Source organism: Chitinophaga sp. SYP-B3965 (genome assembly GCF_009647655.1).
Taxonomy (GTDB): domain Bacteria; phylum Bacteroidota; class Bacteroidia; order Chitinophagales; family Chitinophagaceae; genus Chitinophaga.
This window is the reverse complement of record NZ_WJFD01000001.1, coordinates 230,686-1,153,431: the sequence shown is the minus strand read 5'-3', so window position 1 is coordinate 1,153,431 and position 922,746 is coordinate 230,686. Positions and strand designations below refer to the sequence as shown.

At 45.7% G+C, this 922,746-nt stretch carries 719 protein-coding genes, 4 tRNA genes, 1 other RNA gene and 1 pseudogene (1 of these 725 only partly in view); 309 read left to right on the top strand and 416 right to left on the bottom strand.

Features of this window, described 5'->3' with window-relative positions; genetic code table 11:
- The 5 genes from asnB to GFS24_RS04475 all read right to left on the bottom strand — a co-directional run.
- A protein-coding gene (gene asnB / locus GFS24_RS04495) for an asparagine synthase (glutamine-hydrolyzing) (protein WP_153658366.1) crosses the window boundary here: on the bottom strand, nucleotides 1–964 show its 5' portion. The gene continues 938 nt to the left of window position 1, outside the view; 964 of the gene's 1,902 nt are visible here — the first part of the coding sequence; its start codon is at nucleotides 962–964; the stop codon falls past the left edge of the window.
- The gene (locus GFS24_RS04490) at nucleotides 952–1,887 is read right to left on the bottom strand and encodes a glycosyltransferase family 2 protein (protein ID WP_153658365.1); all 936 of its coding nucleotides are present in this window, start codon (nucleotides 1,885–1,887) and stop codon (nucleotides 952–954) included. The genes asnB and GFS24_RS04490 overlap by 13 nt, the downstream gene beginning before the upstream one ends.
- Nucleotides 1,868–3,079 carry a glycosyltransferase family 2 protein gene (locus GFS24_RS04485; RefSeq protein ID WP_153658364.1) on the bottom strand — a complete coding sequence of 404 codons (1,212 nt, stop codon included), beginning with the start codon at nucleotides 3,077–3,079 and terminating at the stop codon, nucleotides 1,868–1,870. Before GFS24_RS04485 ends, GFS24_RS04490 begins: the two co-directional genes overlap by 20 nt.
- Nucleotides 3,079–4,176: a sugar transferase gene (locus tag GFS24_RS04480; RefSeq protein WP_216647357.1), complete on the bottom strand. Its 1,098-nt coding sequence runs from the start codon at nucleotides 4,174–4,176 to the stop codon at nucleotides 3,079–3,081. Before GFS24_RS04480 ends, GFS24_RS04485 begins: the two co-directional genes overlap by 1 nt.
- A gap of 91 nt (nucleotides 4,177–4,267) precedes the next feature.
- On the bottom strand, nucleotides 4,268–4,660 hold the full coding sequence (locus GFS24_RS04475) for a response regulator (protein ID WP_074238692.1): 393 nt from the start codon (nucleotides 4,658–4,660) through the stop codon (nucleotides 4,268–4,270).
- A gap of 900 nt (nucleotides 4,661–5,560) precedes the next feature.
- Between GFS24_RS04475 and GFS24_RS04470 the strand changes: the two genes are divergently transcribed.
- The 10 genes from GFS24_RS04470 to GFS24_RS04425 all read left to right on the top strand — a co-directional run bounded on the left by GFS24_RS04470 (nucleotide 5,561) and on the right by GFS24_RS04425 (nucleotide 23,721).
- Nucleotides 5,561–7,756, top strand: a complete 2,196-nt coding sequence (locus GFS24_RS04470; RefSeq protein ID WP_153658363.1) for an AAA family ATPase — start codon at nucleotides 5,561–5,563, stop codon at nucleotides 7,754–7,756.
- A 3-nt stretch (nucleotides 7,757–7,759) separates the two neighbouring features.
- Nucleotides 7,760–8,857, top strand: coding sequence for an acyltransferase (locus GFS24_RS04465; RefSeq protein ID WP_153658362.1), 1,098 nt, complete (start codon nucleotides 7,760–7,762; stop codon nucleotides 8,855–8,857).
- A gap of 116 nt (nucleotides 8,858–8,973) precedes the next feature.
- Nucleotides 8,974–10,401, top strand: a complete 1,428-nt coding sequence (locus tag GFS24_RS04460) for an O-antigen ligase family protein (protein WP_153658361.1) — start codon at nucleotides 8,974–8,976, stop codon at nucleotides 10,399–10,401.
- 10 nt (nucleotides 10,402–10,411) lie between these two features.
- Nucleotides 10,412–11,137, top strand: a complete 726-nt coding sequence (locus GFS24_RS04455) for a TolC family protein (RefSeq protein ID WP_153658360.1) — start codon at nucleotides 10,412–10,414, stop codon at nucleotides 11,135–11,137.
- 28 nt (nucleotides 11,138–11,165) lie between these two features.
- On the top strand, nucleotides 11,166–11,963 hold the full coding sequence (locus tag GFS24_RS04450) for a hypothetical protein (RefSeq protein ID WP_153658359.1): 798 nt from the start codon (nucleotides 11,166–11,168) through the stop codon (nucleotides 11,961–11,963).
- The gene (locus tag GFS24_RS04445) at nucleotides 11,960–12,532 is read left to right on the top strand and encodes a gluconate 2-dehydrogenase subunit 3 family protein (protein ID WP_153658358.1); all 573 of its coding nucleotides are present in this window, start codon (nucleotides 11,960–11,962) and stop codon (nucleotides 12,530–12,532) included. The genes GFS24_RS04450 and GFS24_RS04445 overlap by 4 nt, the downstream gene beginning before the upstream one ends.
- A gap of 22 nt (nucleotides 12,533–12,554) precedes the next feature.
- On the top strand, nucleotides 12,555–13,739 hold the full coding sequence (locus GFS24_RS04440) for a glycosyltransferase family 2 protein (RefSeq protein WP_153658357.1): 1,185 nt from the start codon (nucleotides 12,555–12,557) through the stop codon (nucleotides 13,737–13,739).
- Entirely contained in the window at nucleotides 13,736–14,884 is a 1,149-nt protein-coding gene (locus tag GFS24_RS04435; protein ID WP_153658356.1) for an acyltransferase family protein, read from the top strand. Before GFS24_RS04440 ends, GFS24_RS04435 begins: the two co-directional genes overlap by 4 nt.
- Nucleotides 14,885–15,161: 277 nt before the next feature.
- Entirely contained in the window at nucleotides 15,162–21,956 is a 6,795-nt protein-coding gene (locus GFS24_RS04430) for a fibronectin type III domain-containing protein (protein WP_153658355.1), read from the top strand.
- A 67-nt stretch (nucleotides 21,957–22,023) separates the two neighbouring features.
- Nucleotides 22,024–23,721, top strand: coding sequence for a GMC oxidoreductase (locus GFS24_RS04425; protein WP_153658354.1), 1,698 nt, complete (start codon nucleotides 22,024–22,026; stop codon nucleotides 23,719–23,721).
- A gap of 268 nt (nucleotides 23,722–23,989) precedes the next feature.
- On the opposite strand, the gene GFS24_RS04420 is transcribed toward GFS24_RS04425, so the two are convergent.
- From GFS24_RS04420 to GFS24_RS04395, 6 genes are all read right to left on the bottom strand, one after another.
- Nucleotides 23,990–24,130 carry a hypothetical protein gene (locus GFS24_RS04420; RefSeq protein ID WP_153658352.1) on the bottom strand — a complete coding sequence of 47 codons (141 nt, stop codon included), beginning with the start codon at nucleotides 24,128–24,130 and terminating at the stop codon, nucleotides 23,990–23,992.
- A 41-nt stretch (nucleotides 24,131–24,171) separates the two neighbouring features.
- The gene (locus GFS24_RS04415; RefSeq protein ID WP_153658353.1) at nucleotides 24,172–24,312 is read right to left on the bottom strand and encodes a hypothetical protein; all 141 of its coding nucleotides are present in this window, start codon (nucleotides 24,310–24,312) and stop codon (nucleotides 24,172–24,174) included.
- Between the two features lie 41 nt (nucleotides 24,313–24,353).
- Nucleotides 24,354–24,494, bottom strand: coding sequence for a hypothetical protein (locus GFS24_RS04410; RefSeq protein WP_153658352.1), 141 nt, complete (start codon nucleotides 24,492–24,494; stop codon nucleotides 24,354–24,356).
- A 76-nt stretch (nucleotides 24,495–24,570) separates the two neighbouring features.
- On the bottom strand, nucleotides 24,571–25,824 hold the full coding sequence (metK, locus tag GFS24_RS04405; protein ID WP_153658351.1) for a methionine adenosyltransferase: 1,254 nt from the start codon (nucleotides 25,822–25,824) through the stop codon (nucleotides 24,571–24,573).
- 20 nt (nucleotides 25,825–25,844) lie between these two features.
- Nucleotides 25,845–27,212, bottom strand: a complete 1,368-nt coding sequence (locus GFS24_RS04400) for a DUF4270 family protein (protein WP_153658350.1) — start codon at nucleotides 27,210–27,212, stop codon at nucleotides 25,845–25,847.
- Between the two features lie 133 nt (nucleotides 27,213–27,345).
- Entirely contained in the window at nucleotides 27,346–28,167 is an 822-nt protein-coding gene (locus GFS24_RS04395; protein WP_153658349.1) for a glycogen/starch synthase, read from the bottom strand.
- A gap of 110 nt (nucleotides 28,168–28,277) precedes the next feature.
- Here GFS24_RS04395 and panC point away from each other — a divergent pair, with 110 nt between their 5' ends.
- The 7 genes from panC (at nucleotide 28,278) to GFS24_RS04360 (ending at nucleotide 35,678) form a co-directional block, all read left to right on the top strand.
- Nucleotides 28,278–29,123, top strand: a complete 846-nt coding sequence (gene panC / locus GFS24_RS04390; RefSeq protein ID WP_153658348.1) for a pantoate--beta-alanine ligase — start codon at nucleotides 28,278–28,280, stop codon at nucleotides 29,121–29,123.
- Nucleotides 29,124–29,197: 74 nt separating this feature from the next.
- On the top strand, nucleotides 29,198–29,542 hold the full coding sequence (panD, locus tag GFS24_RS04385; protein WP_153658347.1) for an aspartate 1-decarboxylase: 345 nt from the start codon (nucleotides 29,198–29,200) through the stop codon (nucleotides 29,540–29,542).
- 12 nt (nucleotides 29,543–29,554) lie between these two features.
- Complete coding sequence (locus GFS24_RS04380) at nucleotides 29,555–30,553, top strand: lysylphosphatidylglycerol synthase transmembrane domain-containing protein (RefSeq protein ID WP_153658346.1); 999 nt, start codon at nucleotides 29,555–29,557, stop codon at nucleotides 30,551–30,553.
- A gap of 72 nt (nucleotides 30,554–30,625) precedes the next feature.
- Complete coding sequence (gene ppk1 / locus GFS24_RS04375) at nucleotides 30,626–32,770, top strand: polyphosphate kinase 1 (RefSeq protein ID WP_253906394.1); 2,145 nt, start codon at nucleotides 30,626–30,628, stop codon at nucleotides 32,768–32,770.
- 34 nt (nucleotides 32,771–32,804) lie between these two features.
- Nucleotides 32,805–33,698 (top strand): exopolyphosphatase, encoded by an 894-nt coding sequence (locus GFS24_RS04370; protein WP_153658345.1) that lies wholly within the window; start codon nucleotides 32,805–32,807, stop codon nucleotides 33,696–33,698.
- 76 nt (nucleotides 33,699–33,774) lie between these two features.
- Nucleotides 33,775–34,593 carry a 3-methyl-2-oxobutanoate hydroxymethyltransferase gene (gene panB, locus GFS24_RS04365; RefSeq protein ID WP_153658344.1) on the top strand — a complete coding sequence of 273 codons (819 nt, stop codon included), beginning with the start codon at nucleotides 33,775–33,777 and terminating at the stop codon, nucleotides 34,591–34,593.
- Between the two features lie 191 nt (nucleotides 34,594–34,784).
- Complete coding sequence (locus tag GFS24_RS04360) at nucleotides 34,785–35,678, top strand: DUF1338 domain-containing protein (protein ID WP_153658343.1); 894 nt, start codon at nucleotides 34,785–34,787, stop codon at nucleotides 35,676–35,678.
- 312 nt (nucleotides 35,679–35,990) lie between these two features.
- Here the strand turns inward: GFS24_RS04360 and GFS24_RS29145 are convergent, their stop codons facing one another.
- The 13 genes from GFS24_RS29145 to GFS24_RS04295 all read right to left on the bottom strand — a co-directional run bounded on the left by GFS24_RS29145 (nucleotide 35,991) and on the right by GFS24_RS04295 (nucleotide 54,203).
- The gene (locus GFS24_RS29145) at nucleotides 35,991–36,641 is read right to left on the bottom strand and encodes an acyltransferase (protein WP_153658342.1); all 651 of its coding nucleotides are present in this window, start codon (nucleotides 36,639–36,641) and stop codon (nucleotides 35,991–35,993) included.
- Between the two features lie 41 nt (nucleotides 36,642–36,682).
- Complete coding sequence (locus GFS24_RS04350) at nucleotides 36,683–37,126, bottom strand: hypothetical protein (protein WP_153658341.1); 444 nt, start codon at nucleotides 37,124–37,126, stop codon at nucleotides 36,683–36,685.
- 110 nt (nucleotides 37,127–37,236) lie between these two features.
- The gene (locus GFS24_RS04345; protein ID WP_153658340.1) at nucleotides 37,237–38,166 is read right to left on the bottom strand and encodes a pentapeptide repeat-containing protein; all 930 of its coding nucleotides are present in this window, start codon (nucleotides 38,164–38,166) and stop codon (nucleotides 37,237–37,239) included.
- Nucleotides 38,167–38,253: 87 nt separating this feature from the next.
- A complete protein-coding gene (locus tag GFS24_RS04340) occupies nucleotides 38,254–39,858 on the bottom strand; it encodes an IPT/TIG domain-containing protein (protein WP_173002967.1) in 1,605 nt (534 codons plus the stop codon).
- Between the two features lie 10 nt (nucleotides 39,859–39,868).
- Nucleotides 39,869–40,561 carry a fasciclin domain-containing protein gene (locus tag GFS24_RS04335; RefSeq protein ID WP_173002966.1) on the bottom strand — a complete coding sequence of 231 codons (693 nt, stop codon included), beginning with the start codon at nucleotides 40,559–40,561 and terminating at the stop codon, nucleotides 39,869–39,871.
- Between the two features lie 17 nt (nucleotides 40,562–40,578).
- A complete protein-coding gene (locus tag GFS24_RS04330; protein ID WP_153658337.1) occupies nucleotides 40,579–42,078 on the bottom strand; it encodes a RagB/SusD family nutrient uptake outer membrane protein in 1,500 nt (499 codons plus the stop codon).
- A gap of 19 nt (nucleotides 42,079–42,097) precedes the next feature.
- Nucleotides 42,098–45,316, bottom strand: coding sequence for a SusC/RagA family TonB-linked outer membrane protein (locus GFS24_RS04325; RefSeq protein WP_173002965.1), 3,219 nt, complete (start codon nucleotides 45,314–45,316; stop codon nucleotides 42,098–42,100).
- 25 nt (nucleotides 45,317–45,341) lie between these two features.
- Nucleotides 45,342–46,385, bottom strand: a complete 1,044-nt coding sequence (locus tag GFS24_RS04320; protein ID WP_153658335.1) for a DUF5007 domain-containing protein — start codon at nucleotides 46,383–46,385, stop codon at nucleotides 45,342–45,344.
- A 14-nt stretch (nucleotides 46,386–46,399) separates the two neighbouring features.
- Nucleotides 46,400–48,025, bottom strand: a complete 1,626-nt coding sequence (locus GFS24_RS04315) for a carbohydrate-binding protein (protein WP_153658334.1) — start codon at nucleotides 48,023–48,025, stop codon at nucleotides 46,400–46,402.
- Nucleotides 48,026–48,034: 9 nt separating this feature from the next.
- Complete coding sequence (locus tag GFS24_RS04310; protein ID WP_153658333.1) at nucleotides 48,035–49,534, bottom strand: RagB/SusD family nutrient uptake outer membrane protein; 1,500 nt, start codon at nucleotides 49,532–49,534, stop codon at nucleotides 48,035–48,037.
- 14 nt (nucleotides 49,535–49,548) lie between these two features.
- Nucleotides 49,549–52,533, bottom strand: coding sequence for a SusC/RagA family TonB-linked outer membrane protein (locus GFS24_RS04305; RefSeq protein WP_153658332.1), 2,985 nt, complete (start codon nucleotides 52,531–52,533; stop codon nucleotides 49,549–49,551).
- A 693-nt stretch (nucleotides 52,534–53,226) separates the two neighbouring features.
- A complete protein-coding gene (locus GFS24_RS04300; RefSeq protein WP_253906393.1) occupies nucleotides 53,227–53,637 on the bottom strand; it encodes a DUF6691 family protein in 411 nt (136 codons plus the stop codon).
- A complete protein-coding gene (locus tag GFS24_RS04295; RefSeq protein WP_153658330.1) occupies nucleotides 53,634–54,203 on the bottom strand; it encodes a YeeE/YedE family protein in 570 nt (189 codons plus the stop codon). Before GFS24_RS04295 ends, GFS24_RS04300 begins: the two co-directional genes overlap by 4 nt.
- A 36-nt stretch (nucleotides 54,204–54,239) precedes the next feature.
- On the opposite strand from GFS24_RS04295, the gene GFS24_RS04290 reads away from it, so the two are divergent.
- Nucleotides 54,240–55,766, top strand: a complete 1,527-nt coding sequence (locus GFS24_RS04290; protein WP_153658329.1) for an aldehyde dehydrogenase family protein — start codon at nucleotides 54,240–54,242, stop codon at nucleotides 55,764–55,766.
- Nucleotides 55,767–55,907: 141 nt separating this feature from the next.
- On the opposite strand, the gene GFS24_RS04285 is transcribed toward GFS24_RS04290, so the two are convergent.
- Nucleotides 55,908–56,450 (bottom strand): hypothetical protein, encoded by a 543-nt coding sequence (locus tag GFS24_RS04285; RefSeq protein ID WP_153658328.1) that lies wholly within the window; start codon nucleotides 56,448–56,450, stop codon nucleotides 55,908–55,910.
- Between the two features lie 367 nt (nucleotides 56,451–56,817).
- Between GFS24_RS04285 and GFS24_RS04280 the strand changes: the two genes are divergently transcribed.
- On the top strand, nucleotides 56,818–58,503 hold the full coding sequence (locus GFS24_RS04280) for a S8 family peptidase (protein ID WP_216647355.1): 1,686 nt from the start codon (nucleotides 56,818–56,820) through the stop codon (nucleotides 58,501–58,503).
- 57 nt (nucleotides 58,504–58,560) lie between these two features.
- Here GFS24_RS04280 and GFS24_RS04275 read toward each other — a convergent pair whose 3' ends face one another.
- The 11 genes from GFS24_RS04275 to bioD form a co-directional block, all read right to left on the bottom strand.
- Entirely contained in the window at nucleotides 58,561–58,992 is a 432-nt protein-coding gene (locus GFS24_RS04275) for a DUF4870 domain-containing protein (RefSeq protein ID WP_153658327.1), read from the bottom strand.
- 30 nt (nucleotides 58,993–59,022) lie between these two features.
- Nucleotides 59,023–59,390: RNase P RNA component class A (gene rnpB, locus GFS24_RS04270), an RNA gene on the bottom strand.
- 23 nt (nucleotides 59,391–59,413) lie between these two features.
- Nucleotides 59,414–60,430, bottom strand: a complete 1,017-nt coding sequence (locus tag GFS24_RS04265) for a Smr/MutS family protein (RefSeq protein WP_153658326.1) — start codon at nucleotides 60,428–60,430, stop codon at nucleotides 59,414–59,416.
- 40 nt (nucleotides 60,431–60,470) lie between these two features.
- Nucleotides 60,471–60,926 carry a DoxX family protein gene (locus GFS24_RS04260; RefSeq protein ID WP_153658325.1) on the bottom strand — a complete coding sequence of 152 codons (456 nt, stop codon included), beginning with the start codon at nucleotides 60,924–60,926 and terminating at the stop codon, nucleotides 60,471–60,473.
- 104 nt (nucleotides 60,927–61,030) lie between these two features.
- Nucleotides 61,031–62,374, bottom strand: a complete 1,344-nt coding sequence (locus tag GFS24_RS04255) for a hypothetical protein (RefSeq protein ID WP_153658324.1) — start codon at nucleotides 62,372–62,374, stop codon at nucleotides 61,031–61,033.
- A gap of 3 nt (nucleotides 62,375–62,377) precedes the next feature.
- On the bottom strand, nucleotides 62,378–64,048 hold the full coding sequence (locus GFS24_RS04250; protein WP_153658323.1) for an APC family permease: 1,671 nt from the start codon (nucleotides 64,046–64,048) through the stop codon (nucleotides 62,378–62,380).
- A gap of 54 nt (nucleotides 64,049–64,102) precedes the next feature.
- Nucleotides 64,103–65,074, bottom strand: a complete 972-nt coding sequence (locus GFS24_RS04245; protein WP_153658322.1) for a polyprenyl synthetase family protein — start codon at nucleotides 65,072–65,074, stop codon at nucleotides 64,103–64,105.
- 15 nt (nucleotides 65,075–65,089) lie between these two features.
- The gene (gene rnr / locus GFS24_RS04240) at nucleotides 65,090–67,174 is read right to left on the bottom strand and encodes a ribonuclease R (RefSeq protein WP_153658321.1); all 2,085 of its coding nucleotides are present in this window, start codon (nucleotides 67,172–67,174) and stop codon (nucleotides 65,090–65,092) included.
- 26 nt (nucleotides 67,175–67,200) lie between these two features.
- Entirely contained in the window at nucleotides 67,201–68,283 is a 1,083-nt protein-coding gene (lpxK, locus tag GFS24_RS04235; RefSeq protein ID WP_371729781.1) for a tetraacyldisaccharide 4'-kinase, read from the bottom strand.
- 12 nt (nucleotides 68,284–68,295) lie between these two features.
- The gene (locus GFS24_RS04230; RefSeq protein WP_153658320.1) at nucleotides 68,296–68,883 is read right to left on the bottom strand and encodes a 5-formyltetrahydrofolate cyclo-ligase; all 588 of its coding nucleotides are present in this window, start codon (nucleotides 68,881–68,883) and stop codon (nucleotides 68,296–68,298) included.
- Entirely contained in the window at nucleotides 68,880–69,521 is a 642-nt protein-coding gene (bioD, locus tag GFS24_RS04225) for a dethiobiotin synthase (RefSeq protein ID WP_153658319.1), read from the bottom strand. The genes GFS24_RS04230 and bioD overlap by 4 nt, the downstream gene beginning before the upstream one ends.
- A gap of 86 nt (nucleotides 69,522–69,607) precedes the next feature.
- Between bioD and GFS24_RS04220 the strand changes: the two genes are divergently transcribed.
- From GFS24_RS04220 to GFS24_RS04185, 8 genes are all read left to right on the top strand, one after another.
- Nucleotides 69,608–70,966 carry a pyridoxal-phosphate dependent enzyme gene (locus GFS24_RS04220; protein WP_153658318.1) on the top strand — a complete coding sequence of 453 codons (1,359 nt, stop codon included), beginning with the start codon at nucleotides 69,608–69,610 and terminating at the stop codon, nucleotides 70,964–70,966.
- 2 nt (nucleotides 70,967–70,968) lie between these two features.
- Nucleotides 70,969–71,751, top strand: a complete 783-nt coding sequence (locus tag GFS24_RS04215; RefSeq protein ID WP_153658317.1) for an ABC transporter substrate-binding protein — start codon at nucleotides 70,969–70,971, stop codon at nucleotides 71,749–71,751.
- A 72-nt stretch (nucleotides 71,752–71,823) separates the two neighbouring features.
- Nucleotides 71,824–72,270, top strand: coding sequence for a ubiquinol-cytochrome c reductase iron-sulfur subunit (locus tag GFS24_RS04210; RefSeq protein ID WP_153658316.1), 447 nt, complete (start codon nucleotides 71,824–71,826; stop codon nucleotides 72,268–72,270).
- 175 nt (nucleotides 72,271–72,445) lie between these two features.
- The gene (fbaA, locus tag GFS24_RS04205) at nucleotides 72,446–73,516 is read left to right on the top strand and encodes a class II fructose-bisphosphate aldolase (protein WP_153658315.1); all 1,071 of its coding nucleotides are present in this window, start codon (nucleotides 72,446–72,448) and stop codon (nucleotides 73,514–73,516) included.
- Between the two features lie 123 nt (nucleotides 73,517–73,639).
- Nucleotides 73,640–74,485 carry an acetyl-CoA carboxylase, carboxyltransferase subunit beta gene (accD, locus tag GFS24_RS04200; RefSeq protein ID WP_153658314.1) on the top strand — a complete coding sequence of 282 codons (846 nt, stop codon included), beginning with the start codon at nucleotides 73,640–73,642 and terminating at the stop codon, nucleotides 74,483–74,485.
- A gap of 53 nt (nucleotides 74,486–74,538) precedes the next feature.
- Nucleotides 74,539–74,979 (top strand): SsrA-binding protein, encoded by a 441-nt coding sequence (smpB, locus tag GFS24_RS04195; RefSeq protein ID WP_153658313.1) that lies wholly within the window; start codon nucleotides 74,539–74,541, stop codon nucleotides 74,977–74,979.
- Between the two features lie 107 nt (nucleotides 74,980–75,086).
- On the top strand, nucleotides 75,087–76,229 hold the full coding sequence (locus GFS24_RS04190) for a hypothetical protein (RefSeq protein WP_153658312.1): 1,143 nt from the start codon (nucleotides 75,087–75,089) through the stop codon (nucleotides 76,227–76,229).
- 43 nt (nucleotides 76,230–76,272) lie between these two features.
- Entirely contained in the window at nucleotides 76,273–76,686 is a 414-nt protein-coding gene (locus GFS24_RS04185; RefSeq protein ID WP_153658311.1) for an META domain-containing protein, read from the top strand.
- A 38-nt stretch (nucleotides 76,687–76,724) separates the two neighbouring features.
- On the opposite strand, the gene GFS24_RS04180 is transcribed toward GFS24_RS04185, so the two are convergent.
- The 6 genes from GFS24_RS04180 to GFS24_RS04155 all read right to left on the bottom strand — a co-directional run bounded on the left by GFS24_RS04180 (nucleotide 76,725) and on the right by GFS24_RS04155 (nucleotide 83,041).
- Nucleotides 76,725–77,111, bottom strand: coding sequence for a helix-turn-helix domain-containing protein (locus tag GFS24_RS04180; RefSeq protein ID WP_153658310.1), 387 nt, complete (start codon nucleotides 77,109–77,111; stop codon nucleotides 76,725–76,727).
- 23 nt (nucleotides 77,112–77,134) lie between these two features.
- A complete protein-coding gene (locus tag GFS24_RS04175; protein ID WP_153658309.1) occupies nucleotides 77,135–77,326 on the bottom strand; it encodes a type II toxin-antitoxin system HicA family toxin in 192 nt (63 codons plus the stop codon).
- A 143-nt stretch (nucleotides 77,327–77,469) separates the two neighbouring features.
- Complete coding sequence (locus GFS24_RS04170; protein ID WP_153658308.1) at nucleotides 77,470–79,644, bottom strand: peptidase domain-containing ABC transporter; 2,175 nt, start codon at nucleotides 79,642–79,644, stop codon at nucleotides 77,470–77,472.
- A 3-nt stretch (nucleotides 79,645–79,647) separates the two neighbouring features.
- Nucleotides 79,648–80,799 (bottom strand): HlyD family secretion protein, encoded by a 1,152-nt coding sequence (locus GFS24_RS04165; protein ID WP_153658307.1) that lies wholly within the window; start codon nucleotides 80,797–80,799, stop codon nucleotides 79,648–79,650.
- Nucleotides 80,800–80,901: 102 nt separating this feature from the next.
- Nucleotides 80,902–81,366 carry a ribonuclease HI gene (rnhA, locus tag GFS24_RS04160; protein WP_153658306.1) on the bottom strand — a complete coding sequence of 155 codons (465 nt, stop codon included), beginning with the start codon at nucleotides 81,364–81,366 and terminating at the stop codon, nucleotides 80,902–80,904.
- A 37-nt stretch (nucleotides 81,367–81,403) separates the two neighbouring features.
- The gene (locus GFS24_RS04155) at nucleotides 81,404–83,041 is read right to left on the bottom strand and encodes an acyl-CoA carboxylase subunit beta (protein WP_153658305.1); all 1,638 of its coding nucleotides are present in this window, start codon (nucleotides 83,039–83,041) and stop codon (nucleotides 81,404–81,406) included.
- Nucleotides 83,042–83,149: 108 nt separating this feature from the next.
- Between GFS24_RS04155 and GFS24_RS04150 the strand changes: the two genes are divergently transcribed.
- Nucleotides 83,150–83,608 carry a DinB family protein gene (locus GFS24_RS04150; protein WP_153658304.1) on the top strand — a complete coding sequence of 153 codons (459 nt, stop codon included), beginning with the start codon at nucleotides 83,150–83,152 and terminating at the stop codon, nucleotides 83,606–83,608.
- A 136-nt stretch (nucleotides 83,609–83,744) separates the two neighbouring features.
- Nucleotides 83,745–84,896: a DUF1624 domain-containing protein gene (locus GFS24_RS04145; protein WP_153658303.1), complete on the top strand. Its 1,152-nt coding sequence runs from the start codon at nucleotides 83,745–83,747 to the stop codon at nucleotides 84,894–84,896.
- Here GFS24_RS04145 and GFS24_RS04140 read toward each other — a convergent pair.
- The gene (locus tag GFS24_RS04140; protein WP_153658302.1) at nucleotides 84,893–85,819 is read right to left on the bottom strand and encodes a bifunctional helix-turn-helix transcriptional regulator/GNAT family N-acetyltransferase; all 927 of its coding nucleotides are present in this window, start codon (nucleotides 85,817–85,819) and stop codon (nucleotides 84,893–84,895) included. The genes GFS24_RS04145 and GFS24_RS04140 overlap by 4 nt on opposite strands.
- A 139-nt stretch (nucleotides 85,820–85,958) precedes the next feature.
- Here GFS24_RS04140 and GFS24_RS04135 point away from each other — a divergent pair, with 139 nt between their 5' ends.
- Both GFS24_RS04135 and GFS24_RS04130 read left to right on the top strand, forming a co-directional pair.
- Nucleotides 85,959–86,666, top strand: a complete 708-nt coding sequence (locus GFS24_RS04135; protein WP_153658301.1) for a hypothetical protein — start codon at nucleotides 85,959–85,961, stop codon at nucleotides 86,664–86,666.
- 18 nt (nucleotides 86,667–86,684) lie between these two features.
- Complete coding sequence (locus tag GFS24_RS04130; RefSeq protein WP_153658300.1) at nucleotides 86,685–87,965, top strand: M64 family metallopeptidase; 1,281 nt, start codon at nucleotides 86,685–86,687, stop codon at nucleotides 87,963–87,965.
- 57 nt (nucleotides 87,966–88,022) lie between these two features.
- On the opposite strand, the gene GFS24_RS04125 is transcribed toward GFS24_RS04130, so the two are convergent.
- Entirely contained in the window at nucleotides 88,023–89,888 is a 1,866-nt protein-coding gene (locus GFS24_RS04125; protein ID WP_153658299.1) for a M1 family metallopeptidase, read from the bottom strand.
- 51 nt (nucleotides 89,889–89,939) lie between these two features.
- Nucleotides 89,940–91,037: an AraC family transcriptional regulator gene (locus GFS24_RS04120; protein ID WP_173002964.1), complete on the bottom strand. Its 1,098-nt coding sequence runs from the start codon at nucleotides 91,035–91,037 to the stop codon at nucleotides 89,940–89,942.
- Nucleotides 91,038–91,081: 44 nt separating this feature from the next.
- On the opposite strand from GFS24_RS04120, the gene GFS24_RS04115 reads away from it, so the two are divergent.
- Both GFS24_RS04115 and GFS24_RS04110 read left to right on the top strand, forming a co-directional pair.
- Nucleotides 91,082–91,900: a family 16 glycosylhydrolase gene (locus GFS24_RS04115; protein WP_153658297.1), complete on the top strand. Its 819-nt coding sequence runs from the start codon at nucleotides 91,082–91,084 to the stop codon at nucleotides 91,898–91,900.
- 5 nt (nucleotides 91,901–91,905) lie between these two features.
- Nucleotides 91,906–92,763, top strand: a complete 858-nt coding sequence (locus tag GFS24_RS04110; RefSeq protein WP_153658296.1) for a pirin family protein — start codon at nucleotides 91,906–91,908, stop codon at nucleotides 92,761–92,763.
- 310 nt (nucleotides 92,764–93,073) lie between these two features.
- Here GFS24_RS04110 and GFS24_RS04105 read toward each other — a convergent pair whose 3' ends face one another.
- Nucleotides 93,074–94,186, bottom strand: a complete 1,113-nt coding sequence (locus GFS24_RS04105; RefSeq protein WP_153658295.1) for a DUF2911 domain-containing protein — start codon at nucleotides 94,184–94,186, stop codon at nucleotides 93,074–93,076.
- 129 nt (nucleotides 94,187–94,315) lie between these two features.
- Between GFS24_RS04105 and GFS24_RS04100 the strand changes: the two genes are divergently transcribed.
- The 4 genes from GFS24_RS04100 (at nucleotide 94,316) to GFS24_RS04085 (ending at nucleotide 98,053) form a co-directional block, all read left to right on the top strand.
- Entirely contained in the window at nucleotides 94,316–95,290 is a 975-nt protein-coding gene (locus tag GFS24_RS04100) for a DUF2157 domain-containing protein (protein ID WP_153658294.1), read from the top strand.
- Entirely contained in the window at nucleotides 95,277–96,440 is a 1,164-nt protein-coding gene (locus GFS24_RS04095) for a hypothetical protein (RefSeq protein WP_153658293.1), read from the top strand. The genes GFS24_RS04100 and GFS24_RS04095 overlap by 14 nt, the downstream gene beginning before the upstream one ends.
- A gap of 95 nt (nucleotides 96,441–96,535) precedes the next feature.
- The gene (locus GFS24_RS04090; protein WP_153658292.1) at nucleotides 96,536–97,330 is read left to right on the top strand and encodes an SDR family NAD(P)-dependent oxidoreductase; all 795 of its coding nucleotides are present in this window, start codon (nucleotides 96,536–96,538) and stop codon (nucleotides 97,328–97,330) included.
- Between the two features lie 60 nt (nucleotides 97,331–97,390).
- Nucleotides 97,391–98,053 carry a GDSL-type esterase/lipase family protein gene (locus GFS24_RS04085; protein WP_153658291.1) on the top strand — a complete coding sequence of 221 codons (663 nt, stop codon included), beginning with the start codon at nucleotides 97,391–97,393 and terminating at the stop codon, nucleotides 98,051–98,053.
- 148 nt (nucleotides 98,054–98,201) lie between these two features.
- Here the strand turns inward: GFS24_RS04085 and GFS24_RS04080 are convergent, their stop codons facing one another.
- Nucleotides 98,202–99,335 (bottom strand): patatin-like phospholipase family protein, encoded by a 1,134-nt coding sequence (locus GFS24_RS04080; protein ID WP_153658290.1) that lies wholly within the window; start codon nucleotides 99,333–99,335, stop codon nucleotides 98,202–98,204.
- A 151-nt stretch (nucleotides 99,336–99,486) separates the two neighbouring features.
- Between GFS24_RS04080 and GFS24_RS04075 the strand changes: the two genes are divergently transcribed.
- Both GFS24_RS04075 and GFS24_RS04070 read left to right on the top strand, forming a co-directional pair.
- Nucleotides 99,487–99,948 carry a redoxin domain-containing protein gene (locus GFS24_RS04075; RefSeq protein WP_153658289.1) on the top strand — a complete coding sequence of 154 codons (462 nt, stop codon included), beginning with the start codon at nucleotides 99,487–99,489 and terminating at the stop codon, nucleotides 99,946–99,948.
- Between the two features lie 5 nt (nucleotides 99,949–99,953).
- Complete coding sequence (locus GFS24_RS04070; RefSeq protein ID WP_153658288.1) at nucleotides 99,954–100,478, top strand: DsbA family protein; 525 nt, start codon at nucleotides 99,954–99,956, stop codon at nucleotides 100,476–100,478.
- Between the two features lie 185 nt (nucleotides 100,479–100,663).
- Here GFS24_RS04070 and GFS24_RS04065 read toward each other — a convergent pair whose 3' ends face one another.
- Both GFS24_RS04065 and GFS24_RS04060 read right to left on the bottom strand, forming a co-directional pair.
- Entirely contained in the window at nucleotides 100,664–101,281 is a 618-nt protein-coding gene (locus GFS24_RS04065; RefSeq protein WP_153658287.1) for a response regulator transcription factor, read from the bottom strand.
- A 70-nt stretch (nucleotides 101,282–101,351) separates the two neighbouring features.
- The gene (locus tag GFS24_RS04060) at nucleotides 101,352–104,315 is read right to left on the bottom strand and encodes a histidine kinase (protein ID WP_153658286.1); all 2,964 of its coding nucleotides are present in this window, start codon (nucleotides 104,313–104,315) and stop codon (nucleotides 101,352–101,354) included.
- A 151-nt stretch (nucleotides 104,316–104,466) separates the two neighbouring features.
- On the opposite strand from GFS24_RS04060, the gene GFS24_RS04055 reads away from it, so the two are divergent.
- Complete coding sequence (locus tag GFS24_RS04055) at nucleotides 104,467–106,215, top strand: ABC transporter ATP-binding protein (protein WP_153658285.1); 1,749 nt, start codon at nucleotides 104,467–104,469, stop codon at nucleotides 106,213–106,215.
- A 1-nt stretch (nucleotide 106,216) separates the two neighbouring features.
- Here the strand turns inward: GFS24_RS04055 and GFS24_RS04050 are convergent, their stop codons facing one another.
- Nucleotides 106,217–107,227, bottom strand: a complete 1,011-nt coding sequence (locus tag GFS24_RS04050; RefSeq protein ID WP_153658284.1) for a LacI family DNA-binding transcriptional regulator — start codon at nucleotides 107,225–107,227, stop codon at nucleotides 106,217–106,219.
- 392 nt (nucleotides 107,228–107,619) lie between these two features.
- Here GFS24_RS04050 and GFS24_RS04045 point away from each other — a divergent pair, with 392 nt between their 5' ends.
- The 11 genes from GFS24_RS04045 (at nucleotide 107,620) to GFS24_RS03995 (ending at nucleotide 127,173) form a co-directional block, all read left to right on the top strand.
- A complete protein-coding gene (locus tag GFS24_RS04045) occupies nucleotides 107,620–110,517 on the top strand; it encodes a TonB-dependent receptor (RefSeq protein WP_153658283.1) in 2,898 nt (965 codons plus the stop codon).
- A gap of 10 nt (nucleotides 110,518–110,527) precedes the next feature.
- Nucleotides 110,528–112,324, top strand: coding sequence for a RagB/SusD family nutrient uptake outer membrane protein (locus GFS24_RS04040; protein ID WP_153658282.1), 1,797 nt, complete (start codon nucleotides 110,528–110,530; stop codon nucleotides 112,322–112,324).
- A 32-nt stretch (nucleotides 112,325–112,356) separates the two neighbouring features.
- Entirely contained in the window at nucleotides 112,357–115,440 is a 3,084-nt protein-coding gene (locus tag GFS24_RS04035) for a TonB-dependent receptor (RefSeq protein WP_153658281.1), read from the top strand.
- Between the two features lie 22 nt (nucleotides 115,441–115,462).
- Nucleotides 115,463–117,316: a RagB/SusD family nutrient uptake outer membrane protein gene (locus GFS24_RS04030; protein WP_153658280.1), complete on the top strand. Its 1,854-nt coding sequence runs from the start codon at nucleotides 115,463–115,465 to the stop codon at nucleotides 117,314–117,316.
- Between the two features lie 18 nt (nucleotides 117,317–117,334).
- A complete protein-coding gene (locus GFS24_RS04025; RefSeq protein WP_153658279.1) occupies nucleotides 117,335–117,724 on the top strand; it encodes a hypothetical protein in 390 nt (129 codons plus the stop codon).
- A 5-nt stretch (nucleotides 117,725–117,729) separates the two neighbouring features.
- Complete coding sequence (locus GFS24_RS04020; protein WP_153658278.1) at nucleotides 117,730–118,431, top strand: DUF1080 domain-containing protein; 702 nt, start codon at nucleotides 117,730–117,732, stop codon at nucleotides 118,429–118,431.
- Nucleotides 118,432–118,435: 4 nt separating this feature from the next.
- On the top strand, nucleotides 118,436–119,782 hold the full coding sequence (locus GFS24_RS04015; RefSeq protein WP_153658277.1) for a Gfo/Idh/MocA family protein: 1,347 nt from the start codon (nucleotides 118,436–118,438) through the stop codon (nucleotides 119,780–119,782).
- Between the two features lie 232 nt (nucleotides 119,783–120,014).
- Nucleotides 120,015–121,907, top strand: a complete 1,893-nt coding sequence (locus GFS24_RS04010) for an MrcB family domain-containing protein (RefSeq protein WP_153658276.1) — start codon at nucleotides 120,015–120,017, stop codon at nucleotides 121,905–121,907.
- Nucleotides 121,908–121,912: 5 nt separating this feature from the next.
- Nucleotides 121,913–124,186 (top strand): DUF2357 domain-containing protein, encoded by a 2,274-nt coding sequence (locus GFS24_RS04005; RefSeq protein WP_153658275.1) that lies wholly within the window; start codon nucleotides 121,913–121,915, stop codon nucleotides 124,184–124,186.
- A gap of 148 nt (nucleotides 124,187–124,334) precedes the next feature.
- Nucleotides 124,335–126,695, top strand: coding sequence for an OmpA family protein (locus GFS24_RS04000; protein WP_153658274.1), 2,361 nt, complete (start codon nucleotides 124,335–124,337; stop codon nucleotides 126,693–126,695).
- Nucleotides 126,679–127,173 carry a T9SS type A sorting domain-containing protein gene (locus GFS24_RS03995; RefSeq protein WP_153658273.1) on the top strand — a complete coding sequence of 165 codons (495 nt, stop codon included), beginning with the start codon at nucleotides 126,679–126,681 and terminating at the stop codon, nucleotides 127,171–127,173. Before GFS24_RS04000 ends, GFS24_RS03995 begins: the two co-directional genes overlap by 17 nt.
- Before the next feature lie 9 nt (nucleotides 127,174–127,182).
- Here the strand turns inward: GFS24_RS03995 and GFS24_RS03990 are convergent, their stop codons facing one another.
- On the bottom strand, nucleotides 127,183–128,127 hold the full coding sequence (locus GFS24_RS03990; protein WP_153658272.1) for a hypothetical protein: 945 nt from the start codon (nucleotides 128,125–128,127) through the stop codon (nucleotides 127,183–127,185).
- 117 nt (nucleotides 128,128–128,244) lie between these two features.
- Here GFS24_RS03990 and GFS24_RS03985 point away from each other — a divergent pair, with 117 nt between their 5' ends.
- The gene (locus GFS24_RS03985; RefSeq protein ID WP_153658271.1) at nucleotides 128,245–130,575 is read left to right on the top strand and encodes a TonB-dependent receptor; all 2,331 of its coding nucleotides are present in this window, start codon (nucleotides 128,245–128,247) and stop codon (nucleotides 130,573–130,575) included.
- A 39-nt stretch (nucleotides 130,576–130,614) separates the two neighbouring features.
- Here the strand turns inward: GFS24_RS03985 and GFS24_RS03980 are convergent, their stop codons facing one another.
- From GFS24_RS03980 to GFS24_RS03970, 3 genes are all read right to left on the bottom strand, one after another.
- Entirely contained in the window at nucleotides 130,615–132,072 is a 1,458-nt protein-coding gene (locus GFS24_RS03980; RefSeq protein ID WP_153658270.1) for a family 43 glycosylhydrolase, read from the bottom strand.
- Between the two features lie 9 nt (nucleotides 132,073–132,081).
- Entirely contained in the window at nucleotides 132,082–132,423 is a 342-nt protein-coding gene (locus GFS24_RS03975; protein ID WP_153658269.1) for a hypothetical protein, read from the bottom strand.
- A gap of 142 nt (nucleotides 132,424–132,565) precedes the next feature.
- A complete protein-coding gene (locus tag GFS24_RS03970) occupies nucleotides 132,566–133,567 on the bottom strand; it encodes a bestrophin family protein (protein ID WP_153658268.1) in 1,002 nt (333 codons plus the stop codon).
- Between the two features lie 21 nt (nucleotides 133,568–133,588).
- Here GFS24_RS03970 and GFS24_RS03965 point away from each other — a divergent pair, with 21 nt between their 5' ends.
- Nucleotides 133,589–134,392 carry a hypothetical protein gene (locus tag GFS24_RS03965; protein WP_216647354.1) on the top strand — a complete coding sequence of 268 codons (804 nt, stop codon included), beginning with the start codon at nucleotides 133,589–133,591 and terminating at the stop codon, nucleotides 134,390–134,392.
- 15 nt (nucleotides 134,393–134,407) lie between these two features.
- On the opposite strand, the gene GFS24_RS03960 is transcribed toward GFS24_RS03965, so the two are convergent.
- The 5 genes from GFS24_RS03960 to GFS24_RS03940 all read right to left on the bottom strand — a co-directional run bounded on the left by GFS24_RS03960 (nucleotide 134,408) and on the right by GFS24_RS03940 (nucleotide 141,171).
- Nucleotides 134,408–135,181, bottom strand: coding sequence for a hypothetical protein (locus tag GFS24_RS03960; RefSeq protein ID WP_153658267.1), 774 nt, complete (start codon nucleotides 135,179–135,181; stop codon nucleotides 134,408–134,410).
- A gap of 23 nt (nucleotides 135,182–135,204) precedes the next feature.
- Nucleotides 135,205–136,011 carry a hypothetical protein gene (locus GFS24_RS03955; protein WP_153658266.1) on the bottom strand — a complete coding sequence of 269 codons (807 nt, stop codon included), beginning with the start codon at nucleotides 136,009–136,011 and terminating at the stop codon, nucleotides 135,205–135,207.
- A 25-nt stretch (nucleotides 136,012–136,036) separates the two neighbouring features.
- Nucleotides 136,037–139,489: a TonB-dependent receptor gene (locus GFS24_RS03950; protein WP_173002963.1), complete on the bottom strand. Its 3,453-nt coding sequence runs from the start codon at nucleotides 139,487–139,489 to the stop codon at nucleotides 136,037–136,039.
- Nucleotides 139,490–139,555: 66 nt separating this feature from the next.
- Nucleotides 139,556–140,524, bottom strand: coding sequence for a FecR family protein (locus GFS24_RS03945; RefSeq protein WP_153658264.1), 969 nt, complete (start codon nucleotides 140,522–140,524; stop codon nucleotides 139,556–139,558).
- An 86-nt stretch (nucleotides 140,525–140,610) separates the two neighbouring features.
- Nucleotides 140,611–141,171: an RNA polymerase sigma factor gene (locus GFS24_RS03940; RefSeq protein WP_153658263.1), complete on the bottom strand. Its 561-nt coding sequence runs from the start codon at nucleotides 141,169–141,171 to the stop codon at nucleotides 140,611–140,613.
- A gap of 114 nt (nucleotides 141,172–141,285) precedes the next feature.
- Between GFS24_RS03940 and GFS24_RS03935 the strand changes: the two genes are divergently transcribed.
- Nucleotides 141,286–143,703 (top strand): outer membrane beta-barrel family protein, encoded by a 2,418-nt coding sequence (locus tag GFS24_RS03935; RefSeq protein ID WP_153658262.1) that lies wholly within the window; start codon nucleotides 141,286–141,288, stop codon nucleotides 143,701–143,703.
- 7 nt (nucleotides 143,704–143,710) lie between these two features.
- On the opposite strand, the gene GFS24_RS03930 is transcribed toward GFS24_RS03935, so the two are convergent.
- The 15 genes from GFS24_RS03930 to GFS24_RS03860 all read right to left on the bottom strand — a co-directional run bounded on the left by GFS24_RS03930 (nucleotide 143,711) and on the right by GFS24_RS03860 (nucleotide 163,028).
- Entirely contained in the window at nucleotides 143,711–144,757 is a 1,047-nt protein-coding gene (locus GFS24_RS03930; RefSeq protein ID WP_153658261.1) for a HAMP domain-containing sensor histidine kinase, read from the bottom strand.
- Nucleotides 144,754–145,428, bottom strand: coding sequence for a response regulator transcription factor (locus GFS24_RS03925; RefSeq protein WP_153658260.1), 675 nt, complete (start codon nucleotides 145,426–145,428; stop codon nucleotides 144,754–144,756). Before GFS24_RS03925 ends, GFS24_RS03930 begins: the two co-directional genes overlap by 4 nt.
- Nucleotides 145,429–145,742: 314 nt before the next feature.
- Nucleotides 145,743–146,939 carry a hypothetical protein gene (locus GFS24_RS03920; RefSeq protein ID WP_153658259.1) on the bottom strand — a complete coding sequence of 399 codons (1,197 nt, stop codon included), beginning with the start codon at nucleotides 146,937–146,939 and terminating at the stop codon, nucleotides 145,743–145,745.
- A 3-nt stretch (nucleotides 146,940–146,942) separates the two neighbouring features.
- Nucleotides 146,943–148,022 (bottom strand): hypothetical protein, encoded by a 1,080-nt coding sequence (locus GFS24_RS03915; RefSeq protein WP_153658258.1) that lies wholly within the window; start codon nucleotides 148,020–148,022, stop codon nucleotides 146,943–146,945.
- Between the two features lie 100 nt (nucleotides 148,023–148,122).
- A complete protein-coding gene (locus tag GFS24_RS03910) occupies nucleotides 148,123–148,884 on the bottom strand; it encodes a LuxR C-terminal-related transcriptional regulator (RefSeq protein WP_216647353.1) in 762 nt (253 codons plus the stop codon).
- 9 nt (nucleotides 148,885–148,893) lie between these two features.
- Nucleotides 148,894–149,637, bottom strand: a complete 744-nt coding sequence (locus GFS24_RS03905) for a hypothetical protein (RefSeq protein ID WP_153658257.1) — start codon at nucleotides 149,635–149,637, stop codon at nucleotides 148,894–148,896.
- Nucleotides 149,638–149,674: 37 nt separating this feature from the next.
- A complete protein-coding gene (locus GFS24_RS03900) occupies nucleotides 149,675–154,561 on the bottom strand; it encodes a PKD domain-containing protein (RefSeq protein ID WP_153658256.1) in 4,887 nt (1,628 codons plus the stop codon).
- A 113-nt stretch (nucleotides 154,562–154,674) separates the two neighbouring features.
- Entirely contained in the window at nucleotides 154,675–155,412 is a 738-nt protein-coding gene (locus tag GFS24_RS03895; protein WP_173002962.1) for a putative quinol monooxygenase, read from the bottom strand.
- A gap of 16 nt (nucleotides 155,413–155,428) precedes the next feature.
- Nucleotides 155,429–156,241 (bottom strand): DJ-1/PfpI family protein, encoded by an 813-nt coding sequence (locus GFS24_RS03890; protein WP_153658254.1) that lies wholly within the window; start codon nucleotides 156,239–156,241, stop codon nucleotides 155,429–155,431.
- 16 nt (nucleotides 156,242–156,257) lie between these two features.
- Nucleotides 156,258–157,052 carry an alpha/beta fold hydrolase gene (locus GFS24_RS03885; protein ID WP_153658253.1) on the bottom strand — a complete coding sequence of 265 codons (795 nt, stop codon included), beginning with the start codon at nucleotides 157,050–157,052 and terminating at the stop codon, nucleotides 156,258–156,260.
- A 29-nt stretch (nucleotides 157,053–157,081) separates the two neighbouring features.
- Nucleotides 157,082–157,648, bottom strand: coding sequence for a carboxymuconolactone decarboxylase family protein (locus tag GFS24_RS03880; protein ID WP_153658252.1), 567 nt, complete (start codon nucleotides 157,646–157,648; stop codon nucleotides 157,082–157,084).
- Nucleotides 157,649–157,657: 9 nt separating this feature from the next.
- Nucleotides 157,658–158,233 carry a cupin domain-containing protein gene (locus GFS24_RS03875; protein WP_153658251.1) on the bottom strand — a complete coding sequence of 192 codons (576 nt, stop codon included), beginning with the start codon at nucleotides 158,231–158,233 and terminating at the stop codon, nucleotides 157,658–157,660.
- 11 nt (nucleotides 158,234–158,244) lie between these two features.
- Nucleotides 158,245–158,469: a 2TM domain-containing protein gene (locus tag GFS24_RS03870; RefSeq protein ID WP_173002961.1), complete on the bottom strand. Its 225-nt coding sequence runs from the start codon at nucleotides 158,467–158,469 to the stop codon at nucleotides 158,245–158,247.
- A gap of 184 nt (nucleotides 158,470–158,653) precedes the next feature.
- On the bottom strand, nucleotides 158,654–160,603 hold the full coding sequence (locus tag GFS24_RS03865) for a sigma-54 dependent transcriptional regulator (protein ID WP_153658249.1): 1,950 nt from the start codon (nucleotides 160,601–160,603) through the stop codon (nucleotides 158,654–158,656).
- On the bottom strand, nucleotides 160,596–163,028 hold the full coding sequence (locus tag GFS24_RS03860) for a sensor histidine kinase (RefSeq protein WP_153658248.1): 2,433 nt from the start codon (nucleotides 163,026–163,028) through the stop codon (nucleotides 160,596–160,598). The genes GFS24_RS03865 and GFS24_RS03860 overlap by 8 nt, the downstream gene beginning before the upstream one ends.
- A gap of 109 nt (nucleotides 163,029–163,137) precedes the next feature.
- Here GFS24_RS03860 and GFS24_RS03855 point away from each other — a divergent pair, with 109 nt between their 5' ends.
- Nucleotides 163,138–163,704, top strand: coding sequence for a hypothetical protein (locus GFS24_RS03855; RefSeq protein ID WP_153658247.1), 567 nt, complete (start codon nucleotides 163,138–163,140; stop codon nucleotides 163,702–163,704).
- 3 nt (nucleotides 163,705–163,707) lie between these two features.
- On the opposite strand, the gene GFS24_RS03850 is transcribed toward GFS24_RS03855, so the two are convergent.
- Nucleotides 163,708–164,805 (bottom strand): serine hydrolase, encoded by a 1,098-nt coding sequence (locus tag GFS24_RS03850; RefSeq protein WP_153658246.1) that lies wholly within the window; start codon nucleotides 164,803–164,805, stop codon nucleotides 163,708–163,710.
- A gap of 157 nt (nucleotides 164,806–164,962) precedes the next feature.
- Here GFS24_RS03850 and GFS24_RS03845 point away from each other — a divergent pair, with 157 nt between their 5' ends.
- The 5 genes from GFS24_RS03845 to GFS24_RS03825 all read left to right on the top strand — a co-directional run bounded on the left by GFS24_RS03845 (nucleotide 164,963) and on the right by GFS24_RS03825 (nucleotide 173,156).
- The gene (locus GFS24_RS03845) at nucleotides 164,963–165,559 is read left to right on the top strand and encodes an RNA polymerase sigma factor (RefSeq protein ID WP_153658245.1); all 597 of its coding nucleotides are present in this window, start codon (nucleotides 164,963–164,965) and stop codon (nucleotides 165,557–165,559) included.
- 57 nt (nucleotides 165,560–165,616) lie between these two features.
- Nucleotides 165,617–166,561, top strand: a complete 945-nt coding sequence (locus GFS24_RS03840) for a FecR family protein (RefSeq protein WP_153658244.1) — start codon at nucleotides 165,617–165,619, stop codon at nucleotides 166,559–166,561.
- Nucleotides 166,562–166,665: 104 nt separating this feature from the next.
- Complete coding sequence (locus GFS24_RS03835) at nucleotides 166,666–169,881, top strand: TonB-dependent receptor (protein ID WP_153658243.1); 3,216 nt, start codon at nucleotides 166,666–166,668, stop codon at nucleotides 169,879–169,881.
- 15 nt (nucleotides 169,882–169,896) lie between these two features.
- Nucleotides 169,897–172,398, top strand: a complete 2,502-nt coding sequence (locus GFS24_RS03830) for a phosphocholine-specific phospholipase C (protein WP_153658242.1) — start codon at nucleotides 169,897–169,899, stop codon at nucleotides 172,396–172,398.
- A 215-nt stretch (nucleotides 172,399–172,613) separates the two neighbouring features.
- A complete protein-coding gene (locus GFS24_RS03825) occupies nucleotides 172,614–173,156 on the top strand; it encodes a hypothetical protein (protein ID WP_173002960.1) in 543 nt (180 codons plus the stop codon).
- Nucleotides 173,157–173,205: 49 nt separating this feature from the next.
- Here GFS24_RS03825 and GFS24_RS03820 read toward each other — a convergent pair whose 3' ends face one another.
- From GFS24_RS03820 to GFS24_RS03810, 3 genes are all read right to left on the bottom strand, one after another.
- Complete coding sequence (locus GFS24_RS03820) at nucleotides 173,206–173,760, bottom strand: hypothetical protein (protein ID WP_153658240.1); 555 nt, start codon at nucleotides 173,758–173,760, stop codon at nucleotides 173,206–173,208.
- Nucleotides 173,761–173,932: 172 nt separating this feature from the next.
- Nucleotides 173,933–174,016: transfer RNA gene (locus tag GFS24_RS03815), tRNA-Leu, on the bottom strand.
- A 12-nt stretch (nucleotides 174,017–174,028) separates the two neighbouring features.
- Nucleotides 174,029–174,364, bottom strand: a complete 336-nt coding sequence (locus GFS24_RS03810; RefSeq protein ID WP_153658239.1) for an iron-sulfur cluster co-chaperone HscB C-terminal domain-containing protein — start codon at nucleotides 174,362–174,364, stop codon at nucleotides 174,029–174,031.
- Between the two features lie 54 nt (nucleotides 174,365–174,418).
- Here GFS24_RS03810 and GFS24_RS03805 point away from each other — a divergent pair, with 54 nt between their 5' ends.
- A complete protein-coding gene (locus GFS24_RS03805) occupies nucleotides 174,419–175,654 on the top strand; it encodes an NAD(P)-dependent oxidoreductase (protein ID WP_153658238.1) in 1,236 nt (411 codons plus the stop codon).
- Here GFS24_RS03805 and GFS24_RS03800 read toward each other — a convergent pair.
- Genes GFS24_RS03800 through GFS24_RS03785 form a run of 4 tightly spaced genes read right to left on the bottom strand, consistent with a single transcriptional unit; the run spans nucleotide 175,617 to nucleotide 180,691 of the window.
- A complete protein-coding gene (locus tag GFS24_RS03800; RefSeq protein WP_153658237.1) occupies nucleotides 175,617–176,318 on the bottom strand; it encodes a tRNA1(Val) (adenine(37)-N6)-methyltransferase in 702 nt (233 codons plus the stop codon). The genes GFS24_RS03805 and GFS24_RS03800 overlap by 38 nt on opposite strands.
- The gene (locus GFS24_RS03795) at nucleotides 176,318–178,402 is read right to left on the bottom strand and encodes an alpha-L-fucosidase (protein WP_153658236.1); all 2,085 of its coding nucleotides are present in this window, start codon (nucleotides 178,400–178,402) and stop codon (nucleotides 176,318–176,320) included. Before GFS24_RS03795 ends, GFS24_RS03800 begins: the two co-directional genes overlap by 1 nt.
- An 11-nt stretch (nucleotides 178,403–178,413) precedes the next feature.
- Complete coding sequence (gene tsaD / locus GFS24_RS03790; protein WP_153658235.1) at nucleotides 178,414–179,421, bottom strand: tRNA (adenosine(37)-N6)-threonylcarbamoyltransferase complex transferase subunit TsaD; 1,008 nt, start codon at nucleotides 179,419–179,421, stop codon at nucleotides 178,414–178,416.
- Between the two features lie 19 nt (nucleotides 179,422–179,440).
- The gene (locus GFS24_RS03785) at nucleotides 179,441–180,691 is read right to left on the bottom strand and encodes an ABC transporter permease (protein WP_153658234.1); all 1,251 of its coding nucleotides are present in this window, start codon (nucleotides 180,689–180,691) and stop codon (nucleotides 179,441–179,443) included.
- 122 nt (nucleotides 180,692–180,813) lie between these two features.
- Between GFS24_RS03785 and GFS24_RS03780 the strand changes: the two genes are divergently transcribed.
- A complete protein-coding gene (locus GFS24_RS03780; RefSeq protein WP_153658233.1) occupies nucleotides 180,814–182,397 on the top strand; it encodes a peptide chain release factor 3 in 1,584 nt (527 codons plus the stop codon).
- A 164-nt stretch (nucleotides 182,398–182,561) separates the two neighbouring features.
- Here the strand turns inward: GFS24_RS03780 and GFS24_RS03775 are convergent, their stop codons facing one another.
- The 3 genes from GFS24_RS03775 to GFS24_RS03765 form a co-directional block, all read right to left on the bottom strand.
- Nucleotides 182,562–184,487: a menaquinone biosynthesis decarboxylase gene (locus tag GFS24_RS03775; RefSeq protein WP_153658232.1), complete on the bottom strand. Its 1,926-nt coding sequence runs from the start codon at nucleotides 184,485–184,487 to the stop codon at nucleotides 182,562–182,564.
- A gap of 97 nt (nucleotides 184,488–184,584) precedes the next feature.
- Nucleotides 184,585–184,896, bottom strand: coding sequence for a hypothetical protein (locus GFS24_RS03770; protein WP_153658231.1), 312 nt, complete (start codon nucleotides 184,894–184,896; stop codon nucleotides 184,585–184,587).
- Nucleotides 184,897–185,130: 234 nt separating this feature from the next.
- Nucleotides 185,131–185,988, bottom strand: a complete 858-nt coding sequence (locus tag GFS24_RS03765) for a DUF6089 family protein (protein ID WP_153658230.1) — start codon at nucleotides 185,986–185,988, stop codon at nucleotides 185,131–185,133.
- A 235-nt stretch (nucleotides 185,989–186,223) separates the two neighbouring features.
- Here GFS24_RS03765 and GFS24_RS29405 point away from each other — a divergent pair, with 235 nt between their 5' ends.
- The 4 genes from GFS24_RS29405 (at nucleotide 186,224) to GFS24_RS03745 (ending at nucleotide 195,368) form a co-directional block, all read left to right on the top strand.
- Nucleotides 186,224–191,227: a translocation/assembly module TamB gene (locus GFS24_RS29405; RefSeq protein ID WP_153658229.1), complete on the top strand. Its 5,004-nt coding sequence runs from the start codon at nucleotides 186,224–186,226 to the stop codon at nucleotides 191,225–191,227.
- A 7-nt stretch (nucleotides 191,228–191,234) separates the two neighbouring features.
- Nucleotides 191,235–193,529, top strand: coding sequence for a BamA/TamA family outer membrane protein (locus tag GFS24_RS03755; RefSeq protein WP_153658228.1), 2,295 nt, complete (start codon nucleotides 191,235–191,237; stop codon nucleotides 193,527–193,529).
- Between the two features lie 222 nt (nucleotides 193,530–193,751).
- On the top strand, nucleotides 193,752–194,426 hold the full coding sequence (locus GFS24_RS03750; RefSeq protein ID WP_153658227.1) for a gliding motility-associated C-terminal domain-containing protein: 675 nt from the start codon (nucleotides 193,752–193,754) through the stop codon (nucleotides 194,424–194,426).
- A gap of 21 nt (nucleotides 194,427–194,447) precedes the next feature.
- A complete protein-coding gene (locus tag GFS24_RS03745; RefSeq protein ID WP_153658226.1) occupies nucleotides 194,448–195,368 on the top strand; it encodes a PorP/SprF family type IX secretion system membrane protein in 921 nt (306 codons plus the stop codon).
- Here the strand turns inward: GFS24_RS03745 and GFS24_RS03740 are convergent, their stop codons facing one another.
- The gene (locus GFS24_RS03740) at nucleotides 195,369–196,541 is read right to left on the bottom strand and encodes a molybdopterin molybdotransferase MoeA (protein ID WP_153658225.1); all 1,173 of its coding nucleotides are present in this window, start codon (nucleotides 196,539–196,541) and stop codon (nucleotides 195,369–195,371) included.
- A gap of 301 nt (nucleotides 196,542–196,842) precedes the next feature.
- Here GFS24_RS03740 and GFS24_RS03735 point away from each other — a divergent pair, with 301 nt between their 5' ends.
- The 10 genes from GFS24_RS03735 to GFS24_RS03690 all read left to right on the top strand — a co-directional run bounded on the left by GFS24_RS03735 (nucleotide 196,843) and on the right by GFS24_RS03690 (nucleotide 213,351).
- The gene (locus tag GFS24_RS03735; RefSeq protein WP_153658224.1) at nucleotides 196,843–197,823 is read left to right on the top strand and encodes a hypothetical protein; all 981 of its coding nucleotides are present in this window, start codon (nucleotides 196,843–196,845) and stop codon (nucleotides 197,821–197,823) included.
- Nucleotides 197,824–197,957: 134 nt separating this feature from the next.
- Nucleotides 197,958–198,536 (top strand): RNA polymerase sigma factor, encoded by a 579-nt coding sequence (locus GFS24_RS03730; RefSeq protein WP_216647352.1) that lies wholly within the window; start codon nucleotides 197,958–197,960, stop codon nucleotides 198,534–198,536.
- 51 nt (nucleotides 198,537–198,587) lie between these two features.
- Entirely contained in the window at nucleotides 198,588–199,727 is a 1,140-nt protein-coding gene (locus GFS24_RS03725) for a FecR family protein (protein WP_153658223.1), read from the top strand.
- Nucleotides 199,728–199,757: 30 nt separating this feature from the next.
- The gene (locus tag GFS24_RS03720) at nucleotides 199,758–203,141 is read left to right on the top strand and encodes a TonB-dependent receptor (protein ID WP_216647351.1); all 3,384 of its coding nucleotides are present in this window, start codon (nucleotides 199,758–199,760) and stop codon (nucleotides 203,139–203,141) included.
- A gap of 9 nt (nucleotides 203,142–203,150) precedes the next feature.
- The gene (locus tag GFS24_RS03715; RefSeq protein WP_153658222.1) at nucleotides 203,151–204,866 is read left to right on the top strand and encodes a RagB/SusD family nutrient uptake outer membrane protein; all 1,716 of its coding nucleotides are present in this window, start codon (nucleotides 203,151–203,153) and stop codon (nucleotides 204,864–204,866) included.
- A gap of 28 nt (nucleotides 204,867–204,894) precedes the next feature.
- Nucleotides 204,895–207,657 (top strand): SusC/RagA family TonB-linked outer membrane protein, encoded by a 2,763-nt coding sequence (locus GFS24_RS03710; protein ID WP_153658221.1) that lies wholly within the window; start codon nucleotides 204,895–204,897, stop codon nucleotides 207,655–207,657.
- A gap of 19 nt (nucleotides 207,658–207,676) precedes the next feature.
- Nucleotides 207,677–209,356, top strand: coding sequence for a RagB/SusD family nutrient uptake outer membrane protein (locus GFS24_RS03705; RefSeq protein ID WP_216647350.1), 1,680 nt, complete (start codon nucleotides 207,677–207,679; stop codon nucleotides 209,354–209,356).
- A gap of 11 nt (nucleotides 209,357–209,367) precedes the next feature.
- Nucleotides 209,368–210,774, top strand: coding sequence for a metallophosphoesterase (locus tag GFS24_RS03700; RefSeq protein WP_153658220.1), 1,407 nt, complete (start codon nucleotides 209,368–209,370; stop codon nucleotides 210,772–210,774).
- A gap of 1 nt (nucleotide 210,775) precedes the next feature.
- Entirely contained in the window at nucleotides 210,776–211,768 is a 993-nt protein-coding gene (locus GFS24_RS03695; RefSeq protein WP_153658219.1) for an alkaline phosphatase D family protein, read from the top strand.
- Nucleotides 211,769–211,794: 26 nt separating this feature from the next.
- A complete protein-coding gene (locus GFS24_RS03690) occupies nucleotides 211,795–213,351 on the top strand; it encodes a family 43 glycosylhydrolase (protein WP_153658218.1) in 1,557 nt (518 codons plus the stop codon).
- A 22-nt stretch (nucleotides 213,352–213,373) separates the two neighbouring features.
- Here GFS24_RS03690 and GFS24_RS03685 read toward each other — a convergent pair whose 3' ends face one another.
- Together GFS24_RS03685 and GFS24_RS03680 are read right to left on the bottom strand one after the other, a co-directional pair.
- A complete protein-coding gene (locus tag GFS24_RS03685) occupies nucleotides 213,374–213,706 on the bottom strand; it encodes a hypothetical protein (protein WP_153658217.1) in 333 nt (110 codons plus the stop codon).
- Between the two features lie 290 nt (nucleotides 213,707–213,996).
- Nucleotides 213,997–214,485 (bottom strand): hypothetical protein, encoded by a 489-nt coding sequence (locus tag GFS24_RS03680; RefSeq protein ID WP_153658216.1) that lies wholly within the window; start codon nucleotides 214,483–214,485, stop codon nucleotides 213,997–213,999.
- Nucleotides 214,486–214,657: 172 nt separating this feature from the next.
- Here GFS24_RS03680 and GFS24_RS03675 point away from each other — a divergent pair, with 172 nt between their 5' ends.
- Complete coding sequence (locus GFS24_RS03675) at nucleotides 214,658–215,479, top strand: hypothetical protein (RefSeq protein WP_153658215.1); 822 nt, start codon at nucleotides 214,658–214,660, stop codon at nucleotides 215,477–215,479.
- A gap of 362 nt (nucleotides 215,480–215,841) precedes the next feature.
- On the opposite strand, the gene GFS24_RS03670 is transcribed toward GFS24_RS03675, so the two are convergent.
- From GFS24_RS03670 to GFS24_RS03635, 8 genes are all read right to left on the bottom strand, one after another.
- Nucleotides 215,842–216,321 (bottom strand): hypothetical protein, encoded by a 480-nt coding sequence (locus tag GFS24_RS03670; RefSeq protein ID WP_153658214.1) that lies wholly within the window; start codon nucleotides 216,319–216,321, stop codon nucleotides 215,842–215,844.
- 108 nt (nucleotides 216,322–216,429) lie between these two features.
- Entirely contained in the window at nucleotides 216,430–216,657 is a 228-nt protein-coding gene (locus GFS24_RS03665; RefSeq protein ID WP_153658213.1) for a hypothetical protein, read from the bottom strand.
- Nucleotides 216,658–216,729: 72 nt separating this feature from the next.
- Nucleotides 216,730–217,056: a hypothetical protein gene (locus GFS24_RS03660; RefSeq protein ID WP_153658212.1), complete on the bottom strand. Its 327-nt coding sequence runs from the start codon at nucleotides 217,054–217,056 to the stop codon at nucleotides 216,730–216,732.
- Nucleotides 217,057–217,186: 130 nt separating this feature from the next.
- A complete protein-coding gene (locus GFS24_RS03655; RefSeq protein ID WP_153658211.1) occupies nucleotides 217,187–217,495 on the bottom strand; it encodes a hypothetical protein in 309 nt (102 codons plus the stop codon).
- 145 nt (nucleotides 217,496–217,640) lie between these two features.
- On the bottom strand, nucleotides 217,641–217,979 hold the full coding sequence (locus GFS24_RS03650) for a DUF1493 family protein (RefSeq protein WP_153658210.1): 339 nt from the start codon (nucleotides 217,977–217,979) through the stop codon (nucleotides 217,641–217,643).
- A 5-nt stretch (nucleotides 217,980–217,984) separates the two neighbouring features.
- A complete protein-coding gene (locus GFS24_RS03645; protein WP_173002959.1) occupies nucleotides 217,985–218,413 on the bottom strand; it encodes a DUF3592 domain-containing protein in 429 nt (142 codons plus the stop codon).
- 10 nt (nucleotides 218,414–218,423) lie between these two features.
- Entirely contained in the window at nucleotides 218,424–219,011 is a 588-nt protein-coding gene (locus GFS24_RS03640) for an SMI1/KNR4 family protein (RefSeq protein ID WP_153658208.1), read from the bottom strand.
- Nucleotides 219,012–219,124: 113 nt separating this feature from the next.
- Nucleotides 219,125–220,066 carry a hypothetical protein gene (locus GFS24_RS03635; protein ID WP_153658207.1) on the bottom strand — a complete coding sequence of 314 codons (942 nt, stop codon included), beginning with the start codon at nucleotides 220,064–220,066 and terminating at the stop codon, nucleotides 219,125–219,127.
- A gap of 260 nt (nucleotides 220,067–220,326) precedes the next feature.
- Here GFS24_RS03635 and GFS24_RS03630 point away from each other — a divergent pair, with 260 nt between their 5' ends.
- The 3 genes from GFS24_RS03630 to GFS24_RS03620 all read left to right on the top strand — a co-directional run bounded on the left by GFS24_RS03630 (nucleotide 220,327) and on the right by GFS24_RS03620 (nucleotide 221,801).
- Nucleotides 220,327–220,668 (top strand): hypothetical protein, encoded by a 342-nt coding sequence (locus tag GFS24_RS03630; protein WP_153658206.1) that lies wholly within the window; start codon nucleotides 220,327–220,329, stop codon nucleotides 220,666–220,668.
- Between the two features lie 94 nt (nucleotides 220,669–220,762).
- Nucleotides 220,763–221,005: a zf-TFIIB domain-containing protein gene (locus tag GFS24_RS03625; protein WP_153658205.1), complete on the top strand. Its 243-nt coding sequence runs from the start codon at nucleotides 220,763–220,765 to the stop codon at nucleotides 221,003–221,005.
- A gap of 19 nt (nucleotides 221,006–221,024) precedes the next feature.
- Nucleotides 221,025–221,801: a TerC family protein gene (locus GFS24_RS03620; RefSeq protein WP_153658204.1), complete on the top strand. Its 777-nt coding sequence runs from the start codon at nucleotides 221,025–221,027 to the stop codon at nucleotides 221,799–221,801.
- Between the two features lie 146 nt (nucleotides 221,802–221,947).
- On the opposite strand, the gene GFS24_RS03615 is transcribed toward GFS24_RS03620, so the two are convergent.
- From GFS24_RS03615 to GFS24_RS03575, 9 genes are all read right to left on the bottom strand, one after another.
- Nucleotides 221,948–222,457: a hypothetical protein gene (locus GFS24_RS03615; RefSeq protein ID WP_173002958.1), complete on the bottom strand. Its 510-nt coding sequence runs from the start codon at nucleotides 222,455–222,457 to the stop codon at nucleotides 221,948–221,950.
- A 4-nt stretch (nucleotides 222,458–222,461) separates the two neighbouring features.
- The gene (locus GFS24_RS03610; protein WP_216647349.1) at nucleotides 222,462–226,973 is read right to left on the bottom strand and encodes a DUF6443 domain-containing protein; all 4,512 of its coding nucleotides are present in this window, start codon (nucleotides 226,971–226,973) and stop codon (nucleotides 222,462–222,464) included.
- A 6-nt stretch (nucleotides 226,974–226,979) separates the two neighbouring features.
- Nucleotides 226,980–230,324, bottom strand: coding sequence for a hypothetical protein (locus GFS24_RS03605; protein WP_153658202.1), 3,345 nt, complete (start codon nucleotides 230,322–230,324; stop codon nucleotides 226,980–226,982).
- A 107-nt stretch (nucleotides 230,325–230,431) separates the two neighbouring features.
- Nucleotides 230,432–231,037 (bottom strand): hypothetical protein, encoded by a 606-nt coding sequence (locus GFS24_RS03600; RefSeq protein ID WP_153658201.1) that lies wholly within the window; start codon nucleotides 231,035–231,037, stop codon nucleotides 230,432–230,434.
- Entirely contained in the window at nucleotides 230,991–235,439 is a 4,449-nt protein-coding gene (locus tag GFS24_RS03595) for a DUF6443 domain-containing protein (protein ID WP_173002957.1), read from the bottom strand. Before GFS24_RS03595 ends, GFS24_RS03600 begins: the two co-directional genes overlap by 47 nt.
- A gap of 9 nt (nucleotides 235,440–235,448) precedes the next feature.
- Nucleotides 235,449–238,991: a hypothetical protein gene (locus GFS24_RS03590; RefSeq protein ID WP_153658199.1), complete on the bottom strand. Its 3,543-nt coding sequence runs from the start codon at nucleotides 238,989–238,991 to the stop codon at nucleotides 235,449–235,451.
- Nucleotides 238,992–239,160: 169 nt separating this feature from the next.
- Nucleotides 239,161–240,591 (bottom strand): hypothetical protein, encoded by a 1,431-nt coding sequence (locus GFS24_RS03585; RefSeq protein ID WP_153658198.1) that lies wholly within the window; start codon nucleotides 240,589–240,591, stop codon nucleotides 239,161–239,163.
- Nucleotides 240,592–240,621: 30 nt separating this feature from the next.
- A complete protein-coding gene (locus tag GFS24_RS03580; RefSeq protein WP_153658197.1) occupies nucleotides 240,622–241,095 on the bottom strand; it encodes a hypothetical protein in 474 nt (157 codons plus the stop codon).
- A 277-nt stretch (nucleotides 241,096–241,372) separates the two neighbouring features.
- On the bottom strand, nucleotides 241,373–243,832 hold the full coding sequence (locus tag GFS24_RS03575) for a TonB-dependent receptor domain-containing protein (protein WP_153658196.1): 2,460 nt from the start codon (nucleotides 243,830–243,832) through the stop codon (nucleotides 241,373–241,375).
- A gap of 179 nt (nucleotides 243,833–244,011) precedes the next feature.
- On the opposite strand from GFS24_RS03575, the gene GFS24_RS03570 reads away from it, so the two are divergent.
- Genes GFS24_RS03570 through GFS24_RS03555 form a run of 4 tightly spaced genes read left to right on the top strand, consistent with a single transcriptional unit; the run spans nucleotide 244,012 to nucleotide 250,168 of the window.
- Nucleotides 244,012–244,626, top strand: coding sequence for a TetR/AcrR family transcriptional regulator (locus GFS24_RS03570; protein WP_153658195.1), 615 nt, complete (start codon nucleotides 244,012–244,014; stop codon nucleotides 244,624–244,626).
- A 57-nt stretch (nucleotides 244,627–244,683) separates the two neighbouring features.
- A complete protein-coding gene (locus tag GFS24_RS03565) occupies nucleotides 244,684–246,042 on the top strand; it encodes a TolC family protein (protein WP_153658194.1) in 1,359 nt (452 codons plus the stop codon).
- A gap of 8 nt (nucleotides 246,043–246,050) precedes the next feature.
- Nucleotides 246,051–247,106 (top strand): efflux RND transporter periplasmic adaptor subunit, encoded by a 1,056-nt coding sequence (locus tag GFS24_RS03560; protein WP_153658193.1) that lies wholly within the window; start codon nucleotides 246,051–246,053, stop codon nucleotides 247,104–247,106.
- 17 nt (nucleotides 247,107–247,123) lie between these two features.
- Entirely contained in the window at nucleotides 247,124–250,168 is a 3,045-nt protein-coding gene (locus GFS24_RS03555) for an efflux RND transporter permease subunit (RefSeq protein ID WP_153658192.1), read from the top strand.
- A gap of 42 nt (nucleotides 250,169–250,210) precedes the next feature.
- Here GFS24_RS03555 and GFS24_RS03550 read toward each other — a convergent pair whose 3' ends face one another.
- On the bottom strand, nucleotides 250,211–252,007 hold the full coding sequence (locus tag GFS24_RS03550) for a long-chain fatty acid--CoA ligase (RefSeq protein ID WP_253906392.1): 1,797 nt from the start codon (nucleotides 252,005–252,007) through the stop codon (nucleotides 250,211–250,213).
- A gap of 252 nt (nucleotides 252,008–252,259) precedes the next feature.
- Between GFS24_RS03550 and ggpS the strand changes: the two genes are divergently transcribed.
- Complete coding sequence (gene ggpS, locus GFS24_RS03545; protein WP_153658191.1) at nucleotides 252,260–254,479, top strand: glucosylglycerol-phosphate synthase; 2,220 nt, start codon at nucleotides 252,260–252,262, stop codon at nucleotides 254,477–254,479.
- A gap of 15 nt (nucleotides 254,480–254,494) precedes the next feature.
- Here ggpS and GFS24_RS03540 read toward each other — a convergent pair whose 3' ends face one another.
- The 7 genes from GFS24_RS03540 to GFS24_RS03510 all read right to left on the bottom strand — a co-directional run bounded on the left by GFS24_RS03540 (nucleotide 254,495) and on the right by GFS24_RS03510 (nucleotide 264,663).
- On the bottom strand, nucleotides 254,495–254,932 hold the full coding sequence (locus GFS24_RS03540) for a DUF5362 family protein (protein WP_153658190.1): 438 nt from the start codon (nucleotides 254,930–254,932) through the stop codon (nucleotides 254,495–254,497).
- Nucleotides 254,933–255,030: 98 nt separating this feature from the next.
- Nucleotides 255,031–255,936 (bottom strand): BT_3987 domain-containing protein, encoded by a 906-nt coding sequence (locus GFS24_RS03535; RefSeq protein WP_153658189.1) that lies wholly within the window; start codon nucleotides 255,934–255,936, stop codon nucleotides 255,031–255,033.
- 11 nt (nucleotides 255,937–255,947) lie between these two features.
- Nucleotides 255,948–257,615, bottom strand: coding sequence for a RagB/SusD family nutrient uptake outer membrane protein (locus GFS24_RS03530; RefSeq protein WP_173002956.1), 1,668 nt, complete (start codon nucleotides 257,613–257,615; stop codon nucleotides 255,948–255,950).
- Nucleotides 257,616–257,634: 19 nt separating this feature from the next.
- On the bottom strand, nucleotides 257,635–260,985 hold the full coding sequence (locus tag GFS24_RS03525) for a TonB-dependent receptor (RefSeq protein ID WP_153658187.1): 3,351 nt from the start codon (nucleotides 260,983–260,985) through the stop codon (nucleotides 257,635–257,637).
- Nucleotides 260,986–261,097: 112 nt separating this feature from the next.
- Nucleotides 261,098–262,009, bottom strand: coding sequence for a FecR family protein (locus GFS24_RS03520; protein WP_153658186.1), 912 nt, complete (start codon nucleotides 262,007–262,009; stop codon nucleotides 261,098–261,100).
- Between the two features lie 66 nt (nucleotides 262,010–262,075).
- Nucleotides 262,076–262,576, bottom strand: a complete 501-nt coding sequence (locus GFS24_RS03515) for an RNA polymerase sigma factor (RefSeq protein WP_153658185.1) — start codon at nucleotides 262,574–262,576, stop codon at nucleotides 262,076–262,078.
- A 362-nt stretch (nucleotides 262,577–262,938) separates the two neighbouring features.
- On the bottom strand, nucleotides 262,939–264,663 hold the full coding sequence (locus GFS24_RS03510; RefSeq protein ID WP_153658184.1) for a cellulase family glycosylhydrolase: 1,725 nt from the start codon (nucleotides 264,661–264,663) through the stop codon (nucleotides 262,939–262,941).
- Nucleotides 264,664–264,854: 191 nt separating this feature from the next.
- On the opposite strand from GFS24_RS03510, the gene GFS24_RS03505 reads away from it, so the two are divergent.
- Genes GFS24_RS03505 through GFS24_RS03470 form a run of 8 tightly spaced genes read left to right on the top strand, consistent with a single transcriptional unit; the run spans nucleotide 264,855 to nucleotide 274,098 of the window.
- Entirely contained in the window at nucleotides 264,855–266,102 is a 1,248-nt protein-coding gene (locus GFS24_RS03505; protein WP_153658183.1) for an efflux RND transporter periplasmic adaptor subunit, read from the top strand.
- Between the two features lie 53 nt (nucleotides 266,103–266,155).
- On the top strand, nucleotides 266,156–267,655 hold the full coding sequence (locus GFS24_RS03500) for a TolC family protein (RefSeq protein WP_253906391.1): 1,500 nt from the start codon (nucleotides 266,156–266,158) through the stop codon (nucleotides 267,653–267,655).
- A gap of 11 nt (nucleotides 267,656–267,666) precedes the next feature.
- Complete coding sequence (locus tag GFS24_RS03495) at nucleotides 267,667–268,332, top strand: ABC transporter ATP-binding protein (RefSeq protein WP_153658182.1); 666 nt, start codon at nucleotides 267,667–267,669, stop codon at nucleotides 268,330–268,332.
- A gap of 18 nt (nucleotides 268,333–268,350) precedes the next feature.
- Nucleotides 268,351–269,592 carry an ABC transporter permease gene (locus GFS24_RS03490; protein ID WP_153658181.1) on the top strand — a complete coding sequence of 414 codons (1,242 nt, stop codon included), beginning with the start codon at nucleotides 268,351–268,353 and terminating at the stop codon, nucleotides 269,590–269,592.
- Nucleotides 269,593–269,606: 14 nt separating this feature from the next.
- Nucleotides 269,607–270,785 carry an ABC transporter permease gene (locus GFS24_RS03485; RefSeq protein WP_153658180.1) on the top strand — a complete coding sequence of 393 codons (1,179 nt, stop codon included), beginning with the start codon at nucleotides 269,607–269,609 and terminating at the stop codon, nucleotides 270,783–270,785.
- Entirely contained in the window at nucleotides 270,775–272,181 is a 1,407-nt protein-coding gene (locus GFS24_RS03480) for a sigma-54 dependent transcriptional regulator (RefSeq protein ID WP_253906390.1), read from the top strand. Before GFS24_RS03485 ends, GFS24_RS03480 begins: the two co-directional genes overlap by 11 nt.
- Nucleotides 272,165–273,439 (top strand): PAS domain-containing sensor histidine kinase, encoded by a 1,275-nt coding sequence (locus GFS24_RS03475; RefSeq protein WP_153658179.1) that lies wholly within the window; start codon nucleotides 272,165–272,167, stop codon nucleotides 273,437–273,439. The genes GFS24_RS03480 and GFS24_RS03475 overlap by 17 nt, the downstream gene beginning before the upstream one ends.
- 47 nt (nucleotides 273,440–273,486) lie before the next feature.
- The gene (locus tag GFS24_RS03470; protein ID WP_153658178.1) at nucleotides 273,487–274,098 is read left to right on the top strand and encodes a hypothetical protein; all 612 of its coding nucleotides are present in this window, start codon (nucleotides 273,487–273,489) and stop codon (nucleotides 274,096–274,098) included.
- A 31-nt stretch (nucleotides 274,099–274,129) separates the two neighbouring features.
- Here the strand turns inward: GFS24_RS03470 and GFS24_RS03465 are convergent, their stop codons facing one another.
- The 8 genes from GFS24_RS03465 to GFS24_RS03430 form a co-directional block, all read right to left on the bottom strand.
- Entirely contained in the window at nucleotides 274,130–274,297 is a 168-nt protein-coding gene (locus GFS24_RS03465) for a phosphatidate cytidylyltransferase (RefSeq protein WP_153658177.1), read from the bottom strand.
- A 211-nt stretch (nucleotides 274,298–274,508) separates the two neighbouring features.
- On the bottom strand, nucleotides 274,509–276,146 hold the full coding sequence (locus tag GFS24_RS03460; protein ID WP_153658176.1) for a hypothetical protein: 1,638 nt from the start codon (nucleotides 276,144–276,146) through the stop codon (nucleotides 274,509–274,511).
- Between the two features lie 83 nt (nucleotides 276,147–276,229).
- Nucleotides 276,230–277,219 carry a hypothetical protein gene (locus GFS24_RS03455; RefSeq protein WP_153658175.1) on the bottom strand — a complete coding sequence of 330 codons (990 nt, stop codon included), beginning with the start codon at nucleotides 277,217–277,219 and terminating at the stop codon, nucleotides 276,230–276,232.
- 185 nt (nucleotides 277,220–277,404) lie between these two features.
- Nucleotides 277,405–279,069 (bottom strand): hybrid sensor histidine kinase/response regulator, encoded by a 1,665-nt coding sequence (locus GFS24_RS03450; protein ID WP_153658174.1) that lies wholly within the window; start codon nucleotides 279,067–279,069, stop codon nucleotides 277,405–277,407.
- A 109-nt stretch (nucleotides 279,070–279,178) separates the two neighbouring features.
- Nucleotides 279,179–279,760, bottom strand: coding sequence for a hypothetical protein (locus tag GFS24_RS03445; protein ID WP_153658173.1), 582 nt, complete (start codon nucleotides 279,758–279,760; stop codon nucleotides 279,179–279,181).
- Nucleotides 279,761–279,771: 11 nt separating this feature from the next.
- Nucleotides 279,772–280,125, bottom strand: coding sequence for a VOC family protein (locus GFS24_RS03440; RefSeq protein ID WP_153658172.1), 354 nt, complete (start codon nucleotides 280,123–280,125; stop codon nucleotides 279,772–279,774).
- Between the two features lie 35 nt (nucleotides 280,126–280,160).
- Entirely contained in the window at nucleotides 280,161–280,712 is a 552-nt protein-coding gene (locus GFS24_RS03435) for a hypothetical protein (protein ID WP_153658171.1), read from the bottom strand.
- Nucleotides 280,705–281,196, bottom strand: coding sequence for a hypothetical protein (locus GFS24_RS03430; protein ID WP_153658170.1), 492 nt, complete (start codon nucleotides 281,194–281,196; stop codon nucleotides 280,705–280,707). Before GFS24_RS03430 ends, GFS24_RS03435 begins: the two co-directional genes overlap by 8 nt.
- Nucleotides 281,197–281,297: 101 nt before the next feature.
- Between GFS24_RS03430 and GFS24_RS03425 the strand changes: the two genes are divergently transcribed.
- The 3 genes from GFS24_RS03425 to GFS24_RS03415 are packed head-to-tail and all read left to right on the top strand — an operon-like array spanning nucleotide 281,298 to nucleotide 282,912.
- On the top strand, nucleotides 281,298–281,627 hold the full coding sequence (locus tag GFS24_RS03425; protein ID WP_153658169.1) for a helix-turn-helix transcriptional regulator: 330 nt from the start codon (nucleotides 281,298–281,300) through the stop codon (nucleotides 281,625–281,627).
- On the top strand, nucleotides 281,611–282,090 hold the full coding sequence (locus GFS24_RS03420) for an SRPBCC domain-containing protein (protein WP_153658168.1): 480 nt from the start codon (nucleotides 281,611–281,613) through the stop codon (nucleotides 282,088–282,090). The genes GFS24_RS03425 and GFS24_RS03420 overlap by 17 nt, the downstream gene beginning before the upstream one ends.
- A 27-nt stretch (nucleotides 282,091–282,117) precedes the next feature.
- Nucleotides 282,118–282,912, top strand: a complete 795-nt coding sequence (locus GFS24_RS03415) for an alpha/beta fold hydrolase (RefSeq protein WP_153658167.1) — start codon at nucleotides 282,118–282,120, stop codon at nucleotides 282,910–282,912.
- Here GFS24_RS03415 and GFS24_RS03410 read toward each other — a convergent pair.
- Nucleotides 282,906–285,566 carry a family 78 glycoside hydrolase catalytic domain gene (locus tag GFS24_RS03410; protein ID WP_153658166.1) on the bottom strand — a complete coding sequence of 887 codons (2,661 nt, stop codon included), beginning with the start codon at nucleotides 285,564–285,566 and terminating at the stop codon, nucleotides 282,906–282,908. The genes GFS24_RS03415 and GFS24_RS03410 overlap by 7 nt on opposite strands.
- Before the next feature lie 108 nt (nucleotides 285,567–285,674).
- On the opposite strand from GFS24_RS03410, the gene GFS24_RS03405 reads away from it, so the two are divergent.
- From GFS24_RS03405 to GFS24_RS03395, 3 genes are read left to right on the top strand one after another with little or no spacing between them, the layout of a single operon-like run.
- Nucleotides 285,675–286,604, top strand: a complete 930-nt coding sequence (locus GFS24_RS03405; protein WP_173002955.1) for an alpha/beta fold hydrolase — start codon at nucleotides 285,675–285,677, stop codon at nucleotides 286,602–286,604.
- Nucleotides 286,589–286,951 carry a glyoxalase superfamily protein gene (locus GFS24_RS03400; RefSeq protein ID WP_153658164.1) on the top strand — a complete coding sequence of 121 codons (363 nt, stop codon included), beginning with the start codon at nucleotides 286,589–286,591 and terminating at the stop codon, nucleotides 286,949–286,951. Before GFS24_RS03405 ends, GFS24_RS03400 begins: the two co-directional genes overlap by 16 nt.
- Nucleotides 286,952–287,004: 53 nt before the next feature.
- Nucleotides 287,005–287,907 (top strand): NAD(P)/FAD-dependent oxidoreductase, encoded by a 903-nt coding sequence (locus tag GFS24_RS03395; protein ID WP_153658163.1) that lies wholly within the window; start codon nucleotides 287,005–287,007, stop codon nucleotides 287,905–287,907.
- On the opposite strand, the gene GFS24_RS03390 is transcribed toward GFS24_RS03395, so the two are convergent.
- Genes GFS24_RS03390 through GFS24_RS03375 form a run of 4 tightly spaced genes read right to left on the bottom strand, consistent with a single transcriptional unit; the run spans nucleotide 287,904 to nucleotide 293,189 of the window.
- Complete coding sequence (locus GFS24_RS03390) at nucleotides 287,904–288,452, bottom strand: DUF1543 domain-containing protein (RefSeq protein ID WP_216647348.1); 549 nt, start codon at nucleotides 288,450–288,452, stop codon at nucleotides 287,904–287,906. The genes GFS24_RS03395 and GFS24_RS03390 overlap by 4 nt on opposite strands.
- Before the next feature lies 1 nt (nucleotide 288,453).
- On the bottom strand, nucleotides 288,454–289,308 hold the full coding sequence (locus GFS24_RS03385; protein ID WP_153658162.1) for a dienelactone hydrolase family protein: 855 nt from the start codon (nucleotides 289,306–289,308) through the stop codon (nucleotides 288,454–288,456).
- Between the two features lie 33 nt (nucleotides 289,309–289,341).
- Nucleotides 289,342–290,805, bottom strand: a complete 1,464-nt coding sequence (locus GFS24_RS03380) for a M61 family metallopeptidase (protein WP_173002954.1) — start codon at nucleotides 290,803–290,805, stop codon at nucleotides 289,342–289,344.
- A complete protein-coding gene (locus tag GFS24_RS03375) occupies nucleotides 290,802–293,189 on the bottom strand; it encodes a glycoside hydrolase family 127 protein (protein ID WP_153658160.1) in 2,388 nt (795 codons plus the stop codon). The genes GFS24_RS03380 and GFS24_RS03375 overlap by 4 nt, the downstream gene beginning before the upstream one ends.
- A gap of 164 nt (nucleotides 293,190–293,353) precedes the next feature.
- On the opposite strand from GFS24_RS03375, the gene GFS24_RS03370 reads away from it, so the two are divergent.
- The 4 genes from GFS24_RS03370 to GFS24_RS03355 all read left to right on the top strand — a co-directional run bounded on the left by GFS24_RS03370 (nucleotide 293,354) and on the right by GFS24_RS03355 (nucleotide 297,667).
- The gene (locus GFS24_RS03370) at nucleotides 293,354–294,235 is read left to right on the top strand and encodes an AraC family transcriptional regulator (RefSeq protein ID WP_153658159.1); all 882 of its coding nucleotides are present in this window, start codon (nucleotides 293,354–293,356) and stop codon (nucleotides 294,233–294,235) included.
- A 32-nt stretch (nucleotides 294,236–294,267) separates the two neighbouring features.
- Nucleotides 294,268–295,473 (top strand): S9 family peptidase, encoded by a 1,206-nt coding sequence (locus GFS24_RS03365; protein WP_153658158.1) that lies wholly within the window; start codon nucleotides 294,268–294,270, stop codon nucleotides 295,471–295,473.
- A 133-nt stretch (nucleotides 295,474–295,606) separates the two neighbouring features.
- Complete coding sequence (locus GFS24_RS03360; protein ID WP_173002953.1) at nucleotides 295,607–297,034, top strand: TlpA disulfide reductase family protein; 1,428 nt, start codon at nucleotides 295,607–295,609, stop codon at nucleotides 297,032–297,034.
- A gap of 36 nt (nucleotides 297,035–297,070) precedes the next feature.
- Nucleotides 297,071–297,667, top strand: coding sequence for a hypothetical protein (locus GFS24_RS03355; RefSeq protein WP_153658156.1), 597 nt, complete (start codon nucleotides 297,071–297,073; stop codon nucleotides 297,665–297,667).
- Nucleotides 297,668–297,898: 231 nt separating this feature from the next.
- Here GFS24_RS03355 and GFS24_RS03350 read toward each other — a convergent pair whose 3' ends face one another.
- From GFS24_RS03350 to GFS24_RS03335, 4 genes are all read right to left on the bottom strand, one after another.
- Nucleotides 297,899–299,590 (bottom strand): RagB/SusD family nutrient uptake outer membrane protein, encoded by a 1,692-nt coding sequence (locus GFS24_RS03350; RefSeq protein ID WP_153658155.1) that lies wholly within the window; start codon nucleotides 299,588–299,590, stop codon nucleotides 297,899–297,901.
- Between the two features lie 11 nt (nucleotides 299,591–299,601).
- Entirely contained in the window at nucleotides 299,602–302,625 is a 3,024-nt protein-coding gene (locus GFS24_RS03345) for a TonB-dependent receptor (protein ID WP_153658154.1), read from the bottom strand.
- A gap of 394 nt (nucleotides 302,626–303,019) precedes the next feature.
- A complete protein-coding gene (locus GFS24_RS03340) occupies nucleotides 303,020–303,490 on the bottom strand; it encodes a protease (RefSeq protein ID WP_153658153.1) in 471 nt (156 codons plus the stop codon).
- Between the two features lie 35 nt (nucleotides 303,491–303,525).
- Nucleotides 303,526–303,996 (bottom strand): RDD family protein, encoded by a 471-nt coding sequence (locus GFS24_RS03335; RefSeq protein ID WP_153658152.1) that lies wholly within the window; start codon nucleotides 303,994–303,996, stop codon nucleotides 303,526–303,528.
- An 80-nt stretch (nucleotides 303,997–304,076) separates the two neighbouring features.
- Here GFS24_RS03335 and GFS24_RS03330 point away from each other — a divergent pair, with 80 nt between their 5' ends.
- Nucleotides 304,077–304,610: a hypothetical protein gene (locus tag GFS24_RS03330; RefSeq protein WP_153658151.1), complete on the top strand. Its 534-nt coding sequence runs from the start codon at nucleotides 304,077–304,079 to the stop codon at nucleotides 304,608–304,610.
- 101 nt (nucleotides 304,611–304,711) lie between these two features.
- Entirely contained in the window at nucleotides 304,712–306,565 is a 1,854-nt protein-coding gene (locus tag GFS24_RS03325; protein ID WP_153658150.1) for a glycoside hydrolase family 97 protein, read from the top strand.
- Between the two features lie 209 nt (nucleotides 306,566–306,774).
- On the opposite strand, the gene GFS24_RS03320 is transcribed toward GFS24_RS03325, so the two are convergent.
- From GFS24_RS03320 to GFS24_RS03270, 11 genes are all read right to left on the bottom strand, one after another.
- Complete coding sequence (locus tag GFS24_RS03320; RefSeq protein WP_173002952.1) at nucleotides 306,775–307,803, bottom strand: TlpA disulfide reductase family protein; 1,029 nt, start codon at nucleotides 307,801–307,803, stop codon at nucleotides 306,775–306,777.
- 5 nt (nucleotides 307,804–307,808) lie between these two features.
- The gene (locus tag GFS24_RS03315) at nucleotides 307,809–308,843 is read right to left on the bottom strand and encodes a TlpA disulfide reductase family protein (RefSeq protein WP_153658148.1); all 1,035 of its coding nucleotides are present in this window, start codon (nucleotides 308,841–308,843) and stop codon (nucleotides 307,809–307,811) included.
- Nucleotides 308,844–308,852: 9 nt separating this feature from the next.
- Nucleotides 308,853–309,929, bottom strand: a complete 1,077-nt coding sequence (locus GFS24_RS03310; RefSeq protein WP_153658147.1) for a TlpA disulfide reductase family protein — start codon at nucleotides 309,927–309,929, stop codon at nucleotides 308,853–308,855.
- A 27-nt stretch (nucleotides 309,930–309,956) separates the two neighbouring features.
- The gene (locus GFS24_RS03305) at nucleotides 309,957–311,486 is read right to left on the bottom strand and encodes a PKD-like family lipoprotein (RefSeq protein WP_153658146.1); all 1,530 of its coding nucleotides are present in this window, start codon (nucleotides 311,484–311,486) and stop codon (nucleotides 309,957–309,959) included.
- Nucleotides 311,487–311,504: 18 nt separating this feature from the next.
- Nucleotides 311,505–312,272, bottom strand: a complete 768-nt coding sequence (locus tag GFS24_RS03300; RefSeq protein WP_153658145.1) for a DUF4843 domain-containing protein — start codon at nucleotides 312,270–312,272, stop codon at nucleotides 311,505–311,507.
- A 16-nt stretch (nucleotides 312,273–312,288) separates the two neighbouring features.
- The gene (locus GFS24_RS03295; protein WP_153658144.1) at nucleotides 312,289–313,704 is read right to left on the bottom strand and encodes a RagB/SusD family nutrient uptake outer membrane protein; all 1,416 of its coding nucleotides are present in this window, start codon (nucleotides 313,702–313,704) and stop codon (nucleotides 312,289–312,291) included.
- A gap of 11 nt (nucleotides 313,705–313,715) precedes the next feature.
- A complete protein-coding gene (locus tag GFS24_RS03290) occupies nucleotides 313,716–317,027 on the bottom strand; it encodes a SusC/RagA family TonB-linked outer membrane protein (RefSeq protein ID WP_173002951.1) in 3,312 nt (1,103 codons plus the stop codon).
- 321 nt (nucleotides 317,028–317,348) lie between these two features.
- A complete protein-coding gene (locus GFS24_RS03285; protein WP_173002950.1) occupies nucleotides 317,349–318,434 on the bottom strand; it encodes a FecR family protein in 1,086 nt (361 codons plus the stop codon).
- An 89-nt stretch (nucleotides 318,435–318,523) separates the two neighbouring features.
- On the bottom strand, nucleotides 318,524–319,117 hold the full coding sequence (locus tag GFS24_RS03280; RefSeq protein WP_173002949.1) for an RNA polymerase sigma-70 factor: 594 nt from the start codon (nucleotides 319,115–319,117) through the stop codon (nucleotides 318,524–318,526).
- A 43-nt stretch (nucleotides 319,118–319,160) separates the two neighbouring features.
- Nucleotides 319,161–319,856: a glycoside hydrolase domain-containing protein gene (locus GFS24_RS03275; protein ID WP_153658140.1), complete on the bottom strand. Its 696-nt coding sequence runs from the start codon at nucleotides 319,854–319,856 to the stop codon at nucleotides 319,161–319,163.
- A gap of 23 nt (nucleotides 319,857–319,879) precedes the next feature.
- Nucleotides 319,880–321,631: a carboxypeptidase-like regulatory domain-containing protein gene (locus tag GFS24_RS03270; protein ID WP_153658139.1), complete on the bottom strand. Its 1,752-nt coding sequence runs from the start codon at nucleotides 321,629–321,631 to the stop codon at nucleotides 319,880–319,882.
- A gap of 62 nt (nucleotides 321,632–321,693) precedes the next feature.
- Between GFS24_RS03270 and GFS24_RS03265 the strand changes: the two genes are divergently transcribed.
- The gene (locus tag GFS24_RS03265; RefSeq protein WP_153658138.1) at nucleotides 321,694–322,461 is read left to right on the top strand and encodes a hypothetical protein; all 768 of its coding nucleotides are present in this window, start codon (nucleotides 321,694–321,696) and stop codon (nucleotides 322,459–322,461) included.
- A 12-nt stretch (nucleotides 322,462–322,473) separates the two neighbouring features.
- Here the strand turns inward: GFS24_RS03265 and GFS24_RS03260 are convergent, their stop codons facing one another.
- Both GFS24_RS03260 and GFS24_RS03255 read right to left on the bottom strand, forming a co-directional pair.
- Complete coding sequence (locus GFS24_RS03260; RefSeq protein ID WP_153658137.1) at nucleotides 322,474–323,223, bottom strand: sialate O-acetylesterase; 750 nt, start codon at nucleotides 323,221–323,223, stop codon at nucleotides 322,474–322,476.
- Nucleotides 323,224–323,234: 11 nt separating this feature from the next.
- Complete coding sequence (locus GFS24_RS03255) at nucleotides 323,235–324,137, bottom strand: alpha/beta fold hydrolase (protein ID WP_153658136.1); 903 nt, start codon at nucleotides 324,135–324,137, stop codon at nucleotides 323,235–323,237.
- A 171-nt stretch (nucleotides 324,138–324,308) separates the two neighbouring features.
- Between GFS24_RS03255 and GFS24_RS03250 the strand changes: the two genes are divergently transcribed.
- Genes GFS24_RS03250 through GFS24_RS03240 form a run of 3 tightly spaced genes read left to right on the top strand, consistent with a single transcriptional unit; the run spans nucleotide 324,309 to nucleotide 327,043 of the window.
- A complete protein-coding gene (locus GFS24_RS03250) occupies nucleotides 324,309–325,109 on the top strand; it encodes an NEW3 domain-containing protein (protein ID WP_153658135.1) in 801 nt (266 codons plus the stop codon).
- Entirely contained in the window at nucleotides 325,096–326,097 is a 1,002-nt protein-coding gene (locus tag GFS24_RS03245; RefSeq protein ID WP_153658134.1) for an ABC transporter ATP-binding protein, read from the top strand. The genes GFS24_RS03250 and GFS24_RS03245 overlap by 14 nt, the downstream gene beginning before the upstream one ends.
- A complete protein-coding gene (locus GFS24_RS03240; RefSeq protein ID WP_153658133.1) occupies nucleotides 326,039–327,043 on the top strand; it encodes an ABC transporter permease in 1,005 nt (334 codons plus the stop codon). Before GFS24_RS03245 ends, GFS24_RS03240 begins: the two co-directional genes overlap by 59 nt.
- On the opposite strand, the gene GFS24_RS03235 is transcribed toward GFS24_RS03240, so the two are convergent.
- The 8 genes from GFS24_RS03235 to GFS24_RS03200 all read right to left on the bottom strand — a co-directional run bounded on the left by GFS24_RS03235 (nucleotide 327,018) and on the right by GFS24_RS03200 (nucleotide 336,124).
- Complete coding sequence (locus tag GFS24_RS03235; protein ID WP_153658132.1) at nucleotides 327,018–327,866, bottom strand: alpha/beta fold hydrolase; 849 nt, start codon at nucleotides 327,864–327,866, stop codon at nucleotides 327,018–327,020. The genes GFS24_RS03240 and GFS24_RS03235 overlap by 26 nt on opposite strands.
- Nucleotides 327,867–327,927: 61 nt before the next feature.
- Nucleotides 327,928–328,485, bottom strand: a complete 558-nt coding sequence (locus tag GFS24_RS03230; protein WP_153658131.1) for a Crp/Fnr family transcriptional regulator — start codon at nucleotides 328,483–328,485, stop codon at nucleotides 327,928–327,930.
- Nucleotides 328,486–328,538: 53 nt separating this feature from the next.
- Nucleotides 328,539–329,636 (bottom strand): hypothetical protein, encoded by a 1,098-nt coding sequence (locus tag GFS24_RS03225; RefSeq protein ID WP_153658130.1) that lies wholly within the window; start codon nucleotides 329,634–329,636, stop codon nucleotides 328,539–328,541.
- Nucleotides 329,637–329,654: 18 nt separating this feature from the next.
- On the bottom strand, nucleotides 329,655–332,777 hold the full coding sequence (locus GFS24_RS03220) for a TonB-dependent receptor (protein WP_153658129.1): 3,123 nt from the start codon (nucleotides 332,775–332,777) through the stop codon (nucleotides 329,655–329,657).
- An 81-nt stretch (nucleotides 332,778–332,858) separates the two neighbouring features.
- The gene (locus GFS24_RS03215) at nucleotides 332,859–333,806 is read right to left on the bottom strand and encodes a FecR family protein (protein WP_153658128.1); all 948 of its coding nucleotides are present in this window, start codon (nucleotides 333,804–333,806) and stop codon (nucleotides 332,859–332,861) included.
- Between the two features lie 73 nt (nucleotides 333,807–333,879).
- Nucleotides 333,880–334,437, bottom strand: a complete 558-nt coding sequence (locus GFS24_RS03210) for an RNA polymerase sigma factor (protein WP_153658127.1) — start codon at nucleotides 334,435–334,437, stop codon at nucleotides 333,880–333,882.
- 97 nt (nucleotides 334,438–334,534) lie between these two features.
- On the bottom strand, nucleotides 334,535–334,924 hold the full coding sequence (locus tag GFS24_RS03205) for a VOC family protein (RefSeq protein WP_153658126.1): 390 nt from the start codon (nucleotides 334,922–334,924) through the stop codon (nucleotides 334,535–334,537).
- A gap of 387 nt (nucleotides 334,925–335,311) precedes the next feature.
- Nucleotides 335,312–336,124, bottom strand: coding sequence for a hypothetical protein (locus GFS24_RS03200; RefSeq protein ID WP_153658125.1), 813 nt, complete (start codon nucleotides 336,122–336,124; stop codon nucleotides 335,312–335,314).
- 172 nt (nucleotides 336,125–336,296) lie between these two features.
- Here GFS24_RS03200 and GFS24_RS03195 point away from each other — a divergent pair, with 172 nt between their 5' ends.
- The 6 genes from GFS24_RS03195 (at nucleotide 336,297) to GFS24_RS03170 (ending at nucleotide 340,622) form a co-directional block, all read left to right on the top strand.
- The gene (locus tag GFS24_RS03195) at nucleotides 336,297–337,001 is read left to right on the top strand and encodes an HNH endonuclease (protein WP_153658124.1); all 705 of its coding nucleotides are present in this window, start codon (nucleotides 336,297–336,299) and stop codon (nucleotides 336,999–337,001) included.
- Nucleotides 336,998–337,468, top strand: coding sequence for a hypothetical protein (locus tag GFS24_RS03190; protein ID WP_153658123.1), 471 nt, complete (start codon nucleotides 336,998–337,000; stop codon nucleotides 337,466–337,468). The genes GFS24_RS03195 and GFS24_RS03190 overlap by 4 nt, the downstream gene beginning before the upstream one ends.
- 76 nt (nucleotides 337,469–337,544) lie before the next feature.
- Complete coding sequence (locus GFS24_RS03185; RefSeq protein ID WP_153658122.1) at nucleotides 337,545–337,823, top strand: hypothetical protein; 279 nt, start codon at nucleotides 337,545–337,547, stop codon at nucleotides 337,821–337,823.
- 70 nt (nucleotides 337,824–337,893) lie between these two features.
- Nucleotides 337,894–338,274, top strand: coding sequence for a hypothetical protein (locus tag GFS24_RS03180; RefSeq protein WP_153658121.1), 381 nt, complete (start codon nucleotides 337,894–337,896; stop codon nucleotides 338,272–338,274).
- Nucleotides 338,275–338,364: 90 nt separating this feature from the next.
- A complete protein-coding gene (locus GFS24_RS29055) occupies nucleotides 338,365–339,447 on the top strand; it encodes an HNH endonuclease (protein ID WP_216647347.1) in 1,083 nt (360 codons plus the stop codon).
- Nucleotides 339,444–340,622 (top strand): tetratricopeptide repeat protein, encoded by a 1,179-nt coding sequence (locus GFS24_RS03170; RefSeq protein ID WP_153658120.1) that lies wholly within the window; start codon nucleotides 339,444–339,446, stop codon nucleotides 340,620–340,622. Before GFS24_RS29055 ends, GFS24_RS03170 begins: the two co-directional genes overlap by 4 nt.
- A 5-nt stretch (nucleotides 340,623–340,627) precedes the next feature.
- On the opposite strand, the gene GFS24_RS03165 is transcribed toward GFS24_RS03170, so the two are convergent.
- Together GFS24_RS03165 and GFS24_RS03160 are read right to left on the bottom strand one after the other, a co-directional pair.
- Nucleotides 340,628–341,218, bottom strand: a complete 591-nt coding sequence (locus GFS24_RS03165; RefSeq protein WP_153658119.1) for a hypothetical protein — start codon at nucleotides 341,216–341,218, stop codon at nucleotides 340,628–340,630.
- A 21-nt stretch (nucleotides 341,219–341,239) separates the two neighbouring features.
- Nucleotides 341,240–341,674, bottom strand: a complete 435-nt coding sequence (locus tag GFS24_RS03160; RefSeq protein WP_153658118.1) for a hypothetical protein — start codon at nucleotides 341,672–341,674, stop codon at nucleotides 341,240–341,242.
- Nucleotides 341,675–341,695: 21 nt separating this feature from the next.
- On the opposite strand from GFS24_RS03160, the gene GFS24_RS03155 reads away from it, so the two are divergent.
- From GFS24_RS03155 to GFS24_RS03145, 3 genes are read left to right on the top strand one after another with little or no spacing between them, the layout of a single operon-like run.
- Entirely contained in the window at nucleotides 341,696–343,195 is a 1,500-nt protein-coding gene (locus GFS24_RS03155; RefSeq protein WP_153658117.1) for a family 43 glycosylhydrolase, read from the top strand.
- Between the two features lie 13 nt (nucleotides 343,196–343,208).
- The gene (locus GFS24_RS03150; RefSeq protein WP_153658116.1) at nucleotides 343,209–344,126 is read left to right on the top strand and encodes an aldo/keto reductase; all 918 of its coding nucleotides are present in this window, start codon (nucleotides 343,209–343,211) and stop codon (nucleotides 344,124–344,126) included.
- On the top strand, nucleotides 344,123–345,184 hold the full coding sequence (locus tag GFS24_RS03145; RefSeq protein WP_153658115.1) for an alpha/beta fold hydrolase: 1,062 nt from the start codon (nucleotides 344,123–344,125) through the stop codon (nucleotides 345,182–345,184). The genes GFS24_RS03150 and GFS24_RS03145 overlap by 4 nt, the downstream gene beginning before the upstream one ends.
- A gap of 35 nt (nucleotides 345,185–345,219) precedes the next feature.
- Here the strand turns inward: GFS24_RS03145 and GFS24_RS03140 are convergent, their stop codons facing one another.
- From GFS24_RS03140 to GFS24_RS03120, 5 genes are all read right to left on the bottom strand, one after another.
- Nucleotides 345,220–350,040 carry a DNA repair ATPase gene (locus tag GFS24_RS03140; protein ID WP_153658114.1) on the bottom strand — a complete coding sequence of 1,607 codons (4,821 nt, stop codon included), beginning with the start codon at nucleotides 350,038–350,040 and terminating at the stop codon, nucleotides 345,220–345,222.
- A gap of 18 nt (nucleotides 350,041–350,058) precedes the next feature.
- Nucleotides 350,059–352,086, bottom strand: a complete 2,028-nt coding sequence (locus tag GFS24_RS03135) for a flotillin family protein (RefSeq protein ID WP_153658113.1) — start codon at nucleotides 352,084–352,086, stop codon at nucleotides 350,059–350,061.
- Between the two features lie 63 nt (nucleotides 352,087–352,149).
- Nucleotides 352,150–352,815, bottom strand: coding sequence for an OB-fold-containig protein (locus tag GFS24_RS03130; protein ID WP_153658112.1), 666 nt, complete (start codon nucleotides 352,813–352,815; stop codon nucleotides 352,150–352,152).
- 6 nt (nucleotides 352,816–352,821) lie between these two features.
- Nucleotides 352,822–353,532, bottom strand: a complete 711-nt coding sequence (locus GFS24_RS03125; protein WP_153658111.1) for a PspA/IM30 family protein — start codon at nucleotides 353,530–353,532, stop codon at nucleotides 352,822–352,824.
- A gap of 22 nt (nucleotides 353,533–353,554) precedes the next feature.
- On the bottom strand, nucleotides 353,555–353,947 hold the full coding sequence (locus tag GFS24_RS03120) for a YbjN domain-containing protein (RefSeq protein ID WP_216647346.1): 393 nt from the start codon (nucleotides 353,945–353,947) through the stop codon (nucleotides 353,555–353,557).
- 103 nt (nucleotides 353,948–354,050) lie between these two features.
- On the opposite strand from GFS24_RS03120, the gene GFS24_RS03115 reads away from it, so the two are divergent.
- A complete protein-coding gene (locus GFS24_RS03115; protein ID WP_153658109.1) occupies nucleotides 354,051–354,728 on the top strand; it encodes a helix-turn-helix domain-containing protein in 678 nt (225 codons plus the stop codon).
- Here GFS24_RS03115 and GFS24_RS03110 read toward each other — a convergent pair.
- Genes GFS24_RS03110 through GFS24_RS03095 form a run of 4 tightly spaced genes read right to left on the bottom strand, consistent with a single transcriptional unit; the run spans nucleotide 354,673 to nucleotide 360,159 of the window.
- Nucleotides 354,673–357,069, bottom strand: coding sequence for an FdhF/YdeP family oxidoreductase (locus tag GFS24_RS03110; protein WP_153658108.1), 2,397 nt, complete (start codon nucleotides 357,067–357,069; stop codon nucleotides 354,673–354,675). The genes GFS24_RS03115 and GFS24_RS03110 overlap by 56 nt on opposite strands.
- 7 nt (nucleotides 357,070–357,076) lie before the next feature.
- Nucleotides 357,077–357,922, bottom strand: a complete 846-nt coding sequence (gene fdhD, locus GFS24_RS03105; RefSeq protein ID WP_153658107.1) for a formate dehydrogenase accessory sulfurtransferase FdhD — start codon at nucleotides 357,920–357,922, stop codon at nucleotides 357,077–357,079.
- 49 nt (nucleotides 357,923–357,971) lie between these two features.
- Entirely contained in the window at nucleotides 357,972–358,997 is a 1,026-nt protein-coding gene (locus GFS24_RS03100; protein WP_153658106.1) for a hypothetical protein, read from the bottom strand.
- A 31-nt stretch (nucleotides 358,998–359,028) separates the two neighbouring features.
- Nucleotides 359,029–360,159, bottom strand: a complete 1,131-nt coding sequence (locus GFS24_RS03095; protein WP_153658105.1) for a TlpA disulfide reductase family protein — start codon at nucleotides 360,157–360,159, stop codon at nucleotides 359,029–359,031.
- 97 nt (nucleotides 360,160–360,256) lie between these two features.
- On the opposite strand from GFS24_RS03095, the gene GFS24_RS03090 reads away from it, so the two are divergent.
- The 6 genes from GFS24_RS03090 (at nucleotide 360,257) to GFS24_RS03065 (ending at nucleotide 367,926) form a co-directional block, all read left to right on the top strand.
- Nucleotides 360,257–361,495, top strand: a complete 1,239-nt coding sequence (locus GFS24_RS03090) for an exo-beta-N-acetylmuramidase NamZ domain-containing protein (protein ID WP_153658104.1) — start codon at nucleotides 360,257–360,259, stop codon at nucleotides 361,493–361,495.
- A 460-nt stretch (nucleotides 361,496–361,955) separates the two neighbouring features.
- Nucleotides 361,956–362,273 (top strand): hypothetical protein, encoded by a 318-nt coding sequence (locus GFS24_RS03085; RefSeq protein ID WP_153658103.1) that lies wholly within the window; start codon nucleotides 361,956–361,958, stop codon nucleotides 362,271–362,273.
- Nucleotides 362,274–362,348: 75 nt separating this feature from the next.
- Entirely contained in the window at nucleotides 362,349–363,179 is an 831-nt protein-coding gene (locus tag GFS24_RS03080; RefSeq protein WP_153658102.1) for a GLPGLI family protein, read from the top strand.
- A 12-nt stretch (nucleotides 363,180–363,191) separates the two neighbouring features.
- Nucleotides 363,192–365,813, top strand: a complete 2,622-nt coding sequence (locus tag GFS24_RS03075) for a carboxypeptidase-like regulatory domain-containing protein (protein ID WP_153658101.1) — start codon at nucleotides 363,192–363,194, stop codon at nucleotides 365,811–365,813.
- Between the two features lie 73 nt (nucleotides 365,814–365,886).
- On the top strand, nucleotides 365,887–366,576 hold the full coding sequence (locus tag GFS24_RS03070; protein ID WP_153658100.1) for a TetR/AcrR family transcriptional regulator: 690 nt from the start codon (nucleotides 365,887–365,889) through the stop codon (nucleotides 366,574–366,576).
- Between the two features lie 459 nt (nucleotides 366,577–367,035).
- Nucleotides 367,036–367,926 (top strand): DUF2268 domain-containing putative Zn-dependent protease, encoded by an 891-nt coding sequence (locus tag GFS24_RS03065; RefSeq protein ID WP_153658099.1) that lies wholly within the window; start codon nucleotides 367,036–367,038, stop codon nucleotides 367,924–367,926.
- A gap of 201 nt (nucleotides 367,927–368,127) precedes the next feature.
- Here GFS24_RS03065 and GFS24_RS03060 read toward each other — a convergent pair whose 3' ends face one another.
- Nucleotides 368,128–368,877 carry a lipocalin-like domain-containing protein gene (locus GFS24_RS03060; protein ID WP_153658098.1) on the bottom strand — a complete coding sequence of 250 codons (750 nt, stop codon included), beginning with the start codon at nucleotides 368,875–368,877 and terminating at the stop codon, nucleotides 368,128–368,130.
- 200 nt (nucleotides 368,878–369,077) lie between these two features.
- Here GFS24_RS03060 and GFS24_RS03055 point away from each other — a divergent pair, with 200 nt between their 5' ends.
- Nucleotides 369,078–369,479 carry a hypothetical protein gene (locus GFS24_RS03055; RefSeq protein ID WP_153658097.1) on the top strand — a complete coding sequence of 134 codons (402 nt, stop codon included), beginning with the start codon at nucleotides 369,078–369,080 and terminating at the stop codon, nucleotides 369,477–369,479.
- A 28-nt stretch (nucleotides 369,480–369,507) separates the two neighbouring features.
- A complete protein-coding gene (locus GFS24_RS03050) occupies nucleotides 369,508–370,422 on the top strand; it encodes an AraC family transcriptional regulator (protein WP_153658096.1) in 915 nt (304 codons plus the stop codon).
- A 23-nt stretch (nucleotides 370,423–370,445) separates the two neighbouring features.
- On the opposite strand, the gene GFS24_RS03045 is transcribed toward GFS24_RS03050, so the two are convergent.
- Both GFS24_RS03045 and GFS24_RS03040 read right to left on the bottom strand, forming a co-directional pair.
- Nucleotides 370,446–372,857 (bottom strand): ABC transporter permease, encoded by a 2,412-nt coding sequence (locus GFS24_RS03045; RefSeq protein ID WP_153658095.1) that lies wholly within the window; start codon nucleotides 372,855–372,857, stop codon nucleotides 370,446–370,448.
- A 143-nt stretch (nucleotides 372,858–373,000) separates the two neighbouring features.
- On the bottom strand, nucleotides 373,001–374,068 hold the full coding sequence (locus GFS24_RS03040) for a heparin lyase I family protein (protein WP_153658094.1): 1,068 nt from the start codon (nucleotides 374,066–374,068) through the stop codon (nucleotides 373,001–373,003).
- Nucleotides 374,069–374,189: 121 nt separating this feature from the next.
- Here GFS24_RS03040 and GFS24_RS03035 point away from each other — a divergent pair, with 121 nt between their 5' ends.
- Nucleotides 374,190–374,789 (top strand): SMI1/KNR4 family protein, encoded by a 600-nt coding sequence (locus GFS24_RS03035; RefSeq protein ID WP_153658093.1) that lies wholly within the window; start codon nucleotides 374,190–374,192, stop codon nucleotides 374,787–374,789.
- Between the two features lie 11 nt (nucleotides 374,790–374,800).
- Here GFS24_RS03035 and GFS24_RS03030 read toward each other — a convergent pair whose 3' ends face one another.
- The 5 genes from GFS24_RS03030 to GFS24_RS03010 all read right to left on the bottom strand — a co-directional run bounded on the left by GFS24_RS03030 (nucleotide 374,801) and on the right by GFS24_RS03010 (nucleotide 380,007).
- The gene (locus GFS24_RS03030; protein ID WP_153658092.1) at nucleotides 374,801–375,445 is read right to left on the bottom strand and encodes a peroxiredoxin; all 645 of its coding nucleotides are present in this window, start codon (nucleotides 375,443–375,445) and stop codon (nucleotides 374,801–374,803) included.
- A complete protein-coding gene (locus GFS24_RS03025) occupies nucleotides 375,406–375,930 on the bottom strand; it encodes a DUF4369 domain-containing protein (RefSeq protein WP_153658091.1) in 525 nt (174 codons plus the stop codon). The genes GFS24_RS03030 and GFS24_RS03025 overlap by 40 nt, the downstream gene beginning before the upstream one ends.
- A gap of 37 nt (nucleotides 375,931–375,967) precedes the next feature.
- Nucleotides 375,968–378,838 (bottom strand): NB-ARC domain-containing protein, encoded by a 2,871-nt coding sequence (locus GFS24_RS03020; RefSeq protein ID WP_153658090.1) that lies wholly within the window; start codon nucleotides 378,836–378,838, stop codon nucleotides 375,968–375,970.
- A gap of 40 nt (nucleotides 378,839–378,878) precedes the next feature.
- Nucleotides 378,879–379,784 carry a TIR domain-containing protein gene (locus tag GFS24_RS03015; protein WP_153658089.1) on the bottom strand — a complete coding sequence of 302 codons (906 nt, stop codon included), beginning with the start codon at nucleotides 379,782–379,784 and terminating at the stop codon, nucleotides 378,879–378,881.
- A gap of 149 nt (nucleotides 379,785–379,933) precedes the next feature.
- Nucleotides 379,934–380,007: transfer RNA gene (locus tag GFS24_RS03010), tRNA-Pro, on the bottom strand.
- Between the two features lie 152 nt (nucleotides 380,008–380,159).
- On the opposite strand from GFS24_RS03010, the gene GFS24_RS03005 reads away from it, so the two are divergent.
- Genes GFS24_RS03005 through GFS24_RS02985 form a run of 5 tightly spaced genes read left to right on the top strand, consistent with a single transcriptional unit; the run spans nucleotide 380,160 to nucleotide 385,015 of the window.
- A complete protein-coding gene (locus GFS24_RS03005) occupies nucleotides 380,160–381,425 on the top strand; it encodes a dihydroorotase (protein ID WP_153658088.1) in 1,266 nt (421 codons plus the stop codon).
- Nucleotides 381,426–381,441: 16 nt separating this feature from the next.
- Entirely contained in the window at nucleotides 381,442–381,921 is a 480-nt protein-coding gene (locus tag GFS24_RS03000; RefSeq protein ID WP_153658087.1) for a DUF4199 domain-containing protein, read from the top strand.
- Nucleotides 381,922–381,928: 7 nt separating this feature from the next.
- On the top strand, nucleotides 381,929–382,870 hold the full coding sequence (locus GFS24_RS02995) for a glycosyltransferase family 2 protein (protein ID WP_153658086.1): 942 nt from the start codon (nucleotides 381,929–381,931) through the stop codon (nucleotides 382,868–382,870).
- The gene (locus GFS24_RS02990) at nucleotides 382,867–383,997 is read left to right on the top strand and encodes a glycosyltransferase (protein WP_153658085.1); all 1,131 of its coding nucleotides are present in this window, start codon (nucleotides 382,867–382,869) and stop codon (nucleotides 383,995–383,997) included. Before GFS24_RS02995 ends, GFS24_RS02990 begins: the two co-directional genes overlap by 4 nt.
- A gap of 28 nt (nucleotides 383,998–384,025) precedes the next feature.
- The gene (locus GFS24_RS02985) at nucleotides 384,026–385,015 is read left to right on the top strand and encodes a hypothetical protein (protein ID WP_153658084.1); all 990 of its coding nucleotides are present in this window, start codon (nucleotides 384,026–384,028) and stop codon (nucleotides 385,013–385,015) included.
- An 89-nt stretch (nucleotides 385,016–385,104) separates the two neighbouring features.
- Here GFS24_RS02985 and GFS24_RS02980 read toward each other — a convergent pair whose 3' ends face one another.
- The 5 genes from GFS24_RS02980 to GFS24_RS02960 form a co-directional block, all read right to left on the bottom strand.
- Entirely contained in the window at nucleotides 385,105–385,431 is a 327-nt protein-coding gene (locus GFS24_RS02980) for a helix-turn-helix transcriptional regulator (RefSeq protein WP_153658083.1), read from the bottom strand.
- Nucleotides 385,432–385,515: 84 nt separating this feature from the next.
- On the bottom strand, nucleotides 385,516–388,053 hold the full coding sequence (locus GFS24_RS02975; RefSeq protein WP_153658082.1) for a DNA gyrase/topoisomerase IV subunit A: 2,538 nt from the start codon (nucleotides 388,051–388,053) through the stop codon (nucleotides 385,516–385,518).
- A gap of 24 nt (nucleotides 388,054–388,077) precedes the next feature.
- Nucleotides 388,078–388,491 (bottom strand): hypothetical protein, encoded by a 414-nt coding sequence (locus GFS24_RS02970; RefSeq protein WP_153658081.1) that lies wholly within the window; start codon nucleotides 388,489–388,491, stop codon nucleotides 388,078–388,080.
- A gap of 5 nt (nucleotides 388,492–388,496) precedes the next feature.
- Nucleotides 388,497–389,342 (bottom strand): DUF1835 domain-containing protein, encoded by an 846-nt coding sequence (locus GFS24_RS02965; RefSeq protein ID WP_153658080.1) that lies wholly within the window; start codon nucleotides 389,340–389,342, stop codon nucleotides 388,497–388,499.
- An 11-nt stretch (nucleotides 389,343–389,353) separates the two neighbouring features.
- On the bottom strand, nucleotides 389,354–391,255 hold the full coding sequence (locus GFS24_RS02960; protein WP_153658079.1) for a DNA topoisomerase IV subunit B: 1,902 nt from the start codon (nucleotides 391,253–391,255) through the stop codon (nucleotides 389,354–389,356).
- Nucleotides 391,256–391,625: 370 nt separating this feature from the next.
- Between GFS24_RS02960 and GFS24_RS02955 the strand changes: the two genes are divergently transcribed.
- From GFS24_RS02955 to GFS24_RS02935, 5 genes are all read left to right on the top strand, one after another.
- The gene (locus tag GFS24_RS02955) at nucleotides 391,626–391,781 is read left to right on the top strand and encodes a hypothetical protein (RefSeq protein ID WP_153658078.1); all 156 of its coding nucleotides are present in this window, start codon (nucleotides 391,626–391,628) and stop codon (nucleotides 391,779–391,781) included.
- A 467-nt stretch (nucleotides 391,782–392,248) separates the two neighbouring features.
- A complete protein-coding gene (locus tag GFS24_RS02950; protein ID WP_153658077.1) occupies nucleotides 392,249–394,561 on the top strand; it encodes a PSD1 and planctomycete cytochrome C domain-containing protein in 2,313 nt (770 codons plus the stop codon).
- Nucleotides 394,562–394,564: 3 nt separating this feature from the next.
- A complete protein-coding gene (locus tag GFS24_RS02945) occupies nucleotides 394,565–396,016 on the top strand; it encodes a DUF1501 domain-containing protein (RefSeq protein WP_153658076.1) in 1,452 nt (483 codons plus the stop codon).
- Nucleotides 396,016–397,032, top strand: coding sequence for a 6-bladed beta-propeller (locus GFS24_RS02940; protein WP_253906389.1), 1,017 nt, complete (start codon nucleotides 396,016–396,018; stop codon nucleotides 397,030–397,032). The genes GFS24_RS02945 and GFS24_RS02940 overlap by 1 nt, the downstream gene beginning before the upstream one ends.
- 1 nt (nucleotide 397,033) lies before the next feature.
- Nucleotides 397,034–399,169 carry a c-type cytochrome domain-containing protein gene (locus tag GFS24_RS02935; protein WP_153658075.1) on the top strand — a complete coding sequence of 712 codons (2,136 nt, stop codon included), beginning with the start codon at nucleotides 397,034–397,036 and terminating at the stop codon, nucleotides 399,167–399,169.
- Nucleotides 399,170–399,306: 137 nt separating this feature from the next.
- Here GFS24_RS02935 and GFS24_RS02930 read toward each other — a convergent pair whose 3' ends face one another.
- Together GFS24_RS02930 and GFS24_RS02925 are read right to left on the bottom strand one after the other, a co-directional pair.
- Entirely contained in the window at nucleotides 399,307–399,645 is a 339-nt protein-coding gene (locus GFS24_RS02930) for a hypothetical protein (protein WP_153658074.1), read from the bottom strand.
- Between the two features lie 70 nt (nucleotides 399,646–399,715).
- The gene (locus GFS24_RS02925; protein WP_153658073.1) at nucleotides 399,716–400,897 is read right to left on the bottom strand and encodes an anhydro-N-acetylmuramic acid kinase; all 1,182 of its coding nucleotides are present in this window, start codon (nucleotides 400,895–400,897) and stop codon (nucleotides 399,716–399,718) included.
- 80 nt (nucleotides 400,898–400,977) lie between these two features.
- Here GFS24_RS02925 and GFS24_RS02920 point away from each other — a divergent pair, with 80 nt between their 5' ends.
- From GFS24_RS02920 to murQ, 3 genes are read left to right on the top strand one after another with little or no spacing between them, the layout of a single operon-like run.
- On the top strand, nucleotides 400,978–401,724 hold the full coding sequence (locus GFS24_RS02920) for a DeoR/GlpR family DNA-binding transcription regulator (RefSeq protein ID WP_153658072.1): 747 nt from the start codon (nucleotides 400,978–400,980) through the stop codon (nucleotides 401,722–401,724).
- A gap of 33 nt (nucleotides 401,725–401,757) precedes the next feature.
- Nucleotides 401,758–403,209, top strand: coding sequence for a sodium:solute symporter (locus GFS24_RS02915; protein WP_253906388.1), 1,452 nt, complete (start codon nucleotides 401,758–401,760; stop codon nucleotides 403,207–403,209).
- Complete coding sequence (gene murQ, locus GFS24_RS02910) at nucleotides 403,206–404,027, top strand: N-acetylmuramic acid 6-phosphate etherase (RefSeq protein WP_371729671.1); 822 nt, start codon at nucleotides 403,206–403,208, stop codon at nucleotides 404,025–404,027. Before GFS24_RS02915 ends, murQ begins: the two co-directional genes overlap by 4 nt.
- Nucleotides 404,028–404,224: 197 nt before the next feature.
- Here murQ and GFS24_RS02905 read toward each other — a convergent pair whose 3' ends face one another.
- Both GFS24_RS02905 and GFS24_RS02900 read right to left on the bottom strand, forming a co-directional pair.
- Nucleotides 404,225–404,854, bottom strand: coding sequence for a response regulator transcription factor (locus tag GFS24_RS02905; RefSeq protein ID WP_253906387.1), 630 nt, complete (start codon nucleotides 404,852–404,854; stop codon nucleotides 404,225–404,227).
- Nucleotides 404,855–404,938: 84 nt separating this feature from the next.
- Entirely contained in the window at nucleotides 404,939–408,067 is a 3,129-nt protein-coding gene (locus GFS24_RS02900; protein WP_153658069.1) for a triple tyrosine motif-containing protein, read from the bottom strand.
- A 120-nt stretch (nucleotides 408,068–408,187) separates the two neighbouring features.
- On the opposite strand from GFS24_RS02900, the gene GFS24_RS02895 reads away from it, so the two are divergent.
- The 5 genes from GFS24_RS02895 (at nucleotide 408,188) to GFS24_RS02875 (ending at nucleotide 414,509) form a co-directional block, all read left to right on the top strand.
- Nucleotides 408,188–409,189 carry a YCF48-related protein gene (locus tag GFS24_RS02895; protein ID WP_153658068.1) on the top strand — a complete coding sequence of 334 codons (1,002 nt, stop codon included), beginning with the start codon at nucleotides 408,188–408,190 and terminating at the stop codon, nucleotides 409,187–409,189.
- A gap of 290 nt (nucleotides 409,190–409,479) precedes the next feature.
- Nucleotides 409,480–411,873, top strand: coding sequence for a glycoside hydrolase family 31 protein (locus tag GFS24_RS02890; protein WP_153658067.1), 2,394 nt, complete (start codon nucleotides 409,480–409,482; stop codon nucleotides 411,871–411,873).
- A gap of 192 nt (nucleotides 411,874–412,065) precedes the next feature.
- Entirely contained in the window at nucleotides 412,066–413,280 is a 1,215-nt protein-coding gene (locus GFS24_RS02885) for a sterol desaturase family protein (protein WP_153658066.1), read from the top strand.
- 21 nt (nucleotides 413,281–413,301) lie between these two features.
- Entirely contained in the window at nucleotides 413,302–413,664 is a 363-nt protein-coding gene (locus tag GFS24_RS02880) for a hypothetical protein (protein ID WP_153658065.1), read from the top strand.
- Nucleotides 413,661–414,509: a hypothetical protein gene (locus GFS24_RS02875; RefSeq protein ID WP_153658064.1), complete on the top strand. Its 849-nt coding sequence runs from the start codon at nucleotides 413,661–413,663 to the stop codon at nucleotides 414,507–414,509. Before GFS24_RS02880 ends, GFS24_RS02875 begins: the two co-directional genes overlap by 4 nt.
- 35 nt (nucleotides 414,510–414,544) lie before the next feature.
- Here GFS24_RS02875 and GFS24_RS02870 read toward each other — a convergent pair whose 3' ends face one another.
- The 16 genes from GFS24_RS02870 to GFS24_RS02795 form a co-directional block, all read right to left on the bottom strand.
- A complete protein-coding gene (locus tag GFS24_RS02870; protein ID WP_153658063.1) occupies nucleotides 414,545–416,470 on the bottom strand; it encodes an ATP-binding protein in 1,926 nt (641 codons plus the stop codon).
- Nucleotides 416,471–416,729: 259 nt separating this feature from the next.
- Nucleotides 416,730–417,302 (bottom strand): toxin-antitoxin system YwqK family antitoxin, encoded by a 573-nt coding sequence (locus tag GFS24_RS02865; protein WP_153658062.1) that lies wholly within the window; start codon nucleotides 417,300–417,302, stop codon nucleotides 416,730–416,732.
- Between the two features lie 116 nt (nucleotides 417,303–417,418).
- Nucleotides 417,419–418,312, bottom strand: coding sequence for a DUF4382 domain-containing protein (locus GFS24_RS02860; protein WP_153658061.1), 894 nt, complete (start codon nucleotides 418,310–418,312; stop codon nucleotides 417,419–417,421).
- 181 nt (nucleotides 418,313–418,493) lie between these two features.
- Nucleotides 418,494–420,461 carry a 1,4-alpha-glucan branching protein GlgB gene (glgB, locus tag GFS24_RS02855; protein WP_153658060.1) on the bottom strand — a complete coding sequence of 656 codons (1,968 nt, stop codon included), beginning with the start codon at nucleotides 420,459–420,461 and terminating at the stop codon, nucleotides 418,494–418,496.
- 89 nt (nucleotides 420,462–420,550) lie between these two features.
- The gene (locus GFS24_RS02850) at nucleotides 420,551–422,362 is read right to left on the bottom strand and encodes a DEAD/DEAH box helicase (protein WP_153658059.1); all 1,812 of its coding nucleotides are present in this window, start codon (nucleotides 422,360–422,362) and stop codon (nucleotides 420,551–420,553) included.
- A gap of 69 nt (nucleotides 422,363–422,431) precedes the next feature.
- Nucleotides 422,432–423,739: a 30S ribosomal protein S12 methylthiotransferase RimO gene (rimO, locus tag GFS24_RS02845; protein WP_153658058.1), complete on the bottom strand. Its 1,308-nt coding sequence runs from the start codon at nucleotides 423,737–423,739 to the stop codon at nucleotides 422,432–422,434.
- Between the two features lie 216 nt (nucleotides 423,740–423,955).
- Nucleotides 423,956–424,840 carry a cupin-like domain-containing protein gene (locus GFS24_RS02840; RefSeq protein WP_153658057.1) on the bottom strand — a complete coding sequence of 295 codons (885 nt, stop codon included), beginning with the start codon at nucleotides 424,838–424,840 and terminating at the stop codon, nucleotides 423,956–423,958.
- 183 nt (nucleotides 424,841–425,023) lie between these two features.
- A complete protein-coding gene (gene ftsY, locus GFS24_RS02835; protein WP_153658056.1) occupies nucleotides 425,024–425,986 on the bottom strand; it encodes a signal recognition particle-docking protein FtsY in 963 nt (320 codons plus the stop codon).
- Nucleotides 425,987–426,054: 68 nt separating this feature from the next.
- A complete protein-coding gene (locus GFS24_RS02830; RefSeq protein WP_253906386.1) occupies nucleotides 426,055–428,481 on the bottom strand; it encodes a glycoside hydrolase N-terminal domain-containing protein in 2,427 nt (808 codons plus the stop codon).
- Nucleotides 428,482–428,580: 99 nt separating this feature from the next.
- A complete protein-coding gene (locus GFS24_RS02825; protein ID WP_153658055.1) occupies nucleotides 428,581–429,573 on the bottom strand; it encodes a methylenetetrahydrofolate reductase in 993 nt (330 codons plus the stop codon).
- Between the two features lie 140 nt (nucleotides 429,574–429,713).
- Complete coding sequence (locus GFS24_RS02820; RefSeq protein ID WP_153658054.1) at nucleotides 429,714–429,884, bottom strand: DUF4295 domain-containing protein; 171 nt, start codon at nucleotides 429,882–429,884, stop codon at nucleotides 429,714–429,716.
- A 95-nt stretch (nucleotides 429,885–429,979) separates the two neighbouring features.
- Nucleotides 429,980–430,162 carry a 50S ribosomal protein L33 gene (gene rpmG / locus GFS24_RS02815; protein ID WP_153658053.1) on the bottom strand — a complete coding sequence of 61 codons (183 nt, stop codon included), beginning with the start codon at nucleotides 430,160–430,162 and terminating at the stop codon, nucleotides 429,980–429,982.
- 32 nt (nucleotides 430,163–430,194) lie between these two features.
- Entirely contained in the window at nucleotides 430,195–430,434 is a 240-nt protein-coding gene (rpmB, locus tag GFS24_RS02810) for a 50S ribosomal protein L28 (RefSeq protein ID WP_153658052.1), read from the bottom strand.
- Nucleotides 430,435–430,550: 116 nt separating this feature from the next.
- The gene (locus tag GFS24_RS02805; RefSeq protein WP_153658051.1) at nucleotides 430,551–431,138 is read right to left on the bottom strand and encodes a carboxymuconolactone decarboxylase family protein; all 588 of its coding nucleotides are present in this window, start codon (nucleotides 431,136–431,138) and stop codon (nucleotides 430,551–430,553) included.
- Nucleotides 431,139–431,187: 49 nt separating this feature from the next.
- The gene (locus GFS24_RS02800) at nucleotides 431,188–431,742 is read right to left on the bottom strand and encodes a peroxiredoxin (protein WP_153658050.1); all 555 of its coding nucleotides are present in this window, start codon (nucleotides 431,740–431,742) and stop codon (nucleotides 431,188–431,190) included.
- A 605-nt stretch (nucleotides 431,743–432,347) separates the two neighbouring features.
- Nucleotides 432,348–432,914: an RNA polymerase sigma factor gene (locus GFS24_RS02795; protein ID WP_153658049.1), complete on the bottom strand. Its 567-nt coding sequence runs from the start codon at nucleotides 432,912–432,914 to the stop codon at nucleotides 432,348–432,350.
- A gap of 122 nt (nucleotides 432,915–433,036) precedes the next feature.
- Here GFS24_RS02795 and GFS24_RS02790 point away from each other — a divergent pair, with 122 nt between their 5' ends.
- The 4 genes from GFS24_RS02790 to GFS24_RS02775 all read left to right on the top strand — a co-directional run bounded on the left by GFS24_RS02790 (nucleotide 433,037) and on the right by GFS24_RS02775 (nucleotide 440,897).
- On the top strand, nucleotides 433,037–433,996 hold the full coding sequence (locus GFS24_RS02790; RefSeq protein ID WP_153658048.1) for a FecR family protein: 960 nt from the start codon (nucleotides 433,037–433,039) through the stop codon (nucleotides 433,994–433,996).
- Between the two features lie 111 nt (nucleotides 433,997–434,107).
- Nucleotides 434,108–437,452 (top strand): SusC/RagA family TonB-linked outer membrane protein, encoded by a 3,345-nt coding sequence (locus GFS24_RS02785; protein WP_153658047.1) that lies wholly within the window; start codon nucleotides 434,108–434,110, stop codon nucleotides 437,450–437,452.
- Nucleotides 437,453–437,474: 22 nt separating this feature from the next.
- Nucleotides 437,475–439,010 carry a SusD/RagB family nutrient-binding outer membrane lipoprotein gene (locus tag GFS24_RS02780; RefSeq protein ID WP_153658046.1) on the top strand — a complete coding sequence of 512 codons (1,536 nt, stop codon included), beginning with the start codon at nucleotides 437,475–437,477 and terminating at the stop codon, nucleotides 439,008–439,010.
- A 9-nt stretch (nucleotides 439,011–439,019) separates the two neighbouring features.
- Nucleotides 439,020–440,897 (top strand): metallophosphoesterase, encoded by a 1,878-nt coding sequence (locus tag GFS24_RS02775; protein ID WP_153658045.1) that lies wholly within the window; start codon nucleotides 439,020–439,022, stop codon nucleotides 440,895–440,897.
- A gap of 125 nt (nucleotides 440,898–441,022) precedes the next feature.
- Here GFS24_RS02775 and GFS24_RS02770 read toward each other — a convergent pair whose 3' ends face one another.
- Nucleotides 441,023–441,520, bottom strand: a complete 498-nt coding sequence (locus tag GFS24_RS02770; RefSeq protein WP_153658044.1) for a thioredoxin family protein — start codon at nucleotides 441,518–441,520, stop codon at nucleotides 441,023–441,025.
- Between the two features lie 195 nt (nucleotides 441,521–441,715).
- Between GFS24_RS02770 and GFS24_RS02765 the strand changes: the two genes are divergently transcribed.
- On the top strand, nucleotides 441,716–443,305 hold the full coding sequence (locus tag GFS24_RS02765; RefSeq protein WP_253906385.1) for an ABC-F family ATP-binding cassette domain-containing protein: 1,590 nt from the start codon (nucleotides 441,716–441,718) through the stop codon (nucleotides 443,303–443,305).
- Between the two features lie 202 nt (nucleotides 443,306–443,507).
- On the opposite strand, the gene GFS24_RS02760 is transcribed toward GFS24_RS02765, so the two are convergent.
- The 7 genes from GFS24_RS02760 to GFS24_RS02730 all read right to left on the bottom strand — a co-directional run bounded on the left by GFS24_RS02760 (nucleotide 443,508) and on the right by GFS24_RS02730 (nucleotide 452,998).
- Entirely contained in the window at nucleotides 443,508–445,019 is a 1,512-nt protein-coding gene (locus GFS24_RS02760) for an alkaline phosphatase family protein (RefSeq protein WP_153658043.1), read from the bottom strand.
- Nucleotides 445,020–445,149: 130 nt separating this feature from the next.
- The gene (gene bshB1, locus GFS24_RS02755) at nucleotides 445,150–445,878 is read right to left on the bottom strand and encodes a bacillithiol biosynthesis deacetylase BshB1 (RefSeq protein WP_153658042.1); all 729 of its coding nucleotides are present in this window, start codon (nucleotides 445,876–445,878) and stop codon (nucleotides 445,150–445,152) included.
- 238 nt (nucleotides 445,879–446,116) lie between these two features.
- Nucleotides 446,117–448,183: a tetratricopeptide repeat-containing sensor histidine kinase gene (locus GFS24_RS02750; RefSeq protein WP_153658041.1), complete on the bottom strand. Its 2,067-nt coding sequence runs from the start codon at nucleotides 448,181–448,183 to the stop codon at nucleotides 446,117–446,119.
- A gap of 145 nt (nucleotides 448,184–448,328) precedes the next feature.
- Nucleotides 448,329–448,928, bottom strand: a complete 600-nt coding sequence (locus GFS24_RS02745) for a DUF4294 domain-containing protein (RefSeq protein ID WP_253906384.1) — start codon at nucleotides 448,926–448,928, stop codon at nucleotides 448,329–448,331.
- 39 nt (nucleotides 448,929–448,967) lie between these two features.
- Complete coding sequence (locus GFS24_RS02740; RefSeq protein ID WP_153658040.1) at nucleotides 448,968–449,966, bottom strand: carboxylesterase; 999 nt, start codon at nucleotides 449,964–449,966, stop codon at nucleotides 448,968–448,970.
- Nucleotides 449,967–450,038: 72 nt separating this feature from the next.
- On the bottom strand, nucleotides 450,039–452,531 hold the full coding sequence (gene ccsA, locus GFS24_RS02735; RefSeq protein WP_253906383.1) for a cytochrome c biogenesis protein CcsA: 2,493 nt from the start codon (nucleotides 452,529–452,531) through the stop codon (nucleotides 450,039–450,041).
- A 65-nt stretch (nucleotides 452,532–452,596) separates the two neighbouring features.
- Complete coding sequence (locus tag GFS24_RS02730; protein WP_153658039.1) at nucleotides 452,597–452,998, bottom strand: cytochrome c maturation protein CcmE; 402 nt, start codon at nucleotides 452,996–452,998, stop codon at nucleotides 452,597–452,599.
- 135 nt (nucleotides 452,999–453,133) lie between these two features.
- Here GFS24_RS02730 and GFS24_RS02725 point away from each other — a divergent pair, with 135 nt between their 5' ends.
- From GFS24_RS02725 to GFS24_RS02715, 3 genes are read left to right on the top strand one after another with little or no spacing between them, the layout of a single operon-like run.
- A complete protein-coding gene (locus tag GFS24_RS02725) occupies nucleotides 453,134–454,168 on the top strand; it encodes an agmatinase family protein (RefSeq protein ID WP_153658038.1) in 1,035 nt (344 codons plus the stop codon).
- Nucleotides 454,169–454,170: 2 nt separating this feature from the next.
- Nucleotides 454,171–454,761, top strand: coding sequence for a hypothetical protein (locus GFS24_RS02720; RefSeq protein WP_153658037.1), 591 nt, complete (start codon nucleotides 454,171–454,173; stop codon nucleotides 454,759–454,761).
- A gap of 1 nt (nucleotide 454,762) precedes the next feature.
- Nucleotides 454,763–456,058 carry a radical SAM protein gene (locus tag GFS24_RS02715; protein WP_153658036.1) on the top strand — a complete coding sequence of 432 codons (1,296 nt, stop codon included), beginning with the start codon at nucleotides 454,763–454,765 and terminating at the stop codon, nucleotides 456,056–456,058.
- Here the strand turns inward: GFS24_RS02715 and GFS24_RS02710 are convergent.
- Nucleotides 456,021–457,247 (bottom strand): MFS transporter, encoded by a 1,227-nt coding sequence (locus GFS24_RS02710; protein WP_153658035.1) that lies wholly within the window; start codon nucleotides 457,245–457,247, stop codon nucleotides 456,021–456,023. The genes GFS24_RS02715 and GFS24_RS02710 overlap by 38 nt on opposite strands.
- A gap of 129 nt (nucleotides 457,248–457,376) precedes the next feature.
- Between GFS24_RS02710 and GFS24_RS02705 the strand changes: the two genes are divergently transcribed.
- The 3 genes from GFS24_RS02705 (at nucleotide 457,377) to GFS24_RS02695 (ending at nucleotide 461,125) form a co-directional block, all read left to right on the top strand.
- Complete coding sequence (locus tag GFS24_RS02705; protein ID WP_153658034.1) at nucleotides 457,377–458,267, top strand: hypothetical protein; 891 nt, start codon at nucleotides 457,377–457,379, stop codon at nucleotides 458,265–458,267.
- Between the two features lie 68 nt (nucleotides 458,268–458,335).
- The gene (locus GFS24_RS02700; protein ID WP_153658033.1) at nucleotides 458,336–459,826 is read left to right on the top strand and encodes a DUF5723 family protein; all 1,491 of its coding nucleotides are present in this window, start codon (nucleotides 458,336–458,338) and stop codon (nucleotides 459,824–459,826) included.
- A gap of 9 nt (nucleotides 459,827–459,835) precedes the next feature.
- A complete protein-coding gene (locus GFS24_RS02695; RefSeq protein ID WP_153658032.1) occupies nucleotides 459,836–461,125 on the top strand; it encodes a folylpolyglutamate synthase/dihydrofolate synthase family protein in 1,290 nt (429 codons plus the stop codon).
- Here GFS24_RS02695 and GFS24_RS02690 read toward each other — a convergent pair.
- The 5 genes from GFS24_RS02690 to fbp form a co-directional block, all read right to left on the bottom strand.
- Complete coding sequence (locus tag GFS24_RS02690) at nucleotides 461,100–461,663, bottom strand: NUDIX hydrolase (protein WP_253906382.1); 564 nt, start codon at nucleotides 461,661–461,663, stop codon at nucleotides 461,100–461,102. The two genes, GFS24_RS02695 and GFS24_RS02690, sit on opposite strands and share 26 nt — an antisense overlap.
- 15 nt (nucleotides 461,664–461,678) lie before the next feature.
- Nucleotides 461,679–462,209: a YfiT family bacillithiol transferase gene (locus tag GFS24_RS02685; RefSeq protein ID WP_153658030.1), complete on the bottom strand. Its 531-nt coding sequence runs from the start codon at nucleotides 462,207–462,209 to the stop codon at nucleotides 461,679–461,681.
- Nucleotides 462,210–462,216: 7 nt separating this feature from the next.
- Nucleotides 462,217–462,984 (bottom strand): ABC transporter ATP-binding protein, encoded by a 768-nt coding sequence (locus GFS24_RS02680; RefSeq protein WP_153658029.1) that lies wholly within the window; start codon nucleotides 462,982–462,984, stop codon nucleotides 462,217–462,219.
- 77 nt (nucleotides 462,985–463,061) lie between these two features.
- The gene (locus GFS24_RS02675; RefSeq protein ID WP_153658028.1) at nucleotides 463,062–463,595 is read right to left on the bottom strand and encodes a CAP domain-containing protein; all 534 of its coding nucleotides are present in this window, start codon (nucleotides 463,593–463,595) and stop codon (nucleotides 463,062–463,064) included.
- A gap of 63 nt (nucleotides 463,596–463,658) precedes the next feature.
- Nucleotides 463,659–464,666, bottom strand: coding sequence for a class 1 fructose-bisphosphatase (fbp, locus tag GFS24_RS02670; protein ID WP_253906381.1), 1,008 nt, complete (start codon nucleotides 464,664–464,666; stop codon nucleotides 463,659–463,661).
- A gap of 145 nt (nucleotides 464,667–464,811) precedes the next feature.
- On the opposite strand from fbp, the gene GFS24_RS02665 reads away from it, so the two are divergent.
- Nucleotides 464,812–466,077 carry an aspartate kinase gene (locus GFS24_RS02665; protein ID WP_153658027.1) on the top strand — a complete coding sequence of 422 codons (1,266 nt, stop codon included), beginning with the start codon at nucleotides 464,812–464,814 and terminating at the stop codon, nucleotides 466,075–466,077.
- A 355-nt stretch (nucleotides 466,078–466,432) separates the two neighbouring features.
- Here the strand turns inward: GFS24_RS02665 and GFS24_RS02660 are convergent, their stop codons facing one another.
- The 35 genes from GFS24_RS02660 to GFS24_RS02490 form a co-directional block, all read right to left on the bottom strand.
- Entirely contained in the window at nucleotides 466,433–467,149 is a 717-nt protein-coding gene (locus GFS24_RS02660) for a LytTR family DNA-binding domain-containing protein (protein WP_153658026.1), read from the bottom strand.
- The gene (locus GFS24_RS02655; protein ID WP_153658025.1) at nucleotides 467,136–468,194 is read right to left on the bottom strand and encodes a sensor histidine kinase; all 1,059 of its coding nucleotides are present in this window, start codon (nucleotides 468,192–468,194) and stop codon (nucleotides 467,136–467,138) included. Before GFS24_RS02655 ends, GFS24_RS02660 begins: the two co-directional genes overlap by 14 nt.
- A 155-nt stretch (nucleotides 468,195–468,349) precedes the next feature.
- Nucleotides 468,350–468,916, bottom strand: a complete 567-nt coding sequence (locus tag GFS24_RS02650; protein WP_153658024.1) for a type II toxin-antitoxin system HigA family antitoxin — start codon at nucleotides 468,914–468,916, stop codon at nucleotides 468,350–468,352.
- Nucleotides 468,917–468,925: 9 nt separating this feature from the next.
- Nucleotides 468,926–469,258 carry a type II toxin-antitoxin system HigB family toxin gene (locus GFS24_RS02645; protein WP_153658023.1) on the bottom strand — a complete coding sequence of 111 codons (333 nt, stop codon included), beginning with the start codon at nucleotides 469,256–469,258 and terminating at the stop codon, nucleotides 468,926–468,928.
- A gap of 201 nt (nucleotides 469,259–469,459) precedes the next feature.
- Entirely contained in the window at nucleotides 469,460–472,723 is a 3,264-nt protein-coding gene (locus GFS24_RS02640; RefSeq protein WP_153658022.1) for a S41 family peptidase, read from the bottom strand.
- Nucleotides 472,724–472,874: 151 nt separating this feature from the next.
- Nucleotides 472,875–473,717, bottom strand: a complete 843-nt coding sequence (locus tag GFS24_RS02635; protein WP_153658021.1) for a ferritin-like domain-containing protein — start codon at nucleotides 473,715–473,717, stop codon at nucleotides 472,875–472,877.
- Nucleotides 473,718–473,733: 16 nt separating this feature from the next.
- Complete coding sequence (locus GFS24_RS02630; protein WP_153658020.1) at nucleotides 473,734–474,432, bottom strand: ferritin-like domain-containing protein; 699 nt, start codon at nucleotides 474,430–474,432, stop codon at nucleotides 473,734–473,736.
- A gap of 168 nt (nucleotides 474,433–474,600) precedes the next feature.
- Nucleotides 474,601–476,175, bottom strand: a complete 1,575-nt coding sequence (locus GFS24_RS02625) for a RagB/SusD family nutrient uptake outer membrane protein (protein ID WP_153658019.1) — start codon at nucleotides 476,173–476,175, stop codon at nucleotides 474,601–474,603.
- 23 nt (nucleotides 476,176–476,198) lie between these two features.
- On the bottom strand, nucleotides 476,199–479,513 hold the full coding sequence (locus GFS24_RS02620) for a SusC/RagA family TonB-linked outer membrane protein (protein ID WP_153658018.1): 3,315 nt from the start codon (nucleotides 479,511–479,513) through the stop codon (nucleotides 476,199–476,201).
- A gap of 136 nt (nucleotides 479,514–479,649) precedes the next feature.
- Nucleotides 479,650–480,807: a FecR family protein gene (locus GFS24_RS02615; protein WP_173002948.1), complete on the bottom strand. Its 1,158-nt coding sequence runs from the start codon at nucleotides 480,805–480,807 to the stop codon at nucleotides 479,650–479,652.
- A gap of 53 nt (nucleotides 480,808–480,860) precedes the next feature.
- Nucleotides 480,861–481,451: an RNA polymerase sigma factor gene (locus GFS24_RS02610; protein WP_153658016.1), complete on the bottom strand. Its 591-nt coding sequence runs from the start codon at nucleotides 481,449–481,451 to the stop codon at nucleotides 480,861–480,863.
- 69 nt (nucleotides 481,452–481,520) lie between these two features.
- On the bottom strand, nucleotides 481,521–482,960 hold the full coding sequence (locus tag GFS24_RS02605; protein ID WP_153658015.1) for an NADH-quinone oxidoreductase subunit N: 1,440 nt from the start codon (nucleotides 482,958–482,960) through the stop codon (nucleotides 481,521–481,523).
- An 8-nt stretch (nucleotides 482,961–482,968) separates the two neighbouring features.
- The gene (gene nuoM / locus GFS24_RS02600; RefSeq protein WP_153658014.1) at nucleotides 482,969–484,480 is read right to left on the bottom strand and encodes an NADH-quinone oxidoreductase subunit M; all 1,512 of its coding nucleotides are present in this window, start codon (nucleotides 484,478–484,480) and stop codon (nucleotides 482,969–482,971) included.
- A gap of 19 nt (nucleotides 484,481–484,499) precedes the next feature.
- Nucleotides 484,500–486,362 (bottom strand): NADH-quinone oxidoreductase subunit L, encoded by a 1,863-nt coding sequence (gene nuoL / locus GFS24_RS02595; protein ID WP_153658013.1) that lies wholly within the window; start codon nucleotides 486,360–486,362, stop codon nucleotides 484,500–484,502.
- 18 nt (nucleotides 486,363–486,380) lie between these two features.
- Nucleotides 486,381–486,686: an NADH-quinone oxidoreductase subunit NuoK gene (gene nuoK, locus GFS24_RS02590; RefSeq protein ID WP_153658012.1), complete on the bottom strand. Its 306-nt coding sequence runs from the start codon at nucleotides 486,684–486,686 to the stop codon at nucleotides 486,381–486,383.
- Nucleotides 486,683–487,210 (bottom strand): NADH-quinone oxidoreductase subunit J, encoded by a 528-nt coding sequence (nuoJ, locus tag GFS24_RS02585; RefSeq protein ID WP_153658011.1) that lies wholly within the window; start codon nucleotides 487,208–487,210, stop codon nucleotides 486,683–486,685. Before nuoJ ends, nuoK begins: the two co-directional genes overlap by 4 nt.
- 10 nt (nucleotides 487,211–487,220) lie before the next feature.
- The gene (gene nuoI / locus GFS24_RS02580; RefSeq protein WP_153658010.1) at nucleotides 487,221–487,736 is read right to left on the bottom strand and encodes an NADH-quinone oxidoreductase subunit NuoI; all 516 of its coding nucleotides are present in this window, start codon (nucleotides 487,734–487,736) and stop codon (nucleotides 487,221–487,223) included.
- 10 nt (nucleotides 487,737–487,746) lie between these two features.
- Nucleotides 487,747–488,712, bottom strand: a complete 966-nt coding sequence (nuoH, locus tag GFS24_RS02575; RefSeq protein WP_153658009.1) for an NADH-quinone oxidoreductase subunit NuoH — start codon at nucleotides 488,710–488,712, stop codon at nucleotides 487,747–487,749.
- A gap of 3 nt (nucleotides 488,713–488,715) precedes the next feature.
- Nucleotides 488,716–491,430: an NADH-quinone oxidoreductase subunit NuoG gene (gene nuoG / locus GFS24_RS02570; RefSeq protein ID WP_153658008.1), complete on the bottom strand. Its 2,715-nt coding sequence runs from the start codon at nucleotides 491,428–491,430 to the stop codon at nucleotides 488,716–488,718.
- Between the two features lie 13 nt (nucleotides 491,431–491,443).
- On the bottom strand, nucleotides 491,444–492,709 hold the full coding sequence (gene nuoF / locus GFS24_RS02565) for an NADH-quinone oxidoreductase subunit NuoF (RefSeq protein WP_153658007.1): 1,266 nt from the start codon (nucleotides 492,707–492,709) through the stop codon (nucleotides 491,444–491,446).
- Between the two features lies 1 nt (nucleotide 492,710).
- Nucleotides 492,711–493,175, bottom strand: coding sequence for an NADH-quinone oxidoreductase subunit NuoE (gene nuoE / locus GFS24_RS02560; protein ID WP_153658006.1), 465 nt, complete (start codon nucleotides 493,173–493,175; stop codon nucleotides 492,711–492,713).
- A gap of 15 nt (nucleotides 493,176–493,190) precedes the next feature.
- A complete protein-coding gene (gene nuoC, locus GFS24_RS02555; RefSeq protein WP_153658005.1) occupies nucleotides 493,191–494,930 on the bottom strand; it encodes an NADH-quinone oxidoreductase subunit C/D in 1,740 nt (579 codons plus the stop codon).
- A gap of 85 nt (nucleotides 494,931–495,015) precedes the next feature.
- Nucleotides 495,016–495,801: an MBL fold metallo-hydrolase gene (locus GFS24_RS02550; protein ID WP_153658004.1), complete on the bottom strand. Its 786-nt coding sequence runs from the start codon at nucleotides 495,799–495,801 to the stop codon at nucleotides 495,016–495,018.
- The gene (locus tag GFS24_RS02545) at nucleotides 495,798–496,436 is read right to left on the bottom strand and encodes an NADH-quinone oxidoreductase subunit B family protein (protein WP_153658003.1); all 639 of its coding nucleotides are present in this window, start codon (nucleotides 496,434–496,436) and stop codon (nucleotides 495,798–495,800) included. Before GFS24_RS02545 ends, GFS24_RS02550 begins: the two co-directional genes overlap by 4 nt.
- Entirely contained in the window at nucleotides 496,417–496,851 is a 435-nt protein-coding gene (locus GFS24_RS02540) for an NADH-quinone oxidoreductase subunit A (protein WP_153658002.1), read from the bottom strand. The genes GFS24_RS02545 and GFS24_RS02540 overlap by 20 nt, the downstream gene beginning before the upstream one ends.
- A gap of 247 nt (nucleotides 496,852–497,098) precedes the next feature.
- The gene (locus GFS24_RS02535) at nucleotides 497,099–497,539 is read right to left on the bottom strand and encodes a CBS domain-containing protein (RefSeq protein WP_153658001.1); all 441 of its coding nucleotides are present in this window, start codon (nucleotides 497,537–497,539) and stop codon (nucleotides 497,099–497,101) included.
- Between the two features lie 158 nt (nucleotides 497,540–497,697).
- Nucleotides 497,698–499,512: a beta-galactosidase family protein gene (locus tag GFS24_RS02530; protein ID WP_153658000.1), complete on the bottom strand. Its 1,815-nt coding sequence runs from the start codon at nucleotides 499,510–499,512 to the stop codon at nucleotides 497,698–497,700.
- 79 nt (nucleotides 499,513–499,591) lie between these two features.
- Nucleotides 499,592–501,292 carry a GMC oxidoreductase gene (locus GFS24_RS02525; RefSeq protein WP_153657999.1) on the bottom strand — a complete coding sequence of 567 codons (1,701 nt, stop codon included), beginning with the start codon at nucleotides 501,290–501,292 and terminating at the stop codon, nucleotides 499,592–499,594.
- A gap of 81 nt (nucleotides 501,293–501,373) precedes the next feature.
- Nucleotides 501,374–503,068: a GMC oxidoreductase gene (locus GFS24_RS02520; protein WP_153657998.1), complete on the bottom strand. Its 1,695-nt coding sequence runs from the start codon at nucleotides 503,066–503,068 to the stop codon at nucleotides 501,374–501,376.
- 31 nt (nucleotides 503,069–503,099) lie between these two features.
- Nucleotides 503,100–503,675 (bottom strand): gluconate 2-dehydrogenase subunit 3 family protein, encoded by a 576-nt coding sequence (locus GFS24_RS02515; protein ID WP_153657997.1) that lies wholly within the window; start codon nucleotides 503,673–503,675, stop codon nucleotides 503,100–503,102.
- Nucleotides 503,676–503,992: 317 nt separating this feature from the next.
- A complete protein-coding gene (locus GFS24_RS02510) occupies nucleotides 503,993–504,802 on the bottom strand; it encodes a murein L,D-transpeptidase family protein (RefSeq protein ID WP_253906380.1) in 810 nt (269 codons plus the stop codon).
- Nucleotides 504,803–505,138: 336 nt separating this feature from the next.
- Nucleotides 505,139–505,708 (bottom strand): ORF6N domain-containing protein, encoded by a 570-nt coding sequence (locus GFS24_RS02505; protein WP_253906448.1) that lies wholly within the window; start codon nucleotides 505,706–505,708, stop codon nucleotides 505,139–505,141.
- A gap of 132 nt (nucleotides 505,709–505,840) precedes the next feature.
- A complete protein-coding gene (hppD, locus tag GFS24_RS02500; protein WP_153657995.1) occupies nucleotides 505,841–506,971 on the bottom strand; it encodes a 4-hydroxyphenylpyruvate dioxygenase in 1,131 nt (376 codons plus the stop codon).
- Nucleotides 506,972–506,995: 24 nt separating this feature from the next.
- Nucleotides 506,996–507,988 (bottom strand): aldo/keto reductase, encoded by a 993-nt coding sequence (locus GFS24_RS02495; protein ID WP_153657994.1) that lies wholly within the window; start codon nucleotides 507,986–507,988, stop codon nucleotides 506,996–506,998.
- Nucleotides 507,989–508,003: 15 nt separating this feature from the next.
- On the bottom strand, nucleotides 508,004–509,161 hold the full coding sequence (locus tag GFS24_RS02490) for a homogentisate 1,2-dioxygenase (protein ID WP_153657993.1): 1,158 nt from the start codon (nucleotides 509,159–509,161) through the stop codon (nucleotides 508,004–508,006).
- A 256-nt stretch (nucleotides 509,162–509,417) separates the two neighbouring features.
- Here GFS24_RS02490 and GFS24_RS02485 point away from each other — a divergent pair, with 256 nt between their 5' ends.
- The 6 genes from GFS24_RS02485 to rpe all read left to right on the top strand — a co-directional run bounded on the left by GFS24_RS02485 (nucleotide 509,418) and on the right by rpe (nucleotide 516,719).
- Nucleotides 509,418–510,245 (top strand): hypothetical protein, encoded by an 828-nt coding sequence (locus GFS24_RS02485; protein WP_153657992.1) that lies wholly within the window; start codon nucleotides 509,418–509,420, stop codon nucleotides 510,243–510,245.
- Between the two features lie 264 nt (nucleotides 510,246–510,509).
- Nucleotides 510,510–512,951: a bifunctional aspartate kinase/homoserine dehydrogenase I gene (thrA, locus tag GFS24_RS02480; RefSeq protein WP_153657991.1), complete on the top strand. Its 2,442-nt coding sequence runs from the start codon at nucleotides 510,510–510,512 to the stop codon at nucleotides 512,949–512,951.
- An 8-nt stretch (nucleotides 512,952–512,959) separates the two neighbouring features.
- Nucleotides 512,960–513,898, top strand: a complete 939-nt coding sequence (locus tag GFS24_RS02475; protein ID WP_153657990.1) for a homoserine kinase — start codon at nucleotides 512,960–512,962, stop codon at nucleotides 513,896–513,898.
- Between the two features lie 6 nt (nucleotides 513,899–513,904).
- Nucleotides 513,905–515,200 carry a threonine synthase gene (thrC, locus tag GFS24_RS02470; protein WP_153657989.1) on the top strand — a complete coding sequence of 432 codons (1,296 nt, stop codon included), beginning with the start codon at nucleotides 513,905–513,907 and terminating at the stop codon, nucleotides 515,198–515,200.
- A gap of 19 nt (nucleotides 515,201–515,219) precedes the next feature.
- Nucleotides 515,220–516,035, top strand: coding sequence for a tetratricopeptide repeat protein (locus tag GFS24_RS02465; RefSeq protein ID WP_153657988.1), 816 nt, complete (start codon nucleotides 515,220–515,222; stop codon nucleotides 516,033–516,035).
- A 27-nt stretch (nucleotides 516,036–516,062) separates the two neighbouring features.
- Complete coding sequence (rpe, locus tag GFS24_RS02460) at nucleotides 516,063–516,719, top strand: ribulose-phosphate 3-epimerase (protein WP_153657987.1); 657 nt, start codon at nucleotides 516,063–516,065, stop codon at nucleotides 516,717–516,719.
- On the opposite strand, the gene GFS24_RS02455 is transcribed toward rpe, so the two are convergent.
- Together GFS24_RS02455 and GFS24_RS02450 are read right to left on the bottom strand one after the other, a co-directional pair.
- Nucleotides 516,720–517,112, bottom strand: coding sequence for a response regulator (locus GFS24_RS02455; protein ID WP_153657986.1), 393 nt, complete (start codon nucleotides 517,110–517,112; stop codon nucleotides 516,720–516,722).
- A 9-nt stretch (nucleotides 517,113–517,121) separates the two neighbouring features.
- Nucleotides 517,122–519,722 (bottom strand): PAS domain-containing protein, encoded by a 2,601-nt coding sequence (locus GFS24_RS02450; protein ID WP_153657985.1) that lies wholly within the window; start codon nucleotides 519,720–519,722, stop codon nucleotides 517,122–517,124.
- A gap of 224 nt (nucleotides 519,723–519,946) precedes the next feature.
- Between GFS24_RS02450 and purE the strand changes: the two genes are divergently transcribed.
- From purE to GFS24_RS02430, 4 genes are all read left to right on the top strand, one after another.
- Nucleotides 519,947–520,402: a 5-(carboxyamino)imidazole ribonucleotide mutase gene (gene purE, locus GFS24_RS02445; protein WP_153657984.1), complete on the top strand. Its 456-nt coding sequence runs from the start codon at nucleotides 519,947–519,949 to the stop codon at nucleotides 520,400–520,402.
- 108 nt (nucleotides 520,403–520,510) lie between these two features.
- Nucleotides 520,511–521,467: a PhoH family protein gene (locus GFS24_RS02440; RefSeq protein WP_153657983.1), complete on the top strand. Its 957-nt coding sequence runs from the start codon at nucleotides 520,511–520,513 to the stop codon at nucleotides 521,465–521,467.
- A gap of 94 nt (nucleotides 521,468–521,561) precedes the next feature.
- Nucleotides 521,562–522,029 carry a DUF4878 domain-containing protein gene (locus GFS24_RS02435; RefSeq protein ID WP_153657982.1) on the top strand — a complete coding sequence of 156 codons (468 nt, stop codon included), beginning with the start codon at nucleotides 521,562–521,564 and terminating at the stop codon, nucleotides 522,027–522,029.
- Between the two features lie 235 nt (nucleotides 522,030–522,264).
- A complete protein-coding gene (locus GFS24_RS02430; protein ID WP_153657981.1) occupies nucleotides 522,265–522,804 on the top strand; it encodes an inorganic diphosphatase in 540 nt (179 codons plus the stop codon).
- Nucleotides 522,805–522,906: 102 nt separating this feature from the next.
- Here the strand turns inward: GFS24_RS02430 and GFS24_RS02425 are convergent, their stop codons facing one another.
- Nucleotides 522,907–523,668 (bottom strand): C40 family peptidase, encoded by a 762-nt coding sequence (locus GFS24_RS02425; protein ID WP_153657980.1) that lies wholly within the window; start codon nucleotides 523,666–523,668, stop codon nucleotides 522,907–522,909.
- A gap of 72 nt (nucleotides 523,669–523,740) precedes the next feature.
- Here GFS24_RS02425 and GFS24_RS02420 point away from each other — a divergent pair, with 72 nt between their 5' ends.
- The 4 genes from GFS24_RS02420 to GFS24_RS02405 all read left to right on the top strand — a co-directional run bounded on the left by GFS24_RS02420 (nucleotide 523,741) and on the right by GFS24_RS02405 (nucleotide 526,558).
- Complete coding sequence (locus GFS24_RS02420) at nucleotides 523,741–524,295, top strand: RNA polymerase sigma factor (protein ID WP_153657979.1); 555 nt, start codon at nucleotides 523,741–523,743, stop codon at nucleotides 524,293–524,295.
- Nucleotides 524,288–525,304, top strand: coding sequence for a tetratricopeptide repeat protein (locus tag GFS24_RS02415; protein ID WP_153657978.1), 1,017 nt, complete (start codon nucleotides 524,288–524,290; stop codon nucleotides 525,302–525,304). Before GFS24_RS02420 ends, GFS24_RS02415 begins: the two co-directional genes overlap by 8 nt.
- A gap of 256 nt (nucleotides 525,305–525,560) precedes the next feature.
- Complete coding sequence (locus tag GFS24_RS02410) at nucleotides 525,561–526,184, top strand: RNA polymerase sigma factor (protein ID WP_153657977.1); 624 nt, start codon at nucleotides 525,561–525,563, stop codon at nucleotides 526,182–526,184.
- A 23-nt stretch (nucleotides 526,185–526,207) separates the two neighbouring features.
- Nucleotides 526,208–526,558, top strand: coding sequence for an anti-sigma factor (locus GFS24_RS02405; RefSeq protein WP_153657976.1), 351 nt, complete (start codon nucleotides 526,208–526,210; stop codon nucleotides 526,556–526,558).
- Nucleotides 526,559–526,562: 4 nt separating this feature from the next.
- Here the strand turns inward: GFS24_RS02405 and GFS24_RS02400 are convergent, their stop codons facing one another.
- Both GFS24_RS02400 and clpB read right to left on the bottom strand, forming a co-directional pair.
- Nucleotides 526,563–527,048: a nucleoside deaminase gene (locus GFS24_RS02400; RefSeq protein WP_216647344.1), complete on the bottom strand. Its 486-nt coding sequence runs from the start codon at nucleotides 527,046–527,048 to the stop codon at nucleotides 526,563–526,565.
- A gap of 453 nt (nucleotides 527,049–527,501) precedes the next feature.
- Nucleotides 527,502–530,102: an ATP-dependent chaperone ClpB gene (clpB, locus tag GFS24_RS02395; protein ID WP_153657975.1), complete on the bottom strand. Its 2,601-nt coding sequence runs from the start codon at nucleotides 530,100–530,102 to the stop codon at nucleotides 527,502–527,504.
- A gap of 260 nt (nucleotides 530,103–530,362) precedes the next feature.
- Here clpB and GFS24_RS02390 point away from each other — a divergent pair, with 260 nt between their 5' ends.
- Together GFS24_RS02390 and GFS24_RS02385 are read left to right on the top strand one after the other, a co-directional pair.
- A complete protein-coding gene (locus GFS24_RS02390; protein WP_153657974.1) occupies nucleotides 530,363–531,628 on the top strand; it encodes an OmpA family protein in 1,266 nt (421 codons plus the stop codon).
- Between the two features lie 16 nt (nucleotides 531,629–531,644).
- A complete protein-coding gene (locus GFS24_RS02385) occupies nucleotides 531,645–532,238 on the top strand; it encodes a hypothetical protein (protein ID WP_173002945.1) in 594 nt (197 codons plus the stop codon).
- On the opposite strand, the gene GFS24_RS02380 is transcribed toward GFS24_RS02385, so the two are convergent.
- Complete coding sequence (locus tag GFS24_RS02380; RefSeq protein ID WP_153657972.1) at nucleotides 532,167–534,071, bottom strand: DUF3857 domain-containing protein; 1,905 nt, start codon at nucleotides 534,069–534,071, stop codon at nucleotides 532,167–532,169. The two genes, GFS24_RS02385 and GFS24_RS02380, sit on opposite strands and share 72 nt — an antisense overlap.
- Before the next feature lie 2 nt (nucleotides 534,072–534,073).
- The gene (locus tag GFS24_RS02375) at nucleotides 534,074–536,104 is read right to left on the bottom strand and encodes a transglutaminase domain-containing protein (RefSeq protein ID WP_153657971.1); all 2,031 of its coding nucleotides are present in this window, start codon (nucleotides 536,102–536,104) and stop codon (nucleotides 534,074–534,076) included.
- Nucleotides 536,105–536,236: 132 nt separating this feature from the next.
- Between GFS24_RS02375 and queG the strand changes: the two genes are divergently transcribed.
- Genes queG through GFS24_RS02360 form a run of 3 tightly spaced genes read left to right on the top strand, consistent with a single transcriptional unit; the run spans nucleotide 536,237 to nucleotide 539,990 of the window.
- Complete coding sequence (queG, locus tag GFS24_RS02370; protein ID WP_253906378.1) at nucleotides 536,237–537,136, top strand: tRNA epoxyqueuosine(34) reductase QueG; 900 nt, start codon at nucleotides 536,237–536,239, stop codon at nucleotides 537,134–537,136.
- Between the two features lie 11 nt (nucleotides 537,137–537,147).
- Complete coding sequence (locus GFS24_RS02365) at nucleotides 537,148–537,558, top strand: DoxX family membrane protein (RefSeq protein ID WP_153657969.1); 411 nt, start codon at nucleotides 537,148–537,150, stop codon at nucleotides 537,556–537,558.
- A 47-nt stretch (nucleotides 537,559–537,605) separates the two neighbouring features.
- Entirely contained in the window at nucleotides 537,606–539,990 is a 2,385-nt protein-coding gene (locus GFS24_RS02360; protein WP_173002944.1) for a PAS domain S-box protein, read from the top strand.
- An 87-nt stretch (nucleotides 539,991–540,077) separates the two neighbouring features.
- Here GFS24_RS02360 and GFS24_RS02355 read toward each other — a convergent pair whose 3' ends face one another.
- Nucleotides 540,078–540,464, bottom strand: a complete 387-nt coding sequence (locus GFS24_RS02355; RefSeq protein ID WP_153657967.1) for a DUF4345 domain-containing protein — start codon at nucleotides 540,462–540,464, stop codon at nucleotides 540,078–540,080.
- 12 nt (nucleotides 540,465–540,476) lie between these two features.
- Entirely contained in the window at nucleotides 540,477–541,724 is a 1,248-nt protein-coding gene (locus GFS24_RS02350; protein WP_153657966.1) for a hypothetical protein, read from the bottom strand.
- Nucleotides 541,725–541,808: 84 nt separating this feature from the next.
- On the opposite strand from GFS24_RS02350, the gene GFS24_RS02345 reads away from it, so the two are divergent.
- Nucleotides 541,809–542,375, top strand: a complete 567-nt coding sequence (locus tag GFS24_RS02345; RefSeq protein ID WP_153657965.1) for a hypothetical protein — start codon at nucleotides 541,809–541,811, stop codon at nucleotides 542,373–542,375.
- A 61-nt stretch (nucleotides 542,376–542,436) separates the two neighbouring features.
- On the opposite strand, the gene GFS24_RS02340 is transcribed toward GFS24_RS02345, so the two are convergent.
- A complete protein-coding gene (locus tag GFS24_RS02340; RefSeq protein WP_153657964.1) occupies nucleotides 542,437–543,567 on the bottom strand; it encodes an alkene reductase in 1,131 nt (376 codons plus the stop codon).
- Nucleotides 543,568–543,756: 189 nt separating this feature from the next.
- Between GFS24_RS02340 and GFS24_RS02335 the strand changes: the two genes are divergently transcribed.
- On the top strand, nucleotides 543,757–544,119 hold the full coding sequence (locus GFS24_RS02335; RefSeq protein WP_153657963.1) for a helix-turn-helix domain-containing protein: 363 nt from the start codon (nucleotides 543,757–543,759) through the stop codon (nucleotides 544,117–544,119).
- A gap of 14 nt (nucleotides 544,120–544,133) precedes the next feature.
- Here the strand turns inward: GFS24_RS02335 and GFS24_RS02330 are convergent, their stop codons facing one another.
- The 3 genes from GFS24_RS02330 to GFS24_RS02320 are packed head-to-tail and all read right to left on the bottom strand — an operon-like array spanning nucleotide 544,134 to nucleotide 546,132.
- Complete coding sequence (locus tag GFS24_RS02330) at nucleotides 544,134–544,631, bottom strand: hypothetical protein (RefSeq protein ID WP_153657962.1); 498 nt, start codon at nucleotides 544,629–544,631, stop codon at nucleotides 544,134–544,136.
- Nucleotides 544,632–544,681: 50 nt separating this feature from the next.
- Nucleotides 544,682–545,449, bottom strand: coding sequence for a hypothetical protein (locus GFS24_RS02325; protein WP_216647343.1), 768 nt, complete (start codon nucleotides 545,447–545,449; stop codon nucleotides 544,682–544,684).
- 56 nt (nucleotides 545,450–545,505) lie between these two features.
- Complete coding sequence (locus tag GFS24_RS02320; protein ID WP_153657961.1) at nucleotides 545,506–546,132, bottom strand: hypothetical protein; 627 nt, start codon at nucleotides 546,130–546,132, stop codon at nucleotides 545,506–545,508.
- Between the two features lie 207 nt (nucleotides 546,133–546,339).
- On the opposite strand from GFS24_RS02320, the gene GFS24_RS02315 reads away from it, so the two are divergent.
- Nucleotides 546,340–548,208, top strand: coding sequence for a DUF3472 domain-containing protein (locus GFS24_RS02315; protein WP_153657960.1), 1,869 nt, complete (start codon nucleotides 546,340–546,342; stop codon nucleotides 548,206–548,208).
- Nucleotides 548,209–548,260: 52 nt separating this feature from the next.
- Here the strand turns inward: GFS24_RS02315 and GFS24_RS02310 are convergent, their stop codons facing one another.
- Nucleotides 548,261–549,625: a sulfatase gene (locus GFS24_RS02310; protein ID WP_153657959.1), complete on the bottom strand. Its 1,365-nt coding sequence runs from the start codon at nucleotides 549,623–549,625 to the stop codon at nucleotides 548,261–548,263.
- Between the two features lie 119 nt (nucleotides 549,626–549,744).
- Here GFS24_RS02310 and GFS24_RS02305 point away from each other — a divergent pair, with 119 nt between their 5' ends.
- Together GFS24_RS02305 and GFS24_RS02300 are read left to right on the top strand one after the other, a co-directional pair.
- On the top strand, nucleotides 549,745–550,443 hold the full coding sequence (locus GFS24_RS02305; RefSeq protein ID WP_153657958.1) for a porin family protein: 699 nt from the start codon (nucleotides 549,745–549,747) through the stop codon (nucleotides 550,441–550,443).
- A gap of 185 nt (nucleotides 550,444–550,628) precedes the next feature.
- Nucleotides 550,629–553,190: a TonB-dependent receptor gene (locus tag GFS24_RS02300; RefSeq protein ID WP_153657957.1), complete on the top strand. Its 2,562-nt coding sequence runs from the start codon at nucleotides 550,629–550,631 to the stop codon at nucleotides 553,188–553,190.
- A gap of 56 nt (nucleotides 553,191–553,246) precedes the next feature.
- On the opposite strand, the gene GFS24_RS02295 is transcribed toward GFS24_RS02300, so the two are convergent.
- Both GFS24_RS02295 and GFS24_RS02290 read right to left on the bottom strand, forming a co-directional pair.
- Nucleotides 553,247–553,663, bottom strand: a complete 417-nt coding sequence (locus GFS24_RS02295) for a VOC family protein (protein ID WP_153657956.1) — start codon at nucleotides 553,661–553,663, stop codon at nucleotides 553,247–553,249.
- A 3-nt stretch (nucleotides 553,664–553,666) separates the two neighbouring features.
- Complete coding sequence (locus GFS24_RS02290) at nucleotides 553,667–554,647, bottom strand: NAD(P)-dependent alcohol dehydrogenase (RefSeq protein WP_153657955.1); 981 nt, start codon at nucleotides 554,645–554,647, stop codon at nucleotides 553,667–553,669.
- 67 nt (nucleotides 554,648–554,714) lie between these two features.
- Here GFS24_RS02290 and GFS24_RS02285 point away from each other — a divergent pair, with 67 nt between their 5' ends.
- Together GFS24_RS02285 and GFS24_RS02280 are read left to right on the top strand one after the other, a co-directional pair.
- The gene (locus tag GFS24_RS02285; RefSeq protein WP_153657954.1) at nucleotides 554,715–556,139 is read left to right on the top strand and encodes a TlpA disulfide reductase family protein; all 1,425 of its coding nucleotides are present in this window, start codon (nucleotides 554,715–554,717) and stop codon (nucleotides 556,137–556,139) included.
- Nucleotides 556,140–556,167: 28 nt separating this feature from the next.
- Nucleotides 556,168–556,458, top strand: coding sequence for a hypothetical protein (locus tag GFS24_RS02280; RefSeq protein ID WP_153657953.1), 291 nt, complete (start codon nucleotides 556,168–556,170; stop codon nucleotides 556,456–556,458).
- A 37-nt stretch (nucleotides 556,459–556,495) separates the two neighbouring features.
- Here the strand turns inward: GFS24_RS02280 and GFS24_RS02275 are convergent, their stop codons facing one another.
- Complete coding sequence (locus GFS24_RS02275) at nucleotides 556,496–558,364, bottom strand: FG-GAP-like repeat-containing protein (protein ID WP_153657952.1); 1,869 nt, start codon at nucleotides 558,362–558,364, stop codon at nucleotides 556,496–556,498.
- A gap of 236 nt (nucleotides 558,365–558,600) precedes the next feature.
- On the opposite strand from GFS24_RS02275, the gene GFS24_RS02270 reads away from it, so the two are divergent.
- Nucleotides 558,601–559,398: a hypothetical protein gene (locus GFS24_RS02270; protein ID WP_153657951.1), complete on the top strand. Its 798-nt coding sequence runs from the start codon at nucleotides 558,601–558,603 to the stop codon at nucleotides 559,396–559,398.
- Between the two features lies 1 nt (nucleotide 559,399).
- On the opposite strand, the gene GFS24_RS02265 is transcribed toward GFS24_RS02270, so the two are convergent.
- Both GFS24_RS02265 and GFS24_RS02260 read right to left on the bottom strand, forming a co-directional pair.
- Complete coding sequence (locus tag GFS24_RS02265) at nucleotides 559,400–560,149, bottom strand: LytTR family DNA-binding domain-containing protein (RefSeq protein WP_153657950.1); 750 nt, start codon at nucleotides 560,147–560,149, stop codon at nucleotides 559,400–559,402.
- Nucleotides 560,146–563,106: a two-component regulator propeller domain-containing protein gene (locus tag GFS24_RS02260; protein ID WP_173002943.1), complete on the bottom strand. Its 2,961-nt coding sequence runs from the start codon at nucleotides 563,104–563,106 to the stop codon at nucleotides 560,146–560,148. The genes GFS24_RS02265 and GFS24_RS02260 overlap by 4 nt, the downstream gene beginning before the upstream one ends.
- Before the next feature lie 165 nt (nucleotides 563,107–563,271).
- On the opposite strand from GFS24_RS02260, the gene GFS24_RS02255 reads away from it, so the two are divergent.
- The 7 genes from GFS24_RS02255 to GFS24_RS02225 all read left to right on the top strand — a co-directional run bounded on the left by GFS24_RS02255 (nucleotide 563,272) and on the right by GFS24_RS02225 (nucleotide 571,530).
- Nucleotides 563,272–564,255 (top strand): hypothetical protein, encoded by a 984-nt coding sequence (locus GFS24_RS02255; RefSeq protein ID WP_153657948.1) that lies wholly within the window; start codon nucleotides 563,272–563,274, stop codon nucleotides 564,253–564,255.
- Between the two features lie 18 nt (nucleotides 564,256–564,273).
- A complete protein-coding gene (locus GFS24_RS02250; RefSeq protein WP_153657947.1) occupies nucleotides 564,274–565,488 on the top strand; it encodes a serine hydrolase in 1,215 nt (404 codons plus the stop codon).
- 401 nt (nucleotides 565,489–565,889) lie between these two features.
- Entirely contained in the window at nucleotides 565,890–566,561 is a 672-nt protein-coding gene (locus GFS24_RS02245; protein WP_153657946.1) for a hypothetical protein, read from the top strand.
- A 2-nt stretch (nucleotides 566,562–566,563) separates the two neighbouring features.
- The gene (locus tag GFS24_RS02240; protein ID WP_153657945.1) at nucleotides 566,564–567,580 is read left to right on the top strand and encodes a hypothetical protein; all 1,017 of its coding nucleotides are present in this window, start codon (nucleotides 566,564–566,566) and stop codon (nucleotides 567,578–567,580) included.
- Nucleotides 567,581–567,588: 8 nt separating this feature from the next.
- A complete protein-coding gene (locus GFS24_RS02235) occupies nucleotides 567,589–570,048 on the top strand; it encodes a hypothetical protein (protein ID WP_153657944.1) in 2,460 nt (819 codons plus the stop codon).
- 7 nt (nucleotides 570,049–570,055) lie between these two features.
- Nucleotides 570,056–570,514 (top strand): SLATT domain-containing protein, encoded by a 459-nt coding sequence (locus tag GFS24_RS02230; RefSeq protein ID WP_153657943.1) that lies wholly within the window; start codon nucleotides 570,056–570,058, stop codon nucleotides 570,512–570,514.
- 224 nt (nucleotides 570,515–570,738) lie between these two features.
- Nucleotides 570,739–571,530, top strand: coding sequence for a hypothetical protein (locus tag GFS24_RS02225; protein ID WP_153657942.1), 792 nt, complete (start codon nucleotides 570,739–570,741; stop codon nucleotides 571,528–571,530).
- A 3-nt stretch (nucleotides 571,531–571,533) separates the two neighbouring features.
- Here GFS24_RS02225 and GFS24_RS02220 read toward each other — a convergent pair whose 3' ends face one another.
- Nucleotides 571,534–572,439, bottom strand: a complete 906-nt coding sequence (locus GFS24_RS02220) for a bestrophin family protein (protein ID WP_153657941.1) — start codon at nucleotides 572,437–572,439, stop codon at nucleotides 571,534–571,536.
- Between the two features lie 210 nt (nucleotides 572,440–572,649).
- Here GFS24_RS02220 and GFS24_RS02215 point away from each other — a divergent pair, with 210 nt between their 5' ends.
- The gene (locus GFS24_RS02215; RefSeq protein WP_153657940.1) at nucleotides 572,650–573,375 is read left to right on the top strand and encodes an acyl-CoA desaturase; all 726 of its coding nucleotides are present in this window, start codon (nucleotides 572,650–572,652) and stop codon (nucleotides 573,373–573,375) included.
- A gap of 53 nt (nucleotides 573,376–573,428) precedes the next feature.
- Here the strand turns inward: GFS24_RS02215 and GFS24_RS02210 are convergent, their stop codons facing one another.
- The 5 genes from GFS24_RS02210 to GFS24_RS02190 all read right to left on the bottom strand — a co-directional run bounded on the left by GFS24_RS02210 (nucleotide 573,429) and on the right by GFS24_RS02190 (nucleotide 580,855).
- Nucleotides 573,429–573,953: a discoidin domain-containing protein gene (locus GFS24_RS02210; protein ID WP_153657939.1), complete on the bottom strand. Its 525-nt coding sequence runs from the start codon at nucleotides 573,951–573,953 to the stop codon at nucleotides 573,429–573,431.
- A 5-nt stretch (nucleotides 573,954–573,958) separates the two neighbouring features.
- Entirely contained in the window at nucleotides 573,959–575,482 is a 1,524-nt protein-coding gene (locus GFS24_RS02205; RefSeq protein ID WP_153657938.1) for a RagB/SusD family nutrient uptake outer membrane protein, read from the bottom strand.
- Between the two features lie 11 nt (nucleotides 575,483–575,493).
- Nucleotides 575,494–578,814, bottom strand: coding sequence for a SusC/RagA family TonB-linked outer membrane protein (locus GFS24_RS02200; RefSeq protein ID WP_153657937.1), 3,321 nt, complete (start codon nucleotides 578,812–578,814; stop codon nucleotides 575,494–575,496).
- 200 nt (nucleotides 578,815–579,014) lie between these two features.
- A complete protein-coding gene (locus tag GFS24_RS02195) occupies nucleotides 579,015–580,187 on the bottom strand; it encodes a FecR family protein (protein ID WP_153657936.1) in 1,173 nt (390 codons plus the stop codon).
- Nucleotides 580,188–580,246: 59 nt separating this feature from the next.
- A complete protein-coding gene (locus tag GFS24_RS02190; RefSeq protein WP_153657935.1) occupies nucleotides 580,247–580,855 on the bottom strand; it encodes an RNA polymerase sigma factor in 609 nt (202 codons plus the stop codon).
- 38 nt (nucleotides 580,856–580,893) lie between these two features.
- On the opposite strand from GFS24_RS02190, the gene GFS24_RS02185 reads away from it, so the two are divergent.
- Nucleotides 580,894–581,196: a DUF1330 domain-containing protein gene (locus tag GFS24_RS02185; RefSeq protein ID WP_153657934.1), complete on the top strand. Its 303-nt coding sequence runs from the start codon at nucleotides 580,894–580,896 to the stop codon at nucleotides 581,194–581,196.
- Here the strand turns inward: GFS24_RS02185 and GFS24_RS02180 are convergent.
- Together GFS24_RS02180 and GFS24_RS02175 are read right to left on the bottom strand one after the other, a co-directional pair.
- Nucleotides 581,193–584,378, bottom strand: a complete 3,186-nt coding sequence (locus GFS24_RS02180) for a chemotaxis protein CheB (protein WP_153657933.1) — start codon at nucleotides 584,376–584,378, stop codon at nucleotides 581,193–581,195. The two genes, GFS24_RS02185 and GFS24_RS02180, sit on opposite strands and share 4 nt — an antisense overlap.
- A gap of 153 nt (nucleotides 584,379–584,531) precedes the next feature.
- On the bottom strand, nucleotides 584,532–585,449 hold the full coding sequence (locus tag GFS24_RS02175; RefSeq protein ID WP_153657932.1) for a hypothetical protein: 918 nt from the start codon (nucleotides 585,447–585,449) through the stop codon (nucleotides 584,532–584,534).
- A 73-nt stretch (nucleotides 585,450–585,522) separates the two neighbouring features.
- On the opposite strand from GFS24_RS02175, the gene GFS24_RS02170 reads away from it, so the two are divergent.
- Nucleotides 585,523–586,251: a GntR family transcriptional regulator gene (locus tag GFS24_RS02170; RefSeq protein ID WP_153657931.1), complete on the top strand. Its 729-nt coding sequence runs from the start codon at nucleotides 585,523–585,525 to the stop codon at nucleotides 586,249–586,251.
- Here the strand turns inward: GFS24_RS02170 and GFS24_RS02165 are convergent.
- The 8 genes from GFS24_RS02165 to GFS24_RS02130 form a co-directional block, all read right to left on the bottom strand.
- Nucleotides 586,248–587,066: an ROK family protein gene (locus GFS24_RS02165; protein WP_153657930.1), complete on the bottom strand. Its 819-nt coding sequence runs from the start codon at nucleotides 587,064–587,066 to the stop codon at nucleotides 586,248–586,250. The genes GFS24_RS02170 and GFS24_RS02165 overlap by 4 nt on opposite strands.
- Entirely contained in the window at nucleotides 587,063–588,346 is a 1,284-nt protein-coding gene (locus GFS24_RS02160) for an MFS transporter (RefSeq protein ID WP_153657929.1), read from the bottom strand. The genes GFS24_RS02165 and GFS24_RS02160 overlap by 4 nt, the downstream gene beginning before the upstream one ends.
- Nucleotides 588,339–590,138, bottom strand: a complete 1,800-nt coding sequence (locus tag GFS24_RS02155; RefSeq protein WP_153657928.1) for a class I mannose-6-phosphate isomerase — start codon at nucleotides 590,136–590,138, stop codon at nucleotides 588,339–588,341. Before GFS24_RS02155 ends, GFS24_RS02160 begins: the two co-directional genes overlap by 8 nt.
- Nucleotides 590,139–590,143: 5 nt before the next feature.
- Nucleotides 590,144–592,987: a glycoside hydrolase family 38 C-terminal domain-containing protein gene (locus GFS24_RS02150; protein ID WP_153657927.1), complete on the bottom strand. Its 2,844-nt coding sequence runs from the start codon at nucleotides 592,985–592,987 to the stop codon at nucleotides 590,144–590,146.
- A 12-nt stretch (nucleotides 592,988–592,999) separates the two neighbouring features.
- Nucleotides 593,000–593,947 carry a LamG domain-containing protein gene (locus GFS24_RS02145; RefSeq protein WP_153657926.1) on the bottom strand — a complete coding sequence of 316 codons (948 nt, stop codon included), beginning with the start codon at nucleotides 593,945–593,947 and terminating at the stop codon, nucleotides 593,000–593,002.
- A 17-nt stretch (nucleotides 593,948–593,964) separates the two neighbouring features.
- Complete coding sequence (locus tag GFS24_RS02140; protein WP_153657925.1) at nucleotides 593,965–595,593, bottom strand: RagB/SusD family nutrient uptake outer membrane protein; 1,629 nt, start codon at nucleotides 595,591–595,593, stop codon at nucleotides 593,965–593,967.
- A gap of 10 nt (nucleotides 595,594–595,603) precedes the next feature.
- Complete coding sequence (locus tag GFS24_RS02135) at nucleotides 595,604–598,543, bottom strand: SusC/RagA family TonB-linked outer membrane protein (protein ID WP_153657924.1); 2,940 nt, start codon at nucleotides 598,541–598,543, stop codon at nucleotides 595,604–595,606.
- A gap of 262 nt (nucleotides 598,544–598,805) precedes the next feature.
- Nucleotides 598,806–601,298: a kelch repeat-containing protein gene (locus GFS24_RS02130; protein ID WP_173002942.1), complete on the bottom strand. Its 2,493-nt coding sequence runs from the start codon at nucleotides 601,296–601,298 to the stop codon at nucleotides 598,806–598,808.
- A 355-nt stretch (nucleotides 601,299–601,653) separates the two neighbouring features.
- Between GFS24_RS02130 and GFS24_RS02125 the strand changes: the two genes are divergently transcribed.
- From GFS24_RS02125 to GFS24_RS02095, 7 genes are all read left to right on the top strand, one after another.
- The gene (locus GFS24_RS02125) at nucleotides 601,654–603,819 is read left to right on the top strand and encodes a GH92 family glycosyl hydrolase (protein ID WP_153657922.1); all 2,166 of its coding nucleotides are present in this window, start codon (nucleotides 601,654–601,656) and stop codon (nucleotides 603,817–603,819) included.
- Nucleotides 603,820–603,941: 122 nt separating this feature from the next.
- Complete coding sequence (locus tag GFS24_RS02120) at nucleotides 603,942–607,082, top strand: TonB-dependent receptor (RefSeq protein WP_153657921.1); 3,141 nt, start codon at nucleotides 603,942–603,944, stop codon at nucleotides 607,080–607,082.
- 10 nt (nucleotides 607,083–607,092) lie between these two features.
- The gene (locus tag GFS24_RS02115; RefSeq protein ID WP_153657920.1) at nucleotides 607,093–608,982 is read left to right on the top strand and encodes a RagB/SusD family nutrient uptake outer membrane protein; all 1,890 of its coding nucleotides are present in this window, start codon (nucleotides 607,093–607,095) and stop codon (nucleotides 608,980–608,982) included.
- A gap of 17 nt (nucleotides 608,983–608,999) precedes the next feature.
- Nucleotides 609,000–609,674, top strand: a complete 675-nt coding sequence (locus GFS24_RS02110; protein WP_153657919.1) for a DUF3823 domain-containing protein — start codon at nucleotides 609,000–609,002, stop codon at nucleotides 609,672–609,674.
- Between the two features lie 80 nt (nucleotides 609,675–609,754).
- Complete coding sequence (locus GFS24_RS02105; RefSeq protein WP_153657918.1) at nucleotides 609,755–611,086, top strand: glycoside hydrolase family 71/99-like protein; 1,332 nt, start codon at nucleotides 609,755–609,757, stop codon at nucleotides 611,084–611,086.
- A gap of 14 nt (nucleotides 611,087–611,100) precedes the next feature.
- Nucleotides 611,101–612,357 (top strand): glycoside hydrolase family 71/99-like protein, encoded by a 1,257-nt coding sequence (locus tag GFS24_RS02100; RefSeq protein ID WP_153657917.1) that lies wholly within the window; start codon nucleotides 611,101–611,103, stop codon nucleotides 612,355–612,357.
- Between the two features lie 148 nt (nucleotides 612,358–612,505).
- The gene (locus tag GFS24_RS02095; RefSeq protein WP_153657916.1) at nucleotides 612,506–614,341 is read left to right on the top strand and encodes a hypothetical protein; all 1,836 of its coding nucleotides are present in this window, start codon (nucleotides 612,506–612,508) and stop codon (nucleotides 614,339–614,341) included.
- Here GFS24_RS02095 and GFS24_RS02090 read toward each other — a convergent pair.
- The 19 genes and pseudogenes from GFS24_RS02090 to GFS24_RS02000 all read right to left on the bottom strand — a co-directional run bounded on the left by GFS24_RS02090 (nucleotide 614,326) and on the right by GFS24_RS02000 (nucleotide 634,140).
- On the bottom strand, nucleotides 614,326–615,030 hold the full coding sequence (locus GFS24_RS02090) for a hypothetical protein (RefSeq protein WP_153657915.1): 705 nt from the start codon (nucleotides 615,028–615,030) through the stop codon (nucleotides 614,326–614,328). The genes GFS24_RS02095 and GFS24_RS02090 overlap by 16 nt on opposite strands.
- An 87-nt stretch (nucleotides 615,031–615,117) precedes the next feature.
- On the bottom strand, nucleotides 615,118–615,792 hold the full coding sequence (locus GFS24_RS02085) for a tyrosine-protein phosphatase (RefSeq protein ID WP_153657914.1): 675 nt from the start codon (nucleotides 615,790–615,792) through the stop codon (nucleotides 615,118–615,120).
- Nucleotides 615,793–615,808: 16 nt separating this feature from the next.
- Nucleotides 615,809–617,194: an undecaprenyl-phosphate glucose phosphotransferase gene (locus tag GFS24_RS02080; protein ID WP_153657913.1), complete on the bottom strand. Its 1,386-nt coding sequence runs from the start codon at nucleotides 617,192–617,194 to the stop codon at nucleotides 615,809–615,811.
- 6 nt (nucleotides 617,195–617,200) lie between these two features.
- On the bottom strand, nucleotides 617,201–618,445 hold the full coding sequence (locus GFS24_RS02075) for a WcaI family glycosyltransferase (RefSeq protein WP_153657912.1): 1,245 nt from the start codon (nucleotides 618,443–618,445) through the stop codon (nucleotides 617,201–617,203).
- Nucleotides 618,442–618,987, bottom strand: coding sequence for a WcaF family extracellular polysaccharide biosynthesis acetyltransferase (locus GFS24_RS02070; RefSeq protein ID WP_153657911.1), 546 nt, complete (start codon nucleotides 618,985–618,987; stop codon nucleotides 618,442–618,444). The genes GFS24_RS02075 and GFS24_RS02070 overlap by 4 nt, the downstream gene beginning before the upstream one ends.
- Before the next feature lie 3 nt (nucleotides 618,988–618,990).
- A complete protein-coding gene (locus GFS24_RS02065; RefSeq protein WP_153657910.1) occupies nucleotides 618,991–619,890 on the bottom strand; it encodes a glycosyltransferase family 2 protein in 900 nt (299 codons plus the stop codon).
- Nucleotides 619,890–621,020: an XrtY-associated glycosyltransferase XYAG1 gene (locus GFS24_RS02060; RefSeq protein WP_153657909.1), complete on the bottom strand. Its 1,131-nt coding sequence runs from the start codon at nucleotides 621,018–621,020 to the stop codon at nucleotides 619,890–619,892. Before GFS24_RS02060 ends, GFS24_RS02065 begins: the two co-directional genes overlap by 1 nt.
- 5 nt (nucleotides 621,021–621,025) lie before the next feature.
- A complete protein-coding gene (locus GFS24_RS02055; RefSeq protein WP_173002941.1) occupies nucleotides 621,026–621,811 on the bottom strand; it encodes a glycosyltransferase family 2 protein in 786 nt (261 codons plus the stop codon).
- Nucleotides 621,812–621,848: 37 nt separating this feature from the next.
- Nucleotides 621,849–621,986, bottom strand: a pseudogene (locus GFS24_RS29400) (DapH/DapD/GlmU-related protein); the annotation flags it as partial.
- Between the two features lie 462 nt (nucleotides 621,987–622,448).
- A complete protein-coding gene (locus GFS24_RS02045; RefSeq protein WP_153657907.1) occupies nucleotides 622,449–623,645 on the bottom strand; it encodes a hypothetical protein in 1,197 nt (398 codons plus the stop codon).
- 32 nt (nucleotides 623,646–623,677) lie between these two features.
- Entirely contained in the window at nucleotides 623,678–624,811 is a 1,134-nt protein-coding gene (locus tag GFS24_RS02040) for a glycosyltransferase family 4 protein (protein ID WP_153657906.1), read from the bottom strand.
- Between the two features lie 4 nt (nucleotides 624,812–624,815).
- Nucleotides 624,816–626,366, bottom strand: a complete 1,551-nt coding sequence (locus GFS24_RS02035; protein WP_153657905.1) for a lipopolysaccharide biosynthesis protein — start codon at nucleotides 626,364–626,366, stop codon at nucleotides 624,816–624,818.
- 5 nt (nucleotides 626,367–626,371) lie between these two features.
- Complete coding sequence (gmd, locus tag GFS24_RS02030; RefSeq protein WP_153657904.1) at nucleotides 626,372–627,469, bottom strand: GDP-mannose 4,6-dehydratase; 1,098 nt, start codon at nucleotides 627,467–627,469, stop codon at nucleotides 626,372–626,374.
- Nucleotides 627,470–627,498: 29 nt separating this feature from the next.
- Nucleotides 627,499–628,449 (bottom strand): GDP-L-fucose synthase, encoded by a 951-nt coding sequence (locus GFS24_RS02025; protein ID WP_153657903.1) that lies wholly within the window; start codon nucleotides 628,447–628,449, stop codon nucleotides 627,499–627,501.
- A gap of 2 nt (nucleotides 628,450–628,451) precedes the next feature.
- On the bottom strand, nucleotides 628,452–629,471 hold the full coding sequence (locus GFS24_RS02020) for a mannose-1-phosphate guanylyltransferase (RefSeq protein ID WP_153657902.1): 1,020 nt from the start codon (nucleotides 629,469–629,471) through the stop codon (nucleotides 628,452–628,454).
- An 8-nt stretch (nucleotides 629,472–629,479) separates the two neighbouring features.
- A complete protein-coding gene (locus GFS24_RS02015) occupies nucleotides 629,480–630,007 on the bottom strand; it encodes a UpxY family transcription antiterminator (RefSeq protein WP_153657901.1) in 528 nt (175 codons plus the stop codon).
- A 133-nt stretch (nucleotides 630,008–630,140) separates the two neighbouring features.
- The gene (locus tag GFS24_RS02010; RefSeq protein WP_153657900.1) at nucleotides 630,141–632,489 is read right to left on the bottom strand and encodes a polysaccharide biosynthesis tyrosine autokinase; all 2,349 of its coding nucleotides are present in this window, start codon (nucleotides 632,487–632,489) and stop codon (nucleotides 630,141–630,143) included.
- Between the two features lie 7 nt (nucleotides 632,490–632,496).
- Nucleotides 632,497–633,321 carry a polysaccharide biosynthesis/export family protein gene (locus tag GFS24_RS02005; RefSeq protein WP_153657899.1) on the bottom strand — a complete coding sequence of 275 codons (825 nt, stop codon included), beginning with the start codon at nucleotides 633,319–633,321 and terminating at the stop codon, nucleotides 632,497–632,499.
- A 144-nt stretch (nucleotides 633,322–633,465) separates the two neighbouring features.
- Nucleotides 633,466–634,140, bottom strand: a complete 675-nt coding sequence (locus tag GFS24_RS02000; protein WP_153657898.1) for a response regulator transcription factor — start codon at nucleotides 634,138–634,140, stop codon at nucleotides 633,466–633,468.
- Nucleotides 634,141–634,493: 353 nt separating this feature from the next.
- On the opposite strand from GFS24_RS02000, the gene GFS24_RS01995 reads away from it, so the two are divergent.
- Nucleotides 634,494–635,567 (top strand): sensor histidine kinase KdpD, encoded by a 1,074-nt coding sequence (locus GFS24_RS01995; protein WP_153657897.1) that lies wholly within the window; start codon nucleotides 634,494–634,496, stop codon nucleotides 635,565–635,567.
- Between the two features lie 13 nt (nucleotides 635,568–635,580).
- On the top strand, nucleotides 635,581–635,949 hold the full coding sequence (locus tag GFS24_RS01990) for a PleD family two-component system response regulator (protein WP_173002940.1): 369 nt from the start codon (nucleotides 635,581–635,583) through the stop codon (nucleotides 635,947–635,949).
- On the opposite strand, the gene GFS24_RS01985 is transcribed toward GFS24_RS01990, so the two are convergent.
- Nucleotides 635,938–637,365 carry a capsule assembly Wzi family protein gene (locus GFS24_RS01985; protein ID WP_153657895.1) on the bottom strand — a complete coding sequence of 476 codons (1,428 nt, stop codon included), beginning with the start codon at nucleotides 637,363–637,365 and terminating at the stop codon, nucleotides 635,938–635,940. The two genes, GFS24_RS01990 and GFS24_RS01985, sit on opposite strands and share 12 nt — an antisense overlap.
- 155 nt (nucleotides 637,366–637,520) lie before the next feature.
- On the opposite strand from GFS24_RS01985, the gene GFS24_RS01980 reads away from it, so the two are divergent.
- Genes GFS24_RS01980 through GFS24_RS01970 form a run of 3 tightly spaced genes read left to right on the top strand, consistent with a single transcriptional unit; the run spans nucleotide 637,521 to nucleotide 639,598 of the window.
- The gene (locus GFS24_RS01980) at nucleotides 637,521–638,267 is read left to right on the top strand and encodes an alpha/beta hydrolase (protein ID WP_153657894.1); all 747 of its coding nucleotides are present in this window, start codon (nucleotides 637,521–637,523) and stop codon (nucleotides 638,265–638,267) included.
- Nucleotides 638,264–638,836 carry a Crp/Fnr family transcriptional regulator gene (locus GFS24_RS01975; protein ID WP_153657893.1) on the top strand — a complete coding sequence of 191 codons (573 nt, stop codon included), beginning with the start codon at nucleotides 638,264–638,266 and terminating at the stop codon, nucleotides 638,834–638,836. The genes GFS24_RS01980 and GFS24_RS01975 overlap by 4 nt, the downstream gene beginning before the upstream one ends.
- A gap of 48 nt (nucleotides 638,837–638,884) precedes the next feature.
- Nucleotides 638,885–639,598 carry an SDR family oxidoreductase gene (locus tag GFS24_RS01970; protein ID WP_153657892.1) on the top strand — a complete coding sequence of 238 codons (714 nt, stop codon included), beginning with the start codon at nucleotides 638,885–638,887 and terminating at the stop codon, nucleotides 639,596–639,598.
- Between the two features lie 39 nt (nucleotides 639,599–639,637).
- Here the strand turns inward: GFS24_RS01970 and GFS24_RS01965 are convergent, their stop codons facing one another.
- From GFS24_RS01965 to GFS24_RS01870, 20 genes are all read right to left on the bottom strand, one after another.
- Complete coding sequence (locus tag GFS24_RS01965; RefSeq protein ID WP_153657891.1) at nucleotides 639,638–640,051, bottom strand: hypothetical protein; 414 nt, start codon at nucleotides 640,049–640,051, stop codon at nucleotides 639,638–639,640.
- A 5-nt stretch (nucleotides 640,052–640,056) separates the two neighbouring features.
- Nucleotides 640,057–640,548, bottom strand: a complete 492-nt coding sequence (locus tag GFS24_RS01960; protein WP_153657890.1) for a hypothetical protein — start codon at nucleotides 640,546–640,548, stop codon at nucleotides 640,057–640,059.
- A 234-nt stretch (nucleotides 640,549–640,782) separates the two neighbouring features.
- Nucleotides 640,783–641,715, bottom strand: coding sequence for an alpha/beta fold hydrolase (locus GFS24_RS01955; protein ID WP_153657889.1), 933 nt, complete (start codon nucleotides 641,713–641,715; stop codon nucleotides 640,783–640,785).
- A gap of 132 nt (nucleotides 641,716–641,847) precedes the next feature.
- Nucleotides 641,848–642,975, bottom strand: a complete 1,128-nt coding sequence (locus GFS24_RS01950) for a DUF4998 domain-containing protein (RefSeq protein ID WP_173002939.1) — start codon at nucleotides 642,973–642,975, stop codon at nucleotides 641,848–641,850.
- Between the two features lie 17 nt (nucleotides 642,976–642,992).
- Entirely contained in the window at nucleotides 642,993–644,174 is a 1,182-nt protein-coding gene (locus GFS24_RS01945) for a DUF5000 domain-containing lipoprotein (RefSeq protein ID WP_153657887.1), read from the bottom strand.
- A gap of 24 nt (nucleotides 644,175–644,198) precedes the next feature.
- The gene (locus GFS24_RS01940; protein ID WP_153657886.1) at nucleotides 644,199–646,100 is read right to left on the bottom strand and encodes a RagB/SusD family nutrient uptake outer membrane protein; all 1,902 of its coding nucleotides are present in this window, start codon (nucleotides 646,098–646,100) and stop codon (nucleotides 644,199–644,201) included.
- A 14-nt stretch (nucleotides 646,101–646,114) separates the two neighbouring features.
- The gene (locus tag GFS24_RS01935) at nucleotides 646,115–649,525 is read right to left on the bottom strand and encodes a TonB-dependent receptor (RefSeq protein WP_153657885.1); all 3,411 of its coding nucleotides are present in this window, start codon (nucleotides 649,523–649,525) and stop codon (nucleotides 646,115–646,117) included.
- Between the two features lie 73 nt (nucleotides 649,526–649,598).
- A complete protein-coding gene (locus GFS24_RS01930) occupies nucleotides 649,599–650,537 on the bottom strand; it encodes a FecR domain-containing protein (protein ID WP_153657884.1) in 939 nt (312 codons plus the stop codon).
- Nucleotides 650,538–650,614: 77 nt separating this feature from the next.
- A complete protein-coding gene (locus GFS24_RS01925; protein WP_216647341.1) occupies nucleotides 650,615–651,205 on the bottom strand; it encodes an RNA polymerase sigma-70 factor in 591 nt (196 codons plus the stop codon).
- Between the two features lie 143 nt (nucleotides 651,206–651,348).
- Nucleotides 651,349–653,298, bottom strand: coding sequence for an FAD-dependent oxidoreductase (locus GFS24_RS01920; protein WP_153657882.1), 1,950 nt, complete (start codon nucleotides 653,296–653,298; stop codon nucleotides 651,349–651,351).
- Complete coding sequence (locus tag GFS24_RS01915; protein ID WP_153657881.1) at nucleotides 653,295–653,999, bottom strand: GDSL-type esterase/lipase family protein; 705 nt, start codon at nucleotides 653,997–653,999, stop codon at nucleotides 653,295–653,297. Before GFS24_RS01915 ends, GFS24_RS01920 begins: the two co-directional genes overlap by 4 nt.
- Nucleotides 654,000–654,680, bottom strand: coding sequence for a DUF4998 domain-containing protein (locus GFS24_RS01910; protein ID WP_153657880.1), 681 nt, complete (start codon nucleotides 654,678–654,680; stop codon nucleotides 654,000–654,002).
- 28 nt (nucleotides 654,681–654,708) lie between these two features.
- Nucleotides 654,709–655,893, bottom strand: a complete 1,185-nt coding sequence (locus GFS24_RS01905; protein WP_153657879.1) for a DUF5000 domain-containing lipoprotein — start codon at nucleotides 655,891–655,893, stop codon at nucleotides 654,709–654,711.
- Nucleotides 655,894–655,916: 23 nt separating this feature from the next.
- Nucleotides 655,917–657,806, bottom strand: a complete 1,890-nt coding sequence (locus GFS24_RS01900) for a RagB/SusD family nutrient uptake outer membrane protein (RefSeq protein ID WP_153657878.1) — start codon at nucleotides 657,804–657,806, stop codon at nucleotides 655,917–655,919.
- Nucleotides 657,807–657,816: 10 nt separating this feature from the next.
- Nucleotides 657,817–661,245 carry a TonB-dependent receptor gene (locus GFS24_RS01895; protein ID WP_153657877.1) on the bottom strand — a complete coding sequence of 1,143 codons (3,429 nt, stop codon included), beginning with the start codon at nucleotides 661,243–661,245 and terminating at the stop codon, nucleotides 657,817–657,819.
- Nucleotides 661,246–661,382: 137 nt separating this feature from the next.
- Nucleotides 661,383–662,399, bottom strand: coding sequence for a FecR family protein (locus tag GFS24_RS28965; RefSeq protein WP_173002938.1), 1,017 nt, complete (start codon nucleotides 662,397–662,399; stop codon nucleotides 661,383–661,385).
- Nucleotides 662,400–662,478: 79 nt separating this feature from the next.
- A complete protein-coding gene (locus GFS24_RS01885) occupies nucleotides 662,479–663,099 on the bottom strand; it encodes an RNA polymerase sigma-70 factor (protein WP_153657876.1) in 621 nt (206 codons plus the stop codon).
- 67 nt (nucleotides 663,100–663,166) lie between these two features.
- Nucleotides 663,167–664,339 (bottom strand): serine hydrolase, encoded by a 1,173-nt coding sequence (locus GFS24_RS01880; protein ID WP_153657875.1) that lies wholly within the window; start codon nucleotides 664,337–664,339, stop codon nucleotides 663,167–663,169.
- A gap of 37 nt (nucleotides 664,340–664,376) precedes the next feature.
- Complete coding sequence (locus tag GFS24_RS01875) at nucleotides 664,377–665,018, bottom strand: response regulator transcription factor (protein WP_153657874.1); 642 nt, start codon at nucleotides 665,016–665,018, stop codon at nucleotides 664,377–664,379.
- Between the two features lie 782 nt (nucleotides 665,019–665,800).
- On the bottom strand, nucleotides 665,801–666,181 hold the full coding sequence (locus GFS24_RS01870) for a DoxX family protein (RefSeq protein WP_153657873.1): 381 nt from the start codon (nucleotides 666,179–666,181) through the stop codon (nucleotides 665,801–665,803).
- 104 nt (nucleotides 666,182–666,285) lie between these two features.
- On the opposite strand from GFS24_RS01870, the gene GFS24_RS01865 reads away from it, so the two are divergent.
- The gene (locus tag GFS24_RS01865) at nucleotides 666,286–666,633 is read left to right on the top strand and encodes a helix-turn-helix domain-containing protein (protein WP_253906376.1); all 348 of its coding nucleotides are present in this window, start codon (nucleotides 666,286–666,288) and stop codon (nucleotides 666,631–666,633) included.
- A gap of 121 nt (nucleotides 666,634–666,754) precedes the next feature.
- Nucleotides 666,755–667,165 carry a VOC family protein gene (locus GFS24_RS01860; RefSeq protein WP_153657871.1) on the top strand — a complete coding sequence of 137 codons (411 nt, stop codon included), beginning with the start codon at nucleotides 666,755–666,757 and terminating at the stop codon, nucleotides 667,163–667,165.
- A 32-nt stretch (nucleotides 667,166–667,197) separates the two neighbouring features.
- Here the strand turns inward: GFS24_RS01860 and GFS24_RS01855 are convergent, their stop codons facing one another.
- The gene (locus tag GFS24_RS01855) at nucleotides 667,198–667,959 is read right to left on the bottom strand and encodes a LytTR family DNA-binding domain-containing protein (RefSeq protein WP_173002937.1); all 762 of its coding nucleotides are present in this window, start codon (nucleotides 667,957–667,959) and stop codon (nucleotides 667,198–667,200) included.
- Entirely contained in the window at nucleotides 667,956–671,105 is a 3,150-nt protein-coding gene (locus GFS24_RS01850) for a histidine kinase (RefSeq protein WP_173002936.1), read from the bottom strand. The genes GFS24_RS01855 and GFS24_RS01850 overlap by 4 nt, the downstream gene beginning before the upstream one ends.
- Before the next feature lie 189 nt (nucleotides 671,106–671,294).
- Between GFS24_RS01850 and GFS24_RS01845 the strand changes: the two genes are divergently transcribed.
- Genes GFS24_RS01845 through GFS24_RS01825 form a run of 5 tightly spaced genes read left to right on the top strand, consistent with a single transcriptional unit; the run spans nucleotide 671,295 to nucleotide 679,849 of the window.
- Complete coding sequence (locus GFS24_RS01845; RefSeq protein ID WP_153657868.1) at nucleotides 671,295–673,742, top strand: hypothetical protein; 2,448 nt, start codon at nucleotides 671,295–671,297, stop codon at nucleotides 673,740–673,742.
- Nucleotides 673,714–674,955, top strand: coding sequence for a hypothetical protein (locus tag GFS24_RS01840; protein ID WP_153657867.1), 1,242 nt, complete (start codon nucleotides 673,714–673,716; stop codon nucleotides 674,953–674,955). The genes GFS24_RS01845 and GFS24_RS01840 overlap by 29 nt, the downstream gene beginning before the upstream one ends.
- A 17-nt stretch (nucleotides 674,956–674,972) precedes the next feature.
- Complete coding sequence (locus GFS24_RS01835; protein ID WP_153657866.1) at nucleotides 674,973–675,173, top strand: hypothetical protein; 201 nt, start codon at nucleotides 674,973–674,975, stop codon at nucleotides 675,171–675,173.
- 29 nt (nucleotides 675,174–675,202) lie between these two features.
- Nucleotides 675,203–676,396, top strand: a complete 1,194-nt coding sequence (locus GFS24_RS01830; protein WP_153657865.1) for a hypothetical protein — start codon at nucleotides 675,203–675,205, stop codon at nucleotides 676,394–676,396.
- A gap of 36 nt (nucleotides 676,397–676,432) precedes the next feature.
- Nucleotides 676,433–679,849: a hypothetical protein gene (locus GFS24_RS01825; RefSeq protein ID WP_153657864.1), complete on the top strand. Its 3,417-nt coding sequence runs from the start codon at nucleotides 676,433–676,435 to the stop codon at nucleotides 679,847–679,849.
- Between the two features lie 476 nt (nucleotides 679,850–680,325).
- Here GFS24_RS01825 and GFS24_RS01820 read toward each other — a convergent pair whose 3' ends face one another.
- Nucleotides 680,326–681,315, bottom strand: a complete 990-nt coding sequence (locus GFS24_RS01820) for a GlxA family transcriptional regulator (RefSeq protein WP_153657863.1) — start codon at nucleotides 681,313–681,315, stop codon at nucleotides 680,326–680,328.
- A 111-nt stretch (nucleotides 681,316–681,426) separates the two neighbouring features.
- Here GFS24_RS01820 and GFS24_RS01815 point away from each other — a divergent pair, with 111 nt between their 5' ends.
- The 6 genes from GFS24_RS01815 to GFS24_RS01790 all read left to right on the top strand — a co-directional run bounded on the left by GFS24_RS01815 (nucleotide 681,427) and on the right by GFS24_RS01790 (nucleotide 686,274).
- Nucleotides 681,427–681,813, top strand: a complete 387-nt coding sequence (locus GFS24_RS01815) for a DoxX family protein (protein WP_153657862.1) — start codon at nucleotides 681,427–681,429, stop codon at nucleotides 681,811–681,813.
- A 98-nt stretch (nucleotides 681,814–681,911) separates the two neighbouring features.
- Nucleotides 681,912–682,400 carry a DinB family protein gene (locus tag GFS24_RS01810; protein ID WP_153657861.1) on the top strand — a complete coding sequence of 163 codons (489 nt, stop codon included), beginning with the start codon at nucleotides 681,912–681,914 and terminating at the stop codon, nucleotides 682,398–682,400.
- A 17-nt stretch (nucleotides 682,401–682,417) separates the two neighbouring features.
- Entirely contained in the window at nucleotides 682,418–683,269 is an 852-nt protein-coding gene (locus GFS24_RS01805) for an AraC family transcriptional regulator (protein ID WP_153657860.1), read from the top strand.
- 111 nt (nucleotides 683,270–683,380) lie between these two features.
- Entirely contained in the window at nucleotides 683,381–683,827 is a 447-nt protein-coding gene (locus GFS24_RS01800; protein WP_153657859.1) for a DUF6265 family protein, read from the top strand.
- A gap of 94 nt (nucleotides 683,828–683,921) precedes the next feature.
- On the top strand, nucleotides 683,922–685,634 hold the full coding sequence (locus tag GFS24_RS01795; protein WP_153657858.1) for a sensor histidine kinase: 1,713 nt from the start codon (nucleotides 683,922–683,924) through the stop codon (nucleotides 685,632–685,634).
- Nucleotides 685,627–686,274 carry a response regulator transcription factor gene (locus GFS24_RS01790; protein ID WP_153657857.1) on the top strand — a complete coding sequence of 216 codons (648 nt, stop codon included), beginning with the start codon at nucleotides 685,627–685,629 and terminating at the stop codon, nucleotides 686,272–686,274. The genes GFS24_RS01795 and GFS24_RS01790 overlap by 8 nt, the downstream gene beginning before the upstream one ends.
- A gap of 92 nt (nucleotides 686,275–686,366) precedes the next feature.
- On the opposite strand, the gene GFS24_RS01785 is transcribed toward GFS24_RS01790, so the two are convergent.
- The 15 genes from GFS24_RS01785 to GFS24_RS01715 form a co-directional block, all read right to left on the bottom strand.
- Nucleotides 686,367–686,744: a VOC family protein gene (locus GFS24_RS01785; RefSeq protein WP_153657856.1), complete on the bottom strand. Its 378-nt coding sequence runs from the start codon at nucleotides 686,742–686,744 to the stop codon at nucleotides 686,367–686,369.
- 11 nt (nucleotides 686,745–686,755) lie between these two features.
- Nucleotides 686,756–687,289, bottom strand: coding sequence for a DUF4199 domain-containing protein (locus GFS24_RS01780; protein ID WP_153657855.1), 534 nt, complete (start codon nucleotides 687,287–687,289; stop codon nucleotides 686,756–686,758).
- Nucleotides 687,290–687,411: 122 nt separating this feature from the next.
- Nucleotides 687,412–687,870: a response regulator transcription factor gene (locus tag GFS24_RS01775; RefSeq protein WP_153657854.1), complete on the bottom strand. Its 459-nt coding sequence runs from the start codon at nucleotides 687,868–687,870 to the stop codon at nucleotides 687,412–687,414.
- A gap of 20 nt (nucleotides 687,871–687,890) precedes the next feature.
- Entirely contained in the window at nucleotides 687,891–688,463 is a 573-nt protein-coding gene (locus GFS24_RS01770; RefSeq protein ID WP_153657853.1) for an NADPH-dependent FMN reductase, read from the bottom strand.
- A gap of 22 nt (nucleotides 688,464–688,485) precedes the next feature.
- A complete protein-coding gene (locus GFS24_RS01765) occupies nucleotides 688,486–689,715 on the bottom strand; it encodes a metallophosphoesterase family protein (RefSeq protein ID WP_216647340.1) in 1,230 nt (409 codons plus the stop codon).
- A complete protein-coding gene (locus GFS24_RS01760; RefSeq protein WP_173002935.1) occupies nucleotides 689,678–690,805 on the bottom strand; it encodes a metallophosphoesterase in 1,128 nt (375 codons plus the stop codon). The genes GFS24_RS01765 and GFS24_RS01760 overlap by 38 nt, the downstream gene beginning before the upstream one ends.
- A complete protein-coding gene (locus tag GFS24_RS01755; protein WP_153657851.1) occupies nucleotides 690,792–691,931 on the bottom strand; it encodes a metallophosphoesterase in 1,140 nt (379 codons plus the stop codon). The genes GFS24_RS01760 and GFS24_RS01755 overlap by 14 nt, the downstream gene beginning before the upstream one ends.
- 5 nt (nucleotides 691,932–691,936) lie before the next feature.
- Complete coding sequence (locus GFS24_RS01750) at nucleotides 691,937–692,986, bottom strand: glycoside hydrolase family 99-like domain-containing protein (RefSeq protein ID WP_153657850.1); 1,050 nt, start codon at nucleotides 692,984–692,986, stop codon at nucleotides 691,937–691,939.
- Nucleotides 692,987–692,996: 10 nt separating this feature from the next.
- A complete protein-coding gene (locus tag GFS24_RS01745; protein ID WP_153657849.1) occupies nucleotides 692,997–694,586 on the bottom strand; it encodes a SusD/RagB family nutrient-binding outer membrane lipoprotein in 1,590 nt (529 codons plus the stop codon).
- The gene (locus tag GFS24_RS01740) at nucleotides 694,583–697,987 is read right to left on the bottom strand and encodes a SusC/RagA family TonB-linked outer membrane protein (RefSeq protein ID WP_153657848.1); all 3,405 of its coding nucleotides are present in this window, start codon (nucleotides 697,985–697,987) and stop codon (nucleotides 694,583–694,585) included. The genes GFS24_RS01745 and GFS24_RS01740 overlap by 4 nt, the downstream gene beginning before the upstream one ends.
- Before the next feature lie 74 nt (nucleotides 697,988–698,061).
- Nucleotides 698,062–699,012, bottom strand: coding sequence for a FecR family protein (locus tag GFS24_RS01735; RefSeq protein ID WP_153657847.1), 951 nt, complete (start codon nucleotides 699,010–699,012; stop codon nucleotides 698,062–698,064).
- Nucleotides 699,013–699,073: 61 nt separating this feature from the next.
- Nucleotides 699,074–699,664 (bottom strand): RNA polymerase sigma factor, encoded by a 591-nt coding sequence (locus GFS24_RS01730; protein WP_153657846.1) that lies wholly within the window; start codon nucleotides 699,662–699,664, stop codon nucleotides 699,074–699,076.
- A gap of 109 nt (nucleotides 699,665–699,773) precedes the next feature.
- Nucleotides 699,774–700,604 carry a hypothetical protein gene (locus GFS24_RS01725; protein ID WP_153657845.1) on the bottom strand — a complete coding sequence of 277 codons (831 nt, stop codon included), beginning with the start codon at nucleotides 700,602–700,604 and terminating at the stop codon, nucleotides 699,774–699,776.
- Nucleotides 700,605–700,681: 77 nt separating this feature from the next.
- A complete protein-coding gene (locus tag GFS24_RS01720; RefSeq protein WP_153657844.1) occupies nucleotides 700,682–700,885 on the bottom strand; it encodes a YwbE family protein in 204 nt (67 codons plus the stop codon).
- Between the two features lie 132 nt (nucleotides 700,886–701,017).
- On the bottom strand, nucleotides 701,018–701,428 hold the full coding sequence (locus tag GFS24_RS01715; protein ID WP_153657843.1) for a DUF779 domain-containing protein: 411 nt from the start codon (nucleotides 701,426–701,428) through the stop codon (nucleotides 701,018–701,020).
- Nucleotides 701,429–701,602: 174 nt separating this feature from the next.
- On the opposite strand from GFS24_RS01715, the gene GFS24_RS01710 reads away from it, so the two are divergent.
- On the top strand, nucleotides 701,603–702,526 hold the full coding sequence (locus tag GFS24_RS01710) for an AraC family transcriptional regulator (RefSeq protein WP_153657842.1): 924 nt from the start codon (nucleotides 701,603–701,605) through the stop codon (nucleotides 702,524–702,526).
- Between the two features lie 74 nt (nucleotides 702,527–702,600).
- Nucleotides 702,601–702,831 carry a hypothetical protein gene (locus GFS24_RS01705; RefSeq protein WP_153657841.1) on the top strand — a complete coding sequence of 77 codons (231 nt, stop codon included), beginning with the start codon at nucleotides 702,601–702,603 and terminating at the stop codon, nucleotides 702,829–702,831.
- Nucleotides 702,832–703,280: 449 nt separating this feature from the next.
- On the opposite strand, the gene GFS24_RS01700 is transcribed toward GFS24_RS01705, so the two are convergent.
- On the bottom strand, nucleotides 703,281–704,492 hold the full coding sequence (locus GFS24_RS01700; protein ID WP_153657840.1) for an exo-alpha-sialidase: 1,212 nt from the start codon (nucleotides 704,490–704,492) through the stop codon (nucleotides 703,281–703,283).
- Nucleotides 704,493–704,608: 116 nt separating this feature from the next.
- Here GFS24_RS01700 and GFS24_RS01695 point away from each other — a divergent pair, with 116 nt between their 5' ends.
- Genes GFS24_RS01695 through GFS24_RS01675 form a run of 5 tightly spaced genes read left to right on the top strand, consistent with a single transcriptional unit; the run spans nucleotide 704,609 to nucleotide 708,541 of the window.
- Entirely contained in the window at nucleotides 704,609–705,190 is a 582-nt protein-coding gene (locus GFS24_RS01695) for a Crp/Fnr family transcriptional regulator (protein ID WP_173002934.1), read from the top strand.
- 60 nt (nucleotides 705,191–705,250) lie between these two features.
- Complete coding sequence (locus tag GFS24_RS01690) at nucleotides 705,251–705,730, top strand: hypothetical protein (protein ID WP_153657838.1); 480 nt, start codon at nucleotides 705,251–705,253, stop codon at nucleotides 705,728–705,730.
- A 15-nt stretch (nucleotides 705,731–705,745) separates the two neighbouring features.
- Nucleotides 705,746–707,521 carry a 7TM diverse intracellular signaling domain-containing protein gene (locus tag GFS24_RS01685; RefSeq protein ID WP_153657837.1) on the top strand — a complete coding sequence of 592 codons (1,776 nt, stop codon included), beginning with the start codon at nucleotides 705,746–705,748 and terminating at the stop codon, nucleotides 707,519–707,521.
- Nucleotides 707,518–708,147: a response regulator transcription factor gene (locus tag GFS24_RS01680; protein ID WP_153657836.1), complete on the top strand. Its 630-nt coding sequence runs from the start codon at nucleotides 707,518–707,520 to the stop codon at nucleotides 708,145–708,147. The genes GFS24_RS01685 and GFS24_RS01680 overlap by 4 nt, the downstream gene beginning before the upstream one ends.
- 4 nt (nucleotides 708,148–708,151) lie before the next feature.
- Nucleotides 708,152–708,541, top strand: a complete 390-nt coding sequence (locus GFS24_RS01675) for a hypothetical protein (RefSeq protein WP_153657835.1) — start codon at nucleotides 708,152–708,154, stop codon at nucleotides 708,539–708,541.
- Nucleotides 708,542–708,680: 139 nt separating this feature from the next.
- On the opposite strand, the gene GFS24_RS01670 is transcribed toward GFS24_RS01675, so the two are convergent.
- From GFS24_RS01670 to GFS24_RS01620, 11 genes are all read right to left on the bottom strand, one after another.
- On the bottom strand, nucleotides 708,681–709,853 hold the full coding sequence (locus tag GFS24_RS01670; protein WP_153657834.1) for an AGE family epimerase/isomerase: 1,173 nt from the start codon (nucleotides 709,851–709,853) through the stop codon (nucleotides 708,681–708,683).
- A 7-nt stretch (nucleotides 709,854–709,860) separates the two neighbouring features.
- Nucleotides 709,861–711,225, bottom strand: coding sequence for an MFS transporter (locus GFS24_RS01665; RefSeq protein ID WP_153657833.1), 1,365 nt, complete (start codon nucleotides 711,223–711,225; stop codon nucleotides 709,861–709,863).
- Nucleotides 711,226–711,785: 560 nt separating this feature from the next.
- Entirely contained in the window at nucleotides 711,786–713,009 is a 1,224-nt protein-coding gene (locus GFS24_RS01660; protein ID WP_153657832.1) for a thioredoxin domain-containing protein, read from the bottom strand.
- Nucleotides 713,006–713,818 carry a DUF255 domain-containing protein gene (locus tag GFS24_RS29050; protein WP_216647339.1) on the bottom strand — a complete coding sequence of 271 codons (813 nt, stop codon included), beginning with the start codon at nucleotides 713,816–713,818 and terminating at the stop codon, nucleotides 713,006–713,008. Before GFS24_RS29050 ends, GFS24_RS01660 begins: the two co-directional genes overlap by 4 nt.
- Before the next feature lie 26 nt (nucleotides 713,819–713,844).
- Nucleotides 713,845–715,263: a RagB/SusD family nutrient uptake outer membrane protein gene (locus GFS24_RS01650; protein ID WP_153657831.1), complete on the bottom strand. Its 1,419-nt coding sequence runs from the start codon at nucleotides 715,261–715,263 to the stop codon at nucleotides 713,845–713,847.
- Entirely contained in the window at nucleotides 715,260–718,373 is a 3,114-nt protein-coding gene (locus GFS24_RS01645) for a TonB-dependent receptor (protein ID WP_153657830.1), read from the bottom strand. The genes GFS24_RS01650 and GFS24_RS01645 overlap by 4 nt, the downstream gene beginning before the upstream one ends.
- Before the next feature lie 5 nt (nucleotides 718,374–718,378).
- Nucleotides 718,379–719,734: a DUF6242 domain-containing protein gene (locus GFS24_RS01640; RefSeq protein WP_153657829.1), complete on the bottom strand. Its 1,356-nt coding sequence runs from the start codon at nucleotides 719,732–719,734 to the stop codon at nucleotides 718,379–718,381.
- Between the two features lie 120 nt (nucleotides 719,735–719,854).
- Nucleotides 719,855–720,910, bottom strand: coding sequence for a FecR family protein (locus tag GFS24_RS29135; protein ID WP_153657828.1), 1,056 nt, complete (start codon nucleotides 720,908–720,910; stop codon nucleotides 719,855–719,857).
- 71 nt (nucleotides 720,911–720,981) lie between these two features.
- Complete coding sequence (locus GFS24_RS01630; protein ID WP_153657827.1) at nucleotides 720,982–721,554, bottom strand: RNA polymerase sigma factor; 573 nt, start codon at nucleotides 721,552–721,554, stop codon at nucleotides 720,982–720,984.
- Between the two features lie 51 nt (nucleotides 721,555–721,605).
- Nucleotides 721,606–722,379: a sensor histidine kinase gene (locus GFS24_RS01625; RefSeq protein WP_153657826.1), complete on the bottom strand. Its 774-nt coding sequence runs from the start codon at nucleotides 722,377–722,379 to the stop codon at nucleotides 721,606–721,608.
- Nucleotides 722,380–722,407: 28 nt separating this feature from the next.
- Nucleotides 722,408–723,790, bottom strand: coding sequence for a sigma-54 dependent transcriptional regulator (locus tag GFS24_RS01620; RefSeq protein WP_153657825.1), 1,383 nt, complete (start codon nucleotides 723,788–723,790; stop codon nucleotides 722,408–722,410).
- Nucleotides 723,791–724,004: 214 nt separating this feature from the next.
- Here GFS24_RS01620 and GFS24_RS01615 point away from each other — a divergent pair, with 214 nt between their 5' ends.
- From GFS24_RS01615 to GFS24_RS01600, 4 genes are read left to right on the top strand one after another with little or no spacing between them, the layout of a single operon-like run.
- Entirely contained in the window at nucleotides 724,005–724,310 is a 306-nt protein-coding gene (locus GFS24_RS01615; RefSeq protein WP_216647338.1) for a phosphoribosylpyrophosphate synthetase, read from the top strand.
- Between the two features lie 10 nt (nucleotides 724,311–724,320).
- The gene (locus tag GFS24_RS01610; protein WP_153657824.1) at nucleotides 724,321–724,749 is read left to right on the top strand and encodes a carboxymuconolactone decarboxylase family protein; all 429 of its coding nucleotides are present in this window, start codon (nucleotides 724,321–724,323) and stop codon (nucleotides 724,747–724,749) included.
- 41 nt (nucleotides 724,750–724,790) lie between these two features.
- Entirely contained in the window at nucleotides 724,791–725,768 is a 978-nt protein-coding gene (locus GFS24_RS01605; RefSeq protein ID WP_153657823.1) for an alpha/beta hydrolase, read from the top strand.
- Between the two features lie 26 nt (nucleotides 725,769–725,794).
- Nucleotides 725,795–725,965: a hypothetical protein gene (locus GFS24_RS01600; protein ID WP_153657822.1), complete on the top strand. Its 171-nt coding sequence runs from the start codon at nucleotides 725,795–725,797 to the stop codon at nucleotides 725,963–725,965.
- A gap of 145 nt (nucleotides 725,966–726,110) precedes the next feature.
- On the opposite strand, the gene GFS24_RS01595 is transcribed toward GFS24_RS01600, so the two are convergent.
- From GFS24_RS01595 to GFS24_RS01585, 3 genes are read right to left on the bottom strand one after another with little or no spacing between them, the layout of a single operon-like run.
- Nucleotides 726,111–726,845, bottom strand: a complete 735-nt coding sequence (locus GFS24_RS01595; RefSeq protein ID WP_153657821.1) for a LytTR family DNA-binding domain-containing protein — start codon at nucleotides 726,843–726,845, stop codon at nucleotides 726,111–726,113.
- Nucleotides 726,838–728,478: a sensor histidine kinase gene (locus GFS24_RS01590; RefSeq protein ID WP_153657820.1), complete on the bottom strand. Its 1,641-nt coding sequence runs from the start codon at nucleotides 728,476–728,478 to the stop codon at nucleotides 726,838–726,840. The genes GFS24_RS01595 and GFS24_RS01590 overlap by 8 nt, the downstream gene beginning before the upstream one ends.
- Nucleotides 728,475–729,503 (bottom strand): TlpA disulfide reductase family protein, encoded by a 1,029-nt coding sequence (locus GFS24_RS01585; RefSeq protein WP_153657819.1) that lies wholly within the window; start codon nucleotides 729,501–729,503, stop codon nucleotides 728,475–728,477. Before GFS24_RS01585 ends, GFS24_RS01590 begins: the two co-directional genes overlap by 4 nt.
- 123 nt (nucleotides 729,504–729,626) lie before the next feature.
- Here GFS24_RS01585 and GFS24_RS01580 point away from each other — a divergent pair, with 123 nt between their 5' ends.
- From GFS24_RS01580 to GFS24_RS01570, 3 genes are read left to right on the top strand one after another with little or no spacing between them, the layout of a single operon-like run.
- On the top strand, nucleotides 729,627–731,213 hold the full coding sequence (locus GFS24_RS01580) for an FMN-binding glutamate synthase family protein (RefSeq protein WP_153657818.1): 1,587 nt from the start codon (nucleotides 729,627–729,629) through the stop codon (nucleotides 731,211–731,213).
- A gap of 13 nt (nucleotides 731,214–731,226) precedes the next feature.
- Nucleotides 731,227–732,240 (top strand): winged helix DNA-binding domain-containing protein, encoded by a 1,014-nt coding sequence (locus tag GFS24_RS01575; RefSeq protein ID WP_173002933.1) that lies wholly within the window; start codon nucleotides 731,227–731,229, stop codon nucleotides 732,238–732,240.
- 42 nt (nucleotides 732,241–732,282) lie between these two features.
- On the top strand, nucleotides 732,283–732,468 hold the full coding sequence (locus GFS24_RS01570) for a hypothetical protein (protein WP_153657816.1): 186 nt from the start codon (nucleotides 732,283–732,285) through the stop codon (nucleotides 732,466–732,468).
- A 47-nt stretch (nucleotides 732,469–732,515) separates the two neighbouring features.
- On the opposite strand, the gene GFS24_RS01565 is transcribed toward GFS24_RS01570, so the two are convergent.
- The 6 genes from GFS24_RS01565 to GFS24_RS01540 all read right to left on the bottom strand — a co-directional run bounded on the left by GFS24_RS01565 (nucleotide 732,516) and on the right by GFS24_RS01540 (nucleotide 741,458).
- Nucleotides 732,516–733,934, bottom strand: a complete 1,419-nt coding sequence (locus GFS24_RS01565) for a PKD-like family lipoprotein (RefSeq protein WP_153657815.1) — start codon at nucleotides 733,932–733,934, stop codon at nucleotides 732,516–732,518.
- Nucleotides 733,935–733,951: 17 nt separating this feature from the next.
- On the bottom strand, nucleotides 733,952–734,785 hold the full coding sequence (locus tag GFS24_RS01560; protein ID WP_173002932.1) for a DUF4843 domain-containing protein: 834 nt from the start codon (nucleotides 734,783–734,785) through the stop codon (nucleotides 733,952–733,954).
- A 10-nt stretch (nucleotides 734,786–734,795) separates the two neighbouring features.
- Nucleotides 734,796–736,253 carry a RagB/SusD family nutrient uptake outer membrane protein gene (locus GFS24_RS01555; RefSeq protein WP_153657813.1) on the bottom strand — a complete coding sequence of 486 codons (1,458 nt, stop codon included), beginning with the start codon at nucleotides 736,251–736,253 and terminating at the stop codon, nucleotides 734,796–734,798.
- Between the two features lie 12 nt (nucleotides 736,254–736,265).
- On the bottom strand, nucleotides 736,266–739,718 hold the full coding sequence (locus tag GFS24_RS01550) for a SusC/RagA family TonB-linked outer membrane protein (protein ID WP_153657812.1): 3,453 nt from the start codon (nucleotides 739,716–739,718) through the stop codon (nucleotides 736,266–736,268).
- An 85-nt stretch (nucleotides 739,719–739,803) separates the two neighbouring features.
- On the bottom strand, nucleotides 739,804–740,820 hold the full coding sequence (locus GFS24_RS01545; RefSeq protein ID WP_153657811.1) for a FecR family protein: 1,017 nt from the start codon (nucleotides 740,818–740,820) through the stop codon (nucleotides 739,804–739,806).
- 53 nt (nucleotides 740,821–740,873) lie between these two features.
- The gene (locus GFS24_RS01540; protein ID WP_153657810.1) at nucleotides 740,874–741,458 is read right to left on the bottom strand and encodes an RNA polymerase sigma factor; all 585 of its coding nucleotides are present in this window, start codon (nucleotides 741,456–741,458) and stop codon (nucleotides 740,874–740,876) included.
- Nucleotides 741,459–741,574: 116 nt separating this feature from the next.
- On the opposite strand from GFS24_RS01540, the gene GFS24_RS01535 reads away from it, so the two are divergent.
- The 6 genes from GFS24_RS01535 (at nucleotide 741,575) to GFS24_RS01510 (ending at nucleotide 747,754) form a co-directional block, all read left to right on the top strand.
- The gene (locus tag GFS24_RS01535; protein ID WP_153657809.1) at nucleotides 741,575–742,816 is read left to right on the top strand and encodes a DEAD/DEAH box helicase; all 1,242 of its coding nucleotides are present in this window, start codon (nucleotides 741,575–741,577) and stop codon (nucleotides 742,814–742,816) included.
- 40 nt (nucleotides 742,817–742,856) lie between these two features.
- Entirely contained in the window at nucleotides 742,857–743,666 is an 810-nt protein-coding gene (locus GFS24_RS01530; RefSeq protein ID WP_173002931.1) for a DUF1080 domain-containing protein, read from the top strand.
- Nucleotides 743,667–743,859: 193 nt separating this feature from the next.
- Nucleotides 743,860–745,062, top strand: coding sequence for an epoxide hydrolase family protein (locus tag GFS24_RS01525; RefSeq protein ID WP_253906375.1), 1,203 nt, complete (start codon nucleotides 743,860–743,862; stop codon nucleotides 745,060–745,062).
- Between the two features lie 67 nt (nucleotides 745,063–745,129).
- Nucleotides 745,130–745,711 (top strand): Crp/Fnr family transcriptional regulator, encoded by a 582-nt coding sequence (locus tag GFS24_RS01520; RefSeq protein WP_153657807.1) that lies wholly within the window; start codon nucleotides 745,130–745,132, stop codon nucleotides 745,709–745,711.
- A 391-nt stretch (nucleotides 745,712–746,102) separates the two neighbouring features.
- Nucleotides 746,103–746,465 (top strand): hypothetical protein, encoded by a 363-nt coding sequence (locus tag GFS24_RS01515; RefSeq protein WP_153657806.1) that lies wholly within the window; start codon nucleotides 746,103–746,105, stop codon nucleotides 746,463–746,465.
- Entirely contained in the window at nucleotides 746,462–747,754 is a 1,293-nt protein-coding gene (locus GFS24_RS01510) for a glycosyltransferase (RefSeq protein ID WP_153657805.1), read from the top strand. The genes GFS24_RS01515 and GFS24_RS01510 overlap by 4 nt, the downstream gene beginning before the upstream one ends.
- On the opposite strand, the gene GFS24_RS01505 is transcribed toward GFS24_RS01510, so the two are convergent.
- Both GFS24_RS01505 and GFS24_RS01500 read right to left on the bottom strand, forming a co-directional pair.
- A complete protein-coding gene (locus GFS24_RS01505; protein WP_153657804.1) occupies nucleotides 747,655–748,791 on the bottom strand; it encodes a hypothetical protein in 1,137 nt (378 codons plus the stop codon). The two genes, GFS24_RS01510 and GFS24_RS01505, sit on opposite strands and share 100 nt — an antisense overlap.
- Nucleotides 748,792–748,846: 55 nt before the next feature.
- Nucleotides 748,847–749,395 carry a 5'(3')-deoxyribonucleotidase gene (locus GFS24_RS01500; RefSeq protein ID WP_153657803.1) on the bottom strand — a complete coding sequence of 183 codons (549 nt, stop codon included), beginning with the start codon at nucleotides 749,393–749,395 and terminating at the stop codon, nucleotides 748,847–748,849.
- A 93-nt stretch (nucleotides 749,396–749,488) separates the two neighbouring features.
- Here GFS24_RS01500 and GFS24_RS01495 point away from each other — a divergent pair, with 93 nt between their 5' ends.
- On the top strand, nucleotides 749,489–750,235 hold the full coding sequence (locus GFS24_RS01495) for a DeoR/GlpR family DNA-binding transcription regulator (protein ID WP_153657802.1): 747 nt from the start codon (nucleotides 749,489–749,491) through the stop codon (nucleotides 750,233–750,235).
- 379 nt (nucleotides 750,236–750,614) lie between these two features.
- Here the strand turns inward: GFS24_RS01495 and GFS24_RS01490 are convergent, their stop codons facing one another.
- The 5 genes from GFS24_RS01490 to GFS24_RS01470 form a co-directional block, all read right to left on the bottom strand.
- Nucleotides 750,615–751,577 carry a YihY/virulence factor BrkB family protein gene (locus GFS24_RS01490; protein ID WP_153657801.1) on the bottom strand — a complete coding sequence of 321 codons (963 nt, stop codon included), beginning with the start codon at nucleotides 751,575–751,577 and terminating at the stop codon, nucleotides 750,615–750,617.
- A gap of 92 nt (nucleotides 751,578–751,669) precedes the next feature.
- The gene (locus tag GFS24_RS01485; RefSeq protein WP_153657800.1) at nucleotides 751,670–753,346 is read right to left on the bottom strand and encodes a SusD/RagB family nutrient-binding outer membrane lipoprotein; all 1,677 of its coding nucleotides are present in this window, start codon (nucleotides 753,344–753,346) and stop codon (nucleotides 751,670–751,672) included.
- Between the two features lie 23 nt (nucleotides 753,347–753,369).
- The gene (locus tag GFS24_RS01480) at nucleotides 753,370–757,104 is read right to left on the bottom strand and encodes a SusC/RagA family TonB-linked outer membrane protein (protein WP_173002930.1); all 3,735 of its coding nucleotides are present in this window, start codon (nucleotides 757,102–757,104) and stop codon (nucleotides 753,370–753,372) included.
- Nucleotides 757,105–757,157: 53 nt separating this feature from the next.
- Nucleotides 757,158–758,165, bottom strand: coding sequence for a FecR family protein (locus GFS24_RS01475; protein ID WP_153657798.1), 1,008 nt, complete (start codon nucleotides 758,163–758,165; stop codon nucleotides 757,158–757,160).
- A gap of 52 nt (nucleotides 758,166–758,217) precedes the next feature.
- Nucleotides 758,218–758,808 (bottom strand): RNA polymerase sigma factor, encoded by a 591-nt coding sequence (locus GFS24_RS01470; RefSeq protein ID WP_153657797.1) that lies wholly within the window; start codon nucleotides 758,806–758,808, stop codon nucleotides 758,218–758,220.
- A 97-nt stretch (nucleotides 758,809–758,905) separates the two neighbouring features.
- On the opposite strand from GFS24_RS01470, the gene GFS24_RS01465 reads away from it, so the two are divergent.
- Nucleotides 758,906–759,901, top strand: a complete 996-nt coding sequence (locus GFS24_RS01465; protein WP_153657796.1) for an NADP-dependent oxidoreductase — start codon at nucleotides 758,906–758,908, stop codon at nucleotides 759,899–759,901.
- Between the two features lie 52 nt (nucleotides 759,902–759,953).
- Here the strand turns inward: GFS24_RS01465 and GFS24_RS01460 are convergent, their stop codons facing one another.
- From GFS24_RS01460 to GFS24_RS01440, 5 genes are all read right to left on the bottom strand, one after another.
- Nucleotides 759,954–760,598, bottom strand: a complete 645-nt coding sequence (locus GFS24_RS01460) for a GLPGLI family protein (RefSeq protein WP_153657795.1) — start codon at nucleotides 760,596–760,598, stop codon at nucleotides 759,954–759,956.
- A 1-nt stretch (nucleotide 760,599) separates the two neighbouring features.
- Nucleotides 760,600–763,266: an outer membrane beta-barrel protein gene (locus GFS24_RS01455; RefSeq protein WP_153657794.1), complete on the bottom strand. Its 2,667-nt coding sequence runs from the start codon at nucleotides 763,264–763,266 to the stop codon at nucleotides 760,600–760,602.
- Between the two features lie 76 nt (nucleotides 763,267–763,342).
- A complete protein-coding gene (locus tag GFS24_RS01450; protein ID WP_153657793.1) occupies nucleotides 763,343–764,026 on the bottom strand; it encodes a response regulator transcription factor in 684 nt (227 codons plus the stop codon).
- A complete protein-coding gene (locus GFS24_RS01445; protein WP_153657792.1) occupies nucleotides 764,023–765,372 on the bottom strand; it encodes a cell wall metabolism sensor histidine kinase WalK in 1,350 nt (449 codons plus the stop codon). Before GFS24_RS01445 ends, GFS24_RS01450 begins: the two co-directional genes overlap by 4 nt.
- Nucleotides 765,373–765,439: 67 nt before the next feature.
- Nucleotides 765,440–767,677 (bottom strand): S9 family peptidase, encoded by a 2,238-nt coding sequence (locus tag GFS24_RS01440; RefSeq protein WP_153657791.1) that lies wholly within the window; start codon nucleotides 767,675–767,677, stop codon nucleotides 765,440–765,442.
- Between the two features lie 156 nt (nucleotides 767,678–767,833).
- On the opposite strand from GFS24_RS01440, the gene GFS24_RS01435 reads away from it, so the two are divergent.
- On the top strand, nucleotides 767,834–769,222 hold the full coding sequence (locus GFS24_RS01435; protein ID WP_153657790.1) for an APC family permease: 1,389 nt from the start codon (nucleotides 767,834–767,836) through the stop codon (nucleotides 769,220–769,222).
- Here the strand turns inward: GFS24_RS01435 and GFS24_RS01430 are convergent.
- Entirely contained in the window at nucleotides 769,194–770,339 is a 1,146-nt protein-coding gene (locus GFS24_RS01430) for an aldose epimerase family protein (RefSeq protein WP_153657789.1), read from the bottom strand. The genes GFS24_RS01435 and GFS24_RS01430 overlap by 29 nt on opposite strands.
- A gap of 173 nt (nucleotides 770,340–770,512) precedes the next feature.
- Here GFS24_RS01430 and GFS24_RS01425 point away from each other — a divergent pair, with 173 nt between their 5' ends.
- From GFS24_RS01425 to GFS24_RS01390, 8 genes are all read left to right on the top strand, one after another.
- Complete coding sequence (locus GFS24_RS01425) at nucleotides 770,513–772,858, top strand: glycoside hydrolase family 127 protein (RefSeq protein ID WP_153657788.1); 2,346 nt, start codon at nucleotides 770,513–770,515, stop codon at nucleotides 772,856–772,858.
- Nucleotides 772,855–773,565 (top strand): NUDIX domain-containing protein, encoded by a 711-nt coding sequence (locus tag GFS24_RS01420; RefSeq protein WP_371729546.1) that lies wholly within the window; start codon nucleotides 772,855–772,857, stop codon nucleotides 773,563–773,565. Before GFS24_RS01425 ends, GFS24_RS01420 begins: the two co-directional genes overlap by 4 nt.
- A 79-nt stretch (nucleotides 773,566–773,644) precedes the next feature.
- Nucleotides 773,645–775,276, top strand: a complete 1,632-nt coding sequence (locus GFS24_RS01415) for a ribulokinase (protein ID WP_153657787.1) — start codon at nucleotides 773,645–773,647, stop codon at nucleotides 775,274–775,276.
- Nucleotides 775,273–775,974 carry an L-ribulose-5-phosphate 4-epimerase AraD gene (araD, locus tag GFS24_RS01410; RefSeq protein ID WP_153657786.1) on the top strand — a complete coding sequence of 234 codons (702 nt, stop codon included), beginning with the start codon at nucleotides 775,273–775,275 and terminating at the stop codon, nucleotides 775,972–775,974. Before GFS24_RS01415 ends, araD begins: the two co-directional genes overlap by 4 nt.
- Nucleotides 775,975–775,983: 9 nt before the next feature.
- Complete coding sequence (araA, locus tag GFS24_RS01405) at nucleotides 775,984–777,486, top strand: L-arabinose isomerase (RefSeq protein WP_153657785.1); 1,503 nt, start codon at nucleotides 775,984–775,986, stop codon at nucleotides 777,484–777,486.
- Between the two features lie 16 nt (nucleotides 777,487–777,502).
- Nucleotides 777,503–779,191: a sodium/solute symporter gene (locus tag GFS24_RS01400; RefSeq protein ID WP_153657784.1), complete on the top strand. Its 1,689-nt coding sequence runs from the start codon at nucleotides 777,503–777,505 to the stop codon at nucleotides 779,189–779,191.
- A 157-nt stretch (nucleotides 779,192–779,348) separates the two neighbouring features.
- Nucleotides 779,349–779,906 (top strand): hypothetical protein, encoded by a 558-nt coding sequence (locus tag GFS24_RS01395; protein ID WP_153657783.1) that lies wholly within the window; start codon nucleotides 779,349–779,351, stop codon nucleotides 779,904–779,906.
- Between the two features lie 194 nt (nucleotides 779,907–780,100).
- A complete protein-coding gene (locus GFS24_RS01390) occupies nucleotides 780,101–781,000 on the top strand; it encodes a DUF6528 family protein (RefSeq protein ID WP_153657782.1) in 900 nt (299 codons plus the stop codon).
- A 273-nt stretch (nucleotides 781,001–781,273) separates the two neighbouring features.
- On the opposite strand, the gene GFS24_RS01385 is transcribed toward GFS24_RS01390, so the two are convergent.
- The 5 genes from GFS24_RS01385 to GFS24_RS01365 are packed head-to-tail and all read right to left on the bottom strand — an operon-like array spanning nucleotide 781,274 to nucleotide 787,612.
- Entirely contained in the window at nucleotides 781,274–782,992 is a 1,719-nt protein-coding gene (locus GFS24_RS01385; protein WP_153657781.1) for a DUF885 family protein, read from the bottom strand.
- 12 nt (nucleotides 782,993–783,004) lie between these two features.
- Entirely contained in the window at nucleotides 783,005–784,252 is a 1,248-nt protein-coding gene (locus tag GFS24_RS01380) for an FAD-binding oxidoreductase (RefSeq protein ID WP_153657780.1), read from the bottom strand.
- A gap of 16 nt (nucleotides 784,253–784,268) precedes the next feature.
- The gene (locus GFS24_RS01375) at nucleotides 784,269–785,282 is read right to left on the bottom strand and encodes a 4-hydroxyproline epimerase (protein WP_153657779.1); all 1,014 of its coding nucleotides are present in this window, start codon (nucleotides 785,280–785,282) and stop codon (nucleotides 784,269–784,271) included.
- Between the two features lie 18 nt (nucleotides 785,283–785,300).
- Complete coding sequence (locus GFS24_RS01370; protein WP_153657778.1) at nucleotides 785,301–786,716, bottom strand: aldehyde dehydrogenase (NADP(+)); 1,416 nt, start codon at nucleotides 786,714–786,716, stop codon at nucleotides 785,301–785,303.
- On the bottom strand, nucleotides 786,713–787,612 hold the full coding sequence (locus GFS24_RS01365; RefSeq protein WP_153657777.1) for a dihydrodipicolinate synthase family protein: 900 nt from the start codon (nucleotides 787,610–787,612) through the stop codon (nucleotides 786,713–786,715). The genes GFS24_RS01370 and GFS24_RS01365 overlap by 4 nt, the downstream gene beginning before the upstream one ends.
- Before the next feature lie 135 nt (nucleotides 787,613–787,747).
- Here GFS24_RS01365 and GFS24_RS01360 point away from each other — a divergent pair, with 135 nt between their 5' ends.
- Nucleotides 787,748–788,599, top strand: coding sequence for an AraC family transcriptional regulator (locus GFS24_RS01360; RefSeq protein WP_153657776.1), 852 nt, complete (start codon nucleotides 787,748–787,750; stop codon nucleotides 788,597–788,599).
- A gap of 93 nt (nucleotides 788,600–788,692) precedes the next feature.
- On the opposite strand, the gene GFS24_RS01355 is transcribed toward GFS24_RS01360, so the two are convergent.
- The 6 genes from GFS24_RS01355 to GFS24_RS01330 form a co-directional block, all read right to left on the bottom strand.
- Complete coding sequence (locus GFS24_RS01355) at nucleotides 788,693–790,159, bottom strand: Gfo/Idh/MocA family protein (RefSeq protein ID WP_253906374.1); 1,467 nt, start codon at nucleotides 790,157–790,159, stop codon at nucleotides 788,693–788,695.
- 102 nt (nucleotides 790,160–790,261) lie between these two features.
- Nucleotides 790,262–792,622: an ABC transporter permease gene (locus tag GFS24_RS01350; RefSeq protein ID WP_153657775.1), complete on the bottom strand. Its 2,361-nt coding sequence runs from the start codon at nucleotides 792,620–792,622 to the stop codon at nucleotides 790,262–790,264.
- Nucleotides 792,623–792,765: 143 nt separating this feature from the next.
- Nucleotides 792,766–794,046, bottom strand: coding sequence for a sensor histidine kinase KdpD (locus GFS24_RS01345; RefSeq protein ID WP_153657774.1), 1,281 nt, complete (start codon nucleotides 794,044–794,046; stop codon nucleotides 792,766–792,768).
- Between the two features lie 153 nt (nucleotides 794,047–794,199).
- Nucleotides 794,200–796,008, bottom strand: a complete 1,809-nt coding sequence (locus GFS24_RS01340) for an OmpA family protein (RefSeq protein WP_153657773.1) — start codon at nucleotides 796,006–796,008, stop codon at nucleotides 794,200–794,202.
- Nucleotides 796,009–796,025: 17 nt separating this feature from the next.
- Nucleotides 796,026–797,030 carry a type IX secretion system membrane protein PorP/SprF gene (locus GFS24_RS01335; RefSeq protein WP_153657772.1) on the bottom strand — a complete coding sequence of 335 codons (1,005 nt, stop codon included), beginning with the start codon at nucleotides 797,028–797,030 and terminating at the stop codon, nucleotides 796,026–796,028.
- Between the two features lie 56 nt (nucleotides 797,031–797,086).
- Nucleotides 797,087–823,243 carry a Calx-beta domain-containing protein gene (locus tag GFS24_RS01330; protein ID WP_153657771.1) on the bottom strand — a complete coding sequence of 8,719 codons (26,157 nt, stop codon included), beginning with the start codon at nucleotides 823,241–823,243 and terminating at the stop codon, nucleotides 797,087–797,089.
- A 257-nt stretch (nucleotides 823,244–823,500) separates the two neighbouring features.
- Between GFS24_RS01330 and GFS24_RS01325 the strand changes: the two genes are divergently transcribed.
- The gene (locus GFS24_RS01325; RefSeq protein WP_153657770.1) at nucleotides 823,501–824,139 is read left to right on the top strand and encodes a response regulator transcription factor; all 639 of its coding nucleotides are present in this window, start codon (nucleotides 823,501–823,503) and stop codon (nucleotides 824,137–824,139) included.
- Here the strand turns inward: GFS24_RS01325 and GFS24_RS01320 are convergent.
- The gene (locus tag GFS24_RS01320) at nucleotides 824,136–827,153 is read right to left on the bottom strand and encodes a sensor histidine kinase (RefSeq protein ID WP_153657769.1); all 3,018 of its coding nucleotides are present in this window, start codon (nucleotides 827,151–827,153) and stop codon (nucleotides 824,136–824,138) included. The two genes, GFS24_RS01325 and GFS24_RS01320, sit on opposite strands and share 4 nt — an antisense overlap.
- A 402-nt stretch (nucleotides 827,154–827,555) precedes the next feature.
- Between GFS24_RS01320 and GFS24_RS29395 the strand changes: the two genes are divergently transcribed.
- Nucleotides 827,556–828,098: a KilA-N domain-containing protein gene (locus tag GFS24_RS29395; protein WP_371730689.1), complete on the top strand. Its 543-nt coding sequence runs from the start codon at nucleotides 827,556–827,558 to the stop codon at nucleotides 828,096–828,098.
- Nucleotides 828,099–828,143: 45 nt separating this feature from the next.
- Here GFS24_RS29395 and GFS24_RS01310 read toward each other — a convergent pair whose 3' ends face one another.
- Entirely contained in the window at nucleotides 828,144–829,886 is a 1,743-nt protein-coding gene (locus GFS24_RS01310; protein WP_153657768.1) for a penicillin-binding protein 2, read from the bottom strand.
- A 121-nt stretch (nucleotides 829,887–830,007) separates the two neighbouring features.
- Between GFS24_RS01310 and GFS24_RS01305 the strand changes: the two genes are divergently transcribed.
- From GFS24_RS01305 to GFS24_RS01290, 4 genes are read left to right on the top strand one after another with little or no spacing between them, the layout of a single operon-like run.
- A complete protein-coding gene (locus GFS24_RS01305; RefSeq protein WP_153657767.1) occupies nucleotides 830,008–830,340 on the top strand; it encodes a CU044_2847 family protein in 333 nt (110 codons plus the stop codon).
- A 23-nt stretch (nucleotides 830,341–830,363) separates the two neighbouring features.
- Nucleotides 830,364–831,896 (top strand): trypsin-like peptidase domain-containing protein, encoded by a 1,533-nt coding sequence (locus GFS24_RS01300; protein ID WP_153657766.1) that lies wholly within the window; start codon nucleotides 830,364–830,366, stop codon nucleotides 831,894–831,896.
- 6 nt (nucleotides 831,897–831,902) lie between these two features.
- The gene (locus GFS24_RS01295) at nucleotides 831,903–832,853 is read left to right on the top strand and encodes a MoxR family ATPase (RefSeq protein ID WP_153657765.1); all 951 of its coding nucleotides are present in this window, start codon (nucleotides 831,903–831,905) and stop codon (nucleotides 832,851–832,853) included.
- Complete coding sequence (locus tag GFS24_RS01290) at nucleotides 832,853–835,606, top strand: PKD domain-containing protein (RefSeq protein WP_173002929.1); 2,754 nt, start codon at nucleotides 832,853–832,855, stop codon at nucleotides 835,604–835,606. The genes GFS24_RS01295 and GFS24_RS01290 overlap by 1 nt, the downstream gene beginning before the upstream one ends.
- 3 nt (nucleotides 835,607–835,609) lie before the next feature.
- Here GFS24_RS01290 and GFS24_RS01285 read toward each other — a convergent pair whose 3' ends face one another.
- Entirely contained in the window at nucleotides 835,610–836,887 is a 1,278-nt protein-coding gene (locus GFS24_RS01285; RefSeq protein WP_153657763.1) for an erythromycin esterase family protein, read from the bottom strand.
- A 9-nt stretch (nucleotides 836,888–836,896) separates the two neighbouring features.
- Nucleotides 836,897–837,601 (bottom strand): dipeptidase PepE, encoded by a 705-nt coding sequence (pepE, locus tag GFS24_RS01280; RefSeq protein WP_216647337.1) that lies wholly within the window; start codon nucleotides 837,599–837,601, stop codon nucleotides 836,897–836,899.
- A 102-nt stretch (nucleotides 837,602–837,703) separates the two neighbouring features.
- On the opposite strand from pepE, the gene map reads away from it, so the two are divergent.
- Nucleotides 837,704–838,468 carry a type I methionyl aminopeptidase gene (gene map / locus GFS24_RS01275; protein ID WP_153657762.1) on the top strand — a complete coding sequence of 255 codons (765 nt, stop codon included), beginning with the start codon at nucleotides 837,704–837,706 and terminating at the stop codon, nucleotides 838,466–838,468.
- 1 nt (nucleotide 838,469) lies between these two features.
- On the opposite strand, the gene GFS24_RS01270 is transcribed toward map, so the two are convergent.
- Complete coding sequence (locus GFS24_RS01270; RefSeq protein WP_153657761.1) at nucleotides 838,470–839,315, bottom strand: AraC family transcriptional regulator; 846 nt, start codon at nucleotides 839,313–839,315, stop codon at nucleotides 838,470–838,472.
- 112 nt (nucleotides 839,316–839,427) lie between these two features.
- Between GFS24_RS01270 and GFS24_RS01265 the strand changes: the two genes are divergently transcribed.
- From GFS24_RS01265 to GFS24_RS01240, 6 genes are all read left to right on the top strand, one after another.
- Nucleotides 839,428–840,282: a phytanoyl-CoA dioxygenase family protein gene (locus tag GFS24_RS01265; RefSeq protein WP_153657760.1), complete on the top strand. Its 855-nt coding sequence runs from the start codon at nucleotides 839,428–839,430 to the stop codon at nucleotides 840,280–840,282.
- 26 nt (nucleotides 840,283–840,308) lie between these two features.
- Nucleotides 840,309–843,161: a PVC-type heme-binding CxxCH protein gene (locus GFS24_RS01260; RefSeq protein ID WP_153657759.1), complete on the top strand. Its 2,853-nt coding sequence runs from the start codon at nucleotides 840,309–840,311 to the stop codon at nucleotides 843,159–843,161.
- 66 nt (nucleotides 843,162–843,227) lie between these two features.
- On the top strand, nucleotides 843,228–844,385 hold the full coding sequence (locus tag GFS24_RS01255; protein WP_153657758.1) for a DUF5009 domain-containing protein: 1,158 nt from the start codon (nucleotides 843,228–843,230) through the stop codon (nucleotides 844,383–844,385).
- Nucleotides 844,386–844,397: 12 nt separating this feature from the next.
- Nucleotides 844,398–845,267 (top strand): aldose 1-epimerase family protein, encoded by an 870-nt coding sequence (locus GFS24_RS01250; RefSeq protein ID WP_153657757.1) that lies wholly within the window; start codon nucleotides 844,398–844,400, stop codon nucleotides 845,265–845,267.
- A gap of 123 nt (nucleotides 845,268–845,390) precedes the next feature.
- A complete protein-coding gene (locus tag GFS24_RS01245; protein ID WP_153657756.1) occupies nucleotides 845,391–847,463 on the top strand; it encodes a hypothetical protein in 2,073 nt (690 codons plus the stop codon).
- Nucleotides 847,460–848,785 carry a hypothetical protein gene (locus tag GFS24_RS01240; protein WP_153657755.1) on the top strand — a complete coding sequence of 442 codons (1,326 nt, stop codon included), beginning with the start codon at nucleotides 847,460–847,462 and terminating at the stop codon, nucleotides 848,783–848,785. Before GFS24_RS01245 ends, GFS24_RS01240 begins: the two co-directional genes overlap by 4 nt.
- 301 nt (nucleotides 848,786–849,086) lie before the next feature.
- On the opposite strand, the gene GFS24_RS01235 is transcribed toward GFS24_RS01240, so the two are convergent.
- The 5 genes from GFS24_RS01235 to GFS24_RS01215 are packed head-to-tail and all read right to left on the bottom strand — an operon-like array spanning nucleotide 849,087 to nucleotide 851,622.
- Complete coding sequence (locus tag GFS24_RS01235; RefSeq protein ID WP_153657754.1) at nucleotides 849,087–849,794, bottom strand: DNA alkylation repair protein; 708 nt, start codon at nucleotides 849,792–849,794, stop codon at nucleotides 849,087–849,089.
- A gap of 16 nt (nucleotides 849,795–849,810) precedes the next feature.
- Entirely contained in the window at nucleotides 849,811–850,683 is an 873-nt protein-coding gene (locus GFS24_RS01230) for a pirin family protein (protein ID WP_153657753.1), read from the bottom strand.
- Nucleotides 850,684–850,686: 3 nt separating this feature from the next.
- A complete protein-coding gene (locus tag GFS24_RS01225; RefSeq protein WP_153657752.1) occupies nucleotides 850,687–850,920 on the bottom strand; it encodes a (4Fe-4S)-binding protein in 234 nt (77 codons plus the stop codon).
- A gap of 14 nt (nucleotides 850,921–850,934) precedes the next feature.
- Nucleotides 850,935–851,306, bottom strand: coding sequence for a hypothetical protein (locus GFS24_RS01220; RefSeq protein WP_153657751.1), 372 nt, complete (start codon nucleotides 851,304–851,306; stop codon nucleotides 850,935–850,937).
- A 16-nt stretch (nucleotides 851,307–851,322) separates the two neighbouring features.
- Entirely contained in the window at nucleotides 851,323–851,622 is a 300-nt protein-coding gene (locus GFS24_RS01215; protein ID WP_153657750.1) for a GNAT family N-acetyltransferase, read from the bottom strand.
- A 179-nt stretch (nucleotides 851,623–851,801) separates the two neighbouring features.
- Between GFS24_RS01215 and bioA the strand changes: the two genes are divergently transcribed.
- Nucleotides 851,802–853,088, top strand: a complete 1,287-nt coding sequence (bioA, locus tag GFS24_RS01210) for an adenosylmethionine--8-amino-7-oxononanoate transaminase (RefSeq protein ID WP_153657749.1) — start codon at nucleotides 851,802–851,804, stop codon at nucleotides 853,086–853,088.
- A gap of 55 nt (nucleotides 853,089–853,143) precedes the next feature.
- Here bioA and GFS24_RS01205 read toward each other — a convergent pair whose 3' ends face one another.
- The 4 genes from GFS24_RS01205 to GFS24_RS01190 form a co-directional block, all read right to left on the bottom strand.
- Nucleotides 853,144–853,638, bottom strand: a complete 495-nt coding sequence (locus GFS24_RS01205; RefSeq protein ID WP_153657748.1) for a DUF2911 domain-containing protein — start codon at nucleotides 853,636–853,638, stop codon at nucleotides 853,144–853,146.
- Nucleotides 853,639–853,714: 76 nt separating this feature from the next.
- Nucleotides 853,715–854,263: an SRPBCC family protein gene (locus GFS24_RS01200; protein WP_153657747.1), complete on the bottom strand. Its 549-nt coding sequence runs from the start codon at nucleotides 854,261–854,263 to the stop codon at nucleotides 853,715–853,717.
- A 14-nt stretch (nucleotides 854,264–854,277) separates the two neighbouring features.
- On the bottom strand, nucleotides 854,278–854,817 hold the full coding sequence (locus GFS24_RS01195) for an SRPBCC family protein (RefSeq protein WP_153657746.1): 540 nt from the start codon (nucleotides 854,815–854,817) through the stop codon (nucleotides 854,278–854,280).
- 18 nt (nucleotides 854,818–854,835) lie between these two features.
- Nucleotides 854,836–855,987 (bottom strand): ABC transporter permease, encoded by a 1,152-nt coding sequence (locus GFS24_RS01190; RefSeq protein ID WP_153657745.1) that lies wholly within the window; start codon nucleotides 855,985–855,987, stop codon nucleotides 854,836–854,838.
- Between the two features lie 175 nt (nucleotides 855,988–856,162).
- On the opposite strand from GFS24_RS01190, the gene GFS24_RS01185 reads away from it, so the two are divergent.
- A complete protein-coding gene (locus tag GFS24_RS01185) occupies nucleotides 856,163–856,504 on the top strand; it encodes a hypothetical protein (RefSeq protein ID WP_153657744.1) in 342 nt (113 codons plus the stop codon).
- Nucleotides 856,505–856,508: 4 nt separating this feature from the next.
- Here the strand turns inward: GFS24_RS01185 and GFS24_RS01180 are convergent, their stop codons facing one another.
- Nucleotides 856,509–857,243 carry a hypothetical protein gene (locus GFS24_RS01180; protein ID WP_153657743.1) on the bottom strand — a complete coding sequence of 245 codons (735 nt, stop codon included), beginning with the start codon at nucleotides 857,241–857,243 and terminating at the stop codon, nucleotides 856,509–856,511.
- Between the two features lie 100 nt (nucleotides 857,244–857,343).
- The gene (gene sppA, locus GFS24_RS01175) at nucleotides 857,344–859,086 is read right to left on the bottom strand and encodes a signal peptide peptidase SppA (protein WP_153657742.1); all 1,743 of its coding nucleotides are present in this window, start codon (nucleotides 859,084–859,086) and stop codon (nucleotides 857,344–857,346) included.
- A 135-nt stretch (nucleotides 859,087–859,221) separates the two neighbouring features.
- On the opposite strand from sppA, the gene folK reads away from it, so the two are divergent.
- Together folK and GFS24_RS01165 are read left to right on the top strand one after the other, a co-directional pair.
- A complete protein-coding gene (gene folK / locus GFS24_RS01170; protein ID WP_153657741.1) occupies nucleotides 859,222–859,716 on the top strand; it encodes a 2-amino-4-hydroxy-6-hydroxymethyldihydropteridine diphosphokinase in 495 nt (164 codons plus the stop codon).
- A gap of 2 nt (nucleotides 859,717–859,718) precedes the next feature.
- The gene (locus GFS24_RS01165; protein WP_153657740.1) at nucleotides 859,719–860,342 is read left to right on the top strand and encodes a deoxynucleoside kinase; all 624 of its coding nucleotides are present in this window, start codon (nucleotides 859,719–859,721) and stop codon (nucleotides 860,340–860,342) included.
- Nucleotides 860,343–860,371: 29 nt separating this feature from the next.
- On the opposite strand, the gene GFS24_RS01160 is transcribed toward GFS24_RS01165, so the two are convergent.
- Together GFS24_RS01160 and GFS24_RS01155 are read right to left on the bottom strand one after the other, a co-directional pair.
- Nucleotides 860,372–860,605 carry a hypothetical protein gene (locus GFS24_RS01160; RefSeq protein ID WP_153657739.1) on the bottom strand — a complete coding sequence of 78 codons (234 nt, stop codon included), beginning with the start codon at nucleotides 860,603–860,605 and terminating at the stop codon, nucleotides 860,372–860,374.
- Nucleotides 860,606–860,699: 94 nt separating this feature from the next.
- On the bottom strand, nucleotides 860,700–860,906 hold the full coding sequence (locus GFS24_RS01155) for a hypothetical protein (protein ID WP_153657738.1): 207 nt from the start codon (nucleotides 860,904–860,906) through the stop codon (nucleotides 860,700–860,702).
- Nucleotides 860,907–861,114: 208 nt separating this feature from the next.
- On the opposite strand from GFS24_RS01155, the gene GFS24_RS01150 reads away from it, so the two are divergent.
- Together GFS24_RS01150 and GFS24_RS01145 are read left to right on the top strand one after the other, a co-directional pair.
- Nucleotides 861,115–861,729 carry a hypothetical protein gene (locus GFS24_RS01150; protein ID WP_153657737.1) on the top strand — a complete coding sequence of 205 codons (615 nt, stop codon included), beginning with the start codon at nucleotides 861,115–861,117 and terminating at the stop codon, nucleotides 861,727–861,729.
- A 109-nt stretch (nucleotides 861,730–861,838) separates the two neighbouring features.
- Nucleotides 861,839–863,695: a hypothetical protein gene (locus GFS24_RS01145; protein ID WP_153657736.1), complete on the top strand. Its 1,857-nt coding sequence runs from the start codon at nucleotides 861,839–861,841 to the stop codon at nucleotides 863,693–863,695.
- Here GFS24_RS01145 and GFS24_RS01140 read toward each other — a convergent pair.
- On the bottom strand, nucleotides 863,682–864,899 hold the full coding sequence (locus GFS24_RS01140) for an NAD(P)/FAD-dependent oxidoreductase (protein ID WP_153657735.1): 1,218 nt from the start codon (nucleotides 864,897–864,899) through the stop codon (nucleotides 863,682–863,684). The genes GFS24_RS01145 and GFS24_RS01140 overlap by 14 nt on opposite strands.
- Nucleotides 864,900–865,047: 148 nt before the next feature.
- Between GFS24_RS01140 and GFS24_RS01135 the strand changes: the two genes are divergently transcribed.
- Nucleotides 865,048–867,477, top strand: coding sequence for an MG2 domain-containing protein (locus tag GFS24_RS01135; protein WP_153657734.1), 2,430 nt, complete (start codon nucleotides 865,048–865,050; stop codon nucleotides 867,475–867,477).
- A 170-nt stretch (nucleotides 867,478–867,647) separates the two neighbouring features.
- Here the strand turns inward: GFS24_RS01135 and GFS24_RS01130 are convergent, their stop codons facing one another.
- Complete coding sequence (locus tag GFS24_RS01130) at nucleotides 867,648–868,853, bottom strand: hypothetical protein (RefSeq protein ID WP_153657733.1); 1,206 nt, start codon at nucleotides 868,851–868,853, stop codon at nucleotides 867,648–867,650.
- A 315-nt stretch (nucleotides 868,854–869,168) separates the two neighbouring features.
- Here GFS24_RS01130 and GFS24_RS01125 point away from each other — a divergent pair.
- The 4 genes from GFS24_RS01125 to GFS24_RS01110 all read left to right on the top strand — a co-directional run bounded on the left by GFS24_RS01125 (nucleotide 869,169) and on the right by GFS24_RS01110 (nucleotide 874,204).
- A tRNA-His gene (locus GFS24_RS01125) sits at nucleotides 869,169–869,242 on the top strand.
- A gap of 57 nt (nucleotides 869,243–869,299) precedes the next feature.
- The gene (locus GFS24_RS01120) at nucleotides 869,300–869,890 is read left to right on the top strand and encodes a DUF445 domain-containing protein (RefSeq protein ID WP_153657732.1); all 591 of its coding nucleotides are present in this window, start codon (nucleotides 869,300–869,302) and stop codon (nucleotides 869,888–869,890) included.
- 183 nt (nucleotides 869,891–870,073) lie between these two features.
- Nucleotides 870,074–872,680 carry a TonB-dependent receptor domain-containing protein gene (locus GFS24_RS01115; protein ID WP_153657731.1) on the top strand — a complete coding sequence of 869 codons (2,607 nt, stop codon included), beginning with the start codon at nucleotides 870,074–870,076 and terminating at the stop codon, nucleotides 872,678–872,680.
- A gap of 111 nt (nucleotides 872,681–872,791) precedes the next feature.
- On the top strand, nucleotides 872,792–874,204 hold the full coding sequence (locus GFS24_RS01110) for an arabinose isomerase (protein WP_153657730.1): 1,413 nt from the start codon (nucleotides 872,792–872,794) through the stop codon (nucleotides 874,202–874,204).
- Here the strand turns inward: GFS24_RS01110 and GFS24_RS01105 are convergent.
- Nucleotides 874,191–875,090 (bottom strand): AraC family transcriptional regulator, encoded by a 900-nt coding sequence (locus GFS24_RS01105; protein ID WP_153657729.1) that lies wholly within the window; start codon nucleotides 875,088–875,090, stop codon nucleotides 874,191–874,193. The two genes, GFS24_RS01110 and GFS24_RS01105, sit on opposite strands and share 14 nt — an antisense overlap.
- Nucleotides 875,091–875,193: 103 nt before the next feature.
- On the opposite strand from GFS24_RS01105, the gene GFS24_RS01100 reads away from it, so the two are divergent.
- From GFS24_RS01100 to GFS24_RS01085, 4 genes are all read left to right on the top strand, one after another.
- A complete protein-coding gene (locus GFS24_RS01100) occupies nucleotides 875,194–875,883 on the top strand; it encodes a GDSL-type esterase/lipase family protein (protein WP_153657728.1) in 690 nt (229 codons plus the stop codon).
- Between the two features lie 22 nt (nucleotides 875,884–875,905).
- Nucleotides 875,906–878,935, top strand: a complete 3,030-nt coding sequence (locus GFS24_RS01095) for a glycosyl hydrolase (RefSeq protein ID WP_153657727.1) — start codon at nucleotides 875,906–875,908, stop codon at nucleotides 878,933–878,935.
- 1 nt (nucleotide 878,936) lies between these two features.
- Nucleotides 878,937–881,648: a family 78 glycoside hydrolase catalytic domain gene (locus tag GFS24_RS01090; protein ID WP_153657726.1), complete on the top strand. Its 2,712-nt coding sequence runs from the start codon at nucleotides 878,937–878,939 to the stop codon at nucleotides 881,646–881,648.
- 358 nt (nucleotides 881,649–882,006) lie between these two features.
- Nucleotides 882,007–883,374, top strand: coding sequence for a right-handed parallel beta-helix repeat-containing protein (locus tag GFS24_RS01085; protein WP_253906373.1), 1,368 nt, complete (start codon nucleotides 882,007–882,009; stop codon nucleotides 883,372–883,374).
- A gap of 41 nt (nucleotides 883,375–883,415) precedes the next feature.
- On the opposite strand, the gene GFS24_RS01080 is transcribed toward GFS24_RS01085, so the two are convergent.
- Entirely contained in the window at nucleotides 883,416–884,072 is a 657-nt protein-coding gene (locus tag GFS24_RS01080; RefSeq protein ID WP_153657724.1) for a protein-L-isoaspartate(D-aspartate) O-methyltransferase, read from the bottom strand.
- 47 nt (nucleotides 884,073–884,119) lie between these two features.
- On the opposite strand from GFS24_RS01080, the gene GFS24_RS01075 reads away from it, so the two are divergent.
- From GFS24_RS01075 to GFS24_RS01065, 3 genes are read left to right on the top strand one after another with little or no spacing between them, the layout of a single operon-like run.
- Entirely contained in the window at nucleotides 884,120–884,875 is a 756-nt protein-coding gene (locus GFS24_RS01075; RefSeq protein WP_153657723.1) for a HEAT repeat domain-containing protein, read from the top strand.
- Between the two features lie 60 nt (nucleotides 884,876–884,935).
- Nucleotides 884,936–886,660, top strand: coding sequence for a phospho-sugar mutase (locus GFS24_RS01070; RefSeq protein ID WP_153657722.1), 1,725 nt, complete (start codon nucleotides 884,936–884,938; stop codon nucleotides 886,658–886,660).
- Nucleotides 886,657–887,628, top strand: coding sequence for a DUF2279 domain-containing protein (locus GFS24_RS01065; RefSeq protein ID WP_153657721.1), 972 nt, complete (start codon nucleotides 886,657–886,659; stop codon nucleotides 887,626–887,628). The genes GFS24_RS01070 and GFS24_RS01065 overlap by 4 nt, the downstream gene beginning before the upstream one ends.
- Here the strand turns inward: GFS24_RS01065 and GFS24_RS01060 are convergent.
- Nucleotides 887,625–888,122, bottom strand: a complete 498-nt coding sequence (locus GFS24_RS01060; protein ID WP_153657720.1) for a phosphoribosyltransferase family protein — start codon at nucleotides 888,120–888,122, stop codon at nucleotides 887,625–887,627. The two genes, GFS24_RS01065 and GFS24_RS01060, sit on opposite strands and share 4 nt — an antisense overlap.
- Before the next feature lie 63 nt (nucleotides 888,123–888,185).
- On the opposite strand from GFS24_RS01060, the gene GFS24_RS01055 reads away from it, so the two are divergent.
- From GFS24_RS01055 to GFS24_RS01045, 3 genes are read left to right on the top strand one after another with little or no spacing between them, the layout of a single operon-like run.
- Entirely contained in the window at nucleotides 888,186–889,475 is a 1,290-nt protein-coding gene (locus GFS24_RS01055; protein WP_153657719.1) for a (Fe-S)-binding protein, read from the top strand.
- A gap of 25 nt (nucleotides 889,476–889,500) precedes the next feature.
- Nucleotides 889,501–890,280 (top strand): (Fe-S)-binding protein, encoded by a 780-nt coding sequence (locus GFS24_RS01050; RefSeq protein ID WP_153657718.1) that lies wholly within the window; start codon nucleotides 889,501–889,503, stop codon nucleotides 890,278–890,280.
- 15 nt (nucleotides 890,281–890,295) lie between these two features.
- Nucleotides 890,296–890,805 (top strand): hypothetical protein, encoded by a 510-nt coding sequence (locus GFS24_RS01045; RefSeq protein ID WP_153657717.1) that lies wholly within the window; start codon nucleotides 890,296–890,298, stop codon nucleotides 890,803–890,805.
- A gap of 26 nt (nucleotides 890,806–890,831) precedes the next feature.
- Here GFS24_RS01045 and GFS24_RS01040 read toward each other — a convergent pair whose 3' ends face one another.
- The gene (locus GFS24_RS01040) at nucleotides 890,832–891,143 is read right to left on the bottom strand and encodes a TfoX/Sxy family protein (protein WP_153657716.1); all 312 of its coding nucleotides are present in this window, start codon (nucleotides 891,141–891,143) and stop codon (nucleotides 890,832–890,834) included.
- Nucleotides 891,143–891,514 carry a nuclear transport factor 2 family protein gene (locus GFS24_RS01035; protein ID WP_153657715.1) on the bottom strand — a complete coding sequence of 124 codons (372 nt, stop codon included), beginning with the start codon at nucleotides 891,512–891,514 and terminating at the stop codon, nucleotides 891,143–891,145. The genes GFS24_RS01040 and GFS24_RS01035 overlap by 1 nt, the downstream gene beginning before the upstream one ends.
- 94 nt (nucleotides 891,515–891,608) lie before the next feature.
- On the opposite strand from GFS24_RS01035, the gene GFS24_RS01030 reads away from it, so the two are divergent.
- From GFS24_RS01030 to GFS24_RS01015, 4 genes are all read left to right on the top strand, one after another.
- On the top strand, nucleotides 891,609–892,010 hold the full coding sequence (locus GFS24_RS01030) for a helix-turn-helix domain-containing protein (RefSeq protein WP_153657714.1): 402 nt from the start codon (nucleotides 891,609–891,611) through the stop codon (nucleotides 892,008–892,010).
- A 56-nt stretch (nucleotides 892,011–892,066) separates the two neighbouring features.
- A tRNA-Gly gene (locus GFS24_RS01025) sits at nucleotides 892,067–892,139 on the top strand.
- Between the two features lie 241 nt (nucleotides 892,140–892,380).
- The gene (locus GFS24_RS01020; RefSeq protein ID WP_153657713.1) at nucleotides 892,381–892,743 is read left to right on the top strand and encodes a hypothetical protein; all 363 of its coding nucleotides are present in this window, start codon (nucleotides 892,381–892,383) and stop codon (nucleotides 892,741–892,743) included.
- A 32-nt stretch (nucleotides 892,744–892,775) separates the two neighbouring features.
- On the top strand, nucleotides 892,776–893,207 hold the full coding sequence (locus GFS24_RS01015; RefSeq protein ID WP_153657712.1) for a hypothetical protein: 432 nt from the start codon (nucleotides 892,776–892,778) through the stop codon (nucleotides 893,205–893,207).
- A 67-nt stretch (nucleotides 893,208–893,274) separates the two neighbouring features.
- On the opposite strand, the gene GFS24_RS01010 is transcribed toward GFS24_RS01015, so the two are convergent.
- Complete coding sequence (locus GFS24_RS01010; RefSeq protein ID WP_153657711.1) at nucleotides 893,275–893,670, bottom strand: DUF6855 family protein; 396 nt, start codon at nucleotides 893,668–893,670, stop codon at nucleotides 893,275–893,277.
- 234 nt (nucleotides 893,671–893,904) lie between these two features.
- Between GFS24_RS01010 and GFS24_RS01005 the strand changes: the two genes are divergently transcribed.
- Nucleotides 893,905–894,717 carry a hypothetical protein gene (locus GFS24_RS01005; protein ID WP_153657710.1) on the top strand — a complete coding sequence of 271 codons (813 nt, stop codon included), beginning with the start codon at nucleotides 893,905–893,907 and terminating at the stop codon, nucleotides 894,715–894,717.
- Nucleotides 894,718–895,096: 379 nt separating this feature from the next.
- Complete coding sequence (locus GFS24_RS01000) at nucleotides 895,097–895,798, top strand: hypothetical protein (protein WP_153657709.1); 702 nt, start codon at nucleotides 895,097–895,099, stop codon at nucleotides 895,796–895,798.
- Here GFS24_RS01000 and GFS24_RS00995 read toward each other — a convergent pair.
- Nucleotides 895,746–895,976 (bottom strand): hypothetical protein, encoded by a 231-nt coding sequence (locus GFS24_RS00995; RefSeq protein WP_153657708.1) that lies wholly within the window; start codon nucleotides 895,974–895,976, stop codon nucleotides 895,746–895,748. The two genes, GFS24_RS01000 and GFS24_RS00995, sit on opposite strands and share 53 nt — an antisense overlap.
- Nucleotides 895,977–896,069: 93 nt before the next feature.
- On the opposite strand from GFS24_RS00995, the gene GFS24_RS00990 reads away from it, so the two are divergent.
- From GFS24_RS00990 to GFS24_RS00975, 4 genes are all read left to right on the top strand, one after another.
- Nucleotides 896,070–897,056, top strand: a complete 987-nt coding sequence (locus GFS24_RS00990) for a bestrophin family protein (RefSeq protein WP_153657707.1) — start codon at nucleotides 896,070–896,072, stop codon at nucleotides 897,054–897,056.
- 6 nt (nucleotides 897,057–897,062) lie between these two features.
- Nucleotides 897,063–897,809: a hypothetical protein gene (locus GFS24_RS00985; protein WP_153657706.1), complete on the top strand. Its 747-nt coding sequence runs from the start codon at nucleotides 897,063–897,065 to the stop codon at nucleotides 897,807–897,809.
- A 218-nt stretch (nucleotides 897,810–898,027) separates the two neighbouring features.
- Nucleotides 898,028–898,219: a hypothetical protein gene (locus GFS24_RS00980; RefSeq protein WP_153657705.1), complete on the top strand. Its 192-nt coding sequence runs from the start codon at nucleotides 898,028–898,030 to the stop codon at nucleotides 898,217–898,219.
- A 57-nt stretch (nucleotides 898,220–898,276) separates the two neighbouring features.
- Nucleotides 898,277–898,978 carry a hypothetical protein gene (locus GFS24_RS00975; RefSeq protein WP_216647336.1) on the top strand — a complete coding sequence of 234 codons (702 nt, stop codon included), beginning with the start codon at nucleotides 898,277–898,279 and terminating at the stop codon, nucleotides 898,976–898,978.
- Here the strand turns inward: GFS24_RS00975 and GFS24_RS00970 are convergent.
- The gene (locus tag GFS24_RS00970) at nucleotides 898,963–899,235 is read right to left on the bottom strand and encodes a hypothetical protein (protein WP_153657704.1); all 273 of its coding nucleotides are present in this window, start codon (nucleotides 899,233–899,235) and stop codon (nucleotides 898,963–898,965) included. The genes GFS24_RS00975 and GFS24_RS00970 overlap by 16 nt on opposite strands.
- Nucleotides 899,236–899,317: 82 nt before the next feature.
- Here GFS24_RS00970 and miaB point away from each other — a divergent pair, with 82 nt between their 5' ends.
- The 8 genes from miaB (at nucleotide 899,318) to GFS24_RS00930 (ending at nucleotide 907,486) form a co-directional block, all read left to right on the top strand.
- The gene (miaB, locus tag GFS24_RS00965; RefSeq protein WP_153657703.1) at nucleotides 899,318–900,733 is read left to right on the top strand and encodes a tRNA (N6-isopentenyl adenosine(37)-C2)-methylthiotransferase MiaB; all 1,416 of its coding nucleotides are present in this window, start codon (nucleotides 899,318–899,320) and stop codon (nucleotides 900,731–900,733) included.
- 19 nt (nucleotides 900,734–900,752) lie between these two features.
- The gene (locus GFS24_RS00960; RefSeq protein ID WP_153657702.1) at nucleotides 900,753–901,991 is read left to right on the top strand and encodes a sigma-54-dependent Fis family transcriptional regulator; all 1,239 of its coding nucleotides are present in this window, start codon (nucleotides 900,753–900,755) and stop codon (nucleotides 901,989–901,991) included.
- 19 nt (nucleotides 901,992–902,010) lie between these two features.
- The gene (locus tag GFS24_RS00955) at nucleotides 902,011–902,526 is read left to right on the top strand and encodes an LptE family protein (RefSeq protein WP_173002928.1); all 516 of its coding nucleotides are present in this window, start codon (nucleotides 902,011–902,013) and stop codon (nucleotides 902,524–902,526) included.
- Nucleotides 902,527–902,584: 58 nt separating this feature from the next.
- On the top strand, nucleotides 902,585–904,279 hold the full coding sequence (locus GFS24_RS00950) for a hypothetical protein (protein WP_153657700.1): 1,695 nt from the start codon (nucleotides 902,585–902,587) through the stop codon (nucleotides 904,277–904,279).
- 8 nt (nucleotides 904,280–904,287) lie between these two features.
- Nucleotides 904,288–904,626 (top strand): preprotein translocase subunit SecG, encoded by a 339-nt coding sequence (secG, locus tag GFS24_RS00945; protein ID WP_153657699.1) that lies wholly within the window; start codon nucleotides 904,288–904,290, stop codon nucleotides 904,624–904,626.
- 100 nt (nucleotides 904,627–904,726) lie between these two features.
- Nucleotides 904,727–905,776 carry an endolytic transglycosylase MltG gene (gene mltG, locus GFS24_RS00940; RefSeq protein ID WP_153657698.1) on the top strand — a complete coding sequence of 350 codons (1,050 nt, stop codon included), beginning with the start codon at nucleotides 904,727–904,729 and terminating at the stop codon, nucleotides 905,774–905,776.
- A gap of 40 nt (nucleotides 905,777–905,816) precedes the next feature.
- Nucleotides 905,817–906,782 (top strand): YihY/virulence factor BrkB family protein, encoded by a 966-nt coding sequence (locus GFS24_RS00935; protein ID WP_153657697.1) that lies wholly within the window; start codon nucleotides 905,817–905,819, stop codon nucleotides 906,780–906,782.
- 101 nt (nucleotides 906,783–906,883) lie between these two features.
- Complete coding sequence (locus GFS24_RS00930) at nucleotides 906,884–907,486, top strand: thioredoxin family protein (RefSeq protein ID WP_153657696.1); 603 nt, start codon at nucleotides 906,884–906,886, stop codon at nucleotides 907,484–907,486.
- Here GFS24_RS00930 and GFS24_RS00925 read toward each other — a convergent pair.
- The 5 genes from GFS24_RS00925 to GFS24_RS00905 all read right to left on the bottom strand — a co-directional run bounded on the left by GFS24_RS00925 (nucleotide 907,470) and on the right by GFS24_RS00905 (nucleotide 917,350).
- Nucleotides 907,470–909,443: a TonB-dependent receptor gene (locus tag GFS24_RS00925; RefSeq protein ID WP_153657695.1), complete on the bottom strand. Its 1,974-nt coding sequence runs from the start codon at nucleotides 909,441–909,443 to the stop codon at nucleotides 907,470–907,472. The genes GFS24_RS00930 and GFS24_RS00925 overlap by 17 nt on opposite strands.
- A 9-nt stretch (nucleotides 909,444–909,452) precedes the next feature.
- Nucleotides 909,453–910,661 carry a sugar MFS transporter gene (locus tag GFS24_RS00920; RefSeq protein ID WP_153657694.1) on the bottom strand — a complete coding sequence of 403 codons (1,209 nt, stop codon included), beginning with the start codon at nucleotides 910,659–910,661 and terminating at the stop codon, nucleotides 909,453–909,455.
- Between the two features lie 536 nt (nucleotides 910,662–911,197).
- Nucleotides 911,198–911,896: a basic secretory protein-like protein gene (locus GFS24_RS00915; RefSeq protein WP_173002927.1), complete on the bottom strand. Its 699-nt coding sequence runs from the start codon at nucleotides 911,894–911,896 to the stop codon at nucleotides 911,198–911,200.
- A 128-nt stretch (nucleotides 911,897–912,024) separates the two neighbouring features.
- Complete coding sequence (locus GFS24_RS00910) at nucleotides 912,025–914,526, bottom strand: M14 metallopeptidase family protein (RefSeq protein ID WP_153657692.1); 2,502 nt, start codon at nucleotides 914,524–914,526, stop codon at nucleotides 912,025–912,027.
- Between the two features lie 64 nt (nucleotides 914,527–914,590).
- On the bottom strand, nucleotides 914,591–917,350 hold the full coding sequence (locus GFS24_RS00905) for a TonB-dependent receptor (RefSeq protein WP_153657691.1): 2,760 nt from the start codon (nucleotides 917,348–917,350) through the stop codon (nucleotides 914,591–914,593).
- 125 nt (nucleotides 917,351–917,475) lie between these two features.
- Here GFS24_RS00905 and ggt point away from each other — a divergent pair, with 125 nt between their 5' ends.
- Genes ggt through GFS24_RS00880 form a run of 5 tightly spaced genes read left to right on the top strand, consistent with a single transcriptional unit; the run spans nucleotide 917,476 to nucleotide 922,065 of the window.
- On the top strand, nucleotides 917,476–919,170 hold the full coding sequence (ggt, locus tag GFS24_RS00900; protein ID WP_153657690.1) for a gamma-glutamyltransferase: 1,695 nt from the start codon (nucleotides 917,476–917,478) through the stop codon (nucleotides 919,168–919,170).
- 27 nt (nucleotides 919,171–919,197) lie between these two features.
- Nucleotides 919,198–919,725 carry a DUF1572 family protein gene (locus GFS24_RS00895; RefSeq protein WP_153657689.1) on the top strand — a complete coding sequence of 176 codons (528 nt, stop codon included), beginning with the start codon at nucleotides 919,198–919,200 and terminating at the stop codon, nucleotides 919,723–919,725.
- Nucleotides 919,722–920,132, top strand: a complete 411-nt coding sequence (locus tag GFS24_RS00890) for a hypothetical protein (RefSeq protein WP_153657688.1) — start codon at nucleotides 919,722–919,724, stop codon at nucleotides 920,130–920,132. Before GFS24_RS00895 ends, GFS24_RS00890 begins: the two co-directional genes overlap by 4 nt.
- A gap of 1 nt (nucleotide 920,133) precedes the next feature.
- Nucleotides 920,134–921,198 carry an aminotransferase class I/II-fold pyridoxal phosphate-dependent enzyme gene (locus tag GFS24_RS00885; RefSeq protein WP_153657687.1) on the top strand — a complete coding sequence of 355 codons (1,065 nt, stop codon included), beginning with the start codon at nucleotides 920,134–920,136 and terminating at the stop codon, nucleotides 921,196–921,198.
- 9 nt (nucleotides 921,199–921,207) lie between these two features.
- On the top strand, nucleotides 921,208–922,065 hold the full coding sequence (locus GFS24_RS00880; protein ID WP_153657686.1) for a TraB/GumN family protein: 858 nt from the start codon (nucleotides 921,208–921,210) through the stop codon (nucleotides 922,063–922,065).
- 214 nt (nucleotides 922,066–922,279) lie between these two features.
- Here the strand turns inward: GFS24_RS00880 and GFS24_RS00875 are convergent, their stop codons facing one another.
- Nucleotides 922,280–922,606, bottom strand: coding sequence for a DUF1508 domain-containing protein (locus GFS24_RS00875; protein WP_153657685.1), 327 nt, complete (start codon nucleotides 922,604–922,606; stop codon nucleotides 922,280–922,282).
- Nucleotides 922,607–922,746: the final 140 nt, after the last annotated feature.

The following is a 922,746-nucleotide window of genomic DNA, read 5'->3' as shown; positions in this document are numbered from 1 at the left end:
TCCATTCTGTATGGTCCGTACCCAGGTGACGGGCTATTTTCTTTGCTTCCGCAGATTCATCCCATGCCTTTTCCTTGTAACCGATCGTGAAGGTTTTGATGCGGCTGCCGGAACCTTCCTGCAGGATAGCGGCCACACTGGCGCTGTCATATCCGCCACTCAGGAACACACCTACCGGTACATCAGATACCATGCGGTATTGATAGGCACTCTTCATCAGCTCTTCTGTATGTGCAATCACATCGCGCTCAGAGAGTTTTGTTTCCGGTTGCTTGTAAGCATCCAGCACGTTCCAGTACTCTGTTTCTACGGGTTCTGCTTTTTGCAGGTTCAGCGTGAGGAAATGCCCTGGTTTCAGTTTATAAGTATTCCTGTAAACCGTGTATGGTGCAGGGATATAGCTGTATTGCAGGAAAAGGGAAACACTCTTTTCATCAATGTCTTTATGGAAGGCAGGATGCTCTACAAAACTCTTCAGTTCAGAAGCAAACAGGAAGAGGTTCTCATGCCAGTAGTAGTACAAAGGTTTTACCCCTGCCCTGTCCCGGCAAATGAACACTTCGCCTTTCTGTTCATCGAAAATAACAAAGGCATACATGCCGATGCATTTGTCCATCACTTTCTCCTGCCAGCAATCAAAGCCCTTCAGCAACACTTCTGTATCTGTACCGGAAGAGAAGGTATAACCCTTTGCTTCCAGTTCTTTGCGTATTTCCTTAAAATTATAGATCTCTCCGTTGAACACCATGCTGTATTGCTTAAAGTGCATTGGCTGGTGACCGGAGCTGCTAAGATCGAGAATAGATAACCTGCGCTGGCCGAGCCCTATAACAGCACCGTTGCTGTTATAACATTCGTAACCTGCGTCATTAGGACCACGGTGCAATAACACATCTGTCATTTTTTGCAGCGTATCCTGACCTGATTTTTGTGAAAAATCAATAAACCCTGCTATTCCACACATAAGTCGGTAGGTTTTTTAAGATGTTGGATATTCCAGAAGATGCCCCGCCAAAAAGCTTTCAGGTGAATGCCTTCTCTTTTAAAGAGGAACCGGAGGGTATTTTTGGGTATCGTTAAGAATGTAAAATATAACATAAAACCCAAACGTCCCTTCATAGTTGTATTTCTTCTCATAAATAACAACCTGTTCCTCGTAATGAAGTACGTTTTTAAAGGGCTGTTTTTACCGGTGGTCATAGACTCCTTGTGGTAAATAAGCGATTTGGGCTGGTAATATATCTTGTAACCGTTCCTTTTAAATTGCTCGCACCAGTCAAACTCCTCATAATAAAGGAAAAACACTTCCGGCATGAGGCCCACTTTCTCTATCGCTTCGCGGGAGATCATCATGGCGCCGCCGTGTGCATAGTTGGTGGCAGAGATCGTATCGTACTGGCCATTGTCTATTTCGCGGCAGCCGATCATGGCATTCCTGCCTGTGAGCGGATCTACTTTCTGGTAACCGGCATACTCAATGGTGCCTTTATGGAAGAAGTAATGGAATTTGGGACTCACTACCCCGGCATCCGGGTATTGTTCAAATATCTCGATCAGGCCTTCTATCAGCCCATCTGTAAATTCCGTGTCGTTATTTACCAGGAAGAGGTAACTGCCGGAAGCGGCTTTGATACCCAGGTTGTTTCCCCCGGCAAAACCCAGGTTCTTTTCACTCCGGATCACTTTAATGGAGGGGGAAACATTCAGAAGTGCCGCGGTGGGGTCTTCCCTGGAAGCGTTGTCCACCACGATCACTTCGATATTATGGTAGCTATTTTGTTTGAGGGAAGCCAGGAGTTCACATGTTACAACCGAATTATTGAAATTCACTGTAATAATAGACACCAGGGGCTTACTACTATTATGTTCAGTTCTTACGGGTTCCATGGAGTAAAGGATTATCGATATCTGTTTTATTATGCTGTGTATGTATGAAGGTATTGTTGGCTCCTTTTAAGCGGAAAACCAGCATCACCATGATACCTATTGCTTTTGGCAGTATCAGCAGGGCCGTGAAAAAATATTTACGGTAAAATATCAAAGGCAAAGGCAAAGCCAGGCTGATAGCATTCATCACAAACAGGATGGCCCAGGCAGTGAAAGGGATCCATGTATAAGCATGGAAGATGGCGCTCAGCAATGTCAGCAGGCAAATAGAAGCGATCAGCAGCATGCGCGGCAGCATCAGGTTATGGCAGAAGGAAAGATTGAAGTAATCAAAATTCCCTGCAAACAGTGCCCTCAGCCCTTTCTTCCAGAATTTACGCAGGTACACGAACTGGCTGGAGATCCATCTTCTGCGCTGGTTACTGAAAGCATTGGGATTCTCAATCTTTTCGTCAAAGATGAGGGCATCTTCCAGGTAATATACCTTATGCCCCAGCGTCACCATTTCCAGTTGCAGGATCTTATCAAAACCACCCGTAGCGTCTATCCTTTGCATCACGTCTTTGATCAGCGGGAAGTGGAAAGCCATACCGGAGCCTATTACAGAAGAGGATAACCCTACTGCGTTGGCGCCTTTACGGTAAATATGATTGGCAATGATCTCGTTAGCGGTATCCAGTACGGCAAATGGTGTTTCCAGGTTCTTGGCCACCCTTTGCGCCTGTATCACATGTTCCCCATCCAGGTAAGCCCTGTTGATCTTTAAAAGGAAGTCCGGCTCCAGCATATTGTCCGCATCGCAGATCAATGCCAGGTCGTAATTATCGCCTATCTGGCTGAAAGCCATGTTCAGGGACCTGGCTTTTGTGCTTTTATCAAAAGAAACGGGTAATACTTTAACAGCAAATGCTTTCAGTAACTCCAGGGTTTCCGGCTGAAGGGAATCTGCGATCACGATCACATCATAGCGGGAAGCAGGATAGCGTAACTGGGCGTAACTTTTGGCGGAGGACAATATAATACTGTCTTCCTTATACGCAGGTACCAGGATGGCAACTCTGCTGTAAGTTTCGGGTTCACTGATGTCTGTCTGTTTGCGGGTTACAATCTTACCTGCAATAGAAAAGAACAAATTGTACAGTACGCATCCGGCTAAGTAGGCAAATAAAATAATCTCTAAAAATGCAATCATTATACGTTATCTTTTTGAATAAGCGCTAACGGCGTATTCACGATCAACCACATATCGTAAGTAAATGAATTCTTGTAAGTATAGTCAATATCCAGGCTGATGCGTTCTTCTACAGACATCTCTTTCTTGCCTCTTTTGCTGATCTGCCATAATCCGGTGATACCGGCAGGCGCCAGGAAACGTTCCACCCACACATCTGTAGTTAAAGTTGTGGCTTCGTACAAAGGTAAGGGTCGGTTGCCAACTAATGACATATCTCCTTTTAATACATTGAACAGCTGTGGCAGTTCATCCAGGCTGCTGTTCCTTAAAAAGTTGCCGAATTTGGTGATCCTTGGATCGTTGGACACTTTGTAGAACACAGGACCTGAGTCGTTTGCGTCATACTGGTTCAGGTGCTTCAGGTCCTTCAGCTTCTTATCCGCATCTGGTACCATGCTCCTGAACTTGTAAAACTTAAATACTTTATAATTACGACCGGCTCTTTTGGAAGAATAAAAGATGGGGCCTTTGGATTCCATTCTGATGGCAGCTGCTATAAGCAGCATAATGGGAGATGCCACGATCAGGCCAAGGGAGGCAGCTGTGATATCAAGGCCACGTTTCAGGAACACATTCACATAGTCCTTCTTGTATTTGATCACTTTGGGAGCCTGCAATTTGTCCGGTATAGCCTGGAGGCGCTTGATCTTCTTTACGAAGTCAATTTTGGTGAACAGTTGACGTTCCATGCACTCCCGGGTAATGATCTCATCAATAAAAAGATTCTTCTTAACAAATGTTTTGAGGGGTTCTGTTACGGTATCAGCGTACAGAAAAAACGGGATGGATTTCAGGATCTGATGAGATTCAAAATAGGCTGACCATTTTTTGCATGCAGCTTCGCATTGTTCGTTGTACTGAACAATGATCACAGAGGGAACAGTCCTGTTAACATTAAGCATTTCCATGATCTTCCTTTGTGCGGCAACAGTGTCCTCCACCATACAGTAATTGTAGTATGGAAGCAGGTTGGTTGCTTGCAGGGATGCTCCGACAATCATCACGATCCTCTCTTCTTTGGCAATCTGAGAAAGATCTGTTGCTTGCCTGCTCATGTTATTTCGCCCAATGGACGGGGCCTCTAAAACGCTAGGTGTAGTCGTTGAATTCATAAAAATCACAATTGTATTCAGGGGTCAAATAAAATCAGGGCATTACAGGAACCAGCTTCTTGCTGATAATTCCTTCAACTTTCTCCATCAATTCAACAGGATCAAATGGTTTGCGCATAACTTCATGCACGTTGCTATATAATTCAGTAATAGATTCGGTACGGTCATTCATGCTACCACTGAGTACAACTACCGGGATGTCTTTGTAAAGGTGGCTGTCTGCCAGGTAATCCAGCAATTCCCATCCGTTTACATTTGGCATAGCCAGGTCCGTTATGATCACATCTGCCATATTTCCTTTGGACAACCAGGCCATTGCAGCCAGACCGTCTTGTGCGGAAACCACATTATATTCTTTACGGAACATTGCCTCTAACAAGTACCTTATCGGCATACTATCATCTATAATTAAAATTCTCTGTTTCATTTTACCTTCTTTTTTGCTTTTTACAATGTTTTTTGGCTTTTTGATCAATAACTAAACTGATCTGGAGCACAGAAGGCTTTTGATGGATAAGGTCGAGTTTAAATTTAAACGTTGTAGTTTTCCAGAGGAGGATGGTGAGATTAGAATATGGGTTACCAAATGGCTATAGCAAACTTACAATATAATTTTCAAAGTCTAATATGAAGAACTGAATATTATTTCGTCTCATTCTTCTTAACGGATGTAAAATTAGTGCGAGAATTATACATTCACAATTTTAATTGGTGAAGGGAGGTTTTTTCTCAGTAAACGCATCAAAATCCCACTTTAATGGTTTTTCTAAGTCGGTTTTAACCCCAAAATGGAGGTTTAGGGTCCTTAAAGGAGAGAATAGCGGTTTTGGACAACCTCCTTTCCTATATATTATGGTGTATCCCCCGCCCGACCCCTCAAATACCAATATTTATTGATATAGGGTCCCCCATACGCTTCGTAAATCATTGCGTTTACCAATAATTTCCCTCCATTCACCCAAATAAATTATGCGGATTGAAATTTGCGTTCTACTTTTGCGACGAATCGGATACATTTATATATCAATTGAAATGAATGGTTATTTCCATTCCCCCCAATTAGTTCCGATTCAAACTTCTGTATTTCTAACCTGATCCTCTGGCAAAACCTGCATACAAAATAGGTTGTACTGCATTATCTACTAAATTATGGGTTTGTTCTCTTCCTTTATTCTGACAAAGCACACAACCAGCTTTATCGGTTATAGGGGCGTAGCACAAAGGTCTGAAATGTTAGCCCAGGTTATTTTGTTTTGCAAAACAGGAAATGATCCGGTGAAAACCGGTTTTTTTAAGGATTTATGATTGATAAAAATAAATAATTGATATGGATGTAATATATTTTGTGAAAGCGTTATTAAAAAAGAAGTGGTGGATCATTCTCAGCACCCTGCTTGCACTCGTGGCAGCCTTCTTTTTTACTATGGGAAGAGCAAAACTATATGTTTCCAGCGCACAGATCTCTACAGGTTTTACAATAAAAGACCAGATCACCCTTCGCGATGAAAATGTAAACCTCTATGAGGCCGATGTGAAGTTTGAAAACACCATTCAAACACTCAATTCACCACTCGTGATCAGCCTGCTCTCCTACTCCCTGCTCATTCATGACCTTACCAGCAATAAGCCTTTCAGAACCCTGAATGAAAAGGAACTGAAATCACCGGAATACCTGCAGTTCAATAAAGAAGAAGGGCTGCGCATCTGCCGCCAGAAACTGGATTCCATCCAGATGCTTACTTCCTACAAACCGGAAGAACGCAAACTGCTGGAATATATGAAGCTCTGCAAGTACGATAACGAGGGTATCACCAAAACGTTAAAGGTGAACAGGCTGCCCAGAACGGATTATATAGATATCTCCTACGGTTCTGAAAATCCCGAACAGTCTGCCTTTGTAGTGAACACACTTTACCAGGAATTCATCCGCTATTACAGGAGCCTGCGTTCTGAACGCGGCGTGGAAAACGTGGAAACTTTTGAAGAACTGGTGAATAAAAAGAAAATAGAACTGGATGCAAAAGTAGAAGCACTCCGCTCCTACAAATCATCTGAAGGCATATTGAATGTGGAAGCCGCCAGCGGTACGGAAATGGGATTGATCAGCCAGCTGGAAAAAGCACTGCTGGATGAAAGAGGGAATGTGAATATCATGCAGGCCAACCTGAATAATATCACCGCTCAGATAGCCGCGGCCGGCCAGGGCAAAACCACCTTTAATAATAGCGGGAACAATGAAATAGTAAGCCTGCGTAAACAGATCAATCAGTTAAATGATGAGTATCTCCGCACCGGCAGTACCGATGAAGTGATCGCAGAAAAGGTGAAAGCACTCCGCAAACAATTGTCCGCCCTCTTATCCACTACCTCTACCCCGGTACCCGGCACCACCGTGAGCAAAGATCAGCTGTTGCAGAACAAAGCTACCGTTGAATCTGATATCTCAGCCGCCAAACTGAACATCGCCAACCTGGAAAAGAAGATCAACTCCCTGAAATACTCCGTAGGTTCTTATGCCAATAAAGAAGCCACGGTAAGTACCTTGCAACAGGAAGTAGAACTGGCACAGGATGAATATAATAAACTGAAAGAGAAACTGAACTCTGCCATTGATAACCGAAGTGTACCCGTGGATAATTTCAGGCAAACCCTGAAAGGGCAGCCTGCCTTTAAACCGGAATCTTCCAAACGCATGGTGATCATGGGTATGGTAGGTATTGCCGTGTGTATGTTAACTACACTGGGCATCCTCTTTAAAGAGTTCTTTGACTCTTCTATTAAATCGCCTTCCAACTTCCTGAAGAATGTGAACCTGAAACTGATTGCCACCATCAATCATGCGGACCTGAACAAGTACAGCATCCTGGAGGTGTTGCAGAAGAGGATCGAGGATAAAAAAGCCGTTGTAAAAAGGCAGAACAGCTTCCGCGAGTTCCTGCGCAAGCTGCGTTTTGAAATTGAGAACAGTGGTAAATCCATCTTCCTCTTTACCAGCCCGGAATCCCAGCAGGGAAAAACAACACTGGTACAGGCAGTGGCGTACAGCCTCAGTTTAAGCAACAAACGGGTGCTGGTAATAGATACCAACTTCTGTAACAACGACCTTACGGTGCAACTGGAAGCAAAACCTACACTGGAAACATTCTCTATTGCACCCAATGAATTCAGTATTGAAAAAGTAAGGGAGATCGTAACTACCTACAGCATTGAGAATATTGAAGTGATAGGCTGTAAAGGTGGCGACTATACGCCTACAGAGATCCTGCCTAAAAATCACCTGCTGAACTATCTGCCGCAGCTGAAGGAATATTATGATTTCATCCTGTTTGAAGGTGCGCCACTGAACGAATACACGGACAGTAAAGAACTGGAAAAATATGCAGAAGGTGTGATAGCGGTATTCTCTTCCAAAGCCTCTATAAAACAAACGGATAAAGAATCAATTGAGTTCCTGCAGGGTTTAGGTGATAAATTCCTGGGAGCTGTATTGAATAATATTAACGATGACTATCTGGAACTGTAGTAAATGTCTGAGCAACCGTCCATAAAATCCCTATCACTGTCCGGCGCATTGAAATTTATTTTCACTTTCCGCCCTGGTACATCCCGGAAATATGCCTGGGTGGACTATGCGAAAGGCATTGCGATCATATTTGTTACGTATAGGCATGTGATATATGGTTTATTATACAATGGCGTCCCCGTTACGGACACGCTGATGAACGCCAATGAAATGTTGTATGGGTTCCGGATGCCCATGTTCTTTTTCCTGTCCGGCCTTTTCTTTGCATCCAGCCTGCACAGGCGGGGCGGCAAGAACTTTATGATCTCAAAGATCAACACACTTTTATATCCGTATCTGCTATGGTGCTTTATACAGTTAACATTGCAGATCTGTTTTTCCGAATACACAAATTCTAAAAAGGGAGTGGAAAATTACCTGGACATATTGATACATCCGCGGAGCATGCTGCAACTATGGTATTTATTTGCCTTGTTCAATGTGACCGCTTTGTACCTGGTTGTGGACCGGCTGTTTAAATTCACCCCCTGGATGCAGTTGCTGCTGGGCTTTGTATTACTATCCCTCAAAGGACTGGCGGGAGACATCAGCACCTTGTCCGATGTGGCGGTGTTCTATGTTTATTTTGCCCTCGGCCACATTGCAACGCCGTACTTCTTTAAGGATAGCGTGCAGGAGCAACTCTCCTCCCCCCTTAAGGTATTATTGCTGCTTCCCGTATTCTTACTTGTACAGTATTACTGTATGAAGAATGCCACCATGAGCATTTATCTCTTTTCTACATTTGCTTTGCTGGGCGGGCTGGTAGTGATCATGATCTCCTTTGTACTGGCTAAGTACCAGAAGCTGGGTTTCCTCCAGGTATTAGGGCACTATTCATTATATATCTATCTTATTCATGTGGGTGTTGTATTCCTGTTACGCAACATCATTTTAAAGACCGGGATCGAGATCAGAACATCCGTGTTCACATTTTTCCTGATAGCAGCCGGGATCTTCTTCTCCATTATTATTTACAGGGTATGCCTGCTGCTGAAACTTAATTTCATCTTCCAGGGTCCCATTAAGGAAGTACCCCGGAGGCAAATCAGCGCATCATGAAAAAAGTAAAAGAAAAGAAAGTAGTGAGTGAACAACTGCATGAAACCCTGCTGGTGGTTTTTGCAGCCGTAATAATATTCATGTTACTGTTCAAAACGATGTTCCTGTAATAAAACATGCAACTGAGCAAAAAAAATATTAACCGGTATTTCTTAAATCTGCTCTGGATCTTATTGATCCCGGCTATTGCTTTTGTGGGCGCACAGGATGTGAAAATGGGCGCCATACTGGTAGTAGCTATCCTTGGCGCAGCTACCTGCCTGGTTTGCATCCTCAATTACCGGATGGGCTTCTATATTTACATGACGGTTTCCCTCATGCTGCCTTTATTTGAAAGGATGGCCGGAACGGAACTGCCCATGGGCTTTGTGATGGACGGGCTTTTGGCCTGCTCACTGATGGGCTGTTTTTTCAAAGGCGGTGATCCCTCCACGAAGAAGGTGGATTTCTTTAAAGATCCGCTGCTCATATCCATCTACGCCTACCTCTTATTACTGGTACTGGAAATAGCCAACCCTTACGGATTTAATGTTACGGGATGGTTCATCTTTATCCGCGTAACCATGCGGAACCTCCTGTTCCTTTACCTGGGCCTCCATGTGTTCAACAGCATGAAGGATGTGCATGTTTTCTTCAAATACTGGCTGGTAATGGGTACGCTGGCAGCTGTATATGCCTGCATGCAGCAATGGATGGGCCTCATGCCTTACGAAAGGGCATTTATGGCCAAGTATCCCAAAATGTTCAATACCACCATCATCATCAGTGGCATACGGATCTTCTCCTTTATGGCAGATGCGGCCTCTTTTGGTATCATTATGGCCTGCAATATCGTGATCATCATGATCATGCTAACGGCCAAGATGGCTGTCATCAACCTGCCCAAAAAGATCGCACTGATCCTGTCCGTCCTATTCCATTTCCTGGCGCTGGGTTATTCCGGTACACGTACCGGGTATGTAATGGTGCCGCTGGGTTTGATGTTATTTTTCATTGCCAACCTGCAGAAAAAGAATACCATCCTCATTGCTATTGCTTTTGGGTTCGCTGCCATCGTGATCTTATTCGGGCCTTTCCACAGTAACCCCACGATTGTGCGGGTAAGGACTGCCTTCCTGGGAAAACAGGATGAGTCCGTGAACGTGCGGGACAGGAACCGGGCAAAAGCCCAGCCCTACATCTACTCCCACCCTTTTGGCGGTGGTTTGATGACCACAGGTGGTAATGCACTGATCTTCCATCCGGGGCACCCCATGGCCAACCTGCAAACGGATAATGGATACCTGCGGGCCGTACTGGAAACAGGATGGCTGGGTATTCTATTCATGGGCGCCAACTTCGTGATCCTGATCATGGTGGCTATCGGAAATTTCTTCCGGGTAAAAAGTGAGCTGGACAAATTAATAATGATCAGTATTGCTGCGGCCGTATTGGAGATAGCCCTGGCGCAGTATGCCCAGGATGCTTCCACACTTGTAGAGAGCGCTATCATGCTGAATGCATTCACCGCAATTGTTATAAAAATTAAATACTTATACACTTAAAATCTAGCACATGAAACGTATTTCCTTAGTCGTTCTTGCTTTGTTCCTGGGTCTTGCTACGCAGGCACAGGTGGTGAAACCAGACACCAGCGTTTTGTTAAAACTCCCCCCGGATGCAGCCAGAATAGCGCGTTTTAAAGAAAAACTCGTGGAACTGGCATTGAAACATCCGGACATGCAACAGTATGCTGATAAAAAACTGATCAATAAATATGAATTGAACAGCACCGGCGCCCAATGGCTGAACCATTTCAGTGCCGCAGGTAACCTGAATGAGTTTACGATCAAAGGAAACAGCAGTGGCACCCAGAATAATACTTTCTACCCACGTTACAACTTTGGGGTATTATTACCTATCGGTAACCTGATCAAGATCCCTAATGATGTTAAACGGGTAAGAACTGAAAGAAAAGTACTGGAAAAACAGGAAGCATCAGATGCACTGAGCATCAAAGCCACTGTGTTACAGTTGTATGAAGAATATGCTGCCAACAAACAATTGTTTGAACTGCATATGCCACTGGTAGAAGATGCCCTGCTCAACTACACACAGGCGGAAGAGAAATTCCGCGCCGGAGACGAAACCGTTTCCATAGAGCTTTACAAAGAAGCTTACCGCGCTTACAATGGAGAAATGGCTAAAAAGATCCAGCTTGAAAAAGAATTACGTCAATCCAAACTGAAGCTGGAAGAAATGGTTGGAACAACTTTGGAACAAGTGTTGCTGCAGATATAGTTTTCATCGTTCACACAACACGGTCACTATGTTGAAAATGATCTCTTTTGTCTGTTTTATGCTGGTGGTGGGTCAGGTGAATGCGCAGTATGAGCCCATGCGTAAAATAGACGTTAAGATAAGTCCATGGCAAACAAGGCAGGCACTTATCTATACACCAACACCTACTGTAGCCGGCGAACGCTTTCCTTTACTGATAGCTTTTCACGGGAGAAGTGTGGCAGGAAAGGACCTTAGCATTATCTACAAGGAAGGCGTGCCCAAGCAAATGAAAGAAGGAAAGATCATTGAAGCGGTAAATAAAGTGGATGGTAAATTATACAAGTTCATCGTACTGGCACCCATGGCGCAAAGCTGGTCTTTTGCACCACAGGATGTAGGGCCGATGCTGGATGATGTGATCAAAAGATACCCGGTGGACACTACGCGTATCTACCTCTCCGGGTACAGCGCCGGTGGCTGGTCTGTAGAAGCAGCCAAAACACATTCGCCGGAACTGGCCAACAGGATAGCAGCATGTATCACCATGTCTCCCGCCAACCTGGATCCGGATTATCTGAAAAGGTTCAAACTGGTAGCGGATGCCGATATCCACACCTGGTATTTTGTAGGTTCCAAAGATGATTATTTCCGTGAGAACGTGAAACGTTTCATGGACAGTACGATAAAGTATAAGAAAGGTTTGGTGAAACTGACCATGTACCCGGGCGCGCATTGCTGCTGGTCTTCTTTCCTCACACCCAAATACAAAGAGAACAATATGAACGTGTACGAATGGCTGTTGCAGTATAAAAAAACATACCCCGTAAAATCCAAAGCAAGATGAACCGGAGAAAAGCGATACGGAACATTTTCCTGTTCGGCGGCGCCGGTGCTGCCGCTGTAGGTGGTTTCAATTACTACCGCTTTTATAAAACGCCTGACCTGAGCAGCCTGGACGGGCATAAAAAACTGATCGAAGAATTATCAGAGATCATCATCCCGGAAACGGATACACCCGGTGCCAGATCTGCAGGTGTAGCCCCCATCATTATCACGCTGGTAAAAGATTGCACCAACCGGAAAGCGCAGAACAGGTTCCTCTATGGCCTGGATGATGTGGAAGACTATGCCCGGAGCAAATACGGGAAGTCTTTTGCAGATTGCGATAAAGCCGCCAAAATAGCCATCACCGGTCATTTTGAACAGCGGGACCGGCCTTATGCAGGGATCAAAGGAAAGATCTCCCGCAGGCTGATAGGCGATTCCTTTTTTATTACCCTGAAGAAATATACCCTGCTGGGGTATGGTACTTCCATGAAGGGTGCCACCATGGGGATGGCTTACGACTATATTCCCGGTCAGTATAACGGCATTGTGCCGCTCCGCCCCGGTCAGAAATGCTGGGCCACCTGATCACTCTAAACATTACGCTTACATGATATTGCTCTACATACTATTTTACATCAGTTTTTTTATTCTCTTCTACAACTATATAGGGTACGGCATCCTGCTGTACATCCTGATAAAGATCAAGAGACTGATCAAAAAGCCCCTGGAACCGGATGCTGCATTTGAGCCGGCCGTTACCTTACTCGTTGCCGCGTATAACGAGGAAGATCATATTCGCGAGAAGATAGCCAACACCCTGGCACTGGATTATCCCGCAGATAAATGTGAGTTCATATTTGTTACAGATGGTTCTACAGACGGTACCATGGATATCATCCGGCAGGAGCCCCGCATCCGCCTGCTGCATATACCGGACCGTAATGGAAAAACGGCTGCCATTAACAGGGCTATGCTTTTTGTGCAAACACCCGTGGTGATCTTTTGCGACGCCAATACCATGCTCAACACAGCAGCCATCCACAATATTGTAAAACATTATGCAGATGAAAATACCGGTGGTGTGGCAGGAGAAAAGAAAGTGATCAGCAAGGACAAAGGAGATGCCGCTTCCACAGAAGGTATTTACTGGAAGTATGAATCTTTCCTGAAAAAACTGGATGCGGAATTGTATTCCGTAGTAGGTGCAGCAGGTGAATTATTCTCTATCCGTACCGTGCTGTTTCAACCCGTGGAAGAAGATGTTATACTGGACGATTTTATTATTTCCCTGCGCATCAACCAGAAAGGATACCGCATTGCCTATGCGCCGGATGCCTACGCCATGGAAGAACCTTCCTTCTCTATCGAAGAGGAACACAAACGCAAAGTAAGGATCAGTGCCGGCGGTTTTCAATCCATTGTGATGTTAAAAGCGTTATTGAATTTCTTCAAATACCCCGTACTTTCTTTCCAGTACATCTCACACCGCGTATTGCGGTGGACGCTCAGTCCGCTTAGCATGCCCATTCTGCTGCTCAGCAACATCCTCCTGGTAGTGATCACCGGCAGCCTGTTCTACAGCGCCATCCTCGCCGCTCAGCTGGTATTCTACACTGTTGCCTTTATCGGTTACCAACAGGCGAAGCAACATATCAAATCCAAATTCTTCTATATCCCTTTCTACTTTGTTTTTATGAATGCAGCCGTGTACCAGGGTTTCTCCCGCTACCTGCAAAAGAAACAATCTGCTGCCTGGGATAGATCTAAACGCAGTAAAACGATCACAGCATGACACTCCAACAGGATAACAGGATCTACGGACTGGATGCATTACGCGCAGTAGCCATGCTGTTGGGCGTGCTGCTCCATACTATCATTGCTTATAAAGTAAATGTGAACCCCTCCTGGCCATCAGATAATTCGCTGCACAGTTATTTCTTCGACGGCACTTATTATTTCATCCATTCTTTCAGGATGCAGTTGTTCTTTGTGGTAGCTGGTTTTTTTGCGCGGATGGTATATCTCAAGATCGGCCAGCAGGCATTTATCAAAGCGCGGTTTAAACGCATCGCTATACCGTTCATTGGCAGTCTTATATTTATCCTGCCGCTGAGCATTGCGCCTTTTCTTTATTACAAATATTATATCGCGGATGCATTGCCACCTGCAGAAGCCTGGGCGGCCTTCCGCCACCAGTTCTTCCGCTGGAATGGTATGGCGCACCTCTGGTTCCTATATTACCTGCTGTTCTTTTACGGGGCTATGCTGGTGATCCTGCATAAACGCGTGCAGCAGCTGGTACCTGCTTTCCTTAAAAAAGGCATGCTCAATATGGCCTCCCTGCCGCATATACTGGTAGTGGGTGGTGTGCTGGGCGTTATCCAGCTGCTCTTTTTTGCGGAGCCGCTGGTGGAAGTTTCCAACGGCATCATCCCCAAAGTATCCCATCTGCTCTATTACGGCTTCTTTTTTGCCATTGGCGTGCTGGTTAATAAGAATGCCGCGCAGTTAAAACAGATCCCGCAACGCACCTGGTTATACCTTTCTGTGGGTTTGCTGCTGGCGGTAGCCCTGTTCTATATAATAGTGCTGCAAAAAGACCAGACCCATCCTGTTGGCTTGTGGGCGTTGAAACTGGGGGTAGCTATGCAGACCACTTTCCTCACATTTGGGATCATGGGCTTCTTTCTGCGGTACATGAACCAGGAAAGCCGCACTTTCCGGTATATTTCGGATGCCTCCTACTGGTTGTACCTGGTGCACCTGATCATGGTATCCAGCCTCCAGGTGCTGTTCCTTTATACGAACATACCGGGCGTGTTACGTATTATACTTATATTATCCATTACCTCCGGGGTTTCCCTGCTTACTTACCAGTGGTTCATCCGGTACACCTTTATAGGGAATGTGTTACATGGGCCCCGGAAAAGGGGATAATTTTTTGCAGTAATGGACTTAAACCATCCATTTACCAGCAAAATCCCGCATTTCACCAAAAAGTAACAAGTAGTTATATTAATTCGCTATAAATTGCAGCATATTCTTATAGGTATTTAACCTTTTCCTATCTAAAAGCCTCTAACGCGCAGTGAATGGCGCGAATATTTTAAACCCCATCCTCCGAAAAACTTCACTGAAACCGAACAGCCTTGCACGCTATTATACTGGCATGCAGATATGTTCACACTTAACACGTTAGAGCAATCTCATATATATGAAACAATTTTACTACCTACTGTTCATGGTGTTCCTCTTTTTAGGAGCAACCCCCGTTAGCGCTCAGGTGCTAGACCCCAATGATCCTGTAGTTACTTACAATGCCGCTACTCCTCCAACGGAGCCACAGTGGGGCAGCGTAGGTAAATGGGTAAGGACTGTCCGTGTTGGATGGACTTCTACCTCCTACAAAGCCTACATCTACAAAGGCCTGGCATTCAGGCTGAAGTTCCCTAAGAACTATGATCCCACCCGGGCTAAAAAATACCCGGTGCTCATATTTTTCCACGGGCTCGGTGAGAAAGGCACTATCTACGATAATGAATACCAGTTGCTCCATGGCGGCCAAACCGCTATGAACGCAGTTGATAACGGTAAATTTGATGGCTTCCTGCTGTATCCTCAGAATCAGTCAGGATATTATGGTGCTACCCAATACGACCTTATCAATGAACTGATCAATAACTTCTTCGTACCACAGATCAATGTGGACATTAATAAGATCACCTGCCACGGTCTTTCTGCAGGTGGTACCGCTACCTGGGATTTCCTGCTCAGATTTCCTAAGCTGGTAGCAGGTGCTGGTCCTATCAGTGCTGCTGCAGGTGCTACTGCTAATAGCATTAATGTTTTTAAATACACTCCTATCTGGTGGTTCCAGGGTAATGATGATACCAACCCTCCGAAAAGTGTTGCACAGGGTGTATTCGATCAGGCCAAAGCCGCAGGTGCTAATATGAAGCTCTCCATCTATCCCGGCGGTCACGGCATCTGGGACGTAGCATGGGGCGAAGCAGACTTCTTCCCTTATATGGAAAGAGCGCATAAAGCCAATCCATGGCCTTTAACCGGTAGAACTGAGTTCTGTCCGGGCGATCCTGTTGCTTTAACACTTGGATTAACCGCCGGTTTTGACGGTTACGAATGGCGTAAAGATGGCGTGCTGATCCCAGGCGCTACCGGCAATACAGTTAATATCACTGCACTCGGTACTTATGATGCCCGCATCAAACGCGGTTCTGTTTGGTCTGAATGGTCTCCTATTCCTTTAGTGATCAAACTGAAAGGTGCTACTGTACCGCCAGCTATCACGCAAGCCAGCCTGCAAAGCAAGGTACTCCCTGCTCCTGATGCACTGAACAAGGTTACTTTACAAGTGCCTAACACTTATGCATCTTACCTCTGGAAGAAAACTACAGATGGCGTTACTTTAAGTACTGCCAATACACTGGATGCTACCACACCTGGTTTGTATACCGTTAAGGTACAGGAACAGTTCGGTTGCTCCAGCGACTTCTCTACACCTTTTGAAGTGATCGCTGCAAATGGTCCTAATAAACCAGACGCTGCTACCGGCCTTACCGCTACAGATCTCTCCAAAACTTCCATCCAGCTGAACTGGGTAGATAAACCTAACCCGGCTTACAACGAAACCGGTTACGAAGTTTACCGCGCCAATACACCAGGTGGTGCTTACACCCTCCTGGCTATCACTGCGCCTAACGTAGTAACTTATACCAGCACCGGCCTCATTGCCAATACGAACTATTACTATATCGTAAGAGCAGTGAACAACACCGGCGCCGCTGCCAACAGTAATGAAGCCACTGCTAAAACGCAGGTGGACAATATACCGCCTACCGCTCCGGGTAACCTGGTGGTAACAGCTTCTTCCCAAAATCAGATCAGCCTGAAATGGGATGCTGCTACAGATGAAGTAGGTATAAACAAATATGATATCTATATCAATGGCCTGAAATCTTACACCATTGATGGTACTAAGCTCACCTTTGATGCTTTGAACCTTACTGCAGGCCAGTTATATGTTTTCACTGTAAAAGCCAGGGATATTGCCGGCAACGTTTCTCCTGCCAGTAACCAAACCAGCGCTTATGCCAGCCTGAAAGGTCTGAAATACAAGTTATACCAGGGAGATTGGAACAACCTCCCCAACTTCGCTACCCTTACGCCGGTTAAACAAGGTATCCAACCCGTGGTGGACATTACTACCATCGGTGCACCGGAAGATTACTTCGGCGTACTGTGGGAAGGTTTTATCAGGATCCCTGTAGCCGGTAACTACACATTCGAAACAGCTTCCGATGATGGCAGCAAACTGTACATCGGTACTTATAGTCATACTGCCACTGCGCTCGTGAGTAACGATGCCCTGCAAGGCACTACTACCAAATCAGGTACTAAAAACTTCCCTACTGCCGGTATCTATCCTATTGCCATCACTTACTTTGAAAAGAATGGCGGCCAGGAAATGAAAGTATACTGGAGGAACACAGCAAATGGCGTGGGCAGCACCCACCAGCTCATCCCTGCTGAATTCTTCGTGGAAAGTGTACCGCCAACGGTTACTATAGCTGCACCAACGAACATCGTTGCCACTGCTGCATCTTATAATAAGATCAACCTCACCTGGACAGATAACAGTAATAACGAAACTGGTTTCGAAATTTACCGTTCTACTTCCCGCACAGGTACTTATAGCATTGTGAAAACAGTAGGCGCTAACGTGACTACTGCTTCAGACAGCGCACTCAACCCGCTCACTACTTACTTCTATAAAGTGAGAGCGGTGAACGACCTTGGTAACTCCGGTTATCATGCAACGGTTGATGGTGGTTTAACGTATGATTACTACGAACCATCCACTGTTACCAGCCTGCCGAACTTCAACAGCCTCACACCAGTGAGATCCGGTACGATCACTACCGTTTCCCTGAGCATCTCACCTGCTCCAAGGTCAGACAGGTATGCGATGAAATTTGCTGGTTATATTACCATTCCAACTACCGGTAACTATACTTTCTACACCCGTTCCAACGATGGTAGCAGACTGTATATCGGCGGCTTCACAGCAACAGATATCGTAGTTGAAAATGATGGCACCCGTTCTTCTGCTACAGAAAAAAGCGGTACCAAATCTTTAACTGCCGGTACTTACCCGATCTACGTTACCTATTTTGAAAATACAGGTAGCTCAGAACTGTCTGCAAGCTGGGCTGGTCCTGGTATCAGCAAACAGGCCATCCCTGCCACCCGTTTCCTTGATACAAGGAACCAGGCTGCTACACTGGCATTGCCAACAGCACCTGCTGCAGCTACCAACGTAGTAGCTACTGCTAATTCTACTTCTAAGATCACGCTTACCTGGAACGATAACGCTAATAACGAATCATTATATCAGGTATACCGTTCTATCGGAGATAACACTGCCTTCCTGTTGCTGGCAACTTTAGATGCCAATGCTACTGCACAAGGCAGCTTCACAGATACTGCCCTCTTCGCCAACACTAAATATTACTATAAAGTGCGTGCGAAGAATGATGGTGGTTTCGGTAACTACTCTCCTGAAGCAAACACCACCACATTGAACTCAGTACCGGTAGTATCACCTATCGCTAACCGTTCTATGCGTTTTGGCACACAATTATCTATCCCTGTTACTTACTCAGATGCAGATGGTGAAGCGGTAACGCTGAGCACTACCAACCTGCCTGCCTTCGGTTCTTTAACTGATAATGGCAATGGTACTGCGACCTTAGTGTTCAATCCTTCTGCTACTGACCTCGGTACATTTGCAGGAATTGAAATAAAAGCAACAGATGGCCACAGCGGCGTAGGTACAAAAACATTCACCTTATCCGTGAATGATAACTACCCACCTGTACTGAACGCTATCTCAAACGTTACCTTAGCTGAGAATTCTTCTCTGCAGGTAAACCTGTCCGGTGCAGATCAGAATGGTGCAGATGTGATCTCCTGGTCTGCCAGCGGATTACCATCCTTTGCTACCTTCACACCTAATGGCAACACCGCACAAATTCAGCTGACCGCTACTTACCTGGATGCAGGTACTTATCCGGTGACTGTTACAATTAATGATGGTCACGATGGTATTGATACCAAAACGTTCAACATTGTTGTAAGTGATGTGAATCCAAGCAAGGTTGTTTTCGTGAACTTCAACGATGGTAGTGCAAACACTGCTGGTACAGGATATTGGAACAACACCAATAAACCTCCGTTCCAGAACGATGTATTCGCTAACCTGAAAGATTCTACCCTCACGGCTACTTCTATCAGCCTCACCATCATGACCAGGTGGCAGGATGTTAGCGGATTCAATACTTCCGGTGCTGTTACCAACAATAACTCCGGTGTATATCCTGATAACGTAATGCGCTCTGCATACTTCAGCAATGCCGGTGTGAAACAAACCCTCAAGGTTTCTGGCCTTACCGGTGGTGCAGACGTGAAATACAACTTCACCTTCTTCGGCAGCCGCGGTAGTGTGAGTGATAACCGTACTTCCATCTATACTATCAATGGTGCTTCTGTAGCATTGAACGCTGCAAGCAACACCACCAACACGGTTAAATTAACCAATGTGGTGCCTGATGCCAACGGCGAAGTATTACTGGATATCAACAGCGCTCCTGGTGCTTCCTTCTCTTACCTCAATGCGATGGTGATAGAAGCTTCATTTGAACCACAAACACCTCCATCCAAACCAACCAACATTACAGCAGAAGCTGTGAGCGCTGGTGCTAAAGTTGGCTGGAAAGATGTTGCCTTCAATGAAACGTCTTACCAGGTGTTCCGTGGCACATCATTAGCCGGTCCGTTCACACAACTGACCACTCCGGCCAATAACGCCAACACCAATACCTTTACAGATCAAACCACACTGGCAGGTACACAATACTACTTTGCAGTGAGAGCTATCAATAGCTATGGTGCATCTGCTTTCTCTGATACCGTAGGTGTTGTTACCACTAACAAGAACCCGGTACTGGCTGCAATCAGCAACGTTTCCATGAAAGCTGATTCAGTGATCAACCTGGCCCTGGCCGCTACAGATGACCCAACAGACGTGATCACACTGTCTGCTACCGGTCTCCCTGCATTCGTTACCCTCACAGATAACGGTAGTGGTAATGGTGTACTGAAGATCACACCTAACAACAGCCAGGTAGGTACTTACAATAATGTGTCTGTTACAGCATCAGACGATAAAGGCGGCAGTACTACCCGTACTTTCACCATCGTGGTGCAGGACAAAACACTGACTTCTATCTTTGTAGACTTTAATGAAGTGAACCCAGCGCCTGCGCCATGGAACAGCTTCAACAAATATCCACAAGCCGGTGCCAGCTTAACCAACCTGTTAAGCCAGGATGGTACCGCTACCGGTTACACTGTTACACTGATAGATCAGTTAGCTGGTTCTAACGCAGTGGGTGCTATCACAGGCAGCAACACAGGTGTTTATCCTGACGTTGTAATGCAAACTGCTTACTTCGAACAAGCTGCTGATGCTAAACGTATCAGGATCTCCGGCCTGCAACTGAACAAGAAGTTCAACCTTGTGTTCTTCGGCAGCCGTGGTGATGTATCTGACAACAGAACTACTGAGTACACCGTTGGTGCGCAAACAGTAACCCTGAATGCAGCCGGTAACACACAAAATGTTGCCAAGATCAATGGTCTCTCTCCAAATGCAAGCGGTGAGATAGAGTTCACCATCAAACGTGGTGCATCTTCTCCTTACGCTTATATCAATTCACTGGTGATCCAGTCTTATGAAGATAATGGTCTGCCATTAGCGCCTACCAGCCTGAAAGCAACCGGTAAATCAAGGACTAAGATCACGCTGAACTGGATGGATAACGCCAGCACTGAAACAGGTTATGAGATCTTCAAATCTGCTACCGTTAACGGTACTTATACCCTGCTCACTACAGTAGGTGCAAATGTTACCACTTATGATGATAACACTCCGCCAGCAGGCAGCAGCTTCTTCTACAAAGTAAGAGCAGCAGTTGGTTCAGTTAAATCAGAATACAGTAACATTGCCCAGGGCGCTACTTATTCTTACAGCACGTACATCAACGTAAACCGTGATCTTCCTGCAGGTGCACCATGGAACAACACCAACAATGCACCGTTTGAAGGAGATTCTTACGGACCGTTCCTGAACGATCAGACCAACAACTCCGGTATCGGCTTCACAATTGTTCAGAACTTCAGTGGAGACAATCCATTCGGTATGAACACCGGCAACAACTCCGGTATCTATCCTGACAATGTGATCAGCAGCTCATGGTGGTGCGACATTGGTGTAACTGCCAAGATGAAGTTCACCGGTCTGAACCAGTCTCAGAATTATACTTTCGTATTCTTCGGTAGCCGTGATGGCGCTGGTAACCGTACTTCCAACTACACCATCAATGGTAAATACGTATCCCTCAATGCAGCATTCAACACATCGAATACTGTACAACTGGAAAACGTGAAACCGGATGAAAATGGAGAGGTGATCCTGGAAGTTAGCCTGGGTGCAGGTTCTACTTACGCATATCTCGGTTCTGTAGTGATCCATGGTTATGCAGCAACAGGTGGCGAGCCTACCGGTGCTGATGCTCCAACCAATTTAAGGATTGCAGAAGCCGGTGGTTTGGTAACGAACGATTTCGGTAAAGCTGCGCCTGAAGTAAGGGTGGAAAAACTGGAGATCGTGAAAGCTTATCCAAATCCATTTGCTTCTAACCTCTACGTAACGGTTCATAATTACGGTTCTACTAAACGTCTCTTCGCAAGGATCTACGACATGTCCGGCAAACTGGTACTGAACAATGTACTGGGAGACTTTGGAAACGGTAACTATAACGTTAAGATAGATGCTTCCAACATTCAGAACTTACCAGCAGGCATCTACGTTCTGCAAGTACTGGATGAAAAGAACCAGGGTAAATCGATCAAGATCATAAAACAATAACAATAGAATTTATCCGTAAAAAGCCCGGTAGCAATACCGGGCTTTTTATTTTTCACTAACTTGGGGTATGCATCTGAATATTAAAGCAACAGCACAGCAAACTTATGATGCCATTGTGATCGGGTCCGGGATCAGTGGAGGCTGGGCCGCAAAGGAACTTTGTGAGAAAGGATTAAAGGTATTGCTGCTGGAAAGAGGGCGGAATGTGGAACATGTAAAAGATTACACCACTGCCACCCTCAACCCCTGGGATTTTCCGCACCGCCTGGTGAATACGGAAAAGGACATGGAAGAAGATCCCATCCAGGGAAAAGCTTACGACGAAAGCAGCAAACATTTTTTTGTACGGGATAAAGAACACCCTTATATACAGGAGAAACCCTTCAGCTGGGTGCGTGGTTACCATGTAGGCGGCCGCTCCCTTACCTGGGGCCGGCAATGTTACCGCCTCAGCGACCTGGATTTTGAAGCAAATGCAAAAGACGGGCATGGTGTTGACTGGCCGATCCGTTACCGGGATATCGCTCCCTGGTATGATCACGTGGAAAGTTATGCCGGCATCAGCGGGCAGGCAGAAGGATTACCCCAGTTGCCGGACGGGCAGTTCCTCCCTCCCATGGAAATGAATTGTGTGGAAACACACCTGAAAGAGAAAGTGCGGGAAAAGTATAAGGACCGGCTGGTGACCATTGCCCGGGTAGCCAACCTCACCAAAGGATGGAACGGCAGAACCGCTTGCCAGTTCCGGAACCTCTGCCATCGCGGCTGTCCATTCGGCGGTTATTTTTCCAGTAATGCATCTACCCTTCCTGCTGCCATGGCCACGGGGAATTTAACCCTCCGCCCTTTCAGCACCGTGAGTGAGATCATCTATGATAAAGAAACAAAGAAAGCAAAAGGTGTGCGGGTGATAGATACGGAAACGAAGGAAACGATTGAATTCTTTGCCCGTATCATCTTCCTGAATGCTTCTACCATTGCCACTGCATCTATACTACTCCAATCTACCTCCGAAGCATTCCCGGAAGGCCTGGGCAATAATCACGACCTGGTAGGCCGCCACCTCATGGACCATCACTTCAAAGTTGGCGCCATGGGTGAATTCAAGGGCTACGAGGATCAGTATTACAAAGGAAGGCGCCCCACAGGTATTTATATTCCCCGCTTCCGTAACATCAATGATGCCACCCGCAGAGACGATTACATCCGTGGATTCGGTTACCAGGGTTATGCTGAACGGGAAGCCTGGAATGATGCTTATGCAGTGAACGGATATGGGGAAGATTTTAAGAATGAGATCACCAAACCCGGTAAATGGGTGATGTGGATGGCTGCATGGGGAGAAACATTACCTTATGCAGATAACCGGATCACGCTGGATGAAAGCCGGAAAGATTCCTGGGGTTTACCACTGGTGAAGATCAGTTTCGAGATCAAAGAAAATGAGAAGGCTATGCGCAAGGATATGCAGGGCAGCGCAGTGGAAATGCTGGAGAAAAGCGGCTTCCACAATATCTCCGGATTTGATTATGATTATATCGGCGGGGAATGTGTGCATGAAATGGGTACGGTTAGAATGGGCCTGGATCCCAAAACTTCTGTATTGAACAAATGGAACCAGGTACATGATGTACAGAACCTCTTTATTACAGACGGCAGCTGCATGACCTCTTCAGCTACCCAGAACCCTTCGCTCACCTATATGGCGCTTACTGCCAGGGCATGTGATCACGCGGTGGAAGAAATGAAAAAGCAAAACCTGTAAAAATAAATTCTCCTGGAGAACATCTAAACATAACCACCGCCAAAGGCGGTGGTTATGTTTTTTCAAATAAAAAAAGGTGCTGATCTCAAACATGACCGCCCCCAACGGCAGTGGTTATATCTTTCAAATAAAAAAAGGTGCTCGTCACAAACATGACCGCCGCCAACGGTGGTGGTTATATCTTTCAAATAAAAAAAGGTGCTCGTCACAAACATGACCATCGCCATTGGCGGTGGTTATATCTTTCAAATAAAAAAGGGTACTGATCTCAAACATGACCGCCGCCAACGGCGGTGGTTATATCTTTCAAATAAAAAAGGTGTTCGTCACAAACATGACCATCGCCATTGGTGGTGGTTTTATCTTTCAAATAAAAAAAGGTGCTCGTCACAAACATGACCATCGCCATTGGCGGTGGTTATATCTTTCAAATAAAAAAGGGTACTGATCTCAAACATGACCGCCGCCAACGGCGGTGGTTATATCTTTCAAATAAAAAAGGTGTTCGTCACAAACATGACCATCGCCATTGGCGGTGGTTTTATCTTTCAAATAAAAAAAGGTGCTCGTCACAAACATGACCATCGCCATTGGCGGTGGTTATATCTTTCAAATAAAAAAGGGTACTGATCTCAAACATGACCGCCGCCAACGGCGGTGGTTATATCTTTCAAATAAAAAAGGTGTTCGTCACAAACATGACCATCGCCATTGGTGGTGGTTTTATCTTTCAAATAAAAAAAGGTGCTCGTCACAAACATGACCATCGCCATTGGCGGTGGTTATATCTTTCAAATAAAAAAGGGTGCTGATCTTATGACCAGCACCCTTTTTCTTAACATTCGTTTATTATAAACCGAACGCCTGTTTTACTTTCTCTACATAATCCAGTTTCTCCCAGGTGAACAGTTCTACTTCTACTTTCTTTTCTGTTTTCTTACCTGCGTTGAAAGTTTTGGTAACAACCTTGCTTTCACGGCCCATGTGACCATATGCAGCAGTTTCTGCATAGATAGGGTTACGCAGTTTCAGGCGTTGCTCAATAGCATAAGGGCGGAGGTCAAAAACTTCTTCTACCTTACGGGCAATCTCACCATCATTCAGCTTCACTTTTGCAGTACCATAAGTATCTACAAATACGCCGCATGGCTTAGCAACACCGATCGCATAAGAAACCTGTACCAGTACTTCATCGCAAATACCGGCAGCTACCAGGTTCTTTGCAATGTGACGCGTTGCATAAGCTGCAGAGCGGTCAACTTTGGAAGGATCTTTACCAGAGAATGCACCACCACCGTGTGCACCTTTACCACCATAAGTATCTACGATGATCTTACGGCCGGTTAAGCCGGTATCGCCGTGTGGTCCGCCAATTACAAACTTACCGGTTGGGTTGATATGATAAGTGATCTTATCAGTGAACAGGCTTTGTAATTCCGGTTTCAGTTGTGCTTTAACACGTGGGATCAGGATGTTGATCATATCCTGCTTGATCTTGTCCAGCATTTGCTGATCCTGGTCAAAATCGTCGTGTTGGGTAGAAATTACGATCGTATCGATACGAACGGGTTTATTATCGTCAGAGTACTCGATCGTTACCTGAGATTTTGCATCAGGGCGGAGGTACTTGATATCTTTGTTTTCGCGACGGAGAGCAGCCAGTTCTATCAGCAGCTTGTGCGCCAGGTCCAATGCCAGTGGCATGTAGTTATCCGTTTCACGGGTAGCATAACCAAACATCATACCCTGATCGCCTGCACCTTGCTCTTCCGGACTTTGACGAACTACACCCTGGTTGATGTCAGGAGATTGTTCGTGAATAGCAGAAAGGATACCGCAGGAATTCGCTTCGAACATGTATTCGCTCTTAGTGTAGCCAATTTTACGGATCACTTCACGGGCAATGTCTTGTACATCCAGATACGCTTCAGATTTAACTTCACCAGCCAATACAACCTGACCGGTTGTAACCAGCGTTTCACACGCTACTTTAGAAGTAGTATCGTACGCGAGGAAGTTATCTATCAGGGCATCTGAGATCTGGTCGGCAACTTTGTCCGGGTGCCCTTCTGAAACGGATTCTGAGGTAAATAAGTAAGGCATAAAATTAAAAATTCTGAAGATTATAGTTGAGTGTAAATTATTCTTAGCTTGGCATTAATGGGCGGTGTACCGTTCCCTCCTCCTGTTTTCACTGACCGCATGTCTATCAAATGCCTGTTGGAAATGGGTTCTACCTTAAATACAGTATTATCTAATTTCTTGTCCATGATAAACTGCAAATGCCGCGCAATATTAAACTTATATTGAACAACTTCAATGCCCCCTATACTAGAAATGACGGTTCTATTACCACCGAAATTAGCGAGGTCAGGGCTTTGCGGGTTACCATAGTCAACGATATACCCAAGACTGTCGTGCGTGATATATCTCCAGAGCATCATCTGATCCGGCTCTGTAAAGATCTTCTCTTTACCGGCCAGGTTGGTGTTGATCTCCGTGAATACCAGTTCAGCTCTGTTGATGATGGCTTTGGGGAAGTTCTCCAGGCCCGGGATGGTGAGCTTGGTATAGATACCAGGGCCTTCCTGCAGGTACATGGCGGTATCGCCCAAAGGTTTGTTGGTGTTGATATATCGTCCTGCTTCAGCGTTATTATAATTACGGCCAAAGAAGTTAGCATGTGCACTCCAGTACTGCTGGAAAGGGAAATCTGCGATCAGTGAATCGTCTGTAGAGTTCTTGTAATAAACAGAGATGCGGGTATCGCCTTTGTTCACGTCTACGAAAAGCATGGTTTTGCTCACGTTGGTATCCGGCACAATAGCAATCCCCTTCAGGAAAGCAGAAAAGGTAGTATCGTCTTTAAAGGCCCCATCCGCACGTTGTTGCAGCAACAGGTTACCGAAGGCTGCACTCAGCGGAATACGCAGCACAGGAGGCTGTTTTACCCCGTAAATGGAGATAGAGTCCTTGGGATATACCGGGAAAGCGGTCACATTCGCCAGTAATTCACCGGGGTCGTAACTTAAAGGTCTTGTATAGCTATAAAGAGAATCGTGTTTGAAACCCGGCTCATTCATCCGGTACACTTTCAGGTTCATGCCCTGGTTCTCACCATACCAAAGTGTATCACATCCTATATATAATACTACGGAGTCCAGCGTTTGACCGGTTCCTGCAAAGGAGAATTCTCCTTTGGGAAGCCCCACTTGTGTGTACAGGAATCCATATGATTTACCAAAGGTAGGGTCGTCTGTAATGCTGCCAAGCGTTGCACCATAGTTTGTATAGCCAGTCCAGATGCTGGAATCTGCTTCCGCCACATTCAGCGTGATCAGGTTATTGATCGTTGTATCTTTTACGGTTACTTTATCCGAGCCTGGAATAAGGTCCTTACCCAGGATGGTGGATTCGTTACAACCGGTAAATGCGTATAACGCTGTTAAAAAAGCAGCACTAAAGCCAAGGTTCCTGAAATTGATCTTCACGTAATTTAATTTGACGTTTTTGTTGATTCTTTGGAAGAACTTCTAAAAAGAGAAAAAATTAAAAGTAAAAAGTAAAAAGCAGGAACAGTAATGCTTGTTCAAGTTTTAACTTTTCATTTTAATCCTCCCGCCTTTACTTTGTACCTAATAATTGATGATAAAGCTGCAGATAATCTGCCAGGTCTTCATTGTCCTTTCTATAAGGTACTACGATCTTACCCTTTTCGGCTTTCAGTTCGTCCAACAACTTTTTGTCCGCCTTATCACTGGCTACTACCACCGCATCGGCATATTTACAGGCTCCTTTATTAAGGGCAGCATTGGTTCCTTCTTTATATAATTCCAGATCTTTTTCCTTGATCTGGTTACTGATGATCGCTTTTTTCAGGAAAGTGGCGCCTAATTTTTCCTTAAATGTATTAGGGTCCAAAGAGTAAACCGTTTTTGAATGAGCGAAAACGGGTTCCTTTTTATACGCTGTTTTTAAATAAACGGGGATCAGAGAGGTCATCCAGCCACTGCAATGAATAATGTCAGGAGGCCATCCAAATTTCTTGACCGTTTCTAACGCACCTTTGCAGAAGAATACTTCACGGGCTGCATTGTCCTCGTAAAATTTTCCTTCCTCGTCGTTAAATACTGCTTTACGTTTGAAATAATCTTCATTGTCCAGGAAATAAACCTGCAACCTGGCATTGGGTAAGGAAGCAACCTTAATGATCAACGGATAATCATCCCCGTCGATCACAATATTGATCCCTGAAAGCCGTACCACTTCGTGCAATCTATGCCTGCGTTCATTAATACTTCCAAACCTCGGCATGATCACCCTCACTTCCAGACCGGCCTCATTTGATTTAATCGCCATCTTATTGACCATCTCCGCATAATCACTCAATTCAAGATAAGGCGACATCTCCTGGGCAATAAAAAGAATTCGTTTCTTTGTGGACATTTAATGCTGATTAATAATGCAGTTATTTTTAATTTGGCTTGCAAAACTACTAAATTTTTAGGTAAAAATGGCCATATTGTCACTTTTAACATCCTTTTAAGCAAAGGTTTATGTATCTATTCAAACAGGTTGCCGATCTGAAAGAGGCGCTGGAACACGAAAAAAAGGCAGGAAAACGGATTGGTTTCGTACCCACCATGGGGGCACTGCACGAAGGTCACCTTTCCCTTATCAGGGACGCTAAAGCATTGACAGACATAGTAGTTTGCAGTATTTTTGTAAATCCTACACAATTTAATGATCCCAAGGATTTTGAGAAATATCCCATCACGATCAAGGAAGATATCCTGAAATTAAACAGCGTTGATACAGATATTCTATTTATACCATCCGTTGCAGAAATGTACCCGGAAGGTGTGAACGGCATGCACCTCCATTACGATTTTGGCTACCTCGAAACCGTATTAGAAGGCGCTTTTCGCCAAAATCACTTCCAGGGGGTAGGAATTGTGGTGCATAAACTGCTGGATATCGTTCAACCACACGATTTATTCATGGGACAGAAAGATTTTCAGCAATGCATGATTATCAAGCGTTTACTGAAAATAACCGGAATTCCGTCTAAATTACACATTTCCCCTACCCTGCGGGAAAACGATGGTTTGGCCATGAGCAGCCGGAATATGCGCTTAAACCAGACAGAAAGGCAAACCGCCACGCAAATTAGCCGCACCTTAACCTGGATGAAGGAAAACATCAGGCAAATGCCTTTCCCTGTTTTAAAGGAAAATGCAGGTAAGCAATTACAAGATGCTGGCTTTCAGCTGGATTATATAGAAATTGCGGATGCAGCTAACCTGCAGTTATTGGATAAAACCATTGAAAAAGAGATGGTGATGCTGGTGGCTGCCAAATTGGGAGAGATCCGGTTAATTGACAACATGATCGTGTCATAACAAAATCATAAAAGCACCCTCCCTGCCTTCCAATTATATAAAATTCCTCTACCTTTGCGGACTACACAAGAAATATGTTGATCGAAATTCTGAAATCAAAGATTCACAGGGCGGTAATTACGGAAGCCAATCTGAACTACGTAGGCAGTATCACTATAGATGAAGATCTGATGGATGCGGCCAACCTGATACTTAACGAAAAAGTGCAGGTAGTGAACGTAAACAACGGCGAACGCCTGGAAACGTATGTCATTAAAGGCAAACGCGGGTCAGGTGTGATATGCATGAACGGCCCGGCAGCACGCCTTGTAGCCGTAGGTGATATAGTGATCATTATATCATACGCCACCATGGATTTCGAAGAAGCAAAAAAATTCACTCCAGTAGCCGTTTTCCCGAAGGAAGGCAATAAACTCTAAGAGAGGTTCCTTATGGCCATGCCCAAAGCGCTTAAAAATGTATTGAAATTCCTTGTTTTTTTAAGCATTGGCCTGCTCATGATCTGGCTTGCCCTAAAGGACATGACACCCAAGGATTACCAGGATGTGAAAACCGCTTTCCTAAGCGGTAATTACTGGCTGATCGTCCCTGCTTTCATCATCGGCATCGGCAGCCATCTCTCCCGCGCACTCCGCTGGAGGATCCTCATAGAAACACAAGGGTACAAACCCGGTGTGCTCAATACCTTTTTTGCCGTAATGGTAGGTTACCTCGTGAACATGGGCGTACCCCGCCTTGGCGAAATTGCCCGTTGCGGCGTATTGGCCAATTACGAAAAGATCCCGGCAGATAAGCTCATCGGCACCATGATCGCCGAAAGGGCGCTGGACCTTTGTTGCCTTTTACTGGTATTCCTCATTTGCTTCCTCTTACAGATAGATATTGTACTGGCCTTCCTGGATGCCGAAGTATTTCCCAAACTGGCTAAAACGAACGGTTCCCAGCTCCTTATTATATTAGTGATCGCACTCGCTGTGATCGGTATCCTTATCTTCCTGTTCAAACGTTTTGCAGCTTCCAAAGCCGCCATCAAATTACGCGCTTTAATGAAGGGCGTGCTGGCGGGCATCCTTTCCATTGGCAAAATGGATAAAAAGAAACTGGGCTGGTTTATTATTCATACAGTATGCATCTGGGCGCAGTACCTGGCTATGCTGTATGTAGGTTTCCTTTGCCTCCCGGCCACGAGGGAACTGGGTTTCACCGCAGCACTCACTGTACTCGCCTTAGGCAGTATAGCCATGATCGTTAGCCCCGGTGGCATCGGTGTATATCCCTACCTCGTACAGAAAACACTCCTGTTATATAATATATCACTCCCCATCGGCTGGGCTTTCGGCTGGATCATCTGGGGCGCGCAAACCCTTCTCATCTGCCTGCTGGGATTAATGTCTTTCATCTGGCTGCCTATTCACAACAAAAAAGCGTAACTTAATAATAAGTTAACACCGGCTATACAATCTGGCGATCAGTTTTTTATAGCTTCCGTAAAACATGTGAATATGAGTATGGACTCGAATGCTGCTCCTGTGCCGGTGAAAGAAAAAAAGATACCGGTGAAAAAAGTGACCAAATTAAAGACCGTTTCCAAGAAGATCAAGACCATTGTAAGGGATATCAGCTGGCTTTCATTTAATGCCCGTGTATTACAGGAAGCAGCAGACACCTCCGTTCCGCTATTAGAAAGGATCCGCTTCCTCGGTATCTTCTCCAATAACCTGGATGAATTTTTCCGTGTAAGGGTAGCCACCTTAAAAAGAATGGGCGCAGTGGGCAAAGCCAAAATGCACCTGGAAGAAAATCCTGACCAGATCCTGGAAGAGATCCAGCGTACCGTACTCAGCCAGCAGCAGGAGTTTAACCGCATCTGGAAAGAAATTGAAGACGCCCTTAAAGAAGAAAAGATCTTTCTTCATACAGAAAAACAACTCAACAGGGAACAACAGAAATATGTGCAGGACTACTTCAATGAAGAAGTGCGCACAAACATCATTCCCCTCATGATAGAAAGTATCCCGCACATGCCTTACCTGCGGGATAAATCCATCTACCTGGCCATTGTACTGGCCAAACAGGATAATTCCATCCGCCAGAAGTTTGCCCTCATTGAGATTCCGGCTTCTGTGCTGCCCCGCTTCCTGATCCTGCCTTCCAAAGAAGGTGAACATGATATTATGCTGCTGGAGGATGTGATCCGTTACAACCTGCCGCATATCTTTTCCTATTTCGGTTATGATAAATTCTCGTCCTATATCATCAAAGTAACGAGGGACGCGGAGCTGGACATAGACAACGATATTGCCACCAGCATCATTCACCAGATAGAAAAAGGGATCAAAGCCCGCAGGAAAGGTAAACCGGTAAGGTTCATCTACGATCAGCAGATAGACCCTCTCCTTCTGGAATACCTGATGCGCCGGCTGGGCCTTTCCAAGAAAGACAATCTCATTCCCGGTGGCAGGATACATAACTTCAAGGACTTTATGGATTTCCCCGCAAAAGTATTCACGCGGGAACGCATCCACCGTAAAACCTTCATCCATCCGCTGTTCCAAAATGCACCCAGCGTAATGCAGGTAATAGCACAAAGCGATGTGATGCTGCACTTCCCCTATCATTCTTTTGATACGATCATTGACCTGTTGCGGGAAGCAGCCATGGACCCGAACGTTACCACCATTAAAATAACCGCTTACCGCTTGGCGAAGAACAGCAAGATCGTGAATGCACTGATCAATGCCGTACGCAATGGCAAACAAGTATCCGTGGTGCTGGAACTCCGCGCCAGGTTTGACGAAGAAGCCAACCTGAAATGGAAGGAACGGCTGGAAGAAGAAGGCGTGAAAGTATTATTTGGCGTACCGGGCATGAAGGTACACGCCAAATTATGTGTGATCAAAAAACGCATTGGCAATACAACTGTACAATATGGTTTTGTAAGCACCGGCAACCTCAATGAAAGGACCGCCAAAGTATATGGCGATCATTGCCTGCTCACCACCAACCGCAGCGTGATGGCAGACATCAACCGCATCTTCAGCTTCCTGGAAAACAGGAGCCATGATGAAAAGATCCTGCATGCCTGCAAAACACTGGTGGTAAGCCCGCATAATATGCGGAAGTTCTTTATACGCATGATAGAACGCGAGATCCGTAATGCACAGCGAAAAAAGAAAGCGTCCATCATCCTGAAAATGAATTCACTTTCAGACGAAGAGCTTATCTCAAAATTATACGATGCCGCTAAAGCAGGCGTGAGTGTAAAGCTCATCATACGGGGCATCTGCTGCGCATTTACAGAGAATAAAAAATGGAAGAAAGATATAGAAGCCATCAGCATCGTAGATGAATACCTGGAACACGCCAGGGTATTTATTTTCCACAACAACGGCCATGAGAAGGTGTTCATTGCCTCATCCGACTGGATGGTGCGTAACCTGGATCACCGCGTGGAAGCTGCAGTGAGCATAGAAAACCCTAACATTAAAAAAGAATTAATAGAGATCCTGAACATCCAGCTAAACGGCAATGTAAAGGTGCGCGTACTGGACAATGAGCAGCAAAATGCCTACAGGCATACCGCCGGCAAGAAGTTGCGGGCACAGGTGGAAATATTCAAATACCTCCACGAAAAAACATACCTTTGACGCATTCCACAAAACAAAGAAAGGGATGTAGCACATGAAGCTGGCAGCTATAGACATCGGTTCCAACGCCGCGCGTTTGTTAATATCAGAAGCATCTCCCAAAGCTAACGGAGAGATGGATTTCACCAAAGTGAACCTGGTGCGTGTGCCGCTGCGTTTAGGCATAGACGTTTTTGCTACGGGCACTATCTCTCAAAAGCGGGCAGACAGCCTCGTGAACACCATCAAAGCCTACAAACTACTGCTGGACGTATACGAAGTAAAATACCTGAAAGCAGCCGCCACCTCCGCTATGCGGGATGCCACCAACGGCCTGCAGATCCTTGAAAGAGTAAAACAGGAAACAGGCATGGACATCCGCGCGATCACGGGCCAGGAAGAAGCTTCTTATATTTACGAGAACCATGTGGCAGAGAACCTGGATAAGACCAAAAGCTATCTTTATATAGATGTAGGCGGTGGTAGTACGGAACTAACACTCTTCAGCGGCAACCGCCTTGTGTTCAAAGAATCCTTCAACATAGGCACCATCCGCCTGATGCAGAACAAAGTAACAGAACAGCATTGGCAGCAGATGAAGGATTTTCTGAAAGGCCAGCTGCGCGGCAATAACCAGGTGATAGCCATCGGTTCCGGCGGTAACATCAACAAAATATTCTCGCTGTCTAAACGAAAAGAAGGCAAACCGCTTTCTTTAGACTTACTGAAAGACTATTACAAGGAATTTTCCAGTTTCTCCGTGGAAGAACGCATCCACCTCTACAACCTCCGGGAAGATCGTGCAGACGTGATCGTACCTGCTTTGCAGATCTATGTGAACGTAATGCGGTGGACGGATATCATGGAGATCTTCGTACCCAAGATCGGTTTGGCGGATGGCCTTATACGCTCGCTTTACAATGAGATCCACCAGCTAAAGGTGCAATAAGCTCCCGCTCTTCAAAAAATTGTTTACAATTCCGATTTATATTGCAAACTTTGTGGATTCTAATACATTATAGCTAATGTCCGCAGCAAGTAAAGAGATCAAACGCATCACCACACACATCCTGCAGAAAATGAAAACAGACGGCGAGCGAATTTCCATGCTCACCGCCTATGATTTTTCTATGGCACGCGTGCTGGATGATGCAGGAATAGACATATTACTGGTAGGTGATTCTGCCTCCAATGTAATGGCAGGTCATGAAACCACACTGCCCATCACGCTGGATCAGATGATCTATCATGCCGCTTCCGTAGTAAGGGCCATCAGCCGCAGTTTTGTGGTGGTAGACCTTCCTTTCGGATCTTACCAGGGCAACTCTAAAGAAGCCCTGATCTCTACCATCCGCATCATGAAAGAAACCGGTGCGCATGGCGTGAAGATCGAAGGCGGAGAAGAAGTGATAGAATCCGTGAAAAGGATCATCAGCTCCGGTGTTCCCGTAATGGGCCACCTGGGTTTAACGCCACAGTCCATCTACAAATTTGGCACCTACGCCGTACGCGCCACAGAAGATGTGGAAGCGCAAAAACTGCTGAAAGATGCCAAACTGCTGCAGGAAGCAGGTGCATTTGCCCTTGTGCTGGAAAAGATCCCTGCCATGCTGGCCAAACAGGTAGCAGAAGAACTGACCATTCCCGTGATCGGCATCGGCGCCGGGAAATATGTGGATGGCCAGGTGTTGGTGATGCACGACATGCTGGGCATCAACAAAGAGTTCAAGCCCCGTTTCTTACGCCGCTACCTGAACCTCTACGACGATATCTTCAAAGCCACCCAGCAATATATCCACGATATCAAAAGCCGGGATTTCCCCAGCGACCAGGAACAATACTAATAAGGGCGTAAAACAGGGGTTTTTAAGGTTAAAAACTCCTGTTTTCGTCTTATATTCGTTCCCGTGAACACATTGTTGAACATACAACTTTCCCTCCTCTCCTTCCTGCGCAGCACCTGCTCGCACGTGCCTTGAATGCCTGCCCTTACCCCGGCCGGACCATCTTCAATCGTTAACTTTAATCTTACAACATGACAACACTGGAAACAGTCTTGAATGGCCTTATGAGTCGTTATAAGGAGCGCGTACCCGACGTTGGCGCTATTATCAACGCCATGGTAAAAGAAGGCGTTATAACCCAGGCAAATGACATTGAGAATGATCATATTGCCTTCCGCACCCTGGGTGTGGAACATTTAGGCATCCAATCCCTCGAAAAGATCTTCCTGCATTACGGTTATACCAAAAAGGAATACTATAATTTCCCTGAAAAGAAGCTGGATGCTTACTGGTATGCCCCGCCTTCAGAACAATATCCCCGCATCTTCATCTCTGAACTAAGGGTAAAAGAACTGAGCCCCAAAGCACAGGAGATCATCAAAAGCTACACCAGCGAAGTAAAACAGGACCCGGTGAGCAACCTGGACCTCGATAACGGCGCCGCCGTGGATACTTTCCTGCATAGTGCCCTCTGGCATACGCCTACCCTCCAGGATTATAAAACCCTGGCTGCTGAAAGCGAATATGCCGCCTGGGTGATCTATAACCGTTATTACCTGAACCACTTCACCGTGAGCGTACATAACCTCAAAGCAGGTTATAATACGGTGGCGGACTTTAATATATTCTTAGAACGCAATGGCTTCCACCTGAATGATTCCGGCGGTAAGATCAAAACCAGCCCGGATAACGGTTTGCTGCAAAGCTCCACCGTAGCCCGCATGATAGAAGCCACTTTTGCAAATGACGAGAAACATGCCATAGCCGGTTCTTACGTAGAGTTTGCGGAAAGAAGGGTATTGCCCCAATTTGCCCATCTCCCTCCTTCGGAGATCAAACGTTTGCATCGCAGAGAAGGTTTTGAAGCGAACAATGCCGATAAGATCTTTGAAAGTACTTACTCCACGCAGACGGGGAAAGTGTAAGGCGAAATTACGAGCCAGAACTACCTGATATAAATGAACCCGCCGTTTTTGCCGGATTATGCCGAAAAAAGGTTTTCCCTGATGCGGCATAGTGTATGCGGAGTGTATTGTGAGTGTATCAGGAGTGTATGCTGAGTGTATTGGAAGTGTATGGGAAGTGTATGGGGAATGTATGGGGAATGTATGGGGAATGTATAAGGAGTACGACATATATACGACTCCTAAGTATGCAAGAAGTATCCGGGAAGTATGCGAGAAGTATAGATAGTTTATTAAAGCCTGCCGGTGATTTCCTCAGCAGGCTTTTTTAATTTACAGATGTTCATCCCACTCCCACTTCACTTCTCTCTTAACTACTTTTGCCGGGTTTCCTGCAATCAAAGTATTTTCTTCGGTAAAGACGCCCCGTACAACTGAATTTGCCGCTATAACAGTACCGTTGGGTATAACAGTCCCCTTGTAGATATTTACATTTGCACCGATCCATACGTTATTACCGATCTTTATCCCATTCCCACTGGTCTTCTTCCCGGGATAGGTGATCTCATGAAAATCCGAATCCAGCAATTGGCAATTCCAGGAAATAGCGCACTGATCCCCGATCTCCAGGTGATGCATGATAATGATCAACGCAAAGGGATTGATAAAGCCATTTTCTCCTATCGTAACAGTAGCGTCTGTTCCAACATCCAGCCTGGAGCCTCTGCCAATGGAATATTTGCCTTTGATCTTCAGGCGTCCGTTGATGTTTAAGAGGGTTACATCACTCCTGTGCGTGAAGCCTACATACTCAAAGCCAATGCTTAAGAGGCCACCGGTTTCGATATTATCCAAACCTTTTATACTTACCCGCTGGTGGGCCAGGATGTTCTTTTTACGGAGTTTGTAATAGAAAAATCTGATGATGAGAAGGATGAACGATGTACCCGTTCTTCTGCACTTGTTAAATAGTTTGGTTATCATAGCGAAACTAAGATAGCAAATATTATACCGTCTGCCACTACTTATACCTGGCTGATACTCAATACTTCTACTTCACAGTTAGGGATATTCCCATCCTTATTTATTCTTTCATAAGCATTTACAGACACCATCAGGCAATTCTCTTCATCGATGAAGAAATCATCTCCTGCCTGCCCGGTAATATAGAGCCATTTAAAAGCCGGAACTTTCTTGTTCCCGTTGAGATCATAAAAAAGCGGAGAGAACTCAATTTCCACATCCTTTATAACGTATCCCTTTAAGGACATACCTTCCAGCTTATTCAACAATCTTTCTGTTATAAGGAAACAAGGAAAACATTCAATCAGATCATCTCCCAACCAATCATCAAAAATGAACTGAAAGCTGTCGATCCGTGGTGGATGGACGTTGTTATCTAATATAGTCTTACTACCCAATTGACCAGGGGTATCTGGTTTTAGTCTGCGATACGAGCTGCTTAGCATCTTTTACTCTAGTTAGGTTTATACTGCTTGGTTGCTTTGGGGCTAAGGCAAGGATCGATTTAGAACATTCAAGGGTTTAAATTTATTAAAAATATGCCAAGGAAACGCAATTATTTTTCCCTGTTGCTGAACTCATTTAAAAGATTAATAATCCTCAATGCGATACTTATTCCATATTCTCCTTCCAGGTCCTCTATATTAATAATGTACCAATCCTGGGTTTCAGCATGAAGTGAATAAACGATTGAAAAATTCTCAATTCCCGCTCTCTCTTTAGCATCCAACTCACCAATATCTAATACCATGTATTCCAGCCTCTTTTTCCAATTATTATATTTATGATATTTACCATTGTTATTGATAATAACTGAAGACAGATCACAATTATTACTAAAAGTCGTATAAATCAGCTCCGCTTTTTCAAATGAGACATTCTTCATTTCATTCATCTTTGGCCAACCAAAATATTCACAATTGGATTTTAAGGGGAAAGTACCTCTAAACCATATATCACTAAGCTCCCCTTCAAAAACACAATCTTCAAAAGACGATGCATTAAAATCCAGATCCCTCATCTTACAATTTTTAAATTCCGATCTTGTATATTCAGCTCTGATAAATATTGCTTTTGAAAAATTACATTTCTCAAAAATGCAGTTACCGAATACAGAACCTTTAGCACCAATTGTGGCATAATTGAACTTGCAATCATAAAAAACACACCCTTCAAACAGGTTCCCATGATCTGAAAAATCAGAAAAATCAACTTTAAAGAAGTGGCAATTATTAAACTTTGTTTTTTCAATCCATGAATCTGAAAAGGTTGAAAAAGAAAGATCAGCATTTTCAAATACACATTTCTTAATTTCCTTCCCACCTGTATTGATCCCTCTAAGATCTGTTTTCCCTTCAATTAACTCAAAGGGTGAAATTTCAGGCAACAGTTTACCACCCTTTCTAAATAACCGCATAATTTTTTCACCGGCCGATTTCGCGCCAGGCTCAATTTCCCACCTCTTAGTTAAATCTATTTTTTTCATTTTGAACTTTTTACCACAAAAACAAAAGAGGGTGAAAATAAAGCAAGTATCTCACTTTATTTCACCCTCTTAGTGTGATTATTATCGTTACTGGTAAGTAAACCTCACAATCCTGTTAGCCTGCCGGTAATCAAACTGAGAGAACGAGCCGATCATCAGCAAAGCATTCTGCCCGGTCATAGGCAACACTTTCCATACCTGCCCTAAAGGAGCATTTCCGGCAAAAGTAACCCCTCCGTTAGTGTTGTACGTTTTATGCACAGCACCAGTTGGTGTGAGTACCACAAAATTGCTGCGTGTAACACCTCCAAATTTGCGGAAGCTGCCAGCCACAATGATGTTGCCGCCAGGTATCAGGCCCAGCCTGTTTACATATCCGTCAGCACCTTCTCCCGCATTAAAGGTAGCATCCATAGAACCATCTGCATTCAGCCGCACAATACCACCCGTATTTACGCCACTGAACTTCTTAAAGTTACCGGCGCAAATGATCTTACCATCCGGTTGTACAGCAAAGTCACTAATGGCCTGATCCGGTCCTGCACCGGGGTTAAAGCTCACATCCAGCGAGCCATCTGTATTCAGGCGGGCAATACGGCCAATGCTCTGACCTCCGTAAGTAGTGAAGTTGCCTGCAATCAGCATTTTATCATCCGCCAGCATATAATAGCTGCTGATGCTGCCGTTCACTGTTACTTTGCCCTGGTGATTCACCAGGTCATAATGATAAGAGGAATCCAGTGTACCATCCGGGTGCAGGCGCGCAATATTCTGCACCATGGTAGAATCCAGGTGCAGGGAGTCCACACCCGACTCTACGGTGGTAAGATTATAATTGGGCCGCACGTAATACCTGAAACCGCCGATGGCAATTATCTTTTTGTCGCTTTGTACAAAGAGGCCTGCTACAGTGCCACGGAAGCCACCTTCCAGGGCGGACGCGGGCGTAACAGCACCGGATGGGCGGCTTACAGAGCGCTGGCTTACACCGCCATTGGCATTCACTTTTGCAATACTGTATACATTGCTTACCTGGTCATAACCTGAAAAGTTTCCGCCTACCAGGTATTGCAGCTCATCAGCCATGTACACCATGGGATAAATGGGGCCAGAGGGACCGGTGTTGGTACCATAGGCGTAAGTACGATCCAGCGTACCATCCGCATTAATACGGGCAAACCGGTTTACACCCCCTGCGATGGCGGAATTGTCGTATTCAGAAAATTCGCCGCCTATCATGTACTTGTTACCCGGTACAGGAATAACATTGAAAATACCGCCATTACCGCCTCTTACGCTGGGGAAAATGGTATCCATCTGGAACGGACCGAAAACAGGGAAATAAGGCCCAAAATAGAACTCCTGCCCTATCTGTGCACTCACTGAACCACTGCTGCCCAGCTCCGGCACCGTTACCGTGATGGTAGAGTCCGTTACTTTTATAATAGGCGCTGCAGTACCGTTAAACAATACTTTCAGATTGTCTTTCACCGCCAGGAAACCTTTTCCTTTCAGTACCACCTCATCACCCACTTTTCCTTTGGCCGGTATAATGGCCGATTCTTCTGCAAAATTGATGGCAGGCAACACAGGGTCGCCATAAGGGCCCTGCGCATTGCTGTTCACCGTTTCTTTGGTGCAGGCCGCCAGTAAGGATCCCAGCAGTATGCATACATATATTGTTCTTTTCATCATTTGCATTTTACTTTAAGTAATCACTCGCAATACGGGTAAACTCACCCCGGCGGAAACCGAAACTGTGGTTGATGCTAAGCGCATGTACCACACCGTTCTTCGGCTGAATGTCTGAAGACACTACTTTTACCCTGGGGTTATTCCTGAAATTGGTGGGATCGAAGGTGACGTCCGTTACCATCAGGATGCGCGGGCCCACACCTTCTACACCGTTATAGCTGGTATAATCCAGGCCGATGTTGAGGATGTACCCGTCCAGCATAATGTAGTTGATACCGGGAAAGGCATTGATGTTGTCCGGGCTTACACGGGGGAAGGTACCTGCCGTGCGTTTGCCCTTGAGGATGTACATGCCCAGGAATTTGCGCCATACTTCTGCCCCGATGTCTGAGATCTTTACAGAATCTTTCATCGTAGCGTAACGATCTCCGTTCAGGTCATTCATGCAAACGCGTATCATCTCATCCGTAGGGGCAAAAAAGGTGATGGTATCTGATGTCATCATGTCTTTCAAACCAGCCAGGTCTACGATCTGTTTGATAGTATCGAAGTATAATTTCTTTTCTGAGAGGTAATCATATATGGTACCGTTATAGTGTGGATCTGCCTTCCCACCATCTACATAGTAATCCTTCTTGCAGGCTTGCGTAAGCAATACGAGTAAGGTGATCACAAGCGGCCATCGGAATATCTTTTTCATACAATGCATTTTAAATTTTACTGTACCCAATAAGCGGTTTGAACAAGAAGCGGATTTGTGCGGATGGCGCCAACAGGAATAGGCCATGTCCATGCACGACGGTCAAACTGATCTTGCGTAAGATAGTTTTCACATTCGTTGATGTCCATTACACGGCCGGTCCTCACCAGGTCCGTCCAACGTTGTCCTTCTCCCATCAGTTCGCGTGTCCTTTCCAGGAAGATGGCGTCTTTCAGGTCTTTGCCACCAGTGCCGGTATATTCTTCTGCGCTGGCGCGGCGTTTGACCTCATTGAGCAGGCTGATAGCATCCGTGTCTTTCCCACCTATTTCCGCCAGTGCTTCCGCTTGCAGCAGCATTACGCCGGCATAACGGAAGTAGAGGATATTGAAGTCAAAACTCCGGGTAGCAGGATCTGCAATAGCAGAGTATTTCAGGAACATGGAAGATTGCGGATTGAGCGTAGAATACGGATCATCGAACCATAACGTAAAGCGTGCATCCGATTTACCCGGCGGATATAGTTTATCAATAAACTCCCGCTTGATAGTGATCTCACTGGCCAAACCGCCGAACAGCGTGGTACTGGTGGCCAGGATGGGTTGATGTAATACCCACTGGGCCATGAATCCGCCGTAAGAGTTGCCGTAGTTAGCGTCCATACTAAGTTCCCAGATACCTTCTTCGGAACGGCCTTTGAACATATCCTTGAAAATTTCAGGCGCGTATGGCATCAGGTGGTATTGGTTGAGGTTTGTTACTGCCTGGCAGGCATCCGCGCATTTTTGCCACCATTCTTTTGCACGCGGTTTATCGAAACCGGCTTTCCATGCATACATATGTGCGATGAGTGCCAGTGCGGCTCCTTTAGTGGCGCGTACTGCGCGGAAGGTAGGGTCTGCATAACCTTCCGGCAGGTCTTTCACGGCCAGCTGCAGGTCAGTAATGCAGGTATCCAGCACATGCAGCATATTACTGCGTGCCTTCAGCCGTGTATCATATGGATCAAATTGCAGGGGCACATCTCCATAGAAAGTTACCAGCAGGTAATAGTTGAAACTGCGGATGAAACGCGCTTCTCCCATGAAGCTGGCTTTCTTATCCGAAGTGATCACATCGTTACTCATCTCCGGTATTTTTGCCAGGCAAAGGTTAGCCATGGCAATGGATTTGTAGAAATCACCCCAGCCATCCCGCAGCGCAGCCAAACCGTCTGCCGCGCTCAGGTCTGCACTTTGCAGCTGATTGGTAGCAAGCGCTATGAAATTCTTCTTGGCCCAGAAGTTCCAGTTACCTGGCCTGAAATCTGCAGCCACGTAAATAGCAGCATTGCCCATGCGTGTGCGCAGCAGGCTGTAGGCAGCCGTTACACCCATTTCCGCATCACTTTCATTTTTCCAGAAATCAGCACCGGTAAACCTGTCGCTGGGTTCTACTTCCAGGAATTTGCTGCAGCCGGACAAACCTGTGCCCGCCAGTACAATGCATGTTAGTAATATATTAAACCACTGTTTCATTTTGCTGTTGTCTTTTAATTTAAAATTCTGCGGAAAGACCTATTGTAAAGCTTCTTCCTGCAGGATACCCGTTAATGTCATCCCTGCCCAGCTGGCTCACCAGCTCAGGGTTGGGACCGGAGTATTTAGACAATACGGCCACGTTATACAAAGTGCTGTATGTACGCAACGTACGTATCCCCGCTCTTTTCATAAATCCGAAATTGCGGAAGCTGTAGTTGAGTGTGATCTGGTTGATCTTGAAATAAGAACCATCTTCCATGAACATTGTCTGATCCATTCTGAAAGGCTGTATCTGTCCGTTACGATACGTATAGTATACGTTGGGGTACAACGCGCCGAGATCACCTGCTCCCTTCCAGTAATTCACCTGGTCCAGATCGTAAATATTCACCGTACCGCCAATACCGCCGGAATAGTTGATATTGTTAGGTTGGGTAAGGCGGATCAGGCGCGATGCCATGGCATTGTTCAGTACATCCCGTTTCCAGGTGAAAGAGCAGTAAACGTTCAGCGAAAAATTCTTATAGCTGAAAGTATTGGCAATACCACCTACCGCGCGCGGCTCAGGATTACCGATGATCATATTGTCCTCCGCATCATCCAGCATATAATCGCCGTTCACGTCTACCCAGATAGGATCTCCTGCTGCAAAATACTGCGGCGAGTTTCCTTTACCGTTCCTGTAGCGTACACCACGTACAGGGTCTACGGGTACCTGGTCATCAGTCTGATAAATACCGGTAGTTCTGAAAAGGAAGTTGGCCAGGGGATTATGCCCCACTTTGCGCGCAAGATCCTGGTAATAAGGTGCGCCATCACTATAGCGATAGGACTCCAGGCCTTCAGGTAATGCCACCAATGTGTTCCGCCCGATAGCACCATTCGCTGATATAGACCACTGGAAGCCCTCTGGTTTCATAGAAGTAATGGGGCGTATCGTAATAGCCAGTTCATGTCCGTAATTCACGATGGCAGCACCATTCTTTTCTATATTGGTGTAACCTGTTACATCCGTGAGCGGCATGGTCATCACCATGTTATAGGTACGTTTGTAGTAAGTGTCGTAGGTGAATGTAACTTTGCCTTTGAAGAAGCTCATATCCACCCCCACATCATACTGGCGGGATTTTTCAGATTCCAGGTACGGGTTAGGCATGAGCTTGAACTCAGGGCCGATAGCCGTTTGGTTGTTATAATCTGCATGCACCTGGTAAATACCCAGGGAGTTCACCTGGTTGGCAATAGGACGGCTGTTGATGCCATAACTGCCACGCAGCGATCCGTAGTCAATGAAATGCAGGTCTTCAAAGAAATGTTCTTTACCAAAGTTCCAGCGAACACCCATAGCAGGGTTCACAGAATAACGGCTGGAAAGTCCGGAACTGGAATTACCATCTGCACGGTAAGAAAGGTCCAGTACATACTTTGTTTTATAGTTGTACGAAATAAAACCGGCATACGAAAGCGCATGATAAGTGCGGCTTACAGGTGTACCATTGGTGTTATTGTTCGTGGCATCATTCCAGGGGTTGCCGGGGTAAAAGCGCGGAGAATAACCGCGGGGACCCCAATAGAAATCACTGGGCCCGTTACGCATTTCACGCACGTGCTGTTCGTTCTCACTGATATTTGCCTCTGTGAAAAAGCTCACCAGTACGTTATGCCCTTTCTCTGTATTTTCTCTGTTACTATTGAAATTATAAGCGAGGCCATTACGGGTATTTAACTCTCCCCTGCGGCCAACAAAGCCATATAAAAGTGTTTGGTTATTGTTAGAGAACCCTCTGTTGAAACGGTCCCTGGTATCAGTATAGTAATCATACGATGTGGTGGTGGTGAGGCGCAATCCCTGGAACAGTTCATAATCCACGTTCAGGTAACTACGGATGTTCAGCGTGTTGTTATCATCCACGTTTTCCAGGTAGGCTCTCAGTTCCGGGAATTCAAGAAAGTGAGAAGGACCGGGTAAGAGAGAAGATGAGAAGGCATTGCCCGCACCATTGCCGGTGAGCCCGCCACCATTACCACGTTGCTTTTGCCCATAAGCAGCAAACAACTGGCCGCTTACGCGCAGCCGTGTATTAGGCTGCATGTTCAGCTGCATGTTGAGGCTGTATTTATTGAACCCTGTGTTTTTTATCACCCCCTGATTCATCTGGTAGGCCAGGTTAGCCTTATAGTTCATCTTGGCATTACCACCACTGATCTGCAGGTTGTTGTTGGTGTTAACAGTGGTTTGATAAAAAAGCCCCTGCCAGTCTGTACTGTTATTGTAAAAACCGTTGAGACTATCTGAAATGAACTGTGCCTCGTCCAGCAATCTGCGGGCTTCGCGTTCACTCTGGCTGTAACCCAGGATGGCCGCAATGCGGTAATCCCTTTCCTTACTGCCACCCCACACAGCACGTAACTGCGGCGGTATATTCACGAACACGCTATTGTTGGTGCTGATGATGGGCACAGGAGAATTACCTCTGCGGGTAGTGATCACAATTACACCGTTGGCACCACGGGATCCATAAAGAGAAGCGGCCTGCGCATCTTTAAAGATCTCGATGGACTCAATATCTTCCGGCGGCAGCAGGGCCAGCGGACCGGTAGCAGCACCGGGTTGCAGCATGGACTGATCAATACCTCCATCATAATCTACCGGCACGTTATCTATCACCAATAAAGGATTGGAACTGGCAAGGAAAGCCTGATCACCACTGCCGGATACATTCAGCTGAGAAATACCGCGGATGGAAATAGTACCTCCAAAACCCGGTGCACCCGTATTGTTCTGGATGTTCATACCCGCTACTTTACCCTGCAGCAATTGCTCCAGGTTAGCAACCGGTACGTTCTGCAGTTCTTTATGGCCAATGTGACTGGAAGCGCCCGTCATCGTTTCTTTTGTACGCGCCTGGTATCCCACGATCACCGTTTCTTTCAACCCTTTTTCAGATACCGCCAGTTGTATGTTGATCTCCGCTTTGTTGATCTTTACGGTTTTATCTTCATAACCAATGAAGCGGAACAGCACCTGCTTTCCTTCTTCAATGCTAATGGTATAAAAACCTGCATTGTCTGTTACCGCGATGGCCTTTTTAGCCGTCATATCCACAATGCTCACACCGGGTATACCCGTATGCGAGGCCCCGTCCGTTACTCTTCCCTTTACCGTGATCTTTTGCTGCGCATAGGTCATGCCCGCAAAAAGCATCAGGGTTATACAGAGGTATAATTTTTGCATCGTTTGCTGTTTTAAAAGTTGCGTATTAATCATCACCGAATTTTGGATTGACGAGGTAACGGAACACTACGGTCCATTCACCCGGTTCATGAATGCTGAACTTCATACCTATCCTGCCGGTCACCCGGTAGCCATAAGAAACCCTGCTAAAAGTGAAAATGTATTCTGCCAGTTCATCTCCTGCAAATGCTTCTGCCAGTACGGGAAAAGGATTGGTAATGTCGTAGGTAACTTTCGTGCTGTCTTTCGGTATCACCCTGTTGAAGCCGAACTTAATGTTACGATCCGTCATTTTACTGGCGTAAAAAAGACTGTCCCAGCGCTGGATATTGAAAGTGGAAATGGGGATCGTTACACTGTCTTTATTTACAAACTTAAAGGTCAGTTTATTGGAAGCATTACCTGTTTTTATGAAGTACACCCGCACGTTTTCCGGTTTGAGATCTATTCCCTGCGCGTCCTTATGCCCTGTGAGAACAGTGGGGCGGATAATACCGCCTGCATTGTCTGCTTTGCGGATGCCGGTAAGATCATCAAACTCATATGGCTCATATGGCCTTGGGCGGCGGTAGTCCAGCATGAGACCGGGAAACAGGCGCTCACCTGCGCCGTTCTTTACCAGTACATCAAAAAAGTATTTGCCATAACGCACTTTAGTGGAATCCGTGGGCCATACCACCAGTTGCCCGTTCTGTTTGTTCAGGTCCAGGATAGGACGGCGTACAGTGATGCGTTTAGCCTCAATTTCCGCAATGGAAGTTTCCGTGCCGGAATAGGGCTGTTTCCATTGTTTGGTATCTACCTCTTCCAATAATACAGGAGCGGGTGTTTTGTCGCCTGTACGGGGAGATTGCAGTGCAAACTGCATGGGCTGCGTAGAGTAGTCTGCGTTGAAAATATCCACGAAGAGGTTCATCCGCCCCAGGTTGGCCACAAACGTTTCTTTCTTGAAGTTCATATCCTTACTCATGTAGTCCTTCTCCTGCGGCAGCGTGTCCTTATAACACCCCGTCACCGTCAGCAGAGCAGCACCACACCACACGATAAGCTGTATTTTAATTCTGTTCATTGTTATAAGTTTATTTATTTCGCTATAAAGATCACTTTGGAGATATTGAAGCCTACAGCATCTGTTACTACTTTCAGCTGATGTTCTCCTGCGGTGAGCGTTACATCCCTTCTGGCCAGGTCTGCATAGGTGGCATAAGCGTTGGTTTTAGGTACCGTTAGTACCGTAGTCACATTCACACCATCTATTTCAGCATGTACTTTGCCTGTGGTATTAGGAGAGGCTATACGGAATATGATATCGTACTTGCCTGTTTTCTGTATGTTCACGGTGTAGGAAGTATATTCTCCCACTACAAGGCTGCCAATGTTATATCCGCCTTCACCCGGGTTCAGTTCCGTATCAGGGCCTTCAAATGCGCGCATCACATGTTTGGCGTTGCCTTTGTTCTGCTCATCCGCATCTTTGTAACCAATGCCTTCACCACCCCAGTCCCATTCTACGATGGGCACGGTACCCGGTATTTGTAAAGGAGTACTGTTAAATGGTTTCCGGAATTTGGGCACAAAACCAAGGCGGCACATATTGAAACCTGCTGCATCACAGAAGAAGGTCACTACATGTTCTCCTTGCGTGAGGTAGGTTTCAGTACCTTTCACCGTTACCCAGTTCTGGTAACCGGTGCCTTTGGGCACATTAATGAGCCCGGTCACATTCACATCATCTACCTCCATGTGCGTGATACAGCCGGCGTTGGGCGTAGCCACACGGGCATAGGTATTGTATATCCCTGAATGCTCCACTTTTATCGTGTACTTTAACCATTCGCCGGGAAAAGTATAACCAATGTTATAAGGGCCTTCCGTACAAACATCCGTATCTACCCCTTCTTCAAAGCGGAACTTACCATTGCCTCTGTTGGCGGGCTCAAAATCGTGATAACCCACACCTTCTCCTCCGCGGTCATAATAGGCAATATCCACACTGCCGGTGCCGGGAATGAGGAAGGGAATACCGTAGTAAGGAGTACGCTGTGAGGGGTACGCCATTCCCAGGAAAGAAGAAAAGCCGAAAACGTGCCTGGGCTCCAGCATATGCGCCATACCGTTAGACGTTTTTACATTGGCCGATTCCGTAACAGTAGATACCCAGAATTTAATGAGCCGGGAATTATTCTTGTCACTGTACTGGATCACCATAGAGCCACCGTTGCTGATGCCGGAAGCCGAAGTACTGATGGCCTTTGCGCTCATTTCATATTGGTAAGCATCTAACAGGTCCACACCGTCTCCCCTTTTCAGGGAATCCAGGCTGTAAATACCTGCTATCATGTAGCGGTTCAGGAGCGTATCCCATACGCCGGTGCTCACGCTGTCTACCGTCCAGTTCGGCGCTTCACCACGTTTTTTGCGGATGAAGTTGAGGTTCTCCATAGCAGAAGTGATACTGAAATCCTGCGGTACAAAAAAAGTGTTTGTAGCGGTTTTCAGTTTCTCTGCAATACCTGTTTTGTTGAGCAGGTGCAGCAAAGTGTCATACAGGCCGGTTTGGTTGGCTTGTACAATAAAATCATAAGTACTCATTTTCACTTCGCGAACAGGCTCCATATTGCGGTACTCATTATTTTTCTTACAACCGGCGGCCATGAGCAGCAAGGTTGCAGCGGCGAGTATATGTGTAGCGGAAATTATTCGTTTCATATGTGTAGATTATTTCCAGTATGAATATTGTGTAAGCTGAGGATTGAGACTGAGTGTATTTTTAGACAACGGCCAGTATGCCGCGCCATTCTGTACATCTGCTGCCGATAGTTTACTGTAAGCCGGCACTTTACCGAAGCTTATCAGATCATACCAGCGCCATCCTTCGCCTATCAGTTCCCGGCGGCGTTCTTCCAGTATGTAGTCCAGCAGTTCCGCTTCTGTTGCGGTAGCCGGCACCTCATCCACATACCTTCTCACACGCAGTAAGTTCAGTTCCGTACGGCCGGCAGCATAGTTCTTAAGGCGCACATAACATTCCGCACGCAGCAAGGTCATTTCCTCAAACCGGAAAACCACAATAGCAGCATTGAAAAGCCGCAGTGTAGGGTTACGTACCGCACCATCCAGCATGCGTAACTTGTAGAACATCGGTTGCACACTCGTCATGTCCGTAAAGAATATGGAAGAGCGCACATCCGATGCATTGCTGTAAATATTCAGGATGCTGTCTTTGGTTACATAGATCTCTGCTTCTGCTTTAGGCACATCAGGATAGCGGAGCGTCCAGTATTCCAGTTGGCCGGTAGTGGATATTTCCGCATGGTCGATATTGAAGTCCAGCTGAAAAATATTCCAGTTGGTACGGCCGCGGAAAGTAGAACCAGAAGTACCGCTGGGCGCAACGATCATGTTGTTATCCGTTACATACTCATAAGAGTTGCGTGCTTTGTTATCCGTAATGAGATTGATGTATTTCAGCGCGTTGGTATAATCTTTCTTCCAGGCGGCAATATGTGCTATCAGGTCGTAAGCAGCGCCACGGGTGGCAAGGATGCTTTGCCAGTGGGTAACGCCCTGCCCGCGATAGGTGCCCGTTTGTTCCGGATTAGTACCATCAAACTTCCAGGGAAGGTCTTTGGCGGCTGCAATGGCTTCTTCCATGGCAAAATCCAGCACCTTGTTCCAGTCTTCCCGTGTACTGGCTGTAAATTCTCCTTTAAAGGGTGCAGTTATCAGCGGCACATCTCCCCAGATCCGTACAATGTAGAAGTAGGTAAAAGCCCGTACAAAACGTACCTGAGCCTGGTCCAGTTTCATTTCGGAACGTGGATAACGGTTATCCAGTGCCGGAATTTCCGGTAGTTTACTGAGCGCCAGGTTACACTGTGCAATAACCGCGTAGAAGCGGCGCCAGTCCCGCCAGGTATCCATAGCCGGGTAGTTGGATGTAAGTTCGCTGGAGCGCAATGCCTGCAGGTCTCCGCGTTTGGTAACAGTAAAGTCTCCGCCACGCATCTCACCATATGCCCAGTAGGCATTCTCATTGGCCAGCGCGGCACGCAACAGGCTGTAAGCAGCAAAGCTACCAGCCCAGGCATCGTTCTTGGTCTTCCACATATTCTCTTCCGTTACGGCGCGCGTACTCTCCACGTCCATCATTTTTTTACAGGAAAGCCATCCGGTTGCCATCAGGCACATCAGGCTGCCTATCCATATATATCGCATAAGATCAGTTTTAATTATTTGAACTGTAAGTTGAAGCCCACGGTATAACTTCTTGGTGCAGGAAAATTGTACACGCCCTGGTCATACCCGAAATAGTCAAAGGCTTCCGGGTCTCCGCCTGAGTATTGTGTAAGGGTGAAAAGGTTATTACCGGTCATGAATACACGGAGTTGCTGTAAACCTTTCTTCTCCATCCAGGCACCGGAAAAATTGTAGGTGAGTGAAAGAGAACGCAGCTTCACGTAGGATGCCTTCTCGAGGAAAAGGGTCTGCTCCGTTTGGTAGGCCCTTACAGGACTCCATGGATTGTAACGGTACATACCGTCTACATCTCCTTTGGGTTTGGTCCAGTATGCAAATTCTTTTACACCGTCAATATCGTCCACACCTTCATGGTTCACAAAGTCGAAACGATCTGCCAGTGCCTTGTTCAGCAGTTTTCTGCCAAAAGCGTAACTGAAGAGCATGTTCAGTTCAAAGTTGCGATAGCGCAGGTTGTTGGCCCAGCCACCCTGTACCGCTGGGTTATGGGTGCCCGTAATTACACGATCTGCATCGTCTATGTTATTGTCGCCATTTATATCGCGCCACCTGGGATCACCGCCTTTCATGGGCAGGCCCTGGTAACTCATGCCCTGAGGTACATCCGCATCCGTTTCATAGATACCGTCATTAATAAGCAACCAGTATTTGTCTACCGGTTTCCCTACTAAGAAACGCCGGTTACCTAACAGTACCTGCGTTCTGTCACCCGGTAGTTTCAGTAGTTTGGTTTTGTTCGCAGAAGCATTCAGCACCGTAGACCAGCCGAAGTTTTTACCGTTTACGATGGTTGCCTCAATACCTAATTCGCCGCCGTAGTTAGCGATATCCATCCCATTCATCAATACACCGGTATAACCACTTTCCGTCATGGCCGGTACCTTGATGAGCATGTTCTTATCCTGCCGTGTATACACATCTACAGATATATTCACACGGTTCTTCAGCACACCTATATCCAGCCCGCCGTTCAGCTGATCTGTATATGCCCAGCCAATACCGGGAGAAATATATCCCAGCTCATACGCTGCATTCAGTACAGGGAAACCATTGTAAGTGGCCATATTGGGCGTTCCTTCCCAACCTGCTTCCACGTTGTACACGGGGCCGCCTTTGTAATAATCATCCTGGAACACTTTACCCACACGGCCTGCGCTGGCTCTCAAACGCAGGTTGCTGAACAGTTTGCTGTTTTGCATAAACTGTTCACCGGATATTTTCCATGCAGCAGATAGTGTAGGGAATAATTGCCAGCGTTCTGCCTCGCTCACATTGGAAGCACCATCCTGCCGGAGATAAAGGTCAAAGAAGTATTTATCCTGCAGCTTGTAGTCAATGTCTGCATAAAAAGCGGCGAGGTTGGTTTTCACCCTGTCTTTATAATTCGCCGTGAGGCGCAGGTTGTGAGAAGCACCGGTTTTATTATCATTATTACCGGGCTGATAGATCTGTATGTAATCACTTTTCCCTTTATAAGCACGGCCGTAATTATATTTCCACATGTCCCACTGGTTGGATTGGCCCAGGGTAACAGAAAGATGATGATCTTTTTTCTGCAGCGGGGTTATTTCCAGTGAGTTGTCAAACACCATACGGCGATGCAGTCCGTCATAGTTGGACACAAAGTTGTTACCGTCATTGACCGTGGAAGGAACAAACAGGTCCCTGTAGTTTTGCCCGTGATCAATACCGAAGCGGGAATTTAACTTCACGTATCGGCCAAAGGAATATTGCAGCGTATTCAGTATCCGTATATTGGCATTCCTGTTTTTGTCAATCCCTTTTTCCAGGTAGCCGAAATACTGCTCTACCTGTGATTTGCTGGAGGATGGTGGTTTGTCAAGACTGAGGATGTAATCTTCATCACCCATCCTGTCCCGCAGCAATTGCGGCCTGTCCCGGTTAACCACTGCTGCGCTGATGAAAGTGCTCCAGAGGAGATTTTTCACCGGCACCACATTAATACCGAAGTTCACGTTATAGCGGCGCATCGCTGTTTCTTCCGCCACACCCTGTTCAGATGCCTGGCCTACACTGAAGCGGAAGCTGGCCAGCCTGTTGCCGCCGCTTACGGCAGCCTGCAAACCTGTCATCCATCCGTTGCGGTAGTAGGCTTCGTCCCAGTCAGCATTACCGTAGTAGGTAGAGTTGGTAGAATCTGCCAGGTAAGCGGGGAAACCTCTGAACTGTTCCCTGCTGGCATAGCGGTCATAGAACTGCAGCCTGAAATCCCTTTCCCACCGGCCATTGATCACATCTACAGATGGTTTTACGGAGATGCCTGCATAACCGTTCACTTCCACTTTCAGATCTCCGCTGCGGGGACCAAAGGTGGTAATGTTGATCACACCGTTGGATGCAAGCGGGCCGAATTTAGCAGTGGCGCCGGCATCTTTCAGTACTTCAATGGTTTGAATATCGTTTACGTTAAGGAAGGAAAGCGGATCGATCTCTGTTCCCATGCGGTTGAAATCGAAACGTTGCACATCAAAGGAAAAAGCATGTTCCGTGATGAGCGGCATACCATCCACAATGTATAAAGGCTGCGCGCCGAACAGATCCCCGTTCTTCAGCAGGAGGCCGGAAGCCCCGCGCACAAAAGCGCTGCTGCGTTTGCCAGGCTCTGTACCGGGGATGCGTACATCCACACCATTAGCTCTTCCCAGCAACATTTGATTTACACTGGTGTAAGGAAGTTTCTTCACCTCATCCATGGGTGGCCTGCTAACGGCGCCGCCTGCACGTAAAAGAAATTCGCTGTTAGGCAGATACCCTATCGTATCCCTGGCTTGTAAAGTCATTCTTTTCAGGCGTTCCAGCGCTTCTGCGCTGCCCGCCGTTCCGGTAGAGTCTGCTTTTTTAAACAGCTTTTGTTGCGCCGTGGCGCCCGCTCCCACCATGAAGAGCGCCAGTAATAACGTGGTGCGCTTTCTTAAATTCGGGTAGAAATATATCATAATACGGATTTGTTTTAAAACAAGAATTCCCCGGTCCGCTGCTATGATAAAACCATAGCCGGATCATTAAAAAACATAGAAATCCCCTTCCCCGTTATGCTTTCAGCATAACGAAGTCACACTGCAAACTATTAGGCATGCAGAGAACCGCAGCAAGCTGTAACACTTACTGTCAGAGGAAAAAATAAATAAAGGAGAAATTAACTTTTCGCCTGCACAGGTCTAACGTGGCAGTTAAATTTCGCTTTTTAGCTGGTACCAGCAGCATAAGTGTGCGAGGTACAAGGGTGTCCAGAAAAACTCTGCAATTATCTGGTCATGTGTTAGTTCTGTAATTTTTTAACGTGGTGAACAAAGTACTAGTTAGGCTCTTATATTATCGATTCACAATGCTCAAATACCTTGGATAATGAGGTGTATCCTAGTCGTAAGATACATAACCTATTCTTCTGTGTCAATATCCCAATGTGTATTTCGTACAAATTATACAGGGAATGACAAAATATCACAAAGTTCTGTTAATAAAGCACTAAAATCGTCTTCCGGGTCAGTTTAAAATTATTTAAAACCATTTAACAATTCATATTTTGGCGATTAAGTTTATGTTATCACATCTGCAAAATCGATTTTTACAACCGATGGCAATCAGGTGTTGGCCGGGGTCAATTCAATAAATGTAAGGATATGAAACCCCTAATGCGGTAACTTCTCTTTCAATAACCCATACACCCAGGTACCCGCTACCGCACTCAGCAACGTAACGATCACCACCGTAAATCCACTCCCTATCTGCGCAAACAAAGGCCCCGGGCAGGCACCCGTAATAGCCCATCCCAGCCCAAAGATTAATCCGCCAAAAATGTTACCTTTCGTGAATGGTTTCTTTGGAAGAACAATGGCTTCTCCTGAAATAGTACGGATACCCAGCTTACGGATCAGTAATACACCCAGGATACCGGTGATCACTGCACTGCCTATCACACCATACATATGAAAAGATTCTAAGCGGAACATTTCCTGGATCCTGAACCAGGAGATCACTTCGGATTTTACCAGTATGATGCCGAACAGCATACCGATCAGTAAGTATTTAAGGTTTTTCATAACAGCAGCCATTTCATCAGGTGAGGTAATATAAAGTTGGTCATCACAAAACCACCTGCCATAAAGCAGATCGTGGCTACAAGGGATGGCCATTGCAAGGTAGAGAGTCCCATAATGGAATGCCCGGAAGTGCAGCCATTGGCATACCGGGTACCAAAACCTACCATGAAACCACCGGTTACAAAAAACAGCAAGCCAATGGGGCTGGTAATATTGCCCCAGTTGAAGATATCACCGGGCATCAGTTCATCAAATTCCTGCACCCCTTGCGCCTTTAAAGCGGTAATGGTGGCTTCGTTTAACTGAACAGGTTCCCCGTTATGCATGAATGCGAGGCAAAACACGGCACCAAGGGCTATTCCTCCTACAAAAAATAAATTCCAGCTTTCTTTTTTCCAATCATAATTAAAAAAAGGAATTTTGCCGGGGAAACAAGCGGCGCAGATATGGCGCAGGGAAGAGGAAACACCCAGGGCTTTGTTACCTATAATGAGTAACAACGGCACTGTAAGCCCGATTAATGGCCCGGCAACATACCAGGGCCAAGGTTCTTGGATAGGATTCATGTATTAAAAATATGAAATAAATAATCAAGGTTCAATATGCAAAACATTCTTAAGCAATTTAACATAACAGCGGTTAACAGTGGTGTATCCACCGGCGCTGTATGGCTGGATGCAGGCGGTACACAACTCACCTCCTTTTCACCGGTAGACGGGAAAGAGATAGCAGCTGTTAAAAGCGCTACCCGGGAAGATTATGATGCGGTAGTGAAAAAAGCGGCAGAAGCTTTTCTCACCTGGCGCCAGTGGCCGGCCCCGCGCCGTGGAGAAATTGTACGCCAGGTAGGCGAAGCCTTGAGAAGCAATAAAGAAGCACTGGGCAAACTTGTTTCTTATGAAATGGGTAAAAGCTTACAGGAAGGATATGGTGAAGTACAGGAAATGATAGACATCTGTGATTTTGCAGTAGGGCTCTCCCGCCAGCTGCATGGCCTCACCATGCATTCTGAAAGACCGGGCCACCGCATGTACGAGCAATGGCATCCCTTAGGTATCACCGCTATTATATCCGCATTCAATTTCCCTGTAGCCGTATGGAGCTGGAATTCCATGCTTGCCTGGGTATGCGGAGATGTCTGCATCTGGAAGCCGTCTGAAAAAACACCACTCACTGCATTGGCCTGCCAGCATATTGCCGGAAAAGTATTTGCAGAAAATGGTGTACCGGAAGGTGTATCCTGCCTGGTAACAGGAGATCGCGCTGTAGGAGAATGGATGGCGAAGGATACCCGCATTCCGCTGGTATCAGCCACGGGATCTACACGCATGGGTAAAAGTGTAGGCGCTGCCGTTGGGGAACGTTTGGGCAGGTCTTTACTGGAATTGGGAGGCAACAATGCCATCATTATTTCCAAAGATGCGGACCTTGATATGAGCCTGATAGGTTGTGTGTTTGGCGCCGTGGGAACAGCCGGCCAGCGTTGCACCTCCACCCGCAGGCTCATCATTCACGAAAGTGTGTATGAATCCTTCAAAGCCAAACTGGTGAAAGCATACGCGCAATTGCGCATAGGTGATCCGTTAAATGAACATAACCATGTTGGGCCATTGATAGATAAGCAGGCAGTAGATGCTTACCTGCAATCCATCGAAAAATGTAAAGCAGAAGGTGGAACATTTATAGTAGAAGGTGGTGTGCTGGAAGGAGCTGATTATGCTTCCGGTTGTTATGTAAAACCAGCTATTGCAGAAGTAAAGAACAGCTATAGCATAGTACAGCACGAAACCTTTGCACCTATCCTTTACCTGATCAGATACAACACACTGGAAGAAGCGATAGCCATCCAGAACGATGTACCACAGGGGCTTTCCTCCGCTATCATGACTGTGAACCTGCGCGAAGCAGAACAGTTCCTTTCTCAATCCGGTTCGGATTGCGGTATTGCCAACGTAAATATTGGTACTTCAGGTGCGGAGATCGGTGGTGCGTTCGGTGGAGAAAAAGAAACAGGTGGTGGCCGTGAAAGTGGCTCTGATGCGTGGAAAGCGTACATGCGCCGGCAAACAAATACGATCAATTATACGGATAAACTTCCGCTGGCGCAAGGCATTAAATTCGACCTGTAACAGTTGTAGGAAAAAATCGGTGTTATATATCTAAAAGTTAGCGGGGTTGGAGAACCCCGCTTTTTCGTTAAACGGAAACCATGCTTATGAGAAAGAATACTGGTACTGGGAAGTACCAGATACTCTCTCTGGGTATAAATATTACACTTTTTTTTGAAAATTCATATTCAACTTTTGTGCTACTGCCTGGCCAACCTCCAAAACGTTGACGATCAGCACTTCGTCAAACACGCCCCTATTGGATTTCAGGTCCTTTTCACGGATACCCAGGATTCCTGCCATCTTGATAATACTTTTGCCAGGAGCGCATACAACGATGGTTTTGCCATCATTTGCCTCCATCATGGTCTTCAGAATATGCTCCATGGCTTCCATATTATCCATCGTGGCATCCCTGTAATACTGCACCTGGCACTTCTTGGATTGTGCCAGCGGCTCCACGGTTTTTATTAAACAGGGGGAATAAGGAGAATACACTGCCCCTATTTCCATGTCTTTAAGGAATCCTGCTAAATGGGCGGATTGCTGCCGGCCTGTTAAGCTCAACCCGGGTTCTGCCCCATTGGTCGTAGTTTCAGCGCAATTCACAAAGATGACGGTTGTGGGTGATTTTCCCGGAGCGGGCGTCCGCATTGAGCAAACGGCACTCCAGATGAGTAACAATAAAAAACTGGTACGTAACATGGCGGAAAATTTAATATGTGATAGAATGGCGAATTCTAGTGAAACAAATGTTAAACCGACAGCAGGGTATAAATTTATACCTGATATTTGCCCTTTTTTTCCCGGAGAGATCTTGGTTGAGAGGTTGCCCGGATTAAAAATAACTGTAATAAAAGGATAAGTAAAGGTCATTATGACAGAGGGTGAATGAAGATGGATAAAGCACCAAAGCTGGATAAGAAATATCAACAATATTTTCTAGCTGCTTTCAACCAATAGTCAGGCTGCTGCACCACTCACCACATCAAAACACCTGTTATAACGCCTTTATCATATCTTTAACCAATTGTGGTATCTGAATTGTAATCTATTAGGAAAATTGAATAAAATGAGATTCATCTGCAGAGAATTGGCCATGGTACTTGGTGGAGTGTTATGTATGTCTGCGTCAGGTTTTAGCCAACAAAAACCAGCAGTCCCCAGGAACTGGCAATTACTGAGTTACTCAACTGACAGTGTTTATGGCATTGGGGCGGAAAAAGCCTACAAAGAGTTACTGAAGAACAGGAAAAGTAAAACAGTGATCGTGGCGGTTGTGGATTCCGGCGTTGATACCACCCATGAAGACCTCAAAGGCATCCTCTGGCACAACCCCAAAGAAATCCCCGGTAACAACATTGACGATGATGGAAACGGTTATGTGGATGACGTGTACGGATGGAACTTCCTGGGCGCCAAAGACGGCAGCACCGTGAAAGAAGATTCTGACGAAGCCACCCGTGAATACTACCGCTACAAAAGGCTCTACCGCAATCCGGATTCCGCACTGGAAAAGGAAAGTAAAGAGTATGCTTACTGGAAAAGACTGAAAGAACGCATTGAGCGCCCTTCTTCTCAAAATAAATCCAACTACAAAATGATGCTCAAAGTGCAGGAAAACCTCCTCCGCTGCGAAACCATTTTGAGCGAATACGTGAAAACCACGGACTTTACCCTGCAACAACTGGATACCATTTCCACAAACGACCAGGATGTAATGCTCGCAAAGTCATTTGCACTCCGCTTGCTGAAAAGCACAGGAGATGAAGAGATGACCTACCAGGGTTTCAAAACAGACCTGGCAGAATACATCAACGACCTGAAACGCAAAGCGGAAAACACCGGCCAGGAACCTGTTGATAAACGGGCTACTATTGTAGGAGACAACCTGAACGACATCAACGATAAATACTACGGCAACAATGATGTAATGGGCCAGTTTGCCATGCACGGCACACACGTATCCGGTATCATTGGCGCCATGCGCAACAACGATATAGGAATGGACGGTGTGGCAGACAATGTGCGCATCATGGCGGTGAAAGTAGTGCCGGAAGGTGATGAGCGGGATAAAGACGTGGCACTGGGGATCCGTTATGCTGTAGATAACGGTGCACAGATCATCAACATGAGCTTTGGTAAAGGTTTCTCTCCTAATAAAGCATGGGTGGATGATGCCATCCGCTATGCGCAGGAGAAAGGCGTACTGCTTGTGCACGCTGCAGGAAATGACGGCGCGAATAATGACGAAGTGGAGAACTACCCGAAAGATACTTTTGACGATGGTACAGAAGCGGATAATGTGATCACTGTAGGCGCCAACGGCAATGGTCGCACAGGCAGCAAAATAGCAGGCTTCTCTAACTACGGTAAAAAAGAAGTGGATGTGTTTGCACCCGGTGTATCCATCTACTCTACTGTTCCCGGAAGCACCAAATACAACAATGCCAGCGGTACCAGTATGGCTGCTCCTGTTGTAGCAGGTGTAGCTGCCCTGATCCTCTCCTACTATCCTGATCTCAGTGCAAGGCAGTTAAAAGCGATCATTGAAAAATCTGCTACACCCCTCCCCGATAATATGGTGAATAAACCAGGCGCCAAAGATGAAACGGTGAGCTTCGCTGAATTGTCCAGATCTGGCGGTATCGTAAATGTGTATGAAGCTATTAAGCTGGCGGCTAAAACGAAGGGAGAAAATGCGAAGAAGAATAAAGAGAAAGAGAAGATGAAAGTGTTGACGCTCACCAAAGATTAAATGTTCGATTTATCATAAATAGAAAAAACCGTTTCTGCATTGAAACGGTTTTTTTATTTATTTAACTAATCTCCAGCTCACCGGGTACCTGTAATGCAGCCCTTTATTGGCCTGCACCGCAGCAAGGATGGAAAAGAGGATATTCAATGCCCAGAGTATCTGTACAAAAGCTACAGTAGAGAAGAACTCAAAATTCCAGTCGTGATTGCGCCATGTGTTATTCCCTCTGAACACCTGGCTAAAATTCCAGAAGCCCCAGCGGATACCATTGATGATGCTCAGGATAACAGTTAAAATAGCGATGGTGATCTGGAAGTTCACCGCCTCTTTTCCTTCCTGGTCTACAAATTTAGAATCGTTCTTCCTGATCAGCCAGATGACGAGTGCGCCGATCACATTGCCGCCGGCAGCAAACAATACATGGCCTATGATGCCGCCAAGGTGCACGAATGTGCCCCAGGTCCTGTCGTCTTTTTGAAGTTGTTCCATACTTCAAATTAAGAAAAAATCCGATAAAACCACCCGGCAAAGCTTATAAGCCGGATTCTGTATTCCGTTTTGCAACGGAACCGCTATCATTTATCTGCGGCATTCATCACTGAATACCTGTATCTGCCTACCCTCGGTCATCGGGCGGGCAGCCCTCAATCGACCGTTTACATGGCATTTCAGCACGCAAGGTTTACCCCCTGAACCGGTTACCCGGTCCTGCCGTGGGCTCTTACCCCACATTTTCACCCTTACCTGTGAAGGCGGTTATTTTCTGTGGCACTGTCTGTTCTCTTCACCTTAAGCGAAAAGACCCACCCGTTAGGTGGTGCGTTGCCCTATGCTGTCCGGACTTTCCTGCCTTTTGTTGTCAAAAAGCCGATAGCGCGGCTATGCCGGGTGATTTTACCGGATCGCGAAGTTACTTAAAAAATATCTCGGTGGCCCCGTATCCGTAGAAGGGATGGTATTGGTTCACAAAGTATTTAACCTCAGATACTGTTTTCAGGATCTCATGCACCTCGTCCCGCAGTTTGCCGGAACCGATACCGTGAATGATGATCATGCTTTTCTGGTTTTGGGAAATAGCCAGGTCCAGGTTGTGCTGGAATTCATTCAGCTGAATAGCCAGCATCTCCAGGTTGCTCAGTTCTTTCCAGTTGCTGGTGAGCTTTTCAATATGAAGGTCTACTTCATACCTGGCCGTAACAGGCGTAGTATCTTTTATGGAAACGTTGGTAGTGAGGGTCTGCAATTTCTTCTTTTCCACCGGGCTAAAGCCATAGGCATCATTTTCCGTGCGGATCGGGTATTTATCGAACAGCAGGTAATCAATCGTAGCCTGTTGCTTTTGCTGTTGTTCCCCCAATTGCTGGAACAACTGTTTTGCCTTCACCTTCCAGGTTTTCTGGAAAGCGGCAGCCAGTTTGAGGTCTGTTTCTTTGGGTGTGAAAGTGAATTCAAAACGGGGACTGTCATTCAGTTGTTCAAACTCCAGGTCTGCCAGGTAAGTATGCTGGAAAGCATGAATATCCTGTTTCAGTTCCAGGAACAGCTTGTTATTCAGCCAGATCTCAAAGTGGTAGTTATACCCTTTGCCCGTTTGGTTGAGGAGATGGAACTTGAGCGTTGTGACCACATCATCTATCCCATCTGATCCATATACCGGCAGCATGGTCAGAAATACCCCTTTTTCTACCCTTGGGGCGGCTGAGGGCTTTTCGCGGGGTAATTCCTCACCCGGCGTTCTTTTAGGCGGTAAAGGGGTCTTCCCCTGCGTAAAACGATGGAAATAAGGAAAGTCTATCTGGTCCAGGTACACCGGAAAAGTGGATTTGCCCACTTCCACCAGTACCATCTCATTACTCATGATATCTACCACCGTTCCTTCTTCCTTGGAATGCAGCAAAAGGATCTTATCGCCTACTGTATATTTCATAGCAGGCAAAATTACTACAGTTCAACCGGAGTTGAAACACTTAATTCATCTCCGGTGTTTTTTCCGGGTGCCGCCGCATGTATTCATCCACGGAGAAACGGCCACTGCCTTCTACCAGGAAGAATATCAGTGCGCAGAGCACAATAACGGACAGGATCATTTCAGAGTGTACGGCAAAAAGGTTTACCGGTGTGTGCACGAAGAAAACGGCACCGAACAGGATGGGAATGTTGGCAAGGATGCCTACCCGGGTCAGCAAACCCAAAGTGATGAGCAAACCACCGGCAATGTGTGCAAATACAATTATATGAGCCAGCCAGAAAGATAATACTGTCAGGAAAGGTTGTTCGTCTATCCGCGCTTTCAGCAGATCTATATTGCCCACGAACTGTATACCTTTCCACATCAGGATCAATCCAAGCACGATCCTTAATCCGTCTATCCATATGGGGTGATGCATCTCACCCCACCGGTCTATGCGTTGCAGGAGGTTCATAACATGTGATTTAAGTAAACAAAGAACTCTAATCCTAATTTACGAAAAAAAGCGCAAAGGAGTTGCCCTCCGCTGCGCTTTTAACGTTATGTATACTCCTGTTGTTATTCCACCTTTACGGTCACTGCTGCCGGGAAGATCCGTAACGGATCACCAAACAACGCCAGGCTCTCCGCCATCGTTCCCACATTCAGTTTCAGCTTTCCGTTAAAAACTTCCTTCCCGTTATAATTCACTTTCACAGGTTGTGCAAAATCCACGTTATCTGCATACAACCTGATCTCCCCTTTCACGATGCCTTTTCTGTTAGCTGATCTTATCGTATAAACATTCCCGTGTTTCTCCACATAAAAATCACGCTCGCCGCTTTGAGAAAGTCCATCCAGCCTTACATACCCGAAACCTTTGCGGTAAGTGCAGGGCTGAGCAGGTTCTGCGTTATAAATAGTATCACATTGTGCATAGTACATCCAGCTTAAAGTGTCCGGATAATTCTTTCTTGTAAATTGTTTGATCCAGGGAGCCGCTCTCATATAATCAATACCGTGCCCTTTCCCTGCCTGGATCTCTACAATATGATTGAATTGTCCCGGACTGGCGGCTGCAGCGCTATCCAGCATCACCTTCCATCTTTTTGCATTCTCCACACGATCATATGCGAAGTCAGATTCTCCCATCTGGATGCAAAAGGCAGTATTGCGAAGGTTTTCAATGTGCTCCTGTTCCGGCCAGATGGAACCAGCCATAGGGCCAGCCGCAGCGAAATAATCTGCAAGAAAGATACCCATCCTGAAACTGCCGTAACCACCTTCTGAGATCCCTAAAATATAAGCCCTGTTTGGATCAACATCACCTGAAAGCACACCCAGTTGCCATGCCCTGATGTATGCGGCCATCGGTGAACGGTGATACCAGCGGCCACGGCGGTCGTCCGGCATGCGGGGTACAAAATACAGGCTTGGCGCATCATCATAACGGGTACCTAATGTTTTGGCAGCCTGCCATTCCCTGCTGTTGGACCGGGATGTCCATGGGCCGGGTTCGTTAGGGTAGCAACCACCACCATGCAGATTGATGAATAAAGGATAACCATTAGCAGGGCGGGCGCCTTTTGTAAATAGCGAGAACAGCATCTTCCTGTTATCCGGCAGTTGCCAGATGAGGGAATCCTTTGTGTTATTCTCCGCTACTTTTGGCCATGTACTTAACCTTCCTGCATTGGCCTTCTTCCAGTCTTCCCACAGTTTGTTCCTGTATCCGGCTAATTCACCGGTACTGATCTCCTGCTTGTAAAAGGCCACATCCGGGTTATGTAAACTATCCGCTTCAAGTGTAGACGAAAAGTAAGTGACAAGTGCGTCTGGCGTTATGTTCTTTCCCTGTCTTTTTGCAGCACTGCAGGACATCATCAACAAAGCGGCAAAAAAAATATTGATCTTCATCTTCATACTTTACACTTGTTTCTGCGCCAGTTTGCTCTTCCAGTATCCATACATAAAATACACCGCTAATCCGAATCCCATCCAGCAGAAGAACACCAGCCAGCTTTTTACCGGTATCTCTATCATCAGGTACAGGCAGCAAAGCATACCCAGTACAGGGATCAGTGAGAAACGTTTGATCATGGTAGCGATCGTGATGGCCAGCGTTAATATCAGGAAGATCAGGAAAAGGATCCGCTCATGATCTATCGTGGCAATATTGAGGAAGGTATCTGATACCTTATCCCAGAAGAAGTAACAGAATATCGCAAACATTAATGGTACAATGATCATCCCGTTGATATAAGGGAGATTGAATTTCTTGGAATCCTTATCCACTTTCGGTAACAACAAGACACCACCGCATACCAGTACAAATGCAAACAAAGTTCCGATACTGGTTAAGTCTGTAACAATACCACTCTCTACAAATAAAGAGGGAATAGCTACAATAAAACCCGTAACGATCGTAGCAAAACTGGGGGTATGAAATTTAGGATGCACCTTCGCGAATTTCTTCGGCAGTAAACCATCCCGGCTCATGCTCATCCAGATACGCGGCTGCCCTATCTGGAACACCAGGATCACACTCGTGGCAGCCACCACCGCACTGATAGAGATCACATATCCCACTTTCTGCATGTTCAGTTTATCAAACACATAAGCCAGCGGATCTGCAATATGATTGAATTCAGAATAATTCACCATGCCCGTGATCACCAGGGTAACCACAATATAGATCACCGTACATATAATGAGGGAATAGATCATGGCACGCGGCATATCCCTTTGCGGGTTAGCGGTTTCTTCTGCTGTGGTAGAGATGGCATCAAAACCGATATAAGCAAAGAACACGGCAGACACTCCTTTCAGCACACCTTCAAATTTATTGGGGAGGAAAGGCGTCCAGTTATCTGTGTTTATATAGAACACACCAATGCATACCACCACCGCCAGCACAATGATCTTCAATCCCACCATGGCATTTGCACTCTTCTTACTTTCCCTGATACCAATGTAAGCTACAATAGTGATCAGCACAACGATCAGGCATGCAGGAATGTTCATGATCACTTTCCAGCTGCCTAATAAAGGCGCAGTGCTCCAGGCAAGCTGATCTACCGGTAAATTACTGGCCAAAGCATGATCAAATGCAGCTTTGGCGGTGCTGGAATCTGTGATCAGCCAGGCCGGCAGATGCACATTCATACCTTCCAGTACATTGTTAAAATAACTGCTCCAGGAAATAGCCACCACGATGTTGCCGATGGAATATTCCAGGATAAGCGCCCAGCCTATGATCCAGGCGGCAAGCTCACCAAAAGTAACGTAGGAATAAGTATAGGCACTGCCCGCTACAGGTACGCGGGAAGCAAATTCAGCATAACATAAAGCAGTAAACCCACAGGTAACCGCCGTTAAAAGAAAGAGGAAGATAACGCCCGGCCCGCCGTTGTAAGCTGCCTGGCCAATAGTAGAAAAGATACCGGCGCCTATCACTGCTGCCACGCCCATCAGGGTGAGATCTCGTACATTCAGCACCTTTGTGAGGCTGGCGCCACCATGTGAGTCAGAAACGCCATCCTTAGCGTCCTGCATAATTTTGGACAGGGACTTTTTCCTGAAAAGCGAGTTAGACATAGTTGTATTTAAGGTTGATATTCTAAAACCGCCAAATATAAGATATATCCCTTATCAATGCTGCCTCGTCAAAAGAAAATCGGCCAGGTCCCGGAGGGACTGCTTACGGCCGGAAAGTACGGCTATACTGTCCAGGTGTTCAAAGGCTTTTTGGCAGAACACCTCTTTTTCCTTCTCCGCCCATTTATCTACCTGGCAGTCATGGAACACCTGCAATACCTCTGCTACCTTGTTATCCGGATTGGTATCCATCAACTGGTGAAGGTGTTTCTTCTGCGCAGGTGTGCAGAGTTCCAGCGCTTTCAGCAAGAGGAATGTCTTCTTATTAATAAGGATGTCCCCACCCTGTTTTTTACCGAACTTCTCCGGATCACCAAATGCATCCAGGTAATCATCCTGGATCTGGAAAGCGATCCCTACATTTTTACCGAATCCATAGAGATGTTGTTGATTGCCTTCGCTCCCGCCGCCGATGATAGCCCCCATTTGCAGGCTGGCTGCCAGGAGTACAGAAGTTTTTAAGGCGATCATATTTACATAGTCTGTAAAATCCACCTGTTCCGGTTGCTTTTGTTCCATGTCCATATCCAGCTGCTGGCCTTCACATACTTCGCGGGCCGCTTTGTTGAATGCATGGGTGATCTTTGTGCGGATCTTTGTATTGATCTTGTTAAGGTATTCGTAACTATGGATCAGCATAACGTCCCCGGCCAGGATAGCCGCGGAATCACTATACTTGGTATGCACGGTAGGCATACCGCGGCGCAGCGGCGCCTTGTCCATGATATCATCATGGATCAGGGTGAAATTATGGAACAGTTCTACAGCATTCGCAGCATGATAGGCATCCGGATGGATCTCATCAAACAATTCATTCCCTAAAAGGCAAAGTACCGGCCGCACTCTTTTTCCCCCGATCCCTAAAATGTACTGCGCAGGATCATACAGGTTGGAAGGCTCGTCCGGAAACTGTCTTTTACTAAACTGTTGTTCAAACTTCTCTGATAATTCTTTAAATGAATGCATGATAGCTGCTTATTGTTACTTTTTTTTCTTCCTGGCTTTTGCTTTACCGTAACTGTCCACCGAACTGCCGCGTCCTTTGCCTTTTGGCTTTGCCGAACGATCCGGCCGGTAGGACGAAGTAGGTCTTACGTCTGCGCGGCTGCGACTTTCTGTATTTCCGTCGTTCTCTATCAGATCATAATCCAGCTGGCGTTTTGCGAGGCTGGCCGCTACCACGCGGATAGTTACTTTATCACCGATGCGGATCTTGCGGCCCGTTCGTTGTCCTACTAATGCATAGTCTGTTTCAGACTGGCGGAATTCCTCATCCATGTTATGAATGCTTACCAGCCCTTCACATTTTGTATCCACGGTTTCTACCCAGAATCCAAAATGTGCTACACCGCTTACCACGCCATCAAAGGTATCACCAATGAATTGCTGCATGTATTCCACCTGTTTGTATTTGTTACCGGCACGTTCTGCTTCCATGGCTTTCCTTTCCATTTCAGAAGAATGTTTGCAACGTTTTTCCAGTTGCTTATCCGGTTTGATATCACCTGCCAGGCATTGTGCCAGGATGCGGTGTACCAGTACATCCGGATAACGGCGGATAGGGGAAGTAAAGTGGCAGTAATGTTCAAATCCTAAACCATAGTGGCCCACATTCTCTGTGGTATAAATAGCTTTAGCCATGGTACGGATACCGAGTGTTTCCAGCACATGCTGTTCCGGTTTGCCTTTCACCGCCAGCAATAACTGGTTGAATGATTTAGCAATAGCTTCCGGGCCGCTCATATCGAATTTGTATCCGAACTTATTTGCAAACACCGCAAATACATGCATTTTCTCTTCATCCGGTGTATCATGCACCCGGTAAGGGAATGGCACAGGCTGCTTTTGTACTTTCTGTTTGGAAACATATTCTGCTACAGTACGGTTGGCCAGCAACATGAATTCTTCGATCAGCTGATGCGCTTCTTTACTTTCTTTCACGGTGATGCCGATCGGTTTCCCTGTTGCATCCAGCTGAAAGCGTACTTCCTGGGAAGAGAAATTGATAGCACCGTCTTTAAAACGTTTCTGACGCATGGTTTGCGCCATACTGTTCAGCAGGAATACTTCGGGTTGATAAGGACCCTCACCTGTTTCTATCACATCCTGCACTTCTTCATACGTGAAGCGGTGCGCGGAGTGGATCACTGTTCTGCCTATCCAGTATTGTTTCACTACCGCTTTTTCATCCATCTGGAATACGGCAGAGAAAGTAAGTTTATCTTCATGCGGCCTTAATGAACAAAGTTCATTAGAGATCTTTTCCGGCAGCATCGGCAACACCCTGTCCGGCAGGTATACGGACGTGGCACGTTTTTCTGCTTCAATATCCAGGGCGGTGGAAGGTTCTACATAATGGCTCACATCTGCAATGTGTACGCCTACTTCATACAAACCACTTTTCAGTTTCCGGATAGAGATGGCATCATCAAAATCTTTGGCATCTACAGGGTCTATCGTGAAGGTGAGGATCTTGCGGAAGTCTTTCCGGTCTTTGATCACACTGTCTCCAATGTTTTCTTCGATGGTGGCCAGTTCTTCCAGTACTTCATCCGGGAAGCTCAGCGGGAAACCGCTTTCAACCAGGATCTCTTTCATAGCCAGGTCATTGGTATCGCTGGCATCCAGGATCTCGAGGATCTCTCCTACCGGTTTGCGGGTCTTTTCTCCCCAGGCTACGATCTTCACCACTGCCTTATCACCATCCTTTGCACCTTTGAGGGAATTTTCCGGGATATAGATGTCGGGCATAAAGGCCCCTTTATCCGGGAGGAGGAAAGCGAAATTCTTACTTAGCTGTATAGTGCCGGTAAATTCTGTTTTCTTTCTTTTCAGTACATCGGTAATATAACCTTCTGTGCGGCCACGCTCTTTGGCACTGCCTATCACATCTACCAATACTTCATCTCCGTCCAGTGCGGAGCCGATGTTCTTTTGTTTTACCAGGATATCGCTGGCCAGGCCTTCTACTGCCACATATGCCATTCCTGTACGCGTTACATCCACAATACCTTTGTAGGTCTTCTTCTGGCTGCTGTTCTTTTTGGGTTTATCTTTTTTTGTCATTGACATGATTTTAGGTGCGGCGCTTTCTACTCAGCGTATTCATTCTCAGCCGCTAACATAGCCTTTACTACGTAATCAAAAATATAACTATTAAACGAATCTGCCTCTCCAAAGAGGAATTGCACTTCCACCGGAAGAACGAAGAACGGCAATCCCATACCTGTCACCCTGTCCCGCAGCAGATGCAGCCTAACAGCATCCTTTTCAGTAGTTACAATGTATTTATGGTCGCCATCGAGCTGATCCAGCTCCAGCTTTATCTTGTCCAGGTCCTTTTGTGTGTAGTAGTAATGATCAGGGAAAGAGAGCAGATGTACGTTTGCAAACTTTTCCAGCAAATGTTGTACCAAAGGCTCCGGTCTGGCAATTCCGCAGACCACCAGGATGGAGGCATCTGCCATTTCCGGCCGGGTTTCCGTCTGGAAGAGACCATAAGGCTCCCCATACTGCAAAGTGGTGAAAAACACCTGCTGATGCGGCAATGGGCTGATCTCCCGGGCGATGGATTCCTTCTCCTGTATGCTCAGGTTTTGAGGGCATTTGGATACGATGATCCCATTGGCACGGTGATACCCTTTCCTGTCTTCCCGCAACCGCCCAAATGGCACAACATGGTCCCGGGTGAACAACCGGCTGTGATCTGTTACCATCAGGTTCAGGCCCGGTTTAATAGAACGGTGCTGAAAAGCATCATCCAGCAGGATCACCTGCGTTTCCGGCCGGTCTCCCAGCAACTGGGGCACTGCCAGCATCCTTTCCTCTCCCACACATACCGTTACATCCGGGAATTTCCGGTGAAACTGCATCGGTTCATCTCCAATATCCGCAGAGCTGCTGTCCGGCGCCGCTAACAGGTAGCCTTTCGTTCTCCTGTTATATCCACGGCTTAAGGTAGCCAGCCGGTAACTTTGCTTTAAAAGACGAATGAGGTATTCCACATGCGGGGTTTTACCCGTGCCCCCTACAGAGAGGTTACCTACTGCTATCACCGGAAGATCGAACTCCACTGCGGTAAGCATGCCGTTATCGTATAGCCGGTTCCGTATCCACAATACAAGTCCGTATAAAAGGGAAAAAGGATATAAGAGATATTTTAAATACTGCCACACTGGGTTTTCGTTTTAAGCGGTAAAAGTATAGATCCGTTCCGGTGTAATGATGTGGTCCATGGGCACATCACCTTCAAAAACATCTTCGATCTGCCCCGGAACGGGCTCAAAGAGACTTAATCCAATTTTCAGTACATCCTCCCTGCACTGGCGGAGGAAAGTGTCGTACATCCCCTTCCCATATCCCACCCGGTGGCCCGCTTCGTCAAAAGCCAGCAACGGAACAAATACCACATCTATTTCCTTCGGAGTTACCAGCTGCCCTCCTTCCGGTTCGGGAATACCATATGAATTATGGATCAGTGTGGTGTTATCGTCCCAAAGGTAATGCTGCATGCTGGCGGTTGCAAGATAGGAACGGGATAACACGAGGGAAATATCCGGATACTGCTCCCGCAGCCAAACTGCCAGCGGGTAAGTATCCACTTCTTTTTTTGCAGTGATGGGAAGGAAAAGATGCACATACCTGCGCTGCGGAGGCAGTGGGAATAATTTGCATTGTTCCAGTAAACGGGTATTGAGCGCTGCCGCTTCCTCATCTGAAAGGGCCAGCCGTTTTGCCAGGTAAGCTTTCCGGATCTCCTGTTTATTACGGATCATGCAGAGAATAATTGTTGTAATGCCGGCCGCATCAGTTCCGCCTGCGTCTGCACAAATTCCTTATTCAGTTTGCGTGCGCGGGTTATGCGGGCAATCCGGGGATATTTACTCCAGCTAATGATATCATCTTCGTTGGAATGATGGTCTCCGTTAAAGATCCATCCGATAACGGGTATGCCTGACTGTTTGAGGGCCATGGCAGTGAGGAGGCTGTGATTGATACTGCCCAGGTAATTCTGCGCAACGATGATCACCCTTGCGCCCAGGGCTTTGATCAGGTCAATCGTAAAAAAGTTCTGGCTGATAGGCACCATTAACCCGCCAGCGCCTTCTATCACCAGCGGTTGATCTGCTTTTTGAAATTGCTGTGCCCGCTCCACGATCTTGTCCTCCAGGATAGTGATCCCTTCCCTGCTGGCAGCCAGATGCGGAGACGCCGGCATGTGTAAACGGTACAATTCATCTTTAACATGGGAAGGCTCGCTCAGCAATGCTCTGACCGTTTGCGTATCCGTAGTATCCTGCAGGCCCGCCTGGATGGGCTTCCAGTATTGGGCGCCCAGCGCTTCCGTTACACAGGCGGATGCCACTGTTTTTCCTACGCCGGTACCAATTCCGGTGATGAAGATGTTGTTCATAACAGCAAATATAGGGAGCTTAGGCGTCAATGAGCTACTTCAATCTCAACCAATTCCCTTAATTTCGTTACCTAACACATTAGATGATGAAGTACTGTGAAAACATTCTTGAAACGATAGGAGACACACCCCTTGTTAAGCTGCACCGCGTTACTGCCGAACTCCCCTGCACCGTATTTGCCAAGGTGGAGTTCTTTAACCCCGGCAACTCCATTAAAGACCGTATGGCTATTAAAATGGTAGAAGAAGCCGAGAAAATGGGCCTGCTCAAACCAGGAGGCACCATCATTGAAGGTACCTCCGGTAATACAGGGATGGGCCTGGCCCTGGCAGCCGTGATCAAAGGTTATAAATGTATTTTCACCACTACTGATAAACAATCCAAAGAAAAAGTGGATATCCTGAAAGCAGTAGGCGCAGAAGTGATCGTTTGCCCTACCAATGTGCTGCCGGAAGATCCTAAATCATATTATTCCGTATCCAGGAGGCTGGGTAAGGAAATACCAAATTCCTTCTACGTTAATCAATACGACAACCTCGCTAACCGGGATGCACATTATGAGCAGACCGGCCCTGAGATCTGGGATCAGACGGATGGTAAGATCACCCACCTGGTAGTAGCCACCGGTACCGGCGGCACCATTACCGGCACGGGTAAATTCCTGAAAGAAAAGAACCCGGACATACAGGTATGGGCTATTGACAGTTATGGTTCCCTGCTCAAAAAATTCCATGAAACAGGAGAACTGGATATGAGTGAAGTATATCCTTATATCACAGAAGGTATCGGGGAAGATTTTGTGCCGCAGAACTATGATATGAATGTGATAGATCACTTTGAAAAAGTAACAGATAAAGATGGCGCCGTGATGGCACGCCGCATCTCCAAAGAAGAAGGCATCTTTGTGGGATACTCCGCAGGATCTGCCATAGCAGGGCTCCTGCAGCTGAAAGCAAAATTAAAACCAACAGATGTGGTGGTAGTGATCTTTCATGATCATGGCAGCCGTTATGTAGGTAAAGTATACAATGATCAGTGGATGATGGAGCGTGGTTTCCTGGATGTGAAAACAGTGAAGGATGTAGTGAACAGCCGCCGCAATCTGCCATTGGTGACCATCCTGCCGGATGAAAAAATTAGTGATGTGATCGCGAAAATGAAGAAATACGACATTGAACATTTACCCGTATTACAAGGCAATGAATTTGTGGGTTCTATTTCTGAAAGCGGATTGTTTATCAAACTGATAGACCAGCCGGACCTGAAAGAAGCATCCGTAAGAAGCGTGATGCAGAAAGCATTCCCCATCGTAAATATGGAAACGCCCATCGAGAAATTAACGATGTACATCAACAAAGAGAATGGCGCCGTGATCACGCAGGACGAAACCGCTAATTATCATATCATCACCAAATACGACATTATCCAGGCATTGGGTAATTAAACATGCTGTATACAGATCAACTAGGCCGGGAGATAGAGATCACCTCTCCTCCCCAACGGATCATTTCGGTGGTGCCATCGCAAACGGAATTATTATATGACCTGGGTGCTCACGTAGTGGGCATCACTAAATTCTGTGTGCACCCGGAAGAATGGTTCCGTACTATCACCCGCATTGGCGGCACCAAACAATTACACCTGGATAAAATAGCCGCCCTGCAACCGGACCTTATCATTGCCAATAAAGAAGAGAACACCAAAGAACAGATAGAAACACTCGCATCACAATTCCCCGTATGGATCAGTGATATACATGATCTGGAAGGCGCCTGTGATATGATCACATCCATCGGCCACATCGTTGGCAAACATCATGTTGCGAATAAAATAGCCGCTACCATCAAAGAACGTTTTGATCTTTTACCAACCCTTCAACCCGCCGTTCCTACTGCCTATTTTATCTGGCGCAACCCATGGATGATTGCAGGCGGTGATACTTTCATTCATGAAATGCTCCGCACCATCGGGTTAAGGAATGTGTTTGAAGACCTGCCCCGTTATCCTTCCATTACACTTCCCCAGTTAGCTGCCAGCGGCTGCCGCCTGGTATTGCTCTCCAGCGAACCTTATCCTTTTAAAGAACAGCACATCGCTGAAATACAGGCTTATCTTCCAGACGCAGTGATACAACTTGTAGATGGAGAAATGTTTTCCTGGTATGGCAGCAGATTATTACATGCACCTGCTTATTTCAGCAAATTACTGGAAGCAGGCAACCTTCAATAATTACGCTTCGTAATAATCCTGAAAATCCAATTACTAACCTGATAATCGAAGCGTCCAAAAAATCACTCAATTATGGAAAGAAGAGACTTTTTGTCCAACATGGGCATCACCCTTGCTATTGCCTGTACTGCCGGTTTGGCTGCGTGTGGTGGAAAAGGAGACGATCCGGCACCTAATCCTCCCGGTGGTGGCGGAGGCGGTGGCGGTGGAGCAGACAAGCTCACTGTTAACCTGGCCACCCAGGTCCCTAACGTAGGAGATTACATTATCAGCGGCGGCGTAGTATTGATCCGCCTGGCTGCCGGAAATGTACCGGCTTCTTTTTCAGCCGTAACCAGCACCTGCACACATATGGGCTGTACTTTATCAGGCTATAACGGCGGTTTGATAGAATGCCTCAGCGCCTGTGGCCATGGCAGCAAATACAACCCTGATGGTACAGTGTCCAATGGCCCTACCACCACTGCTCTTACTAAATATACAGTAACAATAAGCGGTACAACACTCACTGTTAAATAATTCTTTACCCGGGCTGTATTAAAAAACAGTCCGGGTTTGTTAATCCCCTCTCTCAGCCCCCATCTTTGCAAGAAAACTAAATATTGCCTTGTTGCAATGCCAAATCTTGCAAAATTGCAAATTCTGAAATTCCTATATTTGCTTTCCTTTAAAAATCAAACGAAAAAGATCATATATGGGAAAGTACAAAGCCGGCGTATTATTCGGTGAAGAGCTGGAAGCGCTCTACAATGATGCCAAAGAGAATGAATTTGCTATGCCCGCAGTGAATGTGGTAGGCACCAACTCCGTGAATGCCGTACTGGAAACAGCAGCTAAGGTGAATTCTCCGGTGATTATCCAGTTTTCCAATGGCGGCGCCCAATTCTTTGCCGGTAAAGGAATGCCCAATGATAAATTGCAGGCCAATATCTCCGGAGGTATCTCTGGTGCAAGACACGTACACGAAGTAGCTAAATACTACGGCGTACCCGTTATCCTGCATACAGACCATGCTGCTAAAAAGTGGCTGCCCTGGATAGATGGTTTGCTCACTGCCGGTGAAGCTTTTAAGAAAGAAACCGGTCAACCCCTCTACAGCTCTCACATGCTGGACCTTTCCGAAGAACCGATCCATGAAAATATCGAGATCTCCAAAGCTTACTTCGAAAGAATGAACAAGCTGGGTATGAGCATTGAGATAGAACTGGGCGTAACCGGTGGTGAGGAAGATGGCGTGGATAACTCAGGCGTGGAAAACTCCCTCCTGTACACCCAGCCGGAAGATGTAGCTTATTCTTATGAGCAACTCTCCCAGGTAGGTACCCGTTTTACCATTGCTGCTGCTTTTGGTAATGTACACGGTGTTTACAGTCCCGGAAACGTTGAATTGCGCCCTGAGATCCTGAAGAACAGCCAGGATTTCATCCAGCAAAAATTCGGCACCCCTACCAATAAACCTGTATTTTACGTGTTCCACGGTGGTTCCGGTTCTCCCAAGAACCAGATCAACGAAACCCTGGGTTACGGTGTGATCAAAATGAATATCGACACAGATATGCAATGGGCGTTCTGGGAAGGTATCCTGGGTTACTACAAAAAGAACGAAGCCTTCCTGCAGGCGCAGCTGGGTAATCCTGAAGGGCCCAACAAACCTAACAAAAAGTACTACGATCCGCGCGTATGGCTGCGTAAAGGCGAGGAAACTTTCGTGAGCCGCCTCGAAGAAGCTTTCACCGATCTGAATTGCATCAATCGCAATAAATAATCATATTATAGCCGTAAAAGCCCTCCCGATTTCCCGGGGGGGCTTTTGATTTACGGAAAAATTGAATTTATCCGTATCTTGCACCACTTATTCTTTATCTAATTTTATATCTCAAACGCTAGTATGAGCTGGTTTAAGCGAGTTAAACAAGGAATTTCCACCACTACCAGTGAAAAGAAGGACGCACCGGAAGGTTTGTGGCACAAATGTCCTAACTGTAAGAAAACATCCACTATGCAAGACCTGAAAGAACATTTGTACGTATGCGACAAATGCAACTTTCACAACCGTATCAATTCACCTGAGTATTTCGAGATCATTTTTGATAATAACGCCTTTGAAGAATTATTCAGCAACATCTATCCAAAGGACCAGCTGGGCTTCAGCGATCTGAAACCTTATGGTGAAAGGCTGAAGGATGCACAGAAGAAATCAGGACTTTCAGATGCTATGCGCGTAGGCACCGGCCACGTAAATGGCAACGGTTTGGTAGTGGCCTGTATGGATTTTAACTTCATCGGGGGCTCTATGGGCTCTGTGGTAGGAGAAAAGATCGCCCGGAGCATCGATTATTGCATCGCCAACAAGTTACCGCTGATGATCATTTCCAAATCAGGCGGTGCCCGGATGATGGAAAGTGCCTTTTCCCTGATGCAAATGGCCAAAACGTCTGCCAAGCTCACACAGCTGGCCGCCGCACGCCTCCCTTATATTTCATTAATGACAGACCCCACCACCGGCGGCGTAACAGCCTCTTATGCTATGCTGGGGGATATCAATACAGCGGAACCAGGCGCCCTCATCGGATTTGCCGGACCGCGTATCATCAAAGAAACAATTAAAAAAGACCTCCCCGAAGGCTTCCAGAGCGCCGAGTTCCTGTTGGAACACGGATTCCTCGATTTTATCCAGGATCGTAAAGAACTGAAGAATAAATTGACTACGCTGCTGCAGCTTTTTAAGAATTAAGAACCCGTTCTGCCCAGCCGGCTCAATTACGGCTGGACAGAACACCTGGTATCATGGCAGAATTAAAGAACAGATCGGCTTATTTTGAATTTGCGATAGAAGATAAATATATCGCCGGCATGGTATTGACCGGTACGGAGATCAAATCCATCCGGGAGGGTAAAGTAAGCTTTAACGATAGTTTCTGCTATTTCACTAAAGGAGAACTGTTTGTGAAAAGCATGCACATTGCCGAATACTCCCACGGATCCTATGCAAACCATGACCCCGTGCGTGAACGCAAATTATTGTTACAACGAAAAGAACTAAAGAAGATCGAGAAGAGAATGCAGGAACGTGGTTATACTATCGTTCCCCTCCGTATTTTCCTGACCGAAAAAGGTATTGCCAAGATGGAAGTGGGCCTCGGCAAAGGTAAAAAACTGCATGATAAGAGAGATTCCATCAAATCACGTGAAGTAGACCGGGAATTACGCCGTAATTATAAAATATAGGCGCCATTGTTAAAACAATGATAATTCTCAATGTGTTATTCCTCTGAAAAATTCAATCCGGATTCTGGCCCATCATTTGCCTTATCCTGATTGTAAACAACAGCTATATGAATACCTATCTCCGTTACCTGCCTGTTTTCCTCGCTATGGTCCTTTTTTCCTGTAAATCCGGTGAAAAGCTCTTCAACCAGGGCCGCTATGACGCCGCCGTGGAAGCTTTCGTAAAAAAGCTCCAACGCCGCCCGGCTGATGCCACTTCCCTTCAATTATTGCCCCAGGCTTACGCCGCCGCCATGGAATACCATGAAGGCCGTGCCAAACAAGCCCTGGCTTCTAATAATGATCTCAAATGGGAATCCGTACGTAATGAGTACAATTCCATGCAGCGCCTGTATAATGTGATCCGCTCCGCTCCCGCTGCCAGCGCCATCGTAAAACCGAAAGACTACTCTTCCGCACTGGCCGGCGCATTGGAAAATGCCGCTGAAGCCCGTTATGAAAGAGCCGTGCAGCTGCTGGACATGGGAGATAAACAAAGCGCCCGCGAAGCTTACGATGAATTCACTGCCTCCCTTCAGCTCAGTGCCAATTACAAGAACGCCGCAGAACTGAGGAACGAGGCTTATCAAAGGGGCCTCGTACACGTAGTGATCAGTGAAATTGCCATCAGCTCTTCTTATTTCCAGTTCACCGCAGATCAGTTCCGCGATGCCGTAACGCGCCAGCTGGAACAACGCCAGATCAATAACTTCGTGAAGTTCTATGACGAACGTTATGTTCGCAACCAAAAGGATTTTCAGCCGGATCAATACCTGGAAATGCGTTTTAATGATTTCGTGGTAGGCCAGACCTATGTGAACCGTTCCCAACGGGAAGTTTCCAAAGTGATCAGCGTACCCAGCAATCAAAAAGATTCCACCGGTAAACCGATCTATGTGGATATAACTGTGAAGGCTACACTCTTCATTACTAATAAAACCTTAGCCTCCAGCGGTTACCTGGATTACCGCATCACAGACGTTACCAATAATAAATTATTGCGGCAGGACAGGGTGCCCGGTTCCTACACCTGGCAAAACCAGTTCGGTACCTATCGTGGAGATGAACGTGCTTTAAGTAATGAGGACAAACGCCTGATAGGTGGCAGGGACATTCTCCCCCCTTCCCCGCAGGACTTGTTTGCAGAACTCACACGCCCTATTTACGACCGGCTGGCCAGTGACCTGCAGGGTTTTTACAGTCGTTATTAACCATTCTTCTTTTTGAGTGTTATAAACGATAAAACCTCTCACAATGAAGAAGCACCTCTCAGCCTGGCTGGCAGCAGCCATCATGTTATTTATGGTCAGTTGCGCATCCTCTCAGAAGAGCAATGGCTCTAATGAAGCCGATCTGTTTAAATCCTGGCGTGCAACAGGGTTTGATACCACTGGCGCCGAACATAGCCCCACCATTGCGTTTGATCAGGCACAGAACAGGGTTTCCGGTAACGGGAGCTGTAACAGGTATTCCGGTGGGTATACATTAACAGCGCCGGATAAAATAGCATTCTCTCCTTTAGCGTCCACCAAAATGGCCTGCCCCGGTTTGAATGTAGAGAGCAGGTATCTGGAGTTACTGAATAAAGCAAACAAATGGAGTATTAAAGACGGCGTATTAACGTTGAGCCAGGATGGCACTGTGTTATTGACGTTTGTTGCAGAATAAAATTGAACAGGGCGGATCGAATGATCCGCCCTGTTTGTTTATACTAATTCAAGATGCATAAACTCCTTCCCCAGATCCCTTATCCCCGTCAATATCCTGTTCACCTGTTTTTCAGAAGGCACCTTAATACGGTTAGCATATTGTGAAAGCAAAGATTGGCTGATGCCGATCCGTTCCGCGAGTGCAGAAGCATTGATCACTTTATAATACTCAAAGAATTGCGCCAGATCAAGACGAATGATAACATCTTTTTCTGTAACTTCTTTTAATCCTTTGTGCTCCATCCAGAGGTTTGTGGCCTCCATGACGTTCTTTCTTATCTCGGCCATATTTTTGCCGGTTGTAAAGATGGGATATCGATCTTCTTCTGCAAAAGCAGAAAAACCCGTACCCGTTTTTTCAACAATAAATACCATCTTTTTCATAAGTTCTTTTTTTACAATGGGCATTATTTCAGCCCCATTTGTTTTAAAATTTTCTGTTCTACTTTTTTAGAAACTTCTGCACTTCCATGATCTGCAAAAGTGATTTCTTCATCCGGCCTATCCGGGTGACCTAAAATAGAGTGGCTTCCTTTCGCCCTGCGGATAACAAACCATCCTGCCCTGCTGAGCAGCCTCTTTAATTCCGAACATTTCATTGGATTAACAATTTAAAGGTACTAAATTTATTACTATTAACAAACAAAAACGTAATTATTTTATTACTTTTCACTAAGCATAAGGAAAAGCCGCTCTGGAAAGAGCGGCTCTGCATATATTCCATGAAAAACCATTGGAAAACCTAAAGTGGTATTGCCTGATGATGCTGCCACAATCTGGAGTAGATCGCGTTATTCTGCAACAACTGGCTATGCGTGCCTTCTTCTGCCATCACACCTTCCTGCAACACAACAATTTTATCTGCATTCATCACCGTACTTAAACGGTGTGCTATTACAATAATAGTTTTGCCTTCATCCCGCAACAGCTGCATCACATCCTGCACATATTGATCTGATACAGAATCCAGGGAAGAAGTAGCTTCATCCAGGATCAGTATTTCCGGGTTCCGGTACAATGCACGTGCAATGGCTACCCGTTGCCGCTGGCCACCGGAAAGGTTTACACCATGTTCACCCAGCATGGTATTAAAACCATCCGGTAATTTTTCAATGAACTGGATGATCCCTAATTGCGTGGCGATCTGCAGCACACGTTGCATATCAGGCTCCACTTCTCCCACAGCAATGTTTTCCATTACCGTACCTGCAAAGAGATCGATCTGCTGCGGCACTACGCTCACGCGTTTACGCAGGCTATCATTATCAATGTAGCGGATATCCATTTTGCCAATGAGGATGCTTCCTTCCTGCAAAGGATACAGGTTTTGCATCAGGGCCATCAGGGTAGATTTCCCGGACCCGCTCTCTCCCACTATCGCTGTTATTTTCCCTTTCTTGATATGCATATTAAACTGCCGGAACACTTCCACCCGCGTACCATACCGGAAGGATACATTCTGGAACACCACATCTCCTACCAGTTCCGGTGTGAGCGTTACTTTATTGCCGGATTCCTCCTGCTCCAGGTCCATGATCTCAAACAAACGGTCTGCTGCTATAAGGGCATCCTGCATACTCCTGTTAGCGCCAATGAGGCTCATAGCCGGACCGGTGAAGTAACCGATCAATGCATAAAAGCTGAGCAGTTCCCCGGGGCTTAATTGCCTTTCCATCACAAAATAGGAACCTGCCCATAAGAGGATCACTACAAATGCACTGGTAATGAAACCACCTGCATTACCAATGTACAGGTTGGTAACAGAAGAGGAAAAGATCGTTTTCAGGAGTTTCACGAAACGGTTCTCCGTTTTCATATTCGCATAATCTTCCAGGCCAAAACGTTTGATGGTAGCTACAGAGTTCAGGGATTCCACCAGCTGGCTGCCCAGTTCTGCATTTTCTTCCATCAGCTTCCGCTGCATCTTTTTATTCACCTCATTACTGATCCAGTAAATGATCCCATAAACAGGAAGGATAGCGAGCATGATGATGGCCAGCTTCCAGTAATAGGTGAACATGAGGCAGAAAGAGAAGATCACGATGAATACATTTACAACGAGCCCGATCGCTATATCGTTGATGAATACACGGATCTTCACGGCATCGCTGATGCGGGAAGTGATCTCTCCCACGCGCATGGTATCAAAGAATTGCTGCGGCAGCCGCAACAGGTGTTTATAGTAACCGAGGATCAGCCGCGCATCTATCTGCTGACCTGTTTTTAAAGCAAATACACTTTTCAGCTGCCCGATGAATAATTGCAGTAGCAGGATCAGGATCATGATGCTACCCAGCAGGTTCAATAAGTTCTTATTGCCTTCCACCAGAACATTGTCTATTATTTTTTGTACATAGATGGAAGTAGAGAGGCCAAGGATCGTATAAACAATGGCGCCAAAGAGCGCCTGTAACACAACGCTTTTATGCGGTTTTAATAAATACCAGAAACGTTGCAGGTGAGAGATCTTTTCGTTACCTGCTTTAAAGTCTTCCCGGGGCATGAGGAGAATGAGCACATTCGTCCAGATGGCTTTGAAAGCATCGTGTGTTAATTTATGGAACAGCCCGTCTGCCGGGTCCATCACTACCACATGCGTTTTAGTCACTTTATAGATAACAACAAAGTGATGTAGCTTTTCTTTTACCACCACATGCGCTATGGCAGGTTTGGGAATATTAAAGAGTGCTTCCCAGGGGCCTTTCACACCTTTGGCTTCAAAGCCCAGTTTATTAGCAGCTTCAATGACGCCCAGTACGTTGGTGCCTTTACTATCCGTGGCAGCTAACTGGCGGATGCGGGCAACAGGTAACTGCAACTGGTAGTGTGCTGCAATGGAAGCAAGGCAGGCGGCACCACAATCACTGATATCGCGCTGGCGGACACGGGTATTATTTTTTAGACGTATAGCGGACATGGTTTATTTTTTTCCGATCGAATTCGGATTCATCCAATCATCGGTTTTATCATAGAGGAGCTGAAACAAGCTGCGTTGTGTAAGAATGAAGCGGGCCTGTAGTGTCATCCCTTTTTTCAGTTTGCCTTTTACACCACTGGCCGTGCGTACTTCTGTATTGGCAAACTGGCATCTTACTTTAAAGATGGGTTGATTATCCACGAGCGTGAAATCATTGTCTACAGATTGCACGGTACCTTCCACCACGCCCCATTCATTATAGTTAAAAGCATCTACCTGGAACTTAACGGGCATGCCGGGTTTGAGGTATCCGATATCTTTGGGAGAAACAAGGCATTCTGCCACCAGGTTGGAATCAGGAGAGATGATGCCCATCAGTTCTCCTATCTGTATATAACCACCGGCATATCTTCCGCTGAATTGTTGCAACGTACCACTTACGGGCGCTTTGATCAGGTTCCATTCCTTTTGTTTTTCCAGCTGTGCAGCATCTGCCTGCAGGCTGTTGCTTTCTGATCTGTACCGGCTCAGTTCTTCCTGCCAGGCACTGCGTTGCTGCTGAACAGCAGAGCGGTACATCGCTGCGCTTTTATCATATTCATATTGTTTATCGCGCAGTTCTTTCTCTGCGATCACTTTATCTGCATAGAGCTTCTTATACATGTCCAGATCACTTTGCAGCTTGCGCATAGTACCCTGCTGCTCGCTGAGCGTGGACATAAAACGGGAGTATTGCTGCTGATAAAGGGGAGATTGTAATCCGCCGCCGCCACCACCGGAAGCCAGGCGGGCGAGGTCATTTACATAGGATTGCCTTTGTTTCAGTTCAAAGGAATTCTGCATCAGTTTGCTGTTGCTGATATCCTGCTGCAGGCGAAGGATGAGCTGGCCTTTCTGCACGTGCTGCCCTTCTGTAGCCATCACCTCTTCGATGGTGCCGGCAACAAGGCTGCGCAGTTCATTCTTTTCCGTAATGGGGCGCACAATCCCACCGGATTTAACAGAAACATCTACTTTAATGAAAGGTAATGCAAGCAGGCTGATCAGCACTGCTAAGAGAACCGTTGTATAGATCAGCTGCGTTCTTACCTGCACGCGGGGTAACCACGTAAAGGTTGAATGCTCGATGACCTCCACAGGAAAGAGTTGAGGCATGCACAAATTTCAAATAATGAAAAATAGTGCTTAACGGTTCAAAAAGGAAGAATCTTGCTTAGAGATTGAATAGCAAATTACAAATATTTATTGAAAAAAATACTATGCCCCCTGTTCATATCCTTCATCTGTCAGTAAACCACCGCCATCAGCAGCAGCGGTGGCTAACTCATCACAACGGTTATTTTCAGGGTTGGAGGCATGGCCTTTCACCCACTGGAATTTTACTTTTTGTCTTTTATAGGCAGGAATGAAACGTTCCCAGAGATCGCGGTTCTTTTTATCCTTGAAACCAGTTTTTACCCAGTTCCACAACCAGCCCTTTTCAACAGAATTACAGATATACTGGCTATCGGTATAGATCGTAACAGCATGCCCATCTTTTTTCAAAGCTTCCAATGCAACGATCACCCCCAGTAATTCCATGCGGTTATTCGTGGTCATTCTATAACCTTGCGACAGTTCTTTCCTGTGACCGCCGGACAGCAGTACAATACCATAACCGCCCCGGCCGGGGTTTCCGCGGGCAGCGCCATCTGTATAAATAATAATCTGCTGAGTCGTCAATGCGTAGTTTTAAGGGAGCAAATGTAGTAATTCTCCCTTACACCTGTATCACCCCTGTACGGAACATCTCCTCAACAGGTGCATGGTTACAGGCTTTCAGGCATTCTGCCACTATCTTCCTGGTATGCACCGGCTCAATGATCTCATCTACCCATAACCTGGCTGCCGCATAATAAGGTGTGGTTTGCGCGTAGTATTTGTCTGTAATATCCTTCAGTAATTTTTCTTCTGCTTCCGGTGTGATCACTTCGCCTTTTGCTTTGAGAGAAGCTACCTGGATCTGCAACAATGTTTTAGCAGCCTGTTCGCCACCCATCACCGCTATTTTTGCATTGGGCCATGCAAAGATGAAACGCGGATCATATGCTTTTCCGCACATGGCGTAATTACCCGCACCATAAGAGTTACCAATGATCACCGTGATCTTGGGCACTACGGAATTGGCCACTGCATTCACCAGTTTGGCGCCGTCTTTAATGATACCGGCATGTTCACTTCTGCTGCCCACCATAAAGCCCGTTACATCCTGCAAGAAGAGCAGCGGTATTTTCTTTTGATTACAGTTCATGATGAAACGTGCAGCCTTATCAGCGCTATCGTTATAGATCACGCCGCCCATTTGCATCTCCCCTTTTTTGCTCTTCACCATTTTGCGCTGGTTCGCTACGATCCCTACGGCCCAGCCTTCAATACGGGCATAACCGCAAAGGATGGTTTTCCCGTAATCTTCTTTGTATTCATCAAACACAGAGCCATCTACCAAACGCTGGATCACTTCATGTACATCGTAGGATTTTGTACTGTCCATCGGAATGATCCCGTACAATTCATCTGCAGACTTTAGTGGTGCAACAGGTGTTATATGATCAAAGCCTGCATCTGCAGGTTTTCCCAACCGGGAAATGATCTGTTTGATCCGGTCCAGGCAGGCTGCTTCTGTTTTGAACTTATAATCGGCAATACCGGAGATCTCTGTATGTGTAACGGCGCCGCCTAATGTTTCCGAATCAACCTCTTCGCCGATGGCCGCTTTCACGAGGTAAGGGCCCGCCAGGAAAATAGAGCCGTTGCCTTCTACCATCAGTACTTCGTCACTCATAATGGGCAGGTAAGCCCCGCCGGCCACGCAACTCCCCATCACGGCGGCTATCTGCGTGATACCCATGGCACTCATTTTGGCATTGTTCCTAAAAATCCTTCCAAAGTGTTCTTTATCCGGGAATATTTCATCCTGCATAGGAAGGTATACACCCGCACTGTCTACCAGGTAAATAACCGGCAGGTGATTTTCCATGGCTATTTCCTGCAGGCGGAGGTTCTTTTTACCGGTGAGCGGGAACCAGGCCCCTGCTTTCACCGTCATATCATTGGCTACGATCACACATTGCCGGCCGCTCACATAGCCTAATCCGGCCACGGTGCCCCCTGCCGGGCAGCCACCATGTTCTGCATACATATCGTAAGCCGTAAAGGCCCCTATTTCTGTAAATTGACTGTTCTTATCTATCAGGTAGTTAATACGCTCGCGGACGGTCATTTTGCCACGCTGGCGAAGCTTTTCAATGCTTTTCTTTCCCCCGCCCTGCTCAATCACCGACAAACGTTGTTTCATGGTGCTGACCAACCGGCGCATATGGTCTTCATTCTTGTTAAATTCCAATTGCTGTTCCTCCATAAAGTGGTAGATATTTGATTAAAAATAAGGGAAATGGCCGAAAATGGCCTGCTAATTGTTGAATGGAGGTTGGAATCATATCATTGGAAGAATCTATAACTTTACAGCATGTCCACACTCATCGTATTATCTGAATCATTGCAACACATCTACCAGGGTCAGCCCTGGCTGGAGGTGACCGTTATGGAACATTTGCAGGAAGTTGATGCAGAACAGGCATCTAAACGCATCGGCCAGTCTCATAATATATGGGAACTGGTGAACCATCTTATCTGGTGGAACAAGAATGTGATCCGCAAACTGTATGGTGAAAGCCCTGAACAGGACGGAGACCTTCCGGACTTTTACTTCCCTGAAAACCACGGAGAAAATAACTGGCAGGCTACTTTAAGCCGCCTGGAACATTCCATCACAGAAATGGTGGAAACCGTGCGGAACTTCCCGGAGGAGAAGCTGTTCACCCCGGTACCCAATACCCAGCACAATGCTTACTACTATATACAGGGCGTTTTACAACATGTGCCCTACCACCTGGGGCAGATAGTGTTGCTCAGGAAGTATGCTTAAAATGATAAAACGCCGCTGATCAGCGGCGTTTCTTTTTTACATAGGAGATGATTAAAAGTACTGTTGGTCGTTCAGAATCCAATATATATACTTATTTTCATATTCTATCCCATATTATCAACCAACTTATCTTGCCATGCATCGGATCTATTCCATTGATGTTTTACGGGGGCTTATAATGATCGTTATGGCATTAGACCATGTACGCGATTTCTTTCACGTATCTGCCATCACCGGCGATCCCTTAGACCTTCAAACCACTAATCCCGCACTCTATTTCACCCGATGGATCACCCATTTCTGTGCCCCGCTTTTTGTGTTCCTGTCCGGCTTATCCGTTCATCTTATGAATGGCAGAAAAAGTAAAGCGGAGATCAGCAAATACTTATTTACGCGCGGTTTATGGTTAATATTCATAGAGGTGACTGTGATATCTTTCGGTTTCACTTTTAACCCTTTCATGAACCTCATCGTTTTGCAGGTGATCTGGGCCATTGGTATCAGTTTCCTGGCCCTGTCCGTATTTGTATTCCTGCCCTGGCAGGCTATATTGGGCATAGGGTTATTCATCACCCTCAGCCATAACCTGCTGGATAAAGCAGGCCCGAGTGCGTTCATGGAATTTGCGCACAATACCCGTTACACTTATTACCAGCTCTTCCCTGGCCATGGTGTGATGGTATTCTATCCTTTTATACCATGGATAGGTATCCTGTTCATGGGGTATGGATTGGGCAGGTTATTCCTGCAGGACGTGTCCGTTGCAAAACGCCGGAAAATACTGATCACTACCGGGCTCACGATGATCGCACTTTTCTTTGTGGTAAGAGGGATCAACAACTATGGAGATCCACGCACCTGGGCACCACAAGCAACAGTTCTGAAAACGATCTACGCCTTCATGAACATTACAAAATATCCTCCCTCCCTGATGTACACATTGATCACCATAGGTCCGGGATTATTGCTGCTGGCGGCTCTGGAACATGCGCGCGGAAAGCTGGCAGGTATCGCGAAAGTATATGGCAGCGTACCTTTCTTCTATTATGTCCTGCATTTTTATATCATCCATACATTAACGGTGATCTTATTCTTTGCATCAGGATATGGTATGAATGAGATCGTAAACCCACAAAGCCCGTTCTTATTCAGGCCACCGCAATTTGGCTATCCCTTATGGATAGTATACCTCATCTGGATAGCTGTGGTGGCAGTATTGTACAGGCCCTGCAAATGGTTTTCACAATACAAGCGAACACACAGTTACTGGTGGCTCAGTTATCTTTAACGGAGTTTCAGTTCATATCTTTCTTCATACAGGTCCTGCCCCCAGATGCTTTGTGGCGTGGAAGCCGTTTTTACGAAACCTGCTTTCATGTACATGCTGCCTGCTGTAGTTTGCTGATGCGTGGTGAGCAGGTAAACAGACCTGAAATTTTGTGCCCTGCAGAAAGCCATGGCCTCACCCATGAGCTTTTTGCCCAGGCCCATGCCCCGGAATTCAGGCCGTAACAGGAACCAGCGCAATTGCCCCACACCTTTCCCTTTTCCGATAATAGCTATCATACCTATCAGCTCCCCATAACAGGAAGCCAGCCAAACCCTGTCCCTCGCAGGATCATAGGTTTGCATGAATTCATATAAGGTTTGTGTAACGTACGTTTCAAATGCAAGATCGTACTGGTATTCCTGCGCATAAAGGATACCATGCAAACGGATCATATCACCAATGTCCCCCGGCTGCAGGCCATGACGGATAGTGATATCTTCCATGGTGGGTGTGCTATCCGGCGCTTTTAATAAACACCGCAGGATACTCATAGCGTGAGCGATCTTCTCCTGCTGTGCAGGTGCCAGGTCTTTCAGCATTTCCCGGATCTGCTCATTGGACAATTCATTCAGGCTGCTCATCAGTTTCTTACCACGGGCGGTTAACTGCAAATAGTAAGAGCGGCCGTCTTCCGGTAAAGGATGTTTGATGATCAACCCTTTTTTCTCAAAGCTGCGCAGGATCCTGCTGAGGTAGCCAGCATCTATTTGTAAAGCATCCCGTATGCCGGTAGCCGTAGTTTGCCCGTTAAAATCTATTTCATACAACACCCTGATATCCGTTAGGGAATAGTCCGTATCTAAGAAATGTTGCTGCAACAACCCCAGCTGCTTCGTGTAATACCGGTTGAACTTTCTAATATTGGAAATGAACTGGTTCATAATACAAATATAGTAATTAGTTGTTTTTGTCAACTAATTTATTTGACGAAGGCAACTATTTTTAGCGTATTAATACCTACCTTAAAAAGATATTTTAACTGTTACTTGCAGACAGATCACACCCCAAAATCACATTTCTATGAAGCAATTTATTTGTTTGACCGCCGTGATGCTGATGCTCTTTGCAGTATCCTGCATCCGGAGAACCGGGCAGTCCACGGCCTTTACTGTTTCACAAGACATCTCCTCTCCGGGAGACATTATCCTTCTCCAATTCTCAGACACTACAGAAGTAGACACCAGTGGCATGGAAATGACCTTTGGTAAAGAAGCGGCCTTTATATCCGGTCAGGGCCCGCAGGGAGCCATTGCGGTGATGGTACCCGATATACCTTCCGGCAAAGTAAAACTGTCCGTTTCCCGGAAAGGGAAATTGCTGGGTGAATCCGATTTCACCATCCAGGACAACCCTGCCAAATCCATCGCACTCAGCATGCAGGGGAAGGAATTTAAAGTGCTGGCCAGCAAAGGCACCAATAATCCTGTAGAACAATACCTGGGCACAGAAGGCCGTATGCTGGCTTTTGATGTACTGGATGCAAAAGGTGAACTGGTGATGACCGGCACCGTACCCCACCCTGGCGCTATGGAAGTATTCACCGCCCCCAAAGTGATACACCGGGAAGAGATGCATGAACACATGCCCTCCTTCTTTTCCATCACCATCCCCAATGCAAAAGGAAAACTCACGATAAAGTTTTATGAGCCGGACAGTAAGGTGAGCATCACTTCCGGCAACTTCAGCAGCGCCCGCAAACTGATCTCAGAAATAACCTTTAATAACTAACCCTAAAAAGTATTCATTATGAAAACACTTGTTAAAGGATTATTCGTGCTGTTAATCCTCATATCCATTCGTGTAAGCGGCGCCGTTAATATTCAGAAGAATGGCCTGCTCAATTATACTGCCGTGTTACATAACGGCTCCGTAGCAACGAAATACGATATTGTATTTGTTGGTGATGGTTTTACCGCCGCACAGCAGGATGCTTTTAATGCAGCGGTAGACAGGGCCGTACTGGCATTGCAGAATCTGCAACCCTATGGCAGCAGGATGTGCGCCTTCAATATCTGGCGGGTAAATGTGGTATCTGCACAATCCGGTACAGATCATCCCATCCAGGGCACTTTCGTGAATACGGAATTGAACACCCGATATGGAGATACCTCTCACGGTGAAGCAGAAAGATGCATCACCAGCGACACACCGGAAAAATGTTATGAAGCCGGTAACTATGCGCCTGCCGCAGATGCCGTATTTGTATTGGTGAACGACCCGGGATGGGGCGGTTGTGCCGGTGGATTGGTGTTCTCTTCCATTGCTTTAAATTTTGAAGGGATCATCACACATGAATTAGGACATAAAGTAGCCGCACTGGCTGATGAATATGATTGTTACAGGTGTGATAGTTCTGATGACAACCGCACTTATGATGCTGCCCTGGGAGAGCCCCCTGCAGTGAACCTCACCATCAATACAAACCGTGCCTCTATTAAATGGGGCTCATTCATAGATGCAGCCACTCCCCTGCCTACTACTTCAGACATACCTGCCGGTGTACCAGGTTTGTGGGAAGGTGGCGGATATAACCGCTTTGCCATCTTTCGCCCACAGAACAACTGCCACATGCGTGACCTGAATGCTTTCTGTGTGGCCTGCCACCAGGAAATGAACAGGGTGCTCACCGGTAAATGCACGCCTTGCGAAATTGATCCGATGGGTCGTTTTTGCCAACTGCTCGAAAGGCTCAAAGATCTGTACTGGGTGAATTGGAAATGCAGGTTCCGCTGGCCTGTTCCCGGTTGCCCCTATTGCCCTCCGCCTGATTTCACCAGGGAAGATCTCATCCGCGTGATCCTGGAAGGTGTGAACCCACGCGAGTTTGATGTACGGGTGATAGATGATGCAGGCAAGGTAGTGGCCACAGGGCAAGGATCAGAGAAACGTATGGAATTGGCTTATACAAAGAAAGGCAAGACCAATTACTTCGTGGAACTAACCGCAAGGGACGCATCCAGCCAGGGCAAAAAGACCAATATTAAAACCAACCTCTTCGTGAACAACAAAGAGGTGGCATTATACTAAATGAATTTCTTCGCAATAGTTAGAAGCATAATCCCCTAAGCACCCGAAGGCCCGGATCTACCGGGCCTTCTCTTCTTTCACCTTTACATAAAAATTCTCTGTATCTACTTTAATGTCCTTCTTCTTTATGGCAATGGTACTCCAGTTGTCTGTCGGATAAATGAATATATACAGCCCATCCACCGTTACCCTTACCGGCATTTTAAAACCCGGAATAGTATTATTCCATTTATAATACAACTGGCCGCCTTTCTTGTAATAAGCCAGTTCAGGCACCAGTATCGTTCTTAAATACTGATCAAAGAAAGGGGAAAGATCAATGCCCGCCTTTTTGCTGATATAGGTTTCCACATCATGCGTGGTAACCGTCTGGTAAGCGAAATCCTTTTGAATACCGCGCAGGATATCAAAGAATAAAGTATCATTATTCAGCACACTCCGCAGGGTATGAATAACGCGGCAACCTTTGGAATACACATCATACAGATTATAGTGCACATGGTTCACATCGTATTCTCCGATCATGGGTTCTTTATTATCCACAGGTTCCCGCTCTAATGCTTTTACTGCTGCTTCGTGCCCTTTTGTGAATTCCAGCATTATCTTCTCCGCATAGGTAGCAAAAGCTTCATGCAGCCAGAAATCTGCAAAGTCTTTCATGGAAACATTATTGCCCCACCACTCATGCGCTACCTCGTGCGACATCAACCTTTCCAGTTCACCATTCATCGCCTGGAAACCACCAAGCGCCACACAGCTTTGATGTTCCATAGGGTATACCGTTTCTATCAGTTTAAAACCATCCCGTGGAAAAGGATAAGGACCGAAGTGTTTTTCAAACTGTTCCAGCATAGGCTTCACTTTGGCGCTGAGCTTGCGGGCATTCTCCAGGTGGTTGGGCAAACAATAGTAATCCAGTGTGAGATCCCCATAGGTGTCCGAGAAATGTGTATAGTCTCCTATATTAAATACGATGTTATAATTATTAATAGGGTAACTCACAAACCATTCCGTAAGCGTTCTGTTACCGGGAAGTGCCACTTTATTGCGTAATCTTCCGTTGGAAATGTTCTGCACATCATCCGGTACGATCACACTGATCAGTGTACTGTCCGATTCATCTGAAAGATGGTCTTTATTCGGCCACCAAACGCTGGCGCCAGAACCCTGCATCACGATCTGTGCAAATGTTTTTCCGTTCTCATCCTTCCGCCAGAGCATGCCGCCATTCATGGATACCGAGAGATCAGGTTCCTGTGGCCGGCCATGATAATACACCCTGAATTCATCTATACTACCCTGCGGGATCACAGCAGGGAATTGTATAAATACAGCATCATATTCCCGGGTGTAAGCTAAGCGCTGTCCTTTATACAGGATGCTATCTATAGACATGTTCTCATAAAGATCTACCTGTAATTCACGGAAGGGTGTTACAGTGTTGAAACGGATCAGGGAATTCCCCTCCAGGGTACGGGTAGCAGGATGTACCTCTACCGTGAGGTGATAATAAGTAACATCATAACAGCTTCTCAGGGGAGAGAGTTTGCCCCGTAAAGTATCTGCCCTGGTAAATCCATTTTGCCGGTTAGGTGCCCTTTTGGCTTTGGGGAACGTTGGATCGTCCCAGATTTTAAAACAATCATAGTCTTTGCCTCCCTGGTTAACGATCATTTTACCGGGAACAAATTCTACGATCGCTTCCGGTTTCACAATACCTACTTTGTATTTATTGTTTCCAAGGGGATACATTACGCGTAAAAGATTGGGGTCCTCAAAAAAACGCAGGGTGTCATTTTCTACCTTCACACCAAAAGTACGCATCGGGTTCAGGTTAAACTGATACGTTCCAACAATAGTACTTTGCTGGGCTTTTCCATATTGTGCCAGCAATAAAAAGAGGAGGATCATCCGAATATTCATGTGGTTCCAGTTTAGACTGCAAACCAATGAAAAAGCCCGTCAGTGGCCTATTCAATTCCGGATTTGACTACTGTTTTGCATAAAATCGCGGGGTGTTTGCCCGGTAACGGCCTTAAATGCCCGTTGAAAAGTTGGCTGAGAATTGAAGCCGCAATCATAAGCAATACCCGTAATTGTCATGTGCCGGTTCCCGGGATCAAGGATCATTTGTTTCACCGCTTCCACCCGCCATGCATTCACATATTCAGAAAACCCTTTTTGCAGCCCCTGGTTCAAAACGGCGGACAGTGTTTTGGGAGGTACACCGATATGTGCCGCTAAACTATTAATGGTCAGTTCGGGGTCCAGGTATAATCTATCCTTCTCCATCGCCTGTTGAAGAGCATCTATTGATCCATTTACTTCCCCGGGAGGTAAATTATCAAAATAAGACTGGGTTTTCTTCTGCTGGGTAATATAAATGATCCGGGTACGGTAGTAACCGGCATACCCTATCCAATAAATAAAGATCACCAGCGCCACTTCTATCACATAATACATTTCATCTCCTATGGAAAAGATATAAGGCGATGCTACCGTGCCGACCCAAAGCAGGGCAAAAACACCCCACACAGCCAACAGGGTTTTCAACCAGCGGCGGGTGAACTTATCTTCTTCTTCGATCTGCCGGTATTCACGGATAGCCAGGAGCCAGAAAACAGTAAAGACAATTACACTCAGCGGCTCCGCAATAGTGCCATACCAATACATCAGCACACCGGGGTCATTAACGATCTTCCTCTTACCGTTCACCTGCAATATCCAGATCACCACTAAAACAAACCGTACGACAAAAGCTACGAATACGAAGACATAATACCGCCAGGCCTTACGAATGGTAACAGCCGTACGAAAAGAACGGATATATAAATAGATAGAAGGCCCCAGCCCATATATCAACACAAAAGGGAACAGGTCAAAGATGGCCTGGTACCTGAAATTAGGCGCACTCCAGTTCAGTGTTTCAAAACCATTATAACTTAATATAAATATGAAAAAGGCCAGCGATCGCTTTTGGATCTTATTCTCAGAAGGAGAAAAATAAAGGTAAATGCTGAAGAAAAGAGCCTGCAGCGCACCCAATAACACGATCAGTGAAAAAACATCCATTTTCATCCAGTTAAAGATATAAATTTGGAAGAAGACTTTTATCTATGAAACATATCATTATCATTTTAGCGGCGCTGGCCGCTTCGTCTTTTATTCCGATGGAAGATGACTATACCCTCACCTGGGCAGACGAGTTTAATAAAGATGGCGCCCCCGATCCTGCCAAATGGGATTACGAACATGGTTTTGTCCGGAACAATGAACCACAATGGTATCAGCCGGAAAATGCCAGCGTTAAAGGCGGCTTCCTGGTGATCGAAGCAAAAAAGGAAAGGGTAAAGAATACCCGCTACGATTCCAGCAGCAAACAATGGCAGCGCAACCGCGAATATGCGGAATACACCTCCGCCTGCCTGATCACAAAAGGTAAATTTGATTTCAAATACGGAAAGGTGACCATGCGCGCTAAAATTGACATCCGCAAAGGTCAATGGCCTGCTTTCTGGATGCTGGGCAATAAAAGAGGTTCTACCCGCTGGCCTGCCTGCGGTGAAGTGGATATCATGGAATTCTACCGGGGTAACCTGCTGGCCAATGCCTGCTGGGAAGGAGAAAAATCTTCTGCCTGGGATGAGGCAAAGTGGCCGGTGGCGGATATGGGTGGCGCCGCCTGGTCAGAGCAGTTCCATGAATGGCAGCTGATATGGGACGAACAAAAAATGATCATATCCGTAGATGGCAAAGAATTGAACCATGTGGACATGAGCAAAACAATCAATGTACACCAGGGAAATAATCCCTTCCAGGAAAATTTCTTCCTGCTGCTCAACCTGGCATTAGGACAGGCCGGCGAAGAGATCCCTGCAGAAAACATTCCTTCTAAGTTTGTTGTTGATTATGTGAGAGTTTACCAGAAAAAGTAATTAATATGAAAAAAGCGATCCTGCATGTATTATCAGGCCGGGAAAAGAAGATCACAGAAGAAGAAACAGTGATACAACCTTTGCCGCACAAAGATTTCAGATTTGCGAATCCCTTCATTGTTATACATCATATAGGACCGGAAGAGATCAAAGCCGGATCGGAAATGCGTATCCACCCGCATCCCCACCGTGGATTTTCTCCCGTTACTTTCTCTATCCAGGGAGAAGGTTATCATATGGACAATGCCGGCCATTCCGGCACCATTTCCGCGGGAGGCATTCAATGGATGTTTGCCGGAAAAGGATTGTTACACAGCGAAGGCCCCACCAAAGAATTCTTAGAGAGAGGCGGCATCCAGGAATTCATCCAGATCTGGGTGAATGTGCCCAAAGCCAATAAATGGGATGATCCATATTACCAGTCTGCCGTAAAAGATCAGTTACCAACAGTACTGGAACAGGAAGGTGTACAATTAAGACTAGCCAGTGGGGAATATGAAGGCAAAAAAAGCCCCATGAAAAGCTTTACGCCTATCATTGCCATTATCGGCACCATTCAAAAAGGGAAAACAGTAAAGATCGATGCAACACCCGGTTACCAGGCCTTATTATATGTTTCCAAAGGCAGCATCGCAGCCAATGACCAGGAATCTGTTCCCTTCCATAACCTGATCGTTTTTGAAAAGGAAAATGATGAGATCATCATCACCGCCCTGGAAGATGCAGGCATCCTGTTCCTCTCCGCAGAACCAATAGATGAACCAGTAGCTGCGAAAGATAATTTTGTAATGAATACAGCGGAAGAAGTAGAACAAGCCATTGCTGATTACAAAAATGGAGTATTTGGGACGTTGAAGTATTGATTGATTGTGTTTGTTTTTTTATAGTGTAAAAAAGAAACTCTTCAATAAAAGAAAGGGGGTATTCAATATAAGAATACCCCCTTCAAAATAAAAAAGACCTCAATCCTTGCTGCCGCAGGCCAATTCCTTATAATAAAAAAGAGGTATCATCAATAAAAGAATCCCCCCATCAAAATAAAAAGAACTTCAATCCTTGCTGCCGCAGGCCAATTCCTTATAATAAAAAAGAGGTATCATCAATAAAAGAATCCCCCCATCAAAATAAAAAAGAACTTCAATCCTTGCTGCCGCAGGCCAATTTCTCAGCATACTAATTAATATCCTTCCCTTCCTTCAACTTCGTAATATGCTGCTGCAACTGCTTTTGAGCATCTGCACCAGGAGCCGCAGCCATTGCCTGTGTAGCAAACTTCAGCGCATTCTTATAATCCCCCACACCAGAATAACCACGCGTTAATCCCATCAGCGTAGTATAATCATTGGGATGAGCAGCAGCATTCATCTTAAACACCTCCAGCGCTTCTTTGCTCTTTTTCTGCCCCAGCAACTGACGGCCATATTGGTGGATGTCATTCATACTACCTAAAGGAAGCGCTTTCTTCATGATCTCCGCAGCCTGCCCCTCCTGCCCCAGTTTAGAAAGCACCATCGCCTTTGTACTCCAGGCAGCAAAACTCTTCTCCCCGCCAAAATTAGATCCTGTTGCTGTATCCGCCCACAGCAGCGCTTCATTCAAATTAGTATTGTGCTCCAAACAATACTGCGCAGCATGATTCCAGCTCTCCCACATAAATCCTTTCTCAGACCGCAATTCTTTCCGGATAGATGCCAGCTGATCTTCCACCAGGTTCACTTCCACTTTGAAAGGGATCATCAGCTTTTCCCACTCCAGGCCAATAGTAGCCGAGTTATCCGTTTCATTCAGGAATTCATACTTCAGCCATTCCACACTCTTATCCAATGCCACCGGTTTTACTTTTACCCGCAGAACATCTTCTTTTTCATCATAAAAATAATGCCCCCAGGAACTGGCATTCTTAGAAAAAATAAGGGTACTCTCCTCAGGCCCATACGCAATAAAAAAGCCATACTTACCTTTAGCCAAAGGCTGCCCTTCGATCTTCACATCGCTGGTGAATTCAATGGTGGTGTTCTCATTGGCACCTGCCCGCCAGGGAGCTGATTTACTGCTGCCAAAACCAGGGTTTACAAAGCCAACATGAACAAGCTGCCCCCATACCTTTCCCTCACGGCCTTTTACCCCCGGCCGGTCGTATTGGATAGTAATTTCAGTGAGGCCGATCCGCTCTGAAACCGAGGCTTTTTTATTGCCGCCCTGGTGAGGGATGTTTAAAGAAGATTGCGCAAATAATGTTGTAACGCACCACGTCAGGCAAATGGTGATCAAGGTTAATTTCTTCATAAGCAGTTAGGTTTTATACCGTAATCTAAACAGCCTGCCCCATCATTCCTGCAAAAATGTGATCAGGGTTACCATTTCAGGATGAAAGGAATCCTAAATTGTCCTATATTTCGCCATATTAAGGAAATTATGAACGTACAATTGTTTGAAAAACTTTCGGAAGAAGGACTCATTTCTCCCGGATCACTCCAAAAAGTAAAAACACCAGGGCTCTTTTCCCTGCATTGGGAACTAAAGACCCTGTTATACCTGGGTGTATTGTTACTCAGCGGTGGCCTGGGCATCCTCATTTACAAGAATATCGATACCATCGGGCACCAGGCTATTTTATTTGCCATTGCCGCCGTTTGCCTGGGCTGTTTTTACTACGCCAAACGGCATAAACCAGCATTCTCCTGGAACAAAACGCTCTCCCCCAATGGCTTTTTCGATTACATCGTATTGCTGGGTTGTTTACTGTTCGTGACCTTCATCACTTACATGCAGGCGCAGTATAATGTTTTCGGCACCCGGTATGGCCTGGCGGCTTTCTTCCCCATGATCGTATTATTCTTCAGTGCGTATTACTTTGATCATATCGGGGTATTGAGTTTAGCCATCACCAACTTTGCCGCATGGCTGGGTGTTTCTATCACACCTTATCATATCTTCTCACAAAATGATTTCAGCAGCCACCGCCTGATCTATACCGGTTTGCTCTTAGGCGTGATCCTGATTGCAGCAGGTTTGCTCAGTACGAAGCGGAACATCAAACAGCATTTCTCTTTTACCTATCACAACTTTGGTGTGCATATTTTATTCATCGCATTATTGTCTGCATTATTTGTATTCGATGCAACCTACTTCCTCTGGTTCCTGCTGCTGGCTGGTGTGGCCACAGCCATCTATTTCATGGCATTAAAGAACCGCTCCTTTTATTTTTTACTGATCACGATCCTTTATGCTTACGTAGGACTTAGCTATGTTGTTGTATGGCTGCTGCTTACCAACAGTTCAATAGAAGGCATCTATCTCGGCCTCTTTTATTTCATCGGTTCCGGCATTGGTGTTGCCGTATTCCTCGTTAATCTCAATAAAAAACTGAAGCATCATGATAGCCTATAATAAAACAGACCTGGAGAATAGCTGGATCCAGCAGGATGCTAAAGATGCCTGCTTAAAAGAATGCATCACGAAAGAAGAGAATAAAAACATAAAAGCACAATATCCTACCGGATTATATACACCCAATATCTTTATCCGCATCGGTTTATTCCTGGCTACGGTAGTGGTGGGTATTTTCTCTCTGGGGTTGATATCGCTGATCATGGCCAGCAGCCTTAGTGAAGAAACCTTCGGCGGCATCTCCATCTTTTTTGCATTGGTTTGTTATGGCTGCCTGGAACTCATTGTGAAGGAGAAAAAACATTTCGGTGCCGGGGTAGATGAAGCATTAATGTGGATGGCAGGCGGTTTGATGCTAACAGGATTTCTGCTGCTGAGCGACGGGAATTTTGATAACGTAGCTTTATATGTACTGGTGTTTTTACTGGGAGGTTTCTTTGCACTACGCTTCCTGGACAGCCTCATGGCCGTAGTCTCCTTTATAGGGTTGCTGAGTGTGCTGTTTTACATCACCTATAAATTAGGCCCCATCGCCAAACTGATCATGCCTTTTGTAGTGATGATCGCTTCCCTGCTGGTATACCTGGCAGTAACACGCTTATCTAAAAAAGCAACCAACCGCCCCTATTTCAACTGCCTGAACTTAGTCTCTATCGCCTCCCTGGTCACCCTGTACATTGGTGGTAATTACTTCGTAGTGAGAGAAGTGGGCAATGAAATGTTCGGCATGCAGCTGACACCGGAAGATAGTATCCCCGGAGCTTTTATTTTCTGGACTTTTACGGCTATCATTCCTATTATCTATATCATCATGGGCATCCGCAAAAAGGACAGCATCCTGATCCGTACAGGCCTTGTACTGGTGGGAGCCATCGTATTCACCGTCCGTTATTACCATAGCATCATGCCCATTGAAGGCGCCATGACAATAGGTGGCATCCTCATGATCGGACTGGCTTATGGGGTGATCCAGTACCTGAAGCAGCCCAAACACGGTTTCACCTATGAGGAAGAGCAGACCGAAGAAGGCGCCATACAGCTGGAATCCCTGGTGATCGCCCAAACCATGAGCGCCACTCCCCAACGGGACGAAAGCTTCAAATTTGGCGGAGGAACAGGCGGTGGCGGAGGAGCTTCTGATAGTTATTAATGATCTATAATTTTATTTATAGATATCCATAAGACATACTATATTATTTATACCAGAATAGTACTGACATTTGTATCCGATTAAAACACATTAAGATGGATTTACAATTAAAAGGAAAAACGGCTTTTATCAGTGGCTCTACGCAAGGAATAGGTTTTGCCATCGCATTACAGTTGTTAAAGGAAGGCGCTTCCGTGGTTATTAATGGCAGAACGGAAGAAAGGGTGCAGGAAGCAGTGGAAAAACTCAAACAACAAGTGCCCGGCGCTACCGTATCCGGAGTGGCCGCAGATTTTTCAAAAGTAGCAGATGTAAATAAACTGATCGAAAAGGTGCCGGTGGTGGATATCCTCGTGAACAACGCAGGGATCTTTGAACCCAGGCCTTTTGAAGAGATCACAGACGAAGAATGGCTCCGTTTCTTTGAAGTGAATGTATTAAGCGGCGTACGCTTATCCCGCCACTACTTCCAGCCCATGCTGAAACAGAACTGGGGCAGGATCATCTTCATCTCCAGTGAATCAGCCGTAATGATACCGGAAGAAATGATCCATTACGGCATGACCAAAACAGCACAGCTGTCTATCAGCCGCGGATTGGCCGAACTCACAAAGAACACGAATGTAACCGTGAACACCGTGATGCCTGGCCCTACAAAATCTGAAGGTGTGGTAGAATTTATTAAACAGGTAGCTATCAGCAAACAGGTCACACCGGAAGAAGCAGAGAAGGATTTCTTTAAAACCATGCGCCCTTCCTCTCTTATTCAACGTTTTGCGGATGTAGCTGAAATAGCCAATCTCGTTACTTATGTAGCCAGCCCGCTCTCTTCCGCTACCAATGGCGCGGCCTTACGTGCAGACGGCGGACTTGTGAAATCTATCGTTTAAAGAAATTATGCTTTGATCATAAATTGATAATGCGTACTTTTTTACAAATTTATCAATTCAATGAAAAGACTATCATCAATGTTCCTCGTTTGCAGTGCACTCGCTTTATTCTCTTTTGCACCTGCCAAAAAGAAAAAAGTGATCTTCTTTGGCGATTCTATCACGCAGGCCGGGGTTGGTCCGGAAGGATATATTACACAGATGAAAACCATGCTGCCTGCAGATGGATATGATCTGATCGGTGCCGGTATCGGTGGCAACAAGGTCTACGATCTTTACCTGCGCATGGAAGACGATGTACTCAATAAACACCCGGATATTGTAGTGATCTATATCGGCGTAAATGATGTGTGGCACAAAACCTCACATGGTACCGGAACAGACCTGGATAAATTCGAAAAGTTCTATCGTGCACTCATCAAAAAGATAACAGCCAATGGTGCTAAACTGATCCTCTGTACCCCAGCGGTAATTGGAGAAAAGAAAGACGGGGAAAATGCCCAGGATGCAGATCTCACAAAGTTCAGCGACGTGATCCGCAAGATCAGCACAGACACAAAATTACCCTTATGCGATCTCCGCAAATTATTCATGGATTACAATCTTCAGCATAATACCGAGAACAAGGAGAAAGGCAGCCTTACTTCAGACGGCGTGCATCTTACAAAAGAAGGCAACGCGATGGTGGCAAAGAATTTAGCAGAGATTATTGCAAAGCAATAATCTCTCTCAAAATAAAGAAATGTTCCGCTCTTTGCTGCGCGGCAATTGCAAAGCAATAAACCTCTCTCAAAATAAAGAAACATTCCGCCCTTTACTGCGCGGCAAACGCTTATATGGGCTGTTCACACCAATGAACAGCCCATATTGTTTATAATCCTTTCAATATACTGATCACCTTATCGAAAACAGGTTTTCCTTCATTCTGCACATAACTCATGGCACGATCTGTAAGGCGGGAAATATTCGGAGTGGTAATATCGTCCATGGCAGATTCACACTGTGTGATAACCGGTTCCAGCCTGTAATAATTCAAACCTCCTTTTACCAAAGCAGTCAATTGTGAATTGGACACCTGCTGCACCGCTTCCAGGATGATCGTGAGCAAACTGCCATCTGCATTGAAACCTTCAAGATCATCCATATCTCCCATCCAGGGTCCGCTATCCCAGTTACCGTTATCAAAATAATCGGGCCAGGCATTCGTATGTATCCCCACCCCATTTGCCCCACGATATACACCCGTCCCCAAAGAAATGATGGTGATATCACTGAGGCGCTGAGCCCCCAATTTGAATGCTTCCGTGAAAGCCCAGATAGCCGGGTTGTTAGACATGGTACCACCATCTACCACCCACTTCTCCGGGGTATTAGACCTGGGGCTCACTCCCCCACCTACCTGTGCAACGGGGAAATATACCGGCGCAGCGCTGGTAGCCCTTGCAGCCTCCCATACACGGTAATCACAGGCAAGCGGATTGCTGATGGCATCCTTCCAGTTAAAAAGAACAGGGCCGTAGTCTGCTCCCTGAACAGGATCTTTGACCGTCCCTCCTTTACTGTTCACAATATACCCGGTGGTAAACATCTGCTGCACCCTGTTACCTTTTATACTGCTCACCGCTTTCTGTGCGGCAGACAGTGTGATGGTGGGCCCGATTATCTTTTGCAGAAAAACTTCCACACCATTTCCTTTACCATCATCCGCATAATAATCGGCACAGCTCTCTCCTATGTCCTGCTTAACAAATATCCTGCTGCCAAGCGTCTGGTAAATGGACAAAAGCGCGGCTGCGGTAAATGGAATGAAATTTGATACTTGCGTGTTGGGCGTTGTTAAGCCTGCCGACAAAATACCACCTGTGGATGTTCCGCCAATAATATCAAATAGCTGATGACAGGGTTTGCCTGTCAGCTTTTCAAATTGGGTAAGGACATAAGCAGGTATAATACCTCTGATCCCTCCACCATCAATGGTGAGGATCACAACCGGGTTGTTTGCCATAACAAAGTTTATTTTTAGGTATGCTGAACAAGGGAGATGCGGTTAACGTTAGGTAAATTAACAGTTGTTACTGTTGCTGGTTTGCAGCAGGGTATAAAAAAGGCCTATATTTGAAAGGCTATTATTGTTCACGCTTAATAAAATGTGCTGCATGTTATCTATCGGAACACAAGCTCCTGACTTTTCTCTCTTTTGCACACCCGATCAAAAAGTATCATTACAGGATTTTAAAGGAAAAAATGTGATCCTGGCTTTCTACCCTGCGGACTGGAGCCCTGTTTGCGGTGATCAAATGGCGTTGTATAACGAGATGTTGTCCATCTTCAAAAAGTACGATGCACAAATATTGGGTATTTCTGTGGACAGTGCGTGGAGCCATACTGCCTATTCGCAGGACAGAAAGTTGCATTTCCCCCTCTTGTCTGACTTTGAACCCAAAGGCGCCGTAGCGAAAAAATACGATGTATATGATGCCAAAGAAGGGCAATGCGAAAGAGGATTATATGTCATCGACGGAGAAGGCATCGTCCGCTGGCATTATCTCTCTCCTATCGGCATTAACCCCGGAGCAGACGGGATCATAGAAGCCCTTGAGACCATCACCCAAAAATAACGATCATGGCTAAACTTACCCCGGTAGTCAATAAGGACGATCATGCACAAGGTCCCCCTGATGCGCCTGTTACTTTAGTGGAGTATGGTGATTTTCAGTGCCCGCATTGTGGCGCAGCACATCCCATTCTAAAACAGTTGCAACAGCTGCATGGTGAAACATTCCGCCTCATCTTCCGGCATTTCCCCTTATCCAATTCACACCCTATGGCCATCCCCGCAGCGATGGCCGCAGAAGCGGCGTCAAGGCAGGGTAAGTTTTGGGAGATGCATGATATGATCTTCGAACACCAGGATCAGTTAAGCCCTGAAGCATTCGTAAAGTTTGCCGGTAAATTAAAACTGGATCTAAAAACTTTTGAAGCAGACAGTGAAGATGTATCACTGGCTGAAAAAGTAGACGCTTCCTTTGAAAGTGGTGTGCGCAGCGGTGTGAATGGTACCCCTTCTTTCTTTATCAACGGTGCTAAATACAATGGTGGTTATGATGCGGCTTCTTTATCTGAAGCTATCACTACTGCTGCCCAATAATATTTCAGGTAATAGCCCGGGCAGATAGAGTTGCCCGGGCCACTTTGCATTACCGTTGTTTCATCAGGTAAGGGATATAGGATATTAGCTGTATAGATTGAGTCACATAGATAGGGTCTTCACAATATGTCGTTGTAAAGAAAGGAGATTAAAAGTTAAGGGGGTATCCCTACTTTGGGGGAGGATCAGTATTTACCACGTATAATAGCATGGCGGCTATTCACTTCCAGCTTCTGATAGATACTTTTGATATGGGATTTAACCGTTTCCAGTGAAATACCCAGGCGGATAGCCACTTCTTTATTGGTCAGCCCTTCTTCAATAGCCTGCACCACTTGCGCTTCCCTCGGTGTGATCTTTAAAGGGATCGTATCCGGCGTTTTAGGATTAAAATAAGCGACTACTTTACGGGCAATTCCGGGTGACATAGGTGCCCCTCCTTCGTTCAGCGAAAGCAGGCCTTCTTTTATTTTTAATAAGGGTGTTTGTTTCAGCAAATAACCGGTAGCGCCGGCACATAAGGCCTGGAATATCCTGTCCGGATCATCATATACCGTGAGCATTACTACCTGGCAATGGGGAGATCGTTTCTTTATCTGGCTAACACCTGCAATGCCTGATTCACCGGGCAGGCCAATGTCTGATAGTACAATATCCAGGTGTTTATCGATTTCCCAGGCATGCATAAAAGCTTCTACCGTACCGGCGGATATTACACAGGTAAATCCCGGCTGATCATTGAAAAAATCAACGAGTGTATTCCTGATCTCCGCATCGTCTTCTATAATTCCTAAACATACCATGAAACAAAGATGATAATATAAGTGAATAAGTGTTATCCCTACTTTGGGGGGCTTGCTCAAAGAAAATATTTTAAGCAGGCACCCTTAAACAGACGCTGTATTCATGTTCTTGTACATCTACCGTGAGCGTTCCTTTCATTTTCTCTGTCCTTAACTGCATATGATGTAATCCCTGGCCCCCCTGGTAGTTTTTCATTTTCACTTTGCCCGCATCATATGCATTACTCACCTGTAGTAAGATCTGCTCTTCAAATGCAAGCGTTATCTTCATATGCGGCTCGCTGGCATAACGCGCGGCATTATTCACGGCCTCCTTAAAGATCAGGAAGAAGTTCTGCCTTACCATCTGGCTCAATGAACGCGCAGCATAATCTCCCCGTAGTGTGAGCGAACAGGTAAGGTCCAGGTCATTTTGGAGGTTCATCAGGTGATCCTTTATACGCGAAACAAGGTCCGCCGCCGTATCAAACCGCGAATCTATTGACCACACCATATCACTCATTGTACTCAACGCATCTTTGCTCGAGGCCGCGATCTTTTGCAGGGATGCGGCATCTCCTGTTTGTGTGCTCAACCTGTCTGCCTGGAAATAAATGCGCGTAAGGGAACTGCCCACTTCATCATGCAGATCGCCGGCAATCTTTGTTCTCAGCTGTTGCTCCCTGATCACTTCCTGCATCCGGTAACGGAAGATGAGCCAGCCCAAACCCAGCAGTGCTATCAATACGAGGCTACGGAACCACCAGGTCTGATAATAAGCAGGGTTCACGATCAGTGCGATGGACATAATCGCTTTGTATTCCTTTTCTCCCGGCAGTAACGCTGCGAGCTCCAGTTTATAATCTCCCGGTGCAAGCCCCACGAAACTCATTTCATGCTGGCGCCCTATCTCCTGCCATGCTGTTTCATCCGTTAAGCGATAATAATAATGCAACTGCTCTATGGCATTATCAACCCCGCCAAAACGCAGGGAAAAATACTGCACTTCAGGATTGATCTCTATGGCAGAAGAAGGATGATACGGCATGGTAAAATCATGCAGCAATGTACTTTTAGTACCGGTGGTGAAATCCGTAAAGCAAAGAGATACCAGTAATGTATCGGCAGGTTTATAAGCCTTCAGGTCTTTGATCGTAAAAGAAGTAATACCATTTAACGTACCAAGGAATATACGATCCTGATAAGTCATGAAGGCAGAATGATTGAATTCATTGGAAGGCAGATGATCCAGCCGGGTGTAATTGCGGATATGTTTATCGCGGATATTGATCAAACTCAATCCCTGATCTGTTCCCACAATTACCTCCTCCCCCTGTTTGATCAACGTGTACACCGCATTTCCTGCAAGGCCATTGTTCACATTTATTTCCCGGAGCACCTTTCCCTGTTCATCAAACACCAGGATGCCCCTTCCGTTCGTACCTGCCCAGAACTCCTGCGCTACAGGTTCTATACAGTAGAAATCGCCTCCGGCATAAGCAGGGTCTGTATCTTCAAAGAGGCGTATTAACTTACCGTTTTCAGGTGTATACGTAAAGATGCCTTCCAGTGTGGCAAAGTATCTTTTATTTCCATGGATCAATATATCATACACTTTGGATTGATGCAGGATCTCTCCTGCTGCACCTGAAAAGATGTTTTGAGAAACACCCGTCTTTACATTTAACAGGTATACGCCAAAATAACTACCAACCCATACCATGGAATCATTCTCCCTGGCAAGGCAGATCAAATACCGGTTGTGCATGCGTTTATCAAAAGGCACATTCGTTGTATCTATAACCAGCGGAAATAACTTTTGTTCCTTCACATCAAACCACTGTAATCCATCTCCCTCAGTAGCCAGTAACAAACGGTCCTTCGTCCATGGCAGGGATGTATACACAATCTTCTTAGAGAGGATCTGCCGCTCACCTGTTCTTTCATCCAAACGGGAAAAACCATCTTTGTAGGAACCGATATAGAACATACCATCCGGATGCCTGTAAATACTTCTGATACTTAATGGAGACGTCTCAATAGAAGGAGTGCCCAGCGCATTTTCAAATGGGGAATGCACCTGTTGTACTTCGGCAATCCCTTTATGAAAACCGAAATAAAGTTTACCCTTATTTTCCCGGATATACCTTACCCTGATGTTCTTAAAATAGTCTACCAGGCCGGGTGCATAGGCCGCTGCGGCTGCATTGTTAACATCATAAGAGAAAAAGCCACGGTTGTTAAAAAAGATGCCCACCTGGTTATTGGGCAGGGGGAACAGGTAAGCCCTGTCTTCAGCAGCAACACTATCTTTTGCCGCATAAGGCAGCAGCGCTACTTTATGTGTGTGCAGGTTTAAAGTATATACACCCCGCCCTTCCACATAAAAAATGGCTTTACCCGAAGGATGATAAAAAACCTCCTTGCCAATTTGCCCCTCTATCTCCGGCATGGGATAATAATGGTCTACCGCAAAAGCACCGTTCTCTTTTTTAAGCGTAACCAGTCTTCCGTTGCAACTAACCAGTAACTGCTCTCCTTCCATTTCGCGGATCATATCAATAGAGGATAGACCCGCGGAATTAGGGTTAATCTTTCCCAGGTCTGCTACCAATATCAGTTGATCTTTTTCTATGCGGTATATTTTAGCATCGTTGGAACCGGTATAGATGGTACCGTCCTTTGCTTCGTAAAATTCTTTTACAAATAAACTCCTCGCAGGCTGCCCGGGTTTGCTTTTTTGATTGATCTGTGTAGTGGTCCAGTTCTTCAGGTTGAATTTAGTAATGCCGCTTTGGGTGCCTACCCATAAGTTATCAGATCTGTCCGCATACAGCCGGGTAATAGCAATATTGATGATGGCAGGCTGGCTCACCAGGTCAAAGGTGAGCAGGCGGTTCCCGTCGTACCGGTGGAGGCCACGGCTGGTGCTGATCCATAAAAGACCGTGGCGGTCAATTTCCAGGTCTTTGATGTTTCCCTCCCGCAAAGCATTAGGCAGATCTATGTAACGAAAACGAAAACCATCATTAGCAAATGAGGTTTCCGATAACATACACAGATAAAGGCATAACAAAAAGCGGGTGATCACAGGCTATTCTTTTTACAAATAACCGGTATTTTCTTTCAAATGTCAAGGCCGTATATAATTGATTCCCAAATGTAAAGCTGTTTTTTATTATATTGATGGGAATATCATTTTACATATGCATATCCTCTGGAAGTACTTTAAACAGCAGAAATGGTGGGTGGCCTTAGCGCTTTTGCTGGCCGCCATTGCGCAATTGCTCAGCCTCATTGATCCTGTCATTTTTGGGAAGATCATTGATAACTATGCCACCAACCCAGGCAACCTGCCGCAGCAGGAACTGATCAACGGTGTATTGTACCTCTTAGCGATCGCTATAGGCGTGGCCGTAGCTGCTATCCTTACAAAGGCCCTGCAGGAGTATTTCACGCGCCTGGCCGTGCAGCGCTTCGGCATGCAGATCTTCAACGACGGGCTAAAGCAAACACTCCGCCTCTCCTTCCAGGAATTTGAAGAGCAGCGCAGCGGAGAAACATTATCTATCCTGCAAAAAGTAAAAACAGATACGGAGAAGTTCGTTAACTCCTTCATCAATATCCTCTTCTCCTCCATTGTGGGCATGGGTTTCCTCATCTGGTATTCCATTACCAGGAACTGGATGCTGGTACCTGTATTCGTTGTTGGCATTGCGGTGCTGGGGTCATTAACAGGTTTGTTAAGCAAGAAGATCAAAACAGTACAGCGGTCTATCAATAAGGAAACAAATGAAATGTCAGGCGTTATTACGGAATCGTTGCGGAATATAGAACTGGTGAAAAGCCTTGGGCTTACTTTCCCTGAAGTGCGCAGGTTGAAGCTCCAGACCCAGAAGATCTATGACCTGGAAATGATGAAAACAAAACGGGTACGCACGCTTTCCTTTCTGCAGGGCATCACACTGAACCTCTTAAAACAATCCATCTTATTCATCTTACTCTGGCTCATCTTCCGCCAGGTATTAAGCACCGGGGAACTGATCAGCATGCAGTTCATTTCAACAGCTATATTCGGGCCATTACAGGACCTCGGCAATATCATCCTCAACTACCGCGAAGTAGAAGCCTCTATCTACAATTTTGATCAGCTGATGCACCGCCCTGTTGAAAGGAGGCCGGATGCGCCTGTAGAAATAGGCCCTTTGCAAAACATCCGTTTTGATAAAGTGGTCTTCAAACATAAAACAGCCAAAACAAATGCGATAGACGAGGTATCTTTTAATTTAGGACTGGGCGAAACCATTGCTTTCGTTGGCCCTTCCGGGTCGGGAAAATCTACTCTGGTTAAATTACTGGTAGGCCTCTACCGGCCGGTGGGCGGGGCTATCCTGTTCAATGAGATCCCTTCGGAAGAGATCCGTTACAACGTGCTGCGCAGGCAGATAGGTTTTGTTACACAGGATACGCAGCTCTTTGCAGGTACGATCAAAGAGAACCTGCTGTTTGTAAAATCAGATGCCACAGATGAAGAGATCGTTGATGCATTGAATAAAGCGGCCTGCACCGGTTTATTATCCCGCTCAGAAAAGGGCATCAATACCATGTTGGGCGAAAGCGGCATGAAATTATCCGGCGGAGAAAAGCAACGCATCTCTATTGCACGTGCATTGTTACGTAATCCAAGGCTGCTCATTTTTGATGAAGCTACTTCCGCACTGGACTCTTTAACGGAAGAAGATATCACCAATACCATCCGCGACGTTTCCTTACGCAAAGAGCAGATCACCATCCTCATCGCCCACCGCCTCTCTACCATCATGCACGCAGATGTGATCTATGTGCTGGAGAAAGGAAAAGTGTCTGAAACCGGCTCTCATACTGAACTGCTGGAACAGAAAGGTTTGTATTATGCCATGTGGCGCCAGCAGGTGGGAGAAAAGAGAAACTCCTAACCTAATATAAAGCAGAAGTAGATTTCCTCTTAATGAACAATGATTTTAAAATAACGTGTTTATCCCGGGAAGCAGACTTGCTTTTCTTATGGATGATATCCAACAACTCTTTTGCGGCGGTTTCCCCGATATCAAAAGCAGGTTGTGTGATGGTGGTTAAAGAGGGATTCAGGAGAGAAGCCGTCTGCAAATTGGAGAAGCTGATGATCTTGATATCCCGCGGGATCCGCAGATTGATCTTCTCACACACCCTGTAACAGATCACTGCCAGTTTTTCCACAGAAGCAAAGATCCCGTCCGGTTTTTCATTTAGCAGCATTTTTTCAATGATCTCGAAAGTCTCCTCATTCTCATTGCTGCATTCCACCATCAGCGGCGTTTGCCCTTTAGGGCGCAATGCCTCCAGGTATCCATTCATCCTGATCTTCCCTATGGAAATATTCTTATGCACCTGCAGGTAGGCGATCTTTTTGCAGCCCGCATCTATCAGATGGCGGGTAGCAGTGATGGCACTGTCATAATTATCGGAAGTCACCTTTACATTGTCCAGGTTTTCGCTCACCCGGTCAAACAGCACCAGCGGAATGCCGTTCTTATTCAGTTCCAGCAAGTGACTGTTATCATGGTTTTCCCTGGACATGGATAATAATACCCCGTCCACTCTCCCATTTGCCAGTGTATTGATAAAGGAAACCTCCAGATCATAATCACCGTGCGTAAAATAAAAGAGTAAGTAATAACCCTGTTCCTGGGCTACTTTTTCTATTCCGCCAATTACAAGAGAAAAAAAATCATTCACCATTTCCGGAATAACAACGGCAATCGTTTTTGTCTTTTGCCCCCTTAAACCGCTTGCATTGGGATTAGGTTGATAGTTTAATTGTTTCGCTAAGGCAAAAACCTTCTTTTTGGTGTCAGCGCTAATCTCGTAACTGTCCCTCAATGCACGTGATACTGTAGAAATGGATAAGTTTAACTCCTTGGCCAGTTGTTTGATATTGACTTTACTCATGTTTTGAATCCACCTATTAATATATAACTATTAGTTGGTACTTCCAATTACCGTTCATCCCTTTTAACGGAAACGTTTCCGTAAATAAATGGGCAAAATTACTAAAACACTAATTCTTTTTTATAAGTTACACGTCTAAATTACACTTAATAGTGTCCACGTTTAAACTAAAACCAGAATAATTAGAATCAATTGCCTGCAGTAAACAGACCAATCCTTTAAAATGTACAGTAAACCGGATGCGGCCAAACCGCATGCGTAGCTTCCTTTTCCGGCCGGAAAGGATAGTCTTCTGGCATTCCAAAGCAAAATAAGAGCTATGTGCAGTTTGCACAGAGATGTAAATTCCTGTGCCTGCTGATCCTGATTTTTAATCTTGAATTATTAACGTTATGGAAAATGTAAGAATGCGGAAACCGCGCTTCATTAGTGCCCTGTTCAACCTGCGGCACCTCTTTGGAGTTGTTCCCTGCCTGTTGTATCTCCCTGTGCTGGCTTCCACGGAAAATATGCCATCTGATACAAGCCGCAAAAACAAAGACAGCGTTTACATCAACACTGTTTATAACGGACGCCTGCTGAAGCACAATGTAACAGGTGCCTATTCACAGATCAATGGGCAACCCATAGAAAACAATCCTGTGATCAATAACGAGAACAGGATCCAGGGCCTGCTGCCAGGGCTTTTTGTGATGCAGAATAACGGGGAACCTGGTGATGAGGGCGCTTCTTTCCTTATCCGCGGCAAACGCACCTTCAGGAACAATGCTCCCATTGTACTGGTGGATGGCTATGAAAGGAGCATGGACCAGCTGGATCCTAACGAAATAGAAACGATCACTGTTTTAAAAGATGCTGCCGCCACGGCACAATATGGCTTACGCGGTGGTAATGGCATTATCCTCGTTACCACTAAACGCGGGCAGGAAGGTAAGATCAAAGTTTCCCTCAACGCCAGGGCCGGCCTCAAAGCCCCTACCACCAAACCAAAACTGCTCAATTCCTTCCAGTACGCCACGCTTTACAATGAAGCGCTGACCAACGACGGAGCTGCGCCTAAATACAATGCCGCAGATCTGGCCAAATACGAGAAAGCTGCCCAGGGAATTTATGAAAATGACCTGGACCGTTACCTCTACCCCAGCATCAACTGGTATGATCAATACGTGAATCCTTCCACTGTACAGCAACGGTACAGCTTAAATATAAACGGTGGCAGTAAGAACGCTAAATACTTTATCTCCGCGGGGTACACAGATAACTCCGGTTTGTATAAAGTGGACAAAAGCGCCAATACTTACAATACCAACGCTGATTTCAACCTGATCACCCTCCGCTCCAACGTGGATATTACCGTGAACAAACGGTTCTCCCTTTCACTGGACATTGCCGGAAGACAGGAACAACGCACCTATCCGGGCGCAAGAACGGATGCTTCCCTCCGTGTATTCCGCTCCTTATACAAAACTCCACCCAACGCTTTCCCGGTATTTACCCCGGATGGTAAAATGGGAGGCACAAAGGACTTCAAAGACAATCCATACGGTTTACTGAATGAACAGGGGTACTCCCTCTATTATGTGCGCAGCATGTTTGCCACTTTAAGGGCAAAACATGATCTTGATTTTATCACGCCAGGCCTCACCATTAAAGCCAATGTAGCCTTTGACAGCTGGTATGATCAGAACACCAACCGCAGCAAAAGCTTCAAAGTATATGACCTGCGCCAGGCCAGCGGCAATGTGGAATACCTGCCAAATGGCAATATCAAATATGTGGAAACGGGTTCCGATACACAAATGTCCTCCGGCATAGAATACCTCACCACCCAGCGGATCTTTAATACAGATGCCTCGCTGAACTATGACCGTGAATTTGGGCGCCATTCGGTTTCCGCTTACGTAGCCCTAACGCAGCGTATTCTTTCCAATGAGAATGATGGGAACGTTCCCAGAGCATACCTGGGTTCAAACGGCAGAGTAGCTTATGCTTACAACAAGCGTTACCTGGCGGAATTCAATTTTGGTTACATGGGTTCCGAGCAATTGCTGGCCAGCGATAAATACGGCTTTTTCCCTGCCGTTTCATTAGGCTGGGTATTGACAGAAGAGAATTTCCTGAAGGATAATAAGTGGGTGAATTTCCTGAAGCTCAGGGGCTCCTACGGTATCACCGGTAATGATGACCTGGGTGGATATTTCCTCTGGTACCAGAAATACTCCTCTTCCGGCGGTGTGAACTTTGGTTATACTTCCATCGCCTATCCCGGATGGAATGAAAACGCATTTGCGTTAGATAATGTTACCTGGGAAAAAGTGAAGAAAACAAACATAGGAATAGACGCAGTGCTGATAAAGAACAAAGTGAACCTCACCTTCGATTATTTCCATGAGCGCAACCAGGATATCATGATCCAGCCTTCTCTGCCAAACCTCATGGGTATCCGCTTCCCGGATTTCCCCATTGGTATCATAGAGAATAAAGGTTTTGATGCATCCTTAGGATATACAGACAGGATCGGTAAGCTGGAATTTTCTATCAACGGTATGATATCCCAGGCTACGAACAAGGTAATAGACAGAGGAGAAGAAACACAACGTTTCGCTTACCAGGCCCGCACAGGCCGGCCACTGGATGCCATCTTCGGATTACAGGACCTGGGTCTTTTCCGTGATCAGGCAGACATCGATGCAAGTCCCAAACAAACATTCGGTGTAGTAAAACCCGGAGATATAAAATATAAAGACCAGAATGGAGACAACCAGATAGATGCTTACGACGAAGTTTACATTGGACAGGGCAATATGCCTACCCTCCAATACGGCGGAAGCCTTGGATTAAAATACAAAGGTTTTGATATGAGCGTGCTGATCACCGGCCAGAGCGGTACACAGCAAACACTCACCGGCGAAGCTGTCTGGGAATTCCATGATAACGGTACCGTGCGGGAACATCACCTTGGCCGGTTCAATCCCGGAGATCCTGCCAGCTGGGACAATGCCACTTACCCGCGTTTATCACTGAGCAATAAAGCCAATAACCAGCGGACCTCTACTTACTGGTTAACAGATGGTGCACTGGTAAGACTGAAATCTATGGAGATCGGTTACACCCTGCCTTCTGATCTGACTTCCCGGATAAGGATCGAAAAGATCCGTTTCTATGTGAACGGTTATAACCTGCTCACATCACAATCTACTGATCTGATGGACACGGAAGCGCGTTCAAGCCATTATGTGGTATACCCGATCCAGCGCATTCTCAATGGCGGCTTAAACGTAACATTCTAAACTTATTATCATGAAGAAGTCTACTTTGATATTTTCAATAGCTGCACTGTCAGCAGGAGTAATATTCAGTTGTAAACGCCCCTTATTTGTGGTGCCTGTGGAGTTTAAATCCGCGGAAGATGTATTCTCCGATTCTGCCCGCGCGGAATACTTTATCAACAATGCTTACACAGATATGCCGGCAGAAGTATCCGCCAGTTATAACTGGCTGGATGGCAATGCCATGCTCGCATCTGCTACAGATGAAGCCATGCATATTTCTACCAATAAAACAACACCATCTGCCGCGCAACGCATGAGTGCCGGTAACTGGAACCCCTCCAACATGCGGTATTACCGTGCCAGTGACGGCGCCGGAGAAATAGGTTCCTGGTTGAAATGGGGTGGTTATCATGGCAACCGGAAAGCCAATACGGCCATAAAGAATGCACACCTGCTTCCTACTACCACCAGTGAGCGGTTCAGGAACAGGTTCAAAGGAGAAGCCATTATGATCAGGGCATTCCAGCATTGGTTCCTCTTTCAGAAATGGGGTGGCATTCCTATTGTAGACAAATCTTTTGAAGCATCTGATGATGTGTTAGCCCCCAGGAACTCCGTAAAGTCTGTGATAGACTTCATCGTCAGTTCCTGCGACGAAGCAATTGCCCTGCTCCCAAATGATCCCTACACAGAGGCCAATGAAGTGGGCCGTATAGATCGTGGCACCTGCATGGCGCTAAAAGCAAAAGCATTATTATATGCAGCCAGCCCCTTGTATAACCGTGCGGGTAATGACAGTCTTACTTCTTATGGAAATGCAGACGCTACCCGCTGGGAACTTGCCGCTAAAGCAGCACAGGATGTAGTGGACCTCAACTGGTATCAGTTATACAAACCAGGCACAAACGGCCAGACGAACTACCAGACATTGTTCACGGCATGGGGTGCAGGCACCGGTAACAAGGAATTGATCTTCGCACGTTTAAGAACACCCAACAGGGATACGGAAAATGATAATTTCCCCGCCGGCTTCACCAATGCAAAAGGTGGTACCTGCCCTTCGCAGGACCTCGTAGATGCTTATGAAATGGATAACGGTACTGTTTTCAGCTGGGCAAATACCACACAGGCAAAAGACCCTTACCTGAAAAGAGATCCGCGTTTCTATGCCAGCATTATCTATAACGGCGCTAAATATACCAAGTTTGCCAACAAAACCAATTATACCTTCTCCACTTACGACGGCGGAGAAAATGCAACAGGACTGGCAAAGAGTGAAACCTCTTATTACCTGATGAAGTTCATGGACTACGTCAACGCAAATCCGGCGCAGGCCACGGGTACAGTGTATCACAACTGGATGTATTTCCGTTACGCGGAAGTATTGCTGAACCTTGCTGAAGCAGCCAACGAAGTAGGCGGGCCTGGTTACACCGCACCCGGCGCTACGAACCCAATGACTGCCGTAGCAGCAATAAATCTCATCAGAGCGCGTGCAGGTATGCCCACCGTAGAGATCTCTCTCACTAACAGGGGATTGTCTTTAACCAAAGAAACACTGCGTGAATTTATCCGTAATGAAAGACGTATAGAACTGGCTTTTGAAGATCACCGGTATTATGATGTGCGCAGATGGATGATCATCGAACAATTGCCGAAGTTCATCAAAGGCTGCCAGATCATCAGGGCTACCAATGGCACTTTAACGTATAAGCCGGATGTAGTAGTGGAAAACAAAGTGTTTGAAACCAAACATTACTTCTTCCCTATTCCGCAAACAGAAGTGAACCGGAACCCTAACATGAAACAAAATCCGGGCTGGTAAGCATACAGTTCTTACAATTAAAATCTTCAAGGATGAAAAAAATATTATTAATTGCCCTGCTTTTCCTCTCATCCCTGCCGCAGTTATTTGCACAGGGAAAGATCATCACCGGTAAGGTGGTGGATAGTGATGGCGAAATACTGATCGGTGCCAACGTCATGGAAAAAGGCACCACCAACCGCGCTATCACAGACCCGAAGGGAGAATTCAAATTAACCCTTACCGGCGCCAGCCCTGTACTTCAAATATCTTATATAGGATATGTAACACAGGAACTGCCCATCAAAGGTCAGTCTATCGTTCACATCACTTTAAATTCAGACGCTACCAAACTCGGAGACGTGGTGGTAGTAGGATATGGCACGCAGAAGAAAGCCAGCGTAGTAGGCGCTATTTCCCAGGTGAAGTCCGAAGAGCTGCAACAATCTTCCACCCCTAACCTCACCAATGCCATCGCGGGCCGTGTATCCGGTGTGGTAACGATCATGGGTTCCGGTAAACCGGGTGGTGACAATGCAGAGATCTTCATCCGTGGTATGGCTACTACCAATACTACCGCACCACTGGTGCTGGTAGACGGTTTGGAAAGAGAATGGCGGCAGATAGACCCGATAGACATTGAAACATTTTCTGTGCTGAAAGATGCATCTGCCACTGCAGTATATGGTGTACGTGGCGCAAACGGTGTGATCCTCATCACCACTAAACGCGGTGCAAAAGGAAGACCGGTATTAAGCCTCTCCACACAGGCAGCTGCGCAGCAAGCTATCCGCACACCAAAATACCTGGACTCTTACAACTTTGCCTTATTGACCAATGAAGCATTGACCAATGAAGGAAAACCGGTAGAATATTCTGCCAGCGATCTGGAACATTACAGGCTGAACAATTCACCTTATACGCATCCGAACAATGATTACTACAATGACTTTGTAAAGGATGCTTCCTGGCAGCAAATGACCAATGTGAACGTAAGAGGCGGAAATGAAGTGCTGGCTTATTTTATATCTGCCAACTACTTGCACCAGGAAGGGATCTACAAAGAATTCCCTAACGCACAATATCCTACCAACTCCAATTACGAACGGTTTAGTTTCCGTTCCAACCTGGACTTTACCGTGAACCCCACCCTGAAGATCGGTGTGGACCTTACTGGTAGATTTGAAGTAAGGAAACAGCCAAACTTTGGAGAGGACCTGTTTGACAAACTCCGCAGGTTACCCCCCAACTGGGTGCCATATATAAATCCGGATGGAAGCATAGGTGGCCGTTCTGATGAATCACGCCTCTCTCCTTTTGCATTGCTTTCAGAATTTGGGAACCGCGAACGGAATACCAATGTGCTGGAAGGTGCTTTCACCATCAAGCAGGACATGAGCAAGATCCTGAAAGGATTATCCTTCCGGTCTCTCATGGGCTTCAACAGTAACTATGAAAGCCGCCGGGACATTGTAGAGAAACCTCAAATGTATGAATACACCCGCTTTGGTGATTACCGCTCTACCGGAACTCCTTCCGAAATTTCTATATCAACCGGTAAGGGGCCTGGCAGGCGGAGAGTTTCTTTTGAAGGCGCATTGAACTATAACCGCAGCTTTGGAGATCACGCCGTTACCGGTATGTTACTCTATCAGCAGAGCCAGTATTTTGATGAAGGCAGGATACCCACCGGATATTTAGGTTGGGTAGGCCGTGCTACCTATGCATACAAGAACAAATATTTATTTGAGGTGAATGCCGGGTACAATGGCTCCAAACAATTTGATGCCAGCAAACGGTATGGATTTTTCCCTGCCGTATCAGCAGGCTGGGTACCATCAGAAGAACACTTCTGGAAAGACAATATCCACTTTGTAAACTACCTGAAAATAAGAGGTTCCTATGGAGAGATAGGCAATGATCAGATCGGGAACTTCAGTTATTTATATGAGCAGCGTTACATCTATGCACAGGATGCAGATGGCTGGAAATATGTATGGGGTGAGAACCCTTCCGGAGAACGCGGTATCATTGAAGGCCAACCGGGAAACAGTAATGTAACATGGGAAAGGGCCAAGAAATCAAATATTGGTTTTGATGCCAAAATGATGGACAGCAAAATATCTGTTACCGTAGATGTGTTCAATGAAAACCGCAGAGACATCCTGGCCATCCCCTATTCCGTTCCTTTATTATTTGGTATGAACAACCCGCAAGGTACTACCAGGACAGACGGACAAGGTCTTCCTCCTGAAAACATCGGCAGGGTGACTAACAAAGGAATTGATATGGAACTGGGTTATGCTGATAAGATCGGCACCTTCGGTTATTTCATCAAAGGTAACTTCACCTACGCCCGTAACAAGATAGACAGGATCGATGAAGAAGGTAAAAAATACGATTGGCAAAGGATAGAAGGGAAACAAATTGGCCAGCACTTTGGCCTTACAGATATTGGTCTGTATTCCCGGAATGATTTCCAGCTGGATGGAAGCGGCGAATTACTGCTGGAAGGCGGATTCCCTGTGCTGAAGAAAGATGTGGCCATTCCTTCTTTTGGTGTGGTATACCCGGGAGACATCCGCTATAAAGACCTGAACGGCGATGGTATTATTGACAGCTATGATGTGGGCGCTATCGGTAAAGGCAGAGTACCGCAATACATCTATGGCATCACCGTAGGTGCAAGCTACAATAACTTTGATATCACCGTATTGTTCCAGGGCGCAGGCGGAGCAGATATGTATTTTAAAGAAGATGCGGTATGGGAATTCTTTGCATTAGGTAAAGTAATGGAACATCACCTGGGCAGGTACAATCCAAATGATCCTTCTTCATGGGATAAAGCTACTTACCCAAGACTGCACCCAAGCGAGAACACCAATAACCACCAGAAATCCACCTATTGGTTATACACCCGCAACTATGTGCGTTTGAAAAATGTGGAAATAGGATACAACCTGTCTAAATCCCTGCTCTCCAGGGCAAGGATCACGAGCGCACGGTTATTCGTGAATGGTACCAATCTCATCACATGGGACAAGATGCTGAACTGGGACCCTGAATCCGCCAGTGAAACGGGTAATTCCTATCCTCAATTCAGGACCTGGAACATAGGTGCAAGAATCTCCCTGTAAAGCTTTATTAAAACGAACTATCATGCAACAACTCAAATATATACTCACCATCATTTCATTTTGCGCAGTATTCACTTCCTGCACAAAAGACGGTGCAGGCCTGCTGGATAAAGCAGAATCCGGCGATCTGAATGAGGAAAGAGTATTTACCAGTGCAAAATACACAAAGGAATTCCTCACGGATATTTACCGCCGTATCCCATACGGATGGGACGACAACGTTTACCTGGATGCTTCTACGGACGACGGAGAATCCCGCCCCTGGTGGGGATGGGTGAACTCCATTCACGTTGGGGCATACAACCCTACCAGCATGCCGGATAAATTCAAACGCTGGGCTAACTACTATGCTGCTATCAGGGCTTGTAACCTTTTCCTCAGTAAGATTGATGCTGCACCGGTAGATGCGGAACAATACATGAACTCTGAAGAGGTAAAAGAAAGATTGAAATATGAAGCAGTATGTTTGCGCGCTTATTATTATACAGAACTGGTACGCTGGTATGGTGGTGTTCCCATCATCACTAAAGTACTGGAACGTGATTCTCCGGAACTCTTTTCCAAACGCGCCAGCCTGGCTGAAGTGAAAGAATTTATTTTAGCAGATTGCGATACAGCCGCAGCCCATTTGCCTGCCCGGCAAACCGGTGTTGATTACATGCGGGTCACCAGCGGCGTGGCAAAAGCTATTAAATCACGCTTACTGCTGCACCTGGCAAGCCCCTTATTCAACAGTGCATCCGCTGGCCCTGCCAGCCCATGGTCATGGGGTGATTATGATGCCAACCGCTGGAAGGAAGCCGCTGATGCAGCGAAGGCTGTGATGGACCACAAAGACGAAGCAGGCGCACCTGCTTACAGCCTTGTTGTAAAAACAGAAGCTGCCAATTATTTCGGTACAAAAAACACTTACCCCGGTTCTTTAAAAGCAATGGGCTGGTTTAATGTATTCATCACAAGGGTGAACACAGAAATGATGCTGGCTTACGGTAAAAAAGGAACCACCAATGAACTGGATAAATGGCAACTGCCTGGTGCTATGCAAAAAGCCGGTGATGCCTCTTTTACATTGCCCACCTATAATTACGCCGCCTGCTTTGAAACAAAAGATGGTATACCCGTATATCAAACAGATGATTATGGTGTGCCCATCATAGATGCTAATGGACAGTTCACCGTGAACCCGGCTTCCGGTTTCGATCCTCAGAAGCCTTACCTCAACAGGGATTCAAGATTTTATCATTCCCTCTGGTATAATGGCTCTATGTTTAGTGGTACTACCTTTAATCCATGGCGTGGTGAAGATGGTTCCCTTGGACCTGAATTCCTCACCGGCTATGCACATACCGGCCTCTTCCTCCGTAAGTTTATGGACCCCAAGAACATTTCTCTCAGTAATGGTGTAACCGGGCAAACCAATCACAACTTCCCTTTATACCGTTATGTGGAAATGCTGCTGAACTATGCAGAAGCGCAGAATGAATTCCTGCCTGATGGAGCTGCCCGTTTAGAAGCGATCCAGGCACTGGACCAGATCAGGGTTCGGGCAGATATGCCAACCGTAGCCGCCACCTTCACTGCCAATGGCTGGAATGTGAACGATCAGAAACAAATGCGCAAATTCATCCGGAATGAACGCCGGATAGAACTGGCCTTTGAAGAACATCGTTTCTTTGATATCCGCCGCTGGCTGATCGGGGAACAAACCCAAAAGGTGGTATATGAGCACGATGTCTTCAAAAAACTGGATGGCTCTTTTGTATACACGGTTAAAGTATGGGAAAGAAGGGTGTTCCAATCCAAACACAACCTGTTGCCTTTACCACAATCGGAAGTGAACAACAACCCTAATATGCAACAAAACCCAGGCTGGTAAAATTAAATTGTATTGATCATGAGAAAAGTAATTGTAATTTTCATACTGGCACTCACCGCCTTTTCCGGTTGTAAGAAAGACGACTTCTACGACAAGTTTGTTCCGGAAGTTTTATACTACGAAAAGGACAAGGTGGAGAATGCGGATTTCGTTACCACAACATTACCCGCAGGTACAACACAATGGACGGTGAAAGCAAGGGTAAGTGCGCCCATGCATCTGAAGGAAATAAAATTATACAAAGGGACGGATCTCCTGGAAACTTATACAGACTTCCAGCTGTCTCCCAACGTATACAACCTGCAACGTGTGGTAACAGGCATCACAGCGGAAACCACGATGAAGATCGTAGCGGTGGATGCAGATAACAAAACCACGACCAGGACTTTTATCATTAAAGTAAATTGAACCACATGAATAGATCGTTTTGCTTAACAGTGGCCACTACGTTACTTTCTTTTACCGCATTTGCGCAGAACACGCTCACTGCAAAGGAAAAGAAACAAGGCTGGGCACTGCTTTTTGACGGCACCAGCACGAATGGTTTTACAACACCCGGCGGCAAACCAGTTCCCCCGGGATGGGAAGTGAAAGAAGGTACCATCACTGCCATCAAAGGCGGCAAAGGAGGTGATATTATCACCACCGGGCAATATGGCGACTTTGAACTGTCCGTTGATTATAACATTGAACCCGGCTGCAACAGCGGCATTAAGTACTTTTATACAAAGTATGAAAAGGGTGGCAACCTGGGCATGGAATACCAGATCCTGGACGATGCACAGGCAGAGGATAATAAACTCGCGAATCACCTGGTAGGTTCTTTTTATGATGTAATGCCTCCGGCAGTATCCAATAAAAAAGTGAATCCGCCCGGCCAATGGAATACTATCCGCATTGTTTCTAAAAATGGAAAAGTAGAACACTGGCTGAATGGAGAAAAGATCCTTTCCTTCACCCGTGGCGATGATGCTTATACAGCCGCGGTAGCTAAAAGCAAATTCAGTAAAGCAGAGCCGGCTTTTGGTACGGTAGCGCAAGGACACATCCTGCTGCAGGAACATGGCGGACAGGTATCTTTCAGGAACATCAAGATCTTAACATCCTCAAAATAGCAACATGGAAAAGAGACGCGATTTTATTAAGAAGCTCGCATTAAGTTCCGCTGGTTTTGCCATTGGCAATTCGGCATTGGGCTTTAGTGCAAAGAGCTATAAAAATATCATAGGAGCCAATAACAGGATCAGGGTGGCTGCCATTGGCGTGAATGGCCGTGGAAACGGCATGGCCGGTATTTTCGCCAAACAGAAGGATACGGAAATAGCTTATATCTGTGATGTGGACAACAGAGCCATTCCTAAAGCTATTAAAACGGTGATGTCTGCCGGACAAACCAGTACACCCAAAGGAGAAAAAGATCTCCGCAAGGTACTGGCAGATAAAGACGTGGATGCCATCTACACCGCCACACCGGATCACTGGCATGCACCGCTCACTATTATGGGATGCCAGGCAGGCAAACATGTGTACGTTGAAAAACCCTTAAGCCATAATCCCCATGAAGGTGAAATGGCCGTTGCAGCAGCGCGGAAATACAACCGCGTAGTGCAAATGGGTGCACAACGCCGCTCCGCTCCCATCCTCACAAAAGGTATAGAAGAATTGCATAACGGCATCATCGGCAGGGTATATTTTGCAAAAGCATGGTATACCAATACCCGCAAATCAAATGTACTCACACCCGGTACTGTTCCGGACTGGCTGGATTATGACCTCTGGCAGGGCCCTGCTCCCCGCACCCCTTACAAAGATGGTTTGATCCATTACAACTGGCATTGGTTCTGGCATTGGGGTACTGGCGAAGCTCTCAACAATGGCACGCATGAAGTAGATGTTGCACGCTGGGGCCTCGGTGTTGATTTCCCTACCCGCGTAAGTTCTGTAGGTGGCCGTTACCAGTTTTCTGATGATTGGGAAACACCGGATACACAGATCGTAACCATGGATTATCCCGGCCGTGTTTCTCTCATGTGGGAGAACAGAAGTTCTAACGGAAGAAAGATCGAAGGACTGGACCGCGGTGTTATTTTCTACGGAGAAAAAGGCAGCCTGGATACTGGCACAGACAACTATAAAATATATGATCTGGACGGCAAGCTGATAAAAGAAGGAAAGACTGCCATGAAAGAAGCTGAAATGGACGGGCGTAATACTTCCAGCCCAAGTTTAGGCCTGGATAACCTGCACATAATGGATTACCTGGATGCTATCCGCAATAACCGCAAACCTAATTGCGATGTTGAACTGGGTCATAAGAGTACGGTTGCCATGCAGCTGGGTAATATCTCCTGGCGTGTTGGCCGTGATCTGAAAATAGATCCTAAGAACGGGCATATTATTGGAGATAAGGATGCAGAGAAATTGTGGCGCAGGAGTTATGAGAAAGGTTGGGAACCAAAGATATAGAGCAATGTAAAAGTGGCTGAGCAGTAAATGTTCAGCCATTTTTGTGTAAATAATTAATATTCAATAAATTAAGAACTATTCCGCAAGAACTTTTTTAACATTCCATAGAAAAATCCTACTTTGTTTAGTCAACCACGAGAATTGTTTTGTTTAACCAATTCTACTTGCTCTTAATTAACCAAATTAAACGCTTGAACCAAAGCTGGCTACATTATTAAAAAAGTATTCATAAATGTCCTTACCAAAGAATATTACTAAAAACCATTTATTAGATGCAATAGCAAAAATTGATAAGGAGGGAATACCTGTAAATGGGGATTCAAGATATTATGATGTTATCTATAAGGGCAAAGCATATCCACCAAAGCTTATTGTTTCTTACGCAAACTTATTTGCAAATGGGAGTATTCTAGATCGGGACACTTTTGAAGGAGGCTTAGGTACCGAATGTTTTAAATTGCTAGAAATGAATGGCTTTGAAATCATGAAAAAGAATATTGATTTTTCTCAGACCTTAATAAAATTCCTAGCACAAGCAAATTCTCCCAGCCCCAATTTAAAAACGAAAGAATATAAGGGGGTATTTAATGGTCTAGACATAAAAGCAAGCTTTGGAACAGGAAACTCTGCAATTATACCTTGGCTGGCTTTATTAGGAAAGGGGCAAAAAGTATCTCAGGGCATATACCCTGTCTATCTTTATTATAAAGAACAAAATGTTTTAATACTAGCATATGGTGTGAGTGAAACAAATGAACCTGACAGGACCTGGAAGGTTTCAGCCACATCCGTCCAAGACTTTCTATTAGATAAATATTCTACCAAGCCAAAACATTATGGAAGTTCATTAGTTTTTAAGCACTATAATATTGATAAATCAAAATCAAATTTTGGGCTGGATCTAAACGCCATAAACGAAGACATAAACGAATTAGCTAACATATACAATGGTAAAAATTTGAATACCAATACTAAAATAATTACCACGAAAGAAGGACTGCCTTTTCAATATATGACGTTTGTTGATGACGTGAAGAAAGCCAATCTAAAATTCTCCGAAAATCATACTCTTCGTTTTATTCTTTCATTATGTGCCAAACCCTTTGTCATCCTAACTGGGTTGTCTGGATCCGGTAAAACAAAGCTTGCGCAGGCATTCTCCCATTGGATTTGTAAAGATGAAAGACAAATATGTTTTGTTCCAGTTGGTGCAGATTGGACGAATCGCGAACCTCTACTGGGATACCCTAATGCACTTGAAAAAGGAAGTTATGTTATACCTGAAAATGGGGCATTAAGCCTATTGCTTGAAGCTGTGGAAAATCAAGATGACCCTTATTTTCTAATATTGGACGAAATGAATTTAAGTCATGTGGAAAAATATTTTGCAGATTTCTTAAGTGCCATGGAATCCACAGGGTATATTTCGTTGCACCCCAAGACGATTGACTGGGAAGGCTCTAATATTAAACATAGGACAACACTCCCTCCAAATCTTTTTATTATCGGCACCGTAAATATTGACGAGACAACATACATGTTTAGCCCTAAAGTCTTAGATAGAGCAAATGTTATTGAGTTCCGAGTATCAGAATTAGAAATGAAGGAATATTTAAGTTCTAGTAATGTTTTGGACTTTAAGAGCTTAAAAGAAAAAGGTTCAACGATGGCCAATGATTTCGTGAAAATTGCAAAAAATAGGGCTAATGAGAACCTCATGCCAAAAGATGATTTGAATGAAACCTTACTATCTTTTTTCAATATCATGCAAACTATAGGAGCAGAGTTTGGTTATAGATGCGCCACTGAAATCCATATCTATTGGAATATAGCAAGGCAAATTGCTCCAAACTGGGAAGCGATGAATGTAACGGATTCTATTATAATGCAGAAACTACTACCTAAAGTTCATGGAGCTAAAAGAAGATTGGAATCGCCGCTTAGGCAATTAGCAACGCTTTGTGTGAATTTAGGCAAGGAAGACAAAATTCAAACTTATCTCAATCCTGAAAAACTCAATGAAGAAGACCTAGTAAAAATTAAATATCCCTTATCAATGGAAAAAATAAGAAGAATGTACCAAAGACTAATGGATAATGGATTTACAAGTTACGCAGAAGCATAAAATGTATGAAGAAAGATAGTATAATCATACATATAAAAACAAACAAAGATGATGTTGTTAAAATTGAGATTGTGCAAGACTCAACATCAAACAAAAGCCCTATTTGGGAAATTGATGATGCAGAAGCTTATGAATTTGGCGAAGCTACGATACAGATATCAGAAGGTTGTTCATATGAATATATAGTAACTAAAGGATATCATTTAGGAAAGATAAGCGGTGTCATACACCCCTCTAAATTTAACAGTAATACAGGAAGGATTACGCCTAATATATATGTGGGTACACTCGACATAGCTATTTACGATTCTAAAGAAAATGAAAACTGTGGAACACTTTCGATTGAGGTAAAATCGACCAAAATATCTTACAGGGAGGATTACAGGAAAATGTTGCAAGATATAACAGAAAAATGCACAGATCTTTTAATGCAACCAAACTCACCTGCACAACAATGGTTTACGCCAGATTACACAAAAAAGACTACTTCTCTTTATCAACAGTTCGCATTTATTAAATCTATTCTGAATTCTGAGGAGTTTAATAACTCTATACATGCATTTCTAGCTGCTCCTGTGACGAGTTGGTCTGGTAAAGAGATAGAAAAAGACATCCGGAATATAAAAAGAATAAATAATAAAGTTCTTAAACAAATCATCAATGGCCCAGGCAGAATAGCTATTTCCAAACAACATTCCTTAAAGCATAAATTAGACTCGCTTCCATTAAAGGTATCAGTGAATTACAAAAAGGAAACAGTTGACACGCCAGAAAACCGTTTTATTAAATTTGCCTTGATTCACTTTGTACACTTCTGCGGAGATTTCATTTATCTACTCAAAGATGAGAGCAAGGCAAAAAAGGAAGCAATTCAAATAGAAGGTAAACTAAATCAATTCTTAGATCATTCCATTTTCAAAGAAATTTCTTCATTAAATGCACTTCCCCTCAATAGTCCTATTTTACAAAGAAAAAAAGGCTACAAGGAGATATTCCGTACCTGGCTAATGTTTGACCTCGCAGCCCAACTAACATGGGAAGGAGGAAATGACATTTACAATGCAGGAAAAAAAGATGTAGCCACGCTATATGAATATTGGCTATTCTTTATATTGTTAGATACTATTACTGAAATCTTTAAATTAGAGCGTTGTGATGCCAACAAACTAGTTGAAAAAACTAATGATGGCATAGGATTAAAGCTAAAACAAGGTAAGCAATTGCTTTTAGAAGGGGTATATAAACATGGATCGAGGAAACTTGTTATTAAGTTTGGCTATAATAGAACTTTTAAAGGAGGAAGCCAATATCCTGATGCAGGCAGTTGGACAAGTAGGTTAAGGCCCGACTACACACTTAGTATTTGGCCTGATGGCATTAAGGAGGAGGAAGCTGAAAAAACTGAGCTAATCGTTCATATACATTTTGATGCAAAATATAAAATTGATAATCTAAGTCAAATATTTCAAGTAAATACTGATTTAGAAGAAGAGAAAACGGAGCAAAAAAAAGGTACTTTCAAAAGAGCAGATTTGCTTAAAATGCATACTTACAAAGATGCTATCAGGCGAACTGGAGGAGCATATATTCTATACCCTGGTGATGATAATACCGAAAATAATAAAAGAGGGTATCATGAAATCCTTCCTGGAATAGGTGCATTTTCAATTACTCCTTCAAAAAGCAATAATGGTATCGATTCTTTAAAGAATTTCCTACTAGAAGTAATAAATCATTTTCTTAACAGAGCTTCTCAAAGAGAGAAAATGGCCTTTAAGACATATGAAATATATAGCAAAAAAAGCACTATTGAGCTAAAAGGATTATTACCAGAAACTATTGGTATTAATAGGGGGCTCATACCTGATGATACATTTATCATAATAGGCTATTATAAGGATGATGCACATCTTAAATGGATATTGGAAACGGAATTATACAACACAAGAATCACAACCCCCAACAGTCCCTTATTTTTAAATACTAAACTTATAAGTGCTAAATATTTACTACTCTACTCTACTACAGATAAAAGAACCAGTAAGCTTTATAAATTAAAGCAGGAAGGTGTAAAGGTATACTCTAAAAAAGACTTATTAAAAAAAGGCTACCCTTCAAGACCTAGTCAAAGCTATTATTTGGTTTTTGAATTGGATAGATCAATGGAAGATGAATTCAAGGGTTTGACTTGGGATATTGAAAAGCTTAAAAAGCATATGCCCAAAGTTATTGGACTTCCATTTGCGGTAAGTTTAGTTGAAATAATAAATGCTCAATAAGAAAAAAGGCATTTTATCTTAAGCCTGCCATATTCACACAATATCTCTTTCATATTTATTGATTATCAACGTACTCAATCATTAAACCCTTGTGTTTATTGAAATTTATCAAAGAGTTCTATCTTTGATCAGACAAATCCCCACCCCTATGCGGTCTCTATCCCTTTTTCTCTATTTAGCTATCGGTTCCTCTATACATGTAATGGCACAGCAACAAGCTGGTTTACAGGGAATCAACTACCAGGCTATTGCACGTAATTCAAAAGGCAGCCTGCTCTCTTCTCAAACAGTGAATGTACGTTTCAGTATCCTCAGCGGCAGCCCCAACGGTGCTGCGGTGTATACAGAAAAACATACCACCACTACTACTTCACTTGGATTATTTACTTTATCAATAGGCAAAGGCACACCTGAACAGGGCACCTTTGCAGCTATTCCATGGAGTGATGGTAATCATTATCTTAAGGTGGATATTGATGCGCAAAACAATGGCAACTTTGTATCCATAGGCACGAGTCCTTTTCTCAGTGTTCCTTATGCGTTGTATGCAGCTAATAATGCAGTGGGGCCTAAAGGAGATGTGGGTGCGGCAGGCCCGCAGGGAATTCAGGGGCCTGTTGGGTCTACAGGGCCGCAGGGACTTGTGGGGCTACAGGGCGTTCCCGGGCCGCAAGGACTACAAGGCATACAAGGGGGTACGGGGCCGCAGGGGCTTGTTGGACCGCAAGGATTGCAAGGTACACAAGGCCCTCAGGGGGATCCCGGCATACAGGGCCCTTCCTGGCAGATACAATCCGCTGCTTACAACGCTAACGGTACACTTTCCATTACTACGAATAATACACCTGCTACTATCACTACTACCAATGCCGCATGGGCAGCCACAGGTAACGCAGGCACCGGAGCGGGGAATAGTTTTATAGGCACCACAGATGCCAGCCCACTCGTTATTAAAACGAATGGAAATGCAGCCACTAATGAACGCATGCGTTTTACGGCAACACCGCAGATAGTAATGAATGGAGTAAATCCTCAGTCCGGCAATGTATTAACAGTATATGGCAGCGGGCATCCCAGCGCAATTAATTCTGCAACAAATCAAACGGGCTACCCTATTAATGGCTACAGCACAAGCAACTATGCAGGCATCTATGGAGAAAACAACGCAGGAGGCCAGGGAGTAGCCGGAGTAAATACAGGCAATGGCATTGGTGTACAAGGCACAAATCAAGGCAGTGGTTATGGCGTATACGGGTATTCCTCCATGGGATATGGCGTACAAGGTATTACCGGCAACGCCGGTACTACCATAGCAGGTGTCAGGGGGATTTCTCAACACCCAAACGGAACAGGTGTAATAGCCATAGGAAATAACCTCAACAACCCTATTGTCTACATTGGCAATGGTGCCGGGTTACAGGCACATGGCGCAAATTATGGTATTTATGCCTCCTCCACAACGGCTGCTAGTGTTGGCATTCTGGCTGTCGGATACAATTCCTCTCCAATTAACTTTGCAAACTCAGGGATCATTGGCTCAGGTACAACATATGGCGTTGTAGGATTTACATGGAATGCCACGGTAAATGGATCATGGGGAGGCTATTTTGATAATGATTTCAGCACCAATGGATATGCCTGGGTAGGTGGCAGGAATAATGGAACAGATTATGCGATCCTCTCCAGTGGTGTCAAGTCAACCATGGTAAAAGATAAAAAAGGTGATAACAGGATCATGTATTGTCCGGAAGCACCGGAAGTTCTTTTTCAGGACTATGGTACAGGACAGTTAAAAAATGGTGCGGCGCATATTACACTGGATGAAGTACTCGTACGCAATATTCATGTAGATGATAAACATCCGCTGAAGGTATTCATACAATTGGAAGGAGAATGCAATGGTGTTTTTGTTACCAATAAATCTGCAACAGGGTTTGATGTGAAAGAACTTCAAAAAGGAAAGTCCAACACGCCTTTCACGTGGCAGATCATAGCATCCCGCGCAGATATTACAGATGCTTCAGGGAAAGTATTATCCAGTTATGCAGATCTGCGTTTCCCCGTTGGGCCAACCAGGCCGGTTCCAACAAAAGTAGCCACCACACTGGCAGACTTTTCTTCTCCGCAACCTGCACTCCCGGAAAAACTCAAAGAAATGGAAGCAGCTGTGATAGACGCCGCATTTCAAAACTTACACTTTGCTACGGGCAAAGCAGAAATAGCCAGCTCTTCTTTCAGTTCATTAGATTCTCTTTCAGCTTTATTAACACAACGCCCCTCCTCCTTCCTTTTACTGGATGGTCATACGGACAATGAAGGCAGTGATGCCTTCAACAAAAAACTATCCCTGCAACGCAGCGAAGCAGTGAAAACATATCTCGTGAACAAAGGCATCCCTGCTTCCCGTATCATTACGAATGGGCATGGCGCCACACAACCTGTAGCAGAAGAAAAGCAATTAAACAGAAGAGTAGAAATGAAAATAACAGATCATGCGGGTATTCAATAACATCATACTATTGCTTTTTTGCAGCACTGTAACGATGGCACAAAGCAGGGAACGTGAGGTAGTGGGTACAACAGGTCATGCTGCCACCACCAGTGATATACAGATCGAATATACAGTAGGCGAAGCGGTAGTAACGTCTATCGATAACGGGGAGTTATTACTGACGCAGGGGTTTCATCAACCAAGGCTGGTGGCATTGCCATCAGGTATCAATTTCCCTTATCTCGTGATGTACCCCAACCCCACTGCCGGTAATACATACATTGAATTTTCACTGGAAGCACCGGCACGCCTGCAGGTCGTGGTTACCAATACACTTGGTCAGCTGATCTATTCAGAGAAGATCAGTTACAGCAGCGGGCAGATGCAGTATATCTTAAGATCGCTGACGTTTACAGCGGGGGCCTATATGGTCACGATCAGCAATCTTGATAACAATGCCATCATTACAAAGAAACTCGTAAAGGTGGGTAAATAAAAAAAACTACTATTCTTCAGACCTCTTTTTAATTACCTCAAGGATCATTTCATTGAAATCATTCAGCAGATAGTCCGCCCACAAACTGCTATACCAGTTTAAAGTCGTTGTTACCCGGTATTTACAAGTGAGGGTGATTAGCGTCTTTCCTTCGCTGATCTGATCAATTTTATAACTGCCTGCTACTACATCAAAGTATCTTCCGCCTATCATCACATGTTCATCAAGGCTAGTTGGTGGAATAGAAGCAGGATCAACGTTGATATCATAGGCAAATCCATTCCCTTCATCCCAGGAAGTAATGATCTCCTGGAATTTAATGCCTTTCTCCCAGGTGATACTTCTGATGCCACCTGGTCCTTCCCTGTCAAGCTCGCCGTTTAATGGTTTGGGTACACCCATTAAATGCACAACATGCGTAGTTATTTCTCCCGGTTTAATATCTTTTACATTCTTTACATTTTCCCAAACCACTGCTTTGTCAGCATTCACTTCAATGGTTGTGGTAACCGTATTGAACTTATCTGCAGCCTGGAAGTTTGTTTCTATTAGAAGAACAAGGAAAGGCAGTAATAGCGAAGCATATAATTTTGTTCCTTTCCCTTCGTCTTTCAGTCTGCCCAACCGGGCCAGAAATCCTGCAAGCGAGCCTACTAACAAAAACGGGCCAACAATAACGATCAGGCAAAGCATGCCGTCAAAATTAAAAGCAAAACAAAGGAAGAAAAAGGTCATCACAATCCCCCATGGTAGCAATAAATAAATCTTATAGGATTGAAGCTGTTCCTTTGTTGAAAGCATTACCGGAATAGCGCCAAGAACTACCGGCAATATAAAAATATACGTAACAGAAACATTAAAGTGACTGAAGGATACGAGCCACATGGTAAGAAAAGCATAGGCTACACCTGCGGTCAACCCAATTAACAGGGTCCTGAATCTTGATGGCTTCAATTTTTTTGATCAAGATACATCTCTCATTCGTTTTTTTCCGCTTTGCGTAAAAGGAATTCCGGATTACGAAAACATATTCCTCTCTTCCTGCCTCACCTTTGCGCAAAATTCCGGTCAATGATGAAGCAGATTGTACTATTTATCTTCCTGTTACTGCCTTTATGCAGTTTTGCAAATGAAAACGATTTTGGAACTGTTAAAGGTAAAATAACCACCAGCGATAACAGGCCTGCTGCAGCAGTGACCATCGTCATAAAAAGCGCCCACAGAACCATCTTTTCGAATGATGACGGCACTTTTACCATTTCCAGGCTGGCCGCAGGCCAGCATCAGCTGGAAGTTTCCCTCATAGGTTACAAACCCCTCTTGCAGGATGTAACCGTGGAAAAGAATAAAGTGACTACCATCACTTTACAACTGGAAGTATCCAGCACCCAGCTAAAAGAGATCAGCATCACCAGCGGCCGTAATAAATTTGCCCGTAAAGAAAGCGAACAGATTGCGCGTTTGCCGATCAGGAACCTGGAAAATCCACAGGTATATTCAGTGGCCGGCAAGGCATTGATAGAAGAGCAACTGATCACGGAACGTACAGACCTCTACAGGAATATCCCCGGTGCTGTACCTAACTTTGCAGCAGGCGGCTCACAGGGCATGACCATACGCGGTTTCTCCAATGGTATGGGTATGCGCAACGGCATGGTCACCAGTGCCATCGTTCCCCTCAACCCTATCATGCTGGAACGCGTGGAAGTGATCAAAGGACCTTCCGGCACTTTGTTCGGCAGCAACCGCAACGTTACCTTCGGCGGTGTTTTCAACTACGTGACCAAAAAACCTTATGATAGTTTTGGTGGTGAAGTAGGCTTCACAGGCGGCAGCTTCAAATTTGGCCGCGTTACTGCAGACGTAAACACACCATTAAACAAAGACAAAACCCTCTTATTCCGGTTAAATGCCGCCGCACAAAGCGAAGGCTCTTTCCAGGACCAGGGATATGCAAAGAACTACACCATTGCTCCCTCCATTACTTACCAGGTGAACGACAAACTGAAGTTCTCCCTCGATATAGATGTTACACGCGGCAATTATACCACCACTTCCTTTGCGATAGACTCCATGAGCAAAGTAACTGCCAGGAACTTTAAAGACCTGCCGATAGATTACAACCGCTCTTATATCAATAGCGGTGTAGACATTTCCAACGGCATCAACAATATCCAGGCACAGATGGAATACAAACTCTCTGATGAATGGACCTCGCAGACAAACTACCTGTACTCAGACGGATTCTACAAAGACCTGCTCTGGACCACCTTATCCATGGTGAATGACTCCACCCTTGCACGCACGGTACGGAACCAAACGCCGGAAACCTTCGGTAACATCCAGGTACAACAGAACTTCATCGGGGATTTTCATATTGGTTCTTTCCGGAACAGGGTGGTGATAGGGCTCGACTACAATTATAACTACAATGAGTTGTACCGTGTTACGGTACCATATGACAAAGTAAACATTAACCAACCCCTGCCAGACATCAGCGCAGAAAAGATCAATGCACTCTCCTATCAGAGAGGTTTTGCCGGCTCTACCACCAAAGCTTATAACTACAGCGCCTATATTTCTGATGTATTTAACATCACGCCTACCCTGATGGCCATGCTGAGTTTACGGACAGACCGTTATTCCACCAAAGGCCAGTATGCCATTGCTACCGGTAAATATACCGGAGAATATCAGCAGAATTCCCTGTCGCCCAAGTTTGGCCTGGTGTACCAGGTAGTAAAAGATAAGGTATCCCTCTTTGGTAACTATATGAATGGTTTCGTGAACCTGGCACCCGTAACACAACCAGACAATACTGTTTTGGTATTGGATCCCCAATTCGGCAATCAATGGGAAGGTGGTGTGAAAGTGGATATCCTGGATGGTAAACTGAATGGTTCTTTAAGCTACTACAACATTTCTGTGAGCAATTCTACGCGTACGGAAGTAATAGACGGCAAGAACTTTACGGTGCAAAATGGTACGCAAAACAGCAAAGGTTTTGAAGCGGAAGTGATCGCCAACCCGATCCCTGGTTTGAATATCATTGCCGGTTACGCCTTTAATGAAAACAAATACACCAAAGCATCTCCCGCCCTGGAAGGCAAGTTTATAACGGCCAGCCCTCAAAACGTGGCCAATATCTGGGTGAGCTATACGACTAAAAAAGGACTGGGCCTGGGCATTGGCGGAAACTACGTAAGCGATTCCTGGTTTGAATCCACCAACGTTTTTGTGCTGCCGGCTTATACCCTGCTGAATGCTACGGTATTTTACGATCAGCCTAAGTACAGATTGTCTTTAAAAGGCAACAACCTGCTGGATCAGCAATACTGGAATCCGGGTGGAACGCCGCAGAAGCAGCTGAACTTCCTGGCAAGCATTGCATTTAAATTTTAGCAAGATGGCTGTAGATCCGGGAAAGGTCTACAGCCATTTTTATTTATTCTCCAGCCTGAAAAAAGAAAACTCCGCTTTATCTTTTTCATTACCGCTGTAATGCAATCCCAAACGAGGACTCCTGTCCCACTGTGGTAAAGATCCGGTTTCTACGCCTGAAGCCAGTTCAGTCCATGTAGCATTGCCTGCCTGATAGAAAAAGTTGCAGGTCCTGTTTGGAGACATGCTAATTTTCAACCCGATATCAGATGGTGGTACCAGCGCTGCTTTAATAATTACCCTTTGTTTCTTCTCCATCTTCCATACTTTAACACTATCACCTTCAACCCCAATTCCTATCGCAGCATTTACATCACCATAAATGGTCAATCCTTTAAGGGCTTTGTTCCGGTTAACAACACTGGTGCTGATATCAAAGTTATCTGATGTAGGCCTTACCGTTAATACAATGCCGGTGGGATTATCTTTTGTTTGCTTTCCTGATAAACGAAGCATCCCTTTCTGCAGTTGATAAGAAGGAGTAGAATGCCGGAAATCCCATTGCCAATAATTAGCCAGCTTACGTCCATCAAATGGATCATTGAGATCTGCTTTGTTATTGTGTGTTATTGTTTTGAGTAAAGGCCAGCCGGTGTATTCCTGGTAGATCAGTTCTGCCAGTAATCCTTCCCGCCCGGTAAATACAGTACTCTTTTTATTGTACGCGTGATGCAGGTAATATTTGTTGTCAACAAAAGTTCCATGCCCCATACATTTCCATGTATCGTTCTCACTAAGGATCGGATTGCCATCAAATAACTGATACGGGCCTTTGAAGCTGGCAGACCGGCCTACATTAACGGAATAACTGCATCCCTGCCCGCAGCAGTTGCCGGCTGAGTAGAACAGGTAATAGTAATTATTCATTTTCAGGATGCTTTGCCCTTCCATACCCGCACGGCTGGTGTCTTTCAGGATGGAGAAAAATTCCCCTTCAGTTTTGAGTCCGTCTGCAGATAATTTGGCGCCTAGCAGCTCAATGGGTCTGTCATCCAGTCCATATGCCTTGAAGGTGATGTAAAGCTGGCCTCCATCGTTAAAGATAAAGGCATCGATAGCTTCCTTTCCATGTTCAATGATCACGCCATGATCTGTAAAACCATGATCCGGATAAGGAGAAGTGGCTACGCCGATATAAGAACGGTTATCTGATTTCCGTCTTGCTGTGTAATAAATGTAATAGGTGTTTCCGATCTTATAATACTCAGGCGCCCAGAAAGAGCCAACTGTCCATGCAGGAGCTTTATCAAAAACATACCCTGTCTGCTGCCAGTCTTTAAGATTGGAAGATTTGTAGATAGGGAAATAAGGCGCCCATTCTGAAGAGGTACCTGTTGCATAATACACACTATCCACCTTTATTATAGATGGGTCCGCCAGATCACCTGCGATGGTTTGCCCTTGTAACAGGGAGCATTTTAACAGGCAGTATAAGAAAGTAAAGAATCTTAATTTCATTATTTAATTTTAAACACTATATCCCAATTCCGTTGCCCGGTGTTTAAACCACATGAATGCAACTATACCCAATACAATAGATAACCCGATCATCACCCAATAGACTACACGCTGATTTTTCGACATCTGATCAGGCTTTAAATTGGGCGGCCGTAATATCAGCAGATAAAGGCCAAACACTACTAAAAAAGGCCCTATGCCCACACCTTTCAAAGAATAGCTTAAGTTATCCTGCTTCTGCGCCATGGCCTCCAGGGGGCGCCAGATAAAGTACCAGATAAAAGCAATGCCACCGGCAAGGCATAATAATCCGTAAAGAATAGATTTGTTCCAGCTCGGCTGTGTTTCCATCGTTTTTTTTGGGTAAGATACACAGCTTAATGATATTTTACCAGGAAACAAAGGTCATCTACCAGATCATTTTCCAGCAGTGATGCCGCAAACGTTACACCACCATAAACGATCAAATCGGGACTACTGTTGTTTTAAAATACTACATTAAAACACCATCAACCGGCACAAGTCTTTCCGGCACTTCTTTATCATCCATCATTTCCCGCAGATCAATTTCAATATTACGGCAAATGGAACTCATGGGAATATCCGTCAATGCGTTCTCGAAAGGATTTTCGCTCAGGTCGCCTACTGCTTCCATGGCATTGAACACCCAGTTTACAATGAAACAAACCGGAAACAAAAGCCATTGGGCGTTTGGTGTATGGCGTGTTATTTCTGCAATCAGTCCAAATGGTAAAAGCACGATAAAAATATCTACGAACACACGGCTGAAAACAGCATACTGCCTTGGGAACGGATAATTCTTTATCCGCTCGCAGCCGCCCTGCTGGTTGTACAGATCCGTAATCACATTGGTGAGATTGGCATGTTCTATATTGTCGATCACGCCTTGCTGCTTTAAATGTTTTATATCCCTGCTTTGCAGATGCAACAGGTGTGTAGCGGGATTCAGCTTACTAATGACGTATTCTCTTTCACCGGCGCCGCAAAACTTATCCAGTGTTTCCTGCATCATCGTTCCATAGTCCTGGCCGGACTTATACTGTGTGCTTGATATATAGCTTTGATAGTACTTTTCACTCCATACCTTATTGCGTCTCAGCTGCATCCTGAGGGCATTACACCAGCCTATGTGCCGCATTACCATGTGACGTGCCATCGCTCTCACCTCTTCGTTCCCGTTATTACCGGCCAAATCAAGCACCATGGCAGCCCATACCCTACTGGCATTGGTAATGCTTCCCCACAACCTGCGCGCCTCCCACAATCTGTCGTATGATGAATTGTTTTTAAAGCCTACATAAAAAGCAACGGCGGTGCCTATTACGCCGATCGGCAAAAGCGGGATAATTGCTTCTTTATAACCTAATACCACATACAACACATACGCCACGGTCATTGGCGTGAAGTGTATCAACAACTGAATGTAATGACGTGGTAAAACATGCTGTAGCTTCAGGGTCCGGTTTGTATACATATTGAAAGATTTAAGATCGTGATGAAATTACAGCAAAAAGTATGTAAAAACAGCATTTCTGCATCTGGTAAACATATGAACTTCCTGCTCCTCCTCCTCAGTACCTTCGGGAACTATGCTCCCCCTGTTACCATTCACGTACTGGTAGCGCTTTGCGACAACAAATACCAGGGCATTGTTCCCGTACCAGCCAAAATAGGCAACGGGCAGGACCCCGCCAATAATCTTTACTGGGGATGCGGTTATGGGGTGAAAACATTCCTGAAAAAACAGCCGGACTGGCAACTCATTAAACTGATCAAACAACCGGCTCCCTATATTCATGAGCGCCTTGTTTTTAAACACCGCACACCGGGCGTTTACCTGGTGGCCGATGCTTATGACGGCGCCCGCATGAAAGAGACGATCACCTCTTTTCTGCAATACGCAGCAGGCCGGAACCGTACTCCCATTCCATTGGATAAGGATACCTTGCATGCAGGCGGAGATGCCAGGCTGATCTGTTTTGTAGGACACAATGGACTCATGGATGCAGCGCTGCCGGCTTATCCTGAAAAAGCAGATGATCGCCCCCGTGATGTAGCGATCTTTGCATGCGCGAGTAAGTCCTACTTCTCAGAACCCATTCGCAGAACAGGCGCTAACCCGCTGATCTGGACCACGCATCTCATGTCCCCGGAAGCTTATACACTGGATGCAATGATAGACAGCTGGCTGCTAAAGGAAAAGCCTGCGCTGACCCATGAAAAGGTAGCACAGGCTTATCAGCAGTATCAGCACTGTGGAATAAAGGGGGCCAGGAGGCTCTTTGCCACAGGCTGGTAGCCAGGTTTTAAAACACTAATATCCTTTTGGAATAGGAAACAGTTGTGCCATTTCTGTACCAAAGCCCTGCGGTGAAGGCTGAATAAAATAAAGTTGTACTTTATTCCCGGTGAATTTGTTATGTGGGATATACCAGCCGAATCCACTTGTTTGGCTGAGAGATTCACTATCATTAAAAGCAAAATCAAATGTTCCTGCTTTGAGGAAATAGATGGTGCTGCTTCCTACCGCATTTCCATCCGGAAACGCCGGATCAGGCAGGTAATCTGTATATACCCAGGTTTGAGGAACTGCATTTTTCGCCAGATAGGCTTGTTGCCCTGTGTTTTGATTATACATCAGGATATCGATCGGATCGTTATTCTTAGTATAATAGATGTAAAAACCCAGTTTATTGGTGGCAGGGTCCGCCGCAGGAGGCGTAATGTCTAAAAGCTTACCATCAATGTTTACAAGAGGATAAAAGAATTCCAGCTGGCTGCCAGACAATGGCAACGTTTTCTGAAATAGCTCTTTTCCACTTACTTTGTCTTTCACCGTTAAAATGGCCTCTTTTTTACCGCCAAAATAGGGATATACCATGCTGAAGTTGACCCTTGCATTTGCCGGTTGTATTTTCTTGTCAAATATCACTGTATCCAAAGACACTTCCAGCTGCATATTGCTGAGGTTAAATCCCTTGAAGGTAACATTGATCGCCCTTATTGTTTCTATATCCTTGTTGCAGGATGCCAGCCCTAATATTGTTAGAGAAGCAATGGCCAATACCTGTAAATATCTTCTTATCATAAACAGATCTGTTTTGAAATAATTTAAAATTGTGTTTGCTGGTAAGAGTTGATATACTTAGCCGCTGGTGTGCCCGATTCTGTTATGGCCACTATCTGTGGTTTGGTATTAAACAGAAGAGGTAAACTGACACCTGAAGCAATCGTGAATCCTGCATCTTCATAATAGTTAATATCCGTGCCGGATTTAAAAAATCTCAACTCGGGATTTACATAATAAACTTTCCCGTCTATTTCGGTTCTCCCGCCGGGGAAAGATGGTGCTTTTAAGAATTCAGAAAATGTATAAGCCTTTGCCTTGATCCTTGCCAGTTCTTCCTTCTTTTCCAGTTTAAACTGCCCGTTTTCTATGATTTCGTACTTTTTATAATAAACGATATCTATATCACCTGTATAATTGGAAACACTGGGTAGGAACAGATAACTCACCAGTCGGAAACCATCCGGGTTATTAGCCGGTGCTACCGGCTTTTCGATTAATTTACCATTCACATAGAACAAATTAATCACCAGGGTGTATTCTCCCTTCTTCACTTCTTTTTCATAAACCGGCTTACCGGTTTTCTTTTCTGTAATGGCCAGTTTTATACTATTCTTAGACGCAGGAAAAGTATATCTGTCTGTACGGTTAAAGCTCCTTCCGGCGTCGATAAGCGCATTTGAAGTCATGGTATCTATCGTTATTTGCAGCTCGCTGTCGCTGCCATTGAAACCGCTTGTTGTCAAAGCAAATGCTTCCTCTTTTACCAGGAAGTTGTCATCTTTCTGGCACCCCGCCATAGTGATGGTCAGCAGCATTAACGCAATAAAATATGTATGTAAAGATTTCATGTTTTTTTATTTTGAAAACCCGTTATCAAAATGAATAAGCAACAGAGAAACTGAATGAACGACCTACTTTTCTGGTAAAAGTGTCTATATCTCCGATACGTTTTTTCGTTTTTCCATCAGCAGCAGTTTCATAATAACCTTCTTCATACTTTTCAGAAAAACCAAATCTCCATTCGTACTTGTCTGTCCACTCTGTTAAACCAATCGTGCTACCCACACCATCTTTCGCTTTATACGTATTGACGGAGTTGATAAAGAAACGATGAGGATCGTCGAACAGGTTGCTCATGTTCAGCTTCACTTTTAATGCCCTGCTTTTAAGGAAAGAATAACTGATCTGTGCATCCGTTTGGTTACGTGGGCGTTCATATTCCACATATTCAGGCATGATACCTACTGTAAAGGTTTTATACCCCATGTGGTTGAATACCATATTCAAACTTAACCTGTCGTTGTTGTACAACAAGCCGATATTATACAACACCGGTACCTGACCGTAAAGCGGACGTTTTTCTTTCAGCAGTATTTTTTTACGATAGCTATAGCTTAACCCTTCTTCGTCCTCGGTACCCTGGCCGAAGCTGGTATATTCAAATCTGCTGGCCTGTACTTCTGACTTCTGTAATGTAAGGTTACCGCTCAGGTACATATTTTGCAGGGGTTTCCATCCTGCATATAAAAAACCGAGGTTTTTGCGAAGGTCTAATTCAAATCCGTGTACTTTAGCCCAGTCTGAGTTACCTGTTAAGGCATCTACTGATTGGCTCGAATTGGTAACATCCAGGTATAATTCCACCGGGTTCTTAAAATATTTGTAGAAATATCCCACTGATACTACTTCTCCTGCTGAAGGATACCATTCCAGCTTTGTATCATAATGATCAATGATCGTAGACAACACCCCTACATTGTGCTGGATACGGCCAAGTGCCGGATTGAAACGGGAGAAACCGGAATTTTCGATCAGTGAAGGCCTTACTACAGACTGTGCATAAGAAGCCCGTATATTAACATTCGATAATGGCGTTACAGTAATGTTCACTGAAGGGAGGTAGCGCCATTTTTCTTCTTCCGTAGCTGCATCCAGGTATTTGTGTACAAGCCGGCCGGTTTCAGGGTCCACATAACGGCTTTTTTCTTCAACCTGCCGCTGGATCGTAGCGGAACCAGTACTTGTAGCATCTTTTATTTCTTCATATACATATGATTCCACTCTCATGCCCCATACTAACCGTAACCATTTGGTGATACGATTGTCCATCATCCCAAAAACGGCTTCATTGGTATTTTTCCCTTCATATGCGTTTAAAGAAAAACTTCCGGGGTAATAGTAGATGTCGTTTAAAGGATCTTTAAAGTCCATAAATTGCCCCCATGCGCTGATAGGTATGCCGCTATACCGGCCGGAATTCATGGAACCAATTGGCAGGATCTTCCAATCATAGGTGCCATGGCGTTCCAGGTATTGGTACCCTGCTTTGATCTTTTGCTGCTGGCTGCCTATTTTGAACTGATAGCTGAGCGCTGCATCTGCCATCAGGTTTTCCTCATCATATTTGTACTGCGCCCTGTTCAATATTCCAATTCCCGGATCGGTAACACTATTGGGACCATACGTATACACGGTGGAATTCGCCGTTTTTGTGGGTGATAATCCTGCTTCTACGGCATCATTCTCGTAATTGGAGATCTTGTTGCGGGCCAGGTTCCAGTCTATCACAAAATGCCCGATCTTATGCTCGCCGCTTAATTTGTTCTGTAAAAGTTCAATGAACTTAGGACTGTCGTTTTCCTGAACGGCAGGATCTTCTCCGTAACCAATATCATTGCCCCAGCCTACAGTACGGATAAACCTGCTTTGAAAGCTGCGGGAATAAAAGTTACGCGTAATGATCTTATGGTTCTTAGACTGCCAGCCACCATTCAACAGTGCTGCCCAGGTGGTGGTGAAATTGTATTGTTTGCCGGTGGTCTCATACATTTCTGCACCTGTTTTAGCGTCATAAGCAGTGTTGCCGTTCTTTGACCAGCTGCCTCTTTCGAAATGCAAAATATCATCGATATTTTGTTCATTGCGATAGCTCAATGAACCCACAAAACCAAGGCGGCTTTTACCCAGCTCATAACTCCTGCCAAGACTTGCCTGGTAGTTTTGCGATGGGCGGGCAGTATAAGTACGGGTGCCCAGGCGCTCTGTACCACCGATCTTTTTATTCTGCTCTCCTATCATTTCAGTTGTGATAGGTGTAAGGTTTAATCCGGGAGGTACTACATTATCATAGGGCCTGCCGGGATTATAGCGGTTAAGATCAAAATAAAACAGATCTGCTTTATAGGGCTTTTCTCTTGCTCCGTCATCAAAACCCAGGTAATCATTCTTTCCTCGTTTATAACCAAGGAATTCCTTGCCTGTGCTGCGATCGTTATATTTACCACCAAAGTTGATGTTGTTGAAATTTTTAGTGGGAATGGCCAGCGTGTTGATCTGGATCAATCCTCCGCCAAAGCCAAAGCTCATATCCGGTGTATAACCTTTAGACACAATAATATTATCTACCAGGTTGCTGGGAATGATGTCGAATTCAAAATCACGCACCTGCACATCTGTACTGGGAAGTGTAACACCATCCAGCATGGCCACGTTATAACGCTCTGCAATTCCGCGGATCACTACCCGGCGGTTATCATTCGTACTTACGCCAGAGATCCGTTTCAGTACATCTCCCACATTTTTATCCGGTGTGGCAGAGATCTGCTCAGCAGACATACCATTGGAAATTTCTGCCGTGTTTTTCTGACGGGCATATACAGCCGCAATGCCTTCTTTTTTAGCGGAAGACATTACGGTAACACCAGCCAGCTGGCCTTTCTTCCTTTTTATCACCACATTCAGCTCAAAGGTTTCACCATCATTTACGATAATGCCACTCACTTCTTTCGTACCATAACCAATGTTGCTCACAGTAGCTGTGTAAGTGCCTTTAGGCATAGAAATACTAAAGGAACCATCAATGCCCGTAGTAGCTCCTGTATTACCGATGCGGATAGTGGCGCCAAACACCGGCTGCCCGTTCTCTTCATCGATGATCTTCCCGGTTACTTTACCCGGATCTCTTTTAGGAGCAGGGATAACGCCATTTTGTACGGATACTATTTTGCCGGATTGCTTAAACTGAAGTCCGGTACGTTTTGTAATAACATCCAGTATTACGGGCAATGGCTTGTCCGTTTCTCTGAAACTGAATTTCTCATCCAGCTTATCTTTTATTTCTCTGCTGTTATAAGCGAATGTATAGCTGGTTTGCTGTTCCAGTAAATGAAAAATGTTTTCTAATGGTTGGTTATCTGCCTGCAGGCTCACTTTCTGTTGTGCTTGCAACTGCTGAGATAATAGTAATAAGCAAAACAACAACCGGGATAAACGCCTGATCAGTGGCGCTTTTTCCTGGTTTCGGGCACAGGGTACAATTTTTTTCATACTTTTGAATTGATTTTGTTTATTAATAATGCCCGGTATTGTCATTTGCGATGCGTACCGGGTGTTTTATTTTCTCTTTTGTCTGGATTGAATAAGGATCGTTCCTTCCTTTTTTGTGATGGTTAAGCCATAGATGTGCCGCATACTTTCCAGGATATTCTCAAGCGGTTCATTCGCTGCAAACCTGGCGGTGCAGTATTGATCCTCCCCAATTGTTCCGATCACTTTCATGGGTATATTAAATCTGCGTTCCAGCGTTCCTATTACATTTAACAATGGCTCATCCCTGAATTGCAATATGCCTTTACGCCATTCGCTGTATGAGGATGCATCTGTTTGTATTGTTTGAAATTCTCCTGTTTCACTCATCCATACAGCACGCTGGTTTTGCGTGAGGGTTACGGACTGACCACCCTTGCTGGAAAACTGCACCTTACCGGTGGCTACGGTTACTGCAACCTGGTGGTAAGCTTCTATATTAAAAGATGTTCCCAGCACACGAATGGTGGCTTCCGGGGTATGCACTATAAATGGACGGGATGGATCTTTCCGTACATCAAAAAAACCTTCTCCTTCCAAATAGACTTCCCGTATGGAATCTTCCTTCCATTTAATGGATGAGCCCGCGTTGATCCAGATCTGTGTGCTATCCGGCAGGGTGATCAATTTCCTTTGACCATTGGGAACAGTATAGGTGACCTGTGCGGCGATTGTTTTTGTGGCGGAAGGATATAACCACCAGCCTGCACTGATGAGCAGCGCAATAGCTGCGGCTATGGCTGCTTTGGGCCATAGTCGTATTGTTCTTTGTTTAACCGGGAGTTTGGTCCTGAAATCCTGCCAGGCATCCATGGCGTAATAAGGAGAAGTGGTATCCTGCTGTTCTGCCTGTACCCGGCGCAGCCAGGGGATCAATGCAGCATACTCGGCTTGTTGCTTTGTAAGCGCTTCCCATTTTGCTGTTTCCCCCTGTGTGGCATTACCGTCCATTATTTTATGGATCAGGCTCCAGTCCAGTTCATTCTCTTTTGACATAGCTATATTACCGGGATTTGCAGCCCCTTATTCATAAGGAGACATGAAAGGGGGCCAGCGGCTCACGCTGCCATATTAACACAATGTTAACTCTTCGAATAGAGCAGGAAAAGCACCACAGACAAGCCCTTTAACTGTAGCATGGCGCGGTATACCTGGTTTTTAACGGTTCTTTCTGAGAGACCGAGGCGCTGGGCAATTTCACGGTAAGAGAGGCCTTCTATTTTGTTTAATTCAAAAATATGCCTGCGTTGTGGGGGAAGTTGATTGATATAAACGGCCAGGTGATCTACGTTATCTGCTGGTTCATCTATCCAGTTCTCTTCGTATTCCTTAACCGTTTCAGGCGTGAGTTCCAGAGAACCGGGCACACGGCCGTTCGTTTTCAGGCGGCGCAGGGTGCGGTGCCGGGTCATGGCAAAAAGATATTGGCGCAGGCTTTCTTTTATTTCTATGGACTGGCGTTTTTCCCAGAAGGTGAGAAACACATCTGCAGCCACTTCCTGCCCGTCAGCTTCGCTTTTCAGCAATCTGCCTGCATAACGGCTCAAAAGGCTGTAATAGCGTAAAAACACTACCTCCAGGGCTTTTTCATCACCTTGACGGATGGCGTTAAATAAAAGTAACTCTGCACCGGCATTTTGCATATCCGCGCAAAATTAGATGGATTAGTGGTTTGTTGATAATAAATTATTGTGATCTATGTTTATCAGATAACTCCCCTCCAAAATTCCTCCCAAATCGTATCCGACATTTGTTCTATGAAAAGGAAAGATCTCATACTCATCATATTCACACTGCTAAATATCCTTCCGCAGGCAGTTCTGGCGCAATCTGCCAACGTTTCTGTATCCGGAACAATAAAGGGGAAGAAAGACGGAAAACCGCTGCCCTACGTGAATGTAGTGCTGAAAAGAACGAAGGACAGTTCCTTTGTTACCGGAACAGTCAGCAATGAGAAGGGGCTATTTACGCTAACCGGTGTAAAACACGACAATTATATACTGGAGGCTTCCTTCATGGGCTTAAAAACGAAAACACAAGATCTATTCGTTGGCAACCTTTCCCAATTCATTGACCTGCCTGTTATAGAAATGGAAGAAACCGTGTCCCAGCTGCAGGGCGTGGTTGTTACCAGTGAGCAGCAAACACTCAGCGCAGCGCTGGACAAAAAAACGTATAATGTGGCCGATAACATCAGCCAGGGAGGAGGATCTGTACTGCAAACCATGCAAAACCTTCCCGGGATCACCATACAGGATGGCAAAGTGCAGCTGAGGGGAAATGATAAGGTGACAATACTGATCGATGGCAAACAAACAGCACTGACAGGTTTTGGAAGTCAATACGGGCTGGATAATATTCCGGCATCTTCCATAGAGAAAATTGAGATCATCAATAATCCCTCTTCCAGGTACGATGCCAATGGCAATGCAGGGATCATCAATATTGTGATGAAGAAAAACAAACAGGAAGGATGGAACGGTAAAGTTGGCCTCGCAATGGGCCTGGGTTCTCTTTGGGAAAGAAAAGAGAATTTGCCCACCATCAGGCCCCAGTATAAAATGACGCCTAAAATAAATCCTTCCCTGTCACTCAACTATCGGAAGAATAAGATCAATGCTTTTTTACAGGCAGATAACCTGTACACCAAAACCCTCAATAAAAACGAATTCGTAACCAGAACATATGATGATGGCCAGGTTGTACAACAACAACTCAAAAGGAACCGGAACACCAACTTTTTCACTTCAAGAGCCGGCATTGACTGGTATATGGATGAAAAGAACACCCTCACGGTATCAGGTATGTTTGGCAGTGAAAAGATCATCGATCATGGTGATCAGCCCTTTTTTCACGCTGATCTGTCAGAAAGGATACGCCTGTGGCAATTCCTGGAAGACGAACTAAAAACTACTGTAATGGGCACAGTCAGCTATCAGCATAAGTTCCTGCAACCAGGGCATTTGCTGAACGTAGGTTTCAACTATACATTCCACAGGGAAGATGAAAAATACTTTTACGACAACATCCTCCCCGCCTCATCAGGTACAGATGCTTTTAAGCTGCTATCAGACGAGCAGGTGTATGACCTGAACATAGATTATATAAGACCGTTGAAATATGGCAGGATTGAAACCGGTATTAAACTAAGGAACCGAAGTATCCCCACGGATATGCAATTTAAACCCGGCGTTAATTCCGTGATCGATTCTGCTGCCGGAGGATGGGCTACTTACCGGGAACTCATTCCCGCACTCTATGGAAATTATGTTTTTGAAAACAAAAAATGGGAAGCAGAACTGGGGCTCAGGCTGGAATATGTAAGGATACAATATGACGTGAACCCTGAGCACCCTACCTACAGCAGCGATGGGTACAACTACACCCAGCCATTCCCCAACTTCAGATTAAGCTATAAGTTAAATGAGCGGAACAAACTATCCGCCTTCTTTAACAGAAGGGTGGATCGCCCAAATGAAGTGGACATCAGGATCTTTCCCAAATATGATGATGCGGACATTATAAAAGTGGGGAACCCCGCACTCAGACCACAGTTCACCAATTCCATCGAAGTGGGTTACAAAACCAACTGGGCAAAGGGCAGCCTTTACGTGGCAGGCTATCACCGGTTTGCGGATGGAACAATCACCAGGATCTCTACCGTAGTGCCCGGAAGCGCTTCCGTTTATGCTATTTTCCAGAATGCGGGAAAAAGCTACAACACAGGGATAGAAGCGGTGTTCGAAGAAAAGGTATCTCCTGCTTACTCCTTTAACATAAATGGTAATATTTATAAAAACAAGATTAATGCCTACACTGTCACCAATCTGTATCCGGTAGCCCATCAATTCACAGCGGCGGAACAAAGCATTGTTTCGGGGAATTTGAAACTGAACAATAATTTTCGTTTCGCTGCTGGCGTTGAGGCCCAGCTCACTGCCGTATACATGGCGCCGGATATTATCCCACAGGGAAAGATCGGATCCCGTTTCTCTCTGGACTTCGGCATCAAAAAGGCCATACAAGGATCTAAAGGGGAAGTTTTCTTAAACGCTACAGACCTGTTGAATACAATGGTCATAAGGCGGGAAATAGTGGGCAATGGGTTTTCTTACACCAGTAAAGACTATTATGAAACACAGGTTATTCGCATTGGTTACAATTACAAATTCTAAATATGGATCAGCTGAAGATCAAATAGAAATGATGGTTCCCGTCTCTAAACGCATACTCCACGTTCCATTGGTACCGGATCACTATTTGCTTTACCAATGCTAAACCAAGGCCGGTACCGGGTGAATGTTGAGAAGCCGATGCAAAACGTTTAAACAATTGCGATCTGTTAAGTGGCTCCGTTCCGGGGTTGGAAACAGTTAAACGATCCGTATCAAGATGAACGTTGATAATTCCTGCTCCCGGTGTATGCCTTATGGCATTTGTCAGTAAATTACCTATCAGAATTTCAATGAGGTTCCTGTTCCCTTCCACAATAAGCGGATGCTGTGCATCTACCCGTAGTTCACAGCCTTTTTCTTCAAAGAACGGCGCAAACTGTGTAGATAGGTCCTGCACCAATGCATAAAGGTCTATTGACGCTTTATCAGCGAACTGCTTGTTCTCGATCTTGGTAAGGAGGAGTAAATTTTTGTTGATGTGACCGGCTCTTGTAAGTGCGGACTGCGCCGCTTCAATTAAATGATACTGTTCATCATCGATCGTTTTGCTTTGAGAGAGCAATTCCAGCTTGGACTGCACGATGGCCAGCGGTGTTTGCAGTTCATGTGAGGCATTGTCCGCAAATTCCTTTTGCTGGTTATAAACGGTGATGTTAGCCTGCAGTAATCTTTTCAGGCTTTCATTCAGTTCATCAAACTCCGCAATGCCCGTTTGCTCAAAATGAATATTGTCAGGATTATCCAGGTCAAATCGTTTGATCTGTTTCAGGGTTTGATAGAAGGGTTGCCACATGCCGCGGGATAATCTGCGGTTAAGCAGGATCAGGGCGCCTAAAAGGATGGCAAAGAACAGCGCACTCAAAAGCGTTACCGCACCGATGATCAATAATTTGTCCTCCCGTCCTGCTTCAGCTGTTACGATCACATTATGCTCATCCAATTCATACTGCCACAGCCTGCTTAATGCCAGGTAGTAGATAGGGATACTGCAGGCCAGCACAACGGCAGCACAGATCACAATCCTTTTAAGGGAATAGTTCAGCAGTTTACTCATATTTCCCATTTATAGCCGCTTCCGTACATTGTTTTGAGATAATGTCCAACACCAGCCTCGTTCAGTTTCCGTTTAAGGTTCTTAATATGAGAATATACAAAATCATAACTGTTAAACAATGCCGCAACATCCCCGGAGAGATGTTCGGCCAGCGCTGCTTTGGAGACAACCCGGTTTTTATTGATAATGAAATACATCAATAAGTCGAATTCCTTTTTTGTGAGCAGCATAGGTTTTCCATCCACACTAACCGCCTTACCCAACACATCCACCCGGATCTCGTTCTGTTCAATAACGTTTACACTGCCAAAGTGTTTGCGCCTGATCAGGGAATATACCCTGGCGGCCAGTTCAGGCAAATGAAAAGGTTTGGCGAGGTAATCGTCCGCACCGATCCTCAAACCGTTTATTTTATCGTCCATGGAGTTTTTCGCCGAAATGATGATCACGCCATCATTTTTCTTCTGCTCCTTCAATTCCTTCAGGATTTGAAAGCCATCACCACCTGGCAGCATCAGGTCCAGAAGGATACAATCGTAATCGAAGGAATCAATCCTTTCCAGGGCCTGAGAATAGGTGGCTGCATATTCGCATAAGTAACTTTCGTCTGAAAGATAACTACCCATGCTTTTTGCCAGTTCTACTTCATCCTCGATGATTAAGATCTTCATGGGGCAAATTTACGGGTGAATTCTGTTTTCTTTTGGGATTTGTTACCCCGCCCCCAATCCAATAGTAATCCCGTAGTAATCCCGTAGCAATCCCGTATCAATCCCGTGTCAATCCCGTATCCATCCCGTATTAACCCGGGGTACCTGACAAAAAAGCATGCTCAAATCACCTCAATTGACACCAATTCCATCATAAACCCCCAATTACCGCAAAACACATCAATTCCCGCTAAATCCACCTAAAAACCTCAAATACCACCCGCTGATTTTTCCTGCCTGCATTCTCAATTTACTTTTGTTCTATTGGTGCTGCATTAAGGTTTCTCAAACAATCTCTGATCTACCGCTGCATTCACTTCATAATTAGAATAGGTCAAATGGGTGCCCGCAGGAGCATATTGATAGGAAGCCGCGTAGATGAAACCAGCTGCATTCCTTCTGTAGTCGCTTATAGTTTCAGTAACCTCAACAATTTTCCCCTGCACATTCCTGTTCATTATTTTTTTTGTTAGAAGAAAGGTTTTGGCATCAATCACCAGGTATACAACAGTTCCACTTTTACGGATCAGTTTTAGTTTGTATGCCTCCCTCCCGCCTATTGTTTCTTTTCCCAATAATTCTACCGTATTGCCTTTTGTTTTATAGTCAAACAGATCACCTGTCAGATCTAACTCTTCGGCACCTTCTCTTCTGGTTGCAGGATCTGCATCCACAGGTCTCTTCTGACGTTGTACCGGAAAGAGTGTCCAGGCAGCATTTTTAGTCATAACTGCTATATTGGCCTTGCCCTGGATCTCCATATCCATGCGCATACCATGATCATGAAGGAACCACATCTGAACAGGAACCTGTACACCCTGCGTAAGGATAGTACCTCGTGCAATGACCGACTTCATTGACTGTATCTTTTCTGCTCCACCTAATGAAGCAATAAATCTGTCTATTACATCATCTGCCGTTAGTATTGTTTTTTTATCAGCATTTAAAAACTGTTCTTTAGGAATTTTAGATCCAAGCTTTAAGGAGCTAAATACATCATCTAACTGAGTCAGCAATTTTTTCTGAGAACCATCTTCACTCCTATTAAAAAAGAACTCCAAATAATATTCTCTAACCGTTTTTGTAAGTACTCCATTGGTATAAATTTGCGTCTTTACACCTTCCGGAAAGCTCATCCGCAAAACACCTGCGCGGCCAGGATATTGCACCTGGTAAACCTCCTCTGCTTTAGCCAGGTCTATATTTTCTGTAATACACACAAATTCCTTATCTCCGGATCTTTTATTGACAACCTTTGTAGCGGTTTTGGTACTGTAAAGGACCTGGAAATTGTTTTCAGGAAAGCTTAATTCATAATCATCTTTTCCATCATTGTAAACCAACTTATCAGATCTGAGCTGGTATTGGCTGATGGCTGCAGATATAGAATCTAATTTTTCGTAGGGAATATCCTGTGCCCATAAGGTGAGAGAGCCCAATAAAAGCAGGCATGTTGCAATGATATTTTTCATAGGTTACTTTAATTTGATCGTACTTAACTTACCCTCTTTTGATACACAATAAAGTATGACGGTATTAGCAGAATTATAATTTGCTTCAAATTTGTATTCATACTCCTGCCCTAAATATGAAGCAAGCTGACTGGTATGAACAAGCACAAAACTTTGTTTTGAGAGAAACGCTGCATTGAGTTCCGCAGGATATAATTTCATCAGATGCTTTTTAATCCAACCACCTTCTGTTGCCTTTCCTTGCACCTGAATACTGTAAGTCTGCGCAAATTTTACATCGTCGGAAAAGATCGGCAAAAAAAGATCTATTGCGGGGCCCCAGACATATCTGCCAAATTCTGAGTTATACTGTGATATTGAGGTGAAATTAATTTTATTCTTTGTTAACAGGTTGTAGACGCAGTAGTTTTCAGAGTTATAAAAACCCATCAAAAGCCAACCATCATTTATGTGGCAAATGAATTTAAGGTTTGGGTCATTAAACAAATATTCTCCTTTTGAATTGACTACATCAGCCCTAAATCCACCCAGACCTCTCCCAGAGCCTGTCCTTACATCAATAATACCGAAATTTTTCAAAGCAGTTTCTGTCACTGACACATCCTGAATACTATATGTTCTATCCCACTCTGGATTTTCAAAAAGAAGTTCATCCTTTTCATTTTTAAATCCTTTTCCATTGCCGGTTACTTTCAATACGGCCTTATCACTATTCTCAATTAACCCTTTTTTAACCGGGGCATTATTTTTCACATCAGCACTTTTCGGCATCGTCACAGCAACCTCCGTCACTTTATTTTTCTCTGCCATGTCCGCCAGCTGCTTTTTACGGGCTATTTCAGCGGCCTTTTTGTCTGCTTCTCCTTTAGCGATGATCACATCATTTCTCCGCTTGTTTTCAGCATCTCTTGCTTTCTGTTCTTTCTCGATTTTCGCAACGCAGGCAGGACAAGTTGCACCATCTCCGATAGCTTTATTCTTAAATAACTTACATGCGCCCTGGCTATTATCATGTGCTTGTCCGCTTACCTGCAGTACAGTAAACATCAAACCAAACAATGTTAATAGAATTTTTATTCTCATAGGTGTATTTTTTAAAAATTAAACAAATGTACCATGGGTACCCGCCAAAAAAAATACTCCAAAAGGAGTATTCTAAGGAGTATGTTATGTAGTGTAAGGTCTAAATGATCCCCTGGATCATACAGTTCTTTATGAGTTGTGCTGTGTTCTTAGACTCCGATTTTTCCAGGATATTCTTTCTGTGTGTTTTTACCGTTAATGGGCTTATGAAGAGCAATTTGCCAATATCCTCATTGTTGTGACCATCGCCGATCAATTTGATAATGTCTATTTCTCTTTTGGAAAATTCTATCTTATTTTTCCCCTCATCTTCAAGATCTATGTTCATATAGGATGGTTGGCCCTTCAGTCCGATAAGGGATATCCGGTAAGTATTGGCATTACTCAGATGGTCTATACGGGTATGGATATTAAGGGACTTACCATATCCGCCGGTATCATCCATTGTCAACATGAGTGCCTGATGATTGAAAAGAACGTACTCTCCGTTTTTTAATCTCGCTCTGTGGCTATAACTTATTTTGTATGTCAGGAGTTGATCCCGGCCCACTTTTTCATAGAAGAATTTGGTCAAAAATGCTTCAGCTCTTACAACAAAGTCTATATCTTCCGGGTGAATTGCGCCCAATATATCGTTGAATGTTACAGTTTCCGGATTAAAACCATGCATTTCATAGAGGGAAGGACTGATATGCGAAAGTGACATATCGAAGAAGTCTATGATGTAAAAAGAAAATGGACCTGTACTGATAATAGAATTGGTCAGATCATCAAAAGAAATTTGGGTTTGAGAAGTATCTTTAATAGCCTTGTTCGAACTCCACACCTCATGCAATTGTTGTATGTTTTGCTGCAAATTCATTCTCTTTATTCATTTTACCTTTTCAAAAATATACTGTTCAACAATTGCATAATAGGAAAAGTACCCGCCCTTTTTAATATTCTCTATTACGCTTGGGTAATTCAGGATCAGGTAGCCTTTTTCATCAATTCCGATTTGTGAAACGCCTGCACTTGCCTTGACCAGCTTATACATCATCATAAATCGCCTGTTCTCAATTTTATATTTGGCAGAGATCATTCTTTTGAAATCAGTCTTTCCTGTTTCCCTGGCATAAAGTTTAAAATTATTGTCCGAAATAACGGCAAAAGCTTCTTCACTACTCTTATCCTCTAAAAGGGTGTCTGCAAGCCTGTAGTACACCTTTGTGGGAATAAATACGGAGTCATTATATCTTATTGCACGAAAACTGATCATTCGCCATGTTCCCATAAATTTCGTTGGGTCATCCACTATTGTTGCGGTGTCCAGTTGTGCATGAGGAATGATTGAATTGGGCGTCATCGTAGAAACTACGCCATTGCTGGTTTGGCTCAGGGAGGCTTGCGTTTTCCTTAAAGTGGGCGTAAGGAAATTGTAATAAATATCAAAGTCATGGTCCCAATGAGGGTACTCAAGTCTTGGTCTCGCAATTTTATAATCTAATGGGAAATTGGTAGTTGTGGCTTTAGGGATCTTTGAAAGTTGTTCAAAGTTGTTGTCCTGCGCAAAGATCTCAATGGAAGCTATGGTTAGAAATAATACCAGCAGAGTTTTAATGAAATGATTTGGCATAGTACAGGAGTATAAAATTGTTAATATATAAAAACAACTACTTGATCAATGTAACCGTACCCCTGAACAGGAAAGTAGTCCCATCTTCACACACCGTTTCAATAGCGTATACATAATTACCCATAGGCGCTATCGAATTCTTCCAGGTGCCATCCCATCCAGCACTCGCGATGTTCATCTGGAAATGCGTTCTTTCAAATACCTGGCTGCCCCATCTGTCAAAGATCCGCAACGAGGCCACTTCTTTGATGCCCCGCCCTTTGGGATAGAACCATTCATTCACCCCGTCCCTGTTAGGTGTAAAGGCAGTAGGCAGGAACACCGCTCCCTTATCGCAGGTAACCATCACCACTACTTCATCAGTAGCCTTGCAGCCATAACTGTTCTCCACTTCTACTTTATATTTGGTGGACAGATTGGGCGAAGCCATCGGTTGCGCACAAGTGGCACAGTCCAGGTTATCAGTTGGCGACCAGTTCCATCTTATAACATCCGGGCTACCCTGCCCGCGCAGTTGCACCGGCATACCTGTCATCCTGGTAAGATCTGGTCCTGCATTAATGGTGGGTGCAGGATATACACTTACCATCAGCGATGTATCATGTGTAAAGCAACCATCTGCATCATAACCGGTTACTTCATAAGTATACCAGCCTTGCTTTTTAATAATGGCCTGTGGATTAGGAATGTTTGCAGCAGCCAGCCCCTCTCCCTTCCATACATAATGATCTGCGCCCTTTACCCATAACGGCAACGCATACCCCAGGCATATGGTAGTATCCGGTGTAGCCTGTATCCGGAATGGCTGTGCCACGCGGATGCTTACGTCATCTGTATTCACGCAGCCGTTGGCGTCTGTTACCTTCACCTGGTAAGTAGTATTTATAGCAGGAGTTGCTATAGGATCAGGCACCTGCGGATTGCTTAAGTCCGGTGCGGGAGACCACTGATAAGTGATACCGCCGCCGGCACTCAGCGTAGTGCTTTTGCCGAGGCATATAACCGTTGATGCTGCGCTTGCATTGATCACCGGTTTAGGTTGTATTGTAATATTATGAAGCGCTGTATCGCTACAGCCATCTTTACTCGCAACAATGAGTACGGCTCCGGAAAGGCCCGGCTTGCTATAAGTCTGGTTAGTTGGTAGCTGCACATTGCTGGTATTACCATTGTCAAAATCCCATTTCCAGGTAACATCATTCACTTTGCTCACCGCTCCGCTGAAACTTACCGCCTCATCCTGGCAGGCCTGTAACGGCGCGGTAATAGTCGCTACAGGTTTGGGATAAGCATATACTGTTTTGCTCACCGTTTGCGTACAGCCATAAGCGGTAGTAGTGGTAAGTGTGAAATTATATCCCTGTGTTTTATCCAGGTAAAAACGAGGTGTGGCAGTGGTTTCATTTTCCACCTGCAGTGCAGCATCAAATGTCCATTTGTATTCTGCTTCTTCTTTCAGTTCATCAATGGAATAACTGGAGAAGGTGGGCGCAAAAGCGATCCAGCCTTCATCACACACAAATTCCGGTGTTGCCGTTAGTTTTACATCCAGTTTGTCTATCACGATAGGGCCATCCAGGAAAGCAGTACCCTTGCAACCTGCCTGATCTGAGAGGATGAGGCGCGGTTTATAAATGCCAGGCTCTTTGAAAGTATGTTTGATGGTAGACTCCGTTGTTTCTATCACATTACCATCCGTAAAATCCCAGGCAAAATTAACAGCATTCACGGCACTTACATTGAACTCGATCTCTTTGGACAGGCAGCCGCCTTTGGCCGATGTGGTGATAGTAGCATAAGGCCCCTTTACCTCTACTTCCTGTTCATATTCATCTTCAGTAGCCGCATCACCCACTACTTTCAGCTTCACTTTATATTTCCCTGCATAGGTATAAGTATGAGAAGGATTGCTGATAGTAGCAAAACTCCCATCACCAAAATCCCAATAGGAACTGGAAGCGTTAACGGATGTATTGGTGAAACGGGCTATCACCGGCGGACAGCCGCTATTATTCACAAACGACGTAGTGACGGTGAAATTTGCACTGACACTGGAAACCTTCACCTGTTTTTTAGCACTGTCAGCACAGCCATTATTGTCTTTTACCAAAAGTTTCACCGTGTAAATACCTTTATCAGGATAGGTTTTGGACGGGCTGTTTTGTACAGAGGAAGTATTGTCTCCGAAGTCCCAGTTGTAAGTAGCATTACCCCCTGTTTCCGTAGTATAATTGTAAAAATATACAGTACCACCCGGCCGTATCAGTGTAACACTGGGATTAAAATCCGCATTAGGACCATTCACCTGGAAATAGGCACCCATGGCTGTGGTGTTGGTGCAACCGTCCTGATCAGTGACCGTAAGCCTGGGATAGAAACGGCCGGATTTATTGTACGTGTATTTGAAAGGAGGTGCCGTAAATATCTTTGCGCCAGTACCATCACCAAAATCCCATGACCACGTTTTTATGGGCTTCCCTTTGGAAACATCCGTCTGATCAATAAAGGTGAGTTCCGTGCCCCGGCATTCCAGCACAGGCGGAGAGAGGAATTTAGCCAACGGCCCGTGTACATCCACAACAACCCCGTTGCTGGTATCCGGGCATCCCTGCAAGTTATATGCTATCAGGCGGATGGTATCCTTACCGGGTTTCAGGTTTGTAAAACTGGCCTTCTCATAATTGTAAGGATAATAATCCCAGTAGCCGGGCGTGCCATCTGAAGAGCGCCACGAAAAACTGTTACTGTACGTGCTATATATAGCTCTGTCTGCAGACACGAGGCTGGCCGTGAGGGTTTCATTACCACATAACGTTATCTTGTCTGTGGTAATGACAACGGGCGATGGCGCGTACACATTTATATTCAGTGAATCGGAACTCGTACAGGTTCCATCTGTAACCGTCAGCTTTACCTTGTACCCGCCTGTTTTGTCGTATTTATGTTTGGGGTTTGTTTTTGTTGTGTAGGTATCCTCCTTTCCATCTCCCCAGCTCCATTTCCAGCTGGTAATGGTGCCGACGGACCTTTCTTCGAAGCCGATCTCTGTGCGGTTAGCGCAGTTAATGGGTTGCATGGAAAAGCGCGGGAAAGGATTCACAGCTTTGATATAGGCCGTTTTGGTGATCTTTTCAGAGCAGGCGACATTTGAAACAGTCAGGGTTACTGTATAGGTGCCGGGCTCTCTGTAGCTATGCGCCGTATTCTGCGTGTAGTCACCATAATAGCTGCCATCACCAAAATTCCAGCTCCAGACGTTGCCCACATCTGTGGTGCCGTTGAAATGCACCCAGTTATTGCCACAGATCTGGGGTGCTTCCGGCGATGAAAAATCTGGTTTGGGTTTTTTATATACCCGGATAGTGCTAAAGCCATTCATGCCCACTGTTCCTTTACAACCATTGGCTGTTGTATAGGTAAGCCTTACCTGGTAGGTGCCTGCGTTATTAAATGTATGAGATGGCGTAGCGAGTGCCGATTTAGGACTGCCATCGCCAAAGTCCCATTCATAGGTGGCAATGGGATCCCTGGTATTCACAGAGCTGTAAAAAGAAGGAGTTATTCCTTCACAGCCCTCAACAATACTTGCATAGGCAAAAACCTCCGGTTTTACCACTTCTACAAGACGATCTGTTGTACTGGAGCAGCCGGATGCATTGCTGGCCGTAAGCTTTATGTAGAAATACCCCAGGCTGTTGTAAGTGACCGTGGGATTCTGCTGGGTGGACGATTGCCCGTTGCCAAAATTCCAGCTCCAGCTGGTAGCGCCCTGCGATTTGTCTGTTAGTTTCAACGTAGCAGGCACATCGCAGATAGCAGCCTGATCGCTTGAAAAATCAGCTTTCGGCGTAGGTTTTACCTCAAAATCTTTAGATACGGTTTCGCGGCATTTGCCATAATCTGCCGTCATGGTCACCTTTACAGTGCCGGGGGTAGAAGGATTATAAGAAGGAGAGGTACCATAGCTACTAATGAAACCTTTGTCAACACTCCAGGTAAGGGCGTTTGCCTGCGGATTATTGATAGCATTGATGGTGATATACTGGTTACTCTCACAGATGCTGGCCGGTAACTGGAAATCTGTTTTAAAGTTGGCCACATTGATATCTTCGGATGTTTTGGTAGCGGTACAACCTTTATCGCTGGTAACAGTGAGTTTTACTTTGTAAATGCCCTTGGCCTCATAATTATGCGGAGCAGGATTAGCATCTGAAGCCGTACCACCATCGCCAAAATCCCATAGATAAGTAAGGTTACCCGGACCAGTAGTGGCGTTATTGATGGTCAGCGCTCCGGGAGCCGTGCAAAGGAATTTATCAGGCACCGTAAAATTGGCCACCAGTGTGGCCGCCGCGTCTACAATATTGCTGATCTGTTTCGATGCCGTGCAGCCGTTGCTGTTAGTTACAGTGAGGGTAACCGTGGGCGACAATACATTGTTATAAGTATGCATCGGGCTGCTCCCGGAACCGGTAGCGCCATCCCCGAAATCCCAGCTATAGGCAGTGATGGTCCCATTCACAGGATTCGACTTGTCCGTAAAAGTAACATTAAAGGGTATGCAGCCTTTGGCAGGGCCTGCGGTAAAATCCGGCTGGGGCTTTTCCCATACGGTAACGGTTTTTTCCACAGTACTGCTGGCGCCTGCAGCATTCTTCACGGTCAATGTTACCTTGTAGGTACCAGGCGTTGTATAAGAAGCGCTGGGGCTTTGCTGCGTAGAGGTGGAGCCATTCCCCAGGTTCCACTGCCAGGAAACAGGGGTACCGGTAGAGTTATCCGTAAATTTAGTGATCAGGCTTTCGCAATCGCTTGTTTTACTGGGTGTAAAATTAGCGGTTAGCTGCTGCGCCTGAGCAGCAATGCTCAGCATTACAAAAAACACGGTATAGGCAAAGGCTGCTGCTTTGGTACTTAGGGACATGAAAAACCAATTCGAGCCTGAAAAGTACGCAAAAATATTAACTCCCCGTAACGTCCAATGCTGATCTGATCAGGGAATTGCCCGAACTTATTCAGGATCAGGGCTGATTTAATTTACTCTTCCCGGAATAGCGGTGCAAATTCGATCAGCCGGTGAAGCCCTTTCTCAAATGGCTGCTCTTTGATAGAAGTTCGCAGGTATGCTATAACTGGTTCAACGGCAGGGATCTTTAGATGATATTGAAATGCGGCCTCGTTACGGAATTTCTCATACGTAATAAACTTTGTCTTATCATCAGATACCTGGCTGAGTTGATAGGTCAAAACCCCTGGCTCGCTCCGGAATTCAGGCATGGCAACATGATAGAGCGATTTAAAAACAGACTCCGTACCTTCCTTCGCATCTACAAACAACATGATTGTTATAGGCTGATCACCGATCTTAAACGTTTTCCGGTAGGCCTCTTTGGAAATAGGTTCCAGGTCTTCCGCGAAAACAATATCAACCGGTGATGCCAGCCCATCCTTTGTTAAAGCGAGGATGGCTTTCGCCACCCCGCTTTTTATATTTTCATCATGAAAACTCCGGCTGCTCCACCGCTCAATCATCCATATGCCGGAAGGGTTCCCCTCCTCATAATATGCTTCTGCCATTATATTGCCGTCTGCCTTCAGGGAACTAAAAACATAATTCCACAAGGCCTTCCGGAACTTTTGCTGGTAGGGAGGTTTAACGTCGTAATGCGTTAACACCATTATCACAGCACTATCTGAGGGTTGTGCCTGTAAGCTGTTCTCCCCTGCTACAATAAGGGATAACACAGCCAGCCACCATATCTTAAAACGTTTCATGGCTATAGATTTAAAATCATTTTTTGAGCAACCAGTTCTCAACAGCTCTTGAAAAATCGGCCACGTCGATCGGATGCCTGCTGGTGATGATGTTACCATCCGTCACTACAGGTTCATCAGTTACTATTCCGCCTGCATTTTTCAGATCAACCTGGATATTCCAGTAACCCGTGAGCTTTCTTCCTTTAAGGATATCAGCCGATGCCAGCACAACGGGCGCATGGCAAATAGCCGCTATCAGTTTTTTTGATCCGGAAAAGTCCTGAATGAATTTGATCACGTCTTTATCATAGCGGAGGTTATCCGGATTCCAGGCGCCACCGGGAATAAATACCGCATCATAATCGCTTACTTTTGCCTGGTCCGCCGTAAGATCGAATTTGATCCACCCTACAGGCTGCAGGTACTGAATAGCCATGATGTGTGTTTTTGACATCTCCGGGTAGCTCAAACCAAATCTTTCCGGAGCCGGATTAAATTTTGGCGCCACAATATCTACCCTGGCACCCAGTTGTCTGAAATACCAAACAGGCCCTGTTAATTCGATCTCTTCAAAACCATCCGCTGCTATCACGGCAATCCTCTTGCCCTGCAATGTTTTTTCCTTAACAGGTGTAAAGAAAAAAGCCCTCAATGCCTCATTGCCGGGTGCGTTCAGCAATTGTGATACAGGCATGTTCACCACCGCTGTAGCAGTAGTCAGTTGATTCATTACATCCAGTTCATGCAGCTTCACCTGCTCCGCTTTAACTTTTACCTGGGCGTTTACATGTACTATAGCAGGTACACTTAACAGACTTGCCAGCATCATTTGATAAATTGTTTTCATGGTGAATGTTTTGATGTTATTGTTTTCCAATTTTAAGCAGCAGCTCAGAGAGCTCACCCGGCTGAGACAAAAATGGGGAGTGGCTGGTGTTCACAGAATAGATCTCTTTGATACCAGCGCCGGCAATCATTTTGTCCTGAAGCCCCGGTGAGATCACGATATCCCGGAGTGTTCTGATGTACACTTTCTCCACTGCACCAAAATTTGCCTGCGTTAGTGTAACCTTACCCGTAAAGGGAATAGCCGGCTCAGCACGGTAGTTGTCCAGTACACGTTGTTTCACCGCTTCGGAGCCATCCTGTATAAAAAGCCAGGTCAGGCTGTCCCGCTTCACGTCCAGCGTTAACTGATCCGCTGAGGGAGTCAGTAAGGGCCCCAGTTTGGAGTCAGGATCAGCGTATGCCAGGTCAGTAAGTGCCTGCCCTGAGGAAGGAAGAAAAGCGCCCACGTATACCAGCTTCCTGATCTTTGATGGGATCTTCTCCGCCACATGTGTGATCACCATTCCGCCCAAACTATGTCCTACAAGGATCACACTGCTGTCTGCCGCTGAAATAGCATCGATCACTTTATCCCTGTACACATCAAGGCTTAGCAGATGTGCAGGCGTTGTGTCAGCGCCATGCCCGGGAAGCTCCACTACAATTACCTTGTTACCGTTTTCAGAAAGATGAGACTGAACCGAATCCCAAACATAGGGTGCCTGCCACGCTCCGTGGACCAGCACATAAGTCTGCGGAGCAGCATCCGGCTTCTTCGCATTATTGCCGCATCCGGCTGTTATGGAAATGATCACTGCTGAAAGTAGCATTGTAATTGTTTTGTTCATTTTTATTTGTTTTAAATATTATCAGGTGCAGGTATATCAAAGCCATTTAAGATCATCGCGATGAAACTATATCCGCCGATCAGGAAAAAGAGCTCCGCTACACCATCTTGCCCAAGTACCTGTACGGCGTGCTGATAGGTTGAATCCGCCACAACATGACCGCTCACCAGTGAAGCCGCAATAATATGCGCCATGTGCTCTTCTTCACTTAAACCAACCGGATGACCGCCCGCTGCAAGTGTTGCGATATGGATGGATGAAAGACCGGAAACCGCTCCCATGATCTCATGTGCATATAATTCAAAACGGGCTCTAAAGGCGCCTCCTACAGTGAGTATAGCTACCTCCCGAACGGTTTTTGCCAATCTCCCCTGCGTGTCCAGTGTTCTCAGAAAGCTCAGAGCGGGAATACCAAACTGCGGGTATTGGAGCATTGGCGGGAAAGGCCCCAGCAATGCTCCCCCGGCATTCAGCATGGTTACCTGGCTTTGACTCCGGCCAACGAGGCCGGCAATCTCATCATGAACGAAACGGACTTCGGGGCTAAGGGTATCCGGCAATAAAGGTTTGATACGCATAAGGATGTTTTAACTTGATACAAGTTCGTTGGTAAACTGTCCGTCTATCAGGATGAAGGCCATCCGGCAAACCTTGCCGGAACGGTTTGCCCAGGCGTGGTTTGTTCCGCATTGTATAACTATATCGCCGGCCTTGATCGTTACTTCGGCAAGATCCAGCACAAGAGTGATCTCCCCTTCCAGCACAATGCCATAATCAACTGTTTGTGTCCGGTGCATCAATGGATGAGGTGCGCCTTCTGCTGATGTGGAAGCTTTTTCGTCTCCCATCGATTTGAATTTAGCGGCGGCATCAGCTCCTGTTAGCCTGCGGATCTCTTCTCCTTCCGGTGGAAACTCTATCACCCGCATCCTCGTTCCTTTTTTGGGAGGAGGTAACACCAACCCTTCTTCAGCATGTTCCCCGGGTTGAGAAAGAATTAAAGCAGGTGTTTCCATCGTATGCCATACTTCGAAAAAAGTAGGGCCACCAGGGCCGCCTACCAATTGTGTATGAACAGGTGGTGCATCAGAAATAATGATGGCTTTCCCCGCTGCATCATGACCTGTTACAACACGTCTGAATGTTTTTTGTGGTAACTCCATGGTTATTTCTTTTAGCTGTTCTTTGGTTTTTTGAAAACAAATACGCCGAGGTAGTGAAAGAGTACGCCTACTGCCCATGCAGGTGTAGACCATAACGGCCATGGGTAGGTTCTGTCTGTTAAATACCATACCAGCCAGATAACCGGAGTAGCCAGCAGGAATACAATGAAATGAATTCTGAATCCCTTTGCTGCATCAATAGGTGCAGGGGTCTCCCATTTTGTTGAATTTGTCATACGAATAGTTTTGCCCATTAAGGCTATTTGTATGCCATTCAACCGAAGCAGCAAAGATGCAGTAGCAATAACCTGAGGATCAATTCATTTGAATTGACAGGCATAAGTGAAGTAAGCTATAAGCCCCGAAAATGTCGTGGGTTAACGGGCAGAAGCCCCGAAAATTCCGGGGTATCCCTATCGGTTATATGTTTTCAGAAGGATCAGTAAAATCCTGTCGTTTAATATTCAGCTTCGTCATTTTTGATTCCAGGGTGCTGGGTTTGATATTCAATAATTCTGCAGCCCCTGCGGCTCCGCGTATCCGGCCTTTTGTTCTTTTCAGAAAAGAAATGATATATTCTCTTTCCGTTTGTTGCTGGATCTGTTTTACATCTTCAAAGGTATTGATAGTAGTTTGCTCTGGCGTAGCTACACTAAAGCTCCGCATTAATTGTAATTTTGATCTGCCATCATTGAGTACAACGGATTGCTCAATAATATTTTCGAGTTCGCGGATATTTCCCGGCCAGTGCCAGGCATACATTTTTTCCATCATCGGATCCGCAATGCCATTAAATGGCTTATTCAGTTCTTTGCAAAATTTGTCTGCAAAGAATATGGCCAGTGTTTCGATATCCGTTTTTCGCTCGCGCAATGGTGGCAGGGTGAGCGGAAACACATTCAGCCGGTAATACAGATCAAGCCGGAAATTTCGTTCTGCTACCTCCTTTTCCAGGTTCCGGTTAGTGGCCGCCACGATGCGAACATTCACCTTCACAGCTGAAGTACCGCCCACGTATTCGATCTCCCGTTCCTGCAGAACACGCAATAATTTCACCTGCATGCTCAATGGTAATTCTCCGATCTCATCTAAAAAGATAGTTCCTCCGTCAGCCAGTTCAAATTTCCCTTTCCTTTTCTCAACAGCGCCGGTAAAAGCACCTTTTACATGTCCAAACAATTCTGATTCTATCAATGCTGCCGGGATAGCCGCACAATTCACCTTTACAAACGGACCATTCTTCCGGGGCGAAAGCTGGTGGATCGATTGTGCCACGCTCTCTTTTCCCGTGCCGCTTTCTCCTAATATCAGCACGGAAGTTGTATAGGGCGCCACCTGCGCTGCGAGGTCCAGTGCAGTCAACAATAAATGATGGTTGCCGATAATACCTTTGAATACCTTGTTATCCGTCTTTATAGCAGCTGGCCGGTGATCCGCTTCCATGGAAGATGTTTCAGCATATACTGTTTTATTGGCAACGTCTTCCAGGCCCGTTTTCAAACGGTTCAACAGGGCAATATGATCTTTGTTGTAGGTATCAGCCTGCCGGCTGTAAAAGAAATAATGAACAGATAATCCATATCCAAGTGCTATCGGAAATACGAGATAGGATTCCAGCCGCAAACAATCCATCAGTTTTCTTTGCAGCAGATTGCTGTTTGGGTGTTTACTGGTCTCCTCGTTATAAATACCGGCATAGTTGTCGCTATCAGTTTTTTCAATGATGCCGGCAATTACATCCTTAGTTAAACCGGAAATGGTCATCCATTCTTTTTCACCGATAAACTGGTATTCATTGAATCCGGTGCGCAAATACCCCGTATCCGTGAACTGTTTGGCATCCAGCGGCCTGATCCCGCATGTTATAAAATCAAATGGTATATAGGATTGCATCACACCGGCCATCTTCAGGAGCGATTCCCTGGCACTCAGCGCTTCATCGCTTATTTCCGTAATGTCCTTCTGCAACTCTTCTTCGCGCCTCAGTTTTGATTCAAGGCTATGCTGGTGGAGATACCAGGCAATTTCCAGTGCAACCAGCAGGTCCTTTTCCCTGACCGGCTTCACCAGGAATCCATAAGGCTCTGTTGTTTTTGCTTCTTCGAGTATGGGCTGGTTGGCATAAGCAGATAAGTAAATAAAAGGGATGTGATCAGCTCTTAATTTCCGGGCAATATCAATACCAGACAATTTTCCTTTAAGCCTGATATCAAGCAGTACAAGGTCTGGTTTGCATTGCTGGATACACTCCTGCGCTTCCCGTACCGAAGCAGCACTACCGGTTATCGTATAACCAGCATCCTCCAGTATCATCTGCAGGTTGTTGGCTACAATAAATTCATCCTCTACGATCAGTATTTTCTTACTCATACAACTGGTTATTTAAAGCGCTAAACCGGATGAATATATGCACCCCATTGTTGCTTTCAATACTATAGGTTCCGTCTAACTGCCGGGTAAGTCCCCGCATCAGGCTAAACCCCAGCGAATTTGGTTTCGATACTTTAACATCCAAAGGCAGGCCGATACCATTGTCTGATATGTCCAGCAGTAAATGATCGGCACCGCTATTTTTCAAACTGATCCGCACAATACCTTTCTGTTGCCCCGGGAATGCATATTTAATGGCATTTACAATGGCTTCATTGATGATCAGGCCCAGCGGAATGGCTTTTGCCACGTCCAGTTTTAAGGGCTCAACATCCTGCTCAATAACGGCATGGCTGCTGGTGTCAAAGCTGTCCTGCAGGTAGCTGATCAGTTCATCGATATAGTGAGGCATGCTGATCGAGGAGCTATTTTCCGATTGATACAGTTTCTGATGGATCAGGGATATGGCCTGCACCCTTCGCTGGCTGTCATTTATAGCCGTGAGCGCTGCATCATTGTCTATGTACCTGGATTGCGAATCGAGCAGGCTCATGATGATCTGAAGATTGTTCTTCACGCGGTGATGGATCTCTTTCAATAACCATTCCTTGTCCGCCAGCAGATCCTCCAGCTGTCCGTTCTTATGCGTGATTATTTGATTACTCCTTTGTTTTAACCGGTTTTGGCGGTATAACAGCACGGCAATGATCACTACTGCTGCAATGCCTGCAAGGGTTAAATTCTTTACAAGTGCTGTTTGTTTTGCCTGCAGATTTAATGCAGCAATCTGAATTTCCTTTTCCTGCGTTTCGTAAACTACCTGAAGCTCTTCTGCCTGCCGTATTTTTGTTACTTTAAAATTGGAATCAAGCAGCTTCGCATATTCCTTATAATGGGATATGACGGATGCTTTATCACCTAACGCAGAATCGGCATCAATCATTAGATGATATGCCTGCAGATCATTCATTATGGTGTGAGACCCATAAGAAGGGATCAGGAAGTATTTTTCAAGGTATTCTTTTGCCTGCTGATATTGCCCACGCTTAAAAAAGGCCTCTGCAGACCGAAAAATGACCGAAGATCTCCTGAGCGGCCCCCGGATAGCTTCGGCCACCGTTTCCAGGGAATCCATCTTCTTTATATGTATTTCGGCTACCCCTAACTCATTCAGGTGTGTATAACAATAAGCAAGTGTGTGGTGATAAAAGAACAGATCCGAGACAGACACAGGGCTGGCCACCTTTTTTGAAAAATCCTGCACAAGCTGGAGGGCTTCTTTTGCACGGCCTTCTTTATTCATATGATGAATTACAGCCAGCAGGATATTGTACCCAGCCGGATTGCGATCAATGATAAAACGTGCTATTGCTTTTTGCGCCATGTCCAATCCCTCCTTCGGCCTGTCCTCAAAATCGTATAATTGTGATAGCCGGCTATAAAAATAGGCCCACCCGATGCTGTCACGACAGCTTTCTGCCACTTTTATCGTTTGACGGGTGTACCGGTATGGCTCCCCGAATTTCCCCTGAAATAACGTGATCATAGCAAGCACATCTGTATTGTAATGCGTATACGGGAACCGGATGGCTTCCGCCAGCGAAAGCGCTTTCAAAAAGGCTTCATATGCTTTTTGATGCTGGCCGATGGCAGTGAACACATACCCTACGTCAGTCACCACATTGATCTCCCCTTCTATGTCACCCAGGCTGTGATAGCGGTCTGCGGCCAGTTGCAGATCGGTCACCTTTCTTTGAAAAGTGGTCTGCATAACAGTGGTGTACATACCACGCCATGCAATTGTCCTCGCCTCCATTTCCTTATCACCTGCTTTCCTGCATGCATCGATCAGGATATTGCAGATGGAATCACCTTTATTATCATTCCCCTGGAGATATACTTTTCCCAGCAGGCAAAGCGCTATGCGCCCCCACCTTTCCTCCTTCAGGACTTTACTTTCTTTGACAGCTTTATGTAAAAAATATTCAACACTGTCCTTATACCGGGCATAACTGCCGGGCTGAAAAGTATAATAAGCACCCAGTAACAGCAATAATTGCAGATGATCCCTGCCGGTTGCTGCTGAAAGGAAACGAATACCCGTGGCCGGGTCTCCCTGGTCGATCCATTTTGATCGTGCAAACAATTGCTGATCACCAAATCCTTCTGCCAGAACGGAAAACCTGCTCAGGCCAAGAGAACGGCTGGCTAATAATAAACAGCTGTCCTGGTCAGTCAGCGCCTCTTTGGCAACGTACAGGAAAGTGCCGCTAAGCAACAAATTAAGCCGTTGCCAGGATTCTTTATCCTGATCCGGAGGATAATAAGCATAGGCTGAAATCTCTGGCCGTGTCACTGATTGGGACCGTGCGCCGGCAGACAGGAGTAAACAGGACAACATACCTATCAGTATCACCCTGAACATAGGCTCTCTATATTTTGGTTAGGGAAGGTGTTACCCAATGTAGGAATTTACAGATGATAATGCAAGGGTTACTTTTTGCAGGTTGGCGTATAAACAGGAAACTAACAACATGAAATCCAGATACCTCCTTTTATCGTTCTTAGTGACCTGCCTTTCCTATTCCTGCACAGATGTTCCCATATCAGACAACACCCAGATCCTCAACCGTCAAATTTTAGGCTATTGGCAGACAAATGACAGCACCGCCTTCAGCTTTACGGAAAAAGAGGCCACTAAGGCCGTATTCGAGTCTTATGAGTATGACCCCGGTAAAGATGAATATGTTGCTGAGGCGGATCCTGCCGGTGTTCATTTCTGGGATCTTATGATCGACGGGCACAATCATCAGTTTATCAGTATTGGAGGTAAAGATGGCAGCCTGTTAAGTCTGGAATATAGTTTTAACGCAGCTGGTGATCTGGAAATAAAGGGCATTGAACCGGATCTTCCATATGCAAATAAAACAAGTAATGCCCTTCCCGCTGAGTTTAAAACTTCACTAAATTTCCAGCAATATGTAAAAGAAAAGATCAGTGCGGCTGATTTTTACAGGGATCCCTTCTTATCCAAACGACGTTGGGCCTTTACATTACTCCAAAAACCGGCAGAGAAGACCGGCATTCAAAATTTACAGTAAATATCAACGTTCATTTCCTTCACCTTCATTGGCACCGTTACTGTCTGCAGGAATTTCAAATCCTTTGAACAATATATCATCCACAACATTGGCGGGTGAAATACCATTGTTAGATTTATTAGCCATCACCAATACAAACAACTTCCTTGAAGGAACTACGGCAAAATCACAAACGCTGCCTATGCCGGTTCCTCCCCCGCCTTTATGGATCACCAGTTCATTACCGGTAGTACGGGAATGCCATCCGGGTGTATTGGATATTTTTTTTGAATACGGTGTCCACATTAAATTTGTTGTCTTGCTATTCAATATGGAATAGCTGCTTAACGCCTGGCTGAACTTAATAAAATCTGTAAGTGTTGTTTGCAGACCACCGGACGGGATGCCATAATCCCCGGGAACGAAATGCGTTGCTATTTCTTTCCATGCTCCGTTTTTATTCAAATGCCCTAAAGCTACATTCTTTGCATCTGCTACTACACCTGTTCTGTTCATTTGAAGTGGCTTAAAGATATAGGTAGTCATATAGTCAAGATAAGTTTTACCTGAAACGGTTTCTATGAGTTTACCAAGAAGAGCAAAATTGAAATTATTGTATTGCTGCTTTTTACCCGGCGGTGTGAAAGCCATGGGTAGTTTACCTGCCTGTTTCAATGTCTCTTCAAATGATGCTTTGTCTTTTTCTCCTTTTACATCGGGTATACCACTGGTATGTGTCAGGTATTGCCGGATGGTGATGTTACCCCAGGACGGAGGGATACCTTTCATGAATTTTTTGATCGGACTATCCAGATCAATTTTACCTGCCTGCACCAACTGCATGATGGCAACTGCGGTATATGCCTTGGATACGGAGCCTATACTGAAAATGGTATTATCGTTAACCGGCTCTTTAGTTTTGACTGATTTAACGCCGTATACCTTCTGATATATGACTTTGTTATCCTGCACAATAGCAATGGCCATTCCCGGAAATTTTTCCTGGGTCATGGCTTTGGTGATGATCTTGTCTACCTTTTCAACGAGTCCTTTTTGTGCATACAGGCATGTGTTGGACAATGTTATGAAAAGAACGGCGAACAGGAAGCTGGGTGTTGTCATGCTGATATGAATAGGGATTGAATAATTCCTGCTAAAATAGTGATTTCCCGTTATTATTCAGGTCACTGACCTTTGATGGCACACATGTTATATTCTAACACGCTTAACTTTAATTTAATGCAATAAGCTTTCCCCAAATTCTATATTTGGGCGTCATATGCATGTTGTTCAAGATACAGATAGTTTGTTGCTGGCTGCTTTGAGAAAAGGAGATGAACCCGCATTCAGAGTGTTGTATGAGCGGTACTGGGCGGAGCTATATACAATGGCTTACCGCCGGTTGGGCGATGAAGAAGCTGCAAAAGACATTGTTCAGAATATATTTGTCAATCTCTGGATTTCCCGTAAAGAGGTATTTATAGAAAGCAGCCTTGCTCCTTATCTTAACCGCGCTGTTCGTAATAAGACCATCAGCTTTTATAAAAAGAACCTCGCTTCACTATCGAGAGAAACACAATTCCAGCATGAGCAGGTACAGTATTCTCCGGAATCCGGGCTGGAAGCTAAAGAGCTGGAAGCATTTATCAATAATGAAATAGCGCAGATGTCTGATACTATGCGCAAAGCATTTGTACTCAGCCGGCAGGAAAATAAGTCTATCAGCGAGATAGCTGCGGAATTATCCCTCTCTGAACAGACTATTAAGAATAATATTTCTGTGGCCCTGGACAGGTTACGAAAGAAAACACAGTTATTCTATTCAGAACCAGCCAATCTTTTAGCCATTGCCATTGTGTTGTTAACAAAGCCGTAACCTTCTGATAACCTTCCGTTAAAGTACTTTTTACGTTTTGCGTGGTTGAGTTATTATATGGATGACAATAAACCGGATCATCACGCCAATGCCTGGTATGATCAGATAAATGATGCACAGCCTTTTGATGCATTCGGCAGTACTGCACGCAAAAAAGAGATCGGTAATGAGATCTATAACCATATCCGGTTGGATATTACACGTAAGCGTAAACGTTTCTTCCTCCCGTTAAAAATAGCGGCGGCAGTACTTATAGTAATGGTCAACAGTGTAGTAGTCTACAGGTATTTTCAGCATCCTGTGGTAAAGGAGACACCTGCTATATGGATGACAGTCAGCTCCGGAGTAAATGAGGTTAAAAAGATCACATTACCTGACAGCAGTATTATTCAGCTGAAAGGCAGTTCAAGTATCCGTTATGCGGCAGCATTCCAGGCAGGCGCTGAGCGTAGGGTGGAGTTACAGGAAGGTGCAGCTTTCTTCGATGTACAGAAAGATGCGGTGAGACCTTTTACTGTTTATGCAAAAGGATTCCGTATCAGGGTATTGGGTACCTCTTTTAACATCTCTGCATATAAAGACCAGCCAGACTTTAAGGTAGATGTGGTGAGCGGAAAGATCAGGGTAGAGCAGGAAGGCCCTTCTGCTACGAAGATCCTGGCGGAAGAGTTGACAAAAGACGAATGCCTGACCGTAGAACTTGCAACCACTGACTTTAAGATAGAAAAGAAGACAAATACCGTTAGCCCGAAACCTAAGCCTGTAAATGCGATCAGGCGTCTCACATTGCACGAGATCGCAAAGGGACTGGGAGATAAATTCAATCTGTTTGTACAGTTAAATAATCCGGATAATGATACATCCACTTATGTTATTGACCTCAATCATAGCTCCCTCGAAGAAGTGTTAAAGACGTTGACGGAGCAGACAACCTTCAGTTATACGATAGTCAATGGCCAACATCTGATCATTCAACCTAAAACAGCAAAACACATGAAATAAACGACTACAAAAAAAAGCAAAAGTGGTGACACACTTTTGCTTTGACAAGAGGTGCCGAAACAACCTCCCACATTTAATTAAAAAATTAATTAAAACATCACAAGATGCATTTTTTTCTGCAAAGAATGATAAAATCATTGAAGGATTTTATCATGTTTCCATTTTTTATGGCCAGCATTTCTTTACTATCTCTTATTCTTTTCGTTGCCGGGGGGGCATATTCACAGTCTACAGATGCCTCCATCTCCGGTAAGATCACCGGTAAAGACGGCAAGGGATTACCAGGCGTATCGGTAACTGTACGCAATGAATCTATAGGTTTTCAGTCTATCACTGTCACCAACAAAGAAGGTAAATATTCTTTTATACAGCTGCCACTGGGCAGGCCTTATACCGTAAAAGCAGCATTCGTGGGCTTTACTCCTCAGATCAAAAATCAGTTGTCTGTGAACCAGGGTGATAATCTCAGTATCGATTTTACGATGAGTGAATCAGTCAGCAATCTGAAAGAGATCACTGTCAATGCTAATGCATTGAACAAAAGAATTGACCGTTTAGGTTCCAGTACTGCGATCACTGCACAGAATATTCAGCAGCTGCCTGCGCAGAACAGGAATTTCAACAACCTGTCTGCCCTCGCTCCTACTACCAATGGTTCCAATATCAGCGGACAACGTGCTTCTTCTACCAACTTCCTGATAGATGGCGCCAGCGCAAGGAACAACCTTACATCGGGTGCACTGGGCAGCGGCCCTTACTCACTTTCCCTGGAAGCGATCCGTGAATTTGAGGTGATCACCAATGTATACGATGTAACACAGGGCCGCCAGGGTGGCGGTGCTGTGAGCGTGGTAACCAAGTCCGGCACCAATACATTAACCGGTAGCGTGTTTGATTATTACCGTTCTGATTTTCTGGCCAGTCCTTATGACATTCGTGGTAATAAACGCCAGCAGCAATTTACCACCAATCAGTATGGCTTCAGCTTAGGGGGGCCCATCATCAAGGATAAACTACATTTCTTTACTGCTTTTGACAGGCAGGATGAGAAACTACCTTATTATATAGCAGATCTGAAAGACGATAATGATGTTATTGCAAACCGCATCAGCAGGGGCGCGCTGGACACATTGCTGGATATTGCCAGAACCAAATATGGGCTGAGTAACAACCAGCAGGTGGGTGAGTTTCAGCGTAAAACACTGGCGAATACATTATTCATCCGGCTGGACTGGCAGATCAATGCGAAGAACCGCCTGACCATCCGTAACAACTACAGCGACTGGAAAAACCCGAACAGCAACAGTGATAACTCAACCATCAACCTGTTTGAAGTATGGGGCAATTTTAAATCAAAAGAGAACAGTACGCTGGTTTCCCTGCGCACACAATTCTCGCCGAACTTTCTCAACGAGCTGAAAGTACAGTACCAGAACGCAAAGCGTAATTATTATCCTAACAGCGAGTTGCCTGCTGCCAATATTCCCCGTGCGATCATTACCGTACGTTCTTACCTGCCGAATGGTACTTTCGGCAATACTACTGTACAGCTGGGCGGACAGCGTTTCTTCCCGGAGAGTAACCTGGAGAACCAGATCCAGCTGGTGAACACCTCTCATCTTACCAAAGGGAAATACCGTTTCACATTTGGTACTGATAATACCTTTACCTACCTGGACACTTATATTTCCAGTGAGCAGAACGGTCGTTTCATTTTCAACAGCCTGGAAGACTTTGCCAGCCTCAACCCATCCCGTTACGCCAGGGAGGTGCCTTTAAAGGGTATTCCATCCGTACAGCAATGGGTGCTGAACGGATCACTGTTTGGACAGATGCAGTTTGAGCCGGTAAAGAATGTGGAAGCATTGGTAGGTTTAAGATGGGATATTACCGGTTACCTGAATCAGGCAGATTATAACCCTGCTGTAGATAAGGCTTTTGGCCTGCGTACTGACAGTAAGATCACTGATGCAGGTAAGATCCAGCCACGTTTACAGCTCACCTGGGATATCAGGGGTAAGAGAACCGATATCGTGCGTTTTGGTGTTGGCATGTTCTCTGCTTATCCTGTAAACTATGCACAGGTGAACAATATTCAGAACAGTGGTACAATGGTAGCATCTATTGATGTATCCCGTCCTCCAACTGGCCCCAGCCTGGTGCCTGTACCAGACTTCCCATCTTACAGAAATGATCCGAACACGGCTCCCGGACTGATTGCCGGCGTACCTACCGTGTCTACCATCAATCTGAACGATCCCAAACTGAAGATGCCTTCTATCTTAAAGGGTAACCTGAGCTATAACAGGATCTTTGGAGACTGGCTGCGTGTAGGTGTGAATTTCCTCTATTCATACACCAGCAACAACTATGTATATATTGACCAGAACCTGGTAACGCAGCCTTATTTCCAGCTGAAAAATGAAGCTGATCGTTCGGTATTTGTACCTGCCAATACTATCACTGCTTCCGGTACTACCAACAACGTACTGGGCAGAAAAACACAGGATGTGGGCAGAACACTGATGCTGACCAATGGTGCTAAGCTAAGGCAGGCAGCGGTGATCGTTGATGCGAACTTAAGGTATTTCAAAGATGGTTATTTCAACGTGAGCTATACCTTTAATGATGCGAAAGACAACTCCTCCTACAACGGTAACGTGGCAAATACTTCCACCTTCAGACCAGTAAAATCTGATCCGCGTAATATGAGCGAGATGAACTATTCTGACAACCAGTTCAAACATAAACTTGTTTTGTATGCGGCCTCACCAGCCTGGAAAGGCTTCGTATTCGGAGGTACTTTCCGTGGTATAGGTGGTACCCGTTACTCTATGACAGTAGATGCTGATATCAACGGCGACTTTGTGGGTGGCCCCGGTGATGATAACGATCTGGCCTTTGTATTTGATCCTGCTGATCCGAAAACACCTGCTGACATAAAGGCTTCTATGGAAAAAGTACTGACTAACCCGGAGAACCGTGCTGTGAAATATATCCGCAACAGTCTTGGAAAGATCGCAGACCGTAATGGTGGTGAAAACCCATTTGCAGGCACTTTCGACGTGAGGTTACAGAAAACTTTCAAAACATTTAAAACACAGGCCTTAACCTTTAGTGTGGATGTTTTTAACCTCGCTAATTTACTGAACAGGAACTGGGGTGTCAACTATAACCTCGGCAACCAGAGCCTGCTTTTTGTAAATGGGTTCGATCAGGCTACGCAGACATACAAGTACCGTGTTAATGAGAACGTAGGTGTGACCACTAAAAATGGTACTCCTTACCAGATCCAACTGGGAGCCCGCTATTCATTCTAGGATCAATTTAAAAACATGAATACACGCAGAGATTTTCTAAAAAAGGCAGCACTGTTATCTGGCAGTGCTGCCCTTACGAGCGCAATGCCGTCTGCCATACAGCGTGCATTAGCCATCAATCCGGAGCTGGGCAGCACTTTTTACGATGCTGAACATGTTGTTTTCCTGATGCAGGAAAACCGCTCCTTCGATCACCTGTTCGGTTCATTACAGGGCGTGAGGGGTTTTAATGATCCGCGCGCTATCCGCTTAAGCAACCAGAACAAGGTATGGCTGCAATCCAATAAGGAAGGACAGACCTATGCACCTTTCCGCCTGAATACCCGGGATACGAAAGTGCCCTGGATGGGATCAACGCCACATGGCTGGACGGACCAGACAGATGCCCGTAACGATGGTAAATATGATCGATGGCTGGATGTAAAGAAGGCTTACCGGAAAGAATACGCCAATATACCGCTAACCATGGGATATTGCGATCGTGTTGATTTCCCTTTTTATTACTCACTGGCGGATGCCTTTACAGTCTGTGACCATAACTTCAGTTCCAGCATCACCGGCACCCATCCTAACCGTCATTACTGGATGACAGGTACTGTACGGGAGAAGAATGAGCCTGCTGGCATCGCGCATCTGTGGAACATCAGCAACTACGCGACTCCGGAGCTTGACTGGAAAACTTATCCCGAGCGTCTCGAAGAGAATGGCATCTCCTGGAAAGTATACCAGAATGAGGTAACGATGGGCTTCGGCATCAAAGGAGAGGAAAACGACTGGCTCAGCAACTTCGGCACCAACGTACTTGAATATTACAAACAGTATAATATCCGGTTGCATCCTGGCAGTATTGCTAATCTTGATCTGAAGAAAAAGAATATGCTACAGGAGATAGCACGCCTGGAAAAAGAGCCTGCTTCAGATGCTATCACTCTCAAACTGGCTGCTGCAAAGAAACTGCTGGATAAGATTGAAGAAGAAAAGCAACGGTATACCACAGCCGCATATCATAATCTCCCTGATGCAGCACGCCAGCTCAATGCAAAAGCTTTCACTGTAAACAGTAATGACCCGCATTATCATGAGCTGACCACTATCAAATATGAAGAAGACGGCGAGCATAGAGAGTTGAACGTACCCAAGGGAGATGTGCTGCACCAGTTCAGGGAAGATGTGAAGAATGGTACATTGCCGGCAGTGTCATGGCTGATGTCTCCGGCAAACTTCTCTGATCACCCCGGAGAGCCCTGGTTTGGTCCGTGGTATGTGAATGAGGTGATGGAGATCCTGTTGCAGAATCCGGAGGTGTGGAAGAAGACGATCTTTATTCTGACCTATGATGAGAATGATGGTTTCTTTGATCATATGCCACCATATGCTGTGCCCAATCCTTATAAGGAGAATAGCGGTAAGGTATCTCCGGGCATAGATCCTAAGATGGATTTCGCTACTAAGGATCAGCAGACGAATCCTTCTGCGATGGCTGACAAGATCAGGGAGAGTTCTATCGGACTGGGTTACAGGGTACCAATGATCATTGCTTCTCCATGGACAAGAGGTGGTTTTGTTTGTTCTGAACTGTTTGATCATACTTCTTCCTTACAATTCCTTGAGAACTTCCTTGCGAAGAAGTTTAACAAACAGGTCAAAGAAGAAAATATCACTGAGTGGAGAAGAACTGTTTGCGGAAACCTGACTTCGGCATTCAGACCATATAAAGGAGAAAAGATCAATAGCCCGGAGTTTCTGCAGAAACAGGCATTTATGGAGAAGATCTATAGTTCCAAATTCAAACAGATACCCACTAATTTCAAAGCATTGACTGAATCAGAGATTGATCAGATCAATAAAGATCATTCGCAGTCACCTCATTTCCCCACGCAGGAGAAAGGTACACGACAGGCTTGTGCAGCGCCTTATGAGCTTGTTGTGAATGGTCAGTTCAATAAGGAGAAGAATACTTACAGCATTGGCTTTAATGCGGGCAATACTGCTTTTGGTGAGCGTGCTGCCGGTGCACCATTTATGGTGTATGCTATGCAGCCTTACAAAAAAGAAATGCTGCGTACATGGCAATATGCTGCTGCACCGGGAGATAACCTGGTGGATGAATGGGCGTTGAATGATTTTGATAACGGTCGTTATCATCTGAGAGTATATGCGCCTAATGGCTTCTATCGTGAGTTTGCTGGTAACAGGAATAATCCGCTATTGAAAATAGAAACGCTCTATGAAAATAAAGCAGCTTCATTGACGGGTAATGTCATCGTGCGTATTACAAATCATGATACCAGGGCGATTGCTGTTGAGATCAAAGATAACAGCTACAAGAATGGCACCGTGAAACGGACAGTGGCCTCGCAGGAAACGATGAAAGTGGTACTGAACCTGGCCAGGAGCCATCAATGGTATGACTATACTGTTAGCGTACCGGGTATGGATATGCTTGAAGTATTTGCAGGACATGTGGAAACCGGGAAGGTAAGTCAAACCGACCCGTTGATGGGTGGTTCATTATAAAACAATAAGACCCGCTCATAGAGCGGGTCTTATTGTTTTAGTACCCGGAATGGGAGAAAGAATGAGCACACGCTGACTGATATAGCATTCCTGACGGGATATCAGAGCCTTTCTTCTTTTAGCAATACGTTTTACCATTTAACTAAATTCAGGCCTTCGGATTTTAGTGTGCATCATCATGCTTAAAGTAAAAAAGGAAGCTTATCTTTAGGGAGATGATACGGACAATCCTTTTTGCCGCGATTTTAATATCCACTGTGACTGTAAAAGCACAGTCGCCTTTATCTTTTGGACCGATGAATGGCATGCAACCTGCCTTCGGACACTTTAACCAGATGGCCGATACCAATCATCTTCAAAACAAATGGTTTGTTACTCAGCATGCTGGTATTTCCTCCGGTTTTGTTGGTTTTAATGGAGGAAGTGGGACTTTTTTATCGGTACCGTTGGGCTTACAGCTTAACCGGCAATTAACCAATAATATATACGCCTTCGCGGGCGTTTCAGTGGCGCCCTCTTTTTTCCAATATAACAGTGGATTTTATCAACCAGGGAGTAACAAGAACAATAGTTTAATGAACGTCAACAACTTTGGCACTTATCAGATGGCCCAGATGGGGTTGATGTATATCAACAACAACAGGACATTTTCCATTTCCGGCAGCATTGGTGTAAGCAGAAGCAGCTACAATGGTTATTCACCCTTTTATACGCCGGTTAAATCCCCTGCATTAAAGAACACAAAGAATAATTACTGATACTGAAAAAGCCTCGCAGATCTTTCGACTTACGAGGCTTTATTTCATTTTAGTCTTTTAACCCGAGATACACTTTTACCGCGGCATAATCAGACCAGTTTACCGGAGCAGCCGACCTTCCCAAGACATTGCCGGGCACGATCATGTACCGGTATTGCTGATATTTCTTACCACTGGCAAGGTTGGTACCTACGTCTGCATTGGAGTACAACTCAAGCTTCTGCAAGTAAGCCGTGAGCTGGATGTAAAGTCCTGAACTGCCATTGTAAGGCAACGAATAAATGACAGGATCAGTTGCATCGTTAGTGTTTATGTATACTTTTACATCTGCGGTACTCAACAGCGCCAGGGTAAGTTTGGGCGCGTCAATCACAGCATAGAAGCCCACCGTATCAATCTTTCCGTTTGCCTGATGAATAGTATCTGGCTTAAACAACACATCCAGCCACGCGGAATAGATCACAGTGCCGGAAGCACTATCACCTTTGGGGCCAGCCGGGCCTTGTGGTCCAACGCCGCCTTCTTTGCCGCAGGATGCCATGAACATAATAAAAAACAGCCCTGAAAGCAGAACTAATGGGGAAATAAAATTTCGTCTTTTCATATCTGTGCTTGTGTTAATGGCATGAAGAGTGAGAGCTTTCACACCGGGTTTAGCGGGCCAAAATACATTTTTTTTCTTTGAGTTGTAGTAACGTATAGCCATGAACGATAGCATACCTGGGAAAGGACTAAAAAAGGAAAGGCCGGAGATAATCTCCGGCCTTTTAATCTTGTGCCCAGAACAGGAATCGAACCTGCACACCCTTTCGAATACAAGATTTTGAGTCTAGCGCGTCTACCAATTCCGCCATCTGGGCAACGATTCAGGACTAAACTACCTGATCGCGGGATGCAAATGTAGATAATCTATCAATAATTCGCAAAAGATATTTCCGTGATACATAAAACTCTTTTAACTGCACTACATCCCCTACTGTAGCATTACCAGAAAGGTACATGTCCAGCACCGGCTGTATCCTGCTGCACAACTGCAGCTCCAGCCCATCCAGCTGCTCCCGCAGCTTAGCAATAGCCTTCGCTTCCGGCGCCAGTTCCAGCTGTATCAAACGCTCATTCACCACCAGCATTTCCATCAAAAAAAGCTGGGGTAAAGGCTGCCGCTCTCCCTGCCCCAGGATCTCTTTCAGTATTAATTCGTAGTCCATCCTTATTTTGCTAAAAAGCAAATTTACAGTAATGTTGTGTACCCAAAAACAATCATGACAAACACTATACACATTGGCCTTATCAGGGAAGACAAAATACCGCTGGATAACCGCGTAGCCTTTACGCCTTTGCAATGCCAGTGGATACGCTCCCACTATCCCAACGTTCAGATCACGGTACAGCCCTCGCGGCACCGCTGTTATAAAGACGAAGAATACCTGGCGGCCGGCATCCATATGGCAGAAGACCTCTCCCATTGCAGCATCCTCCTGGGCATCAAAGAAGTACCCGTCAACCAACTGCTGCCGGGCAAAACATACCTGTTCTTTTCCCATACCAAAAAGAAACAACCACAGAACCAGGCCATGCTGCAAACCATCCTGGAAAGGAACATCACGCTCATAGACTATGAATGCCTGGTACACGACGATGGCCAGCGCATCCTGGGCTTCGGGTTCTTTGCGGGCGTGGTGGGCGCACATAACGGACTGCTGGAATACGGCCGCAGAACGGGCTTGTTTAACTTCAAGCGTGTGCATGAATGCCACGATTTCCAGGAACTGATCACCCACTATTTCGGGGTGAAACTCCCGCCGGTAAAGATCGTCGCAACCGGCTCAGGGCGCGTGACGGCAGGGATCCTGGAGGTAATGGGCCTCCTGGCTATCAAGTACATCCCACCTGAAGAGTTCATGATCAATTCCTACGCCTACCCCGTTTACACACAGCTAAAAGCAGGCGAGCTATATTTAAGGAAAACAGACAAAACATACAGCCGGGAAGACTTCCACGCAAACCCCGGCAAATACGACTGCAAATTCCTCCCTTACGTTACCTGCAGCGACGTGCTCATGAACGGCATCTATTGGGATAAGACCATTGAACCGCTCTTCTCCTGGGACGACCTTACCAAGGATAATTTCCGCATCCAGGTGATAGCGGATATTACAGATGACCAGAACGGCTCCATTCCCTGCAATATAGAGGACGCTACCATTGAGCAGCCCGTGTATGGCGTGAACCGCTATAACCGGCAGAAAACGGCTCCTTATGATAAAGATGCCGTTACCATGATGTGCGTAAGCAACCTCCCCAATGAATTACCCCGGGATGCCTCCCAGTTCTTTGGCGATCAGCTGATGAAATATGTGTTTGATGAATTGATGAAAGGAGATACGGATATGATCGAAAGGGCTACTATCACCCGCGATGGTGAACTGACCAAACGGTATGCCTACCTGGAAGAATATGCTAAAGGTATAAGTAGTACGCCTTCAGCAACGCACTAAATTCAGGAGTGTACTGCCGGTGCTCATCATAAACAGACATTTCGGAAGTATGCAAAACTCCTGGAACACCAAAGATTCCCACCGCGCGGAAATAGTCATGTGCAGGTGTTTGGCGTACCAACAGCAATTCCCTCAGTGTAAAATCCCCTGAAGCCAAAACACTGAATCGCTGAAACTCCGCATAGGGCAATAATACGGAGAAGGCGCCGTCTGGTGTCAATAATCGTTTTATAGAGGCCAGCAGCTCTTCATACCCCAGAGAAGTGGCATGCATAGCAGCATTACGTTTCAAAGAAGGACCTTTCAGATCATTCTCGTAAAATGGAGGATTCGTAATGATGAAGGGGTAAGGGCCACCAGAAAAAGAACGCACATCCTCTTTAAGAACTTTTAAACGATCTCCCCAGGGAGAGGCATTAAAATTAGCAGCAGCCTGCAAAGCAGCCTCTTCGTCCAACTCAATTGCATCTATGAAAGCGGAAGACTGCTGCGCCAGCATCAGGCTTAAAAGCCCGGTACCGGTGCCTATATCCAGCAGCCGGGCTACAGCAGGAAGATGCGTAGCCGTGAAAGCCCCCTGGATGCATGCATCCGTGCAAACTTTCATAGCACTCCCCTCCTGGTGTACCGTGAACTGCTTAAATTTAAAAAACGTATTCGCCATTATAATTTGATCATCAAACCGGGCAAACGCATATCCCTGTGCGGAGATACCGGTTGAAATAATTTCACCTCCAGTGTACTGTAAACACTCTTCGGCCCAAAACTTATATCCAGAGGTTGCTGATATAATTCCTGCGGAACATCTTTATCTATAGAGAAAACTGTTTTCTCTGCAAAGCGGTTGAAGAATTTCACCACCAGCTGATTTTTCCCTTCCTTCAAATTCAGCAACAGGTATTCCTGCTGTAAGGAATCCCGAACGGGATTATTATGCACGGTTTGCTCTTCTCCGTTTAAGAACACCTGTATACCATCACCGCTGGTGAAACGCAGCACATATGGTGTTGCCTTTGCCGCATTTATTTCCTGCAGCACATAGTAAGATTCATTAGGCGCTGCTTCCAGTTCATAACGTTCTCCATTTTTCCAGGACGGCTTAGCCACCCATGCCTGGCCATTTTTAGCAGGCCAGGATTGAGAAGGATCTACATTATGCAGATCACCATTGCTCCAACCCAGGCCAGACCAATGAGGCCCGTTCAGATAGAGTTGCCCAAAGCTTACGGTTACCGGGTCTATTGCCACTTTTGAAGCACCATTTAATGATATTTGTTTTGAAGTGCCGTTCAGTGTGGCTGTAATAGTTTTACCTTTCTCCTGCTCTGTATATAACAGCATCGGCGATCTGCCTTTGAACTTCCAGGAGTAGGCTACCGTACTGCGGTAATAACTGTTGTAATCTGCACCTGATATGCTGTAATGTTTTACAGCATTATCTCTGTTAAGCACCGGCGAATCTATTCCTTTCTGAGTCTCTATATACACTGATTTCGAATGTGCAAAATGCAGGACCTTCACATCATCATTCAGCTCAAAGTCCGCAGGCAGAATGATCTGTTTACCTTCTTTCGTATCCTTTGTGGCAAAACGTTTACCACTGTTATCCATCACCTTGATAGGCCCGAACACACCTTTCAGATCAAGCACCCTGCCTGAAGGTATTTTTAAAACAAACAAATACACCACATCATCCTTAGTCGTCACTTCTCCCCAATCAAAAGTATGATCGAAAGGATTGGCGGACGCGCCGTATATTCCTTCCCCATTCACTTTCAGCCATTCACCGTTACGCAGTAGCACATCTCTTTCAAACTCCACTACAGATCCATCTCCGCGAGGCCCGATGTTCAGCAGGTAATTACCACCGCGGCTCACTACCTTAATAAGGCCCAGCAGTTTTTCATGTGCTTTATCTTCCACTTTACCATGCTCCTGCCAGGAACGGTATCCCCATGTTTCATCATATACAGAAGCAGGTGTTTGCCAGGGTGTTGCTATTTTATAATCAGGATAAGCATTATCGCCCATCACACAAAAATCCCCGGCATCATTGCCCAGGCGGCCGCTGACCATACAATCCGGTTGCAGCTTATGCACCAGGTTAGCCATCTCAAAACTTTGCGCAGGTGTTAAGGAGCCCATATCAAACCAGAGCTCTGAAATAGGTCCGTAATTGCTCAGCAGTTCGGTTACCTGTTTGAGGTTATACTGATGATGTTCCGGTGTAATGGGATCACTGTTGCTTTCAGAAATAGGAGAAGCCTGCGGATAATTCCAGTCGATCAGGGAGAAGTAAAGCCCCATCTTCAGGCCATTCCGCTTGCAGGCTTCAGACAGTTCTTTGATCACATCTTTTTTATAAGGTGTGGCATCTACCACATTGAATTTGGTGTACGCTGATTTGAACATGCAAAAACCATCGTGGTGTTTGGAAGTGATCACCACACTTTTCATACCTGCAGCTTTAGCAAGTAGTACGATAGAATCCGGGTTCCAGGCAGAAGGATTAAAACGTTTGGCTACAGCGGCATAGTTATCACTGTAGATACCTCCATGATGCGCACGGATCTGTTCACTTAATCCCCTCGTCACCTTCTCTCCTTCCCATACACCACCCAATGTTGAATAGATAGCGCCCCAGTGAATGAACATGGAATACTTCTGGTCCTTCCATTCTTTTAAAGCCTGAGATTGCGCCGTAACACTATAACAGAGCATTACAATTGCAAGAACAATTCTTTTCATATAAGTTAGATTTATTCAAAAGCAGCGCGGGCGCTGGGTATAGTGTCTAATGGGCTGAAAATGCCGGCCAGGTATTTATAATGCGCCGTCATGGCTATCATCGCGGCATTATCTGTGCAGTATTCAAATTTAGGGATATACACATTCCACTGATGTTTCTCTCCATATTCCTTCAATGCTTTACGCAGCCCGGAATTGGCACTCACGCCACCGGCTATGCTGATCTCCCGCACACCTGTTTCCGCGGATGCCTTCACCAGTTTATTCAGCAGGATGGTTACAATGCGGTGTTGAATGGAAGCACAGATATCACGCAGGTTCTCTTCCACGAAGTCCGGCTGTTTTGCACGATTGTCCTGCAGGAAATACAAAATAGCGGTTTTCAATCCGCTAAAACTGAAGTTGAGCCCTGCTATCTGTGGTTCGGGAAATTTGAATTTAAATGGATCACCTTCCTGTGCATATTTATCTATCAAAGGCCCGCCGGGATAAGGTAGCCCTAACAGCTTGGCACTTTTATCAAAGGCCTCACCTGCAGCATCATCCGTTGTTTCTCCTATCACGCGCATCTGCAAAGGGCTTTCGCACAATACGATCTGCGTATGGCCACCGGATACGGTTAAGCAAAGGAAAGGGAAAGCGGGTTTGGGATCTTCAATGAAATTAGCGAGCACATGCGCCTGCATATGATGTACACCGATCAGTGGTACATCCAGCGCCAGGGCCATGGATTTGGCGAAGCAACTGCCCACCAGTAAAGAACCTATTAATCCGGGAGATTGCGTGAAAGCAACGGCGCTCAGATCTGCCGGCGTCATACCTGCTTTTTTCAAAGCGGCATCCACCACAGGCACGATATTCTCCTGGTGCGCACGGGACGCCAGTTCAGGCACTACCCCACCATATTGTTCATGTACAGTTTGATTGGCGATGATATTGGACAATACCTTTCCGTCCGCTATCACAGCGGCGCTTGTTTCATCGCATGAAGACTCTATTGCTAAAATATTAACCGGCATAATTGGGCGCAAAAATACGCTAATTGCTGCGGATAGCAACTACCGGGTTCAATCTGCTGGCAGAAAAGGCTGGGATAAATCCGGCCAGTACGCCCACAATAGCGGAAATGGACATCCCCAGGATGATATTGCCGGTAGACAAAGCAATCTCAAAGCTGGAGAACATATTCTGGGCTATCTTGGCCACCCCGAACACCATCAGCAGCCCTAATCCCCCGCCGATCATGCAAAGCATGACGGCTTCAAAAAGGAATTCCAGCAGGATGATACCCGGCCGTGCGCCGATGGCCTTTTTCAGGCCTATGATATTCGTTCTTTCTTTAACCGTTACAAACATAATGTTCGCGATACCGAAACCACCCACTATCAGGGCAAAACCGGCAATGATCCAGCCGCCCAGGTTGATGATGCCAAACACACTATTCAGTTCATCCTGTGCAGTAGTGATCTCATTCAGGGCAAAGTCGTTATCCTGCCCGGGTTTCAGGCGGTGAATGGCACGCATGGCGCCGGTGAGGTCATCTTTCAGCTGCCCTACGGCTATACCGTCTTTTGCGCGGATCATGTAAAAAGGATCTGCAAAACGGCGCTCGTCTATAATAGTTCGGGCAAACAGGTAAGGCATCAGGATGGTATTATCGCCAAACACGCCGCCCATCAGGCTTTCCCCTTTCCTCTTCAAGGCACCTACCACTTTACAGTTCCTTCCGGCAAAACGCACCACCTTTCCCAGCGCGGCTTCCGGCGTAAAGAACAATCCTTCCCATATATTAGCGCCTAATACGATCACATTAGAACCGGTTACCAGTTCTGAAGGGCTGAAATACCGGCCCATCAATATATCCACGGACTGCATCTTCTCCAGGTCCATGGTCACGGCCAGCAGCTCCACATTCTCCATATAATCGATCCCGTATTCTATCTTACGGCCGCCGGAACTAAAGAGGTAGGTAACCGCATCTGCTGAAGCCACTTTGTCTTTGATGAGCTTCATCTCTGAATACTCCGGTTCAGGGCGCCCCATATACTTCCACCAGTCACCATCTCCATCCCAAGGCCACTTTTGCAGATAGATCACATTGGTACCCATAGACTTCAGGTCTTTCCTGATACTGGATTCCATACTGTCTGTTACAGTGAGTACGGCAATGATACAGAAGATACCAATGGTGATACCCAGCAGCGAGAGAAAGGTGCGCAGTTTGTTCACCCGTAACTCAGACAGGGCCATTCCAAGGCTACTCCATAAAATCTTGAGGGTCGAAAGCATATTCCAAATTTAGCATATAAAGCGATGCAACGGCCTTATTTCAGGAGAAAAAATGTACCTTTGCGCTCATTTATTATGAAACGGAGTAACATCTGACCCATAAAAAAAGACAACGTCATCAGATGAAATACGAACAAGAAATAAATAAAAGGAAATCCTTTGCCATTATTGCCCACCCCGATGCGGGCAAAACCACCCTTACGGAAAAGTTCCTCCTCTTCGGGGGCGCTATCCAAACGGCGGGCGCGGTAAAATCCAATAAGATCAAGAAACATACTACTTCTGACTTCATGGAAATTGAACGCCAAAGGGGTATCTCCGTGGCTACTTCCGTGATGACCTTCGAATACAGGGATATCCTCGTGAACCTGCTGGATACTCCCGGCCACAAGGACTTCGCCGAAGATACTTACCGCACCCTTACTGCAGTAGACAGCGTTGTGCTGGTGATTGACTGCGTAAAAGGGGTAGAAGAACAAACCAAAAAGCTCATGGAAGTATGCCGCATGCGCGACACCCCCGTGATCATTTTTGTGAACAAACTGGACCGTGACGGTAAAAACCCCTTCGACCTGCTGGACGAACTGGAAGAACTCCTCAACATCCGCGTACGCCCGCTGAGCTGGCCCATCAACATGGGCACGGACTTCAAAGGTGTATTCAACCTCTACGATAAAAGTTTCGTTTCCTTTGCTGCCAACAGGAAAGCAACCGATGATGATATTGTGCCGCTGAACGATCTGAGCAGCCCGCAGGTAGATGAACTGTTTAATCCCATAGATGCCAAACAACTGCGCAATGATGTGGAACTGATAGAAGGCGTATATGATGAGTTTGACAAACAGGCTTACCTGGAAGGAAAACTGGCGCCGGTATTCTTTGGCTCTGCCGTAAACAACTTCGGTGTAAAGGACCTGCTGGATACTTTCGTAGAAATTGCCCCTGTACCACGTGACCGCACGGCCACTACACGGGAAGTAAAAGTGAACGAAGACAAGTTCTCCGGTTTCATTTTCAAGATCCACGCTAACCTTGATCCCCGCCACCGTGACCGGATCGCGTTCCTCCGTGTTTGCTCAGGCAAATTTGAAAGGAATAAATACTTCCACCACGTAAGGCTGGATAAGGATGTACGTTTCGCCAACCCTTACAGCTTCCTGGCGCGTGAAAAGAATATCATTGACGATGCTTACCCCGGAGACGTGGTAGGGCTTTTCGATACCGGCAACTTCAAGATCGGCGACACTTTAACAGAAGGCGAAAACTTCTATTTCACCGGTATCCCCAGCTTCTCTCCTGAACTATTCAAAGAGCTGGTGAATAAAGACCCGATGAAAACAAAACAACTGGAAAAAGGCATCAGCCAGTTAACGGACGAAGGTGTTGCACAGCTCTTCACCCAGCACAACGGTAACCGCAAGATCATTGGTTGTGTGGGAGACCTGCAGTTTGAAGTGATCCAGTACCGCCTGCTCCAGGAGTATGGCGCATCCTGCCAGTTCAATACCCTGCCTTTCTACAAAGCCTGCTGGATCACCGGTCCAAAACAAAAGCTGGAAGAGTTCACACGCTTTAAAGGTGCTAACGTAGTGCAGGATAAGGACGGCCACCTGGTGTACCTCGCACAGTCCGAATGGTATCTCAATACAGAACGGGCGAATAACCCGGAGATAGAGTTCCACTTCACTTCAGAGATTCACAAATAAAAATATAAACGGCGCCCTGAAAAAGGCGCCGTTTTCTTGTACGACCAACTCAATTATTGCGAAAAAAGACTTTTGCCTGTTATGGCAAATTCCGCAGCAAAAATAATTGAATGCGTACCGCGTTATTTATGGATTTGGAAATAAGATTTACGCAATGCGGAAAACTAAAAAGCAACTACTGCCCCTTCTCCATAGATCTGCTGTTTATATTTTAAAGAGGGCGAAGCGATAAAAGGCCCCAGGTTCAGCGTGCTCCATTTCTCATCTATCTTCTTAATAGTAGCATCATCTGCCACAATGATGTTTGGCCAGTCCCGCTGAAAACCATCGTGTTCTTTAGTTTTAATGGTACCGTCCAGTCCCAGGCAGGCCGTTACCAGCTGAGCATCCTTACTGGAAGGTGTTTCTGTGAGGACGTTATCCCGTTTAGGGTCCAGGTTATTACAGAAACGCCAGAGGGCAGAAGGAAGGTCCTGCGGATCAACCGTATGTTCCACATAGAGGATCATTTTAACGCCCTCCATGCCCGGTTGTGCTACCAGCTGGGGATGCAGTTCCCTTATATGATTACGGCGCGCTTTCTGCACCGCAATTACCAAACAGGCAATATCCATTTGTAATAAGCCTGTGTTCACACCTTTCACTTCTGGGAATGCCGCCTGTAAAGCTGCTGCGTTTACATTTGGCGTAAACACCGTACGGTCAAAACGATCATCTCTTTCTTCCGGTAGTTTGCCCGTTCCATCAATACACATCTTACCGCCAAAGCCCATCCGGGAGCAGGAATGATCCAGCACATCCATTGGCCCCTGGCTGAAATACACATCCGTAGCAGGGTTCAGGTCTTTAAAGGCATATTGTGCCAGCGCTTTATAATCTGTGATGCGCGTGCCGGTATCTGTAACAGCGAGGATCTTATTGAACATCATCTGCCCCGCACCCCACATGGCATTCATCACCTTCTGCGCCTGGCCGGGATAATCTTTATGGATCTGTGCGATCACCAGGTTATGGAAAACACCTTCCACCGGCATTTCCATATCCACGATCTCCGGCACCAGCGTCATTTTGATGGGCGCCAGGAAGATCCTTTCCGTGGCTTTACCGATCCATGCATCTTCCTGCGGGGGGATCCCCACGATAGTGGAAGGATACACTGCATCTTTGCGATGGGTGATAGCCGTTACATGAAAACGCGGATACCAGTCTGCCAGGGAATAATAACCCGTATGGTCCCCGAAAGGCCCTTCCCAGATCAGTTCTTCGTCCGGCTCAACATATCCTTCGATCACAAAATCTGCATCAGCTGGTACTTCAATATCCGGCTGGGAAATACATCTCACCAGCTCCACCTTTTTCTTGCGGAGGAAACCGGCCAGCATGTATTCATCCACATTTTCCGGTAAAGGTGCTGTGGCAGAATAAGTATATACAGGATCGCCGCCCAGGATCACTGCCACGGGCATGCGTTTGTTGAGTTTCTTATATTCAGAGAAGTGTTTGGCGGATACTTTGTGCATGTGCCAGTGCATACCCGTCATGTCTTTTTCAAATACCTGCATCCGGTACATGCCCACGTTGCGGGAACCGGTATTAGGATCTTTGGTATGGATCACGGGAAGTGTGATGAAAGGTCCGCCATCTTTGGGCCAGCAGGTCATTACCGGCAATTTACCCAGGTCCGAGTTCAGCATCACTATTTCCTGGCAGGCGCCACGGCCTGATATCACTTTAGGCATCCAGGAAGCGAACTGACCCAGCTTAGGCAGCATAGCCAGCTTATCCAGGATACTTTCTTTCGGTTTGGAGAGCATCTTAAAAAGCCCCTCTATCTCACGGGCCACATCATCCAGTTCCTGCACACCCAATGCCAGGCACATCCTGCGGTAACTGCCCATGGAATTGATCAGCACAGGGAAATCATATCCCGTGTTCTCAAATAACAGGGCTTTGCCACCATCCGGAGATTTGCTGATCCGGTCTGTGATCTCTGCTATTTCCAAATGAGGATCCACATAAGTGCTGATGCGCACCAGTTCTCCTGCCTTTTCCAGCGTATCTATAAAATGCCTGAGATGCTTATATGCCATACGATTTGTCTGCTTTCGTTCAAGGGGCAAAAGTACGGCCAATAAAGGAGATAAAAAAAGGCCCCGATGCGTCGGGACCTTTTTTACTTTATACTACCTAGCGATTAAATACGATCACACCTGATATCCTGGGCCTGCGCGGAGGAGGCGGTGGCGGAGGAGGATATGGATAACGTGGGCGAACCACTACCACTCTCTCTCTGCAATCATCTCTCCGGTAGTCCCGGTGTTTTTTGTAATGTCCTCTTCCTCTACCCTTTCTGTCATCATAACAATCATCGTCGTAGTGCTGTACTACAACAACAGGACGTGGTGGTGGCGGTGGGTAATGATGGTGACGGCTGCGTTGCGCTTGCGTAGCATAGGATGCTCCTATTACCAGGAGCGACATTAAAAGAAGCTTTTTCATAGCCTGCTGTTTTAAATTGGTCTTGCTATCCGTTGTCCCCTTTTGCCATTGGCGGACGGACTCGTACTAGTAAATTCAAGAAGTATGCCAAATCCTTAACTACGTTTATACCAGCACGTTAGGCACAAAAAAAGACAGTTCCGCTTTTCAGCAGAACTGTCTTTACTTTTCTATTTGGACTTGATCGGGGGATGAATGCATTTGTAAATGCAACCATCATGCCAAAATAAATTATTACATTTTAAAGCACTTGGAGAAGTTGGTAGTACGGCGGCCATCGCTGCCTCCACCCAGGCGGTACATGATGGTAAGGCCTGTAAAAGTATACCAATCCTTATACTTGGCAGACCCTCTTTTCTCGCCATCCAGCGGATAGGTTCCGGGGACACCTTTTGTATCAGGTTCATCACCACGGTAAGCGTAATCTACCGCCAGCTGGCCTCTCTCTGCCAGCAAAGTATTCTGATCAACATACGTTGTACTTACATCATCCAGGTAATCCGTGAAAGTAGCGCGGAGGCCAATTTCAAAACCAAGTGTTAAACGATCCGTGAAAAGATATTTAAAACCCGCACCGAATGGAATAGATACCTGGTACAGGCTGTATTGATTACCTCTTTCCGGATATTGCGGCAATCCCTGCCCTTCCGTACTGAGGCGGCGTAATCTTATTTTGTTGCCAAGAGAATCTTTGGCAGTAGGATAAAAACTAAACAAGGCAACCCCTCCAAAAAGATAAGGCGTAAATCCCTTTTCATCAATATCGAAGAAGTTTAATTCAGCGCCGATGTGGCCTTCCCATACAGGAGAACTGAAACTGAGGTTACGGCTTTGCAGTGCGATGCTGGCATTTGTTCTGTCATTGGCAGCTACCATTCCAAAAGTACCTCCGGCACGAAGCGTCAGGTAACGGTTGATATCCTTTTTTACGAACAACCCGATCATTGGACGGGTGTAACGGAAATCGATCCTTTTTTCTGAAAGGTCTCCGCTGTAATTACTGATACCGGCAGTAGCGCCCACATGCCAATCCTGAGCAATACTCATTAAGGGGGTAGAAAGCATTATAACAAACCCAAGGATCTTTTTCAAGGTTGATGGTTTTAATAGGTTACCGACAATAAAACGCTGCAGATAAGTGAATTAGTATCTGTTACAGTTATTATCGTGTACGAAATTATACAATTTTCCCATTTATTACAATTATAATAATATGATAATAAATGATTTTCCGTCTACTGTAGGGCTTTAAACCCTTATTTTTGCGCACAGGTATGATATTTGCTCCGCAGTTTAACCTTTGACCATATAAAAACGTAATTACTAAGTGAGTATTCCCCGCCGGAAAAAAATTATACGCTGGATCTTTGGTAGTATAATAGCCTTGTTGCTGCTGCCTGTTCTGTTACTTATCCTACTACAATTACCTGTGGTGCAGGATTTCATGCGCGCTAAAGCGGAGTCTTACCTGCAAAAGCAATTAAAAACGGATGTAAGGATAGGCGGACTGAGCTTTTCCTGGTGGAACTCCATGACCCTGAAAAAGGTGTACATCGGTGATACCAGAAAAGATACCCTTCTATCCAGCGGTGAACTATCGCTTAAATACAACCTGCTGGCCCTCATGAGCAATGAGCTGAAGATCAACTCCCTCCACTGGCAAGATGCCGTGATCAACATATACCGGCCGGCAAAGGATTCCGCTTTCAATTACCAGTTTGTAATAGATGCCTTCAGCTCTCCTGCCGCAAAAGAGGATACACTGATAGAAGAGTCCGGCACCACGCTCACCTACCAGATCGGCAACGTGCAGCTTGAAAGGATGAACATCCGCTTTAATGACTCCCTCGGAGGTATGCTGGCCACCGTGACCCTTAAAAACCTGGAAGTACTGCCGGATACTCTGCAGCCGGATAAGGGCACTTATTATGTAAAGAACTTCCTGGCGGAAGGGCTCCAGGCTACGATCGTACAGCAATACCGGCCACCAGCCGCAAAAACCACCACTGAATTGGCGGAACCCACACCCTTTGACCTCGCCGTTAAAGAACTGGCCATCCACAACAGCCAATGGAGTTACAGCGATGAAGCCAGCGGATTATCCACACAAGGTTTCATTGGTAAACTGGCATCCCGAAGGTTACGCTTCGACCTGATCAAAACCCTTATTACCACAGATGAACTGGCGCTGGAACAATCAAAAGCCACACTCGATTTCCGCAAAGCCATGGACACTACCGTGGTAACAGAAGATACCAGCGCAGCGCCCAATACCTGGAAAGTACTGGCCAAACATCTGGGTGCCAGGGAAGTGGATTTTGCCATGACCAATCAGCTGGCTCCCCGCATCGCTTATCAACAGGCCATCGATTATAATTACCTCAACATACAGCACCTACTGCTGGATGTAAATGATATAGCCTATAGTGCAGACAGTACCACCGCTACCATTCTTGCCGGCGCCGTTACAGAACAAAGCGGCCTCCAGTTAAAAAAGCTGAAAGGAAAAGTGCGTTACACTAACCAGGAAGTGCAATTATCCAATTTCCTTCTGCAAACAGGTGAAAGTAACATAGATGCTGATGTACATATTAAAGCACCTTCCTGGTCTACCATTTCAGAACAGTTAGGTTTACTGGAGATCAAAGCCGATGTACGCCCCTCTACCCTAACGTTGAAAGAAGCTTTATTCTTTGTACCGGATATGCGTAGCAATCCTTCCTTGCAGCCCATGTGGAAGAAACGCTTAGCCCTGCATGGACAACTTTCCGGCAGCCTCGCACAATTGAATATACCGGGCCTCGAGGTAAAAGATAATGACCAGAACTATCTCTACGTAAAAGGCACTGCCTACCAGGTAACGGACCCTGATCGCATGGGCGCAGACCTCACAACCGTAAAAATGCTCAGCAGTAAAAGAGGCATTGAGTCCTGGTTACCACCCAATACCCTTCCTGCATCCATGCAGTTGCCGAATAAATTGATTGTGAATGGCGCTATCCGTGGCGGCATGCAACAATTAAAACCAGACCTGCTGGTAAGCACGGATATGGGCAATGCCAAACTGAAAGGTGAAGTAGCGGACTTTATGGATACAAAGAAGATCCGTTACAACATAGCCCTGGATGCACAGGAGCTTCAACTGGGAAAGATCCTCGGAGATACGGCCATGGGCAACCTGAACGGTATGGTAGCCGCTAAAGGAAAAGGTGTGGATCCGGAAACCGCCGATGCGGAAGCCAATATAGCTATCCGGTCGTTTACGTATAACCGTTACACCTACCATGCCATTAAGATGGATGCCACCCTGCAAAATGGCGCTTATACTGCTAAAGGGAACATCAACGATACCAGCGCGAAAGCCACTTTTGAACTGGCCGGCAAACTGGATTCCCTCCATCCTGCCATCAGTGCAAAAATGGACCTGGACAAATTCGATCTGTTCGCCACCCATTTTACAACGGACCCACTGATCGTAAAATCCTGCCTGGATGTACAACTGGATAATCTTGCCCCGCGTAAGCTCAGCGGATATGCAGCTATACACAAGCTGCAATTATCAGACGATAAGGAGATGTATTCCATGGACAGCATTCTCTTAAAAGCTACCGTGGAAAACGGTCTCCAAAAGCTTCGCCTCACCGGGCCTTTTGGGTACGTCAGTGCTACAGGCGATTTCAACTATCAGACATTTGCTACCGCAGCAGGTGCGCTTGTTACGCGCCACATAGAAGCTACTGCCACCCAGCCGGTAGCCAAAGGAGAAAGCCAATGGATGCAATTCGATGGCAGCCTCTCTATTCCTAAATCATTACGCAAACTATTACCGGATCTGGATCTGAATAAACCACTCACCTTATACGGACGGCTGAATACAGACAGCAGCTTCCTGGATGCACATTTCACCATCCCTGCCATGCGGTACGATTCGTTTATGGTAGATACACTGATGGCAGATGTAACAGTGGATACCGCACACATGGATGCTAAAATATTGCTGGCCCGTTTACGGCATCCACAGATCCCCTTACGGAGCACACGGTTATCCGTAGATGCCCGGAAAGGCCTGGTAGACTGGGATCTGCTGATAGGCAGAGAGAAATACAAAGTAGGTGGCTTAGTACATTTCCTGCCCAACGACAGCCTATTGATCTCCCTCAAAAAAGACCTTGTATTAAACCGACAGAAATGGGCCGTGAGCGGGGATAATAAAATGCTGATCCGCAATGGCGGCGTTGCATTTGCAGATATTGGTATTGAAAAAGGTGCACAGGGTTTGCTGATCACAACGTCAGCGCCTGAACGCAGTAACTATAAATTGCCGGACCTTACGGTTCAGCTGAAAGATTTCCGCTTAAGCACCATTACCAGCCTGATTGAAAAAGATACCGCACTGGCGGAAGGGATCAGTAACGGCCGCATCACCGTCACCAACCTGGATGATAATCCGCTGATTGATGGTAAACTGACGATAGACAGTCTTGCCGCCATGGGCACACCTGTTGGTCAGTTGCAACTCACCGCCAATACCACCGCAGCAAATGCCGTACAAGTGGATGCTACTATCCAGGGCAATGGAAATGATGTGCATTTAAAAGGAACATATGCAGATGTAATGGACATCCAGCTGGATATCGCCAAACTGAATATGAAAAGCGCAGAAGCTTTCACGTTTGGAAATATGACCCAGATGAAGGGAGATGTAAATGGAAATATAACGATCAAAGGAACGCTGGATAAACCCATCATACGCGGCAAGATGCATTTTGAAAAAGTAGCAGGCCGCGTAACCATGATCAATAACTATCTGCAATTACCGTCTGAAGACCTCGTGCTGGATGATGCAGGCATGCGTTTTAATCAATTTGTAATTGCGGATAGCTCAGGTAATGAAGCAGTGATCAACGGACAGATACTAACGAAAGACCTCACCAGGTTCCAGCTGCAACTGGATGTAACGGCAGAGAACTTTATGGCATTAGGCCCCGCCAATCCTAACGATCCGGATCAATTCTATTATGGCCCTGCCTACATAGATGTGCGTGCCCGTGTGCGGGGAACACTGGACCTCCCAAGAGTAGAAATGAACCTGAAGCTGCGGGAAAAATCACAGGTAACGGTAATGCTGCCGGAAGAAGAACCCGGCATTGCCAGCAGGGAAGGCATCGTTGAATTCTTTGATCCTGCCGAATGGCTGGATACCACCCTGCGCGTGAAAGATACCATCGCCGCTACCCGGCTCAAAGGCATCATCTTCTCCGGAGATATAGAAGTAACACCTGAATCCACCCTGAAGCTGGTAATAGACCGTACAAACGGGGACTTCCTGGAAGTAAAAGGAAATGCTACCCTGAACCTCACGATGGACCCCAGCAGCAAAATGAGCTTAACAGGGCGTTATGAGATCAATGAAGGAAAGTACTCCATGTCCCTCAACCAGCTGATCAAAAGAGAATTCAAAATAGAAAAAGGAAGCACCATCATCTGGAATGGCGATCCTTTAAGTGCGGATGTAAATATCAAAGCCAAGTATGATGTAAATGCAGTGGCCGGCGATCTGATCCAGGACCAGATCAGCAGCTCAGACCCAACAAGAGGCAGATACAATCAGAAAGTACCGGTAGAAGTATTTCTAAAGATCACCGGCGAATTGATGAAACCGGAGATCGGATTTGAACTGGATATGCCGGAAAAAGACCAGGGCGCGCTGGATGGACAGGTATATACCCGCATCAAACAGATCAACCAGGTGCCTTCTGAATTGAATAAACAGGTAATGGGATTGCTGGTGCTGAACCGCTTTATCTCTGAAAATCCATTCGACGGGCTGGATAGTAAAAGCGGCAGTGCTGCAGAAGATATTGCCCGGAAAAGTGTGAGCAAGATCGTTTCCCAGCAGCTGAACAACCTTGCGGGCAGCCTCATCAAAGGTTTTGATGTGAACTTCGATATGCAGAGTGAAAATGCTTACAATGACCAGGGCAGCAGAACAGAAAGCACCAATTTAAAAGTGGATGTATCCAAACGTTTATTCAGTGATCGTTTAACCGTAAGCGTGGGATCCAACATTGGTATTTCCGGTGCACAAACACAGAACCAGAATGCCAGCTCCATCATTGGGGATGTATCCGCAGAATATACCTTAACAAAAGATGGCCGTTACCGCGTAAGGGCCTATCAGCGCAACCTCACGGAAACCGTGATCCAGGGCCAGATCGTTGAGACCGGCCTCACCTTTATGCTGGTAATGGATTATAACGAGTTCAGGGAAATATTTAAGAAAACACCGAAAGAAAAGAAAACGGAACGCATCCGTAAGGAGAATAAGTAATAGCATCATGATCAGATCAGCACGATACATACCATTTGTAATAAGCATCCTGTTCCTCGCAGCATGCTCTACAACACGTACAGTACCGGAGGGAGACAAGTTGTATACAGGCGCAGATGTAAAGTGGGCAGACAAGAAGAAGCCGAAGGATTACAGCATACTTAAAACCGGCATGGAAGAACGGATCAGGCCTTTGCCGAATCGTAAGTTCCTGGGCATGCCCATGAAACTATGGCTGTACAATCTGGGCAATGAACCTAAAGGAAAAGGATTGAACTACCTGCTGCGTAAGAAATGGGGAGAAGCCCCGGTGCTGCTGAGCCAGGTGAAAGTAGAGAGAACAGATGATATCCTCACCAGCTACCTGGAAGACAATGGTTATTTCAATGCAGAAACTGAACACGAAATAAAAAACAAAGGCAAAAAGAAAGCAAGCATTACTTTCACCGCCACACCTGATGTACGATATACCATCCGCCGCGTGCGGTTTGATACAGATACCGGTTTGTTAGGTCATCACATCATGCTTACCACCGGAAAAACAGTATTGAAACCCGGCGCTAATTACAGCCTTGATAAAATAGTAGAAGAAAGAGAAAGGATCCATGATTTCCTGAAGGAGAACGGGTTCTATTACTTCACGCCTGATTATTTACTCGTACGCATAGATAGTTCACTGGGAAAACAACAGGTAGACCTTTACCTCGCCATCAAAAAAACAACACCACCCACTGCACTCCGCCAATATTACATGAAGAACGTGGAACTCTTCACCAACTATGACCTGGCAAAAGACAGCGCACAGCAATTCAGCCAGGGCGTACAATACCACAACTTCACGATCATAGATCCGGACTCTTTGTTTAAACCGATCGTGTTTGACAGAACGGTGTTCTTGCAAAGGGATAGTATGTACAGGTTAAGTTCGCACAACATCACTTTGCAAAGACTGGTGAACCTGGGCACCTTCAAATTCGTGCGGGGCAACTTCAGGCCGGCGCGGGACAGCAGCCTGCTCTATGCACGCTTCTTCCTAACCCCCTACCCTAAACGTTCGCTACAGGCAGAAATATCCGGCACCTCCAAATCCAACAGTTTTGTAGGATCGCAATTGAAGATTTCTGCTAAGAACAGGAACTTTCAACATAAGGCTAATTTGCTGGAGGTCTCACTCGGAGGAGGATTTGAAACGCAGGTAGGCGGCAAAACAACGCAGGTATCAACGAATGCGTATAGCCTCAATGCAGAAGTTGCACTTACGGTGCCACGCTTCTTCACCCCTGTTATCCGGTTCAATCCCCGTACACCTTATGTACCCAGAACACGGTTCAGCATTGGATATGAAATGCTGAGCAGGCCTAACTTATATAACCTGAACGCATTCAACCTGCAATACGGTTATATATGGAAGCAAACCAAATTCCTGGATCATGCATTGTACCCGGTGGCTATTACATATGTACTGCCATCCAGCGAATCGGATGAATTCAAGATTCAAAAAGCACTGGACCCGGCACTGGCACAATCCATTTCCAAACAGTTCATCCTGGGAAGTAATTATACATTAACTTATAATAACCAGTCCCCTGAAAAGTATCACAGCTTCTATGCTTATTTTAATACGGATATAGCCGGGAACCTGGTAGGCCTCTTTGCTAAAAAACAGCCGGAAGGAAATAAGACCATCGTCAATAACGACTTCTCTCAGTACCTGCGGTTCTCTATAGACGGCCGTCACTATTTCAAACTATCCGATAACTTCCGCTGGGTGAACCGCTTATTTGCCGGTTATGGTATTGCCTATGGTAATTCCATCACCATGCCTTTTGTGAAACAGTTCTTTAATGGAGGAAGTAATAGTTTGCGTGCATTCCGCGCCCGTACCTTAGGCCCGGGTTCTTTCAAGGATACCAGTACTCTCACAAACAAGTTACTGGCCAATGCCGCAGGAGATATCAAACTGGAAGGCAATTCCGAGCTACGATATAAACCCGGCAAACTGGTAGAATTTGCTGCTTTTGTAGACGCCGGTAATATCTGGCTGGGGAAAACAGACTCTACATCACAGGAACTGAAGGTGTTCAAAACCAACCGCTTCCTGAAAGAACTTGCGGTGGGTACCGGTCTGGGTATCCGGATAGATGCCTCCATCCTCCTGATCCGGTTCGATATCGCCTTCCCGCTCCGCAAACCCTGGCTGCCGGAAAAAGAACGCTGGGTATTCAAACAGATCGCCTTTGGAGACCCGGATTGGCGGAAGGAGAATTTGATCTTGAATATTGCTATTGGGTATCCGTTCTAAGAGCCGGTATTGCTATGAGATATCCTTTACAAAAAGCAGATATTAATATCCTCTCTAGGAACAAATACTGCCATTCTCAAAAATAAAATCCACCTCTCTGCCTTCAGTACATATATTTATTTTGTTTATTGATATAAATATTTAATATATTTGTTCCTAAACGTGGGACACCTGGAATAGGGGTCCCATTCGCAGCCCTATACATCAAAAAAACCTATCCTGATGAAAACATTTTTACCGCAAAAAATGGTACAAGTGCTTGTATTAATGGCTTTTACCATACTACTACAGGTCACCCTGGCAAGGGCAGGCCAGATACCAACCCTCCTTCAGTTAGATATCACGCACATTCATGAGAACAATGCTATAGGCCAGGTGATCGGCTCATTTGCATCAGATCCTGCATCCGGCGTATGTACCTATGCCCTCGCAGAAGGAGCAGATGATACCGATAATAACTCCTTCACCATCACCGGCAATGCATTGAAGGCCAAGGAGGTATTTGACTATGAAACAAAAGAGAACTACTTCATCCGCGTAAGATGTACAGATGCCGTTGGCGGTACACTGGAAAAGTCTTTCCTGATAGTGGTAGCAGACGTATACGAGGTGACTAACCACGTGGAAGCCACCAACCTCGTTACCCCTAACGGAGATGGGAAGAACGACAAATGGATCATCCGCAACCTCCCCGCGCATGGTAATAATGAAGTACGCATCCTGGACCGTTCCGGCCGTGTAGTTTATTATAAACGGAATTACAGCAACGAATGGGATGGCAAAACGTCCAGCGGAGAATTACTCTCAGAAGGTGTTTACTTCTATGTGATAGACTTCGGGGCCGGACTCAACTTATTCAAAGGCACTATTACCCTGATCAGAGACCGCAACAGATAAACCTATTAAATCCTATACCGGATGAAAACATATTTCTACAAACTCTCCCTGATACTTTTACCGGCACTGTTACCAGTGATCACAAAAGCACAACACTTTGGTAATGGCAATGCCCAGCAGGATCCGCTGGCTTCCCAGTACTTTCTCAACCCTTTCCTGGGCAACCCTGCCATGGCGGGGATAGACACAGGGCTTAACGTAAACATCAGCTACCGCAAGCAATGGACGGAAGTAAAGGATGGCCCTGTTACGAAACTGATCACGGCAGACTACCAGATAGATAAAAAAATGGGCGTTGGGCTTACGATATTCAATGACCAGGCAGGTATCCTCAACCGCACGCGGGTGGGTGTTACCTATGCTTATCACGTGGCACTGAATGAAGCAAAGAATGAATACCTCCACCTGGGTTTAACCATGGCGCTGGATAATAAACGGGCCATCCCTTCCAAAGTGATCGGCGATATGGATGATCCCTCCCTTCCGCTCTATAACAGCCGGGATAACTTCTTCGAATCTGATTTCGGACTAACGTATGTGAATGAACGTTTCACTTTGCAGGCTGCCATGCCTAATATGGTGAGCATGTTCCAGAATAAGAACGATGTGGAAACGCGTAATACTTCTACCTTCTATGCTGCAGCGAGTTATAAGATAGGTACCAATCACGAGCAGATCAATTCCTTTGAACCAATGGTAGCTTTCCGCGCTGTAAGAGGTTATAAGAGTATTATTGACATCGGTGGTAATGTGAAACTGGCTAAGGGTTTCGCCAGCCTGTTTGCCATGTACCATACCAGCAAAAGCTTTACGGCTGGTGTTGGGTTCCAGTTCAAGAACACCGTGGAAGTACAGGCATCTTATACATCACAAACAGCCGGTATTAAATCCAATGTGGATGGCAATTTTGGATTGAGTATGAAGATCCGTTTGTTTAAATAACTAAGAATTATCTACCCATGGATAAAAGGGAACGAGTGAACCTGGTTCAAGGTTTCCTGTATCTGTGCTGTGCAGAAAAATACCATCCGTCTGGGCCGCCGCAGTGATATCTCCGGCACCGGATGCAGGTGTTGCTCTGACTCTTAGACCATTTTTATTCGTTAGTACAGCAGGTACTATTTCATCTAATGTATGCACCGCCGCTTTGTAATCAAGGAAAGGCAGCAGCCATGGTTTTACCATGGGCAGGTTCCAGCAGGCACGGATATACGATTCCAGGAATAACTTGGCGCCTGCCTGTACGGAGAAAACATTTTTCGGAAATAACATCACCCTTGTTTTGGTAGGACTATACCCAAACCAGAACGGCTTGCAGGGTATTGCCCGCACCCTGAAAAACACCTGCTCCACTCCGCAATCCTGCAATATCCTGGGCAGTACCGAGGAATCCACCGTCGTTAAACCACCACTGATCAATAACAGGTCTGCATCCAGCGAATCGGTGACCGCCTGTTCAAAAGCCTCTTCCGATACCACCAGGCTGGACGTTACAGGAATGCCATATTGCGCCAGTAAACCGGTAAAGGTATAACTGTTGGTTTCCCGCAACTGCTCTTCATTCACCGTAGCACCGGATACCCGTAATTCACTTCCCATAGAAATGATCACTACTTTCGGCGGGCGGTAAACGGTAATGTGTTGCATACCCAGCGACGCTAAAAGCCCCAGGTGCTGAAACTGCAAACGGCAGCCCGGTTCCAGCATGCTATCGCCCGCCCGTGCATTCTCTCCTTTCCGGATAACATGCTGATACTCCCTGATATGATTATTGGAAACAGATACATTTCCGTTCTTTTCTTCCACATCCTCCGCTCCTATCACCGCATCCATTTCCGCCGGCAGGATGGCGCCGTTCTGGATCCTGATCACATGACCCGGCAAGATCTCCTCACTGGAACTGATGGGAAAGAGTTTCTTTTTGGCACTGAGATAATCACTGATGCGGATGGCAAATCCATCACGAAGGGAACGGTTAAAGGGAGGATAATCCCGGTCGGCTGTTATTGGCTCAGCTAATACACGGCCCACAGCTTGTTCCAATGGTAAACTCTCTGTACCCCAGCTGGTTCGGCAAGCCGCAATTTGCTGTATGGCAGCGGTGACACTGATCATGATATATGGTGGTTCATGTGCGTCCTTTCGTCACATGTAGTATTAACTAATATTTACTTTCCTGCCGAAGTAAAATACATTTCTTTATTATTATTTCATACTTGTTTAATATATCATTATTATTTATGAATATAAACGAATTAAGCACCTCAATCTATTATATTAATTTATTCAATATACATCGTATTAACAATTGAAACGCCCACATGTTAATGTTAAGCAATTGTTAACCGGGATTTACTAAATTTAATTCTCCAATCTAGTTTATAGCCAGAATTTCATCACGCGTAAACTATGTCAAATGCACCAAGATCTACAAGAACGTCCACGTTTGCACTACCCATGGCCGGATCTGATCAGTCCCTATGTTGACGAGCTGGAAGAAGAGATCAATACCTGGTTGCTGCATTCCTATGACTGTATACCTAAAGACATTAAGCGCAAGTACGAAAAGACCCGCTTAGGGCATATCACTGCGCGTTTCTTTCCTTTGGCCAGCCGGGAAAGGCTAACTCCCTTAAACATGAATTCCCTCTGGGGCATTGCCTTTGATGATTACCATGAACACTGTACCATTGACCAGTTAAAACGATTAAAACACCGGGTGGAAGATATCCTGATAGGTGCACCACCCCTGAAAGAAGAAAATGCCATCTTCTGGCAACTGGCCGCCATGCGGGATTCATTCGCGCAATTCATGCCCACTAACTGGCTGGCCCGCTTTTCCAACAGCATGGGAGAATATGTGCAGGGTATGGTGGAAGAAGCGCCCTTTAAAGCAAGACTCCACTCCCCCAGCCTCCGCGAATACATGGAGATCCGTATGAAAGCAGTAGATGTATATCCCCTGGTTTCATTTGCGGAAGTAGTGATAGGATACACCTTCCCCAGGGAAGTGATCTATCATCCGCTCATGCGCCGCCTGGCGGACCTCACCTGCCGCATCGTAGCCTGGTGTAATGATTACTTCTCTATCTGGAAAGAAGAAGATAAAGACATTATGAACATCATCATGGTAGTGCAGCATGAATATAAAATATCCCGGGAAGAAGCATTTGCAGAAGCCGTAAGGATCCACCAGGCGGATGTAGACGAATACATCAACCTCTGCAACCATATGCCGCACTTTGGCATCCATAACGAGAAAGTAAAAGAATTCATCCATCATAATAACCTGATGATCCAGGGCCATAAATCATGGTACGAAAAAGATACCCAACGGTATAAACCGGGTGGACACCCCGAAGCAGATCAGTTCAGAGGGGTGGAAGTTGTCGTGTGAATGTTCTTTTTTTTCAGGCCGGTAGTTTTTACCGGCCTTTTTTCTATCTTTATTAAATCCGCGTTAATAAATATCATTCCAAAAAACTGCATTGTCTTTTACCACTACTTTTACAGTGTAATCATTCAACCACCTTGGCTGCTATACCAACATATAACGAACAACACCTGTTGCAGTTACTGTCTCAGAGTAATGCAGAAGCATTTGAAACGCTCTATGCAAGCTACTGGGAGTCCTTATATAATGCAGCTTATAAAAGGCTGCGGAATGAAGATCAATGCAAGGATGTGGTACAGGATGTGTTTACAGATCTGTGGACGAGAAGGGAAACACTGGCCATAGAGAACCTGGGTGCCTACCTCCATACTGCCGTACGTTTCCAGGTATTGAAACTCATTAACAAACGCAGCACAACAGACGCATTTACAGATCCCTTTGAATCTGTTATCATATCTTATTTAAATGCAGACGGGAAGATCAGGGAAAAAGAACTCTCCCGTATCATCCACGCCTGGATGGAAGAACTTCCCCGTAAACGCCGTGAAATATTCTTACTTCATTTTGAACAGGAACGCTCTACCAAAGAGATCGCCTTACAACTGAACATCTCTCAGAAAACCGTTCAGAATCAATTGGGTACCGCAGTGCAAAGTCTCCACGCCCATATTGCCATTCAGCTGCTGCTGATTGTAGCTTCCAGCGTACATCACTAAAATTATTTTTCTTTTTTTTGGGAGTTTTAACATTTCCCGGTACAAGATGGTATGAAGAAATCGTTTATCAATCTCATCAGGAATTACCTTTCCGGCCAAAGCACCGAAAAGGAAAAACAATTCGTGGAAGAGTATTACGATGCCTTTGACGACAGAGCGGATGTATTGGCAGAACGCAGCATAGAAGAGAAGAACGCACTGGCTGATCAGATGAAACAACGGATCTTCCAAAAGGCAGGATTGACAACAGCAACAGTGATCATTCCCGTTTACAGGCGTACCTGGTTCAAAGCAGCCTCCGTGGTGGTATTGCTGGGAACTGCCGCTACCTTTTACCTGCTGAAGCCTTCCGCCAAAAAGGAAACACCGGTTATAGCAAAACAAACACCCATTGTTCCGGGTGGCAAAAAAGCGATCCTCACCCTGGCAGATGGCAGCAGCATTACGCTGGACGATGCACAGAAAGGAAAGCTCACCATGCAGGGGCATACCAATATTGTTAAACAGGATGAAGGGGAGTTGGTCTACGATCAGCAAACCACCACATCTAGCATTACTTTATATAATACCATCAGAACACCACGGGGTGGAGAATACCAGGTAGTATTACCGGACGGCAGTAAAGTATGGCTGAATGCAGCCTCTTCCCTCCGCTTCCCTACTGAATTTTCAGGAAAAGAACGCCGCGTTGAACTAACTGGCGAAGCCTACTTCGAAGTAGCAAAAAATAAACTCAGTCCATTCATTGCCACGGTGAATGGAATGGAAGTAACCGTACTGGGTACACATTTTAATATCAAGGCTTATGAAGATGAAGCCAACATCAGAACAACTTTGCTGGAAGGCGCTGTACGCGTAACACTGCAGGAACAGTCTGTAGTATTAGCGCCCGGGCAACAGGCCGCTGTATTATCCGGCAATAAGAACATCAAAGTACGGCAGGTGGATGTGGAAGAACAGGTGGCCTGGAAAAATGGCTACTTCCATTTCAGCGGCGAAAAGATTGCTGTTGTGATGAAACAACTGGAAAGATGGTATGACCTGGACATTGTGTATGAAGGCCAACCTACGCATCATTTCACAGGTACTATCTCCAGGAATGCAGACATCACAAAAGTGCTTAAAACGCTTGAAATGACGGGAGGCGCCCGTTTCAGAACAGAAGGAAGGAAGATCACCGTACTGCCGTAGATCTCAAAAAAAAATACTTAAACAAGACAGATGAAATTGAAAACTTTCTACAAAGTTTCGGGCCAACCTATGCCCATTATGTTCCTGTTGTTATTCCTGTTCTGCATGCAGGCGGCGGCCATGAGCATTGCACAGGTAAAAATAACACTGGTCTACAAAGATGCACCGCTGGATAAAGTATTTAAGGATATCCGGAAACAAACAGGTTATCTCTTCGTGTACACAGAAGAAACACTGCAAACAGCCAAAACCGTTAATGTGAATGTGCAGGATGCTTCCCTGAAACAGGCGCTGGACATTTGTTTCAGCGGTCAGCCATTAACGTACAGCATTGTAGATAACAATGTAGTGGTGAAAGCGAAAGAAAAAACATTCACCGCTGCGCCTGTTGTGGCAGACACGCTGATAACAGGTACTGTTACATCCGCTGCCGGCGAACCATTACCCGGTGTGAACATCCGGATAAAGAACAGCAGCAACGGTACCATCACTAACGACAAAGGTAACTTCAGCATTAAAGCACCTTCCTCTGCCACACTTACCTTTTCTTATATCGGTTACCTCACACAGGACTTAACCGTTAGCGGCAGAAAGAATTTTAACGTTCGCCTGCAGGTATTTACAGACCCTATGAATGAAGTAGTGGTGGTAGGTTTCGGAAAGCAGAAGAAGATCAGCGTAACAGCTGCCATCTCTTCCATCGGCACAAAAGAACTGCTGCAAAGACCACAGGCCAACGTGAGCAATCTACTGGTGGGCATGCTGCCTGGTGTGATAGCTGTGCAACGCAGCGGCGAACCGGGCAGTGATCAATCCACCATCAGGATCCGTGGTACAGGTACCTTCAATGGTAGCGCGGACCCACTCATCATGATAGATGGTATTGAACGCCCGGAATACAATAGCATTGATCCGAATGAAATAGAATCCGTAAGCATTCTCAAGGATGCATCCGCCACCGCCATCTATGGCGTAAGAGGTGCAAACGGTGTGATCCTGATCACCACACGCAGAGGAAAAAAAGGATCACCGCCTTCCATGAGTTACACAGGCAACGTGGCCTTTCAAACACCCACCCTCCTGCCGGACTATCTGGATAGTTACGACTATTCCCGCCTGTACAACGAAGCATTGAAGAACGACACCTATATCACAGGTTCTCCTTACAATCCCAGGTTCAGCGAAGCAGATATTGAAGCTTACAAAACAGGCTCTGATCCCATCTTCCACCCTAACACAAGATGGATGGACATCTTCCTGCGGGATTATTCCATGCAAACACAACATAACCTCAACATCAGTGGTGGCGGTGATCGTGTACAGTATTTTATTTCCGCAGGTTATCTTAACCAGCAGGGAATATATAAGTACTCTGAACTAAGTCCTGATTTCAGTACAAACGCAAAGAACACGCGTTATAATTTCCGTTCCAACCTGGACTTCACCATCACCAAACGTTTTACCGCCAATGTGCAAATGGCTGCGCAGATAGAAGACAGGAACTATCCCGGTAACTCTGCTGCCACCATCTGGCGCGATATCTCCTGGACAAACCCACTGGGTTCTCCCGGATTAATAGATGGCAAAGTAATTCGCCTGCAAGGTCAGACCTCCGTGGTGAATCCTTTCTGGACCTTACTCAGCGCAGGTTACTATCAGCAATTCAGAAGCAATCTGAACAGCTCCGTGCGCCTGAACCATGAACTGGACTTCATTACCAAAGGGCTCTCTGTATATGGAACCGTAGCTTATGATATCTTCTACAGCCAGGCTATTACCCGCTCTAAAGAGATCCCGTATTACATTGCCATGAAGGACCTCAGCAGTCAGGATAGCGTGCGTTTCATTCCACAAGGGGAAGAAGGCCCGCTGGGTTTCGCTGAAGCCATGGCCAAGAACAGGCGCATATATGCAGAAGCAGGTATCAACTACTCCCGTACTTTTGGCAGGCATACTTTTACCGGCCTCGTATTATACAACCAAAGCAAATATTATTCACCAGACCTTACTTTACTTGTGCCCAATGCTTACCAGGGTTTGGTAGGAAGGGTAACGTATAATTACGATAACCGTTATCTCGCGGAAGTGAACATGGGATACAACGGTACAGAGAACTTTGATAAAGGAAGACGTTTCGGTTTATTCCCTGCCATCTCTCTCGGATGGGTAGCCTCACAGGAAAAATTCTTCCCTGCCAATACCGTGATCAGTTACCTGAAGATCCGTGGTTCATATGGTGAAACAGGGAATGATAAGATAGGCGGACAACGTTTCCTCTACCTCCCTTCTTCCTATGGTTACAGCGGCAATTATTACTATGGCACTGTAGGGCAGAATTACCAGTCGTATGGCGGCTCTGTAGAGAACAAGATCGGCAACCCATTACTCACCTGGGAACGGGCTAAAAAGAGCAACCTCGGCCTTGAAATAAACCTCTTCCAGGACAAGCTGACCTTTGTAGGAGATATCTTCCTGGAAAACCGTAATAACATCCTCGCTAACCGCGGTACCATTCCTACCATTGTGGGTGCAGACCTGCCGGCGTATAACCTTGGCCGTATGAAGAATGCCGGCTTTGAAGGAGAAATAGGTTACAAAGGAAAAGTGAATGCTTTCAGCTATTGGGTAAAAGCCAATTACACTTTTGCACGTAACAAAATATTGTTCATGGATGAAGCCCCTAAAACATACGCGTATCAAAATACCACAGGTAACGCTGCCGGCCAGTTCATGGGCCTGCTCACAGATGGCTTCTATAATACATGGGACGAAGTGAATGATCCCAAACGCCCGGTAAGCCAATGGAATAACAACAAGATCCAGCCCGGTGATCTGAAATACATAGATGTGAATAACGATGGCAAGATCAATGTAGACGACAGAGTGCCCATTGGTTACGCCAACATCCCCGAGAAAATATTCGGCATCTCCTTCGGCGGTAATTTTAAAGGATTTGATGCTACCGTATTGTTCCAGGGCGCAGCGAATGTTTCCATGCAGTATTTCGGCCGCGCATTATGGCCTTTCATTAACGGACAGGAAAGCGCGAAAGAAAACATCCTGGACCGCTGGACGCAGGAACGGTATGACCAGGGCCTGCCTATCAGTTTCCCCCGTTTATCTATGAACCCCAACCGTAATACAGATCATAACTTCCAGGAATCTGATTTCTGGACGAAAGACGCCAGTTACCTGCGCCTCAAGAACGCAGAGATCGGTTACACTTTCCGTGGTGTGCTCATGCGCCGCTGGGGATTGAACGGCGTACGCATGTATGCCAATGGCGCCAACCTTTTCACCTGGAGTGATGCGAAAGAGTTTGATCCGGAATCTCCTTCTGCCGGTGGCAATACGGAGATCACAGCTTACCCTTTACAGAAGATTTATAACATCGGTGTTAATATAAAATTTTAATCAGCGATCATGAAAAGAACTATTCTTTTTCTATCAGTCATTTTCCTTTCCTGCAACAAGGATTACCTGGAAAAACCACCAGGAGTGGATATCACCGAAGATGTCATTTTTTCCAGCATGACGCAAACGGAAACATTTGTGGCTGGTACTTACCAGGCTTCTATTCCTAACGGATATCCATTAAGCGGTGCATTGGAACGCCGCCTGAACGGAGGCATCCTGGCAGCCGCCTGTGATGAGGGAGACATGGCTAACACCTGGACTAATGCACAAGGCTGGAACACAGGTGTTATTCCAAACAACAACATCATCTGGGATGAAGACGAAAGAGTGAATTCCCGCTGGCAGGCTATCAGGAGATGTAATATCCTGCTGGAAAGAACAGACGGTGTACCCGGTGCTACGGAAGAGTTTAAAAAACAAGTGAAAGGCGAAGCGTTTTTCATGCGTGCCCTGCTCTACTTCGAAACTGTTAAACGTTATGGTGGTGTACCCATCGTAGATAAACGGCTGAATGCAGATGATGAGATCCTCATCCCCCGCAGTTCACTGGAAGAATGTATCGACTTCATCATAAAAGATTGTGATGCAGCCCTGGACCTTTTACCTTCTGCACAAGCTGCTGCTATGCTGGGCAGAGCCACAAAAGGCGCGGTGCTGGCATTGAAATCAAGAACATTATTATATGCGGCCAGTCCGATTTTCAATACAGCCACCCCTTACATAGACTTCGGCACTAACAATAAACTCATCTGCTACGGCAATTATGATGCAACCCGCTGGCAGAAAGCAGCAGATGCCTCCAAAGCAACGCTGGACTGGGCTGCCGCAAATGGTCTTGGCCTCGTAAAAGAATATGGCGCTGCCCGCAATTATGAAATGATGTGGACGTTGCCTGATAACAAAGAAGTGATCCTGGCCAGCAAAGCTTACGGCGGCTGGGGAAGAGGCGCACGCCCCTTCCAGGTGATCCTTCCTGCATGGGCTGGTACCAGCTGGCAGGATGGCGGTGTATCCGTTCCGCTGAACTTTGTAAAGTACTATGAAAAGAAAGACGGCACACCGCAGGATTGGAATGCTGCCGGTGGTAATGACCTCCTGAAAAAATACAGCGAATTAGATCCCCGCTTCAGGCAAACCATCGTAGCACACGGTGATGTATGGAATAACGCTGTCGGAAAAATATCCCTCTACGGTGCTCCGCATAATACTTATTGCAGAGGCGGCCATTGGATGCTCAAAGGTATTCCCCGGGACCTGCCACCAACCGGCACGCCCACCTTTATCATCAACTGGGTAGTGTTCAGATTGGGAGAAGTATACCTCAACTATGCAGAAGCTTTGAATGAAGCAGGTAATGCTCCTCCTGAAGAAGCGTATGCTGCGGTAGATGAAGTAAGGAAAAGAGTGGACATGCCGGCTTTGCCCCGCGGGCTCACCAAAGAAGAATTCCGTAAACGCGTAAGGAATGAACGTACAGTAGAACTCGCCTTTGAAGAACATCGTTTCTGGGATATCCGCCGCTGGCTGATCGCTGGAGATGAAGGTGTAATGAAAGGTGCTTTCTACGGACTGAAGATCACGGCTATCCCCGGCAATACAACAGAATCTGCCTGGCTGCCGGTGGTATTTGAAAACCGCGTGTGGAACAACAGGGAGTACCTGCATCCTTTCCCCAGCGGAGAAATATTCAAAGGCTACCTGGTACAAAATCCCGGCTGGTAATTAATAAAAAACTGGAAAATAATATAGCATGAACATAATGCGTAGCTGTGCTGCATTTCTCATCACCTGTTTACCGGCAATAGTGTATGGCCAGAAGAACGATACTATACCTGTTGCCTACGGCACACAACCTTATAAAAAAACAACCGCTGCTATTTCTTCCGCAACCGGCAACGATCTGCAAAAAACCTTTGCACCTTCTTTAAGCAATGGCTTATATGGAAGGATCGCCGGATTAACCGTGATGCAGGGCAGCAGCGAACCAGGATATGATGCACCGTCCTTATATGCAAGAGGTTCTAGCTCTTACAGGAGTGGCGCACTGTTAACGATCGTGGATGGTTTTGAAGCTCCCTTCGATCAATTGGTAGCAGAAGAAGTAGAAACCATCTCCCTGCTGAAAGATGCTTCTGCAGTGGCATTATATGGCATGCGCGGCGCAAACGGCGTATTGCTGGTGACCACTAAAAAAGGCGTTGAAGGAAGAACACGTGTAAACTTCAGTGCACAAACCGGCTGGCAAAGTTTCACAGATGTACAGAACCCTTTAGGTTCTTACGATTATGCACACCTGTATAATGAAGCGCTGGCCAATGAAAATAAACCCCTCCGGTATAGTGATGCAGACCTGGAAGCATACCGCCTCGGCAACGATCCTTATTTCCACCCGGATGTAGACTGGTATAAGGAAGTATTACGCGGCAGCACCCCTATCCGGAACTTTGATCTGAACTTCAGAGGTGGCAGCAAAGGCATTCACTTCTTTGTATTGCTGAATGCACTCACCAACGAAGGCATGTACAGGAATACGGATAAAGACAGGAAACAGAATACCAATTCCCGCTTCCTCAAATACAACTTCAGAACGAACGTAGATATTGCTGTCACCAAAAGACTGACGGCTTCCCTCTACATGGGTGGCAGGATCGAAGACCGTTCTTCACTGAATGGTACTACCGCTGCGCAGTTATTTGAGATGCTCAATATCACACCTCCCAACGCGTTTCCTGTATACACACCTAAGAACGAATATGGTGGTTCTTCTGTTTATAAAAATCCAGTAGCCACCGTGTTGAGCACTGGTTTGTATAGCAATAACAACCGTAATTTCCAGGGCATCTTTACCCTGCGCCATGAGCTGGATTTTCTGCTGAAAGGTTTATATGCAGAAGGTACTGCTGCCTTCAGTAATTTCTTTGCAGGCACTTCTACCAAGAACAGGACCTTCGCCATGCAAAGTATGAGCAAAAACCCCAATGGCGATACGGTATATACTGCTATCGGCCAGAACACGCCGCTCACACCATCCGAAGGATATGGTACGCAGTGGAGGCGCTCTAATGTACGGTTCAACCTGAACTACAGCGGAACATTTGGTGAACATGATATCAGCGCCATGGCCATGTACCTGCAGGATAAATATGTAATAGCGGGCAACAATGTTCCCTATGCTTACTTAAACTATGCAGGAAGGGCTACTTATACTTTCAGAAAGAAATACACCGCAGAGTTTGCCGCCAGCCTGATGGGAACGGATAACTTCCCTGCATCTGCACGGTATGGTTTCTTCCCCGCTGTATCACTGGGATGGAACATCTCCGATGAAGCTTTCCTCCGTTCTGCATTCAAAGATGGCTTCCTGAAGATCAGGGCTTCTTACGGCAAGAGCGGGAACGATCAGATCGGTGGACAACGGTTCATGTATGATCAGTATTATTTCATGACGGGTGGATACAATTTCGGCAATGCCAATAACGGCGTAGGTGGTATGGCAGAAGGCAGTCTCGCTAATCCCAATGTAACCTGGGAAAAGAAACGTACCGCCAATTTTGGGGTGGACGGATCACTGCGTAACCGCTGGAACTTTGCACTCGATGTATTTACAGAAGAACGTTACGATATACCTGCAACCCCGGATGGTGCTGTGCCCGCCTTTTTAGGCGCGGCATTGCCCTCCCTGAACATAGGCAAGGTAAAGAACAGCGGCTTTGAAGCCATGCTGGGATACCACAGCAATACCGCTAAATCTTTCCATTACTCACTGGAAGGTATGGTGATGTTCTCCCGCAACAAGATCCTGGAAATGTCTGAAGCCGCACAACCTTACGCTTACCTGAAACAAACAGGCCGCGCAGTAGGACAACCTTTCGGATTAAGATCAGACGGCCTTTATCAGGCAGCTGATTTTGAAAATGATGGTCAACTGAAAGCAGGTCTTCCTGTTCCGCAGTTCGGACAGGTAAAACCCGGCGATATCAAATACAAAGACCAGAATAATGATAAGTTGATAGATATCTACGATTACACGGCACTGGGCAAATCCAGCATACCGGAATTGAACTACAGCTTTAAACTGGGCCTCGCATACCGCCAGTTTGAACTGGAAGCATTCTTCCAGGGTGTGGGTAACAGAAGTGTTTATCTCAATGGTCCCAGCGTATGGGCTTTTCAGCAGAACGCCGGCGTTTCTGAAATAGCTTTAGGCAGATGGACGCCTGAAACGGCTACTACCGCCACCTATCCCCGCCTTACTACCAGTGCGAATGATAACAACTACCGGTTCTCTGATTTCTGGCAACGTAACGGTGCATTTATGAAACTGCGTGCGCTGGAGATCAAATACACTTTACCTGCCGCATTGATCAACAGGATAAAACTGCAACAGGCATCCGTGTATGTTACAGGTAATAACCTGTTCTCTATAGATAAAGTGAAAGGTATGGACCCGGAAGCATTAGCCGGTTATCCTTCCCTCCGTTCTGTTAGCACAGGTATTAAAGTGGAGTTCTAAAATTTAAACAGTTCGAATTATGAAATATAAACTACAGGCGGTCATCCTTCTAACATGCATGCTCTTCATGCAGTTCGGCTGTAAAAAAGATTATCTGGACAGGCAGATCGGCACCTTACTGTCGGAACAGCAAGTGTTTGCATCATATGCTTACACAGAAAGGTTCATCAACGGTTCTTATGCCTGGCTCCCGGATGGTTTCGACAGGATCAATGGCGCCATGCTGGATGCTGCTACCGATGATGCAGAACACACATTGGAAAGTGCCACCATCCAACGTTTCAACAACGGTAGCTGGAACGGTTTCTCTAACCCGGATGATACCTGGAGCTTTTTCTACCAGGGCATCAGGCGGAACAATTTGTTCCTGGAGAATGCAGACAGGGTAAACCTGGATGCATTAAGACTGGACCCTGCCAATCAAACAGAATACCAGAACAGGATCACCGACCTGGTAAGATGGAAAGCTGAAGCCACCTTCTTAAGAGCTTACTGCTATTTTGAACTGGTGAAAAGATATGGCGGTGTACCACTGATCACCAAAGTGCTGAGCCTCGATGATCAACTATCAGATATTCAAAGGAATTCACTGGATGAATGTATTCAGTTCATTGCTGCACAATGTGATTCTGCTGCCGGCAAGCTGAACATCTTCCCCGGCAGGATAGCCAATGATGCCAATGCGTCCGGAAGGATCACCAAAGGCGCTGCACTGGCCCTGAAGAGCCGTGTGCTGTTATATGCTGCCAGTCCGCTGTATTTGCAACCGGATGATCTGACAGATGTAAAACCGACGGATGTGACTAAGTGGGCCAAAGCAGCAACCGCTGCAAAGGCAGTGATAGACCTAAACGCTTATACCCTCTTAGCCAGTTATCCTGGTCTGTATAACAGTATCGGCAACACGGAGTTGATCCTTGCCCGCCGTTATGGTGCAGCCAATGGTTTTGAGCGTAATAACTATCCCGTTGGATATGATCAGGGCCAGAGTGGTACCACCCCTTCCCAGAATCTCGTAGACGCCTATGAGATGAAAGACGGCTCTGCCTTTAACTGGAATAACCCAGCACACGCCGCAGCTCCTTACGCCAATCGTGACGATCGGCTGGCACAAACCATCCTGCTCAATGCTGCCGCCTGGAAAGGCAGGCCTGTGGAAGCATGGACAGGTGGCCGCGATGGAAGAGGTGTAGATAAAGCCACTAAAACAGGATACTACCTGCGCAAGAATGTGGCCGAAGATGTGAACCTCGTAACGAACACGACTAAGATACATGCATGGCCTTTATTCCGCCTCGCAGAGATCTATCTCAACTATGCGGAAGCACTGAATGAATCAGATCCCACCAATACAGATATCCTGCTATACTTGAACAGAGTACGCACAAGATCCAAACAACTGGGTATTGATCCGGGTTTATCCCAAACGGAAATGCGCAAGCGGATCCAGAATGAAAGGCGCATTGAACTGGCCTTTGAAGAACACCGCTCCTGGGATGTACGCCGCTGGAAAGAAGGTGGTAACTTTTTTGGTACACCGCTGCGTGGTGTACAGATCACCAGATCAGATGCCGGTGTATTCACCTATGTACCGGTAGTGGTAGAGAACAGGGTGTATGCGCCTAAAATGAACTGGTACCCTATTCCACAGAATGAAGTGATCAAATCAAAAGGCTGGAAGCAAAATGCCGGCTGGTAAAAAATATTGTAATGAAAAGGAATATACTGATCGTATTAAGTTTGATGATCACCATGATGGTACAGGCTGCTGTACCCATGGAAATATGGACGCCGCGTGTGCACAATCCTGTGTTTGCAGAACCCGGTGGTGAATTCACGGTTGAGATGAAAGGTGCACAGGAACTTTCATCCAAAGGATGGAAAGCCAGTGTACACAATGACCTGAAAGCATGGCCCTGCGTAGTAAAGAAAGCAGTATGGGGTAGAATACATCATGCTACAGAAGACGGATGGTTATTAACGGTAAGCCTCCCCGCTAAAATATCTCCTGAACTGATGGCGCTGGATATCAGCAACGGAAATGATAAAGCAGTTTCCGTAAGAGCCGTGAACATTGTGCCGGACTTTAAACAGGATTTCTATATCCTGCACCAGTCTGACCAGCACATTGCGGAAGACCAGGCAGTGGAGCCCGGAGGCAAGAGCAGCAAGAAATGGGGCGTAGGCAGCAAAGATGCCCTCCAGTGGATGACGCCGGTAGTGAACCTCATCAACCCGAGATTCATAGCGCAAACAGGCGATAACATGCATTTATATTTCGAATACAACTACTGGTGTGGAATGGACACAGCCAAACAACGCGTACAACGTTTTCTGGATGGCCTCGCTGGCCTTACAGTGCCCTTTGTATTAAGCACGGGCAATCACGACATCGGCTGGAAGAATTATATCCTTGTAAAAGAATGGCGCAAGGAATATACCGAACACCTGATGGGCCAGCGGGCCTTCTCTTTCAGAATGGGTTCCTTCTACGTACTGAACACAGAATGGACAGTAGAAGAAGATTACCTCACCTGGGCCAAAGCAGATTACGCCAAAGCAAAAGCAGATCCCAAAGTGCAGTTCCAACTACAATTGGCACACTTCTATAATGGACCTGAAGGCACTCCCACCGTTACTGCTACCGGCGATAGCAGTGACCTGATGATCGTAGGGCATAATCACCAGACCAAAACATTGCAGACAAGTCCCTATTATGTATTATCAGTAGGAACTGCACAGGACCATCAGCGTGCTGCTTTCTATAACTTTCATCATACCGCCACCGGCTGGACTTCCGCGCAGGTGAAAACACATGCGAATGATGTAAACGTGCACCACCTGGTAGGTGATAACGGTACACCTAAAGTAGCCGCCACTTATGATAATGCAAATGATGGCGCCGCTTCTTCCAACACCGTTCACATTAAAAATGAACTGCCTCATGATTTCTACGATGGCCGTATCAGGTTCCTGTTAAAACAAGGACAATACAACGTAACCGGCGGTAAAGTATTAGCCCAATACGACTACAACGATGGTAAAAATTCCGCAGTAGTAGTGAAAGTAGATATTAAAGAGAGCAACACCACAATAGTCTCTATTCAACCAAAATAATATGAAGAAATACATTTTATTGATCAGCATCATTGTTGCTGCCAGTTCTTTTAATCCTCCAAAGAAAATTTTAACCATTGCCTTCGGCTCCTGTAATAAAACTACAGAAGCACAGCCGCTCTGGAAAGTGATCATGCAGGACAACCCGGACCTCTGGATCTGGCTGGGTGATAATATCTACGGTGATTCTAATGATACCGCTGTATTAAGGGCAAAATACAATGCCCAGCTGGCACAGGAAGATTATAAGGAGTTACTGGCAAAAGTACCCGTGATCGGCACCTGGGATGATCATGATTATGGCAAAAACGATGGCAATAAAACATACCCGGTAAGGAAAGAAAGCCTGCAAATAGCACTGGATTTTCTCGGTGAGAAAAAGAACAGTCCCCGCCGTAAACAGGAAGGGATCTATACTTCCTACAATTACAAAGTAGGCAGAAAAACCATCAAAGTGATCCTGCTGGATGTACGTTACAACCAGGACCCGATAGAAAGGGACAGCAAAGGTTATATCCCTAACGCTACCGCAGATATCTTAGGCGAAACACAATGGAAATGGTTAGAAGCACAACTGAAGGACAGCAAAGCAGATGCACACATCATCGGTTCCGGTTTGCAATTCATTCCCAATGAACACAGAACAGAGATGTGGGCCAACTTCCCTTCTTCTCTTCAACGTTTCTACAAACTACTGGCAGATTCAAAAGCCAAAGGCGTAATGCTGATCACTGGTGACAGGCACATTGGAGAATTCACTAAAAAAGACATTCCCGGCATGAGCTATCCCCTATACGAATTTACCTCCAGCGGCATGACGCATTCCTCCGTGAATGATACCCTGAACAAGAACTCCCTCCGTGTAGGTGCGTTAGTAACGCGCAAAAACTACGGACTGTTCCGCTTTGAGGATAAAGGGAAAACGCTGGAAGTAGAATGCAGTCTTAAAGGAGAAGATGGTGTGATCTTTACGACGGAGAAAGTAAGTTACTGATCCTGTACATCAAAAAACCCTTATAAATGAAACAAATGTTTGTTCCTTTCAGCCTGTTATTTTTTCTCCTGTCTTCCTGCACAAAGAATGTTTCCCCGGAAACAGCTAACGTGACGGAAGAGAAGATGAATGTTTCCACGATGGCATTAAACACCCTGTCTTTCATCGACAACAATTCCGTATGGAAAGATGTTGCCGGAGATACGATCAAAGCACAAGGCGGCTTTATCATAAAAGAAGGCAGTGTGTACCATTGGTTTGGCCCCAAGTTCGGCACCGGTTCTGATTTCCATTTCTATGGTGTTAATCATTACACCTCAGAAGACCTGCAAAACTGGACTAAACTATCTCCTGCCATTGCCCCTGGTATGTCTGGCGTACCCATGAACAGCGGCAGTTGGGTAGGCCGTCCATGGGTGATCAAAAATCCCAACAACAATAATTACGTATTAGGTGTTGAATGGGGCAATGGTTCAGGTGGTGTACGCAATCAGTATGCTTTCTTTACCAGCTCTTCTATTAACGGTCCCTGGGCTTACCAAAGCACCAAACTGATCCAGAAAATGCCGGACATCAACAATACCTTGTATGCACTGGGTGATATGGGTGTTTACACAGAAGGAAACGACGCCTGGCTGATGTATACCTTTGATAAACCACAGCCCAACTATGCCCAGGCCATCGTGAAACTGGACACAGACTTCATGACTCCCCTGCCCCACAGCGTAGCGGGAAGTTATACTGAGTTTTCAGGCGGCACCTGGATGGCCGGTGTACAGGAAGCAGCGGCTATCTTCAAACGAGGTTCCACGTATTACTATTTCACTTCTTTATGTAATGGATGGCCTTCCAGCGTAAGTCGTTACAGAACAGCCAGCAGCATGTCCGGCCCCTGGTCTAACAATGCGATCGTACCAACGAATCCTTCTTCCACGAATTCCTTCAACACGCAACATGATTTCATCTTGCCGATCACGGGAACTGCAGGTACTACTTATATGTTCTGCGGAGATCGCTGGAGTAATTTCACCGGCAGCGGTATTGGATTTTATGGCTGGTATCCTTTAACATTTGATGCTTCAGGCGTACCTACTATCAATGCGCCCGGCAATGGAGATTGGGTGCTTGACCTGGCAGCAGGCACATGGAGCACACCTTCCACTAACCTGCTCTTAAACCCCGGCTTTGAAAGCGATTTCTCGAATTGGACCACTGCTGGTAATGCCAGCGTTGCTACCGATCCATTAGAAATACATTCCGGCGTGAGAGCTGCCAAAACATGGAGTGCTTCTGCTTATACCACCAGTATGCAAAATGCCTCTGCCACTAACCTGGCTGCCGGTAGTTATACTACGAGCGTATGGAGCCGTGGGAGCGGGACTTTTTCACAGCGTGTATTACAGGTGTATGTAAATAATGTGATGATCCGTGAGAAGACATTGCCTGTTGGTACTACCTGGCGGTTAGATACGATCCGCAATGTTGCAGCATCTGCGGGTGCTAACATTAAAGTAGGGGTTTCTTTTAATGCTTCGGCCAGTGCATGGACGCAGGTGGATGATTTTGAGTTGATCAAACAATAGTTCCTTTTATAAAAAGCCCCGGTTATTTGCCGGGGCTTTTTGCTAATGAATTCTTTAAGAACTTAAAATTTAAGATCAGGAAGATGATCAGAATAAGTAAAGACCAGCCTTGTATAAATGGTGTAGAAATTTCCAGTCCGGCTATAGTGATATAAAAGGCATCGGATTTCACCTGGTTAGTAAATGCGGCCAGATCGAATGTGGCTAACAGCAGGATCACACCCGTCATCAATACGGCATATCTGAAACTGAAGAAGTAAAGGCCGAGATTTAAGATAACCAATGCCAGTGCTATAAAATGCCTTATGGTGGCATATTGAGCAACAGGGAATATTTCAATCCATGTGACCGTCATGATGATGCATATAATAAGGAATGGGATAAGGTGTAAAAGTTTTCTGATCTTCATCATATTTAATGTGGTATTAATACAAAATAAACAAACAGGCACAATGCAATAATAGATAGTAAATACCCCATTCAGAAGTTCCTCTTTCTCTTCTTCTCTATTAGTTCTTCTGAAAAGCGCCCCTTAAATCCCTTTATCATCCAGAAAAAGAGGCCGCCTATCCAAATAGAAGTTAATTGTGCTGTAAAAGGTTCTTTTGCCATGTTAAGTTGAAAGGTTCAGTCAGCAGAAATTTTTTAACGTACATAACGATAATCAAGCCCCCAGGCCTTTAAGGCAGAATCAACCTGTTGTGCATTCATCCTGATAGCTGCGCCGGCACCAGTATAGGAAAAATACCATCCTGTTACCTGTTCCTTTTTAACACCAATTTCCATCGGAACAAAAGTATAAAGAGCCTGTATGCGTTCAGGAATTTCTTCATCATTTAAGTTGAACATCTTTCCACTGATAAGCAGATCTTCTTCGCTAATCCAGATTTCTCCGTCGTAATGGGTTGTTATAGAAGAAAGGAAAGCTTTCTTGTTCATAATGGAAGAAACCATTTTCGGATTTTCCCATTTTTCATAACCCTCCTCTTTAGCATAGACCTTCCAATCATCAGGGATCTTTTGCAATCCAAGCCGGGTCCTTCTGCTATTATATTCTTTCCCAAACTTGGGTTCCGGGGAATTACATCCTATGAATAATAAAGCCAAAAAGGGAACAGCAAAATAAATATTCATGGTAAGGCTTGTTAATAACGCCGGCAAAATAAGGCAAATTTCAATGGATTGCATTGTTAATATGCTCAAAATGTGGATAAATCGCTGTGCAAAAGGTGCTGATTTATTGTCTTTTCACAACTTTTCGGGAGGTTATATGCCGTAAATTACGGGAACACTAAAACGTAATTTTATGGCATCGCAAGATGGAATTTTAATTGTAACAGGATCAATCGACGACTATGTCGGTTATAAGCGGAAAGGAAAGCCCTGCCTCCGCCGTAAAGCCAAAAGTGTACGAAGAAGCGAAGCAACCAAACTCTCCGCTATCGACTTTGGTACCGCCAGTAAAGCCGGGAAACTGATCCGCCGGGGCGTAAAACAGGCACTGGATATCAGAACAGATGACCAGCTTACCAACCGCCTGAATAAAACGCTGTTACAGGCGCTTTATGCCAGCAGTGACAAACTGGGCACAAGAACCTTTAAGCGGGAAGAAATGGCCGCATTAACAGGCTTCCAGTTTAATAAGACCACTGATCTGGGCCGGTTATTGAACTTCAGGCCTAAAGTAGTGCAGGATGGCAAGGGAAACCTCCGCATTGCTTTACCTGCATTAACGGCGAAGGATATCCGCCATGCAAGGAACACCACACATATAGAGATCAAAGCGATCGCTGTGGGTGTGAACTTTAATGAGGGCGAATACCAGGATGCAGTATCTGATAAAGTACTGATCGATTTCAGCAAACCTGCAGAAGCAAAGGAATTGGTACTTCCTTTTAAAGCATGTGATGAAGAAACAATCGTGGTATTACAGGTGAGTGCGTACAGTGAATGGAATGGGAAGTTGTACCGCCTGGATAACCTGAAATACTTTGCGGCGGATATCATTGATGTGATACCATCGGTGGTAACAGAAGAAGCGAACCTTGTACACCACAGCCAGGCAACAAAGAAGCCCCTCTTTCAATTGCACGGAGATAATACATTCGCCACACCACAACGGGAATAAAACAAGGCGAGGCGGGTGATAAGAATTGATGTGAAGTATTTCTTCCGCCAGAGAAACTATGTAGACATCTCAAAAAATGCCCTTAAATTTGTAAAATGAAAACATACACACAACGTATTCTTCCCGTTTTCATTGTCTTAAAACTCCAAAAGAGCAATAACCCTCCGCTCTGATAGATAAACCTCCCCTTCACCTTCTCTTCACATCCGGTAAACATTCTCTCCACATATAGTCCACCGTCCCCTCAGTATTCAGCCGTCAAACCCTTAGCAGACAAGCATCTTTTCCCCATACCACACCCCAGATACAATATCAGCAACCTTCTCCATATATAGATTAACCAATAACCTGCACAATACATATCATTCATATTGCCCACTCCTTACGGTGATTGTATATTTCCAATCTCTCTCCAATCCATCCCAAAAAGTACGATCATCCCTAAAATCTACATATGGGATTTCATCAACATTCTCGTCTCCAAATAGAAAAGTATAATTAGAACCGTCAGTCATCCTCTCAGTCAGTCCAATTACAAAGTATAGTGGCTCCGTCCATTGCGAAGTATCTGTTTCAACTCCCCAAATCGCCACTGCAGAAATCACTAACCTATCTTCATGTAAAATTACTTTTGTGATCAAGCAATCATCCATCCATTTTCCAGAATGCCAATCTTCATACTTACCTTCTAAATGCAAGCCCAAAACTGCAACTAAAAAAGCGGATGTAGTACCCATAATTTCATTATAGTAAACTAAATCGCCCTTTAAGTTCTTTATCCTGGGAATACTTTCATTAAGCTCTTTTACTAACATTTCCAGAATCTCCTCTAAAGATTTCATGGTATTCTTTTTTAAGTTACTTTGAAAGGAATTTATTCAGAGCCTAAATCTTTCCCTGCATATGGATTGTTTATCAAATCGAGTTGCTATAACTTCTGCACTATTTTGCTATGCGCCAACCACAATGCCTTTCTCTTCTATTTGAATAACAGACGCATTGATCCATAGTCCCAAATCGTAATAGTCAAGCTCCTTTTTTGTAACAGGGCTAATTAAATTATGGGTTTTGTAAAAAGAATCAACCATAATGTAAAAATGATTTCCTCTTTCATCGGCTAATTTAAAAAGCCAACCATTATTTGCTGTAAAATCGGTTTCAATTATTCTTAATCGCATTGCTACTAGTTACTCTTCTGATGTATTCTTGCATGTTTTATTTCATTTACTGTTGCCCCTTTATTTCCCATATTAATTTTCTCTTAAACTGCCAATGAATACATACTTGCTGTTTTTCTCTAAATATTCAATGTCTTTATACTCATAATTATCTGATAAAAAGATAGCTCCCCCAACAATGCCTTCAAAACTATTCTCATCACTTAGTACTTCTTTTTCGTATCTGGGTTTTAGAATCAGTATCCTTCCTTCAAAGCTTCCGAAGTTGAGTAAATGATCTGATTCAAAAACAATAAGCAATGGAGAGATTTTCTTTACTATATTTCCAATTATGAGATTAGCCCCGGCTGGGCCTTCAAAATCCCATGGTTCGCTTACCATTATCTTATACTTTGTCATATATTGTCATCTTTTGTAAAGAAACCGAGCAATAGCAAATACCATAGGTAGGACTACCATCATCTTCCCCCCCATGGATTTTCATACAGATATAGTCCACAAACGCTGCAATTATGTCGTTCTATCATATTTACACAGGGTTTACTCTTTCCAATATTCGCCCTTTGCCTAATATTCCAATCCCTTCACCAAAGGTGAATTCCTCATTAATATTAAAGGAACTATCATCCACCATTCCTTGTAAAAAGGATATGGTAACTTTTCCTGTTTCGCCTGGAGAAAAGCACTCCCTTTCAACAATATTAATGTGACCAGATATTTTTGTGGATACATCTCTAAGGTTAAAGAGGGGCCTATATCCATTAGTAAAAGGAGTATTTCGCATGCCTCCTCCTTCGTATAAAGTTATTTCTGCCAGTACTGTAATAATATTTGCCATCCGAATGAACTAAATTGTATTAACCAAAAAGAAACCGGATTATTGGCCAGGAACTCAAAATCCCTTGCCCATTTTAATAATTCCATTGATCAACTATTTAAACATAAGCAACAATCCCACCAGTTGGCACAAGGCTTTCGCCATTCTAGAAACTTATTACATCTTCATCCAATCGACCCGCAATAACCGCTTTCTCTAAATGACCTAACGTTAATTCCATTTGTTTAGGATTATCCCTACCTGTAAAGAGCCTTATAATACCCGGAAAAATTGAATCCCCTTCAGGATAAAAGTATTTTTTCATTTCGAACTCAGACAAGCTAATTTTAAACTCCTTACTAAAATCTAAAAGGAATTCATAAGCATCATCACCGCTCATTCCTAAATCTTTTTCAAGGCAGGTTTCTCTGCTCATTGGCCATTTATACTTACCCATTTTGCTCTCCACCAATAGAACAATTCTTTCAAACACTTCATTATCCATCTCAATCAGATTGAAAAAACCCTTCTAATAGCTATTACTATCATCATACAAGCTATAACCAATAAAATAACAGGCAATATGTTACCTCTTCCTCCTTCTTCTTTAAGAAAGAAAGAAGTCGGTCTATCTTTACTATAAATGATAGTTACTTCCATCCCCAATTCAAAGTGAATCCCAAAGGCACTCGTGGTATATTCCGACTCAATAATCCTCCCCTCTTCTGTCTTAAATCTGATAATCGGAACGCTACTCAATATGTTACTACTAAACCTCAATTTAAAATCGACAACCTCGCCCTTTACAGTAATACCTTTTGAAAAGATATTAGTTCTTTTCAAATAAAAAGAAATAGCCTTTGCGATCAAAACTCCCCCTATGACAAGACAAAACATCGCTTCAAAATCAAAATACCTCGCCCATTTTAACACTTCCATGGCATTCATTTTAATCCTTCCAAAATTCACTTAGCGGATTCAACTTCGCACAAATAAGACTTGCCCCTTCATTCGCATGGAAAAGCCCATCCTTTATACAATACTCCCCCTGCTCATAACAAGCCAGCGCAGTAATAAAAAGATGATCCAGTGAGTCGTATATTGTCTTCGATTCAAATCCCAGCAATACAGTAGGAGCATAAAGATGTATCATATTGTAAGTAGGACTCGTAGGTTCCAGATCTATTAATAAAAAATCTCCCCCGCCACTCGTAAACAAAGGAAATAGTTTTTTATTCCATAGCTCCTCTTGATGAACAAATATCTGGTAAGTTTCCACGGCCATCTCAAAAGAAAGAAAAATGCCCTGCTCAAAAAACCACATCTGCCCTAATGCCATCTCCCTGGACATTTGGATCCCATTCCCCCATCCATATAAAGTATACAGATCGTCATTGCCTTTCAGGTCAATATCCTTGGATAGAAAAAGCACATCCATGTTCTGCTGATCCATTTCTCCATTCAGCATCGCAATAGCAGGATGATCGATAGAAAGTAAAAATTCGTGAAAATTATGTAATGATCCCATTAACGCCATAAAAAATACTTTTTAAATCAGTACATAAGCAATAATCCCCGGTCCTTGGCCGGGGATTACAAAATAACATATCTTATCAAAAGGATCGCTTCTTTTCTTTTCTCCTTTGAAATTCACTTATTTTCAATTTGCTGCTGCAATTTCTTTACCGCTTCCTCTAGTTTCTTACGTTCCTTTTGCTCCGCAATAAGGTACAATGTCAACTCCTCTATTTTTTGTAATAATTTGCCATTCATCTCCCCTATATCCTGCCCGTCTTTTTCAACCTGGCTGGCAGAAGGTATACCAGGCAAGTGTCTCTTCTCTGCAATAAACTGCGCTACTTCGGAGAGATCTGGTAATGGATAACCTTCTTCAAATACGAAATCGGGCCACTCAGAGGTAGCTACTGTTACTCTTACTTTTTTTGCTGTAATGGTGCCGGCTACAGCCAATTCTGATTGTGGAGTTCTTGTGCCAACACCGATGAAACCGTTTTCTTTAACATTCAAAGCTACTGTAGCGGAATTAGTCGTAAAGGGATTCCCTACATACAAACTCCATTCATTTGTCATGGGTTGTAATTTAGTTACAGTCTGATCATTTCCGGTAGTGGCTAATGGGACCCAGCCACCATTTAAATTGATAGACCGCACCTTTATGTGAACAATAATGCCATTAGTCATAACTCCAAAGGTATTAACAGTACGTATCCTGAACCGGGCATTTGCATATTCTGTATTGCAATCCACCGTAAAATTATAAGCCATTGATGCGGTATATCCATTATTGTTCACTTTTCCCATTTCACGCCAAAGTGCCGGGTTCGCATGAGAAATGGCAGCACGATGAGTCGCGGCGGCAGCCAGATTACCTTGTACATATGATATTGAGACATCATAATATCCGGAAACTCCAGCATCCAAAGGCTCAACTTTCAGGAATTCTATGTAATCTCCTACGGCATAGCCCGGAGGAAAGTACACATCCGCAGTGTACTCGTCAACGATATTAGGTGAAGCAAAGCTGAAGGCGCTAAATAAAGCGAAAACAGGTAACAGGATGAATTTTTTCATGGGTAATTGGGCTGTTATATTAATCCTCGTAAAATAGATATATTTCAATGGATTACATTGTTAATATGCCCAAAATGTGGATAAATTCCTGTGCAGGAGGTACCTCTCGTATTCCTCTTATCGATCCCTTATCAGCTAATCATTACACGTCCATGGTATAGGCCAAACACTGTAGCAGAAGGGTTCCTCTATAAACGCTCCATACCAAACTGTGGCGGATCAGAATAATTATTTACTTTAGCCGGGAAAATTGCAGGGAATTGCTCAACTACGCTCCGGAAATATCTTTTAAAGGCAGGTTTCGTATTATCTTATTGTTAGTACTGAGCCTGTGCTCCTGCGCATCCTACATTCTCCCTTCCAGCCCCGGGCAGGGTTACCTCCAGGAATCACTGCTTTATGAAAATGAAAACCCAGAGGCCTGCAAACTTAGCCTGGGTATAGAAACTGCCGTAAGAAACAAACGCATTTTCAGCAAACAGCAGTTTGTGCGTGTTTTCAATACCGTTATCCACAACAATAACAGCCATCAATACTTCCGCCTGGCCCCCTGGATCAGACCGGCGTATTATACTTTCCTTTATCGGTTCAGCCTGTTTTGATCGCCCTCCTTTTGCCGCACATGAATTACCGCATATTCCTGCCAGGGATAAGCCGTTGTATTTCTATTTTCCGTAAATTATAAATCAAGTATTGATGAAATGCCCAAATTGCAACGAAACGCTGCTCATGACGCAGCGGAACAACGTTGAAATCGATTATTGCCCGAAATGCCGCGGCATCTGGCTGGATAAAGGTGAGCTGGATAAACTGCTGGAATATGACGACAAACGCAGCAGCCATGAGGACAAACGGTATGATAACCACCACGATGATGACCACCATAAACATCCCAGGAAAAAAAGAGGGCTCCTCGGCGACTTTTTTGATTTCGATTAATTCTTAAAAATCTCAGATAATGGAATTTATTATTCCCGATTTCACCGATGCTTCCGTCTGGATCAGCCTGATCACACTTTGTTTCCTGGAAGTGGTCCTGGGTATTGACAATATCATCTTCATTTCCATCGTGGCCGGGAAACTGCCGGAGCACCAGCAGCGTAAAGCCCGGAACATAGGGTTGGGACTGGCCATGTTATTCAGGGTAGCACTGTTGTTATGCATCAACTGGATCATCGGGCTTAAAGACCCCGTAATTAATTTCAGATGGCTGAACGATACAGTGATCCCGCTGAGCTGGAAGGATATCATCCTACTGGCAGGCGGCCTTTTCCTGATCGTTAAAAGCACACTGGAGATACATCATAAGTTGCAGACAGATGCAGATGAGGGACATAAAAACACCCGCGCTCCCCATAGCCTGGCTTCGGTGCTTTTCCAGATAGTGCTGGTAGATGCCGTCTTTTCATTCGACTCGATCCTGACCGCAGTAGGCCTTGTAGACAATGTGCTCGTGATGATCATTGCGGTAGTAGTCTCCATCCTGATCATGATGCTGTTCGCAGGCCCCGTTACAAAGATCATCAACAAACAGCCCACATTGCAAATGCTGGCGCTTACATTCCTGATAGTAATAGGTGTGGTACTGATCGCCAGTGGTTTCCATCAGGAGGTCAGCAAGAGTATCATTTATTCCTGCCTGGGCTTCTCATTGATCGTGGAACTACTGAATATACGGTTGAGAGGGAGAAATGCGAAGAATATCGAATTAAATACGCCGAGGGATATCAAGTAGTTATTAAGCCAACCAGGGCAGCCTCTTTGGGTTGCCCTGGTTATAATTTTTCGCTTGAATAACAGAATCGTAGTATTGCAGGTATACAGTGAATGGAATCACTATGAAGGGTTGCTATCCCTCCATAGTGATCATATGACGTCATATCATTTATAATGATAATTAAGCCCCCAGGACCTCAGCGTGGAATCGGCCTGCTGTGCGTTCATCTTAATATCTACTGAGGACACTCCCTCTATGCCCTCTCCTATTTCTTCGCCTGGCCCTGTGTACATAAAATACCAACCCTTTACTTTTTCAGATCTAATTATTTTTGGTTTAAAATAATACACTGCACTCAGGCATTCAGCTATGTCATGATTAAATGACCTGAATTTTTTACCGCTGTAAAACAGGTCCTCATCATAATCCCATTCTCCCTTTTCATAACTAACAGTTTTAGAAAAAAAGGTCGCTTTCTCTTTATCCAGCGCAGGATTTTTCCATATTACAAATTCATCTGTTATGGAAATGACCTTCCAGTCATCCGGGAGTATTTGCACTCCGTACTTAGTTCGTCTGTCATTATATTCTTTCCCAAACTTAGGTTTTGGGGAATTACAACTCATTATTATTGATGTAAAAAACAAAACAAGCAAAAAAGGCTTCATCTGCATAGATTTAAAATTTCTGTCCCACCAGTATTGTTTCTTTCCATGTAAAGACCTGCTTCAAATTTCCTCCCAGCCTAACTCCAGGCGCCCCTCTCACTCTATCAGGTATAATACCCTGGTGTACTGTTTTACCTGGTGCTGCTTTTCTCAACCTGGTACCAGACTCCCATCCGGTTGTATTTTCAATTGTAAAAGTATAAGTAGCAGTGCCGTTTTTAGCATCATATACCATCTCAACATAGGTCACATAACTACCAAGGAAAGAAGTCGCAACATTATTTTCTTTTATCCCGGCATAAAATGCATTCTGGCCATAAGCCCAGGTCTTCCTCACACGCATATCTTCCAAACAATTTGCCAACCTTTCATTTGCAATATCCCTGGCTTGCTGTACACCTTCTTGTTTCTTCAGATCTTCTATGAGCACCCCACCCTGATCAAATACTATTGTTTTCTCTTTCCCCAGTTCAAATGTCCATATTAACGTTAGATCGAGCCAGCTCATCTTGCGGGTATCATGTTCCACCATCTTATCCACGCGCCCGCTTATCGCAGATAAAATTACATTAACAGCATCTATTGATGACGGATGTTTATTAGCAAAAGCACTTAGATCATTATATAATTCGTGTGCATACTCAGCACTTGTTGTAACAGCTTGTGCAATTCCGTTTTTAGCATTTTCTTTAATTGCGCCAATAAAGCGGACGATCTCTTTAGGATCTGTAGTGCTGATACTACCATCCTCATTTTCTACCCACATTCCATCAGGGTCTACTAACCCCACGGGGTTATTAAGACAATAGTTATAGGGTGTTATGGAAGCTATCTTATCCATCAGCGGATCCATAACATGCCATCTTCCTATCTGTGCATCATACATCCTTGCGCCATAATCATACCAATCAAGCCCGTCTCCGTTACCAAATTCATTATTCTGCAATTCCTTACCATTAAACTGGTATTTATTTTCCAGCTTTCCAATTGTTTTTGAAGATATAGCGTTCATCGTTAAGCCAAACGGATAATAATGTGTTTCTTCCAGTACAGGGCCGGGCGCCCGCATTATCACCACGTTATCAAAGAACACATCCTGCGGTGTTTCATTGCTGGTATATACATACAGAAAACCACCTTTCTTCATCACCATTTTATCCTTTGCCAGCGCCTGCAACTGGTCCGGCTGTGCCTGCACCTGTTTCACACCACTATTCTCTTCTACTAAATTAAACTGATCGTCGAATAATGCAAAATTAAGATATGCCCTCGGGCGGTTATCATTTAACTTATTGCCGGGTTCACGCTCCTTCAGCCGTTGGTACTGATTATTGATGAATTGTTCATTAAAGGGCGAACCCATTCCCGGCTGGCCGGCACTGACCTTATCACTACCACTCATGGAAGGACCACCAAAGGCACTTACCAGCGCACTGGCCATATCTGATGCAGGCAGCAGGCTTTTGTTCTGCTTAGCCCCTATAGATTTATAGAAAGCTCTTGCTCCGATAGATATCGTATCTCCGGCCATTACCTTCAGCACCAGGGAAGGCCCAATGCGCTTATCCGGATTATTGCCATTCAGCTTAGCCACAAAACGATTGTCACTACCAGTAGCTGCATCCTGCGGATAACCTGCAGGTTTTGCACTGCGGCTTGATTCGATGTTAGAGAATAAAGCATTCTCTGTGGCTGAACGCCCTTCTTCCATACTGGCAAGGTAGAACTCCTGCTGGGTATGTTCTGTCAATACAATACGTACATCGCCCAGATGATCTTCAACAAAATAATCAAAAGTGAATTGTACCGGTTCTTCACTGGCGTATACAAGGCGGATTCGTCCTTCTTCATGACTAATGAACCGTAAGCTATCCTGTTCATAGACCATTTCGCCAATATATGAAGTCGTGGTCACACTCCCGGATGCAGCCGTTACTATCTTGCGATGTTTATTACCGTTCGCATCGTATTCAAAACGTATCGTACCTTTTCCGGGTTTTGTGATCAATTCGGGAAGGTTTAAATGATTGTAAGTGATCTGGGAGATTCCTTTATTCCCGTCCCGCGTAAGGTTACCATTGCCATCATAACTATAATCTTCTGCTTCTCCTTTGGTGATCTCTTTAAAGTCTCCCAAAACACTGGAAGGATTATTTTGCTCATCTGTGATTTCATGCAACTGGTTGCTGACTCCTCCATTTTTATAGGTGTATCTTAGGTCGTCCACTGGTATGCTCGTTGTTCCTCCGGTATAGCCCCACTTCTGCATTCTTTTTATGTTGCCGTTGGCATCATAAGCCAGTGTCGGAGTTTCCCCGTCTCCCATCTTCACATCATAATTAACGCCTGCACTCTGGTTCCAGGCACTGCCTGTTAACTGTGTAAAGTCAGCCTTCATCATCCGGCTAACAGCATCATAAGCATAACCATAAGCCCGGTGAGCAGTATCATTCGCCCCCTTCCATTTAATACCTGAGATCAGGCCGCTATATTGGGGAGTGGTAAACCCATAGTCATAACTTAACTCCTCGCCAAAGTAGTGATCGTTTTGTCCATTGAAATATTCTTTATTGATCGCGCTTAACCAGCCACGGATGTTATAATCATACGTCAGGCTCTCCAGAACATCCCCATCGCTTTTTTTGAAGGTCTTCTTCTTTAATTTCCCCAGCTCATTATACTCATTGGTAGCAATATCCACCGGGTCCTTATCTTTCAGTTGTTTGCGCACGCGAACCAATCGGTTCCCAAGGTCATATTCCATCATGGTGAGTATTTCTACTTCTGGTGTTATTACACTATGCGGGTTACGCCGTATAACGTTCACATTCAACACCTGGCCATTAAAGTTGTACAGGTTGGATATTACATCTTCACCACCTGCGGCATTATCTGCTATTTGCTGCCGCACCCTGCCTTTTACATCATAGTAAGTGGTAGTTGTGAGCCACTGGTTACCAGTACCCAGTATTCTAATCCTTGAACCGGTTATCAATCCCTTAGTTTGCTGACTGATAGGCCGCTCATCAATATGCGGTGAACCAATTGGCGCACCCATAGTAAGTGAAGCAGGTTCCTTTTTATCGGTATAATTATAGTTATCATAATAAGTATAGGTCAGTGGTTCCAGTTGGGATGATACAAGGGAAGGAAGTGGATTGTTTGCATAGATGGTTTCAGTAAAAAGAATTGTCCCTGATCCCAGTTCCGTTTTTGTTTCATCACCATCCGCCGTCTCAAAGCCATCGTTAAAAATGATCTCTTCCACTGCTTTGTATATAGGCCGTCCGTCATGATGGTTCACCGTCAGGCTGTTGGGCGCGGAAATACTATGTGTCACCTGCTGCGTAGTTGTCGGGGCATTTAACGCATCCTGCAACTGCTCTGCTGTTTGGGAAGTAGAATAAAGCCCCGTCATAATAGGCCGGTTCACCTCATCATAAAGTGTGGTCAGCCATTTGCCCTGTATCCTCAAACCATTGTCTCTACTAAATACCAGCCTGTCACGTACATCATACACCATTTCCGCTATCCCTGCGCCGGGTACTTTTTTGCGTATCATCCTGCGGCGGTGATCATACGTATAACTGAAACAAAGCTCATCACGCAGGCTTGTACTGGAAAGGTCCCAGCTATTTCCCTGCAGTACTTCTACTGCCAGTGGCGGTATTACATAACGTAATTGATTATAATCATCATATACATAGTACGTCCAAAGCCAGTCAGCAAAATTCTCACCAGGAACAGCTGACACCTGTACTTTCTTCAGGATCACCAGTCCTTCCCTGTTCTTGTACTCCACTATCTGGTTGTTAGATTCGCTGGTACTGATATGCTTTAGCAGTTCTCCACCCTCATAAGGATCTTCACGCACTATTGGATAACCATCAGGTCCCATATCCCAGATCTTTATTCCCTCTTCTGTGGTGTTAATCTTATAATCGCTACTAATACCTCTGCCATGGCCTGTCCAGCTATTACCTGGCGCCATCGTGGTTAACACACGGCCAAGTGAAGATGTTTCAAACACGGTTTCACTATAGAATACATCCTCGCCGGGGTAGGCAGTATCTGCAAACGAAGCCTGCTCCGTAAATGGATCCAGCCTGAACTGTCCATTTGATGCACCAGAAGCATATGGGAGATACTTAAACCGCTCACGGCCAAACTCGTCATAAACAACAGGCGTAACTACATCCTTCTGACCGTTTGACGAAATGCCTTTAGTTACTGTTTGAACAGGACGGCCAAGACCATCTAAGTATTGGGTACTCTCCTTCACATCGTTTGCAGCAGGGTAATTAATTATATCTGCAAAATTTGTGAGTGGGCGCGAGGGTTCCCATGTACGTATAAAACTTACCTGCGTGCCCGCCGGATATCCGTTAACCGTATTTACCGGGCGGGTTGCCGGAGGAACATTATTCCCCAACGGTTTACTTTGTGCTAAGGTATGGGCAGGTACTATTATACATCCCATTATCACTATAATACATACCTGGCGAAATAAAAGTTTTTTCATAGGGGGTTAATTACTATAGTGATAATTATAACTTTTCAAAATGTTGCCGTGATGATCTTTAATAACCTTTAGCCGTTGAAAATCATCGTACTCGTAATAAGTGGTCTGTCCTTTCGGGTCTATCACAGTGGTCATACCCACTAAAGGATCATAAGTGAACCTGGTTATAAATGCTCCTGGAACGGCTGTTCTTATTGGTGCGATCAGCACATCAATATTTGCACCGGAAGGATTAAGGCCCCGGAAATTGGTAATGGAGGTAGCGCCTATTGTACTTTCTATGGTCGTATAATCACAGTTGTCTATTTTCGCTACCGGGTATCTTCCTTTATAGCTCCAGATATAATTTACGGCTGAGCCATCGTCCCGTGTTAAACTCAGCACATTCCCTTTATCATCATACCGCAGGTATTTTAACTCAGTTACCAGCGGGTCTGTTGCGGCTTGTTGCGTTTGTATGGATTGCGGAACATATAAACCTGTAAAAGGCTGGAAATAATTGGTACGAGCCAGGCTGATCTGTGTTGCACTTCTCTTATTCACTACCTCTATTGCAGGTGAAAGAAAGTGCCTGTTCACCATTCCCTGGTAAATACCCAGCGGATCTCTGCCGAGCGCTACCATTTTATATGGCCGGATGAATTGCTTTAATAGCACCTCTCCTTTACCGCCCTTCGTCTCTTCCTCCTCTACCAGTTTATCTCCGGTGTTATACTTATAAGATGTTTTATTTGAGATGGTATTATATCCGCTTCCTTCCCTGGAATAGTTGATCTCTATTATGGAATCCAGGGTTATCAAATTACTGTATAAACCAACTACCTTCACGGCGTATTGACCAATGTTATAATGATGGTCCGAAGTACCTGCGTAAATGTTTTTCAACTGAGAAGCGGAGTAATTGTAATACGCATTAGAAGTTGCAGAATAACTCCACCTGTTTTCACGATCAATATAATTGCTGTCATCTCTTTTACCACCAAAATATCTTCGTATTTCCTTTCCATGGTCCCATGCAGAATTATCCAACACAGGGCTCTGTGGCTGTATATAATGATAAATTGGCTCATATACTTCACTACTATATTCATTAGGTCTGACTACAAATTCACTGGCAACAAAGGATGTCTGAGCTGAGTCAAGAAATTCCGTCACATTCGTATAAGCATAAGGCAGGCCACCAAATTTATTCATATCATAATTATTCCGGGATAATAATCTGTATATCGGAAAGTCAATACATCCATGGCTACTTGGGAAACCGGTATGGTGACAACATTCATATACGCCAGTCACACGAAAGTTATCTAAAGGCGCTAAAATAATAGAAGAAGCATTACTGAAATTCAGCTTATCCCCGTCCTTGGTAAACTTGTTATAATTATATGATTTAACCACATTCTTCCCTATTATGGGTTGGCTGATCACCTTTTTTACATGATAGCCCATGTATGGGCCGGTAATTGTATCATTGGTGACACTGGAAACATACTCCATGTATGCCTCCAAAGTGGTATGCTCTCCCTGAAGATGTATATTCAGCCAATATTCCTTCCCCGGATCAAAAAATATCTTACCGTTATAAGGCGGATCGAAAGCATCATTGTTTGGAATATAAACCTCACCAAGGCGCATGTTTTTCACTAAAGTACCATTAGGCCATTCCATGATACCATCCGTACTCCAAAGCTCCACTGTGGCTTCATACTCTTCCTCCACACCCGTGGGGCCGCCCTCTCCATTATGATAACATGCAATTCTAAGTTCAATCTCACCAGGTATCGGCACTCCCATGGTAAAGAATGCTCCATCATAGGAAATTCCGGTTTCATTACCAAACCAGTCTGTGTAGATACTTCTGTGTTCGGTAAGCTGATATCTTGTCTGCAAATTTTGCCCGTAAAAGATGGAATCCCTGCCACCGGTTGGATATTTTATCGTATTAAGCAAACCAGCTTTTCCAGCGAGGGTAGACTGACGATTGGCAAATGGCAGGACTATATTCAGCCCTCCTATTCCTCTCACCGCTTCGGCAGGCACCAGTCCTCCATTTATATAACCATTATAGCAACCCATCAGGTCCTGCGAAAAAGAGAAGCGATGAGGTAAAACGGAAGGGTCATCGTATGTAAATTTATAGCTCTGCTCAAGGTTGCCCGCTTTATTAAAAATTGCTGCTTCATTTAAAAAATACCTTGTTTTTAATGCATTATTCTCCCAGGGATCATTTTCCAGATGCTGCTCTAAACCCGGCTCAAAAGAACTGGTTGCCACGATTTCATCGTAATGGAACCTTACCTCTTTCAAATCACCCATATTATTCATTAATGTGATCTTATCCAGCAACTTGTCATTATAGATGTCATTCCTGGCAACATATTCAAAATAGATATCAAAATTATCACCGGATACTGTACTCAATGACCAGGTCTGCGTATCCTTTTTCCTCAGGCAGGATGTTTTACTGTGCTCAAAAGGATCCTCAGTACATGGCGGATTAGGGAACATTACCCCATGAAAAGCGGAGTAAGTATAGAATTCAGTATAATCATAGATATAAGAATAGTCCCTTAAGTCATAGGCAAAATTGATGGTACTTCCTGTAGCGGAAACTATTTTATCTACAAACCAGGCGGTTGCAACATATCCGAGGCTATTCGGATTCTCTATATCACAGACATTTTCACTATTGAATTTTGTCGTTTCTATTGTTGAATTAAAAAAGTATCTCTCTCCATTTACAGTTGTGAGTACAAATTGATAGGTAGGTGATGTTGCTACGATATCAATTTTTAGATTATCATGCGGTGAAAACAGCACGGCTTGATTGTTCCTGATAATAAACTCCCCTGAAAGGCCAAACAAATTATAACTGAAAATATCATACTCCCCGTCTATGGATGGATTTACGAATGCCAGGCTTTTTACTCTATTAAAGGCAGCCGTTGTAAAATCCGGAGCCCCGAATTCATTTATCGTTCCTCCCAGCCGGGAACTGGCTCTTTCATCAGCCATGCCTTTTACGACGCGCGTAATGACAGCGGTAATATTTTCCGTCCAGCCAGTACCAAGCCTGCTTCCCCAGTCATCTACTTTAATACCTACGGAAAAATACTGCATGGAAGGGCTATAAGCAAGATCTCCCTGTTTAACCTCAAAAAAGTTAATGCTTTTACTAATTCCTCCTGAGTTCTTTTTTACATCTATGCCACCATAGGTTCCTAAAGAAGCAACCATGGGGGATGGGGTAAGATCCTGGTTAAAACTCTTCAGGTAATCCTGAGCATAAGCTGGTTTCACAAACAATACGCACATGATCAAAAAAGCGCCTGTTCTTTCTAAATATTTCATTAAATAAGGGTTTGACTTGTATAATTCCGGGTTACTACGGCGATACGAAAGCGAGGGTTCACTTCTATAAAGTTTTTATAAATAATATTTCAGTTAACAACTACAGGTTAATCGAATATACTAGGATCTATTTTTTTTCTTACCAAAGCTAAATACTGTAACTGACTTGCATTAAATACACCTTTTTTAATTTCTTTGTCCATATGAGCATTGATCTCTTTTTCCTCCGCCTTTTTATTTCCAGCAATCCATATCTGCATACTAATAGACTGCACCATTACACGTTCTAAAGCATTTTCGCCTTTTTTCATATGAGCGTCATAAGTATAAATAAAAAACTCCCGAAACCGCTTATAAAAGACTTTAATGCCTATTTCCAAAAAATACTCTGCTACGTAACCATCTCCAGCCGTTGCAAATGCATCAAGACAAGCAAAATATTCATTATTTCCGGTCCTGATCACCCTGGCTGTTAAAGTATCCAACAAAGCGATCACACATTCATCCTCGCTTTTACTGATAATTTTCCGCGCATTCGCACTAACAAATTTCATATCAAACTTCACTGCTTTAGCTAACTTGCAGCCATCATAATTAATCACCTGTGCCTCCGCACAAGCACCATACATCATTATGATTAAAAGCAAAAGGGTTCTGGCCATTATACTAATTACTGCCATTTTCTCCTTCCCTCTTTTTTGTTGATTCTTCATAAAGTGATTTTATATATTCAATAGCGTCTTTAATACTACTCTTAAGCTGTTCCAGCACTTCAGCATAATTATCTGAAGGAACCATATATACACCATTTTTTTCCGCTAAATCGGCTACTACTGTAAGTTTACCTCCTTTTTCCTTGGAATCATTCTTCTGGAGGGCATCCGTTATAGCCTTCATTGCTTTAATATCTGCATCATAACACCTGAGGCAACCTTGTGTTTTGCCCAACTTAGGTGCAGGAACAGGAGACCAGTCCCCTGTTCCTTTGTTATACGTTTCTTGTCTTCCCCCATGAACCCTGATATCCCCCCGGCCACTTTCTGCTATCTCACCTGATTCCCCGGTCAAAATAAGGCGGGGATTCTTACCATAAGATATACGAGGGCCTCCGGACTTCCACATATTATCATTTGGTATATCATACATTCCTAAAGGCGTATCCGCATTTTTAGTCATCCTATTTCTTCCTGCAACCCCCTCTGCGCGAACATTCATCCTGAAAACCTCTTTGCCATGCCTATCGGTAACAATGGCAACACCATATCCATACTTACTCCTGTCATTAAAAACATGGACAGTAACATCCCATTTACCCGTTGGATCTATTCGCAGGATTGGATTATTCCTAACATAGGTATATGGTGACATGGCAAATAAAACATCGGCATCAGGATCAACGGTATTAAATCTTCCTACCTGGAGGTCATACATCCTTGCGCCATAATCATACCAGTCCAGCCCTTCCTCATCACTGAACTCCTTATGTTGCAATTCCTTACCATTGTAGAGATACTTGTTCTCAAGTTTCCCTGGCGCCCTTCCACTGATTCCATCCATCACCAACCCATATGGATAGTAATGCGTTTCTTCCAGCACCGGGCCGGTAATGTGCTCAAGTATAATATTGTCAAAGAACACATCCTGTGGGCTCTCATTGCTGGCATAAATATACAGAAAACCACTTTGTTTGATCACTGTTTTGTCCTGCGCTAACGTTTGTAACTGATCCGGTTCCGCCTTTACCTGCTTTACCCCACTATTATCTTCTACCAGTTTCATCTGTTCATCAAACAACACAAAGTTCAGGTAGGCTTTGGGCCTGCCCGTGAGGTTCTCCTGTTTGTCCTTCTCCTTTAAGTGCTGGTATTGGTTGTTGTAAAAATCTGAGGTGAAAGGAGTATTGTTGGTAGCACGTGAAGCGTGGGTGCCCGGATTAACATTACCACCATTACCGAAGGCCTGCGCCAGCGCTGTGACCATATCCTCTGCCGGTTGCTGCTTTTTGTTCTTAACCGGCCCCTGTGATTTATAAAATGCCCTTGCCCCTATACGAATCGTATCCCCTGCCATTACCCTGATCAACAGTGAAGGCCCGATCTTCTTATCCGGATTCGTGGCATTGAGCCTGGCCACTGATCTGTTGGCTTTCGTAGCACTGTTATCTTCCGGGTAACCGGCTGGTTTGGTACTCCGGCTGCTTTCAATATTATTGAATAATGCGTTTTCTCTCGCTGAACTTTCCTGTTCCATCGAAGCCAGGTACATACTAAAATCAGTTTGCTCCGTCAACACGATCCGGGTGTTACCAAGATGGTCTTTCTCAAAGTAATCAAAATACCAGGCCTGAGGTTCCCCTGTTTTAAATACCGTCCGGATGCGGCCTTCCTCATGACTCACAAACTGTAGGGTATCCTGCTCATAAATAAATCCGCTGATGTAATCGGTGATGGTGGTTTTTGAAGAGCCCATAGTAATATCCGTCACCGTCTTGCGTAATTTGTTGCCTGCAGCATCATACAGGAAACTGATCGTGCCTTTATCAGGGATGCTGATTAGCTCCGGCAGCTTCAGGTGGTTATAAGTAATGCCTGTGACATTCTTGTTCTTATCTATCTGAAGGCTACCATTGGGATCGTAGATATAGTCAACATCAGTCAATTCGTTAGCCTGATTAGAAGCATTATTCACATCCGGTTCTTTGAAGTCACCCAGTTTTCGGGTCGCAACATTGGATCCATCCCAGACATTCTGCAGCTTATTGGAATTGGATGCATAATTATAGTGAAGATTGTCCATCGGGGTAACAGCACCGGCTACCAGTCCCATTTGTTTCATGCGGCCAATATTGCCATTGGCATCATAGCTCAGGCTGTCTACTGTAAAATCGACTTCGTTCTTTTGCCAGGGGGCACTGTTATTGATCGTGTTTTGCTGATTAAAATCCGCTTTGGTCAACCGGTTAAACTTGTCATAAGTATATCCATACGCCCGGTGGATCCCATTCGTACGGCTCTTCCATCTGGCACCAGAGATATTACCATTGTATTGTTGATTGCCCTCAAATCCATAGTCATAACTCAACTCCTGGCCGAACCAGCTAGCTGTGCTACCGGCTGTGTTCACAAAGTTTTTGTTGATGCACTTAAGCCAGCCCCGGATATTATATTCATAGTTCAATTCATCCAGGTAAGTGCCCGCTAATGTTTTGCCTAAAGATTTCTTTTTCAACTGACCCAGTTCATCATACTCCATGGTAACAATAGTACGTTCAAGGTTAGTACTGTCATCGTTCAACCGTTTTTTGATCTCTGTTACCCTGCCGGCATGGTCGTACTTCATCATGGTTAACACGCGCGTAGAAGGATTGGCACCGCTACGCGGGTTTTTATGATGCAAATAGGTACTCAATACCTTCCCGATAAAATCATACAAATTGGTGGTGATATCTTCTCCGCCATTGATATTATCTCCACGGCTCTGTATCACTCTCCCTTTTTCATCATAGAACACACTGGTTGTCAGCCATTGGCTGGTGCCCAGCACCCGCACCTTATTGCCGGTTACAAGGCCGCGGGTAACACTGCCTTTAACGGTAGCCTCTACATAAGGATTCGTGCCGAAACGGTTTTTGGCCGCATAATTATCATCATAAACTTTTGCACCATTGTATAGGTAGTTATCGTAGTAAGTATAAGCAAGGGGCTCATAACCACTGATATCAGGCAAAGGATTTGATACCAAGATTCTTTCTGTCCCTAATGTGAGGTCAGGCATAATCTCTGCCAAAAAATCCGCATTTGTTTCACTATCAAAGCCATCCTGGAAAATGATCTCCTGCCGGGCATGGTAAAGTGGACGGCCCACTTCCCGGGAACCGATCACCAACTGGTCCGGACCAGGAACCACATAGTTCTGTTCACTGCTGCCACCAGTTACACCATTCATCATTTCCTGTAAAGCAGCCCTGTTATTATTACTAAAATAAATAGCCGTCATAACCGGCCGGTTCAGTTCATCATAGAAAGTGGTGAACCATTCCGGGGTAGTTTTAGCACGCTGCACACCATCCTGCGTAAAAACCAGGCGATCGCGCAAATCATACACCATTTGCACTTCTCCGGCATCTGGCACTTTTTTAATGATCATGCGGTTACGGCCATCATATTGATACCGGAAACAAAGACCATCCGCAATCGTTTGGGTAATCGTCCAGCTACTGTTGATCAGTTCTACGGCTTTCGGAGGAATTACAAAGCGGATATTATTAAGATCATCGTACACATAATAAGTACATAACCAGCCAACATGCGCATTACCGGGGCTATCCCCCAACTGTACTTTCTTTAAAATCACCTTATCCTCTTTATCTGTATATTCTACTACCTGGTTACCTTGTTCATTTACTATTACATTCTTGTACAATTCCCCGGCTGCATAAGCACTAGTGGAAACGGGAATATTACTATCTGAGCTTATGTTCCACTTCCTCACCGTATCTGTTGCGGCATTGACCAGATATTGTTGCTGCACTGGTTTATGGCCACCACGTTCTATCGTAGCCGGATCATTCTTCGCCCAGCTGTTCCCTTGCACAAAAGTACTGAGGGGGCGGTTCAACGGAGAAGCTTCAAAATCCTGACGGCTATAAAACACCGCTTCGCCATTGGTACCGGGGCTGAGTAAATCAGACCCGTAGAATCCCTCCTGGTTAGCAAAAGGATTCGTTTTAAAAATACCATTGCTGGTCCCCTGATCTGCATAAGGCAGATATTTAAATTGCTCCCTCCCAAAAACATCATACACCACAGGCGTTACTATATCTTTCCTGTTACCACCTGTACCTCTGGAAACGGTTTGCAGCGGCCGGCCCAAACCATCTACATATTGTGTGGTTTGTTTTACTTCAGCCACAGAAGTGCTGGCACGCACCACAGTAGTATCTGCTGCAGGCATGCTGGGTTCCCAGACCCGTACGTAGCTGATGGTAGTATTAGTATAAGCACCCGGCTTGGCAACGGCAGCACCTGTTGGTCGCACACTGCTACTGCCCGGCGCTTGCGCGGAAAGTTCGAAACTTAAACAGGTTAATGCAAAACAAATATAAATGCAACGCATAATCATAGATTATTGGGTAATAGGAACCTGGTATTGATAATCATACTGCTTCAAGATCTTTCCGTTCTGATCACGGACAACCTTTAAACGAACCAAACCGTCATACTCATAATAAGTGACCTGGTTATTTAGATTACACTGGCTGGTTATGCCTATCAATGGCTCATATGTATAGGTCGTCATTTGTGCATTTGCCGGATAAAGACGCAATTCGTCTATCAAATCATTACCTGTAATTTTCACATTGTTTAAACCTGTTATCCTATGTTCGTAATAGGACCATCCATTAAACGATCTCCCTTTCACAGCAGCACCTTGTGTACCAGTTACTGTATAAGCAGAAACATTCTGCGACCAGTAAGAAACAATATATTCCTTCGTTGTAGTAAGCCCGTTCTTAGTAATCCCTGCAACACCTGCATTATTCAAATTGAAAGCCTTCCCACCGGTAACCGCACCCATAACCTCCCTGAGTGCTGAAGGAATGGTCCAATATCCTGTTCCATCAGCTTCAAATGAAGTATAAGCAATGGAAGAACTATCTGCATTTATACATTCGGCAATAGGGTAAGAAAACTGATAGTCCCAGATATATGCCTGCCTCACATCATCTTTCTTTGATTGTTCCAGTAAGTTCCCATGCAGATCATATTTAAAAAACTCAAGCCGTTTTTCCAGGTTGCCACTGCCTAATTGTAAAGACTTACTTCGGGGTAAAACCAACCCCGTTGGGTATCTTTCAAAATTTGTTGTTGCCCTGGCAGTTTGTACATTATCCTTTAGTTCCTCTTGTTGCAGCACCGATACAACTATATGCCTGGTTACCAGGTCCTGCCTTGCTATTTCCTCATTTCCTGTGAGAACAAGATCAGTTGGATAATAGTTATTGATCACTTTTATACTTCCATCACTTTGATTAATGCTAATTTTCGTAGGCATAGCATGCACTTCGTCTCCGTATTCAGTACTCACTTTTTCTTCTACAAAATTCTGTCCGGTATTATCATAAGTTAATGTGCGTACCGTATCAGCGTAAACCCATGAACGGTATATGTTATAATACGACATAAGGTGCTGCTCCCATTCCATAGGGAGAGGTGTGCCAGTACGTAAACATTTGTCTACATAATTCCTTTTAATGACAAATCCATTAAAAGTCTCGGCTACCCTGAGGTCTTGTTTATAATTTGTAAATACTTTCTTTACCGGGATAAAACTTGCACCCTCTTTTCTAAAAGCACACTGATAAGTTTCCAGGCCATTCAGGTGACTATTGCCGGACCAGGGAGAGCCAACAATGTAGTGCCCCATATACCCAACCGGCATACCGTCCCCGGCAACAGTAAACCAATGTTCAACGCCCCCATTTTCATAATTCTCACCCAGGCTTTCCACTACGTCTGAATACCCAGTTGGTGCAAAAGTGATCGTATTCATATTAACTGTTGAGTTGGAATACATAGCGTAAAAATGGAATTCCAACAACTCATCACAGGGCGAAGTATCTACAAGATCTTTACAGAATGTATAAGTATACAAGTTAGCTTCGTAATCCGGGGGATTACCAGCCTGACCTGAGGAAATCAACGGAGTTGATAGTTTACTATAATTATATTTCCTGATGGAAACCTTATCATCTGCATTATTATAAGTAAACGTTTTGGCCACCCTTACACCGCCTGAATTAACATGTCTGTATTCATTCGTCGGATTTCCAGCCATATAGTTGACAGCACTGCTTCCCGTGCCATTTCCGGCAATACTTAACCTCATTCTGTAAGAACCAATACCCACTATAATTTTCTCCGTAAACGAGGTGGATTGCGCATCCTGCAGAGATTTATTAAAAAGAATATTATTATTGGCATCCAATAAAGTAAATATGGCATACCCCAAAACAGAATCTCCGGATGTAGCAATGTTACAACTTCCTGTTAAGGTTAATTCCTGCGCAAATGAAAGAGAAGCAAAAGATGAATAGGAAATTACTTCTATGGTTGAACTGCTTGCTGTGACTGAAACAGCGGTTGGTGGAGGAAGTACTTCAACCTGTTTATACACCTGGTTACCTTCATATATAATACTATCCTTTCCTCCGGTTGGATAGGTAATGGAAGATAGTAACCCCTTTGCACAATAAACCGGATTAGCTTCCCGGTTTGCATTAGCAGCGGGAAGATAATGCCTGAAAGTTAAGGTGGGAGGAACAGGAATTAATGTGGAGTTAGACTGTCCATTAAAGTACCCCCAATGGTCCTGCGCATAAGATAACCTTCTGGGCAAAACACCAAAATCATTATACAAAAAACTATGTTTCTTTATCAAAGAACTATCCGGGCTTCTTTCGATAAGGCTCATCAGAAATGGCCGTTGAGATAAACTGGTAGCAGCACTGGCCGAACTATAACCACTATTAACAGAAGGGTAAGTATATGCCAGATTAAAAATTTTAAGTGGAGCAACCTGCGCCGGCTGATAAACCTCTATGGAAGACAACAATTTATCATTGTAGTCATTTCTGTTTATGTACTTGAATTTTATTTTACCTCCCGAAGTAGAATTGATCTCCTCTAAAATTGCCCCATAAGTTTTAAGATTGTTTACACAAGTAGTGTTCTCCAGCGCTGGTGCAAGTACCGGTGGACTAATTAAAGCACAAAGGAATTGTTTTGCAAATGGATCTACCTGGTAAAAAGTCTGGCTTGCACCTGTCAGATAATCAAACTGCAGGCGGGAGTAAGTAAAAGTAATGCTGTCATTAGTGGGTGTTACTATTTTGTCCAGATACCAGGCTGTAGGCACGTCCTGATCATAAGCATACCCGCATTGTGGATGAAGACTGGAACTATAAGATGCAGTAAAGTCACCGGAATCAAAAAAATATTGCATCCCATCGCCTGTGATAATTTTAAACCGATACCCCGCATTGGAAAATTTTGCCTGCTCAATCTTTAAATTAGCATGTGTTAGCAGGATCGGCTTTTTCTCATATACATTCCTATTGGAGTCTAGTATAAACCTTCCACTATACCCATTAAAATTGAAATTAAAGATATCAGGCTGACCATCAACCGTTCCATATGGTCCCTGCCCTCCTTCTAATGGCCCACCTTCACCAGCTAAGGTATTCATGAACTCCAGCATTTCCCGGTTTTCCGGAAGACCGGCAGGTGGAGCGATACGCATGGCCCTTTCATCCACACTTCCATATACAGTTCTGGTAATAACACCACCGGCATTAAGGCTCCATCCCATACCTACTCTGGATGCAATTTCATCTACTTTAAAACCAGTTGATGTATAACTTAATGATATAGGGAGTTTAACATTACCGCATTCATACTCAAAAAATGGTATGTTGAAATTAACCGATCCGGAAGATAATCCCGGATTAATACCGCCATATTTCCCCAATGAAGCCGCATCCGGTGCAGGAGGCAATATTTGTGTGACCTTATTAAAGTCACCAAGGTTGATCTGGCCGAGTGCATTTTCGCTACCTAAACCAATAATAAGGAGGGCCGGGATAATGAGCCGTTTTATGGAATTCATATTTTGGTCAATTATATTCTTAACATAGGTTTTTATATAATTTGAGGCTTAACAAACAATCCTTCCACTATAACAGGATTCGTAGTCTGGGCCAATACGGGACAGGAAAGAAACAACATGGCAATACTGCCAATAAGGAATTTTTTCATAGATATACTTTAAGCAAGGTTTAAAAACTATACCCCAACCTAAACTTCACCGGATCCAACCTCGGCACCTGGGAATTCGCCAAAAAATCATACAACAACATCATATTCCCCTTCAACTTATTATTGATCTTATATTTCTTACTCACCCCTATCAATGCACTCCTGGACCAGTTATGCTGCCCATACAACTGCGCCGCATTCGCAAATGGCTGATTGAAGTTATACTCAAACCCTCCATTCACAAAAAACGTCCCCTTCAGCTTATAATCCCCGAAAGAACGGAACCCCACCCCCTGATGTGAAAACCGGATATTATTAAACCCTGTCCCCATTCCCAGTTTGTAGGAAGCCCCCAGCCCAAGTATCCCATTCTTAGAAAACTTATACCCCACCTGCCCCGCAAAATCCCCCGTAGTAGGAAAGAATTGCGTAGACCGCTGGAACTGCACATTCGTGCCAAACTCCAGGCGTTGCAGTAAACTTTTTGTTTTTAATTCTTTCGGTTTGAAATCCGGCATCTCAGCGGCATTATCGAGATCAGGAAAATTCTTCTTCAATTGATCAAACTGGGAACGCGCCGCTTCCATCTGTTGTGAGAGGGCTTGCCGCGCATTGGGTCCGCCGCTGCCGATACGTTGCTGAAGTAACTGGTCCACCTGCGCACGGGTTTGCAGCCCTTCCAGGCTCTGGGCCAGATCGCCGGAAGAAGAGGACGGAAGATTAAACAAACTGGCCAATTGTGAATTACGGGAGATGAAATCTTTATAAGCAGGCACCTTCTGCAAAAGCTCCATTGCTTTTTTCTCTGCTTTTTTGGAGTCCTTAAAAACTTCTTTGTATTCTTTTAATTGCTGCGCGTAGTAGTAAGCTTCTTTATTGATCTTCTGCAGATCCCTGGTAAGACTGGTATACTGAGACAACTGCGATTTCAACAATTGCTTTCGTTCACTGATATACTTCTTGATATTCTCCGCCTGCTGTAATTTGGATTGCAGTTCTTTCACGCTCTCCATGGACTTTGCCAGTTTCCCCTGGGCCTCTTTACTTTTACCCAGCAACTGCTTGGATTCCTTTAAAAAGCCCAGGGAATTAGACAATGTATCCAGGTAACCGAAATACTGGCCATTTACTGCCTTACCTTCTTTAGAACTCTTAAGGCGCGCCTTAAGCCCGCCCAAAGAGTCTATTGATTTTGTAAAGATATTCTTAGCCGCCAGGGAATCTATCTTAGACAGCTTACGCTGTAATTTCTTCTCCTGTTTGATCATCCTGTCCAAAGCCTTGGCGGTACGTTTGTCCACCTGGTTTTCCAGTAAACGGCTTTTATTATTTACCTGTGAGAGATATTTCTGCGAAACCTGCCCAACCTTTGCCATCGCACTATCCTGTGCAGATCCCAGGTTAGAAAATGCAGACAGGATAACGATAAGAATGGTGAAACGGGCTAGCATAATGGTATAAGGTGTATCGCAATAATAAAACTATTCTTTCTTCTTTTTCTCCTTTCCTTTTAATTTCTTAATAACTTTCTCCTCATTCATAATATCCAGGTACATTAACCCGTTTGCATGATGCAATGTGCAGGAGAGATAATAAGTAAACCGCTCCCCGATAATGTAATCCATGGTAACCGTATCCTTCGCTAAACGTAATTTCTTCTGTGGCTCACCGAACAACTCTATCAGGTCTGATTCGGAACAGGCAGATTTAATTGGAAGATGCAAAGCTTCCAGCACTTTCCCGGCCATGTTATTATCATCTTTTGTAAAATCCAGGGAAATGGCCCTGGTGTCCTCCGGTTCTGTAATAAGACGGAGGAAGGTGTTAAAGCCCGAAAGTTCTCCTACCCATTGCTCACCCATAAAATCATAATTCTCTACCTCCCTGTAGTCAGGACCGGCATAAAAGTCACTAAGCCGGATGTTATGGAAGTCCTGGTACGCGATAATATCCATACTGATTGTTCTTTAAATTCTGCACTGAAATAATGGTACTTACGGAAATACGCCTCTCCTGGATGCTTCGAAAGCCACCGTCGTGAAATGGGGAATAAAATAGGGATTCGAGCTGCATAGGTAAAGCGGAATTAAACCGCAGTATAAATATATAGCAATTTCTCACATTTTAAAATGCAGAGCGAAAATTATGCTCTGACGCATAGTGTTTTATACTAATGTATATAAGAAAGGCCGGACTGAAAGCCCGGCCTTTACATATTAGAAAGTGTGTTTTTTAGAATCCGTCTCCCCCCATATTATCACCGCCTTCGCCATCTCCCTTACCTTTCTTCTTGAAGAGTTTCGTATCCATCTTTCCAAAACGCCAGCTCAGGTTTACACGCAATTCGCGGGAAACTCTTTTCCGGTAACGCTCTGATGAAGAGAAAGTGGTTGTGGTCCAGCTAAGGTCACGGTCTGTATTGAAGATATCCGTTACACCCAGCGATACGGAGAAGTTCTTCTTTTTCAGGAAGTCTTTCTTCATAGCCAGGTCTACCTGGTATTCCGGAGCTTCTTCTCCCTGCGGATTGATCTGCCGGGATTCGTATTCGCCGGTCACCTGTAAGGTCAGGGCCCAGGGGAGTTTGGTGTTGCTATTGATCTTACCGAACCAAACAAAGCCCTGGTTGCTCAGGTTCTGCGCGCTGATCTTTGTTTGGGAAGCGTTCAGGTTGGTAGTGATATCCCAGCCCTTGGTGATCTGGTTCCTTACGGTCAGCTCTGCACCCAATGAATTACGCTGATCTGCGTTGATGGGATAGTTCAATACTACTTTACGTTCCTGGCCATCCAGGTTCAGCGTGGTATCCACGTAGAAATTGGTGATGGCATTATTGGTGTTCCGGTAATAAACGGATACCAGCACATTATGCTTTTTATCGAAATCTTTCAGGTAAGATAACTCAAAGGAATTCGTGAATTCCGGCTTCAGCGCAGGGTTACCACGGTTAGCGGAGTTAGCATTGTATTGAATGTTAGGCAGCAGGTCACGGAACCAGGGGCGCTGGATCCGGCGGCTGTAGTTCAGTTGCAGCTCATGATCACCTTTAAATTTCTGCGTTATAAAGACGCTGGGGAACAATCCGATAGGATAATCGATCTTGTAATTAGCATCCTTCACATTCTTCATCTCTCCGCTATAGTAAGACTGCTCTGCACGTAAACCTGTCTGGAAACCGAAGTTTCCGAAACCGCCGGTATAACTTACATACGCCGCATTGATCTGCTCAGAATAATTATAATTATTAGACAGGGCGGAATCATATTCAAACTGCCCGGTATTGAAGTCTTTACCTAATGTATTCAGCAGGCTGTTAAAAGTACGCACATTCGTACGCAGCCCGGCTTCCAGTTTTGATTTCTCTGTCAGCGGATTCACGAAATCGATCTGGCCCGTGTAATAGGTGGTAGTGTTGTTACCCTTACCATACCGCAATTCCGGCTGATTAGGCGAATTGCTTGGCTGGCCCTGCATATCATAGTATTGCAGGCTGTAATCGTTATCGTTCTTTCCTGTGGAACGGTTATAGGTGAAGTCTCCCGTAAGTTCCATGCCTTCTTTTGCAAACGTACGTTTGTACCCTACCTGCGTAGTATAATTGCGAAAGTTGTTCTTGCTGTCGTTCCGGCCAATACCATAACGCAGCCTGGTCTGGTGTGCATCCAGGTCGTAAGTGGTTTGTTTATTAAGATTATTAAAATCTCCTCCTACGATCCCTTGCGACAAGGTGATGGTATTACGGTTATCAATGAACCAATCAAACCCGATCCTGCCGGATTGGAAAAGGCGGCCAAAGTCCCCATCCTGGTATTGATCCAGGAAAGTAGTATCTGCTGCATCAAAGTTTTGGCGGAACATATGCTGCTTCATGGGGCTCTTCCTGTCTCTCCTGTTATAATTTATAAAGAAGTTGATCTTATCCTGGCGGATGTTGAAATCCACACCGGCATTATTACTATTGGTCGTAGAATAACCAGCGGTGATAAGACCATTGATGCCTGCCCTGCGGTTCTTCTTCAGCACAATGTTCAGGATGCCGCTCATCCCCTCTGCATCATATTTGGCAGAAGGATTGGTCACCACTTCTATATTGGCAATAGCGTCTGCAGGGATCTGATCCAGTGTGAGGGTACTGGGGCGGCCATCAATAAAGATGGTTGGCGAACCATTCCGCACAGATACGTTCCCGTCAATATCCACATTCACCGAAGGCACCTGCCGCAATACATCTGTTGCTGTACCGCCTACGCTGGACAGGTTCTTATCTACATTGAACACTCTTTTATCGATAGCCATGGTAAAAGCAGGTTTCTCCCCTACCACTTCCACACCTTTCAGGTTGCGGGAAGTAGTTTTCAGGCGGATATTACCTACGTCAGCCGTGGTTTTCACTGTAACGGCTTTGAAGAAGGTTTCGTAACCAATGAAATATATCTTCAGAATATAACTACCGGGTTTGATGGGACGGAAACTAAAATCCCCGTTCCCCTTGGATAACATCCCGGTGATCAATGTGGAGTCTGATGCGTTTAAAACTGCTACAGAAGCGTATTCTACAGGTTTGCCCGTTTGAGCGTCCAATAATTTACCCATTAATTCGGCGTGCGATTCACCCTGTTGTTGCTGCTGCGCGAGTGCCTGACTATTTACACACAAGACCCATCCTAACAGCAATATGACAATTTTCCTCATGTTTGATTTTAAAATAGCGTTAAAAGTACGCCTTAAAGATTTAGCTGGTAATATAAAATGGATGGATGGTTAATGACTCTGTTCAATTAGACGCCGTTATTCCTTTTTTCCTGCGCGCCTAAAATAAATTTGGAATTACTGAACACCGTTCAGTATATTTGCACCGTAAACTATCTAACATGGGTATAACTGACAGGAAAGAAAGAGAAAAGGCGGAAATGAAGCGGCTGATCATTGAGGCGGCTATGCAGATGTTCCTGGAAGAGGGGTATGAAAAAACGTCTATCCGTAACATTGCAGATAAGATCGAATACAGCCCCGGCACCATCTATCTCTATTATAAAGATAAAGATGAACTGCTGTACGAAGTACAGCGGGAAGCATTTGGCAGGCTCTACGAAGCCTTTGTGCAAAACGCACCCAGCAAAAGCCCCTGGAAGCGGCTGGAGCAGATCTCCCATACATATGTGAGCTTTGGCAGGGAACATCCGGACCTCTATGACCTGATGTTCATCATCCGTGCCCCCATGAATAAAGTGGAAGACAAAGGCGGCTGGGAAAACGGAGATGCCTGCTTCAATTACCTCTTAGAGTGCATCACTGCCTGCATCGAGAAAAAGCTACTGCGTTATACGGATATAAGACTGGCTGCATTGTCCGTCTGGTCCTTTACGCATGGCCTTGTATCCCTCAATGTACGCTGCCGTTTCAAGGTAATGGATATGGAACAGGATCAGATCAACAAAGCCATGGAAATGGCTTTACACGAATACTTAAGATTGATAAAAGCTTAGTCAGTTGCAGCAATGCAACTGGCCTTTTTTTTGCCCATGCGCTAAACACCGTTCATTATGTTACCGAAGATCATTAAACTTCCCTTGTTTACTAGTCTTGTATTAGTCACGCAGTTAGCCACTGCACAAAGCCGGCTGGATGATTATATCCAGGAGGGTTTCTCCCGCAACCAGGCTATCGCCCGGCAGAACTTTCAGCTTGAAAAAAGCATGTATGCTTTGCAGGAAGCCAAAGCCCTCTTCATGCCATCTGCCAGCGTGATCAGCAATTATACAAAAGCCAGCGGCGGCCGTACCATTGATATCCCTACCGGCGATATGCTGAATGGTGTGTACTCCACCCTGAACCAGCTCACCGGTAGTCAGAAGTTCCCACAGTTAGCCAATCAGTCCATTCAGCTGACACCGGATAATTTCTACGATGCCAAAGTGCGCGCTTCCATGCCATTGATCAACACAGAGATCATGTATGCCAAAAAGATCAGGCAGGAAGATATCACCCGCCAGCAGGCTACGGTGAACGTGTATAAACGCCAGCTGGTGAAAGACATTAAAACGGCCTATTACCAGTATTACCAGGCCACCCGTGCAGTGGATATCTATAACAATGCACTCGTGCTGGTGAAAGAGAATATCCGCGTGAACCAAAGCATGCTCAACAACGGCATCCGCAATAATACTTCGCTCACCCGCGCACAAACGGAACAACAGAAAACGGAAGCGGCTATTACACAGGCGGAGAACACACAGCAAAATGCCCGCGCCTATTTTAACTTCCTCCTGAATAAACCCTTAACGGATTCCATTCAGCTGGACAGTACGGCACTCGTTGTGTCCGAAAGCATCCCTGCCACCAGCACACAAACCCGTGAAGAAATACAACAGCTCACTTCCACGAAGAACATGGCACTGCTGCAACAGAAAATGCAGCACTCCCTCTTCGTACCTAAAGTAAATACCTTCCTGGACCTGGGCTCGCAAGGGTATAACTTTGCTTTCAATAACACCACCCGGTATTACCTCTGGGGCGTAAACCTGCAGTGGGACATCTTTACCGGCGGCCAACGGAAATACCGCACCAAACAAGCCGGTGCTGATGCTTCCATGGCGCAAACAGCATTAGACGAAACCAAACAGGGCCTGGAACTGGAACTCAACCGCGCCAGTAATAATTACCGCACAGCTTACGTGAATTACAAAAGCGCACAAACGCAATTGCAGCTCGCAGAGAAATACTTCCGGGACCAGATGAAGGTCTACAAAGAAGGACAGCTGCTCTACATTGAATTACTCGATGCACAAAATCAACTCACCAATAGCCGTTTACAATTACTCCAGGCATATGCACAAGTGCAGATCTCACAGGCAGAAATTGAACGCGCACAGGCCGGGTACCCTTTAACTAACCTTCAATAACTTACTATATGAAACTGTATATTCTTTTATTCTCCGGTGCTATAGGATTTAGCGCATGCGGCGCAGGATCAGCAGCGTCTGAAATACCACCACAGGCAGACATTCCTGTGAAACTCCTCGCCCTGCAAAGCCAGTCAACCGCTGCCAGCATCCCTGTTTCCGGTGTATTCACCACGGATGATGAAGTATTGCTGTCTTTCAAAACAGGCGGTATTATTCAACGCATCCTCGTAAAAGAAGGGGATGCCATCCGCCAGGGACAAACGGTAGCCATCCTCAACCCGGTGGAAATTGATGCCCAGGTGCAACAGGCACAGCTGGCTTTTGAGAAAGCCACGCGGGATCATCAACGGGCCACTAACCTCTACAATGATAGCGTAGCCACACTGGAACAATTGCAGAATGCACAAACTGCCAAAGACATTGCACAGCAACAATTAAAAACAGCACAATTCAACCGCAGTCACAGTGTGATCACTGCACCGCGTAATGGTTTTGTGCTGCGCAAACTGGCAGCAGAAGGCCAGCTGGTACAACCCGGCACACCCATCCTGCAAACCAATGGTGCACAATCCGGCAACTGGCTGTTGCGTACCAGTATCAGTAATAAAGAATGGGCGGCTATCCGCTTACAGGATACAGCATCAGTGGAAGTGGAATCTGTTCCCGGCAAAACTTTTACCGGCCTTGTTTCCCGCCGCTCTGAAGGAATTGATCCTGCTACCGGCTCCTTTGCCATAGATATCCGCCTCACCGGGGAAAGACCTGCCAATATTGCCTTTGGCATGTTCGGCAAAGCAGTGATACACACCGCTGTACAAAGTAAAAGTACAACGGGCAACACATGGTCTGTTCCTTATGATGCCGTACTGGATGGAGATGGTAACAGCGGATATGTTTTCATCACCAACGATGGTAAAAAAGCACAGAAAGTGAAAGTAACCATCGCCGGTATGGAAAAGGATCATGTGATCATCAGCCAGGGACTGGAAAATGCCCGCCAGCTGATCATTTCCGGTAGCGCTTATCTCACGGACAGCAGTACTATCCGCATCATTCAATAACCTCCAACCCTGCAAACATGAAAATATCTGACTATGCCGTTAAGAATTACCAGTTCACACTGGTGATCTTCATCATGATCATTGCGCTGGGTATCACTACCATCCTGAACATGCCACGTTCAGAAGATCCGGAAATGCATGCACCTACTTATTCTGTAGTGGTAGTGTATCCCGGCACCAGTCCAAAGGACATGGAGGAACTCATCGTAGACCCGCTGGAAAAAGAGATCAATGAACTGGAAAACGTACTGCGCATCCGCACCAGCATCAGCGACGGACTTGCCATCATGCGGATAGAATATAAATACAGCAGCAATGTAGATGATAAATACCAGGAGATCGTTCGCGTAGTGAATAACAAGCAACGCGACCTCCCTTCTGATAACATCTTCATCGAAGTGCAGAAATTCCAGCCCTCGGATGTGAACATCATGCAGATCGCCCTGATCTCTGAAAACGCACCCCGCGATAAACTGAAATTCTTTGCAGAGAAATTACAGGATGAACTGGAAAAGCTCACCCCGCTCAAGAAAGTAGAGATCCATGGTTTACCTGTACAACAGGTACGCGCAGAACTGGACCTGGAGAAGATGGCGCAGATGAACCTGCCGGTGAACAATGTGATCAGCAGCCTGCAAAACGAAACACTCAGTATTCCCGGTGGTAGTATTGATGCCGGTAATAAAACCTTCAACATCAAAACCAGCGGCAACTTCCACTCACTGGAAGAGATCAGCAACACCATCGTATATACAGGCGCCGGCCGCAACATCTACCTGAAAGACATTGCCAAAGTATATTACGGTTATGCAGACGAAACCTACCAAACCCGCCTCAATGGCTTCCGCTGCGTATTCGTAGCCGCTGCACAGAAAGAGGGTGAGAACATCAGCAAAACACAATTGCTCTATAAACCGATCATAGAAAAGTTCAGGAAAACACTGCCCGCTAACATTGACCTGATCGAACATTTTGACCAGGCCGCCAATGTGAACAGGCGCCTCGGCAACCTGGGGATCGATTTCCTGATCGCCATCTTCCTCGTGGCTATCACTTTGCTGCCATTAGGTTTCAGGCAAGCCATGATCGTAATGATCTCTGTGCCGCTTTCGCTTTCCATCGGTATCGTGCTGCTGCAATTATTCGGTTATAACCTGAACCAGCTGAGCATTGTGGGTTTGGTGGTAGCATTAGGGCTGTTGGTAGATGACAGCATTGTGGTCGTAGAAAATATAGAACGATGGATGCTGGAAGGGCACAACGCACTGGAAGCTACGCTCAAAGCCACTAAACAGATAGGCATGGCCGTACTGGGCTGTACCGTTACCCTGGTCATTGCATTTATGCCCATCGTATTTATGCCGGAAGGATCAGGAGATTTCATCCGGAGCCTGCCGCTGGCCGTGATCTTCTGCGTACTTGCCTCCATGTTCGTATCGCTGACCATCATTCCATTCCTCACCAGCAAAGTATTGAAACCCCATACCGGCCATCCTGATGGCAACATCTTCATGCGTGCACTGAAGAAGCTGATCCACGGCAGTTATTCACGCCTACTGGATAAAGCTCTGCAACGCCCTGTACTCTCACTTGTTGTTACTGCGATCATCTTTGCAGGTTCTATCGGGGTATTTAAGATCATTGGGTTTAGCTTATTCCCTAATTCTGAAAAGCCCCAGTTCATGATCAACATCACAGCGCCACCTCAATCCAATCTGCTATATACCAATGGTATCACCCGGCAGATAGAACAGGCGCTGAAAAAAGAACCGCTGGTGAAATATTATGCTTCCAACGTGGGCAAAGGAAATCCGCGGATCTATTACAATGTGATCCAAAGAAATGAGCAGAGTGATTTTGCACAGGTATTTGTGCAACTGGGAGATGAAACCAATCCAAGAGATAAACAAGCCCTCATGGAAAAACTCCGCAAAGCCTGGACACCTTATCCCGGCGCTAAAGTGGAAGTGAAAGATTTTGAACAGGGTCCTCCTGTAGTAGCACCTGTGGAAGTGCGCATCTTCGGAGATGACCTGGATACCCTCCGTGAATTGGCCTCCCGCGTGGAAGGCATGTTGCAGAAAACGCCTGGCACCATGTACGTAGATAACCCGGTAGATCTGCTGAAAAGCGATATCAGGGTAGCCATTCAACCAGAAAAAGCACAACAGCTGGGTATTCCTTTCGTCCAGATAGATCGCACGGTACGCCTTGCCGTAGCAGGACTTACCTTAGGAAAATACACAGACGAGAATACGAATGATTACAACATCCTGCTCACCCGTGCAAAAGAAGGAAGACCTACATTGGATGTGTTCAGGAACCTGTATGTAAATAACCTGCAGGGAAAATCCATCCCTTTATCACAGGTGGCAGACTTGAAAATGGAAACATCTCCTGTACACATCAATCACCAGGAGAAAAGAAGAGTGGTATCCGTGAAAGCATTCCTGCAACAGGGTTTCCTGGCAGACAGGGTGATCACGGATGTGATCGGCAGAATGGATGCGATGGCTTTACCCCTGGGTTACAGTTATGAAATGGGCGGCGAAGTAGAATCCCGTAAACAATCATTCGGTGGTTTTCAGAACATCATTATTGTTACGGTGTTCCTATTCATTGCCGTATTGATCCTGGAGTTCGGCACCTTCAAAAGTACGCTCATCATCCTGTCAGTTATTCCGCTGGGTGTAGTAGGCGCTGCCATTGCGCTCTGGATCACAGGCAATTCCTTATCATTTGTGGCCATCATCGGGTTGATAGCATTGGCGGGAATTGAAGTGAAGAATACCATCCTGCTGGTGGATTTCACCAACCAGTTGCGGGCACAGGGGAAAGATCTTGAAACGGCCATCAGGGAAGCGGGTGAAGTAAGGTTCCTGCCTATTGTACTCACCTCTTTAACTGCTATCGGGGGATTGATACCGATTGCTATCTCTAGTAATCCATTAATTGCGCCGCTGGCGATTGTATTGATCGGAGGGTTGATCAGTTCTACCCTGCTGTCAAGGATCGTAACGCCGGTGGTGTATAAGCTGATACCACCTAAGATCAAAACTTAAAAGAGAACGGGGTTGTTTCATCAAAGAAACAACCCCGTTTTTTTATACTGCATAAATTCGTTCCACTACATCTTTATACTTCTCCATGATCGCCTTCCTTTTCAAACTCAGTTTAGGCGTCATCTCCCCCGTTTCCACGCCCCACTCTTTCGGCAGCAATTCAAATTTCTTGATCTGTTCTACGTGATTGAATAAAGCATTATATTTCTCCACTACCTTTTCGTACATAGCCAATACCTCTTTATTCTTAATGGCTTCTTCCACTGTGGTGAAAGGAATATTATTCTGCGTCATCCATTGTTTCAGCCTGTTAAGGGAAGGTACGATCAACGCTGCCACAAACTTCCGTTCGGAACCGATCACCATGATCTGTTCAATGAAAGGGCTTTCCTTACATTTGTTCTCGATCGGCTGCGGCGCCACGTATTTACCACCGCTGGTTTTGAAGAGTTCCTTTTTGCGGTCTGTGATCTTCAGGAATTTCCCATCCACGAACGTACCAATATCCCCCGTATACAACCAGCCATCTATCACCGTTTCTGCTGTGAGGTCCGGGCGTTTATAATACCCCTTCATCACGGATGGCCCTTTCACCAGTATTTCGCCTTCTTCTGTCAGTTTTACCTCCTGTCCTGTTATTACCGGGCCCGTGGTACCAAAACGTGTATTCTCCCGCTTATCGCGCCTGTTTACGCTGATCACGGGGCTATTCTCTGTAGGGCCATATCCTTCATATACCGGAACGCGCGCAGCGGTGAAGATCCGAAGCAGGTTTTCCTGGCAGGCGGCACCCCCTGTAACGATAAAACTGATGTTATTGCCTAATGCTTCCCGCCATTTGGAAAAAATGAGCTTATTGGCCAACGCCAGCTGCAGGTTATACCACCAGCCGCCGCTGATATTGTTATCATATTTCTTACCCAGTGCTACCGCCCAGAAGAACAAAGCCCTTTTGATCCCTGTGAGCTCATGGCCTTTGCTCATGATCTTCTCATATACTTTTTCCAGTAAGCGGGGTACTGTGGTGAATCCATCCGGCTTTACTTCTTTAAGGTTATCCCCGATCTTGTCAAGGCTTTCTGCATAATAGACGCTGATACCGCTGAACAGGTAAATGTAGGTGCACATCTTCTCGAAGATGTGGTTCAACGGCAGGAAGCTTAATACTTTGGCATCCGGCGCATCAGGGAACGGGAAGCTTTCTTTGGAATTATAAACATTGCTCAAAATATTCCGGTGTGTGAGCATCACCCCTTTAGGTGTGCCTGTTGTACCGGAAGTATAGATGATCGTAACCACCTGCTCCTCATCGATAGTCGGCTTTATGGCTTCCACCTGTTGCAGCAGGGCATCGTTGGCCATGTCCGTTACTTTCGTCCAGTGCTCTGCACCCGGCACTTCATCAAAGGTGTAAATACTTTTCAGGGAAGGAATGTCCTTCATCATCTCCTTTATTTTCTCATATAATTCCGTATTGCTCACGAAAATATATTTCACGGCCGCATCGTTGAGGATGAATTGCACCTCAATGGGATTGGTAGTAGGATACAGCGGTACCAGTATACCACCTATTTGCTGTACGGCAAGGTCCGCATAAACCCATTCAGGACGGTTATTACTAATGATCGCCACCTTGTCTGCCCCTTCCGCCGTATGGTCGTTCCCGCTCACGCCGAGGCTTAAAAGCCCTGCACTGAGGCGGTTCACCGTTTGCTCCACTTCTTTTGTGGAAACGGGCTTCCAGGTGCCGTCTGTTTTAGACACCAGCATATCTGGCTGAGGGAAAAACTGCAATTGGTGAGCTACTGCATCAAAGAGGCGTTTGGGCTGTATCATCATACGTGTTCAGTGCTTATATACGGTAAGTTAATGAAAAACAGCAGATATTCAAATCAGGGGTGATTTTGGCCATATAAGTGCCTAATAGTCATCAAATGGCGCCATGATGTCACCCTTTTGGACTTATTAATAACGTACCTTTGTGATCCAATTCTAAGGTAAAATAACATCTCATTTATTGAGTACAACAAGGTTGCGAGCCATCCGTATATCGGCTTACGGCAACTTATTTATATCACGAAAAAAACAAGCATGATCTTAGCCACAGACCTCGACGGAACATTTTTAGGGGGAAGCTATCAACACATGGAAGAGTTATACGAAATGATCAGGAACAATAAAGACTTCCGGCTCGTTTTCGTAACAGGCCGTGGGATGGAAAGCGTATTACCTTTATTGAGTGATCCCGTTATTCCAAGGCCTGAATATATCATCTGCGATGTAGGCGCCACGATCATCGATGGCACCACCCTTCAACCTGTTCAACCCATCCAGAACAATATCGAAAGCAAATGGCCCGGCAAACAAGCCATTCTCAAACAATTAAAAGATGTAAAAGGCATCCGCATACAACCGGTACCACAAATGCGCCGTTGTTCTTTCATCTTTGATGAGAATTTAAAACACGAAGAGATCGGTGCGTTAGAAGAAAAGCTGGGTTGCGATATCCTCTTATCAGATAATAAATTCTTTGACGTACTGCCCCTTAATGTAAACAAGGGCACTACCCTTGCACAGCTCATCGATCATTTAAATATTCCGGAGGAAAAAGTACTCGTAGCCGGAGATACACTGAACGATCTGGCCTTATACGGCCGCGGATATAAAGGAGTGGTAGTGGGCGAAGCAGAACCCGCATTGGTGACAGCCACACAAGGCCTGCCCGGTGTGTTCCATTCTGATATCAGAGGTGCCGGCGGTATCATGGAAGCCATGACACACTTTGAAGATTTTAAACCTTTCTATCAAAAGAAAGCCGCTAAAGCAGGCAATAGTGATTCCTCCCAACTGGTTATGCTCTATCACCGTTTCCCGTTTGAAACCGTAGAAGAGAATGGCCAGCTCATCAAACGCGCACCCAAAAGTCCTAACGGCATCCTCCCCACCCTCACCAATTTCTTTAAATCCAACCGCCCGGGATTATGGATAGCCTGGCAGGAAGGTGAAACACCGGTGGAGAATTTTTACATCGATAAGGAATTGTATCCGCAGTTGCAGGCCAGTCCTGTGATGATGGAGAAGAACGATATAAATATATTCTACAAACTCTTTTCAAAAGAAGCTTTCTGGCCGGCTATCTTTTCCTTTATAGAAAAAGTGCAGTTCAATCATGAACACTGGGAACATTACCTGGCCATCAACAGGAAGTTTGCAGAGAAAGCAGCGGCGGAAGCAGAACTGAATGCCACCGTATGGATCCATGATTATAATCTATGGATGGTACCGGGTTACCTGCGCCAGTTAAGGCCTGACCTCACCATTGGTTTCTTTCATCATACCGCATTCCCTGCCGCCAATACTTTTAATATCATCCCCTGGCGCGCAGCCATCATCGGCAGTTTACTGCAATGTGATTATGTGAGTTTTCACATCCCCCGTTACGTAGAGAATTTTGTGGATGTGGTAAAAAGCCTCATGCCGGTGAAGATCCTGGAACAGGAAAATGCCGCACCCCGTTTCCTCACCTACAGCTGTGCTATGGGCACAGGTGTAATGACGAGAGAGATACAGGCAGGCAGGCGCAAAGTACGTTTAGGCGCTAACCCGGTAGGTGTGCATGTGGATTATATCAAGGAACTCACACAACAGGCCTCCACACAAAACCTTATTGCGGAATTAAAGAAAAGCACTACCGGTAAAAAAACCATCCTCAGTATTGAGCGGCTGGATTATGTGAAAGGCCCGCTGGAAAAGATCAAAGCTTTCGGGCAATTCCTGGATGAACATCCGGGCCTCCATGGAAAGATAGAACTGATCAATATCTGCACCCCTCCTGCCAGCGGCATGAAAATATACGAGCAGGTACAGCATGAACTGGAACAGGCTATCGGTGCTATCAATGGCAAGTACTCCCGCATCGACTGGGTGCCTATCCATTTCTTTTTCCGTTCTTTTACTTTTGAAGAAGTGCTGGCGTATTATGCGATCTCAGACATCGCCTGGATCACGCCTTTAAGAGATGGTTTGAACCTGGTAGCCAAGGAATACATTGCGGTACAGGGGCAAACACCGGAAGCAGACGGTGTATTGGTATTATCTGAATTTGCAGGCGCTTCTGTAGAGTTGCCACATGCCGTACTCACCAACCCTTACGACAATGATTCCATGAAGGGTAGTTTGCTGCGGGCTATCAGTATGAATAAGCTGGAAAGGCAGATGCGGATGAAACGTTTATATGAGAACGTTAGTCATCATAACATAGGATACTGGGCAGATGAATTTATGAGCGAATTAAAAAAGGCCGGGAATTAACCCCGGCCCTTTTTATTATGTAAGTGGTATGAAGTTCATGGCAATAATAGCCAGCACAAAGAAGACCATCGAGATGATCGTCATCACTCCCACGAATTTGAAGCATGATTTTAAGTTGGAGAAAGAATTGTTCAACGCCTCCTGCTCTCCTGAACCCAGCGCCCTTTTCATTTTAACAGCAAACTGAAAAAGGTAGACGTAAGGAATGATAGAGATGCCTCCGCAAACAAGATAGAACACTCCAATAAAAACAACATTATACCTCATTCCCTGCATACTGGCATCCACTAAAGGATTAGAAGCGCCTACCATCATTGCAAGGCCGATCAGCAAAAACAAGCCACACATCACAAATCCCAGAACAGAAAGGAATTTAGCCCAGCGGCTGATCTCTTTTAAAAAACCGGAAGATTCTCCATCTATCTGGAGGTCGAATAAGTTTGGTGTTTCCATGCATTAACTATTTGCTACCCAAAATAGCAATTTATCCGGGATTTTAATAAGGGGGTTGCATACCAACCCCCTTATCCGTTAGAAGCCGTTAGAAGCCGTTAGAATGCTCCCCACTCCGCAATATGCGTAAAGTGCGTGGCGCCAAAGCTGGCCAAAACAGTGATCTTATAATACCTTACCATTTTTGGCGCAGGCAGGTAGGCATATTGCTTATCATACGTATTTACAAAGGTGAAATCCGTTGCATCCGTCCAGGTAGTGCCATCCGTGCTCAGCTCCACACGGAGGTTCTGCGGATTACCTGTAGCTACCTGGGAAGGCAGGGTGTAAAAACCATGCAGCATCACGGTAGTATCCATATCCACTACCATGGTATGCGGATGTTTAGGTTGCGCCGCCTTCCATTGCGTATGCCAGGAAGCCGGGATAGTACCATCCCATGCTTTGTCTCCTGAATTGGGTGATTCGAAAGAAGACACGCTCACTGCTTTCCATTTGGTGCGTACATACTCCGCATAATCTGCCCGGATCAGGAAATAAGACGTGCGCAATTGTTCATTCACTTTTAAGGAAGGTGTAGCAGTTTCAAGCGTTACCGGCAGCAGGTAGTTTGTTTTGGAATTCAAACCACCTACCGTTTTCACTTTGATCTTTAGCGCGTTGCTGCTGAAAGCTTTTGGATTGATCACCGCATCCATCACATCTATCTGGTAACTGCCGGCAGGCATAGGGAGATAGGCCGTGTTGTTCTTTTTATTGAAGGTATCCACCAATGCATTGTTCACGGTAAAATGAACATTGATCTGGTAAGGCTGATCATCTACCCCACCATATGCTGCACCCATTATAATGGTCTGCAAAGTATCCGCCATAATAAGCGGGCGGGCAGCAGGATACTCCGTTGCCTGTGGCATATAGATCCTTGTGTATTGGTCTGGCTGTTTAATGAGTTCCTTCTCATTACAAGCCGCCAGGAATATTGTTAAGTATAGGAGCTTTTTCATGTGTTGTCTTTTTAGTAACCCGGATTTTGTATCAATGCTTTGTTACGTTCCATCTCACTCTGCGGTATAGGGAACAGGTCAAAAGCAGGTTTGTAGGTGCGCGATTCCACCAGGAATTTTTCATACTTGAAAGTAGTGCTGGTAGGTTTAGTGATCCGCATGCCATAAATGTCTTTGAACACTTCCGTTCCAATGCGCCATCTCCTTACATCCCAGAACCGGTGCGGCTCCATGCATAATTCAATCCTGCGTTCGTGACGGATGCGAAGACGCATATCGTCTTTGCCAAGGCCCGTAGGTACAGGTGGCATTTTTACGCTATCCCGGCTGCGTACCTGGTTCAATACATCATACACTTCCTGTGGCGGAGCATCAGAAGATTCGTTCAGGGCTTCCGCATAATTAAGCAAGGTTTCCGCGTAACGCATAAATACCCAGTAGTGGTTACCCGGGCGGTAGGAAGTGATCAGCGTGGCATTTTCATCCAGCAGTTTACCGTCATAATAACCGGTTTGTGTTGAAGCAGTATTGGTAGAGCCCAGCGCGTCTATACCTGCACCCATATAGGTGTTGATCACAGCGCCGGTAGGCAGCCCCCATTTGCGGCCGTTGTAAATGATAGATTTATCAAAACGGGGATCGCGGCCCACATAGGGATTATTGGGATCATAACCAGATCCAGCCTCCGTGATCATTTTACCGTTTGCCATTTCGAATTCATCTACCAGGTTCTGAGAGGGCTGTAAATTGCCCCATCCGCCACCCTGACTTGGTGGCTCCGTATGACGTACCCAATCCTGCGCCACTACCTGCCATACCTGGTTGATCGTGGATTGCATCATGATCTCCGGGGAATTGCGTACATGCAATACTGTTTTATACTCAGGCTGCAGTGAGTATACCTTCAGGTCCATCACCGCTTTGTGGGCATCCGCCGCTCTCTTCCAGAGATCGCGGTTGCCGGCGGGGTTGTGCAGGGGGCTGGCAGCATAGAGATACACTCTTGCTTTCAACATCATAGCTGCTCCTTTAGTGATGCGGCCTGCGTTCACTACCGGGTAGGATAATGGCAGGTAAACCATTGCACTGTCAATATCTTTTGCAATGAAATCCACTACTTCTTTTACCGTGTTGCGGGGAATGTTCAGGTTCTCATCAATGGTGAGCACCCTGTCTATTAAAGGCACACCGCCATAACGTTTCATCAGTTCTGCATAACACCATGCACGCATAAAAAAGCCTTCTCCTTTCATACGGGGTTTTCCGTCTATCTGGATAGCCGTTTTTGCCGGCACATCATCAATATACTTCAGGAAGGTATTAGCCTTGCGGATGTTCTGATAAGTACCGTTCCAGGTATCTATCGGATTATTGGTAGGTGATACAGTACCATTGTTGAAATTGACAGTACCGTATGCGAAATTATAAGGGCATTTGGCATCATCAGATGCTGCCGCATAAGTAAAAGTGGTCTGTGGCATCCAGTCGCCCGCGCCAATGGTGGTGGCATACATATTGGCCAGGTAACCTTCTACCTGCACGTAGTCAGCAAATAGTGCCTCTTCCGTTACACCGCCGGACTCTGCCTTATCCAGGTAATCATTGATCTTTGTACAGGCAGATGCGGCAATGAGGAGGCAGATGGCCAGCAGGCTGCTGAAATATCGTTTGTTTGTCATGTTGCTCAATTTGATCATCTTAAAAAGTGGCATTGAAACCAACGTTTAATACACGTAATTGTGGATAGAAGAACCCTTTTCCACTGGGTGCTTCCGGATCAAAACTTCCATCACCCATTTTATCCCAGGTATAGAGGTTGATACCGTTGGCGAATAAACGTAAACCATCCAGTCCCTTTTGCTTGCTGAGGCGTACATTATGGAATGTGTAGCCGATCTCTGCATTCTTGAAGCGGATATAGCTGGCATCTTTCATGTAGAAAGAAGCACCTTCCTGGTGGTTGTTATTGTTCAGGCCATTGTGTAATACCGGGTAAGTAGCAGTAGCGGCTGTTTCCGGCGTCCATCTGCCAAGGTGCTGCACCATTACAGAAGCGCCGTTGTAAAATTCCCAGGCAGCTTCATGGCTGAATAATACATTGTAATTACCTGCTCCCTGGAAGAGTACGCTGAGGTCAAAATTCTTCCAGTTCACGCCAAGAGAAACACCGTACAGGAATTCCGGTACCGTTGTTCTGCCAATGGGACCTTTATCATTGGCATCTATCACACCATCTCCATTCAGGTCTTTGTAGCGGATATCTCCTGGAATGAGATTACCGAATTGTTTGGGACTGTTCTGTATTTCTTCTTTGCTCTGGAAAAAACCAATGGCAGTATAACCATACAACTGCCTCAGGGACTGACCAGTTCTGCGGAGGTAATCATACGGATAACTTACCTCATCCATAGACAGTATTTTATTACGCGCAAAAGAACCGTTAGCCCGCACGAAGTAATTTACATTCCTGATCTTGCTGCGGTGCGTTAGTTCCAATTCAAAACCTCGGTTCACTACTTCTCCCAAGTTTGCAGGAGGCAGATTGGCTGCCGGTACGCCTATCATGCCAGGCACAGTACCACGTATAACAAGGATATCGTTACGCCTTTCCCGGAAGAAGTCTGCCTGTATATATAACAGGTCTCCCCAGAATTTTGCTTCTACACCGATATTGAGCTTGCGTGCTTTCTCCCAGGTAACATCCAGGTTGGCCATAGCACCTTCCACTTTACCACCAATGCCTGTTAAAGGATCACCAAAAGAATATCCTGTACCTGCAGCATATTCTGAAATGAATAACCAGCGGCGTGTAGTAACAATGTTTCCATTCTGATCTCTCACTTCCAGCTGATCATTACCAGTTAAACCGTAAGAAGCACGGAGTTTCAGGAAATCAATCACCGGATTATTCTTCAGGAATTTCTCGTCAGAGATCACCCAACCCGCAGACACAGCAGGGAAAAAACCATACCGCTGATCTTCTGAAAAGTTATCCGTACCGTTGTAACCGGCATTCAGTTCTGCGAAGTACCTGTTCTTGTAGTTATAGGTGAGTCGTGATACAATACCTTGTGATACAAAAGGGATCTGTCCACCCAGTACGCGCTGTTGGCGGTTGGCCAGTAAAAGCCCCGTTACAGTATGCGGTCCGAAGCTGCGTTCATAGTTCACACTAAGGTCCAGCCAGGTGCTGCGAATCTGATCATAAGAAGAAGAAGGAGCACCTAATGGTACATCCGTACCATTATAGATATAGCTGTTAGGGTCCATGTAATCACCACTGCCTGTGTATTGGCCCGTTCTTACCTGTTTGCTACGTGTTAAATTATTCTTGAAATAACCATCAAAGGAATAGTTTCCTTTTACATAAAGCCCTTTAGTGATAGCATCAAATTTTCGCGTAGCGGTAAGCATCCCCGAAAGGGAAGAGTTAAAGCTCTGTGTATAACCAGAGGTGTTCACCAATGCAAAGGGATTGCCGCGTGTGCTACCACCATATAACCCATTTGGGTATTTGATAGGATAAGCATTTGGCGGCGTTTTCTCCAGGTAAGTGAAGATGGCGTCCGTTTTCTCATTGGGGCCGGTCTTGTTTTCAATAGAACCAAAGAGGCTTAAGCCAATGGAAAAGTCCTTATCGAAATCAATATCCACATTTGAGCGGAAATTATAACGTTTGTATTTCTGATTAGGATCATACTGGTCATTCTTCTCCGCCTTGTACAAACCATTCTGCTGTGTGTAACCAACATTCACAAAATACTTCACCATCGGTGAACCACCATTCACACTCATGTCCGCACGGGTCATGGCAGAAGGTTTCAGCATTTCATTCAGCCAGTCCACATTCGGATATTTGTAAGGATCAGAGCCAGTGCGGTAAGCTTCGATAGCCTCAGCTGAATAAGGAGGGAGGGTACCAGCAGGATTATCATTCTTATACGCTTCGTTAGCCAGTTTAGCGTAATTATAACTATCCAGGTATTCCGGCAGGCGTGTAGGTGTTTGAATAGACGTTTGCACACCAGTACTGATACGCGGTTTACCCGCCTCTCCCCTGCGTGTTTTGATGATGATCACCCCGTTTGCTCCCTTCACACCATACAGTGCAGTAGCAGAAGCATCCTTGAGGATGGTGATGCTTTCCACTTCATTTGGGTCCAGCAGGGAAATAGCGCTATTCTCTTTCTGCACACCATCTATAGTGATCAGCGGCGAGGTAGTGTTGGAAGTAGCCATCCCGCGGATATATAACTCCGGCACATCCACACCCGGCTCACCGGAACGCTGCACAGCGATCAGGCCAGGCAGCCTTCCTACCAGCGCATTGGCGATGTTGGCTACAGGGCTTTGTTTGATATCTTTAGTAGTAATGGAAGCAATAGCCCCCGTTTGCGCGATCTTCGCCTGTTTCTGTCCAAACCCCAGTACTACTACTTCATTGAGTGAACCGGCATTTTGTTTGAGCGAAATACGCAAAGCACTATTCAAACCCACAGCGATCTCCTCCCTTTCGTAACCCATATAAGCTACGATCAGTGTATCCTGCGCATCTGCATTAATAGAAAAAATACCTTTCTCATCCGTGCTGATACCACGGCTGGTATGTTTTACCATAATGGTCACACCCGGTAGGTTTTCTCCTGTTCCGGCATCTTTCACTGTACCGGTGATGGTCCTTTGCTGTGCAGATGTTGCAGCGGAAGGAGCAGCCGGTGAAATAATAATGTATTCCTTACTTTCAGAAAAAGTAAGCGTAGTGTTTTTAAATAACGCACGTAACACCTCCTGCAAAGGTGCATTCGTGAATTTGGCAGCAGCATTGCGGAAGGGCGCTACATCTGCCTGTGTAAAGGCAAAAGATACCTTCGACTGCTGCTGTAATTGCTGGAGAGACTTACTTAAAGGCTGCGCATCAAACGTGATCGTAACTTTGGTTTGCAGGCGGCTTTGTGCTAAAGCCGGGATTGTAAAGCCTGAAAGCAGGACGATAAAGAACAATAACCTGCCTAACCTTGAACATAACCGTTCAGGTAGATTTTTTTTCATAAATTTGAATCAGTTTAAGTAGTAAAACACTATGTACACATCCATGGTTAGCAGGCCGGAATCCTGCCCCATGAACTTTTTAGAGAACGTCCGCTTCCTGTGGGCGTTCTTTTTATTTGATCATATAAGTAATTGCATCTTTCTTTTCGTACGTGATCCCGTTCAGTAAGCCTAATACATGTATCACTTCTTCTGCCGGTGTTTCTCTTTTCAGCTGAATATTGTATCGTTGCCTGCGTACCTTGCTGCTGGCTGTTTCCAGGCGAATGCCATAGAACTGTTCCAGCACTAAGCCCAGGTCTTCATATGGTGCATCTGTTAATTGCAGGGAGGTTTCTTTCCAGATACCGGCCAGCCATTCCGGCTGATCCTTCCTTTCCACCGTTCCATTCTCTGCTACCAGCATTTGTTTACCCGGTGTAAGCGCGCCCAGCTCATCTCCCTGGTAACGGATGCCTACTTTACCGGTGGCCACTGTGATGGTTACCTTCTGCTGCATTTTTACACTAAAGGATGTACCCAATACTTTTGTTTCCACCCCTTTACTATTTACGAGGAAAGGATGGGACGCGTCCTGCTGTACATCAAAGAAAGCTTCTCCTTCCAGTAAAGTAACGGCGCGGTCTTCTTTACCAAAGGCAAGGCTGTCATATTGCAGGCGGGAATTTTCCTTTAACCAGATGGCACTCTTATCCGGCAGGATGAACTTGCCTGCAGTAAGCGTGACCATGGATGAGGATGCTGTGCGCTGAGATAAAAAGAACCAGCTGCCTGTAACAAGGATCAATACCGCAGCGGCGGCAGACAGCCAGGTGGTGATGCGGCGGGTCCGGCGCAGAGGGATCTTTGCCAGGATGGCCTGTTCCATAGCCGCCGGCATAGGATGTGAGATCTCTTCCTTCCAGGCGCGGGCCATGTATTCTTCCACAGCATCCGGGTGCTCCGCCAGCCAGGCTTTTACCTGTTCAGCTTCTGCTGCTGTGCATTCGTTTTTAATAAACTTCTCGAGTAAAAGTATGTCCATCACTTATATCACGTACAAAGTGATGCATACCGGTAAAAGAAAAACGGGCTTAACAATTAGGTAACACTAACGGCCTAATTCTTTCTTGAGGAAACGCAGGGAGAGTACGATCTGTTTTTCCACGGTAGCGGGGGAAATGCCGAGTTGTTCGGCCACTGTTTTATGGGAAAGTCCTTGTTCCTTTACCAGTTTGAAGATATGTTTCCTTTTGGCGGGCAGCTGGGCGATGCCTGAATGTAATTGCTGCAGGCACTCCTTATATTCCAGGTGGTCCTGCTCCGGGGCTTCCAGGGTGTCTTCTTCCGTGGTAAGGGGGGCCTGACGGCCTGCAGTTTTTCGCCAGTGGTCTACCACCAGGTTGCGGGCATAGGTGAATAATAAAGGAGAGATATCTTCCTGCTCGTGTACTTTGGCTATGTTCTGCCAGAGGCGCAGGTAACAGTTCTGGATGATGTCCTGGGTATCTGTTTCGTTACGCACCAGTTTCCAGACGAAATGATGCAGCCGGTCTTTGGTAGACTGGAATAGACGGTTGAACTTGTCTTCATTTATACGGCTGTTGTCCATTATACTGCAAAGGAAATCATATAATATTACAACAATGTTAAGAATAAAGGAAGTTTAATAAAAAACCGCTCGCCCGGTAAAAATTTACCGGGCGAGCGGGGGGATGTTTATTTTTAAAAGCGGTGAGGCTTTTGTTATTTAAAGAACCGAACCTCTTTCAGGCGGTTGAGGTTTCTATTTTTTAAATAACCGAATCGCTTTTGTTATTTAAAGAAACAAACCTCCTTTAGGCGGTGAGGTTTCTCTTATTTAGAGAACCGTATCTCTTTTGTTATTTAAAGAACAAACCTCCTTTAGGCGGTTGAGGTTTCTGTTTTTTAAAGAACCGAATCGCTTTTGTTATTTAAAGAACAAACCTCCTTTTATTTAGAGAACCGGATCTCTTTCAAATTAAAACCGCCCGAACCTGCCAGTACACGCAGTTTATGTTTTCCCTTACTCAGAGTAATACCGTCACTATCAATAGTTTGCCATTTCCCTGCCGGAACAGCGAGTTCATTTGCCGCGCTCTTGCCATCTAATAAGATGGCTATTTTCCCGTTTGCATGTTCTGATGATACCAGCAACTGCAATTTATACGTGCCTTTCTGCGCTACTTCGATCGTATATTGCAACCACTCTCCCGCCTCTATGTCTGAAACATAATAACTATCGTCCTTACCAATATCCACACCGTCATTCCGGTAGCCCCTGCCTTTGTTGCCTCCTGTGTTCTTTTTGGGATCAGATACCCGGTAATTAGCGGTATCCATATCATAATACGCTTCCCCGTTAATACCCAGGTCATAGTTCACGGCTGTGATCACCGCTTTATCTACGATCAGGTTCTTCGCAAACGGTTGGGTTTCCCTGCTGAAGGGCTGGCGGATCATGGCATCCACCACATCCTTATGATAGATATTCTTATCAAAGCGGGTACTGTTGGCCAGTTCCATTAAACCACGATAAGCTTTATCAGCATCCGGTTTTTCTTTCTTAGGATCATTCCAGTAATCCACCACTGCCTGGTAATCTGCGTTCACCGGCACTTCCAGCGGATTGTTGGAACCTAGTTTCTTTAATGGCCACCATGCCCATCCAATATTATTCTTCTCCAGTAAACGAATGGCTTCTGTGAACCAAACATTGGAATTCTCTCCGGTTTCACCCAGCCATACAGGCACCTGGTATTGTTCGCGGAATTTCAGAATATGTGCAATGGAGGCGTCGTTATTATAGTTCCAGTATTTATGGAAGCTCAGTACCATGTTCTTATCCCATGGTGGCAGGATGCCGTTATAATTATTACCCCAGCCATTTCCTTCAATGATAATGATATGCTGCTGATCTACTTCACGGATGGCTTTAGTGATAGCTACCATCAGGTTCTTTAAGGGGATGTTCTCTTTCTCCTTTAAACCATTTTTGTCATTCTGCAGATCGCCAAAACCCCAGTTAGGTTCATTGATCAGATCATACGCGCCTATCCATGGTTCATCTTTATAACGTTCTGCGAGTTTGCGCCAAAGGGCGATGGTCTTCTTTTGATGTGCTTCACTTTCCCAGAGGGAAGGTTTTGTGCCATCGCGGTCTGAGATGTTGAGGTCATTCCCCTGACCACCCGGTGCGGCATGCAGGTCCAGGATCAGGTACATCTGGTTGGCTTTGCACCAGGCCAGCAAACTGTCCGTAATAGCAAAACCTTTTTCCAGCCAGGTGTTCTGGCCGGCTACCGGTTCCTGATCCACCGGCAGGGTGTACAGATTGAAGTGCATAGGCAGGCGGACAGAGTTGAAGCCCCAGGCTTTCATGGCATCAATGTCTGCCCTTGTAGTATGGTTCTTTAACCAGGCATCATAGAACTCCTGTGTTTTTTCAGGGCCGATCAAAAGCTCCGCTCTTGCACGGATCTTGTGTTGCTGTGCTTCTCTGAACACCCGGAGCATATACCCTTCCTGGAGCATCCAGCCGCCAAGGCCAAAACCCCGCAGCAAAACGTTCTCCCCTTTGCCGTTCACGATCTTCGTGCCGGAAGTTTTCAGGAAGCCCTGCGCATAAACGATACTGGTGGAAAATAAAATAGAGATAAATAAAAAGACTGTTTTCATGATAAGACGGTGGAATTTTAGGGATTGATAAGGCATCAAAATAGGGAATTAATTGGATTTTGTAAAACGTTTGCATAGTTCCGTTATCGGAAAAGTTGTTCGATATCGAACAACTTTTTATGGCCACTCTCCACTAACTCACTGATAACCTGCCCACTATGTTTGGCATTCCTCTTGAAACAAGAATGCACATGGACAAAGTCATAGAAACAGAAGTAAAACAAAAAAAGAAAAAGCAATTCCTGCTGATAGCGCTGGGGTGCATCATAGCGCTTGCCATAGCGCTTTTCCTGTTTCGCCGCGCTTTTTCCACCTCCCTTAAACGTTCCGCTATTACTACCGCTGTCATAGAGATAGGCAACATAGAGAACACCATCAATGCCTCCGGGGAGATCAGGCCGGAATTTGAAGAAGTGATCACCAGCCCCGTGAGTGCTTCTATCCAGGAGATCATCCTCGATGCCGGCAGCAAGGTCGCTGCAGGGCAATCCATTCTTAAGCTGGATAAAACGTCCATCCAGGTGGAATATGAAAAAGGAAAGTTCCAGCTGGAATCCAAACAGAACGATATCCGCAAACTAAAACTGGAACTGGATAAAAGTTACTTCGATCTCAAATCAAATAACAATATCAAACAACTGCGCATCAATAGTCTTACTGCAGATGTGGAAAATAGCAAACGCCTCTTCAAAGCAGGTGGCGGCACAAGGGAAGATGTAGAGAAAGCAGAACTGAACCTGAAAGTGGCACAGCTGGAAAAAGAACAACTGGAAAATGAGATCAGAAGTAAACAGCAAACCATGGAAGTAGAGATCAGGGAATCACAGATAGCCGCAGCCATCCAGCAGAACGAACTGAAAGAACTGATGCGCAAGGTGCAACTGGCCAGTATTCAGAGCACACGCGGCGGTGTGGTGACCTGGGTGAACAAGAACATCGGCGCTACCATCCGGGAGGGAGAAGCATTGGCCAGGATAGCAGACCTCGGAAGCTTTAAGGTGACCGGCAGTATTTCAGATGCACAACTCAGTCACCTGCGCAACGGCATGCCTGCCATCATCCTGATCAATGATACAGAAGTACGGGGTACTGTTACCAATATATACCCCGCTGTGGAAAATGGCATTGCTACGTTTGATATCCAGCTGAATGAAAGAAATAACAAACTCCTGCGGCCCAACCTGAAAGTGGAAGTGTTCCTTGTTACCGCCACCGGCAGTAATGTGATGCGCGTAGCCAACGGGCCTGCCTTCAGCGGACTGGAAAGCCAGGATATCTTTATTATACAGGATGGTAAAGCAGAACGGAGGAAAGTACAGATAGGCATGAGCAATTTCGAATATGTGCAATTGAAGGACAATGTAAAAGCGGGAGATGTGGTGATCACATCAGATATGAGTGAATATAAACACGCAAAGGAAATAACGATCAATAACTAATGAACATGACCCCGACAGCTTTACGATATATATTAGGATGCTGCACTCATTTCATGAAGGCATTGATTACACTATGGCATTGCCTGGATCTCATGAAGTCATTGACGATAGCGCTTATACTTGTACCAGTATTTCTGCTCCCCTTCACCGCTCATAGCCAGGATACCCTCCGGCTCAGTTTAGCACAGGCAGTGAGTATGGCCAAAGCCAGCTCTATTGCCTCCAAACAGGCCGTTACAGTAAAAGAAACCCGTTATTGGGAATGGCGTACCTACAAATCCAATTACCAGCCACAACTGGCCTTAAACGGTACTTTACCGGGGTATCAGAAAACCTTCAACCAGGTACAGCAACCCAACGGAACCGTAGAATTTCAGCCGGTGCACAATAACAACTCTTCCTTGAACCTCGCTTTCAGCCAGAGCATCACCCCTACCGGTGGTAAGATCTACGGGGCCACAGAGTTGCAGCGCTTTGATGATTTTGACAGGAAGAATACTTTGTACAATGCCATCCCTTATACCATCGGGTACGCACAGCCTTTGTTCCAATTCAATAAACTGAAGTGGGATAAACGCATAGAGCCGCTCAAGTTCTCAGAAAGCAAACAGAACTATATTGCAGCCATGGAGCAGATAGCCGTTACCGTGAGCGGGTACTTCTTTGACCTGCTGCTGGCACAGGTGAACTTCCAGATCGCGGAAACCAATCTGAAGAACACTCAACAGATCCAGCGCGTAGCAGATGAGAAATTTGACCTGGGTAAGATATCCAAGAACGAGATCCTCCAATTACAACTGGAACACCTCAAATCGCAGAAAGCAGTGGGTAAAGCGAGAAGGGATATGGAAATAGCCATGCTCAACCTCCGCTCCTACATTGGCTTGCAGGAAAAAGGAAAAATAGAACTGGAACTTCCTCCTGCCGCCATAGCGATGGAAGTAACAGCAGAGAAAGTACTGGCGGAGGCTTATGTGAATAATGCCAACGCCATTGCTTTCATCCGGAAAGTAATAGAAGCCAGAAGGGATGTGGCACAGGCGAAAGGGGATAATGGGTTGAATGCTACATTAACCGCTAACCTGGGTTTTGCCAACAGGGCCAACACCATCCCTAAAGTATATACGGCCCCACAGAACCAGCAACTGGTGGCATTGGAATTTGCGATCCCTATCTTAGACTGGGGAAGATCAAAGTCCAGGACCAAAACTGCAGAGGCCAACCTCAAATTCACGGAATATGCGGTGGAACAGGATAAACAAAGTTTCGCCCAGGCCGTTACTACACAGGTGACCCTCTTTGATATGATGAAAGACCAGGTAGCCCTGAGCGCACATGCGGATAGCATAGCCTCTGAAAAATACCAGATAGCCCAGACCCGCTATGTATTGGGCAACCTGAGCATCACAGACCTCAGCATTGCCTTCCAGGAAAAGGACCAGGCTAAAAGGGATTACGTAGTGGCGCTGCGCGATTTCTGGGGCGCCTATTATGAGCTGCGCTATTTATCCCTATACGATTTTGAAAAGAACGAAAAGATCAATTATAATTAAAAAAACGCATTATGATCCGCTTACAGAATATTGAAAAAGTTTACCGTACAGACACGGTGGAAACACAGGCGCTGAACCGCATCAGCCTGGATATTGCCAAAGGGGAATTCCTCTCTATTATGGGCCCTTCCGGCTGTGGTAAAAGTACGCTGCTCAACATCATGGGCCTGCTGGATGAACCTACCCGCGGGGAGATCAGCATATCAGACAGTACCACACAACAGTTGTCTGATAAACAACTGGCGCAGTTCAGGAATAAAAAGATAGGATTCATCTTTCAAAGTTACCACCTGATCAACGACCTGCGGGTACTGGACAATGTGGAACTGCCCCTGCTCTACCGCAAAACCACTGCGAAGGAAAGGAAAGACCTGGCATTGACCGCATTGGAGAAAGTAGGCCTGGGCCATCGCAGCAAACACTTTCCCTCACAGCTTTCCGGCGGACAAAAACAAAGGGTGGCTATTGCGCGTGCCATTGTAGGCCGCCCGGAGATCATCCTCGCAGATGAACCTACCGGTAACCTGGATAGTGCCATGGGTAATGAAGTGATGGACATCCTCATCCATCTGAATAAAACAGAAGGCACTACCATCATCATGGTTACACACGATGAAAACATGGCGAAGAAAACACACCGTTTGGTAAGGCTTTTTGACGGCACACAGGTTCAATAATATTTAACATCTCCCCTTATGCTAACAAACTATTTCAAAATAGCCATTGCGGTGCTGAAAAGAAGGAAGTTCTTTACTTTCATCAGTCTCTTCGGCATCAGTATAACGCTCACCATCATCATTGTGCTCACCGCCTTTATGGACTTCCTGTTCAGTGCCGCAGCACCTGAAACCAAAAGAGATCGTTCCCTCTATGTGAATATGCTGCGGCTGGAACATACCACTAAGAGTTCCAGGCAAACGGGCCCCACCAGCTTCTACTACATGGACCATTATGTGGGCAGCATGAAAACGCCGGAGAAAGTGGCCATCTTCAGTATGTTTATGCCCACCAATACCTATATCAATAATAAGAAACTCGTCATCAACATCAAACATACCAATGCTGCTTACTGGGCAGTGGAAGAATACAAATTCCTGGAAGGAAAACCTTATACACCGCAGCAGATCAATAATGCAGAGAAGGTAACGGTGATCTCTGAAGAAACAAAAAAACAATACTTTGGCGATGTGCCTTCCGTAGTGGGTAAATTCCTGGAAACAGACAATGAACAATACCGTGTAATAGGTGTGGTAAATAATGTGCCGGTCACCATGATCTATTCATACGCAGATATCTACCTGCCCTATACGCTGTCAAAAGATAACATTAAGAGCACAGGGTTTCAGGGGAAATTCATGGGTATCCTGCTGGCCCGTTCTAAAGACGATCTGCCTGCCATGCAGCAGGAATATCAGCAGATGATCAAAAGGATCCCACTGGATTCTACCATGGGTTATAACAAGATCACCGGGTTTGCGGACACTTACCTTGCAGGGTTTACGCGTGTGTTCCTGGGTGATGAATCCAGTACAGGCGTTACTAAATTCTTGCTGATCGTTGGCCTGGTATTGTTCCTGTTCATGTTGCTGCCTACTATCAACCTCGTTAATATCAATAGCAGCCGCATCATGGAACGGTCTTCTGAAATAGCTGTCAGAAAAGCTTTTGGCGCATCCTCCGGCACACTGGCCATTCAGTTCATTGTAGAGAACCTGATCCTCACTTTGCTGGGCGGGATTATTGGTGTGGCATTATCTGTTATTGTACTCTGGCTGTTCAACAACAGTCAGCTGATACCTGATGCCGTCTTAGCGATCAACTACAAAGTACTGCTGGCTACCCTTGGTGCCTGTTTGTTCTTTGGCCTGTTATCCGGCGTATATCCTGCGTGGCGCATGTCCAGGTTGCAGGTGGTCACCGCATTGAAATCAAACTAATTAAAACGCATTTTATGATCAGGCACCTCTTTAAACTGATATGGAATAAAAAGAAACAGAACTTCCTCTTAATTGTGGAGATGCTGGTTTCGTTCATGGTGATGTTTGCCGTATTTACTTTACTGGTGTATTACTATACCAATTATAAACGCCCGATGGGTTTTGTATATGAGAACGTGTGGACCGTGTCTTATTCCAATAACAGGCTGGATACAAAAAACGAAGATACCCTCGCCATGTATTACGAATCGCTGAAAAGAACGGTTGAAGCGCTGCCGGAAGTACGCGCCGTGAGTTATGTAGGCAGCAACAGCCCCTTTTCTGCCAATAACAGTAACAACAGTACTACCGTCAATAATGTGCAGATAATGGCAAACACTTACCAGATGGATGATGATTATGCCAGGCTGGTGCAATTGCATATGCTGTCCGGACGCTGGTTCTCCAAACTGGATGACGGGGCTAAAGACAAACCCATTGTGATCAATGCCACCCTGAAAGAAAAAGCGTATGGAAATAAAAATGCCATTGGCCAACGCTTTGAGATAGAGGGCAAACAGGTGGTGATCATAGGTGTTGTGCAGGACCTGAAAGATAAAGGGGATTATGTAGCGCCGCAATACTCTCATTACAAACGTGTGGAAAGGAATTCCTATGCCAGTACAGGCAGGATGCTGGTGGCCATACGCCCGGAAGCCGGCGCCGCTTTTGAAAGCAAACTGAATAAAGTGCTCACGGGTATAATGCCCACCGCCAATGTGGAGATCGAACACCTCACCAAAAAACGCATTGCCAAGAACAGCATCACCCTCGTACCCATGATCATTTTGCTCATCGTAGCGGGCTTCCTGATCGTAAATGTGGCGCTTGGCTTGTTTGGGGTGCTCTGGTATAACATCAGCCGGCGCAAGGCGGAAATAGGGCTAAGAAGGGCCATTGGCGCCAGCGGGAATAACATCGTGCTGCAGATCGTGAGCGAAACACTGGTGCTCGCTAGTTTATCCCTGTTATTAGGCTCTTTCTTTGCGATCCAATTCCCTTTGCTCAATATATTTGACCTGCCGGCAGGTGTGTATCTTACAGCCCTTGTGTTGTCCATCCTCTTCATTTACGGGCTGGTGATCATCTGTGCTATCTACCCCGGCAAGCAGGCTTCCAACATTTTACCGGCAGTTGCGCTTCATGAAGATTAATAAATCCTATTTTTACGACACTATGATATTGATCATTGACGATGATATAGCAGTGAGGGCCTCTCTTTTACTGATCCTGCAACAGGAAGGTTATAAAGCGGCCGGAGCAGCCACACCGGAGGAGGCACTGGAAACGATCAAAAGTAACAGACCTTCCCTCATCCTGCTGGACCTGAACTTTTCACTGGGTACTTCCGGTAAGGAAGGTATGGCTTTGCTAAAGGAGATCAAACAACACGATGCTTCCATCCCCGTGATCCTGATCACCGGCTGGGGAAGTATTGAACTGGCGGTGCAGGGCATGAAGCTGGGTGCAAACGACTTCATCAATAAACCCTGGGATAACGAAAACCTCCTTCAATCCGTAAAAACATTACTGGACCTGCAGGATAAAAAAGCCGGTGATCATACCCGGAAACAACTGGATACACTATACGATTTCAGTCATATCGTAGGAGAAGACCCCGCCATGCTGCGGATCCTGGAAACCATCGGCCGGGTAGCCGGCACTGATGCATCCATCCTCATCATGGGCGAAAGCGGTACAGGCAAGGAACTGATCGCGGAAGCTGTTCACCAGAACAGCCTTCGCAGGAACAAACCTTTCATCAAAGTAAACCTCGGCGGCATTTCCACCACACTCTTCGAAAGTGAAATGTTCGGCCATGTGCGCGGCGCTTTTACTGATGCACGGTACGACCGTACCGGCCGTTTTGAAATGGCCCATAAAGGCACCATCTTCCTGGATGAGATCGGCGATCTGGACCCCGGCAGCCAGGTGAAATTACTAAGGGTATTGCAGGACAGGACCTATGAAGTATTAGGCAGCAGCCGTACCAAAACAGTGGATGTGCGCGTGGTGTGTGCTACCAACAAAAACCTCGCAGACATGGTGGCAGCCGGCAACTTCCGGGAAGACCTGCTTTATCGCATTAACCTGATCACGATACAATTGCCTGCATTAAGGGAACGCCCAAAAGATATCCCCCTGCTGGTAAAAAGCTTTATCAGGAACCTGCGGGAGATCTACAACCGCCCCAACCTGCAGGTAACGCCGGAAGCCATGAAGTGGCTGCAGCAATTACCCCTGCCCGGTAATATCCGGCAATTGAAGAACCTGGTGGAAAGAGCCATATTGGTGAGCAGAGCAGACCTGTTGCAGACAGATGATTTCCGTTCACAACTGGAACTGTCTCCTGTTAAAAGCGGGAACCTCCAATTGCCGGGCGTAGGTGCTATCACGTTAGAAGAGCTGGAAGTGGAGATGATCAAAAAAGCGATGTTATTCCATCATAACAGGATCTCCAAAGCAGCGGGATCACTGGGCCTTACCCGGAGTGCCCTTTACAGGCGATTGGAGAAATACAATATTCCATACGATGAAACTTCGGACTAAATACATCCTGTTTGTTGTGATCCTGCACCTGATAGCCCTGGTGCTGAGTTACTTTATATTCAGAGAGAACAAGATCCTCTTCATTGCTTCCGAAGTCTTCATCCTGCTGTCTATCTGGATAGCCTGGAGTTTATACCGGCAATTGCTGCAACCCCTCAAAACACTGATGCAGGGCGTAGACGTTATCAAGGAAAAAGATTTTTCGGTAAAGTTCCCGCTCACGGGCAAGTATGAAATGGACCAGCTGATCCATGTGTTCAATCACATGATGGAGCAGTTAAAAACAGAAAGGATCAGGCAGGAGCAACAACACTTCTTCCTGGAGAAACTGATCCATACTTCCCCCACCGGCATTATCATCCTGGACTATGATGATGAAATTCAACAGGTGAATCCAAAGGCCCTGCAATTACTGGGCATTGAACACTTAGCGGATGCCCGCTCCCACCCTATCTTCCGGCACGTGCTGCAATTGCGTTCAGGAGAAAACCGCACCATTTCCCTTACGGGCATTGCTACTTACAAACTACAGAAATCACATTTCATAGACCGTGGTTTTCCCCGGCACTTTGTGATGATAGAAGAACTAACGGTAGAGATACTGGCAGCAGAAAAGAAAGTATATGAAAAAGTGATCCGCATGATGGCGCATGAAGTGAACAATACCATCGGCCCTGTTAATTCCATCATTCAATCCACCTTAAAGGTGCACCCTTTATGGACAGCCCCTGAACACCAGGTATTACGGGATGCCCTGGAAGTGGCTATAGACCGCAACCAGAACCTCAATGTATTCATGCGCAACTTTGCAGAACTGGTAAAATTACCGGAGCCGGATAAGAAACGGATAGACCTGCATCAACTGATCGGCTCGGTTAAACGTTTAATGGAAATGAAAGCGGCAGAGCGCGGTATACAGCTTCATCTGGCTTTGAAGCCTGGTACCTTTATCTTGATGGCGGATGAGCAGCAGATGGAGCAGGCCATCATCAACATCGTTAAGAACAGTATTGAATCCATAGAAAATACCGGCGCCATTACCTTTACCACAGATCAGCAGCAACTGATCATTGCTGACACGGGCAAAGGCATTGCGGCAGCGGATGCAGAGCATATCTTCTCTCCTTTTTACAGCACCAAAAGAGATGGCCAGGGTATTGGACTCACGCTGGTGCGGGAGATACTGATGAACCACGGATGGGAATTTTCCTTAAAGACAATAGGGGAAAGGGATACACAGTTCCAGATCAGGTTTTAGATTTTAAATATTATCTTGCAGCATTAAATACCCAAACCCGAATACTTATGAAGGTTCGCAGCATGCTTTTACTGGCAGTACTCTTTGCCTCCTGTACGAAAGAAGAAAGTCTTGAAATTATAGATAACCCCGGTTCTGGTCAACTGCAGGGGAATTATATTTTCCTGTCCATGCAGGCACATACCAATGGTACATTAGAAGCCGTGGATGGAGCAGAATCTGTAAAAACAGTGACCATCAGTGATTACATCACCAAAAATAATGTGGGCACGGTGGTGATCGATGCAGGTAAATTCACCACTACCGGCATGGGCTACAGCATAGACACTACTATTAAAGGTTTCTATTATTATAACGGCATCCTGGATGAGGAGATTGAAATGCCTTTCCAGTTCTCCATTCCCCCGCTGAACAGCATTGCGCCTTACAGACTACTGGGTGCGGATTCCCTGATCTTTACAGGCGGTATCGTGAGCATTCCCGGTGGTGGCGGCACTGGACCCGCCTCTCCGGAATCACGCGCCAAATACGCCTTTTCAGGAGATACACTGATATTGTACCAGGGGTATTATAGTAAGACAACCACTTTACAACAGGGTATGCGGGTCACGCAAACAGATATTGGAACATTCTCAATGAAACTGAAGAAAGTAAAATAAAAAAAAGGCGGGCTATAACAGCCCGCCTTTTTTATTCCTTACCGCGACCGCGGGTAAAAAGAAAAATGATTAATCCGGCCACTGCAGCAACGGCCAGTATACCCACCCACACACCTGCTTTAAAGATACCACCTATTACTTCGCAACTACTCAATGAAACGGCTAAGATCGCCAACAGGAAATATGCATAGTTTTTCATACTACAGTGTTTGATACAACAATAGCAGAACATATTTCGTGCCGGTAGAAACTTTGCCGCGCAACAAAGGGCGGATTCTTTTTTATTTTTAGGGGTAAACCCTTCTGAAAAGAAAAAAAACCTTACTCTTTGCTAAAAAACTGTCCTCAAAAAATAAAAAAACCACCGCCCTTTGTTGCGCGGCAAACGCTTATGGGGATAATTCTCTACACTAAGGCTCCATCCATACCAACTGAACCCCCTTCTGCCTGCCATCAATATTCAACTTCAAAGTAACGTACACATTCTTCTCCCTGTCGTAATCAGAAACGGCAAATAATACGAGGTTGTGATCACGGCCTCTGTCTGGCTTACCGAAAAGGAATTCTCTTGACGGCAGTACATTACTTCCTTCCAGCGTATAATAAAAACCATCACACTCACTCACACCTTTGATAGTGGTGATCTTACCTTTCAGGACACGTTTTTCATTTTCTTCCACGTCATTGAACAATACATAGATCTTATCTTTCCCATTCACAAAGGCAAAGGATTTGAACTGATCTCCCTTGGATAATTTCGCAGCAGTACCATCCTGTTCTGCATGATAGAACGCCCGGGGAGCATATGAAAACAGGAAATGCTTTTTAGGTACGAAGTAGCTGTTGATCTCTTTGCCCTTCTCGTCAAAAGTAGATACCGCTACGTGATTCAGCTCCGTGTACTGGGCGCCTGCCGGGCGGCTCGTAGTCCCATAACCCGTTGCATTCGGTCCACCAGCAGCAAAAGTAACATCCACTTTCTCTTCTTCTTCATATATCACGGAAAAAGTGCCATCGGGATTTACATAGAAGTTCTGCGGTTTCCCCTCATACTTATTCCTTTTCCCAAACAGCTCCTGACTTTTTTCATTGGCCTTATCCGGATACACAGTGCTTACCTTATCCACTTTTTTCTGTACAGGATCAATTAAAGCCAGGGTAGTGAATTTTTTCGCATTCCGCTTATCAGATTCTGCCACATAGGCCATCATGATCAGCTTCTTTGTAACGGGATTATATTTAAGTACACCCTTATCTATTTCCTTGTCATGCGCAAAATCCAGTTCATACATGTTCACGGCACCGGCACCTTTTTCGAGTGTGCCTAATAAGAGCACATTTTCTTTTCCGCCGCTGGAAGGCGTATTATAGGCATTTGCCAGTATATGCACTGTTTTAGCGTCTACAATGGCCATATCTATGTACTCCATGTACTTGTATTTATCCTCCGGAGACTTGTAGAAGGCGCGGCTTAATTCCTGGTGTTCCGGGCCATAGAGGATCACTTCGATCCGCTGATTCCTGTCTGACACAAGTGTATTGAATAAGACCACGGCATAGTTATCTGTGAATGGATCCTTCTTTACATAGAAGCCAGGCATGGGCACGCCAGATCCCGTGGCAAACCTGTTTTTCACGTCCATGTGTATTAATTCCGCAATCTTTTCATCTTTCTTCATAGCACCGGTAGTGCCATCTACGATCAGGCGGTGTAATACAGGCGTTTTACTCTCCCATTCACCGATCAGGAATACAGCGTTGCCATTTAATTCAAAGATCGCTTCAATGGAAGGGTTCTTCAGTTTCCCGAATTTAGGCGTGAGGTGTTTGGCTGTTTTGGGCTTGTGTTTAGCATCATAGATCCTAAGGTCTATTCCACGGTTGCCTGAGATCATCACAAACATGGTATTCCCGTTCTTCAGTTGCAGGATCCGGGCCATCCCTTCTTCCGGCTCTTCAAAAACAGGGCCTTCTGCAATGGTTTTGAACTGGGAAAAAGCTGCTGTATAGCAGATGGCTAACACACAAAAGAGTAGTATTTTTTTCATATGGTACAGGCTGTTTTTTATTAAAATCAGTTGCCAAATGTAATTAAAAAAGCCGTCCCGATGCGTCCGGGACGGCTTTCCAGTTACACTGTTTCCGTCAGGCGGTCCACAATGCTGTAATTCTCCACACAATTGAACTCATACCGGGCGGTATCTTCAAAACTCCAGTCCATATTCCCCCGCAGGATCATAGCGAGGTCATAGGCGTACTTCTTTGCGCTGGCAGGAAATTCTTCCATGCTGTTGTACAGCTCATGGAATTCCCTCATTTCCTCATTATGCAGCAACACTGTTTCGTGGATGGCATCATCCAGTTCAATGTGTTTTTCCTGCTGGATCACCATCACCAGGTTGTGCGTGTCTCCATGTGCGATCTCTTTACTTAAAGAGAACAGATCATTTGCCCAGCAGCCCAGGTGGCCGCAGAGATCGTTGAGGCGTTGCAGTGTGGGATGCTCTTTTACGGAAGCAGGTAAGGAAATGTCCTCTGCAAAGTAGATGAGGCGTCCGGCAATGTGTGCTCCGCCAATAATGGGGCGTCTCTCAATGTACTCGGAAATGGTGGGCGTTTTCCAGCTGTTCGCATTTTTGTTCTGCCATTCTATGGCGCCGAACAACAGCAGGATGTCCTGTACAAAATCTCTTTGGAACGCGCTGCTGCTGCAGGCTTTCATACGCTGCCACACATCGGAAAGCGCGGCCAGTACATTACCGCCGGTTTCCATGGTGAAATGTTTGTCCTCCGTGAGTACGCTGAGGAAATTCTTCATCAGCATCTTAAGGGCGGCGGGATCCTGTGCTACTGCATCCTGGTGGTCAAAGAGATCATCCAGCAGGAATAACAATACCAGCAGATCGTTGGTGATGCACAGTCTTTCGTGCGTTGCTGTTGGGTAGAACCTGCAAGTCATGTACCCGAAGTTGGATGCTTTTAATTCGTTGAACATGGCACCGGGATACAATTGAAATGTTTCACACCATTGGAGGGTGTGGTTTTCTACAGATTGCACATAAGGACTAATGCTTGGCTGAAAAGGGCAGAAAAGCTCCTGTTTTTTGATAATGGTGAACATAAACACATGATTTAATGATTGAAAAGTTAATAGAACAACCGCAAGGATGCTCTTATCAGGCATAACAAGTTAAATCGTGAATAGGTGACCACAGGGGTATTAGGAGCATAATTTGCCATTGCAAATCCCTGAGAATAATGGGCGTTTACAATAGCTAAATAAGTAATAAGTAGACGGAAAAAATATTACTTTTTAGTAAAAAAAATTTCGAGTTCACTGTAAAAGGTATCAAAAATAAGGGGTTTGGACAGAAATCCTACCGCACCGGCGGCCAGCATCTCTTCTTTTATGGCGGGCGCGGATTCTCCCGTAACGCTGATCACGGGGATGCCATTCAGGGCTTCCTGTACTACTTTGAGGGCTTCTTTTCCGTATATACCGGGTAAACCGATGTCCAGCAATACGAGGTCTGGTTTTTCACGGCTGGCTGCTTCAATGCCGTTAAAAAGGTCCGGGGACAGGAGTACGTGGCAGCCCATTCGTTGCAATAATATCTCTACTGCGCGCAGGTTCATCTGATTATCATCGATCACCAGCACGGTTTTATTGAATTTCTTATAGCTGATCTTTTCTTCCAGCTGCTTAGCGCCTGCTACCAGCGGCAAGGTAACAATGAAGATGCTGCCTATGCCCGGTTTGCTTTCCACCCGGATACTGCCGCCCATGAATTCCACTGTTTTCTTTACCAGGGGAAGGCCTAACCCGGTACCACGATAAGTGCTGTGGCGCTGGGTAACGTAAGGTTTGAAGATCTGTATCCGTTCCTGGTCGTTCAGGCCGGGACCTGCATCTCCAACCGTTATCACCAGTTGCCCCTTTTCATTCGGGAATACCCTGATCCCGATCTCGCTGTGCGGAGCCGTGAACTTAACAGCATTGGAAATAAGGTTGCTGATCACGGTGGTCAGTTCCCTTTCGTCGCTGAGTATGATCTCCGGGAGCCCGGGAGCCAGTTCTGTTCTGATGTTCACCTGTTTTTCATCGGCCATCACCTGGAAGGAGGCGGTGATCTCTTCTACCAGTTCCCGCAGGTCAAAATTGGAGTTCAGCAGTTCAAACTTGCCGTTTTCCATGGTAGAGTAGTCCAGCACGTTATTGATCACCAGGGTCATTTGCTTGCAGGCGATATTGAGCGCCTTTACACGGTCTGCCCCTATCACGATCTTATCTGCGCCTTTGCTTTGCCTTAGCAGTTCCTCACTGATGGAGGTAACTACATTCAGGTGGTTCCTGGTTTCGTGGTTGGTTTTATTGAAAGAAAGGCTTTTAGTGAGGTTTACATCTTCGAGTTTCTTCGTTTTGGCCATCAGTTTGTCGATGGACTCTTTAAAATGCTCTGAATAAAAATAGAAGACCATGATATTCAGCGTAACTACTGCTATTAACACGATCAGTTTGGTGAATTCATATCCATAGTAGATCCCCAATGCTGTTAAAACGCTAAATACTGCTAGCAGGCTGAAAACCCGCTGCCGGTTGTCTGTAAACAACAGGAAAGACATCCCTATCAGGAAGATCACGATCAGCTCTACATTGGCAGCAGGGCCCATGATCACCCCAAAGAATAAAGTGCCCGCACAGTGCGTGCAGAACATGATAAACTTAGCGGTGATATACTTTCCGGATCTGTTGAAAAAGGGTACTGTGATCAGTATAAGGCCTTCAATAACAGGGCAGTACAATAATCTTAACTGGCTGGTGATGATAAATAGAATTGGAGCCAGTACGAAAGCAAATAAGGCTGGTATAGCAGCCATAATATTCACGATCACTACTGTTCTTGCCTTTGTTCCATCCTGCGTTTGCGCACCGGCGTTTATGACCTTCTTTAGGATGTCACGTGGATTCATCAGAGCGTATTTTCAATTAGTCGTAGGTTTTCAGTTGTTCTGGTCAGTGTAACGGGGCAAAGTTAATCATAAAACTGAGGTTTACTATGGCTGTTCAGGGCGGTGCTTTTTATCTGTTCATCACCACATAGATCATATCCTCATAATCATGTGCGGTTACAAACATTGGTATGCCGGCCCAGGTGGCTTTATTCTTATGTTGTGATGCCGTTTGTTTAAACAATTGCTGCAGGCGGAGGATCACGAGGTATTCATGTAATTCGCAGGCGGCTTGCTGATTATCATCGCGGTATCCTTCGCTCTCCATGTATGCTTTATTCACTTCCTGCAAAGCTTCAAAACCGGTGACGGTGAGGCTTTTTTCAGACTGGCCATCATATTCCGCCAGCCAGTTCAGGGTATCTTCCTCTTCTACTGTTTCATAAGCAAAGAGGTCCAGGAACCAGAGATCATAGTTCACGGTAAAGGCGTTCATTTCGCAAAAGACCGCTTTGATGTCCAGCTCTTCTTCTTCCCTCATGGACTTAAAAAAACTATGCAGGAACTGCCCCAGGATGGGTTGCAGATGCAGGAGGTCTTTACCGATGATCTGGTGAAAGCCCGTTTCCGGCAATTCCGCCAGTTTATTTTCCGTATACTGAATAGCAGCGTCTATCTGGCCTGCCCGTACCCAATCAACTATTTTGTCCATTACATCCTGATTTATAAAAATTCCAATAATTCTATCCTGTTGCCGAAGGGATCTCTGAAAAAACACCTCGAACGACCTTCTATGACGGAGGAATAAGATATTTCAATGCCTTTGCTTTCCAGGTATGCTTTTGCCGCTTCCAGGTCCTTTACTTCAAAAGCCGGATGGCGGCCGGATGGAGGGCCTTGTTCTTCTTCCACAATATGCAATTGAATGTTGCCGATCTTGAACCATATGGCGCCCCGCGGATGGTTACCGGGTATTTCTTCCAGGAGCAATACCTCTTTGTAAAATGTTTTGGCTTCTTCCTTTTTACCGAACGGGACCATCTGCGTTACATGGTCTAACCGTAAAAACTGTATCATTTTGCAAAGTAAAGGATAAGGGATGAGAAAACAAGCTATTCGCTTTCCGGGAGCAGCCAGGCAAGGTTGTCTACATTCAGGCCGTTCAGCAATGTAAAATGCGGGGCTGATAAGGTGAGGCTGAAAATGTCATCATCTGCGGGTAAACTGAAAGGATCATTGGGGATCTCTCTTAAGTGTTTGGCTTTGTCATAGAGAACGGGTACCTCGCATTTTTCATAGAAGCCGCGTACCGGTTTTTCGCAGAATCCCAGGGCTTCTATTTTCCTCTTTTCCATATTGGTCCGGATGTGATGCAGGAACAACTTTCCGTTCCCGTTCCTTTCAGCTATGGATACAAAACCTACCAGTTCTGCGAAAGGATAGACCTGGTGGTTGATCTTTAACCTGAAATCGAAGTTCATACGGGCAACACATAAAATGGCCGCACGCGCTCCCATCAGGAAATGAAATTCTGAATGCCGGTATTTCTGTACGAAGTCTTTATCTTCTATACCTGTCCAGGGTTCTATTTCCCAGCATGCGAGGATTGTTTTGATCTCCATGCTGGTAAGTTCTGCGGGTTGTTTTATCAGGTGTTCAGGCATGCTGTTGAGTAAGGAATAACATTAATCGTGCACCGGCGGCAATAACGGGGCCGCCTATAGGATCGTTCTGAAAAATATGAAAGGGTGCTTCTCCAAAATAAAAACCGTCTGATACAAGGAAAGTTAACCTGGCCATACCCTTTACAGGGTAGAGCCGCCTCTCTTTATCCCACGGGCCTATCTGCGCAACGGCCTGTTCGCCGGCTGCCAGCAGTTCGCTGATCAGCTGTTGGGATACAGGTGTTTGTGCTTCCCAGACGAGTAACTTTTCTGCGTGATTGATGTAACGGGCAGTACCGTCCTGGTAAACTGCCAATACATCCAGCCCATCTTTCAGCCCTACTTCTATGATCACGGCCAGTATTTCCTTTTTGCCGGGTTCAGCAGCATTTACGCTTGTGAACAAGGATTCGTAGATCTCATTCAGCCCGTCGTCCTTGTATGGCAGATTGATCTTTTTGGAAAAGATGGAGAATAGTCCCATTGTCTGATTTCTGAAATAAAGATAGGGCGAAAAAATAAATACTACCCAATAGGAAGTTATTTACCTTCCTTTCCCTATATTTGTAATCAAATGGTTTCATAATGGAAAAACGAAGAGATGTATTCCAGGCAATTGCGGATCCTACCCGGCGGGAGATCATTCAACTGCTCTCGCGGGAATCCCTGAACTTTAATAGTATAGCGGATCATTTTGATGCTACGCGCCCTACTATTTCCCAGCATATCATGATACTGGAGGAGTGCGGGCTTCTTATCATTAAAAAGCAAGGCAGGGAAAAGTTCTGTGAGGCAAAACTGGATAAGCTGGAAGAAGTATCCACCTGGGTGCAGCAGTACAGCAAGGCATGGAATGAAACCATTGATGCAATGGAAAACTTCTTAAAAAATAAAAAGAATGGCAAACAAAAATGAGGAGGTGTTTATATCCCGCATTGTAGATGCTCCGCGGGAATTGGTATTCCAGGCATGGACAGATCCGGAAGAACTGGAAAAATGGTTTGCGCCCAAAGGCTGCACCATTCATTTTTCACGGATCGAGATCCGGGAGGGCGGTACTTTTCACTCTGTGATCAAGAATCCTGCTTACAAGGATTGCTGGTGTATTGGTACTTACCTGGAGATCGTTGAACCGGAACGGATCGTTTTTACGATGGCGATCGCGGATGAAGCAGGGAACCTGGTAACTCCTGCAGAGGCGGGTATGGATCCTGCATGGCCGACAGAGACAACAGTAACGGTCACCTTCGGGGCTATGGGAGATAAAACTGCTTTCACTTTGCACCAGACGGTGAATGAAACACTCGCTAAACATACCGGTGCTTATCCAAGCTGGCTGGAGATGCTGGATATACTTGAAGCTTCACTGAATAAATAATCCTTTATGCTGATAAAAACCATGTTAATGGCGCTGCTATCTTTAGCAGGCGCTGACAGCGGCTATGCGCCTGTTAATGGCCTTAAAATGTATTATGAGATACATGGCTCCGGAGAGCCCCTTGTATTAATTCACGGTGGCGGCTCTACGATCCAGACTACTTTCGGCGCTGTACTTCCTGCTTTTGCCAAAGGGCGGAAAGTGATTGCGATGGAACTACAGGGCCATGGACACACCGGGGACATCAACCGTCCTTTGAGTTTTGAGCAGGATGCAGATGATGTGGCTGCGTTGCTGAAATACCTTAAGATTGAAAAGGCGGATATCTTCGGGTTCAGTAATGGCGGTAATACGGCGATGCAACTGGCTATCCGGCATCCACAGCTGGTGCGTAAATTAATTATAGGTTCTGCTTTTTATAAACAGTCCGGCATTCATCCGCAGGTGCTGGCTTCATTTCCACACGCTACAGCGGATAATATGCCGCCTGTGCTGAAGAATGCTTATCTGCAGGCAGCACCAGATCCTTCACAGCTAAGTGTACTGGTCAGTAAACTGATGAAAAGGTTACTGGAATTTAAGGACTGGAACCCGGCAGACATCAGGGCTATCAAAGCACCTGCGCTGATCATGGCAGGAAACAATGATGTGGCGAAACTGGAAGATACCATTGAACTATTGCGGTTATTTCCACATGCGCAGCTGATGATCTTTCCCGGTGGGCATGGCACTTATATCGGGGAAGTGACAGGTGCTGTGAAAGGAAGTAAATTACCTGAACTGGCCGTGCAGGTGATGGAGGAGTTTTTGGCTGGTCAATAGGATACAAAGGTATAATTCCCTGATCCTCTTTCAAACACCGCATACCCTTTTTCTTCCCGTAACATCTTTGCACCGGATACTTTTCCATACTTCAATGGCACCCATACCTCCGCGCTGGTATTTGCGGGGATGTTCACCTTCAGGCTGAATTTTCCGTTCGTTATTTTCCAGTCGCTGGAGATGGGGCCGTAGGGGGAATTGTAACTTCCTTTTGCAAAGGTGAGATCTCCTGCTGGCTGTGGTTTGATGATGATCTTTTTGAATCCGGGGGCTGCTGGGTTAATGCCCAGCAAAGACCTGTAGAACCACTCTCCTATTGATCCGAACATGGGGTGATTCTTGGAATAAGTGTTATCAGAAGCAGCCCAGGTTTCCCATAAGGTGGTAGCGCCGCTATCCAGCATATAACCCCATCCCGGAAAGCTACGCTGATCTGCAATGCGGTAAGCAATGTCGTTCTGATCACTTTCTCTCAATACATCAAACAACATCTTCGTACCAAAAATGCCGGTGGATAAATGCCAGTTGTGTTTTGCGAATACGGCGTTCAATGTGTCCGCTGCTTTTTGTGTATCCTTTATCAGATTGGACCATAAGCCCACGATCTGCGCAGTTTGTGTTGCATTTTCAAATGCACCGTTTACATAGAACTTTTGTACGATGGCTTTACGGATGGTTTCTGCCAGTGCGGTGTATTTCGCTTTATCTTCTTCTTTGTGTAATACTTCCGCGAATTCCGCCATGGCCCTTACCTGCATCAGGTAAAATGCAGAAGCGGTTAAAGGTGCTGATCTTCCATCCAGCGCTTCATGATCTCCCAGGTCTTTATCAGATAGATTATTTTCTGCGCTGGCTTCCAGGAAAGCGATCAAACGCGCTACGGCTTCGTAATTCTCTTCAATGATCCTTTTATCACCGTAATATTCATACATTTTTTTGATGAGATAAGGATACGCTGCCTGCCAGCCCATAGGGCCCGAACCATCTCCCGGGCCTTTATCTGCAATACCTACATAAGGCGCTGTTTCTGTGATACCACCCAACGGGCGTTGATCATTGGCAAGGTCCCGGATTGTTTTAGCATAGAACTGCGGCATATCGTAGTTGTACATGTAGGTTTCTGCCACGCACAATATATCTCCGCCGTATTGCAACTTTTCCCTTGCAGGGCAATCTGATTCCACACTGAACACATTACTGAGGAAAGTCCATTGAATGGTTTCATCCAGTTTGGAAAACATACTGTTGGAGCTGGAAAAGGTACCGTTCTTTTGCAGATCGGAATTCATCCGCAGGCCTTCTATATCCTGCAAGGTGGGTTTACCGGGCCATCCTGTTACTTCAATGAAACGGAAGCCATGAAAAGTAAAACGCGGAGCCCAGGTTTCAAGACCTTTACCTTTCAGTGTATAACTATCTTCCTGCCATGCGATGGGCGGTGCGCCAGGGCCACCGTTACTTTTTTTGATCTGCCCGGCTACTGCCGTCATTACATTCAGGCTGCCATCAGGGTATTTATCTTCTCCGTAACGGATACTCACTTTTGTACCGGCAGGACCTTTTACTTTTAAACGTACCACGCCGGCAAAATTCTGCCCCATATCCAGTATAAATACGCCGGGTTTGATCTCGTTGATGCTAACAGGTTTTACGACCTTTGTTACTCTTATAGGTGGTTGCATTTGCGGCGTGAGGATACCCGTGGGACCTTGTACTTTTACCGCCTGTTTCCAGCCTGTTTGCGGCGCTTCAAGACGGGCATCGTAATGTTCTCCTAAAAAGATGCTGTTACGCACTACAGGGCCTGGTGCTGTTTGCCAGGTTTCATCTGTTGGAACAAGGGAAGTTGTGCCATCTGCATATGTTATCCGGATCAGGGCTTTTACGCAAGGCCTGCCGGTTGTTAAAGCAGCGCGCATATTTTTGCTGCCCCAGAAACGTAAAGGGAGGGTGTTGTACCATCCATTGCCGAGCATAATACTGGCAGCATTCACACCGTTGCGAACCTGCGGAGTGATATCATATACGGTGTATAACACCTGTTTGCTGTAAGCGGTTAATCCGGGGTCCAGCACATGGTCTCCTATTTTCTGCCCGTTCAGATATGCTTCGTAATAACCCAGCCCGCTGATGTACAACCGGGCGGAAGCTATTTTCTTTTTTGTTTCGAAGGACTTCCTAAATAAAGGCATGGGATCTTCCTGATAGAAGTCTTCGTCTTTTTCAAACTGCCGGCTGCCATCTCCTATCCATAACGCAGCCCAATCTGCCGAAGCGGTTTCAAACCATTGGGGTGTGCTCCAGGAAGAGGCTCTGCCATGCTGATCATAAACTTTCACCTGCCAGGTGTAACGGGAAAAAGGTAACAGGGGTTTGCCGGCATATTCAACATGAAGGTTCTGCGCGGTATTCACTTTACCTGTTTGCCAAACGATGTTCTTCGCGGGATCGGTGACCACTATCTCATAGGCGGATTGCCATTGATCATGCCCATCGCCTGTCAGTATCCAGCTAAAACGGGGTTTAGCGGTGGCTATTCCCCGTGGATTTTCCAGGTATTCACAGGTGAGTTTTGCCGGTTTTAACACCGGAGCAGCCTGTGCATAATGAGTGAAGCATAAGAGCGCCAAACAGATCGTCTTCCTTAATCCCATCGGTTTTGAATTTATCCGGGCAATATAGGCACAAATATGTATTGCCAGGTAGAAAAGCAGGTAGGTACAGGTCAGTTCCGGGGACATTCGTATATTTAATGTATGCAGATGAAATCGGTTTTCTTCTTTATATTCTTTGTAACGGCAGCATGTCAGGCACAAGATACCACTATCCTTACCAGTGATTCCGTTCAGCTGGTTGTTAAAGTAGCCGGACAGGGCGCTCCCTGTATTTTTGTACACGGCGGGCCTGGCGGCGGGTTTATTTCCTTTGAAAAAATGGGTGGTAAAAACCTTGAGTTATGTTTGACCATGGTGTATTATGATCAGCGCGGTTCCGGTTCTTCTAAGAATGCCACTGATTATAGTCTAAACCGGATGGTGCAGGACATAGAAGAACTCCGGCTTCAGCTAAAACTAGACAAGGTATACCTCCTCAGCCATTCTTTTGGCGGCATCATTGCTTATAACTATGCAAAGAAATACCCGGAACATGTATACGGTTTAATACTCGCTAATTCCACGCTGCATTTTTTAAATACCGCTTCCACTAAAGAGCAGGTGGAGTATGGTTATCATCTGCTCAGGAAAGACACCGTTATCCGGGAAACGGATTCCCTGCTGCAGATCATGACGGCGGTAAGGAAAGAAATGAGTAAACAACGCATCGGTTATAAATTCCTGACGGATGATATTCAAACGATCATTAAACTGGATAGTCTTGATGAACAATATCCGCGTACGAATGATTTTGGGATGGCCATTGTGGTCCCTTTACTGGATACTTCGAAGAAAGTGATCTATCCTGAGTATTCGAAGGATTATACTGCTGAGACAGCTAACCTCCGCATCCCTGTGCTCACCATCACAGGCACGAATGATCATGCTATTGGCATTCATCATTATGAGCTATTTAAATTTCCTCAGCAGGAAGTAGTGAAGATAGATGGCGGGCATTTGCTTTACTTTGAGCAGAACGAGGCGTTTGTAAAAGCTATTTGTAAGTTTATTAAGAAAAAAACATGGAAACAAAAGTGATCCCCGTACTGCGCATATTTGATTATGCGAAAGCGAAAGAGTTCTATATCGACTGGCTGGGCTTCTCCATAGAATGGGAGCACCGCTTCGAAGAAAACTTCCCGATCTATATGCAGGTTAAAAAAGGAGGTATTGTGCTGCACCTGACAGAACACCATGGCGACTGCAGCCCGGGCTCCAAGGTTTTCATTGAAACTACCGGCGTAACAGAATATCACCGGCAGTTATCGGAAAAAGATTATCGTTATAATAAACCAGGTTTGGAGCAGGCATTCTGGAATGCACCCTGTATGGAAGTAACAGATCCTTTTGGGAATAAACTGTTATTTACAGAGAAAGGGAATTAATACTATTTGCAACTTTGTTGCACTTAATAGTATTTTACTTACATTTGCATTCTATGAGTGCAACATTTGACGTAACGATAGTAGGTGGCAGTTATGCCGGTCTTTCAGCAGCCATGGCCTTAGGGCGTGCAGTCAGGAATGTACTGATCATTGACAGTGGCGATCCTTGTAATAAACAAACACCCCACTCCCACAACTTCCTCACGCAGGATGGGCAAACACCAGCACAGATTGCCAGCAAAGCCAAACAGCAGGTATTGCAGTACCCCACCATTTCCTGGCACCAGGGGCTTGTTGCCGATGTTGTCAGCACTCCTTCCGGTTTTGAAATAAGTACCGCAGCAGGTGAAAAGTTTAAGGCTAAGAAGATATTATTTGCAACCGGCATAAAAGATCAGCTGTTGCCTGTTAAAGGTTTTGCTGAAGCATGGGGTATTTCTGTACTGCATTGCCCTTACTGCCATGGGTATGAGATCAAAGGAGAAGTAACGGGGATCATTGCCAACGGGGATATGGGTTTTGAGTTCAGCAGGCTGATCTCCAACTGGACTAAAAAGCTAACGCTGTTCACCAATGGCCCTTCTACCTTAACGGCTGAACAGGCTGCTAAAATAAGATCCCATAACATCACTATTGTTGAATCCCCGATCAGCGCATTTGAACAGGAGAAAGGATACCTGCGGCATATTGTATTGGAGGATGGTACACAACACCCGCTGACTGCTGTTTATGCAAAGCTGCCTTTTATACAGCATTGTGATATACCAAAGCAATTGGGCTGTGCTATTACTGAACAAGGCTTTATTGAAATAACAGAATTTCAGCAAACTACTGTACACGGTGTTTATGCAGCAGGCGATAACACAACTATGCTCCGTAGCGTTTCCGCTGCTGTAGCAGCCGGCACTAAGGCAGGCGCTATGATCAACAGAGAATTAATAGAAGAGGAATTCTAGGCCAGGAGATCTGAGAGTTTAAAATACCCCAGGTGCAAGACATCCTCCGGCATATTTTCAGGTGCAGGCGAAAGCGATAATTTATACTGTTGCCGCACGGTTGCAGGTAAGATCTCTTCTACGAGTGCCATATCATCCACATCCACCCCGTATTTATCATCGATGTGGGAAGTAGCTCCTTTGAAACCGGTGTGTTTAAAAAAGGCCGTGGCTTTTGCTTTGCGCAGTGCTTCATTTTTATCTTTCCCGGTGGCCAGCATTTTGTAATGGAATTCTTCCATTTCATTTTCTTTATATCCACCCAGGTTAATAAAGAAAAGATATTCGGGCGAAGGCTGGTTTTCATTAATGCCAATGCGGAATCCATCCACCTTCGTTACTTCCCGGTATCCGTCAATATGCAGATCATCTGCTTCCGGCCAGAAGGCGATGATGGCAGGGATCAGTTCATTCAGGGATGCCCCGATGCCAAAGAAAATGTCGTGCTGTTCTGTATGGCGGCCTGCGGGTTTACAGCCGATTAATACCATAAATAATCTCACCATCCTATGATATGGTTTCCTTAAACAGTTTCAATGTTCTTTCCCAGGCTAACTTAGCAGCGGCTTCATTATACCTTGCTGCGGAAGTATCATTATGGAAAGCGTGGTTCACGCCTTCGTAGATGTATAGTTCGTATTTTATATTGGCGGCTTTCAATGCAGCTTCATATGCAGGGATACCTTTGTTCACGCCTTCATCCAATCCACCATAATGTAACTGTACGGCGGCTTTGATCTTTGGTACATCTGCTGCATCCGGCTGACGGCCATAAAATGCTACAGCTGCTTTAAGATCAGGATTATTTACAGCCAGCTGATTGGCCAGCGCACCACCCCAGCAGAAACCTACGCAACCCATTTTACCATTAGATTCCGGGCGGGATTTGAGGTAGTCAAATGCCTTGAGGAAATTCTGCAGGTTTTGTGCTGCATCCAGTTTGCCGAACTGCCCACGGCTTTCATCTTCATTGGAAGTAGTACCGCCAAATACGGATAAAGCATCCGGTGCCAGTGCCAGGTAACCGGCTTTGGCCACGCGGCGGGTAACGTCTTTTATATGAGGGGTCAAACCGCGATTCTCATGGATCACTACCACTGCACCCCGTTTACCGGCTGCTTTTGGACGTACCAGGTATCCTTTCATGGCAATGTCCTGGCCGGGATAAGTGATATCTTCCTCAATGAGATCAGGATCGAGGGGTTTTGTGGCGGCATGCGCGTAATTAGATTCCAGCAAAGGCAGCACAGCCATGGCTGCGGCCATTCCTCCGGTTAGCTTTACGAGGCGTTTGAAGAAATCTTCCCGGGTCAGGGGTTTATGTGTGTACTCATCAAAAAGGCGGATGATATTTTGGTCCATAAGACAGCGTTTGCAGAAAGTTACAAATTATCGTCATCTTAACCAATCCTTTAAAATAGCTATTTGTAACGCGTTGGGTTGCGTAATGGGTTTTAGTTCGAAATCAGCTGTAAGCTCCAGGCCGGCATAACCAAAATACTTCCTGTAATCAAGGGGTTTAACGGTGTTAGCGTATTCAAATAGTTCTGTGAGTTCAACACCGGCTATCTTTTCACATACAGTGCGGAATTCTGCTTCCGTGAATCCTCTGCCTGCCTGTTTGTAATATTGCTGATACAACGCACGCATCACATCATCCAGGGAGCGCTTGTTATTTGTTTCGTGGCGGATCTTCAGATCCAGCATGGCGCCGATGACGGGGCCTTTGTCGTAATAGGAAACTCCGCCAGATCTGCCGAAAGGCCCGTCTGCCCAGGTTTCATAACTGGCAGCAGCTACCGACTGCTCCAGGCGGCCGGGTTTGGATTCATAAGCGCGGATGTTGGTGCTTAATGCTTTGTACACATCTTCCGGGGTGGTGAGGCCAGCCCGCTTCACCATGAGGTATTCATAATACACGGTAAAACCTTCTGATATCCATAGCAGGCGGGTTTTACTTCCATTGTCATAATCAAAGGGCCCCAGCTCTATGGGGCGAATGCGTTTTACATTGTAATGGTGGAAATATTCATGCGCCAGGAAGTTATAGATGCGGATCTTTCCTTCCCGCGTTTGAAGACCTGCGCCATTGAAAGAAATGGAAGCGGAATTCAGGTGTTCAATACCACCACCACCTGGCCCTATGGCCAGGAAGGTATAATGCGTATAGGGGACTTCACCGATGACATCCACACCTGCCTGTACGATCTTTTGCAGGTCTTTTATGAATTGCAGCTGATCAAATTCTCCGGCATTATAAGCTACAAAATAATGTGGTATGCCTCCTACTTTAAAATCAGGCAGCTCTTCCAGTTTCCCCATCAGGATGGGACTGTCATAGAGGATATCAAAGTCCACCGCATAAAAACCCTCTTTCCCTTTCTCCTGATACAAGCTGGTGGCAAGATTCCAGCCTGGCAATCGTTTAATAACCAGCGTAACACGCTGTTTGATCTGCCCGCTGATATGCATGAACATTCCTGCAGGTGAGATATACCCCCTGTCTTTACTCAGGAAATTAGCCGCCACAAAAGGGCGGGTGGATTTCACATCATATTCCAGGATAATACTGGTATTCTTTCCGGTGTATACCATCCAGCCGTTAGGTGCTCTTTTTTCAAATGGCAGTGTATTACCTGCTGTATCCCTTGCGCTGAAATGATACACCTGTTCTGCATAATTCATCAGTTGATAATAACCGGGCGTCCACACCGGCATTTTGAAAAGAACGGAATCTGTTGCAATGCCTCCGGCATTTAACTGCACATGATAGTAAGGCGTATCCACAGACACGGTATAATGCATCTGTGCGGTAGCTGTGCTGCTGAGGAACAGCGCAACGATCAGGAGTATCTTCATTTTACGATCCATTCGTGTAAACCGGCGGAATATTCTACCGGCTGTTGTATCTCTATTTTTAAAGCGGTGGTAGTAAGTGGTTCAAACTGAACCGTATCGTATTTGTCTTTTGTAATGCTATAGGGGCTGATAGCTTTTACCGGCAGCCACTCCTCTCCTTTTTTGTAATACAATTTCCAGGAAGCGGGGATACGGCATCCGCCCCATGGACCATCGTCGTACCAATATACGCTGGAAAAAGAAATAGTTTGCGGGGAATCAAAGTCGTACTGCACCCATTCCAGGGAATTCTTTTTTGGCCACCAATGCAGGTAGGGCGCATTGTTATCTTTTGCGTCTGCGGGTTCGTACTGATCATTCAGTGCTTTGTACATGCGCTGGTTTCGCAGGGAGGCAGTTACTTTAGCTTTGGAAGCGATGGTGGGGGCTGGTTTAGGCTTTGCTGCGGAGGCTTCATATGGGATCCATACGGTCATATCAGTTGCGCCGCGGTTGGCCCATGCATAATAGGGAATGGCGGTTACCGTTTGCGTTGTGCGGATCAGTTCCTCACTGTTCAGCTGGCGTTTGGTGGAAGCGCCTTTCATTTCCAGTATGGTGACGCCGTTCAATAAAGCAGGTTTAAAAATAGCATTTACTTCGGCATGTTGATCTACTACAATATTCTGCACACTGCTATCCAGGTTATCCGGCCCTTCCAGGCAATACATCAAAGGCCCGCGTTCCAGTGCAAAACGGAACTGGTCATCTTTCACCTGTTCATTGGCCATTACTTTTTCTGTTTCCATGGGCAGGTCCAGTGTTACTTTATCTCCCTTTTTCCAGCTACGGCTGATCACGGCATATCCTTTTGCTGTTTTATACGCGTATGGTTTACCATTGAGCAGCAGTGTTACTTTTTTAGTAGCAGCATGTTGTGCATGATAGAGATCACCCGGCACCGGTTCATTCAAGGCCCATCCCGGTATGCGGATGTGCAGGGCGAAAGCAGCTGTTTTTGCAGGGTTCACGGTGATCTCATTCTTTCCTTCCCAGGGGTAATTGGTTTGTTGCGAAATATTCACTTTTGTAACAGGCAACTGAATACTGGCGGTGTTGCCTACGAAAAGATTTATATACAGGTCATTCTTATTCTGTGCATAGATATAACCCGGCATGGAAGGCAGGAAACGCGTCATGTTGGAAATGCAGCAGGCACAGCTGAACCATGCACTGCGCTGATGCTGCCCCATGGAAGCCAGCGGATTGGGATAGAAGAAACGATCGCCGCTTAAGGACACACCGGAGAGCAAACCATTGTACAATGTACGTTCCAGTACATCTATATATTTTGCATCGCCATGCAGCAGGAACATGCGGCTGTTCCAGTATACATTCGCAATGGATGCGCAGGTTTCTGCATAGGCACTCATATTGGGCAACTGGTATGCTTTACCGAATGCTTCTCCTGCCCCGGTTGCACCGATACCGCCGGTGATGTACATTTTCTTTTCTACTACATCATGCCATATATCATCAATGGCATGCAGATAATCCTGGTTGCCGGTGAGGGCTGCCACATCTGCCATACCGGTGTACATATAAGTAGCCCTTACAGCATGGCCTACTGCTTCGTGCTGATCGATCACTTTTTTATGTGCCTGGTTATATTCTTTGCTATCCTTTTTACCGGGGCCACGCACATCGAGGAAGAACTTGGCAAGGTCCAGGTATTCTTTATTGCCTGTAACCCGGTATAATTTAGTTAGGCCGGTTTCTACGATCTGGTGGCCGGGAAAACGTTCTACTTTTCCGAATCCAAATTCACGCACCAGCAGGTTGGCATTTTTAAGGGCGATGTTGAGCATCGTCTTTTTGCCTGTGGCCTGAAAATGCGCTACTGCTGCTTCATACAGATGCCCGGCGTTGTATAGTTCATGGCTGAGGTCTTCTTCTTTTTCCCAGCGTTTGGAGCCTATCCAGTCGTGCGGGTTGGCGGCTTTCACGGTGCGGAAAGTATAGAGGTAACCATCCGGCTCCTGCGCTGCGGCGATATAAGAGATGAGCGTATCCAAATACTTCTCCAGTTCAGGGTTGCTTTGTACCTGCAAACCATAAGAAGCGCCTTCTATTACTTTATAGATATCGGTATCATCAAAAGTGAACTCCGTTAGTTTATCTCCGGGCAGTTTCCCGGCGGCACGCAGAAAATTATCCACCCTGCCGGTTTTGCGGCATTGCTCCAGTGTATAGGGAATGGTCACATCTGCATTCACCTTTATTTTAGGCGCCCAGAAGTTATCATTCACCTTTACCTGTGTGAATGCAACCGGTTGAATAGGGTAATCTCTCTGTGCCATGGCATGCCCGGCACTGAGCAATAAACAGATCAGGATCTTCTTCATAAGCTATATATAAATATCAATTCAACATTTAAATATATCATTCCTGAACGCTGCTAATTTTATCGATTTTGATCAATATTCATCGTATTTTATCCGAATCATGAAATACTAAATAGTGTCACTTTGAATTTTATAATTACAGTGTTTTTCGGTAATTTCAGTACATGAAAGTCCTACAGTTCACCATCCCTGTTGCGCGGGATAAAGCGATCATCTCGCAAAGCGATCTTCTTCCGGAATTCTATCCCTGGTTGCACCGCCATGAAGAAATTCAACTGACACGGGTGATCCGTGGCAGTGGTACATTAGTGGTGGAAAACAATATGTATCCTTTCCAGGAAGGAGACATTTTCTGGATAGGCAGCAATCAGCCGCATGTATTTAAAGGAGACGGCCGCACCTCGCCTGTGCAGGCCCTCACGCTTTTCTTCAATCCGCAGGGTATGCTGGGTGCTGTATTTGAACTGCAGGAGCTGAAAAAGATAAAGGCCTTTCTGCAAAAAACAGATACGGGTTTCAAAGTACCGGAAGAGCAAAGAGAAGATATCTTTTTGCGGATGTTACAGATAGATCAAACTACCTGTGCCAAACAACTGATCCACTTTATGGACCTGCTGCATACTTTTCAAATGATGAACGACCTGCCTTCCCTGATCTCCGGCACAAGGCTCCTGGCGGTGAACGAACAGGAAGGCATCAGGATCAGTTATATCTATGATTACATCATGCAACATTATGATGCGGATATTACACTGGAAGATATTGCGCAGCATGCGAATATGTCCGCCCAGGCATTCTGCCGTTATTTCAAGAAACATACCAGGCTTACGTTCATTTCTTTCCTGAATGAAGTGCGGGTAAGTGAAGCCTGTAAAAAGCTGGCAGATGGTAACTTCGACAGTATCTCCACGGTGGCTTATCAATGCGGGTTTAACAGCATTGCCAACTTTAACCGGGTATTTAAATCCATTGCCGGGAAATCGCCCCGTGATTATATCCGGGAATTGGGGCAGGTGGAGGAAAAGCAGGATACGATCCTTTATTAAATATCCGGGAATTTCGTATCTTATTACCCGTTATGAAATACATCCTTCTTTTTTCCCTGATCATCCTCTCTTTGCGGCTGAATGCCCAGGAGGTTTTTAATTACGATGAAACGAAAGTGGGCAACCATGCCTTACCTGCGTTGCTAACGCCTTCCGTGAAAACTGCGGCAGACTGGAAGCGCAGCCGCAGACCGGAGATCTTACAGCTTTTTAAAACCTATATGTTTGGTGTGTATCCCGGCAAACCGCCGCATATGCATAGCCTGGTGCAACTGACAGACAGCAATGCGCTGGGTGGTATTGCCATCTCCAAACAGGTAAGGCTGTTCTTTAAAGAAGGGAACGATGCCCCTTTCATAGACATCCTGCTCTTCCTTCCTAAAAAAAGCACAAAGCCGGTACCGGTGTTCATCGGCTGCAATTTCCTCGGCAACCATACGGTATCAGGCGATAGCAATATCCTCATCAAAGCAGTGGCACACCCCGTTGCGCTGGGCTTTCAGGAAAGACGCTGGGAAGCTGCCAAACTGATTGAAAATGGATTTGGCCTGGCTACCTTTCATTATGGAGATATAGAGCCGGATAGTGCTGATGGATGGAAGACCGGCATCCGCAGCACTTTACAGCAGGAGTTAAAAACTGCCCCATCTGAATGGTGTGCTATGGGTGCATGGGCCTGGGGATTAAGCAGGCTGATGGATTACCTGGAAACAGAAAAGGGTGTGGATGCAAAAAAAGTGATCGTTACAGGGCATAGCCGTTTGGGCAAAGCAGCTATATGGGCAGGTGTGAATGATACACGTTTTGCTGCTGTAGTGTCCAATAATTCCGGGGAAGGTGGCGCTGCTTTATCACGCCGCTGGTATGGTGAAACTACTAAACGCATCAATACCAACTTCCCGCATTGGTTTATTGATGCTTATAAACAATACAACGAAAAGCCGGAGACGTTACCTTTTGATCAGCATATGCTGTTAGCATTGATAGCCCCGCGGCCTTTATATGTGGCCAGCGCTACGGAGGACCGGTGGTCTGATCCCAAAGGGGAATTCCTTTCTGCTAAAGCAGCAGAGCCTGTATATGAACTGTTTAAGCAAAAAGGTTTAGGCGTAACGGAAATGCCTGCACCGGAGCACCCTGTGGGCAAACATATCCGTTATCATCTGCGTACCGGCAAACATGATATTTTGTGGTACGACTGGGAACAGTATATCAAATTTGCCAGGGAGGAACTATAGTTTCGTAACACGATTATAACGGTTCATCACATTCCGCATTTCCGCTTCTTCGGGTGTTTTATCCTTGCATAAAATATACACCATGAAAAAGTACGGGATGCTTATCCTAACCATTTGTTGCATCACAACATGTATGGCGCAATCTGTTCTCACCGGAAAGATCAGCGGCGCTACGGGGAAGGAAGTGGAATTGAATATTTCCCGGGATGTGTGGTACCAGGCCGGCAATTCTGTTTATTGCGAATTGAAACCGGATGGCAGTTTCTCTTTTACTGTTCCGGGAACGGACCCACTGATCGTTACTTTCCTTTATAACAAACAGCCACAAAGATTATTACTCAGCCCGGGCAGGCCGCTGCATATTACATTTGAAAATGCAGATCTTTCCGGTACTATTAAATTCTCTGGTAAAGCAGCTGCAGAAAATATGCTGGTGTACGCTACTTTTCCTCCACGCCCTTTCTTCCTGAAAGAATTCTCTGCGCAGAACACATTTGGAAAAATGAGCCGTGATTCCCTGATGCAGGTGTTGCTACCGGCCATTTTAAAGGAAGCAGATAGTTTATCGCTGACCGTAACTGGTCTCCCATCTTCACTTACATCGGCGCTGCGTACAAACATTAAATATTACTACGCCCTGAATATGGAGGAGTTTAGTATTGTGATGGACAGCTACACCGGGAACCCTGCAGCTTTTGCCTGGAAGGATACCGTGATGAAGATCACGGGCGTTCCCTCCATGGAAGAATTAAACGTGAGCCCTTACGCCAATTATTTCCTGTATGCCTATTCCAAATATAAGATGGCGGAGATCTTCCAGATCTACCGGAAAGACAAGGCTGCAGGGACTAAAATAATTGAAGGCATAACGGGGTTATCATTTGATTCATTGCGTACGCTGGCAGATGGATATGGAGATGAGGCTGTCGGCCTGCTGATGGCGGAAAAAGTATTACCGCCGGCGCAGTATGAAAGACTGCTGGCCAACAGGATCATCTATTACAGTAATGACAAAGAGCTCGCCATGGCCCGTAAAGTGATGTCTCTGATGAAGAAGGATGGTAAGGAGAAAAATGACAGCCGCCAAAGGCTAACACGGTTAGAAAACATGCTGGCAGCCGGAAAAGAGAACAGCCATATTACCATCCATACAGGTATCACCACCCTGGAGCAATTGCTGGCGCCTTATAAAGGCAAACTGGTATACCTGGATATCTGGGGAACCTGGTGTGGCCCCTGCAAACAAGAAATGCGTTATGCCCCTCAATTGAAGGAACAGATGAAAGGGAAAGACGTGGTGTTCCTTTACCTGAGTAATGACAGTGACCTCGCCGATCAGAAATGGAAGGAATACATACAGGTGAATAATATCACGGGGGAACATGCCCGTATCACAGGAGATGCTATTGAGGCTATCTGGCAAACACTGCTGCCGGGAGATCCGGCCCGCCGCTACCCTACTTTTTTTATCATAGACCGGGAAGGGAAAGTACTGGTTAGAAACGCTAAAAGGCCCAGTGATGAAGGTACCTTGTATACGCAGCTGTTGGGAGCACTTTAATTTTCTTTATATTTGGCGCCAAACAGTCTCTATACTATGGCGCGTATTTTTTGTTTCTTATGCCTGTTACTGGCGCTTCGTTCTACCGCACAGGAGGACACTTCAAACATTGTTACACTAAAGGCAAACAACGAGGGTAAACAGTATAAAAAGATACTCATTGCAGGATGTGGTCAGGGTGGTGCTATCAGGCATTTTATGGAAAACCTGGCACCCCAGGTGATCACTCATTATCAAAAGCAGGGGGTTACCTGTGTATATGAGTTTATTGGCAGTGACCAGGCTTCTTTAAAGGCCGGGCTTAACACGGCTATTAATAACCACCAACCGGATGCCACTTTAATGATGTACCAGTTCTATGAAAAGCCGGATACACTTAAAACGAGAAGCCCCAGCAGAGTACCCAAGACTTTATTAGTGGGATCACGTTATCAGCAAAGACGGCGTGTGAAGAAAGCCAATGGCCTGATGGATGAGGAAGTGAAGCTGGTTGTACTGGAAGGGAAAAATGCATTAGCGGTATGGCAGGGTCAGTTAAATATCATTGACGAAACTATCCGGGAATCCTTATATGGAAAACTTTGTTTCCTGCTAACGGAAGAACTTTCCCGGAATAAGATCAATCTCCCATAAAGCAAGGCCAACTGCGTGCAGGTGGGGTTTTATATTTAAAGTAAAAAAGGTAAGCTGCGTACAGTTGGTTCTTTATATTTAAAGTAAAAAAAGGGGTTGTATCAAAAATAAAAGATAGCCCGGAGAATTGCATAAATGATGGCATGCCTCCATCAGGTACCCGAATAAAAAGGGGCCGCATCATACTTTTGATACGGCCCCTTTTATATTTAAAAGTAAAAGAACGCTTAGTTAGTAGCCGTCATTCTGTTTCAGGTAACCAGGAACGTTGGAAGCAGCATCTATCGCCGTCAAAGGAATCGGGAAGATCCTCTTTTTCTTGTCGGTGCTGGTTTTCTCTGTCCAGGTACCTTCATATTTTCCAAAGCGGATCATATCGGTACGGCGTTGGCTTTCCCAATAGAACTCGAAACCTCTTTCGCGGAACAACAGGTCCAGTGTGATGGCACCTAATGCAGGAGCCGGTGTGGAAGCTGTTCTGGCAGCTCTTACAATGTTCACATCAGCCAATGCGGTAGGAGCAGCATCTCCTCTTCTCAATTTGGCTTCTGCACGCATCAGGTAAATATCTGCGAGACGCAGGATAACAATGTCATGCTCTCCGAAGTTCCTTCCGCTAACAGATGTTTTGCTGAATTCATATTTAGAGACACGGAAACCGGTATTATAGTCACTGCCTGCAACGGTGAAATCGCAAAGCTCTGTAAACTCAACTGGTTTGGTAGGTTTGCTGCGGGTATCGTAAAATAACTTGCCCACTAACATTTTTCCGCTGGTGCATTTCAGGAACACACCACCTTTACGGATCAGCCCATATTGCTGACCTCTTAAGATACCGCGGTTGATATTGAAAGCAGCGGCGTCTACGCAGGAATCCGCAGGATTCGTGTAAATACCCAGGTTCTGTTTGTAAAAGCGCGGATCAGCAGCAGCAGGATCTGTTGGTGTATAAGCATTCACCCAGCTGCGGTAAAAATCAGAAGTGATACCAGGACCATCGGTACCGTTTGCACCTGTGTAAGCAGGAAGCGGGAACTGATCGCCGGAAAGGGAGAAGTAAGCCATACGGTTATGACCATTCAGGTCTGCACGTTGGTCTACTGCAAAGATCAATTCTTTATTGGTATGGTTCGCATCATCAAACAGCGCAAAATAGCTGGAAGACAGCGTGAATTGAGGTGTACCAATGATCTTATCGCAATACTCTACCACCTTATCCATGTCTTCTTTTTTAAAGTCGAACGTAGCTCCATATACATCACGGTATACGGCTGCATTCAGGTGAAGGCGTGCCAGCAAACCCCAAACGCCTGCTTTGGTGATACGACCGGGTCCGGTGGTGTTATCCAATAATGGTTCAATGGCCAGCAGTTCAGATTTAATGTATTCTACTGCGTCATTACCTCTTAAGATAGTGGCGTTCACCTTTGGATCGTCCTTTTTAAATACGATACCAAAAAGGTCCAGCGTGAGCATGCAGTAGTAAGCTCTCATACCTCTTGCTTCTGCAAGGAATAATGGAGCATTGGGATCTTTGTTGTCTGGCAATGTTACGATAGCTGTTACTGCCCTTGATTGTGCCTGTGTAATGTTGGTCCAGGTGTTCCGCACATTCACATCAGAACTAACTGTTTCATGTTTGTGCAATTGCAGGTAAATACCGTTATCACCCCAATCCGTACCACCGCGGTATGGCAGGATAGCCTCATCTGTAGAGATCTCCTGAAGGGAAAAATAGTTGGTATGTAACCAGATGTCTGGCAGCCTTGCATAAACAGGGCCAATAACACCTTCTGCAACTTGTTTATCGGTAAGTCCTGTAGAGGACGATTCATCCAAGGGTATTTCGTCTAATTTTGCACAACCAGCTATCATTGTAATACCTGCACAAGCAGCCAGCAGCAATAATTTCGTCTTTTTCATATACTGAAATATTAAAATGAAGCATTTAAACTAATAATAAACGATCTCGCTTTAGGATAACTCAGGTAATCCATTCCGTAGGAAGTGAAATTATCTATGTTCCTGTCTAAGTTCACCTCGGGATCATAACCATCATATTTGGTGATCACGAAGAGGTTCTGACCTGTAGCAGATAAACGGATGGTTGGTACCCATTTGCTGATACCCAGTGCAGTGGTATTGAAATTATACCCTACTGCCAGGTTGTTCAGGCGGAGGAAAGCACCATCTTTCAGGTATCTTGTACTAACAGGCGCAGAGTTATTAATAGATTCCTGCGTAAAAGCGATCGCTTCTTTGGTAACGTTTACGTTTTTAGATAATCTCAGTTTATAGAAGTTGGCGTTGGCTGTATTGTCGTAGATCTTGTTGCCGGATACGCCATTGAAATTCGCAACCAGATCAAAACCTTTCCAGGCTACATTCAGATAGAAGCTATACAATACATTTGGTATTGCAACACCTGCTATTACCCTGTCCTTATCTGTTACAGTACCGTCCTTATCCTTGTCCAGGAAAGTGCTGATACCATTGGCATCAAATCCTGTAAATTCCTTCAGGAAGTAAGTACCTACTGCTTCACCATTAATATATCCGTTAACAGTAGCGGAAGTAAGACCAGCGCCCTGTGCGGAACCCGATGGGATGATGGAATAAGGTGAACCTGCTACTTTATTGGTTATATAAGAGAAGCTACCACCAAGGCCCAATTTAATGTTCTTTGAAATTGTCTTAGTATAACCCAGGTCTACTTCAATCCCTTTATTTGTCACCGTCATATTGGGTATATTAGCCCATAATGTAGGGGCTGGCTGCACCGGATCCGTAGGTGGTACTATCAACAGTATATTGCTGGATACTTTTTTAAACACATCGATAGAACCTGTGAGATCTCCATTCAACAAGCCAAAATCTAAACCTAAATTGGTTTGTTTGGATTTTTCCCATTGAAGATCAGGATTGGCCAGTCTTCTAAAAACAGTACCTGCGGAATAAGGCCCGGTTGGATAAAGCGGATAACTCTGGCCTGCGGAAAGTTCTGTAATAAAAAGCGGCTGTGTGGATTTTGGTTCTATTTCCTGGTTACCTGTTTCTCCATAACCGCCTCTCAGTTTCAAATTACTGAATGGTGAATTCTTCATGAATTCCTCTTCTGAGATCCTCCATCCTAAAGAGAAGGAAGGGAAATACCCGTACTTGTTATTAGCACCGAATTTTGTGGATCCATCTGCTCTCATACTCACTGTTAACAGGTATCTTTCATCATACTGATAATTGATCCTGCCAAAGAAAGACTGTAATTTATTCTCATAAGCGGAACCACCCGGCCTGTTACCCGCCAGCGTTAACTCCTGGCCGGAGCCCGGAACGTAGATAGGGTCCAGCGGTGTGATAGGGAATTTATTGATGCTGGAAGATCTGCTTTGTATAAAGAACTTCTGGAAAGAGTGACCGGCTAATACAGTCAGGTTATGTGCTTTCTGCGTGTAAGTGTAGGTAAGATAGTTTTCTATCAGTGTGTTCCTGTTCACATAATTAGTGGTTTCCAGTTTTCCGTCCCGTAAAGGCACCGCATTGGGTTTATTCACGTTATCCCTGGTAGCAGTAGAATTATCTATGCCCAATGTGAATTTATACACCAGTCCTTTATAAAGCCTGATAGAAGGACTGATACTTCCTGTTATCCTGTTGGTAACGGTCAGTTCCCTGTCCAGATCAAAGTTCAATATCGGATTGCTCATATTCTCATACTTCGCGGCACTACCATCTGCATTAAATGCAGGGTAAGTAGGATTGTTGCTGACAGCTTCTCCTATTCCTAATGGCGGACGCTCATTCTTGGTATTGGCAATACCAAGGTTCACATCTATGATCAGTATATCATCCAGGAATCTCTGAGTAGCATTAAAACGACCGGTATAGCGGTCTATCTGGCTGCGCTTGATGATCCCCTGCTGCGACTGTGCGCCAAAAGAAGCATAGTACGTGAGTTTATCTGCACCGCCGCTCATTGCGAGGTTATAGTTTTGTGTGATAGCTGTTCTGGTCACCACTTTCTGCCAGTCTGTATCACCACCTTTATCATCTAATGCAGAGCCACCCAGCTTAGGTACTTCTGCACGGAATTCAGCAGCAGTGAGTACATCCAGTGGCCGTGCCATCTTTGAAAATCCAAGGCTGGAATTGAGGGACAGTGTGGAAGCTCCTGCTTTACCTTTTTTGGTAGTAATGATGATCACACCATTGGCACCTCTTGTACCATAGATAGCAGTAGCAGATGCATCTTTCAACACGTCCATGGATTCAATATCCTGTGGATTGATGGTGTTTAACGGATCACCGGCTCCGCCTGTGCTGGAGTTATCCAGCGGTAAACCATCTATTACGAATAGAGGTGAATTACCACCACGCACGCCACCGGCACCACGGATAGTGATGCCCAGCTTTGCTCCCGGCTCACCACTTGCGGAGGTAACATTCACACCTGCAATCTTCCCTTGCAGTAATTCCTGCGGGTTGTTGATGATACCTTTATTAAAGGATTCACTCTTCAGCGTTTTCACTGCTCCTGTAATATCTTTCTTGTTCTGCGTACCATAACCCACCACTACTACCTGTGTAAGATCTGTAGCGGAAGACTGTAATAAGATATCAATGTTGGTCCTGTCCCTGATAAGGACTTCCTGGGTTACATACCCAATGAAACTAACTAAGAGTGCGGGTGTTTTGTCTGGTACAGACAAAGAGAAGGCTCCCTTTGTATCCGTACTGGTGGTCTTTGAATAACCCTTCACTCCGATGGTTGCGCCTATAAGAGGTTCGCCCGTGGTGGCGTCTTTCACTGTTCCTGTAATTGTTTGATCGAACCGGGCATTGCTCTTAACTGCGGGCTTGGTTTCCGCGTGAGCATTCCCCTGAATAAAAAAGCAACTACAGCAAACCAGTGAGGCGAACACCAATTGCAAGTTGCGCTTAGGTACGTAAAATTTGTTCATGGAAAGCAATTGAGTTTTGGTTACGTAATAACGGGACAAAGGAAACAACCCTATGTTACCGGATTGTTACGTGGAATTTTGATTGTATCAGATTTAAGGTTGATGAGCAGCGAATTATGGGGTCAATTTAGACGATTTTAATCACATCAGTTAGGAATTCTACGAAAACGGTTTAGTAGACTCTGGGCTTGTGTTTACTAAAAAACACGCTCTTTTGAGCCTGCCTGAAAGTTAACACAGACTTCACATCGGATAACGATACAGGTATAACAATATGGGGGTATTCTTTGTTTAAAACCCTGTTTTTAGAAGCGTATGGATCACGCTTTACTATATAAAAGAAGGCTGACCCGGATAAGGTCAGCCTTCTTTTATATGTGATGTTTTTTAGTAGTTAGTTGGTTACATTAAAGACGGGTTCATTCACTTTTACCAGTCCGCTCATACCTCCTGCCTGATAGACTACTTTGTATTTACCGGGAGCGGTAATATTATAACCTTTCAGCAGATCGATCTCTACAGAAACGCTGTCTCCTGCCAGTACTTTAATATAAGCTTCTTCTGGCGGCGGCATGATCCTTTTGGCCATGATACCTTTATACTGTGCGTTGGTTCCGCTGGCATCTGTGATATCCAGGAACATACCCATGAAACCTTCAAAAGGTGTATGCCATTTGCAGAATTTTAATTCCTGCGCAGATGGGTTACGTACGGTGAATTTTAACAGGATGGGACTGCCGGTCTTTACAGTTTCCGGAAGAGACATTTCTGTTACCAGTTCATTGGTGGTAGTAGTAGTTTTTTGCATGTTTCCACAAGCAGTGAATGTAAAGCAGGCCGTTAATAGTAATAAGAGGTTTCTCATCTTGTATTTTTTAAAGTCCTGCAAGGTAACATTCTTTATGCAGGTAACACTGATAACTTGAGATCCACTACATAGGTTTTTGTCCATTGATCATGCCAGGGGTAGCAAGGAGTGCCCAGCGCACTGAACGCACAAAATGGTACGGCATGAATGAGGCCTCTACCGAAACCGGTGATGAAACTGATAGGAGTGCCATCTTCATTTACTGCCCGGGTGCCGGTAATTAATTTACCGAGGGTCCTTCCTTTAAAAATGCCTTCTACCAATGCCATGTAAACTGCATACATACACATGGTGAATAAGCGGTCCAGCCAGACGTTCTCAGCTATGCCATTCCAAAAGCCCAAAGACTCAGGGAAAAGGAGGCCTATCATAATTCCGAAGATAAAAAGCATGGCATAAAAGCTGACGAGGTCTATCAGGTAATTGGCCAGGCGTTTTCCGCTGGAGGCCTGTTCAATACTAACAATCTCATCGGTGAGGAGGTCTGCTTGTGTTGTTTCCATATTTTATAGGTTAGGATGGCTAAAAATAATGCTTTTAGCGAATTAATCATTAATTTTATTCACCATATTAACACCTGTCTATGAAAACCTATTACCTCCTTATCGTGCTCTTTTTGGTGGCCTGTAATACGAAACAAGCTAAAAAGCAACCGGCTCCCTGTACGGACAGCACCTACAAAGCTTATACCCCGGATGAATTAAGATCCTGTCAACTAAGCCCTGATGCCAGGTTTATTATGGTCATTAATACTTATAAATTCGATGATAAGGAGCATTTCGAAAAGTTCTTTCTTCCTTCTCCGGACATTGATTTTTCCCGCTATCTGATAACGGGCATTCTTGTAGATAATAAAATAGGTGTATTGGAGGGTGGGCAGCCTGTGCTGAAGGACATCTCTTTATCCCTTAAGATGGACACTGCTTATATTAAAAACTGTATCCTTCATATTCCTTATACTTTAATCCGGCTGGATAGTGTTCCTGCTACCCTGGGGCATACTTATACCTACGAAAGGAAGTTCTATCTTGTGAGGATACCGAAGCAGTCAGGGATTACAAAAGTGAAATTTGAAGATCAGGGAATGGCTTCCTCCCAGACCTACATCGTGGATTAAAGGTATTTGGGAACCTTCCCGCTAAATTGGGAATGTTCCCTCTCCATTTTAGGGGTTGCCTTCTGCGCAGGTGTGGGACAGTAGTATAAATTTGCTGCATCATGGCCAGATTCCACGTATATATGATATGCCTGCTATTGTTGCAGGTTTCTGCAGTTGCACAATCTGTTTTAACGGATCCCTCCGGCAACGTTTCCGTATCCTTATCTGCAAATAGTTATAGTGTCCGGGTTGGTCAGCAGCTGATTGTGGAGCCCTCAGTGCTAGGATTACAATTAGGGGGTATTTTTTTGGGGGAGGGTGTAACAGGGGTTAAAATATTGCGGCAGTATGATATTAAAGCTGCGGGTGGTAACAAAAGCGCAACGGCCGGCAAAACAGGAGCTAACAAAAACGCAGTACTCAATAACAGCCGCGTGTATGAAATAAACATGAAGGGCCTTGTAATGGAATTCCGCCTGTTTAAAGATGGCTGTGCTTTCCGGTATAAGATCCCCACCACCGGAACACTACAAAAAGAACTCACTTCATTTAAGATACCTGCTGCTTCTAAGGTCTGGTTCTTTGAAAGGAACAGTGACTGGAAATTAAAATCCTATGCCGGATGGTGGATGCATACTTCAGTGGATAGTTTGCCTGTTATTTCTTCTTCAGGCCCTGTGCAGGGCAAACCATTGGTGATGCAGCTGCGGGATAAAAGTTATATGGTGATCACGGAAGCGGCTTTATATAATTACAGTGGCATGCGGTTGGAAGCAAAGGGTAACAGAACGATGCAGGTGAATTTTACGGAAGGTGATAAAGGTTTTGAGGTGCAGGGTGGACAGTATACACCATGGCGGGTGATCCTTTATGCAACTGATCTGAACTCCCTTGTGAACAATGGGATCATTGCTGCGTTGAATCCGGCACCGGATAAAATGTTGTTTAAAGATGTGAGTTATATACAACCCGGGAAGGCTGTCTGGAGCTGGATCACGCGTAAGGAGAATTTCATGCAGCCGGAAGAAGAAAAGCGTTTCATTGATGCGGCTGCAAAGTTGCAATTCAATTATACTTTACTGGATGAAGGATGGGAAACTATCTGGCCGGATAAATGGCAACAGTTGAGAGATATCTGTCAATATGCAGCAGCCCGGCATGTAAAAGTGTGGGTATGGAAAGATTCTAAATGGCTGAGAGACCCTCAGCAGCGGGATGCTTTCCTGGATAGTGTGGCGATGTTTGGTGCAGCCGGGGTTAAAACGGATTTCATGAACAGTGAGGCGAAACCGCTCGTTGATTTTGAGATCGGATTCCTTAAGGCTTGTGCAGCCCGTAAGCTTATGGTGAATTTTCATGGGTGCCATGCGCCTACCGGTGAGAGTATTACTTATCCCAATGAAATGACGCGGGAAGGGATACGGGGGATGGAGTTGAATATTATGAAAGAACCTATTCCTGCCTGGCATAATGCGGCGCTTCCTTTTACGCGTTTTCTCTGCGGGCATGGAGATTATACGCCTGGTTTCTTTTCTAACAAAGGGCCTACTACTTATACGCATCAGCTGGCTTTGTTTTATCTTTTTAATTCTCCTTTTCAATGTATGGCGGAGAATCCTTCTACCATTATCAATGATCCTTTGTATGCGCCTATTATTCCTTTGCTGCAGGTATTGCCGGTTACATGGGATGAAACAAGGGTCCTGCCGGGAAGTGAGATTGGTGAGCTGGCGGCTTTTGCTAAAAGGAAGGGGAAGGTTTGGTATGTGGCGGTTATTAATGGCACTGAGCAGGAGAAGGAGTTTGTGTTGCGGGCGGATTTTCTTTCAGGCAAAGGGAATTATGAAGCGCTGGTGATCTCTGATAAGGATAATAAGTTTATGCAGGAAAAAGTCTCTATAAAGGGTGTTAAAAAATTCAAACTCCCTCCTACTGGTGGGTTAGTGATGCAAATAAAAATGGGCAGCCTTTAAAGGGCTGCCCAGTGTATGCCGCGCTGCAAAGGGCGGTATTTTTTTTCTTTTTTATGGGAGAGTTTTTTTTGCGAGAGCGCTGTTTTTATTATTTTAGATTTTTTATGAGAGCGTTCTTTTATTTTAAGTTTGTTTTACGAGAACGCTGTTTCTTGTTTTAAGTTTTTTTATGAGAGCGTCTTTCTTCTCATTTTAGAGAGGACATCAAACTACTTAAATATCTCTGCCAGTTTTTTATGCAGTTCTTCTCCATGTAATCCTTTCGCAATAATATTCCCTTTCGGATCTATCAGGAAATTATCAGGGATGGCATGAATGCCGTATTTAACAGCTACTTCATCTTTAAAACCTTTTAGGTTAGATACCTGTGTCCATGCGAGGCTATCCTGCTTTACGGCTTTGAGCCAGGGTTCTTTGGTCATATCCAGGGATACGCTTAGTACGTTAAAGCCTTTGTCTTTGAAGCGTTCGTAGGCAGCTGTTACATTTGGGTTTTCTGCGCGGCAGGGATGGCACCAGCTAGCCCAGAAATCTATCATTACATATTTACCACGGTAAGAAGATAAGGATACGATCTTGCCGTTCACATCCGGGGCGGTGAATTCAATGGCAGGGTTACCTACTATGGCTACACGCCTGCTTGCAGTTAATGTTTTGATATCCTTTATGGTATCATATTCCCGGAGAGCGGGACTTAAACCAGCGATCAGTCCATCTATTTCATCCAGTGTAAGGTTGCGCAGATCTATCACCAAATTGTCTATAAAAACAACACTTAACCATGAATCCGGATGGGATTTAATAAATGCTACCATGGGCTCTTTAGTAGGGCGGCCGGCACCATTTTGCTGTGCAAACAAACGGGCATCGTCTTCTGTTGGAGAACCGGTGATCTCCATGTCATTAAACTTGCTTTTGTTCGTTACTTTTACTTTACCTGGCCCTGTGTAGAACTGTGCAAATCCTTTGAAACGTTTTGTTTTGTCTGCTGTTCTGTCTTCCCAGTAGAGGTTAGCTTTCACAGCGCCATCGTACATCTCCCCTTTGAAATGATAGGTTTTGTTGACGATACTGGAGCTATCTCTCATTTCTGCTCCGTTGTCATTATAGGCAAGGTAGATTTTACCGGACGGAATGCTATCCATGTTTATCTTTCCATCAATGCTAAAGGGCTTTTTTTGTGCGGCACTCAGCAATGGTAATGTTACCAGGGTTGAGATGATTATTTTTTTGATCATGATCATTATTTAACGAGTTGTGCAATCTTAAGTTCTACGTCTCCTCCCCTGAGATTAACGGCAATCACTTTACCGAGGGGATCGATCAAAAAGTTAGCGGGAATGCCCTCTACGCCATATGCTTTCGCCACAGGGCTTTCCGGTCCTACCAGGTCAGACACTTGCGTCCAGGTGAGTCCATCCTTTTTAATGGCCTCTATCCATTTATCGCGGGAAGCCTGCGTATCCAGCGAAATGCCTAATATCTCTAATCCTTTGCTTTTGTGTACATCATATGCCCTCTTTACATAAGGACTTTCTGCGCGGCAGGGTACACACCAGCTGGCCCAGAAATCTACGAGTACATATTTGCCACGATAAGATGATAAAGACACCGGTTTACCTTCCGGATCATTCAGCGTGAATTCAGGGGCTATTTTACCGATACCCACTGCCACTGCTGCAGTTAGCTGTACATCCAGTTTCTTTATCTCCGGATCCTTTTTCAGGTTATCGCTCAGGGAGCGGTAAAGACTGTCTGCTACTTCCGGGCCAAAGTATCTTGCACGATCTCTGAGGAAAGCAAAACTCAACCAGGAGTTAGGATGTGAGCGGATATATTCTTTTAATACAGGATCTTTATCACCATTACTGGCACGGATGGCTTTCACAACATTATCATACTCCACCTGTAATGGAGAGCCGGTTATTGTTTTCTTATCAAAAGCCAGTTCATGTTCTATCCTGATATTGCCAGGCGATAGAAAAAAGAAAATAGCCCCTGTTTCTGCTAAACTACCCGTCTTTCTTATCCGCTCCTCATCCGGTGCATCACACCATGTTATAACGGCCTGTGCGCCCTCTGGTTCCAGTATGTTGGCAAAGTGATAGGTATTATTTTTCAACACACAGCTGTCTCGCTTAATGCCTTTTCCATACAGATAGATCTTACCTACTAATACGGAATCTGTTTTTATCTTTCCGTCGATCACATAACTTTTGTCCTGTGCATGTACGAATACAGGCAAGAGTAATGCGAGTAATAATCCTGTTGTTTTCATATGTGATATTTATAAAAGGATTTCAGCGAGTTTCTTTTGCAGTTCTTCTCCGCGAAGATTGGTAGCGATGATCTTACCCTGAGGGTCCACGAGGAAGTTGGCGGGTACGCTCGATACATTGTATAACAACGCAGGCGTACAGTTCCACCATTTCATGTCGCTCACGTGTTTCCAGGTGAGGTTATCCCTTTTGATCACTTTCAGCCACAGTTCTTTTGAATCAGGGCGTTCCAGGGAAACACCCAGGATATCGAAGTTCTTGTCTTTGTAGGTGCTGTATGCTTTCACCAGGTTAGGCATTTCTGCTATGCAGGGTACACACCAGGTGGCCCAGAAATCAATAAGCACATATTTTCCTTTGTAGTCTGCCAATGATACATTTTTGCCTTCTGTATCCGGTGTGGTAAATACAGGCGCCATATCTCCTACTTTAGCTGCGCCCAAACCTTTGATGCGGTTACGCAATTCTATTCCCTGCGGCGTTTTTTTAGCGGAAGCGGTGAGTTTATCATATGCGGCCACCATCTGTACCTTGTCTTTGAAACGAACACCGATCTCGTTTAAGAGGTCCACACTGATCTCGCTCTTAGGACGCGCAGCCATAAACTTCATGATCACATTGAACCTTGCGTTCATCATACCAGGATCAAACTCCGTCACTGGACGACCCGTATTATTTACATTGGCGCTATCCACTGTGGCATTGAGCAATTCCCTGAATACCTGGTAATCTTCATTAAGTGGTGTTCCGCTGATCACAGGATGTTTACCCTGATAATTAATATTGATCTTACCTGGTTCCAGATAAAATAAACCACCCCTCTGATAATCTCCTTCTATCACTATTAATTGCCCACGCTGGCGTTCATCATTTACAATACCTGAAAAGGTGGCTTTGCCATTCAAGGTAATAGCAGTATCCTTTTTCCCTCCGGTACTGAGGGTAAAACGGTTGAACATTATCTTATTGGTTACACCTGGCCCGTAATCAAGGGAAACGGTGTAAGCGCCTTCCTGTGCCATAACGGCTACGGGAAACAACAGGGCAAACAGGGTCAATGCCTTTGGCATGCTGAATTTTTTCATGAATAAAGTTTAAATCGTTTTTAATAATTATCGTTCCCGGTATGCTACGCTTACTATTTTTCCCAAACCTGTCCATCCCATTGTTTTCACAAGTGGTTTACTGATCTCAGGAACGGAATAACATTCCAGCGTACCATTGGCACCGGGCGTGCCGGCAGGATCATAAGTACCTACAGTGAGGTAAGTGGCCCATAATTTATAGGTGTTGGCATTAGCCGCTACGAAAGAATTATAGAAATGCGGGAAACCCATGTAAGTAATGGTGGAGTTTCCTTTGTCTATCATTAACGTAGTAGTGGGTGTGCCCAGGTTAAAGTCATATTCGTATACTTTTCCACCCACGGAATAGAACAGGTAATTCACATCCGGGCTCACGGCATAACTGGTGGCCTGTGCAAAATCAGGGGCGGTGATCTCTTTGAATAATGTTTGCGCACCGGCGATGGGGAAACGCAGCAGGTAATATTTAGCTGTCACCGGATCCTTCAATACAGCATATACGGAACGGCTGGTGCTGTTGTAAGACCTTTCCATCCAAACAAGGTCCAGCCCGGTAGGGAAATTACGGGCGGCCACCACATCTGCTACAAAGGAACTATTGAAGTTAGCAGCCTGCACAAAACAACGTTTATCCGTATTATACATCACTCCCACCGTACCATCTGTTACTACATAAGGAGACACTTTGAACGGAGCACTGGCAGCAGCGTATACATTGATAGGATCATTCCTGAAAGCATACCCGTATAAAGTTGAATAAGCATACATGTTCCCTTTGGCATACATGTAGAACATCACCGTAGTAGGTGATGGGTTTTCACCGGTCAGCACATCTGCTTTAAAATCATTTGCGATGTTACCCACCATGAGATAGCGGATATTCATCGTAGGCTCATAGGCAAATGTTTCCTGGTGAATGCGGTTGGTGCCGGTTTCCGTGAGCAAGAAGATGCCATAGTTGAGCGGGGTGATATTGGTACCCACATAATTCATACACAACACCTGACGGGGTTTGCCCTGCTCCGGCAGATTAGAGTTCATTTCCTTTAACACATCTGTATACTGTGTGAACAGGCCGGTTCCTTTTGAATAAGCCAGCATATCCAGCCTTGATTTCCCGTTCACATCGTTCAGCACCATATAGCCTTCAAAGTTTTTGGAGGATACCAATATATTGGTCCTCGTCTGGAAGGTTACGCCATTGGATTTATCCGTTACCCTGTATGCGAGTGAATAGTTACCGGGCAGGAGATTGATCTTTGCATTCAGGTTTTTGTCCGTACCTATCACCGTATCTATAAAGGGCAGGTTCGAAGAGGGCCTGTACCGGAAAGACCATGCATAATTGTAGTTGGCGTCACTGGGATTGGGATCATTGCTCCACTTTAAGGTAGGATTGATCTTCAGTGTATCTCCCAGGAGTACGGTATAACCTTTTGTACTGTCGAAGTTTTCAACCGTCCAGTGATTGATCACATGATAGTCGTAATTGCCTTTGTCCTTGTAACAGGAAGTAAAGACGATGAATGCGAGAAGATATATAAAAAGATGTTTCATCTTAGTGATGTTTTGTGGTTATTGATAAGCGGGTGCCATGAGAAGGGGTGTTACACCATCGTCCTCATACACTCTTTTTCCGGCGGCGGCCTGATCATTCAGGTAACGGCTGGTGGTGATGGCATAATATTGCCCCAGGGCATTCAGGTTAATACCACCCACGGATACATCCACAAAGAAATTAAGCGGCATACCGGCTACTTCATTCAGCAGCAATACTTTCTTTACACTGAATGTTCCGAAAAATTGCGCAAAAGTGCCCGTCCAGCTAGTTCCCTGAACAATCACATCTGCGATGTTCAGCTTGAACCGCTGGGCATCTACTGTATCTGAAAATCCGTATAAAACTTTGAGGTTGGTATCAAAATTTTCATTGGCATGCAGGTTGAACACCAGATTTACTGGGTTGGCCTTCAGTTCTGCAGGGCGTTTTAGCTTCAGCAAAATGGTATCCGTTAATCTGCCGGCATGCAGGATAAATTCTGTTGGCACTTCATAGTGTTTACCTGCAACGGCAGTAGAGGCCGGATCAATGGTAATGCTCAATTTACGGTCATAATCTTTAGCCGTTCCCGTTACCGCAACAGGCAGTTTAAATATTGTTTCTGTAATAGCGGGTGGCGTGTAGGCAAATGTAAAATCCGTGGAATCAATAATTGGATTCTGCACTATTTTGAACCGGTATGCGAAATAGACATTGTCCTTCACATTATAGGTAAGCAGCCCTTCCTTTTTACAGGCCCCTGCCAGCAGCATTACAGCTATTATATAAATGAGTTTCTTCATTGTTTTCTTTTTAATGTTAGCGGGGAGTGGTTTCAGATAAAGGCAGCGGGATGATATAGTTCGGCGTAACGGTGCCGGTTCCCGGTGCGCTGTTGCCACTTGGAATAGGTTTCTGGTTGAGGCGTTTGAAATAGAAATACATCTGTCCTTCTCCAAAAAACTCTTTCTGGTATTCTTTCGATACTTCGGTAGCGATCACCGCATTGGCAGGCAGGGTGGGCAAACCTCTGTGCACTCTTACAGAATCCAGGTAACCCCGCTGTGTTGTAAGATCTGTACCGGTTTCCGCCAGTATGTAATACAATTCTGTTTTACGGATCAGGGGTTGTAAAAAGCGCCATGGTTTTGTGCCATCAGATATATCTGCAAACTTGAAGAAGGTGCGCCCTTTTTCCGTTACCCAGATGAACTGGTTGCGATAGTCGTTACCGTTGGATTCATAAATAGCATCCAGCCTGGCGGGTTGTACGGATAACAGGTCTGTTGGCCGTAGTCCTCCATTGAACAAACCGTTCTGGTTGATGTACATATCCTGGTTATATACGGCAAAGAGCACTTCGGGAGAGAAGATCCTGTCCGGACTGAAGAGGTCTGCTACTGCAGCTCTTATCACCCATGGGAACCATTTCTCGCCGCTTTCCAGTACAGCCTTCGCTGCTGCGTTAGCCGCCACTTTATTGCCGCCGTAAAGATTAGCTCTTGCGGACAGGGCTTTGATGGCATAATAGTTTAGTCTTTGATTGCGGTAACCTGCATAAAAATCAGTTGATGCTATTACACCGCTGGTGATCACAGGATCTTTTGCCAGTAATGTTTCTGCTCCGGAAAGATCGGCCAGTACACTATCCAATACTGCACTCGCTGTAATAATAGGCCTGGTTACGCCGTCTGCTCTCCTGTAATAAGGAATGGCAGGTGAAGCGGAAGAAGTAACGTACACGGGACCAAACAAACGCAGCATATCAAAATGCAGCATAGCACGTATGCCAATGGCTTCTCCTTTCATCTGGTCCGCATGATCTTTTGTAATCACACCTCTTTGCGCAGCGCCATCCATTTCTGCGATGAACTTATTGGCTGCCAGGATAGTGGCATAACTTGTTTGCCAAAGGCTATCCAATGCACTTTTCACCTTATCCTGGGTGTAAGAATAGGATGCTATCAGGCTGTAGCTATTATCTGAGGTGCTCTGTGTGGCATAACGCTGCCCCAGGAGGTCTACCGTTTTGCAGGTAAGCGTTGCACCATACAGGTCGTTATCTGCCATGGTGGTGTACAGGCCATTCAATGCCTGTTGAATAGACTTTTCGTTGCTATACACCTGCCCTTCGGTGAGCCTGTCTTCCGGTTGTACGGTGAGGTAATCTTTACAGCCGGGCAGCAGGTATACTGCAGCTGCTAATATGATGAGTCCGAAATATCTTTGTGTCATAACTCTTGTGTTTAGAAGGATGCGTTAATACTGAATGAAGCCGTTCTCGCAAAAGGATAATCCAATCCTCTTTCAGTTTGTACACTTTCCAGTCTGAAAATATCATTCATGTACAGGCTGCAGTTAAGGCCCTGTAATTTCAGTTTCCTGATCCAGCCGCTATATATCCGCCAGTTCAGGCTAAAGGACTCTCCTACCAGGTGGGAATCCTTCTGTACAAAACGGGAGGATATGGGTGTGGTGGAACTGAGCAGGATGGATTTATACTGGCTCACATCGCCGGGCTTTTTCCATCTTTCATATAAAGCGCGCTTATCCTGGTTGTATACCAGGTTTTGCAGCGATATATTTTCCACGCGTGAATACAATGCGTTGTTGAACACGGAGCCACCTATCCTGTAACGCACATTGGCGCCAAAGGTGAAGCTCTTATAAGTAAAGGAAGTATTCACCACTCCTTCTATCACTGGTCTTGAATTACCTACCTTTATGATATCATCGGTATTATAGACGAAAGTGAGCGTACCATCTTTTTTCTGGAAGATCTCCTGCCCTGTTGCGGGATCAATACCTCTTGAAACAACGGCCCACATATCGTCCGGGCTATAACCATCTGTATAACGCACCAGTCCTTTATTATCCAGCTGATCTTTATTCAGTGCCTGCAGTTTGTTATTGAAGCCACCATAAATGGCGGTATATGCATTTCCCATAATGCCCACGTTCCAGATGATCCGGTCTCTCAGATTATATATCGGAGAGGTACGCAGGGTGAAGTCCCATCCTTTGGTGACGAGATTCCCTGCATTAAGCATGTAATTATCATTGGCCCCTGTGGAAGAAGGTACGGCACCGGTGGCGGTGATCACCAGCGGGTCTGTTTTCTTGATGTAATACCCCACGTTTCCGTTCACCCTGTTGCGGAAGAGCGAGAAATCAAGACCATAACTCTGCTGTACTGTTTCCTGCCATTCCAGGTCAGGATTGCCCAGTGAGGTCAGCGCTAATCCCTGGCCAAAATTGTTGAGGCCGGGCACATAAGTATAGGTAGAAACAGACGTGAACTGACCCAGGTTTTCATTTCCTGTGATCCCGATATTTCCCCTGATCTTCAGGAGCGAGATCCAGCTGATCTGCTGGAAGAATGGTTCATTATGTAAGTTCCATCCTATACCGGCAGAAAAGAATGGCCGGAACAATTTGTTGGAACCAAACACGCTGCTGCCGCTCAGGCGGTAAGTAGCATCCAGCAGAAAACGATTGTCGTAGGTATAGTTGATACTTCCTACAAAACCCACACTGCGTGGTGTAACAGCAGAAGAAGCTGGTCTTCCGAAAGGGGTATAGCTATAGGAATAAGCAGGATTACCATTAGAGCCGGAAGGGAAACCTGTGGCCCCAAAACCGGTGGTACGGGAAATAGATTGGGAAATGTCTGCGCGGGCGTTGGCATTCAGCTGACTTTTGCCGATGGCCTCACCATACGTGACCATGATGTTCCCGTTATAGTTCGTATTGTCTGCCTGCCTGCTGTTGTATGTTCCTTTCAGGCGGGTATCTGTTGTTTTATCGAAAGAGGAATTATCCGGCGGGATAAATCGAACAGAATTATTCGTTCCACGACTTAACAGTAATCCTCCCTGTAACCTGAATTTTTTAGACAGGGTTATGATGGCCTGCAGGTTGTTGGAAAAGGAAAAACCTTTTGTTTCATTGATACTGTATAAACCGGCATCAAAGAGCGGATTGTATACGTATATGTTGGAAATGGAACTGGAGTCCAGGTATTTTCCTACGGAGCCATCCGGCCTGGTTTTCTTATAATAAGGATTGGCTTGTGAGAATGCCGTAAAAGAACCATAGGGAGATTCTTCGCCTTTATTTCCATCCACACTCATGATATTGGTGATATTCACGATACCTTTCCTGTAGGCCAGCATAAAGTTTCCGCCAAATGATTGCCGCCCGGATCCTTTCATTACACCATCCTGGTTACGGTAAGAAACACCGGCTGCAAACTGCAGGTCTCTGTTACCACCGGATAACTGCAAAGAATGCCGGTTAGCAACTCCCAGGCGTACAGGTTCGTTGATCCAGTAAGTATTGATGCCGCTGGCAACAGAAGCCAGGCGTTCGTAATACTTCTGTGTCCATTCGTATTGGAAGTTAGGTTGTGATTCATATACGCCGGACAGTTTTTCGAACTGTATCTTCTCTGAAGAATTCATCAGGTTGTAACTGGTGAGGTCCGGTATATCAAAAGAAACGTCTGCAGTATAACTAACGCGCAACTCTCCTGCCACGGGGCGTTTTGTTTCTACTACCACTACACCGTTAGCTGCTTTGGAACCGTAGATAGCGGTAGAAGCAGCATCTTTCAAAATATAAATAGAGGCTACCCTGTTCATATCCAGATCGTAAATGGCCTGCAGGCTGCTTTCAAAACCATCCAGTACAAACAGCGGCTGGTTAGGGTTTGCGGCAAACTGATCATTCAGGCCGGTAGTACTGATACTTGTTTTTCCCCTCACTTCAATGTTAGGCAATGCATTGGGATTAGAACCCAGTGTATTGTTCTCTACCATGATGAAAGAAGGGTCCAGTGTTTTGAGACTTTCTAATATATTCTTATTACCTACGCTCTTCAATTGCTCTCCGGTATAGGTGGAAACGGCACCGGTGAAACTTTCTACTTTCCGGGTGTACATACCGTTGGAGATCACTACGTCTTTTAGCTGACTTACTGACTTTTCCAGCCTGATGGCAGGTACTTTCCAGTTGCGGGTTTTTACTTCCTTGGTTTTATATCCTATCATACTGATGATCAGTGTTTCATCGGAGAGTACATCCCTGATAAAAAAGGAACCATCTGATAAGGTAACGGCGCCTGCTCTTGCGCCTCTTCTGCTGTCCACAGCAACAGATACAAATTGCAGCGGTTTGCCTTCTTCATCGGTCACTATACCGATAATGCTGCGCAATGGCTGCGTGGTATCTGCAACAGGTGTTGCAGGCTGTTCTGTGATGACCGGCTTTTTGAAGAGGAAGATGGTTTTGTCTTCAATACTGAAATTGACCGGCTGGTCTTTCAGCGCCATCCTGAGGAATTCTGCGAGGGGCATATCCTTTACAGAAATGGTGAGTGCGGTGGTGTTCTGCAGATCATTCTTTTTCGAAAAAACCACATACTCGGTCTGTTTCTCGATAGCATCGAAGACCTTTTTCAAAGGTATGTTCTTTCCTGACAAGGTGATGGACTGCGCAGAGCTGGCCGCATAAACATTGACCAGGCCAATAGTGAGTAAAACAGCAGTTAATTTCATCGCATTAACAATTAGGTTGATCCTGCGACTACCAGACCCTATGCATAGTGATCTGATCAGGATCCCGGTGATCGAACGCCGCCTACCCGGACCAGCGGGTAGCGCATAGCAGTTTTTTTGCATAAATTGCATTGTTATTTGGTTGATTAAGAAATGAAGCTGTCTTGCCGGACGTGCTTTGTTTTAATTCACTAACTGACGATTATACCGGAGGTGTTCATGCACTTCCGGTTTTTGTTTTTTATTGGTTGGTTTTTGAAAAATGTTCCCCCTTGCGGTCCCTGTGCAGGATCCCCCTATATCTCATGCTAATTTTTACTACTACTTTATTACCGTTAATTTTTTCCCCTCCAGGCGGAACTGTACGCCTGTATTTTCCAGTCCTTTCAGCACGCCCTTCAAAGAGGTGCTTCTGCTAATCTTACCTACAAATTCTATATTCCCGATATTCTTTTCATAAGCCACGTCAATGTCGTACCACCTTGAAAGCTGGCGCATGACTTCTTTCAGATCTGCATCCTCGAAATTGAACACGCCTTTTTTCCAGGCGGTCACTTTGTCCAGATCTACGTTGCTTACTACCTTTATCTGCTCTGCTAATTGTGCCTGCTGGCCTGGTTTTAAGACTACCTCCCCGATCTTTACGGAGCCTTCCAGCAGGGTTGTTTTTATATCCTCTTCATCTGTATACGCGTTGATATTAAAAATGGTTCCCAGTACCTCTACGGTAGCGCGTTGATTAACCATTACCCGGAAGGGGGCTTCTGCGTTCTTAGCCACTTCAAAATATGCCTCCCCGGTGACCTCCACTTTCCTTTCCTTACCTTCGAAAACAGTGGGGTACCGAAGGGAGGAAGCGGCATTTAACCAAACCTTTGTACCATCAGATAGTTCCAGCTGGAACTGTCCGCCTCTGGGTACAGTTAATGTATGATACGTTATTTCCGTGCTGTTGCTCTTATTATAGGCTAGCTTGCCTCCCTGTTGGTAGGCAGTAGTTTTGGGGATCATTTGCTGGCCGGCACTGTCCAGCGTAACGGTGGAACCGTCTGCCAGTGTGAGTATGGCTTTGCTGGTGCCGGGTGCGGCATCATTTATTTTTTCTGCTGTGATCTGCGTTTCTGTGGTGCGGGTAATTAAGTAAGTGCCTGCAGTGAGCAGGATGGCAATAACGGCTGCGGCTTTCATCCATGTTTTGATGAAGCGGACTTTTGGCTCTTTGGCTGCGGGGTACGTTTTCAGTATCCTGTCCGCCATCGCTTTTCTTTTTTCTATGGAGAGTTCTCCTTCATCCTGCAAAACCTCCCATTCCCGGGTGATCATGGGAGAAAATTCCTCCTTAGACACGCCCTGGTTGAGCAGTTCCATAAACTCCTCCACTTCTGCAGGACTTGCAGTTTTGTTCAACCACCGGTTATATAATATCTCTAACCTTGCCATATAACTATAAAGACAACAATAATTTAAAATAGGGGATACGGGGAAGTAAGAAATTTTTAGAAACGTGATAATAAGATCACCAGAAGCGGGATATTAATATTATTGGTCACGTGTTCTTTGATAGCGCCATTGGCGTATTGGAGGTATTTTTTAACGGCGTCCCTGGAGATGTTCATCTCGGCGGCGATCTGTTCATATTTGAGGCCTTCTCTCCTGCTGAGGATCCAGACCTTCTTTTGTTGCGGGGGCAGACGGTTCACTGCGTCGTCTATGAGCCCGAAAACTTCTTCCAGTTCCTGGCGGTCTTCTTCCTGTGTAGTGGTGTTTTCCTTTTGCCATTCCCATTGTTTCTTCTTTTCCCGCATCATTTTCTTGATGGTGTTCAATACATGGTTGCGGGATATGATGAGCAGGAAAGCACGGAAGCTGCGAAGGCCGGTGAGTGTTTCTCTTGTTTGCCAGATCTTTACGAAGATGTCCTGTACGATCTCTTCTGAGAGTAATTGGTCGTTGGTATGGCGGTAGATGAATTTGTAGAGGAGACCGGAGTATTGTTCTACCAGCTGGCGGAATGCATGCTCATTGCCAGCAGCTACCTGCTGCAACAAATCACTTTCATTCTCATTGTATAATACATTATTGACAATCACCAGATTACCTTAAGGTCGATTCTTAGCCCGAAAGGTATGAAATCTATGGGGTAATGAAAAGGGTGAAGTTATAATAGAGTACATCGTTCTTTTTCATGCTGCGTGCGCCGCTGTAATTTTCGGAGAGCATGGATTTACCTTTGATGTACATGGTGATGCCTCCTTTTCCTGCATTAACCCATGTAGTGGGGAGTGGTTTTTGAAAACCATCATGCAGGAGATATTCCAAACCGGCATTTTTATCTCCTACCCAGGGGTTATCCTGGTATTTATCAGCCCATTTCCAATTAATGGTATCCGGCCGTGGGCCTTCCTCCCTGCCTAAACCTTTCATATACTTTGCCACGCTTTTATCGAAAGGGATATGCAGTTTAATATCGTCCAGGGATACATCCTGCAATGCGGTAAGTTTTATGTTATAGAGCAAACGTGCACCATGAATGTCAGCCAATACCTTCACTTCCATTTTTAACTGTTCTGAAGTATGGATGGCGCTCCATTTCATTTTGTCCGATTGAATGGTGATGCCTTCCTGTTTAAAGGGGATGTCTTTATGCGTGGCAGCATTGATGATATGGAAATGGATATTTTCTGCGAGGATATTCCGGGAGGCCGTTTGGATCTGTTCAGGAAAACCACTCTTATTCAGGGCCACTTTATGACCGGACAGGTTGACGGTATCCAGTTGTGCGGATGCGGCTGTGGTAAAAAAAAGGAATATGAACAGGAGGTGCTTCATTTTGTTTTCGTTTATCAGTTCCTCTAAATTAATCTTCTTACCCTGAAACGGAAACTGACGTATGTTATTTGGCTCTGCTGTGCCTGATTGAACATATAACCGGCAAAGCCACCGCTTATAAATTGTCCGGCCGCACCATATTCTGTAATCTGCATGTTCAACTGGTAAGCAGAAGTCGCTCTTATATCCGAAGTTGGACTGGTTAATACCTTTGCGGATAAGATCTTGTAATTACCCGGCCGGGAAACACCACCAAAGGTTGCACTTGCCGACAGGTCATAAGGAGTGGCCAGGTTATTTGAATAGATCTGGGTGGCACTATCCTGACTGATGAGATAAGGCAATCTTGATCCGAAAAAGCTATATGCTGGAAGGGCAAAATTAAATGGGACATCGTTTAGCTTTACTTCAAAATATATCTCACCAGATAAACCGCAGGCCTGTATGGTAGGGATGGCGTATTCCTGCCCTGGTGTTACCTTCAGGTAATAAGGGTTGGGGCTTTCCTGTTTGGCTGATGAATCTACGCCGATGACAGCCACATTTAATTCTGTACCTGTGCAGATGGCTACTCTTGCCACATATTGCCCCTGGTTATCTGTTGGTATCCTGGAATGCCCGTTCTTTTGCTGTATCAGTGCATATCCATTCGTTAAAGGTGCCCCATTGCAGGTAGTGAGCTTACCGCGGAGAATGGCGAATGTGGTAGTGAGTGCATCTACCGTCAATACATTCATATTCTTATCCTCTGCCATTGCAGGGAAAGTGAAATTCTTTATTTCAAGGCCGCATAAATTATAAAAGCGCAGGCGCAATTCTTTGTTGCGGGGAACTGCTGTGTTGATGCTGCCGGAAGAATCTGTGTATAAGTAAACGTAAGAGGAGTCGTTTGCCGTTTCTGAGATCCTCATATAGTGAAATGAAAAAGGCCGGTCTTCCGTGTTCTTGAATTGCAGGGAGAGATTGATCATTTCTTCCGGCATATCCGCACTCCAGAAGGAAAAATGGCTTACCGTGCCTACGTAAACATCTCCCTGTTTGGTGGCGGTGCCTTCTTCTTTCCATATGCCCTTTTCTTCATCAAAATACCATAAAGGAATGGTAGCTGGAGCGGTGGATACCATGCTGGCAGCGATCTCTATTTTAATAGTAGCCGTTTTTCCACTGGCAAGCTGGAGTTGTTCCCCTCCTGTGCCTTCCAGTTCTATGGCCAGCATACCGTAAGGACGCAATGTTTTCTTTTTGCCGGACTTATCATATCCATAATTTCCGCCGGGCCTTATGGAAGAGCTTTTCAAGGTTGACGGAGAAAGGTAACGGGCGAATACACTGACCTCCCCTGCGTAAGGGGTCTTTTGTATTTTATTGATCACACCGTTATCGGGTAAACGGATACTATTTTTGCCTTCGAAAGTTGACTCGCTTGTTATTTTATTCCTGCGGATGAGCTGTATTTCAGTAAAACCTATATTACCTGCCTGGGGCGTGAATGTTCTGCCGGTACTGAAATATCCTGGTGCTGCTACATATACATACGCATCCGTTTTTGCCAGGACCACTTTATCAAACCGGAATTCTCCGTCTGTATTGGTAATGGCCGAGGCATCCAAAGACTTTACGGTGATATTAGCAGCAGGAATACCTGTTTCGTCCAGTACCCTGCCTTGTATGGAGGCAGTAACCGTTTCTGGCTGGGCTTCCGGCTCAGGGCTGTTCTTCTTTGCGCAGGAAAACAACAGTAAGGTGCAGAGGGAGATGCTTATCGTACGTATCATGACAGGTAAAGGGTGTTTGAGGGGACAAATATAGGCATTAAAGTTTGTACTTTGCGGAACCTATGAGCAGAACAAACTGGACGGCGGAACAGCTATTTACACGGCTGCTGCATAACAAGTCCGACAAAACGTATTGGGAGAATATCCGGGAATTGCGCAAACGGGATGGGATAACCGCTACCTGTTATACACTCGCGGCATCTGGCAGTGACCAGGAAAAGGAACTTGCGGTGGATGTATTGGCACATCTCCCCTATTCCGAACAAAAGATCACCCTGTACTTTGAACTGCTGCAAAAGGGGTTTGCCATCCGTTCCGTTCTGTATGCGATTGGCCATAATAACGAGCAGCTAAATACTGCACAAATAAACACCATTGCTGCGTTCAAAGATCATGCAGATAAAGAGATCCGGGAAGCGGTTGCTTATGCCTTACTGGGCGTTGACCATATGGAGGCCATTCATACATTGATCGCATTGAGCATGGACAAAGTTTCGGCCATCAGAAGCTGGGCTGTTTTTGGTATTGCCAGCAGAACGGAAAGAAATAACCCTGATATCATCACGGCTTTATGGAACAGGATAAATGATAAACATGAAGAGACGCGGTTTGAAGCGATCGTTGGATTAGCGGTGCGAAAAGATGACCGTGTAAAAGATATTATTAAACGGGAGCTTCTGACGGGCGATTTCGGAAGTTTATTGTTTGAAGCGATCACCGAACTGGGAGATAACGAATTTTTACCTTTGCTGGAAGCGCATCTTGATGATGATGCGGATGCTGGTTGGTTACATGAGCTGCGGGAATGTATCGATAGCTTGAAAGGTTAACAGTTATAGTTTTTATTGATGAATTATTTTTTCTGCATATCTCTTTCCAAATATACGTTGTGAAGCAGCATCTATGTGTAAGCCATCTGCGTTAGGTGTTAATCCTTTACCGGATATTATTTCAAAATGAGATAAACGTTTCTTCGCTTCCTGCAATTGAAGATTGATGGCGCTTGCGCGTTTATTGAATTCAGGTAATTCGCCGGCAATAAAAGGCAGGTTGGGCAGGTTGAATTCTTTTCGGAATTTATTTACCAGTTCGTCCAGTTTATTACTGTATTGGGCTGCTTTTTCAGGGGAGGAATCGGACTCACCCTGGTGCCATAGGATCCCTTTCAGGATGCCATCTTTCATGGCGCGTTCTGTTCTTGCTACTGCATCAGCCCAGGGGTAAGATTTCGTTTGCTCCCAATATTGGTTGTACAGCCAGTTGTCTATGCCGGAACCACCAGCAGCACAGGGGATTAATCCTATTACGATATTGGGATCCTGTTTGATCATTTCGCGGGCGAAGGATAAACCGGGGCCTACGCCGGCTGCTGATTTATCAAAGTGGATGGGATCTTTGGCTATTACCCAGTTGCCTTCTTTATTCAAACATAATATGCGTGGATCGCCGATGGTATCCTGTGGTTCCACAATGCCTCTTCCGGCCATGTTGGACTGGCCGGCCAGCAGGTATAGATGGAATTGTTTCTGCTGGGCAAACAGGGTATTTCCGGAGAGCATGGCTATGATAATAAAAGCGATATTTTTCTTCATCACCAGCAAAGTTACTTTTTCTGTGCTAATATCCTGTTATACAGATCGAGTATTACGGTGGAAGCCAGCGCGGGGTCCTGGTGATGAATGCCGTGGCTGTAACGTGGTAATAGTATCACCGAACTATTGTGGTTATTTTTGATCATGTCCGCGAAATGATCAATACGGAGCCGGTTCATTTCCGCGAACCATGGCATCATGTTGATCTTTAATTCCTTGCCCAATTCCTCTTCCTGTTTTTCTATATAACGGTTATAACTCATCAGCACTGTAACCGGGATATCCGGCAGTGGTGCGAGGGAAGTATATTCTTCGAAATACCCTATTTTTCTTAACCGCTTCATCTCATTCCTGGTGCCGATAGAATTGGTGGTGTCCTCAGAATCGCGTTTAAACATGGTGGCAATGAGCTTCCGGTACCCCATGGCGCTGTTGGAGATCGTTTTGATCTGCTCATCTTCCTTTTCTGTGAGCATAAAATCGGTTGGGTCTATGAATAGCAGGCCTGCTACCTCGTTTGGATAAAGGGCAGTGAACAACCTGATGAAAGGGCCGCCGAGAGAATGCCCTACCAATAAATAAGGCGGTTGCACTTTCAGTTCTTTTAATAGCGCATGCAGTCGCCTGGCTACGTCTCCATCGCTTTTAATGGTTGTATCAGGCTCTGAGCCTCCCAGGCCATTCCTGTCGTACGCAATACCTGCTGTTTTTTGAGAGAGTGCAGGGAACAGGAGTTCATAAGAGCCTCCGCCTGATCCCAGTCCGGCTTCAAAGACCAGTACCGGGGTATTGGGTTTGCGGGTTTCCAGGCCATAACTTGTGTAGCCCATTTTTTTGCCTTCTACAGTTACAGACCCGGCTTGCCCCAAGGCCATATTCGTGGAAAAAATGAATAGTAATAAGCAGTAACGCATACTTAGTTTATTTGCTGTGTAAGATCGGGTGTTATCATGCAGCCGGTTGAAAAATGTGATCAAAGTGTATAATGGTGTGACAAGTATGCTCCTTAAAAATGCCTTAAAATTCTGTGGAAGGTGTTTTTTAATCCTCACACGTTATATTTTTATATAGGAAAAGTAAATCTTATGTTAGTACGTATCCTTCTCTTATTAACGCTCTTTAGCGGACAGGTGATGGCTCAGAAAAAAAGCCCGCCATTTACAGCAAGGCTGATGAATATTGAAGCCGCCGCCAACACTACTTTCACCTACAATGCCAGGCTTACCAACAGTGCGGCCGTACCACATGTTTACCAGCTTTCGGCCACTGTGCCTCCCGGATGGAACATCGCTTTCAAAGCGGAAGGTTACCAGCTTACTTCCCTCAACGTCGATTCAGGGAAAACGCAGGATATTATCATAGAGATCAATCCTGCTATTGAAACTAAGCCAGGGAAATATAATATTCCTGTGGTGGCGTTGACGGGGATTGCGGACTCTTCCCGGTTAGACCTGGAAGCTGTGGTGAAAGGCACTTATGGCGTTACACTCACCACACCATCCGGAAGGCTGAGCGACGATGTAACAGAAGGCAACCGAAAGGAAATTCACCTGCTGGTAAAAAACACGGGCACGATTGCGCTGGACAATGTGGAACTCTCTGCACAAGCGCCTCCGCAATGGGAAGCTACCTTCTCTCCTTCCAATCTTAAACGGCTGGAGCCGGGTAAAGAATCGGAAATTGTGGCCACGTTAAAGGTGCCGGATAAAACCATTGCCGGTGATTACGTGACCACTTTCACGGTGAAGAACACCAATGCAAATGCCAACGCGGTTTTCCGCATGACGGTGAAAACATCCATACTCACAGGATGGCTGGGCATATTGATCATCCTCTTAGCATTAGGGGCTGTTTATTACCTCATTCGTAAATATGGCAGAAGATAAAATCATTGAGATAGTTGGGCTGACCAAATACTATGGCAAATTAAAGGCCGTGGATGATCTCCATCTGTCCATCAATAAAGGTGAAATATTTGGATTACTGGGACCAAACGGGGCTGGTAAATCCACTACTATATTAATGTTGCTGGGGTTAACAGAACCTTCGGCCGGAGAAGCCCGTATCTGTGGCATCAATGCATCGCGTAATCCTATTCCTGTTAAACGCAAGGTGGGATATATGCCGGACAATGTTGGTTTCTATAACGACATGACAGCGCTGGAAAATCTTACTTATATCGGGCGGTTGAATGGGATAACCGCAGTGGAAGATCGTGCGCGTGAAATGCTGATAGAAGTTGGGCTGGAAGGCGCCATGCAAAAGAAAACAGGCACCTTCTCCCGTGGTATGAAACAACGGCTGGGACTGGCAGAAGTATTGATAAAACAACCGGAGGTGATCATCCTCGATGAACCAACACTTGGTATTGATCCTACAGGCGTGCGGGATTTTTTAGCACTCATTCAGCAATTGAATGAACAGCGCGGCCTAACGATATTATTATCTTCCCATCATCTGCACCAGGTGCAACAGGTTTGTAATCGTGTAGGCATCTTCGTGGGAGGGCAATTACTGGCAGAAGGTAATATTGAAACGCTGGCCCGGAACCTGTTTAAGGCTTCGCCTTATGTGGTGCAGGTAACAGCGGATGGGGAATTTCCATCTTCGGCCGTGTTGGAAATGCCGGGGGTTAAAAAGGTTGCTGTTGTGGATGGAGGAGTTGAAATATCCGGCGAACAGGATATTACGCCAGACCTTGTGCGGCTCCTTGTGAGCAAGGGTTTGGATATTACCGGCGTGCAAAAGAAAACATACGGACTGGATGAGATCTATCAACAGTATTTTGAAAATAATTTAAAGGAAAACGTATCTAATGAAAAGTCAAGCGGCCTTTTTCAACGGTCTTTTTTCGGCAGGTTCTCAAAGCGGTAGTTCTCCGTTCTTTGTGATGGTGAGAAAGGAGGTGGCTGACCAGGTGCGCAGCTGGCGCTTCATCATCCTGGGCGGATTAATACTGCTCACTTTCTTTGCGTCTACGTATATTGCCATGATCAACATCGGCAGAGCAGTAGGCAATTATGATGATCCGGACAGGTTGTTCTTATACCTGAAACTGCTCACCACATCAGATGGAGCACTTCCACCTTTTCATATCTTTATTGGCTTCCTGGGGCCCTTATTAGGCATTGCGTTGGGGTTTGATGCCATCAATTCAGAACAGTCCAGCGGTACGCTGGTGAGGCTGGTAGCGCAGCCTGTTTACAGGGATGCGGTGATCAATGCCAAGTTCGTTGCGTCTTTGATCGTGATCAGTACACTATTTCTTTCCCTCAATCTGTTGATGATCGGTGGCGGGTTATACATTACGGGTGTGAATATAGAGCCGTCTGAATTTATCCGGATCATGGGTTTTGTGCTGCTGAGTATTATCTATGTAGCCTTCTGGCTGAACCTGGCTATACTTTTATCTGTAAGGTTCAAGCAGGCGGCTACTTCTGCCCTCATGGCCATTGCTATCTGGTTATTCTTTACGGTGTTCTACCAGATACTGGTGAACATCTTTATCAAGGCATTCCTTCCTGATCCAAACTCGCTGACGCAGGATCAGATCATCTCTTATAACGGCATCATTTTAACCTTGCTGCGTTTTGTGCCCAGCCAGTTATATTCCGATGCTACCACTACCCTGCTGATGCCATCTGTTCGCAGCCTGGGGCCTTTAACGATGGAGCAGATGGCAGGGGCTATTCCTTCGCCGTTGTCTGTTCGGGAGAGTTTACTGGTGGTGTGGCCGCAGGTGAGTGGATTGATTGCTGCTACAACGGTTTGCTTTGCGCTTTCTTATTATCTCTTCATGCGGAGAGAGATAAGAACTTAAGGATGGTCCTTGTTACTGTTTCCGGTTGTTCTTCCTGTGGGAAATGGCCGGCGGTTTCGAGTTTTAATGTTGTTGAATTGGGAAACCCTGTTTGGAATTTATCGAGGTGAGCAGGTTTAATAAAGGGGTCTTTCATTCCCCATATGAATAGCGTTGGTTTATTGGCTATGGTTTCTTTTTTATTCCAGAGCGCTTCTTCAAACCAATCCTGATCGTTTAATAATGATCTTGCGAAAGCCAGTGCACCATTGCGCTGGCTTTTGTTTGCGAATGGTTTTGTGTATTGGGCTTTTAAGTGGCTCGCGAGTTTATTATCACCAAATGATTGCGACAGAAGCACTTTAGGAGAGAAATTTAAGTAGCGATATAAAAACGGCAGTAAGGGGCTTTTCAATATTTTACTTACGGGGCTGCGCCATAACCAGGAGTTCATGATAACGATGTTCTTTATCTTCTCCGGGTATTGTATGGCAAAGTTTAATGCGATGGGGCCACCAAAATCATGTACTACCAGGGTGATGTTCTCCAGTCCTTTTTCCAGTATGAATTTTTCCAGTGTTCGGCTGTGGTTGATGGTGGAATAATCGTATTCTGCTGGTTTATCTGAGAGGCCAAAACCAATATGGTCGAGGGCTATGCAGCGGTAGTTATCTTTCGCTTCTTTTATGATATGCCGGAAATCAAAACTCCAGGAAGGTGTGCCATGTACGAATAAAATGATTTCTCCGCGGCCTTCATCAATGTAATGCAGTTTGTGGCCGTTAATGGTATAATACTTGGAATGGAAAGGGTATTCGGATCTGTTGAGCCAGGCGTGTGTCATGCTTTTTTATTTGCAAAGTTGGAGGGTACTTTGCAAACAAATGTTGGTATAGACCAACTAATCAGAATTTTACTTTATTAAAGAGTTTGCTGAAGTTTGTTGGGCTGATGCCTAAGTAGGATGCGATGTGTTTGTGGCTGACTAAGTGCAACAGGTGAGCACTTCGCTGGCAGAAAGCTTTGTATCGTTCTTCCATCGTTAAGGCATGTAATTCATGGTGGCGGTTGATCATTCCTGCCAGTACGGCTTCTGTCATCTTTCTGAACAATCTTTCTATCTGCTGGTTTTGATCGAACAGCTTTTGGAGGTCTTCGTAAGAGATGTAATCCAGTTCACTGTCTGTGAGGCAGGTGAGGTAACATTTTGATGGGGTTTGGAAGGAGAAGGATTCCGGGATGGCACAGAGGTCCGGGGCATAGGTGAAAGCTATTACGTCTTCTGATTCGAAATAAGACATCTGGATGCCGCTTTTCACGAAGTACAGTTCTTTCTGTGTTTGGCCAGGGACGATCAGGAGATCGTTCTTTTTAAACGATCTGGGTTTGAGTTGATCCGTAAGCAGTTGGTGATCTGCTTTGCTGATAGTGTGAAAGTGCTGGAAGTATTCGTATTGTGTCATTACGCTAAAATAACAAATTGCCGGTGCGTTTATTAACACACCGGCAATTTTGATTACAACTGGCGTTGGAAAAAAGATCCTGTCAATTTGAAAGGAGGCCTGGTTGCAATAAGGTCACTGGGATAATAACCGCCGGTATTATTGCCCCACAGCTGCGCTTTGGCGGCAGACAATGTTCCTTTTATCAGTACATTTTCTATGTAAGTTTCTACTTTGATAGTATGATCATCCACAGGAAATATTGCGGGTGATAAATATCCATCCACATCTCCAATGCCTGTACCTTCATTCATGGAAATATTGGCGCTGGGGCCATAAGAAAGGTCATCAGTATTGGTTTTGTAAGTGTAACTTCCCACTCCGGTAAATTCAGTGATATTAAACGACATGGAAGCCATAATAAATGGCGATGCTGATGAAGCCCCGTTTAACGTAGCAAGGCCATTCCCGTAATACCACATACTATTAGCATCGGTAGCTCCTTCAAAAGCCAAAGTATCATTGAGGAAGATCTCCATATGGTTATAATTCAGCGTGAATCCCAGGTCTTTAAAAATTACTTTCCTGGCCAGATTACTTTTATCCTGGATGATCAGTTCATCTATATAACCTGCTACCTCGTGCGTGGCTGTATCAAACACTTCCAGCCTTAAAGCCATATCAAAAATGAATTTGTCTTTACCCGTTTTAAAATTGGCATCGGGGAAAACATCGCTGTAAATTCCTTTGGTGTATTTAATATTCATATCACCGCCTTCCGTTACTACGTTATTTTTGATCGTGTATTTGCCGGGAACGGGTTCTCCCTTTTCATTTATGGGAATTTGAACCTGCAGTTTCTGATAAAGTTCTATATTGTTATTATCATCCAGGCGCAGCGCCAGCTCAAAGCCGGTGCGATAGCGGTGGAATGCTGAGGGTGCACTGTAAGGATCAAATGTCCGCTGGGCGATCATACTGGTTTTCAGCACGGCCCCATTGTAATTGAGCGTTACGTTCTTCAGGTCATTCGACAGCGGCGGTGGCGGAGGAGGACCGGGAACGGGTTTTTCAATGAAATTAAAAACAGGTTCCTGTTTGTAACAACCGCTTATTATGATTGCAAGCGCCATTAAGATGCCTGCAAGGTTTATTATTTTAGTAGTTTTCATTTGTCTGGTTTTTTATCGTTATAACTTGATACCCACTCCTACAGTGAAGTATGTTCCTTCATACGATGATTGATAGAGGTTATCCACTGCATCGAATGCCCCTTCGGAGGCCTTGTATTTGCCATCCCTGTTAACGTCCTGTAATTGCATACTGCGGGCATTCAGCAGGTTCTGGATACCGCCTTTCAGTTCCCAGATCTTTGTGATCTGTTTTGAAAAACTGAGATCGAGCAGGTTCTGGGGCATTTCATAAATATTGGGGTAGTCGGTATTGCCGATCCCGAAAAGCCTTTTGCCGATAACATTATAAGAAGCAGTTAATTTGAGTCCTTTATCTTCATCTGTATAATTGATGGAGCCATTGATCAGGTAAGGTGATTGCCCGTACATGGGTCTTTCTTTATCCTGGATGCCAGCCTTGGGCCCCAGGTTTACCCTGCTATGTATATATGCGGCGTTGACAAGGATTGATACTTTTTGCAGCTGCCTGGACACCCAATTCTTTTCTGAAAAGTAACGCTGCAGTCCCAGGATCAGTTCCAGTTCCGCGCCATAATTCTTCGCGGATTCCGCATTGCCCCATTGGAAATTATTGCGGCTGCTGGTACCTACGTAATAATAAAACTCAACCGGGTTTTTAAATTCTTTATAGAAAACACCGAGGCTGATCATTTCTCCCAAACCGGGATAATGCTCCACGCGCAGATCCAGGTTACTGATATCCGTTTGTGTTTTCAGGTTCGGATTTCCGTAGGCCAATCTGCCGGTGTAATAATCTTTGTAATAAAAGCTGGCTATTTCACGGAATTCAGGACGGTTCAGCGTTTTGGAATAAGCAACACGCACCAGGCTGGTACTATTCAGGTTGTAGCTGATATTTACGGATGGCAGAACACTGGTGTGTTCCCTGTTCAGGTTAATTTCCGAACCGGCATTAGGGCCGACCCTTTCCCAGGAAAATGTGTTCAGCTCCTGTTTGTTTTTTTCTATTCTTACACCGCCGGTTATCTTCCATGATCTGATGGGGATCTCTGTGGAGAGATATCCAGCCTGTAACAGGTTGGAAGCTGTGTAACTATTATGGCGGCCAAAGTTCTCCGCCACTATATATCCCGGTCCGTACCGGGGATCATCTTTAACATACCCAAGTTGTATGAATTCGAAGGTCCGGCCTTTGTCTTCCACAAAAATACCGGCTTTCAATTGCGGGGTTATTCCCAGGAATTTAAGATGCTGTACAATGTCAATTCCCAGGGTCCTGGAGGTATCGGGCAGGGTAATAAACTGACGGCCACGGTTTACATCGGAAATGATATCTGCGTTTAACTCACGTTCTTTCAATGAATAGCTGCCGTAGTATTTTGAAGTGTCATCGGCGTAAAATTCCCTGCTGCGTTGGTCAGGATCATTGTATTTGGTTTGATTGTAAGCCAGCAGCCAGTTGATCTCTGTCTTTTTATTAAAGAACTTGTGATGGCCGCTTAATTGTGCGAGGTAAGTACCTCTGTAGGTATTTGTAAAAATAGGTTGGGATAAATAGCCCTGATCTGAATCTGTGGCCTCAGTTCCGGCTACCCCGGATCTGTTGATGTAAGTTGAACTACCCAGATGGGTATACAGGTTTTTAAATTCTATCTGGTGATTTTCTCCTACCGCCAGTGAAAGATTCACCAGACCGTTTAAGCGGACTGCGTGCTCGTAAGTTTGATCTGAAAATGTATATTCCCGTTTGAATATCTCATCTCCTATTATATCATCCACGCCGCCGGTATACTTCCCGGTATTCCGCAGTATAACCTGGTAACGGTAAGTGTTGGTGTGGCTGAACGCGGAAACAAAACCGAACTGAACATTTTTGCCTAAAGCAAACCGGCGGGCAAAGTCTATATTCAAACGGGTATCCAGGGGTGCGTTCCTTTGCCCGGCTTCCCAATTTTCATTCAGCATTTTTGTAAGAGGACGGCGCTGTTCAGGCGATAACAGATCTATGCGGCCGTTTGTTTCCCTTACCTTTTTAAAAGCTGCGGGTAAACCATAGGTGCCATCATCATATCCCAGAAAGGCTTTGCTGCCCTGGGGTTGTTCGTAAAATTCTTTTAATGTAGTGCCCTGCCTGAAGGAAGTTTGAAAGGATACATTGAAGAAGTTTTTTACCGGCATGCCTGTGGTATAAATTTTTACCAGTCCGCCGGCAAAATCGCCGGGTAATTCAGGCAGGGCGGTTTTGTATACCAAAATCCGGTCTACCATACTGCTGGGCATGATATCAAAAGAAAAGGCGCGGCTGTCTGCTTCGAAACTTGGTGCGGTTGTGCCGTTCAGCATCACTGTATTATATCTTTGGGGAAGACCGCGGACTACAACAAAGCGATTATTTACTACGCTGATGCCGGGAATGCGGCGTACTACTTCAGCAGCATCCCTGTCCTGGCTGCGGCTGATCTGCTCCCTGGAAATACCGCTTACCACAGCGTCTGCCTCCCGGATCTCGGTGATGATGGCAGCAATGGTGCCGGTTTCTTTTATCCGGCGGGAAGATACGGTAACCGTACTCAACTGGCCTTTTGCTCTTTTCAGGGGAATGTCTATCGTAAAGATCTCATCATCCTTTATTATTATTTCTGTTACTTTTTTAGTGCCATAACCAATAGAAGAAATTTCCGCTTCGTATTGTCCTTTGGGTAAGCTGAGGGTAAAAGCGCCAATTTCGTCTGTGGTAACGCCGTTGCTGCCGATGCGGATGGTAGCGCCTGGTACAGGTTGGGCGTTTTCTTCATCAATAATTCTACCGCTTACTCTGCCTGGTTTCTTTTGTTTTTCAGCGGTTTTCTTTACGAGCCAGGCGGTGCCTTTTTTCTCTATGCCAAAGGGAATATTGGTAAGGAGGCTATTCAGTATTTGCTCCACTGTTTTGTTGCTGTATTCTGATGATGGAATAACAGCGCCATTGATCTCTTCTTTACTGAAAGCGATACTTGTGCCGGTAACTTTTCGCAGCAGATTGAGTGCCTGCTCCAGGCTACCTTGTTCGAACTTTACGGAAAACCTGGCTTCCTGGGCCAGGGTAATGGCTGGCAGCAGCATCAGGAAGGGAATGGCAAATAATTTCCCTGGGAGTTGTTTCACCCATTTTAGTAGCATAACTTTGTTTTTTACTTTTTGTTCTTACGAATGAAAAATGGCGAGGCCCTGTTCACAGCAGGGCTTTTGCTTTTATAATGGTCAATAGATCTCTATTTTTTCCGGGCTCAGCATCCGGAAACGGCAACCTGCCAGGCTGCAAAACACTTCCATGATCTCGCGGGCAGTTTGCTTTTTGGAAAAGTTGATGCTGACATTGGTTTGCAGTTCCTTAGGGTCCAACAGGGAAGTGAGTGTAATTCCGTACTGGTTTTCCAGCAGAAGGGCCAGGTCACTGAACCGTACGTTCTCATATTCCCATTGGCCCTTCGACCAGTTGGTTTCAGTAGTTACATCGTGCAACACGGCAAATTTCCCGTCTGCTTTATGGTAGCGCAGGGCCTGTGCTTTGATGAGCGTATCCGGCAAACTCCCTGGTTTTTTAACGGCTACCTTGCCGGATAACACGCTGATCTGTATGTCGTCTCCTTTGTCGTAGCTGTTGATATTGAATTGCGTTCCGAGTACAGTGGTAGATAAACTATCAGCGGTGAGTACGGTAAACGGGTGAGACTTGTCGTGCGTGACGGTGAACAATGCTTCTCCTGAAAGCCGCAGCTGGCGGTGGCTGGAAAAATCCGGGTGATAGTACAGTCTTGAATTGGCATTGAGCAATACTACCGAACCATCCGGCAAGGTCACCTGTTTTATTTCTCCTTTGCCTGTAGCAATAGCCATAAATACAGGCTGGATGTTTTCAGGCTTTTCCGTGGCTTTCCAGATACCCAGACCGGTGGCGATCAGTATACCAGCCCATATGGCCGCTGTACGTAGCAGGGTTCTTAGCCTGGCTCCCTGTTTGCGGTGAATGTTTGCCAGCAGCCGGGATTCATCGGCTGCGCTAAGATGGAGATCTGCTTTATTTACATCACCACCTTTTTCAAACCATTCTTCTATGATGGTTTTTTCTTGTGGTGTGCAGGTACCGGCGATATACCGGTCCAGCAGTTCTCTGAAACGTTGTTCTGTTTGCATAATGTGTTCCTTCATTGGGATAGAGCACAAAATGCAAAAGCTGACTACTCCCGAAAATGGAGTTAATGATTTGGTAACATTGGCAAGATCAGAAGGAAAAAAATAAGGCGGTGAACCGGGAAATGACGTGGCGCAGGCGTTTACGCACTTTGGAAAGATGGTTCCTTACTGTATGGGGGGAGATCAGCAGCAGGTCCGCAATTTCCGGGATGCTCTTACCTCCTTCTGTATTCAGCAGGTATACTTTTTTCATTTGTTCCGGCAGCCCGGCAATCTCACCGGCTACGGACATATCGATGCTGCGGATCTGTGCATCCGTATAAATTTCGGGCTGTGTTGCGTTATTTAGCAACTCCTGTAACAGGTCCAGGCTTTCGGGGCGGGCGTCGTTTGCTTTTATATACCGCAGCGTTCTGTAACGCACCGTGCTGTAGAGGTAATTGAAGAGAGAATGTTGTATAAGGATCTCCTTCCGTTTTTCCCAGATATCCAGGAATACTTCCTGGATGATATCCTCTGCATCTGCACGGCTACGGATATGTTTGTAGGCCATGGCAAACAGCGGAGCCGCATACCGGTGGTATACCTGATCGAAAGCAGAACGGTTGTCCTGCTTTACCTGTTGCCATAATTCCGTGTCGTTCATGCGCTGCTGTATCTTTTACCTGCGGGCAAAGATATCAGGAGGATATTATCAAAAGGTTAAGGAAACGGCAAAAGCGTTATTTTGCATTCATGAACTGCTACATGGGGGTACAGATCTCAATTAAAAAGCCATCAATATCCCTCACATAAGCCACCGTTTGCCCCTGTGGTTTAAATTTAGCTGGTGCTTCCGGTATGGCACCGGCTTTGATCGCTTTTTTATAGACTTCTTCTACATTATCTGTGGTAAAGCCAATTTCCTGTGCAAATGGTTTGTTAGCATTACTGCTTTCAATGAAACCATCTTTTAGATTTGTTACGGCTAATGTAATGGCCGCAAAGGAAAGTGTTGTTTCCCCTGTGAGGAGTTCTCCATAGGTATTGTCCGGCGTGATGAATTTCCTGGAAAAGCCAAATGCCTTCTCGTAGAATGTAATGGATGCTGTTACGTCCCTCACATAGAGGATGGTGTATGCGAATCTGATCATATTACAAATGTAGGGAGGGTGTTTGATACCTGTTTTGGAAAAAACCGACATTCTTTTCAGGAAGAAGCTTTCTGGTAGTGATCATGGGGCATGGGATATGGGAGAGATATAGGACAGACATGGGGCAGAGCCGAGGAAACCCTGAGGTTGGTGGACATGGTGTTGATGAGGTGTTGAAGGGTTGTTGATCAGGGGTGATCCTGGTTGGTGGATGTATTTTTGAGGGGATTTTGTTTTTTGGAGCAGATCTTTGGGGCGAACTTTAAAAAAAGGGCTTTGTTTGCGCTTGTGTCCTTCAAAATTAGGGCATTTTTTGCCGGGTTGATATAGTTATCCTGGCGGAGGTGCTCACTTCACGTTACTTTTTGTCACCCGCCTCCTTTTATGCTATTCTAATTGTGGTACGGCGAAATAGCTATGCGCCATTTGGTGTGCTTTGTGCTCCGGCATGGTGCTATACTCCTTTCTTTCCGGCACTTCCTCCAAAGAAGGAATGATATCAATGATATCTGCCGCAAAGTATTTGCGGTTCCCCAATGCACACAGCTTTCCCTGTTCTTCCTTGAATGCTTTCACCTGTAATACCACAACGGTTTCATCATCGCCTGCTTTAAAAGGCAGGATCAGTTCAGTGGCAACGGCAGGTTGCCTGAAATCGATCATTACTTTATCCGATACGGCATCCTGGCGGTTGCCCTCATTAAAGTTCAGACCTGCGGTGATAGCCTTGATCTCAATGTGTGTGGTGTTTTTGGTGTGGAGGATGTCCTCTGACGAGAGTGCAGGGATAGCGATGCGGAGGCTATTGCCGTCCTGCACCACCTTCGGTGTAAAGGGCAGCAGTTTGCTCAGCTCGGTGGCGTTATTGAGCTTTAAACCCACCAACATGGATACATGTTTTCGAAGAATACTCCTGTTGCCCCGTTCCTGGTTGCCGGCATAGAGGACTTTCATCATGGCGGCATTCAGGCGGTTAGTGAGATCGCTGTCGTGGCGGATACTCAATTCCTGCTTTAATGCATCCCTGACCAGTTTTCCGGACTTGCTGGCAGTGCCAAAATCAATGGCAGCGAGTTTGGTGGCCTCACTCCTGTTCACCTGTTCCGGCATGCTGCGGAAGTATAACTTCCCTTTGTGGTAATAGCCGACCATGTTGTCGACTTTACCGGTGTACTTTACGATACTGACTTGTTTTCCCATTGTATAAGATTGTTTGGTTAAATACACAAATTTACGATAATAACCGCGCTGGTATTGCGTATTTGGCAAATATCGAAAACATCTAAGGGGAGTGTATAGCGGGTTTAGAAATTCACTAACGGTGGTGCATGGGGCTTTAGATAAATACGAATGAAAAGATGTAATATTACGCATGAACTGTTACAATTGTGGTGTGATCCTGAACAGGAAAAACAGGTCCGTAGAGCATATTATCAATGCTTCTATCGGTGGTTTTAAGAAGGGCTATAACCTCTTATGCCAGACCTGTAATAAAGAATTCGGGAAAACAATTGACCGGGAACTGGTGAAACAGCTGGGTGTTTTTGGGCGTTTGTTAAATATCCCGCTGGATCGTGGAACACATTCGGGGAGTGTTTCTTCTGATAAAGTGATAGTGAACAGTATAGACTATCAACGCGCCATTGCGAAGATCTGCCTCAATTATTATTTATCGAAAGGTTACCCGAAGCAGTACTGCGATCGGGTGAGGGCTTTTGTAAAAGGGGAAAGTGTTGCTGAAGATATTTTGCATGACTATCTTCCTTTGAATGAGGAACCTTCTGATAATGAGGTTTCCCATATCGTACATCTGCATGGTAGCAAAGACACTGGTGTTTTATATGCTTACATCGAGCTTTTCAATATGCAGAACAAGATCATTATCTTCAGCATGGATTATACAGGGGATGATATTGATGTTACTTATTGCCGGGATGTGGTGCGGAATGTAGAGTTGCCCAGAAAGATGGACTTTAAACTGAGTAGAAATGACCTGGAAGGTTTGAAAGATGTTGTTGTATCAAACTTCCGTTATGAGAGATTGATGAAAATAATTGATCCAAATATAATTTTATGAAACAATTGATGTACCTGTGTTTAATACCCCTTATCCTTTCCTGCAACAACAGTCATTCGCCCAAACCGGTTGATACTTCCTATATGCGAACCGGTTTTTATTTCCTTGCAGATCCTCAAGACGGGGTAAAAATGCAGCGAAAAAACTCAACGGAAACGTTTTATATCGCAAAGACTCCTTTTGCCTCTGTCGATAATATTCATAAAACGAAACTTGAGGAAGACAATTTCGAGGGGAAGCCATATTTTTCTTTACGGATGGAATTTGATGCCAAAGGCACAGAAGATCTGAAAGCCGGAACAGGCCATCCCTTACATCCTAAACTTGCACTGGTCCTCGCTAATAAGCTTTTATATGTTGTAGATAATGCCAGCAGCATTAAGACAGGGATCTTTACCATTGTACTGGATGGTTATTCGGAACAGGAGGCTAAAACTGTGCGGAGAGCAGTGGAAGAAAAGATGTGATCATTAAAACAACAGTAGTTTGCTGGTAAGGTTTTTGCATTAAACAGACTGATTCCATTTTAAAGGAATGTATCATATGCAAAATCTACAGAAACTTGAACTGATGGATAAGATCCAACGGGAACTGGAAGATCTCCAAAACAGTCAGACATCAGTGTTGAAAAAAGTATCCCAGATAGCGGCAGATAACATTACATTAGGTGTGGGCTTTTTAGATGAAAAGTTATCGGACATCCAGGATGAGGTGGATTCCAGCCTCAACGTTATCAAAGAATTATCTGAAGCATTCGTTGCTCACCGTGATAAATTCTACACGGATAATAAATTGGCGGCTGAAGTGGATCCTACTGCATAAAGTTATCGTGCTATTAATTCCCTGTAACTTTTCTACGACTTCTCCGTTTCACGCATATTAACATACTAGTATGCGGAAATCTATACTTATCCTTACCTTAATCGTCCTTGCTTTTGCTGCCTGTAAGAAAAACAAAGCGGAAGATCCTCCCATTGATAAACAGCAACTCTCCTTTTCTATCGACGGTGTCTGGAGAGCAAGGATTGATAACCGCTGGGGGCAGGAGGCTTATGAATTCTATTCCCGGGATAGTATTTACCGCAAACTCGACGCTACCCTTGGTGCAACAGAACAGGGAACGTTTCACATCAGGACTTTCAATAACCCGGATAGCCTCGAAATACGTTTGCCCAACGATACACTGATCATTGCAATACTGGATCATATACAGATCAAAATTACCAAGGGCGACTCTACCCAGTTGTTTAAAAAGGTTAATTGGCCGGGGTAAGGAACATTTACATTCAATAGGATTGGTGTTTTTTTGGGATTTTATCATATATTTCGTTTTTAATGCATATCCCAAAACAACCAATCCTCTATGGAAATAGATGATATTTCATTTGATGAAGAAGACCAGAATATATTCCTGGTAGACGATATCCTGATAAAAGCGGAAGCCTTAAGACATTCCATCCTCCCTAAACTGGAAGTTGCCTGCAATTACCTGGTGGAATTGATCCGGGATTGCTATGGTGTAGAAGTATTAGAAGATTCTTCCTTTACATTATCTCCTCATTTCAGGACGCATAAACGGGTGGTAGATGTTAAAAAGAACTATCACGAGGCAGCTATTGAAATAAGCGGGCGCCGCCAGGAAGGTTACTGGCCTGGTCTGCAAAAGCCGGATGGCACACCTGTTTCTATTGTTCCATTCGGTATGAGCCTTACCCTCGACCGGTTTGGTATCAGCACCAGCCTTCACCTCTCCCGCCCTACCTATACAAAAGAAACATTTGCAAAGTTCTTCGACTTTGCACTTCAGTATAACGAGGAAATCATGGCCATCTTACACCGGGCTGAATACTCTTACTGGAATCCGCATTTCATGGATGAATTCCCTCCCATGACACCGTTATCGGCCATCCTGAAATGGTCTCATGCCACCAATTATAACAAGATCATCTTTGAAGGGAAACCTTTCTCCTTTCCATTGGATAATAAGCGCATTATGCGCAAAGTGTTTGACCTGATGTTCATGTTCCCCATTTATGACAGCTTCGTCCGGATAGCAAAGGGGGAGCCCGAACGCTTTCTATCCTTACTCAAAAACATGAATGATGTTATATGGGAAGCTGATGTAGATGACCTGGTAGAAGACTACCAGGAAAAAAGAAAAGCGAAAGAAAATGATCAGGCCCTGCTGGACCAGGCAAAGGAATCTGCTGCCAGGCGTATTAAAGTAATGCCCTCCATGCGCTGGCAGGTGTTTCAACGGGATAGCTGGAAATGTGTAGCCTGTGGCAAAAATGCGGATGATCATATCTGGCTGGAAGTAGATCATATCATCCCCCGGTCTAAAGGAGGAAAGAATGAGATCACCAATTACCAAACGCTTTGCAATGTGTGTAACATTGGAAAGAGCAATAAAGACGAAACTGATATTCGTAAAGGAAGATTATGAAAGAATTACTACTTACTGCCCAAAATCTTAATAAAGAGGAAAAATACCAGGAGGTAATTGATCTGCTCACGGAAGAAGTCCTCTCCTTCCATCAGCATGATGCACTTTACTATGAAGCGGGTTTTGCCTTTTATCTAATGGATGAGAATGATAAGGCCATCGTTCAATTCGATAAAGCCATCGCGCTTAATGCCGGCAATGAAGATGCTTTATTGTACCGGGGTGAAATATGGAATGAGGAAGAAGAATATGATAAGGCCATTGATGATCTTACCCGTTCCATTGAACTCTCTCCTTCTGCAGCAGCCTTTAACGCACGGGGTATTGCCTGGGTCAACAAAAAGGATTACCTGAAAGCCATAGCAGATTATGGAGAGGCAATAGCACTGGAGCATCGGTACGAATCTTATATTAATCGTGGCTGCTGGCTTGCGCATATGCAGGAATTTGAGAAAGCACAGGAAGACTATGATGCGGCTGTTAAGGTTAGTCCGGATACGGCGAAAGTTTATAAGGAAAGAGCTGGTTTCCTGTATGATATAGAGGAGTATGACAAGGCCATTAAGGATTATACTAAAGCCATCAAGCTAAAGAGTGATTATGCTTCCGCCTATATGCACAGAGGTCTTTGTTGGGCTGCAAAAGGGAATCAAAAAAAAGAATTAGCAGATTACGACCAGGCAATTGCCATCGATCCCAATTATGAATTGGCTTACTACAACCGTGCACTGGTTTGGGACAATAAGGAAGCTTATCAAAAAGCTATTAATGATTTTGACAAAGCTATATCACTTAATCCAAATGATGCCCGATTCTATGCCCACAGAGGAATCTCTTATGCTTCTTTTGAGCAGGTTACACCAGCAATGGCTGATTTCGGTAAAGCGATATCCTTAGACCCTGATCTCGCTATCAGCTATTATGGCCGGGGATCTGCATGGAATGATCTGGGAGAGCATCAGAAAGCGCTCCCTGATCTGGACAAAGCGATAATACTTGAATCAGATGCTCCTGCGTATTACATCATCAGAGGCCTCGTTTTGAGGAACCTGAAAGAATACAGAAAAGCGATCGCTGACTTTGATAAAGTACTGGAAATAGTGCCCGGCAATGAGCTGGCATTGGAGTTAAAAGAGGAAGCGAGGAAGAAGAATATATTGAAAGGATTAAGGTGACCAGGTTAAGCCAGCTCTTCGGAAACGATCATATAAGTTATTCCGTCTGGATTAGTTACGGTTATAAAAATTGTATCAAAAGCATTACGCCTTACTTCTTCCAGGGGTATCCTGCTTCCATTTATCAATTCAATTAATCCATTTTCATCAGCTACTCCAGGTAGTTCGCCTGCTTCCATTCCGTTAAAGATGCAAACCACGATCTCAAACAGATCATTCCCGGTTGCATCAGCATATATATTATCAACAGGCCGCTCTTTTATTTGTTCTTCAGAAAATACATCGCAAAACATAGCATTGTATCCATGTTTGCATCCGTCGAACAGCAATATTTCATCACCAGTTATGGTATCAACGGCAAAGATTAAAGAAGGTGCGAAATCAGTACCTACTATTACTTCGGGGTATTTTTCATGTCTCTTTCCGTAATATTTTATCCTGAATTTAGTTTGCCCGGAAGCGGTCTGGATCTTTCTTCGCCACTCCTTGTCCCCCAATTTGGAACGATGTTGAACAGGCGCTGTGAATCCCTCCAAAAAAGTGGGGCTAAGGATTCCATTATCCGTTTTCCTCTTTAAGAAATTAAATAATCCCATATGCAAATGAAATTACAATATTTAATCGTTACTATTCCTCGCCGCCTTTATTTTATTGATAACTGCAAATAAGATCAGGATGAAAAAAGCAACGGCCATCGCTATAGCTGCTATTAAAAAAATGGCCCTGATCGTCAGTAGCTCACTTTGAACGCCGGTAGACTTTGCTATCAGCATATTTGAAATACCTGTAGCTTCCCCTGAGGTATAACCTTTTGATACCAGCAGGTTTTTATATAATTCCGTCCTTTGTAAAAGGTTATCATTATCCGGGGCCAGCTTGTCCAGGAAACTCATTTTAAACTGCTGGTTATAATTTAATTGCATGGTGTAAAATCCGGCAATGGAATTCAGGCCTGCTATAAAACGGGAGTAGGTAACAATCACGATCCCCGTCATTCCTCCTTTTGTTGTACAAATCCCATATTCTTTTAGTATATTAGGAATATGTTTCACGTTTAGTTAATCCAATTTGCTATGAAAACTATTTTACCGGGCTTATTATGCCTTGCCCTCCTTTCTGCGTGTCAAAAAAAGATATCTCCCGACCTGCAGCGACCATCGTTGCTAAGTGTGGTTTCGCCGGAAGATGTTATCGTTGAAAGTACTTTTACAAATCCCCTGAAATCGAGCGGTGCTGATCCCTGGGTGTCTCAGAAAAATGGGAAATATTATTTCACCTATACGCAGGGAAGCAAACTGGTGCTTTATGAAACAACGGCCATGTCCGAACTGGCATCGGCGAAATACGATGAAGCCTGGATACCTCCAACCGGCATGCCTTATTCAAAAAACCTCTGGGCGCCTGAGCTTCATGAGATCAATGGCAAGTGGTACATCTATTTTGCTGCCGATAACGGCACGAATGCCAATCATCGCATGTATGTGGTAGAGAACAGTTCCGCGGACCCTATGCAGGGGACCTGGGTCATGAAAGGGAAAGTGGCCGATTCTACGGATCAATGGGCGATAGACGGAACGGTGATCGAGTATGGAGGACAACTCTATATGTTATGGTCTGGTGGCAATGCGGGTGCTGCGCCACAGCGTATTTACATTGCTGAAATGAGTGATCCATGGACAATTTCCGGGCCTAAGGTGGCTATCTCCAGTCCTACTTATTCCTGGGAAAAGAATGGCAGTGCTATCAACGAAGGGCCTCAACCTATCATTAATCCCAACGGACAATTGCAGGTGGTATACTCCGGCAGTGGTTACTGGGTGGATACCTATTGCCTGGGCCTATTAAGCCTTGCCGTAAATGGCGACCCGATGGATCCGGCAGACTGGGTAAAAACGTCCACGCCTGTTTTTTCGATGAATGCGAATAGTGGTGCTTATGGGCCTGGGCACAATGGGTTTTTCAAATCACCTGATGGTACGGAAGACTGGCTCATTTATCATGCGCGTAGTACAGTTGGCGGCGGAGCCCGTAATGCACGGATACAAAAATTCACTTGGAATGTAGATGGTTCTCCAAATTTTGGGATCCCCGTGCAGATCAATACGCCGGTGGATAAACCTTCCGGTGAACCGATACGGAATATCTATAAAAAAGACAACTGGTCGATAGCAGGTTTCAGTTCAGAAGAAACTAACAACAGCCGGCTCGCGATACGGATCATAGATAATAATGCAGCTACGCCCTGGATCTGCCGTTATTCTTCTTCACCTACCAGCTATCCCAATCATTGGATTGCGGTGGATATGCAGGATACGCTTGCGGTGGATGGTTTCGTTTTTGTGCAGAAAGATGGTGACAGGAAAATAAAAGAGATGGAAGTATTGGTGGGCAATGACAATGCAACATGGGAAAGTCTTGGTACGATCGAGCTGGTGAATCTTTATCCTAACAAGCAGTATTTTACGCTTCCTGTGCGGAAAGAGGTCAGGTATTTTAAACTGGTACCGGTGTCCGGGCATGATAGTCAGCCGCAGCCGGGGATGGCGGAAGTTGGGACTTTTGTACTGGATTAACTTATTTTACATTATGGGACAATTATCCAGGCGGGAAGCCATAAAGATAATGAGCGTCGGCACCCTTGGTGCGATGGTATCACCATTGACAGCAAATGCCTGGCCCACTGCGACTATGTTACAACGAACGATCCCTGTTACGGGTGAAAAACTACCTGTTGTTGGGCTTGGTACCTGGCAACAATTCGATGTAGGTAAAGATGCTGCACTGACTGCCGTATTAAAATCCATGCGGGAAATGGGTGGCAAACTGATAGATACTTCTCCTATGTACGGAAAAGCCGAAGAAGTGATAGGTGATCTTACCTCTGCTTCCGGTAATGCTGACAAATACTTTTACGCTACCAAAGTATGGACAACTGGCCAGCAGGAAGGTATCCAACAGATGACCGACTCTATGCAAAAAATGAAGCGCCGTACAATAGACCTCCTACAAGTGCATAATCTGCAGGACTGGCGGGTGCACCTGAAAACAATGCGGCAATGGAAAGAAGAAGGTAAAATACGGTATACGGGTGTTACACATTATACGGACGCAGCACATGCACAACTGGAACAAATTGTAAAAGATAAGGCGGTGGACTTTGTGCAATTCAATTACTCCATGAGCGAGCGACATGCAGAACGTAGCCTGTTGAATGCAGCAAAGGATAATGGCGTAGCTGTTATCATCAATGAGCCATTCGATTCCGGTTCTTTATTTGGGCTGGTGAAAGGGAAAACCTTGCCAGAGTGGGTAACGGATTATGATATCAATAGCTGGGCGCAGTTCTTTCTAAAGTATATACTTGCTCACCCGGCGGTTAATTGTGTGATACCTGGGACTTCGAATCCTAAACATCTGGTGGATAATATGGGTGCCGGGTATGGGAGGTTGCCGGATGAGAATGGGCGTAAGAAAATGCTGGATGTTATAAAGGATCTTCTATGAAGAAGATTATAGCCTTAGGAATATTGCTGCTTGTTGTGATTGCTTTTAGTGTGTTTTGGTATTTTAGTCCGGGAACAACATCGTCCATTGCCGGAGCTAACAGCATCGCTGTTATTGAAGAGCCTGTTATAGGAAACGTTAAACAATCCCTTATCATACGCGGTAAAAATGTGGACAACCCGGTACTCTTATTTGTTCATGGAGGTCCGGGCATGTCTACATTTCCTTTTATGAAAGAACAATTCAAGGGGCTTGAAGATCTGTTCACCATTTGTTACTGGGAACAACGTGGCGCCGGTAAATCATACTCAAAGGAGATCCCTCCCGAAAGCATGACCCTGGATCAGTTAACCAGTGACGGCGTAGAAGTTAGCCGGTATCTGAAAAAGAAGTTCGGGAAAGAAAAGATCTATGTAATGGGACATTCATGGGGATCCCTCCTCGCTTCTTTTATGATCCATGACCATCCTGAATTGTATCATGCATATATAGGGATCGGTCAAATTGCCGATCAGTATTTATCAGAGCAAAGATCATATGCGTTTGTTCTTGCAGAAGCCAGAAAACGTAATGATCAACAAGCACTGGATGAACTGAAGAAACTGAAGTTGCCAGCGCCAACGGCATCCGGGCAGGAATGGTTTGATTATTTCTGGATCCAGCGGAAAATGGTACTCAGGTTTGGGGGTGGCCGATATGGTGTTGCAAGAAAGAATAGTGACCTGTACAAGCCAATATTTATTTGCAAAGAGTATACGATGGCAGATAAAATATATTATCAGACTGGTCTGACCTTCTCCCTGGTTCATTTATGCCACTATATGATAATAAAGAATCCCGCCAGTTTACTAACAGAACAAAAAGTTCCTGTTTATATTATGCAGGGCAGACATGATCAGCAGACAAATTTTGATGTGGCAAAAGATTATTTTGATCATTTACAAGCGCCGTTGAAAAAGTTTTATGCATTTGAGCATTCCGCACATTTGCCGCATCTGGAGGAGTTTGATACTTTCAGGAAGATCCTGCGGGAGGATGTGATTGGGGAGAGGGAATGAAAAAAGGCCACCCGATTTCTCAGATGGCCTTTCTATTATTTCTTGCTCATCGCATTGGCAATGGCCTCGAGGTGCTCATTAAATGAACTTAACTGCAGCAGCATTTGCCCGGAAGTATCATTGGCCTCCAGTCCGCCGAACTTGTTATTCTTCCGAAACACTTCTTTAATGTGCTCCCAACGTGCGGTTTCTTCAGCAGACAAAAAACCTGCAAGTTCCTTCAGCCTGAGCAGGTTCGCCTCTGCATCGGAAGTGAGCGTTTGTGATTCTCCTTCGTAGTGCGAGCGGATCAGGGTATCAATTTCCTCCACGTTCATGAGTGGCACTACTTTGCCGGCCATTTTATTCATGTTCCGGTAAGAACCCTGCAATTTGAAGGCAGGTTCGGTACGGTATGCATCTTTCATAGCAGCACTGGCAATGTATTGCTCATTCACGCGGATCACAATATCGCGGATGCGGAGAATGTTTCTGAGCACCGCCACGGCATCATCGTATTCCTGTTTACTGTAGTTGCCTTCCAGTTCGGGCATCAGATGGTTGCCGGTTTCAATGCCTTCAATCAGTTTGTACAGATCATCGAAACTGCGGTTGGCAATGCGTTGTACAAAGCTATTTTCTGCTACGCTGTTTTCGATCAGGCTCAGCCTGAAAAGGTGACCCGATCCGCCAATTACATCACCGAGGTTGTACACATCGGCGCGGTTGGCCAGCATGTCAGGAATTTTAAACTGCTCACCGCTTTCCGTGTAGGGGTTACCTGCCATCACTACGCAAAAGCGCTTACCACGCAGGTCGTAAGTTTTGCTTTCGCCTTCGAAAATGCCATCCATTTTACGCTGCCCATCGGCCAGGGAAATGAACTTCTGCAAAAATTCCGGGCTGCAGTGCTGAATATCATCGATGTATAACATCACGTTATCCGCCATTTCAAAGGAAAGATTGATCTTCTTCAACTCCTCTCTTGCACCGGAAGTAGTAGCCTCCAGCGGATCAATGGAAGTGATGTTGTGCCCGATGGTAGGACCATTGATCTTCACAAAATGCAGTCCCATTGTTTTGGCGAGGTACTCCATCAGCGTGGTCTTACCATATCCCGGCGGTGAAACCAGCAGCAGCATGCCCATCCTGGCGGTACGTTTATCGTTGCCTGCTGCGCCGATCTGTTTGGCCAGGTTGGCACCGATCAATGGGAAATATACTTCGTTGATCAAACGGTTCCGCACAAACGAGTTCAGCACTTTCGGTTCAAATTCCCGTACTTTCAGCTGCTGCCTGTACTGCGTTACCAGCTGTTCTTTCTGTTGGCTGAACGCAGCAAAAGCCGGCACAATTGTTTCAAAATACCAGCTCAGCTTTTGCATGAAGAGATGATAATTCAGCACATACTTCCCTCCTTCCCCGATAGCCGGGTGGGTACCTTTGAGGCCTTCCAGCACCAGCCTGTCTGATGCCGCTTTTTCCTTGCAGGTATGCTCCCTGAAGAGGAGCAAACAAACGGCCTCGTCCACATACTGCTCATCCACCACTTCCTGCTGAGATTGCAAAAATGCGAGCATCCAGCTGCGGATCATGTAAAAACGCTCTATGGTGCTGAATTCCGTATTATCCGTTTCCTTCAGGAATACTTCTGTGCGTTTTTTTGCCTGCAGGTATTCTTTGAATTCCTTCTTTAAATGGGCGGCCTGCTGACTGCAGGTGAAGTTCGGCGTTACGGCCAATTCCCTGCACAGGTAATCTGCCACATCCTGTGCATCAACGGGTGTGGGAGATGGCAACGACTGGTTAAACCGGTCGGCAATTTCCTTTTCCACAAAAGGTACGCGGCGGCTTTGCGGGAAGCTTTCCTGGATGGTGTGTGCTGCCGCGATAAGCTGTTGTAATTTGTGCTTCACAGCATCTTCCAGCGCGAACCAAAACAATTGCGCTGCAACACGTACGGCGGGATTGAATTGGAGAATGCCCAGTTCCTGCTGTAATGTTTTAAGACCTTTTGTGATGAGCAACGCATCTGCATTGTGCACACCTTTAAGGTAGGCGGCGGAATAATCGCGCTCTGTACGATCGTTGATGTATGTTTCGTAATCGCTTTGTGCAAACGCCTGGTAAGCCAGGTATTCGGAGCGATACACGGTACTGTTTTCGGAGATCAGTTCCTGCTCCCATATGGCGCGGTGCTGATAAAGTATTTCGGACGTTACTTCCTTGTAAAAACTGGTACCGATCAGGTGATAGAACAGGCGTTCGTTGCGGCGGATAATTGTAAGGTCCAGCACCTGTTTGTTCACTACGAACTTATGCGTACCCAGTGATATGATGTTGTTGCCATCGGCAAACAATTCCGATTTGTCGCGAAGGTTGCGGAGTGCGCTTTCCTGGGCCACCTTCACCAGGTTTTCCAGGTTTTCTGCTTTGGCCACATCGCCCAGATCTTTCAATTCCTCCACAAGATCACGCACTTTGTCGATCATCAGGTCCGTGGAAAAGAAGGCGTAAATGCTTGCTTTATCGCTGAACGACTGTGCTTTATTCTCAATGTTCTTCAACACCCGTACACCGATCTGTTCCAATGCGGTAGCGCGTTTGCTGATCTGCGCCATCAGCATTTCCTTCTTGCCGTTGAAGGCTTTGATCACTTCATCCCGCTTATCAGCGATCTTGTTCACAAACTCTTCGAAATCGGAGAATTTGCTTTCCAGCTCTTCGATCTGTACGCTGATCTTTGTAAAATAATCTTCGCACTTTTCCGGAGAGGCGGAGAGATCGAGGAAATTGACGGTGCTTTGATCCAGCAGGGTTAACAACGCATAGAATTCCCCGGTGGACTCTTTAGTACGCAACGCCGTGGTTACCCGTACCAGGTCCGCTTTTACTTCGTTCAGTGAAGCGAAGATCAGCGAAATTTTTTCTACGATCCGGGTGGTTTGGGTGGTATCGCCAATTTTGAGGCTGTTGAGAATGTCGATCAACATTTCGAGCCCGGCTGCAATGTTTTTTACCGCATTGTCTACCGGTATGGCATCCACCACTTTGGTCACGCCGGCCACCACCTGCTTCTGTGCAGCTACTTTGGCCTCATAAGGCGCCAGCGCTTCTTCTTTCAGCAGGAATTGAATGGTGTCCTGCGATAGTGAGCTGTTGTATTGCTGCAGCGTTTCCTTCAGTGCATTTACAGCATCCACATTGATGTAGCGGATATTGAGCAGATCGATCACGGCGCCCTGCATGCTGCGGATGGCAGCCAGCAGTTCCACCAACTGATCCAGGGAGGTAACCGTTACATTCTTAATGTCGATCACCAGCTGTTCCACCCGCTTTTCCACCGCCTGCAATGCCTCACGGGCATGCTGGCGCTGTGCCTGCACCTTCGCAAATTCGTCGATGGCAGTATCCGCAATTTCGCGGATACTGGCCAAAGGAGCGGCCATATTGAAGGTGGCTTCATCCTTTATCCAGAAGTAGGCATCCAGCAGGTCATTGGCTCTTTTGTAAATATCTTCATACAGATCTTCGTAACTATCCTCCTTCTGCAACAGCAGGATCACCTCCTGGCTTTCGCTCATGGCACTTACAATATCCTTGTTCCCGATCTTGTAGAGCACATTGCCACTCATGGCAGTATTTTCCTGGAGAACGGCTGTATAGGGCGTTTGCCAGATCTGTACCTGGTGGTGCCTTACCGCTTCGTTTTCCGACCGGAAATACACCAGCGTACCATCGTTGAACACGGTGAAGCCGTTACAGATGATAGGCGTTTCCACCTGCTGTGCAATCATGTTGTACGACATCAGCAGATAGGTATTGGTGGTTTTCTGGTAGAAAATGTACAGAAAATCTTCTCCGTTGGGTGACGCAATGCTGCGGACAAATTCCAGTCCGGCAATATCCGATTCGAATATTTTGTATTCTCCGTTCTGGAGATAATATCCGTTGGAGAAGATCACGCCCTGGTTGTCCGGCAATAATACGCCTGCATCTACCAGTGCGGGGATGGGTACTACCTGTTTGGTACGTACATTGAAAATATACGCGCGAAAATTTTCCTGGTAAGGCTTTATTTTAATGGCGATCAGGTTGCCCAGATCGGCATAGTGATATTGCGCATCATCGAGTTGCTGATCACTGTTCAGCACGGGTTCGGAGAAAATACCTTTTCCCGTGTCTGTGTTGTTTTCAATTTTGAAGGTGATATCGCCGTAGAGGGCTTCAATAAAAACCTTGTCCAGCACTGAAATGTGCGGATGCCTGCCGAGGCGGCGATTGCTCAGATCCGTCTGGATCCATTCAAAATCGTGCTGCGGCGCTGTTCTTACTTCATGAATACTGCGGTCGTCCACATACAACAACTGATGTTCTTTTATCAGCCATTTGAATGCTTTTCTGTCATCCAGGTTCTTGCTCGTCTGGAAGATCATGTAGAGATAATTTTCCGTGCGCACGAACCGGGCGAAGATGGAATCGCGGTAGTATTTGTACAGATTGGTAAAATCTGTGATGAAGCCTGCATCTTCTATCAGTATAAGCGGCTGCGGCTCAAAGTGGCTACCACTGAACTTATAGATGCTGAACACATCGCTCAGTTTGATATCTTCTCTTAAACCAAAATGAACGTTATAGGCAAATATGGTGAGGTTACCGAGTGCCATGATGCCGCGCGCCACACCGTTATTTTCCGTGGTGATGCGCTGGTTGGCGATGAGCTGGAAGCCTTTGGAATTGAATATTTCCTTACGGGCAACGTTCAGTTTTGCCAAACGCTGCACCAGGTCTTGCCGCTGCTCATTTAAACGGTTCCGGATGATCTCATATGTACCTGCATCCAGTATGGCTGTTGTGTTGTTTTCAGTACCTGCCATGCGATCTCTTAAACATTGTTACAACTTCTTGTTAGATATACCCAGGCTGTTGGCCAGTGCTGCCAGGTTCAGCAACGAAGAGCGGTCGCTTTCGGAGCTGTTCTGCTGCATTTTCAGCAGCAGGCTGGAGATTGTCAGGTTTTTGATATCGTTGGATGAAATGTTGTATTTATCCGCAAAATCCCGGACGCGTGCCAGCAGATCACCACCATTGGCGCCATCGCCGAGGATGGCCGTTTTGAGATGCGTAGCATGCTCACTTTCGTTGATCAGGCGGTCGAACCCTTTGGCATTAGATACCTGGTTGATGATGTTCTGGAAGAACATGGTTTCACCACCTACGATATCAATTCTCGCAGATCTGAGCGCATCGCCCAGTACAGCGGCCTGAGCATTTGCAATATCTTTCTGGATATTGATCTGCGCCAGCGCGATGTCTTTTTCCTTGATGAGCAGCAATTTGAACTCTTCGTGGTCCTTGCCTACCGCGTCCAGCTTCTTCATGGCTTCTGCTTTTTCCTGTATACCAGCAGCTTCCGCAAAAGCTTTTTCTTTGGTTACTTCAGCCTCAGAAAGACCTTCTTTCCTTCTCGCTTCTGCCAGTTTCTCAATTATGCCGGCATCCACGATACCTTGTCTTTCCGCAGCTTCTGCTTTCGCAATCATTACTTCCGCTTCAGACAAACCTACGGCAGCTCCTTCCCTCGCCTGCGCTTCTGCCAGTACTTTGCGGGATTCCGCTTCCCTGATGGCCGCTTCTTTCTTCGCGTCTGCCTCTATCACCAATTGTTTGGCATTTTCTTCTGCTGCTTTCTTTTCAGCTTCGGCGGCTTTCACGGTGTAGATCAGTTTTTCTTCTGCCTGCTGGGTAGCCTGGGTGATACCTACTGTTTTTGCACGTTCAACGCCACGGAAGGCTTCCAGGTCTTTTACGCCCTGTTGCTCTTCTACCACACCTTTCTCCAGGCGTACGCGATCGCGGATCACATCCTGGATATTTTTACGTTCTACTTCCAGGGTCTTCTCCTTTTCGATCTGCGCCAGTGTTACAATTTTTTCACGTTCGGTGGCTTCCAGGGCGCGGTCTTTCTCCACTCTTTCTGTTTCCACCGCATCGGTACGTTGTTTATTTTTCTCCGCAATGATGATCTGGCGAAGTTTGTTTTCTTCCTGTACTGCCAGCGATTCATCTGTTTTAATACGAACAGACTGGGATCTGAGGCGTTCCTCTTCGCGCACCTTTATGATCTCCGCATTTTCGCGGGAACGGATATTGTCGATCTCTCTTTTCTGCTTCTCTTCTTTCTCTGCCATTTGACGGTCCAGCTCAAGAATAGCTTCCCGCGCTTCCACGTTTTGCTTCTTGATCACTTTTTCTTCCTCCCGTTTGATCAGGTTGGCTTTGATATTTTGTTCTGCTGTGAGTTCAGTGATCTTTTTGATACCCTGCGAATCGAGGATGTTCTGCGGGCTCAGGAATTTCATTTCCGTTTGCTCCAGGTAATCGATAGCACAGTCATCGAGGATATAACCGTTCAGATCGGTGCCGATGATGTTGAGGATCTCTGTTCTGAATTCGCGGCGGGCTTCGTACAGTTCAATGAAATCAAATTTCTTACCAACGGTTTTCAGTGCTTCAGAGAACTTGGCCTCAAAAAGGTTGCGCAGTGTGTCTACATCACTGGCTCTTTCCGTGCCAATGATCTGTGCCACATTCAGTACATCGTCCACATTTTTGTTCACCCGCACAAACAACGCTACTTTGATATCTGCACGGATATTGTCTTTACAGATCAAACCCTCGTATTCCATCCGGTCGATCTGCAGTTTCTTTACGGAAATATCCATGATTTCCATTTTGTGCAAGATGGGGATCACATACATACCTCTGTTGAAGGCAACTTTTCCGCCCCCCACACCGGTGCGCACAATAGCTTTGCCCTGAGGTATTTTCCGGTACCATGCAGCGAAGGCATACAGAATAATGAACAACAGAAAAACTACACCGCCAACGAACAGCAAGGTGATTCCTCCTAAAGCTCCCATAGTCTTGAATTTGATTTTAATGATAAGATAGATGTATTTTTCATTCAGGTAAGAGAAGTATGCCTACACAATATTTGCCAGGTTAACTTCCGGCACTACGATATAATATTTTTTATCCGGCGATTCATCCATGATCATCACATCTGCATCGAAGCGGATGGTTTCACCGGTTTTGCTTTTTACGTTTATACGCGCTACATCTCCCTGCACCTTCAGTTCCGCGGCCCCAATGGTATCGCCGGAAATGGTGGACAGCATGCGGGCGGAGCGGCCCAGCAGGTCGTACGCCTCTTCTCCGTTATAGCCCATGGCGTGATATAATTTAACGAGTGGTTTGGTAGCGAAGCGGGTAACGATGAAAGCTACGAAAATAACAGGAAACAGGATAAAAACGGACATCCAGCCCCAGGTAACAAGGTTAAATACAATGGACGAGGCCAGCGTAAAAATCCAGGCAATTAGTTTAAAAACAGATAAAACGATCATGAAGGGCACCTTGCCTACGTTCACAAAGGCCAACAGCTTATCCCAGGTGGAGCTGTCACCATCAAGGTCTGCATCGGCATCCGCATCTACATCTGCATCAATGCCGTCTGCATCCAGATCTCCATCGCCCAGCACACTGCCGAAAATGAGGTTAAAGATCCAGTATATAACGGTAACGCCTGTGGTTACAGTCATGATGGCGTTACTGAGCGGATTAAATAACAGGTCAACTATATTAGCCATAGATCATCAGGAATTATCGGCGATACCCAGTTTTTCCTTGATCGCCTTCAAGTCTTTTTCGATAGATAAAGAGTCGTCTTTTAAAATTGTATTCAATTCATCTTTCAATGTGTTTCTGTCGCGGGCAATTTCACCGTAGGCTTTGGCCAGGGCTTCCTGATCCTCCACCTTGGCTTTCATCCGCTCCAGCATGGCAATGGTTCCGTTAGTATCCAGCTGGGCGAGTTGTTTGTTCACCTGCTCGGTAGCTTTGCTTACTTTGGCTCTGGCCTTCAGCGTTCTCAGTTCCTTTTCCCACTTATCCATGTTATCCCTGAGGATCTCGGTGTTTCGAAGCATCTCAGCGGAAGATTGCTGTAAAGCCACTACCTGTGTGCTCAGCTCTTCGGATTCCGCATAAAATTTGCGACGTAAAGAAAGCGCTTCCCGGGCTAATTCTTCTGCTTTTACCAGGTCAACTTGTCCTGCCTGGGCTTTTTGCATGATCAAAATAGCTTTTTCTCCATAATTAAGCGATTCTTTCTGGCAACCGGCCTGTTCATTTTCCGTGCGGATAGCCAGGGCCTTCACTTTCGCGTAGGCTTCCGTTGCATCCACCAGGTCCTGCCGCAATTCACGCAGCCCCTGCTCCGTCATTTTAACAGGATCTTCCATTTTTTCTACAGCGGCATGTATTTCCGCCTGGCCTATTCTGAAAAGTCGTTTGAAAATGTTCATGGCTTAATGTTTTTTTATATCCCTATAATTTTGAAAAATCGATGATCTGTTGCGAATATTCGCTCAGCAACAGGCCGAGCGAGTTGATCGCGCCTTCAAATTCATTAAAGTCGATATTCCCCAGCTGCATGGTGTAGCGGAACAACACTTTATTACCTTCTTCATTAATTACAAAGGCACCGTGTATGGTATCCCTGTTCTTCTGCAGCAGCTTTTTAAACATTTCCGCATGATCATCGCGGAACGAAAAAAGGAACTGCTCCATAATTAAGATAGGCGGAGCAATGCCGATGATCAGATTATTAATACCATCAGGCTGATTATCGATCTTCAGAATGCCGTTCTGCTCGTTTTTGTAAACGATCCGGCAGTTGAGCCTGGTTGCAAAATCTTCAATGGTATCGATATAGTTCATTCGGGTTGTTTTATTCATTTCCTCATCAAATGTACAAAAACAAAACACAATTGCAAATTAAATTAGCACAATAGATAAACTATTTTGCCTTATATTTGTGGGGATGACACAAATAGGAGCCAATATTAAGAAAATAAGAACAACGAAAGGCCTTAGCCAGCAGGCTTTTGCCGATCTGTTTGAACTTACCAGGGGAAATATTTCGTCTTATGAGGAAAACCGGGCGGAACCACGGATCGATACGGTGGTACGCATTGCCAATCATTTTTGCATTCCGCTGGATAATTTTGTGAAGCAGCTGCTGACTATCAATGAAATCCTGCAATTCAATGGTGACAAGCTCATCGATGATGCCAACCATATGATCAACCTGCAATTGCGGGAGGTACCTTTCATGAACGATAATATTTACATGAAATGCAGCCACCGCGAACTGCAGTTTAACGAATGGGCCACATTCCCGAAGCTGGTACTGCCAGAGGCGGGCAATCTTCGCCTGGTGGCACTTACCTTTTCTCATAATATCCCCCGCCATGCTTCTACGGCCCAATTCCAGGTAAATGATGTATTGGTCTTTGAAGAAGTAACACAGCAAAATATTCATTTGTGCCAGCATAAAACGGGTCTGTATGCCGCTGAGCAGGAAATTATGATCGGGCAGTTTGAAATGAAGGATGGTCAAACAGATCTGGTTCTAAATGATTTCAAGAAACACCGCTTTAATTTTAAGCAGGAGAAGTTGTTCTGGAAGTTATTTGGGATGTATCAGCGGGTAGGGTAAAGGCCTCCCCTGCTTCCAGTTTTTTCACCCGTTCATATATTTCAGGGCTGTGTTTCCTGATCTTAATCCTCACATACTTTGAAGCAGGCATATTACTCTCTTTCACAACATTATTGACAGAAACCAAAACGTTTGTTTCAGGAAAATAGGTAACTGTATTTTTCTCCGGTATCGGGTAGGCAATGATAATGAATAAGGGGGCAATCCGCTCCCTGTTATCATCGTAGTTGAAAAGATCTACCTTATCCCCTGCTTTGAAACCAGCCTTCTCAATATCCTTTTCATTCATAAATATTACCCGGCGTTCGTTTTTAACGCCCCGGTAACGATCATCCAATCCGTAGATGGTAGTATTAAACTGGTCATGCGTACGTGTAGTAGCCATCATATATTCATCATACGCCAGCCTGGTTTCAGGAACCCCGGTTACCGTAAAGGGAGCATGATTTCCAAATTCCTCCGTAATAAAATGGCCATCCCGTGCAGCATTAGGCAGATAGAATCCTCCTTTTTCCCGTACTCTTTTGTTGTAATTTTCAAAGCCGGGAATACATTTTTCAATATCATCTCTTACCGCATCGTAACTATCAGCATAACGCTGCCAGTTTACAACAGTGTGCTGAAGGGTAGCTATTGCTAACCGGCAGGCGATCTGCGTTTCGTTAACAAGATCATCAGATACAGGTGTCAGCATTCCTTTGGATGACTGCACAACGCCCATCGAATTTTCCGTGCTGATGATCTGCAATTCCCCATTTACAATATCGAGATCACTACGGGATAAGGTAGGCAGGATAATAGCCTCTTTGCCGTGTACTAAATGCCCCCTGTTAAGTTTTGTAGAAACCCACGCTGTTAAGTTCAATTTCCTTATAGCAGCAGCGGTATAGGTGGTATCCGGCGTAGCAGATAAGAAATTCCCGCCCATACAAAAAAGCACCTTCAGCTTTCCTTCATCCATTGCTTTTATGGCCCTGACTACGTCATATCCATGTTTACGCGGAGGATTAAAACCAAAAACTTCCTTCAGGCGGTCCAGCTGCGCACCTGCAGGTTTTTCATTGATCATCATGGTTCTGTTACCCTGCACATTGCTATGCCCTCTCACCGGACAAACACCGGCTCCGGGTTTGCCCATACTTCCTTTTAATAAAAGTATATTGAGCATCTCTTTGATCATGTCTACCCCATTTGGTTGCTGGGTAATACCCATTCCCCAACATATGATTATCCGTTTTTTAAATGCCAGCATTTGAGCGGCTTCATAAAGATCTGCCTGGGATACACCGGACGCTTCTGCCAGTTCTTCTAATGTATAACTTTCAAACTGCCGGATAAACGCATCATACCCTACTGTTTTTTCTTCTATAAATTTATGATCCACTACTTCGCCGGGATGTTTTCTTTCAAAATCGAGCAACAGCAATTCGATGGCCTTTAACAGTGCCATATCTCCATTTATTTTTACAGGCAGATAAAGGTCTGCGAGCTTACCACCATGCCCTACAATGCCACCAATCTCCTGGGGATTACGGAAGCCCATTAATCCGGCTTCAGGTAATGGGTTTACGGCAATGATCTTAGCCCCGTTCTTTTTGCCCTTCTCCAGTGCACTCAGCATCCTGGGAGCATTGGTGCCCGGGTTTTGCCCGATGATCATAATTACATCTGTGTCATAAAAATCTTCCAGTTTTACAGTTCCCTTTCCGATGCCTATAGTAGGGCGTAAAGCAGTTCCCGATGTTTCATGACACATATTGGAACAGTCCGGCATATTGTTAGTGCCATACTCTCTTACAAAAAGCTGGTAGACGAATGATGCCTCATTGCTGGTTCTTCCGGAAGTGTAAAATGCAGCCTCATCCGGGGAGTCCAATGCGTTCAGATGAGTGGCTATTTTCTTAAAAGCATCATCCCAGGTGATCGGCTGATAATGTGTTCCGCCTGCGGGGAGATACATAGGTTCTGTTAGTCTTCCCAAACGGCCAATTTCGAAATCATTCAATTTGGCCAGATCATAAACGGCGTGCTGCTTAAAGAACTCTGCCGTGATCTTTTTGGTGGTTGCTTCTTCTGCCAAAGCTTTCACGCCGTTTTCGCAATATTCACCGAGGGGAGATCGATCATCATCAGGGTCTGGCCATGCGCAACTGGAGCAGTCAAAGCCGCCAAACTGATTCATTTTTAATAAGGCTTTTGCTCCGCGGAAAGGTACACCTTGCTCAAAAAGATCGGCCAATGCAGCCTTTACAGCAGGAATACCCGCAGCCCATGTTTTCAACGGCGTGAGTTTCAGACCGGATAACTTATAGGGGTTTTCTGCATTGGGTTTCTCTTGCATGTTATTTTCATTTAAAATTTATTCGACCTGCATTATAGATATTAAACCTGTTTTCCTTCAGGAATCCCAGGAGTGTCATATCAAATTCTTTAGCAAGCTCTACAGCCAGGCTTGATGGCGCTCCGATAGCGGCAACAATAGAAATACCCGCCATGGCTGCTTTTTGAATTAATTCAAAACTTGCTCTTCCGCTGAGCAGTAAAATATGCTGGTTCAATGGCATCAACCCTTCGAACAGCGCAGTACCAATTAATTTGTCCAGCGCATTGTGCCTGCCCACATCTTCCCGCAGCAGTATCAACTCTCCATCCAGTGAAAAAAGCCCCGATGCATGTAAACCTCCCGAAGCCGCAAAGCCTCTTTGCGCTTCTCTTAGTTTGTCCGGCAAACGGAAAAGCAGATCAGTAGACAGATCTAGCTGAAGCTTATTTAAATGACAAAATGAGTTTACTGTTCTTATAGATTGAATGGAGTCCTTTCCGCAAACGCCACAACTGGAAGTTGTATAAAAGTTCCTGTCAGATTGCATCAGGGAGGGCGTAAATCCTTCCGCGAGTTCCAGTGTCACCATGTTGCTCATTTGCGCGTGGGAAACCTTTTTTATATCATCTTTGGAAGAAATGATCCCTTCTGTAAATAAAAAGCCGGCAGCCAGCTCCAGGTCGTTACCGGGAGTTCTCATTGTAACTGAGATGTTCTTTTGCGTTCTCTCTATTCCGGCGCTATAGTCTATTTTTATTTCCAACGGCTCTTCAACAGAAAGTATATCGGAAAACTCTGAGATGGATAGCCCATCCATCCTGCTGATAACAACCTGTTTCATAGAAACGGCTTCCAAACTGTTTGTTTCCATATGAAATTATTAAAGACGTTTGAGTAATAAATTTAGATAATTTATTACACTAATAGGTAGGGGGCTTTGAGTCCAGCAGCTGTAATGGAATCTGCGCAATGTATATCGATGATTTGCCTTCGTGGGATGAATAATAGGAAGCCCATAACTGCCCTTTCCAGATAAGCATGCCTGGATAACTGGTATCACCACCACTGGGTAGCGGGATGGTTTTACGAACCTTACCGTCCAGTCCGGCTACATATATTACCATACTCACTTTCGGTTGGTATTGACGGGTACCGATCACGAGCGTTTGTTGATTAAGAAAGAGAAAATCAGGCCCGCCGATCCGGTTTTCCATCTTCGAGAAACTCCACTCCTTGTAGGGCGCTTCTGCTGTGGCCAGCACTCCCATCTGATCTCCTGCTTCGCGACGGATCACCACATACATTTTACCGTTATCATTGAAACGGATGGCACTTTCGTTCGGCCTGCCGTCCAGCACGAGCTGCGATACATGCTGAAAATAACGTCCGTCTTTAGTGCTAACGAGATAGATCTTCTCCTGCTGGTACAGGATACCGTAGCCGGTTCCCTTATGCCAGGTCAGCCGCCATATCCAATCAGACCACGAAGCTATGGATGGGTCTACTGTTGAAACTTCCGGTGTGCTGAATGTATCACCTCCTTCATCGGACAATGAAATGAGCGGCTTTCGGCTAATCACTTTTTTGCCTTCGTGCGCTTCTACGTCCATCAGCACCATGATGCGGTTTTGCGGGGTGATGGATAATTTAGGATCTCTGATATCCCTGTCCTTTACTTCGAGCAGCGCTATGCTTTCCCATGTTTTGCCGTCTTTGGAACGGAGGATGCGCGCTTTACCGTCAGCGCCGGATATGTGGCCTTCTGCTTCACGGAAAGCGCAGTAAAATGCACCTTTGAATCGGATCAGGTCTGTAAAAGCATTGTGTGGCGCCTGGCTCCAGATCTTTTCTACTACAGGGTTTTCATTTCCTGTTGTGGTGTTCTTACTCAGGGAGCAAGCCTGTAAAGCGAATGCCGCCGCGAATAAAAATGGTAAATATCTCATAGATGATAAGATGTTACTTCCAAATATACAATTACTCTTCTATGGAGACAGGGCCTAACAGTTCTTTCAGTTTCATGAACAGCTTTTCCCCGCGGAGGTTCTTGTCTAAGATGACACCATCCGGCCCTATGAGCACATTAGCAGGGATTGAGCGGATACCATACAACTCGCCTGCAGCATTATCCCCATAACTGAGATCGGATACATGCGTCCAGGTGAGTTTATCGTCGTGAATGGCTTTCATCCATTTGTCCTTATCTTCCGGCCGCTCGAAAGCAACACCCAGCACAGTGAAGTTTTTGGATTGATATTGCTTGAAAGCTTTCACTACATGCGGATTTTCAGCGCGGCAGGGTACGCACCAGCTTGCCCAGAAGTCCACCAGCACATATTTCCCTTTGAAATCGGCGAGGCTCACCGCTTTGCCGAGTGTATCGTTCTGTGTAAAGATCGGGGCAGCTTTTCCTATCACGGCGGCTTTGGCTGAGCGGAATTCCTTCGCCAGTTCCTTCGCCGGCATATTGTTCCGGGCGGATCCGTCCAGAGAATTGTATAACGCTTCCTTTTCTGCAAGTTTTATGTCACTACCCAGCGTCCTAATCTGGTAGGCACTGATGGGGGAAGACGGATGGTCTTTCACCCAATTGATCGTGAATGCCAACTCTGCTTCCCACATTCGCCGCAGTTCAAGCTGCAGGGCCCGGTAAGCAACGGAATCTTTTGTGGATAGTTTACCCGATTTCTCATGCAACTCTTTGCGGCGTTGTAGCTGTGGTACTTTCTCCATCTCCGCATAGAAGCTGTTGTAATCCTTCAGTGCGGTAGTGCCGGTCGCTTTGGCGTCCCTGAATCCAGGGCCATTACCATTGATGCGTACCTTTCCTTCATCGAGATATACGGCCGTCCCATTATCTCTATTGTAAGCCCTGCCAATCTGCAGTATGTAAACATTCGCATCACCTTGCTTTACATGGGTGCTGATGGTAAAGCGTCCGGATGTAGTAACTGCAGAGTCCTTCGTTGAAGCGGAGAAAGATGTTAAATAGACAGTCTGACCGGCAGGCAGGTCTTTGATCCGGCCTTCGATCGTCACATTGTTTTGCCCCAGTGCCGGGAGCACCGTGAAGACGAGCAGTGTGGTTAATATGGTGTTTTTAATCATGAACGTATTTTACTATTTCCCCCAATATAATAAAAAAGGGGGCATTTAAAGTCTGAAATAGCAGGTATATACAGGGCGTTGATTATATTTGAAAATGATGAAAAAAACTTTGGCCTTCATTTCGCTCGCATTCTTTGTTGTAGTGCTGATAACCGCCTATAAAAATCCTTCGCAGCAAAAAGAAGCTGCTGTTAGTAATAAAAAAGATTCGATCAAAACCGGTGCTGATCAAACAGAAAAATATTTGCCTTATCTGAAAGGAAAGCGTGTAGCCATACTTGCTAATCAAACTTCGATCATAGGCAACAGGCATTTGGTGGACAGCCTGCAATCGCGCGGCGTTAATATCGTAAAAGTTTTCGGGCCTGAACATGGTTTTCGGGGCAATGCCAGTGCAGGTATGGAAGTGGCTGATGAAAAAGATCAAAAAACAGGCATATCCATCGTTTCTTTATATGGAAAAAAGAATAAGCCAACCAAAGAAGACCTGGCAGATGTAGATATTTTGATCTACGATGTGCAGGATGTTGGTGTTCGCTTTTACACCAATATCAATGCGCTGTCGAGACTGATGGAAGCCTGTGCGGAAAGTAAAAAAGAACTAATGATCCTCGACCGTCCCAATCCTAATGCTTATTTGATAGACGGGCCGGTACTGGATATGAAATATAAATCGGGGATAGGTATGTTTCCCATCCCTATGTCGCATGGATTAACTGTAGCAGAGTTTGCAAAGATGGCGAATGGCGAAGGATGGCTGACGAACAAGGTAAAATGTCAGCTGAAAATTATACCGGTTGCCAATTACAATCATAGCATGTATTATACGCTGCCGACAAAGCCATCACCCAATCTTAACACACAGCAGGCGATCATGCTGTATCCTTCCACCTGTATGTTTGAAGGAATATATGTAAATCATGGGCGCGGCACTTATTATCCGTTTACAGTTATTGGGGCACCCTATTTCAAAGAAAAATATTCATTCTCCTATACTCCTACGGGCATAAAAGGCATGGCTGAAACACCATTGTTTGCTGACCAGGTTTGTTATGGTCTAGACCTGAGGAACTATGATGTAAATCTGCTGCTGAAAAGCAAAAAGATAAACCTGCAATGGATCATGGAGTTATATAAAGCATCGCCGCAAAAAGAAAAGTTCTTCGATTCAAAGCAAAGTAAGGAAATGAATAACATCGAAATACAGATAGGCTCCGGCTTAATCAGGCAACAGATCATCGACGGCGTTTCTGAAGAGGAGATCCGTAAAACATGGGAACCGGGACTGAGCAATTACAAAAAGATGCGTAAGAAATACGTGATATATAAAGATTAGGGGGGTTCTTAGGTATGCGGGTGAAAAAAATACATGAATAAAAGGTCATCTCTTTCGAGATGACCTTTTTCAATCCAGGTATTTTAATAGAGGAGGCATCATTGTTTATCCCTCCTTTCGCAGCAAGGTCTGCGGCGGTATAATCACCAATTTCAAATGATGCGGCCCATCCGCCGTAGCTGCAATTCTTAAATAGCTGTGCTTTTAATGGTTCAACAGGTCCTGATCCATAAGCTTTCCATTGAAATAAGGCGGTCAGATTGGGTTATTTCTAATCCAACAGTAAACTGCACGGAACATGGAATATAAATCACACTAGTGAGAATTAAATTTTGAAATCTGAAAGACTGATTCTACATTTGCTACAGGAAATACACCGATGGCCATCCATAAAAGAGTATACCGGATAAAGCATCCGGATATATCAGCTCCGCTTTTTTATTCATCAAAAAAAACAAAAATGAAACGTTTATCTATCGCATTATTATGCTCGTTTGTGGCTATTGGCGCTTATGCTGGTACCCCTGCTTCAAAAGAAACCCCGAAGGCAACGAAAGCAGCGGCAACAAAGGTTTCCGAAGGCAAAACCAAGTTTATCGTAATTAAAGGTGACGAAAGTGCATTCCGCCGGCAAATGGCCTTTACATTTTATGACAACTGCGGCGGATCGCTGACGGTGTATGTGTCTGGAGGAAATGCCATGCCCAATTCTGAATTCCAGCAAACAGCGTATAACTACGCCTGCGGTTATGCGAATGCGGGTGGCGGTTGCTTCTAATGAAATAATGGGTTTTCGCTTAATTAAATACCCCGGGGATTACCCTGGGGTATTTAATTCACCAATTAAGAATGTATGCTGCACTATATAAAGTTTACCGTACCGGTATCATTATTATTCCTTTTTTGTTCGTTTAGTAATAACGCCGGGGTATCAGGCGTTGCCTATTATCACTTTTCCCACACTCGTGATACGACGAATGCACGGCGGATCTGGGAGGAAGATTTTCAGATGGCATTTAACGACCAAAGAAGTGTGTATAGAAGCTACACAAAGCAGCTGCAGGATTCCATCCATACAGCGCAAATGGAAGCTGCCGCTAAAGCGGGTAGCGACGCGATCAATATGGGACTTCTGGTACCCTCCACTACAGAGAAGATATACACCTCAGAAAATGAGAAAGCCATTTATATAAGTAAGCTTTTTAGTGAAAATGACTATCTGATAGCGGAGGCGCTTGAAAAGATCAACTGGCAGATTGAAAAAGACACCAGGACATTACTGGGCTATACCTGCCAAAAGGCTACGGGTATATGCAAAGGCCGGAAATATACCGCCTGGTTCACAACTGATATTCCGGTAAATTTTGGTCCATGGAAATTGCAGGGCCTGCCCGGCTTAATCCTGGAAGCCTATGACGCCAGCCAAAGAATAAGATTCACCTGCACAAAAATAGTATCAGACGGCTCGCTCCCCAACAATATTTCCCTGGAACCTCCTTTGGACGCTATTGTTACTACCACTAAAGAATATAATCGCATGGAAAAGGCCTGGCGGGAAAATTTAAACATAGATGGAAATAGTGGAACTGATATCACAATAGATAAGGTAACTGTTCAAGGGGACACCCAGGGGACACCCCGTAAAAAATTGACAATAAATTACCCACTGGAGTTAACAAACTAAGCTTATAACGGCTTGTACACAAGGCACCTGTTCTTACTTTTTTTTCTGCTATGCTCCTCCTCTCTGCTCTTTGCGCAAACCACCCAAACCGTACATGGTTTAGTAAAAGATAGCGTTGGCAGCCCGGTTATCGGAGCATCTGTAACTATCATCAACAAAGATGGAGCAGGTATTACTTTTGAAAGAACCAATCATAAGGGGATCTTCAATTGCATATTTCCAAATACGGATGAGCATCTTGCTATCAAAGTAACCGCCCTGGGTTACCAACAATTTATTCTACCGCTCTCAATACCCAACGAACAATACGTAATAACTTTAAGAAAAACAGCCAGGCAATTACAGGAAGTAGTCATAAGATCGGATAGTAAGATATCGCTGGACAGTGATACGTTAAAATATAATGTAAAGGCATTTGCTGATAAAAATGATCGGGTAATTGCTGATCTGATCGGCAGATTACCCGGCTTGCAGGTGGACGATAAGGGTGCCATCAGCTACAATGGGAAACGCATTAATAATATCTATATCGACGGGGACAATCTTTTAGGTGGTAAATACAGGCTTGCCACCAATAATGTACCTGTGGAAGCTGTGGAGCAGGTACAGGTAATTGAGCGTGACCAGCCCATAAAAGCGCTGAACGGATATGTAGTTGCCAATAATGTTTCGTTAAACCTTAAGCTAACTGATAATGCCCGCACTACGACTATTAACACGGGTGATATTGGCCTGGGCAATAAAGCTTATAGCGCACAATTGAATAATCTCATTTTTAAGAAGCAGATAAAGAGCATTAATAACCTCAAAACCAATAATATTGGGGAGAACCTGGAAAACGAAAATGCTGACATCGGTGTATCGTCAAACGGCAATGAATCAACACTAATGAGTCCCCACCCCTACCTTTCCATGGAGAATGAAACATTGCCTGGTATAGCGGAGAAATACTACTTAATGAATAACGACAATACAGCGAACATCAACACATTACTCAAGTTCACAGATGACTGGTCTTTTCGCTTAAATGTTTCCACACTTCAGCTAAAGCGCAAATATAACTACAGTAACCAGGTTTCTTATATTCTTCCCAATGCTGATACAATAGGTTATGATGAGATACAGCATAATGTATTTAATCTCAATCATTGGCAGATCCATTCACAGATCGAAAAAAACAGCAAGTCGGTATATTTAATATCCGTGACCAAATTAGATCTCCCTAAATGGGACAGAGAAGGGAGCATGGTCCAAAATGGACAGGATTTTACACAGCGCCAACCCACTGATCATTCATCCCTAAGCAACGAAACTACCCTTGTAAAGGCATTAGGAAAGAATAACCTGCTTCAGTATAACTCGGTAGTGCAGTATAGCAAGCTGGATGAAAACTTAGCGCTAACTCCAGGTATACAGGGAGAAATTATGCTGGAGCAGCAGGCACATACCAAAAATGTTTTTATCAACCAATCGGCAACATACAAAGCAAAATTTAATCAGTTTGTTCTTTCCGCTTCCCTGGGAGTTTCTTATGAACGGAATGAACTAAACTCGGATCTATTTTTCACAGATAGCGCCAATGTAATAAAACATGCCGGCAGCCAGTTTAAAAATGATGTCACATTTAATAATTTGTATTTTTTCAGCAAGGCTTCGGCCATTTATCTCTTTAAAAAAGGATCTGTCAGCATCGAAACGAGCCCGACCTACAGCTTTATTCATTACACTTCTAAGGGAAACAAGTACCTTTTGTTCAATCCTATAGTTGAATTTCGGAAAAGCATGGGCAAGTATGGTGAATCGAATTTCCGACACACACAACAAACAACGTTTGGCCAGATCAATGATATTTATCCGGGAGCCATACTGGTTAATTACAGGCAGTATAACTATAATAACACTCCCCTGCCGAAAACGGATATTGTTTCATTTGGCGCCAGGTATTCCTACCGAAAGCCATTAAAGATGTTCTTTTATAACCTGAATCTCCTCTACGACAGAACTCAACAAAACTTTATTACTGCATATACAATTGATAGTGGCCTTACGAGATCAATAGCTATTGATCTTAAAAACAACACAGACAAATATGCGCTAAGTGCGAACATATCAAAATATATTTTCTTCCTTTCTATCAATGTTTCCGCTTTTGGCAATATAAGTTTGCAAAAAGGCAACATCTTTTACAATGATCAAATTTCACCATTCCGTTCCACCAGCATGAACCTATCAGTTACAGCAAGAAAAAAATTGTTTGCTGCAGCAACGCTTTCGGTTACCGGAGAGGCAGGGCAATTCATTAATGCGTCTGATTACGCTACTAAAAACACTACCCGCTTCGAAAAGATTAAAGCGGAATGGCAGCACAACCTGACCGAACAGGTATTATACGGAGTAACTTATAATTTCACCTCCTATAGGCAATCCTTGCAACATTCGATCACTAATGGTTTTATGGATTGTAAAGTAAAATACACTCCTGCTAAATGGAAAAGTTATTTTGAGCTTCAGGGTATCAATTTGTTTGATCAGGGCACATACATCCAGATCAATTCGAACCCCAATCAACAGTCAATATTTCAAATGCCACTCAGAGCAAGAACACTTTTATTAAAACATTCTTTCGTTTTTTAAAACCATATGTTTTAATGCATTTGAATTTATCCCTAAAAAGTTACAATTTACAGAGGTCTCAACCAGGGAAACAATGGCAAAAAAGAAGAAAGCGGCACTCAAAATTAAGGAGCAGAAATCCAGAAAAATAGCTTCCGGACCTCTTCGGGAAAAAGCGCGTTCCATGAAAAGACTTGTTATTGCTGTAGGGAAAGTGCTGCAAAAAAAGGGCTATCCCGGGCTCAATGCAGTCAATATTGCCAGGGAAGCCGGATTAGACAGAAAACTGATCTATACCTATTTCGGAAGCCTGGATAACCTGATAGAAACCTACCTTATTGAAAAGGACTTCTGGAAATCAGACGCGAAGAAAATGATCAACCATATAGTTCAAAATCCAGGCGATCTGGGGAAAGCTGCAATAAATGCCATTTTACAAGCGCAATTTGATATCCTGTTGAAGGATAAAGCCCAGCAAAAGATCATCCATTGGGGATTGGGGGTAAAAAATAAAGTTTTACGGAGCGTATCGGACCAGAGAGAAGAAACAGGTGAAAAGGTACTTGCCATTTTAGATAAAGACTTCAAAGATGCTGCAATAGATATTCGGGCTTTTTTGGCCATACAGGTTGCCGGGATCTATTACTTGTCCCTGCATGCAAAATCTTACGGTAGTACCTTTTGCGGTATCGACATCAATGAAGCGGAAGGTAAAGAGCGTATATCGAAAGCCATTCAAAATAATATTGAAACGGCGTACAAGCTTGCTAAGGTTGAGAAATGAATTTTCCATCCTAATATTACTAAAACAAAAAAGGCCACCAGTAAACTGATGACCTTAAAGCTTGTTTGGACGATTAAATTCGAACCAAAATTCCTTATTTCCAGGATTGATTCATTATTTTTTTGATTTATATGCTCATTCACGGCAAATGAAATGGTGCAATTATTTGACAATCAAATCATCATGAACACTATTCACCCGAAATAGCGAAACGTCTCCTTTATATGGACGGTCTATACTTGCTTTGTCAACTTAAGGATACTTCCACCTTGCTTTTGGGAGGTTGGCTAAGCATTATCCAATTTATATAAATGGGTGTAAGTCTTTTTGTACTTACAAGTATGATGTCTGGATATATTTCAAACTTAGTACTTATCAAGCCTTTTTTTCTGCCTTTTAAAGCGGATAAAATTTGTTTATTTATAAAACGAAAGCATAAAATATTAAAATTAACCGCTCATGCTAAAGTATTACGCAACGTTGTTAACTATTTTCATTGTAAATGCTGCTCATGCCCAGGTGGCTTTTTCCAACAACCCGGACAGCTCCGTTTTTCTAACGAAAGACATCGACAATTTCTGGAAGGCATTTGACCAATTTCAAAAGGACAGTACTACAAACCCTTTCGGCAGCGCTTATCTTGATATAGGAAGCGCTGGTGTTAAAGGCTTTACTCAGAACAGGATCAGGAATGCGGAGAATTTGATGAAAGTGGTGAAAAAACGATATGCTGATTACGAGAAAGTGAGGCCGATCACTTTGCAGATGAAAGCAAAGGAAAAACAATGCCGCAGCACTTTCTATGCATTAAAATACTGGTACCCCCCAGCCCGGTATCCTGCCGTCTATTTTGTGATAGGGGCCTATAATTCAGGCGGAACATTTAACGAGGAAGGCGTATTCATCGGGGCCGAAATGCAAACGGATATCAATAATATACCTTTCATCGTAGCGCATGAATTAATTCATTTCCAGCAAAAGAATTGGATGGAAAATCCAACGCTCCTGGAACAATCCATTATTGAAGGCAGTGCCGACTTCCTGGGAGAATTGATATCCGGCGAAAATATCAATAAGAAAGCCATGGAATACGGGAACAAAAACGAAACGAGATTATGCAGGGAATTTATAACCAGAATGGATAGCACTGACTATAAAGACTGGCTATATGGTATTTCGGGAAAAGATGACCGGCCCAACGACCTCGGGTATTGGATGGGATATAAGATAACACAGCAGTACTTCAATAAAGCTGCGGATAAAAAGCAAGCCGTAAAGGAGATCCTGGATATTAAGGACCATAAAGCTTTTCTGGTAAAGAGCGGTTATTTGCAGGCATTCCTGAAGTAATAAAAAAAGGCGTGCCCGCAAATTTAAGTGAAGGGGGTGGTAGTGTGAGGAGGTAAACGGGAAAATTAAGACACGCTAAAACAAAAAAGGCCACCCGATTTCTCAGATGACCTTAAAGCTTGCCGGGACGACCAGATTCGAACTATTGGCCTGTTGCGGCCCCAAATAAAACCGGACCAATTACTTTTGACAATCTTACTTCTATAATGTGGTGCTAAATGTCCAGGTTTCTTCTGTATTTTTTTTAACCAATACCAGCGTAGTACTGCTGATGCTTTTGATCTGCCAGTACTTTTTATTACCGTCTGCAGAAAGCACCAGGCTGGTATTACCATCCTCTAAAGCCCATGTGCCATCTTCTTCCGCAATTTCACCCAGTTTAAGATGATATGTTTTGTTTTGTTTGAATTCAAAAAAAGTACCCCTGAACATTTTGTTACTGGTTTCCAGTAGTTCTTTGGAAGTATTAGGCTTCTCTCTGCCCTGAAAATACCATTTCATGCAAAGCTGCTCTGAAGAAGCTGCTGCGAGTGTTTGAGATTTTGGTGATGTTTCTGTGTTATCCTCTGTTGAAGAAGTGGTTTTTTGAAGAAGCAACGCTTTATTCTTGTCAAAAGCAAACTCCATTGTATTAGCATCGGGCTGGTTTACTGTTACTACAGATGCGTTGCCTGTATTGGGTGTTAAGGTTAACTTCTTGTCTGCTTCGGAATAACTCCAGGTGCCTTCCTGTTCTTTCCCCATCACTATTTTAAAGTGATGATCAGATTTAAGATCTACGGAAAAGCTGCCAAAGATCTGAGTCAGCATATTCAGACTGGCAGCATCCATCTTCTCTTTATTAGAGACATCTTTGAATATCCATTTTCCCATGAGGGAAGATTCTGTTTGACAAAAAGCAGTAAAATGTAAAGACAATAATAAAAGGAATAGGGAAGTTCTCTTTTTCATGGTTTAAATTTGGCGGCAATATAGTATATTTAATATAAATATTAAATATTTTAACAATCTATAAGAGGGTGTTTACTGATTGCCGGGAGGTGGGTTTAAAGCTTGCAATTCTCTCATTTTGGCTAAGTACTTCCATGGTTTGGCTTATAAATCCTTCTCTCCATTCAGGACCTTTGCCCGATAGTTCTCAATAAGATATCATGAAAATGAAATGGAAACCATCTGATGTGGTGGTAATACTGCTCGGTGCGTTAGGATTTTTTCTGGGTTTGATGGGGCTGATCAATCCTGATGCCCAATATAGCATGATGGGAATAACAGCGTCTTCTTTGCCAGCAGACAGTGTTATTCCTGGTTTATTCGGCTCTGGCTCCTTATCAGCCATCTACGTCGGGATCATTTACATTTACGGTGTGCTGAAAAAATGGGACCGTTTTAAAGCATACCTGATTTTTGCGCGGATGGTGATGTGCCTTGGATTTTTGGTGCTTGTATGCATTGGAAGAGCTCCTCAGGCTTTTATCCCGGCAGCTGCCTGGGAAGGAGCGGGTGCTTTGTTCATTCTCCTGGCTCTTTGGTGGGATAAACGGCATGTGAAGTAACGTTTGGGTTTATTCGTAAATTCATTGTATGAAAAGGAAGCATGCACCACGTATATTCAACTCCCTCGGGGAACTCAATAAAGTACTAGGGCTTGCTGCGCCACTGCATCCATTAATTACTTTGAGCAATTTTTATGAGGCTACTGAAGCTCCTGAAGACCTGGCCCAGGGAGTGATGCTGAATTTCTATCAGATCTCGTATAAAAGCTCTTTCACAGGGTCTATCAAATATGGCCAGCAATATTATGATTTTGATGGTGGCGGCTTAAGTTTCATTGCGCCTAATCATCTCATGGCTTCCAACGGTTATGAAGAAGAATGTGAGGGCATCACACTGCTGATCCACCCGGATTTTTTAAAAGGTTCTGCATTGGCTTCCACTATTAAACAATATGGATACTTTTCTTATGCCACTAATGAAGCGCTGCAATTATCGAACAAGGAGCGGGATATTGTTCTGTCTATATTTGACAACATCCGTATGGAGATGCAGGAACGAATTGATAACATCAGCCAGAAAGTTGTGATCAATTATATTGAACTATTGCTAAATAATTGTGAGCGGTTCTTCAATCGCCAGTTCATTACCCGAAAACCGGTCAATGACGACCTGTTAATTAAAATGGAAGGTTTCCTGGAGGTGTATTTTGATAGCGGCAAAGCATTGCAGGAAGGGCCTCCTACGGTGAAAGCCATTGCGGATCACCTGGCCATGTCCCCGGGTTACCTGAGCGATATGCTGAGGAATCTGACAGGGCTTAACACACAGCAACACATTCATCAGAAACTGATTGAGAAAGCAAAAGAGTTCCTGGCTGGTGGGCGTATGTCTGTAGCGGAGGTGGCCTTTCAATTAGGTTTTGAACACCCGCAGTCGTTTAGTAAGGTTTTTAAGAAGAAGACATCCCTGTCGCCTTATAAGTATCAGAAATCTTTGAATTAGGAAGAGGCCACCCGGAATACTCCCTACCAGGTCCCTAAACTCTTCACCGGATTCATCAATGCAGCACGAATAGCCTGAAAGCTGATCGTGAACATAGCTATGAATAAGGCTGCGGCAGCAGATAATACAAATACCTGCCAGCTAATCTCAGTGCGATAGGCAAAGCCTTGCAACCAGTTGTGCATCGTCCACCAGGCAATGGGAACAGCCAGTATGATGGCAATCCCTACAAGCTTCAGGAGATCAACAGACAAGAGCGCCACGATGCCACCAATGCCTGCTCCCAATACTTTTCGGATACCAATTTCACGTATTCTTTTCTGGGTTGTATAAATGATGAGGCCCAATAAGCCCAGGCAGCCAATGATCACAGAAAGGCCGGCGGCAATGTTGAAAAAGCTGCGCAGTTTGTTTTCCTTGCTGTACTGGCGTTGAAAATCTTCATCCATAAACCGGTATTCAAGGGGATAACCCTTGTATACATCATCCCATACCGCTTTTACATTGGCCACAGCCTGTGCAGGGCTAATGTCCTGATAACGCATGGCAAAAAGAATATAAAACGGTACAGGGCTTAATACTACCGGGTTGATGGTTGTTTGCAATCCATGCTGATGATAATCTTTCAGCACACCCACTACGATGCCATCTTTTCCTGAGGTGGTCAGCTTTTTGCCCAGGGCATTTTGTGCGCTGCCCCAGCCAAATGTTTTCACGGCTGCTTCATTGATGATAAAGGCTTCTTTCTCATCTGCTTCACTGTTGGGCAGGAAATCACGACCAGCCACCAGGGGCAGACCAACGGTCTTTACATAATCCTGGTCAGTAGCTATATATTCTACGATGGTGGCCTGTTCTTTGGTTTTGCCCTCCGGGTAGGCAAATTGCCCGGCCCAGCCGGACCTGCCTGGTATGGCACCGGCAGCGGTCATTTGGGTGATGCCTGATTTGCGGAGCAGTTCGGATTTGAACACACCGGCTTTTTCATGGCGTAACGTCCAGGGTACTTTTATAGCATCGATCACGAGCATGTTGTCTTTATTGAATCCCAGGTCCTGCTCCTGCATGTACTTCATTTGTTTCCACATAATGAGCGTACACATGATGAAGCCGGCTGAGATAACGAATTGCAATACAACCAGTGATTTTCTCAGAAGGGCGCCGGAGGCTGTATGGGAAAAATTTCCTTTTAATACTTTGATAGGTTTAAAGGAAGACAATACCCAGGCGGGGTAAAAGCCTGCCAGGGGTACGAGCACCACAATGATGCCTGAAAGCAGCAAACCATTTTTCAGGGTGAGCAGAGAGGAAATGGTAAATGATTTGCCGGCAAAGGCGTTGAAGACAGGAAGCAGCGCAATCATCAATACGATACTGATGACAGCGGCGATACTGCATAATACAGCAGCCTCGGTAAGGAATTGTAAAATGAGCCGCTTACGATCGTTGCCCAATACTTTTTGTATCCCGATCTCTTTGGCGCGCTCAACAGAACGGGCTGTAGACAGGTTGATAAAATTGAGGCAGGCAATGAGCAGGATGAAAATACCGATGGCCAGGAAGAGCCGGATCGTCTTATAATTCCCTACGGTTCCCTGGCCGGTAGACATACCAGAATACAGGTAAATATCTTTTACAGAACGCAGAGAAATGTTTGTTTTAAAACCACTTTTTGCAACGGCTGCTTTACCTGCTACCTGCACCAGGTTTTTGATCCTGGCGGTAGTGGCAGCCGGAGTTGTATTTTTACTCAGCCTTACATAATTGTATACATTGACATTAAACCAGCCATCTGCGAATTCTTCTTCGCACATCCCCGGATTGAGGCTGCATATGGAAGAAAAAGAACCGATCATATCAAAACGAAGGTGGGAGTTAGTGGGCAATTCAGCAAAGACCCCGGTCACATTGTAAGGAATAGTATCATTCACCATCAGCACCTTTCCCAATGCTTCTTCTTTACCAAAGTATTTCTCTTTAATATCTTCTGTAATGACCACACTGTAAGGTTGCTTCAGCGCAGTAGCAGGATTACCTTCCTGCAGCTGGTAACCGAACACAGAAAAGAATTGCTCATCAGCATACATAGCATCTTCATAAAAGCGGGTCTCTTTCAGTTTCACGATCGGGTTCCAGTCCCTGAGGTAGGTGAGATGTTCTATTTCGGGGTATTGCGCCTTTAATGTATTGCCTACAGGCCAGCCAACAGAACTCGTTTTACTGACCCTGCCATCGGGCCGGATCAGATCGGATTCCAGGCGGCATACCTGTTCCTGATCGACAAATTGGTCATCGTATCCCATCTCATCTTTCACCCACAGGCTGATGAGGAAGAACAGGGTAATTCCCAATACCAGGCTACCCAGGCTGATGGCGGTAAAACTACGGTTGCGGAGGGCGGTACGCCAGGCTATTTTAAAGTATGTTTTAAACATGACTTATACTTTTGAAGATTATAAGTGTTCTTATCATGTTAAGGCTAACTATATATTGAATATAACCGATTTTAACTTATGTAAAAAATAATTCCCTGCAGCATTAACAAAGGCCATCAGATTTCTCAGATGGCCTTTCTATTCTAATTAGCACTTACTTTAAGAGAAGAAGTTTTATCGTTAAAACTATTACTACTGAGGCAGCTGACATTCACACTACCTGTTAACACAAGCGAACTCCCGGTGAAATTATCGCCATCATATAAAGTGACTTTAAGCCCGGCAGGTATTTTAATAGAGGAGGCATCATTGTTGATACCTCCTTTCGCAGCAATGTCTACGGCAGTATAATCACCAATTTCAAATGAAGCCGCCCATCCACCGTAGCTGCAATTCTTAAACAGCTGCGCTTTTAATGCTTCAACAGGTGCAACATCTGCATAAGCAGACCCGATCTTTAAAGCATGTACGTAGTTCGTTACAGTACCGGCATCACCACCATATGCACCAAATTTGGGATCGCAATAGTCCGCATCGAGTGTACGTGCAGGATAACGTTGCGTTCCATTCACGAGTGTTTGTTTTATTCCGTTATACCAGAACTCGATGAAGCCAACAGCACCATCCCTGGATACTTTAATCCGCATCACCATACTGTTCCAAATATTTACGGTTAAAGGCGCAGACCATAATGCTGTGCCTATTTTGCCCGGCGCAAAATGCCATAACTCAAGAATGCCTGTTTCAGTGGTTTTTAATACAATAGGATAGTTCTGTGTCATGGGCTGCCCGGATCCATAAGCTTTCCATTGAAATAAGGCGTTGGTCCTCAGATCCATGGGCATAACTAATTTTGACCGCCAGCCAATGTAGATATCATCTCCATCCAATGCCTGGTAATTTTCGGCACCATGGCCTTCTGTGCGATGGCTTCCGGCAGGTTTGTAGAATTTCCAGACAGCACCATAGGCAGGATCTGTTTCTACTGTAATAGTGCCACTGCCTTCATAATTAACTGTTTTCCAAACATTGGAAGCACCAAGGGCTGCATCTCCATCCCATAAGGTGGAAAGCAGGTTTAAATTTCCGGAAGTATTGTTAACCGTGCCTGGGTTTTCAATTGCCGGGGTGTTCTGATTTTTTGTGCAGCTGATAAGGGCAAACATGCAGCTGCCAGCCAGTAGCCTGGCGAGGATCGGGTTCGTTTTCATAATGTGGAAGTTTTAGTTAACTTAACTAAATATACTGCGCTGTTTTCTGAAAAGTGGATAGGATATTGGCTAAGAGTGGTAGCTGGTTCACCGCGCCGCGATAAGTAACAAAAAAGACCATATGGAAAATAAGAATATCATACAACAGTATTTAAATGGCTTACAGACACATTTGTCCGAAGATGACAAAAAAGCCTTGTCATATGCCTATGGGGCTATGGATAGTCAAATAGCCAGGTTGAAAGATCAATATCCGGAATGCCCGGATTCCTTATTACAACTCTTAATGCAGATAAATGGAACCTATGGGCAGCATTATGGAGATCAGGATATCTTCGTACTGATATTTGGTGCTGAAGTTGATCTTACTGAATACCCCTATTATTTGAGGTCTGTTGAACAGATACTGGAAGGAAGTGATTTCAATAAGAGCATTCGCGAAACGTATGGAGAGCATTTTGAAAGCATGCCTGGATTAGTAGAACCAGGTATTGATCCGGATGTAGATATGGACCGTTGGTTATGTTTCTCTTATTGTGTGAATAATGGTGGGACTTCCATGCTTTATCTTGATTTCAATCCTCTGCCCGGAGGCACGCGAGGTCAGGTTGTCCGCTACCTTCATGATCCCGATAGCTTCAAAGTAATTGCGGGCAGCTTTGATGAATATCTTCAAATGGTTATGGATAAAGATTATAGTTTTTTACTGTCGGGATATTGATGGGTTGGCAATTACTCTTCGGCGGAGGCAGGGCCTAACAATTCCTTCAGCTTCATGAACAGTTTTTCTCCGCGGAGGTTCTTGTCTACGATGATGCCATCCGGCCCTATGAGCACGTTGGTAGGGATTGAGCGGATGCCGTACAACTGGCCTGCAGCATTATCCCAAAAACTGAGATCGGATACATGCGTCCAGGTTAGTTTATCGTCGTGAATGGCTTTCATCCATTTGTCCTTATCGTCCGGCTGCTCGAAAGCAACGCCGAGCACGGTGAAGTTCCTGGATTGATATTGTTTGAATGCTTTCACCACATTCGGATTCTCAGCGCGGCAGGGTACACACCAGCTTGCCCAGAAATCCACCAGTACATATTTCCCTTTGAAATCGGCGAGGTTTACGGCTTTGCCGATCGTATCGTTCTGTGTAAAGAGCGGAGCAGCTTTTCCTATTACGGCGGCTTTGGCTGCGCGGAATTCCTTCGCCAGTTCCTTCGCCGGTCCGTTGTTCCGGGCGGATCCGTCCAGAGAATTGTATAACGCTTCCTTTTCCGCAGGCTTTATATCACGACCCAGGTTCGTGATCAGGTAGGCGCTGATGGGGGAAGACGGATGGTCCTTCACCCAATTGATCTTGTATACCAACTCTGCTTCCCGCATTTGCTGCAGTTCGGGCTGCAGGGTCCGGTAAGCAACGGAGTCTCTTTTGGACAGTTTACCCGATTTCTCATACAACTCTTTGCGGCGTTTAGCTGCGGTGCTTTCTCCATCTCTGCAAAGAAGCTGTTGAAATCATTCTGTGCGGTAGTGCCGGTTGCTTTGGCGTCTTTAAATCCGGGGCCATTGCCATCGATGAGTACCTTTCCTTCATCGAGATATACGAACATTCCATTGTCATTGTTGTAGGTCCTGCCGATCTGCAGTATGTAACCATTCGCGTCACCGGGTTTTACATGGGTGCTGATCGTAAAGCCTCCGGATGTAGTAACAGCAGAGTCCTTCGTCGGAGCGGCGAGTGATGTTAAATAGATGGTCTGACCGGCAGGCAGGTCTTTGATCCGGGCTTCGATCGTTACATTGCTTTGCGCTAGTGCTGTTAGTAGCGTTGAGGTGAGTAATGTGGTTAAAATGGTGTTTTTTATCATGAATAGTTTTATATAAATATCTTCAAATCAATGAGTACTATTTTTCCACTGGATGCAAGAACTTAGCCTTATCCCACAATTCCTCCGCCGTAGCTGACGGATCAAGGTTAACATGTCTCATCCAAAAAGCCAGCCACTGAAAAACTCTGCTAGAACTTTCCAATCCTTTCTCTCCATTTAATAAAAAGCAGCTTCCCAGGATCGACAGGATTATCTTGGGTACATGTTCGGGAGAATCCTTCCAGTCCTGCACCCCTCCCAGAATTTTGCAAAGATTCAACGTCACAGAAAATGCGTTTATTTCAGACATTCTGGGTAGCCCCTTAATCAGGTTGCGTACCCATTCTGATAAGATCCGCTCGTGTGGAGTCAGACAAATAACCCTCATGATATAAAATAGTTTTGTTGACAAAATTCCGGGTAGGTTGTTGACAGCCCACTGTTTACTATATGTGGCGGACAATCGCTCAAAGTATTCTAAAATCGGATACATAAGCCCCTCCAGTGCCAATTCAAAAGCCTCTTTATCCAAAGACGGATGGGTGGCCAGTTCAGGATATTTATCAACATGCGCCCCTAGTTTCCAAATAGAATTACCGATGTATTCCATTTGTCCAATGCGCTTAAATCCCTCTATCGTTCTAAAAAGATAAGGGAAGCCTTCCTGCTCACGGCCTGCCTCACAAAGGCAATTAGCATATGAATTCAGGTAAGCTAACCTATTGTCTTCTGAAAAATATCCTTCTATAGCCGGAAGTATCTCTTCAAACTGTGTAATAGCTTTCTGAGTCTCATCCATGCGCCAATAGACCACAGCAATTTCACCTTTCATTGTATCCTTATAGTAATCGGCTATACTGGTAAACTTATTGCTAAGCATATTATTGTTCACCCCTTCCTCTAAAAGATGCAGTGTTTTTTTATACAAGTCAAGGGCAGCTTCATAGTTCTCTTTATCAAGCTCAAGGGCCGACTGAGCCTGGGTTGCCCTTATCTGGATAACAAAATTACCGGTCGTTTGTGCGAGTTCATTTAACTCTTTTACTGTTTCCTCATGCGCTTCGCTATCAAACTGCCTGGATTGAAAGGCTGCCATTGCAAGGTAATTATCAGCAGCCTCTTCAAGATTACCTAACTCAATATTGGCCGTGATACCCGCTTTATTCAACAATATTCCATACTTAAAAAAGCCTCGCGAAAAAAAATATTTTCCTAATAATTCACTTATGCTTACGATAAAACCAAGATATTCTTTACGTTTTTCCGGGCCTTGACCTTCTTTGGAAATATTAAGCTCTTCCTGTGTTATACGAAACACCTCCAACAGATTGGTCAATTCTTCATCGTTCCATCTAAACCCAAAGGAAAGGTTATCCTTATTCCTGGCAGAATGATTATTCACCACCCAACCTATACGTAAAATATCGGTAATAGCCGCCTTTTGCAGTTGTACAAACAAGGATTTTTCCTGCATCTTACTTTTTAAAAAGGGACGAACAGGATTAACCACAAATACCCTATCTTCTTTTATCTCCACAAAGAAAAATTGCATAAGCGCGGCAACATTTGCAGAAAGATCAGCCACTTCAATATGCAATTCTGCCAGCTTCAAATTTAACCCACCCGAAAAGAATTGCAAATACTGTAAAGCTTTCTTCTGCTCATCGGTTAATATATCATAAACAGTAGACAGGCATACATCCAGCGCATTGGACTTATCATGCTTTTTCAGCATAGGCCGTTTGAGAGAACTTGTTTTTGTGAGCTGTGCCACCACCTCTGTAGAAGACTGGTAAAAGGTAAGCAGTGAAACTACCAACTTTAATGATAATGGATGGCCATTACAAAATTCAAGGAACCAGGCCTGCTCTTCTCCCATTGGTAAAGGCCGGTCAGCCATCAGGGTTTCCAACAACTGAAGGCTCTTCTCTCTGCTCAAACCTTCTATTCCAATTACTTTTTTGGGATAATCTATTAAGGATAAGTCCACTTGACATGTGGCAATTATCTTTAACTCCGTAGTTTGAACAAGAAGTTTTTGAATAAATGCCTCTGTTTCCTCCCGCTGATGGATCAACAATTTTTCCAAACTATCAAATACCAGGATTATAGGTTTCCCGTGTAAGCTTTCAATCAGCGAATTCCCCACCTGTTCCCCTGTCAATTGAGTTAGCTGATTAATCAATATGATATTCAGGTCAGTGACACTTCCTACAGTTTCAACGTCAATCCATAACACCGGATGATCGGGAGGTGAATTTTTAAGCGCATTCAATAACAATTCTGTTTTACCAATGCCTCCCAGCCCTTCCAGCACAATGAACCGGTTCAAGGCCATCGCTCCGTTCAATTCTTCCAACTTTTCTTCCCTTCCTATAAACACCGGGTGCGGATGTGGTGCTTTAGACGTAGTCTCTCCCAAGTCTGTCCTCAACTGATGACGCAATCTTTCTATTAGCCTGTCCTTTGTTTCCTGAAGTAACTCTCTTGAAATAACAGCATTATCCGCCTTTGTATGTTCTTCCTTTGCAACACGTACCAGATTGTGGTGATGGTGGCTTAATGATTCTGCATATCCTACAATGTGAGCATTGTCCAATGGATATCCCTTTCCCGTGATTGGGCATTTACCTCCTATTTCCGTTTTTAAATACTCTTCAATATACTTAGGAATTGCAGGCCTCGTCTTATTTGAATCCGACCAGGGTTCTTTCAGATATGCATCAAATTCTAAAAGTTCTTTCTCTGAAAAGTAATTTTTTCCGGCCATTACGGTGGATACCAATCTCCTGGTATGTCCCAAATTCGTTTTGGGTGTATTTCTCACATAAGCATATAATAATTCTTTTGTAATTCCCAAAAGGATGGCTGCTTCTGTGTCGTTTAATAACTTTTCCCTGGCTTTCATGAATCAAAAATTAACAAGAAAGAATTCATTTCAGACTCTATCAATTCACATCCCCATCTATCTTTTTTCTAATTAGTTCAGCAGATAACAATTCCATAGCACGCTTATTTATTTCAAAGTTAATCCTATCACTATTTCGCAAAAGTTTTGTCAATCGGGCCTCTTTATCTTCAACAGACATTAAAGAATTTTTAACAATATACTCGACCGGGATCAATAATCGTTTCAGTTTTCTAAAAAAAGCTTCGTTGTTCAACTCTATACTTACCTCAAAAAGCCCTTCAAAGGCTTTTGCAAGTTCTTCTGCTACCAGGCGGCTAACCGGAGATAAGTTTTCAGATTTTATACCACCCAGTTCGTTAATACCGGAAGTTCTATTAATGCTGGCTGTTCTTGTTAATTGCAAGATCTCTTCCAAAATATCATCTGTAGATCTTTTTGTTGTTTTTACTGTCGGCTTTGTAGCAAATAATATCCTTTCCACATTTTCTTTTAATCTTGGCCACCACATTTCAAATTGTTCATTTAAATCTGCAGTTTTCAGTTTATTCTCTCCCAACTCGTCATTGAGCATGCTAACTGTTTTATAAATCTCATCCCTGGCAAACTTGGTCGCTGCCTGAAATTGAATCAGCGGGCCTACAATTTGAGAAGGCTCAACATTGAAAAGAATTGGGCAAACTTTTGAACTCTCAACATTTTTAGACAATGCTCCAGCTTCAAACATTATCCATGGACTTTCAAGGTTATCTTGCGTTAAACAAAATAACCCTACTTTAGTGTCTTCAAGCTCCTTTGTAATATCATTGTTCCATCTTGATCCTTTACTTATATCATCGGGCGAATAAAACGGTTTCGCTGCCTGAATAACCTTAGGTATCCAATTTTTCAATACTTCTGCTAATTCCTTGCTTAGCAACCCTGACCAGCTAATAAAAATTTTCATATAGTAATAAAACTAGATTTAAAAATCACATTACATTCTTAATAAGAAGGATACTAAAAACCTGATGGAGGGTGAAGCGCTGGGCTGATTTATTTCACTTAGCAGAAAACAAAAAAGGCCACCAGTAAACTGATGACCTTTAAAGCTTGTCGGGACGACTAGATTCGAACTAGCGGCCTCTTGCACCCCATGCAAGCGCGCTACCGGGCTGCGCTACGTCCCGAAAACCGGTACCCGTATTGAAGACGGGATGCAAAAGTAAACATTAATTTGATTTATAAAAATTATTCACCCCCTTTTTATCCCATTTTCAGGGAACAGACGATAGCATAAATGCTTACATTTGCACCTGACTGGGATAAAACAAAATCTGCAATGGACATTTTACTCAAAAGCGTCAGGATCGTAGCACCTCTCTCCCCTCTTCACGGGCAAACGCAAGATATTCTTATAAAAAACGGACTCATCGCCGATATCGCCAAAAGCATACAGGCGGACAATGTGAAAGAGATCTCCGGTAACAATCTTCACGTTAGCGCCGGATGGATGGACGTTTTTGCACATTTTTGCGACCCGGGACAGGAATACAAGGAAGATCTGAACAGCGGAGCTACTGCAGCAGCCAAAGGAGGTTTCACGACAGTGATGATCGTGCCCAACACACAACCGGCCTTATATACCAAAACCCAGATAGAATACGTACTCAGCAAAACCCGCTACGGCGTAGTGACCGTACTCCCCATCGGCGCCATCAGCAAAAACCTCGAAGGCACCAACCTGGCGGAAATGTATGAAATGCGGCAAACGGGCGCCGTTGCCTTCTCTGACGGACTCAAACCAGTCCAGTCATCCGGCATCATGCTCAAAGCCCTCCAATACGTAAAAGCTTTTAACGGCACTATCATACAGATCCCGGACGATATCAGCATCTCCGGTCACGGTCTTATGCATGAAGGCATCTCTTCCACCCAACTGGGTATGCCCGGCAAACCGGCTATCGCAGAAGAGATCATGCTGCGCAGGGATATCGAACTGGCTAAATACACGGATTCCAATATCCACTTCACAGGTATCAGTACCCGCCAGAGTGTGGAACTGATCGCTGCTGCCAAGGCAGACGGGATCAAGGTCACCTGCTCTGTAACGCCCTACCATCTGCTCTTTACAGATGCAGACCTGAACACTTACAACAGCTTTCTCAAGGTAAATCCTCCCCTTCGCAGCCAGGATGATGTGGAGGCCCTCAAAGATGCCATCCGCAACGGGATCATTGATTGCATCGCCACCCACCACCAGCCGCAGGACTGGGATGCCAAACAGGTGGAATTTGAATATGCCAAACATGGCATGATAGGGCTGGAAAGCTGCTTCGGCGCACTCCGCACTGCCCTGCCAGACCTCAGCATGGAGAAACTCACGGAATTGCTGAGTACAGCCCCCAGGAGCATCTTTGGCCTCCCGGGTGTGATCCTTGCCAAAGGGGAACCGGCTAACCTCACCTGCTTTGAGCCGGATACCACTTATACTTTTACGGATAAGCACATCGGCTCCAAAAGCAAAAACTCTCCCCTCCTGAATATGGAATTAAAGGGTAAAGTGCTGGGGGTGTTTAATAACAAACAATCTTATCTTAACTTGTAATCCTAAATACCCTATTATGAAGACTAACAATATTACATACGGCCTGATCGGCGCCATTATCTTATGTGTTATGTTCGCCTTGCAATGGTTTGCAAAGATCCCATTGGACAACATGCTTTATAAGTGGCTGCCTACAGCTATTTTTGTGCTGGTCGTTATCCTTGGAGCGATGAACTTCAGCAAGATCAATGAAGCGAATGTAACCTTCGGCCAGGTATTTGGCAACGGGTTTAAAACAACAGCAGTGATCACGGTGATCTTTGCTTTATTCTTCGTGCTGTTTATTCTACTGTTCCCTGACTACAAAGATGTGATCCTGGATTCCTCCATGGCGCAGAGTGCAAATAAAGGAGCAACTCCTGAACAAATAGCCCAGGCCAGGGAAATGGCGGAGAAATTCTTCCTCGTTGGTGGCCTGGCAGGCGTTATTTTTATAGACCTGTTAATCGGTGTGCTGGCCTCCCTCGTTGGTGCCGCCATCGCAAAAAAGAAGTAATAAACTAATGGACATATCCGTAATCGTTCCTTTAAAAAACGAAGAAGAATCACTGCCGGAACTGGCAGCCTGGATTGCACGTGTAATGCAGGAGAACAACTATTCCTATGAAGTATGGATGGTGGACGATGGCAGTACTGACGAATCCTGGGAAGTGATCCGCCAGCTCTCCACCGAAAACCGAAATATCAAAGGCATTAAATTTCAACGCAACTACGGCAAATCCGCCGCTTTAAATGAAGGCTTCCGCAAAGCCCAGGGTGATGTAGTGATCACCATGGACGCAGACCTCCAGGATAGCCCGGATGAAATTCCCGGCCTTTACAAAATGATCAAAGAAGATGGGTTCGATCTCGTGAGCGGCTGGAAAAAAGTACGTTACGATAACACCCTCACTAAAAATATTCCTTCTAAATTATTCAACTGGGCCACGGTTAAAATGAGCGGCATCCAACTGCACGACTTCAACTGCGGCCTGAAATCCTACAAGAATAAAGTAGTAAAAACGATCGAGGTATATGGCGAAATGCATCGCTACATCCCTGTTATCGCCAAGTGGAGCGGCTTCCGGAAGATCGGAGAGAAAGTGGTGGAACACCGCAAACGCAAATACGGTACCACCAAATTTGGACTGGAACGTTTTGTGAACGGGTTCCTGGACCTCGCCTCCATCACTTTTGTAGGCAGGTTCGGCAAACGCCCCATGCACTTCTTTGGCGCACTGGGCACGCTGTTCTTCTTCGTCGGATTCCTGATCGCAGTTTATCTCTCCATCGAAAAGATCTTCTACCTGCAATACAAAATGACGGAAAGACCGATCTTTTTCCTGGCCATGCTCTTACTGATCATCGGCTCCCAGCTTTTCCTAACGGGCTTCCTGGCAGAAATGATGAACCGTAATGCACCGGAGCGCAACGCTTACCTGGTGGAAGAAACATTGGAAAGATGACGCAGATCCACAACAAAAAAATAGTGATCATAGGTCCGGCCCATCCCTTGCGGGGCGGGCTGGCTTCTTTTAATGAACGCCTTGCCCGGCAACTCACGGACCAGGGGAATAAGGTGAGCATTCACACCTTCTCCTTTCAATACCCGGGTTTCATGTTCCCCGGCAAAACGCAATATGCAGATGGCCCCGCGCCGGCAGGACTTGACATCCAACGCACCATTCACTCCATGAATCCCCTGAACTGGTTAAAAACAGGCAGGAAGATCAAAAAAGAACGGCCGGATATTGTGATCATTGCTTACTGGCTTCCCATTATGGCGCCGGCTTTGGGCAGCATCGCCAATATCATCCGCAAGAATAAACATTCACAGATCATAGGCCTCGTGCACAACCTGATCCCTCACGAAAAACGCCCGGGCGATAAACCATTCACCCGCTATTTCGTGAACCAGTGCGATGCTTTCATCACTCTCAGTAAAGAAGTACTGGCGGACATCAAACAGCTTACGGATAAACCGGTGGCCTATTCCCCGCACCCTGTCTATGATAACTTTGGTGATGCGGTTGCTCCTGCTGTTGCTAAACAACACCTGGGCTGGGATGCGAATAACAGGTACCTGCTTTTCTTTGGTTTCATCCGTGCCTATAAAGGACTTGATCTACTGCTGGAAGCTTTTGCAGACCCGCGTTTGCAGGCTATTCAGAACCTTCAGCTGGTGGTGGCGGGAGAGTTTTATGAGGATAGAAAAAAATACGATCACCTGATCACGGAAAAAGTAAAAATATTCTCTGATTTCATCCCGAATGAGGAAGTAAAATACTATTTCTCTGCGGCTGATCTTATTGTACAGCCTTACAGAACAGCCACCCAGAGCGGCATTTCCCAGATGGCTTATCATTTTGAGAAACCGATGCTGGTTACTGCTGTTGGTGGCCTCCCGGAAATTGTACCGGATGGGAAAGCGGGTTATGTAGTGGCACTGGACGCAACAGCTATCGCAGATGGGATCCTGCGGTTCCTGGCGCAACCTCCGGATGTTTTCAGTAGTTTTATCAGGGAACAAAAGCAATTATATTCCTGGGAACACTTCGCGGATTCGCTCGGATCTTTGACGGATACACAATAATCCGAGAAATATTAAGTTATACCTTACTATGAAACATCTTTTTGTCATACTGCTTTGTTTCTTCTCTTTTTCTGCGGTGGCACAACGCCTCTCTCCGGCGGATAAGGCTACGCTGGATAATCTGCAGGATTCACTGCGTGTTATCAGCTATGATGTTATCAACGGGAAGGAAGAAAGTGTGCGCGAAGCACGTAATGATTATTTCATTCCGCAGCTGGTGAATGCCCTCAAAACGAAATACTCCTTCTACTACCCTTTCGATTCCTTAAAAACAGTGGCGAAAGTATATCCGCAGGACAGCACTTTCCGCATCTTTACCTGGCCGCTGGAAAGTGATAACAGTACTTTCCGGCATTTCGGGGTGATACAGATGAATACGAAAGATGGTTCTGTCAAGCTCTTTCCGCTGTTCGATAATTCTGATTTCTCGAAGAACACGGATACGGTTACCAATAACAGGGGCTGGATAGGTTGCCTGTATTACGCCATGGTGCAACGGCATTATTTTAACTCGGAATTTTATACGTTGTTTGGCTGGGATGCTAATTCACAGACCAGTCAGAAGAAAGTGATTGAAATGCTCACGTTCAAAAATGGAGAGCCGGTGTTTGGCGGGCCTTTCTTCAGTTTTGCGGAGGATACGGTGCCTAAGCCGGGGAAGAATCGTTTCATCATTGAATATAAGCGGGAGGCGGTTGCTGCTATGAACTACGATAAGGAAATGGATATGATCATCCTTGATCACCTTATTTCTGAAACCAATGAGCCGCTGAAGAAATACACTTATATTCCTGATCTGGATTATGAAGGTTTTAGATGGAAGGCGGGGAAATGGGTGCATGTGGAGAAGGTTTTCCATGATGCGTTGCAGTTGAATAAATACCCTGTTGGTGAGCCTGTTGATAAGAAAAGGTCTGATTTTGTAAAGCCTAAAATGGATTTTGAAATTCAGGAAGAAGAGGCTGCCAAGGCTGCGGAAGAAGCGGCTAAGAAGGCGAAGAAAAAGAAGAAGGGATAGGGTGTACAATGTTCTTTCCTTAAAAAATAAAACACTTTTGTAGCCGTCTTTTGTTCTTTATTCAACAGCCGTTGCGTCGCACTCTTCAGCTACTTCCGTTTCTTTTTACTTTGTTCCTTTTCCAGGAATTCCTCCAGCGCATCTAATTTCTTCGTCCAGAAAACGCGGTATTTATCTGCCCATTCTGATACTTGTTTCAACTTTTGCAACTCTGCATGGCAGAAACGCTCCCTCCCCTGCTGTTTAATGGTTACCAGGCCACACTCTGTGAGGATACGGATATGCTTGGATATTGCCGGACGGCTAATATCGAAATTCTCCGCTACCGCATTCAGGTTAAGGGATTGATTGGCCAACAGGCTGATGATCTCTCTGCGGGTAGGATCTGCGATCGCCTGGAATACATCTCTTCTCATCTTTAGAAACCGTTTGGTTACAAAAGTACAAAAAAAATACCGGACGTGAAGCCCGGTATTGTATGATCAGTTTGATAGATCTCTTTAAAACAACTCTCCTTGTACGTTGCCTTCATCTTCTGGTGGCACTTCTTCCTCCTCTTCTACCAGCAATTCTACATCTACAAAATCATCCCCGGCAATCTTGGTACCTACTGTTTTCCAGCCGGTTACCTCTAAGGTTTCATGCAGTGAGATCTCTTCTTCCTCCGGATCACGTTTCTTGCCTGTTCTCAGCAGCACAATTGGTTCTGCCTGTGTGGTGACCAGCTCCAGGTGATTATTAGCCCCTTCTTTGATAAAGAGGAACTTGTTATTTAATGTCAGCGTTTCGATCATGAAACGTTTGGCATTGTACTGCTTCTTATCCGCGTCAAAATAAACGGCAGTAACCACTTTCTCCGGATTGAACTTCTCTATATACACAGCATCGTTGGATTCGTAACGGTTGGTGATCTCATAGTTGGTGAGTTCGTATGTACCGTTCTTATAGAACACCAGGATCTTATCGTCTCCTTCAAAGCTGCCTACATATACTCCACGCTGTTCTGTGTTAAGCCTGCCTACTGCATCATCATACCAGATCTTGATACCGGATAAAGTAGAAACGCCTTTCTCTTTGAACTTCACGCTCTTGATCGGGTACTTCGTCACTACGTTACCCATGGAACTGCGGCCTTTGATGGGAATGGTTTCGAAATAGAAATCAAATTCCTTCTTTTTAGCGGCACAGTTAGGACTGAGGCGTACGGTTACTACTTCCGCTTCTCCATTTGGATTGGCAGTGAAATAATGCACTTTGGAATTCTTCTCTCCTTTGGTGAGATCGTATTCCTTATCGCGCGTGATCCCGGTTACATTAAAACGTTTGGCTAAGCTATAGCCTGTTTTATTATCCACGTAGATCATATTATAGGTCATCCGTTCGTCTCCTTTGCGGAATACGTCTATGTGAATGATATCCTTGCCTACAAAGGTTTTATCTGCCACCTTTGTTACCAGCATCTTACCATCCCTGCGGAATACGATGATGTTATCCAGGTCAGAACAATCTGCTACGAATTCATCCTTCTTTAAGGAAGTACCGATGAAGCCATCTGCACGGTTCACGTAGATCTTGGTATTGGCAATGGCTACCTGCTGTACCTGGATGGTATCGAATGTCTTGATCTCTGTTTTGCGTTCGCGACCTTTGCCGTATTTCTTCAGTAAGCCTTCATAATAATGAACGGCATAGTCTGTGAGGTTGGCGAGGTTGTTTTTTACTTCTTTGATCTCTGCTTCAATGCCCTTGATCTGTTCGGTGAGTTCATTGATATCCAGGCGATAGATCCTGCGTACGGGCTTCTCCGTTAGTTTGAGGATATCTTCCCGGGCAATCTCGCGTTTGAGGTTCTTCTTGTAGGGCGCGAAACCTTTATCAATAGCTACCAGAACGGCTTCCCAGTCCTTGTGCTTTTGTTCCAGTTCCTTGTAGATCCCTTTCTCGAAGAAGATCTTTTCCAGCGAGGTATAATGCCATTTCTCTTCCAGCTCTGCCAGTTTGATCTCCAGTTCCCGCTTCAGCAGTTCTTTGGTATAATCTGTGGCATACTTCAGGAGTTCGGATGCGGTGATGAAGCGGGGCTTTTCATCAATGATCACGCAGGCATTCGGGGAAATGGATACTTCGCAATCCGTGAATGCATAAAGTGCATCGATGGTGATGTCCGGAGAGATACCGGGTGCCAGCTGCACTTCTATCTCTACATCTTTCGCTGTATTATCTACTACCTTTTTGATCTTGATCTTACCATTGTCGTTGGCCTTTACGATGGATTCCATCAGGGCCGAAGTGGTAACGCCATAGGGCACGTCTTTGATCAGCAGGGTTTTTTTGTCTTTCTCTTCAATATGTGCTCTTACGCGTACTTTACCTCCTCTCTTGCCGTCATTATAGTTGGCAACGTCTACCATGCCACCGGTTAAGAAATCCGGGTATAATTCAAACTTTCTGCCTCTAAGGTATTTGATGGAAGCGTCTATGAGTTCATTAAAGTTATGCGGCAGGATCTTGGTGCTCAAACCTACGGCAATACCTTCTGCGCCTTGTGCCAGCAGCAGCGGGAATTTCATGGGCAGGTGCAGCGGTTCGTTCTTTCTGCCATCATAGCTGAGCTGCCATGAGGTGGTTTTAGCGTTGAAAGCTACATCCAGCGCAAATTTAGAGAGGCGGGCCTCAATGTAACGCGCGGCAGCGGCATCATCGCCTGTGCGGATATCTCCCCAATTACCCTGGGTTTCTATCAGGAGTTCTTTCTGCCCCAGGTTTACCATGGCATCTGTGATGGAAGCATCACCATGGGGGTGATACTGCATCGTTTGCCCGATCACGTTAGCTACCTTGTTAAAACGCCCGTCATCCATTTCCTTCATGGCATGCATGATCCGGCGTTGTACAGGTTTAAAACCATCTTCTACCCCCGGCACAGCGCGTTCCAGGATAACGTAGGATGCATAGTCCAGGAACCAGCCTTTATACTTGTCATCTACGTGCTCTCTGCCATGCAGTGATTCTTCCGGTGATTCGATTGTGTTACTCATATGATCCTTTAAAAACTTTCTTAATTATAATGATGCCGTTCTTCTGCCCGCCAGGAAATCTGCTCTCCAGATCCTTACGGAATCCCGCTTCACATCTTCCAGCGTATTCAGTTCTATGAAAGAACAATCCGTGATGGCTTCCAGCTCATGCCAGATCTGGATGGCTATCTCTATCCTTGCCGGCGCTTCGATGATCTCTGTACGCAATTCACTTTCGTCCATCGGGCACCAGTGCAGGTTCACTTTTCCGCTGAGCAGGTACATGATCTCCGGGTTCTTGTAATCACTGTGCCCTTCATGATAATGCTGGCCACTGCTGGAACCGGCATTGCGGTAACAGAGGATGAAAGTACCGGTGCGGAATGTCTGCCATTCGTAGCCCTGGCCTCTGTCATCTGAGCCTATTAATACTAAAGGGGAAATGGTGATCTGTGCCATAGGTTTTATGCGTTTTCAGCGGGAGTTGCTTCGCTACTGCCGCCGGGTAATTTTATTTCAAAGTCACGCATCGTTTTCAATTCACCTTTGCTTTCTATCTTCCCTTCTTTGATCAATTCTTTTATACGCCAGGAAAGGAACTGATCCATCACCGGGTATTTGAACTTCCCGGTTACCTGTACGATCACTTTATTCGCTTTCTGGAATTCTTTGCCAGTGGCCAACACCAGGTCTTTATCAAAAAAGCTGGCAGGTTCTCCACGGAGTTTCTTTCCACCTTCCAGCAAACGGATGCCTGCGTTCTCATTCATCAGCCGGTGCCATTCATCTCCATCCAGTTCAAATTCCGCCAGTGATACTTCGCGGGCCAGTTTTTTGGCTTTGATGAATTCCTTTGGCAGGATCTGGCTGAGATGGGTAGGATAAAATACGCCGTTCTTCTCATTCAGGAAAGGAAGATTATTGAGATAAACGAGGTTTATACGTCCGGAGAAACGATCCAGTTGACTGATCAGCCAGAAATACCCGGACACATCACAGGCATTTTGCCCGGCCCAGATCCAAACTTCCAGCTCCTCTTCTTCTCTCAGCCTTCCTTTCAGCGATCTCACGGGATCTTCCGGTGCGGGCACTTCTTCTCCTTCTGCAGGAACAATGGCGGGAATATCCAGCATGTTGTTCCACCACTCCCGGCGGGCAGTTCTGCCTTCCGGTGTGTCCAGGATGAATAACGGGCCTACGGCGAGGTCGTCTTCAAAACACAATATTTCTCCTGCTAAAGCAGGGTCCAGTTCAAAAGCCGCTTTGAGGTTAGCTTCAGATGATTGCCCGAATACAATATGTAGTATCATACTTTTATTTCTTAACTCACCGGCACTGCGTCTGCGTCTGCCAGATCTTTTTCACTTCTTAAATTGCCGATGATAAAATCCTGGCGTTGTTGTGTATTCTTACCCATGTAATATTCCAGCATCTTGGCCACGGTCATTTCCTTGGCGGGAATGATGGGTTCTTTCCGCATACTGTCTCCAATAAACTGGCCGAACTCATCCGGAGAGATCTCTCCCAATCCTTTGAATCGTGTGATCTCCGGTTTGTTGCCCAGTTTCTTCACGGCCTTCTGTTTTTCCTCTTCACTATAACAATAGATAGTTTCCTGTTTGTTACGTACCCTGAAAAGTGGTGTTTCCAGGATGTAGATATGTCCGTTCTTCACCAGGTCCGGGAAAAATTGCAGGAAGAAGGTGAGCATCAGCAGGCGAATGTGCATACCATCCACATCGGCATCGGTAGCCAGTACGATATTATTATAACGCAGGCCTTCCAGTCCGTCTTCAATATTCAGTGCGTGTTGCAGGAGGTTAAATTCCTCGTTCTCATACACGATCTTTTTAGTAAGACCGTAACAGTTGAGGGGTTTACCTCTTAAGCTGAATACCGCCTGTGTTTCCACATTGCGGGATTTGGTGATGGAACCGCTCGCAGAATCACCTTCCGTAATGAACAGGGTGGTTTCCCGCTGGCGGGTAGCCATATCATCCTTTCCTTTGCCGGTGTATTCCTCGTTCATGTGAACGCGGCAATCGCGCAGTTTCTTATTATGGAGGTTTGCTTTCTTCGCTCTTTCATTCGCCAGTTTCTTGATACCGGCCAGTTCCTTTCTTTCTCTTTCACTTTGTTCAATCCGTTTCTTCAGCGCATCTGCTACGGAAGAATTCTTATGCAGGTAATCATCCAGTTGTTTGGATAAGAATTCCAGCACAAAGGCTTTCATGGACTGTCCGCCTTCTGTAACGGTGATAGAGCCCAGTTTGGTTTTGGTCTGACTTTCAAACACCGGCTCCTGTACCCTTACAGCAATAGCTGCACAAATGGAGGCGCGGATATCTGTAGCATCGTAATCTTTCTTGAAGAAATCCCTCACGGTTTTCACAAATGCTTCCCGGAAAGCAGCTAGGTGTGTACCGCCCTGGGTGGTATGCTGGCCGTTTACGAAGGAATAATATTCTTCCCCGTAGGAGTTTTCGTGGGTGATGGCTACCTCAATATCTTCTCCTTTCAGGTGGATGATGGGGTAACGCAGGTCTTCTGCGGTGGTTTTCCTTTGCAGGAGGTCCAGCAAACCGTTTTTGGAAATATACTTCTGGCCGTTAAAGCTAATGGTAAGCCCCGCGTTCAGGAAACAGTAGTTCCAGATCTGGTTCTCCAGGAAGTCCGGTATATATTGATAGTTCTTAAATACGGTATCGTCTGGTGTAAAGGTTACCAGCGTTCCATTAGGTTCCGTGGTAGCTGCTTCTTTATGTTCCTTTAATAATACCCCTCTTTCAAATTCCGCCACTTTTACCCGGCCTTCTCTTACGGAGGTTACTTTAAAGTAGCTGGAAAGCGCATTCACCGCTTTGGTACCCACACCGTTCAATCCCACTGATTTCTGGAAGGCCTTACTGTCGTATTTAGCACCGGTATTGATCTTACTCACCACATCCACTACCTTACCCAGGGGAATACCCCGGCCAAAGTCCCGCACGGTAACGCTGTGTTCGGACACCTTGATCTCTATCTGTTTGCCGAAACCCATCATGTGCTCGTCAATACAGTTATCCACTGTTTCCTTGATCAGGATGTAGATCCCATCGTCCATGCTGCTGCCATCCCCCAGCTTCCCGATGTACATTCCGGGGCGGAGGCGGATATGTTCCCGCCAGTCCAGCGAGCGGATGGAGTCTTCCGTATAGGCATTTAACTTATTATCTTCTGCCATAGTCTTTCAATTAATCGCTTGATGTTGAAACCGTTGGGAAGGAATCGTCCTGGCCCATTACTAATTCTTTTAGCAAAACCCGGTCGTTGGCAAAAATAAAGGATTAGAACAATATCCCAAGTAGATTTTATACACTATACCTATATTATTGTAAATGAAATGCTTGAACATGCATATTCACAATTCAACCTGCCAGCAAGCAAAATAAATCCCACTTTCGTGATATAACATGTTACGAATAATTGCATATTTTATTAATTACATACCCCAGGCACTAAATATCAGAAATTTCTATTCGTTTATTATTTTATATGATTAAATTCTCTATATTTACATCCGGCTCAATTGAAAACAGAAAAACCTTATAACTATGAAAACATTTTTCTTTGCCGTCGTACTATCTGTTTTGATCATTGCACTAATCGTTACTGTATTAATTAAACAAGAACAACAGAGCATGTTTCGTTTAAAAGATGTGTGCATCCGCCTGATGCAAAAGTTCGACTCCTGGCAAATGATGCGCTGAGCGTAATTTCCAATTTAAACATGAATTCTTTTACTTATTGGATCATTGATCTATAAATCCCTATACCTATGAAAACCGGCTTACTATTCAAACTGGCATGTCTGTGCATTGCCTCCATGGTGTTGATGGCACATTTTACGCGCACTTATTTACGTAGAGTACGCGTTGTCCGCGTGCGGTCTGCCCACTAGGAATACACGGGCGCCCCTGGCATTACCCTGTGACAGGAAAAGTTTAAAAGGAAAGATCCGTCTCCATGAGGCGGATCTTTCCTTTTTTTGGCTGTATTATCTTATTATTTTGATGGATTATCCCCTCTTCCGTTTGCATCCTACCAAAGAAACAATTATCTTGCCTAAACACAATCTGGTATTGACTTCTACAGTGAACAGCATTAGTATTTAATTGCCCGTCTTATAGTACTTAATTCGCTATGTATTATAAACGGCCATACATATTCCACTTTCATGAGACAACCATCACGTGCTGCTCTTGCGGCAATCTGTTTACTAGCTTACTTCGCCTGCAATCAGCCAGGTGCAAACAAAGGCGCGCAGACAAGCAAACTACCGGACGAAGTAGACTACAATTTCCACATCAGGCCGATCCTCTCAGACAAGTGTTTTACCTGCCATGGCCCTGACGCCAATAAGCGGGAAGCGGGACTGCGACTGGATATCGGAGACAGTGCCTTTAAAGCCCTCAAGGAAACGCCGGGTGCTTTTGCATTTGTTCCCGGCAAACCACATCAGTCTGAAGTGTACAAACGTATCACCTCCCAGGATACCTCGCTGAAAATGCCACCGGTAAATTCCAACCTGGCACTCACGGAGCATGAGATAGACCTGATTGAAAAATGGATCAAACAAGGCGCAAAATATAAACCACACTGGGCCTTTGTACCGCCGCAACCGGTAAAACCACCGGTAGTGGACGATGAAAAATGGCCTAAGAATGATATTGACAAATTCGTTTTAGTAGCCATGGAAAACGCTGGGTTAAAACCTAACGTGGAAGCTGATAAAGAAAGGCTGTTAAAACGCGCCTGCCTGGATATAACAGGCCTGCCCCCTACTATTGAGATGATGGACCGTTTTATGGCGGATAACAGTCCAAATGCTTATGAAAAGATGGTGGATACCCTGCTGGCCATGCCCCAGTATGGAGAAAAAATGGCGCTGCACTGGATGGATGTATCCCGCTTTGCAGACTCCCATGGTTACCAGGATGATAACTACCGCAGCCAATGGCCCTGGAGGGATTGGGTGATCTATGCCTTTAATAAGAACATGCCTTACAACCAGTTTGTGAGCTGGCAGCTGGCCGGAGACCTGATGCCCGGCGCTACCCGCGAGCAATTACTGGCCACCGGCTTCAACCGTAATCACAAGATCACGGAAGAAGGTGGGGTGATACAGGAAGAATATCGTGTGGAATATGTAACAGACCGTACGAATTCATTCGCCAAAGCTTTCCTGGGTGTTACCATGGAATGCGCGCACTGCCATGATCATAAATACGATCCTTTTTCTCAAAAGGAATATTATCAGCTGTATGCCTTCTTTAATAATGTAAAAGAAGTAGGGCTGGAATCTGTAGTGGGCGGACCGGAAACATTCGCCAAGAAACCTTTGATGGAGATCTCCAATGAAGAGGTGAAGAATGTGTTATCCTTTATCAACAAACCGGATACCAACCGCCTGATCGTTTCTGTAATGGGAGATCAGGATACTACCGTGCGGAAAACGTATATCCTTAACCGTGGTGTATATGATGCGCATGGAACGGAAGTTGTGCCGGGCACGCCAAAGTCTATTCTCTCTTTTGATAATGTAACACCAAACAGGCTTGGCCTGGCGAACTGGTTGTTCAGTCCGAAGAACCCACTGGCGGCCAGGGTATTTGTGAACCGCATGTGGCAGGAAGTATTCGGCAAAGGCATTGTTAAAACATCCGGCGACTTTGGGATGCAGGGAGAACTTCCCTCCCACCCTCAGCTGTTAGACTGGCTGGCGGTAGATTTCCGTGATCATGGATGGGATATCAAACGCCTGATGCGGCAGATCGTTACTTCTGCTACTTATCGTCAGTCTGCGATCGTACCGAAAGAAAAATTACAGGCAGACCCTGATAATATATGGTTGTCCCGCGCACCACGTTACCGTTTACAGGCAGAGCTGGTACGTGATCTTGTATTAAGCAGCAGCGGCCTGCTCACGAAAAAGATCGGCGGCCCCAGCGTGAAACCTTATCAGCCCAAGGGCTTGTGGGAACTGGCCACATCAGGCCGCGGGCTTTTGGCAAGATACCAGCAGGACCATGGCGAAAGCCTCTACCGCAGAGGATTGTATACGTTCATTAAACGCACCGTGCCTCCTCCTTCTTTAATGATCTTTGATGGCAGCAACCGGGATCAGTGTGAAGTGAAACGTTCTAATACCAATACACCTTTACAGGCATTGGTGATGCTGAACGATCCCCAGGTGCTGGAAGCATCAAGGGTATTGGCAGCTAAATTATTGCTGGATAAAAGTGATCCGGTGGAGAAAGCATTCCGCATGATCGTATGCCGCAAGCCAAGTGAAAAGGAACTGACACTACTGCGTGATTATTATAAAGATCAGCAACAACACTACCGGGGCAAACCTACGGAAGCGGCTAAGCTCCTGAACGTGGGAGAAACCCCCTTGCCGGAGAAAGCAAACAAACCGGTACTGGCGGCATTGATGCAAGTGGTGACCACTATTTATAATCTTGAAGAAACCCTCTCTAAATCCTGATATATGGACAAAGAACTTTTAGAACACGGGTTAAATATGAACCGCCGGAAATTCCTCTCCCGTTTAAGCCTGGGATTGGGAAGTGTGGCATTGGGCTCGCTGTTGATACCAGACCTGCTGAGTGGCAGCGGTGCAGAAGAAATGGGATTCCCTCCCGGCATTCCGCATTTTGCACCTAAAGCCAAAAGAGTGATCTACCTCTTTCAGAACGGCGCTCCTTCCCAGCTGGAATCTTTCGATTACAAACCTATGCTCCGCCAGATGATGGGGCAGGAACTACCTGCTTCTATCCGCAACGGGCAACGCCTTACGGGCATGACCGCGGGTCAGGCTTCTTTTCCGCTGGTAGGTTCTTTCTATGATTTTAAACAATACGGGCAGTCCAGGGCATGGGTCAGCGACCTCTTCCCTTACACGGCAAAAGTGGTGGATGATATTTGCATCATCCGTTCCATGCATACAGAAGCCATCAATCATGATCCTGCATTGACCTTCTTCCAAACCGGTGCACAGCAAGGCAACCGCCCGAGTATGGGCGCATGGCTCAGCTATGGTTTAGGCAGTGAGAATAAAAACCTCCCTGCATTCTGTGTATTGCTGTCCAGGGGAAAAGGAAATGGTCAGGGTGTATATTCCAAACTCTGGACAAACGGATTCCTGGATAGTATTCACCAGGGGGTGCAATTCAGCAGCGGCGAAAGCCCTGTATTATACCTGAATGATCCTGCCGGTATGGATTCCACAGGCCGCCGCAAGATGCTGGATAAACTGGCTGAACTGAACAATCTCTCTTACAGCGAATTTGGTGATCCCGAGATCAATACCAAGATCCAGCAATACGAAATGGCTTACCGCATGCAAACAGCGGTGCCGGAGATCACCGATCTTTCCAAAGAACCGGATGATATCATCAAACTATACGGTCCTAATTGCCTTGTTCCCGGCACCTTTGCATCCAACTGTTTACTGGCGCGCAAACTCTCTGAGAATGGGGTGCGCTTTGTACAGCTGTATCACCAGGGTTGGGATCAGCATGGTAACCTGCCTAATGAAATGGCAGGCCAGGCAAAGGATGTGGACCAGGCTTCTGCTGCATTGATCACAGATCTCAAACAACGTGGTCTCTTAGATGAAACGCTGGTGATCTGGGGTGGTGAATTTGGCAGAACGAATTACAGCCAGGGTAAGATGACGGCAGAGAATTACGGCCGTGATCATCATCCCCGCTGCTTCTCTGTATGGATGGCAGGCGGTGGTGTGAAACCGGGTGTATATGGAGAAACAGATGAATTCGGTTATAACATTATAAAAGATCCGGTGCATGTGCACGACTTCCAGGCTACGGTGATGAACCTCCTGGGGCTGGATCATGAGAAACTAATCTATAAACACCTTGGCCGCCGCTATCGTCTTACGGATGTAGCTGGTACCGTTATTCCCAATCTTATTGCATAATGATGGACAGAAGAAATTTCATTCAGGCATCCGCGTTAATAGCCGGTAGTTTTTACATCACAAAGGATCTGTTTGCGAAAGATAATGGCGCTGTGTATGGCCATAACAACATGCGCTACCGCATGGATAATAAATGGGGCAACCTGGACCCTTCCAAACACCCGGTAAAGGATTGCCATGAAATGGTGCAGGATAAAAAAGGACGTATCATCCTGCTCACCAATGAAACAAAGAACAACATCCTCATCTATAACAAGTCCGGCAAACTGCTCAACAGCTGGGGCCATGAATTCCCCGGTGCGCATGGTTTAACGCTGGCGCATGATCATCTGTATATAACGGATACGGATAAACACCAGGTATTTAAAACTACCCTGGATGGTAAAATATTAATGACCATCAACTTCCCGGAAGAAAGTGGCGTGTACAAAGAAGCAAAAGCTTTTGTACCCACAGAAACCACGGTAACAGACGATGGTGATTTCTACATTGCTGATGGTTACGGATCACAATACATCCTGCATTATAACGCTGAAGGAAAACTGCAAAACTTCTTTGGCGGCAAGGGGAAAGAAGATAAGAACCTCGATAATGCACATGGCATTACAATAGACAAACGTAATGGCACACCTACCCTCCTGGTTACAGACCGTACGCGTAATTGCTTTAAACGGTTCAGCATGGCGGGAGAACTGATGGAGATCATCCCACTTCCCGGTGCATGCGTATGCCGCCCGGTGATCAAAGGAGATCATTTATATGCTGCGGTGCTCCGCTCTCCTGATCTGAGTAAAGCGAACACTGGCTTTGTGACCATCCTCGACAAGAACAATAAAGTAGTATCGAATATCGGGGGCACTGCTCCTGAATATAAAGATGATAAACTGCAACCGATGTTGCAGGCAGAACCGATCTTTGCAAATCCGCATGATGTATGCGTGGATGATGAAGAAAATATCTATGTAGCGCAATGGGCTTCCGGGAAGGTATATCCCTATAAATTCAAACGCGTTTAGCATGGTGAAAAGACTGTCCGAAAATCTACTGATCGCTGCAAACATATTTATCCTTTTCCTCCTGGTGTTCTATCAGCACCTGCATGTACCTGCATGGTTGCAGGTGATAGGCAGGATGCATCCGCTGCTTTTACACTTCCCGATCGTATTACTGATCCTTGCGCTGATACTGGACCTGCTGACTATTCGCAGTGAACAGCTTTCTGCTTCCCTGCGTCCGCTGATCAGCCATCTCTGGCTGGCAGGTGCGCTTACGGCTGCCATTACAGTGATCATGGGATTATTCCTTTCCCGCGAAGAAGGGTACACCGGCGATATGCTGGCCTGGCATAAATGGTCCGGCATTGCTGTGGTATGGTTATCTTCTCTTTTATACTGGTACCGGTATGTGAGAAGATCGGTGATGGTCACCGGCAGTGCGCTGACGCTGATCAGCTTAGCGGTGGCGGGGCATTTTGGCGCCAACCTTACACATGGAAGTGATTTCCTGCTGGCTCCTGTTACACCGCAATATGCTAAAGTAACAGTACCCATAGAACAGGCGGTGATCTTTGAACACCTGGTAAAACCTATCCTGGAACAAAAGTGCATGAGCTGTCATAATTCCACCAAAGCAAAAGGAGAATTACTGATGCAAACCACTGCACAGATCATGAAAGGAGGAAAGAGCGGGCCTTTGTTCATTGCCGGGAATCCTATGGCCAGCCTGATGATAGAGCGTTTACATCTTCCGATGGAAGACAAGAAACACATGCCGCCTACCGGTAAAACACAACTCAGTTTGCAGGAGATAGAAGTACTGCAACACTGGATCCGCTTAGGGGGTGATTTTAAAAAGACGGTGGCTTCCCTGAAGAAAGAAGATAGTTTATACGTGCTGGCAGCGCAATTGTTAAAACCTGCTGTAACGGAAGATGCGTTTGATTTTGCTGCAGCCAGCGAAGAGAGCATTAAAAAGTTAAACAACAACTACCGGGTGGTCTTTCCTTTATCCAGGAACTCTCCTGCGCTGGTCGTTAACTTCTATAGCAAGGAGCAATATAGTCCGAAAGCACTGGAAGAATTACTTCCGCTGAAAACGCAGATCGTTGAACTGCATATGCAAAAGATGCCGGTGAAAGATGAAGAGCTTTCCATCATCAAACAATTCAGCAACCTGCGGAAGATCAACCTGGATTTCTCTGCTATTACAGGCAGTACATTGCAGGAACTGACGGGGCTTAAACACCTGCGTTCACTCGCTCTTTCCGGTACGGGCATCAGCCTGCAACACCTGCAAAAACTAAAGGCCAGTAAAAGCCTGGAGGAAGTGTATTGCTGGAATACGCCATTGACTGAAAAAGACTGGCAGCAGCTGGCTACCATAAAGAACATCCGTTTTGAGAAAGGATATGATAATCACGGGCAGGAACCATTGAAGCTGAACGCTCCTATCGTGAACAATGACAATACGATCTTCCAAAGTAAACAAACATTGGCGATCACACATCCTATCAAAGGTGTTGAGATCAGGTATACACTGGATGGATCTGAGGTAGATAGTTTGAATTCTCCTGTGTATAAGGATTCTATCATAGTAGATTCCAGCTTCACAGTAAAAGCGAAGGCCTTTAAAGTGGGCTGGTATGGTAGTGATGCGCTTGTAGCACGCTTCCTGAAAACTACTTATAAACCGGATAGCGCTGTGTTACTGAAACCTGCTAATGAAAATTACCTGGCAGAGGGGCCCAAAACATTCTGGGACCTGCAAACGGGTAACTTTGATATCAGAAGTGGCAAATGGGTGGGTTTCCGGGTTGGTGAAATGGAGTTGCTGATGATGTTCAACCAGCCGGTAAATGTGCATGCTATTACACTTAATACCATGCGTAATGTAGGTGCTTATATCTTCCCGCCTACAAAAGTGGAAATATGGGGAGGTACTGATCCTGCTAAAATGCAATTGCTGAAAAAGATACAACCGGTTATGCCGGGCAAAGATGATCCGAATATTATGCAGGGTATCACCTGTGAATTCCCTGCGAAGGACATCACTTGTATTAAGATCGTAGCGGCGCCTTTGCAGAAACTTCCGTCATGGCATAATGGGAAAGGTAAACCGGCCTGGATATTTATTGATGAGATATTGGTGAACTGATTTATAACTCTTTCATTTAACTGAGTGCTCTTTCATTTGATTGAATGTTATTTCATTTGATTGAATGCTTTTTCATTTGAAAAGAAAAAAACACTCGTAGCACTGAATGCTCTTTGGTGAACTGATTTATAACTCTTTCATTTGAAAAGAAAAAAACACTCGTAGCACTGAATGCTCTTTGGTGAACTGATCAGCTTCTTTTTTTGTAGGCTGAGACCTTGCCGCGCAGTAAAGGGCGGAGTTTTTTTTTCTTTTTGGGAGAACACTTTCTTAAAGGGCTGGCTTTTTTGCCGGCCCTTTTTTTGTAGGGCTGAGACCTTGCCGCGCAGCAAAGGGCGGAGTTTTTTTTCTTTTTGGGAGGACACTTTCTTAAGGGGCTGTTTTTTTTGCCGGCCCTTTTTTGTAGGGCTGAGACCTTGCCGCGCAGCAAAGGGCGGAATTTTTTCTTCTTTTTGGGAGGGCACTTTCTTAAGCAAAGGGCGGAGTTTTTTTTCTTTTTGGGAGGACACTTTCTTTAGGGGCTGGCTTTTTTGCCGGCCTTTTATTTTACCAGGGAAAACTAACTTTCCCCATAGATACATTCGGAATACCATTTCTGCCCTTTCCGAAATTAACAGTGCCGCCGCAAACGGCTTCATTTGCCAGTACAGCAAATAATACGGCCTCTTTCGCATCCGGGTTGATGTGTAACTCCTTTGTGCTTTTAAATGTGCAGCCGGGTAATAGTTCCGCGATGTTTTTCATCAGTAGTGGATTGTGCATGCCTCCGCCGCTTACATAGAAATGAAAACCACTGCCATCTTTCGTTACTGCTTTGATGGCTTCTGTGATCGTTTCTGCGGAGAAGCGGTTCAGCGTGGCCATGGTGTCTTCATTACTGATGCCAGTGTTATCCAGGTAGGCCAGATTGAAAAGTTCAGGGCCGGTGGTTTTTGGGAAAGGCTGCTGAAAGAAGGGATGGTTTTTTAGCGCTTTTAATAAATGGGGTTGAATCACTCCTTTAGAAGCGACGGCGGAATTTTCATCGAAGTATTTACCGGGGTAATGTTTTTGGATAAAGGCATCCATCAGTGTATTGCCTGGGCCGGTATCACTACAGAATACTTCATCTGCGTTGAGATCACCGGGCAGGTAAGTGAAATTGGCAATACCGCCTATGTTCAGCATGATCCTGTTCTCTCCTTTCTTTGAAAATATCAGGTAATCTCCATAGGCTGCGAGTGGCGCACCTTCCCCTCCTGCAGCCACATGTTTCTGCCGGAAATCACTGAGGGTGATGATACCGGTTTCCACAGCCAGGTGATCCCCATCTCCGATCTGCAGGGTGGCATTGCCGAATTTCGCCTGTTTATGCAGGGATTTGGGGGCATGGAAGATACTTTGGCCATGGCTGGCCACCAGGTCTATTTCCGCTGCGGTTTTACCCCATTTCTGCAGGCATTGCAAGATCATTTCTGCATGTTTCTGCGCGATCCAGCCATTTAGCAGGCAAACCTTCTCCAGGTCTACATTCCTTTTAGAGAAGATGCTGCTGATCTCTGTTTTATAATCTTCCTCATAGGGCAGGGTTTCAAAGGCCAGCAATTCAATACCAGCCTCCATGCCAGTACCCGAAAAGCGGCACAGGGCTACATCCAGTCCATCTACAGAAGTACCGGACATTAAACCGATCACTAAACGCTCCGCTTTACGGGAGATCTCATACAGACGGGAAATGTTTGTATTCATTTTGCTGGTATTTACGGGTATCTAAGTGAATATATGCATCTTTTTGCGGTTTTATCAGAATAATTGCAGTAAATTGATCCATGCTTAAAAAGGAACGTCAGTCATTTATCCTTCGCCAGGTGAACCTCCACAACAAAGTATTGTCTGTGGACCTCAGCCAGGAAATGGACGTTTCTGAAGATACCATCCGCCGGGACCTGAATGAAATGGCCCAGCAGGATAAACTGATCAAAGTACACGGCGGTGCGCTCTCCAAATCGTTCCATTTATCCATTGCTTCAGATCATGTGTATGCTTTAAACAGCAAGAAGCTCATTGCCATGAAAGCCTGTCGTTTGATCAAGGATGGCATGTTCGTACTCACCACAGGCGGTACTACGATCATAGAACTGGCTAAAGCATTGCCACCTGAACTATCCGCTACTTTCATCACGGTGAGTTTACCCGCCGCATATGAATACATCCATCATCCGAACATAGAAGTGATCTTCCTGGGAGACAGGATCTCGAAGAACTCACAGATCTCTATCGGCGGTGGTGTGGTATCTAAACTAAACGGGATCAAAGCAGACCTCTGCTTCCTGGGCACCAATGCCATTGATGTGAAACATGGCCTTACGGATAACGACTGGGATGTAGTGGAAGTGAAAAAAGCTATGATAGAAGCATCTGACAGGGTGGTTTCTCTCTCTATCACAGAGAAACTCAACACCACACAACGCATCAAAGTATGCGACCTTTCAAAGCTTACAACCCTTATCACGGAAGTAGATCCACAGGATCAACTCTTAATTCCTTACCGGGAAACGGGTATAGAAGTTTTATGATTAAATTGGAAACGTTTATCAAAAAATACATTCATGTCACCAGTCTTATTATTTTCCCTGGTTATCGTTTATTTTCTGTTGTTATTGGTGGTTGCCTGGTTCACTTCCCGTAATGCGAACAATGAATCCTTCTTCATCGGCAACCGCGGCTCCAACTGGATGCTGGTGGCTTTCGGGATGATAGGCACTTCCCTTAGCGGTGTTACGTTTGTGAGTGTACCGGGAACAGTAGGGATTGAATCCTTCTCCTATTTCCAGATCATCATCGGGAACCTGATCGGTTATATCGTGGTGGCATATGTATTGCTCCCTATCTATTATAAGATGAACCTTACCTCCATCTACAATTACCTGCAGGTAAGGCTGGGATTTGCTTCTTATAAAGTAGGCGCATCGTTCTTTATCCTTTCCCGCATACTGGGTGCCACAGCCAGGTTATACCTGGTGGTGAATATCCTGCACTTTACTATACTGGAACGTTTTGGACTGCCTTTCTGGGTAGCCGCTTTTATCATCCTCCTGATGATCCTGCTGTATACTTTTGAAGGTGGTGTAAAAACCATTGTATGGACGGATACATTGCAAACTGCGTGTATGCTCATAGGACTCATAGTATGTGTGTATTACATCCTGAGCAACCTGGATATGAGCCTGCTGGATGGTACAAAGGCCCTCGCAGAAAAAGGATATTCCAACATCTTCGTTACTGATCCTGCCAGTAAGTATTTCTTTGTGAAACAGATCGTGGCCGGTGCTTTCATCTCTATCACCATGACGGGGATGGACCAGGAAATGATGCAGAAGAACATCAGTGTAAGAACACTGAAAGATTCCCAGAAGAACATGATGACCTTCGCGGTGATCTTTATGCTGGTTGTGCTCTTATTCCTTTTCCTCGGCGGACTGTTACAATTGTTTGCAGAAAGCAAAGGTATCGCAGCCCGCGGTGACAGCCTGTTCCCCACTATTGCGCTGGAATACATGCCTGCCGCCGTATCCATCATCTTTATCATTGCACTGATCTCTGCACTGTTCCCCAGTGCGGATGGTGCTATTACTGCATTAACGGCTTCTTTCTGCATAGACATACTGGGCATTAACCGAAATGCCAATATGGATGACAAGGAAAAGAAACGTACCCGCCAGATCGTACACCTGACTTTTGCAGCACTCTTCCTGCTGATGGTGATGGTGTTTAAATGGATGAATAATCCCAGCATGATCGGCCTCATCCTGAAGATCGCTGCCTTTACTTACGGACCATTGCTGGGGCTTTTTGCTTTTGGCATCCTTACCAAACGATCTGTGAATGATCCGCTCGTACCTGTGGTGGTAGTGATCTCACCGGTATTATGTTTTATCCTGGATATGTTCCAGTCAAAGATATTCGGCGGTTACCAGATAGGACTGGAACTGCTTTTCATCAATGGTCTTTTAACTTTCCTTGGTTTGTGGTTAATACCAGGAAAAAATCTGCAAAAGTGAAAAAGGAATTTATCAAAGTAACAGAACAATCTTCCCGCCATCGTCATCTCGAGCAGATGAGCGTGAAAGAAATACTCACTGGTATAAACGAAGAAGATGCTGGTGTGCCCAAAGCTGTACAGGAAGCGATCCCTGCTATAGAAGCATTTGTGCTGGCTGCAGCAGATAAGATGTTGTCCGGCGGCAGGTTATTTTACATGGGTGCCGGTACCAGCGGGCGGCTGGGTATACTGGATGCATCAGAGTGCCCGCCCACTTACGGCGTGCCTTTTGACCTGGTGATAGGGCTTATTGCCGGTGGCGATAGTGCTATCCGCAGAGCGGTGGAGAATGCGGAAGATGATGAAACACAGGGCTGGAGGGATCTGCAACAGTTTTCTATTTCAGAGAAAGATGTAGTGATAGGCATTGCTGCCAGTGGTACTACACCTTATGTGATAGGCGCCCTGCGCAAATGCAGGGAGAACGGGATACTCACCGGCAGCATCTCCTGCAATCCCGGCAGCCCGGTAAGCGATACCGCGGATTTTCCGATGGAAGTAGTAGTTGGGCCGGAATTTGTAACAGGCAGCACCCGCATGAAAAGTGGTACAGCGCAAAAGCTGGTGTTGAACATGATCTCTACTTCTCTCATGATCCAGTTAGGCCGTGTAGAAGACAACAAGATGGTGAACATGCAGCTAACCAATGATAAGCTGGTGGACAGAGGGGTGAAAATGCTCATGGAAAGAGCGCAGATCAGTGATTATGAAAAAGCGAAGCAACTGCTGGTGGAACATGGGTCTGTGAAGAAGGCGCTGCTGGCTATCGGGTCGTAATGAGAAAACACTTACATCGATCTGTAAAAAAGCACTACCGGTTATCGGGTCTTAATTCACAAAACACTTACATCGATCTGTAAAAAAACGCACTACCGGTTATCGGGTCTTAATTCAGAAAACACGCTTACATCAACCAAATAAAAAAAGAGTCCTGGTCTGACCGGGACTCTTTGCATTTTATGTAGAAATACTTCTTATCTGTTGAAATACTTGTTCACGGCATCAGTTCTGCTGCGTACATGCAGCTTCTCGTAGATATTATGCACGTGCCGGCGAACGGTTTCGATGCTAATAAATAAATTTCCTGCTATCTCTTTATACAGGAAACCCTTAGACAGTTGATCCAAGATCTCTTTTTCTCTGGACGTGAGTGCTTCTAATGCCGGATTGGGTTTCGCCTGTTTCTGGAAGTATGCTACCACCCTTCTTGCAATCTGGGAACTCATAGGAGAGCCTCCATCATGCAGATCGCGGATAGCATCCAATAACTCGCCTGGTGATGTTTTCTTGAGTATGTACCCGCTGGCGCCTGCTTCGAGGGCCATAAAGATCTTGTCGTCATCTTCATAAACCGTCAGCATCATAAACTGCATGTCGGGGTACTCAGCTTTCAACTTGATAATACATTCAATTCCATTCATGCCTGGCAGGTTGAAGTCCATCAACACTACATTGGGTAACAATTGGGGAACCTTTTCGAGAGCAATTTCAGCATTGTTGAAAGCACCGATACACGCGTATCCTTCTGAGCCATTGATCAGGAGTTCCATGGCAGACCGGATATCATGATTGTCTTCAACAATAGCCACAGAGATGATATCCATGCTATTTTGCAGCTTTTTTTTCGAATATACCATCATTTCAGTTTAAAGTCATAACACCAAAATGTTATAGAAATCAAATTTAATTTAATTTAATGGTATATCTAAGAAAACTGTGGTACCATCCTGTGATATAATGTCCGCCTGACCATTTACCTGCTGCATCCGCTTCTCTATATTTTTGAGTCCGTTGCCGAACAGGCGTACCTTTTCAGGATCGAAACCCTGTCCATTATCCTTGATCATGATCGTCATATTTTTAAAAACTTTTACTTCAATGATAACATCCGTTGCTTTAGAATGCTTCATTACATTGTGTAAAGACTCTTTTACAGCCAGGTAAATATGACGGCGGGTACCTCCGCTCAGTTTAACGTTGGGAATATTTTCGGGGATGATGAAGTGATGCTGAATGTGGGCATGCTCCAGGAAGTCCGCTGCAAAACTCCGCATGTAAGCTATGAGGTTGGCCAGGGAATCGTTGGAAGAACTCATGGCCCAGATGATCTCACTCATTTTGTCCACCAGCTCTCCTGCTGCTTCAGAGATGCGCTCGATCTCTTTTATTGGCCCAGTATCTTTGATCTTCCGTTTAGCGATCTCACTTAATAAACGGATCGTGGAAAGACCAGAACCAAGGTCGTCATGCATATCGCTGGAAATACGTGCACGTTCCTGGTCCACCGCCTGTTCTTTTTCCAGCTTCAGCTTTTCATTCCGTATCTTATAATCCAGGTAGAGTGCAGAGAAATAATAAGCAATCCCCAACACCAGCAATAACAATAAGAAGCGGAACCACAGCGATTGCCAGAATGGTATCCTGATCACGATCTCCAGTGTGGTGGGCACGGTGTTCCATACTTCGTCGTTATTACAGGCCTTTACTTTGAAGATGTAATTGCCGGGCCGCAGGTTGGTATAACGCGCCACGCTCTGGTTGCCTGCCATCAGCCAGTCTTCATCCGCCCCTTCCAGCATATACTGTACTTTGTTCTTGAGCGGATTGGTGAATTCCAGCGGCACATATTCAATAGCGATGGTGTTCTGGTTATACGGCAGTTCCACTTTTCTCAGCAGTGAGATGGTGGTATCTGATTTAAAGGGCTTATCCAGCACCTCCAGCCGTTTAATGATCACCTGCGGGGTGAAAGGATTATTCTTGAAATTGCGGGGATAGAAACCGGTTACACCACGAATACCGCCAAAGAACAATTCCCCGTCCATAGACTTGAAATAGGCCCCGGTATTAAATTCGTTGGATTGCAGTCCATCCTCAAAGTTATAGGTGACCAGGTTATCAGAGTTCTGTTTGATCTGTGTGATCCCTTTATTATGACTTACCCAGATGCCATCTTTATCGTCTAACAGTACGGCATATACGTAATCGCTGACCATACCCGTATAGTCATAGCTGTTATAGTGGGATTTCAGACTGTATTGTTCCGTGAGGATCAGCAGGCCTTTATTGGTGCCCAACAACAATTCCTTGTGGGCATTCTTGTTGATAGACTTGATCTCCAGGTCTTTCAGTGCCAGCGGGATACTTTCCCAGGCGCCGCCTTTGGCATCCCGCCAATAGAGGTTGGCGCGGGTGCCTACATACTGGTTGCCCCAGAAATCTTCGAAGAAACAGGTAAGTTGTTCTCCGGGGAAACGGTGTACGATCGCTGCCTGGTATCCTTTCTCTGCTTCAGAGAACATCAGCAGGTATTCCCCGTAGTTGAAATAGGTTTCCCCGTTAGGACGTTTACTGATGAAGGGAAAGATATCATCCTGCACCGGCAGGCCCAGTGATTGCAAACGTGGGGTAAGGTCGCGGAACTGTTCTGTTTTAATATCAAACAGCCCGATGCTGCCTCTCACAAAATGCAGCCAGAGGGATTCATAGTCTTCACGGCAGATGCTGTGCAGGCTGTTCACCGGGAATTTACCCGGCGTTGTTTCATTGGAGATCCGTTTGAGGTACTTCCCGCCTTTATCATAAATATCCAGCCCATCCTGGAGCAGCCCTACATACAAACGGCCATCGTCGTGTTTATACACTGCTTTTACGATGTTGTGCGAAATACGGGGAGAACGGTAAAGGGAGAATACTTTTTTATTCGGCGCATATTTTTTCAGACCATCTCCGTCTGTTCCAATCCACATATTATCGGCACCGTCCCGGTAAAGAGAAATGATCTTGTTGAATGAATTGGCTTCAAAAGTATTAAAGCTGGTGATGTGGTTGATCACTTCATGATTGGCCACACTGTAGATAATGATACCATTATTCCCGCCCACCCAGGCATTCCCCTTGTCATCCACTTCAATGGCAGTGGGGGCGAACAGGTCTCCGAGTTCATTGCGGTCTGCAATGGGGAGGTCTGTATACTTATTCCGTTTGGTATCAAAGATGGTGATATGACCGGTACTGGCCAGCAACAGGGAGTCTCCGTTCAGCACTTTCATCACAGGTTTATCTGCTAAAGTGGGCAGACAGAAAGTAGTTAACCGGGTGGTATGAATATCCATCTTCACCAGTTGCTGGGATTCGAAAGACATCCAGATATTATTTCCCTGTTTAACAACGGTCAGTGGTACCTTTTTGCGCTTTACAATAGCTGGTGGATACAGGATGATCTTTTTCAGTTCATAGGTAATATTATCCAGCAGGTATAATCCTTTCAGCGGGCGCCAGACCCAGAGGGTCTGTGTGGCTTCATCTTCTCCCAGGATCAGGAACTTGCGGATATTATCCCGTTCTGTTTCATTCACATAGGTGGTATCCTGGAAAATGGACCGGAAAGTGTTCTTATACCTGTCGTATAAACTGATGCCCAGGTTGTGGGATACAAGCATCTGCTTGCGGCCGTCCTGGTAGAAAGAATGGTTCCGTGTGCCCTGCAGCCCAAAACTTTTGATCACCGCGCGTCCCTGCTGGGATACGGAATTGTACAGGATACGTTCTTCTGGTTTCTCACCAGATCTTTTGTCTGAAGGATTAAACCGGTATTCGTTGAAAACATATCCGTCAAAGCGGTTCACGCCATCGAACGTGGAGATCCATATGAATCCTTCCGCGCCTTGAATGATACTGTAAATACTGCTTTGAGACATTCCCTTGTCCACCCCGTATGCGTCGAAATTATACGTCCTGTCCTGTGCAGGAGCAGGTAGGGCAATGGCGATAAACCATAGGGTAACCAGGATGCCAAGTTGTATTGCTGATCGCATTAATTGGTTATAAAGGTATTAGCTGGTTTACGGTAGATGCAAATATAGAATTCTAACGTACACTTTCTAATTAATTCGTATTTTTCTTATATATTTTATCGTTACAATCAACACCTGATCATGAAACTAACTATACTGCTTTTCATCCTGCTGACGGGAACAACTACTTATGCACAACCCCGTGTTCTCACCACTGCTCCTATTAACAGTATCCGCGGCCTTAGTGTTGTAACAGACTCCCTTGTATGGGTATCCGGCACCCAGGGTAAAGCGGGCAGGAGTATGGATGCCGGCGCCACCTGGGAATGGTATTCCATTCCGGGTTGTGATACGGTAGATTTCCGGGATATAGAAGCCTTTAGCAAGGACAGGGCTGTTATTGTATCTTCCGGCGAACCGGCCAGGATCTATCTCACAAAAGATGGCGGAAAAAACTGGAAACAGACGTATTACAACGATACCAAAGGGATCTTTTTAGACGCCATGGATTTCTGGAATGACCGGGAAGGCGTGATCATCGGAGATCCTATCAATGATACTTTCACTATTCTCCGTACCGGCAATGGCGGGGAAAGCTGGGAACCGATGCCCGGGCCTAAAGCATTACCCGGCGAGGCTTGTTTTGCTGCCAGCGGCACTACTTTAAGGGCGCTGAAAGGCAAGGATTTTGCATTTGCCAGCGGTGGCGCCGTATCCCGCTTCTTCCGTTACAACGGTAAAGCCTGGTATCTCAGGGCCTGGCCTGCCACACAGGGCCTTTCTACTACCGGCATCTTTTCCTTTGCCTTCCGGGATGGCTCCAATGGCGTAGCCGTGGGCGGAGATTACCAGGATGTGAAACAGGAAAACCGGAACTGCCTCATCACCAAAGATGGCGGGCGCACCTGGACGGCACCTGCCCTGGCTCCCAAAGGTTACCGCACCAGTGTGGAATACCTGGATGCCAAACGGCTGATCGTTACCGGCCCTTTTGGGACGGAGCTTTCTGAGGATGGCGGAAATACCTGGTTACCCCTCGGCAATGACCCGCAGGGCTACCATGTGGCACGTAAAGCTAAAAAAGGTACTGCAGTATACTTCGCAGGAGGAAAAGGGCGTATAGCCGTATTGGACATAAAGTAAAAAAAGGCGCCCTGGAAAAGAGCGCCTAAGTTTGTTAATACGCTTATTGTATCACAACCGGAAACAATAGGTTAAAGCAAAAAGTACATTATTCCTAAGTTAACCTATATCACTGCAATATTTCAGCGAACTTCGCCAATACTGCATTTTTTATAGTGAATGCGCCTTTTGCACTCTTTAATGCAACAAAAAATATACTACAACCGTAGATTTTTTCATTAATTTAGATTGATTTCGGCTGTTAAAGGCCCCCAGGTAACTATTATTGTAATTAGAAACAGATCGGCGCGATGCAAGTGGCAACTACTTCGGGTAAGTACTCGATAAAACATTATCCGGACACAATTCAAACGTGGAAAAAGGAAGGGAACTATTTTTATTTCTATACCTCTACCACCATCCTCGAACTTCGGGTTATTTCCGATAAGATCGTCCGGTTCCGCTATGCGGCAGATGGTCAGTTCCAACGGGATTTCTCCTACGCGCTGAGCGAAAAACTCGAAGAATCTCCTGAGTTCTTCGACATCCGCGAATGGGCGGATTCTTTTGAGATCATCACTACCGCCATCCGGGTATTTGTAGCCCGGGAAAACCTGCGGATCACCATCACAGATATAGACGGACGGATCATCAACCAGGATGAAACCGGCTTCCACTGGCAATACTACCTGCAAAAAGGCGGAAAGATCGTGTACTGTACCAAACTGGTACAGGATGGCGAATCTTTTTACGGACTCGGCGATAAAGCCACGGAACTGAACCTCCGCGGCAAACGGGTAGAGAACTTTGGTACGGACTCCTACGGTTTCAGTAAGGATACCGATCCTTTATACCGCAATATTCCTTTCTACTATGGCCTGCATAACGGCATAGGATACGGGATCTTCTTTGACAACACTTTCCGCACCCTTTTCGACTTTGGCCATGAGCGCGACGATGTAAGCAGCTTCTGGGCACGTGGCGGAGAAATGAACTATTACTTTATCTACGGCCCCGAACTTTTAAAGGTGGCTGAATCATATGCCCGCATCACCGGTACTGCAGAACTGCCCCCATTATGGGCGCTGGGTTACCATCAGTGCCGCTGGAGCTATTTCCCTGACAAAAAAGTGCAGGAAATAGGCAAAACCTTCCGTGAAAAGGGTATCCCCTGCGATGCACTTTACCTGGATATTGACTATATGGAAGGGTTCCGCTGCTTTACCTGGAGTAAAGAAGGTTTCCCTGATCCCAAAGCGCTCCTGAAAGACCTTGCCGCGCAGGGTTTTAAAACGGTGGTGATCATAGATCCCGGTATCAAAGTAGATCCTGACTACCCGGTGTACCAGGAAATGGTGGAGAAAGGATATGCCTGCAAACGGGCAGACGGCGCTTTGATGGAAGGCGATGTATGGCCCGGTAAATGTGTATTCCCTGACTTCACGAATCCCAAAGTAAGGGAATGGTGGGCCAGTCTCTTCCAGGGCCTAACTGATACCGGTGTGAGAGGGGTTTGGAATGATATGAATGAACCGGCGGTATTTGAACTGGGTACTTTCCCGGAAGATGTACGCCATGATTATGACGGAGAAAATGTAAGTCACCGCAAGGCACATAACGTATACGGCCATCTCATGAGCAAGGCCACGGCTGCAGGGTTGAAGAAACACCTGATGCCGCACCGCCCCTTTGTGATCACCCGCTCCGCCTATTCCGGCACGCAACGCTGGAGTTCTGTATGGACGGGCGATAACATTGCTTCATGGGAACATCTCTGGCTGGCTTCCGTACAATGCCAGCGCCTGGCAGTTTCCGGTTTGTCCTTTGCCGGTAGTGATATTGGTGGTTTCATCGGAGAACCGGATGGCGAACTCTATACCCGCTGGATCCAGCTGGGAGCTTTCCATCCGCTGATGCGCACCCACTCTGCCAGTAATGATACAGGTTTTGACCAGGATCCATGGAGTTTTGGACCGGAATATGAAGCAGTGGTAAAATCGTTCATCCAGCTGCGTTACCGCCTGCTGCCTTACCTGTACACCACTTTCTGGCAATATGCGGCATATGGTACGCCTATGCTGCGCCCATTGGCATTCGTGGCACAGGAAGATGAACACACGCACGATCTCAATCATGAATTCCTGATGGGAGACAGTATCCTCATCAGCCATGTGAGTGAGAAAGGCATGAAGGAAAAAAGTGTGTACCTGCCTGCAGGTACCTGGTACTATTATTTTACAGACGAGCGCTTCACCGGAGGCAAGGATGCTGTGATCCCCACTCCGCTTGCTGAAATGCCCGTGTTCATAAAAGGCGGCGCCGTAATACCGCAGTATCCGGATATGCAATATGTAGGGGAAAAGCAGATCATGGAAATGATCCTCCAGGTATATCATGGAGAAGGCACTACCCACAGCATCCTGTATGAAGATGCCGGCGATCATTACGCTTATAAAACAGGACAATACAACCTGATACGTTTCAAACAAACGTCAGATGCACAGTCCTTCCGGTTAAAGAAAAAGTTTGTAGGCCGCTATGAAGCGGATTACAGGCACCATCGGGTAAGGGTACACGGATTGCCCTTCCAGCCAACGGAATACGTTTTAGACGGAGAAGCCAAACCACTTCAGCCGCAGCATTGGGAAAACGGGATCGTGGAACTGCTGCTGGAAAGAAAGTTTGAAGAATTAATACTGAGATAGGGGTACCGAATGTGTTTTCCGTCTTTATATCAGCTGAAAACAAACTCATTATACCACATTTGCCAGTCGATCGGGGCCGGAATATGTGTGCTGCTCAAGGGTAGTACACAAATTCCGGCTTAATTATTGGCTTTATATGGAAAGAATTGACTAATCAACTATATTTGTCCACAAAATTGATAGACTAATAACATGGCTCATCTGAACTTGTTAGCACTTTCGATTGGCGGGTTCCTCTTTTTCATAGGACTGGAATACCTGGTTTCGCGCAGAACAGGGAAGAATTATTTTCAGTTTGCGGAATCTATCGCCAACCTGAATATTGGCATTGCGGAAAGATTACTGGATATTTTTGTAACGGGTTTATTCTATTTCTTCTTTGATTATATCTACCGCAATTTTGCCTTATGGCATTTTAAGCCAACCTGGTACAGCTGGGTATTGCTCTTCCTGGCCACGGACTTTGTGTGGTACTGGTACCACCGCCTGGCGCATGAAGTGAACATCCTCTGGGCTGCGCATGTGGTGCATCACCAGAGTGAAGATTTCAATTACACGGTATCTGCCCGCATCACGGTGTTCCAGGCAGCCTTCCGTTCTTTGTTCTGGGCAGTGCTGCCTTTAATGGGCTTCTCCCCTGCCATGATCACTTCCCTCTTACTGGTACATGGCCTTTATCCTTTCTTCATTCATACACAAACCATCGGCAAACTGGGCATCCTGGAGTATTTTATGGTAACGCCTTCTCATCACCGCGTACACCATTCTTCCAATGAGCAATACCTGGATAAGAACTATGGGGATGTATTGATCATCTGGGATAAGATGTTTGGTACTTTCACGAAGGAAGTAGATGCAGAACCTTGTGTATATGGGCTGACCACGCCGCTGAAAAGCCATAGCTTCCTCTGGCAGCAGTTCCATTTCATGCTGGAATTATGGACGGCCTTCAGAAGGGCTACCAGCTGGAAAGGCCGCTGGAAAGTGATCTTTGGGAAACCGGATGATATTGATCCTAATATCCGGCCGCAGCTGGAGTTGATATGGTTACGGCAACGGGGACCGCAGGAACAGACAAAATTCCAGCGGATCTATGTTGTACTGCAAACAGGGCTCAGTATCACCCTGCTTTTCCTGACCACCTTATTTGAGCATTATATTCCTGCAGGGTTGGCTGTTTTCATTGTATTGTTTATTATTGTGAGCCTGATGAATTCAGGCGCTATCCTGGAGCAGAAGAAATGGTTCTTTTATCTTGAATACAGCAGGATGATGCTGATAGCAGTAGCCTTCCTGTTTTACGTTCCGCATCTGTATGTATTTGTAAGTGTGTTGCTGTTTGCGGGATTGCTTACTTTCTATTTTTCAAGGATCAGGGCTTCTTTCCATCGCTGGCTGTTTCAATAAGTAAGGCAAATCTATCCCTCTATGAAAAAGTATCTTTTAGCCTGCGTGCTATTACTATCCGGCTGCGTGTCCAACTACCAGGCCACCACCTTTTATGTAAAGAACAATTCCAATAAACCCATGACCTTCAAAGCGAGCGTGGAGCGGTACACGACTGCGGGGCCTTATATCATGTCATTACCTTTTTCGGTAGCGCCGCAGGACAGTGTATTGGCCAGAAGCGCTAAATTCAGGAAAGGCCTTGCTCCTAACCAATGGTTCACGGATTTCATCATCTTCCCTAAAGACAGTGTTGTGCTGAATGATCCTAAGAATCCGGATAACTGGGTGAAATCAACAGATGCAAAGGGTAAGCTGGTATATACTTTTAATCTTGCCAAATGAGAATGTTCTTCTTTCTTGTTTTTCTACTTTCCGGTTTCACTTCTTTTGGACAGGGCCTGTTCTCCAGGTTGCAGGGAATCTCCAACAGGGGTACTGATTTTTTCAATGCAGATGGTATTGAAATTTCCAGCCAGCCATTAAAAACTGATCTATCTGAAAAAAGCATTCTTAAGAAGTACAAGCTCAAAACACTGGATACAGACAGCTTACTTCCATTACCTAATTTCCACACTGTTGTATCTGCAGAAATTGTTCCCGGCACTACACAGATCACTTCTTATTATTTTGTTGGAAATACGGCTATTACTTTCGGAGCGATCAATAAACAAGACCGGGCGTTTGAACGGGAATTTGTAAAACTGATCCTGGATAATGCTATTCCTAAAAGTGTTTATACACCGGTGGAGATAGACAGTATCAACTTTGCAGGAAGAAAGATCCCTTTAGGCAGGAGCTGTTACTGGATGGGGATCAATAATGTGCAATGCCCCAGTTACGGCCAGTTAAACTGGAGCGTACACGAAACATTGGAGGATGCGGCACAAAGCGTGACCAATCAGTACAATGTGATCAAAGCAAAAAAAGGTGGTAAGATCGTGTCTGAAGGATCGGTGGATGTGACTTTTGAAGGTGTTGATGTAAAGGCACAAAAAGCAGTGTATGATTTTAAAGGTGTTACTGGTTTGTTAGCTGGCATGAGCGGAGGGAAAACATTAACCGTTTATCTTGTAAGCGCGCCGGTGCGGGGAAATTATGTGAGTTGTGTAATGAGTTTCTGGAATAATGATGTGATCAATCCGGGAGGGCTCCCGCCTCTTTTAGAAAAGGTCATGAAGCTTAAATAAAAAGAGGGTGTTATTTGTGTAACACCCTCTTTATTTTATACAATAGCTTCGTTCACTTTATCTGCCACCACACCATTGATGCCGGCATTGATATGTTTGGTATCGTAGAGTAATAATTTTTGTAAGACAGCATGTAAAACCCTTGTATCTACGGGCTTCCGGATATAACCGTCCATCCCTAAAAGAATGAACTCCTGCTCCTGCTCTTTAAAGGCATCAGATGAAACGGCTACGATGGGGATGTGTTTCAGGTGTTCATCTTCCCGTAACGTGCAGAATGTTTCGCGGCCACTCATCACTGGCATGTGCAGATCCATCAGGATCACATCGGGCATCATCTTACGCACCATCATCACACCTTCTGCGCCATCGTGGGCAAAGCTTACATTGGTAACACCAATGCGGGCCAGGAAGTGTTTCATGATCATGTGATCTATTTCGTTATCATCCATCACCACTACTTTCGTGTCCGCCGGAAGGGGAACGAGTGCAATGGAAGCGGGTGTACCATCTGTATCGGTGCTTAGTTTTAAAGGCAGTGTAATGAGGAAGTTGCTGCCTTCTCCGGGCACGCTGCTCACCTGGATATTACCGCCCATTAATTCAGCCTTGCGTTTGGCAATAGCCAGCCCAAGACCGCTGCCGCCATACTGCCGGTATACTTCTTTATCTCCCTGCTCAAAAGGCCTGAAAATGGCCTCCTGCTGCATGAGTGAAATACCTGCTCCCTGATCACAGATCTGGATGAGCACGCTGTTACTGTTATGCAAACATTTTATGCGGATGTTCTTTTCTGCGGGAGTGAATTTGATGGAGTTGGACAATACATTATTGATCACCTGTGCCAGCATCACTTTATCGCTCATGATGGTTTCCGGGAAGCGGCCATCTATTTCCAGGTGCAGTACTACGGACTTGGTGCTGGCAATGCTTTGATATATACTCACGGTATTGCGCATCCATTCTTTCAGGGAGAATGGTTCCAGACGCACTTCGTCGCTTTTACCGGCTTCTATTTTTGATAGTTCTAACACGTTGTTTATTAATTCCATGATGTTGTTACTGGTGGCGCTCAGGCTTTTTGCCATCTGCCTTGCCTGGGGATCTGCTGTTTCTGCACTGCTTAATATGCTGCTGAGCATTTCGCTGATCCCTATAATGGTGTGCAAAGGCGTACGGATCTCATGGCTCAGTTCATTGATGAACTGTGTTTTAGCTACATTGGCCTTATTTAAAGCACCGGTACGTTCTTCTACCAATTGTTCCAGGTGCTGGCTGTAAACCTGCAGCTGCTTACGCTGTTTCTCATTTTCGTTCCGGCTCTTCATCAGGGAAGTATTCCTGCTGCGCAGGGTGCGGAGCAGGTCCATGATATTGTGCTGATACAGACTGATAGCCAGGTAATTAAGGAACAATACTACGGGCATTACCATCCAGCGGTATAGGTTCTGGGTGGTTTCTGACAGTGGCAAAGGTTCCACAAGATCATAATAATAAATGAACTCCAGTAGCACCAGGCAAATAATTGGCATCAGGGCACAAATAAAGCGGGGTACTTTTTCCTGGGGGCGCCAGATCAGGAGTGCCACACTCATCAGGAAAACGGCCAGCAGCTGCACTTCTGTTACTCTTCCCAGGATGCTGCCGTAATACAGGATGATGGAAATAAAAATAGCATGGATGCCTATCCGGGATGCATTAAAGTGTCTTTTGTGATTCAGCCAGATCATGGCAAAGAATGCCGGACAAAAAACCAGCACGGCGGGTATAAGTATGTACAGGGAGTGTAATAACAGGTAAAAGGAAATACCGTAAACGGTTACCAGGATACCAGTGGCCAGGCTCACAATGTTTACGACCTTGATCCTCCTGGCGTCTTCCTTGTTGGATGATTGCAGGATGCCCATCATGCAAATACGTTGCATCCAGGTACGGGTGGTTTGGGATATGACATTCGCCATCACGAATAGGTTTAATTAAAAACAAACAGTAAAGAAAATATAACAGTTGCTTAAACGGGTCTTTCATTTCACTGTCCGGCTGAGAATTCAAGGCATACAGGTAGCGTAAAATAGTTTTGGTTGAAAGGGTGCATAAACTAAAATGGTCATTAACAATTAAGCTAAGGTCACTAGTGGGTATGTACGCAATTCAGAGGTATATGGTTTGCGGGAATCAAAAAAAACTCAATCCCCTTCTACTTTATTAATAATCAGTGTATTAGTTTCCTTTTTTCTTCTTCCCTCCTGCCTGTTCATGGGGCAAAGGGGCTACATTGGCAGGTTTCCGGTTACCCATTACGGAGTTACTCAGTTCTCCCCTTTCATAGGTTTCCTTTAACATTACACCGTCTTCATCATAGATCCTCCACTCTCCCTGGCGCACGGAATTTCCTTTGCGGGTTACTTCTGTGAGCTGTTCTTCCTGTGTTACGGGATCTATCACCATGATCGTATCTTTCTGCCCTTCAATATCGGTGGCTATCATCATGCCTATTGCGCTGATCTTGCCGTCCGGATAAAAGTATTTGCAAAGGCCATCCAGGGTGCCGTTCTTAAACGTTTCTTCTGCCAGCAGATCTCCGTTGACGTCGAACTTTTTCCAGATGCCTTCTTTACGATCATTTTTGTATATGCCTTCCCAGCTAAAACCAGGTTCTCCGCGAATGGATTCTACCTGTTCTATCCATGGACCCTGTTTACGCTTTTTAGCGTCTACCTGGTTGGTTACTTCCTGGGCGGTGGTGATGAGTGTTGTACATGCAAGTACAATGAGCAAGCAAAGTTGTTTCACAGGAATGCAGGATTGAATGGTTATTTAATTCTGTACACAATTTAAGTTTTTTTTCCGGCTAAAGCAAGAAAGGAGTCCCGTTTCCGGAACTCCTTGTCATTAATGCTTTTACGGTTTTATTTCTTTACAGTGATCGTTCCGACCTTTGTTTCTTTTCCTCTTTCTATCTTAACGTTGGCAATGGTTGTATCGCGGTAACCGTTGCCTGCATTCACGAATACACTGTAGGTACCTACTTTCAAACCACGCACTTTAAATTCACCATCTCTGCCTGGAATAGCATACAATGAATCGAGGTTGTTGTAAACGGTGATCACGGATTGTGCATCTTTTGGCGATACTTTACCGGATACAGCACCTGTTTGCTTAACCGTCCATACATGGATCACTGGTTTAAGAATGAACATACCCCTGTTCACCTGGATGATAGAACGTTGTACGTCGAAGTCCAGCCACAGTTGCAGGTTATCAGTTGATACCTGATCCCACTCATTATGCCTTACTTTGATCAATATCTTCACTTGTCCGTTCACTGATTTCAGCGGATAGGAAATGCTGTCTTTCACTAATGAATTGTTGCTGCCTAAAGTGATGCGGATGCTCTTTATCTTACCTTTTCTGATGGTACCGGTGGCGAGGCTGGTATCTAAACCATTACGCAATGCCAGCACATCATATACACCGGCACGGATACCTAATGAATCCCATACTTTGCAGCTATCATCCCTGTCCCTGCGATCTTCCCACCAGCCGCAACGGTCGCGGTCATCCCAACGGTCGTCATCATCGCTCCTGGAGCAGGTATCAACGAGTACTTCTACTTTTTGAATGTCGAGGAATACCTTGTCAAAAAGGCCGGGGTCGTCTGTGAGCATGATGTTCACTCTTTGCTGGCCTGGGGGAATGGCAGCCGGTTCATTAGAACCGTCCTTTGAACATGCGTAAATAATAACGGAGAGGGCGCCCAATAGCAATAGAGGCAGGCCCACTTTGCGGAACATGTTTTTCATAATAAAGAATGGTTTTAGATTAGTGATCGTTTTTCAACCTTATATGGATACTGATAACTGAAACGCCCGCCGCAAATTCTTATTGTTCACTGATGGTTAGATATGGTCTTTCTTCAAAAGTTTAATCTATGCGAAAATTTATTTTTACGCATAGAGAGATCACAGCAATCTTCGTTCCAAATTACTTTGTTATCATTTTAAGGATGGTGGCGCCAAGCGGCGGAAGCCGCAACAGCAGGTCGTATGGCTGGCCATACTTACCGGGCTGGGGTTTAAGGGTACCGGCATTTACAACGTTACTGCCGTAGAAATCAGCAGCATCACTATTGAGTATTTCTTTAAAGGAATTCTTCCAGGGAATAGCGATGGGATAATCTTCCCGTGGAACGGGCGTCATGTTCAATGCAATGAGGATCACTTCTCCCTGCTCGTTCTTACGGGCATATACCAGGATGCTGTTTTCATGATCGCTTGCATTGATCCATTCAAAGCTGTTAATGTCAAACTGGGTTTCGTATAATACGGGTTCGCTTGTATATAACTTATTCAGTGCTTTCACATACTGCTGTAATCCTGCATGGGTTTTATGTTTCAGCAGGTCCCAACCCAGTTCTGACTTGTAGTTCCATTCTTTTGTATCACCAAATTCGCAGCCCATGAATAACAACTTGGTGCCGGGATGGGTGAACATATAACTATACATTAACCGGAGGTTGGCAAACTGCTGCCAGTCGTCTCCCGGCATTTTATAGATCATGGGACTTTTACCATGCACTACTTCATCATGACTGAGCGGCAACATGAAGTTTTCGCTGAAGGCATACATGATGCTGAAGGTGATCTGGTTATGGTACCATTTACGGAAGTAGGGATCTTTCTTAAAGTAATCCAGGGTGTCGTTCATCCAGCCCATCATCCATTTCATACCAAAGCCTAAACCACCCATAAAAACGGGGCGGGATACGCCATAAAAGGAAGTGGATTCTTCTGCGATGGTTTGTACATCGGGGAAGCGGGAATAGATGCAGCTGTTCATCTCTTTGAGGAAAGTGATGGCTTCCAGGTTCTCATTGCCGCCATGTTCATTTGGCTCCCACTGACCGGCTTTGCGGGAATAATCCAGGTGGATCATAGAGGCTACGGCATCTACCCTTAAACCGTCTATATGGAATTTATCCAGCCAGAATAAGGCGTTGCTGAGCAGGAAGGACCTTACTTCATTGCGGGCATAGTTAAACACATAGCTGTTCCAGTCCGGGTGGAAACCTTTCCGCATATCGGCATACTCGTAGGTATGCGTACCGTCAAAGCGGTACAGGCCATGGTCATCATACGGGAAATGGGAAGGCACCCAATCCAGGATCACACCGATACCTGCGTGGTGGAAAGCATCCACCAGCGCCATAAAATCCTGTGCGGTGCCATAACGGGCTGTGGGCGCATAGAAACCGGTGAGCTGATACCCCCAGGAACCATCAAAGGGATGTTCCATGACGGGCATGAACTCTACGTGGGTAAAACCCATCTCTTTCACATAAGGGACCAGCATGGCCCCTATTTCTTTATAAGTATAGAATACTTCGTGGTTATTGAGGTCTGGCCTGCGCCAGGAACCGAGGTGCATTTCGTATACGGAGAAGGGGCTTTTAAGGCTGTTCTTCTTTCCGCGTGATTTCATCCATGCAGCATCCTTCCATTTATAATCCAGGTTAGTGGTAACGGAAGCTGTTTTAGGCCTTACCTCCCATTTGTTGGCATAAGGATCTCCTTTGCGGAGTTCTTCACCGGAATTGGAGCGGATGAAATATTTATAGAGCTGATCTTCTTTGATACCAGGCAGGAATCCTTCCCAGATGCCGGATTTATCCCATCTCGGGAGGAGGGTATGGCTGTAGGTGTTCCATTCGTTAAAGTCTCCTACTACGGATACATAGGCGGCATTGGGCGCCCACACTGCAAAGTAAGTACCGGCCGTGCCTTCGTAGGTAACAGCATGGGAACCAAACTTTTCATATAACCTGTCGTGGGAACCTTCCTGGAATAACTGAATGTCCTTTGCTGAAAACAGGGAGAACGATTCAACGGGTTTTAACTTGCGGAAGGGCTCTTCGTCACGTGGAACGATATTTTTCTTTTGTTGGGTCGCCATACCTTGCTGTAGCAGCTTTTTTTACAAGATAAAAAATAACCCGCAAACAAACGCCTGCGGGTTAAATTAATTATCAAAATAAAAGATGCTTATCGTTTGCCACGGTATCCACCGCCGCCGCTGCTTCCGCTGCCGCTTTTGGAAAACTCCCTGCGTTGACGGAATCCGCCATCTTCTCCACCACCAGACCAGCTTTTCTTGCGATCTCCGCCGCCGCCACCGTAAGGGCGACTGCCACCTGGTCTTCCACTTCCACCGCCACCGGCGCGTTTATCACCATCCTGAGAAGTTTCGATCCTAACGGCGCGGCCGTTATGTTCGAGCTTCTTGAAGCTCTGCTGTACTTTTTCTACCACTTCGTTCTCTACTTCAAAGAAGGAGTAAACACCTTTCAGGTCAATACGGCCGATGGCGTTGCCACGCAGACCAGTACTGTCACAAAGGAAACGCAGCATATCGCCACGGGTGAAATTATCTACAGAACCGAGGTTGATGAACAGGCGGGTGAACTTGCTGTTACCACTTCCACGCGGAGCAGCTCCTGCCATATCTCTTTCGCCACGGCGTTCTTCTTTCACGTTCAGATCTACTGCATCCTGGTAGTATTCCAGGAATTCATTGAATTCCAGGGAAGCGAACCGGCGGATGAGTTCTTCTTTGGTGAGGTCTGCAAACTCTTCATATATACGGCCCAGGTATGGGTCTATTTGTTCTTCGTTCACTACCACGTTGTGCACTTTATGCACCATGGCAAAGAGTTGTTTTTCGCATACGGCGAATCCATCGGGCACTTCTGCCTTGATGAACTTCTTGGTACCGAGTACGCGTTCTATCTGGCGGATCTTGCCGATATCACGTGCACCGATGATAGCGATGGATACACCGGAACGGCCTGCGCGGGCAGTACGGCCACTTCTGTGGGTGTAGTTTTCCACGTCATCGGGCAGATCGTAGTTGATCACGTGCGTTACACTATCCACGTCAATACCACGTGCTGCCACATCTGTAGCCACGAGCATTTGAATGGAACGGTCACGGAAACGCTTCATTACTTTATCCCTTTGCTGCTGGGTAAGATCGCCATGCAAAGCATCTGCGTTATAACCATCACGGATCAGGGATTCAGCGATCTCCTGTGATTCAATCTTGGTGCGGGTGAAGATGATACCGAAGATCTCAGGGTTGAAATCCACGATACGTTTCAGTGCAGCATATTTATCACGGGGGCGAACCACGTAGTATTCATGTTCGATATTCACGTTACCTGCATTCTTGCTGCCTACGGTCAGCTCAAAGGGGTCCTTCATGTATTTTTGTGCAATACGACGAACTTCCTGTGGCATAGTAGCAGAGAACAACCAGGTTGTTTTTTCTGCGGGGGTATTAGAAAGGATACTATTGATATCTTCCTGGAAACCCATGTTCAGCATTTCGTCTGCTTCATCCAGTATCGCAAAGCGTACTTTATCGAAGTTAACGGCGCCGCGGTCTATAATATCCAGCAAACGGCCCGGAGTAGCTACTACGATATGTACGCCACGTTTCAGTTCGCGCAATTGCAAACCGATGCTGGTACCACCGTAAACGGCTACGATGTTCACATCGCCGAGGTGTTTGGAGAAGTTATTAAGATCACTGGTGATCTGCATACACAGTTCGCGTGTAGGACAAAGAATGAGTCCCTGCGGCTGGCGTACTTTCAGATCAATATGTTGTAGTAATGGTAAACCAAATGCGGCGGTTTTACCGGTACCGGTTTGTGCCAGGCCCACAAAATCGCGGTCTCCTCCGAGAAGGGCCGGGATTGCTTTTTCCTGGATAGGGGTTGGGGTTACAAAGCCTAAGTCTGTAACGCCTTTCAGGAGATTTTCCTGAAGTCCTAATGATTCGAATGTTATCATCTGTTTGTTGTGTTGGCCCGCTTGTTTTTAAAACAGGCCGGGTGATCAATTAGCCGGTCGTCAATTAGTTTAAACCAGCTCTCCTTCTAAGTCGTAGTCGAACGCCTTAGTTATTTTAACCTGTACAAAATCTCCCGGTTTCAACTTCTTGTCCGTGTTAATGATCACCTCATTATCCACCTCAACTGAATCGAACTCGGTGCGGCCCAGGTAACGGCCAGACTCTTTTTTATCTATAATTACTTTGTATACTTTTCCAACCATCTCCTGGTTCTTCTCCAGGGAGATCTCCTGTTGTGTTTCCATGATGTCCTGCGCACGCCTCTCTTTCTCTTCTGCGGGGATATCATCTACCAGGTCATGTGCAGAAGTTCCTTCTTCATGACTGTAAGTGAATACACCTACCCTGTCAAACCGCACTTCTTCCAGGAAACGTTTCACGTCCTCTACATCTTCCAGTGTTTCTCCGGGGAAACCAGCTATGAGCGTGGTACGGAGGGCAATGCCCGGCACCTGTTCACGGATGGCTATCACCAGGTCCAGGATCTCCTTGCGGGTGATCTGGCGCTTCATGGCTTTCAGCATGGGGTCTGCAATGTGCTGCAGGGGTATATCCAGGTAATTACAGATATTGTCCCTTTCTCTCATCACATCCAGTATCTCCATCGGGAATTTGGTGGGATAGGCATAATGCAGCCTGATCCATTCCAATCCTTTCACATCTGCCAGTGCATGTAACAGTTCAGGAAGACGGCGCTGTTTGTAAAGGTCCAGACCATAATAGGTAAGTTCCTGTGCAATCAGCATGATCTCCTTTACGCCGCTCTTTACCAGTTTCTCCGCTTCGGTCACTAAGGCCTCAATGGGTTTTGATACGTGCTGGCCGCGCATGAGCGGGATAGCACAGAAAGAGCAGGTACGGTTACATCCTTCGGAAATTTTCAGGTAGGCATAATGAGAGGGGGTACTCAGCAGGCGTTCGCCAATCAATTCCGCTTTATAGTCGGCATCAAAACGTTTGAGGATAAGGGGTAATTCCATGGTACCAAACCATGCGTCTACTCCTTCGATCTCTTTTTCAAGATCAGCCCGATAACGTTCACTCAAACAACCGGTTACGTAAACTTTATCCAGCTTACCGCGCTGTTTCAGTTCTAACTGATCCAGGATGGTGTTGATGGATTCCTCTTTTGCTTTATCAATAAATCCACAGGTATTTACTACTACGATGTTGTGATCACGCTTTTCGCTTTCGTGTACCACATTGATATCATTGGCGAGCAGCTGACCGCTTAACACCTCAGAATCTACCATGTTCTTAGAACAACCTAACGTAATAATATTAACCTTGTCTTTCTTTAAAGTTCTTGTCTTCAAATAGCAATGTTTTTAAATTCCCACTTTTAGCAGGCATTTGCCACGAAGACACGCAGACACTCGCGAAATACACAGCAGGCAGCTGTTTGGGTGACTATGAGTCTTAGTGGAGGACTAATGAGAAGTTGCAAAGGTAATGATAAATATCGAAAATACATGTGTTCACACATATTTAATATCGGTTATCAGGCAATTATGAGGCTTTTTAAGTGAATTTTAAGCCAGATGCTTCCTGATCTCTCTTTCCGCCCGTTGGTTTGCGACCCTCCTTTTATAGTGATACCACCATTCCGGGGCCATCTTAATGAGCAGGTTATTCATGCTCCTTTTACCCATGAGATGATATAATCCATTTAGTTTACCACCCAGGGTTTGGTCCATGGCCCTTAAGCTCATGGCAAAACCACTGTCCAGGTACTCCATGTGATGCCAGTAACCTGCCGGCATGAACATGGTTTCTCCGTGTTCCAGGATGGTAGTGTATCCGCATGCGTATTGCAGGGCGGGGAACCTGGTTTCTGTTTCGTTGAGGCGTTCCGGCCAGTTCTCAAAACTGGCAGCGCTTTCCACAGTAAGTGGCATGCGGTAGATGAGGGTGGATTGCTGGTTGTCCAGCAGGAGCACCCTTTTACGGCCAATGAACTGGGTATGCATAATATGACTGAGGTCGATGTCATAATGCATATGTGCAATGGAACCTGCGCCACCTACAAAGAGCATGGGGTACCTTTTCAGGAATCCTTTTACGAGGAAGTCCGGCCAGGTAAAATCCTTTACCAGTTGCGGGGCGTGTTGAAAAATGTTAAAAAGGAAGATCCGGAGGCTTACCGGCCCCTGCTGGATCATATCGAGGTAATTTCCGAATGGAATATAGTCGTCCGCGCCATTAACAAGGGTTTTGGCGCCTGCCCGTGTATTGTCATAAACCCCGACGGTCTGATTCCCAACTATTGATTTGAAGTACTCCCAGGTCCATTTAGTATGGGCTGGCCAGTCCTGGGACAATCCTGTAATGATCAAGGGTTTTCGGGGTTCGTAGTAGTGTTTCTTAAAGTCCCGGGCAGATATGTTCTCAACTCGATCTATGGATTGTATTTGCATAAATTCCGAATTGTTATAAAGGGTGAAAACAATTACAACACAAAAACGTAACCAAATTTAAGCAATTGATGGATCAGAAGTACAGGGTGCATAAAAGGTTGATAATTATTGTATTTGTACTTCTTACACAAAATAAAAATGCCGGAAGTTATACTTCCGGCATTTCTCCTAATTATTTACAAATCAGCTATTTACACTAAACAGCGAATCTACGAACTCCGTCTTGTCAAAAACCTGCAGATCCTCCATTTTCTCTCCAATGCCGATGTATTTTACAGGTATTTTAAACTGGTTGGCAATGGCAAGCACTACCCCGCCTTTAGCGGTACCATCCAGTTTGGTGATGGCCAGGGAAGTAACTTCCGTAGCGGCGGTGAACTGACGAGCTTGTTCCAGGGCGTTCTGGCCGGTGGAGCCATCCAGTACCAGCAGTACTTCATGCGGGGCATCGGGGATCACTTTATTCATCACCCTTTTGATCTTACTCAGCTCATCCATGAGGTGGAGCTTGTTGTGCAGGCGGCCGGCGGTGTCTATGATTATCACATCCACATTCTTTGCCACGCCGCTTTGTACGGTATCAAAAGCTACGGCTGCAGGATCTGAGCCCATTTGCTGTTTTACGATGGGTACACCTACCCTTTCGCTCCAGATGGTGAGCTGATCTACTGCGGCAGCGCGGAAGGTATCTGCGGCACCCAGCACAACGGACTTACCGGCTTTCTTGAAGTTATAGGCCAGTTTGCCGATGGTGGTGGTTTTCCCTACACCGTTCACACCTACTACCATGATCACGTAAGGCTTTTTGCCTTCGGGTACATCAAAGTCTTTGAACCCACTATCTGGCGCATCTACGAGGAGATTTGCAACTTCTTCTTGCAGTATCCTGTTCAACTCACTGGTATTCAGATATTTATCTTTAGCAACGCGTTCTTCGATCTTACCAATGATGCGGACGGTAGTATCTACGCCTACGTCTGCAGCTACCAGTGCTTCTTCGAGATTATCCAGCACTTCAGCGTCTACGGTGGACTTACCAGCGATGGCACGGCCTATTTTTGAAAGGAAGCTTTCTTTTGTTTTCTGTAAGCCCTGATCCAGACTTTCTTTCTTTTCCCTCGAAAAGAGTTTATTGAAAAAACCCATTTAAATATATTACGGATTAGCAATTACAAATCGTGGATGCAAAAATAGGGGGTTATTGATGAAGTATGTTATTTTCTTTCAAGGCTCCCGTTCAGTTCCTTAGCCTGGCCTGGTTTTAATTGCAGATCAATCGTTTTGTCCCCGTATCTTACTTTAGCGGAAGTGCCATTGATGCTGCGGATAGTAGCAGCCAGCAGTAAACCATTCTTCCATTCCAGATCCACTTCAAAGCCTCCGCGGGCACGCAGCCCTGTTACCTTTCCGTCTTTCCAGTTACCAGGGATGGCGGGCAGCAGGTGAATAAAACCCGCATGGCTTTGCAGCATCATCTCGCCCATGCCCGATATACCGCCAAAGTTACCGTCTATCTGAAATGGCGGGTGTGCGCAAAACAAGTTAGCATAGGAACCGCCGCCTTTGGAATAATCCGTTCCTTCCATGCCGGTAAGACGCAGCAGGTTGCGGATAAGTTTATAGGCGTGATCACCATCATGCAGGCGGGCCCAGAAATTGATCTTCCAGGCTATACTCCAGCCGGTACCTTCATCTCCTCTGATCTCCAGTGTTTTCCTGACAGCTGCAGCAAAGACAGGTGTAGTGACGGGTGATATTTCTCTTCCCGGATGCAACCCGAACAAATGAGACACATGCCGGTGCTGCGGATCTTCATCTTCCCAATCCTTATACCATTCCTGGAGATTGCCTTTTTTGCCGATCTGCAAAGGGAACAGTTTAGCCTTCTTTTCTATCAGTATTTTCCTGAATGATGGGTCAATACCCAGCACTTCTTCTGCTTCTATCAGATTCGTAAAGAGATCGCGAATAATGGACATATCCATCGTAGTAGCGATAGAGATACTGCCCTTCTCTCCTTTTTCTGTGATAAACACATTCTCCGGCGAAGATGCAGGTGCTGTTACCAGCAAACCGTTCTGATCTTCCACCAACCAATCCAGGCAGAACTCCGCAGCTCCTTTCATCAGCGGATAGGCGGTATTTTTGAGGAACGCTTTATCTGCAGTGTACGCATAGTGCTCCCATAAGTGCTGAGAAAGCCAGGGACTGCCCATAGCCCAGTTAGCCCAGGTAGGGCTTCCTTTTCCCAGATCACCCACCGGGTTGGATGTGGCCCAGATATCTGAATTATGATGTACTGCCCAGCCTTTGGCCTTGTAGAAGTTTTTTGCGGTTTCTTTGCCGGTTACCGCAGTGTTCTTAATAAACTCCATGAAGGGCAGGTGCATTTCTGAAAGGTTCATCATTTCTGCCGGCCAATAATTCATCTGTGCATTGATATTGGTTGTGAAATTACTGCTCCAGGGCGCACGCAGAATAGGATTCCAGATCCCCTGTAAGTTGGCAGGAATACCGCCGGGACGGGAACTGGAAATCAGTAAATAACGTCCATATTGAAAGTAAAGCGCCTCCAGTGCCGGATCTTCAGCTCCGTTGGTATATTCCATTAAACGTTCCAGGGTAGGGAGATCTTTTACCGGGTTATTATTCAGCGAAAGGGTTACCCGGTTGAAATATTGCTGGTAATCTTTGATGTGGTCTTTTTTGATCTGATCGAAGCTTTTGGCGAAAGCTTTACCCATATAGGTTTGCGCCAGCTTAGATTCATCTTTATCAGGGCATTTATCAAATGCATTAAAGCTGGTAGCGGCGGAAATATATAACACTACTTCGGTTGCGTTACTCACGTGGAGACCGGAAGTATCTGTAGTTACACGGCCATCTTTATGCTGTGCTTTTATTCTCAGCTCGTAGCGCATGCCCCTGCATGCATCGGCATCATCGTAAATAACCGGCTCCGGATTATACCGCACATAATTGGGATCCGCATGAGACGGAGCTTCCCCTTTCATGATGAATTCGTTTTGAGCAGCGGCGGTATTCTTAAAACGGATCAGGCTATTGGTGGAGGCATCAAAATTAAGCTGGCCTTTTTTATCAGACCTTAAGCGGATCATGATCACCTGGTCCGGGGCACTCACCAGTATTTCCCGGGTGTATTGGACCCCGTTTACGGTAAAACGGGTGAGCGCGATGGCGTTGGTGATATCCAGATCACGGTAATAGGCTTCCGGCGTTCCGGTTCCTGTTGCGGCAAAGCGGTGCCTGATCAGAAGGTTGCCTAATGGCATGTAGGATTCTGTATATAAGCCCTGGATCTTTTTGCAGAGTTGTTCCGCGGTTTTATAATCTCCTTTGAACAAAGCTTCCCTTACTTCAGGCAGGAATTCCGGGGCCTGGGGGTTAGGGTTCAGGTTGGCGGGGCCACCGGACCAGAGGGTTTCCTCATTCAGATGAATGAGTTCTTCCTGTGCACGGCCGAATACCATAACACCAAGCCTTCCGTTACCAAGGGGCAGCGCTTCCGTCCATTTATCGGCGGGTTGCCTGTACCAGAGCTTTAAAGGCTGCTGTGCTTTAACGGACGTAACTGCCAGGCAAAAGGCGAGGATAGAAAAGAAAGAGGAACGGATCATCATAACGGGTGTTTTTCGGAAGTATCAATCTAAGGAAGATTTGATATGAAAAGCACCAGTATCCCGTCAAATAAGTGTTGTATATTAACCGGCCGACGATGATTATTTTGTCAATATACTTTCTGAGCTGGTCAATTGCGCAACCGTTTTACTTTCTTTAGATGGTCTCACAAGTTTCAGAACATCCTTCAGCAATGCATGAGCCGCATTGATCTCCTCTTTTTTTATAGAAATGCTTTCAATATTAAATCCTACCGGAATGTTTTTATTAGCGGCATAGTTCAGGATCTCATGAGCGATGTTGAGTGAAGTTTTAATGGAGGCTTCAAGGATGTCTTCAGAATGTTTGAGATCGTTAAAAAGCCACTTTGGAACTTTAATACCCAGCCATTCCATAAACTGAAGCGTTTTTAAGGAGCCACATGGTGCCAGGGTAAAGATGATCGGTGCCATTTTCTTACCTTCTTCCGAAGCATAATAATAGTAATCGGAAAGTAGGTTTTTGGTATCGTTGATATTGTAGACACATTGAGAAACAAAAAACCTGCAACCACTATCGATCTTATTAAAGATACGTATGTGCTCGTCGCCCTTTTTGCCATGCCGTTCCGGGATGGTCACTCCTCCCAGCATCAATTGTTTGCCATGCTGCATTTTAACCTGGTAAGCATCGCTCAATGAAAATTGTGTTGTGTCAATTTCCTTTTTGGAAGATGCGCCGACAAAAACCGCTGTACCCAGGTCATCATTATCTTTCAACCAACTGGTGAACTGTTCACTATTCTGGTTGGCTATACTTTTATATATTATTTTGGGTATATGAAGGTCCTTTAAGTATAACCGGCTATATTCTTCGGGTGACACTGTCCGTATAAATGAAAATGTCCGTTCCTTTTCTGTCCTTGTGGACTCGTCTTGTATATCATACAGGATTAAGCCGTCAATATCCAGGTTGCTCAGCCGTTCCACCTGATTACCTGCGATTGTTATCAGCCTTTCAGCTTCTGTAGTGATCTTTGGAGGTGTGAGGCTGTAAAATACTATTCCGGATTCAGCCTGTTCAATCTTATTGTTTAGTAGTTCGGTTCTATTCATTTAAGTATGTATGATAAAAAGTTGGCTAATGTACCTTATTTTACAAGTCTTTCCAAATGCTCTTTCCTACCCTCCCGAAACACAAAAAGCCGTCCCGGTTGACGGGACAGCTTTTTAGCAGTATGATTAGTAAAGCCGAATTATTTGTTGCTGATGTACTCCTGAACTTTATCCTTGTGGATGATAGCTTCTTTAAAAGTATATGCACCGGATTTAGGAGAACGTACCGCTCTGATCACTTTAGTCCACACCTTAGCTTCGGCTGCTGCCTTAGCATCTTTCTTGATCGCGGTTTTAGCTGCTTTTGCCATTGTCTTATAATGTTAAATGTTAATTGAAATTGTCAATCGTCCAGAGCTAATCGTATGAACTCGAAACGATTACCTCAAAGCAATTAGCATTGACCTTATTTAATTTCCTTGTGTACAGTCACCTTTCTCATGATAGGGTTGTACTTTTTCAACTCCAGACGCTCAGGAGTGTTTTTCTTGTTTTTGTTGCTGATGTAGCGGGAAGTACCTGCCAGGCCAGAGTTTTTATGCTCTGTGCATTCCAGTATTACTTGTACCCTGTTACCTTTCTTTGCCATTTTGTATTCTTATTAAATTGATCCTAAATGGATTAGATGCTCTTGTTGCCACCTGCGCGCAGTTCTTTAACTACGGCATACAGACCACGTTTGTTGATGGTTCTTAAACCATCTGCAGACACTTTCAAAGTGATCCACTTATCCTCTTCCGCTAAGAAAAAACGTTTGGTTTGCAGATTAGGCAGAAACCTTCTGTTCGTCTTAATGTTCGAGAAAGATACGTGATGACCTGTAATTGGTTTTTTCCCTGTCACCTGACATACTCTTGCCATGTTCTTAAAATTTTGGACTGCAAAAGTCGCACTAATTTGTTTAATAATCAAATTCTAGCCAGTGTTTTTATTAACACTATTTCCGGGTGTCCTTTTTTCTGGACACTTCACCTACCTCAGAGCAGTACACCTAAGCTCTTGATAACCGCGCCCAGTCTCACTGCATCCAGGATCCGCTGCTGTTCTGTACCGTGTTTCAAAAGGGCTTCTTCGTGGGAAGTTACACACATCTGACAACCGTTCAGGGCAGAAATAACCAGGCTCACCAGCTCAAAAAGCTCCTTTCCGATCACCGGATTGGCCATAATGCTCATCCGGATACCTGCCGGCGCGGTGGTATAAAACTCTTTTTCCACGAAATGGCGGAAGCGGTAGTACACATTATTGGCGTTCATGAGGGAAGTGCAGCTCACGATATCAGCAATTTCCTTATCGGTAGCACCTGCTGCCAGGGCCAACTGCTCAAAACCACTTTGCAGGGCGGGCAGCTTTTCATTGATGGCTACGGACAGCCCGATCAGGTAAGCATCCTTTTTAGGGAGCGTGGCGGCTTCGAGGGAATTGGAAACGTTGATCTTGAGATCTTTCAGGTAACGGGCATCGGCAGCAGCGAGTGCTGTCAGCTTTGCGGGTACTTCCGTACCGGGGAGGCCTACCACCTGCAATAACTGCTGGGCAGTATCGGATGTATTTGTAGCGAACATAATTTTCTTTTTAAAAGCCGGGCAAGGAATCCTTGCCCGGCATAAATAATCAGGCTTTGATGGTAGCTTCACCTTTCTGCCAGTTGCAGGGGCACAGCTCATCTGATTGCAGTGCATCCATTACACGCAGTACTTCTTTCACGTTACGTCCAACAGAGAGGTCGTATACGGAAGTCCAGCGGATGATGCCATTTGGATCTACCACGAAAGTAGCGCGGTAAGCGATCTTTTCTTCTGCTTCCAGGATACCCAGTTCCTGTGCGAGACTTTTAGACGTGTCTGCCAGCATAGGGAATTGTAAACCACGCAGGTCATCGTGGTTATTCCTCCAGGCGAGGTGAACGAATTCAGAATCTGTAGAAGCACCGATCAGGATAGCATCGCGGTCAGCGAAGTCCTGGTAGTGTTTGTTGAATTCGGCGATCTCTGTAGGGCAAACGAAAGTGAAATCTTTCGGCCACCAGAACATCACCATCCATTTACCGGAAGCTTTGATCTCTTCAGAAGAGATCTCGTAAAATTCTTTCCCTTTTTCGATTGATACAACTGCCTTTTTTGCAAACGCCGGGAACTCCGCCCCTACTGATAAAACTGCATTTTTCATGATACTATGTCGGATTTATTGATTTATTGCTATGCTATTTCGTAAAGCCGGCGCAAAGTTGCCCCTCAAAAGGTTATAAATCAAATAGATTTCGTTCTTATGGATATCGACTTTATCTATATTGTTTTTAAATTATATAGACGTAAGTTCCGCAAGATGCTGTACCAGTAAGGAATGTGCATTTTAGTCGCTCCTATTTACCAAATAAGGCATCTTTTTCCCGTAAAACCACGTAACCTTTTGGCACGTTATTTAGTTATATAAGTAAGCAAGAATAAAATGATAGGTTATGAAATTCAGACATGTACTTTTAGTGATTCTTACGGTAGGCCTTGCTTTGATTCCGTTTATTAAAAACAGTATCAACAAACAGGATGAATTTGATGCTACACAGGATTTGTTCATCTAGTTTAGGCGGGGGCATACAGGTAGTATGACCGCAGCGGGACCCATTGTACCGTAATGTTCGAACCGGCCCAATTTAGGGCGCGGGGGTTTATTTGCTCATCCGGCGCCTATGCCGCGCAGCATTTTGAGGATAGTTTTCCCCTAAAGACTTTTAAGGCGGACCAGTTGATGGTCCGCCTTAATTTTTTGGCTTATGCCTACCAACCCGGTAATTGCAGCATGGCGATATAGATAATGATCCCTGCATCCATACTTTTCAGATGGTGCAGCTCATGTTTTAGTGACCTCAGGGCCCGGTTCATCTGCTTTTCTATTGTACCTGTAGCTATTTCCAACTCCGCCGCAATCTGCCGGTAGCTCATATCATGCTCCTTATGCATCCTGAAGATCAGTTGCTGCTGCTGCGGAAGCTTATTGATGGCTCTTTGGATCAGCTGGTGTTTTTCTTCATTTATGATCCTTTCATCTGCCGATGGTGAAAGGTCTTCTTTTGTAACCTTCAGGAGCAGGGCTTTCTGCCGCCCTCTCTTCCTCATCTCATCCAGAAATATATTACGGGCATATTGCCTTAACAGGGCAAGGATAGCATGGTCATCTTTAACTTCGTGCATATGTTGCCAAAGGCGGATGTAACATTCCTGCATGATGTCTTCAGACAAATGCACTTCTCCGCACATGGCAAACAATACAGAAAAGAGCTTGTCATGTGTTTCGTCAATGATCCGCTTTAACCTGTTTTCATGATATTTTGACAAGGGATACATTATTTGCGGTTAAAGATAAAAGCCCAACATTAACTAATCATTAAGCGTATGATGGCAGTACGGGTAAATTAAATGACAAACGTGTTGATACAGGAAAATATATTTTATAGCACTTATTATTTATGGATAAAAAAATACTGGAAGATTTTTTCAAAGGTCATTTAACCAGCGAAGAGCGGGAACGGGTGCTGCTTTGGATAGAGCAGCAGGGGGAAGGCTGGACAGATGCTTTTATAAAAGATAACTGGGAACAGCCCATACACCAGGCTGCGCCGGGGCTAAAGGAGTTGATGAAGGCACGGGTAATGGAAAACATCCGGGCAAAGCAACCAGCCCCGCGCAGGTTATGGCTATATATAGGTCGTGTGGCGGCTGTATTGCTGTTAGCCACGGCGGGCGCATGGTGGTGGATGCATCAGCAACCTGCTGCACCGCAATGGTATACGGTGAGCAACAGCGGCAACCAGCACATCATGTTGCGGGATACGCTGCCGGATGGTACGATCGTTACGCTCAATGAGCATTCCAGTATCAAATACTCATCTGCCTATAACAACGAAATCAGAACTGTATTTTTAATGGGTGAGGCATTTTTTGAAGTACATCACGATAAGGATAAACCCTTCATCGTAAAAGCAGGGCATGCTTCTACCAGGGTGTATGGCACAGCTTTCAGCGTATCTGCCTATACTTCGTCCGGCCAGCTGCGCGTAGGCCTGCAGCGGGGAAGTATTGGGGTAATATATGACACGGCCCATGCTGAACAGGAAAAGATGCTAAAACCGGGTGAATTGCTGATCTGTAACAAGCAGGATAAAACAGTATCTATAGAATACCAGGCACCGGAAAAGCTGGGCGCCTGGACCACCGGTAAGCTGGTGTTTTTCAAAACACCGGTTGAAGATGTATTCAGCCAACTGGAGCAGCGGTACGACATCCATTTTAATCATGATCATGGCATGGCAAACAAAACAGTAACAGCCACTTTTGACGGAGTGCCTTTAAGCAAGGTGTTACAGCATATTTCTTTTGTATGGAATATTCGCTTTGAACAACGGGGGGATAGTATTTATGTAAGATAACGGCATACGCAGAACCATCATTTTCATGCACTCAAAAATAAAGCGCTGTCGAGCAGGACAGCGCTATTGGAAGTGCTTTACTTAAACAATAAAACAATCAACAACAAAGCTATGACAAAAAAACCAGAAAGCGTGTTGTCAAAAAAATGCGGTCCCCTGTACTGGAAGGCTTGGGGCCTGTTCTTTTTGTTCCTTTTTTATGCACCATTCGCCCGTGCACAGAACATCAAAGTAGATCTTGCCAGAACGGACCTTGCCCGTGTGGTGGACGTTATTCAGCGGCAAGCCAACGGGTATGAATTCTCTTATCAGGAGGAAGCGTTGGCCAAAGTAAAACTGGAGCGTGTGCGCCTGGAAACAGGCAAACTGAAGGATGCGCTGGACCAGCTGCAGCAATATGGATTAAAATATATGCTGGACGGGAAAACGGTATCTCTCCGGTATGCTGCACCGGCACCTAAACCAACTCCAACACAACAACAGGCTGATAACCGCGCTGGTATCATTACAGATGCAGAAACGGGAGACGTTATCATTGGTGCCACCGTTCGCGTAAAAGACAGCGATGCGGGTACATCCACTAATGAAAAGGGGGAATTTAATATCCGGGCTAAAGCGGATGCCACCCTGATCATTAGCTTTATTGGCTTCCTCACCAAAGAGGTGCCTGTAAAAAATCAAACGATGTTCAGTATTGCCCTGGCACCTGATCAACGAAGGCTCAAACAGGTAGTAGTAACAGCCCTTGGTATCAAACGGGATGAAAAAGCGCTGGGTTATGCGGTACAGAAAGTATCAGGCGAAGAAGTACAGCGTGTGAAGGGGGTGGATCTTGCCACTTCCCTCACCGGTAAAGTATCCGGCCTGCTCATTCAGAACAGTACGGAGTTCTTTGAAGCACCTACCATCTCTCTCCGGGGCGGCACTCCCCTGTTGGTGATCAATGGCGTACCCTATGGCAATATGACGCTCCGGGACATCAGCCCTGATGATATTGAGAGCATGGATGTACTCAAAGGTTCCACTGCTGCTGCATTGTATGGGCAGCGTGGCGGAGAGGGCGTGATCATCATCACCACCAAAAAAAGCGGCAGAAAAGGTGTAACGGTTTCCATCAACAGCAACACCATGTTCAATGCAGGTTTTCTCACCCTGCCTGAAGTACAGCATAATTACAGCGCAGGCCTTGGTGGCACTTACAGCGCTACGGACTACATCTGGGGAGACCGGTTGGATATTGGCAGAACAGCCATGCAATGGGACCCTGTGACCAAGTCCGTGAAGGACATGCCGCTCACCTCCCGTGGCAAGGACAACTTTAAGGATTTCCTGGAGCCGAGCTTTATTACCAATAACAATATCAGTGTAACGCAAACCGGCGAGAATGGAAGCTTCCGCGTTTCTTTAACGGATATCTATAATAAGGGCCAATACCCCAACGCCAAAGGGAACATGATCAACTTTTCCATGGGCGGCGAAATAAAAGTGGGCAGCCGGTTTAACCTGGAAGCTACGGTTGGTTACAACAAGCGCAAATCTCCACAGATCTGGGGAAGCGGTTACGGTAACCAGGGGTATATCTATAACCTGCTTATGTGGACGGGGCCTGAGTATGATGTTACACAGTTCCGCGATTACTGGGTAACACCGGGATTAACACAGAACTGGATGTATAAAACATGGTATGATAACCCTTACCTGATCGCTTACGAAAAGTTGAACGCGGTTGATCAGAACACCTATAATGCCAGCCTTTCCGCGGGTTACAGCCTGTTCCCCGGTGCACGCCTGCAATTCAGGAGCGGCATGGATTATTATGGTAATGAAGATACCAAACGCAATCCCATCAATATTAACTCTACAAGAGGTGGTTATGAATCCAAAGGGTTGTATATGATCAGCAACCTCACGGGGTTCAGTATTAATAATGACCTGCTCTTTACTATCAATAAAAAAATAGGCAAGCTTGGTATAGACGGCCTGGCAGGTGGAACCATCTATTATTTCCGCAACAATGTATTAACAGGTAAAACAAGAGGCGGCCTCTCCATTCCCGGCCTTTATTCCCTGGCTTCTTCTGTTGAACGCCCGGATGTGCTGATAGGCCAAACGGAGAAACAGGTGAACAGTCTTTTCAGCAAACTCACGCTCTCCTGGAACAGCGCATTTTTTGTGGATGTAACGGGCCGGAACGATTGGAGCTCTACCCTGCCCAAAGCCAGCCGCTCTTACTTCTACCCTTCTGTGGGCGCCAGCATGGTGCTGAGCGAACTATTCAAAATGCCCGCTTTTATGGATTTCTGGAAAGTGCGCGGCTCCTGGGCTTTGTCTAAAGGAGACCTGGGCATCTATGCCACCAACAGAACTTATGCTACTGCACTGGGTGTTTGGGAAGGCCTGAACACAGGTAGTTATCCTGCCAATATCTTCGACGGCAGTATTAATCCTAAAACGGCGCGTACCTGGGAAATAGGTACCACCGCTTATTTCCTGAAGAACCGTTTGCAGGCAGACGTTACTTACTATAACAAATACAGTTACAACCAGCAGGCTAATGCAGAGATCTCTTCTGCTTCCGGTTTCACCACTACCCTGGTGAATACCGATGAATCTTATGTACGCCGCGGCGTAGAAGTAACCATCAGCGGTACGCCCATTGCCAACAATATATTCCGTTGGGAATCCATGTTCAACTGGTCTACTTCTCACGAATATTACAAAACGCTGGACAAGCAGTATTCTGCTGATAACCTGTGGACCAAAGTGGGCGAGCGCAGAGATGCTTACGTAACAGAGCCATGGGAAAAAGATCCACAGGGCAATATCGTACACCAGGATAACGGGTTGCCGCTCATGAGCCAGTATCCAACGCGCATTGGTTATATGGACCCAAGCTGGATCTGGGGTTTCACCAACAGTTTAAGTTACCGCAACTTTATCTTCAGTTTCAGTTTTGATGGCAGAGTAGGTGGCCTGATGTATGAATACATGAATAATAAGATGTGGGATACAGGTGCACATCCTGAAAGCGATAACCAATATCGTTATGACGAAGTGGTGAATCATAAGATCACTTACATCGGAAAAGGTGTGAAAGTGCTCTCCGGAGAAATGAAACAGGATAAATATGGCAGGATCACAGAAGATACCCGCGTGTTTGCGAAGAACGATATCCCCGTTTCCTACGAAGCTTATTCCCGCGATTTTGCAGATGGCACACCAGGCGGAGCACTTGATCCTACTTTTCTGAAACTGCGGGAGATGTCTCTGCAATACAACATCCCCGTGAATGTGTTCAGGAAAATAGGTGCCAGCGCTGCTTCCGTTGCTTTAACCGGGCAGAATGTACTGATCTGGAGAAAACAATTCAAGTATGCAGATCCTGATAAAGGTAAGGATGACCTGAACTCTCCTTCCAACCGGTACATTGGCATGAACATCAAGCTTACTTTCTGATCAAAAGATTAACAACGCAATTATGTACAAGCAATATATTACGATCCTCTTCGCCATGCTCCTGCTTGCAGGCTGCTCAAAGTTTGATGAGATCAACACTGACCCGAATAAAGCAACAATCGTAACGGCGGACATGCTGGCTACTACCCTGTTGCTGGATGTAACAAAAACCACCTTTAAATCCGGCACTGATTTCATGCGCCCACATATGCTGGGCAAATACACCTGCTGGTCTTCCAGCGCCAATGAGGAGCAATATAACCGCCTGGGCCGTACGGAGTACTTCGACCGCCTGGTAGTGCTGAATAACATCGATAAGATGATATCCCTTGCCACCAGCGCGGAACTGAAGAATTCCTATACAGCCCTGGGCCAAGCCCTGCGGGCCTGGCGCTTTTTTGAACTAAGCATGCAGGTGGGAGACATCCCTTATTCACAGGCACTAAAAGGCGAAATGGAAGGGATCATCAAACCTGGCTATGATACGCAGAAAGATGTATTCCTGGGTATCTTGAATGAACTGGATAAAGCAGACAGCCTGTTTGCAAAAGGGGTTAATTTTGGCGGTGATCCTATCTATGCCGGTAATACCACGAAATGGAGAAAACTGGTAAATACTTTCCAGCTGAAAGTGCTCACCAACCTGTTCCGCAAAACGGCGGATACAGATCTGAAGGTGATCGCACGCTTCCAGAAGATCATGAATGGCCTGCCCATCTTTGAAGGGAATGAAGATAATTTTCAATTGAAATTCTTTGACAAGTCCGGCGAGAAATATCCTTTTTATAAAGAAGGCAATCAGTCTTACGTGTACATCATGCTAAGCAGTGTGATCGTGGATTCCTTAAAATCCCTGCAGGACCGTCGCCTTTTCTATTACACCAATCCTTCTCCTGTAAAGGTGGCAGGCGGTATGGCCGTTTCAGACTGGAATGCTTACATAGGGCTTGATCCATCTATGTTATATTCCAATCTTACACAGATTGCCGGATCACGTGATTATTCCACCATCAATGACCGCTATCTGGAATTAGCTACGGGAGAACCCATCTACCTGCTAAGTTATGCAGAATTAAAGTTCATGCAGGCAGAAGCGGCCGTAAGAGGCTGGATACCCGGCGAAGCAGCCGCCTATTACAACGCAGGCATAACGGCGGCTATGAAGTTTGTAACGGATAACACACCGGATGAAGCGCGTTACCATCACAATATGCAGATCACCAACGATTATGTACAGAACATCTATTTAAAACAGCCTGCCGTGGTATTTTCTACAGAACCTGCACAACAGCTGAAACAAATATTCCAGCAGCAATATCTGTCTACTTACCTGCAGCACCCTGGCCATGCATTTTATGAATACAGGCGCACCGGTTATCCCGTATTCCCTGTTAATCCGGCCTCTAATATGAATATCCCTTCTGATAAGATCCCTAACCGCTGGATGTATCCGCAAAAGGAAGTGAACTTCAATGGCGTGCACCTTTCTGAAGCTATACAGCGCCAATATGGAAACGATGATGTGAATGGACTGATGTGGCTGCTGAAAACAAACTAAAACTATTTTATGCAAAGGATATTATTGCTGTTACTGCTTATTGGCGGCAGCGCATTCAGGGTTTCGGAAAAACCGTACTTCGTTATAAAGCCCTATGTGCAGTTGGCTACACAGCAAAGCATACGGATACTCTGGGAAACATCTGAACCAGGTGTATCATGGGTGGAATATGGTCCCTCACTATATGAAGCGGAACAACCATTGCTTACGATGAAAGCTGCATCTGCGGATACAGTTGCCATGCATGAAATTGAGTTAACGGGATTGGCGGTGGAAACGGATTATTTCTATCGCACGGTAACTGTACTGCAGGGTGGTGATACGCTGATCAGTGAAGCCGTGCCTTTTAAAACGGCGGTAAAGGAAAATACACCTATCGGGTTTGCGGTGTTCAGTGATTCGCAGAAGAATGCACCCATCTGGGGCAAACTCACTGCCCTCGCAGCAAAAGAACGCCCCAACTTTGCTATTCACGGAGGGGACCTGGTGGATTATGGTTACGTAAAACGCAATTGGGTCGAAGAGTTTTTTGCACCGGCTTATCCCTTCATGCGCAGTTATCCTATCTATACCATCATGGGAAACCATGAACACGGGGCGCCGTACTATTACCAATACCTCAGTAATCCAAACCCGGAGTATTACTATACGTTCACCTACGGGAATACGCAATTCTTCCTGTTTGATACGGACCATGATGTAAGGCCCGGAACGGAAGTATACGAATGGCTGGAACGGGAACTGGCACGCTCTACGGCAACCTGGAAGATAGCCATGCATCATCATCCTCCATTTTCTTCAGACACGGATGACTTTGGTGAAACCCTTAAAGGCGGCCGTTCCACCCTGGGTGATCCTGATCTGAAAGACCTGCCGCCACTCTATGAAAAATACGGCGTGGATGTAGTGTTCTATGGTCACATTCACACCTATGAGCGTACCTGGCCTATCCTGAACGCACAGCCACGCGGAGATAAAGGTGTAAGGTATATTAATATCGGTGGCAGTGGCGGCGATGTGGAGCACTCTGCCCCTACCCGCTCCTGGTTCACCAATAAAGTGAAAACCGGCTTTCATTTTGGGTACGTGCGCATTGCAGAAAACGTACTGCAATTCCAGGCCATTGACGAAGACGGGCAAGTGTTTGACGCTTTTGATTTGACGAAGGGAGCACCATGGCATGATGTTTCCCTGGCACGTAAAGTTCCGCCTGCTCCTATGTTCTCTTCTTCTTCAGATGTATTCAGCGATGAATTAAAGGTAACTGTTGAAGGCGCGCTGCCGGGGCTGGAGATCCGTTATACTACGGACGGTTCTACGCCTGATAAACGTTCCGCGCTGTATCGGGCTCCGCTTGCTTTTAAACAGAGCACTACTTTAAAAGCCGTTGCTTTTAGCAAGGAAGGTAATAGCCGTGTTGCAGAAAAGAAGTTTGTAAATCAGGCGCCTTTTGCCGGCGCTTCCGTTACACCGGCACCAGGGTTATTATATCGCTATGCTGCGGGTACGGTGAAAAGCAGAGCAGATTTTGAGAAGCTTTCTTTTAGCAAACCTGCTGTGGTAAAGAGTTATGATCTGAAAGAGATGGTGCATCGCGGAGAAGAATGGGGTGTTGAATTCACCGGGTACGTGTACGTGGCAGAAGATGGTATTTACAAGTTCAGCGGTCATGCAGAGAACTGGTTAAAGTTTTATGTACATGATCAGCTGCTGATAGAGGAATATGAACAGGATGTTACTGTGGGCGGAGAGATAGCGTTAAAGGCGGGATATCATCCTGTGAAGATCATTTACTATGATCTGCGGAGGCCACCTTCTATTGACCTGTATATACAGAAGACAGGCGGGAAGGTAATTCCTTTGGCTGAGGAGGTTTTATTTCATTGATTTATTGAGGGGGCCGTATCAAAAGTATGATGCGGCCCCTTTTTATTCGGGTACCTGATGGAGGCATGCCATCATTTATGCAATTCTCCGGGCTATCTTTTATTTTTGATGCAACCCCCTTTTATTTACTTTACAGGCTTCAAAGCGCCTGGTGACCAATTTTTAAAGAAGGCCAGTACTTTCTTACTGCTATGCCCCTTCCCTTCTTCGAGGTACTCGGAATTCTGCGTATGGATGCGTTCTCCTTTTCCATTCAGGATCACAAACACCGGAAAGCCGAAACGCTCAGGATAACCCAGGGAGGCAAAAACGGCTTCATTCTTATTCTCCTGGCTGTAATTTACATGTACCACCTCGTAGTTGGCGGCCAGATAGTTACTTAAGGTATCGTTGGATTTAACCAGTTTATCGAAGGCGATACACCAGCCACACCAGTTCCCACCCATTTGCAGGAATACGTGTTTGCCGGAGGCGGCCGCTTTCTTTACCGCGGCGGCTATATCCTCTTTTGCGTCAGCTTCAGGATTGTAAAGCTTGGGTTGACTGGTGGTTTGTGCTTGTGTTTGTGCGAAGCAGGCACTGAATATCAGCAGACAGCTGAACAGGAGCGTTATTTTTTTCATGTTGGTTTTGATTTACTGCTTACAAAGTAAAGAAAATTATAAATTTTGGCTGATATAAGATTATCTATTAATTTTGCCCCATCATGAAGTTATAATTCTCCCATAACACAAGCCGTTCCGGCATATGCGCTGCTTCTCCTGCAGGGCTCCTTCCATCAATTTTCTACTGCATACCCGTAAACTCATCAGGTCATAATGTTAATGAATGCCCAACATATTTTATACTCCCTGCCATTGGGGAAAGTATTATTCCGTGATGTACACTTTACCATTAATAAAGGCGAAAAGATCGGTTTAGTGGGTGATAACGGCATCGGGAAATCCACCCTGCTCCAGATAGTAGCGGACAGGATACCCATGGAAGAAGGCATGCTTGCAACAACGGTTCCGCCCTATTATGTGCCGCAGCATTTCGGGCAATATGATCATCTTTCCATTGCTGATGTACTGAACATCAGTGAGCGCTGGTTAGCGCTTCAGGCTATCCTGCAAGGCAGTACAGAAGTAGCACATTTTGAAGCGCTGGCGGATGATTGGACACTGGAAGAACGTTGCTGCCAGGCGCTGGACCAATGGGGACTTCCACATGTAAATCTGGAAACACCTTTTACACAACTGAGCGGCGGTGAAAAAACAAAACTCTTCCTGGCGGGGATCACGATCCATCAACCTGAACTGGTATTGCTGGATGAACCTACCAATCATTTAGATGTTTCCGGGAGGCAGCTGCTCTACGACTGGCTGCAAAGCACAGATGCCGGGGTGCTCATCGTAAGCCACGACAGAAATCTGCTTTCTTTATGCACCCCTATATGGGAACTTACTCCCACTGGCATTAATGTATACGGCGGTGATTATGCTTTCTATGAAGAAAGGAAAGCGGAAGAAGAAGCCGCTATATTGCAGAAACTTGACCATACAGAACGCAGCCTCCGCGAAGCCGGCAGAAAACAGCGGGAAGCGATGGAACGAAAGCAGAAGGATGATGCACAGGGTGCCCGAAAAAGGAAAAATGGCGGGATGGCGAAGATCATGCAGAACGTTAACCGCAATTGGGCAGAAGGTGCTACTACGCGGCTAAAGGATGTACATGAGGAAAAAGTAGCCCGCCTGCGTACGGAGCTGGACCAGCTGCGGGAACAGGAGCCCTGGCACGGAGAAATGCAAACCAACTTCCAGGATGCACGTTTGCATACGGGGAAGATACTGGTGAAGGCTACGGGCTTGAATCATGCTTACAGGGGCCAAACCTTGTGGCCTGTGCCATTGGACCTTGAGATCCGCAGTGGCGACAGGATATCCATCTCAGGTGCAAACGGCAGCGGTAAATCTACGCTGGTACAACTGATAATGGGAACGCTGGAACCTGTTGCCGGTGAAATATATCGCGCATCTTTTAACTCCCTGCTGCTGGATCAGGAATATTCATTGATAGACCGGCAGCTAACGGTGATAGAACAAATAACTTCCTTCAACGAGCAAAAGCTGCAGGACCATGAACTGAAATTGCGTCTTAACAGGTTCCTCTTTGATCCGGAGAGCTGGGATAGATCCTGTGCAGTGCTAAGCGGTGGTGAGATGATGCGGCTTTCTCTTTGTTGTATGATGGTGAAGAATAATGCACCTGATATGATCGTGCTGGATGAACCTACCAATAACCTTGATCTGCGGAATATAAAGATACTCACCCGTACCATAGCAGATTATGCAGGTACGCTGATCGTTATCTCGCATGACGGGATGTTTTTGGATGAGGTTGGGGCTGAACAGGAATTAGGGCTTTGAGTTTTGGGGGAGACTATATTACAAGTTTGCCTCTATTTGTGAGAAAACCCCTAAAATAGCAAAAGTCGCAATTAAGCGACTTCTCCTATGCAAGATTGACCAGATAAAAGTCCTGCCACTTAAACATGGCTGACCAGAGATTCATCCTATCTTGCACCACAAAGATAAACATCAATATTGAAACTTAGAAATATTTTACCCTTTAATCCGCCTTCTTATACTTACGTTTTGCCTGTGCATGATCAAAATAGTAGTAATACGCACCGATCCTGGATACAGACGCTTCCAATTCATAAGTGCCCCAATCGAACTGTGCAGTTACCTTAACAATTTCCTTTTTCACCACAGGCTGCCCCTTACCGGTTTGCCCTGTAAAATATTCTTCCATCACCCGTCCATCCATTACAGCAGGCACCGGAATATTCCTCAGCTTTAATATGGTGGGAACAATATCCACATTGGCAGTGGGTAAATTGGAAACGTACCGTTTTTTGAAAGCAGGGCCAGACAGGATCAATGGAATATGGATCTCATACGGACTAAGCCCACCGTGACTTGCACCTGGTCCTTTTCTTTCTGAAGTCCCTGCAAAATGCCAGGTATTTTCCTTGTCATTCCAGGGCGAAGCCATTAAGATATCAGCAGCTCTGTCAGGATGCCCCCAATGAATGACATCAAAGGAGAGTGTGCCTTTTATTTTACCTTTATTAGTAAAGATAGGCCCAACCCAGGATTGCTGCTGCAATGCTTCTACAATTTTGCGGATAATCACAGGATCATGGTCCTTTACGAAAATGGCACCATCTACTGCTACCACATCTGTGGAAGTTTTGCTTTTTTTCCATCCATTCTGGATCAGCAAACCGGTGAGTGATCCATCTTCAGTGCCTCCATTAGTAATGAATCCATGGTCTGAAGTAATAATGATATTGACCTGATCGATCATATGGCGGGCTTCCAGCGTATCGAGTATGCGTTGAAATTGCTGATCCACTCCGGCCAGTGCTTTTATTGTTTCCGGTGATCCTACTCCTGTGGCATGTGCAGTTTCATCCGGATCAGCATACCAGATAGCACTTACTTCCGGACCATTGGCGGACAATCCGTAATGAAACAAAGCATCTGTTGCCCAACGATGCACACCGATGAATCCATCCTCATGATTTGGGGCGGAAGGTTTACCCAAAGTATTGATCACATCCTCCTTCAGTGATGCAGGCAAAATAAGCAGGGGATTTATTATCGCTCCATTCACGGTATGGTTCTGCAACATTGCTTGTCCGGTAGAGCCGGAACTGAATACGAACATCTTTTGTCCGTGGTCGCGAAGTATTTCTCCCAGAGAGCGGGTAGTGAGCAAATGGCCATTCGTAGCACTGTCGATCGTCATCAGGTCCCTGGCGTTGCCGGTATTGAAAACCCGCGCGGAATCAACCATCGGTAAATAGACGTTATTGCCCAGGAGACCTGTTTTCCACGGATAAGACCCTGTAGCATATGCGGAGGAATTGACACGGGTAACACAAGGGAACACACTATGGCTTGCATCACCATAACTATTATCCTGTTTAAAGCGATACAGATTGGGCATGATCTCCGGTTTGATATAATCCGGCCGGAGACCGTCGAAAACGATGATCAGATTTTTCGTTTGCGCTTGCAGGTTCTGTTGGAAGCTCATCACTGCCAGTAAAAAGAACAGTTTGTTTCTCATAATAGAACACAAGTTTGGTATTTGCTAAACGAAAATGAAGAAAAAATGATTTGATAACCAAAACATAAAGTGCATTAAAAAAGCCTTACAGTATTACTACTGTAAGGCTTTTTTATCTGATAATGTATGATCAGGTATTCTCATTAATAAAGTCCTTCATACTCCTTAATCCCAGCATCTTTGCCGAAGTATACCCTTCAGCATAAGCCACCCCTACCATTTTACCAAGCATTTTAGCCCTGTACAGCACACTTTCAAAGAATTCAGGGGAAGAGATGTACGTTTGCGGTTCGTGGTCTTTAGCGGCCAGGAATTGCGTTTTAAAACATTTAATGGCTTCTATCTTTTTATCGATCACAGAAGTGATGTCTATCACGAAATCCGGTTGATAATAACGGTCCTGTAAGAAATGGAATACTTGTTTAGGGCGCCATGCTTCCTGGGGTACTCCGTTATCTTCTGTTTCAATTTTTCGTAAACCGGCCAGGAAACAGGCATCTGCTATCAGGCGGCCTCCACGGCCATGATCAGGATGACGGTCGTCCATCGCATTCGCCAGTACAATCTCTGGTTTGAATTTGCGGATAGCGCGGATCACTTTCAGCTGATCTTCTTTGTTGTTCTGGAAAAAACCATCAGCCAGGCCGAGATTCTCCCGCACATGCACGCCCATCAATTTGCAGGCATCCTGTGCTTCTATTAAACGGCCTTCCGGGGTGCCCCGGGTGCCCAGTTCTCCTTGTGTAAGATCTACGATCCCTACTTTCATTCCCTGCTCCGCATGTACCATCAGGGTACCGGCGCAGGATAGTTCAACATCATCCGGGTGCGCCGCAATGGCGAGTATATCCAGTTTCATGGTTCTTTAATTTTGCAGGGCGAAGTTCGGGTTTATGGTGAGATGTACCAAATTGGCTTATGGGAGAAGGGAAACAGGGGGGAAATATAGGGGAATGCCGGGTGGTATACGAGAGGAAGTCGGGAGATCCGTGGACTTGGTGTGGAGATGGTGTGGACTTGGTGTGGACATGAGGTGGACTTGGTCCCGGAGATAGAATATAATAAAGAAAGTACTCTTTTACAGGCTGGCAAAGGGTTTAAACAGGTAACCGCACAAAAAAAGTAGTCCCCCCTCCTTCCCTGCTTTCAAAACCTATACTTCCGCCGTGCGCTTCTACGATCTGCTTTGATATAGCAAGACCCAGGCCAAAAGGTTGCTCTCCTGCAGTACCTCTTCTCTTTGCTTCTGAAAACATATCGAAGATCTTATCCTTCAGGTTATCAGGTATCCCTATACCACGATCTTCTACAGCAATTAATGTTTGATGAAGTTGCATTTCCAGCCGTATGTTTATTTCCGTTCCTATAGGGCTGAACTTAATGGCATTGGCAATCAGGTTACTGATCACACGCCACATTTTCTCCCTGCTCACCATGATGAGTCCCGGCATGGCATGCAGATGTATATGCTGCTTTTTGACGGTGGCTTTGTGCTGCAGCAGATCTACGCAATAATGCAGCAACTGCTGAAGGTCCACTGGTTCCTTTTTCAATTGCTCCGCATGCGTGTTTACCTGGAGCAGGTCTGACACCATGTCCAGCGAATTCTGCCCAGAGGTTTGGATCAGTTCCACCATCATTTTATCTTCCTCACTCAGTTTGCTGAATTCCAGCAGCATGGCGGCAATGGAAGTGATAGCGCCAACGGGTGAACGCAGATCATGCGCTACTACTTTCATCATTCTTGTATTATCAGCCTGGCTTTGCTCCAAAGCATTTAATGCCAGTTGAAGATGTTCATTTTGTGACTGGATCTCCTTGTTGGTATCACGGGTACGGCTTAAATGCCGCCACAGTATAAATAAAATACTGATGGCCATTAATAAACCCACGATCAATGCAAGCAGGGAGATCGTTTTTAACTCATCTTCCTTATTCAGCAATTCTAATTTCAATTGCTCTGCAGCATCCCTGAAACTTTCATCCATATCCACATTGGATAAACCCTGGCTGGCCAATGCGATAGAATCTTTCAGGTTATGATATAACGTCGAATAATTATAAGCCTGTGGAATAACATGGGCACTATCATAATACATCCATTTAAGCCGATACCATTTCAAACGGATATCATCATAATCAGGGTTCTTTGCTGCAAATGCCACCAGGTATCTTTCCTGTTCATCCAATAACTGGCTGGCTGCGGGCAATTGCTTAAACCGCAAATGCAGATCTGCCAGTTTAGCCACTGCGGTTTGCGCATCTGATATGGCATACCCCGGGCGGTTGTTTATCCGGATGCTTTCTCCCAGGTAGCGGACAGCTTCATTATACTTATTCTGCCTGGCGTACAACCCTCCCAGGTTGCCCATTACCACACCTCTTGCTGTGCTGGCATATGCGGTATCCTCTTTATAAAGGTGATCGTGCTCGTTGATAAAACTCAAAGCCTGGCGGTAATAAAAAATGGCGCTGTCCAGATTCTCGGCTTTCTGGTAACACAGGGCAATTGTATTCAGAATGGATTGCGGTTGGATGAATCGCTCAAAAAAAGTACCATTCTCAGGACAATGGTCAAGTTCATCCAATGCGTCCCTGAGATAAGGAATGGCTGTGAGGTATTTACCCTGTTTATACCTTACCATACCAAGGTGAGAGTTAAATGGTGCTAAGCGGCAACTATCCAAATGTCTACGTGCATACACCTGGCCGTTATAAAAGTAGTAGAATGCTTCCTCATACCTCCTTTCTGCTACCAGCAAATTGCCATACGCAAACAAGGTATTTGCGTATTCCGCTTTATACAGGTCTTTTTTCCCTTCTACCATAACTAACATGCTATCTGTATATACGCGTGCTTTAAGGGTATCAAACTGATAGTTAAGGTAGAAGTTAGCTTTGAAGTTGTATTTCAACCAGAGATCATAAGGGCCGGCATCTGTAAATACCTGGTAGGAACTGTCCACATAATGTAATGCAGCGCTCAGCTGTCCGCTGTTCAGTAATTTATCCGTTGCACCCATAATGCTATCCGCAAGGAAAGGGCGGGTGGTACTTTGACCGGGCTGCTGTTTGCAGGCTGCCGCAAACAGGAACAGTACAAGCATACAAGCATGTACATAACGTTGTGGGTGGATATGGGAACTCCAATAATGATCACTCATTTACAATGATTTCGCTTAGCAATATTTTGGAGAGAAAACTTTAATTGCTATGAAGACGGGTTCTGCTTTATAATGATACGAAAAATACGGGAATGAATAGCTTTTGGAGAAAAGATAATAATGCAAATATATTTGTGCGCGCAGCTTAATTAAAACGATTGTATAACTGGATCTCCTGTACAATCATTTCAATATCCTTGTCATCCTGCGCATTAAATTCACTCTTCAGATTTCCACCAAAGAAGAATGCCACAGTCTGGTACATGCGTGCATTAAAACCACCTTTCAATTCTTTCACGATCTCATAACAGTTCTCTCCTGTTTCGCGGTGGATCAGTTTCATCAGCACCTTACCCTGGTACACAGAGAGGTTTTCCAGTTTATCGCCGAACTCTTTTTTCAGTAACTGTTCCTTAGAGGCCAGGAAGGCCTTGCGTTGTTTTTTGGAAGAGATCTTATTCAGTTCCTGGTTCACATCTTTCAATACCCGGCCGGCAGTAATAGCATAAGGGTAGGTTACGTATACTGCGTTGCGCAGCCTCGTCCAGCGTTCCCTTTCTTTGCGGAGGCGTTTGGGAAGCCGGTCCACTACTTCAAATATGCCGAGGGTAATAGAGGGGATGGTATCCTTGCCGTAGATCACCGCACGTACCGCCACGGTATCCATGCCCCTCCGCTGTTGTGCGGAGGAGACGCCCACCATGCAAAGGAGGCATATACCAGTGATGATCAGAATACGATACAATGCGAATGACGGTTTAAATATCCGGTGTCAAGTTACGAATTAGTTGCGATTCTTTAGTATTTGGAGCCACCACTGCGTGATAGCGCTTTCCACGGCAGGCACGTCTTTAGACACAATACTGGAGCCGATCACATGGGCCCCTGCATTGGGAATAGCCACTGCATGCTTAAGGCTGTCCGGTGTGCCCAGTTCCTTGTGCATTTCCAGGATAGCGCTCACTTTCACGGTCGGGTCCTGCTCCTTTTCGCTTTTATAGTAGTAAAGGTCCAGTACGGGCTGATGGATCCGGGCAAAAACTTCCGGTTTCATGGTATGCTCCACCAGGTTCTGCAACTGCACCACTGCTTCCAAACGGTATTTTGAGTACCAATATTTTGCACGGTCTGCATTATCCGGTTTATTTTCCACGTAATCCCCTCCTTTCACCAGGCGGGCTATTTCCAGCCCCCAGGGTTTATCCAGCATCCAAACCATGGATTCATTAATGGCAATGTTGGGCGACATATTTATTACGGCTGCTACGTCGTCCGGGTATTCTGCTGCCAGTAACAAGGCCAGCGTGCCGCCGGTAGAGGTGCCTATCACGATCACTTTTTCCCCCATCATTTTGCCAATGGCCAGCGCTTCTTTGGCATCCCGCCATAAACCCTCGCCGGTCATGCCCACCAGGGCATCCGGGGTATCCATGCCGTGCTCGTCCAGCCGGGACAGGTAAAGGTTGTATCCGAAACGGCGGGCGAAATTCACATGCACAGGGTCTCCCTCCTTCTCACTGGCAGAAAAACCATGCAGGTATACCACGCTATAGGGCGTTTTACGGTGCAGGGAATCCAGCCAGAGTATCCTGGCCTCGTTATCTGGTTTAAGGCGGAATTGGGCTTCTTTTTTAACTACATATTGTTCAAGTGCTACCGGGGTAGCTGGAACGGCTGGTAAACGACCTCCTGTAATAACCGGAGGTGCAGGTTTTGGGCCCAGGATGTATACGATCACCAGTAAGGCGATCGTAATCAGGACGATCCGGATAGTGCGGCGCATAGGTACTGAGCATTTAATAATTAGGCTAAATATAATAAAAAAGGGCGGCCTATTCTGACCGCCCTGCTGTGCTTATCTTCTGATCCGTTGCCGGATACTCATTAAAAATCCTACGATCATCACCAATATCCCTATCCATAATACATTGATATATGGGAAGATAAGGGCTTTCATCACCACGTAATCCATCGGATCACGACTTTCCTTCAACTGCAGTTCCACCTTATTTTCATTAGGTAATATTTTTGTGAACTTTACCGCCAGGGACAAAGGAGCAATGGTATCAGGGATATTACCCTGGAAACTGCTGTCCCGGATAAAGTACACCGGCTGCATGGCAAAATCTCCATTGCTTTTAGTGTGCACTTCCAGTTGTGCCCCAACAGCTATATCTCCCGGTTCTGCATGGTAATTCTTCTGTACCGGTGCCGTTTTAAGGGCCGTGAGCACGATGAAACCTTTCGAGAAGAAGACCGTATCCCCTTGTGAAATGGTATGCGGCGTGTAAGGCAGGGTGTCTGTTACAACGTCCTTGCGTGGTACGGCCGTGATGTATGTAAAGATGTCTCTTGTAAGGTAATGTTTGGAATCCGGGTTGGGTGTGATGCCATCCTGGCCTCTTACAGAAAGGTATGCATCGGGATACAGCGTGAAATGCTCTTTGGCTGCATCTTCCAGATGATCCTTCTTTTCATAGTCAATGATGAAGAAGGTTTTGGCTTTATCTGCCGTACCAATGGAATCTCCCTTATAAGTTACAAAATAAGGGCCCATCTGTACGGGTAAACCCTTTGGCAACATGATGTTCTCTTTGGAATCCTGACCGCTTTCTTTCGTGAAATAACCTGCCAGCATCCCCATACTATCTATGGATAATACCTGTTTCTTGGCAGAAGAAATGAGGATGCCCAGCAACGCCAGCCCAAAACCGATATGCGCTACAGAAGCCCCTGCTGCTTTGGCTTTTCCTTTCAGTACGTTGAAAATATAGAAGAAGTTAGCCACGATAGCATAGATGCTGGCAAACAGCATCAGGTAAATAGCTACAAGGAACCCTGCGCCATAGTTGATGTAATCGATCTTCCCGAGCCAGCCGATCAGCACAGTAGCCACTACAGCTACCAGCGTAGGCCAGGCCAGTTTCTTCATCACGGTGTTCTTGGGCGTATCCTTATATTTCAGGTATTGTACAATAGCGGTTAAAAGACCGATCACCGTGGCCAGCCAGATCTGGATCTGGTTGTAGTGGAACACTACGTCTGTGGGCGGTGCAAAATCGTCCAGGTTAAAGAGTTTCTTTAAACCGAAGGCGGTCAGCAATTTGTTCCATACGGGTATGGAAGTGGTGAAAGTGATCTGTATAGCGGCCACCATGAGGATGAGGGCGCCTACAAACATCCAGAACTCCCTGGAATAAGTGCTTTCCTCTTTCTTCACAGACGGGATCTGTTTATTACGCCAGATCAGGAGGAAAAAAGCAGGAAGAGCGAATACCGCCATGGCGATCAGCAGCTGTGCCGTTAACCCCAGATCAGTAAAGGAGTGTACGGAAGTTTGCCCCAGTACACCACTCTTGGTCAAAAAGGAAGAATATAAAATGAGGGTGTAAGAAATGATCACGAAGAAAAAGGAGGAACGCAAAGCATGGCCGGAACTGCGGAATGCCAGCATGGTATGGATACCTGCGATCATTGTGATCCAGGGTACCAGGGACGCATTCTCTACAGGATCCCACGCCCAGTAACCGCCAAAAGTAAGGGATTCATATGCCCAGGCTGCTCCCATCATGATACCGGTACCCAGCATCATAGCGGAAAACAAGGTCCAGGGTAAAGCAGGTTTGATCCATTCGCTGAACTGTTTGGTCCATAAACCGGCTACACCATAAGCGAAAGGAATGATCACGGAAGCAAAACCCAGGAACAATACCGGCGGGTGGATCACCATCCAGTAGTTCTTGAGCAGTTCATTCAAACCATTTCCTTCTACAAACTGCTTGAATTGCATGTAGTTAGGATTCTGGAAAACCGGGGAATCCGGTGCATCCTGGCGCATGAGGATGAAAGGATTGCTGCCCACACGGTATTCAATACCGGGAATATAGATCCCCAGGATCATACTGCCCATGATCAGTTGGGAAAGGGCGATCACGGTCATTACCGGGGCCTCCCATTTCTTGCTGGTGAAGATCAGCACACAACCCAACACACTCTGCCATACGCTCCAAAGCAGGAAACTGCCCTCCTGCCCTTCCCAAAAGCAACTCAGCAGGTATTTTACCTCCAGGTCCCGGGAAGAGTGTTGCCAGGCATATTTGTATTCAAAAAGGTGATTGGCAATGATGTAGTAAAGGATGCCAAATACGGTGATGATGGAAGCCGTCTGGATAAAAAAGGCCCAGCGGCCCAGTTTGAGCCAGGAGGTCTTTTTCAGCTCATCCGTAGCCCTGGTGCTGTTAAAAAACGACACCATGGCAACAAAAGACGCAACAAACGCCAGAATGGTAAAGAAATGTCCTAATTGGCCGGGCAGCAAATGCTCCCCTATATATTTAATATTTTCCAAAATATTTCCGTAAGATGTTTAACTAAAAAGGTGGGAAATGGTAACGACGATATACAGTTATTTCCTTAAATATCTTTAGACGCGCTGTAGGCAGTTTGTTCTTCCTTGTATTTGGAAGGGCATTTCATTAAGATCTTACTGCAATGGAACTCGTTACCCTGCATCTTGCCGGTAAGCACCAGTTCTGTGGATTTCTCGAAGTCGGTAGGGCGGGTGCCGTTAAAAACTACCTTGGTCACCACACCGCTCTTATCCTTCATATAGAAGCTGAAATAATTGGCATCTTTGGCGGGATCGTACACAACAGCTTTGGCAGTGTCCAGCGCCCCGATCACGTGGATCTCTTTTCCTTCTTTCTTTTTAGCCGTAGCAAAGGTCTCATAAGTACTGAAATCCCCCACCAGCATCACCATACCAGCAACGCATACCGCTATAACGATCAGTAAAATTAAACTAGTCTTCTTCATCCTTACCAGATTATTAATAAACAAAGATAGCCAAAAAGCTGAATGACCATGGCTGATATTCGTCAGGTTTCACTACACCGGGAACCAAATTTTCCTGTTACCTTTGCGGCGAAATAAGCAAAGTACTGATTTATCATGGCTGATCTATCGAATTTTGATCCCAACGCCCCCGGGCTCTTGTCCAACAACGTATTTGGACTGCCTTTCAGCGAAGAAGAAGCACGCCTGGTGCTGTTGCCGGTGCCCTGGGAAGTGACGGTATCTTATAATCATGGTACAGCCCGCGGGCCGGAGCATATCTTCAAGGCCTCCCGGCAGGTGGACCTTTACGATGCAGATGTGCAGGAGGGCTGGAAACAGGGCTTTTTTATGCGGGAAAGCGACCGCGCACTGCTGCTCCGCAGTGATTACCTCCGCAAGGAAGCGGAATTGTACCTCAAATTCCTGGCGGAAGGCGGGGATGTGAACGAAAATGACTTCCTCCGCCGGTCCCTGGAGGATGTGAACAAGGGTACGCAGAAGATGAACGACTGGGTGTATGCCCAAACCAATGCGCTGCTGCAAAGGGGCAAACTGGTAGGGCTGATCGGTGGCGACCACAGCACTCCCTTTGGATATTACAAGGCCATCGGAGAGCATAAAGGTGATTTTGGTATTTTACAGATAGATGCACACTGCGATCTGCGGGACAGTTACGAAGGTTTTAAACACTCCCATGCTTCCATCATGTACAACGCACTCAAGGAAGTGCCCCAGCTCAAAAAGCTGGTACAGGTAGGCATCCGCGATTATTGTGAGGAAGAACTGGCTTATATCCGCAACAGCGAAGGAAGGGTGGTCACGTTTTTTGACCAGGACATGAAAGAAAGACTGTTTGAAGGAGAAACATGGAAGAGTATTTGTGATAAGATCATCGATAACCTGCCGGAGCAGGTATATATCAGCTTTGACATAGACGGGCTGGATCCCAAGCTCTGCCCCCATACCGGCACACCGGTAGCAGGCGGACTGGAAGGCCCGCAGGTGTTCTACCTCTTCAGGAAAGTACTGGAAAGCGGCCGTAAGCTAATAGGGTTTGACCTGAATGAAGTGAGTGCCGGGCATGACGACTGGGATGCCAACGTAGGCGCCCGCATGCTGTTTAAATTGTGTAACCTGATCGTTAAATAAAAATGTACAAACTCAGAATACTACATCCCAATGCTATGACACGCCTGCGTTTGCAGCCGGTAATGCATGGCATGGTGGGTATCCTCTTTCTCTTTAACGTGATCGGTATCTACAAGATGGAGGACCCTAACTGGCTGATCGCCTTCCTCTTTGTGATCATGGGACTGGCCAGCATCACCTTTCCTTTTTTCATGCGGAACATCCGCAAACTCAGCGAAGCCAATTCCCTGCTACGGATGTTACAGGCCTTCACGCTGATGAGCGGATGTTTATACTTCCTCTCCCACCTGCAACCCATTGTGGGCTTCACGATGCTGCTGGCAGGGCTGGGCATGGCCTATATCGGTTATGCGGAATTTAAGATCCTGCAACCCTCTTTCATTGAGATAGATACCACCGGGATCACACTCCCCGGCATCTTTTCCAAACGCCGTACCGGCTGGAACGAAATGAAAAACGTAATTTTGCGGAATGACCTGCTTACGCTGGACTTTAAAAACAACAAGATCCTGCAGCTGGAAATACTGGATGAAATATCTCCGCTGAAAACAGCAGAGATGAATGCTTTCTTTGAAAAACGGACTCAATCATAACATGAACGTATCGCCATATATATTGTATTCAGACGGGAAGGGAAATATTTTTGAAGATACGTCTCTCTACGTAGTGGGCCGCAGTGGCTGGGATGCCATGCCTATTCCTGAAGATGAATGGATCGAATTGCCGGATGGCGGACAGTTGTATGAACTGCCCGGCCGCCGTGGCATAGGTATAGATGTGGAAACCGGCGATATGCGTCTTTGTGAGAAAGGCTGGGCAGTAGCGGCTTTCATACCGCCTGCACACACTGCCTTTTACATCGCCGCATTTGAAACAGCGCCAGATGCACCTACCCTTCCTTTATTCTGTTACGTGGCTGCGGGATGGTTTGATGATAAGTTCTATGTACCCGCAATGCGGATTGAAAATGATATCCGCCAGGAAGCTGCAGGGTTTGATGATAAGAAAGTACATGCTGGGGTTGAGCAAATGGTGGAGGCATATCCGCATAACAGGCTGGTGCAGCATCTCGCCAATAATTGCGCGTTGACGTATCACTGCCCGGCCGCGAGGAATTATTTCATTGGCAGATGGGAATGCCCTATCCCCACTTCTCCTGCCTGTAATGCCAACTGCCTGGGTTGTATCTCTTTTCAACCGGAAGATGAAACCATCGTGTCCCCGCAGGACCGGCTTACTTTCAAACCTACTGCTGCAGAGATCGTGGAATTCACGGTACCACACCTGGAAACAGCACCCTACCCTATCGTAAGTTATGGCCAGGGATGTGAAGGAGAACCTTTGCTGATGTGGGAAACCATTCGCGAATCTATTATCGAAATAAGAAAACATACTTCCAAAGGAAGCATCAATATCAATACGAACGGCAGCAAACCAAATGCAGTACGGGAGCTTTGCAAAGTAGGCATGAACAGCATCCGCGTGAGCCTCAACTCTGTTCGTGAACACATCTACACGCCTTATTACCGCCCTAATAACTACTCTTTCAGAGACATCGTGGAAAGCATTAAAGTAGTGCGCGAACACGGTGGCTGGGCCTCCATCAACTACTTCGTATTCCCCGGTATGACGGATAGCGTGGAAGAATATGAAGCACTCAGGGAACTGATCCGCGAAACAGGATTAAGCATGATCCAGTGGCGCAGTTTCAACATTGATCCGGATTGGTACCTTGGCAAGATCGGTGTTACAGAAACCGGTGAGTGCCTGGGTATGAAACAAATGATCGAATTATTAAGGGAAGAATTCCCTGATCTGAAATTCGGTTATTTCAACCCGCCTATAGAAAGGATCAATGGGAATTATGAGATGGACTTTGCACATGTTTAGGCAGCAATAACCTGAATCCGATAAAAGTAAGCAGGCAAATGGCGCTCACGGTATACCACCAGTTGGTATAGCCCAGATGCTTTACCACATATGCGCCTAAAGTGGGTGCAATGATCGTGGATACGCAATAGGCAACGGTGTACAAACCTGCATACTCTCCGCGGTTATGGTCCTGGCTGCGATGTATCCAGAAATTATTCATGAAAGGCATGGTGAGCATTTCTGCCAGTGTAAAGAACAGCATGAAAATAAATGCTACAAATACATAAGGCGGGAATATATTAAAGACCAGGTAAGAAACGCCCATCATGATCACACCGTAACTGATGTACAACACATCCGGCCGCTTATTCTCCAGTTTATATACCAGGATCATTTCCACCAGCGCAATCGCCACGCCATTCACAGACATACTCAATCCGATCAGCGCTTCAGACATTCGCATTTCTTCTTTAAAGAACACCGGAACGATATTGAACATCTGGAACAGGCAAACGCCATTCAGCATCACCAGGATGATGAAGAAAAGATACCTGCCATCCCGGTAAGCGGAGCCGGTGCCCTTTTCTGTTTTTACCAAAACCGCTTTCTTCACAGGGCCATGTACTGGTTTAAGTACTGTCCGCAATAATAAAGCAGCGCCGATACAGGTGATGCCATCTGCCCAGAATAATAAATTATAATTGAAGCTCGCCAGCAAACCACCTACAGCGGGGCCCACTGCCCAACCCATATTAACAGCCAGGCGGATGAGGGAATAGGAACGCAACCTGCTGGATTCATCACTATAATGCACTACTGCTGCAGCATTGGCCGGCCTGAAAGCTTCGCCTACCAGGCCAAGTATAAAGATGGTAATGGCAATGTTCGGGAAAGTGCGCATCTGGCCCAAAAGAATGAACATCACTCCATTGAGCACCAGGCTCCAGAACTGAATAGGATAAAAGCCCAGTTTGTCTGATAATTTTCCACCGAGTACAGCCCCTGCTATAGCACCGATACCGTATATCGTGATCGCAAATCCGGCTTGTTCCAGTGGAAAATGCAATTCAAACGTAAGGTAAACCGTTAAGAAAGGGATCACCATGGTGCCGCTCCGGTTGATCAGCAACACAGATGCCAGCCACCATATGGGTTTTGAGATGCCCCCGTAGGCATTTTTGTAAAGCGATAGCGTTTGGTTGAACATAATTTATGGAATCGAAGCTAAACATCCATCTATCAACTACCAAATGTAAAGTGATCAATAAGATTTAACATATTATCACGCAGGGATAAAGGATAACCCGTAACAAAAAAATATTAACTTTGGAACAAGATGGCAGATCAAAAGCAACAAGGAAAGAATCTTAAAGCGCTGGGTGTAACTATCACAGTGCATGCGTTATTACTCGTAGCGTTGTTCCTGATCGGTTTCTCAGCTCCGCCCCCATTGCCTGATCAGGACATGGGTATGGAAGTGAACCTGGGTACTACTGATGATGGAATGGGAGATGAACAACCCCTCAATCCAAATCCGCCTGCTGCCAGCCAGCCGGTACCATCTGCTCCGCAAAATTCACCCGCACCAGATAAAACAGAAGGTAATACAGAAGAACTGGCCACACAGAATGAAGAAGATGCACCGGAAGTGGCCAAACCTGTTAAACCTGCTCCTAAACCAAAAGAGATTGCCAAAACCTTAGACGTTAAGCCAGAAAAAACGCCTAAGCCAAAGGCTGTGCAACCGCCCGCCCCCACTCCTCCTGCACCTAAACCGGTACCGAAGGCTGTATTCGCCGGCGGCACTTCCAATAGTGCCAACAGTGGTAACGGCGCCAATGGTAGTAATAATTCTACAGGAGAAGGGAATACCGGCCGCCCCGGAGATCGTGGTGTGATAGGCGGAGATCCTAATGCAACAGGTTATACCGGTACACCCGGTGCAGGAAGAGGCGCTTCTAATTTCAACATCAGGGGCAGGAACCTGATGAACCGTCCCGCTGTTAGCTGGGATGGAAATGAAACCGGCTATGTAGCAGTGAATATAAAAGTAGATCGTGAAGGCAATGTGACGAATGCAACCTATACCTTAAAGAATTCAACGATCAACAACCCGCAGGCAATACGGATTGCCATTGATGCCGCTAAGCGATTAAAATATAATGCCAGCGCGGATGCACCGGAAGAACAATTCGGGCCCATCCGTTTTTATTTCAAAGCACAATAAGATAACAAGACCGGACAGAATATTTTGCCCGGTTTCCCGTTATTATTAATCACTCCTACGACGAAGCTATGCTCCAACACCGATACAGTTTGTTACTGCTGATAGTGGGTTTATTGGTTGCGACCTCTCTGCAGGCGCAAACATTCCCCGGTTATCACACCAGTCAATATGCCGGTATTCATGCGGTTCCTTTCAACCCAGCCAGTGCAGCAGGCAGCAGATACCGCTGGGATGTGAACATTGCAGGCCTGAGTGCCAACGGTGGCAATACTTACATGAAATTCAACAAAGCCTCCCTCCTCTCCGGCGATTCCCTGAAAAGGTTTGTGGACTGGTTCCCTGATACGCTCTCCAAAAATCAGCAACATGCCTGGGGCAGTGTAGATATCATGTTACCTTCTGCGCTCTATTCCATCGATGAAACGCAATCCATTGCTTTCACCTGGCGGGTACGTGCATCCTTCAATGGGGGGAACATGCAAACACCTACAGCCAATTTCTTTGCCCTTGGTTTTCCTCCCGCTAATTATTACAACCGAATATTGGCGGATAGCTATGGCGGGGCGTATGGTCATGCATGGAATGAATTTGGCTTCACCTATGCAAAGGTGTTCAGAGACGTTGGCGATCACCGCTGGAAAGGTGGTATTACCTTAAAATATCTTGGCGGGCAGGCAGCAGGATCTGCAGTAGGCAGGGATGGTTCCTTTGTGTATGAGAACAGGAGCAGGATAGATATCAATAGCGGAAAACTGAATTACGCTTACAATGCAGAGATGGATGCCTGGGATGGCAGCTTCGGTTCACTCTATAGTCCTTTTCAAAACCCCGGCATTGGTGCAGACGTGGGTGTGATCTATGAATGGCGGCCTGATTCTGATGGTTTTGGCAGCTATTATGAAGATGATACCTGGAACCCTGATGCAGATACATGGAAAGCACGTATAGGCGTATCTGTTGTAGATATCGGCGGCATCAGTTATAACAGATCACCGTATACTGCAGACCTGGATATGCGGGTGCAGGATTATGATGCTTTCCTGCTGGAAAAAAGAAAAGGTGAAAGCATTTCTCAATACGCCCGGCGCCTGAGGAGTCAATTTGAACACGCGCAAATTGATTCAACTGATAAATTCTTCATGAACCTGCCTACCTCCGTGAACCTCATGGCGGATTACAATATCGATGGCCGTTTCTTTATAAGCGCCAGCGCTACGATCGGTTTACTGAGCGGAAAGAAGGATGATGACAAGACGCATGCACTCACACAATTACTGGTTACGCCCCGTTATGAAACAGAACATTTTGGGGCTTACTTACCCATTTCTGTGAACCAGTACGGCCAGGCGGATGCAGGGCTGGGCTTACGTGCCGGGCCTTTGGTGATCGGTTCTGCCAGCCTCTTTTCAAACCTTGTGCGCAGCAGTATCAATCATGCAGATGTATTCGTAGCTTTGCGTTTAATTCCCATCCACTTTAACAGAGGAAGTTGGGATAAAGGCAACGGAGGCATCTTCCGTAAACGGAGGAATAATCTCGGTTGCCCATCCGTACCATAGCAAGGCACCATGAACTATCAGCAAACCATCGAATACCTGTACAGCCAGTTACCCATGTTCAGTAAAGTGGGGGCTTCGGCATTAAAGAATGACCTGCTCAATATCCGTGAGTTATGCGGTATACTGGAGCATCCTGAAACAAAATTCCCTTCTGTACATATTGCCGGCACCAATGGCAAAGGCTCTACCAGCCATATGCTCAGCGCCATCCTGCAACAGGCAGGATACAAAACAGGCCTGTACACTTCTCCGCACCTGCATGATTTCAGGGAACGCATCCGCATCAATGGTGCTATGATCCCTGAAGAAGTGGTGACGCAATTTGTACAACGCATGCAGCCTGCACTGGATATCATCCAGCCTTCTTTCTTTGAAGTAACGGTGGCCATCGCCTTTGAATATTTTGCAGAAGAAAAAGTAGATATTGCCATTATAGAAACCGGACTGGGTGGCCGTTTGGACAGCACCAACATCATCACCCCTATCCTCTCTGTGATCACCAATATCAGTTATGATCACATGAACATCCTCGGAGACACACTGCCTTTAATTGCATATGAAAAAGCAGGGATCATTAAACCAGATGTACCTGTAGTGATCAGTGAAACACAGGAAGAAGTAAAACATGTGTTTACAGAAACAGCAGACCTCCGCCATGCACCTATCCGCTTTGCAGACCAGGACTGGCAGATCATTCACGATGAACCAGGCGTTGCACTTTTACAGGTCACTGCAAAGGACCTCTTAAGCGGCGCATTATACCCACTGGTATTAGACCTCCCCGGCCGCTACCAGGAAAGGAATATACTGGGTGTGCTCACCGCCATACAAATATTGCAACAAATTGGCTGGAAGATCAGCCCGGAACATATCAGCACCGCTTTATCCAAAGTGAAACAACTCACAGGTCTTGGAGGAAGATGGGAAGTAGTAAAAGAACACCCTTATACGGTATTGGATGTAGGCCACAACGAAGCAGGTATCAGGGCTATCCTGGAACAGCTGGCTTTAGTACAATATAAACGCCTGCACATTGTAATAGGATTTGTAAAAGATAAAGATGTGGCAGCAGCTTTAAAACAATTGCCTGCCCATGCCACTTATTATTTCACCAAAGCACAGATCCCCCGCGCCCTGCCGGAAACGGACCTCCTGCAAATAGCGCACACCACCGGCTTACAGGGCAATGCCTACCCGGATGTTCCCACAGCATATAAAGCTGCGCAGCAACATGCAGCGCCGGATGATATGGTGCTGGTATGCGGTAGTGTATTTATTGTGGGAGAGGTGCCGCTTTAAGTTCCCTGTATTTCTGCAGGCCATAAAAGAGGCAGGACACATGCAGGCTTTGCAGGAACTTGTGATCTCTCAACAACTGCTCTACTTCTGCTATATCCACCAGCAACACTTCGATCTCTTCATTGTGATCTAACTGCTGCTCCTGCACTTTTTTCCCGCCTGTAGCGAGGAACATATGCGTGAGGTTGGTACTGGTAGAAGGATTCGGTGCCACCACTCCCATGTTGTGTATTTCGGAGAAAGCATAACCTGTTTCTTCCAGCAATTCCCGCTTCATTCCTTCTTCCGGCGTAGCATCCGTTGCATCTAATACACCACCGGGTATTTCCAGCAGCACTTTCCCGATAGCATGACGGTATTGCCGGATCAGGATCACTTTGTTATCTTCTGTAATTGCCATTGCATTGGCCCAGTCAGGATACTCCAGCACGTAATAAGGATCAACGATCCTGCCATCTGCCAAAACACACCTGTCCCTTCTTAAGGTTAACCAGGGTTCTTTATGCAGGTATTCTGATGATAATAATTTCCATTCCATATTCTTCAAATTAACTCACTTCCATCCTTCCCGCTCTTTCAGGCGTTCAATATGAGCGAGGTGATGTAAACCATGCCAGGCGTAATTGGCTAAATGTGTTGAAAGATCGTAAGAGGCATTGTTACCGGGATGAAAAAAGGTACGGTCCCAGTCCCTTGCTTCCATATGTTCCAGCACCGCCACCCAGCGTGCATGTAATGCATGCAGCAAAGTGATGGAAACATTGATGGGTGTATGTTGTACATCCGCCAGTTCCGCCCAGGCTTCCTGGTCGTATGGCTTGATGGTAGGATTATCTTCTGTGAGCGCCAGTTTAACCCGGGTAAAGCCGTTCATATGTGAATCTGCTACATGGTGCACCACTTGTGCAACCGTCCAGCCACCAGGCCGGTAAGGGGTTTCCAGCTGATGGGCGTCCAGCGTTTGTACGGCTATTTCCACCAGCGAAGGCAGGTAACGGATATCGTTGATCAGTCTTTTGCGCATCTCTGCATTAACCATGGCTGGCGCTTCAAATGGGCCAATGGGAAAGCGTAAGTCTTCCATATATCAGTTATGAATTTTCACGGAGATCTTTACCTGTCATATGAATGAACACATCTTCCAGGTTCGCCTGCTTCACTTCCTTTTTTCTTTCAAAACCACCTGCCACCAATTGATCGATCAGCGCATCCGGGGTATCCAGTGCAATGACCTTACCACTGTCCACTATAGCACAACGGTCGCACAGGAACTCTGCTTCATCCATATAGTGCGTGGTGATCACTACCGTAGTGCCCTGTGCGCGTACCTGCTGGATCAGCGTCCAGAGATTGCGGCGGGCCTGCGGGTCCAGCCCCGTAGTGGGCTCGTCCAGGAAAATGATCCGGGGTTTGTTGATCAGGGTGGTAGCGATGGAAAAACGTTGCTTCTGGCCACCGGAGAGGGATTTGAACTTAGCGGTGGCTTTATCCTCCAGGTTAAACTCTTTCAGCAAAGCCTTCGGGTCCACTTTTTTATTATAGAGGCCGCCGAACATTTCTATCAGTTCTATGAGGTTCAGGCCGGGGTAATATCCGGCAGTTTGCAGCTGCACGCCGATGATCTTCTTGATCGCTTCCGGATCTTCATCCAGGTTGTACCCGTCCACGATCACCGTTCCCGATGTTTTCTGCCGGAGGGTTTCAATGATCTCCAGGGTGGTGGACTTCCCGGCGCCGTTAGGCCCAAGGAGGCCGAACACCTCATTTTCATACACATCAAAACTGATCCCTTTCACAGCGGTGAAGTCCCCATACTGTTTTACCAGGTCTCTCACCTCAATGATCTTACGTTTTTCCATGCCGCCAATTTACTATAAAAAGCGAAGAGACGCAATTACATGCGTCTCTCCTGCCTGAATAAATAGTTAGTAAGCTGTTATTTTGAAGCCGTTTTATCGGAGGGTTTGCTGATGAAGATCTGTGTGAAGTATACGATATTGCCTTTGCCCTTTGCGGTACCAATGCCAATAAGGTTAAAATCTCCCAACATGTTCTTCCGGTGGCCGGGACTTTTGATCCAGCCATCTACTACAGCCTCTGCGCTTAAATTACCGTAAGCAACATTCTCTGCCGCAGCGCTTACACGCCCCAGTTTTTTAGAAATGCCGTCTATACGTTGTTCAAAGCCATCATGACCAAAGCCGGTGCGGCCGTTGGCCATAGATTTACTGTGCCCGCGGGCTTCCACGCTCAGTGTTTCGCTCAGGGATAAAGGGGCCAGACCTTTCGACTTACGAAATTTGTTCACATAGAACAGGATGTCTTGTTCTTCATCACCGCTGTTCCTTACTGAACCGGAACTGGAGGAAGAAGTATTCCCGGAAACTGATTTGCTGCAGGCGCTTGCCTGTGTGGCAACGATCACGGCAGCAGATAAAATGAGGATCTTAAAAAAATGCTGGTTCAACATAGTTTTCTATAAACGATTAAACAATCTGTAAAATTGTTTGATCCAATATCGCGCCAAAAGTTTTTAACGGATAATAGGCAGCACTTCCTCGATAAGCTTTTTAGACCCTATAAAGATGGGGATCCGCTGGTGCAGCTGCTCCGGCTTGATCTCCAGTAACCGCTGATGCCCGTCTGAAAAGGATAGTCCACCCGCCTTTTCCATCAGGAAAGACATGGGATTACACTCATAACAGAGCCGCAAACGTCCTTGTGCATATTTGCCAAAGGCCGGGTACATAAAAATACCTCCCTGGATCAGCGTTCTATGGATCTCGGAGACCATGCAACCGATGAAACGGTGACGGTACACCTTTTCAGTAGCATCTTTGGCCATGAAATGGTCGATAGCCAGCTGTACTTTTTTCTCATACAGGTGGTAGTATCCTACGTTAATGGAAAAGATATCGCTTTCTTCGGGCACCTTCAGGTTAGGGTGGCTCAGGCAGAATTCGCCTATGCTGGGATCCAGCGTAAAGCCCTGTACACTTCTGCGGGTAGCATATACCAGCATGGTGGAGGAACCGTAAATGATATACCCTGCGGCTATCTGCTGGGTACCTGGCTGCAGGAAGTCATCCAGGTTGCAGGAGCTGCCATTGGGGGTTAAGCGGCGGTAAACGGAAAAGATGGTACCGATGGAAACATTCACGTCTATATTACCGGAACCATCCAGGGGGTCCATTAACACTACGTATTTGGAGTTGCGGGACAGTTCATCGTCGAAGGAAATGAACTCTTCGTTCTCTTCAGAAGCCACACCACAGCAGTATATGCTGGTACGGAGGGAGTTGATCAGTTGGTCATTGGCAAATTCATCCAGTTTCTTTACAGATTCGCCCTGCACATTGGTCCGGCCTGCTTCGCCAAGGATATCAGCGATACCGGCCTTGTTCACCTCAACATTCACACGTTTGGCGGCCAGCCCTATATCCCGCAACAGCCCGGAAAGTTGTCCGGTTGCGCCAGGGTAGTTCCGCAATTCCTGGATGGTAAATTCATCCAGCGTCAGCACTCGTTGGTTCATTTTCATATACGTGTTAGGTTTGGGTGCGCTAAATTAAGCTAAACAGCACGAATATTTAGCAAACTCCCATTTTTCGGGAAACAGATTTTTAAACAATTCTAAAGTTGCCGTACTTTGCCAGACAATTTTTTAACAGAACAGGTTTCTCCTTATGAAGGTTTTCAAATTTGGCGGCGCAAGTTTAGAAACTATTGAGCGCATACAACAGGTTGGCAAGATCCTCCAGGCTTATCCGGAAGATAAACTCCTCATCGTGATCTCAGCAATGGGCAAAACGACCAATGAACTGGAAAATGTAGCGAAGAATTTCTACATGCGTAAACGTGAGATAGCTTCTCAGCTGCTTTACAACATAGAACAATTTCACCTGCAAGTGGCAGAGAGCCTCCTGGGCACCAAAGAGCATCCCCTCTTCATTCAATTGCAGCAGTTCTTCACGGAAGCAGAATGGACGCTGGGGGAAAAACCACTCAGGAGCTACGACTATTACTACGATCAGATAGTGGGTCTCGGCGAATTGCTGAGCACCGCCATCGTGAGCGCCTACTTCAACCAGGTGGGCATCACCAATGTATGGCTGGATGTAAGGGATGTATTCCGTACGGATGATAACTTCCGGGAAGCCAATATAGACTGGGAAGTAACGCAACGGCAGGTGAATGAGAAAGTACTGCCTATCTTCAATGCAGTAGACCTCGTAATAGCACAGGGCTTCATCGGCAGTACAGACCAGAACGAAAGCGTTACCCTTGGCCGGGAAGGCAGTGATTATTCCGCCGCCGTTTTTGCCAACCTCCTGAATGCAGAAAGCCAGACCATCTGGAAGGATGTGGAAGGCCTGAAGAATGCAGATCCCAAACTCTTCCCCAATACCATCAACATCCCGGAGATCGGTTTCAATGAAGTGATCGAAATGGCCTATTACGGCGCACAGGTGATCCACCCGAAAACGATCAAACCACTACAGAACAAACAAATACCACTATACGTTAAATGTTTCCTGGATAAGGACCTGCCAGGTACTGTGATCAAAGGGGATGCGGACGGCCGCAAACTGCCCCCACTCATCATCCTGAAGAAGAACCAGGTACTGATCACCATCACTTCCCGCGCATACGACTTTATCACAGAGGATAAGATCAGTGATATCTACGAGATCTTCCATGATAAGAAAGTGAAGATCAACCTTACGCAGAATGCTGCCATCAGCTTCAGCTGCTGTATCGATAACAACCCTGAGAAGATTGAATTGCTCATCAAAGCATTACATACCGGGTTTAAGATCTCCTATAACGAAGGGCTGGAACTACTTACGGTAAGGCATTTCAAGAATGGCCTGCTGGAAGAGTTAACAAAAGGCCGGAAAATATTGCTGGAGCAACGTTCAGATAAAACTGTTCAGCTGATCATGAAATAACCTTCCGGCAGGGAATACACCAATGCAAGGGGGGAATAGCGCGAACATAATTTTCAACGACTTTAATACTCCTCTTGGGAAATCGCGCCAACTTCCATCGTGTATCCCTTACCGAAAGGTTTGTCAGGTCAAATGGCCGTTCACTGTTTAACGAAAAAGCATTTAAAAGAAGCGCTGCAACCAGGCACCCTTTTGGTGTCATCCACATGCCTGTATCGCAACGCTCCTTTTTATCATAAGCATAATCATAAATGTATCGTATAACACGTTACACTATTCACTTATTCTATGAGAAGTGCTTTCCTACTGCTATGCAGCATTCATGGGGAGATACATGTTATTGATAGGGAGGAAACTACGGTGTTTTATCCAGGATGCGGAGTACCAGTTCTTTATAACTCCTGCCAATGGGAATGGGTTTGCCGTTGATCTCAATATCTGTAGCGGTGAATGCCTCTATCTTATCTTTGGCCACAATGAATGACCGGTGGATCCGCAGGAAATTATTCCTCGCCAGCAGGTCTTCTATCTCACCCAGCTGGAATTTGGTGAGGATGGTCCTACTACGGGTGGTGATGCCGATATATTCCTTCAGGCTTTCTATGTAAAGGATCTCATCCAGGTATACTTTTACTTTCTTCTTGCTCACGTTAAAGAACAGGTAAGCCCTCTCTGCAGGACCCGCTGCGGGTAAATGCACAACAGGCTGCTGTAACGGCTGCTGGCGCACCTTATTCACCGCCATCAGGAAGCGACTGAATTCAATAGGCTTCAACAGGTAATCCACCACATTCAATTCATAACCTTCCAGCGCATATTCCTGGTAGGCCGTGGTAATGATGATCTGGGGCGGGTTTTTCAGCGCTTTAATGAATGCAAGACCTTTGAGCTTGGGCAGGTGAATATCCAGGAATACGAGGTCGATATGCTCTCCCTGCAATACTTCCATGGCATAGATAGCATCCATGCAAACGCCCCTGAGCTGCAGGAAAGGTACCTGCCGGATATAATCACTCAGCACTTCCGCAGCCAGCGGCTCGTCTTCCACGATGATGCAATTAAATTTTTGCATGACTGTCCAGGTTAATGGTAAGCACTACTTTAAAAACAGCAGGTTCATTGAACACCAGCAGCTGATGTTCCTTATACATCAGTTCCAGCTGCCGCCTTACATTCTCCAGCCCTATCTTATCCTTACTCCCCTGCGATTCGTTCTCTTTATTATTTTCAATGATAAATGTAAGCAAACCCTGGTGTAACCGTATATCAATATGTATGTAAGAATCGAAGCGGGTTTCACTCACGCCGTGTTTAAACGCGTTCTCTACAAATGGCAATAATAAGAGGGGCGATACGGGGTATATTTCGTTATCAATATCTTTTTTGAAAATGATGTTAAGGCGGTTGTTATAACGGATCTTCTCCAGCTCCAGGTAGTCATCCATCATCTTCATTTCTTCTGCAAGGGTGATGCGCCCCTTCCCGGATTCATACAACATGAAACGCAGCAATTTGGATAACTTCATAACGATCTCCGGTGTGAGGTCTGATTTCTTCCTGGCCAGCGCGTAGATGTTGTTCAGGGTATTAAAAAGGAAATGCGGATTGGTCTGGTTCCGCAGGTATTTTAATTCTGTTTCCAGCTTTTCTTTCACGAGGTTCTTTTCCCGCTCCTTGGCGGACAGTTGCATCCTGATCAGCTTAAAGGCTACTGCGGTTGCGGTAACGAAACCGATGTCCATCACGCCCAGTAAAATGCGGCTAAGCCTGAATAATGGCGGTGGGCTGCCCGTATTATGGTAGATAACGAAGAAGAGGTAATAATTGAAGACCAGCCGGTACAATACAAGCGTAATGCATAACATAATAGCCGCCTGACATACGATCCATCCCATGTGCCGGGTGCCTTTCAATACCTGGGGGATAGTGGCATATAACACGTAGTAGGTTAGGAGCAATTTGGGTAGGGTGGCAATTACAGCTGCGTGAACAGCCATGAGCAAACGCGTTTTTTCCTCCACACCTACCTGTGCTGAGGCCGTCCAGGTGTATTCCATCAGTGCATCCTGCAAGGTATAAGCTACCCAGAATAATACGTGTAACAGTACTCTCTTCATTGACTCCAAAAATCGTTAAAAAGCGGGTGAATGCAGTTAAAAACCTTTAAAGGGCGGTTTTCTGTGGCCATACAGCAGTTTTTGGGGGGAAGGAGAGTTTGGTTGTGGCATGTTGTGGGTTTGGGATTACCTTGTTGTGATTTGCTGGTGCTGCATTATGCTTTTGCTTTGGTGGATTTTTTTATGCGGGTTACTCTTATTCTGACGGGAGGGTCTGTCGGAGGTTTGGTGGATTTCTTTGCCGGGGGTTTAGGTTTAGCAGACTTTGGTGCAGGAGCTTTGGCCGCCTTTTTTGCTGGTGATTTGGTGGCCTTTTTTGAAGTGGCCTTTTTAGCTTTAGGCTTTACTAAAGCATACGGACGGTTGAAAAGGCTTTGATTCACCTTGAAACGTTCTGATAATTTTCGGATCATTTCTTTGGAGAAACCTCTTCTGTAGTTTAATACATCTGAGATAAGGCTGGGGCTGACAGATAACATCTTAGCCATATCTACAGATTTCATTTTGAAATCCTCCATGAAAGAACGCAACATTACCACCGGATCAGGTTCTTCAAATGTATTATGCTCTTCATCATATCTCTCAATAAGAACGATCAACAGCTCTACAAGATCCCTTTGCGGAGCTGATTGATCTTTAAGAAAAGCAAGTTCTTCCAGTAAATTGCAATACTCATAATACTGCTTCTCTGTTTTAATGACTTTATATTTTAATGGTTCCATATGCATTGTTTAATATTTCCTAATATAATACTGCTTATTTTCATTGCATAACCTGCTATAAGCCGAATGGCTGCCTATCCAACAAATAAAAAGCCCAACCTCACTTATACCGAATAAATAGCGGCAAATCATCCGGTAATTATTTCCTCCAATGTTAAACACTACTCTATCCGTACCATTCCCCAACAGATCGGCTGAATTAAATGCTTTCAGGATATCTGAGGGTGTTTCCCAATTCGCACGTTTAATTCTATAAAGCCACTCAATAAATGGCGCACTACTTCCCGGATAAACGTTTACAAAATCCTCAATCGTTCTTTTTTTAACTAAATGTACTCTCAATGTATCCTATTTTCAAAGTTAACAATAAATACGCAAAATGCGTACTTTTTCCTTTTACATTTTTTTTCGCGAGAGTTAATTAAATAGTGGAGATGGGGGATACAAAACAATATTCTAAAATGAATTTACAGCAATTCTTATTTCATACAAAATAAAAAAGTCCGCATCGTTTTGATGCGGACTTTCTATTACTAAGAAAAACTATTTCGTCTTCACCGGGTCAGCCGGCTTGGGCACTGGTTTGTATGGATTTGTTTTCAACTCTTCCAGTAATACCTGCACACCTCTTTCCAATTGCGGATCATGGCCTGCAATGATATCAGCAGGTGTTTGTTCCACATCAATATCAGCAGACGTTCCTTCGTTCTCAATGATCCAGTTACCTTTTGTATCATAGATCCCGAAACTCGGAGAAGTAACAAATCCACCATCTATCAATGTAGGATATCCGCTTATTCCCACCAGGATCCCCATCGTACGTTTACCGATCAGTTTACCCAGTTGTTTCTGACGGAACATCCAGGGCATCATATCACCACCGGAACCTGCATATTCATTGATCAGCATTGCTTTGGGGCCGTAGATACCATTACCTGGCGTAGTGAAGCTTCTGCCATCCCTAACACCCCAGTAGCTCAATACTTTCCTGTCCAGCAGATCTACTACGTAGTCCGCTACAGAACCACCACCGTTGAAACGTTCATCCAGCAGCAAGGCATGTTTATCTGTCTGCGCAAAATAATAACGGTTGAAGGAAGTATAACCTTCCTGCCCGGTGTTCAGCATATACACATAAGCGATCTTGCCATTGCTCAGCTGATCTACTTTTTTGCGGTTGCCTTCTATCCAGTCTATTTTACGTAATTCAAATTCTTTGTTGGCATCTGTAGGTTCTACAGTAATTTCTCTGGAACCGGCGTCGGAAGGTTTATCATTCACTGTTAATACCACCTGGCGGTTCACCGTGTTTTCCAGCAGGCTGTAGATACTGATATCTGCATCCAGCGGACGGCCATTTACGGCAAGGATGTACTCTCCTTCTTTCACATTCAGGCCCGGAACAGACAGCGGGGCTTTCAGGTCAGGATTCCAGGAGAGTGTGCTGTAGATCTTTTTGATGCGGTATTTATTGTCACTGATCTCAAAATCTGCTCCCAGCATACCGGTGGGTACTGTGGGGCCGTTTGGCATGTCTCCTGCACCTACATAGTTATGCCCTACTACCATCTCACTCATCATTTCATTCAGCAGGTAGTTCAGGTCTGAACGATGGCTTACATAAGGCAAGAGAGCAGCGTAACGTTTTTTGTTGGCTTCCCAATCCACACCATGCATATTCTTCACATAGAAAAAGTCTTTCTCTATCTTATACACTTCATCAAAGATCTGTTTCCATTCTGCTACAGGGTCTACGACCATGCTTACGTTGGACACATCTACTTTCCCTTCTCCGGCATTGGGTTTTCGGTCCGTACCTACAATATTGAATCCGTTATTCACGAACAGCAACATCTTTTTACTATCAGCACTGATGATAAAACCATTGGCTTTTGTAAAGGTTTCGCTCTTGCGTTCTTTCAGATCATAGTAACGTACTTCATCTCCGGAAATGAAGAACAGTTTGTCTTTCACCTGGCCGTTCAGACTTCTGTACTGGCCACTGCCCAGTGGAAGTGCAATGATCCTGTTTTCGATGCCGTCCAGGTCTATTTTAGTACTTGCAGTTGCTGCAGGGGCAGCAGGCTTGGCAGCAGTTTTTGCGGTATCCTTCTTTTCTTCTTTCTTTTCTTCCTTTACCGTTTCTTCATCGCTTTCCGGCGTAAAGATGGTGGGCGTACTTTTAGCCAGGATGGCAGCATAAATATTGCTGGTAACATTACGGTCATATGTTTGCATATGCAGGCCGCTGATGGCCGTACCACTATTGGTGCTGGCAGGGAAGAAAATATATTTCCCATCCGCACTGAAAGTAGGATTACCTGCATCGCTCATACCATCTGTGATGGGTGTGGCTTTATCAGTATCAAGACTGTAGAGGTACACGGCATCATAACCATTGGGGCTTGCCTTCAGGTAAGTGATCCATTTGGAATCAGGAGACCAGGAAGGTGCAAATACATTCGCACCGCCACTTGGGATGGAACCATTGTTATTCGCGTCTATATGTACGATCTTTTTGCTTTGCACATCTATGTAATAGAGATTAAAATGCGCATCACTGTAGAAAAGCTTTTTACTGTCCGGGCTCCAGGTAGGGGCGAAATAATAAACAGTTTTACCCAGTTCAATTTCAACCGGTTTATCCATCGCTTTCTGATCACGCAATATTAATTTGTAGTTGCCGTCTTTATCAGAAACATAAGAGATCCATTTACCATCGGGAGACCAGGCGGGTTCTCTTTCATGTGTGCCGGGTGAATTGGAGATGTTACGTACATCGCCCTTTTCCTTCGGCACAGAGAAGATCTCTCCCCTGCCCTGCACCAGCAGGCGCATACCGGTTGGAGAAATATTTATCCGTTCAAAGTTCTGGATCTTTTCCAGATGGGCACGTTTATAAGGAAGGTCTGTGCGGATACTCACGGCCACATCTGTTACCGCAGCGGTAGCAGCATCCAGCAGGTGGATGGTAGCGCCTTGTTCAAAGGCCAGTGTTTTACCATCTGTGGTGAGGGTCTTTACATCGTCATTCTTATACTTTGTGATCTGTGTTACCTGTTTGGAATCTGTATCATACCGGAAGATATTCATGGTCTGATTACGATCGCTGAGGAAATACACGCTCTTTCCTACCCATACCGGGCGGATGTTATTGGAATTAGCAGCTGGTATTTCTTCTATCTGGTAGCTGGTATTGTTGAAGATCCAGATCTTGGGCATGTATCCACCCCGATACCTTTTAAAAGGACGGTAGGTGGCGCCACCCTCCGTAGGGTCCGGGTTCTTGATATAAGCCGTGAATTTGCCATCCGGGGGAACAGCGCCCTGCGTTGCTTCCGGGATCTTAGCATGTACTGTAGCTAATCCTCCTTTTGTACTCACGGTATATAACTGTGTGGTCCTTGCAGTAGGAGACTCTGCGGAAGAAGCATACAGGATATGCTCATTATCTACCCAGCCTCTCACTACATCACGGAAAGGATGCCAGGTGATGCGGCGGGGATCGCCACCATCTACAGACACTACATATACATCATTATTCCCATCGTAATTACCTGTAAAGGCAATCCATTTGCCATCAGGAGAGAAGTAAGGATCCTGCTTAAACGAGGGATTTACCGTAAGCCTGACCGGGTTGGAGCCGTTACGGTTAGCGATCCAGATATCTCCGGCGTACATAAAAGCAATGTGCTTTTCACTGACTGCCGGGTTCCTCAATAGTTTTGTCTCTGTCTGTGCCTGCGTAGTAATAGGGCCAAAGGCGAGGAAAGCACCGATGGACAGGCGGATCATGTTATGCATCATAAGCGTTGCGGGTATGTTTTGTTGTACTGCAATGGGCAGTGCCTCAAAATATACCAAATTCTCAAGCTAAATGCATTTTGCCTGCCAATAAATTGACAAGCGGCTTGAAATAATAATGAAAGGCGCTGAAAGCCAGCGCCTTTCACCAAACTTAAACAATAAACGGATCTACGATAGCCAGCACCTGTGCACTGGTTAAAGGCTCGTCAAATGCCTCCGTAGCTGCATTTACACTGATAGCCTGACCATTAATGTTAACGATATTGATCGTTGCCTGGGTGGTCACTTCCTCCCCATCATAACTGGCCTGCACCAGCGCTCCGATACCACCCGTATCTTTACCGGTGATCCAGGGCTTGATGGCAGGATTGCTGAGATTAACCCTTCTCATGCTACGGATATGTGAGGCATGCCTTGCTTCCACGGAGTGAATATTCAGTGCAGCCGTTAATACATCATTGTTGGACATCAGGTTTGCCGCCTGGCCTTTATACGCTCTTACACCGGTATCTTCAAAGGTCTGCGCCACAGCGAGGAATAACGCGTAATCCGTAAACACCGTTTTTAAAGGGCCGTTACCACTACCGTTACCAGCGGAGAAATCAAAAACAGGTTTAGCTTCCGGAGTACCTGCCAGCGCTACGATCGTATCTTTCAGTAATTTCACATGTGCATTCTCATGGTCACGGATAGTGGTGATAGCCCCCATGGGAGCGCCTGCCGGCACCAGTGCTGGTGCTGCTGCGCCCATGGTATAGAACTCTGCTTCCAGGTATTCCAGCTTCAATGCAAACTGCAATACACCCAGTATAGTGGTTGTAGATTGACCATATGCTTTTTTAAACATGCCGCCCAATGCAAGCGGAAGTGCTGCCAGTGCAAGCTTGCCACTCATCTTCGCAAAACTTTTCATCACTCCTCTCCTCGAATCCAGTCGCTCATACACTTCGGGATCTGCCTTTTCCAATTCAGTTATAATGTGATGGATATTCATGATGGTAGATTTTTAATTATGAAGTAGGAAGATTACTGCCGTTCAATTTTGATTTAAGGAAGCCCGATGCTGCGGCCAGCACGGTTGCCGGCGTATTTGCTTTATCAAGTCCGTTCGCATCTATCACGGTATTATCCGCAAAAGATCCGTTGCTGATGAGGTCCCTGATCAAAGCAGCATGGCGCGCTTCAACAGATACGATCTTACCTGCCAGGCCTAAATAAACTGGGTCTGTGATCAGTTTTCCAGCACCATTGTAAGCAGAAACACCAAGGTCCTCAAACGTCTTTGCGGTGGCTAACACAGTGTCTCTTTTACTAAAGTCGATAGCCGCGAAATTCACTTCCAGTCCGGGTATAGCTTTAGCGCCTAATGCATTCTTAAAGAACTCCCGGTGTGCGATCTCATGATCTCTGATGTCAGTTAACAGCGAAAGTTCTGTTGCTGTGATACCGGCATATTGACTCATGATCACCTGCGTATAGAAAGCAGCTTCCAGTTGTTCGAGTGCATAAGCATAATTCAGGATACCGATATCTCCACTGCCAAGATTGATACCATCATTGTTGTTACTATCTTTCGAACAACCTGCAATAACCGCTGCTGTGGCTGCCGTACCGGCAAACAGGGTAAGGAATTTTCTGCGCTGCAATCCTTTGGGAGAAAGCATAACATTGTCATCTTGTTCCTTTGGAACAATAATTTGATCAGCCATAAGAATTCGATTTTACGGGTTTAAAAGAAGTGTATTAAAATATGGTTGCATAGTCATGTACGTGAAAGCAGAACGCTTGGTTTTCAACAAGTAAAAATAATTCTACAGCTGTTCATAAAAAAAGGAGGCTGGAAAATATCCAGCCTCCTTACAATCCATAAGCATAAATCAGGGTCTTCCCCACCATAACCGGGTGCCGCCATTATCAGCTCCATTAAGCAATGCAGCTGCTTTTGTAACCTCGTCTTTATTGTTCTTATATTCATCCGGAGGGAATGGCAAACGTTTAATAAAACCGGGAATGCTGCCTCCGCTGTAATTTACCACCACCGGGAATAATTTAGGATAACCTGTTCTCCTGAACTCTGCCCACGCTTCTTCTCCATCAGGATAAAGGCTGATCCATTTCTGCGTAATGATACGTTCCAGTTTTGTTTCAAAATTATCTGCATCCTGCCAGCGGACAGTGATCGTGCTCAGGTAAGATGCATTTGTTGCCACATTGTTCGCTGCATTCACAGGATCTGTATAGCCCACTGGTTTGCTCGCCGCATCATTGATATAACTTGTAGCATCGCCCAGATCATATTGTGCAAAGGACACACGGATACCTTCTTCATATAAAGCTTTCGCATCACCATTCATAGCCCAGCCTCTTGCAGCACCTTCCGCCCGCAGGAAATAAGTCTCCGATGCAGCCAGTACACGAACAGGTGTATTACGCTCTATGTTCAACGCAGAGAACTTTTCATAATCCGGCTTCGCTTTAATATCAATGCCATTGCGTATGCCACGATATCCTCCACCCGGCATCCCGCTTTCACGGAAGTAGGCTTTGAGCCGCGGATCATTATAACCTTTCAGGAAAGACTCCATCGGCGCACCCATGCGGATATCATTATACTCCTGGCTGATCACATACAGTGAATTACTCACGGTAACACCATTGCCAGACCTTACCATCGCACTCTTCTTATTGTCTGTAATTACACCATACTCATTGTTCACCGCTGCTTCCGCCTGTTTCTTTGCCAATACCTCATTCACAAATGAGATGCGCATGGCGAGGCGGAGTTTGAGTGAGTTGGCAAACCGGATCCAATCCCCATACTCACCGCCGTAGAGGAGATCGAAGGGTTTTAGTTGCGCTTTGCCGGCGGGGTTTGTTTTATCAAAAGTGCTGAGGCTTTGAATAGCCTGATCCAGTTCTGCAAAGAAGGCATTATAAATACTTTCCTGGCTGTCATAGGGCGTGGAAAAACCACCCGCGCCAAACTTTGAATAAGGAATAGGGCCGAATACATCTGTAACCCTGTGCATAGAGGCCACTTTAATAATAGTAGCTACCGCAAAAAGGTCCGGACGTGTTTTCTCTCCCCTGTCCTTCACCAGCTTCCATCCACTCATTACATTATCAAAAGCTACTTTAAAAGGCCAGTTATTCCAATCCATCATAAAGTAATTGGAATTATTCTTCCCGTTGTTAAAGGGTGTGGGAATGCCCATGAAGCCGGAGTAGATATCAGCATTCAGATTTTGTTGTAACTGGTACTGCCAGTCGATGGTACTATAAAGACTGGTGAGCATGCCGGGAATAAAAGCGCCCACATACTTGTAATCATATTTTAAGAGCGAATCTGTTAACTCGTTCGGATTAGTATTGAAACGTTCAAAGTTCTTAGTGCAGGATACCGGCAAAATAGCCGCGATGATCAATATCCCTATATATAATTGCTTTTTCATGATCTTTCCTTTTAACTGAATAATTAGAATGAGACTTTCAGATTTACGCCAATGTTCCTTAAGCTGGGCATACCGAAATAATCATAGCCCTGGAACTGGTTGTTGGTAAATGCCGTGATCTCCGGATCATAAGGCGCTTTCTTGTAGATCAGCCAAAGGTTTCGCGCTACAAGGGATAACTGTGCATTTTTTATTTTGTAACCGAGAGATACTTCTCTCAGCCTGATATTTGTGGCACTGTAAGTATATAGCGCCAGTGCGGAAGAAGTAGCTCCGGTAAGATTCTGATAATAACCCTTTGCATCTACCATCGTTCCATTGACCATCACGCCGCCACGATCTCTGGCCTCTGCTGTACGTTGGGATACGCCGAAATTATCCATGATTGCTTCCGTTGAAGAAACTACTTCTCCCCCCAGCCTGGCATCTAAAAGAAAATTAAGGTTGAAACGCTGATACGTAAGACCATTGTTCCAACCCAGCAAGTAACGAGGGTTAGCATTACCTGCTTTAATATAATCACCTACCTCAGGCAGGCCTTTATCATTTAGTACGATCACACCTTTATCATCCTTCTTCACATCCTTCACATAGATATCGCCATAAGAACCGCCTTTCTTTACGATCAGGCGATAACCGGCAAAGTCAGACACAATGAATTCATCCTGTGTTCTGCGCTGCCCGGTAAAAGGATCTGTGTAATCCAGCATCTCCACTACCTTGTTACGGTTCAGTGCAAAGGTGAGAGAAGGGTTCCAGTTCACATTGCCGATCCTCCCATTGTATCCTGCAGTAGCTTCGATCCCTTTGTTCTGTACATTACCCGCATTGATAAAGTAGGCATTATAACCAACAGAGGGCGTTACCTCTACCCTGAAGAACTGGTTCTTTGTATGGGTGTTGTAATAAGTGGCGCTGATGCTGAATTGATCATCAAAGAAACGCAGATCGATCCCTGCTTCGAAAGAACTGGTCCTTTCCGGTTTCATTTCCTGGAAAGGCCTTGCGTGAATAGCTTGTATGGCACCACCATTGGGAATAGGAATGGTGGGCATGGAAATGTAAAGCGGAATGGAGTTAGCCACTTCACTATAGGACGCTCTTACTTTTGCAAAAGTAATGGCTTGCGGTAACTGCGTCATTTCACTGATAATACCCGTGAGCCCTATAGAAGGATAGAAATAAGATCTGCTTTCTGTAAAAGCTAATGCAGAAGACCATTCATTACGCGCAGAAGCCTCCAGGTATAACATCTCCCTGTATCCTAACTGTGCAGTGGCAAATACAGCCTGTGTCTGCATCCGGTCGTTATAATCGTAAGGTGCAAAACGGGTAAAATCCACATTGGCAAAAGTGAACATGTTGGCGAACTGGGACAGGTATCCATTTTTCCATCCGGTTGTATTATCCTGCACATCCTGGATACTTGCACCTGCGTTTACATTCAGAGAAAGATCATTCATCTTCTTATTAAACGTCAGGATCAGATCTGCATAAGATTGCCTGCCAAAAGTTTTGCTGTTATCATACCGTCCGTTCACACCACCAAGGAATGCTACAGTAGAGGCATAATTCTTTGCATCCCATTGGTCATTCACCCTGTCCTGCTTCACCCTGCCCAACAAACTCAAAGATGAGCTGATCGTATATTTCGCAGCCACAGAAGCAATGAAACGATCCCGCTTCATCCTGTTGTTATTCCTGTTCACTACCCAGTAAGGATTCTGCAACATCATACCCAGATCACCATAGGGCCAGTTCTGCACAGCAAAGTTCCGGTTAGGATCATACTTTTCGAAGTTCTTAAAGCTGCCAAAGTCATGCGATCTGGGGAAAAGATAAACACCCACCAATGAGTTGAAATACTGTCCCTGAACGGGTGCATTATCCTGCTGCTGGCTGATGTATTGCACATTAATATCCAGGTTCAGCTTATCATCCAGCAGTGTGCTGGTATTCCTCGCACTGAAATTATAACGATCAAAAGTATTGTGCGGAATGATACCGGTGGCATTCACCGCAGCGGCAGAGAAATAGGTTTGATTACGCTCAGTTCCGGTAGATATATTGATGGCATGTGTATAGCTCTGGCCGGTTTGAAAGAAGTCCTTTGTATCTGCATTGGCAGGTTCTTTTGCACCCCAGCTTTGAAAAGAAGGAGCAGCACCTGCGCCATAGGTATGTTGAAATTCCGGCAGCAATAATGGCCGGCTGAAGTTGGCATTGAAGGAATAATTTACCGCGGTCTTGCCGGCCTTTCCTTTTTTGGTAGTAAGCAGGATCACACCATTGGCAGCCTGGCTGCCGTATAAGGCTGCAGCGGATGCACCTGTTAATGCAGTGATGGTTTCAATATCATCCGGGTTGATGTTTGCAATACCATCGCTGCCACCGGGTACGGAAAAACCATCTGTTACCTTTTGCGTAAAGAGGTCAGGCAAAGGGATACCATCCACTACGTACAGGGCATTGTTATTACCGTAAATAGATTTATTGCCGCGCATTACCACTTTGGTGGCGCCGCCGGGACCGGAGGAACTTGTATTCACCGTCATACCGGCTATTTTACCGGTTAGGCTGTTCACCAGGCTGGGATCTTTCACGTTATTGATCTCGCTGCCGGAGATAGTCTGCACATTATACGTAACAGACTTGGCTGTTTTCCTGATACCAAGCGCCGTTACCACGATCAGTTCTTTCAGGTTGTTAATGCTAATTTTCAGGAGGATCTGTACGGTGACCAACTGATCGGCCACCGTAACAGGTTCTTCCCGGGGATCATAACCAATAGACGAAATAGCCAGCGTGTACTTGCCGGGGGGAACGTTAGGCAGGGAGAATTTTCCCTGCACATCTGTCAATGTTCCCCGCTTTAACTCCTTCAGGTAAACCGTAGCGCCTATAACCGGCAAACCTTTTTCATCAGCTACTGTGCCGCTCACTATCTGTGGCGGCTGAACGGGATTAGCTGGCAATGCTTTTGTTCTGATCACGATCATTTTCTCCATGATCACATAGGACAGGGAAAGGCCTTCCAGGCACTTATCCAGCACTTCCTCCAGGGAAGCATCTTTCACATCAATGTTAATGTTCCCGGCACTCCTGATCAGCTTGCTATCATATAAAATAGAAAGACCGCTCTTTGCCTGTATGTCTGAAAAGATCTTACCCAGCGGCGCATTCTTGCGGGAAAGCGTGATCTTCTGGGCAAAACCTGCTGCGCTTACGTGAAGCGCTGCAATGAGCATTAAAACAGCTGTTAATTTCATAACGAGCAATAATTTTACAGGCAAATGCCAACAACGCGGAATGGCTTTGCCATACGCAAGTAGTTTCATACTTTTGTACAGTTTAGGTGGTGATCAAATGTGAGTTGTAATTTGCTTTCGAGAGCCTACCTGAACGAATTCACCGGAAGTGTTGCTGCACTTCCGGTTTCATTTTAAGCAGCCTGATTTTGGTTCGTCAAATTCATCAAGGTGTTACTATCAGTATATTTCCTGTTTTTTTAAAATTCACGCCATTGATCTGAAGGGCTTTCAACACATCCTGCAAATTCACGTCCCGCGAGATCTTACCGGCAAACTCACGTTCCGGTATGGCGCCTTCAAACTTCACTTCCAGGTTGTACCATCGGGAGATCTGGCGCATCAGTTCAGGTAATCCTATCCCGTCAAACTGAAAGAAACCGTTCTTCCAGGCAATGGCCAACTCTGTATCTGCATTTAATAACCTGGTCATTCCTCCTTTATTCACCATTACTGCCTGCTGGCCGGGTTTCAGTATCATGGCTTCTGTGCCTTTATGTACTTTAACGGCGCCCTGCAGCAAGGTTGTTCTGGCAGTGCTTTCATCTGTATATGCGTTCACATTAAAACTGGTACCCAATACTTCTATCACACCCTCTCTGATCTTTACACGAAAAGGTTTTGCTGCATTCGCAGCCACTTCAAAATATCCTTCTCCTTCCAGTTCCACCACCCTTTCATTTCCTGCAAAATAGCTGGGAAAACGCAGGGAGGAAGCGGCATTCAGCCAGGCTTTTGTGCCGTCCGGTAATTCAATCTGGTATTGCCCGCCATTGGGTGTGGAGATCGTATTGAACATAGGGGCTGCCTGTTCATCCCCTGCATCGTATGACAGCTGGCCATTGGAGAGTTTGATAATGCGGGTATTACCCTGGCGGGTTAATTCTCCTTCCGTAACACTGTCCAGTTCTATCACCGTGCCATCTCCCAGCTTCAGCGTGGCCCTGTTTCCACCCGGGCGGCCATCAGGTTGCTTTAGCACTGCTAAGGGTACAGATTGCGGGTTAGAATGATTAAAATAGAAAACGCCCGCTATTACGGCCAGCACAATAACGGCAGCTGCTGCTACCATACGGCTGAGCGTGAAGATCTTGGCTTTCCGGGAACGTGCATCCAGCTGCTGCTCCATCTGATGGATAAATGAAGGAGATGGCATATGGTACGCCTTAAAGGAAGCCGGAATATGGGGGGACTCATCCAGCAAGGCCTGGAATTCATCAGGGCTCACCTCGTCCATCCAGCTTTGGAAGCGCTTTTCTTCCTCGGCAGACAGCCTTCCGGCGGCATATTTTTCCATTAAGGATATAACTTCTTCCCGATTCATAACATAAAGACTGCTGAACCATAAAAAAGGACACCCTAACAGAAAAAAATAAATCAGAGAAGGAGGAAAATGGCCATCCCGACTGTCCATTCTGCATGCAGGCGCAGATGCTCCTTGATGGTACGCACAGCGGCATAGAGATGTTTCTTAACGGCAGAACGGGATATTTTCAGTTCGGAAGCAATTTCATCGAGCGACATGTCTTCCTCTACGCTCATCAGGAAAACGGTGCGTTTGCGTTCCGGCAAATGGGTGATGGCTTCCATGGCCACCCGGTGGTATTCCTTATATGTAACCTCATCCGTGGCGTCACTAACAGTCTGTACCTGTTGTGGCATCAGGCGATGGATCATCTTGTTCTTCTTAGCCAGGTCAAATAATTTGTTCTTCGCCATCCGGAAGAGGTAATCCTCAAAAGAGCGGATCCGGAGCAGGGATTCCTTTTTATCCCAGATCTTCAGGAACACCTCCTGCAATATTTCTTCTGTATCCTCCCGGGATTGGTTAATGAAAAAAACGAAGCGGTAAAGACGGGGGAAATAATGAGTATAAAGGGTGGTAAATGCAATCCTGTCGCCTGCTGAAGCCTTTTTCAGAAGGGAACTTTCATTAATGTGCTCACTGTTTGCGGGAACGGACAACATGGAATTAAAATAACTTGATTGCAAAATGAAGTTAATAATAATTTCATACTAAGCATAAAAAGTTCTGCACTACCCCATCGTTAACATCATATCCCTGATCAGGGCGATCAGGGCGGAAGGATATACACCCAGCCAGATCAGCAATCCCATTAAAGCGCTTAAAGCAAATACGCCAAAGAAGGGCAAAGCCTGCCGGGTGAGTATGGGTGCTTTATCTGTAAGCGGCTGAAACATCACGGCAATAATGCGGATATAATAGAATAATCCGATCACACTATTCACCACCAACAATACCAGCAGCAACCATAAACCGGCATCCACCCCCGCGGCAATGATATAGAACTTCCCGATAAAACCGGCCGTGAGCGGGATACCCGCAAGAGATAACAACATCCCCGTAAAAACAGTGGCCAACCAGGGATGGCGCCAGAAGAGGCCGGAGAAATCCTCCAGCAGTTCGGCATCCCTTACTTTATCAGATAAGATGGCCAATACCCCAAACGCACCAATGCTGGTGATCACATATGCCACGAGATAAAAGATCACCGCCTCCTGTCCTGCCAGTTGCCCGGCCAGGAAAGCGATCAGGATATAGCCCATGTGTGCGATAGAAGAATAAGCGAGTAACCGTTTTACATTTTGCTGCAACAGTGCCAGCCAGTTACCTACAAACATGCTGGCCATGGCAATAATAGCAAACACCCACCAGAGGATGGTGTATTCGTATCCATCAATGTCCCGGTAAAAACGCATGAGCAAAACGAGCATGCTGCCTTTGGATACGGTAGCAATGTAAGCGGCAACAGGCAATGGCGCGCCTTCATAGATATCCGGCGTCCACATGTGAAAAGGAACAATGCCCAGTTTAAAACCAACGCCTATCATCATCAGGCCAAAACCAGCCACTACAGTTACCGGTACGGTACCTATACTTTTAAGATAACGGCCAATACCTTCAAACTCCATCGTGCCTGTGAAGGCATATACCAATGCCATCCCGAATAATAGGAAAGCAGAGGATAAAGCTGCTAAAAGTAAATATTTGATCCCTGCTTCATCAGAACGTTCCCGTGCCCGCAAATAGGCTATAAGGCCATACAAACTGATGCTCATGGTTTCGAGCCCAAGAAATAAAGAAATGAAATGCTGGCTGATCACTAACACCATCCCTCCTACTGTAGCCAGTAATAACAGGATATAGTATTCTTCTTTCCGCTCTTCTCTCTGTTCAAAATATTTGAAGGAAAGGAATAACACACTCAAACCCGCCACCAGGATCAGGCCTGTATTGAACATAGCAAATGCATCTATTACAAATAAAGGTGCGATTACATAAGGAACCGCATAGGGTTGTACAAACAGCGATAGGATGGCTACCATAAATGCCAACACAGAAAAAGCATGCATGATGCGGTGGTTCCTTTTAATGGCTACCAGCAACATGGCTATCACAGCTGACCCACTGATGATCACCAAAGGCATTAAACTTAAAAGATCTGTTGTTGACATACCTGTTCTTATTTAGTTGGATGGATAGCAATGGGTACTGGTTGTACAGGTGGTGCCTGCACAATGGCCGGGATCGTTGGTTTCACGGCATTGATCACTGGTTGCGGATATACACCCAGCCAGATGATAGCGATCACTAAAGGCGCCATCATCAGACCTTCACGAATAGACAGATCAGGCAGTTTGTACTCTCTATGCGAAACGCCAAAGAAGATCTTCTGCATGATCCGTAATGAATAAATAGTAGCCACTACCAAACCGATCGTAGCGGCAATAGTGATGACAGGTTGCGCCTGCCAGCTTCCCACCAGGATCAGGAACTCTGCAATGAAATTCCCCAGCCCCGGCAACCCCAGAGATGCCATCACAAATACCATGGACACAACGCCCATCCGGGGCAATGCAGGCCATAACCCGCCCATTTTCCCCAGTTCCCGCGTATGCAATCTTTCATATAAAGAACCGGCGATCATAAACAATGCACCAGTACTGATACCATGTGTGATCATCTGCATCACCACGCCCTGCCAGGCCAATGCATTAAATGCAAATGCACCCAGCAATACAAAACCCATATGGCTCACGCTGGTATAAGCAACCAGCCGTTTGAAATCTGTTTGTGCATAAGCCAGTTTACCGCCATAGAGGATACCAACTGCTCCCAGCAACATGATCCATGGTGCAAAGAAGTGACTTGCTTCCGGGAACAAAGGGATTACAAAACGAAGAATGCCATAAGCCCCGGTTTTCAACAGCAGGCCTGCTAAGATCACAGAACCAGCGGTAGGCGCTTCTGTATGCGCATCAGGCAGCCAGGTATGAAAAGGAATAGCCGGTAACTTCACAATAAAGGCAATGAGGAAACCCAACATCAGCCAGCGGCCAACGTTTTGTTCCAGCGGTGTATCCAGCAATTCAAAATAAGAGAAAGTGAATACGCCAGTGCTATGCGCATGCACAAAGTATAATCCCAGGATGGCGAGTAACATCAGCAAACCACCCGCCTGTGTGAAGATGAAGAATTTAAACGCAGCATAGGTACGGTTAGCATGGCCCCAGATACCGATCAGGAAATACATAGGGATCAGCATCACTTCCCAGAAGAAATAGAACAGGAAAAGGTCCATGGTGAGGAATACACCGGTAATACCGCCCAGTACAAATAAGAGGTTGAAATGAAAGAAGCCGGTGCGTTCTTTGATCTCATTCCATGAAACCAAAACAGATAAAGTGCCGAGGAAAAAAGTAAGCACCAACATCAGCAGGCTTAAACCATCCATGGCCAATGAAAAACTGATACCGAAACGGGGCATCCAGGGACGTTGAAAAGTATCTATCCACTGGTCACTGCTCCAGCGGGCCGCATCATCCAGCTGCCACCACAAACTTGCTGCCAGTACCAGTTCAAAGAGCATGACGAGTAACGCTATCCAACGGGGTAACTCTTTGTTCCATGCAGCGGTTATCCAGGCCAGGAGCCCACCGGCAATCGGAATCAGTATGAAAAGAAAAAGGGTCATGCGTTATCGTATTTATAGTTCAGACTGCGTATTGTCTCCATATGATCACACTCAGTATCACCACTGCCCCCATTACAATGCCCATGATATACCAGCGCAGGATGCCGCTTTGCGTGGCAGACATCATGCGGTGTAATGAGCGGGTAAGCGTTGCCAATCCGGTATAAAGCCTGTCGATGATATCATGGCGGTTAATGCGTGCGAGATATACAAATGGTTTTACAAAGATCCAGTTATAGGCAGCGTCAAATCCCCAGCCGCTCTTCCAGTATTGTTTCAATCCATCCACCACCGGTATGCTTAAAAAGCGCCACATTAAGTAAATACCTAAGAAAGATAATAAAGCAGCAATGCCCTGGGAAGTCCATTCCATCGCTGCGCTGCCATGATGAGCCTCAACAGCCGGCAATACAGGTGCGAGGAAATCGCTTAATAATGTAAGATGCCCCAATGTATGTGGCAGCTCTATAAAACCAGCAATGGTAGATAAGACCGCCAGAATATAGAGTGGGATCATCATGCTATTGCCGGGCTTGTGATGCACATGTGTTTTCTCGGTTCCATAGAACACAAGAAAGACCATCCGGAAAGTATACATCGCTGTCATAAAAGCACCCAGAAGGGCAGCGAGCCAATAAGCGATATGGCCTTGTGCAGATGTCCAGGCCAGCCATACGATCTGGTCTTTACTATAGAAGCCAGCGGTAACAAATGGCAGTGCTGCCAGTGAAGCAGAGCCGATCAGGAATACGATGAACACTCCCCGCAATTTCGTTCGCAGCCCTCCCATCTTAAACATATCCTGCTCATGATGCAGCGCCACAATAATAGCACCTGCACTCATAAAGAGCAATGCTTTGAAGAAGGCATGCGTGATGAAATGAAAAATAGCGGCAGACCATGCGCCTACTCCTAATGCCAGGAACATATATCCTATCTGGCTGATCGTAGAATAAGCCAGTACGCGTTTAATATCTGTTTGCACAAATGCACTGCATCCTGCAATCAATAAAGTGACCGCGCCTACAATCGCTACAGTAGCCTGTGCTGCAGGAGACAGCGTGAACAATATATTGGTGCGTGCTATCAGGTAAACGCCAGCGGTTACCATGGTAGCAGCATGGATCAATGCACTCACCGGTGTTGGGCCTGCCATGGCATCCGGCAACCATGTTTGTAAAGGCAGTTGTGCGGATTTACCTACTGCACCACCGAGTAATAAAAATGCAATGGTTACTACAGTGGTATCTCCGGTTGTCCAGAGTACAGGGGCTTTGGCTAATACGGTGCTGAGCTGCAAACTGCCGGTATGTTGTACCAGCATAAATAAAGCAATGGCCATCGCCGTATCTCCTACTCTTGTTACAATAAAGGCTTTCCGGGCAGCGGCGCCGTTGGCAGGGTCTTTATACCAGAAACCAATTAAGAGGTAACTGCAAAGGCCCACACCTTCCCAGCCGAAATACATCAGTAATAAATTATCTGCCAGCACCAGCATGAGCATGGCACCAACAAAGAGGTTCATACAGGCAAAGAAGCGGGAGAAATCCGGATCGTCTGCCATGTAACCGGTAGAATATACATGAATAAGGAAACCAACAAAGGTGATCACAAAAGTGAAAGCAAGGGATAACGGATCAAGGTTCAGGGTAATGCCAGCATTAAAATCTCCTATCTGCATCCAGTTCCATAAAGGCAGTACAAAACTCTGCACGTTCCCGGAAATGAACTGCGCGCCGGCTATACCCGTGATCAACGCAGCAATACCTATACTGCCGCATCCGATCAGCGATACGCCCATTTTACCGATCCTTCCTGAAAAGAGGATCAGGATCAATGCACCCAGGAAAGGGAGCGCCGGTATGAGGTAGATCCATTGCATAAAATACTTTTATATTGATTATCCTCTCATTTTACTGGCTTCATCACTATCCAATGTTTTTAACTGGTGATATAACTGTAAGATCAGGGCCAGGCCCACAGACACTTCTGCTGCCGCCATGGCCAGGATGAACATGAACATGATCTGCCCGTCGGGCTGCCCCCATCTTGCAGCAGCTACCACAAAGGCCAGCCCTGCTGCGTTGAGCATGATCTCTACAGAGATCAGCATAAAGATGATATTACGCCGGATCAGCATACTGATAAGACCCAGTACGAATAAAACGCCTGCAAGGATCAACCCTGCTGTAGTGGAGGTTATCATGAGCTTGTTCTTTCAAGGAATCTATGTGTGATCTTCTTTCTTTGCCGGCCTAAATGATAGGCCCCTACGATCCCGGCCATTAACAACATGCCCGCCAACTCCACCGCCAGAATGTAGGGACCGAACAAACTTTTGCCCACTGCTTTTGGGTCTACCAATACGATATCATCAGCCGGTGAGGATTGCTGTACGATCAGGTATCCCAGTTCTGCCAGTAATACCAGGCAAAGAATGGTAGGCCCTATCCAGATCCGCGGTTTTAACCATAATTGTTCATCCCCTGCCGTTTGCGGCCCCAGGTTGAGCATCATCACAAAAAAGATGATGAGCACCATGATAGCACCTGCATAAACGATCACTTCCAGCGCAGCCATAAAAGGAGCGCCATACAAATAGAATATCACAGCCACACTTAAAAAAGATACCACGAGATATAACAATGCATGCATGATGTTATACCGCGTGATCACCATCAGTGTGGACAACACGGCTATTGCGCCTGCGATATAAAATGCAACTCCCATGTAATACGTTTTAGGGTAATAAGCTTTTAACATCTACCGGTGGTTCTTCTTTTTTCGCTTCTCCCTTATCTTTTCCACCAATAGCCATGCCCGCTACTTTATAATAATTATAACCGGGATATTTACCCTGGCTGTTGATGAGCAGGTCTTCCTTTTCATATACCAGGTTCTGCCGGTTGTATTCTGCCATTTCAAAATCAGGCAACAGCTGAATAGCATACGTAGGACAAGCCTCTTCGCAAAAGCCACAGAAAATGCAGCGGGAGAAATTAATGCGGAAGAAAGCAGGATACCTTCTGCCATCCGGATCTTCTGTAGCCTGCAACGTGATGCAATCCACCGGGCAGGCTGCTGCGCAGAGGTAACAACCCACACAGCGCTCTCCCCCATCCGGGTCACGGGTTAGGGCTATACGGCCCCGGTAGCGTGCCGATAATGGCGCTTTCTCTTCCGGGTATTGATAGGTTTCCCTTTTATGGAACATATGTAGAAAAACCAGCCACATACTTCTGATCAGACTGAACATGGTAATTAATTTAAGCTTCCTTCATAATGAGTATTATCGCTGCTGTTACCAGCAGGTTGAGGAGCGATAATGGAAATAATACTTTCCATCCGTACTCCATTAACTGGTCATACCGCGGGCGTGGCATTGAAGCACGCATCAGGATGAACAGGGATATAAAAACAAATGTTTTCAGGATAAACCACACTACACCCGGCAGGAAAGCAGGCCCCATCCAGCCACCGAAATACAGGGCTACGATCATGGAAGAAACGAGTGTTACACCCAGGTATTCTCCGATGAAGAACATGCCGAACTTCATACCGGAATACTCCGCATGAAACCCTGCCACCAGCTCACTTTCCGCTTCCGGTATATCAAAAGGCAGGCGATGTGTTTCTGCCACACCTGCAATTAAAAAGATCACAAAACCCAGGAACTGCGGAACGATGTTCCACATGCTTTTTTGTGCTTCCACGATCTCGCGTATGTTAAAACTGCCACTCAGCAATACCACGCCCATCAGGGCCAGGCCCATGAACACTTCATAACTGATCATTTGTGAAGCCCCGCGCATAGCACCCAGGAGTGCGTATTTATTATTAGAGGCCCATCCTCCCAGCACAATGCTGTACACACCAATAGAAGACATAGCGAGGAAGAACAACAAGCCGATATTCCAGTCTGCTACTAATATATTGGGCCCGAAAGGGATCACGGCAAAACTCATCAACACACTGGCCACTACAATAGCCGGTGCAAATACAAACACTACTTTATCTGCAAACGGTGGTATCCAATCCTCTTTAAAGAACAACTTGATCGTATCTGCCAGTACAATGAATAAGCCGAACGGCCCTGCACGATTAGGCCCGTAACGGTCCTGCCACAAAGCCAGCATTCTTCGTTCCAGCCATATCAGGCCTGCAGCGGTATTGAGTAATGTGAACAATACCCCGCCTATGACCCACCAGTAATTGACAGCAGCTGTTTGCATAACTTATACGGTTGATGAATGAATGAAACGGATACATTGCGGCAGGTCTACGATCTCTGCTTTCGGCAGCCCTGCATTAATAGCGGCTATTCCCCGAGGCAACCAGTTATTAGGGGTTGCGTTCATCACATAAGAATGTCCATCTATTTCAAAGTTGAACCAGGCGCCCGGTTCTATATTCCACTCGTGCAGATCTTCCGGGTTCATATAGATGCAGAAGAATTCCGCCGCGCTTTTTGCAATGCCACGTGTGTACATACTTAATTCTTCTGAGCCGAAGATCTGGTAGATAGGCATCAGGTGTACGTGACCGGGAATAGGCATATAAGGTTCCGGCGCTTCTGTAAAGAAATGAATAACGGCATCTTTACGTGGCTCCAGTAATCGTTTTCCGGGATCGCCGCCATGCAGCGCGCCACCTATTTCTGTCTGGAATTTATTGATAGCCTGCACGGAATTCCAGCCGGGGGACCAGAAGAAAGGAATTAACGGTGCTGGGGCTTCTCCCCTGAAACCTTCCATCGTAAAGGAAAGCGGCGTATCGATATCATCCGGTGGTTTAGGCTCACTTACATTTTCATTGGCTGTCATAGCAGTACGGCCACTATAACGATGCGGTTCCCGCGGTATCTTTTGACCTGCCATGCGGAACTCTGCATGCGGGGCCAGCTGCTGCACTAACTCCAGAGAAGGAATAGCGGTACACATGGCCCAGGTAATATCATCCAGGCTCATTAGTCCGTTCAGGCGATGAATGCCTGCCGCTTGTGCTATCTGCAAACACCAGCGCCAGCTTTCCTGTATTTCTCCCTTAGGCACAAATACCTGGAAATAACGTTGTGCACGGCCTTCATTATTTACGATAGTGCCATCTGCTTCCGCAAAGGTGCCCGCAGGCAGGATCACAGTGGCACGTTCTGCTGTTTGATTATACAGATGATCTATGAGGATCACTTCTTTTGCATGGCTGAATAATTCATCGATCACATGTTTATCTGCGCGGCGATAGAGATCATTTTCCAGGATCACGATAGTATCCGCATCCCCGTGCCGTAATACATCCAGTGCGGAATCCAGCCGGTGGCCGCCCAGCATTTCCAATCCCAGACTGTTACATTCAGGAACGGTAAGGCTAAGCATGGGTTGCTTGCCCTGCTTATGTAATGCCCAGCTGATATTGGCTGCTGCTTTCATGAAGGAATCATAACCGCTGCCAAATCCACTGATGATGAGAGGATGTTCTGCTGCCAGTAAAGCTTCTACAATCGTAGCCACCAGCGTTGTCTCCGCATCGCTGAGACCTGTTACAGCAGGTATGCTCGCATCCAGCTGATGACTAATGGCAAAGGCCAGTCGCGCAAGGTTATCCGGTGCGCCACGTTGTATTTGTGTGGCTAATTCATCTAAAGGTGTAGGAAATGTATTCAGAATAAAGAAAGGGCCTTTCTTTTCCTGCACTGCTTCTCTTACTGCAGCATCCTGCCAGGCTGCAATATGTACTTCATTCATGGCATCATGCATAGGCTCCTGCCTTACTGCCTGCCTCACGGCTAATGCCATCATCGGGGCAGTATTGGTCACATCTTCTCCCAATATGAGTACCATATCCGCTTTTTCCATTTCATGCAGCGAAGGGGTGCGTACAGGGCCATCACGCAGTATTTTAAGTGCCAGTGCGGTGTGGTCATGATCAATGTCGGACATGCCCAGGTAAAAATGTTTTTCACCCACCAGTTGCCGCAAAGCGAAATTGGATTCCAGGCTGGCGCGCGGAGAACCAATGCCAATGGCTTTGCCTGAGCGAAGCTTATTAGCTACATGGTTGATGATGTGATCTTTATCCGGCGTGCCGTTATGATGCGGGCGCAGCGCCGGATGCTGGATACGTTGCGAACTGTTCACAAACTCATAACCATAGCGCCCCCTGTCGCACAGGAAATAACCATTCACTTCTCCATTGTACCGATTGGTGATCTGGCGGATAGAACCATAACGTTCTCCCGCACTGATGTTACAACCAATGGAGCAGCCCTGGCAAATAGAAGGCGCATAGGTCATGTCCCATTTCCGGGTATAGTGGGATAAAAGGGTTTTATCCGTAAAAACCCCTGTTGGACAGACTTCTGCAAGGTTGCCACTAAATTCGCTTTCCAGCTTGCCATCTTTCTGACGGCCAAAGAATACTTTATTATTCGCCGCAAATACATTCAGATCTTTTCCGCCGGCATAATCTTTATAGAATCTTACACAACGGTAACATTGAATGCAACGGTTCATTTCATGATTGAGGAAGGGCCCAAGGTCCTGGTTGCGGTGGGTACGTTTTGTAAAGCGGTAATCACGGTAACTGTGTCCCGTCATCACGGTCATATCCTGCAAATGGCAGGCGCCGCCTTCATCACAAACAGCACAGTCGTGCGGATGATTCGTCATCAGCAGCCCGATGATCTGGTTTCTGAATTCCGTGGATTCTATATCGTTCACAGAGATCCGCACATTCTCTTTCACCGGCTCCATGCAGCTCATTACAATACGGCCCTTTTTATCATCCTCATCCTTGTATGTTTTAATAGCACATTGCCTGCATGCGCCTACTGAACCCATAGCGGGATGCCAGCAGAAGTAAGGAAGGTCCAGGCCCAGCTGCAGGCAAGCCTCCAGGAGGTTCTTACTGTTCTTTACATCGAAGGGTTTGTTGTCAATATATATCGTTGCCATAGACTGTTACGGATTAAGCATGATAAGGACATCTCTTTTCCCTGATATGTTGTTCAAAATCGTCTCTGAAATATTTAAGTGCGCTTTGCAATGGTTCCATAGCGCCGGGCGCCAATGCACAGAAGGTGTTGCCCGGGCCCATCATCTTGGCATGTGAGGCCAGCATGGCAAGGTCTTCTTCTCTTCCTTCTCCCTGCTCTATCGCCAGGAGTAGTTTCTCTGTCCATGGGAGGCCTTCCCGGCAGGGCGTACAGAAACCGCAGGACTCCTGTGCAAAGAAGTGTTCCAGGTTATGTACAAAACCAACGGGGCAGGTCCTGTCGTCCAGCACCACCATCGTGCCTGTGCCTAAACGGCTGCCTGCGGCGGCTACGCCGGCAAAGTCCATTTTGATATCCATGTGTTCTTCCACCAGGAAATCTGTAGATGCACCGCCGGGTAATACACCACGGAACTTATAACCATCCTGCATACCGCCGGCATGTTCTTCAATTAATTCCCGCATCGTAACACCCATGGGTAATTCCCAGGCGCCTGGTTTCTTTACACGGCCGCTTACGCCATAGATCTTTGTACCACCATCATTTGTATGGCTCAATGATTGAAACCATGCAGCGCCATTATTAATGATGTGCGGGATATAACAAAGTGTTTCCACATTATTCACGATAGTTGGTTTGCCAAACAAACCGCTGACCTGCGGAAAGGGAGGTTTGGCGCGGGGTGTGGCTCTCTTTCCTTCCAATGAATTCAACAACGCTGTTTCTTCACCACACATATATCTGCCTACGCCGGTATGCAAATGCATGTCCAGCGAAAAATCTGTACCCAGGATGTTCTTACCGAGATAACCGGCAGCATATGCTTCCTTAATCGCTTTATGGATCTCTACTGCCGCTACTTTATAGGCCCATCGAAGGAATACAAAAGACTCTGTAGCCTGGATAGCATAAGCAGATACGATCATGCCTTCTATCAGCTGATGCGGATTACCTTCCAGCAGCCAGCGGTCTTTGAAGGTGCCGGGTTCCATTTCATCTGCATTGGCCACGAGGTATTTGGGGCCGCTCACATTCATGGGAACAAAACTCCACTTCATACCGGTACTGAATCCTGCGCCTCCCCTTCCCTTCATGTTCGATTCTTTCAGGAGTGCAGTGATATCCCCCGGTGCCATGTCTTTCAGCGCTTTTCGTACAGACTGATAACCACCCACGGCTTCGTATGCACGAAGATCGAGCGGAGGAAAGGTGATATGTTGTGTTAAAGGGCGTTCCATATCAGGTATATTTTGCCAGGATGTTTTCCAGTTCTTCCTTTCTCAGATCACGGTACAGATCATGGTCTACCATCAGCGCAGGCGCATGATCACAGGTACCGAGGCAAGGATTGGGAAGTAATGTAAAACGACCGTCCAGTGTAGTTTGACCGTATTGAATTCCGAGTAATTGTACTATCTGCTGATGCAGTTCTTTGTAGCCCATCACATAACAACTGATGCTGTCGCACAGCAGGATGATGTGGCGGCCAACGGGTTGGCGAAAGATCAGGTTATAGAACGTTGCAATGCTGTCCACTTCTTCGGTGCTCATTTCCAGGATATCTGCCACATCCTGGATACCTTCATCAGATACCCATCTGCGATGATCCTGTACAATCTTCAATGCTTCAATGCAGGCAGCCTTTTTTACCGGCACCTGCCGGATCTCCTTTTCGATCTGTTCCTTTTCAGAAGTGGTTAGCATACTGTGTAATAGTTTTTAACGATCAATATCAGCCAGCACATAATCCATCGCGCCCAGGATAGATAACATATCCGCTACCGTATATCCGCGACTGATATAAGGCAGCATTTGCATGTGCGCGAACGAAGGCGTGCGCACTCTCACACGATAAGGCGATGTATTGCCGTCACTGGTGAGGTAATAACTGTTCCAGCCTTTCGTGGCTTCCGTTACTATCATCGCCTCTCCTGGCGGGATCACAGGTCCCCAGCTCACGTTCAGGAAGTGATGGATGAGGGTTTCAATATCCTGCATCGTGAACTGTTTGATAGGAGGCGTAGTTAAAGGATGATCTGATTTATAAGGCCCGGCAGGCATGTTCTCCAGGCATTGTTCTATGATGCGCAGGCTTTGCCACATTTCATCCACACGTACCTGTGCACGATCATAACAATCTCCGTTCTGCCCTGTTGGAATATCAAAATCATATTTTTCATACCCACTGTAAGGGCGTTTCTTGCGCATGTCCCATTCCATACCACAGGCACGCAGGTTAGGACCTGTGGCGCCCCAGTCGATGGCTTCTTCCAGTGTGAACACACCAATGCCTACAGTGCGTGCTTTGAAAAGCGCATTGCGCATCACCATCTTATCGTACTCTTTTAATTTCTTTGGAAAGTATTTAACGAAATCACGCACGAGGGTATCCCATCCATTGGGCAGGTCCTGCGCCACGCCGCCAATGCGGAACCAGTTGGGATGCATGCGCCCGCCGCAGATGGCTTCTATTATCTCAAAGATCCTTTCCCTGTCCGTGAACATATAGAACACGGGAGACAGCTGTCCCACATCCTGCGCAAAGGTGCCGTACCATACGAGGTGGCTGGCAATGCGGAAGAGTTCGCAGAGCATTACGCGGATCACTTCTGCGCGTTCAGGGATCTGGATACCTGCCAGTTTCTCTACTGAAAGCAGGTAGGCGAGATTATTATTTACGCCGCCCAGGTAATCTATCCTGTCTGTATAAGGAATGTAAGTATGCCAGGATTGCCGCTCTCCCATTTTCTCTGCGCCGCGGTGATGGAAGCCGATGTCCGGTACCGCATCCACAATATCTTCTCCATCCAGTTGCAGGATGATGCGCAGTACGCCATGCGTACCGGGGTGTTGCGGACCAATGTTGAGGAACATGAAATCAGAATCTTCGCTTTGGCGTTTTAAGCCCCACTCTTCCGGGTTAAACTGCAGGGCTGCCTGCTCCCTATCCTCTTTCTCATCAAAGAGGCGGAACGGGCCCATTTCCGTGGCGCGGGCTGGATGCTCCTTCCGGAGCGGATGCCCTTCCCAGGTCACTGGCATGAGGATGCGTTTCAGCAGCGGGTGCCCTTCAAACACGATACCGAACATATCATACACTTCCCTTTCATACCAGTTGGCACAGGGCCAGAGATCGCTGCAGGTGGGGTGTTTAGGGTATTCACCATGCAGTGCAACTTTTAAACGGACAAAAGCATTACGTTCAAAAGAGAAGAGATGATATACGAGGGTAAAGTCTCCGGTGCCGTTGTATTTCCTTTTAATGGCGCGCTCATCTATAGCAGTAAGGTCGTAGAACATGCGGTAGGGTTGCTCCACATGTGTGCGGAGGTATTCCAGGACAGCAATGATCTTCCCTTGTGGCGTCCAGATCGTGGGCGTCTCATCCCGGGTGAGTTGTTCGTGGAAAATATTCTCACCGAACCGGGAGCAGAGGGTATTAAAGATGCTCGGGGGCATGATTACGTTTTTAGTAAAATCAATGCGCCATGCTATTTAGCTTAACCAAGCTTGGGTCCCTTGCTGCAATGAGCTTGTATCAGATTTATATTCTTTCTTCGGGTTCTTTTATTCTTATTACGGATTCTTCATCCAGCACTATATACTCAGATTGCTGGCTGATCTTCTGCGTATGTTTCATGAACTTGCTCCTGAAACGCGCAGCGGCCGAATGACGGATAGCGCTGCCATGACCAAAGCAGGCGATATCAAAATCAAAGGTGGCTAACTTCTCCAGGCTGTGTTTGGCCAGCTGGAAATCTTCATAAAAGATGGCATGCCCCAGGCCCATGATGTTGGCGGCCGCATCTGCCGCAAAGAGCACGTTCTTTTGCCCCGGCAGGAAAAAGGCTAACTGCCCGGCGCTATGCCCTGGTACATGAATGGTATGCATACCACCGGCAATGGGTAACCAGTCCCCATCATCTATTATTTCATCTATTGTTGTAGAAGCAATATCTCCGGAAGCATTTTTGATAAAAAGATTGTACATCATCTTATTGATGAAACCGGTGAACACCGGCACGTCCGGTTTAGGCACGAATCCATTCCGCACATAATCTGCTTCTGCTTCGTGCATATAGATCTTAGCATTGGTCTGTGCTTTTAGTTCTGAAGCACCGCCGGAATGGTCCGGATGACTGTGTGTAAGCAGGATATGACGCAGATCTCCCGGATCACGGCCAATGGACCGGATGGCATGCAGGATCTTAACAGCGCTGCCCGGAGTACCGGTATCGATCAATGTCAGTTCTTCATCTTCTATGAGAAAAGCATTGACATTACCTAACGGTATCTCATAAACGTTTGCAGTGATCCTTTTCATTTTCATATTTCATCTGTTGTTTTAAAATCAGTCATTTGCTGCCGTTTGTCCCGGTTCTGATCCCGCATGGAGATCTTTTCCGGTTTGATCACACCCTGCTCTCCTATCACCCAGCTCAGCGGGCGTTTTTCTTTCCCTACAGATTGCTGCAATAATACGAGGCCATGCATAAAGGCATCCGGCCTTGGCGGGCAACCTGGTACATAAACATCTACGGGTAAAAATTTATCTACGCCCTGCACTACACTGTAAATATCGTACATGCCGCCGGAATTTGCACATGATCCCATAGAGATCACCCAGCGCGGCTCCATCATTTGTTCGTACAGCCGTTTAATAATGGGCGCCATTTTGATGAATACGGTGCCGGCAATGATCATCACATCTGCCTCCCTGGGCGTGCCGCGGATCACTTCCGCACCAAAGCGGGCCAGATCATATTTGGGCGTCATACCGGTAGCCATTTCCACAAAACAACAGCTCAATCCAAAATGGAAGGGCCACATAGAATTCTTCCGGCCCCAGGCTACCAGGCTCTCTACAGAAGTCAGCATCACACTCTGCCCCACTGTTTCCTCTAAGGAATAATTACCGGCCTTGTGTGCGCCGGCATCTTTAGGTTCAGTTAGCCACCACTTCATCTGGAATTGTTTTAGATTGCTTTCGCATTTTCCAATATGCCTTCAGGATCTTCTTTCCGTCCGGACCAAAGTCCAGCGCGCCATTACGCCATTCGTATATCAATACAACGAGTAAAATAAAGATAAAAACAGACACGCCTATGAAACCCGCCCATCCCAGGTCATCAAATGCAATGGCCCATGAGATCACGAAAACGGTCTCAATGTCAAAGATCACAAACAACATGGCCACTAAATAAAACTGGGAAGGAAAACGTAACCTGGCAGAACCGGTAGAGAGGATACCGGATTCATATGCTTCACCGGTGGCACGATCTTTATGTCGTTGCCCCAGTACGTAGGACAAGCCAAGGATGGCCAGTACCAATACCAATACAATACCTCCAAAAACGAGGAAGGGCCAGGAAGGGTTCATGGCATTTGTTTTATTGTTGTTACCTGATTGATCCAGCTAATAATTACTCCGATCTGTTGTTTTATTGCAAGTCCATCCTGTCATTCATGCCAACAACTATTGACAACCAGATCTCTTCTTCACGCTACTACTACGATCAGTTCTTCAGATGCAACAATAAAACAATTAGAGAACGCCATCTGCGTTCAGGATTATCGGAAAGTGCCTGGGGCAATGTTCTTCATTGCTTACGTGGAAAAGGGCCTGGCTAGTGGTGAGTGCCGTGTATATAACATTCGAGGTTTTCAATAATATTCTTTTGCTCATCCATGATGTACTTAACCACGTCACCAATGGATATTAAACCTATCAGACGACCATCATCATCTACAACTGGTAAATGCCGGATCCTTTTATCGGTCATTTTACCCATGCAGACTTCTATTGTTTCATCTTCAGTAACAGTTATCGGATGCTCCGTCATTATTTCACGGATGGTTGTTTCTTTAGAGGCGCGGCCTTTCAGGATCACCCTGCGCGCATAGTCGCGTTCGGAGAAGATGCCGAGGAATTTGTCTTTGTCTATTACTACTAATGCACCTACGTTCTTGTCTACAAGGACTTTTAGGGCTTCATAAACTGTACTGTCCGGGTGCACGGAGTACACTGCATGTCCTTTGCCCACCAAGATATTTCTGACTCTGCCCATGGTAAGCGGCTTTAAGGGTGAAGTAATTCAATTACGTGAAACTTACTTTAAGTTAATTGTTTTTATCTATAAAATCAAAAAGTAAAAGGGAAAAAGAAGACGTGCTTCTCTTTCCCTTTACATGTTTCTATTGTGTAACGGATTACATTTTACATTTTTTACTCCATTGTTCTCTGACCGGAAATAGTAGCCGCGGTTGTCTGATGCAGATCAAAGATGATCACCTCATTCTCCCCGTTCTTCAGCCAGCTGGCAGGGCAGTACAGCCTTTTCTGCGGGCCTATTTCCCAAAAACGACCCAGATTATGGCCATTTACCCAAACCACTCCTTTTTTAAATGCACTCATGTCAATGTAAGTATCGCCTGTTTTTGCCAGTTGAAAACTGCCTTTGAAATATTGGCCTGGTTTATCTGTTGCTGCTTTAGATGCCTTCAATGAATGTATGAAAGCATCATTCATCGGTAAACCATATACTTCCCAGTTCATCAGTGTCATACCGTTCAATACAACACGATCTGTGATCCCTTTGCGATCTATCAGGTACTGTGCAAAGTTAATACGCCCCATACCTTCTACGAGGATCTCCAGCACAGGATCTTTCACATCACTCTTCGGCAGCGTGATCGTTTGTTCACCTAACCTGCGATCCAGTTTGCCGATATACTTTCCATTGAGATAGATGGTAGCATAATCATGCAGCTCGGTGATAGTAAGTTTGCCACTCTTATGGCCGATGAGTTTTGTTTTGTACACCATGAAACCATAATCCTGTCCGTATGCTTCAAATGTTTTTGGCTGTACAGATGGAATAGCTTGAGGCAGATGCTCCCAGATACTGGTGAAAGGTTGCAGCTGCACATCCGGGAAAGTGATGGTGGGTATAGCCGCAGGGATCTTTGGCAGCTTTTTACCTTTTGGTAAATAAGAACCTATCAGGTTACGCAGGGCGTTATACTTTGCAGTGGTATCACCATTTTCATTGATCGGTGCATCATAATCATAACTCGTGAGATCCGGTTCATAGCCTTTACCACCGGAGTTAGCACCCGCTGTAAAACCGAAATTCGTTCCGCCATGGATCACATAAAAGTTGAAAGACTTCTTATTATCCAGGAGGTATTTTATTTCTTTCACAATACCATCCACACCAGGTCTTGCCCACTTCTCTCCCCAATGCGTTAACCATCCGGGATAAGATTCGCTACTGAAAGAAGGTACATCAGGATTCTGACGGGTTGCTGCTGCAAAGTCACCATCAGAACCACCGGAGTCCAGGCCTATGGCAGCGCCGGGAATAGAGCCGGCTTCCAGCATAAAAGCAGTTGGACCATCAGCAGTATAATAAGGAACATTGATACCATTCTGATCCCAGAGTTCTTTCAGGCGAAGCAGGTAATTCCTGTCATTCCCAAAACTGCCGTATTCATTCTCTACCTGCACCATCAGGATGGGACCGCCTTTTGTTACCTGCAGGTCTTTCACTTCATTCGCCAGTGCTTTCACATATCTTTCCACCGCCACCATATAACGGGGATCTAAGCAACGCACTTTAATATCAGGGATACGCAGCAGGTAAGGTGGCAATCCCCCAAACTCCCATTCAGCACATACATAAGGACCCGGGCGGAATAATACCCACATGTTCTCTTCCTGGCACATCTTCACGAACTCTGCTATATTGCGGTTCTCTGTTGTAAAATCGAAAGTGCCTTCCGTTCCTTCATGATAGTTCCAGAAAATATAAGCAGCAATGGTATTACAGCCCATGGCCTTTGCCATCTGGATGCGGTGCCGCCAATATTCTTTCGGAATGCGTGCGGGATGCATTTCTCCGCTGATGATCTGATAAGGTTTACCATCCAGCAGGAAATCAGATTTACTTAAAGCAAATGTATGCGGCTTCTTGTCAGCCTGCGCCTGTGCCATAAAGCAGGTCACTGCCAGGCAAGTAGTTAAGAGTAGCTTTCTCATTCTTTTGTTGTAGACGTATTTAGCTGTAAATCTAAATGAATGCACAGCTAATTACTGATACTATTTGTGCTTTTCACGTTTAAATATTCCCCTTCTTCAATTCAGTCACAGCATGATCTGCTGCCCTTGCTGTTAATGCCATGTACGTGATAGAAGGATTCTGACAGGCAGAAGAAGCCATACAGGCACCATCTGAAATAAAAACATTCTTCACGGCATGCATTTGATTAAACCCGTTCAGCACAGAAGTTTTTGGATCACGGCCCATCCTCGCGGTCCCCATTTCATGGATACAATGCCCCGGAGGCGGTATCTCATCATTTCCTCCCACATTCTTCAGGCCGGCAGCTTCCAGCATTTCTTTTGCACTCTCCAGCATATCCTTCCGCATGGCCATTTCATTCTCTCTGAAGTTGCAATCTATATCCAGTGTAGGTAATCCCCACTTATCTTTCTTTTCCTTATTCAGGCGAACAGTGTTATCCGCATAAGGCAAATGTTCACCCCATGCACCGATCCACATACCCCATTGCCCGGGTTCTGTATTGGATTCTTTCAGCGTAACACCAATGCCATCCATTTCGCTTTGACGTCCGCGGGAAGCGCCGCCCTGGTAGCCGAAACCACGCAGATAATCGCTGCGTTTGGTAGCATCACTGATATTACGGAAGCGGGGAATGTAAATACCATTGGCTCTTCTGCCATACAGGTACTGATCTTCAAATCCTTCAAAAGTACCGCCTGCACCAACACCAAAGTGATGGTCCATCAGGTTGCGGCCTACCTGGTCACTGTCATTACCTAAACCTGTTGGGAAACGGGTGGATACGGAATTCAGCAGGATGGAAGCAGTACCTAATGTAGAAGCATTCAGGAAAATGATCTTTGCATAATACTCGATCACCTCTTTTGTTTCCGCATCCATGATACGAACACCTTTTGCTTTTTGTGTGGCATCATCATAGATCACTTCCAGCACAATAGAGAAGGGCCGCAACGTCATATTGCCGGTAGCCGCCGCTGCAGGCAGTGTGGAAGCATTGCTGCTGAAATAAGCGCCGAAGGGGCAACCACGTGCGCAGCGGTCCCTGTACTGGCAGGTGCCCCGCGTACTGCCTTCCAATGCTTTTGTAATATGTGCAACACGACCAATGGTCATGATACGGTCCTTATAATTTTCTTTTATCCTTGCAGCCACATGTTTTTCCAGGCAGTTCATTTCCATCGGTGGCAGGAACTCCCCATCCGGTAATTGCGGCAAACCTTCTGCCTGCCCGCTGATGCCGGCAAATTTCTCTACGTAACTATACCAGGGTGCAACGTCTTTATAACGGACAGGCCAGTCTACGCCGTGGCCATCTTTAGCATTCGCTTCAAAGTCGATATCGCTCCAGCGGTACACCTGGCGGCCCCACATCAGCGATCTGCCACCCACATGATTTCCACGCAGCCAGTTGAAGGGTTTTACTTCATTGTAAGGATTCTCTTTATCGTTCACCCAGAAATCCTGTGTGGCTTCATCAAATGCATAACAGCGGCTTTGGATGGGATGTTTTTCCTTCATCTCATTGGATTGCCATCCACCGTGTTTGAAATCCCAGGGATTCCAGTTGGCTGTTTTATAATCTTTGATGTGTTCTACATCTCGGCCTCTTTCCAGCACAAGGGTCTTCAGCCCTTTTTCACTCAGTTCCTTGGCGGCCCAGCCACCGCTGATGCCAGAGCCTACAACGATAGCATCATAGGTATTTTCTTTTTCTGCTTTAATGTTCAGATTCATGTAGACGTGGGTTATAAAATAAAGAGCCACCTTGGAGGGCGGCTCTTTAAAAAATTAAAGTATGTCCGTACCCGTTTAGGATCAGAGATTTCCTTTTTTCAATTCATTTACTGCATAGTCCGCTGCCCTGGCTGTTAAGGCCATGTAAGTGAGCGAAGGATTTACGCAGGACGCAGAGGTCATAGCCGCTCCGTCTGTTACAAATACATTCTTCACAGCATGCATCTGGTTAAATCCATTGAGAACGGAAGTTTTTGGATCGCGGCCCATTCTGGCTGTACCCATTTCGTGGATAGCCATGCCGGGATAAGAACCATTGTCATACGTTTTCACATTTTTAATGCCGGCAGCTTCCAACATTTCTGCTGCATCATTCATCATGTCCTTACGCATTTTCATTTCATTCTCTTTGAACTCTGCATTGAAGCGCAGCACCGGCTGGCCCCATGCATCCTTTTGAGAATTATCGAGTGCTACGTAGTTATCTTCATAAGGCAGACATTCGCCGAAGCCACCCAGCCCCATGCTCCATTGGCCTGGTTCTGTGAGCATTTCTTTGAAGTCTTTACCCACACCCATTTCAGCAACTCCCCTGCTCCATCCGCCACGGTTAGCGCCACCCTGGTAGCCGAAGCCACGGATGTAATCGCGTTTTTCACCGTTGAGGTTGCGGTAGCGTGGAACATAGATGCCATTCGGGCGGCGGCCGTAAATGTATTTATCATCATAACCTTCCGCAATACCGGAAGCGCCTGTACGGAAATGGTGGTCCATCAGGTATTTACCCAATACGCCACTATCATTGCCAAGGCCATTCGGGAAACGGCTGGAGATAGAATTCATCAATACAAAAGTGGAACCCAGTGTAGAGCCATTCACGAAGATGATCTTCGCATGGAATTCCACCATTTCCTTGGAATGTTTATCGATCACCCTTACGCCGGTTGCTTTACCTGCTTTCTCATCATAGATGATAGAGTTTACGATGGAATCAGGACGGAGTGTAAGGTTACCTGTTTTCACAGCTGCAGGCAGTGTGGAAGATTGCGTGCTGAAGTATCCGCCAAACGGACAGCCTCTGCTGCAAAGATTCCGGAACTGGCATTTGGTACGGTCCTGCACGGCTTCTGTGAGATTAGCCACACGGCCCATGGTGATGTTACGGCCTTTAAAAGCAGCTTCTACTTTTGCCTTCACATCTTTTTCCACGCAGTTCATTGGCATAGCTGGCTGGAACTGGCCATCCGGCAATTGCGGCAACCCTTCAGCCTGTCCGCTGATACCGGCAAATTTCTCCACATAGTCGTACCAGGGAGCAATGTCTTTATAACGGATAGGCCAGTCTACAGCAATACCATCTTTCAGGTTGGCTGTAAAATCCAGGTCGCTCAGGCGGTAGCTCTGGCGGCCCCACATGATGGATTTGCCACCCACAATATCAGGGCGGTACCAGTCGAAACGTTTGTCCTCTTTATAAGGGCTTTCGCTGTCGTTGATCCAGTATGATTCATTGTGTTCGCTGTAAGGGTAATCGCGGCTCAGTTTCTCGTGGGTTTTCTTTTGCTCCTGCGTGATCTTGCCACGATGTGCAAACTCCCATGGGTTCTTGGTAGCTGTTTCATATTTGCCGTGTTCGAGGTTCTTGCCACGGTCCAGCATTAAAACTTTTAATCCTTTTTCAGTGAGCTCTTTTGCGGCCCATCCACCACTTACGCCGGAGCCAATAACGATGGCGTCAAACGTATTCTGGTCCTGTGCTTTTATGTTCAGGTTCATTACGGTAATTGTTAGAAGAAATTAGAAAAAATTATGCCCATGCTTTGTCGCCTTTTTTATAAGGCACACAACCATCGAATCTGCCGGGAACGGCTACATAACGCAGGGCTTTGGTGGCACCTGGTTCAGACGTAAAGTATCCAAGCAGGGTCAGCTCCTTCATGTACTGGAAGTAATGAGCGGGATCTTCCGGTTTCTTGTCTTTACGTTTGTTGTATTCCACTCTTTCCTTATCAATGGCTGTTAAAAGCTCAGTACGTTGTTCAGGCGTAATGTCCATGAAAGATTTGCCGGAGAATTTCTTTTTGCTTTCTTCGTTTACTTTGTCCAAACCGTCCGTGAATACTTTCTGTGCTTTTTCGTCATAGCAGTCGCCTACCATTACGAGGATAAAGTCTTCCACTTTAGCTGCTTTTGCGCCAGGGGTAGAAGTTTCGGGAATAATTGTTTCGGCAATTTCTGCCAGCAAAGTCCTGGTTTCCGGAGTCTGCAGGGTATAATTTTTAGGCCCGGAGCTGGTACACCCCTCCAGAGCCGATAACGTGGAAGCGGAAAGCGCTGTTCCCATAAGGATAGCGACGTTCCTGATGGCGTCTCTTCTGTTCATGATAGTAAATTGATTTGACCTTTATGACCGTCCGGTAAGTTTCGAAAAAAAACTGAGATTCCAAAATAATTCGGGGCCTGCGGGAGCAATAGTGTGTAATTTTAACACAAAGAGGAGAAATAGGGGTGTTTTAAGGGAGCTGAAGCGTATCAAAAGCAGAGTTATCCCGTACCAATCCCGTATCAATCCCGTATCCTTCCCGTATCCATCCCGTATCAAGGTGGGGTACCTGTCAAAAAAGCAGCACAAAACTGCCAAAAAGTAAAGAGGTTGCATCAATCGACACAACCTCTTTCAATATTTTTTGCAAAGAATACTTAATTCCCTGAAGCCGTTTTAGCTTGTGCAAGTGAAGAAGGAATAGCCTGGGTATTGGTATGTACATATTTCCCCTGGCTGTTCACCATGATCACCGGCAGTTTCCGGTTCTTCTCAAAGTAATCGTATGCCGCTTTGAGGTTCAGCCAGAACTTCTGAGATTCATTATCCGTGAGGGAAATGCTGCCCAGGTAGTCCATAGACCGTGAGTTGCCGAAACGCACAGGGAACACATGCACAGGAATGAAATCCTGCCCTGCGTTCTTGGCGTTAACGGCCATGATATATACTTCTTCAATAAATTCGTCTGTTAAAGGAATACATCCGATGGTGAGACAGTTACCATGGATATAGATCTCACCTCCGGGCTTTTTAGGGTCGCTGAGGATCTTATCTGAATAGTTTGGATAGTTGATACCTAAAGAGAGGTGAAAGTTGCTGTTGGGGTTAAAATCGTTGATATAATAGAACCCTTCCGGCACCTGGCGATCTCCTTCTTTGCGTTTAGGCCCCATTTTACCGGAAAGCGTGCAAACGCGGTATGTTTTCAGCAGGCTGAAAGTATCGGTTACACTGTTCCGCACCCAGATCTCCAGCTCACTGTCCAGCTTAAAGGAACGGATGTACATCTGTTTGGCCGGATAGGTCAGCCCTTTCTTTGCGAATTCCTTTTTAATAGATTCTTCTTTCTCACGGAATGCCTCTCCTACTCTCGGGAATAGTTTCTGGTTCTCGAGGAATGATTGTTGTGCGTGTACATTCGCAGCGCCCATCAGGATAAAAATGCCAAATAAAATACGCTTCATCATGTTTTAAGCTTTCCCTGTTCTAGGCCAGGTAATAATACGCCAGGTAGAACAGTACAAATGCAAAAATAATATATATTATTGAACCAACCTTACGGTTTGCAAAACGAAGTACGTAATGCCGCTGGCCCGCGAAGATCAGATAAGCGGTTAAAAGTTGCAAAAGCCCCGCTAAAATGAATAAATAACCGAATAAATCTCTTAAATCCATAGATATAAACGTCAAATTTAACAATTTAGTGGCTAAAGTACTGTTAAATAAGGAAAAAATAAAAACCACAAGGCTGTAACGCCCTGTGGTTGGCCATTTCATCTGGTATCACAAATTGTGATACCAAGTCAAACCCTCTGTGAGCCTGGGCTTGGAAACCCTATCAAAGTGCGGGTTCGCTCTGGTGGCTTCATTAACTGTTCCAGTGAATCAAATATCTGATCAAACTTGGCGTCGTATTCCGTGCGCATGGCTCTCAGGATATCTAAGATATCATGATAGTTAATCGCCATTTTGCGTAATGCTACAAAGGCCCTCATGATAGAGATATTCGTCTCTATAGCCTTTTCACTTTTCAGAACAGAAGAAAGCATGGCTACGCCGGCTTCAGTAAATGCAAATGGAGCAGAACCACCAAGTTGTTTCTTATCCAGGATCACATTTTGTTTAACCAGCCAATCCATGTCTTCATCGGACAGCTCAATCATAAAATCTTCAGGGAACCGGTCCGCATTTCTGCGAACAGCCTGCTTAAGTGCTCTTGTCTGTATCCCGTACAGTTCTGCCAGGTGCATATCCAGCAGCACCCTTTGATTTCGCACGAGGACAATGTTCTTAAGGATCTTTTCTTCGGGTATCAGCAATTGCCGCATACGCCGGCTACGAGCAGTGCTCTTGACTGCTGCTTTTTTTACCATGGGCACAAACATTTAGGTTAAGAAACAATGCTACCCAATACAATATAAAACTAAAATTGATCCTCAACAAAAAAGGCCACCCTTTTAAAGGTGGCCCGCAGAGATTGATATTTTGTTGTAACCCTAAGAAAATTATAAGTTGCCTCTCAGCTCCTGCTCCCGTTCAATAGATTCAAACAGCGCTTTGAAATTACCTTTCCCAAAGGATTTGGCTCCCTTACGCTGGATGATCTCAAAGAACACTGTAGGCCTGTCCTGCAGTGGTTTTGTAAAGATCTGCAACAGGTATCCTTCTTCATCCCTGTCTACAAGAATACCCAGATCCTGCAGTGGTTGCAGGTCCTCATCGATCTTACCTACCCTTTGCAGTAAGGTTTCATAATAAGAAGAAGGAACAGTGAGGAATTCAATGCCGCGTTTCTGCAATTCAGTTACCGTATACACGATATCATTGGTAGCAATGGCTACGTGCTGTACGCCAGGGCTGCCATAGAAATCCAGGTATTCTTCGATCTGTGATTTTTTCTTTCCTTCTGCCGGCTCATTGATGGGGAATTTGATACGGCCGTTGCCATTGCTCATCACCTTGCTCATCAGCGCAGAATATTCCGTGGAAATGTCTTTATCATCAAAGGACACCAGGTTATGGAAACCCATGGTCTTAGCGTAGAAATCTACCCAGGTATTCATTTCATTCCATCCTACATTCCCTACGCAATGATCTACGTATTCCAAACCTGTTGGTAATGGCTGATAAGCACTTTGCCATGGCCTGAAACCAGGCAGGAAAGTACCGTGGTAATTTTTGCGTTCAATGAAGAGGTGAACCGTTTCGCCATAGGTATGAATACCGCTGCGCACTACTTCTCCAAATTCATCTTTCTCTGTTACCGGCTCCAGGTAAGGTTTTGCACCACGTTTAACCGTTTCTTCAAATGCGGAACGGGCATCATCTACCCAGATGGCCAATACTTTTACGCCATCACCATGTTCATCCACATGCCGGGAGATATCTGTTCCGGGACGCAGGGAAGTGGTGAGTACAAAACGAAGTTTATTTTGCACCAGCACATAAGAAACACGGTCTTTTACACCGGTCTCCGGCCCCGCATAAGCCAATGACTGAAAGCCAAAAGCTGTTTTATAAAAATGAGCTGCCTGTTTTGCATTACCTACATAAAACTCTACGTAATCGGTTCCGTTGAGCGGTAGGAAGTCTTGTTGGTTTTGAGCCTGTTTAGGAGTTACTACTGCAGTGTTCATAAAAAGAAGATTGTTTTGGTGTATTTATACTAAGCTTAAAGCATTTAAATGCTTATTGATAAAGTCGATTTCTTCCGGTGCCAGTTTGATATTGATCGCCCTTGCATTCTGCACAGCCTGATCCGCATTCCTTGCACCTACCAGTGCTACGGTGATGCCCGGGCGTTCAATTGTCCAGCGGATCACTAATTGCGCCAGTGTGGCGTTCTTTGTTTCTGCCAATGGTTTGATCAGCCCCAGGAATGCATTGATGCGCGCAATATTATCCGGTTGATAGAACCTGGTACCAGGGCGGTGATCCCCTTCTTCAAATTGATGATCAGCTTTGATCTTACCGGTTAAGATCCCGCGTTGCAGCGGACTGTACGCCAGTATGCCTTTTTTGTTTTCGATGCAATAAGGCACTACTTCCTTCTCTATTGTCCGCTCCACCATGCTGTAAGGCACCTGGTTGGAAGCGAGGGACAATACACTTTCTGCCCGTTTCATTTGCTCTACGTTGTAGTTGCAAACCCCTGCGGCCCGGATCTTCCCCTGCTCCTGCAAGCGCAATACGGCTTCGAATGTTTCCTCAATAGGTGTTGTTTCATCCGCCCAATGGATCTGCAATAAGTCGATGTAATCCGTACGCAGCCGGCGGAGGCTATCCTCACATTCTTTGATCACATTTTCCTTGCCTGCATACTTATAGATATCGATGTCCTTATTACTGTTATCCTTGCTCTTAAAGTAGAATTGCCCTTTGGTGCCTTCCCAGGTCAATCCGAATTTGGTGAGGATCTGTACTTTATCCCGGGATATGCCTTCCAGTGCTTCGCCAACAATTTCTTCGCTGGTGCCCATACCGTAGATAGGTGCGGTATCAATGGAAGTTACGCCCTGATCAATAGAAGCCCTGATCGCTTCCCTGGCATCTTTGCGTTCTGCGCCGCCCCACATCCATCCACCAATAGCCCATGCGCCAAAAGTGATGGCGGAAACCTGCAGGTCGCTTTGTCCGAGTTGTCTGTATTCCATGCTTGAATTTTTATTTTATTCTGCCCAGCTCATTACGTATTGCTGATCCTCAATATCGAGGGCTTCTTTTGTGATCTGTAAAGGGTGAAAAGTATCTACCATTACCGCGAGTTCTTTCGTTTCTTTTGCACCGATGCTCTTCTCTACTGCGCCCGGATGCGGGCCATGCGGAATGCCTGCAGGGTGCAGCGTGATCATACCACGCGTAACATGTTTGCGGCTCATGAAATCGCCATCCACATAATACAGTACTTCATCACTGTCTATGTTGCTGTGGTTATAAGGAGCCGGAACGGCCAGCGGATGATAATCAAATAAGCGGGGGCAGAAAGAGCACACTACGAAATTATTCCCTTCAAAGGTCTGATGCACTGGCGGCGGCTGATGCACGCGGCCTGTGATCGGTTCAAAATCATGAATGGAAAATGCGTAAGGGTATTCACATCCGTCCCAGCCTACCACATCAAAAGGATGATGCCCGTAATGGATAGGGTACATAATGCCTTTCTTCTTGATGAGGAGGGTGAAATCCCCTGCCTGGTCTATCGTTTCAAGATTTTGCGGCTGGCGGATATCCCGCTCGCAGAAAGGGGAGTTCTCCAGCAGCTGGCCATAGTGGCTCAGGTAACGTTTAGGGAAACGGATGGGACTGAAAGATTCAACAATGAACAGGCGGTTGGCTGTATTGGAAAATTCCAGCTGATAAATAGTGCCGCGGGGGATCACGAGGTAATCGCCATATCCGAATTCCAGCTGGCCGTATTGGGAATGCAGGATGCCGCTGCCTTCATGTACAAACAGCAGTTCGTCCGCATCTGCATTTTTATAGAAGTAATCTTTGGTGCTCTGCTGTGGGGCTGCGAGTGAAATGTGTACATCATTATTCACCAGTACGGGCTTGCGGCTTTTCAGGTAATCTCCTTCCGGTTGTATATTAAACCCCTGGAAGCTGCGGTGTTTCAGCATTTTCTCTTCCGCCACATGAGGCATTACGCTGTAAGGTTCATCTACCCTTACGATCTCAGTAGGAGGATGACAATGATATAACAGGGAATAATGCGAGGAGAAGCCTTCTGTAGAAAAGAGCTGTTCCGAATAGAGCTTACCGTCCGGTTTACGGAACTGCGTGTGCCGTTTATGCGGGATCTGCCCAAGTTTATGGTACTGTGGCATAATGGGTTTAATTAGTGCATTAATAATAAAGCCTTATAAATACCGGCATTACATTAACAACAAATAGAAATGAAAAAAGATGGAAAAGAGAAGAGATTATAAGGACGAATCCATGGCCAAAGTAGCCATAAGACAGCAGTAACTGCTTTGTGTAGTATATGTTAGCATAGCAAACATGATGGCTTAAAATTACAGTTATTTTTTATAAAACAAGGAAAAGATTTAAATATCTTGAGGGTCAAGATCCTATATACCTATGTGGCAACATATCAGCTTTACTTTATCTACTGCGCTGCAAACCTTTAACCGTGTTCATAAGAACTGGGCAAAGTTTGGTGTCTCTTATGCAGTTATCTTCCTGATCATTGGGTTTATCATTGGTTTTTGTGTACTGATCGGGCTTGGTTTTCTCCTGAGTTCAGCCTGGGTACAACTGGATAATACAGACCAGTATCTGTATGTATGGTTTGAAAATGCTTTAAAGGTGGATTTCAATATCCTGATCATGAGCACCGGAATGCTGGGCGCCTGGCTTCAAAAGAACCCGGAGGGCTACCAAAAGCCCTTTGAAGTATTTTCCAGATCAACCCCCAGGGGAGCCTGGCAGTTATTTATCTTATTTGCCATCATCCAGACCGCATTCTTTTATATACACCTGTCTGCTGGTATGCAAAAAATTGCCGACCGCTATGCGGATGTTCCTAATGACTTTGGTACAGAAAACCGCCAGCTTTATCTTAACTGGCTATATGCTGTGATCAAGATAATAGACGGCATGCTTCCTTTTATACTGGCTGGTATCCTTTATTTAAAAGCTGCCGGGCTGAAGAAGGTCACATTATATAAAAAGGAGTTCCTGGCCTTACTTGTTATAGGTTATGCATTCAACTCGCTGCTGAGCACCTTTAGTTATCTCTTCGACCAGGTACTGGTGGACCTGATCCTTGTTTCCCTTAAGCAGCCCTGGATCATGCTGCTCTTGTACGATGCCCTTTACATTTTCATCAGTATTTCTACCGTGATGGTCTTCGGATACATCATATATAGCGCTTTCCGTGAGGAAGAGATCACCCTCGATATTTAGATATTTTCGAAATTTGACAATACTGTTTGTATTTTCGGTTTAAATAACACACCTTTGTAATACAAAAGTCATAAAATAATAGTGTATTTACTCTCTTCACATATAATCCGTATAGCACCACTCTCCTCCGGCGTGTACGGCACTATTATTACAACAACAACCACCACAACCCCATAGGGGGTTAGTTATTACATATCGTCCATCGACCAGATGCTGGTACACTCAGGCAGGGATGCCCTATTTCTCTTCATCAACATACTTTTCATGCAAGTTTTAAAATTCGGCGGTACTTCTGTGGGTAGTACCCAGGCAATAGAGCAGGTCTGCAGCATTGTAGCTGCGTATAAGCGCAAAGGTAATATGGCAGTTGTTGTTTCAGCGATGAGCGGTATAACGGACAAACTGATCCAATGCGGCCAGCTGGCCGGCCAGGGCCAGGAACAATATAAAAACATCCTCCAGGAAATTGAAGCCAAACACCTGGATACCATCCGGGGATTATTCCCGATCACTGTACAAAGCGGCCTGCTGAGCCAGGTAAAGAAACAGCTCAACCAGCTGGAATCTTTGTGCGACGGTATTTTCCAGGTAGAAGAACTCAGCAAACGGTCCTTAGATAAGATCATGAGCTTTGGAGAACTTCTCTCCTCCTGGCTGGTAGCAGAGAAACTCAAACATGCAGGACTCTCCGCTACCTGGAAGGACAGCAGGGAACTGATCACCACAGATGCCCAGTTTGGTCATGCCCTTGTTGATTTCGATATTACGGATCACCAGGTGACCAGCTATTTCCAGCATCAGCAAGCTGAATATATCATACTACCGGGATTCATTTCCTCCACTATTGATAAAGAAACTACTACGCTCGGTCGTGGTGGCTCTGATTACACCGCTGCTATCATAGCAGCCGCCATGGATGCCAACGTTCTGGAAATATGGACGGATGTAAGCGGCATGATGACAGCCGATCCGCGCCTGGTGCCGCAAGCCATTGCCATTCCCCGTATCTCTTATGAGGAAGCGATGGAGCTTTCCCACTTCGGCGCCAAAGTGATCTACCCGCCCACTATACAGCCGGTGATGAACCGCCGTATCCCCATCTGGATCAAAAACACTTTTGCCCCTGATGATCATGGCACACTGATCCAGGATAACGGTGAGAAAGCATTTCCTGTAACCGGCATCTCCGGCATTCAGAAGATCGCGCTGCTTACCCTGGAAGGCAGTGGCATGGTAGGTATCCCCGGTTTCTCCAAAAGGCTCTTCGATGCCTTATTAAGAGAAAAGGTGAACGTGATCCTCATCACCCAAAGTTCGTCGGAACACTCTATTACCGTGGGCATACACGAAAGCGATATGCTCAAGGCAAAAGCGGCGGTAGACAGTGAGTTTGCGCAGGAGATCCATGATAAACGCATTGAGCCGCTGATCGTGGAAAAAGACCTCTGCATTGTAGCCGTAGTGGGTGATAATATGAAGAACCATCATGGTATGAGCGGCAAGTTCTTTGGTGCGCTGGGCCGTAATGCCATCAACGTGAGGGCCATCGCACAAGGCTCTACGGAGAAGAACATCTCTGCTGTGATCAACAAGAACGATGTAAAGAAAGCATTGAACGTGATCCACGAGGTATTCTTTGAATCAGAAGCCAAACAGGTGAACGTTTTTGTAGCTGGCACGGGTAATGTAGGCAGCAAATTATTAGAACAATTACAATTACAGCAACAATACCTCTTCGAAGAACTGGGCCTGCAGGTAAGGATCATCGCTATTTCCAACAGCCGGAAAATGCGTTTCTCTGAAAGCGGGCTCACACTACAGAACTGGAAGGAAGAACTGGCTGCCGGCCATGAGATGGACCTCGCACAGTTTGCACAAAAGGTGCAGGCCATGAACCTGCGGAACAGTGTGTTCGTGGATAATACCGCCAGTGATGAAGTAGCAGAACTCTATGGCACCTTCCTGCAGCATGGTATCTCAGTAGTCACCTGCAACAAGATCGCCTGCTCTTCCGATTATGCCAATTACAAAGGCCTGAAGGACCTGGCCCGTAAGTTCAACGCATCCTTCCTGTTCGAAACAAATGTAGGCGCAGGTTTACCTGTGATCAATACCCTGAACGACATGGTGCGCAGCGGGGATAAGATCCAAACCATACAGGCAGTACTCAGCGGAAGCCTCAACTTCATCTTCAATCATTTTGTGAATGGGGCCAACTTCCGCGAAGTGGTAAAAGCAGCACAGGATGAAGGATACACTGAACCAGATCCGCGGATAGACCTCAGCGGTAAAGATGTGATGCGCAAGATCCTCATCCTGGCCAGGGAAAGCGGTGCGGTACTGGAAATGGATGATATTAAGAACAACTCTTTCCTGCCGGAAGAATGCCTGAACGCCAAAGATGTTCCCACATTTTATGAGCAACTGGATGTTCATGCCGCTCACTTCCGGCAACTGCTACAGACTGCAGCAGATAAAGGAGAGCGTTTGAAATTCGTAGCGCGGTATGATAACGGCCTGGCATCTGTAGGTTTGCAGTCTATCGGCCCTGCCCATCCTTTATATCACCTGGAAGGGAAAGACAACATTGTATTATTTACAACAAACCGTTACTCCGCACAACCGCTGATCGTGAAAGGCGCCGGCGCCGGTGCAGACGTAACCGCCTCCGGCATATTTGCAGATATTATCAGAACCGTTAGATAAAAGTTTTTATGAGCAAGCAACATGTACAATCCGTTAAGGTATTCTCTCCTGCCACTGTTGCCAATGTGGCCTGCGGTTTTGATGTAATAGGCCTGGCATTGGATGGCCCTGGTGATGAAATGGAATTACGGATCAGCGAAACACCCGGTGTAAAGATCACGGCTATTGAAGGCGCCAACCTTCCGCTGGAAGCAACGCAGAATGTAGCCGGTGTAGCTTTGATAGCTATGCTGCAGGAATACGGGCAACCTGATCTGGGCATTGAAGTAACGATCAAAAAAAATATCCAGCCCGGCAGCGGCATTGGGTCCAGCGCCGCAAGCGCTGCAGGTGCTGTAGCCGGCGCCAATAAATTACTGAACGACCACTTCTCTCCGGAAGCCCTGATCCGTTTTGCGATGGAAGGAGAAAGGCTGGCCTGTGGCACACCGCATGCAGATAACGTAGCGCCCGCCATCATGGGAGGATTTACACTCGTCAGGAGTTATCAACCCCTGGATGTGATCCGGCTGCATACGCCGGATGACCTGTGGGTAACCGTTATCCATCCGCAGATAGAAGTAAAAACATCAGACGCCCGGGAGATACTCAAGCAAAAAGTACTCTTAAAAGATGCTATCCGCCAATGGGGGAATGTAGGCGCACTGGTGGCAGGGCTTTACCAGGAAGATTATAACCTGATCAGCCGCTCACTGGAAGATGTGATTGTTGAACCCATCCGATCCATCCTCATCCCTGCATTCCATGATCTGAAGATCCGTTGTAAAGAAGCAGGCGCATTAGGCGGCGGCATTTCCGGCAGCGGGCCATCTGTGTTCATGCTGAGCAAAGGAGAAGATAATGCCCGTTCCGTAGCGGATATGATGGAAAAGATCTACGCACCACTGGGAGTAGATTACAAAATTTATGTTTCCCGGATCAGCACTTCCGGTGTAAGAGTAATTTAAAATATTATGCAGTACTATAGCTTACAGAATCATCAGCACCGTGTTTCATTCCGGGAAGCGGTTATACAGGGGCTTGCTCCTGATAAAGGATTGTATTTCCCTGCGGAGATACCCAGGCTGGAAAAGGATTTCATAGAGCGGCTGGAAGAATATGATCCGCTTTATATTGCGCGGAAAGTGATCCAGCCTTTTGTGGGTGAGGATATCCCGGAGAATTATTTAAAACAGATCATTCGCGATACCGTTACCTTCCCCTTTCCTTTAAGAGAAGTGGAAGAAAACGTATATGCGCTGGAGTTGTTCCATGGCCCTACCCTTGCCTTTAAAGATGTGGGCGCCAAGTTCATGGCAGGCTGCCTCGGTTATTTCCGCCGTGGTGATAACAAGCCGGTAACTGTACTGGTAGCCACTTCCGGAGATACCGGCGGTGCCGTGGCAAACGGTTTCTACAATGTGCCCGGCGTACAGGTAGTGATCCTCTACCCTTCCGGCAAAGTGAGTGAATTGCAGGAAAAACAACTCACCACACTCGGTGGCAATATCAGTGCTTTAGAGATCAATGGCTCTTTCGATGATTGCCAGCGCATGGTGAAAACCGCTTTCCTGGACTCCGAATTGCAGGCACACCGCCAGCTCACCTCTGCCAACTCTATTAATGTAGCACGCTGGCTGCCCCAGATGTTCTATTATTTTATGGCTTACCGTAAAGTAAAACAATGGCGCAAAGATGCCGTGATCTCTGTACCCAGCGGCAATTTCGGAAATATCTGCGCAGGCATGATGGCTGCAGCCATAGGCCTACCGATCCATCACTTCATTGCATCCACCAATGCAAATGACACCGTACCCCGTTATCTGAAGAACGGTGCATACGAACCGCTGGCGCCCATCCCCACCATCTCCAATGCCATGGATGTATCTGACCCCAGCAACTTTGTACGCATCCTGCAATTATTTGCGCAGAATGAAAGAGGGCTCAAAGCCAGTCTCACCGCCTACCGCTTCACAGATAAAGAAACTGTTGCAGCGATGGAAGCAGTATGTGCCAACCATCAATACCTCATGGACCCGCATGGGGCAGTAGGGTATTTAGGATTGAAGAAATATATGCAACTCCATCCCGGCCATACCGGTATTTTCCTGGAAACTGCTCACCCGGTGAAGTTTGCGAACACCATGCCGGAAGGGTTACAAAAAGAAATAGATACCCCTGAACGCGTGATGCAACTCTTTGATAAAAAGAAAGTAGCCGTGAAAATGGATGCAAACTACGAGCAGATGAAAGCATGGTTAATGCAATAAAATCGCTTAAGTTTGGGTAATGAAACTTTTACATATATTCTTTGTGCTGATACTTTTTGCTGCCTGCCAGCCAACCGGGCAGGAGCAAAAAACAGCGGTGATCACAGACTCCCTGGCTATCGCTATCGCCAATATGCGGGCGGACCTGCAGGTAAAACCCCTGGATACTGAACTACGCAACCGCTTTGCCAATGCACTGATCGAACACAACCAGTTTGAAGCGGCGGACAGTCAGGCGATCATCCTTGCAAAGGATACTTCCTCCCTGGATAAAGCTTATTACATCAAAGCCCTGATAGCGTACAATAAAAAAGATGATACGGCCACGCTGGCCTACCTCTCCAAAGCAATTGCACTCAAAGGCAAAGCCAGTGAATATGAAGCCGTGATGATGGCAGCTGATCTCTTATTAGACCAGCATGCTCCTGATAAAGCCCTCAACTATTATGCGCTGGCATGGGAAATAGACTCCACGCAGGCAGAGCCCGTTTATGGTACCGCCGTATGCAGTGAACAAATGGGAAATGAAAAAGTCGCGAAGCTGCGGTACATGAAAGCCATTGAATTGAATCCTGCATACAGCCCTGCATATATTGGCCTGGGAAATGGCGTGGCCCGGCAGAATGACTGGAAGGAAGCCTGGCGTTATTACAACCTTGCCGCAAAAGCAGATCCTACTGACGCCATTAATTTTTACAGCCGTGGAAGGGCCTTCCTCATGCTGGGTAATAAACCAGCAGGCGTGGACGATCTCACCAAAGCACTCTCCTTCAAAAAGGACTACCCGGCAGCAAAGGCCTTGCTGGATTCCGCATTAGCCAACAATTTTAAGTAGGTTTGTACATCTCAAAATCATCAGCCCTTGGAAAAGAAAACACCGCTCATCGCTCCTTCCCTGCTTGCCGCCAATTTCCTGGAAATAGGCAAGGAAGTGGAAATGGTCAATAATAGTGTTGCAGACTGGTTACACCTGGATGTAATGGATGGCCGTTTTGTGCCGAACATCAGCTTTGGATTCCCCGTTATAACACCGGTTGCAAAGCTGTCTAAAAAGGTAAATGATGTGCATTTAATGATAGAGGAACCGGAGAAATATGCAGAAGCCTTTGCCAAAGCAGGCGCGCATATCCTCACCGTACATATTGAAGCATGCCACCACCTGCACCGGAACATTCAGCAGATCAAAGGTTTAGGCATGAAAGCAGGTGTAGCATTGAATCCGCATACTTCCGTGAGCCTGCTGGAGAATATTATCACTGACGCTGATGTAATATTGATCATGAGCGTGAACCCTGGTTTTGGCGGGCAGCATTTCATAGAACATACCTATGCCAAGATCCGCCGGTTGAGGGAACTGATAGATGCAAGCGGCTCAAAAGCATTGATAGAAATAGATGGCGGCGTAACGCTGGATAATGCCAGGGCCATCCTGGATGCAGGCGCAGATGTACTGGTAGCAGGCAACACGGTATTCGCGTCCCGCGATCCGCTGGCCACCATTCAGGCATTAAAACAATAATTACTTACCTAAACTGAGGATGACATCATTGGTCAGCGGCTTTGTGAGATAGCCTTCCACAAAGGTGAACTGGCTCACCCTTTCTTTATCCTTTTCATCGATAGATGATGTTAGCACATACACCTTGATCTGTTTGATAAGTGTTGGGCGTACCTGTGAAAATGCTTCCAGGAACTCCCAGCCATCCATCACCGGCATGTTCAGATCCAGGAGGATCACATCCGGCAATTCACTTGCATTATTGCACTGGGCGCGGATATGCTCCAGCACATCCTGTGCGTCAGAAAATTTTGTAACTGCGTTAGAGATGCTCAGACGATCCAGCATGATCTCTGTGATCTGCTGGTGTATGGGGTCATCATCTACTATAAAGATCGAATGTAACGGCTTCATAGAGGAATTCTATTCGGGGCTGAAGGTAATGATAAATTTGGTTCCAACGCCAAGTTGGCTTTCCGCCTGTATACTTCCTCCCATTGCTTCTATCTGACTTTTGGTAATAAACAGACCTATTCCCTTGGCATCCTTATTCTTATGAAATGTTTTCCTGAATCCAAATAGTTTAGCCCCATATCTTTCCAGATCAATCCCTATACCATTATCCTCTGCCGTTAGCATTACGCCGCTATCCACCGTCCAGCTGCGCAAATGCAGTGTAGGCGTCCGGTCGTGGCTCCGGTACTTGATGGCATTGGTGAGGAGGTTTTGCAGGATACTGTCCAGGTAGATCTTTGGATACTCAATATCCGGTGCCTCTGCAAAGTCTGTGGTGAGGCGGATCCCACTGGTTTCCATGTCTACAAAAAGGATGTCCTTCACTTTTTGCAGGCGTTCTGAAAACACCAGCTTTTCTCTTTCTACATTCAGGTCCTTGCGGATCTGCACTACTTCTATCAGGTCATTTAACGTTTCATCTATGTTTTTGATCACTTCCTGGAACATGCTGCGGTACAACTCTTTCTCCTGTTCTTCATCTGTTTCATTCATGATCTGCATCAGCGCTTTCAGGTTAGCGATAGGCGCCCGCAGGTTATGAGAAGTGATATGCGCAAAGTCTTCCAGCTGCTTATTCTGGTTCACCAGGTATTTATTCAGGGAAGAGAGCTGGTCATTTGCTTTCCGCAATTCCCGCTGCATCTTCTTACTGTCTGTTATATTACGGGTGAAGATAGAGATGCTGCCATCCTGCATAGGCGCCAGCAGGAACTCGTACCATTTGTCAAGCTCAGGCCGGTAATTGGAAAAGGAAACCGGTGCCTGCTGATTCATACATTGCTGCATCCTGGCATGGAAGGTGGAACCCACCAGCATAGGGAATACTTCAAAGATATTACGGCCAATCACTTTGCCATGATCTACGATCTCCTGCGCTTTACGGTTAATGAAATTCACTTTGCCATCCTTATCCATCACGGCATAACCCATATCGATGGTATCAAAGAAGAGGCGCATCAGTTCCGTATTCCGGGTAAGCTGATCCCTGATCTTGAATTGTTCTGTTACATCCTGGATCACCCCATATATACGGATGAGGCGGCCATTCTTATATTCAGGTTTGCCAATGGCCCTTGCCTGAATCACGTTATTACGTGCCGTGTTGAGCGTTACCTGTATATCATATGCCTTACCTCTTTCCATACAGGCCGCCATGGCATGCTCCACCCGCTTCAGCGATTCCGGTGTGTAGAAGGTCATCGCCTTTTCAAAGGTCATGGCCGCATAAGGGGGCAGTTCGTGGATCTTGTAGGTCTGTGCACTCCATCGTAACCGGTTGGTGATGATATCCAGCTCCCAGCCCCCTATCTTACCGATCTCACCGGTTTGCATAAGGAAGTCCTGGGTTTTATTGTTTTCTATCTCCTGCCGTTTCTTTTCCGTGATATCATTTACCAGTGCTACTACTATCTGGTCCTTATCCACCGGGTCTTCTACCGGGAACATCGTAAGGTCCAGGAAGAATTCGCGGCTCATTTTGCCGATAGGGATATCCACTTTCTTCTCCATCCTGATCATCTTACCCTTTTGCAGCACCTGCTGGAAAAGCTGGTCCAGTTCAAATAAGCGGGAGAAAGGATCATGCATCATAATACCATCCGGCTGCTCTTCAATACCCGTCTGGGAAAAGAACTTCCGCTGCGTCTGGTTCACGCGGCGGATAAATCCGTAATGATCAAACTGGATATAACCAACAGGCAGGTTTTCTACGATGGTATGCAATAAGCGTTCACTCTTCTCCAGGCTGAGCACCGCCAGTTTCTTCTCTGTGATCTCACTGAGGATGAGGAACAGGTAAGCTATATCCCCGTTGCGGTCCATTACCGGGAAACCGGTAGCTTCATAATAAAGGGGTTGGATGCGGGTAACCGTACCTTCATGCTGCTCTGCATACTTCAGTAACATCTCCTTTTTAACCGGAGCTTTCCTGATCCTTACTTCTTCCAGCAGTTCCGTGAGGCCGGTACGGCGGTTGAAGGGGTCTTCCAGTACGTTGTAAGGTTGATTATTTACAGCAGGATGTGCATCTCCCAGGATCTGGCGCTGGGCATCATTCATGTTGCGGTGCCAGCCGTCCGGCGTGAACTCATGCAGGCCTACCGGCAGGTTCTCCAATACACTGCGGAAGAAGCCTTCACTCTCGCGGGCCTGTGTTTCCTGCTGAATGTTCCGGATGATCATGAGCACGCTTGTTACACGTTGCTGCTCATCCAGCAAAGGGCTGAACCTCACTTCGTATTGAAGCGGGGGATTGCCGAAGGACAATACAAAATTGAAACGCTCGCCGGTGAGGGCGCGTTTCCAGTTGTGTAGGGACTGCTGTGCGAGGTCCGGGTAGCCTTTACACAAAATGTGCAGGCTATCTCCCTCTTTCAATTCAATGCCCAGGTGTTTTTTGTTATTCTCGACAAAGGCTTTATTCAGTGCCAACAACTGCAGGTTTTTGTCAAACACTGCGGCAGAATCCGGTAAAGCCTCCACCACCTGGTTCAGCAAGGCATTGTTCATGGACGCATTCAATTTGGCATAGGCGGTTGGAAGGATCAAATGTACTCAATATATTATACAATTTAGTGCTATTATAATGAGATAAGGGGGCATTCTCTCTGTTTTCAAAAAATTCATACCTGTATTCGGGGTTGCGTGTAACTTTTAAATATCTTTGAACCAATAAAACGAAATAGTCGTTTTAAACGTTAAACATTAGCAAGTTAAAAAATCGAATTAGCAGGATGAAGGTATTAATTATCATGGGCTCTGAGAGCGACAAACCAGTGATGCAGGAATCACAGAATTTCTTACAGTTCTTTGGCATTGAAAGTGAACTGGTGGTAGCATCCGCACACCGCAATCCCGATAAGGTACGTGAGTTGGTTATCAACGCACAGCCGCAGGGATATGGTGTGATTATTGCAGCAGCAGGTATGGCTGCCGCCTTACCAGGCGTAGTAGCTGCCTACACCTCCTTACCTGTACTGGGAGTTCCCCTTGAAGGTGGCTTACCAGGTGGTGTGGACGCATTATATTCCATCGTTCAGATGCCTGCAGGTTTGCCCGTAGGTACGCTGGCGGTAGGTAAAGCCGGAGCAAAGAACGCCGCAGTAATGGCCGCCCGGATCCTGGCATTGAGTGATACAAAAGTTGCTGAGCGCGTAGAAGCGTTCAAGCAGAACGGATACCGGATTTAACTGGAACGCATGTCCCGGATGGATGTACGTATACGTCGTACATCCTCTTCGTAACCGGTTTACAACGTTCAGATCCGAAATGCAGACTCACCTTAAATCGAACCGCACTTGACAGAATCGATCATTAATCTGGAAAATGTAAATCCCATTGAATTTTTCGGGGTCAACAACGGAAAACTGGACTTGTTAAAAAAGAAGTTCCCCCTGTTAAAGATCTTATCCCGCGGTACACAGCTGAAACTTTCAGGATCCCCGGAAGAAGTGGCCACAGCCAAGGAAAAGATCGGACAGATTGTTAGCTACCTCGAACGTAACGGTCAACTCAGCGAAAATTACTTTGAGCAGATCCTTGGTGAAGAAGAAGGCGGCAATATAGATCACTTCAAAGACAGTAACCCGAACGAAGTACTGGTTTTCGGCCCCAATGGCCGCACTATCCGCGCTAAGACTGCCAATCAGAAGAAGATGGTAGGGCTGGCGGACAAGAACGATATCGTTTTTGCCATCGGGCCGGCCGGTACCGGTAAAACCTATACTGCTGTAGCACTAGCCGTCAGGGCTTTAAAGAATAAGGCTGTACGGAAGATCATCCTTACCCGCCCCGCGGTGGAAGCCGGCGAAAGCCTGGGATTCCTGCCCGGAGACCTGAAGGAAAAGATCGATCCCTACCTGCGCCCGCTCTATGATGCCCTGGACGATATGATCCCGGCAGATAAGCTCAGTTATTTCATGACCAACAGGATCATTGAGATCGCCCCGCTTGCTTATATGCGCGGTCGTACGCTGGATAATGCCTTCATCCTGCTGGATGAAGCACAGAACTGTACTGATCTTCAGATGAAAATGTTCCTTACCCGGATAGGTTCATCCGCCAAAGCCATTATTACGGGAGACAAAACCCAGATCGATCTGCCTAAAAATCAGAAGAGCGGCCTGGATAAAGCTACCCGGATACTGAAGAATATAGAAGGTATTGGATATGTGGAGCTGGATGAAGAGGATGTTGTTCGTCACCGCCTTGTGAAAGCTATTATCAGAGCTTACGAAGCTGCTAAAGAAGACTAATTAACAGTATCTTAACAGTCATTATTGTAAGTTGCGCAATTATTTGATTCCTGTTATTTTTGTCAATGAAATATAACTTTAACCTATCAACCACATGAGCTATTACAGGCGAATTGTTTTTTTGATGTGTGCCTCGGGAGTGCTGTTTACCAGTTGTAAAAAGCGACCTGAGCCACAGGAGGTTGCCTTGGAATTTATGCACGCTATTCAGGAATCAAACTTCGAACGTGCTAAAGAATTTGCTACCAAAGAATCACAACAGGTCATACTGCTTTACTCCATTTTTGACGGCAAACGCAACGAGAACGAACGCGAAAAGATCAAAAATGCTCAGCTGAAGATCGTTGATCATAAAGAAGATGGGGATAAAGCTACCGTTACCATACTCAATTCTTCCGCCAGCCAGCAGGAAACCCTGCAGCTGATCAAAGAAAGCGGTCAATGGAAAATATCCCTGACACTCGAAAGCATCCTGCCTACTTATGTAGCGCCCGGCACAATGGACATGAAATCCATGACCACTCCCCCGGCTGTGGATTCTTCTTCTAATGTTATTCATTAATAAAAGCAGGCAGTAGTCCACACTTCTGCCTGCTTTTATACCTCTTATTTCCACTTTTTTACAGCTATTCGCAGTTTGTTCCTTAATTTTGCGCCTTTATAGCTAACCAGCGCCTTTTTTCCACTATCGTATTATGAAGAATCTGGTTGCCGCAGAACGGCTTAACAGCTGCTTTTGGGCCTATTTGAACAGTAAACGTGAATTGATATACTAATTTTAAAAGAAGCATTGAATTATGACAACAAATCCATGGCACAGCGTTAGTCCCGGGGATAAAGTACCTCACGTGGTAACAGGTATCATTGAAATTCCCAAAGGATCCCGTGCCAAATACGAACTGGACAAAGAAAGCGGCCTGCTGAAACTGGACCGTGTATTATATTCTTCAGTATACTACCCCGCCAACTACGGGTTCATTCCCCAAACATACTGCGATGATCATGATCCGCTGGACATCCTCATCCTTTCCCAGATAGATTGCGTGCCTTTGTGCATGGTAGATGCGAAAGTGATCGGCGTGATGCAAATGATCGATGGCGGCGAAGCAGATGACAAGATCATCGCTGTTGCTGCCCATGATATGAGCGTGAACCATATCAACGACATCTCTGAACTGCCGCCTCATTTTATTGATGAAATGCGTCACTTCTTTGAAGAATACAAGAAGCTGGAAAATAAGACCGTTAAAGTGGAAGAATTCCAAAATAAAGCAAAAGCAGAACAGATCATCCTGGAAAGCCTGGAACTTTATAATAAGACCTTCCCGAAAAAATAATCGTGTATGGTATAGGGCCGGGAAGATGTTGTTTTTTTGACAAAAACTGCCCCCACCCTGTATTATCATTTTAAAAGCCGGTCATCCTGATCGGCTTTTTTATTAAAATAAGCGCCTGATCAACCGCAGGTTATGGGCCCTCAGCCCCGTATCAGCATTCACGATCCCCTGGTGATCGATCGGATCTATCCGCACCTTTCCTGAAGAATGAATGATCTGCTGATCATTGAGCATAATACCCACATGGGTGATCTTCCCTGCCTCATTGTCAAAAAAAGCCAGGTCCCCACCTTTTGCTTCCTGGATCAGGGATACCAGCTCTCCTTGTGTGGCCTGCTGGTAAGCATCCCGTAACAGCGGTATGCCGAGGATTTTATACACAGATTGGGTAAAACCGGAACAGTCTATGCCAAACACAGATTTCCCGCCCCATAAATAGCCCGTATTGAGAAAAGAATTAGCGATCGTATGCCATGCCGTTCTGGGAGAACGGGGTTGTTTATAGGCTTCTATCCCCGATTCCGGTTTCACCGTAATATTTCCCCATACATTATTATCCAGCTTAAGCATACAGCCGTAAGGAATGTACATGGGTTGTTCATTCACAGATAAACGGGCCGCCCATTGATTGGCAATATGGGTGAAAGGGGCATTAAATTCCTCCAAAGTGATGGTTTCCAGGTGGGCAGCCGTTACCCATCCCTCATAACCATCATACTGCATCCTTACCTTGATCCAACCTTCATTGGTAAGTGGCTCTGTTTCAACGCATTCTCCAAATAACGCCTGCGAAACCATCTCACTTCGATGCGATGGTTCCGCACGTAAAGGCATAATGGGCACAATCGTGATTGCAAATGGCATGTTAATTGTTTAAATAATATGAACTGTGAATGAACTTTTAACACGAAAACGCGTAAATATAAGAATAAGCTTATGCACCTCCTGTTAAATAACTTAACTGATAAAGAATTGCTGCTCCGGATCAAAAAGTTTCATGATCGGGAGGCGGCTGGTGTTTTACTGGACCGGTACAGCCATTTGCTGGTAGCCGTGAGCCTACCTAAGCTTTCCAGCGAAAAAACAGCTGAAACAGCCTTCCCCGAACTCACAAAGCAATTATATAACCGCATTCAAACTGCTTTTGGTAAGATAAACGAATCTGTTTACGCATTGGTTCAATCTTACTTTGGGAAAGGTAACGCCGTACCCGTTTTTTATCCGAACCAGGCATTATACCGTCTTGAATCACGCATAGAACATGCCGGAAATAACCCTATTGCCAAAGAAGCTTTATTGACGCACCTGGAAAAAGCCCTTGCACAACTCAACGCAGAAGATCTCCGATTGATCACGCAATTCTACCTGGAGCAACAGTCATTCAGCGACATCGCTAAAAAGCAAAATATTCCCCGGGATAAAGTACGCCATACTTTAAAAGGAGTGAAGAAGAAACTAGCTACTCATTTGATGGACCAGGTATATGAATAATGATTTTCCAAGACAAGAAAGGATCTTCAAGATCTTCACCCCTGTGCGCTGTCTCAGCAGGGATCAGCTCCCCCGTTACCTGAACGGAAACATGACGGATTGGGAAAAACACCTGATCGAACAGCACCTGGTGGATTGTGATCTTTGCCACGACGCACTGGAAAGCCTGCAAAATCCAAAAAACAAGGAGCCTTACGAACGCCTGAGCAAACAACTGAGCCTTTACCTGCAAAGGGAATATGCACCAGCTGTACAACAATCCTCCTTAAAAACACGCCACACGCCACAGGGCAATAATACCAGGGAAAGCCTCCTTTCCTATTTCTGGGTGATCATGTTCCTGGCACTGGGCGGAGGAAGCATCTTCTTATTACGGGAACACCTCAAGAACAGGCCGGCACTTGTTGTAAAAACAACGGATGCTGTCATCATACCCGCTTCAACTGAATCTCAGTACCTGGCCAGTGAGACAAAACCACCTGTTATACAATCGCAATACAGTATTGCTAAAGATAGCTCCGCTAATAAAACACAACCCAAGGATTCCGCGCTGTTAGCCGCAAAAAAGAAACCGGTTGCAAAAGATACACTAAAAAAAGTACTGGTAACCGACACGAATACACGCATACAGCCAGCAGTACCAGTAGTAAAAGAAGCACCTAAAGAAGAAAAAGTAGTGGCAACACCGCCACCACCACCGGCACCCAAAGAAAAGGAAAAGGAGAAAGAGGATGATCCCAAACCAGTTGCCGCTACACAAACCGGCGATGAATCCCTTTTCCGTGCCGCGATGTTATATCAGCAACAGGGAAATGTAAATGAAGCCATCGATCAATTCAGAAGGCTCAGCACCAACTATAAATTCTCCGAGCGCGCCAAATACCAACTGGCGCTCTGCTACCGCACCAAAGGCCAGAACGGCAAAGCCCGCAGGCTCCTGCGGGAGATCGTTCGCATGGAGGGCCCGCTGAAAGCCCAGGCGCAGTCAGAGTTGAATAATTTAAACTAAAGACCCCTCAATGCAAAAAGGGAAGGGTCTTTATATTTCATTAGAAAAACAGCATACCCTAAAAATTCCTGGACCCAAAAGGGTGTGTTTCTATTTTTATTAGAAAAACACCCACCAGCGTGTTATATCTTATCAACCCTAAAACCCCTTTGTGGGGGAAAAAAGAGGGTGCTATATTTTTACGGAAAACTGTATGCTCAACCACCCGGAATTATAGGCCCAGTTTTTTCCGTAAAAATATAGCACCCTCTTTTTTATGGATTATGCTTTCTTGTGCATCTTTGAAAGAGAAATCTATCTTTACACTGTGAATCAACCCAGCGATCATAATCATACAGACCAGGAGCTTTTACAGCGGTATAAGACCGATGGCAACAGCGATTGGATAGGCATTTTGTTTGACCGGTATGCCATCCTTCTACTGGGTTTATGTATGAAGTATCTTAAGAATGAAGAAGATGCACGGGATAGCGTGCAACAGATCTTCCTGAAAGTTTTATCCGACATCCATAAACATGACGTTATCTTTTTCAAAGCCTGGATCTACCAGGTGGCGCGCAATCATTGCCTGATGCAACTACGCCATCACAAAGACCTGGAATTGAAAGAAGGCCATTTGCAGATGCCCGGCGCAGCAGAAGTACCGGATATAGCAGAACACGTGCAGAAGGATATCATGCTCGAGAATATGGAACATGCGATGGAATTGCTGAATAAGGAACAAAGCACCTGTGTGCGGATGTTCTACCTGGAGAAAAAATCCTACCAGGAGATCACAGATCTAACTGGATACAGCCTTTTACAGGTGAAGAGCTATATCCAGAACGGGAAAAGGAACCTGAAACTATTATTGGAAAAGTACAGTAAAAATAAACGCTAACTTGCATTAGCGAAAGCATTATTATGAACGATCATTTCACAGACATATTCACCGAAACTGCCTGTCCTACCCAGGACCAGTTGCTGGCTTATGTGGAGAACAAACTGAGTGCTGCCGAAAGGCATGAAGTGGAACGCCATATAGCAGATTGTGAACTATGCAGTGAAGCAGTGGAAGGATTGGCCGCCATCAGCCATAAAGAGCAGATCCCCGGCTGGTTAAGGCAAGCCAAATGGAATGTGTTACAGAAATTACGCAAGAAAACACGTAAGAAAAGAAAAGAACACTATTACCTCTATATTGCCATCATTTCCCTGCTGATACTGTTCCTGGCCATAGCGGTGTTCTGGTTATATCATTTTACGAGCAGGTAAGAGATCAGTATAGCTTTTTATCCCCCTTCTCCTCCCACAGGCGGAACACTTCCTGGGCCGCTTCATTCGGGAAAGGAATGAAAGGGATCTTCTTTTGCCGGTGCGGCACATCTATCTCGTGGTAAATAAAGGAATCATCAAAATTGATCAGTGCCGCTTCTTCTTTGGTATTGGCAAAAAACACTCTTTGCGGACGGGCCCAGTAAATAGCACCAAGGCACATGGGGCAGGGTTCGCAGGAAGTATATATTTCACAGTCATTTAGTTGAAAGGTTTCCAGCTTCGTGCAGGCATCCCGGATAGCCACCACTTCTGCATGCGCAGTAGGATCGTTATACTTCAGCACCTGGTTCCAGCCCTCTCCCACTACTTCTTCCCCGCGCACGATAACAGCGCCGAAAGGCCCTCCGTCTCCATGCTGCATACCCCGTTTGGACAATTCAACAGCCATGGCCATAAACTTCTTTTCTCTTTCACCGATATTATACATAGGATCCAGTTTTCCTTACAAAGGTAAGGCTTTAACCCCATCACCGTACAGGGGAAGGCGCAGAGCTACACTCCACGCCCTTCCTGCAGGCCTTTTACCTCTCTTCATCATCCTAACACACACAACGTTTTACCGGCAGGCAAACTTTGCTTGTATCACGCCGAATTGAATGGGTAATTATCGTATATCACTGACCGTTAATAAATACAGTGAAAGAAGAATGTTTGTCAGGTCATGGGTTCGCTGTCAATAGTTACAGTTGTAGTTAAGGTTTTCAATAAAATACAGTTCCTGAGTATGCAATATAAGCGCTCAATCAGATTATACAAAATATTAATTTGATGTATTTCACAATGTATTGAGCGTTACTTCTTTGGGACATAAAAAAACCGGGAGAAGAATCCCCCGGTTTGTTACCTGTAACTGTATATCGTCGTATATAGAATAGAATTGTTAATTATTCCTGATCACCACTACCCCGTCAAACACATCTATCAGGACTGGCTTGCTCCGGTCTATCTCACCGCCCAGTATCTTTTTACTGAGCAGGTTCACTATCTGCTTCTGGATCAGGCGTTTTAAAGGCCTTGCACCGAACTGCGGATCATAACCCTGTTCCGCCAGGTAATCCAAAGCATAGTCAGAGAATTCCAATATCATGCCATTCTTTGCTACCAGATCTTTCAGTTGTTGTAATTGTATGTTAATTATGCCTTTTATTTCTGAACGCATCAGCGGCTGGAACATGATCACTTCATCCACACGGTTCAGGAACTCCGGCCTGATGGTCTGCCTCAGCAGGTTCATCACTTCATCTTTCGTTTTATCCACGATGTCTTCCCTGTTGGCGTCTGTGATCTTTTCAAAATTCTCCTGTATGATATGGCTGCCCATATTACTGGTCATAATGATGATGGTGTTCTTGAAGTTCACCACGCGTCCCTTGTTATCGGTGAGGCGTCCATCATCCAATACCTGTAAGAGGATATTGAATACATCAGGGTGTGCTTTTTCAATTTCATCCAGCAGTACAACAGAATATGGTTTTCTTCTCACTGCTTCCGTCAGCTGACCGCCTTCATCGTATCCCACATAACCGGGAGGTGCTCCCACGAGCCTGCTTACCGCATGTTTCTCCTGGTATTCACTCATGTCTATGCGGGTCATCATGCTTTCATCGTCAAACAGGTAGTCTGCCAGTGCTTTGGCCAGTTCTGTTTTACCAACACCCGTTGTTCCCAGGAATATAAAAGAACCGATGGGGCGTTTAGGATCGTGCAAACCGGCGCGGCTTCTGCGGATAGCATCCGCTACGGCGATGATCGCTTCATCCTGCCCTACTACTCTTTTATGCAGTTCATCTTCCAGCTGCAGTAATTTTTCTCTTTCACTTTGCAGCATGCGCGTTACCGGGATACCCGTAGCTTTCGCAACATTCTGCGCAATGTCTTCCGCATCCACTTCTTCCTTCAATAATCTTTTATGGTTGACAGAAAGTGTGTTCAGTTCTGCGGTCAGATCTTCTACTATTTTTTCCTGCTCTTTTATCTTGCCGTAACGGATCTCTGCTACCCGGCCAAAATCACCATTCCGTTCTGCCTGTTCTGCTTCCAGTTTCAGGTTCTCTATACTTGCTTTGGCATTCTGTACTTTATCTACGAGCTCTTTCTCCTGCTGCCATTTAGCTTTGAAGGTGTTACGTTCTTCACTCAGGCGGGCAATCTCTGTTCCCAGTTCTTTCAGTTTATCTTCATCATTCTCACGTTTGATGGCTTCCCTCTCAATTTCAAGCTGGCGGATCCGGCGTTCCAGTTCATCCAGTTCTTCCGGCATAGAATTCATTTCAAGGCGCAATTTAGCCGCGCTTTCATCAATGAGGTCAATTGCCTTGTCCGGCAGGAAACGGTCCGTAATATAGCGTTGTGAGAGCTCCACAGCAGCAATGATCGCTTCGTCTTTGATCAGTACATGGTGGTGATTCTCGTATCTTTCTTTCAAACCCCGGAGGATGGAGATTGCATCTTCCACACTGGGCTCATCAATGAACACCTTCTGGAAGCGACGTTCCAGGGCTTTATCTTTTTCAAAATACTTCTGGTATTCATTTAAGGTGGTGGCGCCTATTGCACGCAGTTCCCCTCTTGCCAATGCAGGTTTGAGGATGTTCGCTGCGTCCATGGCACCTTCCATGGCGCCTGCACCAATGAGGGTATGGATCTCATCTATAAAGAGGATGATACCGCCATTGCTGTCTCCTACTTCCTTCACTACGGCTTTCAGGCGTTCTTCAAACTCCCCGCGGTATTTGGCGCCGGCCATGAGTGCTCCCATATCCAGCGCATAAATGATCTTGTTGTTCAGGTTATCAGGAATATCTCCGTTGATGATCCTGTGTGCGAGCCCTTCGGCAATGGCTGTTTTACCTACACCCGGTTCCCCCACCAGGATGGGGTTGTTCTTGGAACGGCGGGATAAGATGTGCAGGGTCCTGCGGATCTCTTCATCACGCCCGATCACCGGGTCCAGCTTACCGGCACGTGCCAGTTCGTTGAGGTTCTTGGCGTATTTCTCCAGGCTGTTATATTGTGCATCCGCAGTTTGTGAATTAACGGTGCCGCCTTTACGTAATTCGGTAATGGCCGCCTTCAGGCCTTTCTCTGTTAAACCAGCTGATTTCAGCAGTTTAGCTGTATCGTCACTTCCACCTAATAATCCTAATAAAATATGTTCCACGCTCACGAATTCATCTTTGAATTCCTTGATGCTGGAACCTGCGCGGAGCACGGCGTTGTTCGCGTCCCTGCTTAATACCTGCCCGCCTTCTCCGCTCCCGATAACAGGATATTTCTGGATAGCCTCGTTGAGTTTGGTTTCCAGGAATGTAGTGTTAACATCGTTCTTCTTCAGCAGGTATTCTATACTATTATCATCGTCGGCCAGCAGCGCTTTCAGGATATGCCCCGTCTCGATCGCCTGGTTACGGTGATCAAAGGCCAGCTGCTGTGCCTGTTGCAGTGTTTCCTGCGATTTGATAGTGAAATTATTTAAGTTCATATGCTTTGCATTTGTCTCCTAAGGCAAAATGATTCGCAAATGTTAGTCCAATCCTGAAAAGCAGTAATTATGACAGGAATTCCCTCTTTCGTCTGCATTAATTTCAGTTATTATATGTTCGACCTGCTATTTTGTCTAAATGCTTAGTATTGTTGCTATTATATAAGACCTCCCTGTTAATTTTCCGCTTCGTTAAACTGTCGTCTACTTATTCCTGTTATAGATCAGTCTACATTTCTTAACCACCAAAACCTTTCATTATGGCATTCGACTTGCTCGACACCCTGAAGAATGTATTTAGCAATGAATTTTCTAACAAGGCGGCCGCATCCCTTGGCGAAAGCGAATCAAATGTTCAGAAGGCCATCGGCGGTATTATACCCACGGTACTAACGGGCCTGCTCAACAAAGCCAGTTCCCCCGGTGATGCAGGCAGCTTACTAGGCCTGGTAAAGGAAGCAGCCTCCGGGGACTTCTCCCGGCTGGGCAACCTGGGCGGGGCTATTCCGGCGGAACTGCTGGCCAAAGGAACAGAGATCCTCAAATCCCTCTTTGGCAGCAAAGCAGCTGATATTACTACCGCCATCGCTTCATATGCCGGCATTAAAACCACTTCTGCAGAAACCTTATTACAATCTGCCGCTCCCGCCTCACTTGGTGTGATCGGACAGCAAGCCAGCAGCCAGAACCTGAGCGCATCCGGACTTATTGGGCTTTTAAACAGCCAGAAGGATAAGATCCTTGCGGCGGTACCATCGGGCCTTGGCCTGGCGGGCATACTGGGCTTAGGGAATCTGGGAGATATTGGCAAGAAACTCGGCAGCGTGGTATCCAGCATTGGCGGCACCGCAGGAAGAGCCATTGCCAATGAAGGCAGGGCCGTAGAAAGTGCCGTGAGCTACCGCTGGTTATGGATGCTGATCCTGTTGGTGGCCATTATCCTGTTGCTCTGGTATTTCCTGAAAGGATGCAATAACCAGCACACCATGGCGCCGGTAGATTCCGTACAGACCAGCCACATGGAAGACACGGCCATTTCTCACGTTGCTACCCCTGTTACCCGCGAGTCCATCAAAGTAACCTTACCGGATGGTGTTGTGCTGGATGCTTATAAAGGCGGGATAGAAGATCAGCTGGTGAACTTCCTGAAAGATCCTTCCACAGAAGGTGGTAAGGATAAATGGTTCGATTTTGATAACCTGAACTTTAAAACAGGCAGCGCAGACTTAACGGATGAAAGTAAAGTACAGGTACAAAACCTTGTGGCCATACTGAATGCATTCCCTAAACTAAAAATAAAGATCGGCGGGTATACAGATGCGAGAGGCGACAGCTCACTAAACCGGAAACTCTCACAGGAACGTGCAGACGCAGTGCATAGTGCTTTGCAATCTCATCATGTAAAACCTGTACAATTAATGGGTGCGGAAGGATACGGTTCTCAGTTTGCCAAAGCCGCGGCAGACGCACCGGATGAGGAAAGAGTAAAAGACAGAAGGATCTCCGTTGGTGTACGGGAAAAATAAATTACAAAAGGGGCGGTTGATCACCGCCCCTTTAAAAAAATCCGCCGACAAAAAAGCCCCCCCCTGCAAAAAAAATAAACCTCTCTGTAAAAAAGAGTCCCCTGCAAAAAAGAATCCTCCACAAAAAAGAGACAACCTCCGCTCGACAAACAAGAAACCTCTCTACAAAAAAGAATCCTCCACAGAAAAGAGAAAACCTCCGCCCGACAAACAAGAAACCTCTCTGCAAAAAGAATCCTCCACAGAAAAGAGAAAACCTCCGCCCGACAAACAAGAAACCTCTCTGCAAAAAAGAATCCCCCACAGAAAAGAGAAAACCTCCGCCCGACAAACAAGAAACCTCTCTGCAAAAAGAATCCTCCACAGAAAAGAGAAAACCTCCGCCCGACAAACAAGAAACCTCTCTACAAAAAAGAATCCCCCACAGAAAAGAGAAAACCTCCACCGACAAAAAAAGAAACCCCTCTGCAAAAAAGAATCCCCCCACAAAAAAGAAAAAAACCTCCGCCCTTTGCTGCGCGGCAAACTCCCAACCCCACTATTCTGCCTTCACAAGAATGATCCTGCTCCGGTCAGCTTTATATACTTTATCAAAGAACGCTTCCAGTAAGGCAAAATCCTTTGCCGGAAATATCCCCGCCTTCCTTTCATAACTACGAACATAAGTTACTTTCGTCCCCTCAACTTTTACTTTCGACATATACTTTCCAAACTTGCTTTCATGTACCTGCTCTGGGAAAACGGATTCAGGTTTATACCCTTCCGGAATGGTCAGCTCTACCGTATCCATATCCCTCGTAGCCGTTTCCAGCAGGATATCTGACTGCCGCCCTTCATCAGCAGATAATTTTGCATGACTCCTGTTCAATACATTCGGCACAAGGAATAAACGTTTACCACTTACAGAAGCATAACTCGCTACGGTGATGTCCAGCGCCTCATCTATAGCAGGAACAGGTAACGCATCTGCATGTTCTTTATACTGGAACTTATTAATATCATAACTGGCAAGGCTCAGTTTTTCTTTCAATACTTCCAATTGTTTTTCCGGCGATACCGTGTGAATAAGATCATGACACCAGTCCTGCTGCAATCCTGTATAACGGGTTTCCGCTTTACCACTCAGATCTCCTGCAGCGTTGATCGTTGCCCTGAAATACCTGGTCTCCAGATTCTGATCCATTGTATAGGTGGGTGTACGTACCAGTTTACCACCTGTTTCGTCTATCACCAATACCGTACGGTTACTGGTAAAATCACTCAGGTAACCTGCAGGTGCATCCTGGCTTGTACATTCCAGCCAGGTAGTATCCCGGGCCATTGGTACACAGAGGATGATATGATTGAACTGGTTCACTGCAAAGTCTTCTATCAGGTCAGTTTCTCCGCTGCCAGCTTTCACGATGGTATAATGGGAACGGATACCCGCTTCCTTCAGCAAAGAATACATGTAGTTGGAAAGCGCTTTACAATCTCCATATCCGTTTGTTGCCACAGAGGTAGCGTCAAAAGGCTGCCAGCCACCAATACCCAGCTGAATGCTGATGTAACGGGTATGCTGCTGCATGTATTGGTACAATACTTTCACCTTCTCCTTCCGATCCTTTAATCCATCAGTCAGCTGATGCACTTCAGCCTTTGTTTTTTCAGGCAATACATCCCTGCCGGCATTAAGCGACAGCTGAAACTTTCCATAATCATCCCAGGTATTCATTTTACCTGTGTAGGTATCAAATGCAAATTCGCTTGGAGACAGGTAAACCATTACCGAACGGTTCCTCCAGGGAACAGCCAGCGGCTCCTCGCGCAACGCGCCGATATCCTTTACTTCCCATACAAATGTTTTATCTCCCTTACCGGCTGTTTTCAATGGTTCGCCCGGGTAGCGGAAAGAACGGTAGCGCAGATCATAATGTTCAGGAACAGTCACTGATAAACGGCTCTGTTCCACGGCGTAATTACTCCCTCCCTGCGGCACCCAGGTATCCAGGCTGAATGTTCTGCGATAACGGTACTCCACTTCATACTCTACCGTATACGGATATGTTTTATAATAGAAGTTATGTGATCTTCTCCGCCTGTCATCCATGAGGTTACTTTCTCCCACAGCACTTACGTCACTCACATCGCTGTTCTTCGTTTTGCGGAGTTGCTTCCCGGAAGCATCGTACAACACACCATGGAATTCTTTCACTTCCCGGAATTTATCATACCAAACAGCAAAGCCGCTGTATCTGTCTCCGTTCTCATTGAGGATGGTCACAACACGACGATGTGTAACCCGCACATCTTTCAGATCGATCAACCTGATCGTCAGCTCTTCCCTTCGTTTTACCACATCCGCATTCTTCAGCAATTGCGCAGGAACAGCGCTTACCGGAAATTGCGGATCGCCAGCCAGGGCTGCAGTACTGATCAACAGTAAGATTAAAACATTCCGCATACTTATGGTTTCTTCTTAATTACGATCTGCTCCGCCTGCTTTTTCACGATCATATCGAAAAATTCCCGCAGGGACTCATATTCTTCAGGGGCATATAATGCACGCCCTAATTTAATCCGGCAGCTGAGTTGCAGTAAATTACCCTGAACACCGATCATGTACCGGAAGATACCTTCTCCATCGTTGTACTGTACGATCGTGGATTTAGGCATATCTTCCACTGTGTATCCTTCCGGCAGTTGCATGCTCAGCGTATAGTTCACATCCGGTACATAAGGCATTTCAACCGGATATTTCCGTACAGCTGATTTGAACGGATTAGCCCTCATCCCTTCCGAGAACATAGGGTTCAGGTAGATCATGCCACCCTCATCGCTTTCATTCAATGTAAAATCATAGTCGATCACTACCGGTTTCGTGTAGTCCTTCAATTGGTCCAGTTTTCCATTCCGCAGGTCAATGTCTGAAAGGAAACCTTTTGCCCGTTCTTTAAAGTAAGCTTCCTCTCCTTTTTCTTTCACCTTCTCACGCAGTTCATAAGATTCGAAATAAGTAGCCTGCTGCTGGAAGTGTCCTGTAAGTTTCCCTTTATCATCCGCACTGATAAAAATCCCTGTAACACTTTGCTCTTTCAAAGAATCCGCGTCAAAAGACATCGGGTCCGCCGCTTCATTTACTTTCCTTGCATGACCATTATAACTGGAAGTATGGAGTTTGCCAAAACCCAGGAAAGGATGGGTAGCATCCATATTATATTCCTGATCGTCAATCTTCAGGTTAACGATCGTAGAATTGAATTTGGAACGGATAGGATACAACGGATACACTTTACCACGACTGCGCGTACTCAGCAATACAGGCGTGGCCTTTAAACCTGCATGCCGCAGCATAGCTACCAGTAACAGGTTTATGTCAGTCACACTACCGCTTTTCCTGGTGAATGTGGTCTTTAATGTCTGATCAGTATAAAAAGCAGCATAATCCGTACAGGTAAAGTTATCCCTCACCCAGTTATAAATATTCTCCGCTTTCACTTTCTGGGAGGTGGCCCCTTTCGTTAATTCTTCCACCTGGTCAGATAAAAAGTTGTTGTTTTTATTCAATTGCTCACCATAGTGTTCATTCTTCATCAGGTCCTCCGTTAGTTTAGGCCAGGTGCTCATCACAGGCCTCACCGGGGAATCCGGGTAACGCAGGGCAGACAATTGAAATTCGATATAGCTGATATGATTAGCCAGCGTAGTTACAAAGTTTTCTTCTTTCAGTGGTGCTATATCTTTGATCACCCAGCGATGGCGGGTGATCCCTGGCGTAACGGAAACAGCCTCTGTACGTTGGGTAGCACCGCCATAAGCAGCGGGGGAAGTCATTCTAAAATTGAAGGTCTTCCTGCTGTTCTCACTATCCTTGATATGAAAAGAATTATAGCCCTGGCTCAGGAAAATGTATTCGTAATACTCCGGCAGGGAGATCTCGTATTCACTCCACAAAACAGGGAAGTTCCAATCCTGGAAGGCCCATGGACGAAGCCGGTAAGGGAATTCAGAATTGATAGCATAAGAAAATTCAATAATAGAGCCCTCCTTCACTGCCGGAAGGGTGAATTTCTTGACGATGTTGTTATTATCCACCTTATCCGTGAAAACAGCTTTTGCATCCAGCTTGGTTTCCACTACTTTACCATTCTCCAGGTTGTAGGTCACCGCTTTAAGGTTACTCACCCTTTCTTCGTCCTGCCCTTCCACATACAGGTAAATGGAAACAGTCGCTTCCTCATACCCGCTTTTTTTGAGGATGTGTACTCTTTTGTAGCGTTTATAGACCTGGATAAACCATTCGTTGCCTGATTCAAAGGAAGAGGAACCGATATCTGCAATGATAACAGCACCGGCTGAAGTATCCAGCTCATAGCGGGTAGTTTTGAAATCTTCAGGAGAAACCTTGCCGAAACGGGCCGGACTCTTATCCTGCCCCCAGGTAAAGGCACACGCACACATGATTCCGAGCAGCAGGGTAACGGACTTTCTAAGCATTACAGGTAAATAGTTTAAGGTCAGGGACACAGTTAAGCCCTAAAAGTATATATTTTCCGGCATCAATTAACGCTCCCGGGCTACAATATTGTAACTTGCGGCCAGATGCAGATATTGGAGAAAAATACCTTGATGATCAAGCAGAAGGCCCGCTCACTGGGCTTTGACCATTGTGGCATTGCAAAGGCAGAGCAGCTTACAGAAGATGCTTACCGCCTGGAACAATGGCTCAATAAGGGGATGCATGGCTCCATGGGGTATATGGAAAATTACTTCGATAAACGCATTGATCCCCGCTTACTGGTAGATGGCGCTAAATCAGTGATCACGCTGCTGCTGAACTACTATCCTGCCACTACCCAGCAACCAGACACTCCCCATATTGCCAAATACGCTTACGGTAAAGATTACCATGAGGTGATCAAAGCTAAGCTGAACGAATTCCTCTTTGAGCTCCGGGCTGAGCTGGGAGATATACAGGGCCGGGGGTTTGTGGATTCTGCGCCTGTGCTGGAACGGAGCTGGGCGCAACGGAGCGGGCTGGGATGGATCGGGAAGAATGGGAACCTCATCCACAAACAGGCTGGGTCTTTCTTTTTTATTGCTACGCTGATCGTAGACATACCCCTCGTATATGATGCGCCTGTGGGAGATTATTGCGGATCCTGCACAAAATGCCTGGATGCCTGCCCTACACAGGCGCTGGTATCTCCTACCGTTGTAGATGGCTCCCGCTGTATTTCTTACTATACGATCGAATTGAAGGATATGCTGATCCCCTCTTCCATGGAGGGGCAGTTTGATAACTGGATGTTTGGATGTGATATCTGCCAGGATGTGTGCCCATGGAACAGGTTCGCCAAAGCCACTTCCGAGGCTGAATTTGCGCCTATTCCGGAAATACTGAATCTTACCTCTTCTCAGTGGGAAGAGTTGACAGAAGAGGAGTTTAAGAAGATCTTCAGCAAGTCTCCGTTGAAGCGGAGCAAGTATGCAGGGATCAGGCGGAATTTGAAATTCCTTCGTCCATAATATTCCACATTATGACTAAAACAATTTGTCGCATCCTGCTGGGTCTTTTCCTGCTTTCTGCAGGCATCAGTCATCTTACATTTTTAAGGACGGAATTTTTAGCCCAGGTTCCACCGTGGGTACCCATGGATCCAGACCTTGTGGTGGTCTTATCAGGGATCGTGGAAATACTGCTGGGGCTTGCGCTGATCATACTAGTGAAGCAGCGTATTAAAGTAGGCTGGATAGTGGCTGCTTTCTTCGTACTGGTTTTCCCCGGCAATATTGCCCAGCTGGCTGAACACAGAGATGCGTTTGGTTTAAACTCTGATCTTGCCAGATGGCTGAGATTGCCTTTTCAGCCGGTGTTGATCTTTGTGGCCTTATGGTCTACGGGCGCATGGCAGCAGCTGAGAAAGATCCATGGCACCAATATTGTATAAAACAACCGTGGAATTACTGTATTACTATATATAATTATCGTACCTGCATGAAATTACCGGCATCACATGATCTTAAGGGAAATGATGATCGACCCGTTGAAAACAAGTGGGCTCCCGGCGACCATCAACTCAAACAAATCCTTTCGAGGTCCCCCAATATCTTTTTAATCCTTTCAGGTCCGGACATGGTAGTGGACTTTGCCAATGAGGCATTGCTTCAATCGTGGAATAAGGATTGGGGAATAATGGGGAAAACTCTCCATGATATTCTCCCTGAGCTAAAAGGTCAACCGTTCCGGCAGCTGCTTCAGGACGTTTATTCCACAGGCCGGCCTTATTATGGCCAGGAAGAAAAAGCCGTTATCATACGGAATGGAAAACCTACTGATGTATACTATAATTATGCTCATCAGCCAGTTATAGATAGCAACGGTGCTGTTTCCAGCATCATAGTGATGGCTGCAGATATTACGGAGCAGGTGGAAACCCGGAAAAAAGTGGAGGAAAGTGAAGAGCGTTTCAGGGCATTTGTTACAGCTTCCTCCAGTGTTGTATACCGTATGAGTCCGGATTGGACGGAGATGCGCGAATTATCCGGCAAGGGCTTCCTCTCAGATACAGGGGAGCCGTCTACCGAATGGCTGAACAAATACATTCATGCTGATGATCAGCTAACCGTTCTGAATGCCATCAAAAGTTCGGTGGCCACCAGGAATATTTTTGAAATGGAGCACCGTGTGATCAGAAATGATGGAACGATCGGGTGGACGTTTTCCCGCGCTATCCCCATCCTGAATACTTCTGGCGATGTTATCGAATGGTTTGGTACGGCAAGCGATATAACCCCACGTAAACAAGCCGAGGAAGCGCTGAAAATTGCCATGGAGGAATCGCAGGTACAGAAGCGGTTATATGAAACAATAATGGCCAACACGCCAGATCTTGTGTATGTGTTTAACTTAAATTACCGGTTTATTTACGCGAATACAGCCCTGCTGACCATGTGGGGAAAATCATGGGAACAGGCCATTGGAAAAGGCCTGTTAGATAACGGTTATGAACCCTGGCACGCCGAAATGCATGAACGGGAGATTGATCAGGTTGTTTCTACCATGCAACCGGTTCGTGGAGAAGTTTTCTTTCCTCACGTCACCTTAGGGAAACGAATATATGATTACATTTTTGTGCCCGTTTTAAATGAACAGGGCGAAGTGGAAGCCATAGCAGGAACTACAAGAGATATAACCGATATAAGGAGAGCCGAATCCGAGATCAGGGAAAGCGAGGAACGGTTCAGGAATCTTGCCGATTACAGCCCCATGTTCGTTTTTATTATAGAGCCTCACCCTCTTGCACCGGTAAGTTACTGGAACAAAGCCTGGCTGGAATATACCGGTCAATCTTTTGAGGAGGCAAGAGGAAGGGCCTGGAATGGAATTATACACCCTGATGACATTCCTGCTGTAATGGCGCAATACGATGCAGCCTTTAATTTAAAGGAGGAATATTTTATTCCGGCCGTTCGGGTGAAACGGAATGACGGCATATATCGCTGGCATGCTTTCAAAAGTAATCCCCGGTATCTTTCAAACGGCGTGTTTAACGGTTATGTAGGTGTTGGCCTGGACATTCACGAGCAGAAACTAAATGAGGAGGCCGTCAGACAAAACGAAGCAGACCTTCAGCAGAAAGTAATTGAAAGAACTAAAGAGCTGCAACGCTCCAACGAAGACCTGCAACAGTTCGCACATGTAGCTTCACATGACCTTAAGGAACCTGTTCGTAAGATCAGGCTTTTTACTTCATTAATAAAAGAAGAGCCTTTACCTGAAAAATTAAACAATTATCTGGGTAAGATAGAAAAGGCGGCGGAAAGGATGTATGGGATGATCGATGGAGTGCTGCAATATTCTTCTTACAGATCAATAGAGCAGGTATTCGAAAATGTAGATCTGAATGAGATCGTAAAAAATGTAGAAAATGATCTGGAGATCATCATTCAGGAAAAAAGAGCACTCATGTTGCATGAGAACCTTCCCAGTGTTTACGGGGCTCCCGTTTTACTGAACCAGTTATTCTATAACCTGATCAATAATTCTTTAAAGTTCTCTGCTGCATCTAAACCTTTGCACATTGAGATCACGCAGGAAAAAGCGGAAGCGCATGATCTTCAGCAATTAGAACTGCCGCCTGACAGGCATTATACGAAAATCATTCTGAAAGATAACGGCATCGGATTTAATCAGAAAGATGCAGACAGGATCTTCCAGGCTTTTGCCAGATTGAATTCAAGGGATCAGATCGAAGGCACAGGCCTTGGCCTGGCGCTATGCAGAAGCATTGTTGAACGTCACAATGGAGCCATCTACGCAGAAGGCCAACCGGATGTGGGGGCACAATTCACAATAATACTGCCATTGAACGCAGATTGATCTTCCCCTGTATGAAGGAATTCTCCGGAAATAGTTTTGGATTTACTGACAAGAATTAAATTTTTCGTTTTTCAATTTACAAACTTCCTAATCAGTTCCATACTTCTTTAAGTTTTTCAACCCCCATATGGCAAGAACTGACTCTAATATACATCCAATTAAAAAGTAAATACCCGGAACCCCGTCTAAAGCCAGGCTCACTAATCTGCCAAGTGCCAACCCTCCCATAAAAGTAATATTGGCAATAGTTGCGGTGACCCATAATTTGGATTTAATAATACCCATCATCCAGATCACGGACATCCCAAGGTATAAACCCATCATAGCCCTGAAAATATTTGCAAGGTTAATATTGTCTGCTCTAAAATCAAACAGCCACGGCAGCATCATTTGCGGGCATAAACCATAGGCCAGCGCAATGGGTACGATAACCAGTATGGAGACGGTTAAATGCAGGTTCTTTCCGGGAAGCATTATAAAACGGTTTTATTGCATATCTAACCAAACCTTGTAATTATCAACAAGTGTGTCAAAATCAATTTTAAAAATATCCTTTGTCTTCACTTTCCTGTTATCTGCCAAACAATATGCTTTGAATGCTTCAACGCCAAATTTGTCGATAATATACTTTACAAACACTCCGCAGATTGAATAATTTTCGCTGGAATACTGTCCATAAAAATCTCTGTTATTTATTATCAGATCGGCATAATTTAAAGTATCCCTGAATTTTCTTGCCACCTTAAGTCTCTTATTATACAAATCTTTGTCATTAAGATTTGTGACGTACTCAACACAACCTTCTACAAAAAAAGCAGGGTTATTGTCTTGAGGAATAGCATTGTCGAAAAGAAAATGTGAATATTCATGTTTAACTAATCCTGTATCAAACCCATTTGTATGGATCTCCCCGCGAATACTAAATCCTGCTGAATTATTTCCAGGACAAGTTAATCCAAACATACCCGACATAGTACCATACTCATTCATGTTTGAATGAAGGAACCAACTGATCTTTTTTGTAGGCATTTTCAGTTTATAGATGCTTAAAAACTGCTGTGTATAAGATTTTAATGCTTTATTCAGTTTTGGATAGTCTATTGTATCCTTAAATGTTTTTGAAATAAAAATGGCAGAAAATAATTCAGAACTCTTTTTGTAGTAGTTACTCTCCTTTAGCCCCTGAAGGTTAAACCAATTGAAATGAGTGTTATCTTTTTTATTGCCGAACCAGGTTATTTTTCCATTTTGTACAATTACAATGTCGTGCCCGCCTGTAAGCGCCAATTGTGCGTCTTTAACAGCCTTAAGACTGTTTCCGCCAATAATTATCCTATTGGTATCCACATAAACAAACCCATCAGATCTATCTTTAAATATTTTGTTGTTAATTATAAAACCATTGGCAATGCGGGTAATGGATGTTTTCAGTTGCGTCCACTTCTTAAAATCACTCAAAATGCCAACCATTAAAATATCCTTTGCATAGTCACTATCGGTCAATGCTGACTCCTTTTTCCGAATACAGTTATTTCCAAATGTGCTGCAATAATCGGCAAGAATGGCATCTAACCCTATACTATTATCCGGGGATGTAATAATTGTTTGCCGGCCAATGATCGCCATTATTTTTTTCAGACTACAGTCATAAGATGGAAGGGTAGATAAGGCCTTTGTCTGAGCAAAAGAAACTGTTGACAAAAGGAAAAAAGTAAATGTTGCTATTAATCTCATATGGTTCAGGGCTCGTTTCACCAATATAAGTAATATGTTTTGAATTGTAAATAAGGCTGTTTAATTTTAAGGCAAAGATATCCTATGAAAAAAATCATTATCCCGTTGATTGTATGTGCTTTAGCCAGCTGTCAGCCTAAAAAAGAGTCAGCCTTTCAATTGCAGCTATTAGGTATGGAACAGGCTTATACTAATTACAGGGCTACCCAAACAGACTACGATAAATACAAACCACGCCATGATAGTGTTTTGTGGCAGGCGAGAAAACTAGTCTGCGAAAAGAAACTAGACACTGTAACGCTCAAAGTGGTTGATATTATCGATTTTATGGACAACGGTTCCTATGAGGTAAAATGCGAAAGCAAGTCGATGGTATACCTCACACGCATCCGGTTCAAAGATAACATGGATGGAAAAACATCGCCATTGTACAAGTTCAGGAAATCACTGGATAAGGGTGATGTTATAACTATGCCAATGTACCTGTATGAAGTTCCCGGCATGGGTTTGGATAAACCTGGTTTTGAAATATACTTCTGGCCAATACCTGATGGTGTCACAGATATTATTGCCCAATTAAAAAAAGATGCTTACAATACCTGGGGGGGCGCCGCAGCCGATCAATTCGAGTCAAACGACTGCCACCGTTAATAACTAAAAAAGAAAAGTCTGCCTCAGGTATTTATGAGACAGGCTTTTTTCTTTGGAAGTGTTATATCTTAAAATTTGGGAAGTCCGTGTATCCTGTTTCTCCGTTCCTGGTGTAATAGGCGGAGCGGTCGGCTATAGTTAATGGCCAGTCGTTCTTAAAACGGGCAACAAGATCGGGATTGCCTATAAAGGGTCTGCCGAAGGCTATCAGATCTACCCAGCCGGTAGCTAATGCCGCCTGCGCTGACGCTTTGTCAAAGCTGCCACACCAGATGATGGCGCCGGTGAAAATGTTTCGTGTTCTTTTGACAAATTCGTCTGGTAGGTGACGCTGCTCATTGAAGTTGGCCTCCTGCATGTTTCCGTCTGGCATTAATTCGTAAAGCAGGTGAATGTAGGCAATACCCCGCCGGTTTAACTCCTCACACAGGTAAAAAAAAGTTTCTTCTCCAAGCGGATCATGCGGCATACTATTGTAATGCCCGAATGGAGAGAGCCTCACTCCTACACTTCCGGCGCCTAACTCCGCTATGGCTGCATCAATAACCTCCAACAGGAAACGGGTGCGGTCTTCCAGTGTTTGACCACCATATTGATCATTGCGGGTATTGAGTGTTGCGTTCATGAACTGCTCAAACAGATACCCGTTTGCACCGTGAATTTCCAGTCCGTCGAATCCTGCTTTCCTGACATTGCTAAAAGCGGTTTTAAAATCGTTTAATAAAGCAGGCAGTTCGTCTGTTCTGAGCTGCCTTGGTTTACTGGCACGTACAAATGTTAGCTTACCTTCGGCATCATGCGCAAACACGTCAGATCCAATTGCCTGTTCATCCGTAACGCCCCATGGCGCCTGTCCTTCTGGCATCATGGAAGTATGGGACATTCGTCCTACATGAAAGAGCTGCATGAAGATCTTACCGTTATTGCGATGCACTTCGTTTGTCACCCGTTGCCATCCTGCCAGCTGAGCATCTGTGTAAATACCGGGCATCCACAGATACCCTTTGCCGTGTGGCGCTATTTCTGTTACTTCTGAGATTATTAACCCGGCACTGGCACGCTGCCCGTAATACTTCGCCATCAGGGCGTTGGGTGTATCACCAGCTGAAGTACGTGTTCTTGTCATTGGCGCCATTACCACGCGATTTGCTATTTGATGAGATCCCAGTTTGTTTGATTCGAATAAGGTCATTTTCTTTTTTGGGGGCAAAGTACCGCCACATTTATCTCATTTACAATAACTTACGTGAGCGTAAGTATACTGTAATCAAGGTTTGTATTGTTCACTTTCAATTACTTATCGAATGGGGGAAATTGATTTATGACATAAGAATGATAGTTTTCTGGCTTAATTTTGTGCCTGAATTGAACTCGATAAAAATTGGCATATAACAGAACACAACGATCCGATTGGGTGGCTAATCCCGATGCCTGCGCAGTTGAAACAGCGCTTGTCACTATTAGCGGAAAATGGAAACTCAGGATATATGATCTCTTGAGAAAAGGACAATCCGTAAGGTACGGCCTCATTAATACCGAACTGGGAGATATATCAGAAAAAACATTAACTGCTCAGTTGCGTGAGATGGAACAGGATGGAATTATAACCCGCATTGTATATGCGGAGGTACCTCCGCGGGTTGAATACCGGTTAACAACCCTGGGAGAGTCACTACAAACTGTTTTTGATGCATTGGCTAACTGGGGAAGAGCGTTTACAGAGGATAAGACTCCCATGCCTTAAGCAGATTATTTTATTCACAGCCTGAGATGTTCTACCAGGTTATTTTCCCGAGCCTGAATAAAGTTAATTGTCTGTTCTTCAGGGTGGTAATCATACGTTACGATAATGTTACCCAATTTATAACTGTCCACCAGGAAACGCTTCTTTAAAAGGCCTGAAAAGCCTTCATTTGTCTTTATCGGATCACCCGCCTTTGCAATAACTTCATTTCGTTTATCTGTGAAATTCGTATCAAAGGGAAGACTACCAATTAGCTTTAAAGATTTTGGATAAACTATAAAATGAGAAAAGATCGGATCTCCTTTTTCAAAAATAACATTGGCATCTTCATCATACACTGCACCTTTGTTCGTAAAACCTATCTCAAAACCCATTTCTTCAGAGATCATATAATCGCTTTCCAAAATGTTGTATTCCGTTATATCTGTAAAAGTATTAGTCAGGAAAGCCCTGAATTCCTGTTCGAGCAAGCTTGCGCCAAAGCGATTTGTAAATTCTTTGTAAGATAACATGGTCCTTATAATTTCTATTCCGTTCAGATTGTCTGTAGGATACGATAAACCTATCTATCCCATATTTTTCTTATCAGCTTTATTAGATGATGTCCTGGAATCACCTTTTCACTCTCAGGAGGATCTGTCTCTTCAAGATCAACGACTTCACCATTCTGCTTCCAATACTCCCATTCATCCATCGTTGGTTGCTGCAATGTTGAGCCGCCCTTATGAGGAAAGGTGACATAATTATCAGGTGGTTGGGGTAACTTATCCTTACACTCTTTTGAGCATGAATTAACTAACAATGGTAAGATATCAGTTCCAACCCATAAAGAGATCCATAATTGATTAGCATTAGCATACGCTATTTCACTCCTGCAAATACTACAACGGACCTTCTCATCTGAATATCGGACAGGATTAGTATTCAGATCTGGAAACCCCATCCGGTTTTTGTAGTTTCCATATAGCGTACGTGTACTTACCCGGCTGTCCTTTAGATTTTTGCAATTAGTTATCTCATATGGAAACCAATGCAGATCATAAGAGGTGTATGGGTCAAAATATTCCAGCGCGGTCATTTCCCCAATTTCCGGAGGTATTCTTTTCAAACTACTTCCATAAAGCCAGATTTTCTTTACATGCTTCAATTTAGCTATACTTTCAGGCAAAGTATAAATCTGTGCAAATAACTCCGGCCCCAATTCTTCTCCTGGTGAAAATTCTTCCGCATTCGTCTCTGCCAATCTATCTATGTAGTCACAGAGCTTTTGCCAGGCAACTGAACTTCTATCCTGAACATCATTGGGTATCTGTACATTTTCTTTATTCATAAACCCGTTTCCATTTGAGTGCATTAAAGATAGAAAGAAACCAGGTCCATTTAGCACTACCGTCTTTCATACCTGAAAAAAAACAACCTGATGTCAATCAAACAGATCCATAGCAAAAAAAACAGAAAGGTTATTTTTTGAACTATCGGCAAATACATCTTTAGATCATCACCATAATATAGAATATTGTTTAATGCAATCAATATGATATTGAAAATGCCCATTACAAAAAGATCTCTCCATCGTAATTTATAAATGCCGATAAACGTGCCTGTCACAGCCAGCAATGCGCAAACACCCGCAATATTTATAATGCTGTCATGCAGATTGGTAAAAATGAATAGTCCAACCAGCATGGCTATTACTCCTGAAAGCTGTATAGCAATTCTCCAGCTCCTGCTAAAATCCACTTGCCGGGGAAATATATACCAAAAAGCAGCCAGTGTTATGCAAAGTACAAACATGGCCATCAGGGCAACGGGCCTTGCTGTATTCAACTGCCCATTCATGGCGTGCTCATTCAATAGATTACACCAGTAGTTTTGAGTCCAGCTAAACCCTTTCGCATTTTTATCCAATTGATTACCACCCGGATATAAAAACGCAGCAATGCAGTAAAGGGATATATAAACAAATGTGCCGAACAAAGGGGTAAGTATCCAGATAGCCCGACTTTTCTTCATAAATAGGGTATAGTTTTTCACACTAAACTTATGAAAGATTTGCTTTGTCACCCAATTATATAAAAAACCCTTCCCTGAAAACACCATGCTTGACACACAAATGTCATATTAAAGCTGCGCATAATACCGTAAGCAACGGAAAATATTAAATTCAAAGTACGTGTGATAAGCTACTCGTGTATTTGTTTACCTACCAAATTCAACCCAATGCGTTCCTATTTGCTACTCTTCCTGGCAATGACGTTGTGCTGCCTGTATGCGGCGCCATCAGTCAAAGCCCAAAGCAGCAATGCTGCTCCTTCTCAACATCTTGTATTCAGTTTTCCCGGTGATGCATCATTAAAAATGATGAAAGTAAAGATCACGCAAACTGCCTACACCTCTTACTTTTCCGTATTCAACTGGACGGGAGGTTATGCCGGTCTTCAACACACGCCGGACAGTTCATCCGGTTCTTCGAAGATCCTGATCGCCTCCCAGTGGGACCCAAACACAGCAGCAGGTATCCTGGCGCGGCAGGCCTACCTTGGTGCGGGCACTATTTACAGTCGTTTTGGGGGTGAGGGTGATGGCGCTAAAACCATCAATCCTTATAACTGGACGCTCAACACCTGGTACAATTTCGTGATCAGGGCCTGGAAGCTGAACGGAGAACTGTTCATCGGCACCTTTGTACAGAACCTCAGCACCAATCAATGGTTTCACACATCAACGCTTGCCATTCCAACGCGCACTACCTTTTTAGGTGCAGGCTCAGGTGCTTTCCTGGAAAACTGGCATGGCAGCGATCCCCGTTTCGACGGAAGGTTCGTGCGTAAAGCCTATTTCAAAGATTGCTGGAACCGGACAGATGCCGGCGTATGGCAAAGATCCAGCAGCCGCTATTTCAGTTGTAATGCCAACGATGCAAACCGGAATGGCATTTATGATCTGGCTTTCAATGCCGGATTCGACAGCGGAGAAGATGCCTATTTCATGGAACATGGCGGTAATGTAACACCCAGCGCTGCTTTCAACGGTGGCCGTACACTTACCCTGCCCGATCAGACTAATCAGCCCGCTACACCTACAGTTACCGTTGGTGAAGTAAGCACCGTAAGCGCATCTTACAGCGCAGGCGCCGTAACGGTTAACTGGACAAACAATAATACCAAAAGCCCGCAGTTTTCTTCTACGGTTGAGATACTGAACTCTTCTAACACCGTAGTAAGCTCTTCAACAGAAGTACTGCCACAAAAGCGCAGTGCAGTGATCTCCGGCACATTATCAGCCGGCACTTACACTGCCCGTGTTATCATCACGGATATATTCGGAGGTGTATCCGCGGCCAAAACCGTAACATTCACCGCAGGCTCCGGTGGCATATCCGGCAACTGGTATAAGATCAAAAACGTTCATAGCGGAAAGTATCTAGGCATAGAGAATAGCAGCACCGCCAATCTTGCCTACATTGCCCAGTACACGAGCAGCACCAGCAACAACCTGCAATGGAAACTGGTGGCGCAGGGAAGCAACTATGTACTGGTAAACCGCAACAGTAACAAAGCAATAGACATTGCCAACAGCGACCAGACGGCTGGCGTACAGATCATCCAGTACACGGTTACCAGCAGCCTCAACCAGCAATGGCAACTGGTATCTGCAGGATCAGGTTCCTACCTTATCCGTACCGCCATGAGCAGCGGGAATATCATAGACAACCCCGGCAGCAGTACAACAGACGGTACAAAAATGATACTCTATGCTGCTAACGGTGCTACAGGTACACCCAACCAGCGCTGGGTACTGGAAGATCAGGGGGTACCCGCATTGATGCAAACACTTTCTTACGCCAAACCTTCTCTTTCAGAAGAAGCAACGGTCCTGAAGGTTTCTCCCAATCCTGCATCCTCTTTTGTGTATGTAGATCTGCCGGCTAAAGGAAAGGAGCTCAAAGTGTTTAATATAAATGGAGCACTGGTGAAAGCAGTAAAGGGAGACTTATCAGGGAAAGTACAGGTGGATATATCCAGTCTTACCGCGGGAATGTATATTGTTCACTTTGAAGGCAGGCAGGTGAGGTTTATTAAGCAGTGATCATCTTTAGAATCGGACAAAGTGGACCGCTCTCCACTTTGTCCGGGTTTTATCATTCTGGTAACCTGGGCAAAGATACCCACCAGTTACCCAGCTTTTCTTTCAAAACTTTTACCTCCTTAAGATGCTTACCCGCGAGGTTCGTTTTTTCATTTTTATCCTTTACAATATCATACAGTTCCATATCCGTGCCATCGCTATTCATCAGGAACTTCCAGTTGCCGGAACGTATGGCCAGGCTTGGGCTTTTGTTTGGCATTTTGGGATAGCTAAATGCGATGTTATTACGTCCATATTCCCAATACATATCCAGGTTGCGGGACGAAGCTTTACCCAGAAACACTCCGCTGCGATCCTTGCCATCTCCCTTATAACTGCCGGGTAAACGAACGCCTGCCATTTTAGCCAGTGATGGCAGCAGATCTATAGATACTACTTCTGATGTTTGATTGACCGCACCGGCTTTAATATGCCCGGGCCAGCTGATGATATATGGCATGCGCACCCCACCTTCATACAGCGACAATTTTGAACCACGCATACCACCGGAACGGCTTGAACGAAAATTCGGTAATGGCCCGTTGTCGCTGGTAAAGATGACGATGGTGTTTTCATCCAATCCTTTTTCTTTGAGCCCGTCCAGCAAACGGCCGATCTGTTTGTCATATTCCTTTAATACCAGTTTAAAGGCGGTTTCCTCTTCCTTGTTTCGTGGGAATGCGCCATTATAACTATCATCCGGGTTCGGTACCCATGGGGTATGTACATCATCGGGCCAGAGATTTATATAACAAGGCTGCCCTTTATGTCGCTCCAGAAAATCCAGCGTTTTATCTACAAAATATTTTGTCCTGTTCCAGCGCCTGATGCTGTCCTTATCCGACCAGATCCAGTTGGTTGCTGTAATAAGGGGATCGGGATCGGGACTTTCATACGTACTAATGTGTTCATCGAATCCATACTTTTCAAAACCTGGCGCATCAGTTACATCGCGGCCGCCTCCCATATGCCATTTGCCAAAATGCCCCGTCGCATAACCTGCATCCTTAAAAAAACGTGCGATAGAGGGTGCACCGGGATCGAGGAAATCTGCTTGTTGTGCATTCCTGTTATGCTTACGGTTATCCAGGTATGTGGAGAAATTCCATCTTGCAGGATACATGCCCGTGAGGAAGCCTGCCCGTGAGGGAGAACAGATAGGAGCCGCGCTGTAATACTGCGTGAGCATAAGACCGCTTTGAGCTAACCTGTCGATATTAGGAGTGGGTATGAATTCTCCGCCAAAACAACCAATATCACCAAAACCCATATCATCCGTAAGTATAAATATGATATTCGGCTTTGCAGGTGCCGTGGCCGGGCAGGTTGCTGAAGAACTTAGTAACAGCATTATCAGTAATAACGGAAATGTTTTCATAAAGTAGTGATCATTACAAGATAAAACTAATAAAAAAAATCGCCAATGTTAACTAATCATTGTGCCTGTAACTTCCCATATCTATTACCGTTGTAGGGAATATTAAAATTATCCCTCTCATGAAAAAAATGTTTGTCCTCGCGGTCTTCCTGCTGAATGTGTTTGCTGCAAATGCCCAGGTTAGATTTGGATTAAAGGCTGGTTATGATCTTACCGGTGTTAAAATAAAAACGGATGACTATTATACCTATTTCTTAAGGAGCCTTAATTATAGCAAAGTATCCGGCTTTCACGCTGGTGTAATAGCAGATGTGGCCTGGGGAGAGCATTTCTCCTTCCAACCCGGCCTCTTATATACACTCCGGGGATACGATGCGGCTGGCGTTGTTCCTGGCCCTGCGGACGGACCGACGGATGCCTCCATAAAGACCCGCTATCATTATCTGGAACTGCCGGCCAATTTCCTGTACAAATACTCCCTTGGTCCTGGTAAGCTCTTTGCGGGTGCAGGTCCCTTCCTTTCATATGGAATTAGCGGCAGAGTGAAAGCGGAATATGAGGCATATGACTCCCCGGAAAGAACAGTGGTTTTCCTTGATAAGCAAGGGGATTATAATACGGCTATCACAAACAGGCAATACTTACGACCTTTTAATGCGGGCGTTAGTTTTACGCTGGGATATGAGTTCAATACAGGGATACTGATCAGTGGAAATTACAACCTGGGGATGACGGACGTAGAACCGGAATCAAACCTTTCGCAGAAAAGCAGAAGCTGGGGTATAAGCATCGGTTATTTATTCAATAACGAAAAATAAATACTTCATTCCAGATAAAAAGCCGTTCAAATCAATGGTTTGAAGGGCTTTTTAGTGCCATGGAATCTCTACTGTTCCAGACCCCTTTCAAAAAAAAAGTAAAAAATCATATTCCTGTATTATATTTGTCTACCAATCCTGTAGACTATATATACTTATAATACTCAACCAATATAACAGCCATCATGAAAAAGGTTCTATCGTTACTGTTTTTTATCACCCTCCTGGTCAACCCGGCCATTGCCCAAAAGATAATTTCGGGTGTTGTAAAGGGGGAAAAAGGATCCCCCATCCCTGGTGCCACTATTAGCTTAAAAGGCTCTACTAATCATGCCATTGCAAACAACAAAGGGCAATTCAGCCTGCAGACCTATGCCCCGTTCCCCATTTCCCTGGCTGTTTCCTCTATTGGATTTGCCACCCGTGAAGTGGAGGTAACTGAGCAAAATCAGAATTCACTGGAGATCATTCTTACCATAGATAACCGCCTGCTTAACGAAGTAAATGTTACAGCGCGCCGCCGCAATGAAAAGATCCAGAATGTACCTATTGCCATTTCTGTAGTGCGTGGCGCCACCATTGAAGAGTCCGGCGCCTTTAACGTGAACAGGGTGAAGGAACTGATACCTACCGTACAGCTCTATTCCTCCAATCCCCGCAATACCACCCTCAATATCCGCGGCCTTGGGAGTACCTTCGGGCTTACCAACGACGGTATTGACCCAGGTGTAGGCTTTTACCTGGACGGTGTTTATTACGCACGCCCTGCTGCCACTACCTTTGATTTTGTGGATGTAGAGCAGATAGAAGTGCTGCGCGGGCCACAGGGGACCCTGTTCGGCAAGAACACCACTGCAGGTGCACTCAATATCACCACACGCAAACCATCCTTTTCCCCCAGCGCTACTGCGGAAGTAAGTTATGGCAACTATGGCTACATACAGGCCAAAGGCTCCATCAACGGTGCTATTACCAGCAAACTGGCAGGTAAAATTGCCTTTTCCGGTACCCAGCGGGATGGTACCATCTGGAATGTGTACTCTCAGAAATATATAAACGATATCAATAACCTTGGCGGACGGTTGCAGTTACTGTATACCGCCAGCGAAAACGTGAGCCTGACATTCACCGCTGATGCATCACAGCAGCGCCCTGAAGGTTATGCACAGGTAGTAGCAGGTGTGGTGGTAACAAAACGCCCTGCCTACAGGCAATTTGATAATATCATTGCAGACCTCAATTACCAATTGCCCAGCCGTAATCCTTTCGACCGGCAGGTAGATAATAATACCACCTGGCGCTCAGGCAATGATCAGGGCGGCGTTTCACTGAACGTGGATGCGAAGATCGGCAACGGTACACTTACCGCAACTTCCGCATACCGTTATTGGAACTGGGACCCTTCTAACGACAGGGATTTTACAGGGCTGCCGGTGTTGACCTTATCACAGGCTACCTCCAAACACAAACAATATTCACAGGAAGTACGCTACGCCGGTAATTTCAATTCTAAACTAAGCGGTGTGATCGGTGTATTCGTTATTGGGCAGGACCTTAAAACGGCTCCCCAGCATATTGAAGAATCCGGTGCTGCACAATGGCGCTTTTCTCAAAGCACCACCAGCGAGCTATGGAAAACGCCCGGTTTACTGGAAGGCTTTGGCATCAAAACCACTTCCCGGCTAAAAACCCTCAGTGCTGCCGTGTTTGGCCAACTGGACTGGGCCATCACCGAAAAACTGCACGTTTTACCCGGTTTACGTTATAACTACGATGATAAGAAAGTAGACTTCAACCGCCAGACATATGGTGGCCTGCAAACCACAGACCCTGCATTACTGGCATTAAAAGCTATCGTGTATACGGACCAGGCATTTAACGTTCAAACGGATAATACCAACCTTACCGGTCAGTTAACCGTTTCTTTCAAAGCCAATAACAACATCAATACCTACGCTACCTATTCTACCAATTATAAACCGGTAGGTCTTAATCTTGGCGGGCTTCCTACTGCCAGCGGTAAACCTATGCTGGAACTGGCGGAGGTGAAACCGGAATATGTACAGCATTATGAAGTAGGTGTCAAAACAACACCGTCTGCTGCCACTACCTTAAACCTCGCTATTTACAACACGGATATAAAGGATTTTCAAACACAGGTGCAAACGGCAGAACTTGGTGTAAACCGTGGTTACCTCGCCAATGCAGAAAAAGTGCAGGTGCGCGGAGCGGAATTAGATGGTAACGTTCGGTTCAACAATCACTTCTCGCTTTTCGGCGCAGTAGCATATACTGATGGTAAATACAAATCCTTTAAGAATGCCCCGGTACCATTAGAGGAAACCGGTGCCGCCAATGCATTTAAAGATATTTCCGGCGGCAGGCTGCCGGGTATTTCCAAATGGACAGCCACCCTGGGCGGAGAAGCTTCTACCGGTGGTAAGTTCCTTGGCCAGGGAGGACGGTTCTTCGTGGCACTGGATGGTTATTATCGTTCTGAATTTTCTTCCAGCCCCTCCCCTTCACCTTACCTGAATATTGATGGTTATGTGCTGGCTAATGGCAGGCTGGGATTCCGTGCAGCCAAGGGTGTATCTATATTCGTATGGGGGCGTAACCTGCTGAACAAGGATTACTTTGAACAATTGCTGGTAGCAGCCGGAAACGCTGGCCAGTATGCAGCTGTACTCGGTGATCCCAGGACTTATGGAGTAACGCTCCGATATAATTTCAGTCCAGCTAATTAAAAATATCAATACAAAAAAGAGCCCTTCAGATCATTAGATTTGAAGGGCTCTTAAGTTTATACCCAGTCCGTATACTTCGTTTCCTCAGGCACATCCGTCTCACTTTCAAAAAGTAATGAAAACCCATCTGGATCTGTTACCATAATTACCCATGCTCCATTCCCTACAAAAGGCTCATTCACTTCTATTTCTTTTGATCTGAACGCATGGTATAAAGCAAGCGCATCCTTACATATAAAACAAACAGAAACGCCTGTGCCCTTTTTGCTCTCCTGAAACGCTGTTTTCATATGTTCCTGGAGCATTAAGGACGCGCTTCCCAGCTGAAGCCAGCACCATGCTATCCTGCCATTTGGCTCCCACTTTTTGATCAGCTCAAAGCCAAGCCGGTTTGTGTAAAAGTGAAGCGAAGTATCCATATCTGCCACCCAGAAAAATGGAACGGCCTGCTTAACATTTGGTTCCGTATGCATAAGCTAATCGTTTTTTGCGACTGTTATAACTACATTCCCTTTCTTATGCCCCTTATCCACATATCTATGTGCTTCTACGATCTGTTCTAATGTATACCCCCTGTCGATAACAGGTTTTAGTTTACCTGCTTCCACCAGGCCTTTCAGGAAGATGAGATCTTCTGCCGGCTCAGGAGGATTACCTCCTATTATTATTTTCTTTTTACTTGTTATGGAAGCCCAGAACGTTTGGAAATTTCCAAATGGCCCAGTTACATTTACATACACACCTTCCTCAGCCAGGCATTTGTTACAGACAGAAAATGGCAGTTTATCCACTGCTAAAAAAACCATATCATACATCTCCAGCTTCTGTGTATAATCTCTTTCTGTATAATCAATTACCTTATCTGCACCAAGAGACCTCACCAGCTCAAGATTGGCAGTGCTGCATACCCCGGTAACTTCGGCGCCAAAGTATTTAGCAAGTTGCACAGCATAGGTACCTACGCTTCCGGAAGCGCCATAAACGAGCACTTTCTGGCCGCTCCTGATATTTCCAGCCCTAAGATAATGAAGTGCGGTGCGGGCACCAATGGGTATAGCGGCCGCTTCTTCATAAGTAATATTGATAGGCTTTATAGCGATCTGATCATCTTCCGGCAAACATTTATACTCCGCATAAGCACCAAAACCTTTCAGGGTAGCAGCGAAAACGGCATCCCCTTTTTTAAAAAGCGTTACATCCTTTCCAACAGATTCAATTTCTCCGGCTAACTCTACTCCCAGGATATCCTTTTTAGGTTTTGAAAAACCGAGCGCCAGTTTCGCCGGAAGCCAGAAGGAAGCAGGAACAGTGAAGCTGCGTATCCTGAAGTCTGCAGCTGTTACTGTTGTGGCAAATACTTTTATAAGTATCTCATTGTCTTTGGGTACGGGCTTTTCTACTTCTCTTAGCTGAAGCACTTCCGGGGATCCATATTTTGTGCAGATAATAGCTTTCATAGTTTATCTAAAATAGACAAAAAAAACTGTAAATTTAAAAGGCTTCATCCCTTTAAAACCCTCGCTTATGCCAGCAAAGCACATACTCCCCCTATGCCTTACACTCGGCTCCCTCCTGTCCGGGTATGGACAGACCCGCACGGTCATTACCGGTCATATTAAGAACGAAAAAGACGACACGATCAAGATCTATTTGCAGGAAACGGCACTCACCCGGATCACTCACCTGGTACCCGTCTTAAACGGCAGCTTTAAAGCGGAATTAAATATTACCAGTCCTGCTTCCCTTTATATGACGGATGGGGTCAACTACATTAACGGTTTCAGTGAACCAGGGGATAGCTGTATCATTTCTTACGACGCTGCTAATTTCCCTACCTCTTTAGCATTCGGCGGAAAAGGGAAGGAAAGGTTTTCTTTTATCAATTCATTCATTAGATCCCAGCTATACAACAAGCTGAAAGAACAGGTGCCCCTCGCAAAAGGGAACAAATATCCGTTTGATCATCTTTTTAATTTCCTGGACAGTACCGGCCATTATTTCCTGAAGAAATTAGATAGCATAAAGCCCTTTATGTCAAAGGAAGCTTTTGCCCTGTTAAATATGGACGTTAACGGAACCATTATGATCAATAAGTACAGGAGTGTGGGCATGATCTATCACGAAAGTACTTATGAAACACTGGAAAAACGGAAAGATGAGTTAACGGATAACGCAAAAAAAGAAATACAGCAGCTATTGAAATTTGAGGACCATCCTGCTTATTCTCCCATCTACATTAATGCAGTGTACACTATGTTACTGATGGATTTTGATACACGTGTACTAACCGGAAGATCTGCCAATGACCTTCCACAGAAATACAAATACATCAGCACTTATTTACCCCCGCATTTAAAAACGCCTGTGCTAACGATGTTCCTTGAATTTGATATCAGCAAGCTGAATCAATCTGAAGATATTGAAGCACTCATCAGCCAGACTTACACGAATGCAAAAGACAGTATCTACAAAAAGTATATCCTCCAATATTACGCGAACAGCACTGCTTTCAAAAAGGGCATGAATGCCCCGGATTTTATACTGGAAGATGAAAGCGGGAAAAAAGTAACGCTTTCTTCTTTTAAAGGGAAAACTATTTACCTCGACTTCTGGTATGAAGCCTGTGGTCCCTGTCATGCATTGTTTAAAACACTGCAACCGGTAAAAGAACATTTCTCCCAAAATGAGCAGGTGGTTTTTCTATGTATTTCGATAGACAAAAAGGATACATGGAAAACATCCCTGCAAAAACGTCCTATTAAAGGCCAGCATGTTTATACAGAAAATAAGGCAGAAGAGCATCCTGTTATTAAGGCTTATAAAGTATCCGGATATCCCACCAGCTGCCTGATAGACGGCAAGGGAAGGATCTTTTCAGCAGCGCCATCCAACTCACCTGCTGAGCTCACAAAACAGATTGAAGAGGCTATTAAAATAACAGGCAGGTAACCACTATGATTTCCATACCTTTACAAGTATGGCAAAAGAAAAGAACAAACCCATTTCAGTACGATTTGATCTGAGGATCATGGAATTACTGAAGGAGGAAGAAAAGATAGACACCCCGCAGAAAGCATTAAATTTCCTCTCCAATTACTGGGAAAATACCCGGCCGGCGAAGGATGATAGTCCTTCAAGTGATGATACTAAACCCAAAAAGGAAACGGTTAAAACGGAAAAGCCAGCAGCAACAACCCATCCTTCAGGGCTAACAGGGATCGATCTGCTTATCTGGAAATCTGAACAAAAGGATAAAAACAAAGAATAAAGCAGGCCAAACAATTGTCTGACCTGCCCTGCTTTATTTAATTAGCAAAATAATTCCTCAACTCCCCTGTATACTCTCCAAAATTCCAACGCACCTGATCCGCTTTCCCATCGCCACTGATATCGGAAAAATAGAACTTCGTATCAGCACTCTGAGAGGTACCTCTTAAAGAGTAGATAGGGCCAACAAATGCATTTGTTGTTTCGGAGTAATAAACTTTTGGTTCGCCTAAGTAATTGCCGGGATTCCAATAGATCTTATCCGCCCTTCCATCGCCATTCACATCTGAAAAATAGAACACTGTAGATGCAACACCACTGGTAGCACCGGAATTACTGAAGGTGGAAGACGCTGTAAAATTACCATCACCATCAGATAGATACACCATCGTTTTACCGGAGTTTAGCGTAGGGTGCCAGAGTATTTTATCAGCTTTCCCATCCCCATTTACATCTGCATAATAGAACAGCGTACCGGCCGTGGTACTGGCTCCTTCTGCGCCTGACACAACACCACCAAAGCTACCGCCTGAAGTGGCTAAATAAACCCTTGTATGCCCTGCATCGAAGGTGGAATTCCAATAGATCTTATCTGCTTTCCCATCCCCATTCACATCCGCAAAATGATATACGGTGGTAGCACCTGCGCTGGTACCTTCCGGATTATCTACTACTGTTGCACTGAAGTTGCCATTCGTGGTGGCTAAATAAACGCGTGTATGCCCGCTGTTCAGAGTTGGGTCCCATAAGATCTGATCAGCTTTTCCATCTCCGTTCACATCCGCATAATGATACTTTGTAGTGGCCAGGGTGGAAGCGCCTGCGGTATGCACCACGGCGGGCGACTGGAAAGTACCGTTGCCATTGGACAGGAATACCTGCGGCCTGCCACTGTCGTAGGTGCGGTTCCAATAGATCTTATCTTTTTTACCATCTCCGTTCACATCCGCAAAATAGAAGAAGGTACTTGAACTGGCGCTTTTACCATTTACATCTGCATGTGCTCCGCCAAATACAGCTGGTACATAAGATGCTACTACCGGCCAGTGGTCAGAAGGCCATAAGGTTTGGCCACCCACGGTGAAGCTGGTGGTAATAACGCTGGAACTGGTGAAACCCAGATCCCTCGTACTCATGATATAATCCAGCTTGCTGTTGCCGGTGGCATCCCAGCCATGAAAGGTAAGACCGCCATCGCCTTCAAAAAGTGCATCCACCATATTGAGGCCACTGGAATTCTTTATCCTGTTGATCTCTGTGGTGCCCGGCTGGCCGTTGAAGTCGCCCATACAGATCACGGGAAGGTCCTGTGTGTTGTTGGTATTAATGGCCAGGAGCACACTATCTGCATTCATGGTCCTTTCTGCTGAACTAACAGTCGTCCAGTGACTGTTCACTACAAAATAGCTGTTGGATGTGTTCAGTTTGTCCTGCAGGATCACCCATTTACCGCTGCGGTAATCCGGGGTATGCATGGTGAACCAGCCGGCATTGGTGCGGGTGAACCGGGAATTCTTGTACCAGATGGATTTGGGAGAACCATTGGCCAGCCCGGCATTGTACACGCCATAACCTGCGGCAGCCATTTGGGTGTTGAAATAGGTTTCCATGGCATTGTCTGCCAGCTCCTGGATACCGAAGATGTCTACGTCATTGTTAAGGATCACCTGGAGGATGTAGCTTTTCCGTTCTTCCTGCGAAAAAGCATCTGCCGGATCGGTTTTCCGGATGTTAAATGACATGACCTTGATCTCGTTCAGCGGCGCTAATGCATTGATGCCTGCTGCTACAGATACAGGGGAAAGGGTGGCAGCGGATTCCCGCGGCAACTCTTTCTTCATACAACCGGCAAAACAGAAGGTTACTGCCAGGAGGCAGGAGGTAACGTGGTGATAGTTTGGTTTCATTGTGGTTTATTTTAAGTTGATAGGGAGGCGAAGGGTTTAATTAAATAAGGTTTTTAAAGTTCTAATGTAATTTATTTTAATAAAAAGAAAGAGTATTTAACATAAGGATAAACATTTATTAACACTCCCATCTAACATAACCACCATTCCCTCAGCGCTTTACCATTATCTCAGTGGGAAGCACCATTGGCTCCTTGCTTCTTTTCGCGCTTTCCGGCTTTCTCTAGTTTCACCCCATGAAAAAGCTGCTATTCGTACTTATACTCCTGTCATGCAAAAAAGGTAATCCACCCCCACCTGCAGATTCCACGGCAAGGCTTGCAGAAGGCCGTTATATCTTCCGCACGCAATACGTTAAGTGCGGAGCGGACAGCATCGCTTTTGCATTGGGCGTTTTTTCCAATTTTGAATTAGTGGGATTCAGGTCCATGAAGAAGGAGGACCTGGAGGACATGAAACAGGCAGAAGATTTTGTATGGCACTTACAACCGGTGTACCAATACCTGGCATTTGACCCGAACAAAAAACCGGAGGACTATGGCCTGCTCGGCTACCGGATCTACAAGATCTTTCCCGATGGCGTATCTTATTATTTCCTGGGTATGGTGCGGCCGGAAATGGGTTATGAAAACCCTGTGGACGATGCAGGCGTTAACCAGGACCTCCACCGTGTACCGATTGATGAATTTCCAAGTAACCTCATAGGTATTGGCGAACCGCTCATCTATCCTCCGGGTTACGGTGAGAACAACCATCCCGGCCATGAGTCAGAATTCTCCGCCATCTTTGACCTGAACAAAACTGTCAGTGGTAATTACAAACTGATCAATAACAGGCGGGAACATGTATTTCATAACTGGGGCCGTACCTGGAAGTTAACTACCACCAACAACTGGTCAGATGGTCTTTGCGACCGCGCGCAACAGCCGCTTTGGCGGCCCAATGTTAGCATCCCCTGCAGCATGGTGAATGAAGACAATGAGACTTTCAGGAGATGTTATATCGATGAATTCTATTTTGAAAAAGTAAACTAATTCACTTCCGGGATAACACATCCAATACATCTTTCCTTCTCCGGCGGGATACCGCTGCATTACTCCCGTCACTCAGCCATAAGAGGCCTTCCTTATCCAGCTTCTCCACGTAGTGCATATTTACGAGGTAAGATTTGTGCACACGCATAAAACCATGGTCCGTGAGGATCTCTTCAAAATCCTTCAGGGTGCGGGATACGATGAGGGGTTTATGATGGATGAAATAAAAGTGTGTATAGTTATCATCTCCTTCACACTTCAGGATATCCGCAGGGTCATAAAAGAAAACGCCATCCATGGTGCTCAGGGCCAGTTTGAAAGAAGCCGTGTCCTTTTGCTGCAGGTTGCTGATCAGGTTATCCACCAACCGGCCCTGTTCCCTGGGTTGTGCGTTCTGCCGTACGATATGGCGGTTGATGGCATTTTGCAGATCGGGAATATCGATGGGTTTCAACAGGTAATCCAGGGCACTGAAACGAATAGCTTTGATGGCATATTTATCGTAAGCGGTGGTGAAGATCACATCAAAATCCCACTGGCCGATCCGGTTCAGCAGATCGAAACCGTTCATATGCGGCATTTCAATATCCAGCATCAGCAGGCTGGGTTTGAATACGGGTATAATATCCCTCGCCACTTCCGGTGACTGGCAGATCCTGATCTCTTTCTGACCGGCGATATGTTTCTCTATCAGCAAATGAAGGATATTGCCGGCAGAAGGTTCATCGTCCACGATCAATATTCTTATCATATCTCTGTGTTTTCGGGGGATGCAATAACGATGCGCACAATGGTACCTGTAGGTTCTTTACAATCAATTATTTCCAGAAAGGCGGCCTGCAGATTTTCAATCCTTTGCCTGGCCAGTGCTATCCCTTTGGGATCAACGTACATAGCGCCTATCTTTTGCGCCTTGATCGCAATAGCCCTTTCCCTGCCTATCCCGTTATCTTTTACCAGGCAAATCAGCCTGCCATGTTCCTCTTCAAAAATAATACTTAATCGCTTCTCTCCTTCTTTTTGCAGCAAACCATGCCATATGGCATTTTCAATGAACGGCTGTACCAGCAAAGAGGGAAAGAGGGTACTATCTGTATCTATCCGTTCATCTGCTTTGATGGTATACTGGAATGAATTTTTGAAACGAAGGGATTCCAGCTCAAGATACAGCTGGCACATTTCTATTTCACTGCTAAGCGGTATCATGTTCTTTTCAGACATGTTCAATACCATCCGGAGTAATTTCGAAAACTTCGAAAGGTATTTATAGGAAGCAGTATAATCTTCTGTGATGATCAGTTCCTGGATGGCATTCAAGCAATTGAAAATGAAATGCGGATTCATCTGCGCGCGCAGTGCCTGCCCTTTTAATTCAGCCATTTGCTGGCGGATCAGTGCTTTGCTTTTAATAGTATGGATCCTCCGCCTGAACAGGAAGAACACGATCCCGACAACCAGTAAAACCGCAAGGATACGGAACCACCCCGTCTGCCACCAGGGAGCAGGAATGCGAAAGGAGCTGCTGGCCTCATTAGCAGAAAGTTTACCGGTGAAGTCTATCGCTCTTACTTTAAAAGCATAAGATCCCGGTGCCAGGTTATTATACTTCGTAGTATGCATGTATCCTGCGGATACCCAATCCTTGTCTACCCCTTCCATCTTGTATTCATAACGGGTGAGAGAAGGATTAAGATAAGACAGCGCCGCAAAATCAAACGTTGCTTCATTATCTGTATAAGGGGTTGTGGAAGTAATAACTACCGGGAAGGCAGATGATACATACTGCAGGCTGTCCGGATGAAAGCGGATGAACCCATTATCTGCGCCTGTTAAGATTTCACCTGTTTGCGTAAGCGTAAGGGGGCTGTAAAGATCGGAGAAGTTCAGTCCCTTTACGCGATTGAAATTCTCTATGACCTTACCTTCCGGGCTGATCAACGTGAGGCCTTTGAAACTGCTGGCCCAGATGTTCCCGTCCAGGTCTGTTTGTATGGAATAGATATTGTTCTCCGGTAACCCTTCCCGCGTAGTGATCCGGGTAACCGTATCCGCGAAACGTACAATCCCGCCTGCATAGGTAGCTAACCAGATCGCCCCCTTTTTATCTTTGGTAATATCATTGATCAGGGCAGCTTCTATGCCGGAATGTTTCATTTGCTTACTTGAAAAGTCATAAGCATACAGGCTTCTTTCAAAAGTACCTATCCAGAGTTTATTCGCTGCTTTATCAAAATACAGGGAAGTAGGTAAGGTAGAACTGAAGCGGTCTGCCGGTGAGAACTTCCGGCTGCGCTGCGTTTTTACATCATAGCAATAAAGCCCGTCATTAAAACAGGCGAACCAGAGATTGCCGTCCCCGTCTTCTGCCATATCCGTAAATAAAAGATTCTTTGTTTGTGCACGAAAAGGAGATACACTAAACTGACGGGTATTACGGTCATAACAGAAAGCATGTGTACCTGCCAGGATCCATAATACTTTCTTACTATCTTCAAAGATCACAGAACAATGATCCAGCGGAATGCCCTGTATATGCGTGATACGGCGGGTTTTCCCGGAGCTGCTGTCCCTTATCAGCAAACTGTTTGTAACCGGAGAGCTGATGTAGTATTCTCCCTTGCTATGAAACACGGTATGAATGGCATGATCTATTCTGTAGAGATCATTCTCCGGGGAAGGATCTCTTTTGAAAGCAGGTAATATCTCCGTGAACGGGAAGAGGTTCATGGCAGGATTAAACTTACCGATGCCTTTACTGGTACCTACCCAAACAAGCCCTGAAGGTTCCCGGTAAATGGTACGTACAATGCCATCCGGCAATGAGTAGGGATCATCCGGCCGGTGTTTGATCAGCATGGTTTCTCCTGTTGAGACATTTACCTGCACTACATCTTTCCCGGCAGGCAACCAGCGTTCATGTTGAGCGTCGGCAGACTGATAGACGCCTTGCAGGGTAGATGGAATGGCACTCCAGGGAATATCTTTTCTTGTACTAATCTGCAGGACATTCACAGGGTTTTGAATAAAGTAAAAAAGGTTACCGTATGTTTCTAATTGAATGAAATGGTCTGCCTCATAACTCTTGTGATAAGTGAATACGCCAGTTGAGATCGTATAACTGAACAGGCCCGCAGAGGTACCCAGCCATAATTCGTTATCAGATTTGTAATAGATCTTGCGTATGCTGTTGTACTTCTTATTGCGGTGAGGGAATTGATCAGCGATGTATTTTTTCCAGGGCAGTAACACAAATTCCTGCCTGCTGATATCATAGTAACAAAGGTCCTTTACATCTGCAGCTATCCATACCCTGTTGTACTTATCAATATAAGTATCCCAGATCAGATCGCTGGGTATACTGTTGCCTGTTTGCGGCATGAAAACGATATTGCTGTCCTTTCCCGGCGTTATTACATTCAGGCCGTTTTGCGTAGCCACCCACAGCCGTCCTCCGGCATCTTGTTCTATGTCATTGATGAATGGGTTAGACAAACCGTGTTTATACACGACAAAGGAATGACCATCAAAACGGTTCAGTCCGTTCTCTGTTCCTATCCACATAAACCCTGTGCTATCTTTCAGGAAACAGGTAATGCGGTTGTCAGATAAGCCATGAGCTTCCGTTAAGTTTTCAAACTGATAACCAGCCTGGGCTGCAGCGCCGATGAATGAGAGCTGCAGTATCCCTGTCAGTAATAAAACATTCATTTTCAAAAGTATAATAAAATAGCCCATCCGCCCCGCCTTTCCCTCAGTATAACAAACCGTTTGCTCATTCTTTTTCCCGTTCTCTTTTCCATCTCTTAGAAAGCGGGTATTCCTCCTAGCTTTAGATACAGAAAATAATTCTATTAACCCCAAATCTCATTTGCTATGACAGCATCAACTTATGCGTTGGAAAAACGGCTGGACCTGTTTTCCGTTGTTGACCCTGACCCCAAAGCAGGCGCGCAGTTCAGGATTGAAAGGATCGTCTCTTACGACAACGGCGATACCTGGGTAGATAACTGGATCCGTAACGACGTGGGCGTCTTTTCTTCCTCACCTGCCGCCTGTATTTCCGGGGACAGCCTGGATACCTTTCTCGTAGGGAAAGGTATGGATAATAAATTCTGGTTCACCCGCCTCCAGGAATACTACGAATTTAAGAACGCAGGTTTTGCCGCTATCGGCGTAGGCGTATTCCATGGCAAACCTGCCATCTGCAGTTATAACAATTCCGCATCCAAATGGACGCCCGGCAGCCCCGGTCATTATGAAACCAGTTACACTGGTGTGAGAGTACTCGTATTTGGCAGGGGCAACGATTCCAAGATCTGGTGGGCCTGGTCAAACAGCGGCGGTGAACATTGGGACATGGCCTGGGATGCCATTGGCAGCAAACAGTTTGTTTCTTCCCCTGCCGCCTGCTGCTCCGCAGATGGAAAATTGGTAGCCGTATTTGCCAAAGCGGCGGACAATAAAATATGGTGGACCTACTCCGTCAATGGCGGTGTTTCTTTTGATGTACCCTGGAAAGCCATTGGCGTGGGTGTATTTACTTCTGCACCGGCAGCCTGTTGTTCCGCAGATGGCAAACGCATTTATGTATTTGGCAAAGGCAACGATAATAAATTCTGGTGGGCATATGCTACCAATGGTGTAACAAAATGGGATATGGCATGGGACTATATCGGCGAAGGTGTTTTCAAGACCATGCCCTCCGCCAACTGCTCCTGGGATGGCAGCATCATTCATGTGTTCGGGAAAGGAATGGACAACAAGATATGGCAGGGCCGTACGCACGACTTCGGCGGCCACTGGGATATTGCATGGCGCGATATCCACGATAAAAAATTCCCGGACAGCGATCTCTAATCTTAAAAATTAACCATCATGGGAGACATCATAAAAATCCAAAAAGCACTGGATGATAAAGCAAAAGCAGTGCTCAGCAAATATAAATTACCAAACATTGCAGGTGTTATCGTACGCGATAACGGCAACACAGTTATGCATACCGTACAAGGCGTAAAGAACAGCAGCCTGAGTGCTACTACCGCCAGTAACAAAGCCACCGCCTCTTCCTACTTTAATGTGGGTTCTATTTCCAAACCGATCACGGGTTTTTTAATTTCCTGCCTGATCAAAAAAGGTATCCTCAGCTGGGATACCAAAATAAAGGACATCTTCCCCGAGTTCAATTCAAAACCGTTCAGAGACCGCTCAGGCATGAACAGCACTTTCCTGGATACAAAGATCTACGAACTGCTCTCACATACCTCCGGCATGAACGGTTATTATTTCGACCAGGAGAATAACAATGATTCCTCCACCCGCGATACAGATCCCTTCCGGTTCATACAGGATCTGGGCATCAACAACGGTGGTAATAGCCGGGATAAAGAATGGAAGAACTTTGGCGCCATGATCTATCTGCGCTACTTATATACCATCCTCAGCCTGAAGAAAAAGAAGTATTTATTCAATAGTCCTAAAAACCTGGGTTATCAGAATACAGCGAAGTATGGTTATGGCAGCACGGCCACTATCTGCGTGTCTATGGCAGAAAGGAAAATGGGTAAGAATTGGGAGCAGATCATGAACGGATTACTCGCTGATCCGCTGAACAATAAATTGCAGATCACCTTTGGTCCTTTACCCGGGGGCATGCAGTATCATGGGTATGATGTTGCTTTAGGAAAGTACACGCCCTACCCCACTTATAACAATGACCTGGCGCCTTATAACAGCAAGTTCATCGTGGGTGGTGTTCACTGCACGGTAGGCGGCATGGCACAATTCATCAAATATAATTTGCGCGCCATCAATTCTTCTGCGGTATTTGATGTGGCGCAATACCAGATGCCTGTTACCAATGTAGCCAAAGGTGGCCTTTTCCTCGGTGGCGGTGCGCAGAATGAACCGCTTAATCATAATGGTGCAACAGGGGCCAGCCTCGCTGATCTGGCTATCTATCCACATAGTGGCAGGGGTTTTAGTGTGATGATGAATTGTGGCGGTGGGCCTGCTGGGGCTGATTCCTGGGCAGCGATGGCGGAAATGATGCAGGAGCTAAGGAATATTCATACGAATTGGGAGATCATATGATCCAGACGATAAAGGGCCGGGGACGTTCTCCCGGCCTTTTTTTATCGATCATGAAATGATAAACATTTATTAATTATTATTATTTCACATACACTATAAAAAGCCAAATCAGAACGTTTACCGCTTTTTTACAAGCGGTTGCAAACTTTATTTGCAGCTTTTCAAAATATCTTCTAATTTAACTTCAGTTCAATTATAACAACAACATTTTGACCCTATACCAATAGCTAAGGCATTATTTATTTGTTTTATACCCATTTTATCATCCAATTTAGTTCCACATGTCTGAAAACATTCTTACTTTTCAGGAGGTAATAGATTCATTAGCCCCAAACCAAGTATTACCTGATGATCTGCTTCCGTCCTGCCATACTACCACAGTCGGCTTTATGTCCTCTATCATGCGATGCAATTATGCAGAACCACAGGACTGCACAGTATTCAAGGGAGAAAAACTGCTTTATTTTTTCTATGGGAAGGCATCTTTTCTGGTCAATGAAGATCTCAGCAATTATACTGACAACCCACCCCTCACACTCATCTATGATAGTAATGCAATTGACGACAAGACCCTTTGGAGGATCATGCCTTTTGATTCCGGTGGATTTCACCGGTATCTGGCCCGAAAAGGATTTGAAAGAAAAAACTTCGGCTATACGCCTGGGGACCGTAGCAAGATCATTGCTTATATCCGGCTGATCTTTAATAACAATTCACAATACCTGGAGGATCAGATCAGCATGGAAGATCTCAAAAAATATGAAGAGCGCTGTCTTGAAATACAGGAAATGATAAAGATATTTAAAGATGCTAAAGTGAACACCGGCCCCCAACTCTATTCAATTGAACTGCAATACCAGGCCAAAGTGAGCTTCACCCCTACGCACCTCGTTATACCGTATGACCTCTACACCGCACCTTTCTGGGGAAAGAACTTTAAGCTTAAATATCCCGATATCAAAGTAGAACATTATGGGCAGGATGAAGTATTGAAAAGTAAAGGACATCCTCTGGAAGCTTTCGAATATCAAAGATTGATGCGGGAGAAAGTAAAAACAATTATTAAAGGATAACAATGAGTGATTATACCTATGCGGGCGCTATGAAGATCCATACTGCCTCCAGTAAATTTGTTACCTCCCTGTTTAAGGATGCAAAAGGTGGTTATTATACGCAGGTGGAAAAAGATGAAGTCATCGTCGATTTCAAGGAGATCAGGGTCACCCGTGCTATTATTGACCCGCTCGAGGTGATAACCGTTAAAAAAGGTGATCCCGTCATTTACAGTTTTCTCACCTGCATGGAGGAAAATGAAGAAGAGCAGGACATGGATGCGATGTTCAATTTCGAACTTGTATATGGTGACCGGGATAAAATAGAAGACCCCCTCCTCCATCTGCTTGACCTTAACGCACTAACGGTGCATTCCCGGCTGATCATCAGCTTATTCCTGAAATTATACCAAAAGACCTTCGACCTGATAGATGCATCCAACGATGACCTTGCATTAAATGGCGTTGAGCAGAAGATCGACAAGGAAAAAATATTTATTGAAGAATCATTTGAAACATATAACCATGCACTTGATATACATGAAGCGGTAAACAGCCGTTACAGGAAATGTAACAAGATCAACAGACAGATAAGACTCGAAGACATCGTATTCATGAACAACCGAAAGATCCTCTTTTCCCGTTATGAAATAAGCATTGAACATTTTATAAACAAACGCTGCTTACTGGAAAAAGACAGGAATATCATGGTCAGTTATCTTATTCAGATCTATACAGAGAATAATGTGGAGTTGCTGAAGGTGATTATTAATTCCTATGATGAGATCTATGAGTTTATCCGGTTCTCCAAGTACCTGATCATTAAACAGGACACGATCGAACTATCATTATCCAATAAAATAACGCCCGCCCAGTTGCAGGCCGGCCTGTCTGTACTGGATATAGGTATTGCAGTGGACAAACAGATCCATAATCTGCCCCCAACACTGGAAAAAGAAAATCCGGATAATAAGGACAACCTGGAAAGCTTATACAACAGTATGCAATCTATTACAAAACAATTTCGCGAAAATATATAGCTAAAGACATGACGCCGGCAAACCCCATCAACTCCAGTTATCACTTTATTCTAAGCTGTTATACTTCTACCGATATAGAGGCGGTTATCAGTGATATAGAACTGCATGAAAAAGGATATGAGTTATTATACGCAGTAGATACCTACGATATCATGGAAAACTACCTGCCGTATATCAGAATGGAATTGTTTTCCAAGGGCGATCAGAATTATCAGGCGCAACGATCCATCTGTTACGACTATTTCTTCGGGGACCTGTCCGTGACCTCTACGATCCTGATGAACGAATATAAAATGGAATTGATCGCCGCCAAGAACAAGCTCAATAAACATCTCCGCGATGCAAAAACGGTGATCAGGAACCTGGAGGTATTGAAGAAAGCCACCGATAATTTCCTGAATGACCCTGACAAAACAGAGGCTTTCCTCCGGAATCATTTAGAGGTGATTCTGCTTTTGCTGATCCTCAACGATAAAACATATTCCATACTGGATGAATTTTTCACCTTCCTGCGGGAAAGGCTCAGTGTTTCAGAGATAAAAACCACCTCCGGAAAACATAATGAATCTATAAATAATGTTTTCGCCAATTGTAAAAGCAGTCATTTTTCCATCAGCTTATTTGAGAAGTATGTAGAGCAGAATAAAATTTCCTTATTGTCTGTTACGGACCCTAACGACCGCCACATATTCCTTGAAAACACATTCCGCGATGTGCAGGCAGTTGAAAGAATACTGCGGATCAATCAGCAGTTTGAAGAGAAGAAGCTCCCGTATACTGTTATTTACCTGTCATCTGCCCGGAAAACAGCGGATATATTCAAGGCAATGGGAAGCTACCATACATTTCCGGACCCACTGCTCCAACAGGGAAAACAGCACGTAAACCGGAACATTTATCAGTATTTCCTATATGACAGGTTAAGAAAGGATTACAAGGATGATCCGGGAAAAGCAGTGGCCATACTTGAAAAACTGCGGGACTTACTGAGGAAACTGGAAAATCATTCCGGGTTATACCACGAAGAAGAGGGACAGGAAGAAATACTACAGTTATTGAAGCGTCTGTTTGATGAAAAATCAAGCATCCTGGACAACCATTTTTTCTACAGCGTGTATGAAAAGTACAAAACAACGTTTAATGAATTTTTACCTGATAATACTAACGCGCCCATCAACAGAAAAGAGCTGAAAAAGATCATTGAAGAGATAGACAAAAACATAGACAGGAAATTCATCTCAAAGATATATTCCCTGGAAATGACGCTATCTCAGCTGGACCAAACGTATAATATCGTGGATACTTTCTGGGGTGGTGAAGAATACGAGCCGGAATACCGCTATGGTAAGGATATTGTAAGAAATCCCTATCAGCATTTACCCATTCTGCTTTTCATGGATGAAAATTTTGATTCGCCGTTAAAATCCAAGTTATACAAATTCATGAACCTGAATGTGGAAGTATCTAACAGCGATACGCAAATGCTGAAAAAGTGCTTTAAAGAAATTGTTGATGAACTGACATTGATAGACCAGGATAAAATATACTCCAAATTCTTAAAGTCAATCATTACCACCTATTTGAATTTTGTTGCGCAAAGCAAAGCCCGGATACCAGATAACCAAACGGCCGAAGAGTACTACAGAGAAATGGAAGTAACTATCATCCTGGATCTGGAAAGGCAGTACGAGATCATCCGCTTTCAGTTTATCAAACTGGACTACGAAAAAACCAGCCTCAATAACCGGCTGGAATTTTACCAGGCAAAGCAGGAACTATTGAATGAAATTATTTACATCCTGCTCTGGTTGTACAGGAGAAACTTACAGGAAGATGAAGGTATCAGAAGGGCGCTGGCTATTACCAAAAACGAGAAACAAGACCCAAGAATATTGCAGGGAATTGGTTTATGTTATATTTCAAAAGCCTACAGGATATATAAGAACCGGACTGATGGAGATGAAGGCGAATTACAGGAACTTGCAAACCAAGCCCTGGCATACCTGCAGGCCGCCCGGGAAAAGTTCAGCCAGATGATCGATATCGATAACATCACTGAAGTATCCACCCTGATGATAAAAAACTATATCTCTATACTGAATTCCATTGCAGATATCAGTTTAAGAAAGTATCTCCTGCTACCCGGACCGCTGCCTCCGGAATACCTGATCATTAATTCCCGCAATGCTATCAATGAGGTAAAAACATTATTCCAGGCCATTCACCTTGATTATGATATCCACCCCACTTATTCATTTACAGAAATAGAAATAGAATATTACGAAGCCCTGCTGCATTATGGAAAAGGTGAGATGGCAGCAGCACACAGGAAGATCTTCAGTGCCATTTTCCGGTTGAACACCATTAAACGGATACCTGAATCCGCCAAATACATTGACGCCATGTTCCTGAACGGCGAAAGTCATTTTTATGAATTATCTAATAAAATCCTAAAGCATTCTAAATGAACACCCAATGACCAATGAACAACTCACCTTCCTTCATGACCAGATTGAACAAAGAATAAAAGGGATTGATAGCAGAAGGCTCCGTTACCGGAATGCTGCTTTCAGGATCTTCATGAGCACTGCCATACTTGCAGCCTTGAGCACTATCCTCTTAGGGTTAAATGTACAAAACGAATGGTCTGAGTTCGTCAGGATCACCACACTCGTTATTACCTGTGTAATCACTATCATAAATGGGTATAATGCCTTTTTTAATCACCGGGAATTATGGATCGCAAACAATGATGCATTGAATAGATTCTATGCATTGCGTTTTAGAATCGAATTTCGGGAAAAAGAGGGTACACCGCTTACAGCTACAGAAATAGAAAGTTTCAGAGCCGAGTATCAGGCCATCCTGAATGAATTAAACCAGGTATGGCAGCGAACAAGATCAGACAATTTCGGGTCGAAACCCGGTGCCTGACGTTTTCCAAACCCTGTCACAAATACCCCCTTAAGCCATTTTTGGCGTCCAATAAGTTAAGATAACCCGTATATAAGCCGTATATAACCCGTATATAAGTCATAGATAAGCCGTCTCTTATAGATACAGCTTATCTATGACTTATAAATAAATTAGGTATGAGTATACATAATTATTACCTTGCTTAGGTTAAACCTCAGTTATCACCAAAACAAGTTAATCCCATGGCTTTTTTATCAAATGCTTTCGAGTTCACCGGTCCCGTAGACAATTTGTCTTTCTACAGAATGCATGGAACAGACAAGATCGTTGTCCGCAAAAAGGGAGGTGCTTCCAAAGAGAAGATCAAAACCGCACCCGAATTTGCACGAACAAGAGAGAACAATGCAGAATTCAGTGGTTGTGCTAATACTGTCAGAAGTATCAGGCATGCGCTCTTTCCTTTAAACAAACTGGCGAATTACAATTTTACCCCCACGCTCACTACGCTGGCGAAAAACATTCAACTCCTGGATAAAGTGAATGAAAGAGGAAAACGCGCGGTGAACTTCTCACAGTACCGTTACCTGCTGGAAGGATTTCAGTTGAATAAGGACGTCATCTTTGATTCTGTAGTGAAGTATCCGTTGAAAGGAATGATTGAACGGGAAACAGGCAGCGCAACTATAGAAATCCCCCATCTTCATCCGCAACTAAACCTGGAAATCCCATGGAAAGCACCGCTTTACCGTTTCGTGATAGGGTTTGGTTTGTTTACTGACAGTTCATTCAATGGAACCGGTTATACGGATAAAACCATCCTTCCCAGGGCTAACACTGTCTATACAGATTGGCTGCCGGTACAGCAGGCGTTTGAATCGCAAACTTTTACCCTTCAGTTAAACAGTCTTCATGGTATTGATGATACGAAGAGTATGATCTTATCTATTGGTATTGAAATGGGCACACCAATTACCAATGCGTTTATACAGCCTATAAAATATGCTGCTTGTGCTAAAATTCTTGCAGTAGGATAAACATTATAATAAATACTGCCCGTCAATTGCTTCCACCGGTGAAGGCAATGGCTGATGCCCCAGCATTTCCAGCAAATTGATCTCCACCGTCCGTGTAATACTATCCAGCGGCAGGCTCATCATGTTCTGTTCAAATGGATTCATGATACTGATGCCGTTCTGGTGTGTGACATGGAACACAAACCCAAACAACCATCCGAAGATCACAGACCAGTAGCCGATAGATTCCGCGAGTAAGAGCGTGTTCATGATCACAAAGATCCAGATGAACACACGTGTGAAGAAGAGGTAACTGGGCGGGAAAGCTGTATTGCGGATACGTTCGCATTTGCCCATATCATTGCAATGGTTCATCAATAACTGGTTCATATCCCGGAAAAGAAAACCATCTATCGCACCCTGTGCACGTAACAGCTGCAGATCTGCTGCCTGGATATCGAGGATGGCATTAGGTATGTTGCTGCTGTTTGCTACATCTTCTGCCTCCTGCCTGCTGAGATAACCTTCGTAATAGGGATCGCCGGTTTTTCGGAGATTGGCTTTGAGCGCATACAGGAAACCGATGTGGCGGAAGATCATCCTGCGCGCCACATGCGGCGCTTCATCGCTGGCACCCTGATCACAGAAGTGCAAAAGATTCCGGCCCCAGGAGCGGGAATCATTCACCAGCGAACCCCAGATCTGCCTTCCTTCCCACCAGCGCCCGTATGCCTGGTTATTATTAAAACCAATAAAGAAAGCGATCGCTGTTCCCAGCACCGTACTGAGGGTAACGGGAATGGCTACATGGCTTTTCAGCCAGTAGGTATCCGCGACGTAAGCCAGTGTACAAAAAAACAATATCATCAGGTCCAGCCGCCAGGTAAGGCGGGTAACCTGTACAAAGGTGAGCTTTTCTCTTAGCAACATAAGATTTTAGGATTACTAACAAAAGTTACGTTATATCTACGGTATCCTAAAATAGTTCGCAGTAGTCTCAGAAAAATTTCGTACCTTCTGTAAGTCATAGAAATACAAATAATTCATTCCTCTTTTTTTCGCATCCGCGAAAGGTCTCTACCACTCTCTTCTATTATTGAATTTGCTGCGTTTTTATCTCACCACGGTAAATTCATCATTATGCTTATACTCATCTTCTTTGTCGTGCACTGGTACGCGGCACTTTTTGCTCAGACATTTTTCCAGCACAGATATACCTCCCATGGCGCATTTAAAATGAGCCCATTTTGGGAAAAGGTCTTCTACCTGTTCTCTTACTTCTCTCAAGGTTCTTCTTATATGAGCGCCAGGGCTTATGGTATCATGCATCGTATGCACCATGCTTATACAGACACGGAGAAAGATCCGCATTCTCCGAAATATTCACCCAATGTATTTGCCATGATGTGGCGGGCAAGGATGGCATATCAGCGCATCGTAAAAGGGAAAGCTAAAGACAGTGAACATTTCACCAAAGGGCTGCCGGACTGGGCCACATTCGACAAGTGGGCAGGTTCGTTCTTCAGCCGTGTGTTATGGGCTTTGGGTTACATCGCTATTTACATTTTATTCGCATCCTCTTTCTGGTTATTCCTGTTATTACCCATCACTATTACGATGAGCGCAGTACACGGGGCTATCATTAACTGGTATGCGCATAAGTATGGTTACAAGAATTATGAACTGAAGAATACTTCCACTAACCTGCTAAAGCCGGATATTTTCATGATGGGTGAATCTTATCATAACAATCATCATAAACATCCTTCCAATGTGAATTTTGGTTCAAAGTGGTATGAATTCGATCCCACCTATCCGGTTATCCGTCTTTTGAACTGGCTGCATATTATACGGCTTGCCCATTAAATATAAAGGCCCGTGACAATTTTATCACGGGCCTGCCATCATACAAACGGTAGTTACTTACTGGCAAATGCCTCTATTTCTGCTATAAAATTATTCTTCACGGGTCCTTCCAATGCTGTCAGCTTGAGGTAGCGGACCGTAACAGATGAACTCACGGGATAACTCTGGGGTGTTTTAGTTGCGCCGGTGAACAGGAGATTATCTCCCATCAAACTCCAGATGGTACCATCTGTACTGCCTTCCAGTTTGAATTTGGTCATGGCATTCGCATTGTTCTGCCTGGCGGTGATCTCTACGGATACCAGTTTGAGGGCTGTTTTCATATCTATCTGTACCCAATGCGGATAAGGTGGATTCACCGCTGAATATTCAGAATGCCAGTAGGTGGCTATCTTTCCATCCAGCAGCAGCGCCGCACCGGCAGCTTCTGCAGTGAGTTCTTCACTGGAAGCCGTAGCGGTCCAGGTACTGCGGTCTGCTTTTATTACGGTAGACTTATCCTTGAATGTTACTACTTCTGCCTTACCGCAAGCACTCAGCATAGCGGCTATGAACAGGATATATACAGTACTTTTCATGTTGCTTACGGATTTTGAGTGAGGTTAGCATTCACCAGTCTTTCGCGGTTAGGGATGAAATAGATCACCCGGTTATCCGTTGGCTGAATGGTTTGCGTGATATTGGTGGAAGGTGTGTTATTCAGGGAATGCGTGCCGGGATAATTCCTTTCCAGCGGACGGTTATTCCTGAACAGGTCATAAGCACGATGGCCTTCAAAAGCAAATTCCAGCCTCCGTTCATCCAGCACAACATCCAGTGCCGTCCGGCCTTCCAGCGCAATGCTGGCTAATGTAGGCAATGCTGTGCCGCTAAGGCCTGCACGCTGGCGAAGCACATTCACATCATCCAGCGCCAGTTGGGCAGCACCTGTTTTAGCATTGGCTTCTGCACGGATCAGGTACATTTCTGCAAGGCGCAGATATACAGGAGAACTAAGGTTAGTGAGCCCTTCCTGGTAATTGTATTTGTTGATGTAATACATGGGCGTATTCGGGATGAGGCGGGTATTCAAACGTACATCCGGAGCGGGCACGGTATAAGGCCAGGCTAACACAGGGCCGGCATTTGTGTAGGGAGATACAAAAGCATGCCGCAGGTCTGCAGGTTGCTTATCCAGGAAATCTACATACTGTTTGCTGGCGTAGATCTCTCCCCAGCCGGTTTGCCCCTGGCCACCTTCACTGTAGTACATGGAACCAATAGCATTAAAATCCCGGTTCTCTGTTTTGATGTGGCGGATGCAGAAAATAGTTTCCTTATTTTCTTCCGGCACACCGCGGAAGTAGTTCTTATAAGCATCTCCTGTTAGTAATCCGTAACGGGGAGAAGTGATCAGCTTATCTGCATACTCAATAGCTTTGGCATGGTCTTCTTTGTAGAGGTACACACGGCTTAATAAAGCCCAGGCCACTTCTTTGGAAGCGAAGTTATTGTTCTTGGCTTCTGTCATCAGGTCCGCTGCTTTCAGGAGGTCCGCTATCACCTGGTCATATACTTCTTTCACGGTGTTGCGGGCAGGGAACTCTTCTTTCGAATCTTCTTTCACAATAGGCACAGCATCTCCTGCCCCTGCGCCCTGCGGGTAAGGCCTTCCAAATACACGCACGAGATTGAAGTACATCATGGCGCGGAGATAGAGGTTCTCTCCTTTCAACTGGCGAAGCACAACGGAAGCATCGTCCGGTACAAAAGAAATTACTTTATTGGCAGAGTTGATCACAAAATAAGATTGCTGCCATACATTGTTCACATGGCTCATATCCACCAGGTGCGTGTACCTGTATGCGTTAGATAATGCATCTGAAGAGGCTTGTCCCTGTGCAATATTATCTCCCTGGTATTCTGTGAGGAAGTGAATGCTGCGCACATAGTTGGGATTCTTCAGCACAGCGTAGGTACCAATGGTGGCAGACTTTACATCGTCCGCATTTTTCAGCGCCACATCTTCATTTTTGGCGGTGGATGGTTCATAGTATTTCTTGCAGGCCACAGCAGCGCTGAGCAGGATACCGGTGAACAGGAATACGAATATATTTGATGATTTCATGTGTTGCTTTTTTAGAACCCGATGTTTACACCCAGTAAGAATTTTTTGCTGATAGGATATTTGGTACCGGAAACACCTTTCGTAGCACCACCTGCGGTCACAAAAGATACTTCAGGGTCCATACCGGAGAAGTTGGTGCCCGTCCAGAGATTATCCCCGCTGAGGAAGATCCTTACTGTACTCATCCTTAGTTTTTGTAAAACACCATCCGGCAGGTTATAACCCAGGGTTACGTTTCGCAGGCGGATATAACTGCCGTCTTCCAGGAAACGGGAAGATGGTTCGTTCGCTGCTTTGTTACCGCCCAGCAATGGTTTGGGATGTGTGGCAATATCACCGGGTTTGGACCATCTGCTCCAGCCTTCTGCCAGTACCATCTGGTTGTAACTATCATAGATCCCGTCTGAATCAAAGAACTGGCGGGAGCTGTTGAATACCTGGTTGCCCTTCACGAAATTGAAGAATGCATTCAGGGAGATGCCCTTCCAGCTAAAAGTATTCAGCATACCGCCGGTGAATTTTGGTGCAGAAGAAGTGCCTGTATATTGCAGCGTAGCCGCGTTATAAGAGTTAGTGTAAGTGAGATAGGTTTTACCATCTGCATCTGTGATGATCTTTTCCCATAACGGATCCCCATTAGCGGGATCCACACCTGCCCATATGCGCATATACCATTTGTCCATATCCTCGCCAAGGCCCACAGGCTGGTTGCTGCCGGGAGAGGCAAACTTATCGTTACCGTTCAGTTTGATCACTTCGTTCCTGTTCAACGCCAGGTTAAAGCTGGTTTCCCATTTGAAAGCACCTACGAGGTTACGGGTATTGAGGGTGAATTCTATCCCGCGGTTACGCAGGGAACCAATGTTCTCCATGATGTTGGAATAACCACTGGTCAACGGAAGCGGTTTCAGCATCAGGAGGGAACGCGCCTGTTTATCATACATGTCTATATTCAGGTCAATGCGTTTGAAGAAACTGATGTCCAGCCCTAAGTTATTCACGCGGATCTTTTCCCAGGTGAGGTCCGGATTGGCTTTCTGGGAAGGATAAGAGCCTGACTGTCCTGCATACGAGGCGGATTGATCATAAGTATATAAACCCAGTGACCGGTAATTTTCGGAAGGAGGATTACCTACGGTACCATGGCTGCCGCGTATTTTCAGGAAAGTGATCACGTTATTGCTCAGCATGAACTGTTCATTACTGATGATCCAGGAAGCGCCCAACTGGTAGAAATTACCGCCGGGTGTATTGTTCCCGAATTTGGAAGAGATATCATGCACGTAAGAGGCCAGGAAAAAGTACCGGTTATTGAAATTGTAATCTGCCTGTGCCAGCCATTTGGTGAAGCTGTATTCACTGCGGCCACCGGTAGGTGTTGTTTTAGCCTCCGTAGCGGTGGACATGGCCGTCATGCCCGCAGGCAGGCCACGGCCGGAGATACCATTATCATCATAATAATATTTCTCTGCTTCTCCCACCCCTAACACGGTGAGGTTATGATCTCCGAAGTTATTTTCATAACGCAGCCTGTTGGAACTGAGCAGGGTGTTACTGTAATTCACATTATGTGTAAGCAGTCCCTGATCTGCAGTCCCTTCTTTGGAACGCCGGTCGTAATACTCTATGGATTTATAGTTATAGATATTAGCCCTGTTGTAGCTGGATAAAGTGATGTGTTTGGTGATGGCATAATCCAGGTTCAGGTCGCCATTGAAACTCATTGCCCGGTTGTTGCTCAGGTTGAACTGCAGGGAATGCAGGAAGTTCTGCTGTTCCCTTCCCAGCCATCCGGTTCCGCTGCCAAAACGGGGCGTGCCATCTGCGTTGTAAGGTTTATCCCATGGCAGGTAAGTGTACGCGCCATAGAGTGTGCTGCTGTGGTGGTTATTATTCTTCAGGTATTCTCCGTTCAGCAACACGGCCATTTTGATCTTGTCCGTGAGCTTGTGTGTAATGTTCACGCGGAAGTTGTAAGCTGTTTTACTGTTGGTGAGCAGTGTACCTTCTTCTTTGTAGTAATTCCCGGCTGCATAGAACTGTGTTTTTTCACTACCACCGGAAGCAGAGAGCGTGTAACTCTGTGTCATGGCCCTGCGGAAAGCAATGTCCTGCCAGTCCGTATCCGTTTTCAGCACGGTGTCTGAACGGGTGGTGAAAGTTTTCTGATAATCATATAGCTGCTGGGAATTCATGAGTTTGAACTTCCCGTTATTGGCTTCGTTAAAGCCCACCACACTGTTCAACTCGATCCTTGTTTTACCGGCTTTGCCCTGGCGGGTGGTTACAATGATCACACCATTTGCAGCACGGCTACCGTACAGGCCTGTAGCGGCAGCATCTTTCAGGATGGTAACAGATTCCACATCATTGGGATTAAAGGTGCCGCCAATGTTGCCATCTACCACTATCAATGGTGAAATACCGGCAGCCAGTGTGCCCTGGCCGCGGATCACGATGTTAGCTGCAGAAGCAGGATCTCCTGAAGCAGTGCTCACCACCACACCGGAAGCTTTACCCTGCAAAAGGCTGTTCAGATTATTGGAAGTAACATCCCGCAGCTTTTCACGGGAAACCGTGGCTACGGCACTGGAGAGGTATTTTACATTCTTGGAAGAGTAACCCACTACGGTCACACCTTCAATATCTTTACTGGCAGGGATCAACTGGAGGTCTATGGAAGTTTTGCCTTTGATGGGCACTTCCTTTGTTTCAAAACCTATAAATGAAATGATGAGATGTGCATCATCCGGTACATTGGAAATGCTGAACACCCCGTCTGAATTGGTGGTGGCGCCTTTGGGCGAACCTTTCACCTTTACGGATACGCCGGGCAGTGGTACCCCCCTGTCGTCCGTAATACGGCCGCTGACGTTCACCTGTTGCATATCCGGCAGCTGCTCCATGGGTTTGCGGGAAATGATGATCACTTTGTCCTCAATGGTGTAATCCAGCAGCTGGCCCTCCAGCACTACTTTCAGGAAACCTTCCAGGGGCTGATCTTTTGCCTGCACATTGATGCTGGCGCCATCCCGCAGGATCGTTTTATTGTAGAAGAACACATAACCCGTCTGTTGTTTAACAACGGAAAATACTTTGGCGAGCGGCACATCTTTTCCCGAGAACGTAACGGTCTGGGAGCGGGTGCTGGCGCTCACATGCATACAAACGGCAAATAGAAAAACAGTAGTGATCTTCATCGTATTCACGATTGTTGTAAAGCAGGACCGCTGATATGGTATCGGAGCGGGCCTTACCTCGCTTAGTTTTTTGGTTGCACCTCCCTGCATACCGCAATAGAAGGCATACTTACAAAAAGTCCAGAAATTCATACTTTTGTAGCGATTTTAGGTTGACTAATAAGATCGTCTTGCCAGACTATTTAAAAAAGATGCCTGAAATTATCCGCAGGGGAGTGTTTGCAGCACTTCCCTGTTTCTATTTCCAGACGGTTATTGCGTTTAACTCATATCAATAGTTTTCCAGCGCCACAGGTGGCGGAATACGAAATAGATTTTTTATATGTTGATCCTTATGGCAGCACAATGAGTTTGCGCCCCTGTTCAATTCTAAATTTAACGTCGACTTTGGTAAGTATTTTAATGACCTGGGACAGCTGCAATGTTCTGGGTAACTCTCCTTCAAACTGCTGCTCAGGTATTTTTCCTTCGTAAATAATTTCCAGGTCGTACCAGCGGGCCAGTTCACGCATCACTTCGGGCAGGCTGGCGCCGCGGAAGTTAAAGAAACCGGCTTTCCATGCTGTTACCTGCTCCAGGTTCACCTGGTCCAGGATACGGAGATCTCCGTGGCTGTTGCTGATCTCAGCCTGCTGGCCGGGGGACAATACGCGGGATTGCTCATGTGAGCGGATGCGTACAATGCCTTCCAGCAAAGTAGTGTGGATGTTTTCCTCATCGGCATATGCATTCACGTTGAACTGGGTGCCCACAACCCTTATATCTGCATGATCGTTGATCTTCACAATAAAAGGCTGGGTAGTATTCCTGCTTACCTCAAAATAGGCTTCCCCTGTTATTTCCACCCGGCGTTCATTACCGGAGAATACAGTAGGGAAACGTAAGGAGGAAGCAGCATTCAGCCATACTTTTGATCCATCCGGCAATACCAGCTGGAACTTGCGGCCACGGGGCGTGGTGATGGTATTGAAACTCACCGCATCTGCATCTTCTGCATGATAACGAAGGCTGCCGTTATTTAACACTACCTGGGTACCGTTCTGTTTTGCTACGAGCCCGTTGCCCAGGGAGTCCAGTACGATGGTTTTTCCGTTGGCGAGGGTAAGGATGGCGCCTTCTTTACCGGGGCCTACATCATGCCCGCCCTTTGGTGTACTAACCACTTGTGTGCCGGAGGAGCGTTGCTGTAAAGCATACCATGTACCGCCTGCTAAACAAAGCACTAATATAGCGGCAGCGGCCACCCACCAGCGTGGTCTGCGGGAAGGTTCCGGCTCTTCTGCCGGGGATTGCTGTAATATGCGGTCCACCATGCGGTCTTTTTCTCCGGCGCTCAGCAAACTTTCTCCTTTCAGGGAATCCCATGCTTCTTTTAATAAAGGGGACACTGTTTCCGGACCCACCTTTCCCAGCAGCTGCAGGAATAATTCCTTTTCTGCGGGTGTGCACTGGTTTTGCATCCAGCGTTCAAATAATTCAGGTAGTCTTGGATCGGATATTTGCATAGTGATAATATAGGAACAACAGAATATTCAAAAAGGGGCTATTGGTTGAAAATTATTTTTTAGAGCCCGCTTAAAAGAAGGATCAGCAGCAACAGATCAGGGTGCCGGATCACATATTGCGTAATGGATTGGGTAGCGTACTGGATGTATTTTTTAACCGTTTCCCGGGAGAGGTTCATTTCTTCCGCTATTTCCTGGTACTTTTTGCCCTGTTTGCGGCTCAGGAGCCAGGCTTTTTGCTGCTGGGCAGGCAATTGCTCAATGGCTTCCTCCACGATGCTCAGGCCGGCCTCTATATCCTCCGCCTCCCATTCCATATGGAGGGTCTGCTCCCATTCATCCTGGCGTTTTCTTTCCCTGGTTATTTTTTTCAGGGCGTTCAGTGCATGATTGCGGGTGATCACAAAAAGATAAGTACGAAAGTTCCGTATACCGGAGAGGGTTTCACGGGCCATCCAGATCTGGAGAAAGATATCCTGCACTACCTCTTCTGACAGTTCTTTTGATTTGGTGAGCTGCCAGATGTAGGTGTGAAGGTGATCTGCATATTGATGGAACAGTTTTCGGAAAGCGCTTTCACTGCCTTCTGAAACTTGCTGCAAGAGTGGTTCACTGATATCTACAACCTTATTACGCAATTTTAGCTCTTTATTGGCGGTTGTAAACATATCAAAAAAAAGCGGATTTCATTTACCTTAGTACTCTTATGATCTATATTACCCAGCTCATTTATGTAAAGCCCGGGCAGGAAGCCATTTTCGATGAATTTGAAAAGGTGGCTATCCCCATTGTGGCAAAATATAATGGCCGCATGCTCTTTCGCATACGGCCAACACAGGAGAACTATATAATACAGCCAGATGAACTTCCATATGAAGTACACCTGGCTACATTTAATAGTGAAGAAGATTTTGAAGCCTTCAAAGCAGATAAGGAACGTGTAAAGTTCCTGCACCTGAAAGAAGCTTCCATTGAAAAGATGCTGCTGATACAGGGAATGGCCCTTTAGGCCAATTCTTCCGCTATTTTGAAATAAATATGGAACTTAGTGCCCTTTCCGGGTTCACTGGCCACGGTGATCTTGCCATTGGCAGCATCTACTATTTTCCGGGCAAGGTATAAGCCAATGCCGTTACCGTCAATATCAGTATGGATACGGCCATACATATCGAATATTTTGTCAAGATACTGCTCATCGATCCCAATCCCGTTGTCTTCTACGGTCAGCACAATATTGTCTTGCTCCTTTCTTGTATAAATATTTAATACAGGCCGCTGCCCCCCTTTAAATTTTATGCCATTTGAAATGAGATTGTATAGTATACTCCGCAGGTTCTTCTTCGAGAACAGGATCTTATCAATATCCAGATACCGGTTTATGGTCGCGTGGGCGTCTCTTATCTTATTATCCAGGCTCCATTCAATATTGTTGATGATCTCATGCATATCTACCATTTCCATGGTGATCATATCGCTCTCCATTTTGGCAATGGTGGCAATATCAATGATCAGCGTCCTGAATTTTTTAACAGATATATCAATAATGTCTAAAAAATCTTTCAGTTCGGGATCAACGATCCGGATCAGGTTCATCACGCCTATACTTTCCTCAATATTACTGAGCGGGGCCAGCAGATCATGAGATGCGGCATGCACAAAATTATCGAGGTCTGCATTTATACGCAGCAGCGATTCATTCCTTGCATCCAGTTTAAGTTGTGTGCTTTTTAATTCAGTGATGTCATTAAAGGTAACAATAGCGCCATTATTCTTATTATCCGCCTGCCGCACATAAGGCATGGTCATCACCTGGTACCATTTACCATCGTTTGTTTCTATCTCTTTCGTTATAACGCCGCCCTGGGAAAGCACCTCCTGGATATCGGTTACCAGTGTTTCAAATTTAATGTTTGTTGAAATATTACTGATAGGTCTGCCAATGTCTGTTTCCAGCAAATTGATCTGCTTTAAGGTGCCGGGAGAGAACTTCATTAAAAGCAGGTCGTTATTAATAAATAACTGCCCGTTTATATTACTTCTGAAGTAATTATTCAGATCATCGTTAATTTCCAGCAATTCTTTATTCCTGATCTGATAGTTTGAATTAATGGTATCCAGCTCTTCGTTCACAGATTGCATCTCCTCATTGGTACTTTGCATCTCTTCATTGGCGGAAAGTAATTCTTCATTAAAAGATTGCATGTTTTCATAAGATGCATCCAGCTGCTCATAAGCAGCATGCAATTTACCTTTCAGTTCTTTCAATTCTCTCTCCAGGTCCAGTGTATATTGGGCAAGGAATGTTTCCTCACTAATGGAAACCTTTTCTTTCAGTGCAACTGCGTGATCTTCACAAATGGTGATCATCAAAAAATCACCTGCACCTTTTTCCTGCACCAGTGGTGTTACGGACATCCGTACATTCATTGCCACATCGTCGTTAATTATTTCAATTCCTCCTACAGCTGCCTTCCCGTTAATTCTTAAAGCCCTTACACAAAGTGCATTAAATGCTATGGCCATTGGTTTGGGCAACAGTTCCAGCAGATCTAAACTAAAATTCTTTTGTAAAAGGTATTTTGCTGTATTCCCATATGATTTAAAAACCTGTTTATTCTCATCAATACAGATCACGAGGCAATCCATTTCATTAACAAGGGTATCATTCATGGCTTCCTCTAAAGCATTCCCCATGCTTTGAGGCATGATGTTCCGGATAGAAATAGATGGCGTACGCTTTATATCTCCCGGCTGAGGGATAGAAAAATTATCAAAACGTACATCCCGTTTTATATCCAGGTTCTTATAGATCTTCCAGGTTTTATCTATTTCCTGCAGGTTCTTAATGATGGGCATTGGGTTTTCACTGGAGCCTAAAAACAGGTATCCATCCTTTTTAAGCCCAAAGAGCAGCATGGAAAATACTTTCTTCTGCAGCACCGGCGTCATATAAATGAGCAGGTTACGGCAGCCAATAAAGTGCATATTGCAATAAGGCGGGTTCTTTACCAGGTCGTGCTGGGCAAAGATCACCATCTTTCTTATTTCAGGTTTTACTTTATAGCCATCTCCGGTCCTGATAAAAAACTTTTCAAGGCGTTCGGGGGAAATATGTTTTATGACGGCGGTATTATAGAGCCCCTTGCCTGCATGTACCAATGCTGTGCTGTCAATATCAGTAGCAAAGATCTTCACCACTGTATCACTCAATTTCCCCGTTAACTGTTCTGCTATGAGGATAGCCATGGAATACACTTCTTCCCCTGTGGCACAGCCTGCCACCCAAATTTTAAGCTCTTCTCCGGGGGTTAGTTTTTGAAGGATGTCCGGTATTACTTTCTGCCGGATCAGCTCAAAAGCTTCCGGGTCTCTGAAAAATGCAGTAACACTGATCAGGAAATCCTTCGCCAGCGCCGATACTTCTTCCGGTGTTTCTTTTAAAAAGTCCAGGTAACGCTCCAGTGAGGTGATATTATTACCGGCAGCCCTTCTTTTAGTTCTCCGGAGTATGGTAGTATGTTTGTAATCCGTAAAGTCAAGGGGAGATTTCTCTTTAATAAAGTCCACAATAGCAATTATATTTTTCTCATCTTCCTTATTATCCAGGAAGTAATCGCCGCCATATTTGATGTAATCTTCAATGGTATGTGGCATTAATGCGGGTTCTAAGATAAAATCCACAAGGCCGGTAGCAATGGCATTGGAAGGCATACTGCCAAAGGCCGTTCTTTCCGGATTGCGCGCTATCACCATCCCTCCCGCCTTTTTAATTGCTTTAATACCTTCCGTACCATCCATTCCCAGGCCGGAAAGGATAACCCCAATAGCTTTGCTGCCGCAATCAATTGCCAGGGACTTGAAAAAGAAATTGATGGTAAGATGCGGGGCTTTCTCTGCTGCTTTATCTGTTAAATGCAACCGTCCGTTTTGGATGGTCATAAACCTGTCGTTAGGGATAAGGTATACCTCATTGCAGCTTACCTGTTCACCATGCGCTGCTTCTTTTACGACTAATTTGCTATGCCGGGCCAGTAATTCCACCATGCGGCTTTTAAAATCAGGGGAAAGATGTTGTATGATCACGTAACACACACCATCTAAAGGGGTATGGTCAAAAAAGGAATTGATCTCCTCCATACTTCCTGCAGAAGCGCCTATGGCAATAATGTGATGAGGTACGGTGGCTGACATTAAATATATTTAAAGAGCTAATAGCAGACTACACTATAAAACGTTGATCTGTGCAATGTTAGCCCAATGTACAACTATATTTAAGTTTCCTCCTTTTTCGTAAAAGATTTTATAACAGCAATGGCAATCCGCGATTGCCATTGCTGTTTTTTTTCAGTAAGTGATACGCGGGAAATCCGTTTTTGCCTTCTTCCATTCCAGCTCCCAGCCGGCCGGCCATCCGAACGCCGTAGTGGCCAGGGCTTTCAGATCTGTTCTGGCAGCGCCACTGAAGAAGTGTACAAACTCCCCCCAGTTCATGAGGCGGGTGTACTTGTTATCTGCATCCTTCGGAAAGTTCTCTGATAGTAGTTTGAAAAAACGCACCAGTACTTCCGTTCCGCCATAATCCCTGTAAATGGGATACAACCAGTCCCGGAACCAGAAGGCGCCTGCTTTGGGGAAATTGTCAGACACCTGGTTCACATGGTTGAACCAGCGTTGCGATTCTGCCGTAAGCCCTAACCCCAGGTATACATCATACTGGAATATTTCCGCAAACTTACTGTCGCCCCACAACTGTGCACCATTACCTACAGAGCCCTTCGTATTGAAAGAAGTGGATTCCACAATATGAAATACTTCATGTGTGGGCAGGTCAATGCTGTTGCCGGATTGTGTTAACCAGGGGCCCGCACCGCAGTCTATAGTATTACGATAACCATGTGAAACATCATAATAATAACCGGGATGGCCACCGCCCAGTTTGTTGGTATGGAATATGGCATAGAGGCGTTGATCTTTACCATGGCCGCCATAGGTTTTCTTTGTGTAACGCCATACATCTCCCATGTATTTATAGGTCCATTTAATACTCGTGTCTACATCCTTGTCATAATAAACTGCTACATCATCATCATAGTAAACACGGGTCAATAGTTCTGTATGCTGAAACCAGGATTCCTTCCAGGTCTTAGCAGGCGTACCCGGTGGTTCCTGTGTACCAGGCCCGGGAGTACGGGTGTTATCACCCTTGGAGCATTGCAGGTTTAATAGGGCTAGCATAGCCACCAGCAGACTTGTTGTTCTCATAGCAAATGTTTTGTTTAAACATATAGACATTTATATCGAAAAAGCAATAGTTTTGCACGATCAATACAGCGTCATGAAATTGAAGATCAATCACAATAGCCATACCCCGCTACACATCCAGGCAGAAGAGTTGTTGCGCAAACTGATAGTGGAAGAGGAATATCAGAACGGGAAAATGTTACCCAATGAAGTAGATCTCTCCAAGCAACTGGCCATTTCAAGGTCCACCCTCCGGATGGCGCTCAACAAACTCGTGTACGAGGGCCTTCTGATCAGGAAAAAAGGCGTAGGCACTAAAGTGGCAGAAATGGCAGTTAGTTCCAAATCCATGAACTGGCTGAGCTTTTCCCAGGAAATGAAAGCACGCGGCATTGTGATCAAAGATTATGAAATGCATCTTACCTGGGTTTACCCGGATGAAAAGATTGCCAACTTCTTCGAAATAGGAACGGATAAAAAGATCCTGAAACTGGAAAGGCTCAGGGGTAAACCTGAATGGCCCTTCGTTTATTTCATCTCTTACTTTCATCCCCGTGTTGGCTTAACCGGCGAAGAAGATTTCAGGCGCCCGCTCTATGAGATCTTTGAAAAAGATCATTCTGTGATTGCCACTTTATCCAAAGAAGAGATCAGCGCTACTGCTGCAGATACTTTCATTGCTTCCAAGCTCAACGTAGATAATGGCAATCCTATCCTCTTCCGCAAACGGTATGTATTTGACCAGGGAGAACGCCCGATTGAATATAATCTTGGTTACTACCGGGCAGACAGTTTTGTGTATGCTGTAGAAAGCAGGCGTTAACCCCAGTAACTCGCAGCACCCAGCAGTGCTGCTTTCTCCCCCAGTTCTGATAAAACGATCTGTGTACCTTCCAACTGCAGGCTTTTCAGGAAAAGCGCATGTGCATGGGATATATTGCCACCCAGCACGATCATGGATGGCTGCGGTGTTATGGTCTGAAGGAACATCAAAAGATTAGCACTGAATTCACGGAACACGGCTGCCGCCGCTGCGGATGTATCTGCCAGCGCTGCAATGTTCTTTACATTTTCTTCTTTCATACCGCTCAATGCTTCATACCGCGTTATAAACCATCTTGTACTGAAATAATCTTCTGCCCTTGATGCCAGGAATGGACGGCACCAGAAAGATGCATCCTCCGCATGCCCCTCTGTGGCCACAGCAGAACCAAAACCTGTACCCAGTGTAAGCCCTAACACATTGCGCTGCCCTTTTGCGGCACCATTGAAAAGTTCTCCCTGCAGGAAACAGGCGGCATCATTGTTCATGATGATATCTTCCGGCTGTATGCCTAACGCTTCTGCCAACAGGGCTTTCACCGGCAAACCATACAACGCGTCATATTTATCCAATCCCTGTATCAAAGAAATACCTGCGGCATAATCAAACGGCCCCGGCATGGCAATACCTACTTTGTGTGTACCCTGCATGCTTTGCTGCATCACTGCACTCCAGCTGCTGATGATCTCTGCTGCAGTGCCTTTCCCATTCACCCGTTCCCGGTGATAAGTACCGGGCACTAAACTCCGGCTTTGCAGATCTATCAACGCTGTGGTAATATGTGAACCACCTATATCTACACCCAATACGCTCATATATGCCTGATTGTTCTTTGTATCTCTTCGAAAGATTGTCCTTTTGTTTCCGGTAATAATTTATATACCGTGATGAATGCCAGCACGCAGAAAGCAGCAAAGAACCAGAAGGTTTGCGCTGTACCAAAAGCATGCAGCAGCAAGGGCGTGATCTGCCCTACCAGCGTATCTGCCAGCCACATCACCATAATGCTTACAGACAATGCCCTTGCCCTGATATGATCAGGAAAGATCTCTGCGGCTATCACAAATTTCAACGGTCCTATTGAGAAGGCAAAGAAAGCCAGGAAGCTCATCACGCAAAGCAATAACGGTAAACCGGTAGCGCCCGTAAAGAAACAGATGCCTGTTAAAGCCAGGCTCACAGCTGCACCCGCAGTACCCCAGAGATACAATGGCCGCCTGCCCAGGCTGTCTACTTTCCATATCGCGAAAATGGTGAAGAATACATTGGCTGCACCAAAGATGATCTGGCTGATGAAAGAATTACTCAACGTAATACCTGCATCATGCAGGATGCTGGGGCCGTAATAAATGATAGCATTGATGCCGCTGAACTGTGAGAAGAGTGGCAACAGGATACCTATCAGCATGGCCCTTTTTATGTCCGGCGCAAATAGTGCTTTGTAGTTGCCGCTGGTTTGTTTTTCTCTCAGCAACCAGCGCGGGCTTTCTGGCACCTGTGTTAATCCTATCAGGAATAATACTGCAGGTATCACGCCCACACCAAACATGCCGCGCCATGCCTCTTTCACAAATAACCATTCCATCAAACTGCCCGTGGCGCTTTGTGCATGTACTTGTGCATAGTTGAGCAACATGGCATTGCTGAGATAAGCTACTAATATCCCAATGGTCACTGCCAGCTGGTAATAGGTAACCAGCCTTCCTCTTTTATCATCCGGCGCTATTTCAGATAAGTATAAAGGCACTACGGTGGAAGCGATCCCTACGGCCACACCTCCCAGGATACGGGCGGTAATGAGCCAGGAAAGGTCCGCAAACAAAGCACAACCAATGGCTGCCAGCAGGAATAAAGCGGCGGCAATGAACAGTAATTTCTTCCGGCCCAGCCTGTCGCTCAGGTCGCTGGAAAAGATCACGCCCAGGATACAGCCTGCCAGTGCGGATGATACAAACCACCCTTCCTGCAAAGCAGACAAACCAAACTGCACCCGCACGAAAGGTAAAATGCCGGACACCACGGCCATGTCGAACCCAAACAGGAAACCTCCAAGGGAGGCTACCATCGTGGTCATAACGAGGAAGGATCTATTCATACATGATATTACTAAAAACAGGATGTTCTTCTTTCAGAAATGCTTTGATCACTTTCGCGCGGCCTTTGCCGAGGTTAGTGATGGTATACGTTGCAGCGTCTGCCGGTATCACAAATGTTTCTGCATAGTGATATACCTTTTCTGCACCTGTTGCTGTTTTGATGGAGATGGAAGTTCCTTCCACCAGCATCATCACTAAACAGGTTTGTGCTGTTTCAAAACTAACCGTGGTATCCAGTTCAATGCGCTGCACATCATAAAAATGTTCCCGGTGTGTAGGCAGATGGATCAGTTGCCAGTCTTTTCCCTCTTCCAGCAAAGCCGGTACGGAGATCAGTTCTTTCTCCACTGCAGCGCCCTGCCTGCTGAATTGCAGGTTACGGAATGCATGTTCAATATTGATGGCCCTTGGTTCTCCGTCCAGACCCAGCCGCAGCCAGTCGTACATTTTAAATGTAAAGATGTACGGCGTGGCGCTGATCTCCAATACCAGGTTGTTTGCACCGGCACTGTGTACGGTGCCGTTAGGTATCAGGAACAGGGCATGTTTGCTGGCTTTAAAGGCCTGCACATATTGCCTGATGTTCACCGGTTGAGAGAACTTCACACTGTTATCCAGGTCTGCCCGGAAGGCAGCAGGATCAATATTTTCATGGAATCCGAGGTATACTTTCGCATCATCTTTACAATCCAGGATGTAATAGGTTTCGTCCTGTGTAATGGTTTCGCCAAAGTGTTCCCGGATGTAAGATAAGGAAGGATGACATTGAATGGAAAGATTTCCGCCATCGAAAGTATCCAGGAAATCAAAACGGATAGGGAAATCATACCGGAAGATGGATGCATGTTTGCCAAGGATGGCTTTATGCTGCAGGAACATCAGCCATTCAAAAGGCATTTCCAGCAGGTATCCATCGCTTTCAAATACTACGCCGTTCTCCGGCACGATCATTTCGAAAGACCAGGCAAAGTTCACTGCTTCCTGCGAGAGGCCGGGGATCTTTTCTTTCATCCATTGCCCTCCCCAGGCGCCGGGTTCAAACCATGGGCGAACGCGGAAAGTATCCCTGCAGACATTGTCTATCCCCTCCAGCAGGTCTTCCGCCATCGCCCATGTTATGGATTCCCCGCGCTGTGTATCCGCAAAGATCCGGATGCGTGGCAGCAAAGATTGTTTGTGCGCATTCAGGATCACCCAATCCACAAAGTATGCCTGCTTGTACATGTCTGCAAAAGCTTCACTTGAGCTGCTGCCCAGGTTCGCATTTACGCCTGCACGCATGCGGTATTGTAATTCATTCTTGGGAAGGTCCAGGTAGATCACCGGGGCTTTTTCATTTAACAGTGCTGCGCCGGTGCCTATAATGATATGTAAGGCACTTGTAACAGTATGTTCCTTCAGTTTAAAAAAATCCTTCAGCCGCAGATGGGTGCGCGTTCCCCAAACACTCCCCTCCTCTCCTAAGAAAGGCGCTATCATCGCATTGATCTCTTCTTCCTCCTTCATCGCATCTTTTGCAAAATGCCACACCACGGAAACGCCTCTGCGGTTAAATGCCAACTGTAAAGTTTCGTATAACTCATCCCACAAGATCCCAGTATAACCATCTATACATACCTCCTTTTGCAGGAGCATCCATTCCACTAATCCTTCGTAATCTGCATGCACCTTCCCTTTCCCCAGTGTGTGCCTGGGGTAGATATCGTATGCGCCTGTTAAACTCCCGTTCAATTGCACCGGTAAAAGCGGCTGCACAGCAACCCGCCTGTTTTCCTCCTTAATGTTCGACATTTTTCTTATTTAGTTTCTACACGTATCATGATGACACCCTTGCCCGGTAATTCAACACGATCTTCCAGTTTCTTGTTATATTCTTCCAGCATATTACTTGACCAAATATTGATCGCCGCTGTTTTTCCTTTTAAGGTTACCACGGCAGGCTGTTCCTGTGTATTCACCAGTTGCACCATTACACCTTTCCCATCTGCTGCAGGTTTAATGCTTTCCACATACACGGCTTTGCCATCAATGGAAAAGAAAAGTGATTCAACCACAGGGCCTGCTGCCGGTGTTGCCACCAGGGGACGATGATTACTTAAACCACGCTGATTAGCAGCGGCTACATCATACGCATCATGCACCTGCAGGGAATAACGGAAAACAGTCACCCCTTCCTGGTCTCTCCGGAAATTGGTATGCCAGAGATTGTTCATTACCCAGGAATAGATAGCCGGACTTTGCTCCATGTAACTGATCCATTTGGGGGAACGGGTTAAACCGCCCAGCAATCCTGCACTCGTTTGTGTACCGATCTCAAACAATGGTGCATCCAGGCTGGACCAGGTAACGCCAAACTCTTTATTCGATACATCTACCCAACGTTGTACGGAATACCAGTTCCGATTAGCATTTTGCAACTGATCTTCTTCTGCCGCGATACTGCCCCATGGAATATTATACCGCACCTGCGCGCCAGGTACCTTGAAAGGAAATGCGAAATCCACCCCTTCTTTTGCAGGTACTGCTTTTTTATCCAGTGTGTTGATGATCTCCACACGGTCCACTCCTGCTGTCAGCCTCACTTCCCGGCTCAGCGCATTAGCGCCGGGTGCGTCGGAAACTGCTTCAAGGCTTACCACCAATGGTCCCTTCTCTTTGATCGTGATCTTTGCCGGGCCGGCAAACTGGATCTTCTCTTTCGCTGCATCCGGCAGGTAAGTATATTGGTTCAATCCACCGGAATCTGCAAGGTTACGTCCTGCTTTTTCCAGGCTGATGATGTGGCCGGTTTTCTCATCCAGCTTTATCGAGTAGAATTTATTCTGTAAAGTAGTGGCGCTCACTGTAGCACGTTCTCCCACATAAGCCTTGCCGCTATGAATGGTAAAACGTTGTTTAGAAAACGCAGCGATCTTTACCAGCGCCGCCAGTTCTCCTGTGCTTAAACGCTGGGAAGGAACACTCTTGCCGTTCACATCTTTTACAAGGTCTCCTGCTTTACTTTGTTCCGCAGGGATCAACACAACATCTGTACGCTCCTGTCCTAATGTATTATATACATCTATGCCATTAGCAACGGCGTCTGAAGCGGCTGCTTTTGCCAGCAGGTCCTTTGATTGCGCCAGGCCGGTGAGTGCAAATCCCTGTTTGTAACTCCATTGCGCAATGGCTTTGGGATCCTCAGGATTAGATACGCTGTTATGCGCGCCCCAGGTATGCTCATTGAACATGAGCACATTGTTCCAGGCCGTATCAAAATCGCTTGCAGGGAATGCTTTTTTATTACGCAATGCCCAGATCGCTTCTGCCTGCAGCAACCTGTCTGAGTTGTTACGGTTGATGCCCGTTTCCCTTGCTGCGGAAGCAATACCATCCGTCCAGTATTCTGTATAGTCACCGGATACTACAGGTACTTTATCGCCATACGCTTTCTCAAAATCATGAAAGAAATCTTTCGTGGAAGTGATCACCAGCTGCGGGGAAGAATATCGTTCATTCCATTCCTTCACGGCATCCGGCAACTCCGGATCAATGGGTGCATTATCACTCATAGCCCAGGTGAGGATGGTCATGTTGTAAGGGAATAATTTCTGATCCAGCTCTCCCAGGTAATTAAAGAGGAATGGATTAAGGAAGTTCTCAGAAGGTTTGCCGGTATAGAAAGGCAAAGGATCTTCCACGGTAAAGAAGTTAGGGATCTTGTTGCCTTTCAGGGAATACCCGATAGAGTAAGGAGAACTTTGCCAGTAAAGCAATTTCTGCCCTCCGGGCGATAACCAGTAGAAAGGCCTGTCCCGCCACTTATAGGAATTACCGATGCGGTCTCCGGCATTGGGTGCGCCCCAGAAATACTTTATACCGGTGATATCTGCCTGGCTGGATAAACCCCATGAAGCACCGGGTACATCTCCCTGGAACATGGTATGAATTTCCACACCATGCTCTTTTGCGGTTTTCACGGCTGAATGGAACATCTGCATCAATTGGCGGGAATCTGTGATACTGGTATTGATATTGGCATATGCCCCGTCAATATTGATCCAGCCTTTCTTCACGGCTTCCCAGAACGCTTTCTTCTTTGCTTCATCTGCACCCGCCAGGTAATGGTCCACTACCCAGAAAGCTTCTGTATTCCATTTGAAACGCGCGCCTTCCGGATACTGCTCCGTTTTCTTTGCGATCTTGATGGCTTCATCAATATTATCCAGGTGGATCTTCATCACCTTCGCCTGCACATTGGTATAACCAATGTCCACATGCGAATGCGGCAGCAGGTATACTTTCCATTTTTGTGTGGGCGCTACCATGCAGCGGCCGTTATAAGTTCTGCCATCAGTTGTTACCTGTACGGACAATTGTGTTTCCCTGTTTACCGGCCCACCAGGCAAAGGCAGTTCAAATACTGCTATTCCTTTTTCACTGGCTGGTATCAGCACACTGTCCTTCAGTCCGTTAAAATCCATCCGCACCGTTGCTTTTGCATAACTGTTGCCACCATGAAAGAGCAGGCGCACCATCCGGTTGCCATTTTTTAAATAAGCTACCGTAGGTTGCAGTTCAATGCCTGTATACACGTTCTGTGCAGCTGCTATTGTAAAACAACAAATGCCTGCCAGCAACAACAAACTTTTCTTACTCATAGTTATTCTCTTTTATTCCCAGGTAACGTTCGTACCTGCTGCTGAAAAATTGCCTGTCTTATCTTTCACCGTTAACCCAAGGTTCAGGTCAAAAGGCCAATATGCCACGATGCCTGTTTCTGTTCCTGTCAATACCTTATCCTTGTTATTAAGGACCTCTGCGGCGGTTAAAGGTACTTTCCAGAAACGTACATCCTTTATGTTTCCATGCATGGCCCGCTGATCTCCTGAACTAAACTGGAAGTTGCGGGACATGCCCATAAAAAAGGGTGAGGTTTCCACTGTTTTTGGTGTGATCACTGTGCCGGAAGTAGCCGTAGCAGCTTCCACACCGTCTATATATACTTTGATAGTGGTACCATTAAAGGTAAATGAAATATGGTGCCATACGTTCACCTGTACCGCGTTATTAGCTGTACCCGCGCCAAACCAGGAACCACCGTTCACGTAACATTCTACTTTACCTGCTTTGGTATAGCGCATCAGGATGCCTGTTGTTCCATCATCACAGGTAATAAAACTGCCCAGGCTGGCGGTACCGTCTGTATTGAGGTCTGTGAGTTTCACCTTACATTCAATGGTGAAGGACTTCACATCCGGCACCAGCGTTTTCAATGTGCCCAGGTCAAAGTAAGCGCCGTTCGCAAATTTAGGCACACCGGCTTTTACTTTGTTATTGTTGAATGCAGTAATAGCCAGTTCCAGTTTCTTCTTTGCATTGGAATAAGCTGTATCTGTACCCGAGTTTTGCAGGATGAAGTTGGCCCAGTCCACCTGCGTTTGCAGGGTAACTTTAGAGCCGGGGGCCGTCATTCCCAACTCCGTTCCCTCTACTGTTTTTTCGATCAGTTCTTTTGTAGACGCGATGATACTCACCAGGTCATTCTTGAGGGCGGAAGGAGTTTCATCCTTTTTACAGGCGGTGAAAAGTACAAGCAGTATAAATAGTATCTTTTTCATGTTGGAAAGTTTTGATATTAGAAACCATACCCCGCATTCTGGCCGAGTGTGGAAGGATCAGGCATACCATCAAACTGGCTCTGCGGCACAGGGCGCAGCATATGGAATGGCTGGATGTAAGCGCTGGCTTCCGGATTGTAAGACCTTACCCTGGTGATCAGTGTATTGGTACGCTTGAGGTCAAACCAGCGCATCATTTCACCACCCAGTTCACGGGCACGTTCATCGAGGATAAAATCCACCGTCATCATGGAAGCATCTACATCCATTTCTATTTCATGACCGGGTATCGTAGCACGGTCACGGATCACATTCACATCGTCTGCAGCAAGGCCTGTCTGCCCTTTCATGATATAAGCTTCAGCCCGCATCAGGTAAATATCTGCGAGGCGGATCACGGAATAATCTTCCGCGCTGTTCTCTGTAGATAACGCACCCGGCCGGGTATGATCATCAAACTTTTTAAAACCGATGAATACTTTAGGGTCTTTAGGGATGCCATTTGCACTGTAAAGATCATTCACATCCTTCGCGGTATAACGGTTCACCGCCCTTGCCCTGTCTGCTGCCGAGAATACATAAGGCACAAAGAACAAGGCTGTATCCACATAAGGTGTTACCTGCAAAGGCAGTTTATTAGTGGGTTTGTTATAATACCATACTGTCTGGAAACCATCTTTCCAGCGCGCATCTGCCTGCTGGTTAAAAAGGCCCAGGTAGAATTTGGATGCTACCATTTGCACACCACCATAACCCGTCCAGATCAATTCTGTTTGTATGCCGGGGAACTGGTCAATGAAAGGAGAAAAAGCCTGGAACCAGAAGTTAGCGCCTGCCTGGTTAAAGCTTTTATCTTTCCCCCAGTTCACCTGCCATATGAATTCCTTGCTGCGGTCCAGACCTGCATTCCAAAGGTCTTTCCATTGAGGGATGAGGGCGTAGTTATAATTCTTGATCACATTGGTGCTGTATTCTATCACCTTATCCCAATCCTTGTGGTATAAATGCACACGCGCAAGGAATGCTTCCACTACCGGTTTGGTAATACGACCGGTTTCTGTAGCGGTTGGCGCTACCATGGTCACTGCATCATTGAGGCACTTCAGTATTTCTGTATAGAATTCTTCTTCTGTACTGCGTGCAGCTATTAAACCTTCGTTATAATCTGTTGTTTTAGGTAAGTGTACACCACCCCAGGTATTCACGATGAAGAAAAGGAAATACGCTTTTAACGTTAAGGCCTCTCCCATCTTTTGGTTCTTTGTAGCTTCTGATTTCCAGGTGATCTTCTGCCCCTGCTCCAGGAAATAATTGGCATTCCACACACCTTTGTAATAGTGGTTCCACATATTACCGTTCAGGCCGAATTGTGCATCCAGCGTACGGTATTCTGTTAACTGCACGTTGCCGTTACCGCCGCCGCGTAACCAGATGTCTGTTCCGCTCTCCGTCATGTAACCCAGGTTACCACTGCCATATCCCATCAACCGCAAACGGTCATATAAAGAGTTCAGCAAAGTAATGGCGCCTTCTTCTGTTTTGAATACCTGCGTTGTAGCGCCATAAGATTCTTCATCCAGGTATTTCTTGCATGCTGAAAATGATAACAAAAACAAACATGCATATAATAGTGATAACTTTTTCATGCTTCCTGTTTTAAAAAGTCAGGTTAAAACCTACATTATAAATCACTTCCTTATCGGCCAGTCCGCCCTCTGCCGTATAACGCCAGTAGCGTAAAGGTTCTGCCGCAGATACATAGATCCGGGCACGTTCTGCTGTGGGGATCAGTTTAGTGAAAGTGTATCCCAGCGTTACGTTACGCAGGCGCACAAAATCATTCTTGTAATAACCGATAGCAGAGATATAATCGAGCGAGCTTCTGCCGGCCAGTGGTTGCGGATATTTATTGGAAGGATTATCCGGTGTCCAGTAATCTATCTTCGCAGCATTGAAACGGCCCATGTCCCCTGCCCAGCGGGTAGTACTCCAGTCATCGCGTGTTAAAGCGCCTATTTCAGAATACACATCCAGCATGAGGTCAAAGTTGTGGAAGTTGAGGGTGGTAGTGAGGGAAGATCCCAATGTAGGGCGTTCTGTACCAATGATCTTACGGTCATTTCCTGTAATAGCGCCATCGCCATCCAGGTCTGTTATTTTGATCTCACCTGGTTTCCGACCGTAGATAGCAGCAATATGTGCTTCATTGGTTTGCCAGATACCCGCGGCTACATAATCGAACGTAACACCATTCACCGGGTAACCTACCCACCAGCCGTTCTGGATATCTTTCGTTAAACGGGGATCATAGAGTTCCGTGAGTTCTTCTTTGTTATGATAGAAGTTAAGGCCCAGGCTCCAGCGCAGATCTTTCTGATCTATGGCCACTGCATTCAGGGTGATCTCAATACCGGTGTTCTGTGATTTGCCTATGTTGGCCCATACGTTATTAAAACCTGTGGTATAGGGCAGTTTACGCCTGTTCAGCAGGTCTGATGTTTTGGATTTATAGAAGTCAACACTACCGGTGATACGATCTTCGAACAATCCGAAATCAACACCCACGTTCAGCATTTTTGTTTTCTCCCATTTCAGGGTTTCCACCCCTAACTGATCAGGTTCCAATGTAGGATAAGGTACATCTCCCGTTGATCCGCCAAAGACTACGTAACGGCTCAATACCGCGCCATAAGTGGCATACGGACTGATAGCATTATTACCAGTTAAACCATAACTCGCCCTTACTTTAAGATTGGAAACTGGTTTTACGTTGAAGAAAGGTTCTTCACTGATATTCCATGCAGCAGCAATGGAGGGAAAATAATCCCAGCGATTGCGTGGTGCCAGTTGTGATGCACCATCATAACGCATGGTTCCGGTAAGAATGTAGCGGTCTTTATAACCATACTGTACACGGCCTACATAAGACAGTTGCTGAGAACGCACAAACTCACTGGCCATCGTTTTATTCTGCGTTAACGCATCGATGTTAAACCATTTGTATTGCGCCAGTGCCTGATCGCTGCCGGAAGCGCTGTTACTCAAACTTCTGCTCTCCTGTAATTCAAACACACCAAATGCATCGATGGAATGATCACCGAATGTTTTCTTATAGTTCAGGATACTGTTCATGGCATAACGGGAGCTTTTACCATTGCTCACCGAAGCCTGGTTCAATGCCTCTGCGAATACAGCAGAACGGTTATCTACATAAGATCCTGCATCTGTGAACACCTGGTCCATGGAAACATTGGTTCTGAAATTCAGGCCGGGCATCAGGTCGATGCTAATGAAAGCTTTTATGAAAGCCTGGTAGGCAGAAGATTGAGAATCCCATGCATCCCTGTTCTCATCCAGGAAAGGATTTTTGAGCAATGAATCCCCGATAGGGAAAGCGATCAGTTCACCGTTCTCATCATACAGGTCTACTGTAGGAATGAAACGGAACAGGCGGTATCCAAAGCTGCCCGGTTCCTGCTGTTGCTTTTCATAAGAAAGGCGGCTGGATAAACCGATGCGGATATTCCTGCGGATCTGCATATCATGATCTGTGGAAAGAATGAACCGGTCGTATTTAGACATGTTATCTCCCCGCGCTTTATTATTCAGGTAGTTGAAGGCGATCTTCTGTGAGCCTCTTTCACTTCCGGAAGTAAAGGTGACCGTAGTATTGGTCTGGAAGCCGAGTTTGTTGTAATAATCTTTGGCAAAGTTATTATCCACCTCGCCCAGTTTATCCAGTTCCACGGAAGAGAAGATCTTGGAATCATCTGCAGTGGAGTTCCAGATACCTGCAGCCCTGTTGGCATCTCTTTTAAACTGGATGTATTCTGCCGCATTCATATTGCGGAGATTACCCCAGTAATATTTGCCTACCCCTGCATAAGAATCTACAGAGATGCGGCTCTTTCCTTTGATGCCTTTTTTAGTGGTGATCACGATGATACCGTTGGCACCTCTTGATCCGTACAAGGCTGCAGAGGAAGCATCCTTGAGTACATCCAGGGAAGCAATATCATTTTGATCGATGGTGTTGAGGGAACCATAATAAGGCATCCCGTCTACGATCAGCAGTGGTGTGTTGCTGGCTGCAACAGAACGGTTACCGCGGATGCGGATACTGCCGGCATCAGAACCTGTAGCCCTTACCCCGGCCAACCCAACGAGGCTGCTCACCACGTTGTTACTTTGCATACGGGTCAATTGTTCCGGGCCCATAGAAGCTACGGCGCCGGTGAGGTCTTTCCGGCGAACGGTGGTATACCCTATCACCACCAGCTCTCCCAGTTTATGGGGATCTGCCTGGATGGAGATGTTGATCACATTCCTGCCGGCTACGGCAATTTCCTGTGTGAGGTAACCAATGCTGCTGGTCACGATGGTATCTGTGGCAGCATTTAAGGATAGTGTAAATTCTCCGTTTGCACCAGATACAGTGCCAAGGGTCTTGTTCTTAACCCTGATCGCTACGCCCGGGATCTTTGTTTGCGTAACGGCGTCCGTAACGACTCCCTTCACTACATCCTGTGCATACCCTTCCAGGGCAAACAGCAAACATAGCATGCAGAGCAGTCGTCTGAGTAAAGCACTTTTCATAAGTGACTGATTTTGATTAGTTGTGTAGATAAAATGATTGATTTCCTCCGTGGATTGCTTCTAGTCATGTACATACAATTAAACTATGATCAAATAGTTGAATTGTAGCGATTTCAGTTGATACTCTAAGGTTTTGTTGTGTTAAGTTATTGCTACTATGTACAAACATATATACAATGTTCAAACAAAGCAAATTATTTTTTGCCTCAGTGAGGTAAACATTTTAGCAAAAAAGGGCTGTAAATGAAGAGGGATCTGCGGTTTAGGCTTCTAAAGTTATTTCTGTGAAACTGCGGCCAAACTCCTGGCCATAACTTTCCTTGTATTCTTTGGCGAATTTGAGATAGGTATCCTTCGCCATTTTATGCCGGCCGGAGATAATGAGGCAGCGGCATTTATACCCCAGGGCTTCTTCATTGAGATTATCAAAATGAAGGATGGCATTGGTGACCTTTACGATGAACTCTGCTTCGCTTTGCAGATCTGTAACGGTGATGTATTGCAGAAGCAGGTCTGTGACCTGACCGGAGATGTCTGCTTTGATATCATCCAGCCATTCATAATGAACGGTTTTCAGGAAGGAACCACGATGTACGATCTGCAAAAGATCATTCACGGCAGGTTTCTGCAGCGCGGGTTTATGCGCCATCCATTCTGTATAACGCTGGTAATCTATCTTCATGGAATCCCGGAGGATCTCGAACTTCCATTTGCCGGACTCGCGCCCGATGTGGCAGTCGCCTATCTTTTCCAGGATCGCTTTTAGTTTCACAATGTTCACAGAGTAGTTGTTCCGCGCATCTTTCGCGGACTTATCACTCCACAGGGCTTCGTATAGTTCTTCTGAAGAAATACCCTTGCCATCTTTATAAGTATAGATGAGCAGCAGCAGGAACAGTTCCTTTAATAAAGGCGTGAACTGTTTCGTGATGTCGTTCCCGCTTTTATCAAATACTTCAAACTGCCCGAAAAGATAAATGGTGGACAACTCCGGTTCTGCTTCCGGCGCTTCTTCATCGGGCAATAGTACTGCCCGTTCAGCAGGCGCGGCTGTTTTCTTTTTACGGCGGAAACTGAAGGCCACCAGGAGGATCACCATGCCGCCGGCAATGTACATCCAGAAACCAAAACGCCGTTTGCCGGCAGGCGCAGGTTCTGCCACCACCGGGTTTGGCGGGAAGTCCAGCGTATAGATCTTTACACTGGTGATGTCATCTTTCTCATGATAAAGTGTTACTGTCACCAGCTTTTTGCTCATGGGGCAATAATACAGATCTGCATAAGAACGGATATCGTAAAAAGAATAAGGAATGGTATCTCCCATCAACTGGTAGGAAGGCGTTTCCAGCGATCCTTTGATAAGCTGCAATTTGGAATTGAATTTATCTGTAGGATAGATCAATGTATAAAAATCACGGCTGCCCGGATCAATGATCAGGCTATTGGCAAAGCAGAACTGGCTGGCAGGTTCCGGCAAATGATAGATATGTGTAAAGGACCTGTTGCGGATGCTGTAAGCCATCAGGTCGTAATTATACTTTGGGTTAATGGCCTGGTCTCCGGTATTGCTGCCATATCCGCCCATAATGTAAGCAGTATCTGTGGCGGCGTTTGTACCTACAGCTGCCAGGTAACGGGGCATGAAGGTATCTCCCTGTACGGCGATGGTATCCCATTGCCGGGTTGGGATATGATAACGCTGTACTTTTTTCTTGTATTGCAACTGGCCATATCCGCCTATTATATAAATAGCGGTGTCTACAGCAGAATAGAATTTATTGGCCTGCCAGTATTCCGTGAGTTCTCCTGTCGCAAAGTTCTGGTCCCAGGTGCGTGTAGCCGTATCATAAGTACTTACTTTCTGCTGATCTATATAGAAGTTATACAGCCGTTTGTCAAAAACAGATTGATTACCTGCTGGTAAAACCCCGCGGTCTTTGGCCAGCGATACACCGGTAAAACGAAGGTCCTTGAAACTAAAACGGAAGAGGGAATCTTTGGATACGATATATAATACCTCCTGTTGTTTATCAAATGCTACACTGGGACTTCCGCTGATAGTAGCGGTTTTAACAGATACCCAGTTCTGGTGCCGTGGTTTTACCCAGTCCGGGTTCCTGATCACGGCAATCCTTTTCCCTACACTGTCTCCCGCCTCTGTTCCTCTCACTTCAGATAAGGGGAAGTAATGCTTCACCTTACCGTCTTCCAGGATGCGGATATCTTTAACACTCATGGGTGGTGTGTCCAGTGTCTGGTAACCTTCATAATTATTGGTGCCAAAGAAAATCTGGCAGCAGGGGCTTTTATAGAGGTTCACCTTGCCTTTGCAGATGAATTTATCGTTGAGATAGAAGGAGGCTTCCTGTTGCGGTTCATCAAACCGTACGCTGAACTTGCTCCAGCCGCCATATAAATGGAGGGTGTCTATGGTCACGCTGCCGGCAAATGTTTCGCCGATGATAAAGTTGAAGGTGGCCAGTCTTTGATTGTACACCACGTCGATATTCTGGCGGTTGCCGGTGATCACGCGCATGATATAACCGAAATAGGTCTCCATGTTCGGCCTGAATTGCAGGTCGAACGAAATTTCGGTGCCATTATGTAAACAGATCTCTTCTGCAGGTGTCAGGTGAAGGGAGGTTCTTTTTTCAGGTACTACTTCATGACTTGAAAAGCCTAAGCCATGCGATTGGCTGAAACCGGCATGGCAGACGAGGAGGATAGCGCTTAAACAACAAATTATTTTCCACATGGGAGACCAAAAAGCTTCTTTGCATACAAAATACTCATTTTTCTCGGTCGAAACGCGACGATTCCTGATCATACGGCCAATCTACATTAATTCTATAACGGGAAGGTTCAAGATAAAGATATTTTGAGATTTTACGCATTGGTGTAGTGGCTACACTTAACTATATTCAATTAATTAATGCACTAATTTCCCAGGTAAGTGAAAAATCCATCTTCTACAACTAACTGAATTACAATGCCATCTAACCTTTTTGAAAATTAATTTCCCTATTAGTTACTTCATTAACCGTTTTGTTAGTGCATGCTAAGTTTCTTGCATACAGATTCCACTTATTAAAAGAAATGATTCCCAGGTTATGAAGAAAACTGTATTCCTTCTGCTGGCATCGTGCCATTTATCGATGGCTGGGCTTGCACAACAACCACTAGATTATGTAGATCCAACAATTGGCAATGTAGGCCAGTTACTGGAACCTACCCGGCCTACGATCCAGTTGCCCAACCAGGTGATCCGGATGGCGCCTCAGCGAAAAGACTACCTGGATGATCAGATCGCCAGTTTTCCGTTGACGATCGTATCACATCGTTTAGGCCAGGTGTTTGCTTTAAAGCCAATTGCCACTGCAGGTAAAATGACGTACGATCATGACCTGGAAGTGCTGAAGCCCTGGTATTACAGTACTTATCTCGTAGATAATGATATAACGGTGGAGTTCACTCCGGCAAAAAAAGCAGGCATCTTCCGTTTTACCGGTACCCAAACGTTGCTGCTGGATGTATATAATAATGGGCAGGCAGCCTATACATTTCCTTCCGCCACGGAAATAACCGGACTGGAAACTTATCATGGAGATATTAAGGTGTATATGTATGGTGTGTTCAATGCATCTGCTTCTCACAGCATCCAGGGCAAGAAGGCAACCATCACTTTCCCTTCCTCCACAAAGAACATTGAGTTCAGGTATGCTATCAGCTATGTGAGTGCCGCACAGGCAAAGAAGAACTTTGAAGAATTAAAGGGCCGGTCTTTCCAGCAGGTGTCTGACGATGGTAAGAAGACCTGGGATGGTGTGATCTCCCAGATCAAAGTAGAAGGCGGTACTGAAGCACAGAAACGTTCTTTCTATACTGCCCTCTACAGATGTTATGAAAGGATGGTGGATATTTCAGAAGATGGCAGCTATTACAGTGGTTATAATAAACGCATCAATACAGACACCCGCCCGTTCTATGTAGATGACTGGTCCTGGGATACTTACCTGGCCCATCACCCGCTGCGGATGATCCTGAACCCGGCGCAGGAAGCAGACATGCTGCAATCTTATGTACACATGTACGAGCAAAGCGGCTGGATGCCTACTTTCCCGGTATTGTTTGGCGATCATGCCTGCATGAACGGATTCCATTCTTCTGTGGTGTTCCTGGATGCTTACCGGAAAGGCATAAAGAACTTTGATGTATCCAAAGCATATGAAGGCATGCGTAAGAATGCTACAGACGCTACCATGCTGCCCTGGGCCAACGGACCCAAAACAGCACTGGATGATCATTACCATGCCAAAGGATACTTCCCTTCTTTAAAACCCGGTGAAAAAGAAACCATTCCGCAGGTGCATTCTTTTGAAAAGAGACAAGCCGTAGCGGTGACACTTGGCAATAGTTACGACGACTGGGCACTTTCCCAACTGGCCCTTGACCTGGATAAAAAAGAAGATGCAAAGTTGTTTGCACCAAGAGGACAGAATTACAAAACACTCTGGCATCCGCAAAAACAACTGTTCATGCCAAAGGATATACAGGGCAACTGGATCAATATAGATCCAAAGTTTGACGGCGGTATGGGCGGCAGGGAATTCTATGATGAGAATAACGGGTACACCTATAAATGGCAGGTGCAGCAGGATATTCCGGGCCTCATCAGTTTAATGGGTGGCAAGAAAGGTTTTGAAGCACAGCTGGATCAACTGTACCGGGAAGACCTGGGCCGTTCCAAATATGCTTTCCAGGGAACTTTCCCGGATGCTACGGGTTTAGTGGGACAATTCTCTATGGGTAATGAACCAAGTTTTCATATCCCTTATCTCTACAATTTTACAGATGCGCCCTGGAAAACACAAAAGCGCACACGTTTTCTTTTAGATGTATGGTTTAAGGACAACATCTTTGGTATCCCCGGTGATGAAGATGGTGGTGGCATGACGGCTTTTGTGGTGTTCACGGCCATGGGCTTCTACCCTATTACACCCGGTTTGCCGGTGTACACCATCAGCAGTCCTGTGTTCAGTAAAGTGAGCATTGATCTGCCCAACGGTAAACAATTCCGCATCACGGCAAAGGGATCATCTGTGATCAATAAATATATTCAAAGTGCAAAGATGAACGGCAAGGAACTGAACACGCCTTTCTTCACCCACGAACAACTGGTGAACGGCGGCCACCTTGAACTGGAAATGGGGCCCAAACCCAATAAGCAATGGGGTACCGATGCGAGCTATGATCCGAAAGTACTGTCAGCGAAATAATTATTAATCCATCATAATTTACAATTACGACTTATGCCTTTCTCTCATTTTTTACCGCCATAGTATGTGCGACTGTAACCAAGAACAGTGAAATAACCATAATTCAACCAAACACTAACGTTATGAAAAAAATCTATTACCTATTGATGCTGCTCAGCATTTTTCCGCTCTGTGCCCTGGCACAACAGAAAACCATCAGTGGGAAAGTGACTGACGCCAAGGACGGCACTGCCTTACCTGGTGTAAGTGTATTCACTACAGATGCCGCTGGCAAAAGAACAGGGGTTACCACCAATACACGCGGAGAATATTCTTTGAATGTTCCGGCCGCGATCAATGAAGTATTTTTTGTTTACCTGGGCATGAACACTGTCACCGAAAGGATCGATGGCAGAACCACTATTAATGTAACTCTCACTGCTTCCGATGCACAATTGGAACAGGTAGTGGTAGTAGGTTATGGTACCCGGAGAAAAGAAACACTTACCGGCGCGGTAAGTAATATCACGGCTAAAGACATCCAGACCACCACGAATATCAGCTTAGCACAAAAATTACAGGGAAAGGTTGCCGGTTTGCAGATCCGCCAGTTAGGCGGTGAGCCCGGTACTTTCGATAACATGATCAACATCCGTGGTTTTGGTACACCGCTCTTTGTTATTGACGGGATTGCCCGCGACGGAGGAAGTGAATTTCAGAGACTGAATCCGGATGATATTGAAAGTGTGTCTTTCCTGAAAGATGCCTCTGCCGCTATTTATGGTTTACGCGCTGCCAACGGGGTAGTGATCGTAACCACTAAAAAGGGTGCTGCCGGCAAAGCCAGTTTCAACTATACCGGTGTGGTAGGTTTCATGCGTCCTACGGATGTGCCTAAAATGGCGAATGCCGCTCAGTTCATGCAAATGCGTAATGATGCGGACATCTTCAAGCTGAATGGTGCTCCTTCCGTTACTAAAGATGAACTGCAAAAATGGATAGACGGCGTGCCTGGCTATGAAAGCACAGACTGGTACGATGTAACGATGAAGGACCATGCTACACAGCAACAGCATAACCTTTCTGCTTCAGGCGGATCAGAAAAAACGCAATACTTTATGAGCCTTGCGTATGCAGATGAAGGTAGTTTACTGAGGAGTAATGACATGAACTACAAAAGGTTTAACCTGCGCAGCAACGTTACCACGGAACTCCACAAGAACCTGAAAGCAGAATTATTTGTTGCAGGACGGTATGATAAAAAAGTAGTGCCGGGTGAGAACTTCTTTAACATCTTTAAAGGAACCCGTGTAACGCTGCCTACAGAAAAACCGTATGCTAATAATAATCCGGAGTACCCTGCGGTAGTAACACCTTCCAATCAGAATCCGCTTACTTTATCCAACAAGGATATCACGGGTTATGGCCAGCAGGTAACAAGGAATGTACAATCTACACTGGCGCTCACTTATACAGTGCCTTTTGTAGAGGGCCTCAGCCTCCGTGCCACTGGTGCGTATGATATGACCAGCTACCAGGCCAAGGATGTGTCCAGACCTTATAAGCTCTTTACCTATGTGAATAATGAGTATGTGGTGAGTCCGCAACGGGGAGGTACCGCTGCTATCACGAATAACTACGGCAACTATAACCAGCTCACTTTGCAGGCGCAGGCCAACTACATCAGGTCGTTTGGTAAACACAATGTTACCGGCCTCCTCGTATTTGAGCAAATGCAGAACTGGAGCAGGGATGCTTACCTGAAGAGACTCTATGAATTCTACACTGGCGATCAGATCGGTAATGCAAGCACTACCGGCCAGGAGAATAACGGTGGTGAAGGTCAAAGCGCTAACCTTTCTTATGTAGGGCGTTTCAGTTATGACTATAACAGGAAATACCTGATAGATTTTGCCTTCCGCCAGGATGGTTCCTATCGTTATCATCCCAGCAAAAGATGGAGTTTCTTCCCTGTGGTGACGGGTGGCTGGAGGATTTCAGAAGAGGCTTTCATGAAAGAAAAATTACCAGTTGTTTCCAACCTTAAAATAAGGGCTTCTTATGGTCTGGTAGGAAATGATGCAGGAAATCCATTCCAGTACATTGCCGGTTTCTCCACAGGTGGTGGTGGCAGGTATGAATTTGAGAACGGTTCCTTAACCAATGGCGCCGCCTCTCCTGCTATCGTAAATGAGCAATTGCAATGGAATACTTCCACGGTAACAGATATAGGTATCGATCTCGGTTTGTTCCGCGGTAAACTGAACATTGAATTTGATGTGTACCGCAGAGACCGTGAAGGCTTGCTGGAGTACAGGAATGTATCTTTACCCAATACCTTCGGCGGTACTTTACCACAGGAGAACTTAAACTCTGATCGTGTACAGGGTTTGGAATTCACGATCACGCATAATAACAAGATCGGAGATTTCTCCTACAATATTTCCGGCAACTTCAACTACTCCCGCACCATGATGCTGTATGTAGAAAGGGGCCCCTGGGCTAACAGCTACTCCAGGTGGAAAAGCGGAAGAGAAAACCGTTACAATGATGTGTTGTGGGGTTATACCTACCTGGGCCAGTTCCAGTCCATGGAAGAAATAAGCAAATACCCTATGCAAAACGGGGAAGCTGCTAACATCCGCGAACTGCCTGGTGATTTCAAATACAAGGATGTGAATAATGATGGCGTGATAGATGGTAATGATGAATTGCCATTATGGATAGGTGCTAATGGTAACAACAATGACCTGAACCCTCAGGGCAAAAACCCCAAGATCAACTATGGTCTTTCACTGAGCGGTTCCTGGAAAGGGCTGGATGTGAACCTCCTGTTCCAGGGTAGTGCAATGTATACTGTTCGCTTTAGTGAAGTGTATGCAGAAGTACTGGCCTTCAGAGGCAACACCCCTGCTTACTTCTTTGACAGGTGGCATAAAGCAGATCCTTATGATCCAAACAGTGCATGGGTAGCAGGCAAATGGCCGGCCAGCAGGTTTAATGGTGATGTAGGTGGTATGTATAAAGAAAGTTCTGTATGGAGAAAAGATGCTTCCTATGTGCGGCTGAAAAGTGTGGAACTGGGTTATACTATCAGCCCAAGGATCTACAAGGCTGCCGGTATTCAACGCATCCGCATTTTCGCCAACGGTTTCAACCTGTTCACCTGGGCAGATTCTTTTGTGAAAGCATTTGATCCGGAAAGACTGGAAGGATTGTTCAATGCAGGGTTCAACTACCCGCTCACCAAGAACTATAATGTTGGTGTAAACCTTAACTTCTAAAGCCATGGTCATGAAAATCTATAAATCAAAAATATTACTGATCCTTACGGGTATGATGCTCTTCAGCTGCAACAGCGTGCTGGAGCTTCAACCAACAGATAAGATCAGAGCAGAAGACCTCTTCGGAGATCCACAGGGTGTTAAGCTGTATATGGCTAACCTGTATTATCAGCTGCCTATTGAAGACTTTGCCTATTTCCGTGCAGGCTTCAATCAGAATGGCGGCGATCCTAATAACGGTGGCTGGGCTCCTGCAATGTCTGCAGATGAAGCCATGCATTCTGAGTTCGGCGATTTTATCGGCGATGGGGATTATCATTACTGGGAACCTGGCTATAAGCTGATCCGGGATGTGAACCTCCTGTTTGATGCTATTCCCAACCTGGCTATCCGTGACGATGAAAAAGCAGTACTCACCGGTGAAGCTTCTTTCATTAAAGCATTTGCTTATTTCGGTCTGGCGAAAAGATATGGTGGTGTTTCCCTCATTAAAGCCACCCAGAAATATACAGGTAATGTAGAAGATCTGAAGGTGCCCCGGAGCACAGAAAAAGAAACATGGGATTATGTAATGGAGCTATGTGATCAGGCGATTGCCAACCTTGGTCCGGTAAAAGGCCGTCGCGCTTCCAAATGGGCCGCGTATGCTTTAAAATCCCGTGCTGCTTTACATGCTGCTTCTATTGCCAAATTTGGCAGCAGGGCGCCCATGTCAGGCAATGCAGTTACACAAAAGCTGGTAGGAATAGATGCTGCTGATGCGGCTGGTTATTATGCTGCCTGCATCGCTGCTTCTGAAGCGATTATGACATCCGGCCAACATTCACTGTATATGCCTAACCCGGCCAGTCCTGCTGTTGCTGCAGAAAACTACCGTGCGTTGTTCCAGAACCCTGAAGTAGCTGCTGAAAATGAAGCGATCCTGGTGAAAGGATTTACATTACCTGGTAATAACCAGGGGCATAATTATGACATCTGGTACCAACCTGCACAGGTTGCCAACGGATGGCCTCACCCGGGCAGGATGAACCCAACGCTGGACCTCGTGGATGCTTATGAAAGCTACACTAACCCAGGCCATGATGCGCCCATCGTTACTACTGTGGAAGGCAGCGTAACAGATTATAATGGCTTCAATCCTGCACTGAATTACATCCGTTTCGATTCACCTAATGATATCTTTAAAAATAAAGATGCACGCCTCTGGGGTACTGCTATCCTGCCGGGCACTGTTTGGAAATCAGCACCCATTATTATACAGGCTGGTTATATCAAACCAGATGGATCATCTGTGATCCGCACCAAGGATCAGATAGATGTAGGTGGTACTACTTACTATACTTACGGCGCGCCCAGCACTACCATGTATTCCGGTTTTGATACCTATGGCGGTAATAATACCCGCACAGGCTTCGGGTTCAAGAAGTTCATGAATCAAAACACGCCTATTGTTCCCGGATGGAACCAGAGCACATCAGACTGGATAGAATTCAGGTATGCAGAAGTATTGCTGAACTATGCGGAAGCAGTGGTGGAAAGTGGTACGGGCAATGCTGCCAATGCAGCCAAAGCTATCAATGATATCCGCAAACGTGCAGGCCATACAGTGGATATTCCTTTAACTGTGGACAATGTACAAAGGGAAAGAAGGGTGGAACTTGCTTTTGAGAACAAACGTTTCTGGGACCTGATGCGCAGAAGGGAATTCCATACTGCCTTCAACAACAGGTTTATGCATAGCCTCCTGCCGCTGGTGGATCTGAGGACCTTACCCGCCAAATACATCTTTGTACGGGTAAATACACCAAACTCCAACACCAGGACATTTGATACCAAAGCCTACTACCGTTCTATTCCGGGCATTGGTGCAAATGGTCTTGTTCAAAACCCGCTGTATTAATCGTAAAACTGATCGTCATGAAAAAACTAAGTTATATACTTCTGATCTCTGCACTGGCGGCCTCTTCCTGTAAGAAGGATAATTACGATGGCCCAACGGCAGGATTATCAGGCAACTTCTTTGATGTGGCCACTAAAGCACTGGTGGAACAGGATATCATCCGGGGTACCCAGATAGAGATCCAGGAGAAAGGTTATGTAGTGCCACAATACCTCATCGTTAAAAACGATGGTACTTATTCCAACACGCTGTTATTTGCCGCTACTTATACGGTGAAACCGATAAGGACAAATTTCATTGCTTTGGAAGCACAGGAAGTAACGCTCAATGGCCAAACCACACTGGATTTTAACGTAACACCGTACATCCGTGTAACGAATGCTTCTATTGTTAAAAGTGGCACCAAAGTGATCGCTACTTTCAAACTGCAGCAAAACGTGATCAATAACGTTAATAAAATAGGCCTGTATGCACATGAAGATTTCCGTGTAGGAGAACCCATGCGCCAGGCAGAAACGGAAAGAGATCTCAATGCGGTATCGGATCCAAATGCTACGTATACACTGGAAATGGATATTCCTACCAAAGACCAGTTAAAAACCGGCAAGTCCTATTACTTCCGTATAGGCGCCAGGATAGATATTGGAGAAGCGCGGTTCAATTATGCACCGACGGTTAAAATAGACTTGTAAAATATTGGGGGCTGATCACCACAACCCGTTTTCACTGTTCTGGTTGTGTGTTGTATCAGCCCCCATTTTAAATTTCCCTCATGAAAAAGTACGCTCTGATATTAGCAGCTGTTTTTTTAACCCTCAGCTGTTCCAAGAAAACCTCCAGCGGTCCGCCCAATCCGCCGGAACCACCAGATCCGCCACCTGTGCAGGAAGTAGTATATGATGAAACCGGCTGCCTGTTCAAATCTTATAACGGATTAGTGATGGCAGGATACCAGGGATGGTTTGCTGCGGAAGGAGATGCTTCCGAAAGAGGCTGGTATCATTTTCAGAATGGTAGCTGCGGCGGATTCAAACCCGGCTGTTCTACTATTGATTTCTGGCCGGACATGACGGAGTATACAAAGACCTATCCTTCACCCTTCCAGTTTGCCAACGGCACTAACGCTAAACTCTACAGCCCTTATGATGAAGAAACCATTGACCTGCATTTCAAATGGATGCAGCAATATGGCCTGGATGGTGTGTTCATGCAACGTTTTGTAGGCGAGATCAAAAACACTAATCCAAAAGGTAAAAGACATTTTAATAAAGTGCTGGAAAATGCACTGAAAGCGGCGAAGAAATATTCCCGCGCTATTTGTGTGATGTATGACCTGAGCGGCTGCTCCCCTGAGGATGTAGCATACCTTGAACAGGACTGGAATGAATTACAGACCCTGTTCAAATTGTTTGACAATGTGCAGAACCCCACTTACCTGCGTCATAATAAAAAACCGCTGGTAGTTATCTGGGGCGTAGGTTTTAATGATAACCGGAAGTATACTATTTCAGATGTAGATAAACTGGTAGATAAGATAAAAGGCCCCACCAAAAAAGTATCTGTGATGTTAGGCGTGCCTTATTTCTGGAGGACCTTAAAAAATGATACGGAGAATTCCACTACGCTGCACACGCTCATTAAAAAAACAGACGTGATCATGCCATGGGCTGTAGGCCGTTACAGTAATGATAATTACACGAATGTAGCGGGCGCAGAACTGGCAGGTGATATTCAATGGTGCGCCACTAATAAAGTGGATTATGTACCGCTGGTATTTCCCGGTTTCAGCTGGGGCAATCTGCGGAACGATCCTTCCCTCTATAATTCTATCCCCCGCCTGAAAGGAGATTTCCTCTGGAAGCAGGTAGCAGGAGCAAAACTGTCCGGTGCAAAATCATTGTACGTTGCCATGTTTGATGAGATAGATGAAGGCACGGCCATTTATAAATGCGCACGGGAAGGAGAATTGCCTTTGCATGCTGATAAACGTTTCGTTGGCATTGATGCAGACCTTCCTTCTGACCATTACCTGTGGCTTACCGGCCAGGCAGTGAAATGGTTCCATGGAGAAGGTACTTATAACAGCACAAGACCCGTAAGATAAAAAGACAGATCAATATGAGACTAACATTCACCGCGTTATTATTATTTGCATCCACTGTTCTCTTTGCGCAGCTGAAACACAGCAAACAAACCAGTTATCCTACTTACAAAGGACTGGTGATGGCAGGCTACCAGGGATGGTTCCGTGCGGAAGGAGATGGTTCCAATGCCCGGCGTTTTGCTTATGGCAATGAAGACCGCAGCGGCATAGACATGTGGCCGGACGTAACGGAGTATGAGAAAACATATAACACGCCCTGGAAACTAAAGAACGGAGAGCCGGCAAAGTTCTTCAGCTCTTATGATAAAAGTTCGGTAGACCTTCATTTTAAATGGATGCAGGAATATGGTGTGGATGGTGTGTTCATGCAACGGTTCTTCAACAATGCCAAAAACCGGGATTCTATTTCCGGTGTTATTATGAAGAATGCCTTTGCTGCTGCCACCAGATACAAAAGAGCGATTGCCGTGATGTATGATCTTTCCGGCCTGAAAGGTTCCGGTGAAGATTGTTCTGCTTTGATAGAAGACTGGAAGTACATGGTAGATCAGCTGAAGGCCACAAACCAGCCTACCTATCTGCATCATAACGGGAAACCGCTGGTAACGATATGGGGCATTGGTTTTCCTGACCGCCCGTATAATATCCGCAACATTGGTTTGGAAAGGCTGATGGATTTCCTGCAGAATGATCCCGTGTATGGCGGATGTTCCATCATGCTGGGTGTACCCACTGCATGGCGTACCCTGAATGCAGATTGCATCAACGATCCCTACCTGCATCAGCTGATCAGGAAATGTGACATTGTGTTGCCATGGACGGTGCAACGTTATTCTCCTTTACTGCATAATGATATGGATCGCTACCGGGATAACCTGATAGATGATCTGGCCTGGTGCAGGGATAATAAAGTAGATTATGTGCCTTGTATCTGTCCGGGTTTTAGCTGGCATAACCTGAGCCGTTATGAGTTTCCGGATGATGTGAAACCGGTGGGTTCTATTCCGCGCCAGGGTGGCCGTTTCTACTGGCAACAGATAGCTACCTCTTTAACAGCAGGTGCATCCATGTTGTACGTGGCCATGTTTGATGAGGTGAACGAAGCTACGGCGATCTTCAAAGGCAGTAATAACCCGCCTGTGAGTACGAAAACTGCTTTTATTGATATGGATGGCATGCCATCAGATCATTATCTCTGGTTAACAGGGGAAGCAGCTAAAATGCTGCGGAGTGAAAAACCGCTGACCTTGAAGATACCAGAGAGGAAATAAGCTGGCCTGCATCCCTGTATCCCAAGAGAGGGTGTGTCTTTTTTTTAAATTTTATAATACCCTGGGGGGCTGTATCATACTTTTGATACAGCCCCTTTTTTTTATACATTTACAGCCATTCCACATTCCACGATAAACTTTTCATTACATGTCAACATCCAGAAGAGGCTTTCTCAAATTGAGTGCTTTGGGCAGCACCGGCTTACTCCTGCCCCATTTACCGGCATTTGCCATGCCTGCAGACAATGAATTACTCACCTTAAGCGACAAGCTGGTACGCCAGTGGGGTGCCAAATTACTGGCCTTACAGGAAAACAATGGTGGTATTAAGTGTCCTGCCTGCGATACTGTACATGGCAGATGCGGGGATGCTATCTATCCCCTGCTCTACATGGCAGATAAAACCGGGGACAAGAAATACGTTGATGCTGTACACCGCCTGTACGACTGGATGGAAGAAATGGTGAGTCAGTCGGATGGCTCCTGGATCAACGAGGCGAAGGTGAACAACTGGAAAGGCATTACTGTTTTCACCTCCGTTACGCTGGTGGAGTCCCTTATTCATTTCGGGCACCTGCTGGATAAGCAAACCATCGAAAAATGGAAGGTCCGTTTGCTGAAAGCAGGGGAATACGTTTACAACACCTTCAGCATCAACTTCGGCAATATCAATTACCCTGTTTCTGCGAGTTATGCTTTGTGCCTGCTGGGCAAATACCTGAACCAGCCGCACTTTATAGAAAAAGGAAAAACACTGGCGCATGAAGCGATGGCTTCTTTTACACCGAAAGACCATTTCCTCTTCGGAGAAGGAAAACCAGTACCCATGGTCAGTGCAAAAGGATGTTATGCAGTAGATCTTGGGTATAATGTGGAAGAGTCCCTTCCTTCCATGATATTATATGCGAAGCTGATGAATGATACGGAGGTATTGAACAAAGCGATACAATCCATGAAAACGCACATGGAATTCATGCTGCCGGACGGCGGATGGGATAATAGCTGGGGCACCCGGAATTTCAAATGGACCTGGTGGGGCAGCAGAACCAGCGATGGCTGCCAGCCCGCTTATGGGCTGATGGCGGACAGGGATCCGGCTTTTTACACAGTGGCCCTGCGAAATACCCGGTTACTGGCACAATGCACACATAATGACCTGCTGCATGGCGGGCCACATTATGTGCAGCATGGCATTCTGCCTTGTGTGAATCATTCCATGGCGCATAGTAAAGCATTGGTCACCCTGCTGATGTCTGCCAAAGAGGTAAAATCCTCTACAGCCAGATTACCCAGGGAAAGCGCTTATGGCGTAAAAGCATTTCCGGATATCTATACCTGGCTGGTCGCGAAAAACAAATGGCGTGGTACGGTTACGGGGTATGACCAGGAGTATGTAATGAAAGGCGGGCACGCCAGTGGCGGCGCTTTGTCCCTTTTATGGCATGAAAATGCAGGGACCATCCTGGTGGCCAGTATGAACAGGTACCAGCTGCAGGAAGCCATTAACATGCAGCCGGATAAAGATCCACGCAGTATGAGCATTACGCCCAGGTTTGAGGTAGATAACTTCCGCAATGTGAATGACCTGAAGGCCACAGTGACAGTAACACAAACAAGTGAGCAGATCGTTTTTAATACCCTCTCTTCCCTGGTGGATGAAAATCAGTCACCGGCACCTGTTGCGGCCTGTGAAACCAGTTATACATTTAGTAAGGATACCGTACTGATCCATGCTACCACTAAAAATGAGCAGGCATCGTATTTCCTCCCGGTGGTTAGTACCAACGACGAAAAGGTCAGCATCCTGTCTGACAATAAGATAGAGATCCGTAAAAAAGGAGGAATTGTGAGGATCGAAGCGAATGCCCCGATGAAGGTCTTAGAGCGGGTCTTTAATTTCGTGCCAGGTATGGAAGCACTTCCTTTACAATTTTCGGCAAGGGATGTTCAGATAAAGATCACGGTTGTTCAAGCTACATCATAAGGAATCCTTACCAGCATTTCTATCTGTCCTTCTCCTATGCCACTGATATCAAAGGTGCCTTCATGCAGCTCTGCCACATAATTGATGAGGCTGCAGATACGCTGATCCAGAAAGGCTTGCAGGTTACCCGGCTCAAAGGTTTTGATGGAGGAGGAAAAGGACTGGTCGCCGGCATTGGCGGTATAGGTGCCGGTGATCACAATGTGATCTGCTTCAAAATTGAATACCAGGGAGGGAGTTGTTTTGTCCAGTGAATTTCTCCGCATACGGAACAGCAGGTTGAGTACCAGCTGTTTCAGCAGGTTTTCATCCACGTACGCTACCTCCCTGTTATTATGCACGTTGAATTTGGCCCACGGTGCAAATAACGGTGCATACCGGTCGTCCCTGAGCAGGTTCCTGAACAGGTGTGAAACGTTGACAGGCAATCTTTTAACGGTGATCGTTTTGTTTAAGATGTGCTGGATGATCCGTACATTCTGCAACAGGAATTCCAGCTCTATCACCTGTAACTTGATAGACCCTGTCTGTCGGCCGATCTTATCGCCTGCAACAGCTCTTTCCCCATAAAGTTCAATTAATTCAACGCTGGATAAAATGCTTGAAAGAATAGACCTTATCTCATGGAAAACATCTTCTATTAATCCCTTGGTATCAGGAAAACTATTGGCTCCGGTGGAGGCTTTCATTATGCAACCCTTGGTTTATGTATTCAGTTTCTAAATACTGCCCTTCCCCTGGCAGGTTAACGTGCTTATTAAAATTACGTTATTTCTTCATAATTGTTCATTTCTGATCAACCCCTTATCCAACAATTTTTCCAGCGAACGGTTCATTTCAAATCCAGAAATTGTATCTACGTGTTTCTGATGATGTACATCTGAACCGATAAAATGAACAAGCCCTTCTTCCAGTAACTGCATCGCCACTTTCTGCACCCTGCTTCCATAATAACCCATTAATGACAACAGGTTCACCTGCAACAGGATGCCCGTTTCAAAGAGTTCCCTGTACACATCAAACTGCTGATGCAGGTACATATATCGTTCCGGATGTGCCAGGATAGGCTCGTACCCTGCCATTTTCAGGTCAAAAAAGATGGTCTTGTAATTGGGAGGATGTGCTATGTAGGAAAATTCCACGAGGATATATTTTCCATTGATGGTGAGCAGTGGTGTTTTGTCTGCCAGCAATGATTCAAAATAATCATCCATCATGTATTCCGCGGCAGCATCCAGTTCTACGGGAATGCCGGCTTTTTCTACAGCAGCCCTCAGTACTTCCAGTGCAGGGAAAATGGTTTCCGCACTATTATAATAGAGGCCGGAGATCACATGTGGTGTGGTGATCAGCTTCTTATAACCCAACGCAGAGAGCTGACGGATCAGCGAAATGGAATCTTCCAGGTGTTTTGCCCCATCGTCCAGCGCAGGCAGCAGGTGTGAATGCATATCATGCATTAATAGATCAGAACGCATTTTTCTCTCCTCTTATCGTATTCGCTACGGTTAAAAATATGATACGCAGATCCAGGTATACAGACCAGTTTTCCATGTACCAGATGTCGTATTCCACGCGCCTGCGTAATTGCAGGTCTTCTGTGATCTCACCACGGAAACCATTTACCTGGGCCCATCCGCTGATGCCCGGTTTCAGGAAGTGGCGGATCATGTATTGCTGAATGATACGTGAATATTCTTCTGTGTGTTTCAACATATGTGGTCTTGGGCCGATGATAGACATATCACCCAGGAGCACATTCAGGAACTGAGGCATCTCGTCCAGGTTGGTTTTCCTTAATATGCGGCCTATCCTTGTAAATCGGCTGTCGTTCCGCGTGGCCTGTTTGGCATTCGCATCTTTGTTCACATACATGCTCCGTAATTTCAGGCAGCGGAAAGTTTTATTATTCCTGCCGGTACGGTGCTGGATAAAGAACACCGGGCCTTTTGATTCCAGGCGGATCAATAAAGCCAGCAGGGGGATCAGCCAGCTTAAGATGAACACTACTACTATCGAACTGAATAACAGGTCGAAGAGGCGTTTCCGGATGCGGTTGGCAATATCGTCCAGTGGTTCAGAACGCAGAGAGATGATGGGCATGTTGTGGAAATAGTCCACATAGATCTGCCGGTTCACAAACATCTTGAAATCCGGCACAAACCGGAAGTGGATGAAGTGCTGCTCTGCTTCATATGCCAGCGTGTACAGATACGGAAACTGTTCAGGTGATAAAGTGGAATAGATCTCCCGGATATTATTGGATTTGGCATACGGCACACAATCTTTCAAATCTCCTATCACAGGGTAGTAGGACAGCTCCTGCACTTTGTTGTACTCTTCAAAATAACCTTCAAATTTCAGGTTGCTTTTTTCTGCGAGTAAATTATCTGCCAGTTTCTTGGATGTTTCATTGTATCCCAATATCACCATCTTGCGTTCGATGTCCTTACTCTTAAGGATAGAGTTCGTTACCCAGTAAAAGATCAGGCGGTTCACTACTACTGCTGCCACAAACAACAAACAGTACATGATCACAAAAAAGCGGGAGTACAAGTGCCCGTATAAAAAGAGGAACAGCAGCACCATCACGAAATACATCAGCAGTCCATGGACAGTTTTCCTGGCCATCCGCTCATAGGACAATTGCTGGCTTACTGCGTAGATACCTGTAGTGTACAAGGCAATGGCCCATGCCACATTAGAGATCAGCAGAAAGGCATCTGCGCCGGAATGTTCCTGCAGATCATACTGCCGCCAGTTGAAACCTGCAATGAAGAAGATCGCATTGAGGAAGATGAAGTCCACCACAATGATCTGGATCAGGAATATTTTTAAATATCGGTTTAACATAATAGTTTAATAATTGCGGATAACTACATACTCTTCAAACCTGCGCATCACTCTGCCAATGGACAAATGTTCTGCCGCATAAGCACGTGCCTGCTGTGTCACTTCTTCCACGGCTTCTTTACCTACAGCCAAACGGATACCTTCATTCAATGCTTCCTGGTCTTCTGCATTCACTACCAGCCCTATCCTGTGTTGCTGCACCAAGGTGTGCAAACCAGATCCGGGATTAGCCGTGATCAAAGCCATGCCGCCTACCGCCAATATTGTAGTGAGTTTGGAAGGCATCACCAGATCGCTGGCGCTGGCTTTCTGGATCACGAGGTGTACATCTGCCATATTCAGGAAGCGGTTGAAGGTTTCAAATGATTGCAGGGGTAGAAAGATCACCTGCTGTAAGCCCATCTTTTCTGCCTGTTCCTGTAATTGTACTTTGTAAGGTCCGGAGCCGCAGATCAGGAACTTCAGGTCTTTCCGGTCCTGCATGGCCTGTGCGGCATACAGGATGGATTCCAACCCTTGTTTTTCTCCGATTGCGCCAGAGTATAACAATACCTTATCCGTAGCAGCGAAACCATATTCCAGTTTCAATGCGGCCTTATCTTCCAGCGGATGGAACAGAGCAGTGTCTACCCAGTTGGGGAAAAAGAAAATATCTTTCTGTGCCTTCTCTCCTATCTTCTGCATCATGCCGTCTGAAATACTGCTGACGATGTCCGCTTGTTTTAAAATATACTTTTCTACCCCCAACAGCATATTGATGGCGCGTGGAGAACGGATCATCTGCAGGTCCCTCGCTGCTTCTATCTGCATGTCCTGGATGTGATAGAGGAATTTTGCTCCGCGGAGTTTTTTATATAATACTGCCAGCAGGCCTAATTGAAAAGAGGGCACTACGGTGATCACCACATCATATTTTTTGGCGGGGATCAGTTGCAGGAGTTTGAAGAAAGCAGATACGCAAAAAGAAAGGTCCAGCAGGATGCGTTTTTTGCCGGATGGTTTTGCCGGAATATATTGAGGACAACGGTAGATCTTCAACTTGCCATCCCTTTGGATTTCCTTCTTATACCAGGACCTGTTGCGGTGGTATGGTTGCTGTACTTCCCATTGCGGATAATAAGGGTAGGAAGTGATGACGGTACATTCATACCCGTTATCCACGAGCCAGTTGATCATCTCCCCGTTATACTTCCCGATGCCGGTTGGCTCCGGTGCAAAATTCCCGCCTATTAATAATAACCGTTTACTCATTTCATGTTTCTTTTACGTACAAAAGCGGCAGGATTCCCTGAATAGATCTGCCAGGCATCCATGTTCTTTGTGGCTACAGAATTAACCGTGAGGATAGCATGGGAGCTACAGGTAACACCGGGGCATACCACAGATTCTGCTCCTATCCAGGCCCCATCTTCTATCCTGATCTTACCGAGGCGGTAAGGAAAATCTGGCAGCGTGTAATCATGGTTGCCGGTGAGTAATAACACCCCTTGTGAAAGGCATACATGATCTCCTATGGTTACATCTTCCAGGTTATCTATCCATACCGATTCCCCGATCCAGCAATGCGCTCCTATTTCCAGCCGCCAGGGATTCTTGATCCGCACTTTTGTTTTGATCACCAGGCCTTTGCCTACTTTGGCACCGAACAGCTGCAGCAGCTTTCTTTTAAAGCCGTAGGGCCATGGCAGCGCACTGTTGAAAATGTAATAGTTTACAAAATACCAGGTGAGTACTTTCCATTTCGGCCCTGCGTTATAATTGCCTACGGTGAATGTTGACAGGTCTGTTCTCATGGCTTAAAGGGAAATGTTATAATCTGATCTTAGTAATGCTTTTAGTCTTTCCTTGCTGGTATCCCCGTTCAGTTTATCCTCAAACTCCTTCATGTTCACATCTACCAGTAAACGGTACCAGTAACCCTGCATGAAATGGAAAATAAAACCCTTGTATCCATCCATGAAACCAAAACGCAGGAAGTAACGAAAGAAGAAATACATGGAAGCCCTTGCGCCGGGAGAAAGTGCGGCATATACTTTCTCTTTTAGAAAGCGCTTGCGCTTAGCCTGTGAACTTTCGCTGGTGAGCAGCCGTGCATCTGTTTCCAGGAAGCCGTATTTGATGTTCAGCAGGTCTACCATTTCACGGATCGCGTAATTGTTATGTTTGTTCACCCACCAGTGAATAGAATTCAGGTTATGGTCTACAATGTGTTCTTTAAATAACATCGTATCTCCGCCGGATAATACAATATGTTCATCCATCCAGCGTTGTTCAATACTCCCCTGTGCATTACGCCAGATGCGTAATAAAGTATGCGGGTAGAAACCGCCGTAGCGGATCCATTTATCTTTGAAGAACACTTTTCTGCGGATATAAATACCTGTTACGGTATCCGGTATGGTAGCGTTTTCAATTTCTTTGATCAATGCAGGTTCCAGGTATTCATCTGCATCCATGCGCATCACCCAGGGAGTGGTGATACCACAATTCTCCAATGCCCACTGGAACTGATCTGCGTAGTTCAGCCATTTACGGGTAAAGACCTTTGCCCCATATTGTTCTGCGATCGCTACGGTATCGTCTGTAGAAAATGCGTCTATGATATAGATATCGTCTGACACCTGCCGCATACTGTCCAGACAGCGGCCGATGTGTTTTGATTCATTATAAGTAAGGATAACGACTGCGATCTTCATTAGCTTAATTGCTTGTACATGGTTACGTAATCTGTAGCCAGTTTTGTTTCATTAAAATCATGATAGATGATAGGGCCTGCATCTTTGCGGATGCGTTTGCGTTCTTCCCAGCTGCTGTAAGCAGTTGTTAACTGTGCTCTCACCTCTTCCACATCGTCAATGCCGGTGATCCATCCCAGGCGGTTCTCATTCACATACTTTGATAAACCCACATGTTCACTCAGTAATACCGGTGTACCTACTGCCAGTGATTCCACTACTACCAGCGCAAAGTTTTCATTGTGAGAAGTGAGGGCAAAGAGATCAGACTCGGCCAGGAAGGAAAATTTATCCTCGTTGTTCTTCCAGCCGGCCCATTCTACTTTATCTTCCATTTCAAGGTCTGCCACTATCTGGGAGAGTTCTCTCAGATAAGCTTCTTCTCCTGATCCGCCTATCTGCAGCTTGTAGGAGAAAGGCACTTTAGAGAGGGCATGTAATAAGATGTCCAGTCCTTTCTTTGGATCTATGCGCGAGAGAAAACTGATGGTAAAGTCGGTGTTTTCTTTTCTTAAAAAGTTACCTGCAGGTAGGTCTACCAGGTTAAAAATGAGATCGCCCTTCCACTTTTTATTCACCTGCAAACATTCCTTCCATTCCATAGGAGAAGAAACATGCAGGTGGGTTTTAGATAAGAGGTATTTACCAAATACTTGGTGCATGATCTTTTTCTTCAACTGGTTCCTGCTGTTGAAAACGTAATCACACATCATGCCGTGAGGGCTCAATACGGGCTTCACACCTCTCATGGTACAGATCAGGGAAGCCCCCATTACCAGGAAGTTCCACCAGGAATGGATATGTACGGCATCGAATTTCTTTACGGTGAGCCAGGTTTTGCACCAGAGTGCCGGAGAAACATGCGTATGATCTTTCGTGATCCTTTTAAAGTAACATACTTTCACGCCATCCATCATCACCGGTTTGTCCAGCGGCACGCCCAGTTCTGTTTTACCATTTGCCGTGGTGGTATATACCGTTACCTCATGCCCTATGGTTACCAGGCGCTCAGCTAACCTGGCGATGGTTACAATAGGACCGCCATAGATGTATGCCGGTTTGTAAGAGGGAACTATAAAAAGGATCTTCATCGGGTTTAAAATTTTGTGCCTTTGTACGTGAGCTTTTTATAAATGCCTTTCACGTTCACTACCTTGGCCACCAGTTCATAGAAATACGTAGCAACAGAAGCGCTGCCCAGGTTAAATTCCTCCATCATGCGGTGATGTTCTGTTACCATTTTATCTGTTACGGATACAGAGAAGGAATTACCATGCAAACGGTATTCGCCCAATGGGAAAGGAACATATCCTTTGATCACACCGGGGTCCAGGCAAACAGACAAGAGGAACTTGGAGTCTGCCACATACTTGAGGGATTTATCAAATCCGCCGTTGCGGTCATAGATCTCTCTTGTCCAGAAGGAGCTTTGCTGTGCAAATGGCACCCGCTTGATACTACGGATGGCTTTATGGTTAAAGTTCACACCTTTGTAGGAGAAGATGATATTGCCGGTTTCATTGATGTAGTTCACATCTCCGAACACGATATCACATTGTTCTTCTTCAAACTTCTTTACTACCTTTTCCAGCGCATAGGGCAGCAGGCGATCGTCTGCATTGATATAACAGAGGTAATCGCCATTGGCTTTGTTAAATCCTTTTCTCAGGGCATCATACATGCCTTCATCTTTTTCAGAGATCAGCACATCTATCAGCCCTCTTTTCTTTTCGAGTATTTCCATGGTGTTGTCTGAGGAAGCCCCATCCACCACGATCACTTCATAATTTGAGTAAGTCTGGCCCAGTATGCTATCCAGCGTTTCCTGGATGTATTCCTGCCCGTTGTAAACGGGAATAACGATTGACACTAATTTTGACATACGGCGCTTATTGGTTTCTGAATTTTTTAATGGTGGCCGGATTGCCTGCCACAATCGCATATTCCGGTACATCTTTCGTGACTACGGAACCTGCTCCTATAATGGAATGTGAACCCACATGTACACCAGGCAGGATGATCACTCTTGTACCTATCCACACATCATCTCCTATCACTACCGGCCGGCGGGGAGTTGCTCCCTGTTCCCGCATAGGAATATCAATGCGTTCAAAATTATGGCCACCGGAGAGGATGCTTACATCAGGGCCAAACATCACATCGCTGCCGATGATAGTATCATTGCCTATCCAGCAGTTGGTATTAAGGCCGGTGTAGTCACCTATCTCTACGTTTTTACCACTGCCGAAATGTACATTCTTACCGATCTTGATATGTTTGCCTGCGCGGAGGATAATGCGGGAAGCCAGGAAGGTGCGGAAAGAAACACATAAGCTGCCGATGGGCCTTGGAGGGTCCGGCAGCCAAATGGCGATGCTGTAGTAGAGATAGAGTAAGAAACTTTTATACAGGGAAATATTAGACCTGCGTAAAAAGTAAAGGGGATTATCCTTGTACATTTTCACCTTGCCTGTTCTGGCATCTGTTTTCTCCTGGAATAATTGTTGTGTTCCCATAAATTAGTTATTGGAAAGCGCCCATTCTGGTGGTGCTGACGTTTCTGTTAGTTCATAATAAGAAGTGAGCAGTATGGCTGCAATGCCCGGTACATACAACCGCAGGTGCTGGAAAGGTGAGAACAGGAAGGTCCATATAAGCCCTATGGTCATTAGTACCAGCACGGGGTATAATGCCATTTCCTGTCCGTTGCGGATGATAAAAAATCCCATTTTCATCAGCAGCCAGAAGAGGTAACAGGTGGCAATGAATCCCCCGATCCCCCAGTTCACCCAGGCCCCCATCAATATGGAATGGCTGGGTACGAGGTGATCTATCTCCTTAGCGTTCTGCAGGTTCATATCTTCATCGTGATAAGCCAGCAGGATCACATAATACTTCAATGTTTTATCCGGTGCCCAGGAGCCGTGGCCAAAAATGGGCTGGTCTGCAATAGCAGCGCCTGCAGCAAAAGTTTCCGCACGGCCCGTCATCAGCAAGCCGAGTGGGTTGTATGGATTATCTAACCGTTGTAATTGTTCCCGGGAATGGTCTCCTCCTATTTCCCCATCCAGTACTGCCTTTACATAAAAGAAGTAACAGATCTGGAAAAGGATAGCGGCGAGCACAGAAAAGAGGATGATCTTCTGGCGGGAAATGGAGATGTCGTTATTCAGGAAATAAATGATAGCCGCGCCAATAAAAAAGATCACACCGGTGGAACGGGAATCCATGGCAAAACACAACAGGGCGAAACCTATCATGGAAGACAATGCCAGTTTCGTTTCTCCGCGCTGATAAAGGTAGTATATCAGGAGGTACATGGCATTGGTTAAGATCGGAGCTATTTTGAACTTAAAATAACTCATGTCAGAATCCACCACATCATCTGTGTAAATGATGTTCTTGATCATGGTCATGAAAATGAAGAATAATATCGCTGAGGGTTCATTCAATGTTTTGAATAAAAAGATAAAGGACAACATGGCGAGGATGGTACCTGCCCAGCCACGGAGATAATTCTGCGGTGTGCTGTGTACTACCAGGAGGTCCGTGATCACCTGGAACATCAGGAGCAGCAGTAGGGCTGCCAGCATTTTCTTCAGGTAAGGGTATTCTTTCAGGTCGCTGGGTTGGTAGGTGAAGGGCATGGCCAGGATCACCATCAGCTCATTCAGCCATAGTTGTCCTACTAAGTTTACTTTTAAAGTACTTAGCATAGTATATAAAAAAACGCCCGTCTTCTTCAGGTTCATTGCGGTGTCAATTGTGCGTTAATTATTGCTGCTATCCTTCTGCGGTTCACTGTTGTGCTGTATTCCTGCATAAAGTCCTGGCGGAGTAAAGTACCCAGGCCCTTGCCGTTAAAGTTGAGCAGTGCTTGCTTAAAACTATCCGGCGTGTTGGCGATAATGAAATTATCACTCCTTACACCTTCCACTCCTTTCGCGGTACTGATCACCGGTGTTCTGAGAGCCATAGCTTCGAGGCATTTTAAGCGGGTGCCGCTGCCATGCAGTAAGGGAATGATCACGCCGCTGGCCATGCCAATGAACGGTTTCACATCGGCTACCGTCCCTACTGCTTTAATATTATTCCATTCATCACTGCCTTTGAGCTGCCTTAATGCTTCTTTTGAATTCCTGCCTACCAGCAGCAACTGGTACTTTGCAGCTATTTCATCGTTCCATACATTCTCTACAAACCATTTCAATCCTTCATAATTCATGAACATGGAAAAATTGGCTGTCATCACCAATACATGCGGATCACTTACAATTTCCGTTTCATATTCTCTTTCATCCAGGAAGTTGGGGATCACAAAAAGTTTGGAGGAATCTATGAATTTTTTGTGATACGCTTTATCCACTTCACTTACCACCAATACAGCTGCTGCCTGGTTGAAATATTTCCTTTCGTGCATTTTCTCTATCGCTACCTGCTGCGATCTTCTCAGTTTTCTCACCAATCCTTTTGCAGGTATTTGCTGTGTATGTAATGCCTGTGCATTGTGCGTACCCAGGATCACGGGGATACACCGGTCCCTGAAATACCTGATGTATTGCCCTAAGTGGCCATAGTCCAGGAAAGCGAGGTCTATCTTTGTGCTGTTGCAGATGTTTTCAAATATTTGCAGTACGGAGGGATTGGCTTTAAAATGATGCCGGCCTGTTAAGCGATCAGCCATACCCACTTTTACCTGGTGGATAAAATATTCCACGCCTTCTATCTGATAATCCTTCAGCTTTACCTTTTCCACATTACAGATGATCGCAAATACACGATGTCCCAGATCCGCCAGTACCTTCATCAGGTAATAGCTGCGGATCCTCTCCCCGCCGTTTTGCGGGAATGGAGAAACATGTGTAAAGAATAGGATGTTCATCTGTTTAATTTGCTTTGGGTATAACCAGCCGCGGATGTAGTTTAGCTATTACTTTAAAAATGATCCCTTCCAGTTTTTCCTTTTCATAAGGTGTTAAACCCATGAGGCGGATGAACAATGTGAGGGTGGCTACTGTGATCATGCCGGTACATAACAGGCGGGCAAATCCTTCTTCCATAAAGTAGTAAGGGATCAATGCTGCCAGTGCGGAGAATCCTACAGGCACCATCGCACTCCATACTACTCTTTGCAGGAAAACACCAACGGACATACCTGTATGCCGTTTTGCCGCGAAGATCCTGTAAGCAGTGATCACACATTCAAGGAAAATGCTCAGCACTAATACGGAAGCTGGTGGCCATCCTGCTTTCAGCAATAAGTAGGCACCCGGCAGGTTCAGCAAAAGCAAAATGCTCATGATCACCTGGTAGGTTCCTATCCTGCCAACAGCATGTACTGCCATCTGCAAACCGGCAGACAGCTGGTAAGCCAGCGATGCAATAATGATCAGCCGGCAAAAGATGACCGTATGTTCCGGGATGGTGTTCAACCAGAGTTTTAATACAAAAGGCATTTCTATGAGTGCGGGGATGGCAAAAAAAGCCATCAGGTAAAAAGAGAATTTGCAAGCCATCAGGGACAACATGATCATCCTTTCCCGGTTACCGCTCCCTTCACTTTTCACCAACTGCGGATTAAGGGACTGCAACATGGTGACTGCAAAAAAACTCAGCTGTGCATTTACCTGGTTGGCAATCCCAAAAGCGGCATTGATCACTGTGCCAAAGAATACATTCAGGATCATGGCCACCCCCTGTGTTTTAGCGATCACACCGGAAGCACCTACCATGCCCCAGCCAGAATAGGCAAACATTTCTTTCAACAGTTTGCCGTCAAAATCCCGGATGTTTATTTTACTTTCTTTATAGTGCAGTGCGCAATACACTCTCTTTGCTATTAACAGCACTACTGTGAGCAATACGAGTACTCCACAATAGAGGATGAGCTTATCAGCTGCTGCATATTGCAGGCAGATGGCAATACTCAGCCTCACCACAGATTCCAGGATGCCTAATATGGCCACGAAGAACATGTTCTCATGGGTATTAATAATGGCATCATAAGGAACAGATATAATGACGAAGAAAGCGCTCAGTGTCATGAAATGAAAAATGATCTTAGCAGCGGGTAATCTTTCTACGGGGATGTTCAGCACGTTATTAAACAGGTAAATGCCTGCTATTTCCAGCAGGCCTACTACCACAATGCCGATCACCAGGTGCAGCCATACGCTTGAGTTAAAGGCAGTTTTCAGTTTCCCCTCATCTCCTGCTCCCAGGAAGAAAGACATATAACGCTGGGTGCTCAGGGTCATGGAGCTGTTCAAAAAGGACAACATGGCCACGATACCACTCACCAGGTTAAAGATGCCGTAGTCTTCCACACCCAATGCGTTCAGCACCAGGCGCGTTGCATACAATGCAATGAACATGGAGATCAGCATCTTCCCGTATAGGAACCCTGTGTTTAAAACTACCCTGTTGGCTGCCTGCATAAAATTTACCCGATCATATGTTCAAACTGCGCTACGCCTTTTTTACGGAACACTTCTATATCTGCTGCTACCATTTCTTTTACGAGGGCAGGCAGATCGTATTTAGGTTCCCAGCCCAGCACTGTTTTTGATTTGGTAGGATCACCTATCAGCAATTCTACTTCTGTAGGACGGAAATAAGCAGCGTCTACTGCTACTACTTCTTTTCCTACAGGGAGGATGTATTCTTTATTGCGACAGGCGGAAACAACACCTACTTCTTCCACACCTTCTCCTATGAATTCCAGTTCAATACCCAGTTCATCAAATGCCATACGTACAAAATCACGTACGGTGGTGGTTACGCCGGTAGCAATTACATAATCATCTGCTTTATCCTGTTGCAGGATGCGCCACATGGCTTCTACGTAATCTTTTGCATGGCCCCAGTCCCTGCGTGCATCGAGGTTACCGAGGTATAATTTATCCTGGAGGTCCAGCACGATAGCCGCTGCAGCACGTGTGATCTTACGGGTTACGAAAGTTTCACCGCGTAAAGGGCTTTCGTGGTTGAAGAGGATACCGTTGCAGGCAAACATATTATAAGCTTCCCGGTAGTTAACGGTGATCCAGTACGCATAGAGTTTTGCTACGGCATAAGGGCTTCTTGGATAGAAAGGTGTGCTTTCTTTTTGTGGTACTTCCTGTACCAGGCCGTAAAGTTCTGAGGTGCTGGCCTGGTATACCCTTGTTTTATTTTCCAGCTTCAGGATGCGCAGGGCTTCCAGGATGCGGAGGGTACCAATGCCATCTGCATTGGCCGTATACTCTGGTGTATCAAAGCTCACCTTCACATGACTCATCGCGGCCAGGTTATATATTTCATCCGGTTGTGTTTCCTGAATGATGCGGATAATGTTGGTACTGTCTGTCATATCTCCGTAGTGTAAACGGAAGCGGACATCCTCGCTGTGGGGGTCTTGATACAGGTGATCTATCCGTTCTGTGTTGATCAGGGACGCGCGGCGTTTTACGCCATGTACCATATATCCTTTTTCTAACAGTAATTCCGCCAGGTAAGCACCATCCTGTCCATTCACGCCAGTAATTAAAGCAACTTTCATTTGATTGTTTTTTAGAAGTGTTATAAGTATTATCCGATCGCGTTCAAGACGGAAAATTGTTTCTTTACAAAATCGCTGTAAGCGAGGGCGAGTCCTGTTTTCAGGTCTGTTTTATGCTGCCAGCCCAGCTGGTGCAGTTTGGAAACATCCATGAGCTTACGTGGGGTGCCATCTGGTTTGGAGGCATCAAATACGATCTCCCCTTCGTAGCTGGTTACTTCTTTTACTGCTTCTGCCAGTTCCCGGATGCTGAGGTCTTCTCCTGTTCCGATGTTCACCAGCTCCCTGCCATCATATTCCTCCATGAGGAATACACAGGCATCTGCGAGATCGTCTGCAAAAAGGAATTCGCGTTTGGGTGTACCACTGCCCCACACGGTTACGGTTTCTTTATTATTCGTGTGGGCTTCGTAGAACCTGCGGATCAGGGCAGGTAATACATGAGAATTTTCAGGATGGTAATTATCGCCGATGCCGTAGAGATTGGTTGGCATCACACTGATAAAGTTGCAACCATACTGATCCCGGTATGCTTCACATAATTTAATGCCCGCAATTTTGGCAATCGCATAAGGTTCATTGGTGGCTTCCAGCGGTCCGGTGAGCAGGCTGCTTTCTTCCAAAGGTTGTGGCGCCATCCGCGGGTAGATACAGGAACTGCCGAGGAACATCAGTTTGGCTACCTTGTGTTTCCATGCGGCATGAATGATATTGGAAGCGATCATGAGGTTATCGTAGAGGAATTCTGCCCTGTAAGTATTGTTAGCGTGAATACCCCCTACTTTGGCTGCAGCCAGGAATACATAATCCGGCTGCTCCTCTGCAAAGAAAGCCTCCACCTCTGCCTGTGAGCGGAGGTCCAGTTCTCCTGAAGTACGCAGTACAATGTTCTGATACCCCAGTGCTATTAACTTTCTTTTAATGGCGCCGCCTACCATTCCACGGTGCCCAGCTATGTAAATTTTATCTGTCAGTTTCATTTTTATAATAATTCCGGGCGGTTCTCTTTCACCCATTGATGTAATTGTTTTATCTCCTGGCCTTTTCCTTTCTGCATGATGAGCAAAACGCCTGGTGTATCTACTACTACCATGTTCTCTACCCCTACCAGCGCTACCAGTTTTTCTTTTCCGATCACCATACTGTTCTGCGGATTACTGTTGATGAAAACTGCCTGGTGATTGCTGTACTGGTAATGATTCGTTAAAGCATCAGACAGGGCTTCGTAGCTGCCTACATCGCTCCATTGCATATAACTCGGCACTACTTTCACACGTTTACTTTTTTCCATCACGGCGTAGTCTATGCTATCAGATGGAATGGCTTCCATGGTGCTTTGAGAAAGTTTGCCGGTCTGCAGCCATTCTTCTGCAGCAATGGCAGCAGCTTTATAAATGGCTGGTGCATATTGTTGCAGTTCTTCCAGCATCACCCCTGCTTTGCAACAGAAGATGCCACTGTTCCAGAGATGATCTCCGCTTTGCAATAACAATGTGGCAGTGGGTAGATCAGGTTTTTCCACGAAGCGTAATACATCGTACCCTTTGTATTGTATGTAGCCGTAACCCGTTTCCGGATAGTTAGGTTGTAAGCCAATGGTCACCACGTTATCTGCTTCTGCCAGTTCACGGGCAGTAGCAATTGTTTGTGCATAGAGGTCTGGTGTACCTATGAGATGATCAGCGGGTGTGATGAGTAAAACCGTTTCAGAAGCTGAAACAAATGCGGCCAAAGCAATGGCGGCAGCGGTGTTACGGCCAACCGGTTCTGCCAGCAGCACAGGGTTCTCTGCACCGGCTTCCTGTAATTGCGTGGCGATCATGTTTTGCTGTTGGGCATTCATGATGGCCATTATATGGGTACAGGCAATTTTATTTCGCTGGTAAGTGAGTTGCAATAAACTACGGTCTTCAAACAAAGGCAACAGCTGTTTAGGCGTTTGCTGGTTAGACAGTGGCCATAGCCGGGTGCCGGACCCGCCACAAAGTAAGATATGATGCATGGGTTAAATTATATGTAAGGTTGTTCCAACGCCTCATCCACGGTTACTACTTCTTCCATGGCAATGGTGGCTATCATCGCATAACCGAGGCTGGACAGTACGGCTTTCACTTTATTCCTGCTCACTTCAATGATCCTGCCACGGTGATGAATGAAAGGCCCTGCAGTGATCTCCACCAGGTCGTTCTGCCGGATGGGCACTTTTTCCAGGGTCACATTTTTGTGTTCGCGCAGGAAACGTTGGATGAGGTCAATTTCTGCATCCTGGATCACGGCAGGTTTGCCGAGCCAGTATACAAAATTCACCACACCTTCCACTTCTCTTACTACCTGTTTCATGCGTTCCGGAATACGTACGAATACGTAAGAAGAGAACAAAGGTTCTGCCACGATCTTCCGCCGGTCGCTCCAACGTTTTTCCACCTGATTTAACGGGCAGTAGCTTTCTATTTGCTTGCGCGTTAGAATTTCCGCTACTTTTTTCTCCGCTCTTGACCTGGTGTACAATGCGTACCAGGCATGCATTTCTTGTTGCATAAAGGTTTCATTTTTGGTTAACGAATAGTTGGTTTTCTTAACGCGGACGTTACAAGGACAGTAACCAAATTGCAGGCACAGCTTCGCCTCCTCAGTCACATGAGTATGGATTCCACAGCTATACGGCAGCCGTTTAAATATTGAAAATATTCTTGATGAACCGTTTACGTTTACCGTTCTTTTTAGGTTCATCCACATAACCATATCCGTAACCATAACCTTGTGCAGATACGCCACGAGGACGTACACCATTAAACACCAGGTTCAGTTTACCCACTTCTTTATTACGATATAATTCGTCTATTAACTTAAGATGCAGCTTAGGTGTAACCTGCTGACGCAGTACATAAAGACAGGCATCTGCAAAAGGCGCCAGCAAACGTGCATCTGTTACAATGCCTACCGGCGCGGTATCGATGATCACATAATCGAACATTGTTTTCAGGTGTGTGAGCATTTCTTCCAGCCTGCCGTTCAGGATCAGTTCTGTTGGGTTAGGCGGGATCACACCGGCTGGTAATACAAAGAGGAAATCATTTCCCGGCACAGGGCGCAGCATATCAGATAAGTTGCCGCGGCCTACGAGGTAATTGGTGATCCCCGGTTCTCTTTCAATACCCAGCATTTTGCTGATCATGGGTTTGCGGAGGTCAAATTCCAGCAGCACCACTTTTTTACGGATCAGTGAAATACTGGCGGCCAGGTTGATGGATACAAAGCTTTTACCTTCCCCTGAAATAGAAGAGGTGATCAGCAGGGTTTTATTATCTCCATTCAGGCCTATATAAGAAAGTGATGTTCTCAGTGAACGGAACTGCTCTGCTACCAGGCTACGTTTACCATCAGCGATCACGATGGATTCTTTGTTATCATCGTACATGATCTCTGCCACGATCGGTGCTGCGGTTGCTTTTTCTATCTCGGCACGTTCCACTATTTCCCTGTTCATCATATCCTTGATGGTGATCACAGCGGCTACTACTACAATGCCGGCTATGATGGCCATGGCCAGTACGGTGGTCTTTTTAGGACTGAAGGGGATGGAGGATGCTTCTGCAGCATCTACAATACGGCTGTCTGAAATAGCAGCTGCATAAGCCAGCGCGGTCTCTTCTCTTTTTTGTAAGAGGAAAGTGTAGATGTTATTCTTGATCTCCCTTTCCCGGCTCACTTCTACCAAAGCCCTTTCTTTTCCGGGTACACTTCTCAGGATACTGGTAAAGCGGTTATTGGATGCTTCCAGCCTCTCTTTACCTGCGTTCAGGTTATTACGGAGACTGTTGATGTTCTCCATGATACTGGGAGTAAGTTTAGCGATCTGGCGGTTCAGGGCGCCGATCACCGGACTGTTCTCTCCGGTTGTTTTCTTCAGGCGCTCGCGTTCCATATCCGTCTCGTACAGTTTTGCTACGAGTTCCATCAATACAGGATCGCTGAGGCCTAAAGTGGCCGGTACAATATTTTCACCCTCTCCTTTTCCGCTTACATATTTTTCAATGGACTCCAGCACAGATAACTGCATGTTGGCTTCACTCATTTTGGAATCATTCTCCTGCACACTTTCCAGGAACAGTTTGCTTTGTTCACCGATATCTACAATACCTTCCCTCTTTTTAAAGCTTTCTACTTTACCTTCCACCTGGTTCAATTCCTGCGAAACGATCCGCAAACGATCATCTACAAAAGACATGGTGCTGGCTGCTACCCTGTTCTTATCTTCAATCGCTGCAGCGTTGTATACCCTGATCAGTTCATTCAGGATGTCTTCTCCTCTTGCAGGTGCAACGTCACTGTATTCCAGTTTGATCACGGTACCCATTTTGGAAACGGGTGATACGGCAAGCCTGCTGAGCAGTACCTGCGTCAGTTGCTTTTCGTCTGTGATCTGGAGGTAATATGTTTTATCGTCTGGCGCAACGCCGGGTTGTGCTTTAATGAGCATTTTACCCCAGGGGCTGGCTACGGTATCATTCAGCCGGTACGTTTTGTTGTATAAGGAAACGGAAGCATTGGCCGCATTATAAACGAATGGCACCATTTCCGGTTTTCCGGGTTTGATCTTTTCCGGTTCCAGGAAGCGGAACTGGAGGGGGGCGTTTTCATAGGCCAGCAGATCATGCACTTTCCCCTTTTGAAATACTTCACCATATAATTGCAGGTTTCTGGCTACCTCGGTAGCCAGTGTACGTGAATAAAGGATCTGCATTTCGTTCTCTATATTCTTATCAGAACCAAAAAGGTCCAGGGAGGCCAGCAGATCTTTTTCTCCCAGTTTCTTTGATTCTTCTTTTACCAGTAAGGTGGCGGATACTTTGTAGGTAGCTGTAGCATAACGCAGGTACACCATGGCAAGCCCTACGCTCAACGCAGCGGCCAATATGAAGAGCGGCCAGTACGACAGATAACGATACCTGATCAGCGCCAGCAGATCTATCTGCTCCTGCGGCTGCTTACGTCTGTTGTTATTGCTGAACTGTTGCATAATTTTTCTATTTCACGATCCGGTCGAGAATAATCACCAGTAAAGACAAACCACCCAGTACCACTGGTATAACGGTGTTTGACTTGCTGGCATTTGCTACTTTGGACTTATTAGGTTCCACGTAAATGACATCATTGGGTTTGAGGAAGTAGTAGGGCGAAGTAAGCATCGCGGCATCGTTGAGGTTAAGCCGTTTTGTAATGCGCTCACCTTCTGTTTCACGGATCAGGAGCACATTGTCCTTCTTGCCATAGATGGTGATGTCGCCTACCATGCCCAGGGCCTCCATGATGGAGATCTTTTCACTGGTTACATTTACTACTGCAGGCTGCGCTACTTCTCCCAATATGGTAACCCTGTAGTTGAGGAAGCGGATGCTGACAACAGGATCTACCAGCAGTTTGCGTTCCGTGAGCTGGTTCTGGATAGTATCTGTCAGTGCTTTCTTTGTAAGCCCTTCTGCTTTCAATGCTCCCAATACCGGGAACTGAATATATCCCTGCTGACTCACGAGGTAACCTGCTACGGGGTTGGACACTGCAACCGGAGCGCTGTGTGCTCCTGCTGCGGATGCGGACGCACCAGGTGAATACGTATTGGGCAGATTATATAATATGGCCTCCTGTGGGTTCATGGCGCTTACATTGATCTGCAGGATGTCGTTCTTTTGAATAACAGGTTCAAAATCTCCTTTCACGCTTGCCAATGTGGTATCATTCACATTATTGAAGTAAGCGGCTTTCTTTGTACTGACACAGGAGAACAACAAACAGCTGAGACTAAGTAATAATGAGGTTTTAATAATAAAGAATGGTTCTCGTTTCGCTCGCATTACATCAATTTAATATTAGCACTTGCATATGGTTATGATCACAGTGCAATATTAAACCAACATAAAAAAATTAAACTTACTCAGAACAGTACAAATAAGAGGATATCAGCGTTTGTTACTACTCATTAAAGTAGTATCGTAATACTACGCGCATTTGTAGTGTAAACAGGATATCAGGAGAAGGGAACAAAACAGGCTGTTGGACCAGATCCTGGAGATCAATTCAGACTTGCTGGCTACATTGAGCTTCTGGTATATTTTCTTTAAGTGCTGATTAATGGTGAATACAGTCACATATAATTTTTCCGCCATCTCTTTGTAAGAATGGCCATCTTTTAATAGTTGTAATAATTCGTATTCTCTTTTAGTTAAACGGTCCTTTACACTTTCAAGGGGATCTTTACTCACATGATCTATCAGCATATGTGCAGCTTTGGGAGATAAGGTGCCTCCCTGGTTGATGGCATCTAATATACTATGATAGATCTCCATCAATCTACTTGTTTTTATAATATATCCACTCGCACCTTTGCGGATGGATTCGATGACGTATTCTTTTCCATCATGCCCGGAGAGCACAATGATCTTTGCATCAGGATAGATGCGTTTCAATTCTTCCATGCCGCTGATGCCGGATTCGCCGGGCAGTGAGATGTCCAGCAAGATCGCTTTTACATCAGGATCCTTGTAGGGCAAGGCTTTGAACTCTTCCATAGAGCGACATGCAAAAACGACTTTACACTCCTGGAAATCTTCTAAGAACTCCTTGTAATTATTAAGTTGAAAATGATTGTCTTCTATTATGCCAATGGTGATCATATAACGGTTAACGTTAAAGTGGTTTTCCTGCCGATATGTTTTGTCTTAACAGTTATCAAATTTAAGTCCAAATCTTGCAAAAAAACGAAAGGTCATTTTAATTTATTGAGAATTGACTAATTACATAGGGGCAAATTTTACTTATCCTAGTAATAAATATACGAAAAACATATTCAATGTAGAAATATATACCAGTATTGTGGAGGACTGTAGCGTAAAAAAAAATATTCCATAAAAAGTGCGGGATACAATCCTTATCTTACCTCTGCCTTTATACATATCCTCGTAATGCAAAGACTTAAGACCAATCCTGCAATTAGCCCCGGCTATATTGAAAAACCGTTAATACTGCGATGAAGTCTCAGCAATATATCAAAGTGAGCCATTTAATGAATGGTATAAAGGAACCCGTATTACTCATAGATCCTTCCGAACTGACCGTACTAAAAGCGAATGATACTGCGGTGGAACTGCTGGGCGGCGGTAAACGCAAAGCCATTACAGGTAAACCGCTGCAAATGCATTACGGCAATGGTCAGCAGCTGCAGGACATGATACTGCCTTCACCGGGAGACTCCTTTATTATTACTACTACGCTCACAGGTAGCAAGATCTTAATAGATTTCAAAGCGAACAGGATCAACATCAACCGTAAACCTTTTCTGCTGGCCATTGGTAAACTCATCGAGAAAAAGCAAACCTTAAAACTGCAGTTGCAGCACCTGGAGAAGGAGAAAGCCCTGCATGAGATGAAGGCCAACTTCATGTCCATGACCTCTCATGAATTCAGGACGCCTTTAACAGCTATTGCTTCCGCAGTGGACCTGCTGGAAGCACGACTGCAAATGGACGGCATGATGAATAGCTTTTATCAGCATAATGTTTCCAAAGTATCCACGGAGGTTTTTAACCTGAACAGTATGCTGGATGAGATCTTAACGCTTAGCAAGATCATGTCCAACAACTACGAAGTGAAGAAGGCGCCGGTGGATGTTATGCAAGTATTAAATTATCTTAAGTTCCAATACTTCTCCGAAAGGAAAGATGAACGAATACTCAACTTGAAGATTTCCGGGGAACCGCGCAAAATATCTGTAGATAAAAATCAACTATCAAAGATACTCACCAACCTCATCAGTAATGCATTTAAGTACTCTGTAAAAAAGAACCCATCCATCCAGTTATCATATCATAAACATAAGCTCGTGATCAAGGTTTTCGACTATGGCATTGGGATTCCGGCTAAAGACATTCCGCATTTGTTCAATTCTTTTTACCGTGGAAGTAATGTAGATCACATCGAAGGAACAGGACTGGGTCTTGCGATTGTAAAAACTTTTACAGAAATGAATAACGGCACAATTGATGTAACAAGCGAAGAGAATAAAGGGACGACTTTCACCCTTTCATTCAGGTATGAACCCTAAGCTAACTAACTATATGAACAGAACCATACTTCTAATCGAGGACAAAACCAGTTTATCAGAAACGCTCAAGACGTTGCTGGAGATGCACCAGTTTAAGGTGATCCTGGCCGGGAATGGCGAGGATGGGATTAAGCTGGCCAGGCAGCGTCAGCCGGACCTGGTGATCAGTGATGTGTACATGCCGGTGATCAACGGGTATGAATTGCTGGAGTCTTTTAAACAGGATAGTGATTTGAGCAATATTCCTGTTATTATGCTCACGGCTAAAACAGAAATTGAGGAGATCAACCTGGCGTTTAAGAAAGGTGCTGCGGGATATGTTACTAAACCGTTCCTGTTTAAGAATTTACATGCTACTATTAAGAAGGTGTTATTGGTTTAATTTATTAAATTTCCATTGCACCCCTAACATAAACCCGGCATTACTGTATATATCTCCCCAATCCACTGCTGCGCCGGCAGTGAGCGTAAGTGGCTCCAGTGGCGTTTGCCAGGTCACTTCCTGCAAAGTGTACCATTGCTTCAGCGCAGGTTCAAAACGAGGTTCCAGGTAATTACCGTAATTCTTTGTATAAGTGAGCAGTGTTCTGGCTTTCAGGGTACTGCCCAGTGCATACATGGCACCAAGATGTATACCGGTTATTCTATTGTTAATAATATTCCACCCTTTGCCACTGATAGAATCCCATCGCTGCGACCAGTCGAAAGGTTTTATATCATCAAAGTAATGCTGACCTCTTTGCTTGTTGATGAACAATGGTGTTCCGATAATACGGTCTTTATATTCCCAGCCAGTAAGGTAGATGCCATTGTTGTAATAACTTTCCCTTACGTTGAGTGGAAAGAAATCATTCATCTGTTTTGTGGTGATGTATTCTGCTGTGAGTTTCAGTAATTTATTCTTGTTGCTATAACTGAAACCCAGCAAGCGGTCTTTATTCTTCAAGGTGATCCCCTGCCCTGTTTCGAACATGGATTGATTGTATACATGCAGCAGCATGTTATCATTCTCCCAGGTGATCCCTCCTTCCAGTACACCACGATGATCACCAGGACGGTTAGGCCTGAACTCCGGGCTAACCACGGTGCCATCATTTCCTTCTTTTCCGATGAACACATTCCAGAAGTCCTTAAATGAACTGTTGATCTTTGGCAGGTCTGCACGGTTGCCTCCCCAGAGTGCATAATGTTGCAGGCCGCCGTATACCTTCAGCTGTTTCTTTCCGATCCTTACGTAGAAGGTTTTTTCATGCAGGAAAGCGTTGGGGATGTATTGATCTTTCCCCATCCAGCCGTGGCTTATCTGTCCTTTGAATTGCAACCAGCCGTTTGTAAAAGGGATATCTACATAATCCGTTAGCGCAAAACCTATTTTAGGAATGGGGCGTGCGTTACCGCTGATGCCCCATGATCCTGAAGAAAGGTCTTTATCCAGTTCGCCGATCATCTCTTCGTAACGGCCTGCTCTGAACTCGAGTTTCTTATAACCTGCCTTGAGGAAACCTTCCTGTATGAATACGTCTTTGAATTGATTGTTGTTGTAAAGGCTCAGGCCGTAACGGATGTAGAAATTTTCGTTTAATACATGTTTGTTGCTGAACATGGCATGGGTAGAGAGATCTCCTTTCCGGTCGCTGATCACACCAAAGCGGTTGGAGACCAGCCAGAGCGGCTGGTAATCTTTGGAGGCGATCGTACCGGTGGTACCTGCTTTCACTTCCAGCGAGTCTGCAAACTGAGCCTGCGCACCGGAAACACTGAGTAGTATGAAGATTATTAGAAGTTTAGTACCCTGCATGGCTGCAAGGTAGGAGGATATTTGTGCATGGGGGTTACTTAAACGAGTAGAATATGAGGCGGATGGCCGGGAAAGGGTACTTATGGAAGGAAGGGGGGTGGTCGCATTTTGCGACCACCGGAGCTTTTTATTGACGGATATAGTATATTGCTACCATGCGATATTCCCTATCAATTCTAACCTTTTGCATCCTATCCCTCACTGCTTTCGGGCAGAAGCAATTCACTATTGGTAATGTGGAAGAACTTCGTTCCGTTACCCTGAATGAAACACGTACACTGAATATTTACCTGCCGGATGGATATGCAGCGGATTCTGCTTATCCTGTTATCTATCTTTTAGATGGTTCTGCGGGAGAGGATTTTGTGCATATCAGTGGAGTTGTGCAATTTCTAACCATGACAGGAAAAATGCCGGCTTCTATTGTTGTGGGTATTGCTAATGTGGACAGGAAAAGGGATTTTACTTTCCCTACTACTGTTGAAAAGGATAAGAAAGATTTTCCTACTACCGGTGGGTCTGCCAGGTTTATTACATTCCTTGAGAAAGAGTTGCAGCCGTTCATAGAAAAGAAATATAAAACGAAACCGGAGAAAACGGTCATCGGGCAATCATTGGGCGGATTGCTGGCAACGGAAGTATTACTGAAGAAACCGGCGTTGTTTTCACATTACATTATTGTGAGCCCCAGTTTGTGGTGGGATAATGAATCCCTGTTATTACAAGCAAAAAAGATCAGTGGGGAAAAGGTTTTTATTGCAGTGGGTACGGAAGGAAAACAAATGGAAGAGGATGCGAAGAAGCTGGCGGAGTTGCTGGGACAGGTGACCTTTGTTCCTATGCCGGAAGAGGATCATCTTACTATATTGCACAATGCGGTGTATAAAGCGCTTAACCGATGAGCCATCCCCTTATTAAGTATTTAGAAACTTTAACAACCCTGTCGTCTTCAGACAGGACATTACTTATTTCTTCCTTTTCCCCCAGAACAGTGAAAGAAGGAGAAGTGCTCTCCCCTGCCGGGAAGATCTGTCATACTTTATTCTTCATTTGTTCCGGTGTATTAAAGATCGTGATGACGAATGATAAGGGAATTGATGTGACCTATTTCTTTCTGAAAGAAGAACAGTTCTGCACCATCCTTCATAGTTTTAATAATGAAGTACCTGCTGCGGAAAGTATCATCGCTGCCTGCGATGCGGAAGTATTAGCTATTACAAAAACTGCCCTGTTGGAATTATACCAGCAGCTTCCCTGGTTGAAAGGCCTCATTGACGAGATCACACAGCAAAGGTTAATAGATAAAGTACTGTTAAGGAACAGCTACCAGGGAGAGGACTCTGTGAGCCGCTACAGGTTATTCCTGCAACAACAAGGGGATATTGCCTTGCGGGTACCTGTGAAAGATATTGCCTCCTATCTCGGGATCACTCCCCAATCCCTCAGCCGCATCCGAAAAAACAATCGGTAATTACCATATGGTAAGTCTGATCAGATCCCGCTGACGGAAATTTGCGGTATGAAAAACAAAAAGGTAATCATACTTGGAGGCAGTTCCGGCCTCGGACTGGCTACGGCAAAAGCTGCCGCTGCAGAAGGCGCACAGGTGATCATTGTTTCCGGCAACCAGCAACGGATAGATGAGGCTTTAAAAGAACTGCCAGGGAATTGTTCCGGTTATGCTGTTGATCTTAGCAAGGAAGAAAACATTCAGCGTTTCTTTGAACAGGCTGGTGCTTTTGATCATCTCATTTATACAGCGGGTGAAAATCTTAACCTTGCCAATATCAGCGATACTGTTCTGGAGGAAGCCCGCAGTTTCTTCAATATTCGTTTTTGGGGTGCCTTTGCGGCCGTGAAATATGCTTCCCCTCATATCAACCCTGGCGGATCAATTGGATTAACAAGTGGCATTGCCAGTACACGTCCGGGGAAAGGATGGTCTGTAGCATCCAGTATCTGCGGTGCTATGGAAGGTTTTGTAAGAGCGATGGCGGTTGAGTTAGCTCCCCTGCGTGTGAACTGTGTTGTTCCCGGCGTAGTAAGGACCAATTTATGGAACAGTATGGCATTGGCTGACCGGGATGCTCTTTACAGATCAGTTGGGGATTCTATGCTGGTTAAACGTGTGGGAGAAGCAGAAGATATTGCTATGGCATTCCTCTACCTGATGAAACAATCTTTTGGTACAGGGCAGCAGATCATCATTGACGGTGGGGCAGTGCTGGTGTAAAATTTAAACGCCGCCTCTTTTTACAGAGGCGGCGTTTTGTTATTTATGTAATTTGGATACCACTCCTACTATCTTCTCTCCTTCCTGATCCACGAACACCTTGGCGGGTGTAAGCCCTACATATCGTCCACCTTCATGCGGCCTTGCTTCTATTACCTGCAGGCCTACCAGCTTTCCGGATTTTACATATCGGCCTTCCAGCTGCGTGGCGCATTTTCCTTCTTCGCCTGTGGGCAGGGCCAGTATTCCTGCAAAATCGTCTTCGTTGAAGAGACGGATCAGTTCCTGTTGATAGGGCCTTTCAAAATACCGGAAGAAACATTTTTGGGATTCGCCGGTTTCAACGTGTTTTAAAGAGAAGATGAACTTGCGTTTGAACAGTTGCAGATCTTTCATCAGAAATGTGTAGAGATCATGGTATTCGCCATTCTCTATTTCTTTTGATTGTAGCATGGTTTTTATTTGTTTAGGTTCTGGAAAAATGCTGAGAATGCTGCTGCTTCGGCTTCCTGGTTAATGGCGATCTCATTACTGCCAAACATATTGGCTGCCTTGCCGTTCACCGGGGGCACCTGAAAAATGAAGGAATTGCCGTAGATGGTTTTGAATTTATATAAGCGGCGCAGCCATGTTTTGCCGGCTTTTTTAAAAGTTTTAGAATTGATCTTTATGGGTGCACCATAATCATATAATCCAGCATCTATAGGTACCAGTACCAGGTCTATATTAATAGGATCAGGCCTGAAGCCTACTACATAATTGTAATAAGTATGCCGGCCATTACCAAAGTCGGGACCTGTGGTCATATGTTTTCCATATGCCAGTTGGTAACCGTTTAGATCTGTTATCTCTAAGGAACGCATAAACAAAGCGGCCATTTTCAGGCGTACTGTAGCGTCCTCTTCCGGAGAGGCCTGGAAGGCTGATTTGAGTTTCCCGAACAAGCTCATGTGGGGACTGGGTTAGGTGCATGGTTAATAATGCGATGAAATTCGTAAATCTTTATGATTTATGCAAGTGATATTATCTTAACCAAAGTGAGTGGCTTAGGATGGCTATAGGAGTGATACAGGAATGATACAGGAGTACCCTATGTGAAGGAATGTTAAAAAAGTATCAGAGTCAGGGTGAATCTACTCTAATATACGAAAAAAAGGCTGCTCTTTTCAGAACAGCCTTTTTCCTTAAAATGTGGGAGGTGGCGCATTAAGATCTGCATCCAGGAAGTCGGTGATCATGGGGATCAGCCAATCTGTTCGCTGCATCATACCTATATGGGTGGTGCCTGGTATGATAGCCAGACGGGATTGTGGCATGCCATGTATATCTCCCATTTTTCCGCCGCCTTTGGCCCGGAATAATTCCAGTGCATGTTCATATCTTACACCGTCCGCATCGCCAATGGCCATGAATATCGGCGCTTTGATGTTCTTTACATCTTTGGACCAATTATAAGGTTTTAAGTCTATGCTCATTACTTTTTTCACAAACTCAGGGAATTTGGCGGGATCGTTTCCAAGGCTGTCGTATTGTTTTTGTATGGGACTGCCTTTAAACATATCTGCATTTATACTTGAGTACATGGCTTCTACATCGGGCCACCATCCGTCGTGCGTATAGGTACCTGATAATATCACAAGCCTGCGCACCTGTTCAGGATGACGTACTGCTACCTGGAAAGCAATTCCTCCTCCCATGCTATATCCCAATATATCTGCACTATCTGTTTTGAGATGTTTCAGCAAACCAGATACATCGTCTGCCATGCCTTCGTAACTAAATTCACGGGATATATCTTTTGTTCTTCCGTGGCCTTGCATTTCAGCTACTATTACTTTCCTGTTCTTTGATAACAGGGGGATAATATGCCCCCAGTTCAAGGGTATATTCATAAAAGAGCCATGCAGCAGCACAATGGGTTTACCACTGCCGTACACCTCGTAGTACATTTTTAATCCATTCACATCTGCGTAGCCACTTTCAGCGGGTTTTACAGTCGTATCTTTTGGTGCAGTAACCGTTGAATCGTTTTGACTTTCTTTTGGACTGGATTGGCAGGATGCCATTACCATCATTACAAGAGCGATAGAGAGACTGGTTAGAATGTGCCTGTTCATGTGTTATGTCGTTTTATTTACACAACAAATCTCGGCACAATACTTATGTCATGGGGTGTGTGGATGCGACATTTATAGGAGTAAATGCGACAAAAAAGGCTGCCCATCCCTGGGCAGCCTTTCCTTACCAAATTATTGTGCAAAGCTTCCGTATACGGAGAATTCTGCCAGATGGGAATGCGGTGAGCCGGTGGCATTCCTTACCTGCCAGATCCTTAGATATTTCATGACTGGGGCTCCTGTGATGGTGAAAGATTGAGGGCCTGTTATTTCAGCGAGCGTGAAATTGCCATAGTTCTGCCAGGTGTTGCCATCATCACTGCCCTGTACAATGAAGTCTGTAAAATCTTCTCTTACATAATCACTTCTGGATGTTAGTACTACACGGTCTACTTTTACGCGGCGGTTCATGTTGAACGCCAGCCAGTGCGGATAACCTGTTACCGGTGATCTGCTGTGATTGGTGTGCCAGTAACTTCCTATGTCTCCATCCAGTACTTTATTGGGTGCACCGTTGGGTAACTGGCCATTCAGCTCATAGGTATCTGCTGTGGCCGTCCAGGTGCTGCGGGCTATTTGCATGAAGTTGGCGGGCATTTGCTGATAGTCTGTATAGAAAGTGTCTATCGCTAATGTATCCGGTGTGAATACAGTACGGTATTCAAAACCTGCACTGCCCTGTACACCTGTAACATAACTGGTATCTTTCTTTGCGGAGAAAGAAGCGATGGCGGTTTGGCCGGTTACTGTTGTGTAACGTACTTCTGTTGCACGTGCGCCATTGGTGGTATCTGCTGCTCCCCATATAATGGTGAGCTGATCATCCTCTCCGATAGTGGCGCTGGCAATAGCACGGTTTAGTAAAGATGCCTGGTAACGGTCTCCAAATACTGAGCCGGTGAGTTCTACGGGAACGGATTTATTTCCATTCTCATCGATGGTCCTGATGGTGTAGGAATAAATGGTTTCCTGGAGACTCGTGAAAATATGGGAAATGGAATCCTGTTTGGGTGCAATCTGTACTTCTACTGAATCGGTAAAGTTATTCCAGTAGATACGTGCTTTAACGATCTTGGGATCTGTGCCTCTTTTCCAGGAAACCATGGCGCGGTTCTTACCCGGATGAAATTTTGCCTGGATGGGTTTGCCGGGATATACTATACCACCGGGTATGATATATTGTTTATAGCTATCGTCCATTTTTTTGCAGGCGGCCACTACTAATAAAGCCATGGCAGCGACAAATATTACTGTTCTCATATTTAGCTGTTTAACCATTATTGAATCTGCCCCCAGAATGAAAGTTCTGCAATGGTGACCTGCGCGCCACCACCATAAGTAGCCGTCGTTTTAAAGCGGACATAGCGGAAAGCAGGTGGGATCTCCTGTACATCAAAATCTTCTCCGTTCGTATGTGCATAGGCGATATCCTCTGCACTTACTTTTCCGGAAGGTAATCCTGATGGCTTGTATGACTGGAAACTGCCGATCATCGTCCAGTTATTCCAGCCTCCGTTTGTATCCGGGTTATTACTTCCCCATAATTCAAAGGATTTTACATTAGCACCGGTGTAGGTATAGTTAGGTGCGCGCTGATGCATTTTCATACGGCTGATCACTACCCGTTTTCCAAGGTCTATCGTAAACCATTGTGGTGTAGCGGAACTATGGCGGGATGCGAAGATGCCCTGGTCTACTTTATCGTCCCACATTTGTTCTAAAGTATAAGGCGGCTCTACCGGAATCGTTTCATCTGTTGGTAGTATCAACGCTTTAAAAGGTTTAGGTACCTTTTCTTCGAATAAAGGGGTGAGCGTTCTCGTGAGGGTATCCGATTTATTATTCCACCTGTCCCGCAAATAAATGGCAAACTTCTTTTCTGCCGGTGGCAATCCGCGGAATGACACAATGCCGGCGGGGGCCCTGGTATAAAAGGTTTGCAGGGGTACCCATATGCCGTTATTGAGGGTGTCTGCTATCAGTACAATGGCCAGGTTTGCTTCTAACAGATTCTCGTAACGGATCTTTATACCACCGAACGCTGTTTCCAGCTTCAGTGAATCAAAAGCAACGTGTACAGGGGCCAGCAATGGTTTCACTTGTACGGTCACTACTTCTGAAGGCTTTTCATTCCTTCCTACACTGTAGAGCTTTACTTCATGCAGGCTCGTGTCTCCGTATCCGGCGAGTACCAGGGTATCTGTATAATAAGATGATTTGGCTTCGTTAAAAACACCGGGTTGTATTTCATATACGGCTTTTATATAAGAGAGGTTCGGATCTTTGGGAAGATCGTACGTGAGTATGGCACCGCCTGGTGTATTGGCAATCTTTACATTTGTTACAGGTGGTGGAGCACCAGCGCCTGTTGCATAATGGTCCAGCCGGTCTTCTTCCTTGCATTTACTGCAAAGAAGGAGGAAACCTGCTGCTATGATTAAGTGTGATATCTTCTTCATAAAAATTTACTTGTAAGATGAAAATTACCAACCAATGTTTTGTACCAGGTTACGGTTGGTGATCAGCGTTTCTTCCTTAATGGGCCAGAAGTAATCCTTTAGCGTAAACTGGAGATTGAACAATACTTTCTTCCTGTAAAAGAAATTAGGATCAGACTGTTCAATATCCCAGCCTTCAATGCCACGGCGGAATTCTATCAGCGCACGTTTCCAACGACGCAGGTCCCAGAAGCGATGGCCTTCAAAAGCCAGCTCTATCATGGTTTCCTGCTGTATGATCTCGCGCATGCCATCTTTGGTGGTATACTTACCAGGCGTTTTGGAAAAGTTATCCCAGGAATACTGTACAGTTTTTAAACCTGCGCGTTCACGGATCTTGTTGATGTACTCGTGTACTTCCGGTGTAGGGCCATTCACTTCATTCAATGCTTCTGCATACATCAGGTAAAGATGTGCAAGGCGCATCACAGGCCATGGATAAGAAGTAATGGTATAATCATCTACCACTGATCCCTGCGTATTCTGGTAATGCACCAGCTTCTTTACAAAATAGCCCGTTACGGAACCTTTGTCTGGTTGCACTTTTCCGTTGGGCTGACCTTTCCTGCCTGCTACGTAATAGAGCGCATTAGGGCTACCATCATCATAAGAACCCTGCCCATACCAAACACCGCCATCAAAACCAAGGCTGGCGTAGAAGCGGGGCTCTCTGTCGAAATTAAGTGCAGCTGTTGTGTATCCCTGGCGGATATTCAATTTGTGGCCATCTTGTGCCACGCGGGTAATGGCACCACCCAGGTTCCATGTTTTATCTTCAGTGATGGGCACACCTTTATCTGAATAGAACATTTCCACGATCTTTAAAGGAGGCGCCAGTTCTGATACAATGCGGGGATTATCGATGTAACGGTGATCAACGTTTGGTGTGGCCACGCGTTGAATGATGTCTGCATTACTTTGCGTATTGCCCCATATTATTTCGCTGTTCCATTTTTCTGTAATAACACCACGCAGGCCCAGCTGGATCTTTGTGGTATCCTTTAACTGGAATTGCTGGAAGGCAGGATTATAAGTATAGATCTTCATCCCTGCGGAGTGGCAGACATCGATCGCTTCTTTGCAGGCGGTAGCTGCAACGGTCCATTTTTCCGGCATTACGGCAGGATTAAAAAGAACTGTGCCGTTAGGACTCTTCAGCGAAGACTGTTCTGTGTTCCCGTTAAACAAAGGGCTGGCAGCTGTTACCAGTACCTTTGCTTTCAGGGAATACGCCATAGGTCTTGTGATACGACCCAGGCCTTTAGCGGGATTAATAATGATCAGGGGCAGGTCATCTTTTGCAATGTCCAGCAGCTGCACGATATAATTAAAGCAGGAATCTACGGGATCGCGGTACACTTTTACGGCATTCAGGTCTACATCTATCGGCAGATTTTTCTTTATCAGGGGAACGGGGCCATACATCCTTACGAGTGCAAAATGATAATACGCTTTCAGGAATGTTACTTCTGCGATCCATTCTTTCCTCTCCTGCTCTTCCAGGTCCGGTACTTTTCCTACATTATCCAGGAAGATGCCACAGTCCCGCAATCCGCGGTAAAGGCTTACCCAGGAGTTTTCAGAAAAAGGGTTCACGGTGTTCTGCAAACCACGGGCGATGTTGAACATTTGGTGATCAAATTCCGGGAAACCGGGGTTTGTTAAGGCCCACATTTCATCTCCTGCCAGCATAGCAGGATCTTCTACCAGGCTGCCTTCCCGCGGCATATAAGAATAACAGGTGTACAAATATTTCTCTGCTTCGGAACGCATGGTAAATGCATTCTCCAGCGTGGCGATATTATCCGGCACCACATCCAGGTATTTGGCACATCCACCGAAAGTTATTACACCGATCAGCAGTATGATATAATTTATCTTCTTCATTTTCATAACAGCATTTAATTAAAAACAATGTTCGCTCCAATGTTAAATACCCTTTGCACAGGATACCCTAAACCGTTACCGGCCATTTCCACATCCCACAATTTGAACTTACTGAACAACAGCAGGTTGGTGCCATTCACATAAAACCTCACCTGGTTGGTGTGTAGTTTCCGTTGAAAGCTGGCCGGCAGGGAGTATCCTATTTCCACTTGTTTAAGGCGTACAAAAGAAGCATCCCGCATGAACCAGGTACTGGGTTGTACATTGTTTGCATTGGTGGTAGGGCTGAGCCTTGGCCATATAGCATATACATTCCTGTTCTCTTCGGACCAGTGACTTTCTGCATAGGCTTTCAGCAACTGGGTGTTATTATTTCCACCTACATCTCCATCTCTTTTAAAAGGCGCGGTGGCTACGGGATCTATCCAAAAGGATTGGTTACCGGCTCCCTGGAAGAAAGCGGAGATATCCCATTGTTTATAACCGAGTGAAAAACCTGCGCCGTACACGATTTCAGGAACGAGTGGAAAACCAAGCGGCACCTGGTCTGCATTGGTAATCTTACCATCTCCGTTCACATCCAGGTATTTGATATCTCCGCCGCCATATTCCGCACCAAATTCCTGGCGCGGTGAATTCTCTGCTTCTTTATCGTCTGTAAACAATTTCTCTGCGATGAAACCAAACTGCTGGTTGATAGGCGTACCTACACGATAACGCCAGCGCTCTGCATATTGTGGTTCTTCATATACGCGGTATTTGCTGGTAGCATAGGTGAAATTACCGCGCAGCGACATCCAGAAATCCTTTGACCAGCTTTCCCGGTAATCTACCGCAAGGTCTACCCCATTGCCGGAAGCCTCACCCAGGTTAGCTTTGATGGGAGCAGACAGGCCCATGGTGTTAGGAATGGAAGCACGCGTCATCAGGATATCATCCCGGTATTCATTGTAATATTCTGCTACTACATTGAGTTTGCCGTAGAGGTTTATTTCCAGTGCGATGTTCTGTTTACGCGCACGTTCCCAGCTGATCTGTTCATTGGAATAACGGGAGATGCCCACGCCGTTCTTGAACTCTGCCAGCTCGCGTCCAAACCTGGCGCCTCTGGCACCATCGTTCATATTCACGTTGGAGAGATAGAAGAAACGATCCTGTGCAGAACCGATCTGGTCATTCCCTACTAAACCATATGAGTATCTTACACGCAGATTGGTGATGGTACTTTTCAGGTCTTCAAAGAAGGGTTCATTAGAGATGGCCCATGCTACACCGCCGGAAGGAAAGAACCCGAAGCGGTTGGTTTTATAAAATCTTTCAGAACCATTATAACCAAAGTTGAACTCTGCGAAATAACGGTTATCATATGCATACGTGAAACGGCCAGACAATCCTACGTTGCGGGAAGGAAGTGATTGCTGCAGATCACCTGCGTTGGCGTTGAGGCTTTGACGGGTAATGAAAACCAGCAATCCGCTGATGCCATGTTTCTTAAAATCCTGTGTATAGTTCAACATGGATTCCATATAGAAAGTGGCGTTCAGGACCTTGGTACCTTCATTGTATCCCAGGTATTCTGTTCCATTATCATTGATCTTGGATACACCGTATCTATCTGTGAGCTGGTCGTATCCGCTCACACGGTACCAGAAGGGATTATAAAAACGACTGACATCAAAACTTGAAGTGCGGTTGGTATTTACCATGGTGCGGAAGGAAAGGCCTTTTACAAGTTCGCTGAGATCTTGTTTCACTTCAAACTGTGCCAGCATCTGGCTGCGGGACTGATCTTTATATCCCTTCACCATATCTGCATAGGGATTAAGGTATTCCCCGTTTTCTCCATAGTTACCGAACATGATATGCCTTACATGCTGGTGTTCTGCATCCTGTGGAAAATAAGCGGGGAATAATACGGGATTCGATGCCATTACTTTGCGGTACATCCATGCACCGCCGTCAATAGGGCCGGTGTAATCATCAAAGTTTCCGCTGAGGCGTACAATTAATTCCGTGGTCTTTGTAACATTGATGTTTACGTTTGCACGCAGGGAATAATTCTTGAGGTCGATATTATTGTTGAAGTTATTCCGGTTATCTACTTTGAGGATACCGTTATCCTTGCTGTAGGAACCTGCTACATAATAACGTGCCACGTTACCACCACCGCTTACGTTCAGGTTCACGCGCTGGTTCATGGTGTAGTCTTTGAATAACATTTCCCGCCAGTCGTTTGCAGGATACACCAAAGGGTTTTTCCCTTCTGCAGTGTTGGCGATCTTTTCTTCTGTGTAAGGTAATTGGCCCAGCGGATCACGTGTGAGTACCGCTTCGTTATGTTGCTTCATGAAAGTGACAGGGTCTGCCAGTTCTATGTTGCGCGTGGGTGCAGAAATAGAATTCTCCAGGCGCACGGAGATCTTGGCTTTTCCTGCTACCCCTTGTTTGGTGGTAACAAGGATCACACCGTTTGCTCCGCGGGCACCATATAATGCTGTGGCGGTGGCATCCTTCATGATGGAGAAGCTGGCAATGTCGTCTGGCTGAAGGCGCGCGAGGTCAGTAGTGGTGAGTTCAATACCATCGATCAGAATGAGGGGGCGGGTGTTGTTTCCGAAGGTGGTGATACCGCGAACAAAAAAGTCTGCATTATCAGCACCTGGTTCGCCACTCCGCTGGTAAGCGATCACGCCGGCTAATCTTCCGGCTAATGCTGTAGTCAGGTTACTGGATGGAACTTTTAGTTCCTTTGGATTGATGGTAGTGATGGAGCCGATCACACTTTCTTTTTTCTGCGTGCCGAAAGCAACGATCTGTACTTCTGTAAGGGCGTTGGCGGGATTGGGTTCCAGCTTTACGTCCAGCGTGGTACGTTTGCCTACAACGATCCGTTGCGGGAGGTATCCGATGAAGGAGAACAACAATACTTCGTTATCGTTATTGATCTGCAAAGTGAATTTTCCTTCTGCATCTGTAACGGCGCCTCGGTTGGTTCCTTCTACTTTAACAGTAGCTCCGGGCAAACCGCTGCTTACATCATAGATCTTACCGGTGAGGATGCGTTGTTGTGTTACTTCCGCAGGTTTTCGCGGTTCATCGAGTGAGATCAGTACTTCTTCATTCAGGGTGGAATACTGTAATGGCTTCCCTTTAAAAGACTGGTCCAGCACTGTTTTCAATGGCGTACCATTTCCATTTACATTCACCCGGATATCACTTCCGGCTACCTGGCCGTTGTACGTGAATTTAATTCCATAGGCGTTGGTGAGCTTGCGTAATGCAGATGCGATCGGTTCATCTTTCAGGTTGATGGAGATCTCTTTTTTAAGCACATCCTGGGCAAGTGTAAAGGTACTCAGGCAAAGCAGGTAAAAAATAAAACACAATACTTTCCCCTTACGTAGCAGGGCATACGTTTTCTTCATACAAATGCATGATTAAATGGTGATGGAATAACGCGGAACGGATTCTGGTTGACGGTCTGACGTTCCTTTTACTTTAACATTTTCCTTTGAGAATAAAATATTTATGTCCTTTGGTGTCTACTTTAACACCTATAACGCGGCTTAATTTGGCGAGGAAGGTCTCTATGTCTTCGTTGGCTTTCAGGCGCCCATAGAACAGGCAGTCTTTCGCTTCTTCCTCTATGGCGATCGTAACATTGAATAAACGTTGCATGTCCTCTATGATAATGCCCAGCTTTACATTATTATATTCTATCTCTCCTTCTCTGCGTTGCAGCATGAGGGCAGCATCCGGATCATCCACGTAACTGAGGTATCCGGACCTCTTTCCAAAAAATCCTTTCTGCATAGGCATCAGGCGTTGTTCTTTTTCTCCTTCTTTTAATAACACGGAGCCGTTCAGCAGGGTAACTGTAATAAGGGTATCTTCCGGATAGGCATGTATATTAAAGGCGGTGCCTAATACTTTTGTGGTTAATGATTGTGTATGGATGATGAAGGGATGTTCTGCATTGGTTGCTACTTCAAAGAAGGCTTCTCCGGAGAGTACCACTTTGCGTTCCTGGTATTTCAGTTCACTGCATGGCGCGAGCCATACCAGCGAACTGTCCGGCAGCCGGATCTTTTTGCGCTCCCCCTTGCCGGTGAGCCATGTTTGTTCCGGTACGTTATGTTTACCGGGCAAGAAGATCAGGGACATGACCAGCCCCCCGGCGGCCAATACCAATACGGCTGCCGCCAGCCGCCAGCGGGAAAACATGGATACAGGCCTGCGCGTTTTGCGCATATGCAACTGCAGCTGCCCCAGCATCCTGGTTTTCAGCCGGGTAATATCTTCCGCAGAAGACGTTTCCCAGGTAGCAGGCTGATCTGCCTCCTGCCGGTACCAGTCCAGCAAAATGTTCCTTTCTTCCGGTGTAGCGGTACCATCCAGGTACTTTTCTATCAGGGATAATATTGTCTTTTGATCCACAAAAACGATTTAGCAACCAATTAGCTGAATATAAGTACCACAACTATGTGGTTACCCTTAGTCTCTTTTAAAAAAAATTAAAGTTTGTGATCGAGGAGGAGTAATAGTAAGGGGCTGGCATCCTTCAGGTTCAGGCGGATGGTTTTCAGGGCTTTGGTGAGATGTGCTTCGGCTGTTTTTGGGGAAATATCCAGCCGGTCTGCAATTTCTGCAATGCTCAAACCTTCGTAGCGGCTGTACCGGAATACGAGGCGGCATTTTTCCGGCAGCTGTTCTACGATGCCTCCCACGTATTCTGTGAGGAAACGGACATGTACACGTTCTTCTTCATCTGCAAAAGCTACGGCAGGGATAAAGTTATCTTTAATGATCTGTAACTGACGCCGCTGGCGCACGAGGTGTTTAAAAACGGAGAATTTAATGGCAGTGGCCAGGTAACCACCCAGGGAGCCGATCTGTACAATATGGCGCCTGTCCCACAAACTAATGAACACCTCCTGCGTGATCTCTTCAGACAGTACCTGGTCCTTTGTAAGATTGAATGCGATAGCCATCAGTTTTTCCCAGAAACGCTGATAGATCTCTGTAAAGGCATCTTCTTTTCCCTGTACGAGCAGTTGTGCCAGATCCTGATCCGATAAGTTATAGTAGGACGTTTTTTTGGCCACATGGATCAATTTAGCAAATATAGTTGGTCAAAGCTAAGCGGCTAAATTTAGGGATTAAAAATGAGAAGAATGTTAAAACAGGTAGGTACAGGATGCGGAATTAGTTAAATGTTAAAGGGGTGGTTTTATATAAAACCACTCCTTTAACGTTCTGGTACCCAGAGCACTGCATCGGCTACTACGGTACCATTTATATTTTCATTGGAAAATTGCACAACAGGGTTCTCTCCTTTCTTAATGGTATAAGATCCAATGGATACCCATTCCCCTGAAGTTTGCCCCTGTACAGTGACATCTGCTTTTTTTATCAGTACGGTCTTATTTTGCACTTTTATGGTAGTGATGTCTGTATTCTTTTTCAGGTGCGGATAATAAATATAAGCATTGTACTTGCCGGCTTTGAGACCCCGTGCTGTAAATTGAACTGTGCGCAGGTCTGTAGCGCCGGAATCAATACTCAGCATATCCGGTCCATAACTTCCGCCACCGCCTCTTCTCCATACGCCTTGTTTTGTGACTGCGAGAGAATCCCGGTTATCGATCAGCAGGTCTGGCTGTGCGCCATTGGCTAAAGGATTCTTTTGCAACACTTCGCGGATCTTATCTGCGTTCACCTGCTGCACCGTTTGTTTGTTGGTGATAGCAAGGTCTGCTGCAATGGCGGTGGATTGCGCCAATGCCATAAATACGGGTTCCATGCGGATGGAACCATATGCAATATGTGTGGCGGACAAACAAACCGGTACCAGCAGGTTACTGCAATCTTCCGTTTTAGGGATCAATGCAGCATAACCAACAGGATAAGGCGGAAAACCACCTACTTCCACATTCCCTTCATTCTTCACCATACCATTCACCACGAGGCGTTGTGTGTTATGAGAATCCATGGTGTAAGCAGCCATTCCTACGCCATCTGTAACAACCGTTTTACCGGTACAGTTTGCCTGCGTCATCACGTATTGGCCTACCAAACGGCGGGCTTCACGGATGTATAATTGGGGAGACCAGTTGCCATTATCTGTGTATTCATCTTTCGGATAACCCCATTTGCTGATGCTGGTGCGGATCTGTTCCGGTACACGGGGATCATTTCCCATAAAATAAAGCAGCCCTTTGGTATAGTCTTCATGTTCCTTGATGATCTTTGCCCTGGTGGCATAATCCGCAGCAGGATAATCATAGTTCATGCCTATCATATCTGTGGAAAAACCATTCCTGTTATTGATGTCTGTTTTGTTATTGGGCATTCTGCTCACGATGAAATAATCGCTGAACGTCAATTTCTCCGGCTGCGCTTTTATTAATCGTGCGAGGAGTTCATAATGCGCAGGATCATAATTATCCGGTTTGGTGATGGGCACCATATTAGCGGGATCATTGCTGAGGCAGATCCGGTAATTGTAAGCCTGTACACATTTATCGCCGCTTCCGGTAGCTTCCAGTACAGCAGGACTGATGCCCCAGAGCAATCCGCTTTTGGGATCGCCGGGGGTTTTGTAGGGATCTATGCCGTCGGGGAATTGATGGCCATCCGCCAATTGCACACCGTTATACTTTTCTCCGTACTGGCTGTTAGCTTCTCTTCCTATGGTGAAGGAAACGCCGGCTTTTGCCATCAGGTCTCCTTCGTAGGAACAGTCGATGTACATTTTAGCTTCTACTTCGAGCCCTCCTTCCAGTGTAATACTGGTGATCTTTTGCTGTACTTTCGTAGCATTGGTGATGCGTTGATCGTACATCACTTTCACCTTTGCCCTGCTGATGTAATCCTGGAATAAACTTTCTGCTACATGAGGTTCAAAGATCCACTGTTCAAACTTTCCGTAATGCTGCCCTATGCGGCGGTAGAAATCAAGGGATAATCCCCTGATCGCATATTTGTTGCCGATATCTGTGTAACCCAGGCCGCCGGAAGTTAAACCGCCGAGGTGTTTTCCGGGTTCCAGGAGCAAAACGGAACGGCCCATCATCTTAGCGGTATACGCTGCTATCACACCGGCGGAGGTTCCGCCGTAGATACAAACGTCTACTTTCTCTTTTCCTGTGGCTACGGTATTAGATAATACTAATAAAGCAATAAATAACGCTCTCATGATTGCAATAATTTATTCAGATAAGCCGGGTAACTTTCTTTCTTAATGCCCCCGTCTCCGTTAGTAATGCTATCCCCAAAACAAACGATCCCCTTTTGTGGTAGTTTTTGCAGGAGGATGTGTTCATACACTGCGAGGCCGATGAAACGATAACCATTAGCGGTTGGATGGATACCATCCGTTTTCTGACTGTTGGCTTCGTTCTGAATCAGCGAGTCTTTATCCAAACCTACTTTGCCTACTTTTTCGAAGATGGTGCCTAAGTCTAACAGTTCAGTTTTGTATTGGGCTGCCAGGCTTTTGATGGTTTCATTCACAGCTGCTCTTCTTTTAGCCGGCCCGTCTGTTCCATAAAAAGCAGGGTCATGGCGGGTGAGCAGGTAGGGTTCATAGAAAGGTAAGATCGTCATCAGCAGCACTTTGCTTTTTGATGCCTGGATCTTTTCTATGAGCACCCCCATGTTCTTCCGGTATTGTTCCAGCGGAATGTATTTACGGCTGTTCATGTCGTTCGTACCGGCCATGAGTACCGTGAGTGCAGGTTTGTGTGAGAGGCAGTCCTTGTCGATCCTTTTTAAAAGATCGTCTGTATTGTTGCCGCCTACACCGGCATTGATCACTAAAGGATCATTATCTGCAGCCCGAAGGGTCATGGCTATCCCGGCCATGAATGACGTGGTTAAAAAGACTCTTCTATGCATTTATTCGGGTTTAGCGATCACTTTAACAGTGGTAGCCATAAATATATCAATTGCATTTGGTACTGGCAAGTAAAGTGTCTGGTATTCCAGTTCGTTGTTCAATACATTGGCCGGGATGTTGGTGATCAGCTCCGAAGAGGGCACCAGCAGGGTTTGCGTTACGCCTGCGAGATCTTTATACCGTAATTGCAGTCCAAAGGTACGAGGGTCTGCCACTACCCATTCGATGCGTGTTTTGCCTGCGCTGTATACGGCTTTTTTAAAGAGCCTGTTCACCAGGTTACTTTTATAAAAATCCCCGTACACATCCCCGGTGGCATTTGTTTTAATGGATACATTCCCTTGTGCATTATAGGAATATACATCAAAACTATACGCGCCTTCCGTTATATTGTTTAATAACACGGAAATGGTATCCACACCGGAAGTGCGTGTTACGGCTACTTCTGCAGAGTCCTGCCGTTGATTCCAGTACACGCGGCATTTGGTGATGCGGGAATCCATTTTCAACAACCACGTTAATTTAATCCGGTTATTACCGGGGTACAGTTTCACAGAGTCTACTTTTCCCGGGTACATAATCTCCCCTCCCGGGGCAAAGTCTTTATATGCTGTATCACTTTTTCCGCAGGCGGTGATGATTAAAAATGCGGTGATGATCAGTATTTGAATATGTTTCATCGGTCGTTTTTTTTCTTTGATGAATAGGTTAGCGCAGCTGCCCGAATATGGTCATCTCTGCCATCCAGAAATAATCTGAATTACCCCATGTCTGCAACATCTTAATACGAATGTATCTTACAGGCGGTGCATCCAGCGGGAATTTGAACTCATGCCCTGCTATTGCTTTCAGGATATCATCGTTAGAGTTGGTGCCGATGGGTAAACCAGAAGGTTTTACGGTTTCACAATCCATGATCTTCACCCAGCTGGAAAAACTGCCATCTGATGAAGGCGCGGTGCTTCCCCATATTTCAAACTGGTGCGGATCTCCTGCGCTATATAACAACGCCTGTTCATCTGTGGCGCCTCTTGGAATAAAGTTAAAACGACTGAGTTTGGCCGTTACACCCAGATCAAAAGAGAACCAATGCGGAACACCGGAACCGTTCGCTGTACGCAACCAACTGGTGGAGCTGCTGGAACCACCAGCTATTACATTATTCCATAGGTTAGCCATGGGCTGGTTGTTAAAGAAAAGCGCATCCGTTGGCAATTTATAGGCCTTGAACAGTTTCTTATCCAATTGTATTTCAGCGAAAGGCGTCAGCAATTTACCTACGGTATCGGAGATATTACCCCATCTGTCCTGCACATACAAACCAAACCAGCGTTCCTTATCATCAAAACCGCGGGTGGAGAACATGCCACTCTTCTGGCTGGTATAAAACTTATCTGCCGGTATGATGGCACCTCTTTCATCTTTGGTGAGTACCCCTATTGTGATATTGGAAGAATCATTGTTGACAAAATTGGTGGTGATACCGCCAAAATCTGCTTCAAAGCTGAGAGAAGCCAATGTTTTTTCTATGGGCGGCGTTAAAGGTTTCACTTTCACGGTAACAGGTGTGGAGGCTACTTCTGTACGGCTTACGGCATACAGTTTCACTTCTCTTTCATCTGTATTACTAAAACCATCCAGTGTGATATTGGTGTTGTAGAAAGTGGAGATCATCTCCATTTTCTTTCCCGGCCGGATCTCGAATTCTGCTTTTATGTACAGGAGTTCAGGATCGCTGGGTAGTGTATAGGTGAGCGTTACTTTACCGGGGAGGTTCTGCACCTGCACATTACTTACAGGGCCGGGGGCTTTGCCCCCTCCTGCCAGTGGTTTCAGTTGTTCTTCTTTGCAGCTGAAGAACAATACTGCCAGAAAAATTATGATGATACGCATCGTAGTTATATTAAGTTTTTTGATTACCAGCCTGGGTTTTGTACCAGGTTGTTATTCACAATGAGATCATTTTCCATGATCGGCCAGAGATAATCACGTTTCCGGAAAGTCATGTTAAACAATGATTTCACGGTGTAATATTCTGCTGCGGTTTTGCCGCCATAGTTCCAGCCGGTGATGGGTTCGTTCAACACACGTTCTGCTTCTTTCCATCTCCGGAGGTCCCAGAAGCGGGGCCCTTCAAAAGCCATCTCTATCAGTCGTTCCTGGTGAATGATCTTGCGCATGCCATCCTTTTGCTGATAAGCGCCGGGATTAGTAGAGAACTGTGTCCAGGATTCTGCTACGGTTTTGAGACCTGCACGTGCCCTTACCAGATCTATCCACTTCATGGTTTCTGCAGTGGGGCCTTCTGATTCATTCAGGGCCTCTGCATACAACAGGTACATATCGGCTAAACGGATAACAGGCCAGGGATACGTCTGAAAAGTGATCTCATTGGCGTTGGAAACTGTTTGAGGATTTACCAGTTTCTTAGGCCAGTAACCGGTGATGGAATATGCCCATGCATGGTTATTGGCTATCTGGCCCAGCTTTGCTTCCAGGTAGGTATTACTGGTATCGCTGAAACGGCCGTGACCATACCATCTTCCACCATCAAAACCAAGGTTGGCATAAAAGCGTACCTCTCTGTCGAAATTCAGTGCGGCGGTTTGATAAGCAGGTTTGATCCTGAGAAAATCTCCTGCTACTGCGGTTTTTATATTGTACCGGCTCACATAGTCCCATGTTTTATCTTCTGAAATGGGCACACCATTTTTTGTATAGAACTGTTCTGCTACTTTGAGTGGTGTACCAAAACTGGATAATGTACCGGTTTGCTTATCTCCTGAAAACAGGCGGGGTAAACACTCTTGCTGTAAGGCGCCTATCAGGTTGGCCGTGCTGGTCCACACCACCTCTTTATTCCATCTCTCGCAGACACTATTACGAACACTCAATTCCACTCTTGTTTCAGGAGAAATTGTAAAGGGATAGTTGGCGGGATTGAAAACATACAGTTCATTACCTACGGCATGGCATTCTTCAATGGCTGCTTTACAGGCTTCTGCTGCTGTTTTCCATTTCTGTTCATCATATTGCGGATTGAAAAGGTTCACCCCTTCTTTCCCTTTAAAAGTACCATAGTCACTATTCCCGTTAAACAAAGGACTGGCAGCTGTTACCAGCAGTTGGGCCTTTACGCATAAGGCAATGGACTTTGTTATCCTGCCGGCTTCAGTGGCTTCATTATCGATCCGCTGCGGCAGATCTGCTGCTGCTTCATCCAGCAGGCGGGCTATATAGCTCACGCAGGAATCTACCGGCGCTTGTTTCACCCTTATTTCCGAAGTGCTGCTGGTAATAGCCAGGTTTTTATCTATCAAAGGAATAGGCCCGTACATGCGGAACAGGAAGAAATGATAGTAGGCTTTCAGGAATTTCACTTCCGCCGCCCATCTTACCTTTTCATAATCATCCATGTCCGGCACCTTACTGATATTATCCAGGAAGGTGTTGCAATCCCTGAGGGCTACGAACATACCTCTTCCTCCTCCCCCTCCTCCATAATAATTGGAGTAAGGGTTCACCACGTTCTGAAATCCTTTGGCGATGTTCCAGGCTATTTTATTTACGTTCACATTGAAGTCATTGGCCCATATTTCATCACCACCTAATATGGTGACGTAATCATATGCACTGACATATCTTGGCAGATAACTGTAACAGGTGAACAGATATTGTTCTGTGGTACTGCGCATTCTGAAAACATGATCTACCGTTGCGATGTTATCCGGTACAATGTCCAGATAATGGCACCCAAAGGTGAATGGCCAGATGAGTAATACGATCGTTATTTTTAAGTACTTCATAGATCTCTTTTTAAAATGATAACTGCGCACCAACATTGATCACTTTTTGCAGCGGATAACCTAAACCGTTACCGCCCATTTCCACATCCCAGTCCTTAAACTTGCTGAGCAGTAAAAGGTTGATACCACTGGCGTACACGCGTGTTTTATCAATCTTATATCGTTTGGTGAATGTGGTGGGTAGTGTATAACCCAGTTCCATTGTTTTCAGGCGCAGGAATGCTCCATTGCGCATGAACCAGGTACTTATCTGTGTATTGTTGGCTAAAGGAAGTGAACTGAGGCGTGGCCATTTGGCATAGAGGTTCCTGTCCTGTTCAGACCAATGGTCATCTGCATAAGTCTGCAACAAAGCCCTGCTATACACAAAAGGCGCTGTATTGGCGGCGTCTATCCAGAAGGATTCTCTTGCGAGACCCTGGAAGAAAGCAGACACATCAAAGTTCTTCCAGCCCAGTGAAAAACCGAAACCATATACGATCTCGGGCGTAGTGGGATAACCGATAGGTACCATATCCCGTGTGGTGATCTGACCATCGCCATTTACATCATGGTATTTGATATCACCGGCCCTGTACTCTCCGAATCCCTGCGCCGGCGAGTTCGCTACTTCTGCATCATCTCCGAACAAACGCTCTGCGATATATCCACGCTGCTGCGAAAGCGGCCATCCTACTCTCGATAAATATTTCTCCGTGTAGTCCGGTTCTTCATATACCAAAAACTTACTGGTAGCATAGGTTATATTACCTCTTGCCTGGATCCAGAAGTTAGGATTAAAGTGGTGACTGTAATCTACAGACAGGTCAAAACCTTTACCGGTAGCTTCTCCCAGGTTTGCTTTCACATCTGAGGAAGGGCCTAATGAGCCACCGAGCACACCCATTGTTACAGGGATAAAGGCGCGGGTCATCAGGATGTTCTTGCGATGTTCTGTGTAAACATCCAGGAGGATGTTTATTTTATTGAACAGGCCTATTTCAAGACCGTAGTTTGTTTTCGTGGCTGTTTCCCAGGTGATGTCGTTATTACCATAACGGTTCACAAAAATACCATTGCGGGCATAAGAAAAGGTTGTACCAAATGTAGATCTGCGTCCGCCATCATTCATGTTCACATCTGCGAGATAGAAGAAGCGGTCTTCCGGAGAACCGATGGCATCATTTCCTACGAGGCCATAGGTGTAACGCAGCTTCAGGTTGTTCACCACATTCTCCAGCGGCTTCCAGAAGTTTTCGTTGGATACGATCCAGGCAGCGCCCACAGAGGGGAAGAAACCGAAACGTTTGGACTCATAGAAACGTTCAGAACCATTATAACCAAAGTCGAACTCCGCGAAATACTTATTATCATAAGAATAAGTGTACCTGCCGGAGAGGCCAATGTTGCGGTGCGGCAATGATAATTGCAGGGACCCCCCATTTGCCATCACCTGATTGTTCATCAGGAAAACGAGCAGGGCACTGACGTTATGCTTTTCACTAATGGCTTTATTATAGTTTAAAGAAGTTTGGATATAGGTAGTGGAACTGATGGTCTTCTGCCCTTCTGCATAGTTGAGGTATTCCGTACCGGTGGTAGGGTTCAGCATGTTCAGGCTGTAAGTATCCGCATACTTGTCATAATTGCCTACCTGGTACCAGAAGGGATTATAAAAACGTTTCACATCAAAATAAGAAACGCGGGAGGTATTGAACAACGCATTCAGTACAAGCCCTTCCGTGATCATGGACAGGTTCTGCTTCAATTCAAACTGCGCAACAAGATTAGAACGGGTAGATTGCATATACCCTTTCACCATATCCGCATAAGGGTTGATATAATCACCTGCATCTCCGGCATTCCCGAACATGATATGGTTTACAAATGAATGGGCGGAATCCGTTGGGTAGTAGGCCGGAAACAACACGGGGTTAGCATAGATCACTTTCTGGTACATTTCCGAACCGGTATTCAGCGGACCGGTGTAATCATCAAAAGTGCCGAATAACCTTATGCCTACTTCCGTTGATTTGGTGAGGTTGATGTTCACATTGGAACGCAGGGAATATGTTTTAAGGTTGATATTATTATTGAAGTTATTCCGTTTATCCACTTTCAGCATGCCATTATCCTGGTTCAGCGTGGCTGCCAGGTAATAACGTGCAATCTTACCACCACCGGAAACATTGAAGTTCGCGCGCTGGTTCATGGTGTAATCCTTGAACATTTCCTTACGCCAGTCTGTAGCAGGATAAACAAGTGGATTGGTGCCGGCAATAGTATTATCTATTTTTTCTTCCTGGTAAGGCAGTTTTTCCAGCGGTGTACGCGTGAGCACTGCTTCATTGCCTAAACGCATATAGGTGATAGGATCTGCCAGCTTCACGTTCTTCGTGGGGGCAGACATGGAATTTTCCAAACGTACAGAGATCCTTGCTTTACCTTCCACCCCTTCTTTGGTGGTCACCAGGATCACACCGTTGGCGCCACGTGCACCATATAAAGCAGTGGAAGTGGCATCCTTCATAATGGAGAAGCTGGCGATATCATCTACCTGTAAACGGGACAGATCAGTGGTGGTGAGTTCCACGCCATCTATGAGGATCAGCGGGTCTTTTTTATATCCAAAAGTGGTTACGCCGCGAATGAAGAAGTCTGCATTATCAGCACCTGGTTCCCCGCTCCGCTGATAAGCGATCACTCCAGCCAAACGACCTGCCAGTGCAGTAGTGAGGTTACTGGAAGGTACTTTTAATTCTTTAGGATTAATGGTGGTCATAGCGCCTACCACTTCTTTCTTTTTCTGTGTACCAAACGCAACGATCACGGTTTCTTCCAGTTGATTGGAAGCATAGGCCAGGCGGACGTTGATCACATCCCTTCCACTTATGGTGATCTCCTGTTTGTCAAATCCTACCATACTGTAGATGAGCACAGTAGCATCGTCCGGTATATCCAGTACATATTTACCATTCAGATCCGTAGTGGTTCCTATGCTGGGCGAGCTTTTTACCTGAATAGTAACACCAGGCAGCGGCGAGCCGGAAGTATCTGTAACGGTACCTCTCACATCCTTCTTCACGGTGTTTTCTCCAATGGTGGTAATAGCGATGAGGTTACCTTCCAGCAATTTGTATTCCAGGTTGGCAACAGGCAGTACGGCTCCCAGTACTTTGAATACGGATTCCTCCTGAACGTTCAGGTCTATTTTCCGGTCAATCTTTAACTTCCGTTCGCTAAAAATGAAGTGATACTTCGTTTGTGCTTCAATGAGCAGCAGTACCTTTTTCAGGTCTGCAGACTGCAGGTTCAGGGACACTTTGTCCTGAGAACGTACGGTGGCAGAAACCTGGAGCAGTGATAGCAGGATAAAGAAGAAGGTCAGTTTCATAATCACAAATGCCTTTATTAGCGCATGCTGTGGCCTGAAAGCATACACTAAGTGCTTTTTTTTCATAACTTACGTAGAATTAGTAGTGAATAATAGGAAGCGGCTACCCTTAAATACGGCAACTTCCATTAGATGCTAATGAGCGAGGGATGGTTAGAACATCTCTCGTTTTTTTTGTTACAGCAAAGGCATTTTAATTTTGGTTAGTAAATGATCACACGGTCTTCGACCAGTTTATAGTTGAATCCTTCTGTTAATTGCAATGCTTCTAAAGCCTGTGTCAATGTTTCTTTCTTAAATAATCCTGTAAACCTCAGCTGCTGTATCGCAGTATTTTCAAATTGTATTGTTACGTTATACCAGCGCTCCATCCTGATGGCGAGGTTGGCAAAAGATTCATCACTAAAGATCAGTTTATTGTCCACCCAGGCGGTTTCAATAATGGCACTGTCTTCCGGTGTAAAGTAAGTGGCGCCACTGATCACCGGTTGGTTGTGTAATTGGTTGACACTATCTTTTTTGTTGGCGATGATGAGTTTTTCCGCTGGTTTTAACCGGAACTTTTTCCCGGGGTCCGCTACCAGTGCTACTTCTACTTCCCCTGATATGAGCGTGGCCTCAGAGGTGCTGTCGTCCGGATAGGAACGTACATTGAAACTGGTACCCAATACATTCACATCCATTTTATCTGTGTGTACAACAAAGGGCCTCTCGGCATCTTTGGCTACATCAAAATAGGCTTCTCCTTTCAGGTATACTTCCCTTCTGTTTCCTGAAAAACGGGCGGGGTATTTCAGTTCACTGTCTGCATTCAGCCATACGGTAGTACCATCTGCCAGTTTGATCAGCGAACGGGTGCCGCGGGTGTTATATTCAGATGTCAGCTTCGGTTCCTTCAACATCCACAATGCGGCTGCGGTACAGAGTACCAATGCAGCCGCGGTGCTTAACAGCGGGATCCACCATCTTTTAACAGGGGCAGGTTTCACAACCGGCCACATCGTTTCGTCCATCTGGGATACCAATTTGTCAAATGCATTCCTCGTAGCCTTTTCATCCCCTCCTTTATGACTATTATGCCAATAACGGATGAGGGTTTCCTGGGCTTTGAACAAAGTTGGATCGGCCAGTAACATCGTTTCCAGCTCTTCCTTTTCTTCTGCTGAGATCTCCCCGGATAACTTCCGGGTAAGCAACCAAATAAATCTGTCTGTTTGCATTTTTATAAAGCTTGCGCTGGTAACTGTAAGTAAGACACCATTTCCGGGGCAGGTTACGTACCGGGGTAAAAAATATTTTTTATTGGAGGAGGGCGGCTAAAAGAATAGCCAGGGGGAGTATGGAGGAACCAGCCGTTTTCTGCTGGGTCAGGTAAGGTTGCAGGGTAATATGGAGTTGTTTTACCGCTTTAAACAGTTGTGTTTCCACCGTTCTGTGGGAGAGGTTGAGGATCTCTGCCACTTCCCGGGGTTTAAAACCTTCTTCTTTGATCAGGCGGAAGATCTGGCGCCTGCCGGGTGGCAGCATTTCTACTGCTTCATCCAGCCTTGCCAGCAATTCCCGCCATTCTGTGGCCCTGGAAGGGTCAAAGGAATGAATAATGCCCAGTTCCTCGCTATCCTCCGTTGAGATAACACGGTAGGCGGAGTATTTGCGCATGTGGTTGAGGCTCTGGTTGCGGATGGCGGTGAAAAGGTATTTCTCAATATGCACCACTTCCCGAAAAGACTGCCTGCCCGTCCATAATTTGAGGAACAGATCAGATACGATCTCTTCTGCTACCTGGTGGCTGTGCACATATTCAACGGAGAATTTGACCAGCCTTTGATAACAGAGATGAAATAACGTTTCAAATGATTTTTGATCATCATCCTGGCAGATGTTCTGCCATAAGGTAGAGAGATGCGTTTTATCAGTCATACGTGGAAACGGTCAGGAACATTCCTGAACTCCTAAAGTAATTTTAATAAATTAATAAAACAAGCTTTTACTTTTCGCTTTTATTAAATTGGAGCGTACGGCCATTACCTTCTGCTTTCAGCCCCGTGATCCGTCCTGTACTATCCTGCTCAAAAATAAGCCGGATGTTCACTTTCTTACCAAAGAATTCCAAAGGGCCGCTGGCGAAGATCTCAAACGCGGGGTTGCTGCCGAGTTTGGCGTAGAGTTTTTCATTTACGTTTATGATCTGCAAAGTTTCATACCTGCCCGCGAACTTTGCCGGATCTGCTATTTTGATAGGTGTATTTATCTGCGGCATTTCAAAGGGGCGGTTAAAGATGATCTTCTCTATATCGTGCCACATTTCATTTACCGGCATAGCGGATACATTACTGAGCAGGATAATGGAGATGCTGTCTTTGGGATACACTACATTAATAGCAGAACATCCAAATGATCCCCCGCCATGATAATAAGCATCGCCTTCTTTCGTCCATCCGTATGTATAGTCATTGCAGGTATTGTTCCATAACAACAGGTCTTTTGCAGTGGTGTACACGTCCCCGCTTCCTTTCATCAGGGAGGCATCGCGGTAAGGCGCTGTGATTAAACTATCTCCCATCATGTGGTAACCGGTGGTCATAGATGGGAAGATGGTTTGCATGTTATATACGCCTGTGCTTTTTAAAGGCAGCTTAGATCTGAGGATATTTTCATAAGAATTTTTATATACTTTTTCCAGGATGCAGGCCAGCAGAAAATAACCGGGGCTGGAATAATGTGTTCCCTTTTCCAGCAATTTCATTTGCAGTATTTCCGCCAGCGCCTGTTCTTTTGTAAGCGGCAGGCGGGATTTGATGGTCCAGTAATCTGTGATCCCTTCATTATGCGGGATGCCTGATGTGTGGGTCAATAATTCTTCTATGGTGATCTTAGGCCAACGGTTAGGGATATAGGAAGACAGTGAATCCGTTAAACGGAGCTTCCCTTCTTTTGCTGCCTGTACAATTAACCAGGCGGTGAATGATTTAGTGACAGAGGCGATGCGGAACTTGTTATCTATGCTGATGGGCACGTTTAATTCCACAGAAGCCATACCTATTGTTTGCTGATAGAGTACCTTATCATGCTTTGCTACGAGCAGGATACCGCTAAAGCCCAGTCTTTCATGCTGTATCTGCATGTACTGTAATAAAAGAGAGAGGATGATTGTTTTCATACCCGGTTAGTTGCGGGAAAACGGAAAACATTACAGGCTATTTTTCTTTTCCCTGATTTTTGATCACATAGTGGAGTAAAGCATAGTGACCAGAGATATTCAGCTTACGGGCAATATTATAACGGTGGTTCTCTACGGTTTTCATGCTGATAGACATTTCTATCGCTATTTCCCTGGCAGTAAGCCCTCCGGCTACCATGCGGTAGATCCTGAATTCGGTTTTACTTAATTTCTCTGCCACATCAACGGGGATCTCTAATGTCTCCATTGTCATCTGTTTGGACGATGCGGCTATTTCTTCAAAACGGTTGAGGCGTGCTTTGATGCTCATCAGCAGGTCCTGTGTATTTAATGGTGTGGCCAGGTAATCATCCGCGCCGAGGTTCATGCTAAAGCGGGCATGTTTTAATTCCGGTTTACCATTGATAAGAATAACAGGGATATGTTTCAGGCGCCGGTTACTGCGCATTTCAATGAGGAACTGGTGGCTGCTGCTGTTACGCAACTGCGCACTGCAGATAATTAAATTGGGCAGCACATCTGTACTTAGTAAGATGGCGGCTTTGGGAGAATTGGCAATGTTTATTTCATACTTATGCTGGCGGAGCAATAGCTCCACCTGGCGGCTGGCGGTAGGATCATCTTCTAATAGTAGTATTTTAATGACTTTATTTTTCATTAATTCGTCTATGGCCGCCAATAGAGAGGCCCCAGATCCAGCTGTGGAAATGAGGAGTGCTATTGGACGATATCATTCAGATCCGGAACAGATTGTATGTAATCAGCGCAGTAGTTCAGGCAGATCAAGGGTTTTCATATATCCACTACAGGAGAGGATATAACAGAGATATGGCTCTTGAAGTTTGATGTCTTAGCTATTAATTTACTTTGCAACTGCTACACGAATCTCATTACATATTTAATCTTTTAAAAGACAGATCTTATGAAGTATAAATGGTTTAACAGGATATTCGATTTGTTTTCACTGTTGCATTTTCAAGTCATGATCATATTTTCCCTGCTGTTTAGTTTAACATAGTCTTTGATATTCTCTTTGAGGAGGTTTTATTTCAGATAGGTTATTATTTTATTCACGTCTTTTTGGGGGGGACGGCGTTGGCAAATTTATTTAAATCAGCATAAAATTGCTGTGTTTTTTATTGGTTTGGAGATAATTCTGGAGAGGCAATTTCAAAAATGAGGGAAAACACCCAATTTCCCGGGGGTATTTCCTCATTTATCCTTTGATTATCAATATACTTTCTTTTTATGCACACCTGTTAGCATCTTTGCATCACAATTCTGCTTTTAGACGATTTTATTATAACCATTCCTATTTCACAACCGATTCCCTGCTGAAGTTGGGGCTGACATCAGGTCAGCCCCAATGGGATTTCCGTAAAATAGAATGGGCTACGCTGTTATAGCGTAGCCCATGAAAGCCTTTCTTTTATACTGCTATTAAGCTGTTGCTACAGCTGTTTTATTTCCCTTCTTCTGATACATTACATAGGAAACCACGAGCACTGCTAAGAAAATAAGCGGCCCCATGCGGTTAGCTACCGGATCTCCGGATACCGTATGTGCAATGAAAGCGGAAACAAAGGTGATGGCAAAACCTGCATACGTCCATTCTTTGATCTTCGCGGAAACGGGTGCTACCAATAAAATGGCGCCGATCAGTTTGGCGATCCCTAATTCTATCCTGAAATAAGCCGGAAATCCGAGATGCTGAAAACCCTGCGCTACAGCAGGATCTGTAAAGTAGGCATAGGCTGAGTACACCATCATGAATGCGATGATCCCTGTTGCTGCCCAGTAGGTAATTTTTATTCCTTTCATGCTGCTATTTTTTGATAACACAAAACTATCTAACTTTGCTAACAGAAAGATAGTAGTATACTAAAGGATAGTAGTAACCTTTAGGATAGTTAAAACGAATGTATATGAATGAATGTGAAAGAGGCATTGCGGCATTGGAAGATGCCCTGTATGCCATAGGCGGGAAATGGAAGCTGCGGATCGTGAGTGCCCTGAAAGATAGCGGGGCGAGGCGTTTTAATGAGCTGCAGCGAACAGTGAAGGGTATTTCTCCCCGCGTGCTCTCCAATGAACTGAAAGAGCTTGAAATGAATGGTTTTGTAAAACGGATCGTGCATGCACAATCACCGGTACTGGTGGAATATGAGTTAACGCCATACAGTGATACCCTGAAAGATGTATTGGTTGCTTTAATTCAGTGGGGAGCAAATCACCGGGTGAGAGTGAGGGAGGGTGCCCATTCAGCAGTCTAGTGGCATCTAACGGTGCCCCCTGTACTTTTCCTGTCGCAATTGCCCCAGAGATTGTCGCTTTTGCACATGCTGCCAGTTTGGGATAGATAGTATGTTTGTATCAGAACTAAATCAATACAACATGGCACAACAAATTTATGTTAACCTGCCGGTTAAAGACCTTGCAAGGACCAATGCATTCTTCAGTCAACTTGGCTATACTTTTAACCCGAACTTTTCTGATGATAAGGCTACCTGCATGATCATCACGGAGGACATTTTCGTGATGCTGTTACAGGAGGAATTCTTTAAAGGTTTTACGAATAAGGAAATACCGGATACGCGGAAAACATCTGAAGTGATCGTATCCTTCTCTGCGGAAAGCAGGGCTGCTGTAGATGAACTGGTGAGTAAAGCTGTAGCGGCCGGCGCTACTACTCCCAATGAACCACAGGATATGGGTTTTATGTATCAGCATGGCTTCCAGGACCTGGATGGCCACCTCTGGGAATACCTTTACATGGATGCGAGTGCTATGCCGCCCGCTGAATAATATTAAAAAGGCCCGTATGTTACGGGCTTTTTTTAGAATTTATAATACTCTTTGATCCGCGCCAGGAAATGATCTTTCTTTCTCCTGGATACCTCCAGTTCTGTATCGTTGCTTAAGATGATACTGCCCCCCTCTCCTTTTATATACTCTTTGATGTGCAGCATGTTCACGAGGTATGATTTGTGGATGCGGCAAAAAGAAGAGTCCTGCAGCAACAGTTCAAAATCAATGATAGAACGGGAAGATACGAGGGGTTTACCCGTTGTGAGGTAAAAGGTAGTGTAGGTATTATCTGCCTGGCAATAAATGATGTCCGCCAGGTGTACCAGCAGGAAACCTTTTGTATGTGGTATACACACCTTCATCTCCTGGGGATGCTGGATATTCTTCAGGTTATATTTTAATACTTCTATAGACACGGGGTCTGATGCAGTGTGCAGCCTTCTTTCTACCCGGTTCACCGCTTTGATCAGCAGTTCTTCATCAATGGGCTTCAGGATGTAATCTATGGCGCTGAAGCGGAAGGCCTGCAACATGAACTCGTTGTAAGCGGTGATAAAAATGATCTCGAAAGGAATGGTCTCCAACTCATTCAGGAGATCGAATCCGCTTTTCCCCGGCATGGCAATATCCAGGAAAAGCAGATCGGGCTGTTGCAACAGGATCTGTTTCTGTGTAGCAGCTGCGCTGTTGCATTCGGCCACCACTTTAACGGATGGGCAATGCATCTCCAATAGTTTGCGCAACGTTTCCACACTGGGTACCTCATCGTCTGTTATGATCGCTTTAATCATATGATCTTCCATATTAAAGTGACAATTGTACCGGTTTCTTCCGTATGCCTGTCCCCTTTATCGGTAAAGGTGATAACACAATCTGTATTATATTTCTGCCGCAATAGCAGGATCCTCTTCTGGATATTTTCAATACCCATGGAAAGATGCCGGGTGGTGCTGTTGTGGCCAGTTGTTTTGTTGATGCCTACGCCGTTGTCCTCTATTTCGCAAACGAGGTAATCTTCATCTTTGGAAAAAGAGATCTTCAGCTGTTTCTTTTCTTCAATGGCCTGCAAGCCATGCCATATGGCATTCTCGGCCAGCGGCTGGATGAGCATGGGGGCAATCATGATCTCTTCTGTATCCAGCAAGGCATCTACCTTCATCTCGTATTCAAAATTCGTAAAACGGATCTGCTCCATTTTAAGATAATTATGGAGGTAGTTAATATTCTGTTGCAGGGTGATAAATGAGCGTTTACTATGGTCCAGGTTCTCCCTGATCAGTTGTGCAAATTTGTTGAGGTACCGGGAAGCATCTTCGTTCTGATTATAGATGATCATGCCCACAATACTGTTGAGGCAGTTGAATATAAAATGGGGATTCATCTGGGCATGCAGGGCCTTCATTTCCATCTCTGCGAGCTGCTGGTTCATCACGGCCAGTTCCAGTTCCAGCTGCAAACGGCCTTTCATTTCTTCGTTCTGCTTAGCCTGTGCATCGAACTTCACGGCGGCAGCCCTGCGCAATATCAGTTCCCGCCATTTTAATAAAGAAAGTACGGCGGCTACCAGCAATAATAGGGAGAGGGATATGAACCACCAGGTATTCCAGAAGGGCGGATCAATGATGATCACAAGCTGTTTTGTTTTTTCGTCCTGGTTCCTGTCCAATGCTTTTATGTACAGGGTGTATTTACCGGGCGAAAGGCTGGTCATATTAATGCTGCGCAGGTTCCTTAACGGCACCCATGCACGGCTTTCATTGAGACGGTAGTAGAACTGGTAACTGGAGGTGCTGTTGTAATTGATCAGGGTGAAGCGGATGGAAAGGTTGTTCCGCTTATAGGGGAATTGTACGGTATCACCGGGGTAGTGTATTAAAGCATCCGGCGCCGTTATCTGCTCTACGAGGATGTTGTTATTATTCTGTACAATAGGTTCCCCGGAAGGCCGGAAGCGGATCAGGTACTTTGCCAGTAAAGCATAACATTGATCTGCGGCTTCATCGTAAAAGATATACCGTGCGCTGGGCCTTCCTTCAGGAATGCCATCTTTTGTGCCGTAGATATTGGAGTTCCCGGATTGCAGATCAATATTCCCGATCTGGTTGCTGGGAGTGGAAAACCAGATCTTGCCGGCCACTTCTTTATTGGATAAATTAACGAGGGCATTGAAAGAAAAACCTTCCAGGAGCGTATGACTAATGAAGCGTTTTTCTTTAATGCGGTATTCCTGTAATCCATTTTCAAAACTGTGCATCCATAATGATCCCCTGTTGTCCGTCGTGATGGTGAGGATGTCATCTTCTTCTTTATTCAATCCCTTATACCGTGTTATCAAAGTGTCAAAGCGGTTTTCTTTGTAGTTCCAGCGAGCGAGGCCGTAACCGGAGATCCATGCATCGCCGTATGCATCATACACTACCTGCTTTGCACGGTCGAATGGCAATTTCGGGTTTGTTTTACTGGTATAACAGGTAAACTGGCGGGTGTGTATATTGTATTTTGCTACCACACCTCCGCGTGGTTTCAGCATCCAGGTATCGCCGTTCTGCATAACAGGGTTCAGGGTGATCCTTTGGTGTTGCAGTTCTTCCGGCAGTACCACTTTACCATTGTGATAGTTCTTTACATTCAGCCAGGTGATGCCATCATCTGTACCTATCCATAAAGTATCCGGGTAATAACATTGAACGGAAGGGTTTTCATCTCCTTCCCTGCTGATGCCGGGCAAGGTGATCTTTTTTATGATCTGCATGGTGGCTGTATCCACTATCGTTACATGGGGTTGCCTCGCGGCTTTGGCAAGGTATAAACGATCTTTATACCTTGTCATGTGGCAGAAATAGGAATACCCTTCTGCAGCATAATCATTCAGCAACCAGGAAGTGAATAAGGGCGGTTCTTTCTTTTCACAAAGCAATCCATTAGAAGTACCCACCCATAACCGCTGCTCTTTATCTGTAAAAATATAATTACACTTATATCCTTTCAGCCACCTGCTTTCATCGAATATGATATCTCCGGTCTGTTCATCCAGCTGAAAGGTATAATAGCCGGAACCGCCGGACGAAAGGGCAAAACGGTCCTTGCTTAAAGGAAAGATCCTGCTTTCTTCTGAAAGATCGCTGTGGATCGCAGCCGGGATGTCAACCGTTTTTATGCTGCGGGTGGCGGCATTGTAAAATGTTATCTTCTGTTGCAGGGCATGCACCATCATAAAACGAACGGAATCCAGCTGGTAACGCACCAGCCAATCTTCTCCCGGTGGATAGAATGCAGACCATTCTGCCGGCAGTGCTGTTTTGTAACGGATGAATTTATTGGTGGCCGGTATGTAAAGGGAAACGCCTTCTTTTTTTGTAAACAATAAAGCATTGTTATCCGGCAGCAGGAAAATATTCCTGCCATAATTCAACAAGCCGCTTCCTACCGGCCCTGATCGCAGGCGGTTAAAACCCAATGCCATCTTACCTGCGGTATCTATTACATAAAACCCGATGGAAGCGCTCAGGGCAAAGGAACCGTTCTTTAACCGCATTACATCTACGAGGCGGTTAGGGTTGGCGTGGTCATTTTCCTTTTCCGGCAGGAGATAATTCCTGCGTGCCAGGGTAGCTGTATTCACCTGCTGCAGACCTTTTTGTGTAAGCACCAGGATCTCATGCCCGCCTGTTCTTTTCAGTTCTATGATATGGTTGCCCGGAATGCTGTAGCTGGTGGTATCATGATAGAAGTTCTGGAATACGTTGCCATCAAAGCGGTTCAGCCCGTTCTCTGTACCCAGCCAGATATACCCCAGGGCATCCTGCGTGATACAGAAAACATTATTATCAGATAATCCCTGTTGTACTGTATACCGTTCAAAGGAGCTTGCCTGTAGTTGCGCATGCGCTGCAATGCCGTATACCAGGAGGCAGAAGATCAGGAAGTGTTTCTTCATGGGGTTTTGAAAAAGCTCTTGTAAAGCTACAATAAATATAAATCCCTGAAAACCCTTTACAAGAAGATATTTACCGGATTCAGCCCAAACCTGCCTTTCCCGGTTTTGCATTATAAAAAACGAAATAATGCAAATACTTTCGATCCTGTAGAATACAATACATACTGGTAACCCCAAAAAAGAAATATTATGGAATCCCCCTTCCTGCATTTCCCCAATCTTGAAAGAGATGTGAATGCTGAACCGCTGCCCGTGGTAAAGGAGACTTACACGGAAAGCCCCTTTCTCAATGTCAATAAGCTCTATGGCAAACCACAGGGCTTTGATAAAAAAGCGGAAGCTTATGTGACCATTATGAATGAGTTACATGATGATGAGTTTTCTGAGCAGATGGAAGATCTGCTGAACGAGATGAAAGACTTCCGTGAAAAATATGCTTCGCAGAGCGGCTACATGAACAATGAAGTATATTCACGCCAGCTTACCCAAAGCTATTACCAGCCCATGTTACGGGAGATGAACGGCTACTTCGACAAGATGGTGCAATATGGCCAGGAGGTAGATAACAACCTCCGGAGTGCTACAGACCTTGAAACACTTTTCTCCGATTATGAATTTAATGGCACGGACCTCACAGATGTGCAGGAACAATTCCTTGGCGGCCTTAAGAAGGCTTTTAAGAAAGTGGTAGGTGTGGCCAAAAAAGTAGGCAAAGGCGCTATTGCTGCTGGTAAGTTTGTAGCCAAAGCAGCCCTTGGCCCTATCCTCAACCGTGTATCAGGGATCTTTAAAAAGTTCCTGGCCGGTGTACTCAAAGATGGTATTAACCTGCTGCCCGGAAAATACAGGAACATTGCGCAATCCCTGGCAGGTAAACTTTTGCCTGCCAGCATGCGCCCTCAGCCAGCGGCTGCTGCGGCTATTGCTCCTGCTGCATCTTTTGCTTCTGCTGTTACCCCAGCGGCTCCTATGATGCCAGAACCGGACTCTACCAGTGATATGGCTGCAGACCTGCAGGATGGTATGAATGCTGCGGCTGCACAGGTATTAACGGCAGAGAATGAAATGGAATGGCAACTGATGGAAGCGGAACTGGATAAGGCTTTGGATGAAACGCCTGATGAAAACGAAGACATGCTTTCTGCTGCCAGGTCACGTTTCGTGCAACAACTGAACGAACTGGAAGACGGAGATAATCCTGCTCCCGCAGTAGAACAATTTGCCCCCATCGTTACCACGGCCCTGAAATTTGCACTCCCCCTGATAGGCAGGGAAAGAGTGAAGGGCTGGCTCACTTCCCTTATCAGTAAACTCATCACCCCCTTTATTGGAAAAGATAATTCCCAGATGCTTTCCCGACTCATGGTAGACAAGGGCTTTACCATGCTGAACCTGGAAACGGCAGAAGGGAATGCGGGCACTACGGCCGTTGCGGAAGTAGTAGAGAACACGATCCGGCAGGTACCGGAGTTTCCTTCATATGTGCTGGAAGACAGGCAGCTATTTGAACGTTACATTGTGCAGGCCTTTGAAAGATCTGCCGCCGCTTATCTGCCGGATGTTCTTCCTGAAAAAGCTTACGATGCCCAGCCAGAGCTACGGGAAACCAATGAAAGATCTGTTGTCTGGAAAAATGAACCTCCTTCCGCCGAAGAAGCAGCACCGGGATACAAGGTGCTGAATGAAGTGATCGAAACTGAGATCAACCCATTTATTGCCAACGAGATCAAAACATTTGGCGGTATTCCTTTATCAGTTTTCCTGCGGGACAAACTGGGCATCTCTGTTAGCTCAAGCATTCCGGTGAAAGTACATCTGTTTGAATCTTCTCCCCGGAACGACCTCTTCCAGATTGCTAAAAAAGCAAAACGGGTACGTGGTTTAGGCAATGCATCCAGAAGTGCCTGGATGCAATTGCATCCGCTTACTTCTGTAGCAGCAGGATTGCTCATGCGTGAACCCGGCCTTGGTTGCAGGAAAGCAAAAGAGAATTGCCTGGGTAAAAGGAAAAGTGCACAGGGCCACCGTTACTATTATCTTGAAATTGATGGTGCACGCCCGCAATACTTTCAGCCCGCAAAAGGCAGGCAGGTGTTAAGAAGACATACTTCCCTCAAAGCGCGTTTGAATTTTGTGACAAATGAAATAAATATGCAGCTTTACCTCAGTGAAAGTGATGCACAGGCTGTTGCGGCCTGCCTGCGGAAAAAGAACCAGTCTGAGGCTGCACACATCATGGTGATGATGGCTTTCAAAGAAGGGATCAAAAATATATTCAGCTACGGTAAGTTCGATTATTTAAAGATCGTTCACCAGCATGTAGTGCCGGGTAATCATTCCGGCATGGCCATAGACAAAGTGCCACCGGTGATCACACGCGCTTTCAGTAATGCGCTGGTGAACTGGGCCGGCAAAGCAATGATTAGCTTCCTGCGGGAAAACGGAGATAAACTGATCCAGGCTGCAGAACACGATGCAGATGGCCTGAGCCTCCGTTTAAATTTCTCCAGCCCTCCGGACCTTGAGATCATGAAAGAAATGCTGTCTGGCAATTACGCCACGGTGAAAGAAGATCTCTTTACTGATCACCCCAAAGAAAGTACGATACATGCAAGTCCGGGACATCAGCAGGATTAAGTACGAACCGCAGCTGATACAAGCCAATCACTGGCTGGCAGCAGCAAAGCGGCTGGAAGACCTGGATGCCCTTGCCAGTGAACTGGCATGGAAAAGCCTGGAACAATATGTACATCCGCATCTCCGGCAGCATTTATCCATCTGTGTTAAAAAGCTGGTGGAAAAAGGAGAAGCGATGCGGCAAAGGCTCCATACAGGAACTGCTACTGCTTACGAAATAGAAAGGTTCAAAAGGAGTTACCTGCAAGTGGAAACACTGATGGACTTCTATGCAGATGCATTAGCCACCCGCACCAATCCTGCTACCACGGCCACATTAAAAGCATGTGATTATATAGCAGAACACAGCATGCGGACCTTGCTGGAACCATTGGGCCATACTACTCCTGCGGTGATCACTTATATCGATAAAGGCATGGGTGCTTCCATCCTCAAAGCAGGCTTGCGCCTCTGGGATGATTCGGAAAACCCTGCTGCGGCCATCAAGATCGTAAGGCATAACCTGCTAAGGCCCACAGCGCTGATCCATGAAGCGGGGCACCAGGTAGCACATATCACAGGGTGGAATGAACAATTGTCCGCCGCATTGCGGAAAGCGTTGTTGAAATACGGCGTTGACTTTGCAGAAAGTTGGGCTGCGTGGTCATCTGAAATAGCGGCGGACATCTTTGCTTTTGTTCATACGGGCTTTGCTTCTGTAGCAGCTTTGCACGATGTGGTGGATGGCCCTTCCCGTGGTGTGCTTCATTATTCACCCGGCGACCCGCATCCTATCAGTTTCCTTCGTGTGCTGGTAGGAACAGAATGCTGCCGGCAGCGTTTTGGAAACGGCATCTGGGATCATATGCGCCACAACTGGATGCGCAGGCATCCGCTGGAAAATGCAAGACCCAAAACAGCAGCACTGGTCCGTGCTTCGATCCCTTTGTTACCGGAGATCGTAAAGGTATTACTGGATTATCCTTTACGGGCCTTCCAGGGCAAAAGTATCAGTCAACAGATAGATGTGAATGCTGTACATCCTGCCAGTCTGCAACGTACGGCAGATCTCTACGGCAACTCTTTTTATACTTCTGCTCCGCTCCTGCTGAAAGCACCATTGATCAGGCTTGCCTGGAATGGTTATCAGCTGATAGCAGAACCGGCACAGGCGGAACAATTCCAGGATCAACAAAGATCATGGATGCAACTTTTAGGAACCTCAATTAAATAACTCTAATAATTACTACAATGGCAAAAGAAAAATTAACTCCTGCTGGTTTACCCGAATCCGCTTCCACAGATGGCAACAACGGCCGTAAGGCTTTCGTTCCAGTTACCCCGCTCCAGCAATTTGAACTCTACCGCAAACTGCTCAGGGGAGATCAGGCCTTTCAATGGGTATTCTTTAACCTTGAACTCGAGAAATGTAATACCAATATCATCGGATAAATTTTAAATAACCCCTCAAAATAACTACCATGTTCAGAAGAATAGTTTCAAACGGCAATTCCTTCCAGGATACGTTATCCAACGATCCTTCCCCGGAATACATTAATACCGCCAACCAGCTCTTTCAGTTACACCCTACTGAATTGCACGCCTTGCTGGAATCCGCCTGGTCTTTCCGGGTAAGGGAAGAAAAGAACCCCGGCCACCCGGCCAATAAAACCTCGCTACGCGGCCTTCCGGACAGCGTTCTTGGATTGTTCGACAGCAGCTGGCAGAACGGCAACACCTTTGTTACACAGGTGGCTCCGTTCACTCAATGCACTGGTCACTCTTTATGGGACCACCTCATTTATGCATATGTGATTGAATCAACACAGGTATATAAAGTCTTCCAAAAACTCATCGAGAATTATGCGAAGGGAGATTTTGAGATCAATCTCCAGCCGGCGGTATTACAGTGGCTGCATAACACAGAAACATTGTGGTTTGCAGACCCGCCGGTGCTCTCTTCCTTTAACTTCGTAAGTAAGGCGCGCCCGGATATGATGCTCACCCGCCTGGGCTCTTATTACCGTTTCTTTGGCTTTGCCTTACCGGGAGAAGAGCAGTTGCCTTACTATAAAGCAAAGTCCGCCCACCTCAACTACCGCCGTTCTTTTGAAAGGTTTGCAGAAGAGATCTGGATTGGTATTGAGAATGAGGCCAACGTTACCGGCAGAAGACCTATTGATGATGCTGCCATTGCCTTCAGCGCTTACGAAATGCAGAAGAACTTCCTCTCTCAGCGTAATAACGGAGACATCACCAAACAGGAATTCTTCTTTGTATCCATGATGGCCTGGTTCCATCTTTCCCTGGAATACAACAGCCCCATCGTACAGGCTTTTGGTATCAATGAGCAAAGCCCTGCACAACGGCTTTTTGCACTGGCCAATATTGTAGGTGTTCCTGCAAACGGGCTCAGCGAAAACCTCTTCAGGCTGGGAGACAATATGAGCCTCCTGCTCACGCTCATTGAAACAGGTTTGTTCAATGATGAGCTGAACGTTCCTTCGTTGTATGAAGATAATTCCGCGCTCGCCAACATGATGAAGCAGATCATCTTTAACTATTCTCATGTTTCCGGCAATAACCTTAAAGCAAGGGCTGTTAAAACATACGACAGCATGCCGCTGCAAAAAGGGAATGGCATACTCACGAACGGCCAGGCAGTACAATCCTGATAACAAACATTATTCAACGCTATTAAATTCATATTTATGGACAACCATAAATGGGAAGGGTCTATCCTGGATAACCAGGAAGACTTCTCTCCTTTCCAGAAATTCCGGAAACGCCGGAGGGTTTGGTTCAGAAGGGAGGACGGCACTGAAATGGAACTGGAATCTCCTTTCCTGTTTCCGGTGCTGCAGCAGGAAGAAGAAAGGTTTGAATGGGATACACCAAAACCGCCTGCGCAAATCCCTGCTGTACCCGCAGCTATTGTAGAAACCTGGGGGGACACCACCACCATGCTGGATCATATTAAAAAGCTGGCACTTTCTGCATTGCCTGATCTTGCTAAAAAACCTACCGCTAAATGGACGGCTGCAGATAAGAAAACACTTAAAACAGTGTCCAATGGTGTGCGGAAGAAATTAGTGGCAGCACGGCATCAGTTGTATAAAAAAGGACCGTTGCCTGCTATTGGTTCTGTAAAGATCCCCTTTGGTTTCAAAGCACTTAAAAGGGGATTAAAAACAGATACTGCCCTCCTCCCCGCACCCCGTGTAGATACGGTACTGGCGGACCTTCATAACAAAGGCCTGATCAATATCACACAGGACCAGTTGGATGTTTTCCAGAGAATATCCAACGTGGAAACCAGCGGTATGATCACTACGCTCAACAGTTGGGACACTGCAGTGGTAAGTATTGGTTTCTTTCAGCTAACCCTTCATACGGGTAAACTGCAAAGATGGATCGCCATGGCACCCGCTGCTTTTAAACGTTATGGCATTGAATTACATGCCACCAATAAATATGCCTTCGATCCAACGGAAAAACACCCTGCCATTGGTAATGTGGAATATAAGGACAGGGCACAACTGCGCTTTTACGGGTGGGCAGAAAGATTTCATTACGCCGGCCTGGACCAGGATGTGATCATTGCACAGGTGAAATTTGGTATTAAATACCTGGAAGAACAAAAGAACACGCTGAAAAGGAGGTTGAAGGCCACCTTTAAACAAAAGAACACGGATATCTACGACCGGTTCATCAATGATCATTATAACAAGAGTGCATACATCCGCGGTTTATTCCAGGAGAGTTTGAATAACAATCCCGCCAGGGCTACGAGGGCTGTTTATAAAGCCATGACGGAGCCTGACACCAAAGACTGGCTGGAAGGATATAAGAAACGACTGATCGATGAGGATCTGAAGACCATTGTAACGAAGACTTCTGTGGGTACGAGTATTGTGTTGAAGAAAACGCAGCCGGAGCTGGGAGAGGATGCTTACGGAGAGTATGAAGATGCTTATGGTGAAGTGGAGGGTTCTTACGGTGAGATGGAAGATGCTTATGATGAGCAGGAGGATACTTACGGCGAGCAGGAAGAGTATGATGAAATGGAATCCGACGATGCTTCGGGCGAAGAGATGGAAGATGTGTATGATGAAATGGAGTCTGATGATTCAGACGAAAGCGAATTTGAAGATACAGATGATGAGCTTGAAGATGATGAATTTGAAGAAGCGGATGAAGAAATGGAAGATGAGGACGCAAGTGAAAATGAATTTGAAGATACTTACGATGAAATGGAGTCTGATGATCCCTCCGGTGAAGAAATGGAGGATGCAGATGATGAATCCGAATACGATGAAATGGAAGATGAACCTGTAACGGAAGAAATGGAGGAAGACCTCCAGGAAGAATATGAAACCAATGCGCCGGCTGGTATTACAGACTATCTCAGGGTAAGTGCTGTGAAAGGTTTAAAACTGCGCACCGGTATGTTCATCCCTCCTTCCTGTACACCATCTGCGAAAACGGACATCGTAGTGTACCTCCATGGGCTTTGGGGTTACGGCAGCCAATCCAACGGTATGGAATTATACTGGCAGCAGTATTCAAAGATCAGGCAACACTTTGCCAGCAGTAATAAGAATGCGCTCTTACTCGCACCTTCCCTGAGCAAGAACCCGCAAATAGCCACCTTGCTAAGAGCTAACTACGGCTTCGATAAATTCATCGACGCCTGTTTTAAAGCCATGAAAGCAGCTAAACATATCCCGGAGGATGCAGAACCAGGCAGGATCATTATAGCTGCGCATTCCGCGGGTGGCAGCCCCATGAGCGATATCCTCAACTATAAGAATAAGTTGCTGAGCCAGGTGGCAGAGTGCTGGGGATTTGATTGCCTCTATGGTTATAATTTTGAGAACTGGTTGAAAAAAGACCGTACCAAAAATAAACTCTATCACTATTGGGCATACAGGAATGATGGCAGGAAAAGTACGCCGGGCGTAAATGGAGATTCCCTCGCGAAACGCCATTCCAACATGCAGAACATTGCGCCAAAGCAGAAAGGTGTATATCATCAGGGGATCATGGCTCATGCATGGAAGTATGAACTCAACAACCGCCCATGGTTTGAGCCTGTTACCACGAAGGAACTGGATGAAGATGAAATGCCATCACCTGCCAAAGCATTCTCTATATCGTTATCCAATAAATCACTGGTGCTGGTTGCTGCCAATAAGAAAGAAAAGAAAGCGGAGGTAAAAGAAACGCCGGCCGTTTATCTGAAAGCCATCGTGGAAGATGCTGACCCCTCCTTTAAAGTGGGCAAATGGTTCGGCAATTTCACGGACTTTACTTTCCTCGGCAGGAAGCTTAATGACAAGCAATATATCCATATGGATATGGCTATCCTGCTGCAAAAGATAGAGGACTATTTCATGAAGGCCAAAAACACTACCAGCGCTAAACGGGCTGGTGATGCCCTGGGCCTTCCAATGGACAGGATTGCAGCTCACCGGCCCACTTCTGCTACTGCGCTCTATTCCTTTCACATGTTTGGCCTGGCTGTGGACATTGATTATAAAAGGAATCCCATGATCCAGAACCGTGGTGCTTTCGATTCATTTATGACAAAGGTAGGCTGGCTCACGGCAGGGAAAACTATCCCCATGGCTAAATGGAGCATGCCGGGATCAACGAGCCAATACCTGAAATTGTATGATCAGCTCAGGGAGTTAAACAACCATTTCATTCTGTATTTCTCTTACCTGAAAGATCATACTGCTTTGCAGGCGAGACTGGATGTTGCACCGGCTAACACCTGGGGTAAGGATAAAAAGGTTTCCTGGCAAGGGATGAGCTTAAGTGATGCTGTGGCGCTGATCCAAAAGGATCTGAGAGAAATCTCCAAAGCCTGGCAGGGAACCAGGACCGAACCTGAGAAGATCTTTTCCGCTTCCGGATTCCTGAGTCATTCCAGGGAATTCGTGAAAGGCATGGTGGATCATGGTATGGATTGGGGAGCCTGGTATGGGGACATCATGCATTTTGATATGCGAACAACGGGCTCAGGTGCTAAAATGATAAGCGCCATTGGAAGGTATAAGAACAAAAAAACAGCAGAAGCGAAGGTGAAATTCAAAGCCCAGCAGGCAGCTGTTACTCCATAACAACAATATCTATTTGCTGAACAAATAGCCCCAAAAGCAACTGTCAGGCGAAAACCTGGCAGCTGCATATTAAAGATCATCAGCAGGCAGGTGGAATCTACTGCTGAGCAGGAAAACGCGAACGTGGCATCAATTGGAACCTGGTGCTGCAATAACAACTTCAGCAGATAGATTTGACTCTATTACTGAACAGGTAACAAAAAAGAGTTACTCGGTTGAATCAAAGCTGAATAGGTACAGGGATATAATGTCCGGTTTCGTCCATTCTTCGGCATCTGTACCCCACGTCCTTTTCACACACAGACGGGTGCATCTTTGCTCATACGCCAATAAAAGAATTGGAAGAAATGATCCACGGGATGCAGACCTTAGCGATCGTGGTTTCAATAAACGGTTCCCCGTTAGGCCGGACCTTATTCAGCTTGTTACTTAAAAAAAGCGGTATGTATCTTAAAGATGCATACCGCTTTTTCTTATCAGGAAGCATATACAGCGGCTTCCTTATTATATTTATTCCTGTATTCTAATGGAGACAAACCTGTTGTTTTCTTAAAGATGGTCCTGAAAGCTTTGGTATCATTGTATCCCACATCCCACATGATCTCATTGATATTCTTACGGCTGGTTTCAAAGCTTTTCTTAGCGGCTTCTATCTTCACCCGTTGAATATATTCAGATACTGTATTCCTCGTTGCTTTTTTGAACCTTCTTTCCAGGCTTCTTCGGCCTACAGCAAACATGGCAGCCAACTGATCTACAGTGATCTTATCGGAGAAATTAGCTTCTATGAATTCCTGTGCTTTTAAAACAGGCTCATCCAGGTGATCCCGCTGGCCATTGAACACAATGAAAGAATTCTGGCTGTAACGGTCTATTTCTATTTCAAAATATTTAGCAGCAAGGATAGCTGTTTCCCGGTCTGTATATTTTTCCAGGATATGCAGCAGCAGGTTCCAGAAAGAATTGGCACCACCGCTGGAATAGATGCCGTGTTCATCTGTAATGATCCTGTCCGGCACCAGGTTCACATCCGGGAATAATTCCCGGAATTCTTCTGTTGCCAGCCAGTGTGTGGAACATTTACGGCCTTTCAGCAAACCGGTGGAAGCGAGTAAAAATGCACCCACGCAAAGGCTGGCTACTTCTGTACCGGTTTTATAATTATCTACGATCCAGGGGAAGAATTCTTTATTAGCTTCAATCACTTCCTGCCTGTCTCCATTCACGGCGGGGATAATGATCAGGTCTGTATGATGAACATCTTTTATCAGCAGGTCCGGATACACTTTAAACAACCTGTCGTACACCTGTGGTTCTGCAGTGATCCCTACCATCTGCACTTTGAATAAGGGTTTCTTTCCCATGCTTTGCAGGAAATCATTCGCTTTCGTGAACATGATGAATGGGCCTTCTATACAGCTCAGGGCTGCGGCGCCACTTGGAACGAGGATAGATATGTGTTTCATAATTCAAAAATAGGCTAAATGCTTGTCGCATCCAACCCCTTTAAATGACGTTTTTCCCCCCTCCTTAATTCATCTGACGCAGTTACCTTTGAATGCATAATCCTAACTTATATGAAAAAACTAAAAATCATCTACTGGATCTTTACTGGCCTTTTAGCGGTATTAATGTCCATCGGCTCTATTCCTGATATCATCATGATCCCGGAAGCCAGGACATTGTTCCAACACCTGGGTTACCCGATGTACCTCTTACCATTTGTAGGCGTTGCAAAAATACTGGGTTGTATTGCCATCGTTGTTCCGGGATTTAACCGGTTGAAGGAATGGGCCTATGCCGGGTTATTCTTTGATATCACCGGCGCCTTGTACAGTCATATTACTGTAGGCGATCCTGCATCAGTATGGTTGCCATTGCTGATCGGTTATGTATTGATCTTCGGCTCTTATATCTACCATCATAAGATATTGAAAGCTAAGGGACTTACCTACGCTATTTAATCAAAGCCCTACGGGGCTTTTTTTTTGCTTTTTAAAACTCCTGCTGACATAGGGCTGTCAAACCCCGTTCGTTCCTTTGTATCATAAACAGACAAACTATGGAACAACAAACACCCGTGATCTTTGCTGAGCAATTACTTGTACACTGGCAAGGCCACCGTTCACTGACCCGCCGTATTATTGAAGCTTTTCCGGAAGAACAGCTGTTGAATTATTCTATTGGCGGCATGCGCCCTTTTGCAGCCATGGCTATTGAACTGATCAGGCTGGCTTCTTTAGGTATAACCGGCATGCACACCGGCGTATGGGATGCATATGATAGTCCTCATATTGAAAAAGATGCACCAGTGCCCTCTAAAGAAGTGATCCTGCAACTCTGGGATGCTTTAACGGAAAAGATCAATACGATCTGGCCACAGATCCGTCCGGAACGTTTCCGTGAAATAGACAAAGCTTTTGGGATGTATGAAGGAGCGGTTTCAGACCTGATGCTTTATTGGGTGGATAATGAGAACCATCATCGTGGCCAGGCTTATGTATATCTCCGTTCATTGGGCATTGAGCCGCCGCCATTCTGGGATAGATAATAATCTTACATTCGGGTATGATCTTTAAACGTATCCTTCCGCCTCCCGGGCTGGCGCGGATCATTGAATGTTACTGGATCGCTGAAAGTGAAGACGCCAGGCCCGCAAAAGAAAAGATCATCCCGGATGGATTTCCGGAGATGATCTTTCATTATGGAGATCCTTACCGCATCAACCTGCATCATGCTACCTGGGAACTGCAGTCACAAAGTTTATTAGCGGGGCAGATCCGCCAGTACTTTTTCCTGGAAAATACGGGGAAGAGCGGTGTGCTGGGCATTAAACTGCAACCCACTGCCCTCACATACCTTTTTGATATTTCCATGCATACCTTAACGGATAAGGTGGTGGACCTTTCGGTTATTATGGCTGTTCCTCTCCAATCCTTACTCTGCTCTCCGGCACCGCATGATGAAAAGATAACTGCCATCAATGAATGGATGGGCAGTTTTCCTCTGCCTCCGCAGGATCATGCGGAAAAAGCCATTGACCTGATCCGGGAACATAAAGGTGCTATCGCTGTGGCAGAGATCATTACACAATTGGGGATCAGTGAAAGACATCTCGAACGTTTATTTAAAAAATATGTGGGCCTCTCTCCCAAATTCTATGCACGCATTATCCGGTTTAATCACATCTTTCACCTGAATCAGGAACGGAACCCTACCTGGACGGACCTGGCTTTTAATGCAGGATATTACGATCAATCTCATTTCATCCGGAACTTTAAGGCGTTTACGGGAGAAGATCCATCTGGTTATTATTTTGAAGAGGATAATATGGCGAACTTTTTCCTGCAAAAAAGGCATAAAAAAACAGAGATGACCACTGGTAAACCCGGGGATGACACATGGATGGCCCATGGATGAGCCATAGATACCCCCACCCCTCCTGGTCAAATCGGCCAATTCGGCCAAAACGGCCAAATCCAGGTCGGGTTTGTACAATACATTGTAAATTTCAGCGCCTAATTTTACAGTATGAAAAAACTATTATCCATTACACTCCTTTTACTGACCACGCAGGCGATATATGCGCAGGACCTTTCCAAAGTGAGCTGGATGCTCGGGAAATGGAAAAGTGTAAACGCGAAAACAGGTAATACTTCTTATGAGAACTGGACCCGGATCTCTGACCAGGAATGGAGCGGTAAAGGTTTTCGTTTATCCCGTACTGGTACGGATACACTCTTTAGTGAAAAGATGACGATCCTTGTAAAAGATAACAACCTTTATTATGTAGCGGATGTGAAAGAAAATGCAGCGCCGGTGTATTTTAAATTCACCGCTATCAATGAACAGGGATTTACCTGTGAAAATCCGCAGCATGATTTTCCCAAAAAGATCAGTTACCTGCTGGAGGGGAAAAAGTTAAAAGCCACCATTTCAGGGGATGGCAAGGAGTTCAGTTATTATTTTGACAGGTAAGTATTTTAACCAGAGGCAATTTCATTATATCTTCGTGAATAGCTAAGTACTATCACGTAGAAATAATATCCCTGTATGCACTAATATTGCCTCCTTGAACAGCATCAAACATATTGTACCCCTTACACTGCTGATCTGCTGGTTCTCCCCGGATCTTTCCGCCAACACTGCGGACAGCATATTTCGTGCAAAAGAAAAGCTCTCTGCCGGTTTGAATACAGCGGACAAGGCAGAACAGGCAAGGATCAGCCTGCAGCTGGGAAACATATTCCTGCTGGACGGCACGGGTGATTCCTGTCTTTTTTATGGACTTAAGGCCCTGTCTATAGCAGAAACCCTCCAACACGACAGCCTGGCTTCCGCGGCCTGCCAATTACTGGGGAACATGTATAAACTTCAACGGAAATACCCTAATTCCCATTACTACCTGGACAGGGGCATTGTTTATGCCCGTAAAGCACAGGGTGAGTTACTCCTCCTGCATGCACTGAGCAATAAAGCCATGTTGTATAACTGGGAGAATAAACCGGATGAAGTAATTGCCCTGCAAATGCAGATCCTTAGCGCCTTCGAAAAGCGAAAGGATACGTTGGCCATTGCCAAAACACATATGATACTGGCCGGTGCCTACAGCACAAAAAGAGATACAACGGCTGCCCGGCAACACCTGCTGTTGTTTGAAAAGGGCATGCGGCAGAAAACATACCTGCCCTTCACCAATGCTGATCTGCTCATGGTTGCCGGTTTGCTTCGCTGGGAACTGAGAGACACAAAGATAGCAGAAGATTACCTCCAACAGGTAATACCCATGGCCCTTGCACTGGATGCAAAATATATGCTGCAAAGAACGTATGATACTTTGCATGTGATAGAAACATCCAGGAACAACTATAAAAAAGCACTCGAATACAACAATCTCGCTCACCTGTACAGGGATAGTATTACCGGGGAAAAGAGCACACGTAATGCGCAGTACCTGGACATTCAATTTAAGACGGCCCAAAAAGATAAGGAACTGGCGGAGAACCGGCTGGCGCTTAAACAGCAGAATTTACTGATCGCTATTTTAGGCATCCTGGCTTTGCTGGGCCTGATCGTGTATGGTTATTTCCGGCATAAGCAGCAATTGCTGAAAGGCAAGCTGGTGAACCTCCGTCAGGAAAATAAACTGGGCCTGATGGAAGCTGCCATACAGGGAGAAGAAAGAGAAAGGGGTCGTATTGCCAAAGACCTGCATGACGGGCTTGCGGGTATGCTGGCGGCTGTGAAGATGCACTTTGAATCCCTGCAATATGATCACCCCGCGCTGAAAGATTCTGCTGATTTTGAACAGGTGAACCTCCTGCTGAACAACGCATCCGGAGAAGTGCGTAAAACTGCGCATAACCTGATGCCGGAGATGCTCACGGAATCCGGGTTGTATGAAGCGTTGCGGAAGTATTGCAATAATATCAGCATCAGCCGGTTCCGGATAGACTATTATACCATCGGAGAACTGACCCGCTTTCCACCCAATTTTGAAATATCGGTGTACCGCATTGTGCAGGAATTACTGCACAACATTGTTAAACATGCCCAGGCTACTTATGCTATGGTACAGCTTTGCCAGATGAAAGATTCCTTAACGGTAACGGTGGAGGATAATGGCGTGGGAATGGATGGACAGGCAACAGGAGATGGCATGGGAATGGAAAGCCTACGCCACCGGGTAGCCGCTATGAATGGCACCATCTGCTGGGAAAAGAATCAACGGGATGAAACCAGTGTATATATCGAATTTAATCTCAAAATTATTACGCATGCGTGAAGCTAAAATATCTGTAGCGATTGCAGATGATCACCTCATTGTGGTGAATGGCCTGAAAGCGATGCTGGCCAAAAGAACAGAACTGCACATCCTTTTTGATGCTGCCAATGGAGAAGAATTGCTGGAAGCACTTACTGTTCATCAACCGCATGTACTGCTGCTGGACATCCAGATGCCCGGCCTCTCTGGTGCAGAGCTTTGCCGGAAAGTACATAAAATGTATCCGGATGTAAGGATCGTGATCCTCACAAGCCATGACGATTCTCACCTGGTGCGCCTTATGATGCGCAATGGCGCAGCGGGTTACCTGTTAAAAAATACGGGCATGGCAGAATTACTGACTGCTATTGAATCTGTGATGGAAGGCAACCAGTTCATGGATGATCAGATCAAAAAGAACCTGGTGCATGAAGCTTTAACGGGGCAGCGGACCAGCCGTTATGAAATTCCGCTGACGCGCAGGGAACAGGAGATCTTGCGGCTTATTGCAGGTGAAGCCAGCAACCAGGATATTGCGGACAAGTTATCTATCAGTTTGCGAACGGTGGAAACACACCGGTTCAATATCACGCATAAACTGGATGTGAAAAATACGGCAGGGCTGGTAAAGGAGGCCATTAAAAGAGGTTTGATCGATTAATGGCCTCCGCGAATATAGACTGGCGGAGATTATAATTTAGCGCATGGCAGCAGCTACAGCTGGTGTAACTGGGTCAGGTTGCCGCAGTATGATCATAGCTGGTGTAACTGGATCAGATTGCCGCAGGTATCTTCAAAGATCGCTTCTGTTCCGTAATCTGTTTTCTTCGGTTCCTTCCTGAATACTACCCCCTTTTCTTTTAGCTTACTGTACTCCATCTCCATATCTTCCACAGAAAATACCATGCAAGGCAAATTAGCAGCATACAGCTGGGTCTGGTAAGTTTTGGCAATGGGATTATCCGTTGGCTCCAGCAGGATCAATGGGCCATCCGGGGCATCGGGCGCCGCCACAATGGCCAGCAAAGCTTCCGGCATAAACATCTTCTCCACAAAACCCAGCACTTCTGTATAGAACTTAAATGCTTCCAGGGGGTGATCCACAAAAATGCTAACCATTCCTATTTTCATACTATCTGTCTTTAATTAGTAACGAGAACTTTTTTCTTTTTTCTGAGGATAAGTGCGCTGATCAGCGAAATGAGCAGGCCGATCGGGAATACTTCCATATAGGTGAGCAGGACCAGCATGATCGGGCTCTTATACATATCAGCATACCAGTTCATCTCTTTTGCTTTTTCTGCTATTTCAGCTGCCGAGCCTCCTTTGGCTGTGACCTGCTGTATGTTATGCGCGACGAACTTTTCCATGAAATCAGGCACGAAAAGATAATAATCGATCACCCAGGTGAGTACATACATGGAAGAAGCGATCAGGGAGATATACAAACCGATCATAAAGGCTTTTCCAAATGTTACCACTCCCCCGTTGTGTTTGTCCCGGAAATTCTTTACGGCAATAAAGATCAGTGAAAAGGCAAGGAACATGCTGGCAAAACCCAGCACCATGTTCCCTTCAAAATTCTCCCTTGAGTAACACAGCGAGATAGAATACACTAAAACAATCGACAAGAAGGCGCCACCGATCAAACCGCTTACAAGAATGTTTTTTTTCATCAGTTGTAGTTTTAAGTTTTAAGGTTATGGCTCAAAATTGTGGGATTAAAATCTATTTCCCCTCATACTTAAGGATGATTTAGGGGTGAGAGAGCGATAATCACCCATAAGCATGAATAACACTATGGTATGATACTCAATCTTTTAGCTTTCTCGACGGCTTGTGTTCTGCGTTCTACGTCCAGTTTTTCCAATACTTTGGAAGAATGGGTCTTAATGGTATTGAGGGAAACAAATAAACGGCCGGCTATCTCCTGGTTGCTGAGGCCTTCTGCCATTAACTGTAATACTTCCAGTTCCCGCTTGCTTAAACGCAGCTTATTGAGCTCCTCTTCGTTCAGGGTAAAATCCTTTACATACACCTCTTTTTCCACCACAACTGTTTTGGGATTCATGAGCTTTACAGCCAGCCATATGCCAAAGGCCGTGAACAGCATGGCAATTGCGCCAATATAGAGTTCAAAGGAATAGTCTATTATAATAAACCTTAATTCCAGCCATTTGAGCAGGAACAACAATGCAGCCAGTGTAAGGCCATACAGGATGGTCTCTTTGTTCTTAATGAAGAATCGTTTCATCATCACCCTAAAAATAATACATTTTATGCCGGGAATAAAGAAGGAGCAGGCAGCAGGCCGGTAAGGTCTCCCTTGATCAGGGCTGCCAGCGATGTGATCAACTGTTGAATTTGCTGAAGGGTTACTTCATCTGTGATAACCGCCTGGTCATTCACTTTTACTTTAATCCCGGAGATCAGCAGTTGCGTATGGTCCGTTAAGCGGGCTTCGATGATCTGCAGGGTGCCTAACAATGACTGATGGCCTTTGGCGCCGGACAATGAAGCTGTAATGAGAGCTACCGGTTTCTTTGAGAAGTTCATGTCAGAAACTGTCCAGTCGATGGCATTTTTTAATGTACCTGGTACGCCGATGGCATATTCAGGGGTACAGATCAATACTCCGTCTGCCTCGTTTAATAGTTTGCGAAAAGCTATTACTTCTTGCGGAGCGGGTTCTATATCAGGATTAAAATGAGGAAGGCCGGTAAGCCCTTCAAAGATCTCTACCTGAAATATATCAGCGCTCAGGTTTGCAATTGCATGGATCAGGTGCAGGTTGGAGGATACTTTCCTGGTGCTGCCTGAGATTGCCAGGATCTTCAGTTTGTCCGTCATGGGGTCAAATATAGCTAAAAGATCACCAGACTTTGACTATCTCCACATGGTCCATCTTTTCTCCTGCTTTATTAAACACTTCATAATAAAGATGGTTGTCCCGTATGCGCATGATGGCATAAGTATGTTGCTTTTCCTTCGGCGTAAACATCATGGTGGGAAGATCAGACCCGCCAACACCCTGCAGTGATCCGCCGGCAGAACCATTGGTAATATATACAGTGCCCACCGGGTTATCATATACATGCTGATCCCGCGGTTCCCAGATATGGCTGTCAAAAACGGCTGTATGCCTTTCATACACATGGCGGTGGCCGGACAGGCAAAGATCCACTCCATATTTATCTAACAAGCCCTGAAGATGTTCATGCCAGGTGGGAATACGGCTTACCCCAAATGCGTACAGGGGGTAATGGCAATACACAATGGTCCAGCAGATCTTCTTATTCTTCTTTGCTTTAGCCAGATCAGCTTCCAGCCATTGATAGTCTGCGGAATTTACATCCAGTAATACAGCTCCTTTTTTCTCAGCGCCTTGTGCATAACCGGAATTAACGGCTACAAAATGTGTGTTGCCATAATCATAGGAATAGTTTAACTGGTCCCGCGGGAGATTGAACAGGTTGTAAAAAATGGGGAATGGCTTTTGGAAATTACTATCTGTATCCTTATTGATCACATCATGATTACCGGTGACTGACATAAAAGGATAGTTGGCATTCAGTGGCTCGGCTATATCAAAAAAGTTATTCCAGCTTTTTTCCACGGAGCCATTTTCTACGATGTCCCCGGTGTGCAGGGTAAAATCAAAAGCGTGTTTGCGCATCTGACCAATGATGGTGTCTGTTTGTTCAAAGTTATAATTGCCACCGTTATTCTGTGTATCGCTCCATACACCTATCACGATCTCTTTTTTATCCCCTAAAGGCGGGGCTGTTTTGAAAGAATAGATGGCACTGGCCCCTACCTTATAATAATAACGTGTTGCCGGTTTTAGCTTGTGCAGGGTAGTTTTACCGGGTGATTGCGGCCTGGCCTTTTTGTTGAGGTGGTTACTATCTGTGCCAAACAACACCACTGCTTCCGGATCATTTAACCAGGTGATGCCTATCGTAGTACTGGTGTTTCCCCCATTCCAACTGAGATGAATGCCCTTTGGCGGGGAAAAGAAAACAGATATCAACAGGAGGAACACCTTGTGCTGCATAGTACGTTTACTTTTGCTGTAATTCAGTAAGGTTGATGGTTTCAAAAGGTTTTTCAGCGAAACCATTATAGTAGTTAAGCATCACCACTCCTTTTGCATCATCCATTGAAATAACGGCATAACCCGGCAGGTCTGCCCTTGAAAACTGTAAAATATGCTTTTTTTCTTCTGCAAGTATCCTTGTGCGTACCTCTTTGGTAGCTGGTTGCCAATCTGGTTTTTCTTCCACCCATTTATCTCCCCCATACTCCGTCATGCGATCCTTCGGTTGTGGTGGTTCCAATCCTCTGTTAACACTATTGATCATTACCTGCACAATATTACCGGAAGGAGTTGCCCTGCTAAGTACTGAATACTCATGCAGGTGGGCTGCCAATACGATCGCTTTATGTTTTGCGAGCAGGTTCAGGAAACGTGTTCTCAAAGTGGTATCCTCCAGTGGCCGGCGGATGCCCGCCAATACATGCCAGCAACGCTGGGTAACAGGAATAACGGGTTGATGGGTGAGTACAAATTTATACCGGGCCGTGGATGCCTTTAATTCCTTTTCCAGGAAGGCCACCATCTCTGTTTCGGGAACATTCCTGTCTGTACTAAAGAACTGATCGAGTACAAAGAACTCGGTGTTATTGCTTAGCTTATAAGTGTACATGCCGTGGTTTACGGACTTGCCCACCTGCCCTTCCATGAAAGGCCGGATCACTTCTTCCCATGCTTCCGGCTGGCCGGGACTGTTACTTACATCATGGTTTCCTTTCACCAGCACCCAGGGGACAGGTAGTTTTACGGAATGCAACAGGTCCACCACTCCCCTATTCATTTGCCTGGCTAATGCATCATTACCAGCCACCCCTTCTACCAGGTCTCCTAATTGCACTACAGCTTTTACAGCCGGCATAATTGCTCCGGTTTGTTTCTTTATCAGTTGCAGGAATTTGGGCATATAAAAAGCCGTATACTGAGGATACTCCTTAAAGATCTGTTCAAAATCCTGCGGACGCGTCATGACATAATCAAGATCATGATCATCCAGCCTGTCGTAATGCATATCTCCCAGGGCAATGAAACTGACATCCTGTGCCTGCGCAGAGAGAGAAAAGAGTATTAGCAGGAAGCATATATTATTTCGCAGCATATAATAATTCAGTAAGATTGATAGTGCGCCATGGTGCTTTATCCACATTGGCATGAATAGCAATAACAGCCTCGTTCTTATCTGTTACCTGCATGGTGGCATGACCACAGAAATCTGCATATTCAAAATGCCTGATGAATGGTTTTTCATTTGCCAGGTTATCTTTTCTTTCCTGCAAAGAAGCGGGTGCAAATTTAGGTTCCAGGTTTACGAGGTCTGTATTATAAGCGTCCAGCCCCTGCAGGTGATCTTTCACAGCTGCATCAGGAGCTGGTATTACGCTCCCTATGCATACCTGCACAAAATCACCTTCGGCCGTGCTTCTCTTCAAAATACTTGTTTTGTGAAGGTGCCCGCATAATACGATGGCCTTGTGGCGGCCCAGCAGATTTAATAATTCCTCCCGTTTTTTCTGCTGCGTGGGTTTTGCGAATATATGCCAGTTGGAACGGGCGTTAAAAGGAACAACAGGCATGTGGATGCAGAAGAATAAGGTCTTTTCTTTATGCTCCACCAATACTTTCTTTAACCATTCAAGGCTTTCATCCGGTGCATAGGCATCAAACAAAATGAAACGGGTATTCTTATGCACAAAGGTGGCATTGGCTGCCTGCGTTTGCTGTTTGTGTTCCCTGCTCTGCCAGGGCAATACTGTTTTTATATAGGTTTGTGGCGCCCCTTCACCGGTAATATCATGGTTGCCCTTGATCACCAGGAACGGACGGTTCAGCTGTTGATCTGCTACATAAGAGATGAACTCACCGGTTTGTTGCTGTGCTAATGCTTCTGATCCGCAGAGGCCTTCCACAAAGTCTCCCAGCTGCAGGTAAAAATCAGCATTCAATGCGGTGCCTTTCTGCTTTACCTCCTGCATTAATAAAGGCAGGTTATCCCGGGTAACGCGGGAGTAGTTTTTGATCTGCTCCAGGTCATTGGGATATTTAGCTTTTATATATTCCATATCATGGTGCTCCAGCTTATCAAAATGCAGGTCGCCCAGTAACATGAAATTGAATCCCTTTCCGGCAGATGGTATAAAATCAAATGCAGAGGCGCCTAATGGTAAAGCTGCTGCCAGCATGCCCAGGGAGGCTACGAATTTTCTCCTGCTTACGTGATTGCTCATAGCTGTTATTTTACTTTAAACTGCTTTTTTGTTATTTCCAGGTAAGTGGTGCCGTACTTCTTTGCTGGTTCCAGGGCAGTGCTCACCTGGAAGTTGTTCCATGAATTGATCAGCACTAATCTTTTCTTACTCATATTACGCTTGGCCACATTGCAATAATCTGTATAGAATTCAGCGCTGCGGTTGATGTCGTATATCTTACTGGCGGGCGTGGAAACCTTATCATTAAAGCCCGGGAAAATGCAGGGTACATAATCCATGTTCCAGCTCTTTGTGGAGTCTGCCCAGTTCTTCCAGTTGATATCGCTATAGGAAGGGAAGAAAACAGATCTGTCGTACACATCAGTGGCCCAGTTGCTCAGGTCAACGCCATCCATAGCTTTGATGGCAGATGCATATCTTGCAGGTGGCAACCAGCCGGTAGTGATCTCACCGATCACATATACATCCACTCCTGCATCTTTCAGCGCTTGTTTCACTGCGGGGATCACTGTTGCGTAATTAATGCTGGCGGCTGCATTGGTGGCCAGGTTGAGCGGCGTGATCAATATAACGGGCCTGCCCTCTGTTTTATAATAATAGTCTTTGGAAAAATGAGCAGCCGCCAATGTCTTTAGCTCAGTGATCATTGTATTGAGCTTTGTACCTGTAAGCGGGGAAGCATTCGTGGCAGACAGGTGCGCTGTATTGTAATTGATCACCATCTTCACATTGCTATTCCGGCCCTGTACAAAGCTGTTCAGCACAGGATTTCCGGGCGTGGCGCCATTCCAGTTAAATATAAAGAAGTCTACACCACCCAGGTCTGCCCATTGGCGGTGCTGTTCCATTACGGTGGCATTCAGTGCTGAGTATTCTCCTAACTGCGGCGTATCGGCATATTTCTTTGCCCAGTCCGCAGCAGCATAATTATAGTAGTAAGCGCCTACGGCCACATCTTCCGTTATGGTAACAGGTGGTATATCGTAATTAAAATCGGGTGGTAAATGCTGGTCCTCTTTACTACATGCGGCGAACACAAAAGAGAGTATGGCTATATATGCTGTTCTTTTCATTTTCTAAAAATTAATAAGGAAGGAAAGGATTCTTTTTATTGGGCAGTGCAAACCACAATTTTGTAAATAAGTTATCCGGGCCGTTCAGCCATGGAATAGCTTTCTGCACTTCTTTTGCATTGATCTGCAATTCAGTGGCCGGATATAAAAGACGGTCCGGAACGTAGGCATAGTTGCCATCATAAGTAGCAAACTGCGGTTCAAATTCCAATATCCTGGAGCGCCTGATCAATGCCCAGGCATCTACACCCTGGCCAGGAATGGCCAGCCACTCCTGCATGATGATCTGGCGATAATTATCTCCTGCGGGCACGTAACTGCTGCAGATCTGTAACCAGTCTTCAAATGCAGCACTGCGGCCGGTAGTGTCTGAAGCGGTGCCCCATTTAATACCAGGTGTATTTTTATAAGCAGCAGCTTGTGCGGTGAGCCCATAACGGCCAAGGGAAGCATCAATACCTTCATTATAATATTGTGCAGCCTGTGATGCATCACCCCACCATCCTTTTAAAGCAGCCTCTGCTTTAAGGAAGCAGGTTTCCGCGTAAGAAAGGAATACATATTCAGCATCTGGTTTTAAGAAACGTTCTCCTATGTATGAGTAATCATCCTGCTTCAGCCCGGTATGGGGATTGGTAAGCCCGTTTGCATAAGCACCACCGCCGCCGTAAGAGATATTCTGACCAAAGTATTTTCCAATCTGCGGACCCTGTTTGGCAGGTTGTGCATACACGGCTAAGCGGGGATCATTATACGGAGCCATGTGGTAGATCAAAGATTCATTCACTACAGGAATGGTGGCTTTGTTGGCGGTATAGTTATATACCACCCTGTCGTACAAAGGGCTCCAGGTATCACTGGTGCTGCCCCAGGTGGCAGCAGCGGTTTCTGCCTGTAACTTCATGGTGTTTTGTTCATCCTGGTAGATCTCCGCTACAACTTTCTGGGCTAATACAGCATCTGCGTTAGAGATGCGCATGGCCAGCCTTAAGCGGAGAGAATTAGCGAACTTTTTCCACTTTAAAACATCACCACCGAATACCTTATCAGCAATAACGGTGTATTTATCGCCTGTTACATTCAATGAATCTGCCAGTACTTTCAGATCTGCCAGCAGTGCTGTATAAACATCTTGTTCTTTTGTATAAGGCACTGATGGGGTTCCGGCCAATGCGCCATCTGCAGGAATGCTGCCCCAGATAGAAACAGTATTGGAAAGGATAAAGTCCTTCCAGATGCGGGCAATCAATACCCTGTTGGTATAAGAAGGGTTGTTCTTATAGTTCAGCTCTATCTGGTTAACCGGTTGCAGGCACCTGATGTAGGTATTCTTCCAATACGTATTATTGTCGTCCACACCATAAGTGTACCGTTGAAACTCTCCCTGGAAGCCAGAGAAATGGTGTGTATAGTTAAAGAACACTACCCTGTTCATGGGACCTCCGTAGAGGTTCATTGTTTCGAATATAGCGGTAGTCAAGAGAAAATCAGGCTCTACCTTTGTTGGATTATTGGGGTTGTCGTTCACTGATTCAAGATCCTTTGAACAGGAGGCGAAACCCAATAAAAAGATCATTAAGTATATGGAAATTGTTCTCATAAAGTAAGTTTAATGTTGAATCCATAAATGGCGTTGGGAGGCAATGCGCCATTTTCTATACCTTGTCCGTTACCAGCTGTGGAAGCGGCTTCCGGATCAAGCCCTTTGGGCGTTTTGCGGTAAAGGATGGCCAGGTTGCGGCCAGCCAGTGAGATACGTGCTGTTTTTATGGGCGTTCTTCTCAACGGCTTTTCAGAAAAATTATATCCCAGCGTTACTTCGCGCAACTTGATAAAAGAGGCATCGTATATCACAAACTCTGCGTAGTTAGGCCGTGCATATTCATAGTTCTGCGGCGTTACATACTTCGTGTTTTTTGTGCCGTCAGCAAAATAGGCATCCCATTGTGCGCCGCCGCTTAATTCACTACCGTTTTCTCCAAGGATCACGGAATGCAGGTAAAAGTCGTCCCGGCCATATAATGTTTCCGCACTCACGCCATTCGTGAGCATCCTGGAAAAGCTGCCGGAATAGATCACACCACCCATTTTAACATCGAACAGAAAGCTGAAATCCAGCCTGCCCAGCCTGAAGGTATTATTGATGCCTCCCAGCCAATCGGGCGATGCGGTGCCAAAAGCCATATCATTGTCTTTTACCAATAATGAACCACCATCTTCTATCAGCATATGGCCTTTGGCATCTCTTGCCACACCAAGGCCACGGAGGTAAGCATAAGGTTTTCCTACCTGTGCATACACATAGAGGTAACTGGAATTATTATTCATCTGGAAGCGGTCTACACCGTCTATCAGTTCTACGACCATTGAATTGTTCTTGGAAAAATTCAAAGATGTTTCCCACTGAAAGTTCTTTTTTGCAATCAGCTTTGCGGTAGCAGAAGCTTCGTAACCCCAGTTCCTGATCTTACCGGCATTGTAGATCCTTTGCTGGTAACCGCTGGAGGCAGGTAATTGTGCAGTAATGATCTGGTTAGTGGTAGCCGCATTATAGTAAGTAGCATCCAGGCTGATCCTGTTTTTTAATAAGCGGGCGTTCAGGCCAAATTCATAAGAGTTGGTCTTCTCCGGTTTCAGGTCCGGATTGTTCATGGTAGTAGATAAAGAGGCAAGTGTGGCATCGTTTAAGAAGCCGTTGAAGGAATAGGTCTGTTCCAGCAGATAGGGGGCATTTGAGTCTCCTCCTACCATGGCAATGGAACCTCTTACTTTTAAGAAGTTCAGGAAGTTACTATTCATGTGTAACAGATCACTGATAATGAGGCTTCCTCCAAGAGAGGGATAGAAATAGGAGTTGTTGCCTTTGGGCAGTGTGGAAGATTTGTCGTTACGGCCAGTGAGATCTATGAAGGCATAATTGCGATAACCCAGTGATACAGATCCGAAAACTGAGTTGATCTCCTTCCTGCGTATAGTTTGCGAAACGGTGGGATATTCTTTCGCATTGGAAAGGTTGATCAAACCGGGTTGCAATAAAGAATTGATCCTTTGTTCCCTTCTTTCCATGCTTGAGGTATACTTACTGGCACCAAGGTTTGCCTGTATGGAAAAATCCTTTATGTTCTTAGAAAAAGAAAATATTCCCTCCAGGTTCAGGTTCTGTTGTTTGGTGTTAAAGGTGCGCATAAACCCGTTGGGGTTGCTGGCTACAACAGATCCAATATTATTGAATTCAAAGCCATCCCACCAGTAAAGGTCTGTTCCAAAACGGCCGTTAAACTTTAACCAGGGTGTGATCTTTGCTTCTGCATTAAAGGAAGCGATCAGCCTGTCCTTGATATCCTTGTTTGGGTTCTCATTGATCACCCAGTAAGGATTACTGAAGTTCCGGTGTGTACCTATTTCCATACCGGTTAATGGATCTTTGTAAGGCAGCAGTTCAGCGAGGTCTGTACTGCGGGCCATGTGCGTGTACAGGTTAGTAGGGTTGCGCCCGTTACTGTTGGAGTACTGACGATTGTCTACAATATCCCGGACATAATTAAGCTTTGAATCCAGTGTCAGCCATTTGGAAAAGGTGTTCAACAGGCGAAAATCCACAGAGTGCCTTCCCATATCATTAAACCCTTTTACCACGCTTGTTCCGCTATAATTGGTATAGGCAATACGGTAAACATTGGATGCATTACCACCTTCTACGGCCAGGGAATTGGTAAACAGGCCGGCCGTGGAGTAGAAATCTTTTATGTTATCAGGATGCGGGAGATAAGGTTTTACTTTTCCATCCAACGCCACATAAGGTTGACCCAGCATAGGTGAACCCCAGCTCCGGTAATTCACCGTTGACCTTGGTATTCTGTTGGTAGGATCTATAGCAAAGGAAGTACCTACACCATATGCGTTCTGGTATTCAGGGAACTCCGTGAGCTTCTGGAACATCATGCTGGAATTAAAAGCCACTTTGAACTTTGCAGAACCCTTTTTGGTGGTGATCAGCACAACACCGTTTGAACCTCTTGAACCGTACAACGCAGAAGCATTGGGGCCTTTTAAGATCTGTATGTTCTCTATATCATCCGGGTTAATGTCATTGGCACTGCTGCCGTAGTCAATACTCCCATCTTCTCCCGGCTCATTATCAATCGGCATTCCATCCACTACAAACAGGGGTTGGTTATTACCGGTTAAAGAATTATTCCCGCGGATAATAATGCGGGACGAGCCCGTGTTAAATCCAGCCGGTATCACCTGTACACCGGCTACTTTACCGGATAATGAATTGATGAGGTTGGTGCTTTTTGTTTCGTTCATTGCCTCCACATTCACACCCTGGATACTATAGCTCAGTGCCCTTGCTTCTCTCTTTATGCCCAGCGCGGTTACTACCACCTGGCCCAATTCTACATTCTGCCGGGCCAGCTGTACATTGATGACGCTTCTGCCCTCCGTTTTTTCTGAGTATGGTTTTATGCCTACATAATTGAAAGTAATAGCATCCACTCCTTCCGGTACATTGATGAAGTAATCTCCATTTTCATTCGTAGTGGTATGCACAGTATTAGCAGATACACTTACTCCTATCAGGATCTCCCCGTTATTATCCCGCACATTACCGCTTACCGGTCTTGCTGCTTTGGGAGCAGCAGGGCTGCCTTTTATGATAAGGATGCTTTTGTTCTTTTGGAGAAAGGTAGTACCCGTTCCGGCCAGTAACCGTTCCAGTACTTTGCTTACACTTTCTTTGGTGGCGATAATGCTGATGTGTTTGTTCTGGTCCAGCACGTCGTGCCGGAACTCAATAGTAAAGCCGGTTTGCTTTTCTATTTCCAGGAATACTTCTTTCAGTGTACGGTCATTCACCTGCAAACTAACCGTGGTATTCTTTGCGTCCTGAGCGGAAACCTGTTGCAGTGATAGCAGGCAGCATAATGCGAACACAAACAGGCCAAGCCTGTGGATGATACGGGCATTCAATTCTTTGTTCCCTGAACATAGTTGCATAAATTTGTTTGCTTTTGGTCATTAATGTTATTGGTGACTTACTGTGCCATCCCGCCGCGAACGGGGTGGCTTTTTTAATGTTTTATGGTGATGACATTCCCTTTCTGCCGAAATTGGAGATCTCCCAGCAGCCTCAGTTTATCCAGGGATTCTTCCAGGCTTAGCTGATTAAAAGTGGCAGAATATTTACTGTTTAGCACAGCAGTATCTACTGCTTTAAATTCCACGTTGTAATGCCTGCCGAGTATTTTACATAACTCTCCCAGGCTGGCATCTTCAAAAACAAGCCTGTTCTGCCGCCAGCCTGTAACAGCCATGGTATCTGCTTTGCCTACTGTGAAGGACCTGTTGTTCCTGCTATACACCGTGCGTAACCCTGGTGTTAATACCACCATCCTGTTATCTGCTTCTACCTTTACTTTTCCTGTTGTAACTGTAACAGCTACTGCCTCATCGCCTGCGTAAGCCTGCACATTAAAAGTTGTACCTAATACGGTAGTTTGTATGGCGCCTGTTTGTACAATAAATGGTTTAGAATGATCCGGTGCTACTTCAAAGAAAGCTTCTCCGGTTAATTGTATGCGGCGTTCCCTTCCTGTAAATTTTACCGGGAATGTAACCTGGCTGCCCGCATTGAGGTGTATGACGGAATTATCCGATAACAGAATGGACCTGTGCTCTCCTTTTGCTGCCACTGCCACCACCTGTGCTGGTTCCTTTCGTTGTTCAAAGAATAATAAGCTGGCTATAGTTATAACAATAGCTGCAGCAGCGCCGGACAACCAGCGTATGATCATGGTGCGTTTTTTAGGCAATATGCTGCTGAGCACCCGCTTCCGGAGCTGGTCAGGCAATACATCAGCTTTAGCTGCAGCCCATTCATCATAAGGCAAAAGCAGGTCAAAGTCTATCTCTGTATTTTCCTGTTGCAGGTAGGTGGCTATCAGTTGCTTTTCTTCTTCCGTAGCTGTTCCCTGTAACAATTTCCGGAAGATCAGTTTCAGTTGGTCCGATGGTAAGGCCATTGTTTAAGCTGGTTTGCTAGTATATACACGAAACCAGGCGGCAACACGTAGTGGAGGTGTGTTAACTTAATATGAACAAAAGCGGGAGGAGCAGATAAGTATCTTTTAATTCGCTTCTTAATACGGATAATACATTGGAGACATGGGTTTCTACTGTGCGGATGGAGATGCCCATTTTTTGTGCTATTTCTTTATTGGACAAACCCTGTTCCCTGCTCAGTTCAAAGACCTGCCTGCTTTTAGGGCCCAGCTTTTCCAGCACCTGCCGGTATTGGTGATATGTTTCTTTGTAACTGATGGCCTGGTGATCTTCCATGATGGCCATATGTTCGGTGAGCAGGACTGCATTTCCGGCCCGCTTCCTGGCAAAGTTGAGTAAGTGATTGCGGGCTACTGTGAAAAGGAATACTTCAAAATTGGCAGCGGGGTCAATGTGTTCGCGAAAGCCCCAGATCTTCAAAAAAATATCCTGTAACAGTTCTTCCGCATCTTCTTTATTATCCACCATTTTCAGGCAATAGTGAAATACTTTTTTCCCCAGCAGATCAAAAATATTCCTGAACGCCTGTTCTGAGCCCTGGCGTAAACTTACTATTAAAGAGGAGGAGATATGTACAGGTTGGTCGATCATCAGCCACTGCTTGCTGCGCAAAGATAGCAGGGCTATATTAACAGGGGGTTAAGAAAAGGAGGCTTCTTGCTAACAGGAAGTTAAGAGGGCTTAAAAAGAAAAGGAGCTTAGTACTAAGCTCCTTTTCTTTTTATAGTATAACGTTTCTTGGATGTCCGTCCTTTTTGTAGAGGAAATACCTGGGGGGTTCATAATGCACTTCTGCGTCACCAGGTAACAGGAACTTATCTCCCAGGCAATCTTTCCGCACAAAGAAAGCATTCACGCCGGAGAAATTACAAGCCACCAGGCTGTAACCCTTCTCCTCTGCCAGTGTGTTCAGCAAACCCAGGGATGCACCGAAGTTGCTGGTCTTGTCCCATACTTTGCTGCCGTCGTAAGGTACGGTGAAGGATACATCCGGCCGGAAGATGGCATTGTATTCAATGGCCACTACACGTGGTTTGAATTTTACGATGGCCTTCCATATATAATAATCATTCCTGTCAATATCTATAGATATCAGATCCGGTTCAACGGGGCAGCCCCCTTGTGTGAACAGGGATTCTATATTCTCTGCGGTAATAAAGTTATTTAAAACGGTGAGGTTGCCATTGGCAATTACGCCGGGCATATGGGCATTGATATGCTGCACACTTCCTGCATTCCCTTCTATCCAAAGCCCCTTCCAGCCTTTGTATAACAAGAGGGTGGAATTACATTCTGTGCCATTCTCCACGCCAAATTCAACGAAGTACTTATTGGTGGTACCTATCCTTTTAAAGATCTCGGCAATGATACCATCTTCCCCGTTCTGGGAAAAACTCTGGTATTCAAAGCGGTTCAATTTCAGGGGATGCTGGTACTTTTCCTGGTCGAACAGGTGCTTCTGAATATAGTTATCAACTTCCATGGCGCGGAAAACGTCCTGTTTAGCAAAGTTCTTCTTTGGCACCAGGCGCCTGTACATCTGCTTTAGCATTAAGTATGAATAGGTTTAATAATGGCCTAAAGCTAGGCAATTATATCTGGAAAGCAGCATTACATGATAAAATACTATCAGGTATCCAGCCAGGTAACTTCGGCTACACGACCCACCTGGCCGTCTTCGAGCCTTACTTTAATACCCCGGGAGTGAAAGGGGGATGAGGTTAAGATATCTTTTACGATGCCATAAGTGAGTTTACCGCTGCGCTGATCTTTCTTCAGGATAATACCCACTTCCAAACCGGGGTAAATATCCTTTCTATTCTGGCCATTCATAACAAACAGAGATTATTTTAAAGCAAAGCTAGTACATATACTACTGCAAATAAAAAACCCGTGGAAAATTTCCACAGGTTTTTATTCGAGGCCATCACAAGTATGGTTATTGCCTTTCACATTGTTCTGCCACTACAACCATTGCAACCCATATCCAAAAATGTAGCTGAACATACGCAGTTCCGGGTCTTCTTCCATTTCTACCAGTTCTTCCTGCTCTTCCGCGGTAAAAGGCCTGGATCTCACTAAAAACCTTAATCCCAGTGCTCTTTCCAGCGAAAGTCCTTTTTCTTTTCCTTTTTCAACGTCCAGTACCAGTTGCGTATGTTTGCTACGCTCAAACTTCCTTTTATCCATGAAGAAGAGGCAGCCGGCCACTTCTCCTACACAAACATCATTGGGGTTAAGTTTTGTTTTTCTATCCATGGTGCAAACGGGCTCGTCAAACTCGTTCATCTGGAACATCAGGAGTCCGTACTCCATGGATAATTGAATGATCAGATCTACGGCTTCGTCCGTAGCAATAATGCGGAGTGTGCGCATAAGTAACAATTTTAGGGTGGATACACTTAATACCTTTCAGATCCATGCCAGTTATCAATAACGTTAAGCAAAGATGACAATTAGAGGAATAACGAAGGTTCATTATCGTACTTATTAATAGCACAATTGTACCGCTTTTGCCGGATAGCTAAAATTTGCTAAATTGCCCGCAATATGGAGGCAAAAAATCTATTACACCAGATAGAACTGACCCAGCCTAAATTACTCCAAACCCGTGTAGAGAACCGCAGGATATTTAACCTCAATAACTGTGAGCTGAATGTATTTGAGAGTTATGAACAGGCATGGCATATCCCCTTATCCTTTAATGATTTTGTGATCACCAGCATGGTAAGAGGCAAAAAGCGGATGCATCTTTTTGATCAGCCCTCCTTTGATTACCTGCCCGGCGAAACGGTGATCGTACCTGCCAATGAAACAATGATCATTGACTTTCCGGAGGCTTCTGACTGCAGTCCTACACAATGCATTGGCATTACTGTGGACGATGCTTATATCCGTGATACCATCCAGTACCTCAACATGTACTACAATTCTTCAGATGAACATCATAACTGGAAATTGCAGTTCAATGAGTATCATTTTGAAAATAATAATGAAGTTTCCGCGCTGATCAATAAGCTGATCAGGGTTTGCAGCAGCGGGGAGATCGGGAAGAATATCTATGCGGACCTTAACCTGAAAGAGCTGCTCATCCGGTTGATACAAAGTCAGCATTTGCAACAGGTGGTTGTGGAGGCGGGGGTTAGCAGTAACCAGAGCCGGTTGCATTTTGTGCTGAACTATATTCATGAGCATTTAACGGACCGGATAGCGGTGGATACATTGAGCCGTAAGGCTTACCTGAGCAGGAATGTTTTCTTTAAATGGTTCCGGGAGCAGTTTGGGATCACACCGCTGGAGTATATTAACCGGGAAAGAGTGAGCCTGGCTAAACAGTTACTGAGTCAGACCAATCAGAGCATTACCAATATCAGCAATCATTGCGGGTTTGCGGATGTGAACTACTTCATCCGTGTGTTTAAAAAGACGGAGGGTATTACGCCTAAAGTTTACCAGTCTATTTGCAGACATTAAAATCCGATTAAAAAACGGGTGGACCTTTGCGTGGGAATTAAAATTCGCCTAACTTCTCTTAAAATTCACTAACTATGAAAAGATTCCTGACTGCTTTGCTGGCTGTATTTATTTTCGCGTCTTCTGTTTCTGTGGCGCAAACTAAACCTGCTGCGAAGAAAGCGACTACTGCGGTTGATACGGTGCATCTTAAGAAAGATGGTACGAAGGATAAACGGTTTAAAGAGAATAAAAAGGCTGATGGGCCATTGAAGAAAGATGGTACGCCGGATAAGCGTTTTAAGGAGAATAAGAAGAAGTCATAGATGCCGTGTCTGAATAACAACAGGTAAGGATGTTCCGAAAGGGGCATCCTTTTTTTTGTTTTGAGCTTAATTATAAAAAGAAAAAACCGTTTCTCTTGAGGGCGTTTGCCGCGCTGCAAAGGGCGGAGGTTTTCTCTTTTTTGGAACTTAAATTATAAAAAGAAACACGCCTCGCTGGGGCGGAGATTTTCTCTTTTTTGAACTTAAATTATAAAAAGAAAACACGCCTCGCTGGGGCGTTTGCCCCGCTACAAAGGGCGGAGGTTTTCTCTTTTTTGGAGAGGTGTTTTATAGGAGCAGTGTTTTTCTTTGTTTTGAAAGGAGTGTTTTTTTGAGTAGAAAAGCATCTTTTATTATAAAAAAAAACGTGCTATGGAGAGGATGCTTTTATTATAAAAAGAAAAACCGCCTCTATTGAGACGGTTTTCTTTGATAGGGATAAATGGGTATTATGGTTCTACCTGGCCATTTAGGATCCAGGGGAGATTGAATTTGTGAAACTCTATTGATTTATTGCTTGTGGCACTGGCGGCTACGTTTTCGTTGATCTCTATCAGAGCGCCTACTGCGTAGTCTGCTGTTTTTACCATGCTGGAATAACCTCCTTTTGCTACGGTGAGGTTAGCGTAATCGCAGGTGTTGCCGCTGTATATGGCTCTGCTAATGGGCCATGTGATGCCATCATCATAACTGATGCGTATGGTCATGTTGCAGCGTTTGTCTATGGTGTTGGGGTTTAGGAAGTATATTCTGTCCGGGGCATCTCCGTTGTAGCGGAGGATGGAGCCCTGGCATTTGGGATCGTTGAGGGTGTTGTCTACAGACCATGCTGCGAAACCTCCGGCGATGGTACCTACGGACCTTCTTCTCTTTTTTGCGGTGTTCCAGAGGGTGGTGCCGGGTCTGTCGTTCCGTAAAAGGTTGCCGTTCATTTGTTCTACGATGGTTCCTTCATCTGTGCCGCCGGGGATCAGTTGATACTGCCAGGTGGTACCGTGGTCATCACTGTAAATGTTTCTGCCAAAGGCTGGAATAATGAGGCGGCCGGGGGTGTTGATGGTGGTTTGAATACCTACGCCCGGGCCCATAGCATCCCATTTATAAGTGGGCGGCAATAATGTACTGCTCATATCTTGTGGAGTGGACCAGGTAAGGCCCTGATCATCACTGTAAGAGGAGAACACGCGCCTGTCTCCCCAGGCTGTGATATCAGACCAGGCTGCTTTGCTGGCATCGTTCCAGGACATGAAAACCCAGGCGCGGCCGTTTGTGCCTTTGTCTTTATCGTATACGGCTGTGGGATTACCCCAGGTACCGGCACCGCTTCCTACAACCTCTCCGAGAGCAGACCAGGTGGTACCATTGTCTGTGGAGCGTTTAAAGACTACATTGATGTCTCCCCAATCGCTGGGGCTCCATCTGCGGCCCTCTGCAAAAGCCAGCAGGGTGCCATTTTTGGTTTTAATGATGGAGGGGATGCGGAAAGAATGATAGATACTTTCATTTCCTCCGTTAAACAATACCATAGTGTTATGGTACGCGGTGGCGGCAACAGCAGCTGTGGCGGCCACTTTACCTTCAATCTTGGGTGCGGGGGTGTTGTTCTGTTTAGCGCATCCGAAGCTGAGGGTGATCAGGATACATAAGGTGGAATAATTCATAATAGTGGGATTTAATAGTAGATATGTACTACATATTAAATGTAAGCCTGCGGGTGCAGATTTCCAAATATTCCAGCGGGGATTCTCTGTATTTTTGCCCTAAAAGCAACCTACTGATGGATCCACTCCTGCAGCTGCGACAAGCGCTTGCTCATTTTTCAGCCATACCGGACGGGGAATGGGCGGAGTTTAGTGAAAAGCTCCTCTTTCCCAACTATAAAAAGGGGGAATTCCTTTGCCGGGAAGGGCAAACGGAAAACTTCATCTTTTTCCTGCTCAAGGGCGCTACCCGCAACTATTTCTCAAAAGACGGCAAGGAGTTTACGGTGGATTTTCATTTTGAAGGGGATATGCTCACGGCTTATTATTCTTTCCTTACACGCCGCCCCTCTCCTGTTGCACTGGAAGTGATCGAAGATGTGGAAGCCATTCTCATTCCCCGGGAACATCTGCTGGCTTTTTATGAGCAGAACAGGGCGGGTGAAAGGATCGGCAGGCTGATCGCTGAAATGCAATATGTGCGGCGGCTGGACCGTGAAATGGAATTGCTGTCTGATACGGCGGAAGAACGGTATGCACGGTTGATCAAAAGGAACCCGCAGCTGGTGCAGAGCATATCGGTGAAACATCTTTCCTCTTACCTGGGGATACAGCCGGAAAGCCTCAGCCGGATCAGGAAGCAGTACGGAAGAAACTAACATACATCATTTTCTCCTTTTTGCGCAAGACCCACCTTTGCCTTACAAAACTGATAGATCATGATGGTACTGTTGTTATTAATTGGCACTTTTCTCATTGCACTTGTAGTTATAAAACTGGTAAAAGGCAAGTGGAACCTAACGCTTAGCGGCTGTATCGGCATGAGTGGCATGCTGCTCTTTACAGCCCTGGGGCATTTCTTATTCCCAAAGGGCATGGAGATGATGATCCCTCCTTTCTTCCCTTTCCGGCTGGGATTGGTGTACTTCACCGGCCTCCTCGAAATTGCAGCAGCTATAGGATTACTGATCCCGAAATACAGAAGGATCACCTCTATCCTGCTGATCATCTTCTTTGTAATGATCTTACCGGCCAATATCTACGCGGCCCTCCACCATATTAACCTTGAAACAGCTACAACAGATGGCAAAGGGCCGGAATATCTCTGGACCAGGATCCCTGAGCAAATAATATTTATTGCCTGGGTTTGGTTCTTTGGAATAAGAAATAAAGCAAAAGCCCTATCTTGGCAGCCGTAACACTTCTTGATACCTATGCGGCGGGCATGCTTCTTTTTATTCCTTCTATTTCTTTGCGGTATACATCCGTTGCAGGCGCAGCATAGGCAATTATTCAGGGTATGGGAGGATACTACCCGTAAACAAGGGGCCTTCTCTGCACTTTCTCATTATTACAACGGAGATTACGCCCTGCTGGTAGACAATAATCTCAATCCCGGGTTTACAAAAAGTGTTTTCTGGATAGCCATAACGGTACCGCCTACACACGAAGACCTTTTGCTGATAACAGACAATGCCCATATCAATCACCTGGAATGGTATGCGGTACAGGACGGTTCGCTGCTTCCTTTATATGTTACCGGTGATTTTTTCCCTTTTAAGCAGCGCCCCGTTATTCATAATTCCTTCGTTTTTCCTTTGGAGCGTAAGGCTTCTTTATACCTGTTGAAAGTAGACAAACACTATGAGTCCCTGCAGGCACCGCTCCGGCTTGTTACGCAGGGAGAGCTGGCACAGGAGATGGCTTCAGAGAATCTCCTCAGCGGCCTTTTCACAGGCATCATGGTATTGATCATCCTTTTCGGCGCTTTCCTTTTCTTTACTACCAGGGACAGGGTATATGGCTATTACGCCCTCTACGTACTAAGTATCTTATTATGGGTATGGGCTAATAAAGGGCTGGGCTTTCATTACCTCTGGCCGAATTCTTATTTTTTCCCCAGTCGTGCGCGCCCTGTTTTTGTAGTTACCAATATGCTCCTGGTTTTTCAATTCCTGCAGTATTTTATTGGTATCGGAAAAGAGAACTGGGCTTACCGGCCATTCAAAGTATTCCAGATCATCGGTTGCTGTTTTTTAGTGGTGATACTCTGGCCGATGGATTATGCACGCTTTGGCATGGCCAGTATGGTATTGCAAACAGCGCTTACTTTATTCAGTCTTGGTGCGGTGCTGCTGGTTGCTGCCAGCCTGATACAAAAGATCCTTCAAAAGAATACAGCGGCGCTGGTCTATATGGTGGCTACCATGGTGCTGCTTACTTTTATCACATTGGAGATCTCATATTATCTCGGGAAATTAGACCTTCCTGCTTACTTTGTACACTTCGGTGTTTTCACAGGCGCCGTGCTGGAGATCATCATCATCACCTTCGCGCTGGCAGCCCGTTTCAACACTTACCGCAAAGAAAAAGAAAGTGTGCTGCGAACACTCACGGACACGATCATTGCAGTGGAAGAAAAGGAAAGGAAAATACTGGCAGATCAGCTGCATGATGAAATAGGTTCTATGTTATCGCTGGCTTCTCTTAATATGCAGGCGATGAAGTTCGATGAAGTGACAGGGTTGCTGGATCAGCTCAGTCATACTGTGCGGCATATCAGTCATCAGTTAACGCCTGTAGCCATTGAAAAATATGGCCTCCGGCATGCGATCGAAGACCTGGTGAAAATGGCCAATGGGTCCGGTAAAATAAATATTGAACTGGTGCTGATCGGTTTCTCTCCTGCTACGCCCTATCCTTCTAATACGGAACATACCATTTACCGCATCATCCAGGAATTGCTGCAGAACATACTCAAACATGCAGAAGCCTCCAATGTATTGATCCAGTTGATAGAAATGGAACAGGAAAGAAGTTGCTCGCTGATCGTGGAAGATAACGGGAAAGGGATAGATCCGGCGACCATCTTACGTAGCGTAGAAGCTAAAGTAGCTTACCTGCAAGGGAAGATCATGATAGAAAGCAGGCCCAAGGAAGGTGCTATGGTGAATATTGAATTGCCATTGCCTGAAAAAATAACCCTATGACCAGATTGATTATAGCGGACGATCATCAGTTACTGGCAGACGGATTGGTTGCCGTGTTACGGGAAGCCGCAGAATGGGAAATACTTGTACCGGTGAATAATGGGCGGGAGTTGCTTAACAGGCTCGCTGAGATGCCTGTGGATATCGTGCTGCTGGATCTTAATATGCCACAGCTGGATGGTATTAAAACTTTGGAGATCATTAAAGAACAATATCCGGTGGTTAAAGTGCTGGTGCTGACCAATTATAATCAGCCGCAGTTGCTGGCGGAGGTGCGGAAGTTGGGAGCGGATGGTTATCTGTTGAAGAATGCTTCAGGGGATGTGTTGAAAGCGGCGATACGGGCTGTGCTACGGGGAGGTACTTATTTTGAAGCGCTTGTTCCTGTGGATGTGCCTATACCGGCTTATTTCATGGATGAGTTCATGAAGAAGTACCATCTTACCAAACGGGAGGTGCAGATCATTAAAATGGTAGGGAGTGAACTGACGAGTAAAGAGATCAGTACGGAGCTTTCTATTAGTGAGTTTACGGTGAATACACATCGGAAGAATATCTTGCGGAAGCTGGATGTGAAGAATACGGCGGGGTTGCTGAATTTTGCTAAACAACATGGAATCTTATAATACAATGAAGAAGAATTATTTATTGCTTGCCGTATTGCTATTTATTTCACCTTTATTTTTGAAGGCCCAGGTGGCTACCTTGAGTGAAAAGGAAACATTATCCCTTTTATGTTATAAATGGGAAGTGACTAAGATACAAAGCTTCCAGGGCGTTATGAAAGTTAAACCACGTGGTGATTACACGATGTTTAACAGTGATTTTACGATGGAGTCGAAAGAAGACGATAAGATCAAAAAGTCAAAGTGGAGTTTTAGTTTTCCTGAGAAGAAAGTTACTTTTGAAGACGATGGATCTGTATATAAAATTATGGACCTATCAACGTCAGAATTGCACTTAAAGGGTAAATGGAGTGGGGAGATGGTTGTCTTGATATTAAAGCGGGTGACCAAATAATCGTTTTTTTATTTGAGTGTTTGCCGCGCTGCAAAGGGCGTTTTTTTATTTAGGGGAGGTTGCTTTTTTATGAATGAGTGCTTTTTTCATTTAGGAGAAGTTGCCTTTTATGGGTGGGTGTTTTTTCTCTTTGATAATTTTATAATCGCTTCATTATCTCTAAACATGCCCTGCTGTTATGGTAAGGGCATTTCCAGAGGCCTACTTTATCTTCATTCATGATCTTATCATCTTTGATACCCCAGTACCACTCTCCTTTTGATTTATCCAGAATGTTCTTTTCTATGTACTGCCAGCTGTTGATGGCGTCTTCGAGGTAGCGGGGGTCTTTGCTAAGTTGCCAGGCGTTTATGAAACCTACAACGGCTTCGGCCTGAGGCCACCAGTGTTTTTCGGTGATGAGTTGTTTTTCTTCGGGTTTGTATTCATACCATAGGCCGCCATCTGTGTCTATGCCTTCTTTAGCGGCTTCTGTCATTTGGAGGGCTACTGTTTTTGATCTTTCTATCAATGCCTGGTCTCCTATTGCTTCTGCGGCTTCTAATAACAGCCAGCTGGCTTCTATGTCGTGGCCGTAGGAAACGAGGTTGCCCGTGGGGTTCCATTGTTCATCAAAGAAAAGACGGAGATGATTGGTGTTGCGGTCTATGATCTTATCGAAGAAAACATTTAACAAGTCCTGGATATGCACTTTCAGGGAAGGGTCTGCCCAAATGCTGTAGAGGGTGGTGTATGCTTCCAGTACATGGAGGTGGGTGTTCATGGATTTCTTCTGGTTCTCATCTTTTTCACTTAAACGCAGGTCTTCCAATTCTTTCCAATCGCGGGAAAATGCTTCGAGATAACCGCCGTAGACGCAATCGTAGCTGTAGAGCTGGATGAGGGAATACAGGCCGATGGCTTTTTCTTTTGCCTTTTCAATTTTACTGGCTTTGTAGTATTCACTGAATGCATATACTACAAATGCCTGGGCGTAGATCTGTTTTTTGGTATCTACAATATCTCCGGCATAACCTACTGTCCACATCACACCGCCGAATTCTTTGTCTATAAAATATTCGGAAATATAATTGAAGGCGCGGGTGGCTACTTCCAGATAAGCGGGAGTTTTAGTAACGTTATATGCCGCGGAAAACGACCAGAGGATACGGGCATTGAGTACCGCACCTTTTACAGCAAATGGGTCCGGTGTATTGTCGTTATCGAGTTTACCGAGGAAACCACCGTGTCTTTCGTCTATGGTATGCGTTTGCCAGTAATCAAGGATAGCGGTTAATTCTTCCTGCAGGTCCTGTCTTAATTTCTCTTGCATGAACTGTTTATTTTCGCCGTGCTTCCAGATCAGTGCTGATCTCCGCTACCTTTTTCTCAGACAACGGATACAAGGCTATAAACAGGATAGATAATAAAGCCCCGATAGCCGGTAAGAAGCTCAACATTAAAAGAATCCCCGTTTGTACGTTCTCTCCCTGCACCTCATTTGCCTTAAATCCGAAATACTGCAATAACCAGCCGGTGAGGGCCCCTCCTATTGTCCACCCGAATTTCTGGGACATAGAGGAGGAAGAGAAGATCAATCCTGTTGCGCGCCGGCCTGTTCTCCATTCTGAATAATCCGCGGTATCTGCATAGAGAGACCATAACAGGGGGAAGATCATACCCGCGCAGGCACTGATCAATATCTGAAAACAAAAAATAAGTACAAGTTGTTCTTTACCGAGCCAATAAAATCCAATACTTAATACGGCAGCAATGACCATCGCGGCCAGGTAGGTGTTCTTTTTACCCAGTTTATTGGCAATGGGCGAGGCCAGGATCACACCCAGGATATTTGCTCCCTGCCCCAGCATCAGGTACAGTGCAGAATATGTGACATTGCCGGCGGTGAGGGTTTCCGCATTTCCGAGGTAGTATTTGAAGTAATATAAAGTGGCGCCGTCCCGGATGGAATTAAAGATAAGGGCGGCAATGCCTGCGCCCAGCAGGATCCACCAGGGGCGGTTGGCGAAGAGGTCTTTGATATCGTCCTTTAAGGATACTTTTTCCTCGCGGATGGGTTTTACGCGTTCTTTTACCCAGGCGAAACATAACAGGAACAACAGGACGCAGATAGCAGCTATTACGGCTACGGCCAGTTGCCAGCTCCTTTGCAGATCACCGGATCTGCCGAAAAAACTCACCAGCGGCTCTAATAAGGCAAAAGCGATCAGGCTGCCGGCAAAGGCAAAAGACATCCGGAAAGAAGCGAGGATATTCCTTTCTTTTCCATCCGGGGAAATTACCCCCAGCAGGGAAGCGTAGGGTACATTGATGAGGGAATAGATCATCATCATGGCGGAATAGGTGATGTAGGCGTAGATCAGCTTGCCGGTAATGCCGTAATCCGGGGTGGTGAAAGTTAATACGCCGATCAGGCCAAAGGGGATGGCCATGTAGAGGATGTAGGGGCGGAATTTGCCCCATCTCGTGGAAGTTCTGTCTGTCATTATTCCTACAACGGGATCAAAGAGGGTGTCCCAGATGCGGGTGATGAGGAACATGGTGCCGATGGCGCCGGCGGCCAGGCCCATTACATCTGTATAGAAAAACAGCAGGTAGGTACCGAAGAGTTTCCAGAACATGGAAGATGCCATATCTCCAAAGCCGTAACCGATCTTTTCTTTTAATGTGATTTTGGTCTGCATACGTGGGTTTAAGATAGCTCCGGCAAATCTATCCTTTATATATGCATTACAGATAGTATTTATTTATCCAAACGGGGTATTTTTTTATCCGGTTGGGAGTTTGCCGCGCTGCAAAGGGCGGAGTTTTTCTTCTTTTTTGGGGAGGATGTTTTTTGGGATGGAAGTTTTTTTCTTTCGGAGGAGAATGCTTTGGGGGATGGGAAGTTTTCCTTTTGTGGAGAAAGCCTTAGTGGTGAAAGTTTTCTTTTTGAAGAGTCCATTAAAAAAGTAAAGCCTTCCGACAAATCGGAAGGCTTTTAATTGTATTCTTCAGCTCCTGGATCTTTTGGGGTACGTGAATGGATTCTTTTGGGGGGACATTTATGGATGCGGAGCTAAGAAAGAATGTCTTTTGATGATGTAAAGATGCAGCGATTTTTTTCTCTAAAAAGGAGAAAATGCCAGGTGGCAGGATTTTTTGTGTATGCGGCGGCGAATGCCGGATAAGTGTAAAAAAGCAAAGGGAACTGGCCAAAATGGTCAGTTCCCAGTGACAACAGGTAGGTAGAGGGATAATCTTTTTACTTGGAAATCAACTTCATAGTCTGAAAAGGCTGGGAACGCTTAGCGGCTTCCACCTTTTCCTTATCCAGATCTTTCCGCACACTTGCTGCCAGGTCTTTATCCCCTTTCTTTTCCAGCAGGGTGGCATAAAGATCCAGGTATAGCACTTTCTGATGCGGCTTCAGATCGGGGATCTCTGAGCTGATCAGTTTGGCCCAGGCGGTGGCTTCGGCCACTACTTTCTTATCATCTTCCACAAAGCGGTTTACGTTGTTTGCATAGCTGTATAACCAGTCTCCTCCCTGAATATTCATGGGGATGAGTTTGGCGGTCAGCATATGGTTCACCGTTTTAGCATACTTGCTCCATTCTTTGGTGGCAAAATATATGGTAAGGTCCGATTTTGCGAGTACCTCTTCTTTGACCGGATATTTAGTTGCCTTTACTTTTTGCAGGAAATCACGGTATCCTTTTTCATCCAGTACGGCTTTTCCTTTGTCCGGATAGCTGATGTACTGCTGCGGCCAAGAGAGGAAAGTTTGATAGATCTTTCCTTCCACTTCTTTGGCATCGTAGCGTTTGGAGAAATCGGCGGCGTGATCTACCATATACAGGAATGGTGCGGAGGATGCATCTGTTGTGAAATCCTTCAGCACTGCCCAGTTGTTCTTTTCTATCCAGGCAGCGGGTTCCTGGGCATTCAGGTATGCCAGTGCTATATTGCCAGCCTCTTTTGTTTCGTAGGCAGCAGACAGTGCTTTCAGGTAGGTGAGCACATAGTCATAGTCCTTCTGATTAGCGGCATAATTGCGTTGCAGGTATTGCAGGTTACGCGCAGGACTTAATGCATCCAGGCCATGCTGTATAAACTTTACAGTATCTGTGGAACCTACTACGCGGTGTACTACTTCTCCGTCTCCATTAATGAAGAGATAAGTAGGGTATGCGCGTACATCGTATGTTTTACGCAGGGTGATGCCCTCTCCTTTTTCCATGTCGATGTAGGCGTTCACAAAGTTCCTGTTGTACAGGTTGCCTACTTCTTTCACACCAAAAACATTCTTCGTCATCCATTTGCAGGGGCCACACCAAACAGCGTAGGCATCTACAAAAATGAGCTGGTCATTCTTTTTGGCTTCTGCGAGCATAGTGTTCCAGGTCCAGGAGCTGTCTTTAAAACTGATCTGGCTGCTTGCGCTCAGGGAGGAAAAAGCCAGCAGGCACATTAATAAGTATCTCATGACTTTTTCTTTTTGCTGTTTGCTTCTTTACCTGTGGTAATAAATACATCTGCTTCTTTATAACCACCATCGCGGTGTACCACGTTACCATCTCCATCTATCCAGAGAAAATCAGGGTATGCTCTGATCTTGTATTTTTTCACCAGTGCAGGGCCATCACCTTTTTCCATGTCCATCGTTACGTTGATGAAATTGGTGTTATAGTATTCTGCCACGGGATTCAGGGTGAATACATTCTTGGCCATCATGATACAAGGACGGCACCAGGTGGTGTAAGCATCCAGGAAGATGAGTTTGTTTTCTTTCTTTGCTTTTGCCAACACCTGTTTCCATGAGCCTTCAGCAAACACGATGTGTTTGGTATTAAGGGCTCTTTCGTGTGCTTCAGCAAGGGCAGAACGCGCTTTCTTCATTAAGATGGGTGCATCTTTTGCGACCATGCCTGCGCCAACAAAATCGATCTGTGTGGTATCCTTGTCAAAGAACATGTACACGGGGTACATCAGCATCGCTAAGTGTTTTGCGAATTCCTTTCCTTCCGGACCAGCCATGTTCACATGAATGCTGATGCAATTTTCATTGAAGAAAGTAGCTACAGAATCCTGTGTGAATACTTCGTCCTTTACCTGCTTTAAAATAGCGGCCTGGTTGGCTCCGCTGGCGTCTACAAATACCAGTTTACCAGTGGCTTTGGCTTTTGCAATGGCTTCATTAAAAGAGATGTTCTGAAATTCAACCTTTTTCTGACCGTAAACAACTGAGCAACATAACGTGAGAATAGTAACCGTAATTTTTCCTAATGCATGCATAATCCTGTTTTTTTTAATGGTGTATTTTAGTATCCTGTATTCTGCAGGATCAGTCCTTTGGAGATATCAATCTCTACCTGCGGTACGGGCAACACTTTCCTGCCTTCCGGAATGTCCGGATTTTGCAATGGGCGGCCTGTTCTGATCAGATCATAGCGGTTGAATCCTTCAAAGGCCAGTTCCAGTTTCCTTTGTTTTAAAATGGTATCCGTGAGTGCTGTTGGGTTGGCAAAAGTATTAAGCGTGTAAGGTATAGCACCTGTTACTGCGCGGCTGCGAACCTGGTTTACCAGATCTACGGCAGTTTGTGTTACACCCTGTGTTCTGGCAATCCCTTCTGCTGCTGTCAGGATCACTTCTGCCAGCCGGATAACGGGTACATTATCTCTTCCGTTCTCATTGTTGAACTTGAACGTAGTAAGATCATTCAACTGTTGTGTGTTGTAGATCTGATCTCCCTTAAAGATGAGTTCTGTACGTCTTTTATCGTTTGGTTCAAATGTATTGAGGAACGTATTAGTGATCCAGAAAGACCTTTTGAAAAAGTAAGGATTGCCCAGATTGTTATTGAGGGAAGTGGAACTGCTGGTAATATAACTCACCGGAAATGCCAGGATGTATTCCTTTGTTAGTGTTTGCGCAATACCTGTTGGGTTGGCCGGAAAGAGCGTAAGCAGGCCCGGTGTAAGATCGTATAGCTGCGGGGCTTTTTCCAATACTTTATTCGCTGCTGCCAGCGCATCGGCATAACGTCCCATGTAGAGGTATGTTCTTGCCAGTAATGCATAAGCGCTTCCTTTTGTAGCCCTTGACCTTGTTTTCAGTTCATTGGATTGCTGATCTTCCAGCGCAGGAATGCTTTCTTCCAGATCTTTAATGATCTGTGCATATACGGCTCCGTTGCTGGAACGGGCAATCACATCACCTGTATTATATCCTTTGAACGGTGTAAGCTGTATAGGCAAACCGCGGCCGTCCATTTTGCCGGTCAATGCACCGTCTCCAAAAAACTTCAGCAGGTCCAGGTAAGCATAGGCCCTGAGAAAACGGGCTTCTGCTATGAACACGTTCTGTTTCTGCACAGGGTATTGGGCATATAACGGAATATTGGCCATCACATTATTGGCTACATTCAGCGCTTTGAAGTAGTTCGTCCAGAGGTTCACTACTTCATCGTGATCTGCTGTGGTAGCGCCGCTGGCGAAGATGTTGTAGTAAGTGGAGTGATTCAGTATGTCCGTACTGAAATCTCCAAAAGTATAAGCGATGCCACCGGTGGCTGCCCGTACCAGGGTGATATAAGCTTCTGCAAGGGCCTGGTCTGTGCCTTCTGCGGTCTTATATACCTCTCTCTCCACCAGGGTGTTTTCCGGTGCCAGGTCCAGCTGTTTATTGCAGGCCATGGCCAGGAAACATATGATCAGTATGAGATATCTTTTTATCATAATCCTATATTGATGCCGAATTGATACATTTTGTTTTGCGGCATGGTGAGTTCATCATATCCTGCCTGCAGGGCAGATGAACCGAATGCGCTTACTTCCGGATCTATACCGGAATAACCGGTGAGCGTGAACAGATTGGTACCTGCTATAAAGAGTTCCAGTGAACGCAATACTTTCAGTTTTGCTACCGGTAACTGGTAAGCCAAGCGGATGGAACGCAAACGCAGGTAGGAAGCATCTTCCAGGAAGCGGCTGCTGGTCCTGCTGGTGGTATAGTCCCGGATATTACTGCTGCCCACGGAAGTGGTTACAGACCTGTTCACCAGTTTAGGAATATCTGTTTCATGCCCTGGTACCAGCCAGTAATTCAATATCTCCGAACTCAGGTTTGGGGCATCGCTCATGGTGTAAGTGAGCAGGGCAGCTCTGGCACCGTTGATCATTTTATTCCCTACGGAGAAAGAGAAAAATGCATCCAGTTCCCAATTGCGGTAAGTGAAGGTGTGCCCCATACCGCCATAGAAATCCGGCAAGGCGGTACCGTAGGATTTCCTGAATGCATTCACATCTTCTACTGTAGAGAAAAGTGAAGCAGGCGGTACAAAAGTGGTGTTGCCTTTACCATCTCCCCAGGCGGGGTTGCCGGACATGCCATCTACCCCTTGCCAGTCGTACAGAAAGAATTGCCCTGCGGCCTGGCCTTCTTTGAGATATTTGTAAGCCTCATTGGCAAGGCCTACTTCTTCACCCACAAAGTTCAGCTTCAGGATCTTGTTCCTGTTCCATGAGATATTGAAGTTGGTGGACCAGGAGAAATGTTTGCGGCGAAGCAGTTCTGCACGCACGGCTAATTCCAGACCTTCGTTCATCATATCCCCGATGTTCTGTTGTTGTACAGACCAGCCCTGGTAACGCGGGATAGCAGAAGAAAGGATCATATCCTTCACGCGGCGATGGTAATAATCCAACGTAATATTCACCGTGTTATCCAGCAGGGACATATCCAAACCCAGGTCTACGGAACGTGTGCGCTCCCACTTCAGGTTAGGATTATCCGGCTGCTGCATTTGAAGGATAGGTGTACCGGCATAGGAAAGATTGTCACTGTTTAGTTGGTATTGGCCCTGGCTTCCGTAATAAGAGCTTGAATTATTGTTACCGGTAAAACCTATGCTGCCACGCAGCTTCAGATCATCCAGCCATTTCTTTTCTTTTAAGAAACTTTCTTCCGATAAGCGCCATCCGGCAGAGAAGGAAGGGAAACCTATATAACGCCTGTTGCGGGAAAAGCGGGAAGAACCGTCCAAACGATAGGTAACACCGGCAAGGTATTTATTATCAAATTCATAGTTCAACCTGGCGAAATAAGAGGTAAGTGCCCATTGCTGCTTCAATGCGCCTTTGATATATCTGTTCCTTGCTGCTGCAATACTTAAGATCTCATCATTGAAGAAACCATACCCGCCGATGCCGGTGTTAGTTTCAGTAGATTTTTCGAAGCTCTGGCCTGCCACTGCATTGATGTAATGCTTATTGATCATCTTCAGGAAACTGGCCGTATTGTTGGTAACGATCTTCCTGTATTGCGTGGTGGTTTGTACCGCATCATCTCCATAACCACTGGGGCGTTTTACTCTTCTTGAATACGCATCTCCATTGCTCAGCTGTGTGCCGAACTCCGTGCGAAGCGTGAGCCAGTCTATGGGTTTGTATTGCAGGTAAGCGTTCCCTAAAGCTTCGGAGTTTTTGAGTTCGTTTTTGTTGCGTAAAGCTTCTGCTACGGGGTTGGCATCAGGATCTCCAAGCGGATTGGCGCCTTTGCCATATGCATAACTTCCGTCTGCATTATAGATGGGCAGATTAGGTGCTTTCTGCAAAGCAGAGCGGTAAATAGCTGCTGCATTCATCGCAGAATTCTCCGTATAGCTCATGGACATGTTCACTCCTACCTGTATAGCTTTGGAGGCCTGGTAGCTGAGGTTCATGCGGCCACTGTAACGTTTGTAATCATTATTGATGATGTACGAAGGCTGGCTGGTATAAGAACCGCTGATATAGTATTGCGCTTTCTCACTGCCTGCTGCCAGGGAAGCATCTACCTGTTGTGAAATAGCGGTACGTGTAATGGCATCTACCCAGTCTGTGTTATCCTGGCCGTTGAACACCTCATTGGTGCCAAGTTGCCTGTAATACCTGGTGTAGATATCATTGTATTCTGCGCCGTTCAGCAATTTGTATTTGCCGATGGGTTGAATAGCGCCGGTAACAGACCGTACGTTAAAAGCCTGTGAACCTTTCTTCCCTTTCTTAGTGGTAACGAGTATAACGCCGGCGGCGGCACGGGAACCATAGATAGCGGTAGCGTATGCATCCTTTAATATCTCGATGGATTCAATGTCTGCCGGGTTGAGGGCTGCTAAAGGATTACTCTCGAAAGCCTGGGGTGGTGTATAGCTATCACTCACGGAAGCCCCACCGATAGTGCCGGGAGCGGAAGTAGAGGCATTGAAGTTACGGCTATTCAGTTCTCTGCCGGAACCGTATACAGGAATACCATCTATTACGATCAATGGTTGGCTTCCATCCGGGTTGAGCGTACTCAAACCCCGGATGGTAATAGCTGTGGCAGAACCGGGGATACCGGAACTGGAAATGATATTTACACCTGCCGCCTTGCCGATAATGGCATTGTCGAAAGACAGGGCGGAGGATTTTGTGATCTCTTTTCCGCTTATCGTGGAAATAGCGCCGGTGATATTCCGCTTGCGTTCATTACCATATCCTACTACCATCACCTCATTAAAGGTGCGGGCATCTTCGGGTAAGGTAAGACTGAGCAAAGCGAGTTTACCTGCTGGCGATTCCAGCTTACGAAAACCGATAGCTGTTAAGATGAGCGTATCCGTTGGTTTTACGAGCAGTTTGAAATTACCATTGGCATCTGTAATGGTGCCACGGTTGGAACCTTTTACTTTCACGGTCACGAACGGAAGCAGGGCGCCGTCCTTTCCGGACTTTACGGTACCTCCCACGGAACGGGCAGTGGTATCGCTCTGCGCATGCAATGCATGGCTTCCCAGCAATAAAACGATGGTGATTAGTTTACGCATGTTTATTAGTTGAGTCCGCCTTTCCAGATTTCAATTACGTTAGGGTATGTGGCCGGGTTGCTTGTTCTGCCGGTGCCGCCTATGATCCAGATGATATTGTTATTTACGAATGCGGAAAAAGCGATGCGGGCAGGGAACTGTGCAGGCAATGCACGAGGATCTACTTCTGCTACTTTCGTCCAGTTCACACCATCATCTTCAGATACCCAGAGATCACTTTGGCCAACACCGGCGTTTTCACCGCTGATGAGTAACAATTGATTTCTGTGTACCACTATCTGATGACCCTGGCGGAGCGGGGCTGCGTTTACTTGTGTTACCTGTGTCCAGGTGATGCCGTCTGCGGAATTCCAGATATCGTTTTTGTAAACGTTGCCGTTATCCAAACCACCTACTACCCAGATCTTTTCTTTGTAGACAAATACAGCGGGATTACGACGTGGAGGGAATTGAGCTGCAGCAGTGATCTGCGTCCAGGCGTTACCGTCTTCTGTATTCCAAACATCGTTAAAAGCAGTACCGTAGCTGTTGGCATTGCCAAAGCTGGGATAACCGTTTCCACCTATCACCCATAATTTTTCTTTGAACACCACCGCATTGATGCGTTCGCGGGCGCTCCAGCGGTCTGTAGCTACGGCAGGTGAGGAAGCCGTCCAGGTAAGTCCGTCTGAAGAGCTCCATACTTTATTTGTTACAGCACTGAAAGTAAAACCAGAGCCTGGAAGCAAGCCACCGAGTAACCAGATCTTGTTCTTGAAACCGGTGACCAGCTTTCCATGTTCTCCTTTGGGGATAGAATCGCCATTATTATCGGCGGCTAATAAACGCGTCCAGGTTGTGGCGTTGTCCGATTGGAACGCGCCAAAAGTGACTGGGTTTAAAGTGGCGCCGAAGGCGTAAAATTTTCCATTAAAGAAACCGGCCTGCACATCATGAAATGAACCAAATGTTGCATCGCCATGCTTCTGCCATGCTACGGCTTTAGGATCCAGTTTGGCTACATTTACCTGTACGGTGTAGTTACGAACGGTAGCGCCGTCTTCAGACGTTACTGTGTATACTACAGGGCTGGTAAAATTATTTAGCGTAACACCTGATTCCTGTACAACGGTGCCTACTTTCACGATAGCGCCGGGTACTTTTACGAATGTGGCCACGAGGGCAGAGACATTCGTCTGGAATGGGAGGCTATCCACATTCCATACTTTCAGCAGAGAATGGTCTACTGTAAAAGGGGCTGTCACGGAAGGAATACTGAATTCAGTGATCCCCGCGAGTTTGCCGCGTTTATCTTCTTTCTTACAAGCAATAAACAGACCTGCCATCAGCAGGATAAAGAGATAATGGTTGACTTTTGACATGTTCAAGGTATGTTGTGTTTAATAGTTAATATTCCCTGTCGCTATTGGGCAATAGTATCCCCTTCAGCGGCTGCTGTTATTTTTTTGCATTACAATAATCATTACGTGTGCAAGGAATAGTTACTTCTTCTTTATCAGGTAAACAGTTGTTCCGTGGATACGGATGTCCTGCTTTAAGGCGATGGAAATGCCTGATAACACTTCCTGTAAAGTGGCGTTCTTATTATAATCGCCGGAAAAGGTTTCATTGTCTTCCAATGGTTCTGTAAAGAAGGTTTGTACACCAAACCACTTTTTCAACTTCGCAACAATTTCCTTTTCTCCGGCATTATCGAAAACGAGAACGTCATCGCTTTCTTCTTTTTTAACACTCAACTCTGCATTACCGTTATTCTTATTGAAGGTCATGAGTTCCTGGTCATTTACCATTACTGAAACCTTTGCGGGCCTGATCTTTGCGAGCGGCAAGGTTTGAGGCGCGGTAGTATCTTTTTTAGGCTTGCGTAATTTGATCAGCGGGAAAGTGGTTTCATTATTCTCCACTACTTTTGCGTTCCCCTCTTCTACTGATACCGTTACGGTGCTGTCTTTCGTAAACGCGGAGATATTGATCCGCGAGCCTTTTGCTGTTGTTACCAGTTCCTTGGTTTTGATAACCAGAGACCTGGTGGTATCCTTCATTTTGAAATATGCCTCTCCTTCCAGGTACACTACGGGATTAGCCGCTACTTCCTGGTGGATCATGAGTTCTGTTTCAGGGCTCAGGAATACTTCAGAGCCATCGCTTAACATCAGCTGCGTCCTCTCCCCTTTTCCTGTCTGTGCTTTGCTCAACAGCCATTTATTGTCTGCCGGTTTCGCTTTCAGGAAGTTTCCTATCCAGAGCCCTGTGGCAAAGAATACCACGCAGGCTGCAGCTGCATACATCCATATCCTCCTGTTGCGATGGAGGGCTACTACTTTGCCTTCCTTCTTTTCCGCTTTGAGCGCTTCTCCAAAGACCTCTTCAAAAGTTGGCACAGGGCCGGTTTCCATCCGGTACTCTGTCCAGTATGATTCGATCCAACTGAGTATCTCATAACGTTTTGAGGGGTCCGTCAGCCAACCAAACACTAAACTTTCTTCTTCTGACGAAGCTGTACCTTCCAGGTACCGCTTTAAGATTTCCTTTTCCACAATCGCTGTTTTAAGTTTTCCTGCCGGTACATATAAGCATACACCTGAGTATGCGTTTGCACCTATGGGGTTTATAAAAATTTATTGAAAATAAAGAGAATGGCCATTAGTGAAGTGCTATACCCATGATCCTCAAGGCGTTTGCGCATGATCTTCAGGGCTTTGTTCAGTTGGTTCTCTACGGTACTCTTTGAAATGGCCATTTCTTCTGCTATCTGAGCGTTGGAATAGCCTTCCAGCCTGCTTTTTCGGAAGATGGCACGGCATTTATCCGGTAGCTCCTGCATGGTTTTGCCGATAAGCTGCTGTAACTCCCTGGCGTTGGTGTTAGGCTCCTGCTGGCTGAACTGGTTGGTGATTTCCCGTATGTAGGTTTGCTGATGACCGATCTTTCTTATCTGGTTGTAAATGAGATTTTTGGCGATAGTGATGATGTATGCTTCGAAGGGAGCATTGGCGTCTATCCGGTCCCGGTGTTTCCAGATGCGGATGAAGGTTTCCTGTACGATCTCGTCGGATTCTTCCCTGCTGGCTTTGAAGCGGGTGGCGAAAGCGGCAAGGCGGGGAGCGTACCGTTCGTAGAGGAAGCGGAAGGCCATCGGATCGCCGGAGCGGAGTTGCTGGACTAGGGCCTGTTCATTCATTTGGGGGTTAAAGATAGCAGAATTTGGGAGATTGTTTGACAGGCGCTTGGATCAGCTCTTAAACTCCACATCCTCCCCCTTCTTAGCCACATCGCTAAAAATGATATTGATATGCGTGCCCTCATGTGTCTGAATATTAAAGGTACCACCGATATCATCTGTGAGCCCCTGCAACAGTTCCATGCCCATGGAAGCACCTATCTGGTTGTTAAAGTCTGCCGGCAGGCCTCTGCCGTTATCTGAAACGCTCAGCAGGATCTGTGTCTCGGAAATATGGGTGAGGGAAATGGAGATCTTGCCTTCTGCTGTATTGGCAAAGGCATATTTAATGGCATTGGTGATGGCTTCATTCAGGATCAGGCCTAAGGTGATGGCAGAGGCGTGGTTCAATTCGATCTTTTCGATATGCAGGTCGAAGCGGATGTTCTCGCGGATGGCGTAACTTTCCTTCAGGTATTCCACCAGTTCATAGATATACTCGGGCATGTGGATGGTGGAAAGTGATTCCGACTGGTAAAGCTTTTGATGAATGATGGACATAGAATGTATCCGGTGCTGGCTGTCTTTTATGGCAGACAGGGCTTCCTTATTCTTCAGGTAACTGGATTGTATTTCCAGCAGGCTGGCTACTATGTGGAAGTTATTCTTTACCCGGTGATGGATCTCTTTCATCAGCCATTCCTTGTCTTTTTCTAATTGTTCCAGTCTCTTGTTCTTCTCATTGCTCTCTTTCCTGTTTTTCTCTTTGCTTCTATATAACAGGTATGCCACTGCGGCAATTATTACCATCATCAGGATACCATAAGCGTTAGTGACATCCGCCATAAGAAAAAAGCTAGAATGGTAAAATCGGTTAACTTTTCCGGGCAATGATCTCCTTTTCAATGCCCAGTTTTTTTATCCTTGAATTTAAAGTATTCACGTTGATGTCCAGGACTTCGGCAGCGCCGCCTTTTCCTGATATTTTCCAGTTGCAGCTTTCGAGTACGGCCAGGATATGATCCCTTTCGTTCTCTATCATGGTTTTAAACCTGTTCTTATCATTAAGTGCCTGGGCGGGAGCCAGCCTGGAAACGGGTATTTCCAGGGAATTGATCACACCGCCATTAGCCAGTACTACATTCCGCTGGATGGTATTTTCCAGTTCCCTGATATTGCCGGGCCAATGATAGGCCATCAGTTTTTCGATGGCTTCCTTTGAAAGGGAGGGAATGGATTTTCCGTTTTCAGCGCCATACTTCTTCAGAAAGTAATCTGCCAGAAAGGGGATGTCTTCTTTCCTTTCGCGGAGCGATGGCAATAGTAAGGGGAATACATTCAGGCGGTAAAAGAGATCGATCCTGAAACGCCCTGAGGCTACTTCGTCTTCCAGATCTTTGTTGGTAGCTGCTAATAGTCTTACATTGATCTTTTGAGGTTTACCTCCTATTGGTTCAATCTCTCTTTCCTGCAGCACCCTTAGAAATTTAACCTGCAATTCAAGCGGCAGCTCTCCTATTTCATCCAGGAAAATAGTTCCGCCGTCTGCCAATTCAAACTTGCCTGCCCGCCTGGTAATGGCGCCGGTAAAGGAACCTTTTTCATGACCGAATAATTCTGATTCGATGAGGTTAACGGGTAGTGTGCCGCAATTCACCACGATGAATGGTTTGTTCTTACGTGCGGAAAATTTGTGAATGGAATGTGCGATCACTTCTTTGCCTGTACCACTTTCTCCTGTTATCAGTACAGAGGTATCCATAGGACCTACCAGCCTGGCCTGTTCCAAAGACTCCATAAACTTCCGGCTTTTGCCTACCAGGTGACTGAACTCCGGAGGCAGTGATGCGGGGATGGATTTTGGCACCAACACATTTTCAGGCATCCTGTTCTTATGCAGGTACAGGGCCACGTCCAGCATGATCAATACATCCTTTGCACGGAATGGCTTAACCATAAAACCATAGGGCTTTGTTGACTTTGCAGCATCGAGTATCTGCCTGTTGGAATTGGCAGAGAGATACACAAAGGCCATGCCTTTTTCGTTCAATATTTTACCAAGATCAATACCGGTTTCTTCTCCCTGCAAAAATATATCGACTAATACCAGATCCGGCTTTTCCTTTTCAATTACAGTCAATGCCACAGCAACAGACCTTGCAATAGTACACGTAGAATATCCTGCATTGGTGAGGATCACATTCAAACCTTTGGCTTCAATGAACTGATCTTCTACAATTAGAATTTTAGCTTTCAATGGGCAACATTTTGTTAGCCTAAATTTACAACACTTCCTCTTCAAAATCACAAAGTATTCTTTTTCAACGCCCTACCCTATCTGCAATTTCAATATTTATTGATATACCAATAATTTTCTCCCGGCTATAAAAATTAAAATATTGCAAATCAGCCTTCTAAAATATTGGCACAAGTTTAGTCTTGCTGTAATTCCACAACAAAAAAAATGAACAATGAAAACTTTCCAATCCCTGATTGATGCACTGGCTGACGTTAAAGCCAGGGGCTATACGGAGGATTTCTCTATTGAATCCTCCTGCCTTTATTGCGGCGACCTGGATCTCCGCCTCACTCCTGAGGAATTTCATGTAGATGAGTTCTACCGCTTTGAAGGAGATTCCAACCCTGAGGACAGTGCTGTGTTGTATGCCATTTCTTCCTCATCCGGTGTTAAAGGAACAGTAGTAGACAGCTACGGCATGTATGCTGAGAACATGAATCTTGACATGGCACAAAAAATAAGCAATCACCCTTACTAAAACTCACATGATGGAAACAAGATTAAACGCTATGGAAAAAGGGCGTGATGCTTTAAAGACGCTTTATGGCATTGGAGCATATTTAAGCAAATCCACCCTGGAAGGAACACTCCGGGAACTGGTAAACTTAAGGGTATCACAAATGAATAGCTGCGCCTTTTGTATCGACATGCATTATAATGACGCGAAGGCCAAAGGTGAAACAGAGAAACGCTTGTATGGTGTGATCGCATGGCGGCAAGTGCCCTGGTACACTGATCAGGAAAGAGCTGCTTTGGCCCTTGCAGAAGCTGTTACCATTTGTGATGTAACGGATGAGATCTTTAACCAGGCTAAGCAACATTTTTCCGAGAAAGAACTGGTTGACCTCACGTTGGCTATTACCACCATTAATACCTGGAATCGTTTCAATAATACTTTTAGCACTTTCCCCCAATGAAAAAACTACTTCTCCTTTTCACACTTATAAACACTGTAGCTATGGCACAATCCAGCAAACCGGAAAATGATCCGCACATCTTTCTGCAGGTAAGGGACTTCCTTAAAGTCCTTAATGCAGGTGATGGAAAACCAATAGAACAACTGAGTCCTGCAGATGCCCGCGCGGTATTGGTAAACGCGCAGCAATCTGTTCCTTTTGATTATGCTGATATAATAGAAACAGAAAAAACCATTACACAGGATGGCCAAACGGTTACCATCCACATCGTGAAACCTTTATCCGCTAAAGCAGGAAGCGGGGCGTTTATTTACGTCCATGGCGGTGGATGGGTATTGGGAGATTATCCCACCCATAGAAGGTTAGTACGGGACCTGGTGGTGACCAGCGGAATGGTGGCTGTTTTTCCGGATTATACGCCATCGCCGGAAGCCAGGTATCCTGTTGCCATCAACCAGATCTATGCTACGGCCAAATGGGTAGCTGCTCATGGTGATGAAATAGGCGTTAACGGGAAAAACCTCGCGATTGCCGGCAATAGTGTAGGTGGGAATATGACTGCGGCTGTTGCATTGATGGCCAAAGACAAAGGCGGCCCTGCGTTTAAACTACAGATATTGTTATGGCCGGTGACAGACGCAAATTTCGAAACGGATTCCTACAAAACGTTAGGCGAAGGACGGTTCCTTACCAGGAACATGATGATCTGGTTCTGGGATAATTACCTGCCAGATCTAAAAAAGCGCAAAGAGATATATGCTTCTCCCCTGCAGGCTACTGCTGCGCAACTGAAAGGATTACCGCTTACCCTCATCCAGACAGCGGAGAATGACGTACTGCGCGATGAAGGAGAAGCTTATGGCCGGAAGCTGGATGAAGCCGGTGTGCCGGTAACTGTGAACAGGCATAACGGACTGATCCACGATTATGGTTTACTCAATCCCCTGGCCGGTATACCGGCAGTTAAGATAGCACTCTTTCAGGCAGCGGCGGCTATCCGGAAAGCGCTGCAGGATTGATTTCTTCACCCTTTAATTATATCAAGATGAGCATCTTTTTTCATACGGACGATCCAAGGAAATACGTGCCTCCATCAAAAGACATCGAACATATTAAAAGGCCTTTCCCTGAAGGGGATACCAGTGATGGAGGCGAATTCGTAGATGATGCTATTCATATGGAAGAGGATCCCACACCGGACGATTCGGAAGATTAGGCGCAGTTGTGGATTGAGAATGGCAATTCCTGCCACATAAGGAATTGCAACATAAGGTGCCTTTGCTTTCTGCAAGGGCACTTTTCTTAAATCTTAAACGCATGAAAAAGATTGCCTTTGTTCATCGCACATAATAAGTAAGGCTTTACGCCCCCATTTCTTTTTTCACCCAATCTTTCTTATCCCGGGAAACGGGGATCTTTTCACCACCCTTCATCTGCAGATAAAAGCCGCCTTCTTTTACGATGCTCCGTACAAACAATTTATTAATGATATGGGATTGATGGCAGCGCAGGAAACCATATTCTCCCAGCATTTCTGCATACTCATAAATAGATACGGATACCACTATCTTCTCTCCATCCTGCATAAAGAAGGAAGTATAGCTATTGCTGCTTTCGCAACGTACAATATCCTTTACGTATACAAATCTTGTTTCTTTAGCGGATGGTAAAGCGATGCGGTGTTCATGGCGTTGTGTGCCCTGTTTTAAAATGGCCACCAGGTGTTCCATGCTGTTGCTTTTGCGGGAAATAGCTTTTTGTACGGCGCCTTTTAATTCTTCCACATTTACCGGTTTCATCAGGTAATCCATGGCGGAGAACTTTACGGCGGGGATACCGTATTGATCAAAGGCGGTGACGAATACTATTTCGAAATCTATCTTTGGTAATGCGAGCAAGAGATCAAACCCTGTTTTCCCGGGCATTTGAATGTCCAGGAAAACAAGGTTCGGTTGGTGTTGGCGGATCATGGCGATGCCATCGTCTGCATTGGTTGCTGTAGCTACTACGGTCACTTCTTTGCAATGCTGTTCCAGCAAACGTTGCAGGTTGATCACATTGTGTTGTTCGTCATCAATGATGATGGCATTAATCATGTTCCAGCCAGTTTTTATATCTCAGGAGTACGGTGGTGCCTGTTGTGTTACTTTGAATATCTAATGTGATGCGGCGATGTTTGTTATACAGCTCGATCCTATCCTTTGTTAGCTTAATACCATGCCGGTCTACTGCTTTGGATGGATCAAACCCTGAGCCGTTATCACTGATCGAAAATAGTATATCCTGCTTATCTTTTAGAATTTGGAATTTAATTTGTCCTGCTGCCCCTTTGGCAGAAACACCATGTTTTACGGCGTTCTCTATCAGGGGCTGGGCTAATAAAGGCGGTACTTCTATTATAGCTGTCTGTAGCTCCGGATCTACATATAGTTCATATTGAAAATTGAAACGCAATATTTCCAGTTGGATGTAATTATCCAGGTTCTTTAATTCTGTTTGTAAAGGGATGGTTTCTTTTGTGGTGGACAGCATGGAGTTTCTTAACAGCTGAGCGAAACCGGATAAATACTGGTTTGCTTTGTTCAGCTGCTGGTCGTTCATCAGGCCTTGTATGGAGCCGAGTGCGTTGAAAACAAAATGCGGATTTAACTGGGCATAGAGGGATTGGATCTTCAGTTTTCTTTTCTCTTCCTGGCGTTTGTTCTTTAAGTAAGCCCATAACAGGAAAAGGAATAAGCCAACAATGATCACGCAGGCACCTATTCCTGTTTTAAACCATAGGGTTTGGTACCAGTAAGGTGGTACGTGAAATAAGTGGGTGGACCAAAGCGCAGGCGCATCTTTATAACGTACATCCAACCTGTATTTTGCACCTGCCTGCAGAGAAGGCACCAGTACATATCCTCGTGTGTTCTTCCAGCTGGTATCTTTATAACGCCCTCCCAGTAAACGGTATTGAAAAGTAAAATCTGTTACATCCGGTGGTTCGCGGAAATAAAAAGCCACCCTTGAATTGGGCATATATGCATGATCCAGTTTATCGATCCTTGCAGGCCAGTCTGTATAGAACGCAGCGCCCTGTTTGAAGGAGGGATAAGTTTTCAGCAATTGGGCTTGCATAAAAGCTGATTCATCCCGGGAAGTGCTGGTATCATGTGCGCTCCCCATCAGGAAAGGTCTTTTTTCTATCGCTTTCCTTCTTATGTGCAGCTTCATTAACGCCACGCCGTCATTTCGCCTGAATTCAATAAAAAGGCTATCGTTCACTTTCAGGCTATCCTTCAATAACCAATAAGATGTTTCGCTGACAATAGCAGTATCCTTAAAGGTGGGCATTTTTATAATATCCAGCCACTTACCGGCAGGAGCGCCGTTCTTTGTGATCCTGACCTGTAATGATCTGAGCGGATAGAATTGCCGGTGTGCAGGAACAGTATCCAGATGAAAATTTCCGCTCATGCTTTTCACCTTTGCCAGGGTGTCAATTTCCACTGCGGAGATGAGCACTTCTTCTCCTGTTACCATGTAATGGGAGGTTTCGTCCGGAGAAGAGGGAAAATACGGATTATACTTATGCCCATCATTCCCCCTCATGTAATTATTAGAAAAGGTGATATAGGTCTTATCCAATACAAAAAAGGTGATGAACTTATTCTTCTGATTAATCTGGGGTTTTGCAACCAGGCAGAGTAACAGCAAGATATTCAGCAGATATAACGTCTTTCTCATTTAATTAAATTTGGAAGGTCTTTGGCCAGGTTAATGTCTACTCCGAGTATCCTGCCATCCTTTCCTATCAGCACATTCTGTGGAATAGAGCGGATGTTATACTGTTTACCGATCTCTCCATCCCAACCTTTGAGTTCCGAAATATTTACCCAGGGCAGATCGTATTTCGCAAGAGCATCCTTCCATGCTTTTTGCTTATCGTCTAAAGATACACCAAGAACTTCCAGTTGTTTATCCTTATACTGTGCATATGTCTTTTTCATTTCCGGAATGGATTCCAGGCAGGGGCCACACCAGGATGCCCAAAAATCTATCAATACATATTTCCCTTTAAAATCGGATAAATGGATAGCTGCTCCTTTGGGGTCTGGTGCACTGAAAGCGGGGGCCAACATCCCAGGCTGCAGTGCATAAAGTACATCAATCTGTGTTTTCAGCAACTTTGCTTCTTCCAGTTGCTTCAATGCCGGTGTTAATCCATTGTACAGTTGCAAAAGAGTATCTTTTTGTTTTGTAAGATCGTTGAAGACCCAATAGCGCAACAGGTAGAGTGAAAGATAATCACCGGGGTGGCTGCGGATGTGGTCTTTATCAACGTTCATGGTTTTTTGCCGGAGGGTGTCATAACGTTTTTTCAAAGAGTCCATGGCCATTTGGGTAAAATAGCTCTCTGTTGAAATAGGGTCTGTTATCTTTTTCCGGGCCTTCCATTGTTCCGTAAGCGGGCTATTCTCCACTATACAATCTCCGGGTTTAATGGAGACCGTGATATTCCTGTTTTCCAGAATAAACTGGGAAAAAATGTCCCGGGGCGATTTCATGTAAAGGGACACCAGCACACCCGGCGTAACCAGCTGACCTTCAAAATGGAACCGGCCATCGGTGATCAGGCAGGAATCAGTGATCTTAGGGTTTACCCTGGAATAGTCTATCCCATACAGGTAGATATATTTCCCATTGTGTACTGGGTCTATGGTGCCCTGTACAGAAAAATAAAGTAGTAAAGCAGACAGATAGATGGACATTTCGCTTTTTTATAACAAATATTGGAGATATCTGTTAAGAGTAAAACGCCGTTTTTGAAGATGGCGGCTTTGGGTTTGAATTCGGTAATTACCTACATTTGCCATTGATTAAAAGAGACCAATATGCGTAAAGGATTTATCGTTAGTGCAATCATAGGGATCATAGGTACTGCTTTACTCGGCTACTTCGCAAGCCCCTGGTGGTACGTGATCCTGGCTATCATCGTGGCGCTGTTCATTATGGGGATCAATGATATGCGGCAGACCAAACACTCCATCATGCGCACTTACCCGGTTTTTGGCCGGATGCGTTACTGGATGGAAGCCCTCAGACCTAAAATGTACCAGTACTTTGTGGAGTCTGACATTGACGGGCGTCCCATTAACCGCATAGACCGCTCCACCATATACCAACGCGCAAAAAAGGAAATGGATACCATGCCTTTTGGTACGCAACTGGATGTGTATGAGGAAGGTTACGAATGGATGAGCCATTCCATCTCCCCTAAAGATTTCCGTAACCTGGATCATAATCCCCGGGTACAGATCGGTAATAAAGATTGCAAACTGCCTTATTCCGCCAGCATCTTCAACGTAAGCGCCATGAGCTTTGGCTCTTTGAGCAGTAATGCCATTGAGGCCCTGAATGCGGGTGCTAAAATTGGCAACTTTGCCCATAATACAGGAGAAGGCGGCATCAGCCCCTATCACCTTAAACATAACGGAGATATCATCTGGCAGGTGGGTACGGGGTATTTTGGTTGCCGCGATGAAGACGGGAACTTTTCACCGGAAATATATGCCCAAACAGCTGCTGCCCCGCAGATCAGGATGATAGAACTGAAATTATCCCAGGGTGCTAAACCCGGACATGGGGGAATTTTACCGGCTAAAAAGAACACACCGGAAATTGCGGCTATCCGTCACGTAAAGGCGGGTACTACTATTTACTCTCCTCCTTATCACAGTGCTTTCAATAATCCGAAGGAGCTGGTATTATTGATCCAGCAGATGCGTGAACTTTCCGGCGGTAAACCGGTAGGTTTTAAATTGTGTATTGGCCGGAAGAGTGAGTTCATTGGCATCTGTAAAGCGATGATAGAACTGAACCTCTATCCTGATTTCATTACGGTAGACGGTGGTGAAGGGGGAACAGGGGCTGCTCCGCAGGAATTCTCCAATCACGTGGGAGCACCATTACTGGATGGACTGGCCTTCGTACATAATATCCTGGTGGGTTATGATATCCGCAAACATATTAAACTGATCGCTTCCGGTAAGATCCTTTCCGGGTTCCATATACTGCGGGCTATTGCTTTGGGCGCAGATGCCTGCAACAGTGCAAGGGCTATGATGATGGCCATTGGTTGCATACAGGCTTTACAATGCAACTCTAATAAATGTCCTACAGGTGTGGCTACGCAGGACCCTAACTTATCTATCGGCCTTGTAGTTTCTGATAAGAAACAACGGGTAGCCAACTATCATGATGAAACGGTAAAAACGTTTGTGGAACTGATGGGAGCTGCAGGTATTGATGATTATAAAAAGCTGACGCGCTCACATATCTACCGCAGGGTATTCATGAATGAGGTGAGGACTTTTGAAGATATCTTCCCATCGCTGGAACCTAGTGCGATCATTAATAATAAAATTCCGGAGAAGTATAAACAGGATGTTGAGATGGCTTTTTCGGACAGATGGTATTAAGCTTTTTATCGAAATGAAAACCGAAGACATTATCCTTCACCGGCTGCATACGCAGCAACTGGCCAAACCTGCTTACGAAGCTGCAGGAGCCGTTGTTTCCTGGCTCATTGCCATGCAGGCGCAGGAATATGCACATGCTAAATTTGCTATTCATCTTCGGTCTAAATCACTCACGGAAAAAGCTATAGAACAATCATTCAACGAGGGTATTTATCTCCGAACTCATCTCATGCGGCCTACCTGGCATTTTGTACATCAGCAGGATATCCGGTGGCTACTGCAACTCACGGCGCCTCGTGTACATGCAGCGAATGCTTATTATTACAAACAATTAGAACTGGATGCAAAAGTTTTTTCCCGTTGTAACAAGGTGCTGGAAAAAACATTACAGGGTGGTAAACATTTACAACGTACGGTGCTGCAGCAAGCATTGAAGAATGCAAAGATCATTGCTTCGGGGCACAGGCTTAGCTATATTATGATGTTTGCGGAACTGGAGGGACTTATTTGCAGTGGCCCCAGGGAAGGCAAACAATTCACGTATGCATTGCTGGAAGAAAGGGTACCCGCTGTTAAGGCGTTAGATCGAAAAGATGCGTTAGCGCAATTCGTGCAGCGGTATTTTACAACGAGAGGGCCTGCTACTTTGCAGGATTTTGCTTATTGGTCCGGGTTAACGCTGAAAGATGCGAAGGAAGGTGCAGAAGCATTACCGTCTTCCTTCATAAAAGATAAAGAACTGATCTACCTGCCTGCAGAATTGGACAAGAAGGAAAAGATACAGCATACCTTCATTATGCCGGACTATGATGAATACGGCATGAGTTACAAAAACCGTACAGATATCTTCAATGAAGGTGCCCGCACTTTCTATACGCACATGCTGATCGTAGACGGAAAAATTGCCGGTACGTGGAAAAAGAAGGACAATGACGGGTTGGATATGGACATATTCACGCCTTTGAACAAAACCCAGTCAACAGCCGTAAAGAAGGCTGTAGAACGGTATCTGGCCTTTGGCGCCTAAACGGCACAGATATTGTACCCCACCCTCTTAAAAACACCCCATATGAATGTAAAACGCATCTTCGGCGCCGTCTTAACTGTTTTGGGAATCATAGGACTTATCTATTCCGGTTATGGTTTTGTGAAACATAGTATCAACACCCGTGAGTTAATTGTAGTGGGGGTTATCGGGCTGATCTTTTTCTTTTCAGGGATTGGACTGGTGAAGAACACCAAGGATGAGGCATAATAAGAAAAACGGCCGTCCCGGTATTTATACTGAAACGGCCGCTATGATTAATTCTCTCTGATCAGCACATCCACCGGTAAACCAGGGATGTTGCTTACTTGTTGCGGATTCTCGCCATTATGACCCACGCTGATATCCAGGTAATAGATACTTCCTTCCACACCTGCTACTAACTGATTACTATTGATCACTTTGATCATGGTCACTTTCTTACCGCCAAAGGTGGCATCGAGTGCCTTCACTTCGTCATTTACCGGGTTGTACCGGTAGATCTTATCGTTAGAAGTAAAGAAGAATACACCGATGGGTGAAATGGCCCATTTAGTATCTGCCATCAGCAGGTTAGCGCCGGGGAATACTCTTTTGTAAGAAGGCGTGAATGTACTTTTACCTGCACTAAAATCCAGGCCAAATTTCAGCTCTATCTTTTTACCCACACTGTCAAACATAGCGTAGAACTCATTATCGGTGAAACGGTTCATGTACACCAGGTCCATCTTCAGGTTCTTGGGATCGAAAGATGTATTGCCCAAAACCGTGTAAGTGGTATCAAAGAAGGTATTGGTGCTGAAGCGAATGAATTGCTTCTTCGTATTTTCAAAACCAAAGAAATATCCATCGTTTGGTCTTTCATAAAGGTTGTGCAGCACATTCGGGTGCAGGTTATAACTACCATCTACAGGCACGCCCCAAAAAGCATAGTAAGGCCAGAACGGTGCAGTTTCTGTGGCACCTATATACATCTTTCCATTGATGATACCGGTAGTAACACCATTGATCATATTGAGGAAGCTGTTCACTTTTAATACAGAAGGTGCTGTATAAAAGTTATCTGCAAGGTATTTAGTACGTTGTAAAGTATTCGCATCCAGTTGTACTGCTCCGGTAGTTCCGCCACTGTAAGTGATCCAGTAATTGTTCAGCTGGTTGGTGTAGAACTGGTTCCTGATAGGTACAAGTTGCATACCGCCACCGGGTAATACTTCCTTATTAATGGCATTGTAGATATCAGGTTGAACAGTGCCATCTGGTTTAATGAAGGTGAGTATCGTTTTATTCCCATCATTGCTGAGCACCAGTGCACCTCTTGTAAATTGCGTCTGTCCTTTGATCACAAATTTAAAGAAGTATGCCTGGCCGGTATTATTATCCTGCAATTTCAGCAAGGCATTGTAATGGTTGGCGCCCAGGCCGAATACGATCCTTAAGGATTGCCCTTCATAGTCCAGGGACATGGCCTTTTCCGGTACTTCTATTTTCCAGAAGCAGGAATAATCATTCTTGCCTGATTTCAATTGTACTTCAGGTGTGATGATGAGGCTATCCCCTACTGTGGCAAAATAAGCGGTGTCCAGTCCTTTCAGGGAAGGGTCCGGGATATTGATGTAGTCGTAGTTGCCTTTGTCTTTAGAACAAGCTGCTATGAGCAATGCGCAACCAACTATATATAACAGATAATTTTTCATGTACGATCATTAAATAATTACACAATGCGGTTACCATTCTCATCTTTGAAGTAATACCTGTTATCAGCAGGATTAAGTTCCAGCAGGTATTTCTTTGCAGGATTAGCGATGCTATAGAAATTGTAGTTTCCTCCTCCTGCAGCTTCCACCGTGTATCCTTCCTGCGGATTGGCAGCTACCCATGCAATAGGATCATTCAGGAAACTTCTGAACCGGCGGGTGTGGTACAATACTTTCGGAATAACTTCTCCATTTTGGGTAAGAGGCAGATCTATCGTACCGGCTGTTCTGATGAACAGCTCATGTTTTACGCGGGAATAAGCACCCAGTTCACCAGCCCAGGTATTCCACCAGGTGGGTTGTTCCAGCCGGTTGGAGAAGATCACCTTGGCGGTATCAAATCCTATGGTGGTTACTGCGAAATCAGCAGAAGCTACCAGGCGGAACTTCATCCTTACGGACTTAGTGGTGAGGGCCGCGTCTGTACTGTAAATAATGATAGGTACTTTAACAGCGCCTGAATCTGCCGGGATGGTGTATTCTGCTTCCAGTGCTTTGTAATGTGTTCCTGCTACTGCTGTGGTGGCACTATCTATAACGGTCAGTTTGAACTTCCTGGCTACAGACTTTCGCATTCCTGCAATACGTACGGGCAGTAAAATGGTATCGGAAGATTTATCCGGGAAAAGGGCGAAGGAATAAGAGATACTGTCTGGTCTCTCTTTCTCATCCTTTGGATCGGTGAAATCGAAATATACATTGTCTGGCGACTGATACGTTAATTCAATTGCTTTTTTGCAAGCACTCAAACAAACTGCGCCGAATAAACCGAATATGAATAATTTTTTCATCGCTGTTTTTTTATCTGTTACCGTAAGCAATTTCATCATCAGGGAATGGCAATACGAATATTGCTTTACTTGGAGCAATGCTGCTGCCTGACTGGCCTGTGATAGGCAAATTGAGGCGTTTGTACATATAGAACATCTGCCCTTCAGAGAAGAACTCTTTACGAGCTTCTTTCAGCAGTTCCCCTATAAATACTGTTTTGGATGCATCATTCCGTTTAGTACCGATACCTCTGTTCAGGCGTACGGTATTGAAATAATCCCATGCTTTGGTTGCATCTGTATCAAATGTACATTCTGCTGCGATGTAATACATCTCGCTCAAACGCATAGCAGGCAACATCAGATCATGCAGGTTAGCATCTCCATCCCTGCTATACTTCACCACCCGCAGGTAGTTTCCTGTGCCGCTGGATTGCTCCTGCAACCACTGTTTGTAACGGAAATCATCTCCTCCTACTCCACCGGTCTCATAAATATTACGGCCTTCTGTGAGGGGTACAAATAAAGCGACTTGCCCGTTGGCTAATACTTCCCTGATCCTGTCGTTCATATTAGGTGCGTACAGGCCAAAGATCAATTCTTTATACAGGATCCTGTCTTTCTTTTCTTCATCCGGATTTAAGAAATCCGCTTGTTTGGTCCAGGGGAATTTATTGGTGTTGATCACTTCCAGCGCATTACTTAATGCGTTTGCCTGATCTCCTTTGTAGAGGTACACCCGTGCCAGTTCTCCGCATACTGCATAATAATTCAGGCGGTGGCGGCGTACCTGCAGGAATAATTCTCCTTTTGTTTCTGTAGCGGAGTCTGTTTTAGGATAACCTATCTTATAAGCGGCTGCAATGATAGGATCTGCTTTCAGTAATTCCTTTGCTTCCAGCAGGTCTTTGATCACCAGTTCAATAGCCTCTCCTACTTTGAACATAGGCGGTATGTCCTTACTGAATTTGGTTACGTAAGGAATGCCTTTGCCATTGGGGTCTGTAACATATGAATCTGCAAACAGGCGCAACACATCAAAGTGGCAGTAAGCGCGCATGGCGAGGGCTTCTCCTTTGATGATGTTATAATTAATGCCCGTGAACAGGTTCTTTTTAACATCCACATTTTCCAGGATCAGGTTGGCGTTGGCTACTACACCGTATAAGCCCAGCCATATATCATCCCTTCTCTTCATAAAGGTCTGTTCCTTGAAACTGAAGCGCATGGCCTGCCTGTATCCCCAGGGATCATCTACATCTGTTGCATAATTCTGTACAAAGGCTTCCACCGTGCCGGAGGTTAATTCCCTGCCGTACACCTGTTCTTTCACAGACTTGCTGTAGAGTCCATTGATTGCTTCTTTGAAACCATCTTCTGTGCTGAAAAGTGCATCCTGTGATACTTCAGACTGTGGTGTTACATCCAGCCATTTGCTGCAGGATGCCAACGTGCCTATGATGATGATGGATACTATATATTTCTTCATCGTAATAATCTTTTAGAACCGGGTGGATAATGAGAAGGTGAAACTCCTTGCGAACGGATAATCGATCCCTCTTTCTACCTGCAGGCTGGACCAATAGGCCAGGTCGTTCAGGTTCAATGCAAAACGGAGGCTTTTCATCTTCAGGCGTTTATACCATTGTGCCGGTGCGTCGTAGGACATATATACAGACTTAAATTCCAGCCTGTTCTCTTCCTGTACAAAACGGGAAGTGGTACGGGTGGTGGTGAGGTCTGCAATGTTCTTATAGAAAGTATGATCACCTGGTTTTTTCCATCTTAGTGCCAGTACCCTGCTATCCACATTGTATTTTGGATCTGCATTTTCCACACGGTCTATTAATGTCTGGTTGTAGATATCGCCACCTAAGCGGGTATAGAAACTGAATTCAACAGAGAAGTTCTTATACACGATATTACCACCAAAATAACCATCTACATCCGGTGTTTGATCTCCTACTGCTACGGTGTTGCGTACATCATATTCATAAGTAGTGGAGCCATCTGCGCGGAGGTAGATCTCTTTACCATTCTCCGGATCAATGCCCAGTGAACGAACAGCGTAAATGGTGTTCAATGACTGACCTTCTTTGTAACGCAGCATCGGTCTTGTTCTCGATGCCGAATCTTCATTTTGCTTATCATCTACCAGCGAATTATATTGCTTCAGCGCATTAGAGATCTTTGTGATCACGTTGGTATTATGCCCAAGGTTCGCATTCACGTTCACAGACCAGTCGCGGCCGCGCAATACGTTAGCACGCAGGTAAAATTCAAACCCTTTGTTCACCATTTCACCCAGGTTCTCTTTGTAGAGTGCGAAACCGGTAGAAGTAGGCACGTTCACATCTGTGAGCAGGTCTTTGGTGAGTTTATGATAATAACGGGGAGAGATATACAGCCTGTCTTTGAAGAGGGACATCTCCATGCTCAGGTCATAGTTCTGTGTACGCTGCCATCTCAGGCTGTTGTTACCATATCCGGCAAACACAGCACCCACGCCTGTAGAATACCAATCCTGGCTGTAATAACTATAGGTTGTGTTGGATAAGTAAGCAGGGAAATTCACATCTCCTGTTAAACCTGTAGTGGCTTTGATCCTTAACTGACTGAAGATGCTGTTCTTCATGAAAGCTTCGTTGTGAAGGTTCCAGCCCACACCATAGGACCAGAAAGTAGCCATCCTCGAATCCTTTCCGAATTTAGAAGAACCATCTGTTCTTACGGTTCCGTCCATTATGAAACGGTTCTGGTAAGAATAGTTAAAGGAAAGGAAAGCACCGATAAGGCGTTGTTCTGTAACACCACCTTTGGGTGCTCCATCTATCTCGTAACGGCGGGCAAAGGTGATATCTGTAAAACGGTCATTAGTGAAACCTTGTGCCGTGATAGTTTTACCGGTATATTTCTGTGCCTGGATATTGGTACCCAGGGAGAAATTGAGGAAGTGTACGCCGTTCAATACTTTGTTATAGTTAGCGGTAAAACTTCCATCTACCTGAGATTCATCTATGTTGGCATACTCATATCTGCCACGATCTTTCAGTTCATCTCCTGTTTTATAGTAAAACTCGTTGCTATAGGGAGAGGTAAATTTATCCGCCGTGCTTTTACGCTTGGTTAAACTGATGGTACCGTTGATCCTCCAGGAAGGACTTGGATTATATTCCACGGAGAAGGCATCAATGAACTCAAGGTATTCTGATTTGGCGAAGTTACCGGTGGTAGCTTCATACAGGGGATTGAACACCGGGAGGGCAACGCGGTTTCCGCTCACACGGTCCGGATTATCCAGGTAATTCCATTTGTCTACTTCCTTCAATATCCTGCCCAGTGAATCTGTTTTAGGATAGTAGGGATTCATGCGCACATAACTGGAGAACTGGCCGTATGGGGATTCATTTCCCTTCACCTGTGAAATGGTGAAGCTGTTGCGAAACATGAGTTTGTTATCCTTCAGGTTGTAAGCAAGGCTCGTGGCCAGGCTGTAACGATCACGGCCTGAACCTTTCATTACTCCGTTATTGGTTTGATAACGGGCATCCACGCCATATCTTAAAGTAGGTGAACCACCTTGCAGGGAAACAGAATGTTTATGTCCGAAATCTGTTGCCAGCGGCTGAGATAACCAATAGGTATTTACGCCACTGAGAACGTTCTTCCTTTTGTCGTAATATCTCATTTCCAGATCGGTGGGATTATCTACTGCATTGCTGGTATATAATCCGGCCAGCTTTTCGTATTCCAGCTTTTCGGAAGCGTTCAATACTTTGTAAGCGGTAAGGTCTGGTGTGGTTACATTCAGTTCGTAATTGTAATACACTTCCAGTGAACCTTCCTTCGGCGTTTTTGTTTGAATGATCACTACACCATTGGAAGCGCGGGAGCCATAGATAGAAGTGGCAGCAGCATCTTTCAGCAGGGTGATCATTTCTATCCTGTTCACATCCAGATCGTAGATAGTTTGAATACCTACCTGGTAACCATCCATCATGAACATGGGAAGGTTGGTGATAGTAGCCAGCTGATTGCGGGAGAGCAGTTGTGCATCTCCTGTAGGCATGGCGGTGGCGCCTCTTATATTGATATTAGGTAAAGCATTTGGATTGGAACCTGTGAGGTTATTCTCCACGATCCTGAAGGATGGATCATATGCCTGGATACTGGCGAGGATGTTTTGCGGATTGAAACGTTTGATCTCATCTCCGGTAATAATGATAGCCGATCCTGTATAACTTTCTTTCTTTAATTTCTGGTAACCATTCACCACAAAGTCTTTCATCGACTGTACATCTGTTAACAGCTTTACATCAATGGAAGTGCGGGTATTTACTTTTATCTCCTGTGGTTTGTAACCAATGTAACTGAATACCAGTGTACCGTTCGGGGGAACGTTAGGTAAAGTATAACGGCCGCTTTCATTTGTTTTGGCGCCATTAAAAGTACCTTTCACTACTACTGTTACTCCGGGTAAAGGAATACCAGATTCTTCCGTTACCTGACCTGTTACGGTCGGTTGCTGCTGCTGTGTTATACTTTCCAGTTGTAACGGCTGCTGCGGCTCTGTCGCGGATTGGGTTTCTGCGGTTTTTTTTTCGGAACGTTTTTCCTTTTTGTAAATGATGAAGTGGTCCTGTGCGGCCTGCTCTACTTCGAGTCCCAGGGGCCGCAGGTAGTTGCTGAGATAATCTATCAGCGGTTCAGATGTAACCTTTCCAATGGGTCGTTTTGTGATGATACCATTAATAGTGTTACCGGTATAATTGATACGAACTTTGTACAGTTGTTCCAATTCTGCCAATACATTCTTCAACGGCACCTGTTGGCCATCCTGAACTTCTGTTCCCTGTGTGCTGCCTGTGGCCGCTTTGGCTGTACCTCCTTGTATCAGCAATGCCAGTGCCAGGCTACCCAATACCCTTCGGGTTCCGGCGTAAAATTCTACCATAGCTATCGATTTTGGTTGGTTAAGGCATAGTAATATCACTTCCCGTTTTCCAGGAATACCAAATTGTGACAAAACGCTTGCTTAATTAATTATTACTGATCTTATATGTGTTAGTTCCTGTCTTATCTATATGCACCTCAAACGATCGCGATAGTGTTTTAAAGAACACATCGATGTTATCCATTGGTATACTTCCTGTAAATGTTTGTCCGCTGAAACTGGAATCTTCCAGCTGTATCGTAATGCCCATGTTGTCCTGCAGTGATTTGATCACTTCGGCAATAGGCGTTTCATTAAAGCTTAGTACTTTTTGCTTCCAGGAAGAATACACTTCCGGGTCTACTTTTTTATTCACCAGTTCTGTTGTGGCGGCAGAATACACGACCATATCTCCTGGTTTCATGGTAATAACGGGCTGATTGCGTTTCTTATTCAATGTGAGCTTCACCATTCCGGTGGTTAACACCACCTGTGTTTTAATGCGGCGGGTATTTACGTTGAATTCCGTACCTACTACCTGTATATCCACATCTTTTGTATGTACTACAAAGGTTCGATTATTGCTTTGATGCGTAACAGAAAAGAAAGCCTCACCATCTACCCATACTTCGCGGGGATGTGTTTTGTCCCAGTTGTCCTTATAATGGATCTTTGAGTTCACATTCAGTTTTACGATTGAATGATCCGGTAATTCTATTGTTCTCAGTTCTCCCATTGCGGTTTGGTGATGCACCTCGGCTTTGGGATAAAACAAAAATGCTGCGGATGTGGCTATTAAAAGACCAATGAATATTGCAGCGGCGTAAGGGAGCCAACGGCGTCGGGGGCCATGTGGCAAATCTACGACTTTCGTACCGAAGCGATCCATACTCCACAACACTTTTTCCCAGGTTTCCTTTTCATCATTTGCTGCCGGCTTATATGTTGGCGCAGCTATCAGCAGCAATATTTCCTTTGCTTTCACCACATCACTTTCCTTATCAGGATTACTCTGCAGCCAGTTGTTCCAAAAGGCAGCAGCCGCTTCGTCCTGATCCAGCACCCATTTACGAAAGGTGGGATGCTCTAAATAATCTTGCGTGGTGAAATCTCTGAATGTCATTATAGTTACTTAACAGATAAAGCAGGAAGTGAACAAAATCTTAGCGTTATTTTTCACTTATTTTTAAAATAGATCGAAATGATTAATAATGAGGCACTTATTAATTTATCGCTGTGTTTTTTCAGGTAGTTGATGGCTTTGGACAGGAGTACGTAGGTGGAATTCACGCTTAGTTCCATAATGGCGGCGGTTTCTTTGGTATCCAGCCCTTCGTAATAACGGAGATATAATATTTCTTTCTGGCGGCGGGGGAGTTTGTCCATTACCTTTGTGAGCTTAGCGCGCAGTTCCCTGTTGGATTGTTCTCCAATCAGTACTTCTTCCGGTGAGCTGGTAAATTGCATTTCTGCAGGATTGTCGAATAAGCGGCTTTTCTGCTGCTGGCTGGCTATTTTCCTTTTCAGGCTGGCGAGGAGGTAATACCTGATGGAATCTGTTACTGACAAACGTTCCCTGCTTAACCAGATGCTAACGAAAAGATCATGAATACAATCTTTCACCATCCCCTCGTCAGGGTGTAGTTTCATGCCATATTGGTAAAGGGAATTGAAATATGTTTTATAGATGAACGCCAAAGCATCCTTATCTCCTTCAATTACCTTACTCCAAAGTGCTTTATCGTGCAGGTGGCCGTACAATTCGTCCCGGATTTTATGATTTTGTTACTATTGTCAAATGCAGCTAAAGATATGATCCGCTTTGTTAGCAAGCAAGCCCATTTCCCTATACGGCATTAAAGCTTACCTTTGTGCCCATGAAATTTGAACAATACCGCATATCAGAGGAGTTAAAGAGAAGTTTGGAAGAACTGGGTTTTAAACGCCCTACGGATATACAATATAAAGCCATTCCGTCTATCCTGAAAGGGGATGACGTGTTAGCCATAGCCCAAACGGGCACAGGGAAAACGGCCGCTTTTGCCATTCCCATCATCCAGTTACTGCAACAACAAAGCCGCTCCCGTACCAAGGGGGAAGTGAAATGCCTGATCATGGTGCCCACCCGGGAACTGGCGGTACAAATAGGGGATGTATTTAAAAAACTCGCCAAATATACCCGTGTGGATATTATGGGCCTTTTTGGCGGAGTGGAACAGGAAGCCCAGATCGCTAAACTGGATAAAGGGGTAGATGTGCTTATTGCCACCCCCGGCCGGATGTTTGACCTGGTGAGCCAGGGGCATCTGGACCTCAGCCATGTGCAAACCCTGGTATTGGACGAAGCGGATCATATGCTGGACCTTGGTTTTATCCGGGATATCCGCGATGTGATGAAACATCTCCCCCGCAACCACCAGACCCTCTTCTTTTCTGCTACTATTGATGAAGACATTAAGGATATAGCTTATTCCGTTGTGCGAAACCCTATCCGGATACAGATATCTCCGGAAGACCCGGTTTCCAAAAACGTGAGCCATTCCGTGGCTTTTGTGGAAATGGATGACAAACGCTTTTTCCTGGAAAGGCTGGTGAAGGAATTCCCGGAGAATAAGATCCTGGTGTTCGTAAGGACCAAGGTAAGAGCAGAAAGGGTAGCCAGCGCCATGGAGCGGATTGGCATCAAAACCCTTACCATGCATGGTGGTAAAGAACAGGGAGACCGCCTCTCCGTGATGGATGAATTCAAAAAAGGGGAAGTTAAAGTGCTCATTACCACAGATGTAAACGCCCGGGGCATTGACATCCCGGATGTGGAATACGTGGTAAACTACGATCTGCCGGACGAATCGGAGAATTATGTACACCGCGTTGGCCGTACAGGCCGGGGCGTAAAGAAGGGACAGGCTGTTTCCTTCTGCAGTGAAGAGGAAAAACCGATCCTGGACGAGATACAGTCTTACCTGGGCAAACCGATCACGGTGATGACCATTAAAAAGGATGACTACCGGGAAACCATCAGTTTTTCTGAGGAAACACCCAATGATAACTGGAAGAAATTGATCGAGGACCACGAAAAAGCCACAAAAGACATAAAACGAAAAAAGAAAAAGAAATAATCTCTTATTTTGAGTGTCATACAGACACAATCAAAATATGATGAGATACACTATTCTGATAGCCTTACTCTTGCTATCTGGTTCCACGGGTTACACACAACAGACTCCCCCCGCCTCCGGTCAATGGAAATGGGTTTCCCTGTTTAACGGTAAAGACATTAATGACTGGTTTGTAAAGGTCCACCACCATGAAGTGGGTGAGAACTTTGGCAATACCTTCCGGGTGGAGGATGGGCTTATTAAAGTACGCTATGACCAATATGGCGACTTTAACAACCAGTACGGCCACCTTTATTACAAAATACCTTATTCTTACTACCACCTGAAGCTGGAATACCGGTTCGTAGGGGAATGGTGTAAAACGGCGCCTGAGTACACGATCCTCAACAGCGGGTTGATGTATCATTCCCAGGATCCGCGGACCATGCCTAAGGAGCAGGACTGGCCTATTTCTATTGAAATGCAGTTCCTGGCCGGCCTTGGGGATGGAAAACCCCGCCCTACCGGCAATATGTGCTCTCCGGGTACGCATATCTTCTACAACGGCAAGCTGGATACGCGCCATTGTATCAATTCTTCCTCTAAAACCTACGAAGGGGAGCAATGGGTAAAAGCAGAGATCATTGTGCTGGGGGATTCCCTCATTACACATATTATTAACGGGGATACGGTGATGCAGTACTCTAAACCGCAGATCGGCGGGCCGGTGGTGAATAACTTTGATCCTAAGCAGAAACTGGACGGGAAGGCGCTGAAGGCTGGGTTTATAGCCTTGCAGAGTGAGGGGCAGCCGATTGATTTCAGGAATATTCAGATCATGGACCTTAGTGGGCCTATTCCTAAGCGATAGGTATACCCTGGGTATAGGATCGCTATAGGATCTCCCTATCTTGAGCCTATGTCAAGCCTATCTTAACCCTATGTGGACCTTTTTAATGAACTATTTGGAGCCTTTGCTGTAATAAGCAGAGGCTTTTTTTATTTCAACTGACATACTGCTGTCACATAGCGCTTCTAGATTTGTGGTATAATCATTGACGCTCATGAAAAAGTTACTTAACACCTTATTGATCATCATTTTATTCTCCTCTTCATTTGCACAAAACAAACCTAACATGCACACAGTACAACCCTTTAAGATCGAAGTACCACAAAGTGTACTTGATGACCTGAAAACCCGGCTCCAACAAACAAGATGGACAGATTCACCGGAAAATGCCGGTTGGAATTATGGTACCAATACAGATTATCTCCGGAAGTTAACGGATTACTGGATCAACCAGTATGATTGGCGCAAACATGAGGCCAAACTCAATGAATTCCCTCAATTTATGGTAGAAATTGATGGGGTGAAGATTCACTTCCTGCACATCAAAGGAAAGGGACCAAATCCTAAACCTTTGTTGCTGAGTCATGGCTGGCCGGATTGCTTTTATCGTTTTTACAAAGCTATCCCCCTTCTCACAGAACAGAATTTTGATGTGATCATTCCTTCTATTCCCGGTTTTGGGTTCTCTGACCATGTATCTAAAAATCTGGATGGCACTGCGGAGATCTTTTATAAGCTGATGACGGATGTGCTGGGGTATAAAACATTTGTAGCGGCTGGCGGAGATATGGGGACGGGGATCACTAAAGGCCTCGCGAATATGTATCCGCAGGCGGTGAAGGCTATTTTCCTCACAGATGTGGGATATCCGGATGGCACGGAGGATTGGTCTAAGATGTCTCCGGCGTTACAGGAGTTTGGGCAATTTATTCAGCAGTGGTGGTATTCTGAGGGGGCTTATAATATGATGCATTCTACTAAACCGCAAACCCTGGCTAATGGGTTGAATGATTCTCCGGTTGGACTGGCTTCATGGATATTGGAGAAGTTTTACACCTGGCGGTTTGATCCTGCCAAACATGATATTGAATCCAGCTTTACTAAAGACGAACTGCTGACGAATATTACCATCTATTGGGTGACGCAAACTATCAATAGTTCTATGCGTACCTATCTTGAAACCGCCAGGGCTACTTATTCCGGGGGATTGAAATCTGCTCAATATGTATCGGTGCCTACGGCTGTGGCGCATTTTCCGGGAGATGGGCCTTTGCCGAAAGAGTGGGCGGAAAGGATGGTGAATGTGAAGCGGTATAAGGTGTTTGCTGATGGAGGGCACTTTGCAGCATTGGAGAAACCGGAGATATGGGCAAAGGAAGTGAGTGATTTCTTTTGGAGTGATGATGCTTCGAAGTAAATATTTTTGAGTTTTTCTGATCCCCGGCTGTCTTCGGCCGGGGATATTTTTTTACATTGCGAAGGTTATGGACTCTCTAATAGATCAGGCTTTACACTCTTTCGCGGAACGTTATGTAACCCTCTCCCCTACCTGTGCAGTTGCTTTCCGGGAAGTTGCTGAGCCGATGTCTGTTCCTAAAGGTACTTTGCTGGTAACGGAGGGACAGTACTCCAACCATATGTACTTTCTGCTTTCCGGTACGATACGTGAGTATTATGTGAAAGACGGGAAAGATATTACGGACTGGTTTGCCATTGAGCATGAATTCACATGCGCCATCAATAGTTACTTTCTTAAAGTTCCCAGTGAACATTATGTAGAAACATTACAGCCCTGCGAATTGATCCTCGTGAAAAGGAAGGCGTTGGCGCAGCTTTGTGCGGAGTTTCATGAGTTTGAGACGCTTAGCCGGATGGCGATTACGCGGATCATGTTGCATCTTCAGCGCAGGATTGTGAGTATACAGTTTGAGACTGCGGCGCAGCGGTATGTTAATTTGCTGAAAGTGTTACCTGATATTACACAACGGGCGCCGCTTGGGCATATTGCTTCTTTTCTCGGTATTACGCAGGAGACTTTGAGCAGGATACGGGCTTCTCATAAGTGAGGGGCTGGGGGCTTGCCGCGCAGCAAAGGGCGGAGGATTTTTTTCTTTGAGGAGATGGAGTTTTCTTCTACCAAAAAAGCAAACTCAGTCCAAGGGGCTGGGGGTTTGCCGCGCAGCAAAGGGCGGAGGATTTTTTTTTCTTTGAGGAGATGGAGTTTTCTTCTACCCAAAAAACAAACCCAGTCCAAGGGGCTGGGGGTTTGCCGCGCAGCAAAGGGCGGAGGATTTTTTTCTTTTTTGTGGGGGGATTCTTTTTTTTTAAACACCTCTTCTCTTATAAAAAAAATCCAACAAAGCCGGCCCTTTGGGCCGGTTTTTTTTTAGATGAGCTGATCATCATTTTTTGATCTGGATCAAAGGAAAGATCATCGGGCTTTCCCAACTTTGCCTCATGGCAACGCTTATTCTTTACATAGCAGGTATTTACTCATTGGGTTTCGCCATCTTTCACATGTTATTCTGGAAAGCATTCCGGTGGAAGGAAGACTTGCAGCACCTTAGATCTGTCAATAGGGCTATCATACAGATCCTGAATACACGGATCATTTACTTTCTGTTGCTCTGCGCCTTCTTATGTTTCTTTTTTGCTGATGAATTGTTGGCTACCCGACTGGGGCAGGTCATGCTAATTGGCATTGCTTTATTCTGGGCGGGCAGAACGGTGGAGCAGTTTATTTTCTTAAGAGCTTATTATGTGCTGACCGCAATTTTTATACTGGGAACCATGCTTTTCTCTTTACCACTTTTTTTATGAAAAAACGTTATCTCTTCACAGTACTACCCACTAATGATCTTGGATTGCTGACACGTTCATTGCCGGTGGCTAAGGCCTTACAGCAACAGGGGCATGCAGTTGTTTTTTCGCATCCGGCCAAGGCGCCACGGAAACTTATTACGGATGCGGGGTTCGGGAATATCCTGCCTGTTCATCCTCTTTATGAGATCGGTTTTAATGGTTTGCATTGGAAGGATGTTCTTTCGTGGAAACTTATTAAGTCTATTCCTTACCGGGTGGCGCCTGCCAGTTCGGAGATATGGGATATGGACCATGCGTTTGCCATTACGGGATTGTTGAATGCTAATTTTATTAAGGCGCAGTGTGAGGTGTATATGAAGGTGATGCGTGCTGCAGCTCCTGATGTGGTGGTGGATTTTTGGAATCCTTTTGCCTGTATTGCTGCACGGAGATTAGGAATTCCGCTCATTACCATTAACCAGGGAGATGCTTTGCCTGGTTCTAAGGGGTTTATCTGGTGGAAGGAAAAACCTAACGGCGTGCCTTCTGTTGTTCCTGCTATCAATAAAGTATTACGGTCTTATGGGATGGAGGAAATAGAACGGGTGGAAGAAATCACTTCGGGGGATCTGTCTCTTGTAACGGGTATGCCGGAAACGGATCCTTTGCCGGGTAGTCATCATCATTATATAGGTCCTTTATTGTGGCAGGATGTGCGGGTATCCAAACCTGCCTGGCTAGAAAATATGCCGGATGACAAACCGCTTATCTGGTTGTATACGAGCAATCCTTCTTATAGTGGGAGAAGTAAGATATTTGATTCTGATAAAATGTTGCAGCCTTGTTTTGATGCACTGGCTAATGAAGATTATTATGTAGTGGTGACAACGGGGCATCATGCTTTGCCGAAATCTGTTTCGGTGCCTTCCAACTTTATGCAATTGCCTTATGTACCAGGACTACTCATGGCGGAAAGAAGTGATCTGCTGATCCATCATGGGGGTTATGGTTCCTGCCAGACGAGTCTTTATTCTGGCACACCTTCACTCATCTTCCCTACTTTTTCAGAACGGGAAAGTAATGCGCGCAGGATGAAAGCATTGGGTGCAGCGGAGTTTGTTTTGCCGGAAGAATATGATGCGGCCAACATCAGGGCTAAGGTGAAGCAGGTCATTCATTCGCCCTCCTATAACGTGGCGGCCACTACTCATGGGAAGAACTTAAAAAGTTTTGGTGGCATTTCTAAAGCAGTGGAGTTGATAGAGAAATTTGCTATTTGTGATGAAAGCTGGCCTGAATTCAGATAGTCTTTTGCGAACAAAATAAGGTCTGCGCTTTTACGCAGTTTCTTGTTGGCTATTTGTCGTGCAGGTATTACGGTGGCTCTGCAAGCTGGATTCATGTATTTATTATAGAGCGATTCCAATACTTCTGTGCGGAACAGTCCGGCATAAGGGATTATACCATTAGGGCTGTATACATCTTTGTACACAGACATAAAAGTGAATACTTTGCCTTTGTAATCGTTTTCCTTTTTTAAACTGTTAGGTAAAGAAGAAGATGTGTTGTAAGTAGTATGTGCCTGGCCGAAGAAACCAATGAAAGTATGGATGCTGCTGTCTTTCAACGCTTCTTTCAGATGACGGTACATTACTTTATTTCGGGGGATGGCCCTTTGTGTGATGGGGCAATCGTTACGGATAATGCGGCTGATGAGGGGATACCTTTCTCCATATAATACCTTCACATCATTTTCCTTTGCTCTGAATTCAGACTGGATCAAACACAATAACTGCTCAAATTCAGGATCAAATGCATTGAGTGTATGCGCTGCATCCATGCGTTTAAATACTTCCTGTAAACTGGGAGGAACGGGGGTTGTAACGGCCAGTACTTTTAAGACTTCTGTTCTTTCGAAATCAACACCATGTATCACCAGGCGTTGATCTGCAGGAACAGAGATGTTGTAAGTGTGCAGGTCTTTCCAGAAATCCTTATAATGATGATCTGTATATACGAGGCCATGGATCAATGATGTATCTCCTGTGTTTAAATACTGATTAAAAAGATACGCTGCTGCAATCCCTACTTCCATGAACACATGTTTGATGCCATGACGGGCATGCAGATGTTTGATCAGATGCAGTTTCCATTCCGGTTCAAAATGTACGTTATGTGTTTCGCCATAAAAGATGGCTTTGTAGTGCTGTGGAGAGATCAGGCTGTCCATCACAGACTCGTTGTAGACCATCCGGTTGGATGTGCCTATATACGAGGCTGCACATTGTGCAGAAAGGCTGCCGGAGAGCAACAGACAGATAATCAGGTTAATAAAGGGATTCATGCTTAGTCAAATAGAATGGGTTTCTTCAACCCATCCAAACATAAAGCTTTTTTATTTATGATGCTACGGGCACTGCCTGTTTTGCAAAGAATTGTGCGATCTGTTCCCAGTTATCAAACCTGTTATAATCTTCGTAGTTGGCATTGTGGGGCTGGGAGAAGAGTAATCTTTCGCCTTTAAAATACCGGAGGTTCTTGTCGTAATCGTCGATCATGTAATCTGCCTGCACAATGGTCTTCAAGCCGCAGAACACCATGTTCTTCCAGCTGATGAAGGGGAAGTGCTCGTTCAGCCATTCTACTTTTTCTGTGAGCGACTGTGGAAATTCTACCGCAGCGGATACTATGAATACTTCATATTCTTCCATGAGGGCTTTGATCACTTCCTGGCTGCCGGGCATTACGGGGGCTGTTCTGAAGAAACCTGGTGTATGTAAGAATTGGAGGATCAGTTCACCATTTGGGAAACCGGTGGGTTCTGGCATACCGTTCAGTTGTTCCACCGGGATCAATTCCCCTGTGTGTTTTGCATACCAGTCTATGTAATGAGAAGTAATATCTGCCATTACACCGTCCATATCTATCGCTATTCTTTTTCTTGCCATATTCTGCTATTTATTGCAAAGTTATGCAATATTCGTGAACCAACCAATAGGAATACTGCAATATTTTACATAATATTGCATAAAACAGCAAAGATGTTAAGAGAAGAGCGACTTGATTTCATTCTCAGGAAGTTACAGACGGACCAGAAAGTGCTGCAGGCGGAATTGAGTAACGATCTGCAGGTTTCTGAGGATACGGTGCGCAGGGATCTTGATTCCCTGGCGCAAAATGGACTGTTGATCAAAGTTCGGGGCGGGGCTATTCCGCATTCTCCTAATCCTTATCCTTTTAAAGAAAGGTTGCAGTATCATGAAAATGATAAGAAGAACATTGCCCGGAAGGCATTGGGATTATTGCATAATGGGCAGACGGTGATCCTGGATGGGGGGACTTCTACCCTTACGTTGGTGAAACTCTTTCCGCCTAATTTACAGCTTACGGTTGTTACGAATAGTGTACCTATTGTGGCACAGCTGATAGAACATCCCGGGGTGCAGGTGATCTTTACGGGGGGCAGGGTGAATAAAGATTCTCAAACATCTGTTGGGCTAAATACGATCCGTACAATTCAGCATTTGCGTGCAGACCTTTGTTTTCTGGGTGTTTGCAGTTTACATTCTGAGGTGGGGGTGACGGGTTTGGATATGGAAGAAGCGGAAGTGAAATCTGCTATGGTGAAAGCGGCTAATAAAGTAGTAGCATTGGCTACTAGTGATAAAATGGGGACTGGGGAGACTTATAAGGTTTGTGAGATTACGGATATTGATGTGATTGTTACGGACGATCCGGGGTTGGAGTTGTTTGAGCCTTATACTAAGCTGGGGTTGCAGGTGTTGTAGTTTTCTGCAGGGAGTTTGCCGCGCAGCAAAGGGCGGTATTTTTTTTCTTTTAAGGGATTGTGTTTTTTGCCTTAAGGGGTTGTGATTTTTGCCGGAAGTTTGCCGCGCTGCAAAGGGCGGTGTTTTTTTTTCTTTAAGGGGATTGTGTTTTTTGCCGGGAGTTTGCCGCGCAGCAAAGGGCGGTGTTTTTTTTGTTTTAAGGGGATTGTGTTTTTTGCTTTAATGGGTTGTGATTTTTGCCGGGAGTTTGCCGCGCAGCAAAGGGCGGTGTTTTTTTTTCTTTAAGGGGATTGTGTTTTTTGCTTTAAGGAATTGTGAGCTTGCCGCGCAGCAAAGGGCGGTGTTTTTTTTCTTTTAAGGGGATTGATTGATTTTTTTATTACTGTATTGCAGTTGTTGTAGTGGTGGCGGTCTTTTCAGGAATAACCCCTTTCGTTTCCACTTCTACTTGTTCTACCCACACGGCATAATTATTCGGATAGATCCTTTCTCCTTTTTGTTGTACATACTGGCGGGTGAAGGCTGCACCGAAATAAAGGATGGCTGCGGAATAGTATACCCATACCAGTAAGATCACCAATGAACCTGCTGCTCCGTAAGTGCTGCCAATACTGCTGCTACCAAGATAAAAACCTATGGCGAATTTTCCCAGCATAAATAAGACAGTAGTGGTCATAGCTCCTACCCATACATGGCGCCACTTTATTTTTGCATCGGGTAGCACTTTAAAGACCACGGCAAATAAAGCAGTGATGGTAATAAAAGTTACGATGAGATTGATGATATAAACAACTGTAGTTGTAAAGGGGAAAATGCTGCTCAGCCTGGTCATCAGTACTTCAATCACACCATGTATCACCAGCGATACGACCATTACGAAACCTAAACTGATCACTAACGAAAAGGATAATAACCTGGTGAGGACTATCTTCAAAAGCCCCTTCCCTTTTTTGGGTTTTGTTTTTAAACGCCAGATCAAATTGATAGAATCCTGGATCTCTGTAAATACACCCGTAGCACCAATGATCAGGGTAATGAACCCTATAACGGCAGACCATCCCAGGTCTGAGGACAAAGTAGTGTTCTTAATGATCTCCTGCACCTGCCCTGCTGCTGAAGGGCCTAACAATCCACTAAGTTCACCATAGAGCTTTCCTTCTATGGCTTCCCTCCCCAGGAAGATATCACCGCAATACAGCGCTATAATGATCATCGGCGCAATGGAGAATACGGTGGAATAAGCCAGGGAAGCGCTTAACTTCAGGATCTTATCATCTATGAAATCAGATCCTGCACATTTGAACATTTCCCACCAACGTTTTATGGATGAAGATCTATTCATACTGCTGTAAGTACAAAAACCCTGCTAAAAAAAATTCCCCGCCAGGAGACGGGGAATCATTCACTGTATTTCGACCTTGATATAGACGTGGTTTAATTACCTTCTCCGAAATTCGGACTGGTTTTATCAAACCATAAACGTTGTGTACTGAGGGAAGGGATACTTCTGTCACCTGGCGTGAAACCCTGGTCCTGCTGACTTTTAGTCCAGTTAGCGGTGTTGGTGCCGAGTGGTGGTTCATTCACGGAATACCTGCGTGGAATGGGTTCATTCCAGGTATTACGCCTGTAATAGGTGGAAGTATTTTTAGGATACCCTGTTCTTCTGCAGAAGGTAAAGGCTTCATTACCCAATCTGTAGAAGTTCAGGTATTGCTGGATGTAGATGCGTTCGAGGTTGTTTACACCGTTGAACTTTACATTTACGTTGTTTTGATAGGCTGCAATATCTGCATTACCATTTCCTGTAAGGCCGGGAGTAGATACTGCTGCTATGGCAATAGCGTCCATAGTCCTGATAGAGGATTCAATCCCTCTGTTATACCATTCTTCTGCTGTACCCTTTGTATCAAAACCTACGCCATATCCTTTCTGAATAAACTCTGCAATATAGAAGCAGGTTTCTGCACGGGTTACCATGTAATCCAGCATCTGGCCATCCTTAAAATTATTGTAACGCGGTGCAAAGAACTTCTTGTTGATGTTACTGTACAAACGGTATTTGCTCCACTGGCTTGCCTCAAATGCTGTTTTGTAAAAAGCAGCATTTACAGGATCTGTGGTCCAGTCTGCAGGGCCGCCCTGGAACATAACCAGGGGATCATTTAAATTGATGAAAGCCGGTAGTGTTTTGTTGTACTTCGTGAGCGTATCCCTGAATGAACCGGTAAGATCATTGGGAGTGAAATAAATAGGCAGACGCGGATCGTTTGTAGCCTTCAGGAAGGTCATAATGGAAGATGTGGCAAAACGGGGGCTGCGATAATCAATATCATTCCCTATAGGATTATGTTCCGGTCTGTTATATACAAACTGGGAAGCATCATCAATTGGTCCGATAGTGTTTTGCATCACTTCTTTGAATGCCTGTTTGGCTATATTTACATCTTGCCTTTCATACCTTACGGCAATACGCAACTTAAGCGTATTGGCCAGTTTGGCCCAGCTGCTCCAGTTATTTTTATAGAAGAAATCAGAACTGCCAAAATTAACCTGGTCAGCTGCAGTGCCGGATAAGGAATCCACTGCATCGGTCAACTCCTTTAACCAGGTATCGTAGAGTGTTTTCTGATCATCATATACAGGTGTGAAAGATTGTTCCGTTCTGCCTTTTATCGCTTGCGTATAAGGGATGGAACCATTCATATCTGTGACCTTCAAACCATGCAATACCTGTACGATGTGGGTAGCTGCACGAATGTTGCGGTAACGACCCTTATCTGCCCTTAATTCTATCAGCCGCCTGATCTCAAACAAGTTGGGAAGGATATTATTATAGTACACACCATACCGGCTGTTGATATTGGTAGACAGTTCGTAAGGGTCTGTAGTCATGTGCTGGGAGAAACGGAGTAACTGCTCCAGGTTTTCCCAGACCCATTCTGTACCCTGGTAGGTTTCCAGGTTATCCAGCGAGTAGGCGAATAAGGTATTCACATCCGGATTTGGTACGAGGCTGGGATCTGAATTGATCTCTGCAAAATCCTTCGTGCAGGAATGTGCAAACAGAACCGTTACGCTGATGAAAATGTATATACTTAATTTTTTCATGTTGCTACTTTTTCATGATGAATTTAGAATCCTGCACGGATCGTGAATGCGAATGAACGTGTCATTGGCGGCACGAAGCCTTCTTCCTTATTCACACTTGTTCTGTTTGAATTATTGGAAGCAGGATTAAAATTATTCGGCAATGTGTTGTAGAGATAAAACAGGTCACGACCGATGATGCTTACTCCCAGGCTATTCAGATGCAGTTTAGCGGCAAGGCTTTGCGGCATGGTGTAGTTCAGGGCCAGCTGACGTAAGGAGATCCAGGAATTTTCCACTACCCAGTAATCACCCACGGCTGTGGAGAATGAACCATAACGATAGTTATACTGCGGCAAGTGTGTGGGTGGTACAAATCCTTTATCATATGCTTCCTTGAAGGTCATCCCCCCTACATTTACGGAACTACCATCCGGCTGTGTAATGGTTTGGCCATTATCAAACACACCATCCGGGATAATGCCATCATCATAAGCAATATTCAGATCATCTGAATACTTGCTGCTCCAGGAAATACCGCCGTGATCTTTATCTCTTCCAAACAGGGAACTTTTAAAGATACCGGTATGTGTACCATAACGCATGGAATGCATCACCATATCCCCGCCGATCTTTGCATCCAGCAAAACATTTACGGAGAAGTTCTTAAAGCGGAAAGTATTATCAAAGCTGCCGCGGAAATCAGGATTGATATCTCCTACATCCATCAGCTCATTACTTCTTTTAGGGAAAGCAGCTCTTGCATCGGAACGCCAGTCCAGCACTACTTTACCATTATTAGGATGATCGATCGGTTTACCCGTACCATCTACAGCCTGGAAGGCTTTGGAGTGGATGCGTGTTCTGATCACACCATATGCGCCGCCTACTTTGGCATAAGGGATCTGGTCATTGGAGCCGAGTCCTTCATCATCCAAAGCATAGTATTCACGATCGCCATAGAGCTCTACTATTTTATTGCTGTTCCGGGAGTAAGTAAGTGTTGAATTCCATTCAAAGTTCTTAGATTTTACTGGTGTACCATTCAGCGCTATTTCAATACCCTGGTTCTGGATATTACCTGCATTGATCAGCAGGTTGTTCACCCCTGTTTCAGGTGCAGCGGGGATCTTGATGGCCTGGTTAAAAGTATTATCTCTGTATACGGTTACGTCAATACCGATACGGTCGTTCAGGAAACGCAGATCAAGACCTACTTCCTTCGCGATCTTGCGGAGCGGTTTGATGTTCGGATCCACCACAAAGGATTGTCCTTTTTCATCCAGCATAAACGTGAGCAAAGGAAGACTGCTTGGAGTTGATCCTCCAGATCCTGCTGTGGTAGTACCTCTCAGTTTGAAGCCGGTATTGATGATGAAGGGATCAAGGTCTCCACCCAATGCGGCAATATTTGTTCTCAGCTTACCAAAAGAAATGAACTTAGGCAGCTTGAAAGTTTCTGTAAAGATCCAGGACAAACTGGCTGCAGGATAATTAAAGAAGCTGTTGCCGGAACCATTGGAATAAGTGAGTGCGGAAGACCAGTCTCCACGCCAGGTGGTTTGCAGGTATAATTGTTCTTTATAAGAAAGGTCTGCACTGGCATAAATGGAATTCAGTGTTTTCCTTGTTCTGAAACCGCCGGTAGCGATGGTGGCTTTCTGGGAATTTCCCACGAAGTAGTTTCCGGGAAACTGCAACCCGCCGTCTGTTTGCGATTTGCTGAAAGTCTGGGTGTAACGTTGTGTTTCACCTCCTACATATCCATTAAAGGAAAGGTCTTTTGTGATCTGTTTATTTACAATGGCCATCCATTTCAGGAAATAGCTCTTTTTGTTAGAAAGTTCCAGGCTGTAAAATCCTCCTGAAGTATTATCTGAACCGGTGAAGTTGTAACCCTGCCCCAGTTCCTTTGCTTCGTTCTTTACTGCCAGGGTGTTGAAATTACCTTCCGCCTGCAACTTGAGCCAGTCAGTAATAGTAGCGGTAACGGTAAGGCGGCCGCGGAACATTTGTTCGTCCTGCAAATAATTATTCTCATAGATCCGGAACCAGTAGTCGGCACCGGGCACAACATTCGTTTCTGCGGGATCCGTTACTTTAGGCACACCACCCAGTGCGCTGGTATATTTACCCCGTTGTTTCCAATACTTTGTATCATAGTTACGTGGGAAGATCCAGATGAAATTATTCAGGCCCAGTTGTGGCGGATTTTCTCCTTTTGTGCTGGTATAATCTGCTCCTGCATCCAATGTAAGAAAGCTGGTAACGTTATGTGTAGCTCTCATGGAGAAGGAGTTCTTGTTGAGTTTATTGCGGAAGTTGATGCCTTCTGCCTGGTTGCGGGAATAAGATAAACGGAAAGAAGATTTATCTGTAGCACCGTCTACTGCTACGCTGGTTAAAAAGCCCAGTCCTGTTTGGAAGGCATCCAGGTAGTTATTGGGAACGGCTTTATACTCCGTCATGGTGCCATCGTAATTCAATACCTGCTGGCCGGCAAAACGAGGGCCCCAGTTTTCCAGTTCCCTGTTCTTTTGCGGATCAATATAGGGTTGCCCGTTAGAGTTGGTGGGGAATACTTTTGTTTGCCATGCTTCATTGGCTTTATAACCGGGATCGCGGGTATCTGTGAAGAAGTTACCTACGGAACCGCCGCCAAATTCATTTTGAAAGTCCGGGCCACGATAAGGGTCTTGTACATTTACGGATTGGGAAACGGTTACACCCCAGCCTTTCTTCACCCTTCCTTTTTTGGAGGTGATGAGCACTACGCCGTTGATAGCCCGGGAGCCATACAGTGCGGCAGCGGCAGAACCTTTCAGGATGGATACGCTTTCAAAATCTTCCATGTTCAGGTTCTTCAGGTCGTTCCCGAAATCCCTGCCCTGGCCGTTAAAGGCATCGTTATCAATGATCACGCCATCTATTACAAAGATGGGCTGGTTGTTAGTACTCATCGTAGAGTTACCACGGATGAGGATGCGTGAGTTACCGAACAAGCCACCGGAACCCTGGTCTATATTGATCCCTGCTGCTTTACCCTGCAATGCGTTGATAGGATTTACTTCATTGGTAGCTGCGAGTTCTGCTCCTTTTACTTCTGTTACGGAAAAACCAAGAGAGCGTTTTTCTTTTCTCACACCCAATGCTGTTACCACTACTTCTGCCAGTTCCTTTTTAGATTCCTGTAGTACAATATCATAAGTGGCAGCAGCGCCTACTATTAATTCCTGTGTTTCAAAACCGATAGCCGTAAATACTAATACAGCGCCTTCATTGGCTTCAATGGCAAAAGCACCATTGGCATCAGAGATAGCACCTCTTGCCAAACCTTTTACAGAAACGCTTACACCGGGTACTGTAGCACCATCAACAGATTTGATCACCCCTGTAACCCTTTTAAAGGCGGCAGCGGCAAATGCATCGCTGTTGAGCACCATCTTTACACCGTTCCTTGAAATGATGATCTGGTTGCCCACCACTTCGTACGTTACTTTGTAGGGGGATAACAATTCTGTCAGCACATCACCTAACCTTTCGTTCTGTGCATCAATACTTACTTTGGTGTTTAACGGAATGGTCTGGGAAGCGTAGGCAAACTTAACGGCAGCAGCTTCCTCAATCTTAGAGAGCACATTTTTCAGGCCCCTGTTGGAGATATTGAGGGTGATCTTCTTATCCAGTATCCCGGGTGCAGCGAAAGCTGTACTGGCAAGGAATACGAATAAAAAACACTTCAATAGCGCTACCCGCATAGTGAATGAGAAGGTATTCATACGCATATCATTTTGGTTGACATTAAAATTGTTCACTTGTTTTCAACCAGGGATCAGTTACATCCCTGTCCTGTTATATTGATCGTTTCATCTGTAATATCATAGTTAGCTCCAACTACTTTACACAATACCGTTAGTTTGTCGTAAAAAGACTCCTGGTCCAGCATCACTGTTACGCGGCATTTGGCAAACAAGGTGTGGTTGTACTGTATATCTATCGCATACATCTTTGCCAACTCATCAAGTACATCACCTACAGGGACTTCGTCGTAGTTTAATACGGCAGGGGTTGGTACCGGGTTGGCTAAAATGGCTACATCTGTAACATTCACTTTCTGCAAAGTGTTCTGTTTGCTATTAAAAACAGCCTGTTCATTTGGTAACAGGATGTATTGTTCGGTGCTTTCTTTGCGGGAAACGGCTACTTTTCCTGATTTCACGGCTACAACGATCTGTTCGTTCCCTTTTACCCGGAAGCTGGTACCCAGTACTTTGGTGATGATCCCTCCACTATATACGATGAACGGGCGGTTTGCATCCTGTGCCACTTCAAAAAAGGCATCTCCCTGCAGGAAAACTTCTCTTTTATCTCCTGCCATAAGGCGGGAATAGTGAATGGTGCTTTTAGGACTTAGGGTGATGCGGGTGCCATCTAACAAATAAATAGTTTGCAAGGTGGAACTGCTATTGCTGGCTGTTAGTTCGTGTTTGGCTGTTTTTTGTACGATGAGATTTTTCTTTTCTGTTCTTTGCAAGCCAAACCACAGGCTTCCTGCCAATATTATAACGGCTGCTGCTGCATAACGGGGCCATTTTATCTTCCGTACCGGTGTTTCGATCTGGCTTTGCAGGTCCTGCCAGATCTGATCTGCCAGTTCATGGCTGTTTACTGTTTCAGCATCTCTTATACCACGGATCATTTCCACCATCGCTTTCCTATCCGGATGTTGTAACATCCAGCCCTGCCAGTAGGCATTTTCCTCCGGCCGGGGGCTTAATACCCAGCTAACAAATTCATCATTCTCCAGCAATGCTTCCAGTTCTTGTTGCGAATACGACATACGAAAAGATTAAGCGCTTTAATGAATAGTGTACGCCGGTTGCTCCGGATACTCAGTTGGATCCTATTATTTTTAAAAAAAGAAGAAGTAAGCCTGATTCCAGGAATTTCCGGAGGTGCAAAACGGCCCTGTGCAACAGATTGGTGGCGGATTGGTAATTTACGCCCATGATGCCGGCCACATCTTCTGTGCTGCAGCCCTGGAAAAACCGGAGGTTGATCACTTCCTGCTGCCGCAGGGGTAATTGGGAAATGGCTTTTTGTATCTGGGCTTTTTGTAAGTTTTCTGATTCTTTCAGGAAAATACTGGACTCTATATTAACGGTGTCCGGCAGGTCAGGCACCTCTGCTTCGTAACGCTGGCGTACTTTGGCGTTACGCATGAGCTTATAACGGAGTGCTTTGAGTAAATATCCCTGTATAGAACGCGGGGGTTGGAGCTGCTCTTTCGAGCGCCATAATTCCATGAACAGATCCTGGATAGCATCTTTCACCACATTTTGTTCACCGGTGATCCGCATTCCATAGCCAATCAGCAGATGAATATGGGTGCGGTACAATTGTGCAAATGCCTCCCGATCTCCTTTTTTAAACTCTTCCCATACTGTGTGGTCAGCTGGGGTTGGTATAACATTTTGCGGCATTCCTGAATAGCAGCTTTCTGAAAAGTAAGGTAGGGATAATTTTCTGAAATCTTTAACTGTAGATTACGGACCTTTAGCTGGTTAAAGCATTTGTATCATGAAACAGATCACATTAGCCGCCAGGCCAAATGGCATGCCGGATGCATCTATCTTCCGTTTTGAAGAAGTAACGCTGCCTGCTGTTTCAGCAGGAGAAGTGCAGCTAAAAGGGCTATATTATTCCGTAGACCCTTATATGCGTGGCCGGATGAATGATAAAAAATCCTACTCCCCTCCTTTTGAACTGGATAAACCGATCGTGGGTGGTGTTGTGGCAGAAGTGACCACCAGTAAAGATGAACGTTTTGCTCCGGGCGATGTGGTACTGGGCAGTTATCTGCCATGGGCTGAGGAGATGGTGGTAGCAGCGGATACTATCAGGAAAGTAGATGCCAAACTGGTTCCTCCCAGTTATTATTTAGGTGTACTGGGCATGCCGGGTTTAACGGCTTATTTCGGCCTGATGGATATTGGTAAACCAAAGGCAGGAGAAACGGTTGTTGTGTCCGGTGCGGCTGGCGCAGTTGGACTTGTAGCAGGACAACTGGCTAAGCTGCAGGGATGCCGGGTAGTAGGGATTGCAGGTTCTGCGGATAAGATTACAATGCTGAAAGAAGAATATGGATTTGATGAAGCGGTGAATTATAAAACGGATGATCTTTCTGCGGCTATTGAGAAGGCTTGTCCGGATGGTGTGGATGTTTATTTTGATAATGTGGGTGGTGAAGTAAGTGATGCGGTGGTGCAACACCTCAATTTCTTTGCCCGCGTTCCTTTATGCGGCCAGATCGCTTCTTATAATGATACAGCGATACAAATGGGGCCACGGATAACGCCGTATCTCCTCACGCGCAGTGTGCTCATGCAGGGATTCATTGTGCGTAATTACGTGGCGCGGTTTGCGGAAGGGCTTCAATACCTGACGCCACTGGTGGCGGCAGGTAAGCTGAAGTATACTGAAACTATTGTGGAAGGATTTGATAAGATACCGGAGGCTTTACTGGGATTGTTTTCCGGAAAGAATACGGGCAAGATGATCGTGAAAGTCATTTAGTTTTAAAAAGGGCGGTCTCAAATTCCCAAAAGAAAGAGACCGCCCTTTTTATTTATTCTGCTTCTTTTACACCCTTTGGCGGTAACACATCCGCATCGGCTATCTTTTCAAATTGCAGGGATTTGGCTTTGAATGAAAAGAGAGGGCTCTCCAATTCCAGGATCAGGCCTTTTCCGCTCATGATGCCAAATGCTCCACCCAGGATGGGGAGTGTTGTGGTATACCAGTAAGTGGTTTTATCTTTTCCATTTTTTGATATCACTTTTTTACAGGCGTAACCCAGGATGTTTTTGGTTTCTCCTGTTTCTACTTCTTTTACATCTTCTACTTTCTTTGTATCACCTTTGTGTAAAAACTGCTTCCCATCTACATTGATCAATTGCAGGTTCTTCTTTGCATCCATATCAACATAGGTCACCCCATCTTCATTACCTATCTTTACTTTGACTTCTACTTCGCTCCCTTCGGATGCCGTTTCAATACTTTTTATTAAACCATGTTTCCCTTTGAAAAGGAAAACAATCTCCCGGTCTATGAATTCCGGCAGTGCATCTTTGTATTGCAACTGATCTGGTTTGAGGTTGGCATGCAGGTTCATGGTGACTATGTAATTGACCTTGCCCTGTGTGCTGTCCTGTGCCATCAAAGGTGTTGTGAAAATTACGAATGCTGCTAACAGCGTTTTAAAGTGTTTCATTTTATGATTTTTGTTTAGGAAAGAATTTCAGTTTATAAACAATGCCGAGCATACCATACCGGCCCAGCATATTATCCTGCACGTCTTCCAGGTAACCGTTGCCGGAGAGCCGCTGGATGCTCTTATTCTGGTTCAACAGATCACGGCCTTCCAGTTTCAGGGAGAAATGTTTGCCCAGTTCTTTGGTTAGGGAGAAATGCAGTAAATACACGCTGGTGTTGTAACCTGCGGAAAGGCCGGTATTCGTATAACCATCCCATTCCACTTCCAGTACCATGCGGGCAGGCAGGGTGAACATGGGGCTGATGTAATAATTAAAAGACCAGGATCGTTGCTGTTGGAGATCGAAATGGCGGTTGTTATAACCCGCACTGCCTTTTACCTGCAGGCTGATCCTTCTGCCGAAGTAAGCGGAATATCCAACTTCCGGTTTGAATGCCCAGACTGTTGTGGGATTGGGTTTTTCATTGTTTGTATAAGAAAGTCCCATACCAAAGTTGATGTAGGAACCCTCCTGTCCTGCGGGGAAAGAAAAGCCCGCATCTGCACCGGCATTATAATTTCCGTTTACATTTACCGGAGATATCAGTTGCCTGCCGGTAGCTTTATCCAGTGTAACCTGGTCTGTGATCTTTTGCCGCCCCAGGTTATACTGCATACGGAGGTATTGGGAACGTTGCTGATCTTTACTGCTATTGGTAAAGGAAAACGACAGGCGATGATCCATTTCCTGTTGCAGGGCAGGATTACCTTTACGGGTTACCATGGCTTCCGAATTATCTTCCAGCGGCTGCAACTGTTCCATACCAGGCATGTTGGCGGAGGCGCTGTAATTCAGTTCCAGTTTTTTGTATTTTATGTACAGGTGAGGCAGCAGGGCTGTAAAACTCTTTTCTACTTTATATCCTTTTCTTGTAGAATGGCCGTTCAGTTTGTTTTGTTCAAACGCTGTGCCTGCTGATAGTTCCAGTTTTTTAGCCTTTACAGATAAAAGGATGTCTGCTCTGTTTGAAAATGTTCCGGTATTGTAATTATCACTGAACCTTTCATCAATTTTATCTTCCTTCAGATCCTTTACGATCTTATCTGTTGTGGAGCTATTGTAATACGCTTCCTCTGAAAACTGCATACTGAGTGTTTTGGTGAGCGGTTCTGTGTAGTTTATACTTCCTGAAAATGTGCCGGTAGTGGAGGAACCTTTTGTTTGCTGATCTGTTTCCTCTGTGCGCGGTACATTGTAATACCGGCTGCGGGTATGGTTGAGGGATGTGTAGTTATTTTTATAATAATCGGGTGTTAAGCTTAGGGCCAGTGTGCGGCGCTTCTTATCAAACTTGTGCATGAAAAGGATATTTGTGCCAACATGGTTGTTGGTGTTTTCAGAACTGGTGTTTTGTGTGCCTTCGTTTAGCAGGGTTTTTCTGTCTATTGTGCGGGACTGATAATTTTCACTTTGGCTGTTAGAATAGGTTGCCCGGTTTAGTTTTGGGCTTATCTTAATAGTGTTCTTATCATCCGGTTTTATCTCTGTAGTGATCTCCACCCGGTGTTCGTTGTTTTTATTGCGGGTTGTTCCTTCCTGCTGGTAAACGTAAGAAGTGTCTGCCAGGAAGTTCTGGCGGTCGCGGGTAAAAGTGTTCCTGGTGTCTGATCCATTATAGAAATAACTGCTCTGCCATTTATCCATATTGAAATTGATGCCGCCGTAGTGGATATCTGTATAACCGGCGGGGCGTAAGATGGCTGATATATCGCCCTCTACTTTGGCGCCTTTTAACTTTGCCAGTTCTCCATATACAAAGGGAGGCAGGTTCTCCATCATACCGGGATTCTTCATCATCATCTGTAACAGTTCTCCTCCTGTAAAACCGGATCTGTTGATGTTGTTTGCCTTGGCCAGCAGGGAAAGCTGGCGTTCTCCGCTGAAGCTGTTGATATTGGCGCCGCCTTCATAACGATCGTTATTACCCAGGCTTCCGCTTACATTGCCGAAGAGCCCTTTTTTACGGTCTTTCTTTGTAACGAGATTGATCACTTTCCTTTTTTTGCCATCTGCTATGCCGGTGAATTCTTCCATATCGCTTTGCTTATCCAGCACCTGCACTTTTGCGATCATATCTGCGGGGAGATTTTTGGTGGCGATGGCAGGATCGCTTCCGAAGAATTCTTTTCCGTCTACCAATACCTGTTGTACGATTTCTCCCTGGGCTTTGATAGTGCCGTTGCGGTCTACGCGGATACCGGGGAGCTTTTGCAGCAGGTCTTCTACTACGGCGTTTTCTTTTGTTTTAAACTTCGCTGTGTTGTATTCAATGGTGTCTCCTTTTATACTGATGGCGGGGGCATCGCTGATCACTACCACTTCTTTCAAATCCCTTCCTTTAGTGGAAAGGAAGAGCGTATCCGGCAGGGATTGGAAATTTCCTTCCGGGATGCTGAAGCGGGTGCGATGGGTTGGATAACCGAGATAGGATAACGTTATGTTGTAATCTCCTTTGGGGAAATGTTTTACTGAAAAACGGCCGTCATTGCCGGTGATGATAGCTGTGTCTTTTAAACCGGTGATCAGAACGGAAGTGCCTGATAAGGGTTTATGGGAAGTGCTGTCTGCTACAACCTGTGCTTGTAATGGTAAAGAGAAAAGGAGAAGTAATAAAGCGTTTCGCATGTAAGCAAAACTATTTCAGCGGAGCGCCTAAATGGGTTAACGGGTGTGTATGTATAGTTAATGAGTGTTAAAACTTTTATACGATCAATTTATATCCTACACTGCGTACATTAATGATCTGAACGGAAGTATCCAGCTGCAGGTATTTACGGATGCGGGTGATATACACATCCATATTACGGGCATTGAAAAAACCATCATCCCCCCAGATATTGAGCAGCATGGCTTTACGGGGAGTTATGGCATTCAGGTGATCTGCCAGCATTTTTAAGATATCGGTTTCTCTTTGAGAAAGGCGTTGTGCTTCACCAGCAAAACTTAATTCCTGCCGCTGGCTGTCAAATACATATCCTCCTATCTGGTAGATGCCATTACCGGTTACTTTCTTTTGTTTTATTCTGGAGCGACGTAACAAACCCTGTATGCGCAGCATCAATTCCTCGATGCTAAATGGCTTCTTAATATAATCGTCTGCCCCAACACTGAGTCCGCGGATCACATCTGCCGTGGTGGTTTTGGCGGTCAGGAAGATAATGGGTATTTCTTCATCTGTCATCCTGATCTCTTCTACCAATGTAATACCATCCTTTTTAGGCATCATTATATCTACTACGCATACTTCCGGACTGAAAGAGCGGAACAACTCCCAACCCTCTTTACCGTTGGCAGCACAGGCTACTTTAAAACCATTCAATTCCAGTGTTTCCCTGATCACACTGGCCAGTACCAGTTCATCTTCTACCAGTAATAATCGCGTCATGCTCCCGGGATTGAAAAGGTGAACAAACTGCCACTACCCGGTGTGCTGGAGACTTTAATACTGCCACCCAGCTTGCTCACAAGTTCCTTTACATGGCTGAGGCCAAGGCCGTAACCTTTTACATCATGCAGGTTACCTTGTGGTACGCGGTAAAATTTATCGAAGATGAAAGGGAGATGTTCTTTGTTTATACCGATGCCATTATCTTCCACACTGAAAAGGTAATTACCCTCCTGCTGCTTCACACGCAACGCTACCCGTTTTTCTGTTTTATCTGCATACTTGATGGCATTATCTACCAGGCTATTCAGAACAGTGAGTAAGGATTCCTGATGCGTATGGATGGTGACCTCTTCTGCATCCAGCCGTGTGGTGATAGTAACACCGGGCAAGTGGTTAAAACGTTGCTGTACTATGTTGAGCAGCTCCGGCAACAGCACTTTGTTGCTTTCAGCTAAAGGCATGCCGTTCTCCATTTTAGACAGGGTCAGGATCTCCTCTATATGTGCCTGTAATTTATTCAACTCATCTTTAGACAGGCGCAGGTATCTTTCTGTTTTGACTTTATCATCCATCCCGTTATAGGTAAGCAGGGATTCATTGATGGTGCTCAGGATGGCAACGGGTGTTTTTAACTCATGCGTGATATTGCTGATGAAATCGCTGCGCATGGTTTCCAATGCTTTCTGCCGGATGATGATGCGCCATAGTACCCAGATACAACCCGCTACGATCAATAACAGAACAAGGGAGATGATCATGGGGCCGCTCATTTTCTTCAGCAGGTAATTTTCTGTACCGGAAAAACGGACATAGAGCTGATTGTCCTTCATAGCGAGGGACAAAGGCATGCTGACATAAAATCCCGTGGAATCTATATGGGCAGGCTTATTTACGTAGGACAATTTAAACCCTACATCTATTCCCCGCGCCGCCAATTGCTTTTTGTAAGCGTTTGTGAGTTTTTGGGTATCCGGCCTTAATTCAGGAGATGCAGACAAGATACTGGAAAGGAATGGCTGCATGCTCTCCCGGGATGCTACGGTAGTACGGGAATCCTTTATGGAATCAGCGCCCATAATGGTACTGCTGAAGGTGATCTCATCGTCCTCCAATACATCAGTGACAGCACTGTCTATAGCCTTCTGCGAACTGTTCGTTTTCATCATCTGCAGTACAACCATACTTTCCATAAAAGACTGGTCATACGTAAACTGCAGGGCATCTTTTGCCTGGCTGAGAAAAGTCTTCCGCTGATCACGGTAAGTGGCCACCAGCCAGTAAAACTGGAATGCCAATACGGTAAGCACTGTAGGCAATACGATCCACCAGATACGTTTATGCATGTTGCAAATGTACGTTCTGATAAGGATCGTACAGCATTGCTTTAACACTCATTAACAAAACTCCTGTTTACTTTATCACTAAAGGTGTTTCCACGCCCAGTAAATGCCTTACAAAGAAGTTGCGCTTCCGTAACCTGCCATAAGGCCCGCCATCACTATGGCCCATTCCGGGAATGGGTAAAAACTCAAACTCCTTGTTACATTTGATCAGTGCATCTGCTACCCGGTAAGTGGATTCAGGGGGTACGTTGGTATCTGCTTCTCCTACTATCAGCAGGAGTTTCCCCTGTAATTTGTCTACGTTGGTGATGTTACTCTGCTCATCGTAATGTTTGCCTACAGGGTAACCCATCCATTGTTCATTCCACCACTGTTTATCTACGCGGTTATCATGACAGCCGCAGGCGGAGACCGCCGCTTTGTAAAACTCAGGATGGAAGAGCATGGCCGCCAGGGCGTTTTGCCCGCCGGCGGATGTTCCATATAGGCCAACACGACTGGTATCAACGTAACTGTATTTGGTACCGAGGGCTTTCATCCAAAGGATCCTGTCCGGGAAACCGGCGTCTGCAATGTTCTTCCAGCAAACATCGTGAAATGCTTTTGAACGATTAGCCGTTCCCATGCCATCTATCTGCACTACGATAAAACCCAGCTCTGCCATGCTTTGCATTTCTCCGAAAGTTCCCATGAAATTCTTGGGCACAAATGCATCGTGCGGGCCTGCGTAAATGTTTTCAATGATGGGGTATTTCTTTGTGGGATCAAATTTAGATGGTCTGCAAACAATACCCCAGATATCCGTTATGCCATCTCTTCCTTTTGCTACAAAACTTTCAACAGGTGGTATGCCTGTTTTGAAGAATTCTGTTGCATCTGCCTTTTCTATCTCTGCTATTTTCTTTCCATTGGATGTAAGCCGCAATTCCGTTACTGGCGGAATGTTCACCTGTGAGTAAGTATCGAGATAATATTTTTTATCGTTAGAAAGTACTATCACGTGTTGTCCTTTTTCCGGTGTCATTTGCACCAGGTTCTTTCCATCAAAACCAATGCGGTAATAATGAATGAGATAAGGATCTTCATCGGCGTGCATACCACTGGCGCGGAACCATATTTCTCTTTTTTTCGCATCTACGCTATCAATGTTCCGCACTACCCATTCGCCTTGTGTGATGGGGTTCTTTATACTGCCGGTGAGGCCATCTACTAAATACAAATGGCGCGAGCCGTCCTTTTCAGAGGACCAGACGATCTCGTTTGTTTCAGGCAGATATTCTGTAAAGATGCGGGATTCGTATATAAAGGTTTCTGTTTTTTCATCGAGCAGGCTACGGGTAGTACCTGTTTGAGCATCCACTTCAATGATCCGGAAACGCTGATGGCCCCGATCTACCTTTTCATAGGTAAAATACCGCGGGTTATCCTTCCGCCAATGCAATACGGGGGCTTCAAAAAAGTCCAGCATCTCTGTGTTTACTTTTATAGCGCTATTCCGATCTACAGGAAACAGGTGCATGTTGTAAGTAGTAAAAGGATCGCCGGGTTGTTTATAATTCTGTGAACGTAATTGCCCGCGTTTAGTGCCAGCCACACTGGTTAATACGTAATACACCAATGTATCCAGAGCAGGATCAGTGAGGTACCCTACCACATATTTACTATCAGGAGACCAGGCCAGATCTCCATATGGTTTATCTTTGGTTCCGCCTGTAGTATGTTGTATCGTATCTCCTTTTTCATTGTTGCGTATAAATACATTCCCGTCTTTTATGAAGGCATGCCATTTCTTATCCGGCGATTCTCCCCGGGTGGAAAAACTTTGCCAGCGGCTGCGGCGGAATACCCTGTCAGGATATGTACGGCGGGGGAAACTATCTTTTTTTGTGAGCTGATAAGTGTTCAGATCGCATTCCCAGTATTTTCCTTTTGTTTCCAGTAGTGCGGTTTTCCCGTTTAGATCCATGCGGGTGATATTCAATCTTAGCGGATCCTGCTCTAAAGCCGCGCCCAATTTGGCGTGATCAAATGCAGGGCTTTTTTTACCGGTGGCTGCCTGCACCAGTATGTATTCCTTTACGGAATCCTTCAGTGTGTTCACATACCAGAAAGTACGGCCGTCTGCAGACCAGTTGGCCCTCACGGTACTTTTGTACACGGTGTTCCGGCTGATGCTGTCCAGCAGGCGGGCATGTTTATACCGCCCTGTCATTTCTTCCTCATCCGGATGGTAAGGGAGCTGTTGTGCGCTGAGGGAACCGGTGCACATCAGCAGCATGATTACGAATATCTTATGCTTAAGCATACAATTGTTTTAATCTACTGTAATGTGGGTACATTTTACAGGAATTGATTTACGCATTTTAACCATAACTGTACTTATTTTACCCTTTCAATTTTGAGCACAACCGGTTAATAATTACAAAGCTTTCTCCCTTTCGCCTGGTTAGCTTTAGGGTATATGAATAATGCGTCCTCCTTTAAACCCTCCCTTAGCCTGTTGGATGCTACCATGGTAGTGGCAGGCAGTATGATCGGCTCCGGTATTTTTATTGTCAGTGCAGATATTACCCGGCTTACGGGAAGTGCGGGCTGGCTTTTACTGGTATGGCTTATTACCGGTTTTATGACCCTCACGGCGGCCTTAAGTTATGGAGAACTGAGTGCTATGTTCCCAAAAGCAGGCGGGCAGTATGTTTACCTGAAAGAAGCGTATAATCCTTTAACAGGCTTTGTGTATGGCTGGAGTTTCTTCACCGTTGTACAAACCGCTACCATTGCGGCAGTAGGGGTAGCCTTTGCTAAATTCACTGCTTATATTGTGCCTTACTTCAGTGAGGATATTATGGTCTGGAAGAACATCTCCCGGGCGCAACTGTTATCTATTGCTGTGATCCTCCTTTTAACCTTCATTAATACCCGGGGGATCAAAAGCGGCAAACTGGTGCAAACCACTTTAACACTCATTAAACTCATCAGCCTTTCCGCCCTTATTATTTGCGGACTGGTATTCCTGAAACCGGATGTATGGGCAGCCAACTGGCAGGATCCCTGGAACCTCCATCCTATTGCCACTACCGGTTCTTATACTTTGATCGCAGCCCTGGGAGCCATTGCTGCGGCTATGGTAGGTTCTATCTTCAGCAGTGATTCCTGGAACAACATCGCTTTCATTGCAGGAGAGGTAAAGAACCCCAAACGCAATATCGGCCTGAGTTTATTCCTGGGTACACTGATCGTTACCTTCCTTTATATACTCGCAAATATCACTTACATCGCTGTGCTGCCTTTGCAGGATATTGCCTTTGCGGAAAAAGACAGGGTGGCGGTAGCGGCTTCTCATGTGATGTTTGGAAAAGCGGGCACTGTATTGATCGCTGCCATGATCATGGTATCTACTTTTGGTTGTAATAATGGTTTGATCCTGGCAGGCGCAAGGGTTTATTATACGATGGCCAATGATGGTTTGTTCTTCCGCAAGGCCGGGAAACTGAACCAGGCGGCGGTACCTGAATTTGCGTTGTGGATACAATGTATTGTTGCCTGTGCCTGGAGCATCAGCGGCAAGTATGGCCAGCTGCTGGATATGATCTCTTTTGTGGTGGTGGGATTCTATATGCTCACGATTGCGGGCATCTTTATCCTGCGCAAAAAAAGACCGGATGCCGAACGCCCGTATAAAGCATTCGGCTACCCGGTATTACCCATTATTTATATCATGATGGGCTTAACTTTCTGTATCCTGCTGATCATTTACAAACCCGGATTTACCTGGCCGGGATTGATCATTGCACTGGCAGGGATACCTGTTTATTATTTTGTTACTTCGTCCCGAACTGGTAAACCGTAGTTTGCGTGTAACGCTCACCCGGTTTCAGGATCACGTTAGGGAAAGAAGGCTGGTTAGGTGAATCAGGGAAGTGTTGTGCTTCCAGGCAAAGTCCTGCGTTTTTGCCATATTTAGCACCATTACGTGTATGCTGTAATGTACCGTCCAGGAAGTTACCGGTGTAGAACTGGATGCCGGGCTCTGAAGTAGAGATGGTCATCAGTCTTCCGCTGGCAGGATCATACAATGTACCTACCACTGTAGCGCCTGTGCCTGTTTTATCAAACACCCAGTTATGGTCGTATCCTCCTTTCACTTCTGCAATATGTTCACCAATGCGGGTAGCTGTGGTGAAATCCATTGGTGTGCCTTTTACAGGTTCGATCTTACCGGTTGGGATCAGCACATCATTTACTGGTGTAAAGTTGGATGCATCCAGTTGCAGTACATGACCAAGGATAGTGGAATCCTTGCCGGCAGACAGGTTGAAATAAGTGTGTTGCGTCAGGTTCACCGGTGTGGGCTTACTCGTGGTGGCAACATATTCCAGTTTCAGGGCATTGTCTGCCGTGAGGGTGTAGATCACTTTGGCATCCAGGGTACCGGGGTATCCTTCTTCCCCGTCTGCGCTGGTATATTCCAGTAACAGGCTGCTGTCTCCGGGCAATTGGGTCACCTTCCAGATCACTTTATCAAAACCTTTCAATCCGCCGTGCAGGGTGTTGCCGTTATTATTCGCGGCCAGTTTATAAGTGGCCGTATCCAGTTTAAAGGTGGCCTTCGCAATACGGTTAGCATAACGGCCTACCAGGGTACCGAAATACGGGTTGCCCTGTTGTAAATACCCCGCAAGAGAATCGTACGATAACACTACATTGCCTTCCTGGCCTGCTTTATCCTTAACGATGATATCAGTGATAACGCCTCCGTAGTTCAATACTTTCACTACCATGCCACTGTCGTTGGTGAGGGTATATTGTAAAACTTCCTGCCCGCCGAAGTCGCCATAATGTTGCGGTGCGGGAGTTACGGTAGAATCTGCGCTGGCTTTCTTTTCTGAAGATGGGTTGTTACAGGCTGAAGTAACAATCAGACTTCCGGTAATGATCGTCATAACTGTTGTGAGTTTTTTAAACATGATAATCCTTGTTTAAGTGTTAGCGTGGTTAATCCTTAAATATCCGGATTAAATTCTAAAAATCAGAGACATTTATTTTAAATTGTCTGTTCCACATTTAATTATCAATATCTGTGTATAATCTGCGAAATATTGAAAAGTGGATCTTTGAATTGCATGTTAGCTTTATTCATATGAATAAACTGTTGATCGCCGTACTATTGTTGTTTAACAGTATAGCAGCTTTTGCACAATCCCTGGTACCGGAATGGAAAGATACCCGTATCCAGGTTCCCTTACAGGCAAATATCAGGGCCTATGCCTTTAACCTGGCAGCTATCCGTTTACTGGATGGCCCTTTCCTGACGGCCATGCAGGCGGAAGCAAAATATCTTTTACAGATAGAACCGGACCGGCTCCTTTCAGATTTTCGTGCACATGCAGGCCTTACTCCCAAAGGAAAGAAATATGGCGGATGGGAATCATCAGGGCTGGCAGGACATTCGCTGGGGCATTATCTTTCTGCCTGTGCCATGCAATATGCGGCTTCCGGCGATCCCCTATTCCTCCAACGCGTTAATTACATAGTGGATGAACTGGAAGAATGCCAGCGCAGCCGCAAAACAGGATATGTGGGCGCCATTCCCAATGAAGATAGTATGTGGACAGAAGTAGCGGCAGGTAATATCCGCACCCGGGGGTTTGATCTGAATGGTGCATGGGCACCCTGGTACACCGTACATAAGATCATGGCAGGACTGCTGGATGCTAAATTATATTGTAATAACGCCAAAGCCCTTGTGATCAATGAAGGCATTGCCAACTGGGCAGGTACGATCATTAAGGACCTGGACCATGAAAAATTACAACGGATGCTCTTCTGTGAATATGGTGGTATGAGTGAAACGCTGGTGAATACATGGGCTTTAACGGGTAACAAAAAGTACTTAGACCTGAGTTACAAATTCTACGATACCCGTGTGCTGGATTCCCTGGCGGCAGGGATCAATGTACTCCCGGGCAAACACTCCAATACCCAGATCCCAAAGGTTATTGGCGGCATCCGCCGGTTTGAACTGAACCTTGATAAGAAGGATGCAGCCATTGCCCATTTTTTCTGGAATACGGTTGTACAACATCATTCTTACGTGACGGGTGGTAACAGCAATTATGAATATTTTGGTCCTGCTGATCAATTGAGTGAAACGCTCACGGATAATACCACAGAAACTTGTAACACTTATAATATGCTCAAGCTTACGCGTCATTTATTTGCGCTGAAGCCGGAAGCTGCTTATATGGATTATTATGAAAAAGCACTGTACAACCATATCCTGGCTTCTCAGGATCATGAGAACGGGATGGTGTGTTATTTCGTGTCTTTACGCATGGGGGGTACAAAGGAATATAGTAATCCCTGGCATTCCTTTACCTGCTGTGTGGGTTCAGGGATGGAGAATCATGTGAAATACGGGGAAAGTATTTACGCCCGGGGAGAGGATGGCAGTTTGTATGTGAACCTGTTCATTCCTTCTACGCTGGACTGGAAAGAGAAGGGCGTAAAGATCAGGCAGGAATCTAACCTGCCGGATATCAGGCTGATCATTTCCGGGCAAGGCTCCTTCCCTATCCGTATCCGTAAGCCACATTGGACAAAGGGAGCGGTCACCGTTTCTATCAACAATAAACAACAAACGCTCTCGCCTGATGCCAGCGGTTATCTTGTACTGCAGCAAAAATGGAAGAACGGGGATGTGATCACACTAAGTTATCCGCAAACCCTTTATACGGAATCCATGCCGGACAATCCAAACCGTAAGGCTATCTTCTACGGCCCGGTATTGCTGGCTGGTTTACTGGGAGAAAAAGAACCTGATCCGGTAAAAGGCGTGCCTGTTTTTGTAACGGACCAGCAGGATCCGGTGGAATGGCTGGATGCCAGTTTTAAAACGAAGGAAACGGGTATCAAAATGGTGCCCTTCCACGACACTAAGAATCAATATTATAGTGTGTATTGGGATGTGTTCAGCCCGGCAGCCTGGGCGGTACAACAAAAAGTGTATGAAGAACACAAAAAACTGGAAAGGGAGCTGGAAGAAAATACGCTGGATGTACTACGCCCGGGGGAAATGCAACCGGAGCGGGATCATGACTTCACAGGAGAAAAGCTCCATACAGAAGAGGAACATGGTAAGAAATGGCGGCTGGCGGAGCCGGGAGGGTTCTTCTCTTTTAATATGAAAGTGCAGCCGGAAGGGGGCAATGCCCTGCTTTGCAGTTACTGGGGAATGGATAACCGGGGAAGGATCTTCGACATACAGGTAAATGGGGTCACCATTGCCACCGAGGATCTAAATAAGTATAAAGCCAGCAAGTTTTACGATATTAGCTACAAAATTCCCGAGGAACTGACCAAAGGGAAAAATACCGTAACCATTAAATTCCTCCCTAAACCACAAAACAGTGCGGGACCTTTATATGGTGTACGGATGATCAAAGAAAACACAATATTGTCCACAGGATTAAAAGAGCACCAGTGAAAATAGCGCATTATTCAGGAAAGAACAGAATGCTGTTAGCCGTTGATTGCATCATTTTTGGGTTTGATGGAACAGAACTGAAACTGTTACTGATTAAAAGAGGATTTGAACCGGAACAGGGCCGCTGGAGCCTGATGGGCGGTTTTGTGCAGCCGAGGGAAACATTGGATAATGCTGCTGCCCGCATCCTGCATGAGCTCACCGGCCTGAAGGATGTGTACATGGAACAACTGCATGCTTTCGGGGAAATAGACCGGGACCCTATTGAAAGGACGGTATCTGTTGTATATACCAGCCTGATAGATATCAATGAATATAAAAAGCAGATCAATAACGATTTCCATTCTGAATGGTTCCCACTGAAAAAGATCCCTTCCCTGATCTTCGATCACCGGGATATGGTGGAAATGGCCAAAGAAAAACTGCGGTATAAAGCCGCCTTCCACCCCATCGTATTTGAAATGCTGCCGGAGAAATTCACCCTCCCCCAACTACAAAGCCTATATGAAGGGATCTATGGCTCCCTGATGGACAAACGGAACTTCTCGCGCAAAGTATTGTCAACCGGACTATTAATCAAACAGAAGGACAAAGAGCGCCTGAGTTCCAAAAGAGGCGCCTTTTACTATAAACTAGATAAGCGGAAGTATCAGACCAAGTTCAATGCCTTCCTGAATTTTATTCCCAACCCAAACAACCTTAACTAATTTTTTTTCCAGATAGTGGGAAAGATGGGAATTTTTTTGCTACTTTACTTAAGTGTCGCATTGACAATAATAATTCCACATGAAAGAATCCTACGTAATAGGGGTAGATTATGGCACAGATTCCGTCCGCTCCATCCTTGTAAATGCTCATACCGGGGAAGAAGTTGCAGCTGCTGTATTTTATTATCCCCGCTGGAAAGACGGACTGTATTGTGATGCCGGGAAGAACCGTTTCCGGCAGCATCCACTGGATTACCAGGAAGGGCTTGAAAATACCATCCGGGCCTGTCTGAAAATAGCCGGGCCAACTGTTGCCGGTTCCGTGCGTGCTATTTCTGTAGACACTACGGGATCTACGCCGGTAGCGGTAAATGAAAGTGGTACACCCCTGGCTTTACTCCCCGGATTTGAACAGAATCCCAATGCCATGTTTGTACTGTGGAAAGATCATACCGCTACAAAAGAAGCGGCACAGATCAATGCACATGCAGCCACGTTTCCTGTTAACTACCTGCAGTTCGTAGGCGGCATTTATTCCTCTGAATGGTTCTGGGCAAAACTCCTGCATGTTTTACGCGCTGATGAACAGGTACGTTGTGCCTGTTATTCCTGGGTGGAACATTGCGACTGGATACCTTTCCTGCTCACAGGCGGCACACATATTTCCCAAATGAAACGCGGTACCTGCAGTGCAGGACATAAAGCATTGTGGGCTGCAGAATATAATGGCCTGCCGCCGAATGAATTCTTTTCTTCACTGGATCCGTTGCTGAATTGTTATACCTCCCGCCTGTTCTCTGAAACATATACTGCGGATAAGGCAGCGGGAAATCTTTCTGTTGAATGGGCTGAAAGACTTGGCCTTTCTGTGGATGTGTTGGTAGGCACCGGAGCTTTTGATGCACACATGGGAGCAGTAGGTGGTCAGATAGAACCTTATCATCTCAGTAAAGTGATGGGTACTTCTACCTGTGATATGCTGGTAGCCCCCATGCAGGATGTAACAGGCAAACTTGTAAAAGGTATTTGCGGCCAGGTACCAGGTTCTGTGATCCCCGGCATGATGGGCATGGAAGCAGGTCAGAGTTCTTTTGGCGATGCCTATGCATGGTTCAGGGATCTGCTGAGCTGGCCATTAGCACACTTTAAACAATCTACGGACATCATTGATCAGTTAATACCGGAACTCACTAAACAGGCAGCATTAATACCACCTGAAGAACATAACAGCGTAGCATTGGATTGGCTGAATGGCAGGCGCACACCGGATGCCAATCAATTACTCAAAGGCGCCATCACTGGTTTGGACCTTGCCAGCAGTGCGCCGCAAATATTCCGTTCCATTATTGAATCCACCTGCTTTGGCGCTAAAGCTATTGTAGACAGGTTCAATGAAGAAGGCATTCCTGTAAAAGGCCTGATAGGCATGGGTGGTGTGGCAAAGAAATCACCACACATTATGCAGATCATGGCAGACATCATGAACATGCCGCTTCGCATTCATCGTTCTGATCAAACCTGCGCAGCAGGTGCAGCCATGTTTGCTGCTACGGTGGCTGGCATCTACGATAAGGTGGAAGACGCCATGGAGGCAATGGGACAGGGTTTCGATAAAACTTATTATCCCAATCCCGCACATGCAGCTATCTACGCAAAACGTTACCGGCAATATCAACAATTGGGGAATTTCATCGAACAACAAACCGTATGAAAAGTAAATACCAGCAACTGAAAGAAGCCGCCTATGCCGCCAACATGCAATTACCCGCATTGGACCTGGTGCTTTTTACCTTCGGGAATGTAAGTGCTGCGGACCAGGACCTTGGGGTGTTTGCTATCAAACCCAGCGGTGTGCCTTATGCGGAACTTTCTGTAGAGAGCATGGTGATCGTGGACTTTGACGGCAACACCATTGAAGGCGATCTGCGCCCTTCTTCTGATACCCGCACGCATGCTGTATTATATAAACACTGGAAAAACATCGGCGGCATTGTGCATACCCATTCACTCTATGCAACTGCATGGGCGCAAACCTTACAGGATATTCCCATTTATGGCACCACACATGCAGATCATACCACAGTAGATATTCCCTGCGCCCCACCCATGACAGATGACATGATAGCCGGCAACTATGAATACCAGACCGGGTTCCAGATCATGCAGGCATTGGAAGAAAGAGGTATGAGTTATGAAGAAGTGGAAATGATACTGGTTGGGAATCATGCTCCCTTCACCTGGGGAAAAACACCTGAGAAAGCAGTATACAACAGCGCGGTACTGGAAAACATTGCGCACATGGCATTCCTCACGCAACAGATCCGCTTAGATGCACCGCGTTTGAAAGATGCCCTGATCAAAAAACATTACGAACGAAAACATGGTCCGGATTCCTATTACGGCCAATAAACTTTAAACATGAGCGAACTTAAGAAACTGGAAGTATGGTTTGTAACTGGAAGCCAGCACCTATATGGAGAAGAAACACTTTTGCAGGTAGCGGAACACGCTAAGGTAATTGCCGCAGCCCTGCACAATCAACCACAAATACCGGTATCCATTATCTGGAAACCGATCGTGAAATCGCCGGAAGAGATCTACCACCTCATCATGGAAGCCAATGCGGCTAAGCAGGTGATAGGGCTCATTGCGTGGATGCATACCTTCTCCCCTGCCAAGATGTGGATCGGCGGATTGAAAGCATTGCAGAAACCGTTGTTGCACCTGCACACACAATTCAACAGGGATATCCCATGGAGCACGATAGATATGGACTTCATGAACCTCAACCAGAGTGCGCATGGCGACAGGGAATTTGGCTTCATGGTGAGCCGCCTCCGCATGAACAGAAAAGTAGTGGCAGGGCATTGGGAAGATCCTGAAGTGATAGCAGATATCAATGGATGGACGCGTACGGCCGCCGGCTGGCATGATTGGCAGGGCGCACGTTTTGTGCGTTTCGGAGATAACATGCGTTTTGTAGCGGTAACAGATGGCGATAAAGTAGAAGCAGAATATAAATTCGGCTACTCCGTAAATACACATGGCATTGGCGACCTCACCAAAGTGATCGGCACCGTTAGTGATCATGCTATTGATGTACTGGTAAAAGAATATGAAGACCGTTATGCACTCGCTGCTTCTTTGCGTAAAAGCAATGAACAACATCCCGCACTGCGTGAAGCGGCTCGTATTGAATTAGGCTTACAGGCCTTCCTGGAAGATGGAAATTTTAAAGGTTTTACAGATACGTTTGAAGACTTACACGGCATGCAGCAATTGCCGGGCATTGCCGCGCAACGCCTCATGGCAAAGGGTTATGGCTTTGCCGGAGAAGGAGACTGGAAAACCGCCGCACTGGTGCGCGCCATGAAAGTAATGGGCAGCGGCCTGCCAGGTGGCAACTCCTTCATGGAAGATTACACCTACCATTTCAATCCTGATAATTCCATGGTGTTAGGCTCACACATGCTGGAGATCTGTGAATCTATTGCAGACGGACAGCCTTCCTGCGAGATACATCCATTAGGTATTGGTGGTAAATCAGATCCTGTACGGCTGGTGTTCAATGCAGCAGCAGGTCCCGCGCTGAATGCTTCCATCGTGGATATGGGCAACCGTTTCCGCCTGATCGTTAATGAAGTGATGGCCGTTAAGCCCATGCATAATTTGCCGAAACTCCCGGTGGCCAGGGTACTCTGGAAACCTTACCCGGATATGAAAACAGGCTGCGCTGCATGGATACTGGCCGGAGGTGCGCATCATACCTGTTACAGTCAGAATTTATCTTCTGCGCAGTTAGAAGATTTTGCAGAGATCGCCAACATAGAATGTGTGCTGATAGATAAAAACACACAGATCCGGCAATTGAAAAATGAATTACGATGGAATGAAACGTCTTACATGATCAACCCAAAATAATAATCAGCTACACGTTATGAACAACAACCTGGCATTATCAGACTATCTTGTATTTATCGCCTATTTCCTGCTTGTTTCTTCTTTTGGTTACTGGATCTACCGCAGAAAACGCAAGGCTACCGCAAGTACAACAGATTTCTTCCTCGCTGAGGGTTCCCTTACCTGGTGGGCCATCGGCGCATCCCTCATTGCTTCCAATATTTCTGCGGAGCAGTTCATTGGCATGAGTGGCGAAGGGTTCTTTGTAGGCATTGCAGTGGCAGCTTATGAATGGATCGCTGCCATAGCACTGATCATTATTGCGGTGTGGTTCATTCCGGTGTACCTGAAGAACAAGATCTATACGATGCCGCAATTCCTGAAGATGCGGTATAATGAAACGGTAGCGCTGATCATGGCGGTGTTCTGGTTGTTCCTCTATGTGTTCGTGAATCTTACTTCTATCCTCTATCTCGGGGCAGTGGCCATTAATGGTCTTGCCGGCGGAGAGTACCTGCATGTTATCATGCTGGGGCTGGCCATCTTTGCATTGATCATTACCCTGGGTGGGATGAAAGTGATCGGGTATACGGATGTGATCCAGGTGGCGGTGCTGATCATTGGTGGCCTCGCTACTACTTATCTTGCCCTCACCATGGTATCTGAAAAATTCGGCCTGGGCAGTGATGCGCTCGCGGGTTTTAAAGTACTGATGAAAGATGCACCGGAACATTTTAAAATGATCCTGCCGAAACCTACGGCGCAATCTTCTCAGCTGGAGATTGACAGGTATGTAGTACTTCCCGGTATTGCCATGTATTTTGCCGGCCAGTGGATCGTGAACCTCAACTACTGGGGTTGCAATCAATACATCACACAACGGGCACTGGGTGCTAACCTGGAAACAGCCCGCACAGGGATCCTCTTTGCGGGTTTCCTCAAACTGATGATGCCGGTTATCGTAATGCTGCCAGGTATTGCAGCGTATGTGTTATACAAAAATGGTCACCTTCCGCAACTGGAAGGTGGTAGTAAAGACGGTGCTTATTCTGCCATCCTGGGTTTTCTCCCCAATGGACTGAAAGGATTATCCATTGCTGCGCTAACGGCCGCTATTGTGGCTTCACTGGCAGGTAAGGCCAATAGCATCTCTACTATTTTCACACTGGACATCTATAAAAAATACTTCAATAAAGAAGCGGATGAAAAGAAACTGGTATGGATAGGCAGGGCTACCATTTTTGTGGCCATGCTCATTTCTGTGATCTTTACCTGGGAAGATCTCCTGGGTATTGGCGGTGAAGGAGGGTTTACTTTTATCCAGAAATATACCGGGTTTATCAGTCCGGGGGTATTTGCGATGTTCATCCTGGGTATGTTCTGGAAGAGGACAACAGGGACGGCTGCCATTGCGGGTGTACTTACGGGATTCCTGCTCTCTGTTTTCTTCAACAGTTTTGCTATAAAGTTATTTGGGATAAATACCTGGTTCTATACCGCGTATCCTGATGGGAAAGGTGGCTTTACGATCCCTTTCCTCATCTGTATGGGACTCTCCTTTTTATTCACCATGATCGTAATGGTACTGCTCAGCCTTGCCGGGCCAAAAGTAAATCCGAAGGCTTTTGAACTGGATAAGACGATGTTCAAACTGAAGCCCGCTACCATTGTAATGATTGTGTTAACATTGGTGATCCTCACGGCTTTGTATGCAAAATTCTGGTAGATTTTTTTAGGTGCTTTTTTCAGCGGGATGCCGCGTCATTACTGTTGTTTTCACACATAATAGAAAATAACGCACTATATCAAACTTGTATATGTTAATGGTTTTTATAATACTGGTATGGAAGTTGAAATATACCGGGCAATAAAAGCATTAACCCATGAAAAAAGCACTAACCGCAATGGCCATCATTGCATCTCCCTTGCTATTGAAAGCACAAAATGCATCGGAAGGGGCCGTCAAAATTATGAAAGCTGAAAACAGCGCAGCTATTGCCACTTATGATTATCCCGAAGAGATCGTAGAGAAGGCGTTAACCATTAAATTAGAAAAGGAAGGATTAGGTAAACAGCGAAAGCAGCAGGGGTTCTTAACATACAAAGGCGTAAGCTGGCCGGAAGTTTCATCTGAAAAGCTGGATGTTTATGTAAAAGTAGAGAGTAAAAAGAAAGGCGCTATCGTATCACTGCTTGCTGCAAAGGGGTATGATAACTTTGTAAGTAGCAGTTCTGACGCTGCTACCATGGAAAAGATGAAGCAATTTCTGAATGAATTTGCGACAGACGTTGCGAGTTACAACGATGAGATTGAGGAGAAGGAAGCCGAACTGGAGAAAGCCAAAAAGGCGGCTGAAGAACATGCGAAGAAACAGAAAAAGCTGGAGAGCGAACATGCAAAACTGGCTGAGGAACTGAAGAAGGCTAAGAAAGCGAATTAAGGGAGGATTGAAGAGGGATGAAAGGTCGGCAGAATTGAAGAAAACTAAAAAAAAAACGAACTAACAGGAGAATTGGAGAGGGATAAGAGATCGAATTAACGGAGAAATCTGAAAAAAGCGAATTAACGAAGATTTAAAACGGGGGCCCTCCCCCGTTCTTTTATTTCATAGAAAAAGTTTGTACCTATGCCGTCATGATAAGTGCACTAATGATCATCGGCAGCATAATTGCCCAACCAGATACCAGCATTATTCTTGCTGAACAATCTGAACACCGCGTAGCTATTGCTGATGTAAATACTCAAAAGATCACTTGGGATTGGAAACCTGCGGCTTCCAATGTGAAACCGGAACATGTAAAATGGTTTTCCAGTGTAAGTGATGCCAAACTGGTGTACAATGGCAAATATATCCTTACCGTGGCTTCCGGCGGTGGCGTGGCATTGATCCGTATTGCGGACAAGAAAACGGTATTCTACGCTTATGCAGGCGGTAATACCCACTCCGCTGAATTACTGCCGGATGGGAATATTGTTACGGCCTCCAGTACAGGTAATTTCCTGATGCTGTTTAAGGTAGACACGCTCCATTTTCCGGAGAATGTATATACCAAAAAAGTGTTCATTGAATTTGGGCATAATGTGGTGTGGGATCAAAAACGGCAGGTATTATGGTCTGCTGGCCTGAGTAAGCTAAAATCCTTTACTTATAATTTTAACTGCGATCAGCCTGACCTTGTTTTGAAAGATTCCATTGAATTACCAGGGCATGAGGCACATGATCTTTTTCCTGTTTATGGGGAAGATGCTTTGTGGCTGACGAATAATGGTGGTGTATATAAATTTGATATTGCTACCAAGCAGCTTAAACAAGCGGATATAATTCAACGTTCAATAAAGAGCGTGTCATCGGGGCCTGCGGGTTATCCTACTATTGTACTGCAGCCTAATGAATCCTGGTGGTCTAATGAAGTATTGGATGCACAGGGGAAGCCGGTGTTTAGTCAGAAAGGATTGAGGATATATAAGGCGAGATGGTTCCTGGAAAATAAGTTCAGTTATCCGGCGAATGATGAGGTGCGTGTTTGCAAATAATATCACCGCCAGCCTTTTTTAATTTCCTTACTGGCCTTTTGCGGCCTTGGATCGGCCTTGGATTGGCCTTGCAAGGCCTCGTGACAGCCTCTATCAGCCTTTCAATGGCCTTGCATCAGCCTTAATCCCCTATTATACCACCCCTGCCCAGGCAAATAACGAGTCACATATTTTAGAATAATATAATAAGCCTCCTCCTCCCAAAAAAGAAAAAAACTCCGCCCTCTGCTGCGCGGCAAAATTCCGGCCCCCTTTTTTGGGAGGAGGCGCTTTTTATAACTTATAAAACTTCCAGTTCGTAATAAAATCCTTCTTTGGTGCCTGCTTCAATAACAGCGCTCTCACCATCTCCACCGGCATGGCATTCTCCCGGATGATGGCATCATGGAATTGCTGGTACGTCATCTTACCACCATCTACCAGTTCTTTCTTTAGCGCCTCAAACTGCAAACCTCCTATCATATAAGCGATCTGATACAAGGGACCATAACCACCTGTAAAGGAACGGCGTACTTCTCCTTCCGCATTGGCCCTTTCATGATTTACACGATCCACCAGGAAATCGATGCATTGTTGGGGTGTCCATTTATTGGTATGATAACTGAGGGAAAAGATGATCCTTGCGCAGCGGTGCATCCGCCAGAAGAGCATACCCATACGATCTTCCGGGGTTACGGGGAATTTGAGGTCCCACAGTAAACGCTCCCAGTATAATGCCCAGCCTTCCGTCCAGAAAGGGGTATTAAACTGACGGTAGGATCTGTAGCGATCGTTCATGAACTGCTGCATGGCATGGCCGGCCAGTAATTCATGATGTACGGTGGCCCTGGAGAAATGAGGATTGTTCCCCCGCATGCTCATCATTTTATCATCATGCTGCATGGTATTGGTGGGATAGGAAATAATGAATTCCTCTCCGCCCAAAAAGAACGGGCTCACCAGCTGACGTTCCGGTGCCATCATGCTCATCCGCCAGGTTTCTTCTGCCAGTGGTGGTATCGTGATCAGGTTATGTTTCTTAATAAAGTCCAGCGATTCATTGTACAACTTCATCATGGCCTCCGGTTGTTTGGATGGCGGCACGTATGCGTTCTTTATTTTCTCCATGGCAGCTTTCCAGTTATCACCAAACCCCATCTCTTTAGAAGCTTTCAGCATCTCTGCATCACACCAGGCAAATTCTTTATTGGCGATGGAGATCAGATCTTCCGGTGTATACGGGATCATTTCCTCCTGTAACTGCCGGATCAGTTCTTCCCTGCCAATGGGATTACCGATGATACCACTACCGTCATCTTTCTGGGACACGGCATTCTTTCCTTTGCTGGTGAGTATGTTGGCGTAATCATTTAGCAGACTATCCAGCCGCTTGTAAGGCGCAGGGATCCACCAGGTGAATAAGGGATCATAACCATTGTAAAAATCAAAGGTGCTTTTGATGGCAGACTGCATACCTTTTGCCACACCGGCAGCCCTGCGGCTGAGTGGTAATGGCAGCGAGCTGTCTTTCTTTAATAACACTTTAGCAGCTATTACATCTTTCACCAGCGTGTTCAATTCTGCGGCCAGCTTTTCGGCATCCGGCGCAGCGCCCCGGCGGCGAAGCCTCTCCACCGCATACAATCTCTCTGCGAATGGGAACCATTGCTGCACACCCTTATACTCCTTTGCCTCCTGATCCAGCTGGAACTGTTCATCCTTCAGATCCCGCCGGAATAAAACGTAATCCACTGCGGAACCTACCGGCAGTTTGGCATAATCCAGTTTGGAAAGCCGCTGCAGATATTGCTCCTGCAACGCCGTCATCTTTTCTCTGCGTTCCGGAGAATTGCGGACAAAATAAAAGCGGTTCAGTGCGCCTCTGTCTGCATAATATTGCACCATGATGTTATTCACTTCACTGGTTTGATTATACAGGTCAGTGTCCTGCGATTGTGCATAGGTAGCAAACTGCATCAACAGCAAACAGATACAGCATAAGGATTTTCTCATGATCAAAAGGGTTTAGAAACGTTCAGGAGCAAAAGGAGTGATATCCATACTAAGGGTTTGTTCATTCGCCAGTTCACTTACCAGCTTTCCGGTACCTGCGCCAAGGCTCAACCCCAGCATGGAATGCCCTGTAGCCAGTATACAATTATGAATGCGTTTTAATCTTCCGATATAAGGCAGGCCATCTGCTGAACAGGGGCGGTAGCCGAACCATACCTGCTCTTTCGGCGGCAGGGGAATATCATATTCCGGCATAAAGTTCTTCACGGATCTCAGAATACCTTTTACCCTGTTCATATCCGGTGGTGCGTTCAGTGAAGTGATCTCCATGGTGCCGCCAAAACGGATCTTGTTGCCATTCATGGGTGTTACAGCTACTCTTCCTTCCATGAGGATAGCGGGATGATTCAATTTATAAGGAGCATCCTCATATGTGATGGAATATCCTCTGCCTGCGGCCATGGGCAGTTTTACATCTACCAATGCTGCCATCTCACGGCTCCAAGAGCCGGTAGCGATCACAAGCATATCTGTTTCGTATACACCTTGCCGTGTTTTCACACGTTTGATCTTTCCCTGTTCTTTTTCTATGCCTTCTACTTCCTGTTCGGGTACAAAGGTGACATTACTTTTAGAGCGCAGATACGCTAATAAGTTATGCATGAGTTTATTGGGATAGAGATGTGCATCACATTTGAAATACACAGCTCCCCTGATGTTCAGTTTTGTTTGTGGCTCCATGGCCTGCACCTGCTCAGCGTTCAGGTATTCTGCATCCAGGCCAAGTTCCAGGGCTTTTTCTACGGTATGATGTGCATGTAATGCATTCGCTTCTGACTGGAAAAGATCCAGCAGGCCTTTCTGTTCATAGGCAAAATCAAAGGCGGGCTGGCGCAGCCATTCTTCGTACCATCCTTTGCTGAGTACGGCAATATCCCGCAGCGGTACTGCGCTTCTTTCCACATGTGCTGCATTGGCGCTGCGGATGAATTTCAATCCCCAGTCGATCAGGTCCATACTCAACCTTGGTTTCACATAAAAAGGGCTTTGTGCATTGAGCATCCATTTCAAACCCTGCTTTACAATACCGGGTGTAGCCATGGGTACAAAATGGCTGGGGCATACATAACCTGCATTGCCGTAGGAGCAATTATTGGAGAAATCGCCTTTATCAATGATCGTTACATCCCATCCGCTTTCCTGCAGAAAATAAGCGGAGCTTAAGCCAATGATCCCACCGCCGATAACAGTACATTTCATGCTTTATTTTTTATACTTACAATACCTGGAAACCATATGCATAAGGATCATCTTCCGGATCAATACTGATCGTATTATATCCATAGATCCTGGCCCATCCTTCAATACTCGGACGGATAGCGGGTTTCCCGGCTACTGATGTTTCTTCTTCAATGCGGCCGGTGAAACGGGAGCCGATGATACTTTCATGAATGAACTCATCCCCTTTCTTCAATTTCCCTTTTGCATACCATTGTGCCATACGGGCGGAAGTACCTGTACCACAGGGAGAACGGTCTATGGCCTTATCACCGTAGAACACGGCATTACGTGCAGTGGATGTTGGATCCAGCACAGCGCCTGTCCATAATACATGTGAGCAGCCATTGATGGTAGGATCATCCGGATGAACGAAAGTATATTTTTCATTGATCCTTTTTCTAATCTCCCTCGCCCAGCTGATGAGCTTATCTGCACTATAATGTTCCAGGCCGGCAAAGTTCTTTTGTACATCTACGATGGCGTAGAAATTACCGCCGTAGGATACATCAAATACCAACTCTCCCAGCTCCGGACAATCTACTGTTAACTCAGTAGCTTCCAGATAAGAAGGTACATTGGTGAGCTTTACGGTTTTCACTTTATTACCGATGGTGGTGTATGAGATATTGACCAGTCCTGCCGGGGCTTCCATGCGAACGGTACCATGTGTTTTAGGCAACAGTAATCCTTCTTCGATAGCAATAGTAATGGTACCGATAGTGCCATGGCCGCACATGGGCAGGCAGCCGCTTGTTTCAATGAACAGCACCGCCACATCATTCTGCGGATCATGGGGCGCATACAATATGCTGCCACTCATCATGTCGTGGCCACGGGGTTCAAACATTAGCCCTTTACGGATCCAGTCGAATTCTTCCAGGAAGTGCTGGCGTTTTTCGCTCATGTTATTGCCGGTGAGGGCGGGTCCTCCCCCTGCTACTACGCGAACCGGGTTGCCACAGGTATGTGCATCAATACAGAAAAAGGTCTTTTTACGCGCAGGCTTCATCTTTCTAAAGTAATAAAATTATGAATTCTTCCACTCATTGTTCACGGTACGCCATATTCCGCGGGGGTTGGCATTTTGTAACTCTTCGGGTAGCAGGGCGTCCGGGAAACCCTGGAAGCAAACAGGCCGCACCCATCTTTGTATGGCACTGGTGCCTACGGAAGTAAAACGGGCATCAGAAGTGGCCGGAAAAGGTCCGCCGTGTACCATGCTGCTGTTCACTTCTACACCGGTGGGCACATCATTGATGATCACTCTGCCCGCCAGGGATGTTTGCAGGGCGATGATATCCGTGTTTTCAACAAGGTCTTTATCAGTGCCCATTATAGTAGCAGTGAGTTGTCCTTTAATGCTTTGGAGGGTGTTTTTCAACCCTGCTTTATCTGCACAAACCACTAACAGGGAGAAGGGGCCAAAGACTTCTTCTCTGAGATGAGGGTTATTTAGAAACTCTGCTGCACTTACGGTGGCGATGGCAGGAGTTGGTTCTCCGCTTCCTCTATATGCGATGTGTGATGATTTTGAGGAGAGGTTTTCTTTATAGTTTGAATAGATGCCTTCGTGCAGCATCGGTTGTCCTGTTACCTGGGTTATCTCTTCTCCTAATTTAGAAAGAAATTCCTCCAGCCCGGGACCTTCAATCCCCAGCAGTAAACCCGGGTTGGTACAGAACTGTCCCATGCCCAATGTAATAGATCCTGCCAGTTTCTTAGCCAGCGCTGCTGCATTTTGCGTTAAGGTATCCGGCAATAATACAACCGGATTTATGCTACTCATTTCTGCAAACACAGGAATGGGCTTTTCCCTTTCCGCAGCATACCGCATCAAAGCAGTACCGCCACTGAAAGAACCGGTGAAACCAACACCAGTTGTGTATGCGTGCAGCACCAGTTCTTTGCCGGTTGAATTACCAGGCCCCAACACATGCTGCAAAGTATGTTCCGGCATGCCGGATAAACGGATCGCTTCCTGGATAGCATCATTCACCAGCAAAGAAGTACCCGCGTGTGCAGAGTGCCCTTTTACCACGACTGTGGAACCGGAAGCCAGTGCACTGGCCGTATCCCCTCCCGCTGTTGAAAAAGCAAAAGGGAAATTACTCGCACCAAATACTACTACCGGGCCAATGGGTACCAGCATTTTACGGGTATCCGGTTTGCCAGGTAAATTATCGATGGCCGCGGCTACCCAGCTGCCTTCCGTAATATAAGCCGCAAACATTTTCAGCTGGCCGGTAGTACGGGTGATCTCATTGTTCAGGCGGGGTAATGGCAGATGCGTTTCTTCATGTGCCTTTGCCACCAGCTGTTCCCGTTTCGCTTCTATTGCTTCTGCTATGTGCTGAAGAAACCCAGCCCGTTGTGCAGGCGTTGTTTTACTATACACTTCAAATGCAGCCTGTGTTTGCTGCATGATCTCTGCTATCTGGCTCATGCTAATTTTGGTCTTGTTGCGATGGCGTGATCAATTACACCCAGGATACGTTTCCTTTCTTCCCCTACCAGCGTGAGCCTGGGCGCCCTTACATATTCACTGCCTATTCCGGCCTGCGTTTCTGCCAGCTTAATATATTGTACCAGTTTAGGATGAATATCCAGTTCCAGCAAAGGCATGAACCACCTGTAAAGTGGCAGCGCCTCCTGGATCTTACCGGCTTTGATCAGTTTGTAGAGTGTAACCGTTTCCGCCGGGAAGGCACATACAAGCCCTGCTACGAGACCATCTGCGCCGGTGACCAATTCCTCGAGGGTTAAGGTGTCTACGCCGCAGAGGATCTTATAACGGTCGCCAAATCGATTTTGCATGCGGATCACATTTGTTACATCCCTCGTGGATTCCTTTACCGCTTCAATGTTCTTCACGGCAGCCAGTTCCTCGAACATGTCCAGCGTGATCTCTGTTTTATAATCCACCGGGTTGTTATATAACATTATAGGCAGGCTGGTGGACTGTGCAATGGTCCGGAAATACTCCACGGTTTCTCTCGCATCAGATTTGTAACGCATGGGGGGCAATAACATGAGTCCGCCGGCGCCCCATTCTTCTGCCAGGGCGGCCTGCCGCAGGGCTTCCCGCGTAGCGCCTTCTGCAATATTGATCACCACCGGCACCTTGCCTCCTATCTGTTTCACGGCATGTTTTACAAGGGTGGCTTTTTCTTCCGTAGTGATCACGCTGGCCTCTCCTAATGAGCCGCCCAGTATAATTCCCTCCACACCAGCTTCCAGCTGCGCATCAAGGTTCTTGCTGAATAATGAAAGATCCAGTTCATCCGCTGCTGTGAACTTAGTTGTGAGTGCGGGAAATACTCCCTTCCAGATAATTGCCATCGCTTACATTTTTTTTCAAAAATACCGGGATTACACATGGCGTAGCCTGCGGTTTTTAATCATTTATGCTCATATTTTGATCAATTGAAAGGATGTTTTTCCGAATAAGGGTAAAATTTGCTTAAATTGTGAGCCATGAAAGTATTGCAGTTCACAATACCCGTAGCGCACGACAAGAACATTATCGTGCAGCAAGAGCAATTGCCTTTCTTCTATCCTCACCTGCACCGGCATGATGAAATTCAGCTCACCTGGGTGCAGAAAGGAACGGGTACGCTCATTGCAGAAAACAGTATGCAAACCTTCCGGACCAACGAAATATTCTGGATAGCCAGCAATCAACCGCATGTATTTAAAAGCGATGCCAGCGAAGACAACGTTGAATCGTTAACGTTATTCTTCAATCCCAACGGCAAACTGGCTACCATATTTGAATTAACAGAACTAAAGAAGATCAGCACCTTCATCCATAAATATCCGAACGGTTTCAAAGTACCTGAAATATACGTTACCGAATTATCAGAACTGATGCTGCGCATAGATCAGTCGCAGGGTGCGAGGCAATTCATGAACTTCATCCTGATGCTGAACTTCCTGCAGCCGCTGCCGGACCTCATACCATTGGTTTCCGGTTCACGCCTTTCCAGTGTGAACGATCAGGAAGGGATCCGCATCGGCGCTATCTATGATTATATCATGAAACATTACGATTCTGATATCATGCTGGAAGATATTGCCAGGCACGCCAACATGACGCCACAGGCATTTTGCCGATACTTCAAGAAACATACCCGCCTTACCTTCATTACTTTCCTCAATGAAGTAAGGATCCATGAAGCCTGTAAGAAATTATCCGGCGGTATCAACGATAATATATCTACGATTGCTTATCAGAGCGGGTTTAACAGCATTGCTACTTTCAACAGGGTATTTAAAACCATCACCGGCAGAGCGCCGCGGGAGTATATCCGGGAGTTGGAGAAATAAAGAACGCGCTGTTTGCTTATCATTCACAGCGCGTTCTTATAAAGTAAGCAGGTTCTGCTGTTCGCTTATCATAAACAGCATTCTCACAAAATATTAATGTACGTTCAGTTGTTTGGATTCACCTTTCTTTTCCACACCGATCACACCCGTAGTACCACCACCTTTCAGTGTCAGTTCAACTTGTTTATTGGTTTTCCAGGAACCTCTTGTGAAGTCAGGAACATCAACGCTGTTACCACGGTTGGCAATTGACTTTTCTGTCAATGGCACAATACAGCTCCATGCAGCAGCGTCATATACATCCTGATCCAGTGGCAGGCCGTTACGCAGACAGTCGATCAAACGCCAGTCCATCATAAAGTCCATACCGCCGTGGCCACCCACCTGTTTAGCCAGGTCTCCAATTTTGCGGATGATCTCAGGTGTGTATTGGTCATACAGTTTTTTCAGTTCTTCTTCCTTGATCCATTCATGGCCGAATGCGATACGTTCCGGATCAGGCCATTTGGATGCTACTCCTTTAGTACCGCTGATCAGGTGGATGCGGGAATATGGACGGGGAGAAGTAACGTCGTGCTGGATCATCATGGTCTTACCCTTATTCGTTTTGATAGTGGTAGTACTCATGTTGCCACGGTAAGGCAGATCCACAAATTCTTTATAGAAAGGATCGGTAGCCGCTCTTTCCTTCGCGATGTTGTTCATCATGAAGTCGTTGGTAGCTACAGACACCAGGTAATCCATTTTATCCCCGCGGTTAATGTCCAGGCATTGTGCAATAGGACCGAGACCGTGTGTAGGATACAGGTTGGCTTTGTGTTTACCATTCATGCGGAGCCTCCACATGTTCTGATAACCGGTTTTGGAGAAGTTCAGGTCGCGCAGATCATGGATGTACGCACCTTCTGCATGTACCAGTTCACCAAACATACCCTGGCGGGCCATGTTGAGGGTAAGCAGCTCGAAGAAATCATAGCAGCAGTTTTCCAGCATCATACAATGCTTTTTAGTGCGCTCGGATGTTTCCACCAGTTTCCAGCAATCTTCCAAAGTTAAAGCGATAGGCACTTCAGAAGCAGCATGTGCGCCATGCTCCATAGCATAGAGCGCCATCGGCGTGTGCCATTCCCATGGTGTGGTGATGTACACCAGGTCCAGCTTTTCTTTGTCAATCATTTCCTTCCAGCCATTCTGACCGGAATATTCTTTGGCGGCAGGCCTTCCGGATTTCGTCACTATCTTGTTAGATTTAGTGGCGCGTTCCGGCAACAGGTCGCACAAGGCAACAATTTCAACGCCGTCTATGAAAGACATCCGTTGAACGGCACCGGGACCACGCATACCCTGGCCAATAAAGCCAATACGTACTTTGTCGATCTTCGGTGCGGCGTAGCCGCTCATGTTAAAACGCTGCTGTTTGTTGGACTGGTCCAGTGCCTGCCTCAATTCCCGGTCACTTGGTGCAGTGGGGGAAGAAGCAAATGAAGGGATACCCGCTGCAAGGGCTCCTGTACCTACCGCCAGCTGACGGAGGAAGTTTCTGCGATTTGAACTCATCATAAAAGCTTTAGAGTAGACTTTAAGGAGGTTAAAATAGTAATTTTTTAAACTTTCCAGCGCTTTATTTGATGAGTGTCAAAAAATGCAGTATTTCCTTCGCTCTTAATCCAAACGCAGACTTTTAATAGGATTGACACTGGCAGCACGGATGGTTTGAATACTAATGGTCAGAAAAGCAATGGCAATGGCTGCCATTCCCGCCAACGCAAAGATCCACCAGCTCATATGGATCCGGTAGTTATAATTATCCAGCCACTGATCCATAAAATACCAGGCCACCGGGGAGGCGATCAATAGTGCCACCACTACCAGTTTCATGAAATCCATCGTTAATAAGCGCGTGATACTGGCCACAGAAGCGCCCATCACCTTACGGATGCCTATTTCCTTCGTCCTGTTCTCCGCCATATATATAGCCAATCCCAGTAAACCAAGGCAGGCGATCAGGATGGCGAGACCGGAAAACAATCCTATTAACCGGGTCATGAATTGTTGCTCCCCAAACTTTTTAGCATATTGTTCATCCACAAAGAACGCATCAAAAGGATATTGAGGATTATACTTTCTGAAAACCGCTTCCACACCTGCCAGTCCTTCCGCTGTAGTATATTTGTCGCCTAACTTAATGTGTAAAACATTCATGCCTTCCTTAGGTCCTTTTACCATAAATGGTTTAATAGCCTGATAGGGGGATTCTGAGATAAAATCTTTCACTACCCCTACCACATGCCACTGAAGAGGATCATCAAAGATGATCTCACCTATAGGATTGGCAAAACCCATTGTTTTAACAGCGGCTTCATTGATCAGGCAAGCTGTTGAATCTGTAGGATATACTTTCACATCAATATCCCTGCCCTGCACGAGTTGCATGCCAAAGGTCTTTACCATATCACCATCGGTAGCATAACGTTTCACCATCACTTTTTCATTCTCCGGTTTTCCTTTCCATTGCATGCTAAGCCCTGTACTCCATACCTGCGTAATAGGATTTTGGGTTTTGGTGACCGCTGCCGCAAAACCGTTATTCAACAAATCGTCTTTGATCAGCTGGTAATTTTTACGCACCTCTCCTGTCATAAAGGTGTACACCAGGTTTCTGCGTTCATAACCTGTTTCCCGCTCCTGCCCATATTTTAATTGTTGCCGGATGATGATCGTGCAGATGATAAGACCGATAGCAAAAGAGAATTGCAACACCACCAGTACTTTTCTGGGTGTAACCAGCGCATGCACATTTTTAAAGCTACCCTTCAGCACTTGTACAGGCCTGAAACGGGAGAGGAACAAGGCCGGATAACTACCCGCCAGGCAACCTGTGAGCAGAATGAAGCCAACACCAGCCAGCCACCATTCCGGTTTATTAAAATGAAATATCAGTTCTTTATTGATCAATAAATTAAAAGAAGGCAATACAAGTATAACCGTCAAAATAGCCAGCACGCCTGCTATGAAAGCAATCAGCAAAGATTCTCCCAGGAACTGGCCTATCAGCGCTTCTTTGTTGGCGCCTGCTACTTTACGGATGCCTACTTCTTTAGCGCGTTTTTCACTGCGTGCAGTAGAGAGGTTCATGAAATTGATACAGGCTATCAGCAAAATAAAGCCTGCGATCAGCGCAAAGATCCGCACTTTTTCAATCCTGCCGCCCACCGGCACACCATTCTCGAACTTCCCATATAAATATTCCTGGCTCACCGGGTACAAAAATGATTCCGTGCCGGAACGTTTATTACTATAGGAACTGATCATCCCTTTCAATTTATCATTCGCAACAGCAAGGGAAGCATTGGGTTTGAGCAGTACATAAGTGCGTGGGCCCACATTCGTCCAGTCCTTATCTGTAAAACCTTTAGACTGCCGTAACATAGAGGAGTTAAGGTATTCAAACTCAAAAGTGGAATTGCCCGGAAGGTCTTTCAGCACGCCCGTCACCGTGAAGTTCTGATCTGTACCTACACGCAACACTTTACCCAGGGCAGAAACATTCCCGAATAATTTATATGCCAGTTGCTGTGTGAGAACAATACTAAAAGGATCATTCAGCAGGGTATTAATATCCCCCTCCACCAGCGGGAAATTGAAGATCTTCAGAAAAGCAGGATCCACCCAATTCCCGGCACCTGTGATCTGCTTCTCTCCATAAGTGAACAATAAGCCTCCGCCACCACCAAAGCGGGACACAGCCTCCACTTCCGGAATGTCCGCCGTGATAGCCGGCCCCATTAATTCAGGCGTATTTACATTAGACTGTACCTTTCCTTCTATCACATTGTTCGTCCATACTTCAAACAGCCGTTCTGAGTGATGATGGAAGCGATCATAGCTTACTTCATGCTGTATCCATAATAAGATCAGCATAGCGCTGGCCATACCCAGCACCAGGCCACTGATATTAATAAATGAGAACGTCTTGTTACGCAGGAGATTTCTGAAAGCGATCTTGCAATAATTTCTGAACATAGGAGTAAATTAAGTGGGATGGATCGCCTATCCTTCCCACAAAAACATACCAATTTTGATGAGTATTGATTATGAATTGGTTACAGGAGTAAAAGCAGCAGAAAGTGTCCGCTTTTGGTACAGGGTATGTCCGGTTTCAACTTTCAGCAAAGGGGAAGGTTCAGCAGCGCGGTGGTACCTTTCCCCACTTCGCTGGCAAGTTCCACACTCCCGTTATTCAGTTCCGCCAGTTCTTTTACCACAAGCAGGCCCAGCCCTACCCCATGTTCATTCTCCGTTCCAAAACAGGTGAAATGTAATTCCAGGTCAAAGAGCCTTTTCATCAGCATATTGTCTATCCCCATACCGGTATCTGTAATGGCTACCTCCATATAATCCAGCCTTCTCCTGGCGGCAATGCTCACAATACCTCCCCTGGGCGTGTACTTAACGGCATTGGATAAAAGGTTCCGCAGGATAATGCAAAAGTGCTCCGGGTCCGCATATAACACAGCATCTTCAGACACGTATATCAACAGGGTTATTTCCTTTTCCTTCAGGCTTTCCTGGAACTGCATCTTCAGCGGCAGTAAGGTATCATTTACTTTACAGGCGACAGGTGCTGCCTTTATCCCTTTCATCTGAAAGTAGGCCCAGTGCATGGTATTCTCCAGGCTGAGCAATACATTATCCAGGTGGCCTTCTACTTTTTTGGTGAACGATCTAAACAGCTTGCGTTCCACATCGTCGGACAATGCTACTAAAGATTTCATACTGGCCAGGGGCTGGCGCAGATCGTGGGACAATATAGAAAGTACCTTTTCTTTTACTTCGTTCAGGTTCTTCAACGTTTCTGCTTTCCCTGCCAGCTTGCGGTTAGCACGTTCCAGCAATTCCCGGTTATGCCGCTGCTCTTTTTTGTAATTGGCGATGATCAGCCCGAGGAAAGTACCTGCCACCACATAACTGAAGATCTCCCGCAGGAAAGGCAGTTCGCTGATCAGCGGAGGATGCGTATCCACATACAACCTCGTGCAGGTGAACAATGCCACATTCAAAACGCCCAGTGAATAGCGCTCCCAGGGGTTATCAAATAATAATACAATGGTGAGGATATTAAAAAGCAGTAATAGTTCTACCCTGTTATGATAGGCCACAGCCACAAAGGTGAACAGCGCCATGCTCTCCAATACAGCCAGGTAACGGGCTGTGATGTAATAACCGTATCTCTGCAAAGCAATAACGCCCAGTGTGCAGGCTATGGACACAAGATAAGTGGCCGCCAGGATATAATAACCTGTGCAACCATTGAGGATAACGAGCAAAAAAGCCAATAGCACCGCCACCAGGCATCCCTTGTTAAGGGACTTTACCTGCTTTTGCTCAGCAATAGGCTGAGAAGGCTGTACCCCTGCATTTAATGCTGCTCTGATGAATTTTTTCATAAAACGTGTACATCAAATGTAGAGCATTGGCGTTTTGTGAAATGTTAAGGGTAATATATGAGGGGTAGTACACAAATAGTTTTGTGCGTGGGGTTGGGGGCTAAAGAAAGATCGCCGCCAGGATGGGCAGCGATCTTCTCAGGTGTGTGTGTATTAGTAAATGATCCTCAGCTCGGACCTCCTGTTTTCTCTTTGTTGTGATTCAGTGCAGGGAACACCGTCCTTGCAGGGGTTTACGGGGTAGCCCTCTCCCATGTTCTTATAGTATAAACGTTTGGAAGAAATGCCTCTTTCTACCAGGTAATCTATTACGGCGTAACAGCGCAGGGCGGAAAGGTCCAGGTTGTATTCATCCTGGCCGCGGCTGTCTGTGAAGGAAAGTACCATCAGTTTCCAGTCCGGGTGCTGCTTCATAATGCCTAATACGTAATCCAGTGTTTTGCGGGATTCCGCCAGGAGGACTACGCTATTAAAGTCATAGAGGAAGCGGAGTTTTTCAACCGCATGTTTCTGCTCAAGTTCTTCGGGCGTGAGTTCTCTTTTTATGTTTGGTGTAGTGGTAGTGGTGGCGGTGGTGTTTGTATTTGTTTCTGTAGTGTTATCCGCCTTAGGATTGATCATGTTATCCAGCCTGCTGAAATAAACAGGATCTAAAAAATGATACACATCATCAGAACCCATTCCTCCTACACGGTTAGAAGAGAAAAACCCTTCATATCCATTCCTTTTCAGCACCAGCCCCATATCATCGGCACCGGAGTTGAAAGGAGCCCGCATATTAAGCGGTGTCTCCCATTCAGCTTTACTTCCTTTTGCCCGGTAAATATCGTAGCCGCCCATGCCGGGATGCCCTTTGCTGGAGAAGTACATAGCGCCTTCTTCATTAAAGGTGGGAAAAGTTTCAGCAGCTACTGTATTCAACCGTGCACCGCAATTCACTGGCTTGCCCCAGCTACCATCCGGCTGTTTTTCGCTATACCAGATATCTGTTTGCCCTATACCTCCCGGCCGGTCAGATACAAAATAAAGCACATCACCATCATGATTTAATACAGGATGGCTTGATGAAAACCCGTCCATATTCAGAACAGGCAATATTTCAAGGGGAGACCAATTATCGTTTTGTTTCACCGCGCGGTACAAGGCCAGGCGCCTTACACCAATCACGCCTTTCTTTTTCGCAACCTTTGGCATCACCTGTTCATTCACGGTTACATACAATGTATCTTCCGCGTTGTTGAAACAGGCAGGGCCAATGTGGTAATCATATTTCTTTAATACTTTTGGCAACATGGATTCCAGGTACATCGTAGAATTGCCCTGAGAATATTGCTGATAAACGTATGCTTTATAATAAGGCTGATACGTTCTTTTATCTGTAGCCGGGTTTGATTCCGATCCGTCATTCAATCGTAATTTCCGATAGCCATTCCCTACCAGCAACAGCCCCTGGTTCACCACGCCACTGATCCATTCTGAATAGCTGGTGTTCAATTCCTTCATGCCTTCCAGTTTACTGAGCCGGGGTGTTCGCTGCTGCCATTGTGTTGCCAGCTCACAACCTTTCAGGGCTGCTTCTTTTAACACAAGACTATCAGCATTAGAGGTATGGAAGCGTTGATATTGCACGCGGGCTGAATCATACGCTTCCATATTCCTCAATACTTCCCCATAAGCAAAATAAGTAGCAGCAGGACAATCCGGCCTTAATATGATCTGTTCATACCATCCGGCTGCCTGCCGGTAATTACCGGTTTCCGTAAAGCTGTGTGCCAGCTTTAAAAAATATTCCAGTGGTGCGCGTTTCCCTTTATGTTCAATCGTGCGTTGATACAGGCTGCCGGCTACTGCAAATTCCTCCCGGGCATATGCTTCATCCGCCAGCCGCGTTTCGCTTTTCTGTTCCTGTGCGGAAAGCTGCAGGCTTGCCAGCACTAATATGAGTAAGTAATATCGCTTCAAGATCGGGCAGTTTAAAATTAAAAGTAACGGGGATTGGTTAACGTAAATTTCCTGGACGGGAACAGGAAACCAATAGATATTTCATGTGACCCGCCAGATTGACCGGCCATTTTATTCACGTTCATATCATATGCATATCCTAACCGTAATTGTTCATTCACATAGAACTCTAACATAGCGCTGGCCGCATTCACAGGATTGAGGCTTTTATCCAGGTTCTGTTTATTCCACAGGTTCATATCCGTACGGTAAGAACCTCCTATCCACAACCGTTCACTGATGAGCAGGAAGGCATTGAGGTCTACACTGGTGGGCCCTTTAAAATCTTCTTTCACTAATATGGAAGGTTTCAGCTGCAGTTCAGGCGATAAGGTAACAAGTGTACCTGCTGTAAAATAAACGTGCTGTGTTTTCCGGATGGCCGCGTAATTGTTGCCTTTCCAGGTATACCTCGTAGCATCTGTATACAGGGAGAAAAGGTCCATCACGGATAAGCCTGCATAGAACTTCGACGTGTAATAATAAACACCGAAACGTGCATCCGGCACCCATGTGCTGGCTTTGCCGGTAGGGATGGCTTCATCATCGCTATCCACATATGCTAAAGCGGAACCGTCAATGGAATATTGCGTAACACCTGCTCCGATACCAAAGCAAAGCCTGCGCGTATCTTCATTGTCCAGCGGGATCCGGTAAGCATAATTGAGGTACAGGCTCAGTGCATCCTGCGGACCTAATTTATCAAACATCACCTGTGCCCCCACTCCTACCTTACCATCATTGGCACCGGTGAGTCCATCCACGGAAATGCCGCCTGTGCGCGGAGCACCGGGGAAACCTGCCCATTGATGGCGGTAGATGGTATTCACGTACCAATCCTGTTTATATCCTGCATAGGCAGGATTCACACTCAGGCCATTAAAGATGTACTGGCTGAACTGTACATTCTGCTGAGCCAGGGAAGGCAGTGCTGCCGAGGCAAGCAGCAGTACCAGCATGTAAATTTTAATTGTGCGCTGCATAAGTTGCATTTTATATGCGGACCACAGCTTTTACACTGTGATCCGCATGAGTATTATTATCTCAGGATCTGAACCCAACCTTTTTGTACGGCAATTCCTTCCGGTCTTCTTACTTCCAGGATATAGAAATACGTTCCTTCATTGAGACCGGAGCCATTCCAGTCGTTACGGTAATCTTTGCTCTGATACACCATACCACCCCAACGGTTGTAGATGTAGATCGCTGATCCCGGATATTTTTCCAGGCCACCTATTACAAACTTCTCATTCTTACCATCACCGTTTGGCGTAAACACATTGTTGAAGATGAGGTCTTTCACTTCTACCGGTACACTGGTAGACGGTGCGCCTGCCTGTGGTGACGGATGTGGTTTATCAGGATCAGTTGGATCAGATGGAATAGTTGGCTGCGGGCCGCTGCCATTATCTACGTTGGCCGTATTGGTGATATTCAGGATACCTGTAAGGTCTCTTACAACTGTCACCGTAAAGCTTACCGTACTGGTAGTGCCCACTGGAATGCTGGCAATCGTCCAGCTTAGATCATTACCATTTCTGGTACCACCATTCGCAATCGTTTCAAACTCCGTACCTGCAGGGATCGCATCTGTGATGTTCACATTCGTTACCGTAGTATAACCGGTATTGCGTACGTGAATGGTATAAGTGATGCGGCTGCCGAAACGTACGGCGTTACCGGTGTAAGCTGCGCTCTTCCAGTTGATGGTAGTGGGGGCCGTGATATCTACCGGTATGCTGGTAGATGGTGTGCCCGCTGGCGGATTCGTCATTGGATTACCAGGGTTATTTGGATCTTCCGGAACCGTAGGTCTCATACCGCCACCGCCGTCTGTTTGTGCGGTGTTGGTAATGTTGGTGATGCCTGTGAGATCATTGGCCACAGCTGCCACAAAACTTACTCTTATTGTGGCGCCAATTGGTATTTCCGGTACCGTCCAGCTCAGGTTCCTGTTCGTTTGTACACCATTGTTGGTAATGCTTACGAAGTTGGTTCCCGCAGGCACCACATCTGCTATCCTTACATTGGTGAGTTTGGTATTACCGTCATTGCGAACAGCAATCGTATAAGTAATGTTATCACCTGGCCTTACTGCGCCATTAGCACCAGTACCTGAATAGCTAACACTCTTCCAGCTTACTGAACCGTCCCCGCCGTTGTCTACCGGTATGGTAGTAGCTGGTGTATTCGGTTGAGGATTAGGATATGGATTGCCGGGATTGTTCGGATCTTCCGGAACAGTGTTTTCCATCCCGGTTCCCTTACCATCATCAACCTGTGCGGTATTGGTGATGGTGGATGCACCGGACAGATCATTGGCCACTTTTACAGTGAAGCTACGTGTAATGGTAGCGCCAACGGCTATTTCAGGTATGGTCCAGGTAAGGGTTTGCCCTACCGGTGTAATATTTTCTTCTGCACTCACAAAGTCTGTAAAGGCAGGTACGTTATCCTTTATGATCACATTGGTCAGTTTCACATTACCTGTATTGCGGACGGAGATCGTATAGGTGATGGCATCTCCTGCTTTGGCTGCGCCGTTTGCACCGGTACCGGTGAAGGCTGCGCTCTTCCATTTCGCAGATGCTTTCACATCATTGTCTGCGATCGTTACCGTAGCGTTTGCAGCCGCTCCCGGTGTAAAGCTGCCCAGTGTTGGGGTGCTGCCGCCGGTGATGGTTACCACCACTGTTCTGTTGCCATCTGTAAGGTCGTTGTCAATGACCGTTACAGATATTGGTGCACCAGGCTGACCGGCAGGGATGATCACAGTACCGCTCAGTGTGAAGTAGTCTGTTCCGTTCACAGCTGTACCGGCAATCGTATAAGTAACAGTCACATCTTCTGTTGCTGTAACATTATTCGGCAGGTTCACCATAAACTCACCATCTGTTGTGGGTTCTGCTGCATCCGTTGATTTCACGATCGTCAATGTGCGGTTGGCAGCATCGTCTGTGATGAGAACAGTTGCAGCGCTATTTGCAGCTTCGGCTGTAAAGCTGCCCAGTGAAGGTGTGGTACCTCCTGTGATGGTGAGGATCACCGTTTCATCTCCTTCAATGAACTGGTCGCTCAATGCTGCTACATTCACTGGTACATTGAAATCACCGGCACGGATAATTGCGGTACCGTTCAATGTGGTATAATCTGTACCATTAGCAGCCGTACCCGTGATCGTGTAAGTAACCGTGACATCCTCCGTTGCGGTAACACCTGCGGGTAAACCGATTGTAAATACCCCGGTGTTACCTGCTTCAGAAGCGTCCGTTGTTTTGACAACATTTAATACGCGCGTCGCAGCGGTATTATCTTCATCTGTAATATTTACAGTTGCATTGTTATTTGTGGCGTTGGCCGTGAATGTATTGCTGCCAGAGATACCGCCCGTTATTGTCAGGATCACAGTTTCTGTATGCTCTATCACCATATCCGGTGCTGGGATCACATTCACCGTCATGCTGGTTGAACCAGCCGGGATGATCACAGTACCTGTGAGTGGGGTATAATCTGCTCCGCTTGTTGCAGTACCACCGATCGTGTAGGTCACCGTGATATCTTCTGCTGCTGTAATATTCAGCGGCAGGCTGATATTAAAGACTCCATTCGTTCCGGATTCTGCTGCGTCTCCTGCATTCGTTACACTCAGTTCTTTATTAGCTGGTGTATTATCATCGTCTGCAATATTCACAGTGGCGGAAGTATTACCCGTGAAGGTATAGTTCGCAGATATACCACCTGTTAAGGTCAGGATCACAGTTTCTGTATTCTCAATGATCTGGTCGTTTGTTACGGCTACAGTTACCGGTACACTGTTCTGGCCGGCTGGTATTACTGCCGTACCGGTGAGTGTGGTATAGTCTGTACCGTTAACAGCTGTTCCTGCAATCGTATAGTTCACTGTAATATCTTCTGCTGCAGTAACATTAGCAGGCAGATTGATACTGAAGGAACCGTTCGGAGATGGTTCTGCACCATCACCTGTATTTGTGACCGTGAGTACCGTATTCGCCGGTGTATTATCATCATCGCTGATATTCACAGTAGCGCTGGTGTTGCCGGTGAACGTAAAATTCGCAGAGGTACCACCTGTTAAGGTCAGGATCACTGTTTCTGCATTTTCAATGATCTGGTCATCTGATACAGTTACAGCTACCGGTACACTGTGCTGGCCTGCAGGGATCACTGCGGTGCCTGTTATGGTAGTATAATCAGTACCGTTCACTGCGGTTCCCGTGATGGTATAGTTCACCGTCAGATCTTCCGCTAATAATACAGGGATGCTGATGGTAAAGGAACCATTCGTTCCTGGCTCAGCAGCATCTCCACTGTTAGCCACACTGATCACCTTATTCGCCGGTGTATCATCATCATCTGCAATGTTCACGGTAGCAGCATTGTTACCGGTGAAAACAAAGCTGGCAGATGCACCACCATTTAAGCTCAGGATCACGGTTTCTGTTGGCTCTATAAGCAGATCATCTGTTACAGTAACGGGTACCGGCACACTGTTCTGACCGGCCGCTAATACTACAGTACCTGTTAAAGTAGTATAGTCTGTACCGTTAGCTGCAGTTCCGCCAATGGTGTAGTTCACCGTGATAGCTTCTGATGCAGTAATACCCGTAGGCAGGCTGATGCTGAAGGAACCGTTTGTAGTTGGTTCTGCGCCATCACCGGCATTGGTGATCGTGAGTACCGTATTCGCCGGCGTATTATCATCGTCTGCGATCGTTACAGTAGCATTGCTGCCTGATGTAAAGTTACCGACGCCGGAAGTACCGCCTGTGATAGACAAGATCACTGTTTCATCTCCTTCAATGATCTGATCAGGAGATGCGATCACATCTACCGGCACACTGTTCTGGCCCGCTGGAATTGTTACCGTGACATTGAGTGTTGTATAATCCACTCCATTCGCAGCAGTACCACTGATGGTGTAATTCACCGTGATATCAGCAGCAGCTGTTATGGTGTTGGGCAGGCTGATAGTGAAGGCACCATTTGTCCCCGCTTCTGTTGCATCGCCATTATTCACTGCCGTCAAGGTAAAGTTAGCCGGCGTGTTATCATCATCAACAATATCCAGGGAAGCAGTACCATTTACAGGGCTTGCACTGAATGTATAGCTGGTGGAAGTACCCGCGGTTATTGTTAACTCTACTGTTTCTGCATTCTCTATGATCTTATCGTCTATTGCAGGTATCGTCACCGGTACGCTGTTCTGACCGGCTGGTATTACTACTGTAGTAGCAGGAGCGGTAAAGTCTGTACCACTTGCCGCTGTGCCGGCAATGCTATAGGTTACGGTGATCGCTTCCGTAGCTGTTACACCGTTAGGTAAGCTAATGGTGAAGATGCCGTTTGTACCTGTTTCTGTTGCGTCTGTTGTTTTGGCTACACTCAGAATAAGATTAGCCGGTAAGTTATCATCATCTGCAATATTCACGGTAGCGCTGGTGCTGCCGGTAAAGACAAAGCTGGAAGATGTACCACCATTTAATGTCAGGATCACGGTTTCAGTACCTTCTATAACCAGATCATTCATTACGGTTACAGGAACCTGTACACTGTTATCACCAGCGGGGATAGTCACCGTACCACCTAAAGTGGTATAGTCTGTACCATTGGTTGCGGTGCCGGTAATAGTATAGTTCACGGTGATGGCTTCTGATGCGCTTATGCCTGCGGGCAGACTGATGCTGAAGGCCCCGTTCGTGGATGGTTCAGATCCATCGCCATTATTACTGATGCTTAATACACGGTTAGCCGGCGTATTATCATCATCGCTGATATTCACCGTAGCGCTGGTGCTGCCAGTGAAGGCAAAGCTGGCAGATGTACCGCCGGTTAATGTCAGGATCACCGTTTCTGTATTCTCTATGATCAGGTCTGGCAACAGGCTCACATCTACCGGTATGCTGGTTGAACCGGCAGGGATGACCACTGTACCACCCAGGGTAGTATAGTCTGTACCGTTAGTAGCCGTACCCGTGATCGTATAATTCACCGTGATAGGTTCCGATGCGCTCACGCCTGTTGGCAGGCTAACGCTGAACGCGCCGTTGGTACCAGGTTCTGTTGCGTCAGCTGTTTTAGTAACGCTTATCACACGGTTGGCTACTGTATTATCATCGTCTGAGATATTCACGGTAGCGCTGGTGCTGCCGGTGAAGGTAAAGCTGGTTGATGTACCACCCGTTAATGTCAGGATCACCGTTTCTGTGCCTTCTATGATCAGATCAGGCAACAAGCTTACATCTACAGGCACGCTGTTCTGACCGGCAGGGATCGTCACCGTGCCACCCAGGGTAGTATAGTCTGTACCATTGGTAGCCGTACCTGAGATGGTATAATTCACGGTGATAGCTTCCGATACGCTTACGCCTGATGGCAGGCTCACACTGAATGCGCCATTGGTACCAGGTTCTGATGCATCCGCTGTTTTAGTAACGCTCAGTACAAGGTTAGCCGGTATATTATCATCATCGCTAATATTCACTGTAGCGCTGACGCTGCCGGTGAAGGTAAAGCTGGTAGATGTACCACCGGTTAATGTCAGGATCACCGTTTCTGTGCCTTCTACCACCTGGTCAGGCGATGCCGTTACTGGTACCGGTACACTGTTCTGACCTGCCGGGATAACTACCGATGTGGTCATTGTGATGTAATCCGTTCCATTTGTGGCGGTACCACCTATGGTATAATTCACGGTGATATCTTCTGATGCAGTTACGCCTGCTGGCAGGTTGATGCTGAATGCACCATCTGTACCAGCTTCTGCGGCATCAGCAGTTTTAGTGATGGTCAGTACATTATTGGCCAGGGTATTATCATCGTCACCAATATTCACGGTAGCAGGTGTAGTGTTCGCTGTGAACGTAAAGCTGGCAGAAGTACCACCTGTTACTGTCAGGATCACTGTTTCTGTGTTCTCTATGATCTGGTCAGGTAAGAGGCTCACATCTACCGGGATGCTGGTTAAACCGGCAGGGATGATCACTGTACCAGGTAAAGTAGTATAGTCTGTACCGTTAGTAGCGGTACCCGATATCGTATAATTTACCGTGATATCTTCTGAGGCAGTTACCCCTGCTGGCAGGCTCACACTGAATGCACCGTTGTTAGTTGGTTCTGATGCGTCTGTTGTTTTAGTAACGCTTATCTCACGGTTGGCCGCTATATTATCATTATCAACGATGGTAGTCGTAGCAGTACCCTGAACAGGATCAGCCGTATAAACGAAGCTGCCGGACGAAGTTATGTTCGTAATAGTAACCACCACTGTTTCAGGTCCTTCTATGATCTGGTCATCTATCACCACACCACCATAGAGGGTGCTGCTGTTATTACCCGGGAATATAGTGGCTGACCCATTGAATTGCGCCAGTGTTACGCCTCTATAGTCGGTGTTAAATATTGCGGTACCACTCTTTGAATAATTTATTGTTATAGCCTCAGAACTGATAACCCCTGCAGGCAATTCGAAACGCATCCTTATAAGGGCACCATCCTCAGTCCCGTCCTGCGTGAATACTACTTTCACAACACGGTTAGCCGGGATATCATCATCGTCGCTGATATTCACTGTAGCACTGGTAGTGCCAGTGAAAGTAAAGCTGGTAGATGTACCACCGGTTAATGTCAGGGTCACCGTTTCATTGCCTTCTATAGCCAGGTCTTCCGTTACCTCTACAGGTACTGGTACACTGTTCTGACCGGCAGGTAGGATCACCGATGTGGTCAGTGTGGTGTAATCCGTACCATTTGCAGCGGTACCATCTATGGTGTAATTCACGGTGATATCTTCTGAGGCGGTTACACCTGCAGGCAGTCTTACGCTAAATGCGCCATCCGTACCTGGTTCTGCGCCATCGGCGGTTTTAGTGATGGTCAGTACGTTATTGCCCAGGGTATTATCATCATCGCCAATATTCACGGTAGCACTATTCGTAGCACCTGGTGTGAACGTATAACCTGGAGACGTACCACCTGTTATCGTCAGGATCACTGTTTCTAAGTTCTCTATGATCTGATCAGGTAACAAGGTTACATCCACCGGTATGCTGGTTACGTTGGCAGGGATGGTTACCGTACCAGGCAAAGTAATATAGTCTGTACCGTTAGTGGCGGTACCCGTGATAGTATAGTTTACGGTAACAGGTTCTGTAACTGTTACACCTGCTGGCAGGCTAACACTGAATTGTCCGTTGTTACCAGGTTCTGATGCATCTGCTGTTTTAGTGACAGAAAGCTCGCGGTTAGCCGGCGTGTTATCATTATCAGTGATGGTAGCAGTTGTGCTGCCTTCAGCAGGATCAGGGGTAAAGGTGAAACTGGCGGAAGTAGCACCTGTGATAGTGATCACTACCGATTCCAGACCTTCTATGATCTGGTCATCCACAGTAGTACTGGCCATGGCAACAAGACTACTGCCTGATGACATAGTGATGGTTCCAGAGAAATGTTGCGGAATTGCGCTAAAAGGAAGATAGTCTGTTCCTAATACCCCGGTACCACTTATCGTATAATGAATATCCACTGGCTCAGAGCTGACAACCCCCGGAGGCAGGAGGAAATTGATCCTTACCCCACCAGGAGTGCCGGGAACACCTTCCGTTCCATTATTCGCTACCTGAACTCTTATGGTACGGTTAGCCGGCGTATTGTCGTTATCCGTAATATTCATGGTAGCAGATGCTGTTGAAGAAGCTGTAAAACTTAGACCAACACCCGTTCCACCTGTAACAGTTATGCTAACTGTTTCCGGATTCTCTATAAGATCATCATCAGCCACAGTCACCGGTACGGCTACACTGTTCTGACCTGCCGGAATGATAACCGTACCCGTCAAGGCTACATAGTCAGCAGCACCTGTGGCAGTACCACCGATCGTATAATTCACTGTAACATCCTGTGATGCAGTCACTCCATCGGGCAGTTTTACAAGGAATCCACCAGCCGAAACAGGCGTAGTTTCTGCAGCATCAGCAGTTTTGATCACACTGATCTCGCGATCAGCAGCTGTATTATCATTGTCTGTGATGTTCATGGTGGCCTGACTGAAAGTTGGGCTGGCAGTGACAGGGAAAGTAAAGCTGGTAGAAGTACCGCCCGTCAGCGTCAGGATCACTGTTTCTAATGGCTCTATCAGTCTGTCATCTATCACTGCTACGCTTACGGGCACGCTGTTTTGCCCTGCGGGCAGCACAATACTGCCTGGTATAGTATAATCAACCCCGGATATAGCGGTACCAGTGATCGTATAATTCACGGTAACATCTTCCGATGAACTAATACCAACTCCCTGCAGGTTGATGGTGAATACACCATTCGTACCCGGTTCTGCAGCATCCGTTGTTTTGACAACCCTCAGTGAGTTATTACTTGTGGTATTATCGTTATCAGCAATATTCACGGTTGCACTGTTGCTGCCCGTGTAAGTAAAGTTGGCAGATGTACCACCTGTTAATGTAAGTATTACTGTTTCTGCATTCTCTATCAACAGATCGTTCACCACTCCTACCGGTACAAGAATACTGTTTTGTCCTGCAGGCAGGACGATCGTGCCACTGAGTGCTGTATAATCACTGCCTGGTGTAGCAGTACCCGTGATCGTATAATTCACCGTGATCGGTTCTGCTGCCGTTGTTGTTCCGGGCAGTTTTATGCTGAATGCACCGTTGGCACCACCTTCTACACCATCTGCCGTTTGGGCCACGGTCAATTCCTGGTTACTTGCGGTAGCATCATTATCAATGATCGTAACCGTTGCTGTACCATTTGATCCATTAGGTGTATAGGTAAAGTTGGTGGACGAACCATCGGTGATAGTGAGCACTACACTTTCATTTCCTTCAATCATCTCATCATCTGTCACAAAAACATTCACCACTACGCCGCCATTAAGGGCTGGTATTACGGCAGTACCTGTCATGATAGTATAGTCAGTACCGTCGGTAGCTGTACCAGAGATCGTATAATTAACAGTGGTTTCTTCTGATGAAATGTAACCATTGTAGAAGCCGAGAATAAATTGACCGTTCGCACCACCTTCTTCCCCATCGCCGAGTATACCTGCTTCAAATACTTTATTGGCGGGCGTATTATCATTATCCGCAATTGTTACTGTGGCGGCACCGTTTGTTGGGTCTGCTGTATAACTAAAACCATTGGCATCTGTGCTGGTCCCCAGGTTGAGGGTCACGGTTTCAGGCATTTCAATCACCAGATCGTCCACCACCTCTACCGGAATAGACACACTATTGGTGTACGCTGGCAGAACAATGGTGTTCACATTGTAGTCCGTAGTACCGGTAGCGCTGCCTGTAAGTGAATAAATCAATGTAATGTCGCTGGAAGCTACATAATTGCCTGGCAGGCTAACCGTAAAGGCGCCGTTAGTACCTGGTTCTGCTGCATCTGTGGTCTTCACGACTTTTAGCACCTGGTTAGCGGCCGACGCATCATTATCTGTTATATCAATTGTTATGTCATCGTTGGCCGGATCAGGCGGGAAGATGAAAGCATTTCCACCTCCATCCAGCGCACTGCCGGACAGGATGGTGAAGGTCATTGTTTCCGTTGGCTCTATCACCTCATCATCTATTACCGTCACAGGGATGGGCAAACTATTTGTGCCGGGAGGAATGATGATGGTGCCAAATGACTGGTAATCCAGGCCGGAGGACGCCGTTCCGCTTACAACATATCCTACTGTAACAGGGAATGCAGAAGTTGCTGCCCCGGCGAATTCAATATTAAAGGTGGTGTTAGCCAGCGGTTCACCTGCATCCGCCACTTTGATCACCTGCAACAGGGTGCTGCTCGCTGCGTTGGCATCCACAATATTTACCGTGGCGCCGCTGCTGGCAGGATCAATTGTAAAGGCAAAGCTGGCAGAGTTAGCGCCGGTGAGGTTCAGCGTCACATCTTCCGGACCTTCCACACTGGCATCGTCAATGGCATCTACATCTATCACTACAGAATTAGCGCCTGCAGGTATTACAATGTTACCGCCGGTTAAACCCAGGAGATTATAATCTGCAGGAATAGCAGTACTACCGGTAAGGTTAAAGGTAGCCACTACATCCTCTGAACTGGTGATGCCTGGCTGCAGGGAGATCCTGTACTGCCCATGTGCTCCTCCCTCTATGGCATCAGATACTTTAGTGATCAGCACAACTTTGCTGTTCGTTACAAAGTCGTTGTCTGTAATGTCTGCTGTAGCGGTCCCACCTCCGGCTACGGTATAAGCGAATCCGTTCGTTCCGGTACCTGCTGTGATATTCAGGATCACGGATTCAGCCGGTTCTATCATCAGGTTATCCACTACATTCACAGGTACAGCGATGCTGTTCTGGCCGGCAGGGATAATAATGGTTCCGGTGATCGGCTGGTAGTCTAAAGCTGGTGTAGCTGAACTTCCTCCGTCAATATTATAAGTTACATCGATATCTGTAGCGGATGTTACACCCAAAGGAAGGCTGATCCTAAAGCTTCCGTTTGTTCCGGGCTCTGCCGCATCTGCTGCTTTAGTAAGCGTCAGTACCTGGTTGGTACCGGTATTATCATCATCTGCAATATTCACTATGTTAGTACCTTCTGTAGGGCTGGCAGTGAAGGCAAAGCTCGCGGACGTTCCGTTTGTGATGGTGAGGTTTACATATTCATCACCTTCTATGATGTCGTCAATACTAACAATTACCGGCACCGGCACGCTGTTCTGACCAGCAGGTAAGATCACACTGCCACTCAGGGCTGTGTAGTCCACTCCGCCTAATGCCGTACTACCATTGACAACATAGTTCACCGTCACATCTTCAGAAGAGAATACACCAGGTGGTAAGCTGATCTTAAATGCACCATTGGTACCAGGCTCTGCAGCATCGCCATCATTGAACACGCTGAGCACACGGCTTACTGTCGTATTATCTTCATCCCCTATATTCACCGTAGCATTACCATTGGTAGTGCTGGCGGTAAATGTAAAGCTGGTGGAAGCACCGTTTGTGAGGGTCAGGATCACTGTTTCTGTGTTTTCCACAAATGCATCATCGTTCACGTCTACCGGGATGGGTACATCGTTCTGGCCGGGGGCTAATGTCACCGTTCCGGTCAATGTGGTGTAATCTGTTCCTCCTGTAGCGGTACCGCTGATGGTATAATTCACCGTAACCGGTTCAGATGAACTTACGCCCGCTGGTAGTGCTATACTAAATGCACCATCCACAGCTGGCTCAGCTCCGTCACTTGTTTTAGTAACGATTAATACTTTATTGGCAGGTGTATTATCATCATCAATGAGATCAACAGTTGCGTTGCCAATGGTAGCACTTGGCGTGAAGGCGAAGCTGGCAGAAGAACTGTTGTTGATAGTTATTGTAACTGTTTCTGTATTCTCAATGATCTTATCATCTATCACATCTACCGGCAGCAATACGGAATTCTGGCCCGCAGGTAATAATACAGTACCACTTAAAGTAGTATAATCCGTACCGTTAGTACCAGTTCCTCCAATTGTATAGTTCACGGTGATATCTTCGGCAGACCTTACATTCGTTGGAAGGCTGATCCTGAAAGTGCCATCAGTAGAAGGCTCTTCTGCATCCGTCAGTTTCTCAATGCTGAGTACGTTATTAGCAGGCGAATTATCATCATCAGTAATATCCACCTGGGCATTGCCATCTGTAGCGCTGGCAACATAGCTGAAACTAGTGGAAGTACCGCCCGTGAGTGTTACCATTACTGTTTCTGTTAACTCTATCAGTTGATCGTCGATCATACTCACCACTGGTAAGGCTGCACTGTTCTGGCCTGCAGGAATGGTCAGCGTACCGCTTAAGGAAGCATAATCTGTTCCACCGGTAGCAGTTCCGCCAATAGTATAGTTTACGGTGATATCCTCAGCAGCCAATACATTGAGAGGCAAACTCACAATGAAGGCGCCATTGGTACCAGGTTCTGCTGCGTCTGCTGTTTTCTCAATGGTCAGTGTACGATTAGCCAGTGTGTTGTCATTATCGGTAATATTTATGCTGGCATTGCCATTCGTACCGTCAGGTGTGAAAGCGAAGCTGGTAGATGTGCCACCTGTGATTGTCAGCACTACCGTTTCTGTGACTTCTATGGTCGCGTCGTCTGTTACCGTTATGGTAACAGGAACGGAAGGCTGGCCGGCAGGGATTACTGCGGTGCCGGACAGCGTTGTATAATCTGCACCATTGGTGGCAGTACCGCCGATGGTGTAATTCACTGTGATATCTTCTGATGAAGTGACACCACCTGGAAGACTGATGCTGAATGAACCGTTCGTAGAAGGCTCTGCTCCATCTCCTGTGTTGCTGATGCTCAGTTTACGGTTAGCCGCTGTGTTATCATCATCTGTGATATTCACCGTGGCATTACCATTGGTAGCGCTGGCCGTGAATGTATAGCTGGCAGATGTGCCACCGGTTAACGTGAGTACCACAGTTTCTGTATTCTCTATGATCTGGTCAGGCAACAGGGTTACAGGTACCGGCACGCTGGTTGAACCTGCCGGGATGGTTACCGTTCCGGATAACGCAGTGTAATCAGTGCCACCTGTGGCTGTACCACCTGTTGTATAGTTCACGGTAACATCTTCTGTTACCGTTACACCGGCTGGCAGGCTGATGCTGAATGCACCATTGGTAGCCGGTTCTGCAGCATCTGTTGTTTTAGTAACGGAAAGCTGGAGGTTAGCCGGTATGTTATCATTATCAATGATCTTTTGTGTAGCGCTACCTTCAACAGGATCAGGGGTAAAGGTAAAACTGCCGGAAGAGGCGTCATCGATAGTGATCACTACGGTTTCGTCGCCTTCTATGATCTTGTCATCTACCACGGGTCCCACAGTGGACGTGCTGCCGGAGTTAATGACCGCTGTTCCGCTAAAATGCGATATGGTCATACCATCATAGTCAGTGCCCTTTACTGCGGTACCACTTATCGTATAATGTATAGTTACTGTCTCAGAGCTTGCAACTCCCGGAGCCAATGCGAAATTGAACCTGATACTCGCCCCCCCTTCAACCCCATCGCGGTCAGGCAGTACCCTTACGCGAAGGTTCGCCGGTGTATTTTCATCATCTGTAATGTTCACAGTAGCACTGTTTGCTGCGCCGGGCGTGAAAACAAAGCTGCTGGATGTACCACCGGTGACTGTTAATACCACCGTTTCTGTTAACTCTATAATGTTATCGTTTATCGCCGCTACCGGTACAAGTACGCTGTTTTGACCGGCAGGGATCACAACACTAACAGGTATGGTAGTATAGTCAGTACCGCTGGCAGCAGTACCGGTAATGGTATAATTTACGGTAACAGGTTCTGTAGCTGTTTTACCACCTGCCAGGCTGATGTTAAAGCCTCCGTTGGTACCAGCCTCCACCGCATCTGCTGATTTGGTGACAGAAAGCTCAAGGTCAGCAGCTGTATTATCATTATCAGTGATCGTAGCAGTAGCACTACCTTCAACAGGATCAGCGGTAAAGGTGAAGCTGCCGGAAGAAGCGCTGTTGATAGTGATCACCACTGTTTCTGTGCCTTCTATGATCTGGTCATCTACTACGCTAGCTATTGTACTTACACCGCCCATAGTCCCTGTTGTAAGGGTGGCTGTGCCACTAAAATGAGGTCCGGGATTAGGAGTATAGTCTGTACCCTTTATTGCGGTACCGCTTACGGTATAATTTATAGTTACATTCTCTGAAAGCCTGATCCCCGCAGGTAATACAAAATCAAACCTTAAACCAACACCGCCTTCAACTCCATCACGGGCTACTACTACCTTTATAACACGGTTAGCCGGCGTATTGTCATCATCCGCAATATTCACAGTAGCAGCTGCAGCTGTTGGGGAAGCAGTAAAATTAAAGCTGGTGCTGTTTCCACCTGTAACAGTCAGTATAACTGTTTCTGTATTCTCAATGATCTGATCGGGTGCCGGCGTCACATCTACAGGTACACCGTTCTGACCGGCAGGAATGATAACCGTACCGCTAAGGGTCGTGTAATCCGTACCATTACCAGCCGTTCCTCCGATCGTATAATTCACAGTAATATCTTCTGACGCGCTCACTCCGAAAGGCAGGCTTACACGGAATGCGCCATTCGTAGAAGGCTCTGATGCGTCAGCAGATTTAGTAACGCTTATCACACGATTTGCAGGGGTATTATCTTCATCCGTAATATTCACCGTTGCGCCAGTACCCGCTGTGAAGGCAAAAGTTGCAGAAGAGCCACCTGTGGCTGTCAGGATCACTGTTTCCAGGTTCTCTATCACCTGATCATCGGATACCACTACTGGTATAGGCACGCTGTTCTGCCCGGCAGGTATTAATACCGTACCGGAAAGTGTCACGTAATCTCCACCTGCTGTAGCTGTTCCGCCAATTGTATAGGTAGCTGTAATATCTTCCGCCGCCGTTACATCTGTTGGCAGGCTAATGGTAAACGCACCATCTGTTGATGGTTCCGTTGCATTACCTGCGCTGCTGATATTCAAAACGGTCCTTAGCGGATCATTACTGTCATTATCAATAATATCCAGGCTCGCATTCCCCTGTGTACTGTTTATAGTATAGGCGCTTGCACTGGTGTTTCCGATCCCGTTGCTCAATGTAACCACAACGGTTTCTGTCTGTTCTATAATTTTATCATCTGTTACAGGTATAGGCAATGTCACCCCATTACTTCCTGCAGGCAGTATAATTGTCCCGCTGAGTGAAGTGTAATCTGTGCCATTCACAGCAACACCTGATACGTTGTAATTAACGGTCACATCTTCTGTAGCGGTAAGTCCTGCAGGCAGCGATATGCTGAATGAACCATCAGCAGTTCCTTCTGTACCATCCTGCACTTTGGTAATGCCCAGGATCTGATTGGCAGTAGTTACTGCTCCAAATACAGAGAAGTCCTGTATACTGTTAAACTCCACATAATCCACGCCGTCTGCAACGCCGGTGGAAGGAGAAAGTATTGTAATATTATTTAATCCTCCTGCAGTAAGGTCTGCCAGTGTAGCGGTCACATCGCCGGTATGTTTGTACCAGGTCCATGTTTGCGCTCCGGTTACACCACGTGCAGTCAGCGCGCTTTCTGCAGCTGCTTTTTCTGCAGGGTTCCAGAACAGGCGCACTTTAACGCCACCATTCACGGTAAGCGAACCACCTGTGTAAGCGATCTGCACCATACGGCGCATCAGTTGCGTACCATAATCATTACCCACGCTGCTCTTACCCAATTCTGTTACCATGTTCCTGTTTACTGCAATGGTTGCAGAGATCAGGGCAGGGTCTATGGTGTTACCATTCGGATCAATAGCAGCAATATATTTATCAGGATCAGCAGGGTCTTTGAAATACAACCAGCCATCTGAATTGATACATGAACTGGCTGCGGTAGCAGTGGTATTATCCGCTACCAGTTTAGCCACCGGTGTAACGGCATTACGTGTTACTAAGGTGAACACAGCTCCGGCAGGCAGGCCTGTTACATTATCAAAGCTCACTTTATCACCAGTAACGGCAGTTGCGGGAATTAACGAATAATCGGAAGGAGAAAGGCCGGCGAAATTACCGCTGCCGGTTTTATCTACCAGCAGAGCATAATGTTCAGGTGCGGTACCATAACGGGTGATGCCCGTGAGGTCAAATTCAAGATCTACAGGTGCCGCAGTATTGTCGAAATTAGTAGTTTGTATTTTCCATTCACGCGTGAGGCGTTCCTGGATACAACCCGGAAGGTCTGTACTGTTTGCGGTAACAGCACCTGCGGTACTACCCCAGATGAAGTAACTCTTATCTGCTGCAAAAGCACTGCTATTGGCAGTGTTGGTAGCAGCGATGCTACCCAGACCAACTGTCAGCAATTCACCGGCATTCACACTGCGGGATTGTTTCTGTTGCAGGTCTTCTATATCATCTTTACCGATACCGGCAATATTATTATTGTAAGCGCCTCCATTGGCGGTAGCATCCCAGGTAACGGTGGTTCCATCCGTGGCCAGGTAATTACCGGTCATGGTGTAACCGTACTTCAATGAGAGATAAGATTCAACACGACGGCGTTTTACAGCATCCAGTTCAACAGGATATACGATTACATCACCAATGGCGCCGTTCATAAATTCTGTTGCAGTGAAAGTACCACTGCCTATCTTGGCGTTGCCTGCCACGGTACTGGCGGTAAATGCAGCATTAGTAGCCAGCTGCACCATTTTACTATATACGCTGAGTGTACGGGTAGCGCCATTGTTTTTCCAGGTACCTACTATCACATCTGGTTTGCCCACCACCAAACTTCCACCACCTAAACCTCCGCTATACACTGTGAAATAAGGTTGTCCGGAATTACTCAGGATACCTGCTCCCTGATTCAATACAGCAGCGCCATACCCAAGAATATATTTAGTGCCGGTAAGGTTATTCATTCTTGTTACCCCGATCAATGTACGGTCACTTACACCGGAAGGCAGTTTGCTGAATGCGAGGTTCATTTCCTGCGCACCGTTAAACTTCATGATCGGGTTAAAGTTGATATTGTCTGCACCATTATTTGCAAACACTGGTTTTAAAGCCGGCGTAACCTGCAATGCATGGTTGGCCAATGCAGCCTGGTCTTTCCAGTTAGCAACCGCTTCTCCATCTGTACCTGTGCCTGCTCCCACATCAGGGCGCAACCATAATGTGGAACCGGTTACACCACCCGGTGCTTTCAGTTCTGTGGCAAAGGTGAAATATTGTCCATCATTGAGCGAAGCTATGGCGCTGTAGTAATCCTGTCCGTTCAGGCTCAGGGCAGACAGTGTATGAGCGGTTACGTTTGTTGTAAACGCAGCATCATCACTCACCAGCAGCGATGCCCTTTCAGGTATCACTATTGCACTGTTGCGGATAGCTACCTGCACATCATTCACTGTTCCTGTTTTCTGCACTTTCCATACACGGGCCATGCGGTAGTTGGCATCAGGATGTGTTACCGCGGTGGTAAATACAGTATCTGCATTATCATCACCCCAAACGAGATAAGATTTGTCAGCACTAAAAGTATTTGTATTAGCCGGGTTATCTGTTGCCAGGCCACCCAGCCCGAGTGCTACCTGTAAACCGGCGTTAACGCTGGAAGATTGTTTCTGTGTCAAACCTTCCACATCATCCCGGCCGATACCGGCGATGTTATTCTTATAAGTAGCATTAGTGGTTGCATTCCACACCGTGGTGGTGCCATCAGTAGCCAGGTAATCTGTAGCACCGGCATTCAAAGTTGTTCCATACTTCAGTGACAGGTAGGTGTTTATCCTTTGCTGTTCGATTGGCGTCAGAGCGCTGGTATAAATGATCAATTCACCAATACGGCCATTGTATGGAGCGCCGGCACCGTTTCTGCCAAACGAGAAGGTACTGTTATTGCCTGTAAAGACGGCTGTACCATTCCCGGTAACCATGCTTGTACCATTCCTGTAAATAGCCTGCCTGTTGGCAGGAAGCAATGTATTGCTGGTGGTAGTCCAGAGAATTGTCTGGTTATTTATGCCTCCCGTATTATAAGAAATCCGGCTACCTGTAAACGGAGCATCCCAGTAAACAAGATTATCGGACCAGGTAGTCATAAGGGAAAAGTAGTTAGGACTGGCGCCGGTGACATTTGGTTCTGTAAAGAGAACGGCTGCATTGGCAGCTGCCTGGTTACTTACCAGGAAAGCAGCGGCAGCATTATAAGTATCGGTTTTCAGTATAGAACCGCCCGTCATACCGGAATTAACACCATCAAATTTCACTACCGGGTTGAAGTTGATGTTGCCAGCGGCATTGTTCAGATACAATGGCTGACTGGCAGGCGTAACCTGTGTGACATTATTCAGGTTGGAAGCAAAATCCGTCCAGGTATCGATAGATGTATTATTCGTTGTAGAAGAAGTACCATAATCAGAACGCAACCACAGGGCTGTACCCGGTACACCACCCGGCGCTTTAATAGAAGATGCAAAGCTGAAATACTGTGCATTAGCTGCGGCAATTGTAGCAGCATAATATTTCACACCGTTCACACTGATCTCCGTTAACGGATAAGACTGATCCGTTCCGTCTATCGTAGCATCATTACTTACCAGGAGGAATGTTTGCTGTGCATTCGGCAATGCATCAAATGGCACTGCTACCTGTATATTTCCTACTGAAGCCGTCATCTGTGTTTTCCATACCCTTGCCATGCGGTAGTTGGCTACAGCATGACCGGTTAAAGGTGTTTTAAACAAAGTGGAAGTACCATCATCACCCCATATGAGGTATGTTCTATCTGCAGTAAAATTGTTGGTGTTTGCGATGTTATTATCTGCCAATGCGCCCAGCCCTATGGCCACCTGCGCACCTGCATTCACACTACGGGATTGCTTCTGATCCAATGCAGAAGCATCCTGCCGGCCTATACCGGCTATATTGTTCTTATATCCGCTGTTTGTTGCAGCATCCCAGATAACAGATGCATCATTCAATACATAGTTAACAGGTGTGCGCTGATCCATAGACACCCCGTACTTAATAGCGAGGTATGTTTGTACCGCACGCATTTCTGCATCCGTTAAATTACGGTCGTAGATGATGGCTTCCGGTACCAGGCCATTCCAGCCTTCACCCGGGGTACCGCTGGAACCAACATACGCCTGCGTTCCTATAGAAGCCTGCCGTTTGGCATCCAGTGTTGTTTGTTCCCTGTAACCATCTACCCAACTCACGATATTGTCTACAGCAACAGTAGAAGCATTCTCCGTGCTCAATGCAAAGATCTGGGACTGTTGATTAGTACCTCCTGTATTACCATTAAATAATAAGGCACTGCCTCCGGGCCATTCAACAGGTGCGGACCCGTCTATCCATGGATTCCAGCCATTGGGGCTGTACCCGTCTTTCGCGAGGTCCATAGCAGGTGAATTACCACCTGTACCCATAGATAATGGTGCCATCCATCCAGAGATAACAGCACGGGTATCCTTCCCTACCGCGATCATACTGAAAGGAGAAGTATTCGGCAATACAGGTGTTAAATTCTTCAGTTCATCCCCACCATCAAAAAGTACCGCCGGGTTAAAGTTCAGCAGCTTGCTGCCGGCAGCAACGAACTTAGGCTGAAGGCTCGCAACGGTTTGTTCTACTTTATAACCCGGTGCAGCATTGGCCATGTTAGACCAGGAACTTACAACAGAACCATCTGTTTGCAACACGCCATCATCCGCCTTCACCCAGAGCTTCAGGCCATTGGCCACACCGCCCGGAGATTTGATATCAGAGCCATAAGTAAAGTAATAACCTTGTGCTAACAGAGAGGAGGATAAGGTGATCTTACCAGTATTATCCACCGGCAATTCCTGTGCAATGGTTGCAAAAGTAGGATCTGTACTGATCAGCAGGTAGTTATCCTTGTCTGTGAAAGTAGCTTTCAGTGTAACATTCTGATCAGTCCAGTTGGTTTTCTCCACTTTCCATACCCGCTCCATTCGGTATTTGGAATTAGTTGCCGTAACAGGTATCGCATAACGTGCAACACCGGTGTTATTCGCAAATAAGAAGAAAGACTTGTCGTTGGTGATAGCACCTGCATTCAATTCATTGGTCAACGCTACGTCGTTACCTAATGCAATGGTCACAAAGCCGGTATCCTGGCTGAGTGATTGTTTTGTATTCAAACGGGTAAGATCATCACGACCGATACCTGTAATATGTTTGTTAAACGCACCATTGGTTGCAGCAGTCCAGTAAACGGAACTATCTGAAGCCAGGTAATTGGTGGGTGCTGTTTGATTAATGGTGATACCATATTTCAGCGCGAGGTAAGATTCCACTTTCAGGCGCTGGCCGTCATTTAATACTTTATTGTAAATAACAACTTCATTGATATTGCCTAACCAGTAAAATGCCGGACCAAATGATCGGTATCCAATGCCTATCAGGTTTTGCGTAGCCGGGGTTAGCGTGCTGGTACCCGTACCATCCAGCCCATAGTTCTGGTACAGTTTGATACCATTGGTGGTATTATTCTGCGTGGCACTCAAAATATACGGCCTGTTAGGAATGAGGGTATTCAGCCCTCCTCCCCCTGCAATGGAAACGCCATCCGTTTCCAGGTAATTAGTCAGGCCCGTATTCGTGATCCTGAACTCCATGCCAATAGTACTTCCACTGCTGATCAGATCTCTGTATGCATTATATCCGCTACCGGATGCAACAGTGAAAATGGTAGCATTTGAAGGGTCTACCCGCGTTGTGTTGATGTTTAAGAAATCGTTCGTACCATCAAACACAAATCCATAATTGAAGTTGGTAGCCCTTGCATCTGTAACAGGGCGGCTCGCAGTTGCGGGTTGCAACGCATGATTATCAAAACCACTGTAATCGCTCCATTTATCTCCACCTGAAACACCATCATCCGCACGTAACCATAAAGCGATGCCATCATTTACACCATTGGGTGACAATGGATCTCTTGCAAAAGTAAAGTAACTGTTATCCGGCAGGCTGCTGCTGTTCAGGGTTACAAGACTATCCGTCATCAGATAAGCTGCATCACCTGCACCAAACGTAGCATCAGCACTTACGATGAGGTAAGTTTTCTGACGGGTATCAGGGATCTTTAATGTGATATCCTGATCAGCCCAGTTGGTCTTATCCACTTTCCAGGTACGTGGCATTACTTTGCTCACGCCTGTTATACCTGTAATGTTATTGGAATAAGTGGTAAGACCATTATTATCTCCAAATACCAGGTAAGATCTGTCGTTGGTAATGCTGCCTGCATTATCAGCATTGCTGGCTGCAATTGCATTCCCCATGGCAATGGTTACAAAACCATTGTTCACACTTTTAGATTGTTTTTGGTGTAAGGCTGTAGTGGTATCCTTTCCTATACCGGTGATCCTTTGTGCATATCCTGCATTGGCAGTGGCATCCCAATACACGGAGCCATCCGATGCCAGGTAATTGGATGCAGGTGTTTGGTTAAGGGTAGTACCATATTTTAGTGCCAGGTAAGATTCTATCTTAAGTCTGTCTGTTGCAGAATGCGTACCTATCTCTTTATAAATAACAACTTCAGAAATAGTACCCCTCATATAGTACCCACCACCATTCCATGTACCAATATTAGATGCATAATTAGCGCCATTACCGCCAGCAAAATCACGGGCTGTATTATCGGCGATCAGGGTAGCACGATCCCGGTAAATACCCATACCATTCAGCCTTTTGGTAAAGTTCCACACATAGGGCGCACCAAAAGTGCCGGTCCATGGCGTATTTTGCCTGAAGCTATAAGGCGCATCCCAATAGCTATTTCCATTACCGTGATAAGAGGAAGCTATTACCGGGTATCCATTACTGGTCATCTGGCTGAATAGAGCACCGGCTTCTGCGGCAGCCAGCAAGTCTGTTGTAGCAGCACTATATACAGAAATATTCTGCATAAGGTCATTACCCATAACAGAAGTTGCCGGATCAATCACACCTGTTTTTCCGAAATATTGTGCACCGCTAAAGATAGCAGCAGGATTAAAGTTTGTACCAATATTGCGTACACCCGGCCTGTTGTTGATAATATCCTGGCGGAGGTTGATATTCCTGCCGCTGAAGTCAGTCCATTGTGCAGTACTCAAACCATAATCGCCACGATACCATGCACCGATCCCTGCAGCAACGCCGCCCGGACCTTTCAGGTAAATCCCGAAAGTAAAGTAGGCGCCATCTGCCAACTGGCTGCTGTTCAGTGTGATCTTTCCATTGGTGAGTGGCAATACCACCACACCGCTGCTAAAGGAAGGATCATTACTGATAAGAAGATGTTGCGGAACAATGTTATCCGTTGTATCATTCACAGATAAAGTAACATTCTGATCCGTCCAGGCAGTTTTCTGCACTTTCCATATTCTCGCCATCCTTTGCGTGGCAGGCGCTGCATTCACGGTTGTATTAAACATGGCTGTTCCACCGTTATCAGCAAACACAAAGAAAGATCTGTCCTGTGTTATTGTATTCGTATTGTCACCATTGGAAGCAGCGATATCATTGCCGAGGGCAATCACAACTGTACCACTATCCTGGCTAACGGATTGTTTCTGATTAAGGGTACCGTTATCATCAAGGCCAATTCCGGTAACACGCCTGTTGTATCCAACATTCTGTGCGGCTGTCCACATCCGGGTAGTGCCATCGCTGGCAATGTAATCCGTGGCGGCGCCGGCTGCGTCTTTCAGTGTAAGACCATATTTAAACGCCAGGTAACTATTCACCTGCGTTCTTTCCGGGGCGGTCAGTTTGCGGTCAAACAGCAATACTTCGGAGATGTGCCCGTTGAACACAGAAAGATGCCCGGCTCCTACATAGTTATTTGCCAGGAAGGAGAAGGAGGGCGTATTTACATTCGTGGAGTAATACACTTTACCGTCAAACCCTTCCGCCATATCATTTGTTGCACTCCAGCTGTTCATCAGGTGCGCTCGCTGCATATCCAGCCCCTGCAATGAAAAGCCCGGCCTTGTAGTTCTGCCGAAGCGGGAATAAATATTACCGTTCGAATAATTATAGTGCTGCAATGTGGTACCGCTATTGCCCCCGAATTCCCAGGGGAAATGAGCCGCAGCAACGCTATTGGGAATATTTGAATATTGAACAGAAAAGACTTCTCCCGCAGTAAATGCTCCTGCAAACTGTGGCGTTGAAAAATAAGACGTAGTGGTAAAATTAAAGGAAGGATTGAAGTTAATATCCGCCTTACTCCAGGTGATGTTGTTATTACCGATTGAAGTCCAGTTCCTGGTTACAGGCCCCTGGTCCATCCATCCGCTTGCCACATTCGCGGCATTCACAACAATCCCTTCATCCGCTTTTACCCATGCCTGCAAACCTGCCAATACACCACCCGGGGTCTTTTGACTACGGCCAAAAGTAAAGTAAGCACCATCCGGCAGATCAACACCTTTCACGGTAGCTGCGCCATTGGCCCCTAAACGTACTTCTTTGGTAACAGTGCTGAATGCAGCATCTGTGCTAATAAGCAGGTAACTGCCCGATCCACCGCCCTGGTATTCTAAAGTAACGTCTGCAGCATCATCCCAGTTAGCTGTTTTCTCTACCTTCCACACACGCAGCATCCGCTGGGTAGCTGTAACAGCAGTAACAGCCTGGTTATATAACAGTGTTCCGCCGTTATCACTGATCAGCAAAAATGCTTTATCGTTCCCGATAGTTGCACTATTTAATTTGTTAGTGGGTGCAATCGTGTTGCCGGCAATCAGTGTCACCACACCTGTATCCTGACTCAATGATTGTTTTTGCAACAGTATGGAAACATCATCACGGCCAATACCGGTAATGCGCCTGCCATAACCGGCATTCGCAGCAGCGGTGTATATAACGGAAGCATCACTGGCCAGGTAATCTGTTCCATCCAGCGTAGCACCATATTTAACAGCCAGGTAACTTTCTATCTTGAGTCGATCCGTGGCAGTTAAGGTACTTATATCTTTATATATGATGATCTCCGGTATGCTACCCTGGAAATAAGCACTGCCATGCCATACACCAAGATTGGTAGCATAGTTCCCTCCTGTTAAGCCTGTTCCCGGATACGCTCCATTGGTATTGCCCACAGTATTGTGGTCCCGGAAAACGCTCATGTTCGTTGTGGTTTTCACAAAACTCCACACCTGTGGCTGGCCAAGAGTTCCACCCCATGCAACATTCACACGGTATCCATAAGGTGCGTCCCACAAGGCTGTACTATTAGACCACTGCGGAGAAGCGCCAACCGGATAACCATTTGTGGTCATCTGGTAGAAGATGCCGCTGCCATTGATGGCTGTAGGTTGTGCCACACTAAAAATACCCACACTCGTGAGAGGGCCATTACCCAAAACAGAAGTAGCAGGATCTACCGCATTACCCTTACCATAATATTGTGGTGCTGTAAATACCGCCGTGGGATTGAAATTGATCCCTGTCACACTATCCACAACAGGTTTTGACGGAGCAGCAGGAATACTTTTCCCATTACCACTCACATCTGCCCACACCTCACTACTCAATCCTATATCCCCCCTGTACCATGCACCAATGCCGGTGTTCACACCACCGGGGCCTATTATCGAAATAACCATCGGTTCACTGAATTCAGAGGTACCTTTGGCAGAAGAAAGTGTGGCTGTCCAAAATCCGCCAGCCGTACCTGTATGGGTAATGGTACGCGGGGAAGTACCTGCGGGCACATTCGTGTAAGTAGCTACCAGTTGCCGTCCGCTGGTGGGCGTAGTACCCACTTCGTTGGCGTATACATGCACTGTATAAGTAGCCCCCACCGCATCTGTTGCAATTACGGGGATGGTTATATTTACAGTATAAGTACCAGCGCCGGCAGGAGCAGATGAAACGATCACCGGGCGGTTGGCGCCTTTATAGTTACCATTGGCTGCAGCCGCCAGTTCAATTCCTTTAATAGTGTTATTATAAATACTGTTACCGGTAATGACAATCCCCTGCGTATTATCATTAGTATGAGAATAAACACCTGATCCGCCATTATTGTAGATCTGGTTATTACCGGTGATATTAATTGTCTTCGTTACATTGGTCCCTGCATGTAAGAAGATCCCATGCAGTCCGTTAGAACGGATGATATTACCGGTCAGCTCAAAGTTAGCCGTAGGGTTCACCATATTGACCACCAGACCGGACCGCCCGAATCCTTCTAATGTATTATTGATCAGCTTCACACCTGTACGGGGAAATGAACCACCGAACTCAATGGCATCTGTTCCTGCCACCAGGTTACTGCTGATCACAGAATTTTTGATCTCCAATCCTGTTACAGCCGCCACCGAATTAATACCATCCCTTACTCCTTCTATCTTCAAACCATCCCATACCGCATTCGTTATGGCGCCGACAACGGTTATCCCTTCGAACTGGGCATATTTTATCGTAATATTATTTAACTGCGAATTAGTTAACGTGCTTCCAAAATAAAGCGGGTACTGGATCAGGTCCACAGGAGCTGATTCCAGCGCCACATTCGTCATAGTCAGTCCATTCACGGCACCCGTGAAGTAAACAAGGTTAGAGGATGCATTATGCGTTGCAGGAAGGTTCCTGATCTTGGAATCTTTAATCGTAATATTTGTAGCGGTACTGCTGAACAGCACGTTGTAAAAACCGCCCTGCAATATATCTACCTCATCCAGTACAATATCTGAAGCAGCGGATACAAACCAAATACCATAGTCCTTTTCCGGGTTGGCAGCCAACCTGTTTTTAAGGTCCAGGAATAATTTTTTAAACGTTACTTTTTCTACCACGCCATCAAACATGAAAGCATAATCAAGACCGCTCACAAAATCATCAAAGGAAGTGTTTTCAAAAGTGACATTCTTAAAAGTACTGCCAGCACGTAAAACCTTATCCAGCGTGGCAAAAGTGATATTCTTAAAAGTGGCTGTATCCACAGGAGCTGTAGCGCTGAACTCCGCAAACATGGTAAGTGTTTCTACACCCGCGTCTGTTTGTCCTTTGATCCTGATGTCTTCGATCCGCAGGTTCATCTGTTTACCGGTGGCAAAATAAAAAGCCCTGCCGAAGCGGGGCGCAGATACTGTTTCCAGACCATAGTCAGAAGTGATATTTCGTATAGTGAGGTGATTGGTAGCGCCTACTATATATACTATATTATCGAGGTTGGCTGTGCCTGCAGTATTCACCTTCATATCGGCGATCGTCACACTATCCAGGTTAGGTTGCACATACATGGCAATACCTATATTGTTCAGGAGTGTGAAACCTTTCACCGTAACCGCATTTCCTTGTATAGTGAAGAAAGCTGAACCTGTATTATTGGCGTTGATGGTGATCTTGTTCTGCCCGTCTATCGTTAACCGGCTGGTCGTAATATTCGGCAGGCTGGTGGCAATATTAATATTGCCATACACGTTAAACACGATACTATGAGGGCCCGCACCCGCCGCATTTGCATCCAGGATAGCCTGACGCAAAGATCCCACCCCAACATCGTTGGTATTGGTTACCGGGAAAACGGAAGCTTTGGCATAGGGAACAACAAGCAAACTCACAATGATCAACAATAGGTAACGCGGCTGCAGCATAGCGCGCAGCTTCGCCAGGAGTATTAAATTCTTCATAGGCTCACTATGGTCATTAGGAATATGGTTCGTCTGGGTTCATGCAGGGTTAAACTGTCCACATGATTTATTAATGCGAAACTATATATATGGCCACTAATAACTTATAGAGGAAGTACGCCTACCATGTAGTATTAATTCTACTTTGAAGAAAGAAATAGTTAGAAAAGACAATGGTTTTTAAATTATATTACTTTTGTTTCACTGGCTCTAACGGGCCTGCCTGATGCAAGGCGGACAACATAACCTATGTAAAAATGAAAACTATCCTGGTTGCGGATGACCATACCATTGTAAGGTTGGGCGTTACGCACATTATATCTACTCTTACATTGCCTACTTCCATCAAGGAAGCAGAAACCTTTGACCAGGTCATTACGATGCTGGATCAACAGCCTTTTGACCTTCTCATCCTGGACATTAATATTCCCGGCGGCAACAGTCTTCAGATGATAGATGCGGTTAAACTCCGGCAGCCCAAGATCAAAATCCTTATCTTTTCAGGATATGATGAACAGCTGTTTGCTATCAATTATATGCAGGCAGGTGCAGATGGCTACCTGGTAAAATATTCCCCGGAAGATGAGATCAGGAATGCGATACTTACTGTATTGAATCACCAGAAATACATGAGCGCCGCTACACGGGAACAGATGCTGAACATGCTCAACACACACCGGGAACCAGTGCAAAATCCACTGGCCAACTTATCCGGCCGTGAGATAGAAGTGATGAACCTGCTTACCAAAGGTATTCCTGTTGCAAAGATAGCAGAGATGCTGCACCTGCAGGTAACTACGGTAAGCACTTACAAAACGCGGGTATTTGAAAAACTGGGCATTTCCAACATTGTAGAATTACTGGAAAAAGTAAAGATGTACAGTACGCCGCTTTAGTTGTTATTATTTACATCCAGTATCACTGAAACGGTTGTTCCCGCATCTGTATTGGGCGTTACTTTCAATTTACCATTGATCAGCAGCAGGAGTTCTATCACTATCAGCAGGCCGATGCCATTATGCACCTGCGTGTCCGTAGCATTATATTGATTCACCCAGTCCGCCAGCACAGGCTGCATGCCAATGCCTGTATCTTTAAAATGAATGCGCACTTCATTAGCCAGGTGAACGGCTTCAATAGTGATAGAACCCTGCGTGGTATACTTTACCGCGTTATCCAGCAGGTTATGCATCACTACTGCCAGCAGCTGGCGGTTCACCAATACTTTGGTACCGGCTTCCGTATTATTAAAGATCTCCACTTCCCTTGCAGCGGCAATAGGTCGGAAGATGCCGGCTTTCTCTTCCAGCAGATCATGCAGGCATACTGCTTCTAAAACAACCCCTTCGCCTTTAATATGCGTTTTCATATATTGAATGAGGTTCTCCACCAGGTGATACATCTTGTACAACGCATCATATACCGCTTTCGCACTTTTATCGCCGGTGTTCCTGTTGTTTGATAACAGCATGAGGAACTTCATGGGCGTTTTGATATCATGTGTGATAGCCGCTATCAGCCGTTGCTGCATCAATGTCTGTTTGCGCAATTTATTTTCTGAAGCCTGCAGGTAATCCAATGCCTGCTTTAGTTCCCTTGTTCTGTCAGACACATGTGTTTCCAGCAAATGATTTTTGTATTGGATGCGGGTGATGCGCCAACGCAGGTAGGCCACAATAGACAAAGCCAACAGCCCTATCATCAGTAACCGGAACCAGAGTGTTTCAAACCAGGCCAGCTCCACGGTGAATACGATCAACCGCTCCGTAAAGTTATTCGCGCCAAAACCATTGATCTTACGGATGCGCAGGTGATAAGTACCGGAGGGCATGGAAGAGAACGAAATGATGCGGCTGCTTTCCACCGGCAACCATATATCATTTCCTTCTCCTGCTACAGAATAAAAGATCTGTGTGTTATAGTTGTCGCCAAAAAAAGGCGTGCTGATATGCAGTTTGAATTGCAGGAAGTTGTTAGGCAGGTTGATGGTATCTGTTGCCGGTAAAGTATGTCCGTCCAGCTCCACTTCATCCAGGAATAACTTCCTTACCGGCAGGTCGCGGTTCAAAGCATCGGGAGAGAAACGCACAATACCATCCAGGGAAGGCAGGGAGATATCTCCATTGGAGAGTTTTAAAGCGCAGGGCTGGCATCCGCCATTAAATTCATTTGTATAAAAACCCTGGTTTTTCCCATAGTAGAAATAATATACGAGGTCCTGCTTCCAGTCTGCATAAGCCAGCAGGTCTTTGCGGGATGCTTTGAACAGTCCTTTATTGGTAGTGATCCAGAAGTAACCGTATGCATCGCCAATAATGCAGTGCGTAAAGGCCAGGTACTTTAATTTGTCCAGCGGCAGGGCAGTTATCCTGTTTTGCCGGTGCAGGTAGAAACCATGCCCATAAGTAGTGATCCATACTTCATCCTTGTGCGGAATGTATAAACTTCTTACATACACCTGCTCCATGCCTTTGATAGTATCTATCTTGTGTTTGCTGATATGAATGCGGAACAACCCCTGGCCGCTCCCTACCCACATGGTATCCGCGTTTTCCAGCTGCATGCAGGAAGCATCCTTTATAGCGGCCGTATATAAAAGCGGTACGGGTTTTTCATCTTCCGTAGAAAGATAATAGAGGCCGGATTTTTCACCACCGATCCATAAACGGCCGGTAGTATCCGCATAGAGCTGGTTGATATCGTCATGGAATTCCCTGGACCACAGTATCTCCGTACAGGCTGCATTTATTTTATAAAGGTAATGGCCGAATTTGCACCAGATGTTGCCTGCCTTATCCACCTGCATGCTGTAATGATCATACCCTTCATCCACCTGCGTGAACAGGGGCAGCAGGGAAAATTTACCCTGCTTATCAAATAAAACTCCCTGCGGTGTTACGATGCCGTTATCACCAAATGGCGCCTGTGCATAATACACATCCCGCTCTCCTTCTCCTGTTCTGAAAGGATGAAATTGCTTCCAGGTATAAACAAACAATCCTTTAGAACGGCTGCCCAGGTATACCCGCTTATTTAAGTTATCATAATAAATAGAAAGGATGGATTGCTGTGTAAAATCAAAATCCTTTACTACCAGGGTGGTTTCCAAAGCACCATCCGGTAATACATTGACGAGGTAACATTGCTGATCCAGGTAAAAGAAAAGTTGTTCCGCCACAAAGTTCCAGTACAACTGAGTATGTGCTTTGCCGGTTTGATAAGCAGGATGTTGCAGGATGTCACCCCTCACCATCACGTTCACAGGTTTGTCTTTATCAAAAAAAACGATCTCTCCGTTGTCCGCCAGTTGATAAAGACTGTCCCCAATGGTGAAGAATTTCCAGGGATTGGATATAGGGAATTTAAAGCGGTATTGTTCCTGCTTTTTGTTGACAAACCTGATACTGTCCATACCGATCATATAGTACTCCTGGGCATCCACAGGGATCAGGAAATGATTGGGGCTGATCACTTCTGCAAAAGGATTGGGGAGCCCGCTAACAGGATAAATGAAAGACGTATCACTGTACATCAGGAATTCATAATCGTCTTCTGTGGAGGGATTACGTGTAAACGTAACCGTTCGGCCGTTCTCTACCCGGATAGCTTCCCTTCTGTCTGTTCTTGCAAAAAGTTGGTTCCTTGCAGCATTGGAGTAAATATAAGAGATGCGGCTGCTGCTGTTGAAATTACGGAACCGGTCTCCTTCAAAACGAACGAGTCCGTTTTCCGTGGCCAGCCATAGAAATCCTTCATCATCCGGCGCTATGAACTTTACACTATTTTGAGGCAGACCATTCTCATCTGTATAGTGAGAAATGATATACGGTAAAGTATCCATATCATCAGATAACGCAAACGCAGGTGCTCTCATCAGGAGCAGAACAATCACGTAAACAAAGCTTCTCATTTCTAGATAGAACAAGGTTACAGGGGCGTTCTATATAGATGGCATTACAAATATGCAGGCTGGATTTTATTGGGTTTCCGCAGGACATATTCTATAATACATAAATATATAGCGATAGTCAATTGACTATCAAGACTCATCTAATGAGACAAAGATATGAACCTTTATTTGGATTCCTTACCATTAACAAAATAGTTTTAATATATGAAAATTATTTAATCATTGTAAATAAAACGCATGCAATGCACTGCATTTTTCGTACAAAATAAATGTAATGGCCGTACAAACGCGGATCATAACTTTCAGGGGTAAGGTGGGTAACCTGATAGGCTACACGCTTCCCGGCAGTGATGAACATTTCATCCCCAGAATCAAAATTTTAATTCCCCCGAATCCGATGTAATTAAAAGTCAGGCAGGTCTTAATTCATTTAAGATCAGTGTAAAAGAATGGTCAGCCAAAACTAATGCGATCGGTTTAATTGCAAAAGCAGGCCGCTATGGTGGGACATATGCTCATAAAGATATTGCCTTTGAATTTGGTTCATGGATAAACCCGACATTTAAGTTATATCTGATCAAAGAATTCCAAAGGCTGAAGGAAATTGAGAGTAACACACATTACCTGGAATGGAGCTTTAGAAGGAGTTTAGCAGCTACCAATTATAGAATTCATACGGATGCTATAAAAGAAAAGCTTATCCCCTGGGAGGATACTCCGCAAAAAAGTGATGTATACATTTATGCAGAAGAAGCCGATTTGATAAATTTAGCATTGTTTGGTCTTACTGCGAAACAATGGAGAGAACAATATATTAAAGAAACATCTGAGTGTAATACGATAAGAGATTCCGCTGATACGCATCGCCTCATTGTTCTTTCAAATCTTGAAAATCTTAATGCCGTATGGATCAGACAGGGAGTTGGACAGAAAGAAAACATTTAGCTGATCCCTCAGCTATTGAAGGCCCAAATAAGAAAAAGCATATCGCTACCTAAAATCATAATCAGGTTTTCCCTTCCCGCTACCAGATACCCTGTACAAAGCATCTGTAATTTCCCTGAACACTGCTGTTGCAAGATTATTGGCGGGCTCACCCGTCACAGACTTAATTACCACAATACAGGTATACTGCGGATTTTCTGCCGGAAAGTATCCGGCAAAAGAGCATTGGAACCGCTTACCATAAGGTGCTTCTGGAAATTCATAATAGTTCGCTGAAGCTGTTTTTCCTGCCACTTTGTAAGGTGTATTACCAAAAAAAAGTTTAGCAGTACCATTGCTGCAAACACCCTTTAGGCATTCCTGTAACATCTTTAATGTACCTGCAGAACAAATACTGTCATTTACTACCGTAGGGGAAAATGTTTTCACTACTGTATTTTCATCTTTAATGGCATTCACAAGATATGGTTTCATTATCTTCCCGTTATTGGCAATAGCATTATACAGGGTTAATATGCCTAACGGGCTTATTTTTACTCCCCCCCTATACATAATCTCTTCTGCCTGAGCCCGCTGAGAATCCCGGCTAACGATTATCGGAATTTCCGGAATGCTTTCACCAACAAGATCAATATTTGTGAGACTATCCAACTTTAGCCATCTCACATGTTTCATGAATTCCTCCTTCCTGGACATATAATAATTTTGAGCGGCTATAGCAATTGCTCCACCGCCATATTCAAAGGCTGCTTTAAATGAGGCAAACGTGGAAGTGGCTGAACCTCCAGCGGACCTGCTACGGCCAAGCCCTGACGCCTCACGTTTCACCTGCTTATCTTCCAGCAAAGCCATCAGGTCCACAACAAGGAATAGCTCACCCGGGAAATGCATAAATATCGCATAATTAAAGTCTTCCATATAAGTGCTATCCGTTTGTTTACTAAGATTGGCTATCGCTTTTATCTTACCCGTAGCAGTTTCCATAATAATCGCGCAACCAGCGTATGCATTTGCTTCCTGCATCCTTTTAAGCAGCGCATCTTCTGTAACCTTCTGTATAAATATATCCAGGGTGGTAATAAGGTTATGACCGTTTTTTACTTTCACGTAATCATCGGCTTTATAAGGGATCTTATTGCCGTCCCGGTCTATCATCATTAATCCTGTTCCGTTTTCACCTGTTAGTACACTGTCATAAGTACGTTCAAGGCCTACTTTCTGCGCATTTTCACGGTCCAGTCCAATTGTTCTTTTTGCCAGCAGGCCAAAAGGATTCAACCGGTAATTAGAAACCTCAACAACAAGGCCGCTTACAAGCCGGCCCTCTCTTATTAAAGCGAACGTTCTAAGTTTCTCGTATTCTTCAATTGTTATCTTTCTTTGCAAAAGTGCATACCGGTCTTTATTCTTATATCCATCCATCAGGAATTGTTTGTATCCCGCAGCAGATTTGTCCTGAAAAAGATCAGCCAGCTGGATACTCAGTGAATCTATTCCTGACTTAAAGGCGCGGCCATTATTTGTTCTCATGCCATCAGCGCCAAAATCCATCCGAATGTCAAAAAGTTTGTACGTTGTACTGAGCACCTTTCCATCCTCACTATAGATAGTACCACGCTGCGCCTCAAAAATCATATACTTTAAATTCAGGCTATCCCCCACATTACGCCAATACCTCCCCTGTGCATGTTGTATATACAGCACTTTCCCAATAATGAGCAATGCAATGACTATTAAAAAGCCACTTACAATTTTGATCCTCCGTAAAATAATCTGTTTGACGTTCATGAGATGGGGCAGATCGTTAAATAAGGGAATGTATCTTTAAGTTATAGAAATTTCATTAAATTAGAATATTATTAGCTAATTTCAAATGTATCAACCAATCCCCCAAGCCAATACATAGAATATGTCCCAAAATAAGATATTCCTTTTTGAAGTAGAAGACAAAGCAGTATACATTGAAAGTTCTGTACGGCTGGAGCCGGGTACAGGGGGATTTATTGCAGCAGACGCAGGTGAAACAATGACGAAAGCCACTACTTCACTGGAACGGTCACTGGACCCCATCCTCGATTTCGCCAAAACCTTTGTAAAACGCATCGGCAACCTGGAAATAGAAAAGCCCGCAGAAGTGGAGCTGGAGTTTGGGATCAAACTCAGCGGCGCTGTCAATTGCTGGGTGATCAGCGGCCAGGGAGAAGGCGCCATCAACCTGAAGCTGACCTGGAGCACCAAGTGAAAAAGGAGATTTTATAAACGATCATGAGCTTAACGCCCGCTTATTACGAATTATACGCGCAGATCTGTAAAAAAGATCAAATCCCTGTAGGCAGCGGTATATGTGTGGATGCTTCCCGGATCATTACCTGCGCCCATGTAGTAAATGCTGCACTGGGCAGGCCCTTACAATCTGAGGCACGGCCAACGGAAGAAGTATCGGTCACTTTCCCGCAAAGTGAAACACAGGCGGAAACAAAATTCTCCGCTAAAATAGTAGCATGGGGTTGGGAAGCACAACCGGCAATCACCAGCGGGCATGATCCCCTCAGCCTGCTTATGCGGAACGATTTTGCCGTACTGGAACTCCAGGATGCCTCCCATATCTCCGATAACCTGCACAAACATAGTTGTGATCTATGGTTCCTGAAAGGTGATCTGAACAGCATTACATTTGAAGGACTCTCCTATAATCCACCGTTCTCTTATATCATGCAGGCCGTATCCGGCCATTTTGGTGTGGAAGACAAACGTTCCGGCACTACCATCATGTACCCGGATCCCAATCCCCGCAAATTCTTTTTTGAAGCCGGCAGCAGTGGCTCCCCCGTACTTTGCAAGGTAGACCTGGGAATGGGGAGATCAATAATAGGTATTGCAGGTTATGCGGATTTTCTGAACAAAAAAAGTGATGGCACTGCACTGGACGCCCGCCTCATCAATGGCAACAATATAGAACGCCTCTGGAATAAATATTTTCCGGATGCTCCGCTGCGTTTCAAAGACCTGGACCAACAACGTTCCAGGATCAGGAAAACGGAACAGACAAACAGGATCATCCAGGAACGCGGGAAAACAGGCATGGAAATATTCTGCAACAGGATAGATCAGCTAAATGCTATCAGGGAACAAAGAATACCCCGTTGTTTTTTCCTGCACGGTAATGAGAGACAGAAAATGGATGCGTTCATTGACAGATACCGTTATGAATTCATTGCTTCTTCCGGCAAACAAAGCAGGTTGCTGTTCTTTAAAATGCCGAAAGATAAAGATGTGCGGATGTTCAGCTTCCGGCTGATAGGAAATATATTCCGGGCATGCCATATCGTAGAACAGGATCACATTGATGCGGAAAATTATACCATACGGGATGTATTGGACCAGCTGGATGCCTCTGACGATCTGGAATTTGTATTTGACTGCAGGATAGAAGACGCTGATTTTGACCCCAGGCAGGAAGCTGCCTACGACTGGTTTTTCGGGAGTTTTCTGAAACCTTTAAAAGATCATCCCGCTTCTTATCCGGGCGTGCATTTTTTCATTTCTTACTATTTTAAACCTGGTGCAGATATCATACCCCGCCAGCAGATCATACTACGTGCATTTCCAGGCATCGGATTACCCGCCCTGCAGAATGTAGAACGGGATATCCTGGAGGAATGGCTTGACCTTGTGGAAGGCAGGGACCCGGAACGCAGGAATATGATCAGGGAGCATTATCCTGTGAAGCAGGACTATGACATGGTAGAGATCATCAGTTTTTATAAAGAAGCTATTTTTATTCTCGACAAATTCTAACCAGTAATGGAACAGTTAAATATAACCGCAGATAAGTTATCGCAATATGCTCAATACGGCAAACCCAATATCCCTTTCGTTTACGAAATCCCTCCTGAATTGAATGATGCCGTAGAAGTAGCGCTGGCCCTGGACCAGCCATTACTATTAACAGGTGAACCCGGCACCGGCAAAACCACACTCGCAGAAAAAGTGGCGGCGGACCTGCATGCTATCAGTAATGGCGCTTTCCATAAAACACCTTATCGTTTCAATACTAAAAGCACCAGCGTATTCACAGACCTTTTCTATTCCTACGACGCCATGACGCATTTTTATGATGTGAATATCAGGAAAGAAAAAAACCCAGGGATCAGTGATTACATTGAACTAAATGCATTGGGCAGCGCTATTGTTGCCGGCATGAGCGCGCAGTATCCCGATGCGGTCCCTGCAAGGAATCTTCCACCCGCCAATGCGCCTGTTAATTCTGTGGTGCTGATAGATGAAATAGATAAAGCTTCCCGGGATTTCCCCAATGACCTGTTATATGAGCTGGAGCATTTCAGCTTCCAGATCAAAGAAGCTGGCAATCGTTTTTATAAGAAAGAAAATGATGCGCGGATCCTCGTCATCCTCACCAGTAATAATGAAAAGGACTTACCGGAAGCTTTTCTCCGGCGTTGTGTATATTTTAATATCCGGTTCCCGGACGATCAGTTATTAAAAACGATCCTGGAGAAACATGCATTAATACACCTCCTGCAAAACAAGGAGGATATTGTATTGGAATATTTCCGGGAACTAAGAAGCATCTGCAGGCAAAAGATCCCGTCAACCGCTGAACTGATTGCTTTATGCAGGATGATAGTGTACCGGCAGATAGATCCTGCAGACAAAGCTGCATGGCTTCCCATCTTATCCGTTGTGGTAAAACACCAGGAAGACCTGAAACTGGTTATTGAAAAATGGCGTTAATGAAAGACACGAGGCAAACAGAAGGAATGCACGAACTGCTCCTGTACCTCAGAAGTATGCTTGAGCTGGCCGGCTTTCACATGGATGCTGCCACTTCCATTAAACTGGAAAAGCTCCTTCGTTTTTATAACGTGCGTAATGCTGGAGAACTGGTGGCCATGAAATATAAACTGGCGCCTCTCTTTGTTACCAATGCGGAAGAACAGGAACGTTTTTACCGGGTGATAGAAAGCCTGCAAGAACGTACGCCAGGACTTATTGCCGATTTCAAACAGTTTGATGATGCAGATACGCATCAGGGAAAAAACAGGCTCATCCCCTTCCTTAGAAAACATAAATATTCCCTGCTCATGCTGGTATTAATGGCAGGGGCCCTTTATATACAGGATACCACAACAGCACCTGCCACTCCTGATAAAAAGCAGGCGGACAGTACGATCATGGCAGCTGCAACGCCAGTGGAGAGCAATGATACGGTAAATGTTATGCAGGGAAAAGAGGATTGCAATATTCAGCCATCTTTCCATTACAACATTGAAGCCAGTACTGATAACAAATTTCATGTTACTTTCACGAATACAACCTATGATACCCTTCATTGTACGGATAGGTATGTATGGGATTGGGGAGATGGAAGTACAGCCACTTTCAGCATGATGGCCCCCGATGAGATAACACACATATATACACAAACCGGCCAGTACACAGTAAAGCTGAAAGTTTTCGATAAAAACGGCGTAACAGCAACAGCTGCCAGGGAACTCCACCTGGTGGCCATTATCAGCACCAGGTTACCAGACCTCCAACTCACCCTTGCAGAAGAAGCTTACGATCGTACCCCACTTTTCTGGGCAATCGCAATCCTGCTATCAGCAGCCATTACAGGACTTTTGCTCTGCCTGGCCCTGGTTATCCAAAAACTTATAAAACGGGCACAGCAGCGGAAGATCACCCGCTCTTTCGACCTGAATACACGGCGTACAGGCAAAACCAATTTTACGTTTAAAGACAAGTCTCATTACATTTCTTTTGCCGGTGTGAAAGAATCTATCAGAACTGTTTTTACCACCGGGGATTCATTCCGGCGGAACACGATCGATGTACCGAATACCATTTACCATACCATACGCAAAGGAGGTTTTCCCACTCCTAAAATGAAAAAGCAAAAGAGCTACCAGGAATTTATTGTACTGATAGATCTGGGCAGCGCGCTAAACCAGCAAAGCATTTTATTTGATACGCTGCTGCATTGCATCCGCGAAAGAGGCATCCATTGTAACCGGTATTATTACCGGCAGGACCCTTTCCTGGTCAGTGAAAGGAAAGACATGCAACAGCCCTTTCCCATCTCCTCACTTTACAGGCAGTATGGTCATTTCAGCCTGCTGATCTTTGGTACTGGTTATGGCCTTCTTACACCTGTACACCATGCAGCCATGGAACAGGAAGCCCCGGCAGCCAGGTATCTGCAGATGTGGAGAAAGCGGGCACTTATTACGCCCGTCATGCGCAACAACTGGTCTTCCCCGGAAAAAGCACTCTTCAATATCTTACCACTTTATCCATCCGGTATTGCAGGATTGTTACGGGCCCTGCAGGAGCTGGATACTTCCTCGCGGCAAATCTTTCCAAGGGAAGACAACAACCTGCCCTACACACCATTTCCGCTGGAGAATGATATCAGCCAGTATGAAAGCTTCTTCTCAACAGACCGCCGCCTGCTCATGTGGCTGTATGCGCTTTCCCTGGCAGATCAGCCGGACTGGAATATTACATTAGCTATAGGGAAAGCTTTGGAACGAATGTGGGAACTGCAAAATAACAGCCCGCTGGTAACTTATTCCAATCTGCTCCTGCTCACTTCCGTGGAATGGATGCAAACAGGCATCTTGAATGCAGCACACCGGGGGGAGATGATGGCACAACTCCGGCAGGAAGAAGAAGGAGAAATGATCATCCGCACAGCAGCGAAAGCGATCATGGCATTGTACAGTGAAGTAAAACCAGAAGAAGGCTCTGTGCTGTACCTGCAAAAAAAGATCAATGAAACTATCCTGTACCAATGGCTAAATGACGACAAACCACAAACCCTTAGCTTTCTGCAAAAACATGATCTGCTGGACAATTTCACTGCCCGTGAATTAGCAGCCCGGCTCAAAAAAGCCAATACATCTTTTATCAGGAGAATGCCGCGCCTTACAGCAGCCATTGCCATTGTGATCATTCTTCAGTTAACAGCTACAGACACTTACTTTCCTGCCACACCAGATTGGATAAAGCGTACTTTCCCTGCCAGTGTGGAGGTAGACAGCCTTGTATATTATAACAACGAAGCATGTTACGCAATGTTGCTTCCAAACGAATTACTGACCAACAGGGTAGTGTATGCAGATACCTTGCTGGACAAAGCAAAAACTTTTAACGATACCAGCAGGCTGATCAATCAAAATAAAAAAATACTGCGATACAAGACCGGCCGTTACCTGTTCACCACGGGGAATTACTTAGCGGCACTTACGCAGTTTAAAGAAATAACCGCTGCAGATATTGGTGAAATACCGTATAAAACAGACAGTATCAGGGTTTATGCGGAACTGGGTGAAGCACGTAGTTACTATTTTATGGGCATGACAGAATTCTACCCGCTTGCATGGGATTATTTACGGGAATTAAGCCGTGTAACCAATCCTAAAACAAAGCTGAACTATGATAGCCTGACGCGCGTACCACAATTACAACATCCCGGAAACTAAGCGTTACTTCATCCCCTCACAGGCATACATCGTCTTAATATAAAACACCCCATCAAATACCTTTGACCACATCGCTTTATGCACGGAATGAAACATATTTCCTTTTAAAGACCCTGCCATCAGAAAAGACTCCACCTCTTCTCCCCTGCTTTCATTATACGCCTGAAAATCCAGGAATGCCTGTTCATAATCCGGGTTGATCCAGCTCTCCAGGGTTTTCTTTCCCGGCTCCTGCACTTTGTAGGTTTTTAAACCTAAGCGTCCTGCGGTTCCCTGCCAGGAAGTAAAACCAAGGATATAGGTATCCTTCATCCGTTGCAGCTCCTGCGTAAATACATGTCCCATCGGGGCGATGTTATTGAGGAAGGATTCCGGGTAATGCCCCGCATATTTAGAGATATGATAATTATGCGCCCACACAATGATCTTTTGACCGGGGTATTTTACATCCGCTAACCAGGCAAGGTTCCGGGCCATTTGCGCATCCCTTGCATTCATTGCCCTGTAACGATCTGAGGCAATGTACTGATATTGTTCATTCTGCCGGATCAGGTTATTCATCATCATCAGCCAGAAATCCGTGGGTGTTACTTTCTCCTGTAACTGCCGCCTGATCTCCACCAGGTAATGATGACGTTTAACATGCCCGCTGGTATCTTTATTTGATCCGCTTGTAGACTGATATAGTTGTGAAAAGAGTTTGAACAGGGTGCTGTCGTATTCCGGTTGCCTGGTAATGGGCAATTGATAAAACCGCAACACACTATCCAGCTTTACACGCATTTTTCTTGCAGCATAAGTAGAAAGCGCCTGGCTATCAAAACCACTTATCTGAAGCGGATGCGGAGTTTGAAAAGTAGCCGGTACATACTCATACAAAAGCGAGGAACAGGAAGTGCACATACTCCATATCGGGTACATATTCATTTTCAGGAACGGGATGATAGAATCTTTGCTTTTAACTAAGCCATCCCATCCTTCATTCAAAGCAAAAAAATCAGATTCAAAAGCCAGTACGGTAAATCCCTTCTGCTCATGCAGGTATTTGATCAGCCTTGATTTGGCCAGGAAAGCAGGTGCATCGCCATGGTCCTGTTCTCCCAGCATCACAATACGTGCGTCACCGATCGCATCGCCTATCACCTTCAGGTCTTTGTAGTCTGTTATGGAAGGATCAACAGTTGTAACAGGAACGGTGTTCTTTTCCGCATAGGTTTTCATATCAGTTTGCCCGTAAGCATGGCAACCTAATAAGGTAAGGGCAATAAATATTCTCAACATATATACTAATTACAAGATCGCTAAGTTACCACCTGCCGGCAGTTCGTAGGGTTCCTTTCCCGCTTTGAAGATCCTCGCACTCAACTCCCCGCGCAAACGGATCTCAGTTCCTTTCACTTCTATCCAGCTCCCTTCCCGCAATCCGATCACCGGCACATCCTGCTGTGTATGAAATTCCTTTATCCTCGTTTCCCGCGTTTCGCCCATGTGTTTTATTTCAGGCATAGGATCCATGTAATGCGGGTTGAGATTGAAAGGCACGAGTTCCATGGTTTCAAAACTTGGTGGATACACGATGGGCATATCGTTGGTGGTTTGCATGTTCACACCGCCGATATTACTGCCCGCGCTGGTTCCGAGGTAAGGTTTTCCTTTCTCTACTTCATGCCGTAATACATCCATCAGTTCCAGCTCATGCAATTGTTTCACCAGCAGGAAGGTATTACCTCCTCCTGTGAAAAAACCTGCTGCATGCCGGAGAGCGGTAGCAGGGTCTTCGAACGTATGCAAGCCCTTTACACGGATGCCCACAGCAGAAAACGCTTCGGCTGCTCTTTTCGTATAGTCGTCGTGAGAAATTCCGCCGGGCCTTGCATAGGGCACGAAAATAATTTCAGAGATGCCTGCGAACAGGTCTTTCATAACCGGTTGCAGATAAGCCAGGTAATCCTGGCCGGATAATGTGGAGGTACTGGCTAAAACGATGTTCATCATAATACCCCAAATGTAAAAAAACTCTTTCACAGTGCTGATCTCACAGCATCCGGCGGCTAAAACAGCTCTTTTTCGTATCTTGCAGGTTATAAAAAGAAGATCATGTCAATTACAACACAGGCAGAACTGGCAGGTATGCAAAAAGCAAGTGAAGCAGTAGCCCTCACTTTAAAGAGTATGCGGAACTATGCACAACCGGGCATGTCCACTGCTGAACTGGATGAATTTGGCAGGGCTGCACTGGAAAGTTTTGGCGCCAAATCCGCACCCAAACTGACGTATGGCTTCCCCGGCTGGACATGCATCAGTGTGAACAATGAAATTGCACATGGCATTCCTACCCGCAGGACCATCCTGCAGGAAGGAGACCTCGTAAATGTGGATGTATCTGCAGAACTGGAAGGTTTCTGGGCGGATAACGGTGGTTCCTTTGTATTAGGACAGGATATTCATCAGCATCAGCTGCTGGTAGATGCCTCTAAGGATATCTTAAAGATCGCCATTGCCAATATACATGGTGGTGTGAAGATAGCAGACATTGGCGGGCTGATAGAAACGGAAGCTAAACGCCGCGGATACCGGGTGATCAAGAACCTCACCGGCCACGGTATTGGCAGGAGCCTGCATGAAGAACCACATTCCATTGCCAACTACTACGATAAATACAACAAGACCCGTTTTAAAAAGAACTCCGTTGTAGCGGTTGAAACATTCATCTCCACCAAAGCCACCTGGGCATATGAGAACGGAGATGGCTGGACGCTCACCGCAAAAGATGGAAGTTTTGTTGCCCAGCATGAACACACCATTATGATAACAGACGGAGAACCCATCATCTTCACAAAGGATAACGAGATCTGGAATTAAATCACACCCTGTGCTTCTGTCTGAATTGAGAAGGTGAAAGCTTCACCACTTTCCTGAATTGCTTATTGAAATTGGTCATGTTGTTGAAGCCGCTTTCCTGGCAAACATAACCGATACTGAAATTGTCTTTCATCAGCTGCCGGCAGGCATGCCCCACCCTTATCTGGTTCACAAAGTGGGAGAAGTTTTTCTTGGTCCGGTTTTTAAAGTACCTGGAAAAACTGGAAGGACTCATCATGGCAATGCGCGCTACTTCGGACAACTGGATGTCCTGCGAAAAATTTGCCAGTACGTAATCGAAGATCTTTTGCAGGCGGTCGTTTTCCCGGTTACTCCTCCCGATCACCTCGGGGCTCGAAAGCATGGTGTATTCCGTAGACGCTGCTAATTCTTTCAAAACAGACAACAGGCACATCAGCCTGTCCATACCCGTACAGGAAAGCAACGCCTCCATCTTTCGGGCAACACTGCCAGCCGTTACTGCGCCGAAGTGCATACCAGTCTTCGATTTCTCGAACAGCAACAGGATCTTTTGCATCTCGGGTATCTGCAGAAAGTCTTTCCCCAAAAACTCTTCCCGGAAGTGGATCACCAGTGAGCCGCCCTCTTTTTCCCCTTCGTCTTTCCGGTACCAGTGCGGCAGGCTCGGACCTAAAAGGTCTAGTTCCCCTTCACTGTAGTCAGATACATGATCACCTACAAAACGCCGGCCTTTTCCCTGGATGATCAGCACCAGTTCATATTCCGGGTGATAATGCCAGGGCGTTTCAAAATAAGGCGTGATGTAACGGTCTGCTACAAAAGAGGATTGTTCAGAAAGTGGCAGTTTTTGAATGAGCGACTTCATGGTAATTAAAATACTAAAAACTGCGGTCTTGGGGCAGAATAATGTCAAAAAAGTTGTTTATTTAGGTCAGATAGTTGTAAACCTACGGTGCTTTAATCCCTAATTTGTTGTTATGGAAGCATTATTCACCCCTGCACAAATAACACAATACCAGCGCGATGGGTACATCATCGTAAAAGATCTTGTTTCCCAACCTGAAATTGCACTGCTGTATAAAACGGCCCTGGAAGATGACGCCATGCGAAAAAATGCGCTGGACCTGAACGACCAGACCGGGAAGAAAACAAAACTTTCCCTTTGGTTCACACCCGGCAATGATGTGTTCGGCTATTTAACCCGCAGTGAAAAAGTGGTGAGCAGAACAGCTCAGCTGCTGGATAGCGATTCTGCCGTTTGCCACTTCCACTCCAAGCTCATGCAAAAGGAACCAAAGGTAGGCGGCGCCTGGGAGTGGCACCAGGATTACGGCTATTGGTACAAAAACCAGTTTATGTTCCCGGACCAGCTTACATCCGTGATGGTGGCATTAACGGCGGCCAATAAAGAGAATGGTTGTTTACAGGTCATCAAAGGATCGCATAAGCTGGGCCGCGTGAATCATGGCTTTGCCGGTGAACAGGTGGGCGCGGATATGGTGATGGTGAACAATGCGCTGAAAACAATGGAACTGGTGTATGTAGAACTGGCCCCCGGCGATGCGCTTTTCTTTCACAGCAATATCCTGCACCGCTCCGAAGCCAACCTGTCAGATCATCCCCGCTGGTCTGTTATTTCCTGCTATTCTTCGCAATCTAACCTTGCCTATAATGAAACATCCACTTCATGGAAAGAACCGGTGCAGGTGGTGCCCAACGAGGCCATCCTGCAATGGAAAGCAGCTTCTTTGTCTGAAGCGGACTTCCTGAAAAAAGAAAATGATCCGGCATTGAAAGATACCGGTTGGGAAAAAGAGGTGGATGGGAAATAATCACAAAACAGCTAATGAACCACGCTATGAAAATCGGGTATAAAATACTGCCTGCACTCTTCCTCTTTGCCCTTGCCTGCAGGAACGAAAAAAAAGAAATCGTAAAAAGCCTTGACCTATATCTTCCGAGTGACCTTGAAGTAACGCTATGGGCGGAATCTCCCCTGTTCTACAATCCCACCAATATGGATGTAGATATTAAAGGCAGGATATGGATCACGGAAGCAGTGGATTACCGCAACTTCAGAAACGATTCTGCCACCCATCTGTATCATGCAAAGGGAGACCGCGTAATGATCCTCGAAGACAGGGATGGCGATGGCCGTGCAGACACTTCCAAAGTTTTTGTGCAGGACAAGGACCTGATTGCGCCCGTTGGCATTGCGGTGATCGGGAATAAAATTATAGTGTCCTGCTCTCCCAATATCATTGTGTACACAGATGAAAACGGGGACGACCAGCCGGATAAAAAGGAGATCTTCCTGACCGGTTTCGGCGGCCTCGATCATGACCATTCATTACATACAGTATATGCAGGTCCGGATGGCAACTGGTATTTCAATGTGGGTAATGCAGGCCCACATGTTGTAACGGATAAAAGCGGATGGACCCTGCGGTCCGGCAGCATCTATACCGGCGGTTCACCTTATAATACGAAGAACAACGGCAACATGAAAAGTGACGACAGCTGTGTTTGGGTAGGCGGACTTGCCTTGCGTGTACAACCGGATGGAAAGGGCCTCAAAGTAGTAGGACATAACTTCAGGAATTCTTACGAAGTGATCCCTGATTCCTATGGCAACCTCTGGCAGAACGATAACGATGATGAAGTGATTGCCTGCAGGACCACCTGGCTCATGGAAGGCGGTAATGCCGGTTATTTCAGTACAGATGGTACCCGTACCTGGCAGGGAGATCACCGCCTCGGGCAGGAAGCGTTCACCGCACACTGGCACCAGGAAGATCCGGGAGTGATGCCGGCAGGCGACCGGTCCGGTTCAGGAGCACCCACAGGTATTGTTGTGAATGAAAGTGATGCGTTAGGCAGTGATTACTTAGGGATGCTGTTGAGCGCCGATGCCGGAAGGAATGTGATCTTCGGTTATCATCCTGCTCTCCATCAGTCTGGCTACGACATGGGAAAAAGAGAAGATCTGATCAGCTCCGTGTTGAATTCCAACGGCAATTATGTTTGGCATGATACTGCCAATAACAAGAAAAAAGAAAGCTGGTTCCGGCCGAGTGATGTGACCATCGGTACAGATGGTGCGATCTATATTGCGGATTGGTATGATCCCGTAGTAGGCGCCCATCGAATGGATGACAGTGTAGGATATGGAAGGATCTACCGCATAGTGCCCAAAAACAAAAAACTTACTGCGCCTAAAATTGATATTAATACCACCGAAGGTCAGATAGCTGCTTTGAAGAGCCCAGCCATTAATGTGCGGAACCAGGGGTTTACGCGCCTGCGCGAGAAAGGAGAAACATCTATACCGCTGGTGCAGCCACTATTGAAAGACGACAATCCCTATATCAGGGCAAGGGCAGTATGGCTGCTGGCACAACTGGGAGCAGTTGACGAAGTATTAAAAAACCCGGATGTTCAGTTGAGGGCTACGGCTTATCGTGCGCTTCGCCAAACAGGCCGTGATATGTTGCCCTATGCACAGGCAATGATAAAAGATACTTCCGCATTTGTAAGAAGGGAAGTGATCATCTCCCTACGGGACTGGACATACGAAAAAAAGAAACCATTACTCCTGGAACTGATCAAACAATACGACGGTGAAGACCGCTGGTACCTGGAAGCCCTGGGCAGTAGTTTGCAGGGGCATGAATCAGATATCTACCCGGAGATCGTAAAAATATTCGGAGAAGGAAAAGCTCCTGCTCAGTGGAACCGCAAAATGGTCTCGCTTGCATGGCGGTTGCATCCTCCCGAAGCTATACCTGCTTTAGCCTCGAGAGCAGGTGATACAACATTGACTGTGCAGGACAGGCTGGCAGCATTAACCGCACTGGGCTTTGTGAACACAAAACCGGCAGCAGAGGCTATGCTGGCACTTTCAAAAAAGAACATGCCGGATATATCAGAGGCAGCCACTTACTGGCTGGCTTTCCGGCAGAGCAACGATTGGGTAGACCTGCTTGATTGGAAGGCGCTTGATATGAACCCTTACTATGAGCGCAAACTGGCAAAGATGAAATTGAAAAAACAAACGATCCTGGACAAGCGCCAGCCGCTCGACGAAAGAAGGTTCCGTGCACAGCAAATGGCATTGGATACGGTGGGAGGCCAGTTGCTCATCGGCATGGCGGAAGAAAAAACCCTGCCCGAAGACCTCTTACCGATCATAGAAGAAAAAATATTCCTTAATACTGATCCTACCATCCGGATGCAGGCAGGCAAATACTTTAAACATCCCGGGTCCGACAAGTCTTATTCCATACCGGATATGCTGCTGCTTAAAGCGGATGTTCCGAATGGTAAAACAGTGTTTACTACCCGCTGCAGCAGCTGCCATAAACTGGGCGATAAGGGCAACAGCATCGGGCCTGATCTCACAGGTATCGGGAAGAAATTCGAAAATGCTGCACTGCTGGATGCTATCGTGAACCCCAGTGCGGGGATTGTATTCGGTTATGAGTCCTGGCTGGTAAATACCAACGATGGCGCCACCGTTTTCGGTTTCCTGCTCTCTGAAAACAAGCGATCAATTGTTATTAAAGATGTTAGCGGGCAGAAGCATGTAGTAGATAAAAAGAACATCAGTTCCCGGAAAAAGCAGGATAAAAGCCTGATGCCTGATCCTGCCAGTAATAATCTTACAGAAAAGGAAATAAGTGATGTGGTGGGGTATTTGAAGAGCCGTTGATTAGTGGTGGTGAAAAAAAATTATAATATTTTCCCTATCTTGATCAGCAAACGAAATCCCTAACTAATGACCGCAACACAACGCATTGCTGCTATCGACATCACCCGCGCCCTCACCATGTTCCTCATGATCTTTGTGAACGACCTCTGGTCCCTCCACGATATTCCCACATGGCTGGAACACACTGCAGCAAAGGATAACGGTATGGGCCTTGCGGACACCGTGTTCCCGGCATTCCTTTTCATCGTAGGCATGAGCATCCCCTACGCCATCAGCAACCGCATCAAAAAAGGCGACACCACCTGGCAACTGATACGCCACGTAGCAGAACGCTCCATCGCCCTGCTGGTCATGGGCCTCTTCTTCGTAAACGGAGAAAACCTGAACGCAGCAGCCACCGGCATGCCCCGCGGCGTATGGAACATCATCTGCTGCATCTGCTTCATTTTCATCTGGAATCAATACCCTAAAAAATTCCCTAAGACCGCACAATATGTGATCAAAGGCGTGGGCATTATTACCCTCCTCATGATGGCCTGGATCTGCAGAGGTGACGAAGGACGATTCACTACCTACTGGTGGGGCATACTGGGATTGATAGGCTGGGCTTACCTGGTAAGTGCCATGGTATATGTACTGGGCAAAGGCAACTTCATCGTGAACGTAGTGGCGTGGGCGTTATGCCTTGGATACAGTATGATGGTACATGGAGATGCGGCTCCGGGGGTATTCGGATACATTGCAGACGGCGCAATGCCTGCGCTGGTATTAGGAGGCGTGATCGTTTCACAGATCTTCCGCCACTACAGCACTGCCGGTAAATGGCAATCGGTAATAGGTGTACTCGCCGCATTAGGCGTGGTATTACTCACCGCAGGATTTTTAACACGGCCTATCTGGAGCATCTCCAAGATCATGGCAACACCCAGCTGGGTGTTGATCTGCAGCGCTATCACCATTGGCGTATTTATCTTCACCTACTGGCTGGCAGACCTGCAACAGAAAGCATCCTGGTTTACCGGCATCAAAGCCGCCGGTACAGATACCTTACTCTGCTATCTCATTCCCTATTTCGTATATGCCCTCATGTCCCTCGCTCATTTGAGCTTCCCGGATATGGTTTCCGGCGGCGCTATCGGCATTGTGAAGTCGCTGGTATTTTCTTTCCTCATGATCCAGATTGCCGGATGGATCAGTAAAGGTGGAATCCGTTTGAAACTGTAACTTTGTGATACTATGTTGGAAATAGCAAACGAATATTTACAGGTAAAGATCAGTACTGCAGGAGCAGAACTGCAAAGCATCATCCGGAAAGACAATCAGCTGGAATACCTCTGGAGCGGCGATCCCGTTTTCTGGGGAAAGAAGAGCCCTGTGCTCTTCCCTATCGTAGGTGCGTTGAAAGAAAACACCTATCAGTACAAAGGCCAGTCCTACCAGTTAGGGCGGCATGGCTTTGCACGGGAGATGGAGTTTGAAGTAACAGAACATACTGCCACCAGTATTACCTTCAACATCCAGGATAACGATCTTACCCTGCTGAAATATCCTTTCCCTTTCAGTCTGAATATCCGCTACAGCATCCAGGATGCTACACTAATGGTAGGATATGAAGTGCAGAACATGGGAGATGAAGCGATGTACTTTTCCATTGGTGCCCATCCGGCTTTTAAAGTACCGCTGGCGAACGGCACCACATTCGAAGATTACAGCCTGCATTTTTCTGACCCGGAAACAGCAGGTCTCTGGCCACTTACACCTGAGGGCTTAGTGATCCCCCAGCCCAACCCTTATTTAGATCATACTACGGAATTGCCGCTGCGCAAATCCCTGTTCTATAAAGATGCCCTTGTGTTCAAACACCTGGCTTCTACTGCCATCTCTATCAGGAGTGATAAAACACCGCATGGCTTAACCGTACATTTCCCCGGTTTCCCTTACATGGGCATCTGGAACGCGAAAGATGCAGACTTTGTTTGCATTGAGCCATGGTACGGTATTTCAGACCATGAAAACACCAGTGGGAAACTGGAAGAAAAGGAAGGAATCCTAACCCTTTTACCGGAACAGATCTTCCAGTCGCAATGGTCTGCCGTGTTCTTCTAAAATTAACATATTCAAACTCGTTTGCGCCTATGCGTTACACCATTCATTAACATCACCGGATCACAGGAATCTTACATTTGCATCGGTCAGTAATTTTGTTAATCTGAAAAACCCAACCCACCGATGGCAATCTTCGATTTCCCCAGATTCAATGTTAAAGGATTGATACAGGTCAATGTTGGTACGGCGAATAATGATGATTATTCCGGTTATCAATTCCCTAAAGGCAACTTCTATCCCGGCCAGCCCGTCCGCCTGGCTGACTCTAAAAATGTGCAGCCTGTTACGTATGGCATGACGGATGATCAATGGGTGAAATGGGTACAATCTTCCATACCTGTTTATGCGCCTCCCACTAAGGTGGCGAAATTCTTTTCCCGTTATGAAGGAGAGCCGACCAACAAGAACGTGATCCCCGGCGAATGGAATTATTACGGAGATATGGGCCTTACCATGATCAATGTAAAACTTGTTGGTATGAATGATCCCTACCAGAACGTTAAGCCAGATCTGGCAGCGCTTATGCGGGCATCCACCCTATCGTTCAATAACAGGCCCGGCAGCAATGGCAGAAGCACCGCCATGCTGATAGACATCAACCCGGAAGACCCTACCAACTCACAGGTATTTACAGACAACCTGGCGATGATGACGGATACGCAGGTGGTCTTCAACGGCAAACCTACCAAGGCCATGACACGCTGGATCAACTTTCAGCGGAATGCCAATCTCACGGGACCTAATGGCGCTGCTGCCAGCTTCCAGTGCGTAGTTCCGCTGTCTGAGCTGCAAGGCCAGGCCATCCTGCAGGGATTGCCTTTAAAATCCCCTTCAACCGGCAAAGCACTAGCAGGTATCGTATGCCGGTATACATTATACCGGCCCTTACAGGTGATCAATTACTTCAAATACACAGCTGCCGCATGGATCCAGCAAATGATCACGTTATACAGCACCGGGGGAACAAATGCAGATTTCCTCGAACTGCAGGGCACCATTGCACCATGGTATGAAGGAGATGCCATCAGCCAGACAACGGGCAGGCTCTTGAATCCCCTGGCATTCCCGGCCCCGCCTGATTTTAAAGGCAACGGCAAACCGGGTGCTCCTATGCGGGTAGCACCTGTAATAGCTAATCTGGATCTAACAAGAAAGGTATTATCCATAGACTGCTCCCCTACTTTCCCAGACAACTACAAGGGCACAGATGGCCCCAATAAATACGATCCGATGATCACGGGCAATGATCCGAAATATGATATCGGCAATCTCACGCTCAGCATTAAACCCAAAGATGGTCATCCTGCTATCGTGCAGATAGGTACGATCGATTACAAGGATATGCTGAAGAATGATGCGAACGGATGGATCTTTGATTTTCCGATCAACGCTGCCCTGTTGAATATGGTAGCAGAAGGCCAGCTCTTTGTGAATTGCCAGGGTACAAGCGTAAAACAAAATATCCTGGAAGAAACGCCTTACCTTATTTTCTCTGAAAGGTCCGGCGCATACGGGGAACAAAACCCTGTACCCGGCTCTACCAGTGCCAACTTCCGGGACGACAGCGCAGTCACTACTTCCGTTTCCTTCATCGCCTACCGCAATGGGAAACAGGTACCATCCGGCGATCCGCAAAAGTTCAGTCTCTATTACTACGATACCACGCCCAACCAGGCGCCCGGTCCGCGTACACTTTTACAGGCCAATTATGTGCTGGGTAATCCCGTTGCCGTGCCTGTAAGTTCCTCCGGAAATATCCTGATTACCTGCACACCTGCAGAAGTGATGCCTCCGTTGGAATACGGCAACTTTGATCCGCTCACCGGCTCTATCCTCAACCTGCGCATCCTGCCCAATGACATCAACTATTCGCAATACTATAAAGACCCGAAAGCAAAGATCCCTGAAGGCAATGATTCACTCACTTTCCAGGTGATCTATGACCAGGTATTGCGCAACTATTATCTCTTATATCCTGCCATGAGCAAAGTAGTGAAGCTCAATGATCCACTGATGTGGGAAGATGCTACGATGGCCCGTGAACTGATGAACCGCATCAGCCTGCCCGCATGGCCTACTTCCATTGCCATGCCCCGCACCCGGGACCTTTCTGATTCCCGCAGGCAATTACTTACCGCCTGGTGCCTGAAGATCATCAACCGTAAACCCTCATCCGCCAAAATTGCACATCCATGAAAAAACATTCTTTCCTCCTGGCTGTTATACTTTTTTGCTGCCTTCACCTGGCCGCACAGCCTTATACGATAACACTTACCCCTTCATCGGTCAATACGAAAGCGCCCGCCTTGCAGTCATTCTGCATTGGCACTTCCGGTAATTACTGGTTATTGATCGGTGGCCGCACCAATGGTTTTCATGGTACGGGAGGCAGCAGCAGCACCTTCCCTTCTTCCTTCGATAATCAAAATATCTATGTAGTAGATCCCAATAGTAATAACGTATGGAGTGCCCCCATCCCCGCAAAGTTTTTATACCAGCTGCGTTCTACCAATATGCCTTACTACCAGGATGGCAGCATGTTGTATTGCATTGGCGGATATGGTAATGGCTGCCCTTCAGATACCCCCGGATGTTACCAGACCTTTCCCAATCTCACCGCCATCAATGTACCGGGGCTCATCAATGCGATCAGATCAGGCAGCACCAATCTTACGCCCTTCATCAATTCCATCTCGGATAACAGGATGAAAGTGACCGGCGGTACACTCACTAAACTGAACGGGTTCTTTTACCTCGCTTTTGGGCAGAATTATAATGGCAAATACAAACCGGGAGTGGATGGTAAATACACGGAACAGGTAGCGCGTTTTCAGATCAGTAATGTGAATGGTGTGCCTTCTGTCAGTAATTACACAACGATCACCAGCCCTTTAAAATACCAGGACCTGCCACAGTTTCACCGCAGGGATTTTAACGGTGTGCCTTATGTAACGCCGCAGGGGTCACAGGGTTTTGCGGTATTAGGTGGTGTGTTCACCAGTCGTGGCGGGCCTTTTCCCAATCCTGCCTATATCTCTTACATGGGTGCTGTTACGGTGGATGTAAACTTTGCACAGAAATTCTGCCTGTATGATTGTGCTTCTATTTCTTTATACAATACCCGTAACCAGCAATCATACGTTACGATGATCGGTGGCATCACGGATTATTATTTTGGGGAAGATGGAGATACCATCCCCAGTAATGCCGGCAATTTTATGCCCTGGTTCAATCATGCATCCACAATTGTATATACGTCAAAAGGAGTGACGGAATATCCGCAGGCAAAGGTGAAACTGCCGGGATATATTGGTGCTAACGCGGTGTTTGTTCCCAGCCCTATGACACCGCTTTATTTGGGCATCAATGGTGTGATAGATTATGCAAAGCTGCCCAACGGAAGCTCCATGATTGGCTGGATGTACGGAGGAATTGAAGCTACGGCTCCGCAAAGCAATGGGTTTAATCCTACGAATTCAAGTAATGTTATTTATACGGTAACCTTATCGCAGAACTAGTTTTTTATGATTCGGATTTCTGGTTGATTAAAAAAGCGCTCATCTTTCGGGATGGGCGCTTGAATTTCTTTTCATTCTAAAATAACAAAACCTCTCTCAGCACTTGGTTTATTTTTAAAAAGCTTCTCTTTTTCTTTGAAAGAAAAATCCTTTCTCTTCTATTGGAAAATCTGTTTTTTCTTAAAAAGAAAAAACCTCTCTCAGCACTTATTTAATTAGAAAAGCATCTTTTCTTCTTTGAAAGAAAACCCTTTTCTCTGCTATTAAAAACCTGCTTCCTCTTAAAAAGAAAAAACCTCTCTCAGCACTTAGTGGTCTTCTTCTTTTTAACCCCTCCCGGCCTATTCCTCGCAGCATTAATATAATCCTCCGCCAAAGGAACCTTACACGCCGTATCACCCATATTCACACTTACAACACCCACTTTCTTAGCCACAGCCATCGCCTCTTTAGTTAAAACATCCACATAAGTCCCCACCCCTATCACAAATCCATTCATCGAATACCGCACCCTGTTCTGCGCTGTATGTATCTCCGCCTGCACACGTTTCAGTAATTGCTGCAACTTCGGAATATCCAATTCAGCATCCGGCCTCATAGATACAATCCCGCTCAAAGTATTCCAGCCACTGCAGGCTATCATTTCATCAGAAGAATCTATCCACTTCAACGCCAGCTTCCAGCCCTGCGGATGTTCTGCTGCCACCCAGGCAACCGTGTATTCACTGATAGCAGGAGATTTAGCATGCTGAACCCACTGCTCTAATTGTTTCTCCGTCATCATGCTGCCATCTGCCACCAGCCCCGCAAGATACATCGCCTCATACACCCCGCTGTCATACAGCGATAACGCCAGTGCCTGATCATTTTTAATCTTCTTCTGTATTAGTTTCAGGTCTCCCACTTTAGCACCATAGATGGGCTCCTGGCATCCATGCCGCATCATCGTGTTCTTAGTGGAAACACTACCATAGGTTTTGATAGCATCCAACACTTCCTGTAAGGTCATTGGTATAGATTTAAGGTTATTCTTCTATCAAGATCCCCATCTTCCCCATTTGAAAATCACGCATGGCCTCCAGCACTTCCGTTTCCGTATTCATCACATAAGGCCCGTGCTGCGCTATGTTTTCATTCAGTGGTTCCCCGCTGGCAATGAACACACGCGTATCTTCTTCCGCAATCAGGTTAAAACCCTCTCCATCTTCATTGAACACCACCGCATGAAAAGCCGTGTACACACTCGCGCCTTCCACCCTCAACTCTCCGTCCAGGAGATAGATGAAGGCATGATGCGTAGCAGGAATAGGAAAATAAAATTGCCCGCCTTTTTTAAGATGAGCCGTAAAAGTGTTCACGGGTGTTAAGGTGGGAATGGGACCTTTGGTGCCCAGCAATTCTCCTGTTACCACATGCACAACAGCCCGCCCATCTTCCGTTTTTAATGAAGGTGTATCTGCTGCATGCAACGGATAATAAGCCGGCTGGTCCTTTTTACGGCTGGCCGGCGAGTTCACCCACAGCTGCAGTAATTCCTGCACACCGCCTGTTTCATGAATATCTTCCGGTGGTCTTTCACTATGGATCACACCCATACCGGCATGCATCCATTGTGTACCACCTTCCCGCACCACACTATTGTTACCGCGGCTATCCCGGTGATGCACACCACCTTTAAAAATAAAAGTGACCGGAGAAAATCCCCGGTGCGGATGTGGCGCCACGCCGGCATGCCGGGGCGGAATATAGGTAGGTACTTCTATGTTGATGTGGTGTAATAACAGGAAAGGATCTATCCGGTCCGCATGCGCAGACGGAAAAGGCTGACGAACAGGTATATCGCCTGTTTCTTTCAGATCAGCATAGAGAACAGTTCTTACGCTTCGGTATTTATGCATAGTTTAATCTTCGGATGGCTTATCCGCATTCATATAAAAACTCAAAGCACCGGAGGGGCACTTTTGCACCTGGGCAATCAATGCAGCCGTATCAGCTGCGTTGATCTTGATCCAGGGTTTATCTCTTGGCTGAAATACTTCCGGCAATCCACGTGCGCAAATGCCAACATGCTGACAGATCCTGGGCTGCCACACGATGGTGACTTCGCCGTTCGTATATTCCAGTTTTGCTTCCATATCAGGTATAATTTTCAGGATTTAAGCAGGCTGCGCTTGAACGCTTTGAACTCTTCACGCAGATCAACGAACAACCGGTCGAACGTATCCATATCATCTTGCAGTTTGTTGTGCAGCATATGCAACTGTGCAATTTCCCCGTTGTTCTCAGACATCAGTTTGTCTACTTTAATGATCAGTTGCAGCTCATCATTCACTACTTCCTTCTGGCGGATCAATGCATTCTGAAAATGCTCGATCTTTACCTGCTGGTCGTGATCCAGTGGCTGACTGCTGATCTCTGTCAATTCGCTCGTTAATGATTTGATCTCCTTTTCGCTTAGTAAAAGGTCCTTCTTCCATTCCTGGTGCAGGTGATGTAGTTCTTCGAAATTTTCTATGGCCATATTTAGAGGATTGTGTCTATACGTTAATGCCGTGTGCCAGTAACCGCTTCCATTCCGGGTGTTTGCGAAGATAGGTAGCCACATACGGGCAAAGGGGAACCATCTTTAGTTTTCGCTCTTCAACTATTTCCAGCACGCGCTCTACAAGTGCCGCGGCAATACCCTGGCCTTCCAGGGATGGTGGAACTTCCGTATGCGTAAGGAAGATCTTATTTCCACCCATCATGTACTCTACTTTAGCCAGCAACCCGTCAATTTTCACTTCAAATTGCCTGGCATTCACATTGTCTTTTACATCCAACAGCTTCGTATCCATGTTATATTTGGGTTTTAACTTGAATAATACGCGGCCCTATACAGACTGCATTGATAATCATACTACTGCAGTTCAAATATCTTGCCGGTATTATTTACTGCAAAGTTACGCATTTGCAGCCATCCGGTAGTTATTAACATATTGAGCCGGGATATGTTTTGATTTTTTACATTTGCTCCATGCAAAAAAGTCTGAGTGAACGTGACAAAGCCGTGATCTGGCATCCATATACACAAATGCAGACCGCTCCCGACCCTATTGGTATTGTGCGGGGAGAAGGCGCCCTTCTTTTTGACGAGAACGGAAACAGTTACCTGGATGCCACCTCCAGCTGGTGGGTGAACATTCACGGCCATGCCCATCCTTATATCACGGAAAAGATAGCCGAACAGGCCACTAAACTGCATCATATCATCTTTGCAGGATATACCCATGAACCAGCTGTAGAACTGGCAGAAAAACTCCTGCCAGTATTGCCGGGTTCCCAGCAGAAACTCTTCTATTCTGACAATGGTTCCACAGCTGTAGAAGTAGCCTTAAAAATGACCATCCAGTACTGGCAGAACAAAGGCCAGGCTAAAACGAGGATCCTGGCCTTCCGGAATGCCTATCACGGCGATACTTTCGGGGCCATGAGTGTGAGTGCCCGAAGTGTGTTCACCCGTGCCTTTGATGATTTCCTGTTTGAGGTCACTTTCCTGGACGTACCCGCTGCGGATAACATAGAGGCGCTCAAAGCTGCTGTGGATACCCATGCGGCAGATACCGCCGCCTTTATCTTTGAACCACTGGTACAAGGTTCAGGCGGCATGGTGATGTACGATGCGGATTGTTTTGATGCCCTGCTGCAACACTGCCGTGCACATAACATCCTGCTTATTGCAGATGAGGTGATGACCGGTTTCGGGCGTACAGGCAGCAACTTTGCCATGGAGCAACTACAAACCCCACCGGATATGATCACCCTCTCCAAAGGGCTTACCGGCGGCACCATTGCCATGGGCATCACTACCTGCACCAATGAGATCTACAACGCATTCCTTTCCACAGATAAGCTTAAAACCCTTTTCCACGGACATTCCTACACCGCCAATCCTTTAACCTGCGCCATAGCCCTTGCCAGCCTGGAACTGTTCCTCCGGCCGGAATGCAAAAAGGACAGGGAACGCATCAATGCCCGGCACCGCAACTTTGGCGTAGAACTAGCCTACCACCCGGATGTGAAGAATGTACGCTCGCTGGGAACGATACTGGCCTTTGAGATCGAAACAGGAGAAGCTGATGGTTATACAAATGATTTGGCCGCTTTCCTGCATCAGTTCTTCCGTGAAAAACGGGTGATGCTCCGGCCGCTGGGTAATACCCTGTATATCTTGCCGCCGTATTGCATTACAGATGAACAATTAACGGAGGTGTACGACAGCATCCATGAAATGCTGGCGAAGTACCAGGAACAATGGAACTAAATAAAAAAAGCAAGACCATTACGGTCTTGCTTTTTTCTTAAACATATCTTGTCGCTTAAAATTTCAGCGGAACAGCTATTTTGGTATCATCCCATTCCATTTGCAGATGGCCTTTAGGGAAAGAGAACGTTAATTTCTCAACCGTAGAAGCAGTTTTCTGACGGGGAACCTTTACAGTAGCTACATCGCTGCCTTTGTTCTTATCATAATCAAAAGCACCGGATTGAGCAGGGATGCTGTTCAGGATCACGGTGAATTCTTTTTCACCAGGCGTGATAAACAAAGCATAAGTACCCGCTTTCACTTTAGTACCGCCAAAGGTGGCATCTTTCTTAAAAGTGATATCGGTGGATTTGTTAGCACCTGCGCGCCATACTTTTCCGTAAGCTTCCAGACCAGGAAAGATCTGACGACCATTCTTGGAAGGTTGGCCATAAGCAATCTCAACGTTGTCGCCGGTTGCTGTTACACGTGGACTTTTCGGAGGATTTTGAGCCAGTACAGCGCTGCTTGTTACCAAGAAGGCCAGGGCAAATAACATACTTTTCATAAAAACAGGATTTTTATAATATTGAGATGGTAAATTACGGTGTTGCGTTCACAATTACCATACCACTCATCCAAAATCAGTTCTTTTCGCAGATATTACGGAGTTTATTCAACCCCTCTTCCATGGATGCACCAAACATGCGGTCCATGAGAAATCCCCGCAGTTTCCACCAGGGCGTCAACCCCACATTGGTTTCCAGGCGCCAGAGGATGGCAGTGCCTTTACCATCTGCCGTAGGTTTTAGTTCCAGGAACCCTTTTACCGGTTTCATGGCCGGGTGGGTCATATTGTAAGTAATGCCTTTCAAAGAGTCTGCCGCCACGATCTCTACCCTTCCGGAAGCGGTGCTGCCCACCGTATTACTCCAGGTGAACCATGCACCCTGACCAGAGGCAGGTTTGGAGTATTGCTGGAGCATATTGCCATCTCTTTTATAAGCAGGATCCCAGGGGTTCCATTCCGGCCACGTTTCCAGGTGGCTGATCTGTTCATACACGGTGGCCAGCGGTGCGTTAATGGAACCAGAACGCTCCATTCTTGCGGTAGAGGGGAATAGTAAGGATAAACCAAAGATCAGTGAACCGAAAATGAGCACTGCAATCAAAAACATTTTAACAAATCGCATATCCAAATAAAATATTAAGCCGTGGCTTCAGTTAACCGTTTGAGGTTATGCAGTCCTTTTTCAAAATCACCGCCTACCCATTTATCCATCATCTTCCCCATCAGTTTACGGAGAGGATTCTGCCCCATGTCTGCTTCCATGCCCCAGGTAACCCTTGTACCATCGGTCACCGTATCAAAACGGAAATACCCTTTGGCCGTTCCCTGCTGCGTGAAATTCATTTCGCTGGCAATATACTCATTCATACGCGATTCCGTGATAAGAAGGCTCCCCTTGCCCACGTTACGGTGACGGCTTTCCCAGGAATACCCGGCCCCTGCACCGGTATCCTTTGTGTGATATGCCATCTTCATTTGCGGATCATATCCATGCCAGGGAGACCATAACGGCCAGTTACGCAAAGCGTTCACCTGCGGAAAGATCCTGTCCGGCGGTGCTTTAATAAGCAGGGAGCGTTCCACTTTTACAAGGGAGGGTAAATAAAAGGAAAAGATGAATAGACCTAACACAAGTACGATCAACGCCCCAATAACGATATATAAGGCTTGTTGCATAAGATATAAGTTACGAAATTATTCCCATTTAAAAACCTTAATGGCTACCGCATATATCACAATACCCCAGAGGCTCAAAACCCCTATCTGGGGCCATACATCCCAAAGATGCAAACCTTCAAAAGCGATTTTACGCAAAGCATCGTTAAGATAAGTGAGGGGCATGATCTTACAAATGGGTTGCAGCCAGGAAGGGAATACATCTACCGAAAAAAAAGTGCCTGCCAGCAGGAACTGGGGCAGCGTAACAATATTCGCAAGGGGTGGAATGGTGCTTTCTGTTTTGGCAATGCCGCTTACCACAAAACCAAATCCCATAAATACGATCAATCCGAATAAACACAACGTGAGCATTTCCAGGAAAGTGGCAAAACCATTGATCAGTGTAAAACCGAAAAAGAAATAACCGATGCCGATGATGATCACGGAGCCGAAGGACTGGAACAGCAAACGCGCCAGTGCTTCTCCCAGGATAATATATAACCGGTTGATGGGGGTTGCGAAAAAACGTTTCAGTACCAATGTCTGCCGCAAACTAAAAAAGAGGAAGGCGGTACCAAACACGGCTGCGCTCAGCAGGGAAAAACCCAGTTGCCCGGGAAGGATAAAATCGATCCGTTTATAGGCGCGGCCGGGTACTTCTTCCGGTACGATCTGCGCGACTGTTGGTCTTGGGTATACGTTATTATCAAGATTATTGATGCTGCCGGATAAAATATTGAATAACAGCCCCGTATTTTCACCACTGGCAGTGGAAGTTTTCACATGTACTTTAAAAGCAGGGGGTGCACTGCCGGAATCAGCACGATATGCAGGTGTCCCGAATGCAGCACTACCAGAATCAATACTCAGATCAGCGTCTATCCGCAAAATAGCTACCAGCCGTCCTTTCCGCAGATCCTCTTCCATCTGCTCCTGCGCCATATCCGTGATCAGCCGGAGGTTCTTAAACCCTTTCAGCTGGGTATAGATCCCATTCGTAGTATCGGAAGCCTTATCCACCCCCACTTTCACAGCAACCCCGCTCCCGCCGATAAAACCAAATACCAGTATAAATATCAACGGAAAAGCCAGCGTGAACACCACCGCAGACGGACTGCGGAATATTGCTTTGATACTTGCCCTCGTGATAGCCCACATTGCCCTCCACTGATTATATTTCACTGCCATGCGTTTCTTTTAAAGGGTGTAAAGCTAATCCAGAAAAGAAGAATAACAAATGATTGCTGGGTTATAACCCAATAACTCCTGTTTAACAATTTTACGACCTCACACTCAAAGACATTTTATTAAGTTGCTCCTGTCCAAATAACCATAATATCTATCAACCAGAAACCGACCTTCTATGTCAGTAAAACAGCCTCAGGCAAGTCCGGCCGAACAACAGGAATTAGTTGCCCGGATGTGCAAGTGTTATGATGGTATTCTGAACAATCTCCAGGACTTTGATGCCTTCAGTGCGTCTCAGATCATCTGTAACGTGATCAATGAGCATATCAAACGATTAACAACGGTGATCCGCCATCACAATGAACTGGCAGAGTCCGCCGAGAAAAGCATGGAAGCACTCGCAGACGGCTTACGCCGGTTACGGATGCAGGCCCAGCAGATCGTGGATAACAACCACAACACCGTGATCCGCCTGAGCAGTGAAGAAAGGGATCCGGTATATTCAGAAGAAGGATAAGCAATTACGGACGGGGCGATAACCGGATGTACCGGGTATGTTCGTCTGATTTCGGATCCAGGTAATGCTGTAAAGCGAGAAGGTTTTTATCATCCTTCCATTTTATAGTAGTGGCTCCCCAGTTATGTAATTCCTGTTCCTGTAACAACACTGGTTTCCCTTCCGGCGTAAGCTGAAATAACTGGAAGCCATTGAGTGTGAACGCAGCCATGAGGTCCGTATTAGTGCAGATAAAATGTTTTTTGTCCGGTGATAATTCGGGTAAACCGATAGTACGGGTCATCTCCCCGGTACGGGAGTCGATCAGTTCATAGGAATGCCATTCATAACCTGCGTTAAACACTACCCAATGCTGTAAAGCAGGAAGGTATTTCTGATAAGCGTATTGCGTGTATTCATCGTTATCGCTGTTATTATTCACCATTACTTTCCGCTGGCCATTTGCCAGTGTTAAGATCAGGGAATCACCGGCACGACGAACGCGCGCACTATCCGGCAGGATGTTCACCGCCTCACTGGTATCAGATCTCCATTCAGGTATCTGATCGTATTCACCTTGTGTGGCCAGCGTGATATTATACAACTGCCCTCCGATCGTTACCGTATCGATCACCACCGCGGTGGCTGCGGAGGAATCAGGAACAGTTTGTGCACTGTCTTTATCTGTTTCAGCAGTAGGAACCGGCTGCTGGCAGGAAACAAAATAGAGCGCACTCAAAACAAAGGCTATTCGCTTCATAGGTAATATGTACATTAGACTGCAAGGTAACAAACCGCAACAAAAAGCAAAAGGGAAAAGCTGTTATGCTTTTCCCTTTCATTTTATAAGCTGAGTTCCATTATTGTATGATCAGGTTATACGGCAGTTTCGCCTGTATCTCTCCCGTTAATTGTTTCAGCTCCTTGATGGTCTGATACAACTGGTAATGTTCTCCCAGTTCTTCCTTCACCATACTGGCACGCACACCACCTAAGCTCTTGAAGAACTGCTGATAAGGATCTTTCGGTTTAGGATACGCTACGATCTTCACTTCCGCTACATTGGCCATACGCGCAGCACAATTCACCGCATCGTCTATACCACCCAGGCGGTCCACCAGGCCCATCTTCCGCGCCTGTATGCCCGTCCACACCCGGCCTTGTGCAATACTGTCCACTATAGTAGCCTGCAGTTTGCGGCCTTCTGTTACACGGTTTTTAAAAGTAGCGTAAATAGTATCTACAGAACGTTGCACCATGAACTTCTCTTTCTCTGTAAGCGGACGGCTGGTAGAACCAAGGTCTGCATACTCTGCTGTTTTCACTGCATCAAAAGTGATCCCGAGTTTGTTATTGAAGAAAGCCTGCATATTAGGCAAGATGGCAAATACACCAATAGAACCCGTGAGCGTGGTGGGTTCTGCGAAAATAGAATCCGCCATGCAGGAAATATAATAACCGCCGGAGGCTGCATAGTTACCCATGGTAACGATCACTGGTTTGGCTTTGCGTGCCAGCGTGAGTTCACGCCAGATGCCTTCAGATGCCAGTGCGCTGCCCCCCGGAGAGTTCACACGGAACACGATGGCTTTTATATCTTTATCCTGGCGCGCTTCGCGGATGGTTTTGATAAAATCTTCACTGGCAATCGCCTTATCTGCGGAACCACCCACAATATCTCCTTCCGCATAGATCAGGGCAATGTTGCCGCTGCCTTCGTAAGAAGAATTGGCTTCGTCGTATTTATTGAGCGCCACAAAATTCACTTTATCATCTCCTTTCAGGTTCAGCGTGCGTTTGATCTCATCCATGATCTCGTCGTCATATTTGAGGCCGTCTACCAGTTTGTATTTCAACGCATCTTCCGGATACTGGATAGTGGCTTCATTGGCATACTGATGCAGCGTAGCCGTATCAATACCGCGGGAAGCACCTACTTTCATGAGGAAATCCCCATACAGTTCACCGAGGAAAGCAGTGGTCTGAATGCGGTTGGCTTCCGTCATCTTTGTTTCGCGCAAAGGTTCCGTAGCGCTTTTGAACTTACCGTTATAGAAGATCTGCGGCTGGATCTCCAGTTTCTCCAGCGTACCTTTCAGGTACATCATGGTAACAGAGAACCCTGAAAAATCGATCCCGCCTTTAGGATGCAGGTATACTTTATTGGCAGCAGATGCGAGGAAGTAAGCGTTCTGGGAGATCACTTCTCCATAAGCATATACAAACTTCTTACTCTTGGCAAAATCCACTATGGCCCGGCGGATCTCTTCACTGGAAGCATATCCGTTGCCGTTCCCGTCTGCCTTCAGGTAAATGCCTTTTACGTTGTCATCTGTTGCAGCCTGCCTGATCAGGCGTACGGCATCATACAAACCAGGATCTGAGCCGGCGCCGTCTCCCGTTAAAGCACGTAAAGGTGTTTGAACACGTTGTTCTGCGTAATGGTCGTTCAGATCAATTACCAGCACTGCATTGGAGCCTACCACTACTTTTTTATCAGAAGTCATTCTAACGGCTATCATCAGCACGAAAAAGAAACCTACGATACTAAAAACAATAAGGGCTACAAAGGAAGCAAAGAAAAACTTTAAGAAACTGCGCATGTTAATTGATTAGTTTAGATTTTGGTTCGTTGGTGTACGGGTTAATATACCCCTCCTTCTCTCCCCAAAATGCGAAATCCTTCATTAATTTTTCCAAAAATAAGGAATATGGCTACTTTTGGGCCGTCTAAATACATGAATACAGCAATATTACTTATAGGTGGCAATATGGGAGACCGCCCAAAATTCCTTCAACAGGCCGTGGCATTGATCGCAGCAAGGGCGGGGCATATCCTCAAGGAATCCACCATGTATGAAACCGCCCCCTGGGGGGATGTGCAGCAGCCGGACTACCTGAACCAGGCCCTGGTGCTGGAAACAACCATGGAGGCGCCGGCTTTGCTGGACGTGCTGCTGGAGATTGAAAAGGAGATTGGCCGGGTGCGCCGCCAGAAATGGGGCTCCCGGGTGATAGATATCGATATGATCTTCTTTAACCAGGAAGTGATCACCCTCCCGCAGCTCAAGGTGCCGCATCCGCAAATGCAAAACCGCCGGTTTGTACTGGCTCCTTTGCAGGAGATCATCCCGTTATGGGTACACCCTATTCTGCAACTCACTGTTAACCAGCTGCTGGAAGCCTGCCCGGACCCCTTACCCGCGTTTAAGTTCACCACAGCGGCCCATTAACTATGCAATACCGTTTCATCACCATAGAAGGTAATATCGGCGCAGGAAAAACAACCCTGGCCACTAAACTGGCAGAACACCTGCAGGCAAAACTGATCCTGGAAGGTTTTGCGGATAACCCTTTCCTGCCCAAATTCTACAAAGAACCGGATCAATACGCCTTTCCACTGGAGCTTTTCTTTATGGCAGAACGGTATAAACAGCTGAAAGAGCTTCTTAGCGGGCAAGACCTCTTCTCCCGGCACACCGTGAGCGATTATCTTTTCGTCAAAAGCCTGCTATTCGCTAAAATGAACTTAAAGGAAGATGAGTTCTCCCTTTACCAGAAATTGTTCGACATCATCAATCCGCAACTGGCACAGCCGGACTTGCTGATCTATCTGCATGCCCCGGTGAGCCAGCTGCAGCAGAACATTAAAAAGCGCAACCGGGCATACGAACAACAGATCCCGGATACTTACCTGGCCAATGTGCAGGATATGTACACACAGTTTATCCGCCAGCACCCGGTACGTACACTGCTGGTAGATACTACCAAAATGGATTTCCTCCGCAGTGCAGAGGATTTTCAAACCCTCCTCACTGCGTTGGAAGTGGATTACCCCATTGGGATCACCTATCTATAGTTATATTGTTCCTCCCTATTTTAGGAGAGTCAAAAAGGAACATTCAAGTTCCCCAGAAAATCCACAAAATCATCTACTAACTCTACCGTGACCTCATCAATATTAAAACCTGGAATATTAAGATTGATAATGGAATTATAAATTCCGCTGATGGCATCGTTACCAAGCCTTGAAAAGATACTATCCCAAAGAGGGCCACCACCATTGATCTGTTGTAATTCTGCAGGATTCAGTTCCATGCAGCCAAATTGATTGTTTTCCATAAATTGTTATTTAGTATTAGTAAAAAATAAGATGTAGAATAGGAAAGGTGACAGGATTACTCCCATCACCTTCCCTTTTAGTTTCTCTTGTTAATTACGCAGCTATAATAACCGGATCTACAAAAGAAGTCAGCAACGAGTTAGCCAATGCGCCCGCTAATGGAACTGTTGCCACAAAACCTTTTGATAAGAAATAAATGCCTTTGCCTAAGGTCAGGAGGTCACTCAGGTAACCGCCGCCATTGATTTGTTGCAGTTCTGTTGGATTCAGATCCTCACAACCGAATTGTTTGTTTTCCATAGATTGTTTGTTTGGTGAAGAAAATGGGGTGTAAAAGCTAGTCACCAAAAATAATATAATCAACAACTACAAGCCCGTTCAATCCTGTTCATTTTCAACCCCTTTGTTCATTCTGTTCAGTGCCATTCAAAAAATATTTACCCCTCTTCTAGGGGGAAGCCTCATTTCTCCGTCATAGAAGCAGAACCTTACCAAAAACAGGAATATCATGAAAACATTCATTATCGCTTGCGCCATACTGCTGGGAGCACAGTTCGCCAAAGCACAACAGATCGAAACGCTCTCTTTCAAAAGTAAAAATGGTAGTGGCAGCACTAAAGTAGGCGCTTATGGCACTGCCTTAGGTAAACTCTCTTATATAGATGGCAAACTGGCTGTATTTACCGGTGGTTATGGTGGTGTATTGCTGAATAAAAAGATCCTCCTGGGTGCAGGCGCCTATTCCCTGGCTAACAATATCTACGTACCGGGATATGATGACAACCGTAAATACAATCTCTGGTATACCGGTGGTGTATTTGAATACGTGCACAATTCAGATAAGCTCTTCCATTGGTCTGCCGGTACATTGATAGGCGGTGGTGGTATTTCCACCAGAACAGGCTATGATGATCATGACCGCAGGGATGATGTACATGCACGCAGTTCCGTATTTGTGGCAGAACCTTTTGTGAATGTAGAAATGAACATCACTTCTTACTTACGCATTGTGGCTGGCGGAACTTACCGCGGTGTATTTGGCGCAGGCTCCAATGTGGGGATCACCAATGAAAAACTGAGCGCGCCAGGCTTCCACCTGGGTGTTAAAGCAGGCCTGTTTTAACCGTTTATACAATACCATTTGCACCTTTTGCACGATTTAAGCTAATTTTGGCCGCCGGGAACTGAAAAATTCAGCCCGGCTTTCGCCATATATAAAACCCTGCTTTGTTTTGAAACGTGCCACTTTTATACTCTCTATAGCTTTCACCTTATTGTATGCTCCCCGTTTGTACGCGCAGCAGCCGCTGAGTAAAACGGTATCTTTCCGTGTGGTGAATAAACCCGTAGATACCCTGCTGGCCATCATCAGCCGGCAAAGCCAATGCTCCTTTTCTTTTGCAGGCAGCCCTTTCCGGGGAGACAGTCTCGTTACCTTTACCATCACCAGGAAACCCGTAAAACAAGTATTGGATCTCCTCTTCGGCGGCCGCATTCAATATGTGGAAAGCGGGGATAATATCATCCTTCAACGCGCAGAACAGCACCGGGAAAGGAATTATGTGATCAGCGGATATGTGCGTGACAGGGAAAACGGGCAGGCGATCTCCAACGTCAGTATCTACGATAATACCAACCTCGCCTCTGCCTTCACCAATAATGAAGGATTCTTTCATCTCCGGCTGAAGGACAAAGGCAGGCAGCCTTCTATTCAACTCACAGTGAGCAAAGAGTTTTATACCGATACCGCATTATACGTGCTGCCGGGTTTTGACAGGGAAATATCCGTGGCCATTGCCCCTGCTAAAACTGTTGTGCTGAAGGAATTCATCGTGTCTGACCAGGTGGAAAAAACCTGGCTGGGCAGGCGCCTGCTCTCTGAAGGATTAAGAAGGCAAACACAGAACATCTCTAAATTCTTTGCGGATAAACCGGTACAAACTTCCTTAGTGCCTGCTATTGGTTCCCATGGTAAAATGGCGGGCCAGGTAGTGAATAAATTCTCGCTGAACCTCGTGGGCGGTTACTCCGGAGGCCTGAACGGTGCGGAAATTGCCGGTGGTTTTAATATCGATAAAAAGGATGTGCAATACGCACAGGTAGCCGGCATCTTTAACATGGTAGGCGGAAAAATGAATGGCGCGCAAGCTACCGGCGGATACAACCATGTGATGCAATCCGTAACCGGCGCACAGGCAGCAGGCATTGCGAATGTAGCTAAAGGCCCGATGAAAGGCGCACAGGCTACCGGTGGATTGAACACTGTAGGCGATAGCGCCAAAGGTGCGCAGGCCGCGGGCATCAGTAATATGGTGAAAGGGAACCTCACAGGCGTACAGGCTACAGGTGGCCTGAACCAGGTAGGCGGAGATGTAGTGGGTGCACAGGCTTCCGGCATCAGCAATTTCAACCAGGGTGATCTTACAGGCGCCAGCATTACAGGTGGCCTGAACTTTACCAGCGGGAATGTGGAGGGTGCACAATTGGCAGGCATCTTCAATGCAACCCGCAGCAATCTGTATGGTGTGCAAATATCCGGTATCGGTAACTCAGCCGGCGACACCATGGCCGGCATGCAATTAGGGGCAATCTTTAATTACAGCCGCCGCCTCACAGGTCTACAGTTTGCACTGGTGAATATAGCAGATACATCTTCCGGCCTCAGCATCGGCCTACTGAATATTATCCGCAAAGGAGGATATTACAAACTCTCTGTTGATGCAAATGATATCATGCCGTTGAACCTTACTTTCAAAAGCGGGCGCAAACAATTCTACACACTGCTCACCGGCGGTATGGATAACGAGCTGTATCAGGTGGGCTTTGGTATTGGCAGATCATTCACCATCAGGAAGAACATGGCTATCACCACAGACATTATGCAGCTGAATGTATTTGATAAAGATTGGAAAAGTCTTGCACAGGTATATCGCTTTCAACCCCTGTTCAATTTCAGTATAACAAAATGGTTTTCTATACATGCAGGGCCTGCTATTTCTATTACGGAATATGCAAGCGGCTTCAACAAATTCAACAGCTTAAATCCAAGGAGTTTATTAGGATGGCAGGCAGGCATCAGCTTTTTTTAAGCCCCGCCGCTACAAAACCACTCGTCCATGCGTGCTGAAAATTAAAACCTCCGGTGATCCCATCCACATCCATGATCTCTCCCGCAAAGAAAAGACCCGGCGTTACCCTGCTCTGCATGGTATTAGGGTCTATCTCGCTTAAGCGGATCCCGCCGCAGGTCACAAATTCTTCCTTAAAAGTAGTTTTACCCTTCACCGGAAATTCCATGCCCGTTAAATGACGGATCAGTTTATTCTGTTCCTTACCCGGCAATTCAGACCAGCGGGTTTCTTCGTGTATCCCGGACTGTTGTAACAGGAAATGCCATAATCGTTGCGGCAATCCGAAGGGGTTCTTTGTATAGATCATCTGCCCGCCCATATCCAGCCGCCATTGTGGCCAGGTTTCGCGGAGAGAGTTTTCGTTATAGTCCGGCAGCCAGTTCACCAGCAACGTGAACGTATAATCCTGTTCCTGTAAAAGGCGGGCGCCCCATGCAGAAAGCCGCAGGATCACCGGTCCGCTCATGCCCCAGTGCGTGATCAGCAGTGGCCCGGATTCCTGTAGTTTAGTACCGGCTACTTTTACCTGCGCCAGCGGTACAGATACGCCCATCAGCGCTGTGATGGGGTTCTTTGGCATATTGAAGGTGAATAAGGAGGGTGCAGGTGTTTCTATGCTGTGCCCAAGGGCTTGCAGCCAGGAAAACTTCTCCGCCTGTGCATATCCGCCTGCTGCGATACAAACATATTGTGCGGTTATTTCCTGCCCGTCCTGCAAATGCACCGTCCAGCCATCTGTGCTTTTTGCCAGGCGCGCCACGTCCGCATGCATTTTTACCTGCACCTGGTAGCGATCTGCTTCCCGCAGCAAACAATCAATAATGGTCTGGGAATTATCTGTTACAGGGAACATCCTGCCATCCTCTTCCGTTTTCAGGGTCACCCCTCTTTCTGCAAACCACTGGATGGTATCCGGCACAAAAAAATGGGTAAAGGCCTTTTTCAGGAACTGGGTACCCCGGGGATAACGTTTCACCATATCCGGGATACTGCTCAGGGCATGTGTTACATTACAACGGCCACCGCCGGAAACTTTTACTTTGGAAAGCAGCTTGCCCGTTTTTTCCAACAGCCATACTTCCAGCCCTGGATGCAGCCTTGCGGCATTTACCGCGCAAAAGAAGCCCGCAGCGCCACCACCTATCACCACCAGCCTGTTCATACTTTTACCATTTTTTGTTCGTTAGGGAAAGAAGCCATCCGGCGAATTTCGGATTTATGCTTTAAATATGAAATGTTAAAATCTCAAAGAGACTATCTACCAATTATTCGTAATTCACTATCTTGTTGGTTTAAACACATTCTGATCCATGCAACGCAAATCCCTGCACAAACTTCGTTACCTATTGATCTCCTGTGTATTAGCTACGGGAATCTGGGGAGCGTTCGGCTTTACACCACCAGACGACTGGGCAGCACGAATCCAACAGGCTTTAGCCAAATTCACCGGGAACTATCCGCAAGAGAAAGTTTACCTGCAGTTGGATAAGGATTATTATGCCGCAGGAGAAACCGTATGGTTCTCCGGGTTCCTCACCCTCAACGATCTCCCTGCCGTTGGCGCCCGCAACCTCTACGCAGAGTTACGGGACCAGAAAGGGGCTATTGTACAGAAGGAACTGGTATTTGTAAATGAAGGCGCAGCTTCCGGAGAATTCACCTTACCGGAAAACATGAAACCCGGACTTTACCAGGTAAGGGCATACACCGCATGGATGCTCAACTTCGATTCTACTTTCCTTTTCTATAAGAACATCCAGGTATTTGATCCTAAAACAGGCAAATCAGGCGAAGAAATAGCGAGTAAAGATTATGCTGTTCAGTTCTTCCCGGAAGGCGGAGACCTGATCAATGAGGTGAGCAGCACTGTAGCATTCAAAGCCATCGACCAGAACGGTTATCCGATGAAAGTAGCCGGCGCCGTAAGGGATGAAAGTGATAAACAGGTAGCGGTGATAACAACCGTACACGATGGGATGGGTACTTTTGATTTGAAACCTGAAGCAGGTAAAACCTATAAAGCCGTGGTCCAGTCCGCCGGCGGGCAACAGAAAACATTCCCGCTGCCTGTAGCCAAACCATCCGGTGTAGCATTGAAAGTATATAACCGCGGAGCACGCATCTTTTACCTCACCGGTTTCAATGGCATAGATACCAGCAACAATGAGTTATTACTGGTGGCGCAAATGCAAAATCAGCTGATCTATAAAGCAGTGCTGAATATAGAAGAAGGAAAAGTGAGCGGGCTGATACCCACCACCAATCTGCCCTCCGGCCTCCTGCAACTGACCGTGTTCGATAAAGAAGGACGCCCGCTTACGGAACGCCTTGTTTATGTGAATCAGAAACAGGACCTGATAGATTTCTTCCTCGATCCGCAGGAATTAAATAAAGGCCCGCGCCAGCGTACAGAACTTGTGCTGCAGGTACCGGATTCCATGCTGGGACATTTGAGTGTATCTGTAACGGATGCAGACCAGGTGGCGAGAGATGAATATGCGAATAACATCATCACCCATAGCCTGCTCACTTCTGATATCCATGGATACGTGCATAATCCTTACTGGTATTTCCAGAACGACAGCACCATGCAAACGCTGGACCTCGTGATGCTTACCAATGGATGGAGGCGCTTTAACTGGCAACAGATCCTCCAGGATAAATTCCCGAAGATCACGTATCCTTATGAACAGGGTATCTCTATCACCGGTACCGCATTTACTTCCGGCAGAAATCCTGTAACAGACGGCAGCGTGAACTTCATCATTAAAATTCCGGTGGACAGTTCTTCTGCATTTGCTTCTGCACCGGTGAGCAACAAAGGGCAGTTCTCACTCAGCAATCTAATGTTCAACGATACGGCCCAGGTATATTTCCAGGGTAATATGACCAATAAAAAGTGGAAGGATGTGGACGTGCAGTTTGACCGTCACTTCTTTGATAACTTTGCGGCGGTTAAAACGCCTATTCCTTTATTACCGCCACCTCCGATGGATAACAAGGTAATGAAGAACTACCTGGCTACCGTACTGGAAGGCAACAGTGTGATCAGGAGCATGACCAATCGTACTATCTATCTGAAAGAAGTGAACATCAACGCCAAGAAACCTGCACCGGAAGAAACAACAGAGAAACGTTATGCCAGTGGTATGTTCTCCGGCGGAGATGGTTACACCTTCGATCTCACCAATGAGAATCCTACTTCCTTTAACGTATTCCAGTATCTGCAGTCGAGGGTAGCTGGTTTGCAGATCAATGGAGATATGAGCAACCCCACCCTCTCCTGGCGTGGTGGCGCACCGGGCGTATACCTGGATCAGATGCCGGTAGATATCAGCACCGTGGCCAATATGCCGATGTCTGATGTGGCGCTCATCAAAGTATTCCGTCCTCCCTTTATGGGTGGCTTTGGCGGCGGCAATGGTGCTATTGCTATCTGGACGCGCAGAGGCGGAGATAATAAAGGAGATCCCAATGCCAAGGGTATGGAACTGCTGAAGAAAGGTGGTTACAAGATCATCAAAGAATTCTATAGTCCTGATTACGCGGTGAAGAAAGCAGTGCATTCACTGGCAGATAAACGCCTCACTTTATACTGGAATGCGAACCTGCGATATGACACTACGAATCATACCGCCAGGATCATCTTCTATAACAATGACTTCACTAAGAATTTCCACGTAGTAGTAGAGGCAATGGACCAGTATGGCCGTGTGGGAAGAGTAGCTAAGGATTTTTAATTTTCATTTTCTTCTAAATAAAAAAGGCTTTTGCAAACACAGAAGCTTTTTAGAACATAAAAAAGACCTCCGCAACACGGAAGCCTTCTAAAATAAAAAAATCCCCCGTTCCTGCGAGCGGGGGATTTTTTTATTCAGAAGAATCAAAGCTCCAGCTTATTCAAAAGAAATTAATCTTTCAGCTTATTCAGATAGAAACTCAATTTAAACAGCAGCTCATCCTGCAACCCTGCCCTCACCTGCGCTTCTTCCTCCGTAATACCCAAACGGCGCAACCGCTGATAGTATACATAAGAACCACCGATCAGTTCGAGGCACTCTTCGATCTTCGTTTTCACTTCTGCTTCCTTCGCCTTTTTATCAAATTCCTTCTTGGAAAGTATCTTGTCTACAAAATAGAAAGCATCCTTATCCTCCGTCCATTTACCATCTTCCTGGTGCTGTGGTTTATACACCTCCAGGTAGCTGTTATCCAGTTTCAACGGTTCGCCAAATTCCGCTTTGATATCGATCACCATTGGCTTCTCAGCTGCAGGGTTAGCAAGGCGTTTTTTAATCGCATTACTGATCTCAATACCCAGCTCTCCGCTGTTCATCAGCAATTGATTCAACTCCGTGAATTCCAGCCCGATGGTGATGCGGGTGTAACGCGTACCGGTTTTGATCTTACCAAACAGCGTGGGCATTGTTTTATCATCAAACACAATATCCTCTACCTGTACTTTGGAGATCGTTTTGTAATTGGGCTTGTAACCTTCTTCCGCAGGTGAAAGCCGCCTGTTCTGTGGTTTAGCCACTTCCTGGCGACGCAGATGCGTAATAAAGTCATCCACAAAGTTCAGCTGGTATTTCTTCAGTTTGGTGTACAGCTCGTGTGTGGAATAATTGTTGATCTTGCTTAACACCAGCAGATCCTCCCAGCTGTTATGCTTCTGCACACGCTTCAGTTCATCCATCACTTCCTGAGCTGCCACATTCCGGCGATACAATAACTCCCCGATCAGAAATACAGCATACTCGTGAGAAGGATATCCCAACTCCGGCAATACATCAAACGGACTCCTTTTCTGATCACGGCCTTGTGTGAGTAATTCAAGATCTGTCATAACAGGTGCTAATAAATACTTACGGGCCGCCGTACGCAATTTCTTGCTTACATAATCTAACAGCTGGTCATTTACTACACTATGATTTACGAAATCGTGCAGTATTTGTACAAACCGTTTCGATACCGGTAAACCGAACTGAGTGAGGATATCTGTCTCCAGGTCCTGCACCGTGTCCACGCCCCCCGCGCTGGCCGTTTTTTTAGTCTTTTTCTCTAGCTTCTGATAATGCTGGTAATACTCCTGCAATTTTAATTTCAGCTGATCCATACACATATTAAGTTGAATATCAATCTACTATATAATTTTTCTTTCACTCATAGGCACAAAATAGCCCAGCACTTCGCATGCTGGGCTAGTAAGTTTCGGGTGAATTGCGAGAGGCAAAGATAAGGCATTTTTTGTGGAAATCATGTGCATAACCACCCCTCTCTAACAGATTTCCAACCATCATATGTTAGGTATCTTAGCCTCAGTAACTTACCCTCACCAAAAAAAACATTTATATTTTAAAAAGATTTTCGGTTGCACATTTGGAAATTGAAAACGATTTACGTTAACTTTGCACTCCGCAAAACAAACATGGTGGTTGTAGCTCAGTTGGTTAGAGCATCAGATTGTGGTTCTGAGGGTCGGGGGTTCGAGACCCCTCAATCACCCATCCTAATAGAATGGTCTCTATGCAAATAGAGACCATTTTCATTTAACAACAACAGATGATCTATCTTATTCCTTTTCTCGCAGCCTTTACCGGCTGGTTTGTAAACAGGGCCGCACTCTGGCTGATCTTCCATCCTGTTAAACCCGTAAAACTGGGTTTATTCACTTTACAGGGCATCTTCCCGAAGCAGCAACAGCAATTAGCAGAGCAATTAGGTAAACTGGTAGCAGAGCAATTCTTCTCTTTTGAAGATATCCGCAGAAAACTCACCGATCCCGCAAAGATCAGCGCCATAAAACCACAGGTAGAAGAACACCTGGAGCATTTCCTCCGCAAAAAATTACCGGAAGCAATGCCCATGATCGCCATGTTCATCGGGGACAGTACCATCCTCCAGATCAAAACCACCCTGGCCAATGAACTGGACATCCTTTTCCCGAAACTCATTGATCAATACCTTGTTAACGCGCAAAAAGACTTCGATCTCCAAAGCATCGTAGCCACTAAAGTAGCTGGTCTTTCTTCCGAACAGCTGGAGCAGGGCCTGTACCGCCAACTGGGCAGCGGCCTCGCCAAAATAGGCTGGTTCAGCGCTGCTGTAGGCTTTATCGTTGGTCTGCTGCAATTACTGCTGGCGATCCTTTAAGTGTGTTAACTACTGTTAATACCTTTTACCCCTGTTTAACAGCATTTCGTGGTTCATTTACCTCCCTTTATCAATATGTCCGTAAGGTGAGCTGATTTGCATCTATTTTTGCTCCTGCAAAGACGGATATAAAGGTCAGATCAAAAAACAACGTCTAAATCTCGAGTCAAAGAAAAAAAGCAAATGAAAAAATTATACGCAGTGTTCATTGCAATCATTGTAATGCAATTGAACGTGGCTGCACAAGCTCCACAAAATAGCGGAAGACCAGGTGCAGGTGCCGGAGCAGGCACAGGCCAACGTCCAGGCGGCCCGGGCGGCGCAGCAATGCCACAGATAGGTCAGATATATGGTAAATTAGTAGATGCTAAGACAAAACAAGGTGTTGAATACGCAGCCGTAACACTGCTTCGTGCAAAAGATTCTACCGTAGTAACCGGCATGCTCAGTAAAGGCAATGGTGATTTCAACCTGGAAAACCTGCCATTCGGCGCTTTCCTGATGCGGGTCAACTTTATGGGTTATAAAACGGTGTTTAAAAAAGTAACCGTTACACCCCAAACCATGTCTCAGGACATTGGCAACATCAAACTGGAAGCAAATGCAACAGCATTGGATGAAGTGAATATAACCGGCCAGCGCAGCGCTTTCCAGATGAGCATTGATAAAAAGGTATTTAATGTGGATCGTAACCTTACCAGCGCAGGCGGTACTGCTGCAGACGTGCTGAAAAGTGTTCCTTCCGTGAATGTGGATATTGATGGTAATGTGAAAGTGCGGAACTCCTCCCCTAACATTTTTGTGGATGGAAAACCCAGCACACTCACCATTGATCAGATCCCTGCAGACGCTATTGAAAGCGTAGAATTGATTACCAATCCTTCCGCCAAATACGATGCCGAGGGTATGAGCGGCATCATCAACATTGTACTGAAAAAGAACAAGAAGGCCGGCTATAATGGTATGATAATGGCCGGAATTGGCAACAACGACAAATACAACCTCGGTGGTAACATCAATGTACGCCAGGGTAAATGGAATGTGTCTGCCAATTACAACTTCAACGCTAACAGGAACTGGGGTACCGGGGTCACAGACCGTACCAATTTTGCTGTGCCTGGTTCCCTGGATCAGAATTACATTAACCAGAACAGTGACAGCCGTCAGGGTGGCATGTTCAACTTCGGCAGGTTTGGCCTGGATTATTTCCTGGACAACCGCAACACCATCTCTCTGTCTCAAAACATTGTAGGTGGTAGCTTTAAGAATAGAGAAACGCTGGGAAGTGTATACAGTGATGAGAACAAAGACGTCACGATGCGCAACAACCGTTTTACAGATAGTAAGTTCGGTTTCAACAACTACACTACCACATTGGGTTTCAAACACCTTTTTGCGGAACCTAACAAGGAACTCACCGCAGATGTGTCTATGAACCTCAGCAACAATGATCGCAGCGGCGGGTTCGTTACACAGCCTCTGGACCTCAGCGGTAATCCTGTAGGCAACAGTTTTGCACAATCCAACATCAGCGATGGTAAAACAAACTTCTATTCCTTCCAGGCGGACTATGTAGATCCTGTTGGCAAAACCGGCAAGTTCGAAACCGGTATCAAAGGAACCATGCGTTACTACAGCAGCGTGTACGATGTATACAATGGTAATAACGGCAGCAGTGTAAGGATAGACAGTCTTTCCAACGATTATAAATACGACGAGCAGATCTATGCAGCTTACGCGAACTACTCAAACGCGATTAAGAATTTTGGCTACCAGGTAGGTTTGCGGGTAGAGCAATATGTTTATTCCGGTGAAATACCCAGCAAAAACATGAAGTACGAACCTACTAAACCAGTGCCCGGCTTCTTCCCCAGCGTGTACTTATCCTACAAACTGCAAAAGGAACAGGAAGTGCAGCTGAACTACTCACGCCGTGTGAACCGTCCTAACTTCTTCCAGCTGATCCCCTTCCGCGATTTCAGTGATCCGCTGAATCACCGCGAAGGTAATCCTGATCTGAAGCCGGAGTACACGAACAGCCTTGAGTTCTCTTATATGAAAACATGGAAGAAACACAACTTCCTGGGTTCATTATACTACCGCAACACCAACAACCTGATCAGCACCATCAACGAACCCATCACACCGGGCAATGATACTTTGCTGACCACGTTTGTGAATGCCAACAAGAACTTCTCTTATGGCGCAGAGCTCACCATGAAAAATGAGATCGTTACGGGCTGGTCTATCACCACCAACGTGAACCTCTATCAAACAGAGCTGCAGGTGAAAAATGCGAAAGAAGATTATACCAACCGTGGCTTTAGTTGGTTAGCGAAGATCAACTCTGAAACTAAATTACCGGCTAACTTCACCTTCCAGGTAACTGCTAACTACCAGGCACCAACCATCACTGTTCCTACAGGTGGTGCAGGCGGCGGTCGTGGTGGCGGAGGAGGCGGTGGTGGCGGTTTCATGATGATCCCCACTTCCGCACAAGGTACCATCAAAGGATTGAGTGCAGTGGATATTGCCGTAAGGAAAGATTTCCTGAAGAATAAAGCAGCCAGCCTTACCCTCAGCCTGAGCGATGTATTCAATACCCGCCAGTTCCAGATGGACCAGGTATCTCCTTACTTCTCCCAGGACTTTACCCGCAAACGCGAATCACGCATATTAAAGCTGAACTTCAGCTACCGCTTTGGGAAGTTTGACGCTACGCTGTTCAAACGCAAGAACAATAAGTCCAGCGCAGATGGTATGCAGATGGATACCGGTGGCGGATTCTAAGATAATCATATACAGGCTGGCTAAATTTAGCCAGCCTTTTTTTATCAAAAAACACATGCTTCCTGCCAAATAGGATACAAAAATCAGTCTACATTTGAAAAAATGTAAGGTATGAACATAGGATTGTTTGGTATAGGGCTGGAAGAATACTGGAGCCAGTTTGATGGATTGCAAGACCGCTTGACGAATAACCTGCTGTATATCCAGCAAAGACTGGAAAAAACCCATCCGCACGTATTAAACCTTGGCCTCGTAGACAATACAGATAAAGCCTTTGAAGCCGGTGCCAAACTGCGCACAGGAGATGTAGACCTTATCTTCATCTATGTATCCACCTACGCGCTCTCTTCCACTGTAATGACAGTGCTGAGAAACCACCGCGCACCGGTTGTATTATTAAATCTCTCTCCCGGTAATGCTATCAATTATGATGCATTCAATAAAATGAACGACACTACGCAGATGACGGGTGAATGGCTCGCCTATTGCTCTGCCTGCCCTGTTCCTGAACTCGCCAATGTGTTTAAAAGAACAGGTGTGCGTTTTCACCAGATCACCGGTGTGCTGCAGGAAGATGCATGCTGGGAAGAGATCGGAGATTGGGTGGCAGCGGCAAAAGTAGCGCGCACCATGAACTACAACCGCCTTGGCTGCATGGGCCATTATTACAGCGGCATGATGGATATCTACAGCGATCTCACCCTGCAATACAAATACTTCGGCGGGCATATGGAATTGCTCGAAGTAGATGAACTCTCTGCCCTCCGCAGGGAAGTGAGCAACAAACAAGCAGAAGAAAGAGTACACGAATTCTTCCAGGAGTTTGACATGCAACTTAATTGTGATCCGGAAGAGATCAAAAAAGCCGCCATTACGAGCGTGGCATTGGACGCACTCACAGCAAAGTACAAATTAGGCTCCATGGCCTATTACTATAAAGGCACCGGCATAACTGAAAATAAAGAAACCATTGCCACCATCATCGTGGGCAATTCTCTCTTAACCTCCAAAGGTATTCCCGTAGCAGGTGAATACGAGATCAAGAATGCACAGGCCATGAAGATCATGGACAGCTTTGGCTGCGGTGGTTCTTTCTCTGAATACTATGCAGTGGATTATACAGATGACGTGGTGCTCCTGGGGCATGATGGCCCGGCGCATATTAAGATCGCGCAAGGAAAGATCAAAGTGAAACCACTGGGAGTATATCATGGTAAAGTAGGCAGCGGGCTTTCCGTTGAAATGTCTGTTAAACAAGGACCAGTCACCTTACTCTCCATCGTGGAAAATGATCGTAATGAATTATTCTTCCTGGTGGCAGAAGCCGAATCTGTTGCAGGCCCTATCCTGGAAATAGGCAATACGAACAGCCGCTATCGTTTCTCCTGCGGCGCAAAGGAATTTATCAACAGATGGAATAGTCACGGCCCTGCGCATCACTGTGCGATTGGAACAGGCCATATGTATCATAAACTGGAAAAACTCGCGAAGCTCCTGAACATGAACATTGTTAAGGTTTGCTAACCTGGTTTTTCTGTTCCCGCCAGGCGGAAGGAGACAATCCATTCTTCTTCTTGAAGAGTTTTGAAAAATAGAACACAGACTCAAAACCAGTCTGATACGCTATTTCATTCACAGAAAGATGGGTAGCATCCAGTAAGGTCATCGCTTTTTTCAGGCGGAGGTTCAGGTAATACTGGTTGGGAGATTCACCCGTTACCTGTTTGAATACTTTCCTGAATTTAGAATAACTGACAGGCAGTTCTTTGATAATATCTTCAATGTTGTTGGATTCTTCAATGGCTTCGCGCATCAGGAACTTAGCCCTTACCACCAGGTTCTCATCCTGTCCTTTATGCTGCACTTCGTAATAAGTACGGGTATGGATCCGCGCAAAGATCTCCATCAGCATGGCCGAAAGTATCTGCGGATAACCGGGCTGCGCCTGGTCTACCGCCATGAATAATTTCTGGAACAGGATCAGTACTTCTTCATCAATGCCCAGGTCTATCACCGGTTTATCTTCCTGGAAAAAACCTTTCCGCATCAGCTGCTCCGGGTAATACCCTTTGAAGCCGATCCAGTACTCCGTCCACCCGGAAGTTTCCAGTGGTTTGTAACGGTGCCAGGTACCGGGATACAGCAGGAAACAGGTGCCGCCGTCTATATTCCGCAAAGGCACCTGCGAAGATTCAAATACACCGTTGCCGGCGGTGATATATACCAGTTGAAATTCTTTCAGCACACGGCCGCTCTTCCAGGTAAGCGAATAACTGGACGGATGTTCCTTGTTAGCCGGATAGGTTTTGGCATCAGCCGGTTCTATCCGGGTAAAGCCCGTAGTGGTGAGATATAATCCCCATCGTTCTTCCGCAGACGTGATCGTGAAATATTTCGAAAAGTTCTTCATGTGTACACGTGGATGATTAATGTCAAAAAGTACAAAAAATCTGGTAGTTTATATAAAAGAGATTGGTGTGTTAAGTATAGCTTTAAACATTATCTTGTTCTCTATGAAAAAGATACATCTTATATGCTGCCTCCTGTTCTTATCAGGGCTGGTTTCAGCACAGGTAAACAGAGAAGAATATCTCAAAGGTATTAAATCAGAACTGGTAAAAGAATGGCCGAAGAACAGAACTATCAACCTGGTATTCCATGGCCACTCCGTTCCTTCCGGTTATTTTAAAACGCCACAGGTGAACACCCTGGATGCCTATCCCCAGCAGGTGTTAAAAGCATTAAAGGACATTTATCCCCATGCTGTGATAAATGTGATCGTAACAGCTATTGGCGGAGAGAACAGTATAAACGGAGAAAAACGTTTTGAGAAAGACGTGCTCATCCATCAGCCGGATGTACTCTTCATCGATTATGCGCTGAACGACCGGGGCCCGGGGCTGGAAGCAGCTAAAACAGCCTGGGAGAAAATGATCCGCGCTGCACTGGCCAAAAACATCAAAGTGATCCTGCTCTCTCCTTCCGCAGATCTCTCTGAAAATATTCTGGATCCCAATGTGCCCTTAGCAAAATTCACAAAGCAGATCAAAGAAATGGCAGATGCTTTCAAAGTGGGATTTGTGGATAGCTACGGCCAATTCAAGGCAGTGCAGCCTGTTAAAGATTACATGTCGCAAGGCAACCATCCTAATAAAGAAGGCCATACGCTGATCGCCAATGAGATCGTCCGATGGTTTAAATAACGCTTTTTAAAAATACCCGATTATGCGAAAGCTCGCGTCTACGTTCTACTGCCTCTGTATGTTGATGATCATGCAGGGAAAAGCACAAACATTTACACAACTGCAAAAGCAATTCACTGCACCTGGCAGGGACTATGGCAGCGCTCCGTTATGGGTATGGAACACGAAAGTAACAAAGCAGGAGATAGACCTGATGCTGCAGGACTTTAAAGACAAAGCATTCGGTGGTGTGATGGTACATCCCCGCCCGGGACTGATCACTTCTTACCTCTCCAATGAATGGTTCGAACTTTTCCGATATACTGTAGAAAAAGGCAAAGCCCTTGGGCTAAACGTCTGGATCTATGACGAAAACTCCTACCCCTCCGGTTTCGCAGGCGGGCACGTACCAGACCAGATGCCCGAATCCTACAACCAGGGGCAGATGCTGCAGATCACCAAAACAGATACTTTCCCCACTGATACGAAGTACCTGTTTGTTTGCGTGCAGGAAGTGAACGGCGCACTTAAAGATGTAACGGCACAGATGCAGGAACTGAAAGGCAAAGTGGGAAAGTTCTACCTGTTCCATAAAAGATACTACAGCAAATCCGGCTGGTATGGCGGCTTTACTTATGTAGACCTCATGGTGAAAGGCGTAACAGAAAAGTTCCTGGAAGTGACCATGAAAGGATATGAAAAAGTAGCCGGTAATGAATTCGGCAAAACCGTGAAAGGACTTTTCTCAGACGAGCCCGGCATACAGGCAGAATATCCCAACACCATCCGCTGGACACCGGACCTGTTCAGCACCTTTCAGCAGAAATGGGGATATGCTTTACAACCTAACCTCCCCTCTTTATTTGAAGAAGTAGGCGACTGGAAAAAAGTACGGCACAATTTCTACCAAACGCTGCTGGACCTTTTCATTGAACGCTGGTCCAAACCCATGCACGATTACATGGAGCAACACAACATGCCATGGACAGGCCACTACTGGGAACATGGCTGGCCTAATCCGGAACATGGTCCTGATAACATGGCCATGTATGCATGGCATCAGCAGCCCGGTATTGACATGCTGTTCAACCAGTTCAATGAAACCAGCCCCGGTGCACAGTTTGGAAATGTGCGCTCCGTAAAGGAATTAGCGAGTGTGGCCAACCAGTTGAATAAGAAAAGGACCCTGAGCGAAACCTACGGCGGTGGCGGATGGGACCTCACCTACAAAGACCTCAAACGCCTGGGCGACTGGGAATATGTGCTGGGTGTGAACTTCCTCAATCAACACCTTTCCTTCATGACCATTTCCGGTGCAAGAAAAGGCGATTATCCGCAGTCCTTCTCCTACCATAATCCCTGGTGGAAACATTATGCAACGCTGAATAATTATTACACACGTTTATCTTTTGCCTTATCACAAGGGCAGCAACAGAATGAGATACTCGTGATAGAGCCTACTACTACTGCCTGGTCATTTGCCATACATGGCAAGAACCATCCTCACCTCGGAGAGATAGGCCAGGCTTTCCAAACCTTTGTAACCACGCTTGAAAAAGCACAAGTGGAATACGACCTGGGATCAGAGTATATCATCAAAAATCACGGGAAGGTAGAGAACGGGAAATTTGTAGTAGGCCACAGGGCTTACAGCACTGTAGTGATCCCTCCCGGTATGGAAAATATAGACGGGACTACTTTTAAATTATTGAAAGCTTACGCAGATAAAGGCGGTAAAGTATTGTTATACGACAAACTGCAAACACTGGATGGTGCAGCGAATACTGCATTAGCGCCATTTCAGTCACATGTTTTGGGAGCGCTCGATACAAAGATCTTCCCTACATATATTAGCTCCTCGGGTGGTAACCTCTTCCATCACCGCAGAACTTTCGCAGATGGCCAGTTAATATTCCTCGTTAACGCCAGCATGGAAAGTGCTGCTGTTGGGCAATTGAAGTTAACAGGAAAAGATGTGTTGCTGATGGACGCATTCACCGGCAAAGTGTACGACTATCCTACCAGCGATTTCAACATTCCTGCAGCAGGCAGCATGCTCTTATTCATTGCAGATAAACAACAGACTGGTTTCCCTGCATATCGTATTCCCGGAACGGCGACCGCAGTTACCACCAGCACAGCGAAAGTGATACGCCCACAAGCCAATACACTCATGATCGATTTCGCAGATGTAGCTTTTGGAGATACACTGCTGAAAGAAAATCATGTGACCAACGCAACGGATATACTCTTCAAAAAATACAACTATACCAGCGGCAATCCATGGAATCATGAAGTGCAGTTTAAAGACAGGCTGGTAGTAAAAGATACTTTCTCTGCTAACACAGGTTATACCGCTACTTATCGTTTTACGATAGCAGAAAATGTAGCCTTTGATAAATTCACGGCCGTTATAGAACATCCGGCACTCTGGACCAAGATCCTCATAAATGGTAAAGCCGTACAACCTGTAAAAGGGAAATGGTGGCTGGACAGGTCATTCGGTGTATTGAATATCGGCACATTGCTAAAAGCAGGAGAAAACGCACTCACATTAGCGATCAGCCCCATGAGCATTTACGCAGAGATAGAACCGGTTTATATCCTCGGAGATTTCAACCTGGCTTCAGCAGAAAAAGGATTTAAGATCGTACCACCGCAGCCTTTGCAATTGGGCAGCTGGAAAGAACAAGGGCTTCCTCTATACGGTGAAAGCATCAGTTATAAAAAGGAATTGTCCGTATCTGCTATTGGCGGGCAATATGAAGTAGCGCTGGGCAATTGGAAAGGCACCGTGGCAGAAGTAAAAGTGAATGGTATAAAAGCAGGTATTATATTTAGTGATCCCAATTCCCTGGACATCACGAAGTATGTAAAGAAAGGTGCAAACCAGGTAGAGGTGATCGTTACCGGCAGCTTCAAAAACCTGCTGGGCCCGCATCACAACAAACCTCAACCGGGGATAGCAAGCCCCTGGCATTGGCGAAACATCAAAGCATATCCTTCCGGCAAGGATTACGATATTTTAGATTATGGCCTGATAGAAGATTTCAGGATCATGCAATACAAATAGTATGGTTAAATATTTACTGGCAGTCCTGGGTTTATTCCAGGCCTGCCATTTATTTGGGCAAGCCACGAATCTGCAATGTGAATACCGCAAGGATCCCTTAGGCATCAACACCCCTGCCCCCCGTTTATCCTGGGAACTTTCTGCAGCAAGCCAGCAAGCTTACCAGGTGATCGTTTCAGACGATCCCGCTGTAGCAGAAGGGAACATCTGGAATTCAGGTAAAGTACAGAGCGCAGCATCCATACAGATCGCCTTCAAGGGTAAAAAATTAGACCCCGCAAAAACATACTACTGGAAAGTAAAGACCTGGGATGCAAAAGGAAAAGAAACCGGCTGGAGTAATACCGCCTTCTGGCAAATGGGACTTTTGCAGCAGGCAGACTGGCAGCAGGCACGCTGGATAGGCTATGATAAAATGCCTGATACTTCTCTCATTATACCCGCAGCACATGGCAGCGGGAAAAAAGAATGGGGTCCCGGAAAAAGTATATTGCCCTTACTCCGCAAAGAGTTTTCTATTTCCAAACCTCTCAAACGGGCTACCATGTTCATCTCCGGGCTGGGGCACTTTGACATGAGCCTGAACGGAGAAAAAGTAGGTGATCATTTCCTGGATCCGGGTTGGACGCAATACAGCAAACAGGCATTATACATCACCTTCGATCTCACCCCAAAGATCAAACAGGGAAAGAACGCGTTGGGCGTAATGCTGGGCAATGGTTTTTATCATATACCAAGAGAAAGATATCGTAAACTCACAGGCTCTTACGGTTATCCGAAAATGATCTGCAGGATGCTGTTGCAATTTGAAGATGGCACTACACAAAATATTGTAAGTGATACGGATTGGAAAACAGCACCAGGCCCTATCACTTATTCCAGCATCTATGGTGGTGAAAGTTATGATGCAAGATTGGAGCAACCCGGATGGAACAAGCCGGGATTCAATGATCAGGGCTGGAAAGCAGCGGTACCGGTAAGCGGCTCGCCACAACTGACCGGGCAAATAATGGACCCGCTGAAAGTAACAGACATTCTGCCCACCAAAAAGATCACCCATCCTGCAGCGAATGTTTGGATCTATGATGTAGCACAAAATGCATCCGGCATTCCACGCATTAAAGTAAAAGGAAAAAGTGGGGACGTGATAAAGATCATCCCCGGCGAGTTACTGGACGACAGTGGAAAGGTGACCCAGCAGGCTTCCGGCGGCCCCATGTATTATACTTATATCATCAAAGGAACAGAAGCAGAAACATGGCAACCGCAATTCACCTATTACGGATATCGTTACCTGCAAATAGAAGGTGCTGTTCCTGCCAATGAAAACAATCCTTCACAGCTGCCGGTGATGCTGGCAGTGGATGGTTTGCATACGCACCATGCAGCAGCGTCTGCCGGAGACTTCAGCTGTTCCAGCGAACTGTTCAATAATATTTATCACCTGATAGACTGGGCTATCCGCAGTAACCTTGCCAGCGTACTCACAGATTGTCCGCACCGCGAAAAACTGGGCTGGCTGGAAGAAGTACACCTGATGGGAAATTCCATCCGGTATAATTACCAGGTGCCTGCATTGTTAGATAAGATCACCAATGATATGCGCGACGCGCAAACAGCTGATGCCCTCGTGCCGGACATTGCACCGGAATACGTGGAATTCGGTGGTGGGTTTCGTAATTCCGCAGAATGGGGCAGCGCTTCTGTATTGGTACCATGGGATATGTATCGCTGGTATGGGGACAAACGCGTATTGGAAGAGAGCTACAGCATGATGGCGCGTTACATTGAATTCCTCGGTAAAAATGCAGAAAAAGATTCCCTGAAACGCGGGCTGGGCGATTGGTTTGACATAGGACCAAAAGGTGTGGGCGAATCACAGAACACCCCTATTGCACTCACCGCATTTGCCACATATTATCACGATGTGCAGGTAATGATAGCCACCGCGAAAGTATTAGGCAAACAACAGGATGTGCTGAAATACGAACAGCTCAGCGCCAGTATTAAAAAATATTTCAATGATGTATACCTGGATAAAGCCACCGGCCAATATGCTACCGGCAGCCAAACATCCAACACGATGGCACTTTATATGGACCTCGTACCATCTGCACAAAAAGAAAAAGTATTACAGCATATCATAGATGATATCGTAAAAAGAGATAACAGTTTAACTACCGGTGAAATAGGATTCGGTTACCTGCTGCGTTTATTAAATAATGCCGGCAGATCAGACCTTATCTATACAATGAACAACCGCAAAGATGTGCCGGGTTATGGATTTCAATTAGCCAATGGCGCCACTGCACTCACGGAATCATGGCAGGCCTACCGTTTTGTTTCCAACAATCACCTGATGCTGGGGCACCTCATGGAATGGTTTTATAGTGGCCTCGCAGGCATAGGTCAGGAACCCGGAAGCATTGCATTTAAAAAAATTCTTATCCGCCCTCAACCTGTAGGTGATATCACCTTCGCGAAAGCAAGTTATCATTCACCTTATGGCCTTATAAAAAGCGAATGGCATAAAAATGACAGCACTTTCAACCTGCAGGTACAGATCCCGCCCAATACAACTGCTACCATCCATTTGCCCGCTATAGGAAAAGGGAAAGTAGTGGCAGACAATACTTTACGGTTCATAAAGAAGGAAAACAACATACTTATCTACGAAACAGGCCCCGGAAAAAATAATATATCCGTGCGGTAACATTAACAAAAAAACTTACATATATAAATTTGTTACAGATGAATGATTTTATTCATATAAAGTCATTCATCTATTTGTATGTAGATCAATAAAATATAATAGCTATTATATAAAATATCTCCAAAACCAATGTCATCCCTTTGACAGCTAAGTTACCTAACTGAAACAGGGGGAAATCAGAGCATAATATTTCGTTGTTAACGTCCGTTCTCTTGCCATGTCGATCCGATTTTTTTTTGTTATTTGCATCTAATCGATTTCATAGATCATATCCGAATGTATTAGAAGCATTAACCTATATCTTTATTTTTTGACGCATAACTATTGAAAAACCATGAGAAGAATTAACTTACCGAGTATGTTGCTTTTAGCACTTACACTTACACTGACGTTCACCAATTGCAGCAAGACAAGTTCTATCGAAGAGGTTAGAGATGAAACAGGCGTACCTGAAGAACCAGCACCACCAGTAGACCCCAATGCGAAACAGTATACACTGGTGCCGGACAAAGACGGAAGATTGGTAATAGATAATAAGAGTGGTCAATATCAGCCCGGAGACATCCTCAATTTAAAAGGAACTTTCTACGCAGTTATCTTTTACAACCTGAGCGGAAGCGCAGCCAAACCTATCGTTGTGCGCAATGAGCCAGGCACTGTGGTGAAAATAGGCAATACCGTATGGGACGGAGGATCCTGGTCCACCGCCCTTAGCTTCGTGAACTCCCGTTATGTAAAAGTAGGCGGCACATCAGCCTCAGACTTTATCATCAACGGTTCTACGAAACCTAATCGTAATGCCTACTTTGATCTTTCCTTAAGTGAACATTCAGACAACTTTGAAATTGGCTTCCTCACCATCACAAATGGCGGTACCGGTATATGGGCGAAAACAGATCCTGTAAGAGGAGATGCCAGCACCTATTATCCGAATAGCTACATGGAGAACCTCTCCATTCATGATGTATCTATTTCCGGCACTAACAATGAAGCCATGTATATTGGTCATACCGCCACTTACTGGAACCTGGCCACCAATCAATCCGTTTACGAACTGGCCCCCGGCCAAACAGTGGGTGGAGACCTGGTGCAGCCTATCAAATGGCGCAATGTGAAGATCTATAATAACAAGGTGAAAGATATTGGTGCGGATGGTATACAAACAGCCGCCATCGATAGACTGGAAGTATATAATAACGATGTGACCAACTGGGGCCTGCAACACAATCCATCCCACAGCGGCGGATTGCTGATCGGCGGAAGAGTGACCAACTCTAATGTGCACGACAACCAGGTGCATGATGGATGGGGCGATCTCTGCCAGTTCTTTGGATCAGGAGAAAATAGTGCTACACATATTTTCACCAATAATCTTTTCCGGGATAACACGGCGAATGATGGTGTGACCTTCCGCGGAACAGATGATGCCGTGATCAACTTCTCCAATAACACCGTAGCACGTGCTTTTGGTGTGGCCTTGCGCATCAACGGCCTCTTAGGTCAGAAAGGAAAACAGCTCGTTAGTTCCAATGCATTTATACAACCCCGCACCGGTGGTGGTGTGATAGATGACCGTGCTTACATTTATACAGAAAATGGAGGGCAGGTAACAGAAAGTTCAAATACTAAATTTGCTACTACTACAGCAGCAGGTGTAGATAATAATTTTCAGCCATTACCGAATTCAGGTTTATTGAATTCAGGGTACAGGGTAAAGAACTTCTAAAATAAAAAAGGGCTGTCTTCAACGACAGCCCTTTTTTATGTTTATCCTTTTTTACCGGTGAGCATGGGAACAAAAGAGAAGTCATCAAACACATCTTCCTGGTATTCATCCGCTCCTGTTTTAGTGATGCGCAGCATCCTTTGTACGTCCTGCGCGCCCACGGGGATCACCATCTTACCACCGGTCTTTAATTGTTTTAATAGTTTCTCCGGAATGGCCGGCGCTGCCGCCGTTACCAATATCTTATCGAAAGGAGCATAAGTGGGTAAGCCTTCATATCCATCTCCATAAAAGAATTTGATAGTAGGATACTTTGATTTGTAAGGGAATGTTTTCACAAGATCAAACAGTTTTTTCTGTCTTTCAATAGTGTACAGGTTCACTTTCAACTCTCCCAGTACACATGCCTGGTAAGCGCTGCCGGTGCCAATTTCCAGCACCTTCTCAAATGGTTTTACATCTAACAACTGGGTTTGATACGCCACGGTATAAGGCTGTGAAATGGTTTGCCCCTCTCCGATCGGGAAAGCCCTGTCTTCATAGGCAATTCCTTCAAAAGCCGTATCCAGGAAGTAATGCCGTGGAATGTTGTTAATGGCTGCCAATACGTTTTCGTCCGTAATACCTTTCTGCCTGATGCTGTCTACCAATTGTTTGCGTAATCCTTTTTGCTTATAATTATCTTCGTACCGCCTCATGGCCGCAAAAATAGACGATTTTCGATCATTGCAAAACAGTTTGATATATGGCATTTTACGACCTGCCTAAAGAAGAAAGGGCAACGCTGGTCAGGCAAATGGAAGCCATCATAGAGAAGGCGGTGTTAACCAGCCAATTACAACCCCTGCTCATCTATGCGGCAGACGAGGATACCTATATCCGCAAAAGCGCTTACCAGGCCCTGGGTAAAATTTACCCCGCCCACCCTGCTGCCGTACTTCAGGGTATTACAACCCTGATGCAGAACGGGGAAGCCAAAGTGCGGCAAACAGCTGTTAATGCAGCCGGGGAAATTGGACGGCATGATTTTAGCGTTATCCGCGCCTATATGGATCAGGGCCTCACAGATGCACACTACAGTGTGCGCAATGCAGTGATCGGGTCTGTAAAGAAGATGGGCGAAAAGAACCCTGTGCCGGTGCTGGATTGGGCAAAAGGATACCTGGAACACCCGGATAAAGAGATCCGCCGGGAAATATGCCACGGCATTGAATTAAGAGGCCGTACGCATCCGCAGGACATCCTGCCGCTGCTTAAAACCCTGCAATTCGATAAAACAGCCCGCGTGAGGAACACCCTCGTGCATGTGCTGGGCCAGATAGCCTATAAAAAAGGCTGCCTGGAAACCGTGGTAGCAGACCTCAAGACCTGGCAGAACCAGGAACTGGTGAGGGCTGCACTGGATGAAATAGCCGATGTACATGAACGTTACAAGGATTTTGCCATTAAAACACAGGCCGAGGCCATTGCTTATATGGCTAAACATTTCGAGGATATTTAATTTCTCATTATTTTACACCAGCAATTGATCATTAGTGGCTTGTAAACAGTAAATTGAATCATGGACGCAAACATTTTAAGTAAAGTAGAGCAATGGCTCAACGGCGGTTTCGACGAAGAAACAGTAGCCACCATCCTCAAACTCCAAAAAGAAAACCCGGACGAATTAACCGATGCATTTTATCGAAACCTGGAATTCGGCACTGGCGGTCTCCGCGGCGTTATGGGCGTAGGCACCAACCGGATGAATAAATATACCGTGGGCATGGCCACACAGGGCTTTGCGAACTACCTGAAGAACTCCTTTACCGGAGAGATCAAAATGGCCATTGCACATGACAGTCGCAATAACAGCCGCTTCTTTGCAGAAGTAACCGCCAATGTAATGGCAGCCAACGGCATCAAGGTATATCTCTTTGAAGCCCTTCGCCCCACACCTGAATTGTCCTTCGCTATCCGCCATCTCAAATGCCAGGCGGGTGTAGTACTCACCGCTTCCCACAATCCAAGGGAATACAACGGCTATAAAGCTTATTGGGATGATGGCGCACAACTGGTGCCGCCGCACGACAAAAACGTGATCCTGGAAGTGGATAAGATCAGCAGCATTGGTGATGTGAAATGGACTGGCTGGTCTGAGAACATTACACCTATCGGAAAAGAAATAGATGAAGCCTATCTGCAAATGCTGAAAGGCCTCAGCGTATATCCTGAAGTAGTAGCAGCACAACATGATCTTAAGATCGTGTATACACCCATCCATGGTACCGGTATCACACTCGTGCCGGAAGTACTGCAACGTTTCGGGTTCACCAACGTTCACGTAGTGGAAGAACAATCCAAACCGGATGGTAACTTCCCCACAGTAGTATATCCTAATCCCGAGGAAGCAGAAGCCATGAGCATTGGCCTTAAAAAAGCCGCTGCCATGAATGCAGACATCCTGCTGGGAACTGATCCCGATTCAGATCGTGTAGGGATCGCCGTTAAAGATCATACCGGTAAATGGATCCTGCTGAATGGTAACCAAACTGCCGTACTGCTCTTCAACTACATCGTGGAAGGCCGCAAACGCAAAGGATTGACACAGAACACCGATTATATCTGCAAAACCATCGTTACCTCAGACCTCATCGATGTATTTGCAGCCAGCAACGACATCAGGTGTTACAATACCCTCACCGGTTTCAAATGGATCGCAGACCTCATCCGCCAGAAAGAAGGAAAAGAAACCTTCATTGTGGGCGGAGAAGAATCTTATGGTTATATGATCGGGGATAATGTGCGTGATAAAGATGCCATCGCTTCCGTAGCCATGATCTGCGAAATGGCAGCATATGCTAAGAACGAAGGCAGAAGCCTCTTTGAACAACTGATCGATATTTATGTACGATATGGTTTCTATAAAGAGTCCCTCATCTCTATCACTAAAAAAGGCATGAAAGGTGCAGAAGAAATAGCAGAGATGATGACGGCTTACCGGAACAACCCACCGTCCATCATCAATGGTTCTCCTGTTGTGAAACTCTTCGATTATCAGTTACAGCATGTAACCAACCTGAGCTCAGGAGAAAAAACAGTGCTTGATCTGCCTAAATCCAATGTATTGCAATTCCTGCTGGCAGACGGCAGTCGTATCTCCGCCCGCCCTTCTGGCACAGAGCCCAAGATCAAGTTCTATTTCAGCGTGCATGAAAACCTGGAAAGCGTAGCAGACCTGGAAAGAATAGAACAGATCCTGGATAGCAAAGTAACCAACATTATTCACGACATGAAACTCGGATGACGGGTAATGACTTTATCCTGGTGAAAACCGCTGGCCGCAGTTTAGGTCTGTTCCTTATTTTACTTTTCACATCGTTTACTGCTTCATCACAGCATCATAATTTTTTCCAGAACCCGGACACTGTTATCAAAGGCAGGGTCTGGGCCCTGGGAATTGGCAGTGCTGCCATATACGGAAGCTCTTTACTCGTATTGAACCAATACTGGTATAAGGATTATGCCCAACGCGATTTCCACACCATCGATGATGCCGGGGAATGGTTGCAGATGGATAAGTTCGGTCATGTATATACCACTTACCTGTTGGCTAAGTACAGCCGCGAAATATGGCGGTGGAGCGGCCTCCCCCGCAAGCAACAGATCTGGATCGGAGGATTAAGCGGGTTCGCTTATCAGTCTGTGATAGAATTATTGGATGCACACTCCACACACTGGGGATTTTCCTGGAGTGACATGGGCGCCAATGCACTGGGCTCCGCTGCAATGATCAGCCAGGAGCTGGTATGGAATGAACCGCGCTTTCAATTGAAATTCTCTTCCTTTCCTGCTGAGTATAATGATCCCGTACTAAAAGCGCGCGCCATCAACCAGTTCGGCGAACGTTTTACAGAACGCACGCTAAAAGATTACAACGCACAAACGTACTGGCTCTCTGTAAACCCCTGGTCTTTTGCCAAAGAAAGTGATTTCCCTAAATGGCTGAACATTGCCATCGGTTATGGTGCAGAAGGTATGTATGATGCCAAAACAAACGACTGGACGGATGAACAGGGCGTCATGTATGATTACTCCCATATCCGCCGTACCAGGCAGTTCTATCTTTCTCCGGACATCGACTTTACGAAGATACCCACCAAACGAAAAGGGATCAGGGTATTATTCCAGGTATTGAATATGATCAAAGTACCCGCACCTGCATTGGAGATCAATGGCGCAGGAAAATTAAAGGCGCATGCTTTGTATTTCTAAACGAGGTAGGCTGAATGGATAGACTCTCCTTCCACATCCACCATCACCATATCCTGCAAAGTAGTAGCCAGGCTATACCCTACAAAATCCACTGATAAAGGAAAAGATTTATGACGGCGATCTACCAGTACAGCTGTCTGTATCTTCTTGGGGAAGAATTGCAGAAAAGGCTTCAATGCATATAACATGGTTTTGCCGGAATTGGCTACATCATCGATCAGGATCACCACTTTATTTGTAAAATCCAGTTCATGTGAAAGCGTCACTTCAGCCGGATGTTGCTTATCCAGCTTGATCTCCACTACTTCGATCTTAAAGCTGGCAATCTCCTTCAGATGTGCCGCAATCTTATTGGTGAGGATAGTACCACGGTCCCAGATCCCTGCCAGGATCAAAGAAGGCTCGTCGTAATTATGCTCATATATCTCATACGCGATCCGCTCTATTTTCTTTTCAATAACTTCCTGCGTCAGGATTACGTTCTTATTTTCCATATAGTGGGTTTGTGCAGCCGTAAAAATACATAAATTGCGACAACAACCGGTTAAATCAAGGATATGCAAATTGTTTCGCAGGTCATCTTTTTCATAGCATTGGGCTTTGCCATTTACCTGTTTTCCCGCAGAGCGCTGGGTATCCGGCGGAACATCCTGCTGGGAAGAGATGTAGCACTGAATGACCAGCCCGCAGCCCGCTGGAAAAACCTTCTTTTACTGGCCTTTGGGCAGAAAAAGATGTTCCGCAACCCCATGGTGGCGGTACTGCACTTCTTTGTGTATGCAGGTTTCGTGATCATTAATATTGAGATCCTGGAGATCGTGATAGACGGGCTGGCAGGTACACATCGTATATTCGCCCCCGTTCTGGGTTCCCTGTATGGGGTGCTGATCGGCTGTTTTGAGATCCTGGCCGCACTGGTAGCTATCTCCTGCGCTATCTTCCTTGTACGGCGCAACATCATCAAACTAAAACGTTTCATCAGCAAGGACCTCAATGGCTGGCCCCGCTCTGATGCCAACTATATCCTGATCACGGAAATTGTGCTGATGGTATTATTCCTCACCATGAACACCGCGGACCAGGCACTACAAGCCAGGGGTGCTGAACATTATGTTTTAACTTCTGATTTTTGGATCACCGGTAACTTTGCACCATTGCTGGCAGGTTTATCCGATAGTGCCCTGGTAGCCATAGAAAGAGGTGCCTGGTGGTTGCACATCCTGGGTGTGCTGGCCTTCCTGAACTACCTGCCTTTCTCCAAACACCTCCATATCATCCTGGCCTTCCCGAATGCTTACTTTGCAGACCTGCGGCCGAAAGGGAAAATGGAGAACATGCCGGAGATCCAGCAGGAAGTACTTTACGCCATGCAACCGGAACTGGCACCCACCACACCTTCAGAAACAGTCCCCAAATTCGGGGCAAAAGATATCCAGGACCTTACCTGGAAGAATCTACTGGATGCCTACGCCTGTACAGAATGCGGCCGCTGCTCAGCAGCCTGCCCTGCTACGCAAACCGGCAAAGCCCTCTCCCCCCGCCTCATCATGATGAAAACGCGGGACAGGGCTGAAGAAGTTGGCAGAGGTCAGGCAGAAGGTAAAACCCTGCTCCGGGATTATATCACAGAAGAAGAATTACGTGCCTGCACCACCTGCAACGCCTGTGTTCAGGAATGCCCCGTGAGCATCAATCCCCTGCACATCATCCTGCAAATGCGCAGGCACCTGGTGATGGAGGAGTCCAGCGCACCGCAGGAATGGAACATGATGTTTTCCAATATCGAGAATAATATGGCGCCATGGAAGTTCAGTCCGGATGACCGCGACGCCTGGATACAACAATAATCATACACCGAGCAAAAAGAAAGAAATGCAGATAAAAACAATGGCCGAATATTTTGCCAATGGAGAAACGCCCGAAGTGCTTTTTTGGGTAGGATGCGCCGGTAGCTTCGACCAACGGGCACAAAAGATCACCCGGGCATTTGCAGAGATCCTCACAAAAACAGGCATTCAGTTTGCTATACTGGGTAAAGAAGAAGCCTGCACCGGAGACCCCGCCAGGCGGGCCGGGAACGAATTCCTCTTCCAGATGATGGCTTACAACAATATCCAGGTGCTGAACAACTATGCCGTAAAGACCATCGTAACCGCGTGCCCCCACTGCTTTAACACCTTCAAAAATGAATACCCCCAGCTGGGCGGCACTTACGAAGTGATCCACCATGCCACCTATCTGCAACAGCTGATAGACGGTGGCCGCATCAAAATGAAAGAAGGCGGCACCTTTAAAGGTAAAAAGATCACTTATCATGATTCCTGCTACCTGGGGAGGGCAAATGGCATTTACGAAGCACCAAGACAAGTTTTAGAAACCCTCGATGCAGAATTAGTGGAAATGAAAAGGTGTAAAAGCAAGGGGCTTTGCTGCGGCGCCGGAGGGGCTCAAATGTTCAAGGAAGAGGAAAAGGGAAGTACCCGGATCAACTTTGAAAGAGGCCATGAGGCTGTATCTACGGGAGCATCCGTGATCGCCTCCAACTGCCCTTTTTGCATGACTATGTTAACAGATGGGGTCAAGGAAGCTGGAAAAGAAGAGGAAGTAAAAGTGATGGATATCGCGGAAATGATCGTACAAAACATGCAATAATCTTAACTTTGCCTTATGAACACCGATATCAAACATATTTTACCAAACGACTTCGCCCCTGCGTCCAGGGTTTGGATATATCAAAGTAACCGCCCGTTTTCCGAAAGAGAGGCCGAAGAGATAGAAGAACAGCTGCACCAGTTTGCAGTACAATGGAATTCCCATGGAGTGCCCGTAAAAGGCTGGGGCCGCCTGTTATTTGACCAGGTGATAGTGCTCATGGCCGATGAAACCTCCTCAGAAGTGAGCGGCTGCAGCACCGATAGCTCCGTACGCATCATCAAAAGCATGGAAAAGCAATATTCCGTGAACCTTTTCGACCGTCTGCTGCTGGGTTTCCTGGTGAAGGATAAACTGCAGTTACTGCCGTTGAACCAGGTGGGGTATGCACTGGAGAAAGGGTTTATTACTACCGATACGCTTTATCTCAATAATACCGTGCTCACGAAGCAGGAATTGGAGGACCATTGGCTGGTGCCACTAAAAGAAAGTTGGCTGATGAGTAAATTAGCTAAGACAGCGTAAGATATTTTAATAAAGTCCTGAGTTCATCAGGACTTTATTTTTTTATTGAAGTCAAGCGCAAGTGCCGCCCAGTAGTTAAGATCAGCTTTTGTTTTCAGTGCATCTTCGTTTACATGCACATAGCCTTTGTACTTCCGTCCTCCCATGATCACAGTCTGGCAACCTTCTACATGAATATCAGGATCAATACGGCACATGATCCTATCCGCACCTGCCGTCAGGCACATTTTTCCATTCACCATAAAGGCTAAGCCGCCGAACATCTTTTTCTCTTCCACTTTGGGTAGCCCCGCCAGTGCCTGCCGGAGCCTTTCTGCTAATTTTTCACTGTACGCCATTATTTAGGTGTGTTCTTATCAAAAGTAAGCGTGTCAAAGAAAATGGTCAGGGAATCAAGCTTTCCATTCTTAGCCGTCCAGATCTCCGCTACATCGCCATTAACGCTTTCTCCATTGGGGAATTTAAAATCGTAATTCCCGATAACGCAGGCATTATTGCCTTCCACGATCATTTGTTTTACACGCATGGCCTGGAACACCCGGGAGAATCTTTTAATCACTTCAATATAAGCGGCTTTACCAACTGTTGGGGTTGTAGCGATATTACCCCCGGTATATTTAAAATCATCAGAAATAACTGATTCCCAGCCTTCCTTTTGGGCAAAACCCTTGTAATAGGTTTCGAGCAATTGCGTTGTTGTGGTTTCCATTTTTCTGGTTTTAAGTATTATATTTGTTATTGCATTTTGCAAGCACTAATATAAGAAGTTATTTCAAAATGCAAGTACTTTTTAAATGAATTATATGGAAAAGACGAGGTCGGATTGCCCTATCAGTTGTTCTCTTGATGTTTTCGGGGATAAATGGTCGTTGCTTATTATCAGGGATATTATGCTCCGGGGGAAATTGTCCTACAGTGAATTTTTGCAGTCTGAGGAGAAGATTGCCACCAATATACTTGTTAACAGGCTGAGTGTACTGGAGGCGGAGCAGATCGTTTCTAAAAAAGTCTCTCCCACTAATAAGTCTAAGTTCATCTACAGTCTTACGGAGAAGGGAATTGACCTGTTGCCGATCATTATTGAGATCATGGATTGGGGTGCGAAATATAATGCGAATTGCCCCAGAAGAGAGCTTGGGAAAAAGATAAAGAAGGATAAGGCCGGCGCGATAAAAGAGTATTATGAGAAGTTGAGGAACCAGTAAAAAAATACAACTATACAGGATACAAGTTTGTATATTTGTCAACATTCAAAACTTTAGCGGGAATAGCTCATTTGGTAGAGCGGCAGCTTCCCAAGCTGTAGGTGGCCGGTTCGAGCCCGGTTTCCCGCTCAACATGGGGTGGTGATCTTCATCACCCTATGATTTTTCTCCTATCAGGCTTTTTGATTTTATACCTGAAGTATAAAGGTTATCCCAATAAATACGCTCCCTTATTAGTATTCTGCAACCATGATTCTTTTTCTCTCATATGATTGAATCAATCCCATGAGAATACAGAATTTAATAACCTCAAGTCCACAAACTCATTCCCAATTCGTCTTAGCAATAGTTTTAACCTTAAATCCATATTATGAAAAAATGTTTACTACTTCTTCTATGCTTTCTTCCAGTCCTTACATTCTGTCAAACTCAAAAAAGTTCTTCCAGCTGGGGCACTAAATCTCCCAAACGACCAATCAATCAATATGCTCGTCTAGGCAATGGAGGAGTAGGCATTGGAGTTGGCGTTCTTTGTGTTGCAGGAAGTGTAGTTATTCTCGGAGAAGCCAAATCAAATAGCAATAAAACTGCAGCTTATATACTATCAGGGGCTGGAAGTATAATTGCCATTTTAGGTGGGGTACAAATGTCAAATGCTGGGATGAAAATAGCAAGATCTCAGGTTATGGCCAGAACAAAGTTTACAGGAACGGGGTTAATTTATAATTTTTAGGATCAATAGGTATTTATAAAATCTCACATACTATGAGCAAAAATCAAATTATACTAATTACTCTTGCTATTATTATGGCTATTGGAGTATTTATGCCCTTAATCAATATTCCCTTTTTTGGATCATTAAATTTTTATATGAATGGAGAAGGTGATGGAGTATATGTCCTTTTATGCGCAGGAATAGCTGCAATTTTTTCACTTACCAAATATCAGAAGCTTGTTATTATACCGGGACTTGTAGCAACAATTATCCTGTTAATGCTTTTTATGAACTATCAGGATGCGTATTCTAATTTTCAAAAGATACCTACCAATAACCTGGGTTTGTTTCGTGAATTAGGAGAATCTGTCAAGTCCGCAGTTTCATTAAATTTTGGATTTATTGTGATGGTAATTGGAGCCCTGGGATTAACCTTTTTGCCCCTTTCATTATCTGATAACGTTGAAACTACCAGTTCATAATAAAAACTGAGAAGCAGGCAATCGCAACGACTTGCCTGCTTCTCAATAATTCATCTAATATCCTCCCCTACAAAGCCCTCATTCTATTATTCTTCGGGTTATGCTCTAATTCCACCAAACCCAACTCCTCCATCAGCGGCGGAATATACATACCAAATCTTCCACGAAAACCTTTCTTCAAACCATACCATCCACCAACAGGATTCTTTTCAGAACGTCCCCACGCTTCCACTGTTCCTTCTTTAGCTGGCTTCTGCTCATCAGCGCTTCCTAATTCCATCCAGTCTTTATGTGCTTTCAGCATAACCTGCAGATCATTAATGCAACGGAAATCATAATGAAGCACCGTTTTCCCAACTGTGCAAACAAGAATCTCTTTGCCATCTTTCACATCTTTATACATCTCGTATTCAGAAGTGCCCGGAGGTGTTTTCAGCTTCCAGGGATTTTCTTTTGTTCCCATATTATCTGGTTTTGAGGTCTTTGGAACAAATATAATGATTACCCTTAGCCTGTCAAGTCCTTTCATTTTTGTTAATCATCAAATAAAATACCGTTCAATTTATCATTGCAACTGATTGCAATTGTTAATCCTCCAATTCTTGTGAAATCACAACTTTTCAAAACAGCAATTGGCATAATTTCAGCGCATTTGGAACGAACAATATTTTTTCACATTTAAAAACACAATTACATTATGTCTAAAAACACTGGACTATTAAGAATGACAGGTAAGATCGGCGAGTACGTCGGGTATTACCGGGATGGGAAGCAGTATTTCCGAACAATGCCCAAACATGTACGCAGGAGTAAAGCCACCCAGCTCTCTGCAATTGATTTCGGCACAGCCAGCAAGGCTGCAAAACTGATCAGGCAAGGGCTACGCACGGAACTCAACATCCGTCACGATAATGGCATGCACAACCGCCTGAACACAGATATGCTTCGCATACTCTACTCAGGCAGCCAGCAACGCGGCAGCAGAAGTTTCCAGCGGAACAAGTTGTCCATGCTAACCGGCATGCGCTTCAACGGAAAAACGGAACTGAGCCGTTTGCTGCCATTCACACCAAAAGTGGTACAAGACGGCAACAGCCTTCGCATTGCCATTCCCGCACTTGGTGCCGGCGACATCCGCCATGCCCGCAATACCACACACATTGAAATTAAAGCGATCGCCGTTGGTGTGAACTTTAAGGAAGGTGCTTACCAGGAAGCAGCATCAGATAAAGCACTGATAGATTTCAGCAAGCCTGCTGTTGCAACAGAACTAATACTTCCCTTTAAAGCAGGTGAAGAAGAAACGATCGTTGTGCTACAGGTAAGAGCATTCGATGTAATGGATGGAAAAATGTATGTATTGGGGAACCGTAAATATTTTGCAGCAGATATCATTGATATCATTCCTTCCCTTCCTACAGTATCAACAGGCATTGCATACCATGACCAACCGGAAATCAAACCATCTCTTCAACTTCAAAGTGACGTTTATTTCATCCGGAAGGAATAGTATAAAATGAGGCGGGTGAAAAGAAATAACGCGAAGAGATAACTTCCGCCAGGGTATCTATATCTATCAAAGAAAAATTGCCTTAATTTTATACGATGAAAATGAAACCACAGCACTTTTGTGCAGATTTCGATATTAAAAAATCACTTTCTGAACCATTCATTAACAAAACAGCCCCATTTCAACCCTAAATCCATCATCCCTCCTCGCTTCCATATCCGCTAGACCTCCCGTTAGTATCAACTCCACTGATCTCATATTGATCTCCCTCTTTCCCCTTATCAGTCCTGGTTTTTCATTGTAACGCCCTAACTATGTCTAATAATAGCTACGATCTCCGCGTTTGAAAATACCTTATCTTCAGCATAACATGTTGCCCATGAACGAAATATCCCCCCTTTTTCATCAAATAAACATCATTACCCACATCGTTGCTGGTTCTGTCGCCCTCCTGTTAGGCTTAACAGCTATTCTGACAAGGAAAGGCGGTAAAAGGCATACAATAAGTGGCCGGCTCTTTCTCGTATTCCTTACAATAGTGATCATCACCGGCCTGATCGGTGTTTTAGTATTTGGCAGGAATACATTCCTCCTCGTCATTACAATGCTGAGTGCTTATGTTGGATTTTCGGGTTATCGTGCATTAAAAACAAAATCCAATCAATTTAAGATACTGGACGCCGCAGTAGCGGTTATTACTCTGATCACAGTGTTTTATTTCATTTATTATTTCAGGTCGATCGGGATGATCTGGTCGCCCGTTATCATTTATAGTACTGTTGGGTATTTGTTGTTCGTGATAACCTACGACTTTATCCGCTATCTTATCCCTCAGCACAGATATGGAAACTTATGGCTGTACGAACATATCCTTAAAATGATGAGCGCATTTAGCGGGATACTCTCCGCCTTTACCGGCACTGTTTTCCCGCAATATCAGCCATATAGCCAGTTTCTGCCTTCCGTACTTGGTACTTTGGTGGCGATAGGGTTTATGATATACTGTTATAATAAAAAGTTATTTGTCGCTACATCTTCTTCACATGATGAAACCCCGCCTCTAACGCAGCATTCTTTATGATCTCAGCAAGTTCCGGAGATTCTTCCACCCCGGGCTTCAATTCATATTCCAATCCATAATCCCCCTGGTATTCCAGCGAATGCACATTTACAACATCTTCTATCCGCTCACCGGGAGAAGCTGACTGATACAAGGAATTCGCAAAAACGAAAAATTGGGTGAGCAACTCTTTTGACATGGTTTTCTCTTTCATTAAATATACCCCGATACCCGTAGAACAACAAGCATAGAAATAATTTGTACATTTATTACTATACCCAAAAACCTAACAATGAACGCTGGCAAAAAATACACTTTTCGGGAATTTGTATACTGGACGAGGAGGCATATCTACAAACTCTTCTTCCTCGCGCTGATCCCCACCGTACTATACCATTTGGGCCTCACTTTTCTATCCATCACCTGGGTACCCGTTGCATTGCTTGGTACAGCTGTATCTTTCATAGTCGGCTTCAAGAACAACACCAGTTATTCCCGGGCATGGGAAGCAAGGACCATTTACGGCAGCATCGTTAATAACAGCAGATCTTTCGCCGTAATGATAAGAGATTTCCTGAAAGACGAAGCTGAGACCAAAGCCATCTTCTACCGGCATTTTGCCTGGCTCACAGCGCTTCGTTTTCAGCTAAGGGAACCCAGGCCCTGGGAGAACATGACCAACCCGGAAAACGTAGAATACTCCTCCCACTACAGCCTTCCCGAAAGGCTCACTACAATGGAAGATGAATTAAAAAAATACCTGCCCCAAGAGGAACTCCATTACATCCTGGCTAAAAAGAACAAAGCCACACAGATCATGGCATTGCAATCCAGGCATGTCAATAACTTACGGCTGCCTGAATTCCAGTTGCTGCAACTACAAACCGCTATCACTGCTTTCTATGATAGCCAGGGCAGAGCGGAAAGGATAAAGAACTTCCCCTATCCCCGCAATTACTCTTCCATTGCCAGTTACCTGTTGTATTTTTTTGTACTGCTCGTACCCTTTGGCCTGCTCAATGAATTTGAGAAGTTAGGAGACGGCACCCTGATAGAAGGATACTCCATCTGGCTGAACGTACCTTTCGCATTGTTACTTTCCTGGGTGTTCGTAGCCTTGGATGCAGTAGGAGAAAGCTCCGTTAATCCATTTGAAGGCAACGCCAACGACGTGCCCATCACCAATATTTCCAGGACCATAGAAATAGACATGAGGGATATGCTGGACGAAGCAGATCTCCCCTCACCCACCACCGCTATCAATAACATCCTAATGTAACAGCTCATGAAAAAGAAAGAAAAATTAGCGCCCGTACACCAGTATTACCCGAATGCGGTAACCACTATTGATTGTGTGAACAGATTAATAGACCTGATCGAAGAAAAACTAGATATAGATCCAGGCAAAGTAATGCTGGCAGATAGCATCTGTAGTGATGATGTAAACAGCATACAATATCCAGCCAGGTCACATGAGTTCCTCGGGCCATTTAAGATGGGAGGATTAGATGGATATCCTTTCACAGGCTTAACAGGCATGGGCGCCTTTGCAGCCCATGTGCCGGATGATGGTGCGGTATATATTTTCTACGGTCCGCACATCGGCATCACCAAAGATGGAAAAATAGGCGAGATCAACAGGATAGGCCAAACGAAACCATCTGGTTGTTGTGGTGCTGCAAAAGCAGGCCTGGCCAAATTACTGAACAACCAGATCGTTGAAGGGAATGTGAATGATTATGATTACCAGATGAACACCATCGAACAAATATTCCTAAAAGAAAAGAACAGGATCACCAGTGCAGCCAATCAATTAAAAGAAGCAACAGATGTGATGTATGAAGCCATAGAAGAAAGGATCAACTATTTAGTAAATAACACCAGCTACAAATGCAGGCACGTGATCTTAATGGGTGCCATACTGATCAATGGCGATCAGGAAATGGGGTCATTTTGTGAGGTAAGGAGGTTTGATGTATTGGATCTCACCACAGGTGTGAATACTAATTTTATGAAGGATTTTTTTGCATGAAAATAAACACATAAAAATATAAACGGCCTGTAGATCCTCATATCCACAGGCCGTTTTTCGATAAATTCTTCACTCAGCTTAATGAAATATCTGTTTCTGAATTAATAACAAACAGTTTGCATTTTCATGAATACTTCTTGCTAATTTGAAGTATAACAATCATTACATTTGCAGTATGAAGAATTTTTTTACGAAAACCATTCATTATGTTCCACTATATGACACAATCAGAATATCTTAAACGAATTGAAGATGGCCTGCTGGCACAGAGAAAACTTATACGTTCCTCCAAAGAAGCAGCAGCAGAATTAATTGATTCTTTGGGGATGAGGCATCTACTCATTCCAATGACTAAAGAAGAGATAAAAGCTGCAGAAGAAGTAAAAGCAAAGTGGAAAGAAGAAGAATAGACTATAGCAGAACAAACAACAACAGAATAAGATTCGTCAATATATCAACCCAATTAAATGTTAACCTCAAAACCAAACTACATATATACTTCCGATCCTGGATTAATACTAGGCTTTCATGGTTGTGAAGAATCTGTCAGAGATGCTGTTATTTCAGGAAAGAAGATGCTAAAAATCAGTGCTAACAAACATGACTGGCTAGGATCCGGATTTTATTTCTGGCAAAATAATTATGAGCGGGCCCTGGACTTTGCTACTAGCCCTCCTGGCAGAAAGAGAATAAAGAAGCCCGCAGTACTAGGCGCTGTATTAAATTTGGGCAACTGTCTTGATTTAATGGATAAAAAATATATCCGATCCGTTCAAGTATCTTATGAAAATTTAAAAGATTGCGCAATATTAGAAAACACCGAATTACCCGAGAATAAGAACACGAATAACTCAAAAGACCATATCCTTAGAGAACTTGATTGTTATGTAATTGAAAACTTGCATGAATCAATGAGAATCAGGCACACTCCCCCTTTTGATTCAGCAAGAGGCGTCTTCATCGAAGGCTCCCCCATCTACGAAAACGCCGGCTTCCACGAAAAAACACACATCCAGATCTGCATCCGCAACCCCAACTGCATAAAAGGCTTCTTCATCCCACGCGAAGAAGTACAATGGCCAAATTTCATCATTCCGGAAAACCTCCAGGAAACACCCGCCTACTACAGAGGCGTCCCTCCCTATTACACCACCTACCCAATCCAATAATCCCCCAACAACAACACCCCCTGCCCCAAAAAACCTCCAACCACCGCCGCCACCGCATCCATCAACTCATGATGCCCCTTCCCCGTTACCAGCGAAAACAACTCAAACCCATAACTGATCACCACAATCCCTACAAAGGCAAACAAAGCCCCATACCCCAGCTGCCCCGGGAACAGGAAAAACCCCACCAATTGCAGTACCATCCCCATCGGGATCCCCACGTAAAAATGCTTCCATTTGTCAGGCGCTATCTTCATAAGACCCGAAATATAAGCAAAACTTAACCTGTCATTCTGTCATTTTTTTATGTATTTTTGCCCTTCTAAATTTCGACAGTGCATGCTGGATACCGTACCTAAAGTACATGATGAGAACCGCCAGGGCGAAGCAATCGCTCCGCAGGCCGGAGATATGCGTACCTACGCCAAAAAGTTTTACATAGAAAGCTATGGCTGCGCCATGAATTTCAACGATAGCGAGATCGTGGCCTCCATCCTCAATACAGAAGGCTTCGGCGCCACCAGGAACGTGGAAGAAGCAGACCTCGTACTCCTCAACACCTGCTCCATCCGCGAAAAGGCAGAACAGACCGTCCGCAAGCGCCTTACAGAGTTCAAAAGCATCAAAAAAGCCAAACCAGGCTTCCTGGTAGGGGTATTGGGTTGCATGGCAGAACGCCTCAAATCCAAGTTCCTCGAAGAAGAAAAACTGGTAGACATGGTAGTTGGACCGGATTCTTACCGTTCCCTCCCCTCCCTCATAGAAGAAGCCTCCACCGGCCAGAAAGCCATCAACGTATTGCTCAGCCGCGAGGAAACCTATGCGGACATCAGCCCGGTTCGCCTGAACAGCAACGGCGTCAACGCTTTTGTGTCCATCATGCGGGGTTGTAATAATATGTGCTCCTTCTGCGTAGTACCTTTCACCCGCGGCAGGGAAAGAAGCCGGGAACCACAATCCATCATTGCTGAAGCCACGGACCTCTACCAAAGAGGTTTCCGCGAAGTAACGCTATTAGGCCAAAACGTGGATTCCTACTACTTTGTAGACGAGCAAAAGGATGAAACCATCACTTTTGCCAGGCTGCTGGAAAAAGTAGCGGCCATCAGCCCCTTACTTCGCGTTCGTTTCAGCACCTCTCATCCCAAAGACATTACGGACGAAGTGATCCTCACCATCGCCCGCCACGAAAATATTTGCAATTACATCCACCTGCCCGTTCAAAGCGGCAGCAACCGGATCCTCCAGTTGATGAACCGCACGTACACGCGGGAATGGTACAAGAAAAAAATAGACCGCATCCTGGAAGTGATCCCGGATTGTGGCCTGTCCACCGACGTGATCACCGGCTTCTGCACAGAAACAGAAGAAGATCACCAGGAAACGATGGACATCATGCGCTACGCACATTTTGATCTCGCCTATATGTATGCTTATTCTGAACGTCCCGGTACACTGGCTGCCCGCCGGTATACGGACGACATAACAGAAGAAGTGAAAAAACACCGCCTCGCGGAGATCGTTGCCCTGCATCGTACACATACCCTCGCAAGTATGCAGAAGGATGTGGGAAAAACTTTCAAAGTGCTGATAGAAGGCACGTCCAAACGTTCAGAAGACGATCTCTATGGCAGGAACGATCAGAATAAGGTGATCGTATTCCCCAAAGGAGAACATAAAAAGGGCGAGTATGTTATGGTTAAAGTAGAGAACTGTACAGCCGGCACATTGCTGGGAAAGGTTGTGGAAGGATAAGATAAAAATTAAAAAACAGATGGACAACATTCAAAGTATAAAGAACCGCTTCGGCATCATCGGCAACTCGCAGGCATTGAACTATGCCTTGCAAGTAGCCGCACAGGTGTCCAACACTGATCTTACAGTGTTGATCTCCGGAGAAAGCGGTGTGGGAAAGGAAGTATTTTCACAGATCATTCATACCCTGAGCGCCCGCAAACACAATCCATTTATAGCCGTGAACTGCGGCGCCATCCCCGAAGGAACTATCGACTCTGAATTATTTGGTCACGAAAAAGGATCATTCACCGGAGCCGTTGATAACCGCAAAGGATATTTCGAAACCGTGAACGGTGGTACCATTTTCCTGGATGAGATCGGCGAAATGCCGCTGGGCACGCAAGCTCGTCTCCTAAGAGTTTTGGAAGCAGGAGAATACATCCGCGTAGGTTCTTCCAAAGTACAGAAAACAGATGTACGCGTAATAGCAGCCACTAACCGCGATCTCCTGGAAAGCACCCAGCAGGGCAAGTTCCGGGAAGATCTCTATTATCGTTTAAACACTGTACCTATTCGCGTTCCTTCATTAAGAGATAGAAAAGAGGATATCGCCATGCTCTTCCGCAAATTCTGTGTGGACTTTGCAGAACGTTACAAAACCACCTCCATCCACCTGGATGACGAAGCCCGGGATATGATCACCAATTATCCATGGCCCGGTAACGTGCGGGAATTAAAGAACATTGCAGAACAGATCTCAGTACTAGCCACAGATAAAAACGTGACAGCCAAGGAACTGCGCAGGTTCCTGCCAGAACCGCAGGTAATGAACCGCCTGCCGATGCTGGCGCCTAACCACAACGGTGGCGGAGATTTCAGCAGCGAAAGGGACATCCTCTACAAACTTTTCTTCGACATGAAGAAGGATGTAACAGAACTCAAGAAGATGTTCTTCGACATCCTGCAGAATCCTTCCATCGCACATTCAGGTGTGTTCCAGGATGAAAACGTACTGCATAATTTCCAAAAACCGGAACCGCAGGCCGCGCCGGCAGGGATCATCTCTAATCCGCAACCTTATATTATCCAGGACAGCAACAAAATAGATCATCACGAAGAAGTGGAAGAAACCTTGTCTATTGCAGACAAAGAGAAGGAGTTGATCGAAAAAGCGCTGAAGAAACACAAAGGAAAACGTAAGGACGCCGCGCTGGACCTCGGAATTTCGGAACGGACTTTGTACAGGAAACTGAAGGAATATAATATTAATGAATAAATACGCTATCCACCAACCTATGTCCAGAACAATATCTTTTTTTGTAAGCATAAGCCTGTGGCTGTTTTTGGGGGCATGTTCTATTAAATACTCCGCTTCTGGCGCCAGTATTGATCCGGCAGCAAAAACCGTATTGGTGCGCTTTATTGAAAACCGTGCACCGCAGAATAATCCGCAATTAAGTCAGCAGGTAACGGAAAAACTGCGGACGAAGATCCTTGCGCAAACAGCGCTGACACAAACAAATGATCAGAATGCTGATTATGAATTCAAAGGAACCATCACCGGGTACTCTGTTTCCAATGCCGCAGTAACCGATATAGACAAGCCGGCCTCAGCCCGTTTAACCATTACGCTCAATATCACTTTGATCAAGCGGGTGGGCGACAAGAAAGGTTTTACCAGCCAGTCCTTTTCCCGCTCTGCAGACTTTGACGCAGGAAAAACCGTTACAGAAGTGGAGCCTCGCCTGTTGGGAGAGATTGTGCCGAACCTCGTGGATGATGTTTTCAACAGGGCTTTTGCTAACTGGTAGTAACGGATATCGCCTTACTGCTATTTGATTTAAGTATTATTTTCATATTTTAGCACCCATGACCGCTAACAGGATCATTCACCATATTTTTAACCAACCGGATATCCGGCATGTTGACCAGTCTGAACTGGAACGGCTGGTAGAAACGTATCCTTATTTTGCGGCAGCGCGTTTATTGCTGGCGCAGAAACAATACGTTCAACGTCCTGACCTGACGGCCCCTACGCTGAAAAAAGCCCAGCTTTACAGCAGCAATCCGCAACATTTACATCAATTACTAACAGATACCACGCTCTTCGAAGAAGCGCCCGTAGCAGTTGAATCCACCCTTCCCGCCGCTGTTCAAATAGAACAACTGGAAGACGCCATCTCTGCCGAAGACCAGCAGATCCTCGATGAAATAGAAGCAGAAGACAAAGCCAATGCCGCCCTCGCTGCCCAAAAGGCAGAGATTATAATAGAGGAAGAAGAGGTTATTGTCGAAGAGGAACCTATTATAGAGAATAAAGAAGAGGTTACTGTTGAAGAGGAACCTGCAGCCGAAGAGGAAAACGACCTATCAGCTCAAGGAGACTTCTCACTTGAAAATAACACCCCTCTCTCTGCCGAAGGGCTCCCCATTACAGCTGAAGAAGAAAATAACCTCTCAGCCCAGGGAACCCCCTCACTTGAAAATAACTACTCTGCCGAAGGGCTCCCCATTACAGCCGAAGAGGAAAATGACCTCTCAGTTGAAGGAAACCCCTCACTTGAAAATAACATCTCTGCTGAAGAGGAACCCACAACTGAAGAGGAAAACAACCTCTCAGCCCAGGGAACCTCATCAGAAAATAACACACCTCTCTCTGCAGAACAAGACGAAATCGTAGCCCTCGACTACGAAGCCATAAAAGAGGAAAAAGCCTTCGAAGCCGAAAAAGCCTCAGAAGCACAAGACGAGATCGTAGCCCTCGACTACGAATCCATAAAAGAAGAAAAAGCCTTCGAAGCAGAAAAAGCCTCAGACGCACCAGACGAGATCGTAGCCATTGACTACGAAGCCATAAAAGAAGAAAAAGCCTTCGAAGCAGAAAGAACATCAGACGCACCGGACGAAGTGGTAGCCATTGATTACGAGGCACTGAAAGAAGAAAAGCCCCACTACGAACCCGAGATCGAAGAAGAAGACATCCTCGCAGAAACAGAAACAACAATAACAGGAGGCATCTCCCTCCCCGCTCCCGCAGAAACAACTGAAAAACAACAAGTTGTAACCGACGACGACGAACTGGAAGAAGGCCCGATCCGCATCCACCCGATAGACACACCGGAAGAAGAGACCGTCCTCACCTTCCAGCCACTATACACAGAAGACTATTTTGCCTATAAAAAGCTGAAAGATCCGAATACTGCAGAAATGATGAATGACAAAGCACAGGCTGAAATGAGAAGCTTCACAGACTGGCTGCGGGAGCTGAAAGATAACTTTGTGGCAGGAAAAGCCACCAAAGACTGGTATCACCAGCAAATGCACCGTTTATACGAAGATGACGAGCCGGAAGTATCTGAAAGAGTGGAAAAAATGGCCATGGAGTCCATTACCCTGAACGATGATATCGTGTCAGAAACACTGGCTGAAATCTGGGTACGCCAGCACCAGCACGCAAAAGCGATCGTGATATATCAAAAATTAAGTTTGCTTAATCCCGACAAAAACGCTTATTTTGCGCAAAAGATAAAAGAATTACAATTAATAACAGACAACAATAAATAGCAACGAATATGTTGATTTTCTTTGGAATATTGATCGTAGTAGCCTGTGTTTTGCTGGGCTTCTTCGTACTGGTACAAAATCCCAAAGGTGGCGGCCTGTCCGGTTCCTTCGGTGGTTTCGGTAACCAGGTGATGGGCGTGCGTCAGACAACTGACGTTCTCGAAAAAGGTACCTGGATCCTGGCAGCAGCGATTGCCATCCTCTGCCTCACTTCCGCTATGTTTGTAAATAAAGGCGCCGGTTCCGTTCAAAAAGGACAAAGCGTTACAGAACAAACTGGTGGCGCTCCGGCTCCGGCATCTGCACCTGCAAAATTGCCAACACCGCAGCAGCAGCAACCTAAGTAAAACTAATATTATACAAATCATAATATTTACACGAACCTCGCCGTTAAAAGCGGGGTTTTTTGTGCGCATTTGTGAATGATCACATACCCTATCTTATTCAATGAAGAACAAACCTAAAAGTCAACGCTCTCCCTGGATCCGCCGCATCGCCGTAGCCATTGGCTGCCTGCTGTCCGGCGTTTTGGTATTTTCCGCCTATCTGCTGATGGGCCCCAATACCCGCTCCTTTGGAGATAAGAAATACTTCTACATCCCTACCGGCAGCAATTACCAGAACGTTCTGGAAGGATTGCAGCAACAGGAGATCATCAGCTCCCCTGCCACCTTCAACCTGGTAGCAAAAAGACTGGATTACCCCGCCCGCGTAAAAGCAGGCCGGTATGAGATAAAGAAAGGCATGAGCAACCTGGAGATCATCCGCATGTTACGTTCAGGCAGGCAATCCCCTGTAAAACTCGTGATCAATAAGTTAAGGCTGAAGGAAGATTTCATCCATCTCGTTTCTGCCAATCTGGAAGCGGATTCAAACAGCCTTAAAGCCATTTTTGAGGACCAGGTGTACCTCCGGCAGTTCGGACTGGATACCAATACCGTGATGTGTGCCGTAATGCCTAATACCTACGAATTCTACTGGAACACCAGCGCAGGTAAAGTATTTGAAAAACTGGAAGGTGCTTACGCTACTTTCTGGAATGAAAGCCGCAAAGCCAAAGCAATGGCATTGGGTTTAAGTCCTACGGAAGTGACCACGCTTGCCTCCATCGTGGAAGAGGAAACCAACAAACACGATGAGAAACCCACCATGGCCAGCGTATACCTGAACCGTTTACGCACCGGCATGAAACTGGGTGCAGATCCCACCGTTAAATTTGCATTAAAGAACTTCGGTTTAAAAAGGATCTGGGGTGCTTACACAGAATTTGATTCTCCGTATAACACATACCGTTATAGCGGCCTGCCTCCCGGCCCTATCTGCACACCGTCTCCAAGGTCCATAGACGCCGTGTTAACACCTGTAGTGTCTGATTACCTCTATTTCTGTGCAAGAGCAGATTTCAGCGGTTATCATGCATTTGCCACCAGTTACAAAGAGCACATGGAAAACGCAAGGGCTTATCAGAAAGCATTGAATGCAAGGGGAATAAAGTAAGCAACTTTCAGTACTTTTACCCCGGTCCAACAATGCCTTGATGATTGACGTTGAAAAATTAATCCTTCGTTTGAAACCCGTAAGCTGGGTGATCAGGAAAAGTAAGAACCTGGTTTTACCCGGGTTCGACGGAGCGCCATTGTATGATGTCATCATTTTTTTTCTGAAAGAAACCGCCCGGGAAAGCCTGGCGGAAAGAGCTGCTGCCACATCTTTCAACTTCCTGCTGGCTATTCCGCCTTTCTTTATTTTTATCCTTACCCTCGTTCCATATATACCATTGCAGAACATAGAACCTACGTTATATGATCTGGCAGAATCACTTACACCTAACTATAGCAGTTATCTTGTAGTGAGGGATATGATCCATGATTTTCTCTATACACAACGGAACACGCTGTTATCTTTTGCTTTCATCCTTAGCTTCTATTATTCCTCCAATGGCGTAATGGGCATGCTGAATTCTTTCGATAAAATGTTGCCGGGATTCAATCAGCGTACCTGGTGGCAAACACGCCTCACGGCGCTAAAACTCACCATTTTTTTAGTGCTGCTTTTGCTGGTGACTATTGCATTGATCATCACACAAGGTGCTATCTTAAAGTGGATCATGCAGGAATTAAATATCCGTGATTCCTTCTCTCAATTCATCATTGGTTTGGTAAGGTGGACATTGATCGTATTGTTGTTCTTCTCCATCATTTCCGTGATCTATCGTTTTGGTCCTGCTACCAAGAAAAAGTGGAAATTCATTTCCGCAGGTTCCACTTTCGCCACTATTTCCATGATCGTGGTAACATTAGGATTTTCCTTTTACGTGACAAACTTTGCGCAGTATAACCAGATCTACGGTTCCATCGGAACTATCCTGGTAATTATGTTGGTAGTTTACTTCAATTCTTTCATCCTTCTCATTGGTTTTGAATTGAATACAAGCATCAGTACATTGCGGGAAATAGCCAGTGAACGAAAAGCGGAAAACCCGGAAGTACAGGGGCTTTCATGACAATTTGGAAATGCGTGTTTGAAAATTTCTAAATCCTCTCGGGGGGCTTTTAAATGCGTCCAAAATAGCTTAATTTACATACGAACCTAAAAATTGAGCCTATGAAAAAGCAATTCGTTTTACTGCTTGTTGCTACTGTATGGCTGGCTGCATTTCGTTTACCGGATGCACTGGAACTAGGCGCCAAAATGCCTAAACCGGACATTAAAATGAAAGATGTCACCGGTAAAGAGATCTCCTTGAATGATGCGAAAAAAAGTAATGGATTACTGGTGATGTTTAGCTGCAACACCTGTCCTTATGTGGCGCGCAACCAGGAACGCACCCGCGAGATCTGCCACTTCGCATTGAAGAACAATATTGGTGTGATCCTCATCAATTCCAATGAAGCGGAAAGAGATGGCGGAGATTCCTATGCAGCGATGCAGAGTTATGCCAAAAAACAAAGTTACGCCTGGTATTACGCAGTAGATAAGAACAACGAAATAGCGGATGCTTTTGCAGCAGACCGCACGCCTGAATGTTATTTATTCAATAAAGACGCTGTATTGGTCTATAAAGGCGCTATTGATGATAATCCCGGCAGCGCTGCGGATGTATCGCAGAAGTACCTTCATAATGCCATGAATGCGATACTAACAGGCAAAGCTGTGGAAGTAAGCTCCAGCGCTTCCGTTGGCTGCGGGATCAAAAGGAAAATGTAGCATTAGCAAAATAATTCCTGCCCGGTGCAGGATTAAAGTACCGGCCACCCAGCGCATTCAGATCATTCCCCAGGCTATACTTTTCGTTCAATACATTATCAACACCTGCCTGTAAAGTGATACGGGAGTGTTGCCAGCTTATTTTCCCCTGCACAAGATGATATCGTTTGGCATAGACAGTGTTAGCATCATCCAAAGGAATACTGCTCGTAAAATTATGCTGCGCAAAAAGGGAGAAGGCATATGGCAAATGCCATAACACGCTGGTCACCACTACATGTTGCGGCACACCCGTCATGTCATTACCGGAATAATCCTTTCCTGCTACTGTATAATCATCAAATTTAAATATGCTGAAAGTATAAGCGGAACGTAATTCCAATTTGCGGCAGAGCCATACAGATCCCTGTACTTCAAGCCCTGTCTGCCGTGTACCACCGGCATTATCAAAGAACTCATTCCCCAGGTCATCCAGTTTCCTCACGATGGCATTCTGCATGCGGTAATGGAACAAAGCCACATCCAGCATGTAACGCCCTGTGCGCGGAAGGTAACGTAACCCTGTTTCATAGTTCCAGCCCGTTTCCGGTTGCAAAGAAGTATTGAACACATTATTGGACGCACGCACTTCTGCTGTAGCTGGCGGAGAATAACCACGGCTCACCGTTACACGCAGGGACAGATCATCCTCCAGCCTGTAGGAATAAGATAAGCGCGGCATGAGTACAGGTTTGAATTCTATGCGTGTGCGTCCGTTACGGTCAAACACAAAGTGATAATAATTCAAGCTCGCTGCACCTTCCAGCATACTACGGTCTGATTGTAAAGAGAAGCGGGCAAAGTAAAAATGCTGTCCTGCATTGATCTCATCCCTCACCTGCAAAGTATCCCTTACACCTTGCCTGTTGCCATAATTGGCAATATCTGATCCCGTACGCTGCCATTCCATACCTGCATTAAATTTCAGGCGGATAGGATTTTCAGCGTTCTGCCATTCCAGGAAAGTGCGGAACCCTGCTGTATTTTCATCACGCGCTTCGTAGTTGGTAATGAAAGGATTTTCAAAATGCGTATTCGCACCGAATACCGCAATAGTATGTTTCCATCTGGAAGAGATCTGCGCTTCATGCACCAGCCCTCCCTGGAAAGTACGGTTGTATATTGCTGCCTGTTGCGTAAGGGATTGCACCCTCGCAGCACGTGGATTGGCTATACTTTGTTCCAGCGTAAGGCCTCCCGGTGTACGGTAAGCCATGTCTGTATAAAATGCCAGCAGTTTAATATTATATCCGGGTTTGTATTCCCATTGCTGTGCAGTTTGCGCATAGATCCTTTTCAGCGCACTGTTCTGCCGGTATCCATCTGCCCGCTGGTAACCCATAAAAAGTTGCAGGCGATAATTATCTAACTGTTTGCTGTAAGCTGCAGATGAATGGAACAAACCATAACTGCCACCCTGTAATCTGATACGCAACGAACTATCCTGCGGCGGATCAAAAACACCCAGCCTGATCACGCCCCCTGAATTAGCGCCAAAGAGACTGCCATCCGGGCCTTTCAGTATTTCTGCATCTGTTACCGCACCAGGGTCCAGCAGGTTGAGGTAAGCATTACCACCTGCATCTGTGAGTGGTATTTCATCCATGTATATCTTGATGTTACGGATACCAAAAGGAGAACGCAGCAAACTACCGCGCATAGACAGGCGATAACTGCCGGGAGATCTTTCCTCCATGCGGATACCTGGTATGGTATTGAATGCAGGCACGAGTGAATACCCCTGTTGCTGTTGCAACTGTGCACCACTTAATATACTCGTGGCCGTTGGTACCCTTATCAGTGATTCTTTAGAAAGATAAGAACGCACCACCACTTCCGGCAAGGTATCACGCTGCGCATATGCCGCAAAGGAAACAAACAACAGCAAGCTAACAGATATATTGAATTTATTCCCCATTGCGCAAAATTAAGCCCTTACCTTATAAAATTTATACCCAAACACGAAGATCACCAAATAACAGATGATAGGCAGATAATAAGATTGCGCCACATTGTGATTAGCCACCATACCCATCAGCAATGGAAAGAACGCCCCGCCTACTACACCCATGGTAATAAAGGAAGCAGCCCGCTGCGTATGACTACCCAGGCTCTTCAACCCAAGGCTGAAAATAGTAGGGAACATGATACTGAAGAAGAAGTTGATCATCAGCAGTGCAATGTAGGAGGTCCAGCCCCAGCCCTGTGCCACAATGATACACATCAGGATGCTGCCCACCGCAAAGTAAGCCAGCAATTTATTAGGTGCAATGAATTTCATCAGGTAAGTACCTACAAAACGGCCCAATACCATCATCGCCATAAAAAGTGCCATCAGGTTCCCTGCTTTTTCATCAGAGAAACCCATCACTTCATGCCCGTAATTGATGAAGAAAGCCCAGGTACCACCCTGCGCAGCTACATTAAAGAACTGCGCTATAACCGCCCATACAAAGTGACGGTGCCCGAACAGTTTTTTATTCGGCACACCACCTTCCAGCACATCCCCTTCATGAGGATCTGCCAGCACAGGTACTTTTACAAATGAAAAAGAAACAGCTACTGCAGCAATCACAATGCCGATGCCCACATATAAACTCCTCACAGCAGAAAGATCATGTTGCTCCCCTGTTGCCCGCAGCAGGAAGTAACTACCCAGCAAAGGCCCTATCACCGTACCCAATGCGTTGAACGACTGAGAGAAATTGATCCGTCTGTCACTCGTACGCTGATCTCCCAATGCTGCAATGAACGGATGCGCCACTGTTTCCAGCGTAGCCATGCCACAGCCCATGATGAACAATGCAAACCGGAAGTAAGAAAAAGAGTTTTCAGTAGCCGCCGGTACAAAGAGGAAAGTACCAATAGCAAATAAGGATAAGCCCAGTAATACTCCTGCTTTATAACCAAACCTCTTCATGAACATGCCCGCAGGAATGCTCATCACCGCATATGCCCCAAATACAGAAAGCTGGATAAGCCCGGATTGAGATTTAGTAACACTAAGAACGGTCTGAAAATGTTTGTTCAATACATCACTCATGGAATGGGCGAGCCCCCATAACAGGAAGAGCGAAGTAACAAATGCAAAGATAACGAGGTAGCTTTTTTCTGTAAAACGTGGTTGTGGATTCATTATAGCGGTTTTCGGGGCAGAATATACAGTATAATTCGGGATGCCACAAGTAAAAAAAAGTGTTACAGCCGCAAGACAGTAACACTTTTTTAGCAGAATTTGCTCACAACCCGCTCTATCAGCCTATAAAACCAATGCTTTACCCGCAGTACTTTTTAGCATAATAGATTTTAGGTAGCCAGCTTTTAGTTATTTGATCAGCCGCCGTTGTGTCACTCACTTCAACGGCTGGTTCTTTATTGAACGATGGGTGTTTTTTAATTTAATAAAGACACTTCTTTCTAAAAAGATAAAACCTTCACTTAATAAAAGCACTTCCTTCTAAAAAGAGAAAACCTCCACTTTATAAAAACACTTCCTCTTAAAAAGATAAAACCTTCACCTAATAAAAGTACTTCCTTCTAAAAAGAGAAAACCTTCACCTAATAAAAGCACTTCCTTCCAAAGGAATAAAAACCTCCGCCTAATAAAAATACTTCCTCCTAAAAAATAAAAAAACTCCGCCCTTTGCTGCGCGGCATACTCCAGGCAGAATACTACAACGCAGGACTTTTAGCATAATCCGCCCACAACTCATCCAAAGTTTTCTTCGTCAACTCTGCCCAGGTATTCTGCGTATAAGTTTTAGTACGCAAAGCCGTATTCAATTCGACTACGATACCACTATGCACATGTGCTTCCAGCCAGGCTAAAAACCGGGCGGTAACACGATAAGCATCCGTATACTTCTGCGTTTCTTTAAAAGCAGGCAATGCCCATCCAATATTCTCTACACCAAATTTAAATCGCACATAATCCGCAATACCTTCCGTGAGCCATCCCGGAGATCCACCCCTATACGCCTGCACCAGGTGCATCGTCTCATGCGTTACTACATCAATATCATCCGGATGTTTTACAAACCAGCCCGGGTTGAAAGTGATCTGGCCTCTTGATGCATAAGCAACACCATCATACGCAGAGTCTACATTAAAGACTACATGTTTGGTAGCATCAGGATTGAATGTTTGCAGCAACTTAGGATACACCTCAAAAAAGGTAGCCACTAACCGCTGCCGCAACACCACCGTATCAAAGTTGACAGACTTATTATTCAGCGTAAGTGTCAGACCATTTTTAGTATAGATAATAGAACCAGAATCCGTTACCGTTTTTGTAAGAATGGTTGAATCACTTTTTGCAAACGCAGATACCGAAAGTATCAATGCAATGACTAAAGCTAAAGGGCACTTCATATAGGTATGAATTTTATAGGATAAATATAATGTTATAAACCCATCAGGAGTTAGCATCAATATCATTTTATGACATTAATCCTACAAATCTACCCAACGGAAAGCCACAACTAAATCGGTTTTGCAACCTACTGCCCCACCATGAACACCGCATTCCCGAACAACAGCTTCCCATTCTCCCAAAAACTCCTGAATAAAGGATTATCCGTAAGCAGCACCAGCTCCCCTGCCCCCATTTCCTTCACACCAAACAGCAGGCCGTCTTTCAGCTTCAGTTTAGTCTGTGCCCCCACAAAACCAGTGATGTAATCATCTTTTTTTAAAACCCCTACATTCCACCCGTCTGTTTCAATGAATTCTATCAGTTTATCACTCTGTTTGAGCGTGTAATAGTATTCCGGATAACCAAATGCCAGCGGGTGGGTATTATCCATATGCACTTTATAAATAGCGCCGGGAATGTACTGCGTTACACTTTCCCGCTCCCGGTTAGCATAGGACTTCAAAGGAATATAGGGGTCCTTTTTATCACCGTCTTTTTTGTCTTTATCTTCTTCCTGTTTCTTCAGTTTAAATCCCCAGTCCCCCTGCGCCAGTTGGCCCACTGCATCTTCCACAGCAATGAGTTTACCACCACCGCTTACCCAATCCTTCAGGCGTTCCGCCATTACTTTATCATTAAGTGCGGCATAATTGCCATCCGGCAGGATCAGTACATCCAGCTCCTTCCAGTTCACGCTATAGAGATTAGCAGTATTCAACACCGTAATGGGATAACCGATCTGCTGCTCAAAGAAATGCCAGATCTCCCCCATCCCCAGCGAGGACACACCCTCTCCTGCCATCACCGCTACTTTAGGTTTACGGATAAAACGGATCTTATCAGAACCGAAATCCGCGCCCTTATCCACAAAACCCGTAGGCACTTTGATCAGCGATACTTCCATCTTTGCAGCCAATGCAGGAATAGCATCCAGTGAAGTATTCCCAGCTTTCGTGATCACCAGCGTACCTGCCGGATATGCTTTATTGGCGATGGTAAAAGGTTGTTCTGAATAACGCACTTTGATATTCCTGTTGAGCAATGCCACCAGGAATTTCAGGTCTTTGGTACTGTTCCAGGGAGCCAGGTAAGCGTACACATTATCAGTGCCTGCATCAGCGATGGCTAGCTTTTCCGGCGCCGGTGAGGTGGCCGGCTCCAATCTTTGTTTCGAAGCAAAGGCAGGCAAGCCATATGCATAAGGCAATGCCCATGCAGTGATATCATATGTAACAGAATCCGTTAAGCGGGCAACTGGTTCAAACAATACCCGAACCATGTTGGAACGGGGTTGAAAAGTACTCACCACCAGGTCTTCCTTTTCAATATTGAAAGTTTCTGTTTTGCCTGTAAAATAATTGAACCCACTGGCGCTACTGTTACCCGTAGCAAAACCCACTGCGATATCATTCTTTCTGAGTGTTTCCGCCAGTGACAATAACTTCTCCGGGTTGCCGGCTGCTTTTATCACATAGGTTTTATAATCTCCGGAAGGTTTGCTGCGTGCTGCTGCAAAATATCCGGCAAACTCATTCACCAGTTTACCGGCATTGGCCGCGGATACTTCCACAGTAGCGATGCCCGTAGTGTAATGATGTTCCATCCGGTCCTTCAGCGTGAGCGTATCTCCCTGCCGCGTGGCAATAGCCAGACCTGCCCGGCCGCTACCACCCTGCTCATAGGTCATACCAATAGAACCATTGTATGTGGGATAAGTATCCCCATAACTGGGATAGAACAGATCGAATTGTTCTTTTGTAAAATAGAGCCATCCTTTGGCATCAAAATAGGTAGCGTTATGTTTTCCTATCTGTACCTGGAATTCCCGTTGCCAGGCTGTAACAGCATCATGCAAAGGTTCTGCGGCAGGCGCAAAATAGTAAGGCGCATCTACCCCCTGCTCATGAAAATCCACATGCACCTGCGGCATCCAGCGGTTGTATTGCAACACCCGCTGACGGGATTCCGTTTGTGTTTGCCATGCCCAGTCACGGTTCAGATCAAAGTAATAGTGGTTACTCCGCCCGCCCGGCCAGGGTTCATAATGTTCTCTCGCATATGGTGTAGCGTCAGGCGTTTTACTGTGAATGGCATTATAGAAGTTCACATAACGTTCCCGGCCATCGGGATTGAGGCAGGGATCTATGATCACGATGGTGTTCTTCAACAATTCGGTGCGTTCGCTGATCAGCGCATACAATGTTTTCATGGCCGCTTCTGTGGATACCGCTTCATTACCGTGCACATTGTAACTCAGCCAAACGATCACAGGTTGATTAGCAGGATTGGCCCCCGCTACCAGCCCAAGGTTCTGCAAACGGATCTCCTCCAGCCGGGCTATGTTTTCAGTAGAGCCTACAGTAGCCATGATCAGGGGCCGCCCTTCATAGGTTTGCCCATAGGTTTCCAGTTTCACCGTATTCACACTTTTGGCTACCTCTTTAAAGTATTCCACCACCTTGTAATGTGGCGTAAAATGCGTTCCCGGCTCGTATCCGAGGAAGGTAGCGGGAGAAGGCGCGGTTTGCGCATATGCCTGGCATAGTGTCGTAAATAGTATGCAGAAAGTTGTGATAATGCGCCTCATAGCTTTTGGGTTGTATAAAGCTAAGATAAGGCATAGCCTGTAAAAACAAGCTATGCCTTCTGCATCAAAAAGATAACTCTATCCGCGCAAAAATGAAACGCCCGTTAAAACCGAACTGTGTAGCCCTGCGGGAATAAATGAATTGATTATTACTCTTATTCCCTGCCAATGCTACCTCTTCCGGATATACATCCAGCAGGTTATTGGCGCCAATGCTCAGTTTCACTTCCTTCGTGATCTTGAAACCAAGCGCAATATCCGTGATCACCTTTGCATCAAATTCCTGCTGATAGATAACCGTAGTCGTTGCTTCCTCCACCGGCCCGAAGTACACATTCTTCACCAGTACATTAAAACGGCGGACGTTATACGATAAGCTCAGGTTCACTTTCTGGCGGGGCACACTCCTTTCCAGGTAGATCCTGCTGGCTTCGCTGAAATAGATATTCTCTTTACCGGCCAGTTTAGGCGAAGCTTTCACAGGCCCTACCCTGGTGGTGCCAGACCAGGTTCCGGCAAGGTCTCCGCGGAAAGTACCGCCGCCCAGTTTAGTAGAATACGTTACAACGAGGTCTACCCCTTTCGTTTCAGAATTGATGGCATTGGCAAAGAATGCCGCCCTGTTGGCGTTAGCCAGGGACAGCAATTCGTAGATCTCCCTGTCCACCGGAGACGCGCCAGGGGCATTGCTGCCACTGAATTGATCTGTGTATACAATGCGGTCTTCTATATGCGTAAAGTAACCATCCAGCGTAACATTGAACTTGCCGAACCTGCCGGTGAAACCAGCGCTGAAGTTCTTCGCGGTTTCCGGTTTCAGTTTCGGAATGCCCAGCAACTGCGCAGGGCGGCTGTCATTTGTGAAAGTGCCCACTTCATATGGAATACCATCTACAAAAAGTGTGGAAGTAGTAGAGTAGAAACGCTGGTGAAGGGAAGGCGCGCGGAAACCAGTACTGGCAGATGCCCTGATAGCAATACCATCACTTAATTTGTAACGGGTTGTTAACTTTCCGTTCAGTGTAGAGCCGAAATCGCTATAGTTTTCAAAACGCCCGGCTATCCCTATAAGGAACTTAGAAGATAAATTAGCCTCCACATCCAGGTAAGCAGATACAGCACTGCGGGCAGCATTCACAGCATTCTCAGGTCTGAAACCGGGGAACACCTGTGCACCACCCGGCCGGGCTACTCCATCCGGACCAAAACGTGTATTCACCGGCCCCTGGAAGTCAGGCACCAGGATATCTTTCCCCGTTCCATCCACGCCTATCTTGCGGGCGCGGCCATAATCCGCGTAGGAATTTTCTTCACCGGCCACCAGTTGATACCGTTCAAAACGGTACTCTGCACCAACCCCTAAGTTCAGACCATCCATTACATCAAAGCGGCGGGAAAGGTCCAGGTTGGAAGTATTCTGTGTGAAAGTAGGCCCTCCTGCTTCAAAAGCAGTAGGAGACGCTTTTTCAAGGGAAGCATTTAACGATTCTACCACACTGAAGATGAACTTGTTCTGCCCGAAAGTATTACTCAGGTCTGCTTTCCATTCGCCCAGATCACCACGGATGCCCACAGACAAAGACTTATCATAGATATCAGAATGAATTTCCGGGAGAAAACCCATCGGGTAAATATCCAGCACATTCCGTGATTCATGTGGCAGGCGCCTGAAACCTGCGGCCTGGCCATTCCGGTAACCAATACCGCCAAAGGCATACACCTCTCCGCCATTCTCCATAGGGAATAAGGAATTGAGGAAGAACTGCCCTCCCCTGATAGCGCTTTGCCCAACCCGCATCTTAAAATCTGCACGGGTTTTATTATTAGCGGTGAGGAAAGAATCTGTTTTATCTACACCTGCAGCCGGAGGATAAGTGCGGTAAAGTGCGCCTTCCCAATCTCCTGCACGATTAGTATAATTACGGTAGTCATAAGAACCCGCAAGGTTCACATAACCACCTTTACTTCCTACCGGAATACCATAGTTGACGGACGTTTGCACTGTTTCTCCATCCAGGCCATCTGCTTTGGAAGTAGCATTGGCGCCGGTAGTAACGTTCACGCTTAAACGATTCACCGTACTGCGCAGTATAATATTGATCACACCGGCAATAGCATCAGAACCATATTGTGCAGCTGCACCATCCCGCAATATCTCAATGCGGTCTATGGCAGAAGTAGGAATAGCATTCATATCCGTACCTACCGCACCGCGACCAAAAGTACCATTCACATTCACGATAGCACTGTTGTACCGCCGCTTGCCATTTACCAGCACCAGCACCTGGTCCGGCCCCAGGCCACGCAGCGAAGCAGGATCAATATGGTCCGTACCATCTGCTACCGTTTGCGTACCGGAACTGAAAGAAGGCGCAATATAATTGAGGATCTGGTTCACATACACCTGCGGGGCATCACCCACAATGCGCTTCACATCTATCACATCCACCGGCACAGGTGTTTCCGTTTGCGTACGCGGCAAAGCACGGGAACCCAGTACCACCAGTTCATTCAAACTGCCGGCAATAAGCGTTGCATCAGCAGAGACAGTTTCATTGGCCACAACCGTTATCTCCCTCCGTTCCGGAGAAAGGCCAATGTAGCTGAAATTAAGGACGTGTTTTCCGGCAGGTAGTGACAACGAGTATTGCCCTTCTGCATTGGTATAACCACCGCGGTTACTGCGTTCCACCTGTACGGTAGCGCCTGCCAGCGGCCCATTGGCATCACGCACAGTACCTTTAACGGTTCCGTTCTGCGCATGGGCTGCCATTGAAAATAAGAGGAATAAAACAGTCAGGTTCTTGGATAGATTTTGTAGCATATATGTTGGGTTTGGGTTTCTCTTCAAATAATAGATCTGCCAGGCATCAGAATATTCGTAAAGTGGAATAGTTAACAAACCTACTTATAGCAATATGTACTAATTTCGATGTAAACAACCTGTTTATGCGACGGTATTTAATCTTATGGTTCTTCGTTATGGCTCCTCTGGTCCTTGCTGCGCAGCAGGTTACGCTGGACCCTTATAATTATTCGGTTGATAAGTACCTAAATATAAGCAATTGTGCGGTAGTTTCCGCACACCCCCTGGCCAGTAAAGCTGGTGTATTGATCATGCAGCAGGGCGGCAATGCCATAGATGCAGCCATTGCCACGCAACTGGCGCTCGCTGTGGTTTATCCGCAGGCTGGAAACCTTGGTGGCGGCGGCTTTCTTGTAGCGCACACCAAAAACGGAGATAACATCACCCTCGATTACCGGGAAACAGCACCTGCCGCAGCACACCGGGATATGTACCTGGATGCCAACGGTGTTGCCCAAACGCGCAAAAGCCTGGACGGACATTTAGCCGCCGGCGTACCCGGCACCGTAGCCGGTTTGTTTGCCGCACATAAACATGCCCGCCTCCCCTTCGCAAAACTCATTGCCCCCGCCATATTAATGGCAGAGAAAGGTTTTGTGATCACAGCCGCCGAGGCCGCAGGCCTCAACAGGCAAAGAGAATCGTTCCTCCGTTTAAATACTCAACCCACCGCTTTCGTAAAAAACGAGCCCTGGAAAAAAGGCGATACCCTCATACAAAAAGAACTCGCCCATACCTTACAACTGATCTCCGCAAAGGGAATGAAAGGTTTCTATGAAGGTGAAACAGCCCAAAAAGTAGTAGCCGAAATGAAACGCGGTAACGGCATTATCACGTTGGATGATCTGAAGAACTACCAGGCCAAAGTACGCCAGCCCTTATTGTTCACCTTTGCAGGATATAACATACTCACCATGCCTTTACCCAGCAGCGGCGGCATCGGCATGCAGCAAATGCTGAACATGGTGGAACAATATCCCTTACAGCAATGGGGCTTCCACAGCGCCAAAAGCGTACAGGTGATGATAGAAGCAGAACGGAGAGCATATGCGGACCGCGCCGTATTCCTCGGAGATCAGGACTTTGTAAAAGTGCCCGTTAAAAAACTCACCGATAAAAAATATGCACGCGAAAGAATGTTGTCCTTCACACCCGGCACCGCTTCCGTAAGTCAAAATATAGCAGCAGGGAACATCATGCCGGAAAGTACAGAAACCACGCATCTCAGCGTAGTGGATCAGCAAGGCAACGCCGTTTCCGTCACCACCACCCTCAACAGCAGTTATGGCTGCCGCGTGGTAGCCGCCGGTTTCATCCTCAACAATGAGATGGACGATTTCTCCGTAAAACCCGGCTCACCCAATATATATGGCCTTGTTGGCGCAGAAGCAAATGCCATCGCACCACGCAAAAGAATGCTCAGCTGTATGACACCCACCATCGTGATGAAAGAGAATAAACCCGTATTGATAACCGGCACGCCCGGTGGTTCTACCATCATCACTTCCATGTTCCAGACACTGCTAAATGATCTCGTATTCAAACTGGATGCAAGCAGCACAGTGAACGCACCTAAGTTCCATCACCAATGGTTACCGGATGTAGTAGAAGTTGAAAAGGATTTCCCGGACAGCACTGCACTGGCATTGGAGAAAATGGGGTATAAGATCGTAAAGAGCAATCCCATCGGCAGAGTAGAACTCATCAAGATCCATGCAAACGGTAAAATAGAAGCCGTAGGAGATAAAAGAGGAGATGACAGCGCAGCAGGCTTTTGATTATCCACGAATTCGTAACTTGTATATATGAATATTTACCTCGATAGTGTGAAGGATCGTTTACTCGGCTACAAAACGCTCGCAGAGAAAACCTTTGCACAGCTAACAGATGAACAGATCCACTGGCAACCTGCCGGAGAGCCCAACAACATTTACATCATCGTGAAACACATGAGCGGTAATATGTTGTCCCGCTTTACGGACTTCCTCACCACAGACGGAGAAAAACCCTGGCGGCAACGGGACGCAGAATTCGAAGACGATGCTCCCAACGGCACCAAAGCAGAGATGCTCGCCATCTGGGAGAAAGGCTGGAGCTGCATGATGCAGGCCATAGAAAGTCTCACCGAAGCCGACCTCTCCAAAACCATTCATATCAGAACAGAACCTTTGATCGTAATAGATGCCCTCAACCGCCAGTTAGCGCATCACCCCTACCATGTAGGCCAGATCGTTTACATCGGTAAAGTATTAAAGGGAGAAGGATGGCAAAGCCTTTCTATCCCCAAAGGAAACTCTCAGCAATTCAACCAGGAAAAAGCCGCCGGCAAATGAAATATTTATTATCAGGTATCACCATCATATTAATGGCTTGCGGTTCCGGTAAAACAGAAACCCTGCTAAAGAACAAGAAATGGAAAGTATACGATGTAACCATTCCTGCAAAGGATGGCTATAACGCCGTACAGTTAACACAGGCAAAAGATCTGAAAAGCGGATATTACAGCGATGCGTATTACCAGTTCTTTGACAACGGTCTCTTCATTGCCACCATTGCCGGCAAACCGGATTCCGGGAAGTATCAGCTGCTCAGTAATGGCAGCATCATTTCCGTTACGGCAGCCAACGGCGACCGCAAAGTAGAACACCTGGTGGAAGTAGTAAAACTCAGCGATGAATTGTTTGACATGAAAGTAGAATCCGGCGATTATCATTTCATACTCCGTACGAGAAAACAATAGCATGATCAAGATCACAGAAAACACGCCCGGCAGAACAGCCCTGATAGAAGGCAGGACCTGCCTGTACTTCTCCGGTTTTTCCTACCTGGGCATGCATTCTTCCCATACCTTCCGCGATCTTTTAGCGGTAGGGATCGGTCGCTTTGGAAGTGTATACCCTTCTTCCCGCATCTCCAACATGCAGTTAAAGCTGTACGAAGAAGTGGAACATGCACTCGCTGCTTTATTACAGCAGCAATCTGCCGTTTGCTTTTCTTCCGGATACCTGGCGGCGCAGGCTGCTATCACGTATGCCACTACAAAAGGAGAAATATTATTTGCACCCGGCACACATCCTTCCTTACAATACCCTGGTGCATTGGTGCCTGTCGGCCATTGGCAGGACTGGATCACGACGGTAGTAGAAATGGTGAACAAAGGAGAAGACCATCAATACGTAATTGTTGCAGACGCTGTAAATCCTTTAACCGCCACTGTCAATGATTTTGAAGCCCTGCGGCAGATAGAGAAGAAAGTGATGGTATTAATAGATGACTCTCATGGTGTGGGCATCCTGGGAGAAAAAGGAGAAGGCAGCATTCACATCTTACCGGACAGCCCTGCCCTGCATTATATGATCGCAGCTTCCATGGCCAAAGCATTCAGCCTGGAAGGTGGTTTTATTGCAGGACATGCGGCGGACGTTGCAGCCATCCGCAGAAGCCCCATCTTTACGGCCAGCACGCCCATGATCCCTGCTTACGCTTACACCTTTCTACATGCAGCAGGCGCTTACGCCACTGCCCGTAAAAGATTAAAAGACCTGATCATTGAATTCAAACGGCTGAACGCAGGTATCAACGGCATACACCATCCGCATCAGTTGCCCATGTTTGTACTGGAAGACAAAAAAGAGAAAGAACACGTATACACCTATCTCCTTTCGCGGGATACTTTCATTTCTTCTTTTGCCTATCCGGACCCAATGGGCCAGCGGATCAACCGCGTGGTGCTTTCAGCCCTGCATACCCATACCGACTTAAACATCCTGTCCACCCAGCTGGCGCAGTTTTATCCATCTGTATAATTCATTATTATGTTTAAAAGAACCCTTATTACAGCCGCTTTGGCATTGTTCCTGTTACCCACCTTCGCGCAGCACTCCCTTTTGTACAAGATCTCAGGAAAAGGCTTAAAACAGCCCTCCTATCTGTATGGCACCATCCATATGATATGCCCGGATGATTTCTTCCTCTCTGCACATTTGAAAGAAGCTTTCAGTGCGTCTAAGACCATCTACCTGGAAATGGATATGGATGATCCGGAGATGATGGGCAAACTGATGCAATCCATGCAGGAGAAAAAGGATGGTTATTCTTTGCAAAATGTATTCAAACCAAAGGATTACGAGAAGCTGAGCAGGTACTTCAAGGATAGCATTGGCATGGATGTTTCCATGTTCAAAACCATGAAGCCCATGATATTACTGTCTGCCGTGATGATGAAATCATTGAACTGCGATAAGCCGGCTTCTTATGAAGGCACTTTCATAGAAATGGCTAAAGAGCAGCAGAAGCCAATAGAAGGATTAGAGAGCATGGAAAAACAGGTAGCCGTTTTTGATGCCATCCCAGATAGCACAGAAAGCATCATGATCATGGACTACATCAACAACCTTCCTAAACAGAAAGCATTATTCAGCAAAATGGTAGGCGCCTACAAACGCCAGGATATCACAGAGATCCACGAATACCTGAAAGAATCCCCTGAACTGGCCGGCTTCGAAGACATCATGGTATACGATCGCAACCGCAACTGGATACCGGTAATAGAGAAAGCCGCCACCAAAGAAACCACGCTCATCGCTTGCGGTGCTATGCATCTCGGTGGGGATGAGGGGGTTGTTTCTTTATTGAGGAAAAAAGGATACACCGTAGAGCCCGTGCTAAAATAAAACGGCACACGGTAGCTTCCGTATTAAAACAAGCCAACAATAAAGACTCTCCCTAAAAATAAAAAACCAACGCCGCGGCGCAAGCCGTGGCGAAACGTTCTACTATTACTACAAAAACACGGTAGCACCCGTATCAAAATAAGCCAACAATAAAGAACTCCCCCTAAAATAAAAAGCCAACGCCGCGGCGCAAGCCGTGGCGAAACGCTTTACCCTACTCCTCCACAACCGCCGCATCATGCCCTTCCGCCTCAATACTCTTAATCGCCGCATTCCGCTCCGCCGGTGTAGGAAACAACACACTCTTCGCAATCTGCTTCCCATTCGCCCCCTTAACAGTGAAGAAATAATGCTCCGTAGCCGCCTTCTGCCGCTCATACTTATTATCGTCTTTCGCTACCAGCTTTAAAGACTCTATAACCGTATTAGCCGCTGCTTTAGTATGAAAAGCATCACTCGTGAGGATCACATCCCCATTATCGTTTTTCAGATCAAAAAAGAACTGATGATGCTTACCTGTTCTGATAATAAATTTACACATGGAATTACTTTTGAGATTTTCTGAATATACCCAATTTAAAGGAGAATTCCCCTTTTGATCCCTGGAAAGAGGTGATTGGTGTAACGAATTTCCCCTCCCCGCCACCCCGTAATATGTTTGCACTATCAAAACTGAACCTA

Excerpts from the sequence above, each read along its gene's own strand:
- GFS24_RS04490 (WP_153658365.1), bottom strand. The coding sequence starts at position 1,887 with ATGGAACCCGTAAGAACTGAACATAATAGTAGTAAGCCCCTGGTGTCT.
- GFS24_RS04485 (WP_153658364.1), bottom strand. The coding sequence starts at position 3,079 with ATGATTGCATTTTTAGAGATTATTTTATTTGCCTACTTAGCCGGATGC.
- GFS24_RS04480 (WP_216647357.1), bottom strand. The coding sequence starts at position 4,176 with ATGAGCAGGCAAGCAACAGATCTTTCTCAGATTGCCAAAGAAGAGAGG.
- GFS24_RS04475 (WP_074238692.1), bottom strand. The coding sequence starts at position 4,660 with ATGAAACAGAGAATTTTAATTATAGATGATAGTATGCCGATAAGGTAC.
- GFS24_RS04470 (WP_153658363.1), top strand. The coding sequence starts at position 5,561 with ATGGATGTAATATATTTTGTGAAAGCGTTATTAAAAAAGAAGTGGTGG.
- GFS24_RS04465 (WP_153658362.1), top strand. The coding sequence starts at position 7,760 with ATGTCTGAGCAACCGTCCATAAAATCCCTATCACTGTCCGGCGCATTG.
- GFS24_RS04460 (WP_153658361.1), top strand. The coding sequence starts at position 8,974 with ATGCAACTGAGCAAAAAAAATATTAACCGGTATTTCTTAAATCTGCTC.
- GFS24_RS04455 (WP_153658360.1), top strand. The coding sequence starts at position 10,412 with ATGAAACGTATTTCCTTAGTCGTTCTTGCTTTGTTCCTGGGTCTTGCT.
- GFS24_RS04450 (WP_153658359.1), top strand. The coding sequence starts at position 11,166 with ATGTTGAAAATGATCTCTTTTGTCTGTTTTATGCTGGTGGTGGGTCAG.
- GFS24_RS04445 (WP_153658358.1), top strand. The coding sequence starts at position 11,960 with ATGAACCGGAGAAAAGCGATACGGAACATTTTCCTGTTCGGCGGCGCC.
- GFS24_RS04440 (WP_153658357.1), top strand. The coding sequence starts at position 12,555 with ATGATATTGCTCTACATACTATTTTACATCAGTTTTTTTATTCTCTTC.
- GFS24_RS04435 (WP_153658356.1), top strand. The coding sequence starts at position 13,736 with ATGACACTCCAACAGGATAACAGGATCTACGGACTGGATGCATTACGC.
- GFS24_RS04430 (WP_153658355.1), top strand. The coding sequence starts at position 15,162 with ATGAAACAATTTTACTACCTACTGTTCATGGTGTTCCTCTTTTTAGGA.
- GFS24_RS04425 (WP_153658354.1), top strand. The coding sequence starts at position 22,024 with ATGCATCTGAATATTAAAGCAACAGCACAGCAAACTTATGATGCCATT.
- GFS24_RS04420 (WP_153658352.1), bottom strand. The coding sequence starts at position 24,130 with ATGGCGATGGTCATGTTTGTGACGAGCACCTTTTTTTATTTGAAAGAT.
- GFS24_RS04415 (WP_153658353.1), bottom strand. The coding sequence starts at position 24,312 with ATGGCGATGGTCATGTTTGTGACGAGCACCTTTTTTTATTTGAAAGAT.
- GFS24_RS04410 (WP_153658352.1), bottom strand. The coding sequence starts at position 24,494 with ATGGCGATGGTCATGTTTGTGACGAGCACCTTTTTTTATTTGAAAGAT.
- metK (WP_153658351.1), bottom strand. The coding sequence starts at position 25,824 with ATGCCTTACTTATTTACCTCAGAATCCGTTTCAGAAGGGCACCCGGAC.
- GFS24_RS04395 (WP_153658349.1), bottom strand. The coding sequence starts at position 28,167 with ATGTCCACAAAGAAACGAATTCTTTTTATTGCCCAGGAGATGTCGCCT.
- panC (WP_153658348.1), top strand. The coding sequence starts at position 28,278 with ATGTATCTATTCAAACAGGTTGCCGATCTGAAAGAGGCGCTGGAACAC.
- panD (WP_153658347.1), top strand. The coding sequence starts at position 29,198 with ATGTTGATCGAAATTCTGAAATCAAAGATTCACAGGGCGGTAATTACG.
- GFS24_RS04380 (WP_153658346.1), top strand. The coding sequence starts at position 29,555 with ATGGCCATGCCCAAAGCGCTTAAAAATGTATTGAAATTCCTTGTTTTT.
- ppk1 (WP_253906394.1), top strand. The coding sequence starts at position 30,626 with ATGAGTATGGACTCGAATGCTGCTCCTGTGCCGGTGAAAGAAAAAAAG.
- GFS24_RS04370 (WP_153658345.1), top strand. The coding sequence starts at position 32,805 with ATGAAGCTGGCAGCTATAGACATCGGTTCCAACGCCGCGCGTTTGTTA.
- panB (WP_153658344.1), top strand. The coding sequence starts at position 33,775 with ATGTCCGCAGCAAGTAAAGAGATCAAACGCATCACCACACACATCCTG.
- GFS24_RS04360 (WP_153658343.1), top strand. The coding sequence starts at position 34,785 with ATGACAACACTGGAAACAGTCTTGAATGGCCTTATGAGTCGTTATAAG.
- GFS24_RS29145 (WP_153658342.1), bottom strand. The coding sequence starts at position 36,641 with ATGATAACCAAACTATTTAACAAGTGCAGAAGAACGGGTACATCGTTC.
- GFS24_RS04350 (WP_153658341.1), bottom strand. The coding sequence starts at position 37,126 with ATGCTAAGCAGCTCGTATCGCAGACTAAAACCAGATACCCCTGGTCAA.
- GFS24_RS04345 (WP_153658340.1), bottom strand. The coding sequence starts at position 38,166 with ATGAAAAAAATAGATTTAACTAAGAGGTGGGAAATTGAGCCTGGCGCG.
- GFS24_RS04340 (WP_173002967.1), bottom strand. The coding sequence starts at position 39,858 with ATGAAAAGAACAATATATGTATGCATACTGCTGGGATCCTTACTGGCG.
- GFS24_RS04335 (WP_173002966.1), bottom strand. The coding sequence starts at position 40,561 with ATGAAAAAGATATTCCGATGGCCGCTTGTGATCACCTTACTCGTATTG.
- GFS24_RS04330 (WP_153658337.1), bottom strand. The coding sequence starts at position 42,078 with ATGAAACAGTGGTTTAATATATTACTAACATGCATTGTACTGGCGGGC.
- GFS24_RS04325 (WP_173002965.1), bottom strand. The coding sequence starts at position 45,316 with ATGCAAAAATTATACCTCTGTATAACCCTGATGCTTTTTGCGGGCATG.
- GFS24_RS04320 (WP_153658335.1), bottom strand. The coding sequence starts at position 46,385 with ATGAACAGAATTAAAATACAGCTTATCGTGTGGTGTGGTGCTGCTCTG.
- GFS24_RS04315 (WP_153658334.1), bottom strand. The coding sequence starts at position 48,025 with ATGAAACGAATAATTTCCGCTACACATATACTCGCCGCTGCAACCTTG.
- GFS24_RS04310 (WP_153658333.1), bottom strand. The coding sequence starts at position 49,534 with ATGCGATATATATGGATAGGCAGCCTGATGTGCCTGATGGCAACCGGA.
- GFS24_RS04305 (WP_153658332.1), bottom strand. The coding sequence starts at position 52,533 with ATGATATATTTCTACCCGAATTTAAGAAAGCGCACCACGTTATTACTG.
- GFS24_RS04300 (WP_253906393.1), bottom strand. The coding sequence starts at position 53,637 with ATGAAAAACCTTAAATACTTACTGATCGGTATGCTGTTCGGCATCATA.
- GFS24_RS04295 (WP_153658330.1), bottom strand. The coding sequence starts at position 54,203 with ATGAATCCTATCCAAGAACCTTGGCCCTGGTATGTTGCCGGGCCATTA.
- GFS24_RS04290 (WP_153658329.1), top strand. The coding sequence starts at position 54,240 with ATGCAAAACATTCTTAAGCAATTTAACATAACAGCGGTTAACAGTGGT.
- GFS24_RS04285 (WP_153658328.1), bottom strand. The coding sequence starts at position 56,450 with ATGTTACGTACCAGTTTTTTATTGTTACTCATCTGGAGTGCCGTTTGC.
- GFS24_RS04280 (WP_216647355.1), top strand. The coding sequence starts at position 56,818 with ATGAGATTCATCTGCAGAGAATTGGCCATGGTACTTGGTGGAGTGTTA.
- GFS24_RS04275 (WP_153658327.1), bottom strand. The coding sequence starts at position 58,992 with ATGGAACAACTTCAAAAAGACGACAGGACCTGGGGCACATTCGTGCAC.
- GFS24_RS04265 (WP_153658326.1), bottom strand. The coding sequence starts at position 60,430 with ATGAAATATACAGTAGGCGATAAGATCCTTTTGCTGCATTCCAAGGAA.
- GFS24_RS04260 (WP_153658325.1), bottom strand. The coding sequence starts at position 60,926 with ATGAACCTCCTGCAACGCATAGACCGGTGGGGTGAGATGCATCACCCC.
- GFS24_RS04255 (WP_153658324.1), bottom strand. The coding sequence starts at position 62,374 with ATGAAGATGAAGATCAATATTTTTTTTGCCGCTTTGTTGATGATGTCC.
- GFS24_RS04250 (WP_153658323.1), bottom strand. The coding sequence starts at position 64,048 with ATGTCTAACTCGCTTTTCAGGAAAAAGTCCCTGTCCAAAATTATGCAG.
- GFS24_RS04245 (WP_153658322.1), bottom strand. The coding sequence starts at position 65,074 with ATGCATTCATTTAAAGAATTATCAGAGAAGTTTGAACAACAGTTTAGT.
- rnr (WP_153658321.1), bottom strand. The coding sequence starts at position 67,174 with ATGACAAAAAAAGATAAACCCAAAAAGAACAGCAGCCAGAAGAAGACC.
- GFS24_RS04230 (WP_153658320.1), bottom strand. The coding sequence starts at position 68,883 with ATGATCCGTAATAAACAGGAGATCCGGAAAGCTTACCTGGCAAAACGG.
- bioD (WP_153658319.1), bottom strand. The coding sequence starts at position 69,521 with ATGAACAACATCTTCATCACCGGAATTGGTACCGGCGTAGGAAAAACA.
- GFS24_RS04220 (WP_153658318.1), top strand. The coding sequence starts at position 69,608 with ATGAAGTACTGTGAAAACATTCTTGAAACGATAGGAGACACACCCCTT.
- GFS24_RS04215 (WP_153658317.1), top strand. The coding sequence starts at position 70,969 with ATGCTGTATACAGATCAACTAGGCCGGGAGATAGAGATCACCTCTCCT.
- GFS24_RS04210 (WP_153658316.1), top strand. The coding sequence starts at position 71,824 with ATGGAAAGAAGAGACTTTTTGTCCAACATGGGCATCACCCTTGCTATT.
- fbaA (WP_153658315.1), top strand. The coding sequence starts at position 72,446 with ATGGGAAAGTACAAAGCCGGCGTATTATTCGGTGAAGAGCTGGAAGCG.
- accD (WP_153658314.1), top strand. The coding sequence starts at position 73,640 with ATGAGCTGGTTTAAGCGAGTTAAACAAGGAATTTCCACCACTACCAGT.
- smpB (WP_153658313.1), top strand. The coding sequence starts at position 74,539 with ATGGCAGAATTAAAGAACAGATCGGCTTATTTTGAATTTGCGATAGAA.
- GFS24_RS04190 (WP_153658312.1), top strand. The coding sequence starts at position 75,087 with ATGAATACCTATCTCCGTTACCTGCCTGTTTTCCTCGCTATGGTCCTT.
- GFS24_RS04185 (WP_153658311.1), top strand. The coding sequence starts at position 76,273 with ATGAAGAAGCACCTCTCAGCCTGGCTGGCAGCAGCCATCATGTTATTT.
- GFS24_RS04180 (WP_153658310.1), bottom strand. The coding sequence starts at position 77,111 with ATGAAAAAGATGGTATTTATTGTTGAAAAAACGGGTACGGGTTTTTCT.
- GFS24_RS04175 (WP_153658309.1), bottom strand. The coding sequence starts at position 77,326 with ATGAAATGTTCGGAATTAAAGAGGCTGCTCAGCAGGGCAGGATGGTTT.
- GFS24_RS04170 (WP_153658308.1), bottom strand. The coding sequence starts at position 79,644 with ATGTCCGCTATACGTCTAAAAAATAATACCCGTGTCCGCCAGCGCGAT.
- GFS24_RS04165 (WP_153658307.1), bottom strand. The coding sequence starts at position 80,799 with ATGCCTCAACTCTTTCCTGTGGAGGTCATCGAGCATTCAACCTTTACG.
- GFS24_RS04155 (WP_153658305.1), bottom strand. The coding sequence starts at position 83,041 with ATGGAGGAACAGCAATTGGAATTTAACAAGAATGAAGACCATATGCGC.
- GFS24_RS04150 (WP_153658304.1), top strand. The coding sequence starts at position 83,150 with ATGTCCACACTCATCGTATTATCTGAATCATTGCAACACATCTACCAG.
- GFS24_RS04145 (WP_153658303.1), top strand. The coding sequence starts at position 83,745 with ATGCATCGGATCTATTCCATTGATGTTTTACGGGGGCTTATAATGATC.
- GFS24_RS04140 (WP_153658302.1), bottom strand. The coding sequence starts at position 85,819 with ATGAACCAGTTCATTTCCAATATTAGAAAGTTCAACCGGTATTACACG.
- GFS24_RS04135 (WP_153658301.1), top strand. The coding sequence starts at position 85,959 with ATGAAGCAATTTATTTGTTTGACCGCCGTGATGCTGATGCTCTTTGCA.
- GFS24_RS04130 (WP_153658300.1), top strand. The coding sequence starts at position 86,685 with ATGAAAACACTTGTTAAAGGATTATTCGTGCTGTTAATCCTCATATCC.
- GFS24_RS04125 (WP_153658299.1), bottom strand. The coding sequence starts at position 89,888 with ATGAATATTCGGATGATCCTCCTCTTTTTATTGCTGGCACAATATGGA.
- GFS24_RS04120 (WP_173002964.1), bottom strand. The coding sequence starts at position 91,037 with ATGGATGTTTTTTCACTGATCGTGTTATTGGGTGCGCTGCAGGCTCTT.
- GFS24_RS04115 (WP_153658297.1), top strand. The coding sequence starts at position 91,082 with ATGAAACATATCATTATCATTTTAGCGGCGCTGGCCGCTTCGTCTTTT.
- GFS24_RS04110 (WP_153658296.1), top strand. The coding sequence starts at position 91,906 with ATGAAAAAAGCGATCCTGCATGTATTATCAGGCCGGGAAAAGAAGATC.
- GFS24_RS04105 (WP_153658295.1), bottom strand. The coding sequence starts at position 94,186 with ATGAAGAAATTAACCTTGATCACCATTTGCCTGACGTGGTGCGTTACA.
- GFS24_RS04100 (WP_153658294.1), top strand. The coding sequence starts at position 94,316 with ATGAACGTACAATTGTTTGAAAAACTTTCGGAAGAAGGACTCATTTCT.
- GFS24_RS04095 (WP_153658293.1), top strand. The coding sequence starts at position 95,277 with ATGATAGCCTATAATAAAACAGACCTGGAGAATAGCTGGATCCAGCAG.
- GFS24_RS04090 (WP_153658292.1), top strand. The coding sequence starts at position 96,536 with ATGGATTTACAATTAAAAGGAAAAACGGCTTTTATCAGTGGCTCTACG.
- GFS24_RS04085 (WP_153658291.1), top strand. The coding sequence starts at position 97,391 with ATGAAAAGACTATCATCAATGTTCCTCGTTTGCAGTGCACTCGCTTTA.
- GFS24_RS04080 (WP_153658290.1), bottom strand. The coding sequence starts at position 99,335 with ATGGCAAACAACCCGGTTGTGATCCTCACCATTGATGGTGGAGGGATC.
- GFS24_RS04075 (WP_153658289.1), top strand. The coding sequence starts at position 99,487 with ATGTTATCTATCGGAACACAAGCTCCTGACTTTTCTCTCTTTTGCACA.
- GFS24_RS04070 (WP_153658288.1), top strand. The coding sequence starts at position 99,954 with ATGGCTAAACTTACCCCGGTAGTCAATAAGGACGATCATGCACAAGGT.
- GFS24_RS04065 (WP_153658287.1), bottom strand. The coding sequence starts at position 101,281 with ATGGTATGTTTAGGAATTATAGAAGACGATGCGGAGATCAGGAATACA.
- GFS24_RS04060 (WP_153658286.1), bottom strand. The coding sequence starts at position 104,315 with ATGTTATCGGAAACCTCATTTGCTAATGATGGTTTTCGTTTTCGTTAC.
- GFS24_RS04055 (WP_153658285.1), top strand. The coding sequence starts at position 104,467 with ATGCATATCCTCTGGAAGTACTTTAAACAGCAGAAATGGTGGGTGGCC.
- GFS24_RS04050 (WP_153658284.1), bottom strand. The coding sequence starts at position 107,227 with ATGAGTAAAGTCAATATCAAACAACTGGCCAAGGAGTTAAACTTATCC.
- GFS24_RS04045 (WP_153658283.1), top strand. The coding sequence starts at position 107,620 with ATGGAAAATGTAAGAATGCGGAAACCGCGCTTCATTAGTGCCCTGTTC.
- GFS24_RS04040 (WP_153658282.1), top strand. The coding sequence starts at position 110,528 with ATGAAGAAGTCTACTTTGATATTTTCAATAGCTGCACTGTCAGCAGGA.
- GFS24_RS04035 (WP_153658281.1), top strand. The coding sequence starts at position 112,357 with ATGAAAAAAATATTATTAATTGCCCTGCTTTTCCTCTCATCCCTGCCG.
- GFS24_RS04030 (WP_153658280.1), top strand. The coding sequence starts at position 115,463 with ATGCAACAACTCAAATATATACTCACCATCATTTCATTTTGCGCAGTA.
- GFS24_RS04025 (WP_153658279.1), top strand. The coding sequence starts at position 117,335 with ATGAGAAAAGTAATTGTAATTTTCATACTGGCACTCACCGCCTTTTCC.
- GFS24_RS04020 (WP_153658278.1), top strand. The coding sequence starts at position 117,730 with ATGAATAGATCGTTTTGCTTAACAGTGGCCACTACGTTACTTTCTTTT.
- GFS24_RS04015 (WP_153658277.1), top strand. The coding sequence starts at position 118,436 with ATGGAAAAGAGACGCGATTTTATTAAGAAGCTCGCATTAAGTTCCGCT.
- GFS24_RS04010 (WP_153658276.1), top strand. The coding sequence starts at position 120,015 with ATGTCCTTACCAAAGAATATTACTAAAAACCATTTATTAGATGCAATA.
- GFS24_RS04005 (WP_153658275.1), top strand. The coding sequence starts at position 121,913 with ATGAAGAAAGATAGTATAATCATACATATAAAAACAAACAAAGATGAT.
- GFS24_RS04000 (WP_153658274.1), top strand. The coding sequence starts at position 124,335 with ATGCGGTCTCTATCCCTTTTTCTCTATTTAGCTATCGGTTCCTCTATA.
- GFS24_RS03995 (WP_153658273.1), top strand. The coding sequence starts at position 126,679 with ATGCGGGTATTCAATAACATCATACTATTGCTTTTTTGCAGCACTGTA.
- GFS24_RS03985 (WP_153658271.1), top strand. The coding sequence starts at position 128,245 with ATGATGAAGCAGATTGTACTATTTATCTTCCTGTTACTGCCTTTATGC.
- GFS24_RS03980 (WP_153658270.1), bottom strand. The coding sequence starts at position 132,072 with ATGAAATTAAGATTCTTTACTTTCTTATACTGCCTGTTAAAATGCTCC.
- GFS24_RS03975 (WP_153658269.1), bottom strand. The coding sequence starts at position 132,423 with ATGGAAACACAGCCGAGCTGGAACAAATCTATTCTTTACGGATTATTA.
- GFS24_RS03970 (WP_153658268.1), bottom strand. The coding sequence starts at position 133,567 with ATGTATACAAACCGGACCCTGAAGCTACAGCATGTTTTACCACGTCAT.
- GFS24_RS03965 (WP_216647354.1), top strand. The coding sequence starts at position 133,589 with ATGAAATTACAGCAAAAAGTATGTAAAAACAGCATTTCTGCATCTGGT.
- GFS24_RS03960 (WP_153658267.1), bottom strand. The coding sequence starts at position 135,181 with ATGATAAGAAGATATTTACAGGTATTGGCCATTGCTTCTCTAACAATA.
- GFS24_RS03955 (WP_153658266.1), bottom strand. The coding sequence starts at position 136,011 with ATGAAATCTTTACATACATATTTTATTGCGTTAATGCTGCTGACCATC.
- GFS24_RS03950 (WP_173002963.1), bottom strand. The coding sequence starts at position 139,489 with ATGAAAAAAATTGTACCCTGTGCCCGAAACCAGGAAAAAGCGCCACTG.
- GFS24_RS03945 (WP_153658264.1), bottom strand. The coding sequence starts at position 140,524 with ATGTCAAAAGAGAATGAACTGGACTGGAGCCTGATCCATAAAATAATG.
- GFS24_RS03940 (WP_153658263.1), bottom strand. The coding sequence starts at position 141,171 with ATGCAAAATGCCGGTGCAGAGTTACTTTTATTTAACGCCATCCGTCAA.
- GFS24_RS03935 (WP_153658262.1), top strand. The coding sequence starts at position 141,286 with ATGAAAAGGAAAGATCTCATACTCATCATATTCACACTGCTAAATATC.
- GFS24_RS03930 (WP_153658261.1), bottom strand. The coding sequence starts at position 144,757 with ATGAGTAAACTGCTGAACTATTCCCTTAAAAGGATTGTGATCTGTGCT.
- GFS24_RS03925 (WP_153658260.1), bottom strand. The coding sequence starts at position 145,428 with ATGAAGATCTTAATCATCGAGGATGAAGTAGAACTGGCAAAAAGCATG.
- GFS24_RS03920 (WP_153658259.1), bottom strand. The coding sequence starts at position 146,939 with ATGAAAAATATCATTGCAACATGCCTGCTTTTATTGGGCTCTCTCACC.
- GFS24_RS03915 (WP_153658258.1), bottom strand. The coding sequence starts at position 148,022 with ATGAGAATAAAAATTCTATTAACATTGTTTGGTTTGATGTTTACTGTA.
- GFS24_RS03910 (WP_216647353.1), bottom strand. The coding sequence starts at position 148,884 with ATGAATTTGCAGCAAAACATACAACAATTGCATGAGGTGTGGAGTTCG.
- GFS24_RS03905 (WP_153658257.1), bottom strand. The coding sequence starts at position 149,637 with ATGCCAAATCATTTCATTAAAACTCTGCTGGTATTATTTCTAACCATA.
- GFS24_RS03900 (WP_153658256.1), bottom strand. The coding sequence starts at position 154,561 with ATGTCCCTAAGTACCAAAGCAGCAGCCTTTGCCTATACCGTGTTTTTT.
- GFS24_RS03895 (WP_173002962.1), bottom strand. The coding sequence starts at position 155,412 with ATGAAACGTTTTAAGATATGGTGGCTGGCTGTGTTATCCCTTATTGTA.
- GFS24_RS03890 (WP_153658254.1), bottom strand. The coding sequence starts at position 156,241 with ATGAAAACAATTTATCAAATGATGCTGGCAAGTCTGTTAAGTGTACCT.
- GFS24_RS03885 (WP_153658253.1), bottom strand. The coding sequence starts at position 157,052 with ATGCTACTTTCAGCAGTGATCATTTCCATAACAGCCGGATGCGGCAAT.
- GFS24_RS03880 (WP_153658252.1), bottom strand. The coding sequence starts at position 157,648 with ATGCGTATCAAACCTTTATTGCCGGATACCCTTAGCCCCGAAGTCCGT.
- GFS24_RS03875 (WP_153658251.1), bottom strand. The coding sequence starts at position 158,233 with ATGGAGTTACCACAAAAAACATTCAGACGTGTTGTAACAGGTCATGAT.
- GFS24_RS03870 (WP_173002961.1), bottom strand. The coding sequence starts at position 158,469 with ATGACAAATTCAACAAAATGGGAGACCCCTGCACCTATTGATGCAGCA.
- GFS24_RS03865 (WP_153658249.1), bottom strand. The coding sequence starts at position 160,603 with ATGAGTAAGAAAATACTGATCGTAGAGGATGAATTTATTGTAGCCAAC.
- GFS24_RS03860 (WP_153658248.1), bottom strand. The coding sequence starts at position 163,028 with ATGTTCAGGGTGATACTGATAGGTATGTTGTCCTGTTTACTCCTGTCT.
- GFS24_RS03855 (WP_153658247.1), top strand. The coding sequence starts at position 163,138 with ATGAAATCCAGATACCTCCTTTTATCGTTCTTAGTGACCTGCCTTTCC.
- GFS24_RS03850 (WP_153658246.1), bottom strand. The coding sequence starts at position 164,805 with ATGACAACACCCAGCTTCCTGTTCGCCGTTCTTTTCATAACATTGTCC.
- GFS24_RS03845 (WP_153658245.1), top strand. The coding sequence starts at position 164,963 with ATGCATGTTGTTCAAGATACAGATAGTTTGTTGCTGGCTGCTTTGAGA.
- GFS24_RS03840 (WP_153658244.1), top strand. The coding sequence starts at position 165,617 with ATGGATGACAATAAACCGGATCATCACGCCAATGCCTGGTATGATCAG.
- GFS24_RS03835 (WP_153658243.1), top strand. The coding sequence starts at position 166,666 with ATGCATTTTTTTCTGCAAAGAATGATAAAATCATTGAAGGATTTTATC.
- GFS24_RS03830 (WP_153658242.1), top strand. The coding sequence starts at position 169,897 with ATGAATACACGCAGAGATTTTCTAAAAAAGGCAGCACTGTTATCTGGC.
- GFS24_RS03825 (WP_173002960.1), top strand. The coding sequence starts at position 172,614 with ATGATACGGACAATCCTTTTTGCCGCGATTTTAATATCCACTGTGACT.
- GFS24_RS03820 (WP_153658240.1), bottom strand. The coding sequence starts at position 173,760 with ATGAAAAGACGAAATTTTATTTCCCCATTAGTTCTGCTTTCAGGGCTG.
- GFS24_RS03810 (WP_153658239.1), bottom strand. The coding sequence starts at position 174,364 with ATGGACTACGAATTAATACTGAAAGAGATCCTGGGGCAGGGAGAGCGG.
- GFS24_RS03805 (WP_153658238.1), top strand. The coding sequence starts at position 174,419 with ATGACAAACACTATACACATTGGCCTTATCAGGGAAGACAAAATACCG.
- GFS24_RS03800 (WP_153658237.1), bottom strand. The coding sequence starts at position 176,318 with ATGGCGAATACGTTTTTTAAATTTAAGCAGTTCACGGTACACCAGGAG.
- GFS24_RS03795 (WP_153658236.1), bottom strand. The coding sequence starts at position 178,402 with ATGAAAAGAATTGTTCTTGCAATTGTAATGCTCTGTTATAGTGTTACG.
- tsaD (WP_153658235.1), bottom strand. The coding sequence starts at position 179,421 with ATGCCGGTTAATATTTTAGCAATAGAGTCTTCATGCGATGAAACAAGC.
- GFS24_RS03785 (WP_153658234.1), bottom strand. The coding sequence starts at position 180,691 with ATGCTTTCGACCCTCAAGATTTTATGGAGTAGCCTTGGAATGGCCCTG.
- GFS24_RS03780 (WP_153658233.1), top strand. The coding sequence starts at position 180,814 with ATGAAATACGAACAAGAAATAAATAAAAGGAAATCCTTTGCCATTATT.
- GFS24_RS03775 (WP_153658232.1), bottom strand. The coding sequence starts at position 184,487 with ATGGCATATAAGCATCTCAGGCATTTTATAGATACGCTGGAAAAGGCA.
- GFS24_RS03770 (WP_153658231.1), bottom strand. The coding sequence starts at position 184,896 with ATGAAAAAGCTTCTTTTAATGTCGCTCCTGGTAATAGGAGCATCCTAT.
- GFS24_RS03755 (WP_153658228.1), top strand. The coding sequence starts at position 191,235 with ATGATCAGATCAGCACGATACATACCATTTGTAATAAGCATCCTGTTC.
- GFS24_RS03750 (WP_153658227.1), top strand. The coding sequence starts at position 193,752 with ATGAAAACATTTTTACCGCAAAAAATGGTACAAGTGCTTGTATTAATG.
- GFS24_RS03745 (WP_153658226.1), top strand. The coding sequence starts at position 194,448 with ATGAAAACATATTTCTACAAACTCTCCCTGATACTTTTACCGGCACTG.
- GFS24_RS03740 (WP_153658225.1), bottom strand. The coding sequence starts at position 196,541 with ATGATCAGTGTCACCGCTGCCATACAGCAAATTGCGGCTTGCCGAACC.
- GFS24_RS03735 (WP_153658224.1), top strand. The coding sequence starts at position 196,843 with ATGCACCAAGATCTACAAGAACGTCCACGTTTGCACTACCCATGGCCG.
- GFS24_RS03725 (WP_153658223.1), top strand. The coding sequence starts at position 198,588 with ATGAAGAAATCGTTTATCAATCTCATCAGGAATTACCTTTCCGGCCAA.
- GFS24_RS03720 (WP_216647351.1), top strand. The coding sequence starts at position 199,758 with ATGAAATTGAAAACTTTCTACAAAGTTTCGGGCCAACCTATGCCCATT.
- GFS24_RS03715 (WP_153658222.1), top strand. The coding sequence starts at position 203,151 with ATGAAAAGAACTATTCTTTTTCTATCAGTCATTTTCCTTTCCTGCAAC.
- GFS24_RS03710 (WP_153658221.1), top strand. The coding sequence starts at position 204,895 with ATGAACATAATGCGTAGCTGTGCTGCATTTCTCATCACCTGTTTACCG.
- GFS24_RS03705 (WP_216647350.1), top strand. The coding sequence starts at position 207,677 with ATGAAATATAAACTACAGGCGGTCATCCTTCTAACATGCATGCTCTTC.
- GFS24_RS03700 (WP_153658220.1), top strand. The coding sequence starts at position 209,368 with ATGAAAAGGAATATACTGATCGTATTAAGTTTGATGATCACCATGATG.
- GFS24_RS03695 (WP_153658219.1), top strand. The coding sequence starts at position 210,776 with ATGAAGAAATACATTTTATTGATCAGCATCATTGTTGCTGCCAGTTCT.
- GFS24_RS03690 (WP_153658218.1), top strand. The coding sequence starts at position 211,795 with ATGAAACAAATGTTTGTTCCTTTCAGCCTGTTATTTTTTCTCCTGTCT.
- GFS24_RS03685 (WP_153658217.1), bottom strand. The coding sequence starts at position 213,706 with ATGACGGTCACATGGATTGAAATATTCCCTGTTGCTCAATATGCCACC.
- GFS24_RS03680 (WP_153658216.1), bottom strand. The coding sequence starts at position 214,485 with ATGAATATTTATTTTGCTGTTCCCTTTTTGGCTTTATTATTCATAGGA.
- GFS24_RS03675 (WP_153658215.1), top strand. The coding sequence starts at position 214,658 with ATGGCATCGCAAGATGGAATTTTAATTGTAACAGGATCAATCGACGAC.
- GFS24_RS03670 (WP_153658214.1), bottom strand. The coding sequence starts at position 216,321 with ATGAAATCTTTAGAGGAGATTCTGGAAATGTTAGTAAAAGAGCTTAAT.
- GFS24_RS03665 (WP_153658213.1), bottom strand. The coding sequence starts at position 216,657 with ATGCGATTAAGAATAATTGAAACCGATTTTACAGCAAATAATGGTTGG.
- GFS24_RS03660 (WP_153658212.1), bottom strand. The coding sequence starts at position 217,056 with ATGACAAAGTATAAGATAATGGTAAGCGAACCATGGGATTTTGAAGGC.
- GFS24_RS03655 (WP_153658211.1), bottom strand. The coding sequence starts at position 217,495 with ATGGCAAATATTATTACAGTACTGGCAGAAATAACTTTATACGAAGGA.
- GFS24_RS03650 (WP_153658210.1), bottom strand. The coding sequence starts at position 217,979 with ATGGATAATGAAGTGTTTGAAAGAATTGTTCTATTGGTGGAGAGCAAA.
- GFS24_RS03645 (WP_173002959.1), bottom strand. The coding sequence starts at position 218,413 with ATGGAAGTGTTAAAATGGGCGAGGTATTTTGATTTTGAAGCGATGTTT.
- GFS24_RS03640 (WP_153658208.1), bottom strand. The coding sequence starts at position 219,011 with ATGGCGTTAATGGGATCATTACATAATTTTCACGAATTTTTACTTTCT.
- GFS24_RS03635 (WP_153658207.1), bottom strand. The coding sequence starts at position 220,066 with ATGAAAAAATTCATCCTGTTACCTGTTTTCGCTTTATTTAGCGCCTTC.
- GFS24_RS03625 (WP_153658205.1), top strand. The coding sequence starts at position 220,763 with ATGAAATGCCCAAATTGCAACGAAACGCTGCTCATGACGCAGCGGAAC.
- GFS24_RS03620 (WP_153658204.1), top strand. The coding sequence starts at position 221,025 with ATGGAATTTATTATTCCCGATTTCACCGATGCTTCCGTCTGGATCAGC.
- GFS24_RS03615 (WP_173002958.1), bottom strand. The coding sequence starts at position 222,457 with ATGCAGATGAAGCCTTTTTTGCTTGTTTTGTTTTTTACATCAATAATA.
- GFS24_RS03610 (WP_216647349.1), bottom strand. The coding sequence starts at position 226,973 with ATGAAAAAACTTTTATTTCGCCAGGTATGTATTATAGTGATAATGGGA.
- GFS24_RS03605 (WP_153658202.1), bottom strand. The coding sequence starts at position 230,324 with ATGAAATATTTAGAAAGAACAGGCGCTTTTTTGATCATGTGCGTATTG.
- GFS24_RS03600 (WP_153658201.1), bottom strand. The coding sequence starts at position 231,037 with ATGAAGAATCAACAAAAAAGAGGGAAGGAGAAAATGGCAGTAATTAGT.
- GFS24_RS03595 (WP_173002957.1), bottom strand. The coding sequence starts at position 235,439 with ATGCGTTGCATTTATATTTGTTTTGCATTAACCTGTTTAAGTTTCGAA.
- GFS24_RS03590 (WP_153658199.1), bottom strand. The coding sequence starts at position 238,991 with ATGAATTCCATAAAACGGCTCATTATCCCGGCCCTCCTTATTATTGGT.
- GFS24_RS03585 (WP_153658198.1), bottom strand. The coding sequence starts at position 240,591 with ATGCTAGCCCGTTTCACCATTCTTATCGTTATCCTGTCTGCATTTTCT.
- GFS24_RS03580 (WP_153658197.1), bottom strand. The coding sequence starts at position 241,095 with ATGGATATTATCGCGTACCAGGACTTCCATAACATCCGGCTTAGTGAC.
- GFS24_RS03575 (WP_153658196.1), bottom strand. The coding sequence starts at position 243,832 with ATGAGGAAAATTGTCATATTGCTGTTAGGATGGGTCTTGTGTGTAAAT.
- GFS24_RS03570 (WP_153658195.1), top strand. The coding sequence starts at position 244,012 with ATGGGTATAACTGACAGGAAAGAAAGAGAAAAGGCGGAAATGAAGCGG.
- GFS24_RS03565 (WP_153658194.1), top strand. The coding sequence starts at position 244,684 with ATGTTACCGAAGATCATTAAACTTCCCTTGTTTACTAGTCTTGTATTA.
- GFS24_RS03560 (WP_153658193.1), top strand. The coding sequence starts at position 246,051 with ATGAAACTGTATATTCTTTTATTCTCCGGTGCTATAGGATTTAGCGCA.
- GFS24_RS03555 (WP_153658192.1), top strand. The coding sequence starts at position 247,124 with ATGAAAATATCTGACTATGCCGTTAAGAATTACCAGTTCACACTGGTG.
- GFS24_RS03550 (WP_253906392.1), bottom strand. The coding sequence starts at position 252,007 with ATGATGATACAGCCCAAACGCCTCTTTGATGCAGTAGCTCACCAATTG.
- ggpS (WP_153658191.1), top strand. The coding sequence starts at position 252,260 with ATGATCTTAGCCACAGACCTCGACGGAACATTTTTAGGGGGAAGCTAT.
- GFS24_RS03540 (WP_153658190.1), bottom strand. The coding sequence starts at position 254,932 with ATGGAAACACCAAACTTATTCGACCTCCAGATAGATGGAGAATCTTCC.
- GFS24_RS03535 (WP_153658189.1), bottom strand. The coding sequence starts at position 255,936 with ATGAAAAAGCTCCTATACTTAACAATATTCCTGGCGGCTTGTAATGAG.
- GFS24_RS03530 (WP_173002956.1), bottom strand. The coding sequence starts at position 257,615 with ATGACAAACAAACGATATTTCAGCAGCCTGCTGGCCATCTGCCTCCTC.
- GFS24_RS03525 (WP_153658187.1), bottom strand. The coding sequence starts at position 260,985 with ATGAAAAAAAATCTACCTGAACGGTTATGTTCAAGGTTAGGCAGGTTA.
- GFS24_RS03520 (WP_153658186.1), bottom strand. The coding sequence starts at position 262,009 with ATGGACATACTTTTACTCGAGAAGTTTATTAAAAACGAATGCACAGCA.
- GFS24_RS03515 (WP_153658185.1), bottom strand. The coding sequence starts at position 262,576 with ATGGACAACAGCCGTATAAATGAAGACAAGTTCAACCGTCTATTCCAG.
- GFS24_RS03510 (WP_153658184.1), bottom strand. The coding sequence starts at position 264,663 with ATGAAAACAGTCTTTTTATTTATCTCTATTTTATTTTCCACCAGTATC.
- GFS24_RS03505 (WP_153658183.1), top strand. The coding sequence starts at position 264,855 with ATGGACAAAGTCATAGAAACAGAAGTAAAACAAAAAAAGAAAAAGCAA.
- GFS24_RS03500 (WP_253906391.1), top strand. The coding sequence starts at position 266,156 with ATGAAGGCATTGATTACACTATGGCATTGCCTGGATCTCATGAAGTCA.
- GFS24_RS03495 (WP_153658182.1), top strand. The coding sequence starts at position 267,667 with ATGATCCGCTTACAGAATATTGAAAAAGTTTACCGTACAGACACGGTG.
- GFS24_RS03490 (WP_153658181.1), top strand. The coding sequence starts at position 268,351 with ATGCTAACAAACTATTTCAAAATAGCCATTGCGGTGCTGAAAAGAAGG.
- GFS24_RS03485 (WP_153658180.1), top strand. The coding sequence starts at position 269,607 with ATGATCAGGCACCTCTTTAAACTGATATGGAATAAAAAGAAACAGAAC.
- GFS24_RS03480 (WP_253906390.1), top strand. The coding sequence starts at position 270,775 with ATGAAGATTAATAAATCCTATTTTTACGACACTATGATATTGATCATT.
- GFS24_RS03475 (WP_153658179.1), top strand. The coding sequence starts at position 272,165 with ATGAAACTTCGGACTAAATACATCCTGTTTGTTGTGATCCTGCACCTG.
- GFS24_RS03470 (WP_153658178.1), top strand. The coding sequence starts at position 273,487 with ATGAAGGTTCGCAGCATGCTTTTACTGGCAGTACTCTTTGCCTCCTGT.
- GFS24_RS03465 (WP_153658177.1), bottom strand. The coding sequence starts at position 274,297 with ATGAAAAACTATGCATATTTCCTGTTGGCGATCTTAGCCGTTTCATTG.
- GFS24_RS03460 (WP_153658176.1), bottom strand. The coding sequence starts at position 276,146 with ATGAAAAAAATACTACTCTTTTGTGTGTTAGCCATCTGCTATACAGCA.
- GFS24_RS03455 (WP_153658175.1), bottom strand. The coding sequence starts at position 277,219 with ATGTTCACCATTATCAAAAAACAGGAGCTTTTCTGCCCTTTTCAGCCA.
- GFS24_RS03450 (WP_153658174.1), bottom strand. The coding sequence starts at position 279,069 with ATGAATCCACGTGACATCCTAAAGAAGGTCATAAACGCCGGTGCGCAA.
- GFS24_RS03445 (WP_153658173.1), bottom strand. The coding sequence starts at position 279,760 with ATGGACAAAATAGTTGATTGGGTACGGGCAGGCCAGATAGACGCTGCT.
- GFS24_RS03440 (WP_153658172.1), bottom strand. The coding sequence starts at position 280,125 with ATGATACAGTTTTTACGGTTAGACCATGTAACGCAGATGGTCCCGTTC.
- GFS24_RS03435 (WP_153658171.1), bottom strand. The coding sequence starts at position 280,712 with ATGCCTGAACACCTGATAAAACAACCCGCAGAACTTACCAGCATGGAG.
- GFS24_RS03430 (WP_153658170.1), bottom strand. The coding sequence starts at position 281,196 with ATGGGACTATTCTCCATCTTTTCCAAAAAGATCAATCTGCCATACAAG.
- GFS24_RS03425 (WP_153658169.1), top strand. The coding sequence starts at position 281,298 with ATGGAAAAACGAAGAGATGTATTCCAGGCAATTGCGGATCCTACCCGG.
- GFS24_RS03420 (WP_153658168.1), top strand. The coding sequence starts at position 281,611 with ATGGCAAACAAAAATGAGGAGGTGTTTATATCCCGCATTGTAGATGCT.
- GFS24_RS03415 (WP_153658167.1), top strand. The coding sequence starts at position 282,118 with ATGGCGCTGCTATCTTTAGCAGGCGCTGACAGCGGCTATGCGCCTGTT.
- GFS24_RS03410 (WP_153658166.1), bottom strand. The coding sequence starts at position 285,566 with ATGGGATTAAGGAAGACGATCTGTTTGGCGCTCTTATGCTTCACTCAT.
- GFS24_RS03405 (WP_173002955.1), top strand. The coding sequence starts at position 285,675 with ATGAAATCGGTTTTCTTCTTTATATTCTTTGTAACGGCAGCATGTCAG.
- GFS24_RS03400 (WP_153658164.1), top strand. The coding sequence starts at position 286,589 with ATGGAAACAAAAGTGATCCCCGTACTGCGCATATTTGATTATGCGAAA.
- GFS24_RS03395 (WP_153658163.1), top strand. The coding sequence starts at position 287,005 with ATGAGTGCAACATTTGACGTAACGATAGTAGGTGGCAGTTATGCCGGT.
- GFS24_RS03390 (WP_216647348.1), bottom strand. The coding sequence starts at position 288,452 with ATGGTGAGATTATTTATGGTATTAATCGGCTGTAAACCCGCAGGCCGC.
- GFS24_RS03385 (WP_153658162.1), bottom strand. The coding sequence starts at position 289,308 with ATGGACCAAAATATCATCCGCCTTTTTGATGAGTACACACATAAACCC.
- GFS24_RS03380 (WP_173002954.1), bottom strand. The coding sequence starts at position 290,805 with ATGAAGATACTCCTGATCGTTGCGCTGTTCCTCAGCAGCACAGCTACC.
- GFS24_RS03375 (WP_153658160.1), bottom strand. The coding sequence starts at position 293,189 with ATGAAGAAGATCCTGATCTGTTTATTGCTCAGTGCCGGGCATGCCATG.
- GFS24_RS03370 (WP_153658159.1), top strand. The coding sequence starts at position 293,354 with ATGAAAGTCCTACAGTTCACCATCCCTGTTGCGCGGGATAAAGCGATC.
- GFS24_RS03365 (WP_153658158.1), top strand. The coding sequence starts at position 294,268 with ATGAAATACATCCTTCTTTTTTCCCTGATCATCCTCTCTTTGCGGCTG.
- GFS24_RS03360 (WP_173002953.1), top strand. The coding sequence starts at position 295,607 with ATGGCGCAATCTGTTCTCACCGGAAAGATCAGCGGCGCTACGGGGAAG.
- GFS24_RS03355 (WP_153658156.1), top strand. The coding sequence starts at position 297,071 with ATGGCGCGTATTTTTTGTTTCTTATGCCTGTTACTGGCGCTTCGTTCT.
- GFS24_RS03350 (WP_153658155.1), bottom strand. The coding sequence starts at position 299,590 with ATGAAAAAGACGAAATTATTGCTGCTGGCTGCTTGTGCAGGTATTACA.
- GFS24_RS03345 (WP_153658154.1), bottom strand. The coding sequence starts at position 302,625 with ATGAACAAATTTTACGTACCTAAGCGCAACTTGCAATTGGTGTTCGCC.
- GFS24_RS03340 (WP_153658153.1), bottom strand. The coding sequence starts at position 303,490 with ATGAGAAACCTCTTATTACTATTAACGGCCTGCTTTACATTCACTGCT.
- GFS24_RS03335 (WP_153658152.1), bottom strand. The coding sequence starts at position 303,996 with ATGGAAACAACACAAGCAGACCTCCTCACCGATGAGATTGTTAGTATT.
- GFS24_RS03330 (WP_153658151.1), top strand. The coding sequence starts at position 304,077 with ATGAAAACCTATTACCTCCTTATCGTGCTCTTTTTGGTGGCCTGTAAT.
- GFS24_RS03325 (WP_153658150.1), top strand. The coding sequence starts at position 304,712 with ATGGCCAGATTCCACGTATATATGATATGCCTGCTATTGTTGCAGGTT.
- GFS24_RS03320 (WP_173002952.1), bottom strand. The coding sequence starts at position 307,803 with ATGATCAAAAAAATAATCATCTCAACCCTGGTAACATTACCATTGCTG.
- GFS24_RS03315 (WP_153658148.1), bottom strand. The coding sequence starts at position 308,843 with ATGAAAACAACAGGATTATTACTCGCATTACTCTTGCCTGTATTCGTA.
- GFS24_RS03310 (WP_153658147.1), bottom strand. The coding sequence starts at position 309,929 with ATGAAAAAATTCAGCATGCCAAAGGCATTGACCCTGTTTGCCCTGTTG.
- GFS24_RS03305 (WP_153658146.1), bottom strand. The coding sequence starts at position 311,486 with ATGAAACATCTTTTTATATATCTTCTCGCATTCATCGTCTTTACTTCC.
- GFS24_RS03300 (WP_153658145.1), bottom strand. The coding sequence starts at position 312,272 with ATGAAGAAACTCATTTATATAATAGCTGTAATGCTGCTGGCAGGGGCC.
- GFS24_RS03295 (WP_153658144.1), bottom strand. The coding sequence starts at position 313,704 with ATGACACAAAGATATTTCGGACTCATCATATTAGCAGCTGCAGTATAC.
- GFS24_RS03290 (WP_173002951.1), bottom strand. The coding sequence starts at position 317,027 with ATGAAATTAACTGCTGTTTTACTCACTATTGGCCTGGTCAATGTTTAT.
- GFS24_RS03275 (WP_153658140.1), bottom strand. The coding sequence starts at position 319,856 with ATGAAGCACCTCCTGTTCATATTCCTTTTTTTTACCACAGCCGCATCC.
- GFS24_RS03270 (WP_153658139.1), bottom strand. The coding sequence starts at position 321,631 with ATGATACGTACGATAAGCATCTCCCTCTGCACCTTACTGTTGTTTTCC.
- GFS24_RS03265 (WP_153658138.1), top strand. The coding sequence starts at position 321,694 with ATGAGCAGAACAAACTGGACGGCGGAACAGCTATTTACACGGCTGCTG.
- GFS24_RS03260 (WP_153658137.1), bottom strand. The coding sequence starts at position 323,223 with ATGAAGAAAAATATCGCTTTTATTATCATAGCCATGCTCTCCGGAAAT.
- GFS24_RS03255 (WP_153658136.1), bottom strand. The coding sequence starts at position 324,137 with ATGCGTTACTGCTTATTACTATTCATTTTTTCCACGAATATGGCCTTG.
- GFS24_RS03250 (WP_153658135.1), top strand. The coding sequence starts at position 324,309 with ATGTTAGTACGTATCCTTCTCTTATTAACGCTCTTTAGCGGACAGGTG.
- GFS24_RS03245 (WP_153658134.1), top strand. The coding sequence starts at position 325,096 with ATGGCAGAAGATAAAATCATTGAGATAGTTGGGCTGACCAAATACTAT.
- GFS24_RS03240 (WP_153658133.1), top strand. The coding sequence starts at position 326,039 with ATGAAAAGTCAAGCGGCCTTTTTCAACGGTCTTTTTTCGGCAGGTTCT.
- GFS24_RS03235 (WP_153658132.1), bottom strand. The coding sequence starts at position 327,866 with ATGACACACGCCTGGCTCAACAGATCCGAATACCCTTTCCATTCCAAG.
- GFS24_RS03230 (WP_153658131.1), bottom strand. The coding sequence starts at position 328,485 with ATGACACAATACGAATACTTCCAGCACTTTCACACTATCAGCAAAGCA.
- GFS24_RS03225 (WP_153658130.1), bottom strand. The coding sequence starts at position 329,636 with ATGAAAACTACTAAAATAATAAACCTTGCAGGCATCTTAATGGCGCTT.
- GFS24_RS03220 (WP_153658129.1), bottom strand. The coding sequence starts at position 332,777 with ATGCTACTAAAATGGGTGAAACAACTCCCAGGGAAATTATTTGCCATT.
- GFS24_RS03215 (WP_153658128.1), bottom strand. The coding sequence starts at position 333,806 with ATGAAGGAACACATTATGCAAACAGAACAACGTTTCAGAGAACTGCTG.
- GFS24_RS03210 (WP_153658127.1), bottom strand. The coding sequence starts at position 334,437 with ATGAACGACACGGAATTATGGCAACAGGTAAAGCAGGACAACCGTTCT.
- GFS24_RS03205 (WP_153658126.1), bottom strand. The coding sequence starts at position 334,924 with ATGATCAGATTCGCATACACCATCCTCTATGTGAGGGACGTAACAGCA.
- GFS24_RS03200 (WP_153658125.1), bottom strand. The coding sequence starts at position 336,124 with ATGGGAAAACAAGTCAGTATCGTAAAGTACACCGGTAAAGTCGACAAC.
- GFS24_RS03195 (WP_153658124.1), top strand. The coding sequence starts at position 336,297 with ATGAACTGTTACAATTGTGGTGTGATCCTGAACAGGAAAAACAGGTCC.
- GFS24_RS03190 (WP_153658123.1), top strand. The coding sequence starts at position 336,998 with ATGAAACAATTGATGTACCTGTGTTTAATACCCCTTATCCTTTCCTGC.
- GFS24_RS03185 (WP_153658122.1), top strand. The coding sequence starts at position 337,545 with ATGCAAAATCTACAGAAACTTGAACTGATGGATAAGATCCAACGGGAA.
- GFS24_RS03180 (WP_153658121.1), top strand. The coding sequence starts at position 337,894 with ATGCGGAAATCTATACTTATCCTTACCTTAATCGTCCTTGCTTTTGCT.
- GFS24_RS29055 (WP_216647347.1), top strand. The coding sequence starts at position 338,365 with ATGGAAATAGATGATATTTCATTTGATGAAGAAGACCAGAATATATTC.
- GFS24_RS03170 (WP_153658120.1), top strand. The coding sequence starts at position 339,444 with ATGAAAGAATTACTACTTACTGCCCAAAATCTTAATAAAGAGGAAAAA.
- GFS24_RS03165 (WP_153658119.1), bottom strand. The coding sequence starts at position 341,218 with ATGGGATTATTTAATTTCTTAAAGAGGAAAACGGATAATGGAATCCTT.
- GFS24_RS03155 (WP_153658117.1), top strand. The coding sequence starts at position 341,696 with ATGAAAACTATTTTACCGGGCTTATTATGCCTTGCCCTCCTTTCTGCG.
- GFS24_RS03150 (WP_153658116.1), top strand. The coding sequence starts at position 343,209 with ATGGGACAATTATCCAGGCGGGAAGCCATAAAGATAATGAGCGTCGGC.
- GFS24_RS03145 (WP_153658115.1), top strand. The coding sequence starts at position 344,123 with ATGAAGAAGATTATAGCCTTAGGAATATTGCTGCTTGTTGTGATTGCT.
- GFS24_RS03140 (WP_153658114.1), bottom strand. The coding sequence starts at position 350,040 with ATGGCAGGTACTGAAAACAACACAACAGCCATACTGGATGCAGGTACA.
- GFS24_RS03135 (WP_153658113.1), bottom strand. The coding sequence starts at position 352,086 with ATGGGAGCTTTAGGAGGAATCACCTTGCTGTTCGTTGGCGGTGTAGTT.
- GFS24_RS03130 (WP_153658112.1), bottom strand. The coding sequence starts at position 352,815 with ATGGCTAATATAGTTGACCTGTTATTTAATCCGCTCAGTAACGCCATC.
- GFS24_RS03125 (WP_153658111.1), bottom strand. The coding sequence starts at position 353,532 with ATGAACATTTTCAAACGACTTTTCAGAATAGGCCAGGCGGAAATACAT.
- GFS24_RS03120 (WP_216647346.1), bottom strand. The coding sequence starts at position 353,947 with ATGAACTATATCGATACCATTGAAGATTTTGCAACCAGGCTCAACTGC.
- GFS24_RS03115 (WP_153658109.1), top strand. The coding sequence starts at position 354,051 with ATGACACAAATAGGAGCCAATATTAAGAAAATAAGAACAACGAAAGGC.
- GFS24_RS03110 (WP_153658108.1), bottom strand. The coding sequence starts at position 357,069 with ATGCAAGAGAAACCCAATGCAGAAAACCCCTATAAGTTATCCGGTCTG.
- fdhD (WP_153658107.1), bottom strand. The coding sequence starts at position 357,922 with ATGGAAACAAACAGTTTGGAAGCCGTTTCTATGAAACAGGTTGTTATC.
- GFS24_RS03100 (WP_153658106.1), bottom strand. The coding sequence starts at position 358,997 with ATGAGATATTTACCATTTTTATTCGCGGCGGCATTCGCTTTACAGGCT.
- GFS24_RS03095 (WP_153658105.1), bottom strand. The coding sequence starts at position 360,159 with ATGATTAAAAACACCATATTAACCACACTGCTCGTCTTCACGGTGCTC.
- GFS24_RS03090 (WP_153658104.1), top strand. The coding sequence starts at position 360,257 with ATGAAAAAAACTTTGGCCTTCATTTCGCTCGCATTCTTTGTTGTAGTG.
- GFS24_RS03085 (WP_153658103.1), top strand. The coding sequence starts at position 361,956 with ATGAAACGTTTATCTATCGCATTATTATGCTCGTTTGTGGCTATTGGC.
- GFS24_RS03080 (WP_153658102.1), top strand. The coding sequence starts at position 362,349 with ATGCTGCACTATATAAAGTTTACCGTACCGGTATCATTATTATTCCTT.
- GFS24_RS03070 (WP_153658100.1), top strand. The coding sequence starts at position 365,887 with ATGGCAAAAAAGAAGAAAGCGGCACTCAAAATTAAGGAGCAGAAATCC.
- GFS24_RS03065 (WP_153658099.1), top strand. The coding sequence starts at position 367,036 with ATGCTAAAGTATTACGCAACGTTGTTAACTATTTTCATTGTAAATGCT.
- GFS24_RS03060 (WP_153658098.1), bottom strand. The coding sequence starts at position 368,877 with ATGAAAAAGAGAACTTCCCTATTCCTTTTATTATTGTCTTTACATTTT.
- GFS24_RS03055 (WP_153658097.1), top strand. The coding sequence starts at position 369,078 with ATGAAAATGAAATGGAAACCATCTGATGTGGTGGTAATACTGCTCGGT.
- GFS24_RS03050 (WP_153658096.1), top strand. The coding sequence starts at position 369,508 with ATGAAAAGGAAGCATGCACCACGTATATTCAACTCCCTCGGGGAACTC.
- GFS24_RS03045 (WP_153658095.1), bottom strand. The coding sequence starts at position 372,857 with ATGTTTAAAACATACTTTAAAATAGCCTGGCGTACCGCCCTCCGCAAC.
- GFS24_RS03040 (WP_153658094.1), bottom strand. The coding sequence starts at position 374,068 with ATGAAAACGAACCCGATCCTCGCCAGGCTACTGGCTGGCAGCTGCATG.
- GFS24_RS03035 (WP_153658093.1), top strand. The coding sequence starts at position 374,190 with ATGGAAAATAAGAATATCATACAACAGTATTTAAATGGCTTACAGACA.
- GFS24_RS03030 (WP_153658092.1), bottom strand. The coding sequence starts at position 375,445 with ATGCGGGAAGCAGAGTTGGTATACAAGATCAATTGGGTGAAGGACCAT.
- GFS24_RS03025 (WP_153658091.1), bottom strand. The coding sequence starts at position 375,930 with ATGATAAAAAACACCATTTTAACCACATTACTCACCTCAACGCTACTA.
- GFS24_RS03020 (WP_153658090.1), bottom strand. The coding sequence starts at position 378,838 with ATGAAAGCCAGGGAAAAGTTATTAAACGACACAGAAGCAGCCATCCTT.
- GFS24_RS03015 (WP_153658089.1), bottom strand. The coding sequence starts at position 379,784 with ATGAAAATTTTTATTAGCTGGTCAGGGTTGCTAAGCAAGGAATTAGCA.
- GFS24_RS03005 (WP_153658088.1), top strand. The coding sequence starts at position 380,160 with ATGGACATTTTACTCAAAAGCGTCAGGATCGTAGCACCTCTCTCCCCT.
- GFS24_RS03000 (WP_153658087.1), top strand. The coding sequence starts at position 381,442 with ATGAAGACTAACAATATTACATACGGCCTGATCGGCGCCATTATCTTA.
- GFS24_RS02995 (WP_153658086.1), top strand. The coding sequence starts at position 381,929 with ATGGACATATCCGTAATCGTTCCTTTAAAAAACGAAGAAGAATCACTG.
- GFS24_RS02990 (WP_153658085.1), top strand. The coding sequence starts at position 382,867 with ATGACGCAGATCCACAACAAAAAAATAGTGATCATAGGTCCGGCCCAT.
- GFS24_RS02985 (WP_153658084.1), top strand. The coding sequence starts at position 384,026 with ATGAAACATCTTTTTGTCATACTGCTTTGTTTCTTCTCTTTTTCTGCG.
- GFS24_RS02980 (WP_153658083.1), bottom strand. The coding sequence starts at position 385,431 with ATGAGAAGAGATGTATTCCAGGCGATCGCAGATCCTACCCGCAGAGAG.
- GFS24_RS02975 (WP_153658082.1), bottom strand. The coding sequence starts at position 388,053 with ATGAGTAACACAATCGAATCACCGGAAGAATCACTGCATGGCAGAGAG.
- GFS24_RS02970 (WP_153658081.1), bottom strand. The coding sequence starts at position 388,491 with ATGGCACAGATCACCATTTCCCCTTTAGTATTAATAGGCTCAGATGAC.
- GFS24_RS02965 (WP_153658080.1), bottom strand. The coding sequence starts at position 389,342 with ATGATACTACATATTGTATTCGGGCAATCATCTGAAGCTAACCTCAAA.
- GFS24_RS02960 (WP_153658079.1), bottom strand. The coding sequence starts at position 391,255 with ATGGCAGAAGATAATAAGTTAAATGCCTATACGGAAGACTCCATCCGC.
- GFS24_RS02955 (WP_153658078.1), top strand. The coding sequence starts at position 391,626 with ATGAAAACATTTTTCTTTGCCGTCGTACTATCTGTTTTGATCATTGCA.
- GFS24_RS02950 (WP_153658077.1), top strand. The coding sequence starts at position 392,249 with ATGAGACAACCATCACGTGCTGCTCTTGCGGCAATCTGTTTACTAGCT.
- GFS24_RS02945 (WP_153658076.1), top strand. The coding sequence starts at position 394,565 with ATGGACAAAGAACTTTTAGAACACGGGTTAAATATGAACCGCCGGAAA.
- GFS24_RS02940 (WP_253906389.1), top strand. The coding sequence starts at position 396,016 with ATGATGGACAGAAGAAATTTCATTCAGGCATCCGCGTTAATAGCCGGT.
- GFS24_RS02935 (WP_153658075.1), top strand. The coding sequence starts at position 397,034 with ATGGTGAAAAGACTGTCCGAAAATCTACTGATCGCTGCAAACATATTT.
- GFS24_RS02925 (WP_153658073.1), bottom strand. The coding sequence starts at position 400,897 with ATGAATACAAACATTTCCCGTCTGTATGAGATCTCCCGTAAAGCGGAG.
- GFS24_RS02920 (WP_153658072.1), top strand. The coding sequence starts at position 400,978 with ATGCTTAAAAAGGAACGTCAGTCATTTATCCTTCGCCAGGTGAACCTC.
- GFS24_RS02915 (WP_253906388.1), top strand. The coding sequence starts at position 401,758 with ATGTCACCAGTCTTATTATTTTCCCTGGTTATCGTTTATTTTCTGTTG.
- GFS24_RS02905 (WP_253906387.1), bottom strand. The coding sequence starts at position 404,854 with ATGGATATCATCTCTGTGGCTATTGTTGAAGACAATCATGATATCCGG.
- GFS24_RS02900 (WP_153658069.1), bottom strand. The coding sequence starts at position 408,067 with ATGCGATCAGCAATACAACTTGGCATCCTGGTTACCCTATGGTTTATC.
- GFS24_RS02895 (WP_153658068.1), top strand. The coding sequence starts at position 408,188 with ATGAAACTAACTATACTGCTTTTCATCCTGCTGACGGGAACAACTACT.
- GFS24_RS02890 (WP_153658067.1), top strand. The coding sequence starts at position 409,480 with ATGCAAGTGGCAACTACTTCGGGTAAGTACTCGATAAAACATTATCCG.
- GFS24_RS02885 (WP_153658066.1), top strand. The coding sequence starts at position 412,066 with ATGGCTCATCTGAACTTGTTAGCACTTTCGATTGGCGGGTTCCTCTTT.
- GFS24_RS02880 (WP_153658065.1), top strand. The coding sequence starts at position 413,302 with ATGAAAAAGTATCTTTTAGCCTGCGTGCTATTACTATCCGGCTGCGTG.
- GFS24_RS02875 (WP_153658064.1), top strand. The coding sequence starts at position 413,661 with ATGAGAATGTTCTTCTTTCTTGTTTTTCTACTTTCCGGTTTCACTTCT.
- GFS24_RS02870 (WP_153658063.1), bottom strand. The coding sequence starts at position 416,470 with ATGGCGAATGTCATATCCCAAACCACCCGTACCTGGATGCAACGTATT.
- GFS24_RS02860 (WP_153658061.1), bottom strand. The coding sequence starts at position 418,312 with ATGAAAAACATGTTCCGCAAAGTGGGCCTGCCTCTATTGCTATTGGGC.
- glgB (WP_153658060.1), bottom strand. The coding sequence starts at position 420,461 with ATGGCGACCCAACAAAAGAAAAATATCGTTCCACGTGACGAAGAGCCC.
- GFS24_RS02850 (WP_153658059.1), bottom strand. The coding sequence starts at position 422,362 with ATGATAACATTCGAATCATTAGGACTTCAGGAAAATCTCCTGAAAGGC.
- GFS24_RS02840 (WP_153658057.1), bottom strand. The coding sequence starts at position 424,840 with ATGCAAATACAATCCATAGATCGAGTTGAGAACATATCTGCCCGGGAC.
- ftsY (WP_153658056.1), bottom strand. The coding sequence starts at position 425,986 with ATGGGTTTTTTCAATAAACTCTTTTCGAGGGAAAAGAAAGAAAGTCTG.
- GFS24_RS02830 (WP_253906386.1), bottom strand. The coding sequence starts at position 428,481 with ATGATGATCCGTTCCTCTTTCTTTTCTATCCTCGCCTTTTGCCTGGCA.
- GFS24_RS02825 (WP_153658055.1), bottom strand. The coding sequence starts at position 429,573 with ATGAATAGAACCGAACTACTAAACAATAAGATTGAACAGGCTGAATCC.
- GFS24_RS02820 (WP_153658054.1), bottom strand. The coding sequence starts at position 429,884 with ATGGCAAAAGCAGCTAAAACCGCGATCAAGAAAGATGCTAAGGCAGCA.
- rpmG (WP_153658053.1), bottom strand. The coding sequence starts at position 430,162 with ATGGCAAAGAAAGGTAACAGGGTACAAGTAATACTGGAATGCACAGAG.
- rpmB (WP_153658052.1), bottom strand. The coding sequence starts at position 430,434 with ATGGCAAGAGTATGTCAGGTGACAGGGAAAAAACCAATTACAGGTCAT.
- GFS24_RS02805 (WP_153658051.1), bottom strand. The coding sequence starts at position 431,138 with ATGTTCGCTACAAATACATCCGATACTGCCCAGCAGTTATTGCAGGTG.
- GFS24_RS02800 (WP_153658050.1), bottom strand. The coding sequence starts at position 431,742 with ATGAAAAATGCAGTTTTATCAGTAGGGGCGGAGTTCCCGGCGTTTGCA.
- GFS24_RS02795 (WP_153658049.1), bottom strand. The coding sequence starts at position 432,914 with ATGTATCCCTTGTCAAAATATCATGAAAACAGGTTAAAGCGGATCATT.
- GFS24_RS02790 (WP_153658048.1), top strand. The coding sequence starts at position 433,037 with ATGGATAAAAAAATACTGGAAGATTTTTTCAAAGGTCATTTAACCAGC.
- GFS24_RS02785 (WP_153658047.1), top strand. The coding sequence starts at position 434,108 with ATGACAAAAAAACCAGAAAGCGTGTTGTCAAAAAAATGCGGTCCCCTG.
- GFS24_RS02780 (WP_153658046.1), top strand. The coding sequence starts at position 437,475 with ATGTACAAGCAATATATTACGATCCTCTTCGCCATGCTCCTGCTTGCA.
- GFS24_RS02775 (WP_153658045.1), top strand. The coding sequence starts at position 439,020 with ATGCAAAGGATATTATTGCTGTTACTGCTTATTGGCGGCAGCGCATTC.
- GFS24_RS02770 (WP_153658044.1), bottom strand. The coding sequence starts at position 441,520 with ATGAAAAAAATAACGCTCCTGTTCAGCTGTCTGCTGATATTCAGTGCC.
- GFS24_RS02765 (WP_253906385.1), top strand. The coding sequence starts at position 441,716 with ATGTTAATGAATGCCCAACATATTTTATACTCCCTGCCATTGGGGAAA.
- GFS24_RS02760 (WP_153658043.1), bottom strand. The coding sequence starts at position 445,019 with ATGAGAAACAAACTGTTCTTTTTACTGGCAGTGATGAGCTTCCAACAG.
- bshB1 (WP_153658042.1), bottom strand. The coding sequence starts at position 445,878 with ATGAAACTGGATATACTCGCCATTGCGGCGCACCCGGATGATGTTGAA.
- GFS24_RS02750 (WP_153658041.1), bottom strand. The coding sequence starts at position 448,183 with ATGAGTGATCATTATTGGAGTTCCCATATCCACCCACAACGTTATGTA.
- GFS24_RS02740 (WP_153658040.1), bottom strand. The coding sequence starts at position 449,966 with ATGCGCCGCACTATCCGGATCGTCCTGATTACGATCGCCTTACTGGTG.
- GFS24_RS02730 (WP_153658039.1), bottom strand. The coding sequence starts at position 452,998 with ATGAAGAAGACTAGTTTAATTTTACTGATCGTTATAGCGGTATGCGTT.
- GFS24_RS02725 (WP_153658038.1), top strand. The coding sequence starts at position 453,134 with ATGGCTGATCTATCGAATTTTGATCCCAACGCCCCCGGGCTCTTGTCC.
- GFS24_RS02720 (WP_153658037.1), top strand. The coding sequence starts at position 454,171 with ATGTACAAACTCAGAATACTACATCCCAATGCTATGACACGCCTGCGT.
- GFS24_RS02715 (WP_153658036.1), top strand. The coding sequence starts at position 454,763 with ATGAACGTATCGCCATATATATTGTATTCAGACGGGAAGGGAAATATT.
- GFS24_RS02710 (WP_153658035.1), bottom strand. The coding sequence starts at position 457,247 with ATGTTCAACCAAACGCTATCGCTTTACAAAAATGCCTACGGGGGCATC.
- GFS24_RS02705 (WP_153658034.1), top strand. The coding sequence starts at position 457,377 with ATGGCAGATCAAAAGCAACAAGGAAAGAATCTTAAAGCGCTGGGTGTA.
- GFS24_RS02700 (WP_153658033.1), top strand. The coding sequence starts at position 458,336 with ATGCTCCAACACCGATACAGTTTGTTACTGCTGATAGTGGGTTTATTG.
- GFS24_RS02695 (WP_153658032.1), top strand. The coding sequence starts at position 459,836 with ATGAACTATCAGCAAACCATCGAATACCTGTACAGCCAGTTACCCATG.
- GFS24_RS02690 (WP_253906382.1), bottom strand. The coding sequence starts at position 461,663 with ATGGAATGGAAATTATTATCATCAGAATACCTGCATAAAGAACCCTGG.
- GFS24_RS02685 (WP_153658030.1), bottom strand. The coding sequence starts at position 462,209 with ATGGAAGACTTACGCTTTCCCATTGGCCCATTTGAAGCGCCAGCCATG.
- GFS24_RS02680 (WP_153658029.1), bottom strand. The coding sequence starts at position 462,984 with ATGGAAAAACGTAAGATCATTGAGGTGAGAGACCTGGTAAAACAGTAT.
- GFS24_RS02675 (WP_153658028.1), bottom strand. The coding sequence starts at position 463,595 with ATGTTGAACCAGCATTTTTTTAAGATCCTCATTTTATCTGCTGCCGTG.
- fbp (WP_253906381.1), bottom strand. The coding sequence starts at position 464,666 with ATGAAAATGAACCAACGAGTGCTGACGCTGGATGAATTTACCATCCAG.
- GFS24_RS02665 (WP_153658027.1), top strand. The coding sequence starts at position 464,812 with ATGAAGGTTTTCAAATTTGGCGGCGCAAGTTTAGAAACTATTGAGCGC.
- GFS24_RS02660 (WP_153658026.1), bottom strand. The coding sequence starts at position 467,149 with ATGCAAAAATTTAATTGCATCATCGTGGAAGACGAGCCGCTGGCTGCG.
- GFS24_RS02655 (WP_153658025.1), bottom strand. The coding sequence starts at position 468,194 with ATGAAGAGAGTACTGTTACACGTATTATTCTGGGTAGCTTATACCTTG.
- GFS24_RS02650 (WP_153658024.1), bottom strand. The coding sequence starts at position 468,916 with ATGGAACCATTAAAATATAAAGTCATTAAAACAGAGAAGCAGTATTAT.
- GFS24_RS02640 (WP_153658022.1), bottom strand. The coding sequence starts at position 472,723 with ATGATGCATAACATGATCCGCCTGTCCATCGGTGCTTTCCTCGCCTTT.
- GFS24_RS02635 (WP_153658021.1), bottom strand. The coding sequence starts at position 473,717 with ATGAATATCCATCACATTATAACTGAATTGGAAAAGGCAGATCCCGAA.
- GFS24_RS02630 (WP_153658020.1), bottom strand. The coding sequence starts at position 474,432 with ATGGCTGATCAAATTATTGTTCCAAAGGAACAAGATGACAATGTTATG.
- GFS24_RS02625 (WP_153658019.1), bottom strand. The coding sequence starts at position 476,175 with ATGAAAAAGCAATTATATATAGGGATATTGATCATCGCGGCTATTTTG.
- GFS24_RS02620 (WP_153658018.1), bottom strand. The coding sequence starts at position 479,513 with ATGAAACTACTTGCGTATGGCAAAGCCATTCCGCGTTGTTGGCATTTG.
- GFS24_RS02615 (WP_173002948.1), bottom strand. The coding sequence starts at position 480,807 with ATGAATCGGGAAGAAGTTATATCCTTAATGGAAAAATATGCCGCCGGA.
- GFS24_RS02610 (WP_153658016.1), bottom strand. The coding sequence starts at position 481,451 with ATGTTGTCCGTTCCCGCAAACAGTGAGCACATTAATGAAAGTTCCCTT.
- GFS24_RS02605 (WP_153658015.1), bottom strand. The coding sequence starts at position 482,960 with ATGTCAACAACAGATCTTTTAAGTTTAATGCCTTTGGTGATCATCAGT.
- nuoM (WP_153658014.1), bottom strand. The coding sequence starts at position 484,480 with ATGACCCTTTTTCTTTTCATACTGATTCCGATTGCCGGTGGGCTCCTG.
- nuoL (WP_153658013.1), bottom strand. The coding sequence starts at position 486,362 with ATGCAATGGATCTACCTCATACCGGCGCTCCCTTTCCTGGGTGCATTG.
- nuoK (WP_153658012.1), bottom strand. The coding sequence starts at position 486,686 with ATGATAACCTCCACTACAGCAGGGTTGATCCTTGCAGGCGTTTTATTC.
- nuoJ (WP_153658011.1), bottom strand. The coding sequence starts at position 487,210 with ATGGGAGTTGCATTTTATATCGCAGGCGCAATAGCCGTGTTGTCCACA.
- nuoI (WP_153658010.1), bottom strand. The coding sequence starts at position 487,736 with ATGTTCAGTCTGATCAGAAGTATGTGGCTGGTTTTTCTACATATGTTC.
- nuoH (WP_153658009.1), bottom strand. The coding sequence starts at position 488,712 with ATGCAAACAGCTGCTGTCAATTACTGGTGGGTCATAGGCGGGGTATTG.
- nuoG (WP_153658008.1), bottom strand. The coding sequence starts at position 491,430 with ATGGCAACGATATATATTGACAACAAACCCTTCGATGTAAAGAACAGT.
- nuoF (WP_153658007.1), bottom strand. The coding sequence starts at position 492,709 with ATGGAACGCCCTTTAACACAACATATCACCTTTCCTCCGCTCGATCTT.
- nuoE (WP_153658006.1), bottom strand. The coding sequence starts at position 493,175 with ATGCTAACCACTTCTGAAAAGGAACAGATCGAAAAGGAGATCCGGCAG.
- nuoC (WP_153658005.1), bottom strand. The coding sequence starts at position 494,930 with ATGCCCCCGAGCATCTTTAATACCCTCTGCTCCCGGTTCGGTGAGAAT.
- GFS24_RS02550 (WP_153658004.1), bottom strand. The coding sequence starts at position 495,801 with ATGAAAATGAAAAGGATCACTGCAAACGTTTATGAGATACCGTTAGGT.
- GFS24_RS02545 (WP_153658003.1), bottom strand. The coding sequence starts at position 496,436 with ATGAAGTGGTGGCTAACTGAACCTAAAGATGCCGGCGCACACAAGGCC.
- GFS24_RS02540 (WP_153658002.1), bottom strand. The coding sequence starts at position 496,851 with ATGAACCCTTCCTGGCCCTTCCTCGTTTTTGGAGGTATTGTATTGGTA.
- GFS24_RS02535 (WP_153658001.1), bottom strand. The coding sequence starts at position 497,539 with ATGGGCAGAGTCAGAAATATCTTGGTGGGCAAAGGACATGCAGTGTAC.
- GFS24_RS02530 (WP_153658000.1), bottom strand. The coding sequence starts at position 499,512 with ATGAGAAAGCTACTCTTAACTACTTGCCTGGCAGTGACCTGCTTTATG.
- GFS24_RS02525 (WP_153657999.1), bottom strand. The coding sequence starts at position 501,292 with ATGAATCTGAACATTAAAGCAGAAAAAGAAAATACCTATGATGCTATC.
- GFS24_RS02520 (WP_153657998.1), bottom strand. The coding sequence starts at position 503,068 with ATGAACCTGAACATAAAAGCACAGGACCAGAATACGTTTGACGCCATC.
- GFS24_RS02515 (WP_153657997.1), bottom strand. The coding sequence starts at position 503,675 with ATGAACAGAAGAGACGCCATCAGGAACGTCGCTATCCTTATGGGAACA.
- GFS24_RS02510 (WP_253906380.1), bottom strand. The coding sequence starts at position 504,802 with ATGATGAAGCGTATTTTATTTGGCATTTTTATCCTGATGGGCGCTGCG.
- GFS24_RS02505 (WP_253906448.1), bottom strand. The coding sequence starts at position 505,708 with ATGGTAAAAAAAGCAGCAGTCAAGAGCACTGCTCGTAGCCGGCGTATG.
- hppD (WP_153657995.1), bottom strand. The coding sequence starts at position 506,971 with ATGAACACTGCAGTAGTAACTCCTAAACAGGCTCAAAACCAACAAGAC.
- GFS24_RS02495 (WP_153657994.1), bottom strand. The coding sequence starts at position 507,988 with ATGGAATACAGACAACTCGGACAAAGCGACCTGCAGGTTTCCGCCATC.
- GFS24_RS02490 (WP_153657993.1), bottom strand. The coding sequence starts at position 509,161 with ATGCCACAGTACCATAAACTTGGGCAGATCCCGCATAAACGGCACACG.
- GFS24_RS02485 (WP_153657992.1), top strand. The coding sequence starts at position 509,418 with ATGTGGCAACATATCAGCTTTACTTTATCTACTGCGCTGCAAACCTTT.
- thrA (WP_153657991.1), top strand. The coding sequence starts at position 510,510 with ATGCAAGTTTTAAAATTCGGCGGTACTTCTGTGGGTAGTACCCAGGCA.
- GFS24_RS02475 (WP_153657990.1), top strand. The coding sequence starts at position 512,960 with ATGAGCAAGCAACATGTACAATCCGTTAAGGTATTCTCTCCTGCCACT.
- thrC (WP_153657989.1), top strand. The coding sequence starts at position 513,905 with ATGCAGTACTATAGCTTACAGAATCATCAGCACCGTGTTTCATTCCGG.
- GFS24_RS02465 (WP_153657988.1), top strand. The coding sequence starts at position 515,220 with ATGAAACTTTTACATATATTCTTTGTGCTGATACTTTTTGCTGCCTGC.
- GFS24_RS02455 (WP_153657986.1), bottom strand. The coding sequence starts at position 517,112 with ATGAAGCCGTTACATTCGATCTTTATAGTAGATGATGACCCCATACAC.
- GFS24_RS02450 (WP_153657985.1), bottom strand. The coding sequence starts at position 519,722 with ATGAACAATGCCTTGCTGAACCAGGTGGTGGAGGCTTTACCGGATTCT.
- purE (WP_153657984.1), top strand. The coding sequence starts at position 519,947 with ATGAAGGTATTAATTATCATGGGCTCTGAGAGCGACAAACCAGTGATG.
- GFS24_RS02435 (WP_153657982.1), top strand. The coding sequence starts at position 521,562 with ATGAGCTATTACAGGCGAATTGTTTTTTTGATGTGTGCCTCGGGAGTG.
- GFS24_RS02430 (WP_153657981.1), top strand. The coding sequence starts at position 522,265 with ATGACAACAAATCCATGGCACAGCGTTAGTCCCGGGGATAAAGTACCT.
- GFS24_RS02425 (WP_153657980.1), bottom strand. The coding sequence starts at position 523,668 with ATGCCATTTGCAATCACGATTGTGCCCATTATGCCTTTACGTGCGGAA.
- GFS24_RS02420 (WP_153657979.1), top strand. The coding sequence starts at position 523,741 with ATGCACCTCCTGTTAAATAACTTAACTGATAAAGAATTGCTGCTCCGG.
- GFS24_RS02415 (WP_153657978.1), top strand. The coding sequence starts at position 524,288 with ATGAATAATGATTTTCCAAGACAAGAAAGGATCTTCAAGATCTTCACC.
- GFS24_RS02410 (WP_153657977.1), top strand. The coding sequence starts at position 525,561 with ATGGATTATGCTTTCTTGTGCATCTTTGAAAGAGAAATCTATCTTTAC.
- GFS24_RS02405 (WP_153657976.1), top strand. The coding sequence starts at position 526,208 with ATGAACGATCATTTCACAGACATATTCACCGAAACTGCCTGTCCTACC.
- GFS24_RS02400 (WP_216647344.1), bottom strand. The coding sequence starts at position 527,048 with ATGTATAATATCGGTGAAAGAGAAAAGAAGTTTATGGCCATGGCTGTT.
- clpB (WP_153657975.1), bottom strand. The coding sequence starts at position 530,102 with ATGAACTTAAATAATTTCACTATCAAATCGCAGGAAACACTGCAACAG.
- GFS24_RS02390 (WP_153657974.1), top strand. The coding sequence starts at position 530,363 with ATGGCATTCGACTTGCTCGACACCCTGAAGAATGTATTTAGCAATGAA.
- GFS24_RS02380 (WP_153657972.1), bottom strand. The coding sequence starts at position 534,071 with ATGCGGAATGTTTTAATCTTACTGTTGATCAGTACTGCAGCCCTGGCT.
- GFS24_RS02375 (WP_153657971.1), bottom strand. The coding sequence starts at position 536,104 with ATGCTTAGAAAGTCCGTTACCCTGCTGCTCGGAATCATGTGTGCGTGT.
- queG (WP_253906378.1), top strand. The coding sequence starts at position 536,237 with ATGATCAAGCAGAAGGCCCGCTCACTGGGCTTTGACCATTGTGGCATT.
- GFS24_RS02365 (WP_153657969.1), top strand. The coding sequence starts at position 537,148 with ATGACTAAAACAATTTGTCGCATCCTGCTGGGTCTTTTCCTGCTTTCT.
- GFS24_RS02360 (WP_173002944.1), top strand. The coding sequence starts at position 537,606 with ATGAAATTACCGGCATCACATGATCTTAAGGGAAATGATGATCGACCC.
- GFS24_RS02355 (WP_153657967.1), bottom strand. The coding sequence starts at position 540,464 with ATGCTTCCCGGAAAGAACCTGCATTTAACCGTCTCCATACTGGTTATC.
- GFS24_RS02350 (WP_153657966.1), bottom strand. The coding sequence starts at position 541,724 with ATGAGATTAATAGCAACATTTACTTTTTTCCTTTTGTCAACAGTTTCT.
- GFS24_RS02345 (WP_153657965.1), top strand. The coding sequence starts at position 541,809 with ATGAAAAAAATCATTATCCCGTTGATTGTATGTGCTTTAGCCAGCTGT.
- GFS24_RS02340 (WP_153657964.1), bottom strand. The coding sequence starts at position 543,567 with ATGACCTTATTCGAATCAAACAAACTGGGATCTCATCAAATAGCAAAT.
- GFS24_RS02330 (WP_153657962.1), bottom strand. The coding sequence starts at position 544,631 with ATGTTATCTTACAAAGAATTTACAAATCGCTTTGGCGCAAGCTTGCTC.
- GFS24_RS02325 (WP_216647343.1), bottom strand. The coding sequence starts at position 545,449 with ATGAATAAAGAAAATGTACAGATACCCAATGATGTTCAGGATAGAAGT.
- GFS24_RS02320 (WP_153657961.1), bottom strand. The coding sequence starts at position 546,132 with ATGAAGAAAAGTCGGGCTATCTGGATACTTACCCCTTTGTTCGGCACA.
- GFS24_RS02315 (WP_153657960.1), top strand. The coding sequence starts at position 546,340 with ATGCGTTCCTATTTGCTACTCTTCCTGGCAATGACGTTGTGCTGCCTG.
- GFS24_RS02310 (WP_153657959.1), bottom strand. The coding sequence starts at position 549,625 with ATGAAAACATTTCCGTTATTACTGATAATGCTGTTACTAAGTTCTTCA.
- GFS24_RS02305 (WP_153657958.1), top strand. The coding sequence starts at position 549,745 with ATGAAAAAAATGTTTGTCCTCGCGGTCTTCCTGCTGAATGTGTTTGCT.
- GFS24_RS02300 (WP_153657957.1), top strand. The coding sequence starts at position 550,629 with ATGAAAAAGGTTCTATCGTTACTGTTTTTTATCACCCTCCTGGTCAAC.
- GFS24_RS02295 (WP_153657956.1), bottom strand. The coding sequence starts at position 553,663 with ATGCATACGGAACCAAATGTTAAGCAGGCCGTTCCATTTTTCTGGGTG.
- GFS24_RS02290 (WP_153657955.1), bottom strand. The coding sequence starts at position 554,647 with ATGAAAGCTATTATCTGCACAAAATATGGATCCCCGGAAGTGCTTCAG.
- GFS24_RS02285 (WP_153657954.1), top strand. The coding sequence starts at position 554,715 with ATGCCAGCAAAGCACATACTCCCCCTATGCCTTACACTCGGCTCCCTC.
- GFS24_RS02280 (WP_153657953.1), top strand. The coding sequence starts at position 556,168 with ATGGCAAAAGAAAAGAACAAACCCATTTCAGTACGATTTGATCTGAGG.
- GFS24_RS02275 (WP_153657952.1), bottom strand. The coding sequence starts at position 558,364 with ATGAAACCAAACTATCACCACGTTACCTCCTGCCTCCTGGCAGTAACC.
- GFS24_RS02270 (WP_153657951.1), top strand. The coding sequence starts at position 558,601 with ATGAAAAAGCTGCTATTCGTACTTATACTCCTGTCATGCAAAAAAGGT.
- GFS24_RS02265 (WP_153657950.1), bottom strand. The coding sequence starts at position 560,149 with ATGATAAGAATATTGATCGTGGACGATGAACCTTCTGCCGGCAATATC.
- GFS24_RS02260 (WP_173002943.1), bottom strand. The coding sequence starts at position 563,106 with ATGAATGTTTTATTACTGACAGGGATACTGCAGCTCTCATTCATCGGC.
- GFS24_RS02255 (WP_153657948.1), top strand. The coding sequence starts at position 563,272 with ATGACAGCATCAACTTATGCGTTGGAAAAACGGCTGGACCTGTTTTCC.
- GFS24_RS02250 (WP_153657947.1), top strand. The coding sequence starts at position 564,274 with ATGGGAGACATCATAAAAATCCAAAAAGCACTGGATGATAAAGCAAAA.
- GFS24_RS02245 (WP_153657946.1), top strand. The coding sequence starts at position 565,890 with ATGCGATGCAATTATGCAGAACCACAGGACTGCACAGTATTCAAGGGA.
- GFS24_RS02240 (WP_153657945.1), top strand. The coding sequence starts at position 566,564 with ATGAGTGATTATACCTATGCGGGCGCTATGAAGATCCATACTGCCTCC.
- GFS24_RS02235 (WP_153657944.1), top strand. The coding sequence starts at position 567,589 with ATGACGCCGGCAAACCCCATCAACTCCAGTTATCACTTTATTCTAAGC.
- GFS24_RS02230 (WP_153657943.1), top strand. The coding sequence starts at position 570,056 with ATGACCAATGAACAACTCACCTTCCTTCATGACCAGATTGAACAAAGA.
- GFS24_RS02225 (WP_153657942.1), top strand. The coding sequence starts at position 570,739 with ATGGCTTTTTTATCAAATGCTTTCGAGTTCACCGGTCCCGTAGACAAT.
- GFS24_RS02220 (WP_153657941.1), bottom strand. The coding sequence starts at position 572,439 with ATGTTGCTAAGAGAAAAGCTCACCTTTGTACAGGTTACCCGCCTTACC.
- GFS24_RS02215 (WP_153657940.1), top strand. The coding sequence starts at position 572,650 with ATGCTTATACTCATCTTCTTTGTCGTGCACTGGTACGCGGCACTTTTT.
- GFS24_RS02210 (WP_153657939.1), bottom strand. The coding sequence starts at position 573,953 with ATGAAAAGTACTGTATATATCCTGTTCATAGCCGCTATGCTGAGTGCT.
- GFS24_RS02205 (WP_153657938.1), bottom strand. The coding sequence starts at position 575,482 with ATGAAATCATCAAATATATTCGTATTCCTGTTCACCGGTATCCTGCTC.
- GFS24_RS02200 (WP_153657937.1), bottom strand. The coding sequence starts at position 578,814 with ATGAATTTCTGGACTTTTTGTAAGTATGCCTTCTATTGCGGTATGCAG.
- GFS24_RS02195 (WP_153657936.1), bottom strand. The coding sequence starts at position 580,187 with ATGCAAATATCCGATCCAAGACTACCTGAATTATTTGAACGCTGGATG.
- GFS24_RS02190 (WP_153657935.1), bottom strand. The coding sequence starts at position 580,855 with ATGTTTACAACCGCCAATAAAGAGCTAAAATTGCGTAATAAGGTTGTA.
- GFS24_RS02185 (WP_153657934.1), top strand. The coding sequence starts at position 580,894 with ATGATCTATATTACCCAGCTCATTTATGTAAAGCCCGGGCAGGAAGCC.
- GFS24_RS02180 (WP_153657933.1), bottom strand. The coding sequence starts at position 584,378 with ATGTCAGCCACCGTACCTCATCACATTATTGCCATAGGCGCTTCTGCA.
- GFS24_RS02175 (WP_153657932.1), bottom strand. The coding sequence starts at position 585,449 with ATGAGAACAACAAGTCTGCTGGTGGCTATGCTAGCCCTATTAAACCTG.
- GFS24_RS02170 (WP_153657931.1), top strand. The coding sequence starts at position 585,523 with ATGAAATTGAAGATCAATCACAATAGCCATACCCCGCTACACATCCAG.
- GFS24_RS02165 (WP_153657930.1), bottom strand. The coding sequence starts at position 587,066 with ATGAGCGTATTGGGTGTAGATATAGGTGGTTCACATATTACCACAGCG.
- GFS24_RS02160 (WP_153657929.1), bottom strand. The coding sequence starts at position 588,346 with ATGAATAGATCCTTCCTCGTTATGACCACGATGGTAGCCTCCCTTGGA.
- GFS24_RS02155 (WP_153657928.1), bottom strand. The coding sequence starts at position 590,138 with ATGTCGAACATTAAGGAGGAAAACAGGCGGGTTGCTGTGCAGCCGCTT.
- GFS24_RS02150 (WP_153657927.1), bottom strand. The coding sequence starts at position 592,987 with ATGAGTAAGAAAAGTTTGTTGTTGCTGGCAGGCATTTGTTGTTTTACA.
- GFS24_RS02145 (WP_153657926.1), bottom strand. The coding sequence starts at position 593,947 with ATGAAAAAGATACTATTTATACTGCTTGTACTTTTCACCGCCTGTAAA.
- GFS24_RS02140 (WP_153657925.1), bottom strand. The coding sequence starts at position 595,593 with ATGAAAAAGTTATCACTATTATATGCATGTTTGTTTTTGTTATCATTT.
- GFS24_RS02135 (WP_153657924.1), bottom strand. The coding sequence starts at position 598,543 with ATGAAAAGTGCTTTACTCAGACGACTGCTCTGCATGCTATGTTTGCTG.
- GFS24_RS02130 (WP_173002942.1), bottom strand. The coding sequence starts at position 601,298 with ATGTGGAAAATAATTTGTTGTTTAAGCGCTATCCTCCTCGTCTGCCAT.
- GFS24_RS02125 (WP_153657922.1), top strand. The coding sequence starts at position 601,654 with ATGAAGAAAACTGTATTCCTTCTGCTGGCATCGTGCCATTTATCGATG.
- GFS24_RS02120 (WP_153657921.1), top strand. The coding sequence starts at position 603,942 with ATGAAAAAAATCTATTACCTATTGATGCTGCTCAGCATTTTTCCGCTC.
- GFS24_RS02115 (WP_153657920.1), top strand. The coding sequence starts at position 607,093 with ATGAAAATCTATAAATCAAAAATATTACTGATCCTTACGGGTATGATG.
- GFS24_RS02110 (WP_153657919.1), top strand. The coding sequence starts at position 609,000 with ATGAAAAAACTAAGTTATATACTTCTGATCTCTGCACTGGCGGCCTCT.
- GFS24_RS02105 (WP_153657918.1), top strand. The coding sequence starts at position 609,755 with ATGAAAAAGTACGCTCTGATATTAGCAGCTGTTTTTTTAACCCTCAGC.
- GFS24_RS02100 (WP_153657917.1), top strand. The coding sequence starts at position 611,101 with ATGAGACTAACATTCACCGCGTTATTATTATTTGCATCCACTGTTCTC.
- GFS24_RS02095 (WP_153657916.1), top strand. The coding sequence starts at position 612,506 with ATGTCAACATCCAGAAGAGGCTTTCTCAAATTGAGTGCTTTGGGCAGC.
- GFS24_RS02090 (WP_153657915.1), bottom strand. The coding sequence starts at position 615,030 with ATGAAAGCCTCCACCGGAGCCAATAGTTTTCCTGATACCAAGGGATTA.
- GFS24_RS02085 (WP_153657914.1), bottom strand. The coding sequence starts at position 615,792 with ATGCATTCACACCTGCTGCCTGCGCTGGACGATGGGGCAAAACACCTG.
- GFS24_RS02080 (WP_153657913.1), bottom strand. The coding sequence starts at position 617,194 with ATGTTAAACCGATATTTAAAAATATTCCTGATCCAGATCATTGTGGTG.
- GFS24_RS02075 (WP_153657912.1), bottom strand. The coding sequence starts at position 618,445 with ATGAGTAAACGGTTATTATTAATAGGCGGGAATTTTGCACCGGAGCCA.
- GFS24_RS02070 (WP_153657911.1), bottom strand. The coding sequence starts at position 618,987 with ATGAGAACAGACCTGTCAACATTCACCGTAGGCAATTATAACGCAGGG.
- GFS24_RS02065 (WP_153657910.1), bottom strand. The coding sequence starts at position 619,890 with ATGAAGATCGCAGTCGTTATCCTTACTTATAATGAATCAAAACACATC.
- GFS24_RS02060 (WP_153657909.1), bottom strand. The coding sequence starts at position 621,020 with ATGAAGATCCTTTTTATAGTTCCCTCTTACAAACCGGCATACATCTAT.
- GFS24_RS02055 (WP_173002941.1), bottom strand. The coding sequence starts at position 621,811 with ATGTCAAAATTAGTGTCAATCGTTATTCCCGTTTACAACGGGCAGGAA.
- GFS24_RS02045 (WP_153657907.1), bottom strand. The coding sequence starts at position 623,645 with ATGCTAAGTACTTTAAAAGTAAACTTAGTAGGACAACTATGGCTGAAT.
- GFS24_RS02040 (WP_153657906.1), bottom strand. The coding sequence starts at position 624,811 with ATGAACATCCTATTCTTTACACATGTTTCTCCATTCCCGCAAAACGGC.
- GFS24_RS02035 (WP_153657905.1), bottom strand. The coding sequence starts at position 626,366 with ATGCAGGCAGCCAACAGGGTAGTTTTAAACACAGGGTTCCTATACGGG.
- gmd (WP_153657904.1), bottom strand. The coding sequence starts at position 627,469 with ATGAAAGTTGCTTTAATTACTGGCGTGAATGGACAGGATGGTGCTTAC.
- GFS24_RS02025 (WP_153657903.1), bottom strand. The coding sequence starts at position 628,449 with ATGAAACTGACAGATAAAATTTACATAGCTGGGCACCGTGGAATGGTA.
- GFS24_RS02020 (WP_153657902.1), bottom strand. The coding sequence starts at position 629,471 with ATGCATCATATCTTACTTTGTGGCGGGTCCGGCACCCGGCTATGGCCA.
- GFS24_RS02015 (WP_153657901.1), bottom strand. The coding sequence starts at position 630,007 with ATGCAACAAGAAATGCATGCCTGGTACGCATTGTACACCAGGTCAAGA.
- GFS24_RS02010 (WP_153657900.1), bottom strand. The coding sequence starts at position 632,489 with ATGCAACAGTTCAGCAATAACAACAGACGTAAGCAGCCGCAGGAGCAG.
- GFS24_RS02005 (WP_153657899.1), bottom strand. The coding sequence starts at position 633,321 with ATGCGAGCGAAACGAGAACCATTCTTTATTATTAAAACCTCATTATTA.
- GFS24_RS02000 (WP_153657898.1), bottom strand. The coding sequence starts at position 634,140 with ATGATCACCATTGGCATAATAGAAGACAATCATTTTCAACTTAATAAT.
- GFS24_RS01995 (WP_153657897.1), top strand. The coding sequence starts at position 634,494 with ATGAAGTCTCAGCAATATATCAAAGTGAGCCATTTAATGAATGGTATA.
- GFS24_RS01990 (WP_173002940.1), top strand. The coding sequence starts at position 635,581 with ATGAACAGAACCATACTTCTAATCGAGGACAAAACCAGTTTATCAGAA.
- GFS24_RS01985 (WP_153657895.1), bottom strand. The coding sequence starts at position 637,365 with ATGCAGGGTACTAAACTTCTAATAATCTTCATACTACTCAGTGTTTCC.
- GFS24_RS01980 (WP_153657894.1), top strand. The coding sequence starts at position 637,521 with ATGCGATATTCCCTATCAATTCTAACCTTTTGCATCCTATCCCTCACT.
- GFS24_RS01975 (WP_153657893.1), top strand. The coding sequence starts at position 638,264 with ATGAGCCATCCCCTTATTAAGTATTTAGAAACTTTAACAACCCTGTCG.
- GFS24_RS01970 (WP_153657892.1), top strand. The coding sequence starts at position 638,885 with ATGAAAAACAAAAAGGTAATCATACTTGGAGGCAGTTCCGGCCTCGGA.
- GFS24_RS01965 (WP_153657891.1), bottom strand. The coding sequence starts at position 640,051 with ATGCTACAATCAAAAGAAATAGAGAATGGCGAATACCATGATCTCTAC.
- GFS24_RS01960 (WP_153657890.1), bottom strand. The coding sequence starts at position 640,548 with ATGAGCTTGTTCGGGAAACTCAAATCAGCCTTCCAGGCCTCTCCGGAA.
- GFS24_RS01955 (WP_153657889.1), bottom strand. The coding sequence starts at position 641,715 with ATGAACAGGCACATTCTAACCAGTCTCTCTATCGCTCTTGTAATGATG.
- GFS24_RS01950 (WP_173002939.1), bottom strand. The coding sequence starts at position 642,975 with ATGAGAACAGTAATATTTGTCGCTGCCATGGCTTTATTAGTAGTGGCC.
- GFS24_RS01945 (WP_153657887.1), bottom strand. The coding sequence starts at position 644,174 with ATGAAGAAGATATCACACTTAATCATAGCAGCAGGTTTCCTCCTTCTT.
- GFS24_RS01940 (WP_153657886.1), bottom strand. The coding sequence starts at position 646,100 with ATGAAGAAGATAAATTATATCATACTGCTGATCGGTGTAATAACTTTC.
- GFS24_RS01935 (WP_153657885.1), bottom strand. The coding sequence starts at position 649,525 with ATGAAGAAAACGTATGCCCTGCTACGTAAGGGGAAAGTATTGTGTTTT.
- GFS24_RS01920 (WP_153657882.1), bottom strand. The coding sequence starts at position 653,298 with ATGAGAGCGTTATTTATTGCTTTATTAGTATTATCTAATACCGTAGCC.
- GFS24_RS01915 (WP_153657881.1), bottom strand. The coding sequence starts at position 653,999 with ATGCATAGAAGAGTCTTTTTAACCACGTCATTCATGGCCGGGATAGCC.
- GFS24_RS01910 (WP_153657880.1), bottom strand. The coding sequence starts at position 654,680 with ATGAAACATATTCAAATACTGATCATCACCGCATTTTTAATCATCACC.
- GFS24_RS01905 (WP_153657879.1), bottom strand. The coding sequence starts at position 655,893 with ATGCGTATCATCATAATTTTTCTGGCAGTATTGTTCTTCAGCTGCAAA.
- GFS24_RS01900 (WP_153657878.1), bottom strand. The coding sequence starts at position 657,806 with ATGAAGTACTTAAAAATAACGATCGTATTACTCATCTGGCCATTCACC.
- GFS24_RS01895 (WP_153657877.1), bottom strand. The coding sequence starts at position 661,245 with ATGAAAAAAAAGCACTTAGTGTATGCTTTCAGGCCACAGCATGCGCTA.
- GFS24_RS28965 (WP_173002938.1), bottom strand. The coding sequence starts at position 662,399 with ATGCAAACAGACAGATTTATTTGGTTGCTTACCCGGAAGTTATCCGGG.
- GFS24_RS01885 (WP_153657876.1), bottom strand. The coding sequence starts at position 663,099 with ATGACTGATAAAACGCATCTCTCTACCTTATGGCAGAACATCTGCCAG.
- GFS24_RS01880 (WP_153657875.1), bottom strand. The coding sequence starts at position 664,339 with ATGAAAACAATCATCCTCTCTCTTTTATTACAGTACATGCAGATACAG.
- GFS24_RS01875 (WP_153657874.1), bottom strand. The coding sequence starts at position 665,018 with ATGAAAAATAAAGTCATTAAAATACTACTATTAGAAGATGATCCTACC.
- GFS24_RS01870 (WP_153657873.1), bottom strand. The coding sequence starts at position 666,181 with ATGAAAGGAATAAAAATTACCTACTGGGCAGCAACAGGGATCATCGCA.
- GFS24_RS01865 (WP_253906376.1), top strand. The coding sequence starts at position 666,286 with ATGAATGAATGTGAAAGAGGCATTGCGGCATTGGAAGATGCCCTGTAT.
- GFS24_RS01860 (WP_153657871.1), top strand. The coding sequence starts at position 666,755 with ATGGCACAACAAATTTATGTTAACCTGCCGGTTAAAGACCTTGCAAGG.
- GFS24_RS01855 (WP_173002937.1), bottom strand. The coding sequence starts at position 667,959 with ATGATTAAAGCGATCATAACAGACGATGAGGTACCCAGTGTGGAAACG.
- GFS24_RS01850 (WP_173002936.1), bottom strand. The coding sequence starts at position 671,105 with ATGAAGAAACACTTCCTGATCTTCTGCCTCCTGGTATACGGCATTGCA.
- GFS24_RS01845 (WP_153657868.1), top strand. The coding sequence starts at position 671,295 with ATGGAATCCCCCTTCCTGCATTTCCCCAATCTTGAAAGAGATGTGAAT.
- GFS24_RS01840 (WP_153657867.1), top strand. The coding sequence starts at position 673,714 with ATGCAAGTCCGGGACATCAGCAGGATTAAGTACGAACCGCAGCTGATA.
- GFS24_RS01835 (WP_153657866.1), top strand. The coding sequence starts at position 674,973 with ATGGCAAAAGAAAAATTAACTCCTGCTGGTTTACCCGAATCCGCTTCC.
- GFS24_RS01830 (WP_153657865.1), top strand. The coding sequence starts at position 675,203 with ATGTTCAGAAGAATAGTTTCAAACGGCAATTCCTTCCAGGATACGTTA.
- GFS24_RS01825 (WP_153657864.1), top strand. The coding sequence starts at position 676,433 with ATGGACAACCATAAATGGGAAGGGTCTATCCTGGATAACCAGGAAGAC.
- GFS24_RS01820 (WP_153657863.1), bottom strand. The coding sequence starts at position 681,315 with ATGAAACACATATCTATCCTCGTTCCAAGTGGCGCCGCAGCCCTGAGC.
- GFS24_RS01815 (WP_153657862.1), top strand. The coding sequence starts at position 681,427 with ATGAAAAAACTAAAAATCATCTACTGGATCTTTACTGGCCTTTTAGCG.
- GFS24_RS01810 (WP_153657861.1), top strand. The coding sequence starts at position 681,912 with ATGGAACAACAAACACCCGTGATCTTTGCTGAGCAATTACTTGTACAC.
- GFS24_RS01805 (WP_153657860.1), top strand. The coding sequence starts at position 682,418 with ATGATCTTTAAACGTATCCTTCCGCCTCCCGGGCTGGCGCGGATCATT.
- GFS24_RS01800 (WP_153657859.1), top strand. The coding sequence starts at position 683,381 with ATGAAAAAACTATTATCCATTACACTCCTTTTACTGACCACGCAGGCG.
- GFS24_RS01790 (WP_153657857.1), top strand. The coding sequence starts at position 685,627 with ATGCGTGAAGCTAAAATATCTGTAGCGATTGCAGATGATCACCTCATT.
- GFS24_RS01785 (WP_153657856.1), bottom strand. The coding sequence starts at position 686,744 with ATGAAAATAGGAATGGTTAGCATTTTTGTGGATCACCCCCTGGAAGCA.
- GFS24_RS01780 (WP_153657855.1), bottom strand. The coding sequence starts at position 687,289 with ATGAAAAAAAACATTCTTGTAAGCGGTTTGATCGGTGGCGCCTTCTTG.
- GFS24_RS01775 (WP_153657854.1), bottom strand. The coding sequence starts at position 687,870 with ATGATGAAACGATTCTTCATTAAGAACAAAGAGACCATCCTGTATGGC.
- GFS24_RS01770 (WP_153657853.1), bottom strand. The coding sequence starts at position 688,463 with ATGACGGACAAACTGAAGATCCTGGCAATCTCAGGCAGCACCAGGAAA.
- GFS24_RS01760 (WP_173002935.1), bottom strand. The coding sequence starts at position 690,805 with ATGCTGCGAAATAATATATGCTTCCTGCTAATACTCTTTTCTCTCTCT.
- GFS24_RS01755 (WP_153657851.1), bottom strand. The coding sequence starts at position 691,931 with ATGAGCAATCACGTAAGCAGGAGAAAATTCGTAGCCTCCCTGGGCATG.
- GFS24_RS01750 (WP_153657850.1), bottom strand. The coding sequence starts at position 692,986 with ATGAAAAGAACAGCATATATAGCCATACTCTCTTTTGTGTTCGCCGCA.
- GFS24_RS01745 (WP_153657849.1), bottom strand. The coding sequence starts at position 694,586 with ATGAGAACAATTTCCATATACTTAATGATCTTTTTATTGGGTTTCGCC.
- GFS24_RS01740 (WP_153657848.1), bottom strand. The coding sequence starts at position 697,987 with ATGCAACTATGTTCAGGGAACAAAGAATTGAATGCCCGTATCATCCAC.
- GFS24_RS01735 (WP_153657847.1), bottom strand. The coding sequence starts at position 699,012 with ATGGCCTTACCATCGGACCAACTGAAACTGATCTTCCGGAAATTGTTA.
- GFS24_RS01725 (WP_153657845.1), bottom strand. The coding sequence starts at position 700,604 with ATGCTAAAGCAGATGTACAGGCGCCTGGTGCCAAAGAAGAACTTTGCT.
- GFS24_RS01720 (WP_153657844.1), bottom strand. The coding sequence starts at position 700,885 with ATGAATGGCCAGAATAGAAAGGATATTTACCCCGGTTTGGAAGTGGGT.
- GFS24_RS01715 (WP_153657843.1), bottom strand. The coding sequence starts at position 701,428 with ATGCGCACACTCCGCATTATTGCTACGGACGAAGCCGTAGATCTGATC.
- GFS24_RS01710 (WP_153657842.1), top strand. The coding sequence starts at position 701,603 with ATGGAGGCAAAAAATCTATTACACCAGATAGAACTGACCCAGCCTAAA.
- GFS24_RS01705 (WP_153657841.1), top strand. The coding sequence starts at position 702,601 with ATGAAAAGATTCCTGACTGCTTTGCTGGCTGTATTTATTTTCGCGTCT.
- GFS24_RS01700 (WP_153657840.1), bottom strand. The coding sequence starts at position 704,492 with ATGAATTATTCCACCTTATGTATCCTGATCACCCTCAGCTTCGGATGC.
- GFS24_RS01695 (WP_173002934.1), top strand. The coding sequence starts at position 704,609 with ATGGATCCACTCCTGCAGCTGCGACAAGCGCTTGCTCATTTTTCAGCC.
- GFS24_RS01690 (WP_153657838.1), top strand. The coding sequence starts at position 705,251 with ATGATGGTACTGTTGTTATTAATTGGCACTTTTCTCATTGCACTTGTA.
- GFS24_RS01685 (WP_153657837.1), top strand. The coding sequence starts at position 705,746 with ATGCGGCGGGCATGCTTCTTTTTATTCCTTCTATTTCTTTGCGGTATA.
- GFS24_RS01680 (WP_153657836.1), top strand. The coding sequence starts at position 707,518 with ATGACCAGATTGATTATAGCGGACGATCATCAGTTACTGGCAGACGGA.
- GFS24_RS01675 (WP_153657835.1), top strand. The coding sequence starts at position 708,152 with ATGAAGAAGAATTATTTATTGCTTGCCGTATTGCTATTTATTTCACCT.
- GFS24_RS01670 (WP_153657834.1), bottom strand. The coding sequence starts at position 709,853 with ATGCAAGAGAAATTAAGACAGGACCTGCAGGAAGAATTAACCGCTATC.
- GFS24_RS01665 (WP_153657833.1), bottom strand. The coding sequence starts at position 711,225 with ATGCAGACCAAAATCACATTAAAAGAAAAGATCGGTTACGGCTTTGGA.
- GFS24_RS01660 (WP_153657832.1), bottom strand. The coding sequence starts at position 713,009 with ATGAGATACTTATTAATGTGCCTGCTGGCTTTTTCCTCCCTGAGCGCA.
- GFS24_RS29050 (WP_216647339.1), bottom strand. The coding sequence starts at position 713,818 with ATGCATGCATTAGGAAAAATTACGGTTACTATTCTCACGTTATGTTGC.
- GFS24_RS01650 (WP_153657831.1), bottom strand. The coding sequence starts at position 715,263 with ATGATAAAAAGATATCTCATACTGATCATATGTTTCCTGGCCATGGCC.
- GFS24_RS01645 (WP_153657830.1), bottom strand. The coding sequence starts at position 718,373 with ATGCGTAAACTAATCACCATCGTTTTATTGCTGGGAAGCCATGCATTG.
- GFS24_RS01640 (WP_153657829.1), bottom strand. The coding sequence starts at position 719,734 with ATGTCAAAAGTCAACCATTATCTCTTTATCCTGCTGATGGCAGGTCTG.
- GFS24_RS01630 (WP_153657827.1), bottom strand. The coding sequence starts at position 721,554 with ATGAATGAACAGGCCCTAGTCCAGCAACTCCGCTCCGGCGATCCGATG.
- GFS24_RS01625 (WP_153657826.1), bottom strand. The coding sequence starts at position 722,379 with ATGGCGGATGTCACTAACGCTTATGGTATCCTGATGATGGTAATAATT.
- GFS24_RS01615 (WP_216647338.1), top strand. The coding sequence starts at position 724,005 with ATGAAAACTTTCCAATCCCTGATTGATGCACTGGCTGACGTTAAAGCC.
- GFS24_RS01610 (WP_153657824.1), top strand. The coding sequence starts at position 724,321 with ATGGAAACAAGATTAAACGCTATGGAAAAAGGGCGTGATGCTTTAAAG.
- GFS24_RS01605 (WP_153657823.1), top strand. The coding sequence starts at position 724,791 with ATGGCACAATCCAGCAAACCGGAAAATGATCCGCACATCTTTCTGCAG.
- GFS24_RS01600 (WP_153657822.1), top strand. The coding sequence starts at position 725,795 with ATGAGCATCTTTTTTCATACGGACGATCCAAGGAAATACGTGCCTCCA.
- GFS24_RS01595 (WP_153657821.1), bottom strand. The coding sequence starts at position 726,845 with ATGATTAATGCCATCATCATTGATGACGAACAACACAATGTGATCAAC.
- GFS24_RS01590 (WP_153657820.1), bottom strand. The coding sequence starts at position 728,478 with ATGAGAAAGACGTTATATCTGCTGAATATCTTGCTGTTACTCTGCCTG.
- GFS24_RS01585 (WP_153657819.1), bottom strand. The coding sequence starts at position 729,503 with ATGTCCATCTATCTGTCTGCTTTACTACTTTATTTTTCTGTACAGGGC.
- GFS24_RS01580 (WP_153657818.1), top strand. The coding sequence starts at position 729,627 with ATGCGTAAAGGATTTATCGTTAGTGCAATCATAGGGATCATAGGTACT.
- GFS24_RS01575 (WP_173002933.1), top strand. The coding sequence starts at position 731,227 with ATGAAAACCGAAGACATTATCCTTCACCGGCTGCATACGCAGCAACTG.
- GFS24_RS01570 (WP_153657816.1), top strand. The coding sequence starts at position 732,283 with ATGAATGTAAAACGCATCTTCGGCGCCGTCTTAACTGTTTTGGGAATC.
- GFS24_RS01565 (WP_153657815.1), bottom strand. The coding sequence starts at position 733,934 with ATGAAAAATTATCTGTTATATATAGTTGGTTGCGCATTGCTCATAGCA.
- GFS24_RS01560 (WP_173002932.1), bottom strand. The coding sequence starts at position 734,785 with ATGAAAAAATTATTCATATTCGGTTTATTCGGCGCAGTTTGTTTGAGT.
- GFS24_RS01555 (WP_153657813.1), bottom strand. The coding sequence starts at position 736,253 with ATGAAGAAATATATAGTATCCATCATCATCATAGGCACGTTGGCATCC.
- GFS24_RS01550 (WP_153657812.1), bottom strand. The coding sequence starts at position 739,718 with ATGGTAGAATTTTACGCCGGAACCCGAAGGGTATTGGGTAGCCTGGCA.
- GFS24_RS01545 (WP_153657811.1), bottom strand. The coding sequence starts at position 740,820 with ATGACATTCAGAGATTTCACCACGCAAGATTATTTAGAGCATCCCACC.
- GFS24_RS01535 (WP_153657809.1), top strand. The coding sequence starts at position 741,575 with ATGAAATTTGAACAATACCGCATATCAGAGGAGTTAAAGAGAAGTTTG.
- GFS24_RS01530 (WP_173002931.1), top strand. The coding sequence starts at position 742,857 with ATGAGATACACTATTCTGATAGCCTTACTCTTGCTATCTGGTTCCACG.
- GFS24_RS01525 (WP_253906375.1), top strand. The coding sequence starts at position 743,860 with ATGAAAAAGTTACTTAACACCTTATTGATCATCATTTTATTCTCCTCT.
- GFS24_RS01520 (WP_153657807.1), top strand. The coding sequence starts at position 745,130 with ATGGACTCTCTAATAGATCAGGCTTTACACTCTTTCGCGGAACGTTAT.
- GFS24_RS01515 (WP_153657806.1), top strand. The coding sequence starts at position 746,103 with ATGGCAACGCTTATTCTTTACATAGCAGGTATTTACTCATTGGGTTTC.
- GFS24_RS01510 (WP_153657805.1), top strand. The coding sequence starts at position 746,462 with ATGAAAAAACGTTATCTCTTCACAGTACTACCCACTAATGATCTTGGA.
- GFS24_RS01505 (WP_153657804.1), bottom strand. The coding sequence starts at position 748,791 with ATGAATCCCTTTATTAACCTGATTATCTGTCTGTTGCTCTCCGGCAGC.
- GFS24_RS01500 (WP_153657803.1), bottom strand. The coding sequence starts at position 749,395 with ATGGCAAGAAAAAGAATAGCGATAGATATGGACGGTGTAATGGCAGAT.
- GFS24_RS01495 (WP_153657802.1), top strand. The coding sequence starts at position 749,489 with ATGTTAAGAGAAGAGCGACTTGATTTCATTCTCAGGAAGTTACAGACG.
- GFS24_RS01490 (WP_153657801.1), bottom strand. The coding sequence starts at position 751,577 with ATGAATAGATCTTCATCCATAAAACGTTGGTGGGAAATGTTCAAATGT.
- GFS24_RS01485 (WP_153657800.1), bottom strand. The coding sequence starts at position 753,346 with ATGAAAAAATTAAGTATATACATTTTCATCAGCGTAACGGTTCTGTTT.
- GFS24_RS01480 (WP_173002930.1), bottom strand. The coding sequence starts at position 757,104 with ATGAATACCTTCTCATTCACTATGCGGGTAGCGCTATTGAAGTGTTTT.
- GFS24_RS01475 (WP_153657798.1), bottom strand. The coding sequence starts at position 758,165 with ATGTCGTATTCGCAACAAGAACTGGAAGCATTGCTGGAGAATGATGAA.
- GFS24_RS01470 (WP_153657797.1), bottom strand. The coding sequence starts at position 758,808 with ATGCCGCAAAATGTTATACCAACCCCAGCTGACCACACAGTATGGGAA.
- GFS24_RS01465 (WP_153657796.1), top strand. The coding sequence starts at position 758,906 with ATGAAACAGATCACATTAGCCGCCAGGCCAAATGGCATGCCGGATGCA.
- GFS24_RS01460 (WP_153657795.1), bottom strand. The coding sequence starts at position 760,598 with ATGAAACACTTTAAAACGCTGTTAGCAGCATTCGTAATTTTCACAACA.
- GFS24_RS01455 (WP_153657794.1), bottom strand. The coding sequence starts at position 763,266 with ATGCGAAACGCTTTATTACTTCTCCTTTTCTCTTTACCATTACAAGCA.
- GFS24_RS01450 (WP_153657793.1), bottom strand. The coding sequence starts at position 764,026 with ATGACGCGATTATTACTGGTAGAAGATGAACTGGTACTGGCCAGTGTG.
- GFS24_RS01445 (WP_153657792.1), bottom strand. The coding sequence starts at position 765,372 with ATGCATAAACGTATCTGGTGGATCGTATTGCCTACAGTGCTTACCGTA.
- GFS24_RS01440 (WP_153657791.1), bottom strand. The coding sequence starts at position 767,677 with ATGCTTAAGCATAAGATATTCGTAATCATGCTGCTGATGTGCACCGGT.
- GFS24_RS01435 (WP_153657790.1), top strand. The coding sequence starts at position 767,834 with ATGAATAATGCGTCCTCCTTTAAACCCTCCCTTAGCCTGTTGGATGCT.
- GFS24_RS01430 (WP_153657789.1), bottom strand. The coding sequence starts at position 770,339 with ATGTTTAAAAAACTCACAACAGTTATGACGATCATTACCGGAAGTCTG.
- GFS24_RS01425 (WP_153657788.1), top strand. The coding sequence starts at position 770,513 with ATGAATAAACTGTTGATCGCCGTACTATTGTTGTTTAACAGTATAGCA.
- GFS24_RS01415 (WP_153657787.1), top strand. The coding sequence starts at position 773,645 with ATGAAAGAATCCTACGTAATAGGGGTAGATTATGGCACAGATTCCGTC.
- araD (WP_153657786.1), top strand. The coding sequence starts at position 775,273 with ATGAAAAGTAAATACCAGCAACTGAAAGAAGCCGCCTATGCCGCCAAC.
- araA (WP_153657785.1), top strand. The coding sequence starts at position 775,984 with ATGAGCGAACTTAAGAAACTGGAAGTATGGTTTGTAACTGGAAGCCAG.
- GFS24_RS01400 (WP_153657784.1), top strand. The coding sequence starts at position 777,503 with ATGAACAACAACCTGGCATTATCAGACTATCTTGTATTTATCGCCTAT.
- GFS24_RS01395 (WP_153657783.1), top strand. The coding sequence starts at position 779,349 with ATGAAAAAAGCACTAACCGCAATGGCCATCATTGCATCTCCCTTGCTA.
- GFS24_RS01390 (WP_153657782.1), top strand. The coding sequence starts at position 780,101 with ATGATAAGTGCACTAATGATCATCGGCAGCATAATTGCCCAACCAGAT.
- GFS24_RS01385 (WP_153657781.1), bottom strand. The coding sequence starts at position 782,992 with ATGAGAAAATCCTTATGCTGTATCTGTTTGCTGTTGATGCAGTTTGCT.
- GFS24_RS01380 (WP_153657780.1), bottom strand. The coding sequence starts at position 784,252 with ATGAAATGTACTGTTATCGGCGGTGGGATCATTGGCTTAAGCTCCGCT.
- GFS24_RS01375 (WP_153657779.1), bottom strand. The coding sequence starts at position 785,282 with ATGAAGCCTGCGCGTAAAAAGACCTTTTTCTGTATTGATGCACATACC.
- GFS24_RS01370 (WP_153657778.1), bottom strand. The coding sequence starts at position 786,716 with ATGAGCCAGATAGCAGAGATCATGCAGCAAACACAGGCTGCATTTGAA.
- GFS24_RS01365 (WP_153657777.1), bottom strand. The coding sequence starts at position 787,612 with ATGGCAATTATCTGGAAGGGAGTATTTCCCGCACTCACAACTAAGTTC.
- GFS24_RS01360 (WP_153657776.1), top strand. The coding sequence starts at position 787,748 with ATGAAAGTATTGCAGTTCACAATACCCGTAGCGCACGACAAGAACATT.
- GFS24_RS01355 (WP_253906374.1), bottom strand. The coding sequence starts at position 790,159 with ATGATGAGTTCAAATCGCAGAAACTTCCTCCGTCAGCTGGCGGTAGGT.
- GFS24_RS01350 (WP_153657775.1), bottom strand. The coding sequence starts at position 792,622 with ATGTTCAGAAATTATTGCAAGATCGCTTTCAGAAATCTCCTGCGTAAC.
- GFS24_RS01345 (WP_153657774.1), bottom strand. The coding sequence starts at position 794,046 with ATGAAAAAATTCATCAGAGCAGCATTAAATGCAGGGGTACAGCCTTCT.
- GFS24_RS01335 (WP_153657772.1), bottom strand. The coding sequence starts at position 797,030 with ATGCAGCGCACAATTAAAATTTACATGCTGGTACTGCTGCTTGCCTCG.
- GFS24_RS01330 (WP_153657771.1), bottom strand. The coding sequence starts at position 823,243 with ATGAAGAATTTAATACTCCTGGCGAAGCTGCGCGCTATGCTGCAGCCG.
- GFS24_RS01325 (WP_153657770.1), top strand. The coding sequence starts at position 823,501 with ATGAAAACTATCCTGGTTGCGGATGACCATACCATTGTAAGGTTGGGC.
- GFS24_RS01320 (WP_153657769.1), bottom strand. The coding sequence starts at position 827,153 with ATGAGAAGCTTTGTTTACGTGATTGTTCTGCTCCTGATGAGAGCACCT.
- GFS24_RS01310 (WP_153657768.1), bottom strand. The coding sequence starts at position 829,886 with ATGAACGTCAAACAGATTATTTTACGGAGGATCAAAATTGTAAGTGGC.
- GFS24_RS01305 (WP_153657767.1), top strand. The coding sequence starts at position 830,008 with ATGTCCCAAAATAAGATATTCCTTTTTGAAGTAGAAGACAAAGCAGTA.
- GFS24_RS01300 (WP_153657766.1), top strand. The coding sequence starts at position 830,364 with ATGAGCTTAACGCCCGCTTATTACGAATTATACGCGCAGATCTGTAAA.
- GFS24_RS01295 (WP_153657765.1), top strand. The coding sequence starts at position 831,903 with ATGGAACAGTTAAATATAACCGCAGATAAGTTATCGCAATATGCTCAA.
- GFS24_RS01290 (WP_173002929.1), top strand. The coding sequence starts at position 832,853 with ATGAAAGACACGAGGCAAACAGAAGGAATGCACGAACTGCTCCTGTAC.
- GFS24_RS01285 (WP_153657763.1), bottom strand. The coding sequence starts at position 836,887 with ATGTTGAGAATATTTATTGCCCTTACCTTATTAGGTTGCCATGCTTAC.
- pepE (WP_216647337.1), bottom strand. The coding sequence starts at position 837,601 with ATGATGAACATCGTTTTAGCCAGTACCTCCACATTATCCGGCCAGGAT.
- map (WP_153657762.1), top strand. The coding sequence starts at position 837,704 with ATGTCAATTACAACACAGGCAGAACTGGCAGGTATGCAAAAAGCAAGT.
- GFS24_RS01270 (WP_153657761.1), bottom strand. The coding sequence starts at position 839,315 with ATGAAGTCGCTCATTCAAAAACTGCCACTTTCTGAACAATCCTCTTTT.
- GFS24_RS01265 (WP_153657760.1), top strand. The coding sequence starts at position 839,428 with ATGGAAGCATTATTCACCCCTGCACAAATAACACAATACCAGCGCGAT.
- GFS24_RS01260 (WP_153657759.1), top strand. The coding sequence starts at position 840,309 with ATGAAAATCGGGTATAAAATACTGCCTGCACTCTTCCTCTTTGCCCTT.
- GFS24_RS01255 (WP_153657758.1), top strand. The coding sequence starts at position 843,228 with ATGACCGCAACACAACGCATTGCTGCTATCGACATCACCCGCGCCCTC.
- GFS24_RS01250 (WP_153657757.1), top strand. The coding sequence starts at position 844,398 with ATGTTGGAAATAGCAAACGAATATTTACAGGTAAAGATCAGTACTGCA.
- GFS24_RS01245 (WP_153657756.1), top strand. The coding sequence starts at position 845,391 with ATGGCAATCTTCGATTTCCCCAGATTCAATGTTAAAGGATTGATACAG.
- GFS24_RS01240 (WP_153657755.1), top strand. The coding sequence starts at position 847,460 with ATGAAAAAACATTCTTTCCTCCTGGCTGTTATACTTTTTTGCTGCCTT.
- GFS24_RS01235 (WP_153657754.1), bottom strand. The coding sequence starts at position 849,794 with ATGACCTTACAGGAAGTGTTGGATGCTATCAAAACCTATGGTAGTGTT.
- GFS24_RS01230 (WP_153657753.1), bottom strand. The coding sequence starts at position 850,683 with ATGCATAAATACCGAAGCGTAAGAACTGTTCTCTATGCTGATCTGAAA.
- GFS24_RS01225 (WP_153657752.1), bottom strand. The coding sequence starts at position 850,920 with ATGGAAGCAAAACTGGAATATACGAACGGCGAAGTCACCATCGTGTGG.
- GFS24_RS01220 (WP_153657751.1), bottom strand. The coding sequence starts at position 851,306 with ATGGCCATAGAAAATTTCGAAGAACTACATCACCTGCACCAGGAATGG.
- GFS24_RS01215 (WP_153657750.1), bottom strand. The coding sequence starts at position 851,622 with ATGGATACGAAGCTGTTGGATGTAAAAGACAATGTGAATGCCAGGCAA.
- bioA (WP_153657749.1), top strand. The coding sequence starts at position 851,802 with ATGCAAAAAAGTCTGAGTGAACGTGACAAAGCCGTGATCTGGCATCCA.
- GFS24_RS01205 (WP_153657748.1), bottom strand. The coding sequence starts at position 853,638 with ATGAAAAGTATGTTATTTGCCCTGGCCTTCTTGGTAACAAGCAGCGCT.
- GFS24_RS01200 (WP_153657747.1), bottom strand. The coding sequence starts at position 854,263 with ATGCGATTTGTTAAAATGTTTTTGATTGCAGTGCTCATTTTCGGTTCA.
- GFS24_RS01195 (WP_153657746.1), bottom strand. The coding sequence starts at position 854,817 with ATGCAACAAGCCTTATATATCGTTATTGGGGCGTTGATCGTACTTGTG.
- GFS24_RS01190 (WP_153657745.1), bottom strand. The coding sequence starts at position 855,987 with ATGGCAGTGAAATATAATCAGTGGAGGGCAATGTGGGCTATCACGAGG.
- GFS24_RS01185 (WP_153657744.1), top strand. The coding sequence starts at position 856,163 with ATGTCAGTAAAACAGCCTCAGGCAAGTCCGGCCGAACAACAGGAATTA.
- GFS24_RS01180 (WP_153657743.1), bottom strand. The coding sequence starts at position 857,243 with ATGAAGCGAATAGCCTTTGTTTTGAGTGCGCTCTATTTTGTTTCCTGC.
- sppA (WP_153657742.1), bottom strand. The coding sequence starts at position 859,086 with ATGCGCAGTTTCTTAAAGTTTTTCTTTGCTTCCTTTGTAGCCCTTATT.
- folK (WP_153657741.1), top strand. The coding sequence starts at position 859,222 with ATGAATACAGCAATATTACTTATAGGTGGCAATATGGGAGACCGCCCA.
- GFS24_RS01165 (WP_153657740.1), top strand. The coding sequence starts at position 859,719 with ATGCAATACCGTTTCATCACCATAGAAGGTAATATCGGCGCAGGAAAA.
- GFS24_RS01160 (WP_153657739.1), bottom strand. The coding sequence starts at position 860,605 with ATGGAAAACAATCAATTTGGCTGCATGGAACTGAATCCTGCAGAATTA.
- GFS24_RS01155 (WP_153657738.1), bottom strand. The coding sequence starts at position 860,906 with ATGGAAAACAAACAATTCGGTTGTGAGGATCTGAATCCAACAGAACTG.
- GFS24_RS01150 (WP_153657737.1), top strand. The coding sequence starts at position 861,115 with ATGAAAACATTCATTATCGCTTGCGCCATACTGCTGGGAGCACAGTTC.
- GFS24_RS01140 (WP_153657735.1), bottom strand. The coding sequence starts at position 864,899 with ATGAACAGGCTGGTGGTGATAGGTGGTGGCGCTGCGGGCTTCTTTTGC.
- GFS24_RS01135 (WP_153657734.1), top strand. The coding sequence starts at position 865,048 with ATGCAACGCAAATCCCTGCACAAACTTCGTTACCTATTGATCTCCTGT.
- GFS24_RS01130 (WP_153657733.1), bottom strand. The coding sequence starts at position 868,853 with ATGGATCAGCTGAAATTAAAATTGCAGGAGTATTACCAGCATTATCAG.
- GFS24_RS01120 (WP_153657732.1), top strand. The coding sequence starts at position 869,300 with ATGATCTATCTTATTCCTTTTCTCGCAGCCTTTACCGGCTGGTTTGTA.
- GFS24_RS01115 (WP_153657731.1), top strand. The coding sequence starts at position 870,074 with ATGAAAAAATTATACGCAGTGTTCATTGCAATCATTGTAATGCAATTG.
- GFS24_RS01110 (WP_153657730.1), top strand. The coding sequence starts at position 872,792 with ATGAACATAGGATTGTTTGGTATAGGGCTGGAAGAATACTGGAGCCAG.
- GFS24_RS01105 (WP_153657729.1), bottom strand. The coding sequence starts at position 875,090 with ATGAAGAACTTTTCGAAATATTTCACGATCACGTCTGCGGAAGAACGA.
- GFS24_RS01100 (WP_153657728.1), top strand. The coding sequence starts at position 875,194 with ATGAAAAAGATACATCTTATATGCTGCCTCCTGTTCTTATCAGGGCTG.
- GFS24_RS01095 (WP_153657727.1), top strand. The coding sequence starts at position 875,906 with ATGCGAAAGCTCGCGTCTACGTTCTACTGCCTCTGTATGTTGATGATC.
- GFS24_RS01090 (WP_153657726.1), top strand. The coding sequence starts at position 878,937 with ATGGTTAAATATTTACTGGCAGTCCTGGGTTTATTCCAGGCCTGCCAT.
- GFS24_RS01085 (WP_253906373.1), top strand. The coding sequence starts at position 882,007 with ATGTTGCTTTTAGCACTTACACTTACACTGACGTTCACCAATTGCAGC.
- GFS24_RS01080 (WP_153657724.1), bottom strand. The coding sequence starts at position 884,072 with ATGAGGCGGTACGAAGATAATTATAAGCAAAAAGGATTACGCAAACAA.
- GFS24_RS01075 (WP_153657723.1), top strand. The coding sequence starts at position 884,120 with ATGGCATTTTACGACCTGCCTAAAGAAGAAAGGGCAACGCTGGTCAGG.
- GFS24_RS01070 (WP_153657722.1), top strand. The coding sequence starts at position 884,936 with ATGGACGCAAACATTTTAAGTAAAGTAGAGCAATGGCTCAACGGCGGT.
- GFS24_RS01065 (WP_153657721.1), top strand. The coding sequence starts at position 886,657 with ATGACGGGTAATGACTTTATCCTGGTGAAAACCGCTGGCCGCAGTTTA.
- GFS24_RS01060 (WP_153657720.1), bottom strand. The coding sequence starts at position 888,122 with ATGGAAAATAAGAACGTAATCCTGACGCAGGAAGTTATTGAAAAGAAA.
- GFS24_RS01055 (WP_153657719.1), top strand. The coding sequence starts at position 888,186 with ATGCAAATTGTTTCGCAGGTCATCTTTTTCATAGCATTGGGCTTTGCC.
- GFS24_RS01050 (WP_153657718.1), top strand. The coding sequence starts at position 889,501 with ATGCAGATAAAAACAATGGCCGAATATTTTGCCAATGGAGAAACGCCC.
- GFS24_RS01045 (WP_153657717.1), top strand. The coding sequence starts at position 890,296 with ATGAACACCGATATCAAACATATTTTACCAAACGACTTCGCCCCTGCG.
- GFS24_RS01040 (WP_153657716.1), bottom strand. The coding sequence starts at position 891,143 with ATGGCGTACAGTGAAAAATTAGCAGAAAGGCTCCGGCAGGCACTGGCG.
- GFS24_RS01035 (WP_153657715.1), bottom strand. The coding sequence starts at position 891,514 with ATGGAAACCACAACAACGCAATTGCTCGAAACCTATTACAAGGGTTTT.
- GFS24_RS01030 (WP_153657714.1), top strand. The coding sequence starts at position 891,609 with ATGGAAAAGACGAGGTCGGATTGCCCTATCAGTTGTTCTCTTGATGTT.
- GFS24_RS01020 (WP_153657713.1), top strand. The coding sequence starts at position 892,381 with ATGAAAAAATGTTTACTACTTCTTCTATGCTTTCTTCCAGTCCTTACA.
- GFS24_RS01015 (WP_153657712.1), top strand. The coding sequence starts at position 892,776 with ATGAGCAAAAATCAAATTATACTAATTACTCTTGCTATTATTATGGCT.
- GFS24_RS01010 (WP_153657711.1), bottom strand. The coding sequence starts at position 893,670 with ATGGGAACAAAAGAAAATCCCTGGAAGCTGAAAACACCTCCGGGCACT.
- GFS24_RS01005 (WP_153657710.1), top strand. The coding sequence starts at position 893,905 with ATGTCTAAAAACACTGGACTATTAAGAATGACAGGTAAGATCGGCGAG.
- GFS24_RS01000 (WP_153657709.1), top strand. The coding sequence starts at position 895,097 with ATGAACGAAATATCCCCCCTTTTTCATCAAATAAACATCATTACCCAC.
- GFS24_RS00995 (WP_153657708.1), bottom strand. The coding sequence starts at position 895,976 with ATGTCAAAAGAGTTGCTCACCCAATTTTTCGTTTTTGCGAATTCCTTG.
- GFS24_RS00990 (WP_153657707.1), top strand. The coding sequence starts at position 896,070 with ATGAACGCTGGCAAAAAATACACTTTTCGGGAATTTGTATACTGGACG.
- GFS24_RS00985 (WP_153657706.1), top strand. The coding sequence starts at position 897,063 with ATGAAAAAGAAAGAAAAATTAGCGCCCGTACACCAGTATTACCCGAAT.
- GFS24_RS00980 (WP_153657705.1), top strand. The coding sequence starts at position 898,028 with ATGACACAATCAGAATATCTTAAACGAATTGAAGATGGCCTGCTGGCA.
- GFS24_RS00975 (WP_216647336.1), top strand. The coding sequence starts at position 898,277 with ATGTTAACCTCAAAACCAAACTACATATATACTTCCGATCCTGGATTA.
- GFS24_RS00970 (WP_153657704.1), bottom strand. The coding sequence starts at position 899,235 with ATGAAGATAGCGCCTGACAAATGGAAGCATTTTTACGTGGGGATCCCG.
- miaB (WP_153657703.1), top strand. The coding sequence starts at position 899,318 with ATGCTGGATACCGTACCTAAAGTACATGATGAGAACCGCCAGGGCGAA.
- GFS24_RS00960 (WP_153657702.1), top strand. The coding sequence starts at position 900,753 with ATGGACAACATTCAAAGTATAAAGAACCGCTTCGGCATCATCGGCAAC.
- GFS24_RS00955 (WP_173002928.1), top strand. The coding sequence starts at position 902,011 with ATGTCCAGAACAATATCTTTTTTTGTAAGCATAAGCCTGTGGCTGTTT.
- GFS24_RS00950 (WP_153657700.1), top strand. The coding sequence starts at position 902,585 with ATGACCGCTAACAGGATCATTCACCATATTTTTAACCAACCGGATATC.
- secG (WP_153657699.1), top strand. The coding sequence starts at position 904,288 with ATGTTGATTTTCTTTGGAATATTGATCGTAGTAGCCTGTGTTTTGCTG.
- mltG (WP_153657698.1), top strand. The coding sequence starts at position 904,727 with ATGAAGAACAAACCTAAAAGTCAACGCTCTCCCTGGATCCGCCGCATC.
- GFS24_RS00935 (WP_153657697.1), top strand. The coding sequence starts at position 905,817 with ATGATTGACGTTGAAAAATTAATCCTTCGTTTGAAACCCGTAAGCTGG.
- GFS24_RS00930 (WP_153657696.1), top strand. The coding sequence starts at position 906,884 with ATGAAAAAGCAATTCGTTTTACTGCTTGTTGCTACTGTATGGCTGGCT.
- GFS24_RS00925 (WP_153657695.1), bottom strand. The coding sequence starts at position 909,443 with ATGGGGAATAAATTCAATATATCTGTTAGCTTGCTGTTGTTTGTTTCC.
- GFS24_RS00920 (WP_153657694.1), bottom strand. The coding sequence starts at position 910,661 with ATGAATCCACAACCACGTTTTACAGAAAAAAGCTACCTCGTTATCTTT.
- GFS24_RS00915 (WP_173002927.1), bottom strand. The coding sequence starts at position 911,896 with ATGAAGTGCCCTTTAGCTTTAGTCATTGCATTGATACTTTCGGTATCT.
- GFS24_RS00910 (WP_153657692.1), bottom strand. The coding sequence starts at position 914,526 with ATGAGGCGCATTATCACAACTTTCTGCATACTATTTACGACACTATGC.
- GFS24_RS00905 (WP_153657691.1), bottom strand. The coding sequence starts at position 917,350 with ATGCTACAAAATCTATCCAAGAACCTGACTGTTTTATTCCTCTTATTT.
- ggt (WP_153657690.1), top strand. The coding sequence starts at position 917,476 with ATGCGACGGTATTTAATCTTATGGTTCTTCGTTATGGCTCCTCTGGTC.
- GFS24_RS00895 (WP_153657689.1), top strand. The coding sequence starts at position 919,198 with ATGAATATTTACCTCGATAGTGTGAAGGATCGTTTACTCGGCTACAAA.
- GFS24_RS00890 (WP_153657688.1), top strand. The coding sequence starts at position 919,722 with ATGAAATATTTATTATCAGGTATCACCATCATATTAATGGCTTGCGGT.
- GFS24_RS00885 (WP_153657687.1), top strand. The coding sequence starts at position 920,134 with ATGATCAAGATCACAGAAAACACGCCCGGCAGAACAGCCCTGATAGAA.
- GFS24_RS00880 (WP_153657686.1), top strand. The coding sequence starts at position 921,208 with ATGTTTAAAAGAACCCTTATTACAGCCGCTTTGGCATTGTTCCTGTTA.
- GFS24_RS00875 (WP_153657685.1), bottom strand. The coding sequence starts at position 922,606 with ATGTGTAAATTTATTATCAGAACAGGTAAGCATCATCAGTTCTTTTTT.